The organism is Streptomyces fractus (genome assembly GCF_049844455.1).
Classification (GTDB): domain Bacteria; phylum Actinomycetota; class Actinomycetes; order Streptomycetales; family Streptomycetaceae; genus Streptomyces; species Streptomyces fractus.
In genome coordinates this window covers 1-909,435 of sequence record NZ_JBMYHI010000002.1, presented here as the reverse complement: position 1 = coordinate 909,435, position 909,435 = coordinate 1, and the positions used below count along the sequence as shown (strand labels likewise).

Sequence of the window (909,435 nt, the reverse complement as noted above, 5' to 3'; positions counted from 1 at the left end):
ATCTTCACCGCCCCCACGGACCTGCCGTACGTACTGGCCGTCATGCCCGGTTCGATGCTGACCTCCATCGGCACGATCGTGGCGATGGCGGCGTTCGCGGGCCAGGTCTCCTCCGCCATCCCGCAGGCTTTCTACGCCTCCGGCTCCGCCGTGCACACCATGGCGAAGCAACTGGGCATCGCGATCGGCGTCGCCCTTCTCCTCGTCATCCATGACAGCGCCGCCCAGGGCGGAGCGTCACCGGTGCCCGCCCTGCGCGACGCGTGGATCGTCGGCGCCGCTCTCACTCTCGTCGCGGCCGCGGTCGCCCTCATCGGCTCGCGCCGACCGGCCGCCCCCGCCACCGAATAGAAGGAGGTCGTCGCATGCTCACGCTCAACACGGCTGCCGCGCAGGCGATATGGAACAAGTGGCTGCGCATGTGGAACGAGAACTCCGATGTCGCCCACGAGATCATTTCCCCGGACAGGTACCTGCTGCACCTGCCCGACGTGGGCGCCACGATCGACCCGTCGAAGATCTCCGGCCCGGCACAGATGTCCGAGTGGGTCTCCGGTTTCTCCGGAAAGTTCGACGGACTGCGCTACGCAACGCAGTTGGGCCCGTTCGTCGACCCAGCCCGCCGCCGCTTCGCCTTCCGCTGGGTGGGCACCGGCACCTGGACCGGCGCCACTGGCTGGCCCTACGACGTCCCGGGCGAGGACGTGCTCTTCGTCGGCGTCGACATCTTCCAGGTCGACGAGTCGCTGCAGATCACCGAGTGCTGGTCCCAAGGAGCCGTCACCAAGACGACCTGAGCCCACCGGACAGGCATCCCGACCAGATCCCTCAGGAGCATCCATGGCACTGCAGACACCAACGGTCCGGCCGATCCTCGGGATACGGGCGGCACGCGGCTGGTTCCCGGACAAGACACGCACCCCACAGGACGAGGTGCGCGGCGGGAACCTCACCGCAGAACAGGCGGCCCGGCACGGTGATGTGACCCTGCACATCGGCCGGTCCTGGGAAACGGAGTCCGCGCCTGCGATGGCCGTGGCCGCCGGCCGAGCCGCGCTGACCGCGTCCGGCGTACCCACGGACGGCATCGGGCTGCTGGCGTACGCGTGGACGAACTACCAGGGCAACCCCTTCTTCACCGCCGCGCACTGTGTTGCGGAGGGACTGGGCCTGCCGCGCTCGTGCACCCCTGTCGGCATCCAGCAGGCCTGCAACGGCGCCGCCATGTCCTTCTCCCTAGCCGCCGGACAGCTGTGCCTGGACGGCCGGACGCATGCGCTGATCGTGGCCGCGGACCGGTTCACCGCCCCGGCTGTCGACCATTGGCGCAGTCACGTCATGCTGGCTTACGGCGACGGCGCGGCGGCGGCGGTGGTGGGCACGCCCGACCCCGGCGACGCCTTCCACCTCCTGGCCATAGAGCACACCGCCGCTCCCGAACTGTGGCGCACCCGCGACGACTACGACGGCTTCGGCCCGCACCAGGCGCCCGTGCCGTACCTCAACGCCATGCCGACGGAGAAGTTCTCGGACGAGGGCGGCCGACCCCGCCTGCGCGCGGTCTCCCACGAGTGCATCACCGACGCGGTCGACAAGGCCCTCGCGAGCGCCCGTCTGGCGCCAGGAGACCCGAGGATCGTCAAGGTTCTCGCGCCCCGGCTGAGCGACAAGGTGCGCGAGTTGATGATCGGGCCGATCGAGGAGAAGTACAGCGACCGCATCGAGTGCCGCTACAGCGAGACGGGGCACCTGGGTGCGGGCGATTTCCTCGCCAACCTCGCCGATGCCGAGGCCGCACACGACATGGCGCCGGGCGACATCATGCTCGTCCTGGGCGCAGGCGGCGGCTACTCCTACACCTGCGCCGTGCTCCAGGTTCCCGAGGAGCGTGCCGCATGACCCGCCTCGCGATCACCGGCATGGGGTTCACCCTGCCGGGCGGAGTGCGCACCGCCCGGGACTTCTGGCGCCACGTGCGCGCCGGAACATCGACGCTCAGCGCGTACAGGGCGTTCCACGACCTCGGTGTGCCGACCGTGATGGCCGGTCAACTCACGCACGAGCCCGTGGTCGAGGGACTGGACCCCAAGCACGCGCGCAAGTACTCGCGGGAGATCCTCGCGGCCCTCGCAGGCATCGACGAAGCGCTGGTGGACGCGGGAGTCCGCGACGTCGATCCGCACCGTACGGGCATCATCGCCTCCTCCTCGCGCGGACCGCTGCAGTGGTGGGAACGCGAATTCGCCTCGGCGTCCGGGATCGGCCGCGTCCTGGGCGGGCTGCCCGGCGCGCCCGCAGGCATCGCGGCCATCCGCACCGGCGTCCAGGGCTATGTCTCGACCGTGTCGTCGGCCTGTGTCGGTGGGACCCACGCGCTGCGCACCGCGGCCGCCGAACTGCACGCGGACGAGGCCGACGTCATGATCGTGGCCGGCCATGAGTTCCCGCTCACCGCGGACCTGCTGCGCGTCTACACCGATCCGGCCTCCCGGGTACTGAGTGCCGGCACGACGCCGCAGGACTCGATCCGCCCTTACGACGCCGACCGCGACGGCACCGCTCTCGGGGAGGGAGCCGTCGCACTCGTCCTCGAGCGGGAGGCCGACGCGGTCGCGCGCGGCGCGCACATCTACGCGCTCGTGCTGGCGACCGGCGTGGCCAACGAAGCGGCACACCCCACCACCATGGAGCTGTCGGGGGAGAAGACGGCGGCGCTCGCGGAGCGGGTCATCAAGAAGGCCGACCTGTCCGTCGGCGACATCGGTCATGTCTGCGGCCACGGAACCGGCACGCGCACCAACGACCTCGCCGAGAGCAGGGCCGTCCGCCGTGTCTTCGGCGAGTACACCGACGTCCCGCTGACCTCGGTCAAACCTGTCTACGGCCACCTCTTCGGCGCCTCCGCGCTCGTCAACATCGCAGCCACGGCCTGCATGCTCGACTCCGGGACGATCGCGCCCACGGGCAACAGCAGCCGCCCCGACGCCGAATGCGGTCTCGACTCAGTCTTCGGCGGCCCGCGCGAAGCCGAGCTGACCGCGGCGCTGTCCTTCGCGTTCGCCTTGGGCAGCCAGTCCACCGTGGTGGCCCTGGCGGCGGCGCGATGACCACACGCCCCGAAGCCACCGAGGCGCTCGCGACCATCGGGCACGAGTACGCCCAGGAGTCCTTGCGCGTCGGTGAGCTGCTGAAGTCCCGGCTGACGACGCTTTACCAGGTGCCTGCCGGTATGACCTTCGCCCAGTACCGCGAGACCGTCCGATTCGGCAGTGACACCACCGAGACGAGCGCGCACGATGCCACCATCGAGCAGGTACCCGTCCGCTCGTTCGCCCCCCGGACCCGGTCACACGGGCGGTACCTGCACCTGCACGGCGGCGGATGGTGCCTGGGCAGCCACACCATGCACGATGCGACGCTCCAACGACTGGCGGACCAGAGCGAGTTGACGGTCACGTCGGTCGGCTACCGGATGGCGCCCGAGCACCGTTACCCGGCCTGCCTGGAGGACGTCCTTGCGGTGGCCCAGGCGCTGGCCGGGCCCACGGACGACGGCCTGCCGTTCCTGGCCGTCGGAGGCGAGTCCGCCGGGGCACACCTGGCCGCCATGGCCGCCGTCGAGCTGCCCCGGCGGCTCGGCAGGCAGCCGTTCTCCGCCGTCTCGCTGAACTATGGAGCCTTCGACCTCACCACGGGCCTGGAGCGCGCGCTCGCGCTGCTCATGCCCGATGCGGGGCGCGCGGAGCGGGCGGACGCCTCGCCCCTGCGTGCCGAGCTGCCCGGCGTGCCGCCCGCCCGCTTCTGCGTCGGCACCGAGGACGCGCTGCTTCTGCAGACGCTCGCCATGGAGGCGAAGTGGCGCACCCGCGCGCCGACCGAACTCGACGTGTTCGCCGGCGCGGCACACGCCTTCACGACCGTGCGATGCCGCGCTGCACAGGTGGCGAAGGCCAGAGAGGCGGCGTTCCTGCGCCGCCAAAGAACAGAACGGTGGAACCAGACATGATCGAGTTGAAGACCCTCACCCTGTGGAACGACATGTGGAACGGAGCGCTCGACCTTGCCGACGAGATCTGCTCCCCGGATTTCTCGATCTTCTTCGGCCGCGATGCCTCGACCCACAACGGGGACGACATCCTCGGACCCGCCCAACTCAATTCATTTGTCCATGACTTCCGGGCGTCCCTGAACAACGACCTCGAGTTCTCGCTCGTCCGGAACCTGCTCACTCCCGGCGCCGACTTCGCCGTCTCGCTGTGGGACCTGCGGATCGGCCCGGACCGTGTCGTCGGCGGGACCGACGTCTTCGAGTGCGACGGCGCGGGCCGGATCCGGAAGGTGTACTCGGTGACGGGCCAACGCGGCATCGTCGCGTAGCCGCACCCCCCCGGCCGAGCTGCGCCGGCCTCCCGAAGGGCTCCGCTGGACGGACCCTTCGGGAGGTCGGCGCTTTTTTACGGCCCAGTCCTGTGCCGTCGTCCGGTCACTGGGTGCGGGCCTCCAGCAGTCCGCGCAACCGGGCCAGGGCGCGCCGCCGCAGCGGGCCGAGCGACCCACGCGGCAGCCCGAGCAGCCGGCTTGCCTCGTCGTAGCTCGGCGGCGGGTCTGCCAGCAGGACGCCGAGCAACTCCTGGTCCCGGCTGGGCAGTTGCCGAAAGGCGTCGAGCACCTCGCCGGCCTCCGCGCGTCGCAGGACCGGTTCGTCCGGGTGCTCCGTCTCCCGTTCGTACGTGTCGAACAGGGGGCTGTCGCCCACCGGGACCAGACGCCTGCCCCGCTGGATGTGCTTGAGGCACTCGCGGCGGGCCGTGGTGGCCAGCCACGCCGCCACCTGGGCGCGCTCCCGCAGCTGCGGGAGGTACTGAACGGCCCGCATCCAGGTGAGCTGGTACACATCCTGACAGTCGACGGGGGAGAGGCGGTGCGAGCGCGTGATCGTCCACACCATCGGGGTGAACTGGTCCACGAGCTGTACCCACGCCCGCTGGTCCCCATCGAGGCATGCGGTCACCAGATCCGCCACGTCCGCGTCGGCTGGGGCCATGTGTGCCACGTCCGGGTCCCCCCGCTCACTCGGGCAGACGGGGGGAGGGGTGGCGCACGACCAGACAGCCGACGTGTCCGTCCGAGGCGAGGGAGGTCACCACGGCGACCTCGCCGTCATTCCCCGGTTCCTGCCAGGATGCCAGCACCGAGGCGAGCTGGAGCGATCCGCCGGCGCTGAAGGTCTCGCCCAACTGCCGGGTGACGCGCAGGACACGGCCGGGGAGCACCCCCAGTGCCTCTCGCAGGCCCCGCTCCTCGACCCGCTCGAGCCCGACGTGCCCACTGCAGCCGAGGGACACCGCACCGATTTGGTCGGCAGACACCCCGCTGCGCGCCAGGGCCCGCTCGACGCACCGGGCCAATGTCGAGGCCAGGCTGCCGCGTTCCCCACCGGTCGAGGAGACCTCGCAGGCCAGCACCTCGGCCAGGGCCGTACGGCCCGCGGCCGCCGCCGACTCGGGCGGTTCGAGGACGAATACGGCGCAGCCCTCACCGACCGCGGCCGTGGCCGTGAGCGCCTTCGACACATGCCACCCCCAGGCGGACTGCGGGCACAGCTCCTCCACCCCACCGACCAGGACCCGGTCGACATGGCCGCCCATGATGACGTTGCGGGCGTAGCGGATCGCGTTCAGGCTCGACAGCCGACCGCCGGCGATCGTGGCGTTGACGCCCCGCAGCTCGGACCTGATGGCGATCTGACCCGCGCAGCAGTTCATGACCGAGTTGGGAAAGAGGTTGGCCCGAACCAGATACGGCTTGTCCTGGATCAGCGTGTCCCGGGAGAACTCGCTGGAGCTGCGGATGCTGCCGGTGCTCGTCCCGATCACGACACCGGTACGCGGCTTGTCGCCGTCCGCGAGCGGCACCGGGAGTTCGCGCAGCGCCCGCGCACACGCCACCAGCGCGAGTTTGGTGGTGCGGTCCAGGTGCCGGATGCCCTTCCCGCCGAGATAGTCCTCGGCGTTGAGATCCGCCACGGCGCGCAGGGCGATCGGCGGGAGATCGTCGGCGATCTCGGACAGGTCCGCAGGCGCGGGTTCATGCGCCGCGCGGGACGGTTGAAGTGTCTCGATGCCGTGCCCGGCTGCGGACAGCACGCCGGTTCCGGTGATGACCAGGGGGGCGACGGTGGTGGTGACGGGTGCGGTCAAGGTACTCACGCCGCCCTCCCCAGGATGGTGATGGCGTTGTTCCCGCCGAAGGCGAATCCATGGTTCTGCACGATGCGGGGAGCGGCAGGACGCGCGACCCCGGGAACCGGGTCCACCCCCGGGCCCAGTGCCGGGTCGGTGCGGCTGACGTTCGCGGTCGGCGGTAAGAACCCCTCGTGCAGGGCGAGGCAGCACATCAGCGCACCGAAGCCGCTTGCCGCGCCCATGGTGTGCCCGATCGCGGACTTGATGGAGCTGATCGGCGGCAGTCGGTCCCCGAACACCTCGCGCACCGCCTTGACCTCCGTCGCGTCGTTCGTCGGGGTCCCGGTGCCGTGGGCGCAGATGTAGTCGATCTGCGCCGGCTCCACCCCCGCGTTGCGGTGGGCGGCACGGATGCAGTCGGCGATGCTGTTCGGGTCGGGGGACACCGGATGCCGGGCGTCGCAGTTGACGCCGTAGCCGAGCACCTCGGCGTAGATCCGGGCGCCCCTGGCCCGGGCATGCTCCAGCGGCTCGAGGAACAGCGCGACGCCGCCCTCCGCGGTCAGGATGCCGCTGCGGTCCGCGTCGAAGGGGCGGCACACCGACTCGGCGAGGGCGCCAAGGCGGAAGAACCCGGCGTGGGCCCAGCGGTTGATGGAGTCCGCGCCCCCGCTGACCATGAAATCCGCCTCGCCGCTGCGCACCATGTCGTAGGCGTAGCCGAGCGCGTAGTTGCTCGCCGAACAGGCTGTGGCGATGGTCTGGGCGTCCCCGGTGAGCCCCAGCTCGGCGTTGACCGCGTTCGCGATCCGGTTCGCCGGGACCTTGCGCACGGCGTCCGGGGCGAGGCGCTTGAAACTGTCCTTGACCCACTGCTCGGTGAGCTGCTCGATGACCGCAGACTCCCCGCTGGTCGTCCCGATGGTCGAGCCGGACCGCGCCGAGGCGACGATGTGGGGGGCGATGCCGGCGTCCTGAAGGGCCAGCCGGGCGGCCGACGCGGCGAACAGCCCGCTGCGGCCCCATTCCCCGGGGTCGATGCGACGCAGCACGCTGCGCGGTTCGAAGTCGTGCACCTCTCCGGCCATGGTGTACGGGAAGCCGCCGGCGTCGAACCCGCGGATGGGGGAGACTCCGCTGCGTCCCGCGCGGATGCCGGCCGCGAAGGCATGGGCACCCACCCCCAGGCTGCTGACGGCGCCGAGTCCGGTCACCACCACCCGGCATGACGTGGATTCACGCATTGGGTATCTCCCAGCCGGCGTTACGGGCGACGACGTCGTAGACGGCCGTCAGCGTGACCATCTCCGGCAGGTCCTCCTGCGGAATGGACACACCGAGGTCGAGTTCGATCCGCGCAAGGATCTCCAGTGCCAGCAGCGAGTCCGCGTCGTGGTCGTTGACGAAGTGGCTCGTCTCCGTCAGCTCGTCGGGGCCGAGCTCCAGCACCTGGACGACGATCGTCCGCAGCTGCTCCAACTTCTCCGCCTGAAACAGGTTCTGACTGGTCTGAGGCATGATGTTTCCCTTCGCTGAGAGGTGGGGGACTGTCGTGCGCAGGCAGGGCATCACACGCCGCCGGCAGGCACCGCGGTGGCGGGGCGCAGCCGATGGCGGAGATTCACCAGAGTTGCCTTGGTGAGTGAAGAAGGTGACAGGAAGGACCCGGTCCCGATGAGACGCGAGCCGAACGTGTGGAAGTGCCGGGCCATTCCGGGGTCACGCGCCGCCGCCGAGAACATGAGCTTCTCGACGGCGTTGAAGGGCCGGCCCGAGGCGAAGTCGGAGATCAGGAACTGATAGCCCTTCAGCTTCGAGCGGCGGCCGCGGTAGGCGGCCAGCGAGCGGTCCAGTTCACCGGCCGCTCGTACGGCTGCCGAAGTCTCGTCGACCAGCCACTGCGCGCTCTGCAGCGCCCAGCCGCAGCCCACACCCCACAAGGGGTCGCTCGTCAGAGCCGCGTCGCCGATGAGCGCCCAACCGGGGCCGGTGGGTTGGCGTGAGACCAGCGGGTAGTTGACGGTTCCCACGATCTTGCCGACGAGTTCGCCCCGGTCCAGATCGGGCGCGCCGGGCAGCGACTTGACGAACGCCCGGAAGGAGCCCTCCAGATCCTCCCGGAACCGGGGGAGGCTGCTCTTCGACGGGATGCACGCGACCAGGGTGATGTCACCGTCGTTCGGCATCGCGTAGCCGACGTCGGGCTCGCGGAACCATGACAGCGTCACATCGCCCTTCGGGCGTGGCAGTCCTTTGAAGTGGGCGAAGTAGCTGAAGCGCTGGTTGGCGACGCGCTTGGCGGCGGCTCCGACGAGTTGGCCGACGGTGGAGTCCTTCCCGTCGGCGCCGACGACGAGCCGGGCACGCAGCTCCCGGCGCGCGCCGCCCGACGTCGTGGAGACGCCGACGACCCGGCCGCCTTCGGTGAGCACTCGGTCGAGGGTGTGTCCCAGGAGCAGGTCGACGCCGTCGGTGTCCTGGGCGAGCCGGCGCAGGATCGGGTCCAGGGTCTGGCGGCGGACGTTGTACCCGAAGGGCAGGCTGCGCTCGAGCGGGTCGTCCTCGGGGCGGATCCATCCCCAACGCGTCCAGTAGTGGGCCGAGTTGGGTACCGCGCCCGCGTCCTCCAGTTCTCGGGTCACCCCGAGTTCGGCAAGCGTCGCGTGCCCACAGGCCTGGATGTAGTGCGTGCACAGCACCTTGTAGGCGGACATGTTGGAGCGGCGCTCCAGCAGGGCGACCCTGGCCCCTCGTCGGGCATACAGGACGGCTGCGGTGCACCCGGCGATGCTCGCTCCGTTCACGATGACGTCGTACGACTCGCTCATGATTCCCCTCTGTGGGACATGCGGGAGAAGTGGATGTGCGTATCGCGTTCCTCTGGCAGGAGGGCGCAGGGAGACGGATTTCGCAAAGCGCACGGATCGCCACCCCGACATCGGCGTCAGGGGTGCGGAAATCAGCAGTGAGAGCTTGTCACGCAATTAACGCGTGGCTCGGCAGCCATGAATGGAATGAAGAATTCCAATTGGTGGCGCAGGAAGAGGCGGTGCCTCAGCGTGCCGCACAGAGGGTGGGCTGAGGTGCGGATACGGAGCCCGCTGCGCCCCGAGGGATTTCGTTCGAACTTGAAATATCGGCGGGCGGTACGTGCAGATCTCCGCGCATTGTGCTGGGCCCCCGTGCGAGTTGATTTAGTAGGTACTAACTACTTTCTTCAGCCGAGCCTAACCAGTTCCGTCTTCTACTGTCAAGGCGGACCCTGGCTGCCTTCGAATTGTCAAGAGTTGGTCATGTGATTGATTTGTCAAGTCAAAGAAATGCTGTTCCGCGGTTGCCGCATTGCCGGTCGACCGGGACCGTCAAGGAGCGCCCGAGAGCGCGGACGGACTCGCGTACGACCTCCGGGACCGTCCCAGCCTCCTCGGCAATCTCGGCGAGCAAGGCGTCGTCCGCAAGGGCGGCGCCCCGCGGGGCGGCGGGCAGCGCCGCCCCGGGGCCACCTGCGTCCGACCCGTGCGAGATGGCACTCACAAGGTGATCCCTCCGTCGACCTGGAACGTCTGCCCGGTGATGTAGTCGGCGCGGTCGGAGAGGAGGAACGCGGTGATGTCCGCGACCGATTCGGGGGTGCCGAACCGGCGCAGTGGAACGCTCTTGAGCGCCTCCTGGCGCGCCTTCTCGGTCAGGTGCGCCGTCATGTCCGTCTCGATGAAGCCGGGAGCCACCACGTTGACGCGGATGCCGCTGCGCGCCACTTCCTTTGCCAGCGCCTTGCTCATCCCGATCACCCCCGCCTTCGCCGCGGAGTAGTTGCTCTGCCGGGCGTGGCCGAACACCCCGGCAACGGACGACATGTTGACGATCACTCCCGCCCTGCGCTTCATCATGGCGAAGGCGGCGGGTTTGCAGAAGTTGAAGGTGCCGCTGAGATTCGTGTCGATCACGGACCGCCAGTCGGCGGACGGCATGAGGACCATGGGGTTGTCCCGGACGATGCCGGCCGAGTTCACCAGTGCTTGCACCGGCCCCAGTTCGACTTCCGCCTTGGCTAGGAACGCAGCGGCCGCGTCCGGGTCGGTGACGTCACACACGTCGTGATGGACGCGTGCCCCGCGCCGCTGAAGGACCTCTGCGACCCGAGCTCCTGCCGTCCGGTTCGACTGGTAGCAGAACGCCACGTTGTAGCCGTCGGCGGCCAGACGCTCGGCCACGGCCGCACCGATGCCGCGTGAACCCCCAGTAATGACCGCGAGTTTCCGTTCGTGCATCGCCACACTCCTCTTCTTCTGGACGCACATACCCGGGCATGCGCGCGCACGCCCAGCCACACAGAGCCCCGAAGACCGTCGCGAGATACGTGGCGGTGGTGCCGGGCAGCGCATGGGCACACCACGGAGCGCTTCGACCAAGGAATTTTCCGAGCGCCCGTATCCACGCGGGGCGGTCGCGGCTCTGTCCGCACAAACGCGACTGTTGTGAGGAGTCCGCCGCGATGACCGTGCCTGCCGGGACCGACGTACACGAAGACATGGGCAAGGTCTTGCCCGACGATCTGCCGGAGGAGCTCGGCACCCTGATGCGAGAGGCCGGGCTCGGAGCCGGCGGCCTGTACTGGAAGCTGGGCATTCGGCTCCTGGAGGCCAATGCCCAAGACGTCGTCGGCGTCATGCCTGTGGAGGGCAACACACAGCCGTTGGGCCTGCTTCACGGCGGCGCCTCGATCGCCTTCGCCGAGACACTGGCCTCCACCGCGGCCGCCATGTACGCGGGCACCAGCCGCAGCGCGGTGGGCGTCGAGGTCAGCGCCACGCACCACCGCTCCGCCCGTAACGGAGTGGTTCACGGCAGGGCCCGCGCCGTGCACCTGGGAAACTCCATGGCCACGTACAACGTGGAACTCACCGACGGGCGGGGGCGTTTGGTGTGCTCCTGTCGGGTCAGCTGCGTGCTCACACCGCGCCCCGCCGCGAAGTGAACCGCACCGCCTCAGCTCAGCCGGATGTCGAGAGGTGGTGGACCGCTTGGCGTTCTCCCGGCGCGGTGCCGGCAAGGCAGGGAGGCACCCGCAACACGTCCCAGCAGCTCGTCGAACTCGGGCGCATGGGAAACGGTGTCGTCGGCTGGAGCCTGGACACCGTGGAGGTCGTCAACGGTGCCGGGTGCGTGCGCCGCGCCCGTCGGTGACGGCGCGGCGCACCCCGTCCGTCAGGCCCCGCCCACCCCGTTCGGCTGCGGGGTGTCCGCCACCGGCGACGGCAGGTCGGTCGCCAGGTGGTCGTGTGTCGCGTCCGGGTCGGTCAGGCGGTTGAGGCGGGCCGGGACGTCGAGGCCGACGAGGGCGACCACGATGATGGTGCCGGCGAAGGTGAGGACGGCGAGGGCCCGGCCGAGGGGCATTCCGGACGCCAGTGAGGCGCCGAGGACGGGGGCCACGGCGCCGCCGAGCGCACCCACGTTGTACGTGAAGCCGAGCGCGGCCGCCCGGTTCTCCGTGGGGAAGTGGCCGCCGATGTAGCGCGGCAGCAGCCCGGAGATGCCGAAGCTGAGGCCCTGGAGTACGAACAGGAGCGCGCCCAGCAGGAGGAGGTTGTCCTTGACCGCGAAGACCGGGAAGACGAACACCATCGACGCGATGAGCGTGAGCGCGTACGCCTTCTTCGTGCCGATCCAGTCACCGACGAACCCGGCGAGCCAGCAGCCCGCCATCGTGCCGAAGCCCGCGAAGAACATCGCGTTGCTGACCTGGTCGGCGGAGTAGCCGAGGTCCGACTTGAGGTAGGTCGGCAGCAGCGCCTGGATGGGCCAGGTGTAGAGGAACGCGAAGAACACCGTCACGGTCATCGCCACGTACAGCGTCCAGTTGCGGCGCCCGCCCAGCTGCGCCGCGAGCGCGATGAGGCCGACGCCCGCGACGACGGAGAGCGCGGGCACGTACCCCGCCCCGATGGGTGTGAAGACGGCGAAGAGGGAGACTGTCGCGGCCACCGCCAGGACCGTGTTCATCGTCGCGCGGGACGGCGTCGAGAAGAGTGGGCGGAACGGGTTCGGTTTCGTCGTTCCCCGCTCGACCGTCTCGCTCCACTCCGCGGCCTCCGGCAGCGCCCGGCGCAGCCACAGCGCGACCACGATAGGGACGATGCCGAGGTAGAACATCCACCGCCAACCCAGCGACGGCACCACCCACTTGTACACCTCGGCGGCCAGCACCGAACCGACCGAGAACCCGGAGATCAGGAACCCGCTCGCCCGGTTGCGCAGACGCGTCGGCCAGCTCTCCATCGCGTACGTCGCGCTGGCGCTGTACTCGCCCGCCATCCCCATGCCGATGGCGAGCCGCGCGACGAACAGGCTGGTGTAGTCCCAGGCGAAACCGCAGGCGAACGTGCCGAGGGAGTACAGCAGGATGCTGACCACCATCGACAGCTTGCGGCCGTAGCGGTCACCGAGGGCGCCGAGGACGGCGCCGCCGATCCACCGGGTGATGAACGCGGCGGACACCAGGCCGGCGCCCTCCACCGTGCTGAGCCCGAAGTCGTCACTGATCTCCGTGAGGACGAGGGTGATCAGGACGAAATCGAAGCCGTCCAGGACGTAGCCGACCCAGGCGGCGAAGAACGACTTCCACTGGGTACCGGTCACCTCGCGGTACCAGGGACGTGTGTCGTGGGTTTGGTGGCGCACGGTGTCTCCAGAATGTCGGACCGCCTCGGCATGGAGCACGGGCCGCGGGCGGTGGCGTGTCAGTGCTGGGTGAGTCCTGCGACGAATCGGGCGGTCAGGGAGGTGGGGGCGGTGATGGCTGTGCCGACGACGACGCTGTGGGCGCCGCGCGCGAGTGCCTGCGCGGCCTCCTGCGGTGTACGGATGCGGCCCTCGGCGACCACGGGAACGTCGAGGGCCCCCGCGAGCGCGGCGACGAGGGCGAGGTCCGGTCCGGCCTGCTTCGGGGTGCCGGGTACGTAGCCGGAGAGTGTGGTGGACACCAAATCGGCGCCCTCGGACGCCGCGGTGACACCTTCGTCGAACGTCGAGACATCGGCCATCACCAGGGCTCCCGCCGCGTGCACGGCCTCGGCCGCCGCGGCGAAGGTGCTGCCGTCGGGGCGCGGGCGGTCGGTGGCGTCGACCGCGACCACGTCGGCGCCGGCCTCGGCGATCGCCACGGCGTGCCGGACGGTCGGTGTGATGTAGACGCTGGTGTCGCCGTCCTTCCAGAGGCCGATCAGGGGCAGATCGACCGCGGCGCGGATCGCGGCCACCACCTCGGGTTCGTTGGCGCGTATGGCGGCCGCGCCACCCGCGGCGGCGGACCGGGCGAGGCGGACGAGCGTGGAGGTCTCGCGCATCGGGTCGCCGGGCGGGGCCTGGCAGGACACGATCAGCCGGCCGGCGATGGCCTCGGCGAGGGCGGCGGGAGAGAGCGTGCTGGTAGTCATCACAGATTCTGCTTCTGGTGTCGGGGGCGGTGGAGGGGTGCGGTCGCGGTCAGCGCGGCGGCGCCGAGCACGGCCGCGTCCGTGCCGTCGCGTGGCGCCATCGGCCTCAAGTGGCGTAGCAGCGGCATGAGTTCAGCCGCGAACGCGCGGTCCAGTGCGTCCCGGTACAGCGGTCCGATCCGGGGCACGCCGCCCGCGACCACCACACGGTCGGGGCCGAGCGCGTTGGCGAGTCCGCCGAGGGCGCGCCCGGTCGCCGTCGCGCCGATCGTGATCGCCCGGACCGCGTCGCCGTCCCCGGCCGCCGCACGCTCGGCGACCGTCTGCAGGCGGTCGACGGGCCGCCCGGTGAGCCGCTCGTACAGGGCCGTGATGCCGGGCCCGGACGCGACGGCCTCCAGGTGTCCGCTCGCGCCGCAGGTGCACGGGAGCCCCGCGGCCTCGGGGCTCGGCAGGTGCCCGAGGTGGCCGGCGATGCCCGCGACCCCGTGCAGCATGCGGCCGCCCGCGGCGACGGCGCCCCCGACCCCCGTACCCACGGCGACGAACAGCAGCGTGGCGTCGCCGCCGAGCGCGGCCAGTTCGGGACCGGCCGTGGCCCGCACGTCGTTGTCGCAGGCGACCGGGAGTCCTGTGCGCTCCGCGAGGCCTGCGCCGAGCGCGGTGCCCGCCCACCCGCGGATCGTGTCGGTCGAGGCGGTCACCACCCCCGTACGAGGGTCGATGACGCCGGCCGCGGCGACACCGACGGCCCACGCGCCGTGGTCGACGGCCCGCGCGGCTCCGGCGAGGGCGCCGAGGACGACAACGGGCCCTTCGGAGGCGGGTGTTGGCCTCGTGTGCCGGTCGAGCACGGACCCGTCAGGACCCACCAGAGCGGCATCGATCTTCGTGCCGCCCAGGTCGAGCCCGATGACGGGAGCGGACACGGGAAAGGGCCCGGGACTCATCGGATCGGCGCGAGCCCGGCGGCCCGAAGGCGCGCGGCGACGCTCTCGACCGACGCCTCGCTCAGCTGGATCTGCGGGAACGCTGTGTCGCCGCCGTCGATGACACCGAGCAGCCGCAGAGCGCCCTTGAAGGCCCCGAGCGCCGACGAGCTGCGCCCCATGTCCTCCTCCGGTCCGGCATCGACGATGCCGAACAGCTCGACGAGCCGCTCCTGCTCCTTCGCCGCGAGGTCCCAGTCGCCGGCGCGGGTGGCCTCGTAGAGGCGTACGTACGCGGCCGGGTCCACGTTCCCGATGCCCGGTACGACGCCGTCGACCCCTGCCAACAGGGCGGCATCCACGGTGAGTTCGGAGCCGGTGAGGACGCTGAAGCCGGGCGCGGGGCCGGTCTCCCGGCCGTGCCTGCCGCCCAGTTCGACGATAAGACGGCGCAGCCCGCCCTCGTCGCCGCTGCTGTCCTTGACGCCCGCCAGCGTGCCGTCCTGCGCCAACTCCCGCAGCAGCGCGGCGGACAGCTTGCTGTGCACCGACACCGGCAAGTCGTAGGCGAACAACGGAAGGTCGACGCTCGCGCGGATGCGCCGGAAGTGCCGGGCGATCTCCAGCGGGTGCGTGCGCGTGTAGAACGGCGCGGTGGCCACGAGCCCGTCGGCACCCAGCTCCGCCGCCCGGGCCGCGTGGTCGAGGACGCGCGGGGTGGTGGTGTCGATGATTCCGGCGAGCACCGGCACCCGGCCCGCGGCGGCGCGCACCACCGTTCCGCGATGCGTACGCACTTCGACGGCATCCGGGAGCGGCTGGCGCCTGGCGGCGTGGCGGCCGCCACCGGTCCGGTGGGCTGAACCGGGCCTGTCAGGCGCGGGGTCCCGCCCCCTTGTCGTACCGGCCCCGCAGGTCCTCCCAGAACCCGAGCCCGACGGACTCGAACAGCCCGCGCACCGGCAGCTGTCCGGCGGTGCCGAGGTCGCCGGTCGCCGCGCGGGTCAGCGCGTCGCGCATCGCGGCCGCCGCGCTGCCCACGTTGACGAGCGGCATGATGACCAGCGCGTACCCGGCCTCGCGCAGCACGTCGAGATCCGCGTCAGGTGTCTTGCCGCCGGGCACGAGGTTGAAGAGCGCGGGCGCGGCGACCTCGGACGGCACCCGCCGCACCTCCTCGACGGTCTGCGGCGCCTCGACGAACACCATGTCCGCGCCCGCCTCCACGTACCGGTTGACCCGGCGCACGGCCTCGTCGAAACCGTGCGTGGCACGGCAGTCGGTGCGCGCGATGAGGACGGTGTCCGGATCGCGGCGCGCCTCGGCCGCCGCCTCGATCTTCGCGGCGAACTCCTCGGCGTCCACCACGCGCTTGGCGTCGAGGTGTCCGCAGCGCTTGGGGAACTCCTGGTCCTCCAACTGGATCGCGGCGACCCCGGCGTTCTCGTAGAGCTGCACGGTCCGGTACGTGTGGGTGATGTCGCCGAACCCGGTGTCCGCGTCGGCGATCAGTGGGATGTCCAACACCCCGGCGAGCAGCCCGGCCTGACGCACCATCTCGGTCTGCGTGGCGAGCCCGATGTCCGGCAGCCCGTTCGCCGCCGCCACCGCGGCCCCCGACATGTAGGCGGCGCGGAACCCCGCCCCGGCCGTCAGCGACGCCGACAACCCGTCGTACACACCAGGCGCGAGCACCGCCGACCGCTCCCGGAGGGTCTCCCGCAGCCGCTTCCGTGTGTCCGTCATGAGCCTGCCTCCACCGGGTCGGTTCCTCGTTCGGTTCCTCGTGTGAGTCCTCGTGCGAGATCAATTTCTCATCATCAATTCCTCATTCGACCTTCCGAGGGGCTGTGGGGGAAGTGGGCGACGCCAGTTGGGGAGCGGGCCGGTGCGGGCCGGCAGGGACGGGGCAGAGTCGGTAAGCGCCATCGTGGGTGACGACGCGGCCGGCGGTGGGTGGTGCGAAGTGGGTGCCCAGGACGAGCGTGTCCGTGTCGGCGAGCGAGTCGAGCAGCGCGCGACGCGAGGCCTCGGACCGGTGCGGGTCGATGTCGACGCAGGCGCCGATGTCCGGGTGGGCGAGCTGTACGGGGTGGTGGACGCAGTCGCCGGTGATGAGCGCCGTGCCGCCGTCACCGGTGAGTTCGACGGCCACGTGGCCGGGGGTGTGTCCCGGCGTCGGGAGCAGGCGCAGGCCGGGGGCGACGGTGAGGCCATCGGCGGGGACGTCGACGAGGGCGAGCAGCCCCGCCTCCTCCACCGGGATCACGGAGTCCCGGAACATCTGCTCGCGCGCCTCGTCCATGTCGTACGCGGCCCAGAACTCCCGCTCCGTGCGGGAGGTCAGGTAGCGGGCGTGGGGGAAGGTGGGCACCCATGTGTCGTCCACCTTCCGTGTGTTCCAGCCGACATGGTCGGCGTGCAGGTGGGTGAGGATCACCAGGTCGATCGAGTCCGGAGGGAATCCGGCGTCGGTGAGGATTCGCAGGTAGTCGGTCTTGAGGTCGTGCCAGGCGGGGTTGGCCCGCTCCTTGCCGTTGCCGACACCGGTGTCGACGAGGACGCGCAGTCCGCCGACGGTGAGGGCGAACGTGTGGCTGTCGATGCGGAGGGTGCCGTCGGCGTCCGTGAAGTGCGGGTGCAGCCAGTCCTGTTGGGCGACGAGCTCCGGGGTGGCGCCGGGCAGCAGCCACGGTCCCATGGCGGGCGGCAGGGGTGTCTCGTCGATTCGGTGGACGGTGATGTCACCGACGGTCCAGGAGGGGGTGGTGGTCATGAGGATCCATCCTTCGAAGCGGCACGAAGCGGGGAGCCGAACGCTAAAAGCAACGTGTTTGCGTTAGTGGACCGTAGGCGCTACGGTCCACTAACGCAAATGATTAGCGTTTGGGTTCAAGGAGGAACCGTGGGACCGTCCATGTCCGATGTCGACCGCCGTGCCGCCGTCGCGGCCACCGCCGACCACGTCCGTTCCGTCGTCGCGGTCCTGCGGGAGCTGGACTTCGGGGACACTCCGCCCGCCCTCGCCTACCGCGCGGAACGACCGGAATTCACGAAGCCCGAGCAGGAGAATCCCGTTGCAGCCGTATGAGATGTCTCTGAGTGAAGCCGCCGACGCGATCGGGCAACGCCGGTTGTCACCAGTCGAGTTGACGGACTCGGTCCTGAGTCGCCTCGCACACGTGGAGCCGGGTCTCGGCGCCTACGTCACCGTCACCGCCGAACGGGCCCGCGAAGCCGCACGTGCCGCAGAGCGCGATTTGTCCGCCGGCCGCCATCGAGGCCCGCTGCACGGCATCCCCATGGGGCTCAAGGATGTGATCGACGTCGAGGGTGTGGCGACGACGGCCGGCTCCCGGGTGCGCGCCGGTCACCGCGCGCGGGCCGACAGCGCGGTCGCCGCCCGCCTGGCGGAGGCCGGCGCCGTACTGCTGGGCAAGACGCACACGCACGAGTTCGCCTACGGCCTGATCACCCCGCAGACCAGCAACGCCTGGGACCCCGGCCGGGTCGCCGGAGGTTCCAGCGGCGGATCCGCCGTCGCCGTCGCCTCCGGCGCGGCGACCTTCGCGCTGGGGACGGACACGGGCGGGTCGATCCGTGTGCCGGCCGCGCTCAATGGCGTCGTCGGACTGAAGCCGACGTACGGCCTCGTCCCCCGTCGGGGCGTCACCTCCCTGTCCTGGTCGCTGGACCACGTCGGCCCGATCACCCGCACCGTCGAGGACGCGGCGCTGGTCCTCGGCGCGCTGGTCGGGCACGACCCGGACGACCCGGCCTCGCTCCATGCCCCGGTCACGGACTACCGGCCGGGCGCGGACACGCGCCTCGCGGGGCTGCGCGTCGGGGTGCCCCGCACCTACTACTTCGACCACGTGCAACCGGAGGTGGAGGACGAAGTCCGGCGTGCCATCGGCCAGTTGGCGGACCTCGGCGCCACCCTCGTCGAGATCGACATTCCGATGGCCCGGTACGTACAGGCCACGCAGTGGGGGCTGATGGTGCCCGAGGCGACGGCGTACCACGAAGGCACCCTGCGTACGGTCCCCGAGCTCTACCAGGATGACGTCCGCACCCTGCTCGAGGCCGGCGAGCTGATGCCCGCCGGGGACTACCTGCGGGCCCAGCGCTCCCGGACGCTGATGCGGGAAGAGTGGGCCCGCGTGCTGCGGCAGGTCGACGTGGTCGCCGCGCCCGCCGTCCCCGCGACCGCCGTCGAGGCGTCCCAGGAGACGATCACCTGGGCCGACGGCACGGTGGAAGCGGTGTCCGACGCCTACGTACGCCTGTCGTCCCCGGCGAACATCACCGGCATCCCTGCCCTGTCCGTACCGGTCGGCCACGACACGGCCGGGCTGCCCATCGGCATGCAACTTCTCGGCCGCCCCCTCGGCGAGCGCACCCTCCTCCGGGTCGGACACGCCTACGAGCGGACCCGGCCCGCCCGCGCGCTCGCGCAGGCGGCATGAGAAGCGGACGGACCGCCGCCCGCGCAGAGAAGAGAGCGGAGAGCACAGACGCAATGATTTCGCTTTAGCATGGGTCCCATGAGCAGGCAGATGGCACGTCCCGGCGGGCGCAGCGCCCGGGTCCAGACGGCGGTGCACGAGGCCGTACGCGAACTCGCCGCAGAGGTGGGCCGGGACGCGCTGACCGTGCCGATGGTCGCCCAGCGTGCGGGCGTGACACCCTCGACGGTGTACCGGCGCTGGGGGGACCTCCAGGCGCTGCTGTCCGACGTGGCGGTCGAGCGGCTGCGGCCCGAGACGGATCCGAAGGACCACGGCTCCCTCTCCTTCGACCTGACGGTGTGGGCCGAGCAGTTCCTCGACGAGATGGCCTCGCCCGCCGGCCGCGCCTACATCCGCGACGCCCTCCTCGGCGACCCGGACGGCAGCAACGCGGGCCAGTGCTCCGCCTACGCCGCCGAGCAGATCGACGTCGTCCTCGCTCGCGCGAAGGGGCGCGGGGAGAAGGCCCCCGACGTCGAGAAGGTCATCGATCGCGTCGTCGCACCCCTCATGTACCGGATCCTCTTCCGCCCGGACGGGATCGACGCCGCGTACGCCCGCCGCCTTGTGAAGGAGACGCTCGGCAGGGCCGGCTGAACCGGCCGCCGACACATGGGCATGGGCATGGCGGTGTTACACAACCCGGACAGGTCCATGATCGGCCGATGATGAGCGCCCACGTAGTGTCATGGCACAACGACTTGACCAGTCGACAGTCATCCAACGGGGGAGCAGTTCCATGTCCGTACGTCTCGCACACCGTTCCGGCCGCATCGTCCTGACCGCGCTCGCCGCGGTGTCCCTGTCGGTGGCCGCGACCGCGTGCTCCTCGGGGGCCGCGGAGAAGGACAGCGGCAAGCAGAGCACCTCCAGCGGGTCGAAGGCCGACTCGCACGACGGTGCCAAGGCAGACACGAAGTCCGACGCGAACGCCGGATCCGGTGCCAAGGTCGAGGACGCCACGCAGGCCGAGGCAGGCGCCGACGGCAAGGCCGGCGCGGGTGCCACCGGGACCGGCGCCTCGAAGAAGGAGCGCGTCGGCCAGTCCTGCGGCACCAACGACCTGGACTTCACCGTCGGTGTGGAGTCGCAGGCCGGCGGCTACTACCTGCTCACCGCCAAGGCCAAGCCGGGCATCACCTGCTACCTGGAGGGCAAGACCGCCGCCGTCGCCTTCGGCTCCTCGCCCGACAGCCACGCGGGCCCCGCCGAGCAGGCCGTCAGTGACACCATCAAGCTCTCCGGTTCCACCAAGGCGTACGCGGGGGTCAACCCCAAGTCCGTGAACGAGAACGGCGGAGTCGAGTTCGGGCAGATCATCGTCTCCGTGGGAGACACCGGGATCGCCCCCGTGTCCCTGAAGCTCCCGGACACCGCTGTCGTGGCCAAGCCGATCGCCACCAACTGGCACGCCGACCCCGCCGACGCCGTCCCCTTCAGTTGAGGTTCGCGGCCCTGACCGTCCGTCCCACCTCCGCCCGCAGCTTCACGAACTCCGGCAGCCCTCGCGTCGCGATCTGATCGCGTTCCACGGGGAGTTGGACGCGCAGGTCGAGCGCGATACCGGAGTCGGGGGCGGGCGAGAGGGCGACCACGCGGTCGCCGACGTAGACACTCTCGTCGATGTCGTGCGTGACGAACACGATCGTGGTGCCGTCCGTGCGGTGGACGTCGAGCAGCAGGTCCTCCAGGTCCTCGCGGGTCTGCGCGTCGAGGGAGCCGAAGGGCTCGTCCATGAGGAGCAGCGACGGGCGGACCACCAACGCGCGTGCGATCGCGACGCGTTGCTGCATGCCGCCGGACAGCTGCCAGGGGTGGCGGCGGGCCGAGGCTTCGAGGCCGACGCGTTCCAGGATGCGGTCGGCCGCGTCCCGCCGTTCCGCGCGGCGCAGGCCCTGGCGGCGCAGCGGCAGCGCCACGTTGTCCCGGACCGTGAGCCAGGGCAGCAGGGAGCGTCCGTAGTCCTGGAACACGACCGCCAGGCGGTCGGGCACCCCGGTGACCGGTGTGCCGTCGACGGTGATCGAGCCCTCCTGTACGGGGAGCAGCCCCGCGATCGTGCGAAGCAACGTCGACTTGCCGCAGCCCGACGGGCCTACGACACACAGGAGTTGACCGTCCGGCACGGTCAGTGACACGTCGTGCAGGACGCGGTGGGAGCCGTAGGACTGGCTGATGCCGGTGAGACGGAGCATGCCGGGCCCTCACCTGGCCCAGGGTTCGTAGAGTGTGCCCTCGGTGCCGGCGACCTTGAGGTGCAGCAGGTGGGGGCCGGCCTCGTCGTCGAGCTGTGTCACCGCGCGGTCGAGGGCCTTGCCGAGGTCGTCCGGGCGGTCCGCGTAGTCGGCCGCGCAGCCCAACGACGCGGCGAGGCCCGCGAATTCGATACCGCCGATGTCCGTTCCGGGCGCCGAATCGATGCCGATCCGGCGGCCCAGCGCGCGCACCGCCCCGTAGCCGCCATTGTCGAGGACGATGAACGAGACAGGTGCCCGGTGCCGGGCCGCCGTCCACAGCGCCTGCACCGAGTACATCGCCGAACCGTCGCCCAGCACGCACACCACGCGCCGGTGGTCGGCGAGCGCCCGGCCGACGGCCAGCGGCAGCCCCCAGCCGAGCGCTCCGCTGCCCGTGGTCAGGAAGCCACCCGAGCGGTCGACCGGGACGCGCGCGTGGAACGTGTCGCGGTGGCTCGGGGCCTCCTCGACGAGCACGCGGTCGCGGGGCAGGCGCCGGTGCAGTTCGTCGAGGACCAGCTCGGGTGTGAGGTGGTCGCTGCCCGCGACGGTCACCGGGGTGGGGCGGACGCGGGGCGGAGGCGGCTCGCGGTCCGACTCGCCCACCAGAGAGGCGAGTTGGGTCAGTGCCGGGCGCAGCGTGGTGACCAGGCTCGTGCCCGTGGGGAGGTAGGCCGCCTGGGCCGGGTCGCAGTCCAGGTGGAAGAGTTCGGTGCCGGGCGCGAGCGGCGGGCTGTCGTCCGCCACGTGGTACGTGAACACCGGCGTCCCGAGCGCGACCACCACATCGTACGGTTCGAGGCGCCCGGCCAACTGGCCTGCCACTGGCGGCAGGAACCCCTGGAACAGCGGATGCGACTCGGGGAAGCCCGAGCGGCCGGACAGCGGGCGGATCCAGACGCCCGCCCGGATCCGCTCCGCCAGCGCGAGCGCTTCGGGAAGCGCCGCCTCGTCGTCCACGCCCGGGCCGACGACCAGTGCGGGTCGGGCGCACGCGTCGAGGCGGGCGGCGAGCGTGGCGAGCGCGTCCGGGTTCGCGGTGAAGTCGGCGTGCACGGCCCGGGGTTCGACCGGCTGGGCCGCCCGGTTCCAGTCGTCCTCGGGTACGGACACGAACACCGGGCCGCGCGGATGTGTCATCGCCACGCGGTGGGCCTCGGCGAGGACGGCCGGAACGTCCTCGGCACGCTCGGGCTGGCGCGCGAACTTGACGTACGGGCGCGGGAATTGGGCCGGTTCGTCGGCCCCGAGGAAGGGCCGCAACTGGATCAGGGAGCGCGCCTGCTGACCGGCGACGATCACCAGCGGCACCCGGTCCCGGTAGGCGTTGAAGACGGCGCCGAGCGCGTTCCCGACGCCGCCCGCCGAGTGCAGACTGACGAACGCCGCGTGTCCCGTGCCCAGGCTGTGCCCCGCCGCCATGCCCACGGCCGTGGCCTCCTGGAGGCCCAGGACGTAGCGGAAGTCGTCGGGAAAGTCCCGGAACATACTCAGCTCCGTGGAGCCGGGGTTGCCGAAGACCGTGGTCATGCCGGTGGCGCGCAGCAGCCCGACGACCGCCTCCAGCACCGTGCCGTCCTTCGCCCCGTCCGTCGTCGTCATGCCGTCCTCCCCGTGCCGAGCACGCGTTTCTCGATGGCCAGCAGGCCGCTGTTGAGCAGGTAACCGAGGACGCCGAGCAGTGCGAGTGCCGCCCACACGGTGAGCAGGTCCGAGCGCGACTGGGCGTCGGTGAGGATGAAGCCGATCCCGTTCTCGGTGCCCGGCAGCAGCTCCGAGAACACCATGAGGATCAGCGCGAGTGACAGGCTGAGGCGCAGTCCGGCGAAGATGCGGGGGAGCGCGGACGGCACGATGACGTACCGGAGCCGCTCGGCCGTGGTGAGCCGCAGCGCGGCGGCGACCTCCAGGCGCAGCGGATCGGTGTTCCGGGCGCCCTCCGCGGTGTTCACGAGCACCGGCCAGACGGCACTGAACACGATCGACGTGATCTGCATCGGCGTACCGAAGTCGAGGACCACGACAAAGACCGGGACCAGGGCGGGCGGCGGGACGGCCCGCGCGAACTGCAGCACGGGATCGCACAGCGCGTACACGCGCCGGGAACGGCCGATCGCCACCCCGAGCACGATCCCGGCGAAGGCCGCGAGCAGGAATCCGACCGCCATCCGGCCGAGGCTCGGGCCGATGGTGTCGAACGCGGCGTCGGTGAGGAAGGCGTGCCCGACCGGCCCCGAGAACCACAGGTCGTACGCGTGCCGCGCGATGCGCGACGGGGGCGGGAAGAAGACGCTGCCGTGCGCGCGGGCCCCCACCTCCCACAGCGCGACGGCGAGCGCGAGGACGGGCCAGCGCAGCAGGGACCCTGCCGCGCTCCGCGAACGCACAACCACCTTGGTTCGATGGGTAGTTGGTGTCGTCTCCGTCCTCGTCATGCGCGCACCGCCCGCCGCTCGGGCGTCCACGGGAACATCCGCCGCTCGCCCCACACCAGTACGCCATTGATCAGCAGGCCGAGCACGCCCGCCCACACCACGCCCGCGAGCACGTCCCGGTTGCCGTCCGTGGCCTGCTGGGCCTGCGCGATGAAGATGCCGAGACCCTCGCCGAACCCGGACAGGAGTTCCGTGGCGACGGCCACGACGAGCGCGACGGCAGCCGAGATGCGGATGCCCGCGGCGATGAACGGCGCCGCGCCGACCAGTTCGACGCGCAGCAGCACCGCGGCCCGTCCGAAGCCGAAGGCGCGCAGCGTGTCCTTCGCCAGCGGCTCGCCCTCCCCGAGGCCGTACATCGTGTTGAACAGGATCGGCCACACCGACGCGTACGTGACGAGCGCGACCTCCGTCTCCGTACCGGAGCCGAGCAGCAGCGACACCAGCGGGATCAGCGCCACGGACGGCAGCGGCCGCAGGAACTCCACGATGGCGCGCACCGCCGCGTCGACCACCGGGACGCTCCCGAGCAGCAGTCCGGCCGGCACGGCGATCGCACACGCGAGCGCGAGCCCGAGCACCCAGGCGCGCAGCGTGGCGCCGACCCCGTCGAGGAACACGGGGTCACCCGCCAACTCGACGGCACGGGCCAGGACGTCGGACGCGGGCGGCAGATACTCGCGCCGGACGATCCCCGCGCGCGACACCGCCTCGCACACGCCGAAGGCCAGCAGCACGCCGAGGACGCCGAGCCCGGCGTTCCGGCGCACGCGGCCGGTCACTTGACGACGAGCGTCGACGGGTCGATGTCCTTCTTCAACAGCCCCTGTTTCCGCATGAGTTCGGTGAGGCGCCGCAACTGGGCGGGGTCGGTCCTCGCCGGATACGCGGGCAGCCCCATCGACTTGGCCTGCGCGGGCTTGACCTTGCTGTACGTGGGGACCACCTTGCGGACGGCGGATGGGTCCTCGTCGGCGATCTTCGAGGCGGCCTCGATGGCGCGCTTGAACTTGGCGGCGGTTTCGGGGTTCTGCTTCGCGTACTTCGCCGTGGTGACGTACCCGCTGATGGGCAGCGACTCGACGGGGCTCGCGGCGCCGTCGATGAGGACCTTGGCCTTGAGGTCGTCCTGGATGGCGCTGTCGAAGGGCTCGACGACATGCACGGCGTCGACCTGGCCCTTCTCCAGGGCGGCCCCCATCTGCGGGAACGCGATCTGCCGGTACGCGGGCGTGCCGGCGCCCCGCTTCTCCAGGATCGCGTCGAGCGTCAGCGTCTGGATGTTGTTGAGGATGTTGACCGCGACCTTCTTGCCCTTGAGGTCGTCCGCGTTCTTGATCGCGGAGCCCTTCGGCACCAGGACATCCATCATGTGCGGCGCCATCCGCACGCCCTCCGCGAGGATCCGCACGTCGAGCGTGCCCTTCTCCTGGGCCTGGAGGAAGGTTACGTAGTTGGCGCTCGCGATCACGTCGACCTGGCCCTTGGACAGGGCGGGCAGCGCCTGGATGCTCTGCTGAACGGGCTGGATGCGGACATCCAGCCCCTCCTTCTTGAACAGCCCGCGGTCGCGGGCGATGTACAGCGCCGCGGAGTCCGTCAACGGCAGTGCGGCCACGGTGACTTGGGAGTCCTGGCCGCCGCCGGAACCGTCCGAGCCGCCGCCCCCGCACGCCGTCATCAGTAGGGCAAGTGTGGTGACGGCCACCGCCGCCCCGCCCGTACGCGTCTTCACCTGACGTAACGTCACAAGCATTGCTTATCAGGCGGTTGACGGTGATCGCCACAGGGCCTCCGCCGCCGTCACCCGAAGTTCACCGGTCGCGGCGCAGCAGCAGATTCATGGCGGTGAGGGTCAGCACGACCTCGCCGTGCTGGTCGAGGACCTCGACGTCGGTGTGGACGAGGCCCCGGTCCGGCTTGGAGCGCGAGGGGCGGGCTGCGCGGACCGTGGCGCGGATCGACAGGCTGTCACCGGGGCGGACCGGGCGCGGCCAGCGCAGCTCGTCGATGCCGGGCGAGGCCAGGCTCGCGACCTTGCTGATGTAGTGGTCGGCGTACAGCCGCATCATCACCGACGCGGTGTGCCAGCCACTGGCGATGAGCCCGCCGAAGGGGCCGGTGGCGGCGGACTCGGGGTCGGCGTGGATGTCCTGCGGGTCGAACTCCCCGGCGAAGCGGAGGATGGCCTCCTCGGTGACGGTGATGCTGCCGTAGGTGTACGACGCTCCGGGAACGTAGTCCTCGAAGTACCGCTTCTCGATAGGGGTGTTGAAGTCGGGGCCGATGGCGTGCGTCGATGTCGATGGGGTGTTCATCGCTCGCACGGTACCGGTCGCGCGAGCGCCGGCGTCGCGTCCGCCGCCGGTTACGCGTCGCCTTCGCCGCCGAAGCGGTGGCGGAACTCCTCGGCGAGGGTGCCGCCTGCCGCAGCCACCAGCTGACCGACGACCGGGTGGATGACGAGGCTCGTGACGGCGCCCGCGAGCGCGGGGAGGTGGCGGGCGAACCAGCGGCGTACGTACTCCATGGTGGAGAGGTCGGGCTCGGTCGCGGTCGCGGACTCCTCCAGCTCGTCGAGGAGTTCACCGGCGCGGTCCGGGGCGTCTTCGGGCAGCAGCGCGCGGACGCGGGTGAACTCGGCGCGCAGCTCGGCCAGTTGCTGCTCCGTCACGGCGGCAGGCGTGACGGAGCCCTCCACCCGGGAGACGGTGTTGTCGCGGCCGACGACCACCTGGCCGGAGACGCCGCCCTCGGTCCGGATCTCGTAGTGGTCGCCGCCGGGTGTGTGGGGCATGAGGTCTCCTCAGTCGATGCCCGGGCCGGGCTCGGAGGGTGAGAGGTCGGGTGAGATCGGATCGGGCGAGACGGGAGACACGGGCGGGTCGGGCGAGATGGGCGGGTCGGTGGGAAGCAGGACGGCCGTCGCGGTGACCTGCATGGACACGTCCCGACCGCCGCCGTCGTCGGGCATGGTGACCTGCGCCTCGTACGGGCCGGGCTTTTTGGGTGTGAAGGTGACCTGGAAGACGCAGTCGCGCGAGCCGCCTGTCGGCGGGCACGAGGCCAGCGCGGTCCTCCAGTTGGCCGGGTCGTCGGCCTTCAGGGCCTGCTCGTCGTCGCACTCGAGCCACGTGGTGAAGTGGACGGTCTCGGTCTTCGTGTCGCCGACCTTGACGGCGCCGAAGTCCCGTGGGGCCAGTGCGGTCGGCTGACAGGTGACTGGGCCCGACGGGGGTGTGGTGCCGCGCGGACCCGCGGGGGAGGTGGTCACGGGCGACGACTCCTGCGTCGCGCTCGGGTTCGTGGGCGACTCGGTGGGACTCGTGGTCGAGAACTGGGTCAGGGGCGAGGTGATGCTCGGCGTACCGTCCACCACCACCGGCGGGGAGCCGCCGGCCAGGGTCGCGGCCCCGACCGCCACGCCCGCCGCCGCCAGGACGCCACCGGCGCCGACCGCCACGGGGTGCGACGCGACGACATGGTGCACGGAGTGGCGTGCCTGGTGAATCCCCCAGCCCCGCGGTCGTTGAGGTCCCACGCCGCTGCCGATCGGGCTGCCGGCGCCGGGCGGACCGCTCGGCGCCGGCGGGCCGCCCTGGCCGGGGCCCGGTATGCCACCACCCCCGCCGCCGCCCGCGTGCGCCGCCACGTACCCCACACCCCCGCCACCGCCCGCGAGTCCCGACGAGGCCGTGCTCAAGGCGATGACCCGTACGTGCACCTCGTGGGCGAAGTACGACTCGTCCGCCGCCGCGCCAAGGAACTGAGCCGCCGCCCTGCCGTAGCGCAGGACCTGCCCCCACACACCCCAGTGCAGCGAGAGCGCGAGCAGTGGGGCCGCGGCGCGTGCGAGATCCCGTACGCCCCGGTGGTCCTCCACCATGGCCAGGTTCCCCAGGACCCGCCGGATCGCGGCGGCCTCTGCGCACGCCTCGTACCGGGTCGCGCGGGTCCGCAGCCAGTGGGTGAGGGCGGGTGCGAGCTTGGCGGCGGCCGGGAGCACGCCGGCCTGCTGGGCGACGAGGACGGCGAACGGTCCGCAGGAGGCGAGGTTGTCGCCGTCGACCTCGACCAGCCGCAGCGCGGTGAGTTCGGCGAGCGCCGCCGGATCGGGACGTACCCCGAGCGCTGCCAGGAGGACCGGTGACGCGGGCAGCGGGGCGAGGGTGCACAGCGGCCGCAGCAGCCCGATCGCCCGCTCAGACAGCCGGGCGGACGTGCCGACGGCGAGCGCGGTGTCGTCGACCGGGAAGAATCCGGGAGGCCATGGCGGGCCGGTCATCTGACCGGAAGCGCCGCGCCCCTGTGAGGCGTTGAACGCGGCGGCTGCTTGCAGGACGGTCTGCGGATGCCCGTGGACGGCCGCGACGAGATGCCGGGCGGCGTCGGCCGCGGGCCCGCCGGGGTAGTAGCCCACCTCGCGGGCCAGCAGCTCGAACGCGTGCTGCTCGTGCAGCCCGTCGAGCCGCAACGGGCGGGCCTCGGGGCGTTCGATGCGGTCCACGGCGGCCGTGAGCAGCCGGCAGCCGGGTGTCGCCTCGACCAGCGTGCCCAGGTCGTCGGGGGAGACCTGGAGGTCATCGACGATCAGCACCACGTGCAGGGCGCCCAACAGCTGCCGCAGGGTGGCGGGTTCGGGCTTGTAGCCCTCGCAGGGGCGGCCGTCCGCAAGCTCGTAGCAGGCCTGGAAGAGCTCCTGGAGCAGGTCCTCCGTCGTCCTGTCGGCCGCGTGCAGATGGAGGACGGGCCGACCGAGCGCGATCTGCTCGGCGGCACAGCGACGCAGCAGCGCGCTCTTGCCGATGCCGGGCGGCCCGAAGACCTGAACCCGTCTCCCGGACCCCAACCAGGCGCTGATCGCGGCGAGTTCACCGTCCCGGCCGATGAGCACCTCGCCCTGGCCGCGCAGCGCGGACCCGCCCGGATACGGCCGGGCCCGCAGCCGCAGCTCCGGCGGACCCTCGGGCCGGTAGGCGACATACGCGCCCTGCTCCGCATTGATGACGACATTGTTCCGGCCGACGACGACCTGCCCGTTCACTTCCCCGCGCACGTCGACCCTGCCCATATCCCCCATGGGCTCGCCTTTCCCCCGTTACTCCATGACAGCGTTCTACGCCGTCGGGCAGCCCCCATCAAGGCAGTTACGGCAGATAGGGGCAAGAGGGGTAAAACGAGGCGGAAGTGGAGGCGCCATCGCGGGGCCGCCATCGCGGGGCCGGTCTCGCCGTCCGCACCGTGCGCGTCCGCTACCGCAGGCCTTCCCCGTGCGCGGGCTCCGGGCTGCTGCGCAGCCGCTCCTCCAGGGCCTCCAGCAGACCGGGCAGGTCGGGGGCGACAGCGAGGTCGTCGAGCGTGGAGGCCGGGAGGAAGCCGGAGTCGGTGATGCCGCGCAGGGCGCCGAGCAGAGGCGTCCAGAAGCCCCCGGCGTCGAGGAAGCCCACCGGCTTGGCGTGGAAGCCCAGCTGGCGCCAGGACCACACCTCGAAGATCTCCTCCAGCGTGCCGAGCCCGCCGGGCAGGGCGACGAAGGCGTCGGCCTGGTCGGCCATGATCGCTTTGCGCTCGTGCATCGAGTCACATATCAGCAGTCGGGTCACGCCCTCGTGCGCCCACTCCCGGTCGACCATGTCGCGCGGCATGACCCCGATGACCTCGCCGCCCGCCTTCAGCGCACTGTCCGCGATCGCGCCCATGAGGCCGCGGCGCCCGCCGCCGTAGACGAGGCCGATGCCACGACGGGCGAGTTCCGCACCCACAGAGACGGCCACTTCGGTGTGGGCCGGGTCGACTCCGTTGGACGAGGCGAGAAAGACGGCGAGGCGGCGCATGGGCATCTCCGGGTGGGCGGCGGCGGACGCTCCGGTCTACCACGGGCGCGGCAGCCCGATCCTGTGCTTTGAGTGACTCAATATCTATGCCCGCGCAATGAGGGTTTTGCGGACCAGGTGGTGAGAGTTTTTGGCGGGGCGGGAAAACCGGAATTGGGTGGTGGGTGCAGGCGGTTCTTGCGTGCTACTGTCGGTACAAGTTGCAGTTGTGGTTCCCAAAACTTCAAGTGCCCCAGACCTGCTCCTGCAGGCTGGAGCGCTTTTGTATTTCCGGTCATTTCCGGTCGGGGTAATCATCGCGGCGACACAGTGTCCGCACGGTGCGGATACCGATGTACTGCCCCAAGGAGATATGACATGGCTACTGGAACCGTGAAGTGGTTCAACTCGGAAAAGGGCTTCGGCTTCATCGAGCAGGACGGCGGCGGCGCTGACGTCTTCGCCCACTACTCGAACATCGCCGCCCAGGGCTTCCGTGAGCTGCTCGAGGGCCAGAAGGTGTCCTTCGACATCGCGCAGGGCCAGAAGGGCCCGACGGCCGAGAACATCGTTCCGGCCTGACACTGACGCGCATTTTGCAGCTGGGGCCCGCATCCTTCGGGGTGCGGGCCCCAGCTGCATTTCCGCACCCGTGCCCGCGTGGGTTTTCGCCGGCGCGGCTCTGCCTGCTTTTGCCATCGGTCCATACTTGTAATTCTCCATGCCGCTCATCGCTGCGGGGATTCCTTGATATGCGCCGCATCGAGGAAGGTTCCGCATGAACCGCACACGTACAAACGACCGATCCGCCCGTACCCGTGGTGGTAATTCCTTCGCCGTAAAGGGCGGCAGCCGCTACGGCTCGTCCGCGCCGCGCCGCGCCGGTGGACCGGCCCGCTCCGGTGGTCACGGCCGCCGACCCGCCGCGGTGCAGGGCGAGTTCGCGCTCCCCGAGACGATCACCGCCGCGCTGCCCGCCGTCGACGGTTTCGCCGAACTCGGCATGCCCGAGCAGTTGCTGGCCGAACTGGGCAGGCAGGGCGTGAGCGCGCCGTTCCCGATCCAGGGCGCGACGCTGCCGAACTCCCTGGTCGGCCGCGACGTCCTGGGCCGTGGGCGCACCGGATCCGGCAAGACCCTCGCGTTCGGCCTCGCGCTGCTCGCCCGCACCGCCGGACAGCGCGCCGAGCCGCGCCGGCCGCTGGGGCTGATCCTCGTCCCGACGCGCGAGCTGGCGCAGCAGGTGACGGACGCCCTCACGCCGTACGCCCGCTCCCTGAGGCTGCGGATGGCCACGGTCGTGGGCGGGATGTCGATCGGCAGGCAGGTCAGTGCGCTGCGGGGCGGCGCCGAGGTGGTCGTCGCGACCCCGGGCCGGCTCAAGGACCTCATCGACCGCGGCGACTGCCGGCTGGACGAGGTCGCCATCACGGTCCTCGACGAGGCCGACCAGATGGCCGACATGGGCTTCATGCCGCAGGTCACCGCGCTGCTCGACCAGGTGCGCCCGGAGGGGCAGCGGATGCTGTTCTCCGCCACCTTGGACCGCAACGTCGACCTGCTGGTGCGTCGCTACCTGAGCGACCCGGTCGTGCACTCGGTCGACCCGTCGGCCGGTGCGGTCACGACGATGGAGCACCACGTCCTGCACGTGCACGGCGCCGACAAGCACGCAGCCACCACGGAGATCGCCGCCCGCGAAGGCCGCGTGATCATGTTCCTCGACACCAAGCACGCCGTCGACCGGCTCACCCAGGACCTGCTCAGTAGCGGGGTGCGGGCCGCCGCGCTGCACGGCGGCAAGTCGCAGCCGCAGCGCACTCGCACGCTGACGCAGTTCAAGACCGGACACGTCAGTGTGCTGGTCGCGACGAACGTCGCGGCGCGCGGCATCCACGTCGACAACCTGGACCTCGTCGTCAACGTCGACCCGCCGACCGACCACAAGGACTACCTCCACCGCGGCGGCCGCACCGCTCGCGCCGGTGAGTCCGGCAGCGTCGTCACCCTCGTCACCCCGAACCAGCGCCGGGCCATGGTCCGCCTCATGTCGGACGCGGGGATCCGGCCGCAGACCACCCCGGTCCGCTCGGGCGACGAGGCCCTGCACCGCATCACCGGCGCCCAGGCCCCGTCCGGCATCCCGGTCGTCATCGCCGCGCCGGCGGCGGAGCGCCCCAAGCGCGGCGGGTCCTCCCGGGGCCGGCGTCGCCCCGCTTCGGCGACGCGGCGCGCCCCCGTACGCAAGTCGGCCGCCGACCCGGCTGCCTAGGCGAACCGGCACCTTCGTGATCAGGACGTTGACCCATCTCTGCAGGAGGCACCTTTGACATTGGTTCAGATGCAGCCCCGCTCGGCCGGACCGCGCGTGAGTGACGACATGAGCGTCGAGGTCGCGCTGTCCGTGATGGACGCCGCGCGCACCGGACGGCTGGTCGTCTGCGATCGGGACGACCAGGGCACCGGCCTGGTCACCCGGGCCGAGCTCGCCGCCGTCCGCGACAGCTCCGCCTACACGGACCGCGTCTGCCTGCGGGACATCCTCGGCGTCCACGCGCCGGTGACCACCGCGAGGGTGCCCAAAGCGGCGGGAACCGGGCACACGGTGCGCGGTCTGCGGCCCGTTGCCCTGCCGGTGGTCGACGAGCAGAACACAGGTTCGGTAACCTTCGCTGTCTCCCGGTGAACCGCTGAACCGCCGAACCGCTGAACCGTCTCACCTCCGGCCGGATCGTTCCCCCTCTACTCCTTGTGAGGATCCATGCGCTGCGTCATCGCCCGTTTTCCGTTCGATCTCACCAAGAACGGCGTGCTGGAATCGATGAAGGGCATCAAGCCCGAACCGTGCACCGGCGAAACCGTGACCATCGGTCGCCGCCAGTACCCCGTCAAGCAGGTCGGTCAGGTCGTCACCCGCCAGGACCGGCGGGACTTCACCGCCGCCGAGGTCCTCCGGGCGATGACCAAGCTCGGCTTCACCTGCCACACCGCGCCCGAGCCGGCCCCCGAGCCCACGCTCGGCCGGGTCGAGCAGGCTTCCGCGATGCTCGGCACCACCTCGCCTTTCTGATCCGGTTTCCGAACCGGCGAAACGGGCGTTGACGTCTGAACCGCAGTGGGGCCCGACCGGCACGCCGGTCGGGCCCCACTGCGATTCAAGCGTCAGTTGTCCCCGACCGCGGTCGCCGTGCCTCCGGTTTCGGTGGTGCGGCGGTACTCGGCGTTGATCCGCTGGGCTTCCTCCAGCTGGTCTTCCAGGACGATGATGCGGCAGGCGGCCTCGATGGGCGTTCCCTGGTCGACGAGTTCCCGGGCGCGCGCGGCGATGCGCAGCTGGTAGCGGGAGAAGCGGCGGTGACCGCCTTCCGAGCGGAGCGGGGTGATGAGGCGGGCCTCGCCGATGGCGCGGAGGAAGCCCTGGGTGGTGCCGAGCATCTCGGCGGCCCGGCCCATGGTGTAGGCGGGGTAGTCGTCGTCGTCGAGACGGCCGAACGAGTCGTCTGCTGTCACTTGCACCTCTCTGTGGAACATGCTCGAGGGGCCCTGGTGCCGTACGGCACCAGGGCCCCGAAGGAACTACTACACCATCCGCCGGTTTCGTTACGTCACCGGCGTTCCGTTTCCGCATGACCGGACGTACTGCTGTCGCGGATGCGGGGATCGCGGTTGCTTGACCGGAGACCACCTCACTATCGATGTCCTGCGGTACCCGGGCTCTGAATTCCACCCGGGCGATCCCGATGGCGCCTGCTCCTCCGATCTTCCTTGGATCCTGCGGGTCAGGTACTGCAACTAGGGTCCTGCTGCCCGGCAGTTCGTCTCTGCCAGGGCCTGCTGTCTTCTGGCTACGAGAGAAACCATAACCAGGCCGCGCGCCAATGTCTACTCCAGCCAAGATAGATTTTCGCGCGTTCGAAGGCGAGGTACTCCGCCTCGAACACCGAGCTGGGGGTCCCGCGGGGGCCCGCGGTCAATATGAACGAAACGACGCGCCCCTCGTCCCGCGTTCCGCTTCCTCCTAGCCTCGTGCCCGTCTGTGTGAGGGATCTTCCGTGTGCTGACGCGCGGACGTGCCGAGCAGTCGACCGACGAGGAGGTTGTGGTGGCGAATGGCGGGCAGGGGCGGTTCTCCAGACGGCAGGTACTGGCGGCGACGGCCGTGGGCATGTCGGGAGTCGGCGTGATGGCCGACGCGGCGGGCGCGACGCCGGCGGGCGCGGCACCGGCCGGATCGCACGACTACCGGGTTGCGGGCCTGCGGGCGCCGGTCGAGCTGATCGAGGACCGCTACGGCGTGCCGCACATCTACGCCGACAACGAGCACGACGTGTTCCTCGCGCAGGGCTTCAACGCCGCCCGTGAGCGCCTCTTCCAGATCGACCTGTGGCGCAGGCGGGGGCTCGGTGAGCTCGCCGACGTACTGGGGGCCGACTACGTGGCGCAGGACCGCGCCACCCGGCTGTTCCTGTACCGCGGCGACATGGACGTCGAGTGGGCGCGCTACGCCGAGGACGCGCGGCGCATCGCGACGCAGTTCACCGCCGGGATCAACGCCTACGTGGACTGGCTGGACGCCCACCCCGACGAGCTCCCCGAGGAGTTCGGCCTCCTCGGCTACCGGCCGGCCCGCTGGGACCCCGAGGACGTGGTCCGCATCCGCAGCCACGGACTCACCCGCAACCTGATCAGCGAGGTCAAGCGCGCCCAGGTCGCCTGCGCCGCCGGGGTGGACGCCGACCTGGTGCGTCAGGGGCTCCAGCCGGACCACAAGGCGACCGTGCGCGACGGCTTCGACCCGTGCGTGCTCCCCGACGACGTACTCAAGGTCTTCGAACTCGCCACCCAGGAAGTGGAGTTCAGTGAGGGAGCGGTTCGCAAGGCGGTGGTGCGCGACGCGACCACCGAGGGGTCCAACAACTGGGTGGTCGGCGGGCAGCGCACCGCCACCGGGCGGCCGATCCTCGCCAACGATCCGCACCGCTCCTACTCGGCGCCGTCCCTGCGCTACCTCGCGCACCTGAGCGCGCCCGGCCTCGACGTCATCGGCGCGGGGGAGCCGGCCCTGCCCGGCATCTCCATCGGCCACAACGGCACCGTCGCCTTCGGCCTGACCATCTTCCCGATGGACCAAGAGGACCTGTACGTCTACGAGTTGGACCCGGACGACCGCACCCGCTATCGGTACCAGGACGACTGGGAGCCGATGAAGGTGCTGCACGAGCGGATCCCCGTCGCGGGGGAGGACGACCACCCCGTCGACCTGGCCTTCACCCGGCACGGACCCGTGATCCACGTCGACGAGGAGCACAACCTCGCGTACGCGGTGCGCACCGCGTGGCTGGAAGCGGGCACGTCGCCGTACTTCGGCAGCGTCGCCTACATGCGGGCGCGCAACTACCGCGAGTTCACCGAGGCCATGCGCAACTGGGGTGCCCCGACGGAGAACCAGGTCTACGCCGACGTCGACGGCAACATCGGCTGGGTGCCCGGCGGGCTCGCGCCCAAGCGGGTCGGGTACGACGGGCTGCTCCCGGTGCCCGGCGACGGCCGCTGCGAGTGGGACGGCTTCTACTCGGGCGACGAACTGCCGCGGACCCTCAACCCGGCCGCCGGGTTCATCGCCACCGCCAATCAGTTCAATCTGCCGCCCGATTACCAGGACATGGGGCTCGGCTACGAGTGGACCAACCCCTTCCGACACCAGCGGATCGTGGAGGTCCTCGCGAAGCAGCGCAAGCACACCGTCGCCGACTCGCAGGCCCTTCAGCACGACCAACTGTCCATACCGGCACGCCGGTTGACCTCCCTGCTGGCTCGTCTGAAAAGCAGCGAACCCGACCGCCGTCGGGCCCTGAGCCTGCTGCGTGGGTGGGATTTCGTCGAATCGGCCGACTCCGCCGAGGCGGCCCTGTTCGAGGTGTGGCTGTCCAGGCACCTGGGGCCCGGCTTCGTACGGGCCGCGGTGCCGAAGGCCGCCGAGCTGATCGAGGACGCCGACACCCTCGTCCTGCTCGGCGAGCTGGAGAAGCCGGGGCGGTGGCTGAAGAACGAATCCGCCCGGGACCGACTGCTGCTCGACACACTGGGGTCGGCCTACGCCGAGGTGCGCAAGCTGCTGGGGGACGACGAGCGGAAGTGGCAGTGGGGCGCACTGCACCACAGCCTCTTCCAGCACCCGGCGTCGTCGGCGCTCAGCGACGCAGACCGCGCCCGCTTCGACGTCGGCCCGATGCCGAGCGGCGGATCCCCGGACACGGTCAACGCGGCGACGTACCGGACCAGCGACTTCCTGCACACCAGCGGGCCCTCGTTCCGGGTCGTCCTGGACGTGGGTGACTGGGACTCCTCGGTCGCGGTGAACACCCCCGGCCAGTCCGGCGACCCGGCCGACCCGCACTACCGCGACCTCGCCGAACCCTGGCTCAAGGGCAACTACTTCCCGCTCGCCTACACCCGCGCGGCGGTCGAGAAGATCGCCGAACGCCGCGTCCGTCTCCTGCCGGCCGAAGGGGTGTGAGGCGGCTGGGTGTGCGGCGGCACGCCGAAGCGGAGTCGGCGAACCGGTTTCTCAGGCCCCCGCCCCGCCGTCCACCGGCACCATCGCCCCGGTCACCATCGACGCCCGATCGCTGAGGAGCCACGCCGCCGCCTCGGCGACCTCGCGGGGCTCGGCCATCCGGCCGAGGGGGATCGCCGACTTCAGCTGGTCGACGATGCCGGGGGTCGCCGCCTCCCATGTGTCGATCATTTCCGTGGCGGTGCCGCCGGGGGTGAGGCCGTTCACCCGGATCCCGTCGGGGGCCCAGCTGACCGCGGCGGTCTCAGTGAGGCTGTTGAGGGCGCGCTTCATGGCGCCGTAGGCGGGCAGGGCGGGGTTCGCGCGACGGCTGCCGATGCTCGACGTGTTGACGATCGCGCCACCGCCGCCGCGGCGCATGAGCGCGGCCTCCGCGGTCATCGCGGTCCAGTGCCCTCGGAAGTTGACGGCGAACTGTACGTCGATGTCCTCGTCGCTGGTGGTGTGCAGCGGGCCCGGTTGCTGGATCGCCGCGCCGTTGTTGAACGCGCCGTCGAGCCGGCCGTGCAGCTCCTCGACGTGGTCGACGGCCGCGCGGATGCTGTCCTGGTCGGCCAGGTCGAGGCGCACTGCGTCGGCGACGCCGCCGTCCGCGCGGATCTCCTTGACGATGCGCCCGAGAGTGTCGGTGCCGCGCGCGGCGAGCACCACGGCTGCGCCCTCACGGGCGAAGAGCCGGGCCGCGGCCGCCCCGATGCCGCGGCTGGCGCCGGTGATGAACAAGACCTTGCCGGTGAGCAGGCCGATGGGGGCGTGGGGTGAGGTGGCGATGGTCGCGGTGTCGTTGTGTGTCATGAGAGGAGTGTCCGGCGGCCCGCGCGCCCGATACAGGCACAACCGGTACCAGGATGCGCGGCCGCGCTGCAGGGACACTGGGGGTATGGACAAGCAGGAATTGGGTTCGTTCCTCCGCAGTCGACGCGAGCGGCTCCGGCCGCGGGACGTCGGTCTGCCCTCGGGCGCGCGGCGCCGGACACCGGGGCTCCGGCGCGAGGAAGTAGCGGTCCTCGCGCACATCTCCACGGAGTACTACGTCCGGCTGGAACAGGGGCGCGCGCCGCGACCGTCCGGCGAGGTGCTCGCCGGGATCGCGGGTGCGCTGCGGCTCACCGACGCCGAGTCCGACCACCTCCACGTCCTCGCGGGCACCGCGCCGACCCGTAGCGGTCTGCACCGGCGTGACGTCCGCCCGAGCATCCTCGCGCTCCTTGAACGCCTGCCCCAGACGGCCGCGTTCGTGACGTCCGCCGTGTTCGAGGTGCTCGCGTGGAACGACCTCGCGGCGGCCCTCATGGAGGACTACGCCGAACTCGCGCCCGAGCAGCGCAACTTGGCGCGCCGCGCCTTCCTCGGCCCGATGCGCCCCGAGGCCCCGCTGTACGGAATCTCCGACGCCGCCGAGTTCCGCCACCACGTCGTGATGGAGCTGCGCGGCGCCCTCGCCCGCTACCCGGAGGACCCCGCGGTCACCGGCCTCGTCTCCGAACTGCGCGACGGCAGCGCCGAGTTCGCCCGACTGTGGGAACTCCGCGACGTCCAGGCCGCGCCGACCCTCACGAAGACCTTCCGGCACCCCGTCGTCGGTAAGGTCACCGTCGACTGCGACGCCCTCGCGCTCACCGACCGTGACCAGCGCCTCGTGCTCTACAGCGCGCCGCTCGGCTCCCGGGACGCCGAGACGTTGGCGCTGCTGGGGGTGGTGGGCGCGGAGGTCACCGGCGTGCCGCGGTAGTGCCGGGCCGGGACGCGGCGCCCCTCAGCCGGCCGCCCGGTACTCCTGCTCCGGCCGCCCCGTGGCCCCGTACCGCAGCCGCATGTGCAGCAGGCCGTCCGTGCACAGGCCCGCGAGATGGCGCTGCGCCGTGGCGCGGGAGATGCCGATGGTCCGGCCCACCTCCGCGGCGGACAGCGCGCCGTCGCCCTGCCGGACCGTGGCGAGCACCAGTTGGCGGGTGGCGGCGTGCGCGCCCGTGGGGCGGTCGCGGCGCGGCGGGGGCGCGACGAGCGTGGCCATCGCCTCGTCGATCGCGTCCTGGTCGACGTGCGGGGCATCCAGCGTGCGGCGGTAGCGGGCGTAGCCGCGCAGCCGGTCGATCAGGCGCTGCGGCGGGAACGGCTTCGCCAGGTAGGTCAGCGCGCCGGCCGACAGCGCCGCGCGCACCGTCCGCCCCTCCGTCGCCGCGCTCAACACGAAGCAGTCGCAGGGCAGTTCACGCACCAGGTCGACGCCGGACCCGTCCGGGAGGTACACGTCCACCAGGGCCAGGTCGACCGGCCGATCCCGTACGATCTCGCGCGCCTCCTTGGCCGACTGCGCCGTGGCCACCACCGTGAATCCGGGGGCCTGCGCCACGTGGGAGGCGTGCAGGCCCGCCACGTGGAAATCGTAGTCCACCACCAGCACCGACAGCGTGGGCCTCTCGCTCACCGTGCCTCCTCCAGTACGCCCGGCAGCCGTGCCACGAACACGGCGCCGCCGGGATCCTCGTCGTCGCCTGGGCAGCCCGGTCCGCCCGGTGTCACGAGATCGACCTCTCCGCCCCGGTCCCGTGCGAGCCGCCGCACCAGTGCCAGGCCGACGCCCCGGCCGCCGGGCGTCGATGTGTCCTCCTTGGACGAGACACCCTCCTCGAAGATGACCTCGGCGCTGTCCGCCGGGACGCCGTCGCCGCTGTCCGCCACGGTGATCACGAGCGTCGTGCCGTGCGCCATGAGCTCCACCTCCACCTGACGTGCCGTGCGGCCGCCCTCACCCGCGGCATGCACGGCGTTGTCGAGCAGATTGCCGAGGACGGTGGTGACATCGACGGGCTCGGTGACGGGGGAGTCGACCCAGGTGCCCTCGCCGAGGACCAGGTGCACGCCCTTCTCGCGGGCCTCGGCCGCCTTCGCGCGCAGGAACGTGCGCAGGTACGCGTCGTCCACCACGTCCAGGCCGGGCAGCGAGACCGGCGTCGAGCCCGTGCCGAGAAGTTCCTCCAAGTAGCGTGCCGCCTGGGGCACATGGCCGCCGTGGACCAGGCCGGCCACCACGTGCAGCCGGTTGCTGAACTCGTGGCGCTGGGCGCGCAGCGCCGAACCCATCGCCTGCACCGCGTCCAGTTGCCGGGTCAGCGACTCGACGTCCGTACGGTCCTTGACGGTGATCAGTGTGCCGAGGTCCCGGTCGGCCCGGCGCACCCGCCGAGCGGACACCACGAGCACCCGCTCGCCCGCCGTGGTCACCACCGGCTCACCGCCCCCGCCGTCCGCCCGGGCAGCGCGGGCCACCGCCAACACCCGTGGGTTGAGGCCCCATTCGGACACCGGGGCGCCCACCGGGCCGTCCGCCGCGAGCAGCCGGCGCGCCTCGTCGTTGACGACCGTCACCCGCTCCCGCGCGTCGAGCGCCAGCACACCGTCGCCAATGCCGTGCAGCACCGCCTCCTGTTCCTGCACGAGCCCCACGAGTTCCTCCGGTTCCAGGCCGAGCGTCAGCCGCCGCCACCGCCGGGCGAGTGCGGCGGAGGCCGTCACCCCCACGAGCAGTGCCACCGCCAGGCAGGCCAGACCGACAAGCAGCACGCGGACCACCTGGTCGTGCACGTGGCTCGCGGCGACCCCCGCGTTGGCCTCACCCACCACGCGGCGGCTGTGCGGCGCGTAGACGGGGACCTTCGCCACGATCTCCTCGCCGAGGTGCGCGTGGTCGTGGTCCAGCACCTCGTGCCCGGCCAGCGCACGTGACGGGTCGGTGCTCACCATGCGCCCGAGCTGGCTCTTCTGCGGGTGCGCGAGGCGGATGCCGCGGTCGTCCGTGACCACGACGAACAGGGATCCGGTACGGGCCCGGGCGGCCTGCGCCAGCGCCTGCACCGGTCCTTCGGCGAGGGCGGCGACGTCCTGCTCCGCACGGGCCCGGCGGTGCCCGTCGCCGGACACGGAGTACCGGGCCGCCTGCGCGCGCACCACCGGATTCGCCGCGACGGTGCGGGCCACCCCCAGCGCCCGCAGCTGGTACTCGCGCTCGACGTGCTGATCGTTGACGTATGCGAAGGCCCCGAAGGCGGCGGTGAGGGCGAGCGCGACGACGGCGCTCTGCAGCAGCAGTACCTGGGTACGCAGCCGAAGGCGTCGCTCGCGCCACCGCATGGACCTGGAGAACCTCACGTCGCGACGGTATCCGCCGCCTCCCGCGGGACCGTCGGGGGCCCCGTCCCGGGCGTGCACTCAATGAGCGCAACCCGCACAAGGCGGCTTTCGCGGCTTGCGCGCGCAACCTGTTCTGCGCGGATCGGCGCGGGATACGTTCACCCGGATCATCACCTGGATCACCCCCGGCCGAACCCCTGTGCGTTCGCCGACCCATCCTGCCCGAGCCGCTTTGACCAGGAGTTTCCCATGACGCCACCGACTGCAGAGGCCCGGGACGGCCTGCGCGACAGCACGCGCGGAGGCCGCCGGTGACCACGCACACCTGGGGGCTCCTGGCCATCCTGGTCCTGTCCATCGTCGCGCTGATCGCGCTGATCAACACGCGGCTGCGCCTGCACCCGTTCCTGGCCCTGACACTGGTGTCACTCGCCGCGGCCGTTGCCGCCGGTGAACCCGCCGAGAAGATCGCCGAGTCCCTGGAGACGGGCGCGGGCTCCATCCTCGGCGACGTCGGTGTCACCCTCGCCTTCGGAGCGATGCTGGGCCGACTGCTGTCCGACTCCGGAGCCACCGACCGCATCGCCCGGCTCATCGTCCACCGGGCCGGACGCAGATCGCTGCCGTGGTACATGGCCGGTGCGGCGTTCGTCATCGGCATCCCGATGTTCTTCGAGGTCGGGCTGATCGTGCTGCTGCCGCTGATCTTCAGCGTGGCACAGCGGCTGCGCGACGACCACGGCGTCAAGGGCTCCCCCTACGTCGCCCTCGCCGCCCCGGCGATCGCCGCCCTGTGCACCCTGCACGGCATGGTGCCCCCGCACCCGGGACCGCTGATCGGGGTGAACGGTCTGCACGCCAATCTCGGCCTGACCATCGGCGTCGGTCTGGTGTGCGCGATACCCACGGTCATCCTCGCGGGCCCCGTCTACGGCCGGTGGATCGCGCCGCGCCTCGACGTCCGGCCGGACCGTACGCTCATCGCCCAGTTCACCGGTGACCGCGGCGCCGACGCGAACACCCCGGCCGACACCACGGACGTCGGCCGGCCGCGCCGTGGTGTGCCCACCGGCTGGGCCGTCGCCGCGGTCCTGGTCCCCGTCGTCCTGATGCTGCTGAACACCGTCGCCGACCTCGTGCCCGCGCTGCCCGCCGGGCTGCGGCACACCCTCGCCCTGACCGGTTCGCCCGTCGTCGCGATGTTCCTCGGCCTGCTCTTCGCGCTGTTCGTCGTGGCGCTGCCCAGCGGGGTGGGCGGCGAGGCGATCCGCGACTCCCTCGGCGAGAGCCTGCGGTCCGTGGCAGGCATCCTGCTGATCATCGCGGGCGGCGGCGCGTTCAACCAGGTCCTCGAGGACTCCGGCATCGGCAAGGCGGTCGAGGCGGCCGCGTCGGGGGCACACCTCAACGTACTGGTCCTGGGCTGGCTGTTGGCGCTGCTGCTGTCGTTCTCGACGGGCTCCGCGACCGTGGGCATCGTCGCGGCCACCGGGGTCCTCGCCCCGATGGCCGCCACGGAGTCGAGCCTTGCCACCTCGCTGCTGGTCGTCGCCATCGGAGCGGGCTCCGTGGGCCTCAACTACGTGAACCACGCGGGGTTCTGGCTGGTCAAGGAGTCCTTCGGGATGACCCTCGGCCAGGCCACGAAGTCCCACACCGTCATCCAGACACTGGTGAGTGTGTGCGGACTCGTGATGACACTGCTGCTGTCGTGGCTGGCCTGACGTCGTGAGGGGGATGCGAAGGTCCCGTCGGGACACGTGACGGCTCCACACATCGCTCTCCGCCGCTTTGACCTCGGCACGTTCGCCGGCGTCCCGCCCCCGTCCCCGGGCCCAGTCGTGCTGCAGCGTGACACCTCCCGTGCGCAGGAGCGGGGCGAGCGGCGGGCACGCACCATCGGCTCGGCGCTCACCAGCATCGTCGCTTCCGTCATGGGCCTGGCGATCGGCTTCGGCGAGGTCGAACACGTCGGCCGCCGCCTCACCCAGGTCCGCGACCTCAACGGCGGCCTGTGGCACATCCGCAACGGCGAGATCCGGTCGGCGTGAGGATGCTGACGCGGCTGGTCGCGGGCGAGAGTGGTGATCGAGCGGCCTTCCAGGTCCGCGGTGCGTACGTCGGCGGCCGTCGCGGTCGCGACGGCGGGGCGGCGCCCGCCCTTCGCTCCCTTGGCCTCGGCGGCGCGCAGTCCGTCGTAGGTCAGCTCCCGCTGGAGTTCGCCGGCGGCGGCGAGGGTCTGCACCATGACAGCAATACCGGCTTCCCGGTCCGCTCCTACTCGGACCCCGACACCGCCGCGGGGTTGCCTGATGCTGCGGTACTGGTCGTTCATTCAGGGCTCCGCTCCCGCCTGAGTCAGCGTCACCTGGGCTCAGTTCGGGAGGAGGACGACCTTGCCCAGAGGGTGGTCGTGTTCCAGGTGGGTGAAGGCCGCCCGGACCTCTTCCAGCGGGTGGGTCCGGCTGATCGGCATCTCGATCCGGCCGGCCGCCGTCAGTTCGGCCAGCTCGGTCAGCACCGCCCGGCTGGTGCCCTCGGCACTGCCCTGTGCCCGGGCGCCGAGCGCGGCGGCGACGCCGTAGTCGAGTGTGTTGACCTTGCGGGGCGGCACCCCCAAGGAGAGCGCGGTCCGCGGGTAGTCGCCGCCGTGGAAGTCGAGGAAGGCGTGCGCCGTGCCGGCTCCGTCGCCCTCGATCGCCCGGCGGAGGCGTTCGGTGACTCCACTCCCGTAGTGGACGAGGGGGGCGCCCTGGGACTCCAGCCAGTCCCGGTGCCGCGGGGAGGCGATCGCGACCACATGCGCCCTGCGCAGGCGCAGGAGTTGGACGGCGATGGTGCCGACCCCGCCGGTGGCCCCGCTGACCACGACCGTCTCGCCGGCCCCCGCATCGACAGCGGTGACCGCTGCCCAGGCGGTACTGCCCGCGACGTAGAGGGCGCCTGCGGCGGTCCAAGGGAGCCCGCCGGGCTTGCGGACGAGCTGGTCGTGCGGGACGACGACGTACTCGGCGTGGCTGGACCGCTCCCAGGACCAGCCGAGAACCGGGTCTCCGGGCTCCCAGCCCGTCACCGCGGCCCCGGTCGCGGCGACGGTTCCGGCGAGGTCGCTGCCCTGTCCGGAGGGGAACGTCGCGGGGAACCGCTCGTGCAGGGCCCCGGTACGGATCTTGGCCTCGCCCGGGTTGATCCCGGCGGCCCGCACCCGTACCAGCACGTCGCGTGGGCCCAGCGGACGCGGTTCGACGTCCTCGACGCCGAGCACGTCGATGTCTCCGTAGCGGTGGAAACGTACGGCTTTCACGGGCGTCCCTCCGGCTGGATATGGCCGTTGATGAAGGCGGCGACCTGGTCGAGGGCCTGCGCCGCCTCGTCGACGAGCGGGGCGAAGCCCTGGAAGACGTGCGGCGCTCCGGGGAAGGTCCGCAGGGTGACCGGGACGTCGGCGTGGGCGGCCCGCGCGGCCAGTCGCAGGGCGTCGTCGAGCAGGATTTCCCGGCCGCCGGCCTGGATCAGCAGCGGTGGCACTCCGCGCAGATCGGCATGCAGCGGGCTGGCCAGCGGGGTGCGTGGATCCGCCCCGGCGAGGTAGTCGGCGGCCCTGGTCTGAAGGGCCCGGCGGGTGAGCGCCGGATCCGCGTCGGCCCGGGTGGTCATGGTGCCGCCGGACTGGGTGAGGTCCGTCCATGGGGACAGGACGGTCGCGGACGACGGCTGCGGCAGCCCCGCGTCCCGGATCGCCAGCAGCAGGGCGAGGGCGAGGCCGCCGCCGGCCGATTCGCCGGTGACCGCGATCGAGCCGGCCGGGACGCCTCGGTCGAGCAGCGCCCGGTAGGCGGCCAGCGCGTCGTCCACCGCGGCCGGGAAGGGGTGTTCGGGGGCGAGCCGGTAGTCGACGGACAGCGCGGTGGCCGCGGTGCGCCGGGCGATCTCGGAGACCAGGCCGACGCCGGCGGCGGAGCCGATCGCATAGGCGCCGCCGTGGAAGTACAGCACGGTGCCGGCCGTCGGCTCTGCGTCGCCGGCGAGCACCTCGACGGCGGGCACTCCGCCCAGGTCGGTGGTCCGGGTGCGGACGTCGTCGGGCACCGGTGCGGCGCCGAGCATCTCGTCGAAGACGCGGCGCATCTTCGCCACGTCGCCGCCCAGGTCCAGCGGCGAGTTCAGCAAGAGGTCGGAGACGGAGTCCAGCTGACTGCGGGTCATGTCGTCGTTTCCTTGCGAGGGGAGGTGATGGGATCGGTGACGGTACGGGCGCGGGGCGGCCTACCCGCGGGCGACGTGCAGGACCTCCTCGAAGCCCATGCGCTGTACGAAGTCCGCGCGCGCCTCCAGCACCGCGGAGTTGGCCTGCGCGACCAGGGAGTTGGTCAGGTCCACCACACTGCGGAAAGGGCGCTCGCCGAAGGGCAGGGACAAGATCCTGGTGATCTCCTCGGCGACCACCACGGGGTCGGCCTGCGTGCCCGGGGTGAACAGACTTTCCGTGGCCTGCTCGTTGCGGGCGACCAGCGGGTCCAGGGCCCGGTAACCGGCGGTGACACCGGTGGCGTCCACGGGCCGTCCCGCTTTGGGGAAGTGGTCGGTGCCCTGGGTGAAGGCTCCCGGCATGACGATCACCGTCTCGATGCCGAGCGGGGCCACCTCGTAGGAGGTCACCAGCGCCAGCGAGTCCATCGCCGCCTTCGACACCACGTACGGACCGAGGAACGGCGGTGTGGTCACCGGGATGGTGCTGCCCACGTAGAGGAGGGTGCCGCTGCCCTGCCCGCGCAGGTGCGGCAGCGCGGCGCGGTTGAGCCGTTGGACGCCGAGGGTGTTGACGTCGACGAGGTGGGCGATCTCCTCGGCGGTGAACGCTTCGACGTAGCCGGTGACCAGGTGCCCGGCGTTGTGGATGACGACGTCGAGCGCTCCCGCGTTCTCGAGCACGACCGCCACCGCGCGGTCGGCGGACTCCTGCGAGGTGACGTCGAGTTCGACTACGTACAGGTCGAGGCGTTCGGCCGCGGCCAGGCGGTGCAGTTCCTCGGCGCGGGCGGCGTTGCGGCCACCGGGGACGCGCATCGAGGCGTAGACGCGGTGGCCGGCCCGGGCCAGGGCTCGCGCGGTCAGGTTGCCAATACCGGTGGCGGCACCCGTGATGAGCACAGTCGACATGGCGGGTCTCCGATCGGAGGGTGAAGGGGGAGGAGGGAGCGGGAGAAGTGAGGCGGAAGTGGTGGAGAGGGTCAGGCGATGCCGCCGTTGCTGTACAGCACCTGGCCGTTGACCCAGCGGCCGGCGGACCCCGCCAGGAAGGCGACTGCCTCGGCGATGTCCTCGGGTGTGCCGAGCCGCTCCAGGGGTGCGGCGGCGGCGATCCGGCCGATCAGCTCCTCGCTCTTGCCCTCGGCGAAAAGCGGTGTCGCGGTCGGCCCGGGGGCCACCGCGTTGACGGTGACGTCCCGGCCGCGCAGTTCGCGTGCCAGGATCAGGGTCATGGCCTCGACCGCGCCCTTGGTCGCCGCGTAGCCGCCGTAGCCGGGCTGCTGGAGCCGGGTCACCGAGGTGGAGAAGTTGATCAGCGCGCCGCCGGGGAGCAGCCTGCGGGCCGCGAGCCGGGAGACCACGAAGGTCCCGCGGACATTGACCCGGTGCATCCGGTCGAAGGCTTCCAGCTCCATCTCGGCGAGCGGGGCCAGCAGCATGATCCCCGCGGTGTTGACGATCACGTCGATGCCGCCGAAGCGTCCCTCCACGGCGTCGAAGAGCCCGGTCATCTCCGTCGGCTCGGCGACGTCGCCGGGCAGGGCCACCGCCGTGCCGCCGGCTGCGATCACCGACTCGACGACCGCCTCGGCCTTCGTCGCGCTGCCCGCGTAGTGGACGACGACCGCCATGCCGTCCGCGGCCAGCCGACGCGCGACGGCGCCCCCGATTCCGCCCGAGCCGCCGGTCACCACGGCCACCCTCGGCCGGCTGGATCCGTGCTGCGATACCGCACCGTTCATCACTGCTCCTGATCCGGCGTCCGGACGGACGCGTGGCACTGTGCTGGTTCGCGGGCGGTCCGCCCGGCGACGGGATCAACCCTCCGGCACCTGCAATTATTTGTCCAATGCATCATTGAGATATAGATTATTCGGATGGTGCATATCGAACGGGTCGACCTCAATCTGCTGGCTCCGCTGGCCGCGCTGCTGGAGGAGCGGCATGTCTCGCGCGCCGCCGAAGTCGCCGGAATGAGCCAGCCGGCGATGAGCCGGGCCCTGCAGCGGCTGCGGGACAGCCTCGGCGACGAGCTGCTGGTGCGCACGCCGGGCGGGTACCGGCTCACCCCGCGGGCCGAGCGCGTCCAGCGTCAGCTGCGGGTAGTTCTGCCGCGGCTGGAGAGTCTGTTCGCCCCGGAGGCGTTCGATCCCGCCGAGGCCGCCGAGGCGTTCCGGGTCGCGGGCACCGACTTCACCCAGGTGTTCGCGCCCGCGATCTTCCAGCGTGTGTTCCGGGAGTCGCCGCGCTCGACCCTGCACTTCCGGACCTGGCACGACGCCATTTACGAGGACCTCGACCGGGGGGTCGTCGACCTGGTGTTCTTCGCCAGATCAACGACCCTTGCCACCCTGCACACCGAGCATCTCTTCGATGACCGGTTCGTCTGCGTGCTCTCCGCGGACCACCCGCTCGCCGAACGTTCGGCGATCGGCCTGGAGGAGTACCTGGACGCCACTCATGTCATCGTCGGCACCATCGGCGAGCGCCAGACCGCGATCGAGCAACGCCTGGAAGACCTCGGCGAGCGCCGCCGGGCCGGACTGACCGTCCCCTACCACTCCCTGGCCCTGCGCTCGGTCCTGGGCACACGGCTGGTCCTCACCCTGCCCGCGCGGCTGCTCGCGGAGCAACGCCCGGAACCCGGCATCCGCATCCTGCCCGCCCCCCAGGAAATCCGGCCACTGGGATACCACATGGCCTGGCATCCCCGGCTCGACGGCGACCCGGCGCAGCGCTGGCTGCGGAACGCCATCCGCGCCATCACCTCCGAACTGCCGGAGCCGACTCAGCATTAGCGAGTGGTTTCTGCTCCCCTGTGATCACCTTGTTCAGGTTCACGCGGTTGCGGGACAGATCCTCCACCGCGCCGTACGTGGCTGAAGTTGTAGCCGAGGATCTTGAACAGGACCCGATGCCGTGCTGAACGGAAGCGCTCTCACCCGGTGAACGCGCCCGACCTCGTCGGGGAGGGGTTACGTGGCCGGGTTGCCGGCGGCGGCGAGTTCCGTCAGGCGGGTCACCAGGAGGGCGGCCTCCTCGGGGTCCACGCGGATGTCGAAGACGTCGTCGAGCAGCTTGGGTACCTCGCGCGGGGGCACGGTCTCCGTCACCGGCTCCCGCCCCGGTCGATCCGTCGTCCACACCAGCGCGTCGAGCGTGTCGTGCCGGTCCGTGCGCAGACGCTGGATGTACGGGCGGGTGACGAAGGGGGAGCGGGGGTGCGTGGCCACGAAGTGGTTCCCGACCGCGTAGTCGATGGGGTACTGCGGGTTCTCGGTGAAGACCTGCCGCACCGTCCAGCCCTCAGGCCCCTCCGGACCGTCCCCCCGCTGGTGCACCGCCCAGCCCGGCGAGCCGTGGGTGATGACCTGCCGCCGCAGCAGGTACGGCCACGGTCCGCTGTCGCTGCCGGCGCCGTCGACCAGCTCGATGGGCTCCAGCGGGCTCGCGCCGAAACCGATGTCGACGAGCCATCGCCTGCCGTCCAGGTCAACGATCAGCATCGCGTGCGTCGGCGGGCGCGGCGTCGTGGAGTCCGCGCCGAGTTGCACCCGCGCGGAGACGGCGGTGAACCGGAAACCGAGCGCCTCCAGCGCGGCGGCGAACAGCACGGTGTGCTCGTAGCAGTAGCCGCCCCGGCCCCTGCGCACCAGCTTGTCCTGGACCGACGGCACATCGATCCGCACCTCGCGGTACAGGAATGAGTCGAGGGTGTCCCACCGCAGGGTCAGCACATGCGCGCGCTGCAGGGCCCGCAGTGTCTCAAGGGTGGGCGCACGGTCGCCCTCGTACCCGAGGCGGGCGAGAAGGGCGTCCAGGTCGAGTTGCTCGCTGCTCCACATGTGGGGGCAACCTCGGCGGGCTCGTCGGCTATTCCGCGCGGCGCGCCCGCACCGTACCGCTCACGCCTTCACCATCCGCTCACTCAGCTCCCACAGCCGGCGCGCGGAGCCGGGGTCGAGGGAGTGGGACATGGCGTCGGCCGGGATGCTGTCGGCCGTCAACGGGCGCTCCTCGTCGTCCAGCGGCGCGATGTCGCTGTCCTTGAGGTAGACACCACCGGCGTTCGTGAGGGCCGGGTGCGCGGCGCCGAACACGATCGTCGCCGCGCCCTGCGCCGCTGTCTTCCTTCCGCGGACGGGGTCGATGACCGGTCGGTCCTGCTCGTCGATCAGCCCCTCGGCGCGCAGGGCCTCCTTGCCCGCGGCGCTGTTCAGCGCGGTGCCGACGACGACGCCGGGGTGGGCGGAGAAGGCGCGGATCCCGTCGGCGGCGTGGCGGCGGTCGAGCTCGACGCCGAACAGGACGTTGGCGCACTTCGACTGCGCGTACGCGAGGCCCGGACTGTAGTCGCCCGCCTCGAAGTTGACGTCGTCCCAGCGGATGCCGGACATGCGGTGGGCGCCGGAGCTCACGTTGACGACGCGGGCTCCGTGGGCGGCGCGCAGCGCGGGCAGGAGGCCGAGGGTGAGCTGGAAGTGGCCCAGGTGGTTGACGGCGAACTGCAGCTCGTAGCCGCGCCCTTCGACTTCGCGGGTCGCGGGGGCGGCCACCCCGGCGCAGTTGACGAGGATGTGCAGGGGGCGGCCCGTGGTGTTCCACCGGTCGGCGAAGGCCGTGACGGAGGCCGGGTCGGCCAGATCGAGTCGCTGGGTCTCCGCTCCTTCGGCACCGGCTTCGGCCAGCGCCACCGCCGCGCGCCGCGGGTCCCGGGCGGCGACGGTGACCGAGGCGCCCCTGGCGGCGAGCGCGCGGGTGACCTCTCGGCCGATTCCGGCGTGGCCGCCGGTGACGACGGCGTGCTTGCCGGTCAGGTCGACGCCGGCGAGGACCTCGTCCGCCGTGGACGCGGGCGTGAATCCGGAGCCGATGGGCTGCTGTGGGGTGGTCATGAGGCATGTCCTCTCGCGGTGAGGCGCGTGTCGACCCTGGTCCGGCCGCCGCACACTTTCCGGAACGTTGCTCCGTTTAGCTTACGGAGCAACGTTCCGTTTCGGCAAGCGCAGTAGGGTTCCCTTGGCGGAACAGTCCTCAGGAGGAAAGCGTGGCAACCACGGAAGGCCAGGTCGGGGGAACGGGCCGCGGCAAGCGGGCCGACGCGGCACGCAATCAGGAGAAGCTGCTCGCCGCGGCCGCCCAGGTCTTCGTGACCTCCGGCGTCGACGCGCCGGTGCGGCGGATCGCGGCCGAGGCTGGCGTCGGCATGGGCACGATCTACCGGCACTTCCCGACCCGCGCGGAGCTCGTGGTCGCGGTCTTCCGCCACCAGGTCGAGGAGTGCGCGGAGGCGGGGCCGCGTCTGCTGGCCGAGACAAGGTCCCCGTTCGAGGCGCTGCGTGCGTGGGTCGACCTGTTCGTGGACTTCCTGGTCACCAAGCACGGTCTGGCCAACACGCTGGAGCCGGAAAGCAGCGGTTTCGCCGCGCTGCACTCGTACTTCATCGACCGTCTGATGCCCGTCGCCGAGCAGCTGCTGGCCGCCGCCGTCGAGGCTGGCGAGATCGTGTCCGGTACGCGGCCCTACGAGCTCCTGCGCGGCATCGGCAACCTCTGCATCGGCCACGAGAGCGACACGGACTACGATCCGCGCCGGCTGATCGAGCTGCTGCTGCGGGGACTTCAGCAGCAGAGCTGAGCGGGCGGCGCCGACGCGGGCGCGGGCGCGGCGGGCCGTGCGGTCAGCGACCGCACGCCGGGCTCAGTGGGCCCCTTCGCCGTCCACCGCGCAGACCGCCGGCAGCGCGGTGGGGCCCTCGCCGCCGCGGACAGGAGGCGGCCAGGCGGGGCGGTGGTGCGGGGGAAGGGCGTCCAGGGCTCCGCTCACGGTGGTATGGCACGGCAGCAGTTCGTTGCTCGCGGTCTGGATGAGCAGATCGGACAGGCGGCGGCCGGGGCCGGCCAGCAGGAGCAGACCCTCGCGGCGCTGCAGCAACCAGCGCGCGGCGAGCAGGCAGTTGAGGCCGCGCGAGTCGCAGAACGTGAGTGCCGTCACGTCCAGCACCAGATGTCGGTGCCCTGACAGCACAAGGGTCCCGATCGCCCGGAGGAAGTACTGCTCGCAGTTCTGGTCGAGCTCCCCGCTCACCCGCAGCACCGCACAGTGCTCGCACCGCGCCAGCTCGGTGACGGACAGGCGGCCGGCCTGCGTGGACATCGCGCCTCCCGTGAGTCGTACGGATACGACGTGTCTTCTTCGGTTGCCCCGCACGTTCCCGCGTACGCGCAGCAGTACATCAATGAGCGCAGTCTTTCCGTAGACCCGCGTCCCATGTGTGACGGTACGTCAAGTTACAGGTGTGTAACGGGAGGTGGTGGGTAGGAGCCCGTGCACGCCGCACTCCCGACGGGGGAGTGCCTTCTGCATGAGGGAGCGACGCAGATGCCCCAGGCCGACAGCCCAGCGATCCAGCGTCCCGTTTCGCCCGAACGACATACGACCGGCCTCGGCGGTGCGGCCCCGGCGGCCGACACGCCGGGCCCCTGGTCACTCTCCGACACGGGTGGACTCTCGGCGGCGGACATCCGGGACCTCTCCAAGTCGCTGTTCGCCCGGCTCGGTGAACTCGAGGAGGGCACCCATGAGTACGCCTACGTACGCAACAACCTCGTCGAGCTCAACCTGAACCTGGTGCACTACGCCGCGCGGCGGCTGCGGGCCCGTCCCGACTCCTACGAGGACGTCGTGCAGGTCGGCACGATCGGTCTGATCAAGGCCATCGACCGCTTCGACCTGTGCCGTGGTGTGGAGTTCACCAGCTTCGCCCTGCCCACCGTCCTCGGCGAGATCAAGCGCTTCTTCCGTGACACCACCTGGGCCGTCCACGTTCCCCGCCGGTTGCAGGAGCTCAGCCAGCACCTCGACCGGGCGAACACGCGCCTGGAGCAGGCCAACGGCCATGCGCCCACCGTCGCCGAACTCGCCGCCGACCTCGGCCTGGACGAGGACGAGGTCGCCGAGGGGCTGACGGCGTCCAACGGCTGCACGGCCGCCTCGCTGGACTGGGCGCCGGACGCCGACGACGCGCTGGCCGACCACATCGGTTGTCACGACCCGGAGTTGGCCAAGGCCGAGAACCTTCAGGCGCTCAAGCCGCTGATCGCCGCCCTGTCGGGGCGGGAACGCACACTCCTCGCGCTGCGGTTCGTCGACGAGATGACACAGGCCGAGATCGGACGCGAACTGGGCGTCTCACAGATGCAGGTCTCCCGCCTCCTCACGGGCGTCCTGGACCGGCTCCGGACACGGCTCGGCGAGTAGGACTCGGCGACCCGAAGGTCCGGCCGGGCCCCGCCGCAGCCCTCAGGCGCGGCGGGGCCCGCCCGTGTGCGGGGGCTCAGGACACGGCGGCGGGCGAGGCCCGGTGTGCGCCCGGACGCGCCCCGGCGGGCTGGAGGATCAGGTCGCACGTGTCGAGCAGGGACTGCCCGCCGCGCGTGCTCGCCGTCTGCAGCCATGTCAGTGCCTCGCCGACGGGGCAGTCCTCGCGCGCGGCCACGTAACCGGCGGCCCGGTGGATGCGTTCCCAGCGGGCCGCGCGGGTGTCGGTGGCCCAGACCGGCTGGGGGCCCGCGGGGTCCGCGTGCGCGGGGCGCCAGCGCAGCAGCTCCTCGCGCGCGACCGCGGCGGCCTGCTCGGCCTCGGCGATGTGTGCCGCGGTCAGATGGGTGGGCCGGGTGAAGTAGAGGGAGATCACACCGACCGGCCGGAACTCGCGGTGCAACGCCAGCGCCAGGACATGCCGCACCCCGGGCAGATCGTCGGTCCAACTCGGCGCGTGCGACCGGTCGTTGTCGCCGTGCACCTCGGGGACGAAGACGGTCCGCGTCTCAAGGGCGGCGCTGACCGAAGGCCCGTCGGCGTGTGCGAACTGGGCGGCCTCGGCCCGCAAGGCGCCCTCGTCGCTGGCGTAAAGCAACTGCCACTGTTCGAGGCAGGGGAACAGGGACATCGTCGCGTGCTGCGCGCCCAGGGTGCGGGCGAACGCCGTGCACAGCCGTATCGGCAGGGCGCGCCGCCCCACCGCCGCGGCGAGCGACACATCATGAACGATCGACGGGCCTTCCTCCAACATGCACATCACATCCCTTTCGGACGGACCTCTGCCCGCCCGGTGAGCTACCTCCGATCCGGCGGGACCTGCCCGTCGTGACGAAGCGGTGGGAGTGCGTCTACCACCCGTACACCGGTCTCACGCATCCGATCTTCCGGCACGGCCACCCCGTTCGGGCAGAACCGCACCTGTGTGCGGGGGGCGGCGACCGGCCGCCCCATCGGACGAGCGTCCCGCTCACTCGCACCACTCCCGGCGCGGAGCCGGAGCGATTGAGCGGCATCATGTCACCAACCGGACGTCCACAACGGGGAGTTGGTGATGGCGTGAGAGGCATCGGGCATCGCCGCGGGGAGATCCCCCGGATGGCGCCGGGGGTCGCGCTGGCCGTGGTCGCGGCGAGCACGTTGCTGTCGATGAGCGTGTGGTTCTCCGCGTCGTTCGTGTTGCCGCAGTTGAAGCAGGAGTGGGGGCTGGGCCCGGGGTCCGGGGCGTTGCTGACCGTCGCCGTACAACTCGGGTTCGTCGTGGGGGCGGTGTCGTCGGCGATGTCCGGGCTGGCCGACCGGGTGGCGAATCGCTTTCTGATGTGTGGTGGCGCGCTGGGCGCCGCGGTGGCCAACCTCGGGGTGCTGGTCGCCGGTGGGCTGTGGTCGGCCGTCGTGCTGCGGCTGGTCACCGGGTTCTTTCTCGCCGCCGTGTACCCGCCCGCCCTCAAGGAGACCGCGACCTGGTTCCGTGCCGGGCGGGGCAAGGCGCTGGGCGTCATGATCGGCGCGCTCACCGTCGGCTCGGCGCTGCCCCATGCCGTGAACGCCGCGGGAGGCGTGGACTGGCACGTCGTCCTCGCGGTGACGTCCCTGATGGGCGCGTGCGGAGGTCTCCTCGCGCTGTCCCTGCGCTCGCCCGGTCCTTACCCGTTCCTGCGGCGCCGGGTCACCGTCGGGGGCGCCCTGCGGTCGCTGTGCGACCGCGATGTCGTGCTCGCGGACCTGGGGTACGCGGGGCACATGTGGGAGCTCTACGCGATGTGGGGCACGGTGGCGTCGCTGCTGGCGGGCGTCCCGGTGGTCGAGGAGTCGAGCCGCACGGACGCGCTGGCTTCCACCATCGCCTTCGTGTGCATCGGAGTCGGCGCGTTCGGGTGCCTCCTCGGCGGGGTGCTCGGCGACCGCTGGGGGCGAGCCGCCGCCGCGCGGCTCTGCCTCGTCTGTTCCGGTGGAGCCGCGCTGCTGCTCGCTGTCGGTGTCGACGTGATGCCTTCGGGCCTGGTCATCGCGGTGTGTGTCTTCTGGGGCTTCTGGGTGGTGGCCGACTCCGCCCAGTTCTCGGCGCTGGTCACCGAGCGGGCCGACCCCGACTACGTGGGCGGGGCACTGTCGTTGCAGCTCGCGCTCGGCTACTCGACCACCGCGCTCACGCTGTGGGGCGTTCCCGTGCTGGTCGAGCACACCTCGTGGCGGGTCGCGCTGTTGGTGCTCGCGGTGGGGCCCGTCGTGGGCGTGGTGGCGATGAGCCGGTCGATCGTCAGGGACCGGCGTGCGGCGGTGGCCTGAGATCCGTTCCTGGGCCGTCCTCCGTGCCTGTCCCCTCTTCCGTGTCTGCTTTCTCGTCCGTGACTCCCGCTCGCAGGGCCCGCAGCAATTGGCCTCCTGCCGTGGTGCCCTGCTGTCCGTTCGGCTCTGCGTCCGGGCGTCCGGCGCGTGGCCCCTCGGGCCGCAGCGCAAGGGCTTCGGACACCGCTCTGGTGCCTACGCGGAGGGCCCGGTACTCGGCCGGGCATGTCAGGAACGCCAGGGACGCCGCGGCGAACACACCGGGGACGTGGGAGAGGCCGGACGGCATGCCCGCGAGGAGACGGTCGGCGTGCAGCCGGCAGGCCGGAGTCGAGGGCAGCAGGTCCGGGAGGCGGCGGCCGGCGAGTTGCGGGTAGCCGTCGTCGAGGAGGGCCGCCGCCACCCTCGTCGAGGAGGGATCGGTGTCGTCCGCCAGGGCCTCGGCGATCGGCGCGGGCCACATGTTCGGGCGCTCGTGACCGGCTAGGTCCAGCGCGGCGCGGCAGATCCGGAGGCGGGTGTCCAGCGGAGGGTGCGGTGACGACAACTCCTGTGAGTCTCCCTCCTGTTCAGGTCCCAGTGTGCCCAGGACCTCCGCGAGGACCGCGGGGTAGGCCACCCCGCAGGCCAGGCTCGCGCACACGTCCGCGAACACCTCACCGGCCCACGCCTCGGGCAGCGACGTGCCCGCGAGCCGCCTGGCGATCGTCCCCGTCAGGCCGAAGTCGTCCTCGATGTGATGGCCGACCTCATGCGCGACGGTGAGCACGGCGGGTACGTGCGAGGCGTAGTACCAGGGCACGTCGATCACCGGGAACGGCAGGCTGTGCACGAGCTGCACACCCGCGCGCGTGTGCATGCCGCCGCGCGGCAACAGGTCGCGGTACTGGCCCCCGCGCCGGTGCGCGCGCGGCGCCGGATCCCGGCTGAACGACACGAGCGGTGGCTCCTTGGGCCGCATGCCACCGGTTCCGAGTGCCGCCTCCAACGGTCCCTCGTAGCACGTCCAGGCGAGTTCGTCCGCGGCGTCGAGGTAGCCGCGGTACTCGTCGAGCCTGCGCAGGGCGAACTTCGAGCGGAAGTAGTCCCAGACGTGGTGCAGGTCGAGGATCAGTACGGGCAGGCCCGCCGCTCCGGAACCGGTGGCGAGCTCGACGCGCGCCGCCGCGATGCCCTCGCTCAACATCGCTCGTACCGACCGGAGTTGACTGTGGTGCTTCTCCAGTGGGGCCTTCTCGCCGACCGTGAGTCCGCGCCAGGCGGTCAGCTCGTCGTCCAGCCCGTCGAGCAGTGACTCCAGTGCCGCAGGCGGGGTCACGACTGGCCCATCGGGCGGCGCAGCAGCGCGGAGGACGCCGCGTACAGCGCCGTCGCACGGAGCGCGTCCTCGTTGGTCTCGAACGTGGTGCCCCGGTCCTCCTCCGCGACGCCGATCGCCGAACGCATGGCCCGTACCGCGTGCGCCACGGGGGCCTCCTCGGACAGCGCCTGGTAGAAGGCGATCACATGCTCCAGGCCGCCCTCCGGGAACAGGCCCGTGCACACGATCGCGGGGCAGTCGCCGAGGCGGAACAGTTGCGCCGCGAAGAGATTGCGCAAGGACAGTTGGACGTGGAGGTCCACCTCCGAACCGGGGCACGGCGGCTCCAGCACGACCAGCGGCGTGCTCCCCGGCTCGAACCCGGCCAGCCAGCGGGCCAGTTGGCTCGGGAAGAGGTCCGAACCGCGGGCCTTGCTCTCCAGGCGGCGGGCATGGCCGGGCGGCGAGAAGTCGAGATACGGCATGCCGTCGCGCTCGCGCAGCGGGGCGGCGATGTGCAGGACGTCGGTGCCGTCCGGCGGCGACGCCAGACGGTCGGTGAGATCGGGCACCGAGTCCACCACGGCCAGCTTGACCGGGAAGCTGCGCTGCTGGGGTTGGAGGCGGCGCTGCCAGTACGACAGCGGCACCACCCGCTCCTCCTGCTTCGTGCTGAACACCAGGATCTTGCGGGGGCCCGGTTCGCGGGTCTCGTCCCGGTGCAGCGTGTGCCTGGTCTCGGGGCTGACCAGCGGCCATCCCGCCACCGGGTCCCCGGGTTGGATGCGGCGCAGAGCCTTGCGGGTCCGTGGTCCCACGAGGCCGTCCACGTCGAGGGCGGCGCCGAGGTGACGGTTCATGCGGTGCTGGAGCCAGCGCACGTCGATGTGGCGGGCCGCGGTGGGCAGCGTGCGGTACATCACCGGCTGCTCACCTTCATCCGAGCCGGCGGAGCCCACCGGCCCCACCGAGCCCGCCGAGCCCGCCGAGTCCAGCGCGTGCTGGAGCGTCATCTCCCAGGGCAGCGCGTGCGCCGTCGGGTCGTCGGACTCGAGCCGGGCGAACCGGAGTCGGCGCGACGAGGCCTTGCTCAGGGCGGCGCGCAGCAGCCACTCGTCGGCGTGCCAGGCCGCCAGTTTCGCCGGGTGGGGTGAGGCCTCGTCGTCCACCGGGTCGATGTCCGGGCGCCGGCGCAGCGCCAGCGTCCGCTCGCCCGGCCAGTCCTGGAACAGGCGCAGATCGTCCTGGCGGTCCGTGTCGCGCATCACCGGCCAGCTCAGGCTGAGCAGCAGGTTCTGGATCCGCTGCGGCACACCGTCGACCTGGACGCGCCGCGCGCACTCGGTCAGCGTCATCGGCAGACTGTGCTGGACGATGCCGGCGTGCGAGACCAGCGCGACGGCCCGGTTGAACGCCTCCACCGCCGCGGTGCGGTCGGGCTCGATCCCGGCGAGCAGCACCAGCGCGGCGAGCGCGAGCCGGGTGTGCGGAACGCGCGGCGCTGCGCTCGGCACGGTGCGCGGCTGCTCCCACGGCACCCGCCGCAGCAGCCGGACCGCGAGCTTCCGGTGGCCGAGCCGCGCGGCGATGCGGGCGCACCGCCAGACGATCAGCCGGTTCTCGCCCGCCCCGTCGACGAGGCTCGCCACCGCACGCTTCAGCCGCGCAGGATCGCCGCCGCCGACCTGGGCGATCAGGAGCCTGGCCAGCGCCTGGTCGGGGTTGTCGCCGTCGTCCGTCATCTCGTAGAAGGGGCGCAACAGCCGCCAGGGCACCCGGTGTTCAAGGGCCGGGTTGTCGACCAGGTCGCGCAGTGTGGCCAGGCGCGCCTGAGCCGGCCGCATCTCGGCGAGCGCCTGCGCCAGTTGGCGTAAGTGCTCGCCGGGCGACTGGTCCTCGGGCAGCGCCGCGATCCGGCACAGGACCTGCAAGGGGCGGACGAGCGCGGGCAGCTCCCCGTACGGCATGGTCAGGCCCTCGACGGACGTCACGCCGTGGGTGCGTATCGCCCACTCGCGGGCGAGGAGATGCAGGCGCAGCGCGAACTCCGGTTCCTGGCCCGGGGATTCCTTGGGTTCAAGGAGGTGGTGGGCGGAGGTGAAGTCCAGGCTGTCGCGCAGCAGGAAGCGGGCGAACAGGTAGTGGCACTCGGGTTCGCCCGTCAGATAGCCGAGTTCGGACCACAGGCCGGCCGCGCTCGTGAACCAGTCGTTGGCGTCGGCGGTCTCCTGTAGTTCGCCGAGGGCCACGCCGCGCAGTTGGGCGTTCTGCGCGAGGTGCCGGTAGCGCTCGGCGCCCTGCAGTTGTCCCGCGGCGATGTCGGCGTGGTGGATCGCGGTGAGCGCCGGTTCCTCGCGTCCCAGCAGCAGTTGGGCCTTGGCCTGCAACCGGGCCTTGTCCGCGTGCTCCGCCGCCGTGGTGACGTGCGCCGCTTCGAGCACCGCGAGGGCGAGTTCCGCGCGCCGGCAGCGCAGCAGCAGCCCGGCCCGCTGGGCGACGGCCTGGAACGTGGGCTGCCCGGCCTCCTCCAGGAGTTCGGCGGCCTGCGCGTACAGCTCGATGGCCCGGCCGACGTCGCCCATCAGCCGGCGCCGCGCCGCCTCCGCGGACGCGGCGGTCGCCGCCACGTCGGGCTGGCCGATCTCCCGCGCGAAGACGAGGACCTCGTGGTACGCCGCCGCTGAGTCCTCGGAGCGCAGCAGGCGCAGTTGCGCGGCGCGGATGCTCAGGGCCCACAGCCGTTCCAGCGCGGGCAGTTCGGCGCGGGACAGCACGTTCCGGTCGAGCAGGTGCACGGCGTCCCCCGCGTTCCCGCCGAGGCCCAGCATGGCGGCCCGTACGACGTCCTCGCGCACCGAGTGCGGGCGCTCCACCGCGCCGACGCCGCCCTGGGCGAACAGCTCGTCGGCGCGCGTCAGATGCAGCTCGATCTCGGCCCACACGTGGTCGTGCGCCTCGGAGGGGGTGCCCTCCGCCATGGCCTCGCGGAACTGGGCGTAGGCGATGTTCAGATGGGCCTCGGCCATCAGGGAATACGTGATGACGGTGCCGCCGCGCACCTCCCGCGGGGCGTCGCGGTCCACGTACTCGTCCCCGAGCAGTTCCTCGGCGAGACCGCGCAGCTGGTCGGTGTTGCCGCCCGCCCAGGCGCGTTCCATCGCGTCGCGCCAGCGCCGGGGCGCCTGAGGATCCCGCATCTGGAAGCGGTGGTAGAGGGATTCGCGCAGGTACCAGGCCCAGTTCTCGGGGTCGGTCTCGCCCGCGGCGTCGGCCCGCTGCTCGAAGCGCTCGGCGAAGTCCCGGTGGAGGTCGGTGAACACGTTCTTGTCGGAGATCAGGTCGCGCATCGGGCCGAGGACCACGCCGTGGAAGACCACGGACTCCTCGTCGCCCGCGACCTCGCTGATCCAGGAGGAACCGCCCGCGTACTGGAGCAGCTTCTCCCAGGCCTCGTCGAGGCGCTCCCGGTCCGGCGGCGGGACGGCCGGGAACACGGCACCCTCGTCGTGCAGTTGATGCGCGTCCGTCATCGGGTCGTCCACGTCCCGCGCGGGCCCGTCGGTCATCCGCTTCTCCAGATGGGGCCGCAGGATGTCGTGGACGTGCTCGCGGCGCAGCCGCCGCGGGATCACTCCGTAGCGCACCAGCCACAGGACGACCGGGTCCTCGATGCGCTTCAGCACCCGCTTGACGAGGTAGCGGATGAGCGGGTCGCGCAGGCTGCCCAGCTCCTCCGCGGTGACCTCGGGGTTCTGGTCGGTGACATCGGCGAACAGCGCGAGATGGAACGGCATGCCGGAGCTGCGGCGCACGATGATGTCCCGCAGTCCCGCGTGCCGAACGTCGCGTACCTCGCGCAGATAGCGGTCCGCCTCCTCGGGCGTGAACTGCCGTACCTGTACGTTCTCGTAGTCGCCGAGTGAGGCGAGTGCCTGGCCGTGCCGGATGCTCAGGTCCTGGCGGCCGGAGAGGATCAGGCGCAGCGACGGGCAGGCGCGCACGGTCTCGCCGAGCAGCCGCAGCAGGCCGTCCGTGTGGGAGGCGGAGCGCAGGACGACCTCTTCGAGGGTGTCCACCACGAGGAGCACCGGCTGCTCCGTGGCGAAGCTCTTGTTGAACCGGGAGGTGAAGGCCTCGACGACCTCGCGGCCGATGCGTCCCTCGTCCTGCGAGCGGATGCCGCGGGCGGCCTCGGCGGCGGACCGCGAGGTGGGGCGGCGCAGCAGGGAGCGATAGGCGGCGTACTTGTCGAGGCCGGTGAACACCCTTTGCGGCAGCCGCTGTTCGAGCTGCTCGGCCGCCTCCAGGAGCAGCAGCCAGGGCCAGTGCGCCGCGTTCAGCGGGTCGACGACGTCGAAGTCGATCCGGGCGCAGGTGATGTCCGCCTCCGCGGTGACCGCCCGCCGCGACACCAGCCAGCGCAGCTGCATGGTCTTGCCCGTGCCACCAGTGCCGTGCATCTGCCACACACGCGGGCCCTGCGCGGACAGCAGCCGCCTGGCCCGCTCCCACAGGCCGTCCGGCTCGAGGAACTGGGCGCAGCGCGCATAGTCCGCGGCCCAGTACGTGCGCGAGCGCAGATATCCGGCGCGGTCCGCGGCCAGCCTGAGGAGCGGGCGCGCGGCGACCGTCGCCCGGTCCGTGTCCAGGAGTACGTCGATGAGGTCCTGGCAGCGGGTGAAGTCGCGCTCGGCGTCGGCGGCGAAGAACTGGTCCTTGAAGAGCTGCGCGGCGGCGTCGGGGTCGGCCAGCATCAGATGCCGCAACTGCTCGACGGGCCGCCCGCGCCGACGCCAGTGCTCGCTCAACTGGCCCTCAAGAAGGATGAGTTGCTGGGGGAGCGGTGTGCTGTCGCCGTCCTCCAGCCAGGAGAGCAGGTACGCGGAACGGTAGGCGTCCGGGACCTGATAGCACATCAGATGGCCCGGGATCTCCTCCAGGGCGCCGCGTTCGACGAGGGCGGCGAGGCCGGGCGGTGTGCCGCCCACGAACTCCCGGACGACTGAGTCGTACGTCTCCTCGTCGAAGAGCCGCGCGACGGCGGCGGCCTTGAGGGTGTCCGTCCAGTCCGTCGGCAGCAGGGCCCGCCGGATGTCGTCCAGGGGCTCGCCCTGACCGAGGCGGTCGACCAGTTCGGTGAACGCGGCCGCGAGTCGCTCGTCCTCGTCCGACATCAGCCCGCCTCCCTCATGTCACCCATGCCGCCCAGGTCCAGCCATGTGTCCAGGACCCGCTGGTACATCCCGACGTGGAACGAGCGCTGATTGCCCTTCAGGAGGTCGAGGAGTGCCTCGAAGTCCGCGAAGCTCAGGCGCCGCAGCCGCTCGTTCTCGTGCAGCTTGCGCTCCCAGAACTCCCTGGCGAGACGCTTGTAGTCGTGCAGTTGGAAGTCGGTCAGGACCACGGGGGCGCCCGGCATGAACTCCTGCAGGTGCCTGAACCCCGCCCAGCTCTGCGGTGCCACGGCCAGCAGGCGCAGCGGGAAATCGTCCTCGCGTTCCTGGACCGGGCCGAGCAGCAGCGGCAGGAGCGCGCTGCGGAAATCGGACTCCATGATCCGCTGCGCGCTGTCGATGGCCAGCAGATGCGGGCGACGGCGGGCCAGGGCCCGGCCCCGCAGGGTGGTCAGGAAGGCGTCGAAGATCTCGGCCCTGCGCCGCTCGGCGTGCCGGTCGGCGTCCACCGAGAAGGAGTGACCGAGGTCCACCTCGGACGACGGCATCCGCTCGGCCCACTGCCGGCCGCCCTGGGCCGCCAGGTTGAGCACCTGGTTGAACCTCTCGAAGTCCGTGGCGTCCATCGGGTCGGGCTGACGCTTGTCCATGCAGGCCTCGCGCAGCGCCCGCAGCACGGCGAGCCAGTCCAGCGTCGCGGGGTCACCGCCGTCGCCCCGGCCCGTGTAGTCGGCGAGGTCGATGTACGTGATGTCCTCGCCGCGCAGCATGCAGGTGAGCAGGCACCACTTGGCGAGCCACGTCTTGCCGGACTTCTGCTGGGCGGACGTGATGGCGAGGAGCCGGTCCTGCCGGGCGGCGTCCTCGGCCTGCTCCCACCACCCCGTACGGCGCTCCTTGGCCCGCCCCAGGAACATCGCGAGCTCCGCGAACGGCCAACTCCGGTTCAACCGGGTCAGCTTGGGCTCCACGTGGCCGAACTTCACCCGCACCACGTCGCCCGGATCGTTCACGCCGCACTGGAGGACCGGGAGCGCCCAGGCGGAGCCGTCCGCGTCGTCGAGGTGCAGATGGACGCGGGCCGCGGTGACCGCCGCGTCGATCGACCGGGCACACGCCAGCTCCTGGTACAGGGCGTGGGAGAACTGTGCGGCGGCCGGTGACTCGATGTCGGCCTGCATGGCCACCACCGCGTAGGAGCCCCGCAGCAGACACGTCTCGATCAGGTCGCCGAACTCGGCGGCGGGGGCGTGGGCCTGTCGGCAGGCGTTGAGGACGACGAGCCGCGGCGCCCACGAACCGTAGAGGTGTTCCATCCGTTCCGGCCCGAGCGTCCAGGCCTCGGCCTCCTCCGGCTCGTCCCACTCCGGGCCGGTGCCGCCCACCGCGGGCTGCGCCGCGTTGAAGTGGAGCCCGCCCACGTCCCCGGCGACAGCGCGCATGCCGTGACCGATGAAGTGCAGTACGTGCGGGCGGACATGGGCCACCTCGGCGGCGAGCTCGCGCAGGCTGGGGCCGTCGATCACCTCGGTGTGCACCCGGCCCGGCTGCTTGGTGAGCGCCGCGCCGATCATCGCCAGCTCCTGGTCCGCGAGGAGATGGCGGTCGCGCGGATTGCACACCACCAGCAGGACCCGAAGGGGGCCCGTGCTGTTCTCCTGCGGGTCCTCCATGGCGGCGACGACACGCCCCCGGCGCAGCAGCACACGGCTGTTGCGCCACAGTGCCTGCTGCCCGTCGCGCATCAACTCCCAGGGCAGCGGGGCGAGCGCCGGGCACTCGATGTCGACCCGGACACGCAGCGGATCCCGCTCGGTCGCCCCGTTCTGCAACTCGGCCCAGAGGCCGTCGGGCGCCGCGTCGAACACCGCCTGGTGCAACCGGCGCCCGATGTCTTCCTGCTGCTGCGAGGTCGCATTGAAGCCGAGCGCGGCGGTGAACTCGTCGGCCCTTGCGTCCGCCGGATCGCGCGCGACCGTCACCAGCTCGTCGCCGAGCGCCCACTCGAACTCGCCTGTATGGGTGTGGAGTTGGACCCGGTCCTCAGCGATGCGAAGTACTACGTCGGTCATTGCGGCCCCCCGAAAGTCTTGCTGTGTGCGTGGTGCGTGGTGCGTGGTGCCTCGTGCTTGGTGGCTCGGGCCTGCGCTCTGCGCTCGGAGGCTCGCGCCTAGCTCCGTTCCCCCGGCTCCACCGGCTCCAAGTCCCCTGCCTGCTCTACGTGTTCGACGACGGCCTCCGCCTCGTCCCGGGCCTCGTCCAGCAGGATCGGCGGCACGGGACCCGCGGCGAGCCCGCGGCCCGGCTGCGGTGTGCCGTACTCCTCCCTGACACGCTTCAGCCAGGTCCGGCGCACCCGGACGACCCGGTAGCAGGGCGTGAGGTCCGTTCCGGTCCAGGTCAGGCCCAGTCGGCTCGACGCGCTGAAGGCGGCCCGCCCCGCGAGGTCGACCAGTTGCGACGGCCCCGGCCCGACCGCCCCTTCGAGCCGCAGCTCGGCGCTGGCGCCCGCTTGGTCGGCGATGAGCACGGTGCCCGCGCGGGCGGCGATCACGTCGGTGACGACGAGGAGATCCGGGTCCCAGTCACCCCGCCACAGCCGCCGCACCAGGGCATCGGCCAGCTCCGCGAGGTTCTCCAGGCCCGACTGGTCGAGTCCGGTGTAGACGATCAGGGCGCTGTGCTCGTCCCGGAACTCCACCAGCGCTCCGGCCTCGGCCGCCGCCACCGACGAGAACCCCTGCGCCGCGACCCCCGCGGCCTTGAACCGTACGGCGACCGTGCCACCGGCGTCGTACGTGATGTCTCCCGGAGCGCCCGCGGGGGCGGGCTTCGCCTCGATGTCCCGGTCCGTGAGGCTCCCCGCGGTGATCGAGCCACCGCGGTGCACCTTCCGCACCTCGCCGACCTCGACGCGCTCCGTCAACGGCCACGCCAGCCACCAGCCGCGGTAGACGTCGCTGAGCGCCTTCCGGTATGCCTCGAACGAACCCTTGGCCATGGCCGCTCCCCCTTGCCCCCGTGAGAACGCGGCAGCTTTTCTGGAGGCTAGCAGCGGTTCCGCTCCCCGAGCCCGGGCCGAACGGCCCCTGCTTTCAAGGACCTTCGAGCCCGGTCCGGGGAGCCCGGCCCGCTCCGAACAGGGGCTCGCATCAGGGATGTGACGGTGCCCCTGGAGCCCCGGGAGCTGCGGCTCGTACGCAGACGGTGTTACGGGGACGGGACGGGGAGCGTAGCGGGATGCCGCTCGGCCGGGTCCCGCGACGCCGGCAAGATCCGTCGGAAGGTCACTGGCAGTCCGAGAGGGAGCCCGGCTTCCTGCCCGGGGTGCCTGCCGCGCGGCGGGGCGACGGGGGAGTGGGCGAACTGCCGCCGGATCGCAGTGTGAGGGCCGCCGCGACGCCCGTCGCCACCGCCATCAGGAGGAAACCGGCGGAGAAGGTGGCCACTTGGGCGGCGAGGCCGAGCAGGAGCGATCCGAGGCCGGTGCCCGCGTCGAAGCCGATGTTCCAGGCGACGGAGGTTGTGTGCCGGTTCTCCGCGCCCGCGCGGTTGAGCGCCTGCACGAGGGTGACACTTTGCAGCCCCCCGTACGCGGCCCCCAGCAGCAGGAGTCCTGCCAGCAGGGCGGGGAGGACGGCAGGACCGGAGCGGACGGCCCAGGCGACGAGGCCGAGACCTGCGCACGCCGCGAGCAGCAGGCCGAAGTTGAGCGGCCGGGCACTGAACCGGTCCGCGAGGACGCCGCAGCCCCAGCGGGTCACCGCCGCGGTCGCCGTGAAGGTGACCAGCGCCCCGGCGGCGGCCCCCGGTGTCCCGGCGAACTGCGGGGTGAAGGTCAGGATCGCGCCCCCGGCCACGGTCACGAGCAGCAGCAGGATCACCGGCGTCAGGATGCGCCGCAGCGTGGCCGCCGTCGCCTTGCGGGGAGCGGAAGACGGGCCGGGCGCGGGGGCGTCGGCGTGGGCGTCGAGGGCGCGCCCCAGAGCGGGGGTGAACGGCAGGGCGAGCACGGGAAGGATGCCGCACACGAGGATCGCGGGCAGGGCGAAGGCCGCGACGAGGGCAGGCGCCGCCGGGGTCAGCACCACCTGCGGCAGGGCGATCGACAGGCCGTACACACCGATGGCCGCGCCCTGACGGCCGCGCGGGGCGAGGGCCGCCACGGCGGTGGCGCCGCACACAGTCATGATGCCGAAGCCCGCGCCGCGCAGCGCCGTGGTGGCCAGGATCGGCCACAGGTTGTCGCTGAGCGCCTGGAGCGGCGCGGGCAGGCCGAGCAGCAGCGCGCCGAGGGCGAATGTGCGCGCCCACCCCAGCTTGCGGAGCGTGGCCTTGACGCACAGCTGGGAGGCGACCGTCATGGTCATCAGGACGGCGGTGACGAGCCCGGCGCCGAACTCGTCGGCCCCTCCGTCGAGGGCCCACTGAGGGGATACCGGCAGCAGCAGCGCGAACCCCGAGAAGCAGCAGAGCACCACCGTCATCAGGGGCGGCACGCCGGGCGACCGTATGACGGAGGGTCTCGTTCCTTCAGCCATGCAACTCAGTCCTCTTTTCCGTCGGGCTTCGCGGGACTTCGCGGGACAAGGACGAGCGTAGTTCTGCCGAAGGTCAGGACGTGCCCGGGAGTGTGTGCGGCGCCCGCGTCACTGCCGGCGGACCAGGGGGAAGGGCAGCGTCTCGCGGATGGTCCGCCCGGTGAGGAACATGACGAGCCGGTCGACGCCGATGCCGAGTCCGCCGGTGGGCGGCATGGCGTACTCGAGGGCGTCGAGGAAGTCCTCGTCCAGCTCCATGGCCTCGGGGTCGCCCCCGGCGGCCAGGAGCGACTGGGCGGTGAGGCGGCGGCGCTGCTCGACGGGGTCGGTCAACTCGCTGTAGGCGGTGCCCAGTTCCGTACCGAAGGCGACGAGGTCCCAGCGTTCGGCGAGCCTGGGATCGCCGCGGTGCTGCCGGGTCAGCGGCGAGACGTCGGTCGGGAAGTCCTTGTAGAAGGTGGGCAGTTGGGTCTTCTTCTCGACGAGCCGCTCGTACATCTCCAGCACGACGTCCCCGCGTGCCTCGTCGGGCGCGCAGGGCACCTGGGCCCGCTCGCAGAGCCGAAGCAGCTGCGGCAGTTCGGTGTCCGCGTCGACGTTCTCGCCGAGCGCCTCGGAGATGGCTCCGTACACCGTCCGCACGGGCCAGGGCCCTGAGATGTCGTGCTCGACGCCGTCCTTGCGGGCGACGGGGGAGCCGAAGGCGGCGATGGCGGCGCCCTGGATCAGTTCGCGGGTGAGGTCGAGCATGACGTCGTAGTCCGCGTGGGCCTGATAGGCCTCCAGCATCGTGAACTCGGGGTTGTGCTTGTACGAGACGCCCTCGTTGCGGAAGGTGCGGCCCATCTCGAAGACCTTCTCCAGGCCGCCGACGCAGAGCCGCTTCAGATACAGCTCGGGCGCGATGCGCAGGTACAGGTCGAGGTCGTAGGCGTTGATGTGGGTGGTGAAGGGCCGGGCGTTGGCGCCGCCGTGGATCTGTTGCAGCATCGGCGTCTCGACCTCCAGGTAGCCCCGCTCCAGCAGGCCCTGGCGCAGCGCCTGCACCGCCACGGACCGGGCGCGCACCACGTCGCGGGTGTCCGGGCTCGTCACGAGGTCGAGGTAGCGGCGCCGGACCTTGGCCTCGGGGTCGGTGAGACCGTGCCACTTGTCCGGCAGCGGGCGCAGACACTTGCCGGTGAGCGTCCAGTCGGTGACGAAGACGGTGACCTCGCCGCTGTCACTGGCGCCGACCCCGCCGGTGACCGTGACGTGGTCGCCGATGTCGGTGTCGGCCGTGAAGGCGTCGATGAGGTCCTGTCCGGCGCGGTCGCGGCTGAGGGCGAGCTGCCGGTCGCCCGACCAGTCGCGCAGCACGGCGAAGACGATGCCGCCGAAGTCGCGTACGAACATCAGCCGGCCCGCGACGGTGACCTGTTCGCCGTCGAGTTCGGCGGTGACCCGGTCCAGCGTGTGAGTGTGCGCGGGTCCGGCGACGGGGTAGGGGTCGACGCCCTTCGCGAGCAGCCGGTCCAGCTTGCGGTGACGCATTCGGACCTGCTCCGGCAGCCGCGAGGCCTTGTCATCCCCGGGCTCGTCCGGGGTCGTCCGCAGCGACTCGATGGGCGGCAGGTGTGCAGTGTTCGCGGGGGCGGTGGCTGCCGAGGGGGCGGTGTGGCCCTTGCCCCACAGGCGGCGCAGCGAAGGGACGGAGACGAAGCCCTCGGCGATACCGGAGGCCAGGCTGATCCGGGCGAGGGAGGCGGCATCCGCGTAGCAGATGAAGCGGGGGCACCACTGGGGGCGGTACTTGGCGTTGGAGCGGTACAGGCTCTCCAACTGCCACCAGCGGGAGGAGATGAGGAGCAGTCTGCGCCACAGCCGCAGCACCGGGCCCGCGCCGATGCGCGCGCCTTCCTCGAACGCGGAGCGGAACACCGCGAAGTTCAGCGACATCCGGCGGATGCCGAACCGGGAGGCGGCCTCGCAGAGTTCGGCGACCATGAACTCGGTGACACCGTTGGGGGCGTCGCGGTCACGGCGCATCAAGTCCAGGGACACACCGTCCTTGCCCCAGGGCACGAACGACAACAGCGCCAGCAGCCGGCCGTCCGCGCCGAGGGCCTCGACCAGCAGACAGTCACCGTCGAGCGGATCGCCGAGTCGGTCCAGGGCCATGGAGAATCCGCGTTCGGTCTCGGTGTCACGCCAGGCGTCCGCCTTGTCGACGACGTCCCGCATCTCCGCCTCGGTCAGGCTGCTGTGACGGCGGATACGGCACGTGGCACCGCCACGACGCACACGGCCGACCGCTTGCCGGGTGACGCGCATGTCCCGGTGCCCGAGGTCGAAATCGGCGACGCGAACGATGGCTTCGTCGCCCAGTTGCAGCGCGCCGAGACCGGCCCGGGCGAAGGCGGTCGCCCCGTCCTCGGATGCGCCCGTCGCGGCGGGGGACCAGCCGAACCGGCGCGCCACGTCCAGCCATGCGGCGATGGCGTGCGGCCAGGCCTCCCGGTCACCGACGGGGTCACCGCTGGCGAGACAGACACCTGCCTCGACGCGGTAGGTGACGGCGGCCTTGCCGCTGGGCGAGAACACCACCGCCTTGTCGCGGCGGGTCGCGAAATAGCCGAGGGAGTCCCGGGCGCCGTACGCGTCGAGCAGGAGACGGAGGCGGGGTTCCTCGTCACCGTGCAGGGCCGCCTCCATGCGCTGCGAGCGGAACAGGACCGCGGAGGCGTTGAGGAGGACCAGGGCACCGAGGAGCCCGAGAAGGAAGGCGAGCGGGCGCGGCGGCGCGCCGTCGTAGTGGCTCGCCGACACCAGTCCGCCACAGACCTTGTCCGCCGCCCACAGCAGACGTTGGCCGGCTTCAAGAGTGCCGGGGAAGAGCGCGACGAGCCCCCAGCCGGCGAGGACGGCCACGACGAGCCCGAGCAGCAGAGCCGACAATGCCCGGCGCAGCGAGCCGTGCCTCGTCCTCGCGCGGAACTCGCGGCGCGCCAGGAGCATGACGACGAGAAAGAGGGCGCACACGATCAGCGAGGGAAGCGACTCGGCGAACAGCCCGAAGCAGACACCCACCACATCCACCGCGACGAGCAGGCCCAGATAGACCACGACCAGCCACCAGGCGACCTTCTTTCGGGCCGCCGTCGCACCCGCGAGCAGCAGCAGGAAGGCCGCGTACGCCAGGTTCGCGCTGACCGGGACGGTGAGCGCGTCCAGGAAGCGCGTCACCGGGTGCAGGAGGCGGCGCAGCGGCGCGACGACCGCGATCAGCGCACAGTAGACCGCTACTACGGCGAAGCCCGTCGAGACGGCCTTCGGTACTTTCCGCGTCCACTGTCCGGGGCCGTCACCCTCGGGCGACGCCGTGGTGGGGGACCCGGTCGAAACGCTGGTGGCCATGAGGGGATGTCCCTTCCGTCCCGTTACCTCGAATTACCTCGAATCCCGGTTCGCCCCATGTGGAGGCTCCTTGGGCACCTGGTTGTGCTTGCCCGCGAGCAATTCCTGCACCGCGACCTTCTTTTGGTTGACGGGCGTCCACCACCGCGCTTCCCGCTTACGGGAAGCGACGGCCTTTCGGGAACCCGGGGCATATCGTGACCGGCCCCACGGGGAATTCGGCCGTGCCAGCCGGATGGCGCCCACGACGAGGAACACGTTGATGAACACGCCGATCAGGCCGGTCCACAACTTGCCCTTGAGCAGCGTGATCACCGCGAGTGAAGCCTGGAGCAGCCAGAAGACGACCGAGATCGCCATCGCCGTGCCGTCGCCGAGCTCGCGTCCTGCGCTGATGAGCGGCACCGGGCGCAAGCCCATGAGCATCAGACTGATGGTCGCCACGGCGACGAAGATGGCCTCGACGGAGGCACGCCCCTCACGCTGCCAGTAGACGTCGCGGAGATGCAGGATGAGGGCGAACTCATCGAGCACCAGAGCGGCCCCGATACCGAAGAGTGCGGCCAGGGAGGACTGGACCGGCAGCGAGGGGCTGCGGACGGCGACCAGGCCCACGCCGCCCAGCAGCATGAACACCACACCGAAGACCACGTGGTGGATGTGGAGCCCGCCCGGCGTCACGTTGCCTGGCCACCACCGGACCTGGGCCCGGATCATGCGCACGCTGAACCGGATGAACCCGAACGTGACGATGAACGCCGCCAGCAGGCAGAACAGCGGGAGCTGCCCCTGGTCGACGATCTCACGCGTGAACCACGACCCCACAGGCCCTCCTTCCGGTCCTCCTGGTCCTCCTGGTCCCTCCGGTCTTTCCGGTCGGCGGCGTTCGCACGGTCACCCGATCCCCTGCCGGTCGGGAACGGCGGCGAACAGCCGTCGCTCGGGGTCGGGGAACTCGCGCTCGACGTGCTGCTCCAGCCGTTCCCGGTAGCCCGCCACGACCGCGCGCCGGCCGGGCGGAGCGAGGACCTCAAGGTCCCGCAGGAGGGCCGCGAAACGTCGCGTCACCTGAGGTGCGGGACCGCAGTGCAGGAGCATCTCCTCACACCCCAGAACCACCAGGTCGTCCCACGAGGGAGAGAGCTCGACGAGCCGGACGACACCCGCCCTGTCGCGGTGCTCGATGTTTCCCCACGGCACGTGCGCACAGGCGGTGAGGACGACCTGGATGCGGTCGAGGACCTGCACGGCGGTGGTGGGGTCGTTGGCCGAGTCGGACAGTGCTCTCAGTCCGATGTCCACGAGCTGCCGGAGTCCGAAGGCGACGTCCTCCACCGAACCGCGTTCGCTGCCGGTGCGGATGTGCCGCCGGAAGCGCTGCGGTCGGCGCACCTCGACGCGCTCCGTTTCATACACCGCGAAAAGGGGACTGCCGGGTACGAGGTAGTCCCCGGTGCGGGCCAGTAACCGCACATGGCATTTGCTTCTGGACGCTTCCCGGGTCAGCGCTTTCCTGTGGAATCCGATCATTACGCCGGGGCGTGCCGCGTGGAGTACCTCGTGTTCCGGGGTGCGGTTTTCCTCGCGGGGCGGCTCTTGTGTCCTGTTCAGGCCCTGGACCAGGCGCACGCTCTTCAGCGTCTCCCGCATGAGCAGGTCGATGACCTCGGTCAGGCGCATGAGACGCAGCGTGTGCTGCACGTATGCGATGAAGGCGAGGACGCAGCATGTCACGAGCACCATGGTGAAGAAGCCGGAAAGGAACGGGACGAAGACGTCTTTCCGTCCCTTGGTGTCCTCGACGCGCAGCGACAGATATCGCACTACGAGCGTGTAGAAGAAGGTTCCCAGGAACAGCGCCAGGGCGGTTTTCGTCACCCGGCTCTGCACGAACAGGCGGACTACGCGCGGCGTGAGGTTTTCGGCGGCCATCTGAACCGCGACCAGGGTCAGGGAGAAGACCACACCGATGAAGGTGAGCATGGGCGGCCCGACCGAATCGATGACCGCCCGGCTGGGATCGCGGAATGCCTGGAAGTCCGGGTCGCTCCCGAGCGACGGTGACGAGGAGAGGAACTGGTCCAACTCGGTCGTGACGATTCCCCACACACCACCCGCGAGAAACCCCAGGAGAGGGACGAGCAGGGAGAACCGCGGCACGTGAGAAGTCGTATTGCGCCGCCATCTCTGAGGTCGCATCAACCGCCACCTCCACGGAACCGCAAGAACCTGCCCCTTCTCGAAAGCCAGCCGGTTTCGGAAACGTATCGCGGGCAAGATCAGGCTGCACATCGGAAATGAGGGGATACGTCCCCGTGCTCCGTCTCTTACGTCGGCCCGGAGGGACGAGCGGATTGAGCGGATTGAGTGGATCGACCGGACCGATCGGAACGACGCATCGACCACACACCGGCCGCGACGATCAGCGCGACGGCTCCCAGTTGCCGCCCGGTCAACTCCTCGTGCAGCAGGGCGAGACCGACGGCGGCCGCCACCGCGGGGCTCAGCGCCAGCAGCACACCGAAGGCGCGGGCGTCGACGCGCCGAAGCACCGTCATGTCCAGCGCGTACGGGATCAGGGAGGACAGCAGCGCCACGAGGAGCCCGGTGAACAGGACGGGAGGGTGGGCCGCCACCCGGTTGCCGTCGGTGACGGCGGTGACCGGGGTCAGGACGCAGGCGCCGACGGCCAGCGCCAGCGACAGCCCCGTCCAGTCGGGGAACAGGCGTCCGACCCGACGGCTCAGGAGCACATACCCGGCCCGGCAGACCGCCGCGGCGCCTCCGAGGAGAAGCCCGGCGGCGGGCAGCGAGGCGCCCGGGGCCGCCAGCAGCAGGACGCCCGTCAGGGCCAACAACGCCACCACGAGATGCTCGATCCGGCGGGACAGCGCGATCGACAGGGCCAGCGGGCCGAGCAGTTCGAGGGTCGCGGCCACACCGATCGGCAGCCGGCTGATGGCCTGGAAGTAGGCCAGGTTCATGGCCGCGAGGACAAGGCCGAGCGCGCCGGCCGCGCGCCACTGCACGGCCGTGATCCCCCGAAGCCGGGGCCGGACGAGCAGCCACAGGATCACGGCGGAGAAGAACAGCCGCATTCCTGCCAGCGCCGTGGGGCCCGCGGTCGCGTACGCCTCCTTGGCGACCGCGGAACCCACCTGGAGGCTGGCGATCTGGGTCAGCATCAGCACGGGTGCCGTAGCCGTGGGTGCCGCAGCCGTGCCCCGTGCCCGCGGGCGGGGACTGTTCTTCGTCACACGCATCCGGTCCTCCACGCGGTCGGCGCCGGCGCCTTCGGCACCGCTCGCCCCACACGGTGCTGTAATGCCCTTATGCACTTCAACCATTACGGCGGCGAGGCCGCCCGGCTGGCCGCCGACCTGGTCAACCTGACCGAGCCACCACGTCCCGAGAGCCTGGAGACACTGCTCGCCGCGCACGGCGTCGTGAACCGCGCGCTCACCACCGCGCAGGCCGAGTCGATCTGGGACTGGAGCAGGCGCCTGGCCGAGTGCTTCGGGCGACAGGGCCTCGAAGAGCGATGCCAGGCGGTCAACGAACTGCTCGCGGACGCCTCGAGCAGCCCCCGGATCTCCCTGCACGACGGGCGGCCGCACCTGCACTACAGCGCCACCGGCGCCGACGCGGCCGCACACATCCGCGCCGTCACCGCGGCCGGACTCGCCTACGTCATCTGCTCCGCCGACGCCGACCGGCTCGGCCGCTGCGCACGCCGGAACTGCGCCCTGGCCTTCGTCGACACCTCCCGCGGTGGCCGCCGCGCCTACTGCTCGGTGCGCTGTGCCAACAACGACGCCGTGGCCCGCCACCGCGAGCGCAGCAACGCATCACAAGGCAGAACACATTCCTAACACGAGGGGTGTTGTGTTTGAGGGGTCCGCTGTTAGCTTGTCGGGCGACGGCAGGAAGGAAACGCTGTGAGCCCCGACGAACTCCCCACGGGTTCAGCCGAGTTGCTGAACCCGCAGGCGCGCCAGGAGCGCATCCGCGACCGCGTGCTCGAGCTGGGCTCGGCCCGCATCGAGGACCTGGCGCGCGAGCTGGGGGTCAGCGTGATGACGATCCACCGCGACCTGGACCGCCTCGCCGACGAGGGGTGGCTCCGCAAGACGCGCGGTGCGGCCACGGCGCAGCAGTCCGTGCTCTTCGAGAGCAACGTCCGCTACCGGACGACCCAGCAGGGTGACGCCAAGAAGGCGCTCGCCGGCGCCGCCCTGGAGCACATCGACCGCGGTCAGGCGATCCTGCTGGACGACAGCACCACGTCCCTCGCCCTCGCCCGCGCGCTGCCCGAGAGCGGACCGCTCACCGTCATCACCAACTTCCTCGCCATCGTCAACGCGCTCGCCGGCCGCCCCGGCATCGAGCTGATCTCGCTCGGCGGCAGCTACGACCCGCACTACGACGCCTTCCAGGGCATGGCGACCTGCGACCACATCAAACCCCTGCGCGCCGACACCGTGTTCATCTCGACCTCGGCGGTCGCGGACGGCCACTGCTACCACCAGTCGCAGGAGGCGATCCTGGTCAAGCGGGCGCTCCTGGAGGCCGCCCAGCGCCGGATCCTGCTCGTCGACCACACCAAGTTCCGCAAACGGGCGCTGCACCGGGTCGCCCCGCTGACCGACTTCGACCTCGTGATCGTCGACGAGCGCATCTCCCGGGCCGAGTTGGAGGCGCTGCGCGAGGACGGCGTCCATGTGCAGGTCGCCGCCCTGCACCCGGAAAAACCCGAGTCCTGACCACCCCGAACCACCGTGATCCAGCCGGATCCACCCCCACGGATCCGTGTCCCTCAACCGCATCTCATCTGCGCAGAGCCGACTGCCAATGGAGGTAGTAGTGATCAGTGTGCCGAAGCGAATGCAGGCCGTGGTCGTCCACGGGCCCGAGGACTATCGACTCGAGGAAGTCGATGTCCCCACACCGGGCCCGGGCGAACTCCTGCTGCGGACAGAGGCGGTGGGGGTGTGCGCGAGCGACCTCAAGTGCTACCACGGCGCCCCCAAGTTCTGGGGCGACGAGAACCGTCCTGCCTGGGCGCAGCGCGGCATCATCCCCGGTCACGAGTTCGTCGGCGTGGTGGTGGCGGGCGACGACGCCGCGCTGGCGGCCCAGCAGGTGAGCGTCGGTGACCGCATCGCCTGCGAGCAGATCGTGCCGTGCGAGGAGTGCCGGTACTGTCGCCGCGGTCAGTACTGGATGTGCGGACCGCACGACATGTTCGGCTTCCGCAACCACCACGGCGCCATGGCGCAGTACATGGTGGTTCCGCCGAAGGCCCGTGCCCACAAGGTGTCGCACGACCTGAAGCCGCACCACGCCGCGTACGCGGAGCCGCTGTCCTGTGCGCTGCACGCGGTGGAGCGCGCCGACATCCACTTCGAGGACGTCGTGGTGGTCGCCGGCTGCGGACCGATCGGCCTGGGCCTCATCGCGGGCGCCCGGCAGAAGAACCCGCTCAAGATCATCGCGCTCGACCTGGACGACAACAAGCTCGAACTGGGCCGCCGCACGGGCGCCGACATCGTGCTCAACCCCGCCAAGGAAGACGTCGTCGCGCGCGTCAAGGAGATGACCGACGGCTACGGCGCCGACGTCTACCTCGAGGGCACCGGCGCGACGCCCGCCGTCGCGCAGGGCCTCAACCTGCTGCGCAAGCTGGGGACGTACGTCGAGTACTCCGTCTTCGGCTCGGACGTCACGGTCGACTGGTCGATCATCTCCGACGACAAGGAACTCGACGTCCGCGGCGCCCACTTGGGCCCGCACTGCTGGCCCGCGGCGATCCGCCTCCTCGAGGAGGGCAAGGTGCCGGTCGACGACATCTGCACCCACCAGTTCGGCCTGCGCGACTTCCAGAAGGCGCTCGACCTGGTCGCCGACACCTCCGGCGCCTCCGTGAAGGTGTCCATCCTGCCCAACGCCGAGGCCGACGCGGTGATCGCGTGACGGCCGCGGCCACCGGGTCCGTCCAGGCCCCCGAGGCCCGGCTCGACCGCATGGGCATACCCCACTCGCTGCGCTGGGGCTTCCTCGCCGTCCTGGTCTTCATGACCGGCAACGGCACCGAGTCCAACTTCATCGCCCCGCACATCGAGCACGTCCTGGGCAGCAGCACCGCGACGGCGAGCACCATCATCTCCATGTACGGCGTGTCCGTACTGGTCGGCAGCTACCTCTCCGGCGCCCTCACCGACCTGTGGGGCCCACGCCGTGTCATGCTGCTCGGCACCGTCGTGTGGGTCGTGTTCGAGGCACTGTTCCTGGCCGGCCTCGCCGCCGGCAGCATGCCCATGGTGTTCCTCACCTACTTCCTGCGCGGCTTCGGCTACCCGTTGTTCGCGTTCGCCTTCCTGGTGTGGGTGAACCTCGTATCGCCGAAGGAGCGCAACGGCGCCGCGGTCGGCTGGTTCTACGTCATGTTCACCGGCGGACTGCCCACGCTGGGCTCGCTGTTCGCGCTCGGCATGATCCCGGCGTTCGGCGGCTCGACCGGCGGCGAGACCGGGGCCATGGCGGCCTCCACCGCGCTGGTGGTCATCGGTTTCCTGATCGCCCGGTTCGCCGTCAAGGAGCCGCACGGTTCGCGGCGGGTGGCGCCGGACGACAAGTCCTCCTTCGAAGTCCTGTCCGCCGGACTGCGCCTGACGGCACGTCAGCCGAAGGTTCTGATGGGCTTCCTTGTGCGACTCATCAACACCGCACCCCAGTACGGCATGTTCATCATCCTGCCCGGGGTGATCGCGGACGACCGGGGCTGGGGGCAGAGCCGCTGGCTCACCATGACCGTCCTCGTCTACGCGACGAACATCCTCGTCAACGCCCTGTTCGGCGCCATCGGCGACCGCTGGGGCTGGCGCCGCACCGTTCAGTGGTTCGGTGTCTTCGGCTCATCCATCGGCCTGCTCGCCTGGTGGTACGTGCCGCAACTGGTGCCCGCCGGGTCCACCTGGGGATTCTGGGTGTCCGTCGTCGCGGGCTGTGTGTTCGGCTGCCTGCTCGCCGGGTTCGTACCGATGGGCGCGATCATGCCGGCGCTCGTCCCGGCGGAGTTCAAGGGCGCGGCCATGGCCATGTACACCACGGCGGCCGGTGGTGCCTCGTTCCTCGGCTCCGCGGTGGTCGCCGCCGTGCTGTCGGTCGGCCTCGGCAACGCCGGAGTGGTGTGGGCGTTCGTCGTGCTGTACGGCGCGGCCTTCGTGATGGTCTCGTTCCTCAACGTGCGCCAGAGCGAGGCGAGTTCGGAGAAGGAGCAGGCCGGAGCGGTCATGGCCCGCTGAGCCCGCTGTTTCGGTCGTGCCTTCTGAGCCCGCCGCCCCCGACCGCGTACCGACGCGACGACGCACCGTAGTAGTGATGGAGGTTCCCTCGTGACCAGACTCTTCGACGACCCGGCGAACTTCGCCGAGGATCAACTGGCCGGCTTTCTCGACCTGTACGCGGACCGGTTGCGCGGGGTGCCCGGAGGCGTCGTCGCACACCGCGGCGAGCACCCCCAGGTCGCGGTCGTCATCGGCGGCGGATCGGGCCACTACCCGGCCTTCTGCGGAACGGTCGGACCGGGCATGGCCGACGGCGCCGTGGTGGGCAACGTCTTCACCTCGCCGTCGGCCACCCAGGTCTACTCGGTCGCGAAGGCCGCCGACCAGGGAAGGGGAGTGATCCTCAGCTTCGGCAACTACGCCGGGGACGTACTCAACTTCCGGATCGCCGCGGAGCGGCTCAACGCCGAGGGCGTCGACACCCGGATCGTGATCGTCACCGACGACGTGGCGTCCGCCGAGGACGAAGGCAGGCGCCGAGGCATCGCGGGCGACTTCACGGTCTTCAAGGTCATGGGCGCGGCGGCCGCCGAGGGCCTCGACCTGGACGAGGTGGAACGCCTCGGCCGGGCCGCCAACGCCGCGACGCGCAGCCTCGGCGTGGCCTTCTCCGGCTGTACGCTGCCGGGCGCGGGGGAGCCGCTCTTCGAGGTGCCCGACGGACACCTGGGCCTCGGCCTCGGCATCCACGGCGAGCCCGGCATCGAGGACGTACCGATGCTGAAGGCCGACGAGTTGGCGGCGCTCCTGGTGGAACGCATCCTCCAGGAGACACCTGCCTCCGCTGGCAGCCGGGTGGGCGCGATCCTCAACGGCCTCGGCGCGACGAAGTACGAGGAACTCTTCCTCCTCTGGGGCCGGGTGTCCGCGCGACTGCGCGAGCGCGGCATCGAGATCGTCGACCCCGAGGTGGGCGAGCTGGTGACCAGCCTCGACATGGGTGGCTGCTCGCTCACCCTGATGTGGCTCGACGAGGAACTGGAGCCGCGCTGGCGCGCCGACGCCTACACCCCCGCGTACCGCAAGGCGCACGCACCGCTGTCCGGCCTGCGCGCCGCCGGCGGGAACGGCGACGCGGCGACGGTCACCGAAATCCCCGAAGCCTCCCCGGCCGCAAGGGAGTTGGCGAACGGCGTCCGCACGGCCCTTGCCACCATCCACCGCACGATGGTGGAGAACGAGGAGGAACTGGGCCGGATCGACGCGGTCGCGGGCGACGGAGACCACGGGCGCGGCATGGTCCGCGGCGCCCGGTTCGCCGCCGAGCGCGCCGAGCGGGCGAGCCGTGAGGCCGGTGCCGGGTGGCTGCTGCGACAGGCGGGCCAGTCCTGGGCCGAGTACGCGGGTGGTACGTCGGGCGTGCTCTGGGGCGCGGCGCTGGAAGCATTCGGACGCGCCCTGGACGACACCGCGGACACCTGCACACCTGCCGATATAGCCACCGGCGTACGGGCGTTCGCCGACGCGGTCGGCGACCTCGGGCGGGCGGCGCAGGGCGACAAGACGATGCTGGACGCCCTGATCCCGTTCGCCGACACACTGGAACGCGCGACGGGTTCCGGCGCCGACCCCGCCGAGGCGTGGCGCTCGGCCGCCGAGGAGGCGACCCGGGCCGCCGAGGCGACGAAGGACCTGCGCCCCAAGATCGGCCGGGCCCGGCCACTCGCGGAGCGCAGCCTGGGCACCCCCGACGCGGGAGCGACCTCTCTGGCCCTGATCGTGACGGCGCTGGCCAAGCTGCCGCACGCCCAGGGACCGGCACATGAAGCGAACCGACAAGGAGTGACAACGGCATGACGGACCGGCTGCGTCTGGTCGTCGGCTGCGACGACGCCGGCTACGAGTACAAGGAACGCATCAAGGCCGACCTCCAGGCCGACGCCCGCGTGTCCGAAGTGCTCGACGTAGGAGTGGAGGCCGACGGCACGACCGCCTACCCGCACATAGGCGTGGCCGCGGCCCGCCTCGTCGCCGAGGACCGGGCCGACCGCGCCCTGCTCATCTGCGGCACGGGCCTCGGCGTCGCGATCTCCGCGAACAAGGTCCCCGGCATCCGCGCGGTGACCGCCCACGACGCGTACTCCGTGGAACGCTCGGTGAAGAGCAACAACGCTCAGGTCCTGTGCATGGGCCAACGCGTCGTCGGCCTGGAACTCGCCCGCAAGCTCGCCCACGAGTGGCTGGAACACCGCTTCGACCCGGAGAGCTCCTCCGCGGAGAAGGTGGCGGCACTGAGCCGCTATGAGACGGATCCGGGTGGGGCGGTTCCTGAGGGGGTGGTGGGGTTCACGGAGTGCTAGGCGCTGCCGCGCTGTCTTGATCGCCGCCGCACTGTCGTGACCGGTACCGCTACCGGTACCTCAACCGGCACAGCACCCGCGCGGCCCGCGATGGACGCCGAATGGACGCCTCTTCGTGTCTCGGACCCCAACGCGGACACCTCGCGTGCTCCCCGCCTCCTGGGCCGAGTTGACGGTGCGTGACGCGACGCCCCCTCCGCTGCCCCCTCCCGTCCGAGTCGTCGGAAATCTTCCTCGCGGACAGTCGCCGGACGAGGGTTCCGCCGCCGTGGTGTGTCGAACACGGGGGGCGCCCGGCCGCCATTGACGTGCGGTCGGGCGCCTCTCTACCGTCGCCGCCCGATCACCAGATGTCGACGTGGCGGGGGCCCGGGCCCGTTCCGTCACCGCGAGGAGCTTCGATGAGACGAACGCGCAGCGTCGGTGGTGCGGTGGCGGCCGCGGCACTGGCACTCTCCCTGGCTGCCTGTTCGGGCGGCTCCGGCGGCTCGGACAACACGGGCGGCGGGTCCGGAGGCAAGCACCTCACCATCGGCACGGCCGCGGAGGTGCCGCACCTGATCCCGAACAACGACCTCGGTGCGACCGGGATCCAGATCGAGTCCGCGCTGTGGGCGCCGCTCACGCAGGTCGACCCGAAGGACGGCCACCTGCGCAACGTGGTCGCCGACTCGATCAAGTCCAAGGACGCCAGGACCTGGACCATCAAGATCAAACCGGGCTGGACGTTCACCAACGGCGACAAGCTCACCGCGAAGTCCTTCGTGGACACGTGGAACTACACCGCGTACGGGCCGCACGGCTTCGCCAACAACGGCTTCTTCCAGCGGGTCGAGGGGTACGAGGCGCTCAACCCGGCGAAGGGAAAGCCGAAGCGGGACACGCTCTCCGGGCTGAAGGTGATCGACGATCTCACCTTCCAGGTGAAGCTGAAGCGTCCGTTCTCGCCGTACCCCACGACCCTCAGCTACCTCGGTGTCGCGGCGCTCGCCCCCGAGGTGCTGAAGGACCCGGAGAAGTACACCCACAAGCCGATCGGCTACGGGGCCTACAAGCTGGACGGTGCCTGGAAGGCCGGGCAGCCGGTCGAGCTGGTCCGCAACAAGGGCTACAAGGGCGCGGACGTCCCGGAGGCGGAGTCGATCACCTTCCGGTTCTTCGCCAACCCGGAGACCGCCTACAACGAGTTCCTCGCCGGGAACCTCGACTTCGCGCCGCTGCCGACGTCCAAGATGGACACGTACAAGCAGGAGGCCGCCGGCCGGTATCTGCGGACCAAGGCGGCCGTGGGAGTGGGCCACCTTGTCCTGCACCTCAACGTGAAGCCGTACGACAAGCTGCAGGTCCGCCGGGCGCTGTCCCTCGCCCTGGACCGCACCGCGCTCGCCAAGGTCAAACCCGGCACCGTCCCGTCGAAGTCCTTCACCCCTCCGAGCATCGCGGGGCACCGCGACAACACCTGCCCCGACTGCACCCTGGACGTGGCGAAGGCGAAGAAGCTGCTGAGCGAGGCGGGCGGGTTCCCCGGCGCGCTGAAGATCTACTACGCCACCGACGACCCCGGCAGCCAGGTCTACGCGGAGGCGCTGGGCAACATGTGGCGCCAGAACCTCCACATCAAGGTCAAGTACGCGGGCCAGCCGGGCAGCGAGATCGGCAAGCTGGACGACGCGGGCAAGCTCGACGGCATCCGCATCCAGGGCTGGAACCACGACTACCCGTCGATGGAGGACTACCTCACCCCGCTGTTCGCCTCCTACGGCGACATCAACACCGGCAACTACGACAACCCCAAGGTCGACAAGGGGCTGGACGAGGCGAACGCCATCCCCGACCAGCAGCAGGCGATCAAGGCGTACCAGAAGGTGGAGGACCTGGTCGCAGCGGACATGCCGGTGATCCCGCTGTCCCTGTCCCGCACCGTCTATCTGCACGCCAAGGGCGTCGAGCCGCTGAACTCCGCCTACGCGGGTGTCGACCCGATCCGGTCCACCTTCACCCGCTGACCCACCACGGTCAGCCCGTGGCGGGCCCCGGCCCCGCACCGTCGCGCGTCGCGGCCGGTGCGGGGCCGGCATCGGTGTCGGGCCCGACAACGGCCGGCATCAGCTCGCGCAGCCAGCGCTCCGCCTGGGCCACGTGTGTGTGGGCCGCGCAGGTCGCCGCGGCCGGATCCCGCTCGGCGATCGCCCGGGTCAGCTCGCGGTGCCCCTCGTCGCTGCGACGCCGCAAGTGCGGCCCCTCGGGCAGGGTGAAGATCTGGTACTTGCGGGAACGCGCGCGGAAGACCGAGATCAGCGCCGCGAGCGTGGGGTTCGCGCCGATCCGCGCGATCTCGCAGTGGAAGTCGTGGTCGAGCGCCGACGCCTTGTCCGGGTCGTCCGTCAACTCCATCGCCTCGACAAGGCCGCTGAGGATCCGCACGTCGTCGTCGGTGCGGCGCGCCGCCGCACGCGCCGCGGCGTGACCCTCGAGCAGCCGCCGGATCTCGTACATCTCGAGCAGGCCGGTCAGTGGCAGCAGATCCACCGTGAGCGACAGGCTGCCGATCAGATCCTGGGGGCGCAGCCCCGAGACGTAGGTGCCGGAGCCGTGCCGCGGCTCGATCACGCCCAGCGCCGCGAGCATGCGCACCGCCTCGCGCAACGGTCCCCGGGACACGCCGAGTTCGGCGCACAGCTCGGCCTCGGCCGGTATCCGCTCGCCGGGCCCGAGGCGCTCCGTGGCGATCATCTGGCGCAGTCCGTGGAACGCCTTCTCGACTGCCGACATCGGTTTCCTCCCCCTGAGGTCCGGCGCGCTCCGCTGGGTGTCCGACACGGCGCCGACGTTCGGAGCACTGTAGCCAGCCGGCGAGTCATCGTATGACTTCAACTCCACGCCGTGAACGGCGTATTGAATACCGGGCAACAGGGGTTGTGCAGGTGGCGGGCACCTGCCAAGATTCCCGCATTCATCAGATGACTCCTTGGTCGCAAGTGAGTCACGAGGGATGACGCACGCGGTGATCCGCTGCCCTGCGGGCGGTCGGAGCGCCGTGTCCTACCGGTTCCGCCATCGATGCCGTCCGCGGCACCGGTGCGAGGCGCCGCACCCATCTGGGAGCAGGGAGGGAGTAGGGCATGGAAACGCTTGGCACCGGACGGCGGGACGTCGTGCGCTACGAGGTCCTCGGACCGGTCCGCGCCATGCGTGCGGGAACCGGGCTCAGACTCGGCACGCCTCAGCAACTCGCGGTGCTCGCCGTGCTGTTGCTCCACGGCGGCCGGCCGGTGGAGCGGCAAGACCTGACGGCCGCACTGTGGGGCGAGCGCCCTCCGGGCGGCGCCGACGGACTCCTCGCGACCTACGTGGCCCGTCTGCGCAAGGTCCTCGAACCCGACCGCCCGCGCCGCACGTCACCCCGCGTCCTCGTCACCCGCAACACCGCGTACGGGCTCGAACTCGGGCGCGCCGACCTCGACCTGTGGCGCTTCGAGGACGCCGTGGCCGAGGCCCGCGGTGCCCGCCGCCACCGCGATCTCGACGCCGCCCGCTCCGGATACGAGCGGGCGCTGGCCGGATGGAGGGGCGAGGAGGCCCTCGCGGGGGTGGTCGCCCCTTTCGCGGAGGCGGAGCGCCTGCGGCTCGGCGAACTGCGGCTCGCCGCCCGACTCGAACACGCCGAAGTGCTCCTGGAGTTCGGCGCGTCCGAGGAGCCCGTCGAGGTGCTGACGCCGCTGACCCGAGCCCACCCGCACCACGAGCGGCTGCACGCCCTGCTGATGCTCGCCCTCTACCGTGGCGGCCGGACGGCGCAGGCACTCGAGGTCTACCAGGGCATCCGGGAGGCCCTGCTCGGTGAGTTCGGTGTGCCGCCGGGCCCGCGCCTGGCCCGAATCCACGAACGGATGCTCGCCGCGGACCCCTGGCTGCTGCCCCGCGCCGCCGGTGCGCCGCTCGCTCCCGCCCAACTGCCGCGAGACATCGCCGACTTCTCCGGGCGCGCGGCCGAACTGGGCCGACTGCGCCGGCTGCTTGCCTCGCCGCACGGCGTCGTGGCGGGCCCCAGCATCGTCGTCACGGGACCGCCCGACGTCGGTAAGTCCGCCCTCGCCGTCCACGTCGCCCACCAGGTCGCGCCCCGCTTCCCGGACGGCCAGCTGTACGCGGAGCTCGGTGGCGCCACCGGCAGTCCCGCCGACCCCGCCGACGTGCTGGGCCGCCTCCTGACCGACCTCGGCGTACCCGCCGCGGAGGTGCCCGAAGGGGCCGCGCACCGCGCGGCACGCTTCCGCACGCTCACCGCGCGGCGCCGCCTGCTGCTCATGCTCGACGACGCCCATGACGAGGCGCAGGTCCGGCAGTTGCTGCCGGGCGGCCCGGGCTGTGCGGTGCTGGTCACCAGCCGGTCCCGACTCGCCACGCTGCCCGGACGGTCCGCCGTGCCGCTGTCCTATATGCGCGAGGAGGAGTCGCTGCGCATGCTGACCCGGGTGGCCGGCGCCGACCGGGTCGCCGCACAGCCGGCCGCGGCCCGCGTCCTGGCCCGCGTCTGCGCGGGGCGACCACTGGCGGTACGGGCACTGGGCGCGAGGATCGCCGACGCGGACTCCGCCGAACTGCCGTTACTGGCCGACCGGTTGGCCTCGCCCGGCTCGCGCGCCGGCTGACAACCCACCGGTCCTCGTCAACGAGCAGCACCCGCAGTCCACGCACCCCCGAGACACCAAGGAGAAGCGCATGCGTCGATCTCGTCATGCGGCCCACGCCGTCACCGCACTCGCGGTGGCCGTCGCCGCCACTGCCTGTTCGTCCGGGAGCGGGGCCGACGACGGCGCCTCGGGCGGCAAGAAGTCCGTCGTCGTGGCGTCGAAGAACGAGATACCCGCCATCAACCCGGCCAAGGACAACAGCTCCACCAGCATCCAGCTCGCGTGGGCCATGTGGGCTCCGCTCACCGATCTCGACCAGAAGACCGGCAAGCTGAAGTACGTGGTCGCCGACTCGGTCACCTCCAAGGACGCCAAGACCTGGACCATCAAGCTCAAGCCCGGCTGGACGTTCACCAACGGCGAGAAGCTGACCGCCAAGGCGTTCGTCGACACGTGGAACTACACGGCCTACGCCCCCCACGGCTACAAGAACAACGGGTTCTTCAGTCGCGTCAAGGGCTACGACGACCTCAACCCGGCGAGCGGCAAACCCAAGAAGACAACGATGTCGGGTCTGAAGGTGATCAATGACCTCACCTTCAGGGTCACGCTCGACAAGGCATTCTCCCCGTACCCGACGACGCTGATGTACTACGGCTCCGTCGCGCTCGCCCCCGAGGTGCTCAAGAACCCGGACAGCTACGACCACAAGCCGATCGGCTACGGACCGTACAAACTCAAGTCCCAGTGGAAGGCCGGGCAGCCGGTCGTCATGGTCCGCAACAAGAAGTACCCGCTCAAGGGCCCGGACGCGGACCAGCTCACCTACCGGTTCTTCTCCAACCCGGAGACCGCCTACAACGAGTTCCTCGCGGGCAACGTCGACTACACCATCGTCCCCGACACCAAGGGCGACACCTACAAGAAGGACGCCCCCGGCAAGGGTGCGGTGTCCAAGGCCGCGGTCAACATGACCTACCTCGTGCCGCCGGTCAACTCCGGCCCGTACAAGGACCCGAAGGTGCGCCGCGCCCTGTCGCTCGCCCTGGACCGCAAGGCGCTCACCGAGCTGCGTGCGGGATCCTTCCCCGCCACCTCGTTCACCGCGCCCTCGCTGCCCGGACACCGCGAACACACCTGTGACGCCTGCACGTTGGACGTCGCCCAGGCGAAGAAGCTGCTGAAGCAGGCGGGCGGCTTCCCCGGCACGCTGAAGATGTACTACAACAGCGACGACCCCGGGCAGCGGGTCTTCGCCGAGGCACTGGGCAACATGTGGCGGCAGAACCTCGGCATCAAGGTCGCCTACGTCGGCAAGCCCGCCATCGACCTCAGCGCCCTGTTCAGCAAGGGCAAGGTCGACGGCATGTACCTGGGCGGCTGGGGCCACGACTACCCATCCATCGAGGACTGGCTCACCCCCATCGTCGGCAGCCACGGCGACGTGAACGGCGCCCGCTACAGCAACCCCGCCCTCGACAAGCTGATCGACGAGGGCAACGCGCTCGCCGACCCGGCCGCCGCCATCAAGAAGTACCAGGCCGCCGAGGACCTCGAGGCCGAGCAGATGCCCATGATCCCGCTCTACCACAAGCCGGACGCCTATATGCACGCCCCCGGGGTCGAGCCGCTGGACTCCCCGTACGCCGGACTCAACCCGGTCTGGTCGACCGTCTCCCGCTGAACTCCCCGACACCACAAGGAGATCCACGATGTTCAGGTATGCGCTCCGGCGCCTGATCATCATGGTGCCGATCGGGATCATCGTGACGTTCATCGTCTACGCGATGGTGTTCGCCCTGCCCGGCGATCCCATTCAGGCACTGTCCGGCAACAAACCGCTCGCCCCCTCGGTGATCGCGGCCAAGCGCGCCTACTACCACCTCGACGATCCGCTCTTCTCCCAGTACCTCCACTTCATGGGGAACCTGCTGCAGGGCAACCTGGGGCAGACCTTCGACGGCCAGGACATCGGCGAACAGCTCGCCCTGCGCTGGCCCGTGACCCTCCAGCTCGGACTGACGGCCCTCGCCATCCAGACCGTCTTCGGCCTGCTGTTCGGCATCTACGCCGGCTGGCGGCGCGACGGGCTCGTCGACCGGGCGCTGCTCGGCGCCACCCTCGCGGTGCTCGCCGTGCCCGGACTCGTCGTCATGTTCTTCGCCCAGTCCCTGTTCAGCGTCCAGCTCGGCTGGTTCCCGGTCTCCGGCAGCGCCGACGGCTGGCCCACCAGCTATCTGCTGCCCGCCACCGTCCTCGGTGTCCTCGGCTTCGCCGGGCTCGCCCGCATCACCCGCACCAGCCTCGTGGAGGTGGCGGGCGCCGACTTCGTCCGCACCGGCCGCGCCAAGGGCCTGTCCCCGCAGCGCATCCTGTGGCGGCACGTGCTGCGCAACGCCCTCCTCCCCGTGATCACGTACATCGGGCTCGACCTGGCCGGCACGCTCGGCGGCGCGATCATCACGGAGGGCATCTACAACCTCAACGGCATCGGCCAGTTCATGTTCCGCTCGATAGGAATGAAGGAGGGCGGAGTCGTCGTCACTCTCTCCACTGTCCTGCTCATCGGCTACATGGTCGTCAACCTGATCGTCGACCTGCTCTACGGCCTGCTCGACCCGCGGGTGCGTCATGTCTAGCCCCGCGCTGGTCGTGGCGACCGAGACCGAGCCGACCGCGGAGGACGCCCCCGCGGGCGCCGCGGTCCTGCGTGAACTGCTGCGCAAGCCGCGGTTCGTCCTGTCCGGCGTGGTGATCCTCGTCATCGTGGCGATGGCGGCCTTCCCACGCCTGTTCACCTCAACCGATCCCACCGCCTGCGATCTGCGGAACAGCAAGGTCGGGCCGTCCGCCGCGCACTGGTTCGGCTACGACATCCAGGGCTGCGACTACTTCGCCAACGTCATCTACGGCGCCCGCCCCTCGGTCCTGGTCAGCGTCTCCGTCAGCGTCATCGGCTTCGTAGTGGCCTGCACCCTCGGCATGCTCGCCGGATACTTCCCCGGATTCGTCGACGGCCTCGTCTCCCGCACCGCCGACGTCCTGTTCGCGCTCCCCGGGATCGTCGCGATGATCGTCATCCTGCAGACCTTCTCGGCCCGCTCCGTGTGGACGATCGCCTTCGTGATCGTGCTGCTCGGCTGGCCCGCCGGAATGCGCCTGATGCGCTCCACGGTGCTGTCCGTGCGCAGCCGCGAGTACGTGCTCGCCGCGCGGGTGCTCGGCGCGACCGCCCCGCACATCCTGCGCAAACACATCTTCCCGAACTCCGTGGCACCGCTGCTCTCCCTCACCACGCTCTCGGTCGGTGTCGCCGTCGGAACCGAGGCCGCGCTGACGTTCCTGGGCATCGGACTGCAGCCGCCGACCATCTCCTGGGGTCTGCAGATCGCCATCGCCGCGTCCTACCGCGACGACATCCATCTGTTCCTCTTCCCCGCGCTGTTCCTGACGCTGACGGTGATGTCCTTCATGATGATGGGCGACACCGTGCGGGACGCGCTCGACCCGAAGCTGCGGAGGTGAGCGCGGACATGACCGCCACCGACACCGTCGAGCACACCGGCCCCCTGCTCGAAGTCACCAATCTCACCGTCGAGTTCGACACGCACGGCGGCACCCTGCGCGCCGTCGACGAGGTCTCCTGGGCTCTCCACCGCGGAAAGACCCTCGTCGTCCTCGGCGAGTCCGGCTCCGGCAAGAGCGTCTCAACCCAGGCGATCACCGGCATCCTCGACACACCACCGGGCCGCGTGCGCTCCGGCAGGGCACTCTTCGACGGCCAGGACCTGATCGCGATACCCGAGAAGCAGCGCCGCCGGATCATCGGCAGCCGCATCTCGCTCGTCTTCCAGGACGCCCTCTCCGCCCTCAACCCCGTGCACACGGTCGGCCGCCAGATCGCCGAGCTGTACCAGGTGCACCGCGGCATGTCCCGCAAGGACGCCATGCGCCGGGCCGCCGACATGCTCGACCGCGTCGGCATCCCCAGTGCCCGCGCGCGGGTTCGCGACTACCCGCACGAGTTCTCCGGCGGCATGCGCCAACGCGTCATGATCGCCATGGCGCTCGCGCTCGGCCCCGAGGTGCTCATCGCCGACGAGCCGACCACCGCGCTCGACGTCACCGTGCAGGCCCAGATCCTCGAACTCCTGGAGGAGATCCAGCAGGACAGTGACATGGGCGTCGTCCTCATCACCCACGACCTGGGCGTCGCCGCCGAGATCGCCGACGACCTCGTCATCATGTACGCGGGCCGGGTCATCGAATCGGGTCCCACCCCGCTCGTCCTCGGCGACCCGGCCCACCCCTACACCCAGGGCCTGCTGCGCTCGATGCCGTCGAGCGAGATGAAGGGCCTCGAACTGCCCGCCATCCCCGGCACGCCGCCCAACATGCTGCGCCTGCCCACCGGTTGTCCCTTCAGGCCGCGCTGCCCCAAGGCGATCGACGTGTGCGCGGCCGAACGCCCCGAACTGCGCGCCCAGTCGAGCGGCGGCCCCCGCAAGGTCGCCTGCCACCTCGCGGACACCCTCGACCCGACGCAGACCCCCTCACTGGCCGGAGGCGCCACATGAGCGACGTACTCCTCCAGGCGACCGGCCTGGCCAAGCACTACGCCACCGCGCCACGGCTGCGGCCCGGACGCGGCAAGTCCCTGGTCCGCGCCGTCGACGGCATCGACCTCGAACTGCGGAGGGGCGAATCCCTCGGCATCGTCGGCGAGTCCGGCTGCGGCAAGTCGACCCTGCTGCGCCTGCTGTGCGCGCTGGAGCGGCCCACCGCAGGCAGTCTCACCTTCGACGGCCAGGACGTCGGCCGACTCCGCGGCGCCGCACTGCGCCGCTGGCGACGCCGGGTCCAAGTGGTGTTCCAGGACCCGTACGCCTCGCTCAACCCGCGGATGCGCGTACGCGACATCATCGGAGAGGGCTACGACGTCCATCCCGACGCCGTCCCGAAGCAGGGGCGCCGCCGCCGGGTCGAGGAACTCCTCGAACTGGTGGGCCTTGAGCCCGCGCACGCGGACCGCTTCCCGCACCAGTTCTCCGGCGGCCAGCGCCAGCGCATCGGCATCGCCCGGGGCATCGCCCTCGGCCCCGACGTCCTCCTGTGCGACGAACCCGTCTCGGCCCTTGACCTCTCCGTACAGGCCCAGGTGGTCAACCTGCTGCTGCGCCTGCAAAGGGAGTTGGGCCTCGGCCTGGTCTTCGTCTCCCACGACCTGAGCGTCGTACGCCACGTCTCCGACAGGATCGCCGTCATGTACCTCGGCAAGGTCGCCGAGTACGCGGACGCCTCCCGCCTCTACGAACGCCCCGGCCACCCCTACACCCAGGCACTGCTGTCCGCCGAGCCCTCACTCGACCGGATCCGCAGACCCGACGCCCCGCGCCTCCGCCGCATCGTCCTCGCGGGCGACCCGCCCTCCCCGGTGAACCCGCCGACGGGGTGCCGGTTCCACACGCGGTGCCCTCTAGCGCAGGACGTGTGCCGACAGGTCGAGCCCGAACTGATCCAAGTCGATGGCCGACTGACGGCATGTCACTTCGCGGGGGAGCTGCTCGGCGCGGACGCCCTATGACGCGGAGTCCGACGGCGCCTCCAGTGGGCGGCGCTTCGTCGCGGTCAGCAGGGTCCGTGTGAGGACGCAGCTCGCGGCGGCGCGGAGACCCGCCGTGCCACCGTGTGGGGATCGGCCCGACGGGCCTGGCGGTGAACGAACGCACCGGAGCGGTCCACGCCACCGACTCCACGCCCGACCGGATCATCCAGTTCACCTCCGGCACCCGCCGTTTCCGGACCGCGGCTCCTGGGCGCCGGCACCTTCGTCATAGCCCGGTCCGCGACAGGTCGTATCGCCCACACCGCCGACCGGGGCGCGGGCGGCACTTGCGTCGTGGACCCGCGCAAGGGGGGCGGTTGTCAGGTCGACCACCGGGGTCGGCGCGCGTGCTCTCGACGAGTCGGCCGCCGGCACCGACGGCGAGGACCACCTCGCCCGGATCACCGTCGCCCCCTGACCGCGACGGGCACGCACCGCGCGCGGCCCCGGCTCCGGTTCAGTCCCTGCCGGACTCGATGCGCTCGACCGCGTCCTTGGCCTCCCTGAGGCCCACGCCGGTCACCTCGCGGTAGACCTTGATGGCCTCGATCTTCTTGCCTTCCCGCACGAGAGCACGTACGCCGTCGAGGCGCGGACCGAGCGCGTCGGTCTCGATTCCCAGATGCTCGATGACAAGGTCCAGCTTCCGCTCGACGCGGGCCGCCCGGCGGTCGGTACGGTCGACCTTGCGATCGATGGCTCCGGCCGCGAGGAGCACGCCGACCAGGAGGATGAGTATCGCTGCGCTGTCCATAACCGGTGATCCTAGGCAAGCCGGATGACGGGGATGCCCCGGACGACCCGGACGACCCGGACGAGTCGGATGGCGTGAACTGCGCGCGGGCAGCCGTACGCCGTTGGGATCCTGGAGTCATGACCGACCCGACCCAGGATCCCCGCTTCCTCCGGGACCCCTATCCGGCCTACGCGACCATGCGAGCCACCTGCCCGGTGCACCCGGTACCGGCAGGATCCGGCGGCCGTACCACCTACGTGGTCACCGGCCACAAGGAAGCAAGGGAAGCCCTCCACGACGCCCGGCTGTCGAAGGACACCGCCGTCTTCTTCGCGGGCAGAGAATCACGGCGACGCCTGCACCCCGCGGTCGCCCACACCATGCTCGCCGCCGACCCACCCCAACACACCAGGCTGCGCAAGCTGGTGACGAAGGTGTTCACGACGGGGGCCGTCGCGCGGCTGCGACCGTTCATCGCCCGCGTCACCGACGAGTTGCTGGACCAGTGGAAAGTCGGGGAACCGTTCGACTTCGTGACCGGTCTGGCGGTGCCCCTCCCGGTCACCGTGATCTGCGAACTGCTCGGAGTCCCGTCGGCCGACCGGATCGACGTCCGGCGCTGGTCGGCAGAACTGTTCGCGGCCGGGGAGCCGGACGTCATCGACGCGGCGTCGCACGCGATGGCGGACTACATCACGCACCTGATCGCCGCCAAACGCCGCGACCCCGGCAGCTCCCTCCTGGACGCGCTCATCGCGGCCCGCGACGGAGAGGACCGCCTGAGCGAGCACGAACTCGTCTCCCTGGCTGTCCTGTTGCTCGTGGCGGGACACGAAACCACCACCAACGCCCTCGGCAACGCGATCCTGGCGTTGCTCGAGCACCCGGCCCAACTCGGCCGCCTCCGCCGGAACCCGAACGAGATCCCTGACGCCCTGGACGAACTCCTCCGCTTCGACTCCGCGGTGAGCACATCCACCTTCCGGTACACCACGGAATCGGTCACGCTCGGAGGCACCGAGATCCCGGCAGGCGTGCCGGTGTCGGTCGCCCTCGGTGCCGCCAACCGGGACCCGGACCGTTTCCCGGGACCGGACGAGCTGGATCTGGACCGGGACGCCGCCGCACACCTCGCCTTCGGCCACGGCATCCACCGCTGCGTCGGCGCGCCGCTGGCCAAGGCGGAGATGGAGATCGTGCTGCGAGCCGTGCTGGCGCGCTTCCCGGAACTCCATCTCGCCGTGCCAGTAGACGAGTTGACGTGGCGGCGCACCCGCCTCGTCCGAGGTCTTTCGGCCCTTCCCGTCGTGGCTTCGGAGGCGCAACTCCGCAGCAACAACGGACGACGAGACGGACGACGAGACGGACGACGAGACGGAAGACGAGACGGATGATGAAACGGACGATAAAGAAGTCGTGCGGATCTGCCGACTCCCGTAAGGTCGTGATCTTCGGACGGCGTGGACCGTTCTGGAGTCCTTGAAGGTCGTGGCCCCGTCATGCATCCAGCCGACCATCCCGCCCGCCGCAGACTCGACACCGCCCTGGCCGAACTCACCAGGGTCTTCCGAGGGTTGACCGCAGTCCCGGACGAGTCCAACTGTGAGTGCCATTGGGGAAGTTCCGAGGAACTGTCCCTTCTCAAGACGCCTGACACGGAGCTGGATCCGGACCTCCTGCGCCGCTCTTGGCAGGCCGTCGACTGGACGGATCACGGGGCGGTGCTGCGCCGCATCCTGCCGCAGTTCGCCCCCGCCCTGGTGGCAGGTCGCGTCGATCCGCCGTTCGGCTTGGAGGAGGCGGGGGACTCGTTCGCGCGCGGCCGCTGGCAGCAGTGGCCCGAAGAGCAGGCCGGTGCGGTACGCGAGTTCCTGCACGCCTGGTGGGCCCAGAGCCTGACGGACCCGGCCGCGGCCGTCCCGGCGCACCAGGTCATGGCGATGTGCGCCGAGGCGTCCGGCACGGTCGCCCCCTGGCTCGCCGACTGGGAGCAGCAAACCGGCCCCCTCAGCGACCAGAAGCTCATGGAGGCCGCGGAGGCGTGGGAGTACGAGCTGCTGGGCGACCAACTCCCGTGGTTCGTCAACTGGTACGAGAACGACGAGGACCGGATGAGCGCCGATTTGGCGACCTGGCTCCACACCCATGCCGCGGCCCGCCTCCGCGCCTGCGGCGCCCCGCAGGAACTACAGCGCCGGATAGGGCTGTTGGCCCTCACGGGCGAACAACGCTGGACCCACCCGCACTGGCCGGGACACCGCTACTGACGCCCGGAGGGAGGCGGCGGCGCGGGCCTCTACGCCTGCAGAATGCAAGCGGAGGACGCTTGGCCGCCGCCATCAGCCCGCCGCCATCAGCCCACTGACATAGGCATCGAGCCGCTCCTCCACGACCCGCGTCGTCAGCTCCGTCCGCCCCGCCTCCCGCCAGGGCCGCGCCACCATCTCGACCTCCTCCGAGAACGCCAGCGCGTCCCGCACCCGCCAGTACAGCCGCTCGCCCCGGTCACCGGCGAGCACCCCGCCGGCCTCCTCGTACGCGTCCGCGAACCGCTGTCCCCATTCCGGGCCGTGCAGCAACGCGAGATTGGTGCAGGTGTGCGCCACGTCGAGATCCGTCGGCCCCCAGGAGGCCCCGGCCCAGTCGACGACGCCGGTGATCCGGGTCAGGGGCGCGTCGAACAGTACGTTGCCGAGGTGGAAGTCCCGGTGCAGGAAGCGCCCTTCGTAGGCCGGGGCGGGCTCACGGATGACGTCGATCGCCGCGGCCCATGCGGCGGAGTCGGCGCGCTCGGGAACCACGACGGTGTCGGCGGTGGTCAAAGCCTCGTACTTCGGGGGCTGTTCGCCGGGGACTACCGAGTGAATCGCCGCGAGCTGACGCGCGAGCAGCTGGACACGCCTCTCCAGTCCTTCGTCGCCCACCAGCGCACGACCCTGCAGATGTGTCATGAGGAGCGACGGATACTCGCAGTGCGCCGCGGTCGGATCGGCCGCGATCAGCCGAGGGGCCGGTACGTCGGCCGCCCCCGCGAGCGCGGCCAGCGCGCCGGCCTCCCTGTCGAGAGCCTCCTCGGCGCGATCCACGAAGAACGGCTCGACGTAACTCCGCAGCACCAGCTCGCGGGTACCCCCGCCCCGTGAGGCGACGGTCAGCCGCCGCATCTCGGCGGTGACGCCGCCGTGCAACGCCTCGACGCGAACGATGCGCTCCCCGGCGTCCAGGAACCGCCCGACCCACGCCAGGGTCAACGGCCGGACAGTGGCCCACTCGTCGGCCGACTCGTCGGCTGTCTCATCGTGATTGATCACCGTGTCACCGCATCATCAGGACGACGGCAGGCACAAGCGCATTTCGCGGCTGACACTCCGGCAGGTCCGGAAATGAGCTGAGCCCGTGGTGACGGCGCGCGGCAATCCGTTCGGCTGGTCGGACGTTGTGCGAAAACTGTTGACGCCGGTTTCGGGCGTGTGAACTATGGCCTGACTACGTAGTCAGGCCCACAAGGCCGACCACCGGACTGCGCAGGCGCACGCTCGGGGCCTCGGCCCCAACTGCCTGTACGACAGAGACCGCCGGGAGGGCGTATGCCGACCACCATGACCGACGTGGCCCGCGCCGCCGGTGTCTCGCAGAAGACGGTGTCGCGCGTCGTCAACGGTGAGCAGTACGTGAGCGCGGAGATCCGCGAGCGCGTGCACCAGGCCATCCGTGACCTCGACTTCCGTCCCAACAACACGGCTCGCGCGCTGCTTCGGGGGAGGCATCGCCGCATCGGTGTGATCTCGCTCGGCAGCGCGCACTACGGACCGACGACTCTCCTCATGGCCCTGGAGCGGGCCATGCAGCGGGCCGGGTACGCCTTCGCCCTGGCCGGTACCCGCGACGGCCGGGACCGGAGCCTCGCTACGGCCGTGGCTTCGCTGCTCGCCGAGGGCGTCGACGGTGTCGTGCTCTCGGAGCCCGTCGACGACGGCTCACTTCTACGGTTCCGCTGCGACGTGCCAATGGTGAGTCTGGGCGAACCCGTGGAACTGTCCGACGCCGCGAGCGCCGTGGTCGGCGCCGACGGCGTGGCCGACGCCCGAGCCGCCACCGAGCACCTCCTGGCCCTCGGTCATGAAACCGTCCGGCACATCCCGGGCCCCGGCAACTGGTTCAGCGCCCGCGACCGCGAACGGGGCTGGCGTGCGGCGCTGGCGGCGGCCGGCGCCCCGGCGCCGCCGCTCGCCCCCACGGGGGACTGGTCCCCGGCCTCCGGCTACCGGGCGGCCCGGCGTCTGGCCCGCGACCTCGACGTCACCGCGGTCTTCGCCGCCAACGACGAGATGGCACTCGGCGCCCTGCGAGCCTTCACCGAGGCCGGGCGACGCGTCCCGGAGGACATCAGTGTCGTCGGCTTCGACGACATCCCCGCGGCGGCCTACCTCACGCCACCGCTCACCACCGTCCGCCAGGACTTCGCGACCGTCGCCACCCGCGCCGTCGAGGTCCTGACCGCCATGATCGAGGGCAAGCCCGATCCGTCACAACGCCCGGGCCTGACAAGCGAGTTGGTCATACGAGCGTCCACCGCGCCACCACCTCGACCCGCCACAGCCACCAACCCTACGTAGACACCAAGCCTACGTAGACACCCACCCAACTTAGGCACCCGCACCCCCCTCGACGGTCAGGCCGGAGCACCCGCCGGTCCGCCCCGCCGCGCCCGCACACCGTCCGCCCCCCCCAACGGCCCCGACCCCACCCGCACCACGTGAGGAGTCACGTGTGTTCACCCCGAGCCGCCACCTCCACCGCCCGCCCACGCGAACGCCGTCCCGCCGAGCGCTGCTTCGCGGTGCCCTCGGACTCGGTGCCACCGGCGCCCTCGCCGCCTGCGGGCGCGGCGCCACCACACCTCGTACCTCGGGCGACGTCACTCTCGCCCTGTGGACCCACGACCAGGGCTACCAGGACTTCTTCACCCGCTCGATCCCGACCGCCGACCGGCTCACCGACTTCGCGTACCACCTCAGCACCACCCGGGCGGGCGCCCCCGACCTGGTCACCAAACTGCTCGCCCAGGCGGTGGCCGGGCGCGGCGTGCCGGACATGGTCGGCTTCGAGGCCAACGCCTTTCCGCGAATGCTGCGCGGTGACATCTCCGAGCGGCTGCTGCGCGACCTCGACGAGGACGTGGCGAAGGTGCCGGGCCTCAAGGAAGACCTGTTGCCCGCGCGCACCGCCCCGTTCAGCAAGGACGGCAAGCTCTACGGCCTGGACTCGGACACCCCGCTGGTCGTGCACTACTACCGCAGGGACCTCTTCGAGAAGTACGGGCTGCCGACCGGGGCCGACACCTGGGAGGAGTTCGCCCGCATCGGCGAACGCGCCCACCGCAAGCACGGAGTCGCGCTCAACGCGGTCGTCACCGGACCCGACGTCGGCCAGATCGTGCAGTCCTTCCAAATGCTGCTCAACCAGCGCGGCGGCGGCCTCTTCGACAAGGACCAGCGGCTCACTCTGGATTCCGACGAGGCGGTGGAGGCTCTGGAGTTCATCTGCCGCGGTCTGCGCGCAGGCTTCATCGCCGGCGTCTCCGACTACTTCGGCGGCCCGATGCAGGCCGCGCTCAAGCAGGGCAAGGTGATCGGCGTACTCATGGCGACCTGGTACAAGATCTACGGCCTGGTTCCCAACGTGCCCGAGCAGAAGGGCAGATGGGGGATGGCGGCCCCACCCCGCTTCAGCGCGGGTGGTCATGCCACCGCCGCCACCGGTGGCACCGGATTCGGTGTGCTGAGGGACAGGCCCAACACCCTCGCCGCCACCGAGTTCCTGCGCAGCACCTGGCTCACCCACGAGGCTCAGGTACGACGCTTCCGCGACCTCGGCTATCTGCCCACCCGCGCCTCCGTCTACAAGGACAAGGGCCTGCTGCGCACCACGGACGCCTATCTCGGAGGGCAGCGCCCGTTCGACGTCTACACCGCGCTCCTCGACGACGTACCGCCCGTGTATGTCAGCCCCGACCAGTCGATCCTCAACGATGTGCTCTCCGGCTGCCTGCTCAGCGCCTACCGCGGCGACCTCACACCGCGCGCCGCCATCCGCAAGGCAGCCGCCGACTTCCGCGACCAGGCGGGGAGGTAGCCATGACCTCGACGTTCCTGCGTGCCCGCCCGACGCACACGGACGCCGCTCCCGCCGCACCACCGGGCGGCAGGACCGGCCGTGCCGCCCTGCATCCGTACCTGTTCATCGCGCCCTTCTACGTGCTGTACGTGCTCTTCATGCTGGTGCCCATCGCGGTGGCGCTCTGGCTCAGCCTCTGTGAATGGGTCGGGCTCGGCGCCCCGCACTGGGTGGGCCTGCGCAACTACCAGCACCTGCTGACCGACGCCAGCTTCCAGCGGGCACTCGGCAACACCGGGGTCTACGTCCTCGTCAGCCTGCTGATCATCGTGCCGGGCGCGCTCTTCGTCGCGCAGGCCATCAACGCCCGTGGTGTGCGCGCTCGAGACCTGTGGCGGACCGCGTACTTCGTCCCGATCGTGGTGTCACCGATCGTCGTCGCCCTGATCTTCGGGCTGATCTTCGACCGGCAGTTCGGCCTGCTCAATTCGATGCTGCGGTCCCTGTTCGGCACCGGCTCCGTCGACTGGCTGGGCGACCCCGTGCTGTCGAAGGTCGCCATCTCCCTTGTCATGGTGTGGCGTTGGTCCGGCTACCTCACCATCTTCTTCCTCGCCGGACTGCAGAACGTGCCGCGCGAACTGTACGAGGCCGCGTCCATCGACGGCGCCGGTCCGGTGCGCACCTTCATGACAGTCACCCTGCCCGCGCTGAGGCCGGTGACCGCGTTTGTCGCGGTGACCTCGTTCATCGGCGCCGCTCAGATCTTCGACGAGCCGTATCTGCTCACCGGCGGCGGACCGGCCGAAGCGACCCTGTCCGTGGCCATGTTCATCTACCGTGCCGCCTTCGAACGCCAGCAGTTCGGATACGCGGCCGCCGCCGGAGTCGTCCTGTTCGTCGTCGTCTTCACCCTCAGCCGGCTCTTCAACCGGCTGCTCGGCATCGGGAGGCCCCAGTGAGCGCCCCAGCGAACGCCACGGCACTGCGCCGCCCGCTCCTCTACACCACGCTCGGCGTGCTGCTGCTCGCCTTCACGGCGCCGCTGCTGTGGGCGCTCAGCGGATCCCTCAAGAGGCGCGGCGACATCTTCGCCTACCCGCCCAAGCTCATTCCGTCCCCGGCGACACTCGCCAACTTCCGTTCGCTGCTGGCCGAGCAGCCGTTCGGCCGCTGGTTCCTGATGAGCGCCGTGGTCGCGTTGCTCGCCACCGCCGTCTCGGTGTTCGTCTGCGCCCTCGCCGGCTACGGCTTCGCGAAGTTCCGCTTCGCCGGGAAACGGTTCTTGTTCGGCGTGATGTTCAGCTCCCTGTCGATCCCGTTCGCGGTCATCCTCGTTCCGCTCTTCGTGATCCTCGTGAAATCGGGGCTCGGCAGCCCGTGGTTCGCGCTGATCGTGCCGTGGGTGGCGCCCGCGTTCGGGATCTTCATGATGCAGCAGTACATCGTGCAGAGCGTCCCGGACGAAATCCTGGAGGCCGCCCGCATCGACGGCGCGAGCGAGTTCGGGATCTTCCGCCGAGTCGTGCTTCCACTGCTGCGGCCCTCGCTCGGTGCCCTTGGCGTCTGGCAGTTCCTGCAGAGCTACAACAGCTTCCTGTGGCCACTCGTCCTGGTCTCCGACAGCTCCCAGTACACCCTCCCGCTCGGCCTGCAGACCCTCTTCAAGGCCGAGAACCGCCAGTACGACCTGGTCCTCGCCGGATCCGTGCTCGCGGTGCTCCCCGCGGTCCTCGTCTTCGTCCTCCTCCGCAAGCAACTCCTGGAGGGCCTGTCCACGGGCGCGGTCAAGGGCTGACCGCGACCCCACTCGACATTCTCAACTCACGTAGAGGAGAAGCATGTTCGACCTCCCTGACCGGGTCCTGTTCGGCGCCGCCTACTATCACGAGTACCAGCCGCACGACCGGCTCAAGGAAGACCTCGACCAGATGGCCGAGGCCCGCTTCACCGTCATCAGGGTCGGCGAATCCGTCTGGTCGACCTGGGAACCCGACAACGGCCGCTTCGACCTCGACTGGCTCAAGCCTGTTCTGGACGGCGCGCACGAGCGAGGCATCTCCGTCGTGCTCGGCACCCCGACGTACGCGGTACCCCCGTGGCTCGCCCGCCTCTACCCGGAGATCGCGGGGGAGCGGAGGACGGGGCAGCGCATCGGGTGGGGCGCCCGTCAAGAGGTCGACTTCACCCACCCCGCGTTCCGCTTCCACGCGGAGCGCGTCATCCGCAGGATCATCGAGCGGTACGCCTCCCACCGCGCCGTCATCGGCTTTCAGGTCGACAACGAACCCGGCAACGAACTCCTCCACAACCACGGCGTCTTCCAGCAGTTCACCGACCGGCTGCGGGCGCGGTACGGCGACGTGGAGACCCTGAACCGGGAGTGGGGCCTCGTCTACTGGTCGCACCGGCTCGCCACCTGGGCCGACCTGTGGACCCCGGACAACAACGCTCAACCCCAGTACGACCTGGCCTGGCGACGCTTCCAGGCCGACCTCACCACCGAGTTCATCGAGTGGCAGGCGGGCATCGTGCGCGAGTACGCGCGCCCCGGCCAGTTCGTCACCACCTGCATCTCCTACGAGCGTCCGGGCATCGAGGACGACCGGCTGACGGACCGCCTGGACGTCACCGCGGGCAATCCGTACTACGCGATGCAGGACGGCCTCGCCCACCCCGAAGGGGCCCCCTCATCGCAGGGCTGGACCACCAACGGCACCTGGGCCCTGTACCGCAGCGCGGACCGCATGTACTCCTCGCGGCAGGAACCCTTCCTCGTCACAGAGACCAACGCCCAGGCCATCGGGGGCAGTTCACACAACCGCCCGGCGTACGACGGACAATGGCGGCAGGCCGCCTGGGCGCTGATCTCGCGTGGCGCCTCGATGATCGAGTACTGGCACTGGCACACCCTGCACTTCGGGACCGAGACGTACTGGGGCGGCATCCTGCCCCACAACGGCCGTCCCGGCCGTGCCTACCGCGAACTCGCCGCCTTGGGTGCCGAGTTGGAGGCGGCGGGAGACCTCGTGGCGGGACTGACCCCTGACGCGGACATCGCCTTCCTCTACGCCACCCCCAGCAAGTGGGCGCTCCAGGCCCAGCCGCCCCTGGCCCGGCCGGACGGCACGGCGGACCCGAACTCGTACCAGACCATCTTCGACGCCTTCTACCGTGGCGCGTTCGATGCCGGCCTCCAGGCCCGGGTGTTGCATCCGGGGCAGCTGCCGGACGTCGCCGACCTGCCACCGGTCCTCGTCGCCCCCGCCTACTACGCGTCCGACGACGCCACCCTCGACCTCCTTGCCGCGTACGCCGAGCAGGGCGGCCACCTGATCATCGGCCCCCGCACGGCATACGCCGATGGCGAGGCCCGAGCCCGGACGGCCGACCAGCCCGCGCGCCTGGCGGAAGCCGCTGGGGTGACCTACGACGAGTTCAGCAACCTGTCCGCACCGCTCACGGTCCACGGCGCGGACGGCTTCCCGCTGCCCGCGGACGCGCGTGCGCTGCACTGGGTGGACGGCCTGACGCCGCGGGGTGCGCAGGTCCTCGCCTCGTACGAGCACCCGCACTTCGGCCGCTGGCCCGCCGTCACCACGCACGAGCACGGGGCCGGCCGTGTCAGCTGCGTGGGCACGGTGCCGGACCCGGCACTGGGGCGTGCCCTGTTCCGCTGGGCCGCACCGGAGACGTCCTGGCGTCCCACGGCCCCCAGCGTCACCGCGACATCCGCCACCGCCCGCGACGGGCGCCGGGTCCGCTTCCTGCACAACTGGTCATGGGAGCCGCAGTTGGTCACGGCGCCCGTGGGACTGCGGGACGTACTGACGGGCGCGGTCCACGAGGGCGGAGGTGACGTCGAGCTGGGGCCGTGGGACGTACGGGTGCTTGAGGAAACAGCACGGTGACGGAACGGGGTGCGGGCCTTCCACGAAGGAGTGCCCGCACCCCGCCCCCTCACTTCCCAGCCACCGCAGGCGGCCCCGCGTCAACGCCCCAACTCGTCGGCTTCTCCGAGAGTTTGACGCCGATCGTGCCCGCGCCGAGCAGATCCTTGTGGGAGAGCCAGCTCTGGCGCAGCGGCGTGCCGCCCTTGCCCGTGGTCACGGAAGAGACGTACTGGAGCTTCGACGCGTCCGCGCCCGGCGCCGAGATCGCGATCTTGCGGCCGTGTGCCGGGCGGATCTCGACCTTGTCGAACATCGGGGCCGACAGGACGTACTTCGCCGAGCCGGGCTGGACCTCGAAGACGCCGGCCATGGCGAAGACGAGCAGCGACGACGTGGCGCCGAGGTCGTCGTTGCCGGGCATGCCGTACGGGTCGTCGGTGAACAGCGTCCGCATGGCCCGCAGCACCGCCGAGGTCTTCCACGGGGTGTCGGTCCACGCGTACATCCACGGGGCGTGGAAGTCGGGCTCGTTGTTCGGGTTGAACGCGAAGTTGTTGTGGTAGTCGTAGGCGCCCGTCACCCACGAGTCCTTGGCGGCCTTCGCCGGGTCGCTGAGCACGGTCGGCATGTCGAAGAACTTGTCGAGCCGCTGCTCGGCGGCCGCCTTGCCGCCCATCAGCCCGTAGAGGGCCTGCGGATTCTGCTGCGCGAGCCACTGGTACTGCCAGGCCGTGCCCTCGTGGAAGGCGCCCGACTGGGTCGGGTCGGTGTCACCGGCGGCGCTGCCGTCCGCGTTCCGCGTCACGGGGAAACCGGTGAAGCCCTGCGAAGTGACCTTCGGGTCCCACAACTTGGCGAAGTTGTCACAGCGCGAGGCGAGCGTCGCGGCCTTGTCCTTGTGGCCGAGACCGTCGGCCATCGTGGACAGGGCGCAGTCACCGAGCGCGTACTCGAGCGTCGCCGAGCCCGCCTGGCGGCTGTCGCCGAACTTGTAGCCGGGCAGGTCCTGGTAGCCGACGAAGCCGTTCTTGACGTACGTCGGGTTGCCGTCGCGGCCGCGGAAGATCGACTGGTCGGAGGGGACGTCGTTGACGTTCTTCCAGAGCGCGTCGAAGAGCTCGCGCGAGGTGCGGTCGTCGAGCAGGCCGCGGTTGTAGAGGTCGACGATGAACGGGGTGACGGGGTCGCCGCTCATCACGTTCGTCTCGCTGTTGCCGAGGCCCCAGCGCGGCAGCCAGCCGCCGTCCTTGTACACGTGCAGCAGGGACTTGGCCATGTCGGCGGCCTTGTCCGGGTGCAGCAGCGCGACCAGTTGGTTCTGCGAGCGGTACGTGTCCCAGAGCGAGAACATCTGGTAGTACGTGGAGTCCGACCGGTGCACCTTGTCGTCGAAGCCGCGGTAGCGCTTGTCGACGTCGGAGCCGATCGAGGGGTGCAGCAGCGAGCGGTACAGCGCGCTGTAGTACGTGCGCTGGTCGGCGGTGGAGCCACCGGCGACGCGCATCCGGTTCAGCTCGTCGCGCCACGCGTCGTGCGCTCCGGAACGGGCCCGGTCGAACGAACTCGGCTGCTCCGCGCGGCGGTTGAGGCGCGCGCCGTCGACCGAGGTGTACGACAGGCCCACCGACGCGCCGACCTTGTCGCCCTTGGCCGGGTCGAACGACAGCCAGGCACCCGCGCGCTTGTCGCCCCGCGAGGCCTCGCGCTTGTTCGGGGTGAGGGTGCCGTCGCTCCAGGTGCCGAACGTCGAGAACGACCGGTTGAACTTGGCGCTGAAGAAGACCCGGTAGCGCTCCTTGCCGGTCTCCCCGCAGAAGTTGCCGCCCTGCACCCATCCTTCGACGGTGTCGCCGCCGACGACCTTGATGTCACCGGCGTACGTGCTGCCGTTGCTCTCGCCGGCCTCGATGAGGACGTTCTCCGCGCCCGAACCGCTGGGGAAGGTGTACCGGTGCTGGCCGGTCCGCTCGGTCGCCGACAGCTCGGCCTTGATGCCGTTGTCGAACTTCACGCCGTAGTAGCCCGGCGACCGGGTCTCGTTGTCGTGGCTGAACTTCGCGCCGTACTGCGCCGGATCGGACGAGGTCACCGCGCCCGTGGTCGGCATGAAGCGGATGTTGCCCATCGTCTGGCAGCCGACACCCGAGAGGTGCGTGTGGCTGAAGCCGAGGATGGTGTCCTGCGCGTAGTCGTAGGAGGCGTACTTGTTCAGCTGCGTGTCGGGGCTCAGCTGCACCATGCCGAAGGGGGAGGCGGCGCCGGGGAAGGTGGTTCCGTCGCCGTTGTTGCCGATCGACGTGTCGACCAGGCTGGTCGGGTCGGCGGCGAAGCCGGGTCCCGCCTCCTTGGCGCTCGCGACACCGGGGGTGAGGGACGCGGCGGCCACGGCGGTGACCATGAATATGGCGGCGGCGGTACGGCGCAGCGGTCTCAGTGATGGCGACGCTCTCATCGCGATCCTCTCCGTAGACAACGTTGTCGGTGCGGTTCCTTTCGATCTTTGTCGTGGGGGAGGGGATTCGTCAATGGATGTGGGGGGGGGTGGGGCTGTTGGCGGTGTCGGGCTGCGGTGGGGCTGTCCCCTTCAGGCCCTCGGACCGGCCGCCGTCTCCGCCACCGCCACGCGCCCCGACCGCAACGAGGCCCGTCCCCGCGCCGGGATGTCGAGGGAGTCGGCGATGGTGAGCAGGGGCTCGTCCGATGTCGTCGACCAGCCGTGTTCCGCGAGCAGCGTGGCCAGTTGGCGCGGTTTCCACAGTGAGCGCCACGGCTCGCCCCGCGTGACGGAACTCCCGAGTACGCGCGTCAGCAGTCGCCCCGCGGTCGCCTTCGCCGACGGCGCCTGGTAGTTGACGACGAGGGCGCTGCCCGGGGCCGAGCGGGCGGTGAGCGTGGCCACCGTGGTGCGGACCTCGTCGCGCGTGAGGTAGGGGACGACGCCTTCCCACAGCCACGTCGTCGGCGCGGCCGGGTCGTGTCCGGCGGCGTCCAGCGCGGCGCCGAGGTCGTCGACGGCGAAGTCGACGGGCGTGAACCGTACGCGGCGGGCCACGGACGGCAGTTCGGCGGCGGACCCGGCCCCGGCCTCGGTGAGGCGGGCGCGCTTGTCCTCCTGGGAGGCGGGGTGGTCGACCTCCCACACATCCGTGTGCGCGAGTTCGGGCAGGCGCCAGGCGCGGGTGTCCAGGCCGGCGCCGAGGATCACGAGCTGCTCCGTCGGGTGGGAGCGCACGGCCTCGTCGATGGCGACCGTGCGCGGCACGACCACCTCGGCACACGCCCGTACGCTCTCGTACGTCATCCGCGCCTGCCAGTCCTTCGGCGGCGTGCCCGCGCGCACCTCGTCCACGGGCACACGCTCCGCGTCGCGCAGCAGCCGCCCCGCCACCGGATCCGCGAACCGGCCCACGGCGGTCCGTCCGTCCGCGGCCGCCCGGCCCTGGCACACCAGTACCGCAGTCCGGCTCGCGGCACGCCCACTCTCGTTCATGAGGCCGTATTCAATCGCATACCCGTACCCGTCTCGCGGTGGGCCCGGCTCAGGGGACGATGACCAGCCGTCCGCGCAGGCCGCCCTCGGCCAGCCGGGCGTGGGCCGCCGCGGCGTCGGCGAGCGGGAACAGCTCGGCGACGCGGGGCAGCAGGGTGCCCAGGTCGGCGAGCGCGGACAGGTCCGCGAGCTGGGCGCCGTCGGCGCGTACGTCCAGGGCGCCGACGCGGACGCCGCGCTCGGCGGCCGGTTCCTGGCCGGGCCACACGCCGATGTAGGAGCCGCCGTCGCGGACCGGGGCGAGGGCCGCGCCGCCAAGGACCGCGGCGTCGACGACGCCGTCGAAGGTGGCCGGAGGGGGTGTCTGCTCGCGGGGCAGGAAGTGGTCGGCGCCGCGGCCTCGCAGGAACCGCTCGTCGTGCGCGGAGGCGAGGGCGGTGACCTTCAGGCCGCGGTGGTGCGCGAGTTCCACGGTGTGCGCGCCGACGCCGCCCGCCGCGCCCGTCACGAGCAGGCTCTGCCCGGGCTTGAGGGCGGCCAGGTCCAACGCCTGCGCGGCGGAGAGCGCGTTGAGGGGGAGCGCCGCGGCATGCGCGTCGTCCAGCGTGGCCGGGGCGGGCGCGAGCGCGTCGGCGTCGAGGACCACGTACTCGGCGTGGGTGCCCAGCGGGGTGCGGTGTCCCGTGGCCAGTCCGATGACCCGGTCGCCGGGGGACCGGTCGGCGCCGGAGCCGACGCCGTCGATGGTGCCCGCGACGTCCCAGCCGGGGCCGATCCGCTCGCCGTCGCCGCCGAAGACGCCCGCCCGCATCGCCGCGTCCACCGGGTTCAGCGCCGCCGCTGCCACCTTGACCAGGACCTGTCCCGGGCCGGGCTCGGGCACCGGGACCTCCGTGATCTCGACTGCCTCTGGCCCGCCGAAGCGGGACACGGTCGCGGCGCGCATGAGCATGCTGATCCTCCTGGACATGGATGGTCGAGCGCAGCCGCCTCCTACGTGTGGTGCGCACTCCCACCCTGCGTCGGCGCGGAAGCCCGTACAAAAGGCACACGCGTGTAAGGAACACGGGTGTAGGCGGAACAAGGCGGGTGGGCACGACCATGACCAGGTCACCTGCGATCGCGCCAACTTCTTTGCGATCTACGGGTGTTCGGGCGCGCCCCACAAGCATCCAGGTGTGACCCACGTCACGTTACCAGCGGTATCTGAAACAGTGTGTCGCAGGTAAATTGCGGGTACCGCGCAGATGAGAACCACGTGTCTGAGTAGCCGCCCGCGCCCAGAGTGGCGTTGAACCCTCCCGTCCCTGTCTCTCTCAGGGGCTCACGAGCGAGAGCGAGGACCCTCCGCGATGGAGCAGCAGCACGTCGACGTCCTGGTCATCGGTGCCGGAATATCCGGCATCAGCGCCGCGCGCCATGTCCTGCGCGACAACCCCAGGGCCTCGCTCGTCGTACTCGAGCGCCGCGCCCGCGTGGGCGGCACCTGGGACCTCTTCCGCTATCCCGGCATCCGGTCCGACTCCGACATGCCCACCTTCGGCTTCGGGTTCCGGCCCTGGAGCGACGCGCGCATCCTCGCCGGCGGCGCGCAGATCCGCCAGTACGTCGAGGACGCCGCGGCCGACGGCGGCATCCTGGAACGCACCCGCTTCGGCCGCCGCGCCATCAGCGCCGACTTCTCGCACGAGACCGGACGATGGACCGTCGAGGTCGAGGACGAGGGCACCGGCGAGCACGAGTCGTACAGCGCCGGCTATCTCGTCGGCGCGACCGGCTATTACGATTACGACCAGCCCTACCGCCCCGAATTCCCGGGCGAGGCGGACTACCAGGGCACGCTCGTGCACCCGCAGCAGTGGCCGGAGGACCTCGACCACACCGGCAAGCGCGTGGTCGTCATCGGCTCCGGCGCCACCGCCATCACCCTGCTGCCCGCCATGGCCGACAAGGCCGAGAGCGTCACCATGCTCCAGCGCTCGCCCACGTACGTCCTGGCCCTGCCGGAGATCGACCCGCTCACCTCCGTCATGAAGAAGCTGCGCGCCCCCGCCCGGCTGACGTACAAGGTCGTCCGGGCCCGCAACATCGCGTTGCAGCGCGGGAGTTACGCGTTCTGCCGCAAGTACCCCCGCCTCGCCCGCAAGGTGCTGCTCGGGCTCGTCCGCGCACAGGCGGGCAAGGGCGTCGACATGCGCCACTTCAGCCCGAAGTACAAGCCCTGGGACCAGCGTCTCTGCGTCGTGCCGGGCGGCGACCTGTTCAAGGTGCTCAAGCGCGGCAAGGCGTCCATCGCCACCGACCACATCGACACGTTCACCGCCGACGGCATCCGCCTGAAGTCGGGCGAGGAGCTCAAGGCCGACATCGTCGTCACCGCGACCGGTCTGAGCGTCCGCCTCATGGGAGGCATGGACCTGACCGTCGACGGCAAGCCGGTGGACGTCACGAACCGCGTGCTCTACAAGGCCGTGCTGCTCGAGGGCGTGCCCAACCTGTCGCTCGTCATCGGTTACACCAACGCCTCCTGGACCCTCAAGGCGGACCTGGCGGCCGACTACACGGCCCGCCTGCTGGCGCACATGCGCGGCAACGGGTACGACATCGCCACGCCGGTGGCCTCCGACGGCGACCGTTCCGAGTTCTCCGTCATGGGCGAGGCCCTGACCTCCGGCTACATCGCCCGCGCCGACAAGGTCATGCCGCGCCAGGGCACCCGCGACCCGTGGCGGCTGTGGAACAACTACTACCGCGACCGTGCCCTGCTCCAGGGCGCCCCCATCGACGACAGCCCGCTGCGCTTCGAGAAGGCGGGCCGGACGGCCGACGTCGAGGAACCGACCCGCGCCGCCTGACCGCTCGCACAGCCCCTACCACCGACAATCGAGGACGAAGATGACCCCGAACCTGTCCCGGAAGGTCTACGACGAGCGTCTTCGGACCCTGTCCGAGGGCTCCGTCAACGTCAACTTCAACGCGTTCATCGACATCCAGTGGGACGACCCCGAGTTCGCCGTCGACACCACCGACACCCGCTGGGTGCTCACCTCCGCCGACGCCCTCGGCGCCCACCCCTGGTACCAGAAGCAGCCGCTGGAGACGCAGATCCGCATCGGGATCTGGCGCTGGGCGGTGATCGCCAAGGTGGGCATGCAGTTCGAGAACCTGCTCATGCGCGGGGTGCTCGACTACATCTATCAACTGGGCAACCAGAACCTGGAGTTCAGGTACCTCACCCACGAGATCACCGAAGAGACCCACCACACCCAGATGTTCCAGGAGCTGGTCAACCGCACCGGCGTGGACACCCCGGGCGGCAAGCGCTGGTTCCGCCAGGTCAGCCGGGTCCTGCCGCTGGTCGGCTCGCTCTACCCCGAGGCCTTCTTCACCGGCATCCTCGCCGGTGAGGAGCCGATCGACCACCTCCAGAAGGGGGCCCTGCGCAGCGGCGAGCCGGTGCACCCGCTGCCGCGGCGGATCATGCAGATCCACATCGCCGAGGAGGCCCGGCACATCTCCTTCGCGCACGAGTTCCTGCGGCTGCGCGTCCCGCGCTACGGCAAGGCCCGCCGCGGCGCCCTGTCCGTCCTCTTCCCGCTGATCATGCGGATCCTGTGCGACGTCATCATGATCCCCGACAAGAAGTCCGCCGAGCTCGTCGGCATCCCGGACTGGGTGATCAAGGAAGTCTTCTGGAAGTCCGAGGCAGGCCAGAAGATGCTCCAGGAGCTCTTCTCCGACGTACGGATGCTCGCCCAGGACATCGGTCTCATGAACAAGGTGTCCCGCCCGCTGTGGAGGGCCCTGCGCATCGACGGCCGCCCCGCGCGCTTCCGCGGCGAACCCGCCCCGCTCACCGACTGACCACCCGTCAGTCCCCGCACCGCTCTTCCCTGAACGCCCGAACGGAGACCAGCCCGCCGTGCCGTACGCCGTCACCCGATCCTGCTGCGCCGACGCCTCCTGCGTGCTGGCCTGTCCGGTCAACTGCATCCACCCCGCACCGGGCGAACCCGGCTTCGCCACCGCCGAGATGCTCTACGTCGATCCGCGCACCTGCGTCGACTGCGGCGCCTGCACGACGGCCTGCCCGGTCGACGCGCTCAAGCCGCACACCGCCCTCAGCGAGGCGGAGTTGCCGTTCCTGGAGCTGAACGCCTCCTACTACAAGCAGAATCCGCACGACGACCGCGCCCCCATGTACGTCGTGCCCAAGCAACGCGCCCTCCCGGAAGGCGAGTTGTCCGTCGCCGTCGTCGGCGCGGGGCCCGCAGGACTCTTCGCCGCAGACGAACTGCTGCGCCACCCCGGCGTGCGCGTCACCGTCCACGACCGGCTCCCCACCCCGTACGGTCTCGCACGGGCCGGCGTCGCACCCGACCACCAGGACACCAAGCAGGTCACCGAGCTGTTCCGGACCATCGAGTCGCAGCCCGGCTTCAGCTACCGGCTCGGCGTCGAGATCGGCGCGGACCTCACCCACGCCGACCTGCTGCGCGAGCACCACGCCGTGATCTACGCGGTCGGCGCGGCGACCGACAAACGGCTCGGCATCGAGGGCGAGGACCTGCCCGGCAGCGTCTCCGCCACGGACTTCGTCGCCTGGTACAACGGCCACCCCGACCGCGCCCACGACGACCACCGACTCGACACCGAACGCGCCGTCGTCATCGGCAACGGCAACGTCGCCCTCGACGTCGCCCGCATCCTCACCGCCGACCCCGACGCCCTGGCCCGCACCGACATCTCCGACCGCGCGCTCGACGCCCTGCGCGACAGCAAAGTCCGCGAGGTCGTCCTCCTCGGCCGCCGCGGACCCGCGCAGGCCGCGTTCACCGTGCCCGAACTCCTCGCACTCGCCGCCCTCAAGGACGTCGACGTGAGCATCGAGGGCTGGCCCGAGGGGCTCGCCCCCGACACCAACGAGAAGACCCGGCTGCTCGCGGACCTGGCCGCCCGCACCCCCGTCGAGGGCCGCCGCCGCATCGTCCTGCGCTTCCTCGCGGGACCGGCACGCCTCGTCGGCGAGGACCGCGTACGGGCCCTGGAGATCACCCCGACCACCCTGCACACCGACGAGGACGGCACCGTTCGGGCCCGGCCCACCGGGCAGACGGAGAGCCTGGAGACCGGCCTGGTCCTGCGCTCCGTCGGCTACCGCGCCCGGCCCGTCCCCGACCTGCCCTTCGACGAGGACAGCGCGACCGTCCCGCACGAGGCGGGACGGGTCGAGCCCGGTGTCTACGTCGCGGGCTGGATCAAGCGCGGCCCGACCGGCTTCATCGGCACGAACAAGACCTGCGCCCACGAAACGGTCGAGTCCCTCCTCGACGACTTCGCCGCGGGCCGCCTCCCGCAGCCGGAGCCCGGTGCCACGGCGGCCCCGGACGCCCTCGGCCTGACGGCCTGGCAGGCGATCGACCGTACGGAACGGGCGGCGGGCGAGGCCCAGGGCCGCCCCCGCGTCAAGCTCACGGACACCGAGGCCCTGCGGCGGGCCGCGCGGGCCACCCCGGTCGCGGCCGGCTGACACGAACAGGGCTGCCGGTCGTGACACGGCCGGCAGCCGCCGTCAGGCCCCTTCCAGATCCGACACCCGCTGCTGCGGCGACAGCTCCACGCCGAAGTCCCGCAGCGCCGCGTCAAGCACCGCCCACACCGAGCGGCACAACATGGCGCGCAACTCGTCCTCGGACAGCTCGGGTTCGGGATCGCGCATCCACTGGTTGACCGCGGTGTCCACGAACCCCACGATGCCGACGGCCACCGAACGGATCGGCGCCTGCTGCACACCGAGAGCGCTCAGCACGTCACAGAACCGCTCGCGAAGCATCAGCGCGATGGCCGTCTTGGTGTCCGCGACCAGCGAGCCGTCACTCATCGAGTGCTCGGCGACGCCCATGTAGGCGTACAGGCGCGGATGTTGGGACACCCAGTCGAGGTGCGCGCCCACCACGCGGTGCACGGACTCCTCGACGGTGCCATCGAAGCTGAGCGTGGGCTCCATCCGCTTCACGAACGACTCCACGACCCGCCGGTGGATCAACTCGTCGAAAGAAGCACGGTCCTTGAAGTGCCGGTAGAGCACGGACCGGGGCAGGCCCACGCGCTCCGCCAGGCGCTGCATCCGGAACTGCGCGCCCTCCTCCTCGATGAGCGCGACCGCCGCGTCCACCAGCTCGACCTGACGCTGCGCCTTGTGCCCGTTCCAGCGGGTGGAGCGTCCATCCATCTGCGGCTCACCGCCGGTTGTCTCCGCCATCGCGCCAGGATATCGGCACCTTCCGAACACATGAGCAGCGGAACCGGGGGATGCGCCACACCCTCCGGACGTAGCGGCGCGCTTGCGCCATTCCGGCCGTACGGTGTGGAAACGTTCCTTCCGCAAGATAGTCGCCGCCGGGGACCTTCCGCCCCCTCCTGGGCCCCGGCGGCGCTTGCGTTCGATGGGGACGATTTCGTCCACTCGCTAGGGTCGCCGCATGCGACGGCGGACGGTCTGGGTGCGATGGGTGACAGCCGGGGCGGCCGCCCTGGTCTGGGGAGAGTGGCTGAACCGGCGCTGGTCCCGGGCCCTCGTGGGGAGCGCCGTGAGCGGGTCCGCACCCGAAGCCGTGGTCGTGCTGGGCTTTCGCAACCCCCAGCCGACGGCGAACTTCATCAACCGGTGGCGGGTACGTGCCGGCCTTCGCTCCGTATCCGTATCCGCCGAGAACGCGCGCGTGATCTTCAGCGGTGGCGCCGCGGCCGGGACCCGTACCGCCGAAGCCCGCTTGATGGCCGACTACGCGAGGTCGGCGCTCGCCTTCGACGGCACTGTGCTCCTCGAGGACCGGTCCACGACGACATGGGAGAACATCACGAACGTGATCCCCATGCTGGAGGACGCCGGCCACATCAAGATCGTCTCCCAGCCGGCGCACGCGCTGAAGGCCCGCGCGTACTTGCGGCGACAGCGCCCCGACCTCGCCGAAAGGCTCGTGCGGGCGGATGACTGTCGCCCGGTCGAGTGGCTGGCCGGCAAGCCGCTGCTGGCGCTGTACGGCCTGTGGACGCTCCGCCGTCTCAAGCCCGAGGAGCGGCGGGCCTCTCCGTAGAAGGCCGCCGTGTGGCCCTCACTCCCCGGTCCCCGCCGTCGCGAGCTTCACCGCGATGCGGTTGCGGGAGCCGATGCCGAGTTTGGAGAGGATGCGTTCCATGTGGGCGTCGACCGTGCGGCGGGAGATGAAGAGGCGTTCGGCGATCTCCCGGTTCGACAGGCCGTCGGCCGCGAGGCGTGCCACCTCGTGTTCCCGGCGGGTCAGCGACTCCCCGGAACCCGCCCGGCGCTGGGCCGGCAACTCCGCCGGTTCCAGGGTGAGTTCGTCCGCCCCGGTGAGCGCCGCCGCGAACAGGGCCTCGCGGGGTGCGGTGGCGCCCAGTTGCCACAGCTGCTCGTAGACGTCCCCGCCCAGGCCCGAACGCGTCGCCTCCGCCGCCGTCCGGTGGTTCTCCACGGAGACCGGCGCCCCGCTCAGCAGCTCGCCGCCGGTCGACTGCCACAGCGCGTCCGAACCGCCGAACAGCCAGGCGGCCCGCCGGTGACGGCCGTCGCGGGCCGCGGCCCACGCCATGATCTCCACCGCGTAGCCGCAGCCGATCACGTCGCCGAGGGCCGCCTTCAGCGGCAGCGCCTCCTTGAGGGCGGCCTCGCTCGCGCCCGGGTCGCCCTTCGCGTAGTGGCTGACCCCGACGACGGTGTGCACGAAGCCGCGCAGCCAGCACTCCTTCGAGCCGGCGCCGAGCCGGGCGAGGCCCTGGGCGCTGCGCTCCAGGGCGAGGTCGTCCTGCCCGGACAGGTGGTACTGGTATCCCGCCTGGACGTCGAGACAGACCAGGCCGATGAGATCACCGAGCGCCGCCAGCCGCTCGTGGGCGGCCACCGCGGCCCGCTCGGCGCGATCGAAGTCGCAGGCGAACGTGTGCGCGCAGTGCAGATACAGCCAGCCGCGCGCCCGGATCAGGGGCTCGCCGAGCCGGTCGGCGATCTCGATGCCCTCCTCGATGTCCGGCACGGCGCCGGCCGGGTCCCCCTGGAACGTCCTGATGTACCCGCCGACGATCAGCGCCCACGCCCGCTCCTGCGTCGCCCCGGGGAACGCCGCCGCGGCCTTCTGCTGCCAGTACCGCCCCTCCGTGAGCAGCCCCGTGATCTGCCAGTACCCCCACAGCGCTCCCGCGAGCCCGGCCCCCTTCTGCTCCCGGTCACCGCGCCCGAGCGCGTACTCCAACGCCAGCCGGATGTCAGAGTGTTCGCGGCGCAGGGCCTGGCAGCGCGGCAACTGGTCGTCGTCGATGAAGTGCCGGTCGAACTCGTCCGCCGCCTTGACGTACCGCGTCAGATGCCGGTCGCGTGCCGCGGTCTCCTCGCCGGAGGCGGCCAGCTTCTCCGCCCCGTACTCGCGCAGGGTGTCGAGCATCCGATAGCGGGTCTCGCCGTCGACTCCGGTGCCGGGCCCGAACTCGTCCACGCGCTGCACCACCGACTTGTCGACGAGGTCGATGAGCACCTCCAGCACCTCGTCCGAACCCAACTCGCCGAAGCCGCACACCTCTTCGGCCGCCGAGAGGTCGAAGACGTCACCGAAGACGGAGAGCCGCGCCCACAGCCGCTGCTCGCGGGCGTCGCACAGGTCGTAGCTCCAGTCGATGGTCGTACGCAACGTCTGATGGCGCGGCAGCGAGGTGCGGCGGCCGCCGGTCAGGAGCCGGAAGCGGTCCTCCAGGCGGTCGATGAGCTGGTTCAACGGCACGGCGCGCAACCGGACGGTGGCCAGCTCGATGGCGAGCGGCATGCCGTCGAGGCGGCGGCAGAGCCGTACCACGGCGTCCCGGCTGGTGTCGGTCACTTCGAATCCGGGGACGACGGCCGCGGCGCGCTGCTCGAAGAGGGAGACCGCCTCGCCTCCGGCGTCCGACACACCGAGCGGCGACAGCGGGAAGGTGTGTTCACCCGGCACGTCCAGCGGCTGCCGGCTGGTGGCCAGGACGCGTACGCCGTCGGTCTCGCGCAGCAGGACGTCCACGAGTTCGGCGCAGGCGTCCACCAGGTGCTCGCAGGTGTCCAGGACGATGAGCGCGGGCGTCTCCCGCAAGTGGTCGAGGACCACGTCCAGTTGGGGTCGACCGGACTGCTCGGGCAGATCGAGGCAGGCGGCGACGGTGTGCGGCAGCAGTCCGGGGTCGCGCAGCGCGGACAGTTCCACCAGGCACACCGGCGCGTCGGCCCCGGTGGTGCGGCCCGAGAGCGCACGGAGCGCGAGCCGGGTCTTGCCGACACCGCCCGGCCCCACCACGGTGACACAGCGCTGCGTGTCCAACGCCGCCGCCAACTGGGTCAATTCAGGGGCCCGGCCGATGAAACCGGTGAGTTCACGGGGGAGTTCGCCGGGACGGCGCCGCACAATGCCGAACGTCATGCAGCGGATTGTCTCCCCGGATCACGCGACGCGAGCCGGGATGCACGAAGGTCCATACGAATCGGTGAACCGCGGCGTAGGATCCGCGATCCGCACCGCGGGACGGCGCGGCTCAGGGGGTGTTGCCCCGGGCGTCCTCGAAGTGTTGGCGGATCGCGTCGGAGCAGACGTCCTCGGGATCGACCTGAACGGCCGAGAGCGAGAACACCCCGCTCTTCTTTTCCTCCCGTTCGCGCTCGGCCATCCGCTTCTCGATGTCAGCGATGCGTTCCTCGCAGCCGGCGCGCGCGGGCTTCCCGGTCCGCTGGTCCGGCGTCGAGGAGTCGTCGAGCACGGTGGTGGCGGCGAGTCCGGCCACGCACAGTGCCGCCCACGCGGCGATCAGCGTACGGCGGTTCACCACGTCACTCGGTCATCCGCGTCGGCTTCGGCACCCCGGCATCCTACGAGGCCCGCGGCGCGCAGGTGTGCGAACGGTCGAACAGGTTGAGTGGGATTGATGGCCATCCGCGACTATGCCAACGGCACTTCTGGCTCCGTGTCTACGTTTGTTCGTGCGTCGTTCTGCGGCGCGTCAACGGGGAAGAATGTCCACGGGGAAGGGGATGGTCGGGGTGGCTGCTGGCAGGGGAAATGGGCGGCAACTCGAGGCGGCTGTAAGCGGCTTCGTCGACGGGGCGGACGGGGGCGCGTGTGAGCAGTGCGACGTCGTGCTCCGCTACAGCGCGGACGATCCGCTGGTCGTCACCGTGTCCGTGTCGCGGACCGGACGCCCGGCCGAACGCTGGCTGATCTCACGGGACCTGCTGTCGGACGGCCTCTCCGGCAGCGCGGGCATCGGCGACGTATCCGTACGGCCGGTCGTCGAGCCCGACAGCCCGCCCGGAGTACTGCTCCGGGCCCGCGACGCATGGCGCGCGATCCGCATACGCATCAGCCACCAGGCACTCCTGCACTACCTGGCGCGCAGCCACGCCCTGGTGCCGTTCGGCAAGGAAGTGCACACCTCGCGGATCGACAAGGGGATCGAGGGGCTGCTCGCGCCCCGATGACAGGACGGCGCCGCCCGCCGGGCCGTGCTCACCTGCGCGTGTAGTGCGCGATGATCACGCCCTTCGGGGTGGTGACGCTGCCGGTGAGCTCGAACTCGGTCAGCGGCGCCGGACCCTCGAACAGTTTCGTGCCGCTGCCGAGCGTCAGCGGATGGATCAGCAGCGTGTAGTGGTCGATCAGGCCGGCGGCGTGCAGGCTCCGCACCAGCGAGGCGCTGCCGTTGATGGACAGGTCCCCTCCCGACCGGGCCTTGAGCGCGGCCACCGTCTCGACGGCGTCACCACGCAACAGCACCGAGTTCTGCCAGGCCCCCGCGTCCTCGAGGCTCCGTGACACCACGTACTTGGTGGCCGCGTTCATGTGCGCGGTGAACGGGTTGCCGTCGGTGGCACGCCCCCACGCCGCGAGGAAGTCCTCCCATGTGCGACGGCCGAACAGCATGCCACCCGGCGCGGCCATCCCCTTGGCCAGCTCGCGGCCCATCACCTCGTCGTTGTACCGCGGCCCCCAACCGCCATGCGTGAAGCTGCCGCGGGTGTCCTCGTCCGGCCGCCCGAGCCCCTGCACCACGCCGTCCAGGGTCATGAACATCCTTGCGGTGATCGAGCGCATCGCCTTCTCCCTTTCGTTCCCTCGCCTGCTTCCTCGGCCGGTTCTTCTCCCGTTGAGTCCGAGGTTCCCCTAGCGGCGCCCGCATGTCTATATTTCTGGAACTCATTCCCAGATTATCGAACTTGAAGGAATCGGCGAACTCATGCGAAACGTGGGCTTCCTGACCATCGGCCAAGCGCCGCGCCCCGACCTGAGCGCGGGGATCGAGGCGGCCCTGCCCGCCACCGCGCTCGTACGGCACGCAGGTGTGCTCGACGGGCCGGACCCGGCACTGGCGGCGCGGCGCCTCGCCGCCGGTCCCGGCCGGCCCACGCTGATCACGCGCCTCGCGACCGGAGACACCGTCACCCTCGACGAGGCCGCCGTGGGGGAGGCCCTCCAGGACCGGGTCGACGCGCTGGAGGAGCAGGGCGTCGACACCGTGGTGCTGCTGTGCACCGGCGAGTTTCCCGCACTGCGCGCCCGGCGTGCGCTGCTCGTCGAGCCGGACGCGCTGCTGACGACGTACGTCCGTGGTGTGCTGCGCGGCGTGCCGGTAGGGGTGATCGTGCCGCTGCCCGAGCAGGTGGCCGCGGCTCGTGAGAAGTGGCGGGGCGTCAGCCCGGCGCCCGAGTTCGCCACGGCGTCGCCCTACGCCGCGGACGAGAGCGAACTCCTCGCCGCGGCGCACGAATTGGTGACAGGGGGCGCGGGCGCCCTCGTCCTGGACTGCATGGGATACGCGGAACGGCACCGCGAGGCGCTGCGTGCGGGCGGTGTCCGGGTGCCGGTCCTCACGTCGAGCGGCGTCACCGGCGCCATGACCGGCCCGCTGCTCAAGTAGGGCGGCGCCCCCGTCGTCGTCAGCCCTCGCCTGTGCTCGTGCTCGTGCTCGTCAGCTTGCGTCAGCTCCCGTCGGCGACGAAGCGCAGCCAGTACGGGTCGCCGATGCGCTTGCCGACGCGGGCCGCCGCCTCGCGTACCGCCCTGCCGAACCGTTCGGTCGTCTCGTCCCGGAGTTCCGGGGCCGGCAGGGCGATGCCGATGCCGAAGACCTGGCCCGTGTCGTTGTCGAGCACGGCGGCCGAGATGCCTCCCACGTTCGGCACCCACTCGCCCTGCGAGACGTCCCAGCCGTCGACGCGGATCCGGGCCAGCGTGGCCACCAGCTCCTTGCGGGTGCGCGGGGCCGTCCCGATCGCCTGCTCAAGGCGGGCGTCGACGAGCCGCATGACCTGCGCGTCGTCGAGGCGGGCCAGCAGTGCGCGGCCCATCGAGCTGGCGTACGCGGGGGCCCGGGTGCCGGCGGGCGTGTATGCCTGGAGGGCGCCCGCCGTGCCGATGCGCATGTGCAGGACCAGTGACTCGGCCCCGTCGAGCACGTCCACGTACCCCGTGTAGCCGGTGTCGGCGACGAGGCGGGCGGCCTCCTCCTCCAGCAGGGAGACGGTGCCGCGCGAGGCCCGGAAGTGGTACGAGGCCTCCATGATCAGGCCGCCGGGGCGGTAGGCGCGGGTCAGCGGGTCGCGGTCCAGGAAGCCGTACTCGGCCATCATGCTCAGCGTCCGCGACACCGAACTCTTGGGCAGGCCCAGCTCGGCCGCGACATCGGTCACGGTGACGTCGCGCTGAAGGTGCGCCATCAGACGCAGCACGTCCCGTGCGTTGGCGAGTGTGCTCACCGGCTCCTGTGCCTCCCCCGGTTGGTTTCCGGGTCCGATCGTATGCGCTCGCGCAGCGCCGTCCCGACCGCCCTCGGCCGGTCGCCGTCCGGCAGCCCACATCGTGAGAACTCCGGAGGGGGGCTTGACGTGCCGCCCCGCATCTATGAATGATCCAGGTCCAGATATTCGTATCTGGTTCCAGATTATAGAACTCCATGGGCTTCGACGAGGTTCCGAGTCTCTAGATCCCTGGTTCCCAGGACGTCCTCAGGTCGCCGATCGGCGCCGTCCATCAGGAGCACCCATGAGCCCCACCGCTGACACCGCGCAGCCGGCCACGGCCGAAGCCCGGGACCCGCACGACGCGGGCGGCACCCCGCAGCGCCATCCCCGTGCCCTCGCCCCCGGCAACCTGGTCCTGACCGTGGTGCTCAGCGTGTTCGGCGCGATCGTGGGCGTGCAGCTGCTCGCCACCCTCGGTGTCACGCCGAGCACGTCGCTGATCGGTGCGCTGGCCGCGATGACGCTGGCCCGCATCCCGCTCGTCGCCTTCCGCGGCTTCCGTTCGGTGCACGCCCAGAACCTCGCGCAGACGAGCATCTCCTCGGCCACCTTCGGCGCGGCCAACAGCCTCTTCCTGCCGATCGGCATCCCGTTCCTGTTCGGCCTGCACAACATGATCGTGCCGATGCTGATCGGTGTCTCCGTCGCGATGCTGGTCGACGCCTGGCTGCTGTACCGGATGTACGACACCCCGGCCTTCCCCGCGAGCAATCCGTGGGCCCCGGGGCTCGCCGCGGCCGAGGCCATCAAGGCGGGCGACGAGGGCGGCCGGCGCGCGAGGGTCCTCGGGCTCGGCCTGGTCACCGGCCTGGCCGGCGCCGTGTTCGCACTCCCGATGTCCGCGTTCGGCGTCGCCCTGATCGGCGGACTGGCCTCGATGGCGGCGTTCGGCGCGGGCCTGCTGATCATCAGCTACGCGGAGCCGCTGGCCGGCCTCGACCTGAACGCCATGTACCTGCCTCACGGCATGATGATCGGCGCCGGTCTGGTCGCCCTGGTCCAGGTCGGCCGCACCGTCCTCAAGGCACGCCGCGCCAAGGCTCCGGCCGCGACCCCCGCCGCCTCCCAGAACGCGACTGCCACCGCCTCCGTGGAGGACGGCGCCCGACGCCTGGGCAAGTCGCTGCGCCTGGGCCTCGGCGCCTACCTCGCCATCTCGATCCTGCTCTCGCTCGGCACCGGCATCGTCACGCACATGAGCGTCGGCATGCTGATCGCCTTCGTCCTCTACGCGACTGTGGCCGCGTTCCTGCACGAACTGCTCGTCGGCATCGCGTCCATGCACTCCGGCTGGTTCCCCGCCTTCGCGATCGCCCTGATCACGCTGCTGATCGGCATCCTCGTCGGCTTCCCGCCGGAGGCCCTCGTCGTCCTCTCCGGCTTCACCGCGGCCACCGGCCCTGCCTTCGCCGACATGGGCTACGACCTCAAGGCCGGCTTCATGCTGCGCGGCGAGGGCGCCGACCCGGCCTTCGAACTGGAGGGCCGCCGCCAGCAGCTGATCGCCGCGATGGTCGGCTTCGGCATCGCGATCGTCGTCGTGGCCGTCTCGTACCGGATGTTCTTCGCGAACGGGCAGACCGCCCCGATCGACGCCGCGTACGTCGCGGCCATCAAGGCGGGCCCGTCGGTGGAGACGGCGAAGCACCTGGCCCTGTGGGCGATCCCCGGCGCGATCATCCAGCTCATCGGCGGCCCGAAGCGGCAGCTCGGCATCATGCTCGCCACCGGCCTGCTGATCACGACGCCCATGGCCGGCTGGATGGTCGCCGCGGGACTCGCCGTCCGCCTCCTCGCACCGCGCGTCCTGGGCCCCAGGGCCAAGGAGAACCTCGAGGTCTTCGCCGGCGGAGCGATCGCGGGCGACGCGCTCTATTCGTTCGGCAACGGCGTGTGGACGGCGGCGAAGTAACGACCGAGGGGAGCAGGAGGCTCCCCAGGTCGTCACCCTTCGCGCCACCACGCCCCGCCCGCACTCCCGCACTCCCGTATGCCCGTACCACTCGCACCACCCGTACACCCAGAACCACCCAGGAGACCCCCGTGAAGCGACAGTTGACGCACGACGACCTCAAGGCAGCCGTCTACGGCGGAGCCGTGCTCGGCGGCGGAGGCGGCGGATTCGTCGAGCGGGGCCTGCGCACGGCCGGCCTCGCCCTGGAGGTGGGCACGCCCGAGCTGTGGAGCGCCGACGAGTTCGCCGACGACGCGCTCACCGCGACCGTCGCCCTGGTCGGCGCCCCCGCGGCCCCCGACCCGCAGGTGCTGCCCACCCACCTGCTGCGCGCCCTCGAACTGCTGCGCCGCGACCTGCCGGGCCCGCTCGCCGCCATCCACACCAACGAGAACGGCGCCGAGACCACCATCAACGGCTGGTTCCACTCCGCGATGACCGGCCTGCCCGTCATCGACCTGGCCTGCAACGGCCGTGCCCACCCGTCCAGCCAGATGGGCGCGATGGGCCTGCACGCGCAGGACGGCTACCGCTCCTACCAGGGCTACGCGGGCGGCAAGCCGTACACGTACGTCGAGGGCGCCGTCACCGGCACCCTCGACGCCACCTCCAACGTGATCCGCCGCGCCTCGGTCGAGGCAGGCGGCTGGGTGGGCGTGGCCCGCAACCCCGTCGAGGTCGGCTACGCCACACGGCACGGCGCCCCCGGCGCGATCGGCTTCGCGATCGAGCTCGGCCGCCGCTTCCTCGCGGAGGGACCGGCGGGGGCGGCCGCGCACCTCGGCGGCGAGATCGCGGTCACCGGCACGGTCCGCGAGTACCGCTGCGAACAGCGAGAGGGCCTGGACATCGGCGTCGCCGTCCTGGACGACGCGGCGGGCACGACGCTGCACTTCGTCAACGAGTACATGACCTTCGAGGTGGCCGGCGAGCGCAAGGCGTCGTTCCCCGACCTCATCACGACGTTCGACGAGGCCGGGCAGCCGCTGGCGTCCGCAGACGTCAAGGTCGGCAAGGAGGTCGGCGTCCTGGTGGCCCCGGCGGCGAACCTCCTCCTCTCCTCCACGATGTACATGCCCGAGCTGTACGCGCCGATCGAGGAACTGCTCGGCTTCTCGTTCGCCCCGGCCGCGAAGGTGCTCGCCGATGCCTGAGCAGGCCCGCACCGCGGACCCCGGTGCCGTACGGGACTTCTGCGCGACGAGCTGGGACGAGGACGTCCTCCCGCTCGTACGGGAGCACATCCGCGTCCCGGCGGTCAGCCCGGCCTACGACCCGGAGTGGGAGTCCCGCGGATTCCTGGACCGGGCCGTGGAGGCCGCCGCGGCGTGGCTGCGCTCCATAGAGGAACTCCCGGGCCTGCGGGTCGAGGTCCTGCGCGCACCGGGACGCACCCCGCTCGTCTTCTTCGAGATCCCCGGCCACGGCGCACGGTCCGACGAAACGGTCCTCTTCTACGGTCACTTGGACAAGCAGCCCGAGGGCGACGGCTGGGACGAGGAACTGAGCGCGTGGGAGCCGGTCTTCGACGGCACACGCCTCTACGGGCGCGGCGGCGCCGACGACGGCTACGCGCTGCCCGCGGCACTGACCGCCGTACGGGCCCTCGCCGCACAGGGAGCAGCCCGCCCGCGGTGCGTCGGCGTCTTCGAGGCGGGCGAGGAGTCGGGCAGCCCCGACCTCGACCACTGGTTCGCCGAACTCGCCCCGCGGATCGGCGAGGTCGGCCTGGTGGTGTGTCTCGACTCCGGCGCGGGCGACTACGAACGGCTGTGGCTCGTCACGTCCCTGCGCGGCCACTGCGGCGGCACGCTCGACGTGCGCGTGCTCGACGACGGTGCGCACTCCGGGGACGCGGGAGGCGTCGTCCCGTCGACGTTCCGCATCCTGCGCCACCTGATGGACCGCCTGGAGGACAGCGGAACGGGCACCTTGCGCCCCGACGAGGTGCACTGCGCGGTGCCCGCCGAGCGCCGCGCCCAGGCCGCCGAGGCGGCGGCCCTCCTCGGCGACCAGGTCTGGCGGCGCTTCGACTGGTACGAGGACGAGACCGGCCACAGCACGGGACCGGTCTCGCACGACCCCGAGGAACTGCTGCTGGCGCGCGCGTGGCGCCCGAGCCTGGCGGTCACCGGCGCCGACGGCCTGCCGCCCGTCGCGTCGGCGGGCAACGTGCTGCGCCCGCACACCAGGGTCAAACTCTCGCTCAGACTGCCTCCGTCGGTGGACAGCGCGAAGGCACTCGCGGCGGTGGCACGCCTCCTGGAGGACGCGCCCCCACACGGTGCGTCGGTCCGCTTCACGCCCGACCGGGTCCTGGCCGACGGCTGGCACGCCCCGCCGGAGCGGCCCTGGCTCCGCGAGGCGCTGTCCGACGCGAGCCGCGCCTGCTTCGACGGTGCGGACGCCGCCCGCATCGGCCAGGGCGGCACGATCCCCTTGATGGGCAAACTGAGCCGGCAGTTCCCCGCGGCCCAGTTCCTGGCGTGCGGAGTCCTCGGCCCGGGCGCGAACGCCCACGGCCCGAACGAGTCCCTGCACGTGCCGTACGGACAACGGTTGACGGCATGCCTGTCGCTGACCTTGAACGCGTTCGCGTTGCAGCCGGGCGACTCCGCGGCCTGAGGCCGACATCGCCCGCGCTCTACGCGTCTTCCCCCGCCGCCCGACGTATCCGGCGCGTACCGTCAAGACATGGACACCACCGCGTCACCGCGCGTCCTGGTCATCGGGCTCGACCCGCGCCGGGTGCCCGGGCCGTGGGATCCCGAGCCCGTGGTCAAGGCGATCGAGGCGGGACTCGCGAAGTTCGCCGAACACGGCGTGGGCGTGGAGACCTGTCTGATCGGCCTCGATGGAAGCGACGACGTGGAAGCCGTCATCGGGAACGCGCTGCGCGCCCGCCCATGGGAGTGCGTCACCCTCGGCGGGGGCCTGCGCCACTCGGACGACCAGGCCGAACTGCTGGAACTGGTCGTCAACCTGGTGCGGCGATACGCGCCGGCCGCGGCCATCGCGTTCAACAGCGCCCCGGACACCACCTACGAGGCCGCGGCCCGCTGGATCGAGTGAGGCGCCACCCACGGCCGAACCGTCCCAGAGCCAACACTTAGGGTCGGCACATGGACCATGAACCAATGCGGCGCGTCGCCGAGTTCCGTGAGACGTTCGACGGCACGGCCAAGGCCGAGAGCCCCGAACTGGCCGAACATCGGCGGACGTTGCTGACGGAGGAGGCGGGCGAAGCGGCCGAGGCGCTGACCGAACTCGCCAGTGCCCTGCGGGAGGGCGAGGATCCGCTCGCCGCGTACACGGCGGTGGCCAAGGAGCTGGCCGACGTCCTCTACGTCACCTACGGCGCCGCCGACGCGCTGGGAATCGACCTGCCGGCCGTGTTCGCCGAGGTCCACCGGTCCAACATGAGCAAACTCGACGCGGACGGCCGTGTCCTGCGTCGCGGCGACGGCAAGGTACTCAAGGGCTCCGGCTATCGACCCGCCAACCTCGACGGCCTCGTCGCATGGCCGCCGACCGGGCCCTCGGCGTGACCGGACAACCCTCCGCCCAGCCGCTGAACTTCGTCGTCGTCCTCACCGACGACCAGGGCCGCTGGGCCATGCCGCACCGCATGCCCGAGCTGCACATGCCACACCTCGCACGCCTCCAGGACGACGCCGTGGAACTCGACCAGTTCTACCAACTTCATCGGTATTGCTCCGCCCGTTCATGGCGGAGGTGAAACCGATCTGGTGACAGTGGTGCGGAGTGCCGTAGTGGTGGGTTGTTTCACGTGCCGACGCGGAGCGTCATGGGTGGTGTTGCGGCGGAGCCGGACTTTTGCCGGGTCGGGTGGGGCGCTGTTGCTGTCGGATGTACTGCTTGACCACGGGGAGAGGTGCGCCGCCGCAGGAGGCGGCGAAGTAGGAGCCGGACCAGAAGCGTCCGCCCCACAGGTGGCGGCGCACGTGGGGTTCGAACTCCTGGCGCAGGCGGCGCGAGGAGACGCCCTTGAGGGAGTTGACCAGTTTCGACAGGGCGACCTTCGGCGGGTAGTGCACGAGCAGGTGGATGTGGTCGTGCTCGCCGTTGAACTCTCGCAGTTCGACCTCGAAGTCCGCGCAGACCTCCCGCATGCTGTCCCGGGGGCGCGACGACACGGGTACGTACGTACAGAGCGACGCCCCGTGAACCCGCATCCGACCCCGCCTCTTAAGCTGGCACGGTGACGGACAACACCTGTACCCATTGCGGCACCGGCGGCCTGGAAGACGGATTCATCGAGGACGCGGGGGAGCACTCCCGTGGCTACGCGCGTTGGATCGAGGGCGCGTTGGAGCGTGGCATCTTCGGCGGCGCCAAGCGGCTCGGCCGGCCCCGCCGACGGATCGAGGCGCTGCGCTGCCCTAAGTGCGGGCATCTCGAACTGTTCGCCATCGACAAGGTGTAGCCCTCAGGACTTCGGCGGCTCCGCGGACCCGCCCGCGAATTCCCATGCCGCTATGTCCTGGTAGCGCCTCGGCGTGGACGCGTTCCCGGGGATGCTGCCGACCAGGTGGAGGCGGAGCGAGCGCCAGCGGCGGCCGGTGAAGTCGCCGAGGGCGGCGGCCGCCTCGGGCACGGACGTCGTGTCGTGGCGACGGGCGCGGGCCAGCGTCAGGTGAGGGCGCAGCGGACGCTCCGGGAGATCGATCCTGCAGCCCCCGACCTGCTTCCGGACCGCGTCGGCCAATGCGTGCAGGCCGTCCAGGTCACCCTCCACACCGCTCCACAACACCCGTGCGTCGAAGTGCCCGCCGCCGCGCAGCGCCAGTTCGGGGGAGGGGTGGGCGGCCGCGACGTCGGCGAGCGGCTGGCGGAGCCGCCGGATCGTCTCCACCGGCTGTTCGCCGAGGAACGCCAGCGTGATGTGCCAGTCCTCGACGCGGTTCTGCCGCAGGCGGGGGTGCGCGGCGTACACCGGGCGCAGAGCGAGCGCCAGTTCGTCCTTCGCGTCGTCGGGCGGCGCGAGGGCGATGAACGCGCGCAGGGTGGCGGCGGTCTCGGGCGGTTCGGTCACGTGTGCCTTCGTGTGTGTCTCGGTCGATGGTGGGAAGGGCCGGGCGGGAGCGACGCCACGGTTCAAGGGTCAGATCACTCCAGGAGTTCGACGTATCCGTCCGCCCCGTGCACCCGGATCCGCTGGCCGTCCCGGATCAGCCTGGTGGCCCCGTCCACGCCCACGACCGCCGGCAGACCGTACTCGCGAGCGATCACCGCGCCGTGCGTCATCAGCCCGCCCACCTCCGTGACCAAGCCCGCGACGGCGACGAACAGCGGCGACCAACTGGGGTCCGTGTAGGCCGTGACCAGGATGTCGCCCGCCTCGAGATCGGCCTCCGCCAGGTCGAGGACGACACGGGCCCGCCCCTCCACCGTCCCTGCGGACACCGGCAGTCCGACCAGCGCCCCGTCGGGTACGTCCTCGCGCCGGTACGTTCCGCGTACGGCCTCACCGTCCGAGGTGAGCACGCGCGGCGAGGTGAGCGACTGGTACGTACGGAAGTCGTCCTTGCGCTGTTGGATGAGCCGGCCGTCCGCCCGGTTCGTGCCGACGACGTCGTTCAGTTCCTGGAACGTGAGGAAGTAGATGTCCTCCGCGTCATCGAGCACACCTGCCCGCACCAGTCGTCCCGCTTCCTCCAACAGCGCCCGCCTGTAGACGAAGTAGCGCTGAATGATGCCGTACTTGGGGTACTCGCGGTATCCGATGAAGGTGCGGACGCGCTCGATCATCCGCTTGGTCTCGTCGGCCTTCCAGGCCCCGTCCCCGGCGCCGTTCTCGTTCTCGTCCCCGTCTCCGTCGGCGGACAGGACGCGTAGGCGTGACAGTACGTCCGCCTCCTTCTGGCGTGCCTTCTCCAGCCCCTCCTCGAACCGCCGCTTCGCGGCTCCCGGTTCGAAGTTCCGTACGTTGTCGAGGATCACCGGCACGAGCGTGGTGGGGCGCTCACGCCAGCGCGGTCGCGTGATGTCGATCTCGCCGACGCAGCGCACGCCGTACCGGTCCAGGTAGGCCTCGATGGCGGCACGTGCCTCGGGTCCGCCGGCGCGCTTCGCCAGCTCGTCCAGGAAGGTGTCGTCCGTGAGTTGCCCGGTGTCCTGGAGGAAGGCCAGCACCTCCGGCAGCGGGCGGATGACGTCCGCGACATCGAGCAGCGCGAGACCCATCTCCGACGTGATGTTGCCGGGCGCGGACAGCGTGAGCGTGTCAGCGGCGTTCTTCTCGCCCAGCCACTCGTACAACTTGTCGCTCAGCCACCACGTGGCCTCCATGCCCGCCATGATCGCCTGCATGCTCAGCCGGTCGCCGAGGGCCCGCTTGTGCTCCTCGAAGGCGTCGAGCAGAAAGTCGAACAGGGCGGGGCCGGTCCTCGCCTGGATGTCTCGCTCCAGGGCCGCGATGGACTCCTGGCTGCGCTCGATGAGCCCGGTGACGATGGCCGGGTCGGTCTCGATGGGGGCGGGCGGACGGCTGCCCGCAGGGGGCGTGGCGGGGACCGGGGTCGGTGCCGGGTCCGGGAGCGTAGGAACGAAGTCGCCGCGGTCGAGGAGGCTTTCGAGGGCGTCCCTGATCAGCGGATCGCCCCGGCCCACGACGTCGAGGAGACCCGCGCGGCTCGTGGGCGCGGCCAGGCGCCGGGTGGCGTCGACGAAGAGCCGACCGCCGGCTTCGTGCATCGGCGCCATCGCCGTCAACTGCCATACGGAGATGCCCAGCGGCCGCATCGCGTCGGTCATCATCTGCTGATGGCCGACGGAGAAGTAGACGTGACTCTCCTCGTCGTCGCGCTCGGGGACCGGGAACAGCGTCGTGATCGGCCGGCTCTGCACGATCTGGAACCCGGCGCTGTCACCGCCATCCGTGTCGTCACCGGCACCGGCACCGGCACCGGCACCGGCACCGGCACCGGCATCGGTGTCATCAGCGGTCAGGCACCATTCGATGTCCTGCGGTCGGCCGAAGTGCGCCTCGATGCGGCGCCCGAGCCGGACGAGTCGTACGACCTGTGCGTCGGTCAGCGCCGGCTGCTCCTGCCGCCGCGCGTCGACCGTCACTTCCTCCGTGCCACCGCCCGGCAGCGCGTACACGGCACGCTGCTTGGCGGCGATCGTCCGCTCGACAACCTCGCCGTCCCGGACCCGGAAGACATCCGGGTTCACCAGGCCGGAGACCAAGGCCTCGCCGAGGCCGAAACCGGCGTCCACGGTGGCGACCCTGCGGTTGCCCGTGACCGGGTCGGCCGTGAACAGGACGCCGGACGATTCCGGCCGCACCATCCGCTGCACGACCACGGCCATGTCGACCGTACGGTGATCGATACCGGCGCGCTGACGGTAGGTCACGGCCCGCTCGGAGAACAGTGAGGCCCAGCACCGGCTGATGTGCTGGAGGATCGCTTCCGGTCCGACGATGTTCAGGTACGTGTCCTGCTGGCCGGCGAAGGAGGCCGTCGGCAGGTCCTCGGCGGTCGCGCTGGAGCGGACGGCGCAGGCGGCCCGCTCACCAAGGGAGGAGAGCGCGCGGCTGATCCCGGCCGCGAGGTCGTCCGGAACGCGGACCCCCTCGATGATCCGGCGGAGCTCCGCGCTGAGCGTACGGATCGCCTCCCGGTCGTCCGGATCCGTGCGCGACAGCTCATCGATCCGCTCGTCGAGCGACGGCGCGTCCGCCATCACGCGCCGGAAGGCCACCGTCGTCACGCAGAAGCCCGCCGGAACCCGGACGCCCTCGATCCGCGCCAGCCCGCCCAGGTGCGCACCCTTGCCGCCGACGACGGCGACGTGTGTCTCGTCGACGTCCCGCAGATCCACCACGTACTGCTCGCTCACTGCGCTGCCTCCCGGGCGGCCCGTCCGTTCCTGACCGCCCACTATGGATCACGTAGGCGGGATCACGAATTGCCGATCACGCATTCCGCGTCACGCGGCATACGCTGTGCATCGCGCATGGCAGGTCAGCGATCATGACTCCAGTGCCGCTCGGCGCAAGTGCTCGGCCAGCGCCTCCGCCGCCGGGGAAGCGGCGCCGTCCTTGGCTCCCCAGGCCAGCAGGTGACGTCGGCGGGCCCACGGGTCCTGCAACTCGCATACGTCGAGGGGGTGGCGCGGGTCGATCGCGCGACGCGGCACGACGGCGAGCCCGGCGCCCGCGGCGGCGAGGGAGACGAGGACGTTCAGGTCGGCGACGGTGGTGCGGTGGCGCACCACGGGGGCGTGCGGCCCGAGCCGCTTCTCGATCCAGCGGCGCAGCGAGGAGCCGGAGTCGAGGCCGACGAGCGGGTGCTCCGCGACCTCGCTGTACGTCACCGAGGTCCGCCCGCCGAGGACCCCTCCCGCCTGGCCGATCACGACGAGGGAGTCGTCGCCGAGGGGTTCCATGCGCAGGCCGCTGTCGCCGGCCTCGTCGTCGATGACGACTCCCAGGTCCGCCTCGCCGTCGGCGAGCCTGCGAACGGTCTGTGGTGTGCGGCTCTCGGACACGGTGACGTCGGTGTCCGGGTGGGCGCGGAGGAACGGAACCAGGGCGTGCGGAACGAGCCGGTGCATCGCGGAACCCCCGCCGAGCAGGGTGAGTTGGGCGTTCGGGGAACGGGTGTAGCTCGCGACGGCGCTGTCGAGGCGTGCGGTCCTGTCGAGTACGTCGCGCGCGTGGCGGGCCAGCGTCGCCCCGGCCGGCGTGGGTCGTACGCCGCGGCGGCCGCGGATCAACAGCGCCACTCCTGCGTGGTGTTCCAGCGAGCGCACCCGGGCGCTGGCCGAGGGCAGGCTCAGGTGCATGCGCCGCGCGCCCGCCGTGATCGAGCCCTCCGTGACGATGTGGAGGAAGAGCCGCAGGTCGTCCAGGTCGTAGCGCACCCGGCCCAGCCTAGGGCCTGTCGTTTGGATCAGGCCGGGCTCGCGGGGGCTGGCACGCACTCCCCCAAGCTCTTAAGGAGCAGGGGGGACCCCCCTCGGCGTTGTCGTCGGTCGCCGACGCTCCGCGTCGACTCCCTCCTCCGCCTTGCGATCGCACGCTTCCCCAAGCTCTCGGCTTCGCTCGAGCAGGGGAGGCCCCATTCCCCCGCTCCCTGATCCGGCCTGATCCAAACGACAGGCCCTAGGTCACAGCCTGGGCCGCAGCCTAAGGAACAGCCTTAGGCTGGGGACGTCGATTCCGCATTGTGGCGTAGATCGTCGGCGGGCGATGCTCTGCGGGTGATGGAGCCATTTCTTGTCCTGTTGGCCGGTGTCGCCGCCGGAGCCCTGAACGCCATCGGGGGCGGCGGAACGTTCGTGGCGCTGCCCGCGCTCGTCGCCGTCGGCCTGCCGCCGGTGGCCGCGAACGCGGTGTCGCGCGTCGCCCTCGTACCCGGCGCGGTCGCCAGCGCGTGGGTCTACCGGCGCGAACTCGCCCCGGTAGGGCCCACGTCCACCAGAGCGTTGACCGTGATCAGCGTCGTGGGCGGAGCCGTCGGCGCGGGTCTTCTGCTGGTGCTCCCCGCGTCCTCGTTCGACGCCGCGGTGCCGTGGCTGCTCGCGTTCGCGACGGTGGTCCTGGCCTTCGGGCGCCACCTCTCCAGCGCGCTGAACCGGGTGCTGGGTCGCCCGGTCGGCATGAGCGGGCGCGTCGTCCTGATCGGACAGTTCTTCCTCGGCGTGTACGGCGGATACTTCGGCGGAGCCGTAGGCATCCTGATGCTGGCCCTGTGGGGCATCGGCTTCGGCCTCGACGCCGCGGCCGGGAATCCGATGCGGGTGACGCAGCTCGCGGCCATCTACCTCAGCGCGACCGTGCTCTTCCTCCTGGCCTCCGACGCGCTGGCCGCCCCGCTTCTGCTCACGGCCATGCTGGTCGGCGCCGTGGCGGGCGGCTTCGCCGGCGCCCACCTGGCGCGCCGCCTTTCCGCCCGGCTGCTGCGGGGCGTCCTGCTCACGACGGCCGTGATCACGACCGTGCTGTACTTCCTGCGCGGCTGACCAGGTAAGCAGAGGAGCGCCGCGGGGGTCGGCGGTGGTGGGGGATGCCTCATGGCGGTTCCGGGCACGGTTCGATAGAAACGGTGACCATGGAACCCCGCCCCACCGGATACACCCCCGCACAGTACGGCGCGGTCAGCGTGCTCGTCGGTGCCCGCAACGGCGCCTACCCGGGCGCCAATTCGCTGCTCGTACGCGGCACGAGTGCCTCGCTGGTCGTCGACCCCTCGCTGTCGCTCGTCGACGACGCGCCGCCCGCGGACCTGGTCCTCGTGAGCCACGCCCACGAGGACCACATCGCAGGGCTTGGACGCTACGACGTGCCGGTGCACGTGCACCACGGCGACCTGGACGCGCTGCGCTCGCGCGCGGCCCTCGTCTCCGCGCTCGGACTGCCCGCGGACACGGTCGACGCCGTCGACGCGGCCATGCGGGACGAGTTTCACGTAGAAGGCCGCCCGGACGCGCGGCCGTTCAAGGACGGCGCGGTGTTCGACCTGGGAGGGCGGACGGTGACCGTCGTCCATCTCCCCGGGCACACCGCGGGCCACAGCGGATTCCTGGTCGAGCCCGATGGGTTCCTGTTCGTCGCGGACATCGACCTCACCTCGTTCGGCCCGTACTACGGCGACGTGGGCAGCAGCCTCGTCGACTTCGAGGCGTCGATGCGGCGCTGCGCGGAGATCGACGCCCGCTGGTACGGGACCGCCCACCAGAAGGGCGTCATCGAGGGCGCCACGGAATTCCGCCGCCGGCTCGACGCCTACGCCGCCGTGGTGGAGAAGCGGGACACCGAGCTGCTGGCCTTCCTGAGCGAACCGCACACACCGGACGAGATCGCCGACCGCCGGCTGGTGTACCGCCCGCATGTCCAGGGCGCGCACATCCGGCCGGTGGAACTGCGCACGGCGCGGCGGCACTTGGACCGCCTGACGGGGCAGGGGCGGGTCGAGGAAGTGGAGGCCGGGCGCTTCCGTGCCGCGTAGGGACACGGCACGCAGGGAAGCCCCAGGCGCCCCCACGGACTCAGACCAGCGCAGTGACCAGCACGGCGAACGCGGCGACGATGACCGCGACGCGGACGTAGTGGTAGCGGTCCCAGCGGCTCATCTGCTCCTTCCAGTCCGCGGGCCGGTTCTCGGCGGTCCACGTCTTGCCCTGGTTGTTGATCGGGACGAGCAGTAGCAGCGACATGACCACGCTGACGATCAGCAGCGCGCCGGCGATGACGACGAGACCCGCGCCGTCGTGGTGCCAACCGGCGACGGCCCAGATCGCGATGAGGACGAGCGATCCGATGTACCAGAACGGCATCAGGGCCCCGAGCATCCGGCCCCCGTGCGAGCGGGCCTGCTGATTGGCGTCGTCGGGGAGGCCGCTGAAGATCGGGTTCATGACGAAGGCGACGGAGAACTCCACTCCCACCATCACGCCGAGTGCCACGGTGGTGAAGACCTCAAGTGCGTTGAGCATGGTGACCCCTCCTGAGAGATCTAGCGGCGCTAGATGGTGAGGCAACGCTAGTGCTACTGCCGCTCGATTGTCTAGCGGTGCTAGCATCGGGTCATGTCGCTACAGGAACGCAAGGAGCGTGAACGCGCGGGCCGCGAGCGCCTCATCGTGGCCACGGCCCGCGAACTGGCGGAGCAGCAGGGCTGGGGCGCGGTCACCACCCGCAAGCTGGCCGAGCGCATCGAGTACAGCCAGCCCGTTCTCTACAGCCACTTCCGCGGCAAACGCGAGATCATCGGCGCCGTCGCCCTCGACGGCGCCGCCGAGATGGCCGTGGCGCTGCGGGCCGCGACCGCCGCCGCGGACGGCCCGCGCGCCCGGGTCGCCGCCCTCGCGGGCGCCTATCTCGACCTCGCCGAGCGGAACCCGGCGGTCTACGACGCGCTGTTCCAGCTCGACGGCGGCCTGGAGTTCGCCCAGGAGGACACCCCCGAACCTCTCAAGGACGCCTTCGCCGCCCTCATGGAGTGCCTCGGCGAGGTCGCGGGGGACGGTGTCCACCCGGGGGCCTTCGCCGAGGTGTTCTGGGCCACCCTGCACGGCCTCGCGACCCTCGCCAGAGCGGGACGGCTGCCGGCGGCGTACGCCGAGCAGCGGATCGGGCTCCTGGTGGACCGACTTGCCGTGCTCTGACCGCCGGTCGAACAACGTGCCCACTCTGTGAAGGCGCCCTGGGAGTCCGGTGGAGTTCGTCAACTCGGTGCCGTGTGGCAGAACATGGCGGATCGCGTGTCGTTACGACCAGTGAAGCCGGCTGCGGGTCCTGTCGCGTGATGAGCGTACGGGGGAGTGCACACCCCGCAGTCGGCCTCTTCCCCTCCGGCCGGCCCCGCTTCCTCGAACCAGCGGGGCCGGCCGCCCTCTTGGCGGGTGCGGCCCGGTGGCGGGCGGGTTCAGCGGGTCAACGGGTCGTCGCTCAGTGCGGTCCGCGGGGCCGGGGGTGGGGAGATCGTGCGGTACGCGGCCCGAGCGTGGGTCAGGCGGGCCCACAGTGTGCCGACCAGGGTGGCGGTGAGAAGGCAGGTCAACCAGAGAGTGTCACGATGGCCGATCCAACTCAGGGTGCCGGCGGGCGGTATCGCGAAGCCGTTGAGGAACAGCCAGCACAGCACGGCGGTTCCGGGCGCCGCGGTGAACCTGGCGCAGAAGCCGAGGCCCGCGGCGAGGAGGGCGAGCGCGGTGAGCGCGAGCCACGGGCGGCCAGGTCCGAGCAGTACGTTGATGAGCGCCACGAGCAGCAGAGCGGTACCGCCGGTCACCGCCCACACCAGCGGCGTCGCCACGGGCCGGGGAACGGGACGCGGGCCGGTGCTCCGGATCGACACCCACTTGATCACACGCACGCTTCCTCCCGGCCGGGCTCGAACGCCAGGATCGTATTCTCCCCCACCGCTCCTCGCGGTCGACAGTCACGGCCCGGATGGCCGGAATCGTGTGTTCCGTGCCCTTTGGCCAGGTCGAATCGCCACGTGTGGCGGCTCACGTCGTCCGGGATCCGGATGGCACTGGTCAACGCGTTTACATGCGCGTAACACTTACCTTGTCCCGCGCACGGCAATGGCGCCGCGCGCTCATCGAACGACCGGACCCGAGCGAGCCGCACCCGCAGGGAGATGGCGACTGCCGAGCCCGAAAGGCTTTCAGTGACGACGCGATCCAACACGCAGGACATCCTCGGCGACCTCCTTGCCGAGATCGAAAAGCGGAACCCCGCGCAGCCCGAGTTCCACCAGGCCGTGCATGAGGTCCTCGAGACACTCGCCCCCGTGCTCGAGGCCCGCCCCGAGTACGCCGAGGCCGGACTCGTGGAGCGGCTGTGCGAGCCCGAGCGACAGGTCATGTTCCGGGTGCCGTGGCAGGACGACCGCGGCCGGGTCCACGTCAACCGCGGGTTCCGCGTCGAGTTCAACAGCGCGCTCGGCCCGTACAAGGGCGGCCTGCGCTTCCACTCCTCGGTCAACCTCGGTGTCATCAAGTTCCTGGGCTTCGAGCAGATCTTCAAGAACGCGCTGACCGGTCTCGGCATCGGCGGCGGCAAGGGTGGCAGCGACTTCGACCCGCACGGGCGCAGCGACGCCGAGGTCATGCGGTTCTGCCAGTCGTTCATGACGGAGCTGTACCGGCACATCGGTGAGCACACCGACGTCCCCGCGGGCGACATCGGCGTGGGCGGCCGCGAGATCGGCTACCTCTTCGGTCAGTACCGGCGCATCACCAACCGCTGGGAGTCCGTCCTCACGGGCAAGGGTCAGGGGTGGGGCGGCTCGTTGATCCGGCCGGAGGCGACCGGGTACGGCAACGTGCTGTTCGCGGAAGCCATGCTGCGCGAGCGGGGCGAGGACCTGGAGGGCCAGACGGTCGTGGTCTCGGGATCCGGCAACGTCGCCATCTACACCATCGACAAGCTGCACGCCCTCGGTGCGAACCCGGTCACCTGCTCGGACTCCTCCGGCTACGTCGTGGACGAGAAGGGCATCGACCTCGAACTGCTCAAGCAGATCAAGGAGGTTGAGCGGGGCCGCGTCGACGCGTATGCCGAACGCCGTGGCGCCTCGGCCCGGTTCGTGCGCGGCGGAAGCGTCTGGGACGTCGCCGGTGATGTGGCGCTGCCGTCGGCCACGCAGAACGAGCTGGACGAGAACGCCGCCGCCGCGCTCATCCGCAACGGTGTCAAGGCGGTGTCCGAGGGCGCGAACATGCCGACGACGCCGGAGGCCGTGCACCTGCTCCAGGAGGCCGGCGTCGCGTTCGGTCCCGGCAAGGCGGCCAACGCGGGCGGCGTCGCCGTCAGCGCGCTGGAGATGGCGCAGAACCACGCCCGTACGTCGTGGTCCGCGGAGCGGGTCGAGGACGAGCTGGCGCACATCATGAAGGACATCCACGCCACCTGCCACGAGACCGCCGAGCGCTACGGTGCCCCGGGTGACTACGTGACGGGTGCGAACATCGCGGGCTTCGAGCGCGTCGCCGACGCGATGCTGGCGCAGGGCGTCATCTGAGGCCGATCGGCAGCGAGTTGGAGAGGGTGGGGCGGCGCGCCGCCCCACCCTCTCCCTGTACTGCCGTACTGCGGCGGCCAGTTGGTGCGGTACGACCGTGGCGGACCGGATGCCTCCGGCCTAGCGTGAAGTCCTCCGTCACGCATGACGCGCCAGGGAGGCACCGTATGACCAATCAGGACGGACAGGCCGTGGCCGGCTCGCCGGTCGAACGCACCACCGCCCACGCGTCCGCCGCGCTGCTGGAACGGCTGGCCGACAAGCTCGGCGGCCGGGCCTCCGTCGCCGCGGTCTTCGGCGAGCCGGTCTTCCGGGAGGGCGTCACCGTCATCCCGGTCGCCCAGGCCGGCTTCGGCTTCGGCGGTGGCGTCGGGCGCGAGAAGGCGGGGGACAAGGACGGGGAGGGCGGAGGAGGCGGAGGCGGCGCGGGAGCCAAGCCACTCGGCTTCATCGAGATCAAGGACGGCACCGCCACCTACAAGCCGATCCGCGACCCCTGGGTCGACGTGGCCCTGCCACTCGCCACACTCCTGGTGGCCCTCGCCGGAAGCAAACTGACGCGCGCGGTGGCAAAGGCACGACTGGAGCGACGCGAGTCGTCGGACTGAAACGAGGGGGCCTCAGCACTCCCTCCCCAGCTGAGACGCGGACCGCCCTCGCAGGAAGGGCAGGAAGGGGATGCCGCCACGTGGGCATCGCCTCGAACGACGAACTGATCGCCGCCGCCGAGAGCGTCCTGAGCCCGTACCGGGTGGGTGACCGGCTGTTCGGTGACGTGGGCGCCACGCTGGTCACGCCCGCCGGCAACCAGTACTCGGGCGTGTGTATCGACACCGGATCAGGCACCGGGTTCTGTGCGGAGCACGCGGCCGTCGCCGCCATGGTCACCGCACGGGAGTACCGGATCGAGAAGGTCGTCGCCGTGTGGCGGAGTCCCGAGGGGGTGCTGCATGTGCTGCCGCCGTGTGGGCGGTGTCGGGAGTTCATGCGGCAGGTGGACCCGGCGAACCTGGACACGCAGGTGGTTCTCGGCCGGGACAGGGTGGTGCCGCTGCGGGAGCTGCTGCCGGCTCATGAGTGGCCGGCTCCGTTGGACTGAGACGCGGCCACGTGACCGGTTTCGTGGGCCGGGGGGCCTGTCCAAGGGGGAGCGGTCCGGTTGGCTCCCGCTTGTCTGTAAAGTTACATAAAGGACTTTCGGTCCTTACGTGGGTCATATGTGGTCCGCGATGCTTGTCCCTGGCGGACTGTGCGCAGGGGGGTCCATCAGGGAGGTCAGTACATGGTCGGCACCGGTGCGTCCGGCGGCGGCGCGACGGCCGTTGTCGCGTATGCGGCGGACGACACTCGGGGATCTACGCGCGTGGTCGGGCTGCTGCTCGCCGCGGTGGCGGTCCTGTACGTGGTGGCGCCCGCCGTGCACTCGGCGTCCGTACCCCTGGTCCAGGCCGAGCTCGGCCTCGGCGCCGGGCACGAGGTCGTCGCCCGGGTCGTGGGCTCGTCCCTGGCCCTGCTCACGCTGTTCGTCGCCGGGCGGGCCGGTGATCTGCGAGGGCGGCGTTCCGTACTGATCGCGTCCCTGGCGGGGCTCGCCGTCGGGTGCGCGCTGCTCGTGGTCGCGTTCGACGCTTGGTCGTACGTGTTCGGGCGGATCGTCGTCGCCGGCGCCCTCGCCGCGGTCTTCGTCAGCTGCCTCGCCTTCCTGCCGACCGTGTTCCTGCCGGGCCGCATGCGCAAGGTGATGGGTGCCTGGCTGGCCGTGCTGTCCCTGGGCTTCGTGCTCGCCGTGAACCTGGCCCCGCGGGCCGCGTCCACGGCCGGGTGGCGGGCGGCGATGGTCGTCATGACCGTCGCGGTGATCACCGCACTGTTACTCGTCCGTCGCTACGTGCCCGAGCCCGCGGCGACGCAACGTCACCCGATGCCGGACCGGCCGCGCGCCGCCGGCCTCATCGCCTTCGGCGTGCTCGCCCCCGCGGCGCTTCAGCTGGCCCCCGTATGGGGCTGGGCGGACCCGCGCGTCGGCCTGCTGCTGCTCTGCGCCACCGTCGCGCTCGTCGTCGCACGGCTGCGCTGCGCCGCCATCTCGGTGGCATCCCGAGGCCCCTCGCTGATGCCGGGGGCACTGCGCGCGGGCGCCCTGGTCGCGGGCCTCGCCCTCGGCTTCACCCAGGTCGTGCTCACCATGGCCGTCCCGGCGCTCGCGGGCGAGAAGGGCGGCAGCCCGGAGTCCGCGGCGCTCGTCCTGTCGGCCTTCGGCGTCGGCGGCGCGGCGAGCTGTCTGCTGGTACGCCGCCACGCCATCGCACCGGTGACAGGTTCCTCGCTCGGTCTGCCGCTGGCCGCGCTCGGCCTGGTCCTGCTGCACGCCGGACTCGGCGTGCACGCTTACCCGATGGCGGGCGACTTCGCCGTCGTGGCGCTGATCGGCTTCGGCGTCATGCTGGCCGCCGCCCCGCAGCTGGCGCGCTACCTCGCCGCCCTCCCGCGCACCCACCTCGGCACCAGCGCCGCCCTGCTGCCCGGCTCCATCCTGCTCGGAACCGCCGCCGCGCAGGCCCTCCCGTACACCTCCGCCATCGACAGCGCACCCGTGCCCGCCGAGGCGCGCCAGCTGCTGCGCGTCGGCACGATCGTGCTCGCCGTCGCCGCCCTGCTGCTCGGCCGCGTCGCGGTCTCCGTGGCGGTGGCCTGCGCCGCGGGACTGCAATACCTGTTGACCCGCACCGGCTTCGGCGACGCCGGCACCCTGATCGTCGCGCTCGCCGTGGGCGCCGCCGCCGGCGCCGTCGTCTGGTCACGCCGGGAGCAGCGGGACCGGCTGGCCAGGATCAGCGAGACCGCGAGCACCCTCCAGCACGCCGTGCTCCACCCCATACCCGAGGACCTCGGCCGGCTGCACCTCGCGAGCCTGTACCGGCCCGCCACGGCGGACATCGGCATCGGCGGCGACTTCCTGGAGGCCCTGCACACCCCGTACGGCACCCGCATCCTCATCGGCGACGTACGCGGAAAGGGGCTGCAGGCCGTGCAGACCGTCACCGACCTGCTGGGCTGTTTCCGTAGCCAGGCGTTCGAGACGGAAGAGCTCGGGGAACTCGCGGCGCGCCTCGACCGGCAGGTGCTGCGCGCCGCAGGCACCCGCGGCGACGAGGAGTTGTTCGCGACGGCGCTGCTGCTCCAGCACGACGGCCCGGAGCAGCAAGCCTGTGACCTGCACGTCGTCAACTGCGGCCACCTCACCCCGCTGGAGGTCACACCCGCCGGTGTCACGGAGATCGACGTCCCGACCCTGCTGCCCCTGGGCTTCGGCACGCTCGGCTCCGGCGCCCCCCTCACTCCGCACACGGTGCGCCTGAATACCGGGGCGACGCTCGTGGCGCACACCGACGGCCTGAGCGAGGCCCGGAACTCGACCGGCGAGTTCTACCCGCTCACCGAGGGCCTGACCCGGGCGCCGTACGGCACGCCCGAGCACCTCGTCGGCCACCTCGACGCCGGCGTACGCGACTGGACCCACCACCTCGCCGACGACATCGCGATCATCGCGCTGCGCCCGGTCGAGGCCATGGCCGCCTGACCCCGGTCAGCGCCGGTCAGCCGGTCAGTCCCGGAATGACCGGGGTCGGGGCCGCCTGCCCCGTGCGCAGGACCGTGAGGAGGGCGCACAGCGCGGCGTGGGCCTGCGGTGCGCAGGTCGCGGAGTCGGCGTCGGACACCGCGCGGTGGGCCCGCGTCCAGGCTCTCGCGGCGCGGCCGTTGTGGTGGTCGACGAGCGCCAGGGCGTAACGGGCCCGCACGCTGGACCACACGTCGTCGCGCACCCCGGGCTGCGCGAGCGCGGCGAGGGCCGCGCGGTGTGCGGCGCGCGGCTCGGTGTCCCGCCGGGCGAAGGCGAGGGCTGCGAGGTAGACGGCGCGGCCCGGTCCGCCGGTGGCACGGTCGGGGGTGAGGACACACGCCTGCTCGAAGAGGTCGGCCGCCTGGAGCGGGTCGCCGAGGGTGAGGGCGATCAGGCCGTGGACATGGGCGATGCGGGCCAGCAGGGTGTCGTCGCCGTCGAGTACGGCACCGGGCCAGATCCGGTAGAGCAGGGTGAGGGCCGTCTCCGGGTCGGTGCGCGCGGCGAGCCAGGCCGCGAGCCAGGCCGCGGGCGCCGAGGAGGGGTGGTCCTCGGGGCAGCGGGCCAGGAGCTGGAGGAGATAGCGCAGCCCGGCCGCGGCGTGTCCCGTGACCCACCAGAACCACAGGCGGGTCGCGGTCTCCAGGGCGGCGACGGTGACCTCGGGACGGGGATCGGTCAGCGCGTACCGCAGGATGGCGTTGAGGTTGTGCTGCTCGTCGGCCACCAGGCGCACCGCCTGCGTCTGATGACCGTGCTCCCACAGGTGCTCCGCGAGGTGAACGATCCTTCGGCAGTGTCCGGCCCGGCGTTCGACGGCGATCTCGAGCTCGCCGGCCTCCGTGAGCCGGCGCTCGCCGAACTCCCGTACGGCCGTGGGCATCCGGTAGCGCGTCTCGCCGGGGCCGTGCGGATCGTTCTCGTACTGGAGCAGACCGAGCGAGGCCAGTTGGGTCAGCAGCCCCGGCACCTGGTGCGGGGCGATCTCACCGCCGGTGCACAGCAGCACGGCGGCCGCCTCGCCGAACGACCCGGCGAGAATGCTGGCGCGGCTCCACACCATCCGCATCCAGGGTGAGCACAGCGCGTGAACGGCTCCGATGGCCTCCTCGACGGAACGGTGCCGCCGCAGCCGCGGCCGTGGGCTGTGCAGCCAGGACTGCCCGTGCTCCACGAGCTCGGCCAGGTCGTGCAGGGAGTACGACCGCAGCTGGGCGGCGGCGAGTTCGATCGCCAGGGGGAGTCCGTCGAGGGTGTGGCAGATGGCATGGACGCGTTCGAGGGTGGCCGGATCGCGGTGCCGCACCGCGCCACCGGCCGCGGCCAGGAACAGGCGCGCGGCGGGCGAGGGGGAGCCGTCGGCCGCGGGCCCGGTGACGAGCGGGCCGAGCCGCAGCACCGCTTCGTCGCCGAGCCCGAGGGGGCGGCGTGCGGTGATCAGGACCTGGAGCGTCGGGTGCTGGAGCAGCTGCCGCTGCACCACTCCGACGCACTCGTCATGAACCGGGTCGACGTCGTCCAGGAACAGCAGGACCCGAGGGCCCGGCCGCCGTCCGGCAGGCGGGCCGCCCGGCGTCAGCGGGGTGCCGAGCAGCGCCTGCCGCACGGCGTCCCGGAAGGCCCCCGGCCGGCCAGTCGCCTCGGGCCAGGACACCCGCACGACCTGCCGCCGGGACGGCCGTGCCCGCTGGGCGGCGACTTCGCTCAGCAGACTCTTGCCGACCCCGACAGGACCGGTGACGGTGACCAGTCGGTGGCCCGCCAACAGGCTCCGCAATTGGGTCAGTTCCGCTTCCCGCCCGATGAGGGAGCAGTCGGCCCGGCTGTCCGCGACGAGCCTGAGAAGCGTGCCGACCTCGCCGGCTTGCTTGCGCACCTTGTGTCCTTTGCGGCTTCGATGAATGGAACGAAGGGTGGTGAGCGAAGATCAGCAGAATCGTTACTGTCGGCAACTCCCGGCAGCTTCAACGCCGGTGGTGCGCCCCGGTAGTGCGCGTGGGCGCAGGCGTACCCGCAGGGCAGACAAGCTGGATGCGCGTGCTGACGAATTCCATGAAATACACCCATCAGGCGCACATTTCTCCTACGTCCACGCACAGGAACTCCACGCGGGCGCGCCTCGCCCGGAATCTCGCGCCCCGGGAGCGGCGGAAGCGACGGATGCGACGGAAGCGGCGGATCAGGACGCCCGGCCGTTGAACACGTCATTGCGCAGCAACTGTTCGGCGCACCAGCGGAAGTGGCCGTCGTCGACGCCCATGCCGAACAGGTCATAGGTCGTGAGGGCGTACGCCGCCTGATAGGCGCTCAAGGTGGCGAGCGCGTAGCCGAGTTCGTCGGCGAAAAGACGGGTGAGCTCCGAGGTGTGGGCCGCCGCGTGCGGGCCGTACATGTCCCAGACGGCCGCGGTGACGGCCGCTTCGAAGGCCGGGTCGCCGGCGGTGGTGTAGAAGCCGAAGTCGAGGACGGCCACGGGGCGGCCGGAGGCGTCCACGTGGATGTTGGGTGGGACGAGGTCGCCGTGGATCACGGTGTCCGGAACGTCGGGGAGCGAGCGCAGCACGTCGAGCGCGCGCCCGACGCCCCCGTCGAGGCCCGGCACGAGGCGTGCCAGAGCGACGCCATTGCGGGCGACGGCGCGCGAGACGAGGGTCGCGAGCGCGGACGGGAACCGGTCCTGGCCCTGCCACAGGGGGCGGTCGTCACCCTCGACGGCGAGTGCGCGCATCGCCTCCGTCGCCGGTACGGAGGCCAGGCCACGCAGGACCGTCAGCAGCACATCCCGGTGGCCCGGGGGCAGTTCGCGGCCGAACGGTTCGTGCGCGGAGTCACCGTGCACCGACGTGCCGGGCAGCTCGCGCTCGTACGTCACCACCACGCCCCCGTACTCGCCGACCTCGAAGATCTCCGGCGTGGCGAACGGGAGACGGTGTGCCGCGATGTCCGCGTACACCTGCCGGGACAGGGCGAGGCCCGTCGGCGGGCGCCCGGTCCACACCTTGGCGACCTGGCCGCCCCCGAGCGCGTAGACGACACCCTCGACACCGGCACCGATGCGTCGCGCGCCGTGGTGTCCGCGCTCGGCGAGGCGGGACGGCCAGGGGTCGGGGTCCGTCGGGAATTCCTCCATGAGCCCAGTAGATCAGGGGAAGGGCGGGTGATGTCGAGCGTCGGCGTCTGTGTCGGGCGGGCTCGTGTCATGGAGTGTCTCCTCACGCCATGACACCGTATTCAGCGCTCATCTATGTCAAATCACCGTTCATGGCGCGGGCTTGGGGCCGTCAACGCGGCAAATACGTGGCTCAAGGCGGCAATTGGCGCACACCCTGTTGCCCTCCGGGCTCAAGCGCTTTAGCGTTCTCGCACTCAACCGCTTGAGTTCAGGGCAGTTGGGCTTCGTGCCGTCCCGTTCGGGGCGGCTTGCCAGTAGGCGTGGCAGGAGATTTCCATGCGCCGTACTCCCTCCAGACGCTCGACCCTGAAGGACATCGCCGAGGAGGCGCGGGTGTCCGAGTCCGCCGTGTCCCTGGCGCTCAACGGGCGGCCCGGTGTCTCGCCGGCCACCCGGCAGCGGGTGCGCGAGGTCGCCGACCGGCTCGGGTGGCAACCGAGCGCGGCGGCACGGGCGTTGACCGGGGGCAGCACCGCCACGGTGGGACTCGTCCTGGCCCGCCCCGCGCACGCCCTGGGCGCGGAGTTCTTCTTCCTGCAGCTGGTGTCCGGGATCCAGGAGGCGCTCGCCGGGCGGGGCATCGGACTGCTCTTCCTCATGGTCCCCGACCTGGACGCCGAATGCGCCGCCTACCGTCGCTGGTGGGCCGAGCGGCGGGTCGACGGTGTGCTCGTCGTCGACCCGAGGGACGGCGACCCGCGTCCGTCGCTGCTCGACGAACTCGGCCTGCCCGCCGTGTTCATCGGGTCCGTACCGCGCGGCGAGGGCGGCTCGGCCCACCCGGGCATCTCCAGCGTGTGGGCCTCGGACACCCGGGCGATGGCCGGCATCGTCCAGCACCTGCACGCCCTCGGACACCGCCGCATCGCGCACATCGCCGGGCTGCCCCACCTCGCGCACACCCAGCGGCGGATCCGCTCCCTGCGGGACGAGGCGAAGCGGCTCGGCCTCGACCCCGCCGACGTACGCAGCATCCCCACCGACTACTCCCGGCAGCAGGGCGTCGACGCCACCCGGCAGCTCCTCGACACACCCGCGCCGCGGCCCACGGCCCTCGTCTACGACACCGACGTGCTGGCCGTCGCCGGGCTCGGGGTCGCCGCCTCGCTCGGCATCGAGGTGCCGGGCGCGCTGACGCTCGTCGCCTGGGACGAGTCCGTGCTCACGGGCTCCACCCGCCCGCCGCTGTCCGCCCTTGTCCGTGACACCCCGGCCTTCGGGCGGCACGCCGCCGAGGAGCTGCTCGCGCTGATCGACGGAGGGCCCGCGCGCACCGTCGAGGACGAGACCCCGCGGCTCGTCCCACGCGGCAGCAGCGGCCCGGCCCCCGCCGACCACGGTCGTGCCCCCACCGGCCGCGCACCGACCCGCCGGAGCCCCACCCGCCGGGACCCCACCCCTGGCTGATCCACGCACCACGGCGCCCCACCGCCCTGCTCTGACAACGATGTCCAACGTGTGTCGCTCCACCTGCTCCACTCGTTCAACTCGCCCCACCCGCTTCACCCGCTCCACCCGCTTCACCCGCTCCACCCGCTTCACCCGCTCGGCCCGCTCCACCCCACCCCCGCGTGATGTCCCCCGCCCCAACACCCCTCCGGAGAGCCTCCGATGAACCCGAAGCTCCGCGTGCCCCCGAAGTCCCGCCCCGCCACCGTGCGTACCGGCGCCCGCGTCGCCGCCGTCGGCGCGGCGGTCCTCTCGCTCGCCCTGGCCGGTTGTTCGGCCGCGCCGACCCCGGCGGGCGGCTCCGCCGGCGGCGGCGCGCTCACCACGAACCTCGGCTTCGCCGGCACCACCATCAACCGCAACTTCAACCCGTTCGCCCTGAAGCCGACACAGGGCACGTTCGGGTTCCAGTACGAGGCACTCTTCGACTTCAACATCCTCGAGGGCGGCAAGTTCACGCCCTGGCTGGCGAAGAAGTACGAGTGGGCCGACGGCGGCAAGAAGATCACCATCCACCTCGACAAGCGGGCCAACTGGAGCGACGGCTCCCAACTCACCGCCCACGACGTGGTGTTCACCCTCAACTACGTGAAGAAGAACAAGCTGCCCCCGACCTGGGCGTTCGACTTCACCAAGGCCTCCGCGCCGGACGACCACACCGTGGAGATCACCTTCGACAAGCCCGCCTACTCCAAGATCGACAGCATCGGCGGGACCACCCCGGTGCCCGAGAAGATCTGGAAGAAGAAGGACGGCGCGAAGGACACCAACCCGAACCCCGTCGGATCGGGCCCGTACAAGCTCAAGCAGTACACCCCGCAGCAGCTCACCTTCGAGGCCCGCGACAACTACTGGAAGCAGAAGAACGTCCCGGTCAAGACCGTCAAGGCGCCCATCATCACGCAGGCGTCCGAGGTGCCCAAGCTGCTCAGCGGGGAGCTCGACTGGAGCGGCGGCGTCGTGCCCGATGTCAAGAAGCAGTACATCGACAGGGACCCCAAGAACCACCACGCCTGGTACCCCACCTACGGCGGCCAGTTCCTGTTCTTCAACCACACCAAGAAGCCCTTCGACGACGTCCATGTCCGCAAGGGCCTGTCGCTGGCCGTCGACCGCGGCCAACTCCTGAATGTCACCAACCCGGGGATGTTCAACACCCTCAACCTCACGGGCCTCGACTCGAAGACCCAGGGCAAGTGGATCGCCGACAAGTACAAGGACGCCGAGCAGCCCAAGGCCGAACTCGCCAAGTCCCTCGCCGAGTTCAAGAAGGCCGGCTACACGAAGAAGAACGGCAAGCTGGTCGACGGCAGCGGCAAACAGCTCAGCTTCTCCATCATGGAGGTGCAGGAGTGGGGCGACGCCATCCAGTTCGACAAGGTCCTCGCCTCGCAGCTGAAGAAGGCCGGTGTCAATGTCGACGTGAAGCCGATCGCGGCCGCGCAGATCGACGCCAAGCGCAAGTCCGGTGACTTCGACGTCACGGTCGGCGGCGGGATCTACTACTCCACGCCGTACAACTTCTTCAAGGACATGCTCTACAGCGAGAACGCCGGCATCTGGACCAACTACGGCCACTACAAGAGCAAGAAGGCCGACGCGCTGCTCAAGGAGATGGCGAGCGCGCACGACCCCGCGAGCGTCAAGAAGTACTCGGCCGAGTTCGAGAAGATCATGGTCGACGACGTGCCGGCCGCCCCGCTCATCACGATCGGCGTCTCCTCCGAGTACAACAGCAAGAACTGGACCGGCTGGCCGAGCGAGAAGAAGCCCTACGCCCAGCCCGCGCCGTGGGCCGGCGGCGTCGACTCCATGAGCATCCTGCTCAACCTGCGCCCGGCGAAGGGCTGACGCCATGGCCACCGCTCCCGTCCTCACCCCCGCTACCGCGGAGGCCCCGCCGCCCGTCCGGCGCACGGCGGCCGGCCGGCTCGGCGCCGCCCGCTACTTCCTGCGGCGCCTCGGCTTCTACATCGGCGCCGCCGCCGTCGCCGTCACCCTCAACTTCCTCATCCCGCGCCTGATGCCGGGCGACCCCGCCTCCGCGCTCATCTCCCAGATGCAGCAGAAGCAGAACCTGTCCGCCGACCAAGTGACCAGCATCTACCGGCTGTTCGGCGCGCCCGGCGCACCCCTGTGGGACCAGTACGTCACCTACCTCGGCCAGGTCGCCCACTTCGACTTCGGCGCGTCCGTCGCCTACTACCCGACGCCCGTGTGGGAAGTGATCCGCTCCGGGCTGCCCTGGACGATCGGTCTCGTCGGTCTCACCGCCGTGCTCGCGTTCGTCATCGGCACCTCGATGGGTGTCCTCGCGGGCTCCCGCGTCGGCTCGCGCTTCGACTCCTTCATCACGCCCGCCTCGATGTTCCTCGGCGCGCTGCCGTTCTTCTGGGTCGCGCTGCTGCTGGTCATGGCGTTCGGCGTGCAGCTCAACTGGCTGCCGATCAGCGGCGCGTACGACGGTGACATGGCGGTCGCGTTCAACGGGCCGTTCCTGATGAGCGTCGTGACGCACGGCATCCTGCCCGCGATCACGATGGTCGTCGCCTCGTTCGGCGGCTGGCTCGTCGGCATGCGGAACATGATGGTGACGACGGTCTCCGAGGACTACGTGCTCCTCGCCCGCGCCAAGGGCCTGTCCAAGGCCCGCGTGATGTTCCAGTACGCGGCCCGCAACGCGGTCCTGCCCAGCGTCGCCGGCTTCGCCCTCACCATCGGCTCCGCCGTCAGCGGCCAGATCCTCGTCGAGATCGTCTTCTCGTATCCCGGTGTGGGCTATCTGCTCTACCAGGCCGTCTCCAGCGTCGACTACCCGCTGATGCAGGCCCTGTTCCTGATCGTCTCGCTCACCGTGCTCGCCGCGAACTTCATCGCGGACTCGGTGTACGGGCTGATCGACCCGCGCGCGAGGGAGACCCGCTCATGACGAAGTCGGTACGCGCCCGGCGGCTGCCGAAGCTGCCGGGGAACCTCAAGGTCCGCGCCGGGATCGTGATCATCGTGTTCTTCGCGCTGCTCGCGGCGCTCGGGCCGTTCGTCGTGGAGAACCTGATGGGGCTCTCGCCCGACGACGTGGACACCGGCGGTGCCATGCTGCCGCCCTCCGGGGCACATCTGCTCGGCACCACGGCCAACGGCGAGGACGTCTTCGCGCAGCTCGTCGTCGGCAGCCGCGTCTCGCTGCTCGTCGGGCTCGTCGCGGGCGTCGTCACCACGGTGCTCTCCGTGCTGGTCGGCGTCGCGGGCGGCTACCTCGGCGGGCGCGCGGACTCGCTCCTGACCGTCGCGACCAACATCTTCCTGGTCATCCCCGGCATGCCGCTCCTCATCATCGTCGCGAGCTATGTGCAGGGGCGCGGCGGCTGGCTCACCGTGGCCCTCGTCATCGGCCTCACCGCGTGGCCGTGGGCCGCGCGGCAGAAGCGGGCGCAGACACTGTCGCTGCGCCACCGCGACTTCGTGGCCGCCGCCGAGATGACCGGCGAGAGCCGCTGGGGTGTCATCACCCGCGAACTCATCCCGTCCCTCGCGCCGCTGATCTCCGTGAGCTTCCTCGGCGCGGTCGTCGGCTCGATGTTCGCCGACGCGGGCCTCTCCTTCATGGGCCTCGGCAACATCAACATCACCAGCTGGGGTTCGATGCTGTACTGGGCGCAGAACGGCTCCGCGCTCACCCGCGGCGCCTGGTGGTGGTTCGTCCCGCCGGGCGCGTGCATCGCCCTGGTCGGGGTCGCCGCAGGCCTCATCAACTTCGGCATCGACGAGGTGTCCAACCCCCGGCTGCGCAAGCCCTCCAAGCAGGTGCGGATGCGGGCCCGCGCCGCCCGCCTCGGCGCGGCCGACACCGCCGCACCCGCCCAGGCCACGCCCGTGAAGGAGGCCACCTCATGAGCGCGTCCCCCGGAGCGCCGCTGCTGACCGTCCGCGACCTGCACGTCGACTACTTCGACCAGGAGAACCCCGTGCACGCCGTCCGAGGCGTCGACCTCGCACTGCGGCGCGGCGAGACCCTCGGCATCGTCGGCGAGAGTGGCTGCGGAAAGTCCACCCTCGTCACCGCCATGACCCGCCTGGAGCGGCCGCCGGCCGTCACCACCGCGGGCTCGGTGATCCTGCACGGTCACGACGGCGCCGACAACACCGACATCCTGCGCCTGACCGAGCGTCAACTGCGCGCGCTGCGCTGGGAGAAGATGGCCATCGTCTTCCAGAGCGCGATGAACGCCCTCAACCCCGTGCTCCGCCTCGGCACCCAGTTCGCCGACGTCCTGCGGGGGCAGCGCGGCCTGTCGAAGAAGGAGGCCTGGGAGCGGGCGGGGGAGCTGCTCGGCATGGTCGGCATCCCCGCCGACCGGCTGCGCTCCTACGCGCACGAGCTGTCCGGCGGCATGCGCCAGCGCGCAACGATCGCCCTCGCGCTGGCCTGCGAACCCGACCTCGTCGTCATGGACGAGCCGACCACCGCCGTCGACGTCGTCATGCAGCGCCAGATCCTGCGCCAAGTCGCCCGCCTGAAGCGCGAGTTGGGCTTCTCCGTCGTCTTCATCACGCACGACCTGTCGCTGCTCATCGAGATCGCCGACCGGATCGCCGTGATGTACGCGGGCAAGATCGTGGAGACCGGACCACCGCGCCGCCTCTACGAGGACCCGCGCCACCCGTACACCACCGCCCTGCGCGGCGCCTTCCCTCCGCTGCACGGCGAACGCCGCGAGATCACCGGCATCCCCGGCTCGCCGCCCGGCCTTCGCACCCCGCCGCCCGGATGCTCCTTCCACCCGCGCTGCGCCCAGCGGCTCGACGCCTGCGACCGCGACGAGCCGGTCCTGCTTCAGCTCGGTGACGAGGCCGGGGACGTCGCCTGCCATCTCCACCGGAACCCCGCCACGACCCCGGAAGCCGAGGACCGCCATGCCCGTACCTGAGACGCTCCCGGTCCTGGAGGCTCGCGAGGTCGTCAAGCGCTTCCCGACGCACGGGCCCGGCGGCCACGGCAAGGAGGTCAAGGCCGTCGAACCGACCTCGCTCGCCCTGCACAAGGGCCGCATCACCGCGCTCGTCGGCGAGTCCGGCAGCGGAAAGTCGACCCTCGCGCGGATGCTCGCGCTCGCCTATCCGCCCACCGAGGGCGAGATCCTGCTCGACGGCGACGTCGTCAAGAAGGCCCGCACGGCGAAGGCGAAGCGCGCGTACTACCGCCAGGTCCAGATGATCTTCCAGGACCCGTTCTCCTCGCTCAGCCCCGTCCACAAGATCCGCTACATCCTCAGCCGCCCGCTTAAGCTGCACGGCCTCGCGTCCGGAGCCGAGGACATGGAGCGGCAGATCCTCCAGCTCCTCGAACGCGTCAACCTCACACCCGCCGACCAGTTCATCGACAAGTTCCCCTACGAGCTCTCCGGCGGTCAGCGCCAGCGCATCGCCATCGCCCGCGCGCTCGCCGCCCGCCCCAAGGTGCTCCTCGGCGACGAGCCGATCTCCATGCTGGATGTCTCGATCCGCCTGGACATCCTCAACCTGCTCGGCAGGCTCCGCGACGACGAGGGCCTGGCGATCCTGTACATCACCCACGACATCGCCAGCGCCCGCTACTTCGCCGACGAGATCAAGGTCCTGTACGCGGGTCAGCTCGTCGAGTCCGGGCCGGGCGACGAGATCGTGAATAACCCCCAACACCCCTACACCAGGCTCCTGTTGGAATCGGCTCCCGACCCCGACCGCGGCGGCTTCCTCGACGAGCCCGATGTCGCCGACGACGAGGAGACCCTCGGCGAACCCCCGAGCCTGGTCGACCCGCCCTCCGGCTGCCGCTTCCGCACCCGCTGCCCCCTGGCCATGCCGGTCTGCGCGACGGCCTTCCCCGCCAGGACCCAGGTCGACGAGAGCCACTGGGTGCACTGCTGGGCGCAGGACGGGCAGGACGAGAAGGAAGCCTGAGAGCCCCGGTTCGGCACCAGGCTCCGAGCCCGACCCGTACGACCCCGAAAGGAATCGCGTTGCGATCCGACGCCCCCCTCGTACCGACACCGCACCAACTCGCCTGGCAGCGCAGCGGTACCGGCGCCTTCTTCCACTTCGGCATCAACACCTTCCACGGCCAGGAGTGGAGCGACGGCACCCTCCCGGCGTCGTCCTTCGACCCCACCGACCTCGACGCCGGGCAGTGGGTCGAAGCCGCCCGCGCGGCCGGGGCCCGCTACGCGATCATCACCGCGAAGCACCACGACGGCTTCTGCCTGTGGCCGACGAGGACCACCGACTACTCCGTCGCCTCCTCGCCGTGGAAGGACGGCAAGGGCGATGTCGTCGGCGAACTGGCGGCCGCCTGCCGGGCGGCCGGGCTCGGCTTCGGCGTGTATCTCTCCCCGTGGGACCGCCACGCGCCCGAGTACGCCGACCCGGCCGCGTACACCAAGCTCTACACCGAGCAGATCCGCGAGCTGTGCACCTGGTACGGGCCGCTGATGGAGCTGTGGTTCGACGGCGCCGGCTCGGACGGCTACGAGTACGACTGGACCGCCATCATGGCCGTCGCCCGCAGGCATCAGCCGGACGCCATGGTGTTCAACATGGGTGATCCGACGATCCGCTGGGTGGGCAACGAGGACGGGCTCGCGGCCGACCCAGTCGAGTACGTCGTCGACCACACCCAGATGAGCAACTACACGGTTGTCACAGCGGAGTTCGCCGAGGCGCTGTACCTGCCGCCCGAGTGCGACGTGTCGATCCGGCGCGGCTGGTTCTGGCACCCGGACGACGAGCCGAAGACCCTGGAGCACCTGCTCGCCATCCACTACCGCTCCGTGGGCCTCGGCGCGAACCTCCTGCTGAACCTGCCGCCCGACACACGCGGCCGGATCCCGGACGCCGATGCCGCGAGGGTGGCGGAGTTCGGCGCGGAGGTCGCGCGCCGCTTCGGCACGCCTGCCGCCACCGCCGAGTTGACGCGCGGGGACACCTGGACGGCTTCGTTCGGGCGGCCCGTCGGCTTCGACCACATCCGGCTGCGCGAGGACCTCACCCGAGGACAGCGCGTCGTACGCCATGTGGTGCGGGCCGGGGATCGTGTCATCGCCGAAGGGCTCACCGTGGGCGCCGGACGCATCCACCTCACCGAACCGGTGACGGCCGCCGACCTGACCGTCGAACTCCACGGTAAAGGCGCGGAGTTGGAGTCCGTCGAGGTCTTCGAGACAGGAGTGCGGGAGCTGCCGCGGGTTCCCGAGGGATACCGGGCGCCGACAGATCGGCCGGACGAATGAGAGGGCACGGGATCGTGGAACTGACGGGTGAAGGCTGGACGCTGCGCGGCACGAGCGGCGCCGATGACATCGAGGTGCCGGCGGTCGTGCCGGGATGCGCACACACCGACCTGATGCGGGCCGGAGTCATCCCCGACCCGTTCCTCGGCACGAACGAGGCGCAGGCGCAATGGGTCGGGCTCGCCGACTGGGAGTACAGCAGACAGTTCGACCTCGCCGCCCGGCCCGAAGGCTCGCGCGTGCACCTCGTCTTCGACGGGCTCCAGACGGTCGCGACGGTCCTCGTCAACGGCGAGGAGGTCGGCAACACCCGCAACATGCACCGCCGTTACCGCTTCGACGTGACCGACGCTGTACGGCCCGGGGCGAACGAACTCGCCGTGCGCTTCGCCTCGTCGGCGCGGGCGATGCTGGACGCGGCCGGTGACGATCCGCTGCCGTACGACTGGACGTACCCGTACAACGAACTGCGCACGATGGCGTGCGAGGGCGGCTGGGACTGGGGTCCGACGCTCGTCACCGCCGGGATCTGGCGCGACGTACGCCTCGAGGTGTGGGAGACGGCCCGCACGTCCGTCGATGTCACGACGACCCTGGACGAGGACCTGCGGCGCGGAATGCTCATCGTCGGGCTCGACGTGGAGGGCGGCCCGTGCGAGGCCGAGATCGAGATCGCGGGGCACACGAAGCGCTTCACGATCGACTCAACGGGCTTCTTCAGGCTGTCTGTTGACGTTCCGAACCCCGACGTCTGGTGGCCCCGCGGCTACGGCGCGCCCACCCTGTACGAAGCGACCGTGCGGCTGCTCGACGAGAACGGCGAGGTCCTCCAGGAGACCCACCACCGCGTCGGCTTCCGGCACATCGCCATCGACACGACCCCCGACGAGCACGGCCGCGCGTTCACCCTGCGGGTCAACGGCCGCCCGGTGTTCTGCAAGGGCGCCAACTGGATCCCCGACGACCTCTTCGTCTCACGCCTAACGCCCGCCCGCTACGAGACCCGCGTCGACCAGGCATGCGCCGCCAACATGAACACCCTGCGGGTCTGGGGCGGCGGCATCTACGAGGACGAGGCCTTCTACGAGGCGTGCGACGAGCGCGGCGTCCTGATCTGGCAGGACTTCATGTTCGCGTGCGCCGCCTACCCCGAGGAGGAGCCACTGCGCTCGGAGGTCGCGGCCGAGGCCGACGACGTCGTCCGCCGCCTCGCCGCGCACCCGAGCGTCGTCGTCTGGAACGGCGCCAACGAGTGCCTGCTCGGCGAGGAGGACTGGGGCTGGCGCGAGCGGATCCGGGACCGCACCTGGGGCGAGGGCTACTACCGCGAGCTGCTCCCGGCCGCCGTCGAGGCCCACGCGCCCGGCGCCGTGTACGTCGTGAACAGCCCCGTGGCGAGCGGGACCGGCGTCCACCCGCAGGTCCCCGGCGACGGCCCGACCCACCTGTGGGACACCTGGAACCTCCTCGACTACGCCCACTACCGCGACCAGATCCCGCGCTTCGCCGCCGAGTTCGGCTGGCAGGCCCCGGCCACCCGTGCCACGCTCACCGAGGCCCTCGGCACCCTGCCCGCAAGCCCCGACGACCCGGCCCTCCTGGCCCACCAGAAGCAACCCGGCGGCGAGCGCCACCTCGTGGACCGCCTGAAGGGACGCTTCCCCGGCCCGGACCGCATCGCCACCGACACCGGCCGCTGGCACCTGGCCACCAGCCTCAACCAGGCACACGCCCTGCGCACCGCGGTGGAGCACTTCCGCTCCTGGTGGCCGCGCACGGCAGGAGCGCTGATCTGGCAGCTCAACGACGTGTGGCCCGCGCTGTCCTGGTCCCTGATCGACCACGGCGGCCGCCCCAAGCCCGCCTGGTACGCGGTGCGCGGCGCCTTCGTGGACCGCCTCGTCACACTCCAGCCGAGGGAAGCGGGCCTCAGCGCCGTCCTCGTCAACGACACGGATGAACCGTGGACGGGCGAACTCACGATCCGCCGCGTGCACGTCGTCGATGGTGAAGTGGCATGCACGGAAAGGCAGTTCACGGTCCCCGCGCGCTCGGTCCTCACCCTGCCGGTCGGCCCGGAGATCACCCAGGCGGGCCGGCGACGCGAGGAACTCGTGGTCGCGGACACCGAGGGAGCCGACCGCGCCGTCCACGTCTTCGTACGCGACGACGGCATCCGCTGGCCCGCCGCCGACATCAAGTACTCCGTCGAACGGAAGGAGGACCACGCGCTGGTGCACCTCACCGCGGGAGTGGCACTCGGTGACCTCATCGTCGAGGCGCCCGGCATGCGCGCGGACACCGCACTCCTGACGCTGCTGCCGGGGGAGAGCCGGACCGTCGTGCTGCGCCCGGAGCGCGAGGGGGACCCGCTGCCCGGGGAAGAGGCCGTCTCCGTGCACACCCGCAACGGCCTCTTCCACGACTGACGGCCTCGCCTCCGCCCTCACCCGTTCACATGCCGCCCGAGCGCCCCGAGGAAGTCACGGAAGTACGCCTGGGTCACGCGGGCGTCCGGCACCATGTCGTACCCGTGGTACGCCCCCGGATACACGTGCAGTTCGGTCGGCACCCCGGCGCGGATCAGGCGTGTGGCGTACGCGACGTCCTCCTCCAGGAAGAGGTCGAGCGCGCCGACGCTGAGGTAGGTGGGCGGCAGGCCGGCGACCGACTCGACGCGGGCCGCGGCGGCGTACGGGGAGACCCCGTTCCCGCCGGGCTCGTGGCCGAGCAGCGACTCCCAGCCGAAGCGGTTGTCGCCCGGCGTCCAGACGAACTCGCCCGCGTGCGGGTGGGCGTCGACCGTGCTGGAGGTGCGGTCGTCGAGCATCGGATAGATGAGGAGCTGGAACGAGACGGGTATCTCGCCCCGGTCGCGGGCCAGGACCGTGAGGGCCGCGGCGAGCCCGCCGCCCGCGCTCGCGCCACCGATCACGATGCGTTCGCGGTCGACACCGAGGCCGTCCGCCTCGTCATGCACCCAGCGCAGGGCGGCGTAGCAGTCGTGCACCTGCCCGGGCGCCCGGGTCTCGGGGGCGAGCCGGTAGTCGACGGAGACGATCTGGACGCCGGTCTCCGTGGCGATGCGGCGGCACAGGATCTCGTCGGCGTCGGCCGCGCCGAGTACGTAGCCGCCGCCGTGGATCCACACGAGAGCGGCGGTGGTGGCGGAAGCGGGGCGGGCCTTGGGCTCGTAGTGGAGGACGCGCACCTGCGGGTCGCCGTCCTCAAATCCCGGTATCCACCGCTCCGTTGTGGTGATGTCCGGGTGGAGTGCCTGCGGGTCGGGCGCGTCCGGCACGGGCGCCCGGGTGGCCTCGCGGGCCAGGGGCAGGGTGTCAGGGCCGAGGCCGAGCGGCGGGAAGACGTCCAGGAGCGGCGCGATCTCGGGGTCGACCAGGTGGCGGGTGCCGGCAGGGCGGGTGTGCGCGGGGTTCGTGTGCGTGGCGCGGGTGAGGGCGAAGCCGCGGTAGCCGTCCTTGGCGACCTCGTCGCAGATCTCCCGGTAGGGGCCGACCCCGCCGACGTACGGCATGAAGATCCGCGGCTTGCCCGGGACATTGGCGCCCATGTACCAGGACGCGGCCCGCGGGTAGAGGGTCGCCTCCGCCGCCTCGTTGACGTGGTCGACCCACTTTTCCTGGGCGTCGCGCTCGGCCTCGAACCGCACGACGCCGGTCCGGCGCGCGTGGTCGATCGCGTCGGTGACCCAGGCCACGTGCTGCTCGATGGAGACGATCATGTTGCTGAGGACGGACGGGCTGCCCGGCGCGGTGATCATGAACAGGTTCGGGAACCCGGCCGAGGCGATCCCGAGGTACGTGCGGGGCCCGGCGGCCCACTCCTCGCGCAGCGCGGCACCGTCGAGACCGCGGATGTCGATCGCGTCGAGCGGACCGGTCATGGCGTCGTAGCCGGTGGCGAAGACGATGGCGTCCACGGTGTGGTCGACGCCGCCGACCCGCAGCCCGTGCGGCGTGATGCGCTCGATCGGGTTGTCGCGCAGCCCGATCAGGGTCACGTTGTCGCGGTTGTACGTCGCGTAGTAGCCGGTGTCGACGCAGATGCGCTTGGTGCCGATGGGGTGGTTCGTCGGGCAGAGCAGTTCGGCGACGGCCGGGTCCTCGACGGTGGCGCGGATGCGGTCGCGCACGTAGTCGGCCGAGACCTGGTTGGCGGACTCGTCGATCGAGGTGTCCTCGAAGGCGCCCATGAAGGTCGTCCCGCCGAAGGCCCAGCGTTGGTCGAGCTCGGCGGTGCGGCGGGCCTCGTCGATGTCGAGCGCGTTGCCCAGCGGCGGCGGCACGACGACCCCGGAGGCCGAGGCGCGGGCCTCGGCGCGCAGCTCCCGGTAGCCGGCCTTCACGCGACGCTGCTCGTCCGGTTCGAGCGGCCTGTTGTTCGCCGGGACGGAGAAGTTCGGGGTGCGCTGGAAGACGGTGACGTGCGCGGCCTGCTCGGCGATCACCGGGATGGCCTGGATGCCGGAGGACCCCGTCCCGATGACGGCGACGTGCCGCCCGCTGAAGTCGACGCCCTCGTGCGGCCAGCGGCCGGTGTGGTAGGTCGGCCCGGTGAAGGACGCGAGCCCCGGGAAGTCCGGCACACGGGAGGCGGACAGGCAGCCGACGGCGGTGACGAGATACGACGCGCTCGCACGCCGCCCGTCCTCAAGGCTCACGTTCCAGGTATCGGTGCCCGCGTCGTAATCGGCGCCACGCACGGAGGTGTTGAACTCGATGTCCCCGCGCAGCTCGAAGCGGTCGGCGACGTGATCGGCGTAGCGGAGGATCTCGGGCTGGGACGGATAGCGCTCGGTCCACTCCCACTCCTTCTCCAGTTCCTCGGAGAAGGAGTACGAGTAGTACATCGACTCGACGTCGCACCTGGCGCCGGGATACCGGTTCCAGTACCAGGTGCCGCCCACGCCGCCACCGCGCTCGTAGACCCGCACGCGCAGTCCGAGTTCGTCTCGGAGCCGGTGCAGGAGGTACATGCCGGCGAACCCGGCACCGATCACGATCACGTCGTAGTGCGGGCTGCGCTGTGCCTGCTGGTTCCGCTGCGCCTGTTGGGCTTGCTGGGTCTGCTGGGTCTGCTGGGTCTGCCGCATGATGCGCCACCACTCCCTTCCCGGCGACGGTGCCGGGCTCGGTTGGCCGATCATCTGCAGGATCACCAGGCCGCGTGACGTACGTCATTGGGCAGGTGGCTCGGTTGGCGGGCCATCTGTCCCGCCCGCCCGGAAGAGGTCACCCGACTCCTGGAGGCGCCGCAGCACCAGGGCGAGGAAGAGCCGGGTGCGCCCGTACGGTTCGGTGAAGCTGTACCCGAGGTAGCGCTGGGCGCGTTCCACCCGGTACGCGACCGAGTTGTGGTGCCGGTGCAGGAGGCGCGCGGCCTTGCGGACCGAGTCCGTGGCGGCGACGGCCTCCAGGCAGACGAGCATGTCCTCCCCGTGCTCGTCGACCAGCCGGCCGAGCTGGCGCACGTCGGGCACGGGCGCGATCCGCTCGGCGCTCAACGTCTCCGCGAGCAGCGCGTACCCGCCGAGCCCCGCCGCGTCGACCAGCACGGCCTCCTGCACACCGTACGGTCCGCGCGGGCGCGTGCTGGGACGGGCGAACCGCAGCCCGGTCCTGGCCAGTTGCCAGGCCCGCGGCGCGTCCGCCGCGGGACAGGGCCCGGCGAACGCCGCGCGGGCCCCGACCGGCACGCCGGGGACGTCGCAGGGTTCGAGCTCCTTCGCGACCACCAACTGGACGGCGCCGACGGGCGCGTGGAGCACGACGGGGGTGTGCCCCCGCAGCCCGTCGACGAACGCCCCTGCCGCCTCGGGCGGCCCCGCCAACGCGAACACCGTCGTCGTGGACGCCTCGTTGAGTCCGAGCCGCAGCCACGTACGGGCCCGCTCCGCCGCGTCGACGCCGGCATCGACGACGGACCGGAGCGCGACACCGTCCGCGACGGGCCGGTCGACCGGGCCCCGCGCCAGCAGGGCGAGCTTCGCGGCGATCCCGAGCCGCCGGAGCAACAACGCGGTCTCGGCTTCGGTGAGCGCGAGGCCGCCGGTGTCGATCCAGATGTGGCCGGTGCCGGGGAGGGTGTGTGTTGCCGCGTACGGAGGCTGCTCCACGGTTCCGGCCCCGGCATCGGGTGAGGCCGCACATGCCTCGTCATCGACCGTACGGAATCCGACGGCGCGGCCGAGGGACGCGGCGGTGCGGGCCAGGAGTACGTCCAGCTCCGCGTCGGACTCGGCGAGTTCGTCGATGAGCCGCAGAACCTCGTCGAGGTCGACGGTGGGGGAGTCGGGTTCGGTTCCGCCGTCGGACAATTGCCCCTGCCTTCCTCCAGGTCGAGCGGGTCAGTGCGGGTGTGGGCCGCCGTGCAGGAACAAGGAGAGCAGTTCCGCCTTCTCGGTCCAAGGGTTGGAGAGGCGGTGAGGTGTGGTCGCGGGGAATGTCAGGGTGTCGCCGGGGGTGAGTTCGAAGCGGTCCGAGCCGACCTCGATGACGAGTTTTCCGGAGATGAGGTAGTTGAACTCATGGCCGTTGTGGCGGACGAACTCGTCGTCCGGCGGCGAGGAGGCGTCCGGCTCGTAGCTGAGGAGGAGGCAGTTGGCGCCGGGGAGGGAATGGCCGCTCAGGACGCGGAAGGTTTCGCCGCCCTGGAGGCCCACCGTCCGTTGGGCGTCATGGGGGATGAACTCCACGGCGTTGCGCAAGTGGACTGCCATGGCGTCGAGTTCGGCGCGCTGGTGAGGGTCGGGCGGGGCCGGGGTGTTGGCGTCGTCGTTCGTCGCGGACGGGGACGTGGAGAGTTCGGCGAGGGTCAGTCCCAGCTGTTGGGCGACCTCGTAGGCCGTCTTGGCGGTGGGGCGCGTCTTGCCCGTCTCGATCTGTGACAACGCGCTCGCCGTGATGCCGATGCGCCGCGCGAGCTCGCGCAGTGACAAGCCCTGCTTCTCGCGGGCCGCGCGGATGTTGGGGCCCAGGTTGCTGACAGGGTCCTCGGGAGTCGGGAGTGATCGGTCCGCCATGCCGACAACATAGCGAACCGCTTAACACGACGTCCATGCCACCCCAACCACCTTGTTACTTCGGTGTTAAGTGATGTGTAGCAGTACTTGACGGGCGGTCGGGGAGGCTGTTGGCTACGCCGCATCACGGCAAGGGAGCCGCAGCAATTTCAGGCACGCCCCGGCGGCCCACGCGGGCCCCTCCTTCGTAGGGAAGTAGCCATGATCGGAAAGTCCCGGCCCGTATCCACCCCAGACGGATCGGGGGCGGCGCAGGACTACACGGACAGTGTGGTGCCGCAGTCGGAGCGACGCTCCAATCTCCGGATCCTGCTGACGTTCCTCTCCATGCAGGCGACCTTCGGGGCCGCCTACGTGGGATACACCGCCCGGTTCGAAGGGCTGACGTTCACCCAGCTCATCGTGGCGATGTCGATCGCCACCGCGGCCATGTCCCTGTACTGCTTCGGCGCCGCGAACACCGGTGCCGCGGTCGGGCAGACGACCTCCGTCATGACCCGAGGGGTCTTCGGCCGCATCGGCAGCCGGTTCGTCTCCGTGCTGTTGCTCGTCAACGGCCTGGGGTTCTACGTCTTCACGGTCCTGTTCGTGATGTCACTGCTGGGCGGCCTGTTCGCGGTGCCCGCCGTCAAGGCCGTCTCCGTCGGGCTCGCCTTCGTCATGATCACCAATACGTACTTCGGCTTCGGCGGTGTGCAGCGGTTCGCGCAGTTCGTCGCCGTGCCGGTGGTGATGATCTGGGGGCTCTATGCGACGATCCGCGGCCTGGCCACCGTCTCGGACAGCCAACTGCACTCGCAGGTGCACCTCGCCTCCCCGTCCTCGGTGCTCATGGTGACCGGTGCGATGGTGGGCCTGTCGACGTGGGGCAACGAGGCGGATGTGTTCCGCTACGCCAAGACCCGGCCGCAGTGGAACGTACCGACCATCGTCGTCTCGTACATCGTCGGTTCGTTCATGTTCCCGGTCATGGGGTATGTGGTGGCGATCCTCGCCGATCGCCCCGAGTTCGGGCCGAGCATCAAGTACTTCGTCGACTTCTCACTGTTCGGGCTCGTGGCCCTCGCGTTCGTGTTCTTCCTCGTCAACCAGGCCGCCGTCAACGACGGCAACCTCTACATAGCCGTCAACGGCGTACAGAACCTGATGTCCGAACTGCCGCGCTGGCGCCGCCAGTACACCGTCCTGATCCTCGGCGCCGTCGCGGGCGGACTCACGCTCGTGCTGCCCAGCCTCCAGCAGACCTTCAACATCGTCACCGGCATCGGGGCCGTCACCGTTCCCACGGCCAGCACCGTCATGACCGTCGATCGTTTCCTCCTGCCGCGCCTGTTCGGACTGCGCCGGCCCATGGAGCGCGTCGCCCAGTGGCAGGACGCGGCGGCCGCCAACTGGCCCGGTGTCGTCGCGGTGCTCGCCGGCACGATCGTGGGGGTGAGCACCGGCGGGCTGATTCCGGGCACCGCCGGATTCCAGCACACGTACATCGGCTTTCCCGCCCTTCAGGCGTGGCTGACCGGCGCGTTCGTGTACCTCGCTGGTGTGGCACTGGTCCACCGGCGTGCCGACGCCCGCGCCCTCCTCGGTTTCCCGCGCTTCGCTCCGTCCAGGACCGCGCCGCATCGTGTCTCGCCGGATCCCGTGGCCGAACCGTCCTGACCCGCTGCCCGCAACCGCAACCGCCCTGTACCCGCACCGCGCCCACCCGAGGAGCACCGGCATGCAGATCCTGGACACGGTCGTCCGCGCCGAGCGCGTGATGACTCCCGACGGGGAACGGCCCGCGAGCATAGGCATCGGCCATGGGCGGATCCACTGCGTCGAAGACCTCGAAGCGGTGTTGCCCGCCAGGGAGGAGGTGCGGGTCGATCCCGATGTCGTGGTGCTGCCCGGCCTCGTCGATACCCATGTCCATCTGCAGGACCCGGGACAATCGGGCTGGGAAGGATTCGACTCCGGTACCCGGGCGGCCGCGGCGGGCGGCATCACCACCGTCGTCGACATGCCGCTGGACAGCCTCCCGGTCACCGTCGACATCCCGGCCCTGGACGCCAAGCGCTGTGCGGCACAAGGGCGTTGCCATGTGGACGTCGGATTCTGGGGCGGTGTCACGCCGACCAACATCCATCGGCTGCACGACCTGCACCGGGCTGGCGTGCTCGGCTTCAAGTGCTTTCTGGCGAATACGGGCCTGGCCGAGTTTCCACCCGTCACGACGCAGGAACTGAAGGCCGCTCTGGCGGAGATCGGCACCTTCGGCGGAGTCCTCGCCGTGCACGCGGAGGACGGCGGGCAGCAGCCGGTGGATGCCTCCAACGGCCCGGCGGACGGCCGCCGCTACCGGGACTTCCTCGCCACGCAGCCCGCCGACGTCGAGGACCGTGCGATCGCCGCTGTGATCGACGCGACCCGCGCCGTCGCGGGTCGCAGCCACATCGTCCACGTCTCCAGCGCACGCGGCGCCGACCTCATCCGAGCCGCACAGGCCGACGGGGTGACGGTCTCCGCCGAGACCTGCCCGCACTACCTCGCGCTCGCTGCCGATCAAGTACCCGACGGGGACACCACGTTCAAGGTCTGTCCGCCGATCCGGGATGTCGCCAACCGCGACCGCCTCTGGGCGGCACTGGGCAGGGGAACGCTCCAGATGGTCGTCTCGGACCATTCGCCGTGCGCCCTCGAACACAAGGCGCTGGAGCACGGCGACTTCGCCGAGGCGTTCGGCGGGATCTCCTCGCTCCAGGTCGCTCTGCCGGTGGTGTGGACCGAGGCCCGCCGCCGCGGACACACCCTCGGCGACATCGCCACGTGGATGGCGCAGCGGCCCGCCGCCTTCATGGGCCTGCCGCACAAGGGCGCCATCGCCCGCGGCCGCGATGCCGATCTCTGCCTGCTCGCACCCGACGAGACGTTCACCGTCGACCCGGCCGCGCTCCACCACCGCCAGCCCGTCACGCCCTATGCCGGGCGCGAACTGTTCGGCGTGGTCCGTCAGACCTGGTTGCGCGGACGGCCCGTCGACTTCACCCACCCGCGCGGACAGCTGCTGGCCCCGTCCGAGGGGCGCAGCGCCGCCCCGCGGGCGTGACCTCAACCCCACCCGGACCCACCCCGTCCGGGCCCATCGCGAAGGGACTCCTGATGCGCATTCTGGTGGTCAACCCCAACACCACCCAATCCATGACCGACGCCATCGCCCGCACTGCAAGAGAGTGTGCGTCGCCGGGCACGACCATCGTGCCGCTCACCCCGCACTTCGGCGCCGACGGCATCGACTGCGCCTTCGAGAGCCTGCTCTCGGCCGTTGCCGTCATGGACCGCGTCGCCACGTACGACGCACCGTACGACGCCATCGTGATGGCAGGGTTCGGCGAGCACGGTCGCGAGGGCCTCCAAGAGCTCACCGACGTCCCTGCCATCGACATCGCCGAGAGCGCGGCCCACGTCGCCCAGATGATCGGCCGTCGCTACTCGGTCGTCACCACCCTCGACCGCTCCATCGGTGCGATCGAGGACCGTCTGCTGACGGCCGGCCTGGCCGCGCACTGTGCCTCCGTACGCTCCGTGGGCCTGGCCACCCTCGAACTCGACCAGGACCCGGCGGCGGGGATCGCCGCGATCGTGGAGCAAGCCAGAAGGGCCGTCGAGGACGACGGTGCCGAGGTCATCTGCCTCGGTTGCGGCGGCATGGCCGGACTCGACAAGGAGATCACCGAAGCACTCGGGGTGCCTGTCGTCGACCCGGTCGCCGCCGGTGTACGGCTCGCCGAAGCCGTCGTCGGGCTCGGGCTCGCCACCAGCAAGGTGCGCAGCTATGCGAACCCCGACCCCAAGAAGATCATCGGGTGGCCGCTCTCCCGTCACTTGAAGGTGTGACGAGGAAGTGGTGACGCTCCCGTCGCCGCCCGCACCGCCAATTCCCGCAAATACACCGGCACTTGTGCCCTCACCGCGAGGTTCCCGCATGCTCCCCACCGATCAGCCGCCCCTGACCGACCTCGCCTCCCGTCACCTCGGGGGCAGCGTCATCGCGGCCAGCGACGAATCGTTCGGCGAGAAGGAGAACCTGCTCGTCCCGGACGCCGCCGACTTCACCCCCGGCACGTACGGGCACAAGGGCGAGATCGTCGACGGCTGGGAAACGCGGCGCCGACGCACACCCGGCCACGACTGGGTCCTGATACGGCTCGGCGCGCCCGGCGTCATCCACGCCGTCGACGTGGACACCAGCTTCTTCACCGGCAACTTTCCGCAGGAGTGCCGCATCGAAGCCTGCGGCGTGGAGGGCTACCCCTCGCCGGACGAACTGGACGCACCCGACGTCGAATGGGTGGAGATCGTCCCCCGCTCTCCCCTGAAGGGCGACACCCACAACCCGTTCCACGTCACGGCCGCCGAACGTTTCACCCACCTTCGCCTCTCAACGTACCCCGACGGTGGGGTCGCCCGGCTGCGCGTGTACGGGCAGGTCGTACCCGACCCGCGCCGCTTCGCCCGGCTCACCCTCGACCTCGCCGCCCGCGAACTCGGCGGCGCGGTGGAGGCGGGCAGCGACACCTTCTACTCGCCTGCCGATGTCCTCACCCTCCCGGGCCTCGCCCGGCACATGGGCGACGGCTGGGAGACCCAGCGTCGCCGGGGCCCCGGCAACGACTGGGCGATCCTGCGCCTGGCCGCCCCCGGACGCCTCCACGAGATAGAGGTCGACACCTCCTACTACAAGTACAACGCGTCCGACGAGTGCGCCGTGTACGGCGCTCGTTCCGATGTCACCCCGGCCCCGGACTCGTCGGACTGGTTCCCGGTGCTGCCCCGGACCCGATTGCAGCCGGACACCCGCCACTACTTCGACGTGGACCCCGCCGATGAGGTCACTCACCTGCGCTTCGACGTGTTCCCGGACGGCGGCATCTCGCGGCTCCGGGCACGCGGATCGGTGACCCGGCGGACTCAACTGGCCCTCGTCCGTACGTGGTTCAACGCGCTGCCCGCAGCGCAGGCGCGGGCCGTGCTGCTCGCGGCGGGTACGGAGACGAAGACCGTGGCCGAGACCATCGCCAACCGGCCGCTGGCCGAAGGGGATCCGGCGTTGGTGGCGCTACTCGGCGGTCCGGCCGCCCGCTAGCGGGACCGGGCCCGGCGGCGGCAGCCGTACGCTGCCGCCGCCGACGCCTACTCCTTCACCGCCCCACCCAACATCCCCTCGATGAACTTCCGCTGCAACGCCACATACACGACCACCACCGGCAACGCGATCAACACCGACGCTGCCGCGAGCAGCGTCGTGTCCGCGCTCTGTTGGCCCTGGAAGAAGGCCAGGCCCAGGGGGACCGTGCGGAGGGACTCGTCGCTGATCATGACCAGGGCCATCAGGAACTCGTTCCACGTCCACATGAACGTGATCACGATGAGCGTGGTGATGGCCGGGCGCCCCATCGGGACGAGGATGCGCCAGAGCGTGGTCCAGGTGTTCGCGCCGTCGACGCGTGCCGCCTCGATGACCGAGCGGGTGCTGTTCATGAAGTATGTGCGCATCCAGAACACACCGAAGGCGAGGGACTGCGCGGTCTGCGGCAGGATCAGCGACCAGTAGGTGTCCGTGAGGTGGAAGTACCGCAGGTCGAAGTAGAGGGGGACGACCAGTGCCTCCTGGGGGAGCGTGAGGCCCAGGACGAACAGGTAGAAGAGGAGCGTGGAGCCGCGGAAGCGCATGGTGCCGAAGGCGTACGCGGCCAGGATGGACAGGAGCGTCGAGGCGGTCACGACCACGACCGTCACCAGGGCGGAGTTGCCCAGGTACGTGCCGAAGTGGCCGCGCTGCCACGCCTGTTGGAAGTTCGACCAGTGGACGCCGTCCGGGAGGGCGAAGCCGCCGCCCACCGCGTCGGGGGAGGAGAAGGCGGTGGAGAGGATGCCGATCACTGGCGTGAGTGCGAGGACCGCGAACAGGGCCAGGATCGCGTACGTGGCCGTGCGCTCGATGCGGGAGGTCATGTGCGGCGCCCTTCGACGAGACGGGAGACCGTGACGGTCAGGGCGAAGATGAGGACGGTGAGTGCTACGCCGATGGCGGCCGCCGAGCCGACCTCGTTCAGCTCGAAGGCGCGGTGGTAGACCTCGTAGGCCGGGACGGAGGTGGCATTGCCGGGGCCGCCGCCCGTGGTGATGTAGATCAGGTCGAAATTGCGCAGGCCCGCGATGATCGTGAGCGTCAGGGCGACCGAGATCTCCCCGCGCAGGCCGGGGAGTGTCACCGCGAAGAACTCCCGCACGGCGCCCGCTCCGTCGAGCCGCGCCGCCTCGTACAGCTCGCGCGGGATGCGCTGCGCTCCGGCGAGGAAGAGGACCATGCACAGGCCCGTCATGACCCAGGTGCCGACGACGCCCACGGCGGGCAGCGCCCATGTGTCGTCGCCCAGCCACGCGCGGGCCAGGCTGTCGAGGCCGACGGCCCGCAGGACGTCGTTGAGCAGGCCGTCCGGCGCCAGGATCGAGCGCCAGGCCACACCGACGACGACCATCGCGAGGACCTGCGGCAGGAACAGCACCGTACGGAAGAAGGTCATGCCGCGGACCCGGATGCGGGACATCGTCGCCGCGAGCAGCAGGCCGATGGCCACCGGCAGCGCCGCGTAGAAGACCAGCAACAGCAGTGCGTGGCCGAACGGGGCGCGCAGGCTCGGGTCCGTGAAGAGGGCCGTGTAGTTGTCGAGGCCCGCCGACGTGGCGCGGGTCAGGCCGTCCCAGTGGAGGAAGGACAGGCCGACCGCCTGGCCGAAGGGGTAGAGGAGGAACAGGCCGTAGACCGCGAGCGCGGGCAGGACGTAGAGGTAGCCGACGGAGCGGGGTTCTCCGGGGGCCCGGCCCGACGATGTGAGTTTCCGTGTCACGAGCCCGACGCTCCCGAACTGCCCTTGCCCTGCTGCTTCTTGATGAACGGGGCGTAGTCGGCCTGGAGCTTGCGGGCGAAGTTCCGAGGTGACGTCTTGCCCGCGATGAGGTCCTGAAGGGCCGCGGAAGACGTGTCGTAGAACGTCGGCGTCGCGTAGTCCAGATACGGGACCAGGCCGTCGGCCGACGTCAACTGCCGCCAGCCGTCCACCATTTGGCCGTCGGGGGACTTCGGGTCGAGGGCGTCCGCCGCCTTCCCGGGGACCGCCGGCAGGACGCCGTTCTCCGTCATCACGTCGGCCGCGTGCTCGCTGGTGATGAAGTCGAGGTAGGCGGCCGCGACTTCGGGGTGCGCGGACCGCGAGGTGACCGACCATGCCAGGCCCTGGCCGCCGGTGGTGGCCGGCTTGCCGCCCTCGGTGGGCGGCGGCGGGGGCATGACGCCGAGGTCGTCGCCGAGCTGCTTCTTCAGGTCGGCCAGCATCCACGTACCGGTGATCGTGTACGCGCCCTGGCCGGCCATGAACTTCTTGTTGGCGTCGTCGTAGCCGAGCCCGTTGGCGTCCTTGGGCAGGTAACCGCGGTCCATCCAGTCGGTCAGCGTGGTGGCCGCCTTCGTCGTACGGGAGCCGGCGAAGCCGTCGCCGCGGCCGAGGACGGTGTCCCGGGCCCGCTCCGCTCCCTGCTGGTCCTGGAGCATGCCGAAGGTATGGATCGCGGGCCACTTGTCGAGGTTGCCGAACTGGATCGGGAGTTGCCCGGCCTTCCTGAGTTCCGCGAGGCTGTCGGTGAACTCGGCCCAGGTGCGCGGGGGTTGGAGGCCCGCCTTCTTCAGGACCCGCTTGTTGTAGTAGAGACCCACGAACTCGCCGGTCTGCGAGATCCCGTACAGGCGCCCGGTGCCGAAGCGGCGGGACGCGCCCGATTCCGGTACGGAGACCCGGTTGAGGTTGAGGAGCGTGGCCGGGTAGCGGGTGTTCCACTCGTAGATGCCCGCGTAGTTGTCGAGCGGTGCCAGCAGGCCCGCCTCGACGAACGCGACCATGTCCGGGTAGCCCTGGTTGGCCTGGACGACATCGGGCGGGGTGTTGCCGGACAGCGCCAGCTTGAGCGTCGTCTTGAGGTCGTCGAAGCTCCGCGATACCCGCTTGATCGTGACGTTCGGGTACCTGTGCTGGAACTCCTTGTTGAGCTGCTCGATCTCGGCGTTGGTGCCGCCGCGGACCTCCTGGTCCCATACGTGCAGCGTCACGTTCCCGGCCTTCGCCGGGTCGGGTACGCCGTTGCCGCCGCCCGGCGCGGTGTCGCCGGTCACGGCGCCCGAACCGTCGGTGCCCGGTGTGCAGCTCGCGGCGCCGACGGCGAGGGCGGCCGCGAGCACCGACCTCCGCGTGAATCTTGAGCTCATGGTGGTGTGTCTCCTACGCGGCGCGGAAGCCGAGGGTCGGTGTGGCGCGGCGGCGGGCCACCTCGTGCAGACGGGCGGGAACGAGGTCGTGCAGGAAGCCGTAGCGGTGTGCCAGGTCCGCGGCGGCGGTGTCTCCGGCCTTGGACCGAGCCGTCAACTCGCCCCACCAGGCGGCCACTTCCACCCAGCCCGGCGCGGACAGCGAGCCGCCGAAGTGCTGCACGGACAGGGCGGCCGTCAGGTTGGCGAAGGCCAGGCGGTCGGCGAGCGGCCACCCGGCGAGGGTGCCGGTCACGAACCCGGCCATGAACACGTCCCCGGCGCCGGTCGGATCGAGCGCCTCCACGCGCAGGCCCTCGACGTCGGCGTGCTCCCCGGTGATCGAGTCGACGGCGACGGCGCCCTCCGGGCCCTTGGTGACCACGGCGATGGGCACGAGGTCGGCCAGCTTGGCCACCGCGTCCCGCGTGGTGTCGGTGCGCGTGTAGTGCAGCGCCTCGGTGGCGTTGGGCAGGAAGGCGTGGGCGTACGGGAGTCCGGTCAGCGTCGCGGTGTCCCAGCGGCCCGACTCGTCCCAGCCGACGTCGGTGAAGAGCAGGGCGCCCTGCTCGTGCGCCTGCCGCAGCCAGGCGTCCTCGCGGCCGGGTTCGAGGGAGGCCACGCCGGCGCGGGCGCGCGGCACGGTGTGCTCCAGCGGGGGCGCCGGGTGCTCGTGCGTCACCATGGTGCGTTCGCCGTCGTACGCCATCGAGACCGTCAGCGGCGAGTGCCAGCCGGGGAGCCGCTGCGAGTGGGTGAGGTCGACGCGCTCGACGTCGGCGAGCGACTCCCAGCAGTAGTCGCCGTACAGGTCGGTGCCGAACGTGGCCGCCAGCGTGGTGCGCAGGCCCAGGCGGGCGAGCGCGGTGGCCATGTTGGCGATGCCGCCGGGGCTGGAGCCCATGCCGCGGGCCCAGTTCTCGGTGCCGATGCGCGGGGCGCCGTCGAGCCCGGTGAAGACCAGGTCCATGAAGACGGTTCCGGTCAGGAACACGTCGTGTTCGGGGTCACCGGTGTCCCGCACCCCCGCCAGCGGATCGATGCAGTCGCACACCGCCCTGCTTGGACTCACCGTCGTCCCTCCCTGTTCGTGAGCGTCGGCCGATTCAGCGCAACGATGATCGATACCATGCACTTCCGGCCAGGCAGTTGCAAGAAGTTGCTTACCTTTGCGCGGGCTCCCCTGTCCCGGCGGGCTGCCCCACGTCTGTCCCACGCGGAAGGGGCGCCCGCTCTCCGGCCGGGTGGCAGGAGGGCGAACGCCCCTTCGTCAGGCGGTGGTTCAGCTCAGCGTCTGGAGCGCCGAGGCGTCGTACGGCTTCAGCTCGTCGAAGCGTCCCGCGAGGACCTTCGCCGCCCACTGCGGGTCCTGGAGCAGGGCGCGGCCGATCGCGACCATGTCGAACTCGTCCCGCTCCAGGCTGTCGAGCAGGTCGTCGATGCCCTTGACCGGGGAGCCCTCGCCCGCGAAGCCGCGGATGAAGTCGCCGTCGAGCCCGACGGAGCCGACGGTGATGGTCGGCTTCCCGGTGAGCTTCTTCGTCCAGCCCGCCAGGTTCAGGTCCGAGCCGTCGAACTCCGGACGCCAGTAACGGCGCGTGGAGGCGTGGAAGACATCGACACCGGCCGCCGACAGCGGCGCGAGGATGGCCTCCAGCTCCTCCGGGGTCTCCGCGAGACGCGCGTTGTACGCCTCCTGCTTCCACTGCGAGTAGCGGAAGATGATCGGGAACTCGGCGGAGACACGCTCGCGGATCGCGGCGACGACCTCGGCGGCGAACTTCGTACGGGCCACGGCGTCACCGCCGTAGGCGTCCGTGCGGCGGTTCGTCCCGGCCCACAGGAACTGGTCGAGCAGATAGCCGTGCGCGCCGTGCACCTCGACGCCGTCGAGACCGATGCGCTCCGCGTCCGCGGCGGCCTGGGCGAAGGCACCGATGACGTCGTCCAGGTCGGCCTGCGTCATCGCCCGGCCCTCGCCCTCGGTGCCGTCCACGCGGATGCCGGAGGGGCCGACGGGCGCGGCGTCGGCGAACGGCGGCTGGCCCGCCTTGCGCACCATGCCGATGTGCCACAGCTGCGGCACGATCGTGCCGCCCGCCGCGTGCACGTCCTCGGCGACCCGCGCCCACCCGGCCAGCTGCTCCTCGCCGTGGAACCGCGGCACCCGGTCGCTGTCGCCGGCCGAGTCATGGCCCACGTACGTTCCCTCGGTGATGATCAGGCCGACGCCCGCGGCGGCGCGCCGCGCGTAGTACGAGCGCACGTCCTCACCGGGAATTCCGTCCGGCGAGAACATGCGGGTCATCGGCGCCATCGCGATGCGGTTCGGCACGGTCAGGCCGTTCAGCGCGAGGGGACGGGAGAGTATCTCGGCGGCGCGGGACGTGGGGTCGGCCACGGGGGCTCCTCAGAAGTACGGGCATACGGGATATCAGTACTGGTCGGCTGTGCGGCGCTGCACAAGCGGCGATCTTCCGTGGCAACCGCGACACCTCCCGCGCGCATTCCGCGAGCGGCCCGCATCGCACTGTGATCCCGGCCACGGACGACCTGCCGCACACCCCGCTTGATCACTCCCGTAAGGTGCGCCGACGGGGCCGGCCTCCCCTCCTCCCGGCCTCGCAGAGGGAGTGAGAGCTGGTGCGTACGGTCGACACACGTGTGGTCGTGGTCGGAGCCGGCCCCGCAGGGCTGACGCTCGGGGTGCTGTTGCGGCGGCGTGGGATCGACTGCGTGGTGGTCGACAAGTTCACGCGGGAGCAGCTGCTGGCACGCTCGCGGGCCGGGTTCCTGGAACGGCGCACGGTGCAGCTGCTCGACCGGCACGGCCTGTCCGCCCGGCTGCGCGCGGAGGGCCTCGCGCACACGCGCTGCGAGATACACGCCGAGGGCGAGCGGGTCATCGTGGACTACGAGGCGTGGTGCGGTGACGCGCCCAGCTATGTGTATCCCCAACAGGACGTCGTGGCCGACCTGTTGGACGCGTACGTGGGTGAGGGCGGCACCCTGCTGCTGGGCAGGCCCGTCACCGAGGTCGTACCGGACGAGGCACGGGTGGTGTGCGCCGACGGCACCGAGATCCGTGGAGACGTCGTCGCCGGGGCCGACGGCTGGCACGGACCGACCCGCGCGGCACTGCCGGACTCGGCCTTCACCCGGTACGACGTCCCGCACGACGCACGCCTCCTGGGCGCACTCGTCCAGGCACCGCCGTCCGCCGGACACACCGTGTACGCGCAACACCCCGACGGCTTCGCGGGACACATGCTGCGTTCGCGCGACGTCACCCGCATGTACCTCCAGATACCCTCCGGTGACACCGTCGAGCAGTGGCCGGACGACCGGATCTGGAAGGAGCTGCACATGCGGCTCGACCTGCCGGACTGGACGCTCGACGAAGGCCCCGTCCTGGACCGCGCCATCGTCGACATGCACACCAAGGTCGTGGAACCCATGCACCACGGCAGGGTCGTACTGCTCGGCGACGCCGCGCACATCGTGCCACCCTCCGGAGGCAAGGGCATGAACCTCGCGATGGCCGACGCCGCCGATCTCGCGGTCTCCCTGCCGGCCCACTTCGCGGGCGAGGCACCCCTGGCGGATGTGCTGACCTCGTACTCCGGGCGACGCCTCGCCGATGTGTGGCAGGTGCAGGAGTTCAGCCACACCATGCTGGAACTCCTCCACGCCGACGACCCCGGCACCCCGCACGCTCCCTACCGCGAACGCCTGCGCCGGGCCCGCTGGCAGCGCCTGCGTGACGACCCGGCGTATGTGCGGTCGTTCGCGGAGCAGTACATGGGGCCTTCGATCGGGGAGCAGCCGGGGTCGCGGGCGTAGCACGCAGCGAGTCGGCCAGGCGGGGATGGGGTGGACGCTGGTGGTGCGGGTCGCGCACGGCCGGTTCAAAGGCCCGGCCGGCGCGCGCCCTTGCCCGGGATCGATGCGATGAGGTCGCGTGTGTACGGGTGTTGGGGGGCTTCGAAGATCGCGTCAGGGGTGCCCTCCTCCACGACGCGGCCCTCGCGCATCACCAGGACGTGGTGGGAGACGAGGCGGACCACGTCCAGGTCGTGGCTGATGAAGAGGTAGCCGAGGCCGAGGTCGCGTTGGAGTTCGACCATGAGGTCGAGGATCTGGTCCTGGACCAGGACGTCGAGCGCGGACACGGCCTCGTCCATGACGATCAGCCGGGGTCCGAGCGCGAGGGCGCGGGCGATGGCCACCCGTTGGCGTTGGCCGCCGGAGAGTTCGTGGGGGTAGCGGTCCATGCAGGCCGAGGGCAGCGCCACTTGGTCGAGCAGGTCGGCGGTCCGCGCGCGGTGGTCGGCCCGGCTGGTGCCGATGCCGTGCACCCGCAGGGGCTCGGAAACGATCCGGGCCACGGTGTGGCGCGGGTCGAGGGACGCGTACGGGTTCTGGAACACCGGCTGGACGGCGCGGCGGAACGGGAGGAGGCGGCGGCCGTGCGTCCTGGTGACATCCGTGTTCTCGAAGTGTGTCGTGCCCGTGTCGCAGTCCTCCAGGCGCAGGGCGATGCGGGCCGTGGTGGACTTGCCGGAGCCTGATTCGCCGACCAGGGAGACCGTGCGGCCGGGATGCACCGTGAGGCTGAGGTCGTCCACCGCGCGAAGCGGTTCGCGGCGGCCGCGCAGTCGGTACGTCTTGGTGACGCCGCGCAGCTCCAGGAGGGGTGGCGAGGGGGAGGTCGGTCGGGGGATCGGTGTGACCTTGGTGCGGGCGATGCCGGGTGCCGCTTCCAACAGGCGGCGTGTGTAAGGGTGTTGGGCCTTTGTGAGGATCTCGCGCGACGGGCCGGTCTCCACCACGCGGCCTTCGTGCATCACCGCCACCCGGTCGGACCGTTCCGCGGCGAGGGCCAGGTCGTGGGTGATGAGGAGGACCGATGTCCCCAAGTCGCGGGTGAGAGACGCCATTTGGTCCAGGACCAGGCGCTGCACCGTGACATCGAGCGCCGACGTGGGCTCGTCGGCGATCAGGACGTCCGGGCGGCAGGCCAACGCCATGGCGATCAGGACGCGTTGGCGCATCCCGCCGGAGATTTCGTGCGGGTACTGGGAGAAACGGGACCCCGCGTCCGCGATGCCCGCGCGTTCCAGCAGCGCCACCGCCTCGGCGCGGGCCTTCTCGCCCCGCGCGAGCCCGTGCACCCGGAGCGCCTCCGTGATCTGCGAGCCGATCGTGGCGACCGGGTCGAGGTTTGTCATGGGGTCCTGCGGCACCATGCCGATCCGCGCGCCGCGCACCTGGCGCAGCAACTTGACCGGGGCGGTGGCGAGTTCCAGGTCGTCGAGGCGGATCGAGCCGCGGGTGATCCGGCCGTTGTCGGCGAGGAGCCGGTTGATGCTCGCGGCCAGCGTCGACTTGCCCGACCCCGAAGCCCCCACCACCGCCACCGTCTCGCCCGCCGCGAGATCGAGATCGACCCGGTCCACGGCCGTGACATCGCGGCCGGATGTCCGGTAGGCCACCGAGAGACCGCGGATGCGCAGCGTGGCACCGCCGTGCGTGGCGGTGTCGTCGCGCGGGTCGGCCTCGGCCGGGACGGGGGCGGTCATGGCGACTCCAGGGTGCGTTCGGTGCGTTCGGTACGTCCGGTGTATCGAGTGTGGTTTGTGTGACCTGTGCGTCCGGGCGAGAGGGGCCGCGGGAGGGCGCCCGCCGACGCCAAGGCACGTACGGTTCCTCGGTGGGCGGCGGAGGACAGGTCGTCCACGGCTACCAGGCCCACCCGGTCGGTGCGTGTGCCGTGCAGGCGGGTCGCTGCGAGGGCCACGGCGAGCGGGCGGTCGGTGGCCACCGCGACGTGCGTTCCGGTGAAGCCGTCGTGGCCGACCATCGGCACGGGCCCGCCGGGAGTGTCCATCGTGAACCGGCGGAATCCCAGGCCCTGTTCGGGGTTGCGCGGGTCCGCGACCGCGAGGAACCGGGAGCGTACGGCTGCCGGGACGAAGGACTCGTCGTGTACGAGCGCCGAGGCCAGGCGCAGCAGTTCGTCCAAGGGCGCGAACAGGCCCGCGTGCCCGCTGACACCCGCCAGCGCGTGGGCCGTGTTGCAGTCGGCCGCCGCGCCGCGAACGGGCCCGGTGCGCCAGCCGGTGAAGTCGGCCGTCGTGCACGGGGTGGGGTACGGCCGACCGGACTGCACCATGTGCGCCTCGATCCCGTCGCCGTCGCTGCTCACGGCGGCGGTGGCCGGCGGGACGGGTCCGTAACGGGTGTGGGGCAGAGCGAGAGGGTCGGCGACCCACTGTCGGAACGAGGTGGCCAGGTCCGTGCCCGTGATCCGTTCGACGAGCCGGCCGAGCAGCATGAAGCCCACGTCCGAGTACGCGCGGTGGGTGCCGGGCGGTGTGTCCAGCGGGAGCCGCTCGGCCAGGTCGAGCGCGGTCTCCCGGTCCGTGGTCCGGCAGTACAGCGGCCACCACGGGGGCAGGCCCGAGCGGTGGGTGAGCAGGTGGGCGGCGGTGACGTGGGTCCGATCCGCGATGCCCGGCCCCGGCCTGCGACGGCCTATCGCGTGCGGGGCTCCGCCCAACTCCCCGTTCCTCAATCGCCGGAGGGGCTTGAGTCGGAATCCGGCCAAGTGGCGCCCCACCGGAGCGTCGACGTCCAGTCGCCCCGCCGCGACGAGCCGCATGGCCACGGCCGTCGTCGCCACCATCTTGGTCACCGAGGCCAGGTCGAAGAGGAGGTCCGTGGTCATCGGCTCGCCCGGCACCGCGCCGTCGGGGAGCCGCGCCCAACCGGCCGCTGCCAGCACGGTCCCCGTGGCGGGGGTGGTCACGCCCAGACACACCCCGGCAGGACACCGACCCCGGCCACCTGTGGCCAGAACCTCGGCGGCCGCCCCGGCCAGGTCGACGCTCATGCGGCCCCGCCGGTGACCACCAGCCGCTCGGGCCGCACCGGCGCCATACCGGGAGACAACAATCCCCGGACACCAAAAGTGAGTTGGCCGAGAATTCGCTCCTCCGACGCACCCGTGCACGCCACTACATTGCCCGGCAGTCCGTGCAGGCTGTGCCAGCCGATGAGGGCGAAAGCCAGCGCCTCCTTCGCGTCGGACGGCACACCGAGCGCATCGCTCGGTCGGACCGCGAGGCCGTCGAGTCGAGCCTCGATCGCGGCCATCAGCGTGGGATTGCGCAGGCCGCCCCCGGACACGTACAGCACGTCGAGCCGTGCCTCGCGCACGGTCCGCGCGACGGTCTCCGCGGTGAGCGCGGTCAGGGTGGCGACCACGTCGTTCAGCTCGGGGCGGCGGCCGGACCGGCGCGCCGCCTTCTCCACGTATCCGGAGACGTACATCTCGTCGAAGAGTTCCTTGCCGCAGCTCTTCGGCGGTGCGAGCGTGTAGTAGGGCTCGGTGAGCAGTTCGGCCAGCAGGGCCTCGTCCACCGTCCCGGACGCGGCGAGGCGGCCGTCGCGGTCGAACACGTCGGCCGTGTCGGGGGATCCGGCCACGACGGCGTCGATGAGGGCGTTGGCCGGGCCGAGGTCCCAGGCGGCCGGTGCGGAGCCGGGGGCGGCGACGGTCAGGTTGGCGATGCCGCCGAGGTTGAGCGCGCCGGCGCGCCGACCCCGCTCAACGTCGGGCGCGAGCAGCATCCGGTCGAGCAGGGGGACGAGCGGGGCGCCCTGGCCACCCGCCGCGATGTCGGCGCTGCGCAGATCGCTGACCACGGGCAGGCCCGTCGCCTCCGCGACCCAGGCCGGTCGGCCGATCTGGAGCGTGCCACGGGCCGTGGTGTCCTCCACCCAGTGATAGAGGGTCTGGCCGTGGCTGCACACCGCGTCGGCGGGCGCCTCGTCGAGCGCGGCACGGGCCGCCTCCGCGAAGGCCTGCCCGATGCGGGTGTCCAGGGCGCAGACGTCCGCCGCAGTGATCTGCCGGGGCGGCAGCGCGGCCACGAGGTCGGCGCGCAGCCGCGGCGCGTACGGCGTCGAGCCGTGATGGGCGAGGTGGCCGCGCAGCGTCGTGCCGTCCTGCGTGAAGTCGACGACGGCGACATCGATGCCGTCGTGCGAGGTCCCGGAGATCATGCCGAGTACGCGCATCAATTCCCTTGCCCTTCATGGATGTTGGCGGTCATCGTCGGTCACCCGCCCGCGGGTCGAGCACGTCCCGCAGTCCCGCGCCGAGCAGGTTGAGCCCGAACACGAACACGATGAGCGCGATCCCGGGCCCGGCGAGGAGCCACGGCGCGACGCTGGACAAGGTGCGGGCGTCGAACACCATCACACCGAGCGACGCGGCGGGTGGCGGCGTGCCGAAGCCGAGGAAGCTGAGCGAGGCCTCCGTCAGGACCGCCCAGGAGAGGCTGAGCGTGATCTGGACCAGCACGATGCCGCGCATGTTGGGCAGCACGTGGGTGAACAGCGTGGCCAGGCGCCGCTGTCCGACGGCGGTGGCGGCGATGACGTAGTCCGCGCGACGCAGCGTCAGCACTGGACCGCGCGCGACCCGTACGAAGATCGGGGCGTACACCACGGCGATGGCGAGGGCGACCGTCGCCCGGCTTCGGGAGAGCGTCGCGGCCAGGGCGAGCGCGAGCAGCAGCGAGGGAAACGCGAGCAGTACGTTGGTCAGAACGCCGATGACCCGGTCGAGCACGCCGCCGAAGTAGCCGGCGAGGACACCGAGGACGACCCCCACGGTCCCGGACACGGCGACCGCACCGCCGGCCACGAGCAGCGAACTGCCGAGCCCCGCGGCGACCCGTGAGAAGACGTCCCGGCCGAACTGGTCGGTGCCCAGCCAGTGTTCACCGCCCGGCGCGGTCAGCGCCGCCGAGACATCCTGTGCGGCCGGGTCGTACGGCAGCGTGCCGAGCAGGCCCGCGGCGGCGCCGACCACGACGACGAGCGTGAGCACGGCGCCGATGAGACCGGTCCGGTTGCGCACGAGCCCCCGTACGAGGGAACGACGGCGGGCCGGTGGCGCGGCGGAAGCGAGCGGCCGGGGCCGCTGGGTGGGCAGCGTACTCATCGCGACCACACCCTCGGGTCGACCAGCCGGTAGACGAGATCCGTCGCCAGATTGACCAGCACGAACAACACCGCGATCACCAGGACCGTGCTCTGCACCACCGCGTACTCCTTCTGCCCCATACCGAGCAGCACCTGCCGACCGATCCCCGGCAGCGAGAAGACCTGCTCGACGACGACGGCCCCACCGAGCAGAAATCCGAACTGCAAGCCGCTCATGGTGACGACGGGAATCAGCGCGTTGCGCAGCACATGCCGCACCTGGAGGGCGCGTTCGGGCACGCCCTTCGCGCGCGCCGTGTTGATGAAGTCCTCCCCGCGGATGTCGAGGATCGCCGTCCTCGTGGTCTGCGCGATCGGCGAGGCGATGCTCACGCCGAGCACAAGGGCGGGCAGCACCATCTGCTGGAGATTGAGGAGCAGGTCGCCGGTCAGGGGCGCGTACGCCCGGCCGTTGGGGTTCCAGCCGAAGGAGTCGGCGAGGACGCGCGCGAGGACGGTGCCGGTGAGGAAGACGGGCGCGGACAGCGCCAGCAGACTCACCGCCTGGGTCGCCCCGTCCCGCAGCGCGCCCGGCCTGGAAGCGGCGAGCAGGCCACCGGCCACGCCGAGGAGGAGCGCCAACACGATGGCCAGGACGGCGAGTTCGAGGGTGACGGGCAGGGCGTGCGCGGTCAGATGCGCGACGCTCTCGCCCGCGTTGGAGGAGAACCCGAGGTTGCCGGTGAGGATCCCGCCGAGCCAGGACAGGTACTGGCCGGTCAGCGGCCGGTCCAGGCCGTAGTACGACCGGAGTTGGGCGCGCTGGGCGCCGGTGAGATCTCCTGCGTCGGTGCCGTACGCGGCGGTGATCTGGTCGCCGGGCAGCACCCGCAGCACCACGAACGTCAGCACGGACACGCCGATCAGCGTGAGCACGGCTTCGGCGACGCGGCGCGTGACCGGGTGCGTGGCGAGGCGGCCGAGCCGTCCGAACCGGCCGAGTCGGCCCCACGACGGCAGTTGCGGGGATGCCGTCATGCGAGCTTCGTCTCCCACAGGCTCTGCAGACTCGCGTCGATCACCGGCCGGAACCCGTGCACACGCGTGTTCGTGGCGATGTAACTGCGCCCGCTGTAGAGCCAGATCCACGCCGCGTTGTCCTCGAGGTTCCGCGAGATCTTCGCGTAGATCTCCTTGCGGGCGCCGGTGTCGCTGGTCGCGATGCCTTCGGCGAACAGCTTGTCCAGGGTGGCGGAGTGGTAGCCGGCGACCTTGTTGAAGTTGCCTTCGCTGGTGAAGTAGCGGGCGTACGCGGGGGCGGGGTCGGCCACCGCGCCGTTGAGAGCGATCGCGGCGTCGAACTTTCCGGCCAGCCAACGGTCCACGTAGGCACTGGAGTCCAGCGCTTCGATTTTCATCTTGATGCCTACGTCGCCGAGTTGAGCCTGGATGTTCTGCGCCTCGTCGGTGGCGGTGGAGTACAGGCCCTGCGGTACGAGCGCGGTGAACGCGAACCCCTTGGGCTGTCCCGCGTCCGCGAGGTGTTTCTTGGCGGCCTTGAGGTCGCGCTGCGGGCAGGGGCGGGCGTCGGGATCGGAGGCGAAGGCGGGCGAGGTGAACGGGCCCACGACCTTGCCCTGCCCGAGCGCCGCCGTCTTGACCACCTGCTTGCGGTCGATGGCGCACTGCACGGCGAGCCGCGTGTCGAGCTTGCGGAACGTACGGGAGTCGGCCCGCAACTGCAGCGCGTGGTAGTCGAGTTGGTCGACGGTGTGGATCGATACGGACCCGGACTTCGCGGTCTTGGCGGTGACGGAGTCGTCGAAGATGGCCATGTCGACGGAACCCGAACGCAGCGCCGAGGCCAGGGAGTTCTTGTCCTGGATGACGCGGAACTCCAGGGAGCGCAGCCCCGGCTTGCCCCGGAAGTAGTGGGCATTGCGCACCAGGCTCACGGACTGGTTCGCGGTGCGGCTGCGGTACGCGTAAGGCCCGGAGCCGACGGGCTTGCGCTTGAGGCTCGCCAACGACTTGTCGGACGGCAGGACGACGGTGTTGACGCTGGTGAGCGCGGTGACAAGGGAGGCGTCCGGCGCCTTGAGCGTGAGGACGACATGCGTCTTGTCGGGGGCGTCCACCTTCTTCACGGCGGCGAGCGAACTGCGCGCCACAGCCTTGGTGTCGGGATCGAGAATGCGCTCCAGGCTGTACTTGACGTCGCCGGAATCAAGCGCGGACCCGTCGCTGAACGTGATGCCGGACCTCAGCGTGAACGTGTACGTGCGACCGTCCTTCGAGACGTCCGGCAACTTGGCCAGACCGGCGACCGGATTGAGCTTGTCGTCCTGGTCGAGAAGCGAGCTGTAGACCTGACCGAGCACCTGCTGGGACTGCACGGCGGTGGCCGTCCAGGGCAGCAACTGAGTCGCGTCCGCCGTGATCCCGAACACCAGGGGCCCGCCCGCGCCCTTGGACGACGCGCCGCCGGAACCGGAACATGCGGCCAGGGCGGCGAGGGCGACGGCTGCCGCGCCGGCGGCCAACAGGCGCCGCGTCGTGCGGCGATTTCGTCTGAGCACGTGCGTTCTCGCTTTCTCCGGTGAACCTGGAGCGGCGCGGTGCGGCCGCCTGCGGGTGCGTACGGATGGTGCCGAGAGAACTCAGGCGCAAGGTTTTCCAGAAACGGCCGTTTCCATGTGTGTTTCGGTACTTACAAAGAGCGACGGCCTCCGGTTGGCCTCGCGAACTGCCACCCGTCCAAGCGGGGCCTCGGGCGAAACCTCTGGAAGGTATGCCCGATCATGACCGATGCTGGGGGACATGGAGTTCTTCTGCTACCACCGGGACCGGGCAGAGTCTTTGACGTTGCGTCATGAGATTGTGGAGGAGCACTGGTCCTACATGGACCGGTACGCGAAGGAGATGATCGCGCGCGGCCCCACGTTCGCCGACGACGGTGAGACGCTCACCGGGAGTGTGCACATCGTCGACCTGCCGGACGTCGCCGCGGCCCGTGCGTTCGTCTTCGACGAGCCGGGGTATCAGGCGGGGGCCTACCGGGACGTGCTGTTGCGGCGCTGGCGCAATGTGCTGGGGCGCACCATGTGGGACTTCCCCGGTGGCCGGTCCGGCGGTAACCGATATCTCGTGCTCGGCCTCGGTGCGGGCCCCGCCGTCGACGTCGACCTCGACGGGCCGGCCGGGCCCGGCGTGTCCTTCGACCAGGACGAACTGATCGCCTACGGGCCGCTGTTGTCCGACGACGGCGGTACCTGGCTCGGGACGGCGGCGCTGCTCCGTGCGCCGGACGCCGCCGCGGCCCGCGGCGTCCTCAGCCCGGACCGGTACGCCGACATCGAGGTGCACAACTGGGAGTTCGGCGGGCGACCGTGACCGCACCGAACCTCGTCCTCATCTGTGTCGACCAGTGGCGTGGCGACTGCCTATCCGCCGCGGGACACCCCCACGTACGCACCCCGCACCTCGACCAACTCGCCGCGTCCGGAACGCACTTCACGTCCGCCTACTCCGCGACCCCCACCTGCATCCCGGCCCGCGCCGCCCTGTTCACCGGCCAGTCCCAGGAACGCCACGGCCGCGTCGGATACGTCGAGGGGGTGCCGTTCGAGACCGCCCACCCGGTCACCCTGGCGGGCGAGTTGCGGCGCGGCGGGTACCAGACGCAGGCCATCGGCAAGATGCACGTGTGGCCCGAGCGGGCCCGCGCCGGATTCGACGACGTCGTCCTGCACGACGGGTTCCTGCACTACGCGCGCCGCGAGGAACGCCGCAACTTCGCCTTCTTCGACGACTACGTACCGTGGCTGCGCCGCCAGCCCGGCGTCGGCCCCGACGCCGAGTACAGCGACCACGGGGCGGGCTGCAACTCCGTCGTCGCCCGCCCGTGGGACAGGCCGGAACATCTGCACCCGACGAACTGGGTCGCCACGCAGACCACGGAGTGGCTGTACCGGCGCGACCCCTCACGCCCGTTCTTCCTCTATCTGTCCTTCCACCGCCCGCACCCGCCGTACGACCCGCCGCAATGGGCCTTCGACGAATACCTCCAACTCCCGCCGTACGAACCCGTGGTGGGTGACTGGACGGACGACTTCGCCGAATATCGCAAGGACGGCGACCACGAGGCATTCGCCGGCCGCATGGACGCACGGACCCTGCACAGGGCGCGGGCCGGCTACTACGGGCACATGGCGCACATCGACCTCCAGATCCACCGGATCCGCATGGCCCTCGAGGACTTCGGCCTGCGCGACGACACGGTCATCGCCTTCACCTCGGACCACGGCGAGATGCTCGGCGAACACCAGCTGTTCCGCAAGGGTTTCGGCTACGAGGGCTCGGCCCGCGTCCCCCTGCTCTTCGGCGGACTGCCCGACGGGTGCGCGGCCGGGAACGTCGCCGACGAGGTGGTCGAGCTGCGCGACATCATGCCGACCCTCCTCGACCTGGCCGGCCTCCCGGTCCCCGACACGTGCGACGGCCGCAGCCTCGTACCGCTGCTGCGCGGTGAACAGCCGGACGAATGGCGGGAGTTGCTGCACGGCGAGCACGTGCTGCTCGGCCAGTCCCTCCAGTGGGTGACCGACGGACGCACCAAGTGCCTGTGGATGTCGGGCGACGGCCAGGAGCAGCTCTTCGACCTCACCACCGACCCGCACGAACAGCACAACCTGGCCGACGACCCGGCGTCTGAGCACCTGCTGCACACCTGGCGCGGACACCTGATCCGGGCCCTGGCCGGACGGGAGGAGGGCTTCGTCGCGAACGGCCAACTCGTCACCGGACGCCCGGTGGTGACCATCCTGCGCCACACCCGCGAACGGCTGGAGGCGGCCCGATAGCGGGACGGCGGCGGAGTTCCCGGCATGGCTGGCAGGCGCGTCGCATGGAGGAATTCGCGCGACGCGGCGACACAGGGCCAGGTACCCGCCGCCCCCCACGCGACCCCCACTCACCCCGCCCGACGCCGCCCCCGCACCTCCCGTGGTGACGCGCCGAGTTGTCTGCGGCAGGTCTTGTTGAATGACTGGAGGTCTGGGATGCCCACCGTCGCGGCGATCGCCGGGATCGCGAGGGTGGAGGACTGGAGCAGGTGGCGGGCGCGTTCCATCCGGCGGCGGCGAATCCAGGCCACCACGGTGTCTCCCGTGCCGGCGCGGAACAGCCGGGTCAGATGGCCGGGGGAGACGCCCGCCGCGGCGGCGATCCCCGGCACCGTCAGCGGCGTCGCGAGGGACCGCTCGATGTACTCCGTCGCCGCAGCCAGTGCCGGATGGGGCCTGCCGGTGCGTTCGGGTGTGCCCAGTTGGGTGGTGTGCCAGAGCACCGTCCACACCTCGGCGGAGGCCCGCGCCCGCGCCGTCGGCATCGCCGCGACGGCGCTCCCCAGCAGCGTGCCGAGCAGCGCCGCCTGCGCTCCGGCGTCCTGCATCACCGGCACCCGGCGCAACCCCCGCGGGTCGCGGCCCGGCAGCCGGAAGTGCGCGTACAGGTGCTCGCTGCGCCGCGACGCGTAACGGAAATGGGCCTCGGTGTCCGGCCGGATGAGGCTGAGGTGTCCCGGCCGGATCGGGTGGCGGTGGCCGTCGACCGTCAGCTCGCCCGCGTAGCTGTAGAGGTGCAGCTGCCACAGGTCGGGCAGCCGGAAGGACTCGCGCAGCGCCTGCCCGCCATGGACACCGACGCCCGCGCTGACCACCTGGGGCGGCTGGTCCAACTGCAACGCGACGCTCTCGGCCATGCCGGGAAATTACCAGTAGACGCCCGATACAGCCCACGACGAACGGGCACCGGCTGCCTACGTTTGCCTCATGCCAACCAGTGAGCAGCTGCTGAGCTCCGTACAGATGGCGCGCTTCGTCGCCCACGGTTCGCTCCGCCTCGACGCCGTCGTCCCAGCGGAGTTGAACGACCAGGCCGTTGACGTGTTCGAGGCCGGGATCCCGGCCGCGCCGTACGGCACTCCCGTCCCGAAGGCCTACCCGGACGGCTCCTTCGCCCGCCGGCTCCTCGAACTGCCCGCGGTGGCAGGCGCGTTGAAGAGCCTCGTCGGGCCGGACCCGACCGTCGACCATCACGCCGTGCATGTGCGCGAGGCCCGCGAGGGGACCGCGCAGCCGCTGCACGGGGACGCCATCATCGATGTGCGGCCGGACGCCTTCGACGTCCAACTCATGTACTACCCGCAGGACGTGACGCTCGACATGGGCGGCACCCTGAGCGTGCCGGGCAGTCATCTGCGGCACACCAACGAGACCGACACCGGCCGCTACCAGAACCTGCGCGGCCAGAACCGGCTGACCTGCCCCGCCGGCACCGTCCTGCTCATGCACCACGGCATCTGGCACGGAGGGCGCCGCAACGACAGCGACATCCGCCGCTACATGTTCAAGATCCGGTTCAATCCGACCGTGCCGCAAGTACGCCTCTGGGACACCTCCGACCTCGGCGACCCGGCGGTCGGCGACGAACTCCGGCACGTCTTCCCCTGGTACGAGCCCGCCACCGGACGCCTGGAGATCCACAACCGGATCCGGCTGTGGCGCGCGCTGACCGGCGACGACACCTTCGACCTCGACCACTGGGTGACCAGGGTCTCCAACCGGCCCACCATCGGGAGCCACGCATGAGACAGCAGGTACTCGTCCTCTACCTCGCCAACTCGGCACTCGACGCGAAGGTGGTCGGCTGGGCCCGCTACGACGGCACCGGGACCACCGACCACACCACGGGCGACAGCGACGACCCGCCGTACGAGACGGGCCTCGAAGCCCTGCTCGACGGCTGGCGCCTCTTCCAGGCCGCGCAGTTGCTGCCGCCGTACCCGGGCCACGAGTACGACACGTCGTACCTGAAGCACGAGTTCTTCTTCGAGAAGCTTCAACCGACGCCCTGAGGCGAGGGGTTACGGCTTGGGTGACTCCTGCCCCGGCTCGCGCGGGGGCGGAGTCACCGTCTCGCCCTGGATGACGCGCGGCGGCGTCCGGGGCCGGTCGCCCGCCGGGTCGTCCTGCTCCTTCACGGCCCTCGCCTCGGCCTTGAGGATGCGGGCCGACTTGCCCGCGCTGCGGGTCAGTTCCGGCAGCTTCTTCACGCCGATCACGACGGCGATCACGATCAGGACGATGGCGATCTCGCTGAGTCCGAACATGGTCAGTCCTCGCCGCCCTCGTCGTCGCCTTCGTCTTCGTTCTCATCCTCGCCCTCGAAGAAGTCCCCGACCTCGTCGACGACTTCGGCGGCGACCATGCCGCCCACCACACCGACCGCGAGGCCGGCCGCGCCGACCGCCACGGCCGTTCCCACGCCGGGCCCGGAGCGATGCCCACCATCATGCCCGTACGAGGCGCCCGACTCGTGGCCGCCTTGGTGCTCGACTAACTGCCGTACCCAGCCGTCGACGACCGCGTTCCAGTCCGGGCGCCCGGCGTCGTCGTGCGCCACGGTGAAGCGGGTGAGCGCGTCGTGGCCACCGGAGAAGAGGCCGCCGCGCTTGTCGGCCTCCAGGACCACCTCCATGCCGCCCGGTGCCGCGAGGAAGGTCAGCTCGATCTCCTGGACGGCGTGCGCGTACTGCGGCGAAGGCGCCAGCTCGATCTCCTGGTAGAAGGGGAGCCGCTGGCCGGTGCCGCCGATGTGCCCGTACTCCAGGTCCGCCGACGTGAAGCCGAAGCCGAGCTGCCCGAACGCTTCGAGGATCGCCTCCTGTACGGGAAGCGGTCCTACGGCGAGCTGGTCGAGGTCGCCCTTGTCCCTGGCGCCGGCGACCGAGAGTTCGGTGCGGACGCCGAGGGCGATGCCGAGCGGCTGCCCGTACAGCTCGGTGATCGGGGTCTCCCACGGCAGCGTCACCGTGAACGGCACGCTGTGCTCGGCGCCCGCGACGAGCCGGAAGCCGCCGCCGACCACGAACCGGTCGAACGCCACGGTGCCGTGGCCCTCGCCCTCGTCGTGCTCCGCCTCGACCTGGGCGACCAGTTCCAGGGTGATGTGCTCGATCTCGAAGTCGCCGCTGCCGCCCTTGAGATGGACCCGGCCGGAGACGGTGCCGCCGGGGGCGGTGGTCCAGTCGGGCAGGACCGTGTCGACGGTGGGCCCGCCCACGCCGAGCGAGCCGAGCAGTCGTTTGAACACCATCGAGGCGTGAACTCCCTTGTGAGCGTAGGAGATGTTCTACAGGCGTGTAGAAGTATAGGGGTGGGGCGGAACTTTCCCGGTGCTTCGCCAGTTTCTACAGTGCTGTAGAAGTATGGTCGCGCGAACAGCGCGGCACGACATCTCAATCCGAGGAGCACCCGTGGCCCTGTGGGACCGCATCAAGGAATCCGCGTCGACGATGCAGACGCAGCTGGTGGCGAAGAAGAACGACCTGAAGTCCGGGGCGTTCCGGGACGCTTCCATGGCGATGTGCGCGCTGGTGGCCGCGGCCGACGGCACCATCGAGGCCTCGGAGCGGCGCCGTGTCGCGCAGCTCATCATGAGCAATGAGGTGCTTCAGAACTTCGACGCCACGGACCTCCAGAAGCGCTTCGAGGCGAACCTCGACAAGCTGACGGCCGATTTCGACTTCGGCAAGGTCAGCGTGTTGCAGGAGGTCGCCAAGGCGAAGAAGAAGGAGGCCGAGGCGCGCGCCGTGATCCAGATCGGCATCGTCATCGGCGGCGCGGACGGTGACTTCGACCAGACCGAGCGTGGCGTCGTGCGGGAGGCGTGCCAGATGCTCGGCCTGGCGCCGGCCGAGTTCGACCTGTAGCCCCGGCTCGGCGACCGTGTCAGAGCGGGGTGGCCGCGTGCAGCGTGGCCGCCAGGGTGAGCGCGGAGTTGGCGGACGACATGGCGGACGCCGCCGTGCCGAATCCCGCCGTCCAGGTGGCGAGCCCCACGGGCGTGAACGCGGTGGCCAGGGCCTGCGCGCCGGGCGGCGGCGCGAGCAGCGCGGCGACGCGGCGGGGCAGCGGGCCGGGAGCGGCGAAGGCCGCGAAGACCGGCTCGCGCGCCCCGCCCGGCGACAGGGCCGCCTTGCCGATGGCGCGGGCGACCGCCTTGCGGTCACCCACGCGTGCGGCGGCCACCTCGTCGGCCCACCGCTCGGCCGTGTAAGCGACGGCCGAACTCAGCGGTCGCAGAAAGAGGTTGGCGCGGGCGGCCAGCCGCACGGTCAGCAGCAGGCGGTGGTGCCGGGCCGTCAGATGGGCCCGCTCGTGGGCGAACAGGGCCCGCCGCTCAGCGGGCGCGAGGCGGTCGAGCAGCGCGGTGCTGGCGACGATCCGGCCGCGAGGGCCACCGGGCAGCGCGTACGCGTACGCCTGCGCGTCGGGCAGCACCGCGACCTGCGAGGCCGGCAGTCCCGCGAGCGCGGCGTGGGCGCGACGGCGCAGCGTGAAGTGGCGCCAGAGCGTGCGGGCGCAGGCGGCGACGACGGCGAGCAGCGCCGGGATGGCCGCCTTGCCCGCGATCTCGTCCTGCGGCACGGCGGCCCGCACCTCCGGGTCCGACCAGCCGTCCGGCAGCGGATTGCCCGGCAACTGCGCCGTGCCGACCACCATCAACAGGGCCAGGCACACCGTGCTGCACACCGCCATCACGGCGGCCACGCAGGTCAGGAGCCGGGTCGCGGTGCGCGGATGCAGGCGGTGCGCGGCGAGCCGGGCCACCGGCCAGGCCGTCAGCGGCAGCACCAGCGGCAGGAAGACGAAGATCCCCACGGCTCAGCCCGCGCCTTCCTCGTCGCCGGCCGCCGCGCCCGTACCCGTGTCCGTATCCGAGTCCGCGCGCCGCAGCAGATCCCGCAGCAGCCGCTCGTCGCCCTCGGGCAGCGAGGTGACGAAGCTGGCCAGGACGGCCTCCCGGTCCGCCTCGGCGTCCAGCACCTTGCGCATCTTGAACGCGGCGAGCCCGGCCTCGTCGGCCACCGGCGTCCACACGAACGAGCGCCCCTCACGCCGCCGGGTGACCGCGTCCTTGGCCTGGAGCCGCGCCAGGATCGTCACCACGGTGGTGTACGCGAGGTCGCCGCCCATCCGGTCGCGCACCCACCCGGCGCTCACCGGACCCTCGGCCGTGCGCAGCGCGGCCAGGACCTGCGCCTCCAGCTCGCCCTGGGCGCGTCGTGCGGTCCTGTGGCGGGACGGCGTCACCGGCTCCTCCTGGTGGCTGGGTGCGGGGGCCAGTCCATCATCCCTGTTCGCCCCCGAGGGCCGGGCGGGAGGTGCGGTGGCGGGGCGAACAGGCCCGACGGAGAGTGGTCGGGAACGGCGGCGCCGCGCCGGACGTTGTCGTCATGAAGGCAAAGAGAAAGCAAAACGCGAAGGAGCAGCCGGTTGTCCGCCAGACCGACGGACCCAGCGGGACACAGTCCCCGACCACCCCGCCCCATGATCGGTGAGCACGGCACGCGGCGAGGTGGTGGCACATGCTGAGTGCCGTGCTCGGCCTCCTCGCGGTCCTCGTGCTGACCGCGGGAACCGGCTACTTCGTGGCGCAGGAATTCGCGTACGTCGCGGCGGACCGTCTCGCGCTCGCCCGCGACGCCGAGGCGGGTGACAAGCGGGCGGCCAAGGCCCTCAAGGTCCTGGAACGGCTGTCCTTCATGCTGTCGGGCGCCCAGCTCGGCATCACGGTCACGGGTCTGGTCGTCGGCTTCCTCGCCGAGCCGTCCGTCTCGACCCTGCTGCGCCCGGCCCTGGAGGGCATCGGCATCCCGGACGCCGCGGTGACCGGCATCTCGGTGGTCCTGGCGTTCGTCCTCGCCACGGTCGTCCAGATGGTGCTCGGCGAGCTGGCCCCGAAGAACCTCGCCCTCGCCGTCCCCGAACGGCTGGCCAAGTCCCTCGCCGGGTCCACGCTCGGCTACCTCAAGGTCGTCGGACCCGTCGTGCACCTCTTCGACAGCGCCGCGAACACACTGCTGCGCAAGGTCGGCATCGAACCCGTCGAGGAACTGCACCACGGCGCGACCCTCGAAGAACTCAGCCACCTCATCGGCGAATCCCACCAGCAGGGCGAGCTGCCCCGCGAGACCGCCACCCTCCTCGACCACGCCCTGGAGTTCAACGAGCGGACGCTTGACCAGGTGATGGTGGCGCGCGCCGACGCGATCTTCGTCCGCAAGGAGGCCACGGCCGCCGACGCCATCGAGCTGATCGCCAAGCACGGCCACTCGAACTACCCGGTCATGGGCGACCACCCCGACGACGTCACCGGCGTCCTCGGCGTGCGCGAACTGATGCGGCTCCAGCAGTCCGCGTACGCGAGCACCCCGGCCGGGACCCTGGCCCGCCGCCCGCTCCTGCTGCCGGACACGCTCCAGCTCCCCGCCGCCGTCGACCGGATGCGCGAGGCCGACGACGAGTTCGCGGTCGTCCTCGACGAGCACGGCGGCGTCGCGGGAGTCGTCACGTACGAGGACATCGCCGAGGAACTGGTCGGTGACATCGCGGACGAGACCGACCGCGAGACACAACTGGCGGTCCAGGACCCGGACGGCACGGGCTGGGTTGTCGACGCGGGCCGCCGCATCGACGAGATCGCCGAGGCGACCGGCGTCGAACTGCCCGAGGAGGAGGGCTACGACACCGTGGCCGGGCTGATCGTGGACCGGCTCGGACGCTTCCCGGCGATCGGCGACCGCGTCACGGTCGACCTGGCCGGCGACGGCGAGCACGCCGTCATCGACGTCCGCACCCTCGACCGCCACGTACCCGAACTCGTCCACCTGACCCGCGCGTCCGCCGCTGCCGACACCGAGGAGGAGCCGCGCTCATGAGCTTCCCCATGGCCCTCTTCATCACGGTCCTGCTGCTGATCGGCAGCGGATTCTTCGTGGCCGCCGAGTTCGCGCTCGTCGCCGCCAAACGGCACCGCATGGAACAGGCGGTCGCGTCCGGGGCCCGCGGCGCCAAGGCGGCGCTCGCCGGGATGCGGGAGCTGTCGCTGATGCTCGCGGGGGCCCAACTCGGCATCACCATCTGCACGTTGGGCCTCGGCTCGATCTCCAAGCCCGCGATCTCGCACGAACTGGACCCGCTGCTGCACAGCTGGGGTCTGCCCAGCGGACTCAGCTACGGCGTCTCCTTCGCCTTCGCGATGATCGTCGTGGTGTTCCTGCACATGGTCGTCGGCGAGATGGCGCCCAAGTCCTGGGCGATCGCCCACCCCGAGCGCTCGGCGATGCTGCTGGCCCCGCCGTTCCGTGCCGTGGTCAAGGTCGTCCGCCCGCTGATCCGGGTCCTCAACATGGTCAGCAACGCGCTGGTGCGGATGTGCCGCGTCACCCCGCGCGACGAACTCGCCGAGGTGCACAACCGGGAGCAACTCACGCACCTCGTCGTGGAGTCCGAGCGGCTCGGCCTGATCAGCAAGGACGACTCGGAGCTGATCACCAGCTCCCTGGTCGAACCGCTCACCCCCGTCGGTGACCTCCAGACACCCGCCGAGCGGATCACCTCCGTCCCGGCGGACGCGGACCTCGACGCGATCCTCGCCACCGCGGCGGCGCGCGACCGCAGCCGCCTCCTCGTCCGCGCGGGGGACCGGGTCGTCGGCTCCGTGCACGCCCGCGACGCCCTGATCGCACGCAGCCGGGGCCGGGCCACCACGGCCGGTGAACTGGCGCGCCCGGTACCGGAGTTGCTGGCGGTCGACACGGTCGGCCAGGCCATCGAGCAACTCCGCCACCGTCGGGCCTCGCTCGCCGTCGTCCGCGACGACACCGGCCGCCTCACCGGCCTCGTCGCCCTCGACGACCTGCTGGCCCGGCTCACGCACCCGCAGGCGGCCGCCTGAGCGGGAGCGGGGTCCCGGCGGCCGGATCCGCCCGCGGCGCTCAACCGTCGCCGCCGGGACTGCGTCCCCCATGCCGGGGAACACGTAAATCGACATTCGACAGCTGTGTCGAAACGTCGAAGTGTCGGATCGAGGAGAGGCAGACAGGCATGGAGATCTCCGGCATCTTCACCGCTATCGTCATCGGCATCGTGATCGGTGTGCTGGGCCGGCTGGCCATTCCCGGCCGGCAGCGCATCGGCATCCTGTGGACGCTCCTGGTCGGCATCGTCGCGGCACTCATCGGGACCGCCCTCGCCGGCGCCTTCGATGTCGCCGACACCAGGGGGATCGACTGGATCGAACTCGCCATGCAGATCGGCCTCGCCGCGGTCGGCGTGGCCGGCGTGGAGCGGATCAAGGGACGCCGCTGAACGAAGGGGCGCGTACGCGGTGGGACGCGCGAGCGGGGACCAACCTCGGTAAACGGCGACGAAGTTGAACGGCCGCGCTTAGGTTGGTCCTCGCCCCCGTTTCGCACTGTTCGAAGGAGCCCACCGGCATGCCCGACTCCGCGCCCCGTGACACCACCGCCGACCCGTTGCGGACGGATGTCTCCCACTCCGCCAGGATCTGGAACTACTGGCTGGGCGGCAAGGATCACTACGAGGTCGACGCCGAGGTCGGCGGGCAGATCCTCTCCTTCGTGCCGGAGCTGCCCCGCTCGGCCGTCGCCGACCGGCGCTTCCTGGCCCGCGCGGTGCGGTACCTGGCCGGTGAGGCCGGGATCCGGCAGTTCCTGGACATCGGCACCGGGCTGCCCGTCGCGAACAACACCCACGAGGTCGCGCAGGGCGTCGACCCGTCCTGCCGGATCGTCTACGTCGACAAGGACCCGGTCGTCCTCGACCACGCGCACGCCCTGCTCACCAGCACGCCCGAGGGGGCCACGGACTACATAGAGGCGGACGCGCGGGACCCTGAGGCCATCCTGCGGGGTGCCGCGGCCACCCTGGACCTCGACCGGCCGGTCGCGATCACCATGCTGGGCGTTCTCAACTTCGTCATGGACACCGACGAGGCGGTCGACATCGTGCGCCGACTCCTCGACGCCGTCGCACCCGGCAGCCACCTCGTCATCTCGCACCCCACCACGGAGGTCGACGGCGAGGCCATGACGGCGGCGGTCGAGCACTGGAACAGCCAGGGCTCGGCGCCCATGACACTGCGCAGCCGCGCGGACTTGGTGCGCATCTTCGGCGACGTCGAACTGCTCCCGCCCGGCATCGTCTCCTGCTCCCGGTGGCGCCCCGAGCCGGCGGACGGGGACGTCGAGGTCACCCACTTCGCGGGGGTCGGCGTCAAGCGCCCTTGAGAGCTCCCCGACACTCTACGCAAGTGTGGCGCCACGCCGTTTGCCTGTAGCAGGAGTCGGCTACCCTGGGGCAACGCCCAGGGGAGGAGCCCGGATTGTCCAAGCCGACCGGATCGGGGAGCGCACGCTCCCTCCTGCTCACCGTGCTCGGTGAGTACGTGCTGCCCCGGGACGCCCCCGTGTGGACCTCGGCGCTGCTGCGCGTCATGGACGGCCTCGGTGTCGAGGAGAAGGCGGCCCGCCAGGCGCTGAACCGGCTGTCGGCGAGCGGCCTCGTCACCGCCGAGCGGTCCGGGCGGCGGGTGCGCTGGGTGCTCACCGAGCACGGCAGGACGCTGCTCGGCGAGGGCGCCGAGCGCATCTACTCCTTCGGGCGGGCGCGGGCGAGCTGGGACGGGCGCTGGCTGGTGCTGCTCGTCAGCGTCCCGGAGAGCAGGCGCGAACTGCGCCACCGGCTGCGCACCCGGCTGACCTGGGTGGGCCTCGGCAGCCCGGCGCCGGGCCTCTGGGTGGGCCCGCACGCCTCACGCGAGGCGGAGGCCAAGCAGGTGGTGGAGGAGCTGGGACTCGGTCCTGAAGTGTCCTCGTTCTGCGGGCCCTTCGCGGGGATCGGCTCCGAGCGGGACATGGTGGAACAGGCGTGGCGCCTCGGCGACCTGGCCACGGAGTACGAGGAGTTCGTCCGCGGCTTCGCCGGGATGCGCGCCGAACCAGGCGCGGACACCCTCCTCGCACAGGTCCGCCTCGTCGACGCGTGGCGCCGCTTCCCGGCCCTCGACCCGGAGCTGCCCCTGGAGTTGCTGCCGCCGCACTGGATCGGTGTGCGCGCCGAGAACCTCTTCACCGAGCTGCACGAGCGGTGGCACGGGGACGCGCAGGAGGAGTGGGACCGGCTGACCGCCCCGCTCACGCCTCCAGTTTGAGCCGGTACACCTGCGCCGCGTTCCCCGCCAGGACCAGGCCCGCGGTCGTCTCGTCCGGGCACAGGGCCGCGACGGCGCGGGCGTTCCTCGCGATGCCGGGGACGCCCGGCCAGTCGGTGCCGAAGATCATGCGGCGGGTGAGGCGCGCCCAGTCGTGCTTGCCGTAGTACGTGCGCAGGCGGGACGGCGGGAGGCCGGAGAGTTCGATCCAGACCCGTTCGTCGGACAGTGCCATGAAGGCCGCCGCGTCGTACCACCAGCCGCGCCCACCGTGCGCGAGCGCCACCTCCAGGCGCCGGAAGTCACGCAGCACGTCGTCCAGGAACAGCGGGTCGGCGTACTTGTTGAGGGCGCCGGGGAACGTGCTCGTGCCGCAGTGCACGACGAGCGGAATGCCGGCCGACTGGCAGAGCTCGTACGCCGGGTAGAGGCGCCGGTCGTTGGCCGCGATGCCCGCGTGCACGGGGTGCAACTTGCAGGCGACCGCGCCCAGGTCGAGCTGGCGCTGGAGCTCCTCCTCGACGGGGTAGTGCAGATGCGGGTTGATGTTCGCGATCGGCTTGGCCCGCGCCGGGTCGTAGGCCGTGATCGGCAGCAGGTCCTCCACCGGCTGGATCCCGGTCGTCCGCGGGCTGTACTCCGACAGCAGCAGCGCGATGTCGACGCCCTCGGAGACGAGGTAGCGGTGGAACGCCTCGGGGTCCACCGTGTCGTCGTCGTAGATGCGGGCGAGGAGATCGTGGTCGGCGATGCCCTGCGTCCACTCCTCGTACGTGGGTTTCAGCGTGGACAGGCGCGCCGGGTGGAGGTGGACGTCGATCAGCGGGTGGCCGTCCAGCATCAGGTCTCCTCGTACGGTTCTCGGGAAGCGGTCACGTCGTCGGCCGCGCGGGCCCGTAGCTCCACGCGGCGGATCTTGCCGGTCGCGGTCGTCGGCAGCGCCTCGGTGAACAGCACGTGCCGGGGCCGCTTGAACGAGGGAAGCCCGGTGCGGCAGTACGCGATGAGTTCACCGGCGGTGACGCGCTGCCCCGGCGACGTGACGACGTACGCGACGGGCTTCTCCAGGCCGTCCGTGTCCGTCGCCGCGACGACCGCGGCCTGGGCGACCGCGGGGTGTTCGAGCAGGCGCGCCTCGACCTCGGCGGGGGACACCCAGATGCCACCGGCCTTGAGCATGTCCCCGGTGCGGCCGAGACAGGTGAAGTAGCCGTCTTCGTCGCGTACGTAGGTGTCCCCGGTGCGCAGCCATTCGCCGCGGAACACCTGGCGGGACTCGTCGTAGCGCGACCAGTAGCCGGTGGCGACGGAGCGGCCGCGCACGTGCAGGGTGCCGGGTGTGCCGGTCGGTGTCTCGCGGCCCTCCTCGTCGAGGACGCGCAGTTCGTAGCCGGGCACCGGGCGGCCCGTCGTGCCGGGGCGGATCGCCCCCGGAGCGTTCGACAGGAAGATGTGCAGCGTCTCGGTCATGCCGATGCCGTCGATGATGTCGACGCCGAAGCGTTCGCTCCAGCGGTGCTGGAGGGCGGCGGGCAGCGGCTCGCCCGCGGACGCCGCGAGTCTCACGCCCGTGAGCGCGTCCCCGGGCAGACCGGCGCGGAGCATGTTGGCGAAGAACGTCGGCCCCGCGAAGAACAGCGTCGCGCCGAACTCGCGGGCCCGCGCGGCCAGCAACTCCGGGCGGGACGGCTCCGGTTCGAGCACCGTCGTCGCCCCCACCGCGAGCGGGAACAGCAGCGAGTTGCCGAGACCGTACGCGAAGAACGCCTTGGCCGCCGACAGACACCGGTCGCCGGGCCGAATGCCGAGGACCTGGGCCCCGTACGTCTCGCAGACCTCGGCGATCGCGCCGTGCCGGTGCATCGCGGCCTTCGGCGAGCCGGTGGTGCCGGACGTGTAGAGCCAGAAGCCGGGGGAGTCGGCCGTGGTGGCGTACGCGTCGGTGTCCGGGGCCGCCCCGGCCAACTCCCGCAGCCGGTGCACCGGGAGGCCGCCCGTGAACGTGACACCGTCCCCGGCGAGCAGCCCTCGCAGCTCCGGAGCGTCCGGCACCGCCTTGTCGGCCACCGCCGCGTACGAGGAGTCGACCGCCAGGAACGCCGCCCGCGCGTCCCGCAGCAGTTCGGCGAGGTCGCCCGCGTGCAGCATCGTCGACACCGGCACCGGTATCGCACCGACCCGCAGCGCGGCGAGGAAGACGGTGACGAGGTCGGGGGAGTCGGCCATGAACAGCATCACGCGCTGCTCGGGCCGCAGGCCGATCGCACGCAGGCCGCTCGCCGTGCGGCACACCCGGTCGTGCAGTTCCGCGTAGGAGAACTCGCCCGCGGGACCGGTCAAGGCGGGGCGGTCGCCGTCACCGTGGTCGAGCCGGCGGTCGAGCAGATAGCGGCACGCGTTGAAGGGTTCGCTCATCGTCGGGCTCCCGCTCATCATCGGCTCCCCGGTCGTCGGCTTCAAGTGAGGTGCACGTACTCGTAGTCGAACGGCTTGCCGTTGATGCCCTGGCGCGGCGGGGCGATCCAGGAGGCGATCCGGCCGGGCTCGTGCACGGGCCGCATCAGCGAGCGGATGTACGTCTTGTCCACCTCGGTCGGCAGCCAGGCACCCTTGCCGTCCTCCCACGCGTCGGCGGTGAGCACCGTGCCGTCGGGGGCCACCTCGACGGCGGAGAACGCGCCGACCTGCCGGTTGAACGCGATGTGCGGCAGATACAGCCGCCGGTCGACTCCGGCCTCCTCAAGGAGACGGTTCCACCGGTTCAGGCCGCTGTGGCAGTCGCGGATGTACTCGCGGCGCAGATCGGTGTTGAGGCCCACGAGCGCGGCGACCTCCCGCTGCCCGATCGCGCCGTCGACCAGCGCGTCGACCAGGAACGAGTCGTCGGTCAGGGTGTGGTCGTCCTTGCGGCGCTCCTCGCCCCAGCGGCCCTTGAGCCCCGAGGTGTAGTAGTTCGCGACGTTCGTCGACGTCTCCGAGCCGAACAGGTCGAGCGAGACCGAGTAGTGGAAGTTGATGTACTTCTGGATCACGTCGAGCGGGATGCCGCCGCGGGCGGTCACCTCGTCGGTGTCGTGCTCGCGCATCAGCTCGGCCGTGCGCAGCACCACCCGGTCGATGCCGGTGGTGCCGACGAACATGTGATGCGCCTCTTCCTTGAGCATGAACTCACATGTGCGCGACAGCGGGTCGAAGGCCGACTCCTTGAGCGTGCCCAACTGGTACTTGCCGTCGCGGTCGGTGAAGTACGTGAACATGAAGAAGGACAGCCAGTCGGGCGTCTCCTCGTTGAACGCGCCCAGGATGCGCGGCGATTCGTCGCTGCCGGAGTTGCGGTGCAGCAGCTCCTCGGCCTCCTCGCGCCCCTCACGGCCGAAGTAGGCGTGCAGCAGATACACCATCGCCCACAGGTGCCGTCCCTCCTCCACGTTCACCTGGAAGAGATTGCGCAGGTCGTAGAGGCTGGGCGCGGTCGCACCGAGGTTGCGCTGCTGCTCGACGCTGGCCGGTTCGGTGTCGCCCTGGATGACGATGAGGCGCTGAAGGTCGGCCCGGTACTCGCCGGGTACCTGCTGCCAGGCAGGCTCGCCCCTGTGCGCTCCGAAGGCGATCCGGCGGTCGGGCTTCGGCTCGGCCAGGAACACACCCCACCGGTAGTCGCGCATCGCGACGTGCCCGAACTGCGCCCAGCCGTCGCGGCCGACATCGACCGCGGTGCGCAGATACACGTCGTCGGTGGGCAGGGTGGGGCCCATCGAGTCCCACCACGTCAGGAAGTTGGGCTGCCAGGACTCCAGGGCCCGTTGGAGGCGGCGGTCCTCGTGAAGGTCCACATTGTTGGGGATCTTGTCCGTGTAGTCGGCGGTGAGCGCCATCGTCACACCCGCTTCCGGTCGTATTCGGCGCGCTGTCCTGTGCCGTACCTGCGCAGGGCCCCTTCGGGGCCAGAGGCGTTGGGACGGTTGAAGATCCAGTTCTGCCAGGCGGTGAGCCGTCCGAAGATCTTGGTTTCCAGTGTCTCGGGGCCCGCGAAGCGCAGGTTCGCCTCAAGCCCTGTGAGGGCGTCCGGGCTGAACACGGCCCGCTCCTCCAGCGAGATCCGCACTTCCTCGTCCCAGTCGATGTCGTCGGGGGCGAAGGTGACCAGGCCGAGCCTCTCGGCCTCTTCGGCGTCCAGCGGCCGACCCTCTGTGGCGCGGACGGCCGCCAGTGACTCCTCGTCGCCGAGGAAGCGGGTCTCAAGCCGGCTCAGCCCGTTGCTCATGGGGAGCGGGCCGAGGTTCATCGGGCCGACGACGAGCGCGGCCGGTTCGGCGTCCGGGGCGATCTCCTCGAAGACTCCGGCCAGTTGGAAGGAGCGGTCGGCCGCGAGCACGGTCTCCAGGAGTGTCCCGGCAAAGCAACTGCCCGGCTCTATCAGGGCGATGAGGCTGCGGCTGCTCAGGTCGAGGCGCTTCAGCGTGCGCTTGAGATAGAGCGTGATCTCGCGGGCGAGCCAGTCGTCGCGGTGGGCGAGCAGCAGGGCGTCGTGGCCGAGGACGCGGGAGGCGTCGCCCCGACTCCGTACGACCCAGGTGCCCAACTCCGGTTCGTTCGTACGCAGATCGAGGACGAGGTCGTCGAGCTCGCGGGCCAGGGCGAGCGGCCAGCTCGCGTCGCCCTGCCGGTGCAGGGCGGCGAGGTCGGCCGGCGCGTCCTCCGCCGGGCCTTCGAGAGTGATCTCCACGGTGCGGCGGGCGCGGTCGAGGGTCGCGTGCACGTACCGGTACGCGGCCCGGTCCGCGGTCCGGGTCTTCTCCAGCGGGGTGAGCCGGATCCCCTGGGGTTCGCCCGCCGGGCGGTCGGAGCGGTCGGCGGCCTCGGCGGCGCGGGCGGCGACGGTGTGCTCCCACTCCCTGCGCGGCACCGCCTCGTCGACCAGGCGCCACTGCGCGGCCCGCCTGCCGCCCACGCCCTCCGGTTTCGTGGCGAAGTAGTCGGCGCGGTCGCGGCGCACGTGCCGCTTGTCGACGAGCCGGGTCAGGCCGCCCGTGCCGGGCAGTACGCCCAGCAGCGGCAGCTCGGGCAGGGACACCGCCGACGAGCGGTCGTCGACCAGCAGGATCCGCTCGCAGGCGAGCGCCAGCTCGTAACCGCCGCCGGACGCCGTGCCGTTGAGGGCGGCGAGATAGGTCTGTCCCGAGTGCGCGGAGGCGTCCTCGATGGCGCCCCGCGTCTCGTTCGTGAACTTGCAGAAGTTCACCTTCCACGCGTGACTCGATCCGGCCAGCATCCGGATGTTCGCCCCGGCGCAGAACACCTTCTCCTTGCCGCTCGTCACCACCACCGCACGTACCTCGGGGTGCTCGAAGCGCAGCCGCTGCACGGCGTCGTAGAGCTCGATGTCGACGCCGAGGTCGTAGGAGTTGAGCTTGAGTTCGTAGCCGGGAACGAGGCCGCCCTGCTCCGCCACGTCCATGGTGAGCGTGGCGACGGCCCCTTCGGTCTTCAGCGTCCAGTGGCGGTAGTGCGTCGGGGCGGTCCGGAACTCGACGCCGGCCATGGCAATCCCCTTGTCCTCGGATGAGACAACACTCCACGCATTGCTGTAGCAGCGTCAATATCTCGTAGCATGTTTCCGGGGCATCGCGGCGTCCCGGACACGAAAGGTATGGTCGCGAGCATGACGGCCTACAAAACGGTGAACCCCGCGACCGGCGAGACCCTCGAGGAATTTCCCGAGGCGACCGCGAAGCAGATCGAGACGGCACTGGCCGACTCCCACGCGGCCTACCAGAGTTGGCGCAACTCGCCCGTCGAGACCCGCTCTGCCGTGCTGCGCCGTGTCGGCGAGATCTACCAGGAGCGCAAGGACGAGCTCGCCCGCATCATCAGCCTGGAGATGGGCAAGCCGCTCGCCCAGGCCAAGGGCGAGATCGACATCGTCACCAGCATCTACGAGTACTACGCCACCCAGGGCCCCGGCTTCCTCGCCGACGAGGAGCTCTCGGTCAGCGGCGGCGGCACCGCCACCGTGCGCACCGCCCCGCTGGGCTCGCTGCTCGGGATCATGCCGTGGAACTTCCCGTACTACCAGGTGGCCCGGTTCGCCGCGCCGAACCTGATGCTCGGCAACACGATCCTGCTCAAGCACGCCCCCAGCTGCCCGCAGGCGGCCCTCGCGATGGAGCAGATCTTCACGGACGCCGGCCTGCCGTCCGGCGCGTACATCAACGTCTTCGCCACCAACGACCAGGTCGCCGACATCATCGCCGACCCCCGCAACCAGGGTGTCTCGCTGACCGGCAGTGAGCGGGCCGGCTCGGCGGTCGCCGAGATCGCGGGCCGCAACCTGAAGAAGTGCGTCCTCGAACTGGGCGGCTCCGACGCGTTCATCCTCCTGGACACCGAGGACGTCGCGAAGACGGCCCGCGCGGCGGCGGGCGGCCGGCTCGGCAACGCGGGGCAGGCCTGCAACTCGCCGAAGCGCTTCCTCGTCCAGGAGGGCCTGTACGAGGACTTCGTGCGCGAACTGACCGCGAGCGTCGCGCGGGTGGAGCCGGGCGACCCGCTGGAGCCCGGCACGCGATTCGGCCCGCTGTCCTCGCGCGCCGCCGCCGACCAGCTGCTCGGCCAGATCAAGGACGCCGTCGACAAGGGTGCCACGCTGCACACCGGCGGCGGCCGCGGCGAGGGCCCCGGCGCGTACGTCGAGCCGACCGTGCTGACCGGCATCACGCCCGAAATGCGCGCCTACACCGAGGAGTTGTTCGGCCCCGTGGCCGTCGTCTACCCGGTGACCGACGAGGACGCCGCCGTCGAGCTGGCCAACAGCTCGCCGTACGGGCTCGGCGGCGCGGTCTGGAGCGGCGACGTCGAGCGCGCCAAGCGGGTCGCCGACCAGCTCGACACCGGCATGGTGTGGATCAACGGCTTCGCCGGCACCCAGGCGGACCTGCCCTTCGGCGGCGTCAAGCGCTCGGGCATCGGCCGTGAGCTCGGCAAGTACGGCATGGCGGAGTTCGCCAACAAGAAGCTGATCCGCGTCCAGGGCTGATCACGGACCGGCCGGCCCGCCCCCTGAGCGTCGGGGGCGGGCCGGGGCGCCGCTACTTCCGGCGCCGGAAGAACAGCCACACGCGCGTGGCCATGAGGCCGAGGACCACCACGGCCGCCGTGATCTGCAGCCAGCGCGGGACCGCGCCCAGCTCGGGCAGGAACAGGGCGAGCGGCGTCATCGGCACCACGCTCCTCATGTGCGGCATATGGGGTTCGGGGTCGCGAATGTACCAACTCGTGTCCCGTGCGACCTCGCGCAACGGGCTCGGCGCCGCACGACAGGACATGTTCCCGACCCGCCCCGCTGACGCGCGCGTTCCCTCCCGGCCACCGGACCCGGGCACGCTCACCGGGTGCTCACTCCCGGCGACGCGTCCCACGTCCACCGATGTCGGCTCCTGGGGCTGACCGGAACCGCGGCGGTGGCCCTCGGCGGCGGATACGCCGGCGCGCTCCCGGTCGACGACCTCCCCGACCCCACATCGGGGCCCGCCGCCCTCGGCCTCTTCGGCGCCTACTTCGGCCTGGTGCTGCTCGTCGCCGCCTGGGTCATGCTGGGCCGCACCGTCCTGGGACCCCGGCCCCCGGGCACGCGCGGCATGGTCGCCACCCTCGCCGTCTGGGCCGCGCCCCTGCTCCTCGCCCCGCCCCTGTTCAGCCGCGACGTCTACAGCTACCTCGCCCAGGGCGCCATGTTCGACGCCCACATCGACGTCTACACCCACGGCCCGGCCGTCCTCGGCGGGCCGCTCGCCGCGCAGGTGCCCGCGGTGTGGCAGCACACCCCGACACCGTACGGCCCGGTGTTCCTGCCGTTCGCCGAGCCCGCCGCACGCCTCGCACGGGCCGAACTGACAGGCGGCGTCCTCGGGTTGAGAGGCGTGGCGCTGCTCGGCGTGGCGCTGATGGTGCTGTCGCTGGTCCTGCTGACCCGCGCCGAGCCACAGCGCCGCGCCGCCGCGCTGTGGCTCGGCGCGCTCAATCCGCTGCTGCTGCTCCACCTCGTGGCCGGCGCGCACAACGACGCCCTGATGCTGGGGGTACTCGGCCTCGGCCTCGTCGCCGCGCAGCGCCGTGCCCACGTCCTGGCCGCGGTCCTGATGGCGCTCGCCGCGCTGGTGAAGGCGCCCGCCGCGCTGGGCCTACTGGCCGTCGTGGTGTTCTGGGCGGGACACCTCGACGGGCGGTACAGATGGCTCAGGGCAGCGGCCGCCACCACCGGGATCGCGCTGGTGACGACCGCCGCCGTCACCGCGCTCCTCGGCGGCGGATACGGCTGGATCGGGGCGCTCAGCACCCCGATCACCCACCACAACTGGGCCCTCACCTCGATACTCGGCCGGATCACCGAGGCGGCACTGCACGGCGCGGGCAGCGGCTTCGCCCCGCTCGCCGTCCCGGCCTGGCGCATCGCGGGCCTCGCGGCGGCCGCCGTCTGCGTCCTCGTGTTCTGGTCGCGCGGACCCCGGCGCGGCCCGCTGTTCGCGCTGGGCCTGAGCCTGCTCGCCGTCGTCGTCCTCGGCCCGGCGATACGGCCCTGGTACGCGCTGTGGGGGCTGTTCCCGCTGGCCGCCGCGGCGCCGTCCGGACCGGTGCGGCGGGCACTCGTCGTGGCCAGCGGCATCCTCGCCCTCGCCGAACTCCCCAGCGGAACCGCCCCGGACGCGACCCAGGCGGCCGTCGCCACGTGCGGCGCGCTGGCCGCCCTCGGAGCGCTCTGGTGGGCCCGCCAGTGGGCCGAGCGCACCTCGGGACTCGACGCGGCAGAGGCGAGGAGCATCCTGTGACCACCTGGCAGCGCGCCCGACCACGGACCGACACCCGGACGCTGGTGGCCCTGACCGCACTGTGCGCGGCGGTCGCCCTCTTCCTGGCGCTGGTCCCCCTGCACCGCCACTGGTTCGACCTGCGCGTCTACTACGACGCCGTGCACTTCTGGGCCGGTCGTTCCGGCGGCCTCTACGACTACCGCGTGCCGGGGCAGGCCTACGGGTTCACGTATCCGCCGTTCGCCGCGCTGTGCATGGGGCCGATGACCCTGCTCAGCTGGCCCCTCACCGTCGCCGTCGGCACCACGGCGAACCTCGCCGCGGCGGTGCTCGTCCTGCGGCTGCTCGCCGGGCCGGTCATCCGGCGGCACGGCTGGCCGCCGCTGCCCGCCCACATCGTCGCGGGCTGCCTGTTCGCGCTCCTCGAACCGGTCTACGACACCGTCAGCTTCGGCCAGGTCAATCTCTTCCTGCTGCTCCTCGTCCTGTGCGACGCAAGGCAGTTGGAGCGCGGCGGACGGTTCGCGGGCGTGGGCATCGGCCTCGCCGCCGCCGTCAAGCTCACCCCCGCCCTGTTCATCGGCTATCTGCCGATCACGCGCCGCCGGCGTGCCGCGGCCACCGCCTCCGGAGTGGCCGCCGCCGCGACCCTGCTCGCCCACCTGCTCGCGCCCGGCACCTCGCGGGCCTTCTGGGGCACGGCGCTGTGGGACACCAGCCGCCTCGGTGAACTGGCCTACGTCTCCAACCAGTCCTGGCAGGGCGCGCTGGCCCGCCTCGCCCACCCGGCCGCACCGAGTCCCATGTGGTGGGCGTGCGGGGCGCTCGCCGTCGCCGCGCTGTGGGCGCACCGCGTCCGCCGGGCGGGCGCCGCGGACGTACGCCTCGGCATCGCGGCCACCGGCGTCGCCGCCTGCCTCATCAGCCCCGTCACCTGGGTCCACCACCTCGTCTGGGTGCTGCCCGCACTCGCCGTCCTCGCCGACCGCGCCCTCGAACTCCCGCTCAGCCGGGCCAGGTTGGCCTGGACGGGCACGGCGTACGCGCTGCTGTGCAGCAGCGTCGTGTGGCTGTGGCGGTACGACTCCGGCGGCGTGGACGGCTTCGTCGGCGGCAACACCTTCGTATGGCTCCAACTCGGGCTGCTGTACGCCCTGGTGGACCGGCGGCCGTCAGATCACCTTGCGACGCACCAGCGCGGCCAGCACCAACGCGCCGGGCAGCAGCGGCCCCCAGACGGTGAGCAGACGGAAGCCGACGACCGCCGCGGTCGCCTCGACGACCGGTGACCCCGCGCTCACCAGCGCGATGGCGAGCGCCGCCTCGACGGACCCGATCCCGCCAGGCGTCGGCACCACCCCGGCCACGGCAGAGGCCGCCAGATACGCGAGGGCGATGTCCAGCGACGGCACCGGCATCTGGAGGGAGCGCGCCACCGCGACCATGACGGTGGCCTGCAACGCGGGAAAGCCGACCGCCCCGCACCACAGGGCCAGCGCGCGGGCGGGCCGCGCGTGCAGGGCCCGCACGTCGGTCAGCGCGGTGGCCAGGAAGTCCCGGACGGCCCCGCGCAGCGGCCGCACCCACCACAGCACCCCGGCCGCGACGGCGACCAGCGCGACGATCAGGAGCACCGCCAGGCCGCCACGCTCGGCCGGCATCAGCCCGCCGAGCGACAGCGCGTCAGGCGAGGCCGCCATCAGGGCGAGCAGCAGCCCGTACCGGCCGATGGGCTGCGCCAGCGAGTACAGCGCCAGCGCGGCGCACGCGCGGTTCGCCGATATTCCGCACGAGCGCATGAAGCGCAGCGTCACCACGTGGGCGCCGAGCCCCGCGGGCAGCAGGTGGTTGGCGGACCCCGCGGCGACCTGCGAGGCGAACAGCCGTCCCGCGGGCAGCGGTTCGAGGACGGCGCCCTGCCGCAGCAGACACACCGGCACCCAGCACGCGACCGTGACCGCGGCGGCGGCAAGCAGCCAGCCGGGGTCCGCGCCGCGCAACTGCGCGAGCCCCGAGGTGAACACGGGCCAGTTCCAGGCCACCCACCCGGCGACCAGGACGAGCGGAACGAGCGCGATCCATTTCCGTACGGGCAGCCGGCATCCCGACGCGATCCGCAGGCCAGGGCCAGGAGCAGGGACAGGGACGGAGGAAGGGACAGAGGGAGGTACAGGGGGAGGGGGAGTGGCCACGCTTGAGTCGTCCTTTCGGGGCGCGCACAGCGCAGGGCAAGGGGAGGGAGCGGTATGGGACCTCTACGGTGATGCCCGGTTTTGGCGACGACGTAGTGTCGCGCGCCCGTCGATCTGCGAAACCGTGCGCGGACTGTCGCCGGACGGTGGCCCGGCACGGTGCGAGGTAGGATCTTCGCGGCGGTGATCGTGATCACCGCGCGGCGGTGGGGCCCGCCGTCCTCCAACCGCGGCACCGACGCCGCCAACGGTCCCTGCTCGCGACGACGCGCACCCGTAACGTGTGTGCCCGGTGAGTAGGAGACGTACGTGGGAGAGGCCCGCACCCCGATGCGACACGAACCCGTCGATCCGGACGTGGACCTGCGTGTCCCCGTCCCGAGCAAGGGCGCGCGGCGAGGGCAGGGGCCCGTTGTCGTCGCGGTCTCGCTCGGCGGCGCGGTCGGCGCGAGCGCCCGCTACGGGGCGAGCCTGCTGTGGCCCACGGCGACCGGCGCCTTCCCCTGGACGACGCTCGTCGTCAACGCGATCGGCTGCGCCGTCATCGGCGTCTTCATGGTCGTCATCTCGGAGGTGTGGACGGCCCACCGCCTCGTCCGGCCGTTCTTCGGCACCGGCGTCCTCGGCGGCTTCACGACGTTCTCCACGTACGCCGTGGACATCAGGAACCTGATCGACCAGGGACACGCGCGCACCGCCCTCGGCTATCTGGCCCTGACGGTGTGCGTGGCGCTCGCGTCGGTGTGGGCCGCGGCACATCTGACGCGCCGCGTCGTCGAAGGGAGGCGGCGGTGACATCCGAGACCGTGCACCGCGCCCACGCCGCGGGACTCGCGGGCGCCCCGGTCTTCCCCGGCATGGAGGGCTTCGGCGCGTGAACTGGTTGTTGGTGATCGTGGGCGCGATGGTCGGCGCCCCGCTGCGCTATCTCACCGACCGCGCCGTCCAGTCCCGGCACGACTCGGTGTTCCCCTGGGGCACGTTCGCCGTCAATGTGACGGGCTCCCTGATCCTCGGCCTGGTCACCGGAGCCGTCGCGGCCGGAGGCGCGTCCTCCCAGGTGCAACTGCTGCTCGGCACCGGACTGTGCGGGGCGCTGTCCACGTACTCCACGTTCTCGTACGAGGCCCTGCGCCTGGCCGAGAACGGGGCGCGCTTCTACGCCGTGGTCAACGTCGTCGGCAGCGTCGTGGCGGGAGTCGGCGCGGCGTTCCTGGGCGCGGCACTCGCGGTGGCCCTCTGGGCGTGAGGCGGCGAACACCCTCAGGCCGCGACGGCGAGCCGCTCCACCGGTGCCGGGTGCATCCGGTGCGGGGACACGACGCCGCCGTCGGGCCGCAGCTCTCCCGTGTCGTCGAAGACGATCGTGCCGTCGCAGCGCAGGCCCCAGCCCTGCTCGGGGTGGGCGGCGACGACGTGCTCGGAGTTCGGGCACGCGGGGCGGTGGATACACATGGCGAACCTCCGGGTGGGCCAGTGGGTCGGTAGGCCGGTGGGGCGGTCCGGGAGGGCTGCCCCCATGTGTCGACGATGCGCCCGCCCGGCCCCGCGAACCAGAGCCGGACGCCGAATGTGACAGCTCCCGGACACTCCCGGAACCGTTCCACGACCGCCGCCCGCCCCTGGTCGCGTAAGAGACGCGTCAAGGGCGCCCGCAGTGACGTATGGGAGCCGTCAACGGGGCGCGATACCCGCCCTGACCGGGGGTTTCCTCTGAGTGTCAGTTCCGAATCAAGACTTTCACCCAGGGAGCTCACGATGGCCGACGTGGCCTTCGTCGTCACCACGATCGCGGTTTTCGCGCTGGTGGCACTCGTCGCCAAGGGGGTGACCAAGCTGTGACCGTCGAGAACATGGTCGGCCTCGTCGTGGCCGTCGCCCTCCTGGGCTATCTCGTCCTCGCCCTCATCTACCCGGAGAGGTTCTGAGTACAGATATGAGCCCCGAACTCGCCGGAGTGCTCCAGCTGCTCGCGCTGACAGCGGCGCTGGCACTGGCGTACCGGCCCCTCGGCGACCACATGGCGCGGGTCTACTCCTCCGGGAAGCACCTGCGGGTGGAGAGGTGGATCTACAAGGGCATCGGCGCCAACCCGGACGCCGAGATGCGCTGGACCGCCTACCTGCGCGGCGTCCTCGCCTTCTCGGCGGTGAGCGTCCTCTTCCTCTACCTGCTCCAGCGCGTGCAGGGCAGCCTGCCCGGCTCGCTCGGCTTCGCCTCGATCGACCCGGACCAGGCCTTCAACACGGCCGCGTCCTTCGTCTCCAACACCAACTGGCAGTCGTACGCGGGCGAGCAGGCCATGGGCCACGTCGTGCAGACCGCCGGGCTCGCCGTGCAGAACTTCGTCTCGGCGGCCGTGGGGATCGCCGTGGCGGTCGCCCTTGTACGCGGCTTCGCCCGCTCGTGTACCGGTGAACTGGGCAACTTCTGGGCCGACCTGGTGCGCGGCGTCGTCCGGATCCTGGTCCCGATCGCCGTCGTCGGCGCGCTCGTCCTGGTCGCCTGCGGCGCCATCCAGAACTTCTCCGGCATCCACTCCGTCGGCCAGTTCGTGGGAGGCGGCCAGCAGTGGAACGGCGGCGCCGTCGCCTCCCAGGAGGCCATCAAGGAGCTGGGCACCAACGGCGGCGGCTACTTCAACGCCAACTCGGCCCACCCCTTCGAGAACCCCACCGCGTTCTCGAACCTCTTCGAGGTCTTCCTGATCCTGCTCATCCCGTTCGCACTGACCCGCACCTTCGGCCGCATGGTCGGCTCGGTCAAGCAGGGCTACGCGATCCTCGCCACGATGGCGACCATCTGGATCGGCTTCGTCGCCCTGATGATGTGGACCGAGTTCGCCCACCACGGCCCGGCCTTCGACGCCGCGGGCGGGGCGATGGAGGGCAAGGAGACCCGCTTCGGCATCGGAGCGTCGGCGATCTTCTCGATCTCCACGACGCTCACCTCGACCGGCGCGGTGAACTCCTTCCACTCCTCCAACACCGGACTGGGCGGCGGACTCAACCTGCTCGGCATGCAGCTCGGCGAGATCGCGCCCGGCGGCACCGGATCCGGTCTCTACGGCATGCTGATCATGGCGATCATCGCGGTGTTCATCGCCGGCCTGATGGTCGGCCGCACCCCCGAGTACCTCGGCAAGAAGATCGGCACCCGCGAGATCAAGTTCGCGGCCTGCTACATCCTCATCACGCCGGCCATCGTCCTGGTCTTCACCGCCCTGGCGATGGCCCTGCCGACCCCGCCGAACTCCATGCTCAACCCCGGCGCGCACGGATTCTCCGAGATCCTCTACGCGTACACGTCCGGAGCCAACAACAACGGCTCGGCCTTCGCGGGCCTGTCCGCGGACACGCAGTGGTTCAACACCACGATCGGCCTCGCGATGCTGCTCGGCCGCTTCCTGCCGATGGTGTTCGTGCTCGCGCTCGCCGGTTCGCTGGCCGAGCAGCGTCCCGTCCCGGCGACGGCGGGCACGCTGCGCACCAACAAGCCGCTCTTCACCGGCCTGTTGGTCGGCACGCTCCTGATCATCACCGGCCTGACGTACTTCCCGGCGCTCGCGCTCGGCCCGCTCGCGGAAGGGCTCGCGTCATGACCGTACGCACTGCACGTACCGAACGTTTCGAGAATTCCGAGGACACGATGTCCACGTCCACGTCCGCGTCCACGTCCACTGTCACACCTACCAGGGCGCGCCACCCGGACGTGCCCACCGGGCACAAGCCCGGCGGCGGCAAGGTCGGCGGGGGCCTGTTCGACCCCAAGCAGTTGCTGAAGTCGCTGCCCGAAGCCTGCCGCAAGCTCCATCCGCGCGTCATGGCCAAGTCGCCCGTGATGTTCGTGGTGCTGATCGGGTCCGTGCTGACGACGGTGTTCTCGTGCCTGAATCCGGCCGACTGGTTCGGCTGGACGATCAGTGCCTGGCTGTGGCTGACGGTGATCTTCGCGAACCTGGCGGAGGCCGTCGCCGAGGGGCGTGGCAAGGCGCAGGCGGACACGCTGCGCAAGGCGAAGACCGACACCGTGGCGCGGCGTCTGGCGGGGGACCGCGAGGAGCGGGTCGCCGGTACGCAGCTGACGATCGGCGACCTCGTCGTCTGCGAGGCCGGCGACATCATCCCCGGCGACGGTGACGTCGTCGAGGGCGTGGCCTCCGTCGACGAATCGGCGATCACCGGCGAATCCGCCCCGGTCATCCGCGAGTCCGGCGGCGACCGGTGCGCGGTCACCGGCGGAACGAAGGTGCTCTCCGACCGCGTCGTCGTCAAGATCACGACGAAGCCCGGCGAGACGTTCATCGACCGCATGATCAACCTGGTCGAGGGCGCCGCCCGGCAGAAGACACCGAACGAGATCGCGCTGAACATCCTGCTGGCCTCGCTGACCGTCGTCTTCCTGCTCGCGGTGGCCACGCTGCCGCCGTTCGCCGACTACGCGGGCAAACACCTCACCATGGTCGTCCTCGTGGCCCTGTTGGTGTGTCTGATCCCGACCACCATCGGCGCGCTGCTCTCCGCGATCGGCATCGCGGGCATGGACCGGCTCGTGCAGCGCAACGTACTCGCCATGTCCGGCAGGGCGGTCGAGGCAGCGGGCGATGTGTCCACCTTGCTGCTCGACAAGACCGGCACCATCACCCTGGGCAACCGCCGGGCCGCCGAGTTCGTGCCGGTGCGCGGCACCACCGAGGCCGAGGTCGCCGACGCCGCGCAACTCTCTTCGTTGTCCGACGAGACACCTGAGGGCCGCTCCGTGGTGGTCCTCGCCAAGGAGAAGTACGGGCTGCGCGAGCGGCATCAGGGCGAGCTGACGGGCGCCGAGTGGGTCGAGTTCACCGCCCAGACACGCATGTCGGGTGTCGACGTGGACGGGCGCAAGATCCGCAAGGGGGCGGCCGGTTCGGTCATCGCCTGGGTCGAGGAGCGGGGTGGCCGCATCGCCGAGGACGCGGGCACGCTCGCCGACCGGATCTCCGAGGCCGGCGGTACGCCGCTGCTCGTGGCGGTCGAGGACGCCGGGGGCGCCCGTGTCCTCGGTGTCATCCACCTGAAGGACGTCGTCAAGGACGGCATGCGCGAGCGGTTCGTCGAACTGCGCCGCATGGGCATCAAGACCGTGATGATCACGGGCGACAACCCGCTGACCGCCAAGGCGATCGCCGAGGAGGCGGGCGTCGACGACTTCCTCGCGGAGGCCACTCCCGAGGACAAGATGGCCCTCATCAAGCGGGAGCAGGCGGGCGGCAAGCTCGTCGCGATGACCGGCGACGGCACCAACGACGCGCCAGCCCTCGCACAGGCGGACGTGGGTGTCGCGATGAACACCGGTACGTCGGCCGCGAAGGAGGCCGGCAACATGGTCGACCTCGACTCGGACCCGACCAAGCTCATCGAGATCGTCGAGATCGGCAAGCAACTCCTCATCACCCGGGGCGCGTTGACGACCTTCTCGATAGCCAACGACGTCGCGAAGTACTTCGCGATCATCCCGGCGCTGTTCGCGGCGGTCTACCCGGGCCTGGACAAGCTCAACATCATGGGCCTGTCCAGCCCGGACTCGGCGATCCTCTCCGCGGTCGTCTTTAACGCGATCATCATCATCGCGCTGGTACCGCTCGCCCTGAAGGGCGTCCAGTACCGGCCGGTGAGCGCGGACAGGCTGCTCCGCCGCAACCTCGGGATCTACGGCCTGGGCGGGCTCGTCGCGCCGTTCATCGGCATCAAGCTCATCGACCTCCTCATCTCCCTCATCCCTGGAATCGGTTAAGGCCATGAACAACTCCGTAGGAAACACAGGCCGGTTGCTGTGGGCCGGGGTGCGCGCCCTGATCGTCCTCACCGTCGTGTGCGGCGTGCTCTACCCTCTGGCGGTGACCGGCGTCGCGCAGGTGGCGTTCCACGACAAGGCCAACGGATCCGAGGTCACGTCCGAGGGCAAGGTCGTCGGCTCCTCCCTCATCGGCCAGAGGTACCTCACCAAGGACGGGAAGCCGGACCTGACGTGGTTCCAGTCGCGGCCCTCCAACGGCCTCGGTGAGAACAGCGTGAACACCCAGTACAAGCTGATCCTCTCCGGCGCCACCAACCTCTCCGGTGACAACAAGGAGTTGGTGAAGCAGGTCGAGTCCGCCAAGGCCGCCGTCGTCAAGGACAACTCCACGGCGGCGTACAAGGTGAAGGCCTCGGACGTCCCGGCCGACGCCGTCACCTCCTCCGGCTCCGGACTCGACCCGGCGATCTCCCCCGAGTACGCCGACCTCCAGGTGCACCGCGTCGCGGAGCGCAACCACCTCTCCGTCACTCGGGTCCAAAAGCTCGTCGACACACACAAGGACGGCCGGGACCTCGGATTCATGGGGGAGCCGCGGGTCAACGTCCTCGAACTCAACGTCGCGCTCGGGCAGTTGACCCGGTGAGCGGCCCCGGACGCTGCGCTATTACAGCTGGCCGGGGACGATGAGGATGACCCAGGTCGCGAGCGGGGCGATCAGGGTCATGCTCAGGCCCCATGCCATCAGCCGTCGGAAGACGGTGTCCCGCATCTCCTCCGGTGCGCCGGCCACGGTCAGCGCGCCACTGGTGGAGAACGGTGAGGAGTCCACCACAGAGGACGAGATGGCCAGGGCGCTGATCATTCCGATCGCGCCGATCTCGCCCCCGGCCAGGAACGGGACGGCCAGCGGGATGAGCGCGCCCAGGATGCCGGTCGTGGACGCGAACGCGGACACCACGCCGCCGATCACGCAGATCAGCAGCGCCGACACCAGAGGCGTGCCGAGGTCGCTGACGCTCTCTCCGGCCCACTTGATGGTGCCCATCTTGTCCATCAGGCTGACGTACATCACGATGCCGCAGACCAGCAGGACCGTGGGCCAGGCGCAGCGCTCGACGGCTCCCTTCGCCGAGGCGGGGGAGACGAGGCACAGGACGGCCGAGACCACGAAGGCCATCAGGCCCACGTCGAGGTCGAAGGCGAGGGAGCCGACGGCCAGACTGATCACCCCGAGCACGGTGAGCGCGCGGACGGGGTCGAGGCGGACCTCCTCGGTGTCGGTGTCTGTATCGGGGGCGGAGGGCCGGGGTTTCGGCGGGGCGGCCACCTGACCACCGGTAGCCACCTGACCGCCCGCCGGGGCCGACGCCGGTACGGGTTCGCCCGCCGGGGCCGGGACCGACGCGGCGGGCGTGTCACCGCCCGTGGTGACCCCTGGTGTGGCGCCCGTGTCACCGGGCGCCCCACCGGGGCTCTCCGCCCGCCTGCCCAGCAGCTTGCGGCCGCCGAACAGGAAGAAGACGACCACGCTCAGCGCCAGGTTGAAGAGGAACGAGGTCAGGAAGAGCATGCCCTCGCTGCCGGGCAGGTCCTCCCGCTGCACCACGCCGTTGGTGATGGTGCCGAAGATGCTGATCGGCGAGAAGCCGCCCGCGCTGGCACCGTTGATGACGAGCAGTCCCATCAGGACCGGGTTGATTTTGTGGCGCACGGCGAAGCCCATGCCGATGGGCGCCATGATGCCCACCGCGCCGGGGACCACTGCCCCGGAGGCCGTCAGCGCCGCCGTGATCAGAAACATCACCCACGGGATGAGGGCGATTCTTCCGCGCACGGCACGGGTCGAGGCCTGGACGAGCCAGTCCGCCGTGCCGTTGTTCTTGGCGATCGCGAACAGCAAGGTCACGCCGACGAGCACCACGAACAGGTCGCCGGGAAAGCCGGCGAAAAGCTCGTCCGCCGACTCACCGGCGACGGCCGTGCCGACGACGAACGTGGCGACGACTGCGATGACGCCCATGTGCACCTTGGAGAAGGTCGCGATGACGAACACGAGCACAAGGCCGATGATGGAGATGACTTGGTCTGACACGAGGCTTCCTCGCCTTCGGTCGGTGGTCACCACACATTCAGGACGTTCCGGATTCCGGAATCTGGGTTTCGGGTTGGGGCGAGAGTATGGAAGCCGTCTGATGACTCGTCAAGACACCTTGCGCATCAGGAGATTCGGGTACTGATCGTCCGCGCGGCTTCCTGTACCAGGCCACCGAAGGTGGCGGCCGCGTCCTCGGTCATCCGGCTCGTCGGCACATTCACGCTGACGCTGGCCACCGGCAGGCCTCCCGATCCGAGCACGGCGGAGGCCACCGCCGAGACATCGGCGCGCCACTCGCCGGAGTTCGTCGCGTAGCCGCGCGCCCTGATCTCCCGTACCTCCGCGAGGAGTTGCTCCCGGTCGGTGACCGTGGTGCCGGTGTAGCGCGGCAGCCCCTCGTCGAGGTAGCGCTCGACCGCGTCGTCGGGGTCGGCCGCGAGCACCGCCTTGCCGTTCGCTGAGGCGTGCATCGGAAGATCCTGGCCGAGCGGAAGGATGATGCGCACGGCCTTGCTCGTCTGGAGGCGCTCGACCAGCAGCACCCTTCCGCCCTCGCGGACCGCCAGGTGGACCGTCTCGTCGGTCCGCCCGCGCAGCTCTTCCATCACCGGCAGGGCGGCGTCCCGCAGGCCCAGCTCGTCGGTGGCGTGCCGTCCCACGTGCAGCGCCTTGGTGGTCACCACCCAGCGGGTGGGGGTTCCTCCGGCGGGGCGGATCCAGCCGGTGGTGTGCAGCGTGACGAGGGAGCGCTGCACGGAACTCTTCGGCAGGTCGAGGGACCTGGCCAGGTCGGCGACGCCGACGGGCTGCATGGCGGCCACTTCCTCGAGCGCCCGCAGGGTGTTGGCCACGTTCTGCATCATCGCGAGTCCTCACGCATTCGTTGCCTGCCTGCCTGCCTGCCTGCCTGCCGATCGACCGTCCGCCGATCGACCGTCCGCCGATCGGCCGGCCGCCCGTCGATCCCAACCCGCGACCCGTACAGGGCCGTTGACGCGTCGGCGAGGGGAAGCCTACGCTCCATGTGCCGCTTCACGGTATGGCGTGCCGTCTCACGGCACAACACCTTTGAGGAGTCGACCGCATGACGCTCCGCACCGGCCGCCACTTCCTGCAGATCCCCGGCCCCACCAACGTCCCCGACCGGGTCCTGCGCGCCATGGCGGCGCCCACCATCGACCACCGCGGCCCGGAGTTCGCCGAGCTGACGAAGCGTCTGCTCGCTGCCCTTAAACCGGTGTTCGGGACGGCGGGCCCCGTCGTCGTCTACCCGGCCTCCGGCACGGGAGCCTGGGAGGCCGCGCTGGTCAACACGCTCAGCCCCGGCGACCGGGTGCTCTCCTTCGAGACCGGGCACTTCGCCGTGCTCTGGCGCGAGATGGCCCGCGGCCTGGGCCTCGACGCCGACACCGACGCCGTACCCGGTGACTGGCGCCGAGGAGCCGACCCGGAGGTGCTCGCCGAGCGGCTCGCCGCCGACACCGGCCACCGCATCAAGGCGGTCTGCGTCGTCCACAACGAGACATCGACCGGCGTCACCAGTCGCATCCCCGAACTGCGCGCGGCGATCGACGCCGTGGGCCACCCCGCCCTGCTGCTCGTCGACACCATCTCCTCACTCGGCTCCATCGACTACCGGCACGACGAGTGGGGTGTCGATGTCACCGTCGCCGGCTCGCAGAAGGGGCTGATGCTGCCGCCGGGCCTCAGCTTCAACGCCGTGAGCGACAAGGCACTCGCCGCCTCCCGCACCGCCCGGCTCCCCAGGTCCTTCTGGAGCTGGCAACCGATCATCGACGCCAACGCCAAGGGTGCCTTCTCGTACACCCCGGCCACCAACCTCCTCTATGGCCTGGACGAGGCGCTGCGCATGCTGGCGGAGGAGGGCCTGGACAACGTGTTCGCCCGGCACGCCCGGCACGCCGCCGCCACCCGCGCCGCCGTGCGCGGATGGGGCCTCGAAGTGCTGTGCGCCGACGAGCGTGAGCACTCCGGCTCACTCACCGCCGTCCTCATGCCCGAAGGGCACGACGCCGACAAGCTCCGCAAGGTCATCCTGGAGCGCTTCGACATGTCACTCGGCTCCGGTCTCGGAAAGCTCGCGGGACGTGTCTTCCGCATCGGCCACCTCGGCAACTTCAACGACCTGTCCCTCGCGGGCACCCTCGCCGGCGTGCAGATGGGTCTCGAACTCGCGGGTGTCCCGGTCCAACGGGGCGGTCTCGAGGCGGCGTTGGAGGTGCTGCGATGACGGCCTCCAGCGAGGTCCGCACCGCAGCCCGCGACCTCGAAGCGGCGCTGCGCCGCGACCTCGACGGCGAGGTCGCCTTCGACGACTACACGCGGCACCTGTTCTCCCGCGACGCCAGCATGTACGCGATCACCCCGCAGGGCGTCGTCTTCCCGCGCCACGCCGACGACGTGCGGGCCGCGGTCGCGGCAGCCGCCGAGCACGGTGTGCCGCTGGTGCCCCGGGGTGCCGGTACCAGCCTGGCCGGACAGACCGTGGGCCCCGGCCTCGTCCTGGACCTCTCCCGGCACATGCACCGCATCGTCGAACTCGATGCCGACGCGCGCACCGCACTCGTCGAACCCGGCGTCGTACAGGACCAGTTGAACCGCGCGGCCGCCCAGCACGGCCTCATGTTCGGCCCGGACACCTCCACCAGCAACCGCGCCACCATCGGCGGCATGATGGGCAACAACTCGGCGGGCAGTGGCTCGATCCGCTACGGCATGACCATCGACCACGTACGGGAGCTGGACGTCGTCCTCTCGGACGCGACGACGGCCCGCCTCGCCCCCGTCGACGAGAAGGAGCGCGCCCGCCGCGTCGCCCTCGACACCTTGGAGGGGCGGCTCCACCGCGAGCTCCCGAAGATCGTCGACGCGCACGCCGCCTCGATCGCCACGGACTTCCCCGACTACTGGCGACGCTCCGGCGGTTACCGCCTCGACCGGCTCGCCGGGACCGGCGGCGATGCCCCCTTCGACCTCGCGAAGTTCGTCGTCGGCTCGGAGGGCACCCTCGTCGTCGCCACCCGCGCCCTGGTCGACCTCGTGCCGAAGCCCGCGCGCACGGTCATCGCCGTCGGCCACTTCACCTCCGTCGCCGGAGCCATCGAGGCCACCGAGGACGCCCTCGGCCTCGATCCGTCCGCCGTCGAGATGATGGACCGGACGATCCTCGACCTCTCCCGGCAGAAGATCGAGTACGCCTCGCTCGGAAGCATCCTCGAAGGCGACCCCGAGGCCCTGCTCTTCGTGAGCTTCACCGGCGACGACGAAGCCGAACTCAGCGGTCGCCTCCAGGAGTTGACGGCCCTGTGGAAGCGGCACGGCCACGGCTACCACACCCTCCAGGCCGTCACCCCCGCCCAGCAGTCCGGGCTGCTCAAGGTCCGCAAGTCCAGCCTCGGGCTGCTGATGGCCGCGAGCGCGGGCACGCGGCGCCCGCTGGCCTTCATCGAGGACACCGCAGTCGACCCGCAGCACCTCGCCGCGTACACCAGCCGCTTCAAGCAGGTCCTGGACCGGCACGGCCTCGACGCCGGTTTCTACGGCCACTGCTCCGTCGGCTGCCTGCACATCAGGCCCTTCGTCGACGTCGCCGACCCCGCCCAGGTCCGTACGATGCGGGCGGTCGCCGAGGAGATCAAGGACCTGGTCCGTGAGTACGGCGGCGTCAACTCCAGCGAGCACGGCGACGGCCTGGCCCGCAGCGAGTTCAACCGCGAGCTCTACGGCGACGACCTGTACGAGGCGATGCGCGAGGTCAAGGGCCTCTTCGACCCGGAGAACCGGCTGAATCCCGGCAAGATCGTCGACGCCCCGGCGATGACCGAGCACCTCCGCGACGCGGCCCTGCCGCCCGCGCCGCCCCTGCGTACTCACCTCGACTTCGAGGTCGTCGGCGGGGGAGCGGCGGGTGGTGGCATGCGCGGCGCCGCCGATCGGTGCATGAACATCGGCCTGTGCCGCAAGAGCGACGCGGGCGCCATGTGTCCCTCGTACATGGTGACCCGGCACGAACACGACTCCACGCGCGGCCGGGCGAACGCACTTGTCAAGGCGCTCTCCGAGCCCGACCCGAAGGCGGCGCTCGGCGACGAGGGGCTGCACGACGTCCTCGACCTGTGCCTGATGTGCAAGGCGTGCAAGAGCGAGTGTCCGCTCGGCGTCGACATGGCCACACTGAAGGCCGAGACCCTGGCACACCATCACGAGCAGCACGGCACACCGCTCCGCTCGCGGGTCTTCGGCGCCATCCGCCGCCTCAACCAACTTGGCTCGGCGACGGCGCCGTTCTCCAATCTGCCGCTCCCCAGGAGGCTGTTGGAGCGCGGACTCGGTATCGCCCGCGCGCGTCCCCTACCGGTGTTCGCCCGCCGCAACCTGGTGACATGGTTCCGGCGCAGGCCGGGAAGCGTGGCCGGCGGCCAGGGAACGGTCACCCTCCTCGCCGACTCCTTCACCACATACACCGACCCCGACGTCGGCCGCGCCGCCGTCGAACTCCTCGAACGGGCGGGCTGGCACGTGGAGTTGGAGAGCGGCGGCTGCTGCGGCCGCGCCGCCTTCTCCAAGGGGCTGCTCGACCAGGCGAAGGCACAGGCTGGCGACCTCGTGCACCGGCTCGCGGGCACGGGGGAAGGCCCCATCGTCGGCTGCGAGCCGTCCTGCCTGCTGACCCTGCGCGACGAACACCGCGCCCTGCTGCCGGGAGACCCGGCAGTCGCCCAAGTGTCGGGCCGAGTACAGCAGTTGGAGGAGTTGCTCACCGAGGCCATCGACGACGGCAGGCTCGCACTGCGGGACGACGCCGGGCCCGCGGGGCGTCGCATCCTCTTCCACGGCCACTGCCACCAGAAGGCGGAGGTCGGCACCGCCGCCACCGTCGCGCTCCTCCAGCGGATCCCGGGCGCCGAGGTGGTCGAACTGGACGCCGGGTGCTGCGGGATGGCGGGCTCGTTCGGCTTCGAGGCCGAGCACTACGACACCTCCATGGCGGTCGGCGAGGACCGGCTCTTCCCCGCGGTCAGGGCCGAACCGGACGACACCGTGGTCGCCGCCACCGGTGTCTCCTGCCGCCAGCAGATCCACCACGGCACGGAGCGCACCGCGGTGCACCCGCTCCAGCTGATACGGGAGGCGGTGCGATGACCGGCACCTCAGGCGCGCTCGACGGCGTCCGGATCCTCGACCTCACCCAGGTCATGGCGGGCCCGTACTGCACGATGCTGCTCGCCGACCTCGGCGCGGACGTCATCAAGGTCGAGTCACCCGAGGGCGGCGACCAGACCCGCACCTCCATGGGCACACCGCGCCCCGGCAGCGACACCCCCGCCTTCCACGCCCTCAACCGCAACAAGCGCAGTGTCACCCTGGACCTGCGCACCGACGCCGACCGCGCGGAGTTCTTCCGCCTCGCCGCCGACGCGGACGTCGTCGTGGAAAACTTCCGGCCCGGAGTCACCGACCGCCTCGGCGTCGGCTACGAAGCGGTCCGCGAGGTCAGGCCCGACATCATCTACGCGTCGATCTCCGGCTTCGGCCAGTACGGCCCGTACGCCGACCGGCCCGGCTACGACCTCATCGCCCAGGGCATGGCGGGCGCCGTCAGCGTCACCGGCGACCCGGACGGCCCACCGGTCAAGTGCGGGCTGCCGGTGGGCGACCTCGGCGCGGGCATGCTGTGCGCGCTGAGCATCGCCGCCGCACACGTCCACCGGCTCCGCACGGGGGAGGGCCAGTACCTCGAAACCTCCCTGTACGAAGCGGTGTTGGCGATGTCCGTATGGGAGTCGGTCGAGTACTTCTCCGGCGGCGAACCCCCACAGCGGCTCGGCTCCGCGCACCGCATGTCCGCCCCCTACCAGGTCGTCCGCACCAAGGACGGCCACGCCACCGTCGCCGCCAACAACCAACGGCTGTGGCTGCGGCTGTGCGAGGCCCTCGACCTCCAACACCTCTCGGACGACGACCGGTTCGCCACCAACACCGACCGGATGCGGCACCGCGCCGAACTGATCGCCCTCCTCGAAGGGCGCCTCGCGGCGACCAGCACAGAGGAATGTGTGGCCCAGCTCCTCGAAGCGGGCGTCCCCGCGGGCCCGATCCTCGACTACGGCCAGATCCTCGACCACGACCCGCACGCCCGGGCCCGCGGCATGGTCGAGGAGTACGACCACCCGGTCGACGGCCGCAGCCGCGTCGTCGGCTTCCCGGTGAAACTCGCCCGCACCCCGGCACGGCTGCGCCGCCACCCGCCGGTACTCGGCGAGCACAACGAGGAACTCCTCGGAAAGGGGACGGAGTTGACGGCAGACGACGACGGGGGTGGCGGCTCCGTCACCTGGACCCGCGTACCGGTTCCCGGAACCGCCACGTACGCGGCCCACCTCACCCTCGCCAACCCCGACCGGCGAAACGCCCTGACCCTGCGCATGTACGACCAACTGGAGCGCGCCTGTCAGGAGATCGACGCCGACCCCGACATCCGCCTCACCGTGCTGCGAGGCGCGGGCGGGCGGGCGTTCGCGGCCGGCACCGACATCCGCGAGTTCCGTGACGTCGCGAGCGGCGAGGACGGCGTGGCGTACGAGCGTCGTGTGGGCCTCGCCGTCGACCGGCTCGCAGGGATGCGGATGCCCGTCGTCGCCGCGGTCGAAGGCCCGGCCGTCGGCGCGGGCAGCGCCCTCGCGAGCTGCTGCGACGTGGTGCTGTGCACCCCGGACGCCGTCTTCGGCGCCCCCATCGGCCGCACGCTCGGCAACTGCCTTTCCCCCGCCATGATCTCCCGCCTCTACGCGGGCCTCGGCCGCGCCCGCACCCTGCGTTCCCTGCTCGCCGGACGACTGATCACCGCGACGGAGGCGTACGAGTCCGGTTTCGTGGCGGACATCGTCGAACCGGCAGACCTTGACACCCGCCTCGCGGAACTCACGGCGGACATCGCCCGCTGCGCCCCGCTCACCCTGGCGGCCCTGAAGGAGGCGGACCGCCGCGTCCTGGCCGCCTCGGCGCCCGGCCACGCCGAGGACCTGTACGCCCGCGTCTACGGCAGCCGCGACTTCGCCGAGGGCGTGGCGGCGTTCCTGGAGAAGCGGAAACCGGAGTGGGAGGGGCGGTAGTCCCTCACTCGTCCCCGGGGTCCACGTTCCGCGCGAGGTGCCGCAACAGCCGGCTCAGCTCGGCGCGGTCGGCGTCCGAGAGGCCCGCGCCCAGGTCGCGGTCGAAGGAGGTCGCGGCCTTCCGCATGCGCCGGAACGCCGCCTCGCCCGCCTCGGTCAGCTCCACCACGTGAATGCGCCGGTTCGCGGTGTCGCGCCGCCGCGTGATCAGACCCCGCTTGTCCATCGCGTTGAGGTGGTGCGTGAGCGTCGCGTCCCGCACGCCGACCGCCTCGGCCAGTTGACGCTGGTTGCCGGGGCGCCCGGTCTTCAGGTTCAGCAGGATCAGCCACACCGGCAACGAGCCGTCGGCCTCCTCCAGTGCTTCTTCGAAGGCCCGGCCGACCGTGCGGGCGGCCCGGCTCAGCTGGAGACCGAGAGGCGGGGAGGCAGGCTGATGCATGCCACAACTTTAGCAGCGAAGTCGAAACGTTTGATGTCTAAGCATTAGGTGTCTATCCTTGGAGGGTGAGGAGGGGGCGTCACGGCACATCTGTCGCAGGAGAAGAGGTCCCACCATGTCCACCAGGAACTATCTGCGCCCGCCCTGGGCGGCGCGCGTCATCGGCGGGCGCATGGCGCGCCTGGTCAAGCCCAAGGTGGTCAGCCTGCTGTCGGTCCCCGGACGCACCACGGGCGCCTGGCGCTCCACCCCCGTGGCCGTCCTCGACCACGGAGGCGCGGAGTACCTGCTGGCCGCCTACGGCGACACCGAATGGTCCCGGAATCTGCGCGCCAGCAAGTCGGGCCGCCTCACCCGGCGCGGCCGCGTCGAGCAGTTCACGGCGGTCGAGGTCGACCGGTCGGAGCTCCCGGCTCTGATGGAGGCCTACCTGGACCACTTCGGCAAGCTCCCGAACGTCGCCAAGACCTTCGAGGCGCTGCCGGACCCCGCCGACCACCCCGCCTTCCGCATCACGGTCACGGCGAGCGAGCGCGCGTAGCCGCACCCGGGCTCAGTCCTCCCAGTGCTTGCGCGCGACCGCCGCGGACCCGGTCACAAGGGTGTCAGGCGGTACGTCCTTGGTGACCACGGCTCCGGCGCCGATCACGGCACCGCGGCCGATCGTGACACCGGGCAGCACCGTCACCGACGCGCCGAGCCAGGCGCCGGCCCCGATCGTGATGGGCGCCCGCGTGATGAACTCGCTGCGCTCGGACGCGCGGAGCGGGTGGTCGGAGGAGATCAGGTTCGTCTTCGGCCCGATCAGCACGCCGTCGCCCAGGCGGATACCCCCCTGGTCGAGGAACGTGCACCCCTGGTTCACGAAGACGTGCTCGCCGAACTCGATGCGGAGCCCGTGGTCCGTGTAGAAGGGTGGATAGACGGTGACGGAGTCCGGTACCGGCTTGCCGACGATGTCGGACAGCAGCGCCGCGCGCCCGGCCTTGTCGTCGAAGGGCAGGACGTTCAGCCGTGAGGTCAACGCGGTGACGTACTCGATGCGCTCGGCCACGCGCGCGAACTCGGGTGTCTGGACGTAGAGGCGATCCTGATCAGGCATGACCGTCATCCAAGTCGCCTGCGGATGCCGGGATCAAACAACGAACGCGGCACGCACGCACAACGGTTGGTTGTGTGTGCAGGGTGTTCCGGAGGCGGCGACTCGCGGCGAGGGGTGCGCGTCGTGCCGCACAATCCGGACTCAAAGGTGTGAATCTGTCGATATGACTTCGACGCCCAACCCCGCGCAGCCGTCCATCACGCAGCGGCAGACGGAACTGCGCGCACGCCTTCCGTTCTCCGACACCCAGGACTTCGAGGACGCGAAGCGGGGCCTGATCGCCCGGCGCGCACCGAACGCCGTCACCGCCGAGGACGGGCGTGTCGTGTGGGACAACGACACGTACGCCTTCCTCAAGGGCGAGGCGCCCGACACCGTGAACCCGAGCCTGTGGCGGCAGTCCCAACTCTCCGCGGAGCACGGTCTGTTCGAGGTCGTCGAGGGCATCTACCAGGTGCGCGGACTCGACCTGTCGAACGTCACGTTCATCGAGGGCGACACCGGTGTGATCGTGCTCGACCCGCTGCTTTCGACGGAGCCGGCCGCGGCGGCGCTGGCCCTCTACCGTGAGCACCGCGGCGAGCGCCCCGTCACCGCCGTGATCTACACCCACTCGCACGCCGACCACTTCGGCGGCGTCAAGGGTGTCACCACGCAGGAGGACGTCGACGCCGGCCGTGTGCCCGTGATCGCGCCGGAGGGCTTCACCGAGCACGCGGTGGCCGAGAACGTGTACGCGGGCACCGCCATGGCCCGCCGCGCCGCCTACATGTACGGGGCGGCGCTCGCCCGCGGCCCGCAGGGGCAGGTCGGCGCCGGACTGGGGCAGACGCTGTCGACCGGCGGTGTCACGCTGATCCCGCCGACCCTGTCCATCACGACGACGGGGCACCAGGAGACCGTCGACGGGGTGCGCATGGTCTTCCAGATGGCGCCCGACACCGAGGCGCCGTCGGAGATGCTGATCCACTTCCCCGACTTCAAGGCACTGTGCGCGGCCGAGGACGCCACGCACACCCTGCACAACCTGCTGACCCTGCGCGGCGCGGTGGTCCGTGACCCGCACGGCTGGTCGCACTACCTCACCGAGACCATCGACCTCTTCGGCGACAAGAGCGACGTCGTCTTCGCCTCGCACCACTGGCCGACCTGGGGCCAGGAGCGCGTCGTCGAGTTCCTGGAGTGCCAGCGCGACCTGTACGGCTACCTCCACGACCAGTCGCTCCGCCTGATCAACAAGGGCTGGACCGGCAGCGAGATCGCCGAACACCTCGAACTGCCACCGGCGTTGGAGAACGCCTGGAACGCCCGCGGCTACTACGGCTCCGTCAGCCACAACCTCAAGGCCATCTACCAGCGCTACATGGGCTGGTTCGACGGCAACCCGGCCCACCTGTGGCAGCACACGCCCGTCGAGGCGGGCAAGCGCTACGTCGAGTTCATGGGCGGCGCCGACACCGTCGTCGACAAGGCGCGCGGCTCCTTCGACGCGGGCGACTACCGCTGGGCCGCCGAGGTCCTCAGCCACGTCGTCTTCGCCGAGCCCGACCACGCCGCGGCCCGTGAACTGCTCGCCGACACCTACGAGCAGCTCGGCTACGGCGCGGAGAACGGCCCCTGGCGCAACTTCTACCTCTCCGGTGCCACCGAACTGCGCGAGGGCCAGTTCGGCACCCCCACCGTCGCCGCGTCGGCCGACGTGATCGCGAACCTCACCCCGACGATGCTGTTCGACGCCATCGCCATCCAGATCGACGGCCCGAAGGCGTGGGACGAGAAGCTCACCATCGACGTCCATCTCACGGACAGCGGCGAGCACTACCGGCTCCGCCTCGCCAACGGCGTACTCACCTACAGCGCGGCATCCCAGAAGACGGCGGCCGATGTCTCTCTCACCAGTGAGGTCCGCGCTCTGGCCGGGCTGGCCGGCGCCGGCCTGACTCCAGAGGGGCTTGAGCGGGCCGGCGTGCGGGTCGAGGGCGACGCGTCGGTGCTCGGCCGGCTCGCCTCGGTGCTCGACCCCGGCGACCGGGACTTCCCGATCGTCACGCCGTGAAGCTCACCGGGTAAAAAACGTTACTCGGTTACGTTATTGTGGCTCCTGTGATGAACGACAAGGCGCAGCAGACGGACGACGGGCAGGGTGCGACCCACCCCGTCCTCGTGACAGGAGCCACCGGCCGCGTCGGCCGCGCGGTGGTCGACGAACTCCTGGCGGCGGGCGTGCCCGTGCGGGCGCTCACCCGCGCCCCCTCGGCCGCGGACCTCCCGGACGGGGTCGAGGTCGTGGCCGGCGACTTCGCCGACCCCGCCTCGCTCGACGCCGCACTGCGGGGTGTGCGCTCGGTGTTCCTGCTGTGGACGGCGCCGCCCGCCACGATCGGGGCCGTCATCGAGCGGATCACGGCCCACACGCGACGGATCGTCTTCCTCTCCTCGCCGCACCGGACGCCGCACCCGTTCTTCCAGCAGCCCAACCCCATGGCCGACCTGCACGCCGAGATCGAGCGCCTGATCGCGGCCTCCGGGCTGGACTCCACGTTCCTCCGGCCCGGCATGTTCGCCTCGAACGTACGACTGTGGTGGGAGCCCGCCATCAACGCCGGCGAGCCCGTCCGGTGGCCCTACGCCGCCGTGGAGACCGCCCCGATCGACGAGCGCGACCTCGCCGCCGTGGCGGCCCGCACCCTGTACGAGGACGGACACGCCGGCGGCGATTACGTCCTCACGGGACCCGAGGCGCTCAGCCACGCGGAGCAGGTGCGGGTGATCGGTGAGGTCATCGGCCGCCCGATCCCGTTCGAGGAGCTCACACCGGACGAGTTCCGGAGCGCGACCGACGGTGTCTGGCCGCGCCCTGTCGTCGACATGCTGCTCGACGCGTGGGGCGCGAGCGACGGGCACCCGGCGTACGTGACATCGACGGTGGCCGACGTCCTCGGGGTGCCCGCGCGGACGTTCCGCGACTGGGTCGCCGATCAGTGGAAGATGCCGCTGTAGGCATTGAGTGCCGGCTGGCCGCCCAGGTGCGCGTAGAGGACGTTCGAGTCCTTGGGGATGTCCCCGTCGCGTACGAGGTCGATGAGCCCGGCCATCGACTTGCCCTCGTACACCGGGTCGAGGAGCACGCCCTCCAGCTCGCCGGTCAGCCGGATCGCGTCCACGGTGGACTCGACCGGGATGCCGTAGCGGTCGCCGGCCCAGCCCTCCAGGACGGTGATCTCGTCCTCGCTCAACTCCCGGCCGAGGCCGATGAGTTCGGCGGTGCTCCGGGCGATCTTCGCCACCTGGGCGCGGGTTTCGTCGATCTTCGCCGAGGCGTCGATGCCGATCACCCGGCGCGGCCGGTCCTGGCCGGCGAACCCGGCGATCATGCCCGCGTGGGTGCTGCCGGTGACGCTGCACACGACGACCGTGTCGAAGAAGACACCCAACTCGCGCTCCTGTTGCTCCACTTCGTACGCCCAGTTCGCGAAGCCGAGGCCGCCGAGCGGGTGGTCGGAGGCGCCGGCGGGGATCGCGTAGGGGGTGCCGCCCGCGGCGCGCACATCGTCCAGGGCCTGCTGCCAGCTGTCCTTGAAGCCGATGCCGAACCCGGCCTCGACCAGGCGGACGTCGGCGCCCATGATCCGGGACAGCAGGATGTTGCCGACCTTGTCGTTGACCGCGTCCGGCCAGTCCACCCAGCTCTCCTGCACCAGTACGGCCTTCAGGCCCAACTTGGCGGCGACCGCCGCCACTTGCCGGGTGTGGTTGGACTGCACGCCGCCGATGCTGACCAGCGTGTCCGCGCCCTGGGCGAGCGCGTCGGGGATCAGATACTCCAGCTTGCGGGTCTTGTTGCCGCCGAAGGCGAGCCCGGCGTTGCAGTCCTCCCGCTTGGCCCAGACGCGGGGGCCGCCGAGGTGCTTGCTGAGCCGGTCCAGGGGGTGCACGGGGCTGGCGCCGAACAGGAGGGGGTGGCGCGCGAAGTCGTTCAGGGGCGTGTCGTTCGGGGGCATGGGGGCTCCTTGCGGGGACGGGCCCGTCGGGCGGGTCATCGGGGTCATCGGGTGCGGGGCGCGCGGCGGCGCAGCACGAACAGGCTGGTCAGGCTTGCCACGGCGGCGATCGCCACCCAGTAACTGGGGGCCGCGGACTGTCCGGTCGTATCGAGCAGCCATGCCGCGATCATCGGGGTGAAGCCGCCGAAGACGGTGACACCGATGTTGTAGCCCACCGCCATGCCGGTCGCGCGGGTATCGGCCGGGAAGATGCCCGCCATGAGAGCGCCCATGGGACCGTAATAGCAGCCCTTGAAGAGCGCCATCACCATGACGACGCCGATCAGCACGGCCAGTGAGGGCGCCGCCACGAGGAGCGCGAACATCGGGTAGATCAGCAGGAGCACGGCACCCGCCGCCGGGATCATGATGGCGATCTGCCCCACCCGGTCGGAGAAGTGGCCCGCCACACTCGTCACCACGAGCAGCACCAGGCCACCGGCGAGGGCGGCGATGAAACCCGTGGAGTCCGGCAGGCCGAGGGTCTTGGTCGCATAGGTCGGGATGTACGTGATCAGGTAGTTGAGGCAGGTCGTGACGGCGAGCAGCCCGATGGTGAGCAACACGCCCATCTTGTGCTCGCGCAGCATGGTGCGGACCGGCTGCGCGGTCGCCGTCTCCTTGGTGGCGGCGGTGGCCGGTGGCTCGGGGACGTTGCGACGGATGTAGAGGCCGACGGGCGCCACGAGCAGGCCGATGAGGAACGGGATCCGGAAGCCCCACGAGGTGAGCTGGTCCTCGCTGAGCGTCGAGGTGAGCACGGTGCCGAGGAGGGCCGCGAGCAGCGTGCTGGCGGCCTGGCTGGTGAACTGCCAACTGGCCGCGAAACCACGCCGGTTCGGCATGAACTCCACCATCATGGCCGTAGCGCTGCCGAACTCGCCGCCCGCCGCGAAGCCCTGGATGAGCCGGGCGAGGAGGATCCCTACCGGCGCGACCACGCCGATCGCCGTGTACGACGGCATTACGCAGATCAGCAGTGTGCCGAGCGCCATCAGCCCGATCGACCAGCTCAGCGCGGCCTTCCGGCCGGCCCGGTCGGCGTACGAACCCAGGACGAGGGCGCCCACCGGCCGGATCAGGAAGGACACGCCGAACGTGCCCAGGGTGAGGAGCAGGGACACGGCCGGGTCGTCATTGGTGAAGAAGACCTTCGACAGGTACGTCGCGAAGTAGCTGTAGACCGCGATGTCGTACCACTCAAGGGCGTTGCCGACGCACGCCGCGGTGATGATCTTTCCGGGGCTCGGGGTGGTGGCGGTCGCCCGTGCCGTTCGTCTGGCCGGCGGCGCGCTCATGGGGCGGTCCCGTCGGTGGAGGGGGCCTCGGGAGGCCAGGTGCCGAGACCGGCGAGTTCGGCGAGATCCCAGAAGAGACCGGCCATCACCTGGAGCGACTCGCGCACGAGCGGGGCGGGCAGGTGCTCGTCGGGGGCGTGCTGGGAGCAGCCGGGGTACGAGTGCGGAACCCACACCGTGGGCAGCCCGAGGCCGCGGGAGAAGGCGGAGTTGGGCAGCGATCCCGCGAGGTTCGGGAGGAGCGCGGGCGTCGTGCCGGTCGTGCGCTCCAGCGAGTCGAGCGTCCAGCGCACCCAGGGGTTGTCCGGGTCGAGGCGGGACGCCTCCATGCCGTAGTCGGCGGTGACCTCGACCATGTCGTAACCGTGCTCGTCGAGATGCTTGCGCAGTGCCCGCTCCACCTCCGACGACTCCAGGCCGACGACGAAGCGGAGCTGGCAGTGGGCGCGGGCGGAACCCGGGATGGCGTTGGTGGGGCTGTCCGGCTGGCCCGTGGTCATGGCGAGGACCTCGATGGTGTTCCAGGCGAAGAGGCGCTCGTTCGGGGTGAGTCCCGGCTCGCCCCAGTCGGGATCGGGTGCCGGGCCGTCGGTGCCCGCGGGGATGTCGGCGAGGGCGCGGCGCACCTCGTCGGGGATCCCGGCGGGGCGCAGGCCCTCGACGCGGATGCTGCCGCGTTCGTCGACGAGGCAGGCGATCGCGTTGGCGAGTACGGTGCCGGGGTTGCGCAGCAGCCCGCCCCAGTTGCCCGAATGGTGGGAGCCCTCGCGGAGGTTGAGGGCGAGGGTGAAGTTCGCGGCGCCGCGGGAGCCGAGGAAGACGGTCGGCCGGTCCTGCGCGACGCGGGGCCCGTCGGAGCCGATGAGCAGGTCCGCGGCAAGGAGTCGGTCGCGCTCCGCCTCGCAGAACTCGGTGAGGCCGGGGGAGCCGAACTCCTCGCCGGTCTCCAGCAGAACCACCACGTTGAAGCCGAGCCGATCGCCCCGCTGCCCGATGACATGTTCCAGGGCGACGAGGTTGACCAGGTGCTGCCCCTTGTTGTCGGCGACGCCGCGCCCGTACCAGCGCTCGCCCTCGACGGTGAGCCGCCACGGATCGAGCCCCGTGCGCCACCGGTCGGGGTGTCCCGGTTGCACGTCGGCGTGCCCGTAGGTGAGCAGCGTGGGCAGGTCCGCTGACTCCGTGCGGCGGGCGACCAGGAACGGGTGGCGGGCCGAGACGGGATTGTCGGCGATCTCGACGTCGAACCCCATGCGTACGAGGCGGGGAGACACCTCGTCGGTCAGGTACCGGCGCAACTCGGGTTCCTGGCGCGGGTCGTGGCTCTCGGTCGGGACCGCGACGAGGCGGGTGAGTTCCTCCCTGAACGTCCCGGAGTCGAAGTCGTGCGCTGCGCTGTCGATCGCGTCCTGTCTGCTCATGGGCCACGACGGTGGCACCGCACGGAAGGGGCCAACAAGGGGCGGCGGGCGATCCGGCGGTGACAATATGGGAACGCGTGCGTTGCCGTTGCGGCAACGGCAACTGGCCGGATACGTATACGAAGAGACACCTGGGGCGAGGGTGACAGCGCGAGAGAGGGAGACATTCGATGCCATTGGTCGACCCGGCCCTGAAGTACTTCATCGCCGTCTTCGAGACGGGCTCGGTGAACGCGGCGGCACGTCGCCTCTTCGTCGCGGGCTCCGCGGTGAGCCGTCAACTCGCCCGACTGGAACGGGAGGTGGGCGCCCCGCTCTTCGACCGCCTGCCCAGCGGGGTCACCGAGACGCCGGCCGGGCGCGCGTTCGCGGGCTTCGCACGCCGGGCGATCCAGGACGCCGAGGCGTTCACCGACGAGGTGCATCAGCGCCGGACGACCCGGGCGGTCATCACCGTCGCCGCCACGATCGGTGTCACCCACCACCTGCTGCCGGACGTCGCGGCCGGCTTCCACGCGGAGCACCCCGAGGCCCGCGTCATCCTGCACGTGGTGCGGCCGACGGAGGCGACCCAGATGGTGGCGGAAGGCACCGCCGACCTCGGCGTCACCTTCAACATCGCGCTGCCGGCGGGTGTTTCGATCCGTTACACACAAGAGGCCCCGCTGTGCGCGATCGTCCGCAGGGGTCACCCGCTCGCGGACCGGCCGGCGGTCTCGGTACGCGACCTCGTCAAGCACCCGGTGGCCCTGCCCTCGACCGACACGACGAGCCGCTTGCTCCTGGAGGCCTCGGCCGCCGCACACCAACTCACCGTGGAGGGCGTCTTCGAGTGCACCACGGTGGACGCGCTCCTGCGCTTCGTCCGCGCCAGCAGCGCGGTCACCCTGGCCAGCCGCGTCACCCTGAGCCCGTCCGACCGCCGCGCACTGGCCGCCGTCCCCCTGGAAGAACAGGAGTTCCGCCAGCGCACCCTCCAGGTCCAATGCCGAGCCGGCCGCGAACTCCCGCCCGCCACAGCCCACTTCACGGACCGGGTGATCGACGCATTGGGGCATCGGGCGGTGTGAGGCCACTGTGCCCGGCACGGGCGACGCGCCACGATGAGCCCATGACACCTGACCCCGCCCCCCACTCGTGGCAGCACCCGCACACCGAGGTCCGCCCCGCTCCCGTGGGAGGCTCGGGCCTGTTCACGCGGGCACCCATCGCGGCCGGAACGACTGTGGCCCGACTGGGCGGCCGCCTGGTCTCCGACGACGCACTACGGGCCCTCCTCGACGACGCCGTGCGCCACCCCGAACTCCCGTACGTGGACACCATCGCCGTGACCGACACCAGCCACCTCGTCCTCCCACCCCGCAGCGAACAGTCCATCGGTTACAGCAATCACAGCTGCGACCCGAACCTGTGGTGGGACGGCCCGTACACCCTCGTCGCGCGCCGCGACATCGCCACGGACGACGAGTTGACCAGCGACTACGCCACCAGCACCTGGGACCCGCAGTTCGTCTTGGCATGCCAGTGCGGCGCGGGGGCCGGCTGCCGGGGAACCGTCACCGGAAACGACTGGCGGCTAGCGGAGTTGCAGGACCGGCACGGCGATCACTGGGTGCCGGCCCTGTTGTCCCGGATCGCTGCACACTCGGGATCATGACTGGCATCGGGCTTCGGTGACCAGTAGTTCACGGCAACAACGCGTGAGGGGCACGGGGTTGTGGTGGGTGCGATGTCGGGAAGGGGGCCGGCGGTGCGCCGCCGGTGTCGCGGCGGGCGCAGGTCAAGGTGTCGAATCCGCCGACCGGGTTGCCCTCGGAGTTCCTCGACGGCACGACGCCGAAGAGCGGGACGACGTGCGGATAGCGGAACGCCGCGGGCGGGCAGTTTGCTGCCCCGCCCGCGGCGGTGTGCTCCTCAGCTCCCGGGGAGGGTCACTCCCCGTGGCTCAGCGCGACGTCCAGGTCGTTGGGGTTCCCGCCGCCCGCGACCGTGACCGGCTTCGACGCCGGCGGATAGCCGCTGGCGATCACCGTGTACGTGTCGCCGGACAGGCCGGCGAACGCGTACGCGCCGTCGTCGCCCGTGGTGTGCACCGCGACCACGTTGCCCGCCTGGTCGAGGAGGGTGACGCGGGCGTCGTTCACCGGGGACCCGTCGGTGCCCCGGACCGTGCCGGTCAGGGTCGCGGCGGAGCGCAGCACGGCGTCCTGCCGGGTGGCGGTGCCGCCGGCGACCTGGGCCTGACCCGCGTAGGGCTGGAAGCCCTCCGCGCTGGCCGTGAACGTGTAGGCGCCGGGCGGCAGCTGCGGCAGCGAGTAACCGCCGTCGGTGTCGGTGAGCGCCGAGCCGACGGTCTCACCGCGCTCGTCGGTGGTGACGACGAGCGCACCCAGGACGGGCGCCGAGTCGGCCTCGGACCGCACGGTGCCGTACAGGCCGCCGTCGCCACTGAGGACGAGGTCGAAGCTGACCGGCCCGTCCGCGCGGAGCGCGAGCGTGGCGACCCGCGGGTCACGGCCGGGCGCCGAGCCGACGAGGACGTAACCGTCGCCGTCGCCGGACGGGGCCGACACCGCGTAGCTGCCGTCGGCGGCCGCGGCTCCGCGGCCGACCTGGGCGCCGGTGCGGTCGATCAGCGTGACCACGGCGCCCGTAAGGGGAGCGCCCTGTCCGTCGAGGATCCGGCCGTGCACGCCGGGGCCCTCCACCGCGTCGGCGGTGGCGACGACGGGCGTGACGGGAGCGGCCGCGGTCTCGGCGGTGACGGCCTCCGCGACCTCCTCGACCTCCGAGGTGACCTTCTGCTGCGCGTGGGCCAGCGGACGGCCCGCCCGGTACAGCAGGACCGAGACGATGAGACCGGCCGCGAAGAACCCGGCGGCCCACCAGTACGCGGTCGCGTAGCTGTGCACGGCGGCCTCGGCCTGGGCGGCCTTCGAGGCACCGTGGTCGGCGATGTAGTTGGTGGCGGCCGTCGCGGCCATGGTGCTGAACAGCGCCGTGCCGATGGAGCCACCGACCTGCTGCATGGTGTTGACGGTCGCGGCGGCGACGCCCTGGTCCTTCGGGTCGACCCCGAGGGTGGCGAGGCTCATCGCGGGCGGCATCACGAGGCCGATACCGAGACCGATCATGATCAGCGGCGGCAGCACGTGCGCGGCGTAGGTGCTGTTCACGTCCAGCGCGGTCAGCCAGACCAGACCGCCCGCGGTGAGGCCCATGCCGACCGGAACGATCGGCTTCGGGCCGAGCCTCGGGACGAGCACGATGGTGGCGAGCTGCGCCATCACCATCAGCGACGCGATCATCGGCAGGAAGGCGACGCCCGTCTCCATGGGGCTCTTGCCGAGGATGATCTGCAGGTAGTACGTCAGGAACAGGAAGATCCCGAACATGCCCGCGCCGGTGATGAACACGCTCACGTAGGAAGCGGCGCGGTTGCGGTCGGCGAGGACGCGCAGCGGAAGCAGCGGGTGCTTCGCCCGGGTCTGCCACACGATGAACAGCGCGAGCAGCACGACGCCGGCGGCCAGGAAGACCCAGCACATCCAGTTGCCCCAGCTGTGCGTCTCGGCGTTGGAGAAGCCGAAGACGATGCTGAAGAGGCCTGCCGCGACGAGCAGCGTGCCCAGGAGGTCGAGCTTCGGACGCGGCCCGGGGGCGGGCTTGCGGACGAAGACGATGGCGCCGACGACCGCGACCGCGGCGATGACCAGGTTGACGTAGAGCGTCCAGCGCCAGTCGAGGTGCTCGGTGAGGAAGCCGCCGAGCAGCATGCCGATGGCACCACCGGAACCGGCGATCGCACCGAAGATGCCGAAGGCGCGAGCGCGCTCCTTGGGCTCGGTGAACGTCGTCGTCAGGAGCGCCATCGCGGTCGGCGCGAGGATCGCGCCGAAGACGCCCTGAAGGGCGCGGCCCGCGACGAGCATCGAGAAGCCGGTGGCCGCGCCGGCGAGCGCGGACGAGCCCGCGAACCCGACGAGGCCGATGATCAGCGTGTTCTTGCGCCCGAAGAGGTCGGACAGCTTGCCGCCGAGCAGCAGGAGGCTGCCGAAGGCGAGCGAGTACGCGGTGACGACCCACTGACGGCCGTCGTCGGAGAAGCCGAGGTCCGCCTGGGCGGACGGCAGGGCGATGTTCACGATGGTCGCGTCGAGCACGACCATCAGCTGGGCGAGGCCGATGACGGCCAGCACCCACCAGCGGTGGGGCACGTGGTGCGCGGCCGGGGCGCCCGGCGGCTGTGCGGACGGGGCCGCGGCCGGACGCTCGCGCGCGTCGAGCGGGGTGGGCATTGCGTGGTCCTTCGAAGTCTGTCGGGAGCCGGGGCCGGGAGCGGCCGCAGGGCTGTCAGGCGTTCAGCAGCAAGGGGAGGACGACGGTGTCCACGTAGCGCTGGAGATATTCGGTGTCGGCCGACTGCCGCTCCAGGAGCGGCCGGGAGAAGACGGAACCGACGAACATGTGCGGAAGGAAACCGCAGGCGGGCCTGGAGCGGTCGATCTCGCCGCGCTCCGCGGCCCGCGTGAGCATCGCCTCGAACAGGTCGAGCTCGGGCTGGACGAGCGCCTCGTGCACGGCGTCCGCCAGCTCCGCGTCCTTGCGGATGGCCAGCGAGATGCCGCGTACGAGGTCGAGATCCTTGCGAGCCTCGCCGATCCGCCGCGCCAGCGCGTGCAGATCGCCCCTCAGGGACCCGGTGTCGAGGTCCTCGAGCGAGAACGGCCGCATCCCGCGCAGCGCCTCGGACACCAGCCGGGGCTTGCTGCCCCACTGCCGGTAGAGCGTGGCCTTGCTGCACTTCGACTCGGCGGCGACGGCATCGAGCGTCATCGTCTCGTAGCCGACGTCGCGCACGAGGTCGAGGGTGCGTCCGAAGAGCTCGCGCTCCCGCTCGGGAGTGAGCCGGGTGCGCCGCTTCCTGCGCGTGAGGGGTTCGGGCAGCCCCATGGATTCCTTGCCTGACGGTGGTGCGCGGATCCGCTCGCGGTGTGTCGTGGGCGGACAAGCGAACCGAAACGGTTTCGTACCGCTAAAAGGTACGCCCTCTCATCATCGAAACGCAAACGTTTCGTTGTGGGGTCGGTCATGGCCGCCTCCTCAATGATTCCGAATGGGCATCGCAAGATGCGAAATCGGTGTTGGACGTGCATCAGCGGCAGCTCATAGCGTCACGCCAGACCAGTGACGCGGGCCATACGGGAGTCGGCCCGCCTCCGGTATGTCTGTCGCACACCTCAGTTCGGGAGCACCACCGCTATGACCGCCTACACGCCTGCCGACCTCGGTCGACGACTCGGCTCCGGCCTGCTGTCCTTCCCCGTGACCCACTTCCGGGGCGAGGACCATCCCTCCTCCTTCGATTTCGACGAGGAGGCCTACCGCGAGCACATCGACCGCCTGGGTGCGTACGAGGTGGCCGGACTCTTCGCGGCCGGCGGCACCGGCGAGTTCTTCTCGCTGACCGTGCCCGAGGTCGGGCGTGTCGTCGCCGCCGCCGTGGCCGCCGCAGCTGCCACGTCGGGGGAGACCCCCATCCTGGCCCCGGTCGGCTACGGCACCGCCACCGCCGTCGAGATGGCGAAGGCCGCCGAGAGCGCGGGCGCCGACGGCATCCTGCTCTTCCCGCCCTACCTCACCGAGGCCCCGCAGGACGGACTCGCGGCGCACGTCGAGGCGGTCTGCAACGCGACGAACCTCGGCGTCATCGTCTACAGCCGCGCCAACGCCGTGTACCGCGCCGACACCGTGGCCCGCATCGCCGAGAACTGCCCGAACCTGATCGGCTTCAAGGACGGCGTCGGCGACATCGACGCGATGACCCGCATCTACACGAAGCTCGGCGACCGGCTCACCTACATCGGCGGCCTGCCCACCGCCGAGACCTTCGCCCTGCCGTACCTCGAACTCGGTGTCACTACCTACTCGTCGGCCATCTTCAACTTCGTCCCCGAGTTCGCGCTCTCCTTCTACGCGGACGTCCGCGCACGCCGCCACGACGAAGTCCTGCGCAAGCTCGACGAGTTCGTCCTCCCGTACACGGAGATCCGCAACCGCAAGAGCGGCTACGCGGTCAGCATCGTCAAGGCGGGACTCGCCGTCACCGGTCACCCCACGGGCCCCGTCCGGCCGCCGCTGACCGACCTCGAACCCGACGAACTGGACGCGCTGACCGCGCTGATCAAGGGCATCAGCCTCTGAGAGTGTCCCCCGCACGAGCCATGAACCGCCCGCCCCTTCCGTAGGTCCCCTCATCCGCCTGCGAGCCGCACGCGAAAGGTCTCACCGTCCATGAGCACCAAGGCCGTTCCCCCCGCCGACACCCCCGTCGTCGCCTCCATGCGGGTCGTCCCGGTCGCAGGCCAGGACAGCATGCTGCTGAACCTGAGCGGCGCCCACGCCCCGTACTTCACCCGCAACCTCGTGATCCTCACCGACTCCGACGGCCGCACGGGCGTGGGTGAGGTCCCGGGCGGCGAGCCCATCCGCGGCACCCTCGAGGACGCCACCGATCTGGTCGTCGGCCGGCCCGTCGGCGACCCGCAGGCCGTCCTGCGCACGATCCGCGAGCGGTTCGGCGACCGGGACGCGGGCGGCCGCGGCGCGCAGACCTTCGACCTGCGCGTCACCGTCCACGCGGTCACCGCCGTCGAGGCGGCGCTGCTCGACCTGCTCGGGCAGTACCTGAACGTGCCGGTCGCGGCGCTCCTCGGGGAGGGCGTGCAGCGCACCTCCGTGCCCGTGCTCGGCTACCTCTTCTACGTCGGCGACCGGCGCCGCACCGACCTCCCGTACCGCGACGAGTCCGATGCCAAGGACGCCTGGGAGCGGCTGCGCAGCGAGGAGGCGCTCACCCCCGAGGCGGTCGTCGCGCTCGCCGAGGCGGCCCAGGAGCGGTACGGCTTCCAGGACTTCAAGCTCAAGGGCGGCGTCCTCGACGGCCGCGCCGAGGCCGAGGCCGTCACCGCGCTCGCCGAACGCTTCCCCGAGGCCCGCATCACCCTCGACCCCAACGGCGGCTGGCTGCTCAAGGACGCCATCGACATCGGCCGCTCGCTGCGCGACGTCCTCGCGTACGCCGAGGACCCCTGCGGCGCCGAAGGCGGCTACTCCGGCCGCGAGGTGATGGCCGAGTTCCGGCGCGCCACCGGCCTGAAGACCGCCACCAACATGATCGCCACGGACTGGCGGCAGCTGGGCCACGCCATCAAGACCGACGCGGTCGACATCCCGCTGGCCGACCCGCACTTCTGGACCATGAACGGTTCGGTGCGCGTCGCCCAGCTCTGCGACGCCTGGGGCCTGACCTGGGGCTCGCACTCCAACAACCACTTCGATGTGTCGCTCGCGATGTTCACGCACGTTGCCGCCGCCGCGCCCGGTGACATCACCGCCATCGACACCCACTGGATCTGGCAGGACGGCCAGCGGCTGACCCACGAGCCGCTGCCCATCGAGGGCGGCGCCATCGCGCTCCCCGAACGCCCGGGCCTGGGCGTCGAGTTGGACATGGAACAGGTCGAGGCGGCCCACCAGCGCTACCTCTCCCTGGGCCTCGGCAGCCGGGACGACGCCGCCGGCATGCAGTACCTGGTCCCCGGCTGGACCTTCGACGCCAAGCGCCCCGCCCTGGTGCGCTGAACCCCCTTCCCCGCTCCGGTGCGGCGTCCGTCGTGACGCCGCACCGAGACCTCGCATGCCCTGACTTCCGAACGTGCACCTCCGTCACTTCGAAGGAGAAGTGATCATGCCAATGCTCGTCGTTGCGCTCAGTGTTGTGGCGCTGCTGTTCCTCATGACCAAGGTGAAGCTCAACGGCTTCATCGCCCTGCTCCTGGTCGCGATCGTCGTCGCGATCGTCCAGGGCATCAGCCTGCCGGACATCTCCGACGTCCTGGAGAAGGGCATCGGCGATCAACTCTCCGGGACCCTCCCGGTGATCGGGCTAGGGGCCATGGTCGGCCGCGTGATGGGTGACGCCGGAGCCGCCCAGCGCATCGCCACCAAGCTGACGAAGGCCTTCGGTGACCGCTGGGTCCAGGTGGCGATGGTCGTCACCGCGATGCTCATCGGCGTCACCATGTTCTACGAGGTGGCCTTCGTCATCATCGTCCCGGTGGCGTTCACCCTGGTCCGGGTCACCCGGCAGAACCTGCTGTGGATCGGCCTGCCGATGTCCATCGCGCTCTCCACGATGCACAGCTTCCTGCCGCCGCACCCCGGCCCGACCGCCGTGGCCGGGATGTTCGACGCCTCCGTCGGCAAGACGCTGTTCGTCGGCCTGTTCATCGCCGTCCCGGCCGGCGCCCTCATCGCCCTGGTCTGGCCCCGCCTGCCGTTCATCCGCCGGATGAACCCCTCGATACCCACCGGCCTCGTCACCGAGCGCGTCTTCGAAGAGGACGAAATGCCGCCCCTCGGCTGGTCGCTCGCGGTCGCCCTGCTCCCGGTGGTCCTCATCGCCGGCGCGGCCATCGCCGAGATGTCCCTCGACGACCACGCCCCGGGCATGGGCGTCATCAAGTTCATCGGTTCCCCCGAGTTCGCGCTGCTGCTGACCCTGCTGCTCGCGATCTACGTCTTCGGCCCGCGCATCGGCCGCTCGCTCAAGGACATCGCCACCTCCTGCGGAGACGCCGCCAAGTCCATGGCCATGATCATGCTGGTGATCGCGGCGGGCGGCGCGTACAAGAACGTCCTCGTCGAGGGCGGCGTCTCGGACTACATCAAGAACACCACCGAGCACTGGTCGATCTCCCCGCTGGTGCTCGCCTGGCTGATCGCCGTGATCCTGCGCATCGCCCTCGGCTCGGCCACGGTCGCGGTGTCCACGGCCGCGGGCATCGTGGCGCCGATGGTGGCCGGCAGCGGTACGTCCCCGGAGCTGATGGTGCTCGCCGTCTCCTGCGGCTCGATCGCCTTCTCCCACGTCAACGACCCCGGCTTCTGGATGTTCAAGGAGTACTTCAACCTCTCGGTCCTCGACGCGATCAAGGCGCGCACCACCTATACGACGGTGCTGGCGCTCTTGGGCCTCGGCGGGGTGATGGCGCTCAATGCCGTGATGTGAGGAGCCGGCCGTCGTTTGTAACAGCCATGTATGAGTGCGCGGTCGGCCGGAACGGTTCACCCGTCGGTCGGGGTCTCAACGATCAGTAACGCTCGCCCCCACCGAGCGGACGAGCACCACCGACCACGGAGGAACCGACACCATGCGCGCTCAGAAGACCGCCTTCGCCGCCCTGGCCCTCGCCGCGGGGCTCTCGCTCACGGCCTGCCAGGGCAACGGAGACTCCGCCGCGGGCACCGACGACTCCGGTTCCTCCTCGTCGTCGTCCGCCCCGTCCTCCTCGGCGTCGTCCACGGCGTCGGACGCGGGCGGGGACACCCAGCAGGGCTCGGACGACAGCGCCTCGAACGCCGCGAGCACCGGGGGCGGTTCGTCCGCCACCGGCTCGGCGGACGCCGACGAGGGCAGCGGCGGCGGACAGATCAACACCGGGCCCTGCAAGACGGCGAACCTCGCGTTCAGCACCGCTCACGGCATGGGCGAGGGCGACCTCATGGTCACCATGAGGAACACCAGCGACGCCTGCTCCCTCAAGGGCTTCCCGGGCGTCGACCTCAAGGCCGACAGCGGCCCCGGCGGCATCAGCGCCAAGCGCAGCGACCGCGCCGCCCCGGCCGTCGTGCTCAAGAACGGCGAAGAGACCCGCTTCACGCTGCACACCCCGCGCAACGACACCGGCGGCTCGGGCGTCGACATCGTCAGCATCGTCGTCACCCCGCCGAACGAGACCCACTCCAAGACCCTGCCGGTCTCCCTCAACCTGCCCGCCTCCGACTCCACCGAGTCCAACGTGACGGTGGACCCGGTCGGCTCCGGCAAGCAGTGACGTGCCAGGTGCGTTCGTCGTGCGCACCCACTGGACGGGCTCCCCAAATCATCCGATGATTGCTGGGCATCGCAAGCGCTCCCCTCCCGCCCCAACGGCCCCCGGAGGCGCCCCAGATGACCGAGACCGGAAGATCCGGACGTTCCCCGTCCCCGCCGCCCGCCCCGTTCCCCCTGCGCACCCGGCTCCTCCCGCCACCCGCCGTACGGGAGCTGCCCGCACCGCCCGCGAAGACCTGGCGCATCATCGGCCCCGGCATCGTGGCGGCCGGGGTCGGGGTGTCATCGGGCGAGTTCATCCTCTGGCCCTACATCGCCACACAGGCAGGACTCGTCTTCCTGTGGGGCGCCGTGGTGGGTGTGGTCACGCAGTGGTTCCTCAACATGGAGATCGAGCGCTACACCCTCGCCACCGGCGAGACCGCCGTGACCGGCTTCAACCGCTACTGGCGGCACTGGGGCCTGGTCATGGTCGTGTTCACCTACGCGGCCAACCTCTGGCCCGGCTGGGCCACCAGCTCGGCGACGATGCTCAGTTACGTCTTCGGCGGCAAACCCGCCTACATCGGCATCGGCCTCCTGATCCTCATCGGCCTGATCCTCACCCTCGCGCCCGTCGTCTACAACGCGCTGGAGAAGCTGCTCGGCGTGAAGATCCTCGTCATCGGCGGCTTCTTCATCCTCGCCCTGATCCTCGCGGTCACCGCCACCACGGTCGGTGACCTGCCGAAGGCCGTCACCGACGCGACGTTCCCCTCCGAGCTCGGCGTCGCCGTCCTCATGGGCGCCCTCGCCTACGCGGGCGCGGGCGGCGGGCAGAACCTCGTGCAGAGCAACTGGATCCGCGACAAGGGCTTCGGCATGGGCCACTACGTGCCCCGCCTCGTCAGCCCGGTCACCGGCCAGGAAGAGGCCGCGGGCCCCGTCGTCGGCTACGTCTTCGAGCTGAACGAGACGAACATGTCCCGCTGGCGCCGCTGGTGGCGCTTCGCCAACGTCGAGCAGGCCCTCACCTTCGTCCTCGTCACCATCGTCACGATCGTCCTGTCCTCGATGCTCGCGCACTCGACGCTGTACGGGACCGGCGGCCTGGAGAACAACGTCGGCTTCCTCCAGAAGGAGGGGCAGGTCCTGCAAGGACGCGTCGGGGACTGGTTCGGCGTGTTCTTCTGGCTGGTCGGCGCGTTCTCGCTGTTCAGCGCCGCCACCGGCATCATCGACTACACCAGCAGGCTGGCGGCCGACGTCCTGAAGTCCACCTACATGCGGCAACGGGAGATGAGCGAGTCACGGATCTACGCGCGCCTGGTGTGGGCGGTCGTCGCCATCGGCGCGATCGTGCTGCTCTCCGGGCTCGACCAGCCACTCGTGCTGCTCGTCATCTCGGCCTGCGTGTCCGGGCTGATGATGTTCGTGTACTCGATCCTGCTGCTCGTCATGAACCGCACCGCACTGCCGAACCCCCTGAAGGTGCGCGGCGTTCGCGTCGCCGCACTGGTGTGGGCGGTGGTGCTCTTCGGCGTGCTGTCCGTGCTCACGGCGCGGCAGCAGCTCATCGATCTGTTCGGCTGAACCAATCCGGCAACGTGGAGGAGAGACATTCATGGCACACGGTCACGCGGCCCGACGCAGCCAGGCCTGGTTCGGTGCCGCCGGACGCGGCGGCATGGTGTACCGGTCCTGGATGCGCAACCAGGGCTTCGGGCCCGAGGTGTTCGACGGGCGGCCGGTGATCGGCATCGCCAACTCCGCATCCGAACTCGCGCCCTGCAACGCCCACTTGACGCGGGTCGCCGAGGCGGTGAAACGCGGAGTGTGGCAGGCCGGGGGCTTCCCGCTCGAATTCCCCACCATGGCCACCGGCGAGACACTGATGCGGCCCACGGCCATGCTGTACCGCAACCTCATGGCCATGGAGGTCGAGGAGCTGATCCGCGCCAACCCGCTGGACGGTGTGGTGCTGCTGTCCGGCTGCGACAAGACGACCCCCGCCATGCTCATGGGCGCCGCGAGCGTCGACCTGCCGACCGTGATGGTGACCGGCGGCCCGATGCTCAACGGCAAGTTCCAGGGCCGCGACGTCGGTTCGGGCACGGCCGTGTGGCAGATGGAGGCCGAGGTCAAGGCCGGGCGGATGACCGAGGAGGAGTGCTTCTTCGCCGAGGGCTGCATGGCCCGCTCCAACGGCCACTGCATGACGATGGGCACCGCCTCCACCATGGCGTGCATGGCGGAGACCCTCGGCATGCAGCTGCCGGGCTCCGCGACCTGGCCCGCGGTCGACATGCGCCGCTACGAGACCGGGCAGGCGGCAGGACGCCGCATCGTGGACATGGTGGACGAGGACCTGCGCCCCTCCCGCATCCTCACCCGCGAGGCCTTCGAGAACGCGATCCGGACGAACGCGGCGATCGGCGGCTCCACCAACGCCATCATCCACCTGACGGCCATCGCCGGCCGGGTCGGTGTTCCCCTCGACACCGAGGACTTCGACCAACTCGCCCGCGACGTACCGACCTTGCTCAACCTGATGCCGTCCGGCACGTACCTCATGGAGGACTTCTGCTACGCGGGCGGCCTGCCCGCCGTCCACCACGAACTGGTCCGGGCCGGACTGCTGGACGGCGAGCAGCTCACCGTCACCGGACGCAGCATCGCCGAGAACGTCGCGGACGCGGAACGCACCGGCGACGAGGTGATCACCCCCGTGGTGGCCCCGTTCCAGCCGGCGGGCACGGGGACGGCGGTCCTGCGCGGCAACCTCTGCCCCGACGGCGCGGTCATCAAGCAGTCCGCCGCCTCGCCCCATCTGCTCACGCACACCGGCACCGCCCGCGTATTCGACTCACCGGAGGCCTATCACGCGGTGTGCGACGACCCGGACCTCGACGTCGACGAGAACACCGTGCTCGTCATCCGCGGCGCGGGACCGAAGGGCTACCCCGGCATGCCCGAGGTCTCCAACGTGCCGCTGCCCACCAAGCTGCTGAAGGCCGGAGTCACCGACATGGTGCGCGTCTGCGACGGCCGGATGAGCGGCACGGGCTACGGCACCGTGGTCCTCCATGTGGCCCCGGAAGCGGCGATCGGCGGCCCCCTGGCCCTCGTACGCGACGGGGACACCATCACGCTCGACGTGCCGAAGAGATCGCTGCAACTGGAAGTGGACGAGGCCGAGTTGGCGCGCCGCCGCGCGGCCTGGCAGGCACCCGAGCCGCGCCACACCAGTGGCTACGCCTGGCTCTACACACAGCACGTCGAAGGCGCCGACCGGGGAGCCGACTTCGACTTCCTGCGCGGTTGTCGCGGCAGCGCCGTGCCGCGCGACTCGCACTGAGGCGAGGGTGGGTAGCCTCGGGGGCATGGCCAACATCAATTTCAGCTCTCGTGTCGGCGTCTGGTGGACCAGTGACCGGTGGCCGATCAACGACGTCGTCGCCCGAGCCCGTGAGATCGAGGACCTCGGCTACGCCTCGCTGTTCTATGGCGAGGCCGGAGGCAAGGAGACCTTCACGCAGGCCGCCGCCCTGCTGGGCGGCACCGAACGCCTGGTGGTCGGCACCGGCATCGCCAACATCCACGCCCGCAGCGCCCCGGCGAGCGAAGCGGGCGCCCGTACGCTCGGCGCGCTGCACCCGGGCCGGTTCGTGCTCGGCCTCGGCGTCAGCCACGCCCCGCTGGTGGAGCACAGCTACGCCGGTTCCTACAGCAAGCCGCTCGCCACCATGCGGGAGTACCTGCGGACCATGGACGCCGTGCCGGCCGAGGTGGAGCCCGACGGACAGCGCCCGGCGCGGCTCCTCGCGGCCCTCGGCCCGAAGATGATCGAGCTGTCCGGGAAGGCGGCCGACGGGGCGCACCCGTACCTGGTGACCCCGGAGCAGACCGCGAGCACCCGCGAGCAGCTGGGCGCCGACAAGTGGGTGGTCAGCGAGCAGGGCGTCGCGCTCACCACGGACCGGGAGACCGCGCTGCGGCGCGCGCACCAGCACCTGCACATGTACTCGCAGCTTCCCAACTACCGCAATTCCTGGCTGCGTCAGGGATTCGACGAGTCCGACGTCGTCATCGGAGGCTCGGACAAGCTGGCCGACGCCATGGTGGCGATGGGCGACGCGGAGGCGGTCGCCGCCCGCGTACGGGCACACCTCGACGCGGGCGCCGACCAGGTCGTCGTGCAGGTCCTCGGCGACGACCCGTCCGCCGACCCGCTGCCCGCACTGCGGGAACTCGCCCCGGCACTCGGACTGTAGAGAGCCCGGGTCACGAGCGGTACGTCGTGGTCGCGAGCTGGACGAACGAGCGGATCAGCGGGTTGGTGTCGCCGTCGCTCCACGCCGCGACCACACGGCTCGGCGGCATGTCGCTCAATGGCACCACGGTGAGCCCCCGCGCCGGCCGGTGACCGAGGAGTGTCATGCCGACCGTGCCGTTCCAGAGCACGGCCTGCTGGCACTCCTGCACGGTGCGGACCACCGGGCCCTCGCGGGGCCGCCCGCCGCTCCAGTACGTCTGCCAGGCCGGGTCGGTGCCCGGCGGGAACACGAACCAGCGGCGGTCGGCCAGCTCCGCCAGGGCCAGGCTGTCGCGGCCGGCCAGCGGATCGTCGGAGCGCAGCAGGGCGCCCACCGGGTCGGCGCGCAACTCGCGGACGGCCAGGCCGGTTTCGTCGAACGGGCCCCGGGTCAGCGCGACGTCGACGAGACCGGCGTGCAGCCCGCAGGTGGGATCGGTCAGGTCGGTCTCGCGGACGCGCACCTCGACGCGCGGATGCCGGCGGTTGTGGGCGGCCGCCAGCCGGTTCACGTCCGGATCGGCGCTGTCACCGAGCACACCCACGGTGAGGGCAGCGGCCCCCGCCGCCGCGGCCACCCTGACGCAGAGCAGGTCGGCCCGCTCCAGCAGGGTGCGCGCCTCGTCGAGCAGTACGGCCCCCACCCCGGTCAGCGTGACACCGGCGGGGGAGCGGTCGAACAGCGCGGCGCCGACCTCGCTCTCCAATTGCTTGATCGCCCGGCTCAGCGGCGGCTGGCTCATGTGAAGCCTGGTGGCGGCCCGGCCGAAGTGGAGTTCCTCGGCGACCGCCACGAAGTAGCGCAGCGCGCGTAGCTCCATGCGGGGACGATACCCGTACGGTATCGGCCTCGCGAAACGGGTCTTGGACGGATCGCGAGCCCCGGCGGTGGAATCGGTGCATGACCGATCAACCGAAGCCCCGCGCGCCGAAGAGCGCTCCCGCCGTACCGTCCGCTGTCGAGCCTGCCGCACGACCGGGGCGTGCGGCATGAGCGCGGTGTCCGTCGCCTACTGGATCGTCGCGGGCCTTCTCGCCCTGTTCTACGTCTACTCGGGCGGGCTCAAAGTGGTCCGCGGCCGCGAGCAACTGCGGCCGATGATGGCCTGGGTGGACAACACGCCCATGCGGACCGTCAGGGCGATCGGGGCGCTGGAACTGCTCGGCACGCTCGGCCTCGTACTGCCGCCGCTGACGGGGATCGCACCCTGGCTGGCACTGGCCGCGGCCGTCGGATTCGTGGCTCTCCAGATCGCCGCGACCCGCCTCCACCTGAGCCGGGGCGAGCGCCAGGTCGCGCTCAACGGTGTGCTGATCGGCGCGGGGGCCGTGGCCGCGGGTCTGGCGACGACCTGGCTGTGAGCGGCAGGAGCCGACAGGAACAATAGTTTCGTGCCACGCATTATTGCGTGGCGCGAATTATTGCGTGGTGCGCAATGTTTGCTACCTTGGTGTCATGAGCGGACTGAGGGAGCGCAAGAAGGAAGCCACACGCGTGGCGTTGAGTTGGGCCGCGGTCAGGCTCACCGTGGAGCGCGGGCTCGACGAGGTCCGGGTCGAGGACATCGCCGAGGCGGTCGGCGTCTCGCCGCGCACCTTCAACAACTACTTCTCCAGCAAGGCGGAGGCGATCGCCTTCCGGCACCTCCGCCGCTCCCTGCGGGTGGCCGAGGACGTGCGGTCCGCGCCGGAGGGCGAGCCCTTGTGGGAGGTCATCACCCAGGCGATGCTCAGGCGGCGCGAGCCGGGCCCCGAAGTGCGGGAACTGCCGCCGCAGGAGCCGGCCGACTGGACGGCGGGACTCCGCGTGATGATGGCCGAACCGGCGCTCCAGGCCGAGATGCTGCGGGCGGGCAAGGTCGCGGAGAGCGAGCTGGCCGCGGCGATCGCCGACCGCACGGGCACGTCCGTCGACGTCGACCTCTACCCCCGCCTCGTGGCCGCGAGTGTGACGGCGGCCAGTGATGCCGCGCTCGACCTGTTCCTGCACGGCGACACGGAGGAATCCATGGAGGGCCTGCTGGCGTCGGCCCTCACGATGCTGGCCGCGGGCCTACCGACGCCTTGAACCTTTAGGGAGACATGCCATGTTCGACGTGATAATCGCGGGCGGCGGCCCCAACGGCCTGATGCTGGCCGGTGAATTGGCGCTGGCCGGCGTCCGCCCGGTCGTCATCGAGCGGCTCACCGGGCCGAAGACGGAACCCCGGGCGAACGGGCTGGTGGGCCAGGTCGTGCGGATGCTGGACCGGCGCGGTCTCTACGCCCGGATCAGCGGCTCCGACGAACCCGTCAGGCCCGCGCCCCGCTACATGTTCGGCGCGTTCCCCCTGGAACTCCACCGGCTGGAGAACAACCCGGTCGCCATCCTCCCCGCACCCCAGGCGCGGATCGAGAAGGTCCTCGCCGAACGCGCCACCGAACTCGGCGTCGACCTGCGCATGGGCCAGGAAGTCACCGATGTCCGACAGGACGCCGACTCGGTCCGGGTGACCCTCGCGAGCGGCGAACACCTCACCACCCGATACCTGGTGGCGGCCGACGGAGGACGCAGCACCGTGCGCCGCCTGGCCGGCATCGGCTTTCCCGGAGTCACCAACGATGACTTCGTGTCACGCTCGGCGAACGTGTCCGTGCGCGAGGAACACCTCGGCCCGCAAGGCGAGTTGACCGTCCCCGGCTACGGGACGCTGCCGCCCACGATGTACGTGCGCACCGAGCGCGGCACCATCGTCTGGGCCCGACTGCCCGGCCGCCCCGCGATCATCCACACCACGGAGGTCGAGTCACCGGACGACGACCGGTCCGCGCCGATGACCTTCCAGGAACTGCTCGACAGCGCCGAACGCGTCCTGGGCGCACCCCTGCCCGTACTCCCGCCGGAAGGCGAAGGGCCGCACCTGCTGCGCCGCCTCGTCGGAGGCAACACACGGCTCGCGGACCGCTACCGGGAAGGGCGCGTCCTGCTGCTCGGGGACGCGGCCCACGTGCACTCGGCGATCGGCGGCCCGGGCCTCAACCTGGGACTTCAGGACGCCGTCAACCTCGGCTGGAAACTGGCCGCCACAGTGCGCGGCTGGGCGCCCACCGGTCTCCTCGACTCCTACGACGAGGAGCGCCGCCCCGTCGCCGAACGCGTCGTGGACTCGACCCTCGCCCAGTCGGCGCTGCTGCGCCCCGGACCGGAGGTCTCCGCGCTGCGGACCGTGTTCGGCGAGCTCCTCGACACACCCGCGGGCACGGAACGCGTCGCCCACCTCGTCGCCGGCACCACCGAGGGCTTCGCGCCCGACCTCGTCTTGCACACCGCCACCGGAACCCACCGGCTCGCCGAACTGACCGCCACCGCACGCCCGTTGCTCCTCGACCTCGGCGGCGGATACGCCGACGTCGCGAAGCCCTGGCGCGACCGGGTCGACGTCATCACCGGCACGGCGGACGGCACCGACGCGACGGGCATGCTGCTGCGTCCCGACACCCACGTCGCCTGGACCGGCGGCCACGGCGACGCGGACGACGCGAAGGCACTGGAGGCGGCGCTGAACCGGTGGTTCGGGACGCCGTAGGGATGTGCGTGAACGGGGGACGTCAGGCCCGTCCGGAACCCGATCGACGCACGGCGCGGCGCGCGAGCGGACGGTCCACCGCCTCGACCAGCCAGTCGAGTTCGGCCCGGCCGACGCACACATGGTTGGTCAGCACGCCCACCCCGTCGATCGCCGTCTCGACCAGATCGCCCGCCCGCAGGGTGAAGTCGATCTCCGGCACGATGCCGGTGCCGGTGGACAGCACCGCGCCGTCGGGGAACGGCTGGCACCGCCACAGGTACTCCGCCAGCTCCTCGGGCGAGCGGTGGAACGCGGCCGTGGAGATCGCTCCGCGGAACGCGGCGGCCCCGTCCCGCCACACCGTCATGGAGATCTTCAGCGCCTGCGGGGCGTCGACCTCCCACACCGGGACGATGCCCGAGGACACCGCGGCGCTCCCGGCGTAGATCTTCGCCTGGGGAAGATAGAGCGGGTTCTCGCCCTCGATGGAGCGCGAACTGACGTCGTCCACGATCACGTAACCGACCGTCTGAGCCGCCTCGTTGAACACCACGCCCAGCTCGGGTTCCGGCACGTTCAGCTCGGAGTCGTCCCGCACCGCGATCGGCTCGTCGTCCGTGACCAGGCGCCACGGCAGCGCCTTGAGGAACAGCTCCGGCCGGTCGGCGTCGTAGACCCGCTCGTACACCGACTGCTCGGTGCTCTCCTCGACGCGGGCCTCCCGCGAACGCTCGTACGTCACGCCGGCCGCCCACAGCTCCATCAGGCCGTCCATGGGCGGCAGCAGGAGCACGTCGGCCTCGGCGGCGTCGGGCTGGTGTGAGGCGGTCGCCTCGACCAACTCCCGTAGCCCGTCGACCGAAAGCCGCAGCAGGTCGGCGACGCGGGGCGCCCCGTCGAAGCTGCGGATCGCGCCGGATGCGTCGGCGATGCCTGTCCTCACGGTCCCGGTGTCGTCGGCGAAGCGGACGATGCGCGTCATGCGGGGGTCCTTTCGTTCGAGCTTTCCGATGTACTTCTGTGCCTGTGCCTGTGTGGTCAGTCGGGTGCGGGGCCGCTTGTCGACTCCCGGATCTGGAGCGACGTGCGCAGCACCACCGTCTGGAGCGGCTTCGCGGTTCCCGCGATGCGTTCCTGCAACAACTGCGCGGCGGCGAAACCCAGCTCGTACGAAGGGAGTTGGACCGAGCTGAGGGACGGGGTGACCAGTTCCGGCCAGGGGACGTCGCCGAACGAGAGCAGTCCGGTGCCTGGCGGTTCGAGCCCCGCCTCGCGCAGCGCCGCGAGCGCGCCCACCGTCATCAGGTTGTTGGCCACGAACACGGCGTCCGGCGGCTCCGGCAGCGCGAGCAGCCGCTCCATCGCGGTGCGCCCGCCGTCCACCCGGAAGTCGCCGTGCACGACGTACTCGGGAGGCGGCTCGGCCGGCAGCCCGGTGTCGCCCAAGTGGTCGCGCAGCACCGCCCGGTACCCGGCGAGGCGCTCGTCGGACGTGGACGCGCCCTCGGGGCCCGCGATGCAGGCGACGCGCCGGTAGCCGCGGGCCAGCAGATGCTCGGTGGCCTCCTCGCCGCCGTGCCGGTTGTCCATCATCACCGCGTCGACGGAGGCGCCGCGCGGGCGCCGGTCGACCGCGACCACGGGAGTGCCCCGGTCGGCGAGCGCGGACAGGTCGGTGCGGTGGCGGGAGGCGGCGGCGACTATCACCCCGGCCATCTGCTCGGCCGCGGCCACCTCCAGATAGCGGTGCTCCTTGTCGACGTCCTCGTCCGTGTTGCACAGCACCACCGACAGGTTCGTCTCCTGCGCCGCGTCCTCGACACCGCGGGCGAGCGCGGTGAAGAACGGGTTGCCGATGTCCGGGATGATCAGTCCGATCACGGAGGCGCGCTGCATCCGCAGGGAGCGGGCGACCCGGTTCGGCGCGAAGCCGAGGACGGCCGCGGCGGCGCGCACGGTCTCGGCGCGCTCCGCGGTGACCCGGCCGCCGTTGAAGACCCGCGACACGGTGGCGGGGGAGACCCCGGCCTCGCGCGCCACGTCGTAGATCGTCGCCACAGACCTCTCACTCAGCCCCTCGTCCAGGCGGGGGAGACGGCCCCGCGATCCCTGCTGTGCCCGGTGGTGCCGTCATTGTCCGCCTGTCCAACTCCCGTTCCCACGCGAACTCTTGACAGCGTCTGGCGGGAAACCTACGTTCCCGTGAAACGGATTTCAAGACGTTTGGCCGCGACCCGCGACGGGTGCGGATTCCTCAGCTCGGCATTCCAGACATTGACGGAGAGAACCTCCGCGATGTCGCGCGAAATCGATTTCAAACGACGGAGCTTCGATGAGCATCGCCCCCGGACTGACCGGCCTCGCCCGCACCACCAGCGCGGTCACCCGCTCGATCAGCGCGGAGAACTTCACGGGCGCCAAGGGCGCAGGCGGCATGGCGACCGAGGGCACCGGCGCGCGGGCCGCGAGCCGGCTCGGCCGCGGTTGGAAGGTCTCGCCGAGCATCGACATCGCGGCGGGCGAGACCGTCGAGCTTGCCGACATCGAGGGCCCCGGCACGATCACCCACATCTGGTGCACCACGGCCCCGCACACCGCCTGGCGTCAGACGCTGCTGCGCTTCTACTGGGAGGGCGAGGACACCCCGGCCGTCGAGGTCCCGCTCGGCGACTTCTTCTGCAACGGCTGGAACGTCTTCAGCCAGGTCAGCTCCATCCCGGTGGCCGCCAACCCGAACGGCGGGCTCAACGCGTACTGGCCGATGCCGTTCCGCCGGGGTGCCCGGATCACGCTGGAGAACCTGGCCCCCGAACAGCTCACGCTCTACCGAGTTCATTGGCAGGGCTCCGCCGTTCACGGCGGAGGTGAAACCGATCTGATGGTGGCGGCGCGGAGCGCCGCAGCGGTCGGTGGGTTCAGACGGCGGACACGGATCGCCGGGGTGGTGCTCTGACGCAGCTGGACCATGCTCGCTCGGGTCGTAGGTCGCTGCCGTCGAAGGTTTCCTCGGACTTGTCGAACGGGGAAAGGGCTGCGCATGGGGCCATCGAAGCCGCATGAATCCGAAACTTCTGGGGTGCGGTGCGATCAATTCCGGCACATCTGGTTCATGCGCATGCCAGGGGCATGGGCCGTTGTTAGCGTCCTTTCCCATGAGGCGGCGGGAAGGCCAACCTGGTCTGGTCAAGCGGCAGTTCGGGCATCGGGCCCGTCTGGCGCTCACTGCTGATCAGGCGGCGGTCCTGGACGGCCAGGGGCATGCGGCCCGCACCACCTGGAACCTCCTGCACGACTGGTGGACCATGCTGCCCAAGGCGCAGCGGACCCTGGCCGCGGCCGACGCAGTCATCCGGCAAGGCCGCAAAGACATTGACTGGCTCGGTCTGCTGCCCGCACAGGCCGCCCAGGCAGTGCTCAAGTGCTATTTCCAGGCGTGGAAGAACTGCTGGGAGGGCCACGCGTCCGCCCCGGAGTTCAAGGCGCGACTCCGTACGAAGATGAGCATCGACATCCCCCAGGGCCGCGACCTGCACGTACAGCGGGTGCACCGACGTTGGGGCATGGTCAACATTCCCAAGGTCGGCCGCGTGCGCTTCCGCTGGACCAAGGATCTCCCGGCCGGCAAACGGGCGGACAGTCAGCATCGCATCACCGGCGCCCGTCTCGTCAAGGACGCGCTGGGCTGGCACATCGCCTTCCGCGTCACCACCCTGGTCCCCGAGCCCGCCGCCCATCCCGGACCGGAGGTCGGCATCGACGCCGGGGTCACCATTCCCCTGGCCCTGTCCGACGGCACGAGCATCGACCACGGCGAGTGGCTCAGCAAGCAGGAACAGGCCCGGCTGCTGCACCACGAGCAGCGGGCCGCGCGCCGCAAGGCGCACCACACGAAGGGCGAGCGCACCAGCCATCGCCTGCAGTACACCTACGACCGGATCGCTCGTCTCCGCGCGACAGCCAAGCGCCGACGCGACGACTGGCAGCACCAGGCCACCACCGCGATCGCGAACACGTACGGCACGGTGGTCGTCGAAGCACTGCGGATCACGAACATGACCCGCTCCGCCAAGGGCACCGAGGAGAATCCGGGCCGAGGCGTCGGGCAGAAGGCCGGACTCAACCGGTCCATCCTGGGCGAGGCATGGGGACGCACCGTCGAGCTGCTGGCGTACAAGGTCGCCGACCGTGGCGGCATCCTGGCCGAGGTCCCTGCCCCGGGCACCTCCCTGGAGTGCTCGGCCTGTCACACCGTCACCGAGGGCAGCCGCCGCAGTCAGGCGGAGTTCGTGTGCAACAACCCCGCGTGCGGCTGGGAAGGCAACGCCGACCACAACGCCGCGCGCACCGTGCTTCACCGATACCGGACGGGCCACGCGCTCGTCCCGGCTGCCGGAAGGGCAGTCGTCAGGCGCGCCACCAGTGGCGTCAAACCCACCACCGCAAGGTAGGCAGGAATCTCCTTCCTGAGCTTGCGAAGGGAGGAGAGCACTTCAAATGCCCAGTTCGTGGCTGGCCCGCAAGCTCACCGGTGCCTACGTCCTCGATCACCACTCCGCCAGCCAGTGCACCCCGCTCTACGACACCCTGGCCCGCGACTGGTACGTGCCGTGGACCGAGCGGATCGCGCCCGGCCTCGAACTCCCGCCGCTGCGCTGGTCAGGCGAGGCGGCCGGCATGGTGACTGCTGAGGCCGCACGCGTCACCGGGCTGCCCCCCGGTATCCCCGTCACCACCGGCACCGTCGACGCCTGGGCCGAGGCGCTCAGCGTCGGCGCGCACGGCGTCGGTGACCTGATGCTGATGTACGGCACGACGATGTTCCTCGTGCACACCGTGCCCGACCTGCTGCGCGACCCCGCGCTGTGGAGCACGGTCGGCGCACTGCCCGGCACCCGCAACCTCGCGGGCGGCATGGCCACATCGGGCGCCGTCACCAGCTGGCTGCGCGACCTGTTCGGCGACGTCGACTACCCCGAACTGCTGGGCCTCGCCGAGAAGTCGGGGCCCGGCGCGAACGGCCTGCTGATGCTGCCGTACTTCGCCGGCGAACGCACCCCCGTCGACGACCCGCGCGCCCGTGGTGTCATCGCGGGCCTGACCCTCGGCCACACCCGCGGCGACCTGTACCGGTCCGCCCTGGAGGCCACCGCGTTCGGTGTGCGGCACAACATCGAGGCGCTGGAAGCCGCGGGAGGTGACATCCGCCGCGTCGTCGCCGTCGGAGGCGGCACGCAGGGGCGGCTGTGGACCCAGATCGTCTCCGACGTCACCGGGCGCACGCAGGAAGTGCGGACGACGTCCGTCGGAGCCTCCTACGGAGGGGCGCTGCTCGCCGCGCAACTGGTCACGGACGACGCCCGCATCGACGACTGGAACCCCGTCGCCGAACGCCTCGCCCCGCGCCCCGAAGTGACGGCCCGCTACGACGAGTTGTACGCGCTGTACCGCGACCTCTACCCGGCGTCGGCGGACGTGGCGCACGCCCTGGCCGACCTCCAAACCCGCTGACTCGCTGAATCGCCTCAACTCGTAGCACTCATATGGGAGTTACCGCATGACGTATGCCCTGCCCCGCCCCCTCGCCCTGCCCGCCGCCGAGCCCGGCGTCGTGTACACCGTCGCCAGCGGTGACCTGCGCCCCTCCGCGAACATCACCGGCTGGCCCTCGCAGCGGAAGCTGGAGGGGGACCTGGCCGCCGCGCTCGCCGACCTCGGCCGGGGCGTGCGCCGCGGCCACCCCGTCGACGAGGCGAAGGGGCACGGCTTCATCGACAGTCAGCGCGCCGGGATAGAGGTCTTCAAGAAGCTCCCGCCGGACGCGCCGCTGATCGTCGTCGAGGGTGTCTGGCAGTACAGTCACCACGTGCTGGCCGGCCTGCGCGGCCACCGTGGCCCGATCCTCGTCGTCGCCAACTGGAGCGGCGAATTCCCGGGCCTCGTCGGCCTGTTGAACCTCACCGCCAGCCTCACCAAGGCGGGCGTCGCCCACTCGGTGTTGTGGAGCGAGGACTTCACCGACGACTGGGCCCGCGAAGGGCTGCGCACCTGGCTGGAGACCGGCAGCCTCACCCACGACACCAGCCACGTACGGGACCTGCCCCCGCTCGAAGCGGACGCCGAGACGGAACTCGGCACCGCACTCGCCCGCCAGCTCCGCGAGGAGAAGGCCGTCATCGGCGTCTTCGACGAGGGCTGCATGGGCATGTACAACGCCATCATCGACGACGAACTCCTCAACGCCCTCGGCATCTACAAGGAACGCCTGTCGCAGAGCGCGCTCGTCGTCGAGATGAACAAGGTGACGGACGCGGAGGCGCAGGCCGTCCGCGACTGGCTCGACGCCGCCGGCATGACCTTCCACACCGGCACCGACGAGGCCACCGAACTCACCGACGCCCAACTGCTCAGCCAGTTCAAGATGTACGTCGCCGCGCTGCGCCTCTCCGACGACTTCGGCCTCGACGCCGTCGGCATCCAGTACCAGCAGGGCCTCAAGGACACCGTCCCCGCGAGTGACCTCGCGGAGGGCCTGCTCAACAACGTCGAACGCCCCGCCGTCCGCTCCCGCGACGGTTCCCGTGAGCTGTACGTGGGCGCTGCGCTGCCGCACTTCAACGAGGTCGACGAGGGCGTGGCCGTCGACTCCCTGGCCACCAACCGCGTCTGGACCGCGATGGGCCTGGACCCGGCGACGACGCTGCACGACATCCGCTGGGGCGAGGAGTACGACGGGCGGTTCGTCTGGGTCTTCGAGATCTCCGGCTCCGTGCCCGCCTCCCACCACGGCGGCTACGACAAGTCGTACGCCAAGCGGCAACCACCCATGTTCTTCCCGCTCGGCGGCGGCACGCTCAGTGGTGTGTCCAAGCCCGGCGAGATCGTCTGGTCCCGCGTCTTCATCATGGACGGCGTGCTCCACGCCGACCTCGGCCGCGCGACCGTCGTCGAACTGCCCGAGGAGGAGACCCGGCGCCGCCTCGACGCCACCACCCCCGAGTGGCCCATCATGCACGCGGTCCTGCACGGCGTGACCCGCGACCAGTTCATGGCCCGCCACAAGGCCAACCACCTCAACGTCGCCTACGCCCCCGACGCGGACACCGCCGACAAGGCGCTGCGCGCCAAGGCCACCATGTTCCGGGAGCTGGGGCTGCGGGTCCACCTGTGCGGCGACGTGCGCGTGTAGCCGGTCAGCGCGCCGCCGCCGTCTCCCGTTCCAGGGCCCATGAGTCCTCGTGTACGACGAGTGGCACGTCGTGTGGCACGTCGATGGGACGGCGTGCGGTCGGTGAGGGTGGGGATCCTTCGGTACGGGCGGGCCCCGCACATTGGCCCATCGGCACAAGTGCCGCACGGGGTGTTGGCCGATGCCACAACCCGCTGCCGGCGCCGCCGTCCGAGCATGGTGGGTGCATCCCCGCGGACAGCCACCGCGCCGCAGACGCGAAGGAGATCAGCCGTGCCCCTCGACCTCGCCGCCGACGTCGTCGCGCTCACCGAGGCACTGGTCGACATGCCCTCCGAGAGCGGCGCCGAGGGCCCGCTCGCCGACGCCGCGGAGGAGGCACTGCGCGCGCTGCCCGGCCTGGACGTCGAACGTGTCGGCAACTCCGTCGTCGCCCGCACCGACCTCGGCCACCGCGAGCGGGTCGTCCTGGCCGGACACCTCGACACCGTCCCGGAGGCGGGCAATCTCCCGGCGCGCCGCGAAGGCGAGCGGCTGTACGGGCTCGGCGCCTGCGACATGAAGGCCGGCGTGGCCGTCGCGCTGAAGCTGGCCGCAGCGGCGTCGGGCGCGCGCGGGTCGCTTAACCGCGATGCGACCTTCGCCTTCTACGAGTGCGAGGAGGTTGCCGGCGACCGCAACGGCCTCGCCGTGATCGCCGCCCGCAGGCCCGAACTCCTGCGCGGCGACCTGGCGTTGCTCCTCGAACCCTCCGACGGCGGTATCGAGGCCGGGTGCCAGGGCTTCCTCCTCGCCGACATCGTCGTGCCGGGGCAGCGGGCGCACACCGCGCGCGCCTGGATGGGCACCAACGCCGCGCATCTCGCGGGCGACGTCCTCACCCGGCTGCACGCGCACGTCCCCGAGCGGGTCGAGATCGACGGCCTGGAGTACCGGGAGGGCCTGAACGCCGTCGCCCTGCGCGCCGGGGTGTCGTCCAACGTCGTGCCCGACGAGTGCGTGGTCACGGTCAACCTCCGCTTCGCGCCCAGTCGTTCACCCGAGCAGGCCGAGACGTACCTGCGCGGCCTCTTCCCCGAGTACGAGGTGCGCATCACGGAGGTCGAGCCGGGCGCGCTGCCGGGACTCGACCGGCCCGTGGCCGCCGACCTGGTCAAGGCGCTCGGCGTCGCGCCGCGGCCGAAGCTCGGCTGGACCGACGTGGCACGCTTCGCGTCGCTCGGCGTACCCGCGCTGAACTGCGGGCCCGGCGACCCCCAACTCGCCCACACTCCGGGGGAGTTCGTGCCGATGGGGGAGGTGCGGGCGTGCGAGGAGCGGCTGCGTGACTGGCTCCTGACCGGGGATTCAGCCTCGTAGACCCGCCAGCGTGCGCAACTGCACCCACAGCACGAGGCGTTGGTCCGGGTCGTCGAGGTCGATGCCGAGCTGCCGCTGCACCTTGCGCAGCCGGTAGCGGCATGTGTTGGGATGGACGACGAGTTTCTCCGCCGCGCGTCCGGCGTCGCAGCCCGCGTCCAGCCAGCAGATGAGCGTACGGGCGTACTCGGTGCCGTGCTCGGCGTCGTGCGCGAGGACGTCCCGCCAGGGTCCCGCGGACTGGTCCCTGCGGTCGGCCAGGAACTCGCCGAGCACGAGCAGCGAGGTCCGCGCCCGCACCTGCCCGGCGTCCGCGACCTGCCCGGCGCCGAGCACCCGCAGCACCAGATCGGCGTCGTCGCGCGAGTCCCGGACCCCGGCGACACCCGGCACCGCGTGCCCGAGCCCGGCCCGCACGGAGATCCGCAGCGCCTCCTCCGCGCGCCGCACGATGTCCTCGGCGATCCGCAGATGCCGGTCGGCCGCGTGGTCCGCGGCGCCGACCACCGGCAGGAGCGCGTACACCACGCCGTCGAGCAGGACGCAGGCGTGCTGCCCGTAGCGGGTCTGGCACTGGAGCCGTACGAGGTCGAGGAGGCGCAGCGCCGCCTGCCCGCCGTCGTGCGCGGTCGCCGCGCCCGCGAGCGCGAACGCCGCGACCCGCACCGGGGCGTCGGGCGCGAGCCCGAGCCGGTGCGCGGCGGCGGCCGGTTCGATGGAGCCGTCGAGCAGGCGGCGCAGCAGGTCGCTGCTCAGATGCCGGGCCAGCTCGTCGGCGGCCCGCGCCCGCAGCAGGAGCATCGCGGCGGCCGAGGCGCCCTGCCGCAGCGCGTCCTCGGCGTCGGCGGCCAGGCTCCCCGTGTCCACCGCCCAGATCGAGCCGAGCAGTTCGCCTCCGGCGCGGACGGTGGTGGCGAGGCGCGGCAGCTCGTCGGCGGTCACCCCGGGGAGTTTCAGCGGGCTCTCGGCGGCGTACAGGAGGCGGTAGTCGTCGTCGTTCTCCGGGCTGCCGGGGACCTGGCGGCCGAGGATGCCCTGCCGTCTGGTCTCGTCGACGGGCTGTCCCGGGACCGTCGAGTACGCGAGGATCTGCCGGCCGAGGTCCTCCACGGCTATCGCCCCGCCGACGGCCGCCGCGACGGCGTTGGCCAGCGCGAACAGATCACCGGGCAGCGCGTCCTCGCCCAGCGGCGCCGTGCGTGCCCCGTGGGCGCCGACCACGGACGACAGCAACTGGAACACCTGGTGCCAGGCGGCGTCCCGGTCGGTGCCGAGCAGCGCGACGCCCGCCGCCTCGGCGTCCGGCACCGCCCGCGACCCGTCGCCGCGCACCACGACACCCGCCATGCCCGCGCGCCCGGCATCCCGCACCAGCGGCCCCGCCTCGCCCGCGCGCACGCCGACCGCGAGGAGCAGCGCGCCCGGCGCCCGCTCGGGCAGTGGGGCGTGCGGGTCGTGCAGCAGGACTTCGGTGACGGGGGCGGTGCGGCCGTGCGGGGCGCTGAGCAGGCGCAGCGTGGAGCCGCCGAGCGCGTCGAGGAGGTTTCCCAGTGTGCAGGCGTCCATGGGTGAACCTTTCGCCGACGGCGGGAGTGGGGGATTGTCCGATCGCAACAGGCTAGACGCCGATGATTGGCCTCCTCCACAAGGACCTCCCCGCCGTCCGCCCCGAGACTCGTGGCCATGAACGATCTGACGACCTCGACCGTCGCCGCCGTGGACGACGTGGCCGGCCTGCGGGCGGTGGCCGACTTCCTCGCCGACGTGTGGCAGATGCCCCGCGACGCCCCGCCCTTCCACAGCGATGTGCTGCACAGCGTCGCCCACGCGGGCGGCGCCGTGCACGCGGCCCGGTCGGGCGGCGCCGTGGTCGGCGCCTCGGTCGCCGTGTTCGGGCCGCCGGCCGACCGGGACGTGTACTCGCTCGCCGCCGCGGCGGCCGTCTCCGACCGCGGCACGGGCCACGCCGTCAAGCAGGCCCAGCGCGTCTGGGCCCTCGAGCGCGGCGCCCGCACCATGCGCTGGACCTTCGACCCGCTCGTCGCCAGGAACGCCCGCTTCAACCTCGTGAAACTGGGCGCGGTCGCCACCGAGTACCAGGTCGACTTCTACGGGCCCATGGACGACGGCATCAACGACGGCGACGAGACCGACCGCCTCACCGCCCTGTGGGACCTCACGGGCGAAGCCCCGCCCGCCACCGACCCGGCCGAGGGCCGCACCGGGGCCGAGGTGATCGCCGAGGCCCCGGACGGCGGACCGCTCGCCGCCCGCGACGCGAACCGGCTGTGGTGCCGCGTCCCCGAGGACATCGTCGCGCTGCGCGCCGGCGACCCGGACACCGCGCTGCGCTGGCGGCACGCCGTGCGCGACGTCTTCACCTCGGCGTACGCGGAGGGCCTGCGGGCGACCGCGATGTCCCGCGACGGCTGGTACCTGCTCACCCACCCCACCGCCCACACCGCCCGTTCCAGTCAGGAGGACCCGGCATGAAGATCGAACGCGTAGAGCTGCTGCACATCGCGATTCCGCTGGTCAAGCCGTTCCGTACCTCGTTCGGCAGCGTCGACAGCAAGGACGCCTTCCTGCTGCACGTGGTGACCGACGAGGCCGAGGGCTGGTCCGAGTTCGCCGGCGACCCCGACCCGCTGTACTGCTCCGAGTTCATCGCGGGCGCCGAGATCGTCATCCGGGACTTCCTGCTGCCGCGCGTGAAGGCGCTCCCCGAGCCGCGGGCGGCGGCCGCCGGGGCCGCCATGGAACCGGTCAAGGGCAACGAGCTGGCGAAGGCCGCCCTTGAGACGGCGCTGCTCGACGCCGAGCTGCGCGCGTACGGCATGCCGCTGGCCACGTACCTCGGCTCGAACACCGGGCAGCGGGTGCCCGCGGGTGTCTCCGTCGGCATCAAGAACTCGATCCCGGAACTCCTCGACGACGTCGAGGAGTATCTCGCCGAGGGCTACGTCCGGATCAAGCTGAAGATCGAGCCCGGCTGGGACCTGGAGCCGCTGCGCGCGGTGCGCGAACGCTTCGGCGACGCGCTGCCGCTCCAGGTGGACGCCAACACCGCGTACACCCTCGCCGACGCCGAACACCTGCGGAAGCTCGACGAGTTCGGGCTGCTGCTCATCGAGGAACCGCTCACCGAGAACGACCTGCGCGCCCACGCCCGACTCCAGCAGCGCATCAGCACGCCCGTCTGCCTGGACGAGTCGATCCACAGCGCGCGGGACGCCGCCACGGCCATCGCCATGGAGGCCTGCCGGGTCATCAACGTCAAACCGGCCCGCGTCGGCGGCTACCTGGAGGCCCGCCGCATCCACGACGTGGCGGTGGCAAACGGGGTGCCGGTGTGGTGCGGCGGCATGCTGGAGACGGGCATCGGCCGCGCCCCCAACCTGGCCCTCGCCGCGCTGCCCGGCTTCACGCTGCCCGGCGACACCTCGGCGTCCAGCCGCTACTACGCGGAGGACATCACCGAGCCGTTCGTCCTGGACGACGGCTGCCTGACCGTGCCGTCGGGCCCCGGCATCGGCATCGACCCACTGCCGGACACCCTCGCGCGCTTCACCACCGCCACCCACCGGCTGTAGCGGCCGTAAATCGCCGGTCGGCACCCCGGCCGTGTTCGGATCCGGGCTTTCCGGGTAGCGGCGTGACCGTCACCACCCCGGTCCGGGTCGCAACAGGCCCGCCGGGGGCCTGAACCGTCCGACGACAAGGGAGACTTGGGTGTCAGAGAGCCAGGACCGGATCAAGCGGGCGCACGCACTCGACGGGATTCCCGACCGCATCGACTCCTACTACGGAGACTGGGCCGCCTCGTACGACGAGGATCTGCGCACCACCGACTACCGGGGCCCGCACGAGATCGGCGAGCTGTTCGACGCCATGGCGGGCGACCGGCCGGGCGGCATCGGGACCGGGTCCGTGGTCCTCGACGCCGGTTGCGGAACGGGCCTCGTCGGGAGCGTGCTCTCGCGGCGCGGTGTCACCGTGATCGACGGCTTCGACCTCAGCGAAGGAATGGTGGCGGAGGCCCGCAAGACCGGGATCTACCGCTCGCTCACCGCGGGCGTGGACATGAACCAGGGCCTCGTGGAGTTCGCGGACGACAGCTACGACGTGACCGTCTGCTGCGGCGTCTTCACCTTGGGGCACGTGCCGCCGACCGGGGTGCGGGGATTGCTGCGCGTCACGAAGCCCGGCGGCCTCGTCCTGATGAGCACCTTCTCGAAGTACCTGGCGGGCTCGGACTTCGTCGAGTACGTGCGGCGGCAGGCGGACGAAGGCTCCCTCAAGGTCGTCGAGCGGCGGCAGGACGCGCCGTACACCGCCGAAGGGCCCGCGGACTACTGGGCGTTCGAGGTGCTGCGCTGACGGACCCGCCCGGCGGGAGGCCGCTGTCGGTGAGCTGTCGGCGGCGGTCGGTGGTCTGTAGGCGATCTGTCGAGGGCCGCAGGGAGATTGGTGGAGGTCGGCGCCGTGCGACAACGGCGCCGGCCGCTGACATCGCACTCCGCGGCCCACACACGATCAGGAAGGACCCCACCCATGACCACGGACAGCACCCACGTCACGATCATCGGAGCCGGCCTCGGCGGCCTCACCCTCGCCCGCGTCCTGCACCTCCACGGCATACCCGCCACCGTCCACGAGGCGGAGGGCTCGCCCGCCGAACGCTCGCAGGGCGGCCTGCTCGACATCCACGACTACAACGGTCAACTCGCCGTCGAGGCAGCCGACTTGATGGACGAGTTCCGTGCTCTCGTCCTGGAGGGTCACCAGGCCATGCGGGTCCTCGACCCGGACGGCGCCGTACTGCACGAAGAGGCCGATGACGGGACCGGCGGCCGCCCCGAGGTCTACCGCGGTGAGCTGCGACAGATCCTCCTCGACTCCCTCCCGGCCGGCACCGTCCACTGGGGCCACAAGGTCGCGGGCACCCGCACCCTCGGTGACGGCCGCCACGAGGTGACCTTCGCGGACGGCACCACCGTCGCCACCGACCTGCTGGTCGGGGCGGACGGCGCCTGGTCACGGGTCCGCCCGCTGCTCTCCTCCGCCACCCCCGAGTACTCCGGCAAATCGGTCGTCGAGACCTACCTGTACGACGCCGACACCCGGCACCCGGCCACCGCGAAGGCCGTCGGCGACGGGATGATGATCTCCGCTCTGCCGGGTCGCGAACTCTTCGCCCACCGGGAGCGGGCCGGCACCCTGCACGCCTACGTAGGGCTCACCGAGCCGCGGGAATGGTTCGACGCCATCGACTTCACCGACGCCGACGCGGTCATCGGGCGGATCGCGAAGGAATTCGACGCCTGGGCGCCGGAGCTCCTCGCGCTGATCACCGAGGCCGACGGCACGCCCGTCCTGCGCCCGCTCCACACACTGCCGGTCGACCACCGCTGGGAGCGGATCCCGGGCGTCACTCTGCTGGGCGACGCCGCCCACCTCGCGCCCCCGAACGGCGAGGGTGCCAACCTGGCCATGGTCGACGGCGCCGAACTCGGCAAGGCCCTGGCCGCGCACCCCGACGACATTGAGGCCGCGCTGGCCGTCCACGAGCGGACCATGTTCGCGCGCACCGCCGAGATCCAGGGGGCCGACGCCGACGACCACCAGTTGCACGAGCTGATCACCGAGCTGGCCCGGCAGAAGCAGACCGGCTGAGCCCGGGTGCCGGCCCGTCGCCGTTCCCCGTGCGGGCGCCACCCCGACGCCGAATAATGCGGAAGTCCGGAGCACCACCAGTGGCACACGCGGAAAGGAACGTGCTGTGGCTTCTCGCCTCAACCCGTACATCGCCTTCAACGGGGACGCCCGTCAGGCCATGGAGTTCTATCAGCAGGTGTTCGGTGGCGAGCTCGCCCTGAACACCTTCGGACAGGCCGGTGGCGGCGGGGCGCCCGCCGAGTTCGCCGACAAGATCATGCACGCCCTCCTGGAGACACCGGCCGGCTTCACGATCATGGGCTCGGACACCCCGCCGGGCATGGAGCACACCACCGGCACGAACATCTCGGTCAGCGTCAGCGGCGACGACGCCGAGGTGCTGCGCGGCTACTGGGACAAGCTGTCCGCCGACGGAACGGTGGGCGTGCCGCTGGAGAAGCAGATGTGGGGCGACGAGTTCGGCATGTGCACCGACCGCTTCGGCATCAACTGGATGGTCGACATCACGGGCCAGTAGGCCCCAGCAGGCGATCGAAGAGAGTCCGCCCGGCACGGTCCAGGGGGCGCTGAACCGTGCCGGGCAGTCAGGGGGCGGCGCCGTCAGGCGGTGGTGCGCTGCCTGCGCCGCAGGGTGAGGTACGTGCCGGTGGCGCCGGTGGCGAGGAGCGCGGCCGCCCCGAGGCTCACCGGGAGCACCGGGTAGTCGTCGGACGTCGTCGCGGCCGTGTTCTCCATCGGCGGTCCCGGCGTGATGTGTGTCGTGACCGGGGCGATCTTCTTGATGGGGCCTTCGGACTTCACCGAGCCGTCCGCGTTCAGCAGCAGCTGTCTGTTGTTGGGGTGCTTGAAGTCGAACATGCCGGACAGCGGGCCCGCGGTGGCGTCGAAGGAGTGGTCACCGATCCGGCCGGTGTGCCAGTTGTCCTCGATGAAGCGGATGATCGACGCCTGGTCGGTCATCGTGTGGTCGACCTTGTTGACCTTGCTGTACGGGGAGATAACGAGCAGCGGCTGCCGGGTGCCGGGGCCGCAGCGGTCCTGGTAACCCCCGGCCGCCGCCGGGCCGTTCTGGCAGCCCGGGGAGTCCGTGGCCTTGCCGTTGGAGCCGGCCGTGGAGTCCTTCGAGCCGTTGCGCGGCGGGATGTAGGCGTGGTCGTACCAGCCGTCGGAGTCGTCGTACGCGATGACGACAGCGGTCGACTTCCACTGCGGCGAACTCTGTACCGCGTTGATCTGGTTCACCAGGAAGTGCTGCTCGTCGATCGGGTCGGAGTAGCCCGCGTGCCCGTCCTGGTACGCGCCGGCCTTGACGAAGCTGACGGCCGGGAGGTGGCCCGCCTTCGCCGCGGCGGAGAAGTCGGTCAGGTCGTAATTGTGGTTGGCACGGCCCGCGTTGCCGATCTCGGCGACGCTCTTGGGTGCCAAGTGGTGCGGGTTCGCCGTCGACTTGTAGTAGGCGAACGGGTTGTGGTGCGGGCTGTAGTCGAGCGTCGAGGCGCCGCCGACGTTGGCGTGCGCGTCCTCGCACTTCGCGTACGAGCCGTCCTCGCCGTTCCACGCGCTGCTCGGCCGGAAGCCGCCCTGGAACCAACCCCAGGTCACCTTACGGGTGTTGAGCAGGTCGCCGATGTTCCTGCCCTGCATCGTGGCGAGCGCGTTCGCGGCGGTGTGGTTCTTGTCGGAGCAGTCGTCGAACGACGGGTCCGGGTCATTGATCATCGTGCCGACGCCGTGCGCGTCCGGCGACTGGACCGCGGTCTTGTCCGGCGTCGCGGTCTGCTTCGGGTTCTCGGTGCCCGAGGCCGGGTCGGTGGAGATGACCCCGTGCGTGTTCCCGGAGGCCAGGTTGATGGCGCCGGGAGTCGACGGGCCGTAGTTCGAGCCGTACGAGCGGTCGCTCAGGGAGTAGTGCTGGGCGTAGTTCCACAGCCCGGTGACGGTGTTGCCGTCGAAGTAGTCCATCACCAGGCCCGGCTCGCCGAACAGGCCGCCGCTGCACTTGTCGACCTCGGTGTTCTGCACGAACTGGTCGGCCTTGCCACTGTTGTACGCGTACTGCTCGGGCCCGTAGGAATGGTTCTGGTCGCAGGTCACCGCGTGGTCCGGCGTGAGCCGCTTCGGGGTGTACTGGTTGGGGTTCCGCTTCAGCAGGCCCGCGTGCGCGAGGGTGTCGACGTTCTTCGGCGTGCCCTTGGCCGGCGTGAACTTCGTGCCGTCGGTGTTGGCGGCCTTCGGGTACGTCGCGAAGTAGTGGTCGAAGGAGTTGTTCTCGTCGAAGAGGACGACCACGTGCTTGATGGGGGTGGCGGTGCCGGAGGAGCTTCCCGCGGGCGCCGCGGCCCATGCGGGGGAGGCGCCGCCGAGGACGGTGAGCGCGGCGGCCCCCGCCAGCGCGCCCAGGCCCCGTATCGCTGACCTCCTGGTCGCTCTCCCGGATCTACGTGCCTTGCTGGCCATGGATGTTCGTCCTCCGACCCATGTCGACGGCGTGCATGCGCAAGTACGGTGGCACTTGAGTGAACCCTGCATCTACACGCAGAGGCCCGATCTTGACCACCTGTTGACCGCTTGTGAGCGGAAGTTTTCCCGAGTTCTGAGGCCCGCTTGGGAGTCGCGTCAGGACAGCAGCGCCCGGCCGTACCAGTCGTCGGCGTCGCGCACGCCCGGCAGCGCGAAGTAGTAGCCGCCGCCGAACGGGGAGATGTAGTCGGTGAGCGGTTCGCCCGCGAGCCGCTTCTGCACGGTCTCGAACTGCCGCCGCGGGTCCTGCTGGTAGCAGCAGAACAGCAGGCCCATGTCGAGGTTGCCGTTGGCGTCCGTGCCCCGGTCGTAGTTGTACGCGCGGCGCAGGATCCGCTGGCCCGCGGTGTCCGGGGTGCGCGGGTTGGCGAGCCGGATGTGCGCGTCCAGCGGGATGACATCGCCCTTGGGGTCGTCGACGAACTTCGGCGCGTCGTGCTCCGCGTCGCCGTCCAGCGGCGCGCCGCTCGCACGGGAACGCCCGAACATCCGCTCCTGCTCGCTGAGCGACACCCGGTCCCAGAACTCGACCAACATCCTTATCAGGCGCACCACTTGATAGCTGCCGCCGACGGCCCACTCCGGCTCACCGCTGTCCTTGCCCACCCACACCAGGCGCTTCATCGCGCGGGCGTCGGCGGTGTCCGGGTTGGCGGTGCCGTCCTTGAATCCCAGCAGATTGCGCGGGGTCCCCGAGGGGCGCGGCGGGCTGGTGAAGCCGTCGATGCGCCAGCGCACCTGGAGCGCGCCGCGCGTGTGCCGGGCGATGTCGCGCAGCGCGTGCAGCACCGTGTCCAGGTCGTCGGCGTGCAGTTGCAGGCTCAGGTCGCCGTGGCACCAGCCGTCCCTGAGGTCGTCGTCGGGGAAGACGGGCATCGCGGTGAGCCTTCGCGGCCTGCGCCGGCCGAGTCCGAACCGCTCGTCGAACAGCGACGCCGCGACGCCGACGGTCACGGCAAGCGCGCCGCCGGGCAGCCGCTCGCCGAGGACCCCCGAGTCGGCGGGCGGCGCGGTGATCCCGGCGGGCTCCGGTGTCCCGCCCGAGGCGAGAAACCGGCAGCGGTCGGTCAACGTCCGCAGCACGTCGACGAGTTCGGCCCTGCCCTCGGCGGTGACGTCGAAGGACACGAACGCCGTCGCCCGGCGCTGCGCCGCGACGACGGAGGCCTGCCGGGCGCCATGGAACGCGGCGACCGGCGCGGCCGGGATGTCGACCGGCGCCCCCACCGGGGCCGCCGCCCCGCCCGCGGTGAGCCCGACCCCGGCGAGCGCGGCACCCCGCAGCAGACCGCGCCGCCCCACACCGCCTGCCCCGCTCACACCGTCCTCCGCGGGTCGCACAGCGTCGCCACCGAGGCGAGGCGCTCGACGAGGTCGCCGAACCGGGCGTCGACGCGCTCGCGTTCCGTGCGGCTCAGCCCGTCCAGCGGCGGCCAGCGGCCGTCGTGACGCAGCCCGTCGAGGGTGTCACCGGCATCCTTCAAGTCCCGTTCCAGCGACGGGAGGTGGGCGTAGCGCCGGGTCAGGATCGGGTGCAGGCGGGAGAGGACCTCGCGGGTGCCGTCGACGTTGGCGCGGGCCGTGGCGAGATTGCTGCCGCTGCCGAAGTCCGTACGGCCGGTCAGCTCGAACTGCACCGTGTTCTCCAGGATCTCGTGCGCCCGCAGGCCCAGTTCCGCCGGGTCCATCCGGGCCTGGGCCCAGTCCTCGCGCAACGCGGTGACCGACTTCAGCAACGCGGCCGTAGGAGCCCGCAGTTCATGGCCCGACTGCCTGTGCCACAGCCCGTACTCGACGCGGTGGAAGCCGGTGAAGTCCTTGTCGCCGGTGCCGCCCGGCAGCCCGGCGTCCGTGCCGTTGATCCGTCCGTCGGCGTCACCGAACGCGTCGTAGGCCGCGCCCATCCGCTCGTACTGGAGGTGGGCGGGCAGCCACGCCGTGCGGGCCGCGCCGAGGTCGCCCCGGTCGACGGCGTCGCGCAGGGTCCGCGTCAGCCGGACCACCTTGTCGAGCCCGTCGCCGACCCACTTCTGGTAGGCGATCGCCGGCGGGATCAGGTCGTGCGTGGTGACCGGCGCGGCGGCGGGCCCCGAACGCCCCTCGCGGATACGGAGCGTGGGCCCCGTCACCGCGTCCGCGTCCTCGGGCAGGCACGTGAACGCGTACGAGCCCCTGCCGAGCCGCACCGTCAACTCCCGTGTCGTGCCCGGCCCGATGTCCTCCACCTCGCCGTACACGACGTGGCTGCGCGGGTTCTCCAGGAACACCTCGGCGGAGGCGGCGGAGGTGTTGTGCAGCGCGAAGACCTGCACGCCCGGCGCGGGCGTCTCCCAGCCCTTGCCGCAGTGACTCCCGGACACCTCGACCAGTGTGCGGCGCGGTCCGCCGGAGGCCTCGGCGCCGTCGTGCGAATGCCGGGTGAGCGCGATGACATCGGCCACCAGCAGAGCGAGCAGGACGACGAGCACCCCCGTGACCAGCCACCGCTGCCCGCGCCGCCACCCGGGACCGGGCATCGACATCCGGGCCTCCCAGCGGTCGTTGTCGTCGGTTGCCAACGCTCCGCGTTGACGCCCTCCTCCGCCTTGCAGCTGCACGCACCAGCCCCCGCTCACCGGCACCGAACATGACCGGCCCCCCCCGAGTCCAGCCTGATCCGTCAGAAGGACCCTAGGCGCCCCGTTCCACGCGAACAGCAGTCCCCCGAAAATCATGACCAAGAGTTGACACGGGCGCGTGCACACCCCCGCCCGAGCGGAGCTTTGCGCACGCCATGGCACGTGTCCCGGCGTGTGATTGACTGGCTCGTATGGCCCCGCATCAGTCTCTGTCCCCGCACCCGTCAGCCCGGTCATGACCACGGAGCCGATGCCGGCCACGCGTCCCCGCAACCGCAGGCAGCTGATCGTCGAGGCGGCCGGGCGCCTCTTCAGCGAGCGGGGCTATCACGCGGCGTCCATGGAGGAGATCGCCTCGGGCGTGGGTATCACCGCGGCGGCCCTGTACCGGCACTTCCCGAACAAGTACGCGCTGTTCTCCGAGTGCGCGCACGCCATGGTGGACGGGCTCGTCGCCACGCTCGACGAGCTGCCGCCCGAGGCGGACACGGCGGAGCTGCTCACGGCCCTCATCAGGATCACCGTCAAGCGCCGCGCGGAGGGTGGTGTGTACCGGTGGGAGGCCCGGTACCTCAACCGCGAGGACCGCCGGCTGCTCCGGGGCAAGTTCGCGCGCGTCGTCGGGCGGGTGACCGAGGCGGTCCGCCGGGAACACCCGGGGGAGCGGGCGGAGTTGCGCGTCGTGGCGGCGCTCGGCGCGATCGGGTCGATCACGATGCACCGCACGTCGATCGCCCAACGCCGTTCCGAGGACCTGCTGTTGACGTGCGCCCTGCGGCTGGTCGCGGAGGACGAGATCCAGGCCCCGCCGGTCAGGGAGAGCGCGCGGCCCGTCGAGCTGCCGCCGCTCCCGGTGGCACGCTCACGGCGCGCCGAGATCCTCACGGCCGCCGTCCCGCTGTTCGCGCGCGACGGATTCGCCAATGTCACCAACGGGCAGATCGCGGAGGCCGTGGGACTCGCCCCGTCCGCGCTCTACCGCCACTACCCGGGCAAGGTCGACATCCTCGCGGCGGCCTGCCTGCAAGCCGCGGAACTGCTCGCTCAGGCGGTGGAGCAGAACCTGGAGGGGGCGGCCGGACCGCACGAGGCGGTGGCGGCGCTGGCGGCCACGTACGTGGCCTACAGCTTCGAGCACACCGCGCTGACGAGCGTCGCCGAGGCGGAGTTCGTCGGTCTCCCCGCCGAGTTGCAGCGGCCCTTGGTCCTCGCGCAGCGCGAGCACATCGCCGTATGGGAACAGCAGTTGAGGTCGGCCAGGCCCGAGCTCGACCCGCGTCAGGCCCGCGTCCTGGTGCACGCCGGGTTCGGCGTCGTGGTCGAGGCCGGGCGGAGCATGCGGTGGCGGGACAGTGCCGGGCACCGGGCCATGGTGGCGCGTCTCGTGGTACGGGCGTTGGGGCTCTGAGCGCGGAGCCCCAACGCCCGCGTGGGCGCGCTCAGTCCGGCCGGTTGTGCGTCGGGATCACGATGGGAGTGGTCGTGCCCGAGGCGCCCTTGTTCAGGAACGCCATGGCCAGCGCGCGGACGAACTGGTCGAACATGTAGAACGCGCTGGGCGCGACGGGGTTCAGCCCTTCACGGAAGAGGATGAAGCCCGGCCACACGGTACGGATCAGCGCCGCCGACGCGTAGTCGCGCTTGAGGCCCAGCCAGTCGCCGATCTCGTTGCTGAGGACGTAGCGCACGAACTCGTTGAGGAACCCGCGCGTGACGCCGAGGTCGATCTGTGCGGTCAACCCGAGGAGATCCTCGGCCAGTTCGATGCCCTCGGTGGTGGGGGAGAGGATCGGCGTGAGCACCTGCGCCGACTGCTTGTCCGCCTCGTCCCACGACTTGGGGATGTACTCCGTGCGCACGCCGAGCAGGTGCAGCGCGACCTGCCAGCTGTGCAGGAACGCCTCCTGGTCCTCGGCGTTGAACGGGACCTTCCACTCGAGCAGCTTCCGGCGCACGAACGTGCCGAGGCTGTGGAAGGTGACCAGGATGTCGGCGTTGCTGATCGGGACCTTCTGGTCCGCGACCGCCGACCAGTGCGGGGACTGCGGCAGCATGTGCCGCACCGCGGCGTGCACCAGGCGCGTCTTGTTCGCGGTGACGACGAACTGGCCCTCGGGCTCGAAGCCCTTCAGCTGGGCCAGGTCGTAGCCGAACGTGAACGTCTTGGCCGCGCGGTCCTGCATGTCGGCGCCGCCCGCGGACCAGTAGACGCTCTTCGCCTCGCGCGGGATGACCGTGCTCATGATGCCGCTGCCGAGCCCGTACAGCATGAACAGGTAGGTGTCCTTGCGCCGGTTGAAGTCGGCGGCGCGGGCCAGCTTCTTCGGGTCCGCCCAGGTGGGCAGCTTGTTGACCCCCTGGAGGTACGTGGTGAGCTCGGCGGGCAGGCCGCTGGGCAGCGGGTCGTTGTTGTTCACCCACGAGCCCATCGCCTTGTTGACGGCCGGGACCTGGCCACTCGTGATGATCTTGGCCATCAGCGGGTCGATGTCGTCGTCCCACACGTACTCGGGATCGGTGCCCGCTCCCGCGCCCGCGACCGAGCCCGTCGGCGACCACGCCCATGCGTTGGTGGCGGTACCCGTCGCGCCCACGAGTCCCAGCGCGGCACCGAGCGACAGGATGTTTCTGCGGCTCAGATTTGTCATTGACTTACTCGCTTCCCTGGTTGGCCAGGCGGTTCAACAAGCCCGGAAGTGCTGGGTGTTGGGGTCTCTCCGCCACGCTTCAAATCTTGTTCCAGGATGTGATTTCTGATTAACATAGCGAGGCGCGCAGTCATCGACAAGAGAGTCGGCAAGAGTGCCGGCAGGGCATCGAAGTGACCGGTGCGAACCGGAGCACCGGTCCCGTACGAGCGAGGAGCCCGCATGAGCACGGACCAGGCCCGCCCCGCGTGGGTGACGGACGAGTCGATCGCGCGATGGTGCGGCGGGGTGCGCCGCGACGCGAAGTGCGAGGACGCCGGGGGCCCCGAACCGCTGACCGCACTCGCGCCGTTCGACCTCTCGCCGATCGCGGCCGTTCCCACCTGCACCCCGGAGGACGTGGCGGAGGCGGTGGCAGGCGCCCGCGCCGCCCGCGCGGCATGGGCGGGAACGCCGCTCAGGGCCCGCGCCGACGTCGTACTTGCCTTCCACGACCTGCTGTTGAAGCGACAGGACCAGGCGCTCGACCTGATCCAGTGGGAGACGGGCAAGGCGCGCTACCACGCGTGGATGGAGGTGGCCCAGGTCGCGACCATCGCCCGGCACTACGCGCGGCGCGCCCGGAACTACCTGGCGCCGCGCCGCGTGCGTGGGATGATCCCCGGCGCGACCAGGGTCCAGGAGGTGCGCGTGCCGAAGGGAGTCGTCGGCATCATCTCGCCCTGGAACTACCCCCTCTACCTCGGCGTCGGCGACGTACTGCCGGCCCTCCTCGCGGGCAACGCGGTCGTCTCCAAGGCGGACGCACAGACCGCGCTGACCCTGCTGTGGACGCGCGCCCTGATGGCGGAGGCCGGGCTGCCCACCGACCTGTGGCAGATCGTGACCGGGTCGGGACCCGTGGTCGGCGCCGCCCTCGTCGACGCCGTCGACTACGTCTGCTTCACCGGCTCGACCGCCACCGGACGCGCCGTCGGGGAACGCGCCGCGCGCCGCCTCGTCGGAGCCTCCCTCGAACTCGGCGGCAAGAACCCCCTGATCGTCCGCGCGGACGCCGACATCACGGCGGCCGCGGAAGGCACGGTGACGGCGGCCTTCGCCAACACCGGACAGATGTGCATCCACATCGAGCGCGTCTACGTACACGAGAAGATCTACGACACCTTCCGTGACGAACTCGTCCGCGCGACACGGGCGTTGCGGCTCGGACGGACCTACGACTACGCGGCGGACATCGGCTCCCTCACATCGAAGGCCCGACTCGCGACCGTCGAGGCACACGTCGACGAAGCGGTGAACAAGGGGGCGACCGTCCTCGCGGGCGGCAAGGCCCGCCCCGACCTCGGCCCGCTCTTCTACGAACCCACGATCCTCGAAGGTGTCACGCCGGAGATGGCCGTGTGCGGCGAGGAGACCTTCGGCCCGGTCGTCTCGCTCCATCCGTACGCGTCGGACGACGAGGCGATCGACCTCGCCAACCAGGGCAGTTACGGCCTCTCGGCGTCGATCTGGTCCAAGGACACCCGCGAAGCGGCCCGCCTCGCACGGCGGATCCGGTCCGGCTCGGTCAACATCAACGACGGCGCCGCCGCGGCCGCCGGCAGCATCGAGGCGGGGATGGGCGGCATGGGCGACAGCGGACTCGGCAGGCGCCACGGGGCCGAGGGCATCCGCAAATACACCGAGAGCCAGACGGTCGCCACGCAGCGGCTGCTCCCGCTCGGCCCGACGAAACCAGAGGAGAGCTCCGTGACATCCTTCATCCGCCGTACGAACGGCCAACTGGCCCTGCTGCGCAGGCTGGGCGTCCGATGAGCGGGGTGCGGGAACGCTGGCAGGCCCTCCGCGCCGTCGAGGGGAACGTCGACCCGGCCGAACTCGACGCCCTGTGGGCCGACCTGGAGACAGTGGACGCGTCCTCGCTCCTCGGCCCCTGGCGCGGCTTCGCCTTCCTGACCGGCCACCCCATCGAGAAGGTGCTGGCCGCCAGCCGCTGGCACGGCAAGCGGTTCGACGCGCTCGACGACGCGAAGCCGCTGATCTGCCGCGCCGATGACGGCAGCCTCTACTCGGACACCAAGGCGGGCCACGGCGAGGCCAGCCTGTGGAACGTCGAGTTCCGCGGCGAGGTGACCGCCACGATGGTGTACGACGGGATGCCCGTGTTCGACCACTTCAAGCGGGTCGACGACACCACGCTCATGGGCGTGATGAACGGCAAACCCGGCGTCGTGCTCGCCGACGGCCGGCACTTCTACTTCGGCCTGGAACGCGAAACCCCGGACCGCGAAACTCCGAACCGCGAAACTCCGGACCGCCCATGAAGGCGTCGGTACTGCTCTCGCGCGGCGCCGCCCCCAGCGAACTCGTCGACGCCGAACTCGACGACCCGCGCCCGCACGAGGTGCTCGTCCGAGTCGAGGCGGTCGGCCTCTGCCACACCGACCTCGCCACCCGGAAGGCGCTCGGCGACCGCCCGGCGGTGCTCGGCCACGAGGGCTGCGGCGTCGTGGAACGGCTCGGTTCGGAGGTGGACACCCTGGAGGTGGGGGAGCGGGTCGTGCTGTCGTTCGCGCACTGCGGCCGCTGCGGCCAGTGCCGGTCGGGGCATCCGGCGTACTGTGCGCTCGCGACCACCCTCAACAACTCGGGACGCCGCGCCGACGGCACACCGACGATCCGTGTCGACGGTGTGCCGGTGTTCGGCTCGTTCTTCGGCCAGTCGTCCTTCGCCACGGCCGCGCTCGTCGACGCCCGCTCCTGTGTGCCGGTCGGCGACGTGCCACCGTGGGTCGCCGCCCCGTTGGGCTGCGGATTCCTGACCGGGGCGGGCGCGGTCCTCAACGTCCTGCGACCGGGGCCGGGCGAGCGGCTCCTGGTGGTCGGCGCGGGCGCGGTCGGCACCGCGGCCGTACTGACCGCGCTGTCCGAGGGCGCGGAGGTCGTGGTGGCGGAGCCCGTCGCCGCGCGCCGCGACCTGGCGACCCGGTTCGGGGCGCAGGCGGTCGCCTCCCTCGACGACCCGCTCCCCACCGTGACCCACGCCCTCGACACCACCGGCCGCCCGGAACTCCTGACCCGCGCCCTCGCGCTGCTCCAGCCACGCGGCACGCTGGCCGTGGTCGGCCTCGGCCCCGCCAGGGCCGAGATCGACGTACGGGATCTGATGCTGCGAGGGCTCCAACTCAGGGGCTGCGTCGAGGGGGACGCGGAACCGTCGCAGCTCGTGCCGGAGCTGATCGGGCGCTACGAGAAGGGGCGGCTGCCGCTGGACGAACTCGTGACGACGTACGGTCTCGGCGAGTTCGACCGAGCGGTGGCGGAGCAGAGGGAGGGGCGGGCGCTGAAGGCCGTGCTGCTTCCCGGGAGTTGATGGTCTGACGGGGGTGCGGGCCGGCGGGGGTGCCGCTCAGGAGGTGCGCGGGTCCACCGGGACATGTCCCCGGGCGCGTCCGTCGTCGTCCAGAAGGCGCCCCATCCGCTTGGCCGTCAGCAGGGTGACATCACGGCGCAGGATCCGGGCACCGGGGAGCCGGGAGCCGAGGCGGGCCTCGAAGCCGGCGGCGTCACTCAGCGAGCGCGCCCAGGTCGACACCAGCAGATTGGCCTCACCGGTCACCGCCATGCACAGCCGGACACCGGGCAGCGCGGCCACCAGGTGCCCTGCCGCGTCCAGTTCGGCGGAAGGCACGGCGACCCGGTACGTGCTGATGACCGGCCGGCCCGCCGCCACGTGCGACACGTCGCAGCGGATCCTGATCTGGCTCGACGCCAGCATCCGGGCCAACCGGCGTCGCACCGTCGCCTCGCTGGTGCCGGTGTCCCGGGCGAGATCGCTGTAGGGGCGGCGGGCGTCGTGGGACAGGGCGCGGAGCAGCGCACGGTCGGCGTCGCCGTGCTGCGGGCCCGCCGCCTGCCCCGCTGCGGCGGACGTCAGGCGGGAGCGCTGGCCGCGGTCGAGCGCGTGCACCTTCCAGTCCGCGCCTTCCCGGTAACTGTGCAGCACCACGGACAGCTGGACGTCGCGCGCGCCCGGGAGCTGGGCGAGCGGGCCGTCGGCGAAGCGCGTCAGGGCGGCCGTACCCGAGCAGGACAGGGTGAGGAAGAGGGCGCCATCGCTGCCGGTGCTGCCGCCCCCGGTGGTGCGTTCGACACTGGCCACGCGCGGATCCGCGCACGCGGCCTCCGTGGCGGCGGCCAGCTTTCCGGGGGCCACGGCCACATCGGCGAAGGCCATGCAGAGGCGCTGCCCCCGCCCGTGCCGCTCCCACGTCTCGTACGCGGTGCTCCAAGCGAGCCCGGACACACACAGCCGGTCCCAACGGCGGGCGGCGGTGGTGGCATCGATACCGAGGACGGCGCCGATCCGCGACCAAGGGGCACGGGGGCTGGTCTGCAGGGCGTCGACGAGCGCCATGTCGGTCTCGTCGAGGTCGTTCAGGTCGGCGGTTGCGGGGGCGCGCGTTTCGGCAGGGCGACCGGCACGCATGTCGGCAGCAGGGGAGACGGAATCCTGCGCCCTGGGGGCGATGGATTCCGGCATCGGTGCGGGGGCGGACGGCATGGCGACCATTGTGGGGCCACTCGCACCCGCTCGTGCGGCGGCCCCCACACCGGGGTGGTCGCCCGCCGTACGCCTGTGCGCGCCTGCCCGAACGCCGATCCGTTCCCGGCCAAGGCGTGCGCGCCCACCACCAGTCGCGACACACACCGTGGAGCCGCCGTGAGCGCCACCAGTACATCGACCGACGCACCAGCCGCGCCGCCCGGGCCCGGCGAGGGCGGGGTCCGGCTCGACCGGGCCGCGAAGACGACCGTCGGCCTGCTCTTCCTGGCCTGGATCGTCGACTACATCGACCGACTCGTGATCAACCTCGCGCTGCCGCACATCGGCACCGAGTTCGGCATCGACCGCACCCAGCAGGGCATGGTCCTCTCCGCGTTCTTCCTGGCCTACGCGGCATGCCAGATCCCCGGCGGACTGCTCGCCGACCGGTTCGGATCCAAGCGGATCCTGCTCTGGGCGATGCTGATCTGGTCGGTGTTCACGGCGCTGACCGGAACCGCCTGGTCGTTCGCCGCGCTCGTCGTGATCCGCGTGCTGTTCGGCGCCGGACAAGGCATCTTCCCCGCCGCCGCGATGAAGGCCGTCGCCGAACGCACCGGACCGCGCGAGCGGATGACGGCGAGCGGCTGGATCTCCTCGTCGAACTCCTTCGGCGCGGTCGTCGCGCCGCTGATCGCGGGACCCGTCATCGCCCTGTGGGGCTGGCGCATGTCGTTCTACGCCGTCGCGGGACTCGGCGTCCTGACGTTCGTCCTCGTACAACTCCTGCTTCCCCCGGCCCGGCCGGCCGCGCCGACGGAGGCCGCCGAGAGCGGCGGCGGAACGCGCGCGCTGCTCGCCACCCCGGCGATGTGGCTGTACGTGGGGATGCTGTTCGGCTACGGCATGCTCGCCTGGGGCCTCAACTCCTGGGTGCCGTCCTACCTCCAGACCGAGCGCGGACTCTCGCTGGAGAGTTCGGGCCTGCTCACCGCGCTGCCCGCGCTGTTCGGCGGACTCGCCATGATCGTCAGCGGCTGGTGCGCGGACAGGATGAAGGGCAGGCCCGCGCTCCTGGTCGCCCCGTCCATGACGGTCGCGGGCGTCGCCGTACTCGCGATGACGCAGGTCAAGGGGCTGGTCGCGTTCGAGACACTGCTGTGTGTCGCGTACGCCGCCTGCACGTTCTGCTTCACCCCGATCTTCGCGGTGCCGCTGCGGACCCTTTCGACCCGGCTCAGCGGCGCCGCCTCCGGAATGATCAACTTCGGCGGCCAGTCCGCGGGCATCCTGGTGCCGATGCTGATGGGATATCTCGCGGACACCTACTCGTTCACCGTCGCCTTCGCCGTCCTGGCCCTCGGGGCGGCCCTCACCGCCGTCCTCGCCCTGATCACCCCGCAGACCTCCGAGGCCCTGCGCTCCCGGCTCGGCCCCGCCGTCCGGGACTGACCACCGGCCCCATGTACTCAGCTCAGCGAAGGAGTTGCCGTATGACCGTCTCCACGCCACCCGCAAGCCCGGTCGACCCCGCCCGGCTCACGCTGCCCGCCGGCACCCCTGCCGACGAGGGCCTGCCGCGGCTGCTGCCCGCCCTCGGCGAGCTCTACCGGGACCTGCACGCCCACCCCGAACTGTCGATGCACGAGACCCGCACCGCCGCGATCATCGCGACCGTGCTGCGCGCCCAGGGCTGGGAGGTCACGGAGCACGTCGGCACCACCGGCGTCGTCGGCACGCTCACCAACGGCGAGGGCCCCACGGTCCTGCTCCGCGCCGACACCGACGGGCTGCCGCTCGCCGAGGACACGGGCCTGCCCTACGCCTCGACCGACACCGCGACGGGCCCCGACGGCCACGAGGTGCCGGTGATGCACGGCTGCGGCCACGACCACCACGTCACCGCGCTGCTCGGCGCGACCGCCCTGTACGCGGCGGACCGCACGTCCTGGAGCGGCACGCTGCTCGCCGTCTTCCAGCCCGGCGAGGAGATCGCGGCGGGCGCGCGGGCCATGGTCGACGACGGCTTCGCGGACCGCTTCCCGCGCCCGGACGTCTGCCTCGGCCAGCACGTCAGCCCGCTGCCCACCGGCACCGTGGCGCTGCGCCCCGGCACGACCATGTCGGCCGCGGACAGCTTCCGCATCCGCCTGTTCGGCGCCGGGGGACACGGCTCCCAGCCCGAGCTGACGGTCGACCCGATCGTGCTCGGCGCGCACGTGGTGACCCGCCTTCAGACGGTGGTCTCCCGGGAGATCGCCGCCCAGGACGCGGCGGTGGTGACGGTCGGCTCGTTCCGGGCCGGGCACAAGGAGAACATCATCCCGGACAGCGCCGAACTCAAGGTCAACGTCCGGACCTTCGACCCGAAGGTGCGCGAGCGCGTTCTCGCCGCGATCGAGCGGATCGTCCGCGGCGAGGCCGAGACCGCGGGCGCCCCGCGCGAGCCGGAGTTCGAGCCGCTCAACGCCTTCCCGCTCACCGTCAACGACGACGCCGCCACCGAGCGCGCCCGCGCCGCCCTCCTGTCGGTCTACGGCGAGGAGGGCGTCCAGCACATGGCGCGCCCGCTCTCCGGCAGCGAGGACTTCGGCGTCTTCGGCACGACGCTCGACTGCCCGTCGGTGTTCTGGATGTGGGGCAGCCTCGACCCCAAGCTCTACGAGGGCGAGGACCCGACGCAGCCGCGTCCGGGCATCCCCGGCAACCACTCGCCGCGCTTCGGCCCGCAGGCGGAGCCGGTCATCGAGTACGGGGTGCGCGGGCTGCGCGCGGTGGCCGCGGAGTTCAACGGCTCGCGCGCCTGACCGCGCGCCGGGCGACCGGCCCGGTGTGTCAGGGGACGATCTTCTCCAGGTCCTCAAGGAGCCCCGGGTGGGTCGGCTGCCAGCCGAGAGCGGCGCGGGTGTGCGCGCTGCTCGACGGCTGGTCGGTCGCGAAGATCGGCCCGAGCGGGCCGAAGTTCTCCTCCGGAACCGACTCCGCGGGGATCCCGAGCCGTCGCCCGATGACCGCGGTGATGTCCGCCACGGCATCGCCTTCGTCGGCGACGGCGTGCCACGCGCTTCCGGCGGGTCCCTTCTCCAGGGCGAGCCGGAACAGGACGGCGGCGTCGAGCGCGTGGACGGCCGGCCAGCGCTGCGTGCCGTCCCCCGGGTAGCCGGCGACGCCGGTCCGGCGGGCGATCTGGGTGAGCAGCCCGGCGAATCCGCCGTCGCCCTGGTTGTGGACGGTGCGCGGCAGCCGGATCGCCGAGCTGCGCACACCGCGCGAGGCGAGGCCGAGGGCGCGCTCCACCGACACACTGCGCCCGCCGACGGGCCCGTCCTTGGGCAGCGGGTCCTCCTCGGTCGAGGCCCGCCCCTCCGTGCGCGGCGTGCCCGACGCGGTGACGAGCGGCCGGTCCGTACCGACGAGGGCGTCACCGAGCGCCTCGAGCGCGGCGCCCTCCTCGGCCACCGAACGGGCAAGGGCCTCCGGCGAGCTGAAGTCGTTGCTGAAGGCGAGGTGGACGACGCCGTCCGCCTGCTCCGCCCCGCCGCGCAGCACGTCGAGATCGGTGAGACCGCCGCGGAGCACGTCCGCGCCGGCCGCCGTGGCCTTCTGGGCGGAGGCGTCGGAGCGGGCGAGGGCCGTGACCGTGTGGCCCGCGGCCAGAAGTTCGGCGACGACGGCCGAGCCGATCAGGCCCGTACCGCCGGTGATGAAGACGCGCATGGCGGACTCCAAGGTGCGAGGGGATAGGTGATGCGACATGTGTCGCATCACCGTCCACGCTACACCCACTGATGCGACATGTGTCGCATCACTTAGGATGGGCGTATGCCGAGATGGAAGCCGGATGCCCGGCAGCGCCTGGTCGTGGCGGCGCTGAACCTGTTCGCCGAGCAGGGCTACGACGACACGACGGTCGCCCAGATCGCCGAGCGCGCGGGGCTCACCCGCAGCACGTTCCACCGGCACTTCGCCGACAAGCGGGAGATCCTCACGGCGGGGCAGAAGACCCTGAGTCGCATGCTGGTCGAGGGCATCACGGAGGCCCCGGCCGATGCGACGCCGGTCGAGGCCGTCGCGGCGGGCCTGGAGCGCGCCTCGGGCGAGATGACCTCGTTCAACCGCGAGCTGAGCCCGCTGCTCCACGCGGCGATCGAGGCCAACGCGGAACTTCAGGAACGCAACGCGCTGAAGAGCATCGGCATGGCCGCCGCCATGGTCGAGGCGCTACGACGCCGCGACGTCCCGGAGCCCACGGCGCAGGTCGCCGCGGAACTCGGCGTCCTCGCCTTCAAGCTCGGCTTCGCCGAATGGGGCGCACCCGCCCGCGACGAGACCCCCGGCGAACTGGCCCCCCTCGTACTGGCCGCCCTCGACGAACTCCGGACGGCGGCGACGGAGCTTCGCTAGCGGCTCCGACCTCCCTCGTTCCGCCCGATCGGACCAGTAAAGTTCGCGGCAGCAAGCCCAGTTGAGCGGACGACGACGCTGAGAGGGAGCCCGTGAGGATCGAACTTCCGCCGGAGCCGGTGCACTTCGTCAATCGACACGACGAGCGGGAGCGGGCGCTGCGCGCGGTGGAGGGCTGGCAGGGCCGTTCGCGGCCGCTGGTCATGTCGTTGAGCGGTCCTGCCGGGCTCGGCAAGTCGGAGCTCGCGTACCTGATCGCCCGGACGGTGCGCGACCGGTACCCCGACGGCGTCCTCTCGGTGGACCTCGACGACTTCCGGCTCGACGGTGTGCTCGACCCCGGCGACGTACTCGCGCAGCTGCTGCGGTCCCTGAACGTCGAAACCGACCTGGTGGCACGCCAGTTCAAGGCGCGCTGCAAGCAGTACTGGAGCCTGACGGCGGACCTGAAGCTGGTGGTGGTCGTCGACAACGTCCGGTACGCCTCCGAGCTCGTCCCGCTGCTCCCGGCCTCCGGTGCGAGCCTCGTGATCGTCGCGAGTCACGGGCCGCTGTACGACCTGGAGGACGGCGCGGCGGTCGGCATGCCGCTTCAGGCCGCTGACGGAACAGGCGGCGGCCGAACTCCTCGACCTGATCGTCCGCGACGACCGCCTCGCCACCGACCCCGCCGCCGTGCGCGCGCTCATCGGCCTGTGCGAAGGGCTCCCGACGGCGCTGCACGTCGCGGGCCGCTGGATCCGCACCCGCCGGCTGCGGCCACTGCCCCGGCTGATCGACGAACTGCGAGGGGAGTGGGGCGAGAAGGGCGTGCCCGGCGTCGAGAGGGTCTGGGACACGGCGTACGACGCCCTGTCCGACGTGGCGGCACGTCTGTACCGGCTGCTGCCCCACCACCCCGCCGCCACCTTCACGCCGGACTCGGCCACGGCCCTGCTCGGCCTCGGTCCTGACGCCTGCGAGGAGGCGCTCGAGGAGCTGGACCGGGCGGGAGTCCTGGACCTGCGCGCCGCTGACGGACGCATGCGGCTCCCCGGCCCCCTGTGTGCGCACGCCCTGCGCAGGTCGCGCCGCGACGCGGCGATGGGTGAGGCGGGCGAGGCCCGGGTCCGGGTGCTGCGCTGGTACGTGCGCCAGGCCCAGCGCACCGACCTGCTCGCGGCAGGACCCCGCCTGGTGGTGACGGACCGGGTCGCACCTCTGCCCGGCGCTCCCGACACACCCCTGCCGGACACCGCCACGCAGGCGGCTCAGTGGCTCTTCGCCGAACGACACACGCTGTTCGCCTGCGTACGCCTCGCCCACGCCCTCGGCATGGACGCCGAAACGGTGGCCCTGTCCGAACCCTTGTGGACGTACGCGCTTGACCACCCGGGTCAGGCCGAGGTCGTCGACGCGCTGAAGCTGGCGCGTGACGCGGCGGTCCGGGACGGCGGGAGCGCCGCATGGCTGGTGCGTACGCGATGCCAACTCGTCCGCCAGCTCTGGGAAATGGGCGACCATGCGGCGGCCGCAGGCGAACTCGACGCCGCGGCGTCGGCCGCACACCTGCTCGGCGACACCGAACCAGAGCGCAAACTCGCCGCCTCAGTCGTGGAGTTCCGAGGCATGCTCAAGAGCGCACAGGGCAACTGGGCGGAAGCGGCACAGGACTTCGAGGCGTGCCGCGACGCACACCGCGCGATCCCCAACGCGTACGGCGTCATGCTCCAGACCTACCGCATGGGCGAGGCGCGGGCGCGACTCGGTGACACCGAGACCGCGCATCGCCTGCTCGCCGAGGCACACGTCGCCGCTCAGGAGCAGCACCGCGAACGGATGGCGCGACGCACGGGCTTCGCCCTGGCCGACGTGCTCGCCCGGCTCGGCCGCCGGTCCGAGGCGCGACGCCTGTACGAGGAGTCCCTGGAGAGCGCGCAGGATCGCCGGTCCGGGTTCGACGAGGCCCGCGTCCGTGACGCCCTGGCGGACCTGGCGGCGACGGACGGCCGGCCCGCGGACGCGGAGGAGCACCGACGGGCGGCGCACGACATCCGCCGGCGCAACGGCCTGTCCTAGACCTCCTGTTGGGCCTCGCCGTCCGTCGCGGGACGCAGGCGCACGGGGAACGCGCGCTCGCCGACCACGCACGTCAGTGAGACCTCGGTGTCGGATGTGGCCGTGGGGCCGGTCCTGGTCAGCCACGCGTGAGCGGCCGACACGGCGGCGGCCGGGTCCACGCGCGCGAGGCGACCGTTCTCGGCCACGGGCCCGGTCTCGAGGACGTACGACCGGTCGTGCCCGCGCACGTGCAGCAGGCAGCGCCCCGTGGCCAGGACGGTGGCGGCCGTCCGGCACCCCGGAGAATCGGAGAGTACCTGCCGTGCCCACCCGTCGAAGGTCCAGTTCAGGCCCGCCGTGCCGGGGGAACGGGGAAGTTGCCGCCGGTACAACAGGCCTGCGGAGCGCGCGAGTTGCTCGCTCGCCGCGCCGTGTTCCACGGCGAGGTGATGCCCCGGCGTCCCCGTACCTGCGGGGTGCCGGGCGATGACGACGCCGCCACCCTCCCGGAACTCGACATGCACGTCGAAGGCGGAGGGGGTGCGGCGCGGCGCGGCGGGGAGCGGCAGTGGTGTCGCGGCGGGGGCCGGGAGGGTCGGGGGAGCGAGGTCGAGCAGGGCGTAGAACTCGTCGCGCAGCCGCCGCAGGGCGTCGTGCCGGTGGGTGAACGCGGCGTCGGCGGCATCGGACGCGCGGCCCGGCCGATACGCCCGCAGGACCTTCGGCAGATCCTCGGCCGCCCCCAACTCCGGTACACCACCCAGGAGTACGTCCATGGGGCTGCCGGGGAGCAGTTCGTCGCCGCCCCGGCAGCCGGCGACGACGGGCCTGTCGCCGACGGCGGCGTAGTACAAGGCCGCCGAACCGTGATCGGTGACCAGGGCGTCGGCCGCGACAAGGGTGGACGCCCACTCGTCGCGGGGGCGCGGCAGCAGCATCCCGGCGGCGAGCGCGGGTTCGAGCCGCTGCCGCAGCTCGAACGCGCCGAGCCGGCTCCACTCATTGGGATGCACGACGAGCGCCAACTGATACTCGTCATACGGGAGTTGGGTGGCGAGTCGCGCCGGTAGACCGGGCCGGCGCCGGATCAGCGATTCGGGCCCCCAGGTCGACGCGAGCGCGACGAGTGTGCGCGGCCCCGTGCCCAGCGCGTCCCGGTAGCGGTCGCGATGTGCCCGGGAGGCGAGGACGCGTTCCAGCGTGGGATCACCGACGACCTTCGCGCGACGGGCCGCCTGCGGGGCCACCGTCGTCAGGCGGGCGAGTTGATCCGGGTGGGCGAGGGCGTGCAGGGCGATCGGTGCGGAGCCCTCGGAACGGCTCAGGTACACGGGGTCGAGGCCGGACGCGGAGTCGGCCGACCCCTCGTACCGAAGGGTCTTGTTGAACCCGGCGCCGTGCGGCAGCAGGACGTGCGGCCCCCGCAGCTGCCCCAGGTCACCCTTCGGGCTCGCGGCGACGACCAGGTCGTACGTCCGTGACCTCGCCTCGTCCCACGGCACGGTGCGGGCGCCGGTCTCCTCGATGGCAGACAACGCGTCGGCACCGAAGTCCGAACCGGGAACGAGGGTGAAGCAGCGGGTGACGCGCTCGTCACCGGCGAACGCGGGAAGCACATCGAGGAGCCGGTAGAGCGCCACGGCCGACCTCGCGGCGAGCAGAACGCTCCGCTGCCTGTCGCCTGTCGCCTGTCGCCCGTCGCCCGTCGCCCGTCGCCCGTCGCCCGTCGCCCGTCGCCCGTCGCCCGTCGCCCGTCGCCCGTCGCCCGTCGCCCGTCGCCCGTCGCCCGTCGCCCGTCGCCCGTCGCCCGTCGCCCGTCGCCCGTCGCCCGTCGCCCGTCGCCCGTCGCCCGTCGCCCGTCGCCCGTCGCCCGTCGCCCGTAAATTGTCGATTCTAGTGGGGGCGGGGTGTCCGCGATGCCGTTTTCGCAGATGGGGGCTGGTTCTTGTGCGTCGTCCGGCGACATGATCCGATCCTACCGTCGGGTGTTCGACGGGAACCGCGCGAGGCGCGGGAGCGTGGAGGGTGTGCCGGGGGATGAGCGACTGGGGAGTGGCATTGATCGCCGCGGGTTCGGCGATCGCGGGCAGCGTCGTCACGGGCTGGTACGGCCGTTCCGCCGGCATCCGCCAGGCCGATGCGTCCCGGCACGCCGGTGACCGCCAGGCGGACGCGCTGCTCACATCGGTCCGGATGACCCTCGGCGCCGACGAGCGGCGCTCCGCCCGTGAGGCGCGGCGCGCCACATACGCGGAGTTCCTGGCGGCCGCCGAGACCGGCATCGTCGCCGAGCGCACGGGCCTCGGAACCCCCGAGGACGCACCGCGCCTGCACCGGGCATTGAGCGCGGTGACCCTGGAGGGACCGCCCACGGTCGCCGAGGCGGCGCGCCAGGTCGTCGACTCGCTGCGCCGCCATGTCCGGCAGGACGAGCTGCGGGAGAAGAAGGAGGCGTTCATCGAGGTCGCGAGGGAGGACCTGAACCGGGCGGACACCTGAGCCGTAGACCCGCCGGCGGTCAGCCCAGCGCCTCGGCGCCGCCCTCCACCCACACCCGCAGCGCCGACGGCCGCACGGCATCCATATGCACCCGGTTGACGGCGATCACGCTGCGCCGCGCGGCAGCCTCCGGTTCACCGGTGTTGGTGTTGACGTCGAAGCGCGGGAAGTTGCTGGAGGAGACGTCGAGCCGGATGCGATGGCCCGCCGCGAAGCGGTTCGCCGTGTCGGGTGCCGTCACCTCGATCTCGTACACCTCACCGGGAACCAGTGGCTCGGGCCGCTCGAAGGAGCGATGGAAGCGGCAGCGGAAGATTCCGTCGGTGAGGTTCATGGCGAAGCCGTGCGGATGGTCGGGGGTGGGCGGGTACTGGTCGATGAGCTTGACGGTGAAGTCGGTGTCGGGCGTGGACGACGACACGTGCAGCCGCACGGAGACGGGCCCCGCCACCACCACGTCCCCCTCCAGCGGTGGTGTGAGGACGCTGATGACATCGGGGCGGGCGTCGAGCGGGAGGTAGGGCTCGCGCGCGCCGAACGTCCGGGCGTCCGGCGCGTTCTGGTCGTACGCGCCGCCCGACATGACCGGTTCCCCCGATGTCACCTGTCCGCCCATGGTCGGCACCGGGTTCCGCGGGTCGAAGTCGTACGCCACCGACACCTCGGCCGCGGTCGGCGCGGTGGGGGAGAGGGCGCCGTCGGCGTGCAGGTACAGGGACACCGGGCGGGTCCCGGACGGCGGCCAGGCCGTGTCCGTGCGCCACTCGCCGCCGTGGCGCAGCCGCCCCGCCGCGTCCCGCCGGCCGTCCCCGCCGCCCATCAGGAAGTACTGGACGAAGGGGAAGTCGTCGCCCTCCGACCGGCACATCGCCTGGTCGAACCACCGTCTGCGGAACGCGAGATACGACTCGTCCAGATTCCCCGACAGCGTCGCCGCCGCTCCGAAGTCGACGTCTCCGGAGAACGTCTCGCAGCGGTGGCCGTGCGTCCACGGACCCATCACCAGGTACGCGGGGGCCTTCTTGCGCGCCCGCAGCTGCGTGAAGTTCTCGATGGTGGACCGGACATAAGGGTCGTACCAGCTGCCCATGTGCAGGCTCGGGACGTCGGGGAAACGGTCGTAGGAACCGCGGCCGTAGAGCGCCGGATCGCGGTAGTAGTCACCGAAGGAATCCTGGCGCCACTGCTCCAGCAGGAACGCCTCGTACGTCGGGAGATGCCGCAGCGGTGACGACCCCGGGCGCCACGGCAGCGCGGTGAACCAGCCCTCCACGTCCAGCCGGCGCATCTCCTCCGCCAGGACCGGGTCGGCCGCCGCCTCCGGGCTGTTGGCCCCGTGCCGCAGCGCCCACGTGGCCTGCTTCAGTTCGAAGGCGCCGCCCATCCGCATGCCCGCCTCGTACGCCGAGGCGAAGCCGCCGGAGTCCTGGAACATCGCCGCGAGGCCCGCCGGGGCCTCGGCCGCCGCGGCGGACTGGACGTGCGCGGAGTAGGACACCCCGGTCATCACCACCCGGCCGTCGCACCACGGCTGCGCCCGTATCCACTCCACGGTGTCGGCGCCGTCCGGGCCTTCCCCCAGGTACTTCACGAACGTCCCCTCCGACTCCCCGCGCCCGCGGCAGTCCTGCCGTACGACGTGGTAGCCGGCGTCCGTGAAGTGCCGGGCGATGTCCTCGGGCCGTGGCACCGGAGCGTCGTGCCGGTCCTGGTCCGAGCCGCGCTGCTCACGTTTGCCGTACGGGGTCCGCTCCAACAGCACCGGCAATGGCGCGGGTTCGGGGTCGGAGCCGGCGGTGTAGAGGTCCGCGGCGAGGCGGACACCGTCGCGCATGGGGACGGTCAGGGGCCTGCGCCACAGCGCGCCGTCGGTGTGCAGCGGGCGGGGGGCGTGGGGGGCTTTGAGGGTGTCTTGCGAGGTCACGGCCGCAACCGTAGATCGCGGCCGGCGCCCGGTGGATCACTTGCCGCAATCACGTCAACTGTTCCGTCAGGCCGTGACGCCGTGCGCATCCCCTTCGTACTGTGTGCCCGCCGACCTGCCGTTCTCAGCGATCAGCGCAGGCGCGACCCTGTACGCCCGCCCGGCGTGGCCCCCTTCGATCCCAGGAGAATCCATGAGCGCGACCGCCCGCCGTGAGGTGCGACCCGAACGCCCGCCCACCGGGGGCGGGAGCTCGCGGCTGCTCGACTTCATCGAGCGGGCGGGCAACGCGCTCCCGCACCCGTTCTGGCTCTTCTGGATCATGGCGGGCGTCGTCGCGGTCGTCAGCTGGGTGCTCGCGGCGGCCGGGGCGCAGGTCGCCGACCCGTCGAAGGACGGCACCATCGCGGTGCGCAGCGCGATATCGGCCGACGCCGTCCGCGACCTCGTCAACGGCGCGGTGGACAACTTCGTCACCTTCGGCCCGCTCGGCACGGTGCTCGTGGTGATGCTGGGCGTCGCCGTCGCCGAACGCGCCGGACTGTTCGAGGTGTTGGCGCGACGGATGCTGGCCAATGTCTCGCCGCGCTGGGTCACGCTCGGCGTCGCCCTGTGCGGTGTGCTGTGCAAGTTCCTGTCCGACTCCGCGTACGTCGTGCTGATCCCGCTCGGTGCCATGGCGTTCCGCGCGGTCGGCCGCTCGCCCATGCTCGGCATGATCGTGGCCTTCGTGTCGATCAACGCAGCGGGCGACGCCAACCCGCTGATCACCTCCAGCGACGTGCTCTACGCCTCCGTCGCCACCGAGGCCGCACACCTGGTGGACGCCGACTTCGTCGTCCGGGCCACCGACAACGTGTACTTCTCCACGACATCGGCGTTCATCCTGGCCTGCACCGTGGCCTTCGTCACCGAGAAGGTGCTCACCAAGCGCGAACATCTGCTCGTGCCGGACGCGGACCTGGAGGAGAAGGCCCGGCAGACCGTCATCACCGCCGGGATCGACGACGCCACCGAGGTCCGCGCCCTCAGGCGCACCGGCCTGGCCGCCCTCGGCTACGCCGTCCTCCTCATCGCCGCGATGTTCCCGGTGGACTCCCCGCTGCGCGGCAAGGGCGGCTCCATCGTCGAGTCGACCCTGCTCAACAGCGTGTCCGTCTTCGTCGCCGTGTTCTTCATCCTCATCGGCTACGTGTTCGGCCGGGCGACCGGCCGCATCGAGAGCAGTCGCGACGTGCCCGCCCTCATGGCCGAGGGGGTCCGTGGCATCGCCCCGCTGCTCGTCCTCTTTCTCGCCGTCTCGCAGTTCCTCGCGCTGTTCCAGTGGACGAACATCGCCACCGTGCTCGCCGTCAAGGGTGCCGACTTCATCGAGCACCTGGGCGTGCCCACCCTCGTCCTCTTCCTCCTGCTGCTCATCGCGATCTCGCTGATCAACCTGCTGATCACCAGCGGTTCCGCCCTCTGGTCGCTGGTCGCCCCCGCCCTCATCCCGATGATGATGCTGCTCGGCACCAGCCCCGCCACCACCATGGCGCTCTACCGGATCGCCGACTCGTGCACCAACTCCATCAGCCCGATGGGCACCACCTTCGCCCTCGCCGTCGGCTATCTGCAGACGCTGCGCCGCAAGGCGGGCATCGGCACGCTGGTCTCCTTCACCCTGCCCGTCGCGATGGCGATGCTCGTCGTCTGGGTCGTCCTCTTCTTCGCCTGGTATCTGCTCGGCATCCCGCTCGGACCGGGCGCGTCCGTCCGATGAGAGCGAGGCGGCTGCCGCGGCGCGAAGGCGTCTCCCTAATCTGATGCGGTGAGCATCATCATCGACGTCGGAGGGCTCGGCCCCGCGGACATCGCGGCCGGGCCCTCCGCGCTGTCCGAACTCATGGCGAGCCTGCACATCCTCGCCGAACCCGAGCACCACCCCGAGGCCGCCGAGTGGACCGCCCGCGCCGCCGCGGTGAACCCGGTACTGCGTGACGAACTCGCGGTCTTCGCACCGCTGTGGGCCCGCTTCCGCTGCCGCCTCTTCTACCCCCGTACGCTCCCCGTCGCGTCGGGTCTCCCGGAGGAGCTGGCGGCCATCGAGGACCTTCCCCGCACGGAGTTCCTCGGGCTCGTCGCCCCCGGCGTGCTCGGCGCCACCTCCCGACCCGCGCCCGCCGCCCACGAACTGCGTCCCGGCACGGAGGCCGCCGAGGAGTACGTACGCCAGTGCCGGCGCCGCTCGCACTCCAGAGGAGACCTGGCCGCCGAACTGGTCACGGACCCGACAGCGTTCCGCGCACGGCTCCTCGCGGTCCTGCGCGCCGCCGACGCCGCGTTCTTCGCGGACGACTGGCACACCCTGGGTCCCGCGCTCGACGACCACGCCCGCGAGGCCCGGCGCCGGCTCGCCGGTCCCCGCCCGCCCGTCGACGTACTGACCGAACTGCTCCCCACCGCGTCGCGCGTCGGGCCTGGGGCCAGGATCCGGCTCGACAAGCTGCAGATCGACGAGGTGGTCGTCGGCCGGCGCCCGCTCGTCCTCGTCCCCTCGGTCCGGGTCTGGCCGCACCTCGTCGTCAAGGACGAGGACCCGTCGTGCGTCGTCGTCCAGTACGCGGTCCGCGCCGCGGCGCCCTCCGGGCCCGGCCACCTCTCCCTGCGCGCCCTGCACGACCGGCTCACGGCGCTCGCCTCACCCGGTCGCATGGAACTGTGCCGACACCTCCTCGGCGAACCGATCACCACGTCCGAACTGGCCACCCGCCTGGGCTCCACCGAGCCCCAGGTCTCCCGCACCCTGCGCCAACTCCGCGAGGCGGGCCTGGTCCGCTCGACCCGCGACGGCAAACTCGTCCGCCACCGCCTGGCGACGGACGTCGTACGGGCGTTGGGGGACGATGTCTTGGCGACGGTGATGCGCTGAGGTCCGGCGCCCGGAGGCCCACCTTCAAGGTCCGCATCCGCCCCCGCATCCGTATCCGCTTCGCAAGGCGCGACCTAGACCCGGAACTCGTCGAACTGCGCGATCCCTCGCACCCCACTCCCGCCATTCGCCGCACTCATGAACGCCCCCACATCCTGCCCGCCGGCCGCGGCCCCCGCAGGGGTCGCCGTGCCGACCGTCGTCCAGGTGGTGCCGTCCGTGCTGAACTCGCCCTTGTACGTGGCTCCTTGGCGGGTCAGGCGGAGCCGCACCGGGGCCGTCACCGAGCCGCCCGCCGTGGTGACGGAGTCGAGGCGGCCGTCGCCGTCGGCGTCCCAGGACAGTGCGCACCCGTTGGACGGGGTGATCGCGAGGTCGACGTATCCGGAACTGCCCTTCGTGGTCAGGTCGTTGCGTACGATCAGGCCCGCGCGTGCCCAGCCGCCCGTGCGGTCCTGGGCGGTGACCCGGACCGTGGCCGAGGAGCCGTCAGTGAGGGCGCCCGGGCGGTAGATCGCGCCGAACTCGTCGGTGCCGCCCCACAGATCGGCGCCGCCGCCCTCGATGGCGAGCGCGTCGCCGGACTGTCCGAACACCGCGTCGTTGAACGACACCGTCCGGTACGGGTCCTCGACCCCGGTGCCGGCCAGGAGCCGGACCGCGTCGACCGCCGCGCCGCGCGCGGTGCCCATCCGGTAGGCGGCGTCGGCGCGCACGCGAAGCACGAGACCGGCCGCCGGGCCCGTCAGGGACACCGTGAAGCGTCCCGTGAACGACTTGCCGGGAGCCACCTCGGGCGCGGCGACCGGGCCGTCCGCGTGGGCGGTCAGCCCGTCGGGCAGGTCGAGCGAGAGGGCGACGCCGCGCGCCGCCGCGAGTCCGTTGCGGTTGGTGAAGGTGACCTCGACGGTGACCGGCTCGTCCGCGGACACGGAGGCGTGCGCGGCGGAGGCGGTCAGTGTGGCCTGGTGCGCGGCGCCCGCGAGGGTGTCGTGGATGCGGCGTGCGAGGCGCTCGATCGAACCCGACGGGCGCGCCGGATACGTCTCGTGGCCGCGCGCCCACTTGTCGTCCATCGCGAACCAGTCGATCCCGGCGGGCTCCCGCTCCTCGGTGAGCGCGGTCCACAGCTCGGCGAAGTACCTGCGCCAGCGGGGCAGATAGAGGCCGGAGACGAGGCCCGACCACTCGCGGTTGGCGTAGTCGCGCAGCCCTTCGTCGCTGCTGGTCCGGGCGCCCCAGGTCGTGAGGATCGACCGGGCGTCGTACTCGAGCCGGTCCTGTTCCGCGCGATCGGCTCCCCAGGCGCGGGCGTCGGCGAGCCAGCGGCCCAGCAGGTGCTGCTCCGAGGTGGCCAGCGCGTCGTCGAGGAGCTTCATCCAGTCGAGCCACGTCCGCGTCAGCTGCCCGAACAGTCCCGTGTCGCGCACCTCGTACGCCGCCCTGATCTGCGGGAGCAGCACCCGGCTGCGGTTGGCGAGGACCTGGCGGGCGACATCGAGCAGGTCGTACCGGTAGGCGGAACTGTCCCGCAACGACCCGTCCACGGCCAGGAGTTCGGTCAGGGCGCGGTCGAAGTCGGCGGTGTCGTAGCGCTCGGCCTGCGGGCTCCACGCCGCGGCAGACCGCACATCCAGCGCCGGGCGGGCCCCGAACAGGCCGTCGGGCGCCTCGCTCCAGGAGTCCGTGCGACGCATCCCGTACGCCGTGCCGCGCAACACCCGCCAGGCCGCGGCCGCGTGCCGGTCCGCGCCGCCGTAGCGGGCCACCGCCCACCGCTCGAACCAGTCGTCCAGATCGACGCTGCCCGCCGTCCACGCGAGGTCCCCGAGCAGCGCGAGCGCCGCGGGGTTGTTGTCGGCCCCCTCCGGCATCGCGGCGATCCCGGAGAGCTTGCTGCCGTCCTTGTCGCGCCAGCGCGGGTAACTCTCCACCCAGTCCGGGGTGTTGGCGCCGAGCGCGGTGTGCCCGCCGAAGTTCCAGATGCTGCCGTACGTGTACGGGGTGTCGGCCCAGTCGCTCTCCCGGTCGGTCACCGTGGCGTACCGGTCCGAGAGGCCGTCGACGATCAGCATCCGGTCGCGGTCGACGGCGTCGAGGATCTCGCGGCGCGGGTTGCTCTGCCAGCCGAGGATCGCCCACACGGCCTCGGGGTGGGCCGCGCGCAGGGCGGTCTCGACGGCGCGCGCGGCCTCGCCGACCGGCACGTCGCCGGGCCGGCCGCCCTCGTGCAGCAGGTCCATCTTGTACATGGAGGTGCCGCCGGAGGCGTGTGTCGAGCCGGGCGTAGAACTCGGCGCCCACCTCGGCGAAGGCCCCGGTGCGCGGGTCGAGCCAGTCGGGGCGCTGGAACCCGCTCCAGGTGCCCTGCGGGACGACCTTCGCGCCGTCGACCCGCTTCGGGAAGCCGTCGGGCACGGTGCCGAACCAGCCCGGGAGCACCGGCGTCATGCTCAACTCCCGTACCCGGTCGGCGATTTTGCGCCCGAGGTCGGCGCGCCGCTCCAGCAGGCGCCGGCTGACCGGGCCGCCGAACCCGGACATGTTCTGCAACAGCCACCACGGCTGGTGCGCCGGCGCGGGGATCCACGCCAGTAACTCGGCCTCGGAGTACCCGAACCGCCGGAACGTGTCGAAGTAGGCGGCCTCCACACCGGTCGTCACGAGGACCTCGTTGAAGCCGTGCAGCGCGAGGACGTCCAGCTCGCGCTGCCAGGCGTCCCAGTCGCGGTAGGGGCCGGTGTAGCCGTCGTTGGTGTCGTTCAGGGCGAACCGATGGGAGACGTTCGCCGAAGCCGTCAACGCCTCGTCCGGTGCGGGCAGTTGGTGTGGAAGGTCCAACTGCTCGCCGTTCCAGGTGACGGAGGCGTGCGCGACATCGCGCAGATAGCGGTGCACGCCGGCGAGGAGCACGGCCGGGGTCGACCCCTCGACGACGATGTGCCCGCGCGTGCCGGAGACCCGGAACCGGTCGCCCGCACCCCCGTCGCTCGACGGCCGGAAGGTGACCTGGCCGTGGTGGCGGGGCAACAGCCGCCGCAGCGCCGCCTCGGCGGGCCCGACGTCGAAGCCTTCGCCCCCGCCGGTGGCGGCGGAGGCGGCCGCGCCCGGCGCGGGCAGGGCGGCGGCACCCAGCACGAGCGCCGTGCCCGACAACAGCCGTCTGCGGCTCAGGCGGGGCCGGTTCGGGTGATGCGGAGAGGGTCGGGTCACGAGGTCAACTCCCGTATGACGGCCGCTCTGGCCTGTTCGATGTCGGTGACGTCCTTGTCGCGGCCGTCGAGGTTGCGGGTGGCGAGGTCGAGAGCGGCCTTCAGCGCGGCGCTGTCGCCGCCGTTCCCGGATTCCGCGAGCCTGTCCCGCAGTTGCGCGACCAGTTCGAAGTCCTCGATGCCCTCCTTGAGTTGTTCCCACCGGATGCTCGACATCGGCCCGTCGTTCCCCGGATACACGAGATATTCATCGCCCTGAGTGAAGATGTGCACCGGCTGCTTGAACGGGTCGGAGGTCCAGCTGTTCCACGACCAGCGCAGCAGTCCGTCGAGCCGCCGCTGGGCCGAGATCCACGGCAGCATCCGGGCCTCGACCGCGGGGGAGTAGGAGAACGTGTTGGGGTGGTCCGGCAGCCCGTACACGTAGTACGTGCTGATCTTGCCCTCCTTGCGGCGCTGCGCGATCTTCTCCGGCGTCAGCTTGTCGATCCCGCCCCAGTCGACGGAGAGGTTCGAGGCGATCGACTCCGTGTTGATGGACCCGGCGACCGAGATGCGCCGGTCGAAGGCGGGCGCCACTTCGTGCACGAAGTCCCGTACGACGTTCATCGTCTCGACGGGCCGCTCGTCGAAGGACAGCCAGGTGTGGTCGAGGCGTCCGGTGTCCTTCAGGTGGCTCTCGAACGCGCGCAGGAAGGCGCCCCACGCCGCCCTCCACCGTTCGCCGCCCAACTCGACGTTCTCGTACACCTTCTTGCCGGTGCGCGAGTCGACGTACGTCAGGTGCTCCTGGTCCTGGAAGGCCAGCATGGAGAACGCGCCGATGTCCGGTCCGAGCCCGGCGCGTTCGGCCGCGGCGACGTACTTGTCCCAGCGGTCGAAGTCGAAGCGGAACCGGTCGCCGTCCCAACTCCAGCCGACCATGCTGGAGTACGGGGTCGCCGTCTGCGACCGGTGATCGCCCAGGGACCACGGGTGGTGCCACGGGTCGTCGACGATGGTCGTGTTGATGACCTTCTGCCCGCGACTCGCCAGGTCCCGGTTGTACGTGTCGATGAGCTTCCAGTGCTTGGCCGACCACGGCGCGACGTGGTGCGCCTTCGCGATGGCGTCCGGCTGCGCCCAGACGTCCAGGAAGAACCGGTAGTGGGCCGGATCGGGCAGGCTGACGTCCGCGACCTCGATGCTCAGCGGATACGTCGTCTGTGTCCTCCCGTTGGCGGTGACGGCGACGGTTCCCTTGTACGTACCGGCAGGAGTGCCCTTGGGAATGCGGAAGGTGAACCACAACGGCTGCGCGGCGTACGCGGGAACGTCGACGGCCGACCGCTCCTCCAGTGGATCGCCGACGACGTCGGGACTGCGGTCGCCCGACACCTCGGTCGGCGAACTCACCTGGTCGATGGTCGCGGACCAGTCCAGTTCGGACTTGGACCGCTGCACGGGCACGTACTTCACGAACCGCACCTGGGCGCGCCGGGCCGCGTCACCGCCGAGTTTCGCGCCCTCGGGCCCCGTCAGTTCACCGACCTTGGCGGACACCCCGCTGAGCGGTGTGCCGGAAGCGATGGCGAGCTGCGCGGAGACCTGCTCGCCCCGCACCGCCGACAGCTTCAGCTCCTTGGTGTCCTTGCCCTCGATCGCCTTCATCGGATACCGCGGCACCCGCACCTCCGCGGAGTTCGCGAACGACCCGGTGGGCACCCAGGTGATCGTGTCCTTGGTCCCCATGGCGTCGGCGACCTTCGCGGTGAGCCAGGTGGTGGTGGGCTTGTGCTGCGGATCGGGGCCGGTGTCCGGCCCGCCGCTCGTGGCGAGCACGGTCGTGCTGGCGGCGACGAGCAGCCCGACGACGAACCCGGCGAGGAGGGAGGCGGGTTGGGCCCCGCGCCTTCCCGATCTTCGGGGTGAAATGCGCACGTTTCATGTCCTTTGTTCGAATGGAACCCGGACTGAGCGCTGGCAATATGCAAGAGCGTGCTTGATTCGCCATATGTTTGAGCACGAAACGACAATGTGTCAACGGGAAAGCACTCGACTGGCGTCCCCCGCCCGCACCCCGCCCCACTGCCCGGACGCGCGTCGTGCGGACGTACGTTGTAAGCGACGGGCGTGCGCCTCCAGGCACGGACGCGCGTCGTGCACGACACCGGACTTGAGTCACCACGTAAGGACACACGAGTCATGAGCACCACTCCCGAGGTCACCCTCAACAACGGCGTGACCATGCCGCAGCTCGGCTTCGGCGTCTTCCAGGTCCCCGACGACGAGGCGCACGCCGCGGTCACGAGCGCCCTGGAGGCCGGCTACCGCAGCATCGACACGGCGGCCCTGTACAAGAACGAGAAGGGCACCGGGCGCGCCATCGCCGACTCCGGGCTGGCTCGCGAGGACGTCTTCGTCACGACCAAGCTGTGGAACACCGAGCAGGGGCGGGACGCGGCGTTGCGCGCGTTCGACGCCTCGCTGGCCCGGCTCGACATGGACTACGTCGACCTGTACCTGATCCACTGGCCGGCCCCGGGACTCGACATGTACGTCGAGACGTGGCAGGTGTTCGAGGAGATCCTCGCCAGTGGCCGGGCCCGCGCCATCGGTGTGTCGAACTTCCTGCCCGAGCACCTGGACCGGCTCGCCGCCGAGACCTCCGTCGTCCCGGCGCTCAACCAGATCGAGCTGCACCCGCGCCTCCAGCAGAGCGAGCTGCGCGCCTACGACGCGGAGCACGGCATCGCGACGGAGGCCTGGTCCCCGCTGGGCCGCGGCAACGGCGTCCTGGACGACGAGATCGTCACCGCGCTCGCCCGCAAGCACGAGCGGAGCCCCGCGCAGATCGTGCTGCGCTGGCACCTCCAGCTCGGCAACGTCGTCATCCCGAAGTCGGTCACCCCGTCCCGCATCCGCGAGAACATCGCCGTCTTCGACTTCGAGCTGGCCGACGACGACATGGCCGCGCTCGCCGGTCTGGAGACGGGCGAGCGCGTGGGTCCCGACCCGGCCGTGTTCGGGAGCTGATTCGGGAGCTGATTCGGGAGCTGAGGGGACCGGGGGAGACCGAGGGGCCGCGCCCGGCGGCGGGTCACGCGCCGAGCGGGCGGCCCTCCCACAGTTCGAGCTCCCAGCCCTGCTCCGGCGAGCCGGTGAGGGTGACGATGCCCGTGTTGGGCAGCGGGTGCGCGGCGACGAACCCGACGTCCACGTTGCCCGCCCGCGCGGCCGTCCACGTCCGGATCACGGCGCCGTGGCTGACCATGGCCACGGTGTCCGCGCCCGTACCGGCCGCCTCGGCGACCACGGCGTCGAAGCGGGCGAGCGTCTCCTCACCGGTCTCCCCGCCGGGCATCCGCAGCGCGGTGTCGCCGGATGACCAGGCGAAGGCCGTGTTGAGGTACTTCTGGGCGGACTCGTCGTCGCCGCGCATCTCCAGGTCCCCGGCCGCGATCTCCCGGATCCCGTCCCGGATCACGACGTCGAGGCCGGTCGCCCGGGACAGCGGCTCGGCGGTGAGCTGCGTACGGATGAGCGTGGAGGCGTACAGGGCGTCGATCCGCTCATCGGCCAGCGTCCGCGGGAGCGCCGCCGCCTGCTCCAGGCCGAGCGGCGTCAGGCCGGGGCCCGGCACCGCGGAGTCCAGGAGCCGCTTGAGGTTGGACGGGGTCTGACCGTGACGTATGAGCAGCAGACGCATGCGGGGGGAACCTCCACGAGACGAACGGGAACGAGTACGTCCACTGTGACATCCGCGGGGGAAACCGGTGGTCAGGCCAGCTTCTCCAGCAGCTTGGCCGCGAGCGGCGCGGAGGAGGCCGGGTTCTGCCCGGTGACCAGATTGCGGTCGACGATCACGTGCGGCGCCCACGGCTCGCCGACCTGGACGTTCACCCCGGCCTCCGTGAGCCGGTCCTGGAGCAGCCAGCGCGCCTTGTCGGCGAAGCCGGCCTGGGCCTCCTCGACGTTGGTGAACGCGGCGACGTCGTATCCGGCGAACGCGTTGCCGCCGTCCGCCTTCGTCGCGGCCAGCATCGCCGCGGGCGCGTGGCAGACCACGCCGAGCGGCTTGCCGGACTCCAGGGTGCGGATGAGCAGAGCGCCGGACTCGGCGTTCACGGAGAGGTCCTCCATCGGGCCGTGGCCGCCGGGGTAGAAGACGGCGGCGTAGTCGTCCAGGTTCACCTCCTCCAGCTTGATGGGGGAGCGCAACTCGGTGTTCGAGGACACGGCGGCGGCCATGGCGGCGGCGTTCTCCTCGCCGTCGTTGAACTCGGGCGCGAGGCTGCCCGCGTCGACGGTGGGCACGACGCCGCCCGGCGTCGCCACGACGATCTCGTGGCCCGCCGCCTTGAACGCGTCGTACGGGGCGATGGCCTCCTCGGCCCAGAAGCCGGTGGGGTGCAGGGTGCCGTCGGCCAGGGTCCAGTGGTCGGCGCCGGTCATCACGAAAAGGATCTTCGACATGGGGTGCTCATCTCCGCGGGATACGTCGGTCCGGTGAGGTCTCCGGTGATGTCTTCTGGCGTGTCTCTGGTGTGTCTCTGGTGATGTCTTGCCGTCTACGAAGGTAGGCCCGCGGGCCGCGCCCGACCAACGGTGGGCTACCGTGCCCCGCGTGGCAGAGCGGATCCAGTCGGTGGAGCGGGCGGCGCTCGTCCTGCGGCTGCTCGCGTCCGGGCCCCGGCCGTTCGGGGTGACCGAGCTGGCCCGCGCGATGGGCCTGCCCGCGCAGGCCCTGCACGGCATCCTCGGCACGCTGGTCGCGGCGGGCCTGGTGGCACAGGATCCGGCCACCGGCAAGTACCGGATCGGCGCGTCGCTGCTCCACCTGAGCAACGGCGACCTCGACACGAACGAGTTGCGCGCCCGCTCCTTGCACAGCGCCGACACCCTCGCCGCGCGCAGCGGCGAATCGGTCTGGATCGCCACCCCGCACGACGGCGCGGCTCGCGTCATCCACCACGTCTTCCGCCCCGACGACAGCGCCCAGGTCCTGCGCATCGGCGCGCACCTGCCGCTGCACGCCTCGGCCGTGGGCAAGACGCTGCTCGCCTTCGACCACGACCTGGACGTACCCGAGAAGCTCCCGGCTCTCACCGAACGCAGCCTCACCGAACATGCCGCGCTGGCCGCCGAGTTGTACGAGATACGCCGCCGGGGCTGGGCCGCCGCCATCGACGAACACGCGGAGGGCACAGCCGCGATCGGCGCCCCGCTCCGCGATGCCTCGGGCCGAACGGTCGGCGCCATCAGCATCGCGGGTCCCACCGACCGCCTGACCGAGGCCGGCCATGCCCGCGCGGACCTCGCGGCCCAGGTCACGGACGCGGCCGGGGAGATCGCCGGAGCGCTCGCGCGCTGAGCCGCCGAAAGCCCCTACGGCACGAGCACGATCCGGCCGAACGCCTCACCGGAGTCCATCAACTGGTGCGCCCGCACGGCCTCGTCCAGCGGAAGCACCGCGTGCACCACCGGATCCAGCGCGATCTCGCCCGCGAACAGCCCTGTGCGTACGGCGCGTTGAGCTGCTTCGGGCACCGTGTCGGCGCTGAACGTGGCGAACGACATCGACTTCTGGAACGCCGCGGTCATGTGCCCGGCGAGGTCAGCGGGTGGCGGCCCCGCGACCATGCCGATCGCGACCAGGCGACCGTTCGGGTTGAGGAGGTCGAGGAAGGTGGGCATGTCCGGTCCGGCGATGATGTCGATGATGACGTCGTAACCCTCGGGGGCGTCCGGGTCCGCGTCGGCGTCCGTTTTGGTGTTCGCTGCGGTTTCGGTGGAGGCGCCTGTGCGGTCCAGTACGTGGGTCGCGCCCAGCTTGCGCAGGCGTTCGCCGCGCTCGGCCGACGACGTGGTCACCGCCACCGCGCTCGCCCCGCCGCGCGCCGCGAGCTGCACCGTCGGGATGCCGAGGCTGCCGGCCGCGCCGCGCACGAGTACGGACTCGCCGGGGGCGAAGTGGGCATGGCGCAGGGCGAAGTGCGCGACCACGCCGGAGGTGCCGAGCGTCACCGCGTCGGCGGCGGACAGGTCGGCGGGGAGGGGGAGGACCGCGTCGACGGGGGCGACGGCCTGCTCGACGTAGCCACCGCCCGTGCCGGTGAACGCCCAGACGCGCCGGCCCACCCACGAGGCGTCGACGCCGGCGCCGACCGCGGTCACGGTGCCCGCGACCTCGCTGCCGGGCACGTGGCCCTCCCGGAAGAAGCCGTACGCGGCGAGGGCGCCGCTGCGGATCAGGGCGTCGACCCCGCCGACGCCGATCGCCTCGGTGGTGATCAGTACCTGTCCGGCGGCGGGGACCGGGGTTGGGAGGTCGACGACCGCCATGCCCTCGGGGCGTCCGAATTCCTGGATCGCGATGGCCTTCAAGGTGACTCCTCAGATGTCTCGGGGCGCTTCGTGGCGTCTTGGTGTGTGTGGCGGTGGGGCTTTCGGACGTTAACGGACGCCCCCGTCCGTTTGGGTAAAGTGAGAGAGGTGACCGAACGTTTGCCTCAGACACTGCGTTCCGACGCGCTCGACAACCGCGGGCGCATCCTCGACGCGGCCCGCGCCGTGTTCGCCTCCGAGGGCCTGAACGTGCCGATGCGGGAGATAGCCCGCCGCGCCGGCGTCGGCCCCGCCACCCTCTACCGCCGCTTCCCGACCAAGCAGGAGCTGGTCACGGAGGCCTTCGTGGAGGAGATGCGGGAGTGCCGCCGGCTGGTGGACGAGGGGCTCGCCGACCCGGACCCGTGGCACGGGTTCTGTCACGTGATCGAGCAGACCTGCGAGATGCACGCCGGCGACCGCGGCTTCACCGAGGCCTTCATGTCGGCCTTTCCCGAGTCCATGGACTTCGCCGAGAACCGCGCGTACACGCTGAAGGCCATCGCCGAGATCGCCCGCCGCGCCAAGGACACCGGCCGCCTGCGCCCCGACTTCGTCCTGGACGACCTGATCCTGATGCTCATGGCCAACCGAGGCATCCAGGCCGAGTCGACGCCCGCCCGCGTCGCGGCCTCCCGCCGCTTCGCAGCCTTCGTGATCCAGGCCTTCTCGGCCTCTCCGGACAACCACGGCGAGCTGCCGCCGGTGGCGCGACTGTCACCGCTGCTGTCGGTGTGAGCGGAAGTTGTCGGCTTCGTAGTACAACCTTCAAGCGATCTTGGTGGTCGTGTGTGCGAGTACCCCGTGCCGCGTCCGGCCGCGGGGGCTCGGTACCGAAAGAGGCCCCATGCGTTCCGCCGCTGTACGTCGTTCAGTCCTGGTCGTGTCCGCCGCCACCTGCACCCTCCTGGTGACTGCTTGCGGCGGCCAGGAAGGCGGTGAGAAGACGGACGCGAAGGCGAGTGCCTCGCCGGCGGTGGTGAAGGCGCTCACGGCCGCCCAGTTGGAGAAGCGCGTGCTCACGCAGGGGGACGTGAAGGGGCAGAAGATCACCGAACCGGGCAAGAAGGATGTCTTCGCGCCCGGCAGCGTTTCCGTCGGCAAGGCCGCGTGCGCCCCCGTGGGCCAGGTCCTCTCGTCGCTGCCCTCGGCCGAACCCGCGGCGAGCGTGCGGCGGCTCGCCGTGCACGAGTCCGCGAAGGCCAAGAAGGGGATGCCCTCGGTGGACGAGCTCGCGGACATGACCGAGAGGGAGGCCAAGGAGGCGACGATCGACTCGCTCGACGTCACCAGGACCACGGCCGCCCTCTGGTCGTACGACGGGGACGGTGCCGAGCGCGCCCTCGACGCCCTGCGGGCGGCAGGCAAGAAGTGCGCCGCGGGCTTCTCCATGACGGCGGACGGCGAGAAGCAGCAGATCACGCGGGTAGAGAGCGAGAAGCTCGCGGTCGGCGACGACGCCGTCGCCTGGACCGTGGGCACGAAGCAGGACGGCACGCCGGCCGACACCAAGGTCGCCGTCGTACGGGTCGGCGGCACGCTCGCCGGGTTCTCGTCGTTCAACATCGCGGCGGTCACCCGCGGCGAGTCCTACGAGCAGCCGACCGACGTCATCGAGAAGCAGACGGCCAAGCTGGGCTGAGCGTCCGGTCAGCGCGACGGCGGCGCGAACTCGGGCTGGTCGAGGAGGCGCAGCCAACTGCCGTCCGGCTGGCGGCGGACGACCTGGGCGCGGGCGCCGCTGCCGTCCTTCGGCGGCGTCGACGTGAGGGCGATGTCGCCGCTGACCAGCGTCGGCAGCGGCTGCTCCGGCTCGAAGTGGGGGCGGTTCGCCAGCACCTTCTCCCACAGGACGCGGATCGCCTCCCGCCCGACCGTCTCCTGGCCGGGCGGGTAGGCCAGTACCGCGTCCGGCTCGTAGAGCGCGGCGACACCGGCCGCGTCGCCCGCGTTGGAGCGCTCGACGAACAGGCGGGTGATGTCCTCGGGGCGCATGGCCTTCTCGTACTCGGGCTCCTGCATGAGTTCCTCCTGGATCGCTGTGGCTGTGGCTGTCGCTGTCGCTGTCGCTGTTGGTGTTGGTGTTGCTTCCCGGCCGCCTCCTGCCGTGTCTCCAGCGTTGCTCCACGTCGGGCAGAAGTCCAACAGATGGTTACGCTGGAAACCAGAACCAGTGCTCATGGGGAGGGCGTCATGGACCTGAGGCAGCTCGAATACTTCGTCGCGGTCGCCGAGGAGCAGAACTTCACGCGCGCCGCCGAGCGGGTGCACATCAGCCAGTCCGGCGTCAGCGCGCAGATCCGGCAGCTGGAGCGTGAGCTCGGGGCGGAGCTGTTCGACCGCTCGGCCCGCACCGTCACGCTCACCGTCGCGGGCAAGGCCGCGCTCGACCACGCCCGCGCCGCCCTCGCCGCCGCCGGGACGATCGGCCGGGCGGTGGCCGAGGTGTCCGAACTGATCAGAGGTCGGCTCACCGTCGGCATGGTCATCGGCTGCACCATCACCCCGTTGTTCGACGCCCTCGCCGCGTTCCACGAGGCGCACCCGGGCGTCGAGCTCTCGCTCCTGGAGGACGGCTCCGACCGGCTCGTCGAGGGGGTGCGCGCGGGCGACATCGACCTGGCGCTCATCGGCGCCGCGCACACCACCCCCGACGGGCTCGACTCCCTGACCATCGTCGACGAACGGCTCGTCGTTGCGGTCCTGGCCGGGCACCCGCTGGCCGAACAACGACGCGTAGAGCTACGGGACCTGATGCCCCATCCGATCGTCTGCATGCCGCCCGGCACCGGCCTGCGCACGGTCTTCGACCGCGCCTGCGCCGCGCAGGGACTGCACCCGACGATCGCGCTCCAGGCCAGTGCCGCGGACTCCATCGCCGCCCTCGCCGACCGCGGCCTCGGCGTCGCCGTCCTGAGCGAGTCGATGGCCGCGGCCCACCGCGACCGACTCACCGCCCGCACCATCGACGACGTCGACTCACCGGCGCTGCTCGCCCTGGTCTGGAAGCGAGCGCACAACCTGGCCCTGCGCGAGCTGCTCGTCCACGCTCGACGGGCGTTCGCGTGACCGTGCCCGCGGCCGCCTCCTCGCAAAAGGGTTTGCGGTCAGGGGAGTTGGCCGCAAGATGATCGATTCGAATCACTGAGCGAAGCCAAGCAGTCACTGCCTGGTGGTCAAGATCCCTTACGCTCCGGGTGGGACGGTCCTTGCGGGAACGTGAGGGCGCGAGAGTGCGAGAACGGGAGCAGCAGATGAAGTTCCGGACGTACGTCGAACCCCCGGAGCCGATGCACGGCCTGGAGGTCCCTCCGGAGCTCGTGGACGAGCTCGGCGGCGGCAAGCGGCCCCCGGTGGTCATCACGGTCAACGGGCACACGTGGCGCAGCAGGGTCGCCCTCATGCGTGGCCGCTGTCTGCTCGGCCTGAGCAAGGCCAACCGGGAGGCCGCGGGCGTCGAGACGGGTGAGGAGGTCGAGGTCGACCTGCGACTCGACACCGAGCCCCGCACCGTTGCCGAGCCCGAGGACTTCGCCCGCGCCCTCGACGCGGACCCGGCCGCCCGCGCCGCCTACGACCGCCTCTCCCACAGTCGCAAGCGGCAGCACGTCCTCGCCGTCGAGGCCGCGAAGAAACCGGAGACGCGCGCACGACGCATCAAGAACGTGCTGGATGCGCTGCGGACGGGATAGCGGCGCCGTGTAAGTGGCAGCGGTGCGGTGCAAGTAGGTGCATGGGGCAGGCGATTCGGCCTAGGCTGGTGGCATGGGGGAGACCAAGGCTGTTTCTCAACGCCGGGCGCTGGGGCGGCGCTTGACCGGGCTCGGCGTCCTGGTTCTGTTCGTCACGGTGCTGGTGTACGCGATCCATGTACAGGGCGCCGGGTCCTGGGCGCCCTGGGGTGCGGAGTCCGGAGGGGGAGCGGGGTCGCATCCGACGGCCTCCGTGAACCCCACGGCCGAACCGACCCAGGGGGCGAGCGAGTACCCGGCTCCCACGGTGGCGCCGACGAATGGGCAGCAGCCCGCACCGCCGACCTACGAGGCCCCCGCGGAGCCGGCCGCGGGTTCCAACAGTGCTGCCGAGATCATCAAGGCGGTCGCCTATCTGATCGGTGCGGTGGGCGGCGTGGCGTCGACGCTCCTGGGGCAGATCATGCTCATGCGGGGGCGGCGGCAGGAGGCGGCGGCCCAACCGGCCACGTCTGTGCGCACCCCGCACTGAGGGGCATCAGGGTCTTGCCCTGGTCGGCACCTCCGTACTGCCGGGCGTATTCGTCATCGTCCGGTATTCGAGCACGGCTTGACGAAACCCCCCTGGGGACGGCTCAATTGATCCATGACTGCCCAGCGCTTGGTCTCGCGTGACCACATCGACTTCGGTCGGGTGTGGTCCGCGGCGTGTTGCGCCTGAATCGGCAGCGGGCCCTCTGACCGGCCCTTTTCTCTCTCGGTGACCCCCTCGGCGGCGCCCACCGCGCCCCCGTCCCGGGCCGAGCTCTGACGCCTCGCGCGCGCTGCCACCACCCCGCATCCCACGACGCCCCGCAGTGTCACACCCGTATCGACCCGAGATGTACACGTCGGTGACGGGTCATCAATTCCGCCTGCGCGCACGGCTGTTCCGGCATGCCCGCACGCGGTCGTCGACGCCTCCGAAAGGCCCACCCCATGCCCGTGGAATTCCTCGGCATCGCCGCCACCAACGACGGCTCCGAAACCACCCCCCGTTCCGGCGCCGCCTTCGACAAGCAGTACACACTTCGGCTCGCCCGCGCCCATGAGGAACACGACTGGGATCGCGTGCTGTTCGCCTACGGTTCCGGGTCACCGGACCCGGCACCGGCCGCCGCGTACATCGCGAGCCATCTGGACCGCCTCCAGATCCTGCTCGCCCACCGGCCCAACGTCTCGTACCCCACCTTCGCCGCCAAGACCTTCGCCACCCTCGACCGGATCAGCGAGGGCCGGCTCACCGTCCACTTCATCACCGGCGGCAACGACCAGGAGCAGGGCCGCGAGGGAGACACCCTCACCAAGGACGAGCGCTACACCCGCACCCGCGAGTACATCCAGCTCGTCAAGAAGATCTGGACCACCCACGAACCCTTCGACCACGACGGTGAGCACTACCGCTTCCGTGACTTCGTCAGTGATGTCTTCCCGGTCCAACAGCCGCGCCCCGGCGTCTCGTTCGGAGGATCATCGCCCGCCGCGTACGCCGCCGGGGGCGCGGAGGCCGACATCTACTGCCTGTGGGGCGAGCCGCTGGCGAAGACCGCCGAGCAGATCGAGACCGTGAAGGCCGCCGCGCGGGCCGCCGGCCGCACCGACGTCCCGCGCATCCAGGTCGCCTTCCGCCCGATCATCGCGCCGACCGAGGAACTGGCCTGGGAGAAGGCACACCGCACCGTCGGCGCGATCAAGGCCCGCAAGGAGCGCGGCGAGCGCATCGGCAGGCGCCACCACGGGCAGGCCGAGCCGCAGAACACGGGCTCCCAACGCCTCATCGCCATCGCCGAGGCAGGGGAGTGTTACGACCGCGCCCTGTGGACCCCGACGGCCGCCGCGACCGGCGGCGCGGGCAACTCCAACGCGCTCGTCGGCACCCCGGAGACCGTGGCCCAGGCGCTCCTCGACTATTACGACCTGGGCGTCGACATCCTCTCCGCGCGCGGCTACGACCTGCTGGACGACGCGATCGACTTCGGCCGGTACGTGATCCCCATCGTGCGCGAGGAGGTCGCCAAGCGCGACGCCGAGCGCGCGGCACGCGGGACCGGGGCGCCGACGGCGGTGGGCGCATGACCTCCCTGGCCCAACCACCCGCACCTTCAGAGGACTTGACGGTCATTCACGTCCCCGTCTCCGACCCACGCGTCGAACCCCTGCTGCGCGAGCTCGGCGACGAGTACTCGACCCGGTACGGCAAGGACGCCCACGCCGAGATCGCCCTATACCCCGACGAGGAGTTCACGCCCGCCCACGGCGGCCTGCTGCTCCTGATCCTGGAGAACGGTGAACCCGTCGCGGGCGGCGCCTTCCGCCGCTACGACGCCGACACCGCCGAGCTGAAACGGATCTGGACCCACTCCGCACACCGGCGCCGCGGACTCGCCCGCCGCGTGGTCGACGAGCTGGAGCGCGAGGCGGGAGCGCGCGGCTACCGGCGCATCCACCTCACCACCGGTCCCCGCCAGCCGGAAGCCCGCGGCCTGTACCTGGCCACCGGGTACACGCCACTGTTCGACACCGAGGCCGACCCCGAGTCCATCGGCCCGCTTCCGTTCGAGAAACACCTCCCCGGCGTCGAGCACAACGAGCAGGTTCCGGACGACCCGGCCTCCCTCAAAGTCGTCCCCGTCCGCCACTACGCCCGCTGGGTCGCTGCCGCCGCCGTACTCGTCGTGGTCGCCCAACTCCTGCACGGCCTGCTGACCAACCCCGTATGGGAATGGGACGTCTTCCGCGACTACGTTCTGTCCGAGACGATCGTGCAGGCCGTATGGGTGACACTCCAACTCACCGCATACGCGACCGTGTTGGGCTTCCTGCTCGGTACGGTGCTCGCCTTCATGCGGTTGTCGCACAGCCCCGTACTACAGAGCGTGGCCTGGACGTACATCTGGATCTTCCGGTCCATCCCGATGATCGTCCAGCTCGTCTTCTGGTTCAATCTCAGCGCGCTCTACAAGGAGTTGGGCCTCGGCATCCCCTTCGGTCCGGTGTTCTGGTCCGTCGACAGCAACAGCCTCATCGGCACCATCGGCGCCGCCGTCATCGGGCTGACCCTGCACCAGGCCGCGTACGCCGCCGAGATCGTCCGCGGTGGTGTCATCTCCGTCGACCGCGGCCAGCTGGAAGCCGCCGCCGCGCTCGGCATCCCGCGCCTGCGGCAGATCCGCCGGATCGTACTGCCCCAGGCCATGCGCGCCATCCTGCCCACCGCGGGCAACGAGATCATCGGCCTGCTCAAGGGCACATCCGTGGTCTACGTGATGTCCATCGGCGAACTCTTCTACCAGGCCCAGGTCATCTACGGCCGCAACGGCCGGGTGATCCCGCTGCTCCTCGTGGCCACCGCCTGGTACGTCGTCCTGACCTCGCTGCTCTCCATCGCCCAGCACTACGTGGAACGCCGATACGCCCGGGGCACCGCCCCCAAGTCCCTCCGAGCCCCGAAGTCCCTCCGAGCCCTGGGAGCACGACGATGAGCAAGCCCATGGTGGACATCCAGCACGTCCACAAGAGTTTCGGCCCGCTGGAGGTGCTGCGCGGCGTCGACCTGCGCGTGCACGCCGGTGAGGTCACCGTGATCCTCGGCCCGTCAGGATCGGGGAAGTCCACGCTGCTGCGCACCATCAACCACCTGGAGAAGGTCAACAGCGGCTGGATCAGCATCGACGGCGAACTCATCGGCTACCGCCGCTCGGGCGGCAAACTGCACGAACTGCGGGAGAAGGACGTCCTGAGGCAGCGCACCAACATCGGGTTCGTCTTCCAGGACTTCAACCTCTTCCCGCACCTGACCGTTCTCGACAACCTGATCGAGGCCCCCGTCTCCGCGCTGCGCCGCCCGCGCAAGGAGGCCGAGGACACCGCCAGGGCGTTGCTCGAACGGGTGGGGCTCGGCGACCGGGCCGACAGCTACCCGCGCCAGCTCTCCGGCGGCCAGCAGCAGCGCGTCGCCATCGCCCGCGCGCTCGCCCTCGAACCAAAGGTGCTGCTCTTCGACGAGCCCACATCGGCGCTCGACCCGGAACTGGTGGGCGAGGTCCTCGATGTCATCAAGGACCTGGCTAGCTCCGGCACCACCATGATCGTCGTCACCCACGAGATCGGCTTCGCCCGCGAGGTCGCCGACACCGTCGTGTTCATGGACGGCGGTGTCGTCGTGGAACAGGGGACACCCGCGGCCGTCCTCGACGCCCCGCGACACGAACGCACCCGCGCCTTTCTCTCCAAGGTCCTGTGACCGACAAGGTCCTGTGACCGCCCCCGCCCCCACCGCCGCCGTTCCGCACGCAAGGAGAACCACCACCGTGTCCACCACCCTCGCCCGCCGCCGGACCACCACCGCGGCCGCGCTCTCGCTCGCCGCCTCCCTCCTCCTCGCCGCGTGCAGCAACCCCTCCGATGGTGGCACGACCGAGGTCGCGGACGGATCCGGCGCCAAGGCGAAGATCAACCTCAGCCCCGAGCAGCACCGTGTCACCACCGGCAAGGTCGACTCCATAGCCGCCGAGGTCCCCGAGCGGATCCGCAGACGAGGCACCCTGGAGGTCATCGGCTCCTCCGGCTCCGCCGCGCCGCTCGGCTTCCACGCCACCGACAACAAGACCGTCATCGGCGTCGAACCGGACCTCGCCCACCTCGTCGCAGACGTCCTCGGCCTCAAGGTGCACCGCACCACCGCCTCCTGGGAGAACATCTTCGTCGGCCTCGACAGCGGCAAGTACGACGTGGGCCTGAGCAACATCACGGTCACCGAGGACCGCAAGGAGAAGTACGACTTCGCCACCTACCGCAAGGACAACCTCGCCTTCGAGGCCAAGAAGGGCAGCGGCCTGAAGGTGACCGGGCCGAAGGACGTGGCGGGGAAGACGGTCGCCGTGGGCAGCGGCACCAACCAGGAGAAGTTGCTCATCGAGTGGAGCAGGGCGAACGTGAAGGCCGGCCGCAATCCGGTCGACATCAAGTACTACCAGAACGACAGCGACACCTACCTCGCCCTGCAGTCCGGCCGCATCGACCTCTACCTCGGCCCCAACCCGACCGCCGCCTATCACGCGGCGAGCACCGGAAAGACCGAGGTCGTCGGCACGTACTCCGGCGCGGGCGCCGGGCTCCAGGGACTCATCGCCGCCACCACCAGGAAGGACAGCGGGCTCGTGAAACCGCTCGCCGACGCGCTCGACCATGTCATCGACAATGGCAGCTACGCGAAGGTGCTCAAGCGCTGGGGGCTGTCCGACGAGGCCGTGACCAAGTCGAGGATCAACCCGCCCGGACTGCCCAAGACCGGCAAGTAGTCCCGCCTGTCGTCACCCCTGTAGCCACGCCATTACTCACTTCAGTCGGCTGTTCCAGAAAGGCACCTCCGTGTCTCCATCTCCCGTGTCACCACCTCCCTCCTCCTCTCTGCACCTCGCCGTCGCCCTCGACGGCACCGGGTGGCACCCCGCCTCCTGGCGCGAGCAAGTGGCCCGGCCACGCGACCTGTTCACCGCCGGCTACTGGGCGGACCTCGTCGCCGAGGCCGAGCGCGGACTGCTCGACTTCGTCACCATCGAGGACGGACTCGGCCCGCAGTCCGCCCACTTCCTCGAACCGGACGAGCGCACCGACCAGGTCCGCGGCCGCCTCGACGCCGTACTGATCGCCTCGCGCGTCGCCCCGCTGACCCGGCACATCGGCCTGGTCCCCACCGCCGTCGTCACCCACACCGAGCCGTTCCACCTCTCCAAGGCCATCGCCACCCTCGACTACGTCAGCGAGGGCCGCGCCGGACTCCGGGTGCAGGTCACCGCCCGCCCGAACGAGGCCGCACACTTCGGCCGCCGCACCATCCCGCGCATCGACGCCTACGACAGCCCGGACGCCGGTGAGTTGGTGACCGAACTCTTCGACGAGGCCGCCGATTACGTGGAAGTCGTGCGGCGGCTGTGGGACAGCTGGGAGGACGGCGCGGAGATCCGGGACGCCGCGACCGGCCGCTTCATCGACCGGGACAAGCTGCACTACATCGACTTCCAGGGCACCCACTTCAGTGTCCGCGGCCCCTCCATCACACCCCGCCCGCCGCAGGGCCAGCCGCTCGTCACCGCCCTCGCCCACGACACCGTCCCGTACCGCCTCGTCGCCCGCGCCACCGACGTCGGGTACGTCACCCCGCACGACGCCGAGCAGGCCCGCGCCGTCGTGGGCGGGATCCGGGCTGAGCAGGACGCGGCCGGGCGGGCATCGGAGCCCCTGCACGTCTTCGGCGACCTGGTGGTGTTCCTCGACGACGACCCGGCCGCCGCGACAGCCCGCAGGGACCGGCTCGACGCGCTCGACGGAGCGCCGTACGTCAGCGACGCCCCGATCTTCGCGGGAAGCCCCGCCCAACTCGCCGACAAGCTCCAGGAGTTGTACGACGCCGGGCTCACGGGATTCCGGCTGCGCCCCGCCGTCGCGGGACACGACCTCCCGGCGATCACCCGAGGGCTCGTCCCGGAACTCCAGCGCCGCGGCGTCTTCCGCCGTGCGTACGAGGCCGACACCCTGCGCGGCCTCCTCGGCCTCAACCGCCCCGCCAACCGCTACGCCGCCGCCTGAGCCGGAGGGAACGACATGACCGAGCCACTGAAGCAGATCCACCTGGCCGCCCACTTCCCCGGCGTCAACAACACCACCGTGTGGAGCGACCCGCGGGCCGGAAGCCACATCGAGTTCGGCTCCTTCGCCCACTTCGCGCGGACCGCCGAACGCGCCAAGTTCGACTTCCTGTTCCTCGCCGAAGGGCTGCGCCTGCGTGAACAGGGCGGGGAGATATACGACTTGGACGTCGTCGGGCGCCCCGACACCTTCACCGTCCTCGCCGCGCTCGCCGCCGTCACCGAACGCATCGGACTCACCGGCACCATCAACTCGACCTTCAACGAGCCCTACGAAGTGGCCCGCCAGTTCGCGAGCCTCGACCACCTCTCCGGCGGCCGCGCCGCGTGGAACGTCGTCACCTCCTGGGACGCCTTCACCGGCGAGAACTTCCGCCGCGGCGGCTTCCTCCCGCAGCGCGAACGCTACTCACGCGCCCGCGAGTTCCTCGCCACCGCGCACGAACTCTTCGACTCCTGGCACGCCGACGAGATCCTCGCCGACCAGGAGACCGGCACCTTCCTGCGCGACGCCAAGGCCGGCTCCTTCGCGCACACCGGGGCACACTTCGACATCCACGGCCGGTTCAACGTCCCGCGCTCCCCGCAAGGCCGCCCGGTCGTGTTCCAGGCGGGCGACTCCGACGAGGGCCGCGAGTTCGCCGCCGCCGAGTCCGACGCCATCTTCAGCCGGCACGGCACCCTGGAGGCGGGCCGGGACTTCTACGCGGACGTGAAGTCCCGACTCGCCAAGTACGGCCGCCGGCACGACCAGTTGCTGATCCTGCCCGCCGCCACCTTCGCCCTCGCCGACACCGATACGGAGGCCGAGGAACTGGCCCGCGAGGTCCGCCGCCACCAGGTCAGCGGGGCCACCGCCCTCAAGCACCTGGAGTTCGTCTGGAACCGCGACCTCTCCTCGTACGACCCGGAGGGACCGCTGCCCGACATCGACCCGGACGTCAGTGACACGCACATCGCCGAGGGCCGCGCCCAGGTCCGCATGTACCGGGACCCCCTCGCGACCGCCCGCGAGTGGCGCGAACTCGCCGCCGCCAACAAGTGGTCCATCCGCGACCTCGTCATCCACACCGGCAACCGGCAGAACTTCGTCGGCTCCCCGGCCACCATCGCGAAAACCATCAACGACTACGTCCAGGCCGACGCCGCCGACGGCTTCATCCTCGTCCCGCACCTCACCCCGGGCGGACTCGACGAGTTCGCCGACAAGGTGGTCCCGCTCCTCCAGGAACAGGGTGTCTTCCGCACGGAGTACGAGGGCACGACGCTGCGCGAACACCTCGGCCTGGCCCACCCCGACGACGTCCCCGCGCCCACCGAGGAGTTCTCCCGTGTCTGACATCCCCCTCGCCGTACTCGACCTGGTCCCGGTCTCCTCCGGCTCGACCGCGGGCGACGCCCTGCGCAACTCCATCGACCTCGCCCAGCAGGCCGAGCGGTTCGGCTACGCCCGTTACTGGTTCGCCGAGCACCACCTCAACCCCGGCGTCGCCGGCACCTCGCCCGCCGTCGTCCTCGCCCTGACCGCCTCCGCCACGGACACCATCCGGCTCGGCTCCGGCGCCGTACAGCTCGGGCACCGCACCGCGCTGTCCACGGTGGAGGAGTTCGGGCTGCTCGACGCGCTGCACCCCGGGCGCATCGACCTGGGCCTCGGCCGCTCGGGCGGACGGCCGCCCGCGCAGCCCACGTCGCCGCGGCCCACCGCGACCCCCGTCGTCGACGGCGCCGCCCCGAACGGCCTCGTCATCCCGCCCCGCGTCTCCTTCGCGCACCTCCTCGGCTCGCCCCGCGTCGCGTTGCAGCGCACACTGCTCCAGCAGCCGGGCGCGCAGGCGCAGGACTACGCCGAGCAGATCGACGACATCCTCGCCCTGTTCGCCGGCGCCTACGTGTCCGCGGACGGCGTCGAGGCACACGTCGTACCGGGGGAGGGCGCCGACGTCGAGGTGTGGATCCTGGGCAGCAGCGGCGGCGAGAGCGCCGAGGTCGCGGGCGCGCGCGGACTGCCGTTCGCCGCGAACTACCACGTCAGCCCCGCAACCGTGCTGGAGGCGGTGGAGGGCTACCGGTCCTTCTTCCGGCCCTCCGACGCCCTCGACAAGCCGTACGTCAGTGTCTCCGCCGACGTCGTCGTCGCCGAGGACGACGCCACCGCCCGCGAACTCGCCACCGGCTACGGCCCGTGGGTGCGCAGCATCCGCAACGCCGAGGGCGCCATCGACTTCCCGACGCCGGAGGAGGCCCGCAAACTCGTGTGGACCGACGCGGACCGTGCGCTCGTGCAGGACCGCCTCGACACCCAGTTCGTCGGCTCACCGGCCACCGTGGCCCGCCGTCTCACCCAGCTCCAGGAGGCCACGGGCGCCGACGAGTTGCTCATCACGACCATCACCCACGACCACGCCGACCGGGTCCGCTCCTACGAGCTGCTGGCCGAGGAGTGGAAGCGCTCTTGACGCGAAGTCCCGGGGGCCACACACTCCTCGAAGGGAATCCTAGTGAAATGGTAGGGAATCATGGGTGGTGCGGCGCGCGAGCTCGGCGGCGGGGCCGCCCGCGCCGCCGTCGGGGCACTGCCCCGGCTCACGTCCCGCCGGCACATCGACCTCGCGCGGGTGTGCAGCGCGGCGAGTTCTCCCCGCGGCGGATGCCAACTCGCCGCCCACGCCTGACACTTCCGTACGCATGCCCGTACGCCCGTGATCGAGCACCCCCAGGGAGACACATGTCCGCACCGGCCCCGTCCGCCGTGCCCCCGTTCCGGAGCAGGATCGGCTGCGACGCGCGCAGCGGCTACTACGCCGCCCCGCACCGCTACCGCCTCCACCTGTCGCCGTCCTGCCCGCACTGTCTGCAGATCGCCGTCACCCACAGCCTGCTCCGCCTCGACGACATCCTCCCGGTGACCCTGCTGCCCGCCGCCCCCGACGCGCCCGGCGGCGGGCACCGGGCCCTGGCTCCCCTGTACGAGGCCACGTCCCACCAGTACCCCGGGCCCGCCCTGGCGCCGGTGCTCAGCGACGACTGGACGGGGCGGATCGTCAGCACCCACCCCGGGGACATCCTGCGCGACCTCGCCCGGCACTTCGGCGGCCACGGCCCCGAACTCCTCCCGCGCGGCGCCGAGGACGCGATCGACGCGGTGGGCCGGCTGTGCGAACGGGGCATCACCGCGTCCGCGCGGCGCGGCGACGACACCGGGCTCGCCACCCTGCTGCGCGCGCTGAACGTCCTCGAACGGCGGCTCGCGGGCCGGGAGTACGTACTGGGCGGCCAACTCACCCTCGCCGACGTGCGGTTGTGGTCGACGCTGGTACGCCCGGACACCGCGCACCGGGCCGCCGGCCACCCCCGGCTCTCGGCGTACCTGCGACGCCTCTCCGGGCAGCCCGCCTTCGCGCCGCACCTCGCGCGCTACTCCTTGGCGCTCGCCTGACGTGAGTTGAACTCCTCGACGTTCTTCTTCTGCTCCTCGTAGCTGTCGGTGAACCGGGTGTCCCCGGGCGCGACCGTCACGAAGTACAGCCAGTCACCCTTGGGAGGCGCGATCGCCGCGTCGAGGGCGTCCTCACCCGGATTCCCGATGGGTGTGGGCGGCAGGCCCTTGTGCTTGTACGTGTTGTACGGGCTGTCGGTCCTGGTGTCGGCATGGCTGGTGTCGAGGGTCGAGCGGTTCAGGGCGTAGTTGATCGTGGAGTCCATCTGGAGCGGCATGCCCTGGTCGAGCCGGTTGTAGATGACCCGGGCGACCTTCCCCATGTCCTCGTGGGTGTCGGCCTCCGCCTGCACGATGCTCGCGATGATCACCGTCTCGTAGACGGAGACGCCGTTGGTGTCCGCCCCCTTGGTGACATGGTCGGCCTTCAGCCGCTGGTTCGCGGTGGTGTTCATGTAGACCAGGAGGGACGTCGGCGTGGTGTTCTTGTCGACCGGGTACGTGGCCGGGAACAGATAGCCCTCCGGGTTGCCGTCCGCGGCGCCCGGCAGCGTGAAGTCGGCCTTTGACGCGGCCTTCTTCGTGGTCCCGCCGTCGACGGCAAGCGCCTTGTCCACCGCCTCGTACACCTGGCTCGCGCGGTACCCCTCGGGAACCACGAGCTTGTCGGACCGCGTGGGCTCCTTCCCGCCGAAGATCACCACCAGCGTCACGGTGACGGCGGCGACGACCGCGAGGGCCACGACGGCCACCGCGATCAGCCTGCCGCGGCGGCTGAGCCTGCGCTTCTTCTCTGGCCCCTGATCAGCGGGGGTCTTCTTGTCCTCGGGCACACCGGAACGCTAACCAATCCCGGTTCACCACACGCGCAACGCCACCGCCAACAACGCCGCGTCCGCCGGCCGGCGAAGGTCGCGCCCGGTCAGCTCGAGGAACCGGTTGAAGCGGTGCTGCACCGTGTTGCGGTGGCAGTAGAGCGCGTCGGCCGTGTCCGCGATGGAGCCGGAACCCGACAGATGGGTGCGGACGGTGTGCAGCAGACGGTCCGCCTCGGTGCGGGTGACACCGGGGCCGCGCAGCCCGCCCAGCACATCGGCGGCGAGGTCACGGCCGAAGTCGCCGGCGCGGTGGGCGAGGACGTCAAGCCAGCTGTCCTCCAGGAGGCGCGGCGAGCGCGTGTCGGCGGGCAGCACCTGCGCCGTCGCCACCGCGAGGACCGTGGCCCGGGGCACGGCGGCCAGCCCGACCGCCTGCGGGGCTATCCCGCACGGCGAGTCCTGCAACTGGTCCAGGAGATACGGACGCGTGATGCGGCCGCTGAGCTGCACCACCAGGACCGCGTCCCCGCCGACCATCTGCTGCTGCACCGCCGCGCCCGCCCCGCGCAGCGCAAGGCCCGCACGGTGCAGTCCTGGCCCGGCCGCCGCGGACGACGCCGCGCACAGGAACCGGCCGTCGTGCGCGAGACCCAGGGCGCGGCCCGCGTCGCGTACGACGGTCGGGTTGCGGCCCTCGGTCTCCAGGAGCCGCGCGAACCACCTGCGCCGCTCGTCGTCCTCGCGGCGCCCCATCTCCAGGACCGTGCGCTGATACGCCGTCATGATCCCGGTGACATGCCGCTCGACGGCCTCCCACACGTGGTACGCCGAGCCCGCCAGATCGGCCATGTCCTCGGGCTCCGCCCGGTTCACGAGCGCCTGCCACACCACCCGGAAGTCCAGGCGCGCCGCCTCCAGGAGCGCGTCGAGCGGGACTCCCTGCCGGGCGCGCTCCTCGCCCACCCGCCGCGAGACGTCCGCGACGTGCGGCGGCACCGGCAGCCGCGCCACCGTGCGCAGCAGCAACTCGAAGGCCTGCCAGGCCGAATCGCGGAACTGGACGTCCGGGACGTGGGCGGCGTACGAGGTCCGCACCGGGTGGACCATCTCCAGCCACTCGCCGATCAGGTCGTCCACATCGTCCAGGCACTGCCCGGCGAGTTCCGCGATCCGCGGCGAGGTCGGGGGCAGGTCGGGGCGGCCCTGACCTTCGGAATTGTGCATGTGACCAATTCTCGGTGGTGCGGGGGCGATGTTTCAACGTTGGTTCCGTGCCCGGCGCCGGGGATCCTGGTGCGATCCCTGGGCGGAGCGTCCGGGGCCCGCCGACCAGGAGGGCCATCCGACCGTGCACTTGACCCCTCGTGAACAGGAACGGCTCCAGCTGTTCACCGTCGCCGAACTCGCGCGCAGACGACGCGCGCGTGGACGCCGACTCAACGCCCCCGAGGCGATCGCCCTGATCTGCGACGAGATCCTGGAGGCCGCCTGGGACGGGCTGAGCCTCGACGAGGTGATCGAGGCGGCGGAGCGGGTGCTCACCGTCGACGACGTGCTGGACGGGGTCGCCGACATCGTGACGACCGTGCAGGTGGAGGCCCTGTTCCCGAGCGGTACGTCGCTGGTCGCCGTCGACCGGCCGATCGGGCCCGCGAGCGCCGAGGGCCCGGGTGCCGTGCGCACCGCCGAGACGCCCGTCGAGATCAACGTGGGCCGCCCGCGCACCACGCTCACCCTCCGCAACACCGGCGACCGCGTCGTCTACATCTCCTCGCACTACCCGCTGCACGAGGCCAACCAGGCGCTGGAACTCGACCGCGACGCCGCGCGCGGACTGCGGCTCGACATCGCCGCCGGCACCGCCCTCGCCTTCGAACCCGGCGAGAAGCGCGAAGTCGTCGTCATCCCCGCCGGCCACAAGGCCCGCACGACCCAGGAGCGCGCATGACCAGCGTCGACCGCCGCACGTACCACGCCCTGTACGGGCCCACGACCGGCGACCGCATCCGGCTCGGCGACACCTGCCTGTGGGTCGAGGTCGAGGCCGACGACGGCACGCCGGGTGACGAACTCCTCGGCGGCTGCGGCAAGACGGTCCGCGACGGACTCCTCGCCTCGCCGCGCTCGGACCGCGACTCCGCCCTCGACATGGTGGTCGCCGGAGTCGTCCTCATGGACCCGGTACTCGGTGTGCGCAAGACCGACATCGGCATCAAGGACGGCCGGATCGTCTCCGTCGGCAGTGTCGGCAACCCGGACGTGATGGACGTCGACTACGCCATCGACTCGCACACCTCCGTGGTGCCGGGGGAGGGGCTCATCGCCACACCCGGCGTCGTCGACAGCCACGTCCACCTGTCCTCTCCCGAGGTCGCGCCCGCCGCGCTGTCCGCCGGAGTCACCACGCTCGTCGGGATGGGCCTCGGCGGTGTGTGGGAGATCGGCTGCAACCCGACGCACAATCTGCACACCCTGATGAGCGCCTGGCAGGACACCCCGCTCAACATCGCCTTCCTGGCCCGCGGTTCGTCAAGTTCCCGGGTGCTGCTCGACGAGATCACCCTCGCCGGGGCCGGCGGCTTCAAGATCCACGAGGACTTCGGGGCGACCCCGCGCATCATCGACACGTGCCTCGACACCGCCGAACAGGCGGACCTCCCGGTGGCCCTGCACACCGACTCCATGAACGAGTCCGGGTACTTGAGGGACACCCTCGGCGCCACGCGGGGCCGCACCGTGCACGCCTACCACGTGGAGGGCGGCGGCGGTCACCCCGACCTCCTGGAGATCCTCTCCGAGCCGAACATCCTGCCGTCGTCGACGACGCCCACCGTGCCGTACACGCCCAACACGGTCGGTGAGCTGTTCCCGATGACGATGACCGTGCACCGGCAGAACCACGCCTCCGCGAGCGACGTCGCGATCTCGAAGGGCCGGATCCGCGAGCACGCCATCGCCGCCGAGAACGCCCTGCACGACCTCGGCGCCATCTCCATCGTCAACTCCGACTCCATGGGCATGGGACGGATCGCCGAGACGGTGCGCAGGACGTGGCAGCTCGCCCACGTCCAAGCGCTCGCGAACGGCGGCGGGGGAGTGGAACACCCGGACAACGCACGGGTGTTGCGCTACCTCGCGAAGATCACCCTCAATCCGGCGCTCGCCCACGGCCTCGCCCACGAGGTCGGCACGGTGCAGGCCGGGCGGATGGCCGACCTGGTGCTGTGGGACCCCAAGTGGTTCGGCAGCAAGCCCGAACTGGTCATCAAGTCCGGCTTCGTGGCGTGGGGCAACACGGGTTCGGGCTCGGGCTCGACCCGGCTCACCCAACCCCGGTCCTACAAGCCCTACTTCGGCTCGCTGGGCGCCGCGCCCGCCCGGCTCGCCAAGGTCTTCGTCGCCGAGGCCGCGCTCAACGACCGCGCGGCGCGGGCGGCCCTGCCGAGTGGGCTGACGTACGCCCCGATCCGCGACAGCCGCGGACTGACCCGCTCCGACATGCTGCACAACACGGCGACGCCACGGGTCGTGGTGCCGCGCGAGCCCGCACCGGTCCTCGTCGACGGTGTCGAGACGGGGACGCCGGCCGCCATCGTGGTGCCGCTCGCGCAGCTGCACCACTTCGCCTGACGCACACGACCCGCACCAACTCACCCGCACTCCCGCACGCTCCGGTCCCCCTTCCGCTCCGGCCGCCCAGGCCGCCGCCCCTCCCCAGGAGAACGCGTGAGCACGTCGACGAAGCCCCAACCCAAGGACATCAGAAGGCTGTTGTTCGCCGCGTTCAGCGGCACCGCCCTGGAGTGGTACGACTACTTCCTCTACGGCACCGCCGCCGCGCTCGTCTTCAACAAGCTCTTCTTCACCGACCTCAGCGCGGCGGCCGGCACCCTCGCCTCCTTCGGCACGTTCGCCGTCGGCTTCGTGGCCCGCCCCATCGGCGCCGCGATCTTCGGCCACGTCGGCGACCGCTACGGGCGCAAGGTGTCCCTCATCATCACCGTCGTCATGATGGGCGCCACCACCGGCTGCATCGGCCTGCTGCCCTCGTTCGACACCATCGGCATCTGGGCGCCGGTCCTGCTCACCGTCCTCCGCTTCGTCCAGGGCATCTCCGTCGGCGGTGAGTGGTCCGGCGCGATGCTGCTCACGCTCGAACACACCCCGAAGGAGAAGCACGGCAGCTACTCGTCCGTGCCCCAACTCGGTTCACCAGTCGGCACGTTGATGTCCAGCGGCGCCTTCGCCCTCGTCGGCATGCTGCCCGACGACGCCTTCTACTCCTGGGGCTGGCGTCTGCCGTTCCTCGCCGCGTTCCCGCTGCTCGGCTTCGCGCTCTACCTGCGCGTACGCATCGAGGAGTCCCCGGTCTTCCGCGCCATGCAGGACGACGCGGAGCGGAACGGACCGCCGCCCGCGCCGCTCGTCGAAGCCTTCCGCCGCACCTGGGGCCGCATGATCGTCGGCGTCGGGGCCGCGCTCCTCGGCGTCGGCGGCTTCTTCCTCATGACCACGTTCGTCATCAGCTACGGCACCGGCGAACTCGGCATCGACAAACAGACGATGCTCAACGCCACCGTCGTCGGCGCCGTCGTCGAGATCGTCGTCATCATCGCCGGCGGACGCCTCGCCGACCGCATCGGCTCGTGGAAGGTGTGCGCCATCGGGGCAGCCGTCACGATGGTGGCCGCGTTCCCCGCCTTCTGGCTCGTCGACACCAAGCAGACCCCGCTGGTGTACCTCGGCGTCGCGCTCGGCATCGGCGCGCTCTCCATCCCGTACGGCCCCATCGGCGCGGTCGTCGCCTCGCTGTTCCCCGAGGAGTTCCGCTACAGCGCGGTCGCCATGTCGTACAACCTCGCCGGGGTCCTGGGCGGCTTCATCCCGCTCATCGCGGCCTCGGTCACCGGCGCCGCGGGCGGCGCGTCCTGGGGCGCCGCGCTGCTCCTCGTCCTCGTGGCCGCCTGCACCGTCGCCGGGTCCGTCGCGGCCGGCACCGTGCTGCGCCGGCACGGCTCCCTTCCCTCCAGCGACACACTCGACGCAAAGGTTGCAGCATGACCGTGCACCGCCCCGCCCGCACCGGTGGCCAGGTCCTCGTCGACCAACTCCGGGCACACGACGTCGACACCGTCTACGGTGTGCCCGGCGAGAGCTACCTCGCCGTCCTCGACGCCCTGTACGACGCGCCGGTCCGCATGGTGGTGTGCCGCCACGAGGGCGGCGCCGGATACATGGCGGAAGCCTCCGGCAAGCTCACCGGCCGCCCCGGCGTCTGCCTCACGACGCGGGGACCCGGCGCCACCAACGCGCTGGTCGCCCTGCACACCGCCCACCAGGACGCCACTCCGCTGGTCCTCTTCGTCGGCCTGGTGCCGCGCGACCACACCGACCGGCACTCCTTCCAGGAACTGGACCTGCGGGGCACGTTCGGCACCAACGCCAAGCTCGTCGAGACGATCGACGACGCGGCCCGCATACCCGAGTACGTGGCCCGAGCCTTCGCCGTCGCGAGCAGCGGCCGGCCCGGCCCCGTGGTCGTCGGGCTGCCGGAGGACATGCTGACGGACGTCGTCGAGGTCGCCGACGCGAGGCCGCTGCCGGTGCCGCAGGGCGGCGTGTCCGCCGACGAACTGGCCGCGCTGCACGGCCTGTTGGCGGCGTCCGAGCGGCCGGTGGTGCTGCTGGGCGGCAGCCGCTGGACGGACCGGGCGCGCGCCGACGTACGCGCATGGGCCGAGGCCTGGTCGCTGCCCGTCGCCGTCGATTTCCGCTGCCAGGACCTGCTGGACAACGAGGCCGATGTCTACGTGGGAAACCTCGGCTACGGGCGCGCCAAGGCACTCGCCGAGCGGGTGCGCGAGGCGGACCTGCTGGTGAGCGTCGGCGCGGCGCCGGGAGACGTCACGACGGACGGCTACCGGGCGCTGCCCACGGTCGGCGGCGACGCGACGGGCCCGCGCCTGGTGCAGGTGCTCCCCGAGGCGCAGCCCCCGGGCGTCGTCCACCGCGCCGAACTCACCCTCGTCGCCGCCCCCGAGGCCTTCGGCGCCGCGATACGCACCCTGCGCCCCGCCACACCCGTGCCGTGGGCGGAGCACACCAAGCAGGCCAGGGCGGCACACCTGGCCGCCCGCACACCGGAGCCGGACGGCGACCCGCTCGACCTCGGCGCGGTCTTCGCCCACCTCGACAGCCGGCTCACCGAGGACACCATCGTCACGTTCGGCGCGGGCAACCACGCCATCTGGGCGCAGCGCTACCTGACGTACCGCGACGGCATGCGCCAACTCGGCCCGCGCAACGGCTCGATGGGCTACGGCGTGCCCGCAGCCGTGTCGGCCGCCATCGCGCACCCGGACCGCCGCGTCGTCTCCGTCGCGGGCGACGGCTGCTTCCTGATGAACGGCCAGGAGCTCGCCACGGCCGTGGCGGAGGGCGCGGCCCCGCTGATCCTCGTCCTGGACAACGCCCAGTACGGCACGATCCGCGTGCACCAGGAGCGGGAGTATCCCGGCCGGGTGAGCGGCACGGCCCTCGGCAACCCGGACTTCGCCGCGTACGCCCAGGCCTTCGGCGCCCACGGCGAAACGGTCACCACGACCGAGGAGTTCGCCCCGGCCCTGGACCGCGCGCTGACCTGCGGCCGCGCGGCGATCATCCAGCTCAAGGTGACGGAGGGCCGACTGTCCCCCGGAGTCACCGTCGCCTCGCTGCGCGAGAGGGGGCACGCCAAGGGCTGAGCCTCACGGGCGCAGATGGATCAGGCCCGCCTCCGTGGGCCTGAATCCGCACGCCTCGAAGTAGAAGTCGCGGAGTCCGGGCTCGAAGTCGACATGGAGCCACTCGCAGCCCGACTCCCGCGCCCTGACCGCCGCGAGGCGCACGACGGCGGTTCCGATGCCGCGATGCTGGTGTGTGCCCCGTGTCTTGGTGTCGATCAGGAAGGCGTGGTCGCCGCCGTCCCACGCCACGTTCACGAAGCCGACGAGGAGCCCGTCCCCGTCACGGGCCGTCACCCAGCCGAGGCTGTACCCCTGGATCTTGGTCCACCAGCCGGCGACGTCGTGCCCGCCGTGGGACCGGACCAGGTCGACCATCTCCTCGTCGGAGACCGGGTCGCGCCATGCGCAGTCGAACGTTTCACTCATGGGGCTTCACCATTGCACACGGCGTGATCCGAACCACGTACGAAACGGTTTCGTTTCATCGAGGCGGCGGGTTAGTCTGCCGTCGTACGAAACCGTTTCGTTCGGCACAGCCGTGATGTCGGCACAGTCGTGATGGGGAGCAGCGCGTGACCAGGACCGGCGGCACCGTGCGACGCAGACGTATGACGGCGGAGCGCGAGGCCGAGTTGTACGACGCCGTGCTCGGGCTGCTGCGTGAAGTCGGCTACGACGCGCTGACCATGGACGCCGTCGCGACCCGCACCCGGTCCAGCAAGGCCACGCTCTACCGGCAGTGGGGCGGAAAGGCCGCGCTCGTCGTCAAGGCGATGCGGCACCACAAGCCGGTCGACATCGCCGAGATCGACACCGGCACCCTGCGCGGGGACCTCCACACGCTCGCCAACCGGCACGACGACTGCTCGGTCGAGGAGTCGACGGCGCTGATGCGGGGACTCGCCATGGCGATGCACAGTGACCCGGATCTGCTGAGCGCCTTCCGGGAGTTGCTGATCGAACCGGAGCTGGAGGAGCTGGACCAGGTCCTCCAGAGAGCCGTCGCTCGGGGCGAGATCCGCCAGGACAACCCGGCGATGGGCTACACGCTGCACTTGATGGTCGGCGCCATGGCGACCCGCGGCGTGATCGAAGAACGACCGCCCACCCAGGAGTACCTCATCTCATACATCGACGCAGTGGTCCTCCCCGCCCTCTGCGCCTGATCCCCTCACATCCCCCCACACATCCCCCACTACGCAGATCCCCCCTTGCACCTGACGCCACCGCTCACCGTCGTCGGGCCGAAGCATCTTGCCCAGCACCAAAAAACGACCTGACCGGGAGTACGCCCTCGTGGCTCGATTCCTCTACAAAATGGGCCGATTCGCCTTCAGGCGACGGTACTTCGTCGCCCTCTTCTGGGTGGTGGTCCTCGCCGCCGTGGGCGTCGGAGCCTCCCAGGCCCCCACGGCCGCATCCTCCTCCTTCTCCATCCCGGGCACCGAGGCCCAGAAGGCCTTCGACCTGCTGGAACAGCGTTTCCCAGGCGCCAGCGCCGACGGCGCCACCGCGCGCGTCGTGTTCAAGGCGCCGGACGGGGAGAAGATCACCTCCGCCGCCAACCAGGGCGTCGTGCGCGACACGGTCAAGGAACTCGGCGGTGGCTCCGAGGTCCAGAGCGCGACCGACCCGTTCAAGGCCAAGGCCGTCAGCCGCGACGGCACCATCGCCTACGCGCAGGTGTCGTACAAGGTCTCCGGCATGGAGCTGGAGGACTCCTCGCGCGACGCGCTCAAGGACGCGGCGCAGGACGCCCGTGACGAAGGGCTGACCGTCGAGGTCGGCGGCGACGCGCTCCAGACCGTGCCCGAGACCGGCTCGACCGAGGTCATCGGCGTCGTGGTCGCCGCCGTCGTCCTCGTCATCACCCTGGGCTCGCTGATCGCGGCCGGACTGCCGCTGGTCTCCGCGCTGTTCGGCGTCGGCATCGGTGTCTCCGCCATCACCGCGCTCGCCAAGCCGCTGAACCTGGACTCGACGACGTCGACGCTCGCGATGATGATCGGCCTCGCGGTCGGCATCGACTACGCGCTGTTCATCGTGTCCCGGTACCGGGCCGAACTGGCCGAGGGACGCGAGCGGGAAGAAGCCGCGGGGCGGGCCGCGGGTACCGCCGGGTCCGCCGTCGTCTTCGCCGGGCTGACCGTCGTCATCGCCCTCGTCGGCCTCGCCGTCGTGAACATCCCGATGCTCACGAAGATGGGCTTCGCCGCCGCCGGCACCGTCGTCGTCGCGGTCCTTGTCGCCCTGACCCTGATCCCCGCCCTGCTCGGCATCGCCCGCCGCCGCGTGCGCCCCGCCGGCGCCAAGAGCAAGCGGAAGGAACGCAAGGCCCAGCGGAAGGCCGAGGAACAGGGCCACGTCCACGGGGAGCACGCCGAGCCCAAGCCCGCCATGGGCACCCGGTGGGCGCGCGTCGTCGTGAAGCACCCGGTCGTCGTGCTGCTGCTCGGTGTGATCGCCCTGGGCACGGCCGCCGTACCGGCGACGTCCCTCGAACTCGGCCTGCCCGACGACGGTTCGCAGCCCACCAGCACCACGCAGCGCAAGGCGTACGACCTGCTCTCCGAGGGCTTCGGGCCCGGCTTCAACGGGCCGCTGATGGTCGTCGTCGACGCAAAGGGCAGCGATCAGCCGAAGTCCGCCGTCGCCGATGTCACCAAGACCGTCAAGGGACTTGACGACGTGGCCGTGGTGACTCCGGCGACGTTCAACAAGACCGGCGACACCGCGATGCTCAGCGTGATCCCGAAGTCGAAGCCGACGTCCACGGACACCGAGGACCTGGTGCACGACATCCGCCACGCGGGTGACGGCATCAAGGCCGACTCGGGCGCGTCGCTCATGGTCACCGGCTCCACCGCGATGAACATCGACGTGTCGCAGAAGCTCAACGACGCGCTCCTCCCGTACCTCGCGCTCGTCGTCGGCCTCGCCTTCCTGCTCCTGATCGTCGTCTTCCGCTCGATCCTGGTGCCGCTGAAGGCCGCGCTCGGCTTCCTGCTGTCCGTCCTCGCCGCGCTCGGCGCCGTCGTCGCCGTCTTCCAGTGGGGCTGGCTCGCCGACCTCATGGGCGTCGAGGAGACCGGCCCCGTGATGTCGATGATGCCGATCTTCATGGTGGGCGTCGTCTTCGGACTCGCGATGGACTACGAGGTCTTCCTCGTGACGCGGATGCGCGAGGCATACGTTCACGGGGAGACGGCCAAGGAGGCGATCGTCACCGGGTTCCGGTACAGCGCCCGCGTGGTCACGGCGGCCGCGGTCATCATGATGGCCGTGTTCGCGGGCTTCATCGGCTCGACCGAATCCATGATCAAGATGATCGGCTTCGGGCTCGCCGTCGCCGTCTTCTTCGACGCGTTCATCGTGCGCATGGCGATCGTCCCGGCGGTCCTCGCGCTCATCGGACGCGGCGCCTGGTGGCTGCCCAAGTGGCTGGACCGGGCGCTGCCCAACGTCGACGTCGAGGGCGAGGGCCTGCGCGAACTCGACGAGGCCCGCGGGGCGCGGCCCGCCGACGAGGTGCCCGAGGGCGCCGTGCCGCACCCGGCCGAGCCGGAGCGCGAACTCGTGACGGCCTCGGTCGGCGCGCAGGCCGCCGCGCAGCCGCGTAAGCACCTCGTGACCGCGTCCTCTGCGGAGGCCGACGGCGCCCGGTCGTTCACCCCGAACGGCAACGGCATCCTCGGCACCGTCCGCACCGGCGGCGGCGAGGCCGTGACCCGCGCCGCGATCACGCTGATCTCGACCGGCGGCCGGCAGATCAGCCGCTCCGTCACCGACTCCGGCGGCGCCTACAGCCTCGACGTACCCGGCGCGGGAACGTACGTGCTGATCGTCGCGGCCGACGGGCACCAGCCCCAGGCCTCGACGGTCACCGTGGACGGCGAACTCCTCTCCCACGACATCGTGCTCACCGGTACTGGCGGACTCGCGGGACTGGTGCGCGAGGCCGGCGGCCGCCCCGTCCCCGAGGCGCTGGTCGTCGTGACGGACGTCCGTGGCGAGGTCGTGGCCACCGCACGCACCGGACTGCACGGCGACTTCGCCTGCGGTGGCCTGGTGAACGGCCTGTTCACGCTCGCCGTCAACGCGCCGGGCTTCCGGCCCGCGGCGCAGCAGGTGGAGACCGGCGCGCAGGGCGTGACGCGGGTCGAGCTCGTGCTCGGGGTCGGCAAGCGGGTCCAGGGCGTCGTCCGGGCCGGCACGGACGACGGCCCGTTGGCCGACGCGCGGGTCACCCTGGTCGACGCGGCGGGCAATGTGATCGCCACGACGACGACCGGGTCGGACGGCGCGTACGCCTTCACCGACCTGGACGCGGGCGACTACTCCGTCATCGCCACGGGCTACCCGCCGGCCGCGCGGACGCTGCGGGTGGGCGACGCCGAGCCGGGCGATCTCGACATCCGGCTGACGCACCCGGAGGCGTAGAGCCCAGCTGACGCCGCCGGTCGGGGCGGCACCTGCCATGGTCGGCGGGTGCCGCCCCAACTGCTGTGCGGGGATGCCGAATGTGGGAGCGTGACGATGATCCTTCTCCCGATCTCCACACAACAGAGAGCACACCACCGATGGACCTGGACACCCGCCGCAGACGGACCGCACTGTTCCTCTTCTTCCTGATACCCGGCCTGTCGATGTCGTCGTGGGTGACACGCACACCCGACGTACGCGACCAACTCGGCGCCTCCACCGCGCAGATGGGGCTCATCCTCTTCGGGCTCTCGGTCGGCTCGATGACCGGCATCCTGTGCTCCGGCACGCTCGTCGCCCGCTTCGGATCGCGGCCCGTCATGGGCGTGGCGACGCTGCTGATCACCTTCAGCATGGCGGTCATCGGCCTCGGCGCGATGGCGTCCTCCGCGCCCCTCGTCACCGCCGGACTGTGCCTCTTCGGCGCCGGAATGGGCGGGGGAGAGGTCGCCATCAACATCGACGGCGCGGAGGTGGAACGGATCACCGCGCGCACGGTCCTGCCGACGCTGCACGGCTTCTTCAGCCTGGGAACCGTCGTGGGAGCGGCGGTCGGCATCCTGTGCACGGCGGTCCAATTCCCCGTGCAGTGGCACCTGATCGCCGTCGCCGTGGTCACCACCGCCATGTTCGGCTACGCGATCCGGGCCATCCCCACCGGCGTCGGCAAGGCAACGGGCGACTCGCAGCCGCGAAGTTCCGCGGACGGCGCGTCGAAGGCGAAGGTGTGGCGGGACCGGCAGCTGCTGCTCCTCGGCGGGATCATCCTCGCGATGGCGCTCGCCGAGGGCGCAGCGAACGACTGGCTGCCGCTGCTCATGGTCGACGGCCACGACATGGACCCCGCGCTCGGCTCGGCCGTCTACACCGGCTTCGCCGCCGCGATGACCATCGGCCGGTTCGTCGGCGGGTACTTCATCGGCCGGCTCGGCCGCAGGCCCGTCGTGCGGGCCAGCGCGGTGTCGGCGACGCTCGGTATCGCCCTGGTCGTCTTCTCCGACTCAGCGGTCCTCGCCAGCGCGGCCGTGCTGTTCTGGGGGCTCGGCGCCTCGCTCGGCTTCCCCGTCGCGCTCTCGGCAGCCGGTGACTCGGGCGAGAACCCGGCGGCGCGGGTGAGCCTGGTGGCGATGATGGGCTACATCGCGTTCCTCGTCGGACCGCCGTGCCTCGGCTTCCTCGGCGACCACTACGGGCTGCGGACGGCCATGGTGGTCGTGCTCGCGTTCACGACGGTGGCCGTCTTCCTCGCTCCGGCGGTGGGGGCGCGCTCCTCGGCGAAGGTGGCCTCGCAGAGCGACGGCGAGCGCGCCCCGCAGCGCTGCGAGTGAGCGCGCCGGGCCCCGCCCCTGGAGACGGGGCCCGGCGCGACCAGTGGGCTACGGCAGCGTGTGCCCGGCCGCGCGGAACAGGCGGTACCACTCCTCGCGGGTCAGCGGGATGTCCGAGCCCGCAGCGGACTCGGCGACGCGCCCCGGGTTGGTGGTGCCGAGCACGACCTGCATGTCGGCCGGGTGCCGGGTGATCCAGGCGACCGCGATGCCGGTGGGTGTCACCTCGTACTTCGCGGCCAGCTCGTCGAGCGCGGTGTTGAGCTCCGCGTAGTTCTCACGGTCGCCGACGAAGACCCCGTCGAAGAAGCCCTTCTGGAACGGCGACCACGCCTGAAGCGTCATCTTGTTGAGCCGCGAGTAATCGAGCAGCCCGTTGTCACGGCTCACCGACTGGTCGAGCCCCGCCATGTTGGCGGCGACGCCCTGGGCGATCAACGGGGCGTGCGTGATGCTCAGTTGGACCTGGTTGGCGACGAGTGGCTGGCGCACCGCCGACTTGAGCAGCTCGACCTGGCCGGGCGTGTGGTTGGAGACGCCGAAGTTCACGACCTTGCCCGCCGCGTGCAGCTCGTCGAAGGCCGCCGCGACCTCCTCCGGCTCGACGAGGGTGTCGGGGCGGTGCAGCAGGAGCATGTCGAGGTAGTCGGTGCGCAGCGCCGCCAGCGACTCGTCGACGGTCGCCAGGATGTGCTCACGGGAGAAGTCGAAGAAACCGGGCCGGATGCCGACCTTGCTCTGGATGACGATCGACTCGCGCTCCGCGGCGCTCAGCGTGACCGCCTGCCCGAAGCGCTCCTCGCAGGCGTGCCGCGTCGGCCCGTAGATGTCGGCGTGGTCGAAGCTGTTGATCCCGGCGTCGCGGGCACTGTCGTAGAGGGCGCGGACGTCCTTGTCGCCGAGCTCCGCGATGCGCATCAGGCCGAGGACGACGTTGGAGGACGGCGCCTTGGCACCGGGGAAAGAGATCGATTTCATGGAGCCATCCTCGCAGAGCCGGTCAGGACTCGTCAGGATCCGAAAGCGCGTACAGCTTCGGCAGGTTGACCACGATGGCCTCCTGCGTGCTGCGGGCGATGACGACCACGGCCTCGTCGGCCGGGTCGGGGTTCTCCTCGCGGTGCGGCACGTACGGCGGGACGAAGATGTAGTCGCCGGGCGAGGTGCGCAGCCTGACCTCCTGCTCGGCGTCCCCCGAGTCGTCGAGGAACACGAACTCCGGGTGCCCGCTCACCACGTAGATCGCGGTCTCGGACTCGCCGTGGTGGTGGTCGGAGGACGCGGTCGACGGCGCGACATGGGTCTGGCCCATCCACAGCTTCTCGGACCCCACCGTGTTCCCGCTGACGGCGGCGAAGCGCCGCATGCCGCCGCTCTGCGCGGTGTCCCCGTCCAGGGCGTCCGCGCGAACGTGGTGCAGCCGCGAACGCAGGGGAGCGGAAGGGGAGTTCGGGGCGTCGTGGAGATGGGGGTGGAAGCCCTCACCGGGTGTCGTCAACGGCTCGGTCATGGTGGCGACGCTAGAGCGGCGACAGAAAAGATGTCAAGAGGTGTCCATTGGCTCTCACCTGCGGCAATGTTCCCGCAACGTTCGCGGAGAGGGATGCGCGGACCTTGTCCCGCGGCGGTCTTCGGGCATCATGTGGCCATGCATATCTCCGCGAAGGCGGACTACGCCACGCGCGCGCTCCTGGAGCTCGCCCGCGCCCCCGAACGGCCGCTCACGTGCGAGGCCATCGCCGACGCCCAGGGGATTCCGTTCCGGTTCCTCAAATCGGTGGTGGGCGAGCTGCGCAGGGCCGGGCTCGTGCGCAGCCGGCGCGGGTGTGTGGGCGGGTACTGGCTGGGTGTGCCGGCGGACGCCATCACCCTGCTCGATGTCACTCGCGCCGTCGACGGCGAACTGCTCACGCTGCGCGGCGAGCCACTGTCTGGTCTCGGGTACTCCGGTGCCGCGCGAGGGCTGCCGGAGGTGTGGCGGCGGATCGAGACGGACGCGGCGGCCGTGCTGGGCGGGGTGACCGTGGCGTCGCTGCTGGCGGAGGCCGAGGAGACGGTCGACGGGGCGGAGCCCGTCGTCGCCCGGTGAAACGGCCCGCTGTGGTTCAGCCCGAACGAGGTCGAAGAGCATCCGGCGACGCGACGCGACGCCACGACAACTCCCGTGCCCTCGCACCTCGTTGACCAGCATCATCGACCCGTCCCGCGTGATGAGACACAAATTGGTGTCCATTGACAGCCGGGGACGGGGCGCGTCAGGATGTGCAGCATGCTGACGACGCACCCCGGCGTGGTGTGCCGCTACGTGGACCTGCGGCGCACGTGTAGCGCACTCTGTCGCTGACCTTCTCTCCCTCCGCGTAGCTTCCCGCGCGCCTGAGCTTTCTCCCCGGTCCTTCCCGGGAGTCCAGGACGTCCCGGGCGCTGCTTCCTGACGGCCGGCTCTTCGAGCCCTCGTCCGTCATGCCTCCTTCTCCGCGTTCCGCCCTGCCCACCGGTGTGCCCATGCGTACGGAGCGGGATGGCTTGCGTGTGCCTTGTCCTTCGCTCCTTCGCGTTGCCCTCGAAGCGCGGGAGCCGTCGCAGAGAGACCCTCATGTCCGGACGCCCCATGCCCAGAACGCGCCGACGCCCCCTTCCCCGACGTCGCCCACCTCGCCGGGGAGGGCGGCAGGACGGGAGCCGCGAAAGTCATCGAACGCGCCCGGACCGAGAACCTCACGCTCCGTCAAGTCGCGTAGCTGCTCGCCGAGTTCCGCCGTTCGTGGGCGCGCCGGAGACCGTCGCCGACCGGATCGAGGAGTGGGCCGACACCACCCTGCGCGGCCACCTCGGCCTGCCGAACCCGGCCAACCGGCACACCACGGCCACCGCCACCCTTGGAGCCCCGCGATGACCAGCCAGTACACCGACCACCTCGCCCCGGAAGGCCTGCTCACCCGCGGCACCGTCATCGTCGTGCCCGGCCGCGGCGAGACACGTGCCGTGTACGAGCGGTTCGGCAGGCGGCTCGCCGCGGACGCCTACCGGGTGCGGGTCGTGGACAGCCCGGACTTGAGCGGCGACGACCTCGACGCCACCCTCGACACCCTGGCCGAGCGGCTCGCCGAAGCAGCCGACGGCACGGCGTCCGAGGCAGGCGGCGCCGCGGCCTCCCCGGTGGTCCTGGTGGGCGCCGACAGTGGCGCCGCGGCGGTCGCCGCCCTCGTCGCCGACCCGGACCGGGTGCGCCGGCTGCGCGCGGACGGCGTGATCCTGGCGGCGCTGCCGGGCCGGGCGGTCGCCGGCACCGAGGCGTGGGACGAGGAGCTCGACGTCCGCACCGCCTGCCCCACCCACCGTGGCGTGCTCACGGACGACACCCGCGTACGCCGCGGCGAGCTGAACACGCCTGTCCCGGAAGCGGCGTTGGAGCGGGCACACGACAGCGCCGCTGACCTTCCCCAACTGTTCCTGGTCGGTGACGCCGACCCGCTCGCGGACCGCGACGCCCTCGCGCTCACCGCGCAGAAGGCGGCCTCGGCCCGCCTCGCCGTCGTCCGCGGCGCCCACCACGACGTCCTCAACGACAAGCAGCACCGCTCGGTCGCCGCGGAGGTCGTGACGTTCCTCGAAGCGCTGCGCGAAGGCCTGACGCCCGCGGTCACGGTCGTGTCGAGCGCGTGGTGAACGCCGCGGCTCGGCCGCGTCCGTAGCCTCCGAGCCCCCATCCCCCTTCTTTCGCCCCTCACCTCTCACGAAAGGCCCCACTATGGCCACCATCCTCTCCGTGTCCGGCAGCCCCTCCGCCACGTCCCGCACCGCGCGACTCCTGGAACATCTCGACGAACGGCTCCGCGACCAGGGACACGAGGTGACCTCCTTGCAGGTGCGGACCCTGCCGGCCGACGCGCTGTTGGGCGCCGAGTTCGGGCACCCGGCCATCGTCGAGGCCATCGCCCGGTTCGAGCGGGCGGACGGCATCGTCATCGGCACGCCCGTCTACAAGGCCGCCTACTCGGGCCTGTTGAAGTCGCTCCTCGACCTGCTCCCGCAGTACGCCCTGGCCGGGAAGACCGTGCTGCCCCTGGCGACGGGCGGTACCACGGCCCACGTGCTGGCCCTCGACTACGCCCTGCGGCCCGTCCTGAACTCGATGGGCCCGCACCACATCCTGCCGGGCTGGTTCACCCTCGACCGGGACGTCACGGTCGGCGAGAGCGGGGAACTGGTCGTCGCGAAGCCCTCCGCCGAGGCGCTGGCCGAGGTCACGGACCGGTTCTCCGCCGCGCTCGGCGGACGGACGGTGGCACTGGCGAAGGCGGGGTGACCGTCAGCCCGGAGTGAGGGCGTCCCGCGCGCGCTCGGCGACGTCGGCCGGGGCGGCCGCGATGACGTCGTCGAGCGCGGAACGGGAGGACCGCAGGTCGTCGATGGCCCGGGAGATGCGGGCCCGCTCCCTGAGGAGGTCGCCGACGAGGTCGGGGCAGGTCGGCACCAGGCGCTCGTCCTCGTCGCCCAGGCACGGCAGGATCGCGGCGATGGTGGCGGTGGTCAGGCCCGCGGCGAGCAGGCCGCGGATGCGGCGCACGGTCTGCACGTCGGCCTCGCCGTATTCGCGGTAGCCGCTGGGGCGTCGCGCGGGGTGGAGCAGCCGCTGCTCCTCGTAGTAGCGCAGCAGCCGCTCGTGGACGCCCGTCCTGCGGGACAGCTCACCGATCCGCACGTGATCCTCCTCGACACGGCTTGACTCTCACACCGATGTGAGACTTTAGCGTTCCGGGTGTGAGCGGGGGAGGCCGCCCGACGGCGGCGCCTCCTCGGCCACGTGGACCGACTCCGTACCCCTGGAAGGGCCTTCACACCATGCGTGCCATCCGGATCGACCGCCACGGCGGCCCCGACGTCCTGACCATCGACGACATCGCCGAACCCGTCCCCGCCGCCGGCGAGGTCCTCATCCGCACCACCGCGACCAGCCTGAACCCGGTCGACTGGAAGACGCGCGCCCGAGAGGTCGGCCCGCCGCTGCCGGCCACGCTCGGCTGGGACATCTCCGGCCGCGTGGTCGGCGGCGACGACCCTTCGTATCAGGTGGGCGACGAGGTGATCGCGATGTCCGCCCAGATCGCCACGGCCCGCGGCACGTGGGCCGACCTGGTCGCCCTGCCGAGCCACCTGGTCACCGCCGCGCCGACAGGTGTCCCCCTGGCGGACGCGGCCGCCCTGCCGCTGGCCGGAGTGACCGCCCTCCAGGCGCTGCGCAACGCCGGGCTGGCGGCGGGGGAGCGCATCCTGGTCGTCGGGGCCGCCGGGGCGGTCGGCGGCCTGGCCGTCCAGCTGGCCCGCTCGATGGGCGCCCACGCCGACGGCCTGGTGTCCCGCCCCGAACACGAGGCGGCAGCAGTGGAGTTGGGCGCCGAGCACGTCTGGCACCGCGCCGCCGATCTGCCGCGCGGCCACTACTCGGTCGTCCTCGACACCGCGGGCCTCGACGCGTCCACCGCCCTCGCCGCCGCCGGCCGCTACGTATCGGTGTCCGACGAGCCGTTGCCCGACGTACCGGGAGCGCGTAAGAGCTATGTCCAGGAGAGCGCGGACGACCTCGCGAGGATCGCCAAGCTGGTCGACGCCGGGGAGCTTCATGTCCGCATCGCCGCCCGCTACACGCTGAGCGACATCCGGGCAGCCCACGAACGCTTCGAGGCGGGAGGCCTCCTCGGGAAGATCCTGGTCACGTTCTGAACCCTCGCCCAGCAACTCCGTGACCCCAATATCGGTGGCGGTCATGGGCCGCCACCGACCACCATGCCCCTCATGACCGACGAACCCGCGCGCTGGACCCAGGCCACCGTTTACCCGGACATGTGGGCGGACCCCGACGACGACCCGCGCGACAACGAGAGCAGCCCGGACGGTGAACTCGCCACGCTGCAAGACTTCCTGACGAACTATCGGTTGACCCTGCGGTTGAAGTGCGCGGACCTGACGCCGGAACAGCTCGCCCGGCGTTCCGTCCCGCCGTCGACGATGTCGCTGCTCGGACTGGTCCGCCACCTCGCCGAAGTGGAGCGCGACTGGCACAACTGGATCACCGAGGGCGAGCCACTGCCCAGGATGTACGGCAAGAAGGACGCGGACTTCGACGGTGCCACCGCCGACCGGGTCGCCGTGGACCAGGCGTACGCCGACCTGGAACGCGAACAGGCCGCGACCGACGCGGCCTTGGCCGAACACCCGGACCTGAGCGCGCGGATCGGCAGGGAACGGATCGCCGTCCGGGAGCTCATGGTGCACAGGGTCGAGGAGTACGCCCGGCACTGCGGGCACGCAGATCTGCTGCGGGAGTGTGTCGACGGGAGGGTGGGCCAGTAGGGCGCGGGCACTCAGTCGACCGCGGCACGCACCAGATGTCCGTGTCCCAGCGAGTCCGTGACGGTCCTCCCCAGGTAGTGGCCCAGGAGCTCCGCCGCGGAATGGTCCTCGACCGTGGTGAAGCCGCACCCGCTCAGTTCGCTACGCAACTCGTCCGCCGTGAACGACGACAGCCACGGCTCGCCGACGGAGGCGACACGCTCGGCCCGCCGGCTCAGGGACGCGGCCGGCGCGCCGGCCACCGGGTGCAGGTAGTCCATCACGAGTACCGGGCCGTCGCCCTGCCCGGCGATGAACCGCCAGGTGGCGGTGAGCGAGGGGAGTGTCAGATAGACGGCGACGCCGAGCATGAGGAACACGGTCCGGCGGCCGCGGTCGAAACCCGCGGAGGCGAGGCCTTCCGCGAGCGTGGCGGACTCGAAGTCGACCGGGACGAACGTCAGCGTGGACGGCACCGTGATCCCGGCCTCGTCCAGCCTGCGCCGCTTCCAGCGCTGCGTGTCGGGGTGATCGACCTCGAAGAACCGGACATCGGCATGCGTGTTGCGCAGGGCTGATGTGTCGAGCCCCGCCCCGAGGACCACCACCTGCCGGCACCCCGACGCGACCGCCTCGGCGACCGTGTCATCGGCGAAGCGGCTGCGCGCGGCGAGCCACAGCCGCCGCCGGCGCACCAGGTCCGGGTCAAGACCCCGGTCGAACTCGCCCTCGCCCAGGGCGGCTTCGCCCACGACGCGGACGGCGAACGGGTCGGTGAACACCCGCGGTTCGTCCGCCACCTGATGCTGCGCCCTCGCCCGTGCGACCGCCATCGCGGTCCGGCTCGGCTCTCCGGTCTCCATGCCCGCAACCTTAACCGCGGAGATCCTCCTTGACCTGTTTCAGGTGCCGCGCGAAGCTCTCCGGTGCCTCCGCTACGGTTTTCCTGGCGATCCAGGTGCCCAGCCGGCGCTTCTTCTGGGCGACGTTGACGATCGCGTACGAGACCAGCGCGCCCTCCGGGGCGGGAGCCACGCGGAACTCTCCGCGGTACCACCAGTCTCCCTGCATGACCGCGAGCAACTGGTCCCGGTAGACGGCGAAGTGGGTGTGCCCGTCGTCGGGCGCGATCCGCCGCACCAGGTGATCGAACACGTCCGGAGGCGAAGCGGCCACCTCCGCTTTCAGTTCCAGCAGCACGGTGTGGCGCTCCGGCCTCTCCGGCGGCGCGCCCTCGAAGGCCCCTGCGGCATCTGTCATCCCGGCATCGTAGTGACGCGCGCCGTCATGCGGGACCCCGATTCGCGGCGGGCCGCGCGGCGCAGCAGCGGGATCGCGAGGAGGAAGCCGAGGACGGCCCAGGCGGTCAGGACGAGGGCGACCATGGGCAGTTCCCAGGAACCGGCCGGTTCGGCGGCCCGCGCCGCGTCCGGCAGAAGCGCCGAACGCAGTCCCTGCGCCATCCACTTGAGCGGGAAGACGGACGCCACTTGTTGGACCGGAACGGGCAGCACGGTGAGGGGGAACACCGCCCCGGAGGTGACCAGCAGCCCCATCACCGGCAGCATGATCAGGGCCAGTGCCTCGCGCGGGTTGGGCAGCACCGCGCCGATGGCGGCGCCGAGCGGCACGACGGCAAGCAGCCCGAGCGTCGTCACCCACGCCAACGTCAGCCAGCCACGCGGCCCCTGCGGTACAGGACCGTCCGCGAGCAGCGCGGCGGCAGCCAGGAGCAGAGCCAGCGTGGCGACCGAAACGACCACGATCAGTAGGCACTTCGCGACCAGATACGCAGGAATCCCGCCGGGCGTGGCCCGCAGCCGCAGCAGCGCGCCTTCCTCCCGTTCGGTCACGAGGATCTGCGGGAGCGTGACGAGGCCGACCTGGAAGAGGAGATACGCGGCGAAGCCCGCCACCACCAGGTGGGACATCGGCGTCCCGGTGCCCGGGACATCGCTGCTGATGTAGGCGGCGACGACCAGGGCGACGACCACGTTGGTCAGGTGGCCGGACATCTCCTTGCCGTTGCGCACGAGGTGCCGCAGCTCGATGCCGCCGCGCTGGATCCCGGCACGCCAGCTGTTCGTCATGGATGTCTTCCTCACGCGGCCCGCACCTCCCTGTCCTCGTCCGGTTCCGGGCTCGTGTCCGTGCCGTCGGTCGCCAGGTTCACCATGTGCAAATACGTGTCCTCGAGCGTCGGCCGCCGGACCTCCAGGTCGGGGATCGGTCCGGGCGCGTGCCGGTGCAGTTCCCAGACGAGCCGCGAGGGGTCCGCGGTGCGCTCGCGGCGGGGCGTGCCGTCCTCGGCCGTCCAGCGGACCTCGGCGCGGGCGGCGGCCCGGCGTGCCAGTTCCGCAGGAGTGCCGTCGGCCCGGATCCGGCCGCCGACCAGCATGGCGATCCGGTCGGCGAGCCGCTCGGCCTCCGCCAGGTCGTGCGTGGTGAGCAGGACGGTGACGCCCTCGTCGCGGGCGAGCCGCTCGACCAGGGCATGGAACTCGTACCGCGCCTCCGGGTCGAAACCCGTGGTCGGCTCGTCCAGGAAGAGGAGTTCGGGCCGGCCCACGATGCCGAGCGCGACGTCGAGGCGCCGGCGCTGTCCGCCCGACAGTCGGCCAACCTGCCGGCCGGCCTGGTCGGTGAGGCCGACGAGAGCCAGGAGTTCGGCCGGGTCGCGCGGGTCCGGGTAGTACGTGGCGAAGTGCTTCAGCAGCTCGCCGACCCGCCAGCGGCCGTGATCGCGCCAGGACTGAAGGACCAGGCCGATCCGCGCCCGCCACGCGTCGTCGCCGCGCTCGGGGTCCGTGCCGAGCACGCGCACTTGTCCCGCGGAGCGGCGCCGGAAGCCCTCCAGGATCTCGACGGTGGTCGTCTTGCCGGCCCCGTTGGGTCCGAGCAGCGCGAAGACCTCGCCGCGCTGGATGTCCAGGTCGACACCGTGCAGGACGTCGACGTCGCCGTACGTCATCGTGATGTCGCGGGCGTGGACGACGGCTTGTCCGGATGTGCGCTCCGACGTCATCGCTTTGCCCCCGAGGGTGTGCGGACCGCCGGAGCGGCGCCCTCGACGATCGCCCGGAGCGCCGACACATGCCCCTCGAAGGCGGTGCGCCCACGGTCCGTCAGCCGCACTCGGGTGCGCCGATTGCGGCCACCGCCCTCCTTGCGGAGCTCCAGATAGCCCGCCTCTTCCAGGGTGTGCAGCTGCTTGGAGAGCGCGGAGTCGCTGAGCGAGAGGCTGTCGCGGACGAAGGAGAACTCCGCCCATTCCGTGGCGGCGAGCAGCGAAACCACCGAGAGCCGGGTGGCGGGATGGATCAGCTCGTCGAAGCCTGCGGGAACACTCATCGGTCCGCCCCCGCACGCGCGCCCGGCGTACGGAGCTCGTGGCCCCGCGCCGACCGGGCGGCCCAGCGGTTCGTCGGCCCGACGAACAGCACGAACACCGCCGCGGAGACCGTGGCCTGGACCAGGCTGCCGTGCAGCGGGTCCAGCGAATCGACCAGGTGGCCGGAGAGCAGCACCGTCGCGCCGGTCACCACCGCCCCCGCCACGAAGGCGGCGAACATGCGCGGTGTGCACCGGGTGTGGTGCAGGCGCACCCGGCTGCGCCGCTGCTGACGCACGGCGAGGCCGCCCAGCAGCGCGACATACGCCGCCATGACCAGGCCCACGCCCCAGCCGGGCAGGTCAAGGCCCAGTCCCGCGAGGAACAACCACATGATCACGGCCGTGCCCCACGGGCTGCCCGAGCCTGCCGCCGCGGACCGCTCCACCTCGTCGTACACCCGCTCCTGCGGCACACGAATGCGCTGGAGGTCCCTCCATGCCTGTTCGGCATCCACCGGCGTGCTCACGTGTCTCGCCCTCCCGTCCCCGCTTTACTTTCCAAGGGGGAAAGTTACCGCTCTACTTTCCAAGTAGGCAAGTGGACGGTTCGTCAGTAAAGAAAAAATTGATGGCAGCACAACCCATTGTTGTCCGGCCACAGCCTTGTTAGGTTCCGGCCATGGCGAACGATCACTCCGGCCCTCCGGCCGAGGTCGGCGCGCGGCTGCGCCGTCGCAGGAAGGCTCTCCATCTCACCCTGAAAGAAGTGGCCGAGCGGACGGGGCTCACGGAGGGGTACCTCTCGCAGGTCGAGCGCGACCAGGCGAACGCGAGCGTGCGCACGCTTCAACGGCTGTGCGAGGTACTGAAACTGACGGTGGGTGACCTGTTCGACCACGCGGGAAGCGCGGCCGGGCCCGTCCTGCGGTTCCGTGACACGCACGGGATGTCGTTCGGCGAGGGGGCCACGAAGATCAAGCTCACCCCCGGCTCCTTCGACCACCTCGAAGTGCTCCTCGGGCACTTCGCGCCCGGTGGCTCCACCGGCGTCGAGCCCTACACCCACGGCAGTTCCGAGGAGTTGCTGCTCGTCCTGACCGGCGAGGTGGACGTATGGGTGCGCGGCCAGCACCACCGGCTGTCCGCCCTCGACTCCATCCACTACCGCAGCAGCGACCCCCACCGCGTCGCCGAGACCACCGGCACGGACGAGGCCAGGGTCCTGTGGGCGATGGCACCTCCCACCTACTGAACGACGTAGGAAACGTACGAAGGAGTCACCGATGACCGCCTACCGCAACGGCGAGACATCCCACTGGATACAGGCCTCCCGCATCGCGGGCGCCCCGCCTGAACGCAGCCCTCAACTACCCGACGAAACACAAGACTTCGTCATCGTCGGCGGCGGCCTCACCGGCCTGTGGGCCGCCTACCACGCCGTCCTGGAACACCCCACCGCGAAGATCACCGTCCTTGAGGCCGAAGAGGTCGGCTACGGCGCCTCGGGCCGCAACGGCGGCTGGCTCTCCCCGCTCATCCCCGGCAACCGCGCCGTCTACGCGAAGGCCGCACGCGAGCGCGGGCAGGACGGCGCCGCCGCCGTCGCCGCGTTCCAGCGCGCGATGGACGGCGCCGTCGACGACGTCCTCCGCGTCCTCGACGAAGAGGGGATCAAGGCCGACCAGCACCGCGGCGGACACCTGCGCGTCGCCACCACCCCCGCGGCCATGAGGCGCCTCGAACTCACCCACGCCGCCGACCTCGCCAACGGCTACCGCGCCGACGACCTCGAACTCCTCGACGCCGAAGCCGTCAAGAAGCGCATCGCGATCGCCCCCGCACTCGGCGGCCTGCACACCCGCACCACCGCGCGCGTCGACCCGGCCAAGCTCGTCCACGGCCTCGCCGACGTCGTGACCGCCAAGGGCGTACGCATCCTGGAGCACACCCGCGCCACCCGCATCGCACCCGGCGCCGTCACCACACCGCGCGGCACCGTGCGCGCCACCACGATCCTGACGTGCCTGGAGGCGTATTCGGGACAGGTCGACAGCGACGTCCCCGCGCTCGGCGCCCGCGAGGTCATCCCCGTCAACTCCTCGATGATCGTGACCAATCGGCTCCCCGACGACGTGTGGGAGCGGATCGGTTGGGAGGGGCGGGAGTGCCTGGGCGACGCCGCGCACACCTTCGTCTACGCCCAGCGCACCGAGGACGGCCGCATCGCCATCGGCGGCCGAGGCACGCCCTACGCGTTCAACTCCGGCACCCCCGGCGAGGGCCGCGTGGACGCCCGCACGGTACGCACCCTGAGCGAGCGGATCCGACTCTTCTTCCCCGACGTGCCCTTCACCGTCGACCACGCCTGGCGCGGCGCGATCGGCGTGACCCGCGACTGGTGCGCCGGAGTCACCTTCGACCGGGCCACCCGCATCGGCGTGGTCCGTGGCTTCGCCGGACACGGTGTCACGGCCACCCAGCTCGCCGCGCGCACCCTCCTGGACCGCGCCGAGGGACGGGACACCGACCTGACGCGGCTGCCGTGGAACGACCACGACTCCGGCCGCTGGGAACCCGAACCGCTGCGCTGGATCGGCGTCCACGCGATGTACCGGCTGTTCGGCGTCGCCGACCGCTGGGAGGAGAAGCGGCACTCCCACAGCACCTCGCTCATCGCCCGCGTCGGCTCGAGATTGGCAGGACTGAGCGAATGACCGGAACTCCCGTGCCGGGCACGGCACTTCGCGAAGACGACACACATCAGGAACCGGCCGACCCCCGGTCCCTGCGGCGCGGCCTGTGGAGCATGGCCTTCACCGAACTGTGGGAACGCTACTCGTTCTACGGCCTCCAGGGCATCCTCTCCTTCTACCTCCTGTACAAGGTGGCCGACGGCGGCCTCGCCCTCGACCCGGCGGTGTCCTCGGGCATCGTCGGCGCGTACGGCGGCGCCGTGTACCTGTCGCAGATCCTCGGGTCATGGCTGGGGGACCGGCTCGTCAGCCCGCGGAACATGGTGCTGTACGGCGCCGTGGTCATCACCGCCGGACACGTGGTGCTCGCGTTCGCCCCGGGCCTCGGCGGGCTCGCGGCCGGACTGGTGTGCATCGTGCTCGGCACCGGCGCGCTGAAGACGAACATCACCTCGATCGTCGGCTTCGTCCTGGACCAGCACCCCGACGACCGCTACCGCGACGCCGGATTCACGTACTTCTACATGGCCATCAACATCGGCGCGGTGCTCGGCCCGCTCACCACAGGCCTTGCGCAGAACGAGCTCGGCTTCCACTACGGCTTCGGGCTCGCGGCGATCGGCATGGCCGGCGCCCTGGTCCAGTACCTCGTATCGATGAAGCACCTGCCCGCGCGGGCCCACACCGTCAACAACCCGCTCCCGGCGGGCCGTCGGCCGCTGGCCGCACTCGCGGCGATCGGCTTCCTCGCGGTGGTGGGCGGCGCCGTCGGCGGCGGACTGCTGCGGGCGGAGAACCTGTCCACGGTGGTGACCGTGGCCGCCCTGGTGGCCGCGGCCGTCTACTTCCTGACCATGACCACCTCGAAGGCCGTCAGCCGCGACGAGCGCCGCCGCGTCCTCGGCTACCTGCCGCTGTTCCTGGCCTCCGGGATCTACTTCGGGTTCCTCTTCCAGAAGTTCACGGCGATCTCGATCCTCATCACCGAACGCATCGACCTGCACATCGGCGGCTGGACCTTCCCCGTCGCCTGGATCACGACGGTCAGCCCGCTCGCGGCGGTGCTCATCACGCCGCTCGTCGCCCGGCTGTGGACCCGCCTGGGGGACCGCCAGCCCGCACCGGTGACCAAGGTGGCCATCGGCCTGACCCAGATCGGCTGCGCCTACCTGTTCCTGCTCGTGCTCTCCGAGGCCACCGGCAGCGCACAGATCCCGCTGTTCCTCATCCTCGTCTTCATGGCGGCGGCTGGTTCGTCGGAGGTCTTCGTCGGACCCATCGGGCTCTCCCTCGCGACCCGCATCGGACCGCAGGCGTTCCGCTCCCAAATGGTCGGCCTCAACTTCCTGACGCTCGCCCTGGGTTCGTCCCTCGCGGGACTGCTCGGCCAGCTGTTCACCGCGATCGACAACGCCTCGTACTTCACCATCACGGCCGTGTGCGGAATCGGCATCGGCCTCGCGCTGATCGCCACCCGCAGGCCGCTCGGGCGACTGATGAACTCGGGACTGGAGGGCTGACCGGGGCGAGGTCCGCCAGGTAGCTGTGTGTGAGGGGCCTGCCAGTACCTGTCACGGCAGGCCGTGGTGGCACCATGAAGCATCTGGGCAACGAGAGCGGAGGCATGCGTGAGTGACAAGGAGCAGCGGGCCAATGGGAGTTCGGTCTGGAGCCGCTCTCTCTCTACAGCCCCTGGATGATGTCCCTCGGCGTGGCGTCGGCGGTGGTCCTCATCGTGATCGCCGCCGTCAGCCCGCAGGCCCGGAGCGTGAGCCTGACCCTGCTGATCGCCGCGGCCGCGTTCCTCGCCACGGGTGGCATCAGGGTCACCGTGTCACCGCAGGAGGTGGCCGTCGCCTCCGCCCTGTTCCCCTTCCTGCGCCGCCGCATCGCGCTCCGCCGCGTGCGGCGGGCCAGTGCCCGCCGCACGAGCGCCCTGGAGATCGGCGGCTGGGGTTACCGTCTGAAGCCCGGCCTGACCGCGGTCTCGGTCCGCGGCGGCGACGCCCTGTGGCTCGACCTGACCAACGGCAAGAAGTTCGTGATCACCATCGACGACGCGAAGGCCGCCGCCCGCCTGATCGAGGGCTTCACGTCCCCGTCGGCTCCACCGCGTTGACCAGAGGTTCGCCGCTCGCCCAGCGGCGTACCTGCTCGACGATCAGGCGCTCGGCGCGCGGCCGGAACGTCGCCGAGCCGCCGCCCACGTGCGGCGTGATGAGGACACCCGGCAGCGTGCGCAGCGGGTGGTCGCCGGGGAGCGGTTCGGGGGACGTGACATCGAGGGCCGCACGCAGCCGGCCGGTGCGGGTCTCGGCGAGCAGCGCGTCCGGGTCCAGGGTGCGGCCACGGCCGATGTTGACGACGAGCGCGTCGTCGGGGAGCGCGGCGAGCTCGGCCGCGCCGAAGAGGCCCACCGTGGACGGGTTCTCGGGCAGCACCAGCACAGCGATGTCCACCGTCGGCAGCAGCTCCGGCAGGTCGGTGACCGGGTGGACGTCGCTCTCCGGACGGGCGCGGCGGGCCACGCGCACGACGCTCGCCTCGCACGCGAGCAGCCGCCGTTCGAGCGCCGCGCCGATGGACCCGTAGCCCACGATCGCCACCCGCGAGTCCGCCAGCGAGCGCGTGAAGTGCGGCTCCCAGCGGCCCCCGTCCTGATCGCGCACCCAGCGCGGCAGGTCACGCTGCGCGGCCAGGGTCAGCGCGAGGGCGTGCTCCGCGGCGCTCGCGTCGTGCAGCCCGCGCCCGTTGTGCAGAGCCACCCCTTCGGGCAGCAGCGGGCGCAGCTTCTCCACGCCCGCGCTGAGCGACTGCACGGCCCGCAGCCCGGGGAGTTCCGGGAGCAGCTTCGTGGCTCCGGGGGTCGCGTACGGCACCACCCAGTATCCGATCCGGGCGAGCTGCTCCGCGTCGAGGCCGACCGGAGTCACCCCGTCCCACACATGTACGCGCACACCGTCCGGCCAGGGGCCGTGCGCGCGGTCGAGGCCGGTCCAGGGCACCAGCACATCCGGCGCCTCGGAACCGGGCCCGGTCCGGGCGGACATGCGGGTGGATTCATGGCTGGGCATACATGCACCTTTCCTGGCGGCACCGGCCGAAGCGCGGCAAATCGCGGATCCGTCAAGGCTGTTGACCTGGCGACGCGTCGACCCTAACGTCTTTCCGTCTCACAGAACACTTTCCACCCCACGGAAAAGCATCCCCGGGAAGTCTCGGAAGGCCCTCACGGAAAGCAGGAGGTGTGACGGATGACAGCGCCGTCGTCCCGCGCCGCACGCGGCAGCGGATTCTGGTCGTCCACGCGGACCAAGCACATGATCCCGATCGCGTTCGTCACGTACTGGCTCGCGTATCTGGACCGGTCCAACTACTCGATCGGCTCGGCCGGCGGCATGGCCGACGACCTCCACATGTCCAGCGGCATGGACGCGCTGGTCGCCGCCTCCTTCTTCCTCGGCTACTTCTTCTTCCAGATACCCGGCACCATCTACGCCGAGCGCCGCAGCGCCCGCCGCCTCGTCGCGTACTCGACGATCGCCTGGGGGCTGCTCGCCGCCGTCCAAGGGCTGCTGCACAGCCCGACGCTGCTGGTCGTCATGCGTTTCCTGCTCGGTGTGGTCGAGGGCGCGGTCATGCCGTCCATGGTGATGCTGCTCGGCCGCTGGTTCACGCAGCGCGAGCGCGGGCGTGCCAACACCTTCCTGATCCTGGGCAACCCGGTCACCGTGATGTGGCTCTCCGCCGTCTCCGGACTGCTCATCGAGGCCACCAGCTGGCGCGAGATGTTCATCATCGAGGGCGTCCCAGCCGTGCTGTGGGGCCTGCTCTGCCTCAAGATGATCAAGGACCATCCGGCGGAGGCCACGTGGCTGCCCGGGCATGAACGGGCCGAGCTGGAAGCGGAGTTGGCGAAGGAGCCGACCGTCGCCGTGGCCCGCACCGCCGAGTACCGCAAGGTGCTCTCCTCGCGTCCGGTGCTCATCCTGGCCGCCCAGTACTTCTGCTGGTCGATCGGTGTGTACGGGTTCGTGTTCTGGCTGCCCTCGATCATCAAGGAGGCGTCGGGGCAGGGCATCGGTGCCACCGGCCTGCTCTCGGCGGTCCCGTACCTCTTCGCCTCCATCGCGATGCTCGTCAACTCCCAGCTCTCCGACCGCAGCGGCAGGCGCCGCGTGGCGATCTGGCCGTGGCTGGTGGTCGCCGCCCTCACGCTGTACGGCTCCTACCTGGCGCACTCGTCGTTCGCGATGTCGTTCGTGCTCCTGATCGTCGCCGGCCTGTGCCTGTACGCGCCCTACGGGCCGTACTTCGCGCTCGTCGCCGACCAGGCGCCCAAGAACGTCTCCGGGGCGGCCATCGCTCTCGTCAACTCCTTCGGCGCGCTCGGCTCGTTCGTCGGCACATACCTCGTCGGCTGGATCCGCGGCGGCTCCCTGGGTGACATGGGCGCCTTCGCCGTCATGGCGATCGGCACGCTGATCTCGGCCGCGTTGATGGCCTTCGTACGACGGCCCGCGGCGCTCGGGATACCGGCTGCCAAGGTCGGCGAGGAGCACGCCGCGTAAGCTTCGGCAGCGACCAATCAAGCGACTCGGCGACGAAGGCACAGGTGGGGGCGGGCGTGAACCATGGGCGATGACATGCTCGGCCGCGGGCTCAGGCTGCTGACCACGCTCTCCCGGCACCCCGAGGGCCTCGGTGTCAGCGCCGCCGCGCGCGAGGCGCGGCTGCCGGTGAGCAGCGCCCACCGCCTGCTCGCCCGGATGACCGACGAGGGCTTCGTCGTCCACGACTCCACCGCGCGCACCTACGCCCTCGGGCTGCGCGCCCTGGAGCTGGCGCACGGCTTCCACCGGACCCCGGCCGGGTTCAACCATCTCCTCGTCCCCATGCGGAAGTTGGCGGAGCGTACGGGACTCGTCGCCATCGCGGGGATCCTCGACGGCGACCAGGTCCTCCTCGTCCGCTCCGTGCAGGGCAGCCAGCACCTGCAACTGCGCAGCGACGAGGGCACCCGCAACCCCTGGCACGCCACTTCGCTGGGCAAGGCCCTCGTCGCCGCCCGGCCCCGGGCCGACCGGGAGCGGCTGCTCGCGGGCCCCCTTCCGCGCACCGCGCCGAACACCCTCAGCGACCCGGACGAGCTGCGGGCCGAGCTGGACCGGGTCGAGAAGCTCGGCTGGGCGGACGCCGAGGAGGAGAACGAGCGCGGGGTCCGCTCCATCGCGGTGTGCGTCCCCGCCACCGACCCGGACAGCGGGCCGCCGCAGCTCGCCCTCTCCCTCGGCGCCACCGTCGTCCTCACGGGCCGCGAGGAACTCCACGACATGGTTCCGCTGTTGCGGACGGCGGCGCGGGAGGCGGCTGCGTACGGCAGGTGACCGCGCGCGTCACGCCCGACGGCGCAGGTCCTTCAGCTGGGCCGACTGGGCCCGCAGCTTGCCGAACATCCAGCCCTGGAACAGGCCGACGGCGAGGCCCGCGGCGACCGGTCCGTACTTGGCGAGGATCGGACCCGCGACGAGCGACAGGCCGTCGAGTTCGGCGGAGGCGGAGGCAGCCGTGGCCGTGGCGGGTGTGGAGGCCGTAGCCGCGGTGGCCGGGCGCGTCGCGGCAGCAGGAGAGCCGACCGGGGCGGGGCCCTGATCCAGGAGCAGATTCCCGAGGTTCTGCGCGAACTGTTGCAGGATCCGGTCCGAGACCGTGGCGATCGCGCCCTTGCCGAACTGGGCCAGCTTGCCGCGGATCAGCAGATCCGTGCTGAGTTCGAGGCGCGCGCCCTCCGGGGCCTCGCCGATGTCCAGGATCACCTCGGCCTCGGCGTCACCGTTGCCATGGGTGTCGGCGCCGCTCGCGTGCACGCGCAGCCGGCGCTTCTCGGCGTCGACCTCGAGGAACCGCACCGTGCCCGCGTACGCGGCGCTGATCGGCCCGACCTTGACCTTGACGGCGCCCCGCCAGGCATCGCCGTCCCGGCCGTCGAGCGCCGCGCCCGGCATGCAGGACGCCACCTTCTCCACGTCGCTGACGAGCGCGAACACCGCGTCCGGAGCGGCGTTGACGACGACGGTGTTGGTCAGCTGCATGCTGTCTCCTCGATCGCGGTACAGGTCTTGGCGCAGCCGGCGCGGCGGGCCGTGGCGCAGGAGTCGATGGCCTCGACGATGGTCTGGTAGCCGGTGCACCGGCACAGATTGGCGGCCACGACCTCGCGGATCTCCTGCTTGGTCGCCTCCGGCCGCTCCGCGAGGAAGCCGTCCGCGAGCATCAGGAAGCCGGGCGTGCAGAAGCCGCACTGCAACCCGTGGTGTTCCGTGAACGACCGTTGCAGGTCGCTGAGTTCACCGGTCGCCGGGTCGGCGAGGGACTCGACGGTACGTATCTGCGCCCCTTCGGCCTGCGCGGCGAACATCAGGCACGCCCGCGCGGGACGGTCGTCGACCAGCACCGTGCAGGCCCCGCAGATGCCGTGCTCGCAGCCGACATGGGTGCCGGTCAGGCGCAGGTCGTGGCGGAGCACGTCGACGAGGGTGCGGCGCGGCTCGGTGATCACCTCGTGCTCCTCGCCGTTGACGTTCAGGGTGAGCAGCAGCAGGTTGTCCGGGGTGGTGGTCATGAGGAGGGCTCCAAGTTCGAGGACTCCAGGTTCAGGGCGCGGTGCACCGTCTCCGGGGTGATCGGGGTGTGGTCGAGTTCCGTGCCGGTGGGGCGCAGCGCGTCGTTGACGGCGTTGAGGACCGCGGCGGGCGCGCCGATGGTGCCGCCCTCGCCCGCGCCCTTGGCGCCGGTCTCGTTGAACGTGCACGGTGTCTCGAGGTGGTGGATGAGCACGTCGGGGATCTCGTGGGCGGTCGGCACCTTGTAGTCCATGAAGCTGGTCGCCGAGGGCTCGCCCTGCGCGTCGTACGTCACCTGCTCGAAGAGCGCGCCCGCGATGCCCTGGGCGATGCCGCCCCGGCACTGGCCCTCCACGACCTGCGGGTTGATGGCGACGCCGCAGTCCTCGACGCACACGTACCGCAGGATCTCGAACTGCCCGGTGCCCTGGTGGAGTTCGACGACGACGGCGTGGGTGGCGTTGGAGAAGGTGCCGTCGTTGAACACGTCGAAGGTGGCGGTGGCGCTCAGCCCCGGCTCGATTTCACGGGGCAGCAGGTGGGCGCGCAGGTACGCGATGTCGGCCAGCTCCTCGTGCGTGAGGACGCTGCCGTCCGCGCGCCGCACGCCGCCGCGCGTCAGCTCCACGTCGTCCGGGCCGGTCTCCCAGAGCGCCGCCGCGATCCGGCACAGCTTCTCACCGAGCTTCGCCGCGGCGAGCCGCACCGCGCTGCCGCCGATGGTGACGGAACGGCTGGCGAAGGTGCCGTAGCCGTACGTGACCCTGTCGGTGTCGCCCTGATGCAGCTTCACCTTGGCAAGGTCCAGGCCGAGTTCGTCCGCCGCGATCTGTGCGAGCGTCGTCTCGTGGCTCTGCCCGTGGCTCATCGTGCCGCTGGTAACGGTGACCGCTCCGCTGGTGTCCATCCGCACCTCGGAGATGTCGAAGCCGGGGACGACCTGCATCTTGCGCTGGGCGAAGGCCGTGGACCCGTAGCCGGTGCGCTCGCTGAAGCAGGAGTACCCGATGCCGAGGTACCGGCCCTCGGCCGCGGCGGCCGCCTGCTTCTCGTACCAGCCCTCGTCCTTGACGAGCCGCTCGCACAGGTCGAGCGACTCCAGGTAGGAGCCCGGGTCGTACGTGATGTTGTTGACGCCCGTGTACGGAAACTCGGTGATGACGTTGCGGCGGCGGATCTCGACCGCGTCGAGGCCCAACTCGCGTGCGGCGCGCTCGAAGAGACGCTCCATCACCATCACGTACTGCGGACGACTCACCCCGCGGTACGGGGCGGTGGGCGCCTTGTTGGTGGTGATCGCCCGGCCGCGCACCCGGTAGGCCGGCACCTTGTAGACGCCGGGCATCTCGGCCGAGGCCATCAGTGGCTCGATGCCCGCGGTGAACGGGTAGCAGGAGTACGCGCCCATGTCGCACACCACGTCCGCGTCGAGGCCCAGGATGTGCCCGTCGGCGTCGAAGGCGGCCCGCGCGTCGTAGTGCTGCTCGCGGGCGAGGAACGACGCGGACAGCGCGTCCTTGCGGTCCTCGATCCACTTCACGGGCCGGCGCAGGCGCAGCGCGGCGGCCGCCGCGGCGATCTCCTCGCGGCCCACGACGCACTTCTGGCCGAAGCCGCCGCCCATGTCGGGCACGACGACCCGCACCGCCCGCTCGTCCAGCCGCAGGCAGCGCGAGGCCACCGTCCGTACCTGGTGCGGAACTTGGGTGCAGGTGTTGAGGACGAGCTGCTCCTCCCGGTCGTCCCAGTGGGCGACGGCGCCGCGCGTCTCCAGCGGGAGAGCGTTCTGCCGGCCGGTCCGCGACTCGACCCGCACCACACACTCGGCGGCGTCGAATACTCCGTCGATGCCCTCCGTGGCGAACAGCGAGACGTCCACCAGCGTGTTGCGCGCGGCCTCCTCGTGGACCAGCGGGGCACCGGGCGCCAGGGCCTCGCGCTCGGAGGTCACCGGCGGCAGCGTCGTGTAGCGGACCTTCGCCGCCTCCAGGCCGTCCTCGGCGGCGTACGCGTCCCGCGCCACCACGATCGCGACGGGCTCGCCGACGTAGCGCACCCGGTCGCGGGCGAGCACCGGCATGGCCGTGGGCACGAACTCCGAGCGAGGACGGCCCAGGTCGGCCGTGATGTCCGTGAGATCCAGGTCCTCCGCGGTGAAGGCCGCGACCACGCCGGGCACCTCACGTACCGCCGTCAGATCGACGGAGGCGATCTCGCCGTGCGCGACCGTGCTGCGCACGAACTGGGCGTGCAGCATGCCGGGCAGCGCGATGTCGTCGACGAAGCGTCCGCGCCCGGACAGCAGCCGCGGGTCCTCACGGCGCGCCACCGACCGCCCCTTCAACTGCCTCTCGTTCTCCGCCGGTTCGGTCATCGGCTCATCGCCTCCTCACAGGCACGCAGGACCAGCGTGCGGACAAGCTGCTTGCGGTAGTGCGCGCTGCCCGAGGCGTCCGCCGGTGGATCGACGGCCTCGGCCGCCGCCTCCGCGCAGTCGGCGAAGGTGCCGCCGCCCGCGAGCACCACTTCCGCCTCCGGTACCCGGACCACCGAGGCAGCGACCCCGCCGAGCGCCACCCGGCCACCGCGCACCGAACCGTGCGACACATCGAGGTCCACGGCGGCGGACACCAGCGCGAAGTCGCCCTGCCGCTCGGCGAATTCGGTGAGCGCGGCGTGCGGGGCCGGGTGCGGGAAGACGACCTCGACCAGCAACTCGTCGGGATCGAGCACGCTCGTGTAGTAGCCGAGGAAGAAGTCACCGGCCGCGACGCGGCGCTCACCGCGCGGCCCGCGGGCGACGAACTCCGCCCGGAGGGCGAGCGCGAGCAGACACCACTCGGCGGTGGCGTCGGCGTGCGCGATGCTGCCGCCGATCGTGCCCCGCGTACGGATGGGCAGATGGCCGATCCACCGCATGGCGTCGCGCAGCACCGCGAACTCCCGGCCGAGCACACCCTCCGGGTCCGTCTCCACCGTGTGATGGGTGGTGAGCGCCCCGATGCGCAGGGCGCCCGATGTGTCACGGCGCATCCCGTCGAGTTCGCGCAGGCCGGCGATGTCGACGAGGTGTCCGGGCCGTGCGAGCCGGAAGTTCATCATGGCGACCAGGCTCTGGCCGCCGGCGATGACCTTCGCGTCATCGCCGAGCTCGGCCAGGAGCCGGGTGGCGCCGTCGACGTCACGAGCCCTGTGGTAGCCGAAGGGGGCTGGTTTCATGGTTCTCCCGGTCTTCCTGGTTTTCCTGCTCTTCTTGGTCTTCCTGTCGCGGGGACGGCGGGCCGGCGTCGTCGGGGTCCTGGTCGTCCAGCTCCCGTCCCTTCGTCTCGGGCGCCGCCACCGCCATCCAGCCGACGGCGAGGAGCACGGCCGCGCCGAGCACCGCGAACGTCCACGGAAGGCCAAGGAGCGGCCACAGCACCGAGCCGAAGAGCAGCGGCGCGAAACCGGTGAGCGCCCGGCTGACCGAGGAGGCCCAGCCGAAGCCACTGGCCCGCAGTTCGGTCGGGTACAGCTCGGACACGTAGGCGTACAGGGCGGGGATGGCGAGTTGGGCGAGGAAGCCGAACACACCGATGGTCACGACCGAGCCGGTCGGCATGTCCCGCACGATCGCGAAGATCACGAGGGCGAGCGAGGCGACCGGCGCCGAGACACCGATCAGCCACTTGCGGCCCACCAGGTCGACCAGGGCCGTCGAGGCGAGGACACCGACGATGCCCACGCCGCTCATCAGCGTCGTGCTCATGAAGGCGGCCGTGTCACCCTGCCCCTCCTCCTTGAGGATGGAGGGCATCCAGCTCAGCGCCGCGTAGTACACGAGCATGATGGTGGCGAACAGCAGCCAGGCCGCCGAGGTGACGCGCGGGCTGAACTTCCAGATGCTGCGCAGCTGTTGAGCGGCCGCGGCCACGCCGCGCGGGCCCTCGTCCGGGACCGGCTCCGGGATGACGTACGGCTCGACCGGCGCGCCCGTGCGGGCCACCAGCTCGTCGATGACGACCCGTGCCTCGGCCTCGCGGCCCTTCTTCGTCAGGTAGATGGGCGACTCGGGAATGCCGCGGCGCGCCCAGAACAGCAGCAGAGCGGGCAGCACCATCGTGGCGAGCATCCACCGCCAGTTGCCGTCGAGGGACAGCATGCCCGTAGAGACGAGCCCGCACAGGGTCACCCCCACCGGCCACCAGGCGTCGAGCGCGGTGAGGACCCGGCCCCGGTACTTGCGCGGCGAGAACTCGCCCACCAGCGCGTAGTCCACGGGGTTGCAGCCCCCGAGCCCGACTCCCGCGAGGAAGCGCAGCGCCAGGAAGACCGGGTACGTCGGGGACAGCGCGCCCAGGACCGAGAACAGGGCGAAGATCAGCAGGGTGACACTGAACGCCTTCTTGCGGCCCACCCGGTCGGCGACCGCGCCCCAGGCGATGGCACCGACGGCCATGCCCACCAGGTTGGCGGTGGCGACGAGCCCTCGTGCGCCGAGGGACAGGTCGAAATGCTGGCCCAGGAGCGGCATGAGGAAGCCGTTCAGGGCGATGTCGTACGCGTCGAAGAGGTATCCGAGACCTCCGATGATGAAGATCTTTCCCTGGACGTTCCATCTCCAGGGGAGATCCTGAACGATCTGATCGCCTGTTCTCACGTGCGCTCCACAGGGTCGTGTCGGGGGACGAACTGCGACGGGAGGTGCCTGAGTTTCTGATGAGGCGGGGGAGCGGGGCAGTGCGGAGAGACTGTCAGTGCGCGGACTGAGGTAATCCGAGCACGTACGAAAATGCTTGGCAAGGGGTGGCGCACGGAGTTAACGCGGTGGTTTCACGGCGCGGCCGGACCGGCGAGGAGGCTGCCCGCGTTCGGCGCCAGCGGCGGCAGACCCAGCTCGGACAGGATGCGGAACGCGGTGGCGGTGGCCGCCGAAAGGACCGGGAGTCCCAGCTCGTCCTCGACCGGCTGGATCGCCGGCAGGGACGGCATCTGCACACACGCGGACAGCACCAGCGCGTCCGCGTCGCCGAGCTTCAGCCGCTTGTAGTGCTCGCGCAGATCCTGCGGGTCGAGCCGGGCGACGGCCAGATTGTCCGGCACCTCAAGGCTCAGCGCGTCCACCACCTCGACGCCCGCGTCCTCGATGTAGTCGGCGACCTTGCGGGTCAGCGGCTTGAGGTAGGGCGTGACGATGGCGACCTTCTTCGCGCCGAGCGCGGCGATCCCGTCGAGCAGCGCGCCGGCGCTGGAGACCACGGGCACCAGCGCCTCCTGGCCGCGCAGCACGTCCTTGATCTCGTCCTCGGCCGTGCAGTGGTGGCCGGGGCCCTGCGCCATGATGGCGACGAGGCAGGCCGTGGCCACGACGTCGGGCCGGGCGTCGGCCAGTTCGAGGACGGCCCGCTCCGTCTGCGCGTTCATCGCCCGCAGCTCTTCGGGGGTGACGTGCTTCATGCGCATCCGGCTGCTGTGGAAGACGAAGCGGTCCTCCGGGGACACGGCCTCACGCGCCCGCATCAGGCGGGGGAGTTCGGTCTCCATCGTGAGGTTCGAGCTGGGGACGATCATCCCTATGTGGTGGTCCGGCATGGTTCGCTCCAAGTTTTGAGGCGTGCCTGATGAGGGCGTGTACTCAGGTGTCGGTGGTGAGAGGGGCGGTCAGTGCTCCTGGCCGAGCCGCTCCCAGTGGTCGGCGAGCACCGTCAGGTGACGCAGGACGTCGGCGCGCTGCTCCGCAGGGATCGGCCGCAGCAGCTCCTCGTCCAGCTTGCGGGCCCGCAGGTTCGCGTCGTGCACGGTGGCTCGGCCCTCCTCGGTGAGGTTGAGGAGCTTGCGCCGCGCGTCGGCGGGCGAGGGCGCGCGGGACAGCAGGCCCCGGTTCTCCAGGCGGCGCGCGACATCGGCCATCGTCGAGGTGTCGAGCGCGGCAAGGGCGGCGATGGAACGCTGGTCGCAGCCGGGGTTCTCGCCGATGATCTGAAGGACGGCGAACTGCGGCCCGGTCAGCGTCGCGTCGACGTCGTGCAGCCACGCGGCGAGGTACGCCTGGTACAGCCGGCGGGCCAGGAAGCCCGGGGCGTGGGTGAGTTCGTCGGGCGCGGCGACGTCGTCGTCGGCCTGGGGCGGGGTGGAGGGCGAGGTCATGGCACCGCTGTCGTGTGAGTCGTGTGCGGGGATCGAGGCGTCCCGCGGCTCCGGTGCGAGGGTCTGCCGCAGCGCGGTGCGCAGCAGGTCCAGGGCCGGTGCCGGGTTGTCCCAGAAGACCATATGTCCCGCGTCGGGGATGCGGACCATGCGCGCCGCCGGGTTCGCGGCGGCTGCCTCCGCGGCGCCCTCGGCGGTGACGACCGGGCTGTTCGCCCCGTACAGCAGCGTCGTGGGAGCCGGTACCCGGGGCCACCAGGCGAAGAAGTCCTCGCTCTCGAAGCCCTGGTGGGCGCGCTCGATCGCCTCCAGGCCGCAGCTCGCGAGCCAGCGGGCCCGCAGCTCCAGCTCGCGGCGCGGCCAGGTCGGCCAGAAGCCGCCGACCTCGTCGGCGTCCGTGCCGCGCCGGGCCTGCGACAGCTGGCGGGTGAACGCCGCGAGCGTGGTCGGGTACGGTCCCCGGCCGGGACCGCTCATCGGCGGGTCCACCAACAGCGTTCCGCCGAGCGGGACATGGCCCCGCACCGCGGTGGCGGCGGCGATCCGGGCACCCATGGAGTGGCCGAACAGCACGGGATCCGCCAGCTCCAGCTGCTCGATCACGGCTTCCGTGTCGGCGGCGAGGGCGTCGAGGGAGTGGTCCGCCGCGTCGTCGCTGAGGCCGCGTCCGCGGATGTCGAGGACCAACGGCCGTGCCAGGTCCGTCAGTTCACGGGCGACGAAGTCCATGGTGATCGCCGGGCTGGTGATGCCGGGCAGGATCAGCAGCGGCACACCGTCGCCGCCGTAGTCCAGGACGTGCAGCCGCACGTCCCCGCTGCGGGCCCAGCGGCTCACGGCCGGGACGTCGGCGAGGTCCGCGAGGCCGGGCTGCGTCAGGAAACGCTCCGCCCATCGAGCCTCGCGGTCGTGTGCGGCACCCCGTGCGGCTCCGGAAGACGCGTCCATGGTCTCAAACTCCCTTCGTCGTCAGGTACTTCACCATGTCCTCGTGGCCCACGACATCCCCGTACTTCGCCTGGATGTCGAAGAGCGCCGCCTCGTGCGGCCCCGACGCCCGGTCGCCGCAGGCCTCCGCGGGCACGAGCACCGGCCAGCCGTACTGCACCGCGTCCACCGCGGTTGCCCGCACACAGCCGCTCGTCGTGGCGCCGCAGACGACCGCGGTGTCGCGGCCGAGGCCGGTCAGCAGGGAGGCCAGCGCGGTGCCGAAGAACGCGGACGCGCCCTTCTTCACGATGAACTGGTCCCCCTCCTCGTACGGCAGCCGGGGGTCGAGCGCGACGGCCTCGCCGCCCTCGCGCAGGGCCCGCATGCCCGGTGCCTTGGCGAGCCAGGTGATGGCGTCGCCGTCGGCCTCGGCGGCCGTGTAGGCGATCACCGTCCACACCACGGGGACGCCGCCGGCGCGGGCCGCGCGCACCAGTTCCGCCGTGGCCTCGACGGGGGCGGTCAGATCGCTGCCGGTGGGGAAGCCAGGCTCGGTGAAGCAGCGGGTCAGGTCGACCACGATGAGGGCCGGGCGACGGCCGCGGGCGACGGTGGCGCCGAACCCGGCCCGCTCGTAGACGCGGTCGGTGGCGGGGTCGTACGGGGTGGGCACGGGACCTCCAGGGCGCGGGATCTGGCCGGTGGATCGGCTCAGTGGTGGTGGCGGTAGGCGAAGGACTCGTCGTCGGAGGTGTCGAGCGGGGTGCCGCGCCACAGCCAGTCGTAGGACACGTCGGACTCGCCGTCGTAGCGCTCGCCGAGCTTGGCGTCGCGGGCCCGCTGTTCGGGGCCGTCGGGGAAGCGGTAGAAGGTCTGGTTGCGCAGCGAGGCCTGCTGCACCATCCCGGCGTGCCGGGCGCGGCGGTTGACGTACCGCTGCAGCGCGCCGGCGATCCCCTCGCGGGTCACCGCGCCCAACTCCTCGGCCAGCACCGCCCCGTCCTCCATGGCCTGCGAGGCACCCTGCGCCTGGTAGGGGAGCATCGCGTGGCAGGCGTCCCCGAGGAGGGCCACGCGGCCGTCGATCCAGTTCGGGTCGCGGCGGCGGTGGTAGAGCGGGAAGCAGGTGATGTCGCCCTTGGCCTTGGCGAGCATGGCCGGGGCGCGGTCGTCCCAGTCGGCGTAGGCATCGACAAGCATGTCGGTGGTGCCCGAGAAGGTCTTCTTCTCGCCGTACTCGTCCTGCCACGGGACGCAGCCCACGATGTTGAGCCACTCGCCGCCGCGGATCAGGTAGTGGACGAGGTGACGCCCGGGCCCGTACCAGATGGTGCTCTGGTAGCGGTCGAACAGGAAGCGGGTGGCCGGGTCGGCGTGCAGCAGTTCGCCGGGTATCAGGGTGCGGAAGGCCATGTCGCCGGAGAAGACGAGCGTGTCGTCGGCGCCGATGAGGTCGCGGACGCGGGAGTGGATGCCGTCGGCGCCGACCAGGACGTCGGTCTCGTACCGGGTGCCGTCGTCGGTGACCGCGACGGGACGGTCCGGGGACGTACGGTCCAGTTCCACGACGCGCGCCCCGGTGACGATCCCGACGGCGGGCCCCGGGCCGAGCGGGTCGGTGCAGGCGTCGAGGATGGTGCGGTGCAGATCGGCCCGGTGGTAGTGCCAGTAAGGGGCGTTGAACTCCTCCTGGACGCGGCGGCCCAGCGGGGTGAGCCCGATGATGCTGCCGTCCTGCCAGCGGCGGCGCACCTGGTCCTGCGGCTCGGTACGGATGGCCTCCAGCTGCTTGCGCAGGCCGAGGCGCATCAGGACCCGGCTGGCGTTAGGCGCCGTCTGGATGCCGGCGCCCACCTCGCCGAGCTCGGCGGCCTGTTCGAGGACGGTGACGCGCAGTCCCTTGTGGCGCAGGGCCAGGGCGGCGGTGAGGCCGCCGAGACCGCCGCCGACGACGGTGACTTCGTAGGACTGGCTGAGAGGCAAGACTCCTCCAGGGGTGCGGCGTTGGGGTGGGGGACCGGGTTCAGCCTTCGACGAGGTGTCCGTCGGTGACGACGTCCGTGCCGTCCAGGCTGACCGTGCAGCCGCGCATCGCGATGTCGAGGTGGGCGTAGGAGTCGCGCTGGAGGTGCGGGTGCGGGCCCGTGGACCACAGGAAGTTCCCGGCGAAGGCGCGGGCGTCCATGCCCATCAACTCGTCCTTGCCGTACATCGCGGTGGCGAACCAGTCGGCGGACTTCATCAGGCCCCAGCCCATGTGGGAGAGGCTGCGGGCCCACTTGTCGTGCGAGTCCTCGAAGAAGGTGTTCAGCAGCTTGGCCTCGGCGCCGCCGGTGACCTCCTGGATGTGGCCGCCCGAGACGTGGAGCGTGACGGGACGCTGCACGTACTCCTTGAACGGCAGCAGGATGTCACCCTCAGCGAGCACGATCCGCCCGTCCGAGATCTCCGGCCAGCACAGCACCATCGTGCTCGGCCAGTGGTCCCAGCGGCCCGGGTCGTCGGCGAAGCCGGTCTGGAACTCCGGGTGGGAATCGGCCAGTTGAACCGTCAGGTCGGTGCCGGCCTCGGAGGTCACGCGCATGACGGACGAGGTACGGACCCGGTCCACGCCCTCCTGGACGCGCACCTTGTCCCGCTCGGTCGGCAGATTGCGGATGAGGACGTCGGGGGCGTCGCAGACGAAGATGATGCGGGTGCCGGTCTTGAGGATGTCCTGCTGGAGCGGGGCGTGGATGAAGCCCTCACGGGTCAGGTCCACGACCAGGTCGGCGGCCTTCAACAGCTCTTGTGCGGCCGTGTCGTTGAGGACGGAGACGAGGCCGGGGCCCGCGCCCGTGTGGGTGCTGGGCAGGGGGGCCGGGCTGCCGCCGGGCACCGTCGCGGACACGACGTGGGCGCCGAGGCTCTTCGCGGCCCCGAACGCGGCGGCTACGTAGTCACCACGGCTGCCGGGCTCGGAGAGCACGACGACGTGCTCTCCCTCGCGGACCTTGCACAGCTGCAGTTCACGGGTGAAGGCGTCGAGGACGTCGACGGACGAGAAGTCGAACATCGGGTGTTCCTCCGGGAGACGAGCGCGGACGTACTGGGCACGTGCGATTGGTGCGGAGGGTGCGAAGGCATGCGGGATCACCGCGGCGGACGCCGTACGGGGGCGCCACCGGGGGTTCTCACGAACCCGCCTGCCGAGATAATCCGAGCACGTACGATCTCGGAAATCAAGGGGGCGGTCGACGGGGGTGGGCACTTGGGTGGGTACTCGGGCGGGTGCTCCGGCCGGTGCGGGAGTGCGGCGAGACAATTGTCGTAACCCGACAATGTGTCGCCGTCGAAACGGTCGACTCTTGTCCTGCTTGGCGCGCTGATCGCTGGCATGATCGCCGGGGAAGCAGGACGGCAGCTATGTAGCATCTGAACAATGCAAGGAGGCTCAGGTGACTCGGAACGGTCATGTGCAGGTGACGGGCGTCGGCGCGATGACGCCGCTGGGAGCCGATGCGCCGGCGTCGTGGGCGGGGCTCCTGGACGGCAAGTCGGGGGTGCGGCTCCTGGAGGAGGAGTGGGCCGCGGAGCTGCCCGTGCATGTCGCGGCCGGACTCACGGTGGACCCGGCCTCGCTGCTCCCGCGGCCCGAGGCCAGGAAGCTGGACCGCGGCGAGCAGATGGCCCTCCTGAGCGCGCGCGAGGCATGGCAGGACGCCGGGGCCCCGCAGGTCGAGCCGGAGCGGCTCGCCGTCGTCATCGGCACCGGGACCGGCGGCGTGCTCACCACGCTCGGCCAGGACGACATCTTCGAGGCCAACGGGATCCGCCGGCTCTCACCCTTCACCGTCCCCATGCTGATGCCGAACGGTCCCGCGGCCTGGGTGAGCATGGACCTGGGCGCGAAGGGCGGCGCCAGGACCCCGGTGAGCGCCTGTGCGTCCGGGGCGGAGGCCCTCGCCATGGGGCAGGACCTGATCCGCGCCGGACGGGCGGACGTGGTGGTCGCCGGTGGTGTGGAGGCGTGCCTGCACCCCTTCACCCTCGCGGCGTTCGCCCAGATGAAGGCGTTGTCGACGCGGTCCGATGACCCGGAGGCGGTGTCCCGCCCGTTCGACGTCGAGCGGTCCGGGTTCGTCATGGGCGAGGGCGCGGGCATGATGGTGCTCGAACGCCCCGAGTTCGCGCGGGCACGCGGCGCACGCGTCCACGGCACGCTGGCCGGCAGCGCGGTGAGTTCGAGCGCCGACCACATCACGGCATCCGACGCGGACGGCCAGTCCTTCGCCATGGAACTGGCGCTGCGCGACGCGGAAGTGGCTCCGGCGGACATCGGGGTCGTGCACGCCCACGCCACCTCCACGGAGTCCGGTGACGTCGCGGAGGCCGAGGCGATCGGCCGCGTGATCGGCAGGCAGGCCGCGGTCACGGCGACCAAGTCGATGACCGGTCACATGCTGGGCGCGTCCGGGACGGTGGGTGCGATGGCCGCGATGTTCGCGCTCAGGGACGGTACGTTGCCGGCCACGCGCAACCTCGACACACTCGATCCACGTGTGGACCTGGACGTGGTCCGCGGCGAGCGGCGCTCCGGGCAGTGGTCGGCGGCGCTGGCCAACTCGTTCGGGTTCGGCGGGCACAACGTCAGCCTGGTCTTCACCAGTTGAGAAGCGCCCCGGCGCGGGCCACGAACAGCGGCTGGAAGAAGCCGGATTGCTGCGGCGTACGCCACTCGCCGTCGACGAACCCGGCGTCCGCCGCGAGCCCGGCGAGGCGCTCCTGGCCGAGGGCCCAGTAGGAGGCGCGGCGCACCCGGACACGCCAGTCGTCGCGTCCGTCGTCCGGGAGGAGCTGGAAGTGCTCCAAGTCGTAGTGCTCGCCGTCATCCTGCCAGTGCCAGAGCTGAAACGTGACCGTTCGCCCGGCGTCGTCGCCCGCGGGGTGGACCTGCGGAGGCATCGACGCGGGGCGTTCGCGCAGCAGGTCCTCGTACGGACGCGTGCTGACAAGAAGCAGCCCGTCGGGGCGCAGCACGCGGCGCATCTCGGTCAGGGCGGTGCGCACGTCCTGCGCGGTGAGCAGGTGGCACAGCGAGTTGTCGGCGCACACGACGACGTCGAACCGGCCGTCGGTGAAGGGGAGTTGCCGCATGTCGGCGGTGGCCGTGCGCAGCGGGAGCCCCCGGCTCGCGGCCTCACGGGCGGCGCGGGCCGTGGCGCGGGGGCTGAGGTCGGTCCCGGTGACCCGGTGTCCGTGCAGCGCCAGTCCGATGGCCTGCGTGCCGATGCCGCAGGAGCAGTCGAGCACCTCGGCGCCGTCCCGGCCGATCACGGCGTCGAGGGCCGCGCCCTGCCGCCGGAGGCTTACGTCCCAGTCCGGGTAGATCAGGTGGTAGTCGTCGGCCAGTTCGTCGTAGAAGCGCGCCACGGCTGTCTCGGACATGGCCCGAGAGTACCCGCGCGGCGCCTTACCCGTTCCGTTTATCTGTTCCGTCTTATCCGTTCCGTCGCAGGAGCCACTGCCCGATCGTCCGACGCGGGGGACGGACCACCACGCTGCCATGGGTCTTGTGGCCGAGGAGCTCGATGCGCAGGGAGACGGGCGCGTCCGGATCCAGCGGCCTGTGCCGCTGCTTGACCTTGCAGTGCGCGAGCTGAAGGCCGTCGGTGTCGACCACGACGCCCGGCTTCGTGACCAGCGTCAGCCGCTTGCCGATCATCGTCGAGTCGATCACCAACGTGTCATGGGTGAGCACGGCGTCGGTGAAGTCGAGCGTCACGTCGCAGAAGGTCACCGCGAGTTCGAGCCTGCGCGGCACGACCCAGCGCCCCAGCCGCTCGATCGCGCCGCTGTGCACCTGCTCGATCCGGACGACGTCCTTGGCCTCGGCGGCGGGCCGCAAGTCGGCCGTGAGCGGCGCCAGTTCGCTCAGCGTCCGCGCCGCCAAGGCGACCTCGAGCCGCTCGTCCAACTCCTCCGCCGTCAGCATGCCGTCCCCCGCTGCGACACGCAGCACGTCCACGACGCGGTCCCGGTCGGCGTGCGAGGCCCGCGGCTCGGGTGCCGAGCCGGAGCCGGGGCGGCTCCCGGTGGGTGAGATCTCTCCCGACATGTGTCCCTCCTGGCGACGAGGCTACGCGAGCTCCGGCTGCGGGTCCGCCGAACCCGCCTTCGACGGGCGCGGGGGCGGAGGCGCGGCCTTCGGGCCCCACTGCTTTGTGGTGTGTACGTAGAGGAGGACCACGGAGCCCGTCAGCAGGAGCAGCAGCGGGCCGAACGCCCAGGGGCGCGCGGCCATGTGGGTCGGGAGGTAGCGGTAGGACAGGAGCAGCATGGTGAGGACGGCCGTCCCGTAGCCCGCCATCAGCGTGGCCCGGCGGTCCCAGCCGCGGGCGAAGGCGCGCATCGTGGCCTCGATGGACAGCGCGAAGACCGTGCCGGCGAGCAGGTCGACGCCGTAGTGGTAGCCGAACCCCAGGGTCGCGGTGAGCGTGCCGACCAGCCAGAAGGTGCCCGCCCAGCGCATGGCGCGGGAGCCCTCGCGGGTGTGGATGAACAGGGTGATGGCCCACGCGGTGTGCAGGCTCGGCATGCAGTTGCGCGGCGTGATCTCGTCGAACGGGAACTGGTGCGGGACACCGATCGCCGGGAAGGTGTGGGGCCAGATGTCGGCCACCGCCCAGTGGGCGCCGTCGGGACCGAAGGCGTAGAGCGGGCCGACGACCGGGAAGATCATGTAGATGGCCGGTCCGAGGAGACCGATGGCCAGGAAGGTGCGCACCAAGTGGTGGGCCGGGAACCGGCGTTCCGCCGCCACGTGCCGCAGCTGGTAGAGGCCGACGAGGGCGGCGGCCAGCGGCAGTTGACCGTATACGAGATGGAGGAAAGTGCCGCTGAACGGAGAGGTGGCCTCGACGAGCCGGCCGACCAGCCACGACGGGTTGGCGAGCGCGTGATCGGCGGTGGCCACGTACTGGTCGAGCACCAGGGGGCGGGTCTTGGATGTGATGAGGAGCCAGGTGTCGCCCGTCTTGTGGCCGAAGACCAGCAGAAGGCCGAGGCCCGAGCCCTTGAGGAGAACGGATCTCTCCCGGCCCGTGCGGCGCGCGAGGCCGAGGACGGCGATGCCCAGGATCACCCACAACGCGCCGTTGCCGAAGCTCAGGTCGGCGCCGACGATCAACCGCACCAGCACGAAAACGATGTCGATGCCGACGGCCGTGCACAGCGCGATCAGGCGCTGCCGCCAGGTCAGCACCACCATGGTGAGCGCCAGGCCGCCGTACAGCAGCGGCCCCGAACGCGGCGCGAAGATCACCTCCTGGGCCTCTACGGTGATCGGCCCCGGCTGCCCGTAGTGGCGCGCCACGAACTCCAGGGCGATGTGGAAGCCGAGCGTCACCAGGCCGATCGCGACCCACAGGAGGGTGCGCGGCTGCCGCCAGGCGGGCGGCCGGGGTTCGGCGCCGCGCTGCTGCGGCAGGGGTATATGAGGTGGTGTGGTCTTCAATTGTCCGACTTGGTGGCTTGGTTCCGGCTGCGGGCAACTGCGAAGATCTGGGTGATCGTCGCAGTTCGAACATGTTAACGGCGGGTGGACAAGGTAGGTAGGGGCAGGTTCGCGGCGGCTCCGCACGAGGGGCGGGTCGTGGCGGAGGGCCTGGAGCTGGTCGCCAGGGTGTGACACATGGTGCGCGGGGGCCGGCCGGTGTGTGCGGCCGGTGTGTGCGGCGGGCCCCCGCGACTCTCACCCGCTACCGGACCGGACGCCCGCCCTGGACGACGGCCACCTGATGCCGCGCGGGATCGGCCAGCGCCGTGATGTCGGCGAGCGGGTCGCTGTCGACGACCAGGAGATCGGCGCGGGCCCCGGCGGCGAGCGTCCCGATCTCACCGCCCATCCCGAGGAGTTCGGCGGCCACCGACGTCGCGGAACGGATCACGGCGAGCGGCTTCTGCACCTCCGAACGGATCCGGAACTCCTCGTTCTGATGGCGGTGCATCCCACCGAGGAGGTCCGAGCCGTACGCGATCCGGGCCCCGCCGCGCGCCGCGCGTTCGAGGGCGCCGAGGCCGGCGCCGAGCACGTCGTCGACCTTGCGCCAGCTGTCCTCGGAGAGCCCGAACTCGCGGCCCTCCTTCTTCAGCGCCCAGTACGTGACGAGCGTCGGCACGAGGAACGCGTCGTGCTCCGTGAGCAGTTCGACGCTGCGGTCGTCGATCAGGTTGCCGTGCTCGATCGACCGGACGCCCGCCTCCAGGGCCCGGTTGACCGCACGGGCGGTGTATGCGTGCGCGGCGACGTACCGGTTCGCGGCCTCCGCCTCCTCGACGGCGGCGCGCAGTTCGGCGGGGGAGTACTGCGTGGAGTCGATGCGGTCGGTGGGCGACGCGACACCACCGGAGGCCATCACCTTGATGTGGTGGGCGCCCTTGCGCAACTCGTCGCGGGCCGCGACACGCACCGCGTCCTCGCCGTCCGCGACCCGTCCGTGGTCGGCGCAGCACGGGTGCTCGTCGTGGTGCCAACTGCCCGCCTCGCGGCTGTCGCCGTGCCCGCCGGTCTGGCTCAACGCCTTGCCGCCGAAGGCGAGCCGGGGGCCGCGTACGAGCCCTTCGCGCTGCGCCCTGGCGAGTCCGAAGTCGGCGCCCGCCATGTCGCGGACCGTGGTGAATCCGCGGTCGAGCATTTCGCCCATGATGCGGGCCGCTTGCGCGGTGACGTAGCTGGCCGGGGTGCCGGCCAGTGAGCCGAGCGCGGCGGTGAACGCGGTCACATGGACATGCGCGTCGATCAGCCCGGGCAGCACGAAACCGCCCCGCGCGTCGAGCACTTGGGCGTCGCCCGGTCGCTCGGACCCGTCCTCGGCGATCCGGCCGTCGACGCACAGAAGGTCGCCCTCGCGCCAGGTCCCTGCCTCCAGGTCGAGGAGGTGGGCATTACGCAGAACGAGAGCGTCACCGGTGTGCGGCGAAGGGTTGCTGGTCATGGTGGGGGATCACTCCTTGGTTGCGGGGGTGGCCGGGGATGAGGGGGCATGGGTGGTGACGGGGGCGCCGATGTCCTCCAGTGAACGGTTGGCCGTGGACAGGCCGAAGGCGAGCGTCACCACGACACCGATGGCGAGCACCGCCGTCGTCATGCCGAAGACACCGGCGAATCCGGCCCCGGCGGCCATCAGGCCGATCACGGTGGGCGCGATGATCGACCCGATCCGGCCGAACGCGCTGGCCAGACCGCTGCCGGTGGCACGGATCCAGGTCGGGAAGACCTCGGGCGTGTACGCGTACAGGCCCGCGTAGGTGCCATTGAGGAAGAAGGACAGCACGGCGCCGGACACTGTGATGGCCACCGGCGTCGAGGTCTGGCTCAGCCAGTACGCGGCGAGGGCCGAGCCGGTGAGGTAGAGCGCGATGGTGTGCTTGCGGTCGAGGCGCTCACTGAGCCAGGCAGCGGAGAAGTAACCGGGCACCTGAGCCGCGTAGATGATGAGCGAGAACGAGAAGCTTTGGGTGACGGTGATACCCCGCTGGACGAGCAGCGTCGGGATCCAGGAGAAGAAGCCGTAGTACGAGAAGGTGATGACGAACCACATCACCCAGGTGACGGCGGTGCGCCGGGCCATCTGACGTGACCAGAGGAAGCGCAGCCCGGTCCGTACGCTGGGTGGGGTGGTGTCCTTCGTGGTGGGCGCGGTCTGTGCGGGCGTCTGCTCTACAGGCGGCAGCGGACGGCCCGTTGACTTCTCCACGCGGCGCTCCAGGTCGGCGACGACCACCTCGGCCTCCGCGTGCCGCCCCCGTTCCAGGAGATAGCGGGGCGACTCCGGAAGCGCCCGCCGCCACCACAGCAGCATCAGGATGGGCACCGCCGTGACGACCTGGGCCCAGCGCCAGCCGTCCGCCCCCAGCGGCACGATGAACCGGCCGATGAGCGCGGCGGCCACGAATCCGAAGGAGAAGAACCCGGCGAGCGCGCCGACGAACCAGCCGCGGCGCTTGGACGGCACGAACTCGGAGAGGAACGGAGCGATGATCGCGCTCTCCGCCCCGGTGCCCGCCCCGGCGAGGACGCGGGCGCCCAGGAAGACGGGGAAGTTCGGGGCCGCGGCGGCGATCAGGGTGAAGACGACGTAGAACGCGAGGGCGTACATCATCACGCGCTTGCGGCCGATGCGGTCGCCGAGGATCCCGGCGATCGCGGCACCGAAGAGATAGCCGAACGGCGAGGCCGAACCGATCAGGCCGAGCGCGCCGTTGCCCAGGTGCCACAGGTCCTGGACGCTCGGCAGCAGGAACGCGACCACGGCCGCGTCCATGCCGTCGAAGGTGTAGCCGAGCCCGCCGATGAGCAGCAGAACGTAGTGAGGTCTGGACAGCGGGAGTCTGTCCAGGCGAGCGAGGAGGGACATGGGCGGATCCTCGAAGGTGTCGGGGGCGTCCTCGATGTCTCGGGGACGCGGGGGACGTTCACCGCCCACGCAACGTAGATTGCGTCCCGACGTTTACGCAATGATCTTTGCGTTACGTTCCGGGAACGTAGAGTCTGGGCGTGCGCCTCGCTCGGGGGCGGCAGGCGTCCTCTACAGCGGAGTTGTGTGTGCACGGCGAACTGGCAACCTGGCTGCGCGATGCCGCCCCGGCCCGCGGGCTGCGCCCCAAGGCCGCCGCGATCGTGGACTTCCTCGCCTCGCAGCCCCAGCAGGCGGCCTACGCCTCCGTCGCGGACGTCGCCCGCCGCGTCGGCGCCAACCCCGCGACCGTGACCCGCACCGCCCAGACGCTCGGCTACGACGGCTGGCCCGACCTGCAGCGGGAGTTGCGGGCGCGCTATCTCTCCCACCTCAGCGCCGCCCAGGTCAACGCCGCGCACCGGGAGGAGGGCGGTACGTCGTGGGCCGGCTCGCTCAGCCGCGACCAGGAGAACCTGGCCCAACTCGCGGCCCACGCCGACGACGAGGCGGTCGCACGTATCGCCGAGGCGATCGCCTCCGCCCGCCGCACCCTCGTGATCGCCGCCGGCAGCTACGCCTCCGCGGGCACCGCCCTCGCCCACAACGCGCGGCTCGCCGGATACGACGTCCGGCTCGAGGCCACGGGCGGCGCGGATCTCGTCAACTCCGTTGCGGCGCTGGGCCCGGAGGACCTCCTCATCGCCATCTCCTTCTGGCGTCTCTACCAGAGCACGGTGACAGCGGCGGAGGACGCGAGTGAGCGCGGGACGCGCGTTTTCGTCATCACGGACGCGGCCAGCCCACCGCTTGCCGCCGCGGCCGAGGACGTCCTGCTGGCCCCCGCCGAAGGCACGTCCTTCTTCCCGTCCCTCACGGCGGGCCTGGCCCTGTGTCAGTCCATCGTCGCCCAGCTCGCCACCCTCGACCCCGACCGTACGGCCGCGTCGGTCGCGGCGGCGGAGGAGCGGTGGGTGCGATACGGGGTGCTGCACCGGGCGGCGACGTTGAAGTGGGACGGAAAGAGGTAGCGGACGGCGGGGTTTGGTGGCGCAGTGTCGCGAGTGTGTGGCAGAGCACGTCCGGCGCGGGGGAATTCGTGTGCCCGATGTCAGTGGCGGGCACTATTCTCTTCACATGATCCCCACACCCGAGCAGAAAATTGCGCGGTCTGCCGACGAGCTCAACGAGCTGATCCGTGATCTCATGCTGCGCTCCGGTGGGCGGTTGAGTACCGACCAGCGTCGTGAGTACGAAGTGCTGGTCGCGGAGTGGGCGACGGCCGAGCGTGGCGGGATTGTGAAGGCGGCGTAGGGGCCGCCTACGGTGTCGCTGTCGGCTAGCCGCTGGCGCGGGGCAGGCGGACCACCGCCGTCCCGCCGTCCAGGTTCACCGTCGTCCTGTTCGGCGGCGCCCCGTCGTCCTCGTTGTCCGGTATGACCAGCGCCGACTGCCGCTCCTTGAGCTCATGCTGCTTCCCGGGCGACAGCGCGCCGTGCAACTGCTCGAACCCGGTCGCCGAGACCTGGCCCTGCCGGATGCCGGGTCGCCACGGCAGTACCCCGGCCCGGCCCGCGCGCAACAGCAGCTGGTCGACGAAGGCCAGCAGCGTCAGCACGATGACCAGCCCCGGCAGTGTCATGAAGAAGATGAACTCCATGGCACTCACAACTGTCGGTGAGTACTCAGAGTTCCCGGGAGGGCTGAGGGGGGTGCGGGCGGGATGTCGCCGCCGGCGTGACGAGCGGCGCGTCAGGCCGAAGCGTGGCGCAGGCACATCACGTATCCGGAGCCGCCCGGCTCCCGGCGCAGGGTCTCCACGGTCCACGGTGACGCGTCGATGAGGCCGGCGAGTTCCCCGGGTGACGCCAGCCAGTAGTCGAACCACGGGGTCGCCGTCGCCTCGTCCCTGACGCGGAGGCGGAGCTGGCCCCGTGCCCGTCCGTGGCGGAGGTTGCGCGCGTGGTACGCGCCGTGTTCGGTGCCGCCGTCACCCGGGTCGGAGCCGGAGCCGATGAGGAGCGCGCCGGGGTGGCTCGCGGCGGCGAGGGCGGCCAGGACCTGCGGCGCCTGGTCGGGACCGCCGAGCAGGCCGAGGTTGTTGCCCATCAGGGCGACCGTGTCGAACCGGCCGAGGCCGTCGGGGAGTTCCGGAACCGAACCGACCACCGCCTCGACACCCCGCTCACGTGTGACACGTACTGCCTCGGGGGACGAGTCCAGCCCCACCACCTCGTGCCCGCGGGCCAGCCACTCGACGGCGTGCCGCCCACCGCCGCACCCCACATCGAGCACCCGCCCAGCTGCCTGCGCCCACGCCCACTGCTCGAGCGCCGGCCACTCCTCCCGCGTGAGGAAGTAGCGCGCGGCGTCGTTCGCCCGGATCAGCCCGTCATCACGCTCGATGACCTCCACGGCCGACCATGGCGTGGCCCCGGCCTGCCAGCAGCGGGCCAGGATGCGGCCGAAGGCGTCGTCGACGCGGGGGTCTTCCGGGGGTGCCTGCATGGGGCAACGATGGCATCAACCACCCCGCGTCGCACGCGAATTGGATCCGACTGCCGCCGCCGCGGACTGAGGAGGCGCATCCGCCCAGCGGCCGAAGTGTGAGTCCTGGCGGCCGCCCGCCCTGATTGACATGCAGCCAAACGGTTGCCTATTGTTGATTACGCAGCCACTTGGCTGCATGTCGAGTCGACCGAAGGAAGGCACGACCTCCGTGGACGCGATATTCAAGGCGCTCGCCGACCCCGGGCGGCGGCGGCTGCTCGACAGTCTCAATGACCGGGGCGGGCAGACGCTGGGCGAGCTGTGCGGGGAGCTGGACATGGCCCGGCAGTCGGTCAGCAAGCACCTCGCCGTCCTGGAGGCCGCTGGCCTGGTCACGACCGTGCGCCGAGGGCGCGAGAAGCTGCACTACCTCGACGCCGCGCCCCTCAACGCCGTCGCGGACCGCTGGCTCAGCCGTTACGACCGGCATCGCGCTGCCGCCCTCGACGACCTCCGTACCGCACTGGAAGAGGAACCTCCCATGAGTGACACCACCCCCGACGGCTCCGCCGCCACCGCGCCCTTCGTTCACACCAGCTACATCCGCACCACCCCCGAGCGGCTGTGGGAGGCGCTCACCTCGCCCGCGTTCACCCGCCGCTACTGGGGCGTGGCCTTCGAGACCGACTGGAAGCCCGGCTCGCCCATGGTCTGGGTGGAGGGTGACAACCGCACCGAGGACCCCGAGCAGGTCGTCCTCGAGGTCGACCCGCCGCGCCGCCTCGCCTACACGTGGCACACGTTCACGCCCGCGTGGGCGCAGGCCGTCGGCGTCGACGAGGAACTGCGGCAGCGCATCGCCCGCGAGGCCCGATCGAAGGTGTCCTTCGATCTCGAGGCGGTGGGGGAGACCGTGAAGCTCACCGTCGTCCACGACGGCTTCGAGCCCGACAGCACCGTCCGCGGCATGATCGGCAACGGCTGGCCCGCCCTGCTGTCCAGCCTCAAGACGCTCCTGGAGACCGGGGAACCGCTGCCGGATCCGCAGGGCTGAACGCCGGGCCGGTGCTCGGCTCGTCAGCGCCGGCGGGCCACCAGGAGATCCACCACGTAGCTCTCCTCCACTTCCCCGGCGGGGAACGCCTCGGCCAAGCGCTCCCGCTCACGCGTGAGGAACGCGCGCCGGTCGCCCTCGTCGAGGACCAGGAAGGCGGAGCGGCTGCCGATGTTGGCGAGATGCGTGTCGAGCGGCACGGTGCGGCTCCAGCGCAGGTGGCGCCGCATCACCCGCAGTCCCGTCAGGCCCGCGAGACGGACGGCGTCGCTGTCCGAGGGGCGTACGGACGGCTTCGGAGTCACCCCGCAGTGCCGCGCGATGCGCTCGTGCTGGTCGCTGATCCACGGCACGTCGAAGGCCGTCGTGTTCCACCAGATCGCCAGCGCACCGCCCGGCCGCAGCACCCGCAGCGCCTCGGGCACGGAGCGGGAGGGGTCGGTCCACTGCCAGGACTGCGCGTACGTGATGAGGTCACGGGAGTCCGTCGCGAGCGGCAGGGCGTTGCCGTCGCCGCGCACGACCGGCACGTTCGCGATCCGCTCGCGGCACTCACGCGCCATGGCCTCGCCCGGCTCGACGGCGAGCACCTCGGCGCCCCGGTCCCGCAGCAGCACGGTGGCGATCCCCGTGCCCGCGCCGACATCCGCGACGCGGCTGCCCGCGAGGCCGGTCTCCGTGAACTCCTCGATGGTGTCCAGGAGTTCGGCCGGGTAGGAGGGGCGGCTCGTCGCGTACTGGCCGGCGGCCGCATCGAAGGACGTGGCGCGCGACGTGGAGGACTTCATCTGAGGTGGGGTGGCGCTCGACCGCGGTGGGGTGGTGTTCGTGCCCGTTGGTGTCGCGTTCATGCCCGGTGGGGTGGTGCTCATCCCCGCATTCTCGCGCATCGGACCGGGTGGGCGCGTTGACGCGTGCCTTTGTTCAGCGCGTGATGAACAAGGGCACGGTCCGACGTCACCAGGCGCGCCGGGCGGGTCGTCGCAGGCCGGCGTGCCGGACGCCGTGACGCGGATCGGGACCGGTGACGTGATCACGGTGGACGGGAGCGCGGGGGTGGTGCGGGCGCGCCAGAAAGGCGCGTAGCCCGGGCCGGGCGCCTATCCTGTAGGTCACCGCACGCGCATCCGGGGGGAAGGGGCGGCAGATGAACTGGGTTTGGGCGATCCTCATCTTGTTCTGGACAGGAGCGTTCGCCTGGGTGGCGGACACCGGCCGGGGCGCGCTGCGCGCCCGGCACGAGCGGAAGTTGGAGCGGCTCGAGGCCGCCAAGCAGGCGCGCCTCGCGGTGGAGGCCGCGAACAAGCCGCCGGAACCGGTCTGCGGCTGCGCCCACCACCTGGCCAAGCACGACAAGACGGGCCGCTGCCACGAACGCGTCGAGGTCCCCACGGCCTGGGACGAGAACAAGAAGCCGATCCGCTACGAGGCCGGCCAGTGCAACTGCCAGCAGTACGTGGGTCCCCAGCCGCTGTCGCAGATCTACGCGGAGGAGCTGACGGACCGGATCTAGGTCGAGTCGTGACCGGCGGACCGGATCCAGCAGCCAGTCGTGGGCGGCGGGCCGGATTCAGCAGCCAGTCGTGGCCTGCGGACCGGATTCAGCAGCCAGTCGTGACCGGCGAACCGGATTCAGCACCCCGTCGTGACCGGCGGACCGGATCTAGCATCCAGGCATGGCACCTGACACGACATCAGACCACCCGGCAGCCGGACCCGCTTCGCTCTTCGACACCGTCGTCGACCGCAAGCGCTCGAACTCCATGAAGTGGACCTTCGCCGACTCTCTCCTCGCCCCCGACGAGGCCGCGGCCGAGCCCCTGCCGATGTGGGTCGCCGACACCGATTTCAAGGCACCGCAGGCGGTCCTCGACGCACTGCACGACGCCGTCGACCACGGTGTCCTCGGCTACCCCGGCGGCGCGACCGACGGCTATCTCGACGCCGTGCTCAACTGGCAGGCCAAGCGCTTCGGTTGGGAGATATCGCGCGACTGGGTGGTGCCGACGGCAGGCGTCATCACCTCCCTCAAGACCGTCGTCCAGGCCTTCTCCGCGCCCGGCGACTCCGTCCTGATCCAGCCACCCGTCTACGTCCACTTCCACGAGGACGTGCGCCTCAACGGCCGCCACCTCGCGTACGCGCCGCTGGAACGCACCGAGGACGGCTACCGGTTCGACGCCCGCGCCTTCGAGGCCGCCATCCGCCCCGACACCAAACTGTTCATCCTCAGCCACCCCCACAACCCCACCGGCAATGTCTGGACCGAGGCCGAGCTGCGCACCATGGGCGAGATCTGCGCCCGCAACGGTGTCCTGGTCGTGTCCGACGAGATCCACCAGGACCTGGTCCTCAACCCGGCCCGGACACACATCCCGTTCGCCTCCCTCGGCCCGGAGCTCGCCCGCGCCAGCATCACCTGCACCGCGCCCAGCAAGAACGTTCAACCTCCCCGGAATGCAGTGCGCGAACATCCTCATCCCCGACCGCCGACTGCGCGAGGACTTCGCCCGCCAGTACGAGCGCAATGTGTTCCCGCTGGTCAACGTGCTGGGCATGGTCGCCGCCGAGGCGGCGTACACGCACGGAGAGCCCTGGCTCGAGGAGTTGCTCGGCTATCTGCGGGGCAACCACGAGCACTTCGCGAAGGCGGTGCACGCGGCCACGTCGAAGCTGCGTGTGCTGCCCGCCGACGCGCTGTACCTGGCGTGGATGGACTGCCGGGGCCTCGGGATGGACGCCGAGGCGCTGGACAGGTTCATGCTCACCGAGGCGCGTCTGTGGCTGGACCGGGGCCAGAAGTTCGGGGCCGAGGGGCACGGCTACATGAGGGTGAACCTGGGCTGTCCGCGCGCCACCGTGGACGAGGCGCTCCGCAGGCTCGGTGACGCGCTGACCGGGCTCGGCTGACGGCCCGGAACCACTGGTGACTCACCGTTCAACTCCTGGTCATGGGCTGCCTGTTGGCGATCTATGGCGTACGGTCGCGAATCGCACCTGAGACAGACCGAATTTGCCAGGAGCAAGGAGCGGAGAGTGGCGGACATCTTCAACTCGTGGTGGGACAAGGCGGCGTGCAGGGCCACGGACCCCGAGGACCTGTTCGTGGAAGGCGCGGCGCAGTCCCACGCCAAGCGGTTCTGCGACACGTGCGAGGTCAGGACCGAGTGCCTGGCGCACGCCCTGGACGAGCGCATCGAGTACGGCGTCTGGGGCGGCGCCACGGAACGCGAACGGCGTGCCCTGCTGCGCCGGCGCCCCACCGTCACGTCCTGGCGCAACCTCCTGGAGGCGGCCCGCGCGGAGTACGCGCAGGACGGCCGCCACGTCAGAGCGTCGTGAGATGCGGGGCGCCGCGCGCGGTCAGCTCCGACCGGGATCGAATTCGAGCACCTGCGTCAACCGGATGTTGTTGCCCGAGGGGTCCCGGAACGAGGTGTCGATGCCGTACGGCTGCGTGGTCGGCGGATCGTTGAAGGTGACGCCCCGCGCGGACAGTTCGTCGTAGGAGGCCTTGCAGTCGTCGGTCTCCAGGAACAGCGTTCCGCCGGCCCCCTTGGCCACGAGCTCCGACAGGTGGGCGCTGTCCGTCTCGTCGAGCATCGGCGGCCGGGGCACCGGCATCAGCACGAGCGCGGGCCCCTCGCCGCCGGGCGGCCCGACACACAGCCACCGGAAGGCCCAGGCCTCCATCGTCACGTCGGCCCGGACCTCCCAGCCAAGCTTCGTGGTGTAGAAGTCGAGCGCCTCGTCCTGGTCGTGCACCCAGAACTGCGCATTGGCGATCTTGATCGTGGTCGGCATGTCGGTCCTCGCGCCTCACTCATCGGCCGTTCCGCTTCGGGACCCCTTCGGTCCCGACACCGACGCTAGGCACCCGGCGGGGCGCTGTCTTCTCGAAACGTGCGGTTCCGCGGCCGTCCGTACGCCATCGCGACACACCGGGGGATGCGCACATGCCGCGCGGCGGGAGGATGCGCCGCCCGGTAAGCCTGCGGGGTCACCCCGTACATCCGCCGAAAACTCGTCGTGAACGACCCGATGCCGCGCAGCCCCACCGCGACCCCCACATCGGCCACCGTCCAGTCGGTGGCAAGCAGCAGAGCGGCGGCCCGCTCCAGGCGCCGGGTCAGCAGGTACTGATGCGGCGACTCCCCGAACGCGGCCTTGAAGCTCCGACTGAAGTGCGCGGCCGACAGTCCGGCAGCCGCCGAGAGATCCCCCACCGTGAGCGCCTCGCCGTACCGCGCGTCCGCGAGATCACGGGCACGCAGCAGATGACGGGAGGGCGGGACGTGGGGCACGGATCCATTGTGGCGGATCGCCGCTACTGCACCCGTACCCAGGCCGGGTCCGGGTTGGTGTGTGTGCCGTCGGTTGTGGTGACGGTCGGGACCGTCTCGTTGCCGGCGTTCGCCGCGCGTACCGTCGCCGCGCCTTCGGCGTCGCGCCAGATGTTCACCCAGTGGAATCGGTGGGCGGTGCGGCCCAGGTGGAGGCGCAAACGCATGCAGTAGGTGCAGCCCGGGCGCCAGTAGATGATCGGGCGGCCGTCCTGGGCGCTGCGGCGGCGGGCCTCCGACGCGCTGCGGGATCTCGGGAAGATCAGTGGTGAGTTCACGGCGGCGAGCAGCGCGAAGAGGAGCAGGAGGCCGATGGCCGCGCCGGGGTTTCCCTGGTGGAACAGGCCGGCTGCGGCGACTGCGCCGATGACCAGCATGACTGTCGGGAGTGTCCATACGCGCGCCATGGTGCCGGAGGCTATCAACGGGCGGGCGCGGCCAGTAGTTGAACATTGCGGGATTCCTTGACATGCACGTGACCGGGGAGCACTCTCGCGGAGGTTTCGTTCCCGGGCACCGTGGCTCGACCGATGGCAGGGCAGGGAGTCGTCGTGAAAACGGATATCGCAGGGTCACAGGCGGGGCGGGCCGACGCGCGCGGCCACCGCAACCGCGCGGTCGTCGCCAGTACGGTCGGCACCGCCATCGAGTGGTACGACTTCTTTCTCTACGGGACGGCCGCCGCGCTCGTCTTCCCGCACCTGTTCTTCCCCGGGCAGTCCGAGTACACGGGCGTGCTCGCCTCCTTCGGCACGCAGTTCGTCGGGTTCGCCGCCCGCCCCATCGGCGCCGCGATCTTCGGGCACTTCGGCGACCGGGTCGGCCGCAAGTCGACGCTCGTCATCACCCTGCTGCTGATGGGCGTGAGCACCGTACTGATCGGCTGTCTGCCCACCTACTCCTCGATCGGGCTCGCCGCGCCGGTCCTCCTCGTCGTGCTCCGCGTCTTCCAGGGCATCGGGGTGGGCGGCGAGTGGGGCGGCTCGGTGCTGCTGTCCATGGAGTGGGGATCGAAGAAACGCCGTGGACTGATGGCCAGTTGGCCGCAGTTGGGTGTGCCGCTCGGGCTGCTTATCTCCACCGGCATGGTCAAGTGGCTGAGCTCCGCCTCCGGGGACGACTTCGAGAACTGGGGCTGGCGGGTGCCGTTCCTCGCGAGCGCCGTGCTCGTCGCCATCGGCCTCTACGTACGCCTCAAGGTCCTGGAGAGCCCCGACTTCACCGCCGTGAAGCGCGAGGAGGCCGTCGTCCGCGTGCCGTTGTGGGACGTGCTGCGTCACCAGTGGCGCGAAGTGATCGCCGCCGCGTTCGTCCGGCTCTCCGAACAGGCGCCGTTCTACCTCTTCATCACCTTCGTCCTGACGTACGGGACCTCCCATCTCGGAATCGCCCGTGACGACCTGCTCAACGACACCCTCATCGCCGCCGCCATCGGCCTGCTCACCATCCCCGTCTTCGGACACCTCTCCGACCGCTACGGGCGCCGCCTGGTGTACGGGGTCGGCATCGTGTGCGTCGGCGCGTTCGCGTTCCCGTACTTCGCCCTGCTCAACACCAGGACGCCAGGGCTCGTGCTGCTCGCCATCGTGCTGTCCCTGGTCTTCCACGACATGCAGTACGGGCCCCAGGCCGCGCTCATCGCCGAGGGCTTCGGTGCCAACGTCCGCTACAGCGGCGCCGGCCTCGGCTATCAGCTCGCCTCGGTCATCGCCGGCGGCCCGGCCCCGCTGATCGCCGCCGCCATCCTGGAGGACACGGGGTCCAGCACCGGCATCAGCCTCTACATCGTGGGCTGCTGCGTGCTGTCCATGGGGGCGTTGTTCCTCATCCCGCGGCGGGCCACGCCGGTCGACTGACCGGCCCCCGTCGACGTGTCACTTCGAGAGGCCGCACCGCCGGCGCAACGGCGGTGCGGCCTTCATTCTGCTCAGAAATCAACAAAGTCCTACGGCGTCATTGTGTCGGTTGTGTTGTCTTCTTAGGGTGGTGCCGGCTCAACAGGCGTTCCGCGCCGCACCAGTTGCACGTGTCCACACCCGCAGAAGGGGCACAGCCATGCCGCAAGCCCACCACCCGCACCCCATGCCGCTCAGCCGTCGCCGCCTGCTCCAGGCGGGCGCGGCCGTCGCCGGGGCGCTCGCCCTGCCCCTGTCCCTCCCCGGCACACAGGCCCGCGCGGCCGACGGGGACGAGTGGAACGGTCACATCGACCTGTTCCGGCTCGGCACCGAGCCACCGCACACCACCCTGATGCCGTACGAGAGTGTGGCCCAGGCCCTCGCCGCCGACCGGACCCGCTCCCCGTACCGCCAAAGCCTCGACGGCGACTGGAAGTTCGCGTACGTCGACCGGCCGTCGGAGCGTGACGAGGACTTCTACCGGACCGACCTCGACGACGGGAAGTGGGGCACCATCCCCGTCCCCGCCGTCTGGCAGCTGCACGGGCACGACTTCCCGATCTACACCAACATCACCTACCCGTGGTGGGGTGCCAACGGCCTCGGCGAGGAGGCCCGGCCGCCCGCGTCGCCGACCCGCTACAACCCCGTCGGCCAGTACCGGCGCACCTTCACCGTGCCGAAGGGCTGGAAGGGCAGACGCGTCTTCCTGCACTTCGAGGGCGTCAAGTCGGCCCACTACGTGTGGGTCAACGGCAAGCTCGTCGGCTATCACGAGGACTCCTTCACCCCGGCCGAGTACGACATCACCCCGCACCTCACCGAAGGCACCAACCAGCTCGCCGTCGAGGTCTACCGCTTCTCCGACGGCGACTGGATGGAAGACCAGGACATGATCCGGCTGAGCGGCATCTTCCGCTCGGTGTACCTCTACTCGACGCCCTCCGTGCACCTGCGCGACTTCAAGCTCGACACCCCGCTCGGCGACGGACACACCACCGCCGAACTCTCCGTCACCGCCACCGTGCACGACTACGCCGGCGAAGCGGGCTCGTACAGCGTCGAGACCCAGCTCTACGACGCCGCGGGGCACGCCGTCTGGCCCCGCCCACTCACCCAGAAGGCCGCGCTCACCGACGCCGAGGTGACGGTGCAGGCCGCCAAGTCCGTTCCCTCGCCGCGCCTTTGGTCGGCCGAGAACCCGTACCTCTACACCGCCGTGCTCCGCCTGCGCGACCCGGCCGGCAAGGTGATCGAGACGCTGTCGCACCGCGTCGGCCTGCGCGAGTTCGCGCTCAAGGACGGGCTGATGCGGATCAACGGAAAGCCGGTGTCGTTCCGCGGCACCAACCGGCACGAGATGCACCCCGACCGCGGCACCGCGCTCACCCGCGCCGACATGGTGCGGGACATCGAAATCATCAAGCGGATGAACATGAACACGGTCCGCACCTCGCACTACCCCAACAACCCGATCTGGCTCGAACTCGCCGACGAGTACGGTCTGTACCTCGTCGACGAGACCAACCTCGAGACCCACGGCGTCCGCGACGACTACCCGGCGAGCCACCCCGACTGGACGAAGGCGTGCGTCGCCCGCGCCCAGAACATGGTCCACCGCGACAAGAACCACGCATCCGTCGTCATCTGGTCACTCGGCAACGAGGCCGGCTCCGGCTCCACCTTCACCGCCATGCACGACTGGATCCGCTCCTACGACACCACCCGTGTCATCCAGTACGAGGGCGACGACAGCCCCGGTGTGAGTGACATCCGCTCCGAGATGTACCCGTCGACGAGCCACATCGAGTCGAAGGCCAAGGACACCTCCGACACCCGCCCGTACGTGATGATCGAGTACTGCCACGCGATGGGCAACTCGAACGGCAACGTCAAGGAGTACTGGGACCTCGTACGCCGCTACGACGTGTTGCAGGGCGGCTGGATCTGGGACTTCGTCGACCAGTCGCTGAGCTGGCCGACGCCGCCGCGGACGCAGCTGACGGAGACCGGGCCCGTCGGCCTGAAGGGTGAACTCATCAACCCGGCAGGCGAGTTCAGCCGGGACAAGGGGGTCAGCGGCGCCACCGTCTTCGCCCGCGACGAGCGCCTCGATCTGACGGGCTCGCTCACCCTCGAAGCCTGGGTGACCCCGCGCGTCACCGGCTACCACCAGCCGATCGTGGCCAAGGGCGACACCCACTACGCGCTCAAGCAGAACGACAAGACGCTCGAGTTCTTCATCTACTCCGGCGGTCAGTGGATCACCGCGAGCTGGGCCACCCCGGCCGACGGCTGGACGGGCGGCGAGCACCACGTCGCCGGTGTCTTCGACGCGAGCGCGGGCACGCTCACGCTGTACGTCGACGGGTCGGTGAAGGCCACGAAGACCACGACAGGCAAGCCGAGCAGCAACACCGCGCCGCTCGCCCTCGGCGTGGACGTCGACAACATGACCCGCGAGTTCAGCGGCACCATCCGCCGCGCCCGCGTGTACGCACGCGCCCTGAGCGCCACCGAACTCGCCGACGACGGACGCGGCCCGGACGGCGAGGGTGTGCGCTTCTGGTTCGACGCCAAGACCGTAGGTGTCACCGAGAAGAAGCCGCGCGACAAGACCTTCTTCGCGTACGGCGGCGACTGGGGTGACAACCCCAACGACGGCAACTTCGAGGCCGACGGCATCGTCACCGCGGACCGCGGGCACACCGGCAAGGCCGCCGAGATCAAGCGGATCTACCAGGCGATCCAGGTGTCACCGAAGGACGGCGGGGGAGCGGGGGACGTCACCGTCACCAATGAGTTCCTGTTCACCAACCTGCGTGAGTACGACGGCCGTTGGGAACTGGCCAGGGACGGCGAAGTGATCCAGAAGGGCAGCCTGAGCCGCAGCCAGCTCGACGTCGCGCCGCTCGCGCACAAGGACATCACCGTCCCGCTGAAGCTGCCCAGCGCCCCCGCGCCCGGCGCCGAGTTCTTCCTGCACCTGTCCTTCCGGCTGAAGGACGACACGCCGTGGGCCGACGCGGGCTTCGAGGTGGCGCGTGCACAGCTCCCGCTCGACGCGGGCAGCCCGAAGGTGACACCCGTACCGCTGAAGAACATACCGGCACTGCGCTACGAGGACGGCGACAAGGCCGTCTCCGTCACCGGGAGCGGCTTCACCCTCGCCCTCGACAAGGCGACCGGCGTCATCACCTCCTACGAAGCCGGCGGCGTCCGGCTCGTCGACGCGGGGCCCGTGCCGAACTTCTGGCGCGCCCCGACCGACAACGACCACGGCAACGGCCAGCACACCCGCAACCAGACCTGGCGGGACGCGGGCACGCGCCGCAAGGTGACCGGGGTCAGTGTGCGCGACCTCGACGGCCGGGCCGTACGCATCGAGGTCAAGGGCACCTTGCCCACCACCACCGAGTCCACCTACGCCACCACGTACACGGTCTTCGGCGACGGCGCCGTCAAGATCGACAACGCCCTGCACCCCGGCGCCTCCACCCTCCCGTACCTCCCCGAGGTCGGCACGATCCTGCGGCTGCCCGCGGCCCTGGACCGGCTGCACTACTACGGCCGCGGCCCGGAGGAGAACCACTGGGACCGCAACGACGGTACCGACGTGGGGCGTTGGGACTCCACCGTGGCCGAGCAGTGGACCTCGTACATCCGCCCCCAGGAGAACGGCAACAAGACGGACGTACGCTGGGCGGCGCTCACCGACGGGCGCGGGCGCGGCCTGCTCGTCGCCGCGGACCCGACGGCCGACCGCCCGCTGCTGGAGATCACGGCCTCGCACTTCACTCCGGAGGACCTGTCCGTCGGAGCGCGCCACGACTACCAGCTCGACCCGCGTGACGAGGTCGTCCTGCGCGTCAACCACCGTCAGATGGGCGTCGGCGGCGACGACAGCTGGGGCGCCCAGACCCACGCCCCGTACAAACTGCTCACCGACCGGGACTACGCCCACACGTACTGGCTGCGACCCCTCACGGACGTGGGGGAGGCGACGAAGCTGGCGCGGCGGCCGGTGGCGGTGGAGTAGGCCCGTGCGGTGTCCGTGCGGCAGCGTTCCCGACGAACTCCGTGCAGGCGTCCGCGACCCACGCCGCGACATAGCCGGCGAAGGACGACCTGACGAGTAGCCACACGTGCCGGGGACCTGCCTCACGGACCACGAGCGTGACCCCCGCCTGCGCGAGCAGCGTGGTGCGGCAGGCGCCGGCGGGGGTGGCGCGGGCGTCGAGATCCAGGGCGCAGCCCTGCGCGAGGACGTCCGGCACCAACTCGCCGGACAGTGCGAGCACGGTGCGCTGCGCCGACGTGTCGGTCACCGTCGCGAACTCCCCGCCGATCGCGGCGCGCAGACCGGTGACGAGTTCGGCGGACCGGCCCGCGGGCGCCACCAGGAGCCATTCGTCGGGGCCGAGCCACAGTGTCTCGACGTCCGCGTCCAGGTGCGCCCGGCCGGGACCGGGCAGGGCGTGACCCAGGTGTGCCTCCACACTTCGGGCGGCCGTGCTGCCGGGAGCGACGCGGAGGGTGAGCTGCGTGAGGAACGGGAGTTCGCGCGCGGTCATGCCGGGCGGCAGGCGCGGTTCCCAGTGGGCGAGTGGACTCGTGCGTACGGGGGTGTCAGCCGTCACGGCGGGCTCCCTCCTTGTCGAAGAGGACGGGTTCGGCGACGGTCACCGGCACGGTGGCGCCGTCGAGCGGGACGTAGAGGGTCTCGCCGACGCGGGCCGCGCCGGAGCGCACGAGCGCCAGCGCGAAAGTGCGTTGCAGCGCGTCACTGCGGTAACTGGAGGTGACGTGGCCGAGCATCGGGACGGGCGGTGCGGGGATCGTCTCCGTGGCGATGACCTGCGCGCCCTCCGGGAGCAGGGTGTGCTCGTCGGTGGGCAGCAGGGCGACCAGCTGCTTGCGGTCGGGGCGCTGATTCTCGGGCCGGGCGAAGGATCGCTTGCCGACGAAGTCCGGCTTCTTCTTGGAGATCACCCAGTTCATGCCGAGGTCCTGCGGGGTGACCGTGCCGTCGGTGTCCTGCCCGATGATCGGGTACGCCTTCTCGGCGCGCAGCACGTGCATGGTCTCCGTGCCGTACGGGGTGAGGCCGAGCGGCTGCCCGGCGTCGTACAGCGCCTGCCAGACGTGTGTCCCGTACCAGGCCGGCACATTGACCTCGTACGCGAGCTCGCCGGAGAAGCTGATCCGGCACACCCGGGCCTCGACACCGGCGATCACCGTGTCGCGCCAACTCATGAACGGGAACGCCTCGTTGGAGACGTCCAGGCCGTCGTCGACGACCGAGGCGAGCACCTCGCGCGAGCGGGGGCCCACGAGCGGGATCGTCGCCCAGTGCTCGGTCACCGAGGTGAGGTGGACGCGCAGCTCGGGCCACTCCGTCTGGAGCCACTCCTCCATCCACTCCAGGACCTTGGCCGCGTTGCCCGTCGTGGTCGTGACGAGGAACTCGTTCTCCGAGACACGGATGACCGTGCCGTCGTCGATGGCCATCCCGTCGACGCCGCACAGGACGCCGTAGCGGATCCGGACCGGCTTCAGGGTGGCCATCATGTTCGTGTAGAGCCGGTCGAGGAGCTCGCCCGCGTCGGGACCCTGCACGCTGATCTTGCCGAGCGTCGAGCCGTCCATCATGGCCACGCCGCCCCGCGCCGCGCGGCACTCGCGCCGCACCGCCTCCTCCAACGTCTCGCTGGGCAGCGGGTAGTACCACGGCCGCTTCCACTGGCCGACGTCCTCGAACAGCGCGCCGTGCCGCTCGTGCCAGGCGTGCAGCGCGGTCACCCGCACCGGGTCGAACAGCTCGCCCCGGTTGCGGCCCGCGAAGGCGGCGAACGCGATGGGCTGCACGGGAGGCCGGAAGCCGGTGGTGCCGAGGTCCGCCACCTCCGCGCCGAGCGCCTCGGCGACGATGCCCGAGGTGAGGATCCCGGACGTACGGCCCTGGTCGTGCGCGGTGCCGATGGTGGTGTACCGCTTCACGTGCTCGACGGAACGGAGCCCGGCGCGGGTGGCCCGGAACACGTCGCTGACGAGCGCGTCGCGCTGAAGGTCGACGAACTGCGCAGACCCGTCCGCGCCGTCCCGTGGGCTCGGTACGCGCCACAACACCGCGCTGGGAGAAGGGAGTTCCGTCGCGGCGGCCGGAACGCCGACCGGCGCGACCGGCCCAACCGGAACGCCGAGCGCCTCCAGCGCCGCGGCCGTCGCGGCGGCGCCGCTGCTGAGACACTGGCCGAGCGTACGCAGACCGTCCGCGGCGCCCGCCGTCCGTACGGTCGAGAGTGCCTCGGCCGGCACGAACGTGGCGAGCCCCGCGTCGTACCGCAGCTCTCCACGGGCCTGGCTGAACAGGGCCACGGCCGGGTTCCAGCCGCCGGAGACGAGCAGCACGTCGCAGTCGACGCCGTGCCGCCGGGGTCCGTCCGCCGAACGCCGGGCGATGTGCACGCGGGAGATCCGGTCGGCGCCGCTGGTCCCGGTGACGACGTGGTCGCGGTGGAGCGGGATGCCGCGCTCGGCCAGCGCCCCGGCGAGCCGCTCCGGGACGGTCGGCCGCGCGTCGACCACGGCCGCGAACTCCACGCCTGCGTCAGCGAGTTCGAGCACCGCGTCGTAGGCGGAGTCGTTCGTCGTGAAGACCGCGGCCCGGCGGCCGACGAGTACGCTGTACCGGTTGAGGTACGTACGGGCCGCGGAGGCGAGCATGATGCCGGGGCGGTCGTTGTCGTCGAAGGCGATCGGCCGTTCGGTGGCACCGGTCGCGTGCACGACCTGCCCGGCCCGGATGCGCCACACCCGCTGGCGTGACACGTGGCTCGGGGCCGCGGCGCCGAGGTGGTCCGTGCGTTTCTCCAGGGCGAGGACGAGGTTGTCGTCGTAGTGGCCGAACGCGGTGGTGCGGGTCAGGACCGTCACGTTCCCGGCCGCCGCGAGCCGGGCCGTCACCGCGTCCACCCACTCCTGCGCGGGGCGGCCGTCGACGGTCTCCCGCGTGCCGAGCAGACTGCCCCCGGGCTCCGGGGCGCTGTCGAGGAGTACGACGCGGATCCCGGCGTCGCACGCGGCGAGCGCGGCGGCGAGTCCGGCCGGACCCGCGCCGACGATCAGCAGCTCGGCATGCAGGTGCTTAGCGTCGTAGCGGGCTGGATCGGGCTCGGTGGCGAGCCGCCCCTGGCCGCCGAGACCGTGCGCCACCAGGCCGTCGTAGAGCTCGACCGTGGTGGCGGTGAGCATCGGCTCGGGGAACGGTGCCTCGATCTGGACGAGCGCGTTGGGCTCCTCGACACCGGCGGCCAGGATGCCGCGCGGCCGTCCGTACTTGATGCTCGTCGCCACCCGGTGCACACCGTTCGCGAGGAGCGCGGAGGCGAGGGTGTCACCGGGGTGGCCGGTGTGGTCGACCCCGTCGAAGGTGAAGGTGAGCGTGGTGGAGCGATCGATACGGCCATACGTGTCGGAAGCGGTGCGGAAGGCAGTGGTACGGACGGGCGTGGTCATGAGGTCGCCTCCACGGACAGGAACTCGTAACTCACCGTGTCGCGCACGGCGTTGAACCAGCGGCGGCAGCCCGCTGTGTGCGCCCACCGCTCGGCGAACGGCCCGTTGGGGTTGTCGCGGAAGAAGACGTACTGGGCCCACTGCTCGTCGTCGAGCGCTTGCGGGTCCTCGGGGTGGACGACGTGTGCCTGGCCGCCGTAGTGGAACTCGGTCTCCTCGCGCGGGCCGCACCAGGGGCAGGGAATCAGCTGCATCTCACGGTCTCCTCAGGGTGCTCAGTGCGCGACGGCGGCGGCGCCGTGCTCGTCGACGAGGGCGCCGGTCGTGAACCGGTCGAGGGTGAACGGCGCGTTGGTGTCATGCGGTTCACCGGTCGCGATGGTGTGCGCGTACGCCCACCCGACACCCGGCGTCGCCTTGAACCCGCCGGTTCCCCAGCCGCAGTTGAGGTACAGGTCCTCGACCGGGGCGAGCCCGACGATGGGGGAGGCGTCCGGGGTGGTGTCGACGATGCCGGCCCAGGTGCGCAGCATGTGGGCCCGCGCGAACACCGGGAACAGCTCCAGAGCGGCGGCCATCTGCCGCTCGATGATGTGGAAGGCGCCGCGCTGCCCGTACCCGTTGTAGCTGTCGATGCCCGCGCCCATGACGAGTTCGCCCTTGTGGGCCTGCGAGACGTACACATGCACCGCGTTGGACATCACGACGGTCGGGTGCACCGGTTCGAGGAGTTCGGAGACGAGGGCCTGGAGCGGGTGGCTCTGCAAAGGAAGGCGCAGGCCGACCATCCGCGCGAGGACGGAGGTGTGTCCGGCTGCCGCGAGTGCCACCTTCCCGGCGGCGATCCGCCCCCGCGTCGTCCGCACCCCGGTGACCCGGCCCCCGCCCACATCGATGCCGGTGACCTCGCAGTTCTGGATGAGGTCGATGCCGTACGCGTCGCAGCGGCGGGCGAACCCCCACGCCACGTAGTCGTGCTTGGCGATGCCCGCGCGCGGCTGGTACGTGGCACCGTGCACGGGATAACGCACATCGGGGCTCGTGTTGACGATCGGACACACCTTGGCGACCTCGTCGGGCTCCAGCCACTCGGCGTCGATGCCATTGAGCTGGTTCGCGTACACGCGGCGCTTGCTGTCGCGGACGTCCTGGAGGTTGTGCGCGAGATTGAGGACGCCCCGCTGGCTGAACAGGATCGGGTAGTCGAGATCCTGCTCCAGCGTCTCCCACAGCTTGAGGGAGCTCTCGTAGATGCCCGAGCTCTCGTCCAGAAGGTAGTTGGAGCGGATGATCGTGGTGTTGCGGGCCATGTTCCCGCCCGCGAGCCACCCCTTCTCCAGGACGGCGATGTTCGTGATGCCGTGGTTCTTGGCGAGGTAGTACGCGGTCGCAAGCCCGTGTCCGCCACCGCCCACGATCACGACGTCGTAGGACTTCTTCGGCTCGGCGTTGCGCCACAGGAAATCGGGGTGGTCGGGCAGGACGTCGCGGGCCATGAGGACTCCTTGGAAACCGACTGGTGACGCACTGATATATCAGTGGCGGTCGTCGTCACGGTAGCCAGCGCCTCAGGGGCGCGTCAATGGTGTCCGGAGGGGGAGAACAAGCCGGCAACCGCCGCTTCGCAGTGGCCAGTTGTCAGCCAGGCAGCACGTCGAGGACGGTGTGCATCCGTGAGGCGCGGGCGAGGTCCGCGAGCGCCTGCTCCATCACCGACAGCGGATCGCGCGGCGGCAGCAGCAGACCGATCCGCGCGCTGCGCCGCGGACCGTGCAGCGGTACGGCCTCCATCCCGGAGGGGATACCGAAGACGTGCAGCCAGGTGTGCGGGATGATGCTCGACCACTGGCCCGTGCGCACATGCGCGATCAGCGAGGCGATGGAGTCCGTCTCCACGCGCGGCGCCACCGAGAGGGACAGCTCCGCGAACACGTCGTCCAGGACCCGGCGGCCCAGCATCCGCGGATGCAGCAGGCACAACGGCAGCGCGGCCGCCTCGGTCCAGCTGATCTCCTGCGCCGACCGGCCCGGGTCCTCCTGGGTGAGCACGACATAGCGCTCCCGGTACAGCGGCACGAACGGCAGATCCAGGCTCCGGCTGTGGTACGAGACCGCCCCGTGCAGCTCGAAGGCGCGCAGCCGGCGCACGATCTCGTCGCCCTGGAGATCGGCCTGGACGTTCACCGTGGTGTGCGGATTGGCCGCGCAGAACGGCTGGGTGAGCAGCGCGACCGCGCCGACCGCCGTGGGCACCGCGCCGAGCCGCAGCTCCCCGCTGAGCCCTGCGCGCAGCGCCGTGAGCCCCGCCTCCATCGCGTCCCGGTCCGCGAGCATCCGCCGGGCCCACAGGACGACCTGCTCGCCCTCCGCCGTCAGACCCTCGAAGCGCCGGCCGCGCCGGACCAGCGGCACACCCAGCTCGGTCTCCAGCTTGCGGATGCCCTCGGACAGCGTCGGCTGCGACACGAAGCACTGCTCGGCGGCCTTGGCGAAGTGCCCGGTGCCGGTGAGCGCGACGAGGTATTCGAGCTGGCGCAGGAGCACGGCCCCACCCCCTTCCCGGCCGACTTCGGTGGACGAGCCCTCCCCATGATCGTAGCTGCCTATCAACGATCGGATTTTCCGCTTTGACCGTGGGTCGGCGCGGACGAATGCTGGGCCGCGGGGGCGCGTCGGCTCCCTGTGAGTCGGAGACGTAGAGGTGATGGGCGTGCGCGCGATCGAAGAGCCCGAAGAGGATCTTTCCCTGAGCAAGCCCAAGACCTGGGCCACCGGGGCGCCCGCCGTCGCCCACGCCCTCCAGTACGCCCTGAGCCAGACCTCGCCCAAGCGCACCGCCCTGACCCTGCTCAACATCAACCAGGACGGCGGCATCGACTGCCCGGGCTGCGCCTGGCCCGAGGGCGCGCCGGACAAGCGGCACCGCAACGAGTACTGCGAGAACGGCGCCAAGCACATCGCCGACGAGGCCACCACCCGCCGCGTCACCCGGGAGTTCTTCGCCGAGCACCCGGTCAGCGAGCTGGCCGAGCGCTCCGACTACTGGCTCAACCAGCAGGGCCGGCTGACCGAGCCCATGGTCAAGTACCCGGACAGCGACCACTACGAGCCGATCGGCTGGGACGGCGCGCTCGGCCTGCTCGCCGACGAGCTGAACGGGCTCGACACCCCCGACGAGGCGCTGTTCTACACCTCGGGCCGGCTCGCCAACGAGCCTGCTTTTCTGCTCCAGTTGTTCGCCCGCGCCTACGGCACCAACAACCTGCCCGACTGCTCCAACCTGTGCCACGAGTCCAGCGGCTCCGCCCTCAACGAGACGCTCGGCATCGGCAAGGGCAGCGTCAGCCTCGACGACCTGCACAACAGCGACCTCGTGTTCGTCGTCGGCCAGAACCCCGGCACCAACCACCCCCGGATGCTCACCGCGCTTGAAGAGACCAAGCGGCGCGGCGGGAAGATCGTCGCGGTCAATCCGCTGCCCGAGGCGGGGCTGCTGCGCTTCAAGCACCCGCAGAAGGCGCGCGGCGTCATCGGCCGGGGAACCGAGATCGCCGACCAGTTCCTCCAGATCCGGCCGGGCGGCGACCTCGCCCTGTTCCAGGCGCTCAACCTGCTGCTCCTGGAGGCCGAGGACAAGGCGCCCGGCACCGTCCTCGACCGCGAGTTCATCGACGCCCACACCTCGGGCTACGAGGTCTTCACGGACAACATCCGCGGGCTCGACTGGGCGGAGGTCCTCAAGGCCACGGGACTCACCCGCGAGGAGATCGAGGAGGTCCACCAGCGGGTGCTCGGCGCCAAGAACGTCATCGTGTGCTGGGCGATGGGCCTCACCCAGCACAAGCACGGCGTCCCCACCATCCGCGAAGTCGTCAATTTCCTGCTGCTGCGCGGAAACATCGGCAGGCCCGGCGCCGGCGTCTGCCCGGTGCGCGGCCACAGCAATGTGCAGGGCGACCGCACCATGGGCGTGTGGGAGCGCATGCCGCAGTCGTTCCTCGACGCCCTGGAGAAGGAATTCGGCTTCGCCCCGCCCACCCGGCACGGGGTCGACGCGGTCGACGCGATCCGGGCCATGCGCGACGGGCGGGCCCAGGTGTTCGTGGGCGTCGCGGGCAATTTCGTCCGCGCCACGCCCGACAGCGACGTGACCGAACGGGCCCTGCGCAATTGCCGGTTGACGGCCCACATCTCCACGAAACTGAATCGCTCGCACGCCGTGTGCGGCCGCACCGCGCTGATTCTCCCGACGCTGGGGCGCAGCGACCGCGACATTCAGTCGGGCGGTGAGCAGTTCATGACGGTCGAGGACTCGATGAGCGACGTGCACGCCACCCGCGGCCGGCTCGCCCCCGCCTCACCCGCGCTGCTCAGCGAGGTGTCCATCATCAGCCGGCTCGCCCGCAGGACCCTCGGCGACCGGCACGGGATCACCTGGCAGGCATTCGAGAACGACTACGACACCATTCGCGAGCACATCGCGAACGTGGTGCCGGGATTCGACGACTTCAACCAGCGCGTCAGGGAACCGGGCGGCTTCAACCTGCCCAATCCCGTCAACAAGCGCATCTTCCGGACGGCGAGCGGCACCGCCGTCTTCACCGCGAACCAGTTCACCGGGCTCACCGCGCCGCCCGGCCACCTGATCCTTCAGACGCTGCGCTCGCACGACCAGTGGAACACCATCCCGTACGCGATGGACGACCGCTATCGAGGCGTCAAGGGCGCGCGGCGCGTCGTCCTGGCCAACGCCGAGGACCTCGCCGAACTCGGCATCGCGGAAGGCGCGTTGGTCGACCTGATCAGCGTGTGGACCGACGGCAGCGAACGCAGGGCGCCCGCCTTCCGCGTCGTCGGCTACCCGACGCCCCGGGGCTCGGCCGCCGCCTACTACCCCGAGACGAATGTCCTCGTGCCGCTGGACAGCGTCGCCGAGAACAGCAACACCCCCACGTCCAAGGCCGTGATCATCCGGATGGAGCCGGCCGAGGGGGAGGCCCCCGGTCAGTCCAGGTAGCCCATCTTGCGGCTGATGTCCTGCGCGCTCCGCAGCAGCGTGGGGGAGAGCTCGTGCATCCGCTCCTCGGTGAACCGGTAGGCGGGACCCGAGGCGCTGATCGCGGCGATGACCTCACCCTGGGCGTTCCTGATGGGCGCGGCCATTCCGTGCAGCCCGATCTCCAATTCCTCCAGTGTCACCGCATATCCGCGTTCAAGGGTCTGCGCGAGATCCTTCTCGAGCTTTCCCTTGGCGGTCAGGGTGTGCGGTGTCATCTTTTTCATGTGGGAGGCCGCGAGCATTTCCGCCCGCTCTCCCTCCGGTACATGGGCGAGCAATATCTTTCCACTGGATGTGGCATGCATCGGGGTGAGCTGGCCGACCCAATTGTGCGTACTGACCGCCATTGGGCCGCGCACCTGGAGCACGTTCACCGCGTAATGCTCTTGCAGGATCGCGATGTTGACGGCCTCACCGAATTCCTCCGCGAGCTGCTCGCAGAACGGGCGCGCCTGCTGCGTCACATCGAAGTTGTCGGTGACCGAGCTGGCCAGGCGTACGATGCCGAACCCGATCCGGTACTTCCCCCGGTCACCCGACTGTTCGACCAGGTCGCGCGCCTCCAGCGCGCCCAGCAGACGGAAGGCCGTCGACTTGTGCACGTCGATTTCCGCGGCGATCTCACTGACGCCCGCTTCTCCGCGCCGGGCGAGAATCTCCAGAACGCTCACGGCACGGTCGACGGACTGGACTCCGGCGCCCGACGAGCCCGTTGTCTCACTGTCTGCGTCACGCTTTCTCATGGCGCGACTATAGGCGCTGGTCGCGGGCGGGCGGCAGGGCGATGCGGAAGGCCGCCCTCGGGTTCGTCCGCACACTGTTCTTCATCAAGTGACGCCTCCTGAATTTGGTCATATGGCGCCCGTATAGCCAGTCCTGCTACCCGGGACGACGACAGTCATGCGCCTCGTGCGGCGGCGCGACGGCGCCGGGGGCGGTCCGACGTGCGGGTCTTCGGTGTCCCGCGACGGATCTCAGATCCCCCTTGACACGCGCCGTCGACGGAGACGACAGTTTGGGCGTTGCGTAGAACGCGTCAAGGTTCTTCATGCGCAACAGAGTTCGGCTCTCCTGAACAGCTCCTCCTCGGCCCTCATCGGCTCTTCTGCCTCCCTCGACAGACCCCAAGGAGCTCAACCGTGACTCAAGAGGTACGCGCGGTGGTCGCCCGGAAGCAGGGCGCCCCCGTCTGTCTGGAAACGATCCTGGTCCCGGAGCCGGGACCGGGGGAGGCGCTGGTGCAGGTGCGGGCCTGCGGCGTCTGCCACACCGATCTGCACTACCGGGAGGGCGGGATCGGCGACGCGTTCCCGTTCCTGCTCGGCCACGAGGCCGCCGGCATCGTCGAGTCCGTCGGTGACGGGGTCACCGACGTGGCGCCCGGCGACTTCGTGATCCTCAACTGGCGTGCGGTGTGCGGCAGTTGCCGGGCCTGTCGGCGCGGCCGGCCCTGGTACTGCTTCGCCACGCACAACGCCACGCAACCCATGACCCTTCTCGACGGCACGGCGCTCTCCCCTGCGCTCGGCATCGGCGCGTTCGCGGAGAAGACCCTCGTCGCCGCCGGTCAGTGCACCAAGGTCGACCCGGCCGCTCCGGCGACCGCGGCGGGCCTGCTCGGCTGCGGCGTCATGGCGGGCTTCGGCGCGGCGGTCAACACCGGAGGCGTCGGCCGCGGCGACTCGGTGGCCGTCATCGGTTGCGGAGGTGTGGGTATCGCCGCTATCACCGGGGCGAAGGTGGCCGGCGCCGCCCGCATCATCGCCGTGGACATCGACGAGCGGAAGCTCGCGAAAGCCGAGCGGTTCGGCGCCACCGACACCGTCGACTCCTCCAGGACCGACCCCGTGCGGGCCGTCCGTGAACTCACCGGCGGCTTCGGCGCGGATGTCGTCGTGGAGGCGGTCGGCCGCCCGGAGACTTACCGACAAGCCTTCTACGCCCGCGACTTGGCGGGCACCGTCGTCCTCGTCGGCGTGCCCACCCCGGACATGAAGCTGGAACTGCCGCTCGCCGACGTCTTCGGCCGCGGCGGCGCCCTCAAGTCCTCCTGGTACGGCGACTGCCTGCCCTCCCGCGACTTCCCGGCCCTCATCGACCTCTACCTCCAGGGCCGCTTCGACCTCGGCGCGTTCGTCAGCGAGGAGATCGGCCTCGACGAGGTGGAGTCAGCGTTCGACGCCATGCGCCGCGGAGACGTACTGCGCTCAGTGGTGACGCTCTGAGCGCGAGGGCCGACCGGTCCCTCACACCGCACACACCACACAACTCGCATCGCTTCGGCACCTGCCGCATGTCCGAACGACATCTACCGAGGTGACACCTGATGAGCGTCACGAGCCTGCCCCCGAGCCTGATGTCCACGCTTCCGGGCGACTACTACACCGACCCGCAGATCTTCGCGCGGGAGCAGGAGCACATCTTCGAGTCCATGTGGTTCTGCGTGAGCCGGGCAGCCGATCTCACCAAACCCGGCAGCTTCCGCACCTACCAGGTCGGCCGGGAGAGCGTCCTCGTCTCACGCTCCCGGGACGGCTCCGTCCGCGCCTTCCTCAACATCTGCCGGCACCGCGGCGCCAAGCTGTGCACCGAGGAGTCGGGCGAGGTCAGGCGCAACTTCCAGTGCCCTTACCACGCCTGGACCTACGGGCTCGACGGCAAGCTGGTCGCCGCCCCCAACCTGACGTCGATGCCGGACATCGACCGCATCGAGTACGGCCTGGTCACCGTGCACGTCCGGGAGTGGCTCGGATACGTGTGGGTGTGCCTGGCCGAGCGGCCGCCCTCCTTCGAGGACGAGGTGATCGGCGCGGTGAGCGAGCGCCTGGGCGCCGCCGACGCCATCGAGAACTACGCGATCGGCGACCTCGCCCTCGGCCGGCGCATCACGTACGACGTGCGGGCCAACTGGAAACTCATCATCGAGAACTTCATGGAGTGCTATCACTGCGCCACCATCCACCCCGAACTCACGGAAGTCCTCCCGGAGTTCAAGGACGGCCTCGCGGCCCAGTACTTCGTCGGCCACGGCGCCGAGTTCGCCGACGAGGCCAGGGGCTTCACCGTCGACGGATCCGAGGGCCTCGACCGCATCCCTTCGGTCGCCGACGAACAGGACCGGCGCTACTACGCGATCACCGTGCGGCCCCAGGTGTTCATCAACCTGGTCCCGGACCACGTGATCCTCCATCGGATGTACCCGATCGCCCACGACCGCACGATCGTCGAGTGCGACTGGCTCTACCTGCCGCACGTCGTCGACAGCGGCGGCGACAGTGAGGACATGGCGCGCTCCGTCGAACTGTTCCACCGCGTCAACCAGCAGGACTTCGACGCCTGCGAGCGCACCCAGCCCGCCATGAGTTCGCGCGCCTACGTCAAGGGCGGCGTCCTCGTCCCGAGCGAACACCACATCGGAGAGTTCCACGCCTGGCTCCAGGCCGGACTCGGCACGCAACGCGCCACTTGACCGTCCATTCGTTTCCTGGAGGTTCCCCATGATCCCGGTGTGCCGCATCGAAGATCTGCCCCCTGGCGAGTCCGTCCGCGTGACGGAGGGCGTACCGGCCCCCGTCGCGGTCTTCAACGCGGACGGCACGGTGTACGCCATCGACGACACCTGCACCCACCAGGACGCCTCGCTCGCCGACGGCTTCCTGGAGGGCTGCTACGTCGAATGCCCCCTGCACGAGGCGTCGTTCGACCTGCGCGACGGACGCCCGACCTGCCCGCCCGCGAAGACGCCCGTCCGCACCCACCACGTCACCGTCGAGGACGGTCAGGTCCTGCTCCACGTCACCGTAGGGGAGCCAGCATGAAGCACATCACCGTCGTCGGCGCCTCGCTCGCCGGCGTCAGCGCCGTCCGGTCCCTGCGCGCCGAGGGGTACGGCGGAGGGATCACCGTCGTGGGAGAGGAACTCCACCGCCCCTACGACCGCCCGCCCCTGTCCAAGGCCTACCTCAAGGGCGACGTCACGGCAGAGGCCCTCGCGCTCGGGGACGCCGAGGAGTACGAAGAGCTGGGCGTCCACTGGGAGTTGGGTCGGCGCGCCGTACACCTGGACTGCTCCACCACCTCCGTCATCCTCGCCGACGGGCGCAGGATCGACACCGACGGCGTCGTCGTCGCCACCGGCTCCGCCGCCCGCCGCCTCCCCGGCACGGACGGCCTCGCCGGTGTCCACACCCTGCGCACCCTGGACGACGCCCGGAGCCTGCGCGCCGAGCTGGTGAGCGGGGCGTCCCGGCTGGTGGTCATCGGCGCCGGATTCATCGGCGCCGAAGTCGCCGCCACCGCCCACCAGTTGGGCCTCGACGTCACCGTGGTCGAGGCGCTGGAGACCCCGCTGGAACGCCAGCTGGGCGCCGAGATGGGCCGCGTCTGCGCCTCCCTCCACACCGACCACGGCGTACGCCTGCTGTGCGGCACCGGAGTGGCGGAGCTGGAGAGCGGCGGCGGCCGGGTCACCGGGGTGCGGCTCACGGACGGGCGGCTGCTGCCCGCGGACATCGTGCTCGTCGGGGTGGGGGCACGGCCGGTCGACGACTGGCTCGCCGACTCCGGGGTGTGGGTGGACAACGGCGTGGTGTGCGACGCCGGCGGCGCCTCCAGCGTCCCCCATGTCGTCGCCGTCGGCGACGTGGCCCGCCGCCCGCACCCCTTCACCGGTCGGCACGCCCGCATCGAGCACTGGTCGAACGCCACGGAGTCCGCCGCCACCGCGGCCCGCACGCTGCTCACCGGCCACTCCGCGACCCCGCGTGCCACCCCGCCGTCCTTCTGGTCCGACCAGTACGACGTCCGCATCCAGCTCGCGGGCTCCGTCGGCTCCGGCGCCGAGCCCGAACTCGTCGAGGGCTCCTACGAGAGCCGGTCCTTCGCGGCGCTCTACAGGGAGAACGGGGTCGCCACCGCGGTCCTCGCCATGAACCGGTCCAAGATCTTCAACCGTCTGCGCCGCACCCTGACCCCCGCCGCGGAAAGGAGCGCGCCCGCCGCCGTGTGACGGGCCCACCACCATGCCTTCGCCTCTCGCGCCGTGCCGCACCCCTGATATATCAATGCCTGGATGCGGTACGGTGTGGTCCCATCGCGGACATGTCACGGGAGGGGCGAGATGGCATCGGTGCCCGCCGCCGGGGGCCGGTCGAGCGGTGCGACACTGGCCGACCAGGCGTACCAGGAGATCACGGACCGGCTCGTCACCCTGCGGATCCGCCCCGGCGAACCGGTTCACGACGGTCGCCTCGCCGAAGACCTCGGCCTCGGCCGCACCCCGGTGCGTGAGGCCCTCAAGCGCCTGGAGACCGAGCGGCTCGTCGTCGCCTTCCCCCGGCGCGGCACCTTCGCCACCGAAGTACAGATCGCCGACCTCGGCCACATCTCCGAGGTGCGCCAGGAGCTCGAACCCCTCGCCGCCGCGCGCGCCAGCAAGCGGGCCACCGCGGCGGACCGGGAACGCCTGCGCGAGCTGCTCACCCGCGTCGAGGAGGAGTCGCAGGACGCGCCGGAGCACGGCGAAGTCGGCCTGCTGCGCCTCGACATGGCGGTGCACCGTGCCGTCTACGCGGTCACGTACAACCCGTACCTCGAATCCACGCTGGTCACCTACGACAACCTCGCCACCCGGATCTGGTGCCTGTTCATCGACCGCCTGGTCGGACTCGAGCAACACGTCCACGAACACGGGCAGTTGCTGCGGGCCGTCATCGACGGCGACGCCGCCAAGGCCTCGGCCGTGGCCGCCGGGCACGTGGAGAACTTCGAGCGCGCGATCCGCTCCATCATCTGAGGCCGGTTCCCGCCGAAGGCGGTGGCCGGCGCACCTCCCGCATGCCACAGGCCCGTCCAGGGGCCGCCGCTCCGGCGATCCCTCATGCCCCGGCGGGTCAACATGCCCCGGCAGGTCAGCACCCTCCCCCGTGCACCCTTGAATTCCCGGAGGACCCTCCATGACCTCGCAGTCTTCGCAGCCCAAGGTGGTCATCATCGGAGCCGGCATCGTCGGCTGCTCCCTCAGCGACGAACTCACCGCTCTCGGCTGGAGGGACGTCACCGTCCTCGACCAGGGCCCCCTCTTCGCGACCGGCGGCTCCAGCTCGCACGCCCCCGGTCTCGTCTTCCAGACCAGCCCCTCCAAGACCATGACCGAGTTCGCGCGCTACACCGTCGAGAAGACGAGCGCACTCGACCTCGACGGAGACTGGTGCTACCGGCAGGTCGGCGGCCTGGAGATCGCCACAACTCCCGAGCGCCTGAAGGAACTTGAACGCCGCCACGGCTGGCTTACCTCCTGGGGTGTCGAGAGCCACCTCCTCGGCCCCGAGGAATCCGCCAAGCTCCACCCGCTGCTCGACCCCGACGCCATCCTCGGCGGTTACCACATCCCCAGCGACGGACTCGCCAAGGCGCTGCGCATCGGCGAGGCACAGGCCCGCCGCGCCCTGGCCCGCGGCGCCACCTTCCTCGGCCATCACACCGTCACCGACATCGAGACATCCGGCGGCGCCGTCGCCGCCGTCGTCACCGACCGCGGCACCTTCCCCGCCGACATCGTGGTGTCCTGCGCCGGATTCTGGGGCCCGCGCATCGGCCGCATGGTCGGCCAGGACGTGCCGCTCGTCCCCATGGGCCACCAGTACGCCACCACCACCCCGGTCACCGAACTGAAGGGCCGCAACAGCGAGTTGGACGAGGCGAACCTGCCGATCCTGCGCAACCAGGACGCCGGCCTGTACTACCGCGAACTCGTCGACCGCATCGGCATCGGCTCCTACGCCCACCGCCCCATGCCCCTGTCGCCCGACGACGTCGCCCACCCCGCCGACAGCCCGGACCAGCCCTCGAAGCTACACTTCACGAAAGCCGACTTCGAGGGCGCCTGGGCCGACACCCGCAGGCTGTTGCCCGCGCTCAACGACGCGGACATCGCCGACGGCTTCAACGGCCTGTTCTCGTTCACCGTCGACGGCATGCCCCTGATCGGCGAATCCCCGACGGTGTCCGGCTTCTGGCTCGCCGAAGCGGTGTGGGTGACCCACTCGGCGGGCGTCGCCAGGGCCGTCGCGAAGTGGATGGTCGAGGGCCGGCCCGGCATCGACGTCCACGGCTGCGACATCAACCGCTTCGAGGACGTGCAGCGCGCCCCCGGCTACGTACACGAGCGCAGCTGCCAGAGCTTCTCCGAGGTCTACGACATCATCCACCCGCTCCAGCCGCCGAACCGACCGCGTCCCCTGCGCGTGAGCCCCTTCCACGCACGTCAGCAGGAACTCGGCGCGATGTTCCTGGAAGCCGGTGGCTGGGAGCGCCCGCACTGGTACGAGGCCAACGCCCACCTGCCCGAGGTGTCACGCATCGGTGAGCGCAACGAGTGGGCCTCCCGGTTCTGGTCGCCCATCGCGGGCGCCGAGGCGCTGGTCACCCGCGAGCGGGTGGCGATGTACGACATGACCCCGCTCAAGCGCCTGGAGGTCAAGGGCCCGAACGCCCTCACGTTCCTGCAACGCCTCTCAACGAACCAGCTGGACAAGGCAGTCGGCGCGGTGACGTACACGTTGATGCTCGACGAGGCGGGCGGTGTGCTGAGCGACCTCACCGTCGCCCGGCTCGCCGCCGACCGCTTCCAGGTCGGCGCCAACGGCAACCTCGACCTGGACCGGCTGCGCCGCCACCTGCCCGCCGACGGCACCGTACAGGTCCGCGACATCACCGCCGGCACCTGCTGCGTCGGCGTGTGGGGCCCGCGCGCCCGCGACCTCGTGCAACCCCTCACCGACACCGACTTCTCGCACGAGAACTTCGGCTACTTCAAGGCGAAGCAGGCCTTCATCGGGGACGTCCCCGTGACCGCGATGCGGCTCTCCTACGTCGGCGAACTCGGCTGGGAGCTCTACACCACCGCCGACATGGGCCTGCGTCTGTGGGACACGCTCTGGCGGGCCGGACAGGACCACGGCGTGATCGCGGCGGGCCGCAGCGCCTTCAACTCCCTGCGCCTGGAGAAGGGTTACCGCGCCTGGGGCCACGACATGACCAGCGAGCACAACCCCTACGAGGCCGGGGTCGGCTTCGCCGTCCGCAAGAAGAAGGGCGACTTCGTGGGCCGCGAGGCGATCGCCGACATCACCAAGGACACGGTGCACCGCCGCCTCACGGCCCTCCTCATCGACGACGACCGCTCGGTGGTGATGGGCCACGAACCGGTCCACGTGAACGGCCACCCCTGCGGCTACGTCACCAGCGCCGCGTACGGGTACACCCTCGGCCGCCCGATCGCCTACGCCTGGCTCCCCGCCGAGCACGCGGAACCCGGCACCCGCGTCGAGATCGCCTACTTCGGCGACCGGGTCACGGCGACCACGGCGGCGGAGCCGCTGTTCGACCCGGAGATGACACGGATCCGGCGGTGACCGAACCGGTGACCGGCCCGGCCAGAGTCTCCTTCCTGAAGGAAGGAGTTACATGTCAATCCGGTTCCAGGACGAAGGTGTACTCGGCGTGGAGGTACGGCTCCGTGAGCTTGCTGCCGTCGGGCGGCGGGGCGGTGGCCGGGTCGCGTTCCGTGAAGGGGACGATCAGCGGGGCCTTCGTGCCGAACACGACGTCGCTGTCCAGGTATTGACCGCCCTCCCGGAACAGGTGGGTGATCAGCCTGCGGTGGCCCGGGTGGTCGATGAGGAAGTGGACGTGGGCCGGGCGGAAGTGGCTGATCCGGGTTCGGTGGATGAGCTCGCCCACCGGGCCGTCCATGGGGATGGCGTAGCCGAGGGGCGCGACGGTGCGGATGCAGTACGTGCCGTCCTCGCGGGTGGTGTACTTCGCACGCAGCCGGGCCTCGTCGACGTCGGGGACCTGGGACTCGTACGCGCCGTCGGTGTCGGCCTGCCAGACGTCGAGGACGACGTGGGGGAGCGGCCGGCCCGTGGTGTCGGTGACCGTGCCGGTGAGGAAGAGCGGGGTGCCGGGGAGGCCGTCCGACATGTCGTGGGCGTGCGGCACGTCGGGGGAGCCGTCGATGTGGAACGGGCCGAGGACCGTGGCGGGCGTGGCACGCTCGGAGAAGCGGTGGCCGAGCTCCACGGTGAGCATGCTCAGGCCCAACACGTCGGAGGCCAGGACGAGTTCCTGGCGCTTGTCGTCGCTGAGCTGTCCGGCCGCCGTGAGCCACTTGATCGCGGCCGCCCACTCGTCCTCCGTCAGGTTCACCTCGCGGGCGTACGCGTGGAGGTGGCGGACGAGGGAGGTCATCAGCTCGGCCAGGCGCGGGGACTCGGCGGTGGACCAGCGGTCGACGGCCAGTTCGGTGAGGTCGTGCTCGTCGGTGGACAAGGGCTACTCCTGCGGGGAGGCGGGGGTCGGCGGGATCGGAGCGCTGTGCTGTTCCACTGAGGCGAAGATGTCCCGGGCGACCGGCGTGCGGATCTCCTCCGCCAGCTGGCCGATCAGGCCCGCCGTGCGGGCGAGCAGGGCGAAGCCGCGCAGGAGGGGGAGCGGGAGGCCCAGGTCGGCGAGGGCGGCTCCGCACACCCCGGCGCCGTTGAGGGGGAGGGTGCGGCCGAGGACGGTCGGGTGGGTGCGGCCGATGGCCTCGAAGAGGGTGAGGTGCGGGCCGAAGACGCCCTCCTCGTGGGCGATGTCCATGAGGCGTTGCGTGCGGGGGTCGCCCTGTTTGTGGAGGTGGTGGCCGAGGCCCGGGATCAACTCGTGTGCGTCATGGGCGTGTTGGACCGTGCGCAGGGCCACCGCGTCCCAGGCCGGACGGTCGTCGGGTGCCGGTTGCCCGTCGCCGAGTGAGGTGATGACCTCGTTGAGGAAGTGGCCCGTGTCCTCGGTGACGCCCAGGAAGCGCGAGCCGCCGCCCAGCAGCCCCGCGGCGAGTGCGCCCTGGACCGAGTCCGGGGCGGAGAGGTACGTGAGCCGGGAGACGATCGCGGTGGGGGTGAAGCCGTGGTCGGCGAGCGCCGCCAGGACCGCTTCGAAGACGCGGGTCTCGCCGGGGCTCGGACGGCGCTGCGTCGCCAGCCAGAACGCCAGCTCGCCGAAGCCGACGGAGCCCATGATGTCCTCGGCCAGGTCCTGACCGAGGAGAGTGATCCGCTTCGGATCCGATGCGCCCAGGGCCGTGGGGTAGGCGGGCTGATGCGGCCGGGCGGGCGGTGGTGCGTCAGGCATGCGGGGGCTCCGTGTCCGTGTCGGGCTCTTCCGTGCTTGTGGGGGCCGCCAACCAGGCCCGCAACTCCTCGCCGTGCTCGTCCAGTTCGGGCGGAGGCAGGTGGTACGCGGCCGGGGTCGCGGAGAAGCGGATCGGGTGGCGGGTCGTGGGCAGGGCGCGGTCGCCCTCGCCGACGGTGACGACCGGGTCGAGGCCGAACTCCTCGGCCAGCGCGAAGCCGCCGTCGATCGTGTTGATCGGGCCGCTGGGCACCCCGGCCTTCACGAGCAGGCCGAACCATTCGTGTGCGCCGCGCGTGGCCAGGCGCTCGACCAGGATCGGGCGGAGCTCGTCGCGGTGGGCCGTGCGGTCGGCGTTGCGGGCGAAACGCGGGTCCTGCGCGATCTGAGGGATGCCCAACACCGCGCACAGTGTGCGGAATTGGGGGTCGTTGGCGGCGGCGACGATCAGGTCGTGGTCGGCCGTCGGCAGCGGTTCGTACGGGAAGACGCTGGGGTGGGCGTTGCCCATGCGGTACGGGACCGTGCCCCCGGCGACGTACGCGGAGCTGTGGTTGACGAGGCCGGTGAGCGCCGAGGAGAGGAGGTTCACCTCGACGTGCTGGCCCTCGCCGGTGGCGTCGCGGTGGCGCAGCGCGGCGAGGATGCCGAGGGCCGCGTGGTTGCCCGCCATGACGTCGAAGACGGAGATGCCGGCCCGGAACGGCGGGCCCTCCGGGTCCCCGGTCAGGCTCATCAGGCCGGACATGGCCTGCACCATCAGGTCGTAGCCGGGGACGTCACGGCCCGCGCCGGTGCCGAAGCCGGTGATGGACGCGTAGACCAGGCGGGGGTTCGTGCGGCTGACCGTCTCGAAGTCGAGGGCGTAGCGGTCCAGGCCGCCGGGGCGGAAGTTCTCGATCAACACGTCTGCCCGGTCGGCCAGTTCGGCCGCGAGCGCGGCGTCGGACTCGTTCCGCAGGTCCAGGGCGAGGGAGCGCTTGCCCCGGTTGATGCCCAGGTAGTACGTCGAGACGCCGTCGTGGACCGGTGGCATCCACGTGCGGGTGTCGTCGCCGCGCGGGCCCTCGACCTTGATGACGTCGGCGCCGAGGTCGGCGAGCAGCATCGTCGCGTACGGGCCCGCGAGGATGCGGGAGAAGTCGGCGACGAGGATGCCCGACAGCGGTCCCGCGGCGGGTGGTTGGTCGGGTGGGGAGTGTGGCGACATGGACGCAGCCTCTCCGTGTCCGGGGTCTCCGTGTCCGGGGGCCGGACACTTGTCCGTGCGGCGATTGTGATCTCGGCGGGGGTTGGCGTCAAGGAGTGGTGGTCGCGCTCTCGGGGCTCTGCCCCGGACCCCGCCGCTCAAGCGCCGCAGGGGCTTGAGCGACTCACCCTCGCCGCAGGGCCGCCGGTTTCGGTGATGACGTCACGTGCGGTGCTGATTGCAGCTGGGCGAAGTCCGCGCTGATCTCGCTCGCCGCGTGCAGCAGGTGCGGCAAGTGGGCGTGGATCAGGACATCGACCGGCGTTTCGGCCGCGTGCGCGTTGACGTTGAGGCTCGCGATCACGCGGCCCGTGCCGTCCCGCAGGGGCGCCGCCACCGAGCGAATGCCGCGGGCGAGCTGCTCGTCCGTGAGGGCCCACCCGCGGGCGCGCACGTCGCGCAACTCCGCCTCCCACTCGGTGCGTTCGGGGTTCCAGAGTGGCGTGAGACCCGAGCGGCTCGGCTCGGCGAGGACCCGTGCCGCCTCGTCCGGGGGCAGCGCGGCGAGCAGCACCTTGCCGAGGGAGGTGGACAGTGCGGGGAAACGGGTGCCGATCTGTACGGACAGCGTGACGATCTTCGGGCGGGCCACCCGGGCGACGTAGACGATGTCCGAACCGTCGAGCTGCGCGATCGAGCAGGACTCGTCCGTCTGCTCCACGAGACACTCCAGGTGAGGGCGCGCCACGTCCCACAGGCCCATCGACCGGACGTAGGCGACGCCCAGGTCGAGCACGCGCGGTGTGAGAGCGAAGCCGGCGGCGCACTGGCGGACGTAACCGAGTTCGGTCAGCGTCAGCAGGATGCGGCGCGCGGTCGGGCGGGCGAGGCCCGTCCCGCTCGCGACCTCGGCGAGCGACATCACCGGCCGGCCCGGCCGAAAAGCGGTGATCACGTCCAGGCCGCGGGCCAGCGCCTCGATGAAATCCGGGCCGGTTCCTTCGCGGGGCATGGCGGCTCCCCTCCCTGCCATGGGCGGATCCAACTCGTCCAATTCCCGTCAGGGTCACGGGAATTGACAGCAGGGTGCGCCTTCAGCGGCATCGGTGGCAATGGCTGACCGGCATCCGGACGCTTGTCCGAAGTGGTCCTGAGTGCCGGAGAGGAGACCGATGACGCATCGCCCGCTCCTCAACCCCTACGGTCACGTGTGAAGCACGAGCACCTGCGGTCGACGCTGAGCCAGGAGGCGTGGCGGGCCGGAATCCGTACACGTACACGCACTACCGGTCGGGCACCACCCGCGGCCGGTGACGATCGGCAGACGCTCGGGGAGAGGCCGTGTGAAGGGCGGCCCGCGCGGTGTGAAAGAATTTCACCCTGCCGGTGCGAGCACGGTCCCCCAGGAGATCGTCGACGCCACCATCCCTTCTTCCGTTCTCCGGATGCCGCGGCCCTTTCCCCCGGTCGCGCCGTGTCCGGACGTCGGCATGAGCGGGTGGGGCAGGACGCCCGCCCCGGCGCCCGCCCACCTCGCGCGACGGAACGACGGAACCAAGCCACATGACACAACTGGATGAGACGGCCGCGACCCCGGTGGACGCCGCGGGCGGCGGTGACAAGCCCAGCCGCTACGCGAAGAAGGCGGTGTTCGCCTCCTCCCTCGGCTACGCGATGGACGGCTTCGACCTGCTGATCCTGAGCTTCGCCCTCTCCGCGATCTCCGCCGACCTCGGCCTGGACAAGGCGCAGGGCGGCTCGCTCGCCACCATCACGCTCATCGGCGCCGTCGTCGGCGGACTCGGTTTCGGGATGCTCGCCGACCGGATCGGCCGTGTGAAGGTCCTCACCTACTCGGTGATCTTCTTCGCCGTCTTCACCGGCCTCTCGGCGCTCGCGACCTCGTACGGGGAGCTGTCCGCGTTCCGGTTCCTGGCCGGCGTCGGCATCGGCGGCGAGTTCGGCATCGGCATGACGCTCGCCGCCGAGGCGTGGCCGAGCAAGAAGCGGGCGCGCGCCACGTCGCTTGTCGCGCTCGGCTTTCAGGCGGGGGTGCTCGCGGCGGCGCTGATATCCGCTCCCGTGCTCGCCGCGTGGGGCTGGCAGGGACTCTTCGTGATCGGTGCGGTGCCCGCGGTGGTCGCCATCGCGCTCCGCTCCCGGCTGCACGAGCCCGAGCACTTCACGCGCACCCGCAGCGAGGGCACGCGCCTGTCGACGCTCGCCTCACTGAAGCTGCTGGTGAAGGACGGCCCCACCGCCCGCGCCAGCTTCGGCGTGCTGGTCCTGACCTCGGTCCAGAACTTCGGCTACTACGGCATCATGACGTGGCTGCCGACCTACCTGAGCGAGCGGTTCGGCTACAGCCTCACCAAGTCGTCCGGCTGGACCGCCGTCACCGTCGTCGGCATGGCGCTCGGCATCCTCCTCTTCGGTGAACTCGCCGACCGCCTCGGCCGCCGCAGGACGTTCTGGCTCTTCCAGGTCGGCGCGGCGCTCTCCGTCCTAGCGTACAGCCAGCTCGTGTCGCCCTGGGCGCTGCTCGTCGGCGGCGCCGTGATGGGCCTCTTCGCCAACGGCATGACCGGCGGCTACGGCGCGCTGATGGCCGAGCTGTACCCGACGCAGGTGCGGGCCACCGCGCAGAACACCCTGTTCAACATCGGCCGAGCGGTGGGCGGATTCGCGCCCGTCGTCGTGGCCCTGTGCGCGGACCGGTGGGGCTTCGCCGTCGCCATCGGCCTGCTGTCCGCGATCTACGTCGCCGACATCCTCGCCATGTTCGTCATCCCCGAGCGCAAGGGCGCGCGCCTCGACTGACGCCGCGACCGCACCCGCGCAGGGTGCTCGCCTTCGGCGCGGACGGGCCGCATGCTGGGACCGGACGCCCGCGCCGAAGGGGGAGGCCGCCGTGACCGCTCGTGATCAGGACCTGCGGACCCAGAAGATCTGGGCCCGCGACGCGCCCCACTACGACGGCTGGATGCGCCGCTTCGACCGCCACATGCTCCGCGGCGGCCGCGCCGGGCTGTGCGCGCGGGCCCACGGCCGGGTCCTCGAGGTCGCCGTCGGCACCGGCCTGAACCTGCCGCACTACCCCAAGGGCACCGACCTGACCGGGGTCGACCTCTCGCCGGACATGCTGGCCCGCGCCCGCGTGCGGGCCGCCGACCTCGGCGTCGACGCCACGCTCAGCGAGGCGTCCGCGACCCGGCTCCCGTTCCCCGACGGCTCCTTCGACACGGTCGTCTGCGCGCTGGCCCTGTGCTGCATCCTCGACGACCGCGCGGCCGTCGCCGAGATGCACCGCGTCCTCGCCCCCGGCGGCACGCTCCTCCTGATCGACCACGTCATCAGCCACCGGTTCGCCGTACGCACGCTTCAGCGCGCCATCGAACCGCTGATGGTGAAACTGGCCGACGACCATCAACTGCGCCGCCCGTTGCACCTCGTACGGGAGGCCGGATTCAGCGTCGTCGAGCGCGAGCGCTACAGCTTCGGCGTGATCGAACGGCTCGTCGCGGTCAAGCCCGGCCCCGAGTGACGGAGTCCAGGACGGCGGCGAGGTCCGCGCCCGCGCGCAGGAGTTCCACGGAGCGCGCGGCGATCCGGTCGAGGCGTTCCACGAGGACGCGCCGGACCCTCTCCGGCCCACCGTCCTCCCCAACTGCGTGCAGCGAGTCGATGATGTCCCGCACCGCCGGGATGCCGTAACCGCTGGAGCGCAGCGCCGCGACGATCCTGGCCGCGCCGATCGCCGAGGGAGTAGCGGCGCGCCCGCAGCGAGGTCACGCGCTCGGGCGCCACGAGGCCCTCCCGCTCCCAGAAGCGCAGCGTCGAGGCGCGCACGCCGAGCGCTGCGGCGAGTTCGGTGATGGTCATGGAGTCGTCGCCGGCGGCGCCGGGCCGGTGTGCTTCCTCGGCTCCGATCGCCCACAACGCCTCTTGGGCACGCAACGCCTCGTCGCGTTCGCGCGCGAGACCGACATGCACGGCGTTGATCGCCGCGGCCGCCTCCGTGATCGACTGCGTCCACACCGCCGCCATCAGCCGCCGGGCGGCGACGGGCCCGATGGCGCCCGCGAGGCCCCGGTAGGCGCGCAGCGCCTGCACATGGACGGGTGCGTAGGCCCGATATCCGTTGTCCGATCGCACGGCCGCCGGGACGACACCGAGCCGTTCGAGGTCGCGCACCTGTTGCAAGGAGTACCCCGACTCCCTGGCGACATCGACGGTCCTCAGTACTTTCTCGTCGGCCACCCGTCTCCCCTCAACCCCACATAAGCACTTCAAGCCGATGCTTGAACCATGACCAGCGACACGAGTATGGAACACATCATCACGACCGTGCGCGGCCTCGACGGCGCACTCGTCCTCACTCCGGAGCCCGGCGGCGACTTCCCCGAGATCGCGTGGGGCGACGCGTTCTTCTACTACGCCCCGGACGGCGAGATCCCGCAGGCCGGGCAGCCGTACGGGACGATCGTCACCAAGAACTATCCGGGCGACGGGCTGTCGGACCTGGACGCCCCGGACCGCCTGCGTGTGAACATCCAGGTGGACCGGGCCACCTTCCAGGAGCTCACTGGAGGGTTGCCGGTGGACCACGCGGCCGTCGACACCGTGCTGCCCCACCCGGTGTACGGCGCCCAGAGCTGGATCTGCGTCGTCAACCCCGGCGAGCGGACGTACGACACGGTCCTGCGGCTGCTGCGCGCCGCGCACGACGCGGCACGCGCGCGCTTCGAGCGGCGCCGGCAGGCGTGACCAGCAGACCCTGCCCGGCCGGTCCGCCCTCACCCGGCGGATCGCTCAGTAGCTGTCGAAGGTGGGCTCGCCGCTCGGCCGGTAGGCGCCGACGACGGTGCCGCCCTTCGTCGTCGAGACGCTGACCGGTTCGAGCGCGGTGGGGATCGCCCCGTCGGCGAACAGCCGCTTGCCGGTGCCGATGATCACCGGGTGGATGGTCAGCCGGTACTCGTCGACCAGGCCGTGTCGCATGAGGGGCTGGGCGAGATCGCCGCTGCCGACGACGTTGATGTTGCCGCCGTCGGACGCCTTCAGCTCGCGCACGGCGTCGACGATGTCGCCCTCGAGGAGCGAGGAGTTCCGCCACTCGACGGACTTCAGGGTCCGGGACGCCACGTACTTGCGCGTGCTGTTCATCCGCTCGGTGAACGGGTTGCCCGGATCGGCGGTCGGCCAGTACGACGCGAACAGGCCGTACGTCTTGCGGCCGAGCAGCATCGCGTCGGCCGGCTCGTACCAACCGGCGATCGCCGAGCCGACCTCGTCGTCGGACACCGGCTTCTGCCAGCCGCCGTACTGGAAGCCGCTCTCGACGTCCTCGTCCGAACCGCCCGGCGCCTGCATGACGCCGTCCAGTGACAGGAACGTACAGACAATGATCTCGCGCATGATGTGCTCCCTTCGTCGACGGGTAGACCGGCCGACCGCCAGGAACTCATCGGCCGCGCCCTCCGGCGGGCACGGCCGCGCGTCACCGCCTACAGCCCGTACGTCTTGCCGATGATGTCCCGCTGGATCTCGCTCGTCCCGCCGTACACCGTCGACACGACCGTCGCACGCAGCAGGGCCTCCATGCCGTACTCGGTGGCATAGCCGTAGCCACCCAGCATCTGCATGCCCTCCAGCGTGACGTGCTTCGCCAGCTCCGTGCACTTCAGCTTCGCCATCGAGGCCTCGCGGGCGAACACCTTGCCCGGCTCCGCGTCGATCGTCGCGGCGACGTCGTCGAGGAGGAGCTGCGCGCACTCCAGCTCCGTCGCCATGTCCGCGATGCGGTGCTTGAGCGCCTGGAAGGAGCCGATGGGGCGGCCGAACTGCTCGCGCTGGCGGACGTACGCCAAGGTGTCGTCGAAGGCCCGGCGTGCCACCCCGAGCATCATCGCGGCGAGGATCATCCGCTCCAGGTTCAGGCCGGCCATCAACTGCGTCCAGGCCTTCCCCGGCGTGCCCACCACCGCGGAGTCCGGGACGAAACAGTCCGTGAAGTAGAGGTCGTTGACCTCCTTGCCGCCCATCGTGTCGATGCCCCTGATGGTCAGGCCCTCGGCGTCCGTCGGCACCATGAACTGGGTCAGGCCCTCATGCTTCGACGAACCCGGCTCCGTGCGGGCGATCAGCAGGATGTGGTCGGCGAAGTGCGCGTTGGAGCACCACGTCTTCTGCCCGTTGACCAGATAGCCGCCCGCGGTGCGCTCCGCACGGCAGGTCAGCGCGCCCACGTCCGAACCGGCCCCCGGCTCGGACATCGAGACCGACTCGACCCGGCCGTTCACCACACCTTCGAGGATGGTGCGCTTCTGCTCCTCCGTGCCGAACTTCTCGTACGCCGCCGCGGTGATGATCGTCGTGCCGAAACCGCTGATGGGGGCGCGCCCGTAGGACGTCTCCTGGAGGAAGAGGGAGAGGTCCACCATGCCGAGTCCCGCGCCGCCGTACTCCTCGGGGACGGCGATGCCGAGCCAGCCGAGCTTCGCCATCTTCTCGTACAGCTGCTGGTTGTGGTGCTCCACGCCGTTGGACGTCAGCTTGTCGCGCTGCTCCTTCGTGCCGCACTCGCGACCGCAGAAGTCCGCGATGGCCTTGACCAGGTCGCGGCGTTCGTCGGACAGGACTCGGGGCATGGTGTGTCTCCTGAGGAGTGAGGAAGGTGTGTACGTGACCGGTGGCCACGGTCAAAGGTGTGTACGTGACGGGTGGTCCCGGTCAGCCCTTCAGGACCGCCGGGAAGACCGTGTGCAGCAGGTGGAACACCGAGCGGGTGAGCATCACGTGCAGGTCGTCGCGCGTGAGCGTGCCGCGCTCCAGCCACTCGTGGGACGCGGACTTGAGCATGGCGCTGTGGGCGCGGATCATCGCGCGGAGCTTGTCCCGCCCCGCGTCCTCGGCGACGTCCGTCATCATCGCGGCTTCGAGGATCCGGTCGGTGGCGATCTCGTCGGCCTCCAGCATGATCCGGTCGACCTCCGGGTCGCCGAGGGACTCCATGCCGATGGCCGCGAGCCACATCTCCCGGTTCCGCTCGACGACTTCGAGCCAGCGGTCGACGCAGACGGCGAGGCGTTCCTCGGCCGTGGTCCGCGGCAGCCGCTGTGACACGGAGGCCGGGATGACCATCATCTGCCGCACCACTTCCAGGTACAGCTGCCGCTTGTCGCCGAAGTAGTGGTTGACCAGGGCCCGGGCCACACCGGCCTCGGCCGCGATGTCCGAGATCGACACCGAAGCGTAGCCGGCCGACCCGAACCGTCGGCGGGCGACGGCGAGGATCTCGGCGCGGCGCGCGTCCGGCTCCATCCGGCGCCGCCCGGTGGCCTGGGTCTTGGCTCCCATGAGCGGCTACCCCTTGTACCCGTCGGTGGCGTCCACCGACGCGTACAGCGACTCGATGGTCGCCGCGTGCAGGTCGTCGATGGCGCGGCGGCGCAGGCTCAGCTTGGGCGTCAGCTCGCCGGTCTCCGTCGTCCACGGCCCGGCGACGACCTGGTACCGCTTGACCTGCTCCACCCGCGACAGCACGGCATTGGCCTCTTCGACCGCGGTGTCGATCGCCGCCAACACCTCGGGGTGCACGGCGAGTTCGCCGAGCTCGGTCGTGTCGAGGCCGGCTGCGCGGGCCCAGGCGGGGGCCGCCTCCTCGTCGAGGACGAGCAGCGCGGTGACATAGCGGCGCCGGTCGCCGATCGCGACGGCCTGGCCGATCAACGGGTGTGCGCGCAGCAGGGATTCGATCTTCGTCGGGGCGATGTTCTTGCCGCCGGCGGTGATGATGAGTTCCTTCTTGCGGTCCGTGACGGTGACGATGCCACGGGAGTCGACGTTTCCGACGTCCCCGGTGGGCATCCAGCCCTCGGCGTCCGTGCCGGACGCGATCCCGCCGTCCGCCTGGAGGTACCCGGAGAAGACGACCGGGCCGCGGACGAAGAGCTCGCCGTCCTTGGCCTCCCTGACCTCGATACCGGGACCCGGACGGCCCACCGAGCCGAGGGCGAACACGTCGGGCGTGCTGACCGTGGCCGCGCCCGTGGTCTCGCTCAGGCCCCACACCTCGTACACCGGCAGGCCCACGCTCGCCAGGAACTCCAGGACGGCCGTGGGGATCGGCGCGGCGCCGCTGAACGCCCGCAGGCAGTCGTCGAAGCCGATCGCGGCGCGCAGCGGACGCAGCGCCGCCTCGTCCAATTTCTGTAGCTGCTCCGCCAGTTCGGGTGGTACGTCCTTCCCGGCGGAGCGCAGCCGGAAGATTTCGAGCGCCGTCTTCTGAGCCTGCGCGAGGGCCGTCGCCTGCTGCTCGGGGAGCGCGGCGAGCTGGGCGCGCAGGCCGGTGGTGAGCTTCTCCCACACCCGCGGCACACCGAAGAAGCCGTGCGGGCGCACCTTCTGGAGCGCGGGCAGCAGCTGGTCGGGGGAGGGGCAGATGGTGACATGGCCGGCGCTGCAGATCGGCATGTAGATCCCGAGGACCCGCTCCGCGATGTGCGCCATCGGCAGGTACGCGACCGAGCGCGGGTGCGGCGGCAGCGGCACCAACTGCTCCTGCATGACGGACTCGTGGATGACGTTGCGGTGCGAGAGCACCACGCCCTTGGGGTCGCCCGTGGTACCCGAGGTGTAGACGAGGGCCAGCGGCTGGTCCGTCATCGCGGCGTCGGTGAGTGACTCGAAGGCCGCGTCGTCGGGCGGCAGCGCGTCCCGAACGGCCGCGTAGCCGACGAACCGCGGGTCGTCGGCGGGCGCGGCCGACGGGTCGAGGACGACGACGGCGCGCAGCCCCGGCAGGTCGTCGATGACGGGCGCCCAGCGCCGCACCTGCTCCGCTCCCTCCAGGACCAGCACGGTGGCGGCGCTGTGCCGGGCGATGACCCCGATCTGCTCGGTGCTCAGGGTGTCGTACGTGCTGCACGGCAACGCGCCGATGTGGGCGGCGGCCAGGTCGGTGACCCAGTGCTCGGCCCGCTTCGACATCGCGATGAGCAGGCGATCGCCCCGGGCCAGGCCGAGTTGGGCGAGGCCACGGGTCAGCGCGGCGGTCTCGGTGCGCAGTTGGGCCCAGGTCAGGGTGTCCGCGTCCGGTCCGATGCCGGTGGTGAGGGCGGGCCGGTCCCCGAACTCCTGGGCGTTGCGGCGCAATAGTTTGGTGATCGTCAGCCCGTCGACGGACTGGCGTAGCGGCTCTGTTGACGTCACGGCGGCTCCCGGGAACGTACGACGTGGAACGTGCGGGGTGGGGCGGACTGTGCGTGAGCGGTGCCCACCGTGGACCGCTATTGGCGCTGTGTCAATAAGTCGCGTAGCCGTAACCGGAAACCGCATGGGAAGACAAGGGCCTACGCGGGCGGCCCCAGCATCGGCACCAGGAACCGCCGGGCCACCTCGCGCATCCGCTCGTCGTCGTCCAGGTCGATGACACGGCTCGGCACGACCAGGAACGACGTGCAGACGCGCACCATCATGTCGGCCACAACCTCCACGTCCACCCCGGCGGCGACCTGTCCCGCCCGCTGCTCCTCGCGCAGCCGCGCGGCGACGAACCGCTGCACCACGTCGTGCGTACGCCCTCCGTCGGTGGTCATCGACGGCACCACCGAATCCGGCTCGACCGCCATCAGCCCGCCGATGAGCGGGTTGTGGCGGATGGCGCGCAGCGAGCTCACGAAGCCCAGGACGACGCGGTCGGCGACCGTGTCCGCGCCCCGGATCTCGCTCGCGAACCGCTCGAAGTAGCCCCGGAACTCCCGCCGTACGACGTGCTCGACCAGCGCCTCCTTCGTGTCGAACCGGCGGTAGACGGTGATCCGGGAGACGCCCGCGAGCCGCGCCACGTCGGCCATCGTCGAGCGCTTGATGCCCACGCGGCAGAACTGCTCGTAGGCGGCGTCGAGCAGTCGGACGGTCACGTCGTCCGTGTCATCGGTCTCGATGGCGGATTCACTGAAGGCCAGCTCCAGCACGTTCGGTTCCACAGGTGCCTCCCTGATTGCGTGAAGCCTCTGGCCTTCGTGCGACGTCTGTGCTCCCCTGTGGTACTGATACAGGGATGCTCAACGTGTTTCACCGTACCAAGGCAACTGCCTGTCAGGCGGGGCCCACTTGGATCGTGCTCCCTTTCCTGGCCGAGGGGCAGCCGATCGCCATCGACCTTCCGGATGCGAACAGGCCGGAGTGAGAGGGAACATGCGCAGACGACAGTTGCTCGGCTATGTACTGGCGGCGCCAACGCTGGTGGCCGCGGCCGAACTCGTACCGGCGAGGGAAGCGGCGGCCGACGGCGCCGCGGCGACGGAAGCGACGGGGGCGGGAGGTCTGCCGTCCCTCGACGTCACGGACGTCGTCGACCTCAACGACGCCCTGACCCTGGCGGCCGCGCCGACATCGGCGCTCATCACGGTGCAGGTGAACAAGGACGGCACGGTGTCCTTCGCGCTGCCCCGCGCGGAGGTCGGCCAGGGCATCACGACCTCGACGGCGATGCTGATCGCGGAGGAGATGGACGTCCCCCTCGACCGGGTGCACGTCACGCTCGCCGACGCCCGCCCCGAGCTCCTCTTCAACCAGCTCACCGGCGCCTCCAACACGACGATCGCCACCTACACCCCGGTGCGGGTGGCCGCCGCCATCGCGCGCGGCAGGCTCCTCGACGCCGCGGCCATCGAGCTCGGGGCGCTGGTCAGCGAGTTGAAGGTCAAGGCAGGCGTCGTCTTCGGCCCGCTGGGCAAGAGCGTCGGCATCGGAGAACTGGCGGAGAAGGCCGCCGCCGGCAGCACGCAGCGGGCCACGGCGCGGCTTAAGTCCGCCGGGGACTTCACCGTCATCGGCACACCGCAGGGCCGCGTCGACGCCCGCGACGCCGTCACCGGGCGCAAGAAGTTCGCCATGGACCTCGCCGTGCCGGACGCGCTGCCCACCATGGTGTGCCGCGCACCCACCATCAACGGCAAGGTCGGCTCGGTGGCCAACCTCGACGCGGTGCGGGCCATGCCCGGTGTCACCGACGCCGAGGTCGTCTCCACCGGCGTCGCCGTGCGGGCCCGCACCTTCGGCCAGTGCATCGACGCCGTACGCGCCCTGGAGGTGTCATGGCGGGGCGGCACGGCGGAGGGCAAATCCGACGACACGGTCCTCGCCGAACTGAAGAAGGCCGAACCCTCCATGGGGCTCCCGTCGTTGAGCCGCACCGTGGAGGAGACGTTCACCTTCCACTTCCGCGGCAACAGCGCACTGGAGCCCAACTGCGCGATAGCCGACGTCCGTTCCGGCAAGGCGGAGATCTGGGGCGGCCTGAAGTCACCGATCGTCGCGAAGCAGACGATCGCGGCCCGCCTGGGCCTCCCGGTCGGCGCCGTCACCGTCCATGTCACAGAGAGCGGCGGCTCGTTCGGCCGCAAGCTGTTCTTCGACGCGGCCCTCGAAGCCGCCGAGATCTCCCAGAAGATGGGCAAGCCCGTCCGGCTCATGTGGCACCGCGCCGACGACGCACGACAGGGCCGCGCCCACCCGATGGCCACCTCGCGCGTACGCGCCGCGTACTCCGGCGACAAGGTGCTCAGCTACAAGCAGCGGCACACCAGCGTCGCCACCGACCTCACCATGGGCTTCGGCGAGGCACTCACCTCTGTCGCCGCGAAACTGCCGGTCGCCGACCTCGCCTTCTCCGAGACGTTCTTCCAGCTGTCGCAGTCGATGCCGTACGAGTTCGGGGCCTACAGCCGGGTCCTCAACGAGACGGACAAGGGCTTCAACACCGGGAGCATGCGCAACGTCTACTCGCCCGATGTGACCTGCGCCCGCGAACTCATCGTGGACCGGCTCGCCGCGAAGATGGGCAAGGACCCGCTCGCGTTCCGCCGGGACTTCCTGCACGACGACCGGGCCCGCGCCGTCCTCGACAAGGTCGCCGAGGTCGGCCGGTGGGGGAGGAGTCTCCCGGACGGTGTGGCGCAAGGCGTGGCCGTGCACAGCGAGTACCACGCCGTCAACGCGGTCCTCGTCGAGATCGACTGCCGCCCCGAGACGGTCAATCGGCCGATCCGCGACGGCGTCACGGGTCCCCGGGTCACCAAGGCGGTGTGCGCGGTCGACGTGGGCCTCGCGGTGAACCCCCGCGGCCTGGAGGCCCAGATGATGGGTTGCCTCATGGACGGCATCGCGCAGACCCTGACGTCGAGCCTGCACCTGAAGGACGGCCACTTCCTGGAAGCGAGCTGGGACAACTACCTCTACACGCGCCAGTGGAACACCCCGCCCGAACTCGACATCATCGTCATGCCGAGCACGAGCGAAAAGCCTGGCGGGGCAGGGGAGTTGGGCGTCGCGGCGTCCATGGCCGCGGTGGCGTGCGCGTACGGGAGGGCGACCGGCACGACGCCGACGACGTTCCCCATCAACCACGACACCCTCTCCTTCACCCCGAAGCCGACCGTCCCGCCGGTCCCGCAGTCGCCGACCGACGGCCGCGACCACGCCATCTGACCCACCGCCGAACCAGGAGAACAACCCGTGCCCAAGCACACTTTTCGCGTCAACGGCGAGCAGGTGACGGTCGACGTGGAGGACGACGTACGCCTGCTGTGGGTGCTGCGCGACATCCTGGGCGTCACAGGACCCAAGTACGGCTGTGGCATCAACGTCTGCAAGGCCTGCACGAGCCACCTCAACGGCAAGGCCGTCAACCCCTGCTCGATCCCCGTGAAGGAGCTGGCCTCCGACGACGAGGTGACGACCATCGAGGGTCTCGCCGACACGGTGGACGCCGACCTGCACCCGATGCAGCAGGCCTGGCTCGACCAGGACGTCGCCCAGTGCGGCTACTGCCAGCCCGGCCAGATCATGGCCGCGGTGGCGGTGGTCCGCCGGGCGAAGGAGGAGGGCCGCGCGATCACCGACGCGGACCTCGACGGCATCCGGAACGTGTGCCGGTGCGGCACGTACTTCCGCATCCGGGAGGCGATCCGGGAAGGGGCGAAGGGAATGTGAGGGCGGAAGGGGATGTGAGCGGTGAGGGCGCTCGGACGCCGGGAGCCCGAGCGTTCAGCCCGCCCCGCCGTCGAGCAGCCGGCCGAGCGGCTGCGTATCAGCGTCGGAACCGTCAAGGCGCACACCGGGAGCCTGTTCGCCAAGTTGGGGGTCGAGAACCGGGTGCAGATCGCCCTCCTGGTCCGCGACGCCGAGCACTGACAGCGACTGCGGCGACGTCAGCCGGGCCTTGCCAGGGAAACCCCAGCCCCGAGGTGTAGAAAACTCCACCCCTCCGACGGGCACTGCGCCCCATGTGCCCGCATCCGTCGGTCCATAGCGTCGTAGGCGGGGCGCAGTCGGTGCCCCACCGTGATGGACGTGGAGGTACCGACGATGTTCGGTCGTACGAGTCGTGCGCACAGGAAGGCCCGACCGGCACGCAGCCCGGAGGCACTACGGCTCGACCGGGTGCGCAAGGTGTACGGGACCGACGAGGCCGCGGTGACCGCGCTCGACGAGGTGTCCCTGAGCCTGCCCGCCGGGAGTTTCACCGCGGTCATGGGGCCTTCCGGCTCCGGGAAGTCGACCCTGCTGCAATGCGCGGCGGGGCTCGACCGGCCCGATGGCGGGACCGTCATGGTCGATGGGGAAGAGCTGACCGGTGGCGGCGAAGCGGCGCTGACCAAGTTCCGGCGCACCCGCATCGGGTTCGTGTTCCAGCAGTACAACCTGCTGGACACCCTCACCGTGGAGCAGAACACGAGCCTGCCGCTGCGGCTTGCCGGGCGGCGCGTCGACCGGCCGCGGGTGCGTGAGGCCCTGGCGCAGGTGGGGCTCGCGGAGCGGCTCGCACACCGGCCCGCCGAACTGTCCGGAGGCCAGCGACAGCGCGTCGCGATCGCCCGCGCCCTGGTCGCCGAGCCGGCCGTGGTCTTCGCCGACGAGCCGACCGGCGCGCTCGACACACACAGCGCGCGGGAGGTCCTCACCCTGCTTCAGGAGGCGGCGCGACTGCACGGCCGCACCGTCGTGATGGTCACGCACGACCCGGTGGCCGCCTCGTACGCCGACGCCGTGCTGTTCCTCGCGGACGGACGACTCATAGGACGTCTCGACGCGCCGAGCGTGGACGCCGTGGCCGAACGACTCGCGCATCTCGGCGACCGTACGAAGGCCACCGCGACAGTCACCGCGACGGTCAACTCCGCGACGCACACCGCGATGGAGGTGTGAGCGCATGTTCTCCCTGGCACTACGGTCCGTGCGGCACCACCCCGGACGCTTCGGCGCGACACTGCTCTCCGCCTTCCTCGGCGCCGTGATCGTCATGTCCTTCGACTCGCTCTACGACACCGCCGCCCAGGCCGGCGTCGACGACACCAGCGCCGAGTCCCTGACCACGGCCGCGAGCGTCGTCGGCGGGTACGGCACGCTCCTCGTGTTCTTCGCGATCGCCTCCACGCTGACCGTGAACGTACGCCAGCGCGCCGCGGAACTGTCCCTGCTCCGCAGCTGCGGCGCCACGCCCGCGCAGATCAAACGCATGGTCGTCGGCGAGGCCGCCCTCATCGGCGTCGCCGCGTCCCTGCTGGCCATCGGGCCCGCGATGCTCGGCGGACGCACGCTGGTGGGTGCCTTCCAGGACACGGGGCAGGTCGCGGACGGCGTCGACGCGGTCTTCGGGCCGGTCGCCGCGGGAAGCGGCGCCGCGGTGACGGTACTGGCGTCGGCCGGCGCAGCGTTCCTCGCGGTGCGCCGCGCGACCCGGCAGCAGGCCGGTGTGCGACGGCCGCGCGGGCGTCTGCGCACCATCGGCGGGACGGCGGCGCTCGTCCTCGGCGTCTGCTCGGCGAGCTCCACCTTCGCCTTCGACGCGACGGATCCGGCGCTGATGGCGGCCCCGGCCTATGGTGCGATCCTGATCTCCGTCGGCCTCGCCACGTTCGCCCCCGCGCTGCTGCGCGCCGTGCTGTCCGTGCTCGCCTGGCCGCTGGCCGCGCTGACCGGCGCGAGCGGGTATCTGACGGTCCTCAACCTGCGGCAGCGCGCCGGGGAGCTCTCCGCCGTGCTGATGCCGCTGATCCTGTTCATCGGCGTGGCGACGGCGACGATCTCCATGCAGGCCGTGGAGAACGACGCGATCGCGTCCTCCGGCCTCGCGCGCACCGTCGGCGACAAGAATCTCGCCACGCTCAACCTGATCGTCGTCGGCATCATCGTCGCCTTCGCCTGCATCATGCTGATCAACAGCCTGTACGCGGCGACCGTCCACCGGCGCCGCGAGTTCGGCGGCCAGCGGCTCGCGGGTGCGACGCCGCGCCAGGTCCTCACGATGGTCGGCGCGGAGAGCGCGGTCCTGGTGAGCACCGGTGTGGTGGCCGGGACGGTCGCGGCGGTCGCCGGGCTCGTACCGTTCACCGTGGTGCGCGCCGACGGGGTGCTGCCGGGGCAGGGACCGTGGATCTGGCTGGCCACCGTGGCGGTCGCCGTCGCGGCGACGCTCGGCACCGGCCTTGTCACGACGCGGCGGGTGCTGCGCGCTCCGGCGGTCGAGGCGGTGGCCGTTGCCGCCTGAGGCCCGGGAGCGGGACCGGCATAATCGGAGCGCAACGGGCCTGCGGGGCGGCGGACGGATCACCGACATCACCGACATGCGCGACACACGGATCGCACGGATCGCACGGAGCGCAGGGATCGCACGGATCGGACGGGACGCACGGATGGCACGGAGCCGACGGGATGTACGGGACGTACGGATGGCACGGATCAAGGTAGCGGCCCTCGCCGGAGCCCGCGGCCTCGCCCTGGCCGTGCTGTCGCTCGCCGGTTCCCTCACCCTGCTGGTGACGTGCGTCGTCTCGATCGTGTGCATCGTGGCCGGCGTCGGCCTGTTCACCACCCCGCCGCTGCTGCGGCTCGTCCGCTCCCACGGCGACGTACGGCGTACGCTCGCGGCACGCTGGTCCGGCGTGACCATCCCGCCCGCCGCGTACCGGGCTCAGCCGCGCGCCCCGTGGCCCGGCCTGCTCGGGCAACCGGCCCTGTGTCCCGGGCTGCTGCGCGACCCGGCGACCTGGCGGGACCTGCGCTGGCTGGCCGCCGACATGCTCGCCGGTTTCGCCACCGCGCTGCTGCCCGCCGCGCTCGTCGTGTACCCGATCGAGGGCTACGCGGTCGCGGCAGGGCTCTGGCGGGCCCTCGGTGGGGGAGCGTGGTGGTACGGCTTCATCCCGGTCACCGGTCAGGTCACCGCGCTGGCCGCCGCCGTGCTCGCCACGCTCATCGCCGTCGTCGGCTACTACGCGGCGGAGCCCATGCTCCGCGTCCACTTCACGCTCACCCGGTGGCTGCTCGCCCCGCGCGGCGCCGAGCTGCGGCACCGCGTCGAGGAACTCGCCCGGACCCGGCACGACGCGGTCGACGCCTCCGCCGCTGAACTGCGCCGCATCGAACGCGACTTGCACGACGGCGCGCAGGCCCGGCTCGTCGCCATGGGCATGCGCCTCGGCACGGTCGACGCGCTCATGGAAAGCGACCCGGCGACGGCCCGCACCCTCCTCGCCCAGGCCCGCGCCGACTCCGTCCGGGCCCTGGAGGAACTGCGCGAACTCGTCCGTGGCATCTACCCGCCCGTCCTCGCCGAACGCGGCCTCGCCGACGCGATCCGCGCGCTGGCCCTGAGGATGCCCGTCCCCGTCGAGCCCCGGACCGACCTGCCCGGCCGCGCCGAGGCCGCCGTCGAATCCGCCGCGTACTTCGCGACGAGCGAGGCGCTGACGAACGCCGCCAAGCACGCCGACGCCTCCCTCGTCCGCCTCGAACTCATCCACCGGCACGGCGTCCTGCGCATCGACGTCACCGACGACGGCCGCGGCGGCGCCGACCCCGACGGCTCAGGACTGCGCGGCATCGCACGCCGCCTCGACGCCTTCGACGGCACCCTCACCGTGCACAGCCCCGCCGGCGGCCCCACCAGCGTCACGATGGAGATCCCGTGCGTACTGCTCCCGCCGGGTCCGCCGGGTAGCGTGGCGTGAGCGGATGGCGTGAGTCGATGGCGTGAGTCGATTGCCGAGATCAGTTTGCAGAGAGCCCCACGGGAGCCAGCGTGCGCGTAGTGATCGCCGAAGACCTCTTCCTGCTGCGCGACGGACTCGTCCGCATGCTGGAGGCGTTCGGCTTCGAGGTCCTCGCCGCGGTGGACAACGGCCCCGACCTCGCCAGGGCGCTCCAGGAACCGAACCTGGAGGTCGCCGTCGTCGACGTCCGGCTCCCGCCGACCCAGACCGACGAGGGCCTGCGGTGCGCCCTCGACGCCCGCCGCGCCCGCCCCGGCCTGCCGATCCTGGTCCTGTCCCAGCACGTCGAGCAGCTGTACGCGCGTGAGCTCCTGGCCGACGGCAAGGGCGGCACCGGCTACCTGCTCAAGGACCGCGTGTTCGACGCCGCGCAGTTCGTCGACGCCGTGCGCCGCGTCGCCGCGGGCGGCACCGCGATGGACCCCGAGGTCATCTCCCAGCTCCTGGCCCGCAGTTCGACCCGCGACCGCGCCGTGAACCGCCTCACGCCGCGGGAGACCGAGGTCCTGGAACTGATGGCTCAGGGCCGCTCCAACGCCGCGATCGCCGAGAAACTCGTCGTCACGGAGCGCGCGGTGACCAAGCACACCGCCAACATCTTCCAACGCCTCGAACTGACCCCGTCGGACGACGACAACAGGCGGGTGCTCGCGGTGTTGGCGTATCTGGACCGGGGGTGAAGGGACACGCCGTCCCCCTTTGCCGTCGGCCTCGTCACCCCTCCCGAGCCGTCAGCTGCTCGACCACCGCGCCCAGCAGTCCCGCCGGAACCCGCAGCGCGTGCAGTGCCGAGATCTTCGACGTGAGCGGTCGGCCGGAGCTCACGATCCGCCACATCTCCAGCTTCGTCGGGTTGTCGAACTGGGCCGCGGTGAGGATGCGTTGGACCCGCTCGATCGTGCGGTCCGGGTGGAGCGGTGAGCCGAACTCCACCTGGACCGTGGTGTCGGCGGAGGCGGCCGCCTCGACCGTGACGCTGAACCGGCCCGGCCCGCCGCTGACATCGACCGGTTCGCCGTCGACGAGGACCGGGCCCGTGGGCAGGCTCGCCAGGAAGGTGACCGTCCAGGTGCGGGCGGCGGGGACGATGCCCTCGGGGCCGTCCGCCGGGCCGATGCGCAGGGTGCCGGAACCGGCGTTCCACTCCAGGGGCGTGGTGACCGTGCGCAGGTTCGTGCCGTCGCCCTGACCGTCGTCCTCGATCAGCGTGAACGTGCCGCTGTCCGAGGGCGCGACGAGCAGTTCCAGGTGCTCGGGGTTACGGGTGGCGTCCAGGTCGTCGGGACCGGCCAGCGGGAGGATGCCGCCGCCGCGCAGCAGGGCAGGTACCCCGTCGAGGCCGCGGTGCAGCTCGATGTGGCGGTCACCGTCGTACACCGTGCCGGTGAAGATGTCGGTCCACGTGCCGGGCGGCAGCCAGGCCGACGTGGAGGAGAGCAGTGTCACCTCGTCCCGGCGGGTGGTGATCGGCGCCACGATCAGCTCGCTGCCGAACGTGAACTGGTTGGGCACGTCGTACGCCTCGTCACGCTCCGGCGCCACGTGGTACATCGGGCGCACCAGGGGTGTGCCTGTCGCCGCGACGTGGTTCATGGTGTGCAGGTACGGCACGAGCCGGTGCCGGAAGCGCAGGGCCTCGCCCATCGCCTGCCGGGGCTCGGACGGGAACTGCCACGGCTCCTTGCGGATGAACGGATTGTTCGCCGAGTGCAGGCGGAGGACGGGGGAGAAGACCCCCAACTGGAGCCAACGCGTGGCCAGTTCGTCGTCCCGCACCCCGCGCGTGTGCCCACCGATGTCGTGACTCCACCAGCTGTAGCCGATGTTGGCGGACGAAGCGGTGAACTCCGGCTGGAAGGCGAGGGATTCCCAGGACACGACTGTGTCGCCGGAGAAGCCGACGCCGTAGCGCTGGCTGCCGGGACCGGCGTAGCGGGAGAAAGCCATCGGGCGGCGGCCCTCGCGGCCGGAGTCGAGGAAGTGGAAGTGGTTCAGCAGCCAGAGCGGGTCCACGTCCGGGATGCGTGACGTACTGCCCTGCTGCCAGTCGATCCACCAGAAGTCGACGCCCTGGTCCTCCAGCGGGTGGTGCAGGAGGCGGAAGTAGGCGTCGAGGAACGTCCGGTCCGTGAGGTCGAAGGGGATCGTCGCGTCCGAGGCGGGATCGACACCGACCGCCCGCGCCACCGCCGGGTACGCGTCCTCGAACGGGCGGACCCCGTCGGCGGGGTGCAGATTCAGGGTGGTCCGCAGCCCGCGGCGGTGCAGCGCGCCCAGGAAGGCCTCCGGGTCCGGGACGAGTTTGCGCTCCCACGAGTAGCCCGTCCAGCCGGTGCCGTACCGCGGCGGCACGGAATCGACGCGATGCCAGTCCATGTCGATCACGGCGACGGAGAACGGCAACTGCTCGGCGTCGAAGCGGTCGAACAACTCCAGGTACTCGCCGGCGGTGTACGCGTGGTAGCGGCTCCACCAGTTGCCCAGCGCCCAGCGCGGCAGCACCGGCGGGGGCCCCGACAGCGCGTACAGCGCCCGGACCGCCTCGCCGTAGTCGTGGCCGTACGCGAAGACGTACAGGTCGAGGCGGCCGGGCTCGCGCGATGCCACCCATCCCTCGTCGTCGAAGAGGAACGACGCCGAGTCGTCGACGACGGCGATCCCGTCGCGGGCGGCGACACCGTCCTCCAGGGGGATACGGCCGTCCGCGTCGTCGAGGGTGCGGGCCGTGCCGCCCAGGTTGTCCGGGCGCCGCTCCCCGAACCGCCAGCGGCCACCGGACGGGGACGTGACGACCAGGCCGTTGGCGCTGAACTCCCGCCGGTCGTAAAGGAGATGGAGGCGGCTCGTGGACACCTCCAGTGCGTCGTCGCTCTCGCGGACGGTGAACTCCGGTGTCGGCAGGTCGCGGTGGAGGGCGAAGCTCGACGCGCGGTCCTCGAACCCGCCGTCCTCGGACCATTCGAGGCGGAGCAGCCCCTCGGCGAGCACGGTGACCCGCCAATGGTCACCGCGCAGCACGGACGCGTCCCGGGTGCGGGGGTGGTCAGGGATCCTGCTGAGCGGTGTCGCTGTCATTGCTTGACGGCCCCTTGAGTCAGTCCGCTGATCACCCAGCGCTGAGTGAACAGGTAGACGAGTACGGTCGGTGCCATCGCCATGAGGTACGAGGCGAAGGCGATGTTGTAGTTGGTGTCGAACTGGCTCTGGAAGATGTTCTGGAGGACCGGCAGTGGTTGCAGGCCGGGATCCGAGGTGATCAACGAGGGCAGCATGAAGTCGTTCCACGAGGCGAGGAACGCGAAGATGCCGACCGTTGCGTTCATCGGCCCGAGCAACGGCAGGATGATGCGCCGGAAGACCTGCCAGGTGCCGGCCCCGTCCATGCGCGCGCTCTCCTCCAGCTCCACAGGGATCGAGCGCAGAAACGCCGTGTACAGCAGCACGCTGAACGACAGTTGGAACACGATGTGCAGCAGGATGACGCCCACCGGGCTGTCGATGTGCAGCAGCGCGGTGAGCTTGATCTGCGGCAGGGCCACGACCGGGAACGGCAGGAACATCGCGCCGAGCAGATAGAAGAACGACCAGCGGAAGATTCTCCGGTCCCAGTTGCGGGCGATGGCGTACGCGGCGAGCGAGCTGAGCACCAGTGTGCCGAGGACCGAGCCGGCGGCCACCGCCACGGAGATCGTGAACGAGACGGGGAAGTGCGTCATGCGCCAGGCGTCGGCGAAGTTGCTCAGGTGGATCGGCCACGGCAGCGCGAAGGCGTCGCCGTCGGCCGCCTGCGAAGAGGTCTTCAGGGCCATGGAGACGGTGACGTACAGCGGGACGAGGACCGTGAGCGAGGCGATCACGAGCAGCAGGGTGACCGGCCGGTTGGTGGCCTCCCTGCCGCGGCGGCGGACACGGGCGACGGTCTGGCGGAGCGGCGGTGTGGGCCGTGCGGTGCGCTCGGACGGCGGGAGAGTGGTGGTCATGACAGCCGGAGCCCCCTTCCGCGGGTGGCCAGGAGTTGCAGCAATGACACCGCGACCGTGAGCACGAAGAAGATGGTGGCATTGGACATCTGGTAGGCGTAGTCGCCGTCCGAGTAGCCGGTGAAGATCTTCATGGCGATGCTGTTGGTCGCGGTGCCGGGCCCGCCGTCGGTGAGGCCCTTGATGACGTCGTAGGCGTTCAGATAGCCCTTGACGCCGAGGATCGAATTGATGACGACGTAACCGGAGACCAGCGGCAGCGTGATGGACCGGAACCGGCGCCACGCCGAGGCGCCGTCGATGGCGGCCGCCTCGTACAGCTCGCCGGGGATCGTCAGCAGACCGGCGATGTAGATGAGCAGCGCGCCAGGCAGTGTCTGCCACGCCGAGACGATCATGACGGCGATCCAGGCGAGGCCCGGATTGCCCAGGATGCTCTCCTCCAGCGGCCCGAACCCCACCGAAGTGGCAAGGGACGGAAGGGTGTTGGCGAAGAGGTAGCTGAAGACGTACGCGGCGACGATCCCGGAGATCATCATCGGGATGACGAAGATGCTCCGCAACGTCGTCAGGAACCGGACGCGGCTCGTCAGCCCGAGCGCGAGTGCCAGCGCGACGCTCTGCGCGAGTACCACGGACACCAGGGCGAGCCCGAGGGTGAACTTGTACGACTCCCAGATGGCCGGGTCGGAGAAGAGCGCCACATAGTTCGTCAGACCGGTGAACTGCCAGGTACCGAAGCCGACGTAGTCGGTGAAGCTGTAGAAGATTCCGACGACCGCGGGGCCCAGGACGAGGCCGGTGAACAGTATGAGCGTCGGCAGCAGGAACCAGTAGTAGATGGGTTCGACCCGGCGCCGGCCTCTGGTGGGTGGCGCGGCGGAGGCACCTCTTGGGAGGGGTGGAGGCACAGCCATGAGCTCTCTCCTACTTCGTCGAGGAACGGATCGCGAACCGCCGCCAGTCCGCGTCCAGTTGCCGCAGCGTCGCCTCGAAGTTCCCCGTGGCGATGGCGGTCTGGAGGTAGTTGCCCAAGGGGATCGACGGCGGGATGAACGTGCCCGCACCGAGATAGAAGGCAGCCGAGTCGACGTAGGGCTGCAGCCCTGAAAGCCGTGGATCCTTCGCCGCCGGGGCGTCCTTGGTGACTCCGTACGCGAGGTTGTCCCGGTTGTACGCGTCGATGATCTCGGGCCGCATCAGGAAGTCGACCAGCTCCTTGGCCTCCTCAGGGTGCTCCGCACCGGTCGGGATCCAGGGCGAGGTCGATGTTCACGCGCGCCTTGCGGTCGGCCGCCCGCTCCGTGACGGGCAGCGGAAAGGTCCCGATGTCCAGGTGCGGATCGACCGCGGCGATCTGCGTCAGCGCCCACGGGCCTTGCAGATACATGGCCGCGCGGCCCTTGCCGAAGGCGAGGTTCCCGTCCGGGTACGTGCGGGTGGCTGCGTCCCGGTTGAAGAACTTCGCGACGGTACGGGCCCGGTCCATGGCCTCCGCGAAGTCCTTCTGGAACGAGACGGGTGAGGACGGGCCGACGTCCGTGCCCTGCTCCTGCAACCTGCGGAAGAAGGACGCGGTGTCGACGAGCCCGCCGACGCAGTAGTCGAACAGGCCCTGCCAGACCGTCCATTCCTCCCTGCTCGTCGCGTAGATCGGCGTGACCTTCGCGGCCTGCAGCTCCTTGCAGACATCGACGAATTCGGACCACGTCGTCGGCACCGGGAGCCGGTACTTCGCGAAGATCTTCTTGTTGTAGATGACTCCTGCGGCGGCCAGCGAGTACGGCAGGACGCTGGTGCGGCCCGGGTACGTCGCGTACTGCTCGGCGAGCCGCGCGACGCTGCTGGTGACACGGCGGGCGGCGGGCCGGTCCGACACGTCGGAGAGCACGCCGCGCTCGATGTAGCGGGCCAGTTCCAGGTTGTTGTTGAAGCAGCCCACATCGGCGGGCCGGGCGCGGACGAACTGCGGCGCGATGGCATCCGTCGTGTCGTGCACCACCCGCACCCCGGGCCGGCTTCGCTCGAACTTTCCGAGCACCTTGTCGAAGTAGGCGATGACCTCCTGCTTCTGAAGGTAGAAGCGCATGGTGGTCCGTGACTGCCCGGCCGCGTCGCCCCCGCAGCCGGTGAGCCCGAGGGCGCCGAGCGCGGCCCCGGCCCCTGCCGCCGCGACGAAGCCGCGCCGGCTCGGACCACGGGCACCCCGGATCTCGGCTCGCTCTGATCCGATCGTCACCTCGTCGCCTCCTGAGAGTGAAGTCACGCGACCTCGGGGCGTGCGGGCCCGGAGGTGTGTGAGTTGAGTTACGAGCAGAGCGCGGCGAACTTACAGCGCTGTAAATTTGGGTGTCAACAGGTAGTGTTCGGCGCGCAGTCGGCGGAGCGTCGCACCAGGCGCGGACCCCGCGTCAGTCCACGTCCACGCGGACCCCGCGTCGGCCCACCAGGAGGCGAAGTGCCCAACGTCCGCCTGAGCGACGTCGCCCAGCACGCCGGCGTCTCGACGAAGACGGTCTCGAACGTCGTCCACGGCTATGTGCACGTACGCGAGAGCACGCGAGCCAAGGTGCAGCGCGCCATCGACGAACTGGGCTACCGGCCCAACCTGCGCGGCCGCAGCCTCGCCACCGGTCGCACCGGAATGATCGCGCTCGCCTTCCCCGACCTGCGCATCCCCTACTTCGCCGAACTCGCCCACGTCCTGTCGCTCGCGGCGGGCGAGCGCGGATACCGGCTGCTGCTCGAGGAGTCGGGCGACGCCCCGGAGGTCGAGCGCGCCATGCTGTCCGCACAGGAGGCGGGCGTGGTGGACGGCGTGCTCCTGCAGCCCTCGTGGCTGAACTCCACGGAGATCGCCCAGCACCGCCGAGGGGTCCCGGTCGTGCTCCTGGGGGAGAGCGCCGCGCCGCTCACCGTCGACCACGTACGGATAGACAACATCGCCGCCGCCGCGCAGGTCGTGGAGCACCTCGCCGCCCTGGGGCGCCGCCGCATCGCCTTCCTGTGCGCCGAGGAGTCGGCGCCGAGCGAGACATCGCGCCAGCGCCTCATCGGCTACCAACAAGGCCTGGAAACCTGCGGACTTCCGGTCGACACCTCCCTGATCGTCACCGGACGCGTGGCCGACGCGCACTCCGCCGCACAGGTCCTCGGGGCCGCGCTCGACGGCGGGATGGCGCCGGACGCCGTCTTCTGCCGGGACGACCTGGTCGCGCTGGGAGCGCTGCGCGCGCTCGGCGAGCGGGGGCTGCGGGTGCCGGAGGACGTCGCCGTCACCGGCTGGGACGACAGCACGCTCGCGTCTGCCGTGCGGCCGAGCCTGACCTGCGTACGGGCCGACGAGGCCGAACTCGCCCGGCGCGCGCTCGACTTGCTGATCGAGCGGATCGAGGGGTTCGACGGGCTCGGGCGGCACGAGTTCGTCGCCCACTCGCTGGTGGTGCGGGAGAGCGCGCCGCGGCCACCTGCCTGAACGGTGAGCGAGGTCGGTGGCCCGACAGTTCTCCTTTCCTCATTTACAGCGATGTAAATCGATGCTGAGATGAGCTCCGAGGACATCCGGTTCGGCGGCGCGTGGACGGCGTCGCACGGTGCTCCTCCAGCGCGCCCGTCACGACGACCCAGGAGAGTGCATGGACCAGGACCTTCCCCGCCCGGAGTACCCGCGCCCCGGCTTCGTCCGCACGGACTGGCTCAACCTGAACGGGCTGTGGCAGTTCGCCCGAGACCCCGGCGACAGCGGCCTCGAACGCGGCCTGGCCGAGGCCGAGTTGCCCGAGCGGATCACCGTCCCATTCTGCCCGGAGTCGGAGCTGTCCGGTATCGGTGACACGGACTTCCACGCCGCGGTCTGGTACCGGCGCACCGTGCGGGTGCCGGCGGATTGGGCCGGGCGCAGGACTGTGCTGCACTTCGGAGCCGTCGACCACGACGCGACGATCTGGGTGAACGGGCGTGAAGTGGCCCGGCACAGCGGCGGGTTCACCTCGTTCAGCGCCGACCTGGGCGATGCCGCGCGGCCCGGCGAGGACGCCACCATCGTCGTACGGGCCAGGGACGACGCCAAGGGTCCGCAGGCGCGCGGAAAGCAGTCCGACCGCTACGCCAACTACAGCTGCCTCTACACCCGGACGACGGGTATCTGGCAGACGGTGTGGATGGAACCGGTCGCCGACACCCACCTCGGCCGCCCCCGCATCACCCCCGACCTCGCAGCGGGCTGCTTCCACCTCGAACTCCCGCTGTCCGGGAGCCGCGCGGGCCACCACGTCCGCGCCCGGCTCACCGACGCGCAGGGCACCGTGACCGAGGCCTCGGTCGCCGCCCACCTCGACCTCGCGCCGCGCCTGGTGCTGCCCATCCCCGAGGAACGGCGCAGGAGTTGGTCGCCGCAGGACCCGCACCTGTACGAGATCCACCTCGACGTCGTCGACGCGTCCGGCGCCGTCGTCGACTCGGCGGTGTGCACGGCGGGCCTGCGCTCGGTCACCGTCGACGGCAAGCGGGTGCTGCTCAACGGCGAACCCGTCTTCCAGCGCCTCGTGCTCGACCAGGGCTGGTACCCCGACGGCCTGATGACGGCCCCCGACGACGCCGCGCTCGTCCGCGACATCGAACTCTCCCTCGCCGCCGGCTTCAACGGGGCCCGCCTGCACCAGAAGGTGTTCGAGGAGCGGTTCCTGCACCACGCCGACCGGCTCGGCTACCTGGTGTGGGGCGAGTTCGGCGACTGGGGCGCGAGCACGGGGCCCGTGAGCACGGACAATCAGCAGCCCACCAGCGGGTTCGTGGCGCAGTGGCTGGAGGCCGTCGAGCGCGACTACAACCACCCGTCGATCATCGGCTGGTGCCCGCTCAACGAGACACGTCAGCGACTCTCGGACCGGCGGAGCGTACTCGACGAGGTCACCCGCGCGATGTTCCTCGCCACCAAGGCCGCCGACACCACCCGCCCCGTCCTCGACGCCTCCGGCTACGCACACCGCGTACCGGAGACGGACATCTACGACTCGCACTGCTACGAGCAGAACCCGGAGGTGTTCGGCGAGCTGATGAGCGGCCTCGCCAAGGACGAGCCGTTCGTCAACCCGCAGGACGAGGCACCGGACGACACCTGGTCCGTCCCGTACCGCGGACAGCCCTACTTCTGCAGCGAGTTCGGCGGAATCTGGTGGAACCCCGACGAGGCGGAGGCGGTCGGCGAGGACCGCGACGTGTCGTGGGGTTACGGCCAACGCCCGCGCGACGAGGAGGAGTTCCACCACCGCTTCGCCGGACTCACCGGGGTGCTCCTCGACGACCCGGACATGTTCGGCTACTGCTACACGCAGCTCACCGACGTGTTCCAGGAGCAGAACGGCATCTACCGCTTCGACCGCTCCGAGAAGCTGGACGTGGCGCGCGTGCGCGCGGCGCAGGTGCGGCCCGCCGCCTGCGAGGGGGAACGTCAGTCGAGGACGTGACGTAGGTAGCTGTGCGGGTCGGCCAGATAGCGGCGCCAGTGGTCGACCAGCGTCAGCTCCTGCCAGGTGCTGCGCCGCATCCCGTGCTCGCCGAGCTCGAGGATGTCGGCGCCCGGCAGCGCCGTGAGGAGAGGGGAGTGGGTGGCGCAGACGACCTGGCCGCCCGCCTTCGTCAGCTCGGACATGTGGCCCAGCAGCTCCAGGCAGGACGTGAAGGAGAGCGCCGCCTCCGGCTCGTCGAGCACGTACAGGCCCGGTTGCAGGAACTTGCCGCGGAACGCGGCGAGGAAGCCCTCGCCGTGGCTGACCGTGTCCGGCGCGAAGCCCTCCCGGTCCAGCGCGTCGATCGCCGTCTCGGCGCGCAGGAAGAAGCCCTTGCGCGCCGACCAGTTGCCCAGCATGCGCCGACCGCGGGGCGCGGCGTCGAACCGTATGTGCTCGCCGAGCACCGACTTCCGCCGGTGCGACGCGTAGCGCCAGTCGTGCGAGCCACCCCAGGAATCCAGGCCGAACCCTTCCGCGAGCGCCTCGACCAGCGTCGACTTCCCCGAGCCGTTCTCCCCCACGAGGAACGTCACCGGCGCGGTGAAGCGCAGCCCCTCGGCGGTCAGCGTCCGTATGCACGGCACGGACCACGGCCACCGGTCCGCGCGGTCGGTCGGGACGACCGGCACATGGGCGCGCTCGACGATCATCGGGTGCGGGCCTTCGCAGTGCGCGTGCGGGTGGACGGTGTGTGCGGCATGGATCCATCATCACAGCCGCCACTGACAGTCGCCGCCTGCGCTTCAGTGGTGCGCGGCCCGCCGCCTGTGGGAGGGCGGGAGCCGCGGTGACACCACGGTGAGCGGAGGGCGGAAGCGAAAGGCGTGCCCGTCCCCGCCTCGGTCCCGAACCGCCTCGCATCGGGTAGACAGTCATGACCGGAGCGCGCAGTCCGCAGACCGAGCGCCAGGCGGTCACCGTCGGACACCGAAGGCGACGAGGCGTACCCCTAGGAGGTCACCGTATGACAGCCAAGCCCATGCAGATCACGGCCCTTGTCGTCGACGCCGAGGACCCCGAGCGGCTGGCCGCGTTCTGGTCGGAGCTGCTCGGGCGGCCCGTCGAGAGCCGTACGGGCCCGTACATCTGGCTGCGCCGGGAGGGCGGCCTCGTGTTCGGATTCCAGCGGAATCCGCGGCCCACGCCCGGCAAGGACCGTATGCACGTCGACCTGACCTCGCCCGACCTGGCCGCCGAACAGCAGCGGGTCGAGGCGCTGGGCGGGCGGCGGCTCAAGGAGTACGACGAGGGCGGGTTCCTGGTGATGGCGGACCCGGAGGGCAACGAGTTCTGCATCCTGCCCGAAGGGTCCGTGGAGATGGACGACGACGGGCGCGCCCACTACCTGGAGTGATCCGGCTCGCTGGGGAATTCGGGGCGCTCCCCGAGTCCGGAGTGCTCTCCGGGGCCGCGAGCGGGCGGCACCGTCCCCTCCGGCACCGTACTGTCCGGCAGCGCCGCCGCCGTCTCGTACCGCCGGGCCCCGAACCGGTACACCACCACCAGCACCACGAAGAACTGCAGGCCTGCCTTCCACGAGTCGTCCAGGCCCTCGATGAACACGGTGGAGACCAGGATCGCCGCGAGCGCGAGGGCCGCCGCGACCGTGGTGAAGGGGGCGCCGAGCAGCCGGGCCGGTGAGGCGGGCAGGCCATGGCGGGTGCGGTGGCGGCGGAAGGCGAGGTGTGTCGCCAGGATGAGGATCCACACCACCAGCGCGCCGAACACCGAGATGCCGAACAGCAGGATGTACGCCGTGTCCTCGGAGTGGACCGACAGGAGCGCCGCCGCGCCGAGGCCGATGCCGGAGACGGCGAGCGCCCGGTGCGGGACACCGCGTGCGCCGACCCGTGCGAACAGGCGCGGCGCGTGCCGGTCCACCGCCAGGGAGTGGATCATGCGGGTGGCCAGGTAGGTGTTGGCGTTGGCGCTGGACAGGGCCGCGGTGAGGACGACGAAGTTCATGATCCCGGCCGCCGCGGGGATGCCCGCGACGTCGAAGAGCTGCACGAAGGGGCTCGCCGTGACATCGCCGCCCTTCGCGGTGCGCGTCCACGGCACGACGGTGACGACGACCGCCATGGCAAGGACGTAGAAGAGCGCGAGGCGGACGACCATCCGCCGGGCCGCACGGGGGATGTCCCGCACCGGGTTCTCGGACTCGGCGGCGGTCACCGCGATGATCTCGGTGCCGATGTAGCTGAAGATGACGAAGACGAAGGCCGTGGCGAGGCCGCTCATGCCGTGCGGCAACAGTCCGCCGTGTCCGGAGAGGTTAGAGGTGCCGACCGCCGGGTGGCCGGGCAGACCGAGGAACACGTACGCGCAGCCGAGCAGGACGAAGACACCGATCGCGGTGATCTTGATGGTGGAGAACCAGTACTCGAGGCGGCCGAACACGCCGACGCTCAGCGCGTTCGCCGCGAGGAGCAGCAGCGAGAACACCACCACCGGGAGCCACAGCGGGAGTTGGGGCCACCAAAAGCGCACGTAGATGCCGGCCGCGATCACCTCGCCGCCGATCGCGATCACCTGGATCGTCCAGTACGTCCAGCGGATCACGAAGCCGGCCAGCGGGCCCAGATAGTGGCGCGCGATGCTGCCGAAGGAGCCGGCCGCCGGATGTACGGACGTCATCTCGGCGAGCGCCCAGCCGATCACCAGGGCGATCAGCGCACACACCACGTAGGCGATGACCGTGGCCGGGCCCGCGGCCGAGATGGCGAGACTCGAACCGAGGAACAGACCGGTGCCGATGGCCCCGCCGAGGCCCATCATGCTGAGCTGACGGCCGGTCAGGGAGCGTTTCAGGCCGTGGTCTTGAGGTGGCGGCGATGCCGCTGCGCTGCTGCTGGTTCCGGCGTCGTCGGGCATGTCACTCGCTCCGTGGTGGGTGCGGTGTTCCTGGAGGTGTGCTGCTACTTGGCGCGTATCTCGCCGAGCGCGGCGAGCAGCGCGTCGACGTCGGAGAGGGTGTTGTAGTAGTGGAACGAGACGCGGAGCAGAGTGCCGCGCGGGCTGGTGACGATGCGGCGCTCGGCGAGCGAGGCGGCCAGCGCGTCAGGGGCGGGGTCGGTGATGGCCACCTGCGGGCCGCGCAGTTCGGGGTCGGCGGGTGAGGCCAGTGTCTCGCCGGACTCGGTGAGGCGCCGATGGGCGTACGCGGTGAGCTCGCGGATGTGCGCCTCGACGTCCTTGGTGTCGACCTCCGCCAGCGTGCGGAGCCCGGCCGCGGCGGCGTACGCGGACGGGATCGACGGCGTGCCCGTCTCGAAGCGCCGCGCGGTGTCGGGGAAGTCGAGCGTACGGGGATCGAAACCGAAGGGATCCACCCGCCCGAACCACCCGGTGAGCTGCGGAGACACTTCGTCCCGCACCCCGCCCCGCACATACAGGAAGGCGATGCCGGGAACTCCCAGCAGATACTTCAGGGCGCCGCACACCAGGTAGTCGCAGTCCAACTCCCGTACGTCGACGGGGAGTACGCCGAGTCCCTGATACGCGTCGACGAACACCCGCGCGCCCGCGGCCCGCGCCGCCCGGACGGTTTCGGTGACCGGGAGGCGGACGCCGTTGCGGTACGAGACCAGGGGGATGGAGACAAGATTGACGGAGTCGTCGATGGCATCGAGATACCCGGCGGCGGGGACGATCCCGTCCTCGTCCGGCACATGCCGCACCTGCGCGCCCCGCCCGCCCTGCGCCAGCCACACATGCGCGATGGACGGGAACTCCATGTCCGTCGTGACCAGCCCCGGACGCCGCGACCAGTCCAGCGTGGACGCCACCTGGTACGCCCCCTCGGAGGCGCAGCCCACCACCGCGATCTCGTCCGTGGTGGCACCGATGTGCGCGGCGAACGCGGCCCGCGCCGCGTCGACCTGCACCATCCACTCGCCCCACGGCGCGCCGTGGCTGCGCATGGACCACTGGAACTCCTGGAGCGCCGTCAGCACGTGCTCGGACGCGGCTCCCTGGCTGCAACTGGCCAGGTGGACGGTGTCCTTGAGGGAGGGGAACCGGGCGCGAAAGCGTTCCGGTGTGTCCAGGGTGTCGATCGGCACGGGGCGACTCACATTCAATCCTGGTGAACTTGTTCAGTGCGGGTGATCGAACCAGGCCGGTGTGTTCCGCGTCAATGGGTGCACGGTGATGGGAACTTATGAGCCGGGGTCACCGGCTCGGCGGCGTCACACTCACCAGGAAACGCGCGGTTTCCCCGCCCTCGTTGACGTAGCGATGCGGGACGCGGGAGTCGAACGTGCAGCTGTCGCCCGGCCCCAACTCGTAGCGCCCGTCGCCCGCTTCGACGACGAGACTGCCGCTCAGCAGCAGCACGCACTCCTCGGACGGATGGCTGTAACGCGCGTCCGACGACGTCCCGCCCGGCTCCAGCGTGCCCTCGAGGACCTCGAGCCGCGCCGACCCGGCCGACACCCGCGTGTACTCGATCCCGCCCTCGGGCGACCGCACCTGAATCCGCCGCTCGCACCGCACCACCGCGACCTCCTCCGCCTCGTCCTGCCGGAACAGGTCGAACAGCGGAAGCCCGAGCGCGGCGGAGAGCCGGCGCAGCGTCTCCAGACTGGGATCGGTGACCCCACGCTCGACCTGACTGACGAGCCCGGTCGACACCCCGGCCGCCACCGCCAGCCCCCGCACGGTCATCTTGCGTGCCTTGCGCACCTCACGTATCCGATTGCCGATCACGGGGCGAGGTTAGACCAGATCGGCTCCTCGCCGGAGGGGCCGGTCAATTGATCCGCCTCGCCGCCCCCGCCCACGCCTTCTCCCGCAGTACGTATTTCTGGATCTTGCCGGTTGAGGTCTTGGGGAGGTCGGTGAAGGTCACCGTCTTGGGGGACTTGAAGTGGGCGAGGTGGGTGCGGACGTGGGTGATGATGTCCGTGGCGGTCGCCGAGGCGCCGTCGCGGAGGGTGACGTACGCGGCCGGGACCTCGCCCCAGCGCTCGTCGGGGACCGCGATCACCGCGGCCTCCAGGACGGCGGGGTGGTCCATGATGGCCTGTTCGACCTCGACCGACGCGATGTTCTCGCCGCCCGAGACGATGACGTCCTTCGAGCGGTCACGGAGTTCGACGTAGCCGTCGGGGTGCACGACGCCGATGTCGCCGGTGCGGAACCAGCCGTCCGGGGCGGCGGCCGCCGTCGCCTCCGGGTCGTCCAGGTAGCCGAGCATGACGTTGTTGCCGCGTAGCGCGATCTGGCCGGTCGTCGTGCCGTCCGGTGGGACGTCGGTGCCGTCGGCGGCGATCACGCGGGCCGTGCACGCGACCATGTTGCCCACGCCCTGCCGGGCCTTGAGGCGGGCCTGCGCCGCGCCGTCCAGGGAGTCCCACTCGGGGCGCCAGTCGCACAGCATCGCGGGTCCGTACGTCTCCGTGAGCCCGTACAGGTGCGTGACGTCGAAGCCCAACTCGCCCATCCGGCGCAGGATCGCGGGGGAGGGAGGGGCGCCGCCCGTCGCCATGCGGATGGTGCGGGTCTTGGGCAGCGGGGCCGCCTCGCGGGCGTAGGCGATCATCGAGAGGACCGTGGGCGCGCCGTTGAGGTGTGTCACACCCTCCTCGCGGATGAGTCGCCACACCTCGGCGGGGTCGACCTTCGGCAGGCACACGTGCGTGGCCGCCGCCGCGGTCACCGCCCAGGGGAAGCACCAGCCGTTGCAGTGGAACATCGGCAGGGTCCACAGGTGCACGGCGGAGGGGGTGAGTCCCGTGTGGCCGACCATCGCGACCGCTTGCAGGTACGCGCCCCTGTGGTGGTACATCACGCCCTTGGGGCGGCCCGTCGTGCCTGATGTGTAGTTGATGGCGAGGAGGGAGCGTTCGTCCGAAGGCGTGCGGTGGAGCGGCTCGGCCCCGGCCAGGAGGGACTCGTACTCCTCGCCCGCCCTGATGCGGCGGGGCGGGGTGTCCAGGCGGGCCAGCGCGTCGTCGACCAGGACGTCGAACGACGGGTCGTGGATCAGCACCGCGGCCTTCGAGTGGCTCAGGATGTACGCCACTTCGGCCGCCGCGAGCCGCGTGTTCACCGCTACGAGCGGCATGCCCGCCCACGGCACGCCGTAGTGCGCCTCGAGGAGTACGTGGGTGTTGGGCGCGAGCACCGCCACCGGGCGCCCGTCGGCCAGCGGTGCCAGGCCGCCCGCCAGTCGGGTGCAGCGATCGTGCAACTCGGCGTAGGTCCACCGTCGTTCACCGTCGACGACACCGATCCGGTCGCCGTGCGCCGAGGCCGCACGGTCCAGATACGCGGTGGGGGTCAGCGGCTCGTACGACAGCGCGTCGAGCGACGGGGCGGTGGCGGGATCCGGCATGGCGTCCTCCTTGACGGAGCATGGCGTGCTCCCCGGCGGGAGTCGGATCGTGCCTACCCCGTCCGATGCCCGCCAAGCCGCGGGAACAGCGCCCGCCGCGCCTCGCCCGCCAGGTCGTGCACGAGCGGAGCCAGCTCCTTGAAGTCGACCGCCTGCCGGTCCCCGCACAGGGACAGCGCCGCCGGGGCCGGTCCGCAGCCCCGCAGGGGCGCCGCGATGCAGCGGATGCCGGACAGGGTCTCCTCGTTGTCGACGGCAAGGCCCTCGCGCCCCCGGATCCTGGCCAGTTCCTGGCGCAGGTCAGCGGCCGTGCGCAGGCTGCGCGCGGTGCTCAGCGGCAGCGCCCCGCGGTACCCCGAGTCGACCAGACCGGGTTCGAGGGTGGCGAGGATGGCCTTGCCGACGGCCGTCGTGTGCGCGGGCAGCCGGGCGCCGAGCCGGGTGGGAAGGGCGGCCGCCGCGCGTCCGCCCGCCTTGTCGAGGAAGACCACCTCCCGCCCGTCGAGGACGGCGAGGTGCCCGGCGAGTCCGGTGCGCCGGCACATCTCGTGCAGCAACGGCGTGACGATGTCCCTGATCTCGTTGTGCCCCGCGGCCCGCCCGCCGAGCTCCAGCGGGCGCATCCCGAGGCGGTAGCCGCCGGTGGAGTGGGTGAGCCAGCGCAGCCGGATCATCTGGTCGAGGATGCGGTGCAGCGTCGAGCGTGGCAGACCTGTGCGATCGGCGAGGTCGAGCAGCGAGAGGCTCGGGGTGTGCGGGTCGAACGCGTCGAGGATCACCGTCATGCGCTCGATCATGGAGACCGGAGCGGCGGACGGGCCGCGCTGCTCCGCTGTGTGCGTGTCCACCGTCGCCGGTGTCGTCATTGGTCGCCTCCCTGGTGGGTGTGCTGACCGGGATCGCCAAGTGTCGACCGTGCGCGGGCTCGTAGGGGAGTCCCTTGCGGGGCTCCTGCCACGCATATACAGAATCCTCACTTCTGTGTCCGCCGCCGGGGCGGGGCCGTCCGTCGGTGAGTCCCACTGAGCGGGAGTGCCGGGCCCGGTGAGCGGGATGCGGCCGCCTGCCCCCTTCCGGGTGGCGCCGAGCGCCCACAGAGTGCGGCAGGTCGACCGGATCTGACGGACTGTCAAATCCGGCGACGCGACTCCGTCAACTCCTGTCGTTCCAGCTGAACCCACGTGCTAGTGGCTGAACCTACGTGCTACATGAAGGGCATCGATGTCCGTGCGAGGATCTCACGCCGTCCCCCGGCGGGCCCGCGCGCTCTGCGGGGCGGGCACGGCCGCGCTACTGGTGCTGCTGCCCGCGGCGGCCGGATCGGCGGGCGCCGCCGAACCGGAAGCGTCGGAGGGCGAGGACTGCCCGGTGACCGCGATGGCGCAGGGCGTGCAGGTGACCGTGAGCGCCAGCAACGACACACTGCTGTCGGCGCCCGCCGGGGCGGGCATCCCGGTGGCCAAGTCCTGTGTGAACTACGCCGTCGGCGAGTCCTCCGGGTGGGCCAGCAGCCCGTACCCCGGTGAGACGGTCATCTCGGCGCCCGCGCTCATCGGCAGCCAGACCGGGCAGAAATTCCCCGAGTACCCGCTGTACGCGACCTCCAAGTACCCGTCCGAGGACAACGCGAAGGCCGGCCAGACGCCGCACGTCATGAGCGCGCACAGCACCAAGACGTCCACCGAGGCGCAGGCCGGAACGGTCCTGGGCAAGGGCGGGACGGGAGCCTCCACCAAGGCGGTCGCCGACTCGTCCGTCGACCCTGGCGCCCTCACCGGCAAGGCGGAGGCGCGCGCCGACACCAGGCCGTGGTCCGTCAACGGCGTCCTCGAGATCGGCCGCATCCTCAGCTCGGCCAGCGCGAAGGTCGACCGGTCCGGCAAGGTCGTACGCGACTCCGAACTCACCATCGGCCGCACCGAGATCGCGGGCCAGGGCGTGGAGATCACGCCCGACGGGCTCAAGGTCGCGGGGAAGGCCGTGAAGCTGCCCGGCGCCGCCGACCCGACGAAGACGCTGACACAGGCCCTCGCGAAGGCCGGCGTCAAGATCCACTACCTGGACGAGAAACGCACCAAGCACGGCATCGTGTCCGCCGGTCTTGAGGTGCAGGCCCGCCAGCAGGACACCCAGTCCGGATCCGTCTACACCGTCACCTACGTGTTCGGCCGCGCATCCGCCGACGCCGACCGCGTCGAGGCGCCACCCGGCACCGGCGGCATGCCACCGGTCCCGGCCCCGCAGGCGCCCTCCGGAACGGGCGGCGGCGGCGCGGGCGCGGCGCCGGCACCCGGCGGCGGCGCGGCCGGCGCCGACACCCCGAAGTCGCCGCCCGACAGCGGCGGTTCGACCCGGCCCGAGGACAGCCGGCCCGTCCAACTCGCCACCAATCCGACCGACATGGGTGTCACCGGCCTCTACATCGTGCTCGCGTTCGGCGCCGTGGGCACGTTCGCCGCCGGCACCCTGCTGCGCCTGTTGGGAGTGAAGACTCGATGGACCTCGTGACCCGGATACGCAGTCAGTGGGACCGGACGACCGCCGCGCTCACCGCGCTCGCGGGCGCCGTGATCCTCGTCCTCGGCTGGCGGGGGGTGAGCGGCACGCCGTACCCCGCCGAGCAGTTGCCGTACGTGATCAGCGCCGGGCTCGGCAGCCTGTTCCTGCTCGGCCTGTCGTCCGCGCTGTGGCTCTCGGCCGACCTGCGCGACGAGTGGCGCAAGCTCGACCGGATCGAGCAGGCGCTGCGGACAGGCGGCGGGGCGGCCCCTGCGGCCTCCTCGGCCGGAGCGGCCTCCTCCGCCGCGCCCACCGCGCCCGCCGCCGAGACACTCGGCGGGGACGAGACACCGACTGCCGTCACTCCCGTACCCGAAGGGAGTGTCCGATGAGCGACGTCGACCCGCGCGCCGTGCCCTGGCGCGACCGCGACGTGGTCACCGTCTGCGGCACCAGCCTCGCCGGGCTCGCGCTGATCGTGACCGCGTGGTTCGGCGCGAGCGCCACCGTGTCGACCGCGCGGCAGGCCGCCTGGCTGAACCTCGGCGCCGCCGGATTCGCCGTCGGCGCGGGCGGACTCTGCCTGTGGCTGCTGCGGGCGCGTCGGACGCTGGGCGAGCGGCGCGTGACACTGATCGCCCTCGCGCCCGCGGACGACGACGAGTTCGCGCGGCCGGGGACCGCCCGTCGCGCCACGAGCACGGACGACACGCTCGCCCTGCCGCTCGTGCGCGCCGAGGGCATGGACCACCTGCACCATCCCGACTGCCCGCTGGTCGCGGGCAAGGAGGTGACGCCGGCCGCGGTCGGCGCCGGTGAACCGTGCGGGGTGTGCGCGCCGTGAACGATCTGCTGCCGTTCCTCGTCGTCGGCGTCACCACCGGGTCCGTGTACGGACTCGCCGCCATGGGCCTCGTGCTCACCTACAAGACCTCGGGCATCTTCAACTTCGCGCACGGAGCCATCGCCGCGATCTCCGCGTTCGTGTACTACGACCTGCGCACGCTGCGGGGACTGCCGTGGCCCGTGGCGCTCGCCGTCGCCGTGGTCGTCGTGCCACCGATCGTCGCGCTGCTCATGGAGCGTGTCACGCGCACCCTCGCCGCGGCCACGGTGGCCACGAAGGTCGTCGCCACCGTAGGACTCCAACTCGTCATCACGAGCGCGCTGATCGCCGGATACGGCAGCTCGGCCCTCGACTTCCCCGGCTTCCTGCCCACCGACACCGTCACGGTGATCGGCGTGCACGTCGGCATCGACCAGCTGACCTCGGCGATCGTCGCCGCGGCCGGAGCGCTCGGCTTCTTCGTCTTCTTCCGCCTGTCCTCGATGGGTGTGCGGATGCGGGCCGTCGTCGACGACGCGGACCTCCTCGAACTCTCCGGCACCAGCGCGTTCGCGGTACGCACCCGGGCCTGGCTCATCGGCTGCTGGTTCGCCGCCGCGTCCGGCGTCCTGCTGGCACCCCAACTCGGCCTGGACGTCCTCCTGTTGACGCTCCTGGTGGTGCAGGCGTACGGGGCCGCGGCCGTGGGCCTCTTCTCCAGCCTCCCCCTCACGTACGCGGGCGGGCTGCTCATCGGCGTACTCTCCGCCCTCGCCACAAAGTGGGTCTCCACGTCCGAGACACTCTCCGGCCTGCCGCCCGCGATGCCGTTCGTGGTGCTGTTCGCCGTGCTGCTCCTCGTCGGCAAGGGCCGGCTCGCCGAGATCGGCGGACACCGGTCGGCGCCCGCGTCGAAACCACTGGTGAGCCGGGCGACCGGCCGGATCGTGGCCGTGGTCGCTGTGGTGCTCGCGGGCTGCGTCCCGCTCGTGGCGGCGTCCAAACTGCCGGTCTACTCCTCGGCGTTGGTGTACGTCCTGATCTTCGCCTCGCTGCAACTCCTCGTGCGCACCTCGGGGCAGGTCTCGCTGGCGCACGCCGCGCTGGTAGCCGTCGGCTCCTCGACCTTCTCGCATCTCGTGGTCGGCGCCGGACTGCCGTGGCTGCTCGCCGTGCTCCTCGCCGGGCTGGTCGCCGTGCCCGTCGGAATGCTGGTGGCGATCCCCGCGATCCGGCTCTCCGGCCTCTATCTCGCCCTGGCCACCTTCGGGTTGGGGCTGCTCCTGGAACGGGCGATCTACGGCACGTCCTGGATGTTCGGCAAGACGAACACGCTGCCCGCGCCCCGCCCCGGGCTCTTCGAGGGCGACGAATCCTTCTACTTCGTGCTGCTGGCCTTCGCCGTCGCGGGCTCCCTGCTCATCGCACTCGTCGGCCGCAGCCGCCTCGGACGCCTGCTCCGTGCGATGGCCGACTCGCCCACGACACTCTCCACGCTCGGCCTCGGTGTGAACGTCACCCGCGTCACCGTCTTCGCCATCTCGGCGTTCGTCGCCGGCGTCGCGGGCGCGCTCTACGCCTCCCAGGGCCGCTCGGCCACGGGCGCGCCCTTCCTCTCGTACACCTCGCTGACCTGGTTGACCGTCCTCGTCCTGTGCGCGGGACTGCGCTCGGCGGGCCCACCCCTGGCGGCGATTCTGGTCGCGGTCGTCCCCGCGTACCTCACCAACGACACCCTCTCCCAGGCCCTCCCGGTGGTCTTCGGCTTCGGCGCGCTCCTCGTGGCCCTGTACGAGGCCGGGGCGTCGAAGCGCCGCGGCACGGGAGCGCCGGTGCCGGACGAGTACGGCTCACGCTCCGACGAACGCCTCGGCGTACCGGGCCCGGCGGCACAGCGCCTCACGGCGACGCGGAAGGCGCAGGCCGCCCGGACGGCACCGGCACGCGTCCGCGTCGGCACGGGCCTGAGGAAGGAGGCGGCGCGATGAGCGCGAACACCGGAGACCGGCGCGACGAACCGGAGGCGGACCCGAAGGGGTCGCCTGCGAGGAACGCGTCGGTCGCGAACGACGGCACTGACAGCAACGCGCCGCCCGCGGGCCCGGGCGCCGGACAGGCCGACACCCGTCCCGACACCCGGCCCGACACACCGGGCGGCACCTCGGGTGGCACTCGGGCCGACACACCGGCCGACACCCGGCCCGGCACCCCGGACGCCACTCGGTCCGACTCCTCGGCCGGCACCCGGTCCGGCATTCGGTCTGACACGGCGGGCGGCACCCGGCCCGGCACCGCGGCCGGTACTCGGTCTGACACGGCGGGCGGCACCCGGCCCGGCACCGCGACCGACACTCGGTCCGACACACCGGCTGGCAACCCACCCGACATCCCACCCGACACCCCGCCCGATGCCCGGGTCGGCGCCCCCGTGGCCACGGGCACCGCCACCGCTACCCGCACCGGACTGGATATCGGTGGGCTCACCATCCGCTTCGGTGGCAACACCGCCGTCGACTCCGCCACCTTCGCCGCCCCGGTCGGCCGCGTCACCGGCCTCATCGGGCCCAACGGGGCCGGGAAGACCACCACCTTCAACGCCTGCTCCGGTCTCCTCCGCCCCTCCGAGGGCGAGATCCGGCTCTTCGGGAAGGACATCACCGGGCGTCCGCCCGCCGCCCGCGCCCAACTGGGTCTCGGCCGGACCTTCCAGCGCATGGACCTGTTCGACTCGCTCACGGTCGAGCAGAACATCGCGCTCGGACGGGAGGCCGGACTCGCCCGCGGCAACCCCCTCAAGCAGCTCCTGGCCACCCCCGCCGAGACGAAAGCCGTGCGGGCCGCCACGGAGGAGGTGCTCGAACTGTGCGGACTGCGCGCCCTGCGGCACGAGATCGCGGGCTCGCTCTCCACCGGGCAGCGCCGCCTCGTCGACCTCGGCCGGGTCCTCGCCGGAGACTTCAAGCTGCTGCTGCTCGACGAGCCCTCCTCGGGCCTCGACACCGCCGAGACGGAGAAGTTCGGCGCGATCGTCACCAGGGTCGTCGCCGAACGCGGCTGCGGTGTGCTCCTCGTCGAACACGACATGGGCCTCGTCATGTCCGTCTGCGACCACCTCTACGTACTCGACTTCGGCCAGATGATCTTCGAGGGCAGTCCGGCCGAGGTGCGCGCGAGCCCCGCCGTGCGCGCCGCCTACCTGGGATCGGAGGCCGCGTAGTGCTGGAACTCGACGACATCGACGCCGGATACGGCGGCGCCCGTGTCCTGCGCGAAGTGAATGTGTGGCTGCCGCCGAAGTCCGTCGTGGCGCTGCTCGGCACCAACGGCGCAGGCAAGACGACCCTGTTGAGAGTCGCGTCCGGGCTCCTCGCACCCACCTCCGGGCACCTCACCGTCGACGGCAAGGACCTCACCGGCAGACGACCGCACGCCCTGGCCCGCGCCGGCGTCTGCCATGTCCCCGAAGGGCGCGGCGTGTTCCCGACCCTGACGGTCAAGGAGAACATCCTCATCCAGGCGGCGGGCGGCGACCTCGACGAGGCCGTCGAACGCGCCGTTACCGCCTTCCCGATCCTCGGGGAGAAACTCGGCCAGCTCGCGGGCTCCCTCAGCGGCGGCCAGCAGCAGATGCTCGCCCTCGCCCGCGCCTACGTCACCGACGCCGACTACGTACTCCTCGACGAGGTGTCGATGGGACTCGCCCCCGTCGTCGTCGACGAGATCTTCGAGTTCCTCGGCAAGCTGGCCGAGGACGGCCGCGCCCTGCTCCTCGTCGAGCAGTACGTCTCCCGCGCCCTCGAACTCGCCGACTACGTCTACCTGATGAACCGGGGCCGCATCGAATTCGCCGGGGAACCGGGCGAGTTGGACAGCGACCGGCTCGTCGCCCAGTACCTGGGCGCTCACGCCTGATCCGCGCACACCGCTACGTACCTGCTCCGGAGGAGAACCATGACCCCAACCCGTGCACGCGCCACCCTGGCGGCCGTGGCGGCGCTGAGCCTGGTGCTCGCCGCCTGCGGCAGCCGGGTCGACCATGACACCGTCGTACGTTCCGTGGGCAGCGGCGGCAGAGTAGCCACCGGTGCCGCGGGCTCGGACACCGGAGTCGGCGCCGACGGCTCGTCCGGCAGCGCCACGCCGGACGGCGGCTCGAAGAAGGACGGGAAGTCCGGGAGCGGCGCCGGAACCGGCGGGGGCGGCGGTGGCTCCGCGTCCGGCGGCGGTGGCGGAAAGGCCGGAGGCGGCAAGTCCGGCGGCGGCCCCATCGTCATCGGCAGCGTCGGCACGACATCGGGACCCGGCGGCGTCGCCTTCGCCCAGGGCCCGCGCGCCCTCCAGGCCTGGGCGGCGACCGTCAACGCGGGCGGCGGCATCAACGGCCGCAAGGTCCAGGTCATCGTCATGGACGACGGCGCCGACGCCTCAAAGGGGCGCAGCCAGATGCAGGAGCTCGTCGAACAGCGCAAGGCCGTCGCGGTCGTCGCCTCGTTCACCACCACGCAGACCATGAACGCCTGGAAGAGCTACGTGGAGAAGAAGCAGGTCCCCGTCATCGGCGGCGACTGCTCGACGACCGCGTGGACCTCGAGCCCCATGCTGTTCAGCGAGTGCCCCGGCACCAACTCCGCGCTCGACGGCCTCGCCAAGGTCGGCGCGAAGTACGGCAAGGGCAAGAAGCTCGGCACCCTGATCTGCACCGACTCCGACGCCTGCACCCACGCCGGGGAGCGGATGACCGGCAGCGGCAACGCCGCCAAGCGCTACGGCCTCGACCCGGTCTACAACGCGAAGATCTCGGTGACCCAGCCCGACTTCACGTCCGAGTGCCTCCAGGCGCGCAACGCGGGCGTCCAGCTGATGATGGTCACCGGGGACCCCAACACCGTGAGCCGCGTCGCTTCGTCCTGCAGCCGGCAGAACTTCAACCCGCAGTTCCTGCAACCGGGCGCCACCGTCGACGGCACCACCGCATCCAAGCCGGGCCTGAAGAACGTCCTGGCGGCGACCCCCGTGTTCCCCTTCAAGGGTTCGTCGGCGCCCGGCTTCGGCCAGTTCAACTCCGCCTGGAACAAGTACGGCGGCGGCAAGGCACCGGGCCCGTCGGCCGCGCAGGGCTGGGCCTCGGCGAAGGTGTTCGAGAAGGCGGCGCGCGGCGCGGGTGACATCACGCGGGCCGGACTGATCAAGGAGCTGCGCACCTTCCACGGCCAGAACTTCGAAGGCCTGACCGTCCCGCTGACGTACACCAGCAAGGGCTCGAACGACACCAAGTGCGCCTTCGGGATGCGGGGTTCGGGCGGCCAGTGGACGGCGATGTCCGGTGGAAAGGCGTTCTGCTGGTGAGCCGCCGACCGCAGGACCGGCGCGGCGACCGGCGCCGCAGTCTGCTCTGGCACCAGATCCTCACGGGGGCGGTCGCCGTGGCGGCGACGGGCGGCATGGTGACGGCGACGGTCTGGCAACTGGCGGACATGTCACCGGTGTCGGCCACGACGCCCACGGCCGACGGCTCACAGGCGGGCGGCGGCAGCCCGCCGCTGTACCCGCAGGCGCCGACGGAGATACCGGCGACGCGGCCGGTGCCGTTCGAGACCGGGAAACGTGACGGCGGTAACGCCCCGAAGGCGCTCCCCGCGCTCCCGACGACGCACGGGATCCCCGGCCGCGTCCTCGCCGCCTACCGGACCGTCGTCAAGGACCTCGCGGCCGAGTCACCGGAGTGCGGGGTACGGATGCCGCTGCTCGCGGCGATCGGCCGGGTGGAGTCCGGGCACGCGCGCGGCGGCGCCCTGGACAGGAACGGCCGGACCCTGACGCCCATACTTGGCCCGCGACTCGACGGCGGCCCCGGTGTCGCCGCCATCCACGACTCGGACAACGGTGCCTGGGACGGCGACCGGGTCTGGGACCGGGCCGTGGGCCCCGCCCAGTTCATCCCCTCCACCTGGCGCCGCTGGGGCAGCGACGGCAACGGCGACGGCGTGCGCGACCCGCACCAGATCGACGACGCGTGGCTGGCGGCCGGCCGCTACCTGTGCGCTGCGGGCGGCGACCTGAGCCATGGCGCCGGAATCCGCAGGGCCGTGCTCGCGTACAACCACTCCGATTCGTACCTGGAGTTGGTGCTCAGCTGGATGCGGGTCTACGGGAGCGGGGCCGTGCCGACGGCGGGGGCATCCGGAGACGGCGCGACGCAGGACGAGCCCGGAGAGACCGGGAAGCGGGACGACGGAAAGGAGAAGGGGAAGAAGGACAAGGGGAAGGGGAAGGGGGACGGAAGTGGCAAGGGCAAGGGAGAGAAGGGAAAGGGCGGCAAGGGAGGCAAGGTGTCGAAACCGCCGTCGTCCACGCCTTCACCGTCGCCCTCGCCCTCGGACGATCCGCCGGGCGGCGCCCACACGTGGCCGTCCAAGCTGCCGAGCCTTCCCACTCTCCGGAAGCCGGCCTCCAGCCACACACCCTCGCCGCTGCTCCCGTCGCCCGAGGCCAAGTAACCCGACGACCGGCCGTGATGCGCGGGCTCAGGCGCTCGCCAACTGGGTTTCCAGTGCCGCGAGGAGCCAGTCGTGGGCCGTGCCCGGAGTCGGCTCCGGGTGGCCGCCGTCCGGGGTGGTCACTTCCGTCACCAGGTCCCAGTAGCGGTCGAGACGCGGGTCGGAGGCGAGCTGCCGGGCGAGGCCGTGGCGGAACGTCGGTGTGTCGCGGGACCGGGCCACGCTCGCGTACGTCGTGACGAAGCAGTCGAGCGCCTCGCCCGGCGCCGGGGGCGCGCCCGCCCGTATCGGCTCGGCCGCCAGGTCGTAGGCCTCGGCCAACCCGGCGTACAGCACGGAGGACTCACGCGCTCCGGCCGCGCTGTGTGCGGCGGGCTGTGTGGGTCCCGTGTCCGGCGTGCAGGGGCGTGACACGAGCGCGCACAGCCGGGCGAAGGCGAGCACCTGGCCCGGGGACGGGGAGTCGGGAGGGGGCGGAACGGCCGCCTCCAGGAAGGCCGTTCGCGAAGAGGCCGGCATCCGGGGCGGCAGCCAGGCCCGCCAGAACCTGGCCAGGGGCGCCGTGCTCGGCGGCGTGTCCAGTGCACCGACGAGCTGAAGCCGGTGCGCCCGCTCCTGTGGTGGGCACTCCTGAACGAGGCGTAGCGCCGCCTCCTGCCAGCGCAGCGCGCTGAGCCGGGAGCCGAGGGTGCGCAGCTGCCCGGCGACGGCGTCCTCCAGCGCCCCGGCCGCACCCGCCCGCTCGTCGACGATGCGGCGCACCTCGGGGACGGGCAGCCCCAGACCGCGCAGCGAGCGGATCATCCGGAGCCGGTCCAGGGCGTCCGAGCCGTACCGACGGTGCCCGCCCGCGCTGCGGGTGTGCTCCGGGAGCAGTCCGTTGTCGGAGTAGAAGCGGACGGTCTTCACGGTCGTGCCCGCGTGCTCGGCGAGCTCACCGATGCTCCACAGGCCGTCGGACGGCTTCACCACTTGAACCTCCCTCAGGGGGAGTTCCTAACGTACCCGCCACCACTGACAACCATGGATGGAGGACGTCGAGATGGACGTCGAGATGGACGTCGAGATGACGGAATTCGTGCTGGTGCCGGGTCTGTTCACGGGCCCGGACGCCTGGCGGGAGACGGCCGCGAAGCTGGCGGCCGAGGGCGCGAAGGTCCACGTGGTGGACCTCGGGCCGGCCACGGACCTGGACGCGCACATCGCAAGGGTCGTAGCGGCCGTCGACACCATCACCGACGGACAGGACATCGTCCTCGTCGGCCACGGCTACGGCGCGTATCCGGCGGTGGGCGCGGCGGACCGGCGGGCCCACCGCGTCGCCCGGGTCGTGTACCTGGACACGGGGCCGGTGCAGGACGGCGCGGTCGCCCTCGCCGCGGTCCTGGACCAGGAACTTCGCGAGCGCCTCGCCGAGGACGGGTCCACCGAGGGCGAGCTGCCGACTCCTTCCCGGGATGAGTGGCGGCGCTGGGGGAGCACCGCTGGCCTGTCCGACGAGGCGCTGGACCGGCTGACCGCGCACGCCTCGCCCCAGCCGCTCGGCACCCTGCTGCAACCGCTGCGTCTGACCGGCGCGGGGGCCGGCCTGCCGACCACGGGAGTGCTCTGCGCGGAGAGCGGAGCGACCATCGGCGCCGTCCGCATGATGCTCCGCTTCGGCGATCCGACGATCAAGGCACTCGTCCGCGACGACGTGACCTTCTTCGAACTGCCCACCGGGCACTGGCCGATGCTGTCCTGCCCGGACGAACTCGCCGACGTGCTCCTGCGAGCGGCGGCCGGCGAAGGAACCCGCCTCGAAGCCGCGGGCGAGGAGGAAGCGGCGGAGCCCGGATACCTCCGGCCGTTCCTCCTGGACGTACCGGAGATCCCGCGCGAACGCCGCGGATCCCTGGACCTCTACGTTCCCGAGGACACGTCGTCGCAGCCGCGCCCCGCGATCGTGTTCGTCCACGGCGGACCCGTGCCGGAGGACGCGCGGCCGACCCCGCGCGACTGGCCGACCCTGATCGGCTACGCCCGCCTCGCGGCCTCGCACGGCGCGATCGGCGTCACCGTCGACCACCGGCTGCACGCGGTCACCGCGTATCCGACGGCGGCGGAGGACGTGGCCGCCGCGGTGGCCGAGGTACGCGCCTACCCGCGCGTCGACCCGGACCGGATCGCGCTCTGGTTCTTCTCCGGCGGCGGCCCGCTGACGGCGCCGTGGCTGAGCGCGGCCCCGCCGTGGTTGCGCTGCCTGGCGGCGAGCTATCCGATCATGGCGCCGCTGCCCAACTGGGGCGTGAACGACCCCCGGTTCCGCCCTGCGGAAGTGGTGGCGCGTGGCGGGACACCCCCGTTCGTCCTCATCCGGGTCGGCCGCGAGGCCCCCGCGGTCGCGGCGACGGTGGCCGAGTTCGTCGGAGCGGCGGAGACGGCCGGCGCCCCGGTCGAGGTGATCGACGTACCGGAGGCACCCCACGCCTTCGAGGGCCTCGACCACACCGCCTCCGCGCGCGGGGCGGTTCGGGAGGCGATGGGGCGGGTGCTGGGGCGGTTGGGCTTGGATTGAGACTCGGCTGCACGGGCTTCGGCTGCCGTACGGATTGCTGGGCAGCGGCATGCGAGTCGCTCAGCGGGCGACCGACAGCTGAACCCGCGGGCCCGCGGTCTCGCGCACGCCCAGCACGACCGTGACAAGGGTGACGAGGCCCGCGGCCATCAAGTAGTAGGAGGGGGCCAGGTCGTAGCCGGTGGAGGTGACCAGCCAGGTGGCGATGTACGGCGCGGTGCCGCCGAAGAGGCTGACGGAGATGTTGTACGGGATGGCGATGGCGCCGGTCCGGATCCGGGCCGGGAACAGTTCGGCCATGCTGGCGTTGACCGCGCCGTCGTACGCGGCGATGGGCAGGCCGAGGATCACCATCGCGACGATGGCGAGCACGGCGTTCTCGTAGGACATCAGGAGGAGGCAGGGCCAGGCGAGCACGATCAGGCCGAGAGCGCCGGCGATGAGCAGGGGCTTTCGACCGACCCGGTCGGAGAGCAGCCCGGCGCACGGGATGAGGACGGCCACGGCCCCCATGCAGATCGTCGACGCGGCGAAGGACTGGGCCTGGCTGAAGTGCATGGTGTCCGTGAGGTAGCTGACCATGAAGGTCTGCAGCGTCCAATGGGCGACGCCCTTCAGGACGATGACACCGGCGAGGATCAGCATCGGCCGGCCGCTGGTGCGGAACGTCTCCTTGATGGGTGAGTCGGAGACCTCGCCCGCCTCTTCCAGGCGCCGGAACTCCGGGGTGTCGTCCAGCTTGAGCCGCAGATACAGGCCCGCGATGCCCAGAGGCAGCGCGAGGAGGAACGGGATGCGCCAGGCGTACGACGCCATCTGGTCGTCGCCGAACGTCAGGGAGAGGACGAGCGCCACACCGGCTCCGCACACGAAGGCGACGAATCCGAGGGCTGCGCCGTAACTGGTGTAGTAGCCACGGCGGTTGCGCGGCGCGTACTCGAACAGCAGGCTCACCGCGCTAGACGTCTCGCCGCCCGCGGCGAACCCCTGCACCAGACGGGCAAGCACGAGCAGCAGGGGAGCGGCGGCGCCGATGCTCGCGTACGTGGGCAGCACACCGATGGCGAACGTCGACAGTGACGTGACGAGCACGGTGATGGCGAGCACACGGTTGCGTCCGACGCGGTCGGCCAGCGGGCCGAAGTAGAGCGCGCCGATCGGCCTGATGGCGAAGCCGACGGCGAAGATGGCGAACGTCGACAGGAGCGCCGCCGTCTTGTCGCCGTGCGCGAAGAAGTTCCCGGCGATGACGGACGAGAGCGTGCCGTAGATGCCGATGTCGAACCACTCGACGAAGTTGCCGATGCTGCCCGCGACGAGGACCCGCTTCGACGGCGTCGCGTCGGTGGGAGTCGGGTCGGCGGGATCGGCGCCGGCGGCGGAGGGCGCGGCGGTCTGCTCGGGCATGGGGACCTCGCATACAGAGGAGTCGGACAACGCGGGAGCGGCAACGCGTGCGCCGGGCAGATTGCCTCAGCGTTGAGCGTTCATGACCACGATGTTAACCATGCTTGCTCTATTTACAAGAGCTATGCAGAATGTGGATTGCCCAAGCAAGACGATGGAGGGAAGCGGCATGGCCCGTATCACCGAGGTGCTCACCCACGTACTGAAGCTGGAGGGATCACGGGCCTACCTGGGACGTCTTGAGGACGGGCAGGAGCTGACGCCGGAGCGTGGCTATGTCGTCCGCGAGCCCTGGCGCAGCCTGTACTCAGGGCGCTTCGAGACCCTCCTCGTCGAGATCCGTACCGACGAGGGGTGCACGGGCTGGGGCGAGGCGCTCGCGCCGGTCGGCCCGGAGATCCCGGCCGCCGTCGTCGACCGGCTCCTCGCCGACCAGCTCATCGGGCAGGACCCCACCCGGGTCCGCCCACTGTGGCACCGCATGCGTGAGCTGATGCGGGAGCGCGGACACCTCACCGGGCACCAGGCGGACGCCATGGCCGCCGTCGACATCGCCCTGTGGGACCTGCACGGCAGACTGACCGGCCTGTCGGTGGCGGAACTGCTCGGCGGCGCCCACCGCGACCGCGTCCCCGCCTACGTTTCCGGCCTGCCCGAGCCGACCGACGAGCAGCGCGCAGCCCTCGGCGCCTCGTACGCGAAGCAGGGCGCCACCATGATCAAGCTGGCGCTCGGCAAGGGCATCGAAACGGACCTGGCCACCTACGACGCCGTGGCCGCGGCGGCCCCCGGCGTGCGGCTCGCCGTGGACGCCCACTGGGCGTACTCCATCGGCGAGGCGCTGACCCTCGGTCACGAGCTGGACCGCCGCGGCGCGCTGTTCCTCGAGGCGCCACTGGCGCCCGAGGACGTCGAGGGACACCGGGAACTGGCCGCCCGTATCACCACGCCGGTGGCGGTCGGCGAAGCGATGCGCAATCGCTACGAGTTCGCCGACTGGATCGGACGCCGCGCCCTGCGCCTGGCCCAGCCCGATGTCGCCCGCACCGGGATCACCGAGGCCCAGTCCATCGCCGAACTCGCCGCGGCGGCGCACGTGCCGGTGGCCTGCCATCACTCGGTCGGCCTGGGTGTGGCCCTTGCGGCCGGGATCCAACTGAGCGCGGCCGTCGAGAACTCCCCGTTCTTCGAGTTCCAGGCCGATTCCCTGTCCGTCGCGCAGAGCATCCTGCGCACCCCCATCGACGCCCGCCCCGACGGCTACGTCCTGCCCGCCGGGCCCGGACTCGGCGTCGAGGTCGACGCCGACAAGATCGCCGAACTCGCCGAACTCGCCAAGGAGAGCTGAACCGTGCCCGCACTGCCCCGTGGCCTCATGCCGATCCTCGCCACGCCCTTCACCGACAGCGGCGAGCTGGACGTGCCTTCGCTGCGCTCGCTCGTCGAGTTCGAACTCGCCTGCGGCGTCGACGGTCTCGCCGTCTTCGGGATGGCCAGTGAGGGCTTCGCTCTCACGGAGTCCGAGCGCGCCACGATCCTGCGCGAGGTCCGCGCCGTGGCCGGACCGCACCTGCCCCTGGTCGCCGGAGTCAACGGAACGAGCACCGTCACCGCGCGCGAGCTCGCCCTGCGCGCCGTCGACGGCGGCGCCGACCACCTCATGGTCCTGCCCCCGTTCCTGACCAAGCCCTCCCCGTCGCAAGTCCTCGAATTCTTCGCCGAGGTGGCCGCGGCGACCGGGGTCTCCGTCATGATCCAGGACGCGCCGGGGGTGACTGGGGTGTCGATGAGCGTCGAGCAGATCGCCTCCCTGGCGGCCGAACCGCACATCACCTCAGTGAAGGTGGAAGTGCCCTCGCCCCCGGCCAAGGTCGCCGCCGTCACGGCCGCGACCGGCCCCGGCTTCGCCGTACTGGGCGGCCAGAACGCCCAGTACCTCCTCGACGAACACGCGAACGGCGCGGTCGGCACGATGCCGGCCTGTGAGTTCTCCGACGTGCTGCGCGAAGTCCTCGACGCCCTGGACGGCGATGACCGGAGCCGGGCGCGGGCCCTGTTCGCGAACGTCCGGCCGCTCGTCCACCTCGGCGTGCGCGCGGGGCAGGCCTGGGCGGTCCACAAGGAGGTCCTGGTGCACCGCGGGGTGATCGCGTCCGCGCGGGTCCGACTGCCCGCGGCGCCCCTCGACGCGGTCACGCGCCGGGCACTCGACGAGGTCCTCGAAGACATCGAGTGGCCCCGCCGGGGCGCCTTCGTGTCGGCCGCATCCGTGGCCCGATAGACCGGATCGCCCTCGCGATTCCGGCATCGATCAGCTCGCGAGGATGTAGCATCCACGATATGGATGCTACATCTCGTGCCGCTGGGATCGGGACCCAGAGCGTGGAACGTGCCCTCTCGCTGCTCACCTATTTCACGGAGGAGCAGCCCGAGCGCCGGATCGCGGAACTCGTCGAACTCTCGGGGCTCGGCCAGTCGACGGTCTCCCGCCTGGTCGGCGCGCTCGAATCGCTCGGTTACCTGGCCCGCGACGAACGCACCGGCCTGCACCGGCTCGGCCCCCGGCTCGTCGGACTCGCCGGAATCGCCCTCAACCAGTCCCCGGTGTTCCGCGCCTCCCGACAGGTCGCGCAGAACTTCGCGCACGAGACCGGCCTCGGCGCGAACGTCGCGGAGCGCCAGGGCGACCAGATGTTCTACCTCTGCCACTTCGAGGGCCCGCGCACCCAGCGCTCCTTCACCCTCACCGGCCGCCTCGCCCCCCTACACGCCACCGCGATGGGCAAGGTGCTCCTGTCCGGCCTGAAGGGCGACGAGGTCGAGGCGCTGCTCGGGACCGACTGCCCGTCGTACACCCCGCACACGCTCAGCTCCCTCAAGGATCTCCTCAAGAACCTCGACGAGGTACGCGCGCGTGGTTACGCGACGGAGGTGGAGGAACTGGCCCTCGGGCGCGCCTGCCTCGCCGTCCCTGTGCGCGACCGCTCTGGCGACATCGTGGCCGCCCTGTCGGTCTCGGGTTCCCTGTCGGCCCTCGACCTGGCGAACCGGGAACGCGAACTGGCGGGGCGGGCCATCGAGTACGCGGACCAGGTGTCGTCGGCGCTCGGCTACTTGCACTGAGGGGCGGGCGCCGGGCTACTCCTCCCACCCCGCCGTCACGGCCGCCCGCTCCCGCCACAGTCTCGCCCCCGCCCCGTCCGCCTCCCACCGTTCGCAGAAGTGGCGCAGCTGCTCGCATCTGGTCAGCATGGCCGTCCGGCGTGTCGGCCAGGGTGGTGGGTCGGCGCCGTAGGAGCGGAAGAAGTGGGTGAGGGCGTCGCGGTGTGCGGGGTGGTGGGTCCGCACGATCCACTCGCACCAGGCCAGGTCCTCCACCGGAGGACCGAAGTGGGCGAACTCCCAGTCGACCACGGCTGTGACGTCGAAGGTGTCGGGGTCGAGGAGAAGGTTGTTGGGGCCGAAGTCGCCGTGAACGAGGACGTCGTGCGGGGCGCGGGTGCCCAAGGCCGGTGCGGGTGGGGTGAGTTCGTGGATGCGGCGCAGCAGGGTTCCGCAGCTCGACAGGACCTCCGCAGGGTGTCCGGCGTTCAGTAGGTCCTGACCTGGCGCACCTGGCAAGAAGCCGAGCGTCAGGGTCGTCGCGGTCGCGCCGAGTACCGGAGGCACGGGCAACTGGCCCTGGAGGTGGGGGAGAAGAGTGCGTTCGCGGCGCAGTCTCTGTGCGGCGTCGGGACCTTCGTACGCCTTCTCCACGACTGTGCCGTCGGCGACGGTGCGATTGGTGTAGCCATGTTTCAGCGGGCGCATGTGCTGATCATCGGGCAAGGGCGGTGCGGCGGCCATGGCATTGCGGCGGCCGTCGTGCCCTGTGTCGGTGAAGGGTGACCGGTTGTCGGCGGTGGTGGATGATCAGTAGGTTCGGGGCGGCGAACTCGGGGGGGAGCGTGGTTGTGGCGATGCGGGCGGTTCCGGTGGTGGGCGGGCCGGTGGAGATCCGGGGTGCGCTGGACCTGGAGACGACGCGGGCGGGGGTGATGCCGCGTCGGCTGCCCGCCTGGACCACGGAGCAGTACCAGGACCCATCGGTCTACGGAGTGACCGTGATGCCTTCGGGGGTGCGGCTGGTGTTCCGCACCGAAGCCCGTGACCTTGAGGTCGACGTGCTCACCTCCACCGGGCAGCTCGACACCGACCCCGAGCCCCGCCCGACCGGAATGCTGGAGCTGATCGTGGACGGCGCCCTCGCCGGGAGGCGGCAGGCTCCCGTGGGCAACGTGATGCGGATGGCGGGCCCCGGCGCCGTGCAGCGACTGATCCCGGGCGAGCCGGGGACCGTACGGTTCACCGGTCTGGCGGCCGGCATGAAGAACGTCGAGCTGTGGCTGCCCCAGCAGACCCCCACGGAACTGGTCGCACTGCGCGCCGACGGTGAGGTGCTCGCGCCGCTGCCCGACGGACGTCGCCGGTGGGTGCACCACGGCAGTTCCATCAGCCACTGCATCGAGGCCGACGGCCCGACCGGCACCTGGCCGGTGGTGGCGGCCGCGCTCGGAGGAGTGGAGGTCAGCAACCTCAGCCTGGCGGGCAACGCGGTGCTCGACCCGTACGTCGCCCGGACGATCCGCGACATGCCCGCGGACCTGATCAGCCTCAAGGTCGGCATCAACATCGTGAGCCGGTGCGTCTTCCGGTCGCGGACGTTCGGCCCGGCGGTCCACGGGTTCCTGGACACGATCCGGGACGGGCACCCGGACACCCCGCTCCTGCTGATGTCCCCGGTGAGCTGTCCCGCTCTCGAGGAGACCCCCGGCCCGACCACGACGGGACCCGACGGGAAGCTCACGGCCCTGGGGGACCCGGCAGATGTGGCCGCCGGGGCACTGTCACTGACCGTGGTCCGCGCCGAGTTGGCCCGGATCGTCGCGGCCCGCCAGGCGCACGATCCCCACCTCCACCATCTCGACGGCCGCGAACTGCTCGGCCCGGACGAGGTGTCCGACCTGGCCGACGGTCTCCACCCCACGGCCGCCGCGTACCGGCGGATGGGCAAGCGGTTCGCGGCCCGGGTCTTCGCGAGCGACGGACCCTTCGGCTGACGGCGTCTCAACGCAGCGTCTGCGCCCCTATGACGGACAGCAGTTGCAGCTTCTCGTGGCTCTCGCTGCCGGGGACGGCCGTGTAGACGAGGAGCAGATGCGACTCGGCCGGGTCGAGGAGGGTCTGGCACGTCAGTTCCAGCGCGCCGACCTCGGGGTGGACGAAGTGCTTCACCGCGTGGGGGCGGATGCCGACCTCATGGTCGTCCCACACCCGGCGGAACTCCTCGCTCCGCGCGAGCAGCAGGTCGACGTAGTGGGCCGCGCGGGAACCCGGGCCACGGAGCGTCGCCGCGCCGCGCAGGCCCGAGACGAACATGCGGGTGAGGAAGGCGTGCTCCTCGGGGGCGTAGAGCTCGCGCGTGGCGGGGTCGGTGAACCAGCGGTAGCCGATGCTTCGGGCCGGGCCGGTGTGCACGGTCTGGTCGCCGGTGAGCGCGATGCCGAGCGGGGTCTGGCGCAGTGTCTCGCCGAGCTCGGTGACGATCTCCGCGGGGGTGTCGTGGAGGCGGTCGAGGATGCGGAGCAGGCCGGGGCCGATGTGCGCGTTGTCCGCGCCGCGCGGGGGAGGGGTGTGTCCGGCGAGCCGGAACAGGTGGTCGCGCTCGTCGAGGGAGAGGTGGAGCCCCTGCGCGATGGAGGCGATCATCTGCTCGGACGGGTGGGGGCCCCGTTCACGCTCCAGCCGTGCGTAGTAGTCGGTCGACATGTGGCACAGTGCCGCCACTTCTTCGCGCCGCAGACCGGCGGCCCTGCGGCGGCGCCCGCGCGGGAGGCCGACGTCCTCGGGCTGCAGCGACTCCCGGCGGCGCCGGAGGAACTCCGCGAGACCGGTCCGATCGATCACCCATGCCTCCTTCACCGTGCGTGCCTCACCGACGTCCGCTACAGAGATCCCCTACCGAGATCCCCTACAGAGATCCGCTACAGACGCCTTCTCCGGACGTCCCTCCAGGGCTACCTCCAGGCGTCCCCTGCTGATGTCCTGTGCCGGGCTTCCTTTCTACCGTCCGCGCGCCGCCATAACCACGGATTGTCGATCCCCCCTTCACGGGTTGCCACCGTCACGGCGTCGGCCGAAGCTCTGGGCATGTCACGCAAACCCATCGACATCACCGTCCCCGACCTCGCCGGCAAGCGCGCCGTCGTCACCGGAGCCAGCGACGGTATCGGGCTCGGCCTCGCCACGAGGCTCGCCGCCGCCGGGGCCGAGGTGATCCTGCCCGTACGCAATCCGCGCAAGGGCGAGGCGGCACTCACCACGATCCGCGAGAAGGCCCCTCAAGCGGACGTGTCACTGCGCGCACTCGACCTGTCCTCGCTCGACTCCGTCGCTGCCCTCGGCGAGACCCTGCGGGACGAGGACCGGCCGATCCACCTGCTGATCAACAACGCCGGCGTCATGACCCCGCCCGACCGGCAGACGACCACCGACGGGTTCGAGCTGCAGTTCGGCACCAACCACCTCGGCCACTTCGCCCTGGTCTCCCATCTGCTGCCGCTGCTGAGCGCCGGACACGCGCGGGTGACCTCGCAGGTCAGCGTCGCGGCCAACCAGGGCGCCATCAACTGGGACGACCTGAACTGGGAACGTTCCTACGACGGCATGAAGGCGTACAGCCAGTCGAAGATCGCGTTCGGCCTCTTCGGCCTCGAACTCGACCGGCGCAGCCAGGCCCTCGGCTGGGGCATCACCAGCAATCTCTCCCACCCCGGCGTCGCCCCGACGAACCTGCTCGCCGCGCGCCCCGAGGTCGGCCGCGCGAAGGACACCATGGGCGTGCGCCTGATCCGGGCGCTGTCCGCCCGCGGCATCGTCGTCGGAACCGTGCACACCGCGCAGCTTCCCGCCCTCTACGCAGCCACCTCACCGGACGCCGAGCGGGGCCGGTTCTACGGGCCGCGCGGGATCGGGCACTTGGGCGGCGCGCCCGCGGAGCAGAAGCTCTACTCGCGCCTTCGCGGCACCGAGGAGGCGCAGCGCGTCTGGCGGATTTCGGAAGAACTCACGAAGGTCCCTTTCCCCGACAACTGACATGCTGGGAGGGGGACTTGCTCAGGTTTCTCGGCGCAAGCGGGGGCAGAAGGGCGGCGATCGACGGCGCAGGCGCCGCGGGCATGCCCGTGATCCACGTGGTCATCGGGTTGCGGCCGGGCGCTCCGCACGTCAGCCCGCGCAACAAGCCGCTCACGAACGCCGTGCGGGCCGGCCTGTTCACCGAGGGCGCGCCCGGCACCGCGCCCCACCCCGACGTGGCGCCCCGGCCCGGCGATGTCGTGGTCACCAAGCGGCGCGGCAGCGCGTTCTCGGGCAGCGACTTCGACCTGGTGCTCAGGGCGCGCGAGATCGACCACCTGGTCCTCACCGGCATCGCCACCAGCGGTGTGGTGCTCTCCACCCTGTGTCACGCGGTCGACCGACGTACACCGGGTCCTCGTCGAGAAACTCTTTCCGCAATGGGCAGACGTCGTCACCGTCGAAGACTGGCTGAAGGCCATCGCGCGGTAGCGGAGGCGAGCCACCGGACCGGTCGGCATCCGGTCGAACGGGTACGTAAGCTGGCACGCATGCGTATCCGCCCCACCCTGACCTGGGAACCGTCCGGCGATCTGCCGCCCGCCACGACCGACCTGGCGCCCGTCCTCGAGGCCGTGCGGGCCGGCGGGGTCGTCGTGCTGAGCGGGGCCGGGCTCTCCACCGAGTCGGGCATCCCGGACTACCGCGGGGAGCACGGATCGCTGCGGCAGCACACCCCGATGACGTACCAGGAGTTCACCGGCAGCGAGCAGGCCCGGCAGCGGTACTGGGCGCGCAGCCAGCTCGGGTGGCGGGCCATGATCCGGGCCCGGCCGAACACCGGACACCTCGCCGTGGCCGAGCTGGCGGCGGCGGGCCTCGTCACCGGCGTGATCACCCAGAACGTCGACGGTCTGCAGCAGGCCGCGGGCGCCCCGGACGTCATCGAGCTGCACGGCAGCCTGAGCCGCGTGCGCTGCCTGCGCTGCGGCGCCTTCACCACCCGCGAGGAACTCGACCGGCGACTGCGCGAGGCCAATCCGCACTTCGAGGCCGACGCCGAACGCCACCGGTCCGCACGCGTCAACCCGGACGGCGACGTGGACCTCCCCGACGAGGCCGTGCGCGGCTTCCAGGTGGTGCCGTGCGCGGCCTGCGGCGTCGGGGTGCTCAAGCCGGACGTCGTCTTCTTCGGCGAGAACGTCCCGCCCGAGCGGGTCGCCGCCTGCCGGGAACTCGTCGCCGGAGCCACCTCGCTGCTCGTCCTGGGCTCGTCGCTGACCGTCATGTCCGGGCTGCGCTTCGTGCGCCAGGCCGCAGACGCCGGGAAGCCGGTCCTGATCGTCAACAACCAGCCCACCCGCGGCGACCGCTGGGGCGTGCGGGTGGAGCTGCCGTTGGGAGAGGCGTTGCGGGAAGTCGTGGCGGGAGTGCATCCGCCTACTTGATCCGTCCACGATCCGTCTACTTGGTCCGTCTACTTGAGGTCCTTCAGGTCCTTGAGGCTCTTGCCGACGTCGTTCAGCGTCATCGGCCTCCCGTACTTCCCCTTGAGCTTGTACGACGAGATGCCGCAGCGATAGGCGCCCTTGTTCGGGGCGAAGTCGGCCGGCTCCCAGCCGTCGGCGGTCGCCTTCTCGATGTTCATGCACTTCACCGGGGCGTCCTGGACGGCGAGGTTCACGGGGGCCTGGAGGCCGCCGCCGGTCCACGCGGTCTCCTTGCGGGCCGCGTCGTGGAGGCACGCGCGGGTCAGGTCGTCGCCGCAGCTCGTCGCCGACTTCGCGAACAGGAGCCAGGCCGAGATCGCCTTGATCGCGGGCAGGGTCACCGGCTTCCCGGGCGCGTACTTCTCGAACAGGTCCAGGGCCTGCTTGGTCGCCGGGTTCGACGAGGCCTTCTCCATGGGGTAAATGCCGCTGACGTCGGCGAGATTGTTCTGCGCCGCGAGCACCTGGGGGCCCGCCAGCTTCGTGAACGCCGGGCCGTAGGCGTTGCTGTTGGCGTCTATCCAGTCCAACTTGTAGTTCATGGCGGTGAGTTCCTGCTCCAGCTTCGCGAGCGACGTGAAGTCGCCCATGAAGACGAGGCCCTTGACCTTCTTCTCCTTGATGGCCTGGGCGTACGGCGTCCAATTGGTGACGCCGCTCGCCGGATAGAGGTCCGTGTACGACGGCTTCGCGCCGCGGGACTTGAAGAACTCCACGCGCTGCTCCAGGGAGACGCGGGTGACGGGCGAGTCGCCGGAGATGATGCCCACGCCGTCCGCGGAGTCCGGGTACGCCTTCTTGATCAGCCAGTCGTAGAAGCCCGCGTAGCGGAAGTAGGACGGCCCGCCGGCCTGCATCGACAGCTGGAGTTCCGCGCCCTCGTTCTGCCGCTGCACCGTCTGCGCGGGGAAGTCCGGCAGCAGGCACTTGAGGCGGTCCTTCACACCGAGCCCGTCGAGCCCCGCGCTCCCGCCGACCAGCGAGAAGTCGGCGCGGCACGCCTCGTCGACGCGTTGGCGGACCTCCAGCATCTTGGTGTCACGGACCGTCGGCACGAGCTTGCGGCCGTTGATGCCTCCGGCCGCGTCGCACCAGGACGTGAACGCCTTCGCGGCGTCGGCGAACTCGGTGTTCTTGGTGAAGCCGACGTCCGACATGACACCTACGTGGATCTCCTTCGCGGTGACCCCCTGAGCCGGGGAGCCGCTCGGGTTGCCCGAGCCGCACACGTTCTTCAGGTCTCCGAAGTCGCCGGACGCGGGCGCGGCGGACGCCTGGGCCGCGGCCTTCTCGTCGGATTCGGAGTCACCGCGGCCGGAACTGTCGCCACGGGTGGAACAACCGGCCGCGAACAGCGCGACGGCCACCGTCAGTGCGGTGATGGTCCGTTGGGGCCTCACTGGCTGTCCTGCCTTTCAGGGAAGGGAAGTTGACCGAGCGGTGCGCCTCGTGATCAGCCGCCGCGCGCCGCGACCAGCGCACCGCGGTTCACCTTGGTCGCCGCGCTGCGCGGCATGACCTCCACGAACTCGGTCGTCTTGGGCAGCTTGTACGCGGCCAGCCGCCCGCGCGCGTACGCGACGACCTCGTCGTGGGAGGGCGGAGCGGCCGGGTCGGCGGGCTCGATCAGCGCGTGCACCCGGCGGCCCCACTCGGGGTCGCGCAGGCCGATGACCACGACGTCGGCGATGGCCGGGTGGTCGATCAGGGCGGCCTCGACCTCGGCGGGGAAGATGTTCGCGCCGCCGCTGATGATGATGTCGACGCGGCGGTCGAGGAGGTACAGGTAGCCGTCGGCGTCCACGTACCCGACGTCCCCGGCCGTCTGGAAGCCGTCCGGTGTCGTCTTCAGGCTCGGGGCGTCGCCCAGGTACTCGTAACCGTGGTAGCTGGGGGAGCGCAGGTAGATGTCGCCGGTCTCGCCGACGGGCACCTCCTCGCCGTCGGGGCCGAGGATGCGCAGTTCGGTGGCGCGCAGCGGACGGCCGACGCTGCCCTGGTGTGCCGTCCACTCGTCGGCGCGCAGCGCGGTGATGCCGAGGCCCTCGGTCATGCCGTACGCCATGACGATGCGCTCGGCACCGATCAGGTCGGCCCAGCGGCGCACGAGCGCCGCGGGCATGGGCGCGGCGCCCTGGAGGATCCACTCCAGGCCGGACAGATCGCGGCCGTCGACACCGGGCAGGTCCGCGATGCGTTGCAGCATGGTGGGTGTGGCCGTGAAGGTCGTCACCCGGTGGCGCTCGATCGCCTCGACGACACGCCCCGCCTCGAACTTCTCCATGACCACGAGCCGGTCCCCGTCGAACAGGCCGAACAGCGTGGTGAATCCGTTCGCGTGGTACATCGGCGCGAGTACGAGGATCGTCTGGGGCCGTGGCACCGGGGTCCAGGACTGCATCAGCGGTGTGCTGAACGCCGGGGCGTGGACGGCGGGCCGCGCCGTGAGGATGACCTTCGGTGTGCCGGTGGAACCACTGCTGCAAATGCCGTGCGCGTACGGGGAGATGATGTCGTGCGGCAGGTCGGCGACGGGCGCCGTCGCCGTCGCCGCGATCCATGACTGGTCGTCCGCGCCCAGGTGCACCGGCGCCCTGACGACCTCGCGCAGCCGCTCCAGCTCCCACGCGGGCAGATCCCAGCGCACGGGGACCGGCACCGCCCCCAGCTTCCACGCGGCGAACACGCCGAGGATCAACTCCGGTGAGTTGCGCAGGGCCAGGGACAGGCGGTCGCCCACGCCGAGGCCACGCGCGGCGAGCGCCCCCGCAAGCTGGTCCGAGCGGCGGTCCAACTCCCGCCAGGTGTACGCGGATTCGCCGCCGTCCGCGGCGACGTGGCGCAGGACCTCGGCGCCCGTGCAGGACGCGGCCTGCTTTCTGATCAGTTGGGCGATGCCCGTTCCGCTTTCCATTGCCGTACTCCTCCACACAGGCCGAGGGGACGTTCGGGGACGGGGTGCGGCGTCAGACGCCGAGCAGGCCGAAGCTGTCGTGCCACGCGACCGCCTGGGCGAGTCGCGCCGCGTGCCGTTCGGTGATCGGCCGGTCGACGGCCCGCGTGATGCCCCACAGGAAGAAGCCGTAGGGCAGATGCGCCCGGTACGCCCACCACGCGTCGTCCCGTCCGGGTGGTGTGCCGCCGTGCGCGGCGAGCCGGTCGAGGTAGTGGTCGAGCAACTCCCGCTCGCTGCGGGCGCGTTCGTCGGGGTCGAGGACGGCGGCGAGGTGGTAGCCGACGTCGAGCGCCCACACGCCGTACTGCACCACCTGCCAGTCGATCAGCCCGGGCGACCCGTCGGCCGTCGCGTAGACGTTGCCGGTGTGTACGTCGCCGTGGACGAGGCAGCGCGGGTGTGCGGGCGACAGCTCGGCGAGCGCGTTCACCGCGTCGAGCAGCCGGTCGGCGCGGCGCACACCGGCCGGGACGCCGGGGGCCCGGCCGTCGTCGAGCTGGGCCTGTAGGCGGTCGGCGCTCATGTAGCCGGTGAGGCGGGCGAGCCGGGGCGGGAAGGAGGCGGCGAGGTCGGTCCGGTCCTTCCTGTCGTCCGTGGCCGCGGCGAGGGTGTTCACGCCGTCCCACGACCCGCCGCCCCGTGTCCCGCCGTCCCGAGCCTCGCCGTCCCACGTCGCGGCATGCAGCGCCGCCAACTGGTCGAGCGTGCCCGCCGCCTGGTCCCGGCCGAAGCCCATCAGCGGGTCACCGAACCGGGCGCCCGTCGCCACCAGGTCATGCATCAGGAGCAGCGGATGCCCGCTCTCCTCGTCCACCGCCGCGTGCACGCACGGCGGCGTACGCACCGGCAGCGATCCGGCGAGCAGCCGGTAGAAGTCGACCTCGGCCCGCGACGTGCCGCGCTGCCGGGTGGCCGGGTTGAAGTAGGCCTTCACACACAGGGCCGGCGGGGCATCCTCGGGCGCCGCCCCGTTCTCGTACGCGACGTCGAAGCGCACCTTGGTGGCCACCGTCTCGATCCGCTCGGTCACCTCCGTCGCGGTGACCGTGACGCCGGGGGTCCGTTGTCGTAGGACTGAGGTCAGCCAGGCGGGCGAGAGGGCCACCGTCTCGTCGTGCGGCGCGGGGCCGCCGGGGAAGGTCATGACAGCTCCACGGATCCGGTCGACCGGCCCGCCGACGGGCCAGAGCGGCCCAGCAGACGGCGCGAACGCTCGATGAACGGGTTGGGTCGCCCCGCGGCGGGCAGCTTCATGGACCGCCGCGTATGCAGCGCGAGCAGGCCCGCCTTCAGGCCGGCGAACACCTCGTGCCAGTGCAGATGCTCCACCGGACGGCCCGTCAACTCCCGCCACAGGTCGAGGGTTTCCTGTCGGGTGCCGAGTCCTTCGAGGCGCGGGACACCCTGTTCCGTGCTGTGGATGTCGTCGAACAGCAGCCACCAGCCGAGGTCGGCCATCGGGCCCGCGAGCGAGGCCTGCTCCCAGTCCATGACCCCGACGATCCCGAAGTCGTCACCGAACATCATGTTCCCGATCCGGGCATCTCCCCACGACAGGCCGGGAGTTGAGGTCGGCGGCCGGTTGGCTTCCACCCAGTCGAAGAGTTCGTGCACGGGGTCGGGGACGGTGTCCTCCAGCGCCCAGTGCGCGAACCGCCGCCAGTACGTGAGCTGTTGCTCGTCGCCGGGCGCGCCCTGGCCCGGGTCGTGGAGGAAGGCGAAGTCCTCGGTGGGCGCGCCGTGGACGGCGGCGAGCTGCCGCACGGCGCCCTCCCACAGGGTGCGCCGCTCGGCGGGCGTTGCCTCGGTCAGCCAGCCCGTCTCGTTGTAGACCGGCATGCTGACCGGCACGCGGCCGCTCATCCGGCGCATGACGTAGAACGGCTGCCCGAGGAGCGCGGGATCGTCCTCGTACCAGAGTGCCTCGGGGACCCGAACCGTGCCGAGGCGGCGCAGCGCGAGCAGCATGTCGTACTGGAGCCTGAAGCGGGGCTCGAAGAACATCTGGTGCTCGGGAGCGGGCGCCACCCGCAGGACGAGTGCGTACGAGCGGTCCGAGGTGTGCGCGTCGAAGAGGATCGTCTCGTTGGAGACGCCGGCGCCCAGCGGATATCTCAGGTTGTCCATGCGCACGACCCCGCCGCCGAGCCGCCGCGTCAGCCACGGACACAACGCGCGCGCCGCGGCGTCGAGATCGCGGCCCTTGGCGAAGACAGGGGCTTCGCTCATCCCGGTGTCACCTCCTCGGACTCGGTGGGAGCGCCGAACGCGGCGAGGCAGAAGCCCCACAGCCGCCGGGCGACGTCCTCGACCGGCTCGTGCGCCGTCGCGAACGCGTAGTGGTGGTAGACGGAGGTGACCAGCTTCATGGCGAACCACGCGTCGTGTGCCGGATCCCTGGGCCGCAGCAGGCCCAGCTCGGCCGCCTCCCGCAGCTCCCGCTCGACGAGATCGCCGAAGGGCTGCGCGATCCGGGCCATCTCGTCGGGGAACAGCTGGTGCAGCCGCCAGTGCTCCGCGGTGATGAACCGCGGCCCCGTCCGGTCACCGTCGCCGCGCAGCCCGTCGAGGGTCCTGCCGATGTAGAAACGCAGCCGGGCCACCGGGTCGGGCAGTGCGCGCGCCGACGCCTGCATGCGCAGCGCCTCGGCGGCGATGATCTCCTCGACGAGGGCCAGCAGAATGTGGTCCTTGCTCGGGAAGTGCCGGTAGATCGTCTGGAGCGCGACGCCGGACTCGCGGGTCAACTCCTGGGTCGTGAACGCGCTTCCCTTCTCCCGGACGAGCCGGTGCGCGGCCCGCGTGATGGCCTGCGCCTGCTGGACGCTGCGCGCCCGCGACCGCTGCACCGAGGGCGAGCGGTCGGCCGCGTGGTCCGCCCAGGCGGCGGTGTTCGGATTCGACATGTGACGGGTCCTCGTCCTACGTGTCCGTGGTGGGTGTCAGCACGACGACAGGGATGAGGCGGTCGGTGCGCGCCTGGTAGGTGTCGTAGTTGGGCCAGTAACCGGTGACGGTCCGCCACAGCCGCGCGTGCTCGGCGCCGGAGTCGACTGCGCGGGCGACGACCGGGATGTGGTCGCCCTTGACCTGGATCTCCGCCTCGGGGTGCGCCAGCAGGTTCAGGTACCAGGCGGGATGCTGAGGTGCCCCGCCGGTCGAGGCGACGACCAGGTAGTCCTCGCCGTCCCGGCCGAAGATCAGCGCCTTGGTGCGGGGCTCGCCCGTCCTGCATCCTGTGGTCGTGAGCAGCAACGTGGGGACACCGTTCCACTCGTAGCCGACCTCGCCGTCGGTCTCCCGGTAGCGGGCCACGTGCTCGGCGCCGACGAGCGCCAAGTCGGGCTTCTGGTACGCCGGTTCACTCACGTTCGTCCCTTTCCCCCGGCCGGTCGAAGACGACGGGGATCTCCGTCGCCCCCCGCTCGTAGAGCCCGATGAAGCGCGGCGGCGCGGCGTCCGGGTCGAGCCGCAGCCCCGGCAGCCGGTCGAGCAGCGCCCCGATCCCGACGCGCATCTCGGCGCGCGCCACATGCATGCCGAGGCAGACGTGCGCCCCGCCGCCGAACGCGAACGACGGTCGCGGCTTGCGCGTGATGTCGAACTCGTCCGGGCGGTCCCAGCGCGCCGGATCACGGTTGGCGGCGCCGATGCACAGATGCAGGACGGAGCCCCGTGGCAGGTGTACGCCGTGGAGGTCGGTGTCGCGCGTGACGTACCGGGAGAACATCGGGTCGGTCGGTGTCCAGCGCAGCGCCTCCTCGATGGCGGGCCGCAGCAGGTCGCGGTCCTCGCGCACGGCGGCCAGCACGTCGGGGCGCTGGAGCAGAGCGGTCAGCGTGTTGCCCATCTGTTTCCAGGTGGTGCCCGAGCCGGCCGTGAGCAGAAGGATCGCGAAGGAGTAGATCTCGGCGTCGGACAGGCGGTGCGCGACACCGTCCTCGTCGGTCATCTCCGCCTCGACGAGGACACTGATCAGGTCGTCCCGCGTGCTCGCGCGGCGGGCCGCGACGACCGGCGCGAGGATCTCGACGATGGCCTGCGGATCGCGCAGCGCGGCCCGGATGTCGAGCGCCCGCTCCACGGAGACCCCGAAGCTGCCTGTGATGGTGAGCACCGGGATCGCGGCGCAGAAGTCCACGTTGAGCTCGGCGCGGCCGTCGTCGGCGAACGAGTCGATCAGCAGGTGGACCGTCTGCTCGATCCAGTTGCGGATCCACCACTGCGCCTTGCCCGGCACGAACGACGGCTGCACCAGCGCGCGGTAGCGACGGTGCTGCGTGCCACCCATCGACAACATGCTGTTCTGCGCGGCGAGTTCACCGGTACGGGGGTCGATCGGGGTCGGCGACGCTGCGAACACGTCCGCGTTGCGGTACGCCTCGTCGCAGGCCGCGTAGCTGAACGCGGAGAAGTGCGGGCGGTCCGGATGGGGCAGGCCCTGGAAGTGTGCGGGCCCGTCGTAGCCGGTGAGCTCGTGCACGGTTCCAGGGTGGACGGGGGCCTCGGCGCGCAGCCGGTGCCAGGCCGGGTACGGGTCGCCGTGATAGCCGCCGCCGACCTGCGCCAGATAGGCGCCGCGCAGGTCGAACAGCTCACGGACCCGGTCGCGATCCAGGGAGACGGGCGTGGTCATGGCCTCACCTCGCCACGTATCCGCCGTCGACCGGCAGGACGACACCCGTGAGGTTCGCCGCCCGGTCGGACACCAGGAACACGGCGGCCTCGGCGCAGTCCTCGGCGGTGATGGCCCGCCCCAGCGGATGGCTCGCCGCGACCCGCCGCACCGTCTGCTCCAGCGCGTCCGCGTCCGAGGTGTCGAGTCCGCCCGCCGGCATGAAGTTGGTCAGTGGCATCCCCGCCGGGCCGATGGCGTTGGCACGGATCCCGAACGGCGCGCCCTCGATCGCCACCGCCCGCGTCAGTTGGTGCACGGCCCCCTTGGTGGCCCCGTAGACGGAGCCGCCCCAGGCCACGAGCCCCGCCACGGAGCCGGTGTTGAGGACGACACCGCCGTCGCCCTGCCGCTTGAACTGGAGGACGGCGTGCTTGCAGCCGTGGAACACACCGGCGAAGTTGACGCCGACCAGACGCTGGAAGTCCTCCGCGGTGTGGTCCTCAAGTCGCGCGCCCAGGCGGGGAGTCGGAATGCCCGCATTGTTGAAGACGATGTCGAGCCGGCCGAACCGCTCGACGGCCGCCGCGACGGCGGCCACCACGTCCTGTTCGCGGGACACGTCGCACGCGACGGCCGTGCCGGCGCCCCCGGCCTTCTCGATCCGCCGCACGGTCTCCTTCGCGGCGTCGGCGCGGATGTCGGCGCAGACGACGCGGGCGCCCTCCTGCGCGAACCGCAGCGCGGAGGCCGCGCCGACGCCGGATCCGGCGCCCGTGACGAGCGCGGTCCTGTCGTCGAGCAGCATGTACGTCACCGCCCTTCCTGATCGCTGTGCGCAAGCCGCAACGCCTGCGTGGGACACCCCTCGACCGCCGTCCGCACCGCGTCGAGCGGCTCGGGCGGCCCCACGACGACGGCCTTCGCCTCGTCGTCGTGGGTGAAGGTGTCGGGGGCGTAGACGACACAGATGCCGGTGCCGAGACACCGGTCCCGGTCGACGACCACCCGCGGGCCGGACACCTCAGGCCTTCGCCGCGGCGGGAACGGGCGGCTGCGCCGGGGTGAAGCGGTAGAGGCGCTCGGCGTTGCCGCGCAGGATCTTGTACTGCCGCTCCGGGGTCAGGTGGGCGACGCGGCTCTTTACGAGGTCGATGCAGTTCGGCCACGTCGAGTCGGAGTGCGGATAGTCCGTCTCGCACATGATGTTGTCCTCGCCGATCTCCTCGATACTGGCGATGCCGTGCACGTCGTCGATGAAGCAGCCGTGGACGTGCTCGCGGAACGTGGCCCGGATGTCGAGGGTGTCGAGGTCGACGGCGTCGCTGCCCGCGTGGTCGTTGAACCTGACACCCCGCTTGACCCAGTGCCGCTGGGTGTCGAGGACCTGCTCGGCGCGCTCCAGGAAGTACGGCATCCAGCCGATCTCGCCCTCCGACAGCGCGATCTTCAGGTTCGGGTAGCGCTGGAACATGCCGCTGAACAGCCAGGACAGCATGGCGCCCGAGGTGCGGGTGGCGCCCCAGGCGAGGTTGGCGAGGAACGGGGCGTCCGGCGCGATCTGCGGCACCGTGGACGACGAGCCGACGTGCATGGACACGACCATCCCCAGGTCGTTGGCCGCGGCCATCACCGGGTCCCAGTAGCGGCCCTTGTCGTGGATGGTGGGAAGGCCGAGCGGGGCCGGGTTCTCCGAGAAGGCGAACGTGGTGGCTCCCTTCGCGGCGCAGCGCTCCAGCTCCTTCGCGGCGAGCGCCGGGTCCCACAGCGGGATGAGGACGAGCGGGATGTAGCGGCCGGGAGCGGCGGCACACCACTCCTCGATCATCCAGTCGTTATAGGCCTTGAGGCAGACGAGCCCGAAGTCGCGGTCACTGGCCTCCATGAACAGCTGCCCGCAGAAGCGGGTGACCGTGGGGAAGCACAGCGAGGCGAGGATCCCGGCCTGGTTCATGTCCTCGATACGGGCCTTCGGGTCGTAGCAGCCGGGCCGCATCTCGCTGTACGGGAGCGGCTCGGGGCTGAACTCCTCCTTCGACTTGCCGACCACCGCGCTCAGGCCCGAGCTGGGGAACCGCTTGCCGTCGTAGACCCAGCAGTCCAGGCCGTCGTCGTCCGTCACCATGTGCGGTGCCCGGTCGCGGTCGGCCTTCGGGACGCGGTCCACCCACAGGTGGGGCGGTTCGAGGATGTGGTCGTCGACGGAGATCAGCCAGTCGAGCGAGCGGTCTGCCGTGACTTCGGGTGCGGTGAGGTCTGTGGACACGGTTGCTCCTTCAACTCGGGTCGTGCTCAGTGGAGTTCACCGATCGCCAGGTGCTTGACTTCCTGGAACGCGCGGATGCCCTCGGCCCCGCGCTCGCGGCCGAGGCCGCTCTGCTTGTAGCCGCCGCCGGGGGCGTAGGCGCTGAAGACGGCGGTGTTGACGTTGACCGCTCCGGTGCGCAGCCGGCGGGCCACGGCCGTCGCGGCGGCGGTGTCGGCGCCGTAGACCTGCCCGGACAGTCCGTAGGGGCTGTCGTTGGCGATCCGTACGGCGTCGTCGAGGTCCCGGTAGCCGAGGACGGCGAGGACGGGGCCGAAGATCTCCTCCCGGGCTGCGGGGTTGTCGTTGCCGGGCAGGTCCAGGACGGTCGGCTCGAAGTAGTGGCCGGGCGGGAGTCCTTCGGGGCGTCGACCGCCGCTGACCACGGTGCCGCCGTGCTCGGTGGCGAGCGCCACGAACCGCTCGCAGCGCTCCAGTTGGGCCGCACTGATCACGGGCCCCAGCGTGGTCTTGGGGTCCCTCGGGTCTCCGACGACGAGCCGCGCGTACGCCGCGCTCACCGCCTCCAGGACCTCGGCCTTCCTCTCCTGCGGCACCAGCATGCGGGTCGCCGCGACACACGCCTGGCCCGCGGTGGCCGCCACGACGGCGACCGCCCCGGCCGCCGCCCGGCCCACCGCGTCGTCGAGGTAGATCTGCGCCGACTTGCCGCCGAGTTCGAGGGCGACGCGCTTCACGGTCGGCGCGGCCTGCGCGAGGATGCGGCGGCCCACCGCCGTGGACCCGGTGAACGACACCATGTCGACGGCCCGGTACCCGGTCAGCAGCTCGGCCCCCGCCGCGCCGCCCTCCACCACCACGCTCAGCACCCCCGGCGGCAGCCCGGCCGCGTCCGCCGCAGCGCCGAACACCAACGACGACAGCGGGGTCAGCGGACTCGGCCGCAGGATCACGGAGTTGCCCGCCATCAGCGCCGGGACGATCTTTTGCAGCGCCATCACGATCGCCCCGTTGTACGGAGTGATCGCCACGACGACGCCCACCGGCTCGTGCCGCTCCACGCTGAGCGCCACCCGGCCGCGTACCAGCTCGTCGACCGGCACGGGCGTCGCCGCCTCGTGCGGCATCGTCAGATACAGGTCGATCGCGCCACGTGCCACCGCCAACCCGCCCTGCAACTGGGCGCGTTCGGCGAAGGTGGCCGGCTGTCCCGCCTCGGCGACCATCGTGGCGACCAGTGCGTCCCGCGAGGCCTCGACGTGATCGAGGAACGCGTACAGGACGCGGGCGCGCTCGGCAGCCGGCACGTCCTCCCACACGCCGCGCTCGAAGCTCTCGCGTGCCTCGACTGCCGCGCGCTCGATCTCCGGCAGCGGTGTCACCGACACATCGGTCACGTGCGAGGCGTCGGCCGGGTTCTCGACGGCGAGCCGTTCCTCGCCGTCGACCCACTTCCCGGCGACGTACGAGCGCCGCTGCTCGATGATGTCGTGCACGGTTCCGCCTCTCTCGCGCCGTGAACCGGCGCGGCGAACAAGGGGTTGTCGGGCCGCCCGTGGGCTACCAGGGCAGGGCGCTGTAGATCACGGCGCCCCCGTAGTGCGGTGAGGAGTGGCAGGCGAGTCCGAACGTGGCCTGTGCCCGCTGCCGTTCACCGGCCCGCCGGGCCAACTGCAAGTAACACTCCAGCATTTGGGGCACACCGTGCATGCGGCCGTTGCCGAGCGCGCCGCCGCCACTGAGCACGGGCAGGCCGTCCGGTGTGTCGCTGTCGATGCCCCCGTCCAGGACGAAGCGGTGTGCCTCTCCGGGCGGGCAGTAGCCGAGGGCCTCCAGCCAGAAGTACACGAACGGCGAGAACCCGTCGTACAGCTGCGGCACATCGATGTCTGCGGCCTTCACCCCGGCGTGCTCCCACAACCGGCGCGCCGTGCCCGCGCCCCCGGTCATGATGTCGTCGAGCGGCCAGTGCAGTGGCAGCCTGCGCGGTCCCGGAGCGCTGCCCGCGTACCCGGCGACGTACACCGGCCGGTGCGGCAGGTCGCGGGCCCGCTCCGCGGACGTCAGCACGAAGGCGGCGGCGCCGTCGACCGGGATGTCGCAGTCGTAGCGGCAGATCGGGTCGTTGACCATCGGCGCGGCGAGGTACTCCTCGGCGGCCAGCGGCTTCCCGTGCCAGTACGACCACGGGATCCGCGCCCCGTTCTTCCGCGCCTCCACGAGCACCGCCGACATGGCCTCGCGGCCCGCCCCGTACCGCTGGAGGTACTCGTTGTACGCGAGCCCGATCATCGGCAGCGGCCCGAAGAATCCCTGCGGCGCCGTCCACTGCTGCGCCCCGCCGAACTCCCGCGCCGTGGTGTCGTGGTAGCGGGCGCGCGGATTGTGCAGGGCGCGGTGGACGAGGACGTGGTCGGCGGCGCCGCTCGCGACCGCGTTGACCGCCATCGCCACCGACCCGGGAATCTGCCCGATGCCCTGGAACCCGGCGACGTAGGAGGGCCGGGCGCCGAGGTGCTCGGCGAGCCATGCGGGGGTGACCGTGCTGACACCGTCCTCGGCGGCATGGCCCCCGGAGGTCGGGAACAGCGCCGACCCGACGAACCCGTCGATGTCCTGCGTGGTGAGTCCCGCGTCGGCGATCGCGGCGCGGGCCGTCTCGACGGCGAGCACACCCAGCGGCCGCTCGGCATGCCGGCGCACGGCACTGTGCCCGTACCCGACGATCGCGACCTGGCCCCCGGCGGCGAACCTCCCGCTCATGACGCCACCTCACCGTGCGCGAACGCGGGTACGGAGACACCGGGCTCGACATCCTCGAAGGTGACGCGCACCCGATCGCCCATGCGGGGAGGGGAGTTGGGCCCGTCGAGGAGCCGCCCGATCATCCGCAGTCCGGCCTGCTCGTCGAGCTCCACATCCACCAGGACGAACGGCACCTCGTCCGCGAGGCCGGGCAGCGCCGACTGCCGCACCACGGTCCAGGACCGCACGGTGCCCCGGCCGCTCACCGCCTCGTACGAGAAGCCGGGCTCGGTCGCATGGCAGTGCGGGCAGGTCGGACCGGGCGGCAGGGCGAAGGCCGCACACCGGCCGCAGCGCGCGAGGGCGAGGGTGTGTCGCGCGGCGGCCTCCCAGTACGGGGCGGACTCCGCGTCCGGCACGGGCACGGGACGTGACACGCTCATGTGATCGCCCCCGCGTCCTTCAACTCGGCGATCTGGGCCCAGCCGTAGCCGAGTTCGAGGAGCACGGACTCGGTGTGCTCGCCGTGCTCGGGCGCCCGCCGCAGCTGTGGCGGCCGCTCGTCGAACTGCACGGGAACGGTCGGCATCGCGTACGACCCGCCGTCCTCCAGCTCCACCTCGCCGAGGTAGTCGTTGGCCAGCACCTGCGGATCGGTCAGCAGCTCCTCGACGGCCTGAACCGGCGCCCAGGGCGCGTCGATCCGCGCGAGGAGGTCCTTCCACTCCTCGAACGTCCGCCGCGCGAACTCGGCCTCCAGCTCGGCGACACACGCCTCCCGGTTCTCACCGCGCGCCCGCAGATCGACGAAGCGCGCGTCCTCGGCGAGCTCGCGGCGGCCGATGAGCGCACAGAACTCCCGCCAATAGCGGTCCCCTTGGAGGAACACCAGCTGGATGTGGCGACCGTCCTTCGTGCGGTACGAGCCGACGAGCGGATTCACCGAACCGCCGCGCCCCGAGACACCACGGGGTTCCCCGCCCGCGAGCGCCGACAACACGTCGGACGACAGTGTCCACATCGCGGTGGCCAGCAGCGACACGTCGACCACTGAGCCCTCACCGGTGCGTTCGCGCTTCAGCAGCGCCCCGGCCACCCCGAACGCGAGGGCCATGGCGCCGTTGCGGTCGCCCATCGCCCCGCGCTGACTGATCGGGTACTCCCGCTCCGGCGGCGTCAGCACATGGGCCATCCCGCCCTGCGCCCAGAACGCGGACGAGTCGTACCCGGCCCGGTCGGCGTGCGGCCCGCGGACGCCGTAGCCGTGGCCCCGCGCGTACACGAGCCGGGGGAAGCGGCGTGCCAGTTCCTCGGCGCCGAGGCCGAGGCGGTCGAGGGCGCCGGGCCGCAGATTGGTGAGGAACACGTCGGCCGTGGCGAGGAGTTGGTCGAGCAGCGCGCGGCCCTCCTCGCGGCGCAGGTCGAGGGCGACGGAGCGCTTGCCGCGGTTGGCGAGCGCCACCGACATGTTCACGCCGCCGCCGTCGGTCCCGATCCGCTGGGTCGCGAGCGCCCGGTACGGGTCGCCCTCGGGCCGCTCGACGCGGATGACGTCCGCGCCCCAGTCGGCCAGCAGGGCGCCGGCCACCGGCACGAACACCCACTGGGCGAGCTCGACCACCCGTACGCCGTCGAACGCTTCGCTCCCCATCGAGCACCTCCCGCTCGCCGCGGTCCGAGTCGACCCGGCGTTGCCACGGTAGAGGCACACTGTTGAATTTGGGAAGTGGCGTTCTCGTATAAATAGAAGCGCGCTCTTAGGTGGAGTGGGTCGGTCTCGTCCTCCTCAGATCTTCGACTCCTCAGTCGACGGCTCCTCAGGTCTACGACTTCGCCAGCAGAGGGCGGACGAACCGTGCGACGACGTCGAGTGTCTGCGCCGACGCCGGCAGATCCAGGAAGACGCTCGGCCACGCGTGCGGCACCCCGGGCAGGTACGAGGCGGTCGTCGCCACCCCGGCCCGGGCGAGCGCCGAGGCGAACTCCACGGAGTCGTCGAGCAGCACCTCGTCCGTGCTCGCGCACAGCAACGTGGGCGGGAACGCGCGGAGGACGCCGAGGAGCGGGGAGGCCAGCGGATCGTCCGCCGGATGCCCCTGAAGGTACTGGTCGGCGGCCTGCCGGGCCGCCTCGTGGGAGAACAGCTCGTCCGTGGCGGCCCGCGAGCGGTAACTCCGCGCCGTACAGCGCAGATCGAGCCACGCAGACAGCAGCACCAGCCCGCGCGGAACGACCACGCCGGACCGCGCGCACGCCACCACGAGCGCCGCCCCCAGACCGCCGCCCGCCGAGTCACCCACCACCACGGGAGCTTCGCCGGACTCCGCCTGCAGCCGCTCGTACACCTGCGCCGCGTCGTGCGGCGCCGCCGGGAAGGGGTACTCGGGCGCGAGCCGGTAGTCCGCGGCCACCACCCGGGCGCCCGTCGCGGCGGCGAGCCGCGCCGAGAACGCCGTGAACAGGGCCACGGAGCCCAGCCGGTAGCCGCCGCCGTGGAGGTACAGCACGGTGCCGCGCGGCCGGGGCGGAGTGCACACGACGCAGGGCACGTCCCCGTACCGGATGTCACGGATGTCCACACCGGGATGTGTCGGCCGGGGCAGGGAGCTCATCGACGCGCGGCGCTCGGCGAGTTCGGGCGGCGTCGCCGACGTGGACGTCCTGACCGGCGGGAGCTTCCAGGTGTACGAGGAGGGGGCGCCCGGCGGCGTACCGTCGCGCCTCATGAGCGCGGGAAGAGGTCTTTGACGGTGACGCCGCCGTCGACGACGACCGTCTGCCCGGTCACGTAGCCCGAGAGCCCGCAGCTCGGGAACAGGGCCGCCGACGCGATGTCCAGCGGCAGTCCCATCCGCCCCGGCGGGATCAGGTCCGACGTCGCGTTCTGCCGCGCCCCGCCCGGGTTCGCGGCCATGATGCGCGGGGTGAGGATGACGCCGGGCGCGATCGCGTTCACCCGGATCCCGTGGCCGCCCAATTCGTCGCCGAGGGTGCGCACCCACGAGATGAGGCCCGCCTTGGCCGCCCCGTACGCGCCGTGCCGCACCGAGGCCGTCAGGCCGTGCACCGAGGCGATGAACACCATCGTCCCCCGGGTGCCGGAGTCGACGCACCGCGCGAGCGCGTGGCTGGTCTGCCGCCCCATGCCCTGACCCGCGCCGACGACGACGAGGTTGCGCCCGTCGAGCCGGAGAAGGTCGGGATAGCGGGGGACGGCGCTGGGATCGGTGTGCATGGTTCGCCTCCATGAAAGATTCTTCGTCAGGACGAAATCCCGTACAGGTGAGGTACGTTGATGGCTGCTGCCCGCACCGATCTCCGAAGGAGGACGTGATGGCGCGACCGGCGCCCGCCGCCGCGAAGGCGTTGAAGATCATCGACCTTTTGGTGTCGCACCGCGGCGAACAGTTCACGATCTCCGACATCGCCCGGCGCACCGGAAGCAGCCTCGGCTCCGCCCACGCGGTCCTCGCCGTCCTCGAGGAGAGCGGCTATCTGACCCGACACCCGGCCCGGCGGACCTACGGACTCGGGCCCGCCCTGGTGAGCGCGGGCATGGCGGCCCTCGAGCAGCATCCGGCGCTCCGGGCCGCCGCCGAGCGCATCGGGCCGCTCGCCGCCGAACTCGAGGCGGACGTGGTGGTGAGCGCGGGCACGCCCACCGAGATCGTGTCCGTCGCCGTGGGCGGGACGGGTTCGCGGTACGGGCCCGGGTTCCGGGAGGGCGAGCGGGTGCCGCTCGTGCCGCCGCTCGGCCTGGTGTTCATGGCGTGGGCGCCTCCCGCGGAGGTGGAGTCGTGGCTGGCGCGGGCCCCGGAGGCGGTGGATCGCGACCGGGTCGAGCTGGCGCTGACGGCGGTGCGTGAGCGGGGCTACGCGCTCGGCCTGGCCGCGTCGGCCCACCGGGCCCTGAAGGGCGTACGGACCGAGGACCGGCAGGCGGACCGGGACAAGTGGACCTGGACGGCGTCCTTCGACGACGACTACGACCTGCCGGCCGTCGACCCGGAGGGGGAGTACGACCTCGGAATGGCGTCGGCGCCGGTCTTCGACGCCGACGGTCGGGTGATCGTCGCCATCACGGCGTCCGGGTTCTCGCCCGGCCTCAGCGGCAGGGAGACCGTGCGCGTCGCCGAGTGCGTGCGGGCGTGCGCGACCGTGGTGACCAAGCGGACGCGCGGCCGGTTCCCCGGGTAGCGCCGCACCGCCAGCGGTCAGGACCCGCCGAACAGGGCCTCGTAGTCGACGCGGTGGCCGCGCCGCTCCAGCTCCGGAATGACCCGGGTGCCGAGGAGTTCGAGGCTGCGCATGACCTTCTCGTGCGGCAGCGAACCGAACTGCGTGTAGCACAACAGCTGGTCGACACCGGCCTGTTCGTACCTGAGGATCTTCTCCAGGCACTCCTCCGGCGTCCCTACGATGATCATGTCCTGCTCCGTGTACGTCGCGAGGTCGATCTCGCCCCGCATGGTGGGCCGCAGCAGGGGGAACGCCTTCTCCTTCTCCTCGTCCGGCAGATGCGCCAGCTCCCATTCGAGGGTGAACTCGGCGAGGTTCTGGTACCACCACTTCACCGATTCCCACAGCCCATAGCGTGCGGCCTCCTCGGGGTCGTCCGTGCAGTGCACCAGCGTGTAGGCGCCGACCCGGTCGTTGGTGGCGCGGGGCAGCGGTTCGACGCATTCCGCCTGGCCGGCGCGGTACACGGCGATCTGCTCCGCCATCTTCTCCACCGGCTGCATCAGCGCGAACGACAGCAGTCCGAGGCCCAGCTTCCCGGCGTTGTGCGCGGACTGGGAGCTGGCGGCGGCCAGCCAGGCGGGCGGATGCGGGTCCTGGAAGGGGCGCGGGGTGATGAAGCGCTCGGGGAAGTCGATGGTGTCGGACTTCCACTTCAGCTTCTCGTTCGTCCACGCGGCGATGACGAACTCGAAGGCCTCCCGCCACATGTCACGGGAGCGGTCGTCGGCGGGGACGTTGAACGCCAACTGTTCGTTGGGCGTCGAGCGTCCCGAGCCCCACTCGACCCGGCCTCCGCTCAGCACGTCGACGGTGGCGACCTTCTCGGCGACGCGCACCGGATGCTGGAAGCCGGAGGGCAGCAGGACCACGCCGAAGCCGAGCCGGATGTTCTCGGTGGCCTGGGACAGCGCCCCGAGGATGGTCTCGTTGGACGGCGACGCGGACCGCCCCTTGCGGAAGTGGTGCTCGACCACCCACGCGGTCTGGAACCCGAGCCGGTCGGCGAACTTGATCTCTTCGAGAGCCTCGGCGTACGTCTGCTGCTCGGCCCGCTTCTGCCCGAGCGGGAACGGCTCGGCCGAGGGGCCGATCTTCGGCTGGAACTCATAGAGCAGATCGAGCTTCATCGCATCTCTCCTTCGCGAGCACGCCTCCGGCCACTTTCGCAATAGCGAAACAGTCTTCACTGCCGCCATGAGTGTGTGACCGCACGCCTCAACTGTCAACAAGAGATGGCCTGTTGGCTGCTATCCGCGCGCTTCGTTGATCGCTGCGGTCAATACCTGTCCGTCGCCGCGCTCAGGACGTTGCCGCGCGAGTGGTCGAGGTAGCGCTCCAAGAGGCGTTCCGCCTGGTGGGGGTCGCCCTGGGCGAGGGCGTTCAGGAGGGTGCGGTTGCGGTCCAGGTAGGGGGAGTGGAGGGCGCGGAGGTCGTCGAGTGCGTGGAAGGCCAGGCGGAGTTCGGCCAGGACGCTGCGCATGGCCTCGTCGACGCGGGGGCTGCCGGCGAGGGCGACCAGTTCGCGGTGGAAGTGGAAGTTCGCCGCGCCCAGGGCGTTCCAGTCCTCGGCCGCGGCGGCCTTCTCGCCCTCGGTGACGGCCGTCCGCAGTCCCTCGACGGCGTACGGCGGATCGCCCAGGGAGCGGATCGCCGCACACTCCACCAGGAGGCGCATCCGGTAGATGTCGGCGACGTCCTTGGCGGTCGGGCGGCGCACGAACACGCCGCGGCCCAACTCGTGGACGAGCAGCCGCTCGTGCGTCAGCAGACGGAACGCCTCGCGCAGGGTGCTGCGCGAGACGCCTAGGGTCTCGGAGATCCTGTCCTCGGAAAGTTTCGTGCCGGGCATGAGGTGGCCCTCGCCGATGCGCGTGCGCAGCAGATCGGCCACTCGGCCCGCGATGCTCGTGCGCCCCAACAGGGCTTTGTCCTGGGCGAGTTGATCGACTTCCTGGCTCACGCGCCGCCCCTCTCGCCAGCTGTGCGTCGACCGTATGGCAATTCATGGAGTGAAACAACTGCCGATACTGCGGATCCCCTTGTTGGATTGTTCGACGATCCTCTACGGTGCCCATGCGTCAACTCGTGGCGTTCTCAAGGAACTTGAGAGGTGCACGGTTATGAACGTGAATTCGGGCCCGTCGGAGAAGCCCTCCGCGGAGACCACGCGCGACCCCGGGCCGCGGCCGACGGGAGGTGGGTGGTTCCCCTGGTTCCGGGAACTGGGCCACGACGGGCGGCGCGCCTTCGCCGGCGCGTACGGCGGCTACGGCCTCGACTCCTACGACTTCTACGTCCTGCCGCTCGGCCTGGCCGCCATCGGCGCCTACTTCGGCCTCGACAACGGGCACACCGGCCTGCTGGCCACCGTGACCCTGCTGGTCTCCGCGGTGGGCGGCGCCCTCGCCGGGATGTTCGCCGACCGCGTCGGACGGGTGCGCGCCCTGGTCTGGACGGTCAGCGTGTACGCCGTCTTCACCGTCGCCTGCGGCTTCGCCCCCAACTTCGAGACCCTCCTGGTCTTCCGCGCGCTGCAAGGACTCGGCTTCGGCGGCGAATGGGCGGTCGGCGCGGTCCTGGTCGCCGAGTACGCCTCGGCCCGACACCGGGGACGCACCCTCGGCTGGGTCCAGTCGGCCTGGGCCGTCGGCTGGGGGCTCGCCGTCGTCGTGTACAGCGTGGTGTTCCACCTGGTCGACGAGGACCTCGCCTGGCGTGTGCTGTTCTTCACCGGCGCACTGCCCGCGCTGCTCGTGCTCTACGTCCGGCGCAGCGTCAAGGACGCACCCGTGGCCGCCGAGCGCCTCAAGTCCCCAGGAATGTCGCACTCGTTCACGGGGATCTTCCGCGGGCCACTGCTGCGGACGACCCTGCTGGCCGCCCTGATGTCCACCGGCGTCCAGGGCGGCTACTACACGCTGGCGACCTGGATCCCGAAGTACCTCAGCGACGAGCGCGGCCTCGCCGTCACCGGCGTGGGCGGATTCCTCGTCGTGCAGATCGTCGGGGCGTTCGCCGGCTACGTCACCGGGGCGCACCTGGCCGATCTCCTCGGGCGTCGACGCACCATCCAGCTCTTCGCCGTCCTGTCGGCCGTCTGCGTCCTGTGCTACGCGCGCGTCCCCGCCGACTGGAACGGGGTGTCGCTGATCCTCGGCTTCCCGCTCGGATTCTGCATGTCGGCGATCTTCTCCAGCTTCGGCTCGTTCCTCGCCGAGCTCTACCCCACCGAAGTGCGCGGCACCGGCCAGGGATTCACCTACAACACCGGCCGCGCCGTGGGAGCGGCCTTCCCCACCGTCGTCGGCTTCCTCTCCGACAGCTGGGGCGTGGGCGGCGCGCTCGGCTTCGCGGCCATCGGCTATCTGCTCGCCTGCGTGGCACTGCTGGGTCTTCCGGAGACCCGCGGGATCCAGCTGCGCTGACCCGACAACCCTTCACAGAACCCCAGTTGAGGCAGCCATGGCATGCAACTTTCCCGACAGCGAGGGCTCGGACAGCTTCACACAGGCGTTCCGGTACGCGGTCGCCCCACCGAAATGGCGGCGGTCACTGCGCGGCGAGGGGCTTCCCCTGGTGGCACTGGACGTCGACAGCGGCGACCCGGTGACCATCCGCGATCGCACGGACCGGGTCCTCTCGGGCCTGGAGTGCATGCTGACCGAACCCGGCCCAGAGGCATGCACCCCCTACGTCCGGCTGAACCGCCAGGCGGCGGCCCAGGCCGGGCAGGAGTACCTGGCGCTCGAAGCGGCGGACGGCCTGCGCGACACCCGATCGTCACCGTGGGCGCTCAAGCGCCGCAATCTGCGGCTGATGCGCGACATCACCAAGGAGTTCCGTGCGCACCCCGAACGCCGGCCGACCGAGCGCGAACTGCGCGACCGCGCCTACGCGTTACGCGCCGAAGAGGCGAACAGCGGCGTACTGCACTGGCTGTCCGGGGTGCGCGGTGACGTCTTCGACGGCTCCGTGCTCGCCCCGCTCGGATCCCTGATCAAACTCTTCGGGGAGCCGCTGCTCTACACGTTCCCCCGCTGGTGCTGGGCCACCTGGTGGTCCCATCGCCTGCTGAAGCCCCGACGCCTCGGAGTACTGCCCAACCGGCGCAACTGGTACGAGCGGTGGCGCCGCCTCGGGCGCACCGGTCACTCGCTGTTCCACTTCGTCGCCGAACTCCTCCAGCGCGAATCCACCCGCATGCTGCCCGCGGTCGCTGCGGACATGGCGCCGGGCCCCCGCGCCACCGCCGACTTCGCCGCCGCGGCCGAGGAGGCACGCCTGGACCTGGAGGAGCTGTTGCTGCGTGCGCTCCTCGCGGACCTGCACGCGGCGCGGCCCGGCTGGGGTCCCTGGTCGCGGCGCCGCCGCACCCGCCGCGTCGTGCTCCTCGACCTGCCGCCCGTCGCCGAGGGGCCCGGCGAGGCGGCGACACCGGTGGAGTGCGACGACCATCTGCGGTCCTACCCCGTCATGGCGGCCCGTTTCCTGCGGGCCTGCGTCAAGGCCGCCCCGGAGCTGGCCCGGGAGGGAGTGGTCGTGGTCGCCGCGGGGCGGCGGGCCGAGGACGACCCGTCCATGCCGGGGACGTGGGACCAGTGCGGGAGCCTGCGGGAGGGCGCCGACCGCTTCCGGCCGAGGGCGCTTCCCTTACCCGGACGACCGCTGTCGGTGCGCCTGAAGGACATGCGCTGGAGCGGCCAGGGCCTGCACGTCGTCCCCGTCGAGTCGCCGAGGCCGCGGCTGAACATCGGACCCAGGCCCGAGGCCGCGCTCGAGGTCGCGAGCCTCGCACTCGTCCTCGTGCTGGTGGGGTCCTGCTGCTTGACCCGGAGCCGGTCCGGCGGACCGGAGTGCTACCAGGGGCAGGCGGTCCGCACGCCCGCCCAGGCCTCGGCGCCCAGCGGGCCGACCGGCGACGACGAGAAGAGCCCGGCGGAACAGTACGCGACGGTACGGTCGGCGATCGACGCCCTCAACTCCCAGGCCCTGAAGGCCGAACGCCGGCACAGGCCGGTGCGCAGGGTCGTCTACCTGGGGGCGACCGTCCCCAAGGACCGCGAGGAGGCGATCGACAACGGCGCGATTCCGGAACTGCGCGGTCTGTGGCTCGCCCAGCAGCGGCTGAACGCGGCGGCGGTCGACGACCGGGACCGCGTGTGGATCTACCTCGACGTCCGCGACACCGGAACGAACTTCGCCTACGCGCCGGGCGTCGCCCACTGGGCGGTGCGCCAGGCCGAGCGTTACAAGGAGGCGAAGGACCACCGTACGGTCGTCGGCGTGGTCGGCTTCTCCGAGAGCCGAAGCACCACCCGCAGGGCGGCGAAGATCCTCAATGACGGCCAGGTCCCCGTCATCGCCACCACGGCGACCGCCGACGCGATGCAGGCGGGCCTGACCTACTACCGGCCCATGTCGCCGAGCAACAGCAGGGAATCGGAGATGGCGGCGCGGTTCGCGCAGCACGCCCGGATCGTGCGCACGGGCGGGGGACACTGCGCGGAGGCCGACCACGCACTCGTGATCAAGGATCCCAGTGACCTCTTCAGCAACGAACTGGGCACCATGTTCGCCCGCAGGTTCGGCAGCGGCGCCGAGACGCTCACCCTGTCCGAACGGGGCGGCGCCACCACCCCCGACGATATCGCCCGCACCGTGTGCGCCCGGATCAAGGAGGACCCGCACACCGTCGTGTACTGGGCGGCCCGCGTCCGCAACTTCTCCGCGTTCCTCGGCCGCTACGGACCCGACTCGGGCTGCGCGGGGCTCCCGCTGACCGTCGTCGGCAGCAACGACCTGACGAGCACGGCGCTGCGCGGCAAGTACCGCCCGTACATGCGGGACTGGCTGAGTCTCTACCACACCGTGCACGTGCTGCCCGAGACCCACCCCGACAACAGCGACGAGTCCGCCACGTTGTTCAGCCTCTACGTCCAGGCCTTCACGGCCCGCGACCCCTGGCTCAACGACGGCCACGTCGCCCTCGCCCACGACGCGCTGAAGACGCTGTCCCTGGCCACCGACCGCGCGTACAGCAGCACCTCGGGGCAGGACAGGCCGGGCACCGCCAACACCGAACTGGTGAAGTCGAAGCTCGACGAGAAGGTGACCTTCCAGGGGGCCAGCGGTGTCATCGCCTTCCCCGAGCGCTACGGCGCCAAGCCGCCGCTGAACAAGGCCATCGTCCTGCTGCACCCCACAGCCGGCGGCCTGACGGTGGCGCTGCGATGCGGGGCGTTCGAGCTCAACGCCCCGGACCGTACGACATGGGTTCCCGGCAGCACGCAGTCGTGCCCCCGGGACAGCGACGACTGACCACGACACAGACCCTAGTTGGGCGCCCCCGCCAGGCCGCCCAGGCAGAATTCCCAGACCTCCTTGGACGTGACCGGGGTCGACTTGCTGCCTGTCGGGACGCCCGGGGTCTGGGCCGTGAACATGGCGGTCTGCATCACGAGCGCGGCGACCCGGCGCGGCTTGGCGGCGCGCGCGTCGCCCGACTCGACGGCCTGCTCGACGAGTTCGGTGAACACGTCGAGCAACGGCACGTGCGCGGTGGCCACTTGGGCGGGGTGCGAGGCGAGCAGCTGCATCGCGAAGTCGGTGAACAATGGACTCTGCTGGTTCGGGCGCGGCTGCGAGCTCTTGTAGAGCAGGTCCACCGCGACCCGCAGCCGGTCCAGCGGCTTCTTCTTGGCGGCGGTCGCCGTGCGGATCTCGTCCGCGGACCGCGACAGGGCGTCCTCGAAGAGCGCGAGGAGCAGCTCGTGCTTGCCGTCGAAGTGCTGGTAGAAGCTGCGCAGCGACTGCTTCGAGCGCTCCACGACCTCCTGCACGGTGAAGTCGGTGGTGCCCTTCTCGCTCATCAACTCCTGTGCGGCGTCCAGGAAGCGCTGGATGCGCTCCTCGGCGCGGAGCTTGGCGGCACGGGTGGACCGCTCGACGGCGCGTTGACGCCAGGCGGGCGGAGCGGGTTCGGCGGGGACGGCGTTCATGGCAGAACGATACTCCGCGCCCGTGAAAAGCGTGGGGCATCGCCCTACCGAATCGTCCACCGCACGAATGTCGGACAAGATTCTCCTGTCCGGAACGTTGCTTCGCTTCAATAGAGAATGTAGTTTCCGCCGCAATCGAGGTACGCCCCCTGGGGAGGACCGTTGCGAAGGCTACTCATCGGCGTGGTCACCGTGCTCGCGGTGCTGCTCGCCGGATGCTCCACCCGCTCGGACTCGAAGAACGCCGGCGCCGAGGACAAGGAGCCGACCAAGGCCGGCGCCTCGGCCGCGGCCGCCGGCGCTGCCGACTTCGGGACGCTGAAGGATGTGTGCGGCAAGGGCGAGACCAAGGCCGGCAGCACACAGGGCGTCACCGCGAAGGACATCAAGACCGGCGTCTTCACCGACGTCGGCTTCAACAAGACCCCCGACTTCGTCGACGCCGCCAAGGTGTTCACCTCCTGGTGCAACGACAACGGCGGGATCAACGGCCGCAAACTCACCCCCGTCACCCACGACGCGAAGCTCCTCGAGGTGCGCCAGCGCATGCAGCAGGCGTGCAAGGAGGACTTCGCCCTGGTCGGCGGCGCCGCCGCGCTCGACGGGCTCGGCGTCAAGGACCGGCTGAAGTGTCTGCTGCCCAACTTCGCCGCCCAGTCGAGCCTGCCGCCCGCCATCGGCTCCGACCTTCAGGTGATCGGCTCGGGACCGTACGCCGACTACTTCCAGTACGCCGGCCTCTACAAGTGGCTGATCACCGAGAAGTACCCGTCGTCCGCCAAGAGCGTCGGCATCATCTCCGGGGACAGCCCGGTCACCAAGATGATGACCGCGCAGTTCACCGAGTCCATCGCCCAGCTCGGCGGCAAGGTCTCCTACACCGAGCTCTACCCGGCGACCGGTGTCTCGGACTGGACGCCGTACGCCCAGTCCATCAAGAACAAGAAGGTCAAGGGGCTCGTCTTCCTGGGCGACTTCAGTTCGCTCGCCAAGCTGGAGCAGTCCCTCACTAGCATCGGCTACGCACCCGACTGGATCGACTCCAACAGCAACTCCTACGGCGACCCGTTCGTGAAGCTCGCCGGGGCGGCCTTGAAGAGCCAGCACAACTACGCCGAACTGTTCGCCACGGCGCCCCTGGAGACGTCGTCGCCCACCACGGACAAGATCAAGGCGCTGTACGCCAAGTACGCTCCCGACGCGAAGGTCAGCTATCTGTCGTTGCGCGCCTTCGCCTCCTGGTTGCTGTTCGCCACCTCGGCCCGCGACTGCGCCGAACTGACCCGCACCTGCGTCTACAAGAACGCCACGAAGAACACCGCCTGGACGGCCGGCGGCATCCAGGCCCCGTTCGACCTGTCCAAGTTGCAGACGCCCGACAAGTGCTACTCCATCGTCCAGGCGACCCCCGAGGGCTGGAAACCGGCCGACTTCAAGCCGGACAAGGGCGCCTACCGCTGTGACGCTCCGGAGGTGAAGTACCGGGGCAAGTACGTCGAACCCGCCACGCTCGGCGACGTCGGCAAGTCGATGTCGGACCTGAAGTGACCGGGACCGACTCCCGCTGATCGCGGGCTCCCGCCCTCTCCCGCAGCACGCCGACCGTACGTAGGGTGAATCAGCGCGAACGGTTCGCCACCGGACGACGGAGAGCGGAGAGGGCGGTGGGCCCATGGCCTCGGCGCGGCATGAGGAGATACTCGAGGCGGCGCTCGAGGTGTTCGCCGAGCGCGGCTACCGGGGCGCGTCCATCGACGCCGTCGCGGAGCGCGCGGGTCTGACCCGGCAGGGCGTGCTGCACTACTACCCCAGCAAGAAGCGCCTCCTGTTCGCCCTGATGCGGCTGCGGGAGGACCTCAACCGGCAGCACGTGCACTCCGACTGGAACGACCCCGACATGCCGTCACGGCTCGCCGAGGCGCTCGCCTTCGACCAGGGCATTCCGTCCCTCGCGCAGGTGCACAGCGTGGTGATGGCGGAGGCGGCCACGGGCCAGGAGCCGGCCCGCGGCTTCGCCCGCGAGCGCTACCGCGAACTGATCGACATGCTCACCGAGGGCTTCACCGGCCGCTTCGGCGAACACCTCCCCAGCGGCCTCACACCCCGCATCGCGGCCACCGCCCTGATGGCGCTCTTCGAGGGCATGCAGCAGCAGTGGATGGTCGACAGCGACGACGTGCGCTACCAGGACACGGTGCGCGAGACGATGGCGGTGTTGTTGCTGGGAGAACCGCCGGCGGGCGACCGGCCCGCGGGCACCCGGCCGACAGACACCCGGCCCGCGTCCGTGCGGGCCGGGTGATCGCACCGGTGATTCGCACCGGTGATCGCCCCCTCCCCGCTACCGCTCCGCGAACCGCAGCAGCGCGTCCTGCGCGTACGAGGCCACCATCTCGCCCCGTTCCGTGAGCACATCGCCCCGCCCGTGGCACCGCCCGTGCGCGGCGAGCGGGCTGTGCTGGCGCAGCAGCAGCCAGTCGTCGGCGCGCACCGGCTGGTGGAACCAGAGGGAGTGCGAGGTCACGGCCGAGGCGAAGGCGCGGCCCGCGTCGTGCTGGGTGACCCCGGGGACGGGGCGCAGCGCGGTTCCGATCAGGGTGAGGTCGGTGGCGTAGGCGAGCAGCGCGGGGCCGAGCTCGGCGGCCACCGGCGGGGTGCGGGTCCACAGCTCGTAGGCGGGCGCTTCGCTGTCGGGGGAGTCCAGGTCCGTGGCGGCGCGGGTCTCCCACGGCAGCAACTCCAGGTCGACCCGCCGCTCCTCGCCCGGGAGTTCACTTGCCGCTTCCACGGTCTGGCGCTGCGGTCCGCCCTCCCACGTGTGCAGGCTGACCATGGCCACGGCGACGACCCCGTGCTCCTGTCGCGCCTGGATCTGCACGGCCCCGTACGTCCGCCCCTGCTGTACGCAGTCCGTCTCGTAGCGCACGGGCTGTCCGCCCTTGCCCTCGCGGGGGAACAGGACGTGCAGGGACTTCACGGCCTTGCCGGGACAGGTGAGTTCGGCGACCCGCGCGGTCTGCGCGAGGAGCTGCCCGCCGAACAGGCGGTGGTACGCGAGCTGTTGGGACGGCGTCTCGTACACGCCCTGCCCGAGCGGCTTGGGGGTGAGGCAGTGGAGCAGGTCGTTCCAAAGGTCGGTCATGTGGGACTCCTCCAGGTGCCTACAGGTGTACGAGTCGGGGGGCCGCGCCGCGCGCGGCGATCAACTGCCCTGCCTCCCGGGTGAGTTCGCGGGAGCTGCCGAGCATGCCGTCGAGCGCCAGGGCGCGTTTGACGTGCCGGTGGAGTGCGTGTTCCGCGGTGAAGCCGGTGCCGCCCAGGGTCTGCTGGCAGTGCCGGGCGGCGGTGAGTGCGGCCCGTCCGGAGGCCGCCTTGGCGAGGAGGGAGCTGAGGTCGCCGTCGGCGGCGAGCAGGGTGGCCTCCGCGCCCTCAAGCGCCACCAGTGTCTCGGCCAGTTTGTGCCGCAGGGCCTGGAACGAGGCCAGCGGGCGGCCGAACTGATGGCGGTCCAGGACGTGCCCGCGGGCCAGTGTCAGCATCGCGTGCCCGGTGCCGACGAGCCACCAGCCGAGGGCCTGACGACCCAGGGCGAGCGGCACGGGGGCGCCGGGCCCGGGCAGGACCCGCAGCGGGAGGTCGGCGTCGATGCCGATGTGTTCTGCCCCGGCCGCGTCGCGGTCCCAACGCACCCACAATCCGCCCGCGTACGGCATCGGGACCGTGCCGCCCGGTGGCTGCCCCGCCTCGTGCAGCAGCACGTCGTTGAGGAGCGGGGCGTGGGCGCCGGTCTCGCCGAGCAGGCGGAAGACCGTGCGGATCGCGTCGGTCGGGGCCTCGGTGAGCATCTCGGGCCAGCCCAGGCCGGCGAGGGCGCCGTCGAGCGGCCCCCGCTGTTCGGCGGGGCCCGTCATCGTCTTGCGGAGCGCCTCTTCGAGCAGTTCCCGTTCGCTGTCGTCCATGGTGCCGGTCACGTTGACGATCACTCCTTGCCGAGGTCGAGCAGGCGCCGGGCCACGATGTTGCGCTGTACCTCGCCGGTGCCGCCGTAGATGGTGGCGGCCCGCGAGTACAGGTACTCCGTGCGCCAGGCCGGATCCGTCAGCTCCACGGCGCCCGGCAGCAGGTCCCTCGCCGTGTCGAAGAGCTGCTGCTCGGCGGTGGCGAGGAGGATCTTGTCGACGGACGTCTCGGGGCCGAGCCGGCCGCCCGCCGCGAGCCGCGCCTGCGTGGCGTGCGAGCGGCAGCGCACCGTGTGCAGCGCCAGATACGCCTCGCCGAGCGCCGCCGCCTCGTCCCGCGGCGACTCCATCCGGCCGACGAGCCGGTCGAGGCGGGTGTAGAGGTGGGCGACCCGGTGCCAGAAACACGTGGAGCGCTCGTGCGGCAGCAGGTCCATGGCCAGCTTCCAGCCGTCGCCCACCGCGCCGAGCAGCCGGTCACCGGGCACGCGCACATCGTCGAGGAACACCTCCGCGAACTCGTCCACGCCGTGCATCGTGCGCAGCGGCCTGACCGTGATGCCGGGGGAGTCCATGTCGAGGAAGAACGCGCTGATGCCGGCGTGCCCGGGGTCGGGCCCGGTCCGGGCGAGCAAAACGCAGCGCGCCGCGTACTGGGCGAGGCTCGTCCACACCTTCTGCCCACTGATCACCCAGCCGTCGCCGTCGTCGGCCCGTACGGCCCGCGTGGTCAGGGACGCCAGGTCGCTGCCGGAGCCCGGTTCGGAGAAGCCCTGGCACCACTGCTCCCGGCCGCCGAGCAGCCGCGGCACCATGTCGGAGGCCAGCGCGGGCGGCGCGTACGAGAGGAGCGTGGGCACGAGGACCTCGACCATGGAGTACAGGCCCGGCTCGGCGAGGCCCCGCGTGGCGACCTCCTCGCCGAGCACGGCCCGCAGCACGCTCGGACCGCCGACCCCGCCCACCGCCTCCGGCCAGCCGTGCCGCATCCACCCGGCCTCCCACAACTCGCGGCGCACGCGGTCGAGGTGGGCGACGTGTGAGTCCAGCGAGTCGTCGTCCGGGTCGGGGGACAGGTCGTGCGCGTCCAGCCAGGTGCACAGCTCCCGGCGGAATTTGGCGGTGTTCACGGAGGTCACGTCCGCGTCCGCTCGAAGGCGTGGGGGCGCCCCGAGTCGTGGGCGCCGCTGCGGCGGATGAAGGTCATGGCGCGGGTGTGCAGCCGCCAGCCCTCCGGGGTGCGCCGGTAGGTGTCGTTGTAGTAGCCGATGCGCATGTCGTGCCGCGAGTGCTCGACGAAGCACAGGGGCTGGGTGCCGGTGGCGCTTTGGCCGTCGTCGGCGAACTCCACGACCGGCGTACCCGTCATGAACAGCCCCTGTGGGGCGGCCGCGATGAGCTCCGGGAAGTCGTCGAGCGGGTAGGTGTCACCGAACGCGCTGTAGCTGCCGTCCGGGGTGAAGACGGCCAGGACGCGGTCCGTGTCGCCCTGCGACATCGCCACGGCGTAGCGGGCGAGCATCTGCTGGATGTCGGCGAGGTCGTCGTACCGGCGACCGGTGCCAGTGGGTGTGTGTCCTGCGGGCGTCTGCTGTGAGGGTGTGGGCTCTGCGCTCAACGGGGCGTCCGTCCCTTCCAGTTGGCGTGGATGTCGGATGACAACCGGCATCCCGTGTGCGGATGGTTGATTCTCCGACAGTGAGAAGCTAGTTTCCACCCCTAGGCCCAGCCAATGGAGAGGGCCGGGGAGGAAACCTCGTGGAACAGTTCCTCACCTTCGGCGTCGTCGGACTGACCACCGCCGCCATCTACGCCATCGTCGGCAGCGGCCTCGTCCTGACGTACACGACCGCCGGAGTCTTCAACTTCGCGCACGGCGCGGCCGGCATGCTCTCCGCCTTCGCCTACTGGCAGTTGGCCTTCGGGTGGGGCTGGCCGGTGCCGCTCGCCCTGGCTTTCGTACTCCTCGTCCTCGCACCCGGCTTCGGGCTGCTCGTCGAACGAGTCCTGATGCGTCCCGTGCAGTCGCTGGGCGAGGCGGAACGCCTTGTCATGGCCGTGGCCCTGCTCACCGGCTGCATCTCGCTGGCTCGCTGGATCTGGGACCCCAGCGCCGCCCGCCCGCTGCGGCCCTTCTTCGCCGACTCACCGGCGATCGACCTGGGCCCCACCGCCATCACCTGGCACCAGGCGCTCACCCTCGCGGTCGCCGTACTCGTCGCCGTCGGGCTGTGGTTCCTGCTCGGCCGCACCCGCGCCGGCACCGAGATGCGGGCCTGTGTCGACGACCGCGCGCTCGCGGGCCTCACCGGGGCCTCGCCGCAGCGCGCCGCCCGGCTCGCCTGGGTGCTCGGCACCCAACTCGCCGCCATCGGCGGCATCCTGATCGCCCCCACCGTCGCCCTCGACGCCCAGCAGCTCTCCCTCCTCATCGTCTCCGCGTACACCGCCGCCGTCTTCGGCCGCCTGCGTAGCCTGCCGCTCACCTTCGTCGGCGCGCTCGTCGTCGGCTGCCTGGAGAGCTTCCTCACCGGGTATCTTCCGCAGAACGACTACCTGCCGGGGCTGCGCCTCGCCGCTCCCGCGCTGCTGCTCTTCCTCGCCCTGATCGTGTTCCCGCACCGGCGCCTGCGCGGACGCGAACGCCGCCTCGTACAGGTGCCGTTGCCGACCGTGCGCGGCACACTCGTCTTCGCCGGATGCGTGCTGCTGTTCGCCGTGTTCCTGGCGACCGTCCTCGACAGCGAGGGCCTCATCTCCTACGGGCCGCTGTTCGCGCTCGGCGTCGTCGCCCTCTCGTACGTGCCGCTGGCCGGATACGCGGGGCAGCTCTCGCTGTGCCAGTTGAGCATCGCCGGGATCGGGGCGATCGTGTGGGGACACCTGGGCGGGCAGGGCCAGTTGTGGGCGCTGCCGGTGGCGGTGCTCGTCGCGGCCGTGGTCGGCGCGCTCATCGCGATACCGGCGCTGCGCCTGTCCGGCATCTATCTGGCCCTGGGTACGGCGGCGTTCGCGGTGGTCCTGGACCGCTGGGTGTTCACCTTGCCGTCCTTCGAGATCCTCGGCGTCCGCATCGCCCTGTTCGACCAGGGCTCGGTCGAGGTGCACGGCCCGAACCTGCTGGGCTGGCAGCTCGCCTCCGAGCGTGAACTCCTCCTGTTCTCCGCCGTGTTGCTGGCACTGGCCTCGCTCGCCGTCGCCTGGCTGCGGCGTGGCAGGTTCGGACGCGCGCTCATCGCGCTGCGCGACAGCGAGGCCGCCTACGCGACGCTCGGCGGCCGGCCGCTCGGCGCGAAGGTCGCCGTGTTCGCGCTGTCCGCCGCGCTCGCCGGGCTCGGCGGGGCGCTCTACGGAATGGTCCAACGCACGGTGACCGCCGAGCAGTTCAACCTCGTCGCGAACCTGCCCGTCTTCCTGATCGCCGTCATCGGCGGCCTCGGCGCGGTCGGCACCGGCCTGTTCACCGGCCTGTCCTACGTGGCCCCGCCCCAACTGCTCGGCCACTTCGGCGACTGGGCGCAGGACGCGTCGACGCTCCTCATCGCGCTCGCCGGGATGGGCCTCGCGCACAGCCCCGGCGGCATCGTGCCGCGTATGCGGGCCGAGTGGCAGCCCCTGGCGCGCGACCGGGTGCTGTTCCCCGTCACCGGCGCGGTGGTCGGCCTGTTGTGGCTGCTGTACGGAACCGGCCTGATGGGCGGCGCGCTCTTCCTCGTCACGCTGCTCGTCGCGGCGACGGCCCTGCGCATGTGGGCCGCGTCCCGCCAGTCCGGACCGCACCTGCCGCCCGACCCCGTCGAATGGTGGGGGATACGCCGGCCCTGGCGCGCCGAGGACCGGGAGGTGATCGCGCGTGGCATCGCTGCGAGCTGACGGAGTGACCGTCGTCTTCGGCGGCAACCGGGCCCTGGACAAGGCCGGATTCGAGGCCGAGCCCGGCCGCATCACCGGCCTGATCGGCCCCAACGGAGCGGGAAAGTCGACGCTCTTCGACGTCGTGTCCGGCCTGCGCAGGCCCCAGTCGGGCACGGTCACCCTCGACGGGGACGACATCACCCGCGCCACCCCCGCCCAGCGTGCCCGGCGCGGCATGGCCCGCACCTTCCAGCGTCTGGAACTCTTCGGCCGCCTCACCGTCCGCGACAACCTCCTCGTCGCCGCGGAACTCGGCGCCCGCGGCCGCGCGTCGGCCCGCACCGCCGACGGCATCCTGGACCGCATCGGCCTCACCTCCGACGCGGACACCGCCGCGGACGCGCTGCCCACCGGCGCCGCCCGCCTCCTGGAGGTCGGTCGCGCCCTCGCGGGCCGGCCCCGCGTCCTCCTGCTCGACGAACCCGCCGCCGGGCAGGACGCCGATGAGACCCGCCGCTTCGCCGCCCTGCTGCGCGACGTCGCCGCCGAGGGCTGCGCGGTCGTCCTCGTCGAACACGACATGGGCCTGGTGATGAGCGTCTGCGACCAGGTGTACGTCCTCGACCTCGGCAGGATCGTCGCCTGCGGGCCGCCCGCGGACATCCAGCAGGACCAGACGGTCCTGGCCGCCTACCTGGGGGAGGCATGAAGGCGATGGAACCTGTGGAACCCATGCTCGAACTGCGCGGCGTGTGCGCCGCATACGACCGCATCACCGTGCTGCACGGCGTCGACCTGAAGGTCGCGGCGGGCCAGGTCGTGGCGCTGCTCGGCCCCAACGGCGCGGGCAAGACGACCACCCTCGACGTCGCGGCGGGCGCCCACCGGCCCAGCGCGGGGCGCCTGCTGCTCGGCGGCCGCGACGTCACCGGGGCCCACCCGCGCGACCTGGCCCGGGCCGGGGTCTGCCTCATCCCCGAGGGCCGCGGCATCTTCCCCAACCTCTCCGTGCGCGACAACCTCCGCATGATGACCTTCACCGGCCGCGACCGGGCGGAGATCGAGCAGATCGCCTACGAACGCTTCCCGGTCCTCGGCGAACGACACCGCCAGGCCGCCGGCACCCTCTCGGGCGGCGAACAGCAGATGCTCGCCCTCGCCCGGGGACTCGCCACCGACCCGGCGGTCCTCCTCCTGGACGAACTGTCCATGGGCCTCGCACCGCTGGTGGTCGGTGAACTGTACGAACACGTCGCGGAGTTGGCCCGCAGGGGTGTGGCCGTCCTCGTCGTCGAGCAGTTCGCCACCGCAGTCCTCAAGATCGCCGACCACGCGGCCGTCCTCGTACGCGGCAGCGTCCAGTGGCAGGGCCACCCCGACAGCTCCCTGCACGCCGAACTGTCCTCCTACTACCTCGGGAGCGCCGCATGACAGCTCAGCCGGACCACACCACCGCCCGCGCCGACCGCTTCGCCCGGGACCTCGCCGCGCTCAAGATCCCCGACCCGGCCACCGCCCGCAACGGCCTGTGGCTGCGGGCGGGTGGCGCACTCCTCCTGGTGGGACTCGTCCTCGGGGTACTGACCTTCCCCCTCACCCACGCCACCGACGACCCCCTAGCCCAACGCGACGCGATCGCCATCGGCCTCACCGGTGTGGTGTGCGCGGTGGTGGGCGGCGCGGTGTACCTGCGGTACTCGCTCACCGGGTTCCTGAGGTTCTGGCTCGCGCGGCAGTCGTACGACCTGTCGACGCTGGGGGAGCGGACGACGGCGGACGAAGCGCCGCGGGAGGCGGAGAGGGAGGCGAGGGAACGGATCGCGGTGGACGGCAAGGAGGTCGCTCCGCGCCCGTGATCAGCCGTGCGCCGCGCGGATCCGGTCGAGCCACTCCAGGCCCATGGCGCGTCCGCGCGGATACCGGTCGCGGCGATCCCAGCGCCAGGTCGTGACCACGGCCAGGACGAGGACCCGGCACGCCCGCAGCAACTCCTGATCGACACCCGGGTAGTGGGCGGCGACGTCCTCGGGCGCATGGGCGAGGTCCAGTTCGACGGGCCCCCGACAACAGGTCTCCAGGTCGATGAAGACGGGACCGTCCTTGGTGGCGAGCACGTTGCCGGGGTGCGGCTCGCCGTGCAGCAGCTGCTCGCCGCCACCGCGCTCGCCGATCGTCCGCACGGTCCTTCGCAACGTGTCGGTGAGCAGCGTCCGGTCCGCGTCCGCGAGGTCCGGGGTGCGTTCGCGGTCCGTGAGGAGGCGTTGCGCGTGCGCGACACGATCCGTGAAGTGCGGAGTCCGCGCGTCGATCCCGCGCATACCGGCATGCAGCCGGGCGAGCGCGTGGGCGTAGTCGACCGGCGGGACACCGTGTGGTGTCACTGACTCGTAGTGGGTCCACAGCGTGACGACGAACCCGTCGCACGCGTACGCACGTGGCGCCACCCGGGGTTCGAGCGCGGCCACCGGACAGCCGGCTCCGGCGAGGAGCTGCGCCAGCTCGATCTCGAACTCCGCGCTCTGATCGTCGGCCGGCGCGACCCGCGCCAGCACGTCACACGGCAGCAGCCGCACGGTGAGCTTGTTCGAGTCGTGCAGCACCGTCATGTCGTCGACGGCCAACCCCAACGACAAGGCGACGGAGCGGGCCGCGCCCGTCGCGCGGGAGGCGGAGTGCGAGGGCATGCGGGGAGTATGCGGGCCGCGGGTGGGGCGGCGCATCCGGGTTTCAGACGGTGTAGCCGCCGTCCACCGCCAGGTGCTGGCCCGTGATGAAACCGGCCCGGTCCGAGGCGAGGAACGCGACCGCCTCCGCGATGTCCTGCGCGTTGCCGAAGCGGCGCAGCGGGATGTTGCGGCGGGTCACCTGGAGGGCGGCTTCGTCGAGTTCGCCGTCCTCGATGAGGCGGGCGGCGATGCCGTCGGTGAGCATGCCGGGGCCCACGCAGTTGAAGCGCACACCGTAGCGGCCCTCCTCGGCCGCGAGCGCCCGGACCACCGCCTCGACCGCGCCCTTCGTGCCGGAGGAAAGGCCGTCGCGCACGGGATAGCGCTGGGTCGCCGCCGTGGTGACGGCGACGACGCTGCCGGCGCTCGCGCGGAGGGCGTCGAGCGCCGGGTGGATCAGGTTGTAGAAGGCGAGGGTGTCGGCGTTGAGCTGGCTGCGGTACTGGGAAGGCGGGACACGGCTGAGGTGCACCATCGGCACGTGCGGGCCCGCCGCGTAGACGAGTGTGTGCAGCGCGCCGAACCGGTCCACCGCCGAGCCGATCACGGACGCCGCCTCGTCCTCGTCCGTCAGGTCCGCCCGTACGGACTCCACCTGGGCGCCCTCGGAGCGCAGCTCCGCGGTGAGTTCCTCGGCGGACCTCTCGTTCGAGCGGTACGTGAACAGCACCGAACTGCCGCGCCGGGCCAGCGTGCGGACGACCGCCGCGCCGATGCCGCCGGTGCCGCCCGCGACGAGCGCGGTGCCCTTGCGGCCACCGAAGTCCTGGTTGTCGTCGTCCGTCAACTCGTCAACTCCCTCACAGATTGAGCGACTTCGCGATGATCACCTTCATGACCTCGCTGGTCCCCGCGTAGATCCGCGTGATGCGCGCGTCCGCGTACAGCCGGGCTATCGGGTACTCGCGTATATAGCCGTAACCGCCGAAGAGTTGAAGACATCGGTCCACGCAGCGGGCCTGCGCCTCCGTGCAGAACAGCTTCACCCGCGCCGCGTCCGCGCCCGAGAGGCGGCCCTCCACCAGCTCCACGATCGCCCGGTCGAGCATCGCCTGCGCCGCCTCCACCTCCGTGGACACCGCCGCGAGCTCGAACTTCGTGTTCTGGAACGAGGCCAGTACGTTCCCGAACACCTTGCGGTCCCTCGCGTACGCCAGCGTGGTGTCGAGGGCCGCCCGCGACTGGGCGACCGAGCCGACCGCGACCGTCATCCGTTCCTGCGGCAGATTGCGGCCCAGGTAGGAGAACGCCTCGCCCTCCTCGCCGAGCCGGTTCGCGACCGGGACGCGTACGTCGTCGAAGGCCAGCTCCACCGTGTCCTGCACGCGGATGCCGATCTTGTCGAGCTCACGGCCCTTGGTGAAGCCGGGCATGCCGTCCTCGACCACGAGGAGTGTGAGGCCCGCCCGGCGGTTGTCCGGGTCCGTCGCCGTACGGGCCACGACGATCACCAGGTCGGCGAGCAGGCCCCCCGTGATGAACGTCTTCGCCCCGTTGAGAACGTAGTCGTCGCCGTCGCGCACCGCCGTGGTGCGGATGCCCGCGAGGTCGGAGCCGGTGCCGGGTTCCGTCATGGCGATAGCCGTGAGGAGCCGGCCCGCGGCGAGCGCGGGGAACCAGCGTTCGCGCTGCTCCTTGTTCGCGTAGGCGAGGAAGTACGGGAGGATCACGTCGAGTTGGGTGCGGACCGTGCCCAGGGTGACGAGGGCGCGCGAGGCCTCCTCCTGGAGGATCGCGTTGTAGCGGTAGTCATCGGTGCCCGCGCCGCCGTGCTCCTCGGGGATCGCCAGACCCATCACGCCGATGTCCCCGAGCTGTTCGAAGATCCGGCGCGGCATCCGGCCGGCCCGCTCCCACGCCTCGTAGTGGGGCACGACCTCGCGTGCGACGAAGTCCCGTACCAGTTCCCGGAACGCCTCGTGGTCGGCCGTGTAGATGTCTCGGCGCACCCTGAACTCCTCCCGTTGGGCGGGCTATTCGGCGAGTTCGACGACGGTCGCGTTGGCGGTGCCACCGCCCTCGCACATCGTCTGGAGGCCGTAGCGGATGCCGCGGTCCCGCATGTGGTGGACCAGGCGCGTCATCAGGACCGCGCCGGACGCGCCGAGCGGATGGCCGAGCGCGATCGCGCCGCCGAGCGGGTTGAGGCGGGCCGGGTCCGCGCCGGTCTCCGCGAGCCAGGCCAGCGGGACGGGCGCGAAGGCCTCGTTGACCTCGTAGGCGCCGATCTCGGACAGGGCGAGCCCGGCCCGCGTCAGCACCCGCGCGGTCGCCGGGATCGGGCCGGTCAGCATCAGCACCGGATCGGCGCCCGTGACCGCGCCCGCCCGGTAGCGCACCAGCGGGGTCAGGCCGAGTGCGCGGGCCCGCTCCGGTGTGGTGACGAGGAGGGCCGCGGCGCCGTCGGAGATCTGCGAGGCATTGCCCGCGTGGATCACGCCGTTCGGGTCGAAGGACGGCTTCAGGCGGGAGAGTGTGTCGGGCGTCGTGCCCCGGCGGACCCCCTCGTCGGCCGTGAGCGCGGTGTCGGGCAGCGGGGCGAGCTGGGCGTCGAAGGCCCCCGCGTCCTGTGCCGCAGCCGCCAACTCGTGGGAACGGGAGGCGTATTCGTCCAACTGCCGCCGGTCGAAGCCCCACTTGCCGGCGATCCTCTCCGCCGACTCGCCCTGGTTGAAGGTGAAGTGGTCGTAGCGCTCCAGGACGCGTGCCGACCACGGCGCGCCGTCGGCCCGCGCCGCCCCGAGCGGTACCCGGCTCATCGACTCGACGCCGCCCGCCACCACCATGTCGTACTGTCCGGACAGCACGGCCTGCGCGGCGAAGTCGAGGGCCTGCTGGCTGGAGCCGCAGGCCCGGTTCACCGTCGTCGCCGGAACCGTCTCCGGCCACCCGGCGGCGAGCAGCGCGTAGCGGCCGATGTTCCCGGACTGGTCGCCGATCTGCCCCACGCAGCCCCAGATCACGTCCTCGACGTCGCCGGGGTCGATGCCGGTGTGGGCAACCAGTTCGGCCAGGATGTGCGCGGACAGGTCAGTGGGATGGATGCCGGCGAGCGAGCCGTTCCGCTTGCCGACGGGGGTGCGGACGGCCTCCACGATCACGGCCTCACGACGGTCACGTGTCACTGTTCGCCCTCTTTCATGGCCGGGGTCAACTCATCGTCGGTGATGCCGAGTTCGCGCAGGATCGCGTCCGTGTGCGCACCGAGCGCGGGTACGTCACCCATGGGCGCCTGGCCGCGTCCCTCGAACACGGGTGGTGGCAGCGGTGCCAGGGTCGGTCCGCCCGGTGTGCCGATCTCGCGCCAGCGGTCGCGGGCGGTGTGCTGCGGGTGGGTGAGGACCTCGCCGGGCGTGTTCAGCTTGGCGTTGCCGATGCCGGCCGCGTCGGCCGCCGCCTGGATGTCGTGGAGGGTGTGCGCGGCGCACCAGCGGGTGATCTCCGCGTCGAGGCGGTCGCGGGCGGCGACCCGGTCGGCGGTGGTGGCGAGAGCGGGGTCGTCGGCGAGGTCCGGGCGCCGGAGGAGGTCGCGGGCGTAGCGTTGCCACTCGCGGTCGTTGGTCGTGCCGAGGACCACGGTGTGGCCGTCGGCGGTGGGGTACGCGCCGTAGGGGGCGACGGCGGGGGAGCCCATGCCCGCGGGCTGCTGGTCGACGCCGGTGTGCCGGGTGTACGTGAGCGCGTACCCCATCAGCTCGGTCATGGTGTCGAACATGCTGACCGAGACGGAGGCGGGCCCTTGTGCCGGGCCGGTGCCGCGTCCGCGCTCGGCGAGCAGCGCCGTGATGGACAGCGCCGCGTACAGTCCGGTGCACACGTCCGCCATCGGCGGTCCCGGCTTCGCCGGTCGCCCGGGCAGCCCGGTGATCGCGCACGCGCCCGCCTCCGCCTGCACGAGGAGGTCGTAGGCGCGCTTGTGGGAGAGCGGTCCGCCGGGGCCGTAGCCGTCGATCTCCATGGTGATGAGGTCGGGATGACGCTCAGTCAAATCATGCGCACCGATGCCGAGTTTGGTGGCCGCCCCGGGTGCGAGGTTCGACACGAAGACGTCGGCCCGGTCGAGGAGCCGGTGCAGGACGTGGACGCCGTGCGACGACTTCAGGTCGAGCGTCAGGGACTCCTTGCCCCGGTTGACCCACACGAAGTGGGCGGCGAGGCCGTGCACCACGTCGTCGTAGTACCGGGTGAAGTCGCCGCCGGGGGCCTCCACCTTGATGACACGCGCGCCCAGATCGCCGAGCGCCCGCGTGCACAGCGGCGCCGACACCGCCTGCTCGACGGAGACGACGGTGACCCCGGTCAGTGGCCCCGCCGTCATGCGTCGCCGTCCCGGGAAGCGGGGTCCGTGAACGCGGCGCGCAGCTCGTGCTTGAGGACCTTGCGGCTGGCGTTGCGGGGCAGCCGGTCGACGAAGCGGACGTCCCGCGGAACCTTGAAGTTGGCCATGTTGGCGCGTGACCAGGCGATGACGTCCGCGGCCGTGGTCGTCTCGCCCGGGCGCAGCACCAGGTACGCGCAGCCGACCTCGCCGAGGCGCGCGTCGGGCACGCCGATCACGGCGGCCTCGGCGACCGGGGCGTAGCCGAGCAGCAGGCGTTCGATCTCGGCCGGGTAGGCGTTGAAGCCGCCGACGATGAACATGTCCTTCTTGCGGTCGACGACCGCGAGATTGCCCTCCGCGTCCAGGCTGCCGATGTCACCGGTGCGCAGCCATCCGTCGTCGCCGATCGCGGCGGCGGTGGCCTCGGGCTCGTCCCAGTAGCCGGTGGTGACGGTGTAGCCGCGGACCTGGATCTCGCCCGTCCCACCTGCGGGTACGGGCTCGCCCGCGTCGTCGGCGATGCGCACGTCCACGTCGGGGATGCGCCGGCCGTTGGTCCGGGCCACGGTCGCGGGACTGTCGCCGATGCGGGTCGTGGTGACGAGGGCGGAGGCCTCGGTGAGTCCGTACGCACTCATCACGATGTCGAACGAGAGGTCGTCCTTCATGGCGTGGATCAGCTGCTCGGGGATGGTGGTGCCGCCCGTCATGGAGATCCGCAGGGACGAGGTGTCGCGGCGGGCGCGGTCCGGGGCGGCGAGCAGATCCTGGAAGATCGTCGGAGGGCCCAGCATGATGGAGACGCGCTCCCGCTCGATGAGTTCCAGGGCCCGGCCCGCGTCGAACATGCCCATCGGGACGACGGTCACCCCGTGCAGGAACGAGGCGAGCCAGCCCGCCTTGTAGCCGAAGCAGTGGAAGAACGGTGGCACGACGAGGAACACGTCGCCGGGGCGGAAGGTGTACTGCTCCGCCATCCACCCGTAGGCGCGCAGCGACTGCCCGTGCGTGAGGACGACACCCTTGGGATGGCCCGTGGTGCCGGACGTGAACATGATGTCGGAGGCGGTGTCGGGCGTGACCCGGTCGATGGAGGCGTGCGCGGCGCCCTCGTCGACTTCCTCGCCCCTGCCGAGGAAGTCGTCCCACGAGAGGTCGGCTTCGCCGCGCTCGGCCACGAGGGACACGGTGGTGCGCAGGGCGGCCAACTCGGGTTCGTACTTGCGCAGTTCCGCCACGTAGTCGGTGTCGAGGAACGGCGCCGCGAACAGTGCCTTCGCCCCCGACTTGCGCAGGATGTACGCGAGTTCCGCGGCCTTGAAGCGGGTGTTGAGGGGGACGACGATGCCGCCCGCGCCGTGCACCGCGAGCGCGGCCACGATCCACTCCGCACGGTTCGCGGCGCAGATCCCGACGCGATCGCCGGGTGCGATGCCGAGGGCGAGCGCGGCGCGGACCGCCCGCGTCATCCGCCGGTCGAGTTCGCGAAAGCTCCAGCGCGTGCCGCCGTCCACGAGAGCGGGTGCGTCACCGTATTGCGCGGCGGCCCGGCGGACAACGTTCGGGATGCTGCGGTACTCCTGGTCGTAGCGCATCACGGGCTCCGTTCCCCATTGCATGACACTCACGAGGTGGACGGCAGCCGCAGCAGCCGCTTGGCGATGATGTTCCGCTGGATCTGCGAGGTGCCGCCGTACACGGAAGCGGCGCGCGAGTACAGGTACTCGCCGTACACCACCCCGCCCGTTTCCGCGAGTTGATCGGGCAGGACCTGGAGAGCGGTCTCGTACAGGCGCTGCTCGGCGCGCGTCATGAGCAGCTTGTCGATCGACGACTCGGGTCCGGCGGCGACGCCCGCGAGACGTTCGGCGGTACGCCGCCGGGCGTGCGCGACGAGCACCTGGTAGTCGACGACGCAGCGCCCCACCGCGGACACCATTCCATCGGGCAACTCGCCTGCACGCTCGCGCAGTTCGCGCCGCAGCTGCTCAAGAAGCAGTCCGTACTTGGACAGGTGGCCGGTGTCGAGGGCGTTGCGCTCGTAGTTCACCGTCGTCATCGCGAGCCGCCAACCGTCGCCCTCCGCGCCGATCCGCTCGGCTGCCTCGATACGCACATCGTCGAGGAACAGCTCGCAGAACTCGTCGTTCCCGTTGGCCGCCTTGAGGGGGCGTACGGTCACCCCGGCCCGGTCGAGCGGCAGCGCGAACGCGGTGATGGAACTGTGCGCGGGGGCTTCGCGGTCGGTGCGGGCGAGGAGGAGGCAATAGTCGGAGTACTGGGCGTAACTGGTCCACAGCTTCTGCCCGTTGACGATGTAATGGCCGCGGTCCGCATCGTCGCTGCGGCGCGCGTACGTCGCTATGCCCGCGAGGTCCGAACCGGCGCCCGGCTCGCTGAAGCCCTGGCACCACACGTCGTCGCCCGCGAGCATGCGCGGAAGAAGCCGGGCCCGCTGTTCGTGCGAGGCGAACTCCAACAGCGCGTGGGCGAGGTAGCCGATGCGCGGCACGCCGGGTGCCCGGGAGGCGCCCAGTTCGTCGCTGACCGCGACCTGGTGGAGCGCGGTCAGGCCCCGGCCGCCGTACTCCTCGGGCACGTCGAGGCCCACCCAGCCGCCGGAGTGCAGTATGCGGTGCCAGCGGTGCAGGAACAGGGCGGGTGCCTCGTCGGGGCGGCGCTCGGGCAGCGGGTGCCGGGCGAGCCAGGCGCGCAGTTCGCGGCGGAGCCGGGTGAGGTCCGCCGGGTCACCGAAGTCGAGCGGCAGGTCCTGGCGGGTCACGTCGCCTCCGTGGCATCAGCGGACTGTGGGGCGGCGAGCGCGGACAGCAGCTCGGCCGTGCCGGTCAACATCGTGGCGCCGACGCGCACCCGGCGCAGATACAGATGCGCGATGTGCTCCCACGTCTGCGCGATCCCGCCGAACACCTGCATCCCCGCGTACACCGCGTCCAGGGCCGACACATCCACCTCTGCCTTGGCGACACGGGCGGCGGTCAGAGCCGCGCCCGGCCCGGCGTGGTCGAGACACCAAGCGGCGTACCGGGTGGCGCTGGCACACGCCTCGACGGCGACCGTGGCATCGGCCAGCAAGTGCTGCACCGCCTGATAGGAGCCGATGGGCCGCCCGTACTGCACGCGGTCGCGCGCGTAGGCGGTGGCCTGCTCGACGAACGAGGCGGCAGCGCCCACGAGTTCACCGCTCACCATGACAAGCGCCCAGGCCTGCCAGGCACGCACGCCCTCGCGGCTCAGCCGGCCGACGACCTGTGAGCCCGCCTCGGCCACGCGGACGGGGCGCAGCAGGTCGGTGGTGGGTGCCGGGTCGCCGAGCGCCAGGGAGCGTACGGACCCGTCGGCGGCCACGCACAAGGCGCTGTCGGCGCCCTCGGTGTCCCAGGCACGCCACCCGCCGTCGGTCTCCCCGCCGGGAAAGCGCAGATCGCGGCGGAGCGCGATGGTGGGCGTGTCCTCGTACGACACCACCCCGCCGCCCGCCTCGACGAGCCGCAGCACCTCGGGCGCGAGCAGCACCGTACCCAGGAACGACGCCGCCATCGGCTGCCGGCCGAAGTCCTCGGCGAGCAGCGCGCACTCCTGGGCCGTCGCCAACGGCGGTGCACCACGCCGCAGTTCGACGAGACCGAGCCCGTCGAGCGCCTTCTGCGCGGCGGCCCGCTGCGCCCCCGTCGGCTCGGCCGACGTGCACCGGTGGTCGTCGACAAAGGACCCGAGCGCCTCGCGGACCAGCCGGAACTCCTCCGCCCGCACCGCTCACTCCGTCCGTTCGCCGGACGAGCCGCGCCCGGAACCCTTGGCGCCGCGCTCGGCGAGCGCGCCGACGATGCGCAGATAGTCGGGGCTGGTCATGGTGGCCTGCTCGGCCATCAGTGCCGCCTCCATGCCGCCGCGCGACATCTGCTCCACCACCACGGCCAGCGCGGCCTTCGTCGCGCGCAGCGCCTGCTGGGGCTGGGCGGCGAGCCGGTGCGCCAACGCCATGGCCTGCTCGGTGAGTTCGGCGGCCGGCACGACCCGGCTGGCGAGCCCGAACTCGACCGCCTTCTCCGCCGGAATGCGATCCCCGGTGAACAGATACTCCTTGGCCCGCAACAGGCTGGTCAGCAGCGGCCACAGAGTGACCCCGCCGTCCCCGGCGACGAGCCCGACGGACACATGGGGATCGGCGAGATACGCGTCGTCGGCCATCAGTACGAGATCGCACCCGAGCGCGAGCGAGCAACCAAGCCCCACAGCGGGCCCGTTGACGGCGGCGACCACGGGAAGCGGGAAACGGATCATCGCCGTCTGGATCGCCCGATCGAGCCGGATGGAACGCTCACGCAGCTCGGCGTCGGTCGTGTGACGCAGCAGATGCGCGAAGTCCCCGCCGGCGCTGAACGCCCGCCCGGCGCCGGTGAGTACCACGGCCCGCGCGTCGCCGTCCGCGGCGATCTCGTCCCAGACCTCGGCGAGCCGGCGGTGCAACTCGGCAGACACGCCGTTGAGTTGATCGGGTCGGTTGAGCGTGACGACGCGAACGTCCTTCTCGGCGGTCACGGTCAGCACGGGGGATGTCTCATCGCCCGTGGAACCCATGGACCCCATGGAACCTCCTCGGCTCGGCTGCGGCCTGCGCGCCGAATCACGCTATGGGCAGGTCGAGTAGGTGTCAATCACCTTACCGCTGTGCGTAAATGGGATTCTCGCAGGGTTGTGGCCCACGGCTCACGGCTCGCGGCTCAGCGCTCGCCGCCCACCTCACCCCTCACCGGCATCGAGGTCCGCGAGCAGCGCCTCGACCCTGGCCCGCGCCCGCTCCGCGACACCCCCGCCCGGCGCCGCGTGCACCCGTCCCGCCTCGACGGCCGCGAGTGCCGACTCCGCGACCTCGCGCGGGGACAGGATGCCGCCGCGGGCCGCCGCGCTGTCGCGCATCGAGGCGGGGGCGCCTGGCGGGAGGCGGATCGCCCCCAAGGCCTCGGAGTTCCGGCCGAGGGGAGTGTCGACGAGTCCGGGGCACAGGACGGTCGCGCCCAGCGCGGGAGCGACGCGCTTCAGTTCCGCGTCGAGTGTCTCCGTCAGGCCGACCACCGCGTGCATGGTCGTGGTGTACGGCGTGCGGTCGGGCAAGGGGGCGAGTCCGCCGGAGGACGCGGTGTTGAGGAAGTGGCCCGTGCCCCGCTCGATGAGCAGGGGCGCGAACGCGCGGACGCCGTGGACGACGCCGAGCACCTTCACGCCGATCATCAACTCCCAGGTCCGGGAGGTCTGTTCCCACAGGGGTGCCGCGGGGGACACGACGCCGGCGTTGTTGCACACCAGGTCCACCCGCCCGTAGGCGGACATCGTCCGGTCGGCGAGTGCGCGCACCGATGTCTCGTCACTGACGTCCGCCACGACCGCCGTCACCTCGGCACCGGCTTCCGCCAGCGCGGCCCGCGCCTTCGCCAGGCCCTCCTCGCGTACGTCGGAGACGACGAGGCGGACCCCGCGGGCGGCGAGGGCCTCGGCGAGACCGAGGCCGATGCCGCTGGCTCCGCCGGTGATGACGGCCACCTGGTCGTTCGCTATGCGCATCAGGACTCCCTTGGTCGCTGGGCTGGTCGCCGGGCGGCTCTGTCCAGCACGTTGGTGGCCAGCAGGACGTGGGCCGCGTCGATGAGGCGGCCGTCGTGACCGATCGCCCCCGTGCCCTCGGACTCGGCGGCACGGTAGCGCGCGATGACGTCCTCGGCCGCCGCGATCTCTTCCTTGGACGGAGTGAACACCTCGTTGGCCAGCGGGACTTGAGACGGGTGGATCGCCCACTTGCCGTCGAAGCCGAGCAGAGCGGCCTGCCGCGCCGAAGCGCGGTACGCCTCCGGCTCACCGTACGCCGGGAACGGCGCGTCGATCGCGGCGATGCCGGCGGCGCGGGCGGCGGTGAGCACCTGGGCGCGCGCGTAGTGCCAGAAGTCGCCGGGGTAGGGCGAGAGCGGATCGAAATTGCCGTCGACGCGGGCCCGCAACGACACCGACAGGTCGCCCGCGCCGAAGATGAGGGCCTCCAGGCGGGTGCTGGCGCGGGCGATCGGCAGGGCGTTCGCGAGGCCCTCCGCCTCCTCGATGAGCACCTCCAGGGCGATCCGCTTGCCGAGGCCCAGCTTCTGTTCGAGCTGGCCGAGGAGGACGTCGACCCACCACACGTCTCGCGCCGTGCGCACCTTGGGGACGATGACGACGTCGAGCGCGTCCCGGGCGCCGGTGACGACCTCGATCATGTCGTCGTGGCACCACGGTGTGTCCAGGCCGTTGACCCGGACCGCGCGCAGCGTGCCGCCCCAGTCCTGCCCGGTGAGGGCCGCCACGGCGATGGACCGCGCGGACACCTTGGCGGACGGGGCGCAGGCGTCCTCCAGGTCCAGGAAGACCAGGTCGGCGCCCGATGCGGGGGCCTTGGCGCACATGCGCTCGCTGCTCGCGGGGGTGGCCAGTTCGCTGCGGCGGGGGCGGTGCGACCCGGCCGGTCGGGGAGCGGCCATCAGATGGTTCCTTCCGCGCGCAGTGCGTCGATCTTGGCGGGGGAGAGGCCGAGCAGTTCGCCGTAGACGGCTTCGTTGTCCGCGCCCAGGTCGCGTCCCAGGTGCGTGACCTGCCCCGGTGTCCCGCTCAGGCGCGCCACCGGCGCCTGCACCGTGACCTCGCCGAAGTCCGGGTCCGCGACGCCCACGAAGGTTCCGCGTGCCCGCAGGTGTTCGTCCGCGAGCAGCGCCGGGGCGTCGTACACGGCGGTCGCCGCCGCCTCGGCCGCCTCGAAGACGGACATGGCCTCGTCGAGGGTGTGCCGCCCCACCCAGTCGGCCACCGCTTCGTCGACCTCCACCGCCCGCTCCTGGCGGCGCACCGGGTCGATGAGATCCGGGTCGCATGCCATGTCCTCCCGGCCGATGGCGCGGAAGACCCGCGCCGCGATGCTGGGCGAGGCGCTGGACATGGCGAGCCACCGATCGTCGGCGGTGCGGTAGGTGTTGCGCGGCGCGCTGGCCGGCAGCATGTTGCCCGACCGGCCCTTGATCAGGCCGAGTTGGTCGTAGGCGAGGGTTCCCGTCTCCAGGAGGCGGGTGAGCGGTTCGACGAGGCTGACGTCGACGAGCTGGCCTCCCGCCCCGTGCACGTCGCGGTGGTAGAGGGCCATCATCACCGCGTACGTCGCCGCGAGACCGGCCACCCCGTCGGCGAGCATGAACGGCGGCAGCGTGGGCGGCCCGTCCGGTGCACCCGTCTGGTGGGCGAAGCCGCTCATCGCCTCGGCGAGGGTGCCGTAGCCGGGCCGGTCGCTCTTCGGCCCGCCGCTGCCGTAGCCGGTGATGTGGGCCATCACGATGTGCGGGTGGGCCGCGTGGACGGACGCGTGGTCCAGGCCCCAACGGGCCAGCGCGCTCGGCCTGTTGCCCGCCACTAGGACATCGCTGACCTCCAGGAGCTGGTGCATGAGGCCCTGTCCCGCCGCCGTACGCAGATCGAGCGTGGTGAACCGCTTGTTGCGGGCGATGCTCTTCCACAGCAGCCCGATGCCGTCGCGGCGATCGCCCCAGGTGCGCATGGGGTCGCCGGAACCCGGCTGTTCCACCTTGATGACCTCCGCGCCGAACTCGCCGAGCGTCGTCGCCACGGTGGGGCCCGCGGCGAGGGTGGCGATCTCGATGACGCGCAGGCCGTGCAGCGGACCGTGTGCCACGGTGCCTCCTCAGGTCCCGGTGAGCCGCGCGACCACGGGCGCGAAGCGCTCCGCCTCGCCCTGCTGCACGGTGATGTAGTTGGCGCCGAAGCGCTCCCGCCGTTCCTGGAGGCGGTCGGCCACCTCGGCCGATGTGCCGATGAGGACGTTCGGATGGTCGGGCAGCCCGTCGGACGGAACACCCAGCGTCCGAGCCACCCGGTCCGCAGCGGACGCGGGATCGTCCGTGATCCGGGCGAAGAACGGTGAACTCTCCACCTCCAGGCCACGGATGCGCTCGCCCGCGGCCTCCCTGACCGTCCCGTAGCGGTGCGCCGCCTCCTCGGCCGGCGTGCGGCCCGCCGCGTTGCGGGCGTCGAACGGCACGTTCGCGAGGCTCACGATGTCCGCCTCGCGCGCCGCGAACGACAGCACGCGGCGCCGGGAACCCCCGATCATGATGGGCGGGTGCGGGCGCTGCACGGGGAGGGGCAGCCCCGCGTGATCGACCGCGGTCACATGCTCGCCCCGCAGCTCCAGCGGCTCGCCGCTCCACTGCGCCTTCACCAGTGCCACCACCTCGACGAGCTTGTCCACGCGCCGCCCCGCGGGCGCGAACTCCAGCCCCATGGCCCGGTATTCGGGCTCGCTCCACCCGGCGCCGATGCCGAACTCGAGGCGCCCGTCGGAGAGCAGATCGAGTGTCGCGGCCTCCTTCGCGAGGGCGCCCGGCACGTGGTAGTCGACGCAGAACACCCGGCAGCCGACGCGCAGCGTCTCCGTCACGGCGGCGGCCGTGGCCAGCGCCGTCAGGGGCGCCAAGTGCTGGGCGGGCCAACGGGATTCGCGCTGGGCCGGACCCGGCCCGAGGTAGTGGTCGGAGAGGAACAGGGTGCTGTACCCGAGGTCCTGGACGGAGCGCGCGGTATCCCGCCACTCCTTCGCGGATGTTGCCTTCGTCGCCTGGACGGCGAACCTGAATGGCTGCACACTTGTCACGCAACTCACGATAACTGTCCAGCAGTTGGGGCGCCATGCCCCTGTCGCGACGAACGGAGGGCCGGCCCGTGGTCAAGCGCGCACGCTTCGCCGAGTACAAGGACCGTTACCGCAACTACCGCTTCGAGCTGAGCGAGGAAGGCATCCTGTTCATGCAGTGCCACACCGAGGGCGACAGCCTGGTGTGGGACTGGAAGTCGCACGACGACATGGCCGACGCCTTCGCCGACGTGGCCGGCGACCGCGAGATCAAGGTCCTCATCCACACGGGGACGGGCGCCAACTACAACGCCGACTGGGGAAGACTCCCCAACGGCGAACTCCCCGAGACCCCCATGTACGACGCCATGCCGGGGGTGCGCGGGCTGCGCAAGCTCGACGAGAAGGCCTGGTACAACCGCAACCTCATGTGGAACGTGCTCGACGTCGACGTGCCGATGATCAGTGTGGTCAACGGCCCCTGCAACATCCACTCCGAGGTCCCGCTCATGGGCGACATCGTGCTGGCCTCGGAGGACGCCTACTTCCAGGACGTCTCGCACTTCCCGCGCGGCCAGGTCCCCGGCGACGGGCAGCACGTCATCTGGCCCTTCCTGGTGGGCCACAACCGCGCCCGCTACCTGCTGCTGACGGGGAAACAGCTCGGCGCGCAGGAGGCCAAGGAGTGGGGCGCCGTCGCCGAGGTGCACCCCAAGGACGCGGTCCTGGACCGCGCCTGGGAGCTGGCACGCGAACTCGCCAAGCGCCCGTACCTCGTCCTGCGCTACACCCGGCAGCTGTTCACACAGAACCTCAAGCGCGCCTTCCTCGACGAACTCGGCCACGGCCTGGGGCGCGAGACATACGCCCAGCAGGAGTTCTTCCCGTTCGGTGGCGGCATGGCACCCCTGGACAAGGCGTACGACGACGAGCCGTGGACCTGAACGCCCGCACGGGTGGGCGGCAGCGGTTCGAAAATGGAAGACAGTTACATGGCGCCCGCTGTAATTAACTGTCTACTATGAGGGTGCGGTAACGAGCGATCGGCACAAGTGACCGAGAGGAAGCGCTCCATGACGGAACTTCAGGAACGACTCGCCACCGGGAAGGGCAAGTTCACGCCCGGCTATCCGGAGCTCGGCACCGGACCCGTCTCGTACGAGGACTGCGTGTCGCCCGAGTTCTTCGAGGCGGAACGCGCCGCGATCTTCCAGCGGTCCTGGCTCTACGTCGGCCGCTCCGAGCAACTGGCCCGCCGGGGCGCGTACTTCACGCGCGAGCTGCCGGGCAACCTCGCCTCCATCGTGGTCACCCGTGGAACCGACGACCGCGTGCACGCCTTCCACAACGTCTGCGCGCACCGGGGCAACAAGGTCGTGTGGCAGGAGCACCCGCAGGAGGAGAGCGCCGGGATGTGCCGGCAGTTCCACTGCAAGTACCACGGCTGGCGCTACGGGCTCGACGGCCAGGTCAGCCATGTCACGAACGAGCAGGAGTTCTTCGACCTCGACAAGAAGCGCCTCAAGATGCCGCCGGTGCACTGCGAGGAGTTCGCCGGGTTCGTGTTCGTGAACCTCGCCGAGGAACCGGTGCCGCCCCTGCGCAGCTACCTCGGTGACCGGCTCCTCGAGCTGGAGCGGTACCCCTTCGAGAAGATGACACGGCGCCACGGCTTCCGCGCGCACATCAAGGGCAACTGGAAACTCGCCGTCGACTCGGTCTGCGAGTGGTACCACCCGCCGTACGTACACGCCCGCTTCATCGACAAGGACGTCGCCAAGGCCGAGAAGATGGTGCCGCCCGTCGACTCCTACCACTACGACCTGTTCACCCCGCACATGCTCACCTCGGTACCGGGGCCGCCACCGCTGCCGCCGCGCGAGCCGGGCGCGCTCGGCCGGGCCCGCAACGACCAGAAGTGGGTCTACCGGCTCTTTCGCGCCGGCCTGTTCGGCCCCGACGACGTGCCCGACCTCGGGCCGCTCCCCGAATTCCTGAACAAGGGGAACATCCGCTCCTGGGGCAACGACCAGTTCTGGCTCTTCCCCAACCTCTCCGTGCAGATCTGGGCCCGCGGCTTCTACATCACGTACACGTACTGGCCCGAGAGCGCCGACTCGCACATCTACGACATCGACCTGTACTTCGTGCCGCCCGAGAACGCCCAGCAGCGGCTCGCGCAGGAACTCGTCGTCGACAGCACCATCGAGTTCGCCATGCAGGACGTGAACACCATCGAGGCCACCCACTCGGGCCTCAAGTCCCGCGCCCAGCGCGAGTTCCACCTCAGCGACCAGGAACTGCTCATCCGGCACTTCCACAAGACCGTCCGCGACACCGTCGCCGCCCACCAGGAGGCGAAGTGACCACCGGGACCGAACCCCTCCTGCCCGAGGGCTTCCGCGAACTCGAGCCGTACGTCGCCGACTGGGCGCTGCCCACCCGGCAGCAGCGCTACGACATGCGCCTGAGCAAGGACATGACCGAACTCGGCGCGTTCTACGACGCCATCGCGCCACGCGCCGAAGCCGCCATCGCCCATCTCGACGCCCTCGACCTCGACGCCCTGCCCGAGCCCGAACTGCGCTTGCTGCGGCTGCTGTTCTCGATGATCCTCGTCTCGTACGCGGTGAACGTCTTCGAGCAGCCCAGCATCCCCGACGCCGGCGCCGCCTTCTTCGACACCCTCGTCGAACCCGCGGTGTGAGGCCACGTACGCTCACGCCGATGAACGCGCAGATTCTCGTCGACGTCGACCTGCCGAGGTCCCAGACCGGTGCCAACCCGCAGCACCTCGTCCTCGGCCTGTTCACCGACCACTGGTCCGCGACCCGTGAACCCCTCCCGTCCGCCGCCCTGGTGGACCTGCTGAGCGACTTCGGCAGCACACCGGTCAGCGCCCGCGCGGCCATCGGGCGGCTCGCCCGACGGGGCGTCCTGGAGGCGGAGAAGCGGGGGCGCCGCACCTACTACCGGATGACACCCGACACGGCCCGCGTCCTGGAACAGACCCAGCTGCGCATGATGGAGTTCGGCACCCCCGGCCGGCCGTGGGACGGGCTGTGGACCACCGTCATCTTCTCCGTCCCCGACGAACAGCGCGAGCAGCGCCACGTCATCCGCCGACGGCTGCGCTTCCTCGGCTACGCCGCCGTGTACGACGGTGTGTGGATGTCGCCGCGCGCCGACCACGTACAGACCGCCGAACTCCTGCGCAGCGTCGGCGTGCGCAGCGCCACCGTGCTGCGCTCCACGCTCACCCACGCCCAGGGCGAGGGCGACCCGCTGGCCGCCTGGGACCTGGACGCCATCGGCGCCGCGTACGCCGAATTCATCGCCCGCCACACCGAGTTGGCGCGGCGCACGGCAGCCGGGCAGGTGGGCTCGGCGGAGGCGCTGGCCGCCCGCACCAAGGTCAAGGAGGAGTGGCTCCAGATGGTCAGCACCGACCCGGAGCTGCCCGCCGACCTGCTGCCCGCCGACTGGCCGGGACACGCCGCCCGCACCCTGTTCGCGCAGATCTACGACGCGCTGGGACCGCTCGCCGAGGTGCGCGTCCGGCAGGTCATCGCCGAGCACGAGCCGGACCTCGCGCACGAGGCGAACCATCGCACCACCGGGCCATCAGGAAAAGACTGAGCTCAAGGAGGCGCACGACATGACCAGTGCCGCAGGGAGTCTCGCCGGGAAGGTCGCCGTCGTCACCGGCGCCGGATCGGGCATCGGCCGGGCCACCGCCCTGCTCTTCGCCGAACACGGCGCCAAGGTCGTCTGCGCCGACCGTAGCGGCGAACAGACCGCCGTGGCCAAGGAGATCGGCGACGCCGCCGCCCTCGCCGTGCACGCGGACGTCTCGGCCGCCGCCGACGTCGAGCGGATGATCGGCGCGGCGGAGGAACACTTCGGCCGGCTCGACGTGCTGTTCAACAACGCCGGCTTCGGCGGCCCCCGCAAACCCCTCGTCGAGCAGGACGAGGCCACCTTCGACGACGTCATCGCCGTCAACCTCAAGGGCGTCTTCCTCGGCATGAAGTACGGCATCGCCGCCATGCTGCGCACCGGAGGCGGCTCGGTCGTCAACACCGCCTCGTCGGCCGCGCTCGTCGGCTGGAAGAAGCACTCCGTCTACGCGGCGGCCAAGGGCGGCGTCGTACAGATGACCAAGTCCGCCGCGCTCGACTACGCGACCGAGGGCGTCCGCGTGAACGCCGTCTGCCCCGGCATGACGTGGACCGGCCTCGCCGGCGCGAGCGCCGAGAACCCCGAGCCGCCGCCCGACGCCGTCATGAAGGCGCAGCCCATGCACCGCTGGGGCCTGCCCTCCGAACTCGCCGCCGCCGTACTGTTCCTCGCGAGCGACGCCTCCTCGTTCGTGACGGGTGTGGCGCTGCCGGTCGACGGCGGCTACGTGACCGGCTGATCCGGCTGATCCGGCACCCAGTCCGGCTGACGCTTCTCCATGAACGCCCGCATCCCCTCCCGCGGTTCCGGCGACTCCTCCAGCGCCCAGAACATCGTCTGGTGGTCGATGACCCCGTACCGCTCGTTGAGCATCCGCTTGACATGCATCCGCGCCATCGGCGGCGTCCGCAACACCTCATGGGCCGCCGCCAGGGCCGCCTCCCGCAGCTCCTCGTGCCGGACGACACGCGAGACGAGGCCCAGGCGCAGCGCCTCCGCCGCGTCGAAGCGGCGCGCCGACAGCAGCAGGTCACGGGCCGCCGCCACCCCCACGTGCGCGGGCAGCGCCGCCGCGAACGTCGCGTCCGGGATGCCGCGCAGCAGCTCAGGCACCCGGAACGTCGCCCGGTCGCTGACCACCGCGATGTCCGCCATCATCGCGATGAGCAGCCCGCCCGCCTGACAGATCCCGTTCACCGCCGCGATCACCGGGGCGCGCGACTCACGGAGGGCGGTGAACGGCAGGATGTCGTGGCCGAGCGCGGACACGTCCGCGTCGCCCGGCTGTGCCCGGCCGCCCAGGTCACCGCCGGGCGCGAAGACATCGTCCGTGCCCGTGATGATCAGAGCGGCCAGGTCCGGGTCGGCGTTGACGAGACGGACCGCCCGCTTGATGCCGAAGTACATCGCGGGCGTCAGCGCGTTGCGTGCCTCGGGCCGGTCGATGTGACACCAGGCGACGACACCGTCCCGCTCCAGGCGCAGCCCGGTCGTCCCGAGATCCGTCTTCGCCCCGCCGGTCACGTGAGGACGAACGGTCATGTGACCGCGCCCGACTCCTTGAGGGCCAGGATGCGTTCCCAGTCCATGCCGAGTTCCAGCAGGATCTGCTCGGTGTGGGCGGCGAACTCGGGGGCCGGGTCGAGGTGGTCGAGCGGTGCGGCCCCGAACTGGACGGGACTCGCGGCCAGTTCGAGGCTACCGGCGCGGGTCACGTACTTGTTGGCGCGCACCTGGACGTCGTCCCCGACCTGCACCGAGTCCTGGACGGGAGCCCACGGCCCCGACAGGGTCACGAAGCGTTCGGCCCACTCGGCGAGCGGACGCGTGGCGATGACCTCGCGGAGCAGCTCGACGCCCTCCTCCGCGTGCTCGGCGATCAGCTCGGCGGTCGCGAACCTCGGGTCCTCGGCGAGCTCGGGGCGGTCGATGTGCCGGCACACGTCCGCCCAGTACTTCTGCGGCTGCAACATCACCAGCGACAGGTGCCTGTTGTCCGAGGTGCGGTAGATGCCGCTGAGCGGGTTGGCCATGCCGTTCGGCCCGCCGGGCATCGCCATCACCCACGGCTGCTTCTTCGCCCGGGCCAGCGCGATGCCGTGCCCCATCGCCCACACCCCGCTGCCGAGCAGCGAGACGTCCACCACGGAACCCTCACCCGTACGCTCCCGCTTGACGAGCGCGGCCGCGATGCCACCGGCGAGGTTCGTCCCGGAGATGGTGTCCCCGTACGCGGGCACGGGCAGCGGCAGGATCCCGTCGATCGCCTCCGGGGTCATGCTCGCGGCGGCCGACGAGCGCGCCCAGAACGCCGTCATGTCGTAGCCACCCTTGTCCGACTCCGGGCCCAGCGGGCCGAAGGCGCTGCCGCGGGCGTACACGATGTCCGGCTTGATCGCGCGGATGTCGTCGGGCTCGATACCGAACTTCTGGCGCGCCCGCGGCAGGAAACTGGTGAGGAACACATCGGCGCCCGCGACCAGTTCACGCAGCACCGCCAGGCCCTCCGGCTTCGAGATGTCGAGCCCGAGGCTGCGCTTGCCGCGGTTGGCGTGCTCGATGTTCGGGTTCGGCTCGCCCTCCTCGATGACGAACGCACCGGTGCGCCGCAGGCCGCGCTGCGGGTCCCCGTTCACCGCGTGCTCGATCTTGATGACGTCCGCGCCCCAGTCGGCGAGCACGGCGCCGCCCGAGGGCACGAAGCCGTACATCGCGACCTCGATGACGCGGATCCCGTCCAGCGGCTTCCCTGCCCCCGAACCCGAACCCGAACCTGCGCCCGAACCCGCACCTGCACCTTCGCCTGAATCCGTCACTTGGCCACCGCCCCGAACGTCTTGGTCTCCAGGAACTCCGCGAGTCCTTCGATCCCGTACTCGCGGCCGACCCCCGACTGCTTGTAGCCGCCGAAGGGGCTGTCGGGGGCGAAGTAGCTGCCCCCGTTGATGCTGAACGTGCCGGAGCGGATGCGCCGCGCCACACCCACCGCGCGCTCGTCGGACGCGGAGAAGACGGCGCCCGACAGACCGTACGCGGAGTTGTTGGCGATCCGCACGGCGTCGGCCTCGTCGTCGTAGGGGATGACGGAGAGGACCGGTCCGAAGACCTCCTCCTGCGCGATCTCGCTGTCCGGGTCGACCCCGGCGAGCAGCGTCGGCTTGTAGAAGAAGCCCGGGCCGGGCATCGGCTCGCCGCCGCACACCAACTTGGCCCCGTCGGCGACGGCCCGCTGCACCATCGCGTCCACCTTGTCGCGCTGCCGCCCGCTGATCAGCGGGCCCATGTAGACGGCCGGGTCGGCCGGGTCGCCGACCGGGATGTGGGCCAGGCCGCCGGCGACCAGCTCGACGATCTCGTCGTGCCGCTCGCGCGGCACCAGGAGGCGCGTGCAGATGGCGCAGCCCTGACCGGCGTGGCTGCACGCCATGAACGCCGCCATCATCGACGCCGCTTGCAGGTCCGCGTCGTCGAGCAGCACCATCGGGGACTTCCCGCCCAGTTCCAGGAAGACCCGCTTCACCGTCCCGGACGCCGCCGCCATGATCCGGCGGCCGGTCGCAGTCGAGCCGGTGAACGTGACGACGTCGACGTCCTGGTGAGTGGTCATCAGCTCGCCCGCCTCCGCGCCGGACGAGGACAGGATGTTGACGACGCCCGGCGGGATGTCGGTGTGCTCGGCGATCAGCTCACCGAGGGCGAGGGTCACGAGGGGTGTGTCGGGGGCGCCCTTGAGGACGACGGTGCAGCCCGCCGCGAGGGCGGGTGTGATCTTCGCGAGGGCGATCTGGGTGGGGTAGTTGTACGGGATGATCGCCGCGACCACCCCGGCCGCCTCCTTCTCCACCCAGCGGTGGTACCGCGCGCCGCGGGCCTCGTGCACACCGAGGTCCCGGCTGAACCCGTACGTCGGCAACAGGTCCGCGTACCAGCGCACCACGCCGATCGGCTCTTCCAGCTGGGCGCCCTCCGTGAGCTGGTGCGGGGCGCCGACCTCGGCGATCGTCAGGGCCCGCAGCTCTTCCTTGTGGTCGACGAGGGCGCGGTGCAGCTGGTCGAGGCAGCGCGCGCGGAAGTCCCGGTCCGTGGCCCACGACGTGGTGTCGAAGGCCCGGCGGGCGGCGGCGATCGCTGCCCCGGCCTCGGCGGGGCCCGCGTCGGGGGCGTGGCCCACGACGGCGCCGGTGGCCGGGTTGACGGAGGCGAAGGTGGTCGCGGTGCCGGTGAGCTGGCCGTCTATCAGCAGCCGCCGGTCGGGTTCTTTGTCGGTCATGAGCGGTGCGCCTCCTGCGTGGATGCGGGTGTCGTGGTGGGCCGGTGGTGCAGACGTGGGCCGGTGGGAGCAGACGTGGGCCGGTGGGTCAGACCTTGCGGGTGATGCCTCCGTCGACGCGGATGATCGCGCCGGTGGTGAAGCTGGCCGCCGCCGACGCCAGGTGCACGGCCAGCGGGGCCACCTCCTCGGGACGGCCCATGCGACCGAGCGGCACGAACGGCGCCTCGTCGGGATCCTCGGGCGCCCAGCCGCGCGACAGGTCGGTGGCGAAGGGGCCCGGCAGGATCGCGTTGACGCGCACCTTCGGCGCGTACGCCTCGGCGAGGCCGACGGTCAGCGCGTTGAGGCCCGCCTTGGCGCAGGCGTAGGGGAGTTCGCGGGTGCTGGCGGTCAGCGAACCGGCCGTGCCGATGTTGATGACCGAGCCACCCTCGTGCTCCGCCATGTGTGTCGCGGCGAGCACGGCCAGCCGGAACGGGCCCTTCAGGTTCACCGCGAGGGTCTTGTCGTACAGCTCCTCGCTGATGCCGGTCAGGTCCGTGTAGAGCGGTGACATGCCCGCGTTGTTGACCAGGACGTCGAGGCGTCCGAGCCGGTCCAGGGTCTCACCGACGAGGCGGTCGCAGTCGTCCCAGCGCCCGGCGTGGAAGGCGACCGCCTCCGTGCGCCGCCCGTGCTCCTTGGCGATCTCCGTGGCCGCCGTCGCGCAGGCATCGAGCTTTCGGGAGGCGATCACCACGTCGGCGCCCGCCTCGGCGAGGGCCCCGGCGATCGCGCGGCCGATGCCGCGGGACCCGCCGGTCACCACCGCTGTCCTGCCGGTCAGATCGTGCAGTGCGGCGAGTGTGGTCATGGGCGGTCGCCCCCTTCGTCGGTGACGCGTACGACGACCTTTCCGATCGCCTCTCCGTCCGCCACGCGGCGCAGCGCGGCCGCCGTCTGCGCGAGCGTGAACTCGGCGCCGATGTGCGGGCGTACGGAGCCCGCGGCGAACAGCGCGCGCAGTCGCTCCTCGTTCGCCTCGAACAGCTCGGGCATGTGGGCGGCCAGGTCGCGGAGTTGGAAGCCCGTCACCTGAACTCCCTTGAGGAGTACGAGATTGAGCGGCAGCCGCGGGATTCCGGCCGCGAACCCGATGCTGACGAACCGGCCGCCCCAGCGCACCGACCGCAGCGCGGGCTCGGCGAGCGAGCCGCCGACCGGGTCGAGCACGACATCCGCCCCGGCGGGCAGCGCCTCCTTGAGCGCGGCCCGCAGCCCGACCCCGCGATGGTCGATCAGCACCGTCGCGCCCTGCGCCTTCGCCGCCTCCAACTTCCGCGGCGACGACGCCACCGCCGTGACCCGCGCCCCGGCGAGCGCCCCCAACTGCACGGCGGCCAGGCCCACTCCGCCGCCCGCGCCCAGCACCACCAGCTCCTGTCCCGCCACGACCGAGGCCACCGTGTGCAGCGCGTGGTACGCGGTGCGGTGCGCCACACCGAACGCCGCCGCCACCGCGAGGTCCACGCCGTCCGGCACCGCGGTCACCGACCGCGCCGCCGCCACGGCCCGCTCGGCGAACGCTCCGACCATCGCCGTCCCGCACACCCGGTCCCCGACCCGTATGCCGGTCACGTCCGCGGCGACGGCCTCGACCACTCCCGCGAACTCGCTGCCCGGTACGAACGGCGGCTCCACCGGCAGCTGGTACTCACCGGCCACGAGCAGTACGTCCGGGTAGTTGACGGCCGCCGCGCCGACCCGCACCCGTACCTGGCCGGCCGCGAGGGCGGGTGCGGGCACGTCGGTGACCCGGACGGTCTCCGGAGGTCCGTACGCGGTGCACTGTGCTGCCTTCATCGGCTCAGCGCCCCCGCCACACGGGTGCGCGCTTCTCCATGAAGGCCGTCGCGCCCTCCTTCGCGTCCTCGCTGGCGAAGACGGAGTGCTGGAGCTCCCGCCGGCGGGCGGCGGCGCGGTCCGGATCGGTGAGTGCGGCGCGCGTCAGTTCCTTGGCGGCGGCGAGGCCCAGCGGGGCGTTCGCCGCGATGCGCCCGGCCAACTCCAGTGCGGCGGACAGCACTTCATCGGCGGGTACGACGGAGTTCACCAGGCCGATCTCGCGGGCGCGCACCGCGTCGACCGGGTCGCCGGTGAGGACGAGTTCCAGTGCGTGCGCCAAGGGGATCCGGGTGCCGAGCGCCGTGCCGCCGCCGGCCGGGAACAGTCCGCGCTTGACCTCCGGGAAGCCGAACTTCGCCGCCGCCGAGGCCACCACCACGTCGCAGGCGAGCAGCAGCTCCATGCCGCCGCCGAGCGCCGAACCGTTGGCGGCCCCCACCACGGGCAGTCCGCCTTCGCCCTCGATGAACCGCTGGTAGGCCGCCCGTCCCGGATCGTCGCCGAGACCCATCCGGGTGCCCTGCGCGAAGGCCCGTAGATCCATCCCGGGACAGAACACCCGGTCGCCGCTGCCCGTGAGCACGACCGCCCGGATGTCGTCGTCGGACTCGGCGTCGAGCAGTGCCTGCCCGAGGGCCGACATCAGCTCCGGGGTGAGCGCGTTGCGGGCCGCGGGCCGGTTCAGGCGGGCCACCAGGACGTTCCCGGAGCGCTCGCGGAGCAGTACGTTCTCGTCGGTCATCCCCGGTACCCCGATGTCCCGGCGAGTTCGGCGGCCTCGCCCATCAGCTTCAGGATCAGCGGCCCGTACGCCTGGAGCTTCGGGTCGTCGCCGGCCCGTTGGAAGCCCTGCTCCAGGACGATGGCGAGCTTCCACTTCGCCAGCACGGCGTAGTAGTCGAAGTCGTCGACCTGACGACCCGACAACTCGGCGTAGCGGGAGAGGAGTTCCGTGCGCGAGGGCATGCCGGTGAGGTCGACGTAGCCGGCCGTCGCCGCCTCGGGCGCAGTGGTGTCCTCGGGCCAGCTGTGCAGCATCCACCCCAGGTCGAGCTTGGGGTCGCCGACCGTGCCCATCTCCCAGTCGACGATCGCCGCGAGCCGCGCGGGGGCGCCGCTGCGGAACATCACGTTGGCGAACTGGTAGTCGCCGTGCATCAGGCCCGGCGTGTAGTCGAGCGGCTTGCGGGCGCGCAGCCAGGCCGAGGCCTCGTCGAGGCCGGGGATGTCCCGGGTGCGGACGCGCTCCAGGAAGGACGTCCAGCGGTCCACCTGACGTTGATGGAAGCCGTCGGGCCGGCCGAGGTCGGCGAGGCCCTTCGCCCGCCAGTCGACCTTCGACAACAGGGCGATTCCGTCCGTGAGTTGTTCGGCAAGACCCCGCCGGGCAGCGGGATCCGTGGCGAAGGGCTCCGGCCACTTCCTGTTCTTCAGGTTCATCGGGGACCAGCCGTCCACGAACCCCATGAGGTAGAAGGTGCGGCCGAGGACCGACGGATCCGTGCACACGGCGACCGCCGGGGTGTGCGGCACATCCGTGCCCGCGAGCGCTTCGATGATCCGCCACTCGCGGTGGATGCCCTGGTCGCGGGAGGCGGGCGCGGTGGGTGGCGGGATGCGCAGCGCGCAGTGCAGGGGGCCGCGCCGGATCTCGTAGATCTCGTTCTGGGTGCCGCCGGAGACGAAGGAGTGCGTGAGCGGTTCGCCCTTGCCGGGAAGGTCGAGTCCGTCGAGCCAGGTCGTGAGGCGTTCGATGTCGATCACAGTTCTCCCTCCGCCGCGTCGAGGTACGCGGCGTACTTGGCGACGGCCGCCTCCCGGCGCGTCGGCAGATGGCCGGTCGGCCAGGGCCCCTCCGCGGCCCGGTGGCCACGCAGCACCTGGCGGGCGACCGTCACCTTGTGGACCTCGGTGGGGCCGTCGGCCATGCCCATCACGCCCGCGCCGAGCAGCATCTTCTGGAACGGCATCTCGTTGCTCATCCCAAGCGCCCCGTGCACCTGCGCCGCCCGCTGCGCGATGTCGTGCAGCACCTGCGGCATGACGACCTTCACGGCGGCGATGTCCTTGCGGACCGCCCTGTAGTCGTTGTGCTTGTCGATCGACCAGGCGACGTACAGCACGAAGAGGCGGAACTGGGTGAGCTGGGCGTAGGAGTCGGCGATGTAGCCCTGCACGAACTGCTTGTCGGCGAGCACCCCGTCGCGTGTGCGGCGGCTCAGCGCCCGCTCGCACATCATGTCGAGGGCCTTCTGCGCATGCCCGATCGTGCGCATCGCATGGTGCACACGGCCGCCGCCGAGGCGGGTCTGGGCGATGGTGAAGGCCTGGCCGGGGCCGCCGAGGAGGGCCTCGTCGGGGACGCGCACGCCGTCGTAGTGGATGAGCGCGTGGGCGCCTTCGCCCATCGGCTCGTCACCGAGACCGACGTCGCGTTCGATGCGGATGCCGGGGGTGTCGGAGGGCACCAGGAACATCGACATGCCCTTGTACGGTCCCGCCTCCGGGTCGGTCACCGCCATGACGATGAAGAACGCGGCGGTGCGGGCGTTGGAGGAGAAGAACTTCCAGCCGTCGATCACCCAGCCCTGCCCGTTGTCGTCGCGGACCGCCCGTGTCTCGAAGAGGGCCGGGTCGGAACCCGACTGCGGTTCGGTCATCGAGTAGCAGGAGAACACCTCGCCGTCGAGCAGCGGGCGCAGGTACTTCGCCTTCTGCTCCTCCGTGCCGTAGTGGGCGATGATCTCGGCGTTCCCGGTGTCCGGGGCCTGGCAGCCGAAGATGACCGGCGCCCATTCGGAGCGGCCCAGGATCTCGTTGAGCAGGGCGAGCTTGAGCTGACCGTAGCCCTCGCCGCCGAGTTCGGGTCCCAGATGGGCGGCCCACAGGCGGTGGCGGCGCACCTCGTCCTTCAACGGCGTGACGACCTTGCGGAGTTCGGGGCCCGGCGGGGTGAACTGCTGCCCGGGGAAGGCCAGATCGAGGGGCTCGACCTCCTCGCGCACGAAGGTGTCGGCCCAGTCGAGCAGGGCCTGGAACTCGGGGTCCGTCTCGAAGTCCCATGACATGGGTGGCTACTCCTTGTCCGTGGTGAGCGGTGCGCCCATGCGCTCAAGGGCGACGCGGGCCTGGGCGAGGACGGCCTCGACATCCGCCGCGCCCTCCGCCGGGGAGTTGTCGACCAGAGAGTCCATCAGGCGTACGTCCTTGCCGAGGAGTGCGCCCGCGACAGAGCCCATGCGGGTCGGATCGCAGCCCGACGCCGCGAGCCGGCCGAGCGCGAAGCTGGCGGCGCTGCCGTGCCCGGCGACCTCGGCGAACCGCTCCGGCTCGACACCGAGCCGCTGCCCCAGCGCGAGCGCGCTCGCGGCGATCCCGAAGGTGGCCGTGAACAGCGTGTTGTTGAGCAGCTTGGTGACCTGTCCGGCGCCCAGCGGACCGAGGTGCACGACCGGGTCGCCGTACGTCGCGAAGACCGGGCGGCAGCGCTCCACGGCCTCGCTGTCCCCGCCCGCCATCACGAGCAGCTTCCCCTCCGCCGCGGCCGGCCCGCCACCACTGACGGGGGCGTCCACGACCTGCGCCCCGCGCTCGGCGGCCAGTGTGCCGAGGCGCCGGCAGGTGTCGGGGTGGACGGTGCTGTGCACGGCGAGCACCGCGCCGGGACGCAGTCCCGCGAGGACACCCGCATCGCCGAGGACGACCTCTTCCACGTCGGTGTCGCCCACCACGCAGACGCCGACCACGTCACAGGCCGCCGCCAACTCGGCCGGGGTGGGGGCCACTTCGGCCTTCGTCCCGGCGAAGGGCTCCAGGGAACCGGGGCGGCGCGCCCACAGGGTCAGGGGCAGTCCGGCGTCCAGGATGCGCTGGGCCATGGGGGCGCCCTGGCTGCCCAGGCCGATGAAACCGGCGTGTGTCACAAGTCCTCCAACACGAGAGATGGTCAGGCCTTCTCCGACTGCTTCGGTCGCCAGAACGCGGCCAGGAGCCCGGCCGTCGCCACCACCCCGACCCCGAGCGCCACACCCCCGCCCGCCCAGCCGGTCACCTCGACGTCGAACGCCGCGTCGAGCGACCAGGGGCCCGCGCCGAGCACGGCCAGCGCGAAACAGCCCACGGCGAGCACCAGCACGTACTCGTAGCCGTCCTTCATGACGAAGAATCCGTTCGTACGGTGGGCGAGGAGGCCCGCGACGAGCATCACGGAGATGACGGCCGCGCAGGCCAGCGGCGTCAGGAAGCCCGCCGCGAGGAGTACGCCGGCGCCGATCTCCGTCACCACGCTCATCCACGCCTGGAGCCGCCCGTTGCGCAGCCCCAGGCTCTCGAACCAGCCCGCGGTGCCCGCGATGCGCCCGCCGCCGCGCCAGTGGTTGAGCCCGTGCAGGGCCATCGTCGCGCCGATCACGAACCGCAGCAGCAGGACGGCGAACGCCTCGGCACCGCTCATGCGGCCTCTCCCTTCTCTCCGTGCTCCCGCTGCACGACGCACTCCTCGGCGAACGCAAGGACCCGCAGGTGGTAGCTGCGGGCGGCGAGGCCCAGGCTCAAGTTGTGGCCGCTGCCCGCCTGTTCGTTGGCCCGGACGCGCGGAGCGGCGGTGAACAGCGCGGTGATCTCGGCGAGCGCGGCCGGTCCCGACTCCCACACCCGCTCGTGGTCGCCGAGGCTGAACTGCACCGGGACGCGCACCTCGGCCGCGAGGCGGGCGAAGTCGTGTTCCACCCACACCCGCGAGGGCCCTTCGTAGGCGGGGGAGTCCGAGGCGATGTACGGGGTGTTCCACACGTCCTCGGCGTACAGCTCGGCCGGACCCCACAGTGTCTCGCGGGTGCCGGCCGGGCGTCGGCCGTACCGCTGGCGCGTCACCCCCGCGGCTTCGAGGGCGCGGATCGTCGCGGGCTGGTGCCGCAGCCCCGTGCCCGCGATCTCCAGGCCGAGCAGGCGCCGCCCGCGCGGGTCGGCCGCCATCCGCATCGCCAGTTCGCAGCCCGCCGAGTGCGCGGCCACGAACACGGCCGGGCGGCCCGGCAGTTGGTCCAGGAAACGCTCGACGGCCGCGTACGTCGTGTCGAGGCGGCGCTCCGGGTCGCGGAAGCGCTCGGCGAACGGCGCGGAGATGCCGTAGCCGGGGCGGTCCATGGCGACCACCGCGTAGCCGAGCTGCGCCCCCGTGCGCAGCAGCGAGAACTCCGGCCGCCCCGGGCAGTCGAAGTACAGCGAGGTGGTGCCGCCGCCGTGCAGCGCGAGGATGACCGCGCGCGGCGAAGCGGGCGAGCACACGCGCGCGGACAGCGGGAAGCCGTCCACCCGGACCGTCTTGGTGTGCACGCTCGGCGCCGTGGCCGCTTCGGAGGCCGCCTGAAGACGGCCGGGCACCGTCATCCGTCCGCTCGCAGCAGCATGACCCCGCTCGGTGTGAGGCCCCCGGTGCTGACCACGGCGGTGCGGGCGCCGGTGATCTGCCGGGCGCCGCCCTCGCCGCGCAGCTGGGTGATCGCCTCGCGGAGCAGGCCCATGCCGTGGGTGCGGCCGTGCGAGAGCTGACCGCCGTGCGGGTTCACGGGCAGTACCCCGTCACGGGCGATGTTCTTGCCGCCGTCCAGGAAGTCCTTGGCCTCGCCGATACCGCAGAAGCCCAACGCCTCTATCCAGGAAAGGCAGTTGACGGTGAAGCCGTCGTACAGCAGCGCCACGTCCACGTCGTCCGGTCGCAGTTCGGTACGGGTCCACAGGTGCGCCGACTGCCCGAGCACCTGCGGCTCGTGTGTCGACGTGGTCTGGTCCCACTCCAGGCGCTCGACGAGCTGTGTGCCGACCGCCTCGACGAGGACGGGCGGCTTCGGCAGGTCCCGTGCCGCGTCGACGGCCGACACCACGACCGCGATCGACGCGTCGCACGGCACATCACAGTCGTAGAGGCCGAAGGGGCTGGAGATGGGCCGAGCCGACAGATAGTCGTCCATGGTGAGCGGGTCGCGGTAGATCGCCTCGGGGTTGAGCGCGGCGTTCGCCCGCTGGTTGAGGGCGATCCAGCCGAGCGTCTCGCGGGTCGTGCCGTACTCGTGGAAGTGACGCTGCGCGTTCTGCGCGAGGTGGATCGCGGCCGGGCTCGCGCCGAACGGGGCGACCCACTGCGCCGCGTCCGTGACCCGGTCCTGGCTCGGCACCGGCCGCAGCCCCTCGCGCATCTGCCGGGTGTACGTGCTCTCCCACACCGTGCGGAAGCACAGCACGTGTCGGGCCAGGCCGCCCGCGACCGCGAGCATCGCCGCGATCACCGAGCCGGCCGGGCCGAACGTGTCCATGCCGCCGTTGTGCCACGTCGGCCTGATGCCGAGCGCGCCCTCCACGGCGGTGACACCGCCCTCGCCCATCCCGGCGGTGATACCGGAGCCCGGGTACGTGGCCAGGCCGTCGATGTCGTCGAGGGTGAGTCCCGCGTCGGCGACGGCCCGCTCGCAGGCCTCTACGGTCAGTGCCAGCGGCGGCAGCCCGAGGCGGCGGCCGATGCGGGAGGCGCCGGTGCCGGTCAGCGCCGCGCGGTGCTCGAAGCGGTCGGCGCTCGCCGGGGGCCGGACCAGCGCTCTGATCCGTTCGGGACCGGGCTCGTCGGGCGGCAGGTCGGGCAGCGGGTCCGGCTGCTCGGCACACGGCCGGAACAGCGGCAGCCACACGTCCTCGACCCGCTCGAACACGGCCTCCAGGCGCATGCCGAGCCGCAGTTCGGACGCCTCGCAGCCGACGACGTTGGTCGTGAGCCTGACCCGCGGATCCTCGTCCACGGCCACCCGTGCCACCACGTACGGCGGTTCGAGACCGGGCGCGGGGAAGCGCTCGTTGACGGTGAAGGAGACCAGGGTGGCCGTGCCCGCGACCTCGGTGACGGCCAGTTCGTGACCGCGGCAGCGGCGGCATACCGGCAGCGGCGGATGGTTCAGCGCGGAGCAGTCCGCGCACCGCTGGAAGCGGAGCCGGCCGTCCGCGCCGGACGTCCAGAAGAACGCGGTGTCATCGGTGAGCAGGGGCAGCGAACGCCGTGCCACAGGGGCTCCTCCACAGGTCGGGGACCGGAAGCGGTCAGCGGATGTCGGCCCGCTGGCCGCGCGCGGTCACCGGAGCGGCCAGATCCTGCTCGTCGCAGGCCTTCTGGAGCTTGTCCAGGGTCTCGTCGAGCCCGGGGCCGAGCCGCGGCCCCGGTGTGAACGTCGCGGGCAGGTGCCGCATGCCGTTGATGATGCCGACGGAGTCGTAGTGCACCGTCCCCTCCGCCTCGCACACGTAGTCCGGCATCCGGTCGAGGACGTGCGTGATCATCCGCTTGAAGACGACGCGTGCCACGTTGGAGCCGATGCAGCGGTGGATGCCGAGGCCGAACGCCTGGTGCCGGTTTCCCTTGCGCTCCATGTCCACGGTGTTGGGGTCGGGGAACACGGCCGGGTCGCGGTTGGCCATCGCCCACGACAGCCAGAGCCGGTCGCCCTCCTTGAACTCCTGGCCCGCCATCTCGCAGTCCACGGCCACGGTGCGGGCGTCGCCGACCGCCGGGGTGAAGAAGCGCAGGAATTCCTCGGTGGCGGTGTCGAGCAGCGTGTCCCGCTCCCGGCTGAGGCGCTCGCGCTCCTTGGGGTGCTGCGAGAGCCACTCCACGGAACGGCCGGTGAGCGCCGTCGTCGTGTCGAAGCCGCCGCCGATCAGCAGCGCGAGCACTCCGAGCAGGTCCATGTCGGACGCCTTCGCGCCGCCGAGGTCCGCGGTGAGGACCGCGTTCACGAGCCCCGGCCGCGGGTCGTCGCGGATCGCCGCCATCTGCTCGAACAGGTCCCGCATCATCGTCAGGTGCAGCTCGCGCACGCGCGCCCTGTCGGAGGAGTCCGGCGGCGTGTAGACGCCGGCGTGCGCGGGCTCGTTGTAGATCTGCCAGTTCTTCAGCGGGATCCCCATCATGGCGAGGGTGAACACCGCGGGCACCGGGTTGGCGAGGTCCTCCACGAAGTCGATGCGCCCCGACTCGATCCGCTCGTCCAGGCAGGCCCGGATCAGCTCGTCGAGGAACGGGATCCAGCGCTGCACCGCGGCGGGCGACAGATACGGGTTCAGCGCCTGCCGGTAGTAGCGCTGCTCCGGCGGGTCCATCTCCAGGAAACCGCCGCGAAAACCCTGGTCGGGCGGTGGCGGCGGGATGGTGATCCCGCGGTAGCCGCGGCGTTCGCCGTTGACGTCGTGGTCGTTGGAGAGCTTGTCGGCCGAGCGCGCGATGTCGAAGACCGTCTGGTGGCCCGCCGCCACGAAGTGCCCGCCGTGGGTGTCGGTCCAGGCCAGCGGGCAGCCGCCCTGCATCTCCTCGGTGATCTCGACGAACCGCTCCCGGTAGTCCGGGGCGTGCCGGTCGAACTCGTACCGGCGGCTCTTGCGGGCCGCCTCGTCGTCCGTGGTCACGGTGGTCCTTCTCTCCCTGTGGGCGGGCCGTCAGCCCGTGGACGTGGACTCGGTGAGGGATATGGCCCGCTCCGGGCAGGAGCGCACCGCCTCCCGCGCGGCCTCTTCGTCGCCCGCGGTCACGGTCTCGTCGATCGGCGAGGAGTGCCCGTCGATCTCGCTCAGCTGGAACACCTTCGGCGCGATCATGGCGCAGAGGGTGTGCCCCTGACAGCGGTCCTGGTCGACACTGACCTTCATCAACAAACCTTTCGTAGAGCCATGGTGACGAGACGTCAGCGGCGCCAGTCGTACCACTTGAGATAGCCCCCCGCGTCCACGCGCAGCTGCACGCCGGTGATGTAGCGGGCCTCGTCGGAGGCGAGGAAGAGGACCGCGTTGCTGATGTCGATGGGCTCCACGTACGGGATGGGCATCGCCTGCTGCACGGCGAAGCCGGGCTCCGCGTCCTGGCGGGTGGGGTGCTCCAGGTCCGGGCGGAACGACTTGTACATCGGCTCGCTCTGCAACATCTGCGTGTTGCAGTTCGTGGGGTGCACGACGTTGGCGCGCTGCTTCAACGGGGCGAGATTGCGGGCCAGTTCGTGCATGTACTCCGACAGGGCCCGCTTGGCGTACGCGTAGCCGGCGCCGCCCGGGTTGGAGCCCGGGTTCTCCACGATGCCGTGCTCCATCAGCGCGGCCGTCGAGGCGGTCGCGATGACGGAGGCGCCCTCGCGCAGATGCGGCAGGGCGGCCTGGATGGCGTTGATGCTGCCGACCAGGTCGACGTCGATGGCGTCGGACCAGGCCTGAAGCGGCGGCGTGCCCTGGAGCGGTGCGATGCCTGCCTGTGCGACGACGATGTCGACGCCGCCGAACTCGGCGACCGTGCGGGCCACCGCGTCCCGCATGGCGTCCATACTGCGCACGTCGGCCTGGATGGGCAGCGCCTTGCGGCCCGCCTTCTCCACGAGCCGCGCCGTCTCCTTCAGGTCCTCCGGCGTGGCCATCGGATAGTCGACCGTCTCGTAGTCGCGACACAGGTCGATCGCGACGACATCGGCCCCCTCCTCCGCGAGCCGCACCGCGTGACTGCGGCCCTGCCCGCGTCCCGCACCGGTGATGAACGCGACCTTGCCCTCGACTCGCCCCATGCCGCTTCCCCTTGTCGTGTTTCCTGCTGCTGCCGTTACGAACTGGTGCCTGGGCGCTCCGCCTGCGCGCCACCGTGCGTCGCTGCGCGATCCAGCGCCGCGAGTGCCGCCTCCAGGGCGCCGAGCCGCGCGCCGAGCCCTTCCGCGGTCCGCCGGACCACGGCCACGTCCTTGTCCACGAACTCCCGTACGTCGCCGATGAACCGGTCGGCCGAACCCCGTGACGCCGCCCCCGCGAGGGCCCGGCTCGCGGCGCTGCCGTGGCCGAGCGCGTCAAGGAGCACCGCCTCGTCGACGCCGAGCTCGCGGCCGAGCCGCGCCGCCTCGGCGGCCAGTCCCAACTGCGCCGTGAACAAAGCGTTGTTGACCAGCTTCACCGTCTGTCCCGCGCCCACCGGGCCGACCGCGAGCACCGGGTCCGCGTACGCCGCGAGCACCGGACGCAGCCGCGCGAGCGTGGCCTCGTCGCCGCCCGCGAAGACGGTGAGCCGGCCGGCCGCGATGTCGTGCGGGCCGCCGCTGACCGGGGCGTCGAGCACGGCGACGCCGCGGGCGGCGATCTCGCGGACGGTGTGCGGGCTCGTCGTGGTGTGGACGACCAGTGGCGTGCCCGGCGGCAGCGTGTCGAGCAGTCCGCCGTCGAGGCACACCTCCCGTACCTGCCGGTCGGTGAACACGCAGACGATGAACGCGTCGACGTCCTCGGCCGCCTCCTCGACGCGCGCGACGGCCTCGGTGCCTTCCTCGCTCAGCGCGGCGCGGCGCCCGGCCGTGCGCCCCACGGCGCGCACCTCGTGTCCGGCCGCCACCAGGCGGCGCACCATGGGCAGTCCCATGCGTCCCGCGCCGGCGAACCCGATCCGCTTCACGGGCGATCCGGCGCCGGGTGGCTCAGGTGATCCGTGCGCCACAAGAACACCCCTTCCGTTTCGCGAGAACTGTAATCTCGCCCACGGGTCGGCGGAAGGTGTCGGTGGTGACTTTCTCCCCGCCCCGTCCGGGCGCGGGCCCTGTTGCCCGGCGATCGTGAGAACCATATTCTCAATCGAGGGAAACCGAACTTGCGTCAACTCTCCGTACCAGGAGGCACCGTGGCCCACCCCGAGCCACCGAAGGACGCCCGCGCCATGCGCAGGGCCGTGCTCGGTGACGCCTACGTCGACGCCGCCGTCCGCGACCAGCGGCCCGCCGTGGCCGAGTTCCAGGACTACATCACCGAGACGGCGTGGGGCGTGTGGGCCCGCGCCGGCGCGCTCAGTACGCGCGACCGCAGTCTGCTGGTCCTCGCCATGACCGCCGCGCTCGGGCGCATGGAGGAGTTCCGCGTCCACGCCACCGCCGCGCCGCGCGCGGGCGTCACACAGCGGGAGATCGACGAGCTGCCCTTCCAGATCGCCGCGTACTGCGGCGTGCCGGCCGGGAACGCCGCCCGCCGCTGCCTCACCGAGGTCGCGACGCCCGCCACGGACGAGGTCTGACGATGGCGACGATCGGTTTCGTCGGGCTCGGCAACATGGGCGGCGCGCTCGCCGCCAACCTCGTGGAGCGCGGCCACGAGGTCCTCGCCCACGACAGCGCGGGCGCGGAACGCACCCCGGCCGGGGCCGTCGCCTGCAAGGATGTCGCCGAAGTCGCGCGAGGCGCCCGGGTGTTGGTGCTCTCGCTGCCCGACGGGAACGTCAGTGAGAAGGTCGCGCGCGAGATCGCGGACACGGCCGACCGTCGCACCGCGTACGTGGTGGACACCTCGACGGTCGGTGTGAGTGCCGCGCGGCGCGTCGCCGCACTGCTCGCCGAACGCGGCATCGGGCACGCCGACGCCCCCGTGTCCGGCGGCGTCGCGGGCGCCCGCGCCCGCACGCTCACCGTCATGTACGCCGCCCCCGACGAGGTCTGCGCCGCGATCGAACCGGTGCTCGCCGACCTGAGCGAGCGGCGCCGCAGGGTGGGGGAGCGGCCGGGCCCGGCGCAGGCGGCGAAGCTCGCCAACAACTTCCTGTCCGCCACCGCCCTCGCCGCCACCAGCGAGGCGCTCGCCTTCGGCCGCGCCGCGGGGCTCGACCCGGCGGTTCTCATGGACGTCCTCAACGCATCCAGCGGGCGCAGCGGCGCCACCGAGGACAAGTTCCCCCGCCACGTCCTCACCGGCAGCTACGACTCGGGGTTCGCCAACTCCCTGATGGCCAAGGACGTCGAGCTGTATCTGGGAGCCGTCGCCGAGCAGGGCGGACCTGGTGAGGTCGGCGCGCTCATCGGTGCGTTGTGGCGCCGGTTCGCCGAGGCCGAGCCGGGCGTCGACTTCACCCGCGTGTATCCGTATCTCGAGGCCACCAGGAGGGGCGAAGCATGACCACCACACCCGAGGCCGGGTCGACCGGTCCCCGCATGGCCCCGCTGCCGGTCCGCCAGTGGCCGCCCCAGATGCACGAGGCGCTGGCCGCCCTCACTCCCGCGACCCCCACGCACCCGGTGCCCGAGAAGGGGGCCAAGCGCCCCAAGGGCCTCAACGCCCTCGGCGTACTGGCCCACTACCCCGAACTGACCCGCGCCTTCAACGTCTTCAACGGCCACCTCCTCTTCGCCACCACCCTCACCATCCGCCAGCGCGAACTGCTGATCCTGCGGATCAGCGCGCTGCGCGAGGCCACGTACGAGTGGCGGCAGCACGTGTGGATCGCCCGCAACGAGGCGGGCATGACGGACGCGGAGATCGAGCGGGTCGGCGCGGGGCCCGAGGCCGACGGCTGGAGCGACGAGGAGCGGTTCCTGCTGCGGGCCGCGGACGAACTGATCGGCGACGCGCGGATCGCCGACACCACCTGGCGGGGCCTCACGAAGGTCCTCGACGAGCGGCAGCTGATGGACGTGGTGTTCAGCGTCGGCGCGTACGACACGGTCGCCATGGTGTTCAGGACCTTCGACGTGGCACTCGACGACGACCTCAAGGCGTGACGCCGCGTGGCGAGCTGGCGTGAACAGGCCGTGGCCCGCACCGTGGACCCGGTGCGCGTACGCGCCGAGAAGCGTGTGCAGGGGTTCCTCGACGCCGCGCTCGAGCTGCTCGCCGGGGAGTCGGGCAAGGACTTCACGGTCCAGGAGGTCGTGAAGCAGTCCGGGCAGTCGCTGCGCAGCTTCTACCAGAACTTCAGCGGCAAGCACGAACTGCTGCTCGCGCTGCTGGAGGAGTCGGTGTTCAAGACCGCGGCCCGGTTGCGCGAGGCGATCGCCGCGGAGCCGGACGCGCTGGGCCGGCTGCGCCGCTTCACCGTCGAGTACCACCGGCTGTGCCGCCCGCCGACGCGGCCGAGCTCCGCACGCTCCGTGGAGATCCTCGGTATGGCCGAGTTCGCCCAGCAGTTGCTGACCGACGACCCCAAGGAGGCCGCCCGCGCCTTCGCCCCGATCTTCGCACTGCTGGAGGAGATCCTCGACGAGGCGGGCGCGGAGGGCTCCGTGCGGCCGGATCTCGACTGCCGCGCGGTGGCGGGGGCGATGTTGCAGGCCATCATGTTCAACTCCTTCGCGTTGGTGCTCAGCGGGGCGCCGGTGCGTACGCGCGGTGGAGACGCGGAGGCGCTGTGGGACCTGCTCGCCCACGGGCTGGCCGCCCAGGGGCGGCCGAACGGCAACGGAAACGCCCTTCTCCGGAATCGAGATGGTTGATATCGTTCGGGCGGCACACGCGGATGCACGGCACGGCAGAGTTCGATGTACCTGAAAGGGGCGCCAGCGTGAGGGACTTGGAGGAGGTCGACTTCTTCCGCGACGAAGAGGTCGTGGCCGATCCGTATCCGTACTTCGAGGCCGTGCGGGGGCAGTGCCCCGTGCAACGCGAGAAGCACCACGACGTCGTACTGGTCACCGGTTACGACGAGGCCGTGGAGGTCTACAACGACACGGAGCGCTTCTCCGCGTGCGTCTCCGTGACCGGCCCGTTCCCCGGCTTCCCCGTCCCCCTGGAGGGCGACGACGTCTCCGCGCTCATCGAGCGGCACCGCGACGAACTGCCGATGAGCGATCAACTGCCCACGCTGGACCCGCCGGTGCACACCGACCACCGCTCGCTCCTGATGCGGCTGATCACACCCAAGCGCCTCAAGGAGAACGAGGAGGCGATGTGGCGGCTGGCCGACGGCATGATCGAGGACTTCCTCGCCCCCGGGGAGGGCGAGTTCATCAGCGGCTTCGCCGGACCCTTCACCCTGCTCGTCATCGCCGATCTGCTCGGGGTGCCCGAGGAGGACCGCGAGGAGTTCGCCGAGGAACTGCAGGGACGCCCGCGAGGCCGCGGCGCGATCGGCAGCACCGAACAGGACGAACTCGGCCACACACCACTGGAGTTCCTCTACGGACGGTTCTCCCGCTACATCGAGGAGCGCCGCCGCGAGCCCCGCTCCGACGTGCTGACCGGTCTGGCCACGGCCAGGTTCCCCGACGGGACGCTGCCCGACGTCGAAGCGGCCGTCCGGGTCGCCGCCAACCTGTTCGCCGCGGGCCAGGAGACCACCGTACGACTGCTCAGCACCGCCCTGAAGATCCTCGGCGACGACCGGGAACTCCAGCGGCGGCTGCGCGCCGAGCGGCAGTTGATCGGCCCGTTCGTCGAGGAGTGCCTGCGCATCGAGTCCCCCGTCAAGGGCGACTTCCGGCTCTCCAAGGTGCCCGTCGAGCTCGGCGGCGTCGAACTGCCCGCCGGCACCACCGTGATGGTGCTCAACGGCGCGGCCAACCGCGACCCCGAATGGTTCGAGAACCCCGACACCTTCGACGTCGAACGCCCCGGCGTCCGCCGCCACCTGGCCTTCGGACGCGGACCGCACACCTGCCCCGGCGCACCGCTCGCCCGCGCGGAGGCACGGGTCGCGATCGAGCGGCTCCTGGACCGCACCGAGGACATCCGGATCTCCGAGGAACACCACGGCCCGGCCGACGCCCGCCGCTACCACTACGTACCGACGTACATCCTGCGCGGACTCACCCGGCTCCACCTGGAATTCACCCCGGCGGGACAGGGGGTAGACCGGTGAGGGCCACCGTCGACGACGACCGCTGCCGCGGGCACGGCATCTGCTGCTCCACCTGCCCCGAGGTCTTCGACCTCAGCGACGACGGATACGCGGTGGTCCTCGCCGAGGAGATCCCCGCCGAGCACGAGAACGACGTACGGGTCGCGGCCCGGGCCTGCCCGGAGCGCGCCATCACCGTCCACTGAGGGGATGCGCTGTGACGATCAATGTGGCCTCCGCTTTCGCGGGTGACGCGCGAATGCCGTCCTGCGACCAGCTGCGTGAGCTCGACGACGAGATCATCGAACTGCTGCGCCGCCGAAGGGCGATGGTGCGCGAACTGCCCGCACCGACAGGACCGCGCGGCATCGACCCGTCCTTCACCGGCGCCGTGCGCGACACCATCGCCCGCTACAGCGACCAGCTGGGCAGCGGCAGCGAACTCGTCGCCCGCGCGATCCTCGTGCTGTGCGACCCGGGGGACCGCGCCTGAATCCGACCGGTGGAACCGGCCCCGGAACCGCGCGATGAAGGACACCATGGGGAGCAGGCCGCGCCCGCCGGTGGGCGGGCGACCCTGCGCACCCCCACGGAGGATCCGACATGCTGCTCGCCGCCGACAAGGGCGACATCACCACGATCATCGGAGGCATCGCCCCCGACTGGGGCCCGTTCGGCGCCCTGGGCACCGAGGCGAAGACGATGATCCAGGTCGTGATGGCCGTCGCGATCCTGCTCTGCCTCGGCGTCGCGATCTGGGGCGCCGCCAAGCAGCGGATCGGTGCGACCGCGCTGCGTGACACGTTCAGCGCGGAACAGGGCAAGGGACTGATCATCGCCGGGCTCACCGGGGTGTTCATCATCGGCTCGCTCGGCACCGTCTTCACCATCGTGTACGGCATGGCCGTCTGACGGCCGTCGAGGGTCGGTGCCGGCTCACTCGTATTCGACGACCACGGACTCCGCGTCGTCGTCCGGCACCGCCTGGCAGGTCAGTACGTATCCCTCGGCGACCTCGTCGTCCATGAGCGCGTCGTTGGCCCGCATCGTGGCCGTGCCCTCGCGCAGGATCGCCATGCAGGTCGCGCAGTTGCCCGCCTCGCAGGAGAACGGCGGGGCGAAGCCGGCGCGGCGCGCGCTCTGGAGCAGGGTCTCGCCGGGGCGCTTGGCGATCGTCGCGCGGCGCCCCTGCATGACGACGGTGACGGTGCCCGCCGCCTTCGGTGGTGCGGCGGCAGGCGGTGCGGCGGCAGGGGGCGCGGGTGCGGGTGCCTCGCCGCCCCCGAAGCGCTCGCTGAACACCCGCCCCGTGCCCGCCAGAGCCGACTCCACCAGCTCCATGAACGGCTCGGGCCCGCACACATACGCGTCGGCCCCCGCGTCGGCGCCGACGAACTCCTTGATGTCGGCAGCCGTCAAATAGCCCCGCACGTCGTCGAGATGACGCACGACCTCCAGCCGGCCCGGACGGCGCGCCGCCAGCTCGCCCAGCGCGTCGTGGAAGATGGCCCCGCCGCGGTCCCGGTCCGCGCACAGCAGCCGGATACGGCGGTCGGTGCCCACGAGCGCGCTCTTGGCGAGGGAGAGGACCGGCGTGATGCCGCTGCCGCCGCAGAACCCGAGAAGCGGGGTGTCGGCGGGACGCAGGGTGAACTTGCCGCGCGCCGCCGTCAGTTCGAGCTCGTCGCCCTCGCGGACGTGGTCGTGCAGCCAGTTCGACGCGACGCCGCCGGGCACCCGCTTCACGGTCGTCGTGATCTCCTCGTCGAAGCCGGGCGCGCTCGAGAACGAGTACGCGCGCGGCGCCGGACGCCCGTCGACCACGATGCGGAAGATGCAGTACTGCCCCGCCTCGTACGTGAGCGGCCCGTCGAGCGGCGCGAGCGTGAACGTACGGGCGTCGGCGGTCTCCTGGACGATCCGTGTCACGGTCGCGCGCCGGAACAGCGGGGGGCTCGGCATGGGCCTCCTTCATCTCGTGCGGGGAGGAACTGACGCGAGGTGACGCCTACTTCGGCGGGAAGCGCAGCGCGCCGTCCAGCCGGACGACCTCGCCGTTCAAGTAGTCGTTCTCGCACAGCCCCTGGACCAGCGCCGCGTACTCCTCGCTGCGCCCCATGCGCTTCGGGAACGGCACCTGCGGCCCCCAGTACGCCTCCAGTTGATCGCCGGCCTTCCCGTACGCGGGCGTGTTGATGGTGCCGGGCGCGATGGTCGTGACCCGGATGCCCAGCGGGGACAGGTCGCGGGCCGCGACCAGCGTCATGCTCGCGACGCCGCCCTTGGCCGCCGCGTAGGGCAGCTGGCCGATCTGGCCCTCGTACGCGGCGATGGACGCGGTCGTGACGATGACGCCGCGGCCGCCCTCCTCCAGGGGTTCCTGGCGGGCGAGCGCGGCCGCGCCGAGGCGCAGCACGTTGAAGACGGAGGTCAGGTAGTAGTCGATGGTGGTGCGGAACCCGTCCAGGGGGAGCGGGCTGCCGTCCTTGCCGACCAGTCGGCCGCCGGTCGCGGGCCCTCCGTGCACGTCGACGACGATGCGCAGCGGTCCCGCCGCCTCGGCCTCGGCGAGCGCGGCGTTGACGCTGTCCTCGTCCGTGGCGTCGGTGCGGACGTACCGGATGCCGAGCTCCGCCTCGAGCGCCTTGCCCTTCTCGTCGTTGACGTCGGCGGCGACGACCTGCGCGCCCGCCGCGTGCAGTCGGCGCACGGTGGCCTCGCCGAGGCCCCCCGTGCCGCCGACCACGATCGCGGAGCTTCCGGTGATCTGCATCTGTACTCCCCACTCCCGAAGGGTTGTTGAGGGTGTTCCCACTGATGTGGTCACTGGTGCCGTCACTCTTGAAAGTCTCGCTCTACTGAAGCGAGAATAGCACTCTCATGAACATCTTGATGACCCTTGAGATGGCCGCATCGGCAGGGGAGCGGCCCGCGGTCACGCTCGACGACCGCTCCCTGTCCGCCGCCCGGATCCTCGCCCTCGCGCGCCGCGCCACCGAGCGCTTCCGCGGCGCTCCGGCGGTGCTGTACCGCGCGCCCAACCACCTCGCCTATCCGGTCGCGCTGTTCGGCTGCGCCCTGGCCGGCGTCCCGTTCGTGCCGCTCAACTACCGCCTGGGGGCGGATCAGTTGGCGGAGATCGAGGGGCGGCACCCGGGCGCGGTCCGCATCGGCCCCGACGACCTGGAAGGGCTGCTCGACGCCACCGGCGAGCCCTCGGGCGGTGACGTACCGGCGCCCTGGGACCAGGACGCGGTCGCCGTGATCCTCTACACCAGCGGCACCACCGCGGCCCCCAAGGCCGCCCTGCTGCGCCACCGGCACCTGCTCGCCTACGTGTTGAACACCCTGGAGTTCAACTCCGCGGCCGAGGGCGACGCGGCGCTCGTCGCCGTCCCGCCGTACCACATCGCCGGCCTCACGAATCTGATGTCCAACCTCTACACCGGGCGGCGCGTGGTGTACCTGCGGGCGTTCTCCGCCGACGAGTGGCTCGCCGCCGTGCGCCGCGAGAAGGTCACCCACGCGATGCTCGTGCCGACGATGCTCGCCCGCATCGTCGATGAGCTCCCCGCGGGCGAGGACGCCGGCGTGCCCACCCTGCGCAGCCTCGCGTACGGCGGGGCGCGCGCCCCGCGCACCGTTGTCGAGAAGGCGCTGCGGGCCTTCCCTGACACGGACTTCGTCAATGCCTACGGGCTGACCGAGACCTCCTCGTCGATCGCGGTGCTCGGCCCGGGGGACCACCGCGCCGCGCTCACCGGCGACGACCCGGTCGTCCGCGACCGGCTCACCTCGGTCGGCCGCCCGCTGCCGGGCGTCGAGATCGAACTGCGCACGGTGGACGGGGAGTCGTGCCCGCCGGGGAGTACCGGTCTCGTGCACGTGCGGGGCGAGCAGATCTCCGGCGAGTACCGGGGCCGCAGCGTGCTCGACGCGGACGGCTGGTTCCCCACCGGCGACCTGGGGCGGCTCGACGCCGACGGCTACCTCTACGTCGAGGGCCGCGCCGACGACACCATCATCCGCGGCGGCGAGAACATCGCTCCCGCCGAGATCGAGGACGTCCTCCTCGAACACCCCGCCGTGCGCGAGGCGGTCGTCATCGGGGTGCCGGACGAGGAGTGGGGGCAGCGGATCGTCGCCGTCCTCGTCAGCGGCGAGGAAGGTGTCGAGCCGGAGGAGATCCGGCTGTGGGCGAGGGACCGGCTGCGTACCTCCAAGACCCCCGACACCGTCGTCCTCCGCGCCGAACTGCCGCGCACGGGGACCGGAAAGCTGCTGCGCCGCACGCTGATCGCCGAACTGGCCGAACCCGCCGCGTCCGCTGCGTCAGCCACATCCGCCTCACCCGCCTCATCCGCCTCATCCGCCGAGCTGGACAACCCGGAGAAGTCCCATGCCTGAAGCCGTGATCGTCTCCGCACTGCGCACCCCCGTGGGCACCGCCCGCAAGGGCACCCTGCGCGACACCGACGCCTACACCCTCGCGGACCGCATCGTCCGCGTGAGCGCCGCGCGCCTCGCCGAACTCGGCGTCGAGCCCGACCGCATCGACGACGTCATGCTGGCCGAGGGCCTCTACGGCGGCGGCGTCATCGCCCGGCACGCCGCACTGACCGCCGGCCTGACCACCGTGCCGGGCCTCGCCCACAACCGGCACTGCGCCGCGTCGCTGGCCGCCGTGCAGTCGGCGGCGGCCTCGATCCGTTCCGGGATGGACGAGGTGGTGATCGCGGGCGGCGTGAACTCGGCGTCCACGTCGCCGCGGCTGCGCTTCGGGGACGAGCCGTGGGTGCCGCCCACCCACCCCGACCGGCCCGACGCCCCCAACCTGGACATGTCGATCACGGTCGGCTGGAACGCCGCCGTCGCCGCGGGCATCTCCCGCGAGGACATGGACGCCTGGGCGCTGCGCTCGCACCGCAACGCGATCCGCGCCATCGACGAGGGCCGCTTCAAGGACGAGGTCGTGCCCGTCGAGACCCCGCACGGACTGTTCGACACCGATGAGCACCCGCGCCGGGACACCTCGGCCGAGAAGCTGGCCGGGCTCAAGGTGCTGCACCCCGAGATCGACGGCTTCAGCATCACCGCGGGCAACGCGGCGGGCGGCAACGACGCCGCCGCGGCCCTGGCCGTCGTCAGCGACCGCCTCGGCCTGCCCGCGCTCGCCACGGTCCGGGCCTGGGCCTCCGTCGGCGTCGACCCCGCCGACACCGGACTCGCCCCCGTGCAGGCGATCCCGAAGGCGCTGGCCCGCGCGGGGCTGAGCACCGGCGACGTCGACCTGTACGAGATCAACGAGGCGTTCGCGTCGATGTGCGTGGCGGTCGTGCGCCGTCTCGACCTCGACCCCGACACGGTCAACGTCAACGGCAGCGGCTGCTCGCTCGGCCACCCCGTCGCCGCGACCGGAGGCCGGATGCTGGTCACGCTCGTCCATGAACTGCGCCGCAGGGGAGGCGGTCTCGGCGTCGCCGCGATGTGCGCGGGCGGCGGGATGGGGTCGGCCGTGGTGGTGGAGGTTCCGGCGCCGTGACGGCCCGAGTTCCGTGCGAAATCTTGATTACCGCCCAGCGAGAAGCTAGTTTCCGCAGCGATGGGGAACCAGCAGTGAGGAGCCGTCCATGACGTCAGCCGTCCGGGAACTCCACCCCGGCCTCCAACTGGCCAGCGCCGTATGCGGAGTTCGCGTCATCGTCATCCGGGCACCGGCCGACCGGGCCCCCGCGATCACCTGCGGCGGCAAGCCGATGGTCACGGCCGACGCGGCGCCCCCGCCGGCGGGCGGCCCCACCGGCGAGTCCGCCACTCTCATCGGCAAGCGCTACGTGGACGGGGCGAACACCCTCGAACTGCTCTGCACCGCCTCCGGATCGGGGGCGCTCGCCTGCGACGGCGCCCCGATGACCATCAAGGCGGCCAAGGCGCTGCCCGCGTCGGACTGACCCAGCGGATCGGACGGAAGGCACTCGGCCATGCAGCACGAAGACCTCATACTCATCAGCGTCGACGACCACATCATCGAACCGCCCGACATGTTCGTGAACCACCTCCCGGCCAAGTACCGGGACGACGCCCCCCGCCTGGAACACCGCGAGGACGGCACCGACGTGTGGCGCTTCCGCGACTCCGTCCTGCCCAACGTCGCGCTCAACGCGGTGGCCGGTCGCCCCAAGGAGGAGTACGGCCTCGAACCCCAGGGCCTCGACGAGATCCGCCCCGGCTGCTACGACGTGCACGAACGCGTCAAGGACATGGACGCAGGCGGCATCCTCGCCCAGATGAACTTCCCGTCCTTCCCCGGCTTCGCCGCCCGCCTCTTCGAGACCGAGGACAGCGACCTGTCGTACGCGCTGGTACGCGCCTACAACGACTGGCACATCGACGAATGGTGCGGCGCCCACCCCGGCCGCTTCATCCCGATGGCGCTGCCCGCGATCTGGGACGTCGACGCCTGCGTCAAGGAGGTGCGGCGGGTCGCCGAGAAGGGCTGCCACTCCCTGACGTTCACCGAGAACCCGGGCGCCATGGGCTTCCCCAGCTTCCACGACGAGTACTGGAATCCGCTGTGGCAGGCGCTCTGCGACACCGACACCGTGATGAACCTGCACATCGGCTCCTCCGGCCGCCTCGCGGTCCCCTCCGCGGACTCGCCGCCGGACGCGATGATCACGCTTCAGCCGCTCAACCTCGTCCAGGCCGCCGCCGACCTCATCTGGTCGCGCCCCATCAAGGAGTACCCGGGCCTGAAGATCGCGCTGTCCGAGGGCGGCACCGGCTGGATCCCGTACTTCCTGGAGCGCATCGACCGCACCTTCGAGATGCACGCCACGTGGACGCTCCAGGACTTCGGCGGGAAGCTGCCCAGCGAGGTGTTCCGCGAGCACTTCCTCACCTGCTTCATCAGCGACCCCATCGGCGTGAAGCTGCGCCACGAGATCGGCATCGACAACATCTGCTGGGAGGCGGACTACCCGCACAGCGACTCGATGTGGCCGAACGCCCCCGAGGAACTGCACGGCGTGCTCGCCGACCATCAGGTCCCCGACGAGGACACCGACAAGATGACGTACCAGAACGCCATGCGCTGGTACTCCTTCGACCCCTTCACGCACATCAAGAAGGAGGAGGCCACGGTCGGCGCCCTGCGGCGACGCTCCGCGGGCCACGACGTGTCCATCCAGGCGCGCAGCAAGCGGGTCATCGAGCCCTCCCAGAAGCTGGAGGCGTTCCGGGCGCGGGCCCGCGCGGCCACGGCGGCGGCGCAGTGAACCCCTTCGACCTCACCGGCCGCTCCGCCCTGGTCACCGGCGCGGGCGCGCCCGGTGGCATCGGCGCCGCCGTCGCCCGCGCCCTGGCCGACGCGGGCGCCGCCGTCCTCGTCACCGACGTGGACGGCGAGGCGGCCGAGCAGTCGGCCGCCGCCATCCGGACCGACGGCGGCAAGGCGGAAGGCGCCGCCCTCGACGTCCGGGACCGCGCCGCCGCCGACGACGCCGTGGCGCGGGCCGCGGCGCTCGCCGGCGGCACCCTGCACATCCTCGTCAACAACGCCGGTGTCACCGCGCCCGCTATGTTCCCCAAGCTGACGGAGGACAGCGTCCGCGCCCTCCTCGACATCCACGTCCTCGGGACGTTCAGCTGCGCGCAGGCAGCCCTCGCGCACCTCCCCGTGGACGGCACCGGCCGCATCATCAACGTCACGTCGTCCGCCGGTCTCACCGGCACCCTCGGCCAGGTCAACTACTCCGCCGCCAAGGCCGGCATCATCGGCCTGACCAAGTCCCTGGCCCGCGAACTGGCCCGGAAGAACATCCTCGTCAACGCCGTCGCCCCGCTCGCCGCGACGCCGATGACCGAGACGATCCGCACCGACGAGAGGTTCGCCGCGGGCATGCTCGCCCGCATCCCGCTCGCCCGCTGGGCCGAACCCGCCGAGGTGGCACCGGCGTTCGTGTTCCTGGCCTCCGACGCCGCCTCCTTCGTGACCGGGCAGGTGCTGCCGGTCGACGGCGGCCTGGTCATCTGACGTCTCACCGGACCGCCGGACCGCTGGACCACCAGACCGGTCGGGAGTTTCTACGGGGAGGTCCCCTTGGAGCCGCTCGCACAGCGCACACAGCTCACACCACGCGCCCACGCACACCGCACACCCGACCGCCCGGCCGTCATCATGGCCGACGGCACACGGAACCTCACCTTCGCCGAACTCGACGACCGGTCGGCGCGCCTCGCCGCCGCACTACGGGCCAAAGGACTGAGACCCGGCGACGGCATCGCGCTGCTCATGGAGAACCACCCGACCTTCCTCGTCGCCGCGTGGGCCGCCCAGCGCTCGGGACTGCGCTACACCGCCCTCAACCACCACCTGCACCCGGCCGAGGCCCAGTACATCCTCGACGACTGCGGCGCCCGCGCCCTCGTCGCCTCCGAGCGGATGACGGACATCGTCGCCGGACTCGACCTGACGCGCATCCCGGTGCGCCTGTGCGCGATCGGCGAACTCAAGGACTGGGAACCGCTCGACGAGGTGATCGCCGCGCACGAACCGCTTCCGGAGGCCGAGGAGACCGAAGGGCGCGAGATGCTCTACTCCTCCGGAACCACCGGACGCCCCAAGGGAGTTCGCAAGGAACTCTCCAACGCCCCGTTCGGCGACCCCACGGCCGCGCCCGCGCTCATCGCCCGCGGCATCGGCGCCAACGGCGGCGGACTGCGCCCCGGCGACGTGTTCCTCAGCCCGGCGCCGCTCTACCACTCGGCGCCGCTCGTCTACTCGATGTCCATGCAGCGGCTCGGTGTCCCCGTCGTCCTGATGGACGGCTTCGACCCGCGCCACTGCCTGGAGACCATCGAACACCACCGCGTCACCCAGGCCCAGTTCGTGCCGACCATGTTCGTGAGCATGCTGCGCCTCCCGGACGCGGAACGCACCCGCCACGACACGTCCAGCCTGCGCGTCGTCGTGCACACCGGAGCGCCCTGCCCGGTCCCGGTGAAGCGGCGCATGATCGACTGGTGGGGGCCGATCGTCCACGAGTACTACGCGGGCACCGAGGACATCGGCAACACCGCCATCACCGCCGAGGAGTGGCTCGCACACCCCGGCTCCGTGGGCAGACCCGCCACGCCGTGCCACATCGTCGACGAGACAACCGGCGACGAACTGCCGCCCGGACGTGAGGGGTTGGTGTATTTCGAGGGCGGCCGCCCCTTCGCGTACCACAACGACCCGGAGAAGACGGCCTCGGTCACCGACGCCCACGGCCGGCGCACGCTCGGCGACATCGGCCGTCTCGACGAGGACGGCTACCTGTACCTCACCGACCGCCGCGCCCACATGATCATTTCCGGGGGTGTCAACATCTACCCGCAGGAGGCCGAGAACGTGCTGGCCGGGCACCCCGCGGTCGCCGACGTCGCGGTCATCGGGGTGCCGGACGACGAGATGGGGGAGGCGGTCAAGGCGGTGGTGCAGCCCGCCGAAGGGGCCGTCGGCGGCGAGGAGTTGGCGGCCGAGTTGGTAGCGTACTGCCGCTCGGAGCTGGCGACGTACAAGTGCCCGCGCTCCGTCGACTTCACCGACGACCTGCCCCGCGACCCCAACGGCAAGCTCTACAAACGGCGCCTGCGTGAACGCTATTGGCAGGGCCACGACTCGCGGGTGATCTGATGGCGGACGACTGGTTCGGGAGCAGAGCGGGCCTGGCCGGCACCGTCGCCGTGATCACGGGCGGCGCCGGCGGCCTCGGCACCGCGATCGTGCGCGACCTGGCCGCCAACGGAGTCCGCACGGCCGTCATCGACCGCGACGAGGAGGCGGCCCGCGCACTGGAGAAGGCACTCGCGGGCCACGACACCCTCGTACGCGTCGGAGACGTACGCGAAGAGTCGGCGCTGCGGGACCTGTTCGAGGCCGTGGACGCGCGGTGGGGCCGTCTCGACACCCTCGTCAACGTCGTCGGAGGCACCTTCCGCGCCCCCTTCACCGAGACCCGGCCGCGCGGCTGGGACGCCCTGATCCGCACCAACCTCACCCACGTCCTGCACGCCTGCTCGCTCGCCGTGCCACGGATCCGGTCCGGCGGCAGGGGCGGCAGCATCGTCAACGTGTCGACGATCGAGGCCCATCGCGCCGCCCCGGGCTTCGCGGTGTACGCGGCGGCGAAGGCGGCCGTCGAGCAGTTCGCCCGCACGCTGGCGGTCGAACTCGCACCGGACGGCATCCGCGTCAACAACGTCGCCCCGGACTACGTGCCCACCCCGGGCCTGCGGAGACTCGCGGGGGATGGGGACGAGGGGGACGCCCCGCTCACCACACCCGAGGCGCTCGCCACCGCCATCCCGATGGCCCGTGCGGGCCTGCCCGAGGACGTCTCGGGATGCGTCGTCTTCCTGGCGTCGGCCCTCTCGTCGTACGTCACCGGCACGACGCTGCATCCGGACGGCGGCACGTACGCCTCGTCGGGCTGGTTCAACTGGCCGGGGACGGGCTGGGCGAACCACGTCCCCGGCATGTGACCTCAGGTGTTGCGTCCCCCGTTGACCCCGATGATCTGCCCGGTGACGTAACCGGCCTCCTCGGACACCAGGTACGAGCACGCCGCCGCGATGTCCTCCGGACGGCCGGCCCGCCGCACCGGAGTGACCTTCGCGATGTCCTCCACCGAGTGCCCGAGCAGCCCCCGCTGCTCCGAGCCGCGCAGCATGGGCGTGTCCACGAACCCCGGTGGGATGGTGTTCACGGTGATGCCCTTGGGCCCGAACTCCAGCGCCAGGGACTTGGTGAGGCCGATGAGCCCGGACTTCGACGCGACGTAGTGCGTCATGTACTGCTGCCCCGAGTGCGCGCTGGACGACGAGATGTTGACGATGCGGCCCCAGTCGGCCTCGATCATGTGCGGGATCGTGGCCTGGCAGAGATAGAACGGGCCGCTGAGGTTCACGGCCAGGATCGTGTCCCAGGCCTCGTCCGTGATGTTCAGGAACTCCTTGAAGCCCGTCTTCCCGGCGTTGTTGACGAGGACGAGGACCGGCCCGTACGCGGTGCGGACCTGCTCCACCGCGGCGTCCACCTGCGCGCGGTCCGAGACGTCGACGCCGCCGACCGCCATCGCCTCGTGACCGCACTTCCGCGCCTCCTCGGCGACCGCCTCGGCGGCCTCCTTGTTGAGGTCGAGGACGGCGGTGGCGAAGCCGTCGGCCGCCATCCGCAGCGCGATGGCCCGCCCGATGCCCGACCCCCCGCCGGTCACCAGTGCCGTACGCCGCTGTGTCGTCCCGCTCACGCGATCGCCTCCTCGCCCGTCAATGATGTGAGGAGCCGGTCGATCAGCGCCCGCCCCTCCTCCTGTTCCCTGCCGATGACACCGCGGCGGTCGAGGGCAGTCATCGACCCTCTCCCGCCGCGTCGACCACCTCGCCGAAGGTCTTGCGCTCCATGAACTCCTCCAGGCCCGCGACGCCCTTCTCCCGGCCGATGCCGGACTGCTTGTAGCCGCCGAACGGGGTGTCGGAGAAGAAGTAGTTGCCGCCGTTGATGCTGAACGTGCCGGTGCGGATGCGCCGCGCCACCGCGAGCGCCCGCTCCCGGTCGGCGCTCTGCACGGCGCCGGACAGCCCGTAGACCGAGTTGTTCGCGATGCGCACGGCGTCGTCATCGTCGTCGTACGGGATCACGGCGAGGACCGGGCCGAACACCTCGTCCTGGGCGATCTCACTGTCCGGGTCGACGTTCGCGAGGAGGGTGGGCGTGTAGAAGTAGCCCGGATCGACGCGCTGTCCGCCGGTGACGAGCGTGGCGCCCGCGGCGACCGCTCGCCGCACCATGCCGTCGACCTTGTCGCGCTGTCGCTCGCTGATGAGGGGGCCCATGTACGTCTTGGGGTCGTTCGGGTCGCCGACGCGCACCCGTTCCATGCGCCGCGCCACCTGTTCGACGATCGCGTCGTGGTGGCGGCGCGGTACCAGCATCCGCGAGGTGATCGCGCAGGCCTGCCCGGAGTGCAGGCAGATCATGTACGCCGCGTACGTGGCGGTGTTCTTGAAGTCGGCGTCGTCGAGGACCACCAGGGCCGACTTGCCGCCGAGTTCGAGGAAGACCCGCTTGACGGTGTCGCTCGCCGCCGCCATGATCCGCCGCCCGGTCGGGCTCGCCCCGGTGAAGCTCACCAGGTCCACATCGGGGTGGGTGGTGAGCACCTCGCCGACCGAAGCCCGCGACGAGGAAAGGATGTTGACGACGCCGGCGGGGATGTCGGTGTGCTCGGCGATCAGCTCGCCGAGGGCCAGGGTCACGAGAGGCGTGTCGGGCGCGCCCTTGAGGACGATCGTGCAGCCGGCCGCGAGGGCGGGGGCCAGCTTGGCGAGGGCCAGCTGGTTCGGGTAGTTGTACGGGACGATCGCGGCGGCGACCCCGGCCGCCTCCCACTCCACCCAGCGGTGGTGGCGCTGCCCCTGGTACTCGACCACACCCATGTCGTCGACGAACGAGTGGTCCCGGAGCAGGTCCGCGTAGTACCGCACCAGCTCGATCGGCTCGTCCAACTGTGCGGCATAGGTGAGCATGCGCGGCGAGCCGGCGTCCGCGATCGTCAACTCCCGCAGTTCCTCGCTGTGTTCGACGAGGGCGTGGTGCAGCTGGTCCAGGCAGCGGCGGCGCAGTTCCGGGTCGGTGGCCCAGCCGGTGGTGTCGAAAGCGCGGCGGGCGGCGGCCACGGCCTGCCGCGCCTGCTCCTCGGTGGCCTCGGGGGCGAGGCCGAGCAGTGTGCCGGTGGCCGGGTTGTACGAGGCGAACGTGGCGTCGGACGCGACGAGTCGCCCGTCGATGAGCTGACGCCGCGCGGGCCGCTGCTCCGAGTGCGGCCCGGGCCCGGGGTACTCCGTGGTGAGGTGCAGGATCCGCATGCGGGGCGCGGGTTCCATGCTGATCACGTCGGCCATGTGCAGCCGGCCGTCGGACGCCGCCGCGGTCACGTTCTTCATCGCCTGCTGCGGATCGCCCTCGATCTCGTAGTGCGCGATGTACGGCCCCCCGGGCTCCTGTGGGGCGTAGCGGACGGCGGACGCGAAGCCGTCGAGCGCCACCATCTCGGGCAGGTGGACCTCGTCGTACCAGCGGTTGAACGCGTCCACGGCCTCCTCGTTCGCGGGCCGGGACTCTACGTGCAGGACGTACTTGGTCATGGCGGCTCCTTCGCCGACCGGGACTACGGAAGGGACACGGGAAGGGAACGCCTGGATGGTATCCGCATTTCTCTTCCGAGAGAACCATGTTCTCACCCGGGGGCGGTATCTTGTTCCCCGGACGAAGGAGCGGATGTGGAGTCGCCGACGAGCAGCGTGGCCGAACCCGGAGTACGTGCGCCCAAAGGGGGCCGCCCGCGTGCCACGACCCGGCCCGAGCTCGAACGGATCGGCTTCGAACTCTTCGCCCGGCAGGGCTTCGACGCGACGACGGTCGACGACATCGCGGGCGCGGCCGGCATCGCCCGGCGGACGTTCTTCCGCTACTTCGCGTCGAAGAACGACCTCGTGTGGGGCGACTTCGAGCAGCAGCTGGACGGGTTCCGCGAGCTGTTGAACGCCACCGGGCCGGACGTTCCCATCATGACGGCGCTGCGCGCGGCCGTCGTCGACTTCAACCGGTTCGACGCCACCGACGTGCCCTGGCACCGGCAGCGCATGCACCTCATCCTGCGGGTGCCCACGCTCCAGGCCGACGCCACCCTGCGGTACAGCTCATGGCGCGCCATCGTCACGGACTTCGCGGCCCGGCGCCTCGGCCTCGCGGCGTCCGACGCGCTGCCCCGCCTCTTCGGCCACACGGTCCTCGCGGCGGCGGTGACGGCGTACGAGCACTGGCTCGCGGTGCCGGAGGCGGAGCTGGGCGAGCTGCTCGACACGGCGATCCGACGCCTCGAGGACGGGCTAGGCGGGGCTTCTTCCAGGTAGTCGGCCTGGTCAGGGCAGCTCGCGCCGCATCGCGTCGGCGATCAGCTCCCCGATCAGGACGGCGGTCGCCGCCGGGCCACGGTGCGGGGTGTGCGGCAGCACGGACGTGTCCGCCACCCGAAGTCCACTTATCCCGTGCACCCGCCCGTACTGGTCGACCGCGGCACGCTCCGGAGCGTCGGCGGTGCCCATCGGGACGGTCCCGCAGGTGTGTTGGGCCGTGCCGAGGTGATCGCGGATCCAGGTGTCGAGCGCCCGGTCGTGGTCGAGGACGCCGGCCGCGGGGGCGAGCAGACCGCCTGCGGAGAGTTTCGTGAACGGGGCGGTGCCGAGGAGGTCGCCGGTGACGCGGACGGCCGTGCGCAGTCGGCGCAGGACCTCGCCGTCGCGCAGATAGTCGTAGTCGACAGCGGGCGGGACTTCCGGGTCGGCGGAGCGCAGCCGGAGCCGCCCCGTGGGGTGCGGCGTCTGGACGGAGGCGAGGAACGAGTGCGGCGCACCGGGCGCCGTGACGGTCCCGCCGACGAGCCCGGCCATCGGGACCAGTGACTGAAGGACCTCGATGTCACCGGGGGAACCAGGCTCGCCACCACGGGAGTCGAGGTGCAGGCAGCCGCCGAGCCAACTGCTCGTGGGCGGGTCGAGGTCGTCGTGGGGCTGCCAGTCCAGGACCAGTTGCGGATGGTCGCCGAGGCGGGCCCCGACCGCGGGCGCGTCGCGGACGACGGGAACCCCGGCCCGTTCGAGATCGGCACGCGGACCGACACCGGAGAGCAGGAGCAGGTGAGGCGTGACGAGCGCGCCCGCACACAGCACCACGCACCCGGCGCCCAGCGTCTCCCGTGCCCCGCCGCGCTCGACCACGACCCCCGTGGTCCGCCCGCGCTCGACCACCACCCGACGTACGGAACAGTCACCCCACACGGTGAGGTTGGGCCGTGCGAGAACCCGCGCCGTCAGGTGGGCGAGCCCGGTGTTCAGTCGCACGCCGTCGACGGAATTCGTGGGCACCGCGCCGAAGCCGGGCGGGCCCTGGTCGTTCTTGTCGGGCTCGGCGGCGAAACCCAACTCCCGGGCGGCGTCGCGGAAGGCCACGGCGGCGGGGTGCGCCAGCGGCCCGCGCGTGACACGCATCGGCCCACCGCCCCCGTGCACCTCGCCCGCGCCGAAGTCGAGATCGTCCTCCAGGGCGCGCAGCAACGGCAGCACACGCTCGTACGCCCAGGCGGGATTGCCCGCAGCCGCCCACCGGTCGAAATCCGCGCGCCTCGCCCGGACGAAGTACCCACCGTTGACCGTGGTGGAGCCGCCCAGCACCCGCCCGCGCGGCACCGACCACGGTCGTTCCGGAGTGAGCCGCACGGCATGGGAGGAGGTGGCGGGATGGTTCGGCCGGGCGCCCGGGACGAGCCGCGCGTCCAGCAGAGCCGGATCGGACGCCGCCGCCACCGAACCGGCCTCCACCAGCAGAACATTGCGGTCGGCGTCCTCGCTCAGCCGCGCCGCCAGCACGGCACCGGCGCCACCGGCGCCGACGACCAGCACATCGGGACGGACAGACGCGATCGGATCCATGGGACCGGATCCAATCCCGCGGTGACGACAGCGCGCAAGACCCCGGTGATGTCCGACCCCTTTTCTTTTGGCATCGCATGCCAATACTCTCGAACCTGTTCGCGCACACCCAAGCACCCATCGGTCAATCACCCATCGGTATCAGGGAGTTCCGCATGAACGAGCAGCTCGAAACCACCCCCGCCCCCGAGGCGCCCGCCTCCTCGGCCACGTCCACCGACGAGACCCTCGTCGAGGCCGACGACCTGGTCGAAGAGGTCTCGATCGACGGCATGTGCGGCGTCTACTAGGCCGCCACGATGACGACCGTGAAAGCACCGCTCGACCTGGACCGCGCCTGGGACGTGCACCCCCAGGTGTCGGTCCGGCCCGAACCCTTCGGCGCGCTGCTGTACCACTTCGGCACGCGCAAACTGTCCTTCCTCAAGGACCGGGGACTGCTCGCCGTGGTCCAGGCGCTCCCGGCCTCGCCCACCGCGCGCGCCGCCTGCGAGAGCGCCGGCGCCGGTGACGCGGACACGGCACGGTACGCGCGCGCCCTCGCCGTCCTGGCCCGCTCGTCGATGCTGGTCGAAAGGAGCCCGACACCGTGACCTCAACTTCCGTGGCGGCGAAGCCCGGTGACCGTCTGGTGGATCTGTTCGAGTACGGCCTCGACGCGCCGATCTGCCTCACCTGGGAACTCACCTACGCCTGCAACCTGTCCTGCGCCCACTGCCTGTCCAGCTCGGGCCGCCGCGACCCGCGTGAACTGTCCACCGCCGAGGCCAAGGCCGTCATCGACGAGCTGGAGGCCATGCAGGTCTTCTACGTCAACATCGGCGGCGGCGAGCCGACCGTGCGCCCCGACTTCTTCGAGCTCCTGGACTACGCCACCGCCCATCACGTCGGCGTCAAGTTCTCCACCAACGGCGTGCGCATCACTCCGGACGTCGCCCGGCGCCTCGCCGCCAACGACTACGTCGACGTACAGATCTCCCTCGACGGCGCCACGGCCGAGGTCAACGACGCCGTGCGCGGCCCCGGTTCGTACGACACCGCACTGCGCGCCATGGGGCACCTGGCCGACGCCGGCATGAAGAACTTCAAGCTGTCCGTCGTCTGCACCCGGCACAACATCCCGCAGATGGACGACTTCAAGGCCCTCGCCGACAAGTACGGCGCCCAACTGCGCCTCACCCGGCTGCGCCCCTCGGGTCGCGGGGCCGACGTCTGGGACGAGCTGCACCCGCTGCCCGCCCAGCAACGCCGGCTCTACGACTGGCTGGTGGCGCACGCCGACCAAGTGCTGACGGGTGACTCGTTCTTCCACCTGTCCGCCTACGGCGAGCCGCTGCCCGGACTCAACCTGTGCGGTGCGGGCCGCGTCGTCTGCCTCATCGATCCCATCGGCGATGTGTACGCCTGCCCGTTCGCCATCCACGACGAGTTCCTCGCGGGCAGTGTGCGCGACGCGGGCGGCTTCGCGGGTGTGTGGCGGGAGTCGGAGCTGTTCCTTCGGCTGCGTGAGCCGCAGCAGGGCGGGGCCTGCGCGTCCTGCACGTTCTACGACACCTGCAAGGGCGGCTGCATGGCCGCGAAGTTCTTCACCGGCCTCCCGCTGGACGGGCCCGACCCGGAGTGCGTCCAGGGCTACGGGGAGCAGCTCCTCGCGGACCGGGACGGCGGCACGATCCCGAAGCCGTCCGGAGACCACTCCCACCGCACGGGCCCCGTCGACCTCGTCCTGACCCGCCGGCCCGGCCTCGAACGGCCGCCCGTGTCGGAGTGCGACGAGAACCCCGTAGCGGGATTCAGCCCGGCCACCTGACGCCACCACCCGACGAGAAGAGAGCCGCCCCATGGCAAGAAACCCATGGTTCGAAACGGTCGCCGAAGCCCAACGGCGCGCCAAGAAATACCTGCCGGGCAGCGTCTACGGCGCCCTGGTCGCCGGCTCGGAACGCGGCCGCACCATCGGCGACAACATCGGCGCGTTCGCCGAACTCGGCTTCGCGCCAAGGGTGGTGGGCCACCACGCCGAACGGAACCTGACGACCACCGTCCTCGGCGTCGAGTCCGCGTTCCCGGTGCTGATCTCGCCGACCGGCGTGCAGGCCGTCCACCCCGACGGTGAGGTGGCCGTCGCCCGCGCCGCCGCGAACCGGGGCGTGATCATGGGGCTCAGCTCGTTCGCGAGCCGGTCCGTGGAGGAGGTCGCCGAGGCCAATCCGAACACCTTCTACCAGATGTACTGGATGGGCAGCCGCGACTCCATGGTGCAGCGCATGGAGCGCGCAAGGCAGGCCGGCGCCAAGGCGCTCATCGCCACCCTGGACTGGTCGTTCTCCAACGGCCGCGACTGGGGCAGCCCGGCGATCCCGGAACGCGTCGACCTGCGCACGGCCGTGAAGTTCGCCCCCGACGTGCTGCCGCACCCGCGCTGGCTCCTCGCCTTCGCCAGGTCCCGCCGCCTCCCCGACCTGACCACACCCAACCTCCGGGCCCCCGGCGGGCAGGCCCCCACCTTCTTCGGCGCCTACGGCGAGTGGATGCAGACCGCGCCGCCCACCTGGGACGACGTGGAGTGGATGCGCAAGGAGTGGGGAGGCCCGTTCCTGCTCAAGGGCGTCAGCAGGGTCGACGACGCCAAGCGGGCCGTCGACGCGGGCGTCACCGGCATCTCGGTCTCCAACCACGGCGGCAACAACCTCGACACCACCCCCGCCACCATCCGCCTCCTGCCGTCCATCGCCGAAGCCGTCGGCGCCGACATCGAGGTCCTCCTCGACGGCGGCGTGCGGCGTGGCGGCGATGTCGCCAAGGCGCTCGCGCTCGGCGCCCGAGCGGTCCTCATCGGCCGCGCCTACCTGTGGGGCCTGGCCGCGAACGGGCAGGCGGGCGTGGAGAACGTCCTCGACATCCTGCGCGGCGGCCTCGACTCCGCCGTCCTCGGCCTCGGGCACGCCTCCGTCGACGAACTGGGCCCGGACGACCTGGTCGTCCCGGACGGCTTCACCCGCACCCTCGGTGTCCCGCGTGCGTGAACCGGTGGAGCTGGCGCGCGCGACCTGGCCCACGGTGCCGGAGGGCGCGCCGGTCCTCGTCCCCGTCGGCTCCACCGAACAGCACGGCCCGCACCTGCCGTTCCACACGGACAGCACGATCGCCGAAGCGGTCGCACGCGGCCTCGCCCGCCAACTCCCATACCGAGACGTCGTGTTGGCGCCGGCCCTCGCCTACGGTGCGAGCGGAGAGCACGCCGGATTCCCCGGCACCCTCTCCATCGGCCACGAGGCACTGCACACCGTCCTGGTGGAGACGGTGCGGTCCCTGTCCCTGTGGGCGGGCCGCGTCGTCCTCGTCAACGGCCACGGCGGCAACGTCACGAGCCTCGACGCGGCCTGCACCCAACTCCGCCACGAGGGCCACGACGTGACATGGCTCGGCTGCGCCCCACCCGGCGGCGACGCCCACGCCGGCCGCACCGAGACCTCCGTCATGCTCCACCTCGCCCCGCACGACGTACGGCTCCCGCAGGCCGCCCCCGGCGACACCCGCCCCCTGCCCGAACTCCTGCCGCACCTCATGGCCAACGGGGTGCGCGGAGTCTCCCCGAACGGCGTCCTCGGCGACCCGGCCGGCGCCACCGCCGAGGAAGGCCGCGCGCTGGTCGAGGCGATGGTGACAAGGGCCGTACGCCTCGTCACCTCGGGCCGCGCCGACCCGCGAGGCAGGCTCGTCCCCGCCGTACCCCAAGGAACCGCATGACCCTCCCGCACGGATACGTCATCGAACTCGACCGGCACACCCGCGTCCTCGACGGCGGGCGCGCCCTGCTCGGCGGCCACCCGACCCGGCTGCTGCGGCTGACACCACGCGCCCGCGCACTCCTCACCGGGCGCACCCTGCGCGTACGCGACCGGGCCGGCGCGGTCCTCGCCGACCGGCTGCTTGCCACCGGCCTCGCCCACCCGCAGGTCACCGAGCTGCCACCGAACGAACCGAACAGCACGGTCACCTACGTCATCCCCGTACGAGACCGCCCCGACCAGCTCGACCGCGCGCTCGCGAGCATCCGTGCCACCACGCGCGACGCCCCGGTGATCGTCGTCGACGACGCCTCCCACGCACCGCTCCGCGTCGCCGCCGTGGCCGCACGTCACCACGCGCGCGTGCTCCCGCTCCCCGACAACCTCGGCCCGGCCGGCGCCCGCAACGCCGGTCTTCGCCAAGTCACCACGCCGTACGTCGCGTTCGTCGACTCCGACATCGTCCTCGGGTCCGACACGGTGGACGTCCTGCTGCGCCACTTCGCCGACCCGGCCGTCGTCATGGCCGTGCCCCGCATCAGCGGACTGGCAGGACCCGGATCGGAACGCTGGCTGGGCCGCTACGAGAGCGTCCGCTCCTCCCTCGACCTGGGCCGCCACCCCGCCGCCGTACGCACCGGCACCTCCGTCTCCTGGGTCCCCAGCGCCTGCATGCTCGCCCGCACCGACACGCTCACCAAGGCCGACGGCTTCGACGCGGGGATGCGCGTGGGGGAGGACGTCGACCTGTGCTGGCGACTCACGGCGGACGGCGGACGCATCCGCTACGAACCCGCCGTGCAGGCCGCCCACGAACACCGGGTGGAACCCGCCGACTGGTTCCGTCGCAAGGCCGTCTACGGCACCGGCGCGGACCCCCTCGCCCGCCGCCACCCGGACAACATCGCCCCCGCGATCCTCGCGCCGTGGAGCGCGGCGATGCTCGTCGCGCTGCTCGCGCAGCGCCGCTGGTCACTGCCGGTGGCGGGCGGGCTCGCGGCCGTCGCCACCGTCCGCAACGCCGAGAAGCTGAAGGGCATCGAGCACCCCCTGCGGCACGCCGCCCGCCTCACCGCCCTCGGCTCCGTCGCGTCCCTCACGCAGGGCGCCGCGCTGCTCACCCGCCACTGGTGGCCGCTGACCGCCGTGGGCTGCCTGGCCTCGCGACGCCTGCGCCGGGCCACCGCCGTCGCGGCGGTCACGGACGTCGCCCTGGAAACCCTCGGACGCGGCACACCGCCGACCCGCCTCGACCCCGTCCGCTACGCCGTGGCCCGCCGCCTCGACGACCTCGCGTACGGCTCCGGTGTCTGGCTGTCGGCACTCAAGGGCCGCTCTACGGCCGCGCTGCGCCCTCGGATCGTGCGGGCCGCCCGTTCGCGCCCGCCGCTTCCTCACGAGCCCGCAGGTCCCCGTGAAGACGCGCGACCCCGCCGCACACCAGCGGCATGACCAGCGGCGGCAGCAGGAGCAGGGCCACCGCCGTGGGAAAGACCGTCATCAGTACGCCGGTCATCCATACGTTGTCGTCGCTCAGCCACAGCGTGCCGAGCCCGGCGTAGTGGTTCAGGGGCCTGGACGCGTACAGGACCACGGTGAAGGCGAGCACGGCCGCCGCGCAGCACACCAGGCCCAGGCCGAACGTGCGCAGGCGGGCCCGCCGGGTCAGCACCCAGGAGCGCCACACCGCGACGAACGGGTTGCGGCGCTCCAGCACCGTCTCCGCGGTGGCCCCCGACAGCCGGAACCAGAGCAGCGGGCCGAGACACCAGATGGCGATCGGCAGCACCCAACCCACCAGCGTGTACTGCCAGGACGCGGTCTCGCCCAGCGGCGTGGGCTCGACACCGGGCACCTCGTCCATGTCGACCAGGGCGAACAGAAACAGGCCAGCGAACACCACGACGGCCACGACGATGCCGGACAGGAAGTTCGTCGCGACGGCGGCGAACAGGCGCGGCCGGGCACGCCGCCACAGCTCGCCGACGGGCAGCGGCCCACCGTCACGCCGGGCGTGCGCGCTGCCGACCGCGTACGCGCTGTGGAGCACGGAGACGACGACCAACGCCAGCAAAAGGAACACCGGCGTCACCACCGCGCCGACGGCCCGCAACGGGTCGAGGTTCCCGTCCGCGTACGCCACGTAGGAGTCCTCGTTGGCTATGTTCCGGTCCGCGTACTCCCGGACGTTCTCGAAGCCGTCCCACGCCGCCGCGAACGCGCCGGCGAGGATCGCGAGACCGAGCACGGCGGTGGCCAGCGACACCCAGAGGGTGAAGCGGTACAGCGTGCCCCGGTAGGGCCTGACGTCGAGTTCCATGATCGGGCCCTGCCTCCGTGCGGTAACGCGGTCGCGTGCTTGTGGCGATCAAGACGCGACAGGTGACGCATGAGGTTCCCGAGGACGGCGTCGGGTCAGCGCACACCGTCCTCATGCACCATCCAGTGCACGAACCGGTGCAGCGGATACATCGCGTCGTGCGGGCCGCCGATGGTGCTGGGCCCCGCCTCGCCGAGCCGCACCACACGCTGCGCGCCGCAACTGGCCAGCCGGTCGCGGTAGTCGGCCATCCGGTCGAACGGGTGGAAGCCCACCGTCTGCGTGGCCACGGTGACACCGCGCAGCGCGTCGTCGAGCGCGTCGACCCGCACCACATTGGCGACCTTGTTGATCGGATGGAAGTCCACCGGCTCGTCCGACCGGATCACCACGCCGCTCCCGTCGGCCCGCCCCCACACCCGGAACTCGTCGTCGAGCATGCGCAGCGCCTCGATCTGTTCGCGCAGCTCCATGTCGAGCGGCCGGGTGTCACCGGAGGCCGCCGCCTTCGCGGTGATGTGTGCGTGCAGCCGCGCGCAGAACCGGTCGGCGTCCTCCTGGTCGCCCTCCACGTACAGGAACCGGCTGGCGACGCAGGCCTCCTGGCCGAGCACCATCACGTCGGTCGCGGCGAGCTCCGCCGCGCGCTCCAGGGTGTCGTCGGAAGCGAACGCCTCCCTGCCGATCATCGAGATCGACGTCTTGGGGTCGAACGACACCAACTGGAAGCCGGGACCCAGGTACTTGACGACATTGTCGATGGCGTCGCCACCGCCCCAGGCCACGATCTTGTCGAAGTACTGCGGGCGGTACAGCACCCGCTCCACGGACTCGTCGCCGCCGCGCCAGTACGCCGCCGACATGGACGCCACGACGGGATGCCCGGGGGCGATGTCGGCCATCGTGCGCAGGATCGCGACCGTGGTGAACGGGTCGCTCGACGACATCTTGAACAGGTTGACCGCCTTGACCAGCGCCCCCTGCGCGACGGACTTCACCGCCACGCCCGGCGAGTTGCCCGGCAGCACATGGATCAGGCGCGGCGCGAAGGCCCGCACGAAACTCCTGCGGCCGGTGAAGTCCTCCTTGGGCACCCACGAGTCCAGCGCCTTAGGGTCGGGGAAGTTCTCCTCCACCACGGTGCGCAGCAGCCGGGCGTCGAGATAGGCGGAGGCGTGCCGGACCTGCTCCTCCAGGACCGTGCGCGGCAGCGGATGGGTGGCGGACATCCGGTCGATGCAGTCGGCGACGAACGGGTTGTCCGGGGCCCGCAGCCGCTCGCCCGTCCGCACGAGGAAGTCGATGATGTCGGCGAGCGGCACGTCGAGCAGCGGCGGCACCTCGCCGCGCGGATGTACCGCCCGGTCCAGGTCCAGGGCCGGGGTGGCGAAGGCGACACCCAGGTCGCGCGAACGGTGGGCGACGTCCCGGCCCTCGTAGAGCCGTCCGCGCAGGAAGAACGGTGCCGCGACGGCGGACGCGGAGCCGGCCTCGCTGGTCGTCACGACACACCTCGCACGTACGCGTCGACGGTGCCGGCGCACCCGATCTTGTCGTCGCCCGCGAGGTCCGCGTAGCGCACGATGTCGTCACGGATCGAGGGGCCGGCCGCCCCGCAGGCGCACGGGTCGAGGGTGAGGGAGATCCGGTCGCCGGTGATGACACCGCCCCAGCGCCCGTCGAGCGAGAGGTCGAAGAAGGCGGCCCGCCCCTCGACCTCCCCGCTCCCGTGCGGCAGAAGGTGTTCCCCGGACTCGTCGAGCACGAGTGGGACCACCCACGGAGGTACGTGATAGCGGTCGCCGCCGCGGCACTTGGGCATGCCGGAGTTCACCTCCTGCATCGAGTAGTTCTGGAAGTTCCGCTCGGCCGGGATGCCGAACGTGTCGTGGACGAACGCCTGGTAGTCGTCCGGGAGTTGGGCGCGCTTGAGGCCGCCGCCCACGTAGAGGCAGTTGTCGGGGTGGAAGTCCTTCCCGGAGTGGCCCATGTCCCGCACGAGCCGGGCCACTTGGTACAGCGCGTTCCACATGCCGGAGATGTAGAGCTTCTCCGTACGGTGCTCGATCAGTGTCTCGGCGGCCGTCGTCATCGCTTTGTCGAGCGCCTCCTGGCGGCGCGTGGCATTGCGCTCGAACTCGGCGAGTTCCTCGGGGAGCGCCGCGCCCTCGGCGATCTTCCTGCGGAGCAGCACGGTCCGGGTCAGCGAGCCCACCGTGATCGGCGGCAGCGGCAGCCGGAACCGGGGCTTCGCCGGGTCCCCGAACGCGCGCTCCTGCGCCTCGGCGATCACCATGTTCTTCGGGACGGCGGCCGTCGGCGCGATGCCGATCATGCGGCGGTCGCCGGTCGGCCAGACGCCCGAGCCCCAGGAGAACACCCCCACGGTGTCCTTGCGGGACCAGTCCATGTCCCGCTCGGTGGCGAGCAGCATCGCCGACTTGCCGGTCGTGCCGCTGGAGCAGGAGACGTGGTGGCCGTGCTCGCCGAGCCGCGAGATCCACTCGTCGATGTGGTCGCCGCCGTCGAGGTCCGAGGTGTCGAGCGGGGTGATCGGATAGGGCGACACGGTGCCGAGCCACTTCGCGAGCCGGTCCCAGCGCCCCTGGGTCAGGAAGCTCTCGGGATAGCTCTTGTAGACGCTGTGCGGGAACAACAGCGGTACCAGGTCGGGCAGTTCACGGATCCCGGAGGTGTCCGCCTCCCGGGCGCGGTGGCCCAGAAGCTTGATGCGGTCCTTGCGGTCCTGGAAGCGTTCGTCCAGGGCCGCGAGCTGCGTGGCCCGCAGGTCGCGGGCGGAGTGCGTGAAGCGGTCGGGGGAGTCGACGAGCGCTGTCAGTCGGTGTGTTGCGGTTGCTGAGGTCACGGGGAACACCCTTCGGTTACACCCTACGGTGAATAGCAACTCGCCCGTATCATTTGCATGGTTCGGGGTCCGCGCACAAGGGGGAGAGCGGGAGAGAACGCCATGACGGACAGATCCGCTCCACCCCGCGTACGGGCCGGCCGCCCCACGCGGGAACAGGCCGAGGCCCGCCACCAGGAGCTGCTCGACGCCGCCCTCGACCTGTTCCTCGAGCACGGCTTCGAAGTCGCGACGATCGAGATGATCGCCGCCCGAGTCAGCATGACCAAGCGCACGATCTACGCCCGCCACCCGGACAAGGCGACCCTGTTCCGGGCGGCGGTCCAGCGCGCGATCGAGCACCAGATCGTCCCGGCGGACGTGCTCGAAGCCCTGGACCGGGGCGAGTTGGGTGCGACACTCGAGGCGATCGCCCGCCTGCGCATCGGACAGATCGCGTCGCCGCACGGACTGCGCCTCCAGCACCTCATCAACGCCGAGAGCCACCGCTTCCCGGAGATCTTCACCGCGTACGTCGAGCAGAGCACGCGGCCGCTGATCGACCACGTGGCCGCGGTCCTCGGCCGGGCCGTCGACGCGGGTGAGATCGCGCCGACGCAGGTGGACCGCGCGGCGTCGGCGTTCATGAGCATGGTGGTCGGCGGGCGGGTCCGCGCCATCGTCGGCGGCCTGGACCCCACCCGGCGGGAGCTCGACGAGCAAGTCGGCTTCGCGGTACGCCTGTTGCTCGACGGCCTGCGACCCCGATAGGCGATCGTCGACGGCGTACGGCTGTCTTCGATGGCGCGCGGGAGTCTTACTTCCGTGAAGTGAGAATGTTATTCTCGCGACGCGACGCCGGGTGCGAAGCCCGGCGAGAAGGAGCCGCCCCATGGACACTCCCACGGATCAGATCCTGTACGAGGCGAAGGACGGCGTCGCCGCCATCACGCTGAACCGCCCCGAGGCCGCGAACGCCCAGTCGATGGACCTGCTCGACGCGCTCGACGCGGCGTGGACGCGGGCGGCCGAGGACAGTGACGTACGCGTGATCGTGCTGCGCGCCAACGGCAGGCACTTCTCCGCGGGCCACGACCTCAAAGGCACCTCGCACACCCCCGACAAGATCACCCTGGAACACATCTACGGCATCGAGGCCCACCGCTATCTCGGCTATTCGCTGCGGTGGCGGAACGTGCCGAAGCCGTCCATCGCGGCGGTGCAGGGCAAGTGCATCGCGGCGGGGCTGATGCTGTGCTGGCCGTGCGATCTGATCGTGGCGGCGCAGAACGCCGAGTTCTCGGACCCGGTGGTGCGGATGGGGATCGGCGGGGTGGAGTACCACGGCCACACGTGGGAGCTGGGTGCGCGCAAGGCCAAGGAGATCCTGTTCACCGGCCGCGCGCTGACGGCCGACGAGGCCGAGCGGGTCGGCATGGTGAACAAGGTGGTGCCGCTCGCCGAACTCGACGCACAGGCGATGGAGTTGGCGCGGCAGATCGCGCAGATGCCGGCGTTCGGTCTCCAGCAGGCGAAGCGGGCGGTGAACCAGACGCTCGACGTGCAGGGCTTCTACTCGGCGTTGCAGTCCGCCTTCGACATCCACCAGACCGGGCACGGCAACGCGATCAGCGTGGACGGCTACCCGATCCTGACCCGCCTCGACGACATGAAGAAGCACATCAAGCAGACCTGAGCGAACACACCGGCTCACGGACAAGCAGGTCTCACGAACAAGCAGGTCTCACGGCCAAGCAGGTAGGGAGAGCCCATGGTTTCGCGCACACTGCCGTACCCCCTGTTCGACGCGGACAACCATCTGTACGAGACCGAGGAGTCGCTGACCAGGTACCTGCCGGACCGGTACCGGGGCGCGATCCAGTACGTACAGGTCAACGGCCGCACGAAGATCGCGGTGCGGGGCCAGATCAGCGAGTACATCCCCAACCCCACCTTCGACGTGGTCGCGCGCCCCGGCGCCATGGAGGACTACTTCCGGCACGGCAACCCCGAGGGCAAGAGCCGCCGGGAGATCTTCGGCGACCCGATGCGGGCGGTGCCCGCGTTCCGTGAGCCAGGGCCCCGCATGAAGCTGATGGACGAGCTGGGCATCGACCGGACCCTGATGTTCCCCACGCTCGCCAGCCTCGTGGAGGAGCGCATGCGGGACGACCCGGAGATGATCCACGCCGTCGTGCACTCGCTGAACCAGTGGCTCGACGAGGTCTGGTCGTTCAACTACCACGACCGCATCTTCACCGTCCCGGTCGTCAGCCTGCCCCTCGTCGACAAGGCCATCGAGGAACTCGACTGGTGTGTCGAGCGCGGCGCCAAGGCGATCCTCGTACGGCCCGCGCCGGTGCCCGGCTTCCGTGGCTCGCGATCCTTCGCGCTGCCCGAGTTCGACCCGTTCTGGAAGCGCGTCGTCGAGCACGACATCCTCGTCACGATGCACTCCTCGGACAGCGGCTACGCCAAGTACAGCAGCGACTGGGAGGGCGCGGGCGGCGAGATGCTGCCGTTCAAGACCAACGTCTTCCGGATGATGGACCAGTGGCGGCCCGTGCAGGACGCCGTGGCCTCCTGGGTGTGCCACGGCGCCCTGTTCCGCTTCCCCGAGCTGAAGATCGCCGTGATCGAGAACGGTTCCAGCTGGGTGGCACCGCTCCTGGCGAATCTGGCCGACGTCTACAAGAAGGCGCCCGAAGGCTTCGGCGGGGACCCCGTCGCGGCGGTGAAGCGCAATATCCACGTCAGCCCGTTCTGGGAGGAGGACCTCGGCGAACTGGCCGACCTTCTGGGCGAGGACAAGGTGCTGTTCGGCTCCGACTATCCGCACCCGGAGGGCCTGGCCGAGCCGACCAGCTATGTGGACGCCCTCGCGGGCATGGACCAGGAACGCCAGGCGAAGATCATGGGCGGGAACCTGGCCCGACTGCTGAAGGTGTGAGACCGGCAGGGAGGCCGACATGCTCTTCGAGTTCGACTCGGATCAACGGCTGTGGCAGCGGACCGTTCACGACGCCGTCTCCAAGGAGTGCACGGCGGCGTTCGTCCGGTCCGTCGCGGACGCCGGCGCCGACCCCGCGCCGCTGTGGCGCACATACCGAAAACTGGGGTGGACCGAGCTCGTCGACCCCTCCGACGCGGTCGAACTCGGCATCGTGCTGGAGGAGTTGGGTCGCGCCGTGGACCCGACCCCGTATCTGACGACCATGACGCAGTACACGCCGCTCGCCCCGGCGACGGCCGGCGACGGGACGCCGGGAACCGCCGTGTACTCAGGTGTGACGGCCCGCGCGGACGGCGCGGGCTGGGTCCTCGACGGCACCGCCCGCCACGTCCTCGACGCGGACCGGGCCGAACGCCTCGCGGTCGTCACCGACGCCGGTGTCTTCGTGGTGCCGGCCGAGACGGTGACCGTCGCGCCGCTGCACGTGTTCGACCCGCTGCTGCACGTCGCCGACGTGACCTTCGACGGTGTGCGGGTCGGCGAGGCGGACCGCGGCGGCGCCGACCCGGAGCGCGCCCGGCATCTCGCGCTCGCCGGGCTCGCGATGACGACGGTCGGCGCCTGCCGCCGCATCCTCGACCTCACGCTGGAACACGTCCGCGGCCGCCACCAGTTCGGCGCCCCGATCGGCTCCTTCCAGGCCGTCCAGCACAAGGCCGCCGACATGCACGTGGCGATCGAACGGGCCCGCGCCCTGGCCTACTTCGCGATGATGACGATCGCCGCCGACGACCCGCGCCGCCGCCTCGCCGCCGCCATGGCCAAGGCCTCGGCGGGGGAGTGCCAGGCCCTGGTGTTCCGGCACGGCGTCCAGCTGTTCGGCGCCATGGGCAACACCTGGGAGAACGACCTTCAGTTCGCGCTCAAGCGCGCCAAGGCGGGCGAACTGCTGCTCGGCGGCGCCGCCGAACACCGCGCCGTGATCGCCGAACTCGCCGAGAACACAGAGGACGGCCATGCGCATCAGCTTTGACGACGAGACCGAGGCCTTCCGCGCCGAGTTCGTGGCGTTCCTGGAGGCGAACGTGCCCACCGAGGCCGAGGCCACCGAACGCTCCCGCTCCAGCGCGCACATTCCCGAGTGGGCCCGGCGATGGCAGCGCACCCAGTTCGACGCGGGCTGGCTGCTGCCCGGCAACCCGCCCGAGTTCGGCGGCCGGAACGCCACCGTGCTGCAACGGTACGTGCACCTGGAGGAACTCGGCCGGCGCCGCATCTACCACAGCTTCAACCCGCAAGGGGTCGGCATCATCGCCGCCTCCCTGCTCTCCTTCGGCACCGACGAGCAGAAGCACCGGTGGGCCGTACCCATCCTCCGCGCCGAGATCACCGCGGCCCTCGGGATGAGCGAACCCGGCGCCGGATCCGACCTCGCGTCCCTGCGCACCCGCGCCCGGCTCTCCGCCGACGGCACCCACTTCACGGTCGACGGCCAGAAGGTGTGGACGTCCGGCGCCCACGACGCCGACGTGCTGCTCACCTTCGTGCGCACCGACCCGGACGCCCCCAAGCACAAGGGCATCAGCGTGCTGCTGATCCCCACCGACACCCCCGGCGTGACCCGCCGCCCCTTCGCCTCCTACACGGGCCCCGAGGACAAGGACTTCAACGAAGTCTTCTTCGAGGGCGTAGAGGTACCTGCCGAGAACCTCGTCGGCCCGCTGCACGAGGGCTGGCGCGTGGCCAACGGCTCGCTCGGCCACGAGCGCACCCTGATGTGGCTGGGCGAGGCCGAGCGCATGAGCGACCTGCTGCGCGACTTCCGCCCCTCCACCCCGCTGGAGAAGGACTGGTACGCGACCCTGGCCATGGACCGGCAGGCGCTGACCCTGCTCGGCACGGCCGCCCTGGCGCGCGCCGCCCGCGGCGAGACGGACGTCCCGTCGCTGTCCGTCCTGAAGGTCCTCGGCTCGGAGGCGTCGCAGAGGGGTCTTGAGCGCGCCTTGGAGGCGGCCGGACCCGACGGCCTCATCCACGACACGAACAGCGCCCCGTACTGCCACATGAGCTTCGACGACGCCTTCGCCAGCTGGTTCCACCGATACGCCCGAAGCTTCGGCGGCACCATCGCGGGCGGCACGTCCGAGATCCAGCGCGGCATCATCGCCCAGCGCGTGCTCGGGCTGCCACGCGGCTGAGGAACGTACGGGGAGGGGCGCCCTGCGGGACAGGGCGCCCCTCCCCGACGCGTTACGCGCCGAGACGGATGCGCCCGCTCAGCCCGCGTACGTCGTGCCGAACGCCTCGAGGAACTCCAGGGTCGCCGCCGCCGACTCGTGCGGACAGGACACCGCCACCCACGTCACCCCGGCCTTCTCCAGCGCGGCGAACGCCTCCCGGTGCCGGTCCGCGTCCAGGGCCGGATCCGTGAGCCCGTCGTCGTGGTACGAGTGCAGTACGTCGACGTTGTGACCGCGCCCGGTGGCGGCCGTGGCATCGCGCACCTCCCCGATGGCGCCCGCCAGTTCGGACAGCGGCCCGAGCGTCGGCGTCCGGGCGGTCGCGCTCAGCTCGGCGCCGCCGGCCATCGGCATCCAGCCCTGCGCCCGCTCGGCGGCCCGGCGCCGGCTCAGCCGCGAGTTGCCGCCGATCCACACCGGTATCGGCCGCTGCGCCGGCCGCGGCAGGGCCTGCGCGTCGCGGACGTTGAAGTGCCGGCCCTCGTAGCTGAACGGTTCGCCGCTCCAGTGCAGCGGCAGCACGTCGAGCACCTCGTCGAACAGCGCGTTGCGCTCCTCGAAGTCGACGCCCAGCGCGTGGAACTCGCCCTTCAGATACCCGGCGCCGAGGCCGAGGATCAACCGCCCGCCGGAGAGCCGGTCGAGCGTCGCCGACTGCTTCGCCAGCAGCAGCGGATTGCGGTACGGGGCGACGGCCAGATACGTGAGCAGCCGCAGTCTGCTGGTCACGGCGGCGGCGTGGGACAGCGCCACGAAGGGGTCGAGCGTCTGATGCCCGCCGTTGTTCAGCCAGCGCGCGCCGGGGGACGGGTGCTCGCTGAACGAGAGCCCGGAGAATCCGAACTCCTCGGCGGCTCGGGCGACTTCCGTCAGCGGTCCCGCGTCCAGCAGGTCGCCGTCCGGTCCGTGCGCCTCCGGGTAATGAAACAGGAATCGCATCGTCACGCATCCTCCGGTTCTGTGCGGAAACTCCTCGCCGTACGGCCCCTGGTGGGCCCGTCCAGGGTCGCACCCACGCGAGCGCCTTGACGCACGATCAGTTGAGAGAATACCGTTCTCGCATCTAGAGATCGAGGTTATCCCAGGATTCCGGGCGTCATCTGGAGGGTCGGACCCCATGCCGCATTTCAAGAAGCCCGCCGAGGGCAGCTGGACCGAGCACTTGAAGATCGGAACGGAGCCGATCAGCTACGAGGACTCCATCTCGCCCGAGCACTACGAGAAGGAGCGGGACGCGATCTTCCGCAAGACCTGGCTCAACGTAGGCCGGGTCGAGCAACTGCCGCGCAAGGGCAGCTACTTCACCAAGGGGCTGGACGCCGCCCGCACCTCGGTGATCGTCGCGCGCGGCACCGACGACGAGATCCGCGCCTTCCACAACGTGTGCCGCCACCGCGGCAACAAGCTGGTGTGGAACGACTTCCCGCGCGAGGAGACCAGCGGCGTGTGCCGCCAGTTCACCTGCAAGTACCACGCCTGGCGCTACGACCTCGAGGGCAAGCTCGCCTACGTGCAGCAGGAGGGCGAGTTCTTCGACCTCGACAAGTCCGACTACGGGCTGAAGACCGTGCACACGGAGGTCTGGGAGGGGTTCATCTTCGTCAATCTGGACCCCGACAACACCACGCCGCTGCGCGAGTACCTCGGCGAGTTCGCCAAGGGCATCGAGGGCTACCCTTTCCACAAGCTCACGCAGGTGCACAAGTACCGCGCGGAGATCGGCGCCAACTGGAAGCTGTTCATCGACGCGTTCGCCGAGTTCTACCACGCGCCGATCCTGCACTCCGGCCAGTACATGGCCGAAGAGGCCCGCAAGATCCAGAAGTACGGGTACGAGGCACTGCACTACGACACCGACGGCCCCCACTCGATGGTCTCCTCCTGGGGCGGCATCGCGCCGCCGCACGACCGCAAGATGGTCAAGCCCATCGAAGCGGCCCTGGAGAGCGGCCTGTTCGGGCCGTGGGACGCCCCGGAGATCGGCGTGGAGACGGCGGATCTCCCGCCGGCCATCAACCCGACCCGCGACAAGCGGTGGGGCATGGACTCGTTCGTGTTCTTCCCGAACTTCATGCTGCTGATCTGGCGGCCCAACTGGGTGCTCACGTACCACTACTGGCCGACGTCGTACAACACCCACATCTTCGAGGGCACCTGCTACTTCGTGCCGCCGAAGAACGGGTTCCAGCGGCTCCAGCAGGAGCTGGCCGCGGTGTCGTTCAAGGAGTACGGCCTCCAGGACGGCAACACCCTCGAAGCGACGCAGACCATGCTCGAGACCCGCACCGTCGACAGGTTCCCGCTCAACGACCAGGAGGTGCTGCTGCGGCACCTGCACCAGGTCGCGCGCGGCTACGTCGACGAGCACCACGGCTGACCGACTCAGCGAATCCAGGAGGAGAACCGCATCATGGCGCATGCCACCACTGTCTTTCCCGCCGGCTTCGAGGCCCTGGAGCCGTTCGCCGACTGGGCCGTCCAGGGCGAGAAGGCCCGCTACGCCAAGCGGCTCGCCAGCACCATGGACGAGCTGGACGCCTTCTACAACGCGGCGTTCCCCCTGCTCCAGGCCAACAAGGCATACCTGGAGCAGGTCGACCTCGACACCATCTCGGAGCAGGACAAGCGGCTCCTGTGGGCGTTCTGCGCGCTGGTGACCGTCGCCTTCCCGGTCGAGGCGTGGCGCCAGCCGAGGGTCCCCGACTCGGGGCCCTCCAGCATTGACGCCGTCGTCGAACCCGCCGTCTGACGGCCGCTCTCCCAGCCGTTGATGTCTCCGAGCCGCCGCTGTCTGCGAAGGAGCCCGTGATGCCACGCCCGCGCACCCCACAGCCGCCCGTCCTGCTCCGCGCCGCGCGCATGCTCGACGTCGACAAGGGGGAGTACGTCACTCCCGGTGAACTGCTCGTCGAGGGCGAGCACATCACCAAGGTCGTGCCCGACACACTCCCGGAGGGCACGGTCGTCGTCGACCTGGGCGAACTGACCCTGCTGCCCGGCCTGATGGACATGGAGGTCAACCTGCTGCTCGGCGGGCCCGACCACCGCAGTCCGCTCATCGCGGTGCAGGACGACCCGGCGGTGCGCACGCTGCGGGCGGTGGCCAACGCGCGCAGGACCCTGCGGGCCGGATTCACGACGGTGCGCAACCTGGGCCTCTTCCTCCAGACCAACGGGTTGCTGCTCGACGTCGCCCTGAAGAAGGCCATCGACCACGGCTGGATCGACGGCCCCCGCGTCGTGCCGGCCGGGCACGCGATCACACCCACGGGCGGGCATCTGGACCCGACGATGTTCCAGGCGTTCGCCCCGCACGTGCTGCCGTTGACGGTGGAGGAGGGGATCGCCAACGGCGTCGACGAGGTGCGCAAGGCCGTGCGCTACCAGATCAAGCACGGCGCGTGGGTCATCAAGGTGTGCGCGTCCAACGGCGTGATGTCGCACACCGGCCCGGCCGGCGCCCAGCAGTACTCCGACGAGGAACTGCGCGCCATCGTCGACGAGGCCCACCGCGCGGGACGGAAGGTCGCCGCGCACTGCATGGGCGAACAGGCGGTCACGGCCGCGCTCGACGCGGGCATCGACTGCATCGAACACGGCTTCCTCACCAGCGGCGAGACGCTCGACCGCATGGTGCGCGAGGGCACCTTCCTGGTGGCCACCACCTCGCTCAACGACGAGATGGACACCTCGCACGCCGACCCCGAACTCCAGGCCAAGGCCGCCGAGGTGTTCCCGCGGGCCCGCGCCACCATCTCCGAGGCCATCCGCCGCGGCGTACGGGTGGCGTGCGGCTCCGACGCGCCCGCGATCCCGCACGGGCGCAACGCCAAGGAGCTGATCGCGTTGGTGAAGCGGGGCATGTCCCCGCTGGACGCGATCCGCGCCGCGACGACCGTCTCCGCCGACCTCATCGACGTCGACGACCGCGGCCGCCTCGACACGGGCCTGCTCGCCGACGTCATCGCCGTCGCCGGCGACCCGCTGGCGGACGTCGCCGTGACGGGCGACGTCCGTTTCGTGATGAAGGGCGGGACGATCCACCGCAACGACGCGGCGCAGCCCTGAGCCTCACGCGTCGGCGAACCCTTCCGCGAACGGCGACACCACATGCGGCAGCTCCGCCGTCGTCCGGATCCCGGGCTCCGCCGCCACCACCCAAGGCACCGCGTTCACCGCACGGTTGGCGGTGTACGCGGGGTAGGTGGCGGCCGCCTTCTCTGGGGCGACGGGGAAGCGGATCGAGACGTCGAGCGGGGCGTCGCCGTCGACCGTGAGCCGCCACCCGGTGTCCCGCAGATCCCAGGGCCGGTCGAGCTCCGTCGTGCAGTACCAGGTCGCCCGGAACCGCAGGACGTCGCGGCCCCCTTGCCGCCACGCCACCGTGACGCGCTGCGCCGCCACCGAGCCGGCCTCCAGCACCCCGGCGGCGATCGTCGTAGGCGCGAGGGCGTACGCGAACTCGCCGCGCGCCTCGGCCCGTTCGACGGGCAGCTCGAGCGCGTCGGCCACCACCCGCAGCGACGGCGCGAAGCTCGCCTTCAGCGAAGCGAGCCGCCGCTCGTCGAACGTGTCGTGCCGCCCGCCGAACCCCATCACGTCGAAGAGCAGCCCGGGCGAAGGACGCCGCGACAGATCCGCGAACTCCTCGATCAGCAGCCCGTCGAGCCGCCGCTGCACGGACGCGAGCACCAGCGGCAGCGCCTCGGTGACGAAGCCCGGGCTGCTGCCCGTGCTGTGGATGCTGCTGCCGCCCTCGGCGCACGCGGCCTCGATCCGTCGCCGCAGGGACTGGTCCATGGCGCCCGGGTGGTGGAAGTCGGTGCGGGTGGCGACGATGCTGATCCCGGCCGACAGCAGCGCGCACACCGCGTCGGCGTCCAGCTCGCGCGGCGTGTAGAGCACGCAGTCCGGCTTGAGCGCGAGCACCTCGGCCGGCTCGGTGGTGGCGCGCACGCCCAGCGGCGCAAGCCCGCACAACTCACCAGCGTCCAGGCCCGACTTGTCCGCGCTGTGCACGAGTACGCCGACGACCTCGAGGCGGGGATGCTCGGCGGCCCCGCGCAGCGTACGACTCCCGATGTTGCCGGTCGCCCACTGGACGACGCGGTACGACGACTTGCGTCCCGGTTCCGTCATGGCGAGAACGGTACTCTCGTGATGGGAGAAGCGTAATGCCGCGACGGTGGGTCATCCAGGACGTGTGGTGTCAGGCCCTCCCGGAGACCCCGCCCCGGCAGAACTCCCAGACCTCTTCGGCGGAGACCTGCGTCGACGTGCTGCCGGAGGGGACGCCCGGGGTCTGTGCGGTGAACATCGCCGTCTGCATCACCAGGGACGCCGCCCGCCGCGGCTTGCCGGCCTGCGCGTCACCCGACTGCACGGCCTCCTCGACGAGTTCGGTGAACAGGTCGAGCAACGGCACGTGCGCGGTGGCCACTTGCTCCGGGTGGGTCCCCAGGAGTTGCATGGCGAAGTCGGTGAACAGGGGGCTCTGCCGGCCGGGGCGCGGCAGCGACTGCTCGTAGAGCATGTGCACCGCGACGCGCAGCCGGTCCAGGGGCTTCTTCTTGGTGGCCGTGGCGGCGCGGATCTCGTCGGCCGAGCGGCCCAGGGCGTCCTCGAACAGGGCGAGCAGCAGCTCGTGTTTGCCGTCGAAGTGCTGGTAGAAGCTGCGCAAGGACTGCTTCGACCGCTCGACGACCTCCTGCACGGTGAAGTCGGTGGTGCCCTTGGCGGCGATGAGTTCCTGCGCCGCTTCGAGGAAGCGCTCGATCCGCTGCTCGGCGCGGAGCTTGGCCGCGCGGGTGGAGCGCTCGATCGCGCGCTGTCGCCAGACGGGCGGAGTGGGCTCTGCGGGTACGGCGTTCATCTGCGGAACGATACTCGACGCGGTTGAGAAGCGGGTGGCCTCCACCTACCGAAGCGGCTACCGCGCCGGCGGGAACGTCATTCTCCCAAGATACTCACCCGCGATGCTCACCCGCCATGCCTCAGGAGCGCGGCCAGGGCTGGCCGCTCAGTCTCTCGATGCTGGTGTTGAAGCGCTGGAGATAGCGGGCGAAGGTCTCGACGTCGTCCGCCGGCCAGTCCTCGAAGACCTTGTCGAGTTCCTGGACATGCGTCTCGCGCTCTTCGACGAGCCGCCGCTCACCCTCCTCGGTGAGCCGGAACTTGCGGGCCATGCCGCCGTCCGGGTCGGGGATCCGCTCCAGGAGCCCGGACCGCATCGCGCTCGCCGTCTGCCGGTTGAGGGTGGAGGCGTCGAGCAGGAAGGCCTCGCTGAGCTGGCCGATCGACATCGGACCCTGTGCCTGGATCCGGCTGAGCATGATGTACGCGCTGCGCTCCAGGCGGTCGGCCTGACGGCGGCGCTTCTCGTTGCCGAGCTGATGTCGGCCCAGCACCATGTGCTCGAACTCGACCAGGTGCGATGGCTTGTTCATGTACGTGCGTCCTCCTGGGTCGACCGTATCGCAGGGTGTTATGTGCATCACGCACGCAATATGCACGATACATATCGTGTGTATGATGCATAGCGTTGCACACACTGAAAAGATTGAGGAGTCCTTCATGGATGCGCCCCAGTCGAGCGGTAGGTCGGGCGCCATCGTCGCCACCCTCGCGCTCGCAGGCACCGTCGCCGCGATCATGCAGACGCTGGTGACGCCGCTCATCGCCGAACTTCCGCGGATCCTGGACACCTCGTCCTCGAACGCGGCGTGGGTGATCACCGTCACCCTGCTCGTCTCCGGTGTGTGCGTGCCGGTGTCCGGCCGCCTCGGTGACCTCGTGGGCAAGCGACGCATGATGCTGATCTGCGTCGTCCCGCTGATCATCGGCTCGGTCGTCTGCGCGCTCTCCTCCTCCGTCGTCCCGATGATCGTCGGGCGCGGGCTCCAGGGCATGGGCATGGGTATGGTGCCGCTCGGCATCGCCCTGCTGCGCGACGTCGTGCCGACCGAGAAGCTCAGCGGTTCCATCGCGCTCGTCAGCGCGTCCATGGGGATCGGCGGCGCGATAGGCCTGCCGATCGCGGCGGCCGTCGCCCAGTACGCGAACTGGCGCGTCCTGTTCTGGGGCTCGGCGGTGCTCGCCCTGGCCATCGGCGCGATGATCTACGCGATCGTGCCGGACGTCCCGGCCGCCGCGAAGGGCCAGCGCTTCGACGCCCCCGGCGCCATCGGCCTCGCCATCGGTCTCGTCTCGCTGCTGCTCGCCATCTCCAAGGGCGCCGACTGGGGCTGGGGTTCGGGCTCCACGCTCGGCCTGCTCGCCCTCGCCGTGGTCTCCCTGCTCGTGTGGGGCCGCTACGAACTGCGCACCCGTGAGCCGCTGGTCGACCTGCGCACCACGGCCCGTCCCCGGGTGCTGTTCACCAACGCCGCCTCGATTCTCATCGGCGTCGGCATGTACTCCTTCATGCTGATCGCGCCCCAGCTGCTCCAGTTCCCGGAGGCCACCGGATTCGGCCTCGGCCAGTCGATGCTGGCGGCCGGTCTGTGGATCGCGCCCGGCGGCGTCATGATGATGCTCATCTCGCCGCTCGGCGGAAAGCTGATCAACGCCCGCGGCCCGAAGTTCGCGCTGATCCTCGGCGCTCTCGTGATCGCCCTCGGCTACGGCGCCGCGCTGCCGCTCATGGGGACGGCCTGGGGCATCATGCTCGCCGGCATCATCATCAACAGCGGTGTCGCCCTCGCCTACGGCTCCATGCCCGCCCTGATCATGAGCTCCGTGCCGCTCTCGGAGACGGCCGCGGCCAACGGCTTCAACACCCTGATGCGCTCGCTCGGCACCACGATCGGCTCCGCCGTGATCGGTGTCGTACTCGCCCAGATGACCGTCACCATGGGAGGCGTCTCGATCCCGTCCGAGGGCGGTTTCCGTACCGGCCTGATGATCGGCTGCGGCGTGGCCGTGATCTCCGCCGCCGTCGCGACGTTCATCCCGGCGCTGCGCAAGGGTGAGGGCGAGCCGGTGGGCGAGGAGCAGCCCGTGTCCGACGGGACGCCGGCCCGCGCCTGACCTTCGAGTGACCGGTCGGCGGGGCCGCCCTCGTGGCGGCCCGCCGTGCGCCGCGGCAATGCCACCGGTGGAGCCTCTGGTGGCCCCTCACTTCCCGCGGGACATCACCCGCTCCGCCGCGGCCCAGTGCTCGTCGGAGACCCACAGGCGCGCGAAGGCGCGGGCCGCCTCGTGCGGGGGACAGCCGCCCGGTCGCGTCACGCGCTTGATCGACCGGGCCGGCCGGTGCGCGAGGGAGTGCGCCAACTCCCGCCACCCCGCCTCGAACCCGCCCCTCGGCAGCACCCGGTCCACGAGCCCCTCCCGCTCGGCCTCCCGCGCGCTCAGGACCTGCCCCGACCCGGCGAGCAGCAGCGCCCGCCCCGGCCCGACGAGCGCGGCGAGCCGCTCCGCGCCGCCCCAGGCCGGCATGATCGCCAGCGCCACCTGGTTGAAGGCGATGCGTACGTCGTCCGCGGCGATCCGGATGTCCGCGGCGAGCGCGAACTCGGCGCCGCCGCCGAAGGCGTGGCCGTTCAGCGCGGCGATCACTGGGCCGGGGAACGCGGCGACGCGGTCGCAGATCGCGCGCATCCGCAGCGCCATCTCCATCGCGGCCTCCTCGGTGCGCAGCGCAGCGAGCTCCTTGAGGTCACCGCCCGACACGAACGCCTTCTCGCCCGCCCCCTTGATGACGAGCGCGTGCGCCGCGCCCTCTGCCTCCGCCTCGGCGACGGCGTCCAGCACCTTCTCCAGGCGGTCCATCGTGGCGAGCCCGATCGCGTTGCGTGCGTGCGGGCGGTCGATGGTGACGACGGCGAGCGGACCGTCCAGTTCGAGGTCGACCATGCGAAGCCCTCCAGAGGAATGAGCGCGGACCGTGGTCGCGTACGACGTATGGAACATAGCTTCTCGATCTGAGAGAGTTCAATTCTCATACGTGCTCAGTGCGTTCAGGTGTATGCCATGAGGAGGTTGGTTTCTTCCATGCCGACGATCCCGGTCACCGCGCTCAGGACGATCCCACCGGAGCTGACCCGGCGCTACGAGACGGAGGGCTGGTGGACCAGAGAAACCCTCGGCGAACTCCTGACGGAGCGTCTGCGTGACGCCCCTGACGCCGAGTTCAGAGTGCACTCACGGGTACGCCCCTGGTCCGGAACCTTCGGCGACGTGGAGCGCACGGCGCGGCGGCTCGCGGCCGGGCTGCGCGAGCGCGGCGTCGGGCCCGGTGACGTCGTCGCGTTCCAGCTGCCCAACTGGAGTGAGGCGGCGGCCGTGTTCTGGGCCTCCGCGCTGCTCGGTGCGGTGGTCGTCCCGATCGTGCACTTCTACGGCCCCAAGGAGGTCGGCTACATCCTGCGCTCCACCCGGCCGAGCGCCTTCTTCGCCGCCGAGCGTTTCGGCCGCCAGGAGTTCCGCCCCGAACTCAGCGCCGGCGTCCCGGTCGTCGGCGTGGTGGGCCGTGACTTCGACGATCTCCTCGCCGACGAGCCGATGGACGGATTCCTGCCCACGGATCCGGCAGCCCCCGCCCTGATCGCCTTCACCTCCGGCACCACCCGCGACCCCAAGGGTGTGGTGCACAGCCACCAGACGCTGCTGTGCGAGACGCGCCAGCTCTCCGCCGCCTACCCGCCGGACCGCGGCAAGCAGTTCACGGTGGCGCCCGTCGGCCACTTCATCGGCATGGTCAACGCGTTCCTGATCCCGGTGCTCGACGGCTCACCGATCAACCTCGGCGACGTATGGGACCCGGCGCAGGCGCTCGACCTCATCGCCCACGAGAACCTGGTCGTCGGCGGGGGAGCGACGTACTACATGACGAGCCTGCTCGACCACCCCGACTGCACCCCCGCGCACATCGCCCGCCTCAAGTACGCGGGCCTCGGCGGCTCCGCCGTCCCGTCGGCCGTGACGACCCGTCTGGAAGGGCTCGGCATAAGGGCGTTCCGCTCCTACGGCTCGACCGAGCACCCCTCCGTCACCTGGGCCCCGCACGACGGGCCCGCCCGCGTCCGGCTGCACACCGACGGCACCCCGCTGGACGGCGTGGAACTGAGGCTCGACGAGGACGGCGAAATCCTCACCCGCGGCCCCGACCTCTGCCTCGGCTACACCGACCCGGAACTCACCAAGTCGGTCTTCGACGCCGACGGTTGGTACCGCACAGGCGACATCGGCGAGGTCGACGAGAACGGCTGCCTGTCCATCACTGACCGCAAGGCGGACGTGATCATCCGGGGCGGCGAGAACATCAGCGCCCTGGAGGTCGAGGAGGTGCTGCTCGGCATGCCCGGTGTCGCGGAGGCGGCCGTGATCGCCGCGCCCGACGCCCGGCTCGGCGAGCACGCGGCCGCCGTGCTGCGCATGCTGCCCGGCCAACCCGTCCCGGAGCTGCCAGAGTTGAGGAAGCACTTCGAGGGCGCCGGGATCGCCCGGCAGAAGTGGCCGGAGGAGGTGCACGGCATCGAGGAGTTCCCGCGCACCGCCAGCGGCAAGGTGAAGAAGTTCGTGCTGCGGAGGGACATTGCCTCGTCCGTTCGGTGAGAATAGTATTCTCGCATTCGGCTAAGGAGGATTCCATGCCTTCGCGCACCCTGCCCTATCCGCTGTTCGACGCGGACAACCACCTGTACGAGACACGGGAAGCGCTGACGAAGCACCTCCCGAAGCAGTACGACGGTGCCATCGAATACGTCGACGTCCGAGGCCGCACGAAGATCGCGATCCGCGGGCGGATCAGCGAGTACATACCGAACCCGACGTTCGACGTCGTCGCCCGGCCCGGCGCGATGGAGGAGTACTTCAGGGTCGGCAACCCCGACGGCAAGACCCGCCGGGAGATCTTCGGCGAACCGATGCGCGCCGTCCCGGCGTTCCGGGAACCGGGGCCCCGCCTGGAACTCATGGACGACCTCGGCGTCCAGCGCTCCCTGATGTTCCCGACGCTCGCGAGCCTCATCGAGGAGCGCATGAAGGACGACCCGGAGCTGATCCACGCGGTCATCCACGCGCTGAACGAGTGGCTGCACGAGACCTGGGGTTTCGTCCACAAGGACCGCATCTTCACCGTCCCCGTGATCACCCTGCCGGTCGTGGACAAGGCGATCGAGGAGCTGAACTGGGTGGTGGAGCGCGGCGCCCGCGCGATTCTCGTCCGCCCCGCACCCGTGCCGGGCCCCGGCGGTGTCACGCGCTCCTTCGCGCTGCCCGAGTTCGACCCGTTCTGGAAGCGCGTGCAGGACCTGGGGGTGCTCGTCACCTTCCACTCCAGCGACAGCGGCTACGCGGAGTACGCCAACGACTGGGAGGGCGGCACCCGCGAGTTCCTGCCCTTCAAGCCCAACGCGTTCCGGCAGGTGGCGGAGTGGCGGCCGGTCGAGGACGCGGTGGCCTCGATGATCTGCCACGGCATGCTCTCCCGGTTCCCCGTACTGAAGGTCGCGGTGATCGAGCAGGGCGCGTCGTGGGTGGAGCCCGTGCTCGGCCGGCTCGCGGACGTGTACAAGAAGATGCCGCACGAGTTCCAGGAGGACCCGGTCGAGGTCTTCAAGCGGCACATCCACATCAGCCCGTTCTGGGAGGAGGACATGGCCGCCCTCGGTGACCTCATCGGCATCGAGCGGGTCCTGTTCGGCTCCGACTACCCGCACCCCGAGGGCCTCGCCGACCCGGTGAGTTACGTCGACTTCCTCGGCAAGCTCGACGAGAGCGACAAGGCCAAGGTGATGGGCGGCAACCTGGCCCGTCTGATGGCGCCATGACGGCTCCCGCCAGCGGTATGAAGTGGCGCAGCATCCCCGAGATGGCGCTCGCCGCCGCCGACCGGTTCGGCGACGCGGAGGCAGTCGTCGACGGCGACCTGCGCCTCACTTTCGGCGAACTCGCCGATCGGATACGGGTCGCCGCCGGCGCGTACGCCCACGGCCTCGGCATCCGCAAGGGCGACCGGGTGGCGCTGTGGGCGCCCAACTCCGCCGCATGGATCGTCGCCGCGTTCGGACTCACGGCGGCCGGCGGCGTCCTCGTCCCGGTGAACACACGCTTCAAGGACGCCGAGGCGCACGACATCGTGCGGCGCAGCGGAGCCAAGGCACTGCTCGTCCAGAACGGCTTCCTGGACCGGGAGTTCACCGGACCCGACGGCGTCCCCGTCGTCGATGTGTCGTCCGACTTCCTCGCCTCGGGCAGGCCGTTCGAGCGCGACGTGGACGAGGACGACATCGCCGACATCGTGTTCACGTCCGGGACCACGGGCCGCTCCAAGGGCGTCATGACCACCCACGGCCAGACGCTGCGCCTCTACGACGAGTGGTGCGAACTCGCCGGGCTCCGTCAGGGCGACCGCTACCTCATGGTCAACCCGTACTTCCACATCTTCGGCTACAAGGCGGGCCTGGTCGCCTCGTTCCTGCGCGGCGCCACCATGCTGCCGGTCCCCGTGTTCGACACGGACGTGGTGCTCGACCTGGTCGAACGCGAACGCGTCACCGTCCTCCCGGGGCCGCCCACCCTGTACCACTCGCTCCTCGCCGCCCCGGCAGGGCGCGACCTGTCCTCCCTGCGCGTCGCGGTCACCGGGTCCGCCGACATCCCGGTCGAACTGGTGCGGCGGGTCACCACCGAGCTGCCCTTCCAGCACCTGATGACCGGCTACGGGCTGACCGAGGCCGGCACCGTCACCGCGTCCCGCCCCGGCGACCCGTACGAGGCCGTAGCCACCACCGTCGGCCGCCCCTGCGAGGGCTTCGAGGTGCGGATCGCCGACGACGGCGAGGTGCTCGTGCGCGGCTACGCCGTGATGAAGGGCTACCTCGACGACCCCGCCGCCACCGCCGAGACCGTCGACCCCGACGGCTGGCTGCACACCGGCGACCTGGGAGAGCTCGACCCGGAGGGCCGGCTGAGGATCGTCGGACGCAAGAAGGACATGTTCATCGTCGGCGGATTCAACGCCTACCCGGCCGAGATCGAGGGCTTCCTGCTCGAACACCCGGCGGTGGCGCAGGCGGCCGTCATCGGCGTGCCCGACGCCCGCATGGGACAGGTCGGCAAGGCGTTCGTGGTGGCCCGCGAGCAGGTGAGCGCCGACGAACTCATCGCCTGGAGCCGCGAACGCATGGCCGGGTTCAAGGTGCCCCGGCACATCGAGTTCCGCGAGGCCCTCCCGCTGGGCGCCACCGGCAAGGTCCTCAAGGACCGACTGACCTCCGAGCCGCAGGAGCAGGAGCCACGACGCGCATGACAGACGACCCCGTGCACACCCCGTCCGGCCTCCCCCTCAAACCCGTCTACACCCCGGCCGACGTTCCCGACACACCGCCGGACCCCGGCACGTACCCCTTCACCCGCGGCAACTACCCGACCGGATACCGCGGCCGCCTGTGGACCCGCCGCCAGTACTCCGGCTTCGGCACCGCGGAGGAGTCCAACCGCCGCTACCGCTACCTCCTCGACCAGGGCTCGACGGGCCTGTCCGTCGCGCTCGACCTGCCCACCCAGTGCGGCTACGACTCCGACGACCCGGAGTACGGCGACGAGGTCGGCCGGGTCGGCGTCGCGGTGGACAGCCTCGCCGACGTCGAGCTGCTCTTCGAACGCCTCCCGCTCGACCGGATCAGCACCAGCTTCACCATCAACGGCACGGCCGCGATCCTGCTCGCCCTGTACGTCGCGGCAGCCGAGAAGCGCGGCATCCCGCGCGCCAAGCTCACCGGCACGATCCAGAACGACATCCTCAAGGAGTACGCCTCGCGCGGCACCTGGATCTGGCCGCCCGAGCCCTCGCTGCGCCTGATCGCCGACACCATCGAGTTCTGCGCCGAGCAGGTCCCGCGCTTCAACGCCATCTCCGTCGCCGGCGCCCACTTCCGCGACGCCGGGGCCAACGCCGTCCAGGAGATGGCGTTCACGCTCGCCGACGGGGTGACGTACTGCGAGACGGTCATCGAACGCGGCCGCATGACGATCGATCAGTTCGCCCCGCAGATCTCCTTCTTCTTCTACACACACGGCGATTTCTTCGAGGAGATCGCCAAGTACCGCGCCGGGCGCAGGCGTTGGGCGACCATCGTGCGCGAACGCTTCGGCGCCGAGACCGACAAGGCGTGCATGTTCCGCTTCGGCTGCGTCGCCGGAGGGGCCTCGCTGTACGCGCCGCAGGCCCGCAACAACACCGTACGCGTCGCCTACGAGGCGCTCGCCTCCGTCCTCGGCGGCGTGCAGTCCATGTTCACCGCGGCCTGGGACGAGCCGTTCGCGCTGCCCAGCGAGGAGTCCGCGACGCTCGCGCTGCGCACCCAGCAGGTCCTCGCCTACGAGACCGGCGCCGGCGCGGTCGCCGACCCGCTGGGAGGTTCGTACTTCGTGGAAGCCCTCACGGACGCCACCGAGGAGCGCGTCGTCGAGATCATGGACGACCTGGAGCGGCACGGCGGCATGGTCCGGGCCATCGAGGACGGCTACTTGCAGGGGCTCATCGCCGACGAGGCGTACCGGGCCCACCAGGACATCGAGTCGGGCACCAGGCCCGTCGTCGGCGTGAACCGGTTCACGGCGGACGAGGCGCCGCCCGACCTCGCCACGTACGAACTCGACGCCGAGGGCCGGGAGCGGCAGCTGAAGCGGCTCGCCCAGGTGAAGCACGAGCGGAGCGCGTCCGAAGTGCGGCGCACGCTCGGGGAGTTGAGGCGCGCCGCCGACGTCCCGGACGTCAACCTCATGGGGCCGCTCGTCGACTGCGCCGCCGCGTACTGCACCGTCGGCGAGATGTCCGACGTGCTGCGCGAGGTGTGGGGCGAGTTCCGGCAGCCGGTGGTGTTCTGATGGGCGCCCGTGTGCTCATCGCCAAGCCCGGACTGGACGGGCACGACCGCGGCGCGAAGATCGTCGCGCGGGCGCTGCGCGACGCCGGCTTCGAGGTCGTGTTCACCGGAATCCGGCAGCGTGTCACCGACATCGCCGCGACCGCCGTGCAGGAGGACGTGGCCGTGGTCGGCCTGAGCATCCTCTCCGGCGCCCACATCGCGCTGACCGCCCGCACCGTCGAGGCGCTGCGGGCCGCGCACGCCGAGGACATCGCGGTGGTCGTGGGCGGCTCCATCCCGGCCGCGGACATCCGCCGCCTGAAGAAGGCGGGCGCCACCGCCGTCCACCCGACCGGCACACCGCTCGACCACATCGTGGCCGACATCCGCAAGCTGACCGCAGACCGTTCGTGAGGAGCCCCGTATGCGTATCGGAGTGATGTCAGGCCCCGAGCGGGGCGACAGCGCGCGCAAGGCCGCCCGCATGATCGACGACGCGCGGTGGGCCGAGGAGGCCGGATTCGACACGGTGTGGGTGCCTCAAGTACCCACGGACTTCGACGCGTTGACCGCCATCGCGCTGATGGGCTCCGTGACCTCACACATCGAACTGGGCACCGCCGTCGTCCCCGTGCACACCCAGCACCCCATCGCGCTGGCCCGCCAGGCACTCTCCGTACATGCGGCGGCGCAGGGGCGGCTCGCGCTCGGGGTGGGTGCCTCGCACCACTGGATCGTGCGCGACATGCTCGGCCTGCCCTACGAGAAACCCGCCGCCTACACGCGCGACTACCTGGACGTCCTCAACACGGCGGTCGGCGGGCCGAGTTCGGTCGACGTCGAGAACGACACCTTCACCGTCCACAACCCGCTCGGCCTGACCCCGGTCGCTCCGCTGCCCGTCCTGCTCGCCGCGCTCGGCCCGGTCATGCTCCGTATCGCGGGGGAGCGGGCCGACGGAACGGTGCTCTGGATGGCCGACGAACGCTCCGTCGCCGACCACGTCGTGCCCCGCATCACCAAGGCCGCCCAGGAGGCCGGACGCCCCGCGCCGCGCGTCGTCGCCGGCGTCCCCGTGTGCCTGTGCCGGCCGAACGAGGTGGACGCCGCGCGCGAGCGCGCCAACCGGATCCTCGGCGAGGCCGAGATCTCGCCCAACTACCAGCGCCTGCTGGAGTACGGCGACGCCCGCGACATCGGCGACCTGTGCGCGGCAGGCGACGAGGCGGCCATCAAAGCGCGCTTCCAGCGGTTCGCGGACGCGGGCGTGACGGACCTGTCCGTACGGCTCCTGCCCATCGGGGAGGGCCGCGAGGAGCTGGTCGCGTCCAAGCGCCGCACCCGCGAGACGGTGGCCGACATCGCCGCGGAGCTGCGGTGAACCCCGGACCGCTGGCCGGTATCCGCGTCCTGGAGGTCGGGCACATCCTCGCGGGCCCCTACGCGACGATGCTCCTGGCCGACCTGGGCGCGGAGGTCACCAAGCTGGAGCCGCCCGGCGGCGACCTGTCCCGGCAGGTGTCCGACGCGTACTTCGCGAGCCTCAACCGCGGGAAACGCAGCATCCGGGTGGACCTGACGACGGACGCGGGTCAGGAGCGGTTGCATCAACTCGTCCGTGACGCCGACGCGTTGCTCGTGAACCTCAAGCCGTCGGCGATCCGGCGCTGCGGGCTGACGTACGACGACCTCAAGGCGTACAACGACCGTCTCGTCTGCGTCGCCCTCACCGGCTACGGCATGGGCGCGGGCGACGCCCCCGCCTTCGACTACGTCGTCCAGGCCGCCACCGGCATCGCCGCCCTGACCGGCGACCCGGAAGGCCCCCCGACGCTGCCCGGCTACTCGTCGGCCGACAACTCGGCCGGAATGACCGCGGCGTTGGGGCTCCTCGCGCAGATCGTGTCGGGGCGCGGCGGACAGGTCGACGTGAGCCTGCGCGACGTCATGCTCTCCCAGCTCAACTACCGCGCCGCCGCCTACCTCAACGAGGGCACCGTCCCCCGCCGCACACCGGGCGGCGCCCACGCCTACTACGTACCGGCCCAGCTGTTCCCCACCGCCGAGGGCCACTTGGCGCTGTTCGTCACGCACGACGGCTTCTGGCGGTCCTTCGCCGCCGAGGCCGGAATCGACGAGCCCGCCTTCGCCACCATGGCGGGCCGGGCGGCGCACAGGGACGACGTGATCGCGGCCGTCACGAAGGCCCTCGCGGGGGACTCGGCGGAGCGCTGGGAGGCGCGGCTGCGGCCCCTGCACGTGCCGGCCGCCGCGGTCCGCACGCTGCCCGAGGCCCTGGAACGCACGCCGGGCGCGGTGATCGAGGCGGGCGACTTCCGGCTGGTCGCCAGCCCCGTCAGGGTCTCCGGATACGAGCCGTCGTACGGGGCGCCGCCGCGCCTGGGGGAGCACGGCGGGTGACGGCCACCACGGCCACCACGGCGGTGGTCAGGCCGTGTCGCCGGCATCCGCGAGGACGGTGCTCCCCGTCATGAAGGCCGCCAGATCGCTCGCGCAGAACAGCACGACGCGGGCGATGTCGTCGGGGACACCGAGCCGGCCCAGCGTGCTCGGCTGCATCACGGACAACAGGTGCGCGGCCTCGGCCGAGTCCGCGCCTCCGACGGCCGCGAGACTGCCCTCGGTGGGAACGTACGTCGGGGCGACACCGAGCACCCGGATGCCCATGGGGGCGAACTCCAGGGCGAGTTGACGGGTGAGCCCGCGGTTCGCGTGCTTCGACCCGACGTACGCGGCGAGCCCCGGTGCCGTCCCCCGGAATCCGGCGGTGGACACGACGTTGACGACCACGCCCCCGTGCCCCGCCTCGCTCATCCGGCGTGCGGCCTCCCGCGTGCCGAGGAAGGTGCCCCGCGCGTTCACGGCGAACACCTCGTCGAAGACCTTCGCGGACATCTCCAGGGCGGGAAGCGCGGGGAAGACGCCCGCGTTGTTGACCCAGATGTCGATCCCGCCCCACTCCCGCACCGCGCTGTCGGCGGCAGCGGACACGCTGTCCTCGTCGGTGACGTCCAGCTGGAGGGGCAGGGCGCGCCCCGGCAGCGTTCCGGCGGCGGCTACGGCGAGTCGCTCGTCGATGTCGGTGACCGCCACGTCCGCGCCCGCCTCGGACAGCCGGTGGGCGATGGCCCGCCCGAGGCCCTGGCCCGCGCCGGTCACGACGGCGCGCCGGCCGGCCAGCGAGATCAGATCGGAGATGGACCGGTTCGAGACATCAGGTACGGGAATCTGCATGGTGTCCCCTTCGCTTGAGGCTACTTCGCGGCGCGGCGGGCCGTTCGGGCCGGCCGGACGGCGATCGAAGTGTCGAGCAGGCTCCGGTGCAGAGATGGCGGAGACGGTATCGAGGGCGGCCCTTCACCCCTCCAACTCGACGCCCTCCCGCCGATCGACCCTACCCGCCGCCCGCGCGAACGCACACACATGGCGTTCCATCCGCCGCTTGGCCCCCGCCTCGTCCCGGGCCCGGATCGACTCGGTGGTCCGCGCGTGGGCCCGCGCGGTGAGGCGGCGGATGTCGTCGTCCAGGAAGCACTCGATGTCGGTGGCGGCGTAGATCGCGTCGCCGAGGGCCGTCATGAGGCCGATGAGGAGTTCGTTGCCCGACGCGCGCGCCACCGCCGTGTGCCAGCGAACATTGGCGCGCAGGAAGCGGGGGACGTCATCCGCTGACGTCAACGCCGCGTGGGCTACATCCAGTTGGGCGAGGTCGTCCTCCGTGCGACGGACCGCGGCGAGCGCGGCGCAGGCGGGTTCGACGGCCTCCCTCGTCTCGTGCAGCGCGTCGAGGCGGAGGTGCTGGCCCCGGATCACCAGCTCGACCGCGCCCGCCAGCGAGGCGTGATCGGGGCGGTGCACGAACGCGCCGCCGCCCCGCCCCGGCCGGATCCGCAACAGCCGCTCCACCTGAAGGATGCGCAGCGCCTCGCGCACCGTGGCGCGGCTCAGACCCGTCTGCTCCACCAACTCCCGCTCCGGCGGCAGCATCGAGCCCTCCGGCAGCCCGCCGGAGAGGATGCGTTCCCGGATGTCGGCGGCGAGGACATCGGCCGCCTTCGGGACGGCGATGGGCGCGAACAGCTTCCCGGCGGCCACGGCTCAGTAGCTCCTCGGCAGGCCGAGGGTGTGCGAGCCCAGATAGTTGAGGATCATCTCCTGGCTGACCGGCGCGATCTTCATCAGACGCGCCTCCCGGAAGAAGCGGGCGACCGCGTACTCCTCCGCGTACCCCATGCCGCCGTGCGTCTGCAGCGCCCGGTCGGCGGCGTCGAAACCGGCGTCCGCGCACAGGTACTTGGCGGTGTTCGCCTCGCGGCCGCACGGGCGCCCGTTGTCGTACAGCCACGTCGCCTTGCGCAGCATCAGCTCGGCGGCGTCGAGCCGGGCGAGGGAGTCGGCGAGCGGGAACTGGAGGCCCTGGTTCACGCCGATCGGCCGCCCGAACACCTCCCGTTCATTGCCGTACTTGACCGCGCGCTCCAGCGCCACACGGCCGATGCCCAGTGCCTCGGCGGCGATCAGCATCCGCTCCGGATTGAGCCCGTCGAGGATGTACTTGAAGCCCTGGCCCTCTTCGCCGACCCGGTCCGCGACGGGCACCCGCAGCCCGTCGATGAACAGCTCGTTGGAGGTCACGGCGTTGCGGCCCATCTTCGCGATGGGGCGGATGTCGACGTGCGCACGGTCGAGGTCGGTGAGGAACAGCGTCATGCCGTCCGTCTTCTTCGCCACGTCGTCCGCACGCGTGGTGCGGGTCAGGAGCAGGATCTTCTCCGACTCCATGGCCTTGGAGATCCACACCTTGCGGCCGTCGACGATGTAGTGCTCGCCCTCGCGGCGCGCGAACGTGGTGATCCGCGTGGTGTCGAGCCCCGCCTCCGGCTCGGTCACACCGAAGCAGACGTGGAGATCGCCGGTGGCGACGCGGGGGAGGGTGCGCCGCTTGAGTTCGTCCGAGCCGTGCACGACCACGGGATGCATCCCGAAGATGTTCAGGTGGATGGCGCTCGCCGCGTTCATGCCGCCGCCCGAGCGCGCCACCTCCTCGAGCAGCAGTGTGGCCTCGGTGATCCCGAGCCCGTGGCCGCCGTACTCCTCCGGGATCGTCAGGCCCAGCCAGCCGCCCCCGGCCACGGCGGCGTAGAACTCCTCGGGGAATTCGTGCTGTTGGTCCTTGGCGCTCCAGTACGCGTCGTCGAAGTCGCGGAGCAGCCCCGCGACGGCCTTGCGGATCGTCTCCTGGTCCTCGGTGAGCTGGAAGTCCACGTGCGCACACCTCCGTGACGGCTTCGCATCCGACAAAAGGTCAGACCGAAAGGTGAACGTACTTGATGCCGCGCCGACCCGTACAGAGGGCCGCTTCGGTCAACTGTCGCGCGCATACGCGACAGGGCATACGCGAGGGGAGGGTTGCCGCGCGTGGGGCCGGGCAGGAGTGGTAGAAGCCAACTGGGGGTTCTCTGCCCCCAGTACGGCACTTGGAGGTACACCGTGATGCTCCCGGCTCGCCGCCGCGCAGCGGACGCTGCCTGTGAGGGGGGCGAGCGGTCCAGCGAACTCGAGGCGCAAGTACAGCAGTTGAAGGAGGCCGTGACCTCGCACGCCGAGGTCGACCAGGCCATCGGAGTCGTGATCGCGGTGGGTGGCGGCACGCCGGCCGAGGCCTGGGACGTGCTGCGCGAGACCTCGATGCACACCAACACCAAGGTCCGCCTCGTCGCCCGGTGGCTGGTCGCCTGGCCACGCACTCGCGAACTCGACCCGGTGATCCGCGCCGAGCTGGAGCGTCAGCTCGCGATGCGGGGCGGGGGAGCGGCGGCGGGGGTCACGCCGGAACCGCACTGAGACCCCGCTCCCCGGCCCGGGCCGCGAAGGCTCCCACCGAGAAGCGGGTGCGGGCTCACTGCCGAACCCGCCACGGCCAGCATTGACCGCTTCACCCCTCGGGGTAACACGCAGGCCCGCTCACTAACGCAAATGTGCCCGGAATCTTCACGAGTGCTGGCCCGCCCGGTCACGCGCGTGCTTCACGCGGGGGACACCGCCGCGTCGATGAGGCGTCGGGCCGCCGCGTCGGTACGGGGCGCGTCGCCCGTCACCAGCCGGTCCTGGCACAGGCCGCGCAGCCCGGACACGAGCAGGGTCGCCCGCTCGCGCGCCGCGGGCCCCGGGTGGCCGAGGCGGACATACGCGTCCGCGATCGGATCGACCATGAACGCGACGGTCTCGCGGGCCAACTCCCCGTACTGATCCGGGTCGGTCGCCGCGAGGCTCAGCAGCTGGAGCAGCATCCGGATCGGCCCGGCCTGCTCGCCCACCGTGATCGCCGTCCACAGCGCGCGGGCCGAGCCGCGCAGCGCCTCGACGTCCTCGACCGGGTCGAACAGCGCGTGGGCGTCGGGCCGACTCGCGGCGAGGGCGCGCGCGATCAGGTGCTCGCGGCTGCCGAAGTAGTACAGCAGCATCCGCTTCGTGGTGCCGATCTCGACGGCGAGCGGAGCGAGCGACAGGTGCGCGAGGCCGTGGCGCTGCACGTACGCCACCACCTGGCCGAGCAGCTCGGCGCGCTTCTCGGTGTTCACGGTTCGGGGCACCCTTTGAACGTACCGGACGGTACATGTATCGTCCATTCATCATGGATTCCTGTTCCGATCGGTACATCTACGAACGCCCGCGCGGCGCCGTCGTCAAGGCGTTCGCCGAGGCGGCCTGGTTCCCCGCCGTCCTCTTCCTCGGCGTCCTCTGCTTCTTCGCCCCGGCCCTGCACGCCCCGAAGCCGCACCACGTCGAGGTCGTCGTGGCGGGTTCGGCGGACCGGGTCGAGGGCGAGCTGCGCGCGCGGTACCCCGACGGCTTCGACGTGACCCCCGTGGACACCGCCCGCGAGGCCCGCCAGGCGGTCCTCGACCGCGATGCCTTCGCCGGATACGTCACCGGGCACCGCCCCGTCCTGTACGTCGCCAAGGGCAACGGCGCCTCCCTGGAGCAGACCCTCACCGGGGCCTTCGGCGGGCTCGCGGGCGGCGCCCCGACCGTCCGGGACGTCGCACCGACCGCGCGGAAGGACCTGCTCGGCTCGACGGTCCTGTACTTCGCCATCGCCTGGAACATCCCCGCGTACATCCTTGCCACGACGCTGCTGCGGGCCGTCGGCCTCGACCGGCGCCGCAAGCTCCTGGCCATCGCGGCCGTCGCCGCCGTGTTCAGCCTCGTCGGCTACGGGGTCGGCGTCGGGCTCGGCTACTTCGACGCGCATCCGGCCGTCCTCGGCGTGGCCTTCCTCCTCAGCACGGCGGTCGCTACGGCCGCCTCCGGGCTCGCGCCGTTCACCCGGCAGTTCCTGCCCGCTGTCGGCATGACGCTGTTCATCGTGATGTCGATCCCGACCAGCGGGGGAGCGGTGCCCGCCCCGCTGCTGCCGGAGTTCTTCCAGGGCGTGCACGCCGTGATGCCGCTCGCCAACGCCGTCGACGCGCTGCGCGGAGTGCTGTACTTCGACGGGGCAGGGACCCTCAAGCCGATCCTCGTCCTGTGCGGCTGGATCGTGGCGGGCCTCGCCCTGCTCGGCCTCGACCACGCGCGACACCGGCGCGCGGCCTCGCCCGAAGCGCCCCCGGTCGACGACCCCGCCGCCGAGACCCCCGTGCCCACCGCGCTGCCCGCCCAGCGCCACCACTTCGGCGAACCGGTCCCCGCCCTGACCGGCGTGGTCGGCGACGCACAGCACACACCGGTGCGGGGCGCCGCCGTCGTCGTCCTCGACGGCCGCGGACGCCAACTGGTCTCCACGTTCACCGACGACCAGGGCCGCTACGCGGTGGCGGGCCTGCCCGAGGACCACCTCAGCCTGGTGGCGTCGGCCCCCGGCAGACACCCCGAGGCACAGCGCATCCTCGTACGCCAAGGAGCCCCCGCCACCGCGGACTTCACGCTGCGCGCACGGGACGGCGCCCTGGTCAGCCGATGAGGCCGGCCCCCGCGCCAACGATCTCGGTGACCCTGCTCAGGACCACGTCGACCTCCTCGTCCGACAGCGGTACGAGTTCCAGGGCCAGCTCGTCGTCGTCCTGGCGGTCCGTGTAGAGCCAGATCTGCGGGTCCCCGGCCCTGAGCGCGTCCGCGAGGGCCGGCGCGTCGAGCCCGGCACGTGCCGCGTCGACCCGCAGCGCCGCGCGGGGGAACGGCAGGCCGGTCGGGTCGGGGACGGGGTGTGCGGTGAGGCCGGGCAGCGCGCCCGCGCGGGCGACGAAACGCGCGACCTTCTCCTCCTGCTGACGCTTCCACACGGACACGTCAAGCTCCTGCCGTGCCTCCAGCGCGGCGAGCGTGCCCACGATCGCCTCCTTGCTCGCCTTCATCGCCCGGCCGATTCCCTTGCCCTGCGCCCGCACGGCCCGGACGGCCCCGGCGCGGCCGAGCACCAGGCCCGCGGTCGGGCCGCCCAGGTACTTCTGGCCGCTGACGAGGACGAGATCCGCGCCGGTGCCGAGGAGTTCACCGACCCGGAAGGACTGCGCGGCCCCGTCGATGATCGCCGGCACCCCGCGCCGGTGCGCCGCCGCGACGGCCTCGGCGACCGGGATCCGCGCCCCGCGCGTGAGCCGCGACGACACCAGCACGAGACACGCGGTGCCGGGATGCGCCAGGTCCTTCTCCAACTCGTCCAGCGTGCAGGCGGCGTCGGAGCCCGACAGGACGGGTGTCCCGCCCGCGAGACGGATGTCCTGGACCAGCGGGTGCCCGTAGTCGATGGCGTGGCCCGCCGGCAGCACCACGCGCGCGGGCAGCCCACCGGTGTCCGGCAGCGAGGCGATCCGCTCCGCCGATTCGCCCGTCATCGCGGCCGCGACGGACAGCGTGATCGCGGACGACGTGCAGTGCACGACCGTTCCGGCCGCCGCGCCGGTGGCGCGTGCGAGGGTACGGTCGGCGAGGTCGTGCAGCTCCTCCATGACGAAGAAGCCGCCCAGCGCCTCCGCGACCGCGCGCCCGACCGGCTCGTCACTGCGCGAGACACCGGTCGGCGTGAACGGCCCCCGGGCGTTGATCAATCGCGTGAGCCCGTATCGCTCGTGAAGCCCCTGCGGTTCGCGAAGCCCTTGCTGTTGGTGTCGCCCCTGTTGTTCGTCACGCGCCTGCTGTTCGTGAAGTCCCATGGGCAGCATGGTGCCTGCTCGGCGCCGCGTGCCCGACGACCGGCTCAGCGGGTCGCGTGCGGGGTCGCGTGCAGGGCGTCACCGAACCGCCGATGGCTGTGCCGCCAACCGCCCGCGATCCGCACGGCGCCGCGCACATGCGGATGGTCCGCGGCGAGCCCCGCGTGCTCGTGCTCCACCTCCGGGACCGAGCCGTCCACCGCCACGGGCCACAACCGCGCCGCCGCGACCCCGGCGCCCACCGCCACCACCCCGAGCCCGGCCACGGCCGCGCCGAGACCGGCCCACGCGCCCAGCCACCCCGCCAGCGGATACGTGAGCAGCCAGCACGCGTGCGAGAGGGAGAACTGCGCGGCGAACGCCGCCGCACGGTCCCGCTCCGGCGCGGCCCGCCGGACCAGCCGGCCGGCCGGCGTGAGCACCATCGAGCACGCGCCACCGAACGCCGCCCACGCGGCGAGCAGCGCGGGCACCCGCCAACTCCCGGTGTGCGCCGCCGTGATGACCCCGACGCCGGCGAACACGCCGCCCAGCGTCAGCGCCCCGCGCACCATCACCGCCCGTTCACCCACCCGCTCAAGGATCCGCGGCACCACGAGCGCCACCGCCATCGACCCGGCCCCGTACGCCCCGAGCGCCAGCGGCACCGCGCCCGACGACAGGCCCAGGAAGTCCCGTACGTAGACGACGGAGTTGACGGTCACCAGCGCGCTCGCCGCCGCCACGGCCAGGTTCAGCGCCAGCAGGCCCCGCAGCTGCGGGAGTGCGAGGAAGAGGCGCGTCCCGGCCGTCGCCCTGGCGAACACGCCACCCGCGCGCGCAGGCGCGTGGACACGCTCGGGCAGCGTCGCCGAGAGCACGAGCGCGGCCGAGGCGAGGAAGCCGACCACCGTTCCCGTGAACAGGCGGTGGTACGAGAGCACGGACAACAGTGCCGCGGCCAGCGCCGGACTGAACAGGCTCTCCATGTCGTACGCGAGCCGGGCGAGCGACAACGCGCGCGTGTAGTCCCGTTCGCCCGGCAGCACCTCCGGGATCAGCGCCTGGAAGGTGGGCGTGAAGACGGCCGACGCGGACTGCAGCACGAACACCAGGACGTAGACCTGCCACACCTGGTCCACGAAGGGCAGCAGCAGCGCCACGGAGGCCCGCAGCAGGTCGGAGCCCACCATCACCGCGCGGCGCGGCAGTCGTTCGGCGACGGCCCCGACGAGCGGTGCGACGAGCACGTACGCCGTCATCTTGATCGCGAGCGCCGTGCCGAGTACGGCGCCGGCGTCCGCGCCCGCGATGTCGTACGCCAGGAGACCGAGCGCGACGGTGGCGAGGCCGGTGCCGACGAGGGCGACGACCTGGGCGCCGAACAGGCGGCGGTAGGTGCGATGGCGCAGAACCGTGAGCATGCGGGCCCCTCCCGAAGGCTGCACCGGCAGATTACTCGTCATGTGCGCACCTGCGCACATGACGAGCATGTTCCCGCCGGTTGTGCCGTCCGCGCAAGGGCTCCATGGCAGGAGCCCCAGGCCGGGAGAGGGGGCTCTAGGCTGAGGCCATGCCCGCAAGCGACCCCACCCCCACAGCGGTCCCCGCGCACCCGCGCGAGCCCGACGCCGCCCGACTCGCCGAGGCGACAAGGGTGTTCGCCCTCCTGTCGGACGCGACCCGGCTGCACGTGCTGTGGCTGCTCGCCCTGGAGGAGTCGGACGTGGGCTCGCTCGCCGACCGTGTCGCGGCATCGCGCACAGCCGTCAGCCAGCACCTGGCGAAGCTGCGGCTCGCGGGCCTGGTCGAGGCGCGCCGCGAAGGGCGCCACATGCACTACCGCCTCGCTGACGGGCACCTGCGGCGCCTGGTGACGGAGGCGCTGAGCCACGCGGACCATCGGGTGACGGGGGAGGCCCCGCACGATTAGTCGGCTCTACGGAGAGGGCGCCTCCGCGGCACTCATGCGCGTTCGCGGACCGAGGTGAGCAGCCCGTACAGGACGACGTTCCCCGCGTACCCGGTGCTCTTGCTGTACGTGCCGCCGCAGGTGATGACGCGGAGCTCGGGCAGGCCCGTGCCGCCGTAGACCCGGCGGGACGGGAAGTGCTTCTTGTCGACGACGTCGATGCCGTGGATCTCGAAGACGGCCGTCTTCCCGTCGGCGCGGTCGATCTCGATGTGCTCGCCCTTCTTGAGCGCGCCGAGACCGTAGAAGACGGCGCGGCCCTCGGCGTTGTCGACGTGCCCGTCGACGATCGCCGTGCCGCGCTCCCCGGGCGTGACCGCCCCCGGGAACCAGCCCGCCAGATTCGCCCTGTCCGGCGGCGGGGCGTCCAGCCAGCCCTCCGCGTCCCGGCCGACCCGCGTCAGCGGCGCGTTCACACCGATCTCGGGGATGCGGATGCGCTGGGGGACGGCGGCGGGCAGCGGGTCGGCGGGCGGCGTGTCGGTGCCGAGCTTCGCGGCGCCCGGCTCGGGCTGCGGCGGACCGTCACCGGACATCCCGTGGTGCACCAGCAGCACCCCCGCGAGCAGCGTCGCCGCGAGGAAGGACCACGTGGGGCGCCGACGCCGCACCGCGGGCGGGGACCCGGCTATCGCAGGCATCAGCGGACCCCGGCCCCGTGCCGTCGCCGGCGCAGCCGCCTGCCGACGAGCACGGGCGCACAGGCCAGAGCGAGCAGCCCGGCCGCCGCGCCCAGGTGCCGGCCCAGTCCGCCCGACGCGTCGTCAGGCTCGGCGCCGGTGGCGGGCGCGGGCGCCGGAGCGGCCGCCGCCAACTGCTGCGGAGCCGACGGGCGCCGGGTCGCCGCCGCCTGTCGTGCGTGCAGCGGAGCCGCCTGCGCGCCCCAGTCGAGCAGCGCGCGGCTCTCCTCGTAGACCGCGTTGAAGTCCCCGTCCTGCGGGTTCATGACGGTCACGACGACCGTGCGCCCCCCGTGGGTCGCGGCGGAGACCAGGGTGCAGCCGGCCTTGGACGTGTAGCCGTTCTTGACGCCGATCAGGCCCGGATAGGGCTCCACCCCGTGCGAGCCCACGAGGAGCCGGTTGGTGTTCTCGATGCCGAACGCCCGCGGGCCGCCGGCCGCAGGGAAGCGCGCCGACTTCGTCGCCATGTAATGCCGGAAGTCGCGGTTCTTGAGGCCCTCCCTGGCGATCAGCGCCAGATCGTGGGCCGAGGAGAACTGGCCGCTCGTGTCATAGCCGTCGGGGGAGCGGACCTGGGTGTCGCGGGCGCCGATCCGGCGGGCGGTCGCCTGCATCTGCGCGACCGTGCGGGGGACGCCGCCGTTCATGTGGGCGAGCGTGTGCACGGCGTCGTTGCCGGAGCTGAGGAACACGCCGCGCCACAGGTCGGCGACCGTGTACCGGTGCCCCTCGTCGACCCCGACGAGACTGCTGCCTTCGGACACGTCGGAGAGATCCCCGTACGTGGCCCGGTGCACCTCGCTCTGGGGCAGCTTCGGCAGCACGGTCAGGGCGAACAGGGTCTTGAGCGTGCTCGCGGGCGGCAGCCTGCGGTGCGGCGCCTTCGAGGCGAGGACGTCCCCGGTGCGCGCGTCCATGACCTCCCACGACAGCGCGGAGAGGGACGGCGGCGCGGGCGGGTCCGGCACCGGCGGATCGGCGCAGGCGGGGCCGACGGTGCCCGCGGACACCGCCGCGCACACGCCGCAGGAGACAACGGCCCTGCCGAGGGCAGGGCGAAAGCGGAGGATAGACGCCATGCCGGAAACGTAGAACCGGCCCGGCGCGACCGCGCTCCACGTACGCCATACGGCCGCCGCACACGGGGGACGCCCGCCCGAGGTGCGGGCGTCGGCGCGCGGAAATACGCTGTTCGGGTGACGGCCGCTCCGATCGGGGCGGCCGTGATCCTCCCCGCCGAGCCGGGCGGGTCACGAACGTGACGTACGTACGCTGGAATGACACGACGGTGGAGGTGGCCACCATGACGGCCCAGACACGACTCCTGAACCGGCTCTCGCACGCGGACCGGGACCGATTGATGCCCCTGGCCAAAGAGGTCTCGTTCGACCAGGACACCCGGATCTTCGAGGAGGGGGACCGGGCGGACCGGTTCTGGATCATCCGGACCGGGATGGTCACCCTCGACGTCCGCGTCTCCGACCGCGCCCTGCTGCCCATCGACCCGCTCGGTCCGGGCGATCTGCTGGGCTGGTCCTGGCTGTTCGAACCGTACGAATGGGACTTCGGCGCGGAGGCGTTCAGCCCGGTGCGGGCCTACGAGTTCGACGGCGCGACCGTACGCACGCTGTGCGAGCAGGAACCGAGGATCGGCGTCGCGGTGCTGCACGGGGTGGCCGAGGTGATGGCGCACCGGCTGGAGTCGGCGAGGGTCAAGCTGGTCGAGGCGCATCGGACGCACGGCTACATCTAGGCGCGTCCCCCGGCTTCAGAGAGGCGTCAGAGGCGGCCGCGTCACCCGACTCGACGTCTCGACAGGCGGTGGGCGCGTCCACGCGGTGGGATCGATGGCGGAGTACCCGCACATCCGTGGTCCGTTCGCCGGGCCCGCCGAGAGGATCCGCATGGGCCGCACCGCGTCCTGGCCGACCGCCGCCGTCGCCGCGGCCACACTCGCCTTCGGGGCCCTGATGTGCCCGGCGGCCCTGGCCGCGGACGACGATTCCGCGTGGGACACCGACACGTCGTGGACCGAGAGCCCGCCGGTGGCCGACATGTCGGGAACGCTGGAGCTCGTGCCCGCCGACCCCGGGCCGGGCGCGAGCGTCACGGCGAGTACGAGCGCCTGCGGCGAGGACCGGACCGCGACGGGGGACGCCGACAGCCTCGGCGCGGGCGAGTTCCCCTTGCAGACGGCGACCCAGGAGGGCTCGGTCACGGGCCAGTTCAAGGTGCCGACGGGCGCCAGGTCCGGCACCTTCCCGGTCACCGTGTCCTGCGAGAGCGGCACCGAGGTCCGGCAGACGCTCACCGTGTCGGGCCGGGGCGGCACCGAACTGGGCGGCGTCAACGCCGGGGACGGCGGCTCGCTCGGCACACTGAGCGTCGCGCAACTGGCCCTGGGCGGGGTGCTCATCGCCGGCGCGCTGGTCGCGGCCGGGCACTACGCACGCCGCCGCGCCCAGGAGGCGTGAGGATCCCGGGCGCGGCGGCAGTCTCGAACTCGCTTATCCCTTGCGGGTCTTGACCTCTTCGGTCAGGGCGGGAACGACGTCGAAGAGGTCGCCGACGACGCCGTAGTCGACGAGGTCGAAGATCGGCGCCTCGGCGTCCTTGTTGATCGCCACGATCGTCTTCGAGGTCTGCATACCCGCACGGTGCTGGATCGCGCCCGAGATACCGGAAGCGATGTACAGCTGCGGCGACACGGACTTGCCGGTCTGGCCGACCTGGTTGGAGTGCGGGTACCAACCGGCGTCGACCGCGGCGCGCGAGGCGCCGACGGCCGCACCCAGGGAGTCGGCGAGCGCCTCGATGACCGAGAAGTTCTCGGCACCGTTGACACCGCGGCCACCGGAGACCACGATCGCGGCCTCCGTCAGGTCCGGACGACCCGACGACTCACGGGCGGTGCGCGAGGTCACCTTCGTGCCCGTCGCCTGCTCCGAGAACGACACCGTCAGCGCCTCGACCGTGCCGGCCGCCGGAGCCGGCTCCACCGCGGCGGAGTTGGGCTTGACGGTGATGACCGGCGTGCCCTTCGACACTGTCGACTTGGTCGTGTACGAGGCGGCGAACACCGACTGCGTGGCGACCGGACCCGCGTCACCGGCCTCCAGGTCGACGGCGTCGGTGATGATGCCGGAACCGATCCGCAGCGCCAGACGCGCGGCGATCTCCTTGCCCTCCGCGGACGACGGCACCAGCACCGCGGCCGGCGAGACCGCCTCGTAGGCGGCCTGCAGCGCGTCGACCTTCGGCACGACCAGGTAGTCGGCGTACTCGCCGGCCTCGTGCGTGAGCACCTTCACCGCACCGTGCTCGGCCAGCGCGGCGGCGGTGTCACCGGCGCCGTTGCCGAGCGCGACGGCGACCGGGTCACCGATCCGGCGGGCCAGCGTCAGCAGCTCCAGGGTGGGCTTGCGGACGGCACCGTCCACGTGGTCGACAAAGACCAGAACTTCAGCCATGGGGATGTTCCAACTTCCGTGACGAGTGAGCGACTTGGTGACTAGATGAACTTCTGGCCCGCGAGGAACTCGGCGAGCTGCTTGCCGCCCTCGCCCTCGTCCTTGACGATCGTGCCCGCGGTCCGCGCCGGACGCTCATCGGCGGACGCCACCTTCGTCCAGGCACCCTCCAGACCCACCTGCTCGGCCTCGATGTCCAGGTCGTCCAGGTCCCACGCCTCGACCGGCTTCTTCTTCGCCGCCATGATCCCCTTGAACGAGGGGTAGCGGGCCTCACCGGACTGGTCCGTCACCGAGACAACGGCCGGGAGCTGCGCCTCGAGCTGCTCGGACGCGGTGTCACCGTCACGACGGCCCTTGACGACACCGTCCTCGACGGCGACCTCCGACAGCAGCGTCACCTGAGGCACACCCAGCCGCTCGGCGACCAGCGCCGGCACGATGCCCGCGGTGCCGTCCGTGGACGCCATACCGGAGACCACCAGGTCGAAGCCGGCCTTCTCGATCGCCTTCGCCAGCACCAGCGAGGTGCCGATCGCGTCCGTGCCGTGCAGGTCGTCGTCCTCCACGTGGATCGCCTTGTCCGCACCCATCGACAGCGCCTTGCGCAGCGCGTCCTTGGCGTCCTCCGGACCCACCGTCAACACGGTGATCTCCACGTCGTCAGCCTCGCCCTCGGAGTTCTCCGAGATCTGCAGCGCCTGCTCCACCGCATACTCGTCCAGCTCCGACAGCAGACCATCGACATCGTCACGGTCCAAGGTCAGGTCATCGGCGAAACCCCGGTCGCCCGTGGCGTCCGGCACGTACTTCACGGTGACAACGATCCTCAAGCTCACGCCGACTCCTCCACAGCCCTGCTGCCCTACTGCACTGGTCCAACTACTGCCGCCAACGTATGGCACTCAGTTCCCTCTGTAAAGGTACCTAGTGCCAAGGGTGCCGGTGCGGTGTTACGTTCCCGGCATGAGCGAGGCGCGCGAGGTCAACGGGTCACAGAAGAAGGCACCCATGCGGGAGGTGCTGGCCGAGGCGGCGTTCCAGTTGTTCCTGGAGCGTGGTTTCGAGCGGACGACCGTGGACGACATCGTGGCGCGGGCGGGTGTGGGGCGGCGGTCGTTCTTCCGCTACTTCCCGTCGAAGGAGGACGTGGTCTTCCCGGACCACGAGAGCTGCCTCGCCGACATGACGGCCTTTCTGGAGTCAGCGAGCGACGGGAGCGACGCCGTCGACGTGGTGTGCGACGCTGCCAGCCTGGTGCTGCGAATGTATGCCGCGAACCCCGAATTCTCCGTGCAGCGCTACCAGTTGACGCGTGAGGTGTCGGGGCTCCGGACGTACGAGCTGTCGGTCGTGCGGCGCTACGAGCGCACGCTCGCGGGGTACCTGCGACAGCGCTGGGCCGATGCCGCCGACGGTTCGCTGCGCGCCGAGGTGGTGGCCGCGTCCGTCGTCGCCGCGCACAACAACGGCCTGCGCTCCTGGCTGCGCAGGGGCGGCGAGGGCGACGCCGAGGAGGCGGTGGACCGCGCTCTGCGCCTCGTACGGCGGACATGGGGAGAGAGAACCGCAGGCGCGGTCGCGCCCGAGCCCCAAGAGGAGGACGTCGTCGTCATGGTGGCGACCAAGGGGGCCCCGATGTGGCGGGTCATCCAGCGCGTGGAGTCGGCGCTGCGGGACGGCTGAGAACGGAGCCCGAAGCAACTTGATGGTACTCAGTGTCTTTACCGGCTGGCACTGAGTGTCATACGCTGAGGGGGCGTCGAGGCACCGCCGCCCGGCGCGCGCCGGCGAGTGCGGGAGGCCGAAGGATGTCAGTGATGTCAGGGACGTTCACGAGCGGCATCGGTGTCATGGCGCCGAACGGTGTCGAGGGCGTCAGGAGTGCCCCGGGTGGCGCGGAGGCCGACGCGGGCTTCCCCTATCAACGCTGCCGCTGGTGTCGCACCCCGTCGTTCCGGCGGCTGCTGTGTCCGGTCTGCGCGTCGAGCGAGCTGAAGACCGAGCACAGCGCGGGCCCCGGCGTGGTGGTCCAGTCCCGCGTCGTCCACCGCGGCACCGGAGTCGCGCGCAACGAGGCACTCGTCCGCTTCCCCGAGGACTTCATCGTGCCCTGCCGCATCGTGGGGACTGCGCCGCACATGGTGTGGCTCGGTGCCACAGTCCGCCCCGTGGCCGACGCGGCCGCCGACTCCGGTGAGGTCCTCTTCGAGCTCGAGGACGACTTCACCGTCGACTACGACCTGCGCTGACGGTCTGTCACGACCTGCGCGGACTCCGGGTGTGCGGGCTTCACATGGCTCGCGCCCCCGACTTGATCGCCTCGCGGATCCGGTTGTACGTGCCGCAGCGGCACACGTTGCGGATCGCGTCGAGGTCCGCCTCCGTGATCTCACGGCCCTCGTCCCGCACCTTGCGCACCGTGGCGACGGCGGCCATGATCTGGCCCGGCTGGCAGTAGCCGCACTGTGCCACGTCCCGTTCGAGCCAGGCCTCCTGCATGGGGTGCAGCTCGCGGCCGACCGTGGCGGGCAGCCCCTCTATCGTCGTCACCTCGTCGTCCGGGCCGATCTGCGACACCGGCACCGAACACGGGTTGAACGCCTTGCCGTTGATGTGTGACGTGCAGGCCTGGCAGACGCCGAGGCCGCAGCCGTACTTGGGTCCGGTGACACCGAGCAGATCGCGCAGGACCCACAGCAGCCGCACGTCGTCCTCGGCCTCGACGGTGATCCGCTCGCCGTTCAGCGTGAAAGTGTGGCTCGGCATGGGGGTAACAGGTCTCCTCGGTAGTCAGGGGAAGCGGGAAGCCGGAAACGATGGGCCGGAAGCGGGGCGCGGTTCAGTACGCGCGGTCGAGTCCGTCCGTCGGTGACTGCGGTGTCGACGGCTCGCGCGGCAGCGGCTCGAACGCGAGCTCCGCGTGGTCGATGGGGAACCGTGTCGGCAGCGTGCCGGTCGCCCGCGCGTAGGCGCACGCGACGGCGGCGAAGGACGGAGCGACGCCCAACTCCCCGGCTCCAGAAGGCTTTTCGCCGGTGTTCGGCATCACGATGACCCGGAGTTCGGGCGGGGTGTTCCACTGCCGCGTGTAGAAGTAGTTGTCCCAGCTGCCCTCCAGCGGAAGGCCGTCCTCGATGTGCAGGCTGGAGGTGAGGGCCATGGCGAGTCCGTCGTTGAAGCAGCCCATCATCTGTGCGCCGAGACCCCGTGGGTTGATCGCGAACCCGGCGTCCACCACGATCAGCGCTTTGGTGACCCGCGGCCCCGTCACGCCGTCCCTGACCTTGCGGCCGACGGTCTCCGGCCGGCAGTCGATCTCCACGAGTACCGCGACGGCGCCCCGGTACTCGGTGTGCAGGGCGATTCCCTGCGCCACCCCGTCGGGCAGCGAGCGGCCCCAGTCACCCTCCGCGACCGCCTTGTCCAGGACCGCGTGCAGCCGCTCGTCCTTGAGGAACGAGCGCCGGAACTCCACCGGGTCCCGGTCCATCTTTCGCGCCAGCTGGTCCACCATCAGCTCGCGCGCGCACGCCACGTTCGGCGAGTAGATGTTGCGCATGCTGCCCGTCGCGAACTTGAGCGGCACCTCGCTGAGCAGCTGCGTGGTGACACCGAAGTCGTACGGGGTGGCCTGCGTGAGGGTGAAGATGGTCTCGGCGAAGGTGAGGTTGCCGGCGACGGGCAGCTTCGCGGCCGTCGACGTGATCATCTCGCCGAGCCCGTGCCCGAAGTCCGTCTGCGAACTGGCGTGCCGCTGCTCGTAGCTGAGGACTTCCTTTCCTGTGTACGTGGCGCGCACGCGCGAGACGGACATCGGGTGCGCGCGGCCGTGACGGAAGCTGTCGGTGCGCGACCAGGACAGCTTGACCGGCTTGCCCATCTTCTGCGAGATCTCCGCCGCCTCGGCCGCGACGTCGTGGAACAGATGCCGTCCGAACGAGCCGCCGCCCTCCACGACATGCACCGTCACCGCGTGCTGCGGCAGGCCGAGCCGCATCGCGATGTCGCGCTGGGCGACGATCGGGACCTTCAGGCTCGACCAGATCTCGGCCCGCCCGTCGCGCACATCGGCGATCGCGTTGTCCGGCTCCAGCGGGCTGTTGCTGGCGAACGCGAAGGTGAACTCGGCGTCGAGCTTCTTCGCCAGGACCGGTGGCACGATCATCGGGGGAGTGGCCGCCTTGAGCTTGCGTTCCACCGAATCGTCGGACTCGCCGTCGACGTCGCCGGGGCCCCAGTCGACGTCCAACTCCCGTAGGGCGTCGTTGCATTGGCCGAACGTCTCGCCGCGCACCGCGACGCCGTGCTTCAGCGCGGCCACGTCCGTGATGCCGGGCATCCGCCGCACCGTGTCCGCGTTGCGCACGGACCGTACGGTGCCGCCGAGCGTCGGCGGCCTGCACATCATGGTGGGCTTGGCGTCGGGCACCTGGTGGTCCATGCCGAACTTCTTGCGCCCGGTGACGGCCTCCAGCGCGTCGACGCGGTTCCGTGGTGTGCCGAGCACCTTGAACTCGGACCGCTCCTTCAACGGTGCCGCCGCCACCTGTACTGACTGTTCGCTCGCCGCCGCCTTCGCGAGGGAGCCGTACGCGGCGCGCTTCGCCGAGGAACCGGTGCCGTACGACACGACGCCCTCGTGCGTGGTGAGTTCGGAGGCAGCGACGCCCCACTGTCGCGCCGCCGTGGAGACCAGCCGCTGTCGGGCGAGGGCGGCCGCGGTGCGTACGGGGCGGTAGATGCTGCGCATCGAGTTGGAGCCGCCGGTGAGCTGGTTCATCAGCAACTCGGGGCGGGCGTCGGCCAGGGATACCCGCACCGCGTCGAGCGGCAGGTCCAACTCCTCCGCGATCATCATCGCCACGGCGGTGGTCATGCCCTGCCCGACCTCGGCCCGCGGGACCGCGAACGAAGCGGTGCCGTCCTCGTGGACGCGCACGGTGATCAGGCCCGCGGTCGGTGCCGCCGCGAGGTTCTGCATGTCACCGAGGTCGAAGAGCTCCTCCGGCTGCGCGGGCGAGGGCACCGCCGCCTCGGCCGCGGCCGGTTCCGCGGCGTCCAGGGCGAACCGGGCGCCCACCGCGAGCGTCGGCGCGGCCAGCAGATAGGCGAGCACTCTGCGCCGGCCCGGTGCGACGGACGTCGACGGTTCGTCGGATTGCGGTGAGCGACTCTGCTCGGCCATGGGGCGGTCCTCCGGAACGCGGGCGGGCGCTCGGGCGGGATCGGCCCGGCACCACCGCGGAGCCTGACACGCCGCACGCGCGCCCGACATGGACACGGCGCGTTCCTCGCCGCTGGTCCACAGGACCGTCACACTTGCCGCGCCTGCGCGCCTCAGTCGGCGGTCCCGGCCGCCTCCTCGGCGATCCGGTCGAACTGGGCGCCCATCGCCTCGGCCAGCGCCTGCGCTGCGGACAGCGGACGCACCATCACCATGAAGTCGTCGATGAGGCCGTCCTCGTCGAAGTGCAGGAAGTCGGCGCCGGTGATCTTACGGTCGCCGACCCGCGCCTCGAAGACGAGCGCGTGATCACGTCCGTCGGCGTCGCCGATCTCCCGCACGTAGCGGAAGTCCTCGAAGACGCGGGTGACGGCGCGCAGGATCGCCGCGGTGATCGCCTTGCCCGGGTAGGGCTTGAAGACGACCGGGCTGGTGAAGACCACGTCCTCGGCCAGCATGGCCTCGACCGCGTCGAGATCGTCCTTCTCCACGGCTGCACGGAAGGGGTGCATGCGTGCCTCCTCGATCCTGGGCTGCGCGCCCACAGGATTCATAGACAACGAGTTGAATAGGTGCGGGTGACAGTAATCGCATCGCTGTATTGTGTCCACATGTCGCTCAAGTACGCCGTCCTGTCCGCGCTGCTGGAAGGCGAGGCATCCGGATACGACCTGGCGAAGATCTTCGACGTGTCGGTGTCGAACTTCTGGGCGGCGACGCCCCAGCAGCTCTACCGCGAGCTGGACCGGCTGACCGCCGACGGTCTGATCGACGCGCGCGTCGTGCCGCAGGAGCGCAGGCCGAACAAGCGGATGTTCACGCTGTCCAAGGCCGGCCGCGCCGACCTGGCCGCGTTCACACAGCGGCAGCCCAAACCGCTCGCGCTGCGCGACGAACTCATGGTCAAGGTGCAGGCCGTCGACGTCGGTGAACTCGACGCCGTCCGCGCGCACATCGAGGAGCGCATGGACTGGGCGCGCGGGAAACTCGCCCGCTACGAGCGGGTGCGGCGGCATCTGCTCGGCGAGCTGGACGAGGAGGACTTCCTCGCCGACGGGGAGCGCGTCGGCCCGTATCTGACGCTGCTGCGCGGCATCTCCTTCGAGGAGGAGAACCTGCGCTGGGGGCGGCGCGTCCTGAAGATCCTGGAGCGGCGCGCCGCCCGCGCCGCTCAGCCCTCGCGCTGACCGGGGGCTTCGGGCTCCTTCAGCTGAAGCCCGTTCTCCCAGATCTTGTTGAGCGTCGTCACCAGCTTCTCGTACGGGATGCGCTGCCCGAGGACGAACACCAGGTACGCCATGCGGCTCACCATGACCGACAGGGCGTGCGCGGTCACCAGCGGGTCGAGGGCCGGGTCGGCCGCGCCGGAGTCCTGGAGGGACCGGATCAGCTTGGCGTTGCGGCGTGCGAACGCGTTGCCCCGCTCGATGCGGAGTTGCTTGAACGTCTCGTCGACCTGGGCGACCTGCTCGAAGAGCGCCATCAGACGGGCGTTCTTCTTGTAGGCGCGCAGGTATTCGCGGTTCGACGCGTCGATCATCTCGCGCGGATCGGTGATGCCGGTGCGCTCGCGCAGATGCGGGTGGAGCATCTCCTCCTGCACCTGCGCGACGAGCGCCTGGAAGACCTCTTCCTTGCTGTTGAAGTACGTGTAGAACGAGCCGGACGCGACGTGCGCGGCCTTGGAGATGTCCGTGATCCGGGCGTCGAGATACCCGTCGCGCTCGAACACCTCACGGGCGGCGACGACCAGCGCGTTGCGCGTGCGGACGCCGCGGGCGCTGCGCGGTGTGATGGGTTGCTTCTGTCCGCCGTCTGCGGCCGGGGCCTGAGCAGCCAACGCGGGTCCCTTCGCTCGTGTCACCAGCATTTCCGCGGCTGGTGGCTGCGGATCGTATCAGCCGACATCCGCGAGGAACTCCAGGAGAGCGGCGCTGACGGCACCGGCCCGCTCCTGCTGGATCCAGTGCCCCGCCCCGTCGAGCACGACGCTCCCGCGAAGATCGGTCAGCACCTCCTCCAGCCGGTCGGCGGGCATGAACCGTGCCACCGGGTCGGCGGATCCGGTGACGAACAGCGAAGGGCAGTCGATGGTGCGTCCGGCGAGGTGCTCCGTCAGTTCCCAGGTGCGGTCCATGTTCCGGTAGTAGTTGAGGCCGCCCGTGAACCCGGTGCGCTCGAACTCCTCGACGTAGTAGGCGAGTTCCTCCTCGCTCAGCCACGGCGCCGGCGGGAAGTTCTCGTCCGGGCGCTCCGCCCACTCGGCCGACCAGATCTCCCGCGTCACGAGCGTCCTGCGCACGTTCTGCGCGAGGGCGCGGTCGGCGGCGCCCGGCTCCTGGAACCACACCATGTAGAACGCGTCGCCGAGCCGCCGGCGCATCACGGGCAGCGGCGCCACGGGGGAGCGCGGCGCCGCCGGCACACTCATCCCCACCACGCCCCGCACCCGCTGCGGGTGCGCCAGGGCCAGCTGCCACACCACCTGCGCACCCCAGTCGTGCCCCACGAACACCGCGTCGTCCGCGCCCACGGCGTCGAGCAGCCCGACGAGGTCCGCGCAGACGGTGAGCGTGTCGTACGCGTCCGGGTCCGCGGGCCGTGAACTCCCGCCGAAGCCGCGCATGTCGGGGGCGAGCACCCGGTACCCCGCCGCGCCGAGCGCGAGCACCTGGTGTCGCCACGAGAAGGCCAGCTCCGGAAAGCCGTGGCAGAGCACCACCAGGGGCTTGTCGTGCTGGTCGCCATCCGCCGGACCGTGCTCGAAGACGCGCAGCGAGATCCCGTTCACCTCCACCTGCCGCGAGGTCACGCGCTTCCACTCGGTCACGGCTGCGGGGACACTCATGGGGGCGACTCCTCGATCTCGGCACCGGGTGACAACTTGAACAGTCCCTGTTCAAGGGCGTGTTCAAGGTATTGAAGTTGACGTTGGGTTCAAATATACAGGGGGCGGCCGCAGGGCCGCAGCGGTCGTGACATGTTCGGACGACGGAGGAGCCCCGCACGTGAATCCGCCCACCGCACAGCCCCGAAAAGGCGCCGAGGAGGCAGCCGCCGAGACACCTCCGGCGCGCGCGTCCGGCAAGCTGCTCGCAGCGGGACTCATCGGCAGTTCCATCGAGTGGTACGACTTCTTTCTCTACGGGACGGCCGCCGCGCTGGTCTTCCCGCACGTCTTCTTCCCCGACTCGTCGGCACTGACCGGCACCCTGCTCTCGTTCAGCACCTTCTGGGCGGGCTTCGTCGCCCGGCCGATCGGCGGTGTCGTCGCGGGTCACCTCGGCGACCGGCGCGGCCGCAAGGCGATGGTCGTCATCTCCATGGCGCTGATGGGCGCCTGCACCTTCCTGATCGGCTGCCTGCCGGGCGCGGGGGTCCTCGGCGCCGCGGCACCGCTGCTCCTGGTGCTGCTCCGCTTCGTGCAGGGCCTCGCCTGCGGCGCCCAGTGGGGCGGCATCGCGCTGCTGCTCACCGAGTCCGCGTCACCCAAACGCAAGGGGTACGCCGGCACCTTCGGGCAGATGGGTGTCTCGCTCGGGGTGTTCCTCGGCAACGGAGTCTTCCTGCTGGCGAGCGCGGTCACCTCGGACGAGGCGTTCATGAGCTGGGGGTGGCGCATCCCGTTCCTGGTGAGCGCCGTGCTGCTGCCCGTCGTGATGTACGTGCAGAACAAGGTGGAGGACTCGCCCGAGTTCCGGCGCATGGCCGAGCAGGCCGCCGCGAAGAGCGAGAAGGAGAAGGTGGCGCGGGCGCCCGTCGTCGAGGTGATCCGCTCAAGGTGGCGCACCGTGCTGCTCGCCGCGGGACTCCTCGCCGGCACCAACTGCCTCTTCTACATCAGCATCGCGGGCGTCATCAGCTACGCCTCCGAGCACCTCGGCCTCGACGAGGACTCCATCCTCCTGGTCGCGCTCCCGGTGACCGCGGTCGGCGCCCTGTTCGTGCTGTGGGCGGGGTGGCTGTCCGACCGGGTCGGCCGGCGGCCCGCCGTGCTCGTCGGGGCGGCCATCATCGCGCTGTGGGCGTTCCCCTACTTCTGGCTGGTCAACACCGGCTCACTGCTGTGGCTCGGCGTCGCCGTCCTGATCGGCGGGTTCGGCCAGTCCCTCACCTACGGGCCGCTCGCCGCCTACATCGGCGAACTCTTCGAACCGCGGGTGCGCTACTCCGGTGCCTCGCTCGCCTACCAGATCGCCGCCCTGACCATCAGCGGCGGCACCCCGCTCATCATGACCGCGATCATCGGCGGCACCGGCGGCACCACCTGGGTGTCCGTGTTCGTCGCGGTGATGGGCCTGCTCACGTTCGGCGCCGCCTGGGTGCTGCGTGAGACCAACCCGCGTGAGGTGCGGGAGGACCCGACAGCGGTGCCGGGTGCGCCCGCCGCCGTGGAAGTGGAAGGAGTGCGATCGTGACGACGACCGACCAGGACCTGGCGTACGCCGAGCGGCGCGGCGCGGTGACCGTCGTGACACTCAACCGTCCCGAGCGGCTCAACGCCTGGACCAACGATCTGGAGGACCGCTACTTCGCGCTGCTCGACGAGGCGGAGGCCGACCCCGAGGTGCGGGCGATCGTCGTGACCGGGGCGGGCCGCGGATTCTGCGCGGGCGCCGACATGGCGGAGCTGGCGCGGATCGGATCCGCCGACGCGTCGAGGGAGGAACGGCCGAAGAGGGAGCGGCCCCGCTGGTTCCCGCTGAGCCTGCGCAAGCCGCTGATCGGCGCGATCAACGGGGCGGCGGCGGGGCTCGGGTTCGTCGAGGCGCTGTACTTCGATGTGCGGTTCAGTACGCCCGACGCGAAGTTCACGACGTCGTTCGCCCGGCGGGGGCTGATCGCCGAGTACGGGGTGGCGTGGTTGCTGCCGCGGCTCGTGGGGCCCGCGCGGGCCGCGGACCTGCTGCTGTCGGGGCGGGTCGTGCGCGGCACGGAGGCGTACGAGATGGGGCTCGTGAACCGGGTCGTCGAGCGGGAGGGGCTGCTCGACGAGGCGGTCGCCTACGCCACGGAGCTGGCGACCTGGTCGTCACCGACGTCGATGAGCGTGATGAAGCAGCAGCTCAGCGAGGCGTTCGACACGGACTTCGACGTTGCGGCGCGGCGGGCGGAGGCGTTGATGGAGGAGTCGTTCGGGCGCCCCGACGCGGCGGAGGGTGTGCGCAGCTATATGGAGGGGCGGGAGCCGGGGTTTCGGTCGCTCGGGTCGGCCTGACGGAACGTTGCGGTCACCCGGTGTTGCGGTCTCGGGGCTCTGCCCCGGACCCCGCGCCTCAAACGCCGGCGGGGCTTGATCGCCGGGAACGATACTCGGAAAGGTTCGCATGTCCAACGCCTCCGTATCCGTCTGGTCCCATGCCGCCTCCGCCCCGGACCGCGTCGCGCTGCGCGGGGCCGGGGCGGGCGCATGGACGTACGGTCAGCTCTGCGAACGAGCCGCATCCGTACGGGAGTTGCTTGACGCGCACGACGTCGGGCCCGGTGACCGGGTGCTGCTCGTCGCGCCGTCCGTGCCCGAGTTCGCCATGGCGTACTACGGGGTCCTCGCCGCGGGCGCCATCGCGGTCACCGCGAACACCATGGCCACCGAGCGCGAGTTGACGTACATGGCGCGGGACGCCGACGTACGGCTCGTTCTGGCGTGGAGCGCGCTCGCCCCGGCGGCGCGGCGTGCGGCCGATGAACTCGGCGTACCGTTCCGGGAGTTGGAGGAGGGGCTGGCCGGCGTCGCGCCCGCCTCCGCCGTGCCCGAGCCGCTTCCCGTCGACCCCCACGACACCGCCGCGATCCTCTACACCTCCGGCACCACGGGCAGGCCCAAGGGTGCTCAGCTCACCCACGGCAATCTCGACTCGTGCGCCGCGATCTTCTGCGACATCCACGCCATCGGCGGCGAGGACCGCGCCGTCACCGGGCTTCCGCTCTTCCACGTTTTCGGGCAGGCCTGCGTGATGGGGACGACGATGCGCGCGGGCGGCTCGCTCACCCTGCTCGAACGGTTCGACGCCGACGCCATGACCGCGCTCATCCGGCGCGACCGGCCCACCTTCATCGCGGGCGTGCCGACCATGTGGAACGCCCTGCTGCGGGCGACCGACGACGCGGCGGCCGACTTCGCCTGCCTGCGTCTCGCCTCCTCCGGCGGGGCCTCCCTGCCCGTCGAGGTCATGCGGGCCTTCGAGGAACGGTTCGGGTGCACCATCGTCGAGGGATACGGCCTCACCGAGACCACCGGCGCCGGGACCTGCCACCTCGCGGGCGAACCGGCCACGCCGGGGACGGTCGGGCGCGCGCTGCCGGGCTGCGAGGTATCCGTGCGCGACGACGAGGGCGCCGAGCTGCCGCCGGGGGAGGTCGGCGAGGTGCACATCAAGGGCCCCGTCGTGATGAAGGGGTACTGGAACCGGCCCGACGCGACCGGCGAGGCCCTCGACGCCGACGGGTGGCTGCGCACCGGCGACCTCGGCTCCCTCGACACCGAAGGTGACCTGCGGATCGTCGACCGCAAGAAGGACCTCGTCATCCGCGGCGGCTACAACGTGTACCCGCGCGAGGTCGAGGAGGTGCTGTACGAGCATCCCGACATCGTCGAGGCCGCCGTCATCGGAGTGCCCGACCCGCACTACGGCGAAGAGGTCGCGGCCGTCGTCGCCCTGCGCCCCGGCGCCGCGCTCGACATCCACGCGCTGCGGACCTGGGCCAAGGAGCGGCTGTCCGCGTACAAGGTGCCCCATCTGCTCGCCGTGGTCGACGAGTTGCCGAAGGGAGCCACCGGAAAGATCCTCAAGCGCGCCATCGACCCCGCCACTGTCACGGGTGGCCAGGTGTGACCTCTCCGAGCTGTCCGGGAATCTCTAGAACTTGACGTCGGATTCAAGTACGGTGAGTGTCACGCACCGGGTGGGACGAAGGAAGCGAAGGAGCGGACAGCGGGATGTTGATCAACGACAAGGTCGCGATCGTGACCGGAGCCGCGGGAGGCATCGGCGCCGCCGTCGCCCAGCGCCTCCTCGAGGCCGGCGCCCGAGGTGTGCTGCTCACCGACCTCGACGCGGACCGCCTGGACGCGACCGTGCGGCGGCTCGCCGAGAGCCACGGGAAGCGCGTCGCGGGCCGGGCGGGGGACGCGGGTGACACCGAGCACCTGCGCGGCCTCATCGCGGCGGCCGAGGAGGGCTTCGGGCCCGTCGACCTCTACTTCGCCAACGCCGGGATCGGCGGCGGAGCGGGCCTCGAATCGAGCGAGGAGGAGTGGAGCCGCGCCCTCGACATCAACGTGATGGCGCATGTGCGCGCGGCGAAGCTCCTCGTGCCGGGCTGGGTGGAGCGAGGTGAGGGCTACTTCTTCTCCACCGCGTCGGCCGCGGGCCTGCTCACGCAGATCGGCTCGGCGACGTACTCCGTCAGCAAGCACGCCGCCGTCGCCTTCTCCGAATGGCTCTCGGTCACGTACGGGGACGAGGGGGTGCGCGTGAGCTGCCTGTGCCCGCAGGGCGTCGAGACCGAGCTGCTCATGGCGGGCACCCGCTCCTCCGACCCCACCGAGCAGGCCGCGGCCCGCGCCGTCCTCGACGCCGGGAACCTGCTCAAGCCGCTCGACGTCGCCGACGAGGTGGTGGCGGCCGTCGGGGACGAGCGCTTCCTCGTGCTGCCGCACCCGCAGGTGCTCGACTTCTACCGCCACAAGGGCAGCGATTACGACCGCTGGCTGCGCGGCATGCGCCGCTACCAGAAGTCCGTGCGATGACCGCGCGCAGCGCCGTCCTCTTCGACTTCGGCGGTGTCCTCACCACGAGCCTCATCGACGCCTTCGAGGAGCTGGGGCGCGAACTCACCGGTGAGCCCGGCCTGTTGCTGCGCCTGCTGACGCACGACAAGGAGAGTAGCACCCTGCTCGTCGAGCACGAGAAGGGACTCATCGGGCAGCGCGCCTTCGAGGAGGGCTTCGCGGCGCGGCTTCGCGCCCACGGCGCCGACGTCGAGGCACCCGGTCTCGTCACCCGCATGCAGGCGGGCCTGCGCCCCGACCCGGACATGGTCGCGCTTGTCGCCAAGCTGCGCGCCGACGGACACCGCGTCGGCCTGCTCTCCAACTCCCTCGGCGACGACTGCTACGCGGGCTTCGACCTGCCCGCGCTGTTCGACGCCGTCACCATCTCCGGCGAGATCGGCGTCCGCAAACCCTCGCGGCGCGCCTACGCCATCGCCTGCGAACGCCTCGGCGTCGCACCCGAACAGACCGTCATGGTCGACGACCTGGAACAGAACATCACGTCCGCGGCCCGCATCGGCATCGCCGGCGTCGTCCACCGCGACGCCGCCACGACCGCCGCAGAACTCGACCGCCTGCTGGGCCGGTCCAGCCGCGTGTGACACCGTACGTAAATACTTGGGAGGAACCACTCGTGTACGAACAGTCCGCCAGGGGCAAGGAATACCAGGACAAGCTGCTCGCCTTCATGGACGAGCACATCTACCCCGCCGAGGCGGTCTACGCCGCGCAGATGGCCGAGTCCGGCGACCCGCACTTCCACCCGCCGGTCATCGAGGAGCTGAAGACCGAGGCGAAGAAGCGCGGACTGTGGAACCTCTTCCACCCGCACCCCGAGTGGGGCCCCGGACTCACCAACCTCGAGTACGCGCCGCTCGCCGAGATCATGGGCCGCAGCGCGGGCCTGGCCCCCGAGGCCACGAACTGCAACGCGCCGGACACCGGCAACATGGAGGTCCTCACCCTCTTCGGGACCGAGGAGCACAAGGAGAAGTGGCTCAAGCCGCTCCTCAACGGTGAGATCGCCTCCGCGTTCGCCATGACCGAGCCCGCCGTGGCCAGTTCGGACGCCAGCAACATCCAGATGCGGATGGAGCGCGACGGCGACGACTACGTGCTCAACGGCCGCAAGTGGTGGACGTCCAACGCCCTGCACCCCAACTGCAAGGTCCTCATCGTCATGGGCAAGACGGACCCCGACGGGCCCGCCTTCCGCCAGCAGTCGATGATGGTCGTGCCGATCGACACCCCCGGTGTCACCATCGTGCGCGGACTGCCCGTCTTCGGCTACCAGGACCGCGAGGGCCACGCCGAGGTCCTGTTCGAGAACGTACGGGTCCCGGCCACCGCCCTGCTCTCCGGCGAGGGCGACGGCTTCATGATCAGCCAGGCCCGGCTCGGCCCCGGCCGCATCCACCACTGCATGCGCGCCATCGGCATGGCCGAGCGCGCCCTCGACCTGATGATCGACCGCGCCCAGGCCCGGACGACCTTCGGCTCCCCGGTCGCCGACCGCGGCAACATCCAGGACTGGATCGCCGAGGCCCGCATCGAGATCGACATGGCGCGGCTGCTCACGCTCAAGGCCGCGTACCTTATGGACACCGTCGGCAACAAGGAGGCGCGCACCGAGATCGCCGCGATCAAGGTCGCCGCGCCGAACGTCGCGCTCAAGATCGTCGACCGTGCCATCCAGGTGCACGGCGGTGGCGGCGTCTCCGACGACTTCCCGCTCGCCAGCATGTACGCGCACCTGCGCACGCTGCGCCTGGCCGACGGCCCCGACGAGGTGCACAAGCGGACCATCGCCCGGCGCGAGCTGCGTCGCCGGGACAAGGAACGGGGTGAGAAGTGACCTCTCCGGAGGCCTCTTTGCACGGACGGGTCGCGCTCGTCACCGGCGCGTCGCGAGGCATCGGCCTCGCGGCCGCCGGCGCCCTGCGCGACCGCGGCGCCCGCGTCGTCGTCACCTCCCGCGACGAGGACCGCGCCAAGGAAGCGGCGCGCCAACTCGGCGACGGCGTCGAGGGATTCGGGGCGCACGCCACCGACGAGGTCGCCGCGCGCGCCTGCGTCGAGCACGTCGTGGAGACGTACGGCCGCCTCGACATCCTCGTCAACAACGCCGGTACGAACCCGGCGTACGGGCCGATCGTCGACCAGGACCACGCGCGCTTCACCAAGACGATGGACGTCAACCTGTGGGCGCCGATCCTGTGGACGTCGCTCGCGGTGAACGCCTGGATGGGTGAACACGGCGGCTCGGTCGTCAACACGGCCTCGATCGGGGGACTTTCGGTCGCCAAGGACGTCGGCATCTACCACGTCTCGAAGGCCGCCCTCATCCACCTCACCAAGCACCTCGCCCTCGAACTCGGCCCCAAGGTACGGGTGAACGCGATCGCCCCCGGCATCGTCCGCACCCGCCTCGCCGAAGCGCTCTGGCAGGACAAGGAAGAGGTGGTCGCGGGCGCGACACCGCTCGGCCGGATCGGCGAACCCGAGGACATCGGCGAGGCCGTCGCCTTCCTCGCCGGTGAGGGCGCCCGCTGGATCACCGGGGAGACCCTCGTCGTGGACGGTGGCCAACTCGTCGGCTCGGGACCGCTGTAACGGCGTGATGGATGGGGGTGGTCCTCCAGGTGAAGCGTGCGCGAGGATGGGGGCATGACCGCGGCCCAGCGCGCCATGACCGAACTCGGGACATGGCCGACCCTGGTAAGTGGCCCGCCCCGGTGCTCGGTTGGGCACGCCTTTCGCGCGGCGGGCCACGACCTTGTGCACTTCCATGCCGATGACTGCGCCGATCTGTACCTGACCTCGCCGGTGGTGCAGCGGCTGCTTCCTCAACTCCGACACAACAGCGCCATCAGGGTGCAACCGGGCGCCTCCTGGATTACCGTGCTACTCGAATGCGACACGGATGTGCAGCTGTTGCTGAGTCTTGTGAGCGTCGCCCTGAAAGAACACGACGCGCACGCCTGCCCCTCACCTCCGTGTGACTGGGAGCGCGGTTAGCGGCCGACGGCGAGAGGCGAGCACGCAATGCGCAAGATCGTTTTCATGATGGGTGTGTCCCTCGACGGTCGGATGGAGGGCCCCGATCGGGAGATCGGCTGGCACCGCGTCGACGAGGAGCTGCACCAGCACATGAACGACGTGTGCCGCACCTTCGGCGGCATCCTCAGCGGACGCGTCACGCACGAGCTTATGGCCGACTTCTGGCCCACGGCGGACAAGGACCCCGAGGCCTCGCCGGCCGTCGTCGACTTCGCGGGCATCTGGCGCGCGGTGCCGAAGATCGTGTTCTCCCGGACGCTGAAGCCGGGGCCGGGGGAGTGGCACACCACCGTCATGCCGGAGGTCGTGCCCGAGGCGATCCGGGCGCTCAAGGAACAGCCCGGCGGCGACCTGGTCATCGACGGGGCGAACCTGGCGACGACGTTCCTGGAGCACGACCTCGTGGACGAGTTCCGGGTCTACATCCACCCGGTCCTGGTCGGTGCGGGCACCCCGATGTTCCACCCCCGCGAGACCTTCGCGGAGCGCGCGCTGCGCCTCACGGAGACCCACACGTTCGGGAACGGGGTCGTCCTGCTGCGGCACGAACGGGACCGCGGCTGACAGCCTGCGCGATATCGCCGTGGGCGAAGTGCGGGGCGCGGTCGTCGCGCGCCCTCGTACGGTGGGCGGATGAGTATCGAGGAGAGTCGACGCCCCCGGCCCGTTCCGGCCCAGGAGCCGCTGTGGCGCGACGTCGTCGGCGGGGTGCTGCGGCGGCGAAGGCGGGCGCAGGGACGGACGCTGCGGGAGGTGGCGGACGTCGCCGGGATCTCGATGCCCTACCTGTCGGAGGTCGAGCGCGGGCGCAAGGAGGCGTCGTCGGAGATGCTGGCCGCCGTGGCGGGAGCGCTCGGGCTTGGACTCGTCGACGTACTCGTCCTGGCGCAGGGGGAGTTGACGCAGGCGGTGCAGGCGGTGCAGGCGGTGCGGCCGGTCCGGCTGGTGTCCAGCACCGGCGTGACGACGTCCGGCCAGGGCGCGCGGGGCACCGTCTGTCTCGCCGCCTGAGCCGGGCTCAGCCCTCTTCGAGATGCCGCCGCAGCACAGGCACGTGGCTGTGCTCGATGTCCTTCACCGACGTCACGAGCGTCACCCGCCCGTGCCCGGCCAACTCCCGCACGTGGTCCACGAGTTCGGCGCGCTCCGGTTCGGCCAGCTCCGCCGCGTACCGCTCGGCGAACGTGTCGTACCGGTTTTCCTTGTCCTCGTGGTACCAGGAGCGCAGCTCCTTCGACGGCGCGATGTCCTTGATCCACTCGTCGACGTCGGCGCGCTCCTTCGAGATGCCGCGCGGCCAGAGCCGGTCGACGAGCAGACGCGTGCCGTCGGCCGGGGCGGCCGGATCGTAGACCCGGCGGACGGCGAACGGTCCGGAGCCATGGCCATGATGTGCGGTCATGTATCCATTGTGGCGCCTGAGTCATTCGTTCGGCCCCCGCGCGTTGGCGGAGCCCGGTGTTCCGTAGGGACAGTCGAGCATGACCCAAGCACCGTACGACCCGCAGACTCCCCACCGGACGCCCGGCGGCGACACCCCGCAAGGCGAGGGCCCGCTCGGCAGACTCGCGCGATCCGCCTGGCAGGCCGTGCTGCTCATGGGTGTCGCCTCGGTGATCCTCGGCGTGCTCGTCCTGGTCTGGCCGGGGGCGTCGCTGCGCGTGGCGGGCGTCCTGTTCGGCGTGTACCTGCTGGTGAGCGGCATCTTCCAGCTCGTCGCCGCGTTCGGCACGCACGCGACGGCGGGGATGCGCGTCATCGGCTTCATCAGCGGCGCCCTGTCCGTGCTGCTCGGCCTGTTCTGTTTCCGCGATGCGATGGAGTCGACGCTGCTGCTCGCCCTGTGGATCGGCATCGGCTGGCTGTTCCGCGGCATCACGCAGACCGTCGCCGCGGCCTCCGACCCAGCGATGCCCGCCCGCGGCTGGCAGATCTTCCTCGGCGTCGTCACCGCGCTCGCCGGGGTCGTCCTGATCGTGTCGCCGTTCGAGACCCTGGCGGTCCTCACGCTGGTCACCGGCATCTGGCTGCTCGTGGTCGGCGTCGTGGAGATCGGCTCGTCGTTCGCGGTGCGCAAGCGGGCGAAGGACATCCCCGCCGGGGTGTGACCGCGGCCGCAGGCACGGAGCGCATACGGCGAGGGCCCCGCTGGAGCAGCGGGGCCCTCTCCGTGTCCGAGGCCGGGGGAGCGGACGATCAGACGCCCACCGCCTCCTCCATCTCCTCTTCCAGTTCTTGGTCCTGTTCTTGCTCGTGCTCCCGTTGCCGGTCGCGCACGGCCGCCCGCTTGTGCTTGTGCGCGGGGGCGGGCTCCACGGCGGCCGGGGTGCCGCGCCGGCGCTCGGCGAGGCCCGCCACCGTGATCATGACGGCGCCCACGAGCAGCCAGGCCACGAGCGTCCAGATGTTGCGGGCCAGATCGTGTTGGCCGAAGTACAGGAGATCGCGCGCGCCCTCGACGTATCCGGCGCCGTTCCAGAAGCTGTGCAGGCCCGCGAAGAAGCCGTTCTGCAGCTCGGGTCGGAAGATCCCGCCGGAGCTGGTGAAGTTCAGCATCACGAACAGCACCATCACGCCGAGCGTCGTCCACTTCTTCAGGAACGTGTGCAGTCCCACGCCGATCAGCAGCACGCCCGCCGAGTACAGCCACGTCATGCCCCACAGACCCCACAGGTGGGTGTGCGCGAGGTGGAAGACGGGGCCCGCGAACGCCGCGCCGATCAGGCTGACCACGCCGGACGCGCCCACGACGAGCAGGGCGCGGGTGCGCATCCGCAGCGCCGCGCCCGCGCCGCCGATCACCGCGACCGAGGCGTACGAGCCGATGCTGACCGCCACGAGCAGGAAGAACAGACCCTGACCCGTCGGGTCGTCGTCCACCGGCGGCGCCACGTCTGTCACCTTCAGCGGTGCGCCCTGCTGGGCGGCGACCGGCGTGAAGACCTTCTCGACGGCGGAGACGGTGGTGTCGGACCCGGCCGAGGCGACGACCAGCTCGGGCTTGTCACCGAGTACGTAGGCGCCGTCGATGTCCCGGGTCTTGAGCTGGTCGACCGCGGTGGCGCGGGAGGCGAGCGTGCGGACGTCGAGCGCGTCGCCCGCCTTGTCCTTCACCGTCTGCGCGAAGACCTTCGCCTCCGGGCCCGAGCCGACGACGGCGATCGGCAGATGGTGCGGCTCCGGCGAGGCGAAGGCGCCGAGATAGGCGAGTCCCATGCCGACGCACATCAGGAGCGGGGTGAGCAGATGCGTCAGGACGTGACGCAGCGCCGGTTCGCGCGTGCCGCTCATGAGCAGGACCTCCACGGACGGATCAGGTTGGCTTTTACAACTCTTGGTGCAGTTGTACTCTACAACCATGAGGAGGGTCGAAAGTCCCCGAGCGGGTGTGACCATGGCCACCCGAGGCCGAAGCGGCAGGTCAGGCGGGGCGTGACAGAGGGTGGCCCGCGGCGGCGTGCGCCGGCGGAGGGGGCCTTTCCTCGCCGCCGTTCTCGTACGCCCGAAGGCGCTCGCGCAGCGCGTGCATGCGCAGGCTCGTCTCGTACAGATAGCGGACCTTAGTCCGCATCACCCACGGCTCGATCGGCTTCACCACGTAGTCGGCGACGCCGAGTTCGAAGGCCTTGGAGGCGAGCGCGGTGTCCTGGCCCGCACCGGTGATCAGCATGATCGGTATGTCCTGCGTCTGTTCCAGGCGCGACATGTAGTGCGCGACCTCGAATCCGCCGACGTCGGGCATGAGCACGTCGAGCAGGACCAGGCCGATGCCGCCGCGCAGCACCGCCTTGAGCGCGTCGTCCCCGCTCTTGGCCCGGTCGACCGGATAGCCGAGCGGGGCCAGCGCGCTCTCCATCGCGAAGAGGGTGTCGTCCCGGTCGTCGACGACGAGGATCCTCGGCCGTGCAGCGGTGGGCATCGCGGGGCACCTCCCCTCGTCGGCATCGACAGCATATGCCGGAATCGACGGGAGGGAAGAGCTCGCTCAGTCCTCTCCGCGCACCAGATTCCAGTCCGTGTCGCGGTCGTTCGCGCTACCGGAGGGCTCGCCTCCGTCGCGTCGCGCGGCCCGGCAGGTGCGGATCCTGCCCTTGACCTCGCGCTTGGTCTCCGCGGGGTGCGGAGCGCGCTCCTTTGTGTTCATGATCGGCTCCTTCTCCGACCGAAGTTCGAAGGATTTCGGTCGAGTTCGGTTGTAGACGGTTTTGTAGACGCCTCGTTCGAGGCGACCCGGCGCCTTCGCGGTGGCCGGCTCAGCCGGTCTTCGGGGCCGGGTGCTGGGCGCAGTGCGTCGCGAACGGATGCCCTGCCGGGTCGGAGTACACGCGCATCTCGTTCGGGCCGCGTGCGCCACGGGTCTCCAGCGGGCGGGCGCCCAGGCCGATGAGCCGGCGCTCCACCTCGTCGAGGTCCTCCTGGTTCACCAGGAAGTCGAGATGGGCCTGCTGCGAGTCGTCGGGGCGCGGCCAGCTGGGCGGGGCGGCGTTCAGGTCGCGGCGGAAGGCCATGCGCATGCCCTGCTCGCCGACGACATCGATGCGGTTGCTGCCGGGCAGCGTCTCGATCTCCCCGCCCAGCAAAGCCCGGTAGAACTCGGCCAGTTCCTCCGGCTCCGCACAGTCCAGGACCAGCACTCCGGCCCGCACCAAGCTCATGTCTCCTCCTCCTTCGCGCCCCGTGGCGCGCATCGGGGCGCCGAGTACCCGGGGCGGGCGGCGCCAACCGGGTTTCCGTGGTCCCTCACTGGTCACCCGGGCTCCGGCAGCGTTCCTCGAACCGAAAGGGCCCGGCATGAGCACCAAGGTCGCCGATCACATCCTCGCCCGCCTGCGCGCCTGGGGCGTGGAGCAGGTCTTCGGTTATCCGGGCGACGGCATCAACGGCCTGCTCGCCGCCTGGGGCCGCGCCGACAACCAGCCCGAGTTCGTCCAGGCGCGGCACGAGGAGATGGCCGCCTTCGAAGCGGTCGGCTACGCGAAGTTCAGCGGCCGCGTCGGCGTCTGCGTGTCCACATCGGGTCCCGGAGCTATCCACCTCCTCAACGGCCTGTACGACGCCAAGCTCGACCACGTGCCGGTCGTCGCCATCGTCGGGCAGACCGCCCGCAGCGCCATGGGCGGCTCGTACCAGCAGGAGGTCGACCTGCACACGCTGTACAAGGACGTCGCCTCCGACTTCGTGGAGACCGTCAACGTCCCCGAACAGCTGCCCAACGTCCTCGACCGGGCCATCCGCACCGCCACCGCGCGCCGCGCCCCCACCGCCGTGATCGTCCCGGGGGACGTGCAGGACCTGGACCACACCCCGCCGCCGCACGCCTTCAAGATGGTGCCCTCCAGCCTCGACCGCAGCTCGTGGACCGCCGAACCCGCGCAGGAAGCGGTGGAACGGGCCGCCGAGGTGCTCAACGCCGGGGACAAGGTGGCCATCCTCGTCGGCCAGGGCGCGGCCGGCGCGAGGGACGAGGTGCGCGAGGTCGCCGAACTGCTCGGGGCCGGCGTGGCCAAGGCGCTCCTCGGCAAGGACGTGCTCTCCGACGAACTCCCGTACGTCACCGGGGCGTCGGGCCTGCTCGGCACCCGCCCCTCCTACGAGCTGATGCGGGACTGCGACACGCTGCTCACCATCGGCTCCAGCTTCCCGTACTCGCAGTTCCTGCCCGACTACGGCAAGGCGCGCGGAGTGCAGATCGACATCGACCCGCACATGATCGGCATGCGCTACCCGTACGAGGTGAACCTCGTCGGCGACGCCCGCGCCACACTCCGCCGCCTGCTGCCGCTGCTGCACCGCAACGAGGCCCGCGACTGGTTCGACGAGACCTGCGCAAGTGTCCGGCGCTGGCACGAAGTCATGGACCGCCGGGCAGAGTTGAGCGCCGACCCGATCAACCCGGAACACGTCGCGCGCGCCCTCGACCCGCTGCTCCCGGACGACGCCATCCTCACCGCGGACTCCGGCTCCGCCGCCAACTGGTACGCCCGCCACATCACTATGCGCGCCGCGATGCGCGGCTCCCTGTCGGGCACGCTCGCCACCATGGGCTGCGGCGTCCCGTACGCGATCGGAGCCAAGTACGCGCATCCCGACCGGCCCGTCGTCGCGCTCGTCGGCGACGGCGCGATGCAGATGAACGGGCTCGCCGAACTCATCACCGTCGCCAAGTACCGGCACCGCTGGACCGATCAGCGCTTCGTCATCGGCGTGTTCAACAACCGGGACCTCAACCAGGTGACCTGGGAGCTGCGCGCCATGGGCGGCTCGCCGTCCTTCGTGCCCTCGCAGGAGCTTCCCGACGTCGACTACGCGGCGTTCGCACGGCAGTTGGGGCTCACCGGCATCCGCGTCGAGAAGCCCGACGCCGTTACCGACGCCTGGAGCGCGGCGCTCGCCGCCGACGGGCCGGCCGTCGTCGACTTCCGCACCGACCCGTCCGTACCGCCGATCCCGCCGCACGCGACATGGGAGCAGATGGAGTCGACGGCGGAGGCGATCATCAAGGGCGACCCGCAGCGCACGGACGTGGTCAAGCAGGGCTTCAAGGCGAAGGTGCAGGAGTTCATGCCGGGCGTCGGCAAGCGCGGCCACTGACGTAGTTTGGGGTCCGACCTGAGATCGGTGGGGCCTTGCGGGCAGGGGGAGCGGCAGTGGACGCGCGGGACGCGCTGGGGGAGCGGGACGGCACGGCCGGGCGGTTGCGCGCCATCTGCGACGAGCTGTCGGAGCGCTTCTACGAACGCGCCGACGTCGTAAGGACCTTGGTGACGGCGCTGCTCGCCGGGCAGCACTCCCTGGTGCTCGGACCGCCCGGCACGGCCAAGTCCGAGCTGGCCCGCGAGCTCACCGGCCGGGTCGAGGGGGCGGCGTACTGGGAGATCCTGCTCTCCAAGTTCACCGCGCCCACCAGGATGTTCGGGCCCATCGACGTCGCCGCCCTGGCGCGCGGCGAGTACCGGCAGGTCTACGACGGCCGCGCCACGACCGCGCACATCGCGTTCATCGATGAGATCTTCAAGTGCTCAACCGCCGCCCTCAACGAGACACTCGGCTTCCTCAACGAGCGGATCTACCACCCCGAGAACGGCGGCGCGCCGATCCACTGCCCGCTGATCGGCGCCATCACGGCCAGCAACGAACTGCCCGAGGGCGAGGACACCGCCGCGATCTACGACCGGCTCCTCGTACGGATCGAGGTCGGCTACCTCGAGGACCCCTCGAACTTCGCCGCCCTCGTCCGCTCGGCCGTCGGCGGCCGTTCCGGGGCCCCGGAACGCACCACGGTCCACCTGGCCGACCTTCAGCGGGCCGTGACCGAAAGCGTCCCCGATGTGGACGTGCCCGACGCCATCGTCGACGCCGTGTGCACACTGCGGGCCGCCCTGCGCCGCGAGGAACTCGTCGCGTCCGACCGCCGCTGGCGGCAGGCGGTGGGCCTGCTCCAGGCCTCCGCGTACCTCGACGGCCGCCCGGAGGTCGCCGAGACCGACCTGTCGGTGCTCACCCACGTCCTGTGGGACTCGCCCGCCCAGCGCCCGACCGTCGAGCGCGAGGTGCTGCACCTGGTCAACCCCGACGCCAAGGAAGCGCTCGACCTGGCCGACACCATCGAGGAGCTGGAGACCCAACTCGACGCCATGGCCGGGCAGTCCCGCGAGGCGCTGAGCGACTGGGTCATCAAGAAGGCCCACCAGCAGCTCGCCATGGCGGGGCAGCGCCTGGAGAAGCTCCGCGTGGAGGCGGCCGGCGCGGGCCGCTCCACCGCCGCCATCGAGCGGGTCACGGGACGCCAGCGCGCCGTCCGCGCCCGCGTCCTCGCCGAGGCCCTCGGTGTGGACGCCACCATGGTGCGGGACCGGCCCTGAACGCGCCCGTGCCCGCGCGCGCGGCCGTCGCGGCGGACCGGTTCGACCGGCTGACATGGCGCGATACGTATGAACAGGCCGCCGGAGTACGGGAGTTGGCGGTGGAACTCGCCGCGCGCCACGAATGCGCGGAGGATCTGCTCGCCGATGTGTTCCTGGCCGCGTACAAGGCGCGGGTGCGGATGCGCGAGCGCACGGAGATGGCGCGCTCGCGGCTGGTCAACCACGCCTTCGTGAGCGCGCTCGTTCAGTCGCCCGAGTTCGCCGAGCTGCGCCGGGACACCGTCGGCGACCCGTACGCCGCGGCCATGGCCCTACTGGCGCAGGGGTCCGCGCTGCGGGGGCTGCTGGAGCGGGAGGGGCAGGAGCGCACGGGAGAGACCGCCGGGCGTGAGGGCGAGGGTGCCGTCGAGGCGGTCATAGGCGCTCCGGGCTCCCCGGGCTCGGGCTCTCCCGGGGTCCGCGCCGCCGCCCGCAGCGCCGCCGCGCAGGCCTCCCGCGCCGTACGCCGGGAGGCCTCCCTGATGCGCGCCTGGGGCGTCGGACCCGGCGAGCTGGAGCGGCTGCCGTTCGAGGAGCGGACCCGGCTCGCCGAGCGGCTGCGTGCCGGGCGGCTCGCCGACTGGGCCGAACTCATCGGCCGCTTCCGGCAGATGGCAGCGGGTGAACGTGCCCGCAAGGTGGAGAACACCACCGGAGAGCTCGTCGGCGTAACCCTCGGCGACGACCTGTCCCGCGTCGTCCCCTCAGAACTCGCCGGACTCGGCGTGCCCGCCCTGCGCGCGGTGTTCGCCGCCCGGTACGCCGCCGGCGAGCTGATGCTCTACGACAGCCGGGGCGAGCAGCCCACCGGGCGCGGCGCCGTCATCGCGTGCGTCGACACGTCGCACTCCATGTACGAGGCGGGGCCCGGCGGAGTCACCCGTGAGGTGTGGGCGAAGGCGTGCGCGCTCGCGCTGCTCGACCAGGCCCGCGCCGGCGGGCGCGACTTCGTCGGCATCCTGTTCTCCGCCGCCGACAAGGTCCGCGTCTTCCGCTTCCCCGCCGACCGTCCTGCTGCACTGGAGACGACCCTGGAGTTCGCGGAGACCTTCCTCGGCGGCGGCACCAGCTACCAGGCGCCGCTGGGTGCCGCCCGCGACGTCCTTGAGCGGGAGTTCGACGCCGCCGCCCGTGCCCGCGGCGACATCGTGCTCCTCACCGACGACGACTGCGGCGTCACCGAGGAGTGGATGCGCGGCTGGAACGAGGCCAAGCACCGCCTGGGCTTCCGCGTCTTCGGCGTGGCCGTCGGCGCGCCGCGCGCCGCGGAGAGCGACTCCGTCCTGGACGCGCTGTGCGACAACCTCCGCTCGGTGGAGGACTTCACCGACGTGCATGCGGCCGCCGACCTGTTCCGCGTGATCTGACCCGCGCCCCGTTCACCCCTCACGTACCGGCTTCGGCTCGTTCACCACGTCGAGGAACACCTGGTCCGCCTCGGGCCAGCGCTCCTGGACCGCCCGCTTGACGCGTTCGAGGACCAGTTCCAGGCGTTCGCTCTCGATGCCGGGAGCGAGGTCGATCCGTGCCGCGACCAGTGTCGAGTCCATGCCCAGCTGCATCGTGTGCAGCGCCGCCACATTGTCGATCTCGGGCTGCGCGGCGAGGAGTTCGCGGATTCCCCGGTGCAGCTCCGGGTCGCCGGCCTCGCCGATGAGCTGGTCGCGGGCGTCCCTGCCGAGCCGGTACGCCACGTAGACGAGCAGCACGCCGATGCAGAACGAGGCCGCCGCCTCCCACTCGATCCGCCCCGTCACCATGTGCAGCGCCATCCCGCCCGCCGCGAGCAGCACACCGATCACTGCCGTGCCGTCCTCGGCGAGGACCGTACGCAGCGCGGGGTCCGAGCCGATGCCGTCGCCCGGCTGCGCGCGCACCTGGTGCACGGCACGGGCCAGCGAGCTGCCCTCCGCGAGCAGTGCCACACCGAGGACGACGAGCCCGGCGACGTAGCCACTGCGGGACTCCTCCTGGCCGCCCGACGTCAGCGCCTCGAACGCCTGGAAGAACGAGAAGCAGCCGCCCATGACGAAGATGCCGACGGCGGCGAGCAGCGACCAGAAGAACCGTTCCTTGCCGTAGCCGAACGGATGCCTGCGGTCGGCGGGGCGGCGGCTGCGGTGCAGCGCGGCCAGCAGGAACACCTCGTTGAGGCTGTCGGCCACCGAGTGCGCCGCCTCCGAGAGCAGCGCTGGCGACCCGGCGATGAGACCGCCGACGGCCTTGGCCACGGCGATCAGCAGATTGGCGGCGAGCGCCACCAGGACGGTGATCCGGGTCCTTCGGTCGTCTTCCTTGGAATTCTTCGCGGTCACGTCAACTCGCAGAGGGGTGAGTGGAGTACGGGCGGAATTCTCGGGAACTCGGCGCCTCAAGGAGGTATTCACCGTGATTCCTGTTCTGCTGGTCCTGTTGCTCGCGCTGCTGCTTTTCGGCGCGGGATTCGCTGTGAAACTGTTGTGGTGGGTGGCCATCGCCGTGCTGGTCGTGTGGCTGCTCGGGTTCGTGATGCGCAGTACGTCGGCGAGTGGATCGAGGTCACGCTGGTATCGGTGGTGAGTAACCGAACCAGGTACCGATAAACCCGGGAACGAAACCTTTGAAGTGCCGTCCCCGGCCGGCGGGAATGATCCGCGAAATACGGCCGGGGCGGCACTTTTCCCGTGCCGCGACTGGTTTCCGTGCGAGGGGCCCGGGATACCCGGACGGTCTGGCACAATCCACGCCCCCGGGAGGACGGCATGCCCGAGTACGGCTACTTTCTGGCGTCTGAGGAATTCGGGCCGCACGAGCTCGTCGAGCAGGCCCGGATGGCGGAGCAGGCGGGCTTCGACTGCCTGTGGATCTCCGACCACTACCACCCGTGGAACGACGCCCAGGGGCAGAGCCCCTTCGTGTGGAACGTGATCGGGGCCCTCGCCGAGGCCGTGTCGCTGCCCGTCGAGACCGCGGTCACCTGCCCCACCGTCCGCATCCACCCCGCCGTCCTCGCACAGGCCGTCGCCACCAGCGCCGTGCAGCTGGACGGCCGCTTCCGCTTCGGCGTCGGCACCGGCGAGGCGCTCAACGAGCACATCCTCGGCGGCCCCTGGCCCTCCGCGCACGTCCGCATGGAGATGCTCGAAGAGGCCGTCGCCGTCATCCGCAAGCTCCTCGCGGGCGGCGAGGTCACCCACCGCGGCGAGCACTACACGGTGGAGAACGCCCGGATCTACACCCTGCCCGAAGGCCCCGTGCCCATCGACATCTCCGGCTTCGGCCCGCAGGCCACAGCGCTCGCCGCCCGCGTCGGCGACGGCTACATCACCATGAGCCCCGACGACGAGCTGGTCACCCAGTTCCGTAAGGGCGGAGGCGGCGCGAAGCCCGTCGCCGGTGGCCTGAAGGTCTGTTACGGGCCCGACCGGGCGGAGGCCGTGCGCCGCGTACACACGCTGTGGGCCAACCAGCTGCTGCCCGGCGAACTCGGCCAGGTGCTGCCCACGCCCCGCCACTTCGAGCAGGCCGAGACCCTCGTCACCGAGCGGATGGTCGACGGCGCGATGCCCTGCGGCCCCGACATCGACGAGCACCTGAGCGCCCTACAGGCCTTCGCCGACGCCGGCTTCGACCGTGTCTACGTCAATCAGATCGGCCCGGACCAGCAGGAGTTCTTCGACTTCTACCGGACGAAGGTGCTGCCGCAGCTCAAGGACGGCGCACCCAGCGGTGCGACCAGCGGCTCGGCAGGGTGAGGCGCGGCAGACGACCATGACGACCAGCGCTCCGAAATCCCCGAGCACCTGCCTTCCCGTCGAACGCCTCGACGTCAGCGCCTACACGGTGCCCACCGACGCCCCCGAAGCCGATGCCACCCTCGCCTGGGACAGCACGACGATCGTCTTCGTCGAGGCCAGGGCCTGCGGCCTCACCGGCATCGGCTGGACCTACGCGCCCCCGGCCACCGCCGATGTCGTCCGCGACCAACTCGCCGTGCTCGTCGAGGGACGCGACGCGTTCGACATCCCCGCCGCCCACGCGGCGCAGTGCCGGGGCGTGCGCAACGCGGGCAGGCCCGGCATCGCGTCCTGCGCCATCTCCGCGGTCGATCTCGCCCTGTGGGACCTCAAGGCCCGCCTCATGGACCTCCCGCTCGTCCGCCTCCTCGGCGCGGCACGGGACACCGTCCCCGTCTACGGCAGCGGCGGCTTCACCACGTACCACGACAGCCACCTGGCCGCCCAGCTCAGCGGCTGGGTGCACGGCCAGCACATCCCCCAGGTCAAGATAAGGATCGGCGAGGCCTGCGGCCGGGCCGTGCCCCGTGACCTCCAAAGGGTCCGCAGCGCACGCCAAGTCATCGGCCCGGACGCCGAGTTGTACGTCGACGCGGGCGGCGGCTACAACCGCAAGCAGGCGATCCGCGTCGGCGAGGCACTCGTCACGCACGGCGTAGGCTGGTTCGAGGAACCCGTCTCCTCCGACGACCTCACCGGCCTCCGCCTCGTCCGCGACGCCCTCGTCTGCGACGTCACCGCCGGCGAATACGGCTACGACCTCCCGTACTTCGCTCGCATGATCTCCGCGGGCGCCGTCGACTGCCTCCAGGCCGACGTCACCCGCTGCGGCGGCATCACGGAATTCCTCCGCGCCGCCTCCCTCGCCCACGCCCACGGCCTGGAGATCTCCGCCCACTGCGCCCCGCACGCCCACGCGGACGTGGCGGCGGCGATCCCCAACCTCCGCCACGTCGAGTGGTTCCACGACCACGTCCGGATCGAGTCGATGTTCTTCGCGGGCGTCCTCGACCCGTCGGGCGGCACGGTGCGCCCGGGGCAGAACGGCCCGGGCAACGGCCTGGAGCTGAGGAGCGAAGAGGTGGAGGAGTACCGGGTGGCCTGATCCGGCCCTGCGGCGGTCCTCCGCGCGGGTAACGGCCGACGCCCCGGGTACCCGGTTCGCTCCGCACCCGAGACTCAGAATCCCGAGGACACGACATGCCCCAGACCAAGGGCACGAAGGACCCGAACGACGTGGTGCAGCTTCTTCTTCAGCAGCACGTCAGGATCCGCGAACTGTTCGAGGAGGTGGCCAACACCAAGGGCGAGGAGCGCAAGGAACGCTTCCACGAACTGGTGAGGCTGCTCGCGGTGCACGAGACCGCCGAGGAAGAGGTCGTGCACCCCTTCGCCCGCAAGAACATCCAGGGCGGCGAGCACGTCGTCAAGGACCGGATCGACGAGGAGGAGAAGGCGAAGAAGGCCCTGTCGAAGCTCGATGACATGGACCCGGACTCGCCGGAGTTCCTCGACAGGTTCGCCGCGCTGCGCCAGGACGTCCTCGCGCACGCGGACGCGGAGGAACGCCACGAGTTCGCCCACTTCAACGAGGTCGCCGACCGATCGAGGCTGGAGACCCTGGGCCGCGCCGTGAAGGCGGCGGAGGCCGTGGCGCCGACGCGACCGCACCCCGGCACGGACTCCGCGGCGAAGAACATCGCCGCGGGCCCCGTGTCCGCGGTCGTCGACCGAACAAGGGACGTCATCCGCAAGGCGACCGGCAAGACCTGACCGGCCGCGGACGCGGAGAGGTGCGGGGCGGAACGTGCGCCCCGCACCTCTCCGCGTCCGGTGTGCCACGCGGTTTGGCGCACGCCGATCCGGCTACCCGCACCGAAGCCGTACGTTCCCTGCCGTACGTTCCCTGGAAAGGAGACGGGCCGGTGACCTCGCTGGCGAAATTTCCGTATCCGTACGCCGAGGACCCCACGGGCGCCGACCGTGCCCTGATGATCGAACCGCCCAAGGACGACCTCGTCCGCTTCCTCGAGGACCGTTTCGCCTGCGCGCAGTCCTGCACGGAGTGCGCCCGGGCGTGCGCCCTGCTGGTCAGCTCCACCGACCTGGGCCCCGTCGCCCCGCAGGTGCACGGGCCCGTGCGCTCGGTCCCGAACGAAGGGCAGGACAAGGCCGACGCGCCGCACGGGCTGCGGCGCGCGCTGCTGCTCAGCGTCGAGGTGTGCGACGCGACGTGCCGGCTCCTTTCGGAGGAGGCACACCAGGACGAGTACGGGCTGCGGCTCCAGGTCGAGTGGTGCCGGGCCGTCACCCTGGAGTGCGCCCACGCCTGCGACCGTACGGACGACGCCGCCGACTGCGCCGAACGGTGCCGGGCCTGCGCGCGGGCGTGCACGGACTTCCTCCAGACCCTCGGCTGACGTTCCATCAGTTCCCGCGGTCCCCGGCATTCCCTATTTCTGGAACGCGTTCTACTGTGTGCGCCGTCAGGCTGGCGCAAGCCGGCTCCCGTACCACGCAGTTGACCGCCAGGAGGGGCCGTGCACCTCGAATACACGCCTGAGCAGCAGCAGTTGCGCACCGAGCTGCGCGCCTACTTCGCCGAGCTCGTACCCGAGAACGCGTACGCGCGCTACGAGGACCCGGCAGCGCAGAAGCGGTTCTACCGCGAGACGGTGCGCCGGCTCGGCAGTGACGGGTGGCTCGGTGTGGGCTGGCCGAAGGAGTACGGCGGCCGCGGTCTGTCCCCGATGGAACAGTTCATCTTCTTCGACGAGGCCGCCCAGGCGGGCGTGCCACTGCCGTTGATGGCACTGAACACCGTCGGCCCGACCATCATGCAGTTCGGGACGGACGAGCAGAAGGAGTTCTTCCTCCCGAAGATCCTCTCCGGCGAGCTCGACTTCGCGATCGGCTACAGCGAGCCCGACGCGGGCACGGACCTGGCGGCGCTGAAGACGCGCGCGGTCCGCGAGGAAGATACGTACGTCGTCAACGGCCAGAAGATCTGGACGACCAACGGCGACACGGCCGACTGGGTCTGGCTCGCCGTCCGCACCGACCCGGACGCGCCCCCGCACAAGGGCATCACCATGCTGCTCGTCCCGACGACGGACCCCGGCTACTCCTGCACCGTCATCAACACCCTCGCCTCGCACGACACCACGGCCAGCTACTACGAGAACATCCGCGTCCCCGTCTCCCGCCGGGTCGGCGAGGAGAACAAGGGCTGGCGCCTGATCACCAACCAGCTCAACCACGAACGCGTCACGCTGGCCGCCCACGGCACCATGGCGATCCGCGCCCTGCACGACGTGCAGCGCTGGGCCATGGAGACGAAACTCGCCGACGGCCGCCGCGTCATCGACCTCGGCTGGGTCAGGAAGCGCCTCGCCCAGACCCACACCAAGCTCGACGCGATGAAGCTCCTCAACTGGCAGATGGTGAACGCCGTCCAGCAGGGCACGCTCCTCCCGCAGGACGCCTCCGCCGTCAAGGTCTACGGCTCGGAGGCCCGCCGGGACGCGTACGCCTGGCTGATGGAAGTGGTGGGAGCGGCGGGCGCGTTGAAGGAGGGAAGCGCGGGGACGGTGCTCCACGGCGAACTGGAGCGCGGCTACCGGTCCGCCGTGATCTTCACGTTCGGCGGCGGGAACAACGAGATCCAGCGGGAGATCATCTCGTGGATCGGCCTGGGGATGCCGCGGGTGCGGCGCTGAGCGGGTCGAACGTGATCCGGGCGAGGACGGGAAGGTGGTCGCTGCCGGTCGCGGGCAGCGTGCGGACGCGGCCGACCTGCGCCGAGCGGGCCATCACCTGATCGATCCGGGCCACCGGGAACGCGGCGGGATAACTGAAGGCGAACCCGCGCGCGGGCACGTCCAGTTGTGAGGTCAGCGGGGCGAGCCCCCGGTCGTCGACCGTGCCGTTGAGGTCGCCGAGGACGAGCACGGTGGGCGTCGGCTCGGCGGCGACCGCCGCACCGAGCTTGCGCGCGCTCTCGTCCCGCCACCGCGACGCGAGGCCACTCGCGTCGATCCGGATCGAGGGCAGGTGCGCGACGTACACCGCTGTGTCGCGCCACGGAGTCTCGACGACCGCGCGCAGTCCGCGGTTCCACGGCTCGGTGATCCCCACGGGCTTGATGTCGGTCGGGTGCACACCGGTGAGGGGGTACTTCGACCAGAGCCCCACCGTGCCCACCACCGCGTGATGAGGGTAATTCCCGGCCAGCGTGCGTTGGTACTGCGCCCGGGCCTTCGGCAGCAGCTCCTCCAGGGCGATGAGGTCGGGTCCGTGCCCGGACAGTGAGCGCGCCGTGCCGGCCGGATCGGCGTTCTCGTCACTGGCGTTGTGCTGCACCACGACCAGGTGGGGTGCGCCGGGCCAGGGGTCGGGCAGCAACACGCCACATCGGTACCCCCAGGCCGCCGTCGGCAGCAGCAGGGCCAGCAGTGCGAGCGGTGCCCGGCGCAGCAGCGCCAGGGCGACGAGGACGACCAGGAGCAGCCAGGACCACGGCAGGAACGACTCCACCAGGCTCCCGATGCGCCCCGGCGTGTTCGGGATGTACCGGTGGAAGATCAGGACGAGCGCGGTCAGGACGGCGAGCGCGGCGAGCACGTGGCCGCGACGCCAGAGCGGGCGTCTGCCGCCCGCCCCGTCCGTGGAGGCCGTCGTTCCGCTGTCCCGCTCGCTCATGTCGCCCCGTCCGCTCGCCCGTTGTCCCTTGCACACCAGGACGAGTCGGCCGTTGATCGGGTTCCGGCCCGGCCCGTGTGCGTACGCTGCGACCAGGAGGTGCTGTGCGACATGAGCGAAGCGGACCCCGGGCTTTTCGGCCCCGACTCGGTGACCTGGCAGATGCACGCCGACCCGATGATGTGGATCGCGGGCGTGCGCGCCCTGTACTTCCAGGCGCTGCACCCGCGCGCGGTGCGCGGCGTCATGCAGAACTCCGACTTCCGGCGCGACGCCTGGGGCCGACTGATGCGGACCGCGGGCTTCGTCGGTACGACGACGTACGGGACGAGCGAGGCCGCCGAGGAGGCGGGCGCGCGCGTCCGGCGGATCCACAGCCACCTGGGGGTGACCGACCCGGACACGGGGGAGCGGTACGGCGTCGACGAACCGGAGTTGCTGCTGTGGGTGCACTGCGCCGAGATCGACTCCTATCTGCACGTCGCGCGCCGCTCCGGCTTCAAGCTCACCGGGGCGCAGGCCGACCGGTATGTCGCCGAGCACCGGACCAGCGCCAGGCTCGTCGGCCTCGACCCGGAGAAGGTTCCGGGCAGCCGCGCGGAGTTGGCGGCGTACTTCGAGTCCGTGCGGCCCGAGCTGGCCGCCGGGCCAGAGGCCCGCGAAGTCGACGACTTTCTCCAACGGCCGCCCACCCACCTGTTGCTCATCCCCGCGCGCGAAGCCCTTTGGCGGCGCGTGGCCAACCTGGCGTACGCCTCCCTGCCGCCGTACGCCCATGAGCTGTACGGCAGGCGGGCCCCCGCCCCGGCCATCGTCACGCGCCGGTTGCACGCCACGGGCACGGCGCTGCGCCTGATTCCCGCCCGTGTGCGCTGGCAGCTCCCGCCCAAACACATCCTGCGGGCGATGGGGAGACTCGGTGTCGACGCCCGTCCCGCCCCGTACAAAGTCGACAGAGGGGAAGCCATACTGGACGGGCCGGGGAGGGCATAGCGACGTGACGGGGGCGACGGCGGGAGATGCCAGGGGTGGGGGAGACGCGGGACGGCATGCTGATCCACGGGCGGTATCAGCTGATCGACCTGATCGGCCGGGGCGGCATGGGCGAGGTCTGGCGGGCGCGCGACGAGGCGCTCGGCCGGCACGTCGCCGTGAAATGCCTCAAGCCGCTCGGTCCTGAGCGCGACCAGGCCTTCACCGGCATCCTGCGGGAGCGGTTCCGCAGGGAGGCGCGGGTCGCCGCCGCGCTCCAGCACCGGGGCATCACCGTCGTGCACGACTTCGGCGAGTACGAGGGCATCCTGTATCTCGTCATGGAGCTGCTCGGCGGGAAGAACCTCAGCCAGCTCCTCGTCGACAACCGACACCGCCCGCTGCCCGTGGACGACGTCGTCGACATGGCCGGACAGGTAGCGTCCGCCCTCGCCTACACCCACGAACAGGGCGTGGTGCACCGGGACCTGAAGCCCGCGAACATCATGCGGCTCGGCGACGGCACCGCCAAGATCTGCGACTTCGGCATCGCCCGGCTCGGCCACGACATCGGCTTCACCGCCCGCCTCACCGGCACCGGCATCGCCATGGGGACCCCGCACTACATGTCGCCCGAGCAGATCGGGGGCGACCAGGTCGACGAGCGCAGCGACCTGTACTCGCTGGGATGCGTGCTGTACGAGATCGCCACGGGCGCCCCGCCGTTCGACCTGGAGGACGCGTGGTCCGTGCTCGTCGGGCACCGCGACACCGAGCCGGAAGCGCCGCGCGGACATCGGCCCGAGCTGCCCGGCTATCTCGACCGGATCATCCTGGACCTGCTCGCCAAGGACCCCGACGAACGGCCGCGCGACGCGCGGGAGCTGGGACGCCGTATCACGGAAGGCGCGCTGCCCGGACGCGGGACGTACGTGCCGACGGTGCGGGCGACGCTGATCGAGCCGAGCGCGGGCGTGCCCGCACAGCCGCGGGATCCGGAACGGTCGGCGCAGCCCGAAGCGCGCGAGCCCCGGCTGCCCTCCTGGACCCGCGGCATGACCACGGGACACAAGGCCACCGCGGGCCCGGGCCCGCGCGTCACACCCCCGGACACGGCGGCCGGGCTCTCCGGCGAGTGGATCCCGCGCGACACCGACCGCACCCCCACCGCGCCGGAAGCGGCGGGCCGGCCCGCCCCCGACCCGGCACTCCTCGCCACCCTCGTCTCCCGGCACAACGCGGGACTCAGCCTCGGCAGGGTCGAGCGCTGGGCCGAGGCGGGCGAGGTGCACCGCGCCGTCGCCGCCGAGCGGGAGCACGCCCTCGGCCCCGACCACCCGGACACCCTCGCCAGCCGCTACGAGGTCGCCTTCACCCTCAGCCGCACCGGGCGTGCCGCCGACGCGCTGCACGAGTACCGCGGCGTCGTCGAGGGCCGCGAGCGCGTCCTCGGCCCCGAGCACCCCGACACGCTCGGGGCGCGGCAGGAGGTCGCGTACGTACTGGGCAAGCTGGGGCGGCACTTCGAGGCGCACCAGGTGTACAGCGCCGTGCTCGCCGCCCGTGAGCGGGCCATGGGCCCCGAGCACCCGGACACGCTGCGCTGCCGCCACAACCTCGCCTTCAACCTCAGCAGGCTCGGACGCCTGGAGGACTCGTACCGGATGGCGGACGAGGTCGCCGACGCGCGCGCCCGGGTCCTCGGCGCCGACCACCCCGACACACTCGTCACCCGCTGCGAGGTCGCCTACGCCCTGGGCCAGCTCGGCCGCTGGAGCGAGGCGCTGCGGGTGTACCAGGAGGTCGTGCGGGCACGGGCGCGCGCGCTCGGCGCCGACCACCCGGACACCCTCGCCGCCCGCTACGAAGTGGGCATCAGCCTCGGCCGCCTGGGCCGCAGCGCGGAGGCCCTCACGCTCTACCGCGACCTGATCGACGACCGTACGCGGGTCAGCGGGCCCGACCACCCCGAGACGCTGCGGGCCCGGCACGGGCTCGGGGTGAACCTAGGGCGGATGGCCCGTTGGGAGGAGGCCCTCGCGGAGGCCCGCGACGTGTGCGCGATCCGCGGGCGCGTGCTCGGCGCCGACCATCCGGACACGCTCGTCAGCCGCCGCGAGGTCGCCGTCGGCCTCGGCTGGCTCGGCCGCTGGCAGGACGCCCTCGGCGAGTACCGCGCGGTGGCCGGTGCCCGCGAGCGCGTCCTCGGCGAGGCCCACCCCGGCACCCTCGCCAGCCTGGGCGACGAGGCGCACTGCCTGGAGCAGCTGGGCCGCACGACGGACGCGGTCGCCCTGTACCGGAGGGTGGCCACGCTGCGCCAACAGGGCGCGCCCGGCGCGTGAGCGCGGGCCCGTCCTCTGACGCCGCGCGGCTCGTGTTACCAAGTGTCATGCCCGCACATGATCTCCGCGCCCGCTACGACACGGTCGTCGTCGGCGGCGGCCATAACGGCCTGGTGGCCGCCGGTTACCTCGTCGGCGCCGGACGGTCCGTCGCCGTGCGCCGACAGGGCGCGCCCGGCGCGTGAGCGCGGGCCCGGCCTCTGGTCGACGCCGCGCGGCTCGTGTTACCAAGGGTCATGCCCGCACATGATCTCCGCGCCCGCTATGACACGGTCGTCGTCGGCGGCGGCCACAACGGCCTGGTGGCCGCCGCCTACCTCGCCCGCGCAGGACAGTCCGTCGCCATCGTCGAACGCCTCGGCGCCACCGGCGGCGCCGCCGTCTCCACCCGCCCGTTCCCCGGCGTCGACGCCCGGCTCTCCCGTTACTCGTACCTCGTCAGCCTGCTGCCCAAGAAGATCGTGGCCGACCTGGGACTGCGGTTCGCGACCGCGACCCGCGACGTCTCCTCGTACACCCCGACCGTCCGCGACGGCCGGCCGACGGGACTGCTCGTGGGTGGCGGGGAGGAGCGCACCCGTGCCGCGTTCCGCGAACTCACCGGTGGCGAGCGGGAGTACGAGGCGTGGACCCGGTTCTACGAGACGACCCGGCGCGTCGCCGAACGCGTCTTCCCGACCCTCACCGAACCCCTGCCCAGCCGGGCCGCGCTGCGTTCTCTCGTGGACGACGAGGCCGCCTGGCGGCTGCTGTTCGAGGACCCCATCGGCGTCGGCATCGAGGAGCACTTCACCGACGACCTGGTGCGCGGCGTCGTCCTCACCGACGCCCTGATCGGGACGTTCGCCGACGCCCACGACGCGTCCCTCGCCCAGAACCGCTGTTTCCTGTACCACGTGATCGGCAACGGCACGGGCGACTGGGACGTCCCCGTCGGCGGCATGGGCGCTCTCACGGACGCGCTCGCCGCCGCGGCCCGCTCGGCCGGCGCCGACCTCGTCACCGGGCACGAGGTGACCCGCATCGAGACGGACGGCGCCGAGGCCGAAGTCACGTACAGGACGGCCGACTTCGAGGGCACCGTCGCCGCCCGCGACGTCCTCGTCAACGCCTCACCGCAGGACCTCGCCCGGCTCACCGGTGACACCCCGCCGGCCCCCGCGGAGGGCGCCCAGCTCAAGGTCAACATGCTGCTGAAGAGGCTGCCGCGCCTGAGGGACACCTCCGTCGACCCGCGCGAGGCGTTCGCCGGAACCTTCCATGTGGCGGAGGGATACGGCCAGTTGGCGACGGCGCACGCCGAGGCCGCCGCGGGCGCCCTGCCCAGTGCGCCGCCCTCCGAGATCTACTGCCACTCGCTGACCGACCCGACGATCCTCGCCCCGGACCTGGTGGAACGCGGCTACCAGACGCTCACCCTGTTCGGCCTGCACACCCCGGCCCGGCTCTTCGCCGCCGACAACGACGCGGCCCGCGCGGACCTGCTGAAAGCCACGCTCGCCCAGCTCGACGCCCACCTCGCCGAACCCATCGAGGACTGCCTCGCCGAGGACGCGGAAGGCCGCCCCTGCGTCGAGGCGAAGACCCCGCTCGACCTGGAGCGTGACCTGCGGCTGCCCGGCGGCAACATCTTCCACCGGGAGCTCTCGTTCCCGTACGCCGCTGAAAGCACCGGCCGGTGGGGCGTGGAGACCGCGCACGCCAACGTCCTGCTGTGCGGCGCGGGCGCCGTGCGCGGCGGCGGGGTCAGCGGAATTCCGGGACACAACGCCGCGATGGCGGTGCTCGGCGGCTGACCCGACCGCACGCGTGTAGAAACTACGCGTAGAAACTAGTCCTGGGAGGCCGTCCAGCCCTTCGCCTCGATACGGGACGCGTCCGCCGGGCGCGCGTCGTCGAACGCCACGGCGTCCCCGTCGAGGACGCGGATGCCATCGACGTAGGCGCCCCGGCCCACGTAGAGCTGGTCCGTCGCGTAGCGCCATCTGAGGCGCAGGGCGGACGAGGCGAAGGTGCCCAGGTCGGCGGTGAGGCGGTGCCAGGTGCGGTCGGCGTAGCCGTCGACCGCACCCGACGGGTGGGCGTCGGAGCGGCCCGTGGTGAACGGCAGCGGCTTCCAGGCCGAGCCGCCGTCCGTGGACGCCTCCAGGAACAGGAAGTCGGAATGCGGCTCCGTGTCCCACCACAGGTCGCAGTCGAGCCGCGCCTCGTCGGACGCGAGGCGCAGATCCGGCAGCGTCAGCGTCGCCGACGTGGCGCTCGCCATGCCGGAGAACCAGGCGGTGCGGCCGTGCTTGGGGCGCACGGCGACCGCGCGCGCCATGTTGTCGCCCGCGGCGACCCGGGGAGCGGATCCGGATCGCCAACTGCGCACGGGGTGCACGGAGTTGCCGAGGACGATGAGGAACGAGTCGGTCGTCGGGTCGAGGACGAGCGAGGTGCCCGTGAACCCGGTGTGGCCCGCCGTGCTCGGTGTCGCCATCGCGCCCATGTACCAGTGCTGGTAGAGCTCGAAGCCGAGGCCGTGCTCGTCGCCGGGGAAGTCGGTGTTGAAGTTGGTGAACATGAGGTCCACGGACTTCTGGGACAGGATCCGGGCCTTGCCGTAGGTCCCGCCGTTCAGCAGCGTGCGGCCGAGCACCGCCATGTCCCAGGCGCAGGAGAACACACCCGCGTGGCCCGCGACGCCGCCGAACGCGTACGCGTTCTCGTCGTGCACCTCGCCCCACACCAGGCCCCGGTCCAGGCCCGACCACGGCGCGCGGGCGTCCTCGGTCGCCGCGACCTTGGGCTTCCAGGAGGCGGGCGGGTTGTAGCGGGTGCGGGTCATGCCGAGCGGCCCCGTGATCCGCTCGGGCAGCAGCACGTCCAGGCGCTTGCCGGTGAGCTTCTCGACGACGAGCTGGAGCGTGATGAGGTTGAGGTCCGAGTACAGGTACGTGCTGCCCGCCGGATTGATCAGCGCCTCCTTCCACAGGAGGGCGAGCTGCGCGTCGCGCCCGGACACCTTGTAGAAGGCGATGTCGGGCTCGAACCCCGAGGTGTGCGTGAGGAGTTGACGGACCGTGACGTCCTGCTTGTCGCCGCCGGTGAACTCGGGCAGGTACGTGACGACCTTCGCCTCGAGGTCCAGCGCGCCGCGCTCGATCTCCTGCACGGCGAGGATCGACGTGAACAGCTTGGAGATCGAGGCGAGGTCGAAGACGGTGTCGTCGGCCATGTCGATCTGCTGGTCGGCCGGGAACTCGACGCCCGTGTCCGTCTTGTCGTCGTAGTGGGAGTAGCGCACCGCCTTGCCGATCGGCTGGTGCAGCGCGACCGTGCCGCCACGGCCCGCGAGCAGCACCGCGCCCGCGTACCAGGGGTGCTTGGGGCCTCCGGGGAAGGCGCCGAGGAACTTCTCGGCGTCGGCGACGAGTTGGCGCAGATGTCCCGCGAGGAGGCCAGCGCGCTCGGGGGAGCCGCGCCGCAGTGTCGGCCGGGCCGCCGCGGCCTCGGTGGCGGCCGCGGCGGGGCCCGCCGGGAACGGGGCGAGGGCCAGGGCGCCACCCAGGGCGAGGCCCGCCGCGCCGAACTGTCGCCGGGTCGGGCCCGAGGCCGAGCCGCCGCTGTGCGGTCTGTCCACTGCTTCGGGTTCTCCACTCATGGACGTCATGGACGAGGCCCTTCTGAAAAATTCTTTCGGGATCTACCGAGTCGGATGAAATTTCTCTGTCAGCGCTGCCTCGTGTCAACACCCCTGCGGTGCGACCGGCCGATGAAGAATCTGACGCCGCATCAGAAAACCCCTTCCGTCGTCCGCCGCGCTGCGGCATCCTGCGCGCATGCAGACGGAGCTGAGCAAGAAACTGGGGATCGAGCACGCCGTCTTCGGCTTCACGCCGTTCCCTGCGGTGGCCGCGGCCATCAGCAGGGCAGGAGGCTTCGGCGTGCTCGGTGCGGTCCGCTACACGGCACCCGACGACCTCAAACGCGACCTCGACTGGCTGGACGGACACGCGGACGGACGGCCCTACGGCCTCGACGTCGTCATGCCCGCCAAGAAGGTCGAAGCCAAAGGGAATCAAACACTGACCGAGGCCGACATCGAGGCGATGATCCCGCCGGAGCACCGGAAGTACGTCACGGAGACCCTCGCCAAGTACGGCGTCCCGGAACTCGCCGAGGGCGAGGCGTCCGGCTGGCGCATCACCGGCTGGATGGAGCAGGTCGCCCGCAGCCAACTCGACGTCGCCTTCGACTACCCGATCAAACTCCTCGCCAACGCACTCGGTTCACCGCCCGCCGACGTCATCGCCCGCGCCCACGAGCACGACATCCTCGTCGCCGCGCTCGCGGGCAGCGCCCGGCACGCCAAGAAGCACGCAGAGGCGGGCATCGACGTCGTCGTCGCGCAGGGCTACGAGGCAGGCGGCCACACCGGCGAGATCGCCTCCATGGTGCTCACGCCGGAGGCCGTGGAGGCCGTCGACCCGCTGCCGGTCCTGGCCGCGGGCGGCATCGGCAGCGGCCAGCAGGTCGCCGCCGCGCTCGCGCTCGGCGCGCAGGGCGTGTGGCTGGGCTCGGTGTGGCTGACCACCACCGAGGCCGACATGCACTCGCCCGCCGTCACCCGCAAGCTGCTCGCCGCGGGCTCCGGCGACACGGTGCGCTCGCGCGCGCTGACCGGGAAGCCCGCGCGCCAGCTGCGCACCGAGTGGACGGACGCGTGGGACGACCCGGCCGGTCCTGGCACCCTGCCGATGCCGTTGCAGGGCCTGCTCGTCGCCGAGGCCGTGTCCCGGATCCAGAAGTACGAGGTGGAGCCCCTGCTCGGCACGCCGGTGGGGCAGATCGTGGGGCGGATGAACGAGGAGCGCAGCGTCCAGGCGGTCTTCGACGACCTGACCCGCGGCTTCGAGAAGGCGATCGACCGCATCAACAAGATCGCAGGACGGTGAGTGACAAGCATGAGCGCATCCCCCGACAGCACACCCCCCAACGGCTTCTGGGCGCAGGCCACCGCTGATCCCGACCGTACGGTCCTGATCGCCCCGGACGGCGAGCCGTGGACGGCCGGTCGCCTGCACGCCGCCGCCAACAAGATGGTTCACGGCCTCCGTGCGGCGGGCCTGGAACGCGGCGACGCCTTCGCCGTCGTGCTCCCCAACAGCGTCGAGTTCTTCACCGCCTACCTCGCCGCCTCGCAGGCCGGCTTCTACCTCGTACCGGTCAACCACCACCTCGTAGGGCCGGAGATCGCCTGGATCGTCTCCGACTCCGGCGCCAAGGTGCTCATCGCGCACGAGCGGTTCGCCGACGCGGCCCGCTCCGCCGCCGACGAGGCGGGCCTGCCCGACAGCCACCGGTACGCGGTCGGGAACGTCCCGAGCTTCCGCCCGTACGCCGAACTCCTCGACGGGCAGAGCGGATCGGCGCCCGAGGACCGCACGCTCGGCTGGGTCATGAACTACACGTCCGGCACGACGGGCCGCCCCCGCGGCATCCGCCGCCCGCTCCAGGGCAAGCTCCCCGAAGAGGCGTACCTCGGCGGCTTCCTCGGCATCTTCGGTATCAAGCCGTTCGACGACAACGTCGCCCTCGTGTGCTCGCCGCTCTACCACACGGCGGTCCTCCAGTTCGCGGGCGCCGCCCTGAACATCGGGCACCCCGTCGTCCTGATGGACAAGTGGACGCCCGAGGAGATGCTCCGCCTCATCGACGCCCACAAGTGCACGCACACGCACATGGTGCCGACCCAGTTCCACCGCCTGCTCGCGCTGCCGCAGGAGGTCAAGGACCGCTACGACGTCAGCTCCATGCGGCACGCGATCCACGGCGCCGCGCCCTGCCCCGACCACGTCAAGCGCGCCATGATCGACTGGTGGGGGACGTGCGTCGAGGAGTACTACGCGGCCAGCGAGGGCGGCGGCGCGTTCGCCACGGCCGAGGACTGGCTGAAGAAGCCGGGAACCGTCGGCAAGGCCTGGCCCATCAGCGAGTTGGCGGTCTACGACGACGACGGGAACCGGCTTCCCGCCGGCGAACTCGGCACCGTGTACATGAAGATGAAGACCGGCGGATTCTCGTACCACAAGGACGAGGGCAAGACGAAGAAGAACCGCATCGGCGACTTCTTCACCGTCGGCGACCTCGGCGTGATCGACGAGGACGGCTACCTCTTCCTGCGCGACCGCAAGATCGACATGATCATCTCGGGCGGCGTCAACATCTACCCCGCCGAGATCGAGTCCGCGCTCCTGACGCATCCGGGCATCGCCGACGCGGCGGCGTTCGGCATCCCCAACGACGACTGGGGCGAGGAGGTCAAGGCCGTCGTCGAGGTCGCGGAGGGTCGCGTGGCCGACGACGCGTTCGCCGCCGAGATCCTCGCTCACTGCGAGTCACAGCTCGCCGGCTACAAGCGCCCCAAGAGCGTCGACTTCATCGAGACGATGCCCCGCGACCCCAACGGCAAGCTCTACAAGCGCCGCCTGCGGGACCCGTACTGGGAGGGGCGGACCCGAGTGGTGTGACCGTGCGCCGGTGGTGGCTGCCCCTCGCGGGATGCGGGGGCAGCCACCACGGACAGGACTCCGGCCCCGAGGGCTGAACACGGCCCACGGCCCACACCTTGACCCGGCGCCCGTCACCGCACAGGATCACGCCATGACGAGGTCACCTTCCCCCAAGCTCTCGGCTCCGCTTGAGCAAGGGAGGCCCCACTCCGAGGCCGCCAGCAGCACCGTCGACGGAGTCCTGCGCCGCAGCGCACGCCGCACCCCGGCGCGCGTCGCCCTGCGCTACGGGGCGCGCTCGTGGACGTACGAGGAGTTGGACGACGCCGTGTCCCGCGCGGCCGGGGCCCTGCGCGCCGAGGGCCTCGCGCCGGGCGACCGGGTCGGCGCCTACGGGCACAACTCGGACGCGTACCTGATCGGCTTCCTCGCCTGCGCCCGCGCGGGCCTCGTGCACGTCCCGGTCAACCAGAACCTGACCGGCGACGACCTCGCGTACATCGTGGGCCAGTCGGGCAGTTCCCTCGTCCTCGCCGACCCCGACATCGCGGACCGGCTCCCCGGCGACGTACGGGTGCTGCCGCTGCGCGACGCGGACGACACGCTGCTCATGCGCCTCGCCGCGAGCGCGCCGTACGACGGGGACGTGCCGGGCGCCGACGACCTGGCGCAACTCCTCTACACGTCCGGCACGACGGCGCTCCCGAAGGGCGCCCGGATGACACACCGCGCGCTCGTGCACGAGTACGTGAGCGCCATCCACGCGCTCGACCTCAAGGAGACGGACCGGCCGGTGCACGCGCTGCCGCTCTACCACTCGGCGCAGATGCACGTCTTCCTGCTGCCGTACCTGGCGGTGGGCGCCACCAACACGATCCTCGACGCGCCGGCCGCGGGGCCGGTCTTCGACCTGGTGGAGGCGGGGGAGGCGGACAGCCTGTTCGCGCCGCCGACGGTGTGGATCGGGCTCTCCCAGCACCCCGAGTTCGCGGCCCGTGACCTGAGCGGGCTGCGCAAGGCGTACTACGGCGCCTCGATCATGCCGGTCCCGGTCCTTGAACGGCTGCGCGAGCGGCTGCCGGGGCTCGCCTTCTACAACTGCTTCGGGCAGAGCGAGATCGGGCCGCTCGCCACCGTCCTCGGACCCGACGAGCACGAGGGGCGGATGGACTCGTGCGGGCGGCCCGTCCTGTTCGTAGAGGCGAAGATCGTCGACGACGACGGCAAGGAGCTGCCCGACGGCACACCCGGCGAGGTCGTCTACCGCTCCCCGCAGCTGTGCGACGGCTACTGGGACAAGCCCGAGGAGACCGAACAGGCCTTCCGGGACGGCTGGTTCAGGTCCGGCGACCTCGCGGTGCGCGACAGTGAGGGCTACTTCACTGTAGTCGACCGGGTGAAGGACGTCATCAACTCCGGAGGCGTGCTCGTCGCCTCGCGGCAGGTCGAGGACGCGCTCTACACCCACCCGGCGGTCGCCGAGACGGCCGTCGTCGGGCTGCCCGACGAGCGCTGGATCGAGGCCGTCACCGCCGTCGTGGTGACGAGCGCGGACGTCACCGAGGAGGAACTCATCGCCCACGCACGCGAGCAGCTCGCCCACTTCAAGGCGCCCAAGAGGGTCGTCTTCGTGGACGAGCTGCCGCGGAACGCCTCCGGCAAGATCCTCAAGCGCGAGCTCAGGGACCGGTTCACCGAAGGCTAGACGCTCGGCCTGTCGTTTGGATCAGGCCGATCAGCCGTCGTTCTCCGCCGAGGGGATGAACGCGCCGGGCACATCGTCCGGTGCGTAGATCTTGCTCTCGCCGGGGTACGCCTTCTTCCAGCCGTGGGTCTCGTACCAGGTGAAGTGGTTCATCTGCGCCGGGTTCGCGTAGTCCGGCACCGCGTGCTCGCCCGTGAGGCGCTGCTTCGACTTCCAGGTCTGCCAGGTGTCGGCGAGCTTCTTCTTGTCCGACGGGACCGACGTCGACGGCACGGCCGCCGCCTTCGGGTTCTGGGCCGCCGGGGTGTCCTCGCCGCAGGACGGCGGGGTCGCGAGGCCCGCGGTCAGCGAGGTCCGGTTGGGCACCGCGTTGAACGGAGTGGTGTCCGCCTTCTTCGTGAAGGCGGCGGTCATCGGGCTGGCCGCGGTGTCCTTCTGGTTCATCGGGTGGATGCCGAGGATCTGCTCGATGGTGCGGACCATCGTGATCTGCGAGTAGTAGTGGTTGTCCACGGCGCCGTGCTTCGCCCACGGGCTGATGATCTGGACCGGGGCGCGGTGGCCGTCGACGTGGTCGAGGCCCGCCTGGGAGTCGTCCTCGACCACGAAGATCGCGGAGTCCTTCCAGTACTTGCTGTGCGAGATCTGGTCCACGATCCGGCCCGTCGCCAGGTCGTTGTCCGCGACCTGCGCGGGCGCGCTCGCCGGGCCGCCGGTGTGGTCGCTGGAGAGCCAGAACATGTTCAGGTTCGCCGGACCGTTCTTGGCGAAGTCCTGCTTCCAGATCTCCGAGCGGTAGACGTCCGGCACGGACGTGTCGAACTTCGCGAAGCCCGGCACGGACACCGAGTTGAGCGACGGGATCGGCGAGGACGAGGTCAGCTTGTACGCGCTGCCCTTACCGGTCGTCGCCATGTTCTTGCTGTCGCAGTACAGGTTCTGCCAGCTCGCGTCGGCCGGCTTGTCGAGGAACTGGTGGAACTCGCCGAAGTCCCGCACCGACTTCCCGGCCGACTGCGCGCCGGTCCACAGGAAACCGGACTTCTGGTGGCCGAGCGCGTCGTCCTCGGTGTCGTAGCTGCGCGCGTACTCACCGGCCGACGACTCGGTGTACTCCGGGTTGTCCGCCTGCATCAGCCAGTTGTGGCCCTCGGCCGAGTTCGTGCCGATGTCGTACGTGTTGTCGTACAGGCCGAACTGCCGCGCCATGGCGTGCTGGTTGGGCGTGACGTTCTCGCCGAACTCGGCGAGCGAGGCGTCGCCGTCACCCTCCTTCATGTCACCGAAGACCTGGTCGTAGGTCCGGTTCTCCTTGACGATGAGGAAGACGTGCTTGATCGTCGACGGGTCGCCGAGACGGGCAGGGACGGGAACCGCCTTCGCCTTGGTCGCGCCGCTCGCCTTCTTGGCCGCGCCGGCCGTCCAGCCGTTCTGCTGGAACACCTTGCCCGTCTGCTTCTTGATCACCTTGTCGCTGGGCAGCGTGAAGTGCTGCACGCTCGACGTCGTGTCGTGGGTGGTGTGCCCGGCCTTGGTGGTGGCGCGGCGGGCGTCGATGCCGCGGGTGTTGGAGACCACGACCTGCTTGCCGATGGTGCTGATCTCCGCGGGGAAGTAGTCCGTCGGCAGCAGACCGACGTAACTCACCGGCTCCTGCGGGGACTTGTACCGGTACACGGCGACCGCGTTGGCGCGGCCCAACGTCACGAGGAGCCGGCCGTCGTCGGTGAGCGTCGTCGCGTTCGGCTCGTAGCCGACCGACGCCTCGGGCCACGGCTTGGTCGAGATCGTCTGGACGACCTTGTCCTTGGCGGTGTCGACGACGGACACGTCGTTGGTCGCGGTGTTCGTGACGAACAGCGCGCCCTTCTTCGCGTACAGGGCCGTCGGGTGCAGACCCACGTCGATGGAGCCGACGGCGGTGTCCGGGTGGCCCAGGTCGATGACGCTGAGCGTGCCGGTGGTGGTCGCACCGGTCTTCGGGTCGGCCGGAACGTCGGTGCCGTACGAGTTGATCGTGGACTCGCCGGCCTTCGCCGGGCGGCCGCCCTCGTTGCTGACGTACAGCTTGTCGCCGACCTGCGCCAGGTCGCGCGGGGCGTTCCCCACCGACCAGCTCTTCTTGATCGCGCCGCTCGCCGCGTCGAGGGCGACGACGCGGTTCTGCCCGTTGACCGCCGAGTAGACCGTCGAGCCGTCGGCCGAGAACACCGGCTCACCCACGAGCGCGTGCTTGGCGCCGTCGGCCGGGATGTTGATGTACGTCGGGTCGGAGACGGAGCCGTCCGCCTGCACCGTGAACTTGGTGTAGCCGTCGATCTGGCCGAGCCACAGCTGCTTGCCGTCGGGGGAGTAGGTGGGGCCTTCCTGGCCGACGTTGTTGCTCTTGATGCGCGGCGAGGACGTCGCCGCGTTGCTGACGAGCTGCTGGACCTTCCAGGTCTTCAGATCGACGATGCCGAGGGCGGCGCCGCCGTCCGTGAGCGAGGCCGCGAGGTGCCCGCCGTCCGGGCTGACCTCGGACGACATGATCTTCCCGCTGTCGATGACCATGCTGTCGCCGTACGGGGCGATGTACTGGTCACTGGAGACGACCCGTCCGTTGGCGGTCTCCTGCCCGACCTGGTCGGTGCCGAACTGGTGGGTCTGGGCGAAGGCTGTGCCCGCGAGCGCCAGGGCGAGGGCGGTGATGCCGGCGGTGGCCAGCGGTCTGCGGCGGCCTATGCGTCCGGCGAGCGAGCCGAGACCGGCCCGCGGCACGCGCCTGCGGCGGCGTGTTACCTGCATGGAGTTCATCCCTTCGGAACCTTGCCTATGTGGTGCGGTGTGGCGGACAGCAGCTCGACGGTGCCGTCGAACTGCCACAGCGGGTTCGGTGTGTCCCCGGTGGAGGTGTGCACCAGGAAGTAGCCGTTCACTTCCTTCGGCCCGTCGCCGTCGGCGACGAACCGCCCGTCAGCGGTGACGTCGAGCTGGTAGATGGCCTGACCGGTGGCCTCGACGTCAGGGAGGTGCCAGGAGACGACGCAGCGCCAGTCGTTGCCCGCCCCCTCGGCCCCGTCGCGCACATCGCCCTTCGTGCACGCCGCCGAGGCGTGCAGCTGCTCCTCGGTGACGGCCGGGCGGTGCAGCTGCTCGGTCTGGGTGCGATACAGGTGCGCGAACGCGGTGGCCACCGAGCGCTGCACCTTCTCCTGGGTGATCCCGGAACCCTCGGCCGGGGCCGCCAGGCCGACGGCGACGACGCTCGCCACGAGGAGCCCGACGAGCGGGAGCGCCCCCAGGGTGAGCGCACGACGACCGGACGCGTCGTCGGTCGGGTTGGTGAAGTCCCGCCGTACGAACAGGAGATACGCGAGCCCGGTCGCGGCCGCCGCCCACACCAGCGCGATGACGACGCCGATCAGCAGCGGAGCGAGCTGGACGGGACCGGTGAACAGCCCGTTCCACGCGATGAACGCGTAGCCGGGCAGCGCCGTGCGCACGCTCACCGGCAGTGGCAGCAACTGAGCGAGCTGAAGGGCCAGCGCGACGAGCGCGGGCAGCAGCAGCCCCATCGGGGAGCGGCCGAGGGCGACCGAGCCGAGGAGGCCGAGCGCGGCGAGGGCCAGCGTCGGGGCGAGGGCGCACAGCCAGGCGAGGAACACCCGGCCCGCCGCGTCCGAGGCGCCGATGGCGCTGCCGTCGAGGCCGACCAGCGGATGGTGACCGACCGTCAGGAGCCCGCCGACCGCGCTGGACACGGCGAGCCCGGCCACGAGCACCAGGAGCACGGAGAGGCTGGCGAGCGCCTTCGCAGCGAAGATCCGGCCCGGCGAGCGGACCGCCACCAGGAGGTGCCGCCAGGTACCGAGCCGGTCCTCCGCGGCGAACACGTCACCGGCGACCAGCGACGTCAGCAGCGGCAGCGCCCACACGCCCGCGAAGCCCAGCATCACCAGCGGACCGGCCCACCCGGTGGCGTGCATCCAGCGGCCGAACAGGGTGTCCGTGGGCAGCGTGCTCTGGAGGCTGACGGCGGCCACGAACAGGCCGGGCGCGAGCCAACAGGCAAGCACCAGAAGCCGGATACGCCACTGCGAGACGAGCTTGACCAGTTCGAACCGGTAGGCGCGCCGGACGGCGACGGGGCGGGCCGGGGCGGCGGGGTCGGCGGGACCAGGCGGTGCGGTGGAGGCGGTGGAGGCGGTGGCCGTGGTGGTCGTCATGCTGCCTCCTGGCGCTGGGGCTCGCGCGACGGTGTGGCGTCGTGTTGGTGCGACTCGTCGCCGACGGGACCGGGCGGACCAGCTGCGTCCTCGTCGGCCTCGTCGTTCCCGCTTCCGCCTTCCTGGAGGTCCTGGGTCCGGTCCTCCGCCGTCCGTTCGGTCAGCGCCAGGAACGCCGCCTCCAACGGGGAGACCACCGGCGCGAGTTCGCGCAGCGCGACACCCGCGCCCACGATCCGCGCGACCAGGGCGTCGACGGCGGGGACCCGGGCCCGTACGACGAGCGCCTCCGCGCCGTACCGGGCCGCCGCGTCGGAGGCCTCGACCGTGCGGATCCCCTCGGTGGCCGCCGCGAGCTCGCGGGCCGCGCGCGGGTCGGAGGTCAGCAGCCGGTACTCGAGTTCACGGTGCTCGGCGGCCAGCTCGCTCAGCGGGCCGGAGAAGACGACGCGGCCGGTCGCGAGGATGGTGACCTCGGAGCACAGCGCCTCCAGATCGTCCATCCGGTGGCTGGAGAGCACGACGGCGGTGCCGGCCGCGGCGAGACGGTGCAGCACGCGGTGCACATGCCGGGTGCCCGCCGGATCGAGGCCGTTGGACGGCTCGTCGAGGATCAGCAGCCGCGGCTCGGTGAGCAGCGCCGCCGCCAGCCCGAGGCGCTGGCGCATCCCGAGGGAGAAGCCCCGCACCCGGTCGTCCGCGACCTCGCCGAGCCCGACCTCGTCGAGCGCGTCACCGATCGGCGCCGTACGGGCGTCGAGACCGCGCAACTCCGCCAGCGCGCGCAGATTCTGCCGCGCCGAGAGCGTGGGGTAGAGACCCGGCCCGTCCACGAAACCGGCCACACCGGCAGGCGCGGCGAGGGCCCGGCCGACCGGCGCGCCCAGCACCTCCAGGCTGCCGGTGTCGGGGACGGCGAGGCCGAGGAACAGGCCGAGCAGGGTCGTCTTGCCGGCGCCGTTCGGACCGGCCAGGCCGTGGATCCGGCCCGGCGCCACATCGAGGTCGACGCCGTCCAGGGCGACAACGTTGCCAAAGTATTTGGTGATGCCGTGGGCCCGCAGCGCGAGCCGTCCGTCGGCCCGTCCGTCGCTCTGGCCGTCGGTCCGTGCGTCGCCGGATATGTCGTCCGGCTGTCTGTCGTCCATGGGTCCCTTCCTTCAAGGCCTCATGGACCTTAGGAACCCCACAAGAAGCGCACAGAGCACGGGAGTTGAACGAGGGCGGAACGACAGACGGCCGGATGGTGGCATACCGCACGTAAAACGCGAGTGGCCCGGCGAGCCTCACATGTCGCCGGACGGCGGTTCGTTCACTTCGTCCGCAGGTCCACGATCCGCTTGATCTTCCCCACCGACCGCTCCAGCGACTCCGGTTCGACGATCTCCACGCCCACCGTCACCCCCACCCCGTCCTTCATCCCGGCCGCGATGGCGCGCGCCGCAGCCTCCCGCTCCTCGGGCGTCGCTTCGGGCCGGGCCTCGGCGCGCACGGTGAGCGCGTCCATGCGGCCCTCGCGGGTGAGGCGGAGCTGGAAGTGCGGCGCGACGCCGGGCGTGCGCAGCACGATCTCCTCGACCTGCGTGGGGAACAGGTTCACGCCCCGCAGGATCACCATGTCGTCGCTGCGCCCGGTGATCTTCTCCATGCGCCGGAACGCCGGACGGGCCGTCCCCGGCAGGAGGCGCGTCAGGTCCCGCGTCCGATAGCGGATCACGGGCATCGCCTGCTTGGTCAGCGAGGTGAAGACCAGCTCGCCGTGCTCGCCCTCCGGCAGCACCTCACCCGTGATCGGGTCGACGACCTCCGGGTAGAACTGGTCCTCCCAGATGTGCAGCCCGTCCTTGGTCTCGACGCACTCCTGCGCCACACCGGGCCCCATGACCTCCGACAGGCCGTAGATGTCGACCGCGTCGATCCCGGCCCGCTCCTCGATCTCGCGCCGCATCTCCTCGGTCCACGGCTCCGCGCCGAAGATGCCGACCTTCAGGGAGCTGGTGCGCGGATCGACGCCCTGGCGCTCGAACTCGTCGAGGAGGGTGAGCATGTACGAGGGCGTCACCATGACGATCTCGGGCTTCAGGTCCAGGATCAGCCGCACCTGCCGTGACGTCATGCCGCCGGATGCCGGGATCACCGTGCAGCCGAGCCGCTCCGCCCCGTAGTGAGCGCCGAGTCCTCCGGTGAACAGGCCGTACCCGTACGCCACATGGACCTTGTGCCCCGGCCTGCCGCCCGCCGCGCGGATCGCCCGCGCCACCATGTCCGACCACATCGACAGGTCGTCCTCGGTGTACCCGACGACCGTGGGCAGGCCCGTCGTGCCGCTGGAGGCGTGCAGGCGCCGCACTTCGGACTGGTCGACGGCGAACATCCCGAAGGGGTAGTTGTCCCGCAGGTCCGCCTTGGTCGTGAACGGGAAGCGCCCCAGGTCCGCCAGTGTGCGGCAGTCCTCGGGCCGCACGCCCGCCTTGTCGAACGCCTCGCGGTAGAACGGCACCCGCTCGTACACCCGGTGCAGCGTGCCGCGCAGCCGCTCCAGTTGGAGCGCGCGCAGCTCGTCCGCGCCGAGCCGCTCGCCCTCGTCCCGCCAGTCCGTCGCCATCGACGCCATCGCACGCACTCCCGAAACTCCCGACCGATCATTCGGTTGCCCTGCTGTCGATCAGTAATTCAAGGAGTGACCGCGGTCGTCAAGACGTGCGACGCACCGGTTCCGGTGTCAGCGGACGGCCGGGGGCTCCCAGACGTACGGCGTGGTCGTCCCGAGCGCCACGAATCCCAGGCGCTCCAGGATCGGCCGACTGTACGAGGACGCGTCCACCTGGACGTACGGGAAGCCGCGCTCGGCGGCGATGCGGACGCGGAAGGCGACCAGCGAGCGGTAGATGCCGCGGCCCCGCCACTCGGGGACCGTGCCGCCGCCCCACAGGCTCGCGAAGGCCGTCCCCGGATGCAGCTCCATGCGGGCGGCGCTCACGGGTTCGTCGCCGTGCAGCGCCACGACCGCGGGCACCGTGGCCGGGTCCTGGGCGAGCTGGGCCCGGAGCTGGTGGCCGATGGACGAGCGGCCGGAGTCGAAGGCCCGGTCGTGCACCCATTCCACCAGCTCGACCTGCGCCTCCTCGGTGACCGGGAGAAGCCGGATCCCCTCGGGCGGCGCGGTGTCGAGGGGGAGTGCGGCCGTCTCCGCGACGAGCAGCGTCTCCGGTTCCTCCGCCTCGAACCCGGCGGCCTTCAGGCGGTCGGGAAGGTCGGCGGGGAGATCGTGCCCGTACGTCTTCCACTCGAAGGTCCGGCCCAACTCGCCGAAGAACAGGACCTGTTCGGCGATGGCGGCGTCGGCGGTGGACTCGTCGAGCCCCGACCACAGCACCGCGCTCCAGCCCTCCGCCGGCCCCACATGGCGCACCACGCCACCGACCCGCTCCACCCGCGCCCCGGCCTCGTCCGGCCGCGCCTCGCGCCGCATCTGCCGGTCGAACAGGTCCCGTACCGCTGTGTGATCCATGCGGGCACTTCAGCACCGGCGCGGCGGCCCGGCAACTGAAAAAATGCCCACCGCTCCATGGAACACCCTTGCTAGGGTGCGCCGATGACAACGATCAAGAAGGTCCAGATCACCTTCGACTGCGCGGAACCCGTGCGGGTCGCCCGCTTCTGGTGCGAGGTACTCGGATACGCCATGCCGCCCGGCGCCAACGAGGACGAGTCCTGGTCCGCCGCCGCCGACCCCAAGGGTGAGGGGCCCCGCCTGTTCTTCCAGCGCGTCCCCGAGGGGAAGGTCGTGAAGAACCGGGTGCACATCGACGTACGGGCTGGAACCGGGCTCGTCGGCGACGAACGGCTCGCGGTGCTCGAAGCCGAGGCCGAGCGCCTGTACAAGCTCGGCGCGACGCATGTGCTGACGCAGCGCGCCGACGAGGAGAACGAGTCGTGCATCACGCTCCAGGACATCGAGGGCAACGAGTTCTGCCTTGACTGAGCCCGTGACACCCGCGCGCCCGCGACACCTCGCGGAGCGGGCCTACGCGCTGCCCTCCGCCGCCACCTGCCGCGCCCACCGGTAGTCCGCCTTGCCGCTCGGCGAGCGCTGGATGGTGTCCGTCACCACCAGCTGGCGCGGGATCTTGTACCCGGCGAGGTGGCTGCGGCAGTGCGACTGAACCGTGTCCAGGGTCAGGGCGTCCGCGCCGTCCATGAGCTGGACGACCGCCGCCACATGGTTGCCCCACTTCTCGTCCGGCACACCGGCCACCAGCGCGTCGTAGATGTCCGGATGGGACTTGAGGGCCTGCTCGACCTCCTCCGGGTACACCTTCTCGCCGCCCGTGTTGATGCACTGCGAGCCGCGGCCGAGGACCGTGACGATGCCCGCCTCGTCGACCGTCGCCATGTCACCGAGCAGCACCCACCGCTCGTCGCCCTTCTGGAAGAACGTCTCCGCGGTCTTCACCGGGTCGTTGTAGTAGCCGAGCGGGACATGGCCGCGCTGCGCGATCCGCCCGATCTCACCGACCGCGACCGGCTCGTACGTCGCCGGATCCACCACCTGCGTACGGGAGTTGACCCGCACGTGGAAGCCGGCGCCCGCGCCCGATCCGGCCGTCGCCGTGCCGTTGAAGCCGGACTCGGACGAGCCGAAGTTGTTGAGCAGCATGGTGTTCGGGACCAGCTCCTGGAACTGGGCGCGCACCGTGTCCGACATGATCGCGCCCGAGGACGAGACGCTGAACATCGACGAGCAGTCCGTGCCCTTCATCGGCCCCTTCAGCGCGTCGATGAGGGGACGCAGCATCGCGTCGCCCACCAGGGACATGCTCGTCACCTTCTCCTTCTCGATGGTGCGCAGCACCTCCTCCGGGGCGAACTTGCGGTGGATGACCACTCGCTGGCCGAAGTTGAACCCGATGAACGCGGTGAGCGTCGACGTGCCGTGCATCAGCGGGGGAGTGGGGAAGAACGTGATGCCGTCACCGCCCGCCGCCACCCGCTCGGCCAGCTCCTCGGGCCGTGACACCGGCTCACCCGTGGGTGCGCCGCCGCCCAACCCGGCAAAGAACAGGTCCTCCTGACGCCACATCACACCCTTCGGCATGCCCGTCGTGCCGCCGGTGTAGATGATGAACAGGTCGTCGGGGGAGCGCGGAGCGAAGCCGCGCGCGTCCGAGGACTGCGCCGTCACCTCGTCGAAGTCCACCGCCTTCAGCGGCGGCGCGTCCGCCTCGGGAGCGCCCACCCGCACCAGGTGACGCAGCTTCTCCGCACGCGGCAGCGCCGCCGCCACGCGCGGCGTGAACTCCGTGTCGAAGACGAGCGCCGCGAGATCGGCGTCCTGGTAGAGGTACGCCAACTCTTCCTCTACGTAGCGGTAGTTGACGTTCACCGGGACGACGCGCGCCTTGACGCAGCCGAGGGCCACCTGAAGGTATTCGATGCCGTTGTACAGGTGCAGACCCAGGTGCTCGCCGGGGCGGATCCCGGCCGCGATCAGGTGGTGCGCGACCCGGTTGGCCGCCGCGTCCAGCTCGGCGTACGTGAGCCGGCGCTCCGCGCCCGTACCGGGATGATCCACGTAGACGAGCGCCTCGCGGTCAGGGACCACGTCGACGACCGACTCGAACAGGTCGGCAAGGTTGTACTCCACCGCGCTCCTCCTGATCCAGATGATCCAGGGCCGGATGTCTCCCGGGCGCCTCCTGGCCGTCATCAGAACAGAACCGGGAGTAAGGGGGAAGGGGCTCCGCACAAGAAAACTGACTGAGTGTCAGAAAACTCTTGAACTGGCACGTGCGCTACTGCAACCTGTTCCAGGTCCGAGGCTGCGGCTGACTGGAGGACCCCTCATGGGTGGGACCGAACATCTCGAAGTACGGCGCGAGGGCGCCACGCTCGTACTCACGCTCAACAGGCCCGAGGCCAAGAACGCGCTGTCCCTGCCGATGCTCGTCGGCCTCTACGACGGGTGGGTGGAGGCCGACGCGGACGACTCGATCCGGTCCATCGTGCTCACCGGCGCCGGTGGTGTGTTCTGCGCCGGCATGGACCTCAAGGCCCTCGCGGGCAAGGGCATGGAGGGCGAGCACTACCGGGACCGGCTCAAGGCCGATCCCGACCTGCACTGGAAGGCGATGCTGCGCCACCACCGGCCGCGCAAGCCCGTCATCGCCGCGGTCGAGGGACACTGCGTCGCGGGCGGCACCGAGATCCTCCAGGGCACGGACATCCGCGTGGCGGGGGAATCGGCGACGTTCGGGCTCTTCGAGGTCAAGCGTGGCCTGTTCCCCATCGGCGGCTCGACGGTCCGGCTGCCGCGCCAGGTTCCCCGCACCCACGCCCTGGAGATGCTGCTGACCGGACGGCCCTACCCGGCCCCGGAGGCCGCTGCCATCGGGCTCGTCGGACGCGTGGTGCCCGACGGCACGGCGCTGGATGCGGCCCTCGAGATCGCCGAACAGATCAACGCGTGCGGCCCGTTGGCCGTCGAGGCCGTCAAGGCGTCCGTCTACGAGACCGCCGAGATGACCGAAACGGACGGCCTCGCCTCGGAGTTGAAACGCGGCTGGCCCATCTTCGACACCGCCGACGCGAAGGAAGGTGCCCGCGCCTTCGCCGAGAAGCGGCCCGCCGAGTTCCGGCGCGAGTGAGGCCCGCAGCCGTGCCGTTCCGTCCCGTACGCCCATACGTCAAGGAGGCCTCATGACATCCACCGCCCAACCCGAGGTGCTGCGCGCACCGTTGGTCGTGGAGTTCCCGTTCACCCGCTCCCTCGGCCCCGTCCAGTCCGCCTTCCTCAGCGGTCTGCGCGACCGCACCGTCCTCGGCGTGAGGACCGGCGACGGGAAGGTCATGGTGCCGCCGGTCGAGTACGACCCCGTGACCGCCGAGGAGATCCGCGACCTCGTCGAGGTCGGCGCCACCGGCACCGTCACCACCTGGGCCTGGAACCCCGAGCCGCGGCGCGGCCAGCCCCTCGACACCCCCTTCGCGTGGGTCCTGGTCCAGCTGGACGGCGCCGACACCGCCCTGCTGCACGCGCTCGACGCCCCGGGCCCCGACGCCGTGCACTCCGGGATGCGCGTCCGCGTCCGCTGGGCCGAGGAACGCGAGGGCGCCATCACGGACATCGCGTGCTTCGAACCGTACGAGGGCGCGGCCGGAGACGCCCAACCAGCCCCGCACAGCGGCGAGTTCGAGGACGCCGTCACCGGCATCGTCGCCCCCGCCCGCCTCGACTACACCTACAGCCCGGGCGGCGCGCAGACCCGCTACATCAACGCCCTCGCGGACAACCGCACCGTCGGCGAGCGCTGCCCGTCCTGCCACAAGGTCTACATCCCGCCACGCGGCGCCTGCCCGACCTGCGGCGTCGCCACCACGGACCAGGTCGAGGTCGGCCCCGGCGGCACCGTCACCACGTACTGCATCGTGAACATCAAGGCGAAGAACCTCGACATCGAAGTCCCGTACGTCTACGCCCACATCGCCCTCGACGGCGCCGACCTCGCCCTGCACGGCCGCATCGCCGGCATCCCGTACGACCAGGTGCGGATGGGCCTGCGCGTCGAACCCGTGTGGACCGAGGGCGGGCGCTACCCGGACCACTACCGGCCCACCGGTGAACCCGACGCCGATTACGAGATCTACAAGGAGATGGTCTGATGCGGCCGCCGATCCGGGACATCGCCGTCGTCGCCTTCGGGCAGACCGACCACACACGTACCTCCGACGAACAGTCGGAGGTCGAGATGCTGATGCCCGTCCTGCACGAGGTCCTCGCGAGCACCGGCCTGAAGACCAGTGACATCGGGTTCACCTGCTCGGGCTCCAGCGACTACCTCGCCGGACGCGCCTTCTCGTTCACCATGGCGCTCGACGGCGTCGGCGCGTGGCCGCCGATCTCCGAGTCCCACGTCGAGATGGACGGCGCGTGGGCCTTGTACGAGGCGTGGACGAAGCTGCTGACCGGCGAGGCCGACACCGCGCTCGTCTACTCGTACGGCAAGTCCTCTCCGGGCTCCGTACGCGATGTGCTGACGCGGCAGCTCGACCCGTACTACGTCGCCCCGCTGTGGCCCGACTCCGTCGCGCTGGCCGCCCTCCAGGCGCAGGCGCTCATCGACGGGGGACACACCGACGAGCCCGCACTCGCCGGCGTCGCCGCCCGCAGCCGCGAGTCCGCCACGGGGAATCCGCACGCCCAGCTGCGGGGGAGCGTGCCGCACGGCGATTACGTCGTAAATCCGCTGCGGACCGGGGACTGCCCGCCGATCGGCGACGGCGTCGCCGCCGTGATCCTCGCCGCGGGCGACCGCGCACGCGAACTGTGCGAGCGGCCCGCCTGGATCCGCGGCATCGACCACCGCATCGAGGCACACAGCCTCGGGGTGCGCGACCTCACCGACTCGCCCTCCACGCGGCTCGCCGCCGAGAACGCCGGGGCGTTCGAACGGCCCGTGGACACCGCCGAGTTGCACGCCCCGTTCACCTCGCAGGAAGTCGTCCTGCGCCGCGCCCTGAGCCTCGGCGACGACGTCGCCGTGAACCCGTCCGGAGGCGCGCTCGCCGCCAACCCGGTGATGGCCGCCGGACTCATCCGCATCGGCGAGGCCGCCGCCCGCATCCACGGCGGGAACTCCCGGCGCGCGCTCGCCCACGCCACCTCCGGGCCCTGCCTCCAGCAGAACCTGGTCGCCGTACTCGAAGGGGAGGACCAGTGATGAGCAAGGCCGTGGCCAAGGAGCCGGTAGCCGTCGTCGGGATCGGACAGACCAAGCACGTCGCCGCCCGCCAAGATGTGTCGATCGCGGGCCTCGTCCGTGAGGCCGCCCAACGTGCCCTGAATGACGCCGAGTTGACGTGGGCCGACATCGACGCCGTCGTCATCGGCAAGGCGCCCGACTTCTTCGAGGGCGTCATGATGCCGGAGCTGTACCTCGCCGACGCCCTCGGCGCCGTCGGCAAGCCGATGCTCCGCGTGCACACCGCCGGATCCGTGGGCGGCTCCACCGCGCTCGTCGCCGCGAACCTCGTCGCGGCCCGCGTCCACGGCACCGTACTCACCCTCGCCTTCGAGAAGCAGTCGGAGTCCAACGCGATGTGGGGGCTCTCGCTGCCCATCCCGTTCCAGCAGCCGCTGCTCGCCGGGGCCGGCGGCTTCTTCGCCCCGCACGTGCGCGCGTACATGCGACGCACCGGGGCCCCCGACACCGTGGGCTCCGTCGTCGCGTACAAGGACCGCCGCAACGCGCTGAAGAACCCGTACGCCCACCTCCACGAGCACGACATCACCCTGGAGAAGGTCCAGGCGGCGCCCATGCTGTGGGACCCCATCCGCTACTCCGAGACCTGCCCGTCCTCCGACGGCGCCTGCGCGATGATCCTCACCGACCGTGCGGGCGCGGAGCGTTCACCGAAGCCGCCCGCCTGGATGCACGGCGGCGCCATGCGCAGCGAGCCGACCCTCTTCGCGGGCAAGGACTTCGTCTCCCCGCAGGCCGGCAAGGACTGCGCCGCCGACGTGTACCGGCAGGCCGGGATAGCCGACCCGCGCCGGGAGATCGACGCCGTCGAGATGTACGTGCCGTTCTCCTGGTACGAGCCGATGTGGCTGGAGAACCTCGGCTTCGCGGACGAGGGCGAGGGCTGGAAGCTCACCGAATCCGGTGTCACGGAGCTCGACGGGGACCTCCCCGTCAACATGTCGGGCGGCGTTCTGTCCACCAACCCCATCGGCGCCTCCGGGATGATCCGCTTCGCCGAAGCCGCACTCCAGGTGCGCGGACAGGCCGGAGAACACCAGGTCGACGGCGCGCGGAAGGTCCTCGGGCACGCCTACGGAGGCGGCTCGCAGTTCTTCTCCATGTGGCTCGTCGGTGCCGAACCACCCACCCGATGACCGCGCGTTGACCTTCATCCGCTTCGCGGCCTGTGCCTGGCACGGACCGATCGCTAGGCTGGCGCACGGACGACGAACCGGGAGGAGCACGGACGTGGCCGAGAGCACCATCGACCAGCACCCGCTCATGGGGTGGGAGAAGCCGGACCTGGACCTCAGCAAGGCGGATTGGCGGTCCAGCAGTGGGGGGCAGGGCGATGTCCAGATCGCTTTCGTCGAAGGCTTCATCGCGATGCGCAACGGCGGACATCCAGAGAGCCCGTCCCTGATCTTCACGCCGGCCGAGTGGGGGGCGTTCGTGAGCGGTGCCCGAGAGGGCGAGTTCGACCTCACGTAGTCGCTTTCGCGGCACATTGTTCACGCGGTTCCGACACGGGACCAACGGCCCTGTCCTGTGGCCCCGGTATTTGCGAGCCTGGCCACAGGAACAGCCGGTCAATGAGGGCGCGGCGACGCGCCCAGTGTCGGAGGCGAAGAGATCATGCCCAACCCGCACCACCTGCCCGTCCTCGCCGCGGTGGACGGCTCCGACGACAGCCTCCGCGCCCTGGAATGGGCGCTCGCCGAGGCGGACCGGCGCGGCGCCGAGCTGCGCGTCGTGCATGTGCAGCAGTACGCGCCGTTCCTCCAGGCCGAGGTGCTCGTGGCGGACTTCGACGAGGAACCCGAGAACGACACGGTGCTCGCGGAGCTGCGCAAGGATCTGGAGGGCCGCGAGGGGCTGCCGCCGCTCGAGTTCATCAGCCGGATCGGTCTGCCGGCGGTGGTGCTGGCCGAGATGAGCGCGGAGGCCCAGCTCGTCGTCGTCGGCTCGCGCGGACGAGGCGGCTTCGCGGGCCTGGTCCTCGGCTCCAACAGCGTGTCGGCGGCGCGCGACGCGGTCTGCCCGGTCGTCGTGGTGCCGAGGCCGGGGCGCGAGGTGCACGGCGACGGGGCGGTGCCGCCGGGGCCGCGCGTCGTGGTCGGACTCAAGGCGGATGCACCGGACCACGCGACCCTCGCGTTCGCGTTCGGGCACGCGGACCGCACGGGCGCCAGGCTCCAGGTCGTCGTCGCGTACCCGTGGCCGGTGGTGGCCTGGACGGCGTACGGGGACTTCACGCCCACGGCCGTCGACCAGGAGGCGACCGAGCGCGACACGCTTCGAGTGGCCGATGAGACTCTCACGGAACTGCGGAACTCTCACCCTAAAGTTGAGGTTGAGGTTCTGGTGGTGCCGGGAGACGCCGCGGGCCATCTCGTCGAGAACTCACGCGACGCGGCCCTGGTCGTCGTCGGCCGCCACCGCCGCCGCCTCACCCGCCCCGCCCCCATGCTCGGCTCCGTCACCCACGCGTCCCTCTTGCATGCGGCGAGCCCGGTGGCGGTGGTGCCACCGGAGGACGACTGATCCGGACAACGGGTCGTGCCTGTGCGCCGCCCGCCCTACGGTGTGGGTGGGCTGGGCACCGGGTGGTCGGATTCGGGGCCGCCTCATCGGCCGCTCGGTGCAACCGCGGTGACGTGATGGGGGTGGGCCCTATCGAACCTTGACGTGCAACGGGCGCGACGGAAGTGGTCACAGCCCTGGCCGGAGCGCGACGGTGCGGCCAGGCGCGGCCAGGGAGATGAAGCCCTGCTGTGTGACCGGGCGCGGCCGGGCTGCGTCAAGTCTTGTGGTGCCGCGAGGCGCGGCCGGCCAACATCAAGGCCTGTGGTGTCGCGAGGTGCGGCCGGGCTCTATCAAGTCTTGTGGTGTCACGAGGCGCGGCCGGCCACCTTCACGCCTCGCGGGGCGATCAGGTGCGGGCGGGCATATCAAGCCCCGTCGGCGATTGAGGCGCGGGGTCCGGGGCAGAGCCCCGAGAGCGCAACCCCGTCGCCGGGCAACCACCGCCCACGTCGCGCCCCGCGCCATGAGCGCGCCCCGGCCACGGCCGCCACGTCGCGCCCCACTCGCACCCGGCGACGCTCCCCGGGATGCAGCCCGAACCCTTGCGCGGCCCGGACCGCACCATTCCGGCGCGACGTTCATCGACCCGTACCTGAGCGGCAGCGGAATTCGTACTGAGAATGCCGCATCACGCTCCGGCAGAGGCACCCCGGCGTACGCTGAGGTGCCTGGAAACCGTGGTGCGCGACCGTGCCGCGGGTGGGGGTGCGCCATGGTGCGGAGCGGTGGCCGGCGGAGGCTGTTCGAGCGGGAAAGCGAACTGGCCGTCGTGGACACGGCGTTGAACGAGCTGACCGGGCTGCCCCGGGACGGCGCGGAACCCCCGGACCGGCCGCACGGCGCGCTGCTCGCCGTCGCCGCGACCGCCGGACTCGGCAAGACGAGCCTCCTCGCCGAAGTGCGCCGCGGGGCCGCCGCCAAGGGCTGCACCGTCCTCTACGCACGCGGCGGCGACCAGGAGCAGGGCGTCGCCTTCCACGTCGCCCGCCAGCTCCTCCAGCCACGCCTCGCGGGCGCCTCCGCCGCCGACCTCCGCGCCACGCTGGGCAGTTGGTACGCGATCGTCGGCCCCGCCCTCGGCCTGTGCGCCCCCACCGAAGGCGCGCCACCCGACCCACAGGGCCTGCGCGACGGCCTCGACTGGGTGCTCACCCACCTCGCCGTACAGCAGGCCCCCATGGTCCTCGTCCTCGACGACGCCCACTGGGCCGACCCGGAATCCCTCAGCTGGCTCGCCGCGTTCGCCCCGCGCGCCGAGGAACTGCCGCTCCTGCTCGTCGTCGCCTACCGCCCGGAAGAACTCCCGGACCACGCCGAAGCCCTGCGCGGACTGCCGGGCCGCTCGGGCCGCCGCGCCCTCGGACTCGAACCACTCAGCGCCTCCGCCATCGCCGGACTCGTCCGCGAATCCCTCGGCGGCCACGCCGACGACGCTTTCTGCCGCGAATGCTGGGCCGTCACCGCCGGCAACCCCTTCGAAGCGGTCGAGCTGACCGCGAAGGTGCGCGACCGCGGCCTCGTCCCCACCGAGACCGGCGCCCACCTGCTACGCGACCTCGCCGCCGCAGCCAAGGGCAGCGGCCTCGTCGCCCGCATCGAACGCCTCGGCACCGCCACCGTCCGCTTCGCTTGGGCCTGCGCCGTGCTCGGCACCGAGATCGTGCCCGAACTCGCCGCCAACGTCGCCGGGTTGGGGCCGGAGGAGGCGGCCGACGCCACCGACCGGCTCAGGTCGGTGCGCGTACTCAAGGGCGTGCAGTCACTCGAATTCGTCCACCCGCTGATCGCCACCGCCGTCTACCGCGCCATACCCGGCGGCTTCCGCGTAGCCCTGCACGGACAGGCCGCCTGGACCGTCCTCGACGCAGGACTCGGCCCCTGCGCCGCCGCCCGGCACCTCCTGGAGACCCACCCCGAAGGCGACCCCTGGGTCGTGCGACAGCTGCGCGCCGCCGCGGCCGAGACCGTCCGCGCGGGCGCCCCCGACGCCGCCCGCCGCTACCTCGCCCGCGCCCTGCGCGAACCCCCGGCCTTCGACGACCGCGCCGCCGTCCTCTACGAACTCGGCAGCGCATCTCTGCTCACCGAACCCGCCACCACCGTCAACCACCTGCGCGCCGCCCTCGAAGAGCCCATCACCGACCCGGCCCTGCGCCACGGCATCGTCTACCGCCTCTCCCAAGTCCTCGCCCACAGCGACCGGTTGGCCGAGGCCTCCGAGACCCTCGCCCGCGAGATCCGCGTCACCGACGACCCGCGCGTCCGCCTGCGCATGCAGGCCGAGCAGTTCATGTGGGACGCCTTCCGCGCCGACGAACCCGACTCCCCGGCCCGCTCCCGGCGCCTCGCGAAACTCGCCGACCGGCTCACCGGCCGCGACCTCACCGAGCGCTACCTCATCGGCCTGCGCACCTGGGACGCCACCCTGCGCGGCGAACCCGTCGACACCGTGATCCGGCACGCCGAGCGCGCCCTGGCCGGCGGCCTGCGCTGGGCCGCCGACGAGGACCGCGGCTTCGAGGTCCCCGTCCTCGTCGCCATGGCCTTCCTCTACGCGGACCGGCCGGGGCGCACCGAGGAACTCTTCGTCGAGGGCATCGCCGACTTCGAACAGGCCGGCTGGCGCGGCGGCCACCTCTCCTTCGCGTACACGCTCCTCGGCTACGTCCGCTACCGCCGCGGGCGGCTCGCCGAGGCCGAGGACTTCGTCCGCGCGGGCCTGCGCCTCGCCCGGCGCGTAGGACCCGGCACCCCCGCCCACTGGTACGCCGTCGGCACCCTCGTCGAGGTGCTCCTCGCGCGCGGGCGCGCCCCCGAGGCCAAGGAGGTGGCGGAGGAGCACGCCTTCGGCCCGCCGTTCCCCGCCGCCGTCGTCTTCCCCGACGCACAGACCGTGTACGGGGAACTCCTCCTCGCGCTCGGCCGCCCCGAGGCCGCCGCCGAGGAGCTCGCCGCCGCCGGCCGCCGCCTCGACCCGCGCGGCATGCGCAACCCCGCCTGGTGCCCCTGGCAGCTGCACCTCGCCCGGGCCGAGGCGTCCGCCGCACCCGAGCGGGCCCGGGCCCTCGCCGAGGACGCCGTCGAGCGGGCCCGGCACTTCGGGGCGCCGTCCGCCGTGGGCCAGGCCCTGCGCGTCGTGGCCGAGGTCTCCTCCGGCGCCGGGCGCGGCAAGCTCCTGGAGGAGTCCGTCGCTCACCTGGAGCGCTCACCCGCGGGCTACGAGCTGGCCCGCTCGCTCGTCGCCCTCGGCGCGGAGCTGCGCCGCAAGGGCCGCGCCAAGGAGGCGGCGGACCACCTCTACCGGGGGCTCGACGCGGCGGTCGGCTGCGGCGCCGACGGTCTGGTGCAGCACGCCCGCGACGAGCTGGCCGCGGCGGGGCTGCGGCCACGGCCCCTGCACGGCGCGGTGACCGACGCCCTCACCGCGCGTGAACGGGCGGCGGCGTCCAGCGCGGCGCGCGGCTCGTGCCCCTCCGAGGTCGCCAGGGACCTCCACGTCGACGAGCCCACGGCGGTCCGCCTCCTGTCAGCGGCCTACCGGAAACTGGGCACGGACGCCAAGGGCCTGGCAACCGCACTGCCCCCATCAAGCCCCGCCGGCGATTGAGGCGCGGGGCCCGGGTCAGAGCCCCGCGTCCGCAAGCACGTCGCCCTCGAGGTTCAGGCGTTCCGCACGGCACGGGCGGGCACAGCCCCGCCGCCGCGCAACAAGGACGTGGACGTCAACCAGGACGACCCGAACCTGGTCCACGCGGAGCGTAGACGTACCATTGCGGCATGTCCTTCCTCCGCCGCCGCGCTGCGACCCCCGCGGGTCCCGACTTCGACGTCCTGGCCATGGACCCGGGCGACTGGCCGGGCAACCTGGGCGCCGGTCTGCTGCCCGCCCCCGACGGAACCTGCCAGGGCGTGTTCCTGCGCTACGACCTGTTCGGCGGCCGCGGCCCCGCGATGGTCATCGGGAACCTGCCCGAGGGCTCCCCGGCCCGCGAGGTCGACGACGGCGAGATCCCCTTCGAGGTCGCCCAGCTCCTCGTGGCCCTCGAGAACGACGAGGAGGTCACCGTCACCGGCGTGGAGGACGTCCCGGTGATGCAGGGCGACAACCTCCTCGTGGTGCGCCGCCTGAAGCTCTCCGAGACGCGGATCTCCTGCGTACAGTTCGACCGCAGTGACAACGTGCTCGTGACCATCGCGTCCTGGGACCGCCCGATCACGGACGACCTGTACGCGCTGCTCAAGCCGCTGCCAGCGGAGCTTTTCCAGCAGGGCTGAGCAGCACGCGGCACAGCACGCGCGGGGCGTTACGACACGGTCGAGGGCAGCACCTGCACATCCGCCGCCCGCACCCACGCGACGCGGTGCCCGAACTGGATCTCGTAGTACACGTCCTTGCCCTTGACCACCCTGTGCGACGACGTGTCGAACGTGGGGGAGTAGAAGTACTCGCCCGTGGTCGTCCCGCCCGTCGCGTAGCGCTGGCCCGCCAAGAGCTTGTACGGAAGCGGCGAGATCGCCTGCGGCGTCATGCCCGACGGGTAGGCCTCCTTCTCCGGGTAGGCCCGCCCGTACACCGGGACCTCGCTCGCGCCCGGCTTCGGCGTCACCACAAGTCCCTTGGCCGGTACGGCAGTCGGCTGCGCGGCCGGATTCTTGAACCACGCCTTCTGGCCCAGGTACCAGATGGCCGTCCAGTCGCCCTTGCGCTCCGCGACCGCGTACTGCTGGCCCGCCGAGACCCGCGACGCCATGTCGTTGACGTCGATCGTCGAGGGGTCGCCATTGGGACGCAGCCCGATGTCCTTGATCAGCGGGGCGTCCTCGCTGGGCTCCGCGTAGAGGCGCACGGCGCTCGAACCGTGCGGCGCGCAGGCCACGCCCGCCTTCTCGCAGCCCGTGAACTCCGGCTGGTTCTCGGCGAATTCGGGCGCGACGGTCACGAGACCGCCGTTCGGCCCCGCCGTCTGGTGGAACGGCTTGCCCATCAGGGCGAAGTAGTGCGCCCAGTCCCAGTACGGACCCGGGTCCGTGTGCATCGACTTGATGGTCGACGTCGTCGGGCCCGGCACCGTGTCATGCCCCAGGATGTGCTGCCGGTCCAGCGGGATGCCGTACTTCTTGGAGAGGTACTTCACCAGGCGCGCCGACGACCGGTACATCTCCTCCGTGTACCAGGAGTCCGGCTGCGCGAGGAAACCCTCGTGCTCCAGGCCGATCGACTTCGCGTTGACGTACCAGTTGCCCGCGTGCCAGCCGACGTCCTTGTTCTTGATGGACTGCACGATGTGCCCGTCCGTCGAGCGCAGCGAATAGTGCCACGCCAGATACGTCTTGTCCTGGACCAGCTTGAGCGTCTGCTCCCACGTCGCCTCCGTGTCGTGGATGACGATGTAGTCGATGCTCTGGTCCTTCGGCCGGTCCGCGAGATCGTGGTTGCCGTAGTCGCCGTCGCCGAACTCCTCGTACGGCGCCGGGATCCACTCGCAGGACACCGTCTTCGGGCACTCGGTCCCGGACGCGTCCGTCTTGCGCAGACCCATCTTCTCGATCTGCGCGGCCTGCGGTTCGGCGTCAGGACGGGCGCGCAGGGTGACCTGCTGGCCGGCGTCCGTGGTGCGCCGCTCGCCGTCGCGGATCACCGCGAACACATCGTTCGCGTACGTGCCCGCCGTCGCGGCGTCGTCCGCGCCGGAGAACTTCGCGACCGCCGCGTACCAGTCGGCGGGCCGGTCGCTGAGCGGCTTGCCGAGCTTCTTCTGGGCGGCCGCGAGGAGGGCGGCGCCGCCCCGCACATTCGCCGCCGGATCGCCGCGCAACTGCTCCGCGGGCAGGCCCGTGAGCTGGGCGGCACGCGGCAACGTCCGCAACCGAGCCGGGAGTTGAGAGTTCTTCGGCACGGCCTCCGAGGCCTTGAGCGGTGCCCGGGAGTCGTCGCCGCGCGGGTCGCCCGCCGCCTCGCTGTGCCGCGTGGCGTTCGCGAGCGCGGCGCGCGCGTCCGTCAAGTGCATGGGGCCGTAGCCGCCGGTGACACTCGGCGCCCCTCCGTGCGCGTCCCACCGCGACTGAAGGTAGGACACACCGAGGAGCACGCTCTGCGGCACGTGGTACTCGGTGGCCGCCGAAGCGAACGCCCCTTGCAGTCGGCCCGAAGGGGCCTCGGCCGAGGCGCCGGGCGGAGCCGCGCCGAGCAACGGCAGCAACAGCGCCGCCACCCCGAGGGTGCCGCCCGCCGCCAAGGCGCGTCTGTGGGTGAAGGTACGGCTGGACCAATGCAACGGGTGCCTCCTGGGAACGCCGGGATCACAAGGGAACGCGGTACGCGCGGGCCGATGGTGGGTCAGTGGTATCGGCTCGCGGACGATCCGTCAATCATGCGTCGGACCACCGGAATTCCACCGGATTTCCCAAGTCAGCGGGCGTGTGAGGAGGTTTCCGCGGCGGTGGTGCCACCGCCTGCGGTGCGTCACTGGTGTGAACCAATGAGGGCGCACACGAAAATCCGCGGTACGCCCCGAAAGCTCCGGACGTACCGCGGATCCCGTCCCCGTCAGCGAGTGCCGACTGCCGCTCGCACCGCCTTGCGGGCCATATTGCAGTCGTCGTGCAGGCGGCGCAGCAACAGCCGCTGCTCCTCACCGGACGGCGCAGCACCGGCGTGGGCCTGTACAGACGGTGCCGCCGGGGTCTGTTCGTGCAGGGAACGCTGCACGGCCGTCTCGTACGTACGGATCTCCCGTGTCAGTACGAGCATCAGGTTGACCAGGAACGCGTCGCGTGCCGCGGGCCCGCCGGACTGCGCGAGCTGACTGATCTGGCGCCGCGCCACCGGGGCGTCACCGAGCACCGACCAGAGCGTCGCCAGATCGTAGCCCGGCAGGTACCAGCCCGCGTGCTCCCAGTCCACCAGCACCGGGCCGGTGGGAGCCAGTAGCACGTTCGACAACAGGGCGTCGCCGTGGCAGAACTGGCCCATGCCGCCGCGGCCCGCGGTGTGCGCGATCCCGTGCAGCAGCTTCTGCAGGTCGCCCATGTCCCGGTCCGTGAGCAGGCCCAGGTCATGGAAGCGATTGATCCGTGCCGCGTAGTCCAGTGGCGCGTCGAAGGTGCCCGCCGGCGGCCGCCACTGGTTGATCCGGCAGATCGCACCGAGCGCGGCGCGCAGGTCCGCCCGCGGCGGAGCCTCGGCCGGGTGGCGCTGCAGGGCCGCCACCCGGCCGGGCGTCCGCTCGATCACCAGCGTGCCGTTGTCGGGGTCCGCGGCGATGAGCCGGGGCACCCGCACCGGGGGCCGGTGTCGGACGAACGAGCGGTATGCGGCTATCTCGTGCCGGATACGCGCGGTGTAGGCGGGGGCGTGGTCCAGTAAACACTTCGCGACGGCGGTGCTGCGCCCTGTCGTACCGACGAGCAGCACGGAGCGCTGGGACCGGCGGAGCACCTGCACCGGATGGAACTCCGGGCAGATCCGGTGCACCGACGCGATCGCCGTGCGCAGCTGGGCGCCCTGAGGGCCGGACAAGTCGAGTCTCCCGCTGAGCGGTTGCGTGCCGAGCCCCGGGGCGCGACGCGGCCGGGCGATGCCGTTCAGCGTCGGGGCCGCGGGCCGCGCGGGGTCGAGGTACGGGCCGCTTCCGCCGACCGCCGGACGGGCGGGGCGCAGCGGCCGGGGCGGGGCGGACACGGAGGACGATGCTGCGTACATGGGCGAAACAGATCCCTTCGTGTGCCAGTGAGTTGCTGCGCCGCCGCGGCCCGGCCGATTCGGTACACCCTGGGGAATGCCCTGTGGCGACCGGGTCGGGGTGGCGCACTACTACCTGACACCAGGCGCCCAAGAGCACAACAGCTGGCGCACCCTGGCGAACCCTGGCGAATAGTCGCCCTGCAACTGACAGAGGGCTACTGTCAATTTCAGCCGAGAACCTGGGGGCTTACGTGAACGGACAACCCAACACCCGCCTGAACGACCTGTTCGGCCTGGCCGGCTGGTCCAAGGGCGAACTTGCGAGACTGGTCAACCGGCAGTCCGCGGCCATGGGCCACGCACAGCTGGCGACCGACACCTCGCGGGTGCGGCGGTGGATCGACATGGGAGAGATCCCGCGCGATCCGGTGCCGAGGGTGCTGGCGGCGCTGTTCACCGAGCGACTCGGCCGTGTCGTGACCATCGAGGACCTCGGTCTCGTCCGACACGGGCGCGTAGGGAAGCGGCAAGGCGGCGGCCTGGAGAATCAAGGCCCCGACGGAGTGCCGTGGGCGCCCGAGCGGACAGCGGCGGTCCTCACCGAATTCACGGGAATGGACCTCATGCTCAACCGACGCGGCTTGGTGGGCGCGGGTGCCGCGCTCGCCGCAGGCTCCGCACTCAGCAGCGCCATGCACGACTGGCTCCACACCGATCCGGCCCTCGTGGCCGATGCTCCAAGGACCGACGATCCACTGTCTCCGGCCAACGCCGACGCGGCCGGGTTCGATCGCTACGAGGCCGCCCCCATCGGGTCCCAGGAGATCGAGGAACTGGAGCGCTCGGTCGAGGTGTTCCGGGCCTGGGACGCATCCCGCGGCGGCGGGTTGCAGCGCAAGGCGGTCGTGGGCCAGCTCAACGAAGTGGGCGGAATGCTCTCCTACCGCCACCCCGACCATCTCCAGCGGCGCCTGTGGGGCGTCGCCGCCAATCTCGCCGTCCTCGCGGGCTGGATGTCCCACGACGTCGGCCTGGAACCCACGGCGCAGAAGTACTTCGTCATCGCCGCGCACGCCGCGCGCGAGGGCGGGGACCGGCCGCGCGCCGGGGAGGCCCTGTCGCGGGCCGCCCGCCAGAAGATCCACCTCGGTTCGCCGGGCGAGGCGCTCGACCTGATGAAGCTCGCCAAGTCCGGCTCCGGTGACCAGGTGTTGCCGCGCACGAAGGCGATGCTCTACACCATCGAGGCCTGGGCACAGGCATCCTTGGGCAAGGGCCAGGCGATGCGTCGCACCCTCGGCCAGGCGGAGGAGCTCTTCGTCTCCGACCGGGGCGATGTGCCGCCGCCGACCTGGATGCAGATGTTCGACGAGGCGGACCTGCACGGTATGCAGGCGCTCGCCTACCGCACCCTCGCGGAGCACGAGCCGGCCGCCGCCGTCATCGCGCAGCGCCACGCCCAGCAGGCGCTGGATCTGCGCGCGGGAGGCCGGGACCGGTCGAAGATCTTCGACCACCTGTCGATGGCCTCGGCCTGCTTCATCGCCGACGACCCCGAACAGGCGGACAGGTACGCGCGGTTGGCGCTCAACTCGATGGGTTCCAACTCCTCGCACCGCACCTGGGACCGGCTGCGCGAGATGTACCGGCTCACCGGCCAGTACGCGGACTACCCGAAGATCGACGACCTGCGTCAGGAGATCAAGCTGGCACTGCCGAGGCCGGCGGGGAAGCGGGTCCAGGCGTAGGCGTAACCCGTCAGGAACCGATCCTGGCGACGAGAACACAGGCGTCGTCCTCACGCTCGCCCTGACCGAACTCGTCCTGGAGTACACGCACGACGTCCTGTGCGTCACGGGCCGCGGTCAGCGGCTCCGCCAGCGCGAGCAGTCGGCCGACGGAGGCGGTCGAGCCACGCCGTGGCACGAGCCCGTCCGTGTGCAGGAGCAGCAGATCTCCGGCGCGCAGCGGCTCTTCGGCCTGCCCGTAGACGGCGCCGGACGTGGTGCCGAGGAGGACGCCGTCGGGTGGCGTGAGCGCACGCCCCGTTCCGTCGCGGAAGAGCAGCGGGGCGGGGTGTCCCGCCTGCGCCCACGCCAGCGTGCGGCCCGCCGGGTCGTACTGGCAGCACAGGGCGCTGCCGAGGGCGGGCTGCACGGACGAGTCGAGGAGGTGGTTGAGGGAGCCGAGCAGCTCGCCGGGCGGGGTGTCGCACATCGCCATGCCGCGGACCGCGCCGAGCAGCATCGCCATCCCGGAGGTGACGGCCACGCCGTGTCCGGTGAGATCGCCGACGGTCAACAGGGTGCGGCCGCCGGGCAGTTCGAGTGCGTCGTACCAGTCGCCGCCGATGAGGTTGCCGACGGAGGAGGGGAAGTAGTGGGCCGCCAGATCGAGGCCGCCGGGGCCGCTGTGCGGGAGCCGCAGGGAGCCACGCCACGGCGGTAGCACGGCTTCCTGCAGCTCGACCGCGAGCCGGTGCTCGGTCTGCGCGATGTGCCGTTGGCGCTGGAGCGAGTCACGGGTCTCACTCACCGCGCGCTGGCTGCGCCGCAGTTCACTGACGTCGCGTACGACCGCCCACATCGAGGCGGTCGCGCCGTCGGCGTCGAGCACGGGCTCGCCCATCATGTGCACCGTGCGCACGGATCCGTCCGGGCGTACGACGCGGAACTCCCCGTCGATCGGCTTGCCGTCGATCAGGCAGTCGGTGACCATCGCGGTCAGCCTCGGCTGGTCGTCGGCGTGCACCAGGGCGGGCAGCTCGTCGAGCGTGAGCGCGGGTGCGGCGGGGTCCCTGCCGAGGATCTGGTACAGCTCGCCGGACCAGGTGGCCTCGTCGGTCAGCAGATTCCATTCGGCGCTGCCCACCCGGCTCAGGAGTGAGCCGGGTGGCGGCGTCGCGGTGGCCCGCTGGGGCGGCAGGTCCGCCAGGGGGGTCGGGCCCTCCCGCAGCTGTGCCAAGTGCCGGTCGAGGTCGCTGAGTTGGTGCACCGCCAGTTCGTACAGCGCGCGCTGCCAGCGGGACTCGGGGTCGGCCTCGTCCGTCATCACCGATTCGCGGCGCACCGCGTCGACGTCGCCGAGGAGGCGGCGTGTCTGCGAGATCAGCGCGTCGACGGCGCCACGCTCCGGCGGTTGGCCGGCGGGGCGGTCCGCGAAGGTATGGGGCGGCATGAGGAAACTCCGATGCGGGCACGGGTGCCAGGGCTGACGGAAGGACCGCTAAAGACTCTGGCACAGGCCGCGTTGCCTCGTAAGGGATTTGGCCATACACGATGCGGTGGTGCTTATGGCATATGCCCTTGTCCTTCAGGGGGACTCTTTCGTGCGCCTCGTTCGAACGCACGGACGGGGATGGCGTATGCCGTGTTCATACGTCCGATGATGCCTGCCCCACCGATCGGCGTAGCCAAACCTACGTACGCAGCCAGGCCGCCGTGTCGCCCGGCAGCCGCCCGTCTTCGTCGAGCGGGTCGCTGGTCAGGAGCGCCTCCACGTGGGGCGGAAGAAGCACGGGCTCCGTGTCGAGGTTCACGACGCACACGAGGCCGTGCCCACGGGCGAACGCGAGTACCCCTTCGGGCGCGTTCAACCATGTCAACTCGGCGCCACGAAAGCCCGGTTGGCATGCCCGGAGGTGCAGTGCGCTCCGGTACAGCGAGAGCATCGAGCGCGGGTCGTCCTCCTGTCGCTCGGCGGCGTACGTCCCCCAGTCCTGCGGCTGCGGCAGCCAGGCCTCGCCCGAGTCCCCGAAGCCGTACGTCGCTCCGCGCTCGGTCCACGGCAGAGGCACGCGGCAGCCGTCGCGGCCGGGGTCGACGCCGCCCGACCGGGCGTGCATCGGATCCTGGATGTGCGCGCGGTCGACCTCCACCTCGGGCAGGCCCAACTCCTCGCCCTGGTACAGGTACACGGAGCCGGGCAGGGCGAGCGAGAGCAGCGCCGCGGCGCGCGCCCGGCGCTGGCCGAGCCCGGCGTCGGTGGGGGTGCCGAACCGTTTGGCGGCGAAGTCGAAGCGCGTGTCGGCGCGGCCGTAGCGGGTGACCGTGCGGGTCACGTCGTGGTTGCACAGCACCCAGGTCGCGGGCGCGCCCACCGGGGCATGGGAGGCGAGTGTGGCGTCGATGGACGCGCGCAGCTCGGCGGCGTCCCAGGGGCGGGCGAGGAAGTCGAAGTTGAAGGCGGTGTGCAGCTCGTCGGGGCGCAGGTAGCGGGCGAAGCGCTCGGGGTCGGGGACCCACAACTCGCCGATGAGGACACCGTCGTAGTCGTTCGCGACCGCGCGCCAGGAGCGGTAAACGGCGTGCAGTTCGTCGCGGTCGACATAGCCGCTCGTGTCGTCCTCGCCGGCCGCGTCGGCGAGGGCGGGGTCCTTGGCGAGCAGGGCCGCGGAGTCGACGCGTACGCCGGCCGCGCCCCGCTCGAACCAGAACCGCAGCACGTCCTCGTGCTCCTGGCGCACCGCCGGGTGCGCCCAGTTGAGGTCGGGCTGCTCCGGCGTGAACAGGTGCAGGTACCACTCGCCGTCCGGCACCCGAGTCCAGGTCGCGCCCGAGAACTGGGAGGGCCAGTTGTTCGGCGGCAGCTCACCGTGCTCGCCGCGCCCCGGCCTGAAGTGGAACAGCTCGCGCTCCGGGCTGCCCGGGCCCGCCGCCAACGCGGCCCGGAACCAGGGGTGTTGGTCGGACACATGGTTCGGCACGATGTCGACGATCACGCGGATGCCGAGGTCCCGCGCCTCCGCGATCAGCTTCTCGGCCTCGGCGAGGGTGCCGAACGCCGGGTCGATCGCCCGGTAGTCCGCCACGTCGTAGCCGCCGTCCGCGAGCGGCGAGCGGTACCAGGGCGTGAACCAGATGGCGTCCACCCCGAGCCGGGCCAGATACGGCAGGCGGGCCCGGACACCGGCGAGGTCGCCGGTGCCGTCGCCGTCGCCGTCGGCGAAGCTGCGGACGTACACCTGGTAGATGGCAGCACCGCGCCACCAGTCGTCGACCACCACGAAGGGTCCTTTCACGCAAGGGTGTTGGGAGTGCGGAGCGGGGCGGATCAGCCCTTGAGGCCGCCGGCGGTCAGTCCGCTCATGATGTTCCGCTGGAAGAGCAGGAAGAGGATCAGCGTCGGCACGGACGCGATGGTGAGCGCGGCGATCAGCTGGTTCTGCGGGACGCCGTTGGACAGCGAGTAGATGCCGACGTTCAGCGTCTGCTTCGCCGGGTCGGGCAGCGTCAGCATCGGCCACAGGAAGTCCTTCCACACGCCGACCACCGCGAAGATCGAGACGACGCCGAGGATCGGCAGGGAGATCGGCAGCACCACCGAGCGCAGCGTGCGCAGCGACGAGGCGCCGTCGATGGACGCCGCGTCGAGCAGCTCCCGAGGGATCGAGTCGAAGAACCGCTTGAGCAGGAAGATGTTGAAGGCGTTCGTGACGGACGGCAGCCAGATCGCCCACGGGCTGTTCAGCAGATTGCGCTGGAAGATCGGCACGTCGAGGACCGTCAGATACTGCGGAACGACGAGCACGGTCGCCGGGATCATCAGCGTCGCCAGCATCATGCCGAGGACGACGTTGCCGAAGACGGGACGCAGCTTGGACAGGGAGTACGCGGCGGCGACGTCGAGGACGAGCTGGAAGGCGAGCGCGCCGAGCGCGTAGTAGAGGGTGTTGAAGAGGAGCTTGGCGAGGTCCATCACGTGCCAGGCGTCCTGGTAGTTCTTCGGGTGCGTGCTGTGCGGCACCAGGGTCGGCGGGGATTGGACGATCTCCGCCGTCGTCTTGAGGCCGCCGGTCACCATCCAGTACAGCGGCCCGAGGAAGACCAGCGTGAACAGGGCCATGGTGAGGCCGAAGATTGTCCAATAGAGCAACTTGCCGCGTCGGCGGCCGAGTTGGGCGGGGGAGATCAGGGTGCGCGGGCGCATCGTGTCGGTTGCCATGATCGGGGCTCCCTCAGTCGTCCTGGCTGCGGCTCAGTCGTACGTACACCGCGGAGAACGCCGCGAGCAGGACGAGCAGGACGAGGCCGAGGGCCGCCGCGCCGCCGTAATTGTTGAAGTTGAAGGCGTACTGGTAGATGAGGTAGACGACGGTCGTCGTGGAGCCCTCGGGCCCCGCGCCGTTCGTCAGCAGGAACGGCTCGGTGAAGACCTGCATCGTCGCGATGATCTGCATCAGGAACATCAGTGAGAGGATCAGCCGCGTCTGCGGGATCGTCACGTGCCAGATCTTGCGCCACAGCCCCGCGCCGTCCAGCTCCGCGGCCTCGTACAGCTCGCCCGGGATGCCCTGGAGCGACGCGAGATAGATGAGCGTCGCGCCGCCCATGTTCATCCACGTCGCCGCGATGACGACGGACAGCATCGCGGTGTCGGTCGACTGGAGCCATTGCTGGTCCGGTATCCCGAAGACGCCGAGCACCCTGTTGAACAGGCCGTACCCGGGATCGTAGAAGTACTTGAACAGGAGCACCGAGGCGACCGGCGGCAGCATCACCGGGAGGTAGACGAGCATCCTCAAGTAGCCCTGGCCGTGCCGGAATTCATTGAGCAGGACCGCCACCAGGAATGGCACGGCGAAGCCCAGGAGCAGGGCCAGGGCGGTGAACAGGAGGGTGTTGCGCCAGGCCTGCCAGAAGGCCGGGTCGTTGAAGACGTACGTGAGGTTGGACCAGCCGGCCCAGGTGGTGCGGCCGTCCTTCGTCTTCTGGAAGGCCAGGAGGAACTCCCTGACCATCGGATACCAGGAGAAGAAGGAGAAGCAGAGCACCGCGCCGATCAGAAATCCGTGGGCGGAGAGATTGCGTTTCACGGAGCGCGCCAACGAGCCGTCACGCGAGGCGAGTTGGCGTTTTCGTGCGGGCGGTGCGGACTGCCGGGGCTTCACGGGCAGCGTCGGGGCCGACATGGGCACTCCTCGGATCGGCGACCAGGTACCGGTGGGGCGTCCTGCGTGCGGTGGGCGTCCTACTGGTTGGCCAGCACCTGGTTGACCTGCTGCTCGGCGGTGGCAAGGAGCTTGTCCACATCGGCGTTCTTGTTCGTCAGGACGCCCGACATCACGTTGTCGAGGACCTTGTAGACCTCCTGCGCCTTCGGCGGCTCCGCCTTGCCGGGCACCGGGTTCGCCATGAACGGCTCGAAGTTCTGTACGGGCATGGTGGCGTTGTCCGTCCGCGACCGGAGGTCGTCGGCCTTCACGGAGCCGGTGAAGAAGTTGGGCTGCGGCAGGCCGACCGGAAGCTTGTCCGCCTTCGTCCTCGCCCAGTCGAACTGGCCCTTGCCGGGGGTGAGCGTCTTGAAGTTCAGCCAGGCGATCGCGGCCTTGATCTTGTCGGGCGACGAGCCCTTCTTGATCATGTAGTCGTTGCCGCCGAAGAGCGTGGCCTTGCCGCCGGGGAGCGGGCCCATCCCGAAGTTGTCGTAGTCGGCGCCCAGTTGCTGCACCATGTACGTCACGTCGTCCGGCGCGGCGATGAACATGCCGAGCTTGTCCGACGCGATCTGCTTCTGCAGGTCGCCCCACTTCAGCAGCTGCGTCTTGCCCATGCTGTCGTCCGTCCAGCGCATGTCGTGCAGCTGCTTGGCGATCTGCTTGCCGGTGGCGTTGTTGAACGCGGCCTTCTTGCCGCCGAGAGAGACGACATCGCCGCCGAGCCCGTACATCGTCGCCGTGAAGTGCCAGCCGCCGGTGTTCTCCGCGCTGTACTCGCCGTACCCGGAGATTCCGCTCCCGAGCCCGGCGATCTTCTTCGCGGCGGTGCGCACCTCGGCCCAGGTCGTCGGCGGCTTGTCCGGGTCGAGGCCCGCCTGCTTGAACAGCTTGCGGTTGATGAGCAGGCCCATCGTGTAGTTGCTGGTGGGCAGGCCGTAGAGCTTGTTGTCCTTCTTCAGCGCGCCGAGCACGTTCGGGTCGATGGAGCCGAGCGCCGGGACGGTCTTCTTCGTGACGTACGGGGTGATGTCCTCGGCGCCGCCGTTGTCCAGCACCTGCTGGAGATCGGTGAAGTACGTGTAGAAGACGTCCGGTTGGGACTTCGCCTTGAGCGCGGCCGTGAACCGGGCCGGCTCCTCGCACTGCCCCGCGGTCGACTTCCCGTCGATCGTCACGTTCGGATACTTCTTGTTGAACGCCTTGACGTCCTCGATCCACTGCCGCCGCTCGGCCGCCTTCGCCTTCGGCGGCATGCAGTCGATGGTCAGCGAGACCTTGGCCTTCGGGTCGAGCGGGGCGCTGATGTCGGCCTTCGAACCGGCGCCCGCCCCACCGCCGTCGTCGGAACTGCTGGTGCCGCAGGCCGCGAGCGAGCCCAGGGCCAGGGCCGTGGCGATCGCCGCGGCGGACGTACGGAGGTCAGGGCGCGGCCAGGTGCTTCTCATCGGTGGGTCCCCTTCGGGCCTGAGCCTGTGCAGGCAGGAACGTGGAGGCCGGCGGCGTCACGGTCGGTGAGACCGGGGTGCCGGGGCGAGCCACACTCAAGCACCGCCACCAGTCGCGCGCAAGATGTCGCGCATCTTCCGCAAAGACTGAACAGGTGGCGTTCGTGAGGGAGTTGTCTCGTTCCTACGCGGCCGGAGCCGGCGGCGCCGTCGACCCGCGCACCACCAGTTCGGGCTCGAACAGCAGCTCACCGGGCGGCACCGAGCGGCCCTGGATCTGCGCGACCAGCAGCTCGACCGCGGCCCGCCCCATCGACTCGATCGGCTGGCGCACCGTGGTCAGCGGCGGCTCGGTGCAGTTCATGAACGCCGAGTCGTCGTAGCCGACCACCGATACGTCACCCGGCACGGAGAGCCCCGCGCGGCGGGCGGCCCGCACCGCGCCCAGCGCCAGGGGGTCGCTGGCGCAGATGATGCCGGTGATGCCGCGGGAGATGAGCCGGGTCGCCGCCGCGTGCCCGCCCTCCAGGGAGAACATCGCCCGCTCGACCGCCGCGCCCGGGAGCCTGCCCTCCAGGGCGCGGGCCGCGGTGAGTTTGCGCTGCGAAGGCATGTGGTCGTCGGGGCCGAGGACCAGGCCGATGCGCTCGTGGCCCAGCGAGGACAGATGCCGCCACGCCTGCTGCACGGCGACCGCGTCGTCGCACGCCACGCACGGGAAGCCGAGGCGCTCGATGGCGGCGTTGACGAGGACCACGGGAACCTGGCGCTCGGCGAGCCGCTGGTAGTGGCCGTGCTCGGCGTCCCCCTGCGCGAAGAGCCCGCCCGCGAACACCACGCCGGAGACCTGCTGTTGGAGCAGCAGCTCCACGTAGTCCGCCTCCGAGACGCCCCCCTTGGTCTGTGTGCACAGCACCGGGGTGAGGCCCTGCTGGGCGAGCGCGCCACCGATCACTTCCGCGAACGCGGGGAAGATCGGGTTCTGCAGCTCGGGGAGGACCAGGCCGACCAGGCGGGCCCGCTCGCCGCGCAGCTGGGTCGGCCGCTCGTAGCCGAGGACGTCGAGCGCGGTGAGCACCGACTGGCGCGTCGCCTCCGATACGCCCGGCTTGTTGTTGAGCACCCGGCTGACCGTGGCCTCGCTGACCCCGACCTTCTTCGCCACCTGAGCAAGTCTGCGCGTCATGGAGCGCAAGATTAGCGCAAGAACTTGCGTCCCGTTTGCGTGATGGGGACATCGGCCGAGGCCACGGTCGCCGGACAGGTCTCAGCCGAGCACCTTCTCCTTGACCAGCTCGAGAATCCGCCGGTCGTCCTCCGGACCAAGCCAGGCCTCCGGCGAGCCCGGGTAGGTGTCGAACAGGATGTGCGTCGCCCCGAACTCCTCGAGCGTCGCCACGTCCCGCTTGATCTGCTCGACGCTGCCGTGCCCGAGCACCCGGTCCTCGCTGTCCGGCACGTCGCCGATCATCAGCTGGACGCGCGGCGCGAACTCCGGCACGGGGCGGCCCGCCTTCTCGGCCTCCTCGGCGAGGCGCGGCAGTTGCGCGCGCAGCTTCGTCACCGTCGGCATGAACGGGTGCCAGGCCTCACCGAGCCGGCCGGCCCTGCGCAGCGCCGCGGGGGAGTCGCCGCCGACCCACACCGGAAGCCCCGGGGTGGACGAGGGCGCGGGGCCGGTGCGCACGTCCTCGAACTCCACGTACTTGCCCTTGAAGCTGACCGGGTCCTGGGTCCACGCGGCACGGATCGCGGTGAGGTATTCGTCGGTGATGGCGCCGCGCTCCTCGAACGGGACGCCGAGCACGCGGTACTCCTCCGCGGACCAGCCGACACCCGCGCCGAGTATGAATCCGCCGTCGGTCAACTGGTCGACGTTGGCGGCGAGGCGGGCCGTGTGCAGGGGGTGCCGGTAGGGGATGACGGTGATCGTCGTGCCGAGCGTGAGACCGGGCACGCGGCCCGCGAGGTGCGCGGCCAGGGTGAACTGGTCGTAGAACGGGGCCGGATACACCGCGTGCACATCCGGGGTGACCACGATGTGGTCGGAGATCATCGCGAAGGTGAAGCCGAGATCACGGGCGTCCGTGGCCTGACGCACCAGGTGCTCGGGGGTCATGCCGGAACCGAAGTTGAGGAGATTTACGCCGTATCGCATACGGCGAGTCTCGACGATCTTGAGGTCTCGCGTCGAATCGCCTTCGGGAATCCGGCGATTCCGTTCCCCGCACGACCGAGGACGGCCGGGTCCGCGTGGTCAGCTGTGCGGAACGACCGCGACCGGGCTGGTCACATGGTGCACCACCGAGTGCGCGGTGGAGCCCAGACGGGACGCGCCGGTCCGGCGCCCCACCACCGTGAGGCTCGCCCCCGTGGCCGCCTTGAGGAGATGGTGGCCCGGCTGCCCGTACAGGAGCCGCTCCACGACGCGCACCTCCGGATACTTCGTGCGCCAGGCCCGCACCACCTCCGTGAGGGACCGGCGCAGCCCCTCCTCCCGGCGCGCGGCATCACCCGGCATCGCCCCCTCCGGCTGGATGCCGCGCAGCGGCGGCAGCGTCCAGGCGTGCAGCGCGTGCAGCGGCGCGCCCCGCAGGGCCGCGGCCTCGAAGGCGTACGACAGCAGTTCGTCGGCGGGCGCTGTTACATCGAGCCCCACGACCACGGGGCGGAAGTCGGGGCCCTCCCGCTCGTCCTCCGGCAGCCCGCCGGCCCGCACCAGGACTACCGGGCGCCTCGCGCGCGCCGTGACCGCGAGGGCGACCGAGCCGACCAGGAACCCCGAGTAGCCGGTGAAGCCCCGCGAGCCGAGCACCAGGGTCTCCGACTCCTCGGCCGCCTCCAGCAGAGCGGCCACCGGCTGATCGGCGCGGCGCCGGGCGATGATCTCCAGGGCGGGGTGGGCGTACGAGAGCCGGAGCGCGACGACGTCGAGGACGCCGCGGTCGGGCAGATCGACGTCCGGAACCCGGGGCGCCGGCCGCTCCGTGCCCGCCGCCTGCACGAGCCGCAGCGGCAGCCGGCGGCGCAGTGCCTCGCGCGCCGCCCAGTCCGCGGCGTGCACGCTCTCGCGGGAGGCGTCCGTCCCGACGCTCAGTACGTGGCTGCTGGTCATGACGGGAACCTCTCCGTGGCGGTGACGCGGACGGTGTGCCTCCGGTGCGGGTTCCACGCCAAGCCGTGGTCACTCGTGTGGAGCACGGAAGGATCGAGTGCTCTCGGGCCCCGTTGCCCGGGACCTTCCCACCGGTCCCACCTGCGCGGGGAGAGGCGAACCGGCCCTCGGCGAGGGGCCGTTCGGCCCCTGTGCAGGACGGCCCGGGAGCGCGAGCGTGGCTTTACTCTGGCAGGGAGGTGACGATGACGACCTGCAAGAAGTTCAGGCAAGCCAAGGGCAACCCCCTGCGGCGCAGGTCGGACGCGGTCGAGGGATGGGCGGCGCTGCTTCTGGGACTGCTCGCGCTCCTGATGGCGCCCGCCTCCGGTGTCGCGGCCGGCTGGGCGGCCCATGCCGACGCCGCCGGGCACGCCCGCGCACAGATGGCGCAGCGGAAGGAGGTGCGCGCCAAGCTCGTCGAGGACGCCCCGGACCAGGTGCCGTCCCAGAGCGGTGTGCAGAACACGGTCACGTATCCGGTCAAGGTCCGCTGGACCGATGAAGGAAGAGGCGTCGTCGTGGCGAAGGCGCCCGTCGCCGCCGGGCTCGAACGGGGCGATCGCACCAGCGTCTGGCTCGACCGACAGGGCCGGGTCACCACCGAGCCCTGGGGCTCCGAGGCCGTCTGGGCCCGCGCGCTCACCGCGGCCTTCCTGGTCACGCTCACCACCGCGACCCTCGCCCTCCTCGCCCGCTGCCTGCTGCGCCGCGTCCTCGACCACCGCAGGCTCACGGCATGGGAGCGCGACTGGCGCAGAGTGGGGCCCGAGTGGAGCCGGCGACACGCGTAGCGCCAGGCCGCCACAGCGCAGGATGGGGGAGGCAGGCGTCGACACGGAGCGCCTGCTCAGGGACCCGACGGGCCCCTCTGAAGAGCCGACAGGGCCCCGCGACGGAGCCGTTCGGCCCCTGCCCTCGCGGGCGTCGACCCGGCATCGTCGAGGTATCGCAAGGACGCCGTCCGGAAGACGCGATGACGCCGCCAGGGCCCTGCCCCGCCGACAGCCGGGCCCCGGCGGCACCCTCCCGCTCCCGGCCGTCGCCCGAGCCCCGGAAGGAGTCCGTCCATGACCACCACGGCACCACGGATGAGTCAGACCCTGCCCGAGGAGTACCGCGGCCGGCTGATGCGCTTCGCCCGCGACGTGAACTTCCCGGAAGGCACCCGGCTCTTCGACGAGGGCTCCCGCGCCGACCGCTTCTGGATCCTGCGCAGCGGCACCGTCGCCCTCGACATGCGGGTGCCGGGCCGGCACGCACCCGTCGTCGAATACCTCGGCCACGGCGAACTCATCGGCTGGTCGTGGCTGTTCCCGCCCTACGTGTGGCAGCTCGGCGCGCGGGCCGAAACCCGGGTCAGGGCCCACGAGTTCGACGCCTTCACGGTCCGCCTCCTGTGCGCCTCCGACCCCGGCCTCGGCTCGTTCGTGGCCCAGTGGGTGGGCGGGGTCCTCGCCCACCGGCTCAGCGTCACCCGCACCCGGCTCCTCGACCTCTACGCCCCCTACGGATCGGGGGCCGCATAGCACGGACGAAGGGCCTCCAGGGCCGGGCGGACGGTACCGTTCGGCCCTGGCGGATCAGTCCGTCCGGCCTCAGGATCTAGACGGGTTCGTAACTCACGCGTCTGGGGAACTCCACATCCGAGGGGGCCGTATGCCACAGCCACGTACTTTCTCACCGGACCGGCCCATACGCATCCTGCTGCTCGACGACCACGAAGTGGTGCGGCGCGGACTGCGCGACCTCCTCGGAGCGGAACCCGACATGACCGTCGTCGGCGAGGCCGCCACCGCCGCGCAGGCGATCGCGCGGGGGCCCGCGCTCCGTCCCGACGTGGCCGTGCTCGACGTGCGCCTCCCGGACGGCGACGGCATCACCATCTGCCGCGAACTGCGCGTGCTCATCCCGGACGTGAGCTGTCTGATGCTGACGTCGTTCGACGACGATGATGCCCTGCTCGACGCCATCATGGCCGGCGCGGGCGGCTACGTACTGAAGCAGATCAAGGGCTCCGACCTGGTGTCCGCGGTGCGCACCGTCGCCGCGGGCGAGTCCATGCTCGACCCGGCGACGACGGCCCGGCTGATGCGCAGCCTGCGCGGCCCGGAGCAGGGGGGACCAGCCGCGCCGAACGCCGCGGGAGCGTCGGTGGCCGAGGGCGTCGAACTGACCGACCGGGAGCGGGACATCCTCGCGCTGGTGGGGGAGGGGCTCACCAACCGGCAGATCGGGCGGGAGCTCTTCCTCTCGGAGAAGACGGTGAAGAACAATATCTCGCGGCTGCTCGCCAAGCTGGGCGTGGAGCGCAGGATCCAGGCCGCCGTCATCGCGACGAAGCTGCCGCAGGACAGGCACCGGCTCTGACACCCGGGCCGTCCGGTCACGCGTCCTGCGGCGGCGCGGTGAGCGGCACCGTCCACTCCAGGAGGGTGCCGCCGCTCGCCCGCGCCGTGGCCGTCAGGGCTCCGCCGCGCCGTCCCGCGCGGGCCGCGAGGTTGGCGAGGCCGCTGCGATGGCCGTCGGAGCCCGCGGAGATCCCCAAGCCGTTGTCCGCCACGGTCAGCGTCAGCCGACCACCCCGCACCACGAGGGCCACATCGGCGGACGACGCGTGCGCGTGCCGGGCCACGTTCGTGAGCGCCTCGCCGAGCACGGCGAGCGCGTCGTCGGCGAGCGGCCCCGGCACGTCCGCGTCGATCAGCCCTTCCATGCGCAACGACGCGGTGAAGCCCAGGACGTGCGCCGCGTCCTCCACCGCCCGCACGACCCGCACGCGCAGGCCGGACCCGGTCGGCGGGGCGCCGCGCTCGCGCAGGCCGAAGATCGTCGAGCGAATGATCTTGATGGTGGTGTCCAGGTCGTCCACGGCCCGCAGCAGACGCTCCGAGGCCTCCGGGTGCTGCACGAACCGCTGCGCGCTCTGCAACGTCATGCCGGTCGCGAACAGCCGCTGGATCGCCAGGTCGTGGAGGTCGCGCGCGATCCGGTCCCGGTCCTCCAGGATGCTCATCTGCTCCGCGTCCCGCCGCCGGTCCGCGAGTTCCAGGGCGAGGGCCGCCTGCCCCGCGAACCCGCTCAGCGGGATCAACTCGGCCGCGGAGAACGGCGGATGCTCCGCCCTGCGGGCCAGCATCAGCACCCCGCGCACACCTTCCGACGTGCCGATCGGCACTGCCACGGCGGGCCCGAGGCCGTCCCAGCGGTCCGGCTGGTAGGTGATCCGCGGGTCCTTGCGGATGTCGTCGGACGTGACCAACTCGCCCGCGGCGAGCGCCGTTCCGGCGAACGTGCCCTCGCGCGGCAGCGTCACATCACTGTGCACGCCCGCGCGTTCGCCGAGCGCCAGCGTCTCGTGCAGCAGACGGTCACCGGGGACGAGGAGCGCCACCACCCCGAGGTCGGCCGCGGTGATCTCCCGCGCCCGGTCCACCATGAGGCGCAGCACCTCGGCCTCGTCGGCGCCCGAGAGGAGGCTCCCGGTGAAGTCGGCGCTCAACTGCAGCCAGCGCTCGCGCAGCCGGACCTCCTCGTACAGGCGCGCGTTCTCGATCGCCACGCCTGCGGCGGCGCCCAGTGTCTGGAGGACCGCCATGTCCTCGTCGTCGAACTCGACGCCGCCGCGCTTCTGCGTCAGATACAGGTTCCCGAACACGTCGTCGCGGACCCGGATGGGCGTGCCGACGAAGGTGTGCATCGGCGGATGGTGCGGCGGGAAGCCCGCGGAGGCGGGGTGCCCGGCGAGCTCGGAGAGGCGCAGCGGCTCCGGATGCCGGATCAGCTCGCCCAACAGGCCGTGCCCCGACGGCAGATCACCGATCTCCGCGCGTAACTCGTCGGTGATGCCGACCGGCAGGAACTGCGACAGCTTGCGCCGGTCCTCACCGATCACCCCCAGCGCCCCGTACTCGGCGTCCACCAGAACCACGGCCGCCTCCACGATCCGCCGCAGCACCTGGGAGAGATCCAGCTCCTGGCCCACGGAGAGGACCGCCTCGAGCAGCCCTTGCAGCCGGTCGCGGGTACGTCTGACCGCGCCGACGCGTACCTGGAGTTCCTCGAGCAGTTCATCGAGCCGCAACCTCGGCAGTGGGCCCGACCCCCGTGCACGGTCCTCGGCCATCCGGCCTCCGTGGGGCCTCGGTGAGGTGTCGTTCCGTACTCAAGGTAGCGGCTGTTCGCGCCCTTACGACCCGCTTCGTCACACCTCGGACGGTGGAACGGCGGAGTCCGCCGAGGACGCGGCGTGCAGGGCGGCGATCTGGGAACGGGAGGTGAAGCCGAGCTTGGTGAGGATGTGCTCCACGTGGGAGTCGATCGTCCGCTTCGACACCACGAGCTTCGCCGCGATCTCCCGGTTGGTGCAGTCCTCGCCGACCAGAGCGGCCACCTGACGCTCGCGCGGCGTCAGCCCGTCGGTGGGGCCCGAGCGCTGTGGCGGCACGTCGGGGGACGGCGCCGACTCGTCGTCGAGCGCCAGGTGCACCGCGGCGTCGAGCGGCAGCGCCGCGCCCTCCTCGAACGAACGGTGGTACCCGTCGGCCCCGAGCACCTCGCGGGCCAGGTCCGCGGCCCGTCCGTGCAGTTCGTGCAGCACGGGGATGCCGAACCTGGCCTCCTTCGCGGCCCGGCGCCACAGCGAGTCGGCCGCGCCCTGCAGCGCGGCGACCCGCTCGAAGCGGCGCAGCTGCGCGGCGTGCCAGGCCAGCCCCTCCAGGAAGTGGGCGAGCCCCATCAGGTCGTGCAGCACCGCCTTGCTGCGGATGCCCTCGCGGGCGCACTCCACGGACGCCTCGTGGTCCCCCTTCAGCCACAGGCCGACGCTCTTGACCCACAGGGCCCAGCTGCGCGCCCACTGCTCGCCCGGGTGGGCGGCGCCGCGCGCGAGCGAGTCGTCGCACCAGGCGATGCCCTTCTCGTGGTCGCCGGTGAGGATCAGCATGAACCCGGCGTAGAAACCCAGCATGAGCAGCCCGGTGTCGTCACCGAGCGCCGTCATCCGGGCCCGGACCTCGTCGAAGTCGTCGCAGCAGCCCTCCATCTGGCCGAGGAAGTACCGGCGGTGCGCCTGGAAGGAGAACGTCCACGCGGCGCCGACCTGGTCGCCGATCCGCGCGGCGACCTGCTCGGCCTCCTTCAACAGCGCCTCGTTCTTGCCCCGTTCCCCCTGGATGTCCATGTACCAGCTGATCAGCCACAGTGCCTTGACGCGCTGCGGCGAATCGTCACGGCAGCCGTCCAGCGCGCGGCGCAGCCAGTAGCGGCCCTCGGTGAGCAGCCCCGTCGCATGCCAGTAGCCCCACAGGGCCGTCGCCATCTCCAGGCCGTCGCAGTGCAGTCGGGGCGTCGCGACGCAGTGCTCCAGGGCGACCCGGATGTTGGCCTGGTCCCGGGCGAGCGCCCGCAGCAGGGGGATCTGCGCGTCCCCCGTCCACTCCTCGTCGAAGGCGCGCGCCGCGTCGAGGAAGTACTCCAGGTGGCGGCGCCGGGCCCGCTCCTCGCCGCCGAGCGCGGCGAGCTGCTCCTGGCCGTACTCGCGGATGGTGTCGAGCATGCGGTACCGCGTGCCCTCGGGCGTCTCGACCCGCACCACGACCGACTTCTCGACGAGGCCGATGAGCGAGGTCAGTACGTCCTCGACCGGCAGGACGTCCTCGTCCGCGCACACCACTTCGGCCGCCTGGAGGCTCAACTCGCCCGCGAACACGGACAGCCGGGCCCACAGCAGCCGCTCCGCGGCGGTCGACAGGTCGTGGCTCCAGCCGATCGCGGTACGCAGCGTCTGATGGCGCGGCACCGAGGTGCGGCGCCCGCCGGTGAGCAGCCGGAACCGGTCGTCGAGCCGGGCCAGCATCTCGTCGAGCGACAGGACGCGCAGCCGGGAGACCGCGAGTTCGATGGCGAGCGGGATCCCGTCGAGCCGACGGCACAGGGCAAGCACGTCCGCCCGGTTGTCCTCGCTCACCGTGAACCCCGGCACCGCCGCGGACGCCCGGTCCGCGAACAGGGCCAGCGCGTCGCACTCCCGCTCCGCGCCGCCCGCGGGCTCCGGCATGCTCAGCGGTCCGATCGCCAGGACGTGCTCCCCGGGCACGTCGAGCGGCTGCCGGCTCGTCGCGACGATCCTCAACCGGGGCGCACAGCGCAGCAGTTCGTCGCAGAGCACCGCGCACGCGTCGACCAGATGCTCGCAGGTGTCGAGCAGCAACAGCAGCTCGCGGTCCTCCAGATGGTCGGCGATCACCTCGAGGGCGGGCCGCGCCGCCTGCTCCGGCAGGTCGAGCGCCGCCGCCACCGCGTTCGCCAGCAGCGCCGGGTCGTGCAGCGCGGACAGCTCCACGAGCCGCACCCCGTCGCGATACGTCCCCCGCAACTCGCGCGCGGCGCGCACCGCGGTCCGGGTCTTGCCCACACCACCGGGCCCGGTCAGCGTGACGAGCCTGGCCCGCGTCAGCACGTCCGCCACCTGGCCCAGCTCCCGGCGCCGCCCGACGAAACTGGTGGTCTCGGCGGGCAGATCTCCCGGCGTGCGCCGGGTGGGACTGGGATTCATGCGGGGCTCACCTCGTGCGGTGCGGTGGTGGCGACTGCCCTCGCCAGGTTAGGCGGAATCGGGCGCGAACGGACCTCCTTCACAGGACGACCACCCGAACGGTAAAGGGCACAAGGGGAGTTGGCGCGCGCCCCCGCCGATTTCCGCATGCACTTCGGGGAAACCGTCACACGGCGCGCCCGGCTGACTACACTTCCCGGGACACCACGGCTGCCGCGCCGATACGAGCCGCGCCCCACCGGACATACCGGAGCCGAGGCGTCCGGCCCCCTCCCGAAAGGCCCTCATGACCACCCGTCCGTCATCGACCACCCCCCTGCCAGAGATGTACGGCACGCTCGGTGTCAGCGCCCGGCGGCTGGCTGCGGGCGAGGGTCCGGACGGCGACGCGGGCGGCGATCTGTACGGCATCGTGGACACGCCCTACGGGACCAGGCTGCTCATCGGGGACGTGATGGGAAAGGGGGCCGAGCTGACCCGCACGGCCGACGAGGTCCTGCGGACGTGGCGCCGACTCGCCTGCGTGCAGCGGACGTTGGAGGTGCTCGCGGTGCGGCTGCACTCGCTGGTCGCGCACTCCGAGGAGCCCGACCGGTTCGTCACCGCCACGCTCGTGACGGTCGCCCCCGACGGGTCCGCGGAAGTGGTCTGCTGCGGGCACCCGCCGCCCCTCCTGATCCGTTCCGGGGCCGCGGTTCCGGCCGCCGTGCCCGCCCCGGCGCCGCCGCTCGGGCTGCTCGACCTCGCGCACGGCTGGTGCGGCGCCGAGCAGATATCCGCGTCCGCCTGGGAGCGGATGCTGCTGCACACCGACGGCGCCAGCGAGGCCCGCGACGCGGACGGCGCGTTCTACCCCCTTGCCGAGCGCGCCACCGAACTGAGCACACTGCCGCTCGCCCCGTTCACCGCCGCCCTCTCGGCCGACCTGCTGCACCACGCCGGAGGCCGCCTCCAGGACGACGCCACCCTGCTGGCGCTCGAGCCGGCGAAATCCCTGCCGCCCGTCTCGTCCTGACGTGTGATGGCTCACTGAAACCCCTTCCCCGCGGCGTGTTTTCGTCTCCCGTGACAGGGGAGTCAGGGTGTGGACCGTGTGACAGCAGCCGACGACGGAAGGGAGTGGCGGACCGTGCTCCTCGCCCATCCCGCCCTGTTGACCGATCTCATCCGCGAGTACGAGACGCTCAGCGCGCTCGCCGCCGACGAAGGCGGGCCCGACGCGCAGCGCAGGCTCGACGACATCGGGTACAGCCTCTGCGTGGCCACCGGAACGAGCGATGTGGACGCGGCGCTCGTCGCGGCCCGGCACCGGCTGCCCGGGGCGCGCGTGTCCGACGACTCGATACTCGCCGCGCGCCGGCCCAGGGCGCCACGGGTGCGGCGCCACCGATGAGCCAGGGCGTCAGCGGGCCTCGGCCCGGTCGACGGCGCCGATCTCAACCGTGGTGATGTCGTCGGCCGTACCCCGGTCGAGGTCCGCTGCAGCCGTGTCCTTCGTGGTGTCCCCGGAGGGCAGTCGGCTCGCGTCGATGTCGGTCGAGCCCAGCAGGCCGCCGTCCTTGTCGAGGAACCGGAGCCGGGCGACGTAGTCCGCGGCCCGGTCGCCGGTGTTGGTGATCTCGTAGTGGACGAGGTAGGCCCGTGTGTCCGACGCGCCGCGGTCCGCGAGGCCGGCGTCCGTGATCGTCACGTCCGAGGCCGGTCGCCGCGTGGTGCTGTCCGCCTGGGCGGTGTCGGCGCCGCCGGACGCCGTGATCACACCGATGGCGACGGCGGCCGCGGCCACACCGCCGCCGAGCGTGAGCCGGGAACGTGCGGCGCGCCGCTTGTGCCGCGCGGGGCGCGGGCCGCTCGGATAGGGGAGATGGGCCATCGTCGTGCCTCGGTCTCGTACGGACTCGATACGGGGGAGTAACCCCAGGCTAGGAGCGACATACAGGGCGGGGGACCGGGCCCAAGGTCCTCCGCGCGGGCGCATTGGTCCCGACCGGCGGCCGACGGGACGTCAGACCGCCAGCGTGCCGCGGCCCGTGGTCTCCTCCTCCAGTACCTGCCGGGCCTGCGCGGCCGAGGACTGCCACAGGGTCGTCACCGGCTCCCACACCCGCACCCCGGTCGGCGAACCGAGGGTCAGCGCCTGAAAGCTGCGTCCCTGCTGATCCGGCAGCGCCGCGACCGTCACGAACATGACGGCGGGCGCCTCGTCCTTGGCGTCCTGCGGATCGGAGACCGACAGGACCGCCGCGTACGCCGTGTGGTGCGCGGCCAGCGTGCGCCCGCCGTGCGGCACCGTCGACAGCGGCAGCGCCGCCCCGTCCAGCTCCCCGTACGTCACCGTCGGGACACGGTCGACGAGGCAGGCTCTCGACGAGTCGTTGCGCACGCTCAGCTTCAGGATGTCGGCGTTGTCGTCCGAGGGCTCGGCGCGCACGGTCACATCGTTCTCGCCGCAGCGCGCGAGCGCGGCGGGCGACGCGGGCGTCGCTGAGCCGGCCGCCCCCGCGGTGGACACGGTGAGTGCGCTCAGGGCGAGGGCGGCGGTGACGGCCGCCGTGGCATGACGTGTGACGTGACGAGCGCGCATCGGAAGTCCCCAGTCCGTTGATGGGTCCGTCGTGGTCGTTCCCTGCCGCCAAAGGAATGAAATACGGCGAATGCAGGCATACGACCCTAACGCGGATGTGTGACCCGGGGCACATCGCCCGGCGGGGGGGTGCAGTGCGCGCAAGGTTTGCACGGTGTGCAAGAATCACGTCCGTGACCGTCTCCGACCCGCAGCCGACCGCCCCCGCCGAGGGGCTGCGTGCGCGCAGGCGCCGCCAGACGCGCACCGAGCTGCACGCGGCCACGGTCCGGCTGGCCCGTGAGCACGGCTTCGCACAGCTCACGGTCGAGATGATCAGCAAGGAGGCCGGCGTCTCACCGCGGACCTTCTTCAACTACTTCCCCAGCAAGGAAGCCGCCCTCTTCGCTCTGCCCGGCACCGTGCCGCCCGCCCTCGCGGAGCGGTTCGCCGCAGGGGAGGGGAGCGGGACCGACGCCGTGCTGCGCGACCTCGGCGACACTCTCGCCGACCACCTCCAGGAAGCGGCCCCCGAGCCGCAGGAGCTGGAGGAGTCGCTGCGCATCGCGGAGGGCGTGCCCTCGGTCCTGGCCACGTTCCTCGCCCAGTGCGAGGCGGTCGAACGGGACCTCGCCGGACTCATCGCCCGGCGCACCGGCACCCCACCCGACGGCGAGGCGGCCGAACTGCTCGCGGGCATCGCCATGGCCACCGTACGCAGCGGGATCAAGCGGTGGCAGCAGGCGGGCGCTCATGCCGACGAAGGCGCCGGGCCCGCCGAGCGCGTACGCGAATCCTTCGACGCGCTGCGCACGCTGCTGGGACCGGCCGCCGTGAAGTAGGCGCGCCACCCGAGTGACCACCTCCCCCTCGCGGTCACCAAGGATCTCCCCCTCCCCGACTCTCCCCGGACCGGCACCACCGAAGCACCCCGTACGCGGCAACCGCTCTCCCCGCCGCAGGGTCAGCCATGCACCACTCCACCCGCACACCACATCGGAGAACACCGCAATGACGCACGCCCCCGCTTCCGAGGGCATCGACTCCGGCCCCGACCCGGCCACGGGGATCGACGGGAACGCAGAGATCGAAGAGAGCACGGTCAAGCCGCACAACTTCGGCCTGATCTTCGCCGCGCTGATGCTGACCATGCTGCTCGGCGCGCTCGACCAGACCATCGTCTCGACCGCCCTGCCGACCATCGTCGGCGAGCTCAACGGCATCGAGCACATGGCCTGGATCACCACCGCGTACATCCTCGCCGCCACCATCGGCATGCCGGTCTACGGCAAGCTCGGCGACCTCATGGGCCGCAAGAACATCTTTCTCGCGGGCATAGCCCTGTTCCTGGTGGGCTCGGTGGTCTGCGGACTCGCCCAGAACATGGGCACGTTGATCGCGGGCCGCGCCCTCCAGGGCCTCGGCGGCGGTGGCCTCATGATCACCTCGCAGGCGATCATCGCCGACCTGGTGCCGCCGCGTGAGCGCGCCAAGTACATGGCCCCGATGGGCGCCGTGTTCGGTCTCTCCTCGGTCGTCGGCCCGCTGCTCGGCGGCTGGTTCACCGACGAGCACTCCTGGCGCTGGGCGTTCTGGATCAACCTGCCGCTCGGCATCCTCGCGTTCTTCGTCGCCGCCGTCGCCATCAAGCTGCCGCGCAAGGCCGTCCAGGTCACGCTCGACTACGTGGGCACCGCCCTGATGGCCGCGGCCGTCACCTGCACCGTGCTGTTCGCGAGCTGGGGCGGCACGCAGTACGAGTGGTCGGACCCGCTGGTCATCGGCCTCGGTATCGGCGCCGTCGTCGCCTGGGTGCTGTTCTTCGTCGCGGAGAAGCGCGCCAAGGAGCCGGTGATCCCGCTGCACCTGTTCCGCAGCCCGATCTTCAACGTCGCCACCCTGCTCGGCATGATCGTCATCGGTCTCGGCATGTTCGCGATCGTCGGCTACATGCCCACGTATCTGCAGATGGTCTACGGCAAGTCGGCCACCGAGTCCGGACTGCTGCTGATCCCCATGGTCGTCGGCATCATGGGCACCGCCCTGCCGTCCGGCGCGATCATGTCGAAGACCGGCAAGTACAAGGTCTATCCGATCGCCGGTACCGCGATCATCATGCTCACCGCGTACCTGATGTCGACGCTCGACGTGTCCGACCCGGTGTGGCTGGTGTGCGTGTACGTCGGTCTCGCGGGCGCGGGCGTCGGCCTGATGATGCAGACCCTCGTCCTCGCTGTGCAGAACGACTTCCCGGCCGCGGAGGTCGGCACCGCCACGTCGGCCAACAACTTCTTCCGGGAGATCGGCGCGACGCTCGGCACCGCCGTCGTCGGCGCCGTGTTCGCCAGCCGCCTCACCGACAAGCTGGCCGCGAGCATCCCGGCGGAGGCCGCGGCGAAGGTCGGCAACAGTGACTCGCTGACCCCGGCGCTCGTCCGCGCCCTGCCGGCCGATCTGCGCGACACGGTCGTCAACTCGTACCAGGAAGCGCTCGTCCCGATCTTCCTGTATCTGCTGCCCGTCTTCGCGGTCGGCCTGGTCCTCGCCTTCGTCCTGAAGGAGAAGCCGCTCGCCGACAACGCCGACTGGCACGCGGAGAACGCGGGTCCGGCGGCGGACAAGGAGCCGGAGCCGGTCGGCTGACCCGAGCTCCGTCCCCGTCCCGTACGACGTGTGCCCCCGCCGCGCTCCATAAGCGCGGCGGGGGCACACGTCGTATCACTCGGCGTCCACCCACACCCCGTCCCGCATCAGGTCACGGCCCGCCAGCTCGTTCGCCTCGCGCCAGGCCTGGATGCGTACGGGGTGGATACGGAAGTACAGGTACGGACCGTCGGCCGCGCGCGGATCGAACCCGGCCGCCGCCGCGAACGCGTCCCCGAACTCCGGCGAGACCTCGTCGGCCCGCAGCGCCTCGCAGCGCCCGGCGATGTGCACGACGTCCCGCGTCGGCCCGACGCCGAGGTGCACCAGGCCGCTCGCCACGAGGTTGCGGGCCACCGGATTGGTGGCCCGCGTCGACACGTACACGCAGTCGTCCCGCCACAGGAACGACAGCGGCATCATGTACGGCGCACCGTCCTCGGGCCCGGCCGTCGCGACCCACGCGTCGACCTCCCGCTCCAGGCGGTCGAGAGTGTCCTGCTTGCGCTGCTTCGCCGAACGGGCGGGCGCTGCCTGCGACATGCGATTCTCCTTTACGGCCACTACGGGTTGGCGCACTGCGATGACATGACATCACGGAGGAACGCGACAGATGGCCGATCTCGACGACGCGGTGCGAGAGGCACGGCTGCGGCTCAGCCGCACGGGGACGGGACCGAGCCGATCGGAACCCTCGCCGCGTGGCGCAGCGCCCGGACTCCGGTGGTCAGCCCTCGGTGGGTGCCGAGTAGCACCGTACGGTGACCAACTCGTCCGGACCCCACGCCTGTTGGCCCTCCGCGAGGAACCGCCAGCCGAGCCGTTCGTACAGTGCGATCGCCGAGGAGTCGGTGGCGACGACGTCGAGCACTGCGAGGGCGCCGTGCCGACGGGCCTCGCGCGCGGCCCGGTTCAGGAGCGCCGCGCCGAGCCGGTGGCCGCGCGCGGACGGCGCCACGAACAGTCGCCCCACGACGGCGACGGACGTGCCCGCGGGGACGAGGGTGGGTGCCACGTCGTCCGGGGTGGGCGGCGTCAGCAGGACGTGCCCGGCGACGCGCTCGTCGAGGCATCCGACCCACGCGCCCACGATGTCCCCACCCGCGAGCCAACCCACCGGATCCTTCGGCCAGTTGGTCGGATAGCCGTCCGCGTGATGCACGGCGCGCAGGGCCTCGACGCAGGCGGCCAGATCACCGCTCCGCCGCGCCCTGACACACGTATCCCCGCTCACGCCGCACACCCGTCTCGCCACCGGTCCCGTCGAGGGCATCGAACCACACACCCCGCATACGCTTGTCCGGCATCCCCGCCCCGATTAGCGTGCCGCCGTGGATCACTTCTCGCGCTCATGGGCCGCGCTGCGCGCGGCGGTCGCCGGCCTTCCCGAGCGGGCCTTCGAACAGCCCTCCGGCTGCACCGGCTGGTTGGTGCGCGACCTGGTGTGCCACCTGGTCATCGACGCGCAGGACGTGCTGATCACCCTGGTCACCCCCGAGTCGACGGAACCGACGGTCGACGCGGTGACGTACTGGAACGTGGCGAGCGAGCCGCCGACGGGGGACGACCCGCTCGACGCGCTGACCGTCCGCCTCGCCGCCGCCTACCAGGACCCGGCGCTGCTCACGTTCCACCTCGACGACGTGGGGTCCGCGGCGGGGCGCGCCGCCGGGCTCGCCGACCCGCACGCGCGCGTGGGCACGCAGGGACAGGTTCTCACGGTGGGCGACTACCTCACCGCGTACGTCCTGGAGTGGACGCTGCACCACCTCGACCTGATCGCCCATCTCCCGGACGTGCCGGGGCCGCCAGCGGAGGGTCTCGCCCGGTCGCGGGCGCTCCTGGAGGGGATCGCCGGCGCCGCGTTCCCCGCGTCGTGGAGCGACACGGACGTGCTGCTCGTCGGAACGGGGCGCCGGCCTGCGGCGGAGCGGGAGAGCGGTGAACTCGGTGCACTGGCGGGGAAGTTGCCGCTCGTGATCGGCTGAGTGCGACAGAGCGACAGAGCGACAGAGCGGCACCCCACCGGGTCCGCCATCGGGGCCGAGTCCTGAACCCGCCGCGCCCGCCGCGTCCGAGGGTTCCGTCACGCCAGCGACAGGAAGAGCTTCTCCAGCTCCTCCTCGCTGAGCGGCGGCTGTTCGCCGTCCGCCGCGTTCATGCAGTCCCGCATGCCGGAGGCGATGATCTTGAAGCCGGCCCGGTCCAACGCGCGCGAAACGGCAGCGAGTTGGGTGACCACGTCCTTGCAGTCGCGGCCCGCCTCGATCATCGCGATGACGCCGGTGAGCTGCCCCTGCGCGCGGCGAAGCCGCTTCAGGACGGCGTCCATCGCCTCCGGGTTGCCCGTGCCGCTCATGAGCGCAGGGCGGCTCGGGCGGTGTCGAGCACGCCCGGCGCCGGCCGGTTGAACGGAAGCTTGCCGAGCATCGCCGCCATGCCGCACGTGTTGCTCACGCCGGAGTAGACGAGGCCGGAGGCGATTCCCGCGGCGAGCAGTCGGCCCTTCGGGGCGCGACGGCCGAGCGCGAGGCCGAGCAGAACCAGCGAACCGGCGGTGAAGCGGACCTGGCGGTCCATCGCCCAGACGGCACGCTCGGGGCGGGCCGCGGTGTCGACCGGCAGTCCCTCGGCGCTCCAGGCCCGCGTGCCACCCTCAAGGCCGACGGCTTCGACGCCCGCCTCCGCGAGCTTCTCGCAGGCCGCGGCGGAGCGCTGCCCGGCCGCGCACACGACGACGATCCGGCGGCGCCCGGCCGCGTCACGCAGGTCGGGCAGCAGGTCGTCGATGAGCTCGGCGGGCACATTGAGGGCGCCGGGCACGTGCCCCGACGCGTACTCGGCGGGCGCGCGCACATCGAGGACGAGGGTGTCGTCGGCGGCCCTGCCGTGCAGCTCGGCGGGGGCGAGGGTGGTGCTCATGTCTCTCTCCTGTCTCACTGGTATACCCCCGAGGGTATCACCGCGTACCCCGGCGGCCCGGTGACCCGATGGCCGGCAAAGTCCCACCGAAAGCAGGACAGAGGATGTCGGGTTTCCGGGACATGCTCGTGAGAGCGAGCCACACGGCAGCGATGCGGGACACCTGGAAACAACGGGAGACGACCTCATGCCTGACAACGCCCACCCGGCGACGGACGAACAACCCCTGCGCGGCAAGGTCGCCCTGGTCGCGGGAGCCACCCGCGGCGCGGGCCGCGGCATCGCCGTCGAACTCGGCGCGGCCGGCGCCACGGTCTACGTCACCGGCCGCAGCACCCGCGCCCGCCGCTCCGAGTACGACCGCCCCGAGACCATCGAGGACACCGCGGACCTCGTCACCGCGGCGGGCGGTCACGGCATCGCCGTCCCCACCGACCACCTCGAACAGGACCAGGTGCGCGCCCTGGTCGAGCGCATCGACCGCGAACAGGGCCGCCTGGACATCCTCGTCAACGACATCTGGGGCGGCGAGAACCTCTTCGCATGGGATAAGCCGGTCTGGGAGCACGACCTGGACAACGGGCTCAAGCTGCACCGGCTCTCCATCGAGACGCACGCCATCACGAGTCACTTCGCGCTGCCGCTGCTGCTGCGCAACCCCGGCGGCCTGGTCGTCGAGGTCACCGACGGCACGGCCGAGTACAACAGCGCGAACTATCGGGTGTCGTTCTTCTACGACCTGGCGAAGAACTCCGTGCTGCGCATGGCGTTCGCCCTCGGCCACGAACTCGGTTCGCGCGGCGCCACCGCCGTCGCCCTCACTCCTGGCTGGATGCGCTCGGAGATCATGCTCGGCCACTTCGACGTCACGGAGGAGAACTGGCAGGACGCGGTGCGGGTCCAGCCGCACTTCGCCATCTCCGAGACACCCCGCTACACGGGCCGCGCCGTCGCCGCGCTCGCCGCCGACCCGGACGTCGCCCGGTTCAACGCGACGTCCCAGTCCAGCGGCGGCCTCGCCCAGATCTACGGATTCACCGACCTCGACGGCAGCAGGCCCGACGCCTGGCGCTACCTCGTCGAGGTGCAGGACGCGGGCAAGCCGGCCGACGTCACGGGGTACCGCTGACACGCGGCGCGATGGGGTCCGCTGGTTCCGACGGGCGAGTTCACCATGCGTACATGACGGTGAATCAGGCGTGGCGGGCTGGGACGAGTTGGGTGATGTGGGGTAAAGGGGTCAGGTCGCACACCCACCGACATCCGCTCGACGGAGGTACTCCATGGCCCCCCAGCACCGTCACCGCCGCCGCAACGCGGTGGCCGCGGCCGCCCTGCTGATCACCACGCTCGCGGGCGCCGCGCCCGCCGGGGCCGGAGCGGCGGAGGGGAGATCCGCCCCCGCCGCCGGCCACGGGTCCGGCGCGGGGTCCGGTCAGGGCGTGGGCAAGGGCAGGGGCACGAACCTGCTCGTCGCGGGGCTCGACCGTCGCAGCGGGATGTCCCGCGAGGAGATCCAGCGGCTGCACGTCGGCGGCCAGCAGTGCGGCTGCACCGACGTGCTCATGGTCGTGCACATCGCCGCCGACGGCCGCCGGGTCAGCGTCGTGTCCCTGCCTCGTGACTCCTTCGTCCGCTTCGCCCGGCACGACCACCCCGCACACAGCGGAAAGATCAACGGGGCGTACGCCCACGGGGGCCGGGACCTGACCGTGCGGACCGTCGAGCGCGCCACCGGCCTGCGTATCGACCACTACATGGAGACCGACTTCCGCCAGTTCGTGGCCGCCGTCGACGACCTGGGTGGCGCCGAGGTGTGCAGCGACACACCCCTGCGGGACGAGAACTCGGGGCTCGACCTCGCCGCGGGGACCCACGACATCGACGGCAGGCACGCCCTGCGCTACGTCCGCGCCCGGCACGTCAACCCGCCTGGCGACCTCGGGCGGGTGCGCCGCCAACAGAAGCTGCTGCTCGGCATGTTGGCACGGCTCACCGACGCGAACGTCTTCAAGGACCCGATGGCGACGGCCCGTACGGCCCGCACACTCATGAAGCACGTACGCACCGACGGCCACACGGACGTGCGCACGCTGGTGTCCCTGGCCTGGAAGCTGCGCGATCTCACGCCACGGCAGACGGAGTTCGCCACCGTGCCCATCTCGAACTTCGACTACCGGGACCCCACGTGGGGCTCGTCGCTGCTGTGGGACGACAAGCGGGCGAAGCGGATGTTCGGGGCGCTGCGCGCGGACCGGCCGCTCACGTCCACGCGGAAGTCCGGCGGCCCGGTCCCGGTCGGCATGCCGCCCAAGGAGACCAAGGTGTCGGTCGACGACCCGCGCGTCGCCGACGGGCTGCGCGAGAGCGGCTTCGACGTGACCGAGGTGCCCGCGCCGAGCAGCCGCCCGAGCGGGCCCACCGTCGTCACCTACGATCCCGAACGCGCCCGCTTCGCGCCCTCCCTGGCGGCCGCGCTACCCGGCGCGAAGCTGCGGGCCGTGGCCGGATTCGGTCCGGTCTTCCGCGTCGCCGTGGGCGGTGACGATCGCGGTGTGACGCAAGTGACGTACGACCGGAGCATGGTGGAGGGGGCGCCGGTCACCGGGGACCGGCTGCGCTGCGGGCACCCTTCGGGCAAAAAGGGCTGAAAACCGACCGCTGCGGGGTCACTTGGGGTTCCGTGACGGCAGCGCGACGCTCCGTGTTCCGGTTACGGTTCTGCTGTGGTGATCAACGCGCAAGGCAACAACGAGGCACAATCCACCGAGCCGGGGACGGCGCTGCTCCTCGCGGCCGCCCCCGCCGGCAGGGCGGGCCTCATCGACGCGGTCTCCGTGCTGCCCACGCTCGCGGCGGTCCCGCCGAGCGTGCTCGCCGGCACGGCGGCGGCGTCCGTCGTCGAACTCGCCGACCCGCTCGACCCGCAGGCCGTTCTCACCCGCCTTCGCACGGCCACCGCGCAGCCCGGGCCGCTCCACCTGTACATCGCGGGTCAGCTCCATCTCGACCACCGCCAGCGCCTGTTGCACCTGGCCCTTGCCCGTACCACGCCTTCGACGCTGCGTTACACGGGGCTTCCCTGGCACTGGCTCACCGGCGAACTCACCCTGCGCCGCCCGCACACCACGACCGTCGTGCTCGACCTCGTCGCCGACGCGGAGGCCTGGAAGCAGGTCGGCGTGAGCGGCCTCGGCCTCGGCCACGGCACGAGTGTCTTCGGCCGGGTGCTGCCGCCGCCACCCCGCCGCACCACCCTCACCCCCACGTACCTCCGCGCCTACGCGGACATCTGGCGCACGGGAGCCCGCCCCACCCCACCCGCCCTCCACGAAACGGCGGCATCCCACGCGGGCCCGCCGGACGCGCTGTTCGTGTCATTGGGATCGGGCCACGTGCCGACGCCTGTGGCGGGTGCCGGTCACGCGGGCGAACCCGTGCCTGTGGCGGGGACGGGCCACGTGTCATTCACCCCGGAACCGGCTGAGCCCGCTCTCACGGGGCACCCGGCCGAGTCGGAGCCCACGGCCGCGCTCGCCGCGGCGGCGCCGGGCGCGTCAACTGGGACGGCCCCTTCGGCTCCGGCTCCGTTTGCGGGCCCGCCCGGGGCGTCGGCTTCTGGCGGGGGAGCGGGGTCGGGGCCCGTGCCGGTTCCGTCCGTGACCCCGGCCGCCGATGCCGGGGCAGTGTCGGCCCGGACCGTGGGTTCGGTTCGGTCTTCGTCTCTGGCTGCCGGTGTGGGAGCGGACTCGGGCCGGGCCGTAGGTTCGGTTCCAGCCTCGGCCTCAGCCGCCGCTACGGGAACGGGCTCAGGCCGGGTCGCTGATGCGGGTCCGTCCGAGGGCTCGGGAGACGGTGCGGCCGAGAGTGGTGGAGCCGCTCCCGTCTCGGCTTCGACTCCGATATCGGTCGCGCAATCAGCCGCGCACCCGGCGTCCGCTCCGGACCCCGTACACGGCCCAGCTTCAGCCCCTGTGGCGATGCCCGCTCCGAGCCCTGTCTCGGCGCCCGCACCGGACCGGGCATCGACTTCGGGCTCACGCCCGACCCAGGCCCCTGCTCAGACCACGGCCCCCGCCTCGGTGCCGGCCCCGAGCCCTGGCTCGGCGCCCGCACCGGACCGCGCATCGACTTCGGGCTCACGCCCGACCCAGGCCCCTGCTCAGACCACGGCCTCCGCGTCGGCAACGGCACCCGCGTCAGCAGCAGCCTCCGCGCCGGCGGCGCTCCCTGCGCCGGCAACGGCCCCCGCCCCGGCGGCCTCCGCACCGGTAACGGTCCCCGCACCGGCGGCGGCCTCTGCACCAGCGGCGTCCCCCGCACCCGCCTCGGTACCGGCCGCCGCCGTCCAGCTCGCCAAGGGGCCGGTTGCCGCGCCCCGCGCGCCGTCGGTCCCGGCATCCGTGCCCGCCGTCCCGCCGATGCCCACCACCGCGCCCGTGGTTCCCGCCCCAGTGGGTGCCGGGGAACCCGACCCGCACGCTCTCCTGCTCGCTGCCGTGCAGGCGGGGCGGCATGGGGAGGCCGCGTCGATCGCTGCCGCGTGGGAGGGGGAGGCGTTGCGGGTGTATGGGATGCGGTCCTCTCAGGTGGTGCACTGGATGGAGGTGCGGGCCGACCTCGCGCGGCTTGCCGACGAGCCGGGACGCAGCTGTGAGTTGTGGATCGCCGTGGCGCACGCCCGGATCGCGCGCGGCGAGACGCCATCCGACGAGGACGTGGAGGCGGCCGTCGACCGTGCCCACCACCAGTTCGAGCAAGTCAGCGACCCGGACCGGGCCCGCGGACACGCCGCCGGTCTGATCGCCCTGCGGGAACAGGTGCCGGGCCGGCGCCCCGGCGCCCTCGACGCGATCAAGCGTCGACTCGACGCGCTGAGCGCCCAGCCCCGGAAGCCCTGACCCCGCCGCCGCTCAACAGGCCCGCCGCACATACCCCTTCGTGCCCGCGGGCCGTACGTCCATGTCGCGCAGCACGATCGACAACCGGTCGCCCCACGCGCGGCACGCCCGTTTGAAGTCGGCCTCGCGGTACTCCACGGCGAAGACCCGGTCGTCGTACGCCGACGCGTACCCCCGGCACTCGTCGTGGACCTGGCACTCCTCCGTCACCGCGAAGTCGAACCCGATCTCGCGGCGCTCCGGCAGGAGTTCCGCCGCGTTCTTCTGCCCGACGGCGAGCCCGGCCCCGTGCGCCCGGTCCGCGACGAGCTGCGCGAACGCGACCGCGTCGGATGCGTCGAGCAGTCCGTCGGAGCGCTCGTAGGAGTCGAGGTTGTCCGGCTCGACGGCCTGGTACCCGTCGTCGGCGCACCCTCGGATCCAGCCGCCCACGATGTTCGCCAGACGCGCCCGCTTCGTCTTCGTGGAGATGTCGAACAGCGGCTCGTGCCAGTCCTCGTCGACGACCAGCTTCCCGTCGTCGCCGCGCAGCAGCAGGTCGTCGTGGTGGACCCGCCACCACTTCAACGCGTCGGGCTGGGCCTGGAAGGCGTTGACGTAGCAGACGTTGTAGAGCCCACGGGCGGGTGCGTCGCCGCGGTCCCGCGAGACGGCCCGCACCCCAGCGGGCGGCTTGTACGCGCCGCCGATCTGGTAGTCGAACTGGGCGTCCGGCGTTGGCTGTTGGACGCGCGGCGAGTCGCCCCCGGAGCCGGGTGATGAGCAGGCGGACAGCGCGATCGACGCGGTCAGGGCGAGGCACAGAGCCGACAGACGTCGGGAAGCCGGGCGGAAGATCATCGTCGCAGCCTAGAACGAGCGACCCGGCCGTCACTCACAACGGGCGCCGGAAACACACCCGATGCTGCTCCGGACCGTCGTAGTCCGTGCGGACCGCGACCCCGCCCACCTCCCGGTCACCCGGCTCCACCACGAACCCCAGCGCCCGGTGGAAGGCGATGGACCCGGTGTTCCCCGGCGAGGTGACCGCCCGCACGTCCCTCCGGCCGGCCCGCGCCGCCCGCCGGAAGAACTCCTCGTACAGCCCGCGCCCGACACCCGAGCCGCGCAGCGCAGGATCGACCCCCACGAAGTGGATGTACGCGGAGGTGTCGTCATCCGCGGCGTACAGGCCCACCAGGAACGCCCGCACACCCGAAGCGTCCTGTGCCACCAGGCTGGTGCCCGCGAAGAACTGGAGGAACAGGCGGGGGAGCAGCAGCGACAGCTCGCGCGCCTCCTGCGGCGTGCGCGAGTCGCCCCACCACTCCTGGACACGTCGTACGAGCACGGGGTGGTCGTCCTCGCGGGCGGCGCGCAGCTCGGGCATCGGCGTTCCTTTCGGCAGGGTTCACGGAGGGCGGATCAAGCAGTCACCAAGCGGTACCAGTCGTGACGTACCTCACGACTCGCCCGGGCGCCGCCGGGAACAACCCTGCTACCCGGTCCGTTGACTCACATGTGGGCACGGATGGAACAGTGTCCCCGGGCCCTACCTATCGCCCGCAGGGAAGATCGTTCGGCTGAAGCCCTGCGGAGCCCCCCGCCGAGAGGCGACCGCCATCCGTGTCCCACTCCAAGCCGCCCCGGCCGTGGTCCCCCGTCACGGTCGGGGCTTCCTCGTCTTCCGCCGCCCGCGCCCGGTCTAGGGCCTGTCTTCAAACTCCCGTCTGCGTCGCGACGCCTGGCACGCACGCTCGCGGCGTTGCCGAAAAGCCCGAGTAGCTCCGCTACTAGGACTTCCCGGCGCCTTGCGATCGCACGCACCAGACGCCGCGACGCCGCCCTGCGGGCGACGACGGGAGTTTGAAGACAGGCCCTAGAGTGCGCCCATGACGCGCTTCCACGAGACCAAGCACCGGCTCGTCACCACGTTCCAGCGCCACATCGCCAACCCCGTGACCCGGCGCCTGCCGACCCAGGTCCTCCTGGAGACGACCGGGCGCACGTCGGGTCTCGCGCGCCGCACCCCGGTCGGCGGCCGGCGCGTCGGCAGCGCCTTCTGGCTCGTCTCGGAGTTCGGGTTCAAGTCCCAGTACGTGCGCAACATCCAGGCCGACCCCCGGGTCCGCGTCCGCCTGCGCGGGAAGTGGCACACCGGCACCGCGCACCTGCTGCCCGAGGACGACGCCCGCGCCCGCCTCCAGGTCCTGCCGCGCCTCAACAGCGCCGCGGTCCGCGGCCTCGGCGTCGACCTGCTGACCGTACGCGTCGACCTCAAGGACTGACCTGGCATGATCGGGGGCATGGCAGAACGTGTGATCGCCGCGTGTGACGGCGCGTCCAAAGGAAATCCCGGACCCGCGGCGTGGGCCTGGGTCGTCGCCGACGGTGACGAGAAGCCCGTGCAGTGGGAGGCCGGCGCGCTCGGCACCGCGACGAACAACGTCGCCGAACTCACCGCCCTGGAACGGCTGTTGAGCACGATCGCGGCGGACGTACCCCTAGAGGTGCGGATGGACTCGCAGTACGCGATGAAGGCGGTCACCACGTGGCTGCCCGGCTGGAAGCGCAAGGGCTGGAAGACCGCGGCGGGCAAGCCCGTCGCCAACCAGGAGTTGGTGCAGCGGATCGACGCACTGCTCGAGGGCCGCGCGGTCGAGTTCAAGTACGTGCCCGCGCACCAGGTCGACGGCGACCCGCTCAACGACTTCGCGGACCGCGCCGCCAGCCAGGCCGCCGTCGCGCAGCAGGACGCGGGCAGCGCGCTCGGCTCTCCCGAGCCGCCGCCGTCGGCCCCGTCCTCGGCCAAGCCGCCGCGCGCGAAGTCGGCGCCCGCCAAGCGCGCCTCCTCCGGCTCCTCCTCGCGCACCCTCAAGGCGAAGTTCCCGGGCCGCTGCCGCTGCGGCCGCTCGTACGCCGCGGGGGAGGACATCGCCAAGAACCCCGACGGCTGGGGGCACCCGGAGTGCCGCACGTCGGCCTGACCGCAACCGACAGAGAGGGGCCCGGCGCGCGCATTACGGCGCCGGGCCCCTCGTCACACCTCTACGTACTCAGGTGTCTGCACTCACGCGTACGTACTCACGTGCTCACCCGCACGTAGTCCACCACCAGCTGCTGCGGGAACTGCGTGCCGGCGTCCGGGTCGCCCGGCCAGTCCCCGCCCACGGCGAGGTTCAGGATCAGGAAGAACGGCTTCTCGAACACCCACTGGTTGCCGCCGACGTCGGCGGGCGTACGGGTCTGGTACACCGTTCCGTCCACCGACCAGGTGATCTTGTTGGGCGTCCAGTCCACGGCGAACGTGTGGAAGGCGTCCGCGAAGGCCTGGCCGCCTGGCAGCGTGTCGGCCGCGCCGATCCCGCCCGAACCCGAGTAGCCGGGGCCGTGGATGGTGCCGTGGACCGTGGACGGTTCGAAGCCCACGTTCTCCATGACGTCGATCTCGCCGCAGTTGGGCCAGCCGGCCGAGCCGATGTCACTGCCCAGCATCCAGAACGCGGGCCACATGCCCTGCCCGCGCGGGATCTTCATCCGGGCCTCGACATGGCCGTGCGTCGTCTCGAACTTGCCCGACGTGTTGAGGCGCGCCGAGGTGTACTGGCACGAGCCGTACCAGCACTGGTAGTTGGCGGGATTCTCCTTGCGGGCGGTGATGACCAGATTGCCCTGGCCGTCGAGCGCGGCATTGTTGTTGCCCGCCGTGTACCACTGCCGTTCGTGGTTGTTGACGTTGTCTCCGGTCTCGGTCTGCCACTTCGCGCCGTCGACCGCCGAGCCCGCGGGTCCGTCGAAGTCGTCGGAGAAGGTGACCGCCGAGGTGTGCGCGTCGCCGTCGGTATCGGCGGCGTTCGCCGTGGGCACGAACGCCGCGGCGACGCACAGCAGCGCCGCCGCACCCAGCGGGAGTCTGCGGCTCAACGGGCGGAGAGAACTGCGCATGGGGCATCACATCACTTCGGGTAGGGGGTCGTGCCGTCCCGCGGCACGCCAGAAAGTGAAGGCAAGAGAGCTGCGCTTGATGTGCTCTGTTCAAGAGTTGATTTAAGGGGTGGGGTGAAGGGGCGTCAAGGGAACGCGCGAAAGTCCGTACCAAGGCTCCCCGATAAGGTTTCCGGACGATCTTCGAACCGGGAGTGATGTGAGCATGTTGCGATGTGCCGTACTCGACGACCACCAGGGCGTCGCCCGTGAACTGGCCGACTGGGACCGCCTGTCGGGCCGAGTCGACGTCACGTACCTGAATCGGCATGTCGACACGCACGACGAGCTCGTCTCGCTGCTCGGCGACTGCGAGATCGTCGTCGTGATGCGTGAACGCACCCCGTTCCCCGCCGAGTTGATCGCGCGCCTGCCCAAGCTGCGGCTCCTCGTCACGTCGGGCATGCGCAACGCGTCCATCGACCTCGACGCGGCCGCCGCGCGCGGCGTCACGGTCTGCGGCACCGCGAGCAACCCCGAACCGCCCGTCGAGCTCACCTGGGCCCTGATTCTGGGCCTCGCCCGCGGTGTCCTCACCGAGGGCGCGAACCTGCGCGACGGCGGCCCCTGGCAGTCCACCCTCGGGGCCGACCTGCACGGCCGCCGGCTCGGCCTCCTCGGCCTCGGCAAGATCGGCGCGCGCGTCGCACGCGTCGGCGCCGCCTTCGGCATGGACGTCACGGCGTGGAGCCAGAACCTCACGGCCGAGCGGGCGGCCGAGGCGGGCGCCACCCTCGCCGCGTCGAAGGAAGAACTCCTCGACACCAGCGACTTCGTCTCCGTCCACCTCGTCCTGGGCGACCGCACCCGCGCCCTGCTCGGCGCCGACGAACTGCGCCGCATGCGCCGCACCGCCTACCTGGTCAACACCTCGCGCGCCGCGATCGTCGACCAGGGGGCGCTGTTGCGGGCGCTGCGCGAGGGGTGGATCGCCGGGGCGGGCAGCGACGTCTTCGACGCCGAACCCCTCCCGGCCGACCACCCCCTGCGCGGCGCCCCGAACTTCCTCGGCCTGCCCCACCTCGGTTACGTCACGCGCCGCAACTACGAGGGCTTCTTCCAGGGCGCCGTCGAGGACATCGAGGCGTACCTGGCGGGCAGTCCCGTGCGCACGCTCGGCTAGCGTGCGGGCGTCACCTCCAGGTCGTCGAACTCGGAGGTGGTGTACGAGTCGAGGCCCAGGCCGACCTGACCGTGGTCGTACGAGTCGTCGGTGACGTGGGCGACCTGCGTCCCGTCGATCGTCGCGGTGATCTCGTCACCGGCGAACCCGAGCCGGAGGCGGTGCCAGGAGTCCGCCGCGCCCGAAGGCAGGCTGCCCGTGGCGAGGACATGGGTGGTCTTGTCCGGTGCGAGGACCTTGAGCGTCCACGTGCCGGAGTCCGCCAGGTCCAGGTAGTAGCCCTGCCAGGTGTTGACCTTGCCCGGACCCACGTTGTTGACCTGGTTCACGACCCGGCCCAGCAGCGACGCCGTTCCACTGTGGTCGATGCGGGTCTTCGCGGAGACGGTGTAGTCGGACCACCGGGCGTCGCCGACGAGGGTGAGGGGGCTCGGCACCCGGGACCACTGGGTCGGCTTCTTCGTGATGGTCTGCCGCAGACACTTCCCGCTGCCGCCCGCGGCACAGGGCGCCACCTGGAACGCGCCCTCCATGTCGGAGAGATAGCGCGGCGTGGCATCCGTCGCGTAGCCGTCGAAGTCCTCGCGGTAGGGCAGCGACTGGGTGCCCGCTGCCGGGGCCCGTCCCGCCGCGTCGCCCTTGCCGCCGGGCATCGTCGTCAGCGTCGTGACCGTGCCCGGCGGGAGTGTCACGTCGTGCCCGCCGGTGGCGTTCGTCGGGACATTGGCGCCGCGCACGAACCAGTCGGCCGGATTCTTCGACTCCACGGTCGTCGTCCAGCGGTGCAGTGCGCCGTGCGGCAGCCGTCCTGTGGCGGCGAGGTCCACCTGCTGCGGGGACGTGGCGCCCGTCGTCTCGAACACCGTCGTGTACGCGGGCCGGTCACCGGGCGAGCGCAGCGTCACATAGGTGCCGCCCCCGTCGAGGTAGCCGCTCGCCGAGTCGACATAGCGCCAGCCCGGATGCGTGAACTGGGCGGTCTGCGCGATCGTCCACAGCGTCGGACCGAGGTCGTAGTGGCCGGTCCACGGCTCGTTGGCCTGGAGCAGACCGCTGCCCTGCATCTGCACGGTCGGGTACCAGGCGTACGCGGCGGGCCAGTTGATGAACGCCGTGATGCGGGAGTCCACGTACTCGTGGTTCATCTCGGCGGCGAGGCGGCTCGCCCCGGTCAGGTAGTTGTTCCAGCCCGACTCGCTCGCGAACAGCGGCTTGTCGAGGCTCAGCGCGTCCTGCGACGAGGAGCAGTGCACGGCAGAGCACGGGTAGTGGATGCCGACGACATCGGTCGCCGCGTCGAAGGCAGGGTCGTTCTTCATGTCCGTGGCGACCTGCCAGCCCGCGCTGTCCGCGGCGACGACCTTCACGTCCTTGTGGCCGTGCGCGACCAGGGCGGCCTTCAGCTTTCCGTACCAGGCGGCGTCCCAGCCCTTCTCGTTCCAGCCGCCGAGGTAGTCGATGTCGAGGCCGTGCGTGTTCGCGCAGCCCAGCCACCGCATCAGGTAGTCGACGTTGTCGTCGGACCAGAAGCCGCCGTCGAACCAGCTGGGCGCGCCCCATTCGAGGCCGTAGAAACGCATGTCGGGGTTGCGCTTGAGGGCCTCCTTCATCAGCCACCACTCGTAGCCGCGGTTGCAGTCGACCTTGTCGCGGGTGCGCATGTGGCTGGGCTCGGCGCCGTTGCTGGAGTTGGTGTCCGCGCCGATCTCCACCTTGAGGATCTGGAGGGAGGCGCCGTAACCGGGCTTGAAGAGGTAGTCGAGGATCCGGCTGCGTTCCGGCTCGGGGTAGTCGACGAGGAGGCGTGATGTGCCGCCGCCACCGCTGATGGCACCGATCCCGTCGAAGGTGCGGCCGGTGCCGTCGGCGTCCACGGTGATGTGCTGCACGGCGGACGACGCGGAGTCGGCATGTGCGCCGGCTGTCGGGGCGACGAGGGCCAGGCAGGAGACGGCGAGCGCGCACAGTGCGCGCGCCCAGCGCGTACGTCGAGGCGTCCGTCTTTGAGATCTGGGCATGGAAATCCCTTGCTCGGGGCGGGAGTTGACGTGGTGCTCAGAGCGTGACGCGGGTGCGTCCGGCCGGGACGTTCCGGCCCCGGGCCCTGCCGCCCGCGGGGAACACCTCGACGCGGGCCGGGCCGTCGGCGTTGATGTCGAACGCGGCGCCGCTCTTGGTCAGCACGAAGCCGCGGACCGCCACGCGGGCGCCGGTCGCCCGGAAGACGGTCCTGCCGTCGCGCGCGAGCGTGGTGCGGTGCGGACCCGCGGAGACCGCGTACGTGTGTCCGCGCAGCTCCACGTTGGCGAGGGTGTTGGTGCCCGGCAGGGACAGCGAGCCGAACATGAGGGCTGAGGGGTCGCCGTCCCACGGGTTGTCGGAGAGCAGCTCGTGCAGGCCCTGCGCCGGCATCGCGTTGGACCACGAGTAGGTGCGCCAGGCGGTGTCCACGGCGGAGTCCATGACGGACTGGCCGGGCTCCGGGTCGAAGGACTCGGGGAACCAGTTCTCCTTGTCCCACGCGTCGAGGTACATGGCGGTGGAGCGGGCGGCGAACTGTCCGGCAACGTTGTCATAGCCGTAGCGTTTGATCCCGTCGTACACGGTGAAGTTCATCGGCGGCCAGCACGCGCCCTTCCACTGCTCGGGCGCGGTGTCCTCGCCGTAGCGGTCGAAGAACTTGAAGTGTTCGGACTCCGGGTGCACCGGGCCGCCGGAGCAGTACGTGGGGTCGTTGCGGGCGACGGAGGGGATCACGTAGTCGCCCCAGAACTCCTCGGGGTTCAGCAGGTGGTCCTCGATGAGGGTGCGGGCCCGGTCCTCGGTGGCGATGCCCGCGAACAGCGGGTAGAAGACGGTCGGTGTGACGACCTCGTTCCAGGTGCCGTCGAGGTACCGGCTGAGGTACAGGCCCTTCTCGGCGTGCCACAGCCGCTCGTTGAGCAGTCGCTTGACGCTCGCGTGCCGCTCGGCGAACCGGGTGGAGTCCGTGTTCTTGCCCAGCACTCGGGCCATCTTCGCGAGTGTCTCGGCGAACTGCGCGTAGTACGAGTTGAGGGCCACGTCGGTGAGGTCGGTGTTGTCGCGCTTGTCGCCGCTGCCGCCCTGCTTGGGTACGCGGTGGTAATCGGCGTATATGGGGCTGTCGTCGAGGCCGAGGTGGTTGCCGCGGCCGCCGATCCGGTCACCGAAGTACGGGGTCTCCAGCAGGCCGTCCTTGTCGGTGTCCCACTCGGGCAGGAGGTCGTAGAAGGTGACCAGGTGCGGGTACGCCTTCTCCAGGACGGTGCGGTCGCCGAACTTGGTGTACAGGCGCCACACGGCGTACGCGTGCATCGGGCCGGAGTGCTGCTGGTCGTAGCGCGGGCCGGTGAGGGGGACCTGGTTGGGCGGGGCCGGCGCGTCGAAGATGTCGGTCTCGTGCTGGAGCGCGAGCGGACGGCTGACGAGGGCGGCCTCGACGGCGTCGAACGCTGAGTCCCAGCCGGTGAACAGGCCGCCACCGCCGCCCCAGCCCCACAGCACGAAGTTGCGCTGGTGGTCGCGGTCGTAATTGGTGTTCAGGGACAGGGCGTTGCGCACGGCGTCCGCCGCGCGGCCCACGGGACCCGAGCCGGTCAGTCCGTCGTCGGTCACGTGCGAGGCGGCGGCCGTCAGCGCCCGCTCGACCTCGTGCGCCTCCGGGGCGTCCAAGTCCTGCGGTCCGTCTCCCACTTGGGCGGCGAAGGTGACGGTCTGCCCCTTGGTGAGGTGGTACACTAGCGCGCCCATCGTCGTCCCCTGCGTGGCGCTGCCGCCCGTGGCGACCGTCGTCAGGTCCGCGAGCGAGGCGTAACAACCGGCCGTGTCCGCGGGTTCGGTGGGGGACAGGCGGATGTGGCCGGTGCGGTGCGTGTCGAGGACGCCGGGCGCGCTGCCCGTGAGGTCGTGCCCTTCGAGCGCGAAGGTGGCCGACTCGCCCCAGGGCGTGCCCAGTTCGAGGACGATGGTGGTGTCGTCGTCGAGGGCGGTGACGGCGCCGATCAGCCCGCCGCCGTCGGCGGTGCGCGCGTACCGCACACGTATCTCACGCCTGTCGCGCTGGGTCTGCTCGTACTTCGCCTCCAACTGCGGGAGTTTCGCGGTCGCGTCGGTGACCGCGCTCGCCTCCCACTGGTCGGGGTGCGCGATCACCTCGCGCAGGGCGTCGAGGTGTGCGGGCATGACCGTACGGTCGTCCGTGCTCACGCGCACCTGCTGGAACGCGCCGTCCGGAGCCATCGGGCCGATGCGCCACAGGTAGTTGGTCAGCTTCTCGCGCAGCAGTTTGCCCTGCGCGGTGAGCAGCCCGACGCGCAGCGCGAACCGGGCCTCGCCCTCGCCGACGAACAGGGCGCCGGTCCAGTCCTGGTCCTTGGCGCCGGGCATGGCGAACGGGCGGTGCAGGGTGGGGTACGGGAGCGGGTCCGGGGTGGTGGCGGTGTGCGGCGCCGCGGCGGCGGAGGCGGGGGCCGCGGCAAGAGAAACGGCCGGAGCGCCGAGTGAGGCGGCTCCGACCGTGGCGAGGAAGTGACGTCTGGGCATCCGGGGGTGCGGCATGAAGAGGTGGCCTTTCCGTACGGGGCGGGTGCGGTGCGGTATGCCGGATGGTTCGGTATTTCGAACGTGGCTCGACATGTCGGCCATGCCTAGGCGGACGCTAAGAAGCGCACGCCGTAGGTGTCAAGACACGGTGACGAACTCGCGCAGCTCGTCGGCGAGTTGCGGGAACTCGTCCAGTACCTCGCGCGTCGCGAACTCGTGGTCCGTGTAGTCGAAGCCCGGGGTGACGACCTCCGCCACCAGGCCATGGCGGGCGTCGCCCAGGAGGCGTGAGGCCTTCCAGTGGCCGCCCGGCACCAGCAGGAAGCGCTCGTCGTCCGGGCCGAGGGTGGTGCGCCGCAGGGAGCCGGTCGGGTCCACGGTCACGTACTCCAGGGGGCCGCCGTCGATCAGGAAATGCAGGATGTCGCTGCGGTTGCGGTGCAGCAGGCCGCTGGGCTGCCGCTCGTCGAGAAGGTAGTAGATCGACGACGCCGAGGGGCGGGGGCCGTGCGGCGTCGACAGTTCGTGGGGGCTCGTGTAGACGCGGCGGAAGTAGCCGCCCTCGCCGTGCGGCTCCAGGTCGAGCTCGGACCGCCAGTCGCGCATGGTGCCTCCTCGGGGGAATCATGATGGGGTGGTCAAGGGTAGGCGGACGCGTGACGGCGTGCGTACCGTGCGCGGTCGCCCGCACACCCGCCGTGACCTGCAACTGCGTGGTGAATGCCGGGAGTTGACATGAAAGACTGCGGGCAGGTCACACGCATCGGCCCGACCGCTCAGCGACGTTGGAGAGTCCTCATGACGGCATCCGCTCCCCGGCCCCGTATCGACACCAGCCAGGCACACCCCGCACGGGTCTACGACTGGCTGCTCGGCGGGAAGGACAACTACCCCGTCGACGAGGCCGTCGGTGCGCAACTTCCGCCAGAGGCGCGGGACGCGGCGCGGCAGAACCGGGAGTTCATGCACCGGGCCGTCGCCTGGCTCGCGGGCCAGGGCATCGACCAGTACCTGGACATCGGCACCGGCATCCCGACCGCGCCGAACCTGCACCAGATCGTGCAGCGGGTCGTCCCGGCGGCCAAGGTCGTCTACACCGACAACGACCCGATCGTGCTGCGGCACGCGCAGGCGCTGCTCGTCAGCAGCCCCGAGGGGGCCACCGACTACATCGAGGGCGATGTCCGCGAACCGTCCGCCATCCTCGAACACGCCCGCACCGTCCTGGACTTCGACCGGCCCATCGCCCTGTCGCTGATCGCGCTGATGCACTTCATCCCGGACGACGAGGAGGCGTACGGCATCGTCTCCCGGCTCGTGTCCGAGCTGCCGCCCGGCAGCCACCTGGTGCTGTCCAACGCTTCTAGCGACATCTTCCCCGACCTCGTCGAGAAGGTCGTGGCGCAGTACACGAAGGCCGGTATCCAGCTGGGCTTCCGTACGCACGACGGGGTGGCGCGCTTCTTCAAGGGACTCGACCTCGTGGAGCCTGGCCTGGTGACCGCCACCGAATGGTTCCGCGACTCGCCCGCCCCCGCACCTGAGCCGTCCGGCATTTACGCGGGCGTCGCCCGGGTCTCCTGAGTCACGCGGACGGCGGCGCGCCGTTGAGCCGCGCCGACAGCTGGTGCGCCGCCGCGACCACCGCATCCGCCACCTGCGGCAGCGCGTCCGGCGGCAGCCGGAACACCGGCGCCGACACATTGACGGCCGCCACCACGTCGCCCCGGTGATCGTGCACCGGGACGGCGACCGCGGTCAGGCCCGGCTCCATCTCCTCCGCGGCCACCGCGAAGCCCCGCGCCCGCTCCGCCCGCAGCCGCTCCAGGACCGCCGGAACGTCGCGGGGCGCCGCGTCCGTACCGGGCAGCGGCGCCCCGTTCTCGGTCGTCAGGAGCGCCGCCACCTGGTCGTCGGGCAGCCCGAACAGCAGCGCGCGGCCCGCGGACGTGCAGTTCAGCGGCGAGGTGCGGCCGATCCACTCGTGCGCCTGGAGGCCGCGCGACGTGCGCTCCGTGAGCACCGTCACCACACCGTGCCCGGACAGCACCGTCAGATACGCGGGTTCTCCGACGCGGTGCACCAGGTCCCGCAGTACCGGCGGCGCCTCCCCGTACAGCCGCTCCTCGCCCGCAGACGAGGCCAGCGCGAGCAGCTGCCAGCCGACGCGATAGCGCAGCGTGCGCGGATACCGCTCCAGGAACCCCTCCTGCGCCAGGACCTTCAGGGTCCGGGACACCTGCGACTTCTCCCGGCCCACCGCCAGGGCCACTTCCTGCACGCCCATCGGGCCCTGCGCGAGAGCGCGCAGCACGTCCAGCGCGCGGTGCACGCTGCTCAGGTTCTCCGCTGCCATGACCCAAGACTGCCACAGCGGCGTGCGTATACAGCAACTCGCATTGTTCCATTCGCACGGACCGCCCTATGGTCGATCCACATGTGCGGAATCGCAGCCATACACAGCCATCACTCACACATCGACACCGCGTGCGCCGACGCGGCGGCGGAGGGCATGCTCGACCGGCTCGCCCACCGCGGACCCGACGACAGCGGGACCCGTACGGTCGGCGGCCACACCTGGCTCGGCCACCGCCGCCTCTCCATCGTCGACCTCGACGGCGGACACCAGCCCCTCGGCGGCACCAACGGCGACGACGACTGGTCGCTCGTGTGCAACGGCGAGATCTACAACCACGACACACTCCGCGAGGAGATCCCTGCCGAGGCCTTCGGCTCCTCGTCCGACTCGGCGGCGGCGCTCGCCGTGCTGCGCACGGACGGGCCCGAGGGGCTGCTCCGCCTGCGCGGCATGTGGGCGCTGTGCGCGGCCACGCCCGGCGGCCGGTTCGTCGCCGCCCGCGACGCCATCGGCGTCAAGCCCCTGTACTGGGCGCGCACCGCCACCGCCGTGCACTTCGCCTCCGAACTGCGCGCGTTCGACCCCGACGTACAGCCGAACGCCGAGATCTTCCCGCCCGGCTGCTGGTGGACGCCCGAGGACGGCCTGCGCCGATTCGCCGAGCCGGTCCCCGAAGTGGCGGACGCGTGGGACGGCGTGCCCGAGCAGGTCGTCGAGAAGGCCACCTTCGAGGCCGTCGCCGACTCCGTCCGCCGGCATCTGATGGCGGACGTCGAGGTCGGTGTGTTCCTCTCCGGCGGGCTCGACTCCAGCCTCGTCGCCGCGGTCGCCGCCGACGAGTACGCCCGCCAGGGCCGCCGCCTCAAGACCTTCGCCGTCGGCACGGAGGACTCCCCGGACCTGCTCGCCGCGCGGGACGCCGCCGCGTTCCTTGGCACCGAGCACCACGAGGCGGTGCTCGACGCCGAGGCCGCGGCGCGGGTGCTCGACGAGGTGGTCGGGTGCGTGGAGTCCTTCGACGCCAGCCTCATCCGCAGCGCCGTCCCGAACTGGTTCCTGTCCGAACTCGCCTCCCGGCACGTCAAGGCGGTCCTCACCGGCGAGGGCGCGGACGAACTCTTCGCCGGCTACGGCTACTACCACGAGCGGCACGCCGCCCCGGACGAGCTGGACGCCGAACTGCGCCGCACCATAGGCGCGTTGCACGGCCTCAACCTCCAGCGCTGCGACCGCGTCACCATGGCCCACGGCCTGGAGGCACGCGTCCCGTTCCTCGACCGCGACGTCATCGCGCACGGTATGTCACTGCCCGCGCCGCTCAAGGCACTTGAGGACGACGGCATGGAGAAGGGACACCTGCGCCGCGCCTTCGCGGGCTGGCTGCCGGAACACCTGCTGTGGCGCCGCAAGGAGCAGTTCGGCACGGGCAGCGGTGCGGAGAGCGTCCTGAGCCCGCTGTGGGACAGCCGCATCTCGGACGCGGAGTTCGCGGCGGCGACGGCCGAGGACGCGGCGCCCGAGCTGCGCAGCAAGGAGGAGCTCGGCTACTACCGGACGTTCCGGGCCGCGCTGCCGGGCGTCCGCCCGGAGGCCGTGCTCACGCGGTTCGCGACGGCGTAGCCGCTACGTGAGCTGGGAGCGGGCCGCGGCCACCGCCTGCTCGGCGTAGCCGCGGCCGAACAGCACCGTGTGCACCAGGAGCGGGAAGAGCTGGTGCAGCGGGACGCGGTCGCGCCAGCCGTCGGCGAGCGGCGCGGCCCGCTGGTAGCCCTCCAGGATCCGGTCCAGGTGCGGCGCGCCGAACAGGTGCAGCATCGCCAGATCGGTCTCGCGGTGCCCGCCGTGCGCGGCCGGGTCGATGAGCCGGGCCGCGCCGTCGGCGCCCCACAGCAGATTCCCGTTCCACAGGTCGCCGTGCAGTCGGGCGGGAGGCTCCGCGGGGCCCGCGAGTTCGGGCAGCCGCTCGCAGACCCGCTCGATCGGCTCCGCCTCGGCGGGGGAGAGGGTGCCGGCGTCCACGGCGGTGCGCAGGTACGGCAGCACCCGGTGGGTGGCGTACCAGCGGGGCCAGTCGTCGCCCGGCACATTGCGCATGGGGGCGAGCCCGATGTACGCGTCCGTGGGTCCGTCGGGCGGCGCCGCGCCGAACGCCGAGGCCCCGGCGCCGTGCAGCCGCGCGAGCCCCTCGCCGAACCGCTCCGCGGCGTCCCCGTCCGGCCGCCCCTCCGTGACCCGGTCGACGACCAGGCACCGCTCGTCGTGGCCGTGCACCGTGGGCACCGCCACCGCGCCGACCGCCGCGAGCCACCGGAGCCCGGCCGCCTCCGCGCGCACCGCGCCCGGGTCGTCGGCGCTCTTCACCATCACCACGCGGCCGTCGTCGAGGGTGACCTCGGCGAGGTGGGACGAGAGGCGGCGCTGGGCGGTGGCCGGACGGCCGGTGAAGCGGGTCGCGGCGGCTGCGAGTGCTGACATGTTCCTCAGCGTAGGACGACCGCGGGACCGTTGACGTGGTGCGTCGCGCGCTGATCTGCTGCGTCGATCAACGCATGACCCGAACCGCATCACCGTACGGAACGAGGCGAACGCGGATGAGCAGCAGGGCAGTTGCCCCCGTCCTGGTCGTGCAGAACACGAAGAGCGGCGGCCCCGGCCGGGTCGGCGACTGGCTGCGCGAGGCGGGCCTGAGCCTTGAGGTGCTGCGTCCGTACGAGGGTGAGGCGCTGCCCGAGACGCTCGATGGCAGGCCGCTGCTGATCCTGGGCGGTGGGTTCCTGCCGGACGACGACGAACGCGCGCCCTGGCTGCCCGCCACCCGCCCCCTCGCCGCGCAGGCGCTCGACGGTTCCACCCCCGTCCTCGGCATCTGCCTCGGCGGTCAGCTGCTCGCGCACGTCGCGGGCGGCCGTGTGCGGGGCGACCACGGACGGCCCGAGTACGGCAGTACGCGGATACGGCTGCGGCCCGAGGCCGCCGATGACCCGCTGCTGCACGGGCTCGGCGCGACGGTCCCGGCGATCGAGCGGCACGTCGACCAGATCACCGAACTGCCGCCGGGCGCCGCCTGGCTGGCGTCCACCGAGGCCTGCCCGCACCAGGCGTTCCGGGTGGGGGAGCGGGCCTGGGGCGTCCAGTTTCACCCGGAGGCGGAGGCCGCGCGGATCGCCGGATGGGCCCCAGAGGCGCTGGCCCGGCAGGGCTTCGACCGGGACCGGCTGCACACCGCGGCGGTCGCCGAGGAACGAGCGGCGGTCGCGGCGTGGTCGGAGGTCACGCGGAGGTTCGCTCGGGTGTGCGCGGCGACACCTTGACCGGTTGTACGACGGGCGCGGACGGGGTGGTCCGGCGCCGGCCCCACGACGCGACGACACTCGTGAGCACGCCCGCGAGCAGCCCCCAGAACGCGGACCCGATGCCCAGAAGCGTCACCCCGGACGCTGTCGCGAGGAAGGTGACCACGGCCGCCTCCCTGGACCGGGGATCCGACAGCGCCCCGGCCAGGGCGGACTCGATCGTGGCGAGCATGCCCACCCCGGCGACCGCGAGGACCAGCGCGTGCGGCATCGCGCCGAGCAGCGACGCCACGGTCGCGCCGAGCAGACCGACACACAGGTAGAAGACACCCGCCCACACGGCCGCGAGATAGCGCCGCTTCCGGTCGGGATGCGCCTCCTCCCCGGTGCAGATCGCGGCGGTCAGCGCCGCGAGGTTCAGCCCGAACGCCCCGAACGGCGCGAGCACCACCTGCGCGACACCGGTCCACGTCAGGACGGGCGAGATCGGCACCTCGTACCCGGACGTGCGCAGCACGGCGACACCCGGCAGATTCTGCGAGGCCATCGTGACCACGAACAGCGGCACACCTACGCTGACGAGTACCTTCCAGTCGAACTCGGGAGCCGTGAACACCGGCTGCGCGAGCGACAGTTGGACCCGCTCCAGATGCCAGCCACCGATGAGGACGGAGGCCACGACGCCACCGGCGAGCGCGACCACCACGGCGTAGCGCGGCAGCAGCCGGCGGGCGAGCAGATACAGCGCGAACACCGGGAACGCGATCCCGAAGTGCCCGCCCATCTGCGAGAAGAGCCCCGTCCCGAAGTGCAGCAGCACACCGGCGAGCAGCGCGGAGGCGAGCGGCACCGGGATCCGGTCCATGAGCCGCGCGAACCACCCCGTCAGGCCGCTCACCACGGTCAGCACGGCACTGAACACGAACGCGCCCACGGCCTTCTCCATGGATACCCCGCTCAGACTCGTGGCGAGGAGCGCGGCGCCCGGAGTCGACCAAGAGGTGAGCACGGGCGCCTTGTTGCGCAGCGACAGGCCCACGGTGGTGACCGCGATGCCGACGCCGAGCGCCAGCATCCACGACGACACCTCCCGCGCGTCCGCCCCGGCGGTCCGCGCCGCGGTGAACACGATGGCGGCCGCGCTGGTCACACCGACGGTGGTGGCGATGAGCCCCGCCGCCACCGCCGAGGGTGGTGCGAGGGCGCGTATGCGGGCGAGCGAGGACATGCGGATGTCACTTCCGAAGGCAGAGGAGGGTACGGGAGGGCAGGGGACGGCAGGGGGTAGGGGAGGGCAGGATGACGTGAGCGTGCGAAGCGTTCCATTAACAGAACGTTCTGTTTGTGGAACACTAAGGACGAGGGTGGCGACACGTCAACACGCGCCGACGGGTGCGGGAGGGGGCCGGTGATGGGGCTCGGTGACGAAGTGGGGCGCAGGCTGAAGCGGCTGCGCGAGGACAGCGGCCTGTCCCTGTCCGAACTCGCGCGCCGCTCCGGAGTCGGCAAGGGCACGCTCTCCGAACTCGAGACGGGCCGCCGCAACCCCACCCTCGAAACCCTCTACGCCCTGACCACCGCGCTCGGCCGGCCGCTGAGCGCCGTCCTCGACGACCCGCCGCCCGGCGTGGGCGCGGGCGCGGCCGGTGTGTCCGGGAGTGCGGTCACCGCGGTGCTGATCGAGCGGTACGAGGACGCGGACGCGGCCACCGACGTCTTCCGCGTCACCATCGCCGAGGGTGCGACCCAGGAGTCCGCGGCGCACGTCCCGCGCACCACGGAGAGCCTGATGGTGCTCTCCGGGACGGCCGTCGTCGGCCCGCCGGACGCGCCCACGACCGCCGGGCCCGGCGGTCACGCCCACTGGGCGGCGGACGCCCCGCACGTCTACGGCGCGCCGGACGGCGAGGTCCAGGGGATCCTCTTCGTCCGCTACCCGAAGGGCGACTGATGGGGCACGGAGTGCGTCAGGCGGCGTGCGGCGCCTGCGACGGTGCGGTGCCCCGCAGGTCCGAGACGTCGATCGAGTCGTCCGCGGACGGTGTCTTCTTCGGAACCGGCTTGCCGTAGTCCGTCAGCGTCATCGACAGGGACTCGGCGGAGCCCTTCTCGGTGGCGCGCACCAGCCGGTGCGGCTCGTCGGCGGTGACGTAGAGGGTGATGCGGTCCTTGCTGTTGCCGGAGGTCAGCGGTACGACCTCGGTGCCCGCGACCTTCTTCTGGTCGCCCTTCGTGAGCTCGTCCTTGGTGGCACGGTCCGAGCCGTCCTTCAGGCGCCCGCGGAACGAGTCGAGGTCGCAGGTGCCGGACAGCCCTTCGAGCAGGGGGTCGTCGGTGGTGCCGTGCACATACCGGTCGCCGATCAGTTCGGCCGCCAACTCGCCGCTGCGACCCGGTAGTTGCGTCTTCCAGAACGTGGCGTCCGGCTTGAGCCACACCTCGTCGCCGCGCTTCACGAGGTCGACGCGGCCACCCTCGGCTCCGCCGGTGCCCATGCGCAGCTCGCCGTTGCAGTTCCCCTTCTCATCGAGGCGCAGATCGACCAGCGCGGGGGTGCGGGTGTCACGGTCGTCCGCGCTGTTCCTCATCGTCAGATGCACGGACTTCGCGTCCAGGAGTTCCTTCTTCGCCGCCTCGGCCAGCTCCTGCGCGCTCTGGTCCTTGGCGTCGCCGTCGTCGGCCACGGCGGGTCCCGCGGACAGCAGGCTCGCGCACACGAACACCGCGGCGACAGGCATCCGCGCGGCCCGGTGCAGCCGGGTCGGTGTCGGTCCGGCCATGACGTCACCTCGCCTTCCCGGACGCACCGTACGCCCGGAACACCCATAAATTGTACGTTCTGTGGTGTTCCTGCGTCGCGCGAGCGAGGGCGGGACCGAGCGGACGCCGGCGGGGCCGGTGGGCCCTCAGCCGTCCTTGCCGCACACACGCAGCCCCACCGGTGTCCCGCACGGAAGATGACCGTGGGTGGCGACGACCCCCTTGCCCGTGCCGTTGTCGACGGCGTAGGCGAGGAAGCTGGACGCCAGGGAGTCGGCCGGCGGGCGGCCGTACGTGTACGCGTACTCGATCTCGCGGTACGGATAGCCGCCCGCGTCGAGCCGGTCCGGGTCCGGGGTGTGGCCGTCGAGGGTGAGGCGGTGCAGGCCCTTCGGCGCGTCCGGCGGCGACGCGGCGCGCAGCTCGCTGTAGCCGAGGGCGCCCGGGGTGTGGGCCACGGTGTCGAGGACCTGCTCCGTGGAGTCCAGCTCGCAGCGCAGCACGCGGGCGGCGGCGCGGGCCGTGCGGTTGACGCAGTCGTCCGATGAGGCGGGCGGCTCGTCGGCGCCCGCGAGCACCCGCGCCGTGAGCGCGGACCGGGTGCCCGAGCCGGAGGTGCGGCTGACCAGGACGACCGGTAGATCGGGGCCGCCCAGCTGGGACCAGTTGCGGATCTCGCCCCGGTAGACGCGCCGCACATCGGCCCCGGACAGGTTCGTCAGGCGGACGTCGTCGTGCGCGACGAGCGTGAACAGGGACACCGCTATGCGGCTCTCGCTGAGCCGGCTGTAGCTGGCTGGGCGCGGCCCGTCGGAGAACGCGATGCGGCCCGCCGTGCTGCCCGACTCCTCGCCGGACAGGGCGAGTTCACGCACCCCGGTCCGGCTGCCGCGCGCCGCGACCGTGATCCGCGGCTCGTCCCCGCAATGAGCGCGGTACTTCTCCGCCAGCTCCTTCATCACCGGGGCGAACGCCGTGGACCCGGTCAGCCGCAGCGTGCCCGACTCGCAGTCGTCCGGCAGCGGCGCCGGCATGAGCAGCGGCAGGGTCGCCGCCGCGATCAGCGCGACGCCGAGGGTGACCGTGGTCCAGCGGGCCCGGCGACTGAAGACCGGCGGCTTCTCGTCCGGTGTGAGGCTGTGGTTCTCGTGCAGCTTGCCGTCCTTGATGTCACCGGTGACGGAGACCTTGTCCCCTTCCGCGCCGCCCGTGAGCAGCACCAGGATCTTGTAGTACGCGCCCGGCTTCAGAGGGACTTTGGGGATGCGCAGCGTGCTGGGAGCCTCGACGCGCAGACGTGGCCGGTGCTCGAAGTAGCCCATCAGGTTGGCGTGTTCCTCGGGCAGGGTGACGTCCAGCGCCTGAATGCTGCGCCCGGGAAACTCGGCGGTCAGGCCGAACTGCTCCGAAGCGTCGATGTAATCGTCCGTGTCGACGTGCCGCGAGCCGTCGTTCTCGATCCGCAGGAGGACGAGGGTGGCGTCGCGCATCTCGGGCAGATCCGTGAAGAGCCCGAGCCGCGAATCGCCCTCCCCCGCGGGGCCGTGGTGCCCTATGGCGATGTCCATCTGCTTGCGGAACCCGACCCGCCTGCTGCGCCGCGCCCTGCGGTCGGCGGCGAACGGCGTGACGATGGACACCACGCCGATCAGCAAACCCGCGGCGGTGAGGGTGATCTCGAGCCATCCCATGCGGCGACGGTACGGACCCGCCGGACCGGAGGGCGGGCCCGGGCGCCGAGCTTCGCCAACTGTTCGTCGCCCGTTCAACGTCCCCGTCAGGAACGGGCCGTGGACCCGGGCCGGACGACCGTCCCCACACACACGTACCACCGCACCCTCGCCCGACACCGGCCCACCACGTTTATCCACGCCGCAGCGGGCTACGCGCTCCCCGGACGGACGTCGACGAGGCAGCGCTGTCGCACACGGACGGCGCGTGCCGGGACGGATGGGCATGAGCAGCGGATTCACCGGGTCCGACGGCCACGGACAGGACCCCTTCGGCGACTTCTTCTCGGGGTTCCTCGGCGGTGGCCGACGGCAGATCGACATCGGCAGGCTGATGAGCGGGCCCGCCCGCCACCTCGTCGCCACGGCCGCGAACTACGCCACCGAGCGCGGCCGGGGAGACCTCGACACCGGGCACCTGCTGTGGGCTGCGCTCTCCCTCGAACCCACCCGCAGTCTCGTGACGAAGGCCGGCGCCGACCCCGACCGGCTGGCCGGGGAGATCGACCGGCACGCGGGCAGCGGCGAGCCGAACCGCACCCCGCAGTCCCTGTCCGTGACCCCCGCGGTCAAGCGGGCCCTGCTCGACGCACATGTCATCGCGCGGGAGTCGGGCGTCGCCTACATCGGCCCCGACCACATCGTGTTCGCGCTCGCCGCCAACCCCGACTCCGCGGCGGGACACCTCCTCAACCAGGCCCGCTTCACCCCGGAACCGGCGCCGCAGACCCCGCCGCCCGGCGCCGCCGAGCCCCGGCCCGGCAGCCAGCAGGCGAGGACCGCGACCCCCACCCCCAACCTGGACCGCTTCGGCGAGGACCTCACCGACCGGGCCCGCCAGGGCCGCCTCGACCCGGTCATCGGCCGCGACGAGGAGATCGAGCAGACCGTCGAAGTACTCTCGCGCAGGGGCAAGAACAACCCCGTGCTCATCGGCGACGCGGGCGTCGGCAAGACCGCGGTCGTCGAGGGCCTCGCCCAGCGCATCGCCGAGGGCGACGTACCCGAGACGCTCTGCGGGCGCCGCCTCGTCTCGCTCGACCTGTCGGGCGTCGTCGCGGGCACCCGCTACCGCGGCGACTTCGAGGAACGACTCGGCGGCATCATCGACGAGGTGCGCGCCCACCCGGACGAACTCATCGTGTTCATCGACGAGTTGCACACCGTCGTCGGCGCGGGCGCGAGCGGCGGCTCCGAAGGCGGCTCGATGGACGCGGGCAACATGCTCAAACCCGCCCTGGCGCGCGGCGAGTTGCACGTCATCGGCGCCACCACCCTGGAGGAGTACCGGCGGCACATCGAGAAGGACGCCGCGCTCGCCCGCCGCTTCCAGCCGATCCTCGTGCCCGAACCGTCGACGGCCGACGCCGTGGAGATCCTGCGCGGACTGCGCGACCGCTACGAGGCGCACCACCAGATCCGGTACACCGACGAGGCGTTGCTCGCCGCCGTCGACCTCTCCGACCGCTATCTCACCGACCGCTTCCTCCCCGACAAGGCCATCGACCTGATGGACCAGGCGGGCGCCCGCGTCCGCCTCCGCGACCGCACCAAGACCACCGACGTACGCGCCCTTGAACGCCAGGTCGACGACCTCATCCGCGACAAGGACCAGGCCGTGGCCGCCGAACAGTACGAGCGGGCCACCGAACTGCGCGACCGCATCGGCGAGTTGACCGAACGGATCGAGGGGGCCCGTGAACCCGACCCCGGTGACGGACACATCGTCGAGGTGTCCGCCGAGGACATCGCCGAGGTCGTGTCCCGGCAGACCGGCATCCCCGTCAGCAGCCTCACGCAGGAGGAGAAGGAGCGCCTCCTCGGCCTCGAACAACACCTCCACGAGCGGGTCATCGGCCAGGACGAGGCCGTGACCGCCGTCGCCGAGGCCGTGCTGCGCTCCCGCGCCGGGCTCGCCAGCCCCGACCGCCCCATCGGCAGCTTCCTCTTCCTCGGCCCCACCGGCGTCGGGAAGACCGAACTGGCCCGCGCCCTCGCCGAGGCACTCTTCGGCAGCCAGGACCGCATGGTCCGGCTCGACATGAGCGAGTTCCAGGAACGCCACACCGTCTCCCGCCTGGTCGGCGCGCCACCCGGATACGTGGGCCACGAGGAGGCCGGGCAGCTCACGGAAGCCGTGCGCCGCCACCCCTACTCGCTGATCCTGCTCGACGAGGTGGAGAAGGCACACCCGGACGTCTTCAACACGCTGCTCCAGGTCCTCGACGACGGACGCCTCACCGACGCGCAGGGCCGCACGGTGAACTTCACCAACACGGTCATCGTGATGACCAGCAACCTCGGCTCCGAGGCCATCGCCGGACGCGGCACCGCGCTGGGCTTCCGCACGGACGACTCCGCCGACGAGACCGCGCGTCGCGAACAGGTCCTGCGTCCCCTGCGGGAGCACTTCCGTCCCGAGTTCCTCAACCGCGTCGACGAGATCGTCATCTTCCGGCGGCTCAGCACCGAACAGCTGACCCGCATCACGGACCTCCTCCTCGACGAGACCCGGCGCCGCCTGCGCGCCCAGGACATCACCGTCGAGTTCGCCCCCGAAGCCGTCGAATGGCTGGCCCGGCGCGGCCACCAGCCCGAGTACGGGGCGCGCCCGCTGCGCCGCACCATCCAGCGCGAGCTCGACAACCGGCTCTCCCGGATGCTGCTCGACGGCGGGGTCGCGGCGGGCGGCCGGGTCCGCGTCGAGGCGGTCGACGGGGAGCTCACCGTCCGGACCAAGGAGGCGTAACCCCTGGTCGCGTACGACGTTGATGCGCCCGAGGCGCGGGCACAGGGCTCCGCGCACCACGTCGTACGCGACACGTACAAGACACAGGGAGTCACCCGTGCGGGACACCATGCGCGCCGCCTTCAAGAAGACCTTCTCCTCGCTCGCCGCGGCCGTCGCCGCCCTCGGCTGCGTCATCGCCGTGGGCCAGCCGGCCGCCGCCGACGGCAAGTGGTGCAACAACTCCGTGTGCATCGAGACCTACGACAGCGGTACCTACCTGGGCCGCGTCGAGGTGTCCGTCGTGAACACCAACCAGCCGAACCGCATCTCCGCCCGTGTGTGGACCACCGACGGCTGGTCGGCGAACACCAAGGTCGAGGACGTCGACGCGTTCCGCACCTACCGCGACCAGGCCTACCCGCAACGGCACTTCGCCCCCGGCACCCGACTGTGCGCCGAAGGCTTCCGCGGCGGCGCGAGCGTCGGCCTGCCGTGCGTCACGATCACCGAGTGACCCGTCAAGCCCCTCCGGCGCCAGAGCGGTCGGCGCCGGAGGGGCTTGGGGAGCGTAGCCAGCCGAAGAGCACCGCGGAGCACAGCGCAGCGCCCGCGCACCACGTGGAGATGAACTCCCAACGCCACAGCGCCGCGCACACCGCCGCGCCTACCGCTGCGAGGATCCCGAGCAGGACCAGGCCCCGCTCGCCCGACAGCAGCAGCGAGCCGATCGTCGCCAGCAGATAGCCCGCCAGCAGCCACCCGGCGCCCGGCAGCCCGATCGCGTAGCCCATCGTGTGTCCGCGCACCTCGGCGGTCACCGTGCTCGTCGCCAGGACGTACCCGAGCACCCCCGCCGTCACGACGCCCGCAGCCAGCGGCACGAACAGTCGGCGGCGGGCGTGCGGCGTCACCGCGCACCACACGCCCGCCGGCACCCAGACCGGCAGCAGCGGCAGTGCGATCACCGCCCACGCGACGACGGCGGGGCCACTGCCGCCGCCGTCGTTCCAGATGACCGCCTCGATGATCTGGTGCGCCCCGAGGAGCAGCGGGAGCGCCGCGAGCGGCACGGCCCGCGGACGGGTGCGTGCCGCACGCGCGACGCACCCCGCGCCCACGGCGGTGATCGCGCCACCCGCCACCAGATCGGCCGTCGCACTCCAGCACATGCGACCACGCTACGTATCCGGAGGCGGGGTGGCGCGTCGAGGGGCAGGGGCCTACGGCCGGACGTTGTCGCGTGCGGCGGGGTCCGGCTGGATGTTCTGGTTGTTGCGGAACACGTTGTCCGGGTCGAGGGCCGCCTTGACGCGGGCGAGGCGGGCGTAGTTGCCGCGGTAGCTCGCCCGCACCCGCTCCTGCCCCTCGTCCATCATCATGTTCACGTAGGCGCCGCCCGCCGAGTACGGGTGCAGGGCCTCGAAGTAGTCGACCGTCCAGCGCCGCAGCAGATCGGCGTTGGCCGGGTCCGGGTCCACGCCCGCGAACACGCTCGCCCAGCGCGCGTCCCGGTAACTGAACGCCGTGTCGGACGGGCCGACGTCGTGCGCGGCCCCGTCGATCGGGTACAGGTGCATCGTCGACTGCATGGACGGCGTCTGCGGCCCGAACTTGGCGTGCAGCTCCACCGCGTCGTCCGGGATCTCGCGGACGAAGTCGGCCCGCCAGTACCACTGGTCGCCCGCCGGATACAGGCCGTCGAACATGGACTGCATCGTGGGGTGCGGCATCGGCGCGACCGCGTGCAGCAGCGGCGACGGCAGGCCGGTGAGGAGCGGCGCCATGGCCCGCTCGGCCTGCTCCGGGTCCCCGGACGTGTGACACCACACGACCCCACAAACCTTCCGCAGATGCAGCTCCTCGGGGAACGGCGGGGCCGGCGGCACGGACCCGAACAGGAAGAAGCCGTTGACGTCGCGGGGCGCGGAGGGCAGGAACTCGCGGTAGGCGGTGAGGACTTCGGCGCTCTGCTCGGCCGGCCAGAACGTCGGCCCGGCCACCACCGTGCCCACCTCGTGCAGCCGGAACGTGAAGGACGTGACGACACCGAAGTTGCCGCCGCCGCCCCGGATCGCCCAGTACAGGTCCGTGTTGGTGTCGGCGTCCGCGCGCACCGCGGTGCCGTCGGCGAGTACGACCTCCGCCGCGAGGATGTTGTCGACGGTCAGGCCGCAGCTCCGGGTGAGGTGGCCGAGCCCGCCGCCGAGCGCGAGGCCGCCGACCCCGGTGGTGGAGATGATGCCGCTGGGCGTGGCGAGGCCGTGCGCGTGCGTCGCCGTGTCGACCAGGCCCCACGTGGCGCCGCCGCCGACCTTCGCGGTGCGGGCCTTCGCGTCGACCTCGACGGAGTCGATGGGCGCCAGGTCGGCGACCACGCCGCCCTCGCAGGTGCCGAGCCCGGCGCCGTGGTGGCCGCCGCCGCGCACCGCGAGCGGAAGTTCGTGGCGGCGGGCGAAGGCGATCACCTTCGCCACGTCGCCCGCGTCGGCGCAGCGCGCGACGAGCGCGGGACGCCGGTCGATCATCGCGTTGTAGACGGCGCGGGCCTCCTCGAAGCCGGGGTCCGTGGGGCCGGTCAACGTCCCCCGGAATCCGGTCAGTTCGCGGCGTGCGGCCTGTGCGGGTGTGGCGGTCATGCGTTCCCCCGAGTCGAGTGGATGTCGTCCGATCCGTTCTACGGGCGCCCCGCACGGCCGGGCATGCGTGGGCGACACCCACCTCGGGCGGGTGGGTACCTACGTTTCGCCGTCCGCCGTGAGTCCGATCTCTGTCGCCCGCTGAACGGCCCGGCGGCGGGTGGGCGCGTCGAGCTTCTCCAGGACGGCGCGCACGTGGTTGTCGACCGTACGGACCGACAGGACGAGGCGCTCGGCGATCTCCGCGTTGGTCAGCCCCTCCATCAGGAGCCGCAGCACCTGGAGTTGACGGTCGGTCAGCCCCGCCGGGTTGCCGCGCGCCGCCGCGTACGGGCCGCGCGGGACACGGCGTACGCCGAGACCGCGGAGCTCGGCGCGGACCAGGCGGGCGAGCGGCGCCGCGCCCAGCGAGTCCAGCGTGGCGAGCGCGCTCAGCTTGACGGCCGGGTCGGGACTCTGGGCCAGCGCGGCCGCCTCCTCGTACGGGCAGCCGGCCGTGTGCCACAGCTCGGCGGCCTTGTCCCACTGGCCCGCGGCCTGGAGGGCGTACGGGTGACTCGCCCCGTCGGCGGGTGCGGGCCTGCCCGCCCGCGCAAGCCAGTAGCCGAGCTCGTAGCGCTGCGGCGCCGCGAGCCGGCGGGCCCGCTCGTGCACGCGCTCGGCGGCGTCGAGCACGCCCGCCCGGTCGCCGCTCAGCCACGCGGCCTCCGCGCGGGCGGCCGCGACCGGGCCGAGGCGCTGGAGCTCATCGGTGCCGACCGCGATCCGCCAGGCCTGGTCGAGGAGTTCACCGCCCCCGGGCTCGCCGCGCCGCACCCGGACGCGGGCGAGGACCGTGAGGGCGGGGCAGCGGGCGGGCGGGAACACGTCCGCGCCGAGCCGTGCGTACCGCTCGGCCTCCGCCCAGTCGCCCGCCGCGAACTTCCTTAGCGCCAGCTCGACATGAAGGTAGGTCAGGAAACCGAGGTGCTCGGCGCGGTCGGCGAGGTCGATGGCGGGGGAGAGGTGCTTGTCCGCCTCGGTGAAGCGGAGGTCGTCCAGGAGCGACCAGACGATATTGGCGTAGGCGCGGCACGCGTGCTCCACCTCACCCGCGTCGAGCGCCACCGCCAGGCTCTCCTCCAACTGCCGCTGCCCCAGCGGGTCTCCGTCCCGCCAGCGTGCCGAGCCGACGTTGTTGAGCGCGTGCGCGAGAATCGCCGGGTCGCCCGCCCTGCGGGCCAGCGCGATGGCCCGCTCGCCGTACTCGACGGCCTGGGCGTACGCGTCCGACAGCATCCGCAGCTGCGCCGTATTGCTGAGGGCGAGCGCCAACAGCCGATCGTCACCGGCCCGTTCGAGCACCGCGAGGGCCTCGCGCGCCGCCGTCTCCGCCGCCGTCGCGTCGCCCGCCCACCAGTGGATCCGCGACAGCCAGCGCAGATCCGCGCCGAGCGCCCGCGGCTCGCCGAGGCCACGACGCAGCTCCACGGCGTCCCGCTGCGCGGCGACGGCGGCGTCCGAGTCGCCGATGGTGTAGCTCTCCACCGCGTACTGCTCCAGCAGATCGGCCAGCTCGGCGGGTGCGTAGCGGTCGCGGCGACGCAGGACGAGACGCAGATGCGCTGCGGCCTCCCGGTGCGCGCCCGCCCGCGCCGCGTCCCGCGCGGCCCGGGGCCCGTACCGCGCCACCGCGTCGAGGTCGCCGGCGGCCGCCGCGTGGTGCACGATCCGGGAGCGGTCGGCGTCCGGCGCGGCCACCAGCGCGGCGAGCACCGCCCGGTCGAGCGCGATACGGCGCGCGGCGGGCAGCGAGTCGGCGACGGCGCGGCGGATGATCTCGTGCCGGAACGCCACCCGGTCCGGCGCCACCACGAGCAGCCCGCCCTGCTCGGCCGCCGCGAGCGCCCCGCAGCCGCCCGGCAGCAGCGCGTCCACGAGCGACTGCTCCACGGCCGAGGGCACCACGGCCAGCTGCTCCAGCGAGTCCCGCGCGACGTCGTCGAGGCGGCGCAGCCGGGCATGCACCGCGTCCACGACCGTCGGCGGCACCACGCCGGTGCCGCCCGCCGCCACGACCTCGGCGACGAAGAACGGATTGCCCGACGTCACCGCGTACACCTGCGCCGCGTCGAGCCCGGCCGCCGCGCACAGGCTGCCCACGGCCCGGCGCGACAGCGGAGCGAGGGGCAGGCGGTGCACGCGGGCCGCCCCCGACACCTGTCCGAGCAACTGGCGCAGGGGATGGCCGCGCCCCAGCTCGTCGTCCCGGTACGTGAGCACGAGCACCGCGGGCAGCCGCTCGATGCGGCGCACCAGATACCGCAGCGCGTCCAGCGAGGCCTCGTCCGCCCAGTGCACATCCTCCACGACGAGCACCGCGGGATGCGGGGCGCCGGCCAGCTCGGCGTGCAGCGCCTCGTAGATCCGGTGCCGGTCGCCGGCGTCGCGCACGGCGCGGGCCAGGTCGGCGCCCACGCTGCCGACGAGATCGCGCAGCGGGCCGAGCGGGCGGCCGGTCGCCAGGTCGTCGCAGTGTCCGACGAGGAGGCGGGCGGTCGGTGGCAGCACGGAGGGCAGGGCGCGGACCAGGGAGGACTTGCCGATTCCGGCCTCGCCGAGGACGAGCGTGATCGAGCCGGCCCCGCGCGCGGCACTCCGTGCGGCGTCGGCCAGTCGCCCCAGTTCGAGATCCCGCTCGAGGATCCCCCCGTCCATACGTGGATTTTCTCACCGGGTGGCCTCCGCCGGGGGCGGGGAGCGGGGCGGATACGTACATCGCCGCATGGTGGGTGGGCGGTTGTACGGGGGTGCGGTCGCGGGGCGCTGCCCCGGGCCCCGCTGCTCAATCGCCGCAGGGGCTTGATGTGCCCACCCGCGCGTCGGAACCATGTAAGGCTCATGTATATTCTTTCTATATGCATCTATCTCCGGAGTCCGTCGGCGCCACCGAGGCCCAGCGCATCGAGGGCGCGGCCCGAGGGCTCCTGCGGGGGATCGCCCAGCTCGGTCAGTCCCTGTTCAGGGAAGGCGAGTTCGGGCTCACGCGGAGCCAGGTCGCTCTGCTCGACGCGCTGGAGGACGGGCCGTGCCGGGTGACCGGGCTCGCCGCCCGTACCGGTATGGCGCAGCCGCGGGTCACCGTGCTCCTCCAGAAGCTGGGGGAGGCCGGGCTCGTCGAGCGGCGGCGCTGCGAGGACGACCGGCGCGCCGTCGAGACCTCGCTCACACCCGCGGGCCGCGCCTTGCTCGAAACGGGACGGCAGCGGATGGCCGCCGCCCTGCTCGGCGCGCTCGAGGGCGGCGCCGTGGACGACCCGGAGCGCGCGGTGTCCACCGCGCGGGATGCGCTTGCCACCCTGTTGAACGCCATCGAATCGGAGGCCAGTTGACCACCCCGGGCACCTTGCCGGACCAGCACGCCGCCGCGAACGACGCTCCTCCCGGAGTCGACCTCGCACCCCACCGCGTGGCCGGGCCCCGCAGATGGTGGGACTGGGTCCTCGCGGCCGACCCCGGACTCGGTCAGCTGCAGACCGGCTGGCGCACCCTCGTCGCGATGGTGACCGCGCTCACCGTCGGCTACGCGATGGCCGAGGCGCTCGGCATCCCCGACATGATCGGCATGATGGTCGCCGGGATGATGGGCCTGATGAGCGCCTTCGCGGTCGCCGAGAACACGTGGGACCGCCTCGCCCGCGCCATCCTGTGGATGCCGTTCCCGTACACCGCCGCGCTGTGGGTGTGCGCCACCATGAACGGCGAGCGAGTGCCGCAGATGGTGCTCATGATCGCGGCTCTTGCCGTGACCTTCCTGCTCGCCAGGTTCGGGGCCATTCCGCTGGTCACCGGCATGATGCTGTTCAACGGCATGATGGTCGGCATGCTCGCGGGCATCCCCGTGGCGCTCGTCGGCAAGGCGTTCGCGGTCGCCCTGGTGTCCGCCGCCGCCGTCCTCGTGACACGGCTGCTGCTGTGCTACCCGATGCCCCGCGAGGACCTGCTGCGCACCCAGCGCGCGTTCGTCGTCGAGGCGCGGCGCGTCGCCGACGCCGCCGTGGACGCCGTCGACCCCGACGCCGACCAGGAGCGGGCCGTGCGCCGCATGGACCGCTCGCTGCGCCGCCTGAACATCACCACCGTGACGATCGACGGTCGCCTCGCCCAGCCCGAGGTCGCCGCCGACCCGGACGCCGCCGAGCTGCTGCACCGGCACCTCTTCGACGCCGAGCTGGCGCTGCGCGGCATCGGCCAGGCCGTCCAGGAGCTGACCCGGCTGCCCGTTCCCGAGCAGCTGCGCGAGGCACTCGCCGTGGGCCTCGTGCTCGCCCGCGACACCCCGATACGCGAGGCCGAGGGCCTCCAGCCGGCCGCCGCCCACATCCAGGAGCGGGCCGAGGCGGTCCTGTCCGACCCGTCAGCCTCCGCCGACGACGTGGAGGCCGCCGTCCTCGCGCGCCGCGTGGGCCACCTCCTCGACTCCCTCGCCCGCGCCCTGCACAACTGGCTCGCCCTCGGCGCGAGCGCCGTCGCGGGCAAGGCCGACGTGCCGTTCAAGCCGACCGTGACCCTGGAGAACAACCGGCTGCCCGGCTCCGCGGGCCCCACCCGCCGCGTGCTCGCGGGCACCACGGAGTCCGGCTGGCGCCGCGTCATCCCGTTCATCCGTGTCCCCGCGCACGCCGCCGTGGCCGCCGCGATCGTCGTCCCGATCTCGGACGCCATCGACCCCGGCCGCTTCTACTGGGGCCTGGTCGGCGTGATGATCACGCTGTTCGGCACCAACACCACCCATGAGCGCCTGCGGAAGTTCGGGCACCGCATGGTCGGCACCGTCGTCGGCGCCGTCCTCGGCATCCTCCTCGTCCACCTCATCGGCCAGGGCCACGTCTATTGGACGCTCACGGTCATCGTCGCCGGACTCACCTTCGGTGCCTGGGGCATGGCCCGCGCCTACGCCTGCTGGGTCGTCGGCCTCGTCGTCGCCCTGTGCCAGCTCTACGCGATGAGCACGCCCGAGAGCGGCATGGACCACCTCCTCGGCGAGCGGCTCCTGGACAACGGCATCGGCGTCCTCGTCGCCACCGCCTGCGCCGCGCTGATCTTCCCGCTGGCCCGCCGCACCGTCGTCCAGGAGGCCGAGCGCGGCTACGTCGACGTACTCGCCCAGGTCATCGCGCAGGTCGAGCAGCGCTGGACACAGCCCGACACCCCGGTGCGACTGCGCGGCGCCGCCCGCGCCGTGGACGCAGCGCTGCTCCAGGTGCAGGCCGTCGCCAAGCCGCTCGTGCGCATGCCGGTCGGTGTCAGCGGACCGGCGGCCGAGCACCGCGTCGCCCTGCTGACCTCCGCCACGGGCCACGCACGCGCCCTGGCCTCGGCCGCCGACATAGACGTGGACCTGCCGCCGCGGCTCGTCGAACGCGCCCGCCTCGTCACCGCCACGGTCACCGCGTCCCTCAAGGAACTCGACCGGTTCTTCGCGACGGGCGAGCCCGAGGGCACGTACCGCAGGGTGAGCCCGCTCCTGAGGGAGCTGCGCTCCGAACTGGCCCCGGCCGGCTCCGGGCAGCGCGCCCAGCGCCTGCACACCGCGCTGCGCGAACTCGACGCCCTGGACGAGACGTTGGCCGCCTACGCCGAGCAGGCGGGCCTGCCCGTCGCCACCGGGAACGGTGCCGCGCAGCGGCCCGCGTCGCCGATGCAGCGCCGCACCCGCGCCGTGATGGCGGCCTGGGGTGAACCGCGGCCGGAACCGCAGGCACAGGTGCAGACGCATACGCAGCCTCGGCCGGCCCCCGCGCCCAAGCCGAAGCTGACGCCGACGCCGCAGGCGCACGCTCCCGAGCAGCGCCGTGAACCGACGCCCGTGGGCCGCGCCCGCGTCACCGGCCGCGTGCAGTGCGCCGAGCACCCCGCGGGCTGCCCCGCCTGGATCACCGTGATCAGCGCCCGCGGCAAGCGGCTCGCCAAGGCCGCGGTGAACCAGGGGAGTTACACGGTTGAGGGGCTGCCCACGGGCACCCACACCCTGGTGATCTCCGCGTCGCAGCACACGCCGCGGGCCGAACTGATCAGCGTGGAGGACACGTTGGGCGTCGTACAGCACGACATCCGACTGTCGCACTGATGCCGCACTGACGGCTCGCTGCTGCATTCGAGGGAACCGGGGACGCGCGGGCGCGCGTGTCCCCGCTTCCCGCGCGGACGTCCGCTAGTCGTGGTCGTGTCCTGTCTGACAACGGTTGTGAGACTCGGGGTGGCCGGTCTGGGATCGGCTGCCAGGGTGGTGTCGGTCGTCCCGCCGTGTCGTGACTCTTGTCAACGGTGGCCCTCAGAAGGTGCCTTCGCATGGACTTGTCCGACGTGGTGGGAGCCGACGCCGCTCTGGCCCACCTCGGTGTCCTGATCAGGAGATTGCCCGCCGTTCACGGCGTGGCCCGTCACAGTCCTGGCCCGGAGTGACTCTCACCCAGACCGACGCCGGCCGTCAGCGGCCGAACCGTTGGTCCCCGGAGGGAAAGGCACCCGACCACCGTGACGATCGTCGCGCACAGCCACCCGTACGTCATCGGCGTAGACACCCACGCCCGCAACCATGTCCTGGTCGTCCTGGCCGCCCCGACCGGCGAACTGCTCGATACGGCCGAGTTTCCCACCAGCAGATCCGGCATGACCCGGGCGGTTGCCTGGGCCGCTCGCCGCACCGGCGGCGACCTCACCGCACTATGGGTCATGGAATGCATCGCGACCTACGGCGCTCAGTTCGCCCGCACCGTCGCCGACGCCGGCTACCAGGTCATCGAAGCACCTCGGATGGGGGTACATCGCGGCAAGGGCAAGTCCGACCCGATCGACGCACGGCGCATGGCCGAGGCCGCGCTCCCGCTCGAGGAGCACGAGCTGCGCCACCCTCGCGCCGACGAGGGAGAACGCGCCGCGTTACGCGTTCTGGTGACTGCCAGAGACCAGATGACTGACGAGCGGACCGCGCACGTCAACGCGCTGAACGCATTGGTCCGGGCCGTGGACCTCGGCATCGATGGGCGTCGGGCACTAAACGGTCGGCAAATTCTCGAAATCTCCCGCTGGCGCACCCGCGAAGAGCCTGTCGCAGCGATGGCTGCTCGGGCGGAAGCCATGCGCCTGGCCAAGCGCATCGTCGCCCTCGACGAGGAACTGAGCGCCAACGTGAAGTCGATGACAGCGTTGGTGCGGGCAACGCCGGCCGCGGGGCTGCTGGACAAACCCGGGATCGGGCCCGTCACCGCAGCTGTCGTGATGACGGCCTGGTCCCACCACGGGCGGGTGCGTTCCGAAGCCGCCTTCGCCTGCCTGGCCGGCGTGAACCCGATCCCTGCCTCCTCGGGGAACACCGTGCGCCACCGACTCAACCGCGGTGGAGACAGACGCCTGAACCGAGCCCTGCACATGGCCACAGTCAGCCGCATGATCCACGACTCCGACACCCGCGCATACGTCGAACGCCGGACCGCTGAAGGCCGCACCAGCAAGGAGATTCGGCGGAGCCTAAAGCGCTATCTCGCACGCCAGATCTACCGCCATCTCAACAGAGCCGACAGCCCACCCCCATCGACTTGCGCATCATAGGAGAGTCCAAGGAAGCGACTACCTGATGACGTCCCTGGAGAGCGCCGCGAGCGCCGAGGCACCGGATTCGGAGGCCGCCCACGCGCGGCAGCCCGGTGCCGTGGTGATCAAGTGGCTCACCACCACTGACCACAAGACGATCGGCTCGCTGTATCTGATCACGTCGTTCGCGTTCTTCTGCGTCGGTGGCATCATGGCGCTCTTCATGCGCGCCGAACTGGCCCGCCCCGGCATGCAGATCCTGTCGAACGAACAGTTCAACCAGGCCTTCACGATGCACGGCCTGATCATGCTCCTCATGTTCGCGACGCCGCTGTTCTCCGGCTTCGCGAACTGGATCATGCCGCTCCAGATCGGTGCCCCCGACGTCGCGTTCCCGCGGCTGAACATGTTCGCCTACTGGCTGTACCTGTTCGGCTCGCTCATCGCGGCCGGCGCACTGCTCACCCCACAGGGCGGCCCCGACTTCGGCTGGTTCATGTACGCGCCGCTGTCGGACGCGATCCACACCACCAGCATCGGCGCCGACATGGGCATCATGGGCCTGGCCTTCTCCGGCTTCGGCACGATCCTCGGCTCGGTCAACTTCATCACCACCATCATCTGCATGCGCATGCCCGGCATGACGATGTTCCGCATGCCGATCTTCACGTGGAACGTGCTGCTGACCGGTGTGCTGGTCCTGCTGGCCTTCCCGGTCCTCGCCGCCGCGCTGTTCGCCCTGGAGGCGGACCGCAAGTTCGGTGCCCATGTATTCGATGCCGCGAACGGCGGCGCGCTGCTGTGGCAGCACCTCTTCTGGTTCTTCGGACACCCGGAGGTGTACATCATCGCCCTGCCGTTCTTCGGCATCGTCTCCGAAGTGATCCCGGTCTTCTCCCGCAAGCCGATCTTCGGCTACTCGGGCCTGGTGGGCGCCACGATCGCGATCGCCGGTCTGTCCATCACGGTGTGGGCGCACCACATGTACGTCACCGGCGGTGTGTTGCTGCCGTTCTTCTCCTTCATGACGTTCCTCATCGCCGTGCCGACAGGCGTGAAGTTCTTCAACTGGATCGGAACGATGTGGAAGGGATCGTTGTCCTTCGAGACACCGATGCTGTGGTCGGTCGGCTTCCTCGTGACCTTCCTGTTCGGCGGCCTGACTGGCGTCATCCTGGCCGCGCCGCCGCTGGACTTCCATATCTCCGACTCGTACTTCGTGGTGGCGCACTTCCACTACGTGGTGTTCGGCACCGTCGTCTTCGCGATGTTCGCCGGGTTCCACTTCTGGTGGCCGAAGATGACCGGCAAGATGCTCGACGAGCGTCTCGGCAAGATCACCTTCTGGACGCTGTTCGTCGGCTTCCACGGCACGTTCTTGGTGCAACACTGGCTGGGCGTCGAGGGCATGCCGCGTCGTTACGCGGACTACCTGGCGGCCGACGGCTTCACCGCGCTGAACACGATCTCGTCGATCTCCGCGTTCCTGCTGGGCCTGTCGATGCTGCCGTTCCTCTACAACGTGTGGAAGACCGGCAAGTACGGCAAGAAGGTCGAGGTCGACGACCCGTGGGGTTACGGCCGTTCGCTGGAGTGGGCGACGTCCTGCCCGCCGCCGCGGCACAACTTCGTCACGCTGCCCCGCGTCCGCTCCGAGTCCCCGGCCTTCGACCTGCACCATCCCGGTGTCGCCGCCCTCGACCAGGCCGAGAACCGGCACGAGGACGCGTCCGCATGAGCAGCACCGAGCACGACGTGAGCGCGGGAATCCAGCAGATGGAGGGCTATCTGCTGTGGAACTCGAAGGTCACCGAGGCCCATACGCAGGCCGAGGCGTTCACCGACCGGCTCGAATGGCTCACCGGGGCGCAACGCGAGGAGGTGCACCGCGTCTTCGTCGAGGAGCGCCTCGTCTTCCACCGGGCGGCGCTCGGCCAGATCGTGGCGCGCGCCGCGGAGCTGCGCACCGAGTACGAGAAGCGCTACGAGCGCCTGAAGGCGCGCTGCGTCGGCATCTGTGGCGGCGTCCTCGTCGGCCTGATGGGCCTGGCGTCGCTGGTCGCCCTCAAGTGACGTACGGGGACGTGCTCAGGTGAAGTACGCGGTCGGCCGCGTGCCCAGCGCCCGGCGGAACATCGCCGTGAACGCGCTGGGCGTCGCGTAGCCGACCGCGCCGGAGACCGTCGTGACGGGCACGCCCCTGGCGAGCAGCGTCACCGCGTGGATGAGCCTGGCCTGCTGAACCCAGCGGGCCAGGCTCATTCCCGTAGCGGCGGCGAACCGACGCTGAAGACTGCGCGCGCTGAGATGCGCGTGGGCGGCCGCCTGCCCCGTCGTCCAGCGCTCGCCGGGCCGCTCCCGGATCGCCGCGCACAGGGCGTCGAGATGCGCGTCCTTCGGTGTCGGCAGGTGCAGCGCGGGCACCGGATGCGGGGCGAGCTCGTGCAGCAGCAGGTCCATCAGGACGCCGTCACGGCCCGCGCGGTCGTACTCCACCGGGATGCGGGTCGCCTCGTCGATCAGCTCCCGAAGGAGCGGGGAGACCGAGACGACGGTGGGTGCGTCGGGCAGGCGCACGGCCGTGTCGGTGGCGATGTACAGGGTGCGCATGGCCACGGCTCCCGCGCAGGTCATCGCGTGGGTGAGCCCGCCCGGGATCCAGGCGCCGCGGGTGGCGGGGACGACCCAGGTGCCGTGCCCGGTGGTGACGGTGATGGCGCCCGTGGTGCCGTAGATCAGCTGCGCGCGGCGGTGGTGGTGCGGCGGGATGTGATGCCCGTCGGCCAGGTCACGCGCCATCGCCGCCAGGGGCCGCGGCACGTCCTGGTAGTCGTCGCGGTCCTCGCTCTTTCCGTACATGGCGCACTCTCGACAGGTATTGGCTCGACCACGAAAGTGTGCCATCGTCCGGCGCCCTAACGTCGCGGTATGTGAACGCCGCACCTCCCAGAACCCGAGCCCTGACGGTCCTCCTCGCGGTCACCTGCGCCGTGACCGCCGCGAACGTCTACCTGTGCCAGCCGATCCTCGGCGCCGTCGCCGCATCCCTCGGCACGTCCCCCGACGCGCTCGGCGCGGTGCCGACCGCCACCCAGCTCGGCTACGCGCTGGGCATCCTCCTGGTCGTCCCGGCCGGTGACAGCCACGACCGGCGCCGCATCGTCCTTGCCCTCGGCTCGGCCTCCTCCGTCGCCCTCGCGGCCTGCGCCCTCGCCCCGTCGGTGGCCTTCCTCGCGGTGGCGAGCTTCGTCGTCGGGCTGTGCTCGCCGGTGCCGCAACTGATCACCCCGCTCGCCGTCGCCCTGGCCGACGCGGGCGAGGGCGAGGGCGGGCCGGGCCGCGGGCGCACCGTCGGCGCGGTGCAGGGTGGCCTGCTCGTCGGGGTGCTCGCCTCGCGCGCGTACGCGGGCGCCCTCGCCGAGATCGCCGGATGGCGCACCGTGTACGTCGCGTCCTGCCTGCTCACGCTTGCGCTCGTGGGCGTGCTCGCCCGCCGGCTGCCCAGGGCGCCGGGGCGGGCCCCCGCCTCGTACAGGACGGTGCTCGCCTCGCTGCCCGGCCTCGCCCGGCATCCGCTCGTGGCGCGGGTCGTGGTGTCCGGGGCGCTGGTGGGGATCGCCTTCGGCGCGTTCTGGACCGCGCTGACGTTCCTGGTCACGGAGACGTACGGGCTCGGGTCGACGGCCGCCGGGATGTTCGGCCTCGTCGCGGCGGTGAGCGCGCTCGCCTCTCCGTACGCGGGCCGCGGCGCGGAACGGCTCGGCAGGCGGCGGGCGATCGCCCTGCTGACCGCGCTCGTGCTGGTCGGCTGGCTGGTCATGCTGCCTGCCGGGGGCGGCTCGCTCGTGGCGCTCGTCGTGGGCGTCATCGTGCTCGACGTCGGCGTGTGGGGCGGTCAGGCGGTCTGCCAGACCGTCCTGTTCACCCTCGACCCGGCCGTGCACAGCCGCCTCAACACGGTGTACTTCACGCTGCGCTTCCTCGGGATCGCGCTGGGCTCGCTGGTCGGCACCGTGGCGTGGGGCGCGGGCGGCTGGCCGGGCGTCGTGGTCACGGGCATGGTCGCGGCGGCCGCCGGGCTCGTCGTCGGGGTACTGCCGCTGCCCGCGCGGGCGGAGGCGCGGGACGAGGTCAGCCCACCGAGAACGAGGGGCTGAAGCCGCGCTCATCGCCGTCGCGGCTCACGAGCTCGATCGCGTACCCGTCGCCGTCCGGCACGTTCGGCAGGACGGTGGACGCCTCGCTGCGGGGTGCCGCGGTGAGCCGCGACGCGAGCTGCACCACGCGGGCCGCGTCGCCCCGCACGAGCCACATGTCGAGCTTCTGGCCGGTGGGGTTGTTCCAGGTGACGAACATGCTGGCGCCCGAGGCGTGCACGGAGTTCGCGGCGGGCTCCGTGACGGTCAGGGCCCCGGCCTGGGCCGGCTCGGCCATGGGCGCGAAGGCCAGGAGTGGGGCGGCAGCGAGAGAGGAATCCGGTGCGGCGCATGCGACGACCTCGTTCCGTCGGATCGATGGGATGGATTGCGAACAAATACGGACACGAATCCGGACACAGGACCAGATTCGGATACGTAAGGCGAACACGATTGAACTCAGAGTTACGGAATCGGACAGAGGGTTCTCTTCCCTCAATCGCGGCTCGACTCAAGCATTCGGCCGCCACCCCCACCCCACGAGGGACGAATCTGTCCCCGAACCAGCCGTGTCGGCGCGACAGGCCCGGCCCGCGGGCGCATCCTCGCACGCGCGCGCGAGGCCCCCCGAAGCGGCCGGGCGGCGCGTACTGGTGCACGCTGGATATGTGACACGGACCACGAGACGAGGTGACGCGGCATGACCGAGCGCAGCGACGACTCGGCCATGGGCGACGAGGTGTATCAGCCCTCGGGCCCTGACCTGCGAGAGAACGAGGGCATTCTCGAGATCGAGGACACCCTGAACGATCGTGGCGTCGACCCGTACGACGAGGGGTGGTCGCCGCCCGAGCGCCCGCTGGCCGTCGAGCACAGCGGCAACACGGCGGCGGAGCGCCAAGCGGGCGAGACGCTCGACGAGCGCCTCGCGGAGGAGCGGCCCGATCCTGTCATCGACGCGTACGAGGCGCTGGAGTCCGGCGAGGAGGACGGCGACGGCGTGGGCGATCTGCGCGACGGCGACGGCGAGCCACTGGACTCAGAGGTGGGCACGTCGCGCGCGGGCCGCCTGATCGCACCGGACGAGGGCGCCCACGAGGACGCCGAGAAGGACATGCTGGCCCGGGACGCCGGTTACGGCGGGGGAGCGGCGTCGGCCGAGGAGGCCGCCGTGCACGTCGTGGACGACGACGAGTTCTGAGGTCCGTACGGGCCGGGGCCCGGGTCAGGTCACCGGCCGAGTGCCGTCGCCGTCAGCATGAGCGCGGCCGCGGCGAACGCCGTCGCCAGCGCCAGGAGCGGCGGCCCGAGTGCGACGTCACCGGTCACCATCCGCCGCGCCGTGATGCCTATGCAGACCACGCCGATCCCTCCAAGGATCATGGCCACGAAGATCAGCACTGTCGGCCCCTCCTCCTCACGACCCCCGCTTGTGTGTTCGGGTCACATCCTCGCCCGGCGAGCCGTGCGTCGCACGTGGGGGAGGCTGCGTCCCGCACCCTCTAGCCTGGGACGACTCGTTCTTTCGCCCCAGGGGGACCGGCATGGACAGCACCGCGTGGATCGTTCTCGTCGCACTCGCGGCACTTGCGATGCTGGTGGCCGCCGCGGTGCTCCTGGTCCGGGTGTTCAAGGCGCGCCGGCTGCTCCTCGACGCCGGTGTACCGCTGCACAACAAGGCGCTGTTCTGGGCCGCGGTCGTCTACACGATCTCCCCGATCGACCTGCTGCCCGACCCGATCTACCTCGACGACATCGGGGTGCTGCTGGTGGCCCTGAAGATGCTCCACGGCGCCGCGTACAAGGCGGGCATCGGCACAGGAGAGCGCCGGACCCCCACTCCGTGAGGCCCGGCGCCGGCGACGAGCGCCTCAGACCGTCGCGCCCGGCGCGTCCCCCAGCACGGAGGCGTCGGCGCCCCGCTCGCCCAGCCGCGCGGTCGGCACCTTCGCCGTCTCGCGGGCCGTGAGCCCCGCGATGACCGGCGGCACGCACAGCGCCGCCGTGAACAGGGCCACGGCGCCCCAGTCGTCGCCGCCAGGGCCCGCGATCTGCGCAGCGAACGTCACCGCGAAACCGGAGATGGCGAAGCCGATCTGCGTGCCGATCGCCATCCCGGAAAGCCGTACGCGGGTGGGGAACATCTCGCCGTAGAAGGCCGGCCACACGGCGTTGGCCGCGCTGTAGACGACACCGAAGGCCAGGATGCCGAGCACGAAGGTCAGCGCGTACGAGCCCGTGGAGATCGCCCACAGGTAGCCGAACATCAGCAGTGCGCTGCCCGCGGCGCCCGCCAGGAAGACGGGGCGGCGGCCGATGCGGTCGGCGAGGCGCGCCCACAGCGGGATCGCGGCGAGCGCCACGAGGTTGGCGAGCGCGCCGACCCACAGCATGGCGGAGCGGTCCATGCCGACCGCGTCGCCCGTCGCGTACGAGAGGGCCCACACGGTGAAGATCGTCGACACGGAGGCGACCATCGCGCCCCCGATCACGCGCAGCACGTCCACCCAGTGCTCGCGGAAGAGCACCGCGAGCGGCATCTTGGCGACCTCGCCGGACTCGGCCTTGCGGGCGAACTCGGGGGTCTCGTTCAACGAACGCCGGATGATGTAGCCGGCGACGGCGACGAAGAGGCTCAGCCAGAACGGAACGCGCCAGCCCCAGGACAGGAGTTGGTCCTCGGGCAGCGCCGCGATCGGCAGGAAGACGACGGTGGCGAGCAGTTGCCCGGCCTGGGTCCCGCTGAGCGTGAAACTCGTGAAGTACGATCGCCGGTCCTCCGGCGCGTGTTCCAGGGTCATCGATCCGGCGCTGGACTGCTCACCGGCAGCCGAGATGCCCTGGAGGATCCGGCACAGCACGAGCAGCAACGGGGCGAATCCGCCGACCTGTTCGCGGGTGGGCAGACAGCCGATCAGGAACGTCGACAGGCCCATCAGGACCACCGTGAACACCATGATCTTGCGGCGGCCCAGGCGGTCGCCGATGTGGCCGAGGAAGAACGCGCCGACGGGTCGCGCGGCATACGCGACGCCGAACGTGGCGAGCGAGAGCAGGGTGGCGTCCGCCGGATTCGACTCGTCGAAGAACACCTTCGGGAAGACGAGCGCGGCGGCGCTGCCGTAGATGAAGAAGTCGTAGTACTCGAGGGCGCTGCCGCTCCAGGCGGCGAATGCCGCCTTGCGGGGCTGGCCCTGTGGTGCGCGCGGTGATGCTGGGGGGACGGACACGCGGGCTCCTTGAGGGCTGGGCGGATCAATCCGGCGGACCGGGATCGGCCGGATTAATTAACCCACTGGATAGTTAGTAGCAGATGGCCAGCGATGTTGCGCCCGTGTTTCCCGCCTGTCAAGAGGTCGCGACGAGGACGTACGTGCCGATCAGGGCTTGCCGCCGTCCGCCGTCAGGTACGCGATCACCATGTCGCCCAGCATCGTGCGGTAGTGCTCGCGGCGGTCCTTCGCCGTCAGGTCGCGGCCGAACAGGGCGCCGAACGTATGCCGGTTGGAGACGCGGAAGAAGCAGAACGAGCTGATCATCGCGTGCAGATCCACCGCGTCCACGTCCGCCGTGAAGAGACCCTCGGCGCGGCCCGCCTCCAGGATCCGGCCGATCACGTCGATCGCGGGCGAGTTGAGCGAGCCTATGGTCTCCGACGCCGTGATGTGCTCGGCGTCGTGGATGTTCTCGATGCTCACCAGGCGGATGAAGTCCGGGTGCTGCTCGTGGTGGTCGAAGGTCAGCTCGGCGAGCCGGCGGATCGCGGCGACCGGGTCGAGGTCCTCGACGTCGAGGTCCCGCTCGGCGTGCCGGATCACCGCGTAGCTGCGCTCCAGGACGGCCGTGAACAACTGCTCCTTGCCGCCGAAGTAGTAGTAGATCATCCGCTTCGTGGTGCGGGTGCGGGCCGCGATCTCGTCGACGCGGGCGCCCGTGTACCCGGCGCGGGCGAACTCCTCCGTCGCGACCTTGAGGATCTCGGCCTTGGTGCGGGCCGCGTCGCGGATGCGCCCCGCGCGTGGCGCCGGCTCTTCGACAGTGGTCATCCGGTGATTGTAGGAGCCGTGCGGCGTCCCGTTCCGATGAGTCTCTTCACAGATGGGTGCCGGGCTTGATATGAGTAACGAACCAGTTCGTACATTAGCTTTCCGTTCGGCCAGGAGGACCCCGTGCCGCAGGACGCCCCTCAGGACTCTTATCTCGTCGGTCTGATCGGCGAAGGCATCGGCCCCTCGCTCTCCCCGGCCCTGCACGAACGGGAGGCCGACCGGCAGGGCCTGCGGTATCTGTACCGGCGCCTCGACATCGGTGAACTCGGCGTACGGCCCCAGGACGTGGGGGAGTTGCTGCGGGCCGCCCGCACCGTCGGATTCGACGGGCTGAACATCACGCACCCCTGCAAGCAGCTCGCCATCGAGCACCTCGACGAACTGTCGCCGCAGGCCGCGGCGCTCGGCGCGGTCAACACGGTGGTCTTCGACGGGGGTCGCGCCATCGGCCACAACACCGATGTCACCGGCTTCGCCGCCTCCTTCGCGCGCGGGCTGCCCGAGGCCCGCATGGAGCGCGTCGTCCAGCTCGGCGCCGGGGGAGCGGGCGCCGCCGTCGCCCACGCGGTGCTCACCCTGGGCGCAGGCCGCATCGTGCTCGTCGACGCGCTGCCGGAGCGGGCCGCCGCCCTCGCCGACTCCCTGAACCGGCACTTCGGCGAGGGCCGCGCGGTGCCCGCCACCCCGGACCGCCTTCCCGCACACCTCGCCGAGGCCGACGGCATCGTGCACGCCACCCCCACCGGCATGGCCGCCCACCCCGGCCTCCCGTTCCCCGCCGAGCTGCTGCACCCCGGTCTGTGGGTCGCCGAGGTCGTCTACCGGCCGCTCGAGACCGAACTCGTGCGCACCGCACGCGGCCTGGGCTGCGCCGTCCTCGACGGCGGCGGCATGGCCGTCTTCCAGGCCGTCGACGCGTTCCGCCTCTTCACCGGGCGCGAGCCGGACGCCGCCCGAATGCTCACCCACTTCGCCGAACTGGCGGGCGCGGAGGCGACACTGCGAGCAGTCGCATCAAGCCCCCGCAGCAATTGAAGCCATATCAAGCCCCTGCGGCGGTTGAGCAGCGGGGTACGGGGCAGAGCCCCGATCTTTAAACCCCCGCCCCCGCCCGCCCCGCCGCCCCGCCCCCTCCGGAAGGAGCACCGTGCGTACCTCCATCGCCACCGTCTCGCTCAGCGGATCACTCACCGAGAAGCTCACCGCCGCCGCCCGTGCGGGCTTCGACGGCGTCGAGATCTTCGAGAACGACCTGCTCGCCAGCCCCCTGACCCCCGAAGAGGTCCGCGACCGCTGCGCCGACCTCGGCCTGAGCATCGACCTGTACCAGCCGATGCGCGACATGGAGGGCGTGCCCGACGACGTGTTCGCGCAGAACCTGCGGCGCGCCGAGCACAAGTTCCGGCTCATGCAGCGCCTCGGCACCGACACCGTGCTCGTCTGCTCCAGCGTCTCGCCGCTCTCCGTCGGCGACGACGCGCTCGCCGCCGACCAGCTCCGCCAACTCGCCGAGCGGGCAAGCGACTTCGGCGTCCGCGTCGCCTACGAGGCGCTCGCCTGGGGCCGGCACGTCAACACGTACGACCACGCCTGGCGCATCATCGAGGCCGCCGACCACCCGGCGCTCGGCACCTGCCTCGACAGCTTCCACATCCTCGCCCGCGGCACCGAGGGCAAGGCCCTCGAAGGCATCGAGGACATCCCCGGCGACAAGATCTTCTTCCTCCAGCTCGCCGACGCGCCGCTGCTCGACATGGACGTCCTGCGGTGGAGCCGCCACTACCGCTGCTTCCCCGGCCAGGGCGACCTCGACGTCTCGGGCCTGCTGCGGCACGTCCTGCGCGCCGGGTACCGGGGGCCGCTGTCCCTTGAGATCTTCAACGACGTGTTCCGGCAGGCCGAGGCGGGGCCCGCCGCCGTGGACGCGCTGCGCTCCCTGCTCGCCCTCCAGGAGGCCGTGGGCGTCAAGGATGTCGTGGCGGAGGGCGAGTTGCCCGCGCCCGTCGTGCCCACCGGCGTCGCCTTCACGGAACTCGTCACCCCCGACGTCGCCCCGGCCGCCGACCTCCTCGCCGCCCTCGGCTTCACCCGCACGGGCCGCCACCGCGGCAAGCCGGTCGACCTGTGGGAGCAGGGCGAGGCCCGCGTACTGCTCAACACCGGGCCCGCCGCCCGCCGCGACGGCACCGTCCTCGCCGCCGTCGGCCTGGAGTCCCCCGACCCGGCCGCCGCCGCCCGCCGCGCCGAGGCCCTGCTCGCCCCGGTCCTCCCGCGCCGCCGCGGAACCGGCGACGTACTCCTCGACGCGGTCGCCGCACCCGACGGCACGGAACTCTTCTTCTGCGCCACCGACCGCCCCGAACTCCCCAGCTGGATCCGGGACTTCGAGCCGACGGGGGAGCGGCCCGCCGAGACCGACATCACCGGCGTCGACCACCTCCAGCTCACCCAGCCCTGGCACCAGTTCGACGAGGCCGCCCTGTTCCACCGCAGCGTCCTCGGCCTCGAACCGCGGGCGAGCGTCGACGTCGCCGACCCGTACGGACTGCTGCGCAGCCGCGCCGTCGCCACCGCCGACGGCGCCGTCCGCATCGCCCTCGGCGCGGGCCCCGGACCCGGCGAGGACCAGGACCGCGCCCAGCACATCGCCCTCGCCACCAGCGACGTCGTCGCGGCCGCCCGCCGGTTCCGCGCGGCGGGCGGGGAACTGCTGCCGATGCCGGGCAACTACTACGACGACCTCGCGGCGCGCTTCGAGTTCGCCCCCGGCGAGCTGGAGACGTACCAGGAACTCGGCATCCTCTACGACCGCGACGCCCACGGCACCTTCCGCCACTGCTACACCCGCACCGTCGGCCGCGTGTTCTTCGAGCTGACCCAGCGCGAGGACGGCTACCAGGGATACGGCGCGCAGAACGCCCCGGTGCGGCTCGCGGCGCAGCACGCGCCGAACTAGGCCTCTATGCCTTGAACGGTGCCGCGATCTCCTCCAGCCGGGCGTGGTGCTGCTCCCAGTCGAGCGGCGGCAGGCTGTCGTTGTCCTGGCGGTAGCCGACCAGGCCGTCCAGGCCCTCGCGGAGGATGTCGGCCTGGCCCGCGTGGCGCTGCGTGTCGGACAGGACCCGTACGAGGACGTGGTGGAGCGTGACCTGGCCCCGCTCCTTCGGCCACCACGGGACCGTGCCGACCGTGTCCAGGGGCAGCTCCCGGACCGAGGCGTCCGAGAGCGCCCAGGCCCGCCGGTAGCGCTCGATGATCTCCTCGCGGGACTCGTCGGCGGTCGCGAACATGTCGGCGTTGGGGTCCTCGTCGCCCTTGAAGTCGGGCAGCGGCTCGCTGTGCGCCCGGCCGAAGGTGTCGGAGAGGTATCCGAGCTCGACACCGGTCAGATGCTTGAGCAGGCCCAGCAGGTTCGTTCCGGTCGGCGTCAGCGGGCGCCGTACGTCGTATTCGGAGAGCCCGTCGAGCTTCCACAGCAGGGCGTCGCGGGCGTCCTGGAGGTAGCGCAGGAGATCGTATCTGCGATTGGTGTCGGTCATGCGCTCACTCTGATGCCTCGCGCGGGCGGGGACCAGAGGTTTTCGACAGGCAGCGAGACACCTCATGGGCTTCGATTGACGGGATGGGACACGAGCCGGAAGCCTCCGCACGCGATGCAGGCGATGCACGCCATGCACGCGATCCGCTGACCGCACTCCTCGACGGCGTGCGGCTGCGGCTGCGCGATCTGAACGACGGCGAGCCCGCCTCGTACATCCCGGAGCTCGGCCGCGTCGACCCCCGCCTGTTCGGCCTCAGCCTGTGCACCCTCGACGGGCAGGTGTACGGGAGCGGGGACACGGACGTCCGGTTCACCGCGCAGTCCGTGTCGAAGCCCTTCGTGTTCGCGCTCGCGCTCGCCGACCGCGGCCTGGAGAACGTCCTTGCGCGCGTCGGCGCCGAGCCCAGCGGCGAGGCCTTCAACTCGATCCGGCTGGAGCCAGGGACGGGGCGGCCGCCGAACCCGATGGTCAACGCCGGTGCCATTGTGACCAGTTCACTCGTCGCGGGCGACACCCCGAAGGCCCGCTTCGACCGCATCCTGGACGGGCTCAGCGCCTTCGCGGGCCGGCCGCTCACCGTCGACGAGGCCGTGTACGCCTCCGAGTGCGCCACCGGTGACCGCAACCGCGCCCTCGCCTACCTCATGCACAACGCGGGTTCGCTCACCGGTGACGTCGAGTCGGAGCTCGCGGTCTACTTCCGTCAGTGCTCCGTCCTCGTCACCTGCGACGACCTCGCCGTGATGCACGCGACCCTCGCGGGCGGCGGCATCAACCCGGTCACCGGCGAACGCGTCGTCGCGAGCCGGCACGCCCAGCACGTCCTCGCCGTCATGGCCACCTGCGGCATGTACGACGCGTCGGGCCAGTGGATGCTGCGTGTCGGCATGCCCGCCAAGAGCGGGGTGTCCGGTGGGATCGGGGTGGCGCTGCCGAGCCAGTTCGGGATCGGTGTGTTCAGCCCGCCGCTTGAGGAGAAGGGCAACAGCGTGCGCGGCATCGCCGCCTGCCACCTGATCTCCGACCAGTTCGGGCTGCACCTGATGCGGGCCACGGCCCCGGAGCGACGGCCGCTGCCGCCCCGCTCCCTGCACCCCGCCCCGCTGCGTTCCCTGCGGCACCGCACCCGCGCCCAGCGGGCCGCACTCGATGCCCGCGCGCGGCGGATCCGCGTCCACGTTCTCCAGGGCGACCTCGACTTCGCCACCGCCGAGCAGACCCTGCGCGCCGCGCTCGACCTCCCGGACGCCGTCGGCTGGTTCGTACTCGACCTCACCCGCGTGGGGCGCGTCGAACCGGTCGCCGCCGACCTGCTGCGGGGCCTCGCCGACGAGCTGCGCGCGCGGGACCTGCGGATGGTGCTCGCCGACCCGGACGAGCGGCAGGCGATGACCCGCACCACGGACGAGTTCCCCGACCTCGGCCGGGCCCTGGAGGCATGCGAGGACGAACTCCTCACCGGGATCGGGCTCGACCCGGACGTTCCGGTGCCGCTCGCCGACTGCGACCTGTTCGGCGCGGCCGACGCCGGTCTTCGCGCCGCCCTCGCCGAGGCGTTCGACACGCTCGACCTCGCGGCGGGGGAGTCCGTCGAGCCGCCGCACACGGCGCCGCTCGACCGGATCGTCCTCTGGTACGTCGAGTCGGGCAGGCTCGCCGTGTGCGCCGAGACGACCGACACGGTCACGGCGACGCGCCGCACCTGGTCGGCGGGGCCCGGCGCGGCCCTCACCCCCGCCGACTTCCCGCCCCGCCGCACCCGCAAGGTCGTCGCCGAACGCGCCACGCGCTGCCGCACCCTCACCGCCGCCGGTTTCCGGCACCTGAGGGAACGCGAGCCCGACGCGATCGCGTTCCTGGAGCGGGCACCGCTGGAGGGCGCGGAGACGATGGACCGCGGCGACGGCAGCTGACCGGGGGCGCCGGTCGCCCGTCGGTCGGCGTGGTCGCGGGGTGGCAGTTGGGCGGGGAGTCGCATGAACCCTGGTGACGCCAGGGGATCGGGGGTCGGAGGGGCGCCGGTCGGGCTGGTCGTGGGGTGGTGGTCGGGCGGGGAGTCGTATGAACCTTGTGACGTCAGCGGTTCGGGGGCGTCGGGCGTCGAGTGGCGTGGTCGCGGCGTGGCGGTCGGGCGGGGAGCCCTACGAACCCTGGTGATGTCAGCGGTTCGGGGGTGCTGGTCGGCCGTCGGGTGGCGTGGTCGTGGGGTGGCGGTCGGGTGGGGAGACCCATGAGCCCCGGTGACGCCAGTAGTTCGGGGGCGTCGGAGGGGCGCCGGTCGGGCTGGTCGTGGGGTGGCGGTTGGGCGGGGAGTCGTATGAACTCGGGTGGCGTCAGCGGTTCGGGGGTGCTGGTCGGCCGTCGGGTGGCGTGGTCGTGGGGTGGCGGTCGGGTGGGGAGACCCATGAGCCCCGGTGACGCCAGTAGTTCGGGGGCGTCGGAGTGGCGCCGGTCGGGCTGGTCGTGGGGTGGCGGTTGGGCGGGGAGTCGTATGAACCTTGTGACGTCAGCGGTTCGGGGGTGCTGGTCGGCCGTCGGGTGGCGTGGTCGTGGGGTGGCGGTCGGGTGGGGAGACCCATGAGCCCCGGTGACGCCAGTAGTTCGGAGGCGTCGGAGTGGCGCCGGTCGGGCTGGTCGTGGGGTGGCGGTTGGGCGGGGAGTCGTATGAACTCTGGTGGCGTCAGCTGATCGGGGGCGTTGGTCGGCCGTCGGGTGGGCTGGTCGTGGTGTGGCGGTCGGGTGGGGAGTTCTACGAACGCCGGTGACGCCGGCGGATCGGGGGTGTCGGACGGGCGTCGGGTGGCGTAACGGCTGTCGGGGCGTGGGTTCCTACGAACCCCGGCGGCGTCTGCGGGCCGCGACTGCCTGTGGGTCGATCTCTGGGCGGGACCAGCGTTCGGCCAGCGTGAGGGACTCGGCGCGTCCGGCGGCGACGTGGTCGAGCGCCAGCGCGGCCGACCGGTCCGCGTCACCGGCCGCGATCGCCGCGTACAGCTCCTCGTGCTCGGCGCACTGCCTGGCCGGGTCGCGCTGCGCGGTGAGCCGGAACAGCCAGTGCGTGCGGGCCTCCAGGGGCCGCATCAGGCTGGTCAGGAGCGGGTTCGCCGCCAATTCCACGATGTCCGTGTGGAAGCCCGCGTTCGCCGCGGCGATCGAGGCCCGGTCCCGCTCGCGCGTCGCGGTCCGCGCGGCGTCGAGGCGGGCCTTGAGCCGGGCGAGCGCCGCCTCGTCCGACCGCTCGGCGGCCAGCCGCGCCGCCAACGACTCCAGCGATTCGCGTACGTCGAACAGATCCCGGACGTCGGCCGGGGTGAAGGGGGCCACCAGCGCGCCCCGGTGCGGCACGAGCAGCACCAGGCCGTCCGCCTCCAGGCGGCGCAGTGCCTCGCGCAGGGGGATGCGGGAGACGTCGAGTTCCGCCGCGAGGTCGCGCTCCACGAGCCGCTCGCCCGGCTGGAGTTCGGCCTCCAGGATGCGCCGCCGCAACGTGTCGTACGCACGCTCGCGCAGCGATCCGCGTCCCGTGCCCGCCGGCCGTGCCGCTGTCACCAAGGGTTTCCTCCGCTCAGATGCCGCTCCCACAGTAAGCGGCCCCAGGACAGGGGCGGTTACTGCTAACCGGCCGCTAACACGCGGGCAATACACGGCTCCCAGACTGAGGGCGCGTAACGGTATACCACTAACGGGCTCGCGGGCCCCTCCCTCTGGAGGCATCTCAGTGGCACACACCCACCCACGTCGCGCGGGCGCCGTCGCGGCCGGACTCGGTCTGTCCGTCCTGCTCACCGGCTGTGGCGGCGCCTCGTCCGCGCAGGGCGGATCCTCCGGCGACGCCTCCGGGGACCTCAAGATCGGCGTCCTGTTCCCGGGTTCGCTCTCCGACGACGGCTTCATGGAGTCGGCGTACCGCGGCTATCAGCGCGCGGCGGAGCGGCATCGGGGCAAGGTGGCGTTCAGCAAGGTCGAGCAGGTGCAGGCCGCCGACTACGAGCAGGCGCTCGTCCGCTTCGCCACCACCTCCGACCTCGTCATCTCCCTCGGCGGGCAGACCGACGCCGACGTGCGCAAGGTCGCCGCCCGCTTCCCCAAGGTGAAGTTCGCCGAGATCGGCGGCCCGGCCGACGGAAAGCCGACCGCGAACCTCGCGCTGTACGACCCGCAGCAGGCCGAGGCGGCCTATCTGTCCGGAGCGGCCGCCGCGCTCCTGTCGAAGAAGAACACGGTCGGTTTCGTCGGCGGCGCCGAACTGCCCGCCATCGTCAACGCGGCCAAGGAGTTCGGGTACGGCGCGAAGGCGGCCGACCCGAAGGTGAAGGTCCTCACGCCCCAGTACGTGGGCGACTTCAACGACGCCGCCAAGGCCAAACAGACCGCCCTCGCGAACTACGGAGCGGGCGCCGACGTCCTCGGGCAGGTCCTCAACCTCGGCCACAAGGGCGTCGCACAGGCCGCGAAGGGCCGCGGCGCCACCCTCGTCGGTGGCCCCATCGCCCACGCGTGCGGCACCGACAAGGCGTACGCCGGATACGTCGAGACCGACATCGGCGCCGAGCTCGAATACGCCACCGACCATCTCGTGAAGGGGAGTTGGAAGGCGGAGGCCGTCCACTTCGGCCTCACCTTCGACGAACCGCACAACGACATCGTGCTCTGCGGCGACACGGACCCGGCCGTGACGAAGAAGCTCGACGAGCTGAAGACGAAGATCACGTCCGGAAAGATCACCACCCGATGACGCCGACGGCACCCGCACTGGAGATCACCGGGCTCTCCAAGTCCTATGGCGGAGTACGTGCGTTGGACGACATCGGCCTCGTCGTCGACGCCGGCAGTGTGCACTGCGTCCTCGGCGAGAACGGCGCCGGCAAGTCCACCCTCTGCCACGCCGTCGGCGGCTCCCTCACCCCGGACGCGGGCACGCTGCGCCTGTACGGGCAGGAGTACACGCCGCGCCGCCCCGCCGACGCCCTCGCCGCCGGGGTGGCGATGGTGCACCAGCACTTCAGCCTCGTCGCCACCCTCACCGTCCGCGAGAACCTGCGGCTGTTGCGGCTGCCCGACCTCGACCGGCGCCTCGCCAGGGTCCGCGACGAGTACGGGCTCCACCTCGAACTCGACGCGGTGGTGGGAGAGTTGCCGGTCGGCGTGCGGCAGCGCGTCGAGATCGTGAAGGCGCTCCTGCGGGAGCCCCGGCTGCTCGTCCTCGACGAACCGACCGGCGTCCTAGGCCCCGCCGAAACCGACGCGCTGCTCGCGACCTGCCGCCGGATCGCCGACGCCGGGCACGCCGTCGTCCTCGTCACCCACAAACTCGGCGAGGCGGCGCGGGCGGGCGACGCCGCCACGGTGCTGCGCGGCGGGCGGGTCGCAGGCGGCGGTCGCCTCGCCGACCTGCCCGTCGAACGTCTGGTCCCGCTCATGATCGGGCGCGCCGCGGAGACCCTCGACGCCTCGCTGGCGGGGGCGGTGGGCCTCGGCGCTCCTGCGCCCGAGGCGCCGGACGCGCGCGACGTGCGGAGCGGCTCCGCCCTCCGTCTGAGCGGCATCGGCGCGCGACGCCCCGACGGGACGCACGCCCTCGACGGCGTCGACCTCGACATCCGGTTCGGCGAGATCGTCGGCGTCGCGGGAGTCGAGGGGAACGGGCAGAGCGAACTGATGGACGTGCTCGGTGGGTCCCGTGCGCCGGAGCGGGGGCGGATCGAGATCGGCGGCCGCGACCTCACCCGGGCCGGGCCCGCCGCCCGCACGCGTGCGGGGCTCGGTGTGGTCCCCGAGGACCGGCACCGCGAGGGTTGCGTCCCGCAGCTGTCGGTCGCGGAGAACCTGCATCTCGCTCACCTCGGCAGGTTCCGGCGGCTGGGAATCTTCCTGGACCGGCGCGCCCTGGCGCGTGCCACGGCCGACGTACTCGCCGAGCACGCCGTACGCGCCGAAGGACCGGATGCGCCGATGGCTTCGCTGTCCGGCGGGAACCAGCAAAAGGTCGTCCTCGCACGTGAGTTGGCCCTCGACCCTCTTGTCTGCCTCGCCGCGGCGCAGCCCACGCGCGGCCTCGACATCGGTGCCGTCGACGCCGTGCACACCCGTATCCGGGCAGCCGCCGCACGCGGCGCCGGCGTCCTCGTCGTCTCCGCCGAACTCGACGAGCTCCTCGCCCTGTGCGACCGGGTTCTCGTCGCCTACCGGGGCCGGCTGCTCGGCCCGGTCGACCCACGCGACGGCGCCGCGCGGGAACGGCTCGGGGAGCTGATGGTGGGGGCGGACACGAGGACTGCGGATGACCGGGCGCATGCGTGACGCCGAGGTCGGTGCGGCGGCGGGACCGGCCACGTCGATCGCTGCTCGGCCACTTCGGCCACGCGTCGGGCGGCAGGTGCCGCTCGCGCAACGACCAGGCACCTCGCCCACGGCTCCTGGAGGAGACAGCCGGCGACCTCGCCCGTAGCTGCCCGGGTATCGGCCGGCGCCCGCATCCGCGGATGCCCGGATCACGGTCGGACCCTTCACCCGCAGTCACAGCCAACCGCTTCTGACGACCCGCGACCGCACCCCGGCCCCCAGGTACGCCTGGCCCTCGGCCACCGGCCCCTCGATATGCCCGGCCCCCCGCCACCTGCCCCCGATATGCCCGGCCCTCGCCCCGAGGTAAGCCCGGCTCCGCCCTCAGCAAGCCCCGCCCCCCGCTACGTCCCGACCCCGACCACGACCCGCTCAAGGACCGCCATGCCCGTCACCACCCCACCGCCGCCCGCGCCCCCGCCACCCTCCATCCGTACGCCTGACCCGCACTCCGAGGCCCGCCTCGCCGCCCGGCTGCGCGCCCTGATCCGCCACCCCGTGTCCGTCGCCGTGTTCGCCGGGGTGGGCGCCGCCGGTGTCGGGTTGTTGCTCGTCGTGGGCGCGGGTGCCGACCCGGCGCTTGCCTGGACGGCGCTCGGCGAGGGGATGTTCGGCTCGTCGTACGCCATCGGCAGCTCGCTCAACTCCGCCGCCGTGCTCGCCCTGATCGCCACCGGCTTCACCGTCGCCCACCGCGCAGGGCTCGTGAACGTGGGCGGCGAGGGCCAGTTGTGTGCGGGAGGCGCCGCGGCCGCCGCCACCGGGCTCGCTCTCCCGACCGGGGTACCGGGCGTGCTCGGGGTGCCGCTGATCCTCGTCGCCGGGTTCCTCGGCGGAGCCGCCTGGGCGGGCATCGCCGCCTGGCTCAAGGTGCGGCGCGGCACCAGCGAGGTCATCACCACGCTGCTGCTCAACTTCGTCGGCACCGGACTCGTCGCCGTCGCCGTCCACGAAGAGGCGCTGCTGCGCCAGCCCGTCACCTCCTCGGAGACACTGCCGCAGTCCGCGCCCCTGCCCGCCGGCGCCCAACTGCCCCTGATCGGCGGGGCCGAGTCCCCCGCCACGGCCGTCGTCGTCATCGCCGCCGTCCTCGCCGTGGCCACGGCGGTCGTGCTGCGGCACACGGCGGTGGGGCTGCGGCTCACCGCCGTAGGACACTCACCCGCCGCGTCGGCCCGGCTCGGCCTGCCGGTCGGGCGTCTCGAAGGCGGCGGCCTCGCGTACGCCGGCGGCCTCGCGGGCGTCGCCGGGGCCTCGCTCGTCGCCACCGCCCCGTACGTCCTCGCCGAGAACTTCTCCTCCGGCTACGGCTTCTCGGGCCTCGTCGTCGGCCTCCTCGCCCGCGGCTCGTTCACCGCCGTCGCCGCCGCGAGCCTCCTCTTCGGCTTCCTCACCAGCGGCGGCATCAATCTCCAACTCGCCGCCCAGGTACCGGCGTCGACCGTCCAGATCGTGCAGAGCGTGCTCGTCCTGTTCATCGCCGCCGCCATGCTGATCACCCACCGCCGCGCCGGGAGGACGTCATGAGCGCCGTCGTCGACGAACTCGCCTCCGGAGGCGTCCGGATGGCGCTTCCGCTGCTGCTCGCCTCCTCCGGTGAACTCCTCAGCGAACGCGCGGGAGTTCTGAACCTCTCCGTCGAAGGCATGATGCTCACCGGCGCCTTTGCGGGCGCCGCCGGAGCGCACGCCTCCGGCAGCGCGGGCGTCGGCGTGCTGACCGCGCTCGCCGCCGGTCTCCTCTTCGCCGCGCTCCAGGCGCTGCTCAGCGTCACCCTGCGTGCCGACCAGATCGTCACCGGCATCACCGCCAACGCCCTGGCCCTCGGCGCGACGACCTACGGCTCCCGACTGCTGTTCGGCGACGGACGGCAGGGCTCCCTGCCCGGCTTCGACCCGCTGCCGATCCCCCTTCTGCACGACATCCCGGTCCTCGGCCCCGCCCTGTTCGAGCAGACCCTGCTCGGCTACGTAGCCCTCGTCGTCACCGCCGTGCTCGCCGTCGCGCTGAGCCGCCGTACGACCTGGGGGCTCGCCGTGGACGCCGTAGGGGAGGACGCCGCGACCGCCGACCGCTGCGGCCTGCCGGTCCGCACCATCCGGTACGCGACCGTCCTGCTCACCGGCGTCACCTCCGGTCTCGCCGGGGCGCAGCTCGCCCTGGCCGAGGTGCACGCCTTCAGCGACAACATCACCGGCGGAATGGGCTATCTCGCGGTCGTCGCCGTGATCGCGGGCCGCTGGCGGGCCTGGCCGACCCTGCTCGCCTGCCTCGTCTTCGGCCTCGCCCAGTCCCTCCAGTTCTCGGCGCCGGCCCTCGGCCTGCACCTGTCCGCCCCGCTGCTCACCACGCTGCCGTACGTGTTCGCGCTCCTCGCGGTGAGCGGTCTCGTGGGCCGCAGCCGCGCCCCCTCGGGGCTCACCACGCCCTTCGTACGCGGCAGTTGAGCCCACCGGCACCCGCACCTCACCCAGGAGAACCCGCCCGATGACGCTGATCCTCACCCGCTCCACCATCCGCACCCTGCTGGCCGACCGGGTCGAGGAGGTGGAGGCCGCCGTCGCCCGCGCCCACCGCGACCTCGCGACGGGCAGGGCCGTTCTCCCCGCGCCGCCGGCCATGCGACTGCCGGGCGGCGACGGGGCGTTCCTCGCGATGGCGGCGGCCTCCGCCCCGGACCGGCTCGCCACCGTGAAACTCCTCGCCGACCTCCCGGGCAACCGCGCGGCCGGGCTGCCCGTGCAGCGCTCCGCCGTCCTCGCGGTCGACGCCGGGACCGGCGCCTGCGCGGCGCTCCTGGACGGCGCCGAACTCACCCGCGTCCGCACCGCCGCCGCCACCGCCGTCGCCACCCGCGCCCTGGCCCGCCCCGACGCGCGGACCCTCGGCCTCATCGGCACGGGCCCGCTCGCCCGCGCACACGCCCGCGCCCTGCTGCCCGGCCGCCCCTACGGCGATGTCGTCCTGTGGGGGCGCACCCCGGCACGCGCCCACGAACTCGCCGTCTGGATCACCGCCGAACTCGGCGTCCCCGCAAAGGTGTTGGACGGCCCGCGGGCCGTGACCGAGGCCGCCGACGTCCTGTGCACCCTCACCCCGTCCCGGGAACCCGTCGTCCGCGGCGCCTGGCTCCGGCCGGGACAGCACATCAACGCGGTCGGCGCCCCGCCCCGCCCTGACCACCGCGAACTCGACACCGCGGCCGTCGTCCGCTGCCGTGTCGTCGTCGACGCCTACGGGACGGCGCGCGCCAAGTCCGGCGAGGTGCTCGTCCCGCTCGCCGAAGGCGCCCTGCGCGAGGAGGACTTCCGCACCGAACTCGGCGACATCCTGTGCGGACGTGCCCCCGGCCGCACCGCGGACACCGACCTGACCCTGTTCAACTCCGTGGGGGTGGGCCTACAGGATCTGGCGGTCGCCCGGATGCTGATCGACCTGGCGGCGGAACACGGAGCGGGGCTGCCGGTCGACCTCGGGGCCTGACCGTCACAGCCGACGCCACCGCGCCTCCGCCCACGAGAACACGCCGAACACCGCGAGGCCCGCCGCCACCACGGCGAGCAGCCACGGACCCGCCGGCGTATGGCTGAAGGAGCGCAAGGTGTCGTCGAGGCCCTTCGCCTCGTCGGGGCTGTGCCGCGCCGCGGCCACGACGAGGAACATTCCGGCCGCCGCGAAGACGCAGCCGCGCGCGGTGCCGCCGACCGTGCCGAGGACGTCCACGCAGCGCTCCACCGCGGGCGACATCTCCGATGTGCGCAGGTCGTCGCGGTAGGCACCCTGCACCGAGCGGACCGCGAGCCACCCGGCGGCGCCGATCACGCCGAGGCCGACCGCACCCACGATCCACTGGCCCGCCGGCCAGTGCAGGACGGTCGCCGTGAGGTCGTCCGACTGCTGGTCGGAGCTGCCGCTTCCGCTGCCGCGGTCCCCGGCCGCGTACGCTATCGCGGCATAGCCGGCCGCGCCGTAGACGACGGCCCAGACGCCCGCGAGCAGCCGTTCGCCCACCTTGCCGTGTCCGAGCAAGGCCTGCGACAGGTGCCACAGGGCGAGCCCCGCGATAGCGAGGCCGAGCGCCCACAACAGGACCGCACCGAAAGGCTGTTGCGCCACTTCGGCCAGGGCCCCGCCCCGGTCCGCCTGACGCCGCTCGCCGCCGGAGAACGCGATGCGCAGGGCGAGCAGCCCGATGAGCAGATACACCACACCGCGCGCCGCGAACCCGGCCCGCGTCACGATCCGGGCGGCCCGACCGCGGGCCGCCCGGCGAGCTTTGCGTGCGGCGCGTCCGGCCGCCATGTCGATACTCATGCCTGCCGGGTCCCCCGTCTCGCGCCGGGCAATAATGAGCCGCATGGCGGACTTGTCACAACTCAACACGCCTTCACCCGAGCGGAGTTCGGTGGTCGTCGTCGGCGCGGGCCCGGCCGGGCTGACCGTCGGGAACATCCTGCGGGCCGCAGGGGTCGACTGCGTGGTCCTGGAGTGCGAGAGCCGTGCGTTCATCGAGGGGCGGCCGAGGGCGGGCGTCATCGAGGAGTGGGCGGTGCGCGCCCTGGACCGGCGGGGCCTCGCCACGAACCTGCTCGAGCGCGCGGAGCGGCATACGGCGTGCGAGTTCCGCTTCGAGGGGGAACGGCACCGCTTCCACTACACCGAACTGACGGGGCATCACCATTACGTCTACCCGCAGCCGTTGCTCGTGACCGACCTGGTGCGCGAGTACGCCGACGTGCGCGGCGGGGACATCCGCTTCGGCGTCCGTGACGTACGCCTCCATGATCTGGAGGGCGAGCGCCCCTCGGTCTCGTACACCTGCGGCGAGACCGGTCAACGGCGGGTGCTGCACTGCGAGTTCGTCGCCGGGTGTGACGGGGCCCGCGGGGTGACCCGTGAGGCGCTGCCCGCCGACCGGGTCCGTGTCGCGCGGCACGACTACGGCATCGGCTGGCTGGCGCTGCTCGCCCAGGCGCCGCCGTCGGCCGACCGCGTCCTGTTCGGCATGCACGAGGAGGGCTTCGCCGGGCAGATGCCGCGCAGCCCCGACGTCACCCGCTACTACCTTCAGTGCCCGCCCGGCGACGACCCGGACTCCTGGCCGCACGAGCGGGTGTGGACACAACTGCGCCTACGCCTCGCAGCCGAGGGCGCCAAACCGCTGGTCGAGGGCGAGTTGATCGAGAAGCGGATCCTCGGCATGCACGACTACGTCACCGAACCCATGACGTACGGGCGCCTCTTCCTGGCCGGGGACTCGGCCCACCTCGTCGCTCCCATCGCGGCCAAGGGCCTCAACCTCGCCCTGCACGACGCGTTCCTCCTCGCGGACGCCGTCGTCGCCCATCAACGAGCGGGCGACAGCAGCGGGTTGGCGGGGTACGAAGAGGCCTGTCTGCGGCGCGTATGGGACTACCAGGAGTTCTCGCAGTGGCTGTCCGAGGTCTACCACGGAGCGTCGTTCGGCGACCCGTTCCGCACGGGCACGACGCTGGCCCGGCTGCGCCGGCTGTTCACGTCGCGGGCGGCGGCGACGGCGTTCGCCGAGCAGTATCTGGGGGCGGCCGAAGCGTAGTGAGGGGCGCGGCGCCGCGCGGCCGAAGGCGACCGCACGGCGAATGCCGCGCCCGGACACGTACCTCTCAGCCGGCCCGCAGCGCGCCGTCGAAGAGCGACAGCAGCCGGTCCCAGTGGCGCTTCAGCGCGTCCGCGTCGAAGGCCGAGGTGTCGGCCATCGTGAAGCCGTGCACGCTGCCGGGGTAGAGCTCGACGGAGTGCTCGACGCCCGCGGCCTCGAAGGCCTTGTCGAGATCGGCGACGGCCTCGGGCGACAGGTCGCCCTCCGCGAGGCCCAGGTGCACCGGCCCGGCGATCTTGTCGGCCGAGCGGTGCGGGCTGTCGGGGGCGTCGGTGACGAGCATGCCGGGGTGGAATCCGGCGACGGCGCCGACCCGGTCGGGGCGGGCCGCGGCGGTGCGCAGCGCCAGGGCGGCGCCCATGCAGTAGCCGGTCGTGCCGAGGGGGCCCTCGGCGACCTCGGGCTGCGCGGAGAGGAAGTCGACGTAGGCGTCGGCGTCGCTCAGCGCGCGCTCGGCGGTGTGCGCCTGGAGCAGCGGCATGAGCTTGCCGAAGATCTCCGGACGGTTCTCCTCACCGATGTGCTCGGGAATCTCGACGACGGGCGTGGTGCCGTGCCGGTAGTAGACGTTGGGAGCGAGTACGTAGTAGCCGTGCCCGGCCAGTTCGCGGGCCAGCTCCTCGATCACGGGCCGCAGACCGAAGGCGTCCATGTAGAGCAGCACGCCGGGGTGCCGCTCTCCGTCGTCGGGGAAGGCGACGAAGGCGTCGGCGCTGCCGTCCGCGGTGGGAATCTGCACTGTCTTGCTGGCGATGGGGGATCACCCTTTCTGGGACAAGCGATACCAGTGCACAGTACAGACACACGCTGTGGCGGTCGCCGGTGCGGTGCGTCAGTGACTGTGCCGCTTGCTCGCCCAGAAGACGGCGCGGGCCGCCCTTATCCGCTCGGCCTGCCGGCCGGGGTCGAGGGCCGACCTCAGGGCCCTGCGCAGGAGCTCGGGGGCGACGAGCTTGCCGCTGCCGTCCGGCGGGGTGCGCCAAAGGAACGAGTGGTGGCGCACGCCCGTTATGCCGTCGGCGTCCGGGGACGGCATGGACAGGTCCTCACCCGAGGTGAGCATCCGCACGTCCTCCGACTCGGGCCAGGCCGCGGCGCCCGCCGTGCCGGGGCGCGTGAGGATGTAGAACACCGGGCGCGGCTTGGCGTGCTCCTCGAGCACCGGCACGGCGTCCGCCTCCTTGCCCAGCTCCCACAGCACCGTCAGACCGAGCGGCTGCTGCACGCGCAGGGCGTCCCAATCGCGGCCTGCCGGGAGCCTCGCCAGATACGGCGACTGCTCCCATGCGGCATATGCCTCACTCGGCTTCCGGTGACAGGAGGCCAACCACTGCGCTCCGTCCATTCGGTGACCATACGTCAACTGGCGTCTCTGGTCAGCGGATTCGTCAATCCGGCGGACCCGCTCCGTGAAGGTCTGGCCACGACTGGGGCGGTGGCTGCGGACTTCGCTGGTGGCACATGCCGGAACGCGCGCGGGGAAACGGCGCGCGAGGCTCCGGGACCAGCGTTCCTATCGTGTGGATAATTCCGCTATGCCGGATTCTCTCGACGCGGTGGAAGAGCCCGTCCCCGAACGCCACGCCTCTTGGTTGGAGCTGTTCTTCGACCTGATCGTCGTCGCGGGGGTGGGACAGCTGGCCCATCTGCTGCACACCGGGCCGACCTGGACGGCGCTCGGCGAGTACGGACTGCTGTTCCTGGCGTTCTGGCTCACCTGGGTGATGTTCACGATGTACGGGAACGTCGCCGAGGACCGGGCGCGCACGCTCGTCGTCATCGTCGCCATGTTCGGGATGGCGGTGATGGCCGCGGCCGTACCCGGGGTGCGGGAGTCGGACGAGAAGGCGTTCGCGTTCGCCCTCGCCTACGTGGTGGTGCGCACGATCGCGTCCCGCGCGGCGAACCGGCCGGGGCGGGTGGTCGTCGACCTGCCGATCCTCCAGCTCGGCGTCGGTCTCCTGCCGTGGATCGTGTCGCTGTGGGTGGGCGGGGACGCCCGGCTGTGGCTGTGGGCGCTGGGACTCGCCATCGATGTGTTCGTCATGGTGCGGGTCTCCCGCGGCGTGATGCAGGAGGCCGTCGACGAGCGCTGGGCGCAGGGCAAGGAACGCGTCGAGCGGCGCCTCGAGCAGGAGGAGCGCAGAAGCCGCGAGGGCCGCCCCGCCCGCGGCATCGGCGAGCGCGGCCGCCGCGCCCTGATGAAGCCCGAGCTGGTGACCGCCGACCTCACGCATCTCTCCGAGCGCCTCGGCCTGTTCGTGCTGATCGTCCTCGGCGAAGGGCTCGTCCAGTCCGTCGACGCAGCCGGAGAGGCGGAGTGGAACGGCTCGGTGCGGATCGTCGCCGTCGGCGCCTTCGCCATCCTCGTCCTCGTGTGGGCGCTGGCGCTGCTGGGTGGTGCGCACGGGCTGCCGCTGCTGGGCCCGGAGGCGCTCCCCGTGCACCTGGTGCTGCCGCTGCACTGTCTGTTCGCGGGGGCCGTGGCGGCGCTCGCGGCCGTGCTCGGCAGGGCGGTGGCCGACGCGGACGGTGCCCTGCCGGGGCCCGCGCGGATACTGCTCGGCGTCGTCGTCGCGCTGATCCTGCTCACCGCGGCCGTCTGCGCGGTCGTCTCCGGCCGGGGGTGGCGGTGGACGGCGGGAGCCGTACTGCCGGCCCTCGTGGTGGCGGCCCTGCTGATCCTGGGACAGGGCCCGTCGGTGTCCGAGGGCCTCGGAACCGGGCAGTCGGTCGCCCTCGCGGCGGCCGCGGTGGGCTGGCCGGTGGTGTGGCGGGCACGACGCGGTGCCGACGCGCCCGCGGTGACCGGCTGAGTCAGGCCGGGGACACCAGCCACGCGGCCGTGTCACGCGGCAGCGCGCCCGCCGCGAGGGGGCCGCTCGTGAGGAGCGGAGGGGTGGTCAGGCCGAGGGTGGAGAGGGGGAGCGGGGCCTCGGCCAGGTTCACCACGCACACCAAGTTCCCACGGCGGAACGCGAGATGGGGTGTGCCGGGCGCGGAGAGCCACTGCGGGGGCGCCGCCGGGTCCGGCGCCGGGTGGATGCGGCGCAGCCGCAGCGCCCGCCGGTACAGGGCCAGCGTCGAACCCGGGTCCGCCTGCTGCGCGGCCACCGTCAGCGGCGCCCAGTCGTCGGGCTGGGGCAGCCAGGTCGCCCCGGGCGCCGCGCTGCTGAAGCCGTACGGCGCCGCCGTGCCGGACCAGGGCAGCGGGACGCGCGCCCCGTCACGGCCTCGCTCGGTGTGCCCGGAGCGTTCCCACAGCGGGTCGAGGATGCGGTCGTCGGGCACGAACGCCTGCGGAAGACCCAGTTCCTCGCCCTGGTAGAGGTACGCGGACCCGGGCAGCGCCAGCATCAGCAGCGCGGCGGCACGGGCGCGTGCCAGGGAACCGTGCCGGGTGGCGGGCCGCGGCGCGTCATGGCTGGAGAGCAGCCAGGTCACCGCGGAGCCGGGTACCGCGAACGAACCGTCGATGACGTCGCGCAGTTCCTTCGCGTCCCAAGAGGCCTCCAGGAAGGCGAAGTTGAACGCCTGGTGCATCTCGTCCGGGCGGATGTAGCGGCTCAGGCGCTCCGGGTCGAAGACCGCCGACTCCGCGACCATGACGCGGTCCTCGGGCTCCACCGCGCCCGCCGGCGCGGGATGCGTGTCGAGCAGGGCGCGCCACTCACGGTAGAGCGGGTGCAGCTCCTCCTGGTCGTAATACGGCATGAGGTGGTTGCGCAGCGGGTCGGCGTGCTGGCCGGGACCCGCGTCGGGCAGCCGCTCCGCCTTGAACAGGGCGTGCGCCACGTCCACCCGGAAGCCGTCGACGCCCCGGTCGAGCCAGTACCGCAGCACGTCCGCGAAGGCGTCGCGCACCTTCGGGTCGCGCCAGTTGAGGTCGGGCTGCTCGGCGGCGTGCAGGTGGCAGTACCACTCGCCGTCCGCGACCCGTGTCCAGGCGGGCCCGCCGAACGCCGACTGCCAGTCGTTGGGCGGCAGTTCACCCTCAACGCCCCGGCCCGGCCGGAACAGATACCTCTCCCGCTCCGCCGAACCGGGCCCCGCGGCCAGCGCCTCCAGGAACCAGGGGTGCCGGTCGGAGGTGTGGTTCGGGACGAGGTCGACGATGAACTTCAGGTCCAATTCATGGGCCCGTGCGGTGAGTTCGTCGACGTCGGCGACCGTGCCCAGGTCCGGGGCGACGCCCGTGTAGTCGGCGATGTCGTAGCCGCCGTCGGCCAGCGGCGACGGATAGAACGGCGTGCACCACACCGCGTCCGCGCCCAGGTCCTTGATGTGTTCGAGGCGCTCGGTCAGCCCGGGCAGGTCCCCGACCCCGTCGCCGTCCGAGTCGGCGAACGCCCGCGGATACACCTCGTAGCAGACCATGTCCTGCCACCAGCTCATGCGAAGGACCCTTCCGAAGCCCACCGGAAGGTGGGGAGTACCGGCTGTTCGCGGCCCGTCGCGGCGGCGACCGTGGCCGCCTCGGCGACCGCCACCGCGGCGAAACCACTGAGGGCGTCCGCCGCCGGAGGGGTGCCCTCGCGCACCGCCCGTACGAGGTCGGCCATCGCGGCGCGCACGCTCTGCGCGTACACGTACGGCTTGCGGGCCTCGCCGCCGAGGTCGATGACGGCGTGCACCCGGTGCGGCGCGCTGCGGCGCTCACCGCGCCCGCGGGCGGGGGCGGCCGGTCCCGCGTCGCGCTCGACGCGGACCGTGAGCCGCTCGTCGCCGTGCGGCCGGAAGCCGTCGACCGACAGCAACGGGCCGAGCTGGGGCGGCAGTTGCTCCCATTCGCGGACGCCCGCATCGTCGGTCCACGCCGAGATCTCCGCGTACGCCGGGATCCAGCCGCTGATCCGCGTCTCCTCGAAACCGTGGTCCAGGCGCATGAGTTGGCGCTCGGCGCGGTGCGCGTGGGTGAAGGAGTGCAGGTGCGAGGCGAGTACGCCGCCGGGGTGCACGACATCCGCGCTCACCATGTCGACCGGGCCGCCGGGCCTGGCCACCGCCGTGGCCCGCACGCTCACCGGGTCCGAGCCGAGCAGCGTCCGCGCCGCGTCGAAGAAGTGCACGCCGTGCTCGACGAAGATGCCACCGGAGTGCGCCGGGTCCCAGAACCAGTGGTCGGGGCCCAGGTCCTCGTCGGCGGCGTCGTTCTCGAACAGGAACCGGCGGACCGGCGCGAGCAGTTCCCGCTCCGTGAGCCGCTGGACCGCCCGCAGCAGCGGGTTGTAGCGCAGCACATGGTCCACGACCAGGACGCGGCCCGCGCGGCGCGCCTCCTCGGCGACCGCAGCCGCGTCCTCGGTCGTGGTGGCGAGGGGCTTCTCGCAGAAGACATGGCGCCCCGCACGCAGCGCCTCGGTGGCCATCGCGGCATGCGTGGCGGGCGGCGTGGCGATCAGCACCGCCGCCACGTCGTCCCGCTCGAGCAGCTCGACGAGCGAGCCGAGCGCCGGGACACCGTGCCGCTCGGCGAGCGCGGCGGCCCGCTCGCGCGAGGGATCGGCGACCGCCGCCAGGCGCAGGCCCGGCAGCCCGGCGACCGCGTCCAGGACGAACTCGGCGAAGCCGCCGCAGCCGACCAGACCGATGCCGAGAGGCTCCTGCGGGGCGCCCGCGGTCATGCGGTGTGCTCCGTGCGCTCCAGGAGGGCCACGCCGATGTGCGCGTCGGCCATGCCGTAGAAGACGTACAGCTCGCCGTCGATCTCCTCGATCGCCGTCGGGAAGACGACGTTCGGCACCGTGCCGGAGACCTCCTCCTCCGTCTCCGGCGCCATCAGCGGCGCGTCCGAGCGGGCGAGGATCTTCGAGGGGTCGGCCGGGTCGAGGATCATCGCGCCCGCCGCGTACGACACCTTCTGGTTCTGCGCCCACGGGTCCTCGATGGTGCCGGACACGCCGTGGTGGATGAGCAGCCAGCCCTCGGGCACCCGGATCGGGGCCGGGCCGCCGCCGATCTTCAGCGACTCCCACTCGTACTCGGAGAGCGCGACGAGCGTGTGCTGACGCGGGCGGACGAGGGCGCGGATGTCGGCCTCGACCTCCTTCACCGGCACATAGGAGATCCAGATGCCGGGCCGCTCGTCGGTGACACCGGCGGGAAGGTGCACGCCCTCGCCCTCGCGGAACCAGCCGAGGTCCCACATCGGGCGGTGCAGCATCGCGTACGACAGCTCGCCGTCGGGGGCCGGGACCGGCTCGGGGAAGTGGACGACGTCCTTGTTCGGGAAGAGGTTGAGGTCCGTGTCCAGGTCGGCCTGGTACGCGAACTGGATCGGGCCGAGGCGCGTCCAGTCGGTGAGGTTCTCGGACACGGCGAGCGCCGGCTTCGGGCCGAGCGGGCCGTAGGCGACGTAGGACATGACGTGCTGGCCGAGCGAGGGGACCCAGGTGATGCGGGGGTCCTCGACGCCGGCGTTGTTCTTGCCGCGCTCCCAGCCCTCGTCGGGGGAGAGGACGACGCCGCGACGCTCGACGCCGTTCGGGACGCCCTGCTCGTCGAAGGTGACCTCGGCGAGGCCCACGCGGGAGACATTGCCCTCCGCGACCAGGCGGGGAAGGAGGTGCAGCGTGCCGTCGGGGGTGCGGCCCGCGGCCGGGTTCAGGACGCCCTCGACCTCGTTCGCCTCGCCGGCCAGGGGGGACATGACGACGCCCTTGCGCACCATGCGGTACGGGATGGCGGGGGTCTCGTTGCTGTTGCTCATGTGCGGATTCAGCCCTTGGTAGCGGAGTCGATGTCGGTGGAGGTGAAGTGGCGCTGGAACACGAGGAACAGGACCACCGCGGGGACGGCCAGCACACACGCGCCGGCCAGCAGGGCACCGGCCGGGTTGGCGACCGTGCCCTGAAGGTTGGAGAGGAAGCTCGCCAGGGAGACGGCGAGCGGCTGCATGTCGGCGTTCTTCGTGACGAGGAACGGCCACAGGAACTCGTTCCACGGCCCGATGAACGTCAGGAGCAGCGCGGTCAGGATGGCCGGCTTGGCCATCGGCAGCGCGATCTTCCACAGGATCCGCAGCTCGCTCGCGCCGTCGATGCGCGCCGCCTCGAACAGGGACTGCGGCATCTGCGAGAAGAACTGCCGGAACAGGAAGACGGCCGTCGAGTTGATCGCGAACGGCAGGATCATGCCGAGGTAGTTGTCGCCGAGCCCGTAGTCGCGGACCACGAGCACGTACAGCGGCAGCGTCAGCAGCTGGAACGGGATCATCTGCACCAGCAGCAGCGCGCCGAACACCGCGCCCTTGCCACGGAACTTCAGCACCGCGAGCGCGTACCCGGCGAGCACACCGAAGACCAGCGTGCAGACCAGGACGCCGATCGTCATGATCCCGGAGTTGAGGAGCGAACGGGCCAGCGAGATCGTGCTGTTGATCGCCGTGTAGTTGGCGCCGGTGAGGCCGGAGGGGACGGCCGCCGACAGATCGCCGGCCGTGACCTTCCGCAGCGAGCCCACGACCATGTAGTAGAAGGGGAAGAGGAAGGCGACCGCGCCGATCGACAGCGGTACGTAGCGCAGGGCCCTTCTGCCCAAGCGGCTCGTGGCACTCATGTCAGTTGCCCTTCTCGGTGAGCTTGCGGGCGGCGAGCGAGACGACCATGACGAAGGCGATGAGGACGACACCGAGCGCCGCCGCGACATCGGGGTGACCCTGCTCGATGCCCTTCTGGTACATGAGCAGCACCGGCGACGTGGACGCGTGGTCCGGGCCGCCGCCCCCGGTCAGCAGGTAGGGCTCGCTGAACATGTTGGCGCCGGTGATGATCGCGTAGATGACGACGAGCGTCGTCGCGGGACGCACGCCCGGCACGGTCACCGAGAAGAACTGCCGCACCTTGCCCGCGCCGTCCATGGCGGACGCCTCGTACAGCTCCTTGCCGACGTTCTGGAGCGCGGCCAGGTAGAGCATCACGAAGAAGCCGAGCTGCTTCCAGGTCACGAACACGGCGATCATCGGCATCGCGAGATGCGAGTTGACCAGCCACGACGGATCCGGCGCGTGCGAGCCGAGCAGATGGTTGACGAAGCCGTCCTGGCCGAAGAGGAACTGCCACACGGCGACGAGCGCGACGCTCGCGGTCACGTACGGGAGGTAGAACGCGGCGCGGAAGAACGCCCGCCCCCGGATCTTCGCGTTCAGCGCGGCGGCCAGGACCAGCGAGAGGCCCACGGTCAGCGGCACGTTGATGACCAGGAAGATCAGGATGTTCAAGAACGCCTGGCCGACCACCGGGTCGGTGAAGACGTCCTTGTAGTTCGACAGGCCCACCCACGGAGAGTCCACGTCCGTGCCGGGAGCCGTGAAGTAGAACCGGTGGAACGACATCCACACCGTGTAGACCAGCGGGATCGCGAAGACGACCAGGATGAACAGGACGTACGGCGATATGAACAGCGTGCCGACGCGTGACCGGGCGCGGTCGGTGGGGACGCTCATGACGGGTCTCCGTACTCGTTCAGCAGGTCGGTGATCTGGGACGAGGCGTTGCGCAGGCCCGCACGCGTGGACTCACGGCCGAAGATGACCGACTTCGTCCATTCGTCGCGGAATGCCTGCCAGATGTCGACCGAACCCGGCACGTTCGGCACCTCGACGACGCGCTCCGCCTGGTCGGCGAAGGCCTTGTACGTGGGGTGCGCGGCGAAGTAGTCGGCGTAGCGCTTCGTCAGGTCCTCGCGCATCGGCATCTGGCCGGTCGTCTCGAGGAACTTGCCGTCCTGCGTGCTCGACGTCGCGAACTTCAGCAGGTCCCAGGCGGTACCCCGGTTCTTGCACGCGCTGAACATCGCCACCGACTTCTCGTCGCTGAACGAGTGCTCGCCCGTGCCGCCGTCGGCGGTCGGCACCGGCGCGACACCGATGTCCACGCTGTTCTTGTACGCCGAGACCGCCCACGGCCCGACGGTGGCCATCGCGGCCTTCCCGTCGTTCAGCGAGTCGCCCGGATACGCCTCCTGCGGCGCGAGCTTCTCCGCGTAGAGCTTGCGCCAGAACGCGGCGACCTGGCGGCCCGCGGGCGAGTCGAACTGCGGCTTGCCGTGCTCGATCAGCTGCTTGCCGCCGCTCTGCGCGGCGAACCCGGGATAGAAGTCGTACCAGGGCTGGAAGAAGTCACTCGACGGCGACGGCCAGATCGCGGCCTTCGCGGCGCCGCTGTGCACCAGCGTGCGGGAAGTCCGAAGGAACTCCTTGTACGTGGCCAGCTTCGGGTGCTCCGGGTCGAGGCCGGCCTTCTTGAACAGCTTCTTGTTGTAGAGGATCATCACCGGGTTGCTCTTCCAGGGCAGCTGGTAGAACTTCCCGTCCGGCGACTTGTACTGGTCGGCGAGGCCGCCGCTGCGCTTCGTGATGTACGAGGTGCCGCCGGGGAAGTCGTCCAGCGGCACGAGCCCGTTCTGCTTCTGGAACGTCGGCACCGCCGCGGGCGAGGTGTTGAAGGCCAGGCAGGCCGTCGTGCCCGCGATGATCGAGGCGCTGATGGCCTCCTCGGACGTCTTGCCCGCGGGGATCTGCTGGGCGGTGACGTGCTGATCGGGATGGCTCTTGTTCCACGCGGCCACCATCCGCTTGCCCCACTGCACCTCTTGGGCGTTGTTGGACAGCCAGACCGTGATGGGTCCGCGTGCGCCGGCGGCGACGGTCGCGTCGGGGGCGGCCCGGCCGCAGGCTGTCGCCGTTCCCGCGAGTGCGAGCACGAGCAGCGCGGACGCCGTTCTCCTCAGCATGATGATCTCCGAACTGTTCACGCGCGGCCTCGTCGCCGTGCGCAATTCCCGGTCCGCGCGGGCGCGGCCGAAGTCTGTTGCCCTGGTGGTGTGCTGTGCGGATTCAGTCGCGCGGGGCGGGACCGATCGACGCACGGGGGATGAACTCGGCGGGCGGCAGCGCCACGTGCGCCGCGCTCTCGTCGCCGGCGAGCACCGCGTCCAGGGCGCGGGCCGCGGCCTCGCCCCAACCGCGGGCGTCCGCGCGGGCGGAGGAGAGCGGCGGATAGCTGTACCGGGTCAGGGGCGCGTCGTCGTAGCCGACGACCGAGAGCTGCTCGGGCACCGGGACACCCAGCTCCTGGGCGACCGAGAGCCCGGCCATCGCGGCCAGGTCGTTGCCGTACACGATCGCGGTCGGCGGGGTGGCGAGCGCGAGCAGCTCACGGGTGGCGCGCGCGCCGCCCTCGGCGCTGAACCCGCCGGGCAGCACCGGTCCGACCGGCAGATCCAGCTCGCGCAGCGCCTGCTCCCAGGCGAGGCGGCGCCGGTGCGCGTGCCGGAACTCGTGGGGGCCCTCGACGTGCGCGATGCGCCGGTGGCCGAGGTCGGCGAGGCGGCGGACCGCGGCGGAGTAGGCGGGCTCGTCGTCCAGGCTGACCGTGGGCAGGCCGCCGCCCCACTCGGGCTGGCCCACCACCACGGCGGGCAGGCCGAGTCGGCGGATCAGCGGCGGGCGCGGGTCGTCGTGCCGCAGGTCGGTGAGCAGTACGCCGTCCACCTGGCGCTCCGCCGCGAGCCGCTCGTACACGGAGCGCTCCTGCTCGGGCGTGGTCACGTGCACCATCAGGCCGTCGCCGCGCTGCCCTATGACGGACTCGACGCCAGCGATGAACGCCGGGAAGAAGAGGTCTGCCCCGATCTGTTCCGGTTCGCGGGTCAGGACGAGGCCGAACGCGCCTGCCTTGCCGAGGGAGAGGGCGCGGGCCTGGCGGCTCGGTGTCCACCCGAGGTCGGCGGCGGCGGCCAGCACGCGGGCCTTGGTGTCCTCCGCGATGCCGGGCCGGTCGTTCAGGGCGAAGGAGACGGTGGCGCGGGAGACCCCGGCGTGGCGTGCGACGTCCGCGATGGTGGGCTTGCGGGCCATGGCGTGCGCAACTCCTCTTGGAGGCCTCCGGGGTGGGTGTTCAAACCGGTTTGAAGGGCCGAACGGCGTTGACTAAACCGGTTTGAACGTGGAGGCGTCAAGGGGTTGCCCGATGTGATCTGCGTCGCTGAGCGTCGGGGGAGGTCCGGTGGTTGCTCAACGCCCGTCGCGAGGGCGGCGGTTGAGGACGGCGACCGTCGCCAGGAGGGCGAACAGTGCCACGGCGAACCAGGTCATCGCGGCGGTCGCCGTGAGCGAGAGCGTCGCGACGCCGAGTACGACGGCCGGCCCGCTCAGCCCCAGGTAGGCGACGAGGAACAGGCCCGCGAGCGCCTCGCCTCGCCGCGCCGGCGCCGCCATCGCGGCCACGGCCCCGACCGCCGCCTTGAACAGCAGCCCCGCCCCGACACCCGCGACCGCGCCTCCCACCAGGAATGTGGCGAGGTCGGCCGTGTGCATCCCGACGACGAGCGTGAGGAAGCCCGCGCCCTCCGCGAGCAGCCCGAGCGTCGACTTCGCGCGCGGCGCGAGGCGGTTGGTCAGGATCTGGGCGAGGGCGGCGCCCCCGAACACCAGGAACGAGATCGCCCCGGCCAGCAGGTGCGACGGGTGGTGCAGAGTGTGGGCGACGAACCCGGCGGCGATCGACGAGAACAGGCCGAACACCGCGAACGACGCGAACGCGCCGGCCGCCGCGGCCACATACCCGGCCCGGTCGCCATGGTCGGCGCTCACCCGCTGCGGCCGGTAGCGCGGCCTGACCGGCAGCTCGCGCACGGTCTCCGGCGTGAGCGACACGGCGAGCGCCACGGCCACGAGGAGCACGGCGAACGCGACATACGGCAGCCGCAGCGGAGCCGTCACGTACTGCGCGAGGAACCCGGAGACCAGCGGGCCGAGACCGAGTCCGCCGATGTTCGCGGCCGTCGACACCGTCTCGAACCGCCCCGACGAGGCGCCAGGGCGGTGCTCGGCGTGCAGTTCGGCAAGGTGGGCGGTGGCCGTCGCGCTGAGCATGCCGATGCCCAGACCGCTCACGAACCGGGCGACGAGCAGCACCGGCAGCGCCGGGCTCGACAGGAACAGCAGGGCGGCGACGAACTCGAGGCCGAGCGCCGGCAGCAGGATCCTCTTGCGCCCCACCCAGTCCGACACGTGCCCGGCCAGCAGCAGGCTGACCACGACGCCCACCGCGTACACCGCGAACACGACGGTGACCATGAAGGTCGAGAAGCCGTCCCGCTCCTCGTACAGCGGATACAGCGGGGTCGGCACCGTCGAGAACGCCATCGACGTGAGGAAGGCGAGCGCCACGATCCAGAACCCCATTCCGTGGCGGCGCGAACCCGCGGCGGGGGAGTGCGAAGGGGTGCGGACGCGTGTCGGCGTGGCCATGCGGAGGAAGTCCGTTCGGCTAGAGGGGGGCGGGTGGACACGTCCCACTCTCCGCGCGCGCAGCCATCACGTCCAACGAATCTTCGCGCTCGTGACGATCGCGAATCGAGATGGTCGCTGCGATAGTCGACGAGTGGAACTACGTCATCTCGAGTACTTCGTCGCCGTCGCCGAGGAGCAGAACTTCACGCGCGCGGCGGCTCGTCTGCACATCGTCCAGTCCGCGGTGTCCGCCGCAGTCAAAACGCTGGAGGGCGAACTGGACGCGCGGCTGCTCGACCGCAACTCCAAGCGGGTCCTGCTGACCGACGAGGGGCGGGCGCTGCTGCCCCGCGCCCGGATCGTCCTGGACGCCGCGCGCGACGCCGCCGACGCGGTGGCCGAGGTGCGCGGCGCGCTGCGCGGGACCCTGCGCCTCGGCACCCTGACGTCGATCAGGCTGATCGATCTGCCGGGCCTGCTGGGCGAGTTCCACCGTCGCCATCCGGGCATCCAGGTGCAGATCACCGTCGCGCCGACCGGTTCCCAGGGGCATCTGACCGCGCTCGCCGAACGCCGTCTCGACCTTGCCCTCGTCTCCCTGCCCGGGGCAAGTCCGGCCGAGGTCGAGCTGACGCCGCTGGCCGGCTCGACCCTCGACCTGGTGGTACCGGCCGGGCACCCGCTCGCCGGGCGCGACGGAGTGGAGATCCGCGAACTGGCCGGGATGCCGTTCATCGACTGCCCAGTCGGCTACGGCAACCGCTCCGTCGCCGACCGTGCCTTCGCCACGGCGGGCGTCCCGCGCCACGTCACCATCGAGATCACGGACCTCGCCACCAGCGCCGATTACGTCAGGGCGGGACTGGGCGTCGCGCTGGTGCCGCGCTTCCTCGCCGACACCGCGCACGGCCTGTCCGTCCTGCCGGTGACGGACGCGGACCTGGGCTGGTCGCTCTACCTCGCGGCCCCGGCCGACCGCCCGCGGAGCGCGGCGGCCCGCGCGCTCACCGACCTGCTGCGGGAATCGGCCGACACCACCGCATGAAGGCGCAAACGGGGGCTTGAGACGCCTCTGGCATGTGCCATACGTTTGGAAGTGCCGAAGAGGGTTACCCTCTTCAACGCCCCTGGTCCCTGGGCGACTTGACTGCAGACGCCACAGTCGCATCGCCGACAACGCGACTGTGGTCCTCCGTCCGAGGTGCGCCGACTGGGGCTTCCTCCCGCGGTCCCGCGGCGTCACTGGACGGAACAGACGAGGAAGCGCGCGAAGGGGAGCCGTGCTTTCTCGTGGGTGGCCCCCGCCGATGTTCGTTCGCGATTTCCGGCGGGGGTCGCTGCTGTCCTCCCGCGGGCCCGGGCCCGGGCGCGGTCAGTGGCCGAACGCCTCCTGTAGCCACCAAGAGCCCGCGTCCCGCGTCGTCTTGGCGTCGATCACCATCGGTCGGTCCGGGGCGGCGAGCCAGTCGGTGAGGGGGGACAGGTCCTCCGGCGACGTCACCGTCAGAGCCGCGCAGCCGTGGCCGCGGGCGAGGGAGGCGATGTCGGTGTCGGGGAACGTGACCGTGGACAGGTCCGCCGCCTCGGCCGGATTGCCGAAGTGGTGGACCTCGGCCCCGTACATGGCGTCGTTGTAGACCACCACCAGGAGCGGCAGGCCGAGGCGTACGGCCGTCTCCAACTCCGAGACGCCCATCAGGAATCCGCCGTCGCCGCAGGCCGCCACCGGCAGTCGGTCGGGCCGGGCGAGCGCCGCGCCGATCGCCGTCGACAGGCCGAGGCCGATCGACTGGAACGCCTGCGTGAAGCACAGCCCGTACTGGTCGGGCACGTCGAGGTACATGCTCGGGTAGCCCATGAAGTTGCCCGAGTCGACGGCCACCGTGCGCTCGGCCGGGAGCATGCCGTTGAGCGCGCGGGTCAGTGTACGAGGGTCGATGCGGCCGTCGCCCGTGCCGTCCTCGAACGGGACCTGGGGCCAACTGCCCTCCACAACGAGCCGCTTGGCGACGTCCGGGGTGCGGTACCCGTTCGGCGCGGGGGCGTCCGTGAGGAGTGCGGTGACGTCGTTCGCCGTCTCAGTGACACCGGCCCACAGCCCCAGGTCGATGTCGCGCGTGCGGCCGAGGGCGTCGCGGTCGACGTCCACCTGGACCACCTTGGCGGTGTCCGAGATGAGGCGCCCGTGCCGCATGGTCCACATGTTCAGGGCGCAGCCCCAGCCGACGATCAGGTCGGCGCCGGTGATGAGTTCGGCGGCCAGCGGTGTGGAGAAGCCGCCCGCCACGTCCAGGCACCACTCCTGCCCCGGCCGCCCGTTGAAGAGCCCGCGCGCCACCGCCGACGTGGCGAGGAGCGCGCCCGTCCGCGCGGCCAGCGCGGCGATCGCCTCGCCGGCCTCGGCGGAGCGGGCACCGCGACCGGCCACGAACACCGGGCGCTCGGCGCGGCGCAGCAACTCGGCGAAGGCCTCGGCGTCGGCGGCGGCCGGGCGCGGCAGACCGGGGGCAGGGCGGCGCCGCGGAGCCACCGCGTCCGCCGGCAGCTCCTCGTCCTGTACGTCGATGGGGACGTTGAGCACCACCGTGCGACGCTCCTCGGCGCACAGCCGGAACGCGCGCGTGACGTCGTCCAGCGCCGTGCGCGCGGAGCGGACCCGGGCCGAGACCGCCCCGACGCCCTCGGCGAGAGCCGGTTGGTCGACGTAGAAGTTCGAGGTCCGCTCGGTGGCCTCCGCCGTCACGACGAGCAGCGGCGTACGGCTCTTCGCGGCCTCGGCCACGCCGGTCAGGGAGTTGGTGTAGCCGCAGCCCTGGTGCAGGGTCAGGACGGTGACCTCGCCGCTGGTCCGGGCGTGGGCGTCCGCCATCACGGCGGCGCCGCCCTCGTGCCGCGCCGCGACGAAGCGCGCGCCCGCGGCCACGAGCGCGCCCGTGACATGAAAGTTGCCGCTGCCCACCACGCCGAACGCGGTGCGCACACCGAGCCGGTGGAGTTCGCGGCCGATGGCTTCCCGTACGAGCATGCTCACTTGCCCTCCGCGGCGGGCGCCAGCGCCAGGACGCGCGTGGGGCTGCCGGATCCGCCGACGATGCGCAGCGGCGCGACGACGAGCACCGCGCCGACCGGCGGAAGCTCGCCGACGTTGCGCAGCTGCGTCACGCCGTACTTACCGTTGCCGAGCATGAAGTGGTGGACGGGGAACGGCGGTTCGAAGCGGAACGCCTGCCCGGCGTCCGTGCCCACGGTCTCCACGCCGATGCCCACGATGCCGGTCTCCTCGGCCAGGTAGCGGGCGCACTCCGGGGTGAGTCCCGGCGTGTGCGGGCCGTTGTCGTCGGCGTTGAGGAAGGCGGCCTGGTCGTCGGAGCGGGTGTCCCAACCGGTGCGGTACACCAGCCAGCCGCCGTCGGGCAGCGCGCCGTGCTCACGCTCCCACGCCTTGAGCTCGTCGAGGCCGAGCAGATAGTCGGGGTCCTTGGCACACTCGGCCGACTTGTCCACCACCGCGGCGGGCCCCACGAGCCGCGCCGCCGGCACACTGCCCACGTCCTCCAGGTCACGCCCCGACGACCAGTGCACCGGGGCGTCGAAGTGGGTGCCCACGTGCTCGCCCGTGTGGATGTGGTTCTGGAAGGAGATCTCACCGGGATCGTCCCAGTCGTTGAGCCGCTCCAGCTCGAAGTGGGGGATCGGGTGCATCGGTTCGGGCAGCGGAAGGATCGGTGTCCCGGACGACAGCGGGGCGGTGAGGTCGACCACGCGGAGCGAACCCTCGGCGAGCGAGGCGATCAGGTCGGTGGCGGCGGAGGTGTGCGGACGTGATGTCATGACGAACATCATCGATCCTCCGGGTGCCGGAGCGATACCTCCCCCCTCACCCGAGTCACCGCGCGACGTCGGCCGGTCCCGTGACACCGGCGGGACCGGCCGACGGCAGGGCCTCAGCCCATGCTCTTCGAGCCGTCCAGGGACTCGCGGAGGATGTCGGCGTGGCCCGCGTGCTGCGCGGTCTCGGCGACGATGTGCAGCAGCACGCGACGGACGGACCACTCGGCGCCCGGCTCGAACCACGGGGCCTTCGGCAGCGGCCAGCTGTGGTTCAGATCGGGCAAGGTCGCCACCAGCTCGTCGGTCCTGGCGGCGGTCTTGGCGTACTCGGCCAGCACACCGTCCAGCGTCTCGTCGGGCAGCAACCGGAAGCCGTCCGCCCTGGCGGCGAAGTCCGCCTCGGTCATCGCCGTGAAGTCCGGCATGGCGGACGGGCCTTCGAGGATGAAGCCCACCCAGCCCCGCTCCACCTCGGTGACGTGCTTGATCAGACCGCCGAGACACAGCTCGCTCGCCGTCGTCCGCTGCCGGGCCTGGTCGTCCGTCAGGTCCCGCGCGGGGAAGGTCATGAAGTGCCGCTGCTTGGCCAACGCCTCGAGGATGTCGGCGCGTTCGCCGGTGACGGTGGGGGTGTTGGTGGTCGACTCGCTGGTGGTCATGGTGTCGCCTCTCGCGTGGGAGTGCCCGCTCGGTGTTCGCTTCGGTCACAGTAACCAGCATGTAGGTCAGATCGTGTCCTACTTGCTCGGTTCATCCGTCCACGGCCGTCCGGCACGCCAGATGCAGGGCCAGGCGCTCGTCCGGATCCGCGAGGTCCACGCTCAGGAGCTGCTGTACGCGGGCGATGCGCGCCGCGACCGTGTTGCGGTGCACACCGAGGATCGCGGCGGTCTCGGCCGTGGAGGACTCCGCGTCGAGGTACGCGGTGAGGGTGCGCACCAGGTCGCCGGGCTCCCCGGACAGTGGTTCCAGGAGGGAGCGGGCCGCGGGCTGGAAGGTGTCCGTGCGGGTCCAGGCGAGGAGGAGCTGGGCGAGTCCGAGACGGTCGACGTGGAAGAAGCGGCCGCTCGCCTCCCGGCCCTGCGCCAGACGCGCCGCGTCGGCCGCCTCGCCCAGGCTGCGGGCGATGCCGGTGGGACCCGCGTGGGCCCGGCCCACCCCCACGTAGGCGTGCAGCACCTCGGGCAGGCGGCGCTGCACGCGGCGCACGGCGGCGGCGTGCCGTTCGATGTCGCTGGTCGACGGCTCCTGGTCGGTGCTGGTCCAGGCGGACCAGCCGTCGCCCTGCTCGACGACCTGCGCGCCGAGCCGCTCCGCCGCGAACGCGTCGGTGACCTCGGCGCGCAGCCCCGCCACGTCCACGTCGGGACCCGTGCCGATGCGGATGCCGGTGTGCCAGCCGTCGAGGCGCCAGCCGAACTCGACCGCGTGCCGGCGCACCGCGTCCGGGATCTCGCCGCCCGCCGGGCGCAGCAACTCGCCCAGCAGGGAGGTGCGGTGGCGGGCGCTGCGCTCCAGATCGAGACGGCGCAGCGCGAGCCGTTCCCGTACCGCCCCCGACGCGACCTCCAGGGCGGAGGCCACCGCGTCGGCCTCCGGAGCGAGGCGGGCGGGCAGGCGCACCGCGAGGCGAGGGCGGGTGCGTGCGGTGCCGACGGGGTGGGTGAGGAGGTGGGCGCCGCTGGGGAGGTCGAGCGGGCGGGGGAGCGGCGGGCCCGTCAACTGGCGTGCCACCGTGGCCTGTTCGCCGGGCGGAATGGTGGCCGGGTCGCCCGCCAGGTGCCGGGCGTCCGCGGTGACCAGTGCGACCGGGCGATGCAGCAGCGCGCCCAGATCGGCGAGCAGCGCGTCGACGGTCTCGTCCGCGCGGGCACACACCTGCGCGGTGCGCAGCGCCGACTCGGCGCGCAGCAGCCCCGGTTCCGCGGTCATCCGCTCCAGGGCGAGGTACGCGGCGAGCGGGTCGGGGGAGCCGAGGACGGGCAGCCGCAGCCGCTCGGCGAGCAGCGTCGACGACATCCGCAGAGCCGTCACCCCCGGAACCAGCAGCGCCGCGACACCCGCGCCGTGCGCACGGCGCAGCAGCGCGTCGAGCCGCCAGTCGCCGCGGTCCGCGCCACCGAGCAGCACGAGAAGCCTGCCGGCGGGCTCCGCGGGTAGCGGGTGTGCCAAGTCCTGTGCGGCTACGGGCTGTTGGACGGGTCGGTCGTCCCGGGGACCCGCGAGGAGGGTGACGTCGTGCCACGTGGGGTGGGTGAGCATGGCGGAGAGAGCGACACCGGTCGAGGCGCCGCCAGAGGGACTGCGCGAGTCACCACCCGTGACACCACCCGAGACGCCACTTGGGACACCACTCGGGACACCGTCGGTCATCGGGGGACCGCCTCGCCATCGTGGTGGGTTCCGCTTTCGACTCCCGATGCGAACCCGACGACCTCCGCGTCCAGGCCGAACGCCCGCGGCGACACATACGGCTCCACATCCGGGTGCCGCCAGAATCCCGGGCCCGGCAGCGTCGCCGCGATGACCTCCTGACCGGGGCGCACCCGGTCGATGGCGACAGGGGCCGCCGTGCGGCGGTCCAGGAGACAGATGACGTCGGGGACGGTCGCCGCGACCTCGCCGTCGCGCAGGGCGAGCAGGATCTCGTTCTCGGTCTCCAGGCGGACGACCGCGCCGGACGCGGCGTCCGTGACCGTGACACTGCCCCGCCCGAAGCCGGGGCCCTCGCTGCGCGCGACCTCCCCGATCCGGCCCGCCGCGAGCACCCTGCAGCCGAGCGCGGCCTCCACGGCTTCCGTGTCCGGGCGGTGCGGCAGTTCGCCGTGCGCGCGGCCCAGGGCGAGGGCCCTCGTGAGGGAGCCGTGGACGCAGGCGTCGCGCACCTCCCTCAGCCGGACCGGGGCGAGCGCGAGCGCGGCCCAGCCGCCCGCCGCAGCGAGGAAACCGCGCACCGTGCGTTCCAGCCCGCGCGCGTCCGTACGGTCCACGACCAGGATCTGGCCGCCCGGCTCGGCCAGCGCGCACGGGGTGACCGGGAGGCCCCGCACCGCCCAGCTGAGCTGGTCGAGGCGGGGCAGGGCGCGGCCCATCAGGTCGACGTCGACGACGGGGAGGCCGAGGTCGAGCGCGGCCAGCAGCACGGTGAGGGCGTTGGGGCCGCCCGCCTCCACGGCCATCAGGGCGTCCGCGGCCGGGCCGCCCGTCCAGCGGGTCACCGCCGCGACGGCCTCGCGGAACTCGCGGCCGTTCGGCAGTTTCTCGCTCAGTACGTTCACCGCGCCGACGACGCCCACCGGGACGATGACAGGGTCGTCATGGGGGCCGGCCTCGTGCCAGGTGACCGTGCCGTCCTCGCCCAGCGAGCGCCGCAGCATCGCCGCGAACGCCGCCGCGTCTCTTCCTCCGCCGCAGCCCAGGACGTTCACGCCTGTGACCAGGGCGGGGACGTCGACGGCGGTGATCGTTCGGGGCACGCCCCCGATTCTCGCAGCGGGCACCCGTTCCCGCGTCGCGGGGCTCTGCCCCGGCCCCCGCTGCTCAATCGCCGCAGGGGCCTAATGTGCGGACCCGCTCCCGGTCCCAGCCCCCTAGACAGCCAGCCGGTCCTCCACCGGACGGAACGCGTACGGGAGGCCGAAGCAGCCCGGGCCGAACACCTCCAGGGCCTCCGGGGTCCGCATGATGGCCGGGGCCGCGATGCCGATCACCGTGACCCGCTGGCCGTAGCGGAGCGCCTCCGTGGTGATGGGTTCGCCCGTGTCCGCCTCCAGGACGCACACCAGGTCAGGGACCACACAGATCGGCTCGCCGTCGCGAACGGCCGCCAAGTGCTCGTTCTGGAAACGGAGTTCGAGCCCCGAGTCGCCCTCGAACGCCGCGAACGTGGCACGTCCCCGCGCGAAACCGCCCGTCGTGCGCCGCTCCACGTCGGTCACCTTGCCGCGGAACAGGACGCGCAGGTGACCGTAGATCGTGCCGGCCACCGCCTCGCCGAGCGCCTCCACCGGATCCCGGTGGGCCTCGCGCGCCTCACGGACCGCCCGGCCGAGCGACAGCGCGAGCGACAGGGTGCGCGGCACCGCGGTGCGCTTGAGCTGCTCACCGGTCATCGAGTACTCGGCTATCGCGGCGCCACCGCCGAGCCCGACCGTGACCCGGCGGGCCAGGTCCTCCAGGCGCTTGGTGTCCTCGCCGGTGTCGAAGACGCAGGTCTCGCCGTGGACGCCGGCCATCGCGAGGGGCGAGGCCGGGATCCCGTAGACGTGGAAGGTCTCCATCTGGAGTTCGGGGAAGGCGCGTCCCATGCCGTCCGCGTCGACGACCGGGAGTCCCGTGCGGGCCGCGACGATCAGCGGGATGAGCGAGTTGCTGCCGCCGCACTCGATGGGCATCGTCGCGTCAGCCTTGCGGCCCGTGAACGTCTCCAGGGCGCGCAGCGCGGCCACCGGCTCGTCGGCTCCGGGCAGCTTCTCCACCATAACGGTGGGCGCGCCCATGTTCGCGACCGGGATGACGAACGCGTCGTCGGCCACCTCGTCCGGGTCGAGGACGGTCACCGGGCCGTGCTCGCGCATCGCCTCGCGCACCAGCAGGCGGCCGATGGTGGGGTCGCCGCCGCCTCCGGTGCCGAGGATCGCGGCGCCGCGCGCCAGGTCGTCCAGCTGTTCGAGGCCCAGGGTCCAGCTCATGTGCTCGTGCTCTCCTTACGTGGGTGGGGGCGGGGCTCGGACTCGGGCCCTCAGTCGACCTGTTGCAGGTCGCCCACGGCTTTGCAGCGGATACGGGTGGCGTTGCCCGGCAGATACGGGACGGGGACCTCGTCGAACTCGACGATGCGGACGCCGGACGGCTCCGCGCCCGCCGCGACGGCCCGGTCGACCGCCTCCTGCCGCGCCTCGTCGAGCACCGCCTCGCGGCGCCCCGCGTCGATCGCGTAGACCCGGTCGACCTCGCCGCCGACCTGCGCGATGGCCGCGCCGATCGCGTTCGCGACCGCGAAGTGGTCGGGCCGGTGGACCGTTCCGGAGCCCGGCAGGGTGTCCGGGAGGAGGACCGAACCGCCGCCCACCGCGACCACCGGCAGAGGCTCGGGCGACGTCCGCATGGACTCGACCGCGCGCGCCACGTCGGCGGCGATCGTGTCGAGGGCCTCCTTCACCAGACGCGCGTCGAGGTGGGCGACGGCCGAGCGGTCACCGATGTCGGTGAGCCCCGCCGCGACCGCGACATCGGTGGCCGTCAGCGTGGAGCCGCCGAACACCAGGGCGTCCTCGGTGAGCCGGTAGCCGACCGAACGCGGGCCGACCGTGACCCGGCCGCCGTCGTCGACGACCAGCGAGCCGCCGCCGATGCCGATGCTGTGCACGTCCGGCATACGGAAGTTGGTGCGCACCCCCGCCACGTCCACGGCCGTGCCCGCCTCGCGCGGGAAGCCCTGCGTGAGCACACCGACATCGCTCGTCGTGCCGCCGACATCGACGACCGCGCAGGTGTCGAGCCCGGACAGCACCGCGGCGCCGCGCATCGAGTTCGTCGGGCCCGAGGCGAACGTGGCGACCGGGTAGCGGCGCGCGTACTCCAGGTCCATCAGCGTGCCGTCGTTCTGGCTCAGATACAGCGGGGCGGTGATACCGAACCCGGCGACCGCCCCGGCCAGACCGTCGACGATCCCGGCGGCCAGCTCGCGCAGCGCCGCGTTGACGGCCGTCGCGTTCTCCCGCTCCAACAGGCCGATGCGTCCGATCTCGTGGGACAGCGAGAGGGCCACGTCCGGGCCCAGCTCGGCCCGCAGGATCTCCGCGGCGCGCACCTCGAACTCGTCGCTGACCGGCGAGAACACCGAGGAGATCGCCACCGACCTGATGCCGTGGGCGGCCATGTCGGCCGCGTGCCGGCGCAGCTCGTCCTCGTTCAGGTCGGCGATCTTCCGCCCGTCGAACTCGTGCCCGCCGTGCGCGAGATACGGCCGCCCGGCCACGGCCCGCGTCAGCCGCTCGGGCCAGTCCACGAACGGGGGCAGCGCGGACGTCGCGGGCAGGCCGAGCCGGAGCGCCGCCGTCGGGGCGAGGCCGCGGGCCTCGACGAGCGCGTTGAGGAAGTGGGTGGTGCCGATCATCACGGCGCCGACCGCCGCCGGGTCGAAGGCGTGCTGCGCGCGCAGCGCCTCGAGCGCGGACACGATGCCCGACGTGACGTCCTGGCTGGTCGCGGACTTGGTGGTGGCGAGCACCCGCGGTCCTTCGAGCAGGACGGCGTCGGTGTTGGTGCCGCCGACATCGATTCCGATACGCACGGAACTCTCTCCTTAGCGGGAGGCGCCGCTGGAGGCGGCGGAGACGTGAGGGGTGGTCTGGGAGGCGGGGGAGTCGCCGGTGGCGGTGACCCGGCCCTCATCGGACACCGGCGCACCGGACCCCGTGTCGCGGGACACACCGACGCCGCGCACCAGGCCGAGCTTGCCGAGGACGACGTAGGCGACGAACGCGAAGACGACCGAGTTGATACTGGGCAGGCCCCAGTCGACGAACTCACCGACGCAGAAGGCGAGCAGCCACACGACGAGCGTCGCGGGGACCCACGTCGGGGCGGTCATGGGCAGCGTGCCCGAGGCCCGCGAGGTCTCCAGGTCGCCGCGCCACCGCTTGACCACGAAGTACTCGGCGATCATCACGCCGGCGATGGGCGGGAAGGCGACGCCGAGCAGCGTCAGGAAGTCGGCGAAGCGGTCCAGGATGCCGGCCGCCGCGAGCAGGCTGCCGACGAGTCCGAGGAGGACGGTGACGGTGGCGCGGTTGACCTTGCGGCCGAAGACCGACTCGATGAAGTTCACGACGCCGAGGCCGGAGCTGTACAGATTCCAGTCGTTGATCTTCAGCGCGCCCATGATGACGACGAGCGTGCCGACCCAGCCCACCGAGGACACCGCGATCGCGGTCACGTCCGCGGACCGGGTGGCGTGCGCGAGGAGCACTCCGGCGAGCCCGACCACGTACTCACCGAGCGAGATGCCCACCACGGTCTGCTTGACGACGTCGGCGGTGGACCGGTTGAAGCGGGTCATGTCGGGCGTGATGATGGCGCCCGCGATCGCGCCGCCGGCCACGAGCGTCGTGCCCTGGACGAGGGAGAGGTGCGGGCCGGGCGGCGCGGAGGCGACCAGGTGCCCGATGTCGAAGCGGGCCAGCTCGTGCACCGTGGACCAGCCCACGAGCAGCAGGAACGCGGGCACCGTGACATACGCGGCCCAGTTCATGGAGCCGAAGCCCCACAGCACGACGGCCGTCACCCCGAGCCCGAACAGGACCGACCACACGGGCGCGGGGAACACCCCGACGAGCCCGGCGAGCGCGTCCGCGGAGATCGCCGACTGGATGCCGAACCAGCCGATGAGGCTGAGCGCGATGGCGAGCCCGATCAGCGAGGACCCGACGCGCCCGAACCCGGTCCAGCGCGCGAGCACGGATGTCGGGAGCCCCTCCCGTACGCCGATGATCCCCACGAAGATCGAGAGCACCTCGACGATCACCGAGCCGAGCGTGAGCGCCCAGAACGCCGTCCAGAAGTCCATCCCGAAGCCCAGCGTGGCGCCGAGCACGAACTGGCTGAGCCCGGAGATCTGCCCAAACCGCTGGAGGGCTACGGACCACCAGCTGTACCGGGCGGTGGTGGGCACTCTGGTCAGGGCGTGATCGTCCACCCCGACGGCGCGTGCGGCGGCCATCGAACCTCCAAGCGACTGCGGTTGCCCGCACGCTACGGCGGCCGCCGAGCAGGTGCGGTGGGCGCAGTGCCCGGTGGCGTGGAGGTGGCTGTGCAGAGTGCACGGTGAGGCCCTGACTCAGGGGCCGTGGCTCAAGAAGGTTGGCTCAGCAAAGGTGGCTCAGGGGCGGCGCCCCGTGCAGCCCACGATGCGGTCCATCAGCGGCGCGTCGTCGGGCGTCTCGACCGGCGGCCCCCACAGCTCCGGCAGGGGCGCCGCCGTCACGAAGCCGGAGACGTGCGCGTGGCAGGCGCGCAGCGTCTCCTCCGGCAGGTCGAAGGGCTGGCCGGTCGCCTTGGCGAGGTCCCAGCCGTGCACCACCATCTCGGTGAGCGCGACCTTGCCCCACGTGTCGTTCGGCAGCGCGAACCCCGGCCCGTCCGTCTCGCCCCGCCAGGCCTCCGGGTCGTCCCAGGCGTCGGCGAGCGCCCGCACGCTCTTCTCCGTGCTCTCCCGCCAGTCGCCGGGGCCGGCGGGCAGCGGCGACTCCTTGCGGGCGAAGCCCGTGAACGCCCGCGCCGCCTCGTCGACGTGCGTGACGAGGTCGCCGACGGAGTACTCGGAACAGGGCGTGGGCGAGGACAGCTGCTCTTCGGTCACGCCGGTCAGTACGTCGATCATCCGGTCGCAGGCCGGCTTCAGGTCGATCACGGAAGTCCTCCTCGGACGTCATGCCGTGGTGTTACTGATGCAGACCGCGCCGGGCCCCCGAACTCATCGGTGCGCCCGCATGCCGAGCTCCGCGACGACGCCAGTCGCCGGGGTCGGGCGAAAGGCCTGGGCGCGGCCCCGCTACTTGCGCTCCACCTCGACGAAGGCGAGCGGGGCCGTGCCCGCGTTGACGACCTCGTGCTCGCTGCCCGCCGAACGCGCGTAGGAGCGGCCCGAGCGGAGCTCATTGCGCGTGACGGTGCCGTCCGGGGTGATGACATCGGTGTGCCCGTCCGTCACCGGAACGACGACATAGTCGTACTCGTGCACGTGGCGGCCGGTGCTCTGCCCCGGCTCGAAGTCCCAGCGGGTGATCCGCGTGCGCTCGTCCTCGTGCTGCACGGTGGCGCGGGCGGTGGTGGTCATGTTCACGGCTCTTTCCTCGGACGGGAACGGTGGCGGCGGGAATCGCCGCAGGTGGCAGGCTAACCGGATCACACCGCGAAGAGCTGCTCGAGGTCGGCGAAGGCCTTGAACTCCAGGGCGTTGCCCGCCGGGTCGAGGAAGAACATGGTCCACTGCTCGCCCGGTTCGCCCTGGAAGCGCACATAGGGCTCGATCACGAACTCCGTGCCGGCGGCCGTGAGGCGTTCCGCGAGGCGCTGGAACTCGGGCACCGGCAGTACGAGACCGAAGTGCGGCACCGGCACCTCGTGCCCGTCGACCGGGTTGGTGCCCGCCACGGCCTCGTCCTCGGCGCGTGGTGTGCCGTCGCCGACCTGATGGGTGACCACCTGGTGGCCACCGAAGTTCCAGTCGATCCACCGGGTGTCCGAGCGGCCCTCGGCGAAGCCGAGCACCTTGCCGTAGAAGTCGCGGGCGGCCGCGAGGTCGTCGACCGGAATGGCGAGGTGGAAGGGGGCGAGCGGCATCGGAACTCCTTGCGCGGTCGGTGAGTTGGGGCCGGGTGATCCCTGTCCCGGCGGGCGGGCCGGTATGCGTGGGAGCGGTGCGCGGGGTGTTGACCATGGTGTGCGGCGAGCCTATGTTCGCGTCCGGAGTTCCGTTCACTGTCCGAAATCGCGAACAATTAGCCGCGCGAGGAGAACGACGTGAGCCGCACCGAGAGATCCAACGCATCGCCTTCTTCGCAAGTCACCCCCGGCAGACGGCAGTTCATCGCCGTCGCCGCCACCGGGGTCGCGGTCGCCGCGCTGCCCGCCGCCGTGGGCACGGCGGCGTACGCGAGCCCGGCGTCCGGTACCGAATCCGCACCCCGGGTCGCGAGGGGCGCCGTCGAACCCTTTCCCCTCGACGCCGTCGCCCTGCTGCCCGGCGCCTTCCGCGACAACCAGGCGCGCAACACGGCCTACCTGCACTTCGTCGACATCGACCGGCTGCTGCACACCTTCCGGAAGAACGTCGGTCTGCCCTCGGACGCCGAGCCCTGCGGCGGCTGGGAGGCGCCCGACGTGGAGCTGCGCGGGCACACCACCGGACATCTGATGTCCGGGCTCGCGCTCACATACGCCAACACCGGCGACACCGCCGTACGCGACAAGGGACGCAAGCTGGTCGCCGCGCTCGCCGAGTGCCAGACGGCGTCGCCGAAGGCGGGCTTCGGCAAGGGGTATCTGTCCGCGTTCCCGGAGAGCTTCTTCGACCGGCTCGAAGCCGGGTCCGGGGTATGGGCGCCGTACTACACCATCCACAAGATCATGGCGGGGCTCGTCGACCAGCACCGTCTCGCCGGGAGCGAGCAGGCCCTCGACGTGGTGCTGCGGCAGGCCGCCTGGGTGGACGAGCGGACCGGGGCGCTGAGCCACGACCAGATGCAGCGGGTGCTTCAGACCGAGTTCGGCGGCATGAACGACGTACTCGCCGACCTGCACGCGATCACCGGTGACACCAACTGGCTGAAGGTCGCCGAACGCTTCACCCACGACGTCGTCTTCGACCCGCTCGCCAAAGCCGAGGACAAGCTCGCCGGGCTGCACGCCAACACGCAGATACCGAAGATGGTGGGAGCGCTGCGACTGTGGGAGGAGGGCCTCGGTGACCGCTACCGCACCATCGCCGAGAACTTCTGGCAGATCGTCACCGACCACCACACGTACGTCATCGGCGGCAACAGCAACGGCGAGGCCTTCCACGAGCCCGACGCCATCGCCGCGCAACTCTCCAACGGCTGCTGCGAGAACTGCAACAGCTACAACATGCTGAAGCTGACCCGGCTGATGCACTTCCACGCGCCGCACCGCGTCGACCTGCTCGACTACTACGAGCGCACGCTGTTCAACCAGATGCTCGGCGAGCAGGACCCCGACTCCGCGCACGGCTTCAACATCTACTACACGGGCCTCGCGCCGGGCTCGTACAAGCAGCAGCCCTCCTTCATGGGCGAGGACCCCGAGGCGTACTCCACCGACTACGACAACTTCTCCTGCGACCACGGATCCGGCATGGAGACGCAGGCGAAGTTCGCGGAGACCGTCTTCTCGCACGACGACGACCGACTCCTCGTGAACCTGTTCGTGCCCGCGGAGGTGAAGTGGAAGGCCAAGGGCGTCAGTTGGCGGCAGACCACCGGCTTCCCCGACAAGGCGTCCACCACGCTCACCGTCACCTCGGGGAAGGTGGAGCACGAACTGAGGGTGCGCATCCCCTCCTGGACGAGCGGCGCGCGCGTCACGCTCAACGGCCGCGCCCTCGCCGACCGCCCCAAGGCGGGCAGCTGGTTCGCGCTGCGCCGCCGCTGGAAGGCCGGGGACCGGATCGAGGTCACCCTCCCCATGCGGCTGGTCATCGAGCCGACACCCGACGACCCGGACGTACAGGCCGTGCTGTACGGGCCGGTGGTGCTCGCCGGACAGTACGGGGACCGGGGAGCGATGCGGATGCCGCGGCTCGACCCGAAGTCGGTCGAGCAGACGGCCGCCGCGCCGATGCGGTTCACGGCGCGGGCCGACGACGAGAACGTCACGCTGCTGCCCATCGCCCGCACCCACCACGTGCACTACACGGCCTACTGGCTGACGGGTGAACCGCCGCCCCCGCCACCGGAGTTCGCCGCCTGGCACCGCTTCGACGAGACGTCCGGCACGACGGCCGCCGACGCGACGGGCAACGGCAAGACCGCCCAACTGGCGGGCGGCGCATCATGGTTGACCGGTGGGAAGCTCGACGGAGCCGTCGTCCTCGACGGCTCCGACGGCCACGTGAAACTGGCCGACGACGTGCTGGCCGGCGCGACCGCGTACTCCCTCGCCACCTGGGTGAAGCTCGACGGAGCCCCCGAGGCATGGACGCGCATCTTCGACATCGGCACCGGCGCCTCCGCCAACCTGTTCCTGACCCCGCGCTCCGACGCCGACACCCTGCGGTTCGCCGTCACCGCCGGCGGAGCAGGGGCGGAGGACCGCATAGACGTAGACCAACTCCCCACGGGAACCTGGGTACATGTGGCGGTGACGTACGGAAGCGGCACCGCCGTCCTGTACGTCGACGGCGCGGAGAAGGGACGCAACGAACACGTCACCGCGCAACCGGACATGTTCGGCAACCACATCCGCGCCGGATACCTCGGCAAGTCGCAGTACTCGGACCCGTATCTGAAGGGCGCCCTCGACGACTTCCGGGTCTACGGGAAGACACTGACGGCCGCGGAGGTGGCGGAACTGGCAGGGGCCTGAGCAGCGGCGGGGCGGATGGGGCGCGCCGATCCCCACCCGCCCCGCCGCTCCAACGTCAGCGCAGCGCCGCCGGCTTCTCGTCAGGGGTGACCTGTCGGGGCGCGGGCACCGACACCAGCGGCGGCTCCGTCGCACACGGACGGGACCGCGTCAGGGCACTCAGGCCGAAGGTGAGCAGCGCGTTCAACACGACCGTGACGAGACCCGCGTTGACGCCACCGAGGTCGGGTTCCACCACGTACAGCACCAGGGAGGCGGCGACCCCGGCGATCATGCCGGTCGCCACCGCCCACGCCCGCACCCGGCCGAAGAACAGCAGGGCGAACCAGCCCGGGATGAGCTGGCCGAGCAGGTAGTACGTCAGGTTTAGCACGGTCAGCATCAGCGACGACGCGGTCAGTGTCAGGACTGCGGCCGCGACGAGGAACACCGCGACGGCCAGCGTCGTCCACCGGCGCTGCGCCTCCGGGCGCAGGTTCGGCGCGAGGTTGCGGGAGACGATGCCACCGATCGACAGCGCCGTCACGGCGAGGACCAGGACACCGGACAGGCCCGCGCCGCCCGCGACCACCCCGACCAGCCAGTCGGGCAGCACATCACGGACGACGTCCATGAACACCGTGTTGGGGTCGGCGACATGCTTGCCGGCCGTGTACGCGAAGTAGGCCGTGGCCACCAGGAACGGGTACATCAGCATGTACGACGGCATCCACACCGTCGACGACTTGATGGCCCGCTCGGAGCGTGCGGTGAAGATGTAGCCTGCGGAGAAGCCCAGATAGAAGGTGACCGCCTGGAAGACGATGGTGGTCAGTGCGAACACCATCGGGCTGCCCGCCATGGTGACCTGCGCGCGCGGCACCGCCGCGGGGTCGGTGACCGCCTCGATGCCGCCGCCCGCGACGAGCGCGGCGACTCCCGCGGCCACCACGCCGACGATCATCAGCCCGTCCTTGAGGATCGACACGAACGCCGGGGACCGCACCCCGGACACGGCGACGTACAGGAACGCCATCACACCCGCGAGGATCACCGCCTGCACCGGCGTGATCGGCAGCCCGAGCGCCGTAAGCACCACCTGCATGCCGATGAACTGGTACTGCCCCCACGGCACCAGCGCCACCAACAGGGCCAGTGCCGTGATGAGTTCGAGGCTCCGGCTGCGGAAGTGGCGGCCGAACACGTCGGGGATGGTCATCGCGTCGTAGCGGACACCGGCCCGCCAGATCAGCGGCGCCACGTAGTAGCCGAGCGGATAGGCCAGCAGGATGTAGCCGAGGAACCAGACGCCGTAGCTCGCGCCCTTGGCGTAGATGCCGGCCGGGAAGCCGATCATCGTGCCGATGCTGTAGACCTCGCCGACCGCGAGGAAGTACAGCAGCCACGGCGGGAACGAACGGCCGCCGACCAGGTACTCGCTGATCGACACCTTGCGGATGCCGCGCCGCGCGCTGAACGCCACGAGGACCGAGGCCGCCAGGACGACGAAGAAGACGGTGGCGATCATCGGGACACCTCTTCCGAGGAGTTCGGTGTGTCCTCGGGGTAGTCCTTCTGGTCCATCCGCCACGCCAGCTTCAGACACAGGCTCGTCAGCGGGAACCAGGCGAACACCCACAGGAACAGCAGCGGGATCCCCGCCACGTACACGTCCGTGTTCGCGAGCAGCGGCATGACGACGAGGAGCGCGAACGCGGGGACGCCGAGGCCCAGCCACAGGCTGCGCGGCAGACGGCGAGTGGGTTCGGAAGGCGGTGAACTCATCGCGTTCCTCCGGGAGTTCGCTCCCAGACGACGTCGCCGCCGATGACCGTCGCCTCGACCGACAGGTCGCGCAGACTGCGCTCGCCACCGGCGGTCGGGTCCTCGGACAGGACCGTGACATCGGCCAGCTTGCCCGGCTCCAGGGTTCCCTTGCGGTCCTCCTCGAAGGCCAGTTTCGCGGCCTCGCTGGTGTACGCGCGCAGCGCCGTCTCCGCGTCGACCCGCTGCTCGGGGCCGAGTCGGTGGCCGTCGCGTGTCATGCGGTCGACCGCGCACCACATGCCCTCCAGCGGCGGCACCGGCACCACGGGCGTGTCCGAGTGCAGGCCGAAGGTGACACCGTGGCGGCGTGCCGAGGCCAACGGGTCGATGCGGCCTGCCCGTTCGGGTCCGAGGAAGCGGTCGCGGTGCCGGTCGCCCCAGTAGTAGACGTGCTTGACGAAGAACGAGGCGTGCACACCCGCCCGTGCCATGTCCGCCAACTGCCGCTCACCCGCCATCTGGCAGTGCTCGATGCGGTGCCGCCGGTCCGCGGACTCCGGATCGAGGCCCAGCTTCTGGTAGGCGTCGAGGATGGCCTGGATGGCACCGTCGCCGTTGCCGTGCACGGCGACCTGCCAGCCCGCCTCGTGCAGCGTCGCGATCCGCCGGGACAGGTCGTCCGGCGGGAAGATCAGCAGCCCGTGCTTGTCCGGGGCGCACGCGTAGCCGTCCGAGACACATCCCGTCAGGCCCTGGATCGAGCCGTCCGCCCACATCTTGACGCCCGCCACCCGGAACTCGTCGTCCCCGAGCCCCGCGACGGCCGACTCCACGGGGCTGAGGCGCCCCTCCGCCAGCTCCGGGAACAGGTCCTGCACGAGATACGCCTGGATCCTGTTGCGCAACCGGCCACTGAGCCGGGCCCTGCGGTACGCGTCGAGTTCGCCGGGGCCGCCCATCAGACCGAGCCCGGTGTCGTGCACCGTGGTGACACCCGCTTCCAGATACGCGTCACCGGCCCGGCCGATCGCGTCGGCCAGGTCGTCCACGCCCGGGTGCGGCATGCCCGCGTACGCGGCGAACGCGGCGGTCTCCGCGAGCACACCCGTCGGCTCGCCCTTCGCGTCACGCACGATGGCGCCGCCGACCGGGTCGGGGGTGTCCCGGTCGATGCCCAGGCGTGCGAGGGCCACCGAGTTGAGCACGCAGAAGTGCCCCGAGATGTGCTGGAGACACACCGGATGCCGCGGCGAGACCGGGTCCAGGTCGCCGCGGGTGGGGTGCCGGTCGTCGGCAAGGAGCGTGTCGTCGTAGCGGTAGCCGCGGATCCAGTCGCCGTGCTCGGTGTGCCCGGCGGCCTGCTCGACGCGGGCCACGATGTCGGTGATCCGGTCGTTCGGCGGACTGCCCGCGTCGACCTCGGCGGCGAGGGTCAGACCGAAGAACGTGGGGTGGTTGTGGGTCTCGATGAAGCCCGGCACGGCGCACCGGCCGCGCAGATCACGCAGCGCGGTGGAGGGCCCCGCGAGGGTCAGGATGTCGGCGTCCGAACCGACGGCGAGCACCTTGCCGTCACGGGCGGCGAGCGCCGTACCGGTGTGCCCGGCACGGTCCAGGGTGCGCACGGTGCCGCCGTACAGGATCGTGTCGGCGGCGTGCAGGGGATCGGCGGGGCGGGGGAGCGGGCTCGGCACGGATGATCACCACCAGGGGAGAGGGACGGAGGACGGGGCGCCCGCACCGACCGCGGGCGCCCCGGACGTGCACGTACAGCGGTCAGACGTAGTCCTGGTACTTGGTCAGGTGCCTGACCGGCTTCGACAGGGCGTCGCGGCGGAACGGATCGCCCAGCTCACGGGTGGTCATGACCTCGATGACCGTGGTGCGGCCCTCGTTCATCTGCGCCTCGACCGCCTTGCTCAGTGCCGGCCCGACATCCTCGAGCCGGTCCACGATCACGCCGTCGGCGCCCATCGCGCGGGCGATCCCGGCGAACGACTCGCTCTCCAGCTCGCCCGCGACGAACCGGCGGTCGTAGAAGTCGACCTGGTTCTTCTTCTCGGCGCCCCACTGCCGGTTGTGGAATACGACCGCGGTGACCGGGATGTCGTGCCGCACCGCCGTCATGATCTCGCCCATGCTCATGCCCCACGCACCGTCGCCCGCGTAGGCGACCGCGGGGCGTTCGGGCGCGGCCAGCTTGGCGCCGATGATCGTAGGCAGTGCGTAGCCGCAGTTGCCGAAGGACATCGGGGCGAAGAACGAGCGCGGCTCCTCGAAGCGGAGGTAGCTGTGGGCGATCGAGTTGATGTTGCCGATGTCGGTCGAGACCATCACCCGCTCCGGCAGCGCCCGCTCCAGCTCGCGCAGCACCTGACGCGGATGCAGCCAGGAGCCGTCCTCGCCGTCCTGCTCGGCGATCATGTCGAGGCTGTACGGGTCCGTCTCGTGGATCCAGCCGTCCAGCTCCTTCTCCCACGCGTCCTTCTCCGCCTGGATGGTCGCCGAACGCCGGGCGCGGGTCTGCTCGCAGACCAGGTCGCGGCCGTCGAGCCGGCTGACGAGGGACCGCGCCGCGGCGCCCGCGTCCCCGCAGATCCCGACCTCGATCTTCTTGACGAGACCCAGCATGCGGTGGTCCGCGTCGATCTGGATGAATTTGGCGTCCTTCGGCCAGTACTCCATCCCGTACTGCGGCAGCGTGCCGAACGGCCCGAGACGGGTGCCGAGAGCGACCACCACATCGGCCTGCGCGAGCAGCTTCATGCCCGCCTTGGAGCCCTGGTAGCCGAGCGGGCCGCACCACAGCGGATGACTCGCGGGGAACGAGTCGTTGTGCTGGTACGAGTTGACGACCGGCGCGCCGAGCCGCTCGGCCAGCGCCTTGGCCTGCTCGACCGCGTCCCCCATGACCACACCGCCACCGGAGATGATCACCGGGAACTCGGCCTCCGCGAGCAGCCGCGCCGCCTCCTCCAGGCTGCGCTCGCCGCCCGGTCCCCGGTCGAGACGGGACGGGCGCGGGATCTCCGCCTCGATGTCCCCGTAGAAGTGGTCGCGCGGGATGTTGAGCTGCGTCGGGCCCATCTCGCTCATCGCCCGGTCGAAGGCGCGGCCCGTCAGCTCCGCCATCCGGCGCGGATTGTTCACGTGCGCCTGGTACTTGGTGAACTCCTCGAACATCGGGAGCTGGTTCGTCTCCTGGAAGCCACCGAGGCCCATGCCCATCGTGCCCGCCTCGGGCGTGACGATGACGACGGGCGAGTGCGCCCAGTAAGCGGCGGCGATCGCCGTGACGCAGTTCGAGATCCCCGGCCCGTTCTGGCCGATCACCACACCGTGCCGGCCGCTGGCCCGCGCGTAGCCGTCCGCCATGTGCCCCGCGCCCTGCTCGTGCACGACCGGGATCAGCTGGATGCCGGCCGGCGCGAAGATGTCCATCGCGTCCATGAAGGCCGAACCCATGATGCCGAAGATGTCCTTGACGCCGTGCGAGACGAGGGTCTCCACGAACGACTCGGACGGGGTCATCCGTTGCACGCCGGCGGCCACCTGACGGCCGTCCTCGGTCGTGAACTGCGGTTGGGGCGCACTGCTGGTCATGGAGTTTCCACCCTTCGACGTGCTGTCGGTGCTGGTGCGGGGTGGCGCATGTTCAGTGGGGGGAGAGCGGGTTCCGGGATCCGGTACGCGGTGTTCCCAAAAGCGGGACACGTCGAGGACCGTAGAGCGGGCGTCTCGGCAGCGTCAACCGTGCGTACCAAAATCCGAGACGTGCTGCTACGTTCGGGGGCCTGTTGAGGGAGTCGCCAACTGGCCTTCGCCGAGGGAGAGTTGAGGATGGTGCACATGGAGGACGGAACCCCGGCCCTGCGCCTGTTCGCCCTGCTCGAACACATCGCCCGCACCGACCGGCTGGTCACCCTGACCGAACTGGTCGCCGAGACCGGACTGCCCAAGCCGACCGTGCACCGGATGCTGCAACAGCTGGAGGGCGCGGGCCTCCTCGACCGCCAGGGCGACGGCCGCCGCTACGGCGCGGGCGGCAGGCTGCGCACGTTCGCCGAGGACCTGCTCAGCCACGGCACCCATCACGCGGCACGGCACGCGGTGCTGCGCCACCTCGTCGACGAGATCGGCGAGACCTGCAATCTGACCGCGCCGGCCGGACCAGAGGTCGTCTACCTCGACCGCGTCGAGACCCCGGAGCCACTGCGGTTCGCCCTGCGGCCCGGGTCCCGCGTCCCGGTGCATTGCAGCGCCAGCGGAAAGCTGATCCTCGCGTTCCTGCCCGCCGCGCAGCGCCGCAAGATCCTCACCGCGGCTCCGCTGAAGGCGTTCACTGAGCGCACCCGCACCGACCCCGACGCCCTGGAGGCCGAGCTCGACCAGGTGCGCAGGGACGGATTCGCCCTGGACGACGAGGAGTTCCTGCCCGGCCTGGTGTGCGCCGCCGTGCCCGTGCCCCGCGGACCGGGGGAGGACGCGGTGGCGTCGCGGGTCCGCCAGTGCGTGGCACTCCAGGCGCCCGTCGTGCGGGTGAGTGTGGAGCGGGCCGTGCAGCTGGTGCCGGTGCTGCGGAGGGCGGCGGAGCGGATCGCGCAGGTCGAGGCGGAGTGAGCGGGATGGGCTGGCCGGGTGAGGTGGCCGGGTGTCACCCCGGTGGCAGCAACTCCCGTACGACGTCCCCGAGGATCGCGATGCCCGGCTCGATCACGTCGGCCCGTGGCGCCGCGAAGCCGATCCGGAAGTGACGCAGCGCATCCGCGTCCGGGCCCGCCAGGAAGAGAATGTCACCTCGCTCGATGAGCACACCGCGTTCGCGCGCACACCGCACCAGCTCCCGGCAGTCGAGCCCCTCCGGCCCCGACATCCACAGGCTGACGCCGCCCGGCGCGGGAGAACTCGACCACGGCAGCGACACGTTCACCGCGTCCCGCATGAGCCGCCACTTCATCCCGAGGCGCGCCCGGCTGCGCCGCACGGCCCACTGATAGTCGCCCGACTCGATCAGTAGGCCGAGCGCCCGCTGAAGATGCCCGGATGGGTGGCGCACCGAGTAGCGTCGCAACTCCCGTAGATGCGCCACGAGTTCGGCCGACCCGACGAGATAGCCCAGCCTGAGCCCCGGCGCGAGGAACTTGGAGAACGTGCCCAGGTACACCACCTGCCCCGTGGTGTCCTGCGATTTGAGCGCGGGCGTCGGACTGCCTTCGTAGCGGAACTCGCTGTCGTAGTCGTCCTCCACGACGACCGTACCGGCCTCCCTGGCCGCCGCCAGCAGCGTATGCCGTCGCCCCGGACCCAACGTCACATTGGTCGGATGATGGTGACTGGGCGTCACATGCAGCAGGTCGACCCCGCTCAGGGTGTCCGGCGGGCGCAGCCCGTCCGCGTCGACGGGCAGGGGGTGCAGCCGGGCCCCTGCCCGCAGGAAGATGTGCCGCGCGTCCAGGTACCCGGGGTCCTCCACGGCGGCCACCGAACCGGGCCCGAGCAGCGCCCGCCCCAGCAGATCGAGACCCTGTTGCGAGCCGATGGTGATGAGCACCTCGTCCGCCTGCGCCGCCACACCGCGCGCGGGCAGCAGATGGGAACGGACCATCTCCACGAGCAGTGGATCGTCGTCGGCCACGCAGTCCTGCAACGACCAGTCCGCGTGCGGCCGGTCGAGCGCCCGGTTCAGCGCGCGCACCCAGGCCCGCGCCGGGAAGGCCCGCGGATCGACCTGCCCCGCGGGGAACGGGTACGGGTAGCGCGCCCAGTCGTGCAGCTTCTCGATGTGCGGAAGCCGGTCGCCTTCGCGGCCGCGCAGCCGCCCCGACCAGTCGAAGGCGTGCTCCCGCGGTGGCGTCGGCTCGGGCTCGGGCCGGGGCGCCATCCGCGGATTGACGAACAGCCCCGAACGGGCCCGGCTCTCCACGAACCCCTCGGCGACGAGCTCCTGATACGCGGCGGTGACCGTGTTCCGGGACACCCCCAACTCCTGGGCGAGGAGCCGCGAGGACGGCAGCCGGCCACCCGCGTCGAGCCGCCCGGACGCGATGCCGTGCTCGATGGCCTGCCGCACCTGCCGGTACAGCGGCTTCCTGCGGCCCCGCTCGATCTCGATCAACGTACGCGGCACGTACCGCCTCCGTCTCGCCGTCGGCCTGGCACCCTCAGCGTGCACGCAACTGGACCTGTTGCGGGCACCGTCTCGTTCGGCACGGTAGCCGTGGTGGCCCCGGCGCACGAGAGCGCACGGCAGACGCCACGGACCGCCGCCCTGAACCCCAACTCGTGTCGAGCGCGCCCACCCACGCCTGTCGCACCGCGTCCGCGCCGAGAACAGGGCCGGGCCAGAGGGGAGTCGAACCGTGAGGATCGGTATTCCGCGGGAAGTCAAGAACAACGAGTTCCGCGTCGCCCTGACCCCCGCAGGGGTCCACGAACTGACCGCACACGGACACACCGTCACCGTCGAGGCCGGCGCGGGAACCGGATCCGCGCTGCCCGACGCGGACTACGCCGAGGCCGGCGCCCGCGTCCTGCCGGTGGCCGACGACGTGTGGGCCGCGTCCGACCTGGTCCTGAAGGTGAAGGAGCCGGTGGCCGACGAGTACCACCGGCTCCGCCCCGACCAGGTGCTTTTCACCTACCTCCACCTCGCGGCGTCCCGTGCCTGCACGCAGGCGCTGCTCGACGCGGGCACCACCGGCGTCGCCTACGAGACGGTCCAGGCGGCGGACGGCTCGCTGCCGCTGCTCTTCCCGATGTCCGAGGTCGCGGGCCGGCTCGCGCCACAGGTCGGCTCGTACCACCTGATGCGCGGCGGGGGCGGGCGCGGCGTCCTCACCGGCGGGGTGTCGGGCACCCGCCCGGCCCGTGTCGTCGTCATCGGCGCCGGAGTGGCGGGCATGAACGCGGTCGCCGTCGCCACCGGCATGTGGGCGGACGTCGTGCTCCTCGACACCGACGTGAACAAGCTGCGCGCCGCCGACCGGATGTACCAGGGCCGCATCACGACCCTCGCCTCGAACCGTCTCGCCCTCGAACAGGCCGTGCTCGACGCCGATTTGGTGATCGGCGCGGTCCTCGTACCCGGCGCCAAGGCACCCCGCCTCGTGAGCAACGACCTCGTCGCCCGCATGAAGCCCGGCGCCGTGCTCGTCGACATCTCCGTCGACCAGGGCGGCTGCTTCGAGGACACCCGGCCCACCACGCACGCCGACCCCGTGTACCGGGTCCACGACACCCTCTTCTACTGCGTCGCCAACATGCCCGGCGCCGTCCCGCACACCTCGACTCACGCCCTCACCAACGTCACGCTGCCCTACGTCCGGGCCATCGCCGACCAGGGCCTGCGCGCCGCGGCGGCGTCCGACCCGGCGCTGCGGCGAGGCATCAACACACTCGGCGGGCGGCTCACTTACCGCCCGGTGGCGGAGGCCCACGACATGAAGCACGTCGACGTGGACCAAGCCCTGCTGTGAACGCGTACGCGAGCTAAAACGCGAACGAGAGCGAGAACGCGCACGCCCACATGACCGTGACCGTGAACGCGAAGGAGCGCACCGTGCCCCAGGACCCCACCCTGCGTGCCAAGGCCCAGCGTCACCTCGGCCCGCACTTCACCCGCAAGGACAGCTGGTACGACACCCCGCCGCCGGTCTACGTCCGCGGCGACGGCTGCCACCTCTACGACGACGAGGGCAAACGCCACCTCGACGGCCTCTCCGGCCTGTTCTGCGTGAACATCGGCCACGGCCGCGCCGACGTGGTCGCCGCCGGCGCCAAGCAGATGGAGACCCTCGCGTACTCCACGAACTGGGGCGCGGCGCACCCGCCCGCCATCGAGGCGGCGAGCCTGATCGCCGAACTCGCTCCGGGCGACCTCGACGTGACGTACTTCGTCAACTCCGGTTCGGAGGCGGTCGAGACGGCGATCAAGTTCGCCCGCCAGTACCACCGTTCGCAGGGACAGCCGGAGCGCACGAAGATCATCAGCCGGTCGATGGCGTACCACGGTGTCACCCTCGGAGCCCTGTCCGTCACCGGCCTCCCCAAGATCCGCGACCCCTTCGGCCCACTGCTCCCGGGCATCCGCCACGTCCCCAACACCCTTGGATTCACCGGGGACTGCGGCCCGGCGGCGGAACTCGACTGCGTCCGCGCGATCGAGCGGGCCATCGCCGAGGAAGGCCCCGAGACGGTGGCCGCGGTCTTTGCCGAACCTGTGCAGAACGGCCGCGGCGCCCTCGTCCCGCCCCACGGCTACTGGCGCGAACTGCGCCGCATCTGCGACGAGCACGGCATCCTGCTCGTCGCCGACGAGGTCATCTGTTCCTTCGGCCGGCTCGGCCACTGGTTCGGCAGCGCGGCCGAAGGCGTCGTCCCCGACCTGATCACCTTCGCCAAGGGAGCCACCTCCGGGTACGCCCCGCTCGGCGGCGCCATCGTCCGCGAGCCCCTGGTGCGCGGCCTGTACGACTCGCCCCTCGGCGGCACCTTCACCCACGGCGCGACCTGGGGCGGACACCCCGTGTCCACGGCCGTCGCCGTCGCCAACATCGGCGCCATGCGCGACGAGGACATCCCCGGGAACGTACGGAACCTCGGCCCGAATCTCCGCGCCGGACTCGACGAGATCGCCGCACGCCACCCGGTCGTCGCCGACGTCCGGGGCACCGGATTCTTCTACGCGGTCGAATTCACCGCCGACCGCGACAGCGGCCGGGAGCTGACCGACGAGCAGTCGACGCGGATCCTGCGCGAGGTACTGCCGGACGCGATGCGCCGCACCGGTGTGATCCTGCGGCCCGACGACCGCGGCGCGACGATGCTGATGGTCGCCCCGCCGCTGGTCGCGGACCGCACAGTGCTCGGCGAACTCCTCGAAGGAGTCGACGAGATGGTGGCTTCGGTCGCCCGCGCCGTGTCCTGACACCCCGTTCGTTTCAACCGTGTGAACGGTTCGTTGAACGCGCCCGGCACGCCTTCAGGTGTGCCGAGACTGTCCGACGGTGCCGCATGATCATCGCGTGCGGGCGCCGCCGGACAGGACCACGTCGGACGTACGGAGAAGAGGCGGACGTGACGGACACCAGCGACAGATCCCTGCGGGACGACGGCGGCACGACCGAATCCTCCGGCGGCCCCGGCCTGCGCAGCGCCCTCAAACAGCGCCACATGACACTGATCGCGATCGGCGGTGTCATCGGCGCCGGACTCTTCGTCGGCAGCCGCGTCGTCATCCAGGACACCGGACCCGCCGCCGTGATCTCCTTCGCGCTCGCCGGTGGCCTGGTCATCCTCGTGATGCGGATGCTCGGCGAAATGGCGGTGGCCCGCCCCGCCGTCGGCTCCTTCCACGCCTACGCCCGCCTGGCCCTCGGCCCGCTGGGCAGCTTCACCATTGGCTGGCTGTACTGGTACTTCTGGGTCAACGTGGTGGCCCTCGAAGCGGTCGCGGGCGCGGAACTCGTCCGTGCCTGGCTCCCCGGCCTGCCGCTCTGGACGATCAGCCTGGCCCTGATGCTGATCCTCACGGCGGTCAACATGCTGTCGGTGAAGACCTTCGGCGAGTTCGAGTACTGGTTCTCGTCGATCAAGGTCGCCGCGATCACGGTGTTCCTCGTCGTGGGCCTCGTCTTCGTGGTCGGCCTGTGGCCGGGCGCGCACGACGCGGGCGGCGTCGACAACCTGACCGCGCACGGCGGATTCCTGCCCATGGGGGTGGGTCCGGTCCTCACGTCCATCATCCCGGCGGTCGGCTTCTTCACCGGCGCCGAGATCGCCGCGCTCGCCGCCGCCGAATCCGCCGAGCCCGGCCGCAACGTCGCACGGGCCACCCGCTCCGTCGTCCTGCGCGTCCTGCTCTTCTACGTCGGCTCGATCTTCCTCGTCGTCGCGATCGTCCCGTGGAGCTCGGACAAGCTGAACGGCGGCCCGTACATCGCGGCGCTCCAGGCGATCGGCATCCCGGGCGCGGACACCATGATGCGCGTCCTGATCCTGATCGCGGTCCTCTCCTCCCTCAACGCGGGCCTGTACTCGGCGTCCCGGATCGTGTTCGCCCTGACACGCGAGGGCGAGGCACCCCGCGGCCTCACGAAACTCAGCCGCAGCGGAGTCCCGCGCCGAGCGATCCTCCTCGCCACGGTCCTCGGCTACGTCGCCGTGGTCTTCGCCTACGTCTCCCCGGACACGGTCTTCTCCTTCATCGTGCACTCCTACGGAGCCGTCGCCCTCTTCGTCTACCTCCTGGTCGCCCTCTCCCAACTCCGCCTGCGCGCACGTCTGGAGCGCGAAGACCCCGACTCCCTGACGCTGAAGATGTGGGGCTACCCGTATCTGAGCTGGTTCACGATCGGCGCGATGGTCGTCGTCATCGCCGCGATGGCGATCCTCCCGGCCACCCGCGCGGACTTCGCCGCCAGCCTGCTCACGGTCGTGATCGTCCTGGTCTCCTACGCCATCCTCCGCAGGCGCCGCCACGCACAGGCGACGCCCGGACTTGACCTCAAGTCCGATTGAGCTTCTAGCTTCGAACCATGAAGACACTCGTACTGGGAAGGACACCCGCGAGGGTGACGGAAGTGCTGTCCACGCTCCACGCGGACGGCTTCGACGCGGAGGGCGTCAGCACGGACGAGGAGGCCCGAAGGCTCCTGGAATCCGACGAGTTCGGCGTCCTGATCATCGGCGGAGGAGTCGGCCCCGACTCCCGCGCGACCTTCAAGGCCCTCGCGTCGGAACACCACGTCCACCGGGTCATCGACGGCGCCCTGACACCACCGTTCGACGCGTACGTGCGGAGGGAGTTCGAGCCCGTGATCCGGGAGACCGCTGCGACGGGGTGAGAGCGGGCTGGTCAACCAGCCGTGGGCATGAACGCCTTGGCGTGCGCGAGGTGCGCCTCAAGCAGCACGGCCGCTTCCTCGCCCTTCGCCTGACGCAGCAGTGACACGATCTCCCGGTGCTCCTCCACCTGCGCCGGGAGATCGTCGCTGGTGCGGTCCGTGGTGGCCACCGCCAGCTTGATCTCCGACATGAGGTCGCGGGCGGTCGTCGTAAGGCGCGGGCTGCCCAACAGCCCCACGATCGCCACATGCACGGACAGATGCGCCTCGGTGACGACACTCGCGGCGGCCGACGAGCCGACCGCCTCCTCGAAGTCACGCTGAGCCGCGGTGAGAGCCACGAGGTCGGCGCGGGTGGCCTGCACCACCGAGCGCGCGGCCGCCGTCTCAAGGACGCGGCGCGCCTTGAAGATGTCCTCGATCTCCTCCTCGGTGAGCCGCCGCACCTCGACACCGCGGTTCGGCCGGCGCACCAACAGGCCCTCGCCGGTGAGGATCTGCAGCGCCTCGCGCACGGTGCTGCGGGAGACACCGAGACTCGCCGCGACGTTGCTCTCGCGCAGCGACGTCCCGCCCTCGATGGCGCCCCGGTACATCTCCTCGCGCAGCGCGTCGGCCACCCGGTCCACCGTGCTGGAGCGGTCGATCTCTATGGGCCCTAGCGCCATCACGTTCTCCCTCGGAGCATGCGTCGGATTGCCGGACAATTGTTGCTGACACCCTACTGGCAGCCTATTGCCAGGCACAGATGGGGACTTGGGTACCAGAGTTAATCGTTGCGACCCTTGACGGTTACCCAGCGTTGCTGAAATTGTCCGACAAGCAGTCAGTCTGGCGAGACCCGTCGACGACTGTCGTGCTCTGGCCTGCCTTGCCCCGCTCTGCCCGCGGGCGGTCCCTCGGGCGTCCCCCACCCTGCCTGCCGACCGCGGCTGTCGAGCCACCCCTTTCCTCCCAGGGAGACCGTTCATGACCGGTACCGCTGCTGCCACCACACGCCTATGGGGCGGACGCTTCCGCAGCGCCCCCGACGAGGCGCTGACAACACTGTCGCGCTCTGAGCCGAGCTACTTCGACATGGCGCCGTACGACCTCGCGGGTTCCCGCTCCCACGCACGTGAACTGCACCGTGCGGGACTGCTCGACGACGCGGAACTGGCCACGCTGATCGAGGCCATCGACGTACTCGACGGTGAGTACCGGCGCGGCGAGGTCGTGCCGCTCCCCGAGGACGAGGACGTCCACACGTTCCTGGAGCGGGTGCTCAGCGAGCGGCTCGGCGCGGTCGGCGGCAAGCTGCGCGCCGGACGCTCCCGTAACGACCAGGCCGCCAACGACCTGCGACTGTACCTCCGCGACCAGGTGCGACACGTCGTCGCGGCCACCGCGGAGCTGGAGGAGGCCCTGCTGGCCCAGGCCCGGCAGCACCGCGCCACCCCGGCCCCCGGCTTCACCCACCTGCAGCCCGCCCAGCCGATCACCTTCGGCCACCAACTCCTGGCGCACACCCACGCGATCAGCCGTGACATCGACCGGCTGCACGACTGGGACCGCCGCAGCGCACGTTCCCCGCTGGGTGCCGCGGCCCTCGCTGGATCGGCCATCGCGCTCACCCCGGAGCACGCCGCGCGCGAACTCGGGTACGAGCGCACCTGCGCCAACTCCATCGACGCGGTGGCGAGTCGGGACCACGTCGCCGAGTTCCTCTTTGCCGGTTCGATGCTCGCCGTCGACGTCTCTCGGCTCGCCGAGGAGATCTGCCTCTGGGCCAGCCGCCAGTTCCGTTGGATCGCGCTCGACGACCGCTTCGCCACCGGCTCGTCGATCATGCCGCAGAAGAAGAACCCGGACATCGCCGAGCTCGCTCGCGGCAAGGCTGGCCGGCTCGCCGGCAACCTGATGGGCGTCATCGGTGCTCTCAAGGGGCTGCCGCTCGCCTACAACCGGGATCTCGCGGAGGACAAGCGCGCCGCCTTCGACACCGTCGAAACGCTGCTGATGGTGTTGCCCGCGATGTCGGGGCTCGTCCGCACCTTCGTCGTCGACGAGGCCGAGCTGCGCGCACAGGCCACCGCTGGGTTCACCCTCGCCACCGAGATCGCGGACTGGCTCGCCCGCCGCGGCGTCCCGTTCAGCGAGGCCCACGAGATCACCGGCGCCGTCGTGCAGCTCTGCGAGGAGCGCGGCGTCGACCTGGAGGAGCTGAGCGACGCCGACTACGCGGGCGTCGACGCCCGCCTCACCCCCGAGGTGCGGTCCGTCCTCACCGTCGAGGCCGCGCTCGCGGCCCGCAGCGGACAAGGAGGCACCGCACCCGCCCAGGTCGACGCGCAGATAAAGGAGTTGGAGGCACTCATCGCCGAACAGCGCGTGTGGGCCGCCACCTACCACGGACCCCGAGCATGAGCACGCCGCCACCCCCGACCGGCACGACAGCCTCCGGAGAAGAGAGTCACGTCATGTCCGAAGCAGTAGCGGAGAGCTCCGTGACCGCGGACACCGCCGACCTCGTAGCGGTGCCGCGCACCCATTACGGACGCTGGGTCGGCGCGCTCGTGGTCGTCGCATTCCTGGGCTGGCTGGGATACGCCTTCGCCCACGCGGCCATCGACTGGGGTGTCGTCAAGGAGTACCTGACGATGGGTGTGCTCCTGAAGGGGCTGCTCATCACCCTCGTCCTCACGGTCGTCGGCATGATCCTCGGCATCGTCCTCGGTGTCCTGGTCGCCGTGATGCGCCTGTCCCGCAACCCGGTCACCTCGGGAGTTGGCTGGCTGTACGTGTGGGTGTTCCGCGGCACACCGGTCTATCTGCAACTGCTCGCCTGGTTCAACATCGGGCTGCTCTTTCCGTATGTGTCGCTGCCCGGCCTCGGCGGCGCCCGTACCGTCGACCTCGTCACCCCGTTCGTCGCCGCCGCCATTGGCCTCGGCCTCAATCAGGGCGCCTACACGTCCGAAGTGGTGCGCGCTGGCCTCCTCTCCATCGATGAGGGACAGACCGAGGCGGCCCAGGCGCTCGGCATGTCACGCCTGCGCACCATGGGCCAGATCGTCCTGCCGCAGGCGATGCGGGTGATCCTCCCGCCCATCGGCAACGAGACCATCGGCATGCTCAAGACGACCTCGCTCGCGTCGGCCATCGGCGTCAGCGAGATCCTCTCCGAGGCGCAGCACATCTACTTCGTCAACAACCGGATCATGGAGCTGCTGATCGTGTGTGCCATCTGGTACCTGGCCGCGGTCTCCGTCCTCTCGGTCGTGCAGTACTACCTGGAACGACACTTCGCCAGGGGGAGCAGCAGCCGAGCGCTGCCCGCGACTCCCCTGCAGCGGCTGCGCAAGACCCTCCAGCAGAAGAAGGCGGTCTCCTGATGAGCGTCACGACGAGCACCGAACGCGCCCTGGTGCGGGCCGAGTCGGTGCATAAGAGCTACGGAGACCTCCAGGTCCTCAGGGGTATCGATCTCGATGTGCGGCGCGGCGAGGTGGTGTGTTTGCTCGGCCCGTCCGGATCCGGCAAGAGCACGTTCCTGCGCTGCATCAACCACCTGGAGCAGGTGAACTCGGGTCGCATCTGGGTGGGCGACGAGGTGATCGGCTACCGGCAGCAGGGCAACAAGCTGCACGAGCTGAACGAGCGCGCCATCGCCCGGCAGCGGCAACGCATCGGCATGGTGTTCCAGCGGTTCAACCTGTTCCCTCACATGACGGCTCTGGAGAACGTGATCGCGGCGCCTGTCGGCGTCAAGCGCGTGGCGCGTGCCGCCGCCCGCGAGCGCGCCGCCGAACTGCTGGCCCGGGTGGGACTGAAGGACAAGGCGGACGCCTACCCGCGCCAGCTCTCCGGCGGCCAGCAGCAGCGCGTCGCCATCGCCCGTGCCCTCGCGATGGAACCCGACCTGATGCTCTTCGACGAACCGACCTCCGCGCTCGACCCCGAGCTGGTCGGTGAAGTGCTCGAGGTGATGAAGGACTTGGCGAGCAGCGGTCTGACGATGATGGTCGTCACGCACGAGATCTCCTTCGCGCGCGAGGTCGCCGACCGCGTGGCGTTCATGGACGGCGGCGAGATCCTGGAGGTCGGCCCGCCGTCCGAGGTGCTCGTGAACCCTCAGCACCCGCGCACGCAGTCGTTCCTGGCCCGCGTCCTGTGAGCCCCGAGTCCGCAGGAGAAGCCATGTCCCGTCCGCTCCGCGCGCTCGCAGCCGTCGTGGCCTGCCTCGCCGCGACGGCCGCGCTCACCGGCTGTGTCAGTACGAGCATGCCCGCGTCCGCGGCAGGCAAGGGCGGACTGCCTCCGTCCATCACCGAGGACAAGGAACTCAAGATCGGCCTGTCGCCCGACTTCCCGCCGATGGAGTACCGCGACGAGAAGACCAACCGTGTGGTGGGAGTCGATGTCGACCTCGCGCGGGCGCTCGGCGCCGAACTCGGCCTCAAGGTCACTTTCCAGGAACAGAAGTTCGACCAGCTGATGAACTCTGTGACCACCTCCCGGGTTGACCTGGTGATGTCCGGGATCTCCGACACCGTCGACCGTCAGGAGACCGTTGACTTCGTCGACTACTTCGACACCGTCGGCCGCTTCTACACGCTGCCGAGCCGCGCCGGCGAATTCCACGACAGCGGCGACGTGTGCGGCCGCAAGCTCGCCGTCAGCAAGACAACCGACTACTACGGCCAGGCTCTCGACTACAACAAGCGGTACTGCACCGCGAAGGGCAGGCCCGCCATCCGTATCCTGCCCACCGACTCCGGCGCGGCGGCCCGCCTGCAACTGGAGCAGAAGCGCGCGGACGTCGCCATCCAGGGCGGCGAGAACCTCGCCTTCTTCGACCGCACCGAACCCGGACGGTTCAAGGTGGTGCTCGATCCGATCCCGGCAAAGCCGTTCGCCGCCGTGGTGAAGAAGGACGACAAGCCGATGGCGCGACTCGTACTCAAGGGCTTCCGGCAGCTCCGCGCCGACGGAACGTACCAGCGGATCCTGAAGAAGGCCGGAATGGCCTACGGGGCAATGGCGCCCAAGTTCAACGGAGTTGAGGACTGACTCATGCACACCCCTGTCGATCCGCGCCCGCCGCGCTGGCCGCACGGGCACCGGGCCGCGGTCGCCCTCGCCTTCGACCTGGACGGACCCACCGGTGGCGCCATGCTCGACGGCTCCCTGTGGGACCGGCCCGGCTACTTCGCGCTCGGTGGCTACGGGCCTCACCGGGCGCTGCCCCGGTTGCTCGACCTCCTGGACGAGGCCGGGGTCCCCGCCACCTTCTTCGCCCCGGCCTGGGTGGTGGAGCACTGGCCCGAGGCCTGCCGCACCATCGTCGAGCGGGGTCACGAGGTCGCCCACCACGGCTATCGGCACGAGTGCTTCTACGACCTCACCATCGACGAGCAGCACGCCGTCATCAGACGCAGCCAGCGGGTGTTCCGCGACGTCCTCGGCGTCGAGGCAACCGGCTTCCGCTCTCCGTCGGGCGACTGGCACCCCGAGACCCCGCGCATCCTGCGCGAGCACGGCTTCCGCTATTCGAGCTCGATGCGCGGCGACGACCGCCCGTACCGGCACACGCTCGACGGCGCTCCGACCGAGCTCGTGGAGATACCGGCCCGCTGGGACATGGACGACTATGCCTTCCTCGCCTACCACCGCAACCCCGACTACCCCGGCGGCCAGGACCGGATCGCGAGTTACGCCCTGACGCTCGACAACTGGAAGCGCGAGTTCGACGGATACCGCGCCGAAGGTCTCTGCCTGACGACCCTCTTCCATCCAAAGGTCTCGGGGCGGCCCGGTCGCCTGCTGCTCCTGGAGGAACTCATCGACCACATGCGTGCACAGGACGACGTCTGGTTCGCGACCTGCCACGACGTGGCTGATTGGTGGATCGACAGCGGGCAGGGGACGGAGGCGGCCGCCGCGTGAACGACACCAACGGCCGGTGGCCGAACGACGCACGCGCCGCGGTGATGATCACCGTCGATCACGATGCCGACCTCGCACTCCTCAGTGGCTCGCCTGCCATAGCGGACCGCGGCAAGACGCTGTCCGTCGGGCGCTACGGCACGGACCGCGGCATCGACCGACTGCTTGGCCTGTTCTCCGAACTCGAGGTTCCCACCACGTGGTTCGTTCCCGGCCGCAACGCGGAACGCCACCCTGATTCGGTGCGTCGCATCGCGGCCGCCGGACACGAGACGGCCTGCCACGGAGACGCGCACGAGGACTTCCAGCCGCTGACACTCGACGAGCAGACACGCGTCGTCCGCGAGGGAGCCGACCGGCTGCGGCAGGTCACCGGCGCACCCGTGCGCGGTTTCCGCACCCCTGCCGGGGAGTGGAAGCCGGGGCTCGGAGCCCGCTTCGCCGACTCGGGCCTCGACTGGTCCTCCTCGTCACCCGGCGACGACCTGCCCTACCTCCACCCCGGCACGGGCGGCGTCGTCGAGATCCCGGTCCAGTACGAACTGGAGGACCACCAGTACTTCTTCTTCAACCTCGAACCGCCCTTCCCGACGGGCCAGTCGAGGATCGCGTCGTACGCGCACGTTCTCGGCAACTGGACGCAGGAATTCGCGGCGCACCACCGCTACGGGCTGTGCTACGTGCTGCGGCTGCACCCCGAAGTGACGGGAACGCCGGGCAGGATCGGGCTCGTCCGGGACCTGATCACCCACATCCAGGCCCACCCCGACGTGTGGATCACGACCGGTTCGCGGATCGCCGACTGGTGGCGGACGAACCACCCGGACAACGGCCCCGGTCACCCGGCGGACCTGTTCGCCCGGCTCCGGGCGGAAGGGGAGCCCGTCGTATGACTCCGAGCCCACTAGCCCGGCTCGCCGGCCTGATCACCGACACCAGATACGACCACCTCCCGGAAGCCACCACACGCAAGGCGACGCTCCACCTCCTGGACACCCTCGGAGCGGGCCTCGCGGGCGCGCAGAGCGAGGAGACCCGGATCGCCCTGTCGGCGCTCGGCGCGGAGCGTGGCGACGTTCCGGTGTGGGGGACGCACGAGCGGCTCGCACCCCGGGCGGCGGCCCTGGTGAACGGTGTCTCGAGCCACGCCTATGAGGTCGACGACACCGGGGGATGCGACCACTCGGGCGCCGTCGTCGTACCCGCCGCGCTCGCGGCCACCGCCGTCGGTGCCGCCCCGGTGAGCGGCGCCCGGCTGCTCACCGCGATCGTCCTCGGGTACGACGTAGGGCGCAGAATGCTCGAAGCGTTCGGCGGCTACGAGGCGCACAACGGAGCCGGTTGGCACTCCACGGGAACCTGCGGCCCCTTCGGGGCGGCGGCAGCGGCTGCCCATGTCCTCGGCCTCACCACCCGCCAGACGGAAGCCGCCCTCGGCCTGGCGTCCAGTGGCAGTGCGGGCCTGTGGGCCTTCGTCCACGACGGGGCCATGACCAAGAGGCTGCACGCGGGCCGTGCGGCCGAGAGCGGCCTGCTCGCGGCACGCATGGCGGCAGCCGGGATGACGGGGCCGTCGGCGGTCTTCGACGACACCTGGGGCGGTGTGCTCCCCACGTACGCCGGCAAGGAGGCCGAACCGGCCGCACTCACCGAGGAGTTGGGGCGGAACTGGAAGATCATGCGCAGCTCCATCAAACCGTACGCCTCATGCCGCGGCACCCATTCGTCGGTCGACGCCCTGCTCGCCATCATGGCCGACCGAGACCTCGACGCGGACGACATCGCCACCGTCCGCGTACGCATGAGCCCGTTCCTGCACGGTATGTGCGGCGGGCGGGGAACCGCGACGCTGGCGGCGGCGCAACTCAGCCTCCCGTGCGCCCTGGCCGCCGTAATCACCCACGGTCAAGCGGGACTTGAGGCCTACATCGGTGTCAGCGGGGACGGGGTTCCGTCGCGCGCGGCCATGGATCGTATCGAGCTCGAGGTGGATGACGCGATGCCGGCGGACGAGGAGCCGGTCATCACCGTGACCAGCACCGACGGGCGACGCTGGTCTCTACGGGTCGACGAACCCAGCGGCTCACCGGGGAACCCGCTCACCGAAGTGGCCGTCCGGGAGAAGTTTCGTGGGCTTGCCGGCCGGGTGCTCGATCCGGATCGGGCCCAGGCGCTGGAGGCGACTGTGCTCTGCCTGGCAGAGGCAGGGGACGCGAGGGCGCTGGAGGCGTTCCTCACCCGGTAGCGCTCCCGGCGGACAACGCTGCGCACCCTCTTGTAAGTTGGCGTGCGAGTCTGCGCGGCCGGGGTGATCGCCGGGGGCCGGTGGCGTTCGTGGCGCGTTTCAAGGAGGCCAGGTGAACAGCCGCCGTGTTCTGCGGGAGACCCGCACCATCGATCCTACGTCGATCACGGAACAGTACCTGGACCGCACCCTGACCCTTCCCGAAGGTGTCGGCACGCTTCGCGTCGAGTTGGACTTCGAGAAGGTCACCGACTGTTTTCAGCTCTACGCGGCCGCCCTCGACCCCGGCGGTTTCCTGCGCGGTCACGTGCAGTGTCCGGGCGATCCGGGTCCGCGACGGCTGTTCTTCGAGGTGGGGGAGGAGCGGGCCACTCCCGGATGTCATGCGGGGGCGCTGCCCGCCGGGGAGTGGACCATCCGCATCGATCTGGACCGCTTCACGCGGGGCGGCAGTTATGAGCTGCGTGTCTTCGTGGGTGAGAGCGCGGGCGGCGTAACACCCGTTCAGGGTAGGGAGGTTGGGGCGAAGTCGAGCGCCTCAAGTGAACCTTCCACCTGGCTCCGCGGCGAACTCCACTCGCACTCCCTGCACAGCGACGGCTCCGCCGATCTTCCCGCGCTCCTCGACGCCGCGTGCGACGCCGGTCTCGACTTCCTCGCCGTCAGCGACCACTTCACGTCGAGTCACTGGACGGAACTCGCGCGCCTGGAGGAACAGGGGGCCGCCGACGGTCTCGTGCTCCTCCGGTCCATCGAGCTGACCTCCCACTTCGGCCACGCCAATCTGCACGGACTGTCCCGGTGGCCCGGCACCTACGTCGACGCCGACGGCTGGGTCTTCGGCGACGCCGCGCGTGATGTGCACGACCAGGACGGGCTCGTGGGGGTCAACCACCCCTTCAGCGGGCGGCAGGCGTGGCGAAGGGACGACCACACCTGGGACGACGTCGACCTCCTGGAGATCGACAACTTCGGTCAGGGCGCCAATAACGACGCGGCCATCGGACTGTGGGACCGGCTGCTCGGCGCCGGGCACCGCATCACCGGCGTCGCCGGCACCGACTGCCACCACCCCGAGAAACCAGAACACCGGCTCGGCCAAGTCACCACCGTCGTACGGGCGCAGCGCAGCCGCGAAGGCATTATCGGCGCGCTGCGGGCGGGCGAGGCGTACGTGTCGCGAGGGGCCGGGCTGCGGCTCTCCGCCCGCACCGCGGCAGGGGAGTGCGGGATGGGCGGGACCGTGCCCGCGCCCCCGGGCGAGCCCGTCCATCTCGACGTAGAGATCGACACACCTCGCCCCGCCGTGCTGTTCATCCTGCGGGGCGGGCTGCTCTGGCACATGGAACCGGTGGAGGCCGAGGGGCCCGCTCGCGTCCGCGTGACCGACCCGCGCCCGCTCCCCGGCCCCTACCGCGCCGAACTGCACGCCTCCAGCGACGATCCCTTCTTCTGGGCCTCGTGCAACCGCTCGCACGCCTCCTCGCTCGCCGTCTCCAACCCCGTGTGGGTCACGGAAACCGCGCACCCCCTCGCCGCCGCTGCCGGCTGAGCGGATCCAATCGGGAAGGTGTGAGACGGGTCTCCGCGTCAGCCCGGTTCCGGCGCGGGGCGCAGCTGCCGCAGCCACCTCTCCGTCCGGCTGAGGTGCGCGCCCGCCGCCGCTGCCGCCGCGGCGGGGTCCTGGGCGGCCAGCGCGTCGATGAGGGCCTCGTGGCCCTGGTCGCTCGCCGCGCGGACCGCCGTGCCCTGCGCGGAGCCGTACACGTTGTAATGGCGGCCCCGGGAGCGCAGGACACCGGCGAGTGCGGCCAGGGTCTCGTTGCCGGAGGCCGCGCAGATCGTGGTGTGGAACTCGTGGTCCAGGTCGTGGAGTTCCTGCTGGTCCTCGGTCGCGCTCAGGCGTGCCTGCAGCTCCCGCAGCCGCGCGATCACCTGCGCGTCGGCGCGCGCCGCGGCCAGCGCCGCCGCGTGGCACTCCACGGCGCGGCGGGTGTCGAAGAGTTCCAGGATGCCGTCGAGGGGGAGTACGTCGACCATCGCGGCGAAGCCCGCCAGCATGTGCGCCGGACGCAGCGCGGAGACGAACGTGCCCGCGCCGTGCCGGGGTTCGAGCATCCCGAGCGCCGCCAGCGAACGCACCGCCTCGCGCAGCGAGCCGCGTGACACACCGAGCCGGGCGCACAGGTCGGGCTCAGGCGGCAGCCGCGCGCCCGGAGCCAGTTCACCACTCGCGATCATCGCCCGCAGACCGGCTGCCGCCGTGTCGGTGGCCGTCATCTTCCTGCCCCCTTTGTCCTTGCGTCGTGCTCTCGCTGTCCTTGTGCCGTCCGAGGAGTCGGCCGACGAGTCATCCGATGAATTCGGTCGTCGGTCGTGATGAAGAATCTCACGATTCCCGAACAACCCAGTTCACTGCCCCTGTTCACCGAGCAATTTACCGCCTACGGTCCTGCGAGTACGACCAGACCGGACACAGTCATCGGATGACTCGCGGAGTGACATGCCTTTCCACCCCCTCGACGCCTGGGCCCTCGACCCCGACGTACGCCACCTCAACCACGGCTCCTTCGGCGCCGTGCCCCGTGTCACCCTCGACGAGCTGCGGGCGCTGCGCACGGAGATGGAGTCCAACCCGTGCCGGTGGTTCCGCGGCCTCCCGGAACGCGTGGCACGGGCCCGCACCGACATCGCCCGGCACCTGCGCGTCGCCCCTGACACCGTCGCGCTCGTGCCCAACGCCAGCGCCGGCGTCAGCACGGTCCTCGGCTCGCTCGAACTGCCGCCGGGCAGCGAGGTGTTGCTGACGGACCACTCCTATGGCGCCGTCACCATGGGAGTGACGCGGGCCGCCGAGCGCGCGGGCGCGCACGTGCGCACGCTGCACATCCCGCTCGACGCGACACCCGCGGAGATCGGCGCGCTCTTCGCCGACGCCCTCGGTGACACCGGCGCGCCGACCTCTCTCGTGGTCGTCGACCAGATCACCTCCGCCACCGCCCGCCTCTTCCCCGTCGCCGACATCGCCGCACACGCCCACGCGGCGGGAGCCCTCGTGCTCGTCGACGGGGCGCACGCGCCGGGCATGCTCGCCGACCCCCTCGCCGACGCGGGCGAGGCCGACTTCTGGGTGGGCAACCTGCACAAGTGGCCCTGCGCGCCCCGCGGCACCGCGGCCCTCGTGGCGCGCGGCGACCGGGCGCAGCGGCTGCACCCGCTGACCGACTCCTGGGGCGCGCCCTACCCGTTCCCCGAGCGCTTCGACCAGCAGGGCACGGTGGACCTCGCCCCCTGGCTCGCGGCGCCGCGGTCCCTGGAGTTCGTGGAGGAGCGCTTCGGCTGGGACGCCGCACGCGGCCACATGGCCGAACTGGCCGGGGAGGCACAGCAGTTGATCGCGGACGCCCTGGGCGTGGACACCGCCCCGGTCGGCGGCAGCCCGGCCCCGGCGATGCGCCTCGTGCCGCTGCCCGAGGGCACGGCGGCTGACCAGGACGCCGCACACGCCCTGCAACGCCACCTCGCCGACACGATCGGCTGCGAGACGGCCATCACGACCTGGAACGGCCGCGGGTTCCTCCGCCTGTCCGCACACCTCTACAACGACCGCAAGGACTACGCGTACCTGGCCGACCAGCTGCCGACGGCACTGGCCGCGACCGCCTCGTAACCCACGTCCCATCCCGAAGGACCAGCAAGCGTGCGCACCAAATCCATCGAGGCGACCCTGCGGGACGCCGAACGACCCACGACCCGGCTCACCCGTTCCCTGGGGCCGCTCCAGCTCACCATGATGGGCATCGGCGTCACGATCGGCGCGGGCATCTTCGTGCTCACCGGCACCGCGGCCGCCAACTACGCAGGCCCCGCCATCGCCCTGTCCTACCTGCTCGGCGCGCTCGCCTCAGCCCTGGTGGCGCTCTGCTACATGGAGTTCGCCTCCACGGTGCCGGTCGCGGGCAGCGCGTACACCTTCGCGTACGTGTCACTCGGCGAGCTGGTGGCGTGGATGATCGGCTGGGACCTGATCCTCGACATGACGATGGGAGCGGGGGCGGTGGCCAGCGGGTGGGCGCAGTATGTCGCCGACTTCCTCGCCACGTTCGGTGTGCACCTGCCGTCGTCGATCGTGGGGCCCGACGCGGTGGTCAACGTACCGGCCGTCCTGATCATCCTCGTCCTCACCGCCGTCCTGGCATCCGGCGTCCGCACGACCGCCCGCGTCAACACGGTCATGACGCTGGTCAAGCTCGCCGCGATCGTCGTGTTCCTGTGCGTCGGCCTGTTCCACATCGACATCGCCAACTGGTCGCCGTTCATCCCCGATTCGCGCCCGCCGGGCGGTGACGGCGCCTTCTGGCAGCAGCCGCTGCTCGGCTGGGCCGGCATCAGCACAGACGCCACGTTCGGCTTCGCGGGCATCCTCACCGGCGGGGCGATCGTCTTCGGCGCGTACTCCGGTTTCGACATCATGGCCAGCAGCGCGGAAGAGGCCAAGCGGCCCCAACGCACGCTCCCCATCGCGCTGATGGCCACCGTGGCCGTCTGCGCCACCCTGTACGTCGCCGTGTCCCTCGTCATCACCGGCATGCGCGCGTACCCGCACCTGAACACAGGAGCCCCGGTGACCGCCGCGCTCGCCTCCGTCGGCGCGGACTGGGCGGTGCGCGTCGTCGGCATCGGAGCGATCTGCGGGCTCACCACCGTCGTCATGATCATGCTGCTCGGGCAGAGCCGGGTCTTCCTCGCGATGAGCCGCGACCGACTGCTGCCCGAGTGGTTCTCGCATGTCCACCCGGTGACCCGCAGCCCGCGCCGCATCACCTGGACGCTGGGCCTGATGGTCGCCTTCATGACGGCCGTCCTGCCCATCCAGGACCTCGCCGAACTCGGCAACATCGGCATGCTGACGTCGTTCGTGGTCGTCTGCGTCGGCGTCATGTACCTGCGCCGGACCCGCCCCGACCTGCCGCGCGGCTTCCGCACACCGTGGGTCCCGGTCGTCCCCGTCGTGGCACTGCTCCTGTGCCTGCTCCTCGTGGGCAGCCTGCCGCTGATCACGTGGGTCAGGTTCCTGGCGTGGATGGCGGTGGGCCTGGTGATCTACGGGGTGTGGGGACGCCGCAACAGCCGTGTCGGTACGGGTGAGTTGGCCGCAGGCACGGCTCAGTCAGCGTCCCGGGAGTCGGAGGCGTCAGAGGGGGCGGAGGTCGACACCCTGCGCAAGTAGCCGTGCCGCACGAGCCATGACACGCTCGGCCGCCCGGGCGCCCCGGTCAGGAGTTCCGGCTTGACCTTGTACTGGATGCCGTAGCCCGCCTGCGCGAAGGCCGGCGCGGTGGGCCCCGCGAGCACGGTGAAGTCCCGGCACACCTCGTAACGGTGGTAGTTCAAGGGGCGGCCCGCGTCCGCGTGCCGCAGGTACTCGGGAGGGATGGCGCGGGCGGCGACGGGCGTGCCCGCCGGGGCGAGGTACGTGCCGTGCTCGCCGCCGTACCGGTCCACGACCTCGGCGGGCAGCAGCAGTGACGGGAACGCGACGGGGGAGCCGTCGTCGGCCCGCGCGAAGCCCTCGGCGCAGGGGTAGCGCCAGCCGCCCGCCGGGTCCCAGAACGACGCGAGGAAGTCACCCACCTCGGTGCCTCCGCTGGGGTGGTACCCGGCGAAGTCGCCCCGGCGCGCGGTGTCTTCGGGGAGCGGTGCGCGCAGGAGTGCGGCCAGGTCGGGGGGTACGCAGGAGCGGGACGACACGGGCGGCCCCGCACCGGAGTCACCGAAGTCGCCTGCGCTGCCTGAGACACCCGAGTCACTGATGTCGCCCGCGCCGCCTGAGACACCCGCGTCGCCCGAGTCACCGAAGCCGACCGCACCGCCCGAGTCACCCGCGTTGCCCGGACCGCCCGGACCCGTCACCCCGCCCACGCCACTCCCACCCCGCCCCGCACCCCCCACCGCCCCCTGCCGCGCCGCATACGCCGCGTACTCCGCGATCGTGATCCGCTCGTCCCCGTCCGCATCCACCGCCGTCCGCAGCGAATGCCACAGCGCCCGGAACCCGGTCCGTACCCGATGCAGCCCCTCCGGGCCGATGCCCGGGTCGGCGCGCGCCAGGACGAGGAGCCGGTGCTCGAAGTCCTGCCAGGTCACGACGCCGTCGCCGTCGGCGTCCAGGGCTTCGAAGCGGCGCACCGTGTCGGTGTCGGCCCGCTCTTCGTACGGCATGTCCGGCTCCCTTGCGTGTCGCCATGCGTCACTGATGGTGATACTCCGTCACTTTGCGTGGGAGTGCCACGTCATGGCACCCGTTCGAAGATTCGTCGTGACGCGCCCATTGACGCCCCACACGTCCTCGCGCCATGCTCCCGGCAACGCGTGTTATCGATAACACGATCTTGAGTCCGCCTGAGGGAGCCGCCCCATGACAGGCCGTCATCCGTCCATCGGCCCAGCTCTTCCGGCCGCGAAGCCCGGCAGACGGGCCGTTCTGCGGGCGGCCGCCGCCGGTGCCGTCGCGACCGCGTCGGCGCCGCTCCTCGCGGCGTGCGGCACCGCCTCAGGGCAGCCTCCCGGCAAGGTGGCCCTGCACGGGGACAACCCGACGTGGGCGCCGCCGATCACGGCCGCGGGGCGGGCGATGCGCAAGGTCGACGGCATCGGGCTGGTGCCCGAGGTCATCCCGTCCCTGGAGTCGTTCGAGCAGGTCGTCAAGTCCTCGCTGCGCACCAGCAAGACGCCGGACATGCTCAAGTACTGGTCCGGCTACCGGCTCCAGGACCTCGCCCGCACCGGCGGCATCCGGGACCTGTCCGACCAGTGGACGGCCGCCGCCCGAAAGGGCTGGGTCGACCCGGCGCTGCGGCCCGCGTTCACCTACCGGGGCCGCGTCTACGGACTGCCGATGAACCTGGCCTACTACGTGTTCTTCTTCAACCCGGAGGTGTTCCGCGCCAACGGCCTGAAGAAGCCGGAGACCTGGGACGACTTCCTGCACGCCGCCGAACGCCTCAAGCGCGTGGGCATCACACCACTGCACGCGACGACGGCCGGGCGGTGGCCCGCGTTCATCTGGTTCCAGGAAGTTCTCACCCGACAGGATCCCGGGTTCTACTGGGAACTCATGAACGGCCGGGCGCGCTACACCGACGCCCCCGCGCAGCGTGCCATGCGCACCATCGCCTCCTTCGCCGACAAGCACTGGTTCACGTCCCTCGACATGGAGCACGCGGCCGGCGCCTCGGGCGTGCTGCACGGCAAGGTCGGCATGGTGCCCTGCGGGAGCTGGCTCGCCGGTACCTTCGCGGGCATCGGAGGCAAACCCGGCAAGAACCTCGACGCGTTCGTGCTGCCGATGCAGAACACCCGCGTCCGCCCGGCCGTGGTCTTCGAGTCCAGCGCCCTGGTGTGCACGGTCAAGGGTCCCGACAGCGCGGAGGCCTTGCGGGCCGCGGCCGCGTGGCCGCACCCCAGCGTCATGAAGGCCTTCTCGCACACCCTTCAGGACGGTTGCCCGAATCCGAAGGTGCCGCCGGCGAACGTGATGATCGACGGCGTCACCACGACCGTACGCGAGAAGAAGTCCCAACAGCTCAACCGGTTCTGGGAGTTGGGGCCGCCCGAGCTGGTCGAGTCCACGGTCGACGACCTGGCGTCCGGCCTCCTCGACCCGTCCTCGTACCGCAGTGTGCTGCGCACGATGCAGGGCCGGGCCGACGAGGCATGGCCGGTGTGGCGGGAGGCGGAGGCGTCATGACCGACATCGTGCGTACGCCCACCGCGGCCGAGTCGGCGAAGCCGGTGCCCGCCCGACGCCGGATCCCCACCCGCACACCCCACCAGGCCGCGGGCCGGGGACGCGGCGGGGGCCGGCTGGGCGGACCGCTCGCCGGAGTCCCGTGGGCACTGCCCGCGCTGCTCTTCGTCGGCGTGCTCCTCGTCTACCCGTTCCTGCGCAGCATCTACGGGAGCCTCTTCGACGACAACGGCTTCAGCAGCCACTTCACCGGCCTCGACAACTACACACGGCTCGCCCAGGACCCGATCTTCGGCCGGTCGCTGCTCAACACCGTGATGTGGGTGGCCGGCACACTCCTGCTGCCGGTCGTCGCGGGACTCGCCATCGCCGTGGCCACACACCGGATGCGCTTCGGGCGGATCGCGCAGCTGGTCGTCGTGCTGCCGTACGCGATCTCGGGCGCCGCGACCGCCGTGCTGTGGAAGTTCATCCTTGTCTCGGAGGGCTCCCTCAACCAGGTGCTCCACAGCATCGGCCTCGGGTCCCTCGCACAGCCGTGGTTGCTGGAGTGGCCGCAGAACACCATCTCCATGATCGTGGCCAGTACGTGGCAGGCGACCGGCCTCAACGTCGTCCTCTTCGCCATCGGGCTGCGCGCGATCCCACGGGAGACCGTCGAGGCGGCCGAGCTGGACGGGGCGACCGGCTGGCGGATGTTCCGCCACATCACCCTGCCCCAACTGCGGTCCGTGAGCGTGGTGGTCATCGGGATGGCCATCGTCAACAGCCTCAAGGCCTTCGACATGATCTGGGTGCTCACCCAGGGCGGCCCTGCCCGCTCCTCCGAAACCCTCGCCCTCACCATGTATCGCGAGTCCTTCCGGCTCTTCCACGTCGGCTACGGCTCCGCGATCGCCCTCGTCCTGTCCGTCATCGTCGTCGCCTCCTCCTGGATGTACCTGCGACGGCAGATGCCCGACACATCCCCGCGCTGACCCGAGCCGACCGACAAGGAGTGACACCTGTGGGAAGGATCTTCCGCAACATCTTCGTCGCCGGCACCGTGGTGCTCTGGCTGATTCCCCTGTACCTGCTGGTCGTGAACGCGCTGACGCCGGTCACCGCCTATGCGGGCAAGCCCGGTTGGGTGCCGAACGGCTTCGCGCTGTGGGACAACCTCGTGACCGCCTGGAGCGACGCGGGCATCGGCGACAGCTTCCTCGGCTCCCTGCTGTACGCGGTGGTGTGCGGCGCGGCCGGTGTCGTCGTCGCGGCCATGGCGGCGTTCGCGGTCGTGGTGCTGCCCATCCCGAAGCCGGCGTTCTGGTTCTGGCTCATCTACTCGGGGACCCTCTTCCCGCTGCAGATGTTCCTCGCGCCGCTGTTCGGCATGTACGCCGACGGGAACCTGTACGACACCCGGCTCGGCTTGATGCTCATCTACGTGGCGTGGTCGGTGCCCTTCGCGTTCTTCCTGATCCGCAACCAGATGACGACGATGCCACCGGAGGTCACCGAGGCAGCCATGCTCGACGGCGCCTCGTTCCGGCGGATCTTCTGGCGCATCCATGTGCCCCTGATGAGCTCGAGCCTCGGGGCGGCGTTCATCTTCCAGTTCACCGCCGTCTGGAACGACCTGCTGTTCGGCATCACCCTGAGCCGCAGCCCCGACATCCAGCCGGTGATGGCCGCCCTGACCAATCTCAACAACGCCTTCGCCTCGTCGGGCCCGCCCGTCATCCTGGCCGGCGCCATGATCGTCTCCGTGCCGACCCTCGTCGTCTTCCTGGCGTTCCGCGGCCTGTTCCTGCGCGGCGTCACCGCTTCCGCACGCTGAACGTCCTTCCCCACACCCTGATTTGGAGAAGTCCGCATGACCACACGGGCCCTCGTCCGCACCACCGACTGGGACAACGACCGCATCCGGGAGAGCCTGCGCGGCTCCGTCGTGAGCGCCGAAGGCAGCCTGTCCGGCAGCCCGCTGCGGCTCACCGTCGAGCCGCTGATGCGCCGCGCACAGGACGGCGGACTGCTGCAATCACTGCGCGTGGAGGCGGTGAACGGGGGCGGGATCCCGGCCGAGCTCACCGTGCGCACCGAGTCCGGCACGGCGCTGCCCGCCGAGCGCATCTCCGGGCCGAACGGCTCCGTGCGCCTGCTGCTGCCCGCCGTCGACACCGCGCAGCGTGTCACCGTGGTGTCATCGGGTGAGGGTGGCATCGACGTCACCCTCACCCCGCAGCGGGAGTGGACCATCCACCTCGTCCACCACTCGCACCTCGACATCGGCTACACCGACCCGCAGGGCAAGGTCCTCGCCGAGCACCTCTCGTTCCTCGACTCCTGCCTGGAGTTGACGCAGGCCACCGACGACTGGGAACCCGAGTCACAGTTCCGTTGGTGTGTCGAGTCGTTGCTCTCCTTCCAGCAGTGGGCCGAGGCCCGCCCCGCCGAACAGGTGAAGGAGTTCGTACGGCGGGTGCAGGAGGGCCGCATCGAGCTGACCGCCCTGCCGTTCAACCTGCACAGCGAGACCTGCTCCACCGACGAACTGCACGAACTGCTGCGCCTGGCCCACCAGGTGCGGGACGAGCACGGCGTCGACTTCACCTCGGCCATGCAGACCGACGTGCCCGGCCATGTCGTGGGCCTCGTCGACGCGTTGAGCGCCGCGGGCGTCAAGTACCTGTCCGTAGCGCACAATTGGGCCGGTCGCTCCGTGCCGCACCTGGTCGGCGGCGAAAAGCTGCCGCGCCTGTTCCGCTGGCAGGCCCCCAGCGGCAACAGCGTGCTCGTCTGGATGACCGACACCCCGCACGGCCTCGCCTACATGGAGGGCCCGCTGCTCGGCTTCGACACCGACTACTCGTCCGTCGACGACCTGCTGCCCGCCTACCTGACCTCCCTCGCCTCCCACCCGTACCCGTACCGCGGTGGCATCTTCGGCTGGGCCATGGACGAGGAGGAGATCAAGCGCGAGCCCTACCCGTGGGACGTCCTGCACCTGCGCGTCCAGGGCAAGTTCGGCGACAACGCACCGCCGCGCCGCGTCATCGCCGACACGGTGCGCCGCTGGAACGAGACGTGGGCCTACCCGCAGCTGCGCCTGTCGCGCAACGAGGACTTCTTCACCGACGCCGAGAACCGGCTCGGCGACGAAATCCAGACCTTCGAGGGCGACTGGACGGACTGGTGGGTCGACGGCGTCGGCTCCGGCGCCCACCCGCTGTCGATGGCCCGCACCGCCCAGTCCGTCGTCGCCGACGCGCAGACCATCGGCAGCTTCGCGGGCGTCCTCGGCGCGACCGGCGCGGCCGACGACACACGGGACTCCGCCGGTGTGTACGAGGCGGTGTCCCTCTTCGACGAACACACCTGGGGAGCGGGGGACCCCTGGACGCACGGCCACGACCACGGCCATTCCGGCGAGCAGCAGTGGCACTGGAAGTACGGGCAGGCCGTGCGCGCCCGCGACGACGGCCAGTCACTCCTCAACCGGGCGAACGCCCGCCTCGGCCAGCGCCTCGCCCGCCCCGCCGACACCCCCGCCGCGTTCCACGTGGTCAACACGTGTTCCTGGCCGCGCACCGAGGTCGCCGAGATCTTCCTGCCGGAATCCAGCGTCCCGCTCGAACAGGCCGTCACGGTCCACGACGCCCGCACCGGCGCCGAGTTGACCCACGAGGAGCGGCCGCAGGCCAACGAGGAGCACCGCGACGCGGGCCGATTCCTCCTCGTCCGCGTCGACGACGTGCCGGCCGCCGGTTCCGTACGCCTCGACGTGCGCGCGACGTCCACGTTGGACGGCGCCACCGAGGAGGCGACCGTCGTCAAGGCCGCCACCGGCTGGAACCCCACCGGCGGCAGCGAGCGCGAGAACCCGGCCGACACCGCCGCCGCGGCCCACGCCCACGCGAACCCGCTGCTCCTGGAGAACGAACACCTCGCCGTCCGCGTCGACCTGGCCCGCGCCTGCATCGCCTCCGTCATCGACAAGGCGACCGGCCGCGAACTCGTCCGCGCCGACGCCATCACCGGCTTCAACGCCTACATCCACGACAGCTACACCACGTCCGGAGGCTTCAACCACAACTCCAGCCGCACCACGGCCTCAGACCGCCTCGAACACCTCGGCAACCGCTCCGTCGCCCCGCCCGCCGCGCTCATCGCCCGCCGCACCACGGCCACCGCCGAGACCCTCACGTACGAGACCCGCCCGCCGGGCGCCAACCGCGTACGCACCACGCTGACCCTGCCGCACGGCATCGGGCGCCTCGACATCGAGAACCAGGTCGACAAGGACGCCACCCTCGGCAAGGAGAGCGCCTACTTCGCCTTCCCCTTCGCCTTCGAGACACCCACCGTGCGGATGGAGGCCTCGGGCGGCGCGACCGGCACAGGGCTCTCCGTGGTTCCCGGATCCGCCCTGCACATGCGGGCCGTGCGCCGCTGGGTGACGCTCCAGGAGGACGACCTCGCCGTCGGCTGGGCAACGCAGGACGCGCCGCTCGTCCAGTTCGGCAACATCGCCCTGCCGTACGCCCCGTTCCCCAAGACCATGAACCACGACGAACCCGCCACCGTCTACTCGTGGATCCACAACAACCTGTGGGACACCAACTTCCCCAGCGAGCAGGCCTTCGAGTTCACCTTCAGGTACTCGCTCTCCTGCGCCACCGGATCCGACGTCGCGGGACTCGGCCCGCGCACCGCCGCCGGCACCTCGCGGCCGCTGCACGCGGTGCGGGCCCGCGGCCCCGTATCCGCCGACGCCGCCGACCAGTTGGCGTTCGCGACAGTCGGCGACCCGCGCGTACGACTCGTCGGCGCCACCACCCCGGACGCCGAAGGGGCCGTGCTGCTGAGGTTGCAGTCCTTCGCCGAGGAACCCGTCGCCTGCCCGGTGCGCGCGCTCTTCCCTGTCGCCTCGGCGCGGCTCGCGGACTATCACGGCAGGGCAGGGGACGAACTGGCACTGGCGGACGGCGAAGTCACCGTCGACGTCCCCGCCTTCGGCACCATCGCGGTGCTCTTCCGACGTTGACGGCGCTGGTGACGCCGACACGGCGCACCTCTGCGTAAAGGAGACTCTGTGTACCGGCACGACCCGCGTTACGCCCCCGCTCCCGACGCCGTCCTCGCCGCCGGCTGGGAGCGGGTGGCGGCACAACTCCCTTCCACCGCATGCGTATTGGCGGTGGAAGGGGTTCCCTCCGTCGACTGGGACGCGCTCGCCGAAGGCCTGGGAGCCGCCCGCTCCGTGACCTTGCTCGACGTACGGGACCACTACGCGCCACCCGCCGAGATCGGTGCCCGCGTCGGCCACCCGGAAGGCGCGGACGACCCCTACTTCCGCAAGCTCGCCGAGAACCCGCTCGACGACCTCTTCGACACCGTCCCCGCACCCGAAGCCCCCGCCGGGGGACTCCTCGTCGTGTACGGCCCCGGCGCCGCGCTCGTCGACCACGACGTGCTCTGGTACGCCGACGTACCCAAGCGGTACGCGGAGGCGGCCACGGTCGCCGGCGCCCCGGGCGCGAACCTCGGCCTGCCGGGCGAGAAGCCGGACCTGCGGCGGCTGTTCTACACCGACTGGCCCATGCTCGACCGGCACCGCGACACCCTCGCCCCCCGCATCGACGGCTGGCTCGACCTCCAGGACCCCGGTCACCCGACGTGGCTCGACGGCCCCGGCCTGCGCGCCACCTGCGCCGCCCTGGCCCGCCAACCCGTGCGCACCCGTCCGTTCTTCAACTCCACGCCCTGGGGTGGCCGTTGGGCGCAGAACGAACTCGGCTTCAACCCCGAGTCCCGCAACACGGCGCTCGGCTACGAACTCATCGCACCCGAGGCGGGCATCCTCGTCGGGACAGGCCCGCAGGCGCAGGTCGAGGTGCCGTTCCAGTTGTTGTGCGTACTGGAGCCGGACCGTGTCCTCGGCGAGGAGCCGCACGCCCGCTTCGGCACTTCGTTCCCCATCCGCTTCGACTACCTCGACACCGTCGGAGGCGGCAACCTCTCGCTGCACTGCCACCCCCAAGAGGCTTACATGCGCGAGAAGTTCGGCTGGCACTACACCCAGCACGAGACGTACTACATGACCATCGGCAGCCCCGACACCAAGGTGTTCCTCGGCCTGCGCGAGGACACCGACGTAGACGCCTTCCGCAAGCAGGTCGAGGCGGCGGCAACCCAGGGCACACCCATGGAGGTCGAGGACCACGTCCACGCCTTCCCCGCCGAACAGGGCCAGTTGTTCCTCATCCCGGCCGGCACCCCGCACGCCAGCGGCGCCGGCAACCTCGTCCTGGAGATCAGCGCCACCCCCTACCTGTACAGCCTGCGCTTCTACGACTGGCTCAGGCCCGACGCCGACGGCAACCCGCGCCCCCTGCCGTACGAGCACGGCTTCGCCAACCTGGAGACCACACGGCGCGGCGAGGCCGTCGCCAGCGACCTCGTACAGGCGCCCCGCACCCTGCGCGAGGGGGACGGCTGGCGCGAGGAGGTCATCGGTGCGCTCGACGAGATGTTCTACGAGGTGCGGAGGTACGCGCTCGACGCGGACGCCGAGGCCCAGGACGACACCGCCGGGCGCTTCCACGTCCTCAACGTGGTGGACGGCGACGGTGTCACCCTGCACACCGAGGCCGGTGACACCCACGAATTGGCCTATGCCGAGACACTGACCGTGCCCGCGGCCGTCGGACGGTACCGGCTCCGCGCGGCGGGCGCAGGGCCTGTGCGGGTCGTGAAGGCGCTCGTCCGGTGATCCCGGTCATCGAGGTCGGCGGCACCCATGTCACCGCGGGCCTCGTCGACCCGGCCGACGGCAGGGTCGAGCGGCGCACGCACCGCCCGCTCGACCCGGGCGCCCGCGCCGAGGACATCCTCGGCGCGGTGTGCCGCTGCGCCGACGCGCTCGACACCCCCGCGGGAACCACCTGGGGCATGGCGCTGCCCGGCCCCTTCGACTACACGCGCGGCATCGGACTCTTCGCGGACGTCGGCAAGTTCGAGGCGCTCTACGGGACGGACGTGCGGGCCGCGCTGCTCGACCGCATGGCACGCAGGCCCGGCGGCATCGTCTTCCTCAACGACGCGCACGCGTTCCTGCTGGGGGAGTGCGCGATGGGAGCCGCCGCCGGACACACCCATGTCGTGGGCATCACCCTCGGCACGGGCGTCGGCTCGGCGTTCCTCGCGAACGGGCGGATCCTCGACCACGGGCCCGGCGTTCCGCCCGAGGGCCGCATGGACCTGACGGCCGTCGACGGCGCACCGCTGGAGGAGTCCGTGTCCCGCCGCGCCCTCGTCGCCCGGTACGGCGAGCGGGACGTCGACGTGCGCGACATCGCCGAGCGGGCCCGGGCGGGGGAGCGGCGCGCCCGCCGCGTCCTGGACGAGGCGTTCGGAACTCTGGGCACGGCGCTGGGCCCGCGCCTGGCCGCGTTCGGGGCGACCGCGCTCGTCGTGGGCGGGTCGATGGCCCGCTCCTGGGACCTGATCGCGCCGGCCCTGCACACGGCTCTCACCAAGACGGGCTGGTGCCCCGAGGTGCACGGTCCACCCATCAACGCCCCTGCCGGGAGCGGCACGGACCGGGACCGCCCGGAGGTGAAGCGGCGGCCTCCCACGTGGCATACTCGTGCGATGCGCCCCGCCGCCCTCGCCGGTGACGCGGCGCTGCTGGGCGCGGCGCGCGCGGTCGCCGCCCGGGACCGAGAGCGAACAGGGCCGGGATGGTAGCGGCCACGAGGACCGGCAAGGGGGAGACATTGGGCAAGTCCACGGCCGGTGTCGGCGGTGGGGCCGGTGCCGCCAAGGACGCGCATCCCACGGTGCGGGACGTCGCACAGCGGGCGCGGGTGAGCGCCATGACGGTCTCGCGTGTGCTGCGCGACGACCCCAAGGTGCTGCCCGCCACCGCGGAGCGGGTGCGTACGGCGGCCGCCGAACTCGGCTACCGGCGCAACGAGATGGCGCGCAGCCTGCGCCTCGGCAGCGGCACCGGACTCGTCGGACTCGTCGTCACCAACCTCGCGAACCCCTTCTACTCCCGGCTCGCGCTCGGCGTCGACGCCGTCGTCGGCGGGCACGGCCTGAAGACCGTCATCGGGAACACCGGACACGATCTCGCCGCCGAACGTGACCTCGTCGAGGACCTGGTCGCCCGCCGCGTCGACGGCATCATCGTCGTGCCCGCCGACGACGACCAGCGACACCTCGCCGCCGCGGCGGCCGGCGGCGTGCCCGTCGTCGTCGCGAGCCGTCCCCCGAACGGCTTCGACGCCGACTGCGTCCTCGTCGACGACCACGGCGGAGCCCGCACCGTCACCCGGAAGCTCCTCGGCGCCGGACACCGCCGCATCGGCTTCCTCGGCTCGCCGCCCGCCGTCTACACGGGCGCGGAACGCCTGCGCGGCTTCACCGACGCGCTCGCCGAGGAGGGCATCGAGCGCGAACCCCACTACGTACGCCTCGGACAACAGCAGACGGCCGAGGCGACACGCGCCGCCGCCGATCTGCTGGCCCTTCCCGAGCCACCGACCGCCCTGTTCTGCTCCAACAACCGCAACACCATCGGCGCGTTCCGCGCCATCAGAGCCGCCGGAGCCGCCACCGCGCTCGCGGGTTTCGACGACTTCGAACTCGCCGACGTCCTCGGCCTGCCGCTGACCATCGCCGCGTACGACAGCGACGAACTCGGCAAGGAGGCGGGCCGGTTGCTCGTCTCACGGCTCGGTGAACGGGCGTCGGCGGGCAGCGGACAGGGCGGCACCCCGGCCGCCACGCGGCGCGCCGTCGTGCCGACGACCCTCGTGCACTACGGCTAGGGTCGAAGGCCCGTACCGCTTCGCAGGAGTCCGCAACCGATGCCCGACACCCCGCTCGCACCCGTCATCCACGGCAACGTCCCCGGCTCCTTCGCCCGCAGTGTCCTCGCCGAGCGGCACCCCGCGCTCATCGAGAAGGTGCGGGCCGCGTTCCCGTACGGGCCCGAGCAGCACCGCGCCCTGGACGCCCTCCTGCGGAACACGGCGGACGGCGTGATCGAGCCGCTGGGGGACGGGGCGCACGACCGCGAGCGCTGGGACGCGTGGGGGAGCGAATGGTTCGGGGCGTCGTGGTTCGACGCGCCGTTCCTGTGGGCGGAGAGCTACTTCTACCGCCAACTCCTCGGCGCCGTCGGGTACTTCGGTGACAGCGGTGAGTTCGGAGAGTTCGCCGAGGGGGACGGGGTTTGGCGGGGAGTCGACCCGTTCTGGCCGTTCAAGCAGGCCGAACTGGACACCCCGGAGACCGACGCCGAGCTGGGCGCCGTCGACCGCCTGGCCTCGGTGTCGGTGGCCGAGCGGGAGCGCGGGCTGCTCCTCGGATCGCTCTGGGGCAACCGCGCCGACCTCGGCTTCCGCGTCACCGCCGACGGCGCCGAACCGGGCGCGGACACACAGCTCGTCGCCGACGACTCCGACGCGTTCTGGGCCGCGCTGCCGCCGGGCGGCGGTGCCACGGTGAGTCTCGTCGCGGACAACGCCGGGCGGGAACTCCTCGCCGACCTGCTGCTCGTCGACCACCTGCTGGCCCACGGCCGCGCCGCACGCGTGATCGTGCAGCTCAAGCCGTACCCGTACTACGTGTCCGACGCCATGACCGCCGACGTCGTCGACTGCGTGCGGCGCCTGACCCGGGCGAGCGGCGCGGCGGCCGAGGCCGGTGGGCGGATCTGGGCGGCGATGGGGGAGGGCCGGATCACCCTGCGCGCCCACCCCTTCTCCTGCGCGCCGCTGCCGTACGTCGACATGCCCGACGACCTGCGCGCCGAGTTCGCCGCGACGACACTCACCGTGCTCAAGGGTGACCTCAACTACCGGCGCCTGGTGGGGGACCACCTCTGGGAGCCCACGACGTCGTTCGCCGAACGTGCCGCGTACTGGCCGACGCCCGTCGTCGCGCTGCGCACACTGAAGTGCGACGTGATCACAGGCCTCCAGCCGTCCGTCCTCAACGCGCTGGACGCCGCCGAACCGCACCAGAAGTGGCGGGTCAGCGGCGCCCACGCCCTCGTACAAGCCCGCATGTGAACGCTCAGGCCGCCGCGCGCTCCAGCGTCTCCAGCGAGCGGCCCGCCGTCTCCCGGACGAACGCCACCGTGAACGCGAACGCGAGCACGCAGATCCCCGCGAACAGCGCGAACGCGACGCCCGCCCCGGCCGTCAGCAGCACCGGGAAGACCAGCGAGACGGCGAAATTAGCGGCCCAGTTGGTGCCCGAGCCGACACTCACACCGACGCTGCGCACCCGCAGCGGGAACAGCTCCGGCAGCATCACCCACAGCAGCGGCGCCCAGCTCAGCGAGTAGGCCACCTTGAAGACGGCGAGGGCCGCGACGGCCGCGACCTGACCGAGCGTGTGATGGAGCAGACCGAGCGAGAACACCGCGCACAGCGTGCTCATGCTGACGACCATCAGGACGAGCCCGGTGAGCAGCAGCGGCTTGCGGCCGACCCGGTCGACCAGCCGGCCCGTCAGATACGTCGTGACGATCGAGAGGACGCCGAGCCCGACGCTGTTGAGCAGCGCCGCGGAGTCCCCGAAACCGGCCGCCTTCAGGATCGTCGGCGCGTAGAACACGATCGTGTTGGAGCCGATGATCTGCTGGATCACCGCCATCGCGACGGCGATGCGGAGCCCGCGCCGCACCCGGCGGTCCGCGAACAACTCCCGGAGCCGGCCCTTGCGTTCGTGCGCGCCGTGCGCGGCGGCGCGGATGTCCGCGAGCTCGGCCTCGGCCTCCTCCTCGGTGTGCAGCCGAAGGAGCACCGTGCGGGCGTCGTCCTCACGGCCGTGCGCGACGAGCCAGCGCGGTGTCTCCGGCTGCGTCCACATCCCGGCGAACAGCACGGCCGCCGGGACGAGCGCGATCCCGAGCATCCAGCGCCAGGCGCCCGCGTCGGAGAGGAGATAGGAGATCAGGTACGACACGAAGATGCCGACCGCGATCATCATCTGGTTGAGCGTCGACACCCGGCCACGGATCGCCGTCGGGGCCAGCTCGGAGAGATAGCTGGGGATCACGGACGAGGAGAGGCCGACGGCCACACCCGTGATGACGCGGAACGCGATGAGTATCCAGGGGCCGGTCGCCAGCGCCATGCCGAGCGCCCCGGCGCCGAACACGACGGCCGTGCAGAGCATCACCGGGCGGCGCCCCCAGCGGTCGGTGGCGGGCCCCGCCGCGAAGCAGCCGGCGATGGCGCCGATCATCAGGGAGCTGACGAACGCGCCCTGCATCCAGGCGCTCAGGCCCAGGTCGCGGGTGAGGAACAGCTGGGCACCCGCCACGATGCCCATGTCGTACCCGGACAGCAGACCGCCGAAGGCGCCGCAGAGATAGAGCAGAAGCGTGCGGCGTGAACGGACGTCCGCGCTCGGTGCGTCGGACACCGAGGTCCTGGTGACGGCAGGCATGACGAGCTCCCTTGCTGGTCGGCTCCGCATCATTAGCGTCAACACTCCGACGAAAATCAAGGGGGTCGGACCAGCTCTTTTGATTTCTGTCTGGACTCTTGACGAAAATGCGCGGAGCGGGGGAGTATCCGACGCATGGCAGTGGTCAAACACCCCACCGGGAACCCCACAGTGCTGCGCCAGTTGCGGTACGGGAACGTGGAGCGGGTCCTCCAGGTGCTGCGCAGGCAGGGCCCCAGCAGCAGGGCCGACGTGGCCACCGCCACAGGACTCTCCCGCACCACGCTCTCCGGCATCGTCGGGCAACTTCTCGCCGACGGCGTGGTGACCGAGGAACCCGCCGGCCCGCCCTCGGGCCGTGGCCGCCCGGTGCACCGGCTGACCCTCAACCCGCGCTCCGCCCAGGCGGTCGGCATCGAGGTGGGCCGCGAGCGCATCACCGTCGCGATCGCCAACGCCGCGCACGAGGTCACCGCCTTCGACGGCACCCACCACGCGCAGCGCTCCGGCGCCCGTGAACAGGCCGTCGCCGCCCTGGAGTTGCTGCGCGGGCTGGCCACCCGCGAAGGCATCGACCTCGCCGGACTCGGCGGCGTCGGCATCGGCACACCGGGCCCCGGAGACACCACGGACCGGCGGCAGACCGTCGCCGACTCCGTCTCCGAAGCGCTCGACGTGCCGGTTCTCGCCGACAACAACACACGGCTCGCCGCGCTCGGCGAGGCCATCTGGGGCGCGGCACGCGGCGCGGGCGACGCACTGCACCTCACGCTCTCCTACGGCATCGGCGGCGGGCTCGTCGCCGGCGGACTGCTGTTCCGGGGAGCGCAGGGCGCGGCGGGCGAGCTCGGACACATCAGCGTCGACGCCGAAGGGCCGCGCTGTTGGTGCGGCGGACACGGCTGCCTGGAGCAGGTCGCCGCCGTGCCGGCGCTGCTGCGAGCGGCGGGTCGGCGCAGCTGGGAGCGGTTCACGGAGGCGTTCGCGGCCGGTGCGGACACCGAGCGCGCCGTCGTCGAACGCGCCGCGCACGCCGTCGGCCGCGCCCTCGCCGCCGCCTCCAGCACCGCCAACCCGCGCCGCATCGTGCTCGGCGGCGAAGTCGCGGACCTCGGCCCGGCCTTCCTGCGCTCCGTCGAGGACGCCTTCCGCCGGTACACCGCCACCCGCGTCCACCGCGGCGTGGAACTCGTACCGGCCGCGCTCGGCGAGCGCTCCGGCGCGCTCGGCGCGCTCGCCCTCGTCTTCCACGAGTCACCGCTCCTCGCGGGTTACGCGACGGCGGACGCGGCGTCACCCGAGGAAGACGCCGCCACCCACGCCTCGTAGCACCTGTCCTGAACCGAACCACCCCACGTACGATCCGAAAGGCACCGCCGTGCGCCACAACATGCTCTTCCTGATGACCGACCAGCACCGGGTCGACACCCTCGGTGCCTACGGCAACCCGCACGTGCGCACCCCGAACCTCGACCGGATCGCCGCCGAGGGCACCCGCTTCGACAGCTGCTACACCCCCACCGCCATCTGCACCCCGGCCCGCGCCAGCCTGCTCACCGGCGCGGCCCCCTTCCGGCACAAGCTCCTCGCCAACTACGAGCGCAACGTGGGCTACCTGGAGGACCTCTCCGACGGCCAGTTCACCTTCGCCGAGCAACTGAAGGGCGACGGCTACAACCTCGGCCTGCTGGGCAAGTGGCACGGCGGCGTCCAGCGCACCGCCGCCGACTACGGCTTCGAGGGACCGAATCTGGAGGGCTGGCACAACCCCGTCGACCACCCCGACTACCTCGACTACCTCAAGGAGCGGGGCCTGCCCGAGTACGCGATCAGCGACCGGATGCGCGGCACCACCCCCAACGGCAGCCCCGGCAACCTCCTCGCGGCCCGCCTCCACCAGCCCGTCGAGGCCACCTTCGAGTACTACCTCGCCACCCGCACCATCGAGATGCTCGAACGCTTCGCCAAGGACGAGAACGGCGGCCAGGGCAGCCCCTTCTTCCTCGCCACCCACTTCTTCGGCCCCCACCTGCCGTACATCCTGCCGAACGAGTACTTCGACATGTACGACCCGGAGCTCGTCGAACTGCCCGCATCCATGGCCGAGACCTTCGCGAACAAGCCCCCGGTACAGAGCAATTACAGCCAACTGTGGGCCTTCGACACCATGCCGCTCGAGGACAGCCGCAAGCTGATAGCCGCCTACTGGGGCTACGTCACGCTCATCGACGAGCAGATCGGCCGCATCATGCAGGCCGTCCGCGACCTCGGCCTCGACGAGCGCACCGCCGTCTGCTTCACCGCCGACCACGGCGAGTTCACCGGCGCCCACCGCCTGCACGACAAGGGCCCCGCCATGTACGAGGACATCTACCGCATCCCCGGGCTCTTGAAGGTCCCGGGCGCCCCGGCGGGCCAGGTCCGCGACGAGTTCGTCTCCCTCACCGACTACACGGCGACCATCCTCGAGTTGGCAGGCGCCGACGCCGCCCCTGCCGTCGACAGCCGCAGCCTGCTGCCGCTCGCCCGCGGCGAGCACCCCGAGTGGGACGAGCACCACCTCGCCGAGTACCACGGACACCACTTCCCGTACCCTCAGCGCATGCTGCGCACCCGCCGCTACAAGCTCGTCGTGAACCCCGAGTCCCGCAACGAGCTGTACGACCTCCAGGCCGACCCGGACGAACTGCAGAACCGCTACGAACACCCGGAACTGCGCGAGGCGCGCACGCAGCTGATGCACCGCCTGTACCACCTGCTGCGCGACCGCGGCGACAACTTCTACCACTGGATGACACCCATGTACGACGTACCGACCGACTACGACACGACGCTGTCCGCGTTCGAGTCGGAGGGCGCGGCGTCATGAGCGGCTGCACTCCCGGACCGGCCCCCTCCTGCTGCGCCCCTTCCCGTGAGGGCGGCCCGCAGGCCGCGGGCGCGGGACCGGTCGCCGTCACGCTCGCACCCCGCGAGGAGCCCGCGTACGACACCCGCGCCGACCTGCCCGGCGGCACCTTCCGCATGGGCAGCGAGGACGCCGACGCGAACCCCGGGGACGCGGAGGGACCGGTGCGTGAGGTGCACGTGAAGGCCTTCGCCATCGACGAGTACGCCGTCACCACCGCACGCTTCGCCGCGTTCGTCGACGCGACCGGGCACCGCACCGAGGCCGAACGCTTCGGCTGGAGCTACGTGTTCGCGAAGTTCCTGCCCGGCCACCTCCGCAAGATCTCGCCGCGCCCCGACGCCACCCCGTGGTGGTGCGGCGTGGAGGGCGCGACCTGGCGCACCCCGGAAGGCCCCGGCAGCGACCTCGAAGGCCGCTGGGACCACCCGGTCACCCACGTCGGCTGGTCCGACGCCGCCGCTTTCGCGAAGTGGGCGGGCGGCCGGCTGCCCACTGAAGCCGAGTGGGAGTACGCGGCGCGCGGCGGCCTCGACCAGGCCCGCTACGCCTGGGGCGACGAGCTGACCCCCGGCGGCGAGCACATGTGCAACATCTGGCAGGGCACCTTCCCCACCAAGAACACCGCGGAGGACGGCTACGCGGGCACGGCCCCCGTCCACGCCTACCAGCCCAACGGCTACGGCCTCTACAACGTGGCGGGCAACGTGTGGGAGTGGAACGCCGACCTGTGGGAGCCGGACGGCGACCCGAACACCCGCGTCATGCGCGGCGGCTCGTACCTGTGCCACCACTCGTACTGCAACCGCTACCGCGTCGCCGCCCGCACCTCCAACACGGCGGACAGCACGTCGGGCAACACCGGGTTCCGGGTGGCGTACTCGGGGTCATAGGCGCCGCCTATCCGGGGCATCGATTTTTGGTCGTGGACCTCCGCGCACGCAAACCGCTTCACTGACGCGGTAGTTGGGGCGGCGCCGGACGGGCCCGGCGCCGCGGTCCCCAGCCGTGCCCGGATGGAGGTTGCAATGACGCATGCCCCGGACGCCGCCGCAGGCGCCACCACCGTGGTCAAGGCCAAGCCGTGGTACCGGCAGCTGTACGTGCAGGTGCTGGTGGCGATCGTCATCGGCATCGTGCTCGGCTGGCAGTGGCCCGACCTCGGCACGGCGATGGAACCGGTCGGCACGACCTTCGTCACGGCGATGAAGATGCTGATCGGCCCGATCGTCTTCTTGACCATCATCGGCGGCGTCGCGGGCGTGGCCGACCTCAGGAAGGTGGGTCGCACGGGCGTCAAGGCGCTCGTCTACTTCCAGGCCGGCACGATCGTGGCCCTCGGCTTCGGGCTCCTCGCCATCAACCTGTTCCCCCTCGGCGACGGCGTGCATGCCGACGTCGGCGGCCTGCACACCACGGGCGAGGCGAGCCAGTACGTCCAGCAGGGCGAGGCCCAGCACTGGTGGGAGTTCCTCACCAACCTGGTCCCGGACAGCTTCTTCGGCGCGTTCGTCGAAGGTGACATCCTCCAGGTCATCTTCCTCGCCGTGATCTTCGGGATCGCCCTGAAGACCGTCGGCCCGGTCGGCGAGCCGATCATCGCGTCCGTCAACCGCCTCACCGAGGTGGTCTTCAAGGTCCTGTCGTTCGTGATGAGGGCGGCCCCGGTGGGCGCCTTCGGCGCGATGGCCTTCGCCATCGGCAAGTTCGGCCTGTCCACGCTGACGAGCCTCGGCTCGCTGATCCTGCTGTTCTACGTGACGTCCATCGTGTTCGTCGTCGTGGTCCTCGGCGCCGTGCTCTCTCTGTACGTGAAGCTGAACCTCTTCCAGCTCCTGCGCCATTTCAAGGAAGAGCTGCTGCTCGTCCTCGGCACCTCCACGGCCGAGCCCGCGCTGCCCGGGCTGATGCGCAAGCTGCAGTTCATGGGCGTCGACCGGTCAACGGTCGGCCTGGTGGTGCCGACCGGCTACAGCTTCAACCTCGACGGCGCCGCGGTCTACCTCTCCCTCGCCACGCTCTACATCGCCCAGGCCACCGACACGACGCTGTCCCTCGGCCAGCAACTCGGCCTTCTGGCCGTCATGCTGCTGACATCCAAGGGGGCGGCCGGGGTGGCGGGTGGCGGGTTCATCGCGCTGACCGCGACCCTGTCGACCGTCGGACACGTACCCGCCGCGGGCATCATGCTGATCTTCGGCATCGACAAGTTCATGTCCGAGTGCCGGGCCCTGGTCAATTTCTGCGGCAACGCCGTCGCCACCCTCGTGGTCGCCCGCTGGGAGAACGCGCTCGACCTCCAGCGGGCGCGCCGGGTCCTGGCGGGAGAGGTGGTCGAGGCACTGCCCGCGGACCCGACCCCGGCCACCGCCGCGACGCCGTCCCCGCGGAAGGCGGTGCCTGCGCCCGCCCCTCCGGCCTGAACCACGAACGCCCTCCGGCCTGAACCAGCGACGCCCCTCCGCGCGAAGCGACAGGTCGACCTGTCGATAGGTTGCCCTTATGGCAGCAGGCGGAGGAGGCAGGATGGACGCGCGGCAACTGCAGTACTTTCTCGCCATCGTGGAGCACGGCGGCTTCAGCAGGGCCGCCGCCGCGCTCCACGTGGCGCAGCCGTCGTTGTCGCAGGCGATGGCCAACCTGGAGGCGGACCTGGGGGTCTCGCTCTTCCACCGGATGGGCCGCGGCGTCGTCCTGAGCGAGGCGGGCGCCGAACTCCTGGAGCCGAGCCGCCGCGTGCTCCGCGACCTCGCGGCCGTACGCGAACGGGCTGCCGCCCTGACCGGACTCGGCAGCGGCACCGTCGAAGTGGCCACCATGCCCTCACCCGGCATCGAGCCCATGGCCACACTGATCCACCGGTTCGCCCAACTGCACCCGGACGTCACGATCAGCACCCGCGCCGCTTTCACCCCCGAGGAGACCGTCGAACTGGTCCGCAGCGGCGCCTGCGAGCTGGGCCTGCTCGGCGCCGACAAGCCGGTGACCGCGCCCGGCATCGACATGCTTCCCGTGGAGGAGCAGCCGTTCGTCGTCGTGGGCGCGGCCGACGGGCCCTTCGCCGACGGCGCCGTGCTGCACCCCCAGGACCTGGCCGGGCACAAGCTGATCGCGTCCCGGACCGGAAGCCTGATGCGGAGCATCGTCGACGACATCACCGCCCGCAGCGGGGACACCGAGATCGTCGCCGTCGTCGACCACCGCACGTCCATCCTTCCGCTGGCGCTCACGGGTGTCGGCGTCGCCGTGCTGCCCGCGGCCTGGACCCGCCTCGCCCGCCGCTGCGGCCTCGCGGTCGCCTCACTCGTACCGACCGCGCACCTGCACGTCGCCATGATCAGCCTGCCCGCGCACCTGACACCCGGTGCGCGCGCCTTCCTGGAGCTGACCCGCTCGCTGGCGGAACGTCGTGCGCGCACCCCGTCGACGTAACGCACACAGCCCCGGCACGGCACCCATCAGCCGCGCCTATGCGTCGCATCGGAACCATGTCTTGGACGCCCCGCGCACCGGCCTGTTGACTCGGGAACACACCAACCGCCGCCCGGCCAGGCGCTCTTGAGCACTCCCTTGAGCACGGGCGTTCCCCGTACCCCTGGAGGCCACCGTGTCCGAGCCCCGCACCTTCCGCATCGCGGCCATCCCCGCCGACGGCGTCGGCACCGAGGTCGTGGCGGCGGGGCGCGCCGTCCTCGACGCCCTCGCCGCCGGCTCCGACGGCGCGTTCGCCTTCGACTGGCAGGAGTTCGACTGGGGCTGCGCGTACTACGCCCGGACCGGGAAGATGATGGCCGACGACGGGCTCGACCAGCTCAAGGACTTCGACGCCATCTACTTCGGCGCGGTCGGCTGGCCCACCGTCCCCGACGACGTCAGCCTGTGGGGGCTGCGCCTGAAGATCTGCCAGAACTTCGACCAGTGGGCCAACGTCCGGCCCGTGCACTTCCTGCCCGGCGTACTCAGCCCGCTGCGCAAGGCCGACGACACCGAACTCGACTGGGTCGTCGTCCGCGAGAACAGCGAGGGCGAGTACGCCGGACTCGGCGGCCGCAACCTCTCCGGGCGCGGCCCCGGCGGCGAAGTGGCCGTGCAGTCCTCCCTGTTCACCGAGGTCGGCTGCGAGCGCATCATCCGTTTCGCCTTCGACCTGGCCCGCACCCGCAGTCGCCGCAAGGTCTCCTCGGTCACCAAGTCCAACGCCCAGCAGTACGGGATGGTGCTGTGGGACGACGTGTTCAAGCGGGTCGCCGCCGAGTACCCGGACGTGGAGACCGAGAGCGTGCTGGTGGACGCGATGTCCGCCAAGTTCGTCCTCAAGCCGGAGGACCTGTCCGTCGTCGTCGCCTCCAACCTCAACGCCGACATCCTCTCCGACCTCGGCAGTGCCCTCGCAGGCAGCCTGGGCCTCGCCGCCAGCGCGAACCTCAACCCGGAGCGGCGCTTCCCGAGCATGTTCGAGCCGGTGCACGGCTCCGCACCCGATATCGCCGGGCAGGGTCTCGCGAACCCGGTCGGCGCGGTCGGCAGTGCGGCGCTGATGCTTGAGCACTTCGGACTGCCCGACGAGGCGGCCCGCCTGAACAAGGCGATCGAGACGGTCACCGGAGCCGGGATCCTCACCCGGGACGTCGGCGGCACCGCCACCACCGAGGACGTCACCAAGGCGCTGATCGACGCGCTGGGCGACTGACCCGCTCGGCGACACGAGATCTCCCGGCCGGTCCTCGGGTCGCGCCGACCGGCCGGGACGGCCGCTCCGAAGCGGCCCCCATGTGCCGGGCCCCCTCATGGCGGCCCGGCACTCGCCGTCGGCTACCAGCTGACCCCGGCCGCCACCGGCCGATGGTCGCTCCCGGTCGAGGGCAGCACCCACGAGCTGTCCGCCGTGACGCCCCGGACCAGGATCTGGTCGATGCGTACCACCGGGAAGGCCGCCGGATAGCTGAAGCCGAAGCCGTCCCCCGCCTCCTCCTGCGCCGAGTGCAGCCGCGAGGTGAGGCCGTCGAAGGCGCGGTCGTCCGTGGTGCCGTTGAAGTCGCCGAGCAGCACCAGCCGCTCGGCGTCGTCGGCCGCGATCGCCTTCGCGAGGGCCTGTGCGTTGCGGTCCCGGCTCTCCGTCCAGAATCCGCCCCGCGGCATCACGCGCACCGACCCCAGGTGGGCCACGTACACCGCGACAGGACCGTCATCCGTGGCCAGCGTGGCGCGCAGCGCCCGGTTCGACGGGAGCTTCTCCGCGGCCGTCTTGGTGTCCCCGAGCGGCCCGACGTCCATCGCCGTATCCACCGGCTCGACATCCGACAGCGGCAGCTTGCTCCACAGCCCGACCGTGCCCTGCACCGTGTGGTGCGGGTACGCCTTCGCGAGCTCCTTCTCGTACGTGCCGCGGGCCTGCTCCGTGATCTCCTCCAGCGCGATCACATCCGCCCCGGAGGCCGCCAGGTCGCGGGCCGTGGCCGCCGGATCGCGGTTGTCGGCGCCGACGTTGTGGCCGACCACGGTGAGGTCGCTGTCGCCGGCGCGGCCCTTGTCGCCGAGCAGCCCGCCGAACAGGCTCGCCCACACCACGGCGGGCAGGACCACCGCGACCACGGCCGATGCGGAGCGTCGCCACAGCGCCGCGGCGAGCAGCACCGGCACGAACAGTCCGAACCACGGCAGGAATGTCTCCACCAGACTGCCGAGCCCGCCGCGGTCCGTGATCCGCGCGTGCAGCAGCAGGAGCAGCCCGAGCAGCAGCGCGAGGACCGCGAGCACCCATCCGCGCTTCCAGGGGTCCGGCCGGGACAGGGCGCGGATCGCGCGACGTACGCGGGCCCGCCCCGGTCCGGAATCGGCCCCGCCCTGCCCGGCGGACGCCCGGTCGATCTTTGTCATCAACGGTCCTTGCTCACGGTGCTCACGGTCGGTGCTGTTCACTGCTGCGTCCTCGGGTCCTCGGTCGGGTTGGCGTACATGGCGGGGCAGCCGTGATCCACGGCGTCGGGGCGCAGTTCGTAGTGCCAGGACTCGTTCGCGTAGATCTGGCACAGGCCGTGGGCGGCGCCGTTCTTCGACAGCCACGCGGTGGCGGCGGAGTCGCCGAGGTCCACCGCGTCGCCCTTCACGTGTTCGGACGTGTCGGGGGAGGCCACCCACTTGGCGGCCTCCTCCTTGGAGCCGTACTCGGCGACCGCGTCGTCGAGGAGCCGCTGCTGGTACGCCGCTGAGCGCCAGCCGCTGTTGACCTGGAAGCGCAGGCCCTCGTTGGAGGCATCCCGCGCGGCCTTGCGCAGGGCGTCGAGCAGGTCCGGATCGAGGTTGCTGACGGCCGGGGTGTCGTCGAAGACGGTCGTTCCCGCGGGCACGTCACCGTCCTGCGTTCCGAACTCGTCGTGCTGCCCGCGCGGCTCGACGGGCTCACGATGCCGGGAGTCCATCGGCGAGGGCGCCGTGGAAGCGGAGGGAACCCCGGCCGTCGACCGGGGAGACGAGTGCGACGGCGCGGACGAAGAGGTCGTGGCGGTCGATGACCTGCTCGCCCGGTAGCAGAGGACCGTGGCGATGACCGCGATGACGACGAGCAGGCCGACGACGACAAGGCGTCCTGTCCGGCGCGTGGCCGGCCGTACCGGTGGGCTGTGACTCATGCCGCCAGTCAAAGCGGCGCGATGTTGCCACAACGTCTGCGCTTTTCGATATGCCGGCGATACGCGCCGACTCGTAGCGTGAAGGGCATGCGTGTGCTGATTGTCGAGGACGAGCGGTATCTGGCGGAGGCCGTACGGGACGGGCTGCGCCTGGAGGCGATCGCCGCCGACATCGCGGGGGACGGCGACACCGCCTGGGACCTGCTGAGCGTCAACACGTACGACATCGCCGTCCTCGACCGCGACATCCCCGGGCCCTCCGGCGACGAGATCGCGGAGCGGATCGTGGCGTCCGGCAGCGGCATGCCGATCCTCATGCTGACCGCCGCCGACCGCATCGACGACAAGGCCTCCGGGTTCGAACTCGGCGCCGACGACTACCTGACGAAGCCGTTCGAGCTCCAGGAACTCGTGCTCAGGCTCCGGGCGCTGGACCGCAGGCGCGCCCACAGTCGGCCGCCCGTGCGGGAGATCGCGGGCGTGCGCCTCGACCCGTTCCGCAGAGAGGTCTACCGGGACGGCCGCTTCGTCGCGCTGACCAGGAAGCAGTTCGCCGTGCTCGAAGTGCTCGTGGCCGCCGAGGGCGGCGTCGTCAGCGCCGAGGAACTCCTGGAACGCGCGTGGGACGCGCACGCCGACCCCTTCACCAACGCCGTCCGCATCACCGTCTCCGCGCTGCGCAAGCGGTTCGGCGAACCCTGGATCATCGCCACCGTGCCGGGCGTCGGCTACCGCATCGAGGCGCAGCCGGAGGCCGGGGGAGCGGGCCGTGGATAGGGAACGCGGGCCGAGCATTCGCCTCAGGCTCACCCTCAGCTACGCCGGGTTCCTCATGCTCGCCGGCGTCCTGATGATCGCGGCGGTGTGGTTCTTCCTGTTGCGGGACCTGCCCGACGTCAAGGCCGGCATCGGCGGACTCCAGGTCCGCAGACAGCTCGCGTTGCACTTCGCGTCAGGGGCGTCCGTGGTCATGGCGTTCCTCCTGGTCTTCGGGCTCGTGGGCGGATGGTTCCTCGCCGGACGGATGCTCGCCCCGCTGAACCGCATCACGGACGCCACGCGGGCGGCCGCGGCCGGCTCGCTCTCCCACCGCATCCACCTGGAAGGCCGCAACGACGAGTTCCGGGAACTCGCCGACGCCTTCGACACGATGCTCACGGCCCTGGAGGAACACGTCGCCGAACAGCGGCGCTTCGCGGCCAACGCCTCCCATGAACTGCGCACCCCGCTCGCCGTCTCGAAGTCGCTCCTCGACGTGGCCCGCGCCGATCCGCACCACGACACCGGCGAACTCGTCGCCCGGCTCAGCGCCGTCAACACGCGCGCGATCGACCTGACCGAGGCGCTGCTCCTGCTCAGCCGCGCCGAACAGCGCGCCTTCACCCGCGAGGACGTCGACCTCTCCCTCGTGGTGGAGGAAGCCGCCGAAACGCTGCTCCCGCTCGCGGAGAAACGCGGCGTCACCCTCGACACCAGCGGCGACATCACCCACGCGTCCGGATCGCAGCCGCTCCTGCTGCAACTGGCCACGAACCTCGTGCACAACGCGATCGTCCACAACCTGCCCGAGCGGGGCACCGTGTGGGTCACCACGGGCGTCCGCGCCGGCTCGGCGGTGCTGACCGTCGAGAACACCGGCGAGACGCTCGCCCCGGAACTCGTCGCCACCCTCACCGAACCCTTCCAGCGCGGCACCGCACGCATCCGCGGCGACCACGCCGGAGTCGGCCTCGGCCTCGCCATCGTCCGGTCCATCACCCGCGCCCACGACGGCACGCTCACCGTCACGCCACGCCCCTCCGGCGGGCTCCGCGTCACCGTGGAACTCCCGGCAGCCGATATGTGAGGTCGGCCACCGAAGCCGCCCTGAGGGGTAGGAAGCCCAGGTCACCGTGTCATCATGCGATGACATCGCTTGATGACATGAACGGGAAGTACGTGCAGCCCTCCATACCGACGCCCGCCCCGGCCCCCGCCCCGCTCCACCACCCCCGCGCGCTCGTACCGGTGCTGGTCGGTCTCGGAATGCTCGTGGCCGTCGTCAGCAGCCTCGGCGCGCCCCTGATCCCCACCATCGCCGCCGAGGACCACGTCGCCGTCTCCACCGCACAGTGGGCGCTCACGGTCACCATGCTGGTCGGCGCCATCGCGACCCCCGTCATGGGGCGGCTCGGCGACGGTCCGCACCGCAAGCGCGTCATCCTCGGCGGGCTCGCCGCCGTCTTCGCCGGGAGCCTGCTCGCGGCGCTGCCGGTCGGGTTCGCCTGCCTCCTCGTAGGCAGGGCGCTGCAGGGCGTCGGCATGGGCCTCGTGCCGCTGGCCATCGCCACCGCGCGCGACGCGCTGCCGCCCCACAAGGCGCGCGGCGCGGTGACGACGCTGTCGCTGACCACCGCGGCCGGGATCGGCCTCGGCTACCCGATCACCGGGCTCTTCGCCGAATACCTCGGCATGTACGCCGGGTTCTGGTTCGCGCTCGCCACGGCGGCCGCCGCGTTCCTCGCCACCCTCGTCGTCGTGCCCAAGCCGCCGCACCGGCCCAGCACCCCGATGGACGTGCCCGGAGCGCTCCTGCTCGCCGGAGGCATGGCGGCGCTGCTCCTCGCGCTCGCCGAGGGGGAGCGGTGGGGCTGGCTCTCCGCGCGCCTGCTGGCCCTCGCGGTCGCCGCGGTGGTGCTGCTCGGCGGCTGGATCGCGCACTCGCTGCACTCCACGCACCCCCTCGTACGCGTCCGCCTCGTCAAGGACCGCGGCGTGCTCGTCGCCAACCTGACCACCATGGTCGGCGGCGTCGGCACATACCTGCTGATCTCGCTTGTGACCCGGTACGTGCAGACCCCCGAGTCCGGCGGCTACGGCTTCGGCGCCTCCATCGTCGTCACCGGGCTGCTGCTCGTGCCGTTCTCCGCGGCCAGCCTCGTCACCGGGCGCCTGGTGCGGGCGATGGGCCGGGCCGCGACGCCCGCCCGCATGCTGCCGATCGGCTGCCTGCTCTCGCTCGGCTCGCTCGTCTGCTTCCTGCTCGCCCGCTCCAGCCTCTGGGGCATCGGCGCGATGATGGCGCTCGCCGGCCTCGGCGTCGGCGTCACGTTCGCCGTCACCCCCGGGCTCATCGTCGGCGGCGTGCCCGTGGCGGAGACCGGCAGCGCCATGAGTTTCAATCAGGTCGTGAAGTACATCGGTTACTCGACCGGCAGCGCGCTCAGCGCCGTCGTCCTCCAGGCCTCCACCGCGCCCGGCACCGCGCTCCCCACCGACGACGGCTACCGCAACGCCGGCCTCGTCGGCTGCGCCGCCTTCCTCGCCACGGGGATCATCGCCGTGGCACTCACCCGCACAGGCGGCCGCCCGCGCCCCTCCCTCGTCGCGGCCGGCGCGAGCGCCGATGCCCGTAGCGAACCGAGCCGTACATGAGCGGCGAGACGCCCGACCGGCGCCGCAGCAGCGCCCGCAGCCGCGAGGCGCTGCTGCTGGCGGCGACCGAACTGTTCTCCGAGCGCGGCTACGACCGCACCACCATCCGCGAGATCGGCGAACGGGCCGGCGTCGACGCCGCCCTCATCTCCCGCTACTTCGGCAGCAAGGCCCTGCTGTACGTGGAGGTGCTGCACGCCGAACACGGCGACACCGCCCCGGACGACCTCCTCACCGGGCCCCGACTGCGCGAGGTCGCCGAACGCGCGGAGCGCCGCGGCCCCGTGCCGCTGCTGCGCGTCGCCGTGCAGCCGTCGAGCGACCAGGCCGCGCAGGACGCCGCCCGCGCCGCCCTCCAGGCCCGGCTCGTCGAGCCACTGCGCACCCGCTTCACCCGCGAGGGCCGCGACCGTCCCGGGCTGCGCGCCGACGTCCTGGTCGCCTCGGTCGCCGGGGTGCTGCTCGCCCGCCACTCCGGCGCCTTCGACGACCTGGCGGACGCAGACCTCGACACGATCGTCGACGTACTCCTCGACGCGTGGGGCGACGGCTGAACACCGCGCACTGTGCGACACCTGCCACCCGAACGGCGGTATTCAAACCGCCTCGCTCTGCGCCGACCGCCAAGGCACGTGAGCCTCGCAAGTAACTGACCGTACTTCGAGGTGGTGGAGATGCAGGAAATGCAGACGAGAGCTCTCATCTCAGAATTTCTCGGCACGTTGCTGCTGGTGTTCTTCGCCGTCGGATCGGCGGTCCTGGGAGCCCAGTTCATCGGCACCCTCGGCATCGCCCTCGCCTTCGGCTTCACGCTGCTCGCGCTGGCCTACGCCCTCGGCCCGATCTCCGGCTGCCACGTCAACCCCGCTGTGACGCTGGGGATGCTGTGCGCCCGCCGCATCGACGTGGCGACCGCCGTCCGCTACTGGATCGCCCAGTTCGTCGGCGGCATCGTCGGCGCGGCCCTGCTGTTCCTGCTCGCCAAGCAGGTGCCGGGCCTGAAGACCGACGGGGCCTTCGGCTCCAACGGCTACGGCGACCGGTCCGACGTGCACATCAACATGGGCGGCGCGTTCCTCGCCGAGGTCGTGCTCACGTTCCTCCTCGTGTTCGTGGTGCTCGCCGTGACGCACCGCGTGGCCGTCGTCGGCTTCGACGGACTGCCCATCGGCATCGCCCTCGCCGTGATCCACCTCGTGGGCATCCCGCTCACGGGCACGTCCGTCAATCCGGCGCGCAGCCTCGGCCCGGCGCTGTTCGCCGGCGGCGACGCGCTGTCCCAGCTCTGGCTGTTCATCGTGGCGCCACTGGTCGGCGGCGTGATCGCGGCCCTGGTCCACCTGGTCACCCACCCCTCCGGTGAGGAGCGCACCATCGCCGACGAGGCGTCCGCGGCCTGAGCGGATCGCGGGCGGCCGTGTGCCCGTGACGATCACGGGTACCCGGCCCCGGCGGAGCAGGAGCAGCGCCCCCGACCGAAGGGAGCGGCCGTGAGCGGGAAGGACCGGCTGCGGAGCTACCGCGGCAAGCGGAACTTCGACTCCACCGGCGAGCCGTCCGGCGCCGACAGCACGGAGCGGGACGGCGAGGAGCCCGTGTTCGTGGTGCAGATCCACGACGCGAGCACGATGCACTTCGACTTCCGCCTCGAGGTCGACGGCGTGCTCAAGTCCTGGTCGATCCCGAAGGGGCCCTCCACCGACCCCCACGACAAGCGGCTCGCCGTCCCCACCGAGGACCACCCCCTCGACTACCGCGACTTCGAAGGCGTGATCCCCGAGGACGAGTACGGCGGCGGCACCGTCATCGTCTGGGACCAGGGCACCTATCGGCCCGCGAGCCACGACAAGAAGAAGCGGCCCGTGCCGTTCGACGAGGCGCTGGAGAACGGCCACGCCACGTTCGACCTGCACGGCGAGAAGCTGCGCGGCCGGTACGCGCTCACCCGCTTCAAGGGCCGCGACGAAAAACCCACCTGGCTCCTCGTCCGCGAGGGGACCGGCGGCAGCGGAGGCACCCCCGACCCCCGGCGCGCCCGATCGGCCCGCAGCGGCCGCACCCTGCGCCAGGTCGCTGAGGAGGCCGACGGCGGTGGGAGCGCATGACCGGCCTCCTCGACACCCTCCCGCCCGAACTGGAGCGCCGTCTCGGCGAAGCGGCACCCGGCCTCGAACTCGCGGCCTCCCCGATGCTCGCGACGCTCAGCGACCGCCGCGAGTTCGCGAAGGGCTGGATCTTCGAGCGGAAGCTGGACGGCGTTCGCGTCCTCGCCGTCCGCGAGAACGGACGGACCACCATCCGCTCCCGCTCGGGCCGCCGCCTCGACGCCACCTACCCGGAGATCGTGGAAGCGCTCGACGCGCAGGACGCCGCGGACTTCACCGTCGACGGCGAGATCGTCGCGTACGCGCACGGCCGCACCGACTTCTCCCGCCTCCAGCAGCGCATGGGCCTGACCCGGCCCCGGGACGTCGCGGCGAGCGACGTGGCGGTCAAGTACTACGTCTTCGACCTGCTGCGCGTCGACGCCGCGGACGTCCGCCGCCTTCCGCTGCGCACCCGCAAGTCCCTGCTGCGCCGGGCCCTCACGTTCACCGACCCCCTCCGCTTCAGCACCCACCGCAACGAGGGCGGCGCCGAACTCCTCGCCGACGCCTGCGGGCGCGGCTGGGAGGGGCTCATCGCCAAGCGGGCCGACAGCACCTACCAGCCGCGCCGCTCCGGCGACTGGCTCAAGCTGAAGTGCGCCCACGGCCAGGAGTTCGTCGTCGGCGGCTTCACCGAACCCACCGGCAGCAGGGAGGGCATCGGCGCGCTGCTGCTCGGCTACTACGAGGACGACCGGTTGCGCTACGCCGGCAAGGTCGGCACCGGCTTCGACCGGCGCACCCTCCTCGCCCTGCGCGAACAGCTCGACGAACTCCGGCAGTCGCACCCGCCGTTCACCGACCGCGTCGCCGAACGCACCGCGCACTGGGCGCGGCCACGGCTCGTCGCGCAGATCGAGTTCTCCGAATGGACCCGCGACGGCATGCTGCGCCACCCCCGCTACCAGGGACTGCGCGACGACAAGGACCCGACCGACGTCGTCAGGGAGCACACGTGACCATGGCCCACGACAAGAAGGTGCTGCGAGAACTCCTCGACAGCGAGGGGAAGACCTACGCCGCCGAGGCGGGCATCCGCCTCAAGAACACCCCGCAACCCCTGTACCGCACGCTCGTCCTCGCGAGCCTGCTCAGCGCCCGCATCCGGGCCTCGGTCGCGGTGGCCACGACCCGCGCCCTGTACGACGCGGGCCTGCGCGACCCGCGCCGCATGGCCGACGCGACCTGGCAGCAACGCGTCGACGCGCTGGGCGAGGGCGGCTACCGCCGCTACGACGAGCGCACCGCCACCCAGCTCGGCGACGGCGCCCGCATGCTGCTCGACGACTGGGGCGGCGACCTGCGCAGGATGCGCGAACAGGCGGACGGCGACGAGACCGAGATGCGCGCCCTGCTCCGCAGGACCCCCGGCCTCGGCCCGACCGGAGCGAGCATCTTCCTGCGCGAGGTCCAGGACATCTGGCCCGAGTACGCACCCATCCTGGACGCCAAGACCCTCCAGGGCGCGGAACGTCTCGGCCTCCCGAAGAACCCCGCCACCCTGACCCGTCTCGCCGGCGACACCCCGCGAGCCGAACTCTCGGCGGCCCTTGTGCGGGCCGCGCTCGACCGGCACGTGGTGGACCACTGCCTGGAGCGAGCCGCCTGAACACGAGAGGCGGGGGGGCATAGATACAAGCTTGTATCTATGGCTGCTAGGGTCCAGGCATGCCTCGGACCCAGCCCCACCAGACGAAACCGGCGTCGGCGGCCACCACGGTCTACGCCGTCACCAAGGAACTGATCCTCACCGGCGAGCTTCCCGGCGGCAGCCTCATCAGCGAAGGGGAGATCGCCGAGCGCGTGCAGGTGAGCCGGACTCCCGTCCGGGAGGCGTTCCTTCGGCTCGAGTCCGAGGAACTGCTGACCCTGCACCCCAAGCGCGGCGCCGTCGTCGTGCCCGTCCCGCCGGGGGAAGCGGCGGACGTGCTGGAGATGCGGCAGGCCGTCGAGCAGTCCGCCGCCGAACGCATCGCACGCGTCGGCCTCGCCCCCGAGCACGAGGCGCGGCTTCGTGAACTCATCGCCCGCCAGCGGGAGTTGGCGGAAGCGGGAGACGTACGCGCCTTCGCCGTCGCGGACGAGGCCTTCCACCGCGGAGTCGTCGAGGCCTCGGGGAACGCGATCGCCGCCCGCTTCTACGAGACCCTCGGCGACCGGCAGCGCCGCATGAGCGTCTCCGCGCTCGGCCACCGCCCCGAGCGGCTGCCGGGACTCGCCGACGAGCACGAGGAGCTGCTCGACCACCTCGGCGCCCGGGACGGCGCCGCGTTCGCCGAGGCCCTGCGCGCCCACCTGGCCGCGACCCACGGCCACCAGCACTGAACACCCCCGCACCCCCCACCCCTGAAAGAGCCCTGCCCTCACGATGCTCGACACGCACACCACCCAGCAGCCGGCCGAACCCGCGGCTGCTCCCGTCCGGCCCGGCCAGTGGCGGACCGTCGCCGCGGCGATGTTCGTCTGCGGCTGGGGCGGCAACCAGTTCACGCCGCTCCTGCTCATGTACCGCGAGCTGGGCGGCTATTCGACACTCAGCGTCGACGCCTTCCTCGGCGCCTACGTCGTCGGCCTGGTCCCCGGCCTGCTGCTCGCCGGGCCGATATCCGACCGGCGCGGACGACGACCGGTGATGATCGCCGGGACCCTCGCCTCCATCCTCGCGAGCCTCGTCCTGTGCTTCGGCGAACACAGCGCCTGGCCCATCTACGTCGGCCGCCTGATGACCGGCGTCGCCGTCGGCATCGCCATGGCCGTCGGCAGCAGCTGGGTCAAGGAACTGTCCACCGGGGCGGACACCGGAGCCGCCGCGCGCCGCGCCTCCCTGTGCCAGACGGCCGGCTTCGCCCTTGGCGCGGGCGTGGCCGGAGCCCTGGCCCAGTGGGGACCCTGGCCGATGGTGACGCCGTACGTCGTCCACATCGTGCTCACCGCCGCGGTCCCCGTGCTCCTGCTGCGCATCCCGGAGACCCGGACCGCGGTGCGCGGCGCGGCGGGCTCGCTGCGGGCCCTGATCGGTGAACTCGCCGCCGACCTGCGCATCCCCGCCCCCGCCCGCCGCCGCTTCCGCTGGGTCGTCATCCCCATGGCGCCCTGGGTGTTCGGCGCGGCCGGGCTCGCGTACGCGGTCATGCCCCAGCTCGTCGACAACCGGGTCGGGCACTGGGGCCTCGCCTACGCCACCGCGCTCACGGTCCTGACCCTCGGCACCGGCGCCGCCGTGCAGCCATTGGCCAAGAAGCTCGACAGCCGCACGGGCTCCCGGGGCGGGCGGGCACCGGTCGCCGCCATGTCGGTCATGCTGCTCGGCACCGTGCTGTGCGCCGTCAACGCCGCCGTGCTGTCACCGTGGCTCGCGGCGGCCGCAGCCGTCGCGCTCGGCGCCGGATACGGCATCGCCGTCGTCTCCGGCCTCCTGGAGATCCAGCGCATGGCGGGACCCGACGACCTCGCGGGCCTCACCGGCATCTACTACACGCTCGCCTACGCCGGGTTCCTGCTGCCCACCGTCCTCGCGACGCTGTCGGCGTGGCTGCCGTACTCGGTGATGCTCGCCGCGATCGCCGTGGTCGCCCTCGCCTGCCTCGTGCTGGTCACCGTCGGCGGGCGTACGACACCGGAGGTCAGCGACCCGGCTCGTACGTGAGCTGCTTGACCTGCCGCACGAAGAGGGCGCTTTCGACGGACCGCACGCCGTGGAGCGCCCCGATCCCCTCGCTCACGTACGTGTACAGCTCGCGGGTGTCGCGGTGCACCGTCGCGGCGAACACCCCGGCGACCCCGGTCACCGCCGCGGCGAACCGCACCTCCGGGTGCGCCGCGAGGGACTCGCCCACGGCGGTGAGCGCGGACGGGGCGACGGTCAGCCACAGCGCCGCCATGACCGAATGGCCGAGCAGTTCGTGGGTGTGCTGCACGTCGAAGTAGAGGACGCCGCTCGAACGCAGCCGGTCCAGGCGGCGCTTGACCACCGACTCCGACTGGCCGGTGGCCGCCTGGAGTTCGGTGAGCGCCACCCGGCCGTCCCGGCGGAGCAGGGCCAGGAGGGTCTCGTCGACCTCGTCGAGGACCGGGGGAGCGGAGGGTTCGGCGGACGGCGCCCGCAGCGCCGCCTCCTGCTCCGCGTCCAGCGCCTTGATCTTGTTGAGCCAGCCGACCGGGCCACCGTAGAAGGGGTGCAGAACGCACTGCGCGGTCGCCGAGGTGACCAGTGGTGTGCGCTGGAGACGGGCCAGGAGCAGTTCGTCCTCCTGGCCGCCGCGCGGCTTGATCGAGCACAGCACTTCCGTGCCGCCGGACAGCAGCCCCACGTACGAGGTGTCGGAGCGTCGCGCGAGGGCGCCCGCCAGCTGTTCCGCGCCGTCGGGTGCGCAGCGCAGCCGGACGAGCCAGCTGCTGCGCCCGAGCAGCGAGTCGTCCGTGACGCCGATGACCCGCAGGCCCACGCTCCCGCGCAGCCGGCGGAACCGGCGGGCGATGGTCTGGTCGGAGACACCGAGGACGGCCGCGATCCGGCTGAACGGCGCCCGCCCGTCGAGTTGCAGAGCTTGCAGCAACTGCAGGTCGAGTGCGTCGAGCACGGCGGGCTCCGGGGGCGTGGTCCTGACGGGTGGGCTTACGCGTGATCGTAAAGGAGCCGGTCGGGGCGGCGGGCGACGGCACCCTCGGAAACGGGCGAACCCGGGACCGCCTCACGCGATCCCGGGTTCGTCGTGCTCGCATCAGCCGTGCGGGTGCGCCAGTTCCAGGTCGAGGGCCTCCACGGCGCGGCCGTTCACCGACACCGTCCGGGTCGACGCCGGGTAGCCGCTGGCGACCAGCGAGTACTCGCCCGCGTCCAGATCACCGAAGGCGTACGCCCCGTCCGAACCGGTGGTCGAGGTGCCCACCACGTTCCCGGCCGCGTCCAGCAGGGTCACGCGCGCGTCGGACAGCGGCCGCAGCTCCGCCTTCGTACGGATCTGCCCCTGAAGGCGGACACCCGGCCGCAGCTCGATGTCCGGCTGGACCGTGGCGGACTTGGCGGCCCGCGCCGCGACGGCGGTGGGCCGGAACCCTTCGGCGGTCACGGAGATCGTGATGTCGCCCTCGGCGATGTCCCCGAGGACGTAGCTCCCCGAGGAGTCCGTGACGCCGCTCGCCAGCACGTCGCCGCGCGGGTCCGTGACCATGACGACGGCGTGGGCGACGGGAAGCCCGTCGTCGGCGCCGACGACCTTGCCGGTCAGGCTGCCCGCGCCGGACAACAGGATGTCGTGCTCGGTCGGACGGTCGGCGAGGACGAGGTTCGTCGCGTGCGGGTGGTGGCCCTCCGCCGTCGTGATCAGCACATGGGCGCCGGGCCCGGGAACGGGCATGCGGTAGCGCCCGTCGGCCCCGGCGACCGCGCGCGCGAGCTGCTGACCCGCGGGCGAGATGAGCGTGAGCACGGCACCCGCCAGGCCGGTGCCCGACGCGTCGCGCACGGTTCCGGACAGCGCGGGCCCAGCGGCCTCCACCGCTTCGGCTGATTCAGGCACGGGCGCCGTCGCGGGCGCCGGCTTCGGACGCCGCAGCAGGACCGCGCCGACCAGCGCCGCGAGCACGGCCAGCGAACCGGCCACGATCAGGCACAGCTGCATCCCGTCGAGGAACGACTCGGACAGCGCGCCGAGGGCCCGCCCCCGGTCCGCCCCGAGGTCCAGCTGGGCGACCGCCCCGAGCCCCTGCGCCTCGGCCGCCCCGACGATCCGCTGCGCCGCGTCCCCGGTGACCCCGGCATCGGCCAGGTGCCCGCCCAGCGACCCCGTGGACTTCGACGTGAGCAGCGCGCCCAGGATCGCCGGACCGAGCGCGCCGCCCACCTGCCGCAGCGCGTTGTTGCCCGCCGCGGCCATGCCCGCCAGATGGTGCGGCACGGAGGACACGGCGGTCGCCGTCATGGGGGTGACGACGAGCCCCATGCCGAGCCCGAGCAGCGCGAGACGCCAGGCCATCGGCCCGAACGAGGTGTCCGCGGTCAGCGACGTCAACGAGAACAAGGAGCCCGCCGCGCACAGCAGGCCGACGGTGATCAGCACGCGCGGCGAGATCCGGTGCATCACACGCCCCGCCACCGGGCCGACGAAGAAGCACACCCCGGTCACCATCAGCAGCCGGTACCCGGCGTCGAGGGTGTCGAGCTGCTGCACCATCCCGAAGTAGAGGCTGAGCACGAAGAAGAACCCGATGAGCGCCATGAAGGTGATCATCGCGATCAGGGTCGTCGCGCTGAATCCGGCGCTGCGGAAGAGCTTGAGGTCGAGCATCGGACTGGCGCTGCGCCGCTCGAAGACGAGGAAGGCGATCACGCCGACCACGGCGAGCGCCAGCGCCACGAGCACGCGGGTGTCGGAGAAGGAGCCGGCGCCGCCCTCGATGACCCCGTACACGAGCGCCGTGATGGCGACCGTGGCGGTGATCTGCCCCGGCCAGTCGAGCGCCCGGGCGTGCGGGGCGCGGGAGTCCTTCACCAGCCGTGCGGCGACCGCGATGGCGAGCAGCGCCACGGGTATGGACGGCAGATAGATCCAGCGCCACTGCGCGTGCGCCAGGATCACACCCGAGATCAGCGGGCCGACGGCCAGCGCCGCCATCAGGGACGACGCCCACAGGCCCACGAACTTGCCGCGTTCACGCGGGTCGGGCACCGCCTGGCTGATCATCGCCAGCGTCGTCGGCAGCAGCGCGGCGGCGCCGATCCCGGCCAACGCCTGACCGGTCCACACCACCTCGACCGACCGCGCGCACAGCGCCGTCGCCGCGCCGACCGCGGTGAACGCCAGGCCCGCCTGGAACACCTTCTTGCGCCCGTGCACATCACCGAACACGCCCGCCGTCAGGATGAGCGCCGCCATCGGCAGGACGAACGCGTCGGACACCCAGGACAGCTCGGATGTGGACGCGCCCAGCGCACGCTGGATCGCCGGGAGACTCACCGACACGGAGGTCACCGGCAGATAGGCGACGAACACCCCGACACAGGCCATGACGAGGGTGACGGCCCGCCGCTCCTGTGTTCCGTTCGCCGTTGTCGCCACGTTCACGAAGACCCTCTCCTGCGGCGCGCAGTGCGCCGCGCTCGACTTTCCGACCTGGAGCACCTTCCGTCCTCGGGCGGCACCGAGGCCAGCCAGGGTCGCCGAACCCCGGAAAACCGATGCGGGGGTGCCCGCGTTCACGGATTTCCGACAACCGGCCGGGCATGCGTGTACGCAGACGAGGAGAGCCCCGGCGACACGTCTCGCCGGGGGCTCTCCTCGTATCAAGTGCTGCGGATCAGCCCGCCACCGCGTCCGGTTCGGCCGCCGCCTGCACGGCCCCGCCGGTGAGCCGGGCGACCGCGTCCTGCATGTGCGCGTCGAGGAGTGTCAGCAGGCGCTCCTCGTCCTCGTCGCGCATCGCCTCGATCAGCTCCGCGTGCTCCTCGACCAGCGCGTCCGGGTCCGAGTGGTCGTCGGTGAGGACCGCCAGGCACATCCGCGTCTCCACGAACAGGGTCTGCGCGATGCGCTGCAGGCGCGGGCTGCCGGACTGCTCGACGAGCACCTGGTGGAAGTCCATGTCCGCGGCGCTCAGCGCCGCGTCGTTGCCACGCCGCGCCGCCGACTCCATCCTGCGGTGCGCCTTCTCCAGGTGGTTCGCGGTGGTCTGCGGGTCGTGCTGCAGCACGAGGCGGCAGGCCGCGGACTCCATGGCGGTGCGCGCCAGATAGATGTCGCGCACGTCGTCCTCGTCGAGGCGGGTCACGAAGACGCCGCGATGCGGTGCGCTGACGGCGATGCCCTGCTGCACGAGGCGTTGCAGCGCCTCGCGCAGCGGGCCCCGGCTCACGCCGAGCTGGCCCGCCAGCTCGGCCTCGCCCAGCTGGGTGCCGGGAGCCAGGGTGCCGTCCATGATCGCTTCGGTGAGCCGTGCGGCGATGACGGTCGCCGCGGGTTCACGCTTGACCGGTCGCAGGGTTTTCGCAGTGGCCATATTAAGTTCGGTCCTCTGATCGGCGCGGCCGCCGCTTCAGGCGCCCGCGGGGGTCGGGGAATGGGGTGTGCGGGAGAGCCGGAACAGCGAGCCGAGGCCCTCGCGCGGCGTCTCGTCGCCCGCGAGCCGCAGGCCTTCCCAGGCGGTGACCTGGTTGGCCGTCAGGACGGGCTTGCCGACGGCCTCCTCGAGGTCGTCCAGCCAGGCGGCGCTGTGCAGCGCGGTGTCGGGCAGCAGGATCGCCTCGGCGTCCGGGTGGTCGTTCTCCCGCGCCAGTTCGATGACCTGCTCGCGGCCCAGCGTGCCGACCTCGGCGGCGGTGATGATGCCCTGCCCCGACACCGAGACGACTTCCGAGCCGTGGTGCTCCAGGAAGCGGACGAAGTAGCCCGCCACGTCGTCCGGGTACGTCGCGGCGATGGCGAGGCGTCGTACGCCGAGCGCCTGGACCGCGTGCGCGAAGGCGAACGATGTCGACGAGGCCCGCTCGACCGGGAGCCCCGCGGCCTCCGCGAGCTCGGCGACCTGCTTGCGGGCGCCCTCGGGACCGAAGATGAAGCTGGCGCTGGTGCACGCCCAGACCACCACGTCCTGCGGCTCGGCCAGCAGCTCACCGAGCGCCGCCTTGAGACGGTGCGTGGAACCCATCTCCAGGAGGTCGTCCACCCGGTGCGCGTCCACGCCGATGTCCGTGTGGACGAGCGTGAGCCGGGCGCCGCCGCCGATCATCCGCTCCAGGCGCGGGTAGTCGTCCTCCGCGGAGTGACCGGGGTACAGGAACCCGACTCGGGTGGTCTTCTCGCTCATGCTTCTGACGTCCTTTCGTGCAGGCAGTGTACCGAGGATCCGGTCAAATGTAGATTGTTGACAGTACGAAGAGCGGCAGCGCCACGGTGTGGCGCTGCTCAGGGGCTCAGCCGAGGTCGAGGTCCGCGGTCGGCTCGTCCGGGGGAGCCGCCGCCGTCGCCTCGGGCGCCGCGATCTGCTCCCAGTCGGCGGCCTCCCGCACGACGGCCGCCGCGGCGGCGGGCGGAGGCGGGGCGATGCCCCGCCCGCTGTAGGGCGAGAGTGCCGCGCGGGCCGCCGGGTCGATCAGCGACTGGTAGTCACCCGCCGCGAGGGCGCCCGCGCGGCGCAGCGCGGCCCACATCGTGACCTGGTTCGCGGAGATCACCGGGATCCTGAGCTCCGCCTCCAACTGCGGGATCACGTCGTACGTGGCCAGATTGGTACAGCTGATGAAGAGACAGTCCGCGTGCGTCAGGTCCGCCGAGCGGGCCAGTTCCACCACGTTGCGATAACCGACCTTCCAGATCTCCCCGGTCAGGCCCATGTACTGGCGGCCGACCACGTCCACGTCCGCCTCGCCCAGGAAGTCGGCGAGCGAATCCGTCAGGGACGCGGTGTACGGCGTGATGACGCTGACCCGGCGCGCGCCCAGCTCGCCGAGCGCCTCCAGCAGCGCCCCGGACGTGGTCACGGACGGCGCGCCGCCGCCCGCCCCGCTCATGGACACGCACATGGCGCGTTCGTGCGCGGTGCCGCCGACGAAGCTGCCGGATGTGCAGGCGTACGCGTAGGACGCGGGCCGTACCGCGTCGAGCGCCATGACGGCGTTGTGCAAGGTCTCGTGCTCGCTGATCAAGCGAGCCATGTCCACGCTGACCTCCACGGGAACGTACGGGGTGCGGGTCAGGTGGAGGGAGATCTCCTCGGGGGTCCAACGCCACAGTTCGCGATCGAGCGCGAAGTCGAACGGGGCGACTACGCCGATGCCGAGCTGGGGGACGGGTCCGCCGAAGGTCGTGATGTCCAATGCAGGGCCCCTTCGTGGCTGCACGCGTACGGGACCGGGGTGCGGTCCGTACGCCTGAGGTGGACGTGTGATGGCAGGTCGTGCGGAGGGGAGGGGTGTTTTGCCGGGCGAGCCACGGGTAAGAGAGTGGGCCCGCGGTTCGCATGTAGATTGTTGACAACGTAAAGATCGGCTGCTTAGCGTGTCAATCCCCTACGGGGGGCTGCTCGTTCATCGTGGTGAAAGCCTCGGTAAAGAGCCGGGGATCTCAGCCCAGGGGATGGCCCTTCCCCAGCCCTCACGGGGTCTTCGTCCCTCCATGGTCAACCCTCGAACCGCACCTCGCATACCGTCCGCTCCAACCGTCGCCGCGCCCGTCGCGCGACCCGAAGGACCGCCGTGCCGAAGACCGAGAAATCCCGCGTTCTGGTGCTCGCCGACCACCGGCCCAGTGGCCTGGAGGAGGTGGCGGCCCACGCCGAGCTCGTCTGCATCCCCGAGGACCGGCTCGCCGCCGAACTGCCGCACGCCGATGCGCTGTTGGTGTGGGAGTTCGGCACCGAGGCGCTGCCCGGCGCGTGGCCTGAACAGGGCGGACCGCGCTGGGTGCACACCGCGAGCGCCGGCGTCGACCGGCTGATGTTCCCCGCCCTGCGCGACTCCGACGCGCTCCTCACCAATTCGCGCGGCGTCTTCGAACAGCCCATCGCCGAGTACGTCGCGGGCCAGATCATCGCCCTCGCCAAGGACTTCGCCGGCACCTACGACCGCCAGCGCGACCACGTCTGGCGGCACCGCGTCACCCAGCGGGTCTGGGGGACGCGCGCCGTCGTGCTCGGCGGCGGCCCCATCGGCCGCGCCGTCGTCCGCACCCTGCGCGCCCTCGGTATCGACACCGAACTGGTCGGACGCACCCGCAGGGAGGGCGACCCCGAGGTCGGCACGGTGCACGCCTTCGACGAGCTCGACACGCTGCTCTCGCGCGCCGACTGGGTGGTCTGCGCGGCGCCACTCACCGAGCAGACGCAGGACCTGTTCGACGCGGCCACCTTCGCCCGCATGAAGCGCGGCGCCCGCTTCGTCAACGTGGGGCGCGGCCCCATGGTCGTCGAGAAGGACCTCCTCGCGGCCCTCGAAGAGGGCCAACTGGGCGGCGCGGCGCTCGACGTGTTCCGGGAGGAGCCGCTGCCCGCCGACAACCCGCTGTGGGACGCCCCGAACCTGCTGGTCTCCCCACACATGTCGGCCGACACCGACACCTGGCTCGACGACCTCGCCGAGGTCTTCGCCGACAACTTCGCGCGCTGGCGCGCGGGCCGTCCGCTGCGCAACGTCGTGGACAAGGAACTGGGTTACGTACCGGTCGCGGACGCCCCGCAGGCCGCAGCAGAGGAGGGCCCCCGATGACCAGCACGACCAGCTCGACCAGCACCGCCGGCGCGAACGCCACGGCCGGCGTGAGCACCCCGGCTCCCCAGGAGCCGTACGCGCTGACCGCCACCGAGCTGCTCGCCGCCTACGAGAGCGGCGACCTGTCCCCGGTCGAGGCCACCCGCTCCGTGCTCGACCGCATCGAGTCCGTCGACAGCAAGCTCAACGCGTTCTGCCTGGTCGACCGCGACGAGGCGCTCGCGCAGGCGAAGGCGAGCGAGGAGCGGCGCCGGCGTGGCGAGGCCCTCGGCCTCCTCGACGGCGTGCCGACGTCCATCAAGGACCTGATGCTCACCAAGGGCCACCCCACGCTCCGCGGCTCCCGCACCATCTCCGCCGACCGCGAGTGGGACGAGGACGCGCCGTGCGTCGCCCGGATGCGGGAAGCGGGCGCCGTGTTCGTCGGCAAGACGACGACGCCGGAGTTCGGCTGGAAGGGCGTCACCGACAACCCGCTGACCGGCGTCACCCGCAACCCGTGGGACCCGTCGACGACGGCGGGCGGCTCCTCGGGCGGCAGCGCGTCGGCCGTCGCGGCGGGCATGGCCCCGCTGTCCATCGGCACCGACGGCGGCGGCTCGGTGCGGATCCCGGCCGCGTTCTGCGGCATCTTCGGCATGAAGCCCACGTACGGGCGGATCCCGCTCTACCCGGCCAGCCCCTTCGGCACGCTGGCGCACGCGGGCCCCATGACCCGCACCGTGGAGGACGCCGCCCTCCTCATGGACGTCGTCACGGGCTTCGACAGCCGCGACTGGTCGGCCCTCGACGCGCCGCGCGGCGGCTACCGGGCGGCCGTGGTCGACGCGTTGGCCGCGGGTTCGCTCCAGGGACTGCGCATCGCCTACGCCCCGACCCTCGCGGGCGCCCCCGTGGACCCGCAGGTGGCCTCGCGTGTCGCGGCGGTGGCCCGGCTCCTGGCCGACCTCGGCGCGGATGTCGAAGAGGCCGACCCCGGCTTCACCGACCCCGTGGAGGCGTACCACACGCTGTGGTTCTCCGGCGCCGCCAAGGTCGTCGAGCACCTGGGCGCCGAGCAGTTCGCCCAACTGGACGCGGGGCTCCAGGAGGTGTGCCGCGAGGGCGCCGCGAAGAGCGCGCTCGACTACCTGGGCGCCGTCGACACACGCATGGCGCTGGGCGTGCGCATGGGCCGCTTCCACGAGACGTACGACCTGCTGCTCACGCCCGCGGTGCCGATCGCGGCGTTCGAGGCGGGCGTCGAGGTGCCGGCCGGCAGCGGGCACAAGCGGTGGACGGGCTGGACCCCGTTCACATACCCGTTCAACCTCACGCAGCAGCCCGCCTCCACGGTGCCCTGCGGCGTGACCGACGCGGGCCTGCCGGTGGGCGCGCAGCTCGTCGCCGCGCGCCACGGCGACGAGCTGGTGCTGCGCGCCTCCGCGGTGCTGCATGCCGCGCTGCGCGGTTCCGGGGTGGTGGACACGGCGCCGGTGGGCTGATGCTCCAAGCTCCCACGACGTCCTCCCGCGACGTCGGAGGACGGGAACTGAGGCCGGCCTTCGTCTTCGTCACGACGGAATCGGGGGCCGGCTGGCTGCCCCACGGGGCGCTCCCCAAAGGCGACCCGTCCTGACACACGCCGTCAGGACGGTGTCTCCGACGGGCCCTTGGACTCCAGACGGCCCAACGGGTGCGCACCCTCGGCGAGTTCGGTCCCGGCCGACGCCCAGTCGGAACTGCCCAAGCCGAGCGCATGGCGCAGGTACGCCGTCGTGACTGCCTGGACCAGGGCGACACGTGCCGGATTCTCGTCGGTCGTCTCCGCCACCTCGTAGCCGGAGACGCCGCCGAGGAAGTGCTCGGCCCCGTACAGCGTGAGCAGGCTCTTGTCGCCGGGACTGAGGCGGTAAGGATCGGTCGTCCACTCCGCGTCCGGGACGGTCAGCGGCAGCTCGTCCTTGTCGCCCGCGACAATCAGCGCGGGGGCGGTCATCCGCGTGAAGTCCGGATGCCGCAGCCAGGGCAGGTTCTCGGCGGCGAAGGGCGTCAGGGAGTCGCCCCCGCTCCCGGCCGTCGCCAGCAGCACGCCCGCCCGGACGCGCGGATCGGCGAGGTCCTGCGCGACTCCGGTCTCCGGATCGCCGACCCGCAGCCCGAGCAGCATGCCCGCCGTCTGCCCGCCGAAGGAATGCCCCGCCACGGCGATACGCCGTCGGTCGAGGCGGCCCCGCAGGCCCGGAACGGAAGCTTCGAGCACGCTGAGTCGATCGAGCACGATCCCCATGTCTTCCACGCGATAACGCCACGTCCGGGGCCCGCGCGGATCGCCTGCCGCGAGGCCGAGCGTCCTGGAGTCGAGATGAGTCGGCTGCACGACCACGAAACCGTGCGCGGCCCAGTGGTCGACCAGCGGCCCGTAGCCCTCCAGCGACGAGCCGAAGCCGTGCGAGAGAAGAACGACCGGCAGGCCCCGTCCGCTCACGGGCGCGGTGACGCGTGCGCGCAGGCCCCCGTCGTGATGCGGCGCCGGCAGCACGATCGGCTTGACCGAGACGACGGGGGGCGCGGCGTCCAAGGCGCCCGACGTGTTCGAGGTGTCCATGCGCGTACGCTAAAACCTGACGTTGACGTCAGAGGCAAGTCCTGGCGTCGTCGGACCGGCCGGGGAGGCACACGGTGCGTATCGGAGAGCTCGCCGCCAAGACCGGTGTCAGCGTCCGGGCGCTGCGCTACTACGAGGAGCACGACCTGCTCGCCGCGGAACGCAGCCCCAGCGGGCAGCGGTTGTACGCGCGCGAAGCGGTCGACCGGGTCCGACTGATCCAGCAGCTCTACGCCGCCGGCCTGTCGAGCCGCACCATCGTCGAGCTGCTGCCGTGCGTCGTCGACGGCGACGCCACCCCCGAACTGCTCGACCGACTGGCGGTCGAGCGGGACCACATCGACAACAAGATCGCCGAACTCGCCGACACCCGCGACCGCCTCGAATCGGTCATCGCCGGGGCCACGAAGAACCTGCGCACCGGCCGGTCCTGCCGCACACCGGCGTCGTAGGGTGGCCCCGTGATCCTGCCCAAGATCCGCGACCCCCGCTTCATCACGCTGCGCCGCGGAGGGACGCTCACGGACGACGACCACCACCTCCTGGCCCTCTGGGCGGCCGACTGCGCCGAGCACGTGCTGCCGCTCTTCGAGGCGGTGGAGCCCCTCGACCGGCGTCCTCGTGAGGCGATCGAACAGGTCAGGGCGTGGGCGCGCGGCGAGATCAGGATGTCCGACTCCCGCGCGGCGGGCGGCCACGCGATGGCCGCGGCGCGCGTGCTCGGCGGAGCGGCCCGCCACGCGGCGTTCGCCGCCGGACAGGCCGCCGTGGTCGCGCACGTCGCCGCGCATGAACTGGGCGCCGCGGCCTACGCGATCAAGGCGGCCCGCGCGGCGGCCCCCAAGGCCGAGGCCGAGGAGGCGGGCCGGGCCGAGTGCGGCTGGCAGCGAGCCCAACTCCCGGACGCCATCAAGGATCTCGTCCTGGACGACCAGCGGCTGCGCAACGACATCTGCTGGTCGGTCTTCGACTGCTGACAGCGGCCCCGGCCTACCTCGGCAGGGCCGTCGCCGCGCCGGCCAAGCCTGGAGGGTGAGTACGGGCCCCTCGGGGACCCGCTGTAACCCGGGCGCCGACCGCACGAGAAGGGGGCGGGCCGGAGGGCCGGCCCGCCCCTGTCGGTACTGCCTACACACTCACTCCGCACGCTTGAACTGCAGCGACTCCCCGACGGCGCCCGTCCGCCACAGGTCCTGACTGGCCTCGGCGAGGCGGTCGAGCCCGTCGACGATCGTGCCCCAGACGATGCCGGGGACCCAGCCCTGGTCGCCGTTGATGAGGAGGTTGTTGCGCTCGTAGAAGAGGGCGAGGTCGACGACGATGTCGCGCTCCGCGTGCGCGGCCTGGTTGCCCTGCTGCTCGGCCGCGGCCTCGTAGCCGTAGGAGGCCGTGCTCATCTGGGTGTTGGAGAACGTGAAGTAGCACAGGTCGCCGGGGATCGGCGTGATCGTCGGGTTCTCCAGCGGGGGCTCCTGCGGGGCGAAGGCCGGGACAAGGGTGTAGATCTCGTTGCGCGCGTACTTCGCGTGGTAGACGTCGCTGCCCAGCGGCAGGGCGTTCCAGATCGCCTCGCAGGTGATCGGGGCGCGGTCGTCGAGCAGCTTGGCGGTGGCGGTGACGCCGCGCTTGGGCAGGGAGACCTCGATGAAACGGTCCATGGGTGTCGTCGCTCCGGTCTGATCGGTGATCAACGTAGGGGGAAGGTAAGCCGGTTGGGGTCCGCCTGTCAGCCGAGCGGCATCGCCAGGTAGCGCGTCTCCAGGAACTCGTCGATGCCGACCCGGCCGCCCTCACGGCCGAGGCCCGAGGCCTTGACGCCGCCGAACGGGGCCGCGGGGTTGGAGACGACCCCCTTGTTGAGGCCGACCATGCCGGTCTCCAGCCGCTCGGACATCCGGAAGGCGCGCTCCAGGTTCTCCGTGAACAGGTAGGACACCAGGCCGTACTCGGTGTCGTTGGCCGCGGCGACCACCTCGTCCTCGTCGGCGAAGGTGAGGATCGGGGCGACGGGACCGAAGATCTCCTGGCTCATCAGCGCCGAGTCGGGGGAGACGCCGGTGAGGACGGTCGGGGTGTAGAAGTAGCCCTCGCCCTGCGCGCGCTCGCCGCCCGTGAGGACCTTCGCGCCGCGCTCGACGGCGTCGGCGACCAGCTCCTCGACCTTGCCGCGGCCGTCCTCGTCGATCAGCGGGCCGACCGAGACGCCGTCCTCCGTGCCGCGGCCGACCGCGAGCGCGGCCATCCGCGCGGAGAGCTTCTCGGCGAACTCCGCGGCGACGGACTCGTGCACGTACAGACGGTTGGCGGCCGTGCACGCCTCGCCGATGTTGCGCATCTTGGCGGCCATCGCACCCTCGACGGCCTTGTCGAGGTCGGCGTCCTCGCACACGATGAACGGCGCGTTGCCGCCCAGCTCCAGCGACACCCGCAGCACATGCTCGGCGCTCTGTTCGATGAGCAGGCGGCCCACCGCGGTGGAGCCGGTGAAGGACAGCTTGCGGATCGTGCCGCCGCGCAGCAGCGGCTCGACGACCTCGCCGGGGCGGGACGTCGTGAGCACGTTCAGAACGCCCGCGGGCACGCCCGCCTCCGTCATGATCTCGGCGAGCTTCAGCATCGACAGCGGCGTCTGCTCGGCGGGCTTGATGATCATCGTGCAGCCTGCGGCGATCGCCGGGCCGATCTTGCGGGTGCCCATGGCGAGCGGGAAGTTCCACGGCGTGATCAGGAGGACCGGGCCGACCGGGCGCTTCATCACGACAAAGCGGTCCTTGCCGTCGGGGGAGGTCTGGTAGCCGCCCTCGATACGGACGGCCTCCTCGGCGAACCAGCGGAAGAACTCGGCGGCGTACGCCACCTCGCCGCGCGCCTCGGCGATCGGCTTGCCCATTTCCAGAGTCATCAGGAGGGCCAGTTCGTCCTGGCGCCGCATGAGCAACTCGTAGCCGCGGCGCAGGATCTCGCTGCGCTCGCGCGGCGCGGTGGCCGCCCAGGACTCCTGCGCGGCGGCCGCGGCCGCGGCGGCGGCGCGCGCGTCCTCGGCGCCCGCGTCGGCGACGGTGCGCAGCTCACGGGCGACCGAGGGGTCCTCGACGCCGAAGGTCGCGCCGGAGGCCGCCGGGCGCCAGCCGCCGCCGATGAACAGTCCGTCGGGCACGGACGCGACGACGGCCCGCTCGCGCTCTGTCTGCTGTTCGGTCACTGCACTCACTTCGACTCCCGTGGTTTTGGAACTCCCGGCCCGGCTCACTCGTGGACAGCCGCGGAATTGCATGCTTGCATGAGTGTAGGTTGTTGACAATCCTACGACGCGGCCTGATGTTGATCTCCGTAGAAGATCCGTGAATGACCGCGGTCACCGAGCGAGGAGCCGTCCATGAGTGCCTTGTCCCCCGTCCTCAAGCAGGCCACCCCCGTCCTGGCCGAACGCGGCGAGGGTGTCCGTCTCTACGACGAGTCCGGCCGCGCCCACCTGGACTTCACCGCCGGCATCGGCGTCACCTCCACCGGGCACTGCCACCCCAAGGTGGTCGCCGCCGCCCAGGAGCAGGTCGGCAAGCTCATCCACGGCCAGTACACGACCGTGATGCACAAGCCGCTGCAGACCCTCAGCGCGCGCCTGGGAGAGGTCCTGCCGAACGGACTCGACTCGCTCTTCTTCGTCAACTCTGGTTCGGAGGCCGTCGAGGCCGCGATGCGCCTCGCCAAGCAGGCCACCGGTCGGCCCAACATCGTCGCCTTCCAGGGTGGCTTCCACGGCCGTACGCTCGCCGCCGCGTCGATGACCACGTCGGCCACCAAGTTCCGCTCCGGATACGGCCCGCTGATGTCGGGCGTCGCGCTCGCCCCGTTCCCCAACTGCTTCTACTACGGCTGGGACGAGGAGACCGCGACCAAGTTCGCGCTGCGCGAGCTGGACCAGCTGCTCGCCACCGTCACCACGCCCGCCGACACCGCCGCGTTCATCGTGGAGCCGGTCCTCGGCGAGGGCGGCTACGTTCCCGCCAACACGGCCTTCCTGCGCGGCCTGCGCGAGCGCGCCGACCGGCACGGCATCCTGCTGATCATCGACGAGGTGCAGACCGGGTTCGGGCGCACGGGCAAGTTCTGGGGCCACGACCACTTCGACGGCAAGCCCGACATCATCGTCACGGCCAAGGGCCTGGCCAGCGGTTTCCCGCTGTCCGCGATCGCCGCCTCCAAGGAACTGATGGCGAAGGCATGGCCCGGCTCGCAGGGCGGCACGTACGGCGGCAACGCGGTGTCGTGTGCCGCCGCCATCGCCACGCTCGACGTCATCCAGGAGGAGAAGCTCGTCGAGAACGCCGCCGAGCGCGGCGAGCAGCTCTTCACCGGCCTGCGCGAGGTCGCCGAGAACTACCCGGTCGGCGGCCAGGGCGGCATCGGTGACGTCCGCGGCCTCGGCCTCATGGCGGGCATCGAGTTCGTCACCGCCGACGGCGAGCCGGACGGCGCGACCGCCGCTCGCGTGCACGCCGCCGCATCCGAGCGTGGTCTGCTGCTGCTCACCTGTGGCACGCAGGGCCAGGTCGTCCGGATGATCCCGCCGCTCGTCGTGAACGGCGAGGAGATCGACGAGGGCCTGCGGCTGTGGCGCGAGTCGGTCGCGGCGGTCCTCGGCTGACACCTCCGGCAGGAACCGGGGCGACGCCGCCCCGAGGCCCACTGTCGCCCCGGCCGGCCGCCGCCGCGTCGGGGCGACAGTGCGTCGGGGCGGCGGCTCGTCATATACCGGGTGATCACGGCCCGGCCGGGGATGTCACGGTGTGCCCCGCCACCCCGTGATGCAGCGATTCCGCCACCCCGCCGCAGCGATCTTGAGACCCTTCACCTCCAGCAGCATCCCGCCGCCCGCCCGAAGGAGCCACCATGTCCGCCCCCGTCGCCACGACCGGATCCGCCGCGCCCCGCCCGGACGCGCCCGACCCGGCGACGCTGCAGAAGCTGGAGCGCGCGCTGCGGGACGCCGTGCCGCACGGCGAGGTCGCCTTCGGCAAGCGGCGGCGCGCCGAGTACGCGCAGGACGCCTCCGTGTACCGGCAGGTGCCCGCGGCCGTCGTGCTGCCCGCCGACACGGACGAGTTGGCGGCGGCGCTCGCGGCCTGCCACGGTCTCGACGTCGCGGTCACCCTGCGCGGCGCCGGCACCTCGATCGCCGGACAGGCCGTCGGCGACGGCGTCGTCATCGACACCTCCCGCAGCCTCAACCGCATCGTCGAGATCGACGCCGAGGCGCACACCGCCCGCGTCGAACCCGGCGTCGTCCTCGACCGCCTCCAGGACGCCTGCAAGCCGCACGGCCTGCGCTTCGGCCCCGACCCCTCCACGCACGCCCGCTGCACCATCGGCGGCATGATCGGCAACAACGCCTGCGGCACCCACTCGGTGGCCTGGGGCCGCACCGCCGACAACATCGTCGAACTCGAGGTCCTCACCTACGACGGCGAACGCATCCGGCTGCGCTCCCTGGACGCCGACGAACTTCAGCACGTCATGGACGAGGGTGGCCGCACCGGCGAGATCCACGCCCGCCTGCGTGACCTGCGTGACCGGCATCTGGCCATGCTGCGCACGGAGTTCGGCCGCTTCCGCCGCCAGGTCTCCGGCTACAGCCTCGAACACCTCCTGCCCGAGAAGGGCTTCGACCTCGCGGCGGCGCTCGTCGGCACCGAGGGCACGTGCGCGGTCGTCGTCTCCGCCACCGTCAAGCTCGTCGAACTCCCCGCCCGCCGCACCCTCGTGGCGCTCGGCTTCTCCGACCTCCCCGCCGCGGGCGACGCCGCACGCCACGTCCTGCGCCACGACCCCATCGCCTGCGAGGGCCTGGGAGGCGACCAGGTCGCGGCACTGCGGCGCAACGTCCCCGACGCCCGCCCCGAGGAGATGCTCCCGGAGGGCGCGGGCTGGCTGCTGTGCGAGTTCGGCCACGCGGACGCGACACCCGACCCGGAGGCCGAACAGGCCCGCGCCGAGGCCCTGTTGAAGGACACTGGCGCCGTCGACGTACGCCTCGTGCAGAACCCGGCGGAACAGGCCGCCCTGTGGCGCATCCGCGAGGACAGCTCGGGCCTCGCCACCCGCGCACCCGACGGCTCCGAGGCCTGGCCCGGCTGGGAGGACTCCGCCGTCCCCGTCGAACACCTCGGCGACTACCTGCGCGACCTGGCCGCCCTGCTGGAATCGCACGGCCTCCAGGGCACCCCGTACGGCCACTTCGGCGAGGGCTGCGTGCACATCCGCATCGACTTCGACCACGGGACGGCCGAAGGGGTGCGCGTCTTCCGTACGTTCATGAAGGACGCGGCCGAACTCGTCGCCCGGCACGGCGGCACGCTCTCCGGCGAACACGGTGACGGGCAGGCCCGCGCCGAATTCCTGCCGCTGGTCTACAGCGAGGAGGCGATGGAGGCGTTCGGCGAGTTCAAGGCCGTCTGGGACCCGGAGAACCGGCTCAACCCCGGCATCCTCGTCCACCCGCGCCCCGCCGACGAACGCCTGCGCATCACCGCGGGCCACCGCCCCACCCTCCAGCTCACCACCACGCTCGCCCTCGCCGAGGACGACGGCGACCTCACGAAGGCGCTGCGCCGCTGCGTCGGCATCGCCAAGTGCCGCACCGCGTCCGGCGGCGTGATGTGCCCCAGCTACCGCGCGACCGGGGACGAGAAGGACTCCACGCGCGGGCGCGCACGCGTGCTCTACGAAATGGTGCAGGGCGACGTCATCACCGACGGCTGGCAGTCCGAGGAGGCCGCCGAGGCGCTCGACCTGTGCCTGTCCTGCAAGGGCTGCAAGAGCGACTGCCCCGTGGGCGTCGACATGGCCTCCTACAAGGCGGAGTTCCTGCACCACCACTACAAGGGCAAGCGCCGCCCCGCCTCCCACTACGCACTCGGCTGGCTGCCCCTGTGGTCCCACCTCGCGGGCCTCGCGCCGAGCCTCGTCAACGCGGTGACACGCAACAAGAAGGCCGCCACCCTTCTGAAGAAGGCGGGCGGCATCGCCGCCGAGCGCCCCGTCCCGCCCTTCGCGGGACGCCGCTTCCGTACGAGCTTCAAGAAGCGCCGCAACGTACCGGCACCCGGCAGCAGGGGCAAGGTCCTGCTCTGGCCGGACACCTTCACGGAGTTCATGTCACCCGAGGTCGGCCGCGCCGCCGTCGTCGTCCTCGAACACGCCGGCTTCGAGGTCGTCCTGCCGCCCGACCGCCTCTGCTGCGGCCTGACCTGGCACACCACGGGCCAGCTCGACATGGCCAAGAAGGTGTTGGAGCGCACCCTCAAGGCGGTCGACCCGTACCTCCGCGAGGGCATGCCGCTGGTCGGCCTCGAGCCCAGCTGCACCTCGTTGTTCCGCTCGGACGCCACGGAGCTGTTCCCCGGCGACCCGCGCGCGAAGCGTCTCGCCGAACAGACCGTGACCCTCGCCGAACTCCTCGACCGGCGCGCCCCCGACGTCGACCTCGGCCGGCTCGACGACGTCACCGCCCTGACCCAGACCCACTGCCACCAGCACGCCACACTCGGCAGCAAGGCGGACGACCGGGTGCTCGCCCGTGTCGGCGTGGACAGCGGCCGCCTCGACTCCGGCTGCTGCGGCCTGGCCGGCAACTTCGGCTTCGAGGACGGCCACTACGACGTGTCGGTCGCGGTCGGCGAACAGGCCCTCGTCCCGGCCCTGCGCGAGGCGGCCGACGACACGGTGGTCCTCGCGGACGGCTACAGCTGCCGCACCCAGATCACCCAGCTCTCCGACCGCCGGCCACGCCACCTCGCGGAACTGCTCAGGGACGCGCTGCGGGGGCGTCGCGGCGACTGACCGCCGGAGCGTGACCGGACGGCGATGCGCGCCGCGCGTCGCCGAACCGGAATGAGTGCTGTCCAATCCCTTGCCGTGCCCCCGCGATCTTTGTACGTTGCAGCAGTCATCGCAGGAAGCGCTTTCATCGCTTGCCCTGGGGAGGGGACATGACGCCTCGCGTCACCACGTCACCGCGCCGTCGCAGATCCTTACGGCCGAGACCATGGACCGCCGCGACGGCGGTCGGCGCCGCGCTGCTGACCACCGCGTTCGCCACACCGCCCGGGCCATCGGCCGCGCCGCACAGTCCGAGCGGAATCCGCGGAAGCCTGGTCGCGGGCTACGACTTCGAGCACCCGGACCCCGCGGACGCCGGGCGTGAACTGGACATCGGGCCCTCCGGCACCACCCTGTCGCTGGTCAACGGAGGGGCGGCGATGCGCGTGCGCGACGACGCCGATCCGCGCCGCGGCCACGTCCTTCAGACGCGGCAGGTGGGTGCGGACACGGCGGGCAACGACGACTGGAAAGCGGGCCTGTACGACCCGCAGGGCGCGGCCTCGCTGCACGCGTTGAACGGGGCGCGGCAGGCGTCCGTGATGGGCTGGTTCCGTACCACCGGGCAGAACCCGAGCCCCAACACGGGAACCGCGGACCCGTCCGACCTCTACAACGCCATCGGCCTCGCGGGCGTCCTGACCGGGGACTCCAACGGGCACGACGTGCGGGCGCTGCTCGAAGTGATCGACGTCGACGGCGAGTTGCGCCTGGTCGCGCTCGGCCGCCGGGTGGACGGTTCCGCCTCGCAGACCTTCGCCGCCGACGGCGACTGGCGCACACATCTGCCCGACGGCAAGTGGGTCCACCTGGCCGCCACCTTCGACTTCGACACGGGCGCGATGGCCCTCTACCGCAACGGCCGTCCCCTGCCCGGGACTTACGTACGAGACGACGACCCGTGGGCTCTCGAAGGCGCACCGGAACCCGATGTCGCCTCGCCGACCGACCCGCGCGGCATCAAGATCGGCGGGAGCTTCCCGCAGAACACCCGCGAGGCCAATCCCTGCAATTGCCGCATGGACGACCTGCTGTTCCTGGACCGGGCGGCCACCCCCGGACAAGTGATGGCCGAGTACCGCCTGACAGGCGGTCGGCCCGCCGCCTGACCTCACATTCCTGCGCCTCGCACTTCCTGAGCACCTCGTACGAAGGGAGCACCCGTGACGTCGCACGTCCGTCCCCGTAAGAGATCTCTCCTGGTTCCCCTGCTGACCGGTGCCCTGCTCGCCGCGTTCCTCACCGTGGCCCCGGCCGGCGCGGCCGAAGCGCCGACCGAAGGGGCCACCGCCGCCGTCACCGACCCCATCCCCGAGAAGCCCACCACCTCGGGCCTCGGCCTCGAGGTCAAGGAGTTCGCGCAGCTCCCGAAGTCCGAGCCGCTCCCGGGGCCGGTCGAGGACGACCGTCTCGTCCGGTACAACCGGATCAACTACCTCTCGCAGTTCCCGGACGGCTCCGGCCGCCTGGCCGTCGCCGACCAGAACGGCACCCTGTACTCCCTCAACAAGGACGGTTCGGGGCAGCACCCCTACCTGGACCTGTACAAGGAGTTCTCCTCCGCCTTCTACGCCAGCCGGGGCCTCGGCACCGGCTTCGGCTACGTCGCCTTCGACCCGGACTTCCGGCACAACGGACGCTTCTACACCGTCCACACCGAGAAGCCCGAACTCACCGACAAGAAACCGGACTTCGAGCAGCCCAGCCCCTCCGGATTCCTCGGCATCGTCACCGAGTGGACGGCCGACGACCCGAGCGCGAGCACGTTCTCCGGCACCCACCGCGAGATTCTGCGCATCGGCTTCAACGGCCAGGTCCACGGCGTGCAGCAGATCGACTTCAACCCGACCGCGAAGCCGGGCGACGAGGACTACGGGCTGCTCTACATCGCGGTCGGCGACGGCGGAAAGGGCTCGACCACCGGCGACCCGCAGAACCGGGCCATCCCGCACGGCAAGCTCCTGCGCATCGACCCGCGCGGCGACAACAGCGCCAACGGCGAGTACGGGATCCCGCCCACCAACCCGTTCGTGGGCGAGCCGGGCACCCTCGGCGAGATCTACGCGATCGGGATGCGCGACCCGCACCGCTTCAGCTGGGACCCGCGCAGCCACCGCATGTTCCTCTCGCACGTCGGCGAGCACGCCATCGAGTCCGTCTACGAGGTGAAGGCCGGCGACAACTACGGCTGGAGCGAACGCGAAGGCGCCTTCGTCTTCGACAAGAAGGCCACCGACCCGTGCGCCAAGATCCTTCCGCTGCCCGCCGACGACGCGAAGAACGGCTACACCTATCCGGTCGCCGCCTACGACCACGACCCACCGGCCGACTGGGACTGCAAGTCCGATGTGGGCCGCGGCATCTCCGGCGGCTACGTCTACCGCGGCCATGAACTGCGCGGCCTGCAGGGCAAGTACCTCTTCGGCGACATCGTCGACGGCCGGCTGCTCTACACCGACACCGACGACATGCGCCGCGCGAAGCCGGGAGCCGAACAGCGGCTGGCCCGTACGTACAGCCTGATGGTCTACGACGCGACATCGGGCAAGCGGGTGTCCATGCAGGAGCTCGCCGGTGACAAGCGCGTCGACCTGAGGTTCGGGCAGGACGCCGACGGCGAGCTGTATCTGCTCTCCAAGGCCAACGGCAAGATCTGGAAGGTCACCGGGACCCGCAGGTTCGCGAGCTGCGACACCCACGGCACCACGCTCACCAACGTGATGGGTGCGGAGAACTGGGCGCCGATCACCCCGTCCAAATGGCAGTTCACCAACGGTCAGGCGATCATGACGGAGCCCGGCGTCTCACGCCCCGGCCCGCGCCGCCCCTTCGAGTACGCCGTCCTCACCGCGGGACCCGCGTTCCGCAACGTACGCATCGACGCACAGGTGCGCATCGACACCCCCGTCGACGTCGACAACCGGGATGTGATCCTCGTCTTCGGCCACGAGTCGGACACGAAGTTCGGCTACGCGCACCTCTCGCAGGACAACACCATCTACCCGCACAACGGAATCTTCACGGTGGACGATGCCGACCGGCTGCGCGTGGAGGACCAGTGGGACGGCGCCACCGGCGCACCGCCCGCGATCAGCGACGCCGCGTGGCACGACGTCACGGTGGTGCGCTGCGGGGAGACCGGGGAGACGGCCGTATACGTGGACGGTTCGCGGTACCCGCTGATGACGGCGGTGAGCGCGCGCCCCGGGGACGGGCGGATCGGCTTCGGTTCGTTCGACAACGTCGGGCGGCTGCGTGATCTGAAGGTGTCCGGGAGCGCGGCGTCCCGTCAAGGTCCGATGAGTTCTGACACGATCGCCGGTCAATGAGTGTGAGTTGATGCACGCGCCGACCGGCGGCCAGTGAAGAACCAGGGAGATCCGACATGCGTACGCTCATCAGCACGGCCTTCGTGTCCCTCGACGGAGTCATGGAGGCGCCGGGCGGGGAGCCCGGGTACCGCAACTCCGGGTGGACGTTCAAGGGCGTCGACTTCGTGCCCGAGGCGTTCGAGATCAAGGGGCGTGAGCAGACCGAGGCCACCGCGATGCTGTTCGGCCGGGTCAGCTACGAGGCGTTCAGCCCGGTGTGGCCCGGCATGGAGGAGTTCGCCGAGTACAAGCCGATGCCGAAGTACGTCGTGTCCACCACCCTCAAGTCGGGGGACCTGGTGTCCGGTTGGGGCGAGACGACGATCCTGCGCTCGCTCGACGAGGTCGCCGCGCTGAAGGAGACCGAGGGTGGCCCGATCATCATGCACGGCAGCGCCACCCTCAACCATCACCTGTCGGACGCGGGCCTCATCGACCGCTACCACCTGCTGGTGTTCCCGCTGCTGCTCGGCGCGGGCAAGCGGCTGTTCAGCGCCACGGACAAGGACACGCAAGCCCTGAAGCTCGTCGAGCACGAGGCGTACGCGAACGGGCTGCAGAAGAACGTGTTCGACGTCGTGCGCTGAAGCCCGTGGGGCGTCCCGTCACGCCTCGAAGTCGGTGGAACGGGCGAGCTTCTCCCAGGCGCCCAACTCGGCGCGGGCGCCGTCGAGTTGGGCGGAGATCGCGTCGACCGCGTCATTGCCGAGCGGCAGCCGCAGCGGCGCCTCGTCCGCGTCCACGGCGGTCAGGATCGCGGCCGCGGCCTTGGCCGGGTCGCCGGGCTCCTGGCCGCTGCCGCCCGGCAACGCGGTCAGGACGGGGCCCACGGTGTCCTGGTACGCGTCCAGCGTGGACACGGGGGTCAGATCGGCGGACCCGGCGAAGCCGGTCCGGAACGCTCCCGGCTCGACGATCAGCACCCGGATACCGAGCGGCGCGACCTCGGCGGCCAGCGCCTCGGAGAGCCCCTCCAGGGCGAACTTGGTGGCGCAGTAGGCGCCGACCCCGGCGAAGGCGAACCGGCCACCCATACTGGTCAGTTGGACGATGGTGCCAGAGCCGCGGCGCCGCATGTGCGGCAGGACGGCCCGGGTGAGCGCGGCCGGGCCGAAGAAGTGCAGGTCCATCAGGTCCCGCAGCTCCGCGTCCGTGGCCTCCTCGACCGCCCCGACCATGCCACGGCCCGCGTTGTTGACCAGGACGTCGATCCGGCCGTGCCGGGCGGCCACGCCGTCCACCGCGGCCTGCACGTCGCCGATGGCGGTGACGTCGAGCGCCAGCGTCTCGACCTGGTCCGGATGCGCGGCGACCAGGTCATCGAGCGGCGCGGTGCGGCGGGCTGCGGCCACCACGACGTCCCCCGCGGCCACCGCCGCCTCGGTGATCGCCCGGCCGAACCCGCTGCTCGCTCCCGTGACCAGCCAAACCCTGTTCATGGTGTTTCCCCTCGATCCGGGCGGGCCGCCGTTGTCGGCGGCCTGTCTGTGAACCACCTTGCGGTGCAGGCCAGTTGCCCGTCCAAGATCTGCTGTGATAGCCGATGGTTATGGACGTTCATGGGCGGGACCTGAGGTACTTCACCGTGGTGGCCGAGGAGCTCCACTTCACGCGGGCGGCGGAGCGCCTGTACGTCTCGCAGCCCGCGCTGAGCAAGCAGATCAGGATGCTGGAGAAGCAGATGGGGGCAGCGCTCTTCGAGCGCGACCGGCGCGAGGTGCGGCTGACCGAGGCGGGGGCGGCGCTGCTGCCGCACGCTCAGCGGATGGTCGCCGAGTGGGAGGCGGCGCGGGAGTCGGTCGCCAAGGTGGTGGCCGAGCGGGCCGCGGCCCTCGTGGTGGGGATGAGTACGAGCCCGGGGCGCGGCGGCGTGCTGCCGGCGATCCGCTCCCGCTTCACCGCCGAGCATCCGGGCGCCCGGCTCCGGGTCCGCCAGGTGTCCTGGGACGACTCGACCGCGGGGCTCGCCGACGGCGCGAGCGACGTGGCGTTCGTCTGGCTGCCCCTGCCGGACCAGGAGCGCTACCGGTGGGTGCCGGTCGCCGAGGAGCCCCGCCTGGTCGCCATGGCCGCGACACACCCTCTGGCCGGCCGCGAGACCGTCGACTTCGCGGACCTCCTGAACGAGCCGTTCCTCGCGCTGCCCGACAGCGCCGGTCCGCTGCGGGACTACTGGCTCGCCACCGACGCCCGCGACGGGAAACCCGCGGTCATCGGGGCGGAGGTGGCCAGCACCGAGGAGACGTACGAGGCGCTCGCCGCGGAACTCGGCGTCGTCCTGCTCGCGCTCGGCAACGCGCCGCTGGTCACCCTCGGCGGCGTCGTCACCCGCCCCGCCCACGGCATCTCACCCAGCCGCTTCGTCCTCGCCTGGCGCGCCGACGACCGCCGCCCGCTGGTGCACGCCTACGCGCGCGCCGCCGAGGCCGTCAGTGACGGAACCCGTACTCCGCCCAGTTCTCCACCACCCGGCTCCGCACGTCCTCGGGGAAGGAATTCCGGAACGAAGCGGTGATCCCAGGTGTGTCACCCGCCAGTTGAGCGGGGAGCAGGCAGCTGATGACGGCCTTGCCGCCGCGACCCGCGCGCGCCTCCTCCGGCGTGAGGTAGGGAACCAACGGGATGCCGGGCGCTTCCGGGTACACGTACTCGCCGGTGCCGGGGTGGTAGCGCGTCGCCATCGCCCACACCAACTGATCGATGTCGGTGACGTCGATGTCGTCGGCGACCAGGATCACCTTCGGGACGAGCCATCCGGTGTGCGAGCCGAACAACACCTCGGCGACGGCGTCGGCCAGTTGACGCTCGCTCATCGCCGACCCGGCCAGCCGCCCGATGTCCACGGCGATGGCGATCCAGCAGGTCGCGGCCTCGTACGAGCACCAGGCCATGGAGACGGGCAGCCCGCTCGACCGCAGCAGGTCCAGGCTGGTCGCCGAGATCATCGTGCCCCAGATGGTGTGGTTCTCCTCCGGCGGCAGACCCGCCACACACACCGGCAGGATCGGGTCGTCGCGGTGGGTGACGGTCTCCACGTGGAAGACGGGCTGCCGCTTGCTCCCGGCGAACGAATACCCGTGGTACTCGCCCATCGGCCCCTCGGGAGCGGTCTCGTCCGGACTGATCCAACCCTCCAGCACGATCTCGGAGTTGGCCGGTACGTACAGGTCGTGCAGCTCGGTCCTGACGACGTCGACGGGGCTGCCGGCGAGGGCGCCCACGTACCCGTCCTCGTTCACTTCGGCGGGCAGCGGCATGCCCGCGGCCGCCAGCGCGGCGGGTGGGGCGCCGAGGACCATCGCCCAGGGCGTGGGCTCGCCGCGCTCCCGCCACATCTGGTGGATCATGCCGAGGTGCTGCTGCGGCATGGCGGGCCCGACGAGCGTGCGCGGCCCGTGCAGCATCGTGCGGCTGACGGACCAGCTCGTCCACCGGCCGTCGGGCGTGCGCACGACGTGGAAGCCGTACGTCCCGAAGTAGCGGCCGCCGTCCTCGGCGTGCAGCAGCGGGACGGGGAAGCGGGTGAGGTCGACGTCCTCGCCCGTCAGCACGTTCTCCTTGCAGAGCCCGCCGTCCACGACGCGCGGAGGGAGGGGATCGGCGTGCATCGCCGAGATGAGCCGTTCGAGGAGTTCGCTCGGCGTGGTCCCGCGAGGAAGCCCGAAGCGCGCGGCGAGCCGCCCGTACGCGCCGTCCGCGCGACCGGTGAGGCCTGCGGGCGCACCGAGAATGCGGTGCCCGGGCGCGCCCTCGGTGAGGTTGCTGAACAGGGGAGCGGGGCCCCGTGTCTCGTACACGCGCCGCGTGACGGCACCGACCTCAAGGGTGGGGCTCACCGGCACACGGATGTCGACCGCGTCGCCGGCCTCGATCAACTCCTCGACGAAGTCACGGAAGTTGAGCGCGCTGCCGCGTTGCGTCATGACAGACCCTTTCCTGCGGGCAGGGCCGACGATTCGGCAATCGGCACCCCCGAAGACATCACACACAGTTATTACGCACACGTCCTACTTTCCTCACGGTAAAGTACGTGTACGCCCTAATCAAGTGAAGGGTTCCATCCGATGACCCGTCCGACTCCCCGTCCCGCTCACCGTCCGACGTCCCGGAAGAGTGCGCACGCCGAGGCGCTGGAGGCGGCGCTCGACGGGATCGGGCCGCTCGCCCGTCAGCTCAACCAGTTGCACACGCGGTTCTGGTACGAGCAGGTCCACCAGGACCTGACCGGACCGCAGTTCACCGTCCTGAGCCTGCTCGACCTGCACGGTGACATGGACCAGGGCACGCTCGGAACCATGGCCCACCTCGACAAGTCGACGGCCGCGCCGCTTCTCGAGCGGCTGCGCCGACGGGGCCTGCTGGACATCGAGAAGGACGAACGTGACCGCCGTCGCAAACTCGTCCGCATCACGGAGAGCGGCCGTCACCTGGTGACGCGCCTGGCGCCGGGCGTCACGGATGTGAGCGACCAGCTGCTGGACGTGCTGACGGCGGAGGAACGGGAGGAGTTCCTGCGGATGCTACGGCGGGTGGCGGAGCGTCAGCAGGAGTCGTGAACCGGCACGACGTCCTCCCGCGTCACTCCGACGTCACTTCGACTTCGAGGCGTTCGCCGGGTTTGCCCGCTGGTCGTGGACGATCGACGACGGGATGGACTTGTCGTTCTTGAGCGCGTTCCAGACCTGGCCCGCGTCGGGGCCCTTGGGGACGACGCGGTTGGGGTCGCTGGGGGCGGTCTCCGTCGGCAGGGTCACCTGAGTGACGTCGTCCGAGCCGATGCCGGTCAGGCTCTTGCCGAGGCCGAGCAGGGAGCTCACCGAGTCGAGGCCGGTGTCCGTGGTCAGGGACTTCGTCAGGGCGGACGCCATGTCGTAGGCCTGCTTGGGGTGGGTGACGAGGTCGAGGCTCTTCACCTGGGTGATGACGGCGGTGGCCATCTGCTGCTCCAGCGTGATGCGGTCCAGGTCCGAGCCGTCGCCGACGCCGTGCCGGGTGCGGACGAAGGAGAGGGCCTCGTCGCCGTCGAGGTGATGGGTGCCGGCCGGCTCGTCGAAGCCGCTGTCGGGGTCGTCGATGTCCTCGGTCGTGGTGATGGTGACACCGCCGATGTCGTCGATGAACTCCACGAACCCGGAGAAGTCGAGCTCGACGTAGTGGTTCAGCTCGAGGCCAGACATTCTGTTCCACGGTCTTCACCGTGCACTCCGGGCCGCCCTCGCTGTACGCCGCGTTGAACATGGCGTCGTCCTGGGCGGCGACGGCGTGGCCGTCGCTGTCGGTGCATGCGGGGATGTCGACGAGGGTGTCGCGCGGGATCCACACGGTCTCGGCCTTGGTGTGGTCCTCGTTGATGTGCACGACGGCCGTGGTGTCCGAGCGGGAGGTGCCGCCGGTGTCACCCCCGGCGAGGTCACCGTTGTCGCCGGAACGGGAGTCCGAACCCATCACGAGGATGTTCATCTCGCCGGAGTCGTCGGCGTCGGTCAGGACCTTGGACAGGTCGATGCCCGAGACGTTCTGGTCGAGGCGCCAGTACGCGAAGCCGGCGGTTCCGAGGCAGACGACGAGGAGGGCCGCGACGACCCAGACGATCCGGCGGACGATGCGCTGCTTATGGGTGCGCTCGTCCTTGCGGCGCCGCTTGTCCGGGTTCCGCTTGGGCAGGGGGAACCGTCGTCCTTCGCGCGTGGCCATCGGTGGGGGACCTTTCCGTGGAGGGCCTTGCCCGGACCGGTGACGGTGCGGGCGGCGGGGCTGCCGGGCGCTCGTCGTCGGCGGGCGGCGTTCTGCCGGGCGTGACATCGCCGGGCGGCCTCGGGAAGGCGGCCGTGCACTGCGGTGCACACGGACACTCCACTCCCGTCCATCTACCGTCGCTCGGAAACCCGGGTGGGACACAGAGGCGAAGGGCCCGACCATGGCGGGGCTTGTGGACCTGTCCGGCCCCGGTGAGAGGATCGGGCCATGGCGACGACCACCGTGAGCGGCGACTTCGACCTGACCATGGACGAGCTGCGCGCGGTCGCGCGGTACGCCGTACAGAGCGCCGAACAGGTCCTTCCCGTGTTCGACGCGGCGGTGCCGGACGACCCGCGGCCCCGTGCGGCCGTCGCGGCGGCGTGGGAGTTCGTGAACGGTGCGAAGCGGTCCCGGTTGCAGCGTGTCACCGCGCTCGACGCGCACCGGGCCGCCGCGGAGGCGGACACCGAAGCGGTGCGGCTCGCCGCGCGCGCCGCGGGCGACGCCGCGTCCGCCGCGTATCTGCATCCGATCGCGAAGGCCACGCAGGTCGGCCACATCCTGCGCGCGGCGGCCTGCGCGGCACGCGTGGCGGAGCTGGCCGCGGGCGGCGATCCGGCGGCGGGGGAGCGGGACATCGAACGGGCCCGGCAGCGCGCCACGCCCGTTCTCGTCGATGTGCTGGGCCGGTACCCGGGGGCGCCGCAGGGGAAGGGGCGCGTGGCACACCTGATGAGCGCGCTCGACGCGTCATTGCGCGGCGCGAACGAGTAACGCGGAGGCGCAGGCGGAAGGGATACGGGCCGCGCCGATACGCGTCCCGCTGCCAGGATTCAGTCGCCGAAGCGCGGATCCGTCTCCACGAGCCGGGCGAGCTTCTCCAGTGCCATCCGCGTGCCCGTCTCGTTCTGGTCGGCCGGTACGGCGTCGGGGATGCCCTCGTGCAGCATCCGCACCTCGGTGCCGCCGTCCGCGTCGGTGAGCGTGGTGGTCATCGTCATCGTGTCGCGCAGCGCGGGATCCGCCGACTCGAAGGCGAGCACCTCGACCACCTGCTCGTCGCGCACGAGCCTGGCGAAGTGTCCGTGGTACGTGTCGGTGTGCGAGGCCGACTTGCCGCTCCCGGTCGGCGCGTCGTAGGTGAGCGAGACGCGGAACCTCCGCCTTCCCGGGCGTCGAACTCGTGCACACGACTGGTCATGCCGGCGGGCACCCGCCAGTGCGCGATCGCGTCCGCGTCGATGAGCGCGCGGTAGACGGCGGCACGCGGGGCGTTCACGTGCTGGGAGAGCTCGGTCGAGTACATCGGCCGAGCTTAGGTCGTGTCTTCAAACTCCCGTCTGCGTCGCGACGTCTGGCACGCACGCTCGCGGCGTTGCCGAAAACTCCGAGTAGCTCCGCTACTAGGGCCTGTTTGAAATGAGGTCACAGGGACTGCCGTATCAAGGTGAGTTGGACGGTCGCTTCGTAGCGGACGGCCAACTTGTCGTACCGTGTCGCGACGCCGCGTGCCTGCTTGAGCAGTCCGATTCGGCACTCCACTTTGTGTCTGGCCTTGTATTTCTCGCGGTCGCAGCCGGGAGGGCGGCCACCTGTACTGCCTCGGCGTCGCCGGTGGCCGGCCTGGTCGCGCTTCTCCGGGATGGTGTGCGGGATCTGTCGTCGGCGCAGGTACTCGCGGATCTCGCGCGAGGAGTAGGCCCGGTCGGCGAGTACGCGATCGGGTCGGACACGAGGGCGGCCACTGGCCTGTCGGGGTACCCGGATCCGGCTCATGACCTCGATGAACTGGGGTGCGTCGCCGCGTTGCCCTCCAGTGACCACGGCCGCGAGGACGTGTCCGGAGGCGTCGGCGGCCAGGTGGAGCTTGGTGCTCAGCCCGCCGCGCGAGCGGCCGAGCCCATGGTCGTCCGGCTCGGCCGCCAGGCCGTCCGTGTCCGTCCGGCCTGGATGACGAGCCCCCTTTTGCGAGCCCCGGCGGAATGCTGGTGGGCCCGGCAGACCGTCGAGTCCACGGACACCTCCCACTCGATGTGTCCCGCCGCGTCGGCCTTGACCTGCAGCCTCTTGAGAATGCGAGACCAGGTCCCGTCGATCTGCCAGCGACGGAAGAGCGTGTATGCGGTCTCCCAGGGCCCGAACCGCTCGGGTATGTCGCGCCAGGGCGAGCCGGTCCGGGCCCGCCACCAGATCCCGTTGAAGACCTGCCGACGATCCCGCGGCTTGCGCCCCATCACTGGCAACGGCGGCAACACCGCCTCCAGGCGCAGCCACTGTTCGTCCGTCAGATCTCCACGAGCCATCCGAAGATCGTTCCACGACCTTGATCAACATTTCAAACAGCCCCTAGAAGCTTCCGGCGCCTTGCGATCGCACGCACCAGGCGCCGCGACGCCGCCCTGCGGGCGACGACGGGAGTTTGAAGACAGGACCTGGCGTCGTGGCTGTCGACCGGCCGCGGGGACGCTTCGGCCGGTTCCGAAGTGTTCCGCGCCTAGCTTCGGTGGCATGAACCGAACCGTGCATGAGTTTCGCCGCTACGAGGACGTGCGGGCGGCGCCGGCCGATCCGGACCTGGTGCCGGAGGTGCCGTCCGCTGCCGCGGGGAAGGAGGGCGCGTCGGCCGGCCGGTTCGCCCGCCTGCACCGTCAGAACACGCCGCTGCTGCTGCCGAACGCCTGGGACAGTGCCTCCGCAGCGGCGCTGGGTGGCGCCGGGTTCGAGGCCATCGGGACCACCAGTCTCGGCGTGGCCGCCGCGGCCGGGCTCCCGGACGGTGAGGGTGTCACCGCAGACGCCACGCTCGCCCTTGCCCGGCAACTCGGCCGCACGCCGCTGCTGTTCACCGTCGACATGGAGGGCGGATTCAGTGACGATCCGCAGCGGGTCGCCGACCTGGCCCATGAGTTGAGCGCCGCGGGCGCTGCCGGGATCAACCTTGAGGACGGGCGCGCCGACGGCACCCTCGCCCCGGTCGCGCTGCACGTCGCGAAGATCGAGGCGGTCAAGGCGGCCGTCCCCGACCTGTTCGTCAACGCTCGCACCGACACGTACTGGCTGGACGGAGGCCACCACCGCCACCGGGACACCGAGGAACGCCTCGCCGCGTATCAACAGGCGGGCGCCGATGGGCTGTTCGTGCCGGGGCTGAGCGCACCCGACCGGATCCGCGACCTCGTCTCCCGCTTCGAACTCCCGCTCAATGTTCTCTACTCGCCCACCGGCCCGACCCTCGACGAACTCGCCGCGCTGGGCGTCCGCCGGGTCAGCCTCGGCTCGCTGCTCTACCGCCGGGCGCTGGGCGAGGCCGTGGCCACCGCGCGGGCCATCCGCGACGGGCGACGGCCCACCGGCGACACCCTGTCGTACGGGGAAGTGCAGGCCCTGTAGCGGGTCACCGCTCAGGCGCGGGGTTCGCCAGCGCCGTCGTCGTGCAGTAGCCGATCGGGCCCGCCTCGTCGTACAGCGTGCAGTGCCCGACGGCGATGCCGTCCTCCGCCGTGTGCGCCGTCGCCTCCAGGCCGATCGCGTCGCTGAGCGGGAGTCGGCTCAGGGACAGGGTGTAGTCGGCGTTGATGTAGCGCAGGCCGGCGTCGCTCGCGTGCGCGAGCGGGCTCGCGGTATCGGCGGCCAGCGCGGCCCGGACGAACGGGGAGAGGGCCTCGCCGCCGACCAGGGGCCGCCCGTCACGCATCCAGGACCGCCGCCGCTGGTCGCCGCGCCACTCCCGTACGGGCCGCAGTTCCTCGTCGAACCGGAAGAACTGGGTGCGGCCGTGCGAGGCGAGCAGCTCCTGCGCCGCAGGAGCGTCCCACGGACCGGTCGCGGGAATGTGTCCCGGTGGTGGTGTGCCGGTGCGCAGCAGGACGGCACTGGCCCGCGCCAGCGCCTTCCCGTCGCCGTCGTGCACGACGGCGTCCGCCACACGGATCCGCCGCCCGTCGCGGACCCGCTCCGTGGTGACACCGACGGGGGCGAACGGCGCGGTGCGGAACAGATCGACGGTGAGGCGGGCGAAGTGCAGCCCCTCCGCCCCGTGTTCACCCTCGAGGGCCCGCGCGGCGAGCCCTCCCAGGAGTCGGCCGTGCACCGTGCCGGGCGCCCACCAGCCCCGCGCGTGCACTTCTGGCACGAAGGTGTCTCCGCTCCTGGTGAAGTAGGGCGCCTCGTCCTCGGACTGTGCCACGTGTGTTCCCTTCAGTGCGTACGGCGGTGCATAGGTGGGTGGGTCGTCCGCAGCGGATCGATGTGCAGCGGATCGAGCCTGCGGATGAGGGCGAGCGTGGCATGACAGATCGCGTCCGCGTCCCGCTTGCGCGCACACGTGCCGATCTCCCGGCCCGCCTCGCCGATGACGGAGGTGAGGACGCCGACCACGAGCCGGTCCACGGGCTCGCTGCCCGCTTCGAGCAGCACCGAGTTCTGCCGGATCCACTCGCGTCCGCGCGCCCGGCGCATCAGCTCGAAGCCGGGCGGGCCGTCGCCGTCCATCCACAGTTCGATCAGGTCCCGGCGCCGCCAACAGCCCTCCAGGAAGCTACGGGTGCCGACGAGGAACAGCTCCAGCGGATCCGTCTCGCCCGCCGCCCGCGCCGCGGCCACCGCCTCCGCCGCCTCACGCTCACGGGAGTTCTCGTAGTCCTCCCACAGCGCCACGAACAGCTCCGTCTTGCTGCCGAAATGGTGGTACAGGCTGCCGACGCTCGACCCGGCCCTGCGCACCACCGCGACGATCGCCGTGTCGGTGAACCCCTGCTCGCAGAAGACCTCGCGGGCGGCGTCCAGCAGGGTCCGACGGGTCTGCTCCGTGCGGCTCCACTGCCAGGCGCTGTCCTTGGCCGCGATCCGCTCCGCCTTGCGTGTCATGCCCGTCGTCACCCCCTGCGTATCCCCTGCGTATCCACCGTCGTACCGAAGGCCGTCCCCACTGTCGTACCGAACCGAATTTTAGAATCAGCCGATCCGCCGCGCCAGAAGCCCGGTTGAACTCGTTCCGACCTCTTGACCGACCGCCGGGCCGCGGGCAACTTGAACACATTCCTAGATTCCCGTTCCAGGATTGAGGGGCACTGCCATGGTCGACTTCTCCCTGTCCACCGAGGAACGTCAGATCAGGGACACCGTGCGCGCGTTCATCACCAAGGAAGTGATGCCGCTCGAGCAGGACGTCCTGCGCAACGAACGGGCCGGCCGGCCGGGCGTCGACCCCGAAGTCGTCGCCGAGATCCGCGCCAAGGCCCGCAGGGCGGGCTTCTGGGGTGTCAACACCCCGGAGGAGTACGGCGGGATGAACCTCGGCGCCGTGATGTCAGCGATCATCGCCATGGAGGTCGGCCGCACCTTCGTCCCCTTCAGCTTCGGCGGCGGCGCCGACAACATCCTCTACGCCTGCGACGACGAGCAGAAGCGGCAGTACCTGCTGCCCACCATCGAGGGCGAGCGCCGCTCCTGCTTCGCCATCACCGAACCCGGCGCCGGCTCCGACGCCCGCAACATCCGCACCCGTGCCGTGCGCGACGGCGACGACTGGCTGATCACCGGCGAGAAGACCTTCATCACCGGCGGCAACGAGGCCGACTTCGTGATGGTCTTCGCGGTGACCGACCCGGACAAGGGCGCCGACGGCGGTGTCACCTGCTTCCTCGTCGACAGGGACATGGGCTGGAAGTCCGAGCCGATCGAGACCATGGGGCAGTGGGGCCCGGCCTCGCTCGTCTTCGACAACGTCCGCGTGCCGGGCCGCAATGTGCTCGGCGAGGTGGGGCGGGGATTCCAGCTCGCCATGCAGTGGATCGGCCAGGGCCGCTACCTCATCCCCGCCCGCGCCATCGGCTCCGCCGAGCGCATGCTCCAGATGGGGGTCGACTACGCCCGCCAGCGGCACTCCATGGGCCGGCCCATCGCGGACTACCAGGCGATCCAGTGGCACATCGCCGACTCCCAGGTCGAGATCGAGTCCGCGAAGTGGCTCACCCTGTACGCGGCTTGGCGCGTGCAACAGGGCCTCGACGCCCGGCACGCGTCCTCCATCGCCAAGCTCAACGGCGCGGTGATGGCGAACCAGGTCGTCGACCGCGTCCTGCAGATCCACGGCGGCATGGGCTACACCAAGGAACTGCCCATCGAACGCTGGTACCGCGAGCTGCGGCTGCTGCGCATCTTCGAGGGCACCGACGAGATCCAGAAGCGCACCATCGCCCGCAATCTCATCAAGGGGCACGTACGACTCGGCGGGATCGGCGAGTGACCGGGCGGCCGCGCATCGGGCTCCTCCGGGTGCGCGAGCTCGACCAGTACCCGAACGCGGGGCAGCGGATGCGCATCCTGTCGATGGCGGTCCTCGCCGTCCTCATCGCCTCCTACGAGGGCCAGATCGCGCCCGTCGTGCCGCTGCTCCTCGACGACCTGGACATCTCGCTGACCACCTACGGCGCCGTGTCCGCGCTGGCGCTCGTCGCGGGAGCCGTCGCGTCGATCGTCGGCGGACGGCTCACCGACACCGTGGGCCGGGTGCGGCTCATCGTGCCGCTGCTGTTGCTCACGGCGGGCTGCTGCTTCCTGATGACCACGGTCCACACGACCGGCCAACTCCTCGCCGTGCGCGCGGTGTTGTCGGTCGTCGACGGCATGGCGATGGCGGGCACTGCGCCGCTGGTACGGGACTTCTCGCCGCGGATGGGCCGGGCGCAGGCCTTCGGCTTCTGGACGTGGGGCCCGGTCGGGGCGAGCTTCCTGGCCGCCGCGGTCGCCAGCCTCACGCTGCCGCTGCTCGACGACTCGTGGCGCTCGCAGTTCGTCATCATGGGTTCGGTGTCCCTCGTGCTGTCCGTGGTGATCGCCTTCAACATCGCGGACCTCTCACCGGAACTGCGCGCCCGTATCGTGCAGTCCGAGCGGGAGACCCTCGGGCGGGCGGACCACACCGCGCCACCCCGCGCCCGCGACCTGTTCGCGCACCGCGCCATCTGGGCACACGTCATCGGCATCGCGGCATGGCTCGTGCTGTACGTGACCCTCACCGTCTACGGGCAGACGATGCTCGCGGAGAGCTTCGACCTCGACGCCGCGACGGCCTCACAGATCATGGCGGCGTTCTGGACGCTGAACATCCTCACCCTCGTCCTGTCCGGCCGGATCTCCGACCGCCTGCAACTGCGCAAGCCGTTCTGCGTGGGAGGAACGGTCGGCGGCGTGCTGCTCACCGCATACCTGGCGGGCCTCGTCGGACGCGACGACGTGTCGCACCTGCACATCGCGATCACCGGAGCGCTCCTCGGCGGGGTGATGGGCTGCGCGTACGGCCCGTGGATGGCGAACTTCTCGGAGAACGCCGAGGACATCGACCCGCGCCTGCAAGGCACCGCCTGGGGTGTGTTCACCTCCCTGATCAAGGTGATGGGCGTGGTGGTGCTCATCGCCGTGCCCCGCGTCGTCGAGGCGCACGGCTGGCGGACCTGGCTGATCGTCTCGGTGTGCTGCATGGCCGTGTTCGTCCCCGCGTCGCTGTTCTTCCGCGGCCCGTGGCGGCGGGCGAAGGCGGCCCCGGCGGCGTCCCCGCAGGACACCCCGGCCGCCGCCCCCGCGAGCGACTGACCTGGGTCAGCCGCGGGCCACCGCGATCGCCCCGGCGAGCCGCTCCCCGGCCTCGTACACCATGTACGGCACACCACCTTGCGTGCCGAACGAGGGTGAGGCCGCCCGGCCGTTCTCCGGGGCCGAGGCCCGCGAGTCGTAGAAGACACCGAGGTGCTTGCGGAGCGAGAAGTCGGCGCCGACCTCCGTGATCATGAGATCGCCGCCGCTCTCCTTGTCCTTGTTGTAGACGACGTAGGCGGAGCCGCCGCGGGTGAGCAGGTGGGGTCCGCCCACGTTCACCGCGTCGACGTCCGAGTGCCGCACGAGCGGCGTCTGGTCGAAGGTCCAGTCGCGGCCGTCGGTCGACCAACCCCAGCAGATGTCACGGTGGTTGGTTGTGTTGTTCAGCATGAACAGCATCACGTAGTGCGCGCCGCGATCCGGCAGCTCGTGCGCGAAGACACGCGCGTACGAGGTCTCGGTGGTGCCCGCCGGCATCATCGACGTCGACAGGACGGCCTTGTCGTACGTGAAGTGGATGCCGTCCTTCGAGCGGGCGAGGCGTGTCGTGGTGTTCTCGCCGTGGAAGTACAGCCAGAACTCCCGGTGCTGGGGCATCCACAGCACGTGCGGCGACGAGACATGGCTGACCGAGTAGTGCGGCGCCCAGTCGTTCGACACGATCGGGTTGTGCGGGTACTCCGTGAACGGGCCCTCCAGCGAGTCCCCGTAGGCCAGGCAGATGCCGCCGGGCGCGTCGTGCGGAGCGTAGTAGAGGTAGTAGCGGCCCAGCGGCTTCGCCAACTTGTCGTAGACGCCGCGCACCGTCGGGAAGATGATCTCGCCCGTCGGGTTGTACGCGAGGTCGGCGGGGGAGAGCAGCGTGCGGACGTAGGTGTAGTCGGGGAATCCGCCCGGCGCGGCCGAGGCCGAGGGCGCCGGGAGTCCTCCCAGGGCCATCGCGGTGCCGGTGAGGGCGGTCGCGCGCAGGAAGGTGCGGCGTTGCATGAGCGGCTCCAATGGTCGAGGGGTGTCAGAGGTAGGTCGCGGCCGTGACGCACAGCCCGCCGAACGCCACCGCCCACACGTAAGGGAGCGTGCGCACCATCACCTGCTGCGGCGAGACACCCGCGTACTGGGCGCTCCACACCGTCTGGGTGCTGGTCGGGTCGGCGACGCCGAAGACCTGGTTGTACGAGGTGGCCATGCCGAGGACGGCGACGGCCGGGTAGATGCCGGTGGCGATGAGGACACCCGCGATGCCGGCACCGAGACCGAACACATTGAGGGGCCCGCGGTACAGGCACAGCGGCACGAGCACCGTGAAGACGAGCACGAAAAGGATCGCGTTCTGCGGGCTCACGGCCTTCAGGAGCGGTTCGAGCGCGTCGACCGCGCCCGGCAGGTTCACCGCGGCGAGCAGGATGCCGATCGCCACGAACAGCGTGATCGGCGGGGCCGCCACCTCGAAGCCGCCGTACAGGGTGCGCAGCAGACGCCGGTTCATGTCCCGCGGCCGCGTCGTCGTCACCACCGCGTACAGCACACCCGCCAACAGCGAGGGAATGATGGCCAGTTCGAAGCCGAGGGCGAGCACCAGCGGGACGATCGGTGTGAGCAGCGCATACCACGGGGCGTCGCCGAGCGGCTTCCGCGTCCGGGCCCGCGGCCGGTCCTGCACCGAGCGCAGCGACCACGTGTGCTCCACACCGCGCCGCCGCGACTCGATCAGTACGTACGCCAACGCCGCCACCAGCGCGAACGGGAACAGCTTCACCACGAAGCCGCGCACTGTCGGGATCGGCAGGTCGAGGGCGGTGGAGAAGAACTGCCACACCGGCAGCTCGAACGGGATGCCCACGGCGATCCCCATCAGGATCGTCCCGGCGGCCGTCACCTTCGGGACACCCACCGCGATCATCGCCGGAATCCCGATCAGCCCGGCGAGCATCGCCGCGGGCGCCGACCCGGTCACCGTGCCCACCAGCGCCGACACGGCGAGCACACCGAGTGCCACGAACACCGGTCGGTCACCGCCGAATTCGACGATCTTGCGGACCAGGGTGCCCGCGATGCCGGTCTCCTCCAGGAGCTTGCCGAGCCACGAACCGAGCAGGATCGCGATCATCGTCGCGGCGAGCGCGGGGGCACCTTCTTGGAGAACGGTGTCCAGGACGCTGTTCTTGCCGGTCAGTGGGGCGCCCGCGAGGAAGGCGATCACCACGGCGAGCAGCACGAGGGCGAACGCGGTGGGGAGCTTGCGGCTCAGCATGGCGGCGACTCCGGCCGCCATGACGAGCAGGATGACGACACCCATGGGTCACCTCAGTCTTGTCTCGGAGTACACGGCGGCGCCCAGCGCTTCCGTGAGCAGCAGGGGGCTGCGGCCCAGGCCGCAGGCGACGCGCGCGTAGGCGTGCGCGGCCAGCTCGTCGGCGCCCGCGACATGCGCGTAGACGCGGTGCGGCCCGAGCCGCAGCGCGGTGTGGCCGAGGGTTCGCTTGAACTCGGCCCGCACGCGCGCGTGGTGGAGGTGTGCGTGGGCCCGCTCGTGGGCGAGCGCCGCCGCCCGTACCGAGCCCGCGGGGAACCAGGCGCGCCAGCCCCGCTCGTCGACGAGACGTTCGGCGCGCGTGATGGCGTCCACGTACAGCTCGATCTGCGCGGGTCTGGACCGGTAGCGGGCGAGAAGCCCCTCGGTGAGCCCGCCGTCGTGCTCGACGATGCGGACCTCGGCGAGAGGGTCGGGGGACATGCGGGCGCCGAACTCCTCGGCGGCGACGGCCCATTGACGCAACAGGAGCGGGTCGCGTCCCTCGTGCGTCGGGGTGTTCGACAGGAGCCGTACCGCGAGGTCCAGGTCGTGGACGAAGTCGTGGTCCCGGTCGCCGCTCATGCGCGGGACTCCACGACCGCCACCACCGGCTCGTCGGCCGCGCGCGCCCGCAGCTCGCTGCGCGCCAGGGCAAGCAGCGCCTCGGGTTCGAGCACTCCGGACAGATCGGCGATCCGGCCGCCGACGAGCAGCCGCACCGCGGGCGCCCGCGTCCCGCCGTCCCCGTACGAGGTGGCGTCCCGCACCAGCGCCGCGAGTGCCTCGCCGGCCGCGCCCACGGTCGTCGTCTCCACCCGCGCGTCCGGCGCCCCGAGCCGCACGACACCGTCCGCGTCCACGACCCGCACCGGCCGCCGCGTGGCCCGAAGCCGACGCTTCACCTCGGTGCCGTACACGGTGTACGCGTCGGTGCCCGCCAGCACGTTCACCCGTGCCTGCTCGGCCTTGAGGCTGGTGGCGGCCGCGTGCAGCCGCTCCGACTCGTCGGCCGGGTCGGACATGCCCTCGGGCAGCGGGCTCGTCGGGAACACGGTCCGGCCGAGCGCGCGGTCGTCCAACGGGAAGGCGGTGGCGCCGGGCAGGTGCAGCGTCGTCTCCCGCGCACGGGACACGGAGGCCACCGCGCTGCGGCCCTGCGCCTCCACGCGGACCCGGCACGTGGCGCCGGAGAACCGGAGGGTGGCGCCGTCGACCACACGGACCCGCAGACCGGCGGGCAACCGGTCGCCCGGCAGGGGAGTCAGCGTGAACCGGGGAGCGAGCAGCACCGCCTCGGCCGCGTCGAGGTCCGCGCGGTAGATGACACCGTCGTCGGTGACGCTCTGGTCGCCCTGGAAGACGGTGCGGCGGTCACCGGACTGCGGGACGCCGACGGTGGTGGCGACCCGTTCGCCCGACAGGTTGAAGGCCACCAAGTGGCCGTCGGTGAGTGCCACTTGGACCTTGTCGGACTTGACCGTGGGCGTGGGCCTGCCGGCCAATGCGCGAAGGGTGGCCGCCGAGGAGCCCGCGAAGCCCTCGACCACGACGGGCGCCGCCGGGCCGTCCGCCGCCACGATCGTGTCGCCGTACACCGCGACGGGGTGCTTGCTCCCGCGGACGACGAGACCGGCCTGGCCGTCGATGTCGAGCCAGCCGCCCCGGCTGCTCACGTCCGGCTTCGGCCAGGTGGCGAGGTCGTCCCAGCTCTCCCCGTCGGCCGAGCCCTGGACGCGGTAGCCGCGGCCCGCGGCGGCCTCCCAGCGCAGCGTCACGTGGTCGACGTCGTGTGCGGCGCCGAGGTCCACGGCGAGCCAGCTGTCGGCGCGCGGGCGGTCCGCCTTGGAGACGGCCCACCGGGACGTGAGGTCGCCGTCGACGGCGAGTGCTGGCCCCTTGCCCGTGTCGCTCGACGACGCGGTCGCCGTCCCGCCGCGCGCGAGGTCGGTCCCCTCGGCGCCGTCCCGTACCTCCAGGGCGTACAGCGAGTACCCGTACGTCGGGTCGGGGGCGACGCCGAGCATCCGGATGTGCCGGACCGAGGTGCGCGGGACATCGAACGTGTCGACGCGCGCCGCCGGGCCCGCCGCCCCGTCCTGCGCCCGCACGGACGCGCTGCCCTCCTCGAAGCGGTACGAACGCGAACCGTCGAGCCCCGCCATGCCCGGCATCGTGAGGTTGTGGATCTCCAGATGGCCCTCGCCCGCGCCGGTCCCGGTGCTCGCGTAGACGACCGACCCCGTGGGCAGCGTCGCGAACCCCGCGTAGCCGTCCTCGAGTTGGAGGACGCTCGCGCTGCCGTCGAAGCCGTCGCGAAGGGACTCGTAGAGCCGCACCGCGCGGTGCGCGACCTTGCCCTTAGAGGAGGGGAGGAACATCGGGGTCGCGCCGCTCAGCTTGAACAGCCAGTCGTCGTGCCCCGGCTGCCAGGCGAACTTCACGAAGCCGGGCTTGCTGACGGCTCCCGTCCACGCGGCCGGTGTCTGATGCGAGACGAGGCCGGGCCCGGTGCCGAAGTCCGTGACCCCGGACGCGTGGGCGAAGAGTTCCTCCTGCGAGTACGGGCGGACCGGGGCGCGGCCCTCCTCCGATGCCCACACATGCAGCAGGTAGCTGATGGCCAGCTCGGCGCGCGCCTCCGGCTCGTACTTCGGCTCCCCGGAGAACTTGGCCAGGCGGTGCTCCGGCGGATACTTCTGGTACGCCTCGAGCCGCTCCGCGAGGGCCTGTTCGGCGCGGGCCGCCGCCCGGTCGCCCACCACCTGCGCGAAGAACGCGAGCGGGATGACATCCCGGCCGTACAGGTGCTCGCGGTCGTTCACCATCGGCATCAGCGGCTCACCGGCGTCGCTCATGACACCGAGGAGCGTGCGCCACAGCGGCTGCGCGTTCGGCTGCTTCGTCAGGACCTCGGGCAGCGGATGGCCCGCCGCCAGGAAGTGGGCGGCGTTGCGCCCCGATGTGCGCCACAACTCCTCCTGGTAGTGCGGGCCGAAGGAGCCGTGGTTCTCGACGATGAACGTGTCGTACAGGTTCCGCGCGGTGTTGCGAGAGACACGGACACCGTCGACGAGCGCTGGATTGGCCAGGTCGGCGGGCGGAAGACCGGCTTCGTTGCGCGACCATGTGCCGTAGCCGGACTCCCAGTCGGGGCGGCGCGGATCGTCGGGGGCCCAGGCCAGGGCGGGCGCGAGGGTCTGTGCGTACAGCCCCATCTCCTCCAGCTTGGTGTCACCGACGTGGCCGCCCTTCAGGCCGTTCGGTGTCCAATCACCCGAGTCCGGGTCGTCGCCCGTCCCCAACGACGTGGTGTACGCGGCCTGTTCGCGCGTGATGGTGTCGATCCGGTTCCGGGTCGTGTCGTCGAGCTCGTCCCACAGGAGGCGCGCGGCGAGCACGAAGTACGACTGGAAGGTCGTGTCGAAGAACAGCTTCCTGCCCCATTCGGTGCCGCCCGTGAGCCGGTTCGACGCCGCGAAGTGCCGGATGGTGGCGAGGGTGCGCGCCTTGAGGGTGTCCCGGTCGATACCGGCCCGGTCACCGTCGTACGTGCCCTGCGTCAGCAGGACCGCGTTGCCGAGGACGACGGCGAACCCGAAGTCCTTGGCCGTGTAGTGGCCGAGCGCGGCGTCCCACTGGGTCTCGGACCAGCGGGTGTGGTCGAGCAGGACCCGGTGGTAGGTGGCCGCGATGTCGTCCGGGGGAGCGGCAGAGCGGGCCGCCGCCCGCGCCGGGTTCGCGCCGGTGAGGGCGGGCGCGGCGGCCATGGCCGCGGTGAGGCCGACGGCCTGGAGGAATCTGCGTCGGTGGAGCTGCGGGAGGTGGTGCGACATGTGCGGAACCTCTTTCGGTCGCGGGTCCGGGGACTCAGTCGCGGGTCCTGGTGAGGATCGCGCGGAGTTCGGCCAGGGGGAGCTTCGGTTCGCGGTCCGCCGTCAGCAGGCCGTTGACCTCCTGCTCGGTGTCGGTGAACTGGGTGTAGCAGAAGCCGGCGAGCCCCGAGTCCACGGCGGCACCCACCAGGGAGGACAGCCGCTCGGCGAAGTCCTTCACGGTGGCGACGGTGTCGTAGCCGAACCACTCGGTGCCCTCGGCCGGTTCGAAGGTGGCGCCGCCGAATTCACTGAGGATCACCGGCTGGCCGTCATGGCTCACGCCGTCCAGCGTGAGGCGCCGGACACCCGGCCACTGCTCGGTGAACTCGCCCTGGCGCAGGGACGGTTGGCCGTAGCGCTCGCGCAGCACGTCCGCGCGCTGCGTGTAGTCGTGCACACCCCACATGTCTGCGGCGGAGATCTCCCAGCCGTCGTTGGAGACGGCGGGCCGCGAGGGGTCGAGGGCCTTGGTCAGGTGGTACAGGGCGTCCATGAAGTGACGCTGCTCGGGGACGAGCGCAGGATTGGGCACGGACCAGGACTCGTTGAGCGGGATCCAGGCGACGATCGAGGGGTGGCTCAGGTCCCGCGAGATCGCCTCGGTCCACTCGGCGACCACCCGCTCGACGGTCGTCGTGCCGAACGCGTACGCCGACGGCATCTCGCCCCACAGCACGAGACCGAGCCGGTCCGCCCAGTACAGGAAGCGCGGATCCTCGATCTTCTGGTGGATGCGCAGCCCGTTGAGGCCGATCTCCTTGGCCAGTTCGGCCTCACGGCGCAGCTCGTCCGCCGACGCCGCGAGGTGCGAGCCCGGCCAGTAGCCCTGCTGAAGCGCGAGCCGCAGGAAGTACGGCTTGTGGTTGAGGAGGAAGACACCGTCGGCCCAGCCGATGTCACGCAGCCCGAGGTACGACGAGACATGGTCGACGGCCGTACCGTCCGCCGCGTCGGTCACCTCGACCGTCGCGTCCACGAGGTGCGGGCGCTCCGGGCTCCACAGCACACCGTCCAGGTCCTGGCCGTTGCGCAGCGCGGGCACCGCGATGTCGAACGTCGTCTCCTGACCGTCGGCGAGGGTCCGCTGGTCGGCGAGGACCCGCTCGCCGAGGGCCAGCCGCACCGACACGTGCACGGGCGACGCGGGCCACCGGCTGAGGCGCACTCGGCAGCGTACGCGGGCGTTCGCGACGTCGGGCGTCCAGTGCAGCGTCGTGATGTGCTGCTCGGGCACATTCTCCAGCCACACGGGCTGCCAGATCCCCGACGTGCGGTGGTACCAGATGACGTGCGGGTCGCGGTGCCAGTCCTGCTTTCCGCGCGGCTGCGTGACATCGAGCGGCTGGTCCTCCGCGCGCACCACGACGACGTACGGCCCGTCCCCGTCGAGCACGTCCGTGACATCGCAGGAGAAACCGGTGTGACCGCCCTCGTGCCGGCCGACCAGGCGGCCGTCCACCCAGACCTCCGCGCGATGATCGACCGCACCGAAGTGCAGCAACAGGCGGCGGCCCGCGGCGGGCCGGGCCACGTCGATCGTGCGCCGGTACCAGAGCACCGGGTGGAAGTCGGCATCGCGCACCCCGGACGCCTCGGACTCGGGCGGGTAGGGCACGGTCACGTCGCCGGTGAACGGCGCGGTGACGTCCGGATCCATCCAGCGCTCCGCGCGGCCGCGGTCGGCGTCGTCGTGGGCGAACCGCCACGGACCGCCGAGGTCGTGCCAGTCCGGGTCCCGGACGAGCTGCGGCCGGGGGTGCCCCGCGACGTCGAGATGGGTGTGAGACAAGGAGAACTCCGGTGGTGTGGTGCGTTGTTCGGGGGACGAAGCTGAGTGTCAGGCGGTGGGGGAGCGGAGGTCGACGGCCGTCGCGGCGAACGCCAGCGGCCCCGGCAGCAGCGGGACGAGCACGGGCATCGCCCATACGAGGAGCACCGCGAGGACGACGGCGCCCGCGAGCAGCACACTGCCGCGCGGGTCGGTGAGCGACCGGACGAGCCCCTCACGTGGGACAGCCGATGCGGCTCCTCCAGGGCGGTGGCCCGCAGCCCCACGACGGCCGCGCCCAGCGCGAGCAGCAACAGGGCGGGCGCCAAGAGCCTCGCTCCGGGCAGATCGGTGCCGACCAGCCGGCTGTCGAGGAGCAGGAGCAGGGCGAGCAGCGGTGGGGCAAGTCCCGCGAGCAGTGTGCGCGGTGTCAGGCGTGCGCGCAGCTGACCGACGTACCCCCGGACACTGATCTGGACGCCGCTGCGCGCCGCGCCCCGCAAGGTCGCCGACGCCGCCGAGAAGGCGGCCGGCGCCGTGACGACGGGCACGCAGGCCGCGCTGGTCAGCAGGCCGACGAGCAGCATGTCCGCGAAGAGCGAGAAGCCGCTGCCGAACACCTCACCGGGCTCCCGACGTTGCCGGCGTCGTTGTCCCGCGCCGCGCGGCGCGACGGGTGCGTGGGTCATGATGGCTCAGCCCTTCAGTCCGGAGGTCGCCATGCCCTGTACGAGATAGCGCTGGAAGACGAAGAAGAACAGCACGATCGGCAGCACGGAGATCACCGACATGGCGAACATCGGCCCGTACGCGGACGTGCTGCCCTGGTCGACGAAGCTGCGCAGGGCGAGGGTGATGGTCGACTTCTCCGGCGAGAACAGATAGATCATCTGCGTGAAGAAGTCGTTCCATGTCCAGATGAACGTGAAGATGGCCGTGGTGATCAGCGCGGGACGGCTGAGCGGCAGCGTGATCGCCCAGTAGGTTCGGAACGGGCCGCAGCCGTCGATCCGCGCCGACTCCTCCAGCTCCCGCGGAAGTCCCCGCATGAACTGCACGATGAGGAACACGAAGAACGCCTCGGTGGCCAGGAACTTCGGCAGGATCAGCGGCCAGTAGGTGTCCGTGAGACCCAGTCGGTTGAAGATGATGTACTGCGGGATCAGCACGACGTGGTGCGGCAGCATCAGCGTCGCCACCATGAAGCCGAACATCGGCTTGCTCATCCGGAACCGCAGCCGCGCGAACGCGTACGCGGCCAGCGAGCAGGACACTACGTTGCCGAGGACGGCGCCCCCGGCGATCAGCAGGGTGTTGCCGAGCAGCCGGCTCACCGGGACACCCGACACCCCGTCGAGGGCGGTCGTGTAGTTGCCCCACTCCAGGTGGCTCGGCCACAGGTCGAGACTGGCGATGACCTCGTCGGCCGGCTTCAGTGACGTGGCGAGCAGCCAGGCCAGCGGGTACAGCAGCACCAGCAGGCACACGGCGGCGATGGTGTGCGGCACCCACCGCTTCGCGGCGATGTTCATCGGGCCGCCCCCTCGTTGTCGTCCGCGTAGAAGACCCAGGACCGGGACGTCCGGAAGAGGATCAGAGTGACCGCGCCGATCGCGATCAGCAGCAGCCAGGCCATCGCCGAGGCGTAGCCCATGTGCGAGGCCGTGAAACCGCGCTCGTACAGGTACAGCGTGTAGAAAAGCGTCGAGTCCGCGGGGCCGCCCTCGCCGCCGCTGACGGCGAACGCGGGGGTGAACACCTGGAAGGAGTTGATGACTTCGAGAACCAGATTGAAGAAGACGACCGGGGACAGCATCGGCACGGTCACCGACATGAACTGCCGCCAGCGGCCCGCCCCGTCGAGCGCCGCGGCCTCGTACAGATCGGGCGAGATCTGCTGAAGCCCCGCCAGGAAGATCACCATCGGGGCGCCGAACTGCCACACCGTCAGCAGCACGATCACGTACACCGACAGATCCGCGTTGCCGACCCAGCCGCCCGTGTGGATGCCGATGGTGTCGAGGGCGCGGGAGATGGTCCCGCCGTCGTTGAACAGCGCACGCCACACGAGAGCGATGGACATGCTCGCGCCGAGCAGCGACGGGGCGTAGAACGCGGAACGGTAGAAGGCCCGGCCGCGGTTGAGGTTCTTCAGCAGCATGGCCACACCGAGCGCGAGACCCAGCTTCAGCGGGACCGCCACGACGACGTAGAGCATCGTGGTGCCGACGGACCGCCAGTAGCGGGGGTCGTCGGTGAGCATGTCGGTGTAGTTGCGCAGGCCGATCCACTTCGGCGGGTCGAACAGGTTGTAGTCCGTGAACGACAGATACAGCGACACCGCCATCGGTACGAGTGTCAGCACGACCGCGCCGATCATCCACGGCGACAGGAACACATAGGCGGGCCACTGCTTCTCGCGCACCCGACGACGCCGTTCGTCCGGCGGCGGCTGCCCGGGACCGTGCTGCGCCGGGGCGGGCGCCTTGGTGGTGAGTGCGCTCATGACCTCAGCTCCTTGTTGGCCTCGTCGATGAGTTCGCGCGCCGCCTGCCGGGGCGTGGCCCTGCCGTAGATCATCCGCTGGTGCACGCGGGTGAAGGTGGGCTGGATCGCCAGGTCGGCGGGTGGCGGGGCGGTCGGAGGTGCGTCGAGGCCGTACTTCTCCATCGTCTGCGCGTACCGGAAGATCTCCAGCTCGGCGCCCTTGAGCGTCTTGCCGACGCGGGCCGCGATCGTCCGGTTGGGCGGCGTGGACCGGGAGAACCCGAGGATGTCGCCGGCCCGTCTGTCGTTGAGCAGGAAGTCGACCAACTGGGCGGCCTCCTTGGGGTGTTGGGAGTGCGCGCCGATACCGATCAGCATGCTCGGCTTGAAGTACGCGCCCTGCCTGCCGTCGGTCGTGGGCACGGGCGCGTAGTGCACCTGGTCGCCGAGCAGGTCGACATAGCCGGGGAAGGGCGCGTCCCACGTGAAGTCGGAGGCGGCGAGATGGCGGCCCATCGGGGACATCTCGGTGTTCGTGGCCTGCACGGTGTCCCGGGGTTCGGCGATCGCGCCCTCCTTGCGGAGGCGGTCGTACATCGTCCAGAACTCGGCGAGATCGTCCTCGGTGAAGGCGAGTTCGGTCTGGCTCTTGTAGAGCTTCCCGCCGCGGCTGCGCATCCAGTCCTCGAAGATGTCCTCGTTGCCGCCACCGTCGTTGGCGCCGCGCAGCGGGCGGCCGTCGGGGGACTTCAGACCGAGGGCGGTGATCTTCCTGTTGGCCTTGGCCCACTCCTGCCAGGTCCAGTCGGGGGCAGGCGTGCCGATCCCGGCCCGCTCGAAGATCTTCGAGTCGTACGCGAATCCGGTGATGCCGCGGCCCATCGGCAGGGCGTACTGGCCACCCCGGTACGTGCCGGTGCGCAGGAAGCTGCGGTCCATGTCGGAGGTGTCGATGGTCCCGCGCTTGATGGCGTCGTCCAGGGACATCAACGCGTGACCGCCGGCGTACTGGGACACCTGCCGGTAGTCGAGCTGCACCACGTCGGGGATGCCGCCGCCCGCGGCCTGCGTCGCCAACTTCTGGAGATACGCGCCGAATTCGCCGTTCGACGTGCGGACGGTGACGCCGGGGTGCTCCTTCTCGAAGAGGCGCACCGCCTTCTCGGTGCGCGCGGCACGGTCGTCGTTGCCCCACCAGGAGAACCTGAGGGTGACACCGTTCGACGTGTCGCCGCTCGCGGTGGAACAGCCGGACAGCGTGCCGGCCAGCGCGGCACCGACCCCGGCGGCCGCGGTCGTCAGGACGGCCCGACGGCTGAGGTGGGGGCGCGGGCCGCTTCGGGGCTCGGGCATGAGTGACCTCTCGTGAGGCAGGCGTGTGGGGCACCGTGACCGGCGCGCAGTCGCTGCGGCGCGTCCCGGCATCGGCGGATTCCAACGTTGTAACCAGTGCGTGTCACGGAGGTCAACCCTCTGGCAAAAATGAACCAGGGTCGGGAGCGGGGCGGTGAAGGACAGGAACCCCGTGCATAATCAGGGGAGGTAGGGTGAGAGGAGTCGAACGGTGGCAGCAGTGACACTCAAGGACGTCGCCGAGCGGGCGGGGGTGTCGATCAAAACCGTTTCCAACGTTGTACGGGACGCGCCCCGTGTCTCGGAAACCACGCGGACCCGCGTGATGCGCGCCGTCCAGGAGCTGGGCTACCGGCCGAACCCCTCGGCCCGCCGACTGCGCACCGGGCGCAGCGGCCTGATCGCCCTCGCCGTCCCCGACCTGGCGACGCCCTACTTCGCTGAACTGGCGCACCACGTGCGCAGGGAGGCCGCGGCCCTCGGCTTCACCGTCCTCATCGAGGAGACCCTCGGCGACACCAAGGAGGAACTCCGCCTCGCCACGGGCGTCGGCGCGTCCCTCCTGGACGGCGTGATCCTCTCCCCGCTGCACGTCTCACCGCACGAACTCGCCCCCGTCACCGACCAGTTCCCCCTCGTCCTCCTCGGCGAGCGCAGCTACGAAGGCGACCGCGTGGCAGCCGACCACGTCCTCATCGACAACGTGGCGGCCGCCCGCGAGGCCACCGCACACCTGGCGGCCCTCGGCCGCACCCGCATCGCCGCGATCGGCGTCGACAAGGCGGGCTCCGCGACCAGCCGCCAACGCCTGGAGGGCTTCCAGCAGGCGCTGCACGAGGCGGGCCTCACCTACGACCCCCGCCTCGCACCCCAGATCAAGGACTTCGACCGTCGCAACGGCCTGCAGGCGATGCGCGCCCTGACCGCACTCCCCGAACGCCGCCGCCCCGACGCGGTCTTCTGCTTCAGCGACCTCCTCGCCGTAGGCGCCCGCCGCGCCCTCCACGAAGCGGGCCTGACCATCCCCGACGACGTGGCCCTCGCCGGCGTCGACGGCTCGGAGGAGGCCCTCTACGGCACCCCGTCCCTGACCTCGGTCGTCCCCGACAAGGCGGCGATCGCCTCACTGGCAGTGAAGTGTCTCGCCGCCCGCGTCCGCGCGGACGACCCCCCACCGTTCGAGGTCCATGTGGCACCGCACTGGCTGGAGGTACGGGAGTCGAGCGGGGGCGGGCGGGGACCGCTCGCACTGTGAGCCGACGGCGCGGGTCGCCTCCCGTCCCGGACCGGCCGCCTCGGCTCTGACCTGGGATTCGTTCCCGGCACCCGCCCCTTCGCGGCAACGCCGCCCGGTTAGTATCGGGTTGGTGGCCGAGGGAAGGGGGCGAGTCGAACCGTGCAAGGAGAACCGTCCGCAGTGGCCGAGGGCCAGGCGAACGGCCCCGTGACACTGCGGGACGTCGCCGCCCTCGCCGGAGTCTCGGCCAGCACTGTGTCCAGCGTCGTCCGTGCCCGCTCCACCGTGCGCGAACAGACCCGGCAGCGGGTGCAGCAGGCCATCGACCAGCTCGGCTACGAGCCCAACCTGGTGGCGCGGAACCTGCGTTCGGGGCGCTCGCGCGTCCTCGGCCTCGCCCTGCCGAGTGTCACGGTCCCGTACTTCCGTGACTTCGTCGACTCCGTGCTGCGCGTGGCCCGCCGACACGGCCTGTCCGTCCTCATCACTCAGACACACGGTGACCCGCGCCGTGAGCGCGACATCTGCGAGGACCCGTACCTCCGGCACGTGGACGGCATACTGCTCGTGACCGTGGCCCTCGGCGAGGAGGACGCGAGAACACTGACCGCGACGAAACCCCTCGTGATGGCCACCGCCGCGTTCACCGCCGGTCACGTCGACTCGTTCGACACCGACAGCTTCGAGGCGGCCCGCGCCGCTGTCGCGCACCTCGTCGCGGGCGGACGCCGCCGGATCGCCGCCCTGGCGCCGGGGGAGGCCTTCCCCGCGGAGAGCGACGACCGCTACCGCGGGTACATGGCCGCACTGCGCGACGCCGGTCTGCCGGTGACCCGGCGCCGGGTCGTCAGCACCGACAAGGTCACCTTCGCCGCAGGTGTGAGCGCGGCCAGGACGCTGTTGGAGCGGGCCCCCGAGACGGACGCGCTGTTCGCTCTCGGTGACGCCCTCGCCCTGGGGGCATTGCGTGGCCTGCACGACATCGGGCGCCGCGTGCCCGAGGACATCGCGGTGGTCGGGTTCGGCAACGTGGTGCAGGCCGCGTACAGCACCCCCACGCTCAGCACGATCGACCCCGGCCGCGAGGAACTCGCCGAGCGCGCGGTGTCCCTGCTCGCCGACCTCGCCGAGGCGCACGCCAAGAACGCGCCCGGCCCGCGGCCGCGGCACCACACGGTGGGGTTCCGCCTGATCGAACGGGAGTCGAGTGCAGCCCGGAGCCGATGAGACGCCCCCGCCCGTGACGCCCGCGCCCGGGGCACGGGCATCCGTGGTCGGCATGCGGGACGTGGCCGCCGCCGTCGGAGTCTCCGTCAAGACGGTGTCCAACGTGGTCAACGCCACCGGGCAGGTCAGTGAGAGGACCCGGCAGCGAGTGCGTGCCGCCGTCGCGGAACTCGGCTACCGGCCCAACCCGCTGGCCCGCGGCCTCAACGCCCGGACCACCGACACCATCACGCTCGCCCTGCCTGGTCTCGGACACGGCTACTGCGCCCCGCTCGTCGCCGAAGTCTTCGACCTCGCGGAGGCCGACGGCATCAGCGTGGTACTTGAACCGACCGAGGGGGAGCGGGAGCGGGAGTTGGAGGTGCTGCGCCATCGCGGCGGCCTTCGCGACGGTGTGCTGCTGATGCCGACCGCGGTCACCGCACGGGACCTGGCCGCGCTGCCCTCGCCCGGCCCGGCCGTGCTCCTCGGATCGCGTCGGCTCGAGGGCCCGTTCGACGGCGTGACGTCCAAGGACACCGCCGCCGCGGAGGCCGCCGTGCGGCACCTGCTGGAGCGCGGCGCTTCACGCATACTGCTCCTCGGCGGCGTTCGGAGTAAGGACGGCGACGGTCCTGCCGCACTCCGCTCCGGCGGATACCGTCGCGCCCTGACAGCCGCGGGACACACGCCCGACGACACACTCGTCGTCGAGACGCCGACGAACTCCGCACACACGCGGGACTCCCGCGAGGAGGGGCACGCGGCGATCGCCGAACTACTGCGCAACGGGGCCCGGTTCGACGCGGTCCTGGCACACGAGGGCCCCCTGGCACACGGCGCGCTGCGCGCCTTGCACCAGGCGGGCGTCGACGTTCCGGGGCAGGTCCAGGTCGCCGCGTTCGGCAACGACGAGGACGCGCAGTACTCCATACCGAGCCTGACGACGATTCAGGTGGACGTCCGTGCGATGGCCCGGTCCGCACTCGACCTGTTGGCGGCACGCGTACGAGAGGGCGGCGAGCCCCAACGGCGCCACATTCAGGTGCCGTTCACCATAATCCAACGCGAGTCAACAATTTCCTACGGCTAACCGTTGACGGTGCGCTTCACGCGGCCTTAACGTCCTCGGAAAACAACGGTTACGGTAACCGTTGCAATCCCTGAGGGAGACGCCGAATGCCAAGGCCGGACCCACCACGGATAGCCCCCACCGCGCGTCGTACGGTGCTCGCCAGTTTCCTCGGCTCGACGTTCGAGTGGTTCGACTTCGCCCTGTACGGAACCACCGCCGCGCTCGTCTTCAACGACGTGTTCTTCCCGACGCAGAGCTCCACCATCGGCTCCCTGATGGCGCTCACCACGACCGCCGTCGGCTTCTTCGCACGGCCCATCGGCGGGCTCGTCTTCGGTCACTTCGGCGATCGCACCGGCCGCAAGAAGCTGCTGATCATCACGATGCTCCTCATGGGCATCCCCACCTTCGTCATCGGCCTGCTGCCCGGATACGCCACGATCGGCGCCGCGGCCCCGGTCGTCCTGCTCCTCATGCGCGTACTCCAGGGCATCGGCCTCGGCGGCGAGTACGCCGGCGCCGCGCTCGCCACCATCGAGTCGGTCCCCGAGGAGCGGCGCGGCTTCTTCGGCTCCATCCCGCAACTCGGCAACCCCGTGGGTGGCATCCTCAGCAGCGGACTCGTCCTGCTGTGCACCTGGCTCGCACCGGGGGACACCTACCGGGAGTGGGTGTGGCGCGTCCCCTTCCTGCTGAGCGGTGTGTTGCTCGTCTACACCCTGGCCGTGCGTTCACGCCTCGCGGAGAGCGGGGACTTCGCACGCCTCAAGAAGCGGGGCGGGGTGGAGAAGGCGCCGGTCGTCACGGTCGTGCGCGAACACTGGGCGCGGCTGCTGCTCGCCCTCGGCGCCCGCGCCGCCGACGCCATCACCGGCAACGTGGTGGGGCCCGTGGTGACCGCGTACATCGTGACGTACCTGCACAAGAGCGACAGCATCGGGATCGTCGGCATGATGGTGCCCAGCATCATCTGTCTGCCGATGATGCTGTACCTGGGCAGGATCGGGGACCGCTACGGAGTGCGGCGCACGTACCTGTGGAGCGTGCTGTCGATGGCGGTCACCGCCTACCCGATGTTCGCCCTGCTGCACACCGGCACACTCGTCTGGATGGTCCTCGGTATCACGGTCTTCCGGCTGTGCAACTCCGCCCAATTCGCCGTCCAGAGCACGTTCCTGGCCGAGCTGTTCCCCACCGAGGTCCGGTACACGGCGGTGTCGCTCGTCTACCAGCTCGGCGCGATCCTCGGCGGACTGACGCCGCCGGTGGCGTACGCGATCCTCGTGGCGTCCGACGGCTCCCCGTGGTGGCTCGCCCTCGCCGTCGTCGGCGCGGTGCTCTTCAGCGTCGCCTGCGCCGCCGTCATCGACCGGCGGGTTCCCCGGCCCGGTCATGACACCAGCGGCGATCTGCCGTTCCAGAATTCCGAGACCAGCGAAGGGACCCTCCGGCCTTGACCGCGCGCCACCAACCCGACATCGTCCTCGTCCTGACCGACCAGCACCGTGCGGATGTCAGCGCCCGCGAGGGATTCGCGCTGGACACCACTCCGTTCCTCGACTCGCTCGGCCGGGACGGCGCCTGGTTCGACCGTGCCTACACCACCTCGCCGCTGTGCTGCCCGGCGCGCACGAGCCTGCTGACCGGCCGGTTCCCGAGCGCCCACCGGGTGACGCAGAACCCCGCCCGGCCGCTGGCGGTGCGCGGCGCCGACCTGTTCGGCGAGGCCCGCGCGGCCGGCTATGCCACCGCGATGATCGGCAAGAACCACACGTACCTCGACGCCGAATCCGCGGACCACTGGAACGAGTTCACGCACGACGGACAGGTGGAGCCCCCACCGGACACCGAGCACAAGGCGTTCGACGACTGGGTGGCCGGTCTGCGACACCGGACGTACGACAAGCCCACCCCCTTCCCCGTGGAGGCGCAGAACCCGCACCGCATCGTCGAGGACGCACTGTCATGGACCGCCACGGTCCCCGAGGACCAGCCGCTGCTGCTGGTGCTCTCCTTTCCCGAGCCGCACAACCCGTACCAGGTGCCCGAGCCGTACTTCTCCCTGTTTCCCGAGGAGTCGCTCCCGCCCACCCGCACGGGCGTCGAGGCACTGAAGGGAAAGACGTTCCCCTGGCAGTACCTGCGGCGCCTGGGGGAGGAGGGCACCGGCGACTACGAGGACGCCATAGCCCCCTCGCGATCCAACTACTTCGGCATGCTCCGCCTCATCGACGACCAGGTCAGGCGCCTGCACGACGGCCTGGAGGACCGGCACCGCACCCGCGAGCGGGTCCTCGTCGCGACCGCCGACCACGGCGACTACGTCGGCGAGTTCGGCCTGGTCCGCAAGGGCGCGGAGATCCCGGACATCCTGGCGCGCGTCCCCCTCGTCATCCACGGCGACGCGGTGCTGCCGTCGCCGGACCCGCGTGAGGAACACGTCTCGCTCGTCGACCTGCTGCCGACCCTCTGCGAGGCGATGGGACGCGAGCTCCCGCCCGGGGTCCAGGGCCGCAGCCTGTGGCCGCTACTGACCGGAGAGCCGTACCCGGCACAGGAGTTCACCAGCGTCCACGTCGAGCAGGGCATGGGAGGTCTCCCGTACGGACCCGGCGATGTGCACGCCGAGCTGCCCGGCCTCATCTTCGACGGCCCGGACGGCGAGCCCCGCTGGGACGAACTGAACGCGGTCACCCAGAGCGGACGCCGCCGCAAACTGCGCAGCGGGGATTGGTCCCTGTACGCGGACACCACCGGCGACTTCCGGCTCCACCACCTGAGTGAGGACCCGCTGGAACTGGTCGACCGCTGGGCCGATCCGGCGGCCGCCGAGGAACGCGTCCGGCTCCTCGGCGAACTGGCCGTCTGGCAGATGCGGGCCGAGGACCCGCTGCCGGAGGTCCCCGGCGGCTACCGACTCAAGCAGGACCCCCGCAACCACCTCGCCCCCTACGCGGGAAGGAAAGAAGCGTCATGAGACAGCACGGCATCGCGCGCCGGGTGTTCGGTCTCCTCGTCGGACTGCTCCTGTCCCTGGTGACCGGCATCGCCGCGGCACCAGGCGCCGTCGCGAACGAGGACGGCGACAGCTTCTACACACGCGCCTCGTCGAACGAGTTCCTCGCCTACTCCCGGATCATCCGTCTCCAGCACAGCGGCGCCGCCGACGGAACGCTCATCGGCACCTTCGAGCACGCCACCAAGGACGGCAGCGCTTCCGAATTCGTGATCCGCACCTCGCACGACGACGGCGCGACCTGGACGACACTCACCACCGTCGGCGACCCGCTGACCGGTGAGAACCACCCGTCGGACCAGTTCTGGCAGCCGTTCCTCTTCGAACTCCCCAAGAAGATGGGGAAGTACCCGGCGGGGACACTGCTGTTGGCGGGGAACATGGCCCCCAGCGAGAAGGTGCGTACGGACTTCGTGCTGTGGCGCAGCACCGACCACGGCGCGCACTGGGACTTCCAGTCCGTGCTGCAGACCGGCGGCGGCAGCATCGGCGCACCGCACGGCGGTTCCGGTGTGTGGGAACCCTTCCTCGCCGTGGACGGCGCCGGGCGCCTGGCCATGTACTTCTCCGACGAGCGCAGGGAACCCGAACACGCCCAGATCCTCGCCCACATGGTCTCCCGCGACGGCGGCGACACCTGGAGCGCCAAGCCCGACGGCTCGACGAACTTCGCTCCCGGCCTCGTCGTCGACGTACAGAGCGACTCCTCGACCGACAGGCCGGGCATGCCGACGGTGGCGACACTCCCGGACGGGCGGATGGTCATGGCCTACGAGATCTGTGGCGCAGGGCGCAACTGCGAGGCCCACACCAAGACATCGACGGACGGCGGCACGACCTGGGGCGCGGGACCTTCCGACCTCGGCAGGACGGCCGTGACGTCGGACGGCCGGTATCTCGGCAGCAGCCCGTACCTCGTGTGGAGCCCGGCGGGCGGCCCGTCCGGGCGGCTGCTCCTGACCGGCATGCGCACCCGATACACCGCCGACAACGCGTTCACGCCCGAGGACCGGCAGGCCGTGTTCGTCAACGATCCGGACGCCACGGGCCCCTGGTCCTGGTCTCCCGCCCCGTTCGGGCCCGTCGCCGATCCCGAGCAGAACTGCAGCACCAGCTACAGCCCGCACCTGCTCCTCGACCACTCCGGCCGGTCCGTCCGCTACACGACGGCGACCGCCACCGGACCGACCGGATGCAAGGAAGGCACCGCGGTCGGCAACAGCGGAGTCCTGCCGTACGCGAGCGACTTCGACCACGGAATGTCCGGCTGGATCGATTACGGCGGTTGCTGGTCGGCCTCGGGAGGCGTCGCCACGGAGAGGTGTGGCGGCACGGGTGGCAGCAAGTCCCTTGCAGGCAACACCGGTTGGAGCGACTACCGGCTCTCCGGAGACGTCCGCATCGACGACGACGGCGGCCAGGCGGGATTCCTCGTCCGCGCCTCGAACCCCCGCACGGGCGCCGACGCCCACAACGGGTACTCCGCGAGCGTCACCTCGAAGCGGATCGTGCTCGGCAAGCAGAACGGACAAGGGAAGGAACTCGCCGAAGCGCCCATCCCCGGCGGGCTCGCCGACGGCACGTGGTACCACCTCACCGTCGACGCCGTCGGCTGCGACCTCCGCGTCACCGGCACGCCCGCGCACTCGACCGGGACACCGGTGAACCTCCACTACACGGACCCGGACTGCTCGTTCACCAAGGGCGCGATCGGGCTGCGGGACCAGGCGGGGACGGCCAGTTGGAGGAATGTCACCGTCACAGCCAAGAGGTGAGACAAGGGCCGCGCGTGTGAACGGCACGCGCGGCCACGCTCCTCGACTCACCCCTCGAAGGACGCCGCCAAAATCTCCTGCACCCGCGCCCCGTTCGACGCGACGTGATGCCGCGCCTCCCGCTGCGCGCGCTCCGCGTCGCCCGCGCGGATCGCGGACATCAGTGGCTCGTGCTCGGCGAGCAGTCCTCGAGGGTTCTCGTTCTCGCGTTCGTGGGCGGACAACGCCATGAGGTAGAAGCGCAGTTCACGGGTGAGTCCGGCGTAGAACGCGTCGAGGCGCGCGTTGCCCAGCGTCGCCACGATCGCCCCGTGGAAGGCGAGGTCCGCGGCCACGATGTCCGCGCGCCGCAGTGACGCCGTGACCGTGACGAGGTTGTCGTACGCCGCCTCGACAGCGGCGAGTCGAGCCGGGTCGAGAGGGGCCGCGAGCGCCGCCGCCTCCAGGTGTTCGCGCGCCGTGTAGAGCTCGTCGACGCTCTGTGGCGTGGGGGAGATGACCACGGCCCCGCGGTTGGCGTGGAACCGGATCAGGCCGCCGTGCTCCAGCAGCCGGACGGCCTCGCGCACCGTGTTGCGGGCGATGCCGAGTTCGGCGGCGATGGCGCTCTCGCGCAGCCGCTCGCCCGGCCGGAAGGAGCCGGCGAGGATCCGCTCCGACAGACCGTCGGCGATCTGCTGCGCGGTCGTGGTCCGCCGGGCCACCAGTCCTTCAAGTGCCGTCGTCATGGCGTCATCGTAGCCATCCAGGGACCTCTGGTGCCGAACAGTAGAACTGTTCTACAGTTGCGCACTGCCTCGGCCGATCACGGCCCGTCGCCTGCGTGACCCACTGAACCGATGTTGCAGGAGGGCCCCAACAGTGCGGACAACTCGCGAGAACGACCGCATCGACCCGGGTGACGGCATGGCCCCGGAGCAGCCGGCCTCCGACACACCCCGCACCCTCAGGCAGCGCCACGTCCGGATGATCGCCCTCGGCGGCATCGTCGGCGCCAGCCTCTTCGTCGGCAGTGGCGCCGTCATCCACACCGTCGGCCCGGCCAGCATCCTGTCCTACGCGCTCGGCGGCCTCCTCGTCATCCTCGTCATGCGGATGCTGGGCGAGATGGCGACCGCCTCGCCGGCCCTCGGCTCGTTCATGGAGTACGCGCGGACCTCGCTCGGCGGCTGGGCCGGCTACACCACCGGCTGGCTGTACTGGTACTTCTGGGTCGGCGTCGTCGCCTTCGAGGCGGTCGCGGGCGCCAAGCTGCTCATGCTGTGGATACCCGGCGTACCGCAGTGGCTCTTCTCGCTGGTCCTGATGACACTGCTGACGGCCACGAACCTCGTGTCGACACGGTCGTTCGGGGAGACCGAGTTCTGGCTGGCGTCCATCAAGGTCGTCACGATCGTCGTGTTCCTCGTCGCGGGCACCCTCTTCGCGCTCGGGCTGTGGCCGGACGCGAAGCTGTCGGTGGGCAACGTCGCCCTCGACGGATTCGCGCCCAACGGCCTGTCGGCCATCCTGCACGGCGTCGTCCTCGTGATCTTCTCCTACGTCGGCACCGAGATCGTCACCATCGCCGCGGCCGAGTCCGCGGACCCGGTGAAGTCGGTCGTCAAGGCGACGTCCTCCACGGTGTGGCGGGTCATCATCTTCTACGTCGGTTCGGTCACGCTGCTGGTGATGATGACGCCGTGGGACCGGATCCCGACCGAGACCAGCCCGTACGCGGCGGCCTTCGGCAAGATGGGCGTGCCGGCGGCGACGACCGTCATCAACGTCGTGGTGCTCACCTCCGTCCTCTCCGTGCTCAACTCCGGCCTCTACACGGCCTCGCGCATGCTCTTCGCCCTCCAGCGCCACCGGTGGGCACCGCGCTGGGTCGCCCACCGCAGCCGCAAGGGCACTCCCTGGAAAGCCATCCTGGCCTGCACGTCCGTCGGATACGTGGCCGTCGCCATGAGCTATGTCGCACCCGACACCATCTTCAACTTCATCATCAACTCGGCGGGCGCCGTAGGCCTGTTCGTCTACGCGATCATCGCGGGCTCCCAGCTCCGCATGCGGCGGCAGCTCGAACGGGAGACCCCGGAGCGGCTCAAGCTGCGCATGTGGTGCTACCCGTACCTGAGTTGGGCCACCCTGGCCGGCATCGTCGTCGTCCTGGGCTCGATGCTCCTGGTCCCGGACGCGCGCTCGCAGCTGTACCTGAGCGTCCTGAGCCTGGCCGCGATCCTCGCCACCTACGTGTTCGTACGGATCCGGCGGCGCGACACCACACACTGACCGCCCACCCCCACACCTCATGGAGACCCCATGGCCCAGGAGAACCCGCCCGTCCAGACCGGCCCCGTCCTGACCGGCCCCGCCCTGTGGAGCGCGCAGGCACACCTCCCGTCCGTCCTCGGACGCCAACTGACCATCGAACGCGCCGAAGGCAGCTACCTGTTCAGCACGGACGGCCGCCGCCTCTTCGACGGCACCGCCGGCCTGTGGCACGCCAACGTCGGCCACGCGCGGCCCGAACTCGCCGACGCCGCCCACGACCAGATGCGGCGCCTGGAGACGTACCACGTCTTCGGCCGCTACCTGAACGACCGCGCCGTCGCCCTCGGTGAACGCCTCGCCGCCATGTCACCCATCGACGACCCCAAGGTGATCCTCAACAGCGGCGGCAGCGACGCCATCGACGTCGCCTGCAAGCTCGCCCGCAGGCACTGGCAGCGCGAGGGCCGCGAGAGCAAGACCACGATCCTCAGCCGCGAGTTCGCCTACCACGGGCTGCACGCCTACGGCACGAGCATCGCGGGCCTCGAGTTCAACCGCACCGGCTACGGCACCGAGTCCCTGGTCCCGGAGACCGCGCGCGTGTCCACGTACGACATCGACGCCGTCGAACGCACCGTGCGGGAGATCGGCCCCGAACACATCGCGGCCCTCGTCGCCGAACCCGTCCAGGGCACCGGCGGTGTCATCCCGCCCGCGCCCGGCTACCTCGAAGGCCTGCAACGCCTCTGCCGCGAGCACGACATCCTGCTGATCATCGACGAGGTGATCACCGGATTCGGGCGCACGGGCCACATGTTCGCCACCGAACGCTACGGACTCGCGCCCGACCTGATCACCTTCGCGAAGGGTGTCACCTCCGGCTACGCCCCGCTCGGCGGTGTCCTCGTCGCCCCGCACATCTGGCAGCCGTTCTACCGGGACGGCGACGACACACCCGTGTTCCGGCACGGCGCCACCTACTCCGGGCACGCCACCGCCTGCGCCGTGGCGCTGCGCAACCTCGACATCCTCGACGAGGAGAAGCTGGTGCCACGCGTGGCCGAACTGGAAGCGGTCCTCATCGACGAGCTGCGGGGCCTCGGAACACGGGAGTCCGTCGTCGAGACACGCGTCGCGGGGCTGCTCGGCGGCGTCGCCCTCGTCGACGACATCAGCGCGGAGGCGGTCACCGACGACCTCCTCGACCTCGGCTTCGTCACCCGCCCGCTGCGCGGGAACACCGTGCAGATCAGCCCGCCGTTCATCACCACCGATGACGAACTGCGCGGCCTCGTCGCCGCCATCGGCACGGTGCTCGCCGCACACGAAAGCCGGTGACGCGATGCCCATATCGCAGGAGCAACCATCAGGCGGCCTGGTCGAGTCACGGTCGATCGACGTGGTGCCGGACGAGGAACGGCACGGCACCGCGTTCAGCCAGTTCACCCTGTGGGTGGGCGCGAACCTCCAGATCACCGCGGTGGTCACCGGCGCCCTCGCGGTGGTCCTCGGCGCGACAGCGTTCTGGGCGGTCATCGGACTGCTCGTCGGGAACCTGCTCGGCGGTGCGGTCATGGCGCTGCACTCGGCGCAGGGCCCCCGGCTCGGCCTCCCGCAAATGATCTCCTCCCGGGCCCAGTTCGGGGTCCGCGGCGCCGTGGTCCCCCTCGTCCTCGCGGTGTTCATGTTCATCGGCTGCACCGCGAGCGGCACCGTCCTCGCGGGCGAGGCGGTCGGTGAACTGACCCACCTGGGACCCGACGCGGGCATCCTCCTGTTCACGGTGGTCACCGCTGTGGCCGCCGCCGTCGGCTACCGCCTCATCCACTTCCTGGGCCGCCTCGCCGGAGTGGTGTGCGGCATCGCGTTCGTGTACCTCGGCGTCCGCCTCCTGCAACATGACGACATGGGCGCGGTCCTCGCCGACCACAGCTTCGCCCTGCCGGCGTTCCTGCTCGCCGTCTCGCTCTCGGCGTCCTGGCAGCTGTCGTTCGGTCCGTACGTCGCCGACTACTCGCGCTATCTGCCGCGTTCGACCTCGGCCCGCGCGACGTTCGGCTGGACGCTGGCCGGGACCGCGCTCGGCGCCCAGTGGTCGATGGCCTTCGGAGCCCTCGCCGCGGCCGGCGCGGGTGAGGCCTTCATCGGCCACGAGGTGACGTACGTGGTGTCACTCGGCGGGGCGGGCCTGATGGCGGCGGTGCTCTACTTCGTCATCGCCCTCGGCAAACTGACCGTCACGGTGCTCAACACGTACGGCGCGTTCATGTCGACCGTGACGAGTGTGACCGGGATGCGGCGGCGGGGCGCGGTGCCCTACCGGCTGTCGCCGCGCGGGCGGGTCGGCTACATCGCCGCGATCATCGTGGTGGGAGCGGCCGTCGCCCTGGCGGGACGCGGCAACTTCCTCAACACGTTCTCGACGTTCCTGCTCATCGTGCTCGCCTTCTTCACCCCGTGGAGCGCGGTGAACCTCGCCGACTACTACCTGGTCGCGAAGGAGCGCTACGACATCCCCGCCCTCAACGACCCGGACGGCCGCTACGGATCCTGGCGGGCCCCGGCCCTGGTGTCGTACGCAGTGGGCCTCGTCGTTCAACTCCCGTTCATGGCAACCGACTTGTTCACCGGCCCGTTCGTCGCCCCGCTGGGCGGCGCGGACATCTCGTGGATCGTGGGTCTGACGCTGCCGGGTGTCCTGTACTGGTTCCTGGCCCGCCGCGAACGGCACCGGATCCCGGACCGGATGATCTACCCCGGAGACCCGAGCGTCCCGGCCCAGACGGCCGCCGCGCCGGAATCCCCGAGGCTGCGGGAAGTTACCGGGAATTAACTCCACCCCCTATCGGGCCGGATCCCACATCAACGATAGTGGCGCGTCGGCGGAATTGATCTTCCGCCATGCAATACATCGTTCTTGTGGGATGAAGCTCGCCCCGCTCGCGGTCCTCGGAGCCACCGCACACCTCGTCGGCGAGTACGGCGTGGATGCCATGTCGACGTACGGGAAGCTGATCGCCGTCTGCTACGGCGTCGCCCTGCTCTTCCTCGTGCTGCTCGGCCTCGCGCTCAAGGCGGTCACCGGCCTCAGCCTGTGGAAGTTCGTCCGCTACACCCGCGAGGAACTGCTGCTCGCCCTCGGCACCGGCTCCAGCGAGACCGTGATGCCGCGGATGATGCAGAAGCTGCGCGCGGCGGGCTGCCGCGACGACGCGGTCGGTCTCGTCCTGCCGACCGGGTACTCCTTCAACCTCGACGGCGCCTCCATCTACCTCTCCATCGGCACCCTCTTCATCGCGCAGGCCGTCGGCGTCGACCTGAGCCTCGGGCAGCAGGTCACGGTCGTCCTCGTGCTCATGCTGACCAGCAAGGGCATGGCGGGTGTGCCCGGTTCGGCGTTCCTCGCGCTGTCCGCGACCGCCTCCGCCCTCGGTGTCATCCCGGCCGCCGCGGTGGCGCTGCTGCTCGGCGTCGACCGGATCATGGACTCGATGCGCGTCGCCACCAACCTCCTCGGCAACTGCGTCGCGGTGTTCGCGGTGTCCCGCTGGGAGGGAGCCCTCGACCGGGTCACCGCGAAGAGGGTGTTGAACGGTGAGGAGCCGGGCTCGGTTCCGGTGTCCATGGACAGGGAGACCGAAGCCGACACACCCACGACTCCCGTCAAGGACAGCTGACGCGCAGCCATCACCACATCAACCAACGCCCTTGCCACGACCATCATTTGGCAAAACTAGATTCATGCCGCATGGATCTCGATCGGCAGGGCAGACGGCCGCCCAGTAGCAGATCAAGCGAGCGACCTCGAAAGAGTGGGCCGCAGATCAGGGACGGATGTGGTGATGGCCACGCTGACTGAGTCTTCGGGGAAGGCCTCGGAGCAACGAACAGCGCTACGCAGAGACATGGGTCGCATCAGCCTGCTTTTCGCGGGCGTGGGATCAATCATCGGGTCCGGCTGGCTCTTCGGCGCGTTGAACGCGGCGAAGATCGCCGGACCCGCTTCCATATTCTCGTGGGCGATAGCCGCCGTGATGATTCTCCTCATCGGGCTGTGCTTCGCCGAACTGGGAACCATGTTCCCGGTGTCCGGGGGAGTGGTGCGCTTTCCACACCTCTCCTTCGGCTCCTTCGCCAGCTACACCATGGGCTGGATCACCTGGATCGCCGCCGCGACGGTGGCACCCATCGAGGTCGAGGGCGCCCTGCAATACGCCACGAAGTGGGCGCACTTCACCGATTTCCACAAGGCGAACGGCGCCTACACCCTGACCACGCTCGGCTATGCCGTCGCGGTCGTCGCCATGGCGTTCTTCGTGTTGCTGAACTACTACGGCATCCGCTGGTTCGCCCGCGTCAACAATGTCCTCGTCTGGTGGAAGCTGCTCGCCATCGCCCTGGTGATCGTGGCCTTCTTCGTGACCGCCTTCCACGGGCACAACCTCGGTGCCGCCGAGTACGGAGGATTCGCCCCCGGCGGCGCCAAGGGCATCTTCACGGCGATTTCCACGGCCGGCATCACCTTCTCCTTCCTGGGCTTTCGGCAGGGCGTGGAACTGGCGGGCGAGACCGACAATCCGCGGCGCAACGTCCCGTTCGCCGTCATCGGCTCCGTACTGCTCACCGGCCTGATCTACGTACTCCTCGAAGTCGCGTTCCTCGGCGCGGTCCCCGCGAGCGACCTGCAGCACACGCACGGCTGGCTCAACCTGACCTTCGCCAACGACTTCGGCCCGCTCGCCGCCATCTCCAGCGCCATCGGCCTGGGCTGGCTCGCGTACATCCTCTACGTGGACGCGGTGATCTCACCGGCCGACACCGGCCTCATCTACACCACCGTCACGGCCCGCATCTCCTACGCCATGGCCCGCAACCGCAACGCGCCCGCGGGCCTTGCCAAGACCACGCCCAAGGGGGCGCCGCTGGTCAGCCTGGTCGTGACCTTCGTCCTCGGGCTCATCGTGTTCCTCCCCTTCCCGAGCTGGCAGGAACTGGTCGGCTTCATCACCTCGGCCACCGTCCTGTCCTTCGGCTCGGGCCCGCTCGTGCTCGCCGTGATGCGCCGTCAGATCCCGGAGCACGAACGGCCGTACAGGATTCCCGGCGGCGACACCATCCCGTTCCTCGGCCTCTACTCGGCGAACCTCATCGTGTACTGGGCCGGCTGGAACACCAACTACAAACTCTTCATCACCATCCTCATCGGCTTCGTCATCCTGGCCGTCCTCCAGGTCATCGACAAGGGGCGCGCCCCGAAGCTGGACTGGAGGTCGGGCGCGAGCTGGGTGCTGCCGTGGCTCGTCGGCCTTGCCGTGATCAGCTGGATGGGCGACTACGACGGCGGCCTCGGCTGGATCGGCCTCGGCTGGGGCTTCGTCGCCAACCTCGCACTCACCGCCCTCGTCTACCTGCTGGCCCTGCGCGTACAACTCCCGCGCGAGCGCGTGCTGGAGAACATCGAGGAGGCGCGCGAGGAGTCCCGCATGGAGGACGCGGAACTGGGCGCGACACACTGAGGGGCCCCTGGCCGAACCCCGGCCCGCACCCGTGGTGCGTGGGCCGGGGTTCGCTTCTCCTGTGCGCCCTACCCCGGAAAATCGCCCAGATAGCGATATCGACGGCAATCCATAGCGTTACGGAATCATCACATCATCGGGGCCATAGGGGTCCAAGTGCCGGGCAGGCGAGAAGTGAGAAGCCGAGGAAAGGAAGCCACCGATGCTGATCGTGGCTCTTTTGCTCCTGCCGGCCATGGCACTGCTCCTGCTCGGCATGGACCGTATAGAGGACCGCATGGGCGAAGTGTCCCGCCCAGGGGCGGGACACCATCGACTGCGACACCTCCGCCTCGTCCACGGTGACGAACGGAGCGACCGGCAAGTGACGTCGACCAGAGACACCGACCGCGAGGCCGCGTGACGGCTGACGGCTGACGGCTGGCGGGTGCGACGCGCTCAGCCCGCCGGGCCGGGCCGCCACACCGCGACACCCAGCACCGAATCCGCCATGCCGTAGTACAGGAACCAGGCGTCGCGGAACCGAACCAACCCCTCCGTGAACACCACGTGATTGACCTGACCGTCCTGCTCGTCCGCCGACGTCGGCACCAGGAAGGGGCGCTCCAGCCGGGCCACCGCCTTCGTCGGGTCGGCCGGGTCGATGAGGAGCTGACCGGTGGAGTACTGGCCCTTGGTGTACCCGCCCTTGCCGTCCGAGCGGGCGTTGTAGACGAGCAGGATGTGTCCGTCGTCGGTGCGCAGCGGCGGCGGGCCCGGTTCGAGCAGTGACCCCTCCCAGGGGTGCACGGGCTTCGCCACCGGATCGTCGTTCCCGACGGTCTCCCAGTGGATCAGGTCCTTCGACCGGGCCCAGAACACGTTGGACTCACCGAAGTACATCCAGTACGTGCCGTCGATGGGCGTACTGAGGATGGCACCCGACTTGTTCCAGGGCTTGTCACCATGGATCGGATCGTGCAACTCGGGGAACAGCGGCCCGTGCTTCTCCCAGTGCACCAGATCCTTCGACGTCGCCAGGCACAGCAGCGCGCTCGTCCCGTCGTAGCCGGTGTACGTCATGTAGAAGGTGTCACCGATGTGCACCACGCGCGGGTCCTCACACCCGCCGGGCAGCTCGTACGGCTCGCTCGGTGAGAGCACCGGCTCGGCCCTTCGCCGGAACGTGATGCCATCATCGCTCCAGGCGAGCCCGATGCTGGACCTCTTCGCCTTGTTCTGCGCCCGGTACAGCAACGCGATCCTGCCGCCGACCACGACGGCGCAGGGGTTGTACAGATACGCCGACTCCCACTCGTGCGCCGGCTCGGGCCGCAGAATCGGATTCGCCTCGCTCTTGGTGAACGGCCCCATGGGGAAGGTCGCGGGCCCGCGCGGGAACCGTTGGGGTGTGTCCGCGGCGGCGCCGCCCGCACCGGCGAGCGAACCGGTGAGCGCCGCGCCGACGACGGTCGCCGAGGCCTTGAGCATGCCGCGACGCCCGTGCGCCTGACGGTCGTAGTCCTCCATGTCGGGTGAACCTCCTGGTCGTCGATCTATCGGAGACGGGGCCCCGCGCACACACCCGCGGGGCCCCGTCACACCTTCATGCCGCGTACTCAGTCCCGTACGGCCGCCAACCGCACCGTCAGGATCTGGAACGGCCGCAGCCGCAGCCGCACCCCGTCGTCCGTGACCTCGCAGGCGGGCTCGTCGGCGGCGCGCGGGCGCTCCAGCAGGTCCGTGGCCGTCGCCGAGGCGAGGCGGAACCCAGGGGAGAGGAGCGCGGTGGCGCGGGCGCCCTGGGACTCGTACAGGCGGACCACGACGTCGCCCGAGCGGTCGTCGGCGAGCTTGACCGCCTCGACCACCACTGCGGGGTTGTCGACGGCGACCAGCGGAGCCACCTCCGCCGAACCGGGCACCGTGCGCTCGGGCAGATTGAGGTGGTAGCCCTCTCGGACCGCGTCGTCGACGTCCGCGCCGATCAGCAGCGCGTACCGCAGCCGGTGCGTGCCCTGGTCCGTGTCGGGGTCGGGGAAGCGCGGCGCGCGGGCCAAGGACAGGCGGACCGTCGTGGTGGTGCCACCGTCCTCGCGCACGTCCCGCGTGACATCGTGCCCGTACGTCGAGTCGTTGACCAGGGCCGCGCCCCAGCCCCGCTCGCCGACGTGCAGGAAGCGGTGCGCGCACACCTCGAACTTCGCGGCGTCCCAGCTGGTGTTCGTGTGCGTGGGCCGCTCTACGTGCCCGAACGGTACCTGCGCCGTGGAGTGCCCGGCCCGCACATCCAGCGGGAACGCGACCTTGAGCAGCTTCTCCGTCTCGTGCCAGTCGAGGACCGTGTCGACGTCCAGGCGGCGGGCGCCCGGCGCGAGCGCGAGGGTCTGCGTGACGCGCGAGTCACCAAAGGCCCGCACGACGCGCACGCCGCCGTCCACGACGGTCACCGACTCCGCCGCCGTCAGATCCGTGACGGTGTTGCGGTAGAAGGCGTCCAGGTCCCAGGCGTCCCACTGGTTGGGGAAGTCCTGGTGGAGCTGGAGCAGGTTGGCCACCGCCCCCGGCGGCAGCGCCTCGCGCGCACCCTCGATGTCGTACGCAGAGGTGACCAGGCCCCGCTCGTCGATGACGACACGGACCAGTCCGTTGTCCAGGACGAATCCGCCGTCCCGCGGCTTCGGAGCGACCGTGACCGCCTGCGGCTCGCGGCGCACCGTCGCACCCAGGGCGGCGGCGCCCGCACGGGCATGCGGAGCGGCGTTGAACACGACCCGCGAGCCGTCCTCGGAGGCAGGCCCCGCCAACGCCGTCTGCGCCGCCACGATCAACTCACCGAGCTCGGCCGCGACCTGACGGTACGTCTCCTCCGCCTCCCGGTGCACCCAGGCGATCGACGTACCCGGCAGGATGTCGTGGAACTGGTGCAGCAGCACCGTCTTCCACAGCCGGTCGATCGCCTCGTACGGGTACGCCGCACCCGTGCGCAGCGCGGCGGTCGCCGCCCACAACTCGGCCTCCCGCAGCAGGTGTTCGCTGCGCCGGTTGCCCTGCTTGGTGGCGATCTGACTGGTGAGCGTGCCCCGATGGAACTCCAGGTACAGCTCGCCCACCCACACCGGCGCGTCCGGGTACTCCTCCAGGGCCTTGGCGAAGAAGTCGCCCGGCTTCTCGATCTCGACCCGCGCCGAACCCTCCAGGTCCGCGAGCCGCTTCGCGCGCGCCAGCATCTCCCGGGTGGGACCGCCGCCACCGTCGCCGTACCCGAACGGCGCGAGCGAACGGTTCGCCGCGCCCTTGTCCTGGAAGTTGCGCACACTGTGCGCCACCTCGGCTCCGGACAGGTCACTGTTGTACGTGTCGACCGGCGGGAAGTGGCTGAAGATGCGGGTGCCGTCGATGCCCTCCCACCAGAACGTGTGATGAGGGAACTTGTTCGTGGTGTTCCACGAGATCTTCTGCGTGAGGAACCAGCGCACCCCGGCCAGCTTCATCAGCTGCGGCATCGCCGCGTTGTAGCCGAAGGTGTCCGGCAGCCACATGTCCTCGGTCTCGACACCGAACTCGTCGAGATAGAACCGCTTGCCGTGGATGAACTGACGGGCCAGCGCCTCACCCCCGGTGATGTTCGTGTCCGGCTCCACCCACAGGCTGCCCGTCGGCACGAACTGCCCCGTCTTCGCCTTCTCCTGCGCCCGCTCGTACACCTCGGGCCGGTGCTCCTTCAGCCAGGCGAGCTGCTGCGCCTGGGACATGACGAAGCGGAACTCCGGGTGCTCGTCCATGAGTTGGGTGACGTTGGAGACGGTGCGCGCGACCTTGCGCACCGTCTCGCGCAGCGGCCACAGCCACGCCGTGTCGATGTGGGCGTGCCCGATCGCCGAGATGCGGTGCTCGCCGTCCGCGGCCGACGGGGCGAGCGCCGGGGCAAGGACCGCGCGGGCGGCCGCCGCGGTGCCGCTGATGTCCTGGAGGTCGACGGCGTCCAGCGCCGAGGACAGCGCCCGCAGGATCTGCCAGCGGCGCGGCGCCTGCTCGGGCAGCTCCCGCATCAGCTGGTCGAGGACCTCCATGTCGTGGACGAGGTCGTACACCTCCGCATCGAAGACGGCCAGGTCGAGGCGGCGCAGCCGGTAGATCGGCTCACCGTTCGAGGCACCCTCCTCGTCCAGCCACGGCGCGCGACCGCCGAGCGGCGTGATCGCGAAGGAGCGGTCCTCGGGGCCCGAGTGCATGACGAGCGGATTCGCCGCGGCCTCGACGTAACAGACGAACTCCTCGCCACCCAGAGCCTGTTCGGCCACGGGCAGCCAGGTGTTGCGCGGGTTGAGTGCCTTCATGGCCGTGCCGTCGGGCCGGTACGCCAGGCCCTCGGCGGAGAAGCCCGGCTCGGTGGTGCCGAAGCCGAGGTCGACGACGGCCTCCACGCGCCGCCCCGCCCACTGTTCGGGGACCCGCCCGCTGACCTTGAACCAGTTGGTCGTCCAGGCGGCGCCCCAGGGCGCGCCCACCTCGGTGGGCCGGTAGTCGGCGGCGAGACCCTCGGCCACCGGGACGGGCTCGCCCGGCACCTGCCAGATACCGACCTCCAGGGGGACGGAGGTGGCGTGGATGGCGGGCCGGATGCGTTCGTCGAGGACGCGACGCAGGCGGTGCTGGACGATGTCGCGGTCGGAATGCACAGAAAACCTTTCGAAGAACGTGAACGGGACTGCCCGGGAGGGGAGTTGGCGCCTCCCGGGGGTGCGGACTCAACCCTTGAGGGCACCGCCGAGGGCGAACCCGCCGCCCAGCTTGCGGGTGAGGAGCAGGTACAGCATCACCACGGGCAGCGTGTACACGAGGGAGAACGCCGCCAACTGCCCGTACTGCGTCTGATCATGGGCACTGAGGAACGTGAACACACTCACCGACGCCGGCAGCTTCTCCGGCGACAGCAGCAGCACGAACGGCACGAAGAAGTTGCCCCACATGCTGATGAAGGTGAACACGGTGACGACGGTGACACCCGGCCACATCAGCGGCAGCACCACGCGCCACAACGACTGCATGGCGTTCGCGCCGTCGATCCGCGCGGCCTCCTCCAGGACGATGGGCACACCGTCCATGAAGTTCTTCATCAGCCAGATCCCGATCGGCAGCGCCGAAGCCGCCAGGAACAGCGTCGTCGCGAACATCGAGTCGATCAGCTCGACCTGCACGAACATGCTGTAGACGGGGATCATCACGGCGGTGATGGGCAGCCCCGTGGTGAACAGCACGGTGTACAGGAACGGGCGGCGCAGCCGGGAGCGGTAGCGCGAGAGCGGGTACGCGGCCAGGATCGACGCGGCCACGCACAGCAGGGTCGCCCCGCCGCACAGCAGCAGACCGTTGAGCAGCGGCCGGAACGTCGTCTCCGTGTTCAGGATCGCGTGGAAGTTGTCCAGCGTCGGCGGCGAGGGCACGCTCAGCTCGAAACTGGCCGTCGAACTGAACGACGCGAACACCATCCACACCAGCGGCAGCACGAACAGCAGGCTGATCACCAGCAGGACGACATTGACGACGACCCGTCCGGGACGGATCCGGCGGCGTGCCGTGCCCGTCGCGGGAGCGGGGCGGGTGCCGCCGTCGGCGCGGCCGGTGCCGGCGGCGGGCATCAGATCGGTGGTGGCCATCAGTCCTCCTCCACCTTGAGCAGCTTCAGATACACGACGGAGAACAGCGCGCCCACGACCAGCAGCACCAGCGCGATCGCGGTGCCGTACCCGATCATGCTGTTCTGGAAGGCCTGCTGGTACATGAAGACCGGCAGGGTCTGGCTCTTGTTGCCGGGGCCACCGCGCGTCATGGCGTAGATCAGCCCGAAGACGGACAGCGTCTGCAGGGTGATCAGCATCAGGTTGGTCATGATGGTGCGGCGGATGACCGGCAGCGTCACGTGCCACAACCGGTGCCACACGCCCGCGCCGTCCATCTCCGCGGCCTCGACGAGCTCGCGCGGCACCTCATTCAGCGCGGCGGAGTACACCATCATCGAGAACGCGGTGCCGCGCCACACATTGGCGAGGCACACCGCGAGGATCGGCAAGGTGTACAGCCAGTTCTGCCGCGGCAGCCCCAGGAAGCCGAGGACGTCGTTGAGGGCGCCCTGTTTGTAGAAGAACGCGTACATCAGGTACCCGGCGACGACCTCGGGCAGCACCCAGGCGGCGATCACGACACCGTTGGTGAGTGTGCGCAGCGGCTTGGTGGCCTTCTCGGCCATCACCGCGAGGCTCAGGCCGAGGGTGTTCTGCCCGATGACGGCGGAGCCGACGACGAACACCAGGGTGAGCCACAGGGCGTTGATGAAGTTCGGGTCGTCGAGCGCCCGCGTGAAGTTGTCCAGGCCGACGAAGTTCGTCTCGGCGGCGCCCGTCAACTGGGCGTCGGTGAACGCGTCGTAGACGCAGTACAGGATCGGTCCGGCCAGGAACACGGCCAGGAGGATGACCGACGGCAGCAGCGGCATGCCGCGCAGCAGGGAGCGGCTCGCCGCGGTGCGGCCGGACGGGGCGGTGGAACCGGCAGTGGCGACGGCGGATTTCATCGTGCGCCCTTGACGGTGGCGTCGGGGCCGACGGCCGTGGCCACATCCTGGTCATAGGTCTTGGCGGCCTCGCCCACCGAGGCCTGCCCGGTTGTCACGGACTCCATGGCCTTGGTGACCGCGTTGGAGACCTGCGGGTACTTCGGCAGCGCCGGACGGAAGTGGGTGTACTTCACCAGACCGGTGAAGAACTTGTTGGTCGGCGTCGCGTTCAGGTACTTCGGGTCGGCCGCCACGTCGGTGCGCACGGCGGTCGTGGATTCGATGACGTTCCACTTCACCGAGTTGTCCTTGTTCTTGATTGCCTTGATGAACTGCCAGGCCAGATCGGGGTTCTTGGCCTTCGACGGGATCGACCAGGCCCAGCCGCCCGACATGCTGACCTTGCCGGGTGCCTGGCCGTGCTGCGTCGGCATGGCGGCGGGCTTCATCGTCTTCGTCCACTCGGGCCACGGGCTCGGCCCGGTCTTCAGCCAGCTGTTGGCCATCCACGAACCGTCGATGTTGATGGCGAGCTTGCTCTTCGGCAGCAGCTTCGTGCCGACCTCGGTGCCCGCGTTGGGACCGAGCGCGGTGGACTTGTCGAGGCTCAGGTTCTCGCCGTAGACGGTGTGCACGAACTTCAGGGCGTCCTTGAAGCCCTGCGAGCCGACGATCCACTTCTTCTTCTTGGCGTCGTACAGGGAGTCACCGGCCGCGCCGGTCCCGTACAGGAGCATCTCCATGCCCTGCATGGTGGACTGCTCGCCGCCGGCCTGGCCGGTGTAGAGGTTCATCGGGATGACACCCGGCAGCTTCTTCTTCAGGGTGCGCGCGGTGTCGAGGAGGTCCTGCCAACTCTTCGGCTGCCAGGGCGTCTTGATGCCCGCCTTCTGGAGCAGCTTCTGGTTGTACCAGATGCCTCGGGTGTCGGTGTCGTCCGGGACGGCGTACGTCTTGCCGTCGGTGGGGGAGGAGACCGCGGACTTGGCGGCCTTCGCGAACTTGCTCCAGTCCGACCACTTGGCCACGTACTCGTCGAGCGGTTTGAGGTAGCCGCTGGCGATGTCGGAGTTGATCAGCGCGGTGTCCTCGTAGACCAGGTCGGGCGCGGTCGAGGGCGAGCGCATCATCAGCTGGATCTTCGTGTAGTAGTCGTTCTCCGAGGCCGTGACCGGAACGATCTGGACCTTCTTGCCCGGGTGGGCCTTCTCGAACGAGGTCTTCATCGAGGCGAGGAATTTCTGCTGCTTGTGGTCGTTCTGGTCCAGGTGCTGCCAGTAGACGACCTTGATCGAGTCGCCGCCGGCGGAGGATCCGGAACCACCGCAAGCGGTTGCGGACAACGTTGTCGCGATGGTGACCGCAAGGGCGGCGAAGAGCTTCTTACGCAAGGGGTTCCTCCAGGGGGTGGCGGCTCGGCGCCCCGTCCCGGGCGCTCAACTGCGGGCAGTTCCAGAGGTGTTGCGGTTGCACCGGTCGGGTGGCGATGCGGAAGCCACCGACGATGCGGGCGTGGAGTGCGTCGTGCGTGATGCGTTGGCGATTACCTAAATCCAATGGATGGACTAAGTCAACGCCTGCTGCATAATCTCGACGCCGAAACCCGGTGCGCTGGACACGAGTTGGCGAGACCGCCACGACGGACTCGCCCGAAGGAGGAACGCCATGGCGCGCGGCGGCACCAACCTGCCCAGGGTCGGCGGCTACAACCAGGCCGTCGTCCTGGCCGCCATCCGCACCAAAGGGCCGGTGAGCCGCGTCGAGTTGGGGCCGCTGACCGGACTCACCAATCAGACCGTGTCGAACGTCGTGCGCCGGCTGCTCGACGAGGGCCTCATCGCCGAGTCGGGCCGCGCCCCCTCCAGCGGCGGCAAACGCCGCACCCTGCTCACCCCGCGCGCCGACGGAGCCTACGCGCTCGGGGTGCATCTCGACCCGGACGCCGCGGTGATCGTCCTGGTGGACCTCGCCGGGTCGGTGCTGCTCAGCCGCCACTTCGCGCTGCCACGGCCTAGCGATCCGGCCGAGGTGGTGGACCGGGTGGCGCGCGCGGCGCTACGGCTGCCGGGGCGCGCGGGGATCGACCGCAGCCGGCTGCTGGGCCTCGGGATCGCGGCGCCCGGCCCCATCGACGCGGAGGCGGGCGCGATCGTGGACCCGCCGAACTTCGACGGCTGGCGCCGCGTGTCCCTGGTCGACATGTTCGCGCAGGCCACCGGCATGCCGGTGGCGATGGACAACGACGCGACGGCCGCCGCGATCGGCGAACGCTGGATCGGTGGCGAGGCGCGCGCGGACGGCTTCCTGTTCCTGTACATGGGCGCGGGGATCGGCGCCGGCGTCATGCTCAACAACCAAGTACTGCGCGGCGATTCGGGCAACGCGGGCGAGATCGGCCACGCCCAGATCGAACCGGGCGGCCGCCGCTGCGCCTGCGGGAACAACGGCTGCCTCGAACCGCACTGCAACCCCGCCGCCCTGGTCGACGACCTGTTCACCCGACACGGCGCCGCCACCGCACGCCGCATAGGTCTCACAGGTGCCCCCGACGCGGTGCGCGCCGACTGGAAGCTGCTACGGCGTGCGGTGGGCGCCGGGGACGCAGCAGCCTGTGACGTGGTGCGCCTGGCGGGGCGTCGGATGGGGCAGGCGGTGCGTGGAGCCGTCGCACTCCTCGACGTGAGCCGGGTGGTGCTCGGCGGCGAGGCACTCGTCGGCGTGGAACAGGTACTGGGCGAGGAGATCGACAAGGCGGTGAACACGACATCGGTGGTCCGCGCGCTGGGCGGCGTGACGGTCGAACCGAGCCTGATCGGCGAGACGGCCGGGGCGGTGGGCGCCGCGTCCCTCGTCCTGCACGGGCGCTACGCGCCGGGGTGGCGGATGCTGACGGAGGTGCTGGGCTGAGATGGGGGACGGTCGCGTACGCCCCGGCGTCAGCGTGGCGCGGTGTCACTCACTTGCACGCTCTGAGCCGGAGCCGGAGCCGGAGCCGGAGCCGGATGCAGAGCCAGCGCCTGGGTCTTCGCCTGGGCCTTCGCCTCAGCGGCCGACGGTAGCGACCGGCGCCGGATAGGGGGCACGGAAGGTGAACGCCTCGGCCCCCGGCCCGTGTTCACGCACCAGCGCGACCCGCTCCATCGCCTCGGCGACGCTCGGGCGATGGCCCGCCGGCACCCACCACAGGGCCTGGTGCGCCTCGGCCATGCGCTGGAACCACTCGCGGCGCCGGCTCAGCACACGCAGATGATCGCTGTGGTACGTGAACGCCCGCAGCGCCTCGACCGACTCCCAGACCGAGCAGTTGATCAGGATCATGTCGTCGGCGTCGTCGGGACGGAAGCCGGTCGCGTCCTCGCCGACCTCGTCGACCATGCGCCAGACGAATCCGGGGCTGCCGTCGGCGAGCGCGTTGATCTCGGGAAGCTGCGCGACGAAGTCGGCGAGCTCGGGCCCGGTCAGCGGGGCGACGAGGCGGCCGATGTTGACCTGTGCCAGGTGAAAGCCAGTCATGGGCCCAGCATGGCGGAGCCCGCTTCTATAGTCAACGTTCGTTTGTTTTAGAAACGGCCACCGCGCAGACGACACGATCAGCCAGACTTCCTTCGGAACGCCACGCAGCACCCGCCTCCCGGACACGGATCCATCGCAGGCGACCACGTCGCGGGCGCAAGCCCCTCAAGGAGCGCGAGATTCATCCCGCAGATGAGGGCGGGAAACTCCTCGGCCAGCGCATGGAAGGGACAGTTGCGAAGGCGCAGCGTCTCCTCGTCCCAGTAGGGCTGATACCCGCGCTCGGCCAGCACGCCGACCAGGTCGTCGCCGTCCACATCCGGTTGCGCAGCGCCCGCGGCCCGCGCCGCCTCCTGCAACTCGCGGTCCAGGCCCGCGTTCTCCACGGTCGAGGCGAGCAGGTGGCCGACCGAGTCGTAGGACCGGGGCGGCAGGGACACGGCATGCTCACCCTCGGCACGCCGATACACCTTCGTCGGCCGCCCCGCGCCCGGCCCGGTACGCCCGGACAGCCGCCGCGACGACGCGGCCAACAACCCCGCGCCGACCAGCTTGTCCAGATGGAACGCGGCCAGCGACCGCGAGACACCGACCGCCTCCGCCGCCGCGTCACGCCCTACGTCGTCCGGCTGAGCGGCGACGTAGCGATAGAGGCGACGGCGTACGGGATCACTCAGTGCGCCCACTGCTGCGAATGCGGAATCGTCGTTCGTCACACGACAAGTCTATGACCAATGAGGATGCCTAATAGAGAAGCACGGTCAAGGCTGCGCAGCGGCGCGTCCCCGGGCGGGCCGGGCGCTCAACACACCGCCAGCCCCGGCACGGGCTGATCGTTCTTCCCGCCGGTGAGATAGACATCGCTGATGAACACACCGGCGTTGCCGCTGTCGTCATCGGTCTTCGCCCACCACACGTTCGTCCACTTCCCGTACCGCTCCCGCTGCGTGCTCTTGACCTGGCAGTAGAAGTAGTTGGTGCCCGGGTGGATCGTGCCGACGGGACGGTGCTCGGAGTCGTACGAGGTGGTGGAGCGCCACACCCGACAGTTGGACTTGCCGCCGTCGATGTGCGAACAGCCAGGGGAGGGGGTGGCGCTCGCGGAGTCACCGTTGGTGTCATCCGCGGGCTGTGACGGCGAGGAATCGCCGGACGGCGCACGGGTCGACGAGTCGGACGACGAACTGGACGGTGAGACAACCGACTTGGTGCCATCAGCGACCGGCCCCGACGCTCCACCGCCCCCGCCGTCGCCGCCCTGACTGGTCACGACGTAGGTGGCCGCGGCCCCGGCCAGCAGCACCGCGGCCACCGCGGCGACGACGGTGCCGCGCCGTCGAGTGTGGCCTCGCCGCGCGGTGACGGTCGGCGCGCCATGAGGGTCGGGATGATGCGGGGGAGAGGGCACGAGAGGAGCACCCACCGCGAAGGCATCGGCACCGGGCACCGCTGCCTGCCGCCCTTCCCTCCCACGACGCAGTCGCACGGTGTCGGGCGACTGGGGCGGCAGCGGCTCACCCGCGGCCGCGGCCCGCAACAACTGCGCGGCACGCATGGCGTCGGCCCGCAACGCCGGGTCCTTGTCCAGCAGTTCGGTCAGGACCGGCGCGAGCGGACCCGCCTGCTGCGGCGTGGGCAACGGCTCGGTCGCGATCGCGGTGATCGTCGACCAGGTCGACGTGCGCCGGAACGGCGGCGCACCCTCGACGGCCGCGTACAACGAGGCACCCAACGCCCACACATCCGCGGCGGGCCCCACATCGCCGCCGCGGACCTGCTCGGGCGCGAGATAGTCCAAAGAGCCGACGAGCTCACCGCTCCGCGTGATCCGCGTGGCAGCGCCATCACCCGGCTCCTGCAGAGCGGCGATGCCGAAGTCCGTGAGCACGACCCGGCCACCATGCTCCAACAAGATGTTGCTGGGCTTCACGTCCCGGTGCCACACGCCGGCACGGTGCGCGGCCGCGAGCGCGTCCAGCACCTGAGCGCCGATACGCGCCGCCTCGCGAGGCTCCAGCGGACCACTCCGCTGCAACAGCCCCTGCAACGACTCGCCGTCGACGAATTCCATCACGATCACCGGACGGCCCTCGTGCTCGGCGACGTCGTGCACGGCGACCACCCCGTGATGCCGCACCCGCGCGGCAGCCCGCGCCTCACGCTGCATCCGCAACCGCTGCTCGCCCGGATCCGCTCCGTCGGCACCGTCGACCGCACGGAGCTCCTTGACGGCGACCTCGCGCCCCAGCCGCTCATCAACGGCACGCCACACCGTGCCCATCCCGCCACTGCCCAGCCGCCCGACGACGCGATACCGCCCGGCGATCACCCGCCCGTGCCCCGCGCCGCTCGCACGCTCATCCCCCATGGCCCGCACTCCGCCCGTCTCCTGTCGGCCCCTCAGGTCCTGCCGTCCCCTCGAGCCCTGACCACCTCACAACCACCGTAGACACCTGGGGCCCCGATCGGTACACCGGGCCGCGACTCTCCACGGAGCCCTCTCAGTGATCGATGGGAAGTCGGCTTCCGAAGGGTGCATCAATAGCCGTAATGAGCGACAAAGCCCATAAAGGGCAATGCCCTCATTTATCGCTGAAGAGGTTATATAGTCGCCCGACAGCAGACAGACAGGAGTCGCCGTCCATGCCGCGTTTCAGCATCGTGGTCCCCGTCCATCGCGTGCAGGGGTACCTGCGTGAATGTCTGGACTCGGTGTTGGCACAGGAATACGGCGACTTCGAGTTGATCGCTGTCGACGACTGCTCGCCCGACGCCTGCGGCGCCATACTCGACGAATACGCGTCGACCGACCGCCGCGTCCGCCCCGTACACCTCGAGCGGAACGTGGGTCTCGGTCGAGCCCGAAACGCCGGTCTCGAGAAGGCCGTTGGCGACTACGTCGTCTTTCTCGACGGCGACGACACCCTGGCCCCCGGCGCCCTGACCGCGGTGGCCGCTCGGCTCGACGCCACCGCCGACCCCGACCTCCTCGTCTTCGACTACACGCGCGTCTACTGGGACGGCAGCCGGCGGCCCGACAGCGTCGCCCACCTCCTCGCCGAGCAGGGGCCCGACGTCTTCCGGCTCGCGGACCGCCCCAGCCTGCTCGGGCTGCTGCAGGTCGTCTGGAACAAGGCCTACCGGCGCGCGTTCCTCGACGAGCACGGCTTCACCTTCTCCGCCGGATACTACGAGGACGTCCCGTGGACGTTCACCGCGCTGACCACCGCCGAGCGGATCGCCGTCCTCGACCGGGTGTGCGTCGAGTACCGCCAGCGCCGTCAGGGCGGCAACATCCTGAGCACCACCAGCCGCAGGCACTTCGACATCTTCGGCCAGTACGACCTGGTCTTCGCACACCTCGACGCCCACCCGGAGCTGGAGTCCTGGCGGGAGTGCCTGTTCGAGAAGATGGTCGACCACTACCTCACCATCTACACCAAGCCCGGCCGGCTGCCCGAGCAGGACAAGGCCGAGTTCTTCCACGAGGCCGCCCGCCACTACCGCAAGCGACGGCCCGACGGCTACCGGCGGCCCGGCGGCCGACGCGGCCACCGCTACGTACTGCTCGAACAGGACCTCCACCCGGCCATGCGCGGCCTGCACGAGACGGTGCGCGGTACCCGGGCCGTGCAGCGCCGGGCCCTGGGCGCGGTCCGCGGCGCCAAGCGTGCCGCGATGGCCGCCCACTACCGGGCCGAGATGTGCCGGCCCATCGAGGACGACCTCGCCGTCTTCTCCTCGTACTGGAGTCGCGGCATCACCGGGAATCCGGCCGCGATCGCCGACCGCCTCGCGCAACTCGCCCCGCACATCCGCCGCGTCTGGCTGATCCGGCCGGACTGCGTGAGCAGGGTCCCGGACGGCACCGAGTACGTACTGGTCGGCTCACGCGCCTACTGGTCGGTCATGGCCCGTGCCAAGTACTTCGTCAACGATGTCAACTTCGCCGACTCCGTGGTCAAGCGTGCGGGCCAGATCCACGTCCAGACACACCACGGCACCCCACTGAAGACGATGGGCATGGACCAACGGCGTTACCCGGCTTCCACCCACATGGACTTCGACGCGCTGCTCAGGCGCTGCGACCGCTGGGACTACGGCGTCTCCTCCAACACCCACTCCACGGCCGTCTGGGAGCGGGTCTACCCCTCGGCCCACACCATCCTCGAGACCGGCTACCCGCGCAACGACGTGCTGGCCGGCGCGCGCGCCACCGAAGTGGACTGGGCGCGACGGGAGTTGGGCCTCGCCGAGGGGGTGACCGCGTTGCTCTACATGCCGACCTACCGCGAGTACGAGGGCTCCTTCGTACCCCGGCTCGACCTCGCCCGCCTCGCGGAAGCCCTCGGCCCCGACACCGTCCTGCTCGTACGCGGCCACTACTTCTACGACGCGGCCCCAGAATCCGGCGAGCTGCGGCGCACCGGCCGGATCAAGGACGTCAGCGGCCACCCCAGGGTCGAGACCCTCTACCTCGCCGCCGACGGCATGATCACCGACTACTCCTCCGCGATGTTCGACTACGCGGTCCTCGACCGGCCGATCGTGATCTACGCCGACGACTGGCAGACCTACTCCGCCGTCCGCGGCACCTACTTCGACCTGCTGCACGAGCCACCAGGTGCCGTCGCCCGCACCCAGGACGACCTGGAAGAACTGCTCACCGAAGGAGTCTGGAACAGCCCCGAGGCCGCCGCCCTGCGGGCCGGATTCCGCCGCCGCTTCTGCCAGTTCGACGACGGCCGCGCCGCTGAACGCGTCGTACGCCGGGTGTTCCTCGATGACACCACCCCGGTCCCGATGACACCGCTCGAACTGCGCCCCGTCGCCCCCGCTCCCACCCGGCCCGCATGTGTGGGCACCGAGATCCCCCACACTCCGGCAGCGAAGGAAGAACGAGCCCGATGAGCACCCGCCTCAGTGTCATCGTCCCCATCTACGACGTGGAGGAGTACCTGCCCGCCTGCCTGGACTCGTTGGCCGGGCAGAGCATGAAGGACCTCGAGGTCGTCATGGTCGACGACGGTTCCCCGGACGGCTCGGCCGCCATCGCCGCCGAGTACGCGGCCCGCGACGGTCGCTTCCGGCTCGTACGCAAGGAGAACGCCGGACTCGGTGCGGCGCGCAACACCGGTCTCGGACATGTCTCGCCGTCGAGTGAATACATTGCGTTCGTCGACAGTGATGACGTCGTACCGCCCGACGCCTACCGGACGATGGTCGGCAGCCTGGACGAGTCCGGCTCCGACTTCGCCACGGGAAACGTGCACCATCTGCGAGGCGAGAAGACCTGGCAGGCGGGGCAGATGCGGATGCTGTCCGGTGAGGCCCGACGCCGGGTTCATATCGCCGACGACCCGCGGCTGATCGCCGACCGGATCGCCTGCAACAAGGTCTACCGGCGCGCCTTCTGGGACAGGTGCGGCTTCTCCTTCCCCGAGGGTGTGCTGTACGAGGACACCCCGGTCGTACTGCCCGCTTACTACCGCGCCGAGGCCGTCGACATCGTCGGCGAGCCGGTCTACTACTGGCGGTTGCGCGAGAGCTGGGCCGCACCCTCGATCACCCAGCGCCGCACAGAACCGCAGTCCGTCCGCGACCGGATCGCCGGGGTCCTCGCCGTCAGCGCCTTTCTTGCTGCGTTGCCCGACCCGCGCGCCGAGGCGTTCAAGCGGGAGTACGACGGCCGGGCCCTGCGCGACGACCTCCGGATCTTCTTGCGCGTACTGCCCGACGGCGACGCTGCATACCGCGAGGCCTTTCTGTCCGAGGCAAACCGGTTCCTGGACCAGATCGACCCCAAGCTGGTCCTCGAACTACCTACTGAACTGCGGGTGCAGTGGATTCTGGTGCGTAAGCACGCCATGGACGAGCTTCTCGACCTGCTCGCCTCACGCCAGCGTTGGGACCGGGTTCCCATCACTGGCCTGCGCCGCAAATACGCCGAGTTCACCCCACTTACCGAGCGCGGCTTCGTGCTGCCCAAGCAGGCCCTGCGGATCGACAAGGAGCTTTCACTGCGCTCGCCGCTGCGTGCCGCCGAGTGGAAGGGCGGCAAGCTCGTTCTCGAGGGTGACGCCTGGATCAGCCGGATCGACTTGCCCGGCCGCCGCAGCAGTGTCAAGGCGATCCAGCTCAAGCGGGACGGCAGTCGCCGCCGCACCCTGCTGCCCGCCGCCAACGTCCATCACCCGCAGGCCACCACTGACTCCGGTCAGAAGTCCCACAACTACGACTGGGCCGGCTGGCGCGTCGAGATCGACCCCGAGAGGTTCCGTAGGCGCGGCGTCTGGCAGGAAGGGCTCTGGCACGTCGGCATTCATGTGTACGCGGGCGGCCTGTTCCGCAGGAGCGCGGTGTGGACACGAGGTGCCGCAACCGCCAACTACCCACCCGTGCACTGGGTGGACGCGGACCACCGGCTCGTTCCTCACAGCGTCCGAGGCGCTCTGAAGGTCCGCGTCGAGCGGGTACGCGCACTGATCACGGACCGCCGATTCGTCGGCGACGTACTGCGTGTGTCGGGTGAACTCCGCACCGAGCTGCGGCCGGACGAGCGCATGTCGCTGCGGCTGACCAACCGCGCCACAGGCGACCGCATGGACTATCCGGCCGTGGTGGACGGCAGCAGCCGTGGCAGCGCGCTCGCTGTCACCGTCCCCCTGGCGGAGGTCGCGCTGCTCGTGAGCCCTGACGGAAGCGCCACTCGCCCAGGCAAGAGCCGCTGGAGCACCGAATGGGTCGCCACGGACGCGCAGAGCACCCAACGCCGTTTCTCCACCGTGGTCCGGGAAGGTCTCGCAGACCTGGCCACGGACTTGTTCGAGCAGTTCGGTGCGGTCGGCGAGGGTGCCGAGATCGCCGTGACGAGTGGGGCCAACGGATATCTGAAGATCACCAGCAGGGCTCGGCGTGCAGTCATCGACCGCATCGGCGAACTCGACGGGAAAATCGTTCTCTCCGGCCGGGCAAGTCTCGCGGACATCGGCCGGAAGCTGGTGCTGTCTGCCAGTAGTCGTGCCGATGAGCGCCGCGGTGCTGTCGACTGGCGCCCCGACGGATGTTTCACCGCGTCCTTCGATCCTTCCGTCATGGGTGGGTCGGGTGGAGGCTTGCCGCTGAGGGCAGGTCGTTGGAACCTGCTCCTCGTGGGCGAGGGTGACCAACCGCGTACGCCCTTCGTCATCGACCGCCTCGCTTTGCCGCAGTTCCCCCTGCACAGCGAACTGAAAGGCCGTCGCTACTGGCTGGAGAACCGGTGGGAGGACTTCCCGCAGCTCAACTGCCGTTCCGAACTGGGCGATGACGAGCGCGGCCCGTACCGCCAGCTCCAGTTGCGCAACAACCTCTACGCGCCGATGCGTGAGAACGAACCCTTGCGTGATCAGGTCTGCTACTTCAGCTACAACGGCAAGCAGTGCTCCGACAGCCCACGTGCGATGCACGAGGAACTGGTCCGCCGGGGGGCGGACTTGCGGCACCTGTGGGTCGTCCGAGACGGGCAGGTCGAACTGCCTGACGGCCTGGAGAAGGTCCGCATGTGGGGCAGCGAGTGGTTCGAGGCCTTGGCCACCAGCCGTTACATCATCACTAACGGACACCTGCCCGACTGGTTCCAGCGTCGTCCGGGCCAGGTCGTCGTCCAGACCTGGCACGGCACCATGCTGAAGCAGATCGGCCACGACATCGCGACTCCGCGCTTCGACCGCGAGTACCACAACCGGCTCGCGCGTGAAGTGGGCAATTGGAGCCTACTGGTGTCCGCCAACCGCTTCTCCACTCCGATTCTGCGCCGAGCCTTCTCCTACCAGGGTGAGATCCTCGAGTCCGGCTATCCCCGAAACGACCGGCTCCACGCTCCTGACCGGGACAGGACGGCCGCCCGCGTCCGCCGAGAACTGGGCCTGCCCGACGGCAAGAGGGTCGTCCTCTACGCCCCCACATGGCGGGACGACAGCGCACACAAGGCCGGCCAGTTCAAGTTCGACCTAAGGATCGACCTTGCCGAGGCCCGCGAACGGCTGGGCGAGGACCATGCCCTGCTGATCCGCCGCCACTCCAACATCGTCGACGTCGTCCCGCAGGCCGGCGACGGCTTCGTGTGGGACGTCTCGGAATACCCGGACATCGCCGACCTCTACCTGGTGGCCGACGTCCTGATCACCGACTATTCCTCGGTGATGTTCGACTACGCGCACCTCGAGCGGCCGATGCTGTTCTTCACGTACGACCTGGATCACTACCGGGACACCCTGCGCGGCTTCTACTTCGACTTCGAGGCCGACTCCCCGGGGCCGTTGCTCCGGACCTCGGAAGAATTGATCGAGGCGATCCGGGACATCGAGAAGGTACACATCGCGCACCAGGACCGGTTCGCGCGCTTCCAACACCTGTTCTGCGACCTGGACGACGGCAAGGCCGCCGCCCGGGTCGTCGACCGGATGCTGGAGCAGGCCGAGGAGGTCTGACAGGACCGGCCCGCCGAGGAGGGAGGCTCCGGCCCGCGGCCGGATCCTCCCTCCTCGGCGCGCCGACTACCCGACCATCGAGTGCGTGGCTTTTCCTGTCTCTCCCCGGAACACCAGCGTCCTGGTCCCCCAGAAGCGCAGCAACGTGGCCAGCGCCATGCCGACTCCCGCTCCGGAGATCGTGTCGGCGCGCTGCGAGGTGAAGCCGAGGGCATAGTGCGATACGCCCAGGCACGCGAGCTGTACCAGGGCGCCCGCCATGTTGACCGCGAAGAAGACCGCGTACTGCCTGACGCGGGAAGCCTGTTCATGCCCGCGCCGCCGGTAGGTGCCGAGGGCGTTGCCCACGTATGCCACCGTGCAGCCGGCCACGAAGCCCGCCACTTTGGCGGTGATCGGATCCCAGCCGACCGGTCCGCGCAGCCACACGAAGACGGCGAGATCGGCGGCGTACGCGCAAAGTCCCGCCGCCGCGAAGCCGATGATCTCCGAACGGGTTACGGCCACGGTGACCACCAGGGCGTGCGAGGGCTCACAGCTCCGCGACCTGGAGGCCGAAGAGCGTGAGCCAGGCGAGGGCGATCAGGGCCAAGGGTGGATCCCGGAGGATGACGTCCTCCGGCGCGCCCGCGCTGCCCCGGTCGGCGAAGACGGCGTAACGCAGGACCGCGAGGATGAAGGCCACCATCGACAGCTGCCGCCAAGGCAGCAGCGTCGCGTCGGTGAAGCCCCTGGACTCCATCGCCCACAGGCAGTACGCGAGCACCGAGACCCCGGCCGCCAGTTGCCAAACGAACCGGAGGTATCCGGTGGTGTACTCGGTGAGCAGCGCACGCGTGGCGCCGTTCTTGCCCTCCATGTTCACGGCTTCCGAGTAGCGCTTGGCCGACACCACGAAAAGCGCCCCGAAGCCCGTCGTGATCAGGAACCAGCGCGACAGCGGGATCTCGAGCGCCACTCCGCCGATCATCGCGCGCATCAAGAAGCCGGTGGTCACGACGACGAGATCGACGACGAGTACATGCTTGAGGCTGATGCAGTAGGCGAGTTGCATGCCCACATACGCGGCCAGCAGGGCGGCGGTCATGGGAGTGCACAGGAACGCGGCCGCTGTCGGGGCAAGTACGGCGAGGAGGCCGCCCGTCACGTAGGAGACGGATACCGGCACCTGGCCCGCCGCGACCGGGCGGTGGCGCTTCTGCGGGTGTGCGCGGTCGGCTTCGGCGTCGCGCGCGTCGTTGATCAGGTAGATCGCGGACGCGGCGGCCGTGAACAGGGCGAAGACGAGGGCCAATTGGGTGAGGGCGCCACGTGAGAACAGCTCGCCCGCGGCGGCCGGGGCGGCCACCACCAGGCCGTTCTTGACCCACTGGCGTGGCCGCGCGGTCCTGAGCAGACCGAAGGGCAGGCCGATCGGGGAGGGACGCTGTGTGCTCGCGCCGGGGCGGCCGCTCTGATCGAGCAGCGCGGTGCGTTCAGGCATGCCGACCTCCCCGGCCCGCCCATGCGGCACCCGCGCGCGCGGTGAGCGCCCCGAGCGCGGCGCCCGCCGCGACATCGCTCGGGTAGTGCACGCCGACGACCAGTCGCGATACGCACATCACGGCCGCGAGCGGGGGCACGATCCGCGCCCCGGCCGGGCGCAGCGCTCCGTAGGCGACAGCGGCAGCGGCGGCCGACGTGGCGTGCGAGCTGGGGAAGGAGTGCCGGCCGGCCGTCGCCACCAGAGGCTCCACCTCGGGACGCGCGCGGCGCACCACGCGCTTGAGGCCCATGCTCGCGAGATGAGCGGTCGCCGTCAGGGCCGTGGCCCGCAGCCAGCAGGTGCGCCGCTCGCGGTCGAGCGCGGCCCCGGCGAGCCCGGTGGCGATCCACAGAGCGCCGTGCTCACCACTGAAGGAGAGCGCGCGGGCCACGGACGCCACATGCCGGTCACCGCCACACTCACGCAGCGCCGCAAGGAGTCTGTCGTCCAGGTCGCGCATGAAAGGCCCTTTCTTAAAACCTGAATGAATCAACCGAAAAGGGACTTTCATCTATCCAGGTCGTGGGTGGCCCGTACCGGGACCTGTATCGCGACCCGCCCGGTGGCCACCTAATTGGCCTAGGAAGCTCCGGTTTCCACCTCAATGACCGTTACTGTCGCCCCCATGTCATCCCGGACGACATCGAAATCACCTGATTCCCCCAACCTGCCTGTTCCGCTCGCCGGTTGGGGCCGCACCGCGCCGACCACCGCCCGACTCGCCAGGCCGCACACGTATGAGCAGGTCAGAGCCGGTGTCCTCAACTGCGGCGCGCGGGGCGGTATCGCCCGAGGACTGGGACGGGCCTACGGTGACGCGGCGCAGAACGCGGGCGGCGCCGTCTGGGACATGACCGCACTCGACCGCGTACACCGCATCGACGCGGACGCGGGCCTGGTGGAGTGCGACGCGGGAGTCAGCCTGCACCGACTGATGGAAGTACTGCTTCCGCTCGGCTGGTTCGTACCCGTGACCCCCGGCACCCGCTATGTGACGGTCGGCGGTGCCATCGGCGCCGACATCCATGGAAAGAACCATCACGTCTCCGGGGCGTTCTCGCGGCACGTCTCGACGCTCGAACTCCTGACGGCCGATGGGACGGTGCGCACGGTGCGCCGCGGCGAGCCACTCTTCGAAGCGACTGCGGGTGGCATGGGCCTGACCGGCGTCGTCCTGCGCGCAACCATCGAACTGCTCCCCGTGCAGACCTCTTTGATGACGGTCGACACCGAGCGCGCCCGTGACCTCGACGACCTGATGGCCCGCCTGACCGCCACGGACCACCGCTACCGCTACTCGGTCGCCTGGATCGACCTGCTCGCCCACGGGGCCGCCCTGGGCCGCTCGGTGCTCACCCGCGGCGACCACGCGCCCCTGGATGCTCTGCCCGCGCGGGCGCGCGCAACGCCCCTGCGCTTCCAACCGGGCCAACTGCCCTCGCCGCCCTCCTTCGTACCCGAAGGACTGCTCGGCCGAGTGAGCGTCGGACTCTTCAACGAACTCTGGTACCGCAAGGCACCCCGCGCGCGTACTGGAGAACTCCAGAAGATCTCCACCTTCTTCCACCCGCTCGACGGCGTACCGCACTGGAACCGGATCTACGGGCGCAGCGGCTTCGTGCAGTACCAATTCGTCGTCGGACTCGGCCAGGAGAACGCCCTGCACCGCATCGTGCGGCGCATCTCCGAGCGGCGCTGCCCGTCCTTCCTCGCCGTGCTGAAGCGTTTCGGGCCAGGGGGATCAGGCTGGCTGTCGTTCCCCACGCCCGGCTGGACGCTCGCCCTCGACCTCCCCGCGAACCTCCCGGAGCTCGGCCCCTTCCTCGACTCGCTCGACGGCGAGGTGGCCCAGGCGGGCGGCCGCATCTACCTCGCCAAGGACTCCCGGCTGCGCCCGGAACTGCTCGCCGGCATGTACCCGAAGCTCGCCGAATTCCAGTCCCTGCGAGCCGAGTTGGACCCAGCGGGTGTCTTCACCTCGGATCTCGCCCGCCGCCTGCACCTGTAGACGCAGCCCATCCCGTACGCCCAGGAGAACGCCCATGAAAGACGCCTTCGGCGCCCCGCAGTCCCTGCTCGTCCTCGGCGGCAGCTCCGAGATCGGGCTGGCCACCGCCCGTCGCCTCGTCGCCCGCCGCACCCGCACCGTCTGGCTCGCGGGCCGCCCGTCACCGGCTCTGGAGGGCGCCGCCACCCAACTGAGGGACCTGGGCGCCGACGTACACACCGTCGACCTCGATGCCCTGGCCCCCGACACCCACGAGGCGGCCCTCGGCAAGGTCTTCGCCGAGGGCGACATCGACATGGTCCTGCTCGCCTTCGGCCTCCTGGGGCACCAGGAGCGTGACGAGATCGAACCGATGTCCGCGGTACGGGTCGCGCAGACCAACTACACCGGCGCGATGTCGGCAAGCCTGATCTGTGCGAGCGCGCTCAAGAGCCAGGGACACGGCTCGCTCGTCGTCCTCTCCTCGGTCGCAGGCGAACGCGCCCGCCGCGCAAACTTCATCTACGGCTCCAGCAAGGCCGGCCTCGACGCCTTCTCCCAGGGCCTGGGCGACGCCCTCCACGGCTCCGGCGTCCACGTCATGATCGTCCGCCCCGGCTTCGTCCGCACCCGCATGACGGCCGGAATGCCCGATGCGCCCCTCGCCACCACCCCCGACGCCGTCGCCGAGGCCATCGAATCCGGCCTTCGGCGCCGCACGGAGACAGTGTGGGTTCCGGGAACTCTCCGTTACGTCATGTCGGGCCTGCGCCATGTGCCGCGGTCGGTGTTCCGGCGGCTGCCGCTGTAGGGCACAACGCGACGCAAACGCTGTCGACGCAACTGGCTGTCGCAGTGGGCCCCGTGGGGCCGTACTCATCCCTGTTCGCTCCGAAGAAGGCCCTGCAATGACCACATCGAACACTGCCACGGTCCCGGGGCAGTCCGAGCACACAGCCGGCCGGTCCGCGACCCGCCCGGCGCCCATCCGCCACTGGCCCGACGCCGTCGCCGTCGCCATGGGCACGCTCCTGATCACCTGGCACGGCACGTGGCTCGGCCGCTGGATCGTGGACGACGCCGCGATCACCTTCGCGTATGCCCGCAGCATCGACGAGGGCCTCGGGCCCGTGCAGCAACCCGGGGCCGAACCCGTCGAGGGCTACTCCAATCCGACCTGGCTCGCGTTGCTGGTCATCGGTCGTAGACTCGGCCTGTTCGACCACGGCAGCTGGTTCGGCGTACCCGACCTGGTGCTGTTCCCCAAATTGCTCGCAGTGTTGTGCGCGGCAGGCATCCTGCTCGCGATCGCCTGCGCGGCGCACCGCCTGGTCGCCCGCCCCTGGGTCGTGACCGGACTCGCCGGCGTGCTCCTGGCAGCCAACCCCTCTTTCGTGGCCTGGACGTTCTCCGGCCTGGAGAACCCGCTGTACGCCCTGCTCGCCGTCGTGCTCGCGGCGGTCCTCGTACGCGCGATCACCAGCGGCACCCTCGTGACCCGGCGCACGGCGATCACCTGCGGGCTGCTCGCAGTGGCCGCCGCACTGACCCGACCTGACGGGGCGGTGCTCGCGGGCGCCTATCCACTCGTCCTGCTCGTGACCCTGCGCCGCCCCGAACTCACCGCCCGGCTGCGGGCGGCGGCGTACGGCGTCGGCGCCTTCGCCCTGCCTTACGCGCTCTTCCTCGTCCTGCGCCACGTCGAGTTCGGGCGGATCGTGCCCAATACGGCGGTGGCCAAGTCGCAAGGGCTGCCCGACGTTCGGACGTTCGCGCAGACCTCAGGCGAACTGCTCTCCTTCGCGGGCTGGCCGACCGTCGTCGTCACCGTCGCCGTGTGCGCGGTGGCACTGACCCGGCGCGGGCGCCTCGCGGCGGCACTGCCCGGGGTCCTGGTCCCCCTCGGCCTGACCCTGTTCGCATTCGGCGTCCTGAACCCGGACTGGATGGGCATGTACCGGTTCGCAACTCCCGTATGGGGCCTCGGAGCCATGGCACTGAGCCTCGCTGCGGTATCGCTGGCCGAGCAGGCCGCGCCGCACCGCAGGATGCTGTTCGCGGCCGCCCTGGTGGGGAGCCTGCTGTTCTCCGTCGCGGCCCAGTGGGCACCCGCCGCCAACTTCCGCGCCAAGCCGACTTTGGCCATGTGCATGGTCGTCAAGCGACATGGGGTGCTCTTCAACGAGTACGCCGACCGGCTGGGCGTCAGGCACGCGTCGGTGCTGACGCCCAGCCTCGGCGGCACGCTGCTCACCAGCAAGCTCAAGGTCTACGACCTCGCAGGCCTGACCGAGCCGCGCATCGCCGACTACCTGGCGGCCGATGACATCAAGGGCCTGCAGGCATACGCACTCGACAAGCTGCGTCCGACCTTTGTGCACGCCACCGACAGCTGGGCCGACAAGACCGGTATGAAGGAGCCGCTGCTCGTATCAAAGGGCTACGTGCCGCTCTACCGCACGTCCGACGGCGCCGGCGCCTGGGTGCGGGCCGACGCCGTGGGACATTCCGAGCGGCTGCCGGCCGTACGCGCCTGGACGCGGCGGGTGCTGCCCACCGCCCACACCGAAGACCGCCAGCGCTGCGGGCAGCACCTGACACCGGGCCTGACCGCGGCAGGGGCGCACTGGGGATGACGCTGGCAGCGGCCGGCGGTCCTCCGCCGCCGCGTCAGTCCCCGAAGACGATGTCCAGAACGCGGCTCATTCGCACGTCGTAGGTGTGAGTCCCCGGCTTCGCCGTGGCTTCCGCACGGTTGTACTTCCAGCCGTTGTTCACGCCCTGGTAGTGACGATGATGGATCTGTTCGCTGGTCTCGGCGTTCGAGCCGATGACGCTGTGCACGCGCCACTGTGTCGTCTGCCAGTCCATCATCTCCGGGATGACGGTCCACTTCTTCGTCGTCGTGCCGCGGGCACGATGGCGGTAGTCGACAAAGCGGCGCTGGCGCAGGGGGTTCATGGGTTCCATCGTGGCCTTGGCGATCCAGTGCCCCTCGTAACTGACCGCACCGGACTCCGACTCCGCCGCGTGATCGAAGACCGGCCGGGCATCGTTCGTGAGGACCAGTTCGTCGATGTCCGCGTTGATGACGCCCGCCGCCTTGCTGAGGTATCGGAAGCGCCCGTGCTCCATCAGGGAATACTGGCAGTAGTCGGAATCCCAGACCTTGTTCGGGCCGGAATTAGGGCCCCACGGGTAATTCCAGGCGACAACGACAGCCGTGGTGATTCCCGGAACCGAGGCGATGACATCGGCGACGTCCTCGGGGCGATACCTGGTGGAATTGTTGTCGTAGAGGACGATTCCCGTCACGCCGTGCACAACGTGGTAATACCTGAGGAAATCCCTGATCCAGACGAGATCGTTGTCCTTCGATTTCGTGATGATGGTCCGCTGCCCGGCGAACAGGTCCGATTCGTCGGGAGCGATCACCATGCTGAATCTTGAGCCCGCCAGATCCAGCGTCAGATGTCTACCTGGGTGTGCCCCGGTGATCCTCGATCGCTGTGTGCGGCCCCAGTCGCCGAGGGAGACCGAGCCGCTCACGTCGGTGCCGTCCATGTGCCAGTCGGCGCTCTCGAGACCGGCACGCAGATTGCTGGTCGGTGGTCCGGAGAGCCACACGTCGTCGCCGAGCCGGAACGCGTCGTAGAAGAGTGTCCTGCTGTCGAACTTCTCGAGGTAGTCGGGTTGCCGATCGGCGGGGTCACGGGGCGGTTCACGGCGCAGTCCGGAGCTCGCCGGGAGTGTCATTCCGGTCGGCCGTACGACCTTGATGGTCTTGGACTGCTGGTGCCCACGCGCACAGCGAAGGTCACAGGACCCCCTGGCGCGGCGGATCGGCCGGAGGAACTCCTCCAGCGTGAGCGGACCCGGTCTCCGTGGCATCCGCTCGTTCTCGGCTTCCAGTTGGGCGACCCGGCGGCTGAGCCGCGCGATCTCGGTGTTCACCGTGTCAGCAGGCTCCGCCGCGAACGTCACGCTTGTGTGGTCGATGGCCTCAGATGTCATTCTTCACTCCTGATTTTCGGGCTCCTGAACGGTGCGCGCCTGCGCCTTCCGCACGAGACATCACGGCTGAGGACGCCGTACCGGACGCCCGAGCTGCCACACCGTCCAGCCCGCCGTGACCCAGTCGAGTGGGTCGACGCAGGTGCGGACGTCCACCAGCCGGCGTGCGGCCACTGCGGGGGCGGCCGAGGCCGGGAGTTCGGCGTCCTCGCTGAACTGAGGCCACTCGGTTGCCAGGACGGTGACCTCGGCCCCGTCCAGGGCTGCGGCGAGGGTGTCGGCATAGGTGAATTCGGGGTGCAGACGCCGCGCCGTCTCCATCGCCACCGGGTCGTGGATGACGGGGTGGGCACCGGCCTGGAGCAGCCGGCGGGCCAGTTCGAGGGCGGGGGAGTTGCGGACGTCACTGGTACCCGCCTTGAAGGCGGCGCCGAGGAACGCGATGCGCACTCCGGCCAGACAGCTGCTCCCGGCGGCCTCTTCTACGAGGTCGACCGCGGCATCCACACGCCCACGGTTGACGCCCTCGACGGCCTGAAGCAGCGCGACCGCGTTCGTGGCACCGATCTCGTCAAGCCGGTGGGTGAAGGCCCGCAGGTCCTTGGGCAGGCAGCCGCCGCCGTAACCGATTCCGGGCCGCATGCCGGCGTGCCCGATGCGGTGGTCGATACCGATGCCGTGTGCGACGGTCTTCACGTCCGCTCCCGCGAGGGTGCACACCTCGGCCATCGCGTTGATGAAGGAAATCTTTGTGGCCAGGAAGGAGTTGGCCGCCGACTTGATGATCTCGGCCGTCGCCGGCTCGGTCACGATCAGCTCCACGTCCCCGCGGGCCAGAATCGGCGCGTACACCGCCTCGATCGCCTTCCGTCCCTCGGCGCTGGACACACCGGCGACGATGCGGTCGGGGTAGAGCGTGTCCTCGACCGCGTGCCCTTCGCGCAGGAACTCCGGGTTCCACACCAGATCGACGCCGTCCACGGCGCGTTCCGCGATGATTTCGCGGACACGCGTCACGGTGCCAACCGTCACGGTGGACTTGCCGACGATGGTGCAGGGGCGGGTGAGCAGCGGGGCCAGCGCGCTGACGGCGCCGAACACCTGCTCCATGTCGTAGCTCTGGCCGTCCTCGTGCAGAGGTGTGCCGACCGCGATGAAGTGGAGGTCGGCGAAGTCGGCTGCCTCCATGAGGTCGCTGGTGAACCGGAGGCGGCCGGTGGGCACGTACTTCTCGAGCAGGTCGTCAAGACCCTTCTCGAAGAAGGGGCCGCGCCCGCCCTGGAGGATCCGGCACGTGGCCGGGTTGAGTTCGACGCCGATCACGTCGTGCCCGAGCTCCGCCATGGCGGCGGCGTGAGGGGCGCCGAGGTGGCCACATCCGATCACCGAGATACGCATTGCTGTCCTGTCTTTGACGTTCGGGCTTGGACGTTCGGGGTGCCTTGTCGCACCGAAGCGATCAGCGGGGTCCGCCCGTCCGGACCTCGCGTCCGGTCAGTCGAGTTGGAGGACGGTGGAACGGGCTACGTCCTTGACGAAGGTGACGCGTCGGTCGAAGGCTCCCTCGGCCGCCCACATCTTGGTGATGTCGCGCTCGGCCTTGCGGTTGGTGTCGTCGAGGACGACGAGGGCGCCCTTGGCCAGGCGCGGCAGCAACTGCGACATCGCGGGGTAGCGGGCGAGCGGCGCCGTCGGGCGCGGCGGTCCGTCGATGAAGAGCAGGTCGACGTCGGCGACGTCACCGAGGCCGGACAGGTCGTACCACGGCTGTGTGCCGAGGCCCGGGACCTCGGTGTCCACCAGAGGGGCGTCGACGACTGTCGCCCACGACTCCAGGCCGTGGTCCGCGAGCCCTTGCCGGGTCACCTCGGCGAAGTCCCGGTCGTGCTCGATGGACGTCACGTGCCCCTCGCCGCACTTACGGAGCGCTGCCGCCGTCCACAGGGTCGACGCACCGGAGCCGCACTCCAGCATCGTGCGCCGGGCCGGCCGGCCCATCACCTCGTCGACGATGAACAGGACCGTCGGCGCGATCGCGGCCCAATTGGCGCCGAGCACCGGCATCGGCATGTCGCGGTCGATGAGGTGGTCGTAGCGGCGCATCAACTCGGCGACCACATAAGGCTGGTGCTCGAGCTGCTTGCGGATGCCCGTCAGCGCGGCGGTCAGCGTCTTGGTCTGCTGCTGGAGAGACCGCAGGATCTGTTCCGTGTCGGCAGCGCTGGGCGCCGCCTCCATCGGCTTCGACTCAACCGGCTTGACGGCCTGCGGCTTCGCGGGGGCTTTGAAGAGTTTCACGTGTACTTCCCATGAGGATGTCAGTGGCATCACTGAGCGGATGACTGGAGCGCTCGATGGCGTGGCTATGCGCACGGGCATCAGGGCTCCTGGGACAGGGAGCGGTTCGAAGGCACGTCGTCGGGGACGTCGTGCCGCAGGTCGTGCTGTACGGGGTTGGGCTCCGACGGCTCTCCCAGGAACACCCTGCGCACCACCCGCTCCGTGGCATGCCCGTCGTCGTAGGGGCAGAAGCGCGCACGGAAGGCGGCGCGGAGCCGGGTGGACCGGGCGCCGTTCCAGTGGCCGGTGGCGAGGATGTCGATCAATTCGTCCTGCGTCTGGGCGACCGGACCCGGCGGGGAGACACGGATGTCGAAGTAGGTGCCGCGGGCGGCCTCGTACGCCATGTGGTCGTCGGTGAGCAGGACGATCGGGCGGTCCAGGGCCGCGTAGTCGAACATCAGGGACGAGTAGTCGGTGATCAACGCGTCGGAGGCCAGGCAGAGTTCTTCGACCGCCTGGTGGCCCGTCACATCGATCACGCGCGGGTGGGTGTCCGTGGCGTTCTCATCCGTGATCGCCAGATAGTGGGCGCGGGACAGGAAGACGTAGGACGGTCCCAAGTGGCGCGCCAGACGGGCGAGATCCAGGCGGGGCGTCTGGGTGCGCTGATAGTCGCGGTGGGTGGGGGCGTACAGGAAGACGGTCGCGCCCGTGGGGATGCCGAGGAGCTCGCGGGTACGGCTACGGTCGGCCTCGGTCGCCGTCGCGAAGATGTCGTTGCGCGGATTGCCGTACTCGAGGGTGGTGTAACCGGCCGGGTAGACACGCTCCCAGGTGAGGGTGGAATGCCGGTTCGCCGAGAGGCTGTAGTCCCACTTGTCGGCGTTCTCCAGGAGGGTCACGAAGTCCATGCCTGCGCCTGCCGCCGGGTGTTCCTGGAGATCGAGGCCCATCTTCTTCAGGGGCGTGCCGTGGTGGGTCTGCAGCAGGACCTGACCGGGGCGCTTGCGCAGCCTGCGGTCGAAGTTGACGTTGTTGACCAGGTACTTCGCGCGGGCGAGCGCGGTCCAGTAGCCGAACGTGCCGGGGACCAGGCCGCGGGTCGTGGCGGGCACGGTGTGGATGTGAGCGGGGCCCGCGACCCATACCGTACGCATCGAGGGGACCAGGCTGCGCACCGCGGACTCGATCGCGGCAGGGCTGCAGGAGTAGCCACGGTTCCAGTAGGCCGAGAAGACCGCCAGATCGTCCTTGACGGGCAGTCGGCATTGGATGCGGTAGTGGGTCTGCAAGGCCGCACCGCGGGCCAAGTGGGCTGCGCGTCTGAGGTGGTGCAGAGCGCGTGCTCTCGCCTTGCGTGCCCCCGTGATGAGCAGATACGCGCGATACGCGCCCAGGCGTACGAGGCCGTGCCGCATCCGGGTCGGCGGTGTCACCGGGCCGCCAGGGGTGCGGTAACGGGCGTAGTGACGGCGAGCATGACGGAGGAACTCCGCGCGGCTGCCACGCGGCAGCCTCCCGCGGGTGGTGAAGATCGTGCAGAAGTGGTCGATCATTCGCCGGAAGAGCACCCGCCGCCACCGGTCGTCGAGTTCGGGATGCTCCTCGAGGAACGCGAAGACCCGGTCGTACTGGTCGAATACGTCGAAGTGCTTCGTGCTGATGGTGGACAGGATGTTGCCCTGGCGGCGCTGCCGGTAGTGGACGCAGACCCGGTCGAGGGTGGCGACGGAGTCCGCCGCCATCAGCGCCGGATACGTCCAGGCGGTGTCCTCGTAGTAGCCGGGTGGGAAGGTCAGGCCACTCCTGGTGAGGAACTCGCGGCGGTACGCCTTGTTCCAGACGACCATCAGCAGGCGCATGAGCGAGGGGCGATCGGTCAGGGCGAAGGGCTGCGGGCCCGACTCGTTCAGCATCTGCGCGTGCCGGTTGCGAACGAGGCTGCCGTCCCAGTGCGCACGGGCGTAGTCGTAGATCAGGACGTCCGGGCCGCCGGTCTCCTTGACCCGGTCGGCGATGGCGGCGAGCGACCCGGGGGTGAGGGTGTCGTCACTGTCCAGGAAGACGACGTAGTCGCCAGTCGCCCGCGCGAGGCCCGCGTTGCGGGCCCGGCCGAGGCCGACGTTCTGCGGGAGGTGGACGACCGTGACACGCGGGTCACGCGCCGCGTAGGAGTCGAGGATCTCGCCGCAGGCATCCGGTGAGGCGTCGTCGACGGCGATGAGCTCCAGGTCGGTGTAGGACTGGCCGAGCACCGAATCGAGACACGCGTGGAGGTACGCCTGGACCAGATATGCGGGGACGATCACACTGAACCGGGGCAGGGACGTATCCAGCTGTCGACTACGAAAACGGGACATAGGTACATGGAACAACAAAAGATGGATTCAGTTATGTTTCATGTGACGTTCGGCGGTTCGTGGTGTTGGCGCGGTGGGTCATGTGGTGCAACAGGTGGAGCGGTACGGGCCGTTGGTCGGGGCTGCTTGATCGGTTCGTGTGTGTCCCGTGTCATGTTCCGGGCGGTCGATGCCTCTGACGGAGGGGATGTGTCGGGAGGCGTGGCCGGATGCGTACACCGGCGGGGAATGTGCGTCCGGGAGGTTCAAATGGTGAGCTGTTCCTGCTCGTTCGAGTGTTTCCGGCATGCGTTGGGCGTGCCGGAACGGTCGTCAGGGCCGAGCGTGTGGTTAGCGTCGTGCGGCCCCTGGAGGGGTGTTCTACCGAGGGGAAAGGGGAGCAAGGAGGTGGCTGCGGATGCCTGTTGATTCGGTCGACTGCAGAAGAGATGTTTCGCGATGCCCCTAGTTGTTGCTCTCCCGCACAACGTGGCGGCTGTCGCGCAGGCCGGACCGTACCGCCGTGCGTTGAATTTCATGGATCGGAAGCGGACGGCTGTGCAGCGGCAGTTGTCCCGATCGGGGCTCGCCGGCTACGAGCCTCTGACGCAGGCGGCGCTGATGGCGATCGCGCACCGGGCGCCGGAGGGGAGCGCTGTCTACGACGTCGGCGCGCACATCGGCCTGTACGCGAACCTCATCGACGCCGTCTACGGCCGCCGCCTGTCGGTGTATGCCTTTGAGCCCGCGCCGGATACGTCCAGGATCTGTGCGGACATCCGGGATGCGAACGGCCTGGGGTTTGAACTCGTTCGTTCAGCCGTCTCCGACGCGCCGGGCAGCGCGGAGCTGTATCTCTCCCTCAAGTCGGAGTCCTGCAACTCCCTCAATGCGTTCTGCCGCCCGTACACACAATCCGTGACCGTGCCGGTCACCACGCTGGACGACTTCACCCAGGAGCGGCCTGCGCTGCGCCCGCATCTGATCAAGCTGAATGTGGAGACGCTGGAGGGGAAAGCCCTGGCCGGGTCCCTGCGCACGGTGCAAGAGCATCGTCCTTGGATCGTTCTGGAGGTCCTTCCCCGCTCCGACCACAAGTCCCTGGAGCAGAGCCTGAGGGCTGTCACCGAACTCGGCTACGAACTCCATCCGATCCAGGCCGAGACCCCGTGGATCCGTCGATACCCGGAGAACTACCACACGCACGTGAGTCATTGTGGACGTGACTGGCTCCTCGCCCCCGAGCCGTTGACGTACGACTTCCATCACACGATGCGCACTTGGCTGAGAGCGATCCTCGAGTGTGACGAGCGGACCAACGTGGAATTGCTGGAAGGAGCCGCCTTCCCTCGAAGGTGGAACGCCCCCTACTCATCGTTCCTGCCCTCCCGTGGGCACTCCCTCAAGGGCCTGGTTCGCGGGCAGCGGGCTTGAAGAAGCGCCAACTGATTTAAGGGGGAGGGCTAGCAGAATGCGTCGC

The 909,435-nt window shown here is 71.3% G+C and carries 799 protein-coding genes and 15 pseudogenes (1 of these 814 only partly in view); 428 read left to right on the top strand and 386 right to left on the bottom strand.

The genetic code is table 11. The features are described 5' to 3' along the window. The 6 genes in view from ACP4E5_RS06230 to ACP4E5_RS06205 are tightly spaced (at most 43 nt apart) and all read left to right on the top strand, a layout consistent with a single transcriptional unit that may run on beyond the window. Positions 1-351: the 3' end of an MFS transporter gene (locus ACP4E5_RS06230; RefSeq protein WP_425825720.1), read on the top strand. 1,083 nt of this gene lie to the left of the window's left edge; only the last 351 of its 1,434 coding nucleotides appear in the window; its start codon lies beyond the left edge, outside the window; the stop codon is at positions 349-351. A 14-nt stretch (positions 352-365) separates the two neighbouring features. Then, entirely contained in the window at positions 366-797 is a 432-nt protein-coding gene (locus tag ACP4E5_RS06225) for a hypothetical protein (RefSeq protein WP_425825719.1), read from the top strand. A gap of 43 nt (positions 798-840) precedes the next feature. Further along, positions 841-1,899, top strand: a complete 1,059-nt coding sequence (locus ACP4E5_RS06220; protein ID WP_425825718.1) for a 3-oxoacyl-[acyl-carrier-protein] synthase III C-terminal domain-containing protein — start codon at positions 841-843, stop codon at positions 1,897-1,899. Then, entirely contained in the window at positions 1,896-3,107 is a 1,212-nt protein-coding gene (locus tag ACP4E5_RS06215) for a beta-ketoacyl-[acyl-carrier-protein] synthase family protein (RefSeq protein WP_425825717.1), read from the top strand. The genes ACP4E5_RS06220 and ACP4E5_RS06215 overlap by 4 nt, the downstream gene beginning before the upstream one ends. Beyond that, complete coding sequence (locus ACP4E5_RS06210; protein ID WP_425825716.1) at positions 3,104-4,006, top strand: alpha/beta hydrolase fold domain-containing protein; 903 nt, start codon at positions 3,104-3,106, stop codon at positions 4,004-4,006. Before ACP4E5_RS06215 ends, ACP4E5_RS06210 begins: the two co-directional genes overlap by 4 nt. Continuing rightward, positions 4,003-4,377 carry a hypothetical protein gene (locus ACP4E5_RS06205; RefSeq protein ID WP_425825715.1) on the top strand — a complete coding sequence of 125 codons (375 nt, stop codon included), beginning with the start codon at positions 4,003-4,005 and terminating at the stop codon, positions 4,375-4,377. Before ACP4E5_RS06210 ends, ACP4E5_RS06205 begins: the two co-directional genes overlap by 4 nt. Before the next feature lie 106 nt (positions 4,378-4,483). Here the strand turns inward: ACP4E5_RS06205 and ACP4E5_RS06200 are convergent, their stop codons facing one another. The 6 genes from ACP4E5_RS06200 to fabG all read right to left on the bottom strand — a co-directional run bounded on the left by ACP4E5_RS06200 (position 4,484) and on the right by fabG (position 10,456). Beyond that, positions 4,484-5,044 carry an RNA polymerase sigma factor gene (locus ACP4E5_RS06200; RefSeq protein ID WP_425825714.1) on the bottom strand — a complete coding sequence of 187 codons (561 nt, stop codon included), beginning with the start codon at positions 5,042-5,044 and terminating at the stop codon, positions 4,484-4,486. Between the two features lie 25 nt (positions 5,045-5,069). Then, positions 5,070-6,209, bottom strand: coding sequence for a beta-ketoacyl synthase N-terminal-like domain-containing protein (locus tag ACP4E5_RS06195; protein WP_425825713.1), 1,140 nt, complete (start codon positions 6,207-6,209; stop codon positions 5,070-5,072). After that, the gene (locus ACP4E5_RS06190) at positions 6,206-7,429 is read right to left on the bottom strand and encodes a beta-ketoacyl-[acyl-carrier-protein] synthase family protein (protein ID WP_425825712.1); all 1,224 of its coding nucleotides are present in this window, start codon (positions 7,427-7,429) and stop codon (positions 6,206-6,208) included. Before ACP4E5_RS06190 ends, ACP4E5_RS06195 begins: the two co-directional genes overlap by 4 nt. Next, entirely contained in the window at positions 7,422-7,703 is a 282-nt protein-coding gene (locus ACP4E5_RS06185) for an acyl carrier protein (protein WP_425825711.1), read from the bottom strand. The genes ACP4E5_RS06190 and ACP4E5_RS06185 overlap by 8 nt, the downstream gene beginning before the upstream one ends. 50 nt (positions 7,704-7,753) lie before the next feature. Next, a complete protein-coding gene (locus tag ACP4E5_RS06180) occupies positions 7,754-9,013 on the bottom strand; it encodes an NAD(P)/FAD-dependent oxidoreductase (protein WP_425825710.1) in 1,260 nt (419 codons plus the stop codon). A 702-nt stretch (positions 9,014-9,715) separates the two neighbouring features. Beyond that, entirely contained in the window at positions 9,716-10,456 is a 741-nt protein-coding gene (gene fabG, locus ACP4E5_RS06175; RefSeq protein WP_425825709.1) for a 3-oxoacyl-[acyl-carrier-protein] reductase, read from the bottom strand. 224 nt (positions 10,457-10,680) lie between these two features. Between fabG and ACP4E5_RS06170 the strand changes: the two genes are divergently transcribed. Both ACP4E5_RS06170 and ACP4E5_RS06165 read left to right on the top strand, forming a co-directional pair. Continuing rightward, positions 10,681-11,163, top strand: a complete 483-nt coding sequence (locus tag ACP4E5_RS06170; protein ID WP_425825708.1) for a PaaI family thioesterase — start codon at positions 10,681-10,683, stop codon at positions 11,161-11,163. A 65-nt stretch (positions 11,164-11,228) separates the two neighbouring features. Continuing rightward, positions 11,229-11,372, top strand: coding sequence for a hypothetical protein (locus ACP4E5_RS06165; RefSeq protein ID WP_425825707.1), 144 nt, complete (start codon positions 11,229-11,231; stop codon positions 11,370-11,372). Between the two features lie 21 nt (positions 11,373-11,393). Here the strand turns inward: ACP4E5_RS06165 and ACP4E5_RS06160 are convergent, their stop codons facing one another. The 6 genes from ACP4E5_RS06160 to ACP4E5_RS06135 all read right to left on the bottom strand — a co-directional run bounded on the left by ACP4E5_RS06160 (position 11,394) and on the right by ACP4E5_RS06135 (position 17,329). Beyond that, the gene (locus ACP4E5_RS06160) at positions 11,394-12,869 is read right to left on the bottom strand and encodes a sialate:H+ symport family MFS transporter (RefSeq protein WP_425825706.1); all 1,476 of its coding nucleotides are present in this window, start codon (positions 12,867-12,869) and stop codon (positions 11,394-11,396) included. 59 nt (positions 12,870-12,928) lie between these two features. Next, positions 12,929-13,624: an N-acetylmannosamine-6-phosphate 2-epimerase gene (locus ACP4E5_RS06155; RefSeq protein ID WP_425825705.1), complete on the bottom strand. Its 696-nt coding sequence runs from the start codon at positions 13,622-13,624 to the stop codon at positions 12,929-12,931. Next, positions 13,624-14,574: an ROK family protein gene (locus tag ACP4E5_RS06150; protein ID WP_425825704.1), complete on the bottom strand. Its 951-nt coding sequence runs from the start codon at positions 14,572-14,574 to the stop codon at positions 13,624-13,626. Before ACP4E5_RS06150 ends, ACP4E5_RS06155 begins: the two co-directional genes overlap by 1 nt. After that, positions 14,571-15,350 carry a dihydrodipicolinate synthase family protein gene (locus ACP4E5_RS06145; RefSeq protein WP_425825703.1) on the bottom strand — a complete coding sequence of 260 codons (780 nt, stop codon included), beginning with the start codon at positions 15,348-15,350 and terminating at the stop codon, positions 14,571-14,573. Before ACP4E5_RS06145 ends, ACP4E5_RS06150 begins: the two co-directional genes overlap by 4 nt. A gap of 76 nt (positions 15,351-15,426) precedes the next feature. Further along, positions 15,427-16,299, bottom strand: a complete 873-nt coding sequence (locus ACP4E5_RS06140) for an isocitrate lyase/PEP mutase family protein (RefSeq protein WP_425825702.1) — start codon at positions 16,297-16,299, stop codon at positions 15,427-15,429. Between the two features lie 82 nt (positions 16,300-16,381). After that, positions 16,382-17,329 carry an MBL fold metallo-hydrolase gene (locus ACP4E5_RS06135; protein ID WP_425825701.1) on the bottom strand — a complete coding sequence of 316 codons (948 nt, stop codon included), beginning with the start codon at positions 17,327-17,329 and terminating at the stop codon, positions 16,382-16,384. 129 nt (positions 17,330-17,458) lie between these two features. On the opposite strand from ACP4E5_RS06135, the gene ACP4E5_RS06130 reads away from it, so the two are divergent. The 4 genes from ACP4E5_RS06130 to ACP4E5_RS06115 all read left to right on the top strand — a co-directional run bounded on the left by ACP4E5_RS06130 (position 17,459) and on the right by ACP4E5_RS06115 (position 20,508). Beyond that, on the top strand, positions 17,459-17,644 hold the full coding sequence (locus tag ACP4E5_RS06130) for a hypothetical protein (protein ID WP_425842171.1): 186 nt from the start codon (positions 17,459-17,461) through the stop codon (positions 17,642-17,644). Continuing rightward, positions 17,631-19,022: an amidase gene (locus tag ACP4E5_RS06125; protein ID WP_425825700.1), complete on the top strand. Its 1,392-nt coding sequence runs from the start codon at positions 17,631-17,633 to the stop codon at positions 19,020-19,022. The genes ACP4E5_RS06130 and ACP4E5_RS06125 overlap by 14 nt, the downstream gene beginning before the upstream one ends. Positions 19,023-19,100: 78 nt before the next feature. Continuing rightward, complete coding sequence (locus ACP4E5_RS06120) at positions 19,101-19,661, top strand: TetR/AcrR family transcriptional regulator (RefSeq protein ID WP_425825699.1); 561 nt, start codon at positions 19,101-19,103, stop codon at positions 19,659-19,661. A 142-nt stretch (positions 19,662-19,803) separates the two neighbouring features. After that, positions 19,804-20,508: a DUF4232 domain-containing protein gene (locus ACP4E5_RS06115; RefSeq protein ID WP_425825698.1), complete on the top strand. Its 705-nt coding sequence runs from the start codon at positions 19,804-19,806 to the stop codon at positions 20,506-20,508. Here the strand turns inward: ACP4E5_RS06115 and ACP4E5_RS06110 are convergent. The 9 genes from ACP4E5_RS06110 to ACP4E5_RS06070 all read right to left on the bottom strand — a co-directional run bounded on the left by ACP4E5_RS06110 (position 20,501) and on the right by ACP4E5_RS06070 (position 29,570). Beyond that, positions 20,501-21,259: an ABC transporter ATP-binding protein gene (locus tag ACP4E5_RS06110; protein WP_425825697.1), complete on the bottom strand. Its 759-nt coding sequence runs from the start codon at positions 21,257-21,259 to the stop codon at positions 20,501-20,503. The genes ACP4E5_RS06115 and ACP4E5_RS06110 overlap by 8 nt on opposite strands. Positions 21,260-21,268: 9 nt before the next feature. Continuing rightward, positions 21,269-22,903, bottom strand: a complete 1,635-nt coding sequence (gene mdlC, locus ACP4E5_RS06105) for a benzoylformate decarboxylase (protein ID WP_425825696.1) — start codon at positions 22,901-22,903, stop codon at positions 21,269-21,271. After that, entirely contained in the window at positions 22,900-23,688 is a 789-nt protein-coding gene (locus ACP4E5_RS06100) for an ABC transporter permease (protein ID WP_425825695.1), read from the bottom strand. The genes mdlC and ACP4E5_RS06100 overlap by 4 nt, the downstream gene beginning before the upstream one ends. 44 nt (positions 23,689-23,732) lie before the next feature. Next, the gene (locus ACP4E5_RS06095) at positions 23,733-24,518 is read right to left on the bottom strand and encodes an ABC transporter permease (protein WP_425825694.1); all 786 of its coding nucleotides are present in this window, start codon (positions 24,516-24,518) and stop codon (positions 23,733-23,735) included. Beyond that, positions 24,515-25,471: an ABC transporter substrate-binding protein gene (locus tag ACP4E5_RS06090; RefSeq protein WP_425825693.1), complete on the bottom strand. Its 957-nt coding sequence runs from the start codon at positions 25,469-25,471 to the stop codon at positions 24,515-24,517. The genes ACP4E5_RS06095 and ACP4E5_RS06090 overlap by 4 nt, the downstream gene beginning before the upstream one ends. A gap of 79 nt (positions 25,472-25,550) precedes the next feature. Continuing rightward, complete coding sequence (locus ACP4E5_RS06085) at positions 25,551-26,054, bottom strand: MaoC family dehydratase (RefSeq protein ID WP_425825692.1); 504 nt, start codon at positions 26,052-26,054, stop codon at positions 25,551-25,553. Between the two features lie 50 nt (positions 26,055-26,104). Further along, positions 26,105-26,533 (bottom strand): hypothetical protein, encoded by a 429-nt coding sequence (locus tag ACP4E5_RS06080; RefSeq protein ID WP_425825691.1) that lies wholly within the window; start codon positions 26,531-26,533, stop codon positions 26,105-26,107. Between the two features lie 9 nt (positions 26,534-26,542). Beyond that, positions 26,543-28,816, bottom strand: coding sequence for an ATP-binding protein (locus ACP4E5_RS06075; RefSeq protein ID WP_425825690.1), 2,274 nt, complete (start codon positions 28,814-28,816; stop codon positions 26,543-26,545). 172 nt (positions 28,817-28,988) lie between these two features. After that, positions 28,989-29,570, bottom strand: a complete 582-nt coding sequence (locus ACP4E5_RS06070) for an LOG family protein (protein ID WP_425825689.1) — start codon at positions 29,568-29,570, stop codon at positions 28,989-28,991. A 357-nt stretch (positions 29,571-29,927) separates the two neighbouring features. Here ACP4E5_RS06070 and ACP4E5_RS06065 point away from each other — a divergent pair, with 357 nt between their 5' ends. The 4 genes from ACP4E5_RS06065 (at position 29,928) to ACP4E5_RS06050 (ending at position 32,619) form a co-directional block, all read left to right on the top strand. Continuing rightward, positions 29,928-30,131, top strand: coding sequence for a cold-shock protein (locus ACP4E5_RS06065; protein WP_020119326.1), 204 nt, complete (start codon positions 29,928-29,930; stop codon positions 30,129-30,131). Positions 30,132-30,327: 196 nt separating this feature from the next. Beyond that, entirely contained in the window at positions 30,328-31,821 is a 1,494-nt protein-coding gene (locus tag ACP4E5_RS06060) for a DEAD/DEAH box helicase (protein WP_425825688.1), read from the top strand. A gap of 54 nt (positions 31,822-31,875) precedes the next feature. Continuing rightward, positions 31,876-32,235, top strand: a complete 360-nt coding sequence (locus ACP4E5_RS06055; protein ID WP_425825687.1) for a CBS domain-containing protein — start codon at positions 31,876-31,878, stop codon at positions 32,233-32,235. Positions 32,236-32,310: 75 nt separating this feature from the next. Further along, the gene (locus ACP4E5_RS06050; protein WP_425825686.1) at positions 32,311-32,619 is read left to right on the top strand and encodes an SCO5918 family protein; all 309 of its coding nucleotides are present in this window, start codon (positions 32,311-32,313) and stop codon (positions 32,617-32,619) included. Positions 32,620-32,711: 92 nt separating this feature from the next. Here ACP4E5_RS06050 and ACP4E5_RS06045 read toward each other — a convergent pair whose 3' ends face one another. Beyond that, entirely contained in the window at positions 32,712-33,059 is a 348-nt protein-coding gene (locus ACP4E5_RS06045; RefSeq protein WP_425825685.1) for a MerR family transcriptional regulator, read from the bottom strand. A gap of 544 nt (positions 33,060-33,603) precedes the next feature. Here ACP4E5_RS06045 and ACP4E5_RS06040 point away from each other — a divergent pair. After that, on the top strand, positions 33,604-36,066 hold the full coding sequence (locus tag ACP4E5_RS06040) for a penicillin acylase family protein (RefSeq protein WP_425825684.1): 2,463 nt from the start codon (positions 33,604-33,606) through the stop codon (positions 36,064-36,066). A 51-nt stretch (positions 36,067-36,117) separates the two neighbouring features. Here ACP4E5_RS06040 and ACP4E5_RS06035 read toward each other — a convergent pair whose 3' ends face one another. Further along, positions 36,118-36,921, bottom strand: a complete 804-nt coding sequence (locus ACP4E5_RS06035) for an SDR family NAD(P)-dependent oxidoreductase (protein ID WP_425825683.1) — start codon at positions 36,919-36,921, stop codon at positions 36,118-36,120. 85 nt (positions 36,922-37,006) lie between these two features. On the opposite strand from ACP4E5_RS06035, the gene ACP4E5_RS06030 reads away from it, so the two are divergent. Further along, positions 37,007-37,858: a helix-turn-helix transcriptional regulator gene (locus tag ACP4E5_RS06030; protein ID WP_425825682.1), complete on the top strand. Its 852-nt coding sequence runs from the start codon at positions 37,007-37,009 to the stop codon at positions 37,856-37,858. A 24-nt stretch (positions 37,859-37,882) separates the two neighbouring features. Here the strand turns inward: ACP4E5_RS06030 and ACP4E5_RS06025 are convergent, their stop codons facing one another. Then, a complete protein-coding gene (locus tag ACP4E5_RS06025; RefSeq protein WP_425825681.1) occupies positions 37,883-38,554 on the bottom strand; it encodes a response regulator in 672 nt (223 codons plus the stop codon). Then, on the bottom strand, positions 38,551-40,275 hold the full coding sequence (locus ACP4E5_RS06020; protein ID WP_425825680.1) for a sensor histidine kinase: 1,725 nt from the start codon (positions 40,273-40,275) through the stop codon (positions 38,551-38,553). Before ACP4E5_RS06020 ends, ACP4E5_RS06025 begins: the two co-directional genes overlap by 4 nt. 293 nt (positions 40,276-40,568) lie before the next feature. On the opposite strand from ACP4E5_RS06020, the gene ACP4E5_RS06015 reads away from it, so the two are divergent. Together ACP4E5_RS06015 and ACP4E5_RS06010 are read left to right on the top strand one after the other, a co-directional pair. Further along, a complete protein-coding gene (locus ACP4E5_RS06015) occupies positions 40,569-41,981 on the top strand; it encodes a GntP family permease (protein ID WP_425825679.1) in 1,413 nt (470 codons plus the stop codon). A 117-nt stretch (positions 41,982-42,098) separates the two neighbouring features. Beyond that, positions 42,099-42,308 carry a hypothetical protein gene (locus ACP4E5_RS06010; protein ID WP_425825678.1) on the top strand — a complete coding sequence of 70 codons (210 nt, stop codon included), beginning with the start codon at positions 42,099-42,101 and terminating at the stop codon, positions 42,306-42,308. A gap of 323 nt (positions 42,309-42,631) precedes the next feature. Here the strand turns inward: ACP4E5_RS06010 and ACP4E5_RS06005 are convergent, their stop codons facing one another. The 4 genes from ACP4E5_RS06005 to ACP4E5_RS05990 all read right to left on the bottom strand — a co-directional run bounded on the left by ACP4E5_RS06005 (position 42,632) and on the right by ACP4E5_RS05990 (position 46,250). Next, a complete protein-coding gene (locus tag ACP4E5_RS06005; RefSeq protein WP_425825677.1) occupies positions 42,632-43,561 on the bottom strand; it encodes an NADP-dependent oxidoreductase in 930 nt (309 codons plus the stop codon). Then, positions 43,558-44,463 (bottom strand): alpha/beta hydrolase fold domain-containing protein, encoded by a 906-nt coding sequence (locus ACP4E5_RS06000; protein WP_425825676.1) that lies wholly within the window; start codon positions 44,461-44,463, stop codon positions 43,558-43,560. Before ACP4E5_RS06000 ends, ACP4E5_RS06005 begins: the two co-directional genes overlap by 4 nt. 60 nt (positions 44,464-44,523) lie before the next feature. Continuing rightward, positions 44,524-45,417, bottom strand: coding sequence for an SDR family NAD(P)-dependent oxidoreductase (locus ACP4E5_RS05995; protein WP_425825675.1), 894 nt, complete (start codon positions 45,415-45,417; stop codon positions 44,524-44,526). Between the two features lie 71 nt (positions 45,418-45,488). Beyond that, positions 45,489-46,250 (bottom strand): SDR family oxidoreductase, encoded by a 762-nt coding sequence (locus tag ACP4E5_RS05990; protein WP_425825674.1) that lies wholly within the window; start codon positions 46,248-46,250, stop codon positions 45,489-45,491. A 135-nt stretch (positions 46,251-46,385) separates the two neighbouring features. Between ACP4E5_RS05990 and ACP4E5_RS05985 the strand changes: the two genes are divergently transcribed. Beyond that, positions 46,386-47,306, top strand: coding sequence for a LysR family transcriptional regulator (locus ACP4E5_RS05985; protein WP_425825673.1), 921 nt, complete (start codon positions 46,386-46,388; stop codon positions 47,304-47,306). A gap of 177 nt (positions 47,307-47,483) precedes the next feature. Here ACP4E5_RS05985 and ACP4E5_RS05980 read toward each other — a convergent pair whose 3' ends face one another. Further along, positions 47,484-48,353 carry an arylamine N-acetyltransferase family protein gene (locus ACP4E5_RS05980; RefSeq protein ID WP_425825672.1) on the bottom strand — a complete coding sequence of 290 codons (870 nt, stop codon included), beginning with the start codon at positions 48,351-48,353 and terminating at the stop codon, positions 47,484-47,486. A 60-nt stretch (positions 48,354-48,413) separates the two neighbouring features. Next, positions 48,414-49,403: an SDR family NAD(P)-dependent oxidoreductase gene (locus ACP4E5_RS05975; RefSeq protein WP_425825671.1), complete on the bottom strand. Its 990-nt coding sequence runs from the start codon at positions 49,401-49,403 to the stop codon at positions 48,414-48,416. A gap of 152 nt (positions 49,404-49,555) precedes the next feature. On the opposite strand from ACP4E5_RS05975, the gene ACP4E5_RS05970 reads away from it, so the two are divergent. Then, complete coding sequence (locus tag ACP4E5_RS05970) at positions 49,556-50,146, top strand: TetR/AcrR family transcriptional regulator (protein WP_425825670.1); 591 nt, start codon at positions 49,556-49,558, stop codon at positions 50,144-50,146. Positions 50,147-50,209: 63 nt separating this feature from the next. Here the strand turns inward: ACP4E5_RS05970 and ACP4E5_RS05965 are convergent, their stop codons facing one another. Beyond that, the gene (locus ACP4E5_RS05965) at positions 50,210-50,665 is read right to left on the bottom strand and encodes an STAS domain-containing protein (protein WP_425825669.1); all 456 of its coding nucleotides are present in this window, start codon (positions 50,663-50,665) and stop codon (positions 50,210-50,212) included. A 225-nt stretch (positions 50,666-50,890) separates the two neighbouring features. On the opposite strand from ACP4E5_RS05965, the gene ACP4E5_RS05960 reads away from it, so the two are divergent. Continuing rightward, positions 50,891-51,769 carry a SigB/SigF/SigG family RNA polymerase sigma factor gene (locus tag ACP4E5_RS05960; protein WP_425825668.1) on the top strand — a complete coding sequence of 293 codons (879 nt, stop codon included), beginning with the start codon at positions 50,891-50,893 and terminating at the stop codon, positions 51,767-51,769. Between the two features lie 76 nt (positions 51,770-51,845). On the opposite strand, the gene ACP4E5_RS05955 is transcribed toward ACP4E5_RS05960, so the two are convergent. Continuing rightward, a complete protein-coding gene (locus tag ACP4E5_RS05955; RefSeq protein WP_425825667.1) occupies positions 51,846-52,583 on the bottom strand; it encodes a GAF domain-containing protein in 738 nt (245 codons plus the stop codon). 305 nt (positions 52,584-52,888) lie between these two features. Between ACP4E5_RS05955 and ACP4E5_RS05950 the strand changes: the two genes are divergently transcribed. Further along, on the top strand, positions 52,889-54,118 hold the full coding sequence (locus ACP4E5_RS05950) for an MFS transporter (protein ID WP_425825666.1): 1,230 nt from the start codon (positions 52,889-52,891) through the stop codon (positions 54,116-54,118). Here the strand turns inward: ACP4E5_RS05950 and ACP4E5_RS05945 are convergent. The 9 genes from ACP4E5_RS05945 to ACP4E5_RS05905 form a co-directional block, all read right to left on the bottom strand. Then, the gene (locus ACP4E5_RS05945; RefSeq protein WP_425825665.1) at positions 54,090-55,436 is read right to left on the bottom strand and encodes a hypothetical protein; all 1,347 of its coding nucleotides are present in this window, start codon (positions 55,434-55,436) and stop codon (positions 54,090-54,092) included. The two genes, ACP4E5_RS05950 and ACP4E5_RS05945, sit on opposite strands and share 29 nt — an antisense overlap. Next, positions 55,433-60,592 (bottom strand): hypothetical protein, encoded by a 5,160-nt coding sequence (locus tag ACP4E5_RS05940; protein ID WP_425825664.1) that lies wholly within the window; start codon positions 60,590-60,592, stop codon positions 55,433-55,435. Before ACP4E5_RS05940 ends, ACP4E5_RS05945 begins: the two co-directional genes overlap by 4 nt. Then, the gene (locus ACP4E5_RS05935) at positions 60,592-62,664 is read right to left on the bottom strand and encodes a CHAT domain-containing protein (protein WP_425825663.1); all 2,073 of its coding nucleotides are present in this window, start codon (positions 62,662-62,664) and stop codon (positions 60,592-60,594) included. Before ACP4E5_RS05935 ends, ACP4E5_RS05940 begins: the two co-directional genes overlap by 1 nt. A gap of 98 nt (positions 62,665-62,762) precedes the next feature. Further along, positions 62,763-63,593 carry a hypothetical protein gene (locus tag ACP4E5_RS05930; RefSeq protein ID WP_425825662.1) on the bottom strand — a complete coding sequence of 277 codons (831 nt, stop codon included), beginning with the start codon at positions 63,591-63,593 and terminating at the stop codon, positions 62,763-62,765. Between the two features lie 286 nt (positions 63,594-63,879). Beyond that, positions 63,880-65,133 carry an MFS transporter gene (locus tag ACP4E5_RS05925; protein ID WP_425825661.1) on the bottom strand — a complete coding sequence of 418 codons (1,254 nt, stop codon included), beginning with the start codon at positions 65,131-65,133 and terminating at the stop codon, positions 63,880-63,882. A gap of 108 nt (positions 65,134-65,241) precedes the next feature. Next, positions 65,242-68,529, bottom strand: coding sequence for a bifunctional lysylphosphatidylglycerol synthetase/lysine--tRNA ligase LysX (gene lysX, locus ACP4E5_RS05920; protein ID WP_425825660.1), 3,288 nt, complete (start codon positions 68,527-68,529; stop codon positions 65,242-65,244). Positions 68,530-68,562: 33 nt separating this feature from the next. Further along, complete coding sequence (locus ACP4E5_RS05915) at positions 68,563-69,354, bottom strand: hypothetical protein (RefSeq protein ID WP_425825659.1); 792 nt, start codon at positions 69,352-69,354, stop codon at positions 68,563-68,565. A gap of 69 nt (positions 69,355-69,423) precedes the next feature. Then, the gene (locus ACP4E5_RS05910) at positions 69,424-70,689 is read right to left on the bottom strand and encodes a DUF2254 domain-containing protein (protein WP_425825658.1); all 1,266 of its coding nucleotides are present in this window, start codon (positions 70,687-70,689) and stop codon (positions 69,424-69,426) included. A 167-nt stretch (positions 70,690-70,856) separates the two neighbouring features. After that, positions 70,857-71,714, bottom strand: a complete 858-nt coding sequence (locus ACP4E5_RS05905; protein ID WP_425825657.1) for an EamA family transporter — start codon at positions 71,712-71,714, stop codon at positions 70,857-70,859. Positions 71,715-71,861: 147 nt separating this feature from the next. On the opposite strand from ACP4E5_RS05905, the gene ACP4E5_RS05900 reads away from it, so the two are divergent. From ACP4E5_RS05900 to ACP4E5_RS05870, 7 genes are all read left to right on the top strand, one after another. Next, entirely contained in the window at positions 71,862-72,401 is a 540-nt protein-coding gene (locus ACP4E5_RS05900; RefSeq protein ID WP_425825656.1) for a CGNR zinc finger domain-containing protein, read from the top strand. 66 nt (positions 72,402-72,467) lie between these two features. Continuing rightward, positions 72,468-73,292 (top strand): DeoR/GlpR family DNA-binding transcription regulator, encoded by an 825-nt coding sequence (locus tag ACP4E5_RS05895; RefSeq protein ID WP_425825655.1) that lies wholly within the window; start codon positions 72,468-72,470, stop codon positions 73,290-73,292. Between the two features lie 100 nt (positions 73,293-73,392). Then, positions 73,393-74,502, top strand: a complete 1,110-nt coding sequence (locus tag ACP4E5_RS05890; RefSeq protein WP_425825654.1) for an alcohol dehydrogenase catalytic domain-containing protein — start codon at positions 73,393-73,395, stop codon at positions 74,500-74,502. Further along, the gene (locus ACP4E5_RS05885) at positions 74,499-75,833 is read left to right on the top strand and encodes an MFS transporter (RefSeq protein WP_425825653.1); all 1,335 of its coding nucleotides are present in this window, start codon (positions 74,499-74,501) and stop codon (positions 75,831-75,833) included. Before ACP4E5_RS05890 ends, ACP4E5_RS05885 begins: the two co-directional genes overlap by 4 nt. 90 nt (positions 75,834-75,923) lie before the next feature. Further along, positions 75,924-77,672: a dihydroxyacetone kinase family protein gene (locus ACP4E5_RS05880; RefSeq protein ID WP_425825652.1), complete on the top strand. Its 1,749-nt coding sequence runs from the start codon at positions 75,924-75,926 to the stop codon at positions 77,670-77,672. Further along, the gene (locus ACP4E5_RS05875; RefSeq protein ID WP_425825651.1) at positions 77,669-78,175 is read left to right on the top strand and encodes a ribose-5-phosphate isomerase; all 507 of its coding nucleotides are present in this window, start codon (positions 77,669-77,671) and stop codon (positions 78,173-78,175) included. The genes ACP4E5_RS05880 and ACP4E5_RS05875 overlap by 4 nt, the downstream gene beginning before the upstream one ends. Positions 78,176-78,576: 401 nt before the next feature. Continuing rightward, positions 78,577-80,181, top strand: a complete 1,605-nt coding sequence (locus tag ACP4E5_RS05870; RefSeq protein WP_425825650.1) for a peptide ABC transporter substrate-binding protein — start codon at positions 78,577-78,579, stop codon at positions 80,179-80,181. A 10-nt stretch (positions 80,182-80,191) separates the two neighbouring features. On the opposite strand, the gene ACP4E5_RS05865 is transcribed toward ACP4E5_RS05870, so the two are convergent. Then, positions 80,192-80,947, bottom strand: a complete 756-nt coding sequence (locus ACP4E5_RS05865; RefSeq protein WP_425825649.1) for a FadR/GntR family transcriptional regulator — start codon at positions 80,945-80,947, stop codon at positions 80,192-80,194. Positions 80,948-81,297: 350 nt separating this feature from the next. Between ACP4E5_RS05865 and ACP4E5_RS05860 the strand changes: the two genes are divergently transcribed. The 6 genes from ACP4E5_RS05860 to ACP4E5_RS05835 all read left to right on the top strand — a co-directional run bounded on the left by ACP4E5_RS05860 (position 81,298) and on the right by ACP4E5_RS05835 (position 88,393). Further along, complete coding sequence (locus ACP4E5_RS05860; protein WP_425825648.1) at positions 81,298-82,827, top strand: AfsR/SARP family transcriptional regulator; 1,530 nt, start codon at positions 81,298-81,300, stop codon at positions 82,825-82,827. Between the two features lie 70 nt (positions 82,828-82,897). After that, positions 82,898-84,493 (top strand): peptide ABC transporter substrate-binding protein, encoded by a 1,596-nt coding sequence (locus tag ACP4E5_RS05855; protein WP_425825647.1) that lies wholly within the window; start codon positions 82,898-82,900, stop codon positions 84,491-84,493. A gap of 28 nt (positions 84,494-84,521) precedes the next feature. Beyond that, positions 84,522-85,448 (top strand): ABC transporter permease, encoded by a 927-nt coding sequence (locus ACP4E5_RS05850; RefSeq protein ID WP_425825646.1) that lies wholly within the window; start codon positions 84,522-84,524, stop codon positions 85,446-85,448. Beyond that, positions 85,441-86,334 (top strand): ABC transporter permease, encoded by an 894-nt coding sequence (locus tag ACP4E5_RS05845; protein ID WP_425825645.1) that lies wholly within the window; start codon positions 85,441-85,443, stop codon positions 86,332-86,334. The genes ACP4E5_RS05850 and ACP4E5_RS05845 overlap by 8 nt, the downstream gene beginning before the upstream one ends. A gap of 8 nt (positions 86,335-86,342) precedes the next feature. After that, on the top strand, positions 86,343-87,386 hold the full coding sequence (locus tag ACP4E5_RS05840; RefSeq protein WP_425825644.1) for an ABC transporter ATP-binding protein: 1,044 nt from the start codon (positions 86,343-86,345) through the stop codon (positions 87,384-87,386). Beyond that, the gene (locus tag ACP4E5_RS05835; RefSeq protein WP_425825643.1) at positions 87,383-88,393 is read left to right on the top strand and encodes an ABC transporter ATP-binding protein; all 1,011 of its coding nucleotides are present in this window, start codon (positions 87,383-87,385) and stop codon (positions 88,391-88,393) included. Before ACP4E5_RS05840 ends, ACP4E5_RS05835 begins: the two co-directional genes overlap by 4 nt. Positions 88,394-88,871: 478 nt before the next feature. Here ACP4E5_RS05835 and ACP4E5_RS05830 read toward each other — a convergent pair whose 3' ends face one another. After that, positions 88,872-89,168 (bottom strand): ribosomal protein L7/L12, encoded by a 297-nt coding sequence (locus ACP4E5_RS05830; protein ID WP_425825642.1) that lies wholly within the window; start codon positions 89,166-89,168, stop codon positions 88,872-88,874. A 119-nt stretch (positions 89,169-89,287) separates the two neighbouring features. Here ACP4E5_RS05830 and ACP4E5_RS05825 point away from each other — a divergent pair, with 119 nt between their 5' ends. Next, positions 89,288-90,544 (top strand): cytochrome P450 family protein, encoded by a 1,257-nt coding sequence (locus tag ACP4E5_RS05825; protein WP_425825641.1) that lies wholly within the window; start codon positions 89,288-89,290, stop codon positions 90,542-90,544. Between the two features lie 105 nt (positions 90,545-90,649). Beyond that, positions 90,650-91,417 carry a hypothetical protein gene (locus ACP4E5_RS05820; RefSeq protein ID WP_425825640.1) on the top strand — a complete coding sequence of 256 codons (768 nt, stop codon included), beginning with the start codon at positions 90,650-90,652 and terminating at the stop codon, positions 91,415-91,417. 72 nt (positions 91,418-91,489) lie between these two features. Here ACP4E5_RS05820 and ACP4E5_RS05815 read toward each other — a convergent pair whose 3' ends face one another. After that, positions 91,490-92,461, bottom strand: a complete 972-nt coding sequence (locus tag ACP4E5_RS05815; RefSeq protein ID WP_425825639.1) for a phosphotransferase family protein — start codon at positions 92,459-92,461, stop codon at positions 91,490-91,492. A 276-nt stretch (positions 92,462-92,737) separates the two neighbouring features. Between ACP4E5_RS05815 and ACP4E5_RS05810 the strand changes: the two genes are divergently transcribed. From ACP4E5_RS05810 to ACP4E5_RS05790, 5 genes are all read left to right on the top strand, one after another. Next, positions 92,738-93,766 carry a LacI family DNA-binding transcriptional regulator gene (locus ACP4E5_RS05810; protein WP_425825638.1) on the top strand — a complete coding sequence of 343 codons (1,029 nt, stop codon included), beginning with the start codon at positions 92,738-92,740 and terminating at the stop codon, positions 93,764-93,766. A 154-nt stretch (positions 93,767-93,920) separates the two neighbouring features. Then, complete coding sequence (locus tag ACP4E5_RS05805) at positions 93,921-95,285, top strand: ABC transporter substrate-binding protein (RefSeq protein WP_425825637.1); 1,365 nt, start codon at positions 93,921-93,923, stop codon at positions 95,283-95,285. A gap of 2 nt (positions 95,286-95,287) precedes the next feature. Next, positions 95,288-96,229 carry a carbohydrate ABC transporter permease gene (locus tag ACP4E5_RS05800; RefSeq protein WP_425825636.1) on the top strand — a complete coding sequence of 314 codons (942 nt, stop codon included), beginning with the start codon at positions 95,288-95,290 and terminating at the stop codon, positions 96,227-96,229. Then, positions 96,226-97,065: a carbohydrate ABC transporter permease gene (locus ACP4E5_RS05795; RefSeq protein WP_425825635.1), complete on the top strand. Its 840-nt coding sequence runs from the start codon at positions 96,226-96,228 to the stop codon at positions 97,063-97,065. Before ACP4E5_RS05800 ends, ACP4E5_RS05795 begins: the two co-directional genes overlap by 4 nt. 43 nt (positions 97,066-97,108) lie before the next feature. Next, complete coding sequence (locus ACP4E5_RS05790; protein ID WP_425825634.1) at positions 97,109-99,178, top strand: beta-galactosidase; 2,070 nt, start codon at positions 97,109-97,111, stop codon at positions 99,176-99,178. Between the two features lie 49 nt (positions 99,179-99,227). Here ACP4E5_RS05790 and ACP4E5_RS05785 read toward each other — a convergent pair whose 3' ends face one another. The 3 genes from ACP4E5_RS05785 to ACP4E5_RS05775 form a co-directional block, all read right to left on the bottom strand. Beyond that, positions 99,228-101,612: a GH92 family glycosyl hydrolase gene (locus ACP4E5_RS05785; RefSeq protein WP_425825633.1), complete on the bottom strand. Its 2,385-nt coding sequence runs from the start codon at positions 101,610-101,612 to the stop codon at positions 99,228-99,230. Positions 101,613-101,744: 132 nt separating this feature from the next. Next, a complete protein-coding gene (locus tag ACP4E5_RS05780; protein ID WP_425825632.1) occupies positions 101,745-102,650 on the bottom strand; it encodes a class I SAM-dependent methyltransferase in 906 nt (301 codons plus the stop codon). Between the two features lie 49 nt (positions 102,651-102,699). Continuing rightward, entirely contained in the window at positions 102,700-103,596 is an 897-nt protein-coding gene (locus ACP4E5_RS05775; protein ID WP_425841112.1) for an NADP-dependent oxidoreductase, read from the bottom strand. Positions 103,597-104,002: 406 nt separating this feature from the next. Here ACP4E5_RS05775 and ACP4E5_RS05770 point away from each other — a divergent pair, with 406 nt between their 5' ends. From ACP4E5_RS05770 to ACP4E5_RS05760, 3 genes are read left to right on the top strand one after another with little or no spacing between them, the layout of a single operon-like run. Continuing rightward, positions 104,003-105,505 (top strand): flavin-containing monooxygenase, encoded by a 1,503-nt coding sequence (locus ACP4E5_RS05770; RefSeq protein WP_425825631.1) that lies wholly within the window; start codon positions 104,003-104,005, stop codon positions 105,503-105,505. Between the two features lie 40 nt (positions 105,506-105,545). Beyond that, the gene (locus ACP4E5_RS05765) at positions 105,546-106,514 is read left to right on the top strand and encodes an AurF N-oxygenase family protein (protein WP_425825630.1); all 969 of its coding nucleotides are present in this window, start codon (positions 105,546-105,548) and stop codon (positions 106,512-106,514) included. Positions 106,515-106,572: 58 nt separating this feature from the next. Further along, entirely contained in the window at positions 106,573-108,180 is a 1,608-nt protein-coding gene (locus ACP4E5_RS05760; protein ID WP_425825629.1) for an FAD-dependent oxidoreductase, read from the top strand. 42 nt (positions 108,181-108,222) lie between these two features. Here ACP4E5_RS05760 and ACP4E5_RS05755 read toward each other — a convergent pair whose 3' ends face one another. After that, complete coding sequence (locus tag ACP4E5_RS05755; RefSeq protein ID WP_425825628.1) at positions 108,223-108,912, bottom strand: TetR/AcrR family transcriptional regulator; 690 nt, start codon at positions 108,910-108,912, stop codon at positions 108,223-108,225. A 220-nt stretch (positions 108,913-109,132) separates the two neighbouring features. On the opposite strand from ACP4E5_RS05755, the gene ACP4E5_RS05750 reads away from it, so the two are divergent. Continuing rightward, the gene (locus ACP4E5_RS05750) at positions 109,133-109,747 is read left to right on the top strand and encodes a YdcF family protein (protein ID WP_425825627.1); all 615 of its coding nucleotides are present in this window, start codon (positions 109,133-109,135) and stop codon (positions 109,745-109,747) included. A gap of 18 nt (positions 109,748-109,765) precedes the next feature. Here ACP4E5_RS05750 and ACP4E5_RS05745 read toward each other — a convergent pair whose 3' ends face one another. Continuing rightward, positions 109,766-112,108 (bottom strand): ATP-binding protein, encoded by a 2,343-nt coding sequence (locus tag ACP4E5_RS05745; RefSeq protein WP_425825626.1) that lies wholly within the window; start codon positions 112,106-112,108, stop codon positions 109,766-109,768. Positions 112,109-112,220: 112 nt separating this feature from the next. Then, the gene (locus ACP4E5_RS05740) at positions 112,221-112,508 is read right to left on the bottom strand and encodes a hypothetical protein (RefSeq protein WP_425825625.1); all 288 of its coding nucleotides are present in this window, start codon (positions 112,506-112,508) and stop codon (positions 112,221-112,223) included. Positions 112,509-112,818: 310 nt separating this feature from the next. Here ACP4E5_RS05740 and ACP4E5_RS05735 point away from each other — a divergent pair, with 310 nt between their 5' ends. Further along, positions 112,819-113,160: an SsgA family sporulation/cell division regulator gene (locus ACP4E5_RS05735; RefSeq protein ID WP_425825624.1), complete on the top strand. Its 342-nt coding sequence runs from the start codon at positions 112,819-112,821 to the stop codon at positions 113,158-113,160. Between the two features lie 28 nt (positions 113,161-113,188). Here the strand turns inward: ACP4E5_RS05735 and ACP4E5_RS05730 are convergent, their stop codons facing one another. Beyond that, a complete protein-coding gene (locus ACP4E5_RS05730) occupies positions 113,189-113,773 on the bottom strand; it encodes a dihydrofolate reductase family protein (protein WP_425825623.1) in 585 nt (194 codons plus the stop codon). A 142-nt stretch (positions 113,774-113,915) separates the two neighbouring features. Between ACP4E5_RS05730 and ACP4E5_RS05725 the strand changes: the two genes are divergently transcribed. After that, positions 113,916-114,596 carry an AroM family protein gene (locus ACP4E5_RS05725; protein ID WP_425825621.1) on the top strand — a complete coding sequence of 227 codons (681 nt, stop codon included), beginning with the start codon at positions 113,916-113,918 and terminating at the stop codon, positions 114,594-114,596. A 61-nt stretch (positions 114,597-114,657) separates the two neighbouring features. On the opposite strand, the gene ACP4E5_RS05720 is transcribed toward ACP4E5_RS05725, so the two are convergent. Beyond that, the gene (locus tag ACP4E5_RS05720) at positions 114,658-115,434 is read right to left on the bottom strand and encodes an IclR family transcriptional regulator (protein WP_425825620.1); all 777 of its coding nucleotides are present in this window, start codon (positions 115,432-115,434) and stop codon (positions 114,658-114,660) included. A 286-nt stretch (positions 115,435-115,720) separates the two neighbouring features. Between ACP4E5_RS05720 and ACP4E5_RS05715 the strand changes: the two genes are divergently transcribed. The 6 genes from ACP4E5_RS05715 (at position 115,721) to ACP4E5_RS05690 (ending at position 121,172) form a co-directional block, all read left to right on the top strand. Then, a complete protein-coding gene (locus tag ACP4E5_RS05715; RefSeq protein WP_425825619.1) occupies positions 115,721-117,391 on the top strand; it encodes an OPT/YSL family transporter in 1,671 nt (556 codons plus the stop codon). A gap of 131 nt (positions 117,392-117,522) precedes the next feature. Then, complete coding sequence (locus tag ACP4E5_RS05710) at positions 117,523-118,587, top strand: S-methyl thiohydantoin desulfurase domain-containing protein (RefSeq protein WP_425825618.1); 1,065 nt, start codon at positions 117,523-117,525, stop codon at positions 118,585-118,587. Next, on the top strand, positions 118,580-120,058 hold the full coding sequence (locus ACP4E5_RS05705; RefSeq protein ID WP_425825617.1) for a M20/M25/M40 family metallo-hydrolase: 1,479 nt from the start codon (positions 118,580-118,582) through the stop codon (positions 120,056-120,058). Before ACP4E5_RS05710 ends, ACP4E5_RS05705 begins: the two co-directional genes overlap by 8 nt. Before the next feature lie 69 nt (positions 120,059-120,127). Next, the gene (locus ACP4E5_RS05700) at positions 120,128-120,505 is read left to right on the top strand and encodes a hypothetical protein (RefSeq protein WP_425825616.1); all 378 of its coding nucleotides are present in this window, start codon (positions 120,128-120,130) and stop codon (positions 120,503-120,505) included. 50 nt (positions 120,506-120,555) lie between these two features. Further along, on the top strand, positions 120,556-120,981 hold the full coding sequence (locus ACP4E5_RS05695) for a pyrophosphohydrolase domain-containing protein (protein ID WP_425825615.1): 426 nt from the start codon (positions 120,556-120,558) through the stop codon (positions 120,979-120,981). Further along, positions 120,954-121,172, top strand: coding sequence for a hypothetical protein (locus tag ACP4E5_RS05690; protein WP_425825614.1), 219 nt, complete (start codon positions 120,954-120,956; stop codon positions 121,170-121,172). Before ACP4E5_RS05695 ends, ACP4E5_RS05690 begins: the two co-directional genes overlap by 28 nt. A gap of 67 nt (positions 121,173-121,239) precedes the next feature. Here ACP4E5_RS05690 and tnpA read toward each other — a convergent pair whose 3' ends face one another. Next, positions 121,240-121,629 (bottom strand): IS200/IS605 family transposase, encoded by a 390-nt coding sequence (gene tnpA, locus ACP4E5_RS05685; RefSeq protein ID WP_425825613.1) that lies wholly within the window; start codon positions 121,627-121,629, stop codon positions 121,240-121,242. Positions 121,630-121,655: 26 nt separating this feature from the next. Here tnpA and ACP4E5_RS05680 point away from each other — a divergent pair, with 26 nt between their 5' ends. Next, positions 121,656-121,880: a hypothetical protein gene (locus ACP4E5_RS05680; protein ID WP_425825612.1), complete on the top strand. Its 225-nt coding sequence runs from the start codon at positions 121,656-121,658 to the stop codon at positions 121,878-121,880. 3 nt (positions 121,881-121,883) lie between these two features. On the opposite strand, the gene thpR is transcribed toward ACP4E5_RS05680, so the two are convergent. From thpR to ACP4E5_RS05665, 3 genes are all read right to left on the bottom strand, one after another. Beyond that, positions 121,884-122,489, bottom strand: coding sequence for an RNA 2',3'-cyclic phosphodiesterase (thpR, locus tag ACP4E5_RS05675; RefSeq protein ID WP_425825611.1), 606 nt, complete (start codon positions 122,487-122,489; stop codon positions 121,884-121,886). Between the two features lie 74 nt (positions 122,490-122,563). Then, a complete protein-coding gene (gene rph / locus ACP4E5_RS05670) occupies positions 122,564-125,302 on the bottom strand; it encodes a rifamycin-inactivating phosphotransferase (protein WP_425825610.1) in 2,739 nt (912 codons plus the stop codon). A gap of 132 nt (positions 125,303-125,434) precedes the next feature. After that, positions 125,435-126,328, bottom strand: a complete 894-nt coding sequence (locus ACP4E5_RS05665) for a LysR family transcriptional regulator (protein WP_425825609.1) — start codon at positions 126,326-126,328, stop codon at positions 125,435-125,437. Between the two features lie 342 nt (positions 126,329-126,670). On the opposite strand from ACP4E5_RS05665, the gene ACP4E5_RS05660 reads away from it, so the two are divergent. Both ACP4E5_RS05660 and ACP4E5_RS05655 read left to right on the top strand, forming a co-directional pair. Then, positions 126,671-127,429, top strand: a complete 759-nt coding sequence (locus ACP4E5_RS05660) for a sulfite exporter TauE/SafE family protein (protein WP_425825608.1) — start codon at positions 126,671-126,673, stop codon at positions 127,427-127,429. Between the two features lie 89 nt (positions 127,430-127,518). After that, positions 127,519-128,415: an MBL fold metallo-hydrolase gene (locus tag ACP4E5_RS05655; protein ID WP_425841109.1), complete on the top strand. Its 897-nt coding sequence runs from the start codon at positions 127,519-127,521 to the stop codon at positions 128,413-128,415. Between the two features lie 40 nt (positions 128,416-128,455). Here the strand turns inward: ACP4E5_RS05655 and ACP4E5_RS05650 are convergent, their stop codons facing one another. Beyond that, positions 128,456-128,902, bottom strand: coding sequence for an anthrone oxygenase family protein (locus ACP4E5_RS05650; protein WP_425825607.1), 447 nt, complete (start codon positions 128,900-128,902; stop codon positions 128,456-128,458). Between the two features lie 93 nt (positions 128,903-128,995). Here ACP4E5_RS05650 and ACP4E5_RS05645 point away from each other — a divergent pair, with 93 nt between their 5' ends. Further along, positions 128,996-129,574, top strand: coding sequence for a TetR/AcrR family transcriptional regulator (locus ACP4E5_RS05645; protein WP_425825606.1), 579 nt, complete (start codon positions 128,996-128,998; stop codon positions 129,572-129,574). Between the two features lie 260 nt (positions 129,575-129,834). Here the strand turns inward: ACP4E5_RS05645 and ACP4E5_RS05640 are convergent, their stop codons facing one another. Then, positions 129,835-130,278, bottom strand: a complete 444-nt coding sequence (locus ACP4E5_RS05640; protein ID WP_425841106.1) for a hypothetical protein — start codon at positions 130,276-130,278, stop codon at positions 129,835-129,837. Between the two features lie 306 nt (positions 130,279-130,584). On the opposite strand from ACP4E5_RS05640, the gene gdhA reads away from it, so the two are divergent. From gdhA to ACP4E5_RS05620, 4 genes are all read left to right on the top strand, one after another. After that, the gene (gdhA, locus tag ACP4E5_RS05635; protein WP_425825605.1) at positions 130,585-131,940 is read left to right on the top strand and encodes an NADP-specific glutamate dehydrogenase; all 1,356 of its coding nucleotides are present in this window, start codon (positions 130,585-130,587) and stop codon (positions 131,938-131,940) included. A 167-nt stretch (positions 131,941-132,107) separates the two neighbouring features. After that, positions 132,108-132,548: a spore germination protein GerW family protein gene (locus ACP4E5_RS05630; RefSeq protein ID WP_425825604.1), complete on the top strand. Its 441-nt coding sequence runs from the start codon at positions 132,108-132,110 to the stop codon at positions 132,546-132,548. 80 nt (positions 132,549-132,628) lie between these two features. Continuing rightward, positions 132,629-133,039, top strand: a complete 411-nt coding sequence (locus ACP4E5_RS05625) for a cytidine deaminase family protein (RefSeq protein ID WP_425825603.1) — start codon at positions 132,629-132,631, stop codon at positions 133,037-133,039. Between the two features lie 183 nt (positions 133,040-133,222). Further along, a complete protein-coding gene (locus ACP4E5_RS05620; protein ID WP_425825602.1) occupies positions 133,223-135,520 on the top strand; it encodes an MFS transporter in 2,298 nt (765 codons plus the stop codon). Between the two features lie 16 nt (positions 135,521-135,536). On the opposite strand, the gene ACP4E5_RS05615 is transcribed toward ACP4E5_RS05620, so the two are convergent. Both ACP4E5_RS05615 and ACP4E5_RS05610 read right to left on the bottom strand, forming a co-directional pair. Continuing rightward, entirely contained in the window at positions 135,537-137,438 is a 1,902-nt protein-coding gene (locus tag ACP4E5_RS05615; RefSeq protein ID WP_425825601.1) for an ATP-binding protein, read from the bottom strand. A 303-nt stretch (positions 137,439-137,741) separates the two neighbouring features. Next, entirely contained in the window at positions 137,742-138,692 is a 951-nt protein-coding gene (locus tag ACP4E5_RS05610; RefSeq protein WP_425825600.1) for a phosphotransferase family protein, read from the bottom strand. Positions 138,693-139,010: 318 nt separating this feature from the next. Between ACP4E5_RS05610 and ACP4E5_RS05605 the strand changes: the two genes are divergently transcribed. From ACP4E5_RS05605 to ACP4E5_RS05570, 8 genes are all read left to right on the top strand, one after another. Further along, complete coding sequence (locus tag ACP4E5_RS05605) at positions 139,011-140,141, top strand: LacI family DNA-binding transcriptional regulator (RefSeq protein WP_425825599.1); 1,131 nt, start codon at positions 139,011-139,013, stop codon at positions 140,139-140,141. Positions 140,142-140,345: 204 nt separating this feature from the next. Beyond that, positions 140,346-142,034, top strand: coding sequence for an ABC transporter substrate-binding protein (locus tag ACP4E5_RS05600; protein WP_425825598.1), 1,689 nt, complete (start codon positions 140,346-140,348; stop codon positions 142,032-142,034). Between the two features lie 4 nt (positions 142,035-142,038). Then, positions 142,039-143,112, top strand: a complete 1,074-nt coding sequence (locus ACP4E5_RS05595; protein ID WP_425825597.1) for an ABC transporter permease — start codon at positions 142,039-142,041, stop codon at positions 143,110-143,112. Next, a complete protein-coding gene (locus ACP4E5_RS05590) occupies positions 143,109-144,077 on the top strand; it encodes an ABC transporter permease (RefSeq protein ID WP_425825596.1) in 969 nt (322 codons plus the stop codon). The genes ACP4E5_RS05595 and ACP4E5_RS05590 overlap by 4 nt, the downstream gene beginning before the upstream one ends. After that, positions 144,074-145,111, top strand: a complete 1,038-nt coding sequence (locus ACP4E5_RS05585) for an ABC transporter ATP-binding protein (RefSeq protein ID WP_425825595.1) — start codon at positions 144,074-144,076, stop codon at positions 145,109-145,111. The genes ACP4E5_RS05590 and ACP4E5_RS05585 overlap by 4 nt, the downstream gene beginning before the upstream one ends. After that, positions 145,098-146,123, top strand: coding sequence for an ABC transporter ATP-binding protein (locus ACP4E5_RS05580; protein ID WP_425825594.1), 1,026 nt, complete (start codon positions 145,098-145,100; stop codon positions 146,121-146,123). The genes ACP4E5_RS05585 and ACP4E5_RS05580 overlap by 14 nt, the downstream gene beginning before the upstream one ends. 59 nt (positions 146,124-146,182) lie before the next feature. Beyond that, positions 146,183-147,448 (top strand): alpha-L-fucosidase, encoded by a 1,266-nt coding sequence (locus tag ACP4E5_RS05575; protein WP_425825593.1) that lies wholly within the window; start codon positions 146,183-146,185, stop codon positions 147,446-147,448. 14 nt (positions 147,449-147,462) lie between these two features. Further along, positions 147,463-149,877, top strand: coding sequence for a glycoside hydrolase family 2 protein (locus ACP4E5_RS05570; RefSeq protein ID WP_425825592.1), 2,415 nt, complete (start codon positions 147,463-147,465; stop codon positions 149,875-149,877). A gap of 17 nt (positions 149,878-149,894) precedes the next feature. Here ACP4E5_RS05570 and ACP4E5_RS05565 read toward each other — a convergent pair whose 3' ends face one another. The 3 genes from ACP4E5_RS05565 to ACP4E5_RS05555 all read right to left on the bottom strand — a co-directional run bounded on the left by ACP4E5_RS05565 (position 149,895) and on the right by ACP4E5_RS05555 (position 154,490). Continuing rightward, on the bottom strand, positions 149,895-152,561 hold the full coding sequence (locus tag ACP4E5_RS05565) for a flavin-containing monooxygenase (protein ID WP_425825591.1): 2,667 nt from the start codon (positions 152,559-152,561) through the stop codon (positions 149,895-149,897). A gap of 84 nt (positions 152,562-152,645) precedes the next feature. Then, positions 152,646-153,785, bottom strand: coding sequence for a helix-turn-helix domain-containing protein (locus ACP4E5_RS05560; RefSeq protein WP_425825590.1), 1,140 nt, complete (start codon positions 153,783-153,785; stop codon positions 152,646-152,648). A 30-nt stretch (positions 153,786-153,815) separates the two neighbouring features. Continuing rightward, positions 153,816-154,490, bottom strand: a complete 675-nt coding sequence (locus tag ACP4E5_RS05555) for a helix-turn-helix domain-containing protein (RefSeq protein ID WP_425825589.1) — start codon at positions 154,488-154,490, stop codon at positions 153,816-153,818. Positions 154,491-154,691: 201 nt separating this feature from the next. Here ACP4E5_RS05555 and ACP4E5_RS05550 point away from each other — a divergent pair, with 201 nt between their 5' ends. The 4 genes from ACP4E5_RS05550 (at position 154,692) to alc (ending at position 159,615) form a co-directional block, all read left to right on the top strand. Continuing rightward, a complete protein-coding gene (locus tag ACP4E5_RS05550) occupies positions 154,692-156,149 on the top strand; it encodes a purine-cytosine permease family protein (RefSeq protein ID WP_425825588.1) in 1,458 nt (485 codons plus the stop codon). A gap of 61 nt (positions 156,150-156,210) precedes the next feature. Beyond that, positions 156,211-157,578, top strand: a complete 1,368-nt coding sequence (gene allB / locus ACP4E5_RS05545; protein WP_425825587.1) for an allantoinase AllB — start codon at positions 156,211-156,213, stop codon at positions 157,576-157,578. A 53-nt stretch (positions 157,579-157,631) separates the two neighbouring features. Then, a complete protein-coding gene (locus ACP4E5_RS05540) occupies positions 157,632-158,366 on the top strand; it encodes an aspartate/glutamate racemase family protein (RefSeq protein ID WP_425825586.1) in 735 nt (244 codons plus the stop codon). Between the two features lie 88 nt (positions 158,367-158,454). Next, positions 158,455-159,615: an allantoicase gene (alc, locus tag ACP4E5_RS05535; RefSeq protein ID WP_425825585.1), complete on the top strand. Its 1,161-nt coding sequence runs from the start codon at positions 158,455-158,457 to the stop codon at positions 159,613-159,615. A 47-nt stretch (positions 159,616-159,662) separates the two neighbouring features. Here alc and ACP4E5_RS05530 read toward each other — a convergent pair whose 3' ends face one another. From ACP4E5_RS05530 to ACP4E5_RS05510, 5 genes are all read right to left on the bottom strand, one after another. After that, entirely contained in the window at positions 159,663-160,484 is an 822-nt protein-coding gene (locus ACP4E5_RS05530) for a carbohydrate ABC transporter permease (RefSeq protein ID WP_425825584.1), read from the bottom strand. Beyond that, complete coding sequence (locus ACP4E5_RS05525; protein WP_425825583.1) at positions 160,481-161,380, bottom strand: carbohydrate ABC transporter permease; 900 nt, start codon at positions 161,378-161,380, stop codon at positions 160,481-160,483. Before ACP4E5_RS05525 ends, ACP4E5_RS05530 begins: the two co-directional genes overlap by 4 nt. After that, positions 161,377-162,789: an extracellular solute-binding protein gene (locus ACP4E5_RS05520; RefSeq protein WP_425825582.1), complete on the bottom strand. Its 1,413-nt coding sequence runs from the start codon at positions 162,787-162,789 to the stop codon at positions 161,377-161,379. Before ACP4E5_RS05520 ends, ACP4E5_RS05525 begins: the two co-directional genes overlap by 4 nt. A gap of 13 nt (positions 162,790-162,802) precedes the next feature. Next, positions 162,803-163,900, bottom strand: a complete 1,098-nt coding sequence (locus tag ACP4E5_RS05515; protein WP_425825581.1) for a carbohydrate kinase family protein — start codon at positions 163,898-163,900, stop codon at positions 162,803-162,805. A gap of 210 nt (positions 163,901-164,110) precedes the next feature. Further along, positions 164,111-165,229, bottom strand: coding sequence for an NADH:flavin oxidoreductase (locus ACP4E5_RS05510; protein WP_425825580.1), 1,119 nt, complete (start codon positions 165,227-165,229; stop codon positions 164,111-164,113). Between the two features lie 242 nt (positions 165,230-165,471). Between ACP4E5_RS05510 and ACP4E5_RS05505 the strand changes: the two genes are divergently transcribed. Continuing rightward, on the top strand, positions 165,472-166,671 hold the full coding sequence (locus ACP4E5_RS05505) for a 4-hydroxybenzoate 3-monooxygenase (protein ID WP_425825579.1): 1,200 nt from the start codon (positions 165,472-165,474) through the stop codon (positions 166,669-166,671). A 65-nt stretch (positions 166,672-166,736) separates the two neighbouring features. On the opposite strand, the gene ACP4E5_RS05500 is transcribed toward ACP4E5_RS05505, so the two are convergent. From ACP4E5_RS05500 to ACP4E5_RS05475, 6 genes are all read right to left on the bottom strand, one after another. Beyond that, positions 166,737-168,410 carry an ABC transporter ATP-binding protein gene (locus tag ACP4E5_RS05500; protein ID WP_425825578.1) on the bottom strand — a complete coding sequence of 558 codons (1,674 nt, stop codon included), beginning with the start codon at positions 168,408-168,410 and terminating at the stop codon, positions 166,737-166,739. Beyond that, positions 168,407-169,639: a serine hydrolase domain-containing protein gene (locus tag ACP4E5_RS05495; RefSeq protein ID WP_425825577.1), complete on the bottom strand. Its 1,233-nt coding sequence runs from the start codon at positions 169,637-169,639 to the stop codon at positions 168,407-168,409. Before ACP4E5_RS05495 ends, ACP4E5_RS05500 begins: the two co-directional genes overlap by 4 nt. A gap of 80 nt (positions 169,640-169,719) precedes the next feature. After that, complete coding sequence (locus ACP4E5_RS05490; RefSeq protein ID WP_425825576.1) at positions 169,720-170,913, bottom strand: anhydro-N-acetylmuramic acid kinase; 1,194 nt, start codon at positions 170,911-170,913, stop codon at positions 169,720-169,722. Positions 170,914-170,944: 31 nt separating this feature from the next. Further along, positions 170,945-171,844, bottom strand: coding sequence for an ABC transporter permease (locus ACP4E5_RS05485; RefSeq protein ID WP_425825575.1), 900 nt, complete (start codon positions 171,842-171,844; stop codon positions 170,945-170,947). Then, positions 171,841-172,863, bottom strand: a complete 1,023-nt coding sequence (locus ACP4E5_RS05480; protein ID WP_425825574.1) for an ABC transporter permease — start codon at positions 172,861-172,863, stop codon at positions 171,841-171,843. The genes ACP4E5_RS05485 and ACP4E5_RS05480 overlap by 4 nt, the downstream gene beginning before the upstream one ends. Beyond that, the gene (locus ACP4E5_RS05475) at positions 172,860-174,404 is read right to left on the bottom strand and encodes an ABC transporter substrate-binding protein (RefSeq protein WP_425825573.1); all 1,545 of its coding nucleotides are present in this window, start codon (positions 174,402-174,404) and stop codon (positions 172,860-172,862) included. Before ACP4E5_RS05475 ends, ACP4E5_RS05480 begins: the two co-directional genes overlap by 4 nt. Before the next feature lie 241 nt (positions 174,405-174,645). Between ACP4E5_RS05475 and ACP4E5_RS05470 the strand changes: the two genes are divergently transcribed. Together ACP4E5_RS05470 and ACP4E5_RS05465 are read left to right on the top strand one after the other, a co-directional pair. Continuing rightward, the gene (locus ACP4E5_RS05470; protein WP_425825572.1) at positions 174,646-175,218 is read left to right on the top strand and encodes a YciI family protein; all 573 of its coding nucleotides are present in this window, start codon (positions 174,646-174,648) and stop codon (positions 175,216-175,218) included. Further along, entirely contained in the window at positions 175,215-176,687 is a 1,473-nt protein-coding gene (locus ACP4E5_RS05465) for an arylsulfatase (RefSeq protein ID WP_425825571.1), read from the top strand. Before ACP4E5_RS05470 ends, ACP4E5_RS05465 begins: the two co-directional genes overlap by 4 nt. A gap of 110 nt (positions 176,688-176,797) precedes the next feature. On the opposite strand, the gene ACP4E5_RS05460 is transcribed toward ACP4E5_RS05465, so the two are convergent. Beyond that, positions 176,798-177,586, bottom strand: a complete 789-nt coding sequence (locus ACP4E5_RS05460) for an AraC family transcriptional regulator (RefSeq protein WP_425825570.1) — start codon at positions 177,584-177,586, stop codon at positions 176,798-176,800. A 70-nt stretch (positions 177,587-177,656) separates the two neighbouring features. Here ACP4E5_RS05460 and ACP4E5_RS05455 point away from each other — a divergent pair, with 70 nt between their 5' ends. Beyond that, positions 177,657-178,475 (top strand): phytanoyl-CoA dioxygenase family protein, encoded by an 819-nt coding sequence (locus ACP4E5_RS05455; protein ID WP_425825569.1) that lies wholly within the window; start codon positions 177,657-177,659, stop codon positions 178,473-178,475. Then, positions 178,472-178,741: a hypothetical protein gene (locus tag ACP4E5_RS05450; RefSeq protein ID WP_327659339.1), complete on the top strand. Its 270-nt coding sequence runs from the start codon at positions 178,472-178,474 to the stop codon at positions 178,739-178,741. The genes ACP4E5_RS05455 and ACP4E5_RS05450 overlap by 4 nt, the downstream gene beginning before the upstream one ends. 9 nt (positions 178,742-178,750) lie before the next feature. Here the strand turns inward: ACP4E5_RS05450 and ACP4E5_RS05445 are convergent, their stop codons facing one another. Together ACP4E5_RS05445 and ACP4E5_RS05440 are read right to left on the bottom strand one after the other, a co-directional pair. Continuing rightward, positions 178,751-178,996 (bottom strand): twin-arginine translocase TatA/TatE family subunit, encoded by a 246-nt coding sequence (locus ACP4E5_RS05445; RefSeq protein WP_425825568.1) that lies wholly within the window; start codon positions 178,994-178,996, stop codon positions 178,751-178,753. Between the two features lie 2 nt (positions 178,997-178,998). After that, positions 178,999-179,982, bottom strand: a complete 984-nt coding sequence (locus ACP4E5_RS05440) for a sporulation protein (RefSeq protein ID WP_425825567.1) — start codon at positions 179,980-179,982, stop codon at positions 178,999-179,001. 160 nt (positions 179,983-180,142) lie between these two features. Between ACP4E5_RS05440 and ACP4E5_RS05435 the strand changes: the two genes are divergently transcribed. Continuing rightward, a complete protein-coding gene (locus tag ACP4E5_RS05435; protein ID WP_425825566.1) occupies positions 180,143-180,598 on the top strand; it encodes a tellurite resistance TerB family protein in 456 nt (151 codons plus the stop codon). Between the two features lie 19 nt (positions 180,599-180,617). On the opposite strand, the gene ACP4E5_RS05430 is transcribed toward ACP4E5_RS05435, so the two are convergent. Continuing rightward, positions 180,618-181,550: a M56 family metallopeptidase gene (locus ACP4E5_RS05430; RefSeq protein WP_425825565.1), complete on the bottom strand. Its 933-nt coding sequence runs from the start codon at positions 181,548-181,550 to the stop codon at positions 180,618-180,620. Positions 181,551-181,553: 3 nt separating this feature from the next. Further along, positions 181,554-181,982, bottom strand: a complete 429-nt coding sequence (locus ACP4E5_RS05425) for a BlaI/MecI/CopY family transcriptional regulator (RefSeq protein ID WP_425825564.1) — start codon at positions 181,980-181,982, stop codon at positions 181,554-181,556. A gap of 275 nt (positions 181,983-182,257) precedes the next feature. On the opposite strand from ACP4E5_RS05425, the gene ACP4E5_RS05420 reads away from it, so the two are divergent. From ACP4E5_RS05420 to ACP4E5_RS05400, 5 genes are all read left to right on the top strand, one after another. Then, a complete protein-coding gene (locus tag ACP4E5_RS05420; protein ID WP_425825563.1) occupies positions 182,258-183,610 on the top strand; it encodes a hemolysin family protein in 1,353 nt (450 codons plus the stop codon). Beyond that, a complete protein-coding gene (locus ACP4E5_RS05415; protein ID WP_425825562.1) occupies positions 183,607-184,629 on the top strand; it encodes a hemolysin family protein in 1,023 nt (340 codons plus the stop codon). Before ACP4E5_RS05420 ends, ACP4E5_RS05415 begins: the two co-directional genes overlap by 4 nt. Before the next feature lie 149 nt (positions 184,630-184,778). Next, a complete protein-coding gene (locus ACP4E5_RS05410; protein WP_425825561.1) occupies positions 184,779-185,042 on the top strand; it encodes a GlsB/YeaQ/YmgE family stress response membrane protein in 264 nt (87 codons plus the stop codon). A gap of 128 nt (positions 185,043-185,170) precedes the next feature. Beyond that, complete coding sequence (locus ACP4E5_RS05405; RefSeq protein ID WP_425825560.1) at positions 185,171-185,983, top strand: SAM-dependent methyltransferase; 813 nt, start codon at positions 185,171-185,173, stop codon at positions 185,981-185,983. Positions 185,984-186,078: 95 nt separating this feature from the next. Next, complete coding sequence (locus ACP4E5_RS05400; protein WP_425825559.1) at positions 186,079-186,906, top strand: PaaX family transcriptional regulator; 828 nt, start codon at positions 186,079-186,081, stop codon at positions 186,904-186,906. On the opposite strand, the gene ACP4E5_RS05395 is transcribed toward ACP4E5_RS05400, so the two are convergent. From ACP4E5_RS05395 to boxC, 4 genes are read right to left on the bottom strand one after another with little or no spacing between them, the layout of a single operon-like run. Further along, positions 186,890-187,747, bottom strand: coding sequence for an amidohydrolase family protein (locus ACP4E5_RS05395; RefSeq protein ID WP_425825558.1), 858 nt, complete (start codon positions 187,745-187,747; stop codon positions 186,890-186,892). The genes ACP4E5_RS05400 and ACP4E5_RS05395 overlap by 17 nt on opposite strands. Beyond that, positions 187,747-189,321, bottom strand: a complete 1,575-nt coding sequence (locus ACP4E5_RS05390; RefSeq protein WP_425825557.1) for a benzoate-CoA ligase family protein — start codon at positions 189,319-189,321, stop codon at positions 187,747-187,749. Before ACP4E5_RS05390 ends, ACP4E5_RS05395 begins: the two co-directional genes overlap by 1 nt. 41 nt (positions 189,322-189,362) lie before the next feature. After that, a complete protein-coding gene (gene boxB, locus ACP4E5_RS05385) occupies positions 189,363-190,781 on the bottom strand; it encodes a benzoyl-CoA 2,3-epoxidase subunit BoxB (protein WP_425825556.1) in 1,419 nt (472 codons plus the stop codon). A 2-nt stretch (positions 190,782-190,783) separates the two neighbouring features. Beyond that, positions 190,784-192,448, bottom strand: coding sequence for a 2,3-epoxybenzoyl-CoA dihydrolase (gene boxC, locus ACP4E5_RS05380; RefSeq protein ID WP_425825555.1), 1,665 nt, complete (start codon positions 192,446-192,448; stop codon positions 190,784-190,786). Between the two features lie 120 nt (positions 192,449-192,568). Between boxC and ACP4E5_RS05375 the strand changes: the two genes are divergently transcribed. After that, positions 192,569-193,942, top strand: coding sequence for an NAD-dependent succinate-semialdehyde dehydrogenase (locus ACP4E5_RS05375; protein ID WP_425825554.1), 1,374 nt, complete (start codon positions 192,569-192,571; stop codon positions 193,940-193,942). 52 nt (positions 193,943-193,994) lie between these two features. On the opposite strand, the gene ACP4E5_RS05370 is transcribed toward ACP4E5_RS05375, so the two are convergent. Next, a complete protein-coding gene (locus ACP4E5_RS05370) occupies positions 193,995-194,123 on the bottom strand; it encodes a hypothetical protein (RefSeq protein WP_425825553.1) in 129 nt (42 codons plus the stop codon). A gap of 174 nt (positions 194,124-194,297) precedes the next feature. Here ACP4E5_RS05370 and mptB point away from each other — a divergent pair, with 174 nt between their 5' ends. Together mptB and ACP4E5_RS05360 are read left to right on the top strand one after the other, a co-directional pair. Next, a complete protein-coding gene (gene mptB / locus ACP4E5_RS05365) occupies positions 194,298-195,731 on the top strand; it encodes a polyprenol phosphomannose-dependent alpha 1,6 mannosyltransferase MptB (RefSeq protein WP_425825552.1) in 1,434 nt (477 codons plus the stop codon). Then, positions 195,728-197,002, top strand: coding sequence for a glycosyltransferase 87 family protein (locus ACP4E5_RS05360; protein WP_425825551.1), 1,275 nt, complete (start codon positions 195,728-195,730; stop codon positions 197,000-197,002). Before mptB ends, ACP4E5_RS05360 begins: the two co-directional genes overlap by 4 nt. On the opposite strand, the gene ACP4E5_RS05355 is transcribed toward ACP4E5_RS05360, so the two are convergent. Beyond that, entirely contained in the window at positions 196,886-197,737 is an 852-nt protein-coding gene (locus ACP4E5_RS05355; protein ID WP_425825550.1) for a lysylphosphatidylglycerol synthase transmembrane domain-containing protein, read from the bottom strand. The two genes, ACP4E5_RS05360 and ACP4E5_RS05355, sit on opposite strands and share 117 nt — an antisense overlap. 498 nt (positions 197,738-198,235) lie before the next feature. Between ACP4E5_RS05355 and crcB (ACP4E5_RS05350) the strand changes: the two genes are divergently transcribed. Both crcB (ACP4E5_RS05350) and crcB (ACP4E5_RS05345) read left to right on the top strand, forming a co-directional pair. After that, positions 198,236-198,700 (top strand): fluoride efflux transporter CrcB, encoded by a 465-nt coding sequence (gene crcB, locus ACP4E5_RS05350; protein WP_425841103.1) that lies wholly within the window; start codon positions 198,236-198,238, stop codon positions 198,698-198,700. Between the two features lie 79 nt (positions 198,701-198,779). Then, the gene (gene crcB, locus ACP4E5_RS05345; RefSeq protein WP_425825549.1) at positions 198,780-199,154 is read left to right on the top strand and encodes a fluoride efflux transporter CrcB; all 375 of its coding nucleotides are present in this window, start codon (positions 198,780-198,782) and stop codon (positions 199,152-199,154) included. Between the two features lie 14 nt (positions 199,155-199,168). Here the strand turns inward: crcB (ACP4E5_RS05345) and ACP4E5_RS05340 are convergent, their stop codons facing one another. Continuing rightward, entirely contained in the window at positions 199,169-199,360 is a 192-nt protein-coding gene (locus tag ACP4E5_RS05340) for a DUF5999 family protein (RefSeq protein ID WP_425825548.1), read from the bottom strand. A 383-nt stretch (positions 199,361-199,743) separates the two neighbouring features. Here ACP4E5_RS05340 and kdpF point away from each other — a divergent pair, with 383 nt between their 5' ends. The 4 genes from kdpF to ACP4E5_RS05320 are packed head-to-tail and all read left to right on the top strand — an operon-like array spanning position 199,744 to position 204,326. Further along, positions 199,744-199,833 (top strand): K(+)-transporting ATPase subunit F, encoded by a 90-nt coding sequence (kdpF, locus tag ACP4E5_RS05335; protein WP_425825547.1) that lies wholly within the window; start codon positions 199,744-199,746, stop codon positions 199,831-199,833. 8 nt (positions 199,834-199,841) lie between these two features. Beyond that, on the top strand, positions 199,842-201,506 hold the full coding sequence (gene kdpA / locus ACP4E5_RS05330) for a potassium-transporting ATPase subunit KdpA (protein WP_425825546.1): 1,665 nt from the start codon (positions 199,842-199,844) through the stop codon (positions 201,504-201,506). 47 nt (positions 201,507-201,553) lie between these two features. After that, positions 201,554-203,677 carry a potassium-transporting ATPase subunit KdpB gene (gene kdpB / locus ACP4E5_RS05325; protein WP_425841100.1) on the top strand — a complete coding sequence of 708 codons (2,124 nt, stop codon included), beginning with the start codon at positions 201,554-201,556 and terminating at the stop codon, positions 203,675-203,677. A gap of 4 nt (positions 203,678-203,681) precedes the next feature. After that, positions 203,682-204,326 (top strand): potassium-transporting ATPase subunit C, encoded by a 645-nt coding sequence (locus tag ACP4E5_RS05320; protein ID WP_425825545.1) that lies wholly within the window; start codon positions 203,682-203,684, stop codon positions 204,324-204,326. A gap of 21 nt (positions 204,327-204,347) precedes the next feature. On the opposite strand, the gene ACP4E5_RS05315 is transcribed toward ACP4E5_RS05320, so the two are convergent. Further along, the gene (locus ACP4E5_RS05315; protein ID WP_425825544.1) at positions 204,348-205,775 is read right to left on the bottom strand and encodes an SLC13 family permease; all 1,428 of its coding nucleotides are present in this window, start codon (positions 205,773-205,775) and stop codon (positions 204,348-204,350) included. A gap of 125 nt (positions 205,776-205,900) precedes the next feature. Then, on the bottom strand, positions 205,901-206,641 hold the full coding sequence (locus ACP4E5_RS05310; protein ID WP_425825543.1) for an IclR family transcriptional regulator: 741 nt from the start codon (positions 206,639-206,641) through the stop codon (positions 205,901-205,903). A gap of 221 nt (positions 206,642-206,862) precedes the next feature. On the opposite strand from ACP4E5_RS05310, the gene ACP4E5_RS05305 reads away from it, so the two are divergent. From ACP4E5_RS05305 to ACP4E5_RS05295, 3 genes are read left to right on the top strand one after another with little or no spacing between them, the layout of a single operon-like run. Continuing rightward, a complete protein-coding gene (locus ACP4E5_RS05305) occupies positions 206,863-208,029 on the top strand; it encodes a pyridoxal-phosphate-dependent aminotransferase family protein (RefSeq protein ID WP_425825542.1) in 1,167 nt (388 codons plus the stop codon). Further along, on the top strand, positions 208,026-210,941 hold the full coding sequence (locus ACP4E5_RS05300; protein ID WP_425825541.1) for an FAD-binding and (Fe-S)-binding domain-containing protein: 2,916 nt from the start codon (positions 208,026-208,028) through the stop codon (positions 210,939-210,941). The genes ACP4E5_RS05305 and ACP4E5_RS05300 overlap by 4 nt, the downstream gene beginning before the upstream one ends. After that, complete coding sequence (locus tag ACP4E5_RS05295) at positions 210,938-212,911, top strand: enoyl-CoA hydratase (RefSeq protein ID WP_425825540.1); 1,974 nt, start codon at positions 210,938-210,940, stop codon at positions 212,909-212,911. Before ACP4E5_RS05300 ends, ACP4E5_RS05295 begins: the two co-directional genes overlap by 4 nt. A 4-nt stretch (positions 212,912-212,915) precedes the next feature. Here ACP4E5_RS05295 and ACP4E5_RS05290 read toward each other — a convergent pair whose 3' ends face one another. Further along, entirely contained in the window at positions 212,916-213,353 is a 438-nt protein-coding gene (locus ACP4E5_RS05290) for a MarR family winged helix-turn-helix transcriptional regulator (protein WP_425825539.1), read from the bottom strand. A 115-nt stretch (positions 213,354-213,468) separates the two neighbouring features. Here ACP4E5_RS05290 and ACP4E5_RS05285 point away from each other — a divergent pair, with 115 nt between their 5' ends. Beyond that, positions 213,469-213,894 (top strand): nitroreductase/quinone reductase family protein, encoded by a 426-nt coding sequence (locus ACP4E5_RS05285; protein ID WP_425825538.1) that lies wholly within the window; start codon positions 213,469-213,471, stop codon positions 213,892-213,894. Between the two features lie 12 nt (positions 213,895-213,906). On the opposite strand, the gene ACP4E5_RS05280 is transcribed toward ACP4E5_RS05285, so the two are convergent. Continuing rightward, a complete protein-coding gene (locus tag ACP4E5_RS05280; RefSeq protein ID WP_425825537.1) occupies positions 213,907-214,455 on the bottom strand; it encodes a sugar O-acetyltransferase in 549 nt (182 codons plus the stop codon). A 163-nt stretch (positions 214,456-214,618) separates the two neighbouring features. Here ACP4E5_RS05280 and ACP4E5_RS05275 point away from each other — a divergent pair, with 163 nt between their 5' ends. Then, positions 214,619-216,511, top strand: coding sequence for an alkyl/aryl-sulfatase (locus tag ACP4E5_RS05275; RefSeq protein WP_425825536.1), 1,893 nt, complete (start codon positions 214,619-214,621; stop codon positions 216,509-216,511). A 50-nt stretch (positions 216,512-216,561) separates the two neighbouring features. After that, complete coding sequence (locus ACP4E5_RS05270; protein WP_425825535.1) at positions 216,562-217,455, top strand: NAD(P)H-binding protein; 894 nt, start codon at positions 216,562-216,564, stop codon at positions 217,453-217,455. Here the strand turns inward: ACP4E5_RS05270 and ACP4E5_RS05265 are convergent. From ACP4E5_RS05265 to ACP4E5_RS05255, 3 genes are read right to left on the bottom strand one after another with little or no spacing between them, the layout of a single operon-like run. After that, entirely contained in the window at positions 217,434-218,456 is a 1,023-nt protein-coding gene (locus ACP4E5_RS05265) for a 1-aminocyclopropane-1-carboxylate deaminase (protein WP_425825534.1), read from the bottom strand. The genes ACP4E5_RS05270 and ACP4E5_RS05265 overlap by 22 nt on opposite strands. A gap of 44 nt (positions 218,457-218,500) precedes the next feature. Further along, positions 218,501-219,796 carry an MFS transporter gene (locus ACP4E5_RS05260; protein ID WP_425825533.1) on the bottom strand — a complete coding sequence of 432 codons (1,296 nt, stop codon included), beginning with the start codon at positions 219,794-219,796 and terminating at the stop codon, positions 218,501-218,503. Beyond that, positions 219,793-221,217 carry a M20 family metallopeptidase gene (locus ACP4E5_RS05255; RefSeq protein ID WP_425825532.1) on the bottom strand — a complete coding sequence of 475 codons (1,425 nt, stop codon included), beginning with the start codon at positions 221,215-221,217 and terminating at the stop codon, positions 219,793-219,795. Before ACP4E5_RS05255 ends, ACP4E5_RS05260 begins: the two co-directional genes overlap by 4 nt. A 170-nt stretch (positions 221,218-221,387) precedes the next feature. Between ACP4E5_RS05255 and ACP4E5_RS05250 the strand changes: the two genes are divergently transcribed. Both ACP4E5_RS05250 and ACP4E5_RS05245 read left to right on the top strand, forming a co-directional pair. Further along, positions 221,388-222,287, top strand: coding sequence for a LysR family transcriptional regulator (locus ACP4E5_RS05250; RefSeq protein ID WP_425825531.1), 900 nt, complete (start codon positions 221,388-221,390; stop codon positions 222,285-222,287). 41 nt (positions 222,288-222,328) lie between these two features. After that, positions 222,329-222,874, top strand: a complete 546-nt coding sequence (locus ACP4E5_RS05245; protein WP_425825530.1) for an SET domain-containing protein — start codon at positions 222,329-222,331, stop codon at positions 222,872-222,874. Between the two features lie 274 nt (positions 222,875-223,148). Here the strand turns inward: ACP4E5_RS05245 and ACP4E5_RS05240 are convergent, their stop codons facing one another. Together ACP4E5_RS05240 and ACP4E5_RS05235 are read right to left on the bottom strand one after the other, a co-directional pair. Continuing rightward, positions 223,149-225,515, bottom strand: coding sequence for an MFS transporter (locus tag ACP4E5_RS05240; RefSeq protein ID WP_425825528.1), 2,367 nt, complete (start codon positions 225,513-225,515; stop codon positions 223,149-223,151). 55 nt (positions 225,516-225,570) lie between these two features. Further along, a complete protein-coding gene (locus ACP4E5_RS05235) occupies positions 225,571-226,170 on the bottom strand; it encodes a TetR/AcrR family transcriptional regulator (protein WP_425825526.1) in 600 nt (199 codons plus the stop codon). Positions 226,171-226,479: 309 nt separating this feature from the next. On the opposite strand from ACP4E5_RS05235, the gene kdgD reads away from it, so the two are divergent. The 7 genes from kdgD to ACP4E5_RS05200 all read left to right on the top strand — a co-directional run bounded on the left by kdgD (position 226,480) and on the right by ACP4E5_RS05200 (position 235,368). Then, on the top strand, positions 226,480-227,421 hold the full coding sequence (gene kdgD, locus ACP4E5_RS05230; protein WP_425825525.1) for a 5-dehydro-4-deoxyglucarate dehydratase: 942 nt from the start codon (positions 226,480-226,482) through the stop codon (positions 227,419-227,421). 90 nt (positions 227,422-227,511) lie between these two features. Next, a complete protein-coding gene (gene gudD, locus ACP4E5_RS05225) occupies positions 227,512-228,861 on the top strand; it encodes a glucarate dehydratase (RefSeq protein ID WP_425825524.1) in 1,350 nt (449 codons plus the stop codon). Between the two features lie 106 nt (positions 228,862-228,967). After that, positions 228,968-230,290, top strand: a complete 1,323-nt coding sequence (locus tag ACP4E5_RS05220; RefSeq protein ID WP_425825523.1) for a gluconate:H+ symporter — start codon at positions 228,968-228,970, stop codon at positions 230,288-230,290. Positions 230,291-230,432: 142 nt separating this feature from the next. Continuing rightward, entirely contained in the window at positions 230,433-231,116 is a 684-nt protein-coding gene (locus ACP4E5_RS05215; protein ID WP_425825522.1) for a DUF4232 domain-containing protein, read from the top strand. 116 nt (positions 231,117-231,232) lie between these two features. After that, entirely contained in the window at positions 231,233-232,687 is a 1,455-nt protein-coding gene (locus ACP4E5_RS05210) for an Nramp family divalent metal transporter (RefSeq protein ID WP_425825521.1), read from the top strand. Between the two features lie 31 nt (positions 232,688-232,718). Then, complete coding sequence (locus tag ACP4E5_RS05205; RefSeq protein ID WP_425825520.1) at positions 232,719-234,452, top strand: IlvD/Edd family dehydratase; 1,734 nt, start codon at positions 232,719-232,721, stop codon at positions 234,450-234,452. Positions 234,453-234,477: 25 nt separating this feature from the next. Continuing rightward, complete coding sequence (locus ACP4E5_RS05200; protein ID WP_425825519.1) at positions 234,478-235,368, top strand: LLM class F420-dependent oxidoreductase; 891 nt, start codon at positions 234,478-234,480, stop codon at positions 235,366-235,368. A gap of 10 nt (positions 235,369-235,378) precedes the next feature. On the opposite strand, the gene ACP4E5_RS05195 is transcribed toward ACP4E5_RS05200, so the two are convergent. Beyond that, entirely contained in the window at positions 235,379-236,230 is an 852-nt protein-coding gene (locus tag ACP4E5_RS05195) for a LysR family transcriptional regulator (protein ID WP_425825518.1), read from the bottom strand. A gap of 178 nt (positions 236,231-236,408) precedes the next feature. On the opposite strand from ACP4E5_RS05195, the gene ACP4E5_RS05190 reads away from it, so the two are divergent. The 3 genes from ACP4E5_RS05190 (at position 236,409) to ACP4E5_RS05180 (ending at position 238,975) form a co-directional block, all read left to right on the top strand. After that, positions 236,409-236,771: a DoxX family protein gene (locus ACP4E5_RS05190; protein ID WP_425841097.1), complete on the top strand. Its 363-nt coding sequence runs from the start codon at positions 236,409-236,411 to the stop codon at positions 236,769-236,771. Positions 236,772-236,865: 94 nt separating this feature from the next. After that, positions 236,866-237,477 carry an acyl-CoA-like ligand-binding transcription factor gene (locus ACP4E5_RS05185; RefSeq protein ID WP_425825517.1) on the top strand — a complete coding sequence of 204 codons (612 nt, stop codon included), beginning with the start codon at positions 236,866-236,868 and terminating at the stop codon, positions 237,475-237,477. A 19-nt stretch (positions 237,478-237,496) separates the two neighbouring features. Further along, positions 237,497-238,975: an FAD-dependent monooxygenase gene (locus ACP4E5_RS05180; protein WP_425825516.1), complete on the top strand. Its 1,479-nt coding sequence runs from the start codon at positions 237,497-237,499 to the stop codon at positions 238,973-238,975. A 22-nt stretch (positions 238,976-238,997) separates the two neighbouring features. Here ACP4E5_RS05180 and ACP4E5_RS05175 read toward each other — a convergent pair whose 3' ends face one another. Continuing rightward, positions 238,998-239,939 carry a fumarylacetoacetate hydrolase family protein gene (locus ACP4E5_RS05175; RefSeq protein ID WP_425825515.1) on the bottom strand — a complete coding sequence of 314 codons (942 nt, stop codon included), beginning with the start codon at positions 239,937-239,939 and terminating at the stop codon, positions 238,998-239,000. A gap of 56 nt (positions 239,940-239,995) precedes the next feature. Then, on the bottom strand, positions 239,996-241,015 hold the full coding sequence (locus ACP4E5_RS05170; RefSeq protein WP_425825514.1) for a LacI family DNA-binding transcriptional regulator: 1,020 nt from the start codon (positions 241,013-241,015) through the stop codon (positions 239,996-239,998). Positions 241,016-241,289: 274 nt separating this feature from the next. Between ACP4E5_RS05170 and ACP4E5_RS05165 the strand changes: the two genes are divergently transcribed. From ACP4E5_RS05165 to dapE, 5 genes and pseudogenes are all read left to right on the top strand, one after another. Beyond that, the gene (locus ACP4E5_RS05165) at positions 241,290-241,910 is read left to right on the top strand and encodes a DUF2961 domain-containing protein (protein ID WP_425825513.1); all 621 of its coding nucleotides are present in this window, start codon (positions 241,290-241,292) and stop codon (positions 241,908-241,910) included. A gap of 199 nt (positions 241,911-242,109) precedes the next feature. Then, complete coding sequence (locus ACP4E5_RS05160; protein WP_425825512.1) at positions 242,110-243,405, top strand: RNA-guided endonuclease InsQ/TnpB family protein; 1,296 nt, start codon at positions 242,110-242,112, stop codon at positions 243,403-243,405. A gap of 34 nt (positions 243,406-243,439) precedes the next feature. After that, positions 243,440-244,465 (top strand): annotated as a pseudogene (locus ACP4E5_RS05155) (FGGY-family carbohydrate kinase); the annotation flags it as partial. A 46-nt stretch (positions 244,466-244,511) separates the two neighbouring features. Continuing rightward, the gene (locus ACP4E5_RS05150) at positions 244,512-246,143 is read left to right on the top strand and encodes a fucose isomerase (RefSeq protein ID WP_425825511.1); all 1,632 of its coding nucleotides are present in this window, start codon (positions 244,512-244,514) and stop codon (positions 246,141-246,143) included. Positions 246,144-246,359: 216 nt separating this feature from the next. Continuing rightward, the gene (gene dapE / locus ACP4E5_RS05145) at positions 246,360-247,502 is read left to right on the top strand and encodes a succinyl-diaminopimelate desuccinylase (protein WP_425825510.1); all 1,143 of its coding nucleotides are present in this window, start codon (positions 246,360-246,362) and stop codon (positions 247,500-247,502) included. Here dapE and ACP4E5_RS05140 read toward each other — a convergent pair. Further along, entirely contained in the window at positions 247,491-249,068 is a 1,578-nt protein-coding gene (locus ACP4E5_RS05140) for a PucR family transcriptional regulator (protein WP_425825509.1), read from the bottom strand. The genes dapE and ACP4E5_RS05140 overlap by 12 nt on opposite strands. Positions 249,069-249,185: 117 nt before the next feature. On the opposite strand from ACP4E5_RS05140, the gene ACP4E5_RS05135 reads away from it, so the two are divergent. The 5 genes from ACP4E5_RS05135 (at position 249,186) to ACP4E5_RS05115 (ending at position 253,698) form a co-directional block, all read left to right on the top strand. Continuing rightward, on the top strand, positions 249,186-249,995 hold the full coding sequence (locus ACP4E5_RS05135; protein WP_425825508.1) for a chorismate synthase: 810 nt from the start codon (positions 249,186-249,188) through the stop codon (positions 249,993-249,995). Beyond that, entirely contained in the window at positions 249,992-251,095 is a 1,104-nt protein-coding gene (menC, locus tag ACP4E5_RS05130) for an o-succinylbenzoate synthase (RefSeq protein ID WP_425825507.1), read from the top strand. Before ACP4E5_RS05135 ends, menC begins: the two co-directional genes overlap by 4 nt. 139 nt (positions 251,096-251,234) lie before the next feature. Beyond that, on the top strand, positions 251,235-251,882 hold the full coding sequence (locus tag ACP4E5_RS05125; RefSeq protein ID WP_425825506.1) for a class I SAM-dependent DNA methyltransferase: 648 nt from the start codon (positions 251,235-251,237) through the stop codon (positions 251,880-251,882). A gap of 174 nt (positions 251,883-252,056) precedes the next feature. Further along, positions 252,057-253,178 (top strand): FAD-dependent oxidoreductase, encoded by a 1,122-nt coding sequence (locus tag ACP4E5_RS05120; protein ID WP_425825505.1) that lies wholly within the window; start codon positions 252,057-252,059, stop codon positions 253,176-253,178. Between the two features lie 106 nt (positions 253,179-253,284). After that, complete coding sequence (locus ACP4E5_RS05115; protein ID WP_425825504.1) at positions 253,285-253,698, top strand: VOC family protein; 414 nt, start codon at positions 253,285-253,287, stop codon at positions 253,696-253,698. A gap of 83 nt (positions 253,699-253,781) precedes the next feature. Here the strand turns inward: ACP4E5_RS05115 and ACP4E5_RS05110 are convergent, their stop codons facing one another. The 3 genes from ACP4E5_RS05110 to ACP4E5_RS05100 form a co-directional block, all read right to left on the bottom strand. Beyond that, positions 253,782-255,638: a phospholipase C gene (locus tag ACP4E5_RS05110; protein ID WP_425825503.1), complete on the bottom strand. Its 1,857-nt coding sequence runs from the start codon at positions 255,636-255,638 to the stop codon at positions 253,782-253,784. A 159-nt stretch (positions 255,639-255,797) separates the two neighbouring features. Continuing rightward, positions 255,798-257,021, bottom strand: a complete 1,224-nt coding sequence (gene efeB / locus ACP4E5_RS05105; protein ID WP_425825502.1) for an iron uptake transporter deferrochelatase/peroxidase subunit — start codon at positions 257,019-257,021, stop codon at positions 255,798-255,800. Beyond that, complete coding sequence (locus tag ACP4E5_RS05100; RefSeq protein WP_425841095.1) at positions 257,018-258,217, bottom strand: EfeM/EfeO family lipoprotein; 1,200 nt, start codon at positions 258,215-258,217, stop codon at positions 257,018-257,020. The genes efeB and ACP4E5_RS05100 overlap by 4 nt, the downstream gene beginning before the upstream one ends. A gap of 337 nt (positions 258,218-258,554) precedes the next feature. Here ACP4E5_RS05100 and ACP4E5_RS05095 point away from each other — a divergent pair, with 337 nt between their 5' ends. After that, entirely contained in the window at positions 258,555-259,727 is a 1,173-nt protein-coding gene (locus tag ACP4E5_RS05095; RefSeq protein ID WP_425825501.1) for a TetR/AcrR family transcriptional regulator, read from the top strand. Between the two features lie 31 nt (positions 259,728-259,758). Here ACP4E5_RS05095 and ACP4E5_RS05090 read toward each other — a convergent pair whose 3' ends face one another. Continuing rightward, the gene (locus ACP4E5_RS05090) at positions 259,759-260,967 is read right to left on the bottom strand and encodes an oxygenase MpaB family protein (protein WP_425825500.1); all 1,209 of its coding nucleotides are present in this window, start codon (positions 260,965-260,967) and stop codon (positions 259,759-259,761) included. A 222-nt stretch (positions 260,968-261,189) separates the two neighbouring features. Between ACP4E5_RS05090 and ACP4E5_RS05085 the strand changes: the two genes are divergently transcribed. Genes ACP4E5_RS05085 through ACP4E5_RS05075 form a run of 3 tightly spaced genes read left to right on the top strand, consistent with a single transcriptional unit; the run spans position 261,190 to position 264,340 of the window. Then, the gene (locus ACP4E5_RS05085; protein ID WP_425825499.1) at positions 261,190-262,782 is read left to right on the top strand and encodes a succinic semialdehyde dehydrogenase; all 1,593 of its coding nucleotides are present in this window, start codon (positions 261,190-261,192) and stop codon (positions 262,780-262,782) included. Then, complete coding sequence (locus ACP4E5_RS05080) at positions 262,779-263,291, top strand: DUF4334 domain-containing protein (RefSeq protein ID WP_425825498.1); 513 nt, start codon at positions 262,779-262,781, stop codon at positions 263,289-263,291. The genes ACP4E5_RS05085 and ACP4E5_RS05080 overlap by 4 nt, the downstream gene beginning before the upstream one ends. Further along, positions 263,288-264,340 carry an NAD(P)-dependent alcohol dehydrogenase gene (locus tag ACP4E5_RS05075; protein ID WP_425825497.1) on the top strand — a complete coding sequence of 351 codons (1,053 nt, stop codon included), beginning with the start codon at positions 263,288-263,290 and terminating at the stop codon, positions 264,338-264,340. Before ACP4E5_RS05080 ends, ACP4E5_RS05075 begins: the two co-directional genes overlap by 4 nt. A gap of 36 nt (positions 264,341-264,376) precedes the next feature. On the opposite strand, the gene ACP4E5_RS05070 is transcribed toward ACP4E5_RS05075, so the two are convergent. Further along, complete coding sequence (locus tag ACP4E5_RS05070) at positions 264,377-265,531, bottom strand: AsnC family transcriptional regulator (protein ID WP_425825496.1); 1,155 nt, start codon at positions 265,529-265,531, stop codon at positions 264,377-264,379. A 159-nt stretch (positions 265,532-265,690) separates the two neighbouring features. On the opposite strand from ACP4E5_RS05070, the gene ACP4E5_RS05065 reads away from it, so the two are divergent. Together ACP4E5_RS05065 and ACP4E5_RS05060 are read left to right on the top strand one after the other, a co-directional pair. Further along, entirely contained in the window at positions 265,691-266,965 is a 1,275-nt protein-coding gene (locus ACP4E5_RS05065; RefSeq protein ID WP_425825495.1) for an MFS transporter, read from the top strand. A 41-nt stretch (positions 266,966-267,006) separates the two neighbouring features. Continuing rightward, entirely contained in the window at positions 267,007-268,320 is a 1,314-nt protein-coding gene (locus ACP4E5_RS05060; RefSeq protein ID WP_425825494.1) for an amidohydrolase, read from the top strand. Positions 268,321-268,348: 28 nt separating this feature from the next. On the opposite strand, the gene ACP4E5_RS05055 is transcribed toward ACP4E5_RS05060, so the two are convergent. Beyond that, entirely contained in the window at positions 268,349-269,230 is an 882-nt protein-coding gene (locus tag ACP4E5_RS05055; protein ID WP_425825493.1) for an SDR family oxidoreductase, read from the bottom strand. Positions 269,231-269,335: 105 nt separating this feature from the next. Between ACP4E5_RS05055 and ACP4E5_RS05050 the strand changes: the two genes are divergently transcribed. Then, positions 269,336-269,917, top strand: coding sequence for a TetR/AcrR family transcriptional regulator (locus ACP4E5_RS05050; protein ID WP_425825492.1), 582 nt, complete (start codon positions 269,336-269,338; stop codon positions 269,915-269,917). A 675-nt stretch (positions 269,918-270,592) separates the two neighbouring features. Further along, positions 270,593-271,975, top strand: a complete 1,383-nt coding sequence (locus ACP4E5_RS05045) for a hypothetical protein (protein ID WP_425825491.1) — start codon at positions 270,593-270,595, stop codon at positions 271,973-271,975. Here the strand turns inward: ACP4E5_RS05045 and ACP4E5_RS05040 are convergent. Then, positions 271,972-273,597 (bottom strand): translation initiation factor 2, encoded by a 1,626-nt coding sequence (locus ACP4E5_RS05040; protein ID WP_425825490.1) that lies wholly within the window; start codon positions 273,595-273,597, stop codon positions 271,972-271,974. The two genes, ACP4E5_RS05045 and ACP4E5_RS05040, sit on opposite strands and share 4 nt — an antisense overlap. Before the next feature lie 397 nt (positions 273,598-273,994). Here ACP4E5_RS05040 and ACP4E5_RS05035 point away from each other — a divergent pair, with 397 nt between their 5' ends. After that, complete coding sequence (locus ACP4E5_RS05035) at positions 273,995-274,456, top strand: hypothetical protein (protein WP_425825489.1); 462 nt, start codon at positions 273,995-273,997, stop codon at positions 274,454-274,456. A gap of 19 nt (positions 274,457-274,475) precedes the next feature. Here the strand turns inward: ACP4E5_RS05035 and ACP4E5_RS05030 are convergent, their stop codons facing one another. Next, positions 274,476-276,380: a CocE/NonD family hydrolase gene (locus ACP4E5_RS05030; protein WP_425825488.1), complete on the bottom strand. Its 1,905-nt coding sequence runs from the start codon at positions 276,378-276,380 to the stop codon at positions 274,476-274,478. A 193-nt stretch (positions 276,381-276,573) separates the two neighbouring features. On the opposite strand from ACP4E5_RS05030, the gene ACP4E5_RS05025 reads away from it, so the two are divergent. Beyond that, a complete protein-coding gene (locus tag ACP4E5_RS05025; RefSeq protein WP_425825487.1) occupies positions 276,574-278,142 on the top strand; it encodes an AbgT family transporter in 1,569 nt (522 codons plus the stop codon). A 48-nt stretch (positions 278,143-278,190) separates the two neighbouring features. Next, a complete protein-coding gene (locus ACP4E5_RS05020) occupies positions 278,191-279,291 on the top strand; it encodes an ArsR/SmtB family transcription factor (RefSeq protein ID WP_425825486.1) in 1,101 nt (366 codons plus the stop codon). Between the two features lie 74 nt (positions 279,292-279,365). Here ACP4E5_RS05020 and ACP4E5_RS05015 read toward each other — a convergent pair. Together ACP4E5_RS05015 and ACP4E5_RS05010 are read right to left on the bottom strand one after the other, a co-directional pair. Beyond that, positions 279,366-282,504 (bottom strand): annotated as a pseudogene (locus ACP4E5_RS05015) (alpha-N-acetylglucosaminidase TIM-barrel domain-containing protein). After that, positions 282,501-284,423: a DUF4091 domain-containing protein gene (locus tag ACP4E5_RS05010; RefSeq protein ID WP_425825485.1), complete on the bottom strand. Its 1,923-nt coding sequence runs from the start codon at positions 284,421-284,423 to the stop codon at positions 282,501-282,503. The pseudogene ACP4E5_RS05015 and the gene ACP4E5_RS05010 overlap by 4 nt, the downstream one beginning before the upstream one ends. Positions 284,424-284,687: 264 nt before the next feature. On the opposite strand from ACP4E5_RS05010, the gene ACP4E5_RS05005 reads away from it, so the two are divergent. Continuing rightward, positions 284,688-285,518: an aldo/keto reductase gene (locus ACP4E5_RS05005; protein ID WP_425825484.1), complete on the top strand. Its 831-nt coding sequence runs from the start codon at positions 284,688-284,690 to the stop codon at positions 285,516-285,518. Between the two features lie 64 nt (positions 285,519-285,582). Here ACP4E5_RS05005 and ACP4E5_RS05000 read toward each other — a convergent pair whose 3' ends face one another. Both ACP4E5_RS05000 and ACP4E5_RS04995 read right to left on the bottom strand, forming a co-directional pair. Beyond that, positions 285,583-286,191, bottom strand: coding sequence for a histidine phosphatase family protein (locus ACP4E5_RS05000; protein WP_425825483.1), 609 nt, complete (start codon positions 286,189-286,191; stop codon positions 285,583-285,585). A gap of 71 nt (positions 286,192-286,262) precedes the next feature. Then, positions 286,263-286,958 carry a type 1 glutamine amidotransferase domain-containing protein gene (locus tag ACP4E5_RS04995; RefSeq protein ID WP_425825482.1) on the bottom strand — a complete coding sequence of 232 codons (696 nt, stop codon included), beginning with the start codon at positions 286,956-286,958 and terminating at the stop codon, positions 286,263-286,265. A 151-nt stretch (positions 286,959-287,109) separates the two neighbouring features. Between ACP4E5_RS04995 and ACP4E5_RS04990 the strand changes: the two genes are divergently transcribed. Further along, positions 287,110-287,856 (top strand): IclR family transcriptional regulator, encoded by a 747-nt coding sequence (locus ACP4E5_RS04990; protein WP_425825481.1) that lies wholly within the window; start codon positions 287,110-287,112, stop codon positions 287,854-287,856. Positions 287,857-287,870: 14 nt separating this feature from the next. Here ACP4E5_RS04990 and ACP4E5_RS04985 read toward each other — a convergent pair whose 3' ends face one another. Then, on the bottom strand, positions 287,871-288,869 hold the full coding sequence (locus ACP4E5_RS04985) for a zinc-dependent alcohol dehydrogenase family protein (RefSeq protein ID WP_425825480.1): 999 nt from the start codon (positions 288,867-288,869) through the stop codon (positions 287,871-287,873). A 108-nt stretch (positions 288,870-288,977) separates the two neighbouring features. On the opposite strand from ACP4E5_RS04985, the gene ACP4E5_RS04980 reads away from it, so the two are divergent. Further along, on the top strand, positions 288,978-289,607 hold the full coding sequence (locus tag ACP4E5_RS04980) for a TetR/AcrR family transcriptional regulator (protein WP_425825479.1): 630 nt from the start codon (positions 288,978-288,980) through the stop codon (positions 289,605-289,607). A 145-nt stretch (positions 289,608-289,752) separates the two neighbouring features. Beyond that, positions 289,753-290,511 carry a hypothetical protein gene (locus ACP4E5_RS04975; RefSeq protein WP_425825478.1) on the top strand — a complete coding sequence of 253 codons (759 nt, stop codon included), beginning with the start codon at positions 289,753-289,755 and terminating at the stop codon, positions 290,509-290,511. Positions 290,512-290,519: 8 nt separating this feature from the next. Here ACP4E5_RS04975 and ACP4E5_RS04970 read toward each other — a convergent pair whose 3' ends face one another. Then, positions 290,520-290,891: a YybH family protein gene (locus ACP4E5_RS04970; protein ID WP_425825477.1), complete on the bottom strand. Its 372-nt coding sequence runs from the start codon at positions 290,889-290,891 to the stop codon at positions 290,520-290,522. 171 nt (positions 290,892-291,062) lie between these two features. On the opposite strand from ACP4E5_RS04970, the gene ACP4E5_RS04965 reads away from it, so the two are divergent. The 13 genes and pseudogenes from ACP4E5_RS04965 to ACP4E5_RS04905 all read left to right on the top strand — a co-directional run bounded on the left by ACP4E5_RS04965 (position 291,063) and on the right by ACP4E5_RS04905 (position 302,686). Continuing rightward, positions 291,063-291,938, top strand: coding sequence for a LysR family transcriptional regulator (locus ACP4E5_RS04965; protein WP_425825476.1), 876 nt, complete (start codon positions 291,063-291,065; stop codon positions 291,936-291,938). A 185-nt stretch (positions 291,939-292,123) separates the two neighbouring features. After that, positions 292,124-292,561 (top strand): YdeI/OmpD-associated family protein, encoded by a 438-nt coding sequence (locus tag ACP4E5_RS04960; RefSeq protein ID WP_425825475.1) that lies wholly within the window; start codon positions 292,124-292,126, stop codon positions 292,559-292,561. A gap of 73 nt (positions 292,562-292,634) precedes the next feature. Next, the gene (locus tag ACP4E5_RS04955; RefSeq protein WP_425825474.1) at positions 292,635-293,093 is read left to right on the top strand and encodes a hypothetical protein; all 459 of its coding nucleotides are present in this window, start codon (positions 292,635-292,637) and stop codon (positions 293,091-293,093) included. 446 nt (positions 293,094-293,539) lie between these two features. Further along, positions 293,540-294,676 carry an LLM class flavin-dependent oxidoreductase gene (locus tag ACP4E5_RS04950; RefSeq protein WP_425825473.1) on the top strand — a complete coding sequence of 379 codons (1,137 nt, stop codon included), beginning with the start codon at positions 293,540-293,542 and terminating at the stop codon, positions 294,674-294,676. Beyond that, positions 294,673-295,062: pseudogene (locus tag ACP4E5_RS04945) on the top strand (GNAT family N-acetyltransferase); the annotation flags it as partial. The gene ACP4E5_RS04950 and the pseudogene ACP4E5_RS04945, both read left to right, overlap by 4 nt. 78 nt (positions 295,063-295,140) lie before the next feature. Further along, on the top strand, positions 295,141-296,082 hold the full coding sequence (locus tag ACP4E5_RS04940) for an amino acid ABC transporter permease (protein WP_425841092.1): 942 nt from the start codon (positions 295,141-295,143) through the stop codon (positions 296,080-296,082). Then, positions 296,079-296,843 (top strand): amino acid ABC transporter ATP-binding protein, encoded by a 765-nt coding sequence (locus ACP4E5_RS04935; RefSeq protein ID WP_425825472.1) that lies wholly within the window; start codon positions 296,079-296,081, stop codon positions 296,841-296,843. The genes ACP4E5_RS04940 and ACP4E5_RS04935 overlap by 4 nt, the downstream gene beginning before the upstream one ends. Before the next feature lie 67 nt (positions 296,844-296,910). Beyond that, a complete protein-coding gene (locus ACP4E5_RS04930) occupies positions 296,911-297,900 on the top strand; it encodes an ABC transporter substrate-binding protein (RefSeq protein ID WP_425825471.1) in 990 nt (329 codons plus the stop codon). Positions 297,901-297,985: 85 nt separating this feature from the next. Then, positions 297,986-299,188, top strand: a complete 1,203-nt coding sequence (locus ACP4E5_RS04925) for an LLM class flavin-dependent oxidoreductase (protein WP_425825470.1) — start codon at positions 297,986-297,988, stop codon at positions 299,186-299,188. A gap of 15 nt (positions 299,189-299,203) precedes the next feature. Then, positions 299,204-300,586 (top strand): NtaA/DmoA family FMN-dependent monooxygenase, encoded by a 1,383-nt coding sequence (locus tag ACP4E5_RS04920; protein WP_425825469.1) that lies wholly within the window; start codon positions 299,204-299,206, stop codon positions 300,584-300,586. Beyond that, positions 300,579-301,706: an LLM class flavin-dependent oxidoreductase gene (locus ACP4E5_RS04915; RefSeq protein ID WP_425825468.1), complete on the top strand. Its 1,128-nt coding sequence runs from the start codon at positions 300,579-300,581 to the stop codon at positions 301,704-301,706. The genes ACP4E5_RS04920 and ACP4E5_RS04915 overlap by 8 nt, the downstream gene beginning before the upstream one ends. Before the next feature lie 60 nt (positions 301,707-301,766). Beyond that, the gene (locus tag ACP4E5_RS04910; protein ID WP_425825467.1) at positions 301,767-301,922 is read left to right on the top strand and encodes a hypothetical protein; all 156 of its coding nucleotides are present in this window, start codon (positions 301,767-301,769) and stop codon (positions 301,920-301,922) included. 53 nt (positions 301,923-301,975) lie between these two features. Further along, positions 301,976-302,686 carry a glutathione S-transferase C-terminal domain-containing protein gene (locus ACP4E5_RS04905; RefSeq protein ID WP_425825466.1) on the top strand — a complete coding sequence of 237 codons (711 nt, stop codon included), beginning with the start codon at positions 301,976-301,978 and terminating at the stop codon, positions 302,684-302,686. On the opposite strand, the gene mltG is transcribed toward ACP4E5_RS04905, so the two are convergent. Next, positions 302,665-303,519, bottom strand: coding sequence for an endolytic transglycosylase MltG (gene mltG / locus ACP4E5_RS04900; protein ID WP_425825465.1), 855 nt, complete (start codon positions 303,517-303,519; stop codon positions 302,665-302,667). The genes ACP4E5_RS04905 and mltG overlap by 22 nt on opposite strands. A 24-nt stretch (positions 303,520-303,543) precedes the next feature. Next, a complete protein-coding gene (locus ACP4E5_RS04895; protein ID WP_425825464.1) occupies positions 303,544-304,728 on the bottom strand; it encodes a helix-turn-helix domain-containing protein in 1,185 nt (394 codons plus the stop codon). Between the two features lie 124 nt (positions 304,729-304,852). On the opposite strand from ACP4E5_RS04895, the gene ureA reads away from it, so the two are divergent. From ureA to ACP4E5_RS04875, 4 genes are all read left to right on the top strand, one after another. Next, on the top strand, positions 304,853-305,452 hold the full coding sequence (gene ureA, locus ACP4E5_RS04890; protein WP_425825463.1) for an urease subunit gamma: 600 nt from the start codon (positions 304,853-304,855) through the stop codon (positions 305,450-305,452). After that, positions 305,449-307,134: an urease subunit alpha gene (locus ACP4E5_RS04885; RefSeq protein ID WP_425825462.1), complete on the top strand. Its 1,686-nt coding sequence runs from the start codon at positions 305,449-305,451 to the stop codon at positions 307,132-307,134. Before ureA ends, ACP4E5_RS04885 begins: the two co-directional genes overlap by 4 nt. Positions 307,135-307,230: 96 nt before the next feature. Beyond that, positions 307,231-308,565 carry an MFS transporter gene (locus ACP4E5_RS04880; protein WP_425825461.1) on the top strand — a complete coding sequence of 445 codons (1,335 nt, stop codon included), beginning with the start codon at positions 307,231-307,233 and terminating at the stop codon, positions 308,563-308,565. After that, entirely contained in the window at positions 308,562-310,247 is a 1,686-nt protein-coding gene (locus ACP4E5_RS04875) for a thiamine pyrophosphate-dependent enzyme (RefSeq protein WP_425825460.1), read from the top strand. The genes ACP4E5_RS04880 and ACP4E5_RS04875 overlap by 4 nt, the downstream gene beginning before the upstream one ends. Before the next feature lie 3 nt (positions 310,248-310,250). Here the strand turns inward: ACP4E5_RS04875 and ACP4E5_RS04870 are convergent, their stop codons facing one another. Beyond that, entirely contained in the window at positions 310,251-310,655 is a 405-nt protein-coding gene (locus tag ACP4E5_RS04870; protein ID WP_425825459.1) for a GNAT family N-acetyltransferase, read from the bottom strand. A 146-nt stretch (positions 310,656-310,801) separates the two neighbouring features. On the opposite strand from ACP4E5_RS04870, the gene ACP4E5_RS04865 reads away from it, so the two are divergent. The 4 genes and pseudogenes from ACP4E5_RS04865 to ACP4E5_RS04850 all read left to right on the top strand — a co-directional run bounded on the left by ACP4E5_RS04865 (position 310,802) and on the right by ACP4E5_RS04850 (position 316,039). Then, positions 310,802-311,395, top strand: a complete 594-nt coding sequence (locus tag ACP4E5_RS04865; protein ID WP_425825458.1) for a TetR/AcrR family transcriptional regulator — start codon at positions 310,802-310,804, stop codon at positions 311,393-311,395. A gap of 130 nt (positions 311,396-311,525) precedes the next feature. Continuing rightward, positions 311,526-313,757 (top strand): annotated as a pseudogene (locus ACP4E5_RS04860) (MMPL family transporter); the annotation flags it as partial. Next, complete coding sequence (locus ACP4E5_RS04855; RefSeq protein ID WP_425841089.1) at positions 313,758-314,669, top strand: MSCRAMM family protein; 912 nt, start codon at positions 313,758-313,760, stop codon at positions 314,667-314,669. A gap of 140 nt (positions 314,670-314,809) precedes the next feature. Further along, positions 314,810-316,039 (top strand): MFS transporter, encoded by a 1,230-nt coding sequence (locus ACP4E5_RS04850; RefSeq protein WP_425825457.1) that lies wholly within the window; start codon positions 314,810-314,812, stop codon positions 316,037-316,039. A 48-nt stretch (positions 316,040-316,087) separates the two neighbouring features. On the opposite strand, the gene ACP4E5_RS04845 is transcribed toward ACP4E5_RS04850, so the two are convergent. Together ACP4E5_RS04845 and ACP4E5_RS04840 are read right to left on the bottom strand one after the other, a co-directional pair. Continuing rightward, positions 316,088-317,017 carry an aldo/keto reductase gene (locus ACP4E5_RS04845; RefSeq protein ID WP_425825456.1) on the bottom strand — a complete coding sequence of 310 codons (930 nt, stop codon included), beginning with the start codon at positions 317,015-317,017 and terminating at the stop codon, positions 316,088-316,090. Positions 317,018-317,039: 22 nt separating this feature from the next. Next, positions 317,040-317,549 (bottom strand): cupin domain-containing protein, encoded by a 510-nt coding sequence (locus ACP4E5_RS04840; protein WP_425825455.1) that lies wholly within the window; start codon positions 317,547-317,549, stop codon positions 317,040-317,042. A gap of 138 nt (positions 317,550-317,687) precedes the next feature. On the opposite strand from ACP4E5_RS04840, the gene ACP4E5_RS04835 reads away from it, so the two are divergent. The 4 genes and pseudogenes from ACP4E5_RS04835 (at position 317,688) to ssuE (ending at position 320,348) form a co-directional block, all read left to right on the top strand. Next, on the top strand, positions 317,688-318,128 hold the full coding sequence (locus ACP4E5_RS04835) for an RrF2 family transcriptional regulator (protein ID WP_425825454.1): 441 nt from the start codon (positions 317,688-317,690) through the stop codon (positions 318,126-318,128). Between the two features lie 538 nt (positions 318,129-318,666). Then, positions 318,667-318,935 (top strand): annotated as a pseudogene (locus ACP4E5_RS04830) (LLM class flavin-dependent oxidoreductase); the annotation flags it as partial. Next, a complete protein-coding gene (locus ACP4E5_RS04825) occupies positions 318,932-319,708 on the top strand; it encodes an alpha/beta hydrolase (protein ID WP_425825453.1) in 777 nt (258 codons plus the stop codon). The pseudogene ACP4E5_RS04830 and the gene ACP4E5_RS04825, both read left to right, overlap by 4 nt. An 82-nt stretch (positions 319,709-319,790) precedes the next feature. Beyond that, positions 319,791-320,348 (top strand): NADPH-dependent FMN reductase, encoded by a 558-nt coding sequence (gene ssuE / locus ACP4E5_RS04820; protein WP_425825452.1) that lies wholly within the window; start codon positions 319,791-319,793, stop codon positions 320,346-320,348. A gap of 3 nt (positions 320,349-320,351) precedes the next feature. Here the strand turns inward: ssuE and ACP4E5_RS04815 are convergent, their stop codons facing one another. Next, entirely contained in the window at positions 320,352-320,744 is a 393-nt protein-coding gene (locus ACP4E5_RS04815) for a MerR family transcriptional regulator (protein ID WP_425825451.1), read from the bottom strand. Between the two features lie 140 nt (positions 320,745-320,884). Here ACP4E5_RS04815 and ACP4E5_RS04810 point away from each other — a divergent pair, with 140 nt between their 5' ends. Together ACP4E5_RS04810 and ACP4E5_RS04805 are read left to right on the top strand one after the other, a co-directional pair. Further along, positions 320,885-321,763, top strand: coding sequence for an NADP-dependent oxidoreductase (locus ACP4E5_RS04810; RefSeq protein WP_425825450.1), 879 nt, complete (start codon positions 320,885-320,887; stop codon positions 321,761-321,763). A gap of 72 nt (positions 321,764-321,835) precedes the next feature. After that, the gene (locus ACP4E5_RS04805) at positions 321,836-322,393 is read left to right on the top strand and encodes a DinB family protein (RefSeq protein ID WP_425825449.1); all 558 of its coding nucleotides are present in this window, start codon (positions 321,836-321,838) and stop codon (positions 322,391-322,393) included. Positions 322,394-322,404: 11 nt separating this feature from the next. Here ACP4E5_RS04805 and ACP4E5_RS04800 read toward each other — a convergent pair whose 3' ends face one another. The 6 genes from ACP4E5_RS04800 to ACP4E5_RS04775 are packed head-to-tail and all read right to left on the bottom strand — an operon-like array spanning position 322,405 to position 326,232. Then, positions 322,405-323,235, bottom strand: a complete 831-nt coding sequence (locus ACP4E5_RS04800; RefSeq protein ID WP_425825448.1) for a class I SAM-dependent methyltransferase — start codon at positions 323,233-323,235, stop codon at positions 322,405-322,407. A gap of 10 nt (positions 323,236-323,245) precedes the next feature. Beyond that, positions 323,246-323,632 (bottom strand): hypothetical protein, encoded by a 387-nt coding sequence (locus ACP4E5_RS04795; protein WP_425825447.1) that lies wholly within the window; start codon positions 323,630-323,632, stop codon positions 323,246-323,248. Next, positions 323,629-324,462 carry an ABC transporter permease gene (locus ACP4E5_RS04790; protein ID WP_425825446.1) on the bottom strand — a complete coding sequence of 278 codons (834 nt, stop codon included), beginning with the start codon at positions 324,460-324,462 and terminating at the stop codon, positions 323,629-323,631. The genes ACP4E5_RS04795 and ACP4E5_RS04790 overlap by 4 nt, the downstream gene beginning before the upstream one ends. 11 nt (positions 324,463-324,473) lie before the next feature. Beyond that, positions 324,474-325,397: an ABC transporter ATP-binding protein gene (locus tag ACP4E5_RS04785; protein WP_425825445.1), complete on the bottom strand. Its 924-nt coding sequence runs from the start codon at positions 325,395-325,397 to the stop codon at positions 324,474-324,476. Beyond that, positions 325,394-325,723 (bottom strand): transcriptional regulator, encoded by a 330-nt coding sequence (locus ACP4E5_RS04780; RefSeq protein WP_425825444.1) that lies wholly within the window; start codon positions 325,721-325,723, stop codon positions 325,394-325,396. The genes ACP4E5_RS04785 and ACP4E5_RS04780 overlap by 4 nt, the downstream gene beginning before the upstream one ends. Beyond that, positions 325,720-326,232, bottom strand: coding sequence for a hypothetical protein (locus ACP4E5_RS04775; RefSeq protein WP_425825443.1), 513 nt, complete (start codon positions 326,230-326,232; stop codon positions 325,720-325,722). Before ACP4E5_RS04775 ends, ACP4E5_RS04780 begins: the two co-directional genes overlap by 4 nt. A 152-nt stretch (positions 326,233-326,384) precedes the next feature. Between ACP4E5_RS04775 and ACP4E5_RS04770 the strand changes: the two genes are divergently transcribed. The 4 genes from ACP4E5_RS04770 to ACP4E5_RS04755 all read left to right on the top strand — a co-directional run bounded on the left by ACP4E5_RS04770 (position 326,385) and on the right by ACP4E5_RS04755 (position 330,517). After that, positions 326,385-326,957 carry a helix-turn-helix domain-containing protein gene (locus tag ACP4E5_RS04770; protein WP_425825442.1) on the top strand — a complete coding sequence of 191 codons (573 nt, stop codon included), beginning with the start codon at positions 326,385-326,387 and terminating at the stop codon, positions 326,955-326,957. A 31-nt stretch (positions 326,958-326,988) separates the two neighbouring features. Beyond that, a complete protein-coding gene (locus ACP4E5_RS04765; RefSeq protein WP_425825441.1) occupies positions 326,989-328,419 on the top strand; it encodes an NAD(P)/FAD-dependent oxidoreductase in 1,431 nt (476 codons plus the stop codon). Continuing rightward, positions 328,416-329,918, top strand: a complete 1,503-nt coding sequence (locus ACP4E5_RS04760) for a peptide MFS transporter (protein ID WP_425825440.1) — start codon at positions 328,416-328,418, stop codon at positions 329,916-329,918. The genes ACP4E5_RS04765 and ACP4E5_RS04760 overlap by 4 nt, the downstream gene beginning before the upstream one ends. Positions 329,919-330,094: 176 nt before the next feature. Beyond that, positions 330,095-330,517 (top strand): hypothetical protein, encoded by a 423-nt coding sequence (locus tag ACP4E5_RS04755; RefSeq protein WP_425825439.1) that lies wholly within the window; start codon positions 330,095-330,097, stop codon positions 330,515-330,517. Here ACP4E5_RS04755 and ACP4E5_RS04750 read toward each other — a convergent pair. Next, positions 330,489-331,472, bottom strand: coding sequence for a 2-hydroxyacid dehydrogenase (locus ACP4E5_RS04750; protein WP_425825438.1), 984 nt, complete (start codon positions 331,470-331,472; stop codon positions 330,489-330,491). The two genes, ACP4E5_RS04755 and ACP4E5_RS04750, sit on opposite strands and share 29 nt — an antisense overlap. Before the next feature lie 180 nt (positions 331,473-331,652). Between ACP4E5_RS04750 and ACP4E5_RS04745 the strand changes: the two genes are divergently transcribed. Both ACP4E5_RS04745 and ACP4E5_RS04740 read left to right on the top strand, forming a co-directional pair. Further along, complete coding sequence (locus tag ACP4E5_RS04745; RefSeq protein ID WP_425825437.1) at positions 331,653-332,969, top strand: MFS transporter; 1,317 nt, start codon at positions 331,653-331,655, stop codon at positions 332,967-332,969. 63 nt (positions 332,970-333,032) lie between these two features. Further along, positions 333,033-333,785: an IclR family transcriptional regulator gene (locus ACP4E5_RS04740; RefSeq protein ID WP_425825436.1), complete on the top strand. Its 753-nt coding sequence runs from the start codon at positions 333,033-333,035 to the stop codon at positions 333,783-333,785. Positions 333,786-333,794: 9 nt separating this feature from the next. Here ACP4E5_RS04740 and ACP4E5_RS04735 read toward each other — a convergent pair whose 3' ends face one another. The 10 genes from ACP4E5_RS04735 to ACP4E5_RS04690 all read right to left on the bottom strand — a co-directional run bounded on the left by ACP4E5_RS04735 (position 333,795) and on the right by ACP4E5_RS04690 (position 345,132). Then, the gene (locus ACP4E5_RS04735; RefSeq protein ID WP_425825435.1) at positions 333,795-334,490 is read right to left on the bottom strand and encodes an SRPBCC family protein; all 696 of its coding nucleotides are present in this window, start codon (positions 334,488-334,490) and stop codon (positions 333,795-333,797) included. After that, complete coding sequence (locus tag ACP4E5_RS04730) at positions 334,481-335,020, bottom strand: (2Fe-2S)-binding protein (protein ID WP_425825434.1); 540 nt, start codon at positions 335,018-335,020, stop codon at positions 334,481-334,483. The genes ACP4E5_RS04735 and ACP4E5_RS04730 overlap by 10 nt, the downstream gene beginning before the upstream one ends. Next, positions 335,017-337,395, bottom strand: a complete 2,379-nt coding sequence (locus ACP4E5_RS04725; protein WP_425825433.1) for a xanthine dehydrogenase family protein molybdopterin-binding subunit — start codon at positions 337,393-337,395, stop codon at positions 335,017-335,019. Before ACP4E5_RS04725 ends, ACP4E5_RS04730 begins: the two co-directional genes overlap by 4 nt. Next, positions 337,392-338,240, bottom strand: a complete 849-nt coding sequence (locus ACP4E5_RS04720; protein ID WP_425825432.1) for an FAD binding domain-containing protein — start codon at positions 338,238-338,240, stop codon at positions 337,392-337,394. The genes ACP4E5_RS04725 and ACP4E5_RS04720 overlap by 4 nt, the downstream gene beginning before the upstream one ends. Next, a complete protein-coding gene (locus ACP4E5_RS04715; protein WP_425825431.1) occupies positions 338,203-339,660 on the bottom strand; it encodes an MFS transporter in 1,458 nt (485 codons plus the stop codon). Before ACP4E5_RS04715 ends, ACP4E5_RS04720 begins: the two co-directional genes overlap by 38 nt. Before the next feature lie 173 nt (positions 339,661-339,833). Continuing rightward, positions 339,834-340,592: a maleate cis-trans isomerase family protein gene (locus ACP4E5_RS04710; protein WP_425825430.1), complete on the bottom strand. Its 759-nt coding sequence runs from the start codon at positions 340,590-340,592 to the stop codon at positions 339,834-339,836. 69 nt (positions 340,593-340,661) lie between these two features. Beyond that, positions 340,662-342,095: an alpha/beta fold hydrolase gene (locus ACP4E5_RS04705; RefSeq protein WP_425825429.1), complete on the bottom strand. Its 1,434-nt coding sequence runs from the start codon at positions 342,093-342,095 to the stop codon at positions 340,662-340,664. A 4-nt stretch (positions 342,096-342,099) separates the two neighbouring features. Then, positions 342,100-342,750 (bottom strand): isochorismatase family protein, encoded by a 651-nt coding sequence (locus tag ACP4E5_RS04700; protein ID WP_425825428.1) that lies wholly within the window; start codon positions 342,748-342,750, stop codon positions 342,100-342,102. A 38-nt stretch (positions 342,751-342,788) separates the two neighbouring features. Continuing rightward, the gene (locus ACP4E5_RS04695) at positions 342,789-344,060 is read right to left on the bottom strand and encodes an FAD-dependent monooxygenase (protein WP_425825427.1); all 1,272 of its coding nucleotides are present in this window, start codon (positions 344,058-344,060) and stop codon (positions 342,789-342,791) included. Positions 344,061-344,100: 40 nt separating this feature from the next. Continuing rightward, the gene (locus tag ACP4E5_RS04690; RefSeq protein WP_425825426.1) at positions 344,101-345,132 is read right to left on the bottom strand and encodes a 2,5-dihydroxypyridine 5,6-dioxygenase NicX family protein; all 1,032 of its coding nucleotides are present in this window, start codon (positions 345,130-345,132) and stop codon (positions 344,101-344,103) included. Positions 345,133-345,514: 382 nt separating this feature from the next. On the opposite strand from ACP4E5_RS04690, the gene ACP4E5_RS04685 reads away from it, so the two are divergent. Next, entirely contained in the window at positions 345,515-346,729 is a 1,215-nt protein-coding gene (locus tag ACP4E5_RS04685) for a beta-ketoacyl-[acyl-carrier-protein] synthase family protein (protein ID WP_425825425.1), read from the top strand. On the opposite strand, the gene ACP4E5_RS04680 is transcribed toward ACP4E5_RS04685, so the two are convergent. The 5 genes from ACP4E5_RS04680 to ACP4E5_RS04660 all read right to left on the bottom strand — a co-directional run bounded on the left by ACP4E5_RS04680 (position 346,719) and on the right by ACP4E5_RS04660 (position 352,474). Next, positions 346,719-347,504: a class I SAM-dependent methyltransferase gene (locus ACP4E5_RS04680; RefSeq protein ID WP_425825424.1), complete on the bottom strand. Its 786-nt coding sequence runs from the start codon at positions 347,502-347,504 to the stop codon at positions 346,719-346,721. The genes ACP4E5_RS04685 and ACP4E5_RS04680 overlap by 11 nt on opposite strands. A gap of 52 nt (positions 347,505-347,556) precedes the next feature. Beyond that, the gene (locus ACP4E5_RS04675) at positions 347,557-348,174 is read right to left on the bottom strand and encodes a DUF1707 SHOCT-like domain-containing protein (protein WP_425825423.1); all 618 of its coding nucleotides are present in this window, start codon (positions 348,172-348,174) and stop codon (positions 347,557-347,559) included. Positions 348,175-348,195: 21 nt separating this feature from the next. Further along, entirely contained in the window at positions 348,196-349,572 is a 1,377-nt protein-coding gene (locus ACP4E5_RS04670) for a phosphatase PAP2 family protein (RefSeq protein ID WP_425825422.1), read from the bottom strand. Positions 349,573-349,816: 244 nt separating this feature from the next. After that, positions 349,817-351,052 carry a metal-dependent hydrolase family protein gene (locus tag ACP4E5_RS04665; RefSeq protein WP_425825421.1) on the bottom strand — a complete coding sequence of 412 codons (1,236 nt, stop codon included), beginning with the start codon at positions 351,050-351,052 and terminating at the stop codon, positions 349,817-349,819. A gap of 9 nt (positions 351,053-351,061) precedes the next feature. Then, positions 351,062-352,474: an MFS transporter gene (locus ACP4E5_RS04660; RefSeq protein WP_425825420.1), complete on the bottom strand. Its 1,413-nt coding sequence runs from the start codon at positions 352,472-352,474 to the stop codon at positions 351,062-351,064. Positions 352,475-352,614: 140 nt separating this feature from the next. On the opposite strand from ACP4E5_RS04660, the gene ACP4E5_RS04655 reads away from it, so the two are divergent. Continuing rightward, positions 352,615-353,544, top strand: a complete 930-nt coding sequence (locus ACP4E5_RS04655; RefSeq protein WP_425825419.1) for a MurR/RpiR family transcriptional regulator — start codon at positions 352,615-352,617, stop codon at positions 353,542-353,544. A gap of 106 nt (positions 353,545-353,650) precedes the next feature. Continuing rightward, positions 353,651-353,827: a hypothetical protein gene (locus ACP4E5_RS04650; protein WP_425825418.1), complete on the top strand. Its 177-nt coding sequence runs from the start codon at positions 353,651-353,653 to the stop codon at positions 353,825-353,827. A 25-nt stretch (positions 353,828-353,852) separates the two neighbouring features. Here ACP4E5_RS04650 and ACP4E5_RS04645 read toward each other — a convergent pair whose 3' ends face one another. Together ACP4E5_RS04645 and ACP4E5_RS04640 are read right to left on the bottom strand one after the other, a co-directional pair. Further along, the gene (locus ACP4E5_RS04645) at positions 353,853-354,173 is read right to left on the bottom strand and encodes a DUF6191 domain-containing protein (protein WP_425825417.1); all 321 of its coding nucleotides are present in this window, start codon (positions 354,171-354,173) and stop codon (positions 353,853-353,855) included. Between the two features lie 92 nt (positions 354,174-354,265). Next, positions 354,266-355,021 carry a class I SAM-dependent methyltransferase gene (locus ACP4E5_RS04640; RefSeq protein WP_425825416.1) on the bottom strand — a complete coding sequence of 252 codons (756 nt, stop codon included), beginning with the start codon at positions 355,019-355,021 and terminating at the stop codon, positions 354,266-354,268. A gap of 211 nt (positions 355,022-355,232) precedes the next feature. Between ACP4E5_RS04640 and ACP4E5_RS04635 the strand changes: the two genes are divergently transcribed. After that, positions 355,233-356,057, top strand: coding sequence for an ArsR/SmtB family transcription factor (locus ACP4E5_RS04635; protein WP_425825415.1), 825 nt, complete (start codon positions 355,233-355,235; stop codon positions 356,055-356,057). Positions 356,058-356,080: 23 nt separating this feature from the next. Here the strand turns inward: ACP4E5_RS04635 and ACP4E5_RS04630 are convergent, their stop codons facing one another. Further along, the gene (locus ACP4E5_RS04630; protein WP_425841086.1) at positions 356,081-356,845 is read right to left on the bottom strand and encodes a class I SAM-dependent methyltransferase; all 765 of its coding nucleotides are present in this window, start codon (positions 356,843-356,845) and stop codon (positions 356,081-356,083) included. 359 nt (positions 356,846-357,204) lie between these two features. Between ACP4E5_RS04630 and ACP4E5_RS04625 the strand changes: the two genes are divergently transcribed. From ACP4E5_RS04625 to ACP4E5_RS04610, 4 genes and pseudogenes are all read left to right on the top strand, one after another. Continuing rightward, a complete protein-coding gene (locus ACP4E5_RS04625; protein ID WP_425825414.1) occupies positions 357,205-357,570 on the top strand; it encodes a hypothetical protein in 366 nt (121 codons plus the stop codon). A 163-nt stretch (positions 357,571-357,733) separates the two neighbouring features. Further along, positions 357,734-358,435 (top strand): annotated as a pseudogene (locus ACP4E5_RS04620) (MalY/PatB family protein); the annotation flags it as partial. Between the two features lie 79 nt (positions 358,436-358,514). Next, positions 358,515-358,967 (top strand): beta C-S lyase family protein, encoded by a 453-nt coding sequence (locus tag ACP4E5_RS04615; RefSeq protein ID WP_425842168.1) that lies wholly within the window; start codon positions 358,515-358,517, stop codon positions 358,965-358,967. Between the two features lie 135 nt (positions 358,968-359,102). Then, a complete protein-coding gene (locus ACP4E5_RS04610) occupies positions 359,103-359,399 on the top strand; it encodes a WhiB family transcriptional regulator (RefSeq protein WP_425841083.1) in 297 nt (98 codons plus the stop codon). Positions 359,400-359,420: 21 nt separating this feature from the next. Here ACP4E5_RS04610 and ACP4E5_RS04605 read toward each other — a convergent pair whose 3' ends face one another. The 3 genes from ACP4E5_RS04605 to ACP4E5_RS04595 all read right to left on the bottom strand — a co-directional run bounded on the left by ACP4E5_RS04605 (position 359,421) and on the right by ACP4E5_RS04595 (position 360,807). After that, a complete protein-coding gene (locus ACP4E5_RS04605) occupies positions 359,421-359,861 on the bottom strand; it encodes a VOC family protein (RefSeq protein ID WP_425825413.1) in 441 nt (146 codons plus the stop codon). Between the two features lie 65 nt (positions 359,862-359,926). Next, a complete protein-coding gene (locus ACP4E5_RS04600) occupies positions 359,927-360,361 on the bottom strand; it encodes a helix-turn-helix domain-containing protein (RefSeq protein WP_425825412.1) in 435 nt (144 codons plus the stop codon). Between the two features lie 23 nt (positions 360,362-360,384). Then, positions 360,385-360,807, bottom strand: a complete 423-nt coding sequence (locus tag ACP4E5_RS04595) for a glutaredoxin domain-containing protein (RefSeq protein ID WP_425825411.1) — start codon at positions 360,805-360,807, stop codon at positions 360,385-360,387. A 144-nt stretch (positions 360,808-360,951) separates the two neighbouring features. Between ACP4E5_RS04595 and ACP4E5_RS04590 the strand changes: the two genes are divergently transcribed. Together ACP4E5_RS04590 and ACP4E5_RS04585 are read left to right on the top strand one after the other, a co-directional pair. Then, the gene (locus ACP4E5_RS04590; protein ID WP_425825410.1) at positions 360,952-362,256 is read left to right on the top strand and encodes an MFS transporter; all 1,305 of its coding nucleotides are present in this window, start codon (positions 360,952-360,954) and stop codon (positions 362,254-362,256) included. A gap of 199 nt (positions 362,257-362,455) precedes the next feature. Beyond that, positions 362,456-366,337 carry a glycoside hydrolase family 2 TIM barrel-domain containing protein gene (locus ACP4E5_RS04585; protein ID WP_425825409.1) on the top strand — a complete coding sequence of 1,294 codons (3,882 nt, stop codon included), beginning with the start codon at positions 362,456-362,458 and terminating at the stop codon, positions 366,335-366,337. Here the strand turns inward: ACP4E5_RS04585 and ACP4E5_RS04580 are convergent. From ACP4E5_RS04580 to ACP4E5_RS04565, 4 genes and pseudogenes are all read right to left on the bottom strand, one after another. Then, on the bottom strand, positions 366,282-366,938 hold the full coding sequence (locus ACP4E5_RS04580) for a sarcosine oxidase subunit gamma (protein WP_425825408.1): 657 nt from the start codon (positions 366,936-366,938) through the stop codon (positions 366,282-366,284). The genes ACP4E5_RS04585 and ACP4E5_RS04580 overlap by 56 nt on opposite strands. Continuing rightward, positions 366,928-370,070 (bottom strand): annotated as a pseudogene (locus ACP4E5_RS04575) (sarcosine oxidase subunit delta family protein). The gene ACP4E5_RS04580 and the pseudogene ACP4E5_RS04575 overlap by 11 nt, the downstream one beginning before the upstream one ends. Positions 370,071-370,091: 21 nt before the next feature. Further along, on the bottom strand, positions 370,092-371,312 hold the full coding sequence (locus ACP4E5_RS04570; RefSeq protein WP_425825407.1) for a sarcosine oxidase subunit beta family protein: 1,221 nt from the start codon (positions 371,310-371,312) through the stop codon (positions 370,092-370,094). 142 nt (positions 371,313-371,454) lie between these two features. Next, the gene (locus ACP4E5_RS04565; protein ID WP_425825406.1) at positions 371,455-372,360 is read right to left on the bottom strand and encodes a LysR family transcriptional regulator; all 906 of its coding nucleotides are present in this window, start codon (positions 372,358-372,360) and stop codon (positions 371,455-371,457) included. A gap of 166 nt (positions 372,361-372,526) precedes the next feature. On the opposite strand from ACP4E5_RS04565, the gene ACP4E5_RS04560 reads away from it, so the two are divergent. Continuing rightward, positions 372,527-374,833, top strand: a complete 2,307-nt coding sequence (locus tag ACP4E5_RS04560; RefSeq protein WP_425825405.1) for an FdhF/YdeP family oxidoreductase — start codon at positions 372,527-372,529, stop codon at positions 374,831-374,833. Here ACP4E5_RS04560 and ACP4E5_RS04555 read toward each other — a convergent pair. Beyond that, entirely contained in the window at positions 374,821-375,618 is a 798-nt protein-coding gene (locus tag ACP4E5_RS04555) for an IclR family transcriptional regulator (protein ID WP_425825404.1), read from the bottom strand. The genes ACP4E5_RS04560 and ACP4E5_RS04555 overlap by 13 nt on opposite strands. A gap of 396 nt (positions 375,619-376,014) precedes the next feature. On the opposite strand from ACP4E5_RS04555, the gene ACP4E5_RS04550 reads away from it, so the two are divergent. The 6 genes from ACP4E5_RS04550 to ACP4E5_RS04525 all read left to right on the top strand — a co-directional run bounded on the left by ACP4E5_RS04550 (position 376,015) and on the right by ACP4E5_RS04525 (position 383,289). Continuing rightward, positions 376,015-377,100 carry an S-(hydroxymethyl)mycothiol dehydrogenase gene (locus tag ACP4E5_RS04550; RefSeq protein WP_425825403.1) on the top strand — a complete coding sequence of 362 codons (1,086 nt, stop codon included), beginning with the start codon at positions 376,015-376,017 and terminating at the stop codon, positions 377,098-377,100. A gap of 101 nt (positions 377,101-377,201) precedes the next feature. Beyond that, on the top strand, positions 377,202-378,344 hold the full coding sequence (locus ACP4E5_RS04545) for an aromatic ring-hydroxylating oxygenase subunit alpha (protein ID WP_425825402.1): 1,143 nt from the start codon (positions 377,202-377,204) through the stop codon (positions 378,342-378,344). A gap of 28 nt (positions 378,345-378,372) precedes the next feature. Next, complete coding sequence (locus ACP4E5_RS04540; protein WP_425825401.1) at positions 378,373-378,693, top strand: bifunctional 3-phenylpropionate/cinnamic acid dioxygenase ferredoxin subunit; 321 nt, start codon at positions 378,373-378,375, stop codon at positions 378,691-378,693. Beyond that, the gene (locus tag ACP4E5_RS04535) at positions 378,690-379,883 is read left to right on the top strand and encodes an NAD(P)/FAD-dependent oxidoreductase (RefSeq protein WP_425825400.1); all 1,194 of its coding nucleotides are present in this window, start codon (positions 378,690-378,692) and stop codon (positions 379,881-379,883) included. Before ACP4E5_RS04540 ends, ACP4E5_RS04535 begins: the two co-directional genes overlap by 4 nt. A gap of 111 nt (positions 379,884-379,994) precedes the next feature. After that, complete coding sequence (locus ACP4E5_RS04530; protein ID WP_425825399.1) at positions 379,995-380,669, top strand: GntR family transcriptional regulator; 675 nt, start codon at positions 379,995-379,997, stop codon at positions 380,667-380,669. 160 nt (positions 380,670-380,829) lie between these two features. Continuing rightward, complete coding sequence (locus ACP4E5_RS04525) at positions 380,830-383,289, top strand: GcvT family protein (protein ID WP_425825398.1); 2,460 nt, start codon at positions 380,830-380,832, stop codon at positions 383,287-383,289. Positions 383,290-383,344: 55 nt separating this feature from the next. Here the strand turns inward: ACP4E5_RS04525 and ACP4E5_RS04520 are convergent, their stop codons facing one another. The 4 genes from ACP4E5_RS04520 to ACP4E5_RS04505 all read right to left on the bottom strand — a co-directional run bounded on the left by ACP4E5_RS04520 (position 383,345) and on the right by ACP4E5_RS04505 (position 387,252). Beyond that, entirely contained in the window at positions 383,345-384,208 is an 864-nt protein-coding gene (locus ACP4E5_RS04520) for a dioxygenase family protein (protein WP_425825397.1), read from the bottom strand. A gap of 3 nt (positions 384,209-384,211) precedes the next feature. After that, the gene (locus ACP4E5_RS04515) at positions 384,212-385,051 is read right to left on the bottom strand and encodes a citryl-CoA lyase (RefSeq protein WP_425825396.1); all 840 of its coding nucleotides are present in this window, start codon (positions 385,049-385,051) and stop codon (positions 384,212-384,214) included. After that, positions 385,044-386,261: a CaiB/BaiF CoA transferase family protein gene (locus ACP4E5_RS04510; RefSeq protein WP_425825395.1), complete on the bottom strand. Its 1,218-nt coding sequence runs from the start codon at positions 386,259-386,261 to the stop codon at positions 385,044-385,046. The genes ACP4E5_RS04515 and ACP4E5_RS04510 overlap by 8 nt, the downstream gene beginning before the upstream one ends. Before the next feature lie 163 nt (positions 386,262-386,424). Next, positions 386,425-387,252: an IclR family transcriptional regulator domain-containing protein gene (locus ACP4E5_RS04505; protein WP_425825394.1), complete on the bottom strand. Its 828-nt coding sequence runs from the start codon at positions 387,250-387,252 to the stop codon at positions 386,425-386,427. A gap of 551 nt (positions 387,253-387,803) precedes the next feature. Here ACP4E5_RS04505 and ACP4E5_RS04500 point away from each other — a divergent pair. Both ACP4E5_RS04500 and ACP4E5_RS04495 read left to right on the top strand, forming a co-directional pair. Further along, entirely contained in the window at positions 387,804-389,060 is a 1,257-nt protein-coding gene (locus ACP4E5_RS04500; RefSeq protein WP_425825393.1) for an MFS transporter, read from the top strand. 91 nt (positions 389,061-389,151) lie between these two features. Then, positions 389,152-389,784 (top strand): class I SAM-dependent methyltransferase, encoded by a 633-nt coding sequence (locus ACP4E5_RS04495; RefSeq protein WP_425825392.1) that lies wholly within the window; start codon positions 389,152-389,154, stop codon positions 389,782-389,784. Here the strand turns inward: ACP4E5_RS04495 and ACP4E5_RS04490 are convergent. Then, a pseudogene (locus ACP4E5_RS04490) lies at positions 389,765-390,500 on the bottom strand (MerR family transcriptional regulator). The gene ACP4E5_RS04495 and the pseudogene ACP4E5_RS04490 sit on opposite strands and share 20 nt — an antisense overlap. A gap of 66 nt (positions 390,501-390,566) precedes the next feature. Between ACP4E5_RS04490 and ACP4E5_RS04485 the strand changes: the two are divergent. Next, positions 390,567-391,007 (top strand): DUF6194 family protein, encoded by a 441-nt coding sequence (locus tag ACP4E5_RS04485; protein WP_425841080.1) that lies wholly within the window; start codon positions 390,567-390,569, stop codon positions 391,005-391,007. A gap of 45 nt (positions 391,008-391,052) precedes the next feature. On the opposite strand, the gene ACP4E5_RS04480 is transcribed toward ACP4E5_RS04485, so the two are convergent. From ACP4E5_RS04480 to ACP4E5_RS04460, 5 genes are all read right to left on the bottom strand, one after another. After that, positions 391,053-391,658: a dihydrofolate reductase family protein gene (locus tag ACP4E5_RS04480; RefSeq protein WP_425825391.1), complete on the bottom strand. Its 606-nt coding sequence runs from the start codon at positions 391,656-391,658 to the stop codon at positions 391,053-391,055. Positions 391,659-391,747: 89 nt separating this feature from the next. Beyond that, positions 391,748-392,890 carry an acyl-CoA dehydrogenase family protein gene (locus ACP4E5_RS04475; RefSeq protein WP_425825390.1) on the bottom strand — a complete coding sequence of 381 codons (1,143 nt, stop codon included), beginning with the start codon at positions 392,888-392,890 and terminating at the stop codon, positions 391,748-391,750. Positions 392,891-392,972: 82 nt separating this feature from the next. After that, positions 392,973-393,599, bottom strand: coding sequence for a TetR/AcrR family transcriptional regulator (locus tag ACP4E5_RS04470; protein ID WP_425825389.1), 627 nt, complete (start codon positions 393,597-393,599; stop codon positions 392,973-392,975). Positions 393,600-393,605: 6 nt separating this feature from the next. Beyond that, the gene (locus ACP4E5_RS04465; RefSeq protein WP_425825388.1) at positions 393,606-395,453 is read right to left on the bottom strand and encodes an AMP-dependent synthetase/ligase; all 1,848 of its coding nucleotides are present in this window, start codon (positions 395,451-395,453) and stop codon (positions 393,606-393,608) included. 140 nt (positions 395,454-395,593) lie between these two features. Beyond that, positions 395,594-396,229 (bottom strand): TetR/AcrR family transcriptional regulator, encoded by a 636-nt coding sequence (locus ACP4E5_RS04460; protein ID WP_425825387.1) that lies wholly within the window; start codon positions 396,227-396,229, stop codon positions 395,594-395,596. Between the two features lie 211 nt (positions 396,230-396,440). On the opposite strand from ACP4E5_RS04460, the gene ACP4E5_RS04455 reads away from it, so the two are divergent. The 7 genes and pseudogenes from ACP4E5_RS04455 (at position 396,441) to ACP4E5_RS04425 (ending at position 403,980) form a co-directional block, all read left to right on the top strand. Then, positions 396,441-398,735: a molybdopterin cofactor-binding domain-containing protein gene (locus ACP4E5_RS04455; RefSeq protein ID WP_425825386.1), complete on the top strand. Its 2,295-nt coding sequence runs from the start codon at positions 396,441-396,443 to the stop codon at positions 398,733-398,735. Positions 398,736-398,762: 27 nt separating this feature from the next. Continuing rightward, positions 398,763-399,239, top strand: a complete 477-nt coding sequence (locus tag ACP4E5_RS04450; RefSeq protein ID WP_399236995.1) for a (2Fe-2S)-binding protein — start codon at positions 398,763-398,765, stop codon at positions 399,237-399,239. Between the two features lie 81 nt (positions 399,240-399,320). Continuing rightward, positions 399,321-399,440, top strand: a pseudogene (locus ACP4E5_RS04445) (LuxR C-terminal-related transcriptional regulator); the annotation flags it as partial. A gap of 174 nt (positions 399,441-399,614) precedes the next feature. After that, positions 399,615-400,454, top strand: coding sequence for an ABC transporter ATP-binding protein (locus tag ACP4E5_RS04440; protein ID WP_425841077.1), 840 nt, complete (start codon positions 399,615-399,617; stop codon positions 400,452-400,454). Positions 400,455-400,458: 4 nt separating this feature from the next. After that, positions 400,459-401,796 carry an ABC transporter permease gene (locus ACP4E5_RS04435; protein WP_425825385.1) on the top strand — a complete coding sequence of 446 codons (1,338 nt, stop codon included), beginning with the start codon at positions 400,459-400,461 and terminating at the stop codon, positions 401,794-401,796. A 181-nt stretch (positions 401,797-401,977) separates the two neighbouring features. Next, a complete protein-coding gene (locus tag ACP4E5_RS04430) occupies positions 401,978-403,258 on the top strand; it encodes a sensor histidine kinase (protein WP_425825384.1) in 1,281 nt (426 codons plus the stop codon). 71 nt (positions 403,259-403,329) lie between these two features. After that, on the top strand, positions 403,330-403,980 hold the full coding sequence (locus ACP4E5_RS04425) for a LuxR C-terminal-related transcriptional regulator (protein WP_425825383.1): 651 nt from the start codon (positions 403,330-403,332) through the stop codon (positions 403,978-403,980). Positions 403,981-404,014: 34 nt separating this feature from the next. Here the strand turns inward: ACP4E5_RS04425 and ACP4E5_RS04420 are convergent, their stop codons facing one another. From ACP4E5_RS04420 to ACP4E5_RS04400, 5 genes are read right to left on the bottom strand one after another with little or no spacing between them, the layout of a single operon-like run. Beyond that, on the bottom strand, positions 404,015-406,375 hold the full coding sequence (locus ACP4E5_RS04420) for a glycoside hydrolase family 31 protein (protein ID WP_425825382.1): 2,361 nt from the start codon (positions 406,373-406,375) through the stop codon (positions 404,015-404,017). Beyond that, complete coding sequence (locus ACP4E5_RS04415) at positions 406,372-407,280, bottom strand: carbohydrate ABC transporter permease (protein WP_425825381.1); 909 nt, start codon at positions 407,278-407,280, stop codon at positions 406,372-406,374. Before ACP4E5_RS04415 ends, ACP4E5_RS04420 begins: the two co-directional genes overlap by 4 nt. Beyond that, positions 407,277-408,197, bottom strand: coding sequence for a carbohydrate ABC transporter permease (locus ACP4E5_RS04410; RefSeq protein ID WP_425825380.1), 921 nt, complete (start codon positions 408,195-408,197; stop codon positions 407,277-407,279). Before ACP4E5_RS04410 ends, ACP4E5_RS04415 begins: the two co-directional genes overlap by 4 nt. 10 nt (positions 408,198-408,207) lie before the next feature. After that, positions 408,208-408,480 carry a hypothetical protein gene (locus ACP4E5_RS04405; protein WP_425825379.1) on the bottom strand — a complete coding sequence of 91 codons (273 nt, stop codon included), beginning with the start codon at positions 408,478-408,480 and terminating at the stop codon, positions 408,208-408,210. A gap of 28 nt (positions 408,481-408,508) precedes the next feature. Next, positions 408,509-409,519, bottom strand: coding sequence for an ABC transporter substrate-binding protein (locus ACP4E5_RS04400; protein WP_425825378.1), 1,011 nt, complete (start codon positions 409,517-409,519; stop codon positions 408,509-408,511). Between the two features lie 219 nt (positions 409,520-409,738). Here ACP4E5_RS04400 and ACP4E5_RS04395 point away from each other — a divergent pair, with 219 nt between their 5' ends. Continuing rightward, complete coding sequence (locus tag ACP4E5_RS04395) at positions 409,739-410,755, top strand: LacI family DNA-binding transcriptional regulator (protein WP_425825377.1); 1,017 nt, start codon at positions 409,739-409,741, stop codon at positions 410,753-410,755. Between the two features lie 160 nt (positions 410,756-410,915). Beyond that, positions 410,916-412,745 (top strand): glycoside hydrolase family 2 protein, encoded by a 1,830-nt coding sequence (locus ACP4E5_RS04390; RefSeq protein WP_425825376.1) that lies wholly within the window; start codon positions 410,916-410,918, stop codon positions 412,743-412,745. On the opposite strand, the gene ACP4E5_RS04385 is transcribed toward ACP4E5_RS04390, so the two are convergent. Next, positions 412,730-413,440: an AAA family ATPase gene (locus ACP4E5_RS04385; protein ID WP_425825375.1), complete on the bottom strand. Its 711-nt coding sequence runs from the start codon at positions 413,438-413,440 to the stop codon at positions 412,730-412,732. The two genes, ACP4E5_RS04390 and ACP4E5_RS04385, sit on opposite strands and share 16 nt — an antisense overlap. Before the next feature lie 314 nt (positions 413,441-413,754). On the opposite strand from ACP4E5_RS04385, the gene ACP4E5_RS04380 reads away from it, so the two are divergent. After that, positions 413,755-414,144: a VOC family protein gene (locus ACP4E5_RS04380; RefSeq protein ID WP_425825374.1), complete on the top strand. Its 390-nt coding sequence runs from the start codon at positions 413,755-413,757 to the stop codon at positions 414,142-414,144. Here ACP4E5_RS04380 and ACP4E5_RS04375 read toward each other — a convergent pair. The 5 genes from ACP4E5_RS04375 to ACP4E5_RS04355 all read right to left on the bottom strand — a co-directional run bounded on the left by ACP4E5_RS04375 (position 414,132) and on the right by ACP4E5_RS04355 (position 419,996). Further along, on the bottom strand, positions 414,132-415,664 hold the full coding sequence (locus tag ACP4E5_RS04375; protein WP_425825373.1) for an amino acid permease: 1,533 nt from the start codon (positions 415,662-415,664) through the stop codon (positions 414,132-414,134). The two genes, ACP4E5_RS04380 and ACP4E5_RS04375, sit on opposite strands and share 13 nt — an antisense overlap. Positions 415,665-415,708: 44 nt before the next feature. Continuing rightward, the gene (locus tag ACP4E5_RS04370; RefSeq protein WP_425825372.1) at positions 415,709-416,854 is read right to left on the bottom strand and encodes an aminotransferase class V-fold PLP-dependent enzyme; all 1,146 of its coding nucleotides are present in this window, start codon (positions 416,852-416,854) and stop codon (positions 415,709-415,711) included. Positions 416,855-416,963: 109 nt separating this feature from the next. After that, positions 416,964-417,500 (bottom strand): helix-turn-helix domain-containing protein, encoded by a 537-nt coding sequence (locus ACP4E5_RS04365; RefSeq protein ID WP_425825371.1) that lies wholly within the window; start codon positions 417,498-417,500, stop codon positions 416,964-416,966. Positions 417,501-417,543: 43 nt separating this feature from the next. Then, entirely contained in the window at positions 417,544-419,130 is a 1,587-nt protein-coding gene (locus ACP4E5_RS04360) for an AMP-binding protein (RefSeq protein WP_425825370.1), read from the bottom strand. 53 nt (positions 419,131-419,183) lie between these two features. Next, positions 419,184-419,996, bottom strand: coding sequence for an IclR family transcriptional regulator (locus ACP4E5_RS04355; protein ID WP_425825369.1), 813 nt, complete (start codon positions 419,994-419,996; stop codon positions 419,184-419,186). Between the two features lie 361 nt (positions 419,997-420,357). Here ACP4E5_RS04355 and ACP4E5_RS04350 point away from each other — a divergent pair, with 361 nt between their 5' ends. From ACP4E5_RS04350 to ACP4E5_RS04315, 8 genes are read left to right on the top strand one after another with little or no spacing between them, the layout of a single operon-like run. After that, positions 420,358-421,638, top strand: coding sequence for a hypothetical protein (locus tag ACP4E5_RS04350; RefSeq protein WP_425825368.1), 1,281 nt, complete (start codon positions 420,358-420,360; stop codon positions 421,636-421,638). Beyond that, entirely contained in the window at positions 421,626-422,021 is a 396-nt protein-coding gene (locus tag ACP4E5_RS04345) for a hypothetical protein (RefSeq protein WP_425825367.1), read from the top strand. The genes ACP4E5_RS04350 and ACP4E5_RS04345 overlap by 13 nt, the downstream gene beginning before the upstream one ends. Further along, complete coding sequence (locus ACP4E5_RS04340) at positions 422,018-422,473, top strand: hypothetical protein (protein ID WP_425825366.1); 456 nt, start codon at positions 422,018-422,020, stop codon at positions 422,471-422,473. Before ACP4E5_RS04345 ends, ACP4E5_RS04340 begins: the two co-directional genes overlap by 4 nt. Continuing rightward, a complete protein-coding gene (locus ACP4E5_RS04335) occupies positions 422,461-424,443 on the top strand; it encodes a branched-chain amino acid ABC transporter permease (protein WP_425825365.1) in 1,983 nt (660 codons plus the stop codon). Before ACP4E5_RS04340 ends, ACP4E5_RS04335 begins: the two co-directional genes overlap by 13 nt. Further along, positions 424,440-425,672: an ABC transporter ATP-binding protein gene (locus ACP4E5_RS04330; RefSeq protein WP_425825364.1), complete on the top strand. Its 1,233-nt coding sequence runs from the start codon at positions 424,440-424,442 to the stop codon at positions 425,670-425,672. The genes ACP4E5_RS04335 and ACP4E5_RS04330 overlap by 4 nt, the downstream gene beginning before the upstream one ends. Next, positions 425,672-426,367 (top strand): ABC transporter ATP-binding protein, encoded by a 696-nt coding sequence (locus tag ACP4E5_RS04325; protein WP_425825363.1) that lies wholly within the window; start codon positions 425,672-425,674, stop codon positions 426,365-426,367. The genes ACP4E5_RS04330 and ACP4E5_RS04325 overlap by 1 nt, the downstream gene beginning before the upstream one ends. A gap of 39 nt (positions 426,368-426,406) precedes the next feature. Beyond that, positions 426,407-427,801, top strand: coding sequence for an ABC transporter substrate-binding protein (locus ACP4E5_RS04320; protein WP_425825362.1), 1,395 nt, complete (start codon positions 426,407-426,409; stop codon positions 427,799-427,801). Beyond that, positions 427,798-428,952, top strand: coding sequence for a lytic transglycosylase domain-containing protein (locus tag ACP4E5_RS04315; RefSeq protein ID WP_425825361.1), 1,155 nt, complete (start codon positions 427,798-427,800; stop codon positions 428,950-428,952). Before ACP4E5_RS04320 ends, ACP4E5_RS04315 begins: the two co-directional genes overlap by 4 nt. Before the next feature lie 27 nt (positions 428,953-428,979). On the opposite strand, the gene ACP4E5_RS04310 is transcribed toward ACP4E5_RS04315, so the two are convergent. Then, entirely contained in the window at positions 428,980-429,924 is a 945-nt protein-coding gene (locus tag ACP4E5_RS04310; protein ID WP_425825360.1) for a helix-turn-helix domain-containing protein, read from the bottom strand. Positions 429,925-430,018: 94 nt separating this feature from the next. Between ACP4E5_RS04310 and ACP4E5_RS04305 the strand changes: the two genes are divergently transcribed. Further along, the gene (locus ACP4E5_RS04305) at positions 430,019-431,509 is read left to right on the top strand and encodes an alpha/beta fold hydrolase (RefSeq protein WP_425841074.1); all 1,491 of its coding nucleotides are present in this window, start codon (positions 430,019-430,021) and stop codon (positions 431,507-431,509) included. Between the two features lie 60 nt (positions 431,510-431,569). Here ACP4E5_RS04305 and ACP4E5_RS04300 read toward each other — a convergent pair whose 3' ends face one another. Next, positions 431,570-432,916 carry an MFS transporter gene (locus tag ACP4E5_RS04300; protein ID WP_425825359.1) on the bottom strand — a complete coding sequence of 449 codons (1,347 nt, stop codon included), beginning with the start codon at positions 432,914-432,916 and terminating at the stop codon, positions 431,570-431,572. A 169-nt stretch (positions 432,917-433,085) separates the two neighbouring features. Here ACP4E5_RS04300 and ACP4E5_RS04295 point away from each other — a divergent pair, with 169 nt between their 5' ends. The 3 genes and pseudogenes from ACP4E5_RS04295 to ACP4E5_RS04285 all read left to right on the top strand — a co-directional run. Then, entirely contained in the window at positions 433,086-434,264 is a 1,179-nt protein-coding gene (locus ACP4E5_RS04295; RefSeq protein WP_425825358.1) for a mandelate racemase/muconate lactonizing enzyme family protein, read from the top strand. Between the two features lie 3 nt (positions 434,265-434,267). Beyond that, a complete protein-coding gene (locus ACP4E5_RS04290; protein WP_425825357.1) occupies positions 434,268-435,197 on the top strand; it encodes a dihydrodipicolinate synthase family protein in 930 nt (309 codons plus the stop codon). A 59-nt stretch (positions 435,198-435,256) separates the two neighbouring features. Further along, positions 435,257-435,955, top strand: a pseudogene (locus tag ACP4E5_RS04285) (IclR family transcriptional regulator); the annotation flags it as partial. Between the two features lie 99 nt (positions 435,956-436,054). Here the strand turns inward: ACP4E5_RS04285 and ACP4E5_RS04280 are convergent. Continuing rightward, complete coding sequence (locus ACP4E5_RS04280; RefSeq protein ID WP_425825356.1) at positions 436,055-436,726, bottom strand: phosphotransferase family protein; 672 nt, start codon at positions 436,724-436,726, stop codon at positions 436,055-436,057. A gap of 149 nt (positions 436,727-436,875) precedes the next feature. On the opposite strand from ACP4E5_RS04280, the gene ACP4E5_RS04275 reads away from it, so the two are divergent. Next, the gene (locus tag ACP4E5_RS04275) at positions 436,876-438,015 is read left to right on the top strand and encodes a GDSL-type esterase/lipase family protein (protein ID WP_425841071.1); all 1,140 of its coding nucleotides are present in this window, start codon (positions 436,876-436,878) and stop codon (positions 438,013-438,015) included. Between the two features lie 7 nt (positions 438,016-438,022). On the opposite strand, the gene ACP4E5_RS04270 is transcribed toward ACP4E5_RS04275, so the two are convergent. After that, a complete protein-coding gene (locus ACP4E5_RS04270) occupies positions 438,023-438,862 on the bottom strand; it encodes a helix-turn-helix transcriptional regulator (RefSeq protein WP_425825355.1) in 840 nt (279 codons plus the stop codon). Between the two features lie 243 nt (positions 438,863-439,105). On the opposite strand from ACP4E5_RS04270, the gene ACP4E5_RS04265 reads away from it, so the two are divergent. The 3 genes and pseudogenes from ACP4E5_RS04265 (at position 439,106) to ACP4E5_RS04255 (ending at position 441,480) form a co-directional block, all read left to right on the top strand. Beyond that, on the top strand, positions 439,106-440,050 hold the full coding sequence (locus ACP4E5_RS04265) for an SDR family oxidoreductase (RefSeq protein WP_425825354.1): 945 nt from the start codon (positions 439,106-439,108) through the stop codon (positions 440,048-440,050). Positions 440,051-440,100: 50 nt separating this feature from the next. Continuing rightward, a pseudogene (locus ACP4E5_RS04260) lies at positions 440,101-440,524 on the top strand (cysteine hydrolase family protein); the annotation flags it as partial. Positions 440,525-440,583: 59 nt separating this feature from the next. After that, on the top strand, positions 440,584-441,480 hold the full coding sequence (locus ACP4E5_RS04255) for an NAD-dependent protein deacetylase (RefSeq protein ID WP_425825353.1): 897 nt from the start codon (positions 440,584-440,586) through the stop codon (positions 441,478-441,480). Positions 441,481-441,509: 29 nt separating this feature from the next. Here ACP4E5_RS04255 and ACP4E5_RS04250 read toward each other — a convergent pair whose 3' ends face one another. The 16 genes from ACP4E5_RS04250 to ACP4E5_RS04175 form a co-directional block, all read right to left on the bottom strand. Further along, on the bottom strand, positions 441,510-442,922 hold the full coding sequence (locus ACP4E5_RS04250; RefSeq protein WP_425825352.1) for an ABC transporter substrate-binding protein: 1,413 nt from the start codon (positions 442,920-442,922) through the stop codon (positions 441,510-441,512). 53 nt (positions 442,923-442,975) lie between these two features. Further along, entirely contained in the window at positions 442,976-444,436 is a 1,461-nt protein-coding gene (locus ACP4E5_RS04245) for a class I adenylate-forming enzyme family protein (RefSeq protein WP_425825351.1), read from the bottom strand. Positions 444,437-444,488: 52 nt separating this feature from the next. Next, positions 444,489-445,622 carry a phosphotransferase family protein gene (locus tag ACP4E5_RS04240; protein WP_425825350.1) on the bottom strand — a complete coding sequence of 378 codons (1,134 nt, stop codon included), beginning with the start codon at positions 445,620-445,622 and terminating at the stop codon, positions 444,489-444,491. Continuing rightward, entirely contained in the window at positions 445,619-446,707 is a 1,089-nt protein-coding gene (locus tag ACP4E5_RS04235) for a phosphotransferase family protein (RefSeq protein ID WP_425825349.1), read from the bottom strand. The genes ACP4E5_RS04240 and ACP4E5_RS04235 overlap by 4 nt, the downstream gene beginning before the upstream one ends. Next, on the bottom strand, positions 446,704-447,384 hold the full coding sequence (locus tag ACP4E5_RS04230) for a TetR/AcrR family transcriptional regulator (protein WP_425825348.1): 681 nt from the start codon (positions 447,382-447,384) through the stop codon (positions 446,704-446,706). The genes ACP4E5_RS04235 and ACP4E5_RS04230 overlap by 4 nt, the downstream gene beginning before the upstream one ends. Before the next feature lie 16 nt (positions 447,385-447,400). Next, on the bottom strand, positions 447,401-447,847 hold the full coding sequence (locus ACP4E5_RS04225; RefSeq protein ID WP_425825347.1) for a nitroreductase family deazaflavin-dependent oxidoreductase: 447 nt from the start codon (positions 447,845-447,847) through the stop codon (positions 447,401-447,403). Continuing rightward, positions 447,840-449,114 (bottom strand): cytochrome P450, encoded by a 1,275-nt coding sequence (locus tag ACP4E5_RS04220; RefSeq protein WP_425825346.1) that lies wholly within the window; start codon positions 449,112-449,114, stop codon positions 447,840-447,842. Before ACP4E5_RS04220 ends, ACP4E5_RS04225 begins: the two co-directional genes overlap by 8 nt. 4 nt (positions 449,115-449,118) lie before the next feature. After that, positions 449,119-449,901, bottom strand: a complete 783-nt coding sequence (locus tag ACP4E5_RS04215) for an SDR family NAD(P)-dependent oxidoreductase (RefSeq protein ID WP_425841069.1) — start codon at positions 449,899-449,901, stop codon at positions 449,119-449,121. Between the two features lie 5 nt (positions 449,902-449,906). Continuing rightward, a complete protein-coding gene (locus ACP4E5_RS04210; RefSeq protein WP_425825345.1) occupies positions 449,907-450,116 on the bottom strand; it encodes a ferredoxin in 210 nt (69 codons plus the stop codon). Between the two features lies 1 nt (position 450,117). Further along, positions 450,118-451,359, bottom strand: coding sequence for an amidohydrolase family protein (locus tag ACP4E5_RS04205; RefSeq protein ID WP_425825344.1), 1,242 nt, complete (start codon positions 451,357-451,359; stop codon positions 450,118-450,120). Positions 451,360-451,385: 26 nt separating this feature from the next. After that, a complete protein-coding gene (locus ACP4E5_RS04200; protein WP_425825343.1) occupies positions 451,386-452,855 on the bottom strand; it encodes an aldehyde dehydrogenase family protein in 1,470 nt (489 codons plus the stop codon). 64 nt (positions 452,856-452,919) lie between these two features. Next, positions 452,920-454,122: a thiolase family protein gene (locus ACP4E5_RS04195; protein ID WP_425825342.1), complete on the bottom strand. Its 1,203-nt coding sequence runs from the start codon at positions 454,120-454,122 to the stop codon at positions 452,920-452,922. Next, entirely contained in the window at positions 454,119-454,547 is a 429-nt protein-coding gene (locus tag ACP4E5_RS04190) for a Zn-ribbon domain-containing OB-fold protein (protein ID WP_425825341.1), read from the bottom strand. The genes ACP4E5_RS04195 and ACP4E5_RS04190 overlap by 4 nt, the downstream gene beginning before the upstream one ends. Further along, positions 454,544-455,755, bottom strand: coding sequence for a CaiB/BaiF CoA transferase family protein (locus ACP4E5_RS04185; protein ID WP_425825340.1), 1,212 nt, complete (start codon positions 455,753-455,755; stop codon positions 454,544-454,546). The genes ACP4E5_RS04190 and ACP4E5_RS04185 overlap by 4 nt, the downstream gene beginning before the upstream one ends. A 172-nt stretch (positions 455,756-455,927) precedes the next feature. Continuing rightward, entirely contained in the window at positions 455,928-456,830 is a 903-nt protein-coding gene (locus ACP4E5_RS04180) for an alpha/beta hydrolase (protein ID WP_425825339.1), read from the bottom strand. Next, positions 456,827-457,339 (bottom strand): SDR family NAD(P)-dependent oxidoreductase, encoded by a 513-nt coding sequence (locus tag ACP4E5_RS04175; RefSeq protein ID WP_425825338.1) that lies wholly within the window; start codon positions 457,337-457,339, stop codon positions 456,827-456,829. Before ACP4E5_RS04175 ends, ACP4E5_RS04180 begins: the two co-directional genes overlap by 4 nt. A gap of 98 nt (positions 457,340-457,437) precedes the next feature. On the opposite strand from ACP4E5_RS04175, the gene ACP4E5_RS04170 reads away from it, so the two are divergent. Then, positions 457,438-458,301, top strand: coding sequence for an IclR family transcriptional regulator (locus ACP4E5_RS04170; RefSeq protein ID WP_425825337.1), 864 nt, complete (start codon positions 457,438-457,440; stop codon positions 458,299-458,301). 17 nt (positions 458,302-458,318) lie between these two features. Here the strand turns inward: ACP4E5_RS04170 and ACP4E5_RS04165 are convergent, their stop codons facing one another. Together ACP4E5_RS04165 and ACP4E5_RS04160 are read right to left on the bottom strand one after the other, a co-directional pair. Continuing rightward, positions 458,319-459,473, bottom strand: a complete 1,155-nt coding sequence (locus tag ACP4E5_RS04165) for an LLM class flavin-dependent oxidoreductase (RefSeq protein WP_425825336.1) — start codon at positions 459,471-459,473, stop codon at positions 458,319-458,321. A 149-nt stretch (positions 459,474-459,622) separates the two neighbouring features. After that, a complete protein-coding gene (locus ACP4E5_RS04160; protein ID WP_425825335.1) occupies positions 459,623-460,306 on the bottom strand; it encodes a GntR family transcriptional regulator in 684 nt (227 codons plus the stop codon). A 160-nt stretch (positions 460,307-460,466) separates the two neighbouring features. On the opposite strand from ACP4E5_RS04160, the gene ACP4E5_RS04155 reads away from it, so the two are divergent. Beyond that, positions 460,467-461,771 carry an MFS transporter gene (locus ACP4E5_RS04155; RefSeq protein WP_425825334.1) on the top strand — a complete coding sequence of 435 codons (1,305 nt, stop codon included), beginning with the start codon at positions 460,467-460,469 and terminating at the stop codon, positions 461,769-461,771. Between the two features lie 37 nt (positions 461,772-461,808). After that, positions 461,809-464,664: a type 1 periplasmic-binding domain-containing protein gene (locus tag ACP4E5_RS04150; protein ID WP_425825333.1), complete on the top strand. Its 2,856-nt coding sequence runs from the start codon at positions 461,809-461,811 to the stop codon at positions 464,662-464,664. Positions 464,665-464,678: 14 nt separating this feature from the next. Here ACP4E5_RS04150 and ACP4E5_RS04145 read toward each other — a convergent pair whose 3' ends face one another. Then, positions 464,679-465,344, bottom strand: coding sequence for a TetR/AcrR family transcriptional regulator (locus ACP4E5_RS04145; protein WP_425825332.1), 666 nt, complete (start codon positions 465,342-465,344; stop codon positions 464,679-464,681). Between the two features lie 162 nt (positions 465,345-465,506). Here ACP4E5_RS04145 and ACP4E5_RS04140 point away from each other — a divergent pair, with 162 nt between their 5' ends. Next, positions 465,507-466,892, top strand: coding sequence for an ABC transporter substrate-binding protein (locus ACP4E5_RS04140; protein ID WP_425825331.1), 1,386 nt, complete (start codon positions 465,507-465,509; stop codon positions 466,890-466,892). 124 nt (positions 466,893-467,016) lie between these two features. Then, a complete protein-coding gene (locus ACP4E5_RS04135; RefSeq protein WP_425825330.1) occupies positions 467,017-467,646 on the top strand; it encodes a TetR/AcrR family transcriptional regulator in 630 nt (209 codons plus the stop codon). Positions 467,647-467,685: 39 nt separating this feature from the next. On the opposite strand, the gene ACP4E5_RS04130 is transcribed toward ACP4E5_RS04135, so the two are convergent. From ACP4E5_RS04130 to ACP4E5_RS04115, 4 genes are read right to left on the bottom strand one after another with little or no spacing between them, the layout of a single operon-like run. After that, positions 467,686-468,486, bottom strand: a complete 801-nt coding sequence (locus ACP4E5_RS04130; protein ID WP_425825329.1) for an acyl-CoA thioesterase — start codon at positions 468,484-468,486, stop codon at positions 467,686-467,688. A 19-nt stretch (positions 468,487-468,505) separates the two neighbouring features. Then, a complete protein-coding gene (locus tag ACP4E5_RS04125; protein WP_425825328.1) occupies positions 468,506-469,315 on the bottom strand; it encodes an acyl-CoA dehydrogenase family protein in 810 nt (269 codons plus the stop codon). An 8-nt stretch (positions 469,316-469,323) separates the two neighbouring features. Beyond that, positions 469,324-470,433, bottom strand: coding sequence for an acyl-CoA dehydrogenase family protein (locus ACP4E5_RS04120; protein WP_425825327.1), 1,110 nt, complete (start codon positions 470,431-470,433; stop codon positions 469,324-469,326). Between the two features lie 5 nt (positions 470,434-470,438). Further along, the gene (locus tag ACP4E5_RS04115) at positions 470,439-470,921 is read right to left on the bottom strand and encodes a nuclear transport factor 2 family protein (RefSeq protein WP_425825326.1); all 483 of its coding nucleotides are present in this window, start codon (positions 470,919-470,921) and stop codon (positions 470,439-470,441) included. Positions 470,922-471,061: 140 nt separating this feature from the next. Between ACP4E5_RS04115 and ACP4E5_RS04110 the strand changes: the two genes are divergently transcribed. The 4 genes from ACP4E5_RS04110 to ACP4E5_RS04095 are packed head-to-tail and all read left to right on the top strand — an operon-like array spanning position 471,062 to position 475,014. After that, entirely contained in the window at positions 471,062-473,176 is a 2,115-nt protein-coding gene (locus ACP4E5_RS04110) for a branched-chain amino acid ABC transporter permease (RefSeq protein ID WP_425825325.1), read from the top strand. Continuing rightward, complete coding sequence (locus ACP4E5_RS04105; RefSeq protein WP_425825324.1) at positions 473,157-473,867, top strand: ABC transporter ATP-binding protein; 711 nt, start codon at positions 473,157-473,159, stop codon at positions 473,865-473,867. Before ACP4E5_RS04110 ends, ACP4E5_RS04105 begins: the two co-directional genes overlap by 20 nt. A 5-nt stretch (positions 473,868-473,872) precedes the next feature. Further along, a complete protein-coding gene (locus ACP4E5_RS04100; RefSeq protein ID WP_425825323.1) occupies positions 473,873-474,589 on the top strand; it encodes an ABC transporter ATP-binding protein in 717 nt (238 codons plus the stop codon). Then, positions 474,586-475,014: a hypothetical protein gene (locus ACP4E5_RS04095; protein ID WP_425825322.1), complete on the top strand. Its 429-nt coding sequence runs from the start codon at positions 474,586-474,588 to the stop codon at positions 475,012-475,014. Before ACP4E5_RS04100 ends, ACP4E5_RS04095 begins: the two co-directional genes overlap by 4 nt. Here ACP4E5_RS04095 and ACP4E5_RS04090 read toward each other — a convergent pair whose 3' ends face one another. From ACP4E5_RS04090 to ACP4E5_RS04030, 13 genes are all read right to left on the bottom strand, one after another. Then, entirely contained in the window at positions 475,015-475,842 is an 828-nt protein-coding gene (locus ACP4E5_RS04090) for a phosphotransferase (RefSeq protein WP_425825321.1), read from the bottom strand. It lies immediately after the preceding gene. A 43-nt stretch (positions 475,843-475,885) separates the two neighbouring features. Continuing rightward, a complete protein-coding gene (locus ACP4E5_RS04085) occupies positions 475,886-476,671 on the bottom strand; it encodes an SDR family NAD(P)-dependent oxidoreductase (protein ID WP_425825320.1) in 786 nt (261 codons plus the stop codon). Positions 476,672-476,684: 13 nt separating this feature from the next. Continuing rightward, positions 476,685-477,833 (bottom strand): acyl-CoA dehydrogenase family protein, encoded by a 1,149-nt coding sequence (locus ACP4E5_RS04080; RefSeq protein ID WP_425825319.1) that lies wholly within the window; start codon positions 477,831-477,833, stop codon positions 476,685-476,687. A gap of 24 nt (positions 477,834-477,857) precedes the next feature. Beyond that, the gene (locus tag ACP4E5_RS04075; RefSeq protein ID WP_425825318.1) at positions 477,858-479,009 is read right to left on the bottom strand and encodes a thiolase family protein; all 1,152 of its coding nucleotides are present in this window, start codon (positions 479,007-479,009) and stop codon (positions 477,858-477,860) included. Further along, complete coding sequence (locus ACP4E5_RS04070; RefSeq protein ID WP_425825317.1) at positions 479,006-480,202, bottom strand: CaiB/BaiF CoA transferase family protein; 1,197 nt, start codon at positions 480,200-480,202, stop codon at positions 479,006-479,008. Before ACP4E5_RS04070 ends, ACP4E5_RS04075 begins: the two co-directional genes overlap by 4 nt. Continuing rightward, positions 480,199-481,824: a FadD3 family acyl-CoA ligase gene (locus ACP4E5_RS04065; RefSeq protein WP_425841067.1), complete on the bottom strand. Its 1,626-nt coding sequence runs from the start codon at positions 481,822-481,824 to the stop codon at positions 480,199-480,201. The genes ACP4E5_RS04070 and ACP4E5_RS04065 overlap by 4 nt, the downstream gene beginning before the upstream one ends. 5 nt (positions 481,825-481,829) lie before the next feature. After that, positions 481,830-482,987: an acyl-CoA dehydrogenase family protein gene (locus ACP4E5_RS04060; RefSeq protein WP_425825316.1), complete on the bottom strand. Its 1,158-nt coding sequence runs from the start codon at positions 482,985-482,987 to the stop codon at positions 481,830-481,832. Then, positions 482,984-483,976: an acyl-CoA dehydrogenase family protein gene (locus tag ACP4E5_RS04055; protein WP_425825315.1), complete on the bottom strand. Its 993-nt coding sequence runs from the start codon at positions 483,974-483,976 to the stop codon at positions 482,984-482,986. Before ACP4E5_RS04055 ends, ACP4E5_RS04060 begins: the two co-directional genes overlap by 4 nt. Positions 483,977-483,979: 3 nt before the next feature. Then, on the bottom strand, positions 483,980-484,813 hold the full coding sequence (locus ACP4E5_RS04050; RefSeq protein ID WP_425825314.1) for an enoyl-CoA hydratase/isomerase family protein: 834 nt from the start codon (positions 484,811-484,813) through the stop codon (positions 483,980-483,982). Between the two features lie 153 nt (positions 484,814-484,966). Continuing rightward, complete coding sequence (locus ACP4E5_RS04045; RefSeq protein WP_425825313.1) at positions 484,967-485,785, bottom strand: SDR family NAD(P)-dependent oxidoreductase; 819 nt, start codon at positions 485,783-485,785, stop codon at positions 484,967-484,969. After that, positions 485,785-486,729, bottom strand: coding sequence for an HpcH/HpaI aldolase/citrate lyase family protein (locus ACP4E5_RS04040; protein WP_425825312.1), 945 nt, complete (start codon positions 486,727-486,729; stop codon positions 485,785-485,787). The genes ACP4E5_RS04045 and ACP4E5_RS04040 overlap by 1 nt, the downstream gene beginning before the upstream one ends. Continuing rightward, the gene (locus tag ACP4E5_RS04035; RefSeq protein WP_425825311.1) at positions 486,729-487,925 is read right to left on the bottom strand and encodes a CaiB/BaiF CoA transferase family protein; all 1,197 of its coding nucleotides are present in this window, start codon (positions 487,923-487,925) and stop codon (positions 486,729-486,731) included. The genes ACP4E5_RS04040 and ACP4E5_RS04035 overlap by 1 nt, the downstream gene beginning before the upstream one ends. 9 nt (positions 487,926-487,934) lie before the next feature. Further along, positions 487,935-488,903, bottom strand: a complete 969-nt coding sequence (locus tag ACP4E5_RS04030) for a TIGR03621 family F420-dependent LLM class oxidoreductase (protein WP_425825310.1) — start codon at positions 488,901-488,903, stop codon at positions 487,935-487,937. A gap of 68 nt (positions 488,904-488,971) precedes the next feature. On the opposite strand from ACP4E5_RS04030, the gene ACP4E5_RS04025 reads away from it, so the two are divergent. The 5 genes from ACP4E5_RS04025 (at position 488,972) to ACP4E5_RS04005 (ending at position 493,302) form a co-directional block, all read left to right on the top strand. Further along, positions 488,972-489,826: an enoyl-CoA hydratase/isomerase family protein gene (locus tag ACP4E5_RS04025; RefSeq protein ID WP_425825309.1), complete on the top strand. Its 855-nt coding sequence runs from the start codon at positions 488,972-488,974 to the stop codon at positions 489,824-489,826. Positions 489,827-489,955: 129 nt separating this feature from the next. After that, a complete protein-coding gene (locus tag ACP4E5_RS04020; RefSeq protein WP_425825308.1) occupies positions 489,956-491,248 on the top strand; it encodes an aromatic ring-hydroxylating oxygenase subunit alpha in 1,293 nt (430 codons plus the stop codon). Further along, positions 491,245-491,589 carry a hypothetical protein gene (locus ACP4E5_RS04015; RefSeq protein ID WP_425825307.1) on the top strand — a complete coding sequence of 115 codons (345 nt, stop codon included), beginning with the start codon at positions 491,245-491,247 and terminating at the stop codon, positions 491,587-491,589. The genes ACP4E5_RS04020 and ACP4E5_RS04015 overlap by 4 nt, the downstream gene beginning before the upstream one ends. 20 nt (positions 491,590-491,609) lie before the next feature. Continuing rightward, on the top strand, positions 491,610-492,521 hold the full coding sequence (locus ACP4E5_RS04010) for a PaaX family transcriptional regulator (RefSeq protein WP_425825306.1): 912 nt from the start codon (positions 491,610-491,612) through the stop codon (positions 492,519-492,521). 19 nt (positions 492,522-492,540) lie between these two features. Further along, positions 492,541-493,302: an SDR family NAD(P)-dependent oxidoreductase gene (locus ACP4E5_RS04005; protein WP_425825305.1), complete on the top strand. Its 762-nt coding sequence runs from the start codon at positions 492,541-492,543 to the stop codon at positions 493,300-493,302. On the opposite strand, the gene ACP4E5_RS04000 is transcribed toward ACP4E5_RS04005, so the two are convergent. From ACP4E5_RS04000 to ACP4E5_RS03925, 16 genes are all read right to left on the bottom strand, one after another. After that, entirely contained in the window at positions 493,287-494,105 is an 819-nt protein-coding gene (locus ACP4E5_RS04000; RefSeq protein ID WP_425825304.1) for an enoyl-CoA hydratase/isomerase family protein, read from the bottom strand. The genes ACP4E5_RS04005 and ACP4E5_RS04000 overlap by 16 nt on opposite strands. Then, positions 494,102-495,379 (bottom strand): CaiB/BaiF CoA transferase family protein, encoded by a 1,278-nt coding sequence (locus ACP4E5_RS03995; RefSeq protein WP_425825303.1) that lies wholly within the window; start codon positions 495,377-495,379, stop codon positions 494,102-494,104. Before ACP4E5_RS03995 ends, ACP4E5_RS04000 begins: the two co-directional genes overlap by 4 nt. Beyond that, positions 495,376-496,833: an aldehyde dehydrogenase family protein gene (locus ACP4E5_RS03990; RefSeq protein ID WP_425825302.1), complete on the bottom strand. Its 1,458-nt coding sequence runs from the start codon at positions 496,831-496,833 to the stop codon at positions 495,376-495,378. Before ACP4E5_RS03990 ends, ACP4E5_RS03995 begins: the two co-directional genes overlap by 4 nt. A gap of 88 nt (positions 496,834-496,921) precedes the next feature. Further along, positions 496,922-497,689 carry an SDR family NAD(P)-dependent oxidoreductase gene (locus ACP4E5_RS03985; RefSeq protein WP_425825301.1) on the bottom strand — a complete coding sequence of 256 codons (768 nt, stop codon included), beginning with the start codon at positions 497,687-497,689 and terminating at the stop codon, positions 496,922-496,924. Continuing rightward, positions 497,686-498,678: an NADPH:quinone oxidoreductase family protein gene (locus ACP4E5_RS03980; protein WP_425825300.1), complete on the bottom strand. Its 993-nt coding sequence runs from the start codon at positions 498,676-498,678 to the stop codon at positions 497,686-497,688. The genes ACP4E5_RS03985 and ACP4E5_RS03980 overlap by 4 nt, the downstream gene beginning before the upstream one ends. A gap of 4 nt (positions 498,679-498,682) precedes the next feature. Then, positions 498,683-499,462: an enoyl-CoA hydratase-related protein gene (locus ACP4E5_RS03975; protein WP_425825299.1), complete on the bottom strand. Its 780-nt coding sequence runs from the start codon at positions 499,460-499,462 to the stop codon at positions 498,683-498,685. After that, on the bottom strand, positions 499,459-500,484 hold the full coding sequence (locus ACP4E5_RS03970) for a phosphotransferase family protein (RefSeq protein ID WP_425825298.1): 1,026 nt from the start codon (positions 500,482-500,484) through the stop codon (positions 499,459-499,461). The genes ACP4E5_RS03975 and ACP4E5_RS03970 overlap by 4 nt, the downstream gene beginning before the upstream one ends. After that, positions 500,481-501,788, bottom strand: coding sequence for an acyl-CoA dehydrogenase family protein (locus ACP4E5_RS03965; protein WP_425825297.1), 1,308 nt, complete (start codon positions 501,786-501,788; stop codon positions 500,481-500,483). Before ACP4E5_RS03965 ends, ACP4E5_RS03970 begins: the two co-directional genes overlap by 4 nt. A 6-nt stretch (positions 501,789-501,794) precedes the next feature. After that, the gene (locus ACP4E5_RS03960; protein WP_425825296.1) at positions 501,795-502,643 is read right to left on the bottom strand and encodes an NAD(P)-dependent oxidoreductase; all 849 of its coding nucleotides are present in this window, start codon (positions 502,641-502,643) and stop codon (positions 501,795-501,797) included. Positions 502,644-502,666: 23 nt separating this feature from the next. Further along, positions 502,667-503,173 carry a DoxX family protein gene (locus tag ACP4E5_RS03955; RefSeq protein WP_425825295.1) on the bottom strand — a complete coding sequence of 169 codons (507 nt, stop codon included), beginning with the start codon at positions 503,171-503,173 and terminating at the stop codon, positions 502,667-502,669. Continuing rightward, positions 503,170-504,102: an alpha/beta hydrolase gene (locus tag ACP4E5_RS03950; protein ID WP_425825294.1), complete on the bottom strand. Its 933-nt coding sequence runs from the start codon at positions 504,100-504,102 to the stop codon at positions 503,170-503,172. The genes ACP4E5_RS03955 and ACP4E5_RS03950 overlap by 4 nt, the downstream gene beginning before the upstream one ends. A 2-nt stretch (positions 504,103-504,104) precedes the next feature. Then, a complete protein-coding gene (locus tag ACP4E5_RS03945) occupies positions 504,105-505,769 on the bottom strand; it encodes a thiolase C-terminal domain-containing protein (protein ID WP_425825293.1) in 1,665 nt (554 codons plus the stop codon). A gap of 34 nt (positions 505,770-505,803) precedes the next feature. Beyond that, entirely contained in the window at positions 505,804-507,162 is a 1,359-nt protein-coding gene (locus ACP4E5_RS03940; RefSeq protein ID WP_425825292.1) for a cytochrome P450, read from the bottom strand. Between the two features lie 30 nt (positions 507,163-507,192). After that, positions 507,193-507,402: a ferredoxin gene (locus ACP4E5_RS03935; protein ID WP_425825291.1), complete on the bottom strand. Its 210-nt coding sequence runs from the start codon at positions 507,400-507,402 to the stop codon at positions 507,193-507,195. Between the two features lie 35 nt (positions 507,403-507,437). Continuing rightward, complete coding sequence (locus ACP4E5_RS03930; RefSeq protein ID WP_425825290.1) at positions 507,438-508,298, bottom strand: mycofactocin-coupled SDR family oxidoreductase; 861 nt, start codon at positions 508,296-508,298, stop codon at positions 507,438-507,440. A 35-nt stretch (positions 508,299-508,333) separates the two neighbouring features. Continuing rightward, the gene (locus ACP4E5_RS03925; RefSeq protein WP_425825289.1) at positions 508,334-509,167 is read right to left on the bottom strand and encodes an NAD(P)-dependent oxidoreductase; all 834 of its coding nucleotides are present in this window, start codon (positions 509,165-509,167) and stop codon (positions 508,334-508,336) included. Positions 509,168-509,389: 222 nt separating this feature from the next. On the opposite strand from ACP4E5_RS03925, the gene ACP4E5_RS03920 reads away from it, so the two are divergent. The 8 genes from ACP4E5_RS03920 (at position 509,390) to ACP4E5_RS03885 (ending at position 514,216) form a co-directional block, all read left to right on the top strand. After that, positions 509,390-509,776 carry a carboxymuconolactone decarboxylase family protein gene (locus tag ACP4E5_RS03920; RefSeq protein ID WP_425825288.1) on the top strand — a complete coding sequence of 129 codons (387 nt, stop codon included), beginning with the start codon at positions 509,390-509,392 and terminating at the stop codon, positions 509,774-509,776. Positions 509,777-509,778: 2 nt separating this feature from the next. After that, positions 509,779-510,648, top strand: a complete 870-nt coding sequence (locus ACP4E5_RS03915; protein WP_425825287.1) for an NAD(P)-dependent oxidoreductase — start codon at positions 509,779-509,781, stop codon at positions 510,646-510,648. Then, positions 510,645-511,250 (top strand): carboxymuconolactone decarboxylase family protein, encoded by a 606-nt coding sequence (locus ACP4E5_RS03910; protein ID WP_425825286.1) that lies wholly within the window; start codon positions 510,645-510,647, stop codon positions 511,248-511,250. The genes ACP4E5_RS03915 and ACP4E5_RS03910 overlap by 4 nt, the downstream gene beginning before the upstream one ends. A gap of 6 nt (positions 511,251-511,256) precedes the next feature. After that, positions 511,257-511,961, top strand: coding sequence for a TetR/AcrR family transcriptional regulator (locus tag ACP4E5_RS03905; protein WP_425825285.1), 705 nt, complete (start codon positions 511,257-511,259; stop codon positions 511,959-511,961). Positions 511,962-512,029: 68 nt separating this feature from the next. Further along, on the top strand, positions 512,030-513,325 hold the full coding sequence (locus tag ACP4E5_RS03900; RefSeq protein ID WP_425825284.1) for a cytochrome P450: 1,296 nt from the start codon (positions 512,030-512,032) through the stop codon (positions 513,323-513,325). Then, on the top strand, positions 513,322-513,510 hold the full coding sequence (locus ACP4E5_RS03895) for a ferredoxin (protein WP_425825283.1): 189 nt from the start codon (positions 513,322-513,324) through the stop codon (positions 513,508-513,510). The genes ACP4E5_RS03900 and ACP4E5_RS03895 overlap by 4 nt, the downstream gene beginning before the upstream one ends. Positions 513,511-513,521: 11 nt before the next feature. Beyond that, complete coding sequence (locus ACP4E5_RS03890) at positions 513,522-513,797, top strand: hypothetical protein (protein ID WP_425825282.1); 276 nt, start codon at positions 513,522-513,524, stop codon at positions 513,795-513,797. A gap of 110 nt (positions 513,798-513,907) precedes the next feature. Then, positions 513,908-514,216 carry a hypothetical protein gene (locus ACP4E5_RS03885; RefSeq protein ID WP_425825281.1) on the top strand — a complete coding sequence of 103 codons (309 nt, stop codon included), beginning with the start codon at positions 513,908-513,910 and terminating at the stop codon, positions 514,214-514,216. 24 nt (positions 514,217-514,240) lie between these two features. On the opposite strand, the gene ACP4E5_RS03880 is transcribed toward ACP4E5_RS03885, so the two are convergent. Next, positions 514,241-515,266 carry a 2Fe-2S iron-sulfur cluster-binding protein gene (locus tag ACP4E5_RS03880; protein WP_425825280.1) on the bottom strand — a complete coding sequence of 342 codons (1,026 nt, stop codon included), beginning with the start codon at positions 515,264-515,266 and terminating at the stop codon, positions 514,241-514,243. A gap of 46 nt (positions 515,267-515,312) precedes the next feature. After that, positions 515,313-516,077 carry an SDR family oxidoreductase gene (locus ACP4E5_RS03875; protein ID WP_425825279.1) on the bottom strand — a complete coding sequence of 255 codons (765 nt, stop codon included), beginning with the start codon at positions 516,075-516,077 and terminating at the stop codon, positions 515,313-515,315. A 107-nt stretch (positions 516,078-516,184) separates the two neighbouring features. Between ACP4E5_RS03875 and ACP4E5_RS03870 the strand changes: the two genes are divergently transcribed. From ACP4E5_RS03870 to ACP4E5_RS03840, 7 genes are all read left to right on the top strand, one after another. Beyond that, positions 516,185-517,711 (top strand): class I adenylate-forming enzyme family protein, encoded by a 1,527-nt coding sequence (locus tag ACP4E5_RS03870; RefSeq protein ID WP_425825278.1) that lies wholly within the window; start codon positions 516,185-516,187, stop codon positions 517,709-517,711. Further along, complete coding sequence (locus ACP4E5_RS03865) at positions 517,704-518,846, top strand: thiolase family protein (protein ID WP_425825277.1); 1,143 nt, start codon at positions 517,704-517,706, stop codon at positions 518,844-518,846. The genes ACP4E5_RS03870 and ACP4E5_RS03865 overlap by 8 nt, the downstream gene beginning before the upstream one ends. Positions 518,847-518,934: 88 nt before the next feature. Continuing rightward, complete coding sequence (locus ACP4E5_RS03860) at positions 518,935-519,255, top strand: hypothetical protein (RefSeq protein WP_425825276.1); 321 nt, start codon at positions 518,935-518,937, stop codon at positions 519,253-519,255. A gap of 30 nt (positions 519,256-519,285) precedes the next feature. Further along, positions 519,286-520,581, top strand: coding sequence for an amidohydrolase family protein (locus ACP4E5_RS03855; RefSeq protein ID WP_425825275.1), 1,296 nt, complete (start codon positions 519,286-519,288; stop codon positions 520,579-520,581). Beyond that, positions 520,578-521,339, top strand: a complete 762-nt coding sequence (locus tag ACP4E5_RS03850) for an SDR family NAD(P)-dependent oxidoreductase (protein ID WP_425825274.1) — start codon at positions 520,578-520,580, stop codon at positions 521,337-521,339. The genes ACP4E5_RS03855 and ACP4E5_RS03850 overlap by 4 nt, the downstream gene beginning before the upstream one ends. A 66-nt stretch (positions 521,340-521,405) precedes the next feature. Further along, positions 521,406-522,983 carry an acyl-CoA synthetase gene (locus ACP4E5_RS03845; protein ID WP_425825273.1) on the top strand — a complete coding sequence of 526 codons (1,578 nt, stop codon included), beginning with the start codon at positions 521,406-521,408 and terminating at the stop codon, positions 522,981-522,983. Next, positions 522,983-523,831, top strand: a complete 849-nt coding sequence (locus ACP4E5_RS03840; RefSeq protein ID WP_425825272.1) for an SDR family NAD(P)-dependent oxidoreductase — start codon at positions 522,983-522,985, stop codon at positions 523,829-523,831. The genes ACP4E5_RS03845 and ACP4E5_RS03840 overlap by 1 nt, the downstream gene beginning before the upstream one ends. A 2-nt stretch (positions 523,832-523,833) precedes the next feature. On the opposite strand, the gene ACP4E5_RS03835 is transcribed toward ACP4E5_RS03840, so the two are convergent. Both ACP4E5_RS03835 and ACP4E5_RS03830 read right to left on the bottom strand, forming a co-directional pair. Continuing rightward, positions 523,834-524,598 carry an SDR family NAD(P)-dependent oxidoreductase gene (locus ACP4E5_RS03835; RefSeq protein WP_425825271.1) on the bottom strand — a complete coding sequence of 255 codons (765 nt, stop codon included), beginning with the start codon at positions 524,596-524,598 and terminating at the stop codon, positions 523,834-523,836. A gap of 100 nt (positions 524,599-524,698) precedes the next feature. After that, a complete protein-coding gene (locus tag ACP4E5_RS03830) occupies positions 524,699-526,495 on the bottom strand; it encodes an aldehyde dehydrogenase family protein (RefSeq protein ID WP_425825270.1) in 1,797 nt (598 codons plus the stop codon). Positions 526,496-526,630: 135 nt separating this feature from the next. Between ACP4E5_RS03830 and mftR the strand changes: the two genes are divergently transcribed. Further along, entirely contained in the window at positions 526,631-527,263 is a 633-nt protein-coding gene (mftR, locus tag ACP4E5_RS03825) for a mycofactocin system transcriptional regulator (RefSeq protein ID WP_425825269.1), read from the top strand. A 9-nt stretch (positions 527,264-527,272) separates the two neighbouring features. Here mftR and mftG read toward each other — a convergent pair whose 3' ends face one another. Continuing rightward, on the bottom strand, positions 527,273-528,838 hold the full coding sequence (gene mftG / locus ACP4E5_RS03820; protein ID WP_425825268.1) for a mycofactocin dehydrogenase MftG: 1,566 nt from the start codon (positions 528,836-528,838) through the stop codon (positions 527,273-527,275). A gap of 155 nt (positions 528,839-528,993) precedes the next feature. Between mftG and mftA the strand changes: the two genes are divergently transcribed. From mftA to mftF, 6 genes are read left to right on the top strand one after another with little or no spacing between them, the layout of a single operon-like run. Beyond that, a complete protein-coding gene (mftA, locus tag ACP4E5_RS03815) occupies positions 528,994-529,128 on the top strand; it encodes a mycofactocin precursor MftA (RefSeq protein ID WP_425825267.1) in 135 nt (44 codons plus the stop codon). 9 nt (positions 529,129-529,137) lie between these two features. Continuing rightward, positions 529,138-529,431 (top strand): mycofactocin biosynthesis chaperone MftB, encoded by a 294-nt coding sequence (gene mftB / locus ACP4E5_RS03810; RefSeq protein ID WP_425825266.1) that lies wholly within the window; start codon positions 529,138-529,140, stop codon positions 529,429-529,431. Then, complete coding sequence (gene mftC / locus ACP4E5_RS03805) at positions 529,428-530,648, top strand: mycofactocin radical SAM maturase (RefSeq protein ID WP_425825265.1); 1,221 nt, start codon at positions 529,428-529,430, stop codon at positions 530,646-530,648. The genes mftB and mftC overlap by 4 nt, the downstream gene beginning before the upstream one ends. A 31-nt stretch (positions 530,649-530,679) precedes the next feature. Beyond that, complete coding sequence (gene mftD, locus ACP4E5_RS03800) at positions 530,680-531,864, top strand: pre-mycofactocin synthase MftD (protein WP_425825264.1); 1,185 nt, start codon at positions 530,680-530,682, stop codon at positions 531,862-531,864. Continuing rightward, positions 531,857-532,588 (top strand): mycofactocin biosynthesis peptidyl-dipeptidase MftE, encoded by a 732-nt coding sequence (gene mftE, locus ACP4E5_RS03795; RefSeq protein ID WP_425825263.1) that lies wholly within the window; start codon positions 531,857-531,859, stop codon positions 532,586-532,588. The genes mftD and mftE overlap by 8 nt, the downstream gene beginning before the upstream one ends. Continuing rightward, positions 532,585-534,081, top strand: a complete 1,497-nt coding sequence (mftF, locus tag ACP4E5_RS03790; RefSeq protein WP_425825262.1) for a mycofactocin biosynthesis glycosyltransferase MftF — start codon at positions 532,585-532,587, stop codon at positions 534,079-534,081. Before mftE ends, mftF begins: the two co-directional genes overlap by 4 nt. Here mftF and ACP4E5_RS03785 read toward each other — a convergent pair. From ACP4E5_RS03785 to ACP4E5_RS03775, 3 genes are all read right to left on the bottom strand, one after another. Continuing rightward, positions 533,966-534,949 carry a hypothetical protein gene (locus ACP4E5_RS03785; protein ID WP_425825261.1) on the bottom strand — a complete coding sequence of 328 codons (984 nt, stop codon included), beginning with the start codon at positions 534,947-534,949 and terminating at the stop codon, positions 533,966-533,968. The two genes, mftF and ACP4E5_RS03785, sit on opposite strands and share 116 nt — an antisense overlap. Before the next feature lie 95 nt (positions 534,950-535,044). After that, positions 535,045-536,454, bottom strand: coding sequence for an acyl-CoA reductase (locus ACP4E5_RS03780; RefSeq protein ID WP_425825260.1), 1,410 nt, complete (start codon positions 536,452-536,454; stop codon positions 535,045-535,047). Then, positions 536,451-537,815, bottom strand: coding sequence for a long-chain-fatty-acid--protein ligase (locus ACP4E5_RS03775; RefSeq protein ID WP_425825259.1), 1,365 nt, complete (start codon positions 537,813-537,815; stop codon positions 536,451-536,453). Before ACP4E5_RS03775 ends, ACP4E5_RS03780 begins: the two co-directional genes overlap by 4 nt. A gap of 102 nt (positions 537,816-537,917) precedes the next feature. Between ACP4E5_RS03775 and ACP4E5_RS03770 the strand changes: the two genes are divergently transcribed. The 5 genes from ACP4E5_RS03770 (at position 537,918) to ACP4E5_RS03750 (ending at position 542,945) form a co-directional block, all read left to right on the top strand. Further along, a complete protein-coding gene (locus tag ACP4E5_RS03770) occupies positions 537,918-538,565 on the top strand; it encodes a TetR/AcrR family transcriptional regulator (protein WP_425825258.1) in 648 nt (215 codons plus the stop codon). 121 nt (positions 538,566-538,686) lie between these two features. Further along, positions 538,687-539,490 (top strand): enoyl-CoA hydratase, encoded by an 804-nt coding sequence (locus ACP4E5_RS03765; RefSeq protein WP_425825257.1) that lies wholly within the window; start codon positions 538,687-538,689, stop codon positions 539,488-539,490. A 75-nt stretch (positions 539,491-539,565) separates the two neighbouring features. Then, positions 539,566-540,744, top strand: a complete 1,179-nt coding sequence (locus tag ACP4E5_RS03760; protein ID WP_425825256.1) for an amidohydrolase family protein — start codon at positions 539,566-539,568, stop codon at positions 540,742-540,744. A gap of 19 nt (positions 540,745-540,763) precedes the next feature. Further along, the gene (locus ACP4E5_RS03755; protein ID WP_425825255.1) at positions 540,764-541,780 is read left to right on the top strand and encodes an acyl-CoA dehydrogenase family protein; all 1,017 of its coding nucleotides are present in this window, start codon (positions 540,764-540,766) and stop codon (positions 541,778-541,780) included. Continuing rightward, positions 541,764-542,945, top strand: coding sequence for an acyl-CoA dehydrogenase family protein (locus ACP4E5_RS03750; RefSeq protein ID WP_425825254.1), 1,182 nt, complete (start codon positions 541,764-541,766; stop codon positions 542,943-542,945). Before ACP4E5_RS03755 ends, ACP4E5_RS03750 begins: the two co-directional genes overlap by 17 nt. A 78-nt stretch (positions 542,946-543,023) precedes the next feature. Here ACP4E5_RS03750 and ACP4E5_RS03745 read toward each other — a convergent pair whose 3' ends face one another. Further along, complete coding sequence (locus ACP4E5_RS03745) at positions 543,024-543,926, bottom strand: LLM class F420-dependent oxidoreductase (RefSeq protein WP_425825253.1); 903 nt, start codon at positions 543,924-543,926, stop codon at positions 543,024-543,026. A gap of 178 nt (positions 543,927-544,104) precedes the next feature. On the opposite strand from ACP4E5_RS03745, the gene ACP4E5_RS03740 reads away from it, so the two are divergent. From ACP4E5_RS03740 to ACP4E5_RS03730, 3 genes are read left to right on the top strand one after another with little or no spacing between them, the layout of a single operon-like run. Continuing rightward, positions 544,105-545,364 carry an aromatic ring-hydroxylating oxygenase subunit alpha gene (locus tag ACP4E5_RS03740; protein ID WP_425825252.1) on the top strand — a complete coding sequence of 420 codons (1,260 nt, stop codon included), beginning with the start codon at positions 544,105-544,107 and terminating at the stop codon, positions 545,362-545,364. Between the two features lie 33 nt (positions 545,365-545,397). Then, positions 545,398-545,736, top strand: coding sequence for a hypothetical protein (locus ACP4E5_RS03735; RefSeq protein ID WP_425825251.1), 339 nt, complete (start codon positions 545,398-545,400; stop codon positions 545,734-545,736). Between the two features lie 59 nt (positions 545,737-545,795). Continuing rightward, positions 545,796-547,055: a metal-dependent hydrolase family protein gene (locus tag ACP4E5_RS03730; RefSeq protein WP_425825250.1), complete on the top strand. Its 1,260-nt coding sequence runs from the start codon at positions 545,796-545,798 to the stop codon at positions 547,053-547,055. Between the two features lie 3 nt (positions 547,056-547,058). Here the strand turns inward: ACP4E5_RS03730 and ACP4E5_RS03725 are convergent, their stop codons facing one another. The 3 genes from ACP4E5_RS03725 to ACP4E5_RS03715 all read right to left on the bottom strand — a co-directional run bounded on the left by ACP4E5_RS03725 (position 547,059) and on the right by ACP4E5_RS03715 (position 549,433). Next, positions 547,059-548,126, bottom strand: coding sequence for an NAD(P)H-dependent amine dehydrogenase family protein (locus tag ACP4E5_RS03725; RefSeq protein WP_425825249.1), 1,068 nt, complete (start codon positions 548,124-548,126; stop codon positions 547,059-547,061). Between the two features lie 70 nt (positions 548,127-548,196). Beyond that, a complete protein-coding gene (locus ACP4E5_RS03720) occupies positions 548,197-548,859 on the bottom strand; it encodes a TetR/AcrR family transcriptional regulator (protein WP_425825248.1) in 663 nt (220 codons plus the stop codon). A gap of 121 nt (positions 548,860-548,980) precedes the next feature. Next, positions 548,981-549,433: a MarR family winged helix-turn-helix transcriptional regulator gene (locus ACP4E5_RS03715; protein ID WP_425825247.1), complete on the bottom strand. Its 453-nt coding sequence runs from the start codon at positions 549,431-549,433 to the stop codon at positions 548,981-548,983. 127 nt (positions 549,434-549,560) lie between these two features. Between ACP4E5_RS03715 and ACP4E5_RS03710 the strand changes: the two genes are divergently transcribed. Then, on the top strand, positions 549,561-551,015 hold the full coding sequence (locus tag ACP4E5_RS03710; protein WP_425825246.1) for an MFS transporter: 1,455 nt from the start codon (positions 549,561-549,563) through the stop codon (positions 551,013-551,015). A gap of 87 nt (positions 551,016-551,102) precedes the next feature. Here ACP4E5_RS03710 and ACP4E5_RS03705 read toward each other — a convergent pair whose 3' ends face one another. After that, a complete protein-coding gene (locus tag ACP4E5_RS03705) occupies positions 551,103-551,843 on the bottom strand; it encodes an enoyl-CoA hydratase/isomerase family protein (RefSeq protein WP_425825245.1) in 741 nt (246 codons plus the stop codon). A gap of 138 nt (positions 551,844-551,981) precedes the next feature. Between ACP4E5_RS03705 and ACP4E5_RS03700 the strand changes: the two genes are divergently transcribed. The 7 genes from ACP4E5_RS03700 to ACP4E5_RS03670 are packed head-to-tail and all read left to right on the top strand — an operon-like array spanning position 551,982 to position 560,224. Next, positions 551,982-553,544 (top strand): AMP-binding protein, encoded by a 1,563-nt coding sequence (locus ACP4E5_RS03700; RefSeq protein WP_425825244.1) that lies wholly within the window; start codon positions 551,982-551,984, stop codon positions 553,542-553,544. A 35-nt stretch (positions 553,545-553,579) separates the two neighbouring features. After that, on the top strand, positions 553,580-554,761 hold the full coding sequence (locus ACP4E5_RS03695; RefSeq protein WP_425825243.1) for an amidohydrolase family protein: 1,182 nt from the start codon (positions 553,580-553,582) through the stop codon (positions 554,759-554,761). 17 nt (positions 554,762-554,778) lie between these two features. Beyond that, complete coding sequence (locus ACP4E5_RS03690) at positions 554,779-556,242, top strand: FadD3 family acyl-CoA ligase (protein WP_425841064.1); 1,464 nt, start codon at positions 554,779-554,781, stop codon at positions 556,240-556,242. Continuing rightward, positions 556,239-557,822, top strand: coding sequence for a methylmalonyl-CoA mutase family protein (locus tag ACP4E5_RS03685; RefSeq protein ID WP_425825242.1), 1,584 nt, complete (start codon positions 556,239-556,241; stop codon positions 557,820-557,822). The genes ACP4E5_RS03690 and ACP4E5_RS03685 overlap by 4 nt, the downstream gene beginning before the upstream one ends. Continuing rightward, complete coding sequence (locus tag ACP4E5_RS03680; protein WP_425825241.1) at positions 557,822-558,217, top strand: cobalamin B12-binding domain-containing protein; 396 nt, start codon at positions 557,822-557,824, stop codon at positions 558,215-558,217. The genes ACP4E5_RS03685 and ACP4E5_RS03680 overlap by 1 nt, the downstream gene beginning before the upstream one ends. 10 nt (positions 558,218-558,227) lie before the next feature. Then, positions 558,228-559,184, top strand: a complete 957-nt coding sequence (locus tag ACP4E5_RS03675) for an LLM class F420-dependent oxidoreductase (protein WP_425825240.1) — start codon at positions 558,228-558,230, stop codon at positions 559,182-559,184. Beyond that, positions 559,181-560,224, top strand: coding sequence for a CaiB/BaiF CoA transferase family protein (locus tag ACP4E5_RS03670; RefSeq protein WP_425825239.1), 1,044 nt, complete (start codon positions 559,181-559,183; stop codon positions 560,222-560,224). The genes ACP4E5_RS03675 and ACP4E5_RS03670 overlap by 4 nt, the downstream gene beginning before the upstream one ends. A gap of 27 nt (positions 560,225-560,251) precedes the next feature. On the opposite strand, the gene ACP4E5_RS03665 is transcribed toward ACP4E5_RS03670, so the two are convergent. The 3 genes from ACP4E5_RS03665 to ACP4E5_RS03655 all read right to left on the bottom strand — a co-directional run bounded on the left by ACP4E5_RS03665 (position 560,252) and on the right by ACP4E5_RS03655 (position 563,089). Continuing rightward, positions 560,252-561,058, bottom strand: a complete 807-nt coding sequence (locus tag ACP4E5_RS03665) for an SDR family NAD(P)-dependent oxidoreductase (RefSeq protein ID WP_425825238.1) — start codon at positions 561,056-561,058, stop codon at positions 560,252-560,254. A gap of 123 nt (positions 561,059-561,181) precedes the next feature. Beyond that, positions 561,182-561,919, bottom strand: coding sequence for a FadR/GntR family transcriptional regulator (locus ACP4E5_RS03660; protein ID WP_425825237.1), 738 nt, complete (start codon positions 561,917-561,919; stop codon positions 561,182-561,184). A 3-nt stretch (positions 561,920-561,922) separates the two neighbouring features. Beyond that, on the bottom strand, positions 561,923-563,089 hold the full coding sequence (locus ACP4E5_RS03655) for an acyl-CoA dehydrogenase family protein (RefSeq protein ID WP_425825236.1): 1,167 nt from the start codon (positions 563,087-563,089) through the stop codon (positions 561,923-561,925). A 228-nt stretch (positions 563,090-563,317) separates the two neighbouring features. Here ACP4E5_RS03655 and ACP4E5_RS03650 point away from each other — a divergent pair, with 228 nt between their 5' ends. Beyond that, positions 563,318-563,668 carry an ANTAR domain-containing protein gene (locus tag ACP4E5_RS03650; RefSeq protein WP_425841062.1) on the top strand — a complete coding sequence of 117 codons (351 nt, stop codon included), beginning with the start codon at positions 563,318-563,320 and terminating at the stop codon, positions 563,666-563,668. Between the two features lie 182 nt (positions 563,669-563,850). Here ACP4E5_RS03650 and ACP4E5_RS03645 read toward each other — a convergent pair whose 3' ends face one another. Continuing rightward, positions 563,851-564,405 (bottom strand): TetR/AcrR family transcriptional regulator, encoded by a 555-nt coding sequence (locus tag ACP4E5_RS03645; protein ID WP_425825235.1) that lies wholly within the window; start codon positions 564,403-564,405, stop codon positions 563,851-563,853. A gap of 53 nt (positions 564,406-564,458) precedes the next feature. Between ACP4E5_RS03645 and ACP4E5_RS03640 the strand changes: the two genes are divergently transcribed. Next, positions 564,459-565,790 carry a carboxypeptidase regulatory-like domain-containing protein gene (locus ACP4E5_RS03640; protein WP_425825234.1) on the top strand — a complete coding sequence of 444 codons (1,332 nt, stop codon included), beginning with the start codon at positions 564,459-564,461 and terminating at the stop codon, positions 565,788-565,790. Here the strand turns inward: ACP4E5_RS03640 and ACP4E5_RS03635 are convergent. Together ACP4E5_RS03635 and ACP4E5_RS03630 are read right to left on the bottom strand one after the other, a co-directional pair. After that, a complete protein-coding gene (locus ACP4E5_RS03635; RefSeq protein ID WP_425825233.1) occupies positions 565,780-566,979 on the bottom strand; it encodes an aminotransferase class V-fold PLP-dependent enzyme in 1,200 nt (399 codons plus the stop codon). The genes ACP4E5_RS03640 and ACP4E5_RS03635 overlap by 11 nt on opposite strands. Before the next feature lie 44 nt (positions 566,980-567,023). Beyond that, on the bottom strand, positions 567,024-568,382 hold the full coding sequence (locus ACP4E5_RS03630) for an MFS transporter (protein WP_425841059.1): 1,359 nt from the start codon (positions 568,380-568,382) through the stop codon (positions 567,024-567,026). 149 nt (positions 568,383-568,531) lie between these two features. Between ACP4E5_RS03630 and ACP4E5_RS03625 the strand changes: the two genes are divergently transcribed. Continuing rightward, positions 568,532-568,891 (top strand): ArsR/SmtB family transcription factor, encoded by a 360-nt coding sequence (locus ACP4E5_RS03625; RefSeq protein ID WP_425825232.1) that lies wholly within the window; start codon positions 568,532-568,534, stop codon positions 568,889-568,891. A gap of 32 nt (positions 568,892-568,923) precedes the next feature. Here the strand turns inward: ACP4E5_RS03625 and ACP4E5_RS03620 are convergent, their stop codons facing one another. Both ACP4E5_RS03620 and ACP4E5_RS03615 read right to left on the bottom strand, forming a co-directional pair. Continuing rightward, positions 568,924-569,571 (bottom strand): class F sortase, encoded by a 648-nt coding sequence (locus tag ACP4E5_RS03620; RefSeq protein ID WP_425825231.1) that lies wholly within the window; start codon positions 569,569-569,571, stop codon positions 568,924-568,926. Beyond that, on the bottom strand, positions 569,571-570,692 hold the full coding sequence (locus tag ACP4E5_RS03615; RefSeq protein WP_425825230.1) for a D-alanyl-D-alanine carboxypeptidase family protein: 1,122 nt from the start codon (positions 570,690-570,692) through the stop codon (positions 569,571-569,573). Before ACP4E5_RS03615 ends, ACP4E5_RS03620 begins: the two co-directional genes overlap by 1 nt. A gap of 224 nt (positions 570,693-570,916) precedes the next feature. Here ACP4E5_RS03615 and ACP4E5_RS03610 point away from each other — a divergent pair, with 224 nt between their 5' ends. Both ACP4E5_RS03610 and ACP4E5_RS03605 read left to right on the top strand, forming a co-directional pair. Next, complete coding sequence (locus ACP4E5_RS03610; RefSeq protein WP_425825229.1) at positions 570,917-571,366, top strand: cyclic nucleotide-binding domain-containing protein; 450 nt, start codon at positions 570,917-570,919, stop codon at positions 571,364-571,366. A 94-nt stretch (positions 571,367-571,460) separates the two neighbouring features. Beyond that, positions 571,461-572,087, top strand: coding sequence for a hypothetical protein (locus ACP4E5_RS03605; RefSeq protein WP_425825228.1), 627 nt, complete (start codon positions 571,461-571,463; stop codon positions 572,085-572,087). Positions 572,088-572,120: 33 nt separating this feature from the next. Here the strand turns inward: ACP4E5_RS03605 and ACP4E5_RS03600 are convergent, their stop codons facing one another. Together ACP4E5_RS03600 and ACP4E5_RS03595 are read right to left on the bottom strand one after the other, a co-directional pair. After that, a complete protein-coding gene (locus tag ACP4E5_RS03600; RefSeq protein ID WP_425825227.1) occupies positions 572,121-573,083 on the bottom strand; it encodes an electron transfer flavoprotein subunit alpha/FixB family protein in 963 nt (320 codons plus the stop codon). A gap of 41 nt (positions 573,084-573,124) precedes the next feature. Further along, positions 573,125-573,922, bottom strand: coding sequence for an electron transfer flavoprotein subunit beta/FixA family protein (locus tag ACP4E5_RS03595; protein ID WP_425825226.1), 798 nt, complete (start codon positions 573,920-573,922; stop codon positions 573,125-573,127). Between the two features lie 127 nt (positions 573,923-574,049). On the opposite strand from ACP4E5_RS03595, the gene ACP4E5_RS03590 reads away from it, so the two are divergent. Continuing rightward, entirely contained in the window at positions 574,050-574,769 is a 720-nt protein-coding gene (locus ACP4E5_RS03590; RefSeq protein ID WP_425825225.1) for a TetR family transcriptional regulator, read from the top strand. 134 nt (positions 574,770-574,903) lie between these two features. Next, a complete protein-coding gene (locus ACP4E5_RS03585) occupies positions 574,904-575,335 on the top strand; it encodes a Zn-ribbon domain-containing OB-fold protein (protein WP_425825224.1) in 432 nt (143 codons plus the stop codon). A gap of 40 nt (positions 575,336-575,375) precedes the next feature. Here the strand turns inward: ACP4E5_RS03585 and ACP4E5_RS03580 are convergent, their stop codons facing one another. The 3 genes from ACP4E5_RS03580 to ACP4E5_RS03570 all read right to left on the bottom strand — a co-directional run bounded on the left by ACP4E5_RS03580 (position 575,376) and on the right by ACP4E5_RS03570 (position 578,822). After that, positions 575,376-575,852: a (2Fe-2S)-binding protein gene (locus tag ACP4E5_RS03580; protein WP_425825223.1), complete on the bottom strand. Its 477-nt coding sequence runs from the start codon at positions 575,850-575,852 to the stop codon at positions 575,376-575,378. A 73-nt stretch (positions 575,853-575,925) separates the two neighbouring features. Continuing rightward, the gene (locus ACP4E5_RS03575) at positions 575,926-578,271 is read right to left on the bottom strand and encodes a molybdopterin cofactor-binding domain-containing protein (RefSeq protein ID WP_425825222.1); all 2,346 of its coding nucleotides are present in this window, start codon (positions 578,269-578,271) and stop codon (positions 575,926-575,928) included. A gap of 152 nt (positions 578,272-578,423) precedes the next feature. Next, positions 578,424-578,822, bottom strand: coding sequence for a nuclear transport factor 2 family protein (locus ACP4E5_RS03570; protein ID WP_425825221.1), 399 nt, complete (start codon positions 578,820-578,822; stop codon positions 578,424-578,426). Between the two features lie 99 nt (positions 578,823-578,921). Here ACP4E5_RS03570 and ACP4E5_RS03565 point away from each other — a divergent pair, with 99 nt between their 5' ends. After that, positions 578,922-579,497: a PadR family transcriptional regulator gene (locus ACP4E5_RS03565; RefSeq protein WP_425825220.1), complete on the top strand. Its 576-nt coding sequence runs from the start codon at positions 578,922-578,924 to the stop codon at positions 579,495-579,497. Here the strand turns inward: ACP4E5_RS03565 and ACP4E5_RS03560 are convergent. Further along, positions 579,482-580,174 (bottom strand): TetR/AcrR family transcriptional regulator, encoded by a 693-nt coding sequence (locus tag ACP4E5_RS03560; RefSeq protein ID WP_425825219.1) that lies wholly within the window; start codon positions 580,172-580,174, stop codon positions 579,482-579,484. The genes ACP4E5_RS03565 and ACP4E5_RS03560 overlap by 16 nt on opposite strands. Before the next feature lie 33 nt (positions 580,175-580,207). After that, positions 580,208-581,158, bottom strand: coding sequence for an alpha/beta fold hydrolase (locus ACP4E5_RS03555; RefSeq protein WP_425825218.1), 951 nt, complete (start codon positions 581,156-581,158; stop codon positions 580,208-580,210). 160 nt (positions 581,159-581,318) lie between these two features. On the opposite strand from ACP4E5_RS03555, the gene ACP4E5_RS03550 reads away from it, so the two are divergent. The 10 genes from ACP4E5_RS03550 to ACP4E5_RS03505 all read left to right on the top strand — a co-directional run bounded on the left by ACP4E5_RS03550 (position 581,319) and on the right by ACP4E5_RS03505 (position 590,155). After that, positions 581,319-582,728 carry an MFS transporter gene (locus ACP4E5_RS03550; RefSeq protein WP_425825217.1) on the top strand — a complete coding sequence of 470 codons (1,410 nt, stop codon included), beginning with the start codon at positions 581,319-581,321 and terminating at the stop codon, positions 582,726-582,728. Then, positions 582,725-583,528, top strand: coding sequence for an enoyl-CoA hydratase-related protein (locus tag ACP4E5_RS03545; protein WP_425825216.1), 804 nt, complete (start codon positions 582,725-582,727; stop codon positions 583,526-583,528). The genes ACP4E5_RS03550 and ACP4E5_RS03545 overlap by 4 nt, the downstream gene beginning before the upstream one ends. A 109-nt stretch (positions 583,529-583,637) precedes the next feature. Next, positions 583,638-585,143 carry a long-chain-fatty-acid--CoA ligase gene (locus ACP4E5_RS03540; protein ID WP_425825215.1) on the top strand — a complete coding sequence of 502 codons (1,506 nt, stop codon included), beginning with the start codon at positions 583,638-583,640 and terminating at the stop codon, positions 585,141-585,143. A 104-nt stretch (positions 585,144-585,247) separates the two neighbouring features. Further along, entirely contained in the window at positions 585,248-586,060 is an 813-nt protein-coding gene (locus ACP4E5_RS03535; RefSeq protein ID WP_425825214.1) for an SDR family oxidoreductase, read from the top strand. Then, complete coding sequence (locus tag ACP4E5_RS03530) at positions 586,057-586,686, top strand: HAD family hydrolase (RefSeq protein ID WP_425825213.1); 630 nt, start codon at positions 586,057-586,059, stop codon at positions 586,684-586,686. The genes ACP4E5_RS03535 and ACP4E5_RS03530 overlap by 4 nt, the downstream gene beginning before the upstream one ends. A 32-nt stretch (positions 586,687-586,718) precedes the next feature. Next, positions 586,719-587,939, top strand: coding sequence for an acyl-CoA dehydrogenase family protein (locus ACP4E5_RS03525; protein WP_425825212.1), 1,221 nt, complete (start codon positions 586,719-586,721; stop codon positions 587,937-587,939). Next, positions 587,936-588,697, top strand: coding sequence for an SDR family oxidoreductase (locus tag ACP4E5_RS03520; RefSeq protein ID WP_425825211.1), 762 nt, complete (start codon positions 587,936-587,938; stop codon positions 588,695-588,697). The genes ACP4E5_RS03525 and ACP4E5_RS03520 overlap by 4 nt, the downstream gene beginning before the upstream one ends. Before the next feature lie 54 nt (positions 588,698-588,751). After that, positions 588,752-589,102, top strand: a complete 351-nt coding sequence (locus ACP4E5_RS03515; protein ID WP_266724923.1) for a luciferase domain-containing protein — start codon at positions 588,752-588,754, stop codon at positions 589,100-589,102. 27 nt (positions 589,103-589,129) lie between these two features. Next, positions 589,130-589,708, top strand: a complete 579-nt coding sequence (locus tag ACP4E5_RS03510; protein ID WP_425825210.1) for a dihydrofolate reductase family protein — start codon at positions 589,130-589,132, stop codon at positions 589,706-589,708. Positions 589,709-589,777: 69 nt separating this feature from the next. After that, positions 589,778-590,155 carry a helix-turn-helix domain-containing protein gene (locus ACP4E5_RS03505; protein WP_425825209.1) on the top strand — a complete coding sequence of 126 codons (378 nt, stop codon included), beginning with the start codon at positions 589,778-589,780 and terminating at the stop codon, positions 590,153-590,155. Positions 590,156-590,162: 7 nt separating this feature from the next. Here the strand turns inward: ACP4E5_RS03505 and ACP4E5_RS03500 are convergent, their stop codons facing one another. Beyond that, positions 590,163-590,546 (bottom strand): DUF488 domain-containing protein, encoded by a 384-nt coding sequence (locus ACP4E5_RS03500; protein WP_425825208.1) that lies wholly within the window; start codon positions 590,544-590,546, stop codon positions 590,163-590,165. 79 nt (positions 590,547-590,625) lie between these two features. On the opposite strand from ACP4E5_RS03500, the gene ACP4E5_RS03495 reads away from it, so the two are divergent. Further along, positions 590,626-591,252: an HdeD family acid-resistance protein gene (locus tag ACP4E5_RS03495; protein ID WP_425825207.1), complete on the top strand. Its 627-nt coding sequence runs from the start codon at positions 590,626-590,628 to the stop codon at positions 591,250-591,252. 88 nt (positions 591,253-591,340) lie between these two features. Here ACP4E5_RS03495 and ACP4E5_RS03490 read toward each other — a convergent pair whose 3' ends face one another. The 4 genes from ACP4E5_RS03490 to ACP4E5_RS03475 form a co-directional block, all read right to left on the bottom strand. After that, on the bottom strand, positions 591,341-592,435 hold the full coding sequence (locus tag ACP4E5_RS03490; protein WP_425825206.1) for an ABC transporter permease: 1,095 nt from the start codon (positions 592,433-592,435) through the stop codon (positions 591,341-591,343). 130 nt (positions 592,436-592,565) lie between these two features. Beyond that, positions 592,566-593,063, bottom strand: coding sequence for a response regulator (locus ACP4E5_RS03485; RefSeq protein WP_425825205.1), 498 nt, complete (start codon positions 593,061-593,063; stop codon positions 592,566-592,568). 66 nt (positions 593,064-593,129) lie between these two features. Next, a complete protein-coding gene (locus tag ACP4E5_RS03480; protein ID WP_425825204.1) occupies positions 593,130-593,288 on the bottom strand; it encodes a hypothetical protein in 159 nt (52 codons plus the stop codon). 109 nt (positions 593,289-593,397) lie between these two features. Then, positions 593,398-593,799 (bottom strand): VOC family protein, encoded by a 402-nt coding sequence (locus ACP4E5_RS03475; RefSeq protein WP_425825203.1) that lies wholly within the window; start codon positions 593,797-593,799, stop codon positions 593,398-593,400. A gap of 136 nt (positions 593,800-593,935) precedes the next feature. On the opposite strand from ACP4E5_RS03475, the gene ACP4E5_RS03470 reads away from it, so the two are divergent. From ACP4E5_RS03470 to ACP4E5_RS03460, 3 genes are read left to right on the top strand one after another with little or no spacing between them, the layout of a single operon-like run. Continuing rightward, a complete protein-coding gene (locus ACP4E5_RS03470) occupies positions 593,936-595,735 on the top strand; it encodes a thiamine pyrophosphate-requiring protein (RefSeq protein ID WP_425825202.1) in 1,800 nt (599 codons plus the stop codon). Between the two features lie 56 nt (positions 595,736-595,791). Next, complete coding sequence (locus tag ACP4E5_RS03465; RefSeq protein ID WP_425825201.1) at positions 595,792-597,006, top strand: AAA family ATPase; 1,215 nt, start codon at positions 595,792-595,794, stop codon at positions 597,004-597,006. Further along, complete coding sequence (locus tag ACP4E5_RS03460; protein WP_425841056.1) at positions 597,003-598,415, top strand: VWA domain-containing protein; 1,413 nt, start codon at positions 597,003-597,005, stop codon at positions 598,413-598,415. The genes ACP4E5_RS03465 and ACP4E5_RS03460 overlap by 4 nt, the downstream gene beginning before the upstream one ends. A 12-nt stretch (positions 598,416-598,427) precedes the next feature. Here ACP4E5_RS03460 and ACP4E5_RS03455 read toward each other — a convergent pair whose 3' ends face one another. Next, positions 598,428-599,363 (bottom strand): cation diffusion facilitator family transporter, encoded by a 936-nt coding sequence (locus ACP4E5_RS03455; RefSeq protein ID WP_425825200.1) that lies wholly within the window; start codon positions 599,361-599,363, stop codon positions 598,428-598,430. Between the two features lie 73 nt (positions 599,364-599,436). On the opposite strand from ACP4E5_RS03455, the gene ACP4E5_RS03450 reads away from it, so the two are divergent. The 6 genes from ACP4E5_RS03450 to ACP4E5_RS03425 all read left to right on the top strand — a co-directional run bounded on the left by ACP4E5_RS03450 (position 599,437) and on the right by ACP4E5_RS03425 (position 604,543). Further along, on the top strand, positions 599,437-599,607 hold the full coding sequence (locus tag ACP4E5_RS03450; RefSeq protein WP_425825199.1) for a hydrophobic protein: 171 nt from the start codon (positions 599,437-599,439) through the stop codon (positions 599,605-599,607). A 182-nt stretch (positions 599,608-599,789) separates the two neighbouring features. Further along, positions 599,790-600,782: an LLM class F420-dependent oxidoreductase gene (locus ACP4E5_RS03445; protein WP_425825198.1), complete on the top strand. Its 993-nt coding sequence runs from the start codon at positions 599,790-599,792 to the stop codon at positions 600,780-600,782. Between the two features lie 16 nt (positions 600,783-600,798). Further along, positions 600,799-601,929: an enolase C-terminal domain-like protein gene (locus ACP4E5_RS03440; RefSeq protein ID WP_425825197.1), complete on the top strand. Its 1,131-nt coding sequence runs from the start codon at positions 600,799-600,801 to the stop codon at positions 601,927-601,929. A gap of 95 nt (positions 601,930-602,024) precedes the next feature. Then, positions 602,025-602,597, top strand: coding sequence for a hemerythrin domain-containing protein (locus ACP4E5_RS03435; protein ID WP_425825196.1), 573 nt, complete (start codon positions 602,025-602,027; stop codon positions 602,595-602,597). A 218-nt stretch (positions 602,598-602,815) separates the two neighbouring features. Beyond that, on the top strand, positions 602,816-603,244 hold the full coding sequence (locus tag ACP4E5_RS03430; RefSeq protein WP_425841053.1) for a four-helix bundle copper-binding protein: 429 nt from the start codon (positions 602,816-602,818) through the stop codon (positions 603,242-603,244). Between the two features lie 120 nt (positions 603,245-603,364). Next, positions 603,365-604,543, top strand: a complete 1,179-nt coding sequence (locus tag ACP4E5_RS03425) for an acyl-CoA dehydrogenase family protein (RefSeq protein WP_425825195.1) — start codon at positions 603,365-603,367, stop codon at positions 604,541-604,543. Here the strand turns inward: ACP4E5_RS03425 and ACP4E5_RS03420 are convergent. Further along, positions 604,500-605,525 (bottom strand): endonuclease/exonuclease/phosphatase family protein, encoded by a 1,026-nt coding sequence (locus ACP4E5_RS03420; RefSeq protein ID WP_425825194.1) that lies wholly within the window; start codon positions 605,523-605,525, stop codon positions 604,500-604,502. The two genes, ACP4E5_RS03425 and ACP4E5_RS03420, sit on opposite strands and share 44 nt — an antisense overlap. Before the next feature lie 111 nt (positions 605,526-605,636). Between ACP4E5_RS03420 and ACP4E5_RS03415 the strand changes: the two genes are divergently transcribed. From ACP4E5_RS03415 to ACP4E5_RS03400, 4 genes are read left to right on the top strand one after another with little or no spacing between them, the layout of a single operon-like run. Next, positions 605,637-606,518: an oxygenase MpaB family protein gene (locus ACP4E5_RS03415; protein WP_425825193.1), complete on the top strand. Its 882-nt coding sequence runs from the start codon at positions 605,637-605,639 to the stop codon at positions 606,516-606,518. Between the two features lie 56 nt (positions 606,519-606,574). Beyond that, positions 606,575-608,842 carry a tetratricopeptide repeat protein gene (locus tag ACP4E5_RS03410; RefSeq protein WP_483030477.1) on the top strand — a complete coding sequence of 756 codons (2,268 nt, stop codon included), beginning with the start codon at positions 606,575-606,577 and terminating at the stop codon, positions 608,840-608,842. Between the two features lie 47 nt (positions 608,843-608,889). Next, positions 608,890-609,027 (top strand): hypothetical protein, encoded by a 138-nt coding sequence (locus ACP4E5_RS03405; RefSeq protein ID WP_425825191.1) that lies wholly within the window; start codon positions 608,890-608,892, stop codon positions 609,025-609,027. A gap of 51 nt (positions 609,028-609,078) precedes the next feature. Further along, entirely contained in the window at positions 609,079-610,638 is a 1,560-nt protein-coding gene (locus tag ACP4E5_RS03400; protein WP_425825190.1) for a phytoene desaturase family protein, read from the top strand. Positions 610,639-610,673: 35 nt separating this feature from the next. On the opposite strand, the gene ACP4E5_RS03395 is transcribed toward ACP4E5_RS03400, so the two are convergent. Then, a complete protein-coding gene (locus tag ACP4E5_RS03395; protein ID WP_425825189.1) occupies positions 610,674-612,488 on the bottom strand; it encodes a serine hydrolase domain-containing protein in 1,815 nt (604 codons plus the stop codon). Between the two features lie 178 nt (positions 612,489-612,666). On the opposite strand from ACP4E5_RS03395, the gene ACP4E5_RS03390 reads away from it, so the two are divergent. The 3 genes from ACP4E5_RS03390 to ACP4E5_RS03380 all read left to right on the top strand — a co-directional run bounded on the left by ACP4E5_RS03390 (position 612,667) and on the right by ACP4E5_RS03380 (position 617,044). Beyond that, a complete protein-coding gene (locus ACP4E5_RS03390) occupies positions 612,667-613,782 on the top strand; it encodes an NAD(P)H-dependent flavin oxidoreductase (RefSeq protein WP_425825188.1) in 1,116 nt (371 codons plus the stop codon). Between the two features lie 9 nt (positions 613,783-613,791). After that, complete coding sequence (locus ACP4E5_RS03385) at positions 613,792-615,357, top strand: acyl-CoA synthetase (RefSeq protein ID WP_425825187.1); 1,566 nt, start codon at positions 613,792-613,794, stop codon at positions 615,355-615,357. A gap of 133 nt (positions 615,358-615,490) precedes the next feature. After that, positions 615,491-617,044, top strand: a complete 1,554-nt coding sequence (locus tag ACP4E5_RS03380; protein WP_425825186.1) for an acyl-CoA synthetase — start codon at positions 615,491-615,493, stop codon at positions 617,042-617,044. A 30-nt stretch (positions 617,045-617,074) separates the two neighbouring features. Here the strand turns inward: ACP4E5_RS03380 and ACP4E5_RS03375 are convergent, their stop codons facing one another. The 5 genes from ACP4E5_RS03375 to ACP4E5_RS03355 form a co-directional block, all read right to left on the bottom strand. Further along, complete coding sequence (locus ACP4E5_RS03375; protein WP_425825185.1) at positions 617,075-619,831, bottom strand: alkaline phosphatase family protein; 2,757 nt, start codon at positions 619,829-619,831, stop codon at positions 617,075-617,077. Positions 619,832-619,836: 5 nt separating this feature from the next. Then, positions 619,837-621,252 (bottom strand): ABC transporter permease, encoded by a 1,416-nt coding sequence (locus ACP4E5_RS03370; protein ID WP_425825184.1) that lies wholly within the window; start codon positions 621,250-621,252, stop codon positions 619,837-619,839. Next, positions 621,249-622,400, bottom strand: a complete 1,152-nt coding sequence (locus ACP4E5_RS03365) for an ABC transporter ATP-binding protein (RefSeq protein ID WP_425825183.1) — start codon at positions 622,398-622,400, stop codon at positions 621,249-621,251. Before ACP4E5_RS03365 ends, ACP4E5_RS03370 begins: the two co-directional genes overlap by 4 nt. A 164-nt stretch (positions 622,401-622,564) precedes the next feature. Next, the gene (paaK, locus tag ACP4E5_RS03360) at positions 622,565-623,866 is read right to left on the bottom strand and encodes a phenylacetate--CoA ligase PaaK (protein ID WP_425825182.1); all 1,302 of its coding nucleotides are present in this window, start codon (positions 623,864-623,866) and stop codon (positions 622,565-622,567) included. Positions 623,867-623,974: 108 nt separating this feature from the next. Further along, positions 623,975-624,763 (bottom strand): GNAT family N-acetyltransferase, encoded by a 789-nt coding sequence (locus ACP4E5_RS03355; RefSeq protein WP_425825181.1) that lies wholly within the window; start codon positions 624,761-624,763, stop codon positions 623,975-623,977. An 84-nt stretch (positions 624,764-624,847) separates the two neighbouring features. Here ACP4E5_RS03355 and ACP4E5_RS03350 point away from each other — a divergent pair, with 84 nt between their 5' ends. Next, positions 624,848-625,237, top strand: a complete 390-nt coding sequence (locus ACP4E5_RS03350) for a VOC family protein (RefSeq protein ID WP_425825180.1) — start codon at positions 624,848-624,850, stop codon at positions 625,235-625,237. 42 nt (positions 625,238-625,279) lie between these two features. On the opposite strand, the gene ACP4E5_RS03345 is transcribed toward ACP4E5_RS03350, so the two are convergent. Beyond that, entirely contained in the window at positions 625,280-626,899 is a 1,620-nt protein-coding gene (locus tag ACP4E5_RS03345) for an acyl-CoA synthetase (protein WP_425825179.1), read from the bottom strand. 199 nt (positions 626,900-627,098) lie between these two features. Here ACP4E5_RS03345 and ACP4E5_RS03340 point away from each other — a divergent pair, with 199 nt between their 5' ends. From ACP4E5_RS03340 to ACP4E5_RS03305, 8 genes are all read left to right on the top strand, one after another. Then, positions 627,099-627,899 carry a crotonase/enoyl-CoA hydratase family protein gene (locus tag ACP4E5_RS03340; protein ID WP_425825178.1) on the top strand — a complete coding sequence of 267 codons (801 nt, stop codon included), beginning with the start codon at positions 627,099-627,101 and terminating at the stop codon, positions 627,897-627,899. 52 nt (positions 627,900-627,951) lie between these two features. Then, positions 627,952-628,914: a Zn-ribbon domain-containing OB-fold protein gene (locus ACP4E5_RS03335; protein WP_425825177.1), complete on the top strand. Its 963-nt coding sequence runs from the start codon at positions 627,952-627,954 to the stop codon at positions 628,912-628,914. Further along, positions 628,914-629,972, top strand: a complete 1,059-nt coding sequence (locus tag ACP4E5_RS03330) for a thiolase domain-containing protein (protein WP_425825176.1) — start codon at positions 628,914-628,916, stop codon at positions 629,970-629,972. The genes ACP4E5_RS03335 and ACP4E5_RS03330 overlap by 1 nt, the downstream gene beginning before the upstream one ends. An 11-nt stretch (positions 629,973-629,983) precedes the next feature. Continuing rightward, a complete protein-coding gene (locus ACP4E5_RS03325) occupies positions 629,984-631,150 on the top strand; it encodes a thiolase domain-containing protein (RefSeq protein WP_425841050.1) in 1,167 nt (388 codons plus the stop codon). Between the two features lie 94 nt (positions 631,151-631,244). Beyond that, positions 631,245-631,487 (top strand): DUF397 domain-containing protein, encoded by a 243-nt coding sequence (locus ACP4E5_RS03320; RefSeq protein WP_425825175.1) that lies wholly within the window; start codon positions 631,245-631,247, stop codon positions 631,485-631,487. Positions 631,488-631,631: 144 nt separating this feature from the next. Beyond that, complete coding sequence (locus ACP4E5_RS03315; protein ID WP_425825174.1) at positions 631,632-632,540, top strand: universal stress protein; 909 nt, start codon at positions 631,632-631,634, stop codon at positions 632,538-632,540. 754 nt (positions 632,541-633,294) lie between these two features. Then, on the top strand, positions 633,295-636,189 hold the full coding sequence (locus tag ACP4E5_RS03310; RefSeq protein ID WP_425825173.1) for an ATP-binding protein: 2,895 nt from the start codon (positions 633,295-633,297) through the stop codon (positions 636,187-636,189). A 170-nt stretch (positions 636,190-636,359) separates the two neighbouring features. Further along, on the top strand, positions 636,360-636,857 hold the full coding sequence (locus ACP4E5_RS03305; RefSeq protein WP_425825172.1) for a hypothetical protein: 498 nt from the start codon (positions 636,360-636,362) through the stop codon (positions 636,855-636,857). A 29-nt stretch (positions 636,858-636,886) separates the two neighbouring features. On the opposite strand, the gene ACP4E5_RS03300 is transcribed toward ACP4E5_RS03305, so the two are convergent. Together ACP4E5_RS03300 and ACP4E5_RS03295 are read right to left on the bottom strand one after the other, a co-directional pair. After that, positions 636,887-638,857 (bottom strand): N-acetylmuramoyl-L-alanine amidase, encoded by a 1,971-nt coding sequence (locus ACP4E5_RS03300; protein ID WP_425825171.1) that lies wholly within the window; start codon positions 638,855-638,857, stop codon positions 636,887-636,889. Between the two features lie 272 nt (positions 638,858-639,129). Then, on the bottom strand, positions 639,130-640,284 hold the full coding sequence (locus ACP4E5_RS03295; protein WP_425825170.1) for an aminoglycoside phosphotransferase family protein: 1,155 nt from the start codon (positions 640,282-640,284) through the stop codon (positions 639,130-639,132). A gap of 233 nt (positions 640,285-640,517) precedes the next feature. Between ACP4E5_RS03295 and ACP4E5_RS03290 the strand changes: the two genes are divergently transcribed. Continuing rightward, entirely contained in the window at positions 640,518-642,014 is a 1,497-nt protein-coding gene (locus ACP4E5_RS03290; RefSeq protein WP_425825169.1) for a DNA-binding protein NsdB, read from the top strand. Between the two features lie 10 nt (positions 642,015-642,024). On the opposite strand, the gene ACP4E5_RS03285 is transcribed toward ACP4E5_RS03290, so the two are convergent. The 8 genes from ACP4E5_RS03285 to ACP4E5_RS03250 all read right to left on the bottom strand — a co-directional run bounded on the left by ACP4E5_RS03285 (position 642,025) and on the right by ACP4E5_RS03250 (position 651,763). Beyond that, positions 642,025-643,443 (bottom strand): PP2C family protein-serine/threonine phosphatase, encoded by a 1,419-nt coding sequence (locus tag ACP4E5_RS03285; RefSeq protein WP_425825168.1) that lies wholly within the window; start codon positions 643,441-643,443, stop codon positions 642,025-642,027. A 241-nt stretch (positions 643,444-643,684) separates the two neighbouring features. Continuing rightward, positions 643,685-645,286: a glycoside hydrolase family 13 protein gene (locus ACP4E5_RS03280; RefSeq protein WP_425825167.1), complete on the bottom strand. Its 1,602-nt coding sequence runs from the start codon at positions 645,284-645,286 to the stop codon at positions 643,685-643,687. Positions 645,287-645,318: 32 nt separating this feature from the next. Then, a complete protein-coding gene (locus tag ACP4E5_RS03275; protein ID WP_425841047.1) occupies positions 645,319-646,194 on the bottom strand; it encodes a carbohydrate ABC transporter permease in 876 nt (291 codons plus the stop codon). A gap of 28 nt (positions 646,195-646,222) precedes the next feature. Then, positions 646,223-647,176, bottom strand: a complete 954-nt coding sequence (locus ACP4E5_RS03270; RefSeq protein WP_425825166.1) for a carbohydrate ABC transporter permease — start codon at positions 647,174-647,176, stop codon at positions 646,223-646,225. Positions 647,177-647,235: 59 nt separating this feature from the next. After that, positions 647,236-648,648 (bottom strand): extracellular solute-binding protein, encoded by a 1,413-nt coding sequence (locus tag ACP4E5_RS03265; RefSeq protein WP_425825165.1) that lies wholly within the window; start codon positions 648,646-648,648, stop codon positions 647,236-647,238. A 184-nt stretch (positions 648,649-648,832) separates the two neighbouring features. Continuing rightward, positions 648,833-649,834: a LacI family DNA-binding transcriptional regulator gene (locus ACP4E5_RS03260; RefSeq protein ID WP_425825164.1), complete on the bottom strand. Its 1,002-nt coding sequence runs from the start codon at positions 649,832-649,834 to the stop codon at positions 648,833-648,835. Between the two features lie 81 nt (positions 649,835-649,915). Beyond that, positions 649,916-650,806 carry a TIGR03619 family F420-dependent LLM class oxidoreductase gene (locus ACP4E5_RS03255; protein ID WP_425825163.1) on the bottom strand — a complete coding sequence of 297 codons (891 nt, stop codon included), beginning with the start codon at positions 650,804-650,806 and terminating at the stop codon, positions 649,916-649,918. 99 nt (positions 650,807-650,905) lie between these two features. After that, positions 650,906-651,763 (bottom strand): universal stress protein, encoded by an 858-nt coding sequence (locus tag ACP4E5_RS03250; protein ID WP_425825162.1) that lies wholly within the window; start codon positions 651,761-651,763, stop codon positions 650,906-650,908. A 245-nt stretch (positions 651,764-652,008) separates the two neighbouring features. Between ACP4E5_RS03250 and ACP4E5_RS03245 the strand changes: the two genes are divergently transcribed. The 3 genes from ACP4E5_RS03245 to ACP4E5_RS03235 all read left to right on the top strand — a co-directional run bounded on the left by ACP4E5_RS03245 (position 652,009) and on the right by ACP4E5_RS03235 (position 654,172). Continuing rightward, complete coding sequence (locus tag ACP4E5_RS03245; protein WP_425825161.1) at positions 652,009-652,596, top strand: Rv1733c family protein; 588 nt, start codon at positions 652,009-652,011, stop codon at positions 652,594-652,596. Between the two features lie 276 nt (positions 652,597-652,872). After that, on the top strand, positions 652,873-653,331 hold the full coding sequence (locus tag ACP4E5_RS03240; protein WP_425825160.1) for a Crp/Fnr family transcriptional regulator: 459 nt from the start codon (positions 652,873-652,875) through the stop codon (positions 653,329-653,331). A gap of 130 nt (positions 653,332-653,461) precedes the next feature. Continuing rightward, a complete protein-coding gene (locus ACP4E5_RS03235) occupies positions 653,462-654,172 on the top strand; it encodes a response regulator (protein ID WP_425825159.1) in 711 nt (236 codons plus the stop codon). Positions 654,173-654,188: 16 nt separating this feature from the next. Here the strand turns inward: ACP4E5_RS03235 and ACP4E5_RS03230 are convergent, their stop codons facing one another. Then, positions 654,189-655,928: a sensor histidine kinase gene (locus tag ACP4E5_RS03230; protein WP_425825158.1), complete on the bottom strand. Its 1,740-nt coding sequence runs from the start codon at positions 655,926-655,928 to the stop codon at positions 654,189-654,191. Positions 655,929-656,006: 78 nt separating this feature from the next. Then, positions 656,007-658,358 carry a LuxR C-terminal-related transcriptional regulator gene (locus tag ACP4E5_RS03225; protein WP_425825157.1) on the bottom strand — a complete coding sequence of 784 codons (2,352 nt, stop codon included), beginning with the start codon at positions 658,356-658,358 and terminating at the stop codon, positions 656,007-656,009. Positions 658,359-658,644: 286 nt separating this feature from the next. On the opposite strand from ACP4E5_RS03225, the gene ACP4E5_RS03220 reads away from it, so the two are divergent. Continuing rightward, entirely contained in the window at positions 658,645-659,373 is a 729-nt protein-coding gene (locus tag ACP4E5_RS03220; protein ID WP_425825156.1) for a PP2C family protein-serine/threonine phosphatase, read from the top strand. Between the two features lie 114 nt (positions 659,374-659,487). Then, positions 659,488-659,751 (top strand): DUF5133 domain-containing protein, encoded by a 264-nt coding sequence (locus ACP4E5_RS03215; RefSeq protein ID WP_425841043.1) that lies wholly within the window; start codon positions 659,488-659,490, stop codon positions 659,749-659,751. A gap of 9 nt (positions 659,752-659,760) precedes the next feature. Here the strand turns inward: ACP4E5_RS03215 and ACP4E5_RS03210 are convergent, their stop codons facing one another. Continuing rightward, positions 659,761-660,231, bottom strand: coding sequence for a hypothetical protein (locus ACP4E5_RS03210; protein WP_425825155.1), 471 nt, complete (start codon positions 660,229-660,231; stop codon positions 659,761-659,763). Between the two features lie 132 nt (positions 660,232-660,363). Beyond that, positions 660,364-660,942 (bottom strand): DUF4232 domain-containing protein, encoded by a 579-nt coding sequence (locus ACP4E5_RS03205; RefSeq protein ID WP_425825154.1) that lies wholly within the window; start codon positions 660,940-660,942, stop codon positions 660,364-660,366. Positions 660,943-661,115: 173 nt separating this feature from the next. Between ACP4E5_RS03205 and ACP4E5_RS03200 the strand changes: the two genes are divergently transcribed. Continuing rightward, complete coding sequence (locus ACP4E5_RS03200; protein WP_425825153.1) at positions 661,116-661,763, top strand: TetR family transcriptional regulator; 648 nt, start codon at positions 661,116-661,118, stop codon at positions 661,761-661,763. A gap of 169 nt (positions 661,764-661,932) precedes the next feature. Next, entirely contained in the window at positions 661,933-663,564 is a 1,632-nt protein-coding gene (locus tag ACP4E5_RS03195) for an MDR family MFS transporter (protein WP_425825152.1), read from the top strand. A 75-nt stretch (positions 663,565-663,639) separates the two neighbouring features. Here ACP4E5_RS03195 and ACP4E5_RS03190 read toward each other — a convergent pair whose 3' ends face one another. Then, complete coding sequence (locus ACP4E5_RS03190; RefSeq protein ID WP_425825151.1) at positions 663,640-664,107, bottom strand: pyridoxamine 5'-phosphate oxidase family protein; 468 nt, start codon at positions 664,105-664,107, stop codon at positions 663,640-663,642. Between the two features lie 184 nt (positions 664,108-664,291). Next, the gene (locus ACP4E5_RS03185) at positions 664,292-664,798 is read right to left on the bottom strand and encodes a GNAT family N-acetyltransferase (RefSeq protein WP_425825150.1); all 507 of its coding nucleotides are present in this window, start codon (positions 664,796-664,798) and stop codon (positions 664,292-664,294) included. A gap of 97 nt (positions 664,799-664,895) precedes the next feature. Between ACP4E5_RS03185 and ACP4E5_RS03180 the strand changes: the two genes are divergently transcribed. Then, positions 664,896-665,552 carry a maleylpyruvate isomerase N-terminal domain-containing protein gene (locus ACP4E5_RS03180; protein ID WP_425825149.1) on the top strand — a complete coding sequence of 219 codons (657 nt, stop codon included), beginning with the start codon at positions 664,896-664,898 and terminating at the stop codon, positions 665,550-665,552. Positions 665,553-665,650: 98 nt separating this feature from the next. On the opposite strand, the gene ACP4E5_RS03175 is transcribed toward ACP4E5_RS03180, so the two are convergent. Both ACP4E5_RS03175 and ACP4E5_RS03170 read right to left on the bottom strand, forming a co-directional pair. After that, positions 665,651-665,923 carry a metal-sensitive transcriptional regulator gene (locus ACP4E5_RS03175; protein ID WP_425825148.1) on the bottom strand — a complete coding sequence of 91 codons (273 nt, stop codon included), beginning with the start codon at positions 665,921-665,923 and terminating at the stop codon, positions 665,651-665,653. Then, positions 665,920-666,486 carry a rhodanese-like domain-containing protein gene (locus tag ACP4E5_RS03170; protein WP_425825147.1) on the bottom strand — a complete coding sequence of 189 codons (567 nt, stop codon included), beginning with the start codon at positions 666,484-666,486 and terminating at the stop codon, positions 665,920-665,922. The genes ACP4E5_RS03175 and ACP4E5_RS03170 overlap by 4 nt, the downstream gene beginning before the upstream one ends. A gap of 187 nt (positions 666,487-666,673) precedes the next feature. On the opposite strand from ACP4E5_RS03170, the gene ACP4E5_RS03165 reads away from it, so the two are divergent. Both ACP4E5_RS03165 and ACP4E5_RS03160 read left to right on the top strand, forming a co-directional pair. Further along, entirely contained in the window at positions 666,674-667,615 is a 942-nt protein-coding gene (locus ACP4E5_RS03165; RefSeq protein WP_425825146.1) for an SDR family oxidoreductase, read from the top strand. Between the two features lie 154 nt (positions 667,616-667,769). Beyond that, positions 667,770-669,137, top strand: coding sequence for an LCP family protein (locus tag ACP4E5_RS03160; protein WP_425825145.1), 1,368 nt, complete (start codon positions 667,770-667,772; stop codon positions 669,135-669,137). A gap of 18 nt (positions 669,138-669,155) precedes the next feature. Here ACP4E5_RS03160 and ACP4E5_RS03155 read toward each other — a convergent pair whose 3' ends face one another. Then, a complete protein-coding gene (locus ACP4E5_RS03155) occupies positions 669,156-669,692 on the bottom strand; it encodes a hypothetical protein (protein WP_425825144.1) in 537 nt (178 codons plus the stop codon). A 1,368-nt stretch (positions 669,693-671,060) separates the two neighbouring features. On the opposite strand from ACP4E5_RS03155, the gene ACP4E5_RS03150 reads away from it, so the two are divergent. Next, entirely contained in the window at positions 671,061-671,387 is a 327-nt protein-coding gene (locus tag ACP4E5_RS03150) for a hypothetical protein (RefSeq protein ID WP_425825143.1), read from the top strand. A gap of 12 nt (positions 671,388-671,399) precedes the next feature. Here ACP4E5_RS03150 and ACP4E5_RS03145 read toward each other — a convergent pair whose 3' ends face one another. Both ACP4E5_RS03145 and ACP4E5_RS03140 read right to left on the bottom strand, forming a co-directional pair. Beyond that, positions 671,400-672,227, bottom strand: coding sequence for an endo alpha-1,4 polygalactosaminidase (locus ACP4E5_RS03145; RefSeq protein WP_425825142.1), 828 nt, complete (start codon positions 672,225-672,227; stop codon positions 671,400-671,402). A 34-nt stretch (positions 672,228-672,261) separates the two neighbouring features. Further along, the gene (locus ACP4E5_RS03140) at positions 672,262-672,756 is read right to left on the bottom strand and encodes a GNAT family N-acetyltransferase (protein ID WP_425825141.1); all 495 of its coding nucleotides are present in this window, start codon (positions 672,754-672,756) and stop codon (positions 672,262-672,264) included. 502 nt (positions 672,757-673,258) lie between these two features. Here ACP4E5_RS03140 and ACP4E5_RS03135 point away from each other — a divergent pair. Together ACP4E5_RS03135 and ACP4E5_RS03130 are read left to right on the top strand one after the other, a co-directional pair. Next, positions 673,259-673,654, top strand: coding sequence for a nitroreductase/quinone reductase family protein (locus ACP4E5_RS03135; protein ID WP_425825140.1), 396 nt, complete (start codon positions 673,259-673,261; stop codon positions 673,652-673,654). A gap of 6 nt (positions 673,655-673,660) precedes the next feature. After that, positions 673,661-674,353 carry a ribonuclease H family protein gene (locus ACP4E5_RS03130; protein WP_425825139.1) on the top strand — a complete coding sequence of 231 codons (693 nt, stop codon included), beginning with the start codon at positions 673,661-673,663 and terminating at the stop codon, positions 674,351-674,353. A gap of 100 nt (positions 674,354-674,453) precedes the next feature. On the opposite strand, the pseudogene ACP4E5_RS03125 reads toward ACP4E5_RS03130, so the two are convergent. Continuing rightward, positions 674,454-675,311: pseudogene (locus ACP4E5_RS03125) on the bottom strand (glycoside hydrolase family 16 protein); the annotation flags it as partial. A 205-nt stretch (positions 675,312-675,516) separates the two neighbouring features. Here ACP4E5_RS03125 and ACP4E5_RS03120 point away from each other — a divergent pair. Next, on the top strand, positions 675,517-676,473 hold the full coding sequence (locus ACP4E5_RS03120) for a D-2-hydroxyacid dehydrogenase family protein (RefSeq protein ID WP_425825138.1): 957 nt from the start codon (positions 675,517-675,519) through the stop codon (positions 676,471-676,473). Here ACP4E5_RS03120 and ACP4E5_RS03115 read toward each other — a convergent pair. The 3 genes from ACP4E5_RS03115 to ACP4E5_RS03105 form a co-directional block, all read right to left on the bottom strand. Further along, a complete protein-coding gene (locus ACP4E5_RS03115; protein WP_425825137.1) occupies positions 676,470-678,491 on the bottom strand; it encodes a glycoside hydrolase family 30 protein in 2,022 nt (673 codons plus the stop codon). The two genes, ACP4E5_RS03120 and ACP4E5_RS03115, sit on opposite strands and share 4 nt — an antisense overlap. A gap of 37 nt (positions 678,492-678,528) precedes the next feature. Continuing rightward, positions 678,529-681,036, bottom strand: coding sequence for an MGH1-like glycoside hydrolase domain-containing protein (locus ACP4E5_RS03110; protein WP_425825136.1), 2,508 nt, complete (start codon positions 681,034-681,036; stop codon positions 678,529-678,531). Between the two features lie 138 nt (positions 681,037-681,174). Beyond that, entirely contained in the window at positions 681,175-681,642 is a 468-nt protein-coding gene (locus ACP4E5_RS03105; protein WP_425825135.1) for a cupin domain-containing protein, read from the bottom strand. Between the two features lie 192 nt (positions 681,643-681,834). On the opposite strand from ACP4E5_RS03105, the gene ACP4E5_RS03100 reads away from it, so the two are divergent. Further along, positions 681,835-682,620, top strand: a complete 786-nt coding sequence (locus ACP4E5_RS03100; RefSeq protein ID WP_425825134.1) for an SAM-dependent methyltransferase — start codon at positions 681,835-681,837, stop codon at positions 682,618-682,620. Between the two features lies 1 nt (position 682,621). Here ACP4E5_RS03100 and ACP4E5_RS03095 read toward each other — a convergent pair whose 3' ends face one another. Beyond that, the gene (locus ACP4E5_RS03095) at positions 682,622-683,392 is read right to left on the bottom strand and encodes an IclR family transcriptional regulator (protein ID WP_425825133.1); all 771 of its coding nucleotides are present in this window, start codon (positions 683,390-683,392) and stop codon (positions 682,622-682,624) included. 81 nt (positions 683,393-683,473) lie between these two features. On the opposite strand from ACP4E5_RS03095, the gene asnB reads away from it, so the two are divergent. Further along, complete coding sequence (asnB, locus tag ACP4E5_RS03090) at positions 683,474-685,015, top strand: asparagine synthase (glutamine-hydrolyzing) (protein ID WP_425825132.1); 1,542 nt, start codon at positions 683,474-683,476, stop codon at positions 685,013-685,015. Positions 685,016-685,018: 3 nt separating this feature from the next. On the opposite strand, the gene ACP4E5_RS03085 is transcribed toward asnB, so the two are convergent. Next, positions 685,019-685,870, bottom strand: a complete 852-nt coding sequence (locus ACP4E5_RS03085; protein WP_425825131.1) for a fructosamine kinase family protein — start codon at positions 685,868-685,870, stop codon at positions 685,019-685,021. A 116-nt stretch (positions 685,871-685,986) separates the two neighbouring features. Here ACP4E5_RS03085 and ACP4E5_RS03080 point away from each other — a divergent pair, with 116 nt between their 5' ends. Continuing rightward, complete coding sequence (locus tag ACP4E5_RS03080) at positions 685,987-686,706, top strand: type 1 glutamine amidotransferase (protein ID WP_425825130.1); 720 nt, start codon at positions 685,987-685,989, stop codon at positions 686,704-686,706. Here the strand turns inward: ACP4E5_RS03080 and ACP4E5_RS03075 are convergent. Continuing rightward, the gene (locus ACP4E5_RS03075) at positions 686,666-687,916 is read right to left on the bottom strand and encodes a benzoate/H(+) symporter BenE family transporter (protein WP_425825129.1); all 1,251 of its coding nucleotides are present in this window, start codon (positions 687,914-687,916) and stop codon (positions 686,666-686,668) included. The two genes, ACP4E5_RS03080 and ACP4E5_RS03075, sit on opposite strands and share 41 nt — an antisense overlap. A 183-nt stretch (positions 687,917-688,099) precedes the next feature. Here ACP4E5_RS03075 and ACP4E5_RS03070 point away from each other — a divergent pair, with 183 nt between their 5' ends. Then, positions 688,100-688,639 (top strand): helix-turn-helix domain-containing protein, encoded by a 540-nt coding sequence (locus tag ACP4E5_RS03070; RefSeq protein ID WP_425825128.1) that lies wholly within the window; start codon positions 688,100-688,102, stop codon positions 688,637-688,639. A gap of 16 nt (positions 688,640-688,655) precedes the next feature. On the opposite strand, the gene ACP4E5_RS03065 is transcribed toward ACP4E5_RS03070, so the two are convergent. Beyond that, positions 688,656-689,468 carry a hypothetical protein gene (locus ACP4E5_RS03065; RefSeq protein WP_425825127.1) on the bottom strand — a complete coding sequence of 271 codons (813 nt, stop codon included), beginning with the start codon at positions 689,466-689,468 and terminating at the stop codon, positions 688,656-688,658. 126 nt (positions 689,469-689,594) lie between these two features. Then, a complete protein-coding gene (locus ACP4E5_RS03060) occupies positions 689,595-691,139 on the bottom strand; it encodes a PstS family phosphate ABC transporter substrate-binding protein (protein ID WP_425825126.1) in 1,545 nt (514 codons plus the stop codon). 265 nt (positions 691,140-691,404) lie between these two features. Here ACP4E5_RS03060 and ACP4E5_RS03055 point away from each other — a divergent pair, with 265 nt between their 5' ends. Then, positions 691,405-693,927 carry an ATP-dependent Clp protease ATP-binding subunit gene (locus tag ACP4E5_RS03055; RefSeq protein ID WP_425825125.1) on the top strand — a complete coding sequence of 841 codons (2,523 nt, stop codon included), beginning with the start codon at positions 691,405-691,407 and terminating at the stop codon, positions 693,925-693,927. A gap of 97 nt (positions 693,928-694,024) precedes the next feature. After that, positions 694,025-694,423, top strand: a complete 399-nt coding sequence (locus tag ACP4E5_RS03050; protein WP_425825124.1) for a hypothetical protein — start codon at positions 694,025-694,027, stop codon at positions 694,421-694,423. Positions 694,424-694,427: 4 nt separating this feature from the next. Here ACP4E5_RS03050 and ACP4E5_RS03045 read toward each other — a convergent pair whose 3' ends face one another. From ACP4E5_RS03045 to ACP4E5_RS03035, 3 genes are all read right to left on the bottom strand, one after another. After that, positions 694,428-695,078, bottom strand: a complete 651-nt coding sequence (locus ACP4E5_RS03045; RefSeq protein ID WP_425825123.1) for a DUF6629 family protein — start codon at positions 695,076-695,078, stop codon at positions 694,428-694,430. Between the two features lie 51 nt (positions 695,079-695,129). After that, positions 695,130-696,545 (bottom strand): FAD-binding oxidoreductase, encoded by a 1,416-nt coding sequence (locus ACP4E5_RS03040; RefSeq protein ID WP_425825122.1) that lies wholly within the window; start codon positions 696,543-696,545, stop codon positions 695,130-695,132. A gap of 99 nt (positions 696,546-696,644) precedes the next feature. Then, positions 696,645-699,242 carry an ATP-binding protein gene (locus ACP4E5_RS03035; protein ID WP_425825121.1) on the bottom strand — a complete coding sequence of 866 codons (2,598 nt, stop codon included), beginning with the start codon at positions 699,240-699,242 and terminating at the stop codon, positions 696,645-696,647. A 200-nt stretch (positions 699,243-699,442) separates the two neighbouring features. Between ACP4E5_RS03035 and ACP4E5_RS03030 the strand changes: the two genes are divergently transcribed. From ACP4E5_RS03030 to ACP4E5_RS03010, 5 genes are all read left to right on the top strand, one after another. Then, positions 699,443-699,916 (top strand): MarR family winged helix-turn-helix transcriptional regulator, encoded by a 474-nt coding sequence (locus ACP4E5_RS03030; protein ID WP_425825120.1) that lies wholly within the window; start codon positions 699,443-699,445, stop codon positions 699,914-699,916. Continuing rightward, positions 699,913-702,654 carry an FUSC family protein gene (locus ACP4E5_RS03025; RefSeq protein ID WP_425825119.1) on the top strand — a complete coding sequence of 914 codons (2,742 nt, stop codon included), beginning with the start codon at positions 699,913-699,915 and terminating at the stop codon, positions 702,652-702,654. The genes ACP4E5_RS03030 and ACP4E5_RS03025 overlap by 4 nt, the downstream gene beginning before the upstream one ends. Positions 702,655-703,061: 407 nt before the next feature. After that, entirely contained in the window at positions 703,062-704,135 is a 1,074-nt protein-coding gene (locus tag ACP4E5_RS03020) for an IS110 family RNA-guided transposase (RefSeq protein ID WP_425824813.1), read from the top strand. A gap of 25 nt (positions 704,136-704,160) precedes the next feature. Further along, positions 704,161-705,855 carry an aa3-type cytochrome oxidase subunit I gene (ctaD, locus tag ACP4E5_RS03015; RefSeq protein ID WP_425825118.1) on the top strand — a complete coding sequence of 565 codons (1,695 nt, stop codon included), beginning with the start codon at positions 704,161-704,163 and terminating at the stop codon, positions 705,853-705,855. Next, entirely contained in the window at positions 705,852-706,190 is a 339-nt protein-coding gene (locus tag ACP4E5_RS03010) for a hypothetical protein (protein WP_425825117.1), read from the top strand. Before ctaD ends, ACP4E5_RS03010 begins: the two co-directional genes overlap by 4 nt. 15 nt (positions 706,191-706,205) lie before the next feature. On the opposite strand, the gene ACP4E5_RS03005 is transcribed toward ACP4E5_RS03010, so the two are convergent. Beyond that, a complete protein-coding gene (locus ACP4E5_RS03005) occupies positions 706,206-706,976 on the bottom strand; it encodes an AraC family transcriptional regulator (protein ID WP_425825116.1) in 771 nt (256 codons plus the stop codon). Positions 706,977-707,047: 71 nt separating this feature from the next. Between ACP4E5_RS03005 and ACP4E5_RS03000 the strand changes: the two genes are divergently transcribed. Continuing rightward, on the top strand, positions 707,048-708,274 hold the full coding sequence (locus ACP4E5_RS03000) for an MFS transporter (RefSeq protein WP_425825115.1): 1,227 nt from the start codon (positions 707,048-707,050) through the stop codon (positions 708,272-708,274). On the opposite strand, the gene ACP4E5_RS02995 is transcribed toward ACP4E5_RS03000, so the two are convergent. Continuing rightward, positions 708,249-708,551: a Ser-Thr-rich GPI-anchored membrane family protein gene (locus tag ACP4E5_RS02995; RefSeq protein WP_425825114.1), complete on the bottom strand. Its 303-nt coding sequence runs from the start codon at positions 708,549-708,551 to the stop codon at positions 708,249-708,251. The two genes, ACP4E5_RS03000 and ACP4E5_RS02995, sit on opposite strands and share 26 nt — an antisense overlap. Positions 708,552-708,953: 402 nt before the next feature. On the opposite strand from ACP4E5_RS02995, the gene ACP4E5_RS02990 reads away from it, so the two are divergent. Next, positions 708,954-709,454 (top strand): DUF5709 domain-containing protein, encoded by a 501-nt coding sequence (locus ACP4E5_RS02990; RefSeq protein WP_425825113.1) that lies wholly within the window; start codon positions 708,954-708,956, stop codon positions 709,452-709,454. A gap of 29 nt (positions 709,455-709,483) precedes the next feature. On the opposite strand, the gene ACP4E5_RS02985 is transcribed toward ACP4E5_RS02990, so the two are convergent. Then, positions 709,484-709,654: a hypothetical protein gene (locus ACP4E5_RS02985; protein ID WP_425825112.1), complete on the bottom strand. Its 171-nt coding sequence runs from the start codon at positions 709,652-709,654 to the stop codon at positions 709,484-709,486. A gap of 143 nt (positions 709,655-709,797) precedes the next feature. Here ACP4E5_RS02985 and ACP4E5_RS02980 point away from each other — a divergent pair, with 143 nt between their 5' ends. After that, entirely contained in the window at positions 709,798-710,100 is a 303-nt protein-coding gene (locus ACP4E5_RS02980) for a YkvA family protein (RefSeq protein WP_425825111.1), read from the top strand. 24 nt (positions 710,101-710,124) lie between these two features. On the opposite strand, the gene ACP4E5_RS02975 is transcribed toward ACP4E5_RS02980, so the two are convergent. Both ACP4E5_RS02975 and ACP4E5_RS02970 read right to left on the bottom strand, forming a co-directional pair. Next, positions 710,125-711,483, bottom strand: a complete 1,359-nt coding sequence (locus tag ACP4E5_RS02975; RefSeq protein WP_425825110.1) for an MFS transporter — start codon at positions 711,481-711,483, stop codon at positions 710,125-710,127. A 150-nt stretch (positions 711,484-711,633) separates the two neighbouring features. Continuing rightward, a complete protein-coding gene (locus ACP4E5_RS02970; protein WP_425825109.1) occupies positions 711,634-712,299 on the bottom strand; it encodes a TetR/AcrR family transcriptional regulator in 666 nt (221 codons plus the stop codon). 123 nt (positions 712,300-712,422) lie between these two features. Between ACP4E5_RS02970 and ACP4E5_RS02965 the strand changes: the two genes are divergently transcribed. Both ACP4E5_RS02965 and ACP4E5_RS02960 read left to right on the top strand, forming a co-directional pair. Beyond that, on the top strand, positions 712,423-713,337 hold the full coding sequence (locus ACP4E5_RS02965; RefSeq protein ID WP_425825108.1) for a shikimate dehydrogenase: 915 nt from the start codon (positions 712,423-712,425) through the stop codon (positions 713,335-713,337). A gap of 112 nt (positions 713,338-713,449) precedes the next feature. Beyond that, the gene (locus tag ACP4E5_RS02960) at positions 713,450-715,258 is read left to right on the top strand and encodes a sugar phosphate isomerase/epimerase and 4-hydroxyphenylpyruvate domain-containing protein (protein WP_425825107.1); all 1,809 of its coding nucleotides are present in this window, start codon (positions 713,450-713,452) and stop codon (positions 715,256-715,258) included. 4 nt (positions 715,259-715,262) lie between these two features. On the opposite strand, the gene ACP4E5_RS02955 is transcribed toward ACP4E5_RS02960, so the two are convergent. After that, positions 715,263-715,841, bottom strand: a complete 579-nt coding sequence (locus ACP4E5_RS02955; protein ID WP_425825106.1) for a DinB family protein — start codon at positions 715,839-715,841, stop codon at positions 715,263-715,265. Positions 715,842-715,924: 83 nt separating this feature from the next. Between ACP4E5_RS02955 and glsA the strand changes: the two genes are divergently transcribed. Then, a complete protein-coding gene (gene glsA / locus ACP4E5_RS02950) occupies positions 715,925-717,757 on the top strand; it encodes a glutaminase A (RefSeq protein ID WP_425825105.1) in 1,833 nt (610 codons plus the stop codon). A gap of 916 nt (positions 717,758-718,673) precedes the next feature. Here the strand turns inward: glsA and ACP4E5_RS02945 are convergent. Next, a complete protein-coding gene (locus ACP4E5_RS02945) occupies positions 718,674-719,393 on the bottom strand; it encodes a GntR family transcriptional regulator (protein WP_425825104.1) in 720 nt (239 codons plus the stop codon). Positions 719,394-719,562: 169 nt separating this feature from the next. Between ACP4E5_RS02945 and ACP4E5_RS02940 the strand changes: the two genes are divergently transcribed. The 5 genes from ACP4E5_RS02940 to ACP4E5_RS02920 all read left to right on the top strand — a co-directional run bounded on the left by ACP4E5_RS02940 (position 719,563) and on the right by ACP4E5_RS02920 (position 725,669). Beyond that, the gene (locus tag ACP4E5_RS02940; RefSeq protein WP_425825103.1) at positions 719,563-720,579 is read left to right on the top strand and encodes a BMP family ABC transporter substrate-binding protein; all 1,017 of its coding nucleotides are present in this window, start codon (positions 719,563-719,565) and stop codon (positions 720,577-720,579) included. Further along, positions 720,576-722,144, top strand: a complete 1,569-nt coding sequence (locus ACP4E5_RS02935; RefSeq protein ID WP_425825102.1) for an ABC transporter ATP-binding protein — start codon at positions 720,576-720,578, stop codon at positions 722,142-722,144. The genes ACP4E5_RS02940 and ACP4E5_RS02935 overlap by 4 nt, the downstream gene beginning before the upstream one ends. A gap of 426 nt (positions 722,145-722,570) precedes the next feature. Continuing rightward, complete coding sequence (locus tag ACP4E5_RS02930) at positions 722,571-723,713, top strand: ABC transporter permease (protein ID WP_425825101.1); 1,143 nt, start codon at positions 722,571-722,573, stop codon at positions 723,711-723,713. Beyond that, a complete protein-coding gene (locus ACP4E5_RS02925) occupies positions 723,710-724,633 on the top strand; it encodes an ABC transporter permease (protein ID WP_425825100.1) in 924 nt (307 codons plus the stop codon). Before ACP4E5_RS02930 ends, ACP4E5_RS02925 begins: the two co-directional genes overlap by 4 nt. 40 nt (positions 724,634-724,673) lie before the next feature. Next, a complete protein-coding gene (locus ACP4E5_RS02920; RefSeq protein WP_425825099.1) occupies positions 724,674-725,669 on the top strand; it encodes an ornithine cyclodeaminase family protein in 996 nt (331 codons plus the stop codon). 3 nt (positions 725,670-725,672) lie between these two features. Here the strand turns inward: ACP4E5_RS02920 and ACP4E5_RS02915 are convergent, their stop codons facing one another. Beyond that, positions 725,673-726,500 carry a DUF1206 domain-containing protein gene (locus ACP4E5_RS02915; RefSeq protein ID WP_425825098.1) on the bottom strand — a complete coding sequence of 276 codons (828 nt, stop codon included), beginning with the start codon at positions 726,498-726,500 and terminating at the stop codon, positions 725,673-725,675. Between the two features lie 43 nt (positions 726,501-726,543). Here ACP4E5_RS02915 and ACP4E5_RS02910 point away from each other — a divergent pair, with 43 nt between their 5' ends. Then, on the top strand, positions 726,544-727,761 hold the full coding sequence (locus tag ACP4E5_RS02910) for a 4-hydroxybenzoate 3-monooxygenase (protein WP_425825097.1): 1,218 nt from the start codon (positions 726,544-726,546) through the stop codon (positions 727,759-727,761). Between the two features lie 67 nt (positions 727,762-727,828). On the opposite strand, the gene ACP4E5_RS02905 is transcribed toward ACP4E5_RS02910, so the two are convergent. Next, on the bottom strand, positions 727,829-728,578 hold the full coding sequence (locus tag ACP4E5_RS02905) for a dienelactone hydrolase family protein (RefSeq protein WP_425841040.1): 750 nt from the start codon (positions 728,576-728,578) through the stop codon (positions 727,829-727,831). Between the two features lie 78 nt (positions 728,579-728,656). Next, positions 728,657-729,169: a hypothetical protein gene (locus ACP4E5_RS02900; RefSeq protein ID WP_425825096.1), complete on the bottom strand. Its 513-nt coding sequence runs from the start codon at positions 729,167-729,169 to the stop codon at positions 728,657-728,659. Positions 729,170-729,359: 190 nt separating this feature from the next. Here ACP4E5_RS02900 and ACP4E5_RS02895 point away from each other — a divergent pair, with 190 nt between their 5' ends. Beyond that, the gene (locus ACP4E5_RS02895) at positions 729,360-730,640 is read left to right on the top strand and encodes a low temperature requirement protein A (protein ID WP_425825095.1); all 1,281 of its coding nucleotides are present in this window, start codon (positions 729,360-729,362) and stop codon (positions 730,638-730,640) included. Position 730,641: 1 nt separating this feature from the next. Here ACP4E5_RS02895 and ACP4E5_RS02890 read toward each other — a convergent pair whose 3' ends face one another. From ACP4E5_RS02890 to ACP4E5_RS02855, 8 genes are all read right to left on the bottom strand, one after another. After that, positions 730,642-732,219 (bottom strand): glycoside hydrolase family 13 protein, encoded by a 1,578-nt coding sequence (locus tag ACP4E5_RS02890; protein ID WP_425825094.1) that lies wholly within the window; start codon positions 732,217-732,219, stop codon positions 730,642-730,644. Then, complete coding sequence (locus tag ACP4E5_RS02885; RefSeq protein ID WP_425825093.1) at positions 732,216-733,448, bottom strand: Gfo/Idh/MocA family protein; 1,233 nt, start codon at positions 733,446-733,448, stop codon at positions 732,216-732,218. Before ACP4E5_RS02885 ends, ACP4E5_RS02890 begins: the two co-directional genes overlap by 4 nt. Beyond that, positions 733,445-734,533 carry a glycoside hydrolase family 130 protein gene (locus ACP4E5_RS02880; RefSeq protein WP_425825092.1) on the bottom strand — a complete coding sequence of 363 codons (1,089 nt, stop codon included), beginning with the start codon at positions 734,531-734,533 and terminating at the stop codon, positions 733,445-733,447. The genes ACP4E5_RS02885 and ACP4E5_RS02880 overlap by 4 nt, the downstream gene beginning before the upstream one ends. A gap of 8 nt (positions 734,534-734,541) precedes the next feature. Further along, positions 734,542-735,381, bottom strand: a complete 840-nt coding sequence (locus ACP4E5_RS02875; RefSeq protein ID WP_425825091.1) for a carbohydrate ABC transporter permease — start codon at positions 735,379-735,381, stop codon at positions 734,542-734,544. Position 735,382: 1 nt separating this feature from the next. Further along, entirely contained in the window at positions 735,383-736,267 is an 885-nt protein-coding gene (locus ACP4E5_RS02870) for a carbohydrate ABC transporter permease (RefSeq protein WP_425825090.1), read from the bottom strand. Beyond that, positions 736,264-737,556 (bottom strand): extracellular solute-binding protein, encoded by a 1,293-nt coding sequence (locus tag ACP4E5_RS02865; protein ID WP_425825089.1) that lies wholly within the window; start codon positions 737,554-737,556, stop codon positions 736,264-736,266. Before ACP4E5_RS02865 ends, ACP4E5_RS02870 begins: the two co-directional genes overlap by 4 nt. 103 nt (positions 737,557-737,659) lie before the next feature. Beyond that, the gene (locus tag ACP4E5_RS02860) at positions 737,660-738,682 is read right to left on the bottom strand and encodes a LacI family DNA-binding transcriptional regulator (RefSeq protein ID WP_425825088.1); all 1,023 of its coding nucleotides are present in this window, start codon (positions 738,680-738,682) and stop codon (positions 737,660-737,662) included. Positions 738,683-738,838: 156 nt separating this feature from the next. Next, on the bottom strand, positions 738,839-740,077 hold the full coding sequence (locus ACP4E5_RS02855; protein ID WP_425825087.1) for an MFS transporter: 1,239 nt from the start codon (positions 740,075-740,077) through the stop codon (positions 738,839-738,841). Between the two features lie 133 nt (positions 740,078-740,210). Between ACP4E5_RS02855 and ACP4E5_RS02850 the strand changes: the two genes are divergently transcribed. Beyond that, entirely contained in the window at positions 740,211-741,104 is an 894-nt protein-coding gene (locus tag ACP4E5_RS02850; protein ID WP_425825086.1) for a LysR family transcriptional regulator, read from the top strand. 327 nt (positions 741,105-741,431) lie between these two features. Here ACP4E5_RS02850 and ACP4E5_RS02845 read toward each other — a convergent pair whose 3' ends face one another. The 11 genes from ACP4E5_RS02845 to ACP4E5_RS02795 form a co-directional block, all read right to left on the bottom strand. Next, entirely contained in the window at positions 741,432-743,084 is a 1,653-nt protein-coding gene (locus ACP4E5_RS02845; protein WP_425841037.1) for a thiamine pyrophosphate-binding protein, read from the bottom strand. A gap of 2 nt (positions 743,085-743,086) precedes the next feature. After that, positions 743,087-743,890, bottom strand: coding sequence for a cyclase family protein (locus ACP4E5_RS02840; protein ID WP_425825085.1), 804 nt, complete (start codon positions 743,888-743,890; stop codon positions 743,087-743,089). Between the two features lie 113 nt (positions 743,891-744,003). Next, positions 744,004-744,549, bottom strand: a complete 546-nt coding sequence (locus tag ACP4E5_RS02835) for a DinB family protein (RefSeq protein WP_425825084.1) — start codon at positions 744,547-744,549, stop codon at positions 744,004-744,006. 91 nt (positions 744,550-744,640) lie between these two features. Continuing rightward, positions 744,641-746,152 carry a PucR family transcriptional regulator gene (locus ACP4E5_RS02830; RefSeq protein WP_425825083.1) on the bottom strand — a complete coding sequence of 504 codons (1,512 nt, stop codon included), beginning with the start codon at positions 746,150-746,152 and terminating at the stop codon, positions 744,641-744,643. Between the two features lie 107 nt (positions 746,153-746,259). Further along, positions 746,260-747,366: a DUF917 domain-containing protein gene (locus ACP4E5_RS02825; protein WP_425825082.1), complete on the bottom strand. Its 1,107-nt coding sequence runs from the start codon at positions 747,364-747,366 to the stop codon at positions 746,260-746,262. 114 nt (positions 747,367-747,480) lie between these two features. After that, positions 747,481-748,581 carry a DUF917 domain-containing protein gene (locus ACP4E5_RS02820; RefSeq protein ID WP_425825081.1) on the bottom strand — a complete coding sequence of 367 codons (1,101 nt, stop codon included), beginning with the start codon at positions 748,579-748,581 and terminating at the stop codon, positions 747,481-747,483. Positions 748,582-748,631: 50 nt separating this feature from the next. Next, entirely contained in the window at positions 748,632-750,185 is a 1,554-nt protein-coding gene (locus tag ACP4E5_RS02815; RefSeq protein WP_425825080.1) for a hydantoinase/oxoprolinase N-terminal domain-containing protein, read from the bottom strand. A gap of 12 nt (positions 750,186-750,197) precedes the next feature. Beyond that, entirely contained in the window at positions 750,198-751,613 is a 1,416-nt protein-coding gene (locus ACP4E5_RS02810; protein WP_425825079.1) for a purine-cytosine permease family protein, read from the bottom strand. Positions 751,614-751,772: 159 nt separating this feature from the next. Further along, positions 751,773-752,303 carry a TIGR03086 family metal-binding protein gene (locus tag ACP4E5_RS02805; protein ID WP_425825078.1) on the bottom strand — a complete coding sequence of 177 codons (531 nt, stop codon included), beginning with the start codon at positions 752,301-752,303 and terminating at the stop codon, positions 751,773-751,775. A 141-nt stretch (positions 752,304-752,444) separates the two neighbouring features. Next, on the bottom strand, positions 752,445-752,729 hold the full coding sequence (locus ACP4E5_RS02800) for a cupin domain-containing protein (protein ID WP_425825077.1): 285 nt from the start codon (positions 752,727-752,729) through the stop codon (positions 752,445-752,447). 68 nt (positions 752,730-752,797) lie between these two features. Beyond that, positions 752,798-753,235, bottom strand: a complete 438-nt coding sequence (locus ACP4E5_RS02795) for a VOC family protein (protein WP_425825076.1) — start codon at positions 753,233-753,235, stop codon at positions 752,798-752,800. 180 nt (positions 753,236-753,415) lie between these two features. Here ACP4E5_RS02795 and ACP4E5_RS02790 point away from each other — a divergent pair, with 180 nt between their 5' ends. Further along, positions 753,416-755,995 (top strand): beta-L-arabinofuranosidase domain-containing protein, encoded by a 2,580-nt coding sequence (locus ACP4E5_RS02790; RefSeq protein WP_425825075.1) that lies wholly within the window; start codon positions 753,416-753,418, stop codon positions 755,993-755,995. A 55-nt stretch (positions 755,996-756,050) separates the two neighbouring features. Here ACP4E5_RS02790 and ACP4E5_RS02785 read toward each other — a convergent pair whose 3' ends face one another. The 4 genes from ACP4E5_RS02785 to xsc form a co-directional block, all read right to left on the bottom strand. Beyond that, complete coding sequence (locus ACP4E5_RS02785; RefSeq protein ID WP_425825074.1) at positions 756,051-757,502, bottom strand: sodium:solute symporter family protein; 1,452 nt, start codon at positions 757,500-757,502, stop codon at positions 756,051-756,053. Further along, positions 757,499-757,759 carry a DUF3311 domain-containing protein gene (locus ACP4E5_RS02780; protein ID WP_425825073.1) on the bottom strand — a complete coding sequence of 87 codons (261 nt, stop codon included), beginning with the start codon at positions 757,757-757,759 and terminating at the stop codon, positions 757,499-757,501. Before ACP4E5_RS02780 ends, ACP4E5_RS02785 begins: the two co-directional genes overlap by 4 nt. Next, positions 757,756-759,435 carry an amidohydrolase gene (locus ACP4E5_RS02775; protein ID WP_425825072.1) on the bottom strand — a complete coding sequence of 560 codons (1,680 nt, stop codon included), beginning with the start codon at positions 759,433-759,435 and terminating at the stop codon, positions 757,756-757,758. Before ACP4E5_RS02775 ends, ACP4E5_RS02780 begins: the two co-directional genes overlap by 4 nt. A gap of 82 nt (positions 759,436-759,517) precedes the next feature. Then, on the bottom strand, positions 759,518-761,344 hold the full coding sequence (gene xsc, locus ACP4E5_RS02770) for a sulfoacetaldehyde acetyltransferase (RefSeq protein WP_425825071.1): 1,827 nt from the start codon (positions 761,342-761,344) through the stop codon (positions 759,518-759,520). Between the two features lie 246 nt (positions 761,345-761,590). Between xsc and ACP4E5_RS02765 the strand changes: the two genes are divergently transcribed. Beyond that, positions 761,591-762,361 (top strand): IclR family transcriptional regulator, encoded by a 771-nt coding sequence (locus ACP4E5_RS02765; protein WP_425825070.1) that lies wholly within the window; start codon positions 761,591-761,593, stop codon positions 762,359-762,361. Between the two features lie 34 nt (positions 762,362-762,395). Here ACP4E5_RS02765 and pdxR read toward each other — a convergent pair whose 3' ends face one another. Next, positions 762,396-763,868 (bottom strand): MocR-like pyridoxine biosynthesis transcription factor PdxR, encoded by a 1,473-nt coding sequence (gene pdxR, locus ACP4E5_RS02760; RefSeq protein WP_425825069.1) that lies wholly within the window; start codon positions 763,866-763,868, stop codon positions 762,396-762,398. Between the two features lie 232 nt (positions 763,869-764,100). Between pdxR and ald the strand changes: the two genes are divergently transcribed. The 4 genes from ald to ACP4E5_RS02740 all read left to right on the top strand — a co-directional run bounded on the left by ald (position 764,101) and on the right by ACP4E5_RS02740 (position 768,585). Further along, positions 764,101-765,216 carry an alanine dehydrogenase gene (gene ald, locus ACP4E5_RS02755; protein WP_425825068.1) on the top strand — a complete coding sequence of 372 codons (1,116 nt, stop codon included), beginning with the start codon at positions 764,101-764,103 and terminating at the stop codon, positions 765,214-765,216. A gap of 50 nt (positions 765,217-765,266) precedes the next feature. After that, a complete protein-coding gene (locus ACP4E5_RS02750; protein WP_425825067.1) occupies positions 765,267-766,667 on the top strand; it encodes an aspartate aminotransferase family protein in 1,401 nt (466 codons plus the stop codon). 149 nt (positions 766,668-766,816) lie between these two features. Further along, a complete protein-coding gene (locus ACP4E5_RS02745) occupies positions 766,817-768,259 on the top strand; it encodes an amino acid permease (RefSeq protein WP_425825066.1) in 1,443 nt (480 codons plus the stop codon). A gap of 17 nt (positions 768,260-768,276) precedes the next feature. Next, entirely contained in the window at positions 768,277-768,585 is a 309-nt protein-coding gene (locus tag ACP4E5_RS02740; RefSeq protein WP_425825065.1) for a hypothetical protein, read from the top strand. A gap of 11 nt (positions 768,586-768,596) precedes the next feature. Here ACP4E5_RS02740 and ACP4E5_RS02735 read toward each other — a convergent pair whose 3' ends face one another. Then, on the bottom strand, positions 768,597-769,253 hold the full coding sequence (locus ACP4E5_RS02735) for a GntR family transcriptional regulator (protein ID WP_425825064.1): 657 nt from the start codon (positions 769,251-769,253) through the stop codon (positions 768,597-768,599). Between the two features lie 301 nt (positions 769,254-769,554). Between ACP4E5_RS02735 and argH the strand changes: the two genes are divergently transcribed. From argH to ACP4E5_RS02695, 8 genes are all read left to right on the top strand, one after another. Next, positions 769,555-770,991 carry an argininosuccinate lyase gene (gene argH, locus ACP4E5_RS02730; RefSeq protein ID WP_425825063.1) on the top strand — a complete coding sequence of 479 codons (1,437 nt, stop codon included), beginning with the start codon at positions 769,555-769,557 and terminating at the stop codon, positions 770,989-770,991. A gap of 53 nt (positions 770,992-771,044) precedes the next feature. After that, complete coding sequence (locus tag ACP4E5_RS02725; RefSeq protein ID WP_425825062.1) at positions 771,045-771,959, top strand: amino acid ABC transporter permease; 915 nt, start codon at positions 771,045-771,047, stop codon at positions 771,957-771,959. Further along, positions 771,959-772,741, top strand: a complete 783-nt coding sequence (locus ACP4E5_RS02720; RefSeq protein ID WP_425825061.1) for an amino acid ABC transporter ATP-binding protein — start codon at positions 771,959-771,961, stop codon at positions 772,739-772,741. Before ACP4E5_RS02725 ends, ACP4E5_RS02720 begins: the two co-directional genes overlap by 1 nt. Before the next feature lie 23 nt (positions 772,742-772,764). Next, complete coding sequence (locus tag ACP4E5_RS02715) at positions 772,765-773,637, top strand: ABC transporter substrate-binding protein (RefSeq protein ID WP_425825060.1); 873 nt, start codon at positions 772,765-772,767, stop codon at positions 773,635-773,637. Positions 773,638-773,640: 3 nt separating this feature from the next. Beyond that, a complete protein-coding gene (locus ACP4E5_RS02710) occupies positions 773,641-774,513 on the top strand; it encodes a polysaccharide deacetylase family protein (protein WP_425825059.1) in 873 nt (290 codons plus the stop codon). After that, positions 774,510-775,406, top strand: a complete 897-nt coding sequence (locus tag ACP4E5_RS02705) for a polysaccharide deacetylase family protein (RefSeq protein ID WP_425825058.1) — start codon at positions 774,510-774,512, stop codon at positions 775,404-775,406. The genes ACP4E5_RS02710 and ACP4E5_RS02705 overlap by 4 nt, the downstream gene beginning before the upstream one ends. After that, positions 775,403-776,758 (top strand): MmgE/PrpD family protein, encoded by a 1,356-nt coding sequence (locus ACP4E5_RS02700; protein ID WP_425825057.1) that lies wholly within the window; start codon positions 775,403-775,405, stop codon positions 776,756-776,758. Before ACP4E5_RS02705 ends, ACP4E5_RS02700 begins: the two co-directional genes overlap by 4 nt. Before the next feature lie 112 nt (positions 776,759-776,870). Further along, on the top strand, positions 776,871-778,310 hold the full coding sequence (locus tag ACP4E5_RS02695; RefSeq protein WP_425825056.1) for a CehA/McbA family metallohydrolase: 1,440 nt from the start codon (positions 776,871-776,873) through the stop codon (positions 778,308-778,310). Positions 778,311-778,348: 38 nt separating this feature from the next. On the opposite strand, the gene ACP4E5_RS02690 is transcribed toward ACP4E5_RS02695, so the two are convergent. Beyond that, entirely contained in the window at positions 778,349-779,038 is a 690-nt protein-coding gene (locus ACP4E5_RS02690) for a FadR/GntR family transcriptional regulator (RefSeq protein ID WP_425825055.1), read from the bottom strand. A gap of 223 nt (positions 779,039-779,261) precedes the next feature. On the opposite strand from ACP4E5_RS02690, the gene ACP4E5_RS02685 reads away from it, so the two are divergent. Next, entirely contained in the window at positions 779,262-780,428 is a 1,167-nt protein-coding gene (locus ACP4E5_RS02685) for an aminotransferase class V-fold PLP-dependent enzyme (RefSeq protein ID WP_425825054.1), read from the top strand. Between the two features lie 30 nt (positions 780,429-780,458). Continuing rightward, entirely contained in the window at positions 780,459-781,988 is a 1,530-nt protein-coding gene (locus ACP4E5_RS02680) for an amino acid permease (RefSeq protein ID WP_425825053.1), read from the top strand. Here ACP4E5_RS02680 and ACP4E5_RS02675 read toward each other — a convergent pair. Next, on the bottom strand, positions 781,925-782,980 hold the full coding sequence (locus tag ACP4E5_RS02675; protein WP_425825052.1) for a glycohydrolase toxin TNT-related protein: 1,056 nt from the start codon (positions 782,978-782,980) through the stop codon (positions 781,925-781,927). The genes ACP4E5_RS02680 and ACP4E5_RS02675 overlap by 64 nt on opposite strands. 196 nt (positions 782,981-783,176) lie before the next feature. Here ACP4E5_RS02675 and ACP4E5_RS02670 point away from each other — a divergent pair, with 196 nt between their 5' ends. Genes ACP4E5_RS02670 through ACP4E5_RS02635 form a run of 8 tightly spaced genes read left to right on the top strand, consistent with a single transcriptional unit; the run spans position 783,177 to position 794,575 of the window. Continuing rightward, positions 783,177-784,508, top strand: a complete 1,332-nt coding sequence (locus tag ACP4E5_RS02670) for an ABC transporter substrate-binding protein (protein ID WP_425825051.1) — start codon at positions 783,177-783,179, stop codon at positions 784,506-784,508. Further along, a complete protein-coding gene (locus ACP4E5_RS02665) occupies positions 784,505-785,485 on the top strand; it encodes a carbohydrate ABC transporter permease (protein ID WP_425825050.1) in 981 nt (326 codons plus the stop codon). Before ACP4E5_RS02670 ends, ACP4E5_RS02665 begins: the two co-directional genes overlap by 4 nt. Positions 785,486-785,514: 29 nt before the next feature. Further along, on the top strand, positions 785,515-786,327 hold the full coding sequence (locus tag ACP4E5_RS02660) for a carbohydrate ABC transporter permease (protein ID WP_425825049.1): 813 nt from the start codon (positions 785,515-785,517) through the stop codon (positions 786,325-786,327). Between the two features lie 36 nt (positions 786,328-786,363). Continuing rightward, positions 786,364-789,534 carry a glycoside hydrolase family 38 N-terminal domain-containing protein gene (locus ACP4E5_RS02655; RefSeq protein ID WP_425825048.1) on the top strand — a complete coding sequence of 1,057 codons (3,171 nt, stop codon included), beginning with the start codon at positions 786,364-786,366 and terminating at the stop codon, positions 789,532-789,534. Between the two features lie 48 nt (positions 789,535-789,582). Then, positions 789,583-791,262, top strand: coding sequence for a class I mannose-6-phosphate isomerase (locus tag ACP4E5_RS02650; RefSeq protein WP_425825047.1), 1,680 nt, complete (start codon positions 789,583-789,585; stop codon positions 791,260-791,262). Continuing rightward, the gene (locus ACP4E5_RS02645) at positions 791,259-792,239 is read left to right on the top strand and encodes an ROK family protein (RefSeq protein WP_425825046.1); all 981 of its coding nucleotides are present in this window, start codon (positions 791,259-791,261) and stop codon (positions 792,237-792,239) included. The genes ACP4E5_RS02650 and ACP4E5_RS02645 overlap by 4 nt, the downstream gene beginning before the upstream one ends. Next, on the top strand, positions 792,233-793,327 hold the full coding sequence (locus tag ACP4E5_RS02640) for a LacI family DNA-binding transcriptional regulator (protein ID WP_425825045.1): 1,095 nt from the start codon (positions 792,233-792,235) through the stop codon (positions 793,325-793,327). The genes ACP4E5_RS02645 and ACP4E5_RS02640 overlap by 7 nt, the downstream gene beginning before the upstream one ends. A 39-nt stretch (positions 793,328-793,366) precedes the next feature. Beyond that, positions 793,367-794,575 (top strand): damage-control phosphatase ARMT1 family protein, encoded by a 1,209-nt coding sequence (locus ACP4E5_RS02635; RefSeq protein ID WP_425825044.1) that lies wholly within the window; start codon positions 793,367-793,369, stop codon positions 794,573-794,575. Between the two features lie 4 nt (positions 794,576-794,579). On the opposite strand, the gene ACP4E5_RS02630 is transcribed toward ACP4E5_RS02635, so the two are convergent. Next, positions 794,580-795,962: a sugar porter family MFS transporter gene (locus tag ACP4E5_RS02630; protein ID WP_425825043.1), complete on the bottom strand. Its 1,383-nt coding sequence runs from the start codon at positions 795,960-795,962 to the stop codon at positions 794,580-794,582. A 135-nt stretch (positions 795,963-796,097) separates the two neighbouring features. On the opposite strand from ACP4E5_RS02630, the gene ACP4E5_RS02625 reads away from it, so the two are divergent. The 6 genes from ACP4E5_RS02625 (at position 796,098) to ACP4E5_RS02600 (ending at position 803,560) form a co-directional block, all read left to right on the top strand. Beyond that, the gene (locus ACP4E5_RS02625; RefSeq protein ID WP_425825042.1) at positions 796,098-797,291 is read left to right on the top strand and encodes an ROK family transcriptional regulator; all 1,194 of its coding nucleotides are present in this window, start codon (positions 796,098-796,100) and stop codon (positions 797,289-797,291) included. Between the two features lie 61 nt (positions 797,292-797,352). Then, positions 797,353-798,831 (top strand): sulfatase family protein, encoded by a 1,479-nt coding sequence (locus ACP4E5_RS02620; RefSeq protein WP_425841034.1) that lies wholly within the window; start codon positions 797,353-797,355, stop codon positions 798,829-798,831. Continuing rightward, positions 798,828-799,763 (top strand): formylglycine-generating enzyme family protein, encoded by a 936-nt coding sequence (locus tag ACP4E5_RS02615; RefSeq protein WP_425825041.1) that lies wholly within the window; start codon positions 798,828-798,830, stop codon positions 799,761-799,763. Before ACP4E5_RS02620 ends, ACP4E5_RS02615 begins: the two co-directional genes overlap by 4 nt. A gap of 135 nt (positions 799,764-799,898) precedes the next feature. Beyond that, positions 799,899-801,293: a C4-dicarboxylate transporter DctA gene (gene dctA / locus ACP4E5_RS02610; RefSeq protein WP_425825040.1), complete on the top strand. Its 1,395-nt coding sequence runs from the start codon at positions 799,899-799,901 to the stop codon at positions 801,291-801,293. A gap of 103 nt (positions 801,294-801,396) precedes the next feature. Beyond that, on the top strand, positions 801,397-802,302 hold the full coding sequence (locus ACP4E5_RS02605) for a LysR family transcriptional regulator (RefSeq protein ID WP_425825039.1): 906 nt from the start codon (positions 801,397-801,399) through the stop codon (positions 802,300-802,302). Positions 802,303-802,477: 175 nt separating this feature from the next. Next, on the top strand, positions 802,478-803,560 hold the full coding sequence (locus ACP4E5_RS02600; protein WP_425825038.1) for a tartrate dehydrogenase: 1,083 nt from the start codon (positions 802,478-802,480) through the stop codon (positions 803,558-803,560). A 122-nt stretch (positions 803,561-803,682) separates the two neighbouring features. Here ACP4E5_RS02600 and ACP4E5_RS02595 read toward each other — a convergent pair whose 3' ends face one another. Together ACP4E5_RS02595 and ACP4E5_RS02590 are read right to left on the bottom strand one after the other, a co-directional pair. Continuing rightward, positions 803,683-804,747, bottom strand: coding sequence for an endonuclease/exonuclease/phosphatase family protein (locus ACP4E5_RS02595; RefSeq protein ID WP_425825037.1), 1,065 nt, complete (start codon positions 804,745-804,747; stop codon positions 803,683-803,685). Between the two features lie 38 nt (positions 804,748-804,785). Next, a complete protein-coding gene (locus tag ACP4E5_RS02590; protein WP_425825036.1) occupies positions 804,786-805,499 on the bottom strand; it encodes a M15 family metallopeptidase in 714 nt (237 codons plus the stop codon). 87 nt (positions 805,500-805,586) lie between these two features. On the opposite strand from ACP4E5_RS02590, the gene ACP4E5_RS02585 reads away from it, so the two are divergent. The 10 genes from ACP4E5_RS02585 (at position 805,587) to ACP4E5_RS02540 (ending at position 814,706) form a co-directional block, all read left to right on the top strand. Beyond that, positions 805,587-806,276: a response regulator transcription factor gene (locus tag ACP4E5_RS02585; protein ID WP_425825035.1), complete on the top strand. Its 690-nt coding sequence runs from the start codon at positions 805,587-805,589 to the stop codon at positions 806,274-806,276. Beyond that, positions 806,269-807,345 (top strand): sensor histidine kinase, encoded by a 1,077-nt coding sequence (locus tag ACP4E5_RS02580; RefSeq protein WP_425825034.1) that lies wholly within the window; start codon positions 806,269-806,271, stop codon positions 807,343-807,345. The genes ACP4E5_RS02585 and ACP4E5_RS02580 overlap by 8 nt, the downstream gene beginning before the upstream one ends. A 59-nt stretch (positions 807,346-807,404) precedes the next feature. Next, entirely contained in the window at positions 807,405-808,913 is a 1,509-nt protein-coding gene (locus ACP4E5_RS02575; RefSeq protein WP_425825033.1) for an MFS transporter, read from the top strand. After that, positions 808,910-809,467 carry a TetR/AcrR family transcriptional regulator gene (locus tag ACP4E5_RS02570; RefSeq protein ID WP_425825032.1) on the top strand — a complete coding sequence of 186 codons (558 nt, stop codon included), beginning with the start codon at positions 808,910-808,912 and terminating at the stop codon, positions 809,465-809,467. Before ACP4E5_RS02575 ends, ACP4E5_RS02570 begins: the two co-directional genes overlap by 4 nt. A 129-nt stretch (positions 809,468-809,596) precedes the next feature. Beyond that, positions 809,597-810,313 (top strand): MIP family channel protein, encoded by a 717-nt coding sequence (locus ACP4E5_RS02565; protein ID WP_425825031.1) that lies wholly within the window; start codon positions 809,597-809,599, stop codon positions 810,311-810,313. A gap of 90 nt (positions 810,314-810,403) precedes the next feature. Next, positions 810,404-811,018, top strand: a complete 615-nt coding sequence (locus ACP4E5_RS02560) for a DNA polymerase ligase N-terminal domain-containing protein (RefSeq protein WP_425825030.1) — start codon at positions 810,404-810,406, stop codon at positions 811,016-811,018. Further along, a complete protein-coding gene (ligD, locus tag ACP4E5_RS02555) occupies positions 811,015-812,019 on the top strand; it encodes a non-homologous end-joining DNA ligase (protein ID WP_425825029.1) in 1,005 nt (334 codons plus the stop codon). Before ACP4E5_RS02560 ends, ligD begins: the two co-directional genes overlap by 4 nt. A gap of 2 nt (positions 812,020-812,021) precedes the next feature. Then, positions 812,022-812,669 (top strand): endonuclease, encoded by a 648-nt coding sequence (locus ACP4E5_RS02550; protein ID WP_425841032.1) that lies wholly within the window; start codon positions 812,022-812,024, stop codon positions 812,667-812,669. Positions 812,670-812,728: 59 nt separating this feature from the next. After that, positions 812,729-813,385 (top strand): GntR family transcriptional regulator, encoded by a 657-nt coding sequence (locus tag ACP4E5_RS02545; protein ID WP_425825028.1) that lies wholly within the window; start codon positions 812,729-812,731, stop codon positions 813,383-813,385. Positions 813,386-813,428: 43 nt separating this feature from the next. After that, positions 813,429-814,706, top strand: coding sequence for an MFS transporter (locus ACP4E5_RS02540; RefSeq protein WP_425825027.1), 1,278 nt, complete (start codon positions 813,429-813,431; stop codon positions 814,704-814,706). Here the strand turns inward: ACP4E5_RS02540 and ACP4E5_RS02535 are convergent. From ACP4E5_RS02535 to ACP4E5_RS02515, 5 genes are all read right to left on the bottom strand, one after another. Next, positions 814,684-815,640, bottom strand: a complete 957-nt coding sequence (locus ACP4E5_RS02535; RefSeq protein ID WP_425825026.1) for an Lrp/AsnC family transcriptional regulator — start codon at positions 815,638-815,640, stop codon at positions 814,684-814,686. The two genes, ACP4E5_RS02540 and ACP4E5_RS02535, sit on opposite strands and share 23 nt — an antisense overlap. A 141-nt stretch (positions 815,641-815,781) precedes the next feature. Continuing rightward, positions 815,782-818,067, bottom strand: a complete 2,286-nt coding sequence (locus ACP4E5_RS02530; protein ID WP_425841030.1) for a DHA2 family efflux MFS transporter permease subunit — start codon at positions 818,065-818,067, stop codon at positions 815,782-815,784. Positions 818,068-818,356: 289 nt separating this feature from the next. Further along, on the bottom strand, positions 818,357-819,055 hold the full coding sequence (locus tag ACP4E5_RS02525; protein WP_425825025.1) for a GntR family transcriptional regulator: 699 nt from the start codon (positions 819,053-819,055) through the stop codon (positions 818,357-818,359). Between the two features lie 36 nt (positions 819,056-819,091). Continuing rightward, positions 819,092-819,862: a maleate cis-trans isomerase family protein gene (locus ACP4E5_RS02520; protein WP_425825024.1), complete on the bottom strand. Its 771-nt coding sequence runs from the start codon at positions 819,860-819,862 to the stop codon at positions 819,092-819,094. A gap of 106 nt (positions 819,863-819,968) precedes the next feature. Then, the gene (locus ACP4E5_RS02515) at positions 819,969-820,871 is read right to left on the bottom strand and encodes a maleate cis-trans isomerase family protein (RefSeq protein WP_425825023.1); all 903 of its coding nucleotides are present in this window, start codon (positions 820,869-820,871) and stop codon (positions 819,969-819,971) included. A gap of 378 nt (positions 820,872-821,249) precedes the next feature. Here ACP4E5_RS02515 and ACP4E5_RS02510 point away from each other — a divergent pair, with 378 nt between their 5' ends. Further along, a complete protein-coding gene (locus tag ACP4E5_RS02510) occupies positions 821,250-822,257 on the top strand; it encodes a D-2-hydroxyacid dehydrogenase (protein WP_425825022.1) in 1,008 nt (335 codons plus the stop codon). Next, entirely contained in the window at positions 822,254-823,744 is a 1,491-nt protein-coding gene (locus tag ACP4E5_RS02505) for an amidase (RefSeq protein WP_425825021.1), read from the top strand. The genes ACP4E5_RS02510 and ACP4E5_RS02505 overlap by 4 nt, the downstream gene beginning before the upstream one ends. Before the next feature lie 143 nt (positions 823,745-823,887). Here ACP4E5_RS02505 and ACP4E5_RS02500 read toward each other — a convergent pair whose 3' ends face one another. Next, complete coding sequence (locus ACP4E5_RS02500; protein ID WP_425825020.1) at positions 823,888-824,847, bottom strand: alpha/beta hydrolase family protein; 960 nt, start codon at positions 824,845-824,847, stop codon at positions 823,888-823,890. Between the two features lie 74 nt (positions 824,848-824,921). On the opposite strand from ACP4E5_RS02500, the gene ACP4E5_RS02495 reads away from it, so the two are divergent. Then, positions 824,922-825,299: a MerR family transcriptional regulator gene (locus ACP4E5_RS02495; protein ID WP_425825019.1), complete on the top strand. Its 378-nt coding sequence runs from the start codon at positions 824,922-824,924 to the stop codon at positions 825,297-825,299. 9 nt (positions 825,300-825,308) lie between these two features. Beyond that, a complete protein-coding gene (locus ACP4E5_RS02490) occupies positions 825,309-825,824 on the top strand; it encodes a putative immunity protein (protein WP_425825018.1) in 516 nt (171 codons plus the stop codon). Positions 825,825-825,983: 159 nt separating this feature from the next. Here ACP4E5_RS02490 and ACP4E5_RS02485 read toward each other — a convergent pair whose 3' ends face one another. Together ACP4E5_RS02485 and ACP4E5_RS02480 are read right to left on the bottom strand one after the other, a co-directional pair. Continuing rightward, the gene (locus ACP4E5_RS02485; protein ID WP_425825017.1) at positions 825,984-826,505 is read right to left on the bottom strand and encodes a DUF3830 family protein; all 522 of its coding nucleotides are present in this window, start codon (positions 826,503-826,505) and stop codon (positions 825,984-825,986) included. A gap of 68 nt (positions 826,506-826,573) precedes the next feature. Beyond that, on the bottom strand, positions 826,574-828,058 hold the full coding sequence (locus ACP4E5_RS02480; protein ID WP_425825016.1) for an NAD-dependent succinate-semialdehyde dehydrogenase: 1,485 nt from the start codon (positions 828,056-828,058) through the stop codon (positions 826,574-826,576). Between the two features lie 165 nt (positions 828,059-828,223). Between ACP4E5_RS02480 and ACP4E5_RS02475 the strand changes: the two genes are divergently transcribed. From ACP4E5_RS02475 to ACP4E5_RS02455, 5 genes are all read left to right on the top strand, one after another. Further along, the gene (locus ACP4E5_RS02475; protein WP_425825015.1) at positions 828,224-829,492 is read left to right on the top strand and encodes an aspartate aminotransferase family protein; all 1,269 of its coding nucleotides are present in this window, start codon (positions 828,224-828,226) and stop codon (positions 829,490-829,492) included. Positions 829,493-829,737: 245 nt separating this feature from the next. Further along, positions 829,738-832,686, top strand: a complete 2,949-nt coding sequence (locus ACP4E5_RS02470; protein ID WP_425825014.1) for an FAD-binding and (Fe-S)-binding domain-containing protein — start codon at positions 829,738-829,740, stop codon at positions 832,684-832,686. 149 nt (positions 832,687-832,835) lie between these two features. Then, the gene (locus ACP4E5_RS02465) at positions 832,836-833,834 is read left to right on the top strand and encodes a LamG-like jellyroll fold domain-containing protein (protein WP_425825013.1); all 999 of its coding nucleotides are present in this window, start codon (positions 832,836-832,838) and stop codon (positions 833,832-833,834) included. Positions 833,835-833,888: 54 nt separating this feature from the next. Next, positions 833,889-836,054, top strand: coding sequence for a PQQ-dependent sugar dehydrogenase (locus ACP4E5_RS02460; protein ID WP_425825012.1), 2,166 nt, complete (start codon positions 833,889-833,891; stop codon positions 836,052-836,054). A gap of 56 nt (positions 836,055-836,110) precedes the next feature. Next, entirely contained in the window at positions 836,111-836,683 is a 573-nt protein-coding gene (locus tag ACP4E5_RS02455) for a dihydrofolate reductase family protein (protein WP_425825011.1), read from the top strand. Between the two features lie 18 nt (positions 836,684-836,701). Here ACP4E5_RS02455 and ACP4E5_RS02450 read toward each other — a convergent pair whose 3' ends face one another. Next, positions 836,702-837,535 (bottom strand): oxidoreductase, encoded by an 834-nt coding sequence (locus ACP4E5_RS02450; RefSeq protein WP_425825010.1) that lies wholly within the window; start codon positions 837,533-837,535, stop codon positions 836,702-836,704. A gap of 104 nt (positions 837,536-837,639) precedes the next feature. On the opposite strand from ACP4E5_RS02450, the gene ACP4E5_RS02445 reads away from it, so the two are divergent. Further along, positions 837,640-838,611, top strand: a complete 972-nt coding sequence (locus ACP4E5_RS02445; RefSeq protein WP_425825009.1) for a LysR family transcriptional regulator — start codon at positions 837,640-837,642, stop codon at positions 838,609-838,611. Here ACP4E5_RS02445 and ACP4E5_RS02440 read toward each other — a convergent pair. Further along, complete coding sequence (locus ACP4E5_RS02440; protein WP_425825008.1) at positions 838,526-840,019, bottom strand: UbiD family decarboxylase; 1,494 nt, start codon at positions 840,017-840,019, stop codon at positions 838,526-838,528. The genes ACP4E5_RS02445 and ACP4E5_RS02440 overlap by 86 nt on opposite strands. Before the next feature lie 141 nt (positions 840,020-840,160). On the opposite strand from ACP4E5_RS02440, the gene ACP4E5_RS02435 reads away from it, so the two are divergent. Further along, the gene (locus ACP4E5_RS02435) at positions 840,161-840,652 is read left to right on the top strand and encodes a MarR family winged helix-turn-helix transcriptional regulator (protein WP_425825007.1); all 492 of its coding nucleotides are present in this window, start codon (positions 840,161-840,163) and stop codon (positions 840,650-840,652) included. A 33-nt stretch (positions 840,653-840,685) separates the two neighbouring features. On the opposite strand, the gene ACP4E5_RS02430 is transcribed toward ACP4E5_RS02435, so the two are convergent. Next, positions 840,686-841,273 (bottom strand): LCP family protein, encoded by a 588-nt coding sequence (locus ACP4E5_RS02430; protein WP_425825006.1) that lies wholly within the window; start codon positions 841,271-841,273, stop codon positions 840,686-840,688. Between the two features lie 70 nt (positions 841,274-841,343). Continuing rightward, positions 841,344-841,541: pseudogene (locus tag ACP4E5_RS02425) on the bottom strand (LCP family glycopolymer transferase); the annotation flags it as partial. Between the two features lie 519 nt (positions 841,542-842,060). Between ACP4E5_RS02425 and ACP4E5_RS02420 the strand changes: the two are divergent. Continuing rightward, a complete protein-coding gene (locus ACP4E5_RS02420) occupies positions 842,061-842,609 on the top strand; it encodes a putative immunity protein (RefSeq protein WP_425825005.1) in 549 nt (182 codons plus the stop codon). A gap of 59 nt (positions 842,610-842,668) precedes the next feature. Here the strand turns inward: ACP4E5_RS02420 and ACP4E5_RS02415 are convergent. Both ACP4E5_RS02415 and ACP4E5_RS02410 read right to left on the bottom strand, forming a co-directional pair. After that, positions 842,669-843,141, bottom strand: a pseudogene (locus tag ACP4E5_RS02415) (SRPBCC domain-containing protein). A gap of 119 nt (positions 843,142-843,260) precedes the next feature. After that, a protein-coding gene (locus ACP4E5_RS02410; protein WP_425825004.1) for an IS5 family transposase occupies positions 843,261-844,138 on the bottom strand; the annotation gives its coding sequence in 2 pieces (ribosomal slippage) (positions 843,261-843,793 and positions 843,793-844,138; 879 coding nt in all). Between the two features lie 205 nt (positions 844,139-844,343). Between ACP4E5_RS02410 and ACP4E5_RS02405 the strand changes: the two genes are divergently transcribed. Continuing rightward, on the top strand, positions 844,344-845,225 hold the full coding sequence (locus ACP4E5_RS02405) for an isocitrate lyase/PEP mutase family protein (RefSeq protein ID WP_425825003.1): 882 nt from the start codon (positions 844,344-844,346) through the stop codon (positions 845,223-845,225). 4 nt (positions 845,226-845,229) lie between these two features. On the opposite strand, the gene ACP4E5_RS02400 is transcribed toward ACP4E5_RS02405, so the two are convergent. Together ACP4E5_RS02400 and ACP4E5_RS02395 are read right to left on the bottom strand one after the other, a co-directional pair. Then, on the bottom strand, positions 845,230-846,021 hold the full coding sequence (locus ACP4E5_RS02400) for a thioesterase family protein (RefSeq protein ID WP_425825002.1): 792 nt from the start codon (positions 846,019-846,021) through the stop codon (positions 845,230-845,232). An 11-nt stretch (positions 846,022-846,032) separates the two neighbouring features. Continuing rightward, complete coding sequence (locus ACP4E5_RS02395; protein ID WP_425825001.1) at positions 846,033-846,701, bottom strand: TetR/AcrR family transcriptional regulator; 669 nt, start codon at positions 846,699-846,701, stop codon at positions 846,033-846,035. Positions 846,702-846,909: 208 nt separating this feature from the next. On the opposite strand from ACP4E5_RS02395, the gene ACP4E5_RS02390 reads away from it, so the two are divergent. Continuing rightward, positions 846,910-848,082, top strand: a complete 1,173-nt coding sequence (locus tag ACP4E5_RS02390; RefSeq protein ID WP_425825000.1) for an acyl-CoA dehydrogenase family protein — start codon at positions 846,910-846,912, stop codon at positions 848,080-848,082. Continuing rightward, complete coding sequence (locus ACP4E5_RS02385; protein ID WP_425824999.1) at positions 848,079-849,428, top strand: MFS transporter; 1,350 nt, start codon at positions 848,079-848,081, stop codon at positions 849,426-849,428. The genes ACP4E5_RS02390 and ACP4E5_RS02385 overlap by 4 nt, the downstream gene beginning before the upstream one ends. A gap of 6 nt (positions 849,429-849,434) precedes the next feature. Here ACP4E5_RS02385 and ACP4E5_RS02380 read toward each other — a convergent pair whose 3' ends face one another. The 9 genes from ACP4E5_RS02380 to ACP4E5_RS02340 all read right to left on the bottom strand — a co-directional run bounded on the left by ACP4E5_RS02380 (position 849,435) and on the right by ACP4E5_RS02340 (position 861,207). Beyond that, on the bottom strand, positions 849,435-850,418 hold the full coding sequence (locus tag ACP4E5_RS02380) for a twin-arginine translocation signal domain-containing protein (RefSeq protein ID WP_425824998.1): 984 nt from the start codon (positions 850,416-850,418) through the stop codon (positions 849,435-849,437). A gap of 25 nt (positions 850,419-850,443) precedes the next feature. Further along, positions 850,444-851,727 carry a TRAP transporter large permease gene (locus tag ACP4E5_RS02375; RefSeq protein WP_425824997.1) on the bottom strand — a complete coding sequence of 428 codons (1,284 nt, stop codon included), beginning with the start codon at positions 851,725-851,727 and terminating at the stop codon, positions 850,444-850,446. A gap of 3 nt (positions 851,728-851,730) precedes the next feature. Further along, positions 851,731-852,306: a hypothetical protein gene (locus tag ACP4E5_RS02370; protein ID WP_425824996.1), complete on the bottom strand. Its 576-nt coding sequence runs from the start codon at positions 852,304-852,306 to the stop codon at positions 851,731-851,733. Then, positions 852,303-855,557, bottom strand: coding sequence for a discoidin domain-containing protein (locus tag ACP4E5_RS02365; protein ID WP_425824995.1), 3,255 nt, complete (start codon positions 855,555-855,557; stop codon positions 852,303-852,305). Before ACP4E5_RS02365 ends, ACP4E5_RS02370 begins: the two co-directional genes overlap by 4 nt. A gap of 34 nt (positions 855,558-855,591) precedes the next feature. Beyond that, positions 855,592-857,388, bottom strand: coding sequence for a sugar-binding domain-containing protein (locus ACP4E5_RS02360; RefSeq protein ID WP_425824994.1), 1,797 nt, complete (start codon positions 857,386-857,388; stop codon positions 855,592-855,594). Positions 857,389-857,436: 48 nt separating this feature from the next. Then, on the bottom strand, positions 857,437-857,565 hold the full coding sequence (locus ACP4E5_RS02355; protein ID WP_425824993.1) for a hypothetical protein: 129 nt from the start codon (positions 857,563-857,565) through the stop codon (positions 857,437-857,439). 497 nt (positions 857,566-858,062) lie between these two features. After that, positions 858,063-858,899: a carbohydrate ABC transporter permease gene (locus tag ACP4E5_RS02350; protein ID WP_425824992.1), complete on the bottom strand. Its 837-nt coding sequence runs from the start codon at positions 858,897-858,899 to the stop codon at positions 858,063-858,065. Further along, positions 858,896-859,873: a carbohydrate ABC transporter permease gene (locus ACP4E5_RS02345; RefSeq protein ID WP_425824991.1), complete on the bottom strand. Its 978-nt coding sequence runs from the start codon at positions 859,871-859,873 to the stop codon at positions 858,896-858,898. The genes ACP4E5_RS02350 and ACP4E5_RS02345 overlap by 4 nt, the downstream gene beginning before the upstream one ends. Then, on the bottom strand, positions 859,870-861,207 hold the full coding sequence (locus tag ACP4E5_RS02340) for an ABC transporter substrate-binding protein (protein ID WP_425824990.1): 1,338 nt from the start codon (positions 861,205-861,207) through the stop codon (positions 859,870-859,872). The genes ACP4E5_RS02345 and ACP4E5_RS02340 overlap by 4 nt, the downstream gene beginning before the upstream one ends. Before the next feature lie 211 nt (positions 861,208-861,418). Between ACP4E5_RS02340 and ACP4E5_RS02335 the strand changes: the two genes are divergently transcribed. From ACP4E5_RS02335 to ACP4E5_RS02310, 6 genes are all read left to right on the top strand, one after another. Beyond that, positions 861,419-862,462: a LacI family DNA-binding transcriptional regulator gene (locus ACP4E5_RS02335; protein WP_425824989.1), complete on the top strand. Its 1,044-nt coding sequence runs from the start codon at positions 861,419-861,421 to the stop codon at positions 862,460-862,462. Positions 862,463-862,624: 162 nt separating this feature from the next. Next, a complete protein-coding gene (locus tag ACP4E5_RS02330) occupies positions 862,625-863,671 on the top strand; it encodes a LacI family DNA-binding transcriptional regulator (RefSeq protein ID WP_425824988.1) in 1,047 nt (348 codons plus the stop codon). 13 nt (positions 863,672-863,684) lie between these two features. Then, complete coding sequence (locus tag ACP4E5_RS02325; protein ID WP_425824987.1) at positions 863,685-864,743, top strand: LacI family DNA-binding transcriptional regulator; 1,059 nt, start codon at positions 863,685-863,687, stop codon at positions 864,741-864,743. A gap of 86 nt (positions 864,744-864,829) precedes the next feature. Then, a complete protein-coding gene (locus tag ACP4E5_RS02320; RefSeq protein WP_425824986.1) occupies positions 864,830-866,182 on the top strand; it encodes an MFS transporter in 1,353 nt (450 codons plus the stop codon). Next, positions 866,179-867,702, top strand: coding sequence for a sulfatase-like hydrolase/transferase (locus tag ACP4E5_RS02315; RefSeq protein WP_425824985.1), 1,524 nt, complete (start codon positions 866,179-866,181; stop codon positions 867,700-867,702). Before ACP4E5_RS02320 ends, ACP4E5_RS02315 begins: the two co-directional genes overlap by 4 nt. Beyond that, positions 867,699-869,516 carry a 3-keto-alpha-glucoside-1,2-lyase-like domain-containing protein gene (locus ACP4E5_RS02310; RefSeq protein ID WP_425824984.1) on the top strand — a complete coding sequence of 606 codons (1,818 nt, stop codon included), beginning with the start codon at positions 867,699-867,701 and terminating at the stop codon, positions 869,514-869,516. The genes ACP4E5_RS02315 and ACP4E5_RS02310 overlap by 4 nt, the downstream gene beginning before the upstream one ends. Positions 869,517-869,563: 47 nt before the next feature. Here the strand turns inward: ACP4E5_RS02310 and ACP4E5_RS02305 are convergent, their stop codons facing one another. Continuing rightward, positions 869,564-870,244, bottom strand: a complete 681-nt coding sequence (locus ACP4E5_RS02305; RefSeq protein ID WP_425824983.1) for a GntR family transcriptional regulator — start codon at positions 870,242-870,244, stop codon at positions 869,564-869,566. 133 nt (positions 870,245-870,377) lie between these two features. Here ACP4E5_RS02305 and ACP4E5_RS02300 point away from each other — a divergent pair, with 133 nt between their 5' ends. From ACP4E5_RS02300 to ACP4E5_RS02275, 6 genes and pseudogenes are all read left to right on the top strand, one after another. Next, on the top strand, positions 870,378-871,790 hold the full coding sequence (locus ACP4E5_RS02300) for an amino acid permease (RefSeq protein ID WP_425824982.1): 1,413 nt from the start codon (positions 870,378-870,380) through the stop codon (positions 871,788-871,790). 30 nt (positions 871,791-871,820) lie between these two features. Then, positions 871,821-873,110 carry an aminotransferase family protein gene (locus tag ACP4E5_RS02295; RefSeq protein ID WP_425824981.1) on the top strand — a complete coding sequence of 430 codons (1,290 nt, stop codon included), beginning with the start codon at positions 871,821-871,823 and terminating at the stop codon, positions 873,108-873,110. 4 nt (positions 873,111-873,114) lie between these two features. After that, a complete protein-coding gene (locus ACP4E5_RS02290; protein WP_425824980.1) occupies positions 873,115-874,605 on the top strand; it encodes a purine-cytosine permease family protein in 1,491 nt (496 codons plus the stop codon). Positions 874,606-874,696: 91 nt separating this feature from the next. Further along, positions 874,697-875,449: pseudogene (locus tag ACP4E5_RS02285) on the top strand (cation:dicarboxylate symporter family transporter); the annotation flags it as partial. 228 nt (positions 875,450-875,677) lie between these two features. Further along, complete coding sequence (locus tag ACP4E5_RS02280; protein WP_425824979.1) at positions 875,678-877,288, top strand: APC family permease; 1,611 nt, start codon at positions 875,678-875,680, stop codon at positions 877,286-877,288. 202 nt (positions 877,289-877,490) lie between these two features. Further along, on the top strand, positions 877,491-877,691 hold the full coding sequence (locus ACP4E5_RS02275) for a hypothetical protein (protein ID WP_425824978.1): 201 nt from the start codon (positions 877,491-877,493) through the stop codon (positions 877,689-877,691). Positions 877,692-877,726: 35 nt separating this feature from the next. Here the strand turns inward: ACP4E5_RS02275 and ACP4E5_RS02270 are convergent, their stop codons facing one another. The 5 genes from ACP4E5_RS02270 to ACP4E5_RS02250 form a co-directional block, all read right to left on the bottom strand. Continuing rightward, entirely contained in the window at positions 877,727-878,797 is a 1,071-nt protein-coding gene (locus ACP4E5_RS02270; RefSeq protein ID WP_425824977.1) for a glycoside hydrolase family 130 protein, read from the bottom strand. 89 nt (positions 878,798-878,886) lie between these two features. Next, a complete protein-coding gene (locus ACP4E5_RS02265; RefSeq protein ID WP_425824976.1) occupies positions 878,887-881,949 on the bottom strand; it encodes an alpha-mannosidase in 3,063 nt (1,020 codons plus the stop codon). 69 nt (positions 881,950-882,018) lie between these two features. Next, a complete protein-coding gene (locus ACP4E5_RS02260) occupies positions 882,019-882,927 on the bottom strand; it encodes a carbohydrate ABC transporter permease (RefSeq protein ID WP_425824975.1) in 909 nt (302 codons plus the stop codon). Continuing rightward, entirely contained in the window at positions 882,927-883,841 is a 915-nt protein-coding gene (locus ACP4E5_RS02255) for a carbohydrate ABC transporter permease (RefSeq protein WP_425824974.1), read from the bottom strand. Before ACP4E5_RS02255 ends, ACP4E5_RS02260 begins: the two co-directional genes overlap by 1 nt. Then, on the bottom strand, positions 883,838-885,214 hold the full coding sequence (locus tag ACP4E5_RS02250; RefSeq protein WP_425824973.1) for an extracellular solute-binding protein: 1,377 nt from the start codon (positions 885,212-885,214) through the stop codon (positions 883,838-883,840). Before ACP4E5_RS02250 ends, ACP4E5_RS02255 begins: the two co-directional genes overlap by 4 nt. 274 nt (positions 885,215-885,488) lie before the next feature. Between ACP4E5_RS02250 and ACP4E5_RS02245 the strand changes: the two genes are divergently transcribed. Further along, a complete protein-coding gene (locus ACP4E5_RS02245) occupies positions 885,489-886,730 on the top strand; it encodes an ROK family transcriptional regulator (RefSeq protein ID WP_425824972.1) in 1,242 nt (413 codons plus the stop codon). Between the two features lie 135 nt (positions 886,731-886,865). On the opposite strand, the gene ACP4E5_RS02240 is transcribed toward ACP4E5_RS02245, so the two are convergent. The 3 genes from ACP4E5_RS02240 to ACP4E5_RS02230 all read right to left on the bottom strand — a co-directional run bounded on the left by ACP4E5_RS02240 (position 886,866) and on the right by ACP4E5_RS02230 (position 889,704). Continuing rightward, the gene (locus ACP4E5_RS02240) at positions 886,866-887,336 is read right to left on the bottom strand and encodes a DUF3291 domain-containing protein (protein ID WP_425824971.1); all 471 of its coding nucleotides are present in this window, start codon (positions 887,334-887,336) and stop codon (positions 886,866-886,868) included. A gap of 77 nt (positions 887,337-887,413) precedes the next feature. Next, the gene (locus ACP4E5_RS02235) at positions 887,414-888,052 is read right to left on the bottom strand and encodes a helix-turn-helix transcriptional regulator (RefSeq protein ID WP_425824970.1); all 639 of its coding nucleotides are present in this window, start codon (positions 888,050-888,052) and stop codon (positions 887,414-887,416) included. Positions 888,053-888,138: 86 nt separating this feature from the next. Further along, entirely contained in the window at positions 888,139-889,704 is a 1,566-nt protein-coding gene (locus ACP4E5_RS02230; protein ID WP_425824969.1) for a serine/threonine-protein kinase, read from the bottom strand. A gap of 275 nt (positions 889,705-889,979) precedes the next feature. Here ACP4E5_RS02230 and ACP4E5_RS02225 point away from each other — a divergent pair, with 275 nt between their 5' ends. After that, positions 889,980-892,247 carry a bifunctional glycosyltransferase/CDP-glycerol:glycerophosphate glycerophosphotransferase gene (locus ACP4E5_RS02225; RefSeq protein WP_425824968.1) on the top strand — a complete coding sequence of 756 codons (2,268 nt, stop codon included), beginning with the start codon at positions 889,980-889,982 and terminating at the stop codon, positions 892,245-892,247. Beyond that, positions 892,244-895,807, top strand: a complete 3,564-nt coding sequence (locus ACP4E5_RS02220) for a bifunctional glycosyltransferase/CDP-glycerol:glycerophosphate glycerophosphotransferase (RefSeq protein WP_425824967.1) — start codon at positions 892,244-892,246, stop codon at positions 895,805-895,807. The genes ACP4E5_RS02225 and ACP4E5_RS02220 overlap by 4 nt, the downstream gene beginning before the upstream one ends. 66 nt (positions 895,808-895,873) lie before the next feature. Here ACP4E5_RS02220 and ACP4E5_RS02215 read toward each other — a convergent pair whose 3' ends face one another. Genes ACP4E5_RS02215 through ACP4E5_RS02205 form a run of 3 tightly spaced genes read right to left on the bottom strand, consistent with a single transcriptional unit; the run spans position 895,874 to position 897,792 of the window. Next, a complete protein-coding gene (locus ACP4E5_RS02215) occupies positions 895,874-896,314 on the bottom strand; it encodes a GtrA family protein (RefSeq protein WP_425824966.1) in 441 nt (146 codons plus the stop codon). 25 nt (positions 896,315-896,339) lie between these two features. Continuing rightward, positions 896,340-897,290, bottom strand: coding sequence for a decaprenyl-phosphate phosphoribosyltransferase (locus tag ACP4E5_RS02210; RefSeq protein ID WP_425824965.1), 951 nt, complete (start codon positions 897,288-897,290; stop codon positions 896,340-896,342). Continuing rightward, a complete protein-coding gene (locus ACP4E5_RS02205) occupies positions 897,283-897,792 on the bottom strand; it encodes a phosphatase PAP2 family protein (RefSeq protein WP_425824964.1) in 510 nt (169 codons plus the stop codon). The genes ACP4E5_RS02210 and ACP4E5_RS02205 overlap by 8 nt, the downstream gene beginning before the upstream one ends. Before the next feature lie 165 nt (positions 897,793-897,957). Here ACP4E5_RS02205 and dprE1 point away from each other — a divergent pair, with 165 nt between their 5' ends. The 3 genes from dprE1 to ACP4E5_RS02190 all read left to right on the top strand — a co-directional run bounded on the left by dprE1 (position 897,958) and on the right by ACP4E5_RS02190 (position 901,955). Beyond that, positions 897,958-899,340, top strand: coding sequence for a decaprenylphosphoryl-beta-D-ribose oxidase (gene dprE1 / locus ACP4E5_RS02200; protein ID WP_425824963.1), 1,383 nt, complete (start codon positions 897,958-897,960; stop codon positions 899,338-899,340). A 34-nt stretch (positions 899,341-899,374) separates the two neighbouring features. After that, entirely contained in the window at positions 899,375-900,130 is a 756-nt protein-coding gene (gene dprE2 / locus ACP4E5_RS02195) for a decaprenylphospho-beta-D-erythro-pentofuranosid-2-ulose 2-reductase (protein WP_425824962.1), read from the top strand. 97 nt (positions 900,131-900,227) lie between these two features. Next, positions 900,228-901,955 (top strand): hypothetical protein, encoded by a 1,728-nt coding sequence (locus ACP4E5_RS02190; RefSeq protein WP_425824961.1) that lies wholly within the window; start codon positions 900,228-900,230, stop codon positions 901,953-901,955. A gap of 34 nt (positions 901,956-901,989) precedes the next feature. Here ACP4E5_RS02190 and ACP4E5_RS02185 read toward each other — a convergent pair whose 3' ends face one another. From ACP4E5_RS02185 to ACP4E5_RS02170, 4 genes are all read right to left on the bottom strand, one after another. After that, a complete protein-coding gene (locus tag ACP4E5_RS02185) occupies positions 901,990-903,333 on the bottom strand; it encodes a capsule biosynthesis protein CapZ (protein ID WP_425824960.1) in 1,344 nt (447 codons plus the stop codon). Between the two features lie 60 nt (positions 903,334-903,393). Further along, positions 903,394-904,731 carry a UDP-glucose dehydrogenase family protein gene (locus tag ACP4E5_RS02180; RefSeq protein ID WP_425824959.1) on the bottom strand — a complete coding sequence of 446 codons (1,338 nt, stop codon included), beginning with the start codon at positions 904,729-904,731 and terminating at the stop codon, positions 903,394-903,396. Positions 904,732-904,827: 96 nt separating this feature from the next. Further along, on the bottom strand, positions 904,828-905,631 hold the full coding sequence (locus ACP4E5_RS02175; RefSeq protein WP_425824958.1) for a class I SAM-dependent methyltransferase: 804 nt from the start codon (positions 905,629-905,631) through the stop codon (positions 904,828-904,830). An 80-nt stretch (positions 905,632-905,711) separates the two neighbouring features. Then, complete coding sequence (locus tag ACP4E5_RS02170; protein WP_425841028.1) at positions 905,712-907,940, bottom strand: bifunctional glycosyltransferase/CDP-glycerol:glycerophosphate glycerophosphotransferase; 2,229 nt, start codon at positions 907,938-907,940, stop codon at positions 905,712-905,714. Between the two features lie 504 nt (positions 907,941-908,444). Here ACP4E5_RS02170 and ACP4E5_RS02165 point away from each other — a divergent pair. Further along, complete coding sequence (locus tag ACP4E5_RS02165) at positions 908,445-909,389, top strand: FkbM family methyltransferase (RefSeq protein WP_425824957.1); 945 nt, start codon at positions 908,445-908,447, stop codon at positions 909,387-909,389. Positions 909,390-909,435 lie beyond the last annotated feature (46 nt).

Bases quoted from the DNA above. Each gene is read 5' to 3' on its own strand.
- ACP4E5_RS06225 (WP_425825719.1), top strand. From the start codon at position 366: ATGCTCACGCTCAACACGGCTGCCGCGCAGGCGATATGGAACAAGTGG.
- ACP4E5_RS06220 (WP_425825718.1), top strand. From the start codon at position 841: ATGGCACTGCAGACACCAACGGTCCGGCCGATCCTCGGGATACGGGCG.
- ACP4E5_RS06215 (WP_425825717.1), top strand. From the start codon at position 1,896: ATGACCCGCCTCGCGATCACCGGCATGGGGTTCACCCTGCCGGGCGGA.
- ACP4E5_RS06210 (WP_425825716.1), top strand. From the start codon at position 3,104: ATGACCACACGCCCCGAAGCCACCGAGGCGCTCGCGACCATCGGGCAC.
- ACP4E5_RS06205 (WP_425825715.1), top strand. From the start codon at position 4,003: ATGATCGAGTTGAAGACCCTCACCCTGTGGAACGACATGTGGAACGGA.
- ACP4E5_RS06200 (WP_425825714.1), bottom strand. From the start codon at position 5,044: ATGGCCCCAGCCGACGCGGACGTGGCGGATCTGGTGACCGCATGCCTC.
- ACP4E5_RS06190 (WP_425825712.1), bottom strand. From the start codon at position 7,429: ATGCGTGAATCCACGTCATGCCGGGTGGTGGTGACCGGACTCGGCGCC.
- ACP4E5_RS06185 (WP_425825711.1), bottom strand. From the start codon at position 7,703: ATGCCTCAGACCAGTCAGAACCTGTTTCAGGCGGAGAAGTTGGAGCAG.
- ACP4E5_RS06180 (WP_425825710.1), bottom strand. From the start codon at position 9,013: ATGAGCGAGTCGTACGACGTCATCGTGAACGGAGCGAGCATCGCCGGG.
- fabG (WP_425825709.1), bottom strand. From the start codon at position 10,456: ATGCACGAACGGAAACTCGCGGTCATTACTGGGGGTTCACGCGGCATC.
- ACP4E5_RS06170 (WP_425825708.1), top strand. From the start codon at position 10,681: ATGACCGTGCCTGCCGGGACCGACGTACACGAAGACATGGGCAAGGTC.
- ACP4E5_RS06155 (WP_425825705.1), bottom strand. From the start codon at position 13,624: ATGACTACCAGCACGCTCTCTCCCGCCGCCCTCGCCGAGGCCATCGCC.
- ACP4E5_RS06150 (WP_425825704.1), bottom strand. From the start codon at position 14,574: ATGAGTCCCGGGCCCTTTCCCGTGTCCGCTCCCGTCATCGGGCTCGAC.
- ACP4E5_RS06140 (WP_425825702.1), bottom strand. From the start codon at position 16,299: ATGACGGACACACGGAAGCGGCTGCGGGAGACCCTCCGGGAGCGGTCG.
- ACP4E5_RS06135 (WP_425825701.1), bottom strand. From the start codon at position 17,329: ATGACCACCACCCCCTCCTGGACCGTCGGTGACATCACCGTCCACCGA.
- ACP4E5_RS06120 (WP_425825699.1), top strand. From the start codon at position 19,101: ATGAGCAGGCAGATGGCACGTCCCGGCGGGCGCAGCGCCCGGGTCCAG.
- ACP4E5_RS06115 (WP_425825698.1), top strand. From the start codon at position 19,804: ATGTCCGTACGTCTCGCACACCGTTCCGGCCGCATCGTCCTGACCGCG.
- ACP4E5_RS06110 (WP_425825697.1), bottom strand. From the start codon at position 21,259: ATGCTCCGTCTCACCGGCATCAGCCAGTCCTACGGCTCCCACCGCGTC.
- mdlC (WP_425825696.1), bottom strand. From the start codon at position 22,903: ATGACGACGACGGACGGGGCGAAGGACGGCACGGTGCTGGAGGCGGTC.
- ACP4E5_RS06085 (WP_425825692.1), bottom strand. From the start codon at position 26,054: ATGAACACCCCATCGACATCGACGCACGCCATCGGCCCCGACTTCAAC.
- ACP4E5_RS06080 (WP_425825691.1), bottom strand. From the start codon at position 26,533: ATGCCCCACACACCCGGCGGCGACCACTACGAGATCCGGACCGAGGGC.
- ACP4E5_RS06075 (WP_425825690.1), bottom strand. From the start codon at position 28,816: ATGGGGGATATGGGCAGGGTCGACGTGCGCGGGGAAGTGAACGGGCAG.
- ACP4E5_RS06070 (WP_425825689.1), bottom strand. From the start codon at position 29,570: ATGCGCCGCCTCGCCGTCTTTCTCGCCTCGTCCAACGGAGTCGACCCG.
- ACP4E5_RS06065 (WP_020119326.1), top strand. From the start codon at position 29,928: ATGGCTACTGGAACCGTGAAGTGGTTCAACTCGGAAAAGGGCTTCGGC.
- ACP4E5_RS06060 (WP_425825688.1), top strand. From the start codon at position 30,328: ATGAACCGCACACGTACAAACGACCGATCCGCCCGTACCCGTGGTGGT.
- ACP4E5_RS06050 (WP_425825686.1), top strand. From the start codon at position 32,311: ATGCGCTGCGTCATCGCCCGTTTTCCGTTCGATCTCACCAAGAACGGC.
- ACP4E5_RS06035 (WP_425825683.1), bottom strand. From the start codon at position 36,921: ATGACACACAACGACACCGCGACCATCGCCACCTCACCCCACGCCCCC.
- ACP4E5_RS06030 (WP_425825682.1), top strand. From the start codon at position 37,007: ATGGACAAGCAGGAATTGGGTTCGTTCCTCCGCAGTCGACGCGAGCGG.
- ACP4E5_RS06000 (WP_425825676.1), bottom strand. From the start codon at position 44,463: ATGACCCGCAGTCAGCTGGACTCCGTCTCCGACCTCTTGCTGAACTCG.
- ACP4E5_RS05995 (WP_425825675.1), bottom strand. From the start codon at position 45,417: ATGTCGACTGTGCTCATCACGGGTGCCGCCACCGGTATTGGCAACCTG.
- ACP4E5_RS05990 (WP_425825674.1), bottom strand. From the start codon at position 46,250: ATGAACGGTGCGGTATCGCAGCACGGATCCAGCCGGCCGAGGGTGGCC.
- ACP4E5_RS05985 (WP_425825673.1), top strand. From the start codon at position 46,386: ATGGTGCATATCGAACGGGTCGACCTCAATCTGCTGGCTCCGCTGGCC.
- ACP4E5_RS05980 (WP_425825672.1), bottom strand. From the start codon at position 48,353: ATGTGGAGCAGCGAGCAACTCGACCTGGACGCCCTTCTCGCCCGCCTC.
- ACP4E5_RS05975 (WP_425825671.1), bottom strand. From the start codon at position 49,403: ATGACCACCCCACAGCAGCCCATCGGCTCCGGATTCACGCCCGCGTCC.
- ACP4E5_RS05965 (WP_425825669.1), bottom strand. From the start codon at position 50,665: ATGTCCACGCAGGCCGGCCGCCTGTCCGTCACCGAGCTGGCGCGGTGC.
- ACP4E5_RS05960 (WP_425825668.1), top strand. From the start codon at position 50,891: ATGCCCCAGGCCGACAGCCCAGCGATCCAGCGTCCCGTTTCGCCCGAA.
- ACP4E5_RS05955 (WP_425825667.1), bottom strand. From the start codon at position 52,583: ATGTTGGAGGAAGGCCCGTCGATCGTTCATGATGTGTCGCTCGCCGCG.
- ACP4E5_RS05940 (WP_425825664.1), bottom strand. From the start codon at position 60,592: ATGTCGGACGAGGACGAGCGACTCGCGGCCGCGTTCACCGAACTGGTC.
- ACP4E5_RS05935 (WP_425825663.1), bottom strand. From the start codon at position 62,664: ATGACCGACGTAGTACTTCGCATCGCTGAGGACCGGGTCCAACTCCAC.
- ACP4E5_RS05930 (WP_425825662.1), bottom strand. From the start codon at position 63,593: ATGGCCAAGGGTTCGTTCGAGGCATACCGGAAGGCGCTCAGCGACGTC.
- ACP4E5_RS05925 (WP_425825661.1), bottom strand. From the start codon at position 65,133: ATGGCTGAAGGAACGAGACCCTCCGTCATACGGTCGCCCGGCGTGCCG.
- lysX (WP_425825660.1), bottom strand. From the start codon at position 68,529: ATGGCCACCAGCGTTTCGACCGGGTCCCCCACCACGGCGTCGCCCGAG.
- ACP4E5_RS05905 (WP_425825657.1), bottom strand. From the start codon at position 71,714: ATGCTGACCCAGATCGCCAGCCTCCAGGTGGGTTCCGCGGTCGCCAAG.
- ACP4E5_RS05900 (WP_425825656.1), top strand. From the start codon at position 71,862: ATGCACTTCAACCATTACGGCGGCGAGGCCGCCCGGCTGGCCGCCGAC.
- ACP4E5_RS05875 (WP_425825651.1), top strand. From the start codon at position 77,669: ATGACGGACCGGCTGCGTCTGGTCGTCGGCTGCGACGACGCCGGCTAC.
- ACP4E5_RS05870 (WP_425825650.1), top strand. From the start codon at position 78,577: ATGAGACGAACGCGCAGCGTCGGTGGTGCGGTGGCGGCCGCGGCACTG.
- ACP4E5_RS05865 (WP_425825649.1), bottom strand. From the start codon at position 80,947: ATGTCGGCAGTCGAGAAGGCGTTCCACGGACTGCGCCAGATGATCGCC.
- ACP4E5_RS05860 (WP_425825648.1), top strand. From the start codon at position 81,298: ATGGAAACGCTTGGCACCGGACGGCGGGACGTCGTGCGCTACGAGGTC.
- ACP4E5_RS05855 (WP_425825647.1), top strand. From the start codon at position 82,898: ATGCGTCGATCTCGTCATGCGGCCCACGCCGTCACCGCACTCGCGGTG.
- ACP4E5_RS05850 (WP_425825646.1), top strand. From the start codon at position 84,522: ATGTTCAGGTATGCGCTCCGGCGCCTGATCATCATGGTGCCGATCGGG.
- ACP4E5_RS05845 (WP_425825645.1), top strand. From the start codon at position 85,441: ATGTCTAGCCCCGCGCTGGTCGTGGCGACCGAGACCGAGCCGACCGCG.
- ACP4E5_RS05840 (WP_425825644.1), top strand. From the start codon at position 86,343: ATGACCGCCACCGACACCGTCGAGCACACCGGCCCCCTGCTCGAAGTC.
- ACP4E5_RS05835 (WP_425825643.1), top strand. From the start codon at position 87,383: ATGAGCGACGTACTCCTCCAGGCGACCGGCCTGGCCAAGCACTACGCC.
- ACP4E5_RS05830 (WP_425825642.1), bottom strand. From the start codon at position 89,168: ATGGACAGCGCAGCGATACTCATCCTCCTGGTCGGCGTGCTCCTCGCG.
- ACP4E5_RS05825 (WP_425825641.1), top strand. From the start codon at position 89,288: ATGACCGACCCGACCCAGGATCCCCGCTTCCTCCGGGACCCCTATCCG.
- ACP4E5_RS05820 (WP_425825640.1), top strand. From the start codon at position 90,650: ATGCATCCAGCCGACCATCCCGCCCGCCGCAGACTCGACACCGCCCTG.
- ACP4E5_RS05810 (WP_425825638.1), top strand. From the start codon at position 92,738: ATGCCGACCACCATGACCGACGTGGCCCGCGCCGCCGGTGTCTCGCAG.
- ACP4E5_RS05800 (WP_425825636.1), top strand. From the start codon at position 95,288: ATGACCTCGACGTTCCTGCGTGCCCGCCCGACGCACACGGACGCCGCT.
- ACP4E5_RS05790 (WP_425825634.1), top strand. From the start codon at position 97,109: ATGTTCGACCTCCCTGACCGGGTCCTGTTCGGCGCCGCCTACTATCAC.
- ACP4E5_RS05785 (WP_425825633.1), bottom strand. From the start codon at position 101,612: ATGAGAGCGTCGCCATCACTGAGACCGCTGCGCCGTACCGCCGCCGCC.
- ACP4E5_RS05780 (WP_425825632.1), bottom strand. From the start codon at position 102,650: ATGAACGAGAGTGGGCGTGCCGCGAGCCGGACTGCGGTACTGGTGTGC.
- ACP4E5_RS05775 (WP_425841112.1), bottom strand. From the start codon at position 103,596: ATGCGCGCCGCGACCGTGTCCCGCTTCGGCGGGCCAGAGGCAGTCGAG.
- ACP4E5_RS05770 (WP_425825631.1), top strand. From the start codon at position 104,003: ATGGAGCAGCAGCACGTCGACGTCCTGGTCATCGGTGCCGGAATATCC.
- ACP4E5_RS05765 (WP_425825630.1), top strand. From the start codon at position 105,546: ATGACCCCGAACCTGTCCCGGAAGGTCTACGACGAGCGTCTTCGGACC.
- ACP4E5_RS05755 (WP_425825628.1), bottom strand. From the start codon at position 108,912: ATGGCGGAGACAACCGGCGGTGAGCCGCAGATGGATGGACGCTCCACC.
- ACP4E5_RS05750 (WP_425825627.1), top strand. From the start codon at position 109,133: ATGCGACGGCGGACGGTCTGGGTGCGATGGGTGACAGCCGGGGCGGCC.
- ACP4E5_RS05745 (WP_425825626.1), bottom strand. From the start codon at position 112,108: ATGACGTTCGGCATTGTGCGGCGCCGTCCCGGCGAACTCCCCCGTGAA.
- ACP4E5_RS05730 (WP_425825623.1), bottom strand. From the start codon at position 113,773: ATGCGCTCGATCACCGCAAGGATGTTCATGACCCTGGACGGCGTGGTG.
- ACP4E5_RS05725 (WP_425825621.1), top strand. From the start codon at position 113,916: ATGCGAAACGTGGGCTTCCTGACCATCGGCCAAGCGCCGCGCCCCGAC.
- ACP4E5_RS05715 (WP_425825619.1), top strand. From the start codon at position 115,721: ATGAGCCCCACCGCTGACACCGCGCAGCCGGCCACGGCCGAAGCCCGG.
- ACP4E5_RS05705 (WP_425825617.1), top strand. From the start codon at position 118,580: ATGCCTGAGCAGGCCCGCACCGCGGACCCCGGTGCCGTACGGGACTTC.
- ACP4E5_RS05700 (WP_425825616.1), top strand. From the start codon at position 120,128: ATGGACACCACCGCGTCACCGCGCGTCCTGGTCATCGGGCTCGACCCG.
- ACP4E5_RS05695 (WP_425825615.1), top strand. From the start codon at position 120,556: ATGGACCATGAACCAATGCGGCGCGTCGCCGAGTTCCGTGAGACGTTC.
- ACP4E5_RS05690 (WP_425825614.1), top strand. From the start codon at position 120,954: ATGGCCGCCGACCGGGCCCTCGGCGTGACCGGACAACCCTCCGCCCAG.
- tnpA (WP_425825613.1), bottom strand. From the start codon at position 121,629: ATGCGGGTTCACGGGGCGTCGCTCTGTACGTACGTACCCGTGTCGTCG.
- ACP4E5_RS05660 (WP_425825608.1), top strand. From the start codon at position 126,671: ATGGAGCCATTTCTTGTCCTGTTGGCCGGTGTCGCCGCCGGAGCCCTG.
- ACP4E5_RS05655 (WP_425841109.1), top strand. From the start codon at position 127,519: ATGGAACCCCGCCCCACCGGATACACCCCCGCACAGTACGGCGCGGTC.
- ACP4E5_RS05650 (WP_425825607.1), bottom strand. From the start codon at position 128,902: ATGCTCAACGCACTTGAGGTCTTCACCACCGTGGCACTCGGCGTGATG.
- ACP4E5_RS05645 (WP_425825606.1), top strand. From the start codon at position 128,996: ATGTCGCTACAGGAACGCAAGGAGCGTGAACGCGCGGGCCGCGAGCGC.
- ACP4E5_RS05630 (WP_425825604.1), top strand. From the start codon at position 132,108: ATGACCAATCAGGACGGACAGGCCGTGGCCGGCTCGCCGGTCGAACGC.
- ACP4E5_RS05620 (WP_425825602.1), top strand. From the start codon at position 133,223: ATGGTCGGCACCGGTGCGTCCGGCGGCGGCGCGACGGCCGTTGTCGCG.
- ACP4E5_RS05610 (WP_425825600.1), bottom strand. From the start codon at position 138,692: ATGGAGGAATTCCCGACGGACCCCGACCCCTGGCCGTCCCGCCTCGCC.
- ACP4E5_RS05605 (WP_425825599.1), top strand. From the start codon at position 139,011: ATGCGCCGTACTCCCTCCAGACGCTCGACCCTGAAGGACATCGCCGAG.
- ACP4E5_RS05600 (WP_425825598.1), top strand. From the start codon at position 140,346: ATGAACCCGAAGCTCCGCGTGCCCCCGAAGTCCCGCCCCGCCACCGTG.
- ACP4E5_RS05595 (WP_425825597.1), top strand. From the start codon at position 142,039: ATGGCCACCGCTCCCGTCCTCACCCCCGCTACCGCGGAGGCCCCGCCG.
- ACP4E5_RS05590 (WP_425825596.1), top strand. From the start codon at position 143,109: ATGACGAAGTCGGTACGCGCCCGGCGGCTGCCGAAGCTGCCGGGGAAC.
- ACP4E5_RS05585 (WP_425825595.1), top strand. From the start codon at position 144,074: ATGAGCGCGTCCCCCGGAGCGCCGCTGCTGACCGTCCGCGACCTGCAC.
- ACP4E5_RS05580 (WP_425825594.1), top strand. From the start codon at position 145,098: ATGCCCGTACCTGAGACGCTCCCGGTCCTGGAGGCTCGCGAGGTCGTC.
- ACP4E5_RS05565 (WP_425825591.1), bottom strand. From the start codon at position 152,561: ATGCGGCAGACCCAGCAGACCCAGCAGACCCAGCAAGCCCAACAGGCG.
- ACP4E5_RS05555 (WP_425825589.1), bottom strand. From the start codon at position 154,490: ATGGCGGACCGATCACTCCCGACTCCCGAGGACCCTGTCAGCAACCTG.
- ACP4E5_RS05550 (WP_425825588.1), top strand. From the start codon at position 154,692: ATGATCGGAAAGTCCCGGCCCGTATCCACCCCAGACGGATCGGGGGCG.
- allB (WP_425825587.1), top strand. From the start codon at position 156,211: ATGCAGATCCTGGACACGGTCGTCCGCGCCGAGCGCGTGATGACTCCC.
- ACP4E5_RS05540 (WP_425825586.1), top strand. From the start codon at position 157,632: ATGCGCATTCTGGTGGTCAACCCCAACACCACCCAATCCATGACCGAC.
- alc (WP_425825585.1), top strand. From the start codon at position 158,455: ATGCTCCCCACCGATCAGCCGCCCCTGACCGACCTCGCCTCCCGTCAC.
- ACP4E5_RS05530 (WP_425825584.1), bottom strand. From the start codon at position 160,484: ATGACCTCCCGCATCGAGCGCACGGCCACGTACGCGATCCTGGCCCTG.
- ACP4E5_RS05520 (WP_425825582.1), bottom strand. From the start codon at position 162,789: ATGAGCTCAAGATTCACGCGGAGGTCGGTGCTCGCGGCCGCCCTCGCC.
- ACP4E5_RS05500 (WP_425825578.1), bottom strand. From the start codon at position 168,410: ATGACCGCCCCCGTCCCGGCCGAGGCCGACCCGCGCGACGACACCGCC.
- ACP4E5_RS05490 (WP_425825576.1), bottom strand. From the start codon at position 170,913: ATGCGCGTACTCGGCATGATCTCCGGGACCTCGCACGACGGCATCGAT.
- ACP4E5_RS05485 (WP_425825575.1), bottom strand. From the start codon at position 171,844: ATGAGTACGCTGCCCACCCAGCGGCCCCGGCCGCTCGCTTCCGCCGCG.
- ACP4E5_RS05480 (WP_425825574.1), bottom strand. From the start codon at position 172,863: ATGACGGCATCCCCGCAACTGCCGTCGTGGGGCCGACTCGGCCGGTTC.
- ACP4E5_RS05470 (WP_425825572.1), top strand. From the start codon at position 174,646: ATGGAGTTCTTCTGCTACCACCGGGACCGGGCAGAGTCTTTGACGTTG.
- ACP4E5_RS05460 (WP_425825570.1), bottom strand. From the start codon at position 177,586: ATGGCCGAGAGCGTCGCGTTGCAGTTGGACCAGCCGCCCCAGGTGGTC.
- ACP4E5_RS05455 (WP_425825569.1), top strand. From the start codon at position 177,657: ATGCCAACCAGTGAGCAGCTGCTGAGCTCCGTACAGATGGCGCGCTTC.
- ACP4E5_RS05450 (WP_327659339.1), top strand. From the start codon at position 178,472: ATGAGACAGCAGGTACTCGTCCTCTACCTCGCCAACTCGGCACTCGAC.
- ACP4E5_RS05445 (WP_425825568.1), bottom strand. From the start codon at position 178,996: ATGTTCGGACTCAGCGAGATCGCCATCGTCCTGATCGTGATCGCCGTC.
- ACP4E5_RS05440 (WP_425825567.1), bottom strand. From the start codon at position 179,982: ATGGTGTTCAAACGACTGCTCGGCTCGCTCGGCGTGGGCGGGCCCACC.
- ACP4E5_RS05420 (WP_425825563.1), top strand. From the start codon at position 182,258: ATGCTGAGTGCCGTGCTCGGCCTCCTCGCGGTCCTCGTGCTGACCGCG.
- ACP4E5_RS05415 (WP_425825562.1), top strand. From the start codon at position 183,607: ATGAGCTTCCCCATGGCCCTCTTCATCACGGTCCTGCTGCTGATCGGC.
- ACP4E5_RS05410 (WP_425825561.1), top strand. From the start codon at position 184,779: ATGGAGATCTCCGGCATCTTCACCGCTATCGTCATCGGCATCGTGATC.
- ACP4E5_RS05405 (WP_425825560.1), top strand. From the start codon at position 185,171: ATGCCCGACTCCGCGCCCCGTGACACCACCGCCGACCCGTTGCGGACG.
- ACP4E5_RS05395 (WP_425825558.1), bottom strand. From the start codon at position 187,747: ATGCTGGACGGCCACCCGCTGATCGACGTCCACCTCCACCCGGCGCGC.
- ACP4E5_RS05390 (WP_425825557.1), bottom strand. From the start codon at position 189,321: ATGAGCGAACCCTTCAACGCGTGCCGCTATCTGCTCGACCGCCGGCTC.
- boxB (WP_425825556.1), bottom strand. From the start codon at position 190,781: ATGGCGCTCACCGCCGACTACACGGACAAGATCCCCAACAATGTGGAC.
- boxC (WP_425825555.1), bottom strand. From the start codon at position 192,448: ATGGCCGGCGTCGAGTTCCGGACCGCCCCGACGCACTACCGCCACTGG.
- ACP4E5_RS05375 (WP_425825554.1), top strand. From the start codon at position 192,569: ATGACGGCCTACAAAACGGTGAACCCCGCGACCGGCGAGACCCTCGAG.
- ACP4E5_RS05370 (WP_425825553.1), bottom strand. From the start codon at position 194,123: ATGACGCCGCTCGCCCTGTTCCTGCCCGAGCTGGGCGCGGTCCCGCGC.
- crcB (WP_425841103.1), top strand. From the start codon at position 198,236: ATGCGACACGAACCCGTCGATCCGGACGTGGACCTGCGTGTCCCCGTC.
- ACP4E5_RS05340 (WP_425825548.1), bottom strand. From the start codon at position 199,360: ATGTGTATCCACCGCCCCGCGTGCCCGAACTCCGAGCACGTCGTCGCC.
- kdpA (WP_425825546.1), top strand. From the start codon at position 199,842: ATGAGCCCCGAACTCGCCGGAGTGCTCCAGCTGCTCGCGCTGACAGCG.
- kdpB (WP_425841100.1), top strand. From the start codon at position 201,554: ATGTCCACGTCCACGTCCGCGTCCACGTCCACTGTCACACCTACCAGG.
- ACP4E5_RS05320 (WP_425825545.1), top strand. From the start codon at position 203,682: ATGAACAACTCCGTAGGAAACACAGGCCGGTTGCTGTGGGCCGGGGTG.
- ACP4E5_RS05310 (WP_425825543.1), bottom strand. From the start codon at position 206,641: ATGATGCAGAACGTGGCCAACACCCTGCGGGCGCTCGAGGAAGTGGCC.
- ACP4E5_RS05305 (WP_425825542.1), top strand. From the start codon at position 206,863: ATGACGCTCCGCACCGGCCGCCACTTCCTGCAGATCCCCGGCCCCACC.
- ACP4E5_RS05300 (WP_425825541.1), top strand. From the start codon at position 208,026: ATGACGGCCTCCAGCGAGGTCCGCACCGCAGCCCGCGACCTCGAAGCG.
- ACP4E5_RS05295 (WP_425825540.1), top strand. From the start codon at position 210,938: ATGACCGGCACCTCAGGCGCGCTCGACGGCGTCCGGATCCTCGACCTC.
- ACP4E5_RS05290 (WP_425825539.1), bottom strand. From the start codon at position 213,353: ATGCATCAGCCTGCCTCCCCGCCTCTCGGTCTCCAGCTGAGCCGGGCC.
- ACP4E5_RS05285 (WP_425825538.1), top strand. From the start codon at position 213,469: ATGTCCACCAGGAACTATCTGCGCCCGCCCTGGGCGGCGCGCGTCATC.
- ACP4E5_RS05280 (WP_425825537.1), bottom strand. From the start codon at position 214,455: ATGCCTGATCAGGATCGCCTCTACGTCCAGACACCCGAGTTCGCGCGC.
- ACP4E5_RS05275 (WP_425825536.1), top strand. From the start codon at position 214,619: ATGACTTCGACGCCCAACCCCGCGCAGCCGTCCATCACGCAGCGGCAG.
- ACP4E5_RS05270 (WP_425825535.1), top strand. From the start codon at position 216,562: ATGAACGACAAGGCGCAGCAGACGGACGACGGGCAGGGTGCGACCCAC.
- ACP4E5_RS05265 (WP_425825534.1), bottom strand. From the start codon at position 218,456: ATGCCCCCGAACGACACGCCCCTGAACGACTTCGCGCGCCACCCCCTC.
- ACP4E5_RS05260 (WP_425825533.1), bottom strand. From the start codon at position 219,796: ATGAGCGCGCCGCCGGCCAGACGAACGGCACGGGCGACCGCCACCACC.
- ACP4E5_RS05255 (WP_425825532.1), bottom strand. From the start codon at position 221,217: ATGAGCAGACAGGACGCGATCGACAGCGCAGCGCACGACTTCGACTCC.
- ACP4E5_RS05250 (WP_425825531.1), top strand. From the start codon at position 221,388: ATGCCATTGGTCGACCCGGCCCTGAAGTACTTCATCGCCGTCTTCGAG.
- ACP4E5_RS05245 (WP_425825530.1), top strand. From the start codon at position 222,329: ATGACACCTGACCCCGCCCCCCACTCGTGGCAGCACCCGCACACCGAG.
- ACP4E5_RS05240 (WP_425825528.1), bottom strand. From the start codon at position 225,515: ATGCCCACCCCGCTCGACGCGCGCGAGCGTCCGGCCGCGGCCCCGTCC.
- ACP4E5_RS05235 (WP_425825526.1), bottom strand. From the start codon at position 226,170: ATGGGGCTGCCCGAACCCCTCACGCGCAGGAAGCGGCGCACCCGGCTC.
- kdgD (WP_425825525.1), top strand. From the start codon at position 226,480: ATGACCGCCTACACGCCTGCCGACCTCGGTCGACGACTCGGCTCCGGC.
- gudD (WP_425825524.1), top strand. From the start codon at position 227,512: ATGAGCACCAAGGCCGTTCCCCCCGCCGACACCCCCGTCGTCGCCTCC.
- ACP4E5_RS05220 (WP_425825523.1), top strand. From the start codon at position 228,968: ATGCCAATGCTCGTCGTTGCGCTCAGTGTTGTGGCGCTGCTGTTCCTC.
- ACP4E5_RS05215 (WP_425825522.1), top strand. From the start codon at position 230,433: ATGCGCGCTCAGAAGACCGCCTTCGCCGCCCTGGCCCTCGCCGCGGGG.
- ACP4E5_RS05210 (WP_425825521.1), top strand. From the start codon at position 231,233: ATGACCGAGACCGGAAGATCCGGACGTTCCCCGTCCCCGCCGCCCGCC.
- ACP4E5_RS05205 (WP_425825520.1), top strand. From the start codon at position 232,719: ATGGCACACGGTCACGCGGCCCGACGCAGCCAGGCCTGGTTCGGTGCC.
- ACP4E5_RS05200 (WP_425825519.1), top strand. From the start codon at position 234,478: ATGGCCAACATCAATTTCAGCTCTCGTGTCGGCGTCTGGTGGACCAGT.
- ACP4E5_RS05195 (WP_425825518.1), bottom strand. From the start codon at position 236,230: ATGGAGCTACGCGCGCTGCGCTACTTCGTGGCGGTCGCCGAGGAACTC.
- ACP4E5_RS05185 (WP_425825517.1), top strand. From the start codon at position 236,866: ATGAGCGGACTGAGGGAGCGCAAGAAGGAAGCCACACGCGTGGCGTTG.
- ACP4E5_RS05180 (WP_425825516.1), top strand. From the start codon at position 237,497: ATGTTCGACGTGATAATCGCGGGCGGCGGCCCCAACGGCCTGATGCTG.
- ACP4E5_RS05175 (WP_425825515.1), bottom strand. From the start codon at position 239,939: ATGACGCGCATCGTCCGCTTCGCCGACGACACCGGGACCGTGAGGACA.
- ACP4E5_RS05165 (WP_425825513.1), top strand. From the start codon at position 241,290: ATGAGCATCGCCCCCGGACTGACCGGCCTCGCCCGCACCACCAGCGCG.
- ACP4E5_RS05160 (WP_425825512.1), top strand. From the start codon at position 242,110: ATGAGGCGGCGGGAAGGCCAACCTGGTCTGGTCAAGCGGCAGTTCGGG.
- ACP4E5_RS05150 (WP_425825511.1), top strand. From the start codon at position 244,512: ATGACGTATGCCCTGCCCCGCCCCCTCGCCCTGCCCGCCGCCGAGCCC.
- dapE (WP_425825510.1), top strand. From the start codon at position 246,360: ATGGTGGGTGCATCCCCGCGGACAGCCACCGCGCCGCAGACGCGAAGG.
- ACP4E5_RS05140 (WP_425825509.1), bottom strand. From the start codon at position 249,068: ATGGACGCCTGCACACTGGGAAACCTCCTCGACGCGCTCGGCGGCTCC.
- ACP4E5_RS05135 (WP_425825508.1), top strand. From the start codon at position 249,186: ATGAACGATCTGACGACCTCGACCGTCGCCGCCGTGGACGACGTGGCC.
- menC (WP_425825507.1), top strand. From the start codon at position 249,992: ATGAAGATCGAACGCGTAGAGCTGCTGCACATCGCGATTCCGCTGGTC.
- ACP4E5_RS05120 (WP_425825505.1), top strand. From the start codon at position 252,057: ATGACCACGGACAGCACCCACGTCACGATCATCGGAGCCGGCCTCGGC.
- ACP4E5_RS05110 (WP_425825503.1), bottom strand. From the start codon at position 255,638: ATGGCCAGCAAGGCACGTAGATCCGGGAGAGCGACCAGGAGGTCAGCG.
- ACP4E5_RS05100 (WP_425841095.1), bottom strand. From the start codon at position 258,217: ATGCCCGGTCCCGGGTGGCGGCGCGGGCAGCGGTGGCTGGTCACGGGG.
- ACP4E5_RS05095 (WP_425825501.1), top strand. From the start codon at position 258,555: ATGACCACGGAGCCGATGCCGGCCACGCGTCCCCGCAACCGCAGGCAG.
- ACP4E5_RS05090 (WP_425825500.1), bottom strand. From the start codon at position 260,967: ATGACAAATCTGAGCCGCAGAAACATCCTGTCGCTCGGTGCCGCGCTG.
- ACP4E5_RS05085 (WP_425825499.1), top strand. From the start codon at position 261,190: ATGAGCACGGACCAGGCCCGCCCCGCGTGGGTGACGGACGAGTCGATC.
- ACP4E5_RS05080 (WP_425825498.1), top strand. From the start codon at position 262,779: ATGAGCGGGGTGCGGGAACGCTGGCAGGCCCTCCGCGCCGTCGAGGGG.
- ACP4E5_RS05075 (WP_425825497.1), top strand. From the start codon at position 263,288: ATGAAGGCGTCGGTACTGCTCTCGCGCGGCGCCGCCCCCAGCGAACTC.
- ACP4E5_RS05070 (WP_425825496.1), bottom strand. From the start codon at position 265,531: ATGCCGTCCGCCCCCGCACCGATGCCGGAATCCATCGCCCCCAGGGCG.
- ACP4E5_RS05060 (WP_425825494.1), top strand. From the start codon at position 267,007: ATGACCGTCTCCACGCCACCCGCAAGCCCGGTCGACCCCGCCCGGCTC.
- ACP4E5_RS05055 (WP_425825493.1), bottom strand. From the start codon at position 269,230: ATGCGCGTCTTCATCACCGGCGGTACGGGCCTGATCGGCTCGGCCGTC.
- ACP4E5_RS05050 (WP_425825492.1), top strand. From the start codon at position 269,336: ATGCCGAGATGGAAGCCGGATGCCCGGCAGCGCCTGGTCGTGGCGGCG.
- ACP4E5_RS05035 (WP_425825489.1), top strand. From the start codon at position 273,995: ATGAGCGACTGGGGAGTGGCATTGATCGCCGCGGGTTCGGCGATCGCG.
- ACP4E5_RS05025 (WP_425825487.1), top strand. From the start codon at position 276,574: ATGAGCGCGACCGCCCGCCGTGAGGTGCGACCCGAACGCCCGCCCACC.
- ACP4E5_RS05005 (WP_425825484.1), top strand. From the start codon at position 284,688: ATGAGCACCACTCCCGAGGTCACCCTCAACAACGGCGTGACCATGCCG.
- ACP4E5_RS05000 (WP_425825483.1), bottom strand. From the start codon at position 286,191: ATGCGTCTGCTGCTCATACGTCACGGTCAGACCCCGTCCAACCTCAAG.
- ACP4E5_RS04995 (WP_425825482.1), bottom strand. From the start codon at position 286,958: ATGTCGAAGATCCTTTTCGTGATGACCGGCGCCGACCACTGGACCCTG.
- ACP4E5_RS04970 (WP_425825477.1), bottom strand. From the start codon at position 290,891: ATGCAGGAGCCCGAGTACGAGAAGGCCATGCGCCCCGAGGACATCACC.
- ACP4E5_RS04965 (WP_425825476.1), top strand. From the start codon at position 291,063: ATGGACCTGAGGCAGCTCGAATACTTCGTCGCGGTCGCCGAGGAGCAG.
- ACP4E5_RS04960 (WP_425825475.1), top strand. From the start codon at position 292,124: ATGAAGTTCCGGACGTACGTCGAACCCCCGGAGCCGATGCACGGCCTG.
- ACP4E5_RS04955 (WP_425825474.1), top strand. From the start codon at position 292,635: ATGGGGGAGACCAAGGCTGTTTCTCAACGCCGGGCGCTGGGGCGGCGC.
- ACP4E5_RS04950 (WP_425825473.1), top strand. From the start codon at position 293,540: ATGCCCGTGGAATTCCTCGGCATCGCCGCCACCAACGACGGCTCCGAA.
- ACP4E5_RS04935 (WP_425825472.1), top strand. From the start codon at position 296,079: ATGAGCAAGCCCATGGTGGACATCCAGCACGTCCACAAGAGTTTCGGC.
- ACP4E5_RS04920 (WP_425825469.1), top strand. From the start codon at position 299,204: ATGACCGAGCCACTGAAGCAGATCCACCTGGCCGCCCACTTCCCCGGC.
- ACP4E5_RS04910 (WP_425825467.1), top strand. From the start codon at position 301,767: ATGGGTGGTGCGGCGCGCGAGCTCGGCGGCGGGGCCGCCCGCGCCGCC.
- ACP4E5_RS04905 (WP_425825466.1), top strand. From the start codon at position 301,976: ATGTCCGCACCGGCCCCGTCCGCCGTGCCCCCGTTCCGGAGCAGGATC.
- ACP4E5_RS04895 (WP_425825464.1), bottom strand. From the start codon at position 304,728: ATGCACAATTCCGAAGGTCAGGGCCGCCCCGACCTGCCCCCGACCTCG.
- ACP4E5_RS04885 (WP_425825462.1), top strand. From the start codon at position 305,449: ATGACCAGCGTCGACCGCCGCACGTACCACGCCCTGTACGGGCCCACG.
- ACP4E5_RS04875 (WP_425825460.1), top strand. From the start codon at position 308,562: ATGACCGTGCACCGCCCCGCCCGCACCGGTGGCCAGGTCCTCGTCGAC.
- ACP4E5_RS04870 (WP_425825459.1), bottom strand. From the start codon at position 310,655: ATGAGTGAAACGTTCGACTGCGCATGGCGCGACCCGGTCTCCGACGAG.
- ACP4E5_RS04850 (WP_425825457.1), top strand. From the start codon at position 314,810: ATGGACCTGGACACCCGCCGCAGACGGACCGCACTGTTCCTCTTCTTC.
- ACP4E5_RS04845 (WP_425825456.1), bottom strand. From the start codon at position 317,017: ATGAAATCGATCTCTTTCCCCGGTGCCAAGGCGCCGTCCTCCAACGTC.
- ACP4E5_RS04840 (WP_425825455.1), bottom strand. From the start codon at position 317,549: ATGACCGAGCCGTTGACGACACCCGGTGAGGGCTTCCACCCCCATCTC.
- ACP4E5_RS04835 (WP_425825454.1), top strand. From the start codon at position 317,688: ATGCATATCTCCGCGAAGGCGGACTACGCCACGCGCGCGCTCCTGGAG.
- ACP4E5_RS04825 (WP_425825453.1), top strand. From the start codon at position 318,932: ATGACCAGCCAGTACACCGACCACCTCGCCCCGGAAGGCCTGCTCACC.
- ssuE (WP_425825452.1), top strand. From the start codon at position 319,791: ATGGCCACCATCCTCTCCGTGTCCGGCAGCCCCTCCGCCACGTCCCGC.
- ACP4E5_RS04810 (WP_425825450.1), top strand. From the start codon at position 320,885: ATGCGTGCCATCCGGATCGACCGCCACGGCGGCCCCGACGTCCTGACC.
- ACP4E5_RS04805 (WP_425825449.1), top strand. From the start codon at position 321,836: ATGACCGACGAACCCGCGCGCTGGACCCAGGCCACCGTTTACCCGGAC.
- ACP4E5_RS04800 (WP_425825448.1), bottom strand. From the start codon at position 323,235: ATGGAGACCGGAGAGCCGAGCCGGACCGCGATGGCGGTCGCACGGGCG.
- ACP4E5_RS04795 (WP_425825447.1), bottom strand. From the start codon at position 323,632: ATGACAGATGCCGCAGGGGCCTTCGAGGGCGCGCCGCCGGAGAGGCCG.
- ACP4E5_RS04790 (WP_425825446.1), bottom strand. From the start codon at position 324,462: ATGACGAACAGCTGGCGTGCCGGGATCCAGCGCGGCGGCATCGAGCTG.
- ACP4E5_RS04785 (WP_425825445.1), bottom strand. From the start codon at position 325,397: ATGACGTCGGAGCGCACATCCGGACAAGCCGTCGTCCACGCCCGCGAC.
- ACP4E5_RS04780 (WP_425825444.1), bottom strand. From the start codon at position 325,723: ATGAGTGTTCCCGCAGGCTTCGACGAGCTGATCCATCCCGCCACCCGG.
- ACP4E5_RS04770 (WP_425825442.1), top strand. From the start codon at position 326,385: ATGGCGAACGATCACTCCGGCCCTCCGGCCGAGGTCGGCGCGCGGCTG.
- ACP4E5_RS04765 (WP_425825441.1), top strand. From the start codon at position 326,989: ATGACCGCCTACCGCAACGGCGAGACATCCCACTGGATACAGGCCTCC.
- ACP4E5_RS04760 (WP_425825440.1), top strand. From the start codon at position 328,416: ATGACCGGAACTCCCGTGCCGGGCACGGCACTTCGCGAAGACGACACA.
- ACP4E5_RS04755 (WP_425825439.1), top strand. From the start codon at position 330,095: ATGATGTCCCTCGGCGTGGCGTCGGCGGTGGTCCTCATCGTGATCGCC.
- ACP4E5_RS04750 (WP_425825438.1), bottom strand. From the start codon at position 331,472: ATGCCCAGCCATGAATCCACCCGCATGTCCGCCCGGACCGGGCCCGGT.
- ACP4E5_RS04745 (WP_425825437.1), top strand. From the start codon at position 331,653: ATGACAGCGCCGTCGTCCCGCGCCGCACGCGGCAGCGGATTCTGGTCG.
- ACP4E5_RS04740 (WP_425825436.1), top strand. From the start codon at position 333,033: ATGGGCGATGACATGCTCGGCCGCGGGCTCAGGCTGCTGACCACGCTC.
- ACP4E5_RS04735 (WP_425825435.1), bottom strand. From the start codon at position 334,490: ATGCAGCTGACCAACACCGTCGTCGTCAACGCCGCTCCGGACGCGGTG.
- ACP4E5_RS04730 (WP_425825434.1), bottom strand. From the start codon at position 335,020: ATGACCACCACCCCGGACAACCTGCTGCTGCTCACCCTGAACGTCAAC.
- ACP4E5_RS04725 (WP_425825433.1), bottom strand. From the start codon at position 337,395: ATGACCGAACCGGCGGAGAACGAGAGGCAGTTGAAGGGGCGGTCGGTG.
- ACP4E5_RS04720 (WP_425825432.1), bottom strand. From the start codon at position 338,240: ATGAAACCAGCCCCCTTCGGCTACCACAGGGCTCGTGACGTCGACGGC.
- ACP4E5_RS04710 (WP_425825430.1), bottom strand. From the start codon at position 340,592: ATGCCGGACCACCACATAGGGATGATCGTCCCCAGCTCGAACCTCACG.
- ACP4E5_RS04705 (WP_425825429.1), bottom strand. From the start codon at position 342,095: ATGGACGCGTCTTCCGGAGCCGCACGGGGTGCCGCACACGACCGCGAG.
- ACP4E5_RS04690 (WP_425825426.1), bottom strand. From the start codon at position 345,132: ATGTTCGACTTCTCGTCCGTCGACGTCCTCGACGCCTTCACCCGTGAA.
- ACP4E5_RS04680 (WP_425825424.1), bottom strand. From the start codon at position 347,504: ATGTCCGAGACAGCCGTGGCGCGCTTCTACGACGAACTGGCCGACGAC.
- ACP4E5_RS04675 (WP_425825423.1), bottom strand. From the start codon at position 348,174: ATGTCGGGAGAGATCTCACCCACCGGGAGCCGCCCCGGCTCCGGCTCG.
- ACP4E5_RS04665 (WP_425825421.1), bottom strand. From the start codon at position 351,052: ATGACCAGCAACCCTTCGCCGCACACCGGTGACGCTCTCGTTCTGCGT.
- ACP4E5_RS04660 (WP_425825420.1), bottom strand. From the start codon at position 352,474: ATGTCCCTCCTCGCTCGCCTGGACAGACTCCCGCTGTCCAGACCTCAC.
- ACP4E5_RS04650 (WP_425825418.1), top strand. From the start codon at position 353,651: ATGATCCCCACACCCGAGCAGAAAATTGCGCGGTCTGCCGACGAGCTC.
- ACP4E5_RS04645 (WP_425825417.1), bottom strand. From the start codon at position 354,173: ATGGAGTTCATCTTCTTCATGACACTGCCGGGGCTGGTCATCGTGCTG.
- ACP4E5_RS04640 (WP_425825416.1), bottom strand. From the start codon at position 355,021: ATGCAGGCACCCCCGGAAGACCCCCGCGTCGACGACGCCTTCGGCCGC.
- ACP4E5_RS04630 (WP_425841086.1), bottom strand. From the start codon at position 356,845: ATGAAGTCCTCCACGTCGCGCGCCACGTCCTTCGATGCGGCCGCCGGC.
- ACP4E5_RS04625 (WP_425825414.1), top strand. From the start codon at position 357,205: ATGAACTGGGTTTGGGCGATCCTCATCTTGTTCTGGACAGGAGCGTTC.
- ACP4E5_RS04615 (WP_425842168.1), top strand. From the start codon at position 358,515: ATGCAGTGCGCGAACATCCTCATCCCCGACCGCCGACTGCGCGAGGAC.
- ACP4E5_RS04605 (WP_425825413.1), bottom strand. From the start codon at position 359,861: ATGCCGACCACGATCAAGATCGCCAATGCGCAGTTCTGGGTGCACGAC.
- ACP4E5_RS04595 (WP_425825411.1), bottom strand. From the start codon at position 360,807: ATGGCGCGCGTATGGACACTCCCGACAGTCATGCTGGTCATCGGCGCA.
- ACP4E5_RS04585 (WP_425825409.1), top strand. From the start codon at position 362,456: ATGCCGCAAGCCCACCACCCGCACCCCATGCCGCTCAGCCGTCGCCGC.
- ACP4E5_RS04570 (WP_425825407.1), bottom strand. From the start codon at position 371,312: ATGGCCCGCGACGTCCTGCCCGACCACCCCGATTTCCTGTGGCGCAAC.
- ACP4E5_RS04555 (WP_425825404.1), bottom strand. From the start codon at position 375,618: ATGAGAAAGCGTGACGCAGACAGTGAGACAACGGGCTCGTCGGGCGCC.
- ACP4E5_RS04545 (WP_425825402.1), top strand. From the start codon at position 377,202: ATGAGCGTCACGAGCCTGCCCCCGAGCCTGATGTCCACGCTTCCGGGC.
- ACP4E5_RS04540 (WP_425825401.1), top strand. From the start codon at position 378,373: ATGATCCCGGTGTGCCGCATCGAAGATCTGCCCCCTGGCGAGTCCGTC.
- ACP4E5_RS04535 (WP_425825400.1), top strand. From the start codon at position 378,690: ATGAAGCACATCACCGTCGTCGGCGCCTCGCTCGCCGGCGTCAGCGCC.
- ACP4E5_RS04530 (WP_425825399.1), top strand. From the start codon at position 379,995: ATGGCATCGGTGCCCGCCGCCGGGGGCCGGTCGAGCGGTGCGACACTG.
- ACP4E5_RS04525 (WP_425825398.1), top strand. From the start codon at position 380,830: ATGACCTCGCAGTCTTCGCAGCCCAAGGTGGTCATCATCGGAGCCGGC.
- ACP4E5_RS04515 (WP_425825396.1), bottom strand. From the start codon at position 385,051: ATGCCTGACGCACCACCGCCCGCCCGGCCGCATCAGCCCGCCTACCCC.
- ACP4E5_RS04510 (WP_425825395.1), bottom strand. From the start codon at position 386,261: ATGTCGCCACACTCCCCACCCGACCAACCACCCGCCGCGGGACCGCTG.
- ACP4E5_RS04505 (WP_425825394.1), bottom strand. From the start codon at position 387,252: ATGCCCCGCGAAGGAACCGGCCCGGATTTCATCGAGGCGCTGGCCCGC.
- ACP4E5_RS04500 (WP_425825393.1), top strand. From the start codon at position 387,804: ATGACACAACTGGATGAGACGGCCGCGACCCCGGTGGACGCCGCGGGC.
- ACP4E5_RS04485 (WP_425841080.1), top strand. From the start codon at position 390,567: ATGGAACACATCATCACGACCGTGCGCGGCCTCGACGGCGCACTCGTC.
- ACP4E5_RS04480 (WP_425825391.1), bottom strand. From the start codon at position 391,658: ATGCGCGAGATCATTGTCTGTACGTTCCTGTCACTGGACGGCGTCATG.
- ACP4E5_RS04475 (WP_425825390.1), bottom strand. From the start codon at position 392,890: ATGCCCCGAGTCCTGTCCGACGAACGCCGCGACCTGGTCAAGGCCATC.
- ACP4E5_RS04470 (WP_425825389.1), bottom strand. From the start codon at position 393,599: ATGGGAGCCAAGACCCAGGCCACCGGGCGGCGCCGGATGGAGCCGGAC.
- ACP4E5_RS04455 (WP_425825386.1), top strand. From the start codon at position 396,441: ATGCGCAGACGACAGTTGCTCGGCTATGTACTGGCGGCGCCAACGCTG.
- ACP4E5_RS04440 (WP_425841077.1), top strand. From the start codon at position 399,615: ATGTTCGGTCGTACGAGTCGTGCGCACAGGAAGGCCCGACCGGCACGC.
- ACP4E5_RS04435 (WP_425825385.1), top strand. From the start codon at position 400,459: ATGTTCTCCCTGGCACTACGGTCCGTGCGGCACCACCCCGGACGCTTC.
- ACP4E5_RS04430 (WP_425825384.1), top strand. From the start codon at position 401,978: ATGGCACGGATCAAGGTAGCGGCCCTCGCCGGAGCCCGCGGCCTCGCC.
- ACP4E5_RS04420 (WP_425825382.1), bottom strand. From the start codon at position 406,375: ATGACAGCGACACCGCTCAGCAGGATCCCTGACCACCCCCGCACCCGG.
- ACP4E5_RS04415 (WP_425825381.1), bottom strand. From the start codon at position 407,280: ATGACCACCACTCTCCCGCCGTCCGAGCGCACCGCACGGCCCACACCG.
- ACP4E5_RS04410 (WP_425825380.1), bottom strand. From the start codon at position 408,197: ATGGCTGTGCCTCCACCCCTCCCAAGAGGTGCCTCCGCCGCGCCACCC.
- ACP4E5_RS04405 (WP_425825379.1), bottom strand. From the start codon at position 408,480: ATGCGGCCCGAGATCATCGACGCGTACAACCGGGACAACCTCGCGTAC.
- ACP4E5_RS04390 (WP_425825376.1), top strand. From the start codon at position 410,916: ATGGACCAGGACCTTCCCCGCCCGGAGTACCCGCGCCCCGGCTTCGTC.
- ACP4E5_RS04385 (WP_425825375.1), bottom strand. From the start codon at position 413,440: ATGATCGTCGAGCGCGCCCATGTGCCGGTCGTCCCGACCGACCGCGCG.
- ACP4E5_RS04380 (WP_425825374.1), top strand. From the start codon at position 413,755: ATGACAGCCAAGCCCATGCAGATCACGGCCCTTGTCGTCGACGCCGAG.
- ACP4E5_RS04375 (WP_425825373.1), bottom strand. From the start codon at position 415,664: ATGCCCGACGACGCCGGAACCAGCAGCAGCGCAGCGGCATCGCCGCCA.
- ACP4E5_RS04360 (WP_425825370.1), bottom strand. From the start codon at position 419,130: ATGCCGGATCCCGCCACCGCCCCGTCGCTCGACGCGCTGTCGTACGAG.
- ACP4E5_RS04355 (WP_425825369.1), bottom strand. From the start codon at position 419,996: ATGACGACACCGGCGACGGTGGACACGCACACAGCGGAGCAGCGCGGC.
- ACP4E5_RS04345 (WP_425825367.1), top strand. From the start codon at position 421,626: ATGGACCTCGTGACCCGGATACGCAGTCAGTGGGACCGGACGACCGCC.
- ACP4E5_RS04340 (WP_425825366.1), top strand. From the start codon at position 422,018: ATGAGCGACGTCGACCCGCGCGCCGTGCCCTGGCGCGACCGCGACGTG.
- ACP4E5_RS04330 (WP_425825364.1), top strand. From the start codon at position 424,440: ATGAGCGCGAACACCGGAGACCGGCGCGACGAACCGGAGGCGGACCCG.
- ACP4E5_RS04320 (WP_425825362.1), top strand. From the start codon at position 426,407: ATGACCCCAACCCGTGCACGCGCCACCCTGGCGGCCGTGGCGGCGCTG.
- ACP4E5_RS04305 (WP_425841074.1), top strand. From the start codon at position 430,019: ATGACGGAATTCGTGCTGGTGCCGGGTCTGTTCACGGGCCCGGACGCC.
- ACP4E5_RS04300 (WP_425825359.1), bottom strand. From the start codon at position 432,916: ATGCCCGAGCAGACCGCCGCGCCCTCCGCCGCCGGCGCCGATCCCGCC.
- ACP4E5_RS04295 (WP_425825358.1), top strand. From the start codon at position 433,086: ATGGCCCGTATCACCGAGGTGCTCACCCACGTACTGAAGCTGGAGGGA.
- ACP4E5_RS04280 (WP_425825356.1), bottom strand. From the start codon at position 436,726: ATGCGCCCGCTGAAACATGGCTACACCAATCGCACCGTCGCCGACGGC.
- ACP4E5_RS04275 (WP_425841071.1), top strand. From the start codon at position 436,876: ATGCGGGCGGTTCCGGTGGTGGGCGGGCCGGTGGAGATCCGGGGTGCG.
- ACP4E5_RS04265 (WP_425825354.1), top strand. From the start codon at position 439,106: ATGTCACGCAAACCCATCGACATCACCGTCCCCGACCTCGCCGGCAAG.
- ACP4E5_RS04255 (WP_425825353.1), top strand. From the start codon at position 440,584: ATGCGTATCCGCCCCACCCTGACCTGGGAACCGTCCGGCGATCTGCCG.
- ACP4E5_RS04245 (WP_425825351.1), bottom strand. From the start codon at position 444,436: ATGGAAAGCGGAACGGGCATCGCCCAACTGATCAGAAAGCAGGCCGCG.
- ACP4E5_RS04240 (WP_425825350.1), bottom strand. From the start codon at position 445,622: ATGACCTTCCCCGGCGGCCCCGCGCCGCACGACGAGACGGTGGCCCTC.
- ACP4E5_RS04235 (WP_425825349.1), bottom strand. From the start codon at position 446,707: ATGAGCGAAGCCCCTGTCTTCGCCAAGGGCCGCGATCTCGACGCCGCG.
- ACP4E5_RS04230 (WP_425825348.1), bottom strand. From the start codon at position 447,384: ATGTCGAATCCGAACACCGCCGCCTGGGCGGACCACGCGGCCGACCGC.
- ACP4E5_RS04220 (WP_425825346.1), bottom strand. From the start codon at position 449,114: ATGACCACGCCCGTCTCCCTGGATCGCGACCGGGTCCGTGAGCTGTTC.
- ACP4E5_RS04215 (WP_425841069.1), bottom strand. From the start codon at position 449,901: ATGCTGCTCGACGACAGGACCGCGCTCGTCACGGGCGCCGGATCCGGC.
- ACP4E5_RS04195 (WP_425825342.1), bottom strand. From the start codon at position 454,122: ATGAGCGGGAGGTTCGCCGCCGGGGGCCAGGTCGCGATCGTCGGGTAC.
- ACP4E5_RS04190 (WP_425825341.1), bottom strand. From the start codon at position 454,547: ATGAGCGTGTCACGTCCCGTGCCCGTGCCGGACGCGGAGTCCGCCCCG.
- ACP4E5_RS04185 (WP_425825340.1), bottom strand. From the start codon at position 455,755: ATGGGGAGCGAAGCGTTCGACGGCGTACGGGTGGTCGAGCTCGCCCAG.
- ACP4E5_RS04180 (WP_425825339.1), bottom strand. From the start codon at position 456,830: ATGAGGCGCGACGGTACGCCGCCGGGCGCCCCCTCCTCGTACACCTGG.
- ACP4E5_RS04175 (WP_425825338.1), bottom strand. From the start codon at position 457,339: ATGCACACCGATCCCAGCGCCGTCCCCCGCTATCCCGACCTTCTCCGG.
- ACP4E5_RS04170 (WP_425825337.1), top strand. From the start codon at position 457,438: ATGGCGCGACCGGCGCCCGCCGCCGCGAAGGCGTTGAAGATCATCGAC.
- ACP4E5_RS04165 (WP_425825336.1), bottom strand. From the start codon at position 459,473: ATGAAGCTCGATCTGCTCTATGAGTTCCAGCCGAAGATCGGCCCCTCG.
- ACP4E5_RS04155 (WP_425825334.1), top strand. From the start codon at position 460,467: ATGAACGTGAATTCGGGCCCGTCGGAGAAGCCCTCCGCGGAGACCACG.
- ACP4E5_RS04150 (WP_425825333.1), top strand. From the start codon at position 461,809: ATGGCATGCAACTTTCCCGACAGCGAGGGCTCGGACAGCTTCACACAG.
- ACP4E5_RS04145 (WP_425825332.1), bottom strand. From the start codon at position 465,344: ATGAACGCCGTCCCCGCCGAACCCGCTCCGCCCGCCTGGCGTCAACGC.
- ACP4E5_RS04135 (WP_425825330.1), top strand. From the start codon at position 467,017: ATGGCCTCGGCGCGGCATGAGGAGATACTCGAGGCGGCGCTCGAGGTG.
- ACP4E5_RS04130 (WP_425825329.1), bottom strand. From the start codon at position 468,486: ATGACCGACCTTTGGAACGACCTGCTCCACTGCCTCACCCCCAAGCCG.
- ACP4E5_RS04100 (WP_425825323.1), top strand. From the start codon at position 473,873: ATGGAACCTGTGGAACCCATGCTCGAACTGCGCGGCGTGTGCGCCGCA.
- ACP4E5_RS04095 (WP_425825322.1), top strand. From the start codon at position 474,586: ATGACAGCTCAGCCGGACCACACCACCGCCCGCGCCGACCGCTTCGCC.
- ACP4E5_RS04090 (WP_425825321.1), bottom strand. From the start codon at position 475,842: ATGCCCTCGCACTCCGCCTCCCGCGCGACGGGCGCGGCCCGCTCCGTC.
- ACP4E5_RS04070 (WP_425825317.1), bottom strand. From the start codon at position 480,202: ATGACGGCGGGGCCACTGACCGGGGTCACCGTCGTCTCCGTCGAGCAG.
- ACP4E5_RS04065 (WP_425841067.1), bottom strand. From the start codon at position 481,824: ATGCAATGGGGAACGGAGCCCGTGATGCGCTACGACCAGGAGTACCGC.
- ACP4E5_RS04050 (WP_425825314.1), bottom strand. From the start codon at position 484,813: ATGGGGTCCATGGGTTCCACGGGCGATGAGACATCCCCCGTGCTGACC.
- ACP4E5_RS04045 (WP_425825313.1), bottom strand. From the start codon at position 485,785: ATGCGCATAGCGAACGACCAGGTGGCCGTCATCACCGGCGGAGCCAGC.
- ACP4E5_RS04040 (WP_425825312.1), bottom strand. From the start codon at position 486,729: ATGGCCGCTCCCCGACCGGCCGGGTCGCACCGCCCCCGCCGCAGCGAA.
- ACP4E5_RS04020 (WP_425825308.1), top strand. From the start codon at position 489,956: ATGACGGAACTTCAGGAACGACTCGCCACCGGGAAGGGCAAGTTCACG.
- ACP4E5_RS04010 (WP_425825306.1), top strand. From the start codon at position 491,610: ATGAACGCGCAGATTCTCGTCGACGTCGACCTGCCGAGGTCCCAGACC.
- ACP4E5_RS04005 (WP_425825305.1), top strand. From the start codon at position 492,541: ATGACCAGTGCCGCAGGGAGTCTCGCCGGGAAGGTCGCCGTCGTCACC.
- ACP4E5_RS04000 (WP_425825304.1), bottom strand. From the start codon at position 494,105: ATGACCGTTCGTCCTCACGTGACCGGCGGGGCGAAGACGGATCTCGGG.
- ACP4E5_RS03990 (WP_425825302.1), bottom strand. From the start codon at position 496,833: ATGACCGACAAAGAACCCGACCGGCGGCTGCTGATAGACGGCCAGCTC.
- ACP4E5_RS03985 (WP_425825301.1), bottom strand. From the start codon at position 497,689: ATGACCACACTCGCCGCACTGCACGATCTGACCGGCAGGACAGCGGTG.
- ACP4E5_RS03980 (WP_425825300.1), bottom strand. From the start codon at position 498,678: ATGAAGGCAGCACAGTGCACCGCGTACGGACCTCCGGAGACCGTCCGG.
- ACP4E5_RS03975 (WP_425825299.1), bottom strand. From the start codon at position 499,462: ATGACCGACGAGAACGTACTGCTCCGCGAGCGCTCCGGGAACGTCCTG.
- ACP4E5_RS03965 (WP_425825297.1), bottom strand. From the start codon at position 501,788: ATGTCATGGGACTTCGAGACGGACCCCGAGTTCCAGGCCCTGCTCGAC.
- ACP4E5_RS03955 (WP_425825295.1), bottom strand. From the start codon at position 503,173: ATGAGCGGTGCCGAGGCGTTCGCCGTCCTGCTGCTGCGGTTCGTGATC.
- ACP4E5_RS03935 (WP_425825291.1), bottom strand. From the start codon at position 507,402: ATGAAGGTCAGTGTCGACCAGGACCGCTGTCAGGGGCACACCCTCTGC.
- ACP4E5_RS03930 (WP_425825290.1), bottom strand. From the start codon at position 508,298: ATGGGGCGAGTCGAGGGCAAGGTCGCGTTCATCACCGGTGCGGGACGC.
- ACP4E5_RS03915 (WP_425825287.1), top strand. From the start codon at position 509,779: ATGGCGACGATCGGTTTCGTCGGGCTCGGCAACATGGGCGGCGCGCTC.
- ACP4E5_RS03910 (WP_425825286.1), top strand. From the start codon at position 510,645: ATGACCACCACACCCGAGGCCGGGTCGACCGGTCCCCGCATGGCCCCG.
- ACP4E5_RS03885 (WP_425825281.1), top strand. From the start codon at position 513,908: ATGCTGCTCGCCGCCGACAAGGGCGACATCACCACGATCATCGGAGGC.
- ACP4E5_RS03880 (WP_425825280.1), bottom strand. From the start codon at position 515,266: ATGCCGAGCCCCCCGCTGTTCCGGCGCGCGACCGTGACACGGATCGTC.
- ACP4E5_RS03875 (WP_425825279.1), bottom strand. From the start codon at position 516,077: ATGCAGATCACCGGAAGCTCCGCGATCGTGGTCGGCGGCACGGGGGGC.
- ACP4E5_RS03870 (WP_425825278.1), top strand. From the start codon at position 516,185: ATGAACATCTTGATGACCCTTGAGATGGCCGCATCGGCAGGGGAGCGG.
- ACP4E5_RS03865 (WP_425825277.1), top strand. From the start codon at position 517,704: ATGCCTGAAGCCGTGATCGTCTCCGCACTGCGCACCCCCGTGGGCACC.
- ACP4E5_RS03860 (WP_425825276.1), top strand. From the start codon at position 518,935: ATGACGTCAGCCGTCCGGGAACTCCACCCCGGCCTCCAACTGGCCAGC.
- ACP4E5_RS03855 (WP_425825275.1), top strand. From the start codon at position 519,286: ATGCAGCACGAAGACCTCATACTCATCAGCGTCGACGACCACATCATC.
- ACP4E5_RS03840 (WP_425825272.1), top strand. From the start codon at position 522,983: ATGGCGGACGACTGGTTCGGGAGCAGAGCGGGCCTGGCCGGCACCGTC.
- ACP4E5_RS03830 (WP_425825270.1), bottom strand. From the start codon at position 526,495: ATGACCAAGTACGTCCTGCACGTAGAGTCCCGGCCCGCGAACGAGGAG.
- mftG (WP_425825268.1), bottom strand. From the start codon at position 528,838: ATGGATCCGATCGCGTCTGTCCGTCCCGATGTGCTGGTCGTCGGCGCC.
- mftA (WP_425825267.1), top strand. From the start codon at position 528,994: ATGAACGAGCAGCTCGAAACCACCCCCGCCCCCGAGGCGCCCGCCTCC.
- mftB (WP_425825266.1), top strand. From the start codon at position 529,138: ATGACGACCGTGAAAGCACCGCTCGACCTGGACCGCGCCTGGGACGTG.
- mftD (WP_425825264.1), top strand. From the start codon at position 530,680: ATGGCAAGAAACCCATGGTTCGAAACGGTCGCCGAAGCCCAACGGCGC.
- mftF (WP_425825262.1), top strand. From the start codon at position 532,585: ATGACCCTCCCGCACGGATACGTCATCGAACTCGACCGGCACACCCGC.
- ACP4E5_RS03785 (WP_425825261.1), bottom strand. From the start codon at position 534,949: ATGGAACTCGACGTCAGGCCCTACCGGGGCACGCTGTACCGCTTCACC.
- ACP4E5_RS03770 (WP_425825258.1), top strand. From the start codon at position 537,918: ATGACGGACAGATCCGCTCCACCCCGCGTACGGGCCGGCCGCCCCACG.
- ACP4E5_RS03765 (WP_425825257.1), top strand. From the start codon at position 538,687: ATGGACACTCCCACGGATCAGATCCTGTACGAGGCGAAGGACGGCGTC.
- ACP4E5_RS03760 (WP_425825256.1), top strand. From the start codon at position 539,566: ATGGTTTCGCGCACACTGCCGTACCCCCTGTTCGACGCGGACAACCAT.
- ACP4E5_RS03755 (WP_425825255.1), top strand. From the start codon at position 540,764: ATGCTCTTCGAGTTCGACTCGGATCAACGGCTGTGGCAGCGGACCGTT.
- ACP4E5_RS03750 (WP_425825254.1), top strand. From the start codon at position 541,764: ATGCGCATCAGCTTTGACGACGAGACCGAGGCCTTCCGCGCCGAGTTC.
- ACP4E5_RS03745 (WP_425825253.1), bottom strand. From the start codon at position 543,926: ATGCGATTCCTGTTTCATTACCCGGAGGCGCACGGACCGGACGGCGAC.
- ACP4E5_RS03740 (WP_425825252.1), top strand. From the start codon at position 544,105: ATGCCGCATTTCAAGAAGCCCGCCGAGGGCAGCTGGACCGAGCACTTG.
- ACP4E5_RS03735 (WP_425825251.1), top strand. From the start codon at position 545,398: ATGGCGCATGCCACCACTGTCTTTCCCGCCGGCTTCGAGGCCCTGGAG.
- ACP4E5_RS03730 (WP_425825250.1), top strand. From the start codon at position 545,796: ATGCCACGCCCGCGCACCCCACAGCCGCCCGTCCTGCTCCGCGCCGCG.
- ACP4E5_RS03725 (WP_425825249.1), bottom strand. From the start codon at position 548,126: ATGACGGAACCGGGACGCAAGTCGTCGTACCGCGTCGTCCAGTGGGCG.
- ACP4E5_RS03720 (WP_425825248.1), bottom strand. From the start codon at position 548,859: ATGAACGCCGTACCCGCAGAGCCCACTCCGCCCGTCTGGCGACAGCGC.
- ACP4E5_RS03715 (WP_425825247.1), bottom strand. From the start codon at position 549,433: ATGAACAAGCCATCGCACCTGGTCGAGTTCGAGCACATGGTGCTGGGC.
- ACP4E5_RS03710 (WP_425825246.1), top strand. From the start codon at position 549,561: ATGGATGCGCCCCAGTCGAGCGGTAGGTCGGGCGCCATCGTCGCCACC.
- ACP4E5_RS03705 (WP_425825245.1), bottom strand. From the start codon at position 551,843: ATGGTCGACCTCGAACTGGACGGTCCGCTCGCCGTCGTCACCATCGAC.
- ACP4E5_RS03700 (WP_425825244.1), top strand. From the start codon at position 551,982: ATGCCGACGATCCCGGTCACCGCGCTCAGGACGATCCCACCGGAGCTG.
- ACP4E5_RS03695 (WP_425825243.1), top strand. From the start codon at position 553,580: ATGCCTTCGCGCACCCTGCCCTATCCGCTGTTCGACGCGGACAACCAC.
- ACP4E5_RS03690 (WP_425841064.1), top strand. From the start codon at position 554,779: ATGAAGTGGCGCAGCATCCCCGAGATGGCGCTCGCCGCCGCCGACCGG.
- ACP4E5_RS03685 (WP_425825242.1), top strand. From the start codon at position 556,239: ATGACAGACGACCCCGTGCACACCCCGTCCGGCCTCCCCCTCAAACCC.
- ACP4E5_RS03680 (WP_425825241.1), top strand. From the start codon at position 557,822: ATGGGCGCCCGTGTGCTCATCGCCAAGCCCGGACTGGACGGGCACGAC.
- ACP4E5_RS03675 (WP_425825240.1), top strand. From the start codon at position 558,228: ATGCGTATCGGAGTGATGTCAGGCCCCGAGCGGGGCGACAGCGCGCGC.
- ACP4E5_RS03665 (WP_425825238.1), bottom strand. From the start codon at position 561,058: ATGCAGATTCCCGTACCTGATGTCTCGAACCGGTCCATCTCCGATCTG.
- ACP4E5_RS03650 (WP_425841062.1), top strand. From the start codon at position 563,318: ATGCTCCCGGCTCGCCGCCGCGCAGCGGACGCTGCCTGTGAGGGGGGC.
- ACP4E5_RS03640 (WP_425825234.1), top strand. From the start codon at position 564,459: ATGGATTCCTGTTCCGATCGGTACATCTACGAACGCCCGCGCGGCGCC.
- ACP4E5_RS03635 (WP_425825233.1), bottom strand. From the start codon at position 566,979: ATGGGACTTCACGAACAGCAGGCGCGTGACGAACAACAGGGGCGACAC.
- ACP4E5_RS03630 (WP_425841059.1), bottom strand. From the start codon at position 568,382: ATGCTCACGGTTCTGCGCCATCGCACCTACCGCCGCCTGTTCGGCGCC.
- ACP4E5_RS03625 (WP_425825232.1), top strand. From the start codon at position 568,532: ATGCCCGCAAGCGACCCCACCCCCACAGCGGTCCCCGCGCACCCGCGC.
- ACP4E5_RS03620 (WP_425825231.1), bottom strand. From the start codon at position 569,571: ATGCCTGCGATAGCCGGGTCCCCGCCCGCGGTGCGGCGTCGGCGCCCC.
- ACP4E5_RS03615 (WP_425825230.1), bottom strand. From the start codon at position 570,692: ATGGCGTCTATCCTCCGCTTTCGCCCTGCCCTCGGCAGGGCCGTTGTC.
- ACP4E5_RS03610 (WP_425825229.1), top strand. From the start codon at position 570,917: ATGACGGCCCAGACACGACTCCTGAACCGGCTCTCGCACGCGGACCGG.
- ACP4E5_RS03605 (WP_425825228.1), top strand. From the start codon at position 571,461: ATGGCGGAGTACCCGCACATCCGTGGTCCGTTCGCCGGGCCCGCCGAG.
- ACP4E5_RS03600 (WP_425825227.1), bottom strand. From the start codon at position 573,083: ATGGCTGAAGTTCTGGTCTTTGTCGACCACGTGGACGGTGCCGTCCGC.
- ACP4E5_RS03590 (WP_425825225.1), top strand. From the start codon at position 574,050: ATGAGCGAGGCGCGCGAGGTCAACGGGTCACAGAAGAAGGCACCCATG.
- ACP4E5_RS03585 (WP_425825224.1), top strand. From the start codon at position 574,904: ATGTCAGGGACGTTCACGAGCGGCATCGGTGTCATGGCGCCGAACGGT.
- ACP4E5_RS03580 (WP_425825223.1), bottom strand. From the start codon at position 575,852: ATGCCGAGCCACACTTTCACGCTGAACGGCGAGCGGATCACCGTCGAG.
- ACP4E5_RS03575 (WP_425825222.1), bottom strand. From the start codon at position 578,271: ATGGCCGAGCAGAGTCGCTCACCGCAATCCGACGAACCGTCGACGTCC.
- ACP4E5_RS03570 (WP_425825221.1), bottom strand. From the start codon at position 578,822: ATGCACCCCTTCCGTGCAGCCGTGGAGAAGGACGATCTCGACGCGGTC.
- ACP4E5_RS03565 (WP_425825220.1), top strand. From the start codon at position 578,922: ATGTCGCTCAAGTACGCCGTCCTGTCCGCGCTGCTGGAAGGCGAGGCA.
- ACP4E5_RS03555 (WP_425825218.1), bottom strand. From the start codon at position 581,158: ATGAGTGTCCCCGCAGCCGTGACCGAGTGGAAGCGCGTGACCTCGCGG.
- ACP4E5_RS03540 (WP_425825215.1), top strand. From the start codon at position 583,638: ATGTCCAACGCCTCCGTATCCGTCTGGTCCCATGCCGCCTCCGCCCCG.
- ACP4E5_RS03535 (WP_425825214.1), top strand. From the start codon at position 585,248: ATGTTGATCAACGACAAGGTCGCGATCGTGACCGGAGCCGCGGGAGGC.
- ACP4E5_RS03530 (WP_425825213.1), top strand. From the start codon at position 586,057: ATGACCGCGCGCAGCGCCGTCCTCTTCGACTTCGGCGGTGTCCTCACC.
- ACP4E5_RS03515 (WP_266724923.1), top strand. From the start codon at position 588,752: ATGACCGCGGCCCAGCGCGCCATGACCGAACTCGGGACATGGCCGACC.
- ACP4E5_RS03510 (WP_425825210.1), top strand. From the start codon at position 589,130: ATGCGCAAGATCGTTTTCATGATGGGTGTGTCCCTCGACGGTCGGATG.
- ACP4E5_RS03505 (WP_425825209.1), top strand. From the start codon at position 589,778: ATGAGTATCGAGGAGAGTCGACGCCCCCGGCCCGTTCCGGCCCAGGAG.
- ACP4E5_RS03500 (WP_425825208.1), bottom strand. From the start codon at position 590,546: ATGACCGCACATCATGGCCATGGCTCCGGACCGTTCGCCGTCCGCCGG.
- ACP4E5_RS03495 (WP_425825207.1), top strand. From the start codon at position 590,626: ATGACCCAAGCACCGTACGACCCGCAGACTCCCCACCGGACGCCCGGC.
- ACP4E5_RS03490 (WP_425825206.1), bottom strand. From the start codon at position 592,435: ATGAGCGGCACGCGCGAACCGGCGCTGCGTCACGTCCTGACGCATCTG.
- ACP4E5_RS03485 (WP_425825205.1), bottom strand. From the start codon at position 593,063: ATGCCCACCGCTGCACGGCCGAGGATCCTCGTCGTCGACGACCGGGAC.
- ACP4E5_RS03480 (WP_425825204.1), bottom strand. From the start codon at position 593,288: ATGAACACAAAGGAGCGCGCTCCGCACCCCGCGGAGACCAAGCGCGAG.
- ACP4E5_RS03475 (WP_425825203.1), bottom strand. From the start codon at position 593,799: ATGAGCTTGGTGCGGGCCGGAGTGCTGGTCCTGGACTGTGCGGAGCCG.
- ACP4E5_RS03470 (WP_425825202.1), top strand. From the start codon at position 593,936: ATGAGCACCAAGGTCGCCGATCACATCCTCGCCCGCCTGCGCGCCTGG.
- ACP4E5_RS03445 (WP_425825198.1), top strand. From the start codon at position 599,790: ATGCCCGAGTACGGCTACTTTCTGGCGTCTGAGGAATTCGGGCCGCAC.
- ACP4E5_RS03440 (WP_425825197.1), top strand. From the start codon at position 600,799: ATGACGACCAGCGCTCCGAAATCCCCGAGCACCTGCCTTCCCGTCGAA.
- ACP4E5_RS03435 (WP_425825196.1), top strand. From the start codon at position 602,025: ATGCCCCAGACCAAGGGCACGAAGGACCCGAACGACGTGGTGCAGCTT.
- ACP4E5_RS03430 (WP_425841053.1), top strand. From the start codon at position 602,816: ATGATCGAACCGCCCAAGGACGACCTCGTCCGCTTCCTCGAGGACCGT.
- ACP4E5_RS03420 (WP_425825194.1), bottom strand. From the start codon at position 605,525: ATGAGCGAGCGGGACAGCGGAACGACGGCCTCCACGGACGGGGCGGGC.
- ACP4E5_RS03415 (WP_425825193.1), top strand. From the start codon at position 605,637: ATGAGCGAAGCGGACCCCGGGCTTTTCGGCCCCGACTCGGTGACCTGG.
- ACP4E5_RS03410 (WP_483030477.1), top strand. From the start codon at position 606,575: ATGCTGATCCACGGGCGGTATCAGCTGATCGACCTGATCGGCCGGGGC.
- ACP4E5_RS03405 (WP_425825191.1), top strand. From the start codon at position 608,890: ATGCCCGCACATGATCTCCGCGCCCGCTACGACACGGTCGTCGTCGGC.
- ACP4E5_RS03400 (WP_425825190.1), top strand. From the start codon at position 609,079: ATGCCCGCACATGATCTCCGCGCCCGCTATGACACGGTCGTCGTCGGC.
- ACP4E5_RS03395 (WP_425825189.1), bottom strand. From the start codon at position 612,488: ATGAGTGGAGAACCCGAAGCAGTGGACAGACCGCACAGCGGCGGCTCG.
- ACP4E5_RS03390 (WP_425825188.1), top strand. From the start codon at position 612,667: ATGCAGACGGAGCTGAGCAAGAAACTGGGGATCGAGCACGCCGTCTTC.
- ACP4E5_RS03385 (WP_425825187.1), top strand. From the start codon at position 613,792: ATGAGCGCATCCCCCGACAGCACACCCCCCAACGGCTTCTGGGCGCAG.
- ACP4E5_RS03380 (WP_425825186.1), top strand. From the start codon at position 615,491: ATGACGAGGTCACCTTCCCCCAAGCTCTCGGCTCCGCTTGAGCAAGGG.
- ACP4E5_RS03375 (WP_425825185.1), bottom strand. From the start codon at position 619,831: ATGCAGGTAACACGCCGCCGCAGGCGCGTGCCGCGGGCCGGTCTCGGC.
- ACP4E5_RS03370 (WP_425825184.1), bottom strand. From the start codon at position 621,252: ATGACGACCACCACGGCCACCGCCTCCACCGCCTCCACCGCACCGCCT.
- ACP4E5_RS03365 (WP_425825183.1), bottom strand. From the start codon at position 622,400: ATGGACGACAGACAGCCGGACGACATATCCGGCGACGCACGGACCGAC.
- paaK (WP_425825182.1), bottom strand. From the start codon at position 623,866: ATGGCGTCGATGGCGACGGACTGGCGGGACGAGGGCGAGCGGCTCGGC.
- ACP4E5_RS03355 (WP_425825181.1), bottom strand. From the start codon at position 624,763: ATGGATCACACAGCGGTACGGGACCTGTTCGACCGGCAGATGCGGCGC.
- ACP4E5_RS03350 (WP_425825180.1), top strand. From the start codon at position 624,848: ATGACAACGATCAAGAAGGTCCAGATCACCTTCGACTGCGCGGAACCC.
- ACP4E5_RS03340 (WP_425825178.1), top strand. From the start codon at position 627,099: ATGGGTGGGACCGAACATCTCGAAGTACGGCGCGAGGGCGCCACGCTC.
- ACP4E5_RS03335 (WP_425825177.1), top strand. From the start codon at position 627,952: ATGACATCCACCGCCCAACCCGAGGTGCTGCGCGCACCGTTGGTCGTG.
- ACP4E5_RS03330 (WP_425825176.1), top strand. From the start codon at position 628,914: ATGCGGCCGCCGATCCGGGACATCGCCGTCGTCGCCTTCGGGCAGACC.
- ACP4E5_RS03315 (WP_425825174.1), top strand. From the start codon at position 631,632: ATGCCCAACCCGCACCACCTGCCCGTCCTCGCCGCGGTGGACGGCTCC.
- ACP4E5_RS03310 (WP_425825173.1), top strand. From the start codon at position 633,295: ATGGTGCGGAGCGGTGGCCGGCGGAGGCTGTTCGAGCGGGAAAGCGAA.
- ACP4E5_RS03305 (WP_425825172.1), top strand. From the start codon at position 636,360: ATGTCCTTCCTCCGCCGCCGCGCTGCGACCCCCGCGGGTCCCGACTTC.
- ACP4E5_RS03295 (WP_425825170.1), bottom strand. From the start codon at position 640,284: ATGTACGCAGCATCGTCCTCCGTGTCCGCCCCGCCCCGGCCGCTGCGC.
- ACP4E5_RS03285 (WP_425825168.1), bottom strand. From the start codon at position 643,443: ATGCCGCCCCATACCTTCGCGGACCGCCCCGCCGGCCAACCGCCGGAG.
- ACP4E5_RS03275 (WP_425841047.1), bottom strand. From the start codon at position 646,194: ATGCGCCCGCGCACCCTGATCTCCCCCGCCCAACTCGGCCGCCGACGC.
- ACP4E5_RS03270 (WP_425825166.1), bottom strand. From the start codon at position 647,176: ATGTCGGCCCCGACGCTGCCCGTGAAGCCCCGGCAGTCCGCACCGCCC.
- ACP4E5_RS03265 (WP_425825165.1), bottom strand. From the start codon at position 648,648: ATGAGAAGCACCTGGCCGCGCCCTGACCTCCGTACGTCCGCCGCGGCG.
- ACP4E5_RS03260 (WP_425825164.1), bottom strand. From the start codon at position 649,834: ATGACGCGCAGACTTGCTCAGGTGGCGAAGAAGGTCGGGGTCAGCGAG.
- ACP4E5_RS03255 (WP_425825163.1), bottom strand. From the start codon at position 650,806: ATGCGATACGGCGTAAATCTCCTCAACTTCGGTTCCGGCATGACCCCC.
- ACP4E5_RS03250 (WP_425825162.1), bottom strand. From the start codon at position 651,763: ATGACCAGCAGCCACGTACTGAGCGTCGGGACGGACGCCTCCCGCGAG.
- ACP4E5_RS03245 (WP_425825161.1), top strand. From the start codon at position 652,009: ATGACGACCTGCAAGAAGTTCAGGCAAGCCAAGGGCAACCCCCTGCGG.
- ACP4E5_RS03240 (WP_425825160.1), top strand. From the start codon at position 652,873: ATGACCACCACGGCACCACGGATGAGTCAGACCCTGCCCGAGGAGTAC.
- ACP4E5_RS03235 (WP_425825159.1), top strand. From the start codon at position 653,462: ATGCCACAGCCACGTACTTTCTCACCGGACCGGCCCATACGCATCCTG.
- ACP4E5_RS03230 (WP_425825158.1), bottom strand. From the start codon at position 655,928: ATGGCCGAGGACCGTGCACGGGGGTCGGGCCCACTGCCGAGGTTGCGG.
- ACP4E5_RS03225 (WP_425825157.1), bottom strand. From the start codon at position 658,358: ATGAATCCCAGTCCCACCCGGCGCACGCCGGGAGATCTGCCCGCCGAG.
- ACP4E5_RS03220 (WP_425825156.1), top strand. From the start codon at position 658,645: ATGACCACCCGTCCGTCATCGACCACCCCCCTGCCAGAGATGTACGGC.
- ACP4E5_RS03210 (WP_425825155.1), bottom strand. From the start codon at position 660,231: ATGGCCCATCTCCCCTATCCGAGCGGCCCGCGCCCCGCGCGGCACAAG.
- ACP4E5_RS03205 (WP_425825154.1), bottom strand. From the start codon at position 660,942: ATGCGCGCTCGTCACGTCACACGTCATGCCACGGCGGCCGTCACCGCC.
- ACP4E5_RS03195 (WP_425825152.1), top strand. From the start codon at position 661,933: ATGACGCACGCCCCCGCTTCCGAGGGCATCGACTCCGGCCCCGACCCG.
- ACP4E5_RS03190 (WP_425825151.1), bottom strand. From the start codon at position 664,107: ATGTCGCAGGCAGCGCCCGCCCGTTCGGCGAAGCAGCGCAAGCAGGAC.
- ACP4E5_RS03175 (WP_425825148.1), bottom strand. From the start codon at position 665,923: ATGAGCGGCACGGGCAACCCGGAGGCGATGGACGCCGTCCTGAAGCGG.
- ACP4E5_RS03170 (WP_425825147.1), bottom strand. From the start codon at position 666,486: ATGAGCACCACCCTCGCCCCCGCCGAGCTGCACGGCAGGGCCGCCGAC.
- ACP4E5_RS03165 (WP_425825146.1), top strand. From the start codon at position 666,674: ATGCCTGACAACGCCCACCCGGCGACGGACGAACAACCCCTGCGCGGC.
- ACP4E5_RS03160 (WP_425825145.1), top strand. From the start codon at position 667,770: ATGGCCCCCCAGCACCGTCACCGCCGCCGCAACGCGGTGGCCGCGGCC.
- ACP4E5_RS03150 (WP_425825143.1), top strand. From the start codon at position 671,061: ATGCGGTCCTCTCAGGTGGTGCACTGGATGGAGGTGCGGGCCGACCTC.
- ACP4E5_RS03145 (WP_425825142.1), bottom strand. From the start codon at position 672,227: ATGATCTTCCGCCCGGCTTCCCGACGTCTGTCGGCTCTGTGCCTCGCC.
- ACP4E5_RS03140 (WP_425825141.1), bottom strand. From the start codon at position 672,756: ATGCCCGAGCTGCGCGCCGCCCGCGAGGACGACCACCCCGTGCTCGTA.
- ACP4E5_RS03135 (WP_425825140.1), top strand. From the start codon at position 673,259: ATGACGCGCTTCCACGAGACCAAGCACCGGCTCGTCACCACGTTCCAG.
- ACP4E5_RS03130 (WP_425825139.1), top strand. From the start codon at position 673,661: ATGATCGGGGGCATGGCAGAACGTGTGATCGCCGCGTGTGACGGCGCG.
- ACP4E5_RS03120 (WP_425825138.1), top strand. From the start codon at position 675,517: ATGTTGCGATGTGCCGTACTCGACGACCACCAGGGCGTCGCCCGTGAA.
- ACP4E5_RS03115 (WP_425825137.1), bottom strand. From the start codon at position 678,491: ATGCCCAGATCTCAAAGACGGACGCCTCGACGTACGCGCTGGGCGCGC.
- ACP4E5_RS03110 (WP_425825136.1), bottom strand. From the start codon at position 681,036: ATGCCCAGACGTCACTTCCTCGCCACGGTCGGAGCCGCCTCACTCGGC.
- ACP4E5_RS03105 (WP_425825135.1), bottom strand. From the start codon at position 681,642: ATGCGCGACTGGCGGTCCGAGCTCGACCTGGAGCCGCACGGCGAGGGC.
- ACP4E5_RS03100 (WP_425825134.1), top strand. From the start codon at position 681,835: ATGACGGCATCCGCTCCCCGGCCCCGTATCGACACCAGCCAGGCACAC.
- ACP4E5_RS03095 (WP_425825133.1), bottom strand. From the start codon at position 683,392: ATGGCAGCGGAGAACCTGAGCAGCGTGCACCGCGCGCTGGACGTGCTG.
- asnB (WP_425825132.1), top strand. From the start codon at position 683,474: ATGTGCGGAATCGCAGCCATACACAGCCATCACTCACACATCGACACC.
- ACP4E5_RS03085 (WP_425825131.1), bottom strand. From the start codon at position 685,870: ATGTCAGCACTCGCAGCCGCCGCGACCCGCTTCACCGGCCGTCCGGCC.
- ACP4E5_RS03080 (WP_425825130.1), top strand. From the start codon at position 685,987: ATGAGCAGCAGGGCAGTTGCCCCCGTCCTGGTCGTGCAGAACACGAAG.
- ACP4E5_RS03075 (WP_425825129.1), bottom strand. From the start codon at position 687,916: ATGTCCTCGCTCGCCCGCATACGCGCCCTCGCACCACCCTCGGCGGTG.
- ACP4E5_RS03070 (WP_425825128.1), top strand. From the start codon at position 688,100: ATGGGGCTCGGTGACGAAGTGGGGCGCAGGCTGAAGCGGCTGCGCGAG.
- ACP4E5_RS03065 (WP_425825127.1), bottom strand. From the start codon at position 689,468: ATGGCCGGACCGACACCGACCCGGCTGCACCGGGCCGCGCGGATGCCT.
- ACP4E5_RS03060 (WP_425825126.1), bottom strand. From the start codon at position 691,139: ATGGGATGGCTCGAGATCACCCTCACCGCCGCGGGTTTGCTGATCGGC.
- ACP4E5_RS03055 (WP_425825125.1), top strand. From the start codon at position 691,405: ATGAGCAGCGGATTCACCGGGTCCGACGGCCACGGACAGGACCCCTTC.
- ACP4E5_RS03045 (WP_425825123.1), bottom strand. From the start codon at position 695,078: ATGTGCTGGAGTGCGACGGCCGATCTGGTGGCGGGTGGCGCGATCACC.
- ACP4E5_RS03040 (WP_425825122.1), bottom strand. From the start codon at position 696,545: ATGACCGCCACACCCGCACAGGCCGCACGCCGCGAACTGACCGGATTC.
- ACP4E5_RS03035 (WP_425825121.1), bottom strand. From the start codon at position 699,242: ATGGACGGGGGGATCCTCGAGCGGGATCTCGAACTGGGGCGACTGGCC.
- ACP4E5_RS03030 (WP_425825120.1), top strand. From the start codon at position 699,443: ATGCATCTATCTCCGGAGTCCGTCGGCGCCACCGAGGCCCAGCGCATC.
- ctaD (WP_425825118.1), top strand. From the start codon at position 704,161: ATGACGTCCCTGGAGAGCGCCGCGAGCGCCGAGGCACCGGATTCGGAG.
- ACP4E5_RS03010 (WP_425825117.1), top strand. From the start codon at position 705,852: ATGAGCAGCACCGAGCACGACGTGAGCGCGGGAATCCAGCAGATGGAG.
- ACP4E5_RS03005 (WP_425825116.1), bottom strand. From the start codon at position 706,976: ATGTACGGAAAGAGCGAGGACCGCGACGACTACCAGGACGTGCCGCGG.
- ACP4E5_RS02995 (WP_425825114.1), bottom strand. From the start codon at position 708,551: ATGGCCGAGCCGGCCCAGGCCGGGGCCCTGACCGTCACGGAGCCCGCC.
- ACP4E5_RS02990 (WP_425825113.1), top strand. From the start codon at position 708,954: ATGACCGAGCGCAGCGACGACTCGGCCATGGGCGACGAGGTGTATCAG.
- ACP4E5_RS02980 (WP_425825111.1), top strand. From the start codon at position 709,798: ATGGACAGCACCGCGTGGATCGTTCTCGTCGCACTCGCGGCACTTGCG.
- ACP4E5_RS02970 (WP_425825109.1), bottom strand. From the start codon at position 712,299: ATGACCACTGTCGAAGAGCCGGCGCCACGCGCGGGGCGCATCCGCGAC.
- ACP4E5_RS02955 (WP_425825106.1), bottom strand. From the start codon at position 715,841: ATGACCGACACCAATCGCAGATACGATCTCCTGCGCTACCTCCAGGAC.
- glsA (WP_425825105.1), top strand. From the start codon at position 715,925: ATGGGACACGAGCCGGAAGCCTCCGCACGCGATGCAGGCGATGCACGC.
- ACP4E5_RS02935 (WP_425825102.1), top strand. From the start codon at position 720,576: ATGACGCCGACGGCACCCGCACTGGAGATCACCGGGCTCTCCAAGTCC.
- ACP4E5_RS02930 (WP_425825101.1), top strand. From the start codon at position 722,571: ATGCCCGTCACCACCCCACCGCCGCCCGCGCCCCCGCCACCCTCCATC.
- ACP4E5_RS02925 (WP_425825100.1), top strand. From the start codon at position 723,710: ATGAGCGCCGTCGTCGACGAACTCGCCTCCGGAGGCGTCCGGATGGCG.
- ACP4E5_RS02920 (WP_425825099.1), top strand. From the start codon at position 724,674: ATGACGCTGATCCTCACCCGCTCCACCATCCGCACCCTGCTGGCCGAC.
- ACP4E5_RS02915 (WP_425825098.1), bottom strand. From the start codon at position 726,500: ATGAGTATCGACATGGCGGCCGGACGCGCCGCACGCAAAGCTCGCCGG.
- ACP4E5_RS02910 (WP_425825097.1), top strand. From the start codon at position 726,544: ATGGCGGACTTGTCACAACTCAACACGCCTTCACCCGAGCGGAGTTCG.
- ACP4E5_RS02900 (WP_425825096.1), bottom strand. From the start codon at position 729,169: ATGGACGGAGCGCAGTGGTTGGCCTCCTGTCACCGGAAGCCGAGTGAG.
- ACP4E5_RS02895 (WP_425825095.1), top strand. From the start codon at position 729,360: ATGCCGGATTCTCTCGACGCGGTGGAAGAGCCCGTCCCCGAACGCCAC.
- ACP4E5_RS02890 (WP_425825094.1), bottom strand. From the start codon at position 732,219: ATGAGCTGGTGGCAGGACATGGTCTGCTACGAGGTGTATCCGCGGGCG.
- ACP4E5_RS02885 (WP_425825093.1), bottom strand. From the start codon at position 733,448: ATGACCGCGGGCGCCCCGCAGGAGCCTCTCGGCATCGGTCTGGTCGGC.
- ACP4E5_RS02880 (WP_425825092.1), bottom strand. From the start codon at position 734,533: ATGAGCAACAGCAACGAGACCCCCGCCATCCCGTACCGCATGGTGCGC.
- ACP4E5_RS02875 (WP_425825091.1), bottom strand. From the start codon at position 735,381: ATGAGTGCCACGAGCCGCTTGGGCAGAAGGGCCCTGCGCTACGTACCG.
- ACP4E5_RS02870 (WP_425825090.1), bottom strand. From the start codon at position 736,267: ATGAGCGTCCCCACCGACCGCGCCCGGTCACGCGTCGGCACGCTGTTC.
- ACP4E5_RS02865 (WP_425825089.1), bottom strand. From the start codon at position 737,556: ATGCTGAGGAGAACGGCGTCCGCGCTGCTCGTGCTCGCACTCGCGGGA.
- ACP4E5_RS02860 (WP_425825088.1), bottom strand. From the start codon at position 738,682: ATGGCCCGCAAGCCCACCATCGCGGACGTCGCACGCCACGCCGGGGTC.
- ACP4E5_RS02855 (WP_425825087.1), bottom strand. From the start codon at position 740,077: ATGGCCACGCCGACACGCGTCCGCACCCCTTCGCACTCCCCCGCCGCG.
- ACP4E5_RS02845 (WP_425841037.1), bottom strand. From the start codon at position 743,084: ATGCTCGTACGGGAAGCCATCGGCCGCGAACTCCACCGGCTCGGTGTG.
- ACP4E5_RS02840 (WP_425825085.1), bottom strand. From the start codon at position 743,890: ATGACATCACGTCCGCACACCTCCGCCGCCACCGACCTGATCGCCTCG.
- ACP4E5_RS02835 (WP_425825084.1), bottom strand. From the start codon at position 744,549: ATGACCACCAGCGAGTCGACCACCAACACCCCCACCGTCACCGGCGAA.
- ACP4E5_RS02830 (WP_425825083.1), bottom strand. From the start codon at position 746,152: ATGCTCACCCACCCCACGTGGCACGACGTCACCCTCCTCGCGGGTCCC.
- ACP4E5_RS02820 (WP_425825081.1), bottom strand. From the start codon at position 748,581: ATGAGCTGGACCCTGGGCCTCGAACAGCTGGACGACCTGGCGCGCGGC.
- ACP4E5_RS02810 (WP_425825079.1), bottom strand. From the start codon at position 751,613: ATGGCCGCCGCACGCGCCGTCGGGGTGGACGATCACGCCCTGACCAGA.
- ACP4E5_RS02800 (WP_425825077.1), bottom strand. From the start codon at position 752,729: ATGACCACCACCGCCCGCGCCACCGTGCAGCACGAGGACGAGCGCACG.
- ACP4E5_RS02795 (WP_425825076.1), bottom strand. From the start codon at position 753,235: ATGCCGCTCGCCCCCTTCCACCTCGCCATTCCGGTCGACGACCTCGCG.
- ACP4E5_RS02785 (WP_425825074.1), bottom strand. From the start codon at position 757,502: ATGATCGCCACCGTCTTCTTCGTCGTCCTGGCGGCCTCGGTCCTCGTG.
- ACP4E5_RS02780 (WP_425825073.1), bottom strand. From the start codon at position 757,759: ATGAGTTCACCGCCTTCCGAACCCACTCGCCGTCTGCCGCGCAGCCTG.
- xsc (WP_425825071.1), bottom strand. From the start codon at position 761,344: ATGACCAGCAGTGCGCCCCAACCGCAGTTCACGACCGAGGACGGCCGT.
- ACP4E5_RS02765 (WP_425825070.1), top strand. From the start codon at position 761,591: ATGGAGGACGGAACCCCGGCCCTGCGCCTGTTCGCCCTGCTCGAACAC.
- ACP4E5_RS02750 (WP_425825067.1), top strand. From the start codon at position 765,267: ATGACCGTGACCGTGAACGCGAAGGAGCGCACCGTGCCCCAGGACCCC.
- ACP4E5_RS02740 (WP_425825065.1), top strand. From the start codon at position 768,277: ATGAAGACACTCGTACTGGGAAGGACACCCGCGAGGGTGACGGAAGTG.
- ACP4E5_RS02735 (WP_425825064.1), bottom strand. From the start codon at position 769,253: ATGGCGCTAGGGCCCATAGAGATCGACCGCTCCAGCACGGTGGACCGG.
- argH (WP_425825063.1), top strand. From the start codon at position 769,555: ATGACCGGTACCGCTGCTGCCACCACACGCCTATGGGGCGGACGCTTC.
- ACP4E5_RS02725 (WP_425825062.1), top strand. From the start codon at position 771,045: ATGTCCGAAGCAGTAGCGGAGAGCTCCGTGACCGCGGACACCGCCGAC.
- ACP4E5_RS02720 (WP_425825061.1), top strand. From the start codon at position 771,959: ATGAGCGTCACGACGAGCACCGAACGCGCCCTGGTGCGGGCCGAGTCG.
- ACP4E5_RS02715 (WP_425825060.1), top strand. From the start codon at position 772,765: ATGTCCCGTCCGCTCCGCGCGCTCGCAGCCGTCGTGGCCTGCCTCGCC.
- ACP4E5_RS02710 (WP_425825059.1), top strand. From the start codon at position 773,641: ATGCACACCCCTGTCGATCCGCGCCCGCCGCGCTGGCCGCACGGGCAC.
- ACP4E5_RS02700 (WP_425825057.1), top strand. From the start codon at position 775,403: ATGACTCCGAGCCCACTAGCCCGGCTCGCCGGCCTGATCACCGACACC.
- ACP4E5_RS02690 (WP_425825055.1), bottom strand. From the start codon at position 779,038: ATGACGGCCACCGACACGGCGGCAGCCGGTCTGCGGGCGATGATCGCG.
- ACP4E5_RS02685 (WP_425825054.1), top strand. From the start codon at position 779,262: ATGCCTTTCCACCCCCTCGACGCCTGGGCCCTCGACCCCGACGTACGC.
- ACP4E5_RS02675 (WP_425825052.1), bottom strand. From the start codon at position 782,980: ATGCCGTACGAAGAGCGGGCCGACACCGACACGGTGCGCCGCTTCGAA.
- ACP4E5_RS02670 (WP_425825051.1), top strand. From the start codon at position 783,177: ATGACAGGCCGTCATCCGTCCATCGGCCCAGCTCTTCCGGCCGCGAAG.
- ACP4E5_RS02665 (WP_425825050.1), top strand. From the start codon at position 784,505: ATGACCGACATCGTGCGTACGCCCACCGCGGCCGAGTCGGCGAAGCCG.
- ACP4E5_RS02655 (WP_425825048.1), top strand. From the start codon at position 786,364: ATGACCACACGGGCCCTCGTCCGCACCACCGACTGGGACAACGACCGC.
- ACP4E5_RS02640 (WP_425825045.1), top strand. From the start codon at position 792,233: ATGGTAGCGGCCACGAGGACCGGCAAGGGGGAGACATTGGGCAAGTCC.
- ACP4E5_RS02635 (WP_425825044.1), top strand. From the start codon at position 793,367: ATGCCCGACACCCCGCTCGCACCCGTCATCCACGGCAACGTCCCCGGC.
- ACP4E5_RS02630 (WP_425825043.1), bottom strand. From the start codon at position 795,962: ATGCCTGCCGTCACCAGGACCTCGGTGTCCGACGCACCGAGCGCGGAC.
- ACP4E5_RS02625 (WP_425825042.1), top strand. From the start codon at position 796,098: ATGGCAGTGGTCAAACACCCCACCGGGAACCCCACAGTGCTGCGCCAG.
- ACP4E5_RS02620 (WP_425841034.1), top strand. From the start codon at position 797,353: ATGCTCTTCCTGATGACCGACCAGCACCGGGTCGACACCCTCGGTGCC.
- ACP4E5_RS02615 (WP_425825041.1), top strand. From the start codon at position 798,828: ATGAGCGGCTGCACTCCCGGACCGGCCCCCTCCTGCTGCGCCCCTTCC.
- dctA (WP_425825040.1), top strand. From the start codon at position 799,899: ATGACGCATGCCCCGGACGCCGCCGCAGGCGCCACCACCGTGGTCAAG.
- ACP4E5_RS02605 (WP_425825039.1), top strand. From the start codon at position 801,397: ATGGACGCGCGGCAACTGCAGTACTTTCTCGCCATCGTGGAGCACGGC.
- ACP4E5_RS02595 (WP_425825037.1), bottom strand. From the start codon at position 804,747: ATGACAAAGATCGACCGGGCGTCCGCCGGGCAGGGCGGGGCCGATTCC.
- ACP4E5_RS02590 (WP_425825036.1), bottom strand. From the start codon at position 805,499: ATGAGTCACAGCCCACCGGTACGGCCGGCCACGCGCCGGACAGGACGC.
- ACP4E5_RS02585 (WP_425825035.1), top strand. From the start codon at position 805,587: ATGCGTGTGCTGATTGTCGAGGACGAGCGGTATCTGGCGGAGGCCGTA.
- ACP4E5_RS02575 (WP_425825033.1), top strand. From the start codon at position 807,405: ATGACATCGCTTGATGACATGAACGGGAAGTACGTGCAGCCCTCCATA.
- ACP4E5_RS02570 (WP_425825032.1), top strand. From the start codon at position 808,910: ATGAGCGGCGAGACGCCCGACCGGCGCCGCAGCAGCGCCCGCAGCCGC.
- ACP4E5_RS02565 (WP_425825031.1), top strand. From the start codon at position 809,597: ATGCAGACGAGAGCTCTCATCTCAGAATTTCTCGGCACGTTGCTGCTG.
- ligD (WP_425825029.1), top strand. From the start codon at position 811,015: ATGACCGGCCTCCTCGACACCCTCCCGCCCGAACTGGAGCGCCGTCTC.
- ACP4E5_RS02550 (WP_425841032.1), top strand. From the start codon at position 812,022: ATGGCCCACGACAAGAAGGTGCTGCGAGAACTCCTCGACAGCGAGGGG.
- ACP4E5_RS02545 (WP_425825028.1), top strand. From the start codon at position 812,729: ATGCCTCGGACCCAGCCCCACCAGACGAAACCGGCGTCGGCGGCCACC.
- ACP4E5_RS02540 (WP_425825027.1), top strand. From the start codon at position 813,429: ATGCTCGACACGCACACCACCCAGCAGCCGGCCGAACCCGCGGCTGCT.
- ACP4E5_RS02530 (WP_425841030.1), bottom strand. From the start codon at position 818,067: ATGGCCTGTGTCGGGGTGTTCGTCGCCTATCTGCCGGTGACCTCCGTG.
- ACP4E5_RS02525 (WP_425825025.1), bottom strand. From the start codon at position 819,055: ATGGCCACTGCGAAAACCCTGCGACCGGTCAAGCGTGAACCCGCGGCG.
- ACP4E5_RS02520 (WP_425825024.1), bottom strand. From the start codon at position 819,862: ATGAGCGAGAAGACCACCCGAGTCGGGTTCCTGTACCCCGGTCACTCC.
- ACP4E5_RS02505 (WP_425825021.1), top strand. From the start codon at position 822,254: ATGACCAGCACGACCAGCTCGACCAGCACCGCCGGCGCGAACGCCACG.
- ACP4E5_RS02500 (WP_425825020.1), bottom strand. From the start codon at position 824,847: ATGGACACCTCGAACACGTCGGGCGCCTTGGACGCCGCGCCCCCCGTC.
- ACP4E5_RS02485 (WP_425825017.1), bottom strand. From the start codon at position 826,505: ATGGACCGTTTCATCGAGGTCTCCCTGCCCAAGCGCGGCGTCACCGCC.
- ACP4E5_RS02475 (WP_425825015.1), top strand. From the start codon at position 828,224: ATGAGTGCCTTGTCCCCCGTCCTCAAGCAGGCCACCCCCGTCCTGGCC.
- ACP4E5_RS02470 (WP_425825014.1), top strand. From the start codon at position 829,738: ATGTCCGCCCCCGTCGCCACGACCGGATCCGCCGCGCCCCGCCCGGAC.
- ACP4E5_RS02465 (WP_425825013.1), top strand. From the start codon at position 832,836: ATGACGCCTCGCGTCACCACGTCACCGCGCCGTCGCAGATCCTTACGG.
- ACP4E5_RS02455 (WP_425825011.1), top strand. From the start codon at position 836,111: ATGCGTACGCTCATCAGCACGGCCTTCGTGTCCCTCGACGGAGTCATG.
- ACP4E5_RS02450 (WP_425825010.1), bottom strand. From the start codon at position 837,535: ATGAACAGGGTTTGGCTGGTCACGGGAGCGAGCAGCGGGTTCGGCCGG.
- ACP4E5_RS02445 (WP_425825009.1), top strand. From the start codon at position 837,640: ATGGTTATGGACGTTCATGGGCGGGACCTGAGGTACTTCACCGTGGTG.
- ACP4E5_RS02440 (WP_425825008.1), bottom strand. From the start codon at position 840,019: ATGACGCAACGCGGCAGCGCGCTCAACTTCCGTGACTTCGTCGAGGAG.
- ACP4E5_RS02435 (WP_425825007.1), top strand. From the start codon at position 840,161: ATGACCCGTCCGACTCCCCGTCCCGCTCACCGTCCGACGTCCCGGAAG.
- ACP4E5_RS02430 (WP_425825006.1), bottom strand. From the start codon at position 841,273: ATGTCTGGCCTCGAGCTGAACCACTACGTCGAGCTCGACTTCTCCGGG.
- ACP4E5_RS02420 (WP_425825005.1), top strand. From the start codon at position 842,061: ATGGCGACGACCACCGTGAGCGGCGACTTCGACCTGACCATGGACGAG.
- ACP4E5_RS02405 (WP_425825003.1), top strand. From the start codon at position 844,344: ATGAACCGAACCGTGCATGAGTTTCGCCGCTACGAGGACGTGCGGGCG.
- ACP4E5_RS02395 (WP_425825001.1), bottom strand. From the start codon at position 846,701: ATGACACGCAAGGCGGAGCGGATCGCGGCCAAGGACAGCGCCTGGCAG.
- ACP4E5_RS02390 (WP_425825000.1), top strand. From the start codon at position 846,910: ATGGTCGACTTCTCCCTGTCCACCGAGGAACGTCAGATCAGGGACACC.
- ACP4E5_RS02380 (WP_425824998.1), bottom strand. From the start codon at position 850,418: ATGCAACGCCGCACCTTCCTGCGCGCGACCGCCCTCACCGGCACCGCG.
- ACP4E5_RS02375 (WP_425824997.1), bottom strand. From the start codon at position 851,727: ATGGGTGTCGTCATCCTGCTCGTCATGGCGGCCGGAGTCGCCGCCATG.
- ACP4E5_RS02370 (WP_425824996.1), bottom strand. From the start codon at position 852,306: ATGAGCGGCGACCGGGACCACGACTTCGTCCACGACCTGGACCTCGCG.
- ACP4E5_RS02365 (WP_425824995.1), bottom strand. From the start codon at position 855,557: ATGTCGCACCACCTCCCGCAGCTCCACCGACGCAGATTCCTCCAGGCC.
- ACP4E5_RS02350 (WP_425824992.1), bottom strand. From the start codon at position 858,899: ATGAACATCGCCGCGAAGCGGTGGGTGCCGCACACCATCGCCGCCGTG.
- ACP4E5_RS02345 (WP_425824991.1), bottom strand. From the start codon at position 859,873: ATGAGCGCACTCACCACCAAGGCGCCCGCCCCGGCGCAGCACGGTCCC.
- ACP4E5_RS02340 (WP_425824990.1), bottom strand. From the start codon at position 861,207: ATGCCCGAGCCCCGAAGCGGCCCGCGCCCCCACCTCAGCCGTCGGGCC.
- ACP4E5_RS02320 (WP_425824986.1), top strand. From the start codon at position 864,830: ATGCCAAGGCCGGACCCACCACGGATAGCCCCCACCGCGCGTCGTACG.
- ACP4E5_RS02310 (WP_425824984.1), top strand. From the start codon at position 867,699: ATGAGACAGCACGGCATCGCGCGCCGGGTGTTCGGTCTCCTCGTCGGA.
- ACP4E5_RS02305 (WP_425824983.1), bottom strand. From the start codon at position 870,244: ATGACGACGGCACTTGAAGGACTGGTGGCCCGGCGGACCACGACCGCG.
- ACP4E5_RS02295 (WP_425824981.1), top strand. From the start codon at position 871,821: ATGGCCCAGGAGAACCCGCCCGTCCAGACCGGCCCCGTCCTGACCGGC.
- ACP4E5_RS02290 (WP_425824980.1), top strand. From the start codon at position 873,115: ATGCCCATATCGCAGGAGCAACCATCAGGCGGCCTGGTCGAGTCACGG.
- ACP4E5_RS02280 (WP_425824979.1), top strand. From the start codon at position 875,678: ATGGGTCGCATCAGCCTGCTTTTCGCGGGCGTGGGATCAATCATCGGG.
- ACP4E5_RS02275 (WP_425824978.1), top strand. From the start codon at position 877,491: ATGCTGATCGTGGCTCTTTTGCTCCTGCCGGCCATGGCACTGCTCCTG.
- ACP4E5_RS02270 (WP_425824977.1), bottom strand. From the start codon at position 878,797: ATGGAGGACTACGACCGTCAGGCGCACGGGCGTCGCGGCATGCTCAAG.
- ACP4E5_RS02260 (WP_425824975.1), bottom strand. From the start codon at position 882,927: ATGGCCACCACCGATCTGATGCCCGCCGCCGGCACCGGCCGCGCCGAC.
- ACP4E5_RS02255 (WP_425824974.1), bottom strand. From the start codon at position 883,841: ATGAAATCCGCCGTCGCCACTGCCGGTTCCACCGCCCCGTCCGGCCGC.
- ACP4E5_RS02245 (WP_425824972.1), top strand. From the start codon at position 885,489: ATGGCGCGCGGCGGCACCAACCTGCCCAGGGTCGGCGGCTACAACCAG.
- ACP4E5_RS02240 (WP_425824971.1), bottom strand. From the start codon at position 887,336: ATGACTGGCTTTCACCTGGCACAGGTCAACATCGGCCGCCTCGTCGCC.
- ACP4E5_RS02230 (WP_425824969.1), bottom strand. From the start codon at position 889,704: ATGGGGGATGAGCGTGCGAGCGGCGCGGGGCACGGGCGGGTGATCGCC.
- ACP4E5_RS02225 (WP_425824968.1), top strand. From the start codon at position 889,980: ATGCCGCGTTTCAGCATCGTGGTCCCCGTCCATCGCGTGCAGGGGTAC.
- ACP4E5_RS02220 (WP_425824967.1), top strand. From the start codon at position 892,244: ATGAGCACCCGCCTCAGTGTCATCGTCCCCATCTACGACGTGGAGGAG.
- ACP4E5_RS02210 (WP_425824965.1), bottom strand. From the start codon at position 897,290: ATGCCTGAACGCACCGCGCTGCTCGATCAGAGCGGCCGCCCCGGCGCG.
- ACP4E5_RS02205 (WP_425824964.1), bottom strand. From the start codon at position 897,792: ATGCGCGACCTGGACGACAGACTCCTTGCGGCGCTGCGTGAGTGTGGC.
- dprE1 (WP_425824963.1), top strand. From the start codon at position 897,958: ATGTCATCCCGGACGACATCGAAATCACCTGATTCCCCCAACCTGCCT.
- dprE2 (WP_425824962.1), top strand. From the start codon at position 899,375: ATGAAAGACGCCTTCGGCGCCCCGCAGTCCCTGCTCGTCCTCGGCGGC.
- ACP4E5_RS02190 (WP_425824961.1), top strand. From the start codon at position 900,228: ATGACCACATCGAACACTGCCACGGTCCCGGGGCAGTCCGAGCACACA.
- ACP4E5_RS02185 (WP_425824960.1), bottom strand. From the start codon at position 903,333: ATGACATCTGAGGCCATCGACCACACAAGCGTGACGTTCGCGGCGGAG.
- ACP4E5_RS02180 (WP_425824959.1), bottom strand. From the start codon at position 904,731: ATGCGTATCTCGGTGATCGGATGTGGCCACCTCGGCGCCCCTCACGCC.